At 40.9% G+C, this 922,746-nt stretch carries 768 protein-coding genes, 10 tRNA genes, 3 rRNA genes and 2 pseudogenes (1 of these 783 running past the window's edge); 378 read left to right on the top strand and 405 right to left on the bottom strand.

Going from position 1 to position 922,746, the window contains the following annotated elements; genetic code table 11:
- The first annotated feature begins 146 nt into the window (after positions 1–146).
- The 3 genes from ACH11B_RS17180 to ACH11B_RS17170 all read left to right on the top strand — a co-directional run bounded on the left by ACH11B_RS17180 (position 147) and on the right by ACH11B_RS17170 (position 2,784).
- On the top strand, positions 147–1,418 hold the full coding sequence (locus tag ACH11B_RS17180) for a retropepsin-like aspartic protease (RefSeq protein WP_377609324.1): 1,272 nt from the start codon (positions 147–149) through the stop codon (positions 1,416–1,418).
- Between the two features lie 76 nt (positions 1,419–1,494).
- The gene (locus ACH11B_RS17175; RefSeq protein ID WP_013666348.1) at positions 1,495–1,917 is read left to right on the top strand and encodes a GNAT family N-acetyltransferase; all 423 of its coding nucleotides are present in this window, start codon (positions 1,495–1,497) and stop codon (positions 1,915–1,917) included.
- Between the two features lie 15 nt (positions 1,918–1,932).
- Positions 1,933–2,784, top strand: a complete 852-nt coding sequence (locus ACH11B_RS17170; protein WP_013666347.1) for a retropepsin-like aspartic protease — start codon at positions 1,933–1,935, stop codon at positions 2,782–2,784.
- 80 nt (positions 2,785–2,864) lie between these two features.
- Here ACH11B_RS17170 and ACH11B_RS17165 read toward each other — a convergent pair whose 3' ends face one another.
- Positions 2,865–4,298, bottom strand: a complete 1,434-nt coding sequence (locus ACH11B_RS17165; RefSeq protein WP_377609326.1) for an MFS transporter — start codon at positions 4,296–4,298, stop codon at positions 2,865–2,867.
- A gap of 130 nt (positions 4,299–4,428) precedes the next feature.
- Here ACH11B_RS17165 and ACH11B_RS17160 point away from each other — a divergent pair, with 130 nt between their 5' ends.
- From ACH11B_RS17160 to ACH11B_RS17150, 3 genes are all read left to right on the top strand, one after another.
- Positions 4,429–4,815, top strand: a complete 387-nt coding sequence (locus ACH11B_RS17160; protein WP_377609328.1) for a winged helix-turn-helix transcriptional regulator — start codon at positions 4,429–4,431, stop codon at positions 4,813–4,815.
- Between the two features lie 65 nt (positions 4,816–4,880).
- Positions 4,881–5,705 carry an SGNH/GDSL hydrolase family protein gene (locus ACH11B_RS17155; protein ID WP_377609330.1) on the top strand — a complete coding sequence of 275 codons (825 nt, stop codon included), beginning with the start codon at positions 4,881–4,883 and terminating at the stop codon, positions 5,703–5,705.
- Positions 5,706–5,815: 110 nt separating this feature from the next.
- Positions 5,816–6,004: a hypothetical protein gene (locus ACH11B_RS17150; RefSeq protein WP_013666343.1), complete on the top strand. Its 189-nt coding sequence runs from the start codon at positions 5,816–5,818 to the stop codon at positions 6,002–6,004.
- Between the two features lie 71 nt (positions 6,005–6,075).
- Here ACH11B_RS17150 and ACH11B_RS17145 read toward each other — a convergent pair whose 3' ends face one another.
- Positions 6,076–7,362 (bottom strand): hypothetical protein, encoded by a 1,287-nt coding sequence (locus tag ACH11B_RS17145; protein WP_377609332.1) that lies wholly within the window; start codon positions 7,360–7,362, stop codon positions 6,076–6,078.
- Between the two features lie 123 nt (positions 7,363–7,485).
- Between ACH11B_RS17145 and ACH11B_RS17140 the strand changes: the two genes are divergently transcribed.
- On the top strand, positions 7,486–7,719 hold the full coding sequence (locus ACH11B_RS17140) for a hypothetical protein (RefSeq protein ID WP_377609333.1): 234 nt from the start codon (positions 7,486–7,488) through the stop codon (positions 7,717–7,719).
- Between the two features lie 155 nt (positions 7,720–7,874).
- Here ACH11B_RS17140 and rpsO read toward each other — a convergent pair whose 3' ends face one another.
- Positions 7,875–8,153, bottom strand: coding sequence for a 30S ribosomal protein S15 (rpsO, locus tag ACH11B_RS17135; protein WP_013666341.1), 279 nt, complete (start codon positions 8,151–8,153; stop codon positions 7,875–7,877).
- Positions 8,154–8,336: 183 nt separating this feature from the next.
- On the opposite strand from rpsO, the gene ACH11B_RS17130 reads away from it, so the two are divergent.
- Positions 8,337–8,753, top strand: coding sequence for a thioesterase family protein (locus ACH11B_RS17130; protein ID WP_130857387.1), 417 nt, complete (start codon positions 8,337–8,339; stop codon positions 8,751–8,753).
- Positions 8,754–8,802: 49 nt separating this feature from the next.
- Here ACH11B_RS17130 and ACH11B_RS17125 read toward each other — a convergent pair whose 3' ends face one another.
- Positions 8,803–9,804: a D-alanine--D-alanine ligase gene (locus tag ACH11B_RS17125; RefSeq protein ID WP_377609334.1), complete on the bottom strand. Its 1,002-nt coding sequence runs from the start codon at positions 9,802–9,804 to the stop codon at positions 8,803–8,805.
- A gap of 122 nt (positions 9,805–9,926) precedes the next feature.
- Here ACH11B_RS17125 and ACH11B_RS17120 point away from each other — a divergent pair, with 122 nt between their 5' ends.
- From ACH11B_RS17120 to ACH11B_RS17105, 4 genes are read left to right on the top strand one after another with little or no spacing between them, the layout of a single operon-like run.
- Positions 9,927–10,691 (top strand): PASTA domain-containing protein, encoded by a 765-nt coding sequence (locus ACH11B_RS17120; protein WP_377609336.1) that lies wholly within the window; start codon positions 9,927–9,929, stop codon positions 10,689–10,691.
- Between the two features lie 27 nt (positions 10,692–10,718).
- The gene (mltG, locus tag ACH11B_RS17115) at positions 10,719–11,777 is read left to right on the top strand and encodes an endolytic transglycosylase MltG (RefSeq protein ID WP_013666337.1); all 1,059 of its coding nucleotides are present in this window, start codon (positions 10,719–10,721) and stop codon (positions 11,775–11,777) included.
- A gap of 2 nt (positions 11,778–11,779) precedes the next feature.
- Positions 11,780–12,196, top strand: coding sequence for a thioesterase family protein (locus ACH11B_RS17110; protein ID WP_013666336.1), 417 nt, complete (start codon positions 11,780–11,782; stop codon positions 12,194–12,196).
- Positions 12,193–13,182, top strand: coding sequence for a YihY/virulence factor BrkB family protein (locus ACH11B_RS17105; RefSeq protein ID WP_013666335.1), 990 nt, complete (start codon positions 12,193–12,195; stop codon positions 13,180–13,182). The genes ACH11B_RS17110 and ACH11B_RS17105 overlap by 4 nt, the downstream gene beginning before the upstream one ends.
- A gap of 33 nt (positions 13,183–13,215) precedes the next feature.
- Here ACH11B_RS17105 and ACH11B_RS17100 read toward each other — a convergent pair whose 3' ends face one another.
- From ACH11B_RS17100 to ACH11B_RS17090, 3 genes are read right to left on the bottom strand one after another with little or no spacing between them, the layout of a single operon-like run.
- A complete protein-coding gene (locus ACH11B_RS17100; RefSeq protein ID WP_013666334.1) occupies positions 13,216–14,220 on the bottom strand; it encodes an MlaD family protein in 1,005 nt (334 codons plus the stop codon).
- A 3-nt stretch (positions 14,221–14,223) separates the two neighbouring features.
- Complete coding sequence (locus ACH11B_RS17095; RefSeq protein WP_377609340.1) at positions 14,224–14,997, bottom strand: ABC transporter ATP-binding protein; 774 nt, start codon at positions 14,995–14,997, stop codon at positions 14,224–14,226.
- A 2-nt stretch (positions 14,998–14,999) separates the two neighbouring features.
- Positions 15,000–15,764, bottom strand: coding sequence for an ABC transporter permease (locus ACH11B_RS17090; protein WP_013666332.1), 765 nt, complete (start codon positions 15,762–15,764; stop codon positions 15,000–15,002).
- 270 nt (positions 15,765–16,034) lie between these two features.
- Here ACH11B_RS17090 and ACH11B_RS17085 point away from each other — a divergent pair, with 270 nt between their 5' ends.
- The 3 genes from ACH11B_RS17085 (at position 16,035) to ACH11B_RS17075 (ending at position 18,810) form a co-directional block, all read left to right on the top strand.
- A complete protein-coding gene (locus ACH11B_RS17085) occupies positions 16,035–16,787 on the top strand; it encodes an SGNH/GDSL hydrolase family protein (protein WP_377609342.1) in 753 nt (250 codons plus the stop codon).
- Positions 16,788–16,908: 121 nt separating this feature from the next.
- Positions 16,909–18,093 carry a nicotinate phosphoribosyltransferase gene (pncB, locus tag ACH11B_RS17080; RefSeq protein ID WP_013666330.1) on the top strand — a complete coding sequence of 395 codons (1,185 nt, stop codon included), beginning with the start codon at positions 16,909–16,911 and terminating at the stop codon, positions 18,091–18,093.
- Positions 18,094–18,114: 21 nt separating this feature from the next.
- On the top strand, positions 18,115–18,810 hold the full coding sequence (locus ACH11B_RS17075; RefSeq protein WP_013666329.1) for a bifunctional 2-polyprenyl-6-hydroxyphenol methylase/3-demethylubiquinol 3-O-methyltransferase UbiG: 696 nt from the start codon (positions 18,115–18,117) through the stop codon (positions 18,808–18,810).
- On the opposite strand, the gene mutS is transcribed toward ACH11B_RS17075, so the two are convergent.
- Positions 18,807–21,416 (bottom strand): DNA mismatch repair protein MutS, encoded by a 2,610-nt coding sequence (gene mutS / locus ACH11B_RS17070; RefSeq protein WP_041388326.1) that lies wholly within the window; start codon positions 21,414–21,416, stop codon positions 18,807–18,809. The two genes, ACH11B_RS17075 and mutS, sit on opposite strands and share 4 nt — an antisense overlap.
- A gap of 86 nt (positions 21,417–21,502) precedes the next feature.
- Positions 21,503–21,844 (bottom strand): tetratricopeptide repeat protein, encoded by a 342-nt coding sequence (locus ACH11B_RS17065; protein ID WP_130857381.1) that lies wholly within the window; start codon positions 21,842–21,844, stop codon positions 21,503–21,505.
- 161 nt (positions 21,845–22,005) lie between these two features.
- Here ACH11B_RS17065 and ACH11B_RS17060 point away from each other — a divergent pair, with 161 nt between their 5' ends.
- From ACH11B_RS17060 to ACH11B_RS17045, 4 genes are all read left to right on the top strand, one after another.
- Entirely contained in the window at positions 22,006–22,743 is a 738-nt protein-coding gene (locus tag ACH11B_RS17060; RefSeq protein WP_013666326.1) for an electron transfer flavoprotein subunit beta/FixA family protein, read from the top strand.
- Between the two features lie 64 nt (positions 22,744–22,807).
- Positions 22,808–23,782 (top strand): electron transfer flavoprotein subunit alpha/FixB family protein, encoded by a 975-nt coding sequence (locus tag ACH11B_RS17055; protein WP_130857380.1) that lies wholly within the window; start codon positions 22,808–22,810, stop codon positions 23,780–23,782.
- A gap of 163 nt (positions 23,783–23,945) precedes the next feature.
- Positions 23,946–24,551: a bifunctional nuclease family protein gene (locus ACH11B_RS17050; protein WP_041387430.1), complete on the top strand. Its 606-nt coding sequence runs from the start codon at positions 23,946–23,948 to the stop codon at positions 24,549–24,551.
- A 40-nt stretch (positions 24,552–24,591) separates the two neighbouring features.
- Positions 24,592–25,857, top strand: coding sequence for a nucleoside permease (locus tag ACH11B_RS17045; protein ID WP_130857379.1), 1,266 nt, complete (start codon positions 24,592–24,594; stop codon positions 25,855–25,857).
- A 3-nt stretch (positions 25,858–25,860) separates the two neighbouring features.
- On the opposite strand, the gene rlmB is transcribed toward ACH11B_RS17045, so the two are convergent.
- Positions 25,861–26,628 carry a 23S rRNA (guanosine(2251)-2'-O)-methyltransferase RlmB gene (rlmB, locus tag ACH11B_RS17040; RefSeq protein WP_130857378.1) on the bottom strand — a complete coding sequence of 256 codons (768 nt, stop codon included), beginning with the start codon at positions 26,626–26,628 and terminating at the stop codon, positions 25,861–25,863.
- Positions 26,629–26,987: 359 nt separating this feature from the next.
- On the opposite strand from rlmB, the gene dnaB reads away from it, so the two are divergent.
- Positions 26,988–28,580 carry a replicative DNA helicase gene (gene dnaB, locus ACH11B_RS17035; RefSeq protein WP_013666321.1) on the top strand — a complete coding sequence of 531 codons (1,593 nt, stop codon included), beginning with the start codon at positions 26,988–26,990 and terminating at the stop codon, positions 28,578–28,580.
- Positions 28,581–28,668: 88 nt separating this feature from the next.
- On the opposite strand, the gene ACH11B_RS17030 is transcribed toward dnaB, so the two are convergent.
- From ACH11B_RS17030 to mtaB, 4 genes are all read right to left on the bottom strand, one after another.
- Entirely contained in the window at positions 28,669–29,661 is a 993-nt protein-coding gene (locus tag ACH11B_RS17030) for a 3'-5' exonuclease (protein WP_013666320.1), read from the bottom strand.
- Positions 29,662–29,748: 87 nt separating this feature from the next.
- The gene (locus ACH11B_RS17025) at positions 29,749–29,874 is read right to left on the bottom strand and encodes a hypothetical protein (RefSeq protein WP_256377661.1); all 126 of its coding nucleotides are present in this window, start codon (positions 29,872–29,874) and stop codon (positions 29,749–29,751) included.
- Complete coding sequence (locus ACH11B_RS17020) at positions 29,875–30,477, bottom strand: NlpC/P60 family protein (RefSeq protein ID WP_289552924.1); 603 nt, start codon at positions 30,475–30,477, stop codon at positions 29,875–29,877.
- A 9-nt stretch (positions 30,478–30,486) separates the two neighbouring features.
- Positions 30,487–31,806, bottom strand: coding sequence for a tRNA (N(6)-L-threonylcarbamoyladenosine(37)-C(2))-methylthiotransferase MtaB (gene mtaB / locus ACH11B_RS17015; protein ID WP_013666318.1), 1,320 nt, complete (start codon positions 31,804–31,806; stop codon positions 30,487–30,489).
- 411 nt (positions 31,807–32,217) lie between these two features.
- On the opposite strand from mtaB, the gene mqnC reads away from it, so the two are divergent.
- From mqnC to ACH11B_RS16995, 4 genes are all read left to right on the top strand, one after another.
- Complete coding sequence (mqnC, locus tag ACH11B_RS17010; RefSeq protein WP_041387426.1) at positions 32,218–33,342, top strand: cyclic dehypoxanthinyl futalosine synthase; 1,125 nt, start codon at positions 32,218–32,220, stop codon at positions 33,340–33,342.
- Between the two features lie 18 nt (positions 33,343–33,360).
- Positions 33,361–33,921 (top strand): SMC-Scp complex subunit ScpB, encoded by a 561-nt coding sequence (gene scpB / locus ACH11B_RS17005; protein ID WP_013666316.1) that lies wholly within the window; start codon positions 33,361–33,363, stop codon positions 33,919–33,921.
- 115 nt (positions 33,922–34,036) lie between these two features.
- Positions 34,037–34,231 carry a hypothetical protein gene (locus tag ACH11B_RS17000; protein WP_013666315.1) on the top strand — a complete coding sequence of 65 codons (195 nt, stop codon included), beginning with the start codon at positions 34,037–34,039 and terminating at the stop codon, positions 34,229–34,231.
- 80 nt (positions 34,232–34,311) lie between these two features.
- Positions 34,312–35,421: a hypothetical protein gene (locus tag ACH11B_RS16995; RefSeq protein WP_013666314.1), complete on the top strand. Its 1,110-nt coding sequence runs from the start codon at positions 34,312–34,314 to the stop codon at positions 35,419–35,421.
- 17 nt (positions 35,422–35,438) lie between these two features.
- Here the strand turns inward: ACH11B_RS16995 and ACH11B_RS16990 are convergent, their stop codons facing one another.
- The 13 genes from ACH11B_RS16990 to ACH11B_RS16930 form a co-directional block, all read right to left on the bottom strand.
- Positions 35,439–35,777, bottom strand: coding sequence for a helix-turn-helix domain-containing protein (locus ACH11B_RS16990; RefSeq protein WP_013666313.1), 339 nt, complete (start codon positions 35,775–35,777; stop codon positions 35,439–35,441).
- Positions 35,778–36,008: 231 nt separating this feature from the next.
- Complete coding sequence (locus ACH11B_RS16985) at positions 36,009–37,370, bottom strand: UDP-N-acetylmuramate--L-alanine ligase (protein ID WP_377609890.1); 1,362 nt, start codon at positions 37,368–37,370, stop codon at positions 36,009–36,011.
- A 1-nt stretch (position 37,371) separates the two neighbouring features.
- Complete coding sequence (prmA, locus tag ACH11B_RS16980; protein WP_041388324.1) at positions 37,372–38,223, bottom strand: 50S ribosomal protein L11 methyltransferase; 852 nt, start codon at positions 38,221–38,223, stop codon at positions 37,372–37,374.
- A gap of 61 nt (positions 38,224–38,284) precedes the next feature.
- Positions 38,285–39,049 carry a triose-phosphate isomerase gene (gene tpiA / locus ACH11B_RS16975; protein WP_377609346.1) on the bottom strand — a complete coding sequence of 255 codons (765 nt, stop codon included), beginning with the start codon at positions 39,047–39,049 and terminating at the stop codon, positions 38,285–38,287.
- A gap of 6 nt (positions 39,050–39,055) precedes the next feature.
- Complete coding sequence (locus tag ACH11B_RS16970) at positions 39,056–40,252, bottom strand: putative sugar nucleotidyl transferase (RefSeq protein WP_377609348.1); 1,197 nt, start codon at positions 40,250–40,252, stop codon at positions 39,056–39,058.
- Positions 40,253–40,352: 100 nt separating this feature from the next.
- Positions 40,353–40,601, bottom strand: coding sequence for a type B 50S ribosomal protein L31 (locus ACH11B_RS16965; protein WP_013666308.1), 249 nt, complete (start codon positions 40,599–40,601; stop codon positions 40,353–40,355).
- A 168-nt stretch (positions 40,602–40,769) separates the two neighbouring features.
- Complete coding sequence (locus ACH11B_RS16960) at positions 40,770–41,849, bottom strand: DUF3810 domain-containing protein (protein WP_013666307.1); 1,080 nt, start codon at positions 41,847–41,849, stop codon at positions 40,770–40,772.
- A gap of 16 nt (positions 41,850–41,865) precedes the next feature.
- The gene (locus ACH11B_RS16955) at positions 41,866–42,921 is read right to left on the bottom strand and encodes a nucleoid-associated protein (RefSeq protein WP_130857372.1); all 1,056 of its coding nucleotides are present in this window, start codon (positions 42,919–42,921) and stop codon (positions 41,866–41,868) included.
- A 32-nt stretch (positions 42,922–42,953) separates the two neighbouring features.
- The gene (locus ACH11B_RS16950) at positions 42,954–43,769 is read right to left on the bottom strand and encodes an alpha/beta hydrolase family protein (protein WP_013666305.1); all 816 of its coding nucleotides are present in this window, start codon (positions 43,767–43,769) and stop codon (positions 42,954–42,956) included.
- 11 nt (positions 43,770–43,780) lie between these two features.
- Complete coding sequence (locus tag ACH11B_RS16945) at positions 43,781–44,683, bottom strand: histone deacetylase (RefSeq protein ID WP_130857371.1); 903 nt, start codon at positions 44,681–44,683, stop codon at positions 43,781–43,783.
- Positions 44,684–44,758: 75 nt separating this feature from the next.
- A complete protein-coding gene (locus ACH11B_RS16940) occupies positions 44,759–45,574 on the bottom strand; it encodes a hypothetical protein (RefSeq protein WP_130857370.1) in 816 nt (271 codons plus the stop codon).
- 53 nt (positions 45,575–45,627) lie between these two features.
- Positions 45,628–46,101, bottom strand: coding sequence for a GAF domain-containing protein (locus ACH11B_RS16935; RefSeq protein ID WP_130857369.1), 474 nt, complete (start codon positions 46,099–46,101; stop codon positions 45,628–45,630).
- A gap of 66 nt (positions 46,102–46,167) precedes the next feature.
- Positions 46,168–46,752 (bottom strand): DUF4230 domain-containing protein, encoded by a 585-nt coding sequence (locus ACH11B_RS16930; protein WP_130857368.1) that lies wholly within the window; start codon positions 46,750–46,752, stop codon positions 46,168–46,170.
- Positions 46,753–47,003: 251 nt separating this feature from the next.
- On the opposite strand from ACH11B_RS16930, the gene ACH11B_RS16925 reads away from it, so the two are divergent.
- The 3 genes from ACH11B_RS16925 (at position 47,004) to ACH11B_RS16915 (ending at position 50,695) form a co-directional block, all read left to right on the top strand.
- Positions 47,004–47,546 carry a gluconate 2-dehydrogenase subunit 3 family protein gene (locus tag ACH11B_RS16925; protein ID WP_013666301.1) on the top strand — a complete coding sequence of 181 codons (543 nt, stop codon included), beginning with the start codon at positions 47,004–47,006 and terminating at the stop codon, positions 47,544–47,546.
- A gap of 11 nt (positions 47,547–47,557) precedes the next feature.
- On the top strand, positions 47,558–49,273 hold the full coding sequence (locus tag ACH11B_RS16920) for a GMC oxidoreductase (protein ID WP_377609350.1): 1,716 nt from the start codon (positions 47,558–47,560) through the stop codon (positions 49,271–49,273).
- Between the two features lie 147 nt (positions 49,274–49,420).
- Complete coding sequence (locus ACH11B_RS16915; protein WP_130857366.1) at positions 49,421–50,695, top strand: DUF6600 domain-containing protein; 1,275 nt, start codon at positions 49,421–49,423, stop codon at positions 50,693–50,695.
- Between the two features lie 33 nt (positions 50,696–50,728).
- Here the strand turns inward: ACH11B_RS16915 and ACH11B_RS16910 are convergent, their stop codons facing one another.
- From ACH11B_RS16910 to ACH11B_RS16855, 12 genes are all read right to left on the bottom strand, one after another.
- Complete coding sequence (locus tag ACH11B_RS16910) at positions 50,729–51,316, bottom strand: DUF4833 domain-containing protein (RefSeq protein WP_130857365.1); 588 nt, start codon at positions 51,314–51,316, stop codon at positions 50,729–50,731.
- A gap of 8 nt (positions 51,317–51,324) precedes the next feature.
- Positions 51,325–51,756, bottom strand: coding sequence for a GtrA family protein (locus tag ACH11B_RS16905; RefSeq protein WP_130857364.1), 432 nt, complete (start codon positions 51,754–51,756; stop codon positions 51,325–51,327).
- On the bottom strand, positions 51,740–52,495 hold the full coding sequence (locus ACH11B_RS16900; RefSeq protein WP_341273590.1) for a CDP-alcohol phosphatidyltransferase family protein: 756 nt from the start codon (positions 52,493–52,495) through the stop codon (positions 51,740–51,742). Before ACH11B_RS16900 ends, ACH11B_RS16905 begins: the two co-directional genes overlap by 17 nt.
- Before the next feature lie 75 nt (positions 52,496–52,570).
- Positions 52,571–53,203 carry a sterol desaturase family protein gene (locus tag ACH11B_RS16895; protein WP_013666295.1) on the bottom strand — a complete coding sequence of 211 codons (633 nt, stop codon included), beginning with the start codon at positions 53,201–53,203 and terminating at the stop codon, positions 52,571–52,573.
- A gap of 87 nt (positions 53,204–53,290) precedes the next feature.
- Complete coding sequence (locus tag ACH11B_RS16890; RefSeq protein ID WP_130857363.1) at positions 53,291–55,867, bottom strand: DUF5686 and carboxypeptidase-like regulatory domain-containing protein; 2,577 nt, start codon at positions 55,865–55,867, stop codon at positions 53,291–53,293.
- 221 nt (positions 55,868–56,088) lie between these two features.
- Entirely contained in the window at positions 56,089–57,207 is a 1,119-nt protein-coding gene (locus ACH11B_RS16885; protein WP_130857362.1) for a hypothetical protein, read from the bottom strand.
- 32 nt (positions 57,208–57,239) lie between these two features.
- The gene (gene spt, locus ACH11B_RS16880; protein WP_013666292.1) at positions 57,240–58,445 is read right to left on the bottom strand and encodes a serine palmitoyltransferase; all 1,206 of its coding nucleotides are present in this window, start codon (positions 58,443–58,445) and stop codon (positions 57,240–57,242) included.
- A 47-nt stretch (positions 58,446–58,492) separates the two neighbouring features.
- Positions 58,493–58,942: a MarR family winged helix-turn-helix transcriptional regulator gene (locus ACH11B_RS16875; protein ID WP_013666291.1), complete on the bottom strand. Its 450-nt coding sequence runs from the start codon at positions 58,940–58,942 to the stop codon at positions 58,493–58,495.
- A 496-nt stretch (positions 58,943–59,438) separates the two neighbouring features.
- The gene (locus ACH11B_RS16870) at positions 59,439–60,329 is read right to left on the bottom strand and encodes a helix-turn-helix domain-containing protein (RefSeq protein ID WP_013666290.1); all 891 of its coding nucleotides are present in this window, start codon (positions 60,327–60,329) and stop codon (positions 59,439–59,441) included.
- A gap of 42 nt (positions 60,330–60,371) precedes the next feature.
- Entirely contained in the window at positions 60,372–60,962 is a 591-nt protein-coding gene (locus tag ACH11B_RS16865) for an LEA type 2 family protein (protein WP_242627319.1), read from the bottom strand.
- Positions 60,963–61,060: 98 nt separating this feature from the next.
- Complete coding sequence (locus ACH11B_RS16860) at positions 61,061–62,845, bottom strand: chloride channel protein (protein WP_013666288.1); 1,785 nt, start codon at positions 62,843–62,845, stop codon at positions 61,061–61,063.
- Positions 62,846–62,849: 4 nt separating this feature from the next.
- Complete coding sequence (locus tag ACH11B_RS16855; protein WP_377609352.1) at positions 62,850–65,552, bottom strand: MGH1-like glycoside hydrolase domain-containing protein; 2,703 nt, start codon at positions 65,550–65,552, stop codon at positions 62,850–62,852.
- Between the two features lie 289 nt (positions 65,553–65,841).
- Between ACH11B_RS16855 and ACH11B_RS16850 the strand changes: the two genes are divergently transcribed.
- The gene (locus tag ACH11B_RS16850) at positions 65,842–67,038 is read left to right on the top strand and encodes a cysteine desulfurase family protein (protein WP_130857358.1); all 1,197 of its coding nucleotides are present in this window, start codon (positions 65,842–65,844) and stop codon (positions 67,036–67,038) included.
- A gap of 16 nt (positions 67,039–67,054) precedes the next feature.
- Here the strand turns inward: ACH11B_RS16850 and ACH11B_RS16845 are convergent, their stop codons facing one another.
- Positions 67,055–67,381 (bottom strand): iron-sulfur cluster assembly accessory protein, encoded by a 327-nt coding sequence (locus ACH11B_RS16845; RefSeq protein ID WP_013666284.1) that lies wholly within the window; start codon positions 67,379–67,381, stop codon positions 67,055–67,057.
- 206 nt (positions 67,382–67,587) lie between these two features.
- On the opposite strand from ACH11B_RS16845, the gene ACH11B_RS16840 reads away from it, so the two are divergent.
- Positions 67,588–70,404: a prolyl oligopeptidase family serine peptidase gene (locus ACH11B_RS16840; protein ID WP_130857357.1), complete on the top strand. Its 2,817-nt coding sequence runs from the start codon at positions 67,588–67,590 to the stop codon at positions 70,402–70,404.
- An 88-nt stretch (positions 70,405–70,492) separates the two neighbouring features.
- Here the strand turns inward: ACH11B_RS16840 and pckA are convergent, their stop codons facing one another.
- A complete protein-coding gene (pckA, locus tag ACH11B_RS16835) occupies positions 70,493–72,103 on the bottom strand; it encodes a phosphoenolpyruvate carboxykinase (ATP) (protein WP_130857356.1) in 1,611 nt (536 codons plus the stop codon).
- 354 nt (positions 72,104–72,457) lie between these two features.
- Here pckA and ACH11B_RS16830 point away from each other — a divergent pair, with 354 nt between their 5' ends.
- Positions 72,458–73,300 carry an MBL fold metallo-hydrolase gene (locus ACH11B_RS16830; protein ID WP_377609355.1) on the top strand — a complete coding sequence of 281 codons (843 nt, stop codon included), beginning with the start codon at positions 72,458–72,460 and terminating at the stop codon, positions 73,298–73,300.
- 4 nt (positions 73,301–73,304) lie between these two features.
- Here ACH11B_RS16830 and mnhG read toward each other — a convergent pair whose 3' ends face one another.
- The 8 genes from mnhG to argS form a co-directional block, all read right to left on the bottom strand.
- Positions 73,305–73,664: a monovalent cation/H(+) antiporter subunit G gene (mnhG, locus tag ACH11B_RS16825; RefSeq protein ID WP_013666280.1), complete on the bottom strand. Its 360-nt coding sequence runs from the start codon at positions 73,662–73,664 to the stop codon at positions 73,305–73,307.
- Positions 73,664–73,933: a monovalent cation/H+ antiporter complex subunit F gene (locus tag ACH11B_RS16820; protein ID WP_013666279.1), complete on the bottom strand. Its 270-nt coding sequence runs from the start codon at positions 73,931–73,933 to the stop codon at positions 73,664–73,666. The genes mnhG and ACH11B_RS16820 overlap by 1 nt, the downstream gene beginning before the upstream one ends.
- A complete protein-coding gene (locus tag ACH11B_RS16815; protein ID WP_149105641.1) occupies positions 73,930–74,511 on the bottom strand; it encodes a Na+/H+ antiporter subunit E in 582 nt (193 codons plus the stop codon). The genes ACH11B_RS16820 and ACH11B_RS16815 overlap by 4 nt, the downstream gene beginning before the upstream one ends.
- Before the next feature lie 46 nt (positions 74,512–74,557).
- On the bottom strand, positions 74,558–76,084 hold the full coding sequence (locus ACH11B_RS16810) for a proton-conducting transporter membrane subunit (RefSeq protein WP_130857351.1): 1,527 nt from the start codon (positions 76,082–76,084) through the stop codon (positions 74,558–74,560).
- Positions 76,074–76,427: an NADH-quinone oxidoreductase subunit K gene (locus ACH11B_RS16805; RefSeq protein ID WP_013666276.1), complete on the bottom strand. Its 354-nt coding sequence runs from the start codon at positions 76,425–76,427 to the stop codon at positions 76,074–76,076. Before ACH11B_RS16805 ends, ACH11B_RS16810 begins: the two co-directional genes overlap by 11 nt.
- Before the next feature lie 4 nt (positions 76,428–76,431).
- The gene (locus ACH11B_RS16800) at positions 76,432–76,839 is read right to left on the bottom strand and encodes an MnhB domain-containing protein (RefSeq protein ID WP_013666275.1); all 408 of its coding nucleotides are present in this window, start codon (positions 76,837–76,839) and stop codon (positions 76,432–76,434) included.
- Positions 76,836–79,130, bottom strand: coding sequence for a hydrogen gas-evolving membrane-bound hydrogenase subunit E (gene mbhE, locus ACH11B_RS16795; RefSeq protein WP_377609358.1), 2,295 nt, complete (start codon positions 79,128–79,130; stop codon positions 76,836–76,838). Before mbhE ends, ACH11B_RS16800 begins: the two co-directional genes overlap by 4 nt.
- 71 nt (positions 79,131–79,201) lie before the next feature.
- Entirely contained in the window at positions 79,202–80,971 is a 1,770-nt protein-coding gene (argS, locus tag ACH11B_RS16790; RefSeq protein ID WP_130857349.1) for an arginine--tRNA ligase, read from the bottom strand.
- A 159-nt stretch (positions 80,972–81,130) separates the two neighbouring features.
- Here argS and ACH11B_RS16785 point away from each other — a divergent pair, with 159 nt between their 5' ends.
- The 3 genes from ACH11B_RS16785 (at position 81,131) to ACH11B_RS16775 (ending at position 84,990) form a co-directional block, all read left to right on the top strand.
- On the top strand, positions 81,131–82,561 hold the full coding sequence (locus ACH11B_RS16785; RefSeq protein ID WP_013666272.1) for an arginine deiminase family protein: 1,431 nt from the start codon (positions 81,131–81,133) through the stop codon (positions 82,559–82,561).
- 11 nt (positions 82,562–82,572) lie between these two features.
- Positions 82,573–83,496, top strand: coding sequence for a citrulline utilization hydrolase CtlX (gene ctlX / locus ACH11B_RS16780; protein WP_377609360.1), 924 nt, complete (start codon positions 82,573–82,575; stop codon positions 83,494–83,496).
- 102 nt (positions 83,497–83,598) lie between these two features.
- Positions 83,599–84,990, top strand: coding sequence for an arginine decarboxylase (locus ACH11B_RS16775; RefSeq protein ID WP_013666270.1), 1,392 nt, complete (start codon positions 83,599–83,601; stop codon positions 84,988–84,990).
- A gap of 30 nt (positions 84,991–85,020) precedes the next feature.
- Here ACH11B_RS16775 and ACH11B_RS16770 read toward each other — a convergent pair whose 3' ends face one another.
- Positions 85,021–85,806, bottom strand: a complete 786-nt coding sequence (locus ACH11B_RS16770) for a C40 family peptidase (RefSeq protein ID WP_013666269.1) — start codon at positions 85,804–85,806, stop codon at positions 85,021–85,023.
- 127 nt (positions 85,807–85,933) lie between these two features.
- Here ACH11B_RS16770 and ACH11B_RS16765 point away from each other — a divergent pair, with 127 nt between their 5' ends.
- Positions 85,934–86,425, top strand: coding sequence for a universal stress protein (locus ACH11B_RS16765; protein WP_013666268.1), 492 nt, complete (start codon positions 85,934–85,936; stop codon positions 86,423–86,425).
- A gap of 59 nt (positions 86,426–86,484) precedes the next feature.
- Here ACH11B_RS16765 and ACH11B_RS16760 read toward each other — a convergent pair whose 3' ends face one another.
- Positions 86,485–86,838: a 4Fe-4S dicluster domain-containing protein gene (locus ACH11B_RS16760; protein WP_013666267.1), complete on the bottom strand. Its 354-nt coding sequence runs from the start codon at positions 86,836–86,838 to the stop codon at positions 86,485–86,487.
- A gap of 137 nt (positions 86,839–86,975) precedes the next feature.
- On the opposite strand from ACH11B_RS16760, the gene ACH11B_RS16755 reads away from it, so the two are divergent.
- The gene (locus ACH11B_RS16755) at positions 86,976–88,013 is read left to right on the top strand and encodes an acyl-CoA reductase (RefSeq protein ID WP_242627317.1); all 1,038 of its coding nucleotides are present in this window, start codon (positions 86,976–86,978) and stop codon (positions 88,011–88,013) included.
- 18 nt (positions 88,014–88,031) lie between these two features.
- On the opposite strand, the gene ACH11B_RS16750 is transcribed toward ACH11B_RS16755, so the two are convergent.
- The 4 genes from ACH11B_RS16750 to ACH11B_RS16735 form a co-directional block, all read right to left on the bottom strand.
- A complete protein-coding gene (locus tag ACH11B_RS16750) occupies positions 88,032–89,390 on the bottom strand; it encodes an acyl-CoA dehydrogenase family protein (protein ID WP_377609362.1) in 1,359 nt (452 codons plus the stop codon).
- 76 nt (positions 89,391–89,466) lie between these two features.
- On the bottom strand, positions 89,467–90,189 hold the full coding sequence (gene bshB1 / locus ACH11B_RS16745; protein ID WP_013666264.1) for a bacillithiol biosynthesis deacetylase BshB1: 723 nt from the start codon (positions 90,187–90,189) through the stop codon (positions 89,467–89,469).
- Between the two features lie 34 nt (positions 90,190–90,223).
- A complete protein-coding gene (locus tag ACH11B_RS16740; protein ID WP_377609364.1) occupies positions 90,224–90,709 on the bottom strand; it encodes a glutathione peroxidase in 486 nt (161 codons plus the stop codon).
- Positions 90,709–91,347, bottom strand: a complete 639-nt coding sequence (locus tag ACH11B_RS16735) for a DUF4294 domain-containing protein (RefSeq protein WP_377609366.1) — start codon at positions 91,345–91,347, stop codon at positions 90,709–90,711. The genes ACH11B_RS16740 and ACH11B_RS16735 overlap by 1 nt, the downstream gene beginning before the upstream one ends.
- Positions 91,348–91,495: 148 nt before the next feature.
- Between ACH11B_RS16735 and ACH11B_RS16730 the strand changes: the two genes are divergently transcribed.
- The 4 genes from ACH11B_RS16730 (at position 91,496) to ACH11B_RS16715 (ending at position 97,145) form a co-directional block, all read left to right on the top strand.
- Positions 91,496–93,709: a bifunctional (p)ppGpp synthetase/guanosine-3',5'-bis(diphosphate) 3'-pyrophosphohydrolase gene (locus ACH11B_RS16730; protein ID WP_013666261.1), complete on the top strand. Its 2,214-nt coding sequence runs from the start codon at positions 91,496–91,498 to the stop codon at positions 93,707–93,709.
- 186 nt (positions 93,710–93,895) lie between these two features.
- Entirely contained in the window at positions 93,896–94,396 is a 501-nt protein-coding gene (locus ACH11B_RS16725; RefSeq protein WP_013666260.1) for a Fur family transcriptional regulator, read from the top strand.
- 185 nt (positions 94,397–94,581) lie between these two features.
- Positions 94,582–95,856 (top strand): adenylosuccinate synthase, encoded by a 1,275-nt coding sequence (locus ACH11B_RS16720; protein ID WP_130857487.1) that lies wholly within the window; start codon positions 94,582–94,584, stop codon positions 95,854–95,856.
- Between the two features lie 5 nt (positions 95,857–95,861).
- The gene (locus ACH11B_RS16715) at positions 95,862–97,145 is read left to right on the top strand and encodes an anthranilate synthase component I family protein (protein WP_377609367.1); all 1,284 of its coding nucleotides are present in this window, start codon (positions 95,862–95,864) and stop codon (positions 97,143–97,145) included.
- 61 nt (positions 97,146–97,206) lie between these two features.
- Here ACH11B_RS16715 and ACH11B_RS16710 read toward each other — a convergent pair whose 3' ends face one another.
- From ACH11B_RS16710 to ACH11B_RS16695, 4 genes are all read right to left on the bottom strand, one after another.
- Entirely contained in the window at positions 97,207–98,013 is an 807-nt protein-coding gene (locus tag ACH11B_RS16710; RefSeq protein ID WP_013666257.1) for a M48 family metallopeptidase, read from the bottom strand.
- A 52-nt stretch (positions 98,014–98,065) separates the two neighbouring features.
- Positions 98,066–98,713, bottom strand: a complete 648-nt coding sequence (gene plsY, locus ACH11B_RS16705; protein WP_013666256.1) for a glycerol-3-phosphate 1-O-acyltransferase PlsY — start codon at positions 98,711–98,713, stop codon at positions 98,066–98,068.
- A 51-nt stretch (positions 98,714–98,764) separates the two neighbouring features.
- Entirely contained in the window at positions 98,765–99,625 is an 861-nt protein-coding gene (gene nadC, locus ACH11B_RS16700; protein WP_207303786.1) for a carboxylating nicotinate-nucleotide diphosphorylase, read from the bottom strand.
- 98 nt (positions 99,626–99,723) lie between these two features.
- Positions 99,724–100,128: a DUF4783 domain-containing protein gene (locus tag ACH11B_RS16695; protein WP_013666254.1), complete on the bottom strand. Its 405-nt coding sequence runs from the start codon at positions 100,126–100,128 to the stop codon at positions 99,724–99,726.
- A gap of 220 nt (positions 100,129–100,348) precedes the next feature.
- Between ACH11B_RS16695 and gpmI the strand changes: the two genes are divergently transcribed.
- On the top strand, positions 100,349–101,869 hold the full coding sequence (gene gpmI, locus ACH11B_RS16690; protein ID WP_130857343.1) for a 2,3-bisphosphoglycerate-independent phosphoglycerate mutase: 1,521 nt from the start codon (positions 100,349–100,351) through the stop codon (positions 101,867–101,869).
- 114 nt (positions 101,870–101,983) lie between these two features.
- On the top strand, positions 101,984–102,526 hold the full coding sequence (locus ACH11B_RS16685; protein ID WP_289552886.1) for a hypothetical protein: 543 nt from the start codon (positions 101,984–101,986) through the stop codon (positions 102,524–102,526).
- Positions 102,527–102,588: 62 nt separating this feature from the next.
- Here ACH11B_RS16685 and ACH11B_RS16680 read toward each other — a convergent pair whose 3' ends face one another.
- Positions 102,589–103,260 carry a tetratricopeptide repeat protein gene (locus ACH11B_RS16680; protein ID WP_013666251.1) on the bottom strand — a complete coding sequence of 224 codons (672 nt, stop codon included), beginning with the start codon at positions 103,258–103,260 and terminating at the stop codon, positions 102,589–102,591.
- A 374-nt stretch (positions 103,261–103,634) separates the two neighbouring features.
- Between ACH11B_RS16680 and lon the strand changes: the two genes are divergently transcribed.
- Positions 103,635–106,091 carry an endopeptidase La gene (gene lon / locus ACH11B_RS16675; RefSeq protein WP_013666250.1) on the top strand — a complete coding sequence of 819 codons (2,457 nt, stop codon included), beginning with the start codon at positions 103,635–103,637 and terminating at the stop codon, positions 106,089–106,091.
- Between the two features lie 94 nt (positions 106,092–106,185).
- Here lon and ACH11B_RS16670 read toward each other — a convergent pair whose 3' ends face one another.
- The 10 genes from ACH11B_RS16670 to ACH11B_RS16625 form a co-directional block, all read right to left on the bottom strand.
- Complete coding sequence (locus ACH11B_RS16670) at positions 106,186–107,619, bottom strand: Glu/Leu/Phe/Val dehydrogenase (RefSeq protein ID WP_130857341.1); 1,434 nt, start codon at positions 107,617–107,619, stop codon at positions 106,186–106,188.
- A 49-nt stretch (positions 107,620–107,668) separates the two neighbouring features.
- Entirely contained in the window at positions 107,669–107,893 is a 225-nt protein-coding gene (locus tag ACH11B_RS16665; protein WP_013666248.1) for a CcmD family protein, read from the bottom strand.
- Positions 107,894–108,060: 167 nt separating this feature from the next.
- A complete protein-coding gene (ccsA, locus tag ACH11B_RS16660; protein WP_013666247.1) occupies positions 108,061–108,714 on the bottom strand; it encodes a cytochrome c biogenesis protein in 654 nt (217 codons plus the stop codon).
- A 32-nt stretch (positions 108,715–108,746) separates the two neighbouring features.
- On the bottom strand, positions 108,747–109,406 hold the full coding sequence (locus tag ACH11B_RS16655) for a heme exporter protein CcmB (protein ID WP_013666246.1): 660 nt from the start codon (positions 109,404–109,406) through the stop codon (positions 108,747–108,749).
- Between the two features lie 79 nt (positions 109,407–109,485).
- Positions 109,486–109,863, bottom strand: coding sequence for a hypothetical protein (locus ACH11B_RS16650; RefSeq protein ID WP_130857339.1), 378 nt, complete (start codon positions 109,861–109,863; stop codon positions 109,486–109,488).
- A 57-nt stretch (positions 109,864–109,920) separates the two neighbouring features.
- Positions 109,921–111,057, bottom strand: a complete 1,137-nt coding sequence (locus ACH11B_RS16645; RefSeq protein ID WP_377609371.1) for a sugar phosphate isomerase/epimerase family protein — start codon at positions 111,055–111,057, stop codon at positions 109,921–109,923.
- 144 nt (positions 111,058–111,201) lie between these two features.
- Positions 111,202–112,026: a 4-(cytidine 5'-diphospho)-2-C-methyl-D-erythritol kinase gene (ispE, locus tag ACH11B_RS16640; protein ID WP_130857337.1), complete on the bottom strand. Its 825-nt coding sequence runs from the start codon at positions 112,024–112,026 to the stop codon at positions 111,202–111,204.
- A gap of 185 nt (positions 112,027–112,211) precedes the next feature.
- Positions 112,212–113,156, bottom strand: a complete 945-nt coding sequence (locus ACH11B_RS16635; protein WP_130857336.1) for a gliding motility-associated C-terminal domain-containing protein — start codon at positions 113,154–113,156, stop codon at positions 112,212–112,214.
- A gap of 29 nt (positions 113,157–113,185) precedes the next feature.
- The gene (locus tag ACH11B_RS16630; protein WP_377609373.1) at positions 113,186–113,974 is read right to left on the bottom strand and encodes a hypothetical protein; all 789 of its coding nucleotides are present in this window, start codon (positions 113,972–113,974) and stop codon (positions 113,186–113,188) included.
- A gap of 33 nt (positions 113,975–114,007) precedes the next feature.
- The gene (locus ACH11B_RS16625; protein ID WP_130857334.1) at positions 114,008–115,612 is read right to left on the bottom strand and encodes a hypothetical protein; all 1,605 of its coding nucleotides are present in this window, start codon (positions 115,610–115,612) and stop codon (positions 114,008–114,010) included.
- A 377-nt stretch (positions 115,613–115,989) separates the two neighbouring features.
- Here ACH11B_RS16625 and ACH11B_RS16620 point away from each other — a divergent pair, with 377 nt between their 5' ends.
- The 7 genes from ACH11B_RS16620 (at position 115,990) to ACH11B_RS16590 (ending at position 123,648) form a co-directional block, all read left to right on the top strand.
- A complete protein-coding gene (locus tag ACH11B_RS16620) occupies positions 115,990–116,811 on the top strand; it encodes a thymidylate synthase (protein WP_013666239.1) in 822 nt (273 codons plus the stop codon).
- Between the two features lie 11 nt (positions 116,812–116,822).
- On the top strand, positions 116,823–117,320 hold the full coding sequence (locus ACH11B_RS16615; RefSeq protein WP_130857333.1) for a dihydrofolate reductase: 498 nt from the start codon (positions 116,823–116,825) through the stop codon (positions 117,318–117,320).
- Between the two features lie 289 nt (positions 117,321–117,609).
- A complete protein-coding gene (gene secDF, locus ACH11B_RS16610; protein WP_377609375.1) occupies positions 117,610–120,645 on the top strand; it encodes a protein translocase subunit SecDF in 3,036 nt (1,011 codons plus the stop codon).
- Between the two features lie 153 nt (positions 120,646–120,798).
- Positions 120,799–121,236 (top strand): MarR family winged helix-turn-helix transcriptional regulator, encoded by a 438-nt coding sequence (locus ACH11B_RS16605; protein WP_013666236.1) that lies wholly within the window; start codon positions 120,799–120,801, stop codon positions 121,234–121,236.
- An 18-nt stretch (positions 121,237–121,254) separates the two neighbouring features.
- Positions 121,255–122,259 (top strand): NAD(P)/FAD-dependent oxidoreductase, encoded by a 1,005-nt coding sequence (locus tag ACH11B_RS16600; RefSeq protein ID WP_149105640.1) that lies wholly within the window; start codon positions 121,255–121,257, stop codon positions 122,257–122,259.
- Between the two features lie 130 nt (positions 122,260–122,389).
- Positions 122,390–122,710: a 2Fe-2S iron-sulfur cluster-binding protein gene (locus tag ACH11B_RS16595; RefSeq protein ID WP_130857330.1), complete on the top strand. Its 321-nt coding sequence runs from the start codon at positions 122,390–122,392 to the stop codon at positions 122,708–122,710.
- A gap of 77 nt (positions 122,711–122,787) precedes the next feature.
- The gene (locus ACH11B_RS16590) at positions 122,788–123,648 is read left to right on the top strand and encodes a hydroxymethylglutaryl-CoA lyase (RefSeq protein ID WP_377609378.1); all 861 of its coding nucleotides are present in this window, start codon (positions 122,788–122,790) and stop codon (positions 123,646–123,648) included.
- 67 nt (positions 123,649–123,715) lie between these two features.
- Here ACH11B_RS16590 and rplT read toward each other — a convergent pair whose 3' ends face one another.
- The 36 genes from rplT to ACH11B_RS16410 form a co-directional block, all read right to left on the bottom strand.
- Positions 123,716–124,060 carry a 50S ribosomal protein L20 gene (rplT, locus tag ACH11B_RS16585; RefSeq protein ID WP_130857328.1) on the bottom strand — a complete coding sequence of 115 codons (345 nt, stop codon included), beginning with the start codon at positions 124,058–124,060 and terminating at the stop codon, positions 123,716–123,718.
- A 102-nt stretch (positions 124,061–124,162) separates the two neighbouring features.
- Positions 124,163–124,363 carry a 50S ribosomal protein L35 gene (gene rpmI, locus ACH11B_RS16580; RefSeq protein ID WP_013666231.1) on the bottom strand — a complete coding sequence of 67 codons (201 nt, stop codon included), beginning with the start codon at positions 124,361–124,363 and terminating at the stop codon, positions 124,163–124,165.
- Positions 124,364–124,446: 83 nt separating this feature from the next.
- Positions 124,447–125,016, bottom strand: a complete 570-nt coding sequence (gene infC, locus ACH11B_RS16575) for a translation initiation factor IF-3 (RefSeq protein WP_013666230.1) — start codon at positions 125,014–125,016, stop codon at positions 124,447–124,449.
- 14 nt (positions 125,017–125,030) lie between these two features.
- The gene (gene thrS, locus ACH11B_RS16570; protein ID WP_130857327.1) at positions 125,031–126,956 is read right to left on the bottom strand and encodes a threonine--tRNA ligase; all 1,926 of its coding nucleotides are present in this window, start codon (positions 126,954–126,956) and stop codon (positions 125,031–125,033) included.
- 287 nt (positions 126,957–127,243) lie between these two features.
- Positions 127,244–128,461, bottom strand: coding sequence for an aminotransferase class V-fold PLP-dependent enzyme (locus ACH11B_RS16565; RefSeq protein ID WP_130857326.1), 1,218 nt, complete (start codon positions 128,459–128,461; stop codon positions 127,244–127,246).
- Positions 128,462–128,473: 12 nt separating this feature from the next.
- Entirely contained in the window at positions 128,474–129,595 is a 1,122-nt protein-coding gene (locus ACH11B_RS16560) for a bile acid:sodium symporter family protein (protein WP_377609379.1), read from the bottom strand.
- A gap of 24 nt (positions 129,596–129,619) precedes the next feature.
- Complete coding sequence (locus ACH11B_RS16555; protein WP_242627315.1) at positions 129,620–130,546, bottom strand: RraA family protein; 927 nt, start codon at positions 130,544–130,546, stop codon at positions 129,620–129,622.
- 10 nt (positions 130,547–130,556) lie between these two features.
- Positions 130,557–131,012 carry a RidA family protein gene (locus ACH11B_RS16550; RefSeq protein ID WP_013666225.1) on the bottom strand — a complete coding sequence of 152 codons (456 nt, stop codon included), beginning with the start codon at positions 131,010–131,012 and terminating at the stop codon, positions 130,557–130,559.
- A 40-nt stretch (positions 131,013–131,052) separates the two neighbouring features.
- The gene (locus tag ACH11B_RS16545) at positions 131,053–132,312 is read right to left on the bottom strand and encodes an amidohydrolase/deacetylase family metallohydrolase (RefSeq protein WP_165447037.1); all 1,260 of its coding nucleotides are present in this window, start codon (positions 132,310–132,312) and stop codon (positions 131,053–131,055) included.
- Positions 132,313–132,326: 14 nt separating this feature from the next.
- Positions 132,327–133,874: a SusD/RagB family nutrient-binding outer membrane lipoprotein gene (locus ACH11B_RS16540; protein WP_377609381.1), complete on the bottom strand. Its 1,548-nt coding sequence runs from the start codon at positions 133,872–133,874 to the stop codon at positions 132,327–132,329.
- A gap of 17 nt (positions 133,875–133,891) precedes the next feature.
- Positions 133,892–137,281: a SusC/RagA family TonB-linked outer membrane protein gene (locus ACH11B_RS16535; protein WP_377609383.1), complete on the bottom strand. Its 3,390-nt coding sequence runs from the start codon at positions 137,279–137,281 to the stop codon at positions 133,892–133,894.
- 174 nt (positions 137,282–137,455) lie between these two features.
- On the bottom strand, positions 137,456–138,478 hold the full coding sequence (locus tag ACH11B_RS16530; protein WP_130857320.1) for a FecR family protein: 1,023 nt from the start codon (positions 138,476–138,478) through the stop codon (positions 137,456–137,458).
- Positions 138,479–138,773: 295 nt separating this feature from the next.
- Positions 138,774–139,358, bottom strand: a complete 585-nt coding sequence (locus tag ACH11B_RS16525; protein WP_377609385.1) for an RNA polymerase sigma-70 factor — start codon at positions 139,356–139,358, stop codon at positions 138,774–138,776.
- Positions 139,359–139,895: 537 nt separating this feature from the next.
- On the bottom strand, positions 139,896–143,291 hold the full coding sequence (locus ACH11B_RS16520; RefSeq protein ID WP_377609387.1) for a DUF1080 domain-containing protein: 3,396 nt from the start codon (positions 143,289–143,291) through the stop codon (positions 139,896–139,898).
- A 33-nt stretch (positions 143,292–143,324) separates the two neighbouring features.
- Entirely contained in the window at positions 143,325–144,596 is a 1,272-nt protein-coding gene (locus tag ACH11B_RS16515) for a Gfo/Idh/MocA family oxidoreductase (protein WP_013666218.1), read from the bottom strand.
- A gap of 378 nt (positions 144,597–144,974) precedes the next feature.
- A complete protein-coding gene (locus tag ACH11B_RS16510) occupies positions 144,975–145,928 on the bottom strand; it encodes a sugar phosphate isomerase/epimerase (protein WP_149105560.1) in 954 nt (317 codons plus the stop codon).
- Positions 145,929–146,009: 81 nt separating this feature from the next.
- Complete coding sequence (locus tag ACH11B_RS16505) at positions 146,010–147,674, bottom strand: RagB/SusD family nutrient uptake outer membrane protein (RefSeq protein WP_130857317.1); 1,665 nt, start codon at positions 147,672–147,674, stop codon at positions 146,010–146,012.
- A 17-nt stretch (positions 147,675–147,691) separates the two neighbouring features.
- Positions 147,692–150,919 (bottom strand): TonB-dependent receptor, encoded by a 3,228-nt coding sequence (locus tag ACH11B_RS16500; protein WP_246860278.1) that lies wholly within the window; start codon positions 150,917–150,919, stop codon positions 147,692–147,694.
- 518 nt (positions 150,920–151,437) lie between these two features.
- The gene (locus tag ACH11B_RS16495; protein ID WP_246860277.1) at positions 151,438–153,111 is read right to left on the bottom strand and encodes a RagB/SusD family nutrient uptake outer membrane protein; all 1,674 of its coding nucleotides are present in this window, start codon (positions 153,109–153,111) and stop codon (positions 151,438–151,440) included.
- Positions 153,112–153,129: 18 nt separating this feature from the next.
- Positions 153,130–156,480 (bottom strand): SusC/RagA family TonB-linked outer membrane protein, encoded by a 3,351-nt coding sequence (locus ACH11B_RS16490; RefSeq protein WP_041388297.1) that lies wholly within the window; start codon positions 156,478–156,480, stop codon positions 153,130–153,132.
- A gap of 162 nt (positions 156,481–156,642) precedes the next feature.
- A complete protein-coding gene (locus tag ACH11B_RS16485; protein WP_130857315.1) occupies positions 156,643–157,743 on the bottom strand; it encodes a FecR family protein in 1,101 nt (366 codons plus the stop codon).
- A 507-nt stretch (positions 157,744–158,250) separates the two neighbouring features.
- Complete coding sequence (locus tag ACH11B_RS16480; RefSeq protein ID WP_130857314.1) at positions 158,251–158,847, bottom strand: RNA polymerase sigma factor; 597 nt, start codon at positions 158,845–158,847, stop codon at positions 158,251–158,253.
- A gap of 235 nt (positions 158,848–159,082) precedes the next feature.
- The gene (locus tag ACH11B_RS16475; protein ID WP_149105555.1) at positions 159,083–159,985 is read right to left on the bottom strand and encodes a sugar phosphate isomerase/epimerase; all 903 of its coding nucleotides are present in this window, start codon (positions 159,983–159,985) and stop codon (positions 159,083–159,085) included.
- A 200-nt stretch (positions 159,986–160,185) separates the two neighbouring features.
- Positions 160,186–160,258: transfer RNA gene (locus ACH11B_RS16470), tRNA-Thr, on the bottom strand.
- Positions 160,259–160,316: 58 nt separating this feature from the next.
- Positions 160,317–161,045 (bottom strand): (Fe-S)-binding protein, encoded by a 729-nt coding sequence (locus ACH11B_RS16465; protein ID WP_013666209.1) that lies wholly within the window; start codon positions 161,043–161,045, stop codon positions 160,317–160,319.
- A 299-nt stretch (positions 161,046–161,344) separates the two neighbouring features.
- On the bottom strand, positions 161,345–162,652 hold the full coding sequence (locus tag ACH11B_RS16460; RefSeq protein ID WP_149105554.1) for an MFS transporter: 1,308 nt from the start codon (positions 162,650–162,652) through the stop codon (positions 161,345–161,347).
- Between the two features lie 127 nt (positions 162,653–162,779).
- On the bottom strand, positions 162,780–164,492 hold the full coding sequence (locus ACH11B_RS16455) for a RagB/SusD family nutrient uptake outer membrane protein (RefSeq protein ID WP_377609391.1): 1,713 nt from the start codon (positions 164,490–164,492) through the stop codon (positions 162,780–162,782).
- A 59-nt stretch (positions 164,493–164,551) separates the two neighbouring features.
- The gene (locus tag ACH11B_RS16450; RefSeq protein WP_377609393.1) at positions 164,552–168,070 is read right to left on the bottom strand and encodes a SusC/RagA family TonB-linked outer membrane protein; all 3,519 of its coding nucleotides are present in this window, start codon (positions 168,068–168,070) and stop codon (positions 164,552–164,554) included.
- Between the two features lie 165 nt (positions 168,071–168,235).
- Positions 168,236–169,258 (bottom strand): FecR family protein, encoded by a 1,023-nt coding sequence (locus ACH11B_RS16445; protein ID WP_130857311.1) that lies wholly within the window; start codon positions 169,256–169,258, stop codon positions 168,236–168,238.
- 317 nt (positions 169,259–169,575) lie between these two features.
- Positions 169,576–170,163, bottom strand: a complete 588-nt coding sequence (locus ACH11B_RS16440; protein WP_013666204.1) for an RNA polymerase sigma factor — start codon at positions 170,161–170,163, stop codon at positions 169,576–169,578.
- A 149-nt stretch (positions 170,164–170,312) separates the two neighbouring features.
- The gene (locus tag ACH11B_RS16435; RefSeq protein WP_289552766.1) at positions 170,313–172,214 is read right to left on the bottom strand and encodes an ATP-dependent DNA helicase RecQ; all 1,902 of its coding nucleotides are present in this window, start codon (positions 172,212–172,214) and stop codon (positions 170,313–170,315) included.
- 10 nt (positions 172,215–172,224) lie between these two features.
- Positions 172,225–174,333 (bottom strand): ComEC/Rec2 family competence protein, encoded by a 2,109-nt coding sequence (locus tag ACH11B_RS16430; protein WP_377609396.1) that lies wholly within the window; start codon positions 174,331–174,333, stop codon positions 172,225–172,227.
- A gap of 6 nt (positions 174,334–174,339) precedes the next feature.
- Entirely contained in the window at positions 174,340–176,379 is a 2,040-nt protein-coding gene (locus tag ACH11B_RS16425; protein WP_377609398.1) for a ComEA family DNA-binding protein, read from the bottom strand.
- Complete coding sequence (locus tag ACH11B_RS16420; RefSeq protein ID WP_130857306.1) at positions 176,369–177,175, bottom strand: hypothetical protein; 807 nt, start codon at positions 177,173–177,175, stop codon at positions 176,369–176,371. The genes ACH11B_RS16425 and ACH11B_RS16420 overlap by 11 nt, the downstream gene beginning before the upstream one ends.
- 71 nt (positions 177,176–177,246) lie before the next feature.
- Positions 177,247–177,714 (bottom strand): NUDIX domain-containing protein, encoded by a 468-nt coding sequence (locus ACH11B_RS16415; protein WP_013666199.1) that lies wholly within the window; start codon positions 177,712–177,714, stop codon positions 177,247–177,249.
- Positions 177,715–177,723: 9 nt separating this feature from the next.
- Positions 177,724–178,545, bottom strand: coding sequence for a DUF1080 domain-containing protein (locus ACH11B_RS16410; RefSeq protein WP_377609400.1), 822 nt, complete (start codon positions 178,543–178,545; stop codon positions 177,724–177,726).
- 578 nt (positions 178,546–179,123) lie between these two features.
- Here ACH11B_RS16410 and ACH11B_RS16405 point away from each other — a divergent pair.
- From ACH11B_RS16405 to murA, 3 genes are all read left to right on the top strand, one after another.
- Positions 179,124–181,409 carry a UvrD-helicase domain-containing protein gene (locus tag ACH11B_RS16405; RefSeq protein WP_013666197.1) on the top strand — a complete coding sequence of 762 codons (2,286 nt, stop codon included), beginning with the start codon at positions 179,124–179,126 and terminating at the stop codon, positions 181,407–181,409.
- 35 nt (positions 181,410–181,444) lie between these two features.
- A complete protein-coding gene (locus ACH11B_RS16400; protein WP_013666196.1) occupies positions 181,445–182,128 on the top strand; it encodes a DUF4290 domain-containing protein in 684 nt (227 codons plus the stop codon).
- A gap of 89 nt (positions 182,129–182,217) precedes the next feature.
- On the top strand, positions 182,218–183,540 hold the full coding sequence (gene murA / locus ACH11B_RS16395) for a UDP-N-acetylglucosamine 1-carboxyvinyltransferase (protein ID WP_130857303.1): 1,323 nt from the start codon (positions 182,218–182,220) through the stop codon (positions 183,538–183,540).
- 105 nt (positions 183,541–183,645) lie between these two features.
- On the opposite strand, the gene ACH11B_RS16390 is transcribed toward murA, so the two are convergent.
- The 9 genes from ACH11B_RS16390 to ACH11B_RS16350 form a co-directional block, all read right to left on the bottom strand.
- Positions 183,646–185,010 (bottom strand): pyridoxal-phosphate dependent enzyme, encoded by a 1,365-nt coding sequence (locus ACH11B_RS16390; protein WP_149105548.1) that lies wholly within the window; start codon positions 185,008–185,010, stop codon positions 183,646–183,648.
- A gap of 112 nt (positions 185,011–185,122) precedes the next feature.
- Complete coding sequence (locus ACH11B_RS16385) at positions 185,123–185,941, bottom strand: AMP nucleosidase (protein ID WP_130857301.1); 819 nt, start codon at positions 185,939–185,941, stop codon at positions 185,123–185,125.
- Positions 185,942–186,067: 126 nt separating this feature from the next.
- Positions 186,068–187,312 (bottom strand): ATP-dependent Clp protease ATP-binding subunit ClpX, encoded by a 1,245-nt coding sequence (gene clpX, locus ACH11B_RS16380; protein ID WP_013666192.1) that lies wholly within the window; start codon positions 187,310–187,312, stop codon positions 186,068–186,070.
- A gap of 1 nt (position 187,313) precedes the next feature.
- On the bottom strand, positions 187,314–188,009 hold the full coding sequence (gene clpP, locus ACH11B_RS16375; RefSeq protein ID WP_013666191.1) for an ATP-dependent Clp endopeptidase proteolytic subunit ClpP: 696 nt from the start codon (positions 188,007–188,009) through the stop codon (positions 187,314–187,316).
- Between the two features lie 246 nt (positions 188,010–188,255).
- The gene (tig, locus tag ACH11B_RS16370) at positions 188,256–189,599 is read right to left on the bottom strand and encodes a trigger factor (RefSeq protein ID WP_130857300.1); all 1,344 of its coding nucleotides are present in this window, start codon (positions 189,597–189,599) and stop codon (positions 188,256–188,258) included.
- 61 nt (positions 189,600–189,660) lie between these two features.
- Positions 189,661–189,742: transfer RNA gene (locus ACH11B_RS16365), tRNA-Leu, on the bottom strand.
- 108 nt (positions 189,743–189,850) lie between these two features.
- Positions 189,851–190,435, bottom strand: a complete 585-nt coding sequence (locus ACH11B_RS16360; RefSeq protein ID WP_377609403.1) for a chemotaxis protein CheB — start codon at positions 190,433–190,435, stop codon at positions 189,851–189,853.
- 468 nt (positions 190,436–190,903) lie between these two features.
- A complete protein-coding gene (locus ACH11B_RS16355) occupies positions 190,904–191,326 on the bottom strand; it encodes a VOC family protein (RefSeq protein WP_013666188.1) in 423 nt (140 codons plus the stop codon).
- 425 nt (positions 191,327–191,751) lie between these two features.
- Positions 191,752–192,162, bottom strand: a complete 411-nt coding sequence (locus tag ACH11B_RS16350; RefSeq protein ID WP_377609405.1) for a hypothetical protein — start codon at positions 192,160–192,162, stop codon at positions 191,752–191,754.
- 167 nt (positions 192,163–192,329) lie between these two features.
- On the opposite strand from ACH11B_RS16350, the gene ACH11B_RS16345 reads away from it, so the two are divergent.
- From ACH11B_RS16345 to ACH11B_RS16220, 26 genes are all read left to right on the top strand, one after another.
- Positions 192,330–192,581 carry a hypothetical protein gene (locus ACH11B_RS16345; protein ID WP_377609407.1) on the top strand — a complete coding sequence of 84 codons (252 nt, stop codon included), beginning with the start codon at positions 192,330–192,332 and terminating at the stop codon, positions 192,579–192,581.
- Positions 192,578–193,153, top strand: coding sequence for a response regulator transcription factor (locus ACH11B_RS16340; RefSeq protein ID WP_377609409.1), 576 nt, complete (start codon positions 192,578–192,580; stop codon positions 193,151–193,153). Before ACH11B_RS16345 ends, ACH11B_RS16340 begins: the two co-directional genes overlap by 4 nt.
- 5 nt (positions 193,154–193,158) lie before the next feature.
- Positions 193,159–193,617, top strand: a complete 459-nt coding sequence (locus ACH11B_RS16335; protein WP_377609410.1) for a hypothetical protein — start codon at positions 193,159–193,161, stop codon at positions 193,615–193,617.
- A gap of 151 nt (positions 193,618–193,768) precedes the next feature.
- A complete protein-coding gene (locus ACH11B_RS16330; RefSeq protein WP_377609412.1) occupies positions 193,769–194,167 on the top strand; it encodes a hypothetical protein in 399 nt (132 codons plus the stop codon).
- Positions 194,168–194,173: 6 nt separating this feature from the next.
- Positions 194,174–194,536 carry a hypothetical protein gene (locus tag ACH11B_RS16325; RefSeq protein WP_377609414.1) on the top strand — a complete coding sequence of 121 codons (363 nt, stop codon included), beginning with the start codon at positions 194,174–194,176 and terminating at the stop codon, positions 194,534–194,536.
- Positions 194,537–194,659: 123 nt separating this feature from the next.
- Positions 194,660–195,127, top strand: a complete 468-nt coding sequence (locus ACH11B_RS16320; RefSeq protein ID WP_377609415.1) for a hypothetical protein — start codon at positions 194,660–194,662, stop codon at positions 195,125–195,127.
- Between the two features lie 5 nt (positions 195,128–195,132).
- Positions 195,133–195,495, top strand: a complete 363-nt coding sequence (locus ACH11B_RS16315; RefSeq protein ID WP_377609417.1) for a hypothetical protein — start codon at positions 195,133–195,135, stop codon at positions 195,493–195,495.
- A gap of 3 nt (positions 195,496–195,498) precedes the next feature.
- Entirely contained in the window at positions 195,499–195,891 is a 393-nt protein-coding gene (locus ACH11B_RS16310; RefSeq protein WP_377609419.1) for a hypothetical protein, read from the top strand.
- Between the two features lie 144 nt (positions 195,892–196,035).
- Complete coding sequence (locus tag ACH11B_RS16305) at positions 196,036–196,638, top strand: hypothetical protein (RefSeq protein WP_377609421.1); 603 nt, start codon at positions 196,036–196,038, stop codon at positions 196,636–196,638.
- Positions 196,638–196,844, top strand: coding sequence for a hypothetical protein (locus ACH11B_RS16300; protein ID WP_377609423.1), 207 nt, complete (start codon positions 196,638–196,640; stop codon positions 196,842–196,844). The genes ACH11B_RS16305 and ACH11B_RS16300 overlap by 1 nt, the downstream gene beginning before the upstream one ends.
- Positions 196,841–197,377 (top strand): hypothetical protein, encoded by a 537-nt coding sequence (locus tag ACH11B_RS16295; RefSeq protein WP_377609425.1) that lies wholly within the window; start codon positions 196,841–196,843, stop codon positions 197,375–197,377. Before ACH11B_RS16300 ends, ACH11B_RS16295 begins: the two co-directional genes overlap by 4 nt.
- Positions 197,352–198,473: a DNA primase gene (gene dnaG, locus ACH11B_RS16290; protein ID WP_377609427.1), complete on the top strand. Its 1,122-nt coding sequence runs from the start codon at positions 197,352–197,354 to the stop codon at positions 198,471–198,473. Before ACH11B_RS16295 ends, dnaG begins: the two co-directional genes overlap by 26 nt.
- Before the next feature lie 16 nt (positions 198,474–198,489).
- On the top strand, positions 198,490–200,955 hold the full coding sequence (locus ACH11B_RS16285) for a hypothetical protein (RefSeq protein ID WP_377609429.1): 2,466 nt from the start codon (positions 198,490–198,492) through the stop codon (positions 200,953–200,955).
- Positions 200,956–201,234, top strand: a complete 279-nt coding sequence (locus ACH11B_RS16280; RefSeq protein ID WP_377609431.1) for a hypothetical protein — start codon at positions 200,956–200,958, stop codon at positions 201,232–201,234.
- Positions 201,235–201,478: 244 nt separating this feature from the next.
- Positions 201,479–201,895, top strand: a complete 417-nt coding sequence (locus tag ACH11B_RS16275; protein WP_404273979.1) for a hypothetical protein — start codon at positions 201,479–201,481, stop codon at positions 201,893–201,895.
- A 32-nt stretch (positions 201,896–201,927) separates the two neighbouring features.
- A complete protein-coding gene (locus ACH11B_RS16270; RefSeq protein WP_377609434.1) occupies positions 201,928–202,683 on the top strand; it encodes a hypothetical protein in 756 nt (251 codons plus the stop codon).
- A 327-nt stretch (positions 202,684–203,010) separates the two neighbouring features.
- A complete protein-coding gene (locus tag ACH11B_RS16265; protein ID WP_377609435.1) occupies positions 203,011–203,826 on the top strand; it encodes a zinc ribbon domain-containing protein in 816 nt (271 codons plus the stop codon).
- 72 nt (positions 203,827–203,898) lie between these two features.
- Positions 203,899–204,771 carry a hypothetical protein gene (locus ACH11B_RS16260; protein WP_377609437.1) on the top strand — a complete coding sequence of 291 codons (873 nt, stop codon included), beginning with the start codon at positions 203,899–203,901 and terminating at the stop codon, positions 204,769–204,771.
- A 421-nt stretch (positions 204,772–205,192) separates the two neighbouring features.
- Positions 205,193–205,693, top strand: coding sequence for a hypothetical protein (locus tag ACH11B_RS16255; RefSeq protein ID WP_377609439.1), 501 nt, complete (start codon positions 205,193–205,195; stop codon positions 205,691–205,693).
- A 95-nt stretch (positions 205,694–205,788) separates the two neighbouring features.
- Positions 205,789–206,262 (top strand): hypothetical protein, encoded by a 474-nt coding sequence (locus tag ACH11B_RS16250; RefSeq protein WP_377609441.1) that lies wholly within the window; start codon positions 205,789–205,791, stop codon positions 206,260–206,262.
- 51 nt (positions 206,263–206,313) lie between these two features.
- Positions 206,314–207,612 carry a S49 family peptidase gene (locus tag ACH11B_RS16245; RefSeq protein ID WP_377609442.1) on the top strand — a complete coding sequence of 433 codons (1,299 nt, stop codon included), beginning with the start codon at positions 206,314–206,316 and terminating at the stop codon, positions 207,610–207,612.
- Between the two features lie 34 nt (positions 207,613–207,646).
- Positions 207,647–208,621: a hypothetical protein gene (locus tag ACH11B_RS16240; RefSeq protein WP_377609444.1), complete on the top strand. Its 975-nt coding sequence runs from the start codon at positions 207,647–207,649 to the stop codon at positions 208,619–208,621.
- Positions 208,622–208,696: 75 nt separating this feature from the next.
- The gene (locus ACH11B_RS16235) at positions 208,697–209,173 is read left to right on the top strand and encodes a hypothetical protein (RefSeq protein ID WP_377609446.1); all 477 of its coding nucleotides are present in this window, start codon (positions 208,697–208,699) and stop codon (positions 209,171–209,173) included.
- A 3-nt stretch (positions 209,174–209,176) separates the two neighbouring features.
- Positions 209,177–209,929: a hypothetical protein gene (locus ACH11B_RS16230; protein ID WP_377609447.1), complete on the top strand. Its 753-nt coding sequence runs from the start codon at positions 209,177–209,179 to the stop codon at positions 209,927–209,929.
- Positions 209,930–210,006: 77 nt separating this feature from the next.
- Complete coding sequence (locus ACH11B_RS16225; protein WP_377609449.1) at positions 210,007–210,264, top strand: hypothetical protein; 258 nt, start codon at positions 210,007–210,009, stop codon at positions 210,262–210,264.
- 51 nt (positions 210,265–210,315) lie between these two features.
- Positions 210,316–210,624, top strand: a complete 309-nt coding sequence (locus ACH11B_RS16220) for a hypothetical protein (RefSeq protein ID WP_377609451.1) — start codon at positions 210,316–210,318, stop codon at positions 210,622–210,624.
- 172 nt (positions 210,625–210,796) lie between these two features.
- On the opposite strand, the gene ACH11B_RS16215 is transcribed toward ACH11B_RS16220, so the two are convergent.
- Positions 210,797–211,732, bottom strand: coding sequence for a helix-turn-helix transcriptional regulator (locus ACH11B_RS16215; protein WP_377609453.1), 936 nt, complete (start codon positions 211,730–211,732; stop codon positions 210,797–210,799).
- 70 nt (positions 211,733–211,802) lie between these two features.
- Between ACH11B_RS16215 and ACH11B_RS16210 the strand changes: the two genes are divergently transcribed.
- The 18 genes from ACH11B_RS16210 (at position 211,803) to ACH11B_RS16125 (ending at position 220,987) form a co-directional block, all read left to right on the top strand.
- Entirely contained in the window at positions 211,803–212,042 is a 240-nt protein-coding gene (locus ACH11B_RS16210; RefSeq protein ID WP_377609455.1) for a hypothetical protein, read from the top strand.
- Between the two features lie 8 nt (positions 212,043–212,050).
- Positions 212,051–214,024, top strand: coding sequence for a hypothetical protein (locus ACH11B_RS16205; protein ID WP_377609457.1), 1,974 nt, complete (start codon positions 212,051–212,053; stop codon positions 214,022–214,024).
- Between the two features lie 48 nt (positions 214,025–214,072).
- Positions 214,073–214,933, top strand: a complete 861-nt coding sequence (locus ACH11B_RS16200; RefSeq protein WP_377609459.1) for an AAA family ATPase — start codon at positions 214,073–214,075, stop codon at positions 214,931–214,933.
- A complete protein-coding gene (locus ACH11B_RS16195) occupies positions 214,933–215,322 on the top strand; it encodes a hypothetical protein (protein ID WP_377609461.1) in 390 nt (129 codons plus the stop codon). Before ACH11B_RS16200 ends, ACH11B_RS16195 begins: the two co-directional genes overlap by 1 nt.
- Positions 215,319–215,948, top strand: a complete 630-nt coding sequence (locus tag ACH11B_RS16190) for a helix-turn-helix domain-containing protein (RefSeq protein ID WP_377609463.1) — start codon at positions 215,319–215,321, stop codon at positions 215,946–215,948. The genes ACH11B_RS16195 and ACH11B_RS16190 overlap by 4 nt, the downstream gene beginning before the upstream one ends.
- The gene (locus ACH11B_RS16185; protein ID WP_377609464.1) at positions 215,941–216,093 is read left to right on the top strand and encodes a hypothetical protein; all 153 of its coding nucleotides are present in this window, start codon (positions 215,941–215,943) and stop codon (positions 216,091–216,093) included. Before ACH11B_RS16190 ends, ACH11B_RS16185 begins: the two co-directional genes overlap by 8 nt.
- Entirely contained in the window at positions 216,083–216,709 is a 627-nt protein-coding gene (locus tag ACH11B_RS16180) for a DUF3164 family protein (RefSeq protein ID WP_377609466.1), read from the top strand. Before ACH11B_RS16185 ends, ACH11B_RS16180 begins: the two co-directional genes overlap by 11 nt.
- A 2-nt stretch (positions 216,710–216,711) precedes the next feature.
- Entirely contained in the window at positions 216,712–216,894 is a 183-nt protein-coding gene (locus ACH11B_RS16175; protein ID WP_377609468.1) for a hypothetical protein, read from the top strand.
- A gap of 62 nt (positions 216,895–216,956) precedes the next feature.
- Complete coding sequence (locus tag ACH11B_RS16170) at positions 216,957–217,196, top strand: hypothetical protein (RefSeq protein ID WP_377609470.1); 240 nt, start codon at positions 216,957–216,959, stop codon at positions 217,194–217,196.
- Entirely contained in the window at positions 217,183–217,440 is a 258-nt protein-coding gene (locus ACH11B_RS16165; RefSeq protein WP_377609472.1) for a hypothetical protein, read from the top strand. The genes ACH11B_RS16170 and ACH11B_RS16165 overlap by 14 nt, the downstream gene beginning before the upstream one ends.
- On the top strand, positions 217,437–217,685 hold the full coding sequence (locus tag ACH11B_RS16160) for a hypothetical protein (RefSeq protein WP_377609474.1): 249 nt from the start codon (positions 217,437–217,439) through the stop codon (positions 217,683–217,685). The genes ACH11B_RS16165 and ACH11B_RS16160 overlap by 4 nt, the downstream gene beginning before the upstream one ends.
- Before the next feature lie 202 nt (positions 217,686–217,887).
- Entirely contained in the window at positions 217,888–218,697 is an 810-nt protein-coding gene (locus tag ACH11B_RS16155; protein WP_377609476.1) for a hypothetical protein, read from the top strand.
- A 21-nt stretch (positions 218,698–218,718) separates the two neighbouring features.
- Positions 218,719–218,907, top strand: coding sequence for a hypothetical protein (locus tag ACH11B_RS16150; RefSeq protein ID WP_377609478.1), 189 nt, complete (start codon positions 218,719–218,721; stop codon positions 218,905–218,907).
- Entirely contained in the window at positions 218,904–219,338 is a 435-nt protein-coding gene (locus tag ACH11B_RS16145; protein ID WP_377609480.1) for a hypothetical protein, read from the top strand. Before ACH11B_RS16150 ends, ACH11B_RS16145 begins: the two co-directional genes overlap by 4 nt.
- A gap of 110 nt (positions 219,339–219,448) precedes the next feature.
- On the top strand, positions 219,449–219,733 hold the full coding sequence (locus ACH11B_RS16140) for a hypothetical protein (protein ID WP_377609481.1): 285 nt from the start codon (positions 219,449–219,451) through the stop codon (positions 219,731–219,733).
- A complete protein-coding gene (locus tag ACH11B_RS16135) occupies positions 219,730–220,125 on the top strand; it encodes a hypothetical protein (protein WP_377609483.1) in 396 nt (131 codons plus the stop codon). The genes ACH11B_RS16140 and ACH11B_RS16135 overlap by 4 nt, the downstream gene beginning before the upstream one ends.
- A gap of 34 nt (positions 220,126–220,159) precedes the next feature.
- Positions 220,160–220,594, top strand: coding sequence for a hypothetical protein (locus ACH11B_RS16130; protein ID WP_377609485.1), 435 nt, complete (start codon positions 220,160–220,162; stop codon positions 220,592–220,594).
- A gap of 84 nt (positions 220,595–220,678) precedes the next feature.
- On the top strand, positions 220,679–220,987 hold the full coding sequence (locus tag ACH11B_RS16125; RefSeq protein WP_404273978.1) for a hypothetical protein: 309 nt from the start codon (positions 220,679–220,681) through the stop codon (positions 220,985–220,987).
- On the opposite strand, the gene ACH11B_RS16120 is transcribed toward ACH11B_RS16125, so the two are convergent.
- Genes ACH11B_RS16120 through ACH11B_RS16090 form a run of 7 tightly spaced genes read right to left on the bottom strand, consistent with a single transcriptional unit; the run spans position 220,984 to position 226,670 of the window.
- Positions 220,984–221,442 carry a hypothetical protein gene (locus tag ACH11B_RS16120; protein WP_377609489.1) on the bottom strand — a complete coding sequence of 153 codons (459 nt, stop codon included), beginning with the start codon at positions 221,440–221,442 and terminating at the stop codon, positions 220,984–220,986. The two genes, ACH11B_RS16125 and ACH11B_RS16120, sit on opposite strands and share 4 nt — an antisense overlap.
- Position 221,443: 1 nt before the next feature.
- On the bottom strand, positions 221,444–221,977 hold the full coding sequence (locus ACH11B_RS16115) for a phage virion morphogenesis protein (RefSeq protein WP_377609491.1): 534 nt from the start codon (positions 221,975–221,977) through the stop codon (positions 221,444–221,446).
- Positions 221,974–222,801, bottom strand: a complete 828-nt coding sequence (locus ACH11B_RS16110) for a phage minor head protein (protein WP_377609493.1) — start codon at positions 222,799–222,801, stop codon at positions 221,974–221,976. Before ACH11B_RS16110 ends, ACH11B_RS16115 begins: the two co-directional genes overlap by 4 nt.
- 44 nt (positions 222,802–222,845) lie before the next feature.
- Positions 222,846–224,165 (bottom strand): DUF935 family protein, encoded by a 1,320-nt coding sequence (locus ACH11B_RS16105; RefSeq protein ID WP_377609494.1) that lies wholly within the window; start codon positions 224,163–224,165, stop codon positions 222,846–222,848.
- A gap of 23 nt (positions 224,166–224,188) precedes the next feature.
- Positions 224,189–224,701 carry a hypothetical protein gene (locus ACH11B_RS16100; RefSeq protein WP_377609496.1) on the bottom strand — a complete coding sequence of 171 codons (513 nt, stop codon included), beginning with the start codon at positions 224,699–224,701 and terminating at the stop codon, positions 224,189–224,191.
- 11 nt (positions 224,702–224,712) lie between these two features.
- Positions 224,713–226,218, bottom strand: coding sequence for a hypothetical protein (locus ACH11B_RS16095; RefSeq protein WP_377609498.1), 1,506 nt, complete (start codon positions 226,216–226,218; stop codon positions 224,713–224,715).
- Positions 226,215–226,670 (bottom strand): YfeC-like transcriptional regulator, encoded by a 456-nt coding sequence (locus ACH11B_RS16090; RefSeq protein WP_377609500.1) that lies wholly within the window; start codon positions 226,668–226,670, stop codon positions 226,215–226,217. Before ACH11B_RS16090 ends, ACH11B_RS16095 begins: the two co-directional genes overlap by 4 nt.
- A gap of 170 nt (positions 226,671–226,840) precedes the next feature.
- Here ACH11B_RS16090 and ACH11B_RS16085 point away from each other — a divergent pair, with 170 nt between their 5' ends.
- The 14 genes from ACH11B_RS16085 to ACH11B_RS16020 all read left to right on the top strand — a co-directional run bounded on the left by ACH11B_RS16085 (position 226,841) and on the right by ACH11B_RS16020 (position 242,546).
- Positions 226,841–227,860 (top strand): hypothetical protein, encoded by a 1,020-nt coding sequence (locus tag ACH11B_RS16085; protein WP_377609503.1) that lies wholly within the window; start codon positions 226,841–226,843, stop codon positions 227,858–227,860.
- Positions 227,861–227,923: 63 nt separating this feature from the next.
- Complete coding sequence (locus ACH11B_RS16080; protein WP_377609505.1) at positions 227,924–229,039, top strand: hypothetical protein; 1,116 nt, start codon at positions 227,924–227,926, stop codon at positions 229,037–229,039.
- Positions 229,039–229,551 carry a phage holin family protein gene (locus ACH11B_RS16075; RefSeq protein ID WP_377609506.1) on the top strand — a complete coding sequence of 171 codons (513 nt, stop codon included), beginning with the start codon at positions 229,039–229,041 and terminating at the stop codon, positions 229,549–229,551. The genes ACH11B_RS16080 and ACH11B_RS16075 overlap by 1 nt, the downstream gene beginning before the upstream one ends.
- Positions 229,548–230,024, top strand: coding sequence for a glycoside hydrolase family 73 protein (locus ACH11B_RS16070; protein ID WP_377609508.1), 477 nt, complete (start codon positions 229,548–229,550; stop codon positions 230,022–230,024). Before ACH11B_RS16075 ends, ACH11B_RS16070 begins: the two co-directional genes overlap by 4 nt.
- Positions 230,021–230,545 carry a hypothetical protein gene (locus tag ACH11B_RS16065; protein WP_377609510.1) on the top strand — a complete coding sequence of 175 codons (525 nt, stop codon included), beginning with the start codon at positions 230,021–230,023 and terminating at the stop codon, positions 230,543–230,545. The genes ACH11B_RS16070 and ACH11B_RS16065 overlap by 4 nt, the downstream gene beginning before the upstream one ends.
- Positions 230,542–231,066 (top strand): hypothetical protein, encoded by a 525-nt coding sequence (locus tag ACH11B_RS16060; protein WP_377609512.1) that lies wholly within the window; start codon positions 230,542–230,544, stop codon positions 231,064–231,066. The genes ACH11B_RS16065 and ACH11B_RS16060 overlap by 4 nt, the downstream gene beginning before the upstream one ends.
- Positions 231,066–231,614, top strand: a complete 549-nt coding sequence (locus ACH11B_RS16055; protein WP_377609514.1) for a hypothetical protein — start codon at positions 231,066–231,068, stop codon at positions 231,612–231,614. Before ACH11B_RS16060 ends, ACH11B_RS16055 begins: the two co-directional genes overlap by 1 nt.
- Positions 231,592–232,062 carry a hypothetical protein gene (locus ACH11B_RS16050; protein ID WP_377609516.1) on the top strand — a complete coding sequence of 157 codons (471 nt, stop codon included), beginning with the start codon at positions 231,592–231,594 and terminating at the stop codon, positions 232,060–232,062. Before ACH11B_RS16055 ends, ACH11B_RS16050 begins: the two co-directional genes overlap by 23 nt.
- A 214-nt stretch (positions 232,063–232,276) precedes the next feature.
- Positions 232,277–235,846: a hypothetical protein gene (locus ACH11B_RS16045; RefSeq protein WP_377609518.1), complete on the top strand. Its 3,570-nt coding sequence runs from the start codon at positions 232,277–232,279 to the stop codon at positions 235,844–235,846.
- Entirely contained in the window at positions 235,843–236,832 is a 990-nt protein-coding gene (locus ACH11B_RS16040) for a hypothetical protein (protein WP_377609521.1), read from the top strand. Before ACH11B_RS16045 ends, ACH11B_RS16040 begins: the two co-directional genes overlap by 4 nt.
- 5 nt (positions 236,833–236,837) lie before the next feature.
- Complete coding sequence (locus tag ACH11B_RS16035) at positions 236,838–238,814, top strand: hypothetical protein (protein ID WP_377609523.1); 1,977 nt, start codon at positions 236,838–236,840, stop codon at positions 238,812–238,814.
- Between the two features lies 1 nt (position 238,815).
- Complete coding sequence (locus ACH11B_RS16030; RefSeq protein ID WP_377609525.1) at positions 238,816–239,652, top strand: hypothetical protein; 837 nt, start codon at positions 238,816–238,818, stop codon at positions 239,650–239,652.
- 12 nt (positions 239,653–239,664) lie between these two features.
- Entirely contained in the window at positions 239,665–241,977 is a 2,313-nt protein-coding gene (locus ACH11B_RS16025; protein WP_377609527.1) for a phage tail protein, read from the top strand.
- Between the two features lie 47 nt (positions 241,978–242,024).
- Positions 242,025–242,546 (top strand): hypothetical protein, encoded by a 522-nt coding sequence (locus ACH11B_RS16020; protein ID WP_377609530.1) that lies wholly within the window; start codon positions 242,025–242,027, stop codon positions 242,544–242,546.
- 95 nt (positions 242,547–242,641) lie between these two features.
- Here ACH11B_RS16020 and ACH11B_RS16015 read toward each other — a convergent pair whose 3' ends face one another.
- Entirely contained in the window at positions 242,642–242,842 is a 201-nt protein-coding gene (locus tag ACH11B_RS16015; RefSeq protein ID WP_377609532.1) for a hypothetical protein, read from the bottom strand.
- An 87-nt stretch (positions 242,843–242,929) separates the two neighbouring features.
- Between ACH11B_RS16015 and ACH11B_RS16010 the strand changes: the two genes are divergently transcribed.
- The 4 genes from ACH11B_RS16010 to ACH11B_RS15995 are packed head-to-tail and all read left to right on the top strand — an operon-like array spanning position 242,930 to position 245,794.
- Positions 242,930–243,427 carry a hypothetical protein gene (locus ACH11B_RS16010; protein WP_404273977.1) on the top strand — a complete coding sequence of 166 codons (498 nt, stop codon included), beginning with the start codon at positions 242,930–242,932 and terminating at the stop codon, positions 243,425–243,427.
- Positions 243,405–243,995 carry a hypothetical protein gene (locus ACH11B_RS16005; protein ID WP_377609536.1) on the top strand — a complete coding sequence of 197 codons (591 nt, stop codon included), beginning with the start codon at positions 243,405–243,407 and terminating at the stop codon, positions 243,993–243,995. The genes ACH11B_RS16010 and ACH11B_RS16005 overlap by 23 nt, the downstream gene beginning before the upstream one ends.
- 28 nt (positions 243,996–244,023) lie before the next feature.
- Complete coding sequence (locus ACH11B_RS16000) at positions 244,024–245,487, top strand: hypothetical protein (RefSeq protein WP_377609538.1); 1,464 nt, start codon at positions 244,024–244,026, stop codon at positions 245,485–245,487.
- 16 nt (positions 245,488–245,503) lie between these two features.
- A complete protein-coding gene (locus ACH11B_RS15995) occupies positions 245,504–245,794 on the top strand; it encodes a hypothetical protein (RefSeq protein WP_377609540.1) in 291 nt (96 codons plus the stop codon).
- A 20-nt stretch (positions 245,795–245,814) separates the two neighbouring features.
- Here the strand turns inward: ACH11B_RS15995 and ACH11B_RS15990 are convergent, their stop codons facing one another.
- Positions 245,815–246,123: a hypothetical protein gene (locus ACH11B_RS15990; protein ID WP_377609542.1), complete on the bottom strand. Its 309-nt coding sequence runs from the start codon at positions 246,121–246,123 to the stop codon at positions 245,815–245,817.
- Between the two features lie 358 nt (positions 246,124–246,481).
- Between ACH11B_RS15990 and ACH11B_RS15985 the strand changes: the two genes are divergently transcribed.
- From ACH11B_RS15985 to ACH11B_RS15910, 16 genes are all read left to right on the top strand, one after another.
- Positions 246,482–246,757, top strand: coding sequence for a hypothetical protein (locus tag ACH11B_RS15985; RefSeq protein ID WP_377609544.1), 276 nt, complete (start codon positions 246,482–246,484; stop codon positions 246,755–246,757).
- A complete protein-coding gene (locus ACH11B_RS15980) occupies positions 246,754–248,115 on the top strand; it encodes a hypothetical protein (protein WP_377609546.1) in 1,362 nt (453 codons plus the stop codon). The genes ACH11B_RS15985 and ACH11B_RS15980 overlap by 4 nt, the downstream gene beginning before the upstream one ends.
- Positions 248,115–249,116 (top strand): DUF6712 family protein, encoded by a 1,002-nt coding sequence (locus ACH11B_RS15975; RefSeq protein WP_377609548.1) that lies wholly within the window; start codon positions 248,115–248,117, stop codon positions 249,114–249,116. Before ACH11B_RS15980 ends, ACH11B_RS15975 begins: the two co-directional genes overlap by 1 nt.
- Positions 249,113–249,604 carry a lysozyme gene (locus tag ACH11B_RS15970; RefSeq protein ID WP_377609550.1) on the top strand — a complete coding sequence of 164 codons (492 nt, stop codon included), beginning with the start codon at positions 249,113–249,115 and terminating at the stop codon, positions 249,602–249,604. The genes ACH11B_RS15975 and ACH11B_RS15970 overlap by 4 nt, the downstream gene beginning before the upstream one ends.
- Positions 249,605–249,610: 6 nt before the next feature.
- Positions 249,611–250,435 carry a hypothetical protein gene (locus tag ACH11B_RS15965; protein WP_377609552.1) on the top strand — a complete coding sequence of 275 codons (825 nt, stop codon included), beginning with the start codon at positions 249,611–249,613 and terminating at the stop codon, positions 250,433–250,435.
- Positions 250,432–250,893 carry a hypothetical protein gene (locus ACH11B_RS15960; protein ID WP_377609554.1) on the top strand — a complete coding sequence of 154 codons (462 nt, stop codon included), beginning with the start codon at positions 250,432–250,434 and terminating at the stop codon, positions 250,891–250,893. The genes ACH11B_RS15965 and ACH11B_RS15960 overlap by 4 nt, the downstream gene beginning before the upstream one ends.
- Positions 250,894–250,933: 40 nt before the next feature.
- Positions 250,934–252,565, top strand: coding sequence for a hypothetical protein (locus ACH11B_RS15955; RefSeq protein WP_377609556.1), 1,632 nt, complete (start codon positions 250,934–250,936; stop codon positions 252,563–252,565).
- Positions 252,562–255,021: an alpha/beta hydrolase family protein gene (locus ACH11B_RS15950; RefSeq protein WP_377609558.1), complete on the top strand. Its 2,460-nt coding sequence runs from the start codon at positions 252,562–252,564 to the stop codon at positions 255,019–255,021. Before ACH11B_RS15955 ends, ACH11B_RS15950 begins: the two co-directional genes overlap by 4 nt.
- A 94-nt stretch (positions 255,022–255,115) precedes the next feature.
- Positions 255,116–255,820 carry a peptidoglycan-binding protein gene (locus tag ACH11B_RS15945; protein ID WP_377609561.1) on the top strand — a complete coding sequence of 235 codons (705 nt, stop codon included), beginning with the start codon at positions 255,116–255,118 and terminating at the stop codon, positions 255,818–255,820.
- A gap of 11 nt (positions 255,821–255,831) precedes the next feature.
- Positions 255,832–256,173, top strand: a complete 342-nt coding sequence (locus tag ACH11B_RS15940; protein WP_377609563.1) for a hypothetical protein — start codon at positions 255,832–255,834, stop codon at positions 256,171–256,173.
- Positions 256,170–256,967 (top strand): hypothetical protein, encoded by a 798-nt coding sequence (locus tag ACH11B_RS15935; RefSeq protein ID WP_377609565.1) that lies wholly within the window; start codon positions 256,170–256,172, stop codon positions 256,965–256,967. The genes ACH11B_RS15940 and ACH11B_RS15935 overlap by 4 nt, the downstream gene beginning before the upstream one ends.
- A gap of 51 nt (positions 256,968–257,018) precedes the next feature.
- Positions 257,019–257,822: a DNA adenine methylase gene (locus tag ACH11B_RS15930; protein ID WP_377609567.1), complete on the top strand. Its 804-nt coding sequence runs from the start codon at positions 257,019–257,021 to the stop codon at positions 257,820–257,822.
- 154 nt (positions 257,823–257,976) lie between these two features.
- A complete protein-coding gene (locus tag ACH11B_RS15925) occupies positions 257,977–260,118 on the top strand; it encodes a hypothetical protein (RefSeq protein WP_377609569.1) in 2,142 nt (713 codons plus the stop codon).
- Positions 260,119–260,173: 55 nt separating this feature from the next.
- Positions 260,174–263,683 (top strand): phage tail tape measure protein, encoded by a 3,510-nt coding sequence (locus tag ACH11B_RS15920; RefSeq protein WP_377609571.1) that lies wholly within the window; start codon positions 260,174–260,176, stop codon positions 263,681–263,683.
- Between the two features lies 1 nt (position 263,684).
- Positions 263,685–264,110, top strand: coding sequence for a hypothetical protein (locus tag ACH11B_RS15915; protein WP_377609573.1), 426 nt, complete (start codon positions 263,685–263,687; stop codon positions 264,108–264,110).
- A gap of 29 nt (positions 264,111–264,139) precedes the next feature.
- Complete coding sequence (locus ACH11B_RS15910) at positions 264,140–264,754, top strand: DUF4468 domain-containing protein (RefSeq protein WP_377609575.1); 615 nt, start codon at positions 264,140–264,142, stop codon at positions 264,752–264,754.
- 85 nt (positions 264,755–264,839) lie between these two features.
- Here the strand turns inward: ACH11B_RS15910 and ACH11B_RS15905 are convergent, their stop codons facing one another.
- The 6 genes from ACH11B_RS15905 to ACH11B_RS15880 form a co-directional block, all read right to left on the bottom strand.
- A complete protein-coding gene (locus tag ACH11B_RS15905; protein ID WP_377609577.1) occupies positions 264,840–266,102 on the bottom strand; it encodes a site-specific integrase in 1,263 nt (420 codons plus the stop codon).
- A gap of 173 nt (positions 266,103–266,275) precedes the next feature.
- Positions 266,276–266,355 (bottom strand) — tRNA-Leu (locus tag ACH11B_RS15900).
- Positions 266,356–266,440: 85 nt separating this feature from the next.
- A complete protein-coding gene (gene rseP / locus ACH11B_RS15895) occupies positions 266,441–267,781 on the bottom strand; it encodes an RIP metalloprotease RseP (protein WP_013666187.1) in 1,341 nt (446 codons plus the stop codon).
- Between the two features lie 3 nt (positions 267,782–267,784).
- Complete coding sequence (locus tag ACH11B_RS15890; RefSeq protein ID WP_377609580.1) at positions 267,785–268,963, bottom strand: 1-deoxy-D-xylulose-5-phosphate reductoisomerase; 1,179 nt, start codon at positions 268,961–268,963, stop codon at positions 267,785–267,787.
- A 101-nt stretch (positions 268,964–269,064) separates the two neighbouring features.
- Positions 269,065–270,564, bottom strand: a complete 1,500-nt coding sequence (locus tag ACH11B_RS15885) for a GH3 auxin-responsive promoter family protein (protein ID WP_377609582.1) — start codon at positions 270,562–270,564, stop codon at positions 269,065–269,067.
- Positions 270,565–270,589: 25 nt separating this feature from the next.
- Positions 270,590–271,378 carry a hypothetical protein gene (locus tag ACH11B_RS15880; protein WP_013666184.1) on the bottom strand — a complete coding sequence of 263 codons (789 nt, stop codon included), beginning with the start codon at positions 271,376–271,378 and terminating at the stop codon, positions 270,590–270,592.
- A 260-nt stretch (positions 271,379–271,638) separates the two neighbouring features.
- On the opposite strand from ACH11B_RS15880, the gene ACH11B_RS15875 reads away from it, so the two are divergent.
- Positions 271,639–272,529, top strand: coding sequence for a bestrophin family protein (locus ACH11B_RS15875; protein WP_149105547.1), 891 nt, complete (start codon positions 271,639–271,641; stop codon positions 272,527–272,529).
- 191 nt (positions 272,530–272,720) lie between these two features.
- On the opposite strand, the gene ACH11B_RS15870 is transcribed toward ACH11B_RS15875, so the two are convergent.
- The 6 genes from ACH11B_RS15870 to ACH11B_RS15845 all read right to left on the bottom strand — a co-directional run bounded on the left by ACH11B_RS15870 (position 272,721) and on the right by ACH11B_RS15845 (position 278,117).
- Positions 272,721–272,975: a DUF2892 domain-containing protein gene (locus ACH11B_RS15870; RefSeq protein ID WP_013666182.1), complete on the bottom strand. Its 255-nt coding sequence runs from the start codon at positions 272,973–272,975 to the stop codon at positions 272,721–272,723.
- Positions 272,976–273,076: 101 nt separating this feature from the next.
- Positions 273,077–274,060, bottom strand: coding sequence for a class 1b ribonucleoside-diphosphate reductase subunit beta (gene nrdF / locus ACH11B_RS15865; protein ID WP_013666181.1), 984 nt, complete (start codon positions 274,058–274,060; stop codon positions 273,077–273,079).
- A gap of 157 nt (positions 274,061–274,217) precedes the next feature.
- Positions 274,218–276,335, bottom strand: coding sequence for a class 1b ribonucleoside-diphosphate reductase subunit alpha (nrdE, locus tag ACH11B_RS15860; protein WP_013666180.1), 2,118 nt, complete (start codon positions 276,333–276,335; stop codon positions 274,218–274,220).
- Complete coding sequence (nrdI, locus tag ACH11B_RS15855) at positions 276,298–276,702, bottom strand: class Ib ribonucleoside-diphosphate reductase assembly flavoprotein NrdI (RefSeq protein ID WP_013666179.1); 405 nt, start codon at positions 276,700–276,702, stop codon at positions 276,298–276,300. Before nrdI ends, nrdE begins: the two co-directional genes overlap by 38 nt.
- Before the next feature lie 16 nt (positions 276,703–276,718).
- On the bottom strand, positions 276,719–276,964 hold the full coding sequence (locus ACH11B_RS15850) for a thioredoxin family protein (RefSeq protein ID WP_013666178.1): 246 nt from the start codon (positions 276,962–276,964) through the stop codon (positions 276,719–276,721).
- A 388-nt stretch (positions 276,965–277,352) separates the two neighbouring features.
- Entirely contained in the window at positions 277,353–278,117 is a 765-nt protein-coding gene (locus ACH11B_RS15845; protein ID WP_013666177.1) for a DeoR/GlpR family DNA-binding transcription regulator, read from the bottom strand.
- Positions 278,118–278,295: 178 nt separating this feature from the next.
- Between ACH11B_RS15845 and ACH11B_RS15840 the strand changes: the two genes are divergently transcribed.
- From ACH11B_RS15840 to ACH11B_RS15790, 11 genes are all read left to right on the top strand, one after another.
- Positions 278,296–279,894, top strand: a complete 1,599-nt coding sequence (locus ACH11B_RS15840) for an FAD-dependent oxidoreductase (protein ID WP_377609585.1) — start codon at positions 278,296–278,298, stop codon at positions 279,892–279,894.
- Positions 279,895–279,928: 34 nt separating this feature from the next.
- A complete protein-coding gene (gene glpK / locus ACH11B_RS15835) occupies positions 279,929–281,443 on the top strand; it encodes a glycerol kinase GlpK (protein ID WP_013666175.1) in 1,515 nt (504 codons plus the stop codon).
- Positions 281,444–281,687: 244 nt separating this feature from the next.
- A complete protein-coding gene (locus ACH11B_RS15830) occupies positions 281,688–282,422 on the top strand; it encodes an MIP/aquaporin family protein (RefSeq protein WP_377609587.1) in 735 nt (244 codons plus the stop codon).
- A gap of 247 nt (positions 282,423–282,669) precedes the next feature.
- Positions 282,670–285,852, top strand: a complete 3,183-nt coding sequence (locus ACH11B_RS15825) for a carboxypeptidase regulatory-like domain-containing protein (RefSeq protein ID WP_377609589.1) — start codon at positions 282,670–282,672, stop codon at positions 285,850–285,852.
- 232 nt (positions 285,853–286,084) lie between these two features.
- A complete protein-coding gene (locus ACH11B_RS15820) occupies positions 286,085–286,705 on the top strand; it encodes a carboxypeptidase-like regulatory domain-containing protein (RefSeq protein ID WP_377609591.1) in 621 nt (206 codons plus the stop codon).
- Entirely contained in the window at positions 286,693–289,179 is a 2,487-nt protein-coding gene (locus ACH11B_RS15815) for a SusC/RagA family TonB-linked outer membrane protein (RefSeq protein WP_377609593.1), read from the top strand. Before ACH11B_RS15820 ends, ACH11B_RS15815 begins: the two co-directional genes overlap by 13 nt.
- Positions 289,180–289,199: 20 nt before the next feature.
- On the top strand, positions 289,200–290,774 hold the full coding sequence (locus ACH11B_RS15810; RefSeq protein WP_377609595.1) for a RagB/SusD family nutrient uptake outer membrane protein: 1,575 nt from the start codon (positions 289,200–289,202) through the stop codon (positions 290,772–290,774).
- Positions 290,775–290,891: 117 nt separating this feature from the next.
- On the top strand, positions 290,892–291,671 hold the full coding sequence (locus tag ACH11B_RS15805; RefSeq protein ID WP_377609597.1) for a glycerophosphodiester phosphodiesterase family protein: 780 nt from the start codon (positions 290,892–290,894) through the stop codon (positions 291,669–291,671).
- A gap of 5 nt (positions 291,672–291,676) precedes the next feature.
- Complete coding sequence (locus tag ACH11B_RS15800) at positions 291,677–292,630, top strand: HAD family hydrolase (RefSeq protein ID WP_377609599.1); 954 nt, start codon at positions 291,677–291,679, stop codon at positions 292,628–292,630.
- Positions 292,631–292,638: 8 nt separating this feature from the next.
- Positions 292,639–293,319, top strand: coding sequence for a GDSL-type esterase/lipase family protein (locus ACH11B_RS15795; protein WP_130857555.1), 681 nt, complete (start codon positions 292,639–292,641; stop codon positions 293,317–293,319).
- Positions 293,316–294,398, top strand: a complete 1,083-nt coding sequence (locus tag ACH11B_RS15790) for a metallophosphoesterase (protein ID WP_289552750.1) — start codon at positions 293,316–293,318, stop codon at positions 294,396–294,398. Before ACH11B_RS15795 ends, ACH11B_RS15790 begins: the two co-directional genes overlap by 4 nt.
- Positions 294,399–294,990: 592 nt before the next feature.
- Here the strand turns inward: ACH11B_RS15790 and ACH11B_RS15785 are convergent.
- The 13 genes from ACH11B_RS15785 to ACH11B_RS15725 all read right to left on the bottom strand — a co-directional run bounded on the left by ACH11B_RS15785 (position 294,991) and on the right by ACH11B_RS15725 (position 319,724).
- Positions 294,991–295,974: a 2-hydroxyacid dehydrogenase gene (locus tag ACH11B_RS15785; protein WP_377609602.1), complete on the bottom strand. Its 984-nt coding sequence runs from the start codon at positions 295,972–295,974 to the stop codon at positions 294,991–294,993.
- 75 nt (positions 295,975–296,049) lie between these two features.
- Entirely contained in the window at positions 296,050–297,459 is a 1,410-nt protein-coding gene (locus tag ACH11B_RS15780) for an alkaline phosphatase (protein ID WP_289552747.1), read from the bottom strand.
- Between the two features lie 715 nt (positions 297,460–298,174).
- Complete coding sequence (locus ACH11B_RS15775) at positions 298,175–299,344, bottom strand: MFS transporter (RefSeq protein ID WP_013666164.1); 1,170 nt, start codon at positions 299,342–299,344, stop codon at positions 298,175–298,177.
- Positions 299,345–299,576: 232 nt separating this feature from the next.
- Complete coding sequence (locus tag ACH11B_RS15770) at positions 299,577–301,019, bottom strand: MFS transporter (protein ID WP_130857559.1); 1,443 nt, start codon at positions 301,017–301,019, stop codon at positions 299,577–299,579.
- Positions 301,020–301,349: 330 nt separating this feature from the next.
- The gene (gene uxaC, locus ACH11B_RS15765; protein WP_013666162.1) at positions 301,350–302,762 is read right to left on the bottom strand and encodes a glucuronate isomerase; all 1,413 of its coding nucleotides are present in this window, start codon (positions 302,760–302,762) and stop codon (positions 301,350–301,352) included.
- A gap of 102 nt (positions 302,763–302,864) precedes the next feature.
- Positions 302,865–304,508, bottom strand: a complete 1,644-nt coding sequence (locus ACH11B_RS15760) for a UxaA family hydrolase (RefSeq protein ID WP_130857560.1) — start codon at positions 304,506–304,508, stop codon at positions 302,865–302,867.
- A 3-nt stretch (positions 304,509–304,511) separates the two neighbouring features.
- Positions 304,512–306,053: a tagaturonate reductase gene (locus tag ACH11B_RS15755; RefSeq protein WP_130857561.1), complete on the bottom strand. Its 1,542-nt coding sequence runs from the start codon at positions 306,051–306,053 to the stop codon at positions 304,512–304,514.
- Between the two features lie 155 nt (positions 306,054–306,208).
- A complete protein-coding gene (locus tag ACH11B_RS15750) occupies positions 306,209–308,110 on the bottom strand; it encodes a glycoside hydrolase family 88 protein (protein WP_377609605.1) in 1,902 nt (633 codons plus the stop codon).
- Between the two features lie 8 nt (positions 308,111–308,118).
- On the bottom strand, positions 308,119–309,750 hold the full coding sequence (locus tag ACH11B_RS15745) for a glycoside hydrolase family 28 protein (protein WP_289552745.1): 1,632 nt from the start codon (positions 309,748–309,750) through the stop codon (positions 308,119–308,121).
- 122 nt (positions 309,751–309,872) lie between these two features.
- The gene (locus ACH11B_RS15740; RefSeq protein ID WP_377609607.1) at positions 309,873–311,555 is read right to left on the bottom strand and encodes a RagB/SusD family nutrient uptake outer membrane protein; all 1,683 of its coding nucleotides are present in this window, start codon (positions 311,553–311,555) and stop codon (positions 309,873–309,875) included.
- A 30-nt stretch (positions 311,556–311,585) separates the two neighbouring features.
- A complete protein-coding gene (locus tag ACH11B_RS15735) occupies positions 311,586–314,687 on the bottom strand; it encodes a TonB-dependent receptor (RefSeq protein ID WP_013666156.1) in 3,102 nt (1,033 codons plus the stop codon).
- Positions 314,688–315,057: 370 nt separating this feature from the next.
- Complete coding sequence (locus tag ACH11B_RS15730) at positions 315,058–316,722, bottom strand: RagB/SusD family nutrient uptake outer membrane protein (protein ID WP_130857565.1); 1,665 nt, start codon at positions 316,720–316,722, stop codon at positions 315,058–315,060.
- An 11-nt stretch (positions 316,723–316,733) separates the two neighbouring features.
- Positions 316,734–319,724: a TonB-dependent receptor gene (locus ACH11B_RS15725; RefSeq protein WP_013666154.1), complete on the bottom strand. Its 2,991-nt coding sequence runs from the start codon at positions 319,722–319,724 to the stop codon at positions 316,734–316,736.
- Between the two features lie 230 nt (positions 319,725–319,954).
- On the opposite strand from ACH11B_RS15725, the gene ACH11B_RS15720 reads away from it, so the two are divergent.
- The 3 genes from ACH11B_RS15720 to pelA are packed head-to-tail and all read left to right on the top strand — an operon-like array spanning position 319,955 to position 323,633.
- Complete coding sequence (locus ACH11B_RS15720) at positions 319,955–320,953, top strand: pectinesterase family protein (protein WP_289552742.1); 999 nt, start codon at positions 319,955–319,957, stop codon at positions 320,951–320,953.
- 8 nt (positions 320,954–320,961) lie between these two features.
- On the top strand, positions 320,962–322,596 hold the full coding sequence (locus tag ACH11B_RS15715; protein ID WP_130857688.1) for a glycoside hydrolase 43 family protein: 1,635 nt from the start codon (positions 320,962–320,964) through the stop codon (positions 322,594–322,596).
- A 2-nt stretch (positions 322,597–322,598) separates the two neighbouring features.
- Positions 322,599–323,633 (top strand): pectate lyase, encoded by a 1,035-nt coding sequence (gene pelA, locus ACH11B_RS15710; protein ID WP_377609611.1) that lies wholly within the window; start codon positions 322,599–322,601, stop codon positions 323,631–323,633.
- 249 nt (positions 323,634–323,882) lie between these two features.
- Here pelA and ACH11B_RS15705 read toward each other — a convergent pair whose 3' ends face one another.
- The 3 genes from ACH11B_RS15705 to ACH11B_RS15695 form a co-directional block, all read right to left on the bottom strand.
- Entirely contained in the window at positions 323,883–326,363 is a 2,481-nt protein-coding gene (locus tag ACH11B_RS15705; protein ID WP_377609613.1) for a glycosyl hydrolase family 95 catalytic domain-containing protein, read from the bottom strand.
- 157 nt (positions 326,364–326,520) lie between these two features.
- Positions 326,521–327,504: a pectinesterase family protein gene (locus ACH11B_RS15700; protein ID WP_289552739.1), complete on the bottom strand. Its 984-nt coding sequence runs from the start codon at positions 327,502–327,504 to the stop codon at positions 326,521–326,523.
- An 8-nt stretch (positions 327,505–327,512) separates the two neighbouring features.
- Complete coding sequence (locus ACH11B_RS15695; RefSeq protein ID WP_289552738.1) at positions 327,513–328,247, bottom strand: rhamnogalacturonan acetylesterase; 735 nt, start codon at positions 328,245–328,247, stop codon at positions 327,513–327,515.
- 236 nt (positions 328,248–328,483) lie between these two features.
- Here ACH11B_RS15695 and ACH11B_RS15690 point away from each other — a divergent pair, with 236 nt between their 5' ends.
- A complete protein-coding gene (locus ACH11B_RS15690; RefSeq protein WP_013666147.1) occupies positions 328,484–329,509 on the top strand; it encodes a LacI family DNA-binding transcriptional regulator in 1,026 nt (341 codons plus the stop codon).
- Between the two features lie 167 nt (positions 329,510–329,676).
- On the opposite strand, the gene ACH11B_RS15685 is transcribed toward ACH11B_RS15690, so the two are convergent.
- On the bottom strand, positions 329,677–330,657 hold the full coding sequence (locus tag ACH11B_RS15685; protein ID WP_013666146.1) for a sugar phosphate isomerase/epimerase: 981 nt from the start codon (positions 330,655–330,657) through the stop codon (positions 329,677–329,679).
- Positions 330,658–330,949: 292 nt separating this feature from the next.
- On the opposite strand from ACH11B_RS15685, the gene ACH11B_RS15680 reads away from it, so the two are divergent.
- From ACH11B_RS15680 to ACH11B_RS15670, 3 genes are read left to right on the top strand one after another with little or no spacing between them, the layout of a single operon-like run.
- A complete protein-coding gene (locus ACH11B_RS15680) occupies positions 330,950–331,420 on the top strand; it encodes a RidA family protein (RefSeq protein ID WP_289552736.1) in 471 nt (156 codons plus the stop codon).
- A gap of 28 nt (positions 331,421–331,448) precedes the next feature.
- Complete coding sequence (locus ACH11B_RS15675) at positions 331,449–332,573, top strand: D-TA family PLP-dependent enzyme (RefSeq protein WP_130857571.1); 1,125 nt, start codon at positions 331,449–331,451, stop codon at positions 332,571–332,573.
- A gap of 9 nt (positions 332,574–332,582) precedes the next feature.
- Entirely contained in the window at positions 332,583–333,662 is a 1,080-nt protein-coding gene (locus ACH11B_RS15670; RefSeq protein WP_130857572.1) for a dipeptidase, read from the top strand.
- Between the two features lies 1 nt (position 333,663).
- On the opposite strand, the gene ACH11B_RS15665 is transcribed toward ACH11B_RS15670, so the two are convergent.
- Positions 333,664–334,305, bottom strand: coding sequence for a hypothetical protein (locus tag ACH11B_RS15665; RefSeq protein WP_013666142.1), 642 nt, complete (start codon positions 334,303–334,305; stop codon positions 333,664–333,666).
- 109 nt (positions 334,306–334,414) lie between these two features.
- On the opposite strand from ACH11B_RS15665, the gene ACH11B_RS15660 reads away from it, so the two are divergent.
- The 3 genes from ACH11B_RS15660 (at position 334,415) to ACH11B_RS15650 (ending at position 336,779) form a co-directional block, all read left to right on the top strand.
- On the top strand, positions 334,415–334,666 hold the full coding sequence (locus tag ACH11B_RS15660; protein ID WP_013666141.1) for a hypothetical protein: 252 nt from the start codon (positions 334,415–334,417) through the stop codon (positions 334,664–334,666).
- A 117-nt stretch (positions 334,667–334,783) separates the two neighbouring features.
- Entirely contained in the window at positions 334,784–335,701 is a 918-nt protein-coding gene (locus ACH11B_RS15655) for a helix-turn-helix domain-containing protein (RefSeq protein WP_013666140.1), read from the top strand.
- A 76-nt stretch (positions 335,702–335,777) separates the two neighbouring features.
- Positions 335,778–336,779: an aldo/keto reductase gene (locus ACH11B_RS15650; RefSeq protein WP_377609617.1), complete on the top strand. Its 1,002-nt coding sequence runs from the start codon at positions 335,778–335,780 to the stop codon at positions 336,777–336,779.
- A gap of 66 nt (positions 336,780–336,845) precedes the next feature.
- Here ACH11B_RS15650 and ACH11B_RS15645 read toward each other — a convergent pair whose 3' ends face one another.
- The 13 genes from ACH11B_RS15645 to ACH11B_RS15585 form a co-directional block, all read right to left on the bottom strand.
- On the bottom strand, positions 336,846–341,030 hold the full coding sequence (locus tag ACH11B_RS15645) for a two-component regulator propeller domain-containing protein (RefSeq protein ID WP_377609619.1): 4,185 nt from the start codon (positions 341,028–341,030) through the stop codon (positions 336,846–336,848).
- A gap of 105 nt (positions 341,031–341,135) precedes the next feature.
- Positions 341,136–342,392: a glycoside hydrolase family 88 protein gene (locus ACH11B_RS15640; protein WP_377609620.1), complete on the bottom strand. Its 1,257-nt coding sequence runs from the start codon at positions 342,390–342,392 to the stop codon at positions 341,136–341,138.
- A gap of 10 nt (positions 342,393–342,402) precedes the next feature.
- Entirely contained in the window at positions 342,403–344,289 is a 1,887-nt protein-coding gene (locus ACH11B_RS15635; protein ID WP_377609622.1) for an alpha-L-fucosidase, read from the bottom strand.
- Between the two features lie 127 nt (positions 344,290–344,416).
- Positions 344,417–345,601 carry an alginate lyase family protein gene (locus ACH11B_RS15630; RefSeq protein ID WP_377609624.1) on the bottom strand — a complete coding sequence of 395 codons (1,185 nt, stop codon included), beginning with the start codon at positions 345,599–345,601 and terminating at the stop codon, positions 344,417–344,419.
- Positions 345,598–347,745: a TIM-barrel domain-containing protein gene (locus tag ACH11B_RS15625; protein WP_377609626.1), complete on the bottom strand. Its 2,148-nt coding sequence runs from the start codon at positions 347,743–347,745 to the stop codon at positions 345,598–345,600. The genes ACH11B_RS15630 and ACH11B_RS15625 overlap by 4 nt, the downstream gene beginning before the upstream one ends.
- 11 nt (positions 347,746–347,756) lie before the next feature.
- Positions 347,757–350,324: a glycosyl hydrolase family 95 catalytic domain-containing protein gene (locus tag ACH11B_RS15620; RefSeq protein ID WP_377609628.1), complete on the bottom strand. Its 2,568-nt coding sequence runs from the start codon at positions 350,322–350,324 to the stop codon at positions 347,757–347,759.
- Positions 350,325–350,512: 188 nt separating this feature from the next.
- Positions 350,513–352,981: a glycoside hydrolase family 2 TIM barrel-domain containing protein gene (locus ACH11B_RS15615; RefSeq protein ID WP_377609630.1), complete on the bottom strand. Its 2,469-nt coding sequence runs from the start codon at positions 352,979–352,981 to the stop codon at positions 350,513–350,515.
- Positions 352,982–353,216: 235 nt separating this feature from the next.
- The gene (locus ACH11B_RS15610) at positions 353,217–354,671 is read right to left on the bottom strand and encodes an alpha-L-fucosidase (RefSeq protein ID WP_130857581.1); all 1,455 of its coding nucleotides are present in this window, start codon (positions 354,669–354,671) and stop codon (positions 353,217–353,219) included.
- 18 nt (positions 354,672–354,689) lie between these two features.
- A complete protein-coding gene (locus ACH11B_RS15605; RefSeq protein ID WP_377609632.1) occupies positions 354,690–356,258 on the bottom strand; it encodes a RagB/SusD family nutrient uptake outer membrane protein in 1,569 nt (522 codons plus the stop codon).
- 11 nt (positions 356,259–356,269) lie between these two features.
- A complete protein-coding gene (locus ACH11B_RS15600; RefSeq protein WP_377609634.1) occupies positions 356,270–359,359 on the bottom strand; it encodes a SusC/RagA family TonB-linked outer membrane protein in 3,090 nt (1,029 codons plus the stop codon).
- A gap of 120 nt (positions 359,360–359,479) precedes the next feature.
- Positions 359,480–361,294 carry an alpha-L-fucosidase gene (locus tag ACH11B_RS15595; protein ID WP_013666128.1) on the bottom strand — a complete coding sequence of 605 codons (1,815 nt, stop codon included), beginning with the start codon at positions 361,292–361,294 and terminating at the stop codon, positions 359,480–359,482.
- Between the two features lie 86 nt (positions 361,295–361,380).
- Complete coding sequence (locus ACH11B_RS15590) at positions 361,381–363,945, bottom strand: glycosyl hydrolase family 95 catalytic domain-containing protein (RefSeq protein ID WP_377609636.1); 2,565 nt, start codon at positions 363,943–363,945, stop codon at positions 361,381–361,383.
- A 280-nt stretch (positions 363,946–364,225) separates the two neighbouring features.
- Entirely contained in the window at positions 364,226–364,663 is a 438-nt protein-coding gene (locus tag ACH11B_RS15585) for an Hsp20/alpha crystallin family protein (protein WP_377609638.1), read from the bottom strand.
- A 360-nt stretch (positions 364,664–365,023) separates the two neighbouring features.
- On the opposite strand from ACH11B_RS15585, the gene ACH11B_RS15580 reads away from it, so the two are divergent.
- The 10 genes from ACH11B_RS15580 to ACH11B_RS15535 are packed head-to-tail and all read left to right on the top strand — an operon-like array spanning position 365,024 to position 379,715.
- On the top strand, positions 365,024–368,101 hold the full coding sequence (locus tag ACH11B_RS15580; RefSeq protein WP_377609640.1) for a SusC/RagA family TonB-linked outer membrane protein: 3,078 nt from the start codon (positions 365,024–365,026) through the stop codon (positions 368,099–368,101).
- Positions 368,102–368,105: 4 nt separating this feature from the next.
- On the top strand, positions 368,106–369,578 hold the full coding sequence (locus tag ACH11B_RS15575; protein ID WP_377609642.1) for a RagB/SusD family nutrient uptake outer membrane protein: 1,473 nt from the start codon (positions 368,106–368,108) through the stop codon (positions 369,576–369,578).
- A gap of 16 nt (positions 369,579–369,594) precedes the next feature.
- Positions 369,595–370,848 (top strand): Nramp family divalent metal transporter, encoded by a 1,254-nt coding sequence (locus ACH11B_RS15570; RefSeq protein WP_013666123.1) that lies wholly within the window; start codon positions 369,595–369,597, stop codon positions 370,846–370,848.
- Between the two features lies 1 nt (position 370,849).
- On the top strand, positions 370,850–371,872 hold the full coding sequence (locus ACH11B_RS15565) for an NAD-dependent epimerase/dehydratase family protein (protein ID WP_377609644.1): 1,023 nt from the start codon (positions 370,850–370,852) through the stop codon (positions 371,870–371,872).
- Positions 371,814–372,971 (top strand): dihydrodipicolinate synthase family protein, encoded by a 1,158-nt coding sequence (locus ACH11B_RS15560; protein ID WP_013666121.1) that lies wholly within the window; start codon positions 371,814–371,816, stop codon positions 372,969–372,971. The genes ACH11B_RS15565 and ACH11B_RS15560 overlap by 59 nt, the downstream gene beginning before the upstream one ends.
- Entirely contained in the window at positions 372,958–374,247 is a 1,290-nt protein-coding gene (locus ACH11B_RS15555; protein WP_377609647.1) for an enolase C-terminal domain-like protein, read from the top strand. Before ACH11B_RS15560 ends, ACH11B_RS15555 begins: the two co-directional genes overlap by 14 nt.
- Positions 374,248–374,299: 52 nt before the next feature.
- A complete protein-coding gene (locus ACH11B_RS15550; RefSeq protein ID WP_013666119.1) occupies positions 374,300–375,679 on the top strand; it encodes a Gfo/Idh/MocA family protein in 1,380 nt (459 codons plus the stop codon).
- 26 nt (positions 375,680–375,705) lie between these two features.
- A complete protein-coding gene (locus tag ACH11B_RS15545; RefSeq protein WP_013666118.1) occupies positions 375,706–376,479 on the top strand; it encodes an SGNH/GDSL hydrolase family protein in 774 nt (257 codons plus the stop codon).
- Positions 376,480–376,495: 16 nt separating this feature from the next.
- Positions 376,496–377,998: a PQQ-dependent sugar dehydrogenase gene (locus ACH11B_RS15540; RefSeq protein WP_377609650.1), complete on the top strand. Its 1,503-nt coding sequence runs from the start codon at positions 376,496–376,498 to the stop codon at positions 377,996–377,998.
- A gap of 13 nt (positions 377,999–378,011) precedes the next feature.
- The gene (locus ACH11B_RS15535; RefSeq protein WP_377609652.1) at positions 378,012–379,715 is read left to right on the top strand and encodes a GMC oxidoreductase; all 1,704 of its coding nucleotides are present in this window, start codon (positions 378,012–378,014) and stop codon (positions 379,713–379,715) included.
- Between the two features lie 25 nt (positions 379,716–379,740).
- On the opposite strand, the gene nagA is transcribed toward ACH11B_RS15535, so the two are convergent.
- The 14 genes from nagA to ACH11B_RS15465 all read right to left on the bottom strand — a co-directional run bounded on the left by nagA (position 379,741) and on the right by ACH11B_RS15465 (position 403,212).
- Positions 379,741–380,931, bottom strand: coding sequence for an N-acetylglucosamine-6-phosphate deacetylase (gene nagA, locus ACH11B_RS15530; protein WP_377609654.1), 1,191 nt, complete (start codon positions 380,929–380,931; stop codon positions 379,741–379,743).
- A gap of 31 nt (positions 380,932–380,962) precedes the next feature.
- Positions 380,963–382,270: a sugar MFS transporter gene (locus tag ACH11B_RS15525; RefSeq protein ID WP_013666113.1), complete on the bottom strand. Its 1,308-nt coding sequence runs from the start codon at positions 382,268–382,270 to the stop codon at positions 380,963–380,965.
- A gap of 56 nt (positions 382,271–382,326) precedes the next feature.
- Positions 382,327–383,685 (bottom strand): Gfo/Idh/MocA family protein, encoded by a 1,359-nt coding sequence (locus ACH11B_RS15520; protein WP_013666112.1) that lies wholly within the window; start codon positions 383,683–383,685, stop codon positions 382,327–382,329.
- Between the two features lie 26 nt (positions 383,686–383,711).
- Positions 383,712–385,226, bottom strand: a complete 1,515-nt coding sequence (locus ACH11B_RS15515; protein ID WP_377609657.1) for a RagB/SusD family nutrient uptake outer membrane protein — start codon at positions 385,224–385,226, stop codon at positions 383,712–383,714.
- Between the two features lie 35 nt (positions 385,227–385,261).
- A complete protein-coding gene (locus tag ACH11B_RS15510; protein ID WP_377609659.1) occupies positions 385,262–388,375 on the bottom strand; it encodes a SusC/RagA family TonB-linked outer membrane protein in 3,114 nt (1,037 codons plus the stop codon).
- 50 nt (positions 388,376–388,425) lie between these two features.
- The gene (locus ACH11B_RS15505) at positions 388,426–389,577 is read right to left on the bottom strand and encodes a prolyl oligopeptidase family serine peptidase (RefSeq protein WP_130857597.1); all 1,152 of its coding nucleotides are present in this window, start codon (positions 389,575–389,577) and stop codon (positions 388,426–388,428) included.
- Positions 389,578–389,587: 10 nt separating this feature from the next.
- On the bottom strand, positions 389,588–390,598 hold the full coding sequence (locus tag ACH11B_RS15500; protein WP_377609661.1) for a Gfo/Idh/MocA family protein: 1,011 nt from the start codon (positions 390,596–390,598) through the stop codon (positions 389,588–389,590).
- Positions 390,599–390,778: 180 nt separating this feature from the next.
- Complete coding sequence (locus tag ACH11B_RS15495) at positions 390,779–391,837, bottom strand: LacI family DNA-binding transcriptional regulator (protein WP_013666107.1); 1,059 nt, start codon at positions 391,835–391,837, stop codon at positions 390,779–390,781.
- Positions 391,838–391,961: 124 nt separating this feature from the next.
- Positions 391,962–394,343 carry a mechanosensitive ion channel family protein gene (locus ACH11B_RS15490; RefSeq protein ID WP_377609663.1) on the bottom strand — a complete coding sequence of 794 codons (2,382 nt, stop codon included), beginning with the start codon at positions 394,341–394,343 and terminating at the stop codon, positions 391,962–391,964.
- Positions 394,344–394,434: 91 nt separating this feature from the next.
- On the bottom strand, positions 394,435–396,426 hold the full coding sequence (locus tag ACH11B_RS15485; protein WP_377609665.1) for an FAD-dependent oxidoreductase: 1,992 nt from the start codon (positions 396,424–396,426) through the stop codon (positions 394,435–394,437).
- Positions 396,427–396,446: 20 nt separating this feature from the next.
- Positions 396,447–397,907 (bottom strand): RagB/SusD family nutrient uptake outer membrane protein, encoded by a 1,461-nt coding sequence (locus ACH11B_RS15480; protein WP_013666104.1) that lies wholly within the window; start codon positions 397,905–397,907, stop codon positions 396,447–396,449.
- A 40-nt stretch (positions 397,908–397,947) separates the two neighbouring features.
- Positions 397,948–401,238: a TonB-dependent receptor gene (locus ACH11B_RS15475; RefSeq protein WP_377609667.1), complete on the bottom strand. Its 3,291-nt coding sequence runs from the start codon at positions 401,236–401,238 to the stop codon at positions 397,948–397,950.
- A 240-nt stretch (positions 401,239–401,478) separates the two neighbouring features.
- Positions 401,479–402,630, bottom strand: coding sequence for a FecR family protein (locus ACH11B_RS15470; protein WP_377609669.1), 1,152 nt, complete (start codon positions 402,628–402,630; stop codon positions 401,479–401,481).
- A 33-nt stretch (positions 402,631–402,663) separates the two neighbouring features.
- Entirely contained in the window at positions 402,664–403,212 is a 549-nt protein-coding gene (locus ACH11B_RS15465; RefSeq protein ID WP_377609671.1) for an RNA polymerase sigma-70 factor, read from the bottom strand.
- 228 nt (positions 403,213–403,440) lie between these two features.
- Here ACH11B_RS15465 and ACH11B_RS15460 point away from each other — a divergent pair, with 228 nt between their 5' ends.
- From ACH11B_RS15460 to ACH11B_RS15430, 7 genes are all read left to right on the top strand, one after another.
- Positions 403,441–404,376 carry a PfkB family carbohydrate kinase gene (locus ACH11B_RS15460; protein ID WP_404273976.1) on the top strand — a complete coding sequence of 312 codons (936 nt, stop codon included), beginning with the start codon at positions 403,441–403,443 and terminating at the stop codon, positions 404,374–404,376.
- A gap of 5 nt (positions 404,377–404,381) precedes the next feature.
- Positions 404,382–404,894 carry a C40 family peptidase gene (locus ACH11B_RS15455; RefSeq protein ID WP_130857605.1) on the top strand — a complete coding sequence of 171 codons (513 nt, stop codon included), beginning with the start codon at positions 404,382–404,384 and terminating at the stop codon, positions 404,892–404,894.
- A gap of 122 nt (positions 404,895–405,016) precedes the next feature.
- Positions 405,017–405,616, top strand: a complete 600-nt coding sequence (locus ACH11B_RS15450; protein ID WP_013666097.1) for a TetR/AcrR family transcriptional regulator — start codon at positions 405,017–405,019, stop codon at positions 405,614–405,616.
- A gap of 100 nt (positions 405,617–405,716) precedes the next feature.
- On the top strand, positions 405,717–406,934 hold the full coding sequence (locus tag ACH11B_RS15445; protein ID WP_130857607.1) for an efflux RND transporter periplasmic adaptor subunit: 1,218 nt from the start codon (positions 405,717–405,719) through the stop codon (positions 406,932–406,934).
- Positions 406,935–406,936: 2 nt separating this feature from the next.
- Complete coding sequence (locus tag ACH11B_RS15440) at positions 406,937–410,134, top strand: efflux RND transporter permease subunit (RefSeq protein ID WP_377609676.1); 3,198 nt, start codon at positions 406,937–406,939, stop codon at positions 410,132–410,134.
- A 30-nt stretch (positions 410,135–410,164) separates the two neighbouring features.
- Positions 410,165–411,580 carry an efflux transporter outer membrane subunit gene (locus ACH11B_RS15435; RefSeq protein ID WP_377609678.1) on the top strand — a complete coding sequence of 472 codons (1,416 nt, stop codon included), beginning with the start codon at positions 410,165–410,167 and terminating at the stop codon, positions 411,578–411,580.
- Between the two features lie 51 nt (positions 411,581–411,631).
- Complete coding sequence (locus ACH11B_RS15430) at positions 411,632–411,862, top strand: 4a-hydroxytetrahydrobiopterin dehydratase (RefSeq protein ID WP_130857610.1); 231 nt, start codon at positions 411,632–411,634, stop codon at positions 411,860–411,862.
- Positions 411,863–411,894: 32 nt separating this feature from the next.
- Here the strand turns inward: ACH11B_RS15430 and ACH11B_RS15425 are convergent, their stop codons facing one another.
- Genes ACH11B_RS15425 through ACH11B_RS15415 form a run of 3 tightly spaced genes read right to left on the bottom strand, consistent with a single transcriptional unit; the run spans position 411,895 to position 414,425 of the window.
- A complete protein-coding gene (locus tag ACH11B_RS15425; RefSeq protein ID WP_013666092.1) occupies positions 411,895–412,356 on the bottom strand; it encodes a GNAT family N-acetyltransferase in 462 nt (153 codons plus the stop codon).
- Between the two features lie 9 nt (positions 412,357–412,365).
- A complete protein-coding gene (locus ACH11B_RS15420; RefSeq protein WP_377609681.1) occupies positions 412,366–414,036 on the bottom strand; it encodes an ArnT family glycosyltransferase in 1,671 nt (556 codons plus the stop codon).
- A gap of 17 nt (positions 414,037–414,053) precedes the next feature.
- On the bottom strand, positions 414,054–414,425 hold the full coding sequence (locus tag ACH11B_RS15415) for a GtrA family protein (protein ID WP_013666090.1): 372 nt from the start codon (positions 414,423–414,425) through the stop codon (positions 414,054–414,056).
- A gap of 181 nt (positions 414,426–414,606) precedes the next feature.
- Between ACH11B_RS15415 and ACH11B_RS15410 the strand changes: the two genes are divergently transcribed.
- Entirely contained in the window at positions 414,607–415,149 is a 543-nt protein-coding gene (locus ACH11B_RS15410; protein ID WP_377609683.1) for a GNAT family N-acetyltransferase, read from the top strand.
- Here the strand turns inward: ACH11B_RS15410 and ACH11B_RS15405 are convergent.
- The 3 genes from ACH11B_RS15405 to ACH11B_RS15395 all read right to left on the bottom strand — a co-directional run bounded on the left by ACH11B_RS15405 (position 415,121) and on the right by ACH11B_RS15395 (position 418,121).
- The gene (locus tag ACH11B_RS15405; protein WP_377609685.1) at positions 415,121–415,441 is read right to left on the bottom strand and encodes a cupin domain-containing protein; all 321 of its coding nucleotides are present in this window, start codon (positions 415,439–415,441) and stop codon (positions 415,121–415,123) included. The genes ACH11B_RS15410 and ACH11B_RS15405 overlap by 29 nt on opposite strands.
- 116 nt (positions 415,442–415,557) lie before the next feature.
- On the bottom strand, positions 415,558–416,976 hold the full coding sequence (locus tag ACH11B_RS15400; protein WP_013666087.1) for a glycoside hydrolase family 125 protein: 1,419 nt from the start codon (positions 416,974–416,976) through the stop codon (positions 415,558–415,560).
- A gap of 272 nt (positions 416,977–417,248) precedes the next feature.
- Positions 417,249–418,121: a LysR family transcriptional regulator gene (locus ACH11B_RS15395; RefSeq protein ID WP_013666086.1), complete on the bottom strand. Its 873-nt coding sequence runs from the start codon at positions 418,119–418,121 to the stop codon at positions 417,249–417,251.
- Positions 418,122–418,209: 88 nt separating this feature from the next.
- Between ACH11B_RS15395 and ACH11B_RS15390 the strand changes: the two genes are divergently transcribed.
- Positions 418,210–418,932: a class I SAM-dependent methyltransferase gene (locus tag ACH11B_RS15390; protein WP_149105535.1), complete on the top strand. Its 723-nt coding sequence runs from the start codon at positions 418,210–418,212 to the stop codon at positions 418,930–418,932.
- A 9-nt stretch (positions 418,933–418,941) separates the two neighbouring features.
- Here ACH11B_RS15390 and ACH11B_RS15385 read toward each other — a convergent pair whose 3' ends face one another.
- A complete protein-coding gene (locus ACH11B_RS15385; protein ID WP_013666084.1) occupies positions 418,942–419,226 on the bottom strand; it encodes a hypothetical protein in 285 nt (94 codons plus the stop codon).
- Positions 419,227–419,454: 228 nt separating this feature from the next.
- Between ACH11B_RS15385 and ACH11B_RS15380 the strand changes: the two genes are divergently transcribed.
- The gene (locus ACH11B_RS15380; RefSeq protein WP_013666083.1) at positions 419,455–419,943 is read left to right on the top strand and encodes a YMGG-like glycine zipper-containing protein; all 489 of its coding nucleotides are present in this window, start codon (positions 419,455–419,457) and stop codon (positions 419,941–419,943) included.
- Between the two features lie 122 nt (positions 419,944–420,065).
- On the opposite strand, the gene ACH11B_RS15375 is transcribed toward ACH11B_RS15380, so the two are convergent.
- From ACH11B_RS15375 to ACH11B_RS15365, 3 genes are all read right to left on the bottom strand, one after another.
- A complete protein-coding gene (locus ACH11B_RS15375) occupies positions 420,066–420,743 on the bottom strand; it encodes an ATP-dependent Clp protease proteolytic subunit (RefSeq protein WP_013666082.1) in 678 nt (225 codons plus the stop codon).
- Between the two features lie 109 nt (positions 420,744–420,852).
- Positions 420,853–421,119, bottom strand: coding sequence for a hypothetical protein (locus ACH11B_RS15370; RefSeq protein ID WP_013666081.1), 267 nt, complete (start codon positions 421,117–421,119; stop codon positions 420,853–420,855).
- On the bottom strand, positions 421,100–421,645 hold the full coding sequence (locus ACH11B_RS15365) for an RNA polymerase sigma factor (protein ID WP_013666080.1): 546 nt from the start codon (positions 421,643–421,645) through the stop codon (positions 421,100–421,102). The genes ACH11B_RS15370 and ACH11B_RS15365 overlap by 20 nt, the downstream gene beginning before the upstream one ends.
- Before the next feature lie 374 nt (positions 421,646–422,019).
- Here ACH11B_RS15365 and ACH11B_RS15360 point away from each other — a divergent pair, with 374 nt between their 5' ends.
- The 3 genes from ACH11B_RS15360 to ACH11B_RS15350 are packed head-to-tail and all read left to right on the top strand — an operon-like array spanning position 422,020 to position 427,365.
- Complete coding sequence (locus ACH11B_RS15360) at positions 422,020–424,500, top strand: SEL1-like repeat protein (protein WP_377609688.1); 2,481 nt, start codon at positions 422,020–422,022, stop codon at positions 424,498–424,500.
- A 6-nt stretch (positions 424,501–424,506) separates the two neighbouring features.
- Positions 424,507–426,294, top strand: a complete 1,788-nt coding sequence (locus ACH11B_RS15355; protein ID WP_013666078.1) for an HSP90 family protein — start codon at positions 424,507–424,509, stop codon at positions 426,292–426,294.
- Between the two features lie 9 nt (positions 426,295–426,303).
- The gene (locus ACH11B_RS15350; protein WP_013666077.1) at positions 426,304–427,365 is read left to right on the top strand and encodes a hypothetical protein; all 1,062 of its coding nucleotides are present in this window, start codon (positions 426,304–426,306) and stop codon (positions 427,363–427,365) included.
- 60 nt (positions 427,366–427,425) lie between these two features.
- Here the strand turns inward: ACH11B_RS15350 and ACH11B_RS15345 are convergent, their stop codons facing one another.
- The gene (locus tag ACH11B_RS15345; RefSeq protein WP_377609690.1) at positions 427,426–429,300 is read right to left on the bottom strand and encodes a CocE/NonD family hydrolase; all 1,875 of its coding nucleotides are present in this window, start codon (positions 429,298–429,300) and stop codon (positions 427,426–427,428) included.
- A 217-nt stretch (positions 429,301–429,517) separates the two neighbouring features.
- Between ACH11B_RS15345 and ACH11B_RS15340 the strand changes: the two genes are divergently transcribed.
- The 9 genes and pseudogenes from ACH11B_RS15340 to ACH11B_RS15300 all read left to right on the top strand — a co-directional run bounded on the left by ACH11B_RS15340 (position 429,518) and on the right by ACH11B_RS15300 (position 439,928).
- Positions 429,518–429,922, top strand: a complete 405-nt coding sequence (locus tag ACH11B_RS15340) for an HYC_CC_PP family protein (RefSeq protein WP_013666075.1) — start codon at positions 429,518–429,520, stop codon at positions 429,920–429,922.
- Positions 429,923–430,012: 90 nt separating this feature from the next.
- Positions 430,013–431,293 (top strand): efflux RND transporter permease subunit, encoded by a 1,281-nt coding sequence (locus tag ACH11B_RS15335; RefSeq protein WP_377609692.1) that lies wholly within the window; start codon positions 430,013–430,015, stop codon positions 431,291–431,293.
- 4 nt (positions 431,294–431,297) lie between these two features.
- Positions 431,298–433,232: an efflux RND transporter permease subunit gene (locus ACH11B_RS15330; RefSeq protein ID WP_130857619.1), complete on the top strand. Its 1,935-nt coding sequence runs from the start codon at positions 431,298–431,300 to the stop codon at positions 433,230–433,232.
- A 37-nt stretch (positions 433,233–433,269) separates the two neighbouring features.
- Positions 433,270–434,502, top strand: coding sequence for a TolC family protein (locus ACH11B_RS15325; protein WP_377609694.1), 1,233 nt, complete (start codon positions 433,270–433,272; stop codon positions 434,500–434,502).
- Entirely contained in the window at positions 434,480–435,712 is a 1,233-nt protein-coding gene (locus ACH11B_RS15320; RefSeq protein ID WP_377609696.1) for an efflux RND transporter periplasmic adaptor subunit, read from the top strand. The genes ACH11B_RS15325 and ACH11B_RS15320 overlap by 23 nt, the downstream gene beginning before the upstream one ends.
- 71 nt (positions 435,713–435,783) lie before the next feature.
- Positions 435,784–436,980, top strand: coding sequence for an efflux RND transporter periplasmic adaptor subunit (locus ACH11B_RS15315; RefSeq protein ID WP_013666070.1), 1,197 nt, complete (start codon positions 435,784–435,786; stop codon positions 436,978–436,980).
- Between the two features lie 126 nt (positions 436,981–437,106).
- Positions 437,107–437,664, top strand: a complete 558-nt coding sequence (locus ACH11B_RS15310) for a DUF3347 domain-containing protein (protein ID WP_013666069.1) — start codon at positions 437,107–437,109, stop codon at positions 437,662–437,664.
- A gap of 159 nt (positions 437,665–437,823) precedes the next feature.
- Positions 437,824–438,633 (top strand): annotated as a pseudogene (locus ACH11B_RS15305) (penicillin-binding transpeptidase domain-containing protein).
- A 734-nt stretch (positions 438,634–439,367) separates the two neighbouring features.
- Positions 439,368–439,928 carry a DUF922 domain-containing protein gene (locus ACH11B_RS15300; RefSeq protein ID WP_289552691.1) on the top strand — a complete coding sequence of 187 codons (561 nt, stop codon included), beginning with the start codon at positions 439,368–439,370 and terminating at the stop codon, positions 439,926–439,928.
- On the opposite strand, the gene ACH11B_RS15295 is transcribed toward ACH11B_RS15300, so the two are convergent.
- On the bottom strand, positions 439,917–441,056 hold the full coding sequence (locus ACH11B_RS15295) for a metallophosphoesterase family protein (protein ID WP_377609698.1): 1,140 nt from the start codon (positions 441,054–441,056) through the stop codon (positions 439,917–439,919). The two genes, ACH11B_RS15300 and ACH11B_RS15295, sit on opposite strands and share 12 nt — an antisense overlap.
- 163 nt (positions 441,057–441,219) lie before the next feature.
- Here ACH11B_RS15295 and ACH11B_RS15290 point away from each other — a divergent pair, with 163 nt between their 5' ends.
- Positions 441,220–441,960, top strand: coding sequence for an MBL fold metallo-hydrolase (locus tag ACH11B_RS15290; protein WP_013666064.1), 741 nt, complete (start codon positions 441,220–441,222; stop codon positions 441,958–441,960).
- Between the two features lie 47 nt (positions 441,961–442,007).
- Here the strand turns inward: ACH11B_RS15290 and ACH11B_RS15285 are convergent, their stop codons facing one another.
- Positions 442,008–442,508 (bottom strand): hypothetical protein, encoded by a 501-nt coding sequence (locus ACH11B_RS15285; RefSeq protein WP_377609701.1) that lies wholly within the window; start codon positions 442,506–442,508, stop codon positions 442,008–442,010.
- Between the two features lie 213 nt (positions 442,509–442,721).
- Here ACH11B_RS15285 and ACH11B_RS15280 point away from each other — a divergent pair, with 213 nt between their 5' ends.
- The 5 genes from ACH11B_RS15280 (at position 442,722) to ACH11B_RS15260 (ending at position 446,400) form a co-directional block, all read left to right on the top strand.
- Positions 442,722–443,033: a metalloregulator ArsR/SmtB family transcription factor gene (locus tag ACH11B_RS15280; RefSeq protein ID WP_041387384.1), complete on the top strand. Its 312-nt coding sequence runs from the start codon at positions 442,722–442,724 to the stop codon at positions 443,031–443,033.
- Positions 443,034–443,175: 142 nt separating this feature from the next.
- Entirely contained in the window at positions 443,176–443,703 is a 528-nt protein-coding gene (locus ACH11B_RS15275; RefSeq protein ID WP_377609703.1) for an SRPBCC family protein, read from the top strand.
- An 11-nt stretch (positions 443,704–443,714) separates the two neighbouring features.
- Positions 443,715–444,179 (top strand): SRPBCC family protein, encoded by a 465-nt coding sequence (locus tag ACH11B_RS15270; RefSeq protein ID WP_377609705.1) that lies wholly within the window; start codon positions 443,715–443,717, stop codon positions 444,177–444,179.
- A gap of 125 nt (positions 444,180–444,304) precedes the next feature.
- Positions 444,305–445,909 (top strand): Na+/H+ antiporter, encoded by a 1,605-nt coding sequence (locus ACH11B_RS15265; protein WP_013666059.1) that lies wholly within the window; start codon positions 444,305–444,307, stop codon positions 445,907–445,909.
- Positions 445,910–445,944: 35 nt separating this feature from the next.
- Complete coding sequence (locus tag ACH11B_RS15260; RefSeq protein WP_013666058.1) at positions 445,945–446,400, top strand: DUF2721 domain-containing protein; 456 nt, start codon at positions 445,945–445,947, stop codon at positions 446,398–446,400.
- On the opposite strand, the gene ACH11B_RS15255 is transcribed toward ACH11B_RS15260, so the two are convergent.
- Positions 446,401–446,901 (bottom strand): Lrp/AsnC family transcriptional regulator, encoded by a 501-nt coding sequence (locus ACH11B_RS15255; protein WP_377609708.1) that lies wholly within the window; start codon positions 446,899–446,901, stop codon positions 446,401–446,403.
- A 126-nt stretch (positions 446,902–447,027) separates the two neighbouring features.
- Here ACH11B_RS15255 and ACH11B_RS15250 point away from each other — a divergent pair, with 126 nt between their 5' ends.
- The gene (locus tag ACH11B_RS15250; RefSeq protein WP_377609710.1) at positions 447,028–448,419 is read left to right on the top strand and encodes an MFS transporter; all 1,392 of its coding nucleotides are present in this window, start codon (positions 447,028–447,030) and stop codon (positions 448,417–448,419) included.
- Position 448,420: 1 nt separating this feature from the next.
- On the opposite strand, the gene ACH11B_RS15245 is transcribed toward ACH11B_RS15250, so the two are convergent.
- The 3 genes from ACH11B_RS15245 to ACH11B_RS15235 are packed head-to-tail and all read right to left on the bottom strand — an operon-like array spanning position 448,421 to position 452,364.
- A complete protein-coding gene (locus ACH11B_RS15245) occupies positions 448,421–449,725 on the bottom strand; it encodes a hypothetical protein (RefSeq protein WP_377609711.1) in 1,305 nt (434 codons plus the stop codon).
- Positions 449,726–449,744: 19 nt separating this feature from the next.
- Positions 449,745–451,670 carry a DUF4836 family protein gene (locus ACH11B_RS15240; protein WP_377609713.1) on the bottom strand — a complete coding sequence of 642 codons (1,926 nt, stop codon included), beginning with the start codon at positions 451,668–451,670 and terminating at the stop codon, positions 449,745–449,747.
- Positions 451,671–451,680: 10 nt separating this feature from the next.
- Complete coding sequence (locus ACH11B_RS15235) at positions 451,681–452,364, bottom strand: hypothetical protein (RefSeq protein WP_377609715.1); 684 nt, start codon at positions 452,362–452,364, stop codon at positions 451,681–451,683.
- A gap of 188 nt (positions 452,365–452,552) precedes the next feature.
- Between ACH11B_RS15235 and ACH11B_RS15230 the strand changes: the two genes are divergently transcribed.
- The 3 genes from ACH11B_RS15230 (at position 452,553) to ACH11B_RS15220 (ending at position 454,997) form a co-directional block, all read left to right on the top strand.
- Positions 452,553–453,413 (top strand): S9 family peptidase, encoded by an 861-nt coding sequence (locus ACH11B_RS15230; protein WP_130857636.1) that lies wholly within the window; start codon positions 452,553–452,555, stop codon positions 453,411–453,413.
- A 128-nt stretch (positions 453,414–453,541) separates the two neighbouring features.
- Positions 453,542–454,399 carry a methylated-DNA--[protein]-cysteine S-methyltransferase gene (locus ACH11B_RS15225; protein ID WP_013666051.1) on the top strand — a complete coding sequence of 286 codons (858 nt, stop codon included), beginning with the start codon at positions 453,542–453,544 and terminating at the stop codon, positions 454,397–454,399.
- Positions 454,400–454,409: 10 nt separating this feature from the next.
- Positions 454,410–454,997, top strand: coding sequence for an alpha-ketoglutarate-dependent dioxygenase AlkB family protein (locus tag ACH11B_RS15220; RefSeq protein ID WP_377609717.1), 588 nt, complete (start codon positions 454,410–454,412; stop codon positions 454,995–454,997).
- A gap of 46 nt (positions 454,998–455,043) precedes the next feature.
- On the opposite strand, the gene ACH11B_RS15215 is transcribed toward ACH11B_RS15220, so the two are convergent.
- The 5 genes from ACH11B_RS15215 to ACH11B_RS15195 all read right to left on the bottom strand — a co-directional run bounded on the left by ACH11B_RS15215 (position 455,044) and on the right by ACH11B_RS15195 (position 463,188).
- Positions 455,044–456,255 carry a glycoside hydrolase family 88 protein gene (locus tag ACH11B_RS15215; protein ID WP_377609719.1) on the bottom strand — a complete coding sequence of 404 codons (1,212 nt, stop codon included), beginning with the start codon at positions 456,253–456,255 and terminating at the stop codon, positions 455,044–455,046.
- Positions 456,256–456,273: 18 nt separating this feature from the next.
- Positions 456,274–457,794, bottom strand: coding sequence for a RagB/SusD family nutrient uptake outer membrane protein (locus ACH11B_RS15210; RefSeq protein ID WP_377609721.1), 1,521 nt, complete (start codon positions 457,792–457,794; stop codon positions 456,274–456,276).
- Positions 457,795–457,798: 4 nt separating this feature from the next.
- Positions 457,799–461,149: a TonB-dependent receptor gene (locus ACH11B_RS15205; RefSeq protein ID WP_377609723.1), complete on the bottom strand. Its 3,351-nt coding sequence runs from the start codon at positions 461,147–461,149 to the stop codon at positions 457,799–457,801.
- 115 nt (positions 461,150–461,264) lie between these two features.
- Complete coding sequence (locus ACH11B_RS15200) at positions 461,265–462,455, bottom strand: FecR family protein (RefSeq protein WP_377609725.1); 1,191 nt, start codon at positions 462,453–462,455, stop codon at positions 461,265–461,267.
- Between the two features lie 127 nt (positions 462,456–462,582).
- The gene (locus ACH11B_RS15195) at positions 462,583–463,188 is read right to left on the bottom strand and encodes an RNA polymerase sigma factor (RefSeq protein ID WP_013666045.1); all 606 of its coding nucleotides are present in this window, start codon (positions 463,186–463,188) and stop codon (positions 462,583–462,585) included.
- 212 nt (positions 463,189–463,400) lie between these two features.
- On the opposite strand from ACH11B_RS15195, the gene ACH11B_RS15190 reads away from it, so the two are divergent.
- Positions 463,401–464,405, top strand: coding sequence for an aldo/keto reductase (locus tag ACH11B_RS15190; RefSeq protein WP_130857640.1), 1,005 nt, complete (start codon positions 463,401–463,403; stop codon positions 464,403–464,405).
- Between the two features lie 47 nt (positions 464,406–464,452).
- Here ACH11B_RS15190 and ACH11B_RS15185 read toward each other — a convergent pair whose 3' ends face one another.
- From ACH11B_RS15185 to ACH11B_RS15125, 13 genes are all read right to left on the bottom strand, one after another.
- Positions 464,453–465,169 (bottom strand): DUF4198 domain-containing protein, encoded by a 717-nt coding sequence (locus tag ACH11B_RS15185; protein WP_377609727.1) that lies wholly within the window; start codon positions 465,167–465,169, stop codon positions 464,453–464,455.
- Between the two features lie 147 nt (positions 465,170–465,316).
- Positions 465,317–465,796, bottom strand: coding sequence for a hypothetical protein (locus ACH11B_RS15180; protein WP_130857641.1), 480 nt, complete (start codon positions 465,794–465,796; stop codon positions 465,317–465,319).
- A 123-nt stretch (positions 465,797–465,919) separates the two neighbouring features.
- The gene (locus tag ACH11B_RS15175) at positions 465,920–468,262 is read right to left on the bottom strand and encodes a TonB-dependent receptor domain-containing protein (protein ID WP_377609729.1); all 2,343 of its coding nucleotides are present in this window, start codon (positions 468,260–468,262) and stop codon (positions 465,920–465,922) included.
- A gap of 157 nt (positions 468,263–468,419) precedes the next feature.
- Positions 468,420–469,670 (bottom strand): MFS transporter, encoded by a 1,251-nt coding sequence (locus ACH11B_RS15170; RefSeq protein ID WP_130857643.1) that lies wholly within the window; start codon positions 469,668–469,670, stop codon positions 468,420–468,422.
- Between the two features lie 76 nt (positions 469,671–469,746).
- Positions 469,747–470,175 carry a nuclear transport factor 2 family protein gene (locus ACH11B_RS15165; protein ID WP_130857644.1) on the bottom strand — a complete coding sequence of 143 codons (429 nt, stop codon included), beginning with the start codon at positions 470,173–470,175 and terminating at the stop codon, positions 469,747–469,749.
- Positions 470,176–470,204: 29 nt separating this feature from the next.
- The gene (locus tag ACH11B_RS15160; protein WP_130857645.1) at positions 470,205–471,146 is read right to left on the bottom strand and encodes an RraA family protein; all 942 of its coding nucleotides are present in this window, start codon (positions 471,144–471,146) and stop codon (positions 470,205–470,207) included.
- A 246-nt stretch (positions 471,147–471,392) separates the two neighbouring features.
- Complete coding sequence (locus ACH11B_RS15155) at positions 471,393–472,475, bottom strand: FecR family protein (protein ID WP_377609730.1); 1,083 nt, start codon at positions 472,473–472,475, stop codon at positions 471,393–471,395.
- Between the two features lie 182 nt (positions 472,476–472,657).
- Positions 472,658–474,154 (bottom strand): mandelate racemase/muconate lactonizing enzyme family protein, encoded by a 1,497-nt coding sequence (locus ACH11B_RS15150; RefSeq protein WP_130857647.1) that lies wholly within the window; start codon positions 474,152–474,154, stop codon positions 472,658–472,660.
- A gap of 39 nt (positions 474,155–474,193) precedes the next feature.
- Positions 474,194–475,747 carry a SusD/RagB family nutrient-binding outer membrane lipoprotein gene (locus tag ACH11B_RS15145; RefSeq protein ID WP_377609732.1) on the bottom strand — a complete coding sequence of 518 codons (1,554 nt, stop codon included), beginning with the start codon at positions 475,745–475,747 and terminating at the stop codon, positions 474,194–474,196.
- Between the two features lie 13 nt (positions 475,748–475,760).
- Entirely contained in the window at positions 475,761–479,195 is a 3,435-nt protein-coding gene (locus ACH11B_RS15140) for a SusC/RagA family TonB-linked outer membrane protein (RefSeq protein ID WP_377609735.1), read from the bottom strand.
- A gap of 385 nt (positions 479,196–479,580) precedes the next feature.
- Positions 479,581–481,782, bottom strand: a complete 2,202-nt coding sequence (locus tag ACH11B_RS15135; RefSeq protein WP_377609736.1) for a PQQ-binding-like beta-propeller repeat protein — start codon at positions 481,780–481,782, stop codon at positions 479,581–479,583.
- 358 nt (positions 481,783–482,140) lie between these two features.
- Entirely contained in the window at positions 482,141–482,707 is a 567-nt protein-coding gene (locus ACH11B_RS15130; protein ID WP_130857651.1) for an RNA polymerase sigma factor, read from the bottom strand.
- Positions 482,708–482,922: 215 nt separating this feature from the next.
- On the bottom strand, positions 482,923–485,637 hold the full coding sequence (locus ACH11B_RS15125; RefSeq protein ID WP_377609738.1) for a M14 metallopeptidase family protein: 2,715 nt from the start codon (positions 485,635–485,637) through the stop codon (positions 482,923–482,925).
- A 373-nt stretch (positions 485,638–486,010) separates the two neighbouring features.
- Here ACH11B_RS15125 and ACH11B_RS15120 point away from each other — a divergent pair, with 373 nt between their 5' ends.
- Positions 486,011–486,910, top strand: coding sequence for an arginase family protein (locus ACH11B_RS15120; protein WP_130857653.1), 900 nt, complete (start codon positions 486,011–486,013; stop codon positions 486,908–486,910).
- A 58-nt stretch (positions 486,911–486,968) separates the two neighbouring features.
- Here the strand turns inward: ACH11B_RS15120 and ACH11B_RS15115 are convergent, their stop codons facing one another.
- Complete coding sequence (locus tag ACH11B_RS15115) at positions 486,969–487,964, bottom strand: aldo/keto reductase (protein ID WP_013666028.1); 996 nt, start codon at positions 487,962–487,964, stop codon at positions 486,969–486,971.
- A 121-nt stretch (positions 487,965–488,085) separates the two neighbouring features.
- Here ACH11B_RS15115 and ACH11B_RS15110 point away from each other — a divergent pair, with 121 nt between their 5' ends.
- Both ACH11B_RS15110 and ACH11B_RS15105 read left to right on the top strand, forming a co-directional pair.
- The gene (locus tag ACH11B_RS15110) at positions 488,086–488,442 is read left to right on the top strand and encodes a winged helix-turn-helix transcriptional regulator (protein WP_377609740.1); all 357 of its coding nucleotides are present in this window, start codon (positions 488,086–488,088) and stop codon (positions 488,440–488,442) included.
- Positions 488,443–489,186: 744 nt separating this feature from the next.
- Positions 489,187–489,846: a DedA family protein gene (locus tag ACH11B_RS15105; protein WP_013666026.1), complete on the top strand. Its 660-nt coding sequence runs from the start codon at positions 489,187–489,189 to the stop codon at positions 489,844–489,846.
- Between the two features lie 133 nt (positions 489,847–489,979).
- Here ACH11B_RS15105 and ACH11B_RS15100 read toward each other — a convergent pair whose 3' ends face one another.
- From ACH11B_RS15100 to ACH11B_RS15025, 16 genes are all read right to left on the bottom strand, one after another.
- The gene (locus ACH11B_RS15100) at positions 489,980–492,727 is read right to left on the bottom strand and encodes a hypothetical protein (RefSeq protein WP_377609742.1); all 2,748 of its coding nucleotides are present in this window, start codon (positions 492,725–492,727) and stop codon (positions 489,980–489,982) included.
- A gap of 34 nt (positions 492,728–492,761) precedes the next feature.
- A complete protein-coding gene (locus ACH11B_RS15095; protein WP_130857656.1) occupies positions 492,762–493,799 on the bottom strand; it encodes a PKD domain-containing protein in 1,038 nt (345 codons plus the stop codon).
- A 57-nt stretch (positions 493,800–493,856) separates the two neighbouring features.
- A complete protein-coding gene (locus ACH11B_RS15090) occupies positions 493,857–495,230 on the bottom strand; it encodes a discoidin domain-containing protein (protein WP_377609745.1) in 1,374 nt (457 codons plus the stop codon).
- 41 nt (positions 495,231–495,271) lie between these two features.
- A complete protein-coding gene (locus tag ACH11B_RS15085) occupies positions 495,272–496,987 on the bottom strand; it encodes an alkaline phosphatase family protein (RefSeq protein ID WP_377609747.1) in 1,716 nt (571 codons plus the stop codon).
- A 36-nt stretch (positions 496,988–497,023) separates the two neighbouring features.
- A complete protein-coding gene (locus ACH11B_RS15080) occupies positions 497,024–498,649 on the bottom strand; it encodes a DUF5008 domain-containing protein (protein WP_377609749.1) in 1,626 nt (541 codons plus the stop codon).
- Positions 498,650–498,684: 35 nt separating this feature from the next.
- Positions 498,685–499,428: a hypothetical protein gene (locus ACH11B_RS15075; RefSeq protein WP_377609751.1), complete on the bottom strand. Its 744-nt coding sequence runs from the start codon at positions 499,426–499,428 to the stop codon at positions 498,685–498,687.
- Positions 499,429–499,457: 29 nt separating this feature from the next.
- Positions 499,458–501,008: a RagB/SusD family nutrient uptake outer membrane protein gene (locus ACH11B_RS15070; RefSeq protein WP_013666019.1), complete on the bottom strand. Its 1,551-nt coding sequence runs from the start codon at positions 501,006–501,008 to the stop codon at positions 499,458–499,460.
- Positions 501,009–501,018: 10 nt separating this feature from the next.
- Complete coding sequence (locus ACH11B_RS15065; protein ID WP_377609754.1) at positions 501,019–504,219, bottom strand: SusC/RagA family TonB-linked outer membrane protein; 3,201 nt, start codon at positions 504,217–504,219, stop codon at positions 501,019–501,021.
- 17 nt (positions 504,220–504,236) lie between these two features.
- Complete coding sequence (locus ACH11B_RS15060) at positions 504,237–505,352, bottom strand: DUF5007 domain-containing protein (RefSeq protein WP_013666017.1); 1,116 nt, start codon at positions 505,350–505,352, stop codon at positions 504,237–504,239.
- Positions 505,353–505,374: 22 nt separating this feature from the next.
- The gene (locus ACH11B_RS15055; RefSeq protein ID WP_013666016.1) at positions 505,375–506,487 is read right to left on the bottom strand and encodes a fasciclin domain-containing protein; all 1,113 of its coding nucleotides are present in this window, start codon (positions 506,485–506,487) and stop codon (positions 505,375–505,377) included.
- A 10-nt stretch (positions 506,488–506,497) separates the two neighbouring features.
- Positions 506,498–508,027 carry a RagB/SusD family nutrient uptake outer membrane protein gene (locus ACH11B_RS15050; RefSeq protein WP_013666015.1) on the bottom strand — a complete coding sequence of 510 codons (1,530 nt, stop codon included), beginning with the start codon at positions 508,025–508,027 and terminating at the stop codon, positions 506,498–506,500.
- A 17-nt stretch (positions 508,028–508,044) separates the two neighbouring features.
- Positions 508,045–511,008, bottom strand: coding sequence for a SusC/RagA family TonB-linked outer membrane protein (locus ACH11B_RS15045; RefSeq protein ID WP_377609757.1), 2,964 nt, complete (start codon positions 511,006–511,008; stop codon positions 508,045–508,047).
- A 590-nt stretch (positions 511,009–511,598) separates the two neighbouring features.
- Positions 511,599–512,099, bottom strand: coding sequence for a GNAT family N-acetyltransferase (locus ACH11B_RS15040; protein ID WP_377609759.1), 501 nt, complete (start codon positions 512,097–512,099; stop codon positions 511,599–511,601).
- Positions 512,100–512,110: 11 nt separating this feature from the next.
- Positions 512,111–512,542 carry a MarR family winged helix-turn-helix transcriptional regulator gene (locus ACH11B_RS15035; protein WP_013666011.1) on the bottom strand — a complete coding sequence of 144 codons (432 nt, stop codon included), beginning with the start codon at positions 512,540–512,542 and terminating at the stop codon, positions 512,111–512,113.
- A 116-nt stretch (positions 512,543–512,658) separates the two neighbouring features.
- Positions 512,659–513,048 carry a hypothetical protein gene (locus tag ACH11B_RS15030; RefSeq protein ID WP_377609761.1) on the bottom strand — a complete coding sequence of 130 codons (390 nt, stop codon included), beginning with the start codon at positions 513,046–513,048 and terminating at the stop codon, positions 512,659–512,661.
- A gap of 194 nt (positions 513,049–513,242) precedes the next feature.
- Positions 513,243–513,896, bottom strand: a complete 654-nt coding sequence (locus ACH11B_RS15025) for a FadR/GntR family transcriptional regulator (RefSeq protein WP_242627358.1) — start codon at positions 513,894–513,896, stop codon at positions 513,243–513,245.
- Between the two features lie 671 nt (positions 513,897–514,567).
- On the opposite strand from ACH11B_RS15025, the gene ACH11B_RS15020 reads away from it, so the two are divergent.
- Positions 514,568–515,917 carry a Gfo/Idh/MocA family protein gene (locus tag ACH11B_RS15020; RefSeq protein WP_013666008.1) on the top strand — a complete coding sequence of 450 codons (1,350 nt, stop codon included), beginning with the start codon at positions 514,568–514,570 and terminating at the stop codon, positions 515,915–515,917.
- 10 nt (positions 515,918–515,927) lie between these two features.
- Positions 515,928–516,971, top strand: a complete 1,044-nt coding sequence (locus ACH11B_RS15015; protein ID WP_377609763.1) for a PmoA family protein — start codon at positions 515,928–515,930, stop codon at positions 516,969–516,971.
- Between the two features lie 828 nt (positions 516,972–517,799).
- On the opposite strand, the gene ACH11B_RS15010 is transcribed toward ACH11B_RS15015, so the two are convergent.
- The 3 genes from ACH11B_RS15010 to ACH11B_RS15000 all read right to left on the bottom strand — a co-directional run bounded on the left by ACH11B_RS15010 (position 517,800) and on the right by ACH11B_RS15000 (position 520,264).
- Positions 517,800–518,708, bottom strand: coding sequence for an NAD(P)/FAD-dependent oxidoreductase (locus ACH11B_RS15010; protein ID WP_377609765.1), 909 nt, complete (start codon positions 518,706–518,708; stop codon positions 517,800–517,802).
- 91 nt (positions 518,709–518,799) lie between these two features.
- Positions 518,800–519,366, bottom strand: a complete 567-nt coding sequence (locus tag ACH11B_RS15005; protein WP_377609767.1) for a TetR/AcrR family transcriptional regulator — start codon at positions 519,364–519,366, stop codon at positions 518,800–518,802.
- Positions 519,367–519,514: 148 nt separating this feature from the next.
- Positions 519,515–520,264: a cyclopropane-fatty-acyl-phospholipid synthase family protein gene (locus tag ACH11B_RS15000; protein ID WP_013666003.1), complete on the bottom strand. Its 750-nt coding sequence runs from the start codon at positions 520,262–520,264 to the stop codon at positions 519,515–519,517.
- Positions 520,265–520,887: 623 nt separating this feature from the next.
- Between ACH11B_RS15000 and ACH11B_RS14995 the strand changes: the two genes are divergently transcribed.
- On the top strand, positions 520,888–521,883 hold the full coding sequence (locus tag ACH11B_RS14995; protein ID WP_377609769.1) for a helix-turn-helix transcriptional regulator: 996 nt from the start codon (positions 520,888–520,890) through the stop codon (positions 521,881–521,883).
- A gap of 12 nt (positions 521,884–521,895) precedes the next feature.
- On the opposite strand, the gene ACH11B_RS14990 is transcribed toward ACH11B_RS14995, so the two are convergent.
- The 3 genes from ACH11B_RS14990 to ACH11B_RS14980 form a co-directional block, all read right to left on the bottom strand.
- Positions 521,896–522,381, bottom strand: coding sequence for a DinB family protein (locus tag ACH11B_RS14990; RefSeq protein WP_289552656.1), 486 nt, complete (start codon positions 522,379–522,381; stop codon positions 521,896–521,898).
- Positions 522,382–523,229: 848 nt separating this feature from the next.
- On the bottom strand, positions 523,230–523,682 hold the full coding sequence (locus ACH11B_RS14985; protein WP_377609771.1) for a hypothetical protein: 453 nt from the start codon (positions 523,680–523,682) through the stop codon (positions 523,230–523,232).
- Between the two features lie 158 nt (positions 523,683–523,840).
- Positions 523,841–524,215, bottom strand: a complete 375-nt coding sequence (locus ACH11B_RS14980) for a hypothetical protein (RefSeq protein WP_377609773.1) — start codon at positions 524,213–524,215, stop codon at positions 523,841–523,843.
- Between the two features lie 269 nt (positions 524,216–524,484).
- Here ACH11B_RS14980 and ACH11B_RS14975 point away from each other — a divergent pair.
- The 24 genes from ACH11B_RS14975 to ACH11B_RS14860 all read left to right on the top strand — a co-directional run bounded on the left by ACH11B_RS14975 (position 524,485) and on the right by ACH11B_RS14860 (position 536,256).
- Positions 524,485–524,560, top strand: a tRNA-Gly gene (locus ACH11B_RS14975).
- 19 nt (positions 524,561–524,579) lie between these two features.
- Complete coding sequence (locus tag ACH11B_RS14970) at positions 524,580–524,822, top strand: hypothetical protein (protein WP_377609777.1); 243 nt, start codon at positions 524,580–524,582, stop codon at positions 524,820–524,822.
- Positions 524,819–525,013 carry a hypothetical protein gene (locus ACH11B_RS14965; RefSeq protein ID WP_377609779.1) on the top strand — a complete coding sequence of 65 codons (195 nt, stop codon included), beginning with the start codon at positions 524,819–524,821 and terminating at the stop codon, positions 525,011–525,013. The genes ACH11B_RS14970 and ACH11B_RS14965 overlap by 4 nt, the downstream gene beginning before the upstream one ends.
- 144 nt (positions 525,014–525,157) lie before the next feature.
- Positions 525,158–525,475 carry a hypothetical protein gene (locus tag ACH11B_RS14960; protein WP_377609781.1) on the top strand — a complete coding sequence of 106 codons (318 nt, stop codon included), beginning with the start codon at positions 525,158–525,160 and terminating at the stop codon, positions 525,473–525,475.
- 7 nt (positions 525,476–525,482) lie between these two features.
- The gene (locus ACH11B_RS14955; RefSeq protein ID WP_377609783.1) at positions 525,483–525,794 is read left to right on the top strand and encodes a hypothetical protein; all 312 of its coding nucleotides are present in this window, start codon (positions 525,483–525,485) and stop codon (positions 525,792–525,794) included.
- An 18-nt stretch (positions 525,795–525,812) separates the two neighbouring features.
- The gene (locus ACH11B_RS14950; RefSeq protein ID WP_377609785.1) at positions 525,813–526,286 is read left to right on the top strand and encodes a hypothetical protein; all 474 of its coding nucleotides are present in this window, start codon (positions 525,813–525,815) and stop codon (positions 526,284–526,286) included.
- A gap of 45 nt (positions 526,287–526,331) precedes the next feature.
- Positions 526,332–527,507 (top strand): PD-(D/E)XK nuclease-like domain-containing protein, encoded by a 1,176-nt coding sequence (locus ACH11B_RS14945; RefSeq protein WP_377609787.1) that lies wholly within the window; start codon positions 526,332–526,334, stop codon positions 527,505–527,507.
- A 2-nt stretch (positions 527,508–527,509) separates the two neighbouring features.
- Positions 527,510–527,731 (top strand): hypothetical protein, encoded by a 222-nt coding sequence (locus ACH11B_RS14940; protein ID WP_377609788.1) that lies wholly within the window; start codon positions 527,510–527,512, stop codon positions 527,729–527,731.
- A gap of 3 nt (positions 527,732–527,734) precedes the next feature.
- Positions 527,735–527,953: a hypothetical protein gene (locus tag ACH11B_RS14935; protein ID WP_377609790.1), complete on the top strand. Its 219-nt coding sequence runs from the start codon at positions 527,735–527,737 to the stop codon at positions 527,951–527,953.
- Positions 527,950–528,240 (top strand): hypothetical protein, encoded by a 291-nt coding sequence (locus ACH11B_RS14930; protein ID WP_377609791.1) that lies wholly within the window; start codon positions 527,950–527,952, stop codon positions 528,238–528,240. Before ACH11B_RS14935 ends, ACH11B_RS14930 begins: the two co-directional genes overlap by 4 nt.
- Complete coding sequence (locus tag ACH11B_RS14925; protein WP_377609793.1) at positions 528,200–528,670, top strand: hypothetical protein; 471 nt, start codon at positions 528,200–528,202, stop codon at positions 528,668–528,670. The genes ACH11B_RS14930 and ACH11B_RS14925 overlap by 41 nt, the downstream gene beginning before the upstream one ends.
- Positions 528,667–531,252: a ParB/RepB/Spo0J family partition protein gene (locus ACH11B_RS14920; RefSeq protein ID WP_377609795.1), complete on the top strand. Its 2,586-nt coding sequence runs from the start codon at positions 528,667–528,669 to the stop codon at positions 531,250–531,252. The genes ACH11B_RS14925 and ACH11B_RS14920 overlap by 4 nt, the downstream gene beginning before the upstream one ends.
- A complete protein-coding gene (locus tag ACH11B_RS14915; protein ID WP_377609797.1) occupies positions 531,236–531,472 on the top strand; it encodes a hypothetical protein in 237 nt (78 codons plus the stop codon). The genes ACH11B_RS14920 and ACH11B_RS14915 overlap by 17 nt, the downstream gene beginning before the upstream one ends.
- A gap of 14 nt (positions 531,473–531,486) precedes the next feature.
- The gene (locus ACH11B_RS14910; protein ID WP_377609799.1) at positions 531,487–532,443 is read left to right on the top strand and encodes a DUF4373 domain-containing protein; all 957 of its coding nucleotides are present in this window, start codon (positions 531,487–531,489) and stop codon (positions 532,441–532,443) included.
- On the top strand, positions 532,385–532,894 hold the full coding sequence (locus tag ACH11B_RS14905; protein ID WP_377609801.1) for a hypothetical protein: 510 nt from the start codon (positions 532,385–532,387) through the stop codon (positions 532,892–532,894). The genes ACH11B_RS14910 and ACH11B_RS14905 overlap by 59 nt, the downstream gene beginning before the upstream one ends.
- Entirely contained in the window at positions 532,891–533,184 is a 294-nt protein-coding gene (locus ACH11B_RS14900) for a hypothetical protein (RefSeq protein WP_377609802.1), read from the top strand. Before ACH11B_RS14905 ends, ACH11B_RS14900 begins: the two co-directional genes overlap by 4 nt.
- Complete coding sequence (locus tag ACH11B_RS14895) at positions 533,184–533,624, top strand: hypothetical protein (RefSeq protein ID WP_377609804.1); 441 nt, start codon at positions 533,184–533,186, stop codon at positions 533,622–533,624. Before ACH11B_RS14900 ends, ACH11B_RS14895 begins: the two co-directional genes overlap by 1 nt.
- Positions 533,625–533,626: 2 nt before the next feature.
- Positions 533,627–533,968, top strand: coding sequence for a hypothetical protein (locus tag ACH11B_RS14890; RefSeq protein WP_377609806.1), 342 nt, complete (start codon positions 533,627–533,629; stop codon positions 533,966–533,968).
- Complete coding sequence (locus ACH11B_RS14885; protein ID WP_377609807.1) at positions 533,961–534,341, top strand: hypothetical protein; 381 nt, start codon at positions 533,961–533,963, stop codon at positions 534,339–534,341. The genes ACH11B_RS14890 and ACH11B_RS14885 overlap by 8 nt, the downstream gene beginning before the upstream one ends.
- Positions 534,334–534,579: a hypothetical protein gene (locus ACH11B_RS14880; protein ID WP_377609809.1), complete on the top strand. Its 246-nt coding sequence runs from the start codon at positions 534,334–534,336 to the stop codon at positions 534,577–534,579. The genes ACH11B_RS14885 and ACH11B_RS14880 overlap by 8 nt, the downstream gene beginning before the upstream one ends.
- Before the next feature lie 60 nt (positions 534,580–534,639).
- The gene (locus tag ACH11B_RS14875) at positions 534,640–534,936 is read left to right on the top strand and encodes a hypothetical protein (protein ID WP_377609811.1); all 297 of its coding nucleotides are present in this window, start codon (positions 534,640–534,642) and stop codon (positions 534,934–534,936) included.
- A gap of 25 nt (positions 534,937–534,961) precedes the next feature.
- The gene (locus tag ACH11B_RS14870) at positions 534,962–535,663 is read left to right on the top strand and encodes a ParB/RepB/Spo0J family partition protein (RefSeq protein ID WP_377609813.1); all 702 of its coding nucleotides are present in this window, start codon (positions 534,962–534,964) and stop codon (positions 535,661–535,663) included.
- A gap of 29 nt (positions 535,664–535,692) precedes the next feature.
- On the top strand, positions 535,693–535,941 hold the full coding sequence (locus ACH11B_RS14865) for a hypothetical protein (RefSeq protein WP_377609815.1): 249 nt from the start codon (positions 535,693–535,695) through the stop codon (positions 535,939–535,941).
- Positions 535,942–536,256: a hypothetical protein gene (locus tag ACH11B_RS14860; protein ID WP_377609817.1), complete on the top strand. Its 315-nt coding sequence runs from the start codon at positions 535,942–535,944 to the stop codon at positions 536,254–536,256.
- Here the strand turns inward: ACH11B_RS14860 and ACH11B_RS14855 are convergent.
- Positions 536,253–536,501 (bottom strand): hypothetical protein, encoded by a 249-nt coding sequence (locus ACH11B_RS14855; protein ID WP_377609819.1) that lies wholly within the window; start codon positions 536,499–536,501, stop codon positions 536,253–536,255. The two genes, ACH11B_RS14860 and ACH11B_RS14855, sit on opposite strands and share 4 nt — an antisense overlap.
- 34 nt (positions 536,502–536,535) lie before the next feature.
- Here ACH11B_RS14855 and ACH11B_RS14850 point away from each other — a divergent pair, with 34 nt between their 5' ends.
- Positions 536,536–536,838: a hypothetical protein gene (locus tag ACH11B_RS14850; RefSeq protein ID WP_377609821.1), complete on the top strand. Its 303-nt coding sequence runs from the start codon at positions 536,536–536,538 to the stop codon at positions 536,836–536,838.
- Here ACH11B_RS14850 and ACH11B_RS14845 read toward each other — a convergent pair whose 3' ends face one another.
- Complete coding sequence (locus tag ACH11B_RS14845) at positions 536,839–537,054, bottom strand: hypothetical protein (RefSeq protein ID WP_377609823.1); 216 nt, start codon at positions 537,052–537,054, stop codon at positions 536,839–536,841.
- Positions 537,055–537,159: 105 nt separating this feature from the next.
- Here ACH11B_RS14845 and ACH11B_RS14840 point away from each other — a divergent pair, with 105 nt between their 5' ends.
- The 11 genes from ACH11B_RS14840 (at position 537,160) to ACH11B_RS14790 (ending at position 548,369) form a co-directional block, all read left to right on the top strand.
- Positions 537,160–537,399: a hypothetical protein gene (locus ACH11B_RS14840; RefSeq protein ID WP_377609825.1), complete on the top strand. Its 240-nt coding sequence runs from the start codon at positions 537,160–537,162 to the stop codon at positions 537,397–537,399.
- A gap of 42 nt (positions 537,400–537,441) precedes the next feature.
- Positions 537,442–537,663: a hypothetical protein gene (locus ACH11B_RS14835; protein ID WP_377609827.1), complete on the top strand. Its 222-nt coding sequence runs from the start codon at positions 537,442–537,444 to the stop codon at positions 537,661–537,663.
- Positions 537,664–537,707: 44 nt separating this feature from the next.
- The gene (locus ACH11B_RS14830) at positions 537,708–537,863 is read left to right on the top strand and encodes a hypothetical protein (protein ID WP_377609829.1); all 156 of its coding nucleotides are present in this window, start codon (positions 537,708–537,710) and stop codon (positions 537,861–537,863) included.
- A gap of 104 nt (positions 537,864–537,967) precedes the next feature.
- Positions 537,968–538,765 carry a terminase small subunit gene (locus ACH11B_RS14825; protein ID WP_377609831.1) on the top strand — a complete coding sequence of 266 codons (798 nt, stop codon included), beginning with the start codon at positions 537,968–537,970 and terminating at the stop codon, positions 538,763–538,765.
- The gene (locus ACH11B_RS14820; RefSeq protein WP_377609833.1) at positions 538,755–540,185 is read left to right on the top strand and encodes a hypothetical protein; all 1,431 of its coding nucleotides are present in this window, start codon (positions 538,755–538,757) and stop codon (positions 540,183–540,185) included. The genes ACH11B_RS14825 and ACH11B_RS14820 overlap by 11 nt, the downstream gene beginning before the upstream one ends.
- Before the next feature lie 50 nt (positions 540,186–540,235).
- Entirely contained in the window at positions 540,236–540,922 is a 687-nt protein-coding gene (locus ACH11B_RS14815; protein WP_377609835.1) for a hypothetical protein, read from the top strand.
- 139 nt (positions 540,923–541,061) lie between these two features.
- A complete protein-coding gene (locus ACH11B_RS14810; protein ID WP_377609838.1) occupies positions 541,062–541,493 on the top strand; it encodes a hypothetical protein in 432 nt (143 codons plus the stop codon).
- A 25-nt stretch (positions 541,494–541,518) separates the two neighbouring features.
- Positions 541,519–541,980, top strand: coding sequence for a hypothetical protein (locus ACH11B_RS14805; RefSeq protein ID WP_377609840.1), 462 nt, complete (start codon positions 541,519–541,521; stop codon positions 541,978–541,980).
- Between the two features lies 1 nt (position 541,981).
- Positions 541,982–543,523, top strand: a complete 1,542-nt coding sequence (locus ACH11B_RS14800) for a hypothetical protein (RefSeq protein WP_377609841.1) — start codon at positions 541,982–541,984, stop codon at positions 543,521–543,523.
- A gap of 3 nt (positions 543,524–543,526) precedes the next feature.
- Entirely contained in the window at positions 543,527–545,539 is a 2,013-nt protein-coding gene (locus ACH11B_RS14795) for a hypothetical protein (RefSeq protein ID WP_377609843.1), read from the top strand.
- 1 nt (position 545,540) lies between these two features.
- Positions 545,541–548,369: a hypothetical protein gene (locus tag ACH11B_RS14790; protein ID WP_377609844.1), complete on the top strand. Its 2,829-nt coding sequence runs from the start codon at positions 545,541–545,543 to the stop codon at positions 548,367–548,369.
- A gap of 228 nt (positions 548,370–548,597) precedes the next feature.
- Here the strand turns inward: ACH11B_RS14790 and ACH11B_RS14785 are convergent, their stop codons facing one another.
- On the bottom strand, positions 548,598–549,185 hold the full coding sequence (locus ACH11B_RS14785) for a hypothetical protein (protein ID WP_377609846.1): 588 nt from the start codon (positions 549,183–549,185) through the stop codon (positions 548,598–548,600).
- Positions 549,186–549,262: 77 nt separating this feature from the next.
- Between ACH11B_RS14785 and ACH11B_RS14780 the strand changes: the two genes are divergently transcribed.
- The 13 genes from ACH11B_RS14780 to ACH11B_RS14720 all read left to right on the top strand — a co-directional run bounded on the left by ACH11B_RS14780 (position 549,263) and on the right by ACH11B_RS14720 (position 560,250).
- Positions 549,263–550,459, top strand: coding sequence for a head maturation protease, ClpP-related (locus ACH11B_RS14780; RefSeq protein WP_377609848.1), 1,197 nt, complete (start codon positions 549,263–549,265; stop codon positions 550,457–550,459).
- A gap of 48 nt (positions 550,460–550,507) precedes the next feature.
- The gene (locus ACH11B_RS14775) at positions 550,508–551,602 is read left to right on the top strand and encodes a hypothetical protein (protein ID WP_377609850.1); all 1,095 of its coding nucleotides are present in this window, start codon (positions 550,508–550,510) and stop codon (positions 551,600–551,602) included.
- A 13-nt stretch (positions 551,603–551,615) separates the two neighbouring features.
- Positions 551,616–552,203: a hypothetical protein gene (locus ACH11B_RS14770; protein ID WP_377609852.1), complete on the top strand. Its 588-nt coding sequence runs from the start codon at positions 551,616–551,618 to the stop codon at positions 552,201–552,203.
- A gap of 83 nt (positions 552,204–552,286) precedes the next feature.
- Positions 552,287–553,120: a hypothetical protein gene (locus ACH11B_RS14765; protein WP_377609854.1), complete on the top strand. Its 834-nt coding sequence runs from the start codon at positions 552,287–552,289 to the stop codon at positions 553,118–553,120.
- Between the two features lie 3 nt (positions 553,121–553,123).
- Positions 553,124–554,272 carry a hypothetical protein gene (locus ACH11B_RS14760; protein WP_377609855.1) on the top strand — a complete coding sequence of 383 codons (1,149 nt, stop codon included), beginning with the start codon at positions 553,124–553,126 and terminating at the stop codon, positions 554,270–554,272.
- Complete coding sequence (locus ACH11B_RS14755; protein ID WP_377609857.1) at positions 554,250–554,831, top strand: hypothetical protein; 582 nt, start codon at positions 554,250–554,252, stop codon at positions 554,829–554,831. The genes ACH11B_RS14760 and ACH11B_RS14755 overlap by 23 nt, the downstream gene beginning before the upstream one ends.
- A 244-nt stretch (positions 554,832–555,075) precedes the next feature.
- Complete coding sequence (locus ACH11B_RS14750; protein ID WP_377609859.1) at positions 555,076–557,562, top strand: hypothetical protein; 2,487 nt, start codon at positions 555,076–555,078, stop codon at positions 557,560–557,562.
- 1 nt (position 557,563) lies between these two features.
- Positions 557,564–557,944, top strand: a complete 381-nt coding sequence (locus ACH11B_RS14745; protein WP_377609861.1) for a hypothetical protein — start codon at positions 557,564–557,566, stop codon at positions 557,942–557,944.
- A 5-nt stretch (positions 557,945–557,949) separates the two neighbouring features.
- Positions 557,950–558,423, top strand: a complete 474-nt coding sequence (locus tag ACH11B_RS14740) for a hypothetical protein (RefSeq protein WP_377609863.1) — start codon at positions 557,950–557,952, stop codon at positions 558,421–558,423.
- Positions 558,423–558,770 (top strand): hypothetical protein, encoded by a 348-nt coding sequence (locus ACH11B_RS14735; RefSeq protein WP_377609865.1) that lies wholly within the window; start codon positions 558,423–558,425, stop codon positions 558,768–558,770. Before ACH11B_RS14740 ends, ACH11B_RS14735 begins: the two co-directional genes overlap by 1 nt.
- Positions 558,767–559,441, top strand: a complete 675-nt coding sequence (locus ACH11B_RS14730) for a hypothetical protein (protein WP_377609867.1) — start codon at positions 558,767–558,769, stop codon at positions 559,439–559,441. Before ACH11B_RS14735 ends, ACH11B_RS14730 begins: the two co-directional genes overlap by 4 nt.
- A complete protein-coding gene (locus ACH11B_RS14725; RefSeq protein WP_377609869.1) occupies positions 559,438–559,734 on the top strand; it encodes a DUF6527 family protein in 297 nt (98 codons plus the stop codon). The genes ACH11B_RS14730 and ACH11B_RS14725 overlap by 4 nt, the downstream gene beginning before the upstream one ends.
- A gap of 6 nt (positions 559,735–559,740) precedes the next feature.
- Complete coding sequence (locus tag ACH11B_RS14720) at positions 559,741–560,250, top strand: hypothetical protein (protein WP_377609871.1); 510 nt, start codon at positions 559,741–559,743, stop codon at positions 560,248–560,250.
- Here ACH11B_RS14720 and ACH11B_RS14715 read toward each other — a convergent pair.
- The 3 genes from ACH11B_RS14715 to ACH11B_RS14705 all read right to left on the bottom strand — a co-directional run bounded on the left by ACH11B_RS14715 (position 560,240) and on the right by ACH11B_RS14705 (position 561,992).
- Positions 560,240–560,662, bottom strand: coding sequence for a hypothetical protein (locus tag ACH11B_RS14715; protein ID WP_377609873.1), 423 nt, complete (start codon positions 560,660–560,662; stop codon positions 560,240–560,242). The two genes, ACH11B_RS14720 and ACH11B_RS14715, sit on opposite strands and share 11 nt — an antisense overlap.
- Before the next feature lie 24 nt (positions 560,663–560,686).
- A complete protein-coding gene (locus ACH11B_RS14710) occupies positions 560,687–561,856 on the bottom strand; it encodes a tyrosine-type recombinase/integrase (protein WP_377609875.1) in 1,170 nt (389 codons plus the stop codon).
- A gap of 51 nt (positions 561,857–561,907) precedes the next feature.
- Positions 561,908–561,992: transfer RNA gene (locus ACH11B_RS14705), tRNA-Ser, on the bottom strand.
- A 234-nt stretch (positions 561,993–562,226) separates the two neighbouring features.
- On the opposite strand from ACH11B_RS14705, the gene ACH11B_RS14700 reads away from it, so the two are divergent.
- Entirely contained in the window at positions 562,227–563,057 is an 831-nt protein-coding gene (locus tag ACH11B_RS14700) for a universal stress protein (protein WP_377609877.1), read from the top strand.
- A 164-nt stretch (positions 563,058–563,221) separates the two neighbouring features.
- Here ACH11B_RS14700 and ACH11B_RS14695 read toward each other — a convergent pair whose 3' ends face one another.
- Positions 563,222–563,764, bottom strand: coding sequence for a hypothetical protein (locus tag ACH11B_RS14695; protein ID WP_377609879.1), 543 nt, complete (start codon positions 563,762–563,764; stop codon positions 563,222–563,224).
- Positions 563,765–563,872: 108 nt separating this feature from the next.
- A complete protein-coding gene (locus tag ACH11B_RS14690) occupies positions 563,873–564,211 on the bottom strand; it encodes a DUF6122 family protein (RefSeq protein ID WP_377609881.1) in 339 nt (112 codons plus the stop codon).
- A 235-nt stretch (positions 564,212–564,446) separates the two neighbouring features.
- Between ACH11B_RS14690 and ACH11B_RS14685 the strand changes: the two genes are divergently transcribed.
- Positions 564,447–565,700: a DUF5690 family protein gene (locus ACH11B_RS14685; RefSeq protein ID WP_377609883.1), complete on the top strand. Its 1,254-nt coding sequence runs from the start codon at positions 564,447–564,449 to the stop codon at positions 565,698–565,700.
- Between the two features lie 7 nt (positions 565,701–565,707).
- Here ACH11B_RS14685 and ACH11B_RS14680 read toward each other — a convergent pair whose 3' ends face one another.
- On the bottom strand, positions 565,708–567,741 hold the full coding sequence (locus ACH11B_RS14680; RefSeq protein ID WP_377609885.1) for an ATP-binding protein: 2,034 nt from the start codon (positions 567,739–567,741) through the stop codon (positions 565,708–565,710).
- Between the two features lie 241 nt (positions 567,742–567,982).
- Here ACH11B_RS14680 and ACH11B_RS14675 point away from each other — a divergent pair, with 241 nt between their 5' ends.
- Positions 567,983–568,555, top strand: a complete 573-nt coding sequence (locus ACH11B_RS14675; RefSeq protein ID WP_013665995.1) for a DUF2272 domain-containing protein — start codon at positions 567,983–567,985, stop codon at positions 568,553–568,555.
- A 6-nt stretch (positions 568,556–568,561) separates the two neighbouring features.
- Entirely contained in the window at positions 568,562–570,559 is a 1,998-nt protein-coding gene (locus tag ACH11B_RS14670; RefSeq protein ID WP_377609887.1) for a patatin-like phospholipase family protein, read from the top strand.
- 79 nt (positions 570,560–570,638) lie between these two features.
- Here ACH11B_RS14670 and rrf read toward each other — a convergent pair.
- From rrf to ACH11B_RS14640, 6 genes are all read right to left on the bottom strand, one after another.
- Positions 570,639–570,750: ribosomal RNA gene (gene rrf / locus ACH11B_RS14665) — 5S ribosomal RNA — on the bottom strand.
- 142 nt (positions 570,751–570,892) lie between these two features.
- A 23S ribosomal RNA gene (locus ACH11B_RS14660) occupies positions 570,893–573,769 on the bottom strand.
- A gap of 213 nt (positions 573,770–573,982) precedes the next feature.
- Positions 573,983–574,056, bottom strand: a tRNA-Ala gene (locus ACH11B_RS14655).
- Positions 574,057–574,114: 58 nt separating this feature from the next.
- Positions 574,115–574,188, bottom strand: a tRNA-Ile gene (locus tag ACH11B_RS14650).
- A 116-nt stretch (positions 574,189–574,304) separates the two neighbouring features.
- Positions 574,305–575,826 (bottom strand): 16S ribosomal RNA (locus ACH11B_RS14645).
- Together the 16S, 23S and 5S rRNA genes with 2 tRNA genes alongside form the textbook arrangement of a ribosomal RNA operon.
- Before the next feature lie 6 nt (positions 575,827–575,832).
- Complete coding sequence (locus ACH11B_RS14640) at positions 575,833–576,066, bottom strand: hypothetical protein (protein WP_404273975.1); 234 nt, start codon at positions 576,064–576,066, stop codon at positions 575,833–575,835.
- A gap of 399 nt (positions 576,067–576,465) precedes the next feature.
- On the opposite strand from ACH11B_RS14640, the gene ACH11B_RS14635 reads away from it, so the two are divergent.
- Positions 576,466–578,358 carry an AAA domain-containing protein gene (locus ACH11B_RS14635; RefSeq protein WP_377610420.1) on the top strand — a complete coding sequence of 631 codons (1,893 nt, stop codon included), beginning with the start codon at positions 576,466–576,468 and terminating at the stop codon, positions 578,356–578,358.
- 21 nt (positions 578,359–578,379) lie between these two features.
- Here ACH11B_RS14635 and ACH11B_RS14630 read toward each other — a convergent pair whose 3' ends face one another.
- A complete protein-coding gene (locus ACH11B_RS14630; protein WP_377610419.1) occupies positions 578,380–578,988 on the bottom strand; it encodes a DNA-3-methyladenine glycosylase in 609 nt (202 codons plus the stop codon).
- Between the two features lie 23 nt (positions 578,989–579,011).
- On the opposite strand from ACH11B_RS14630, the gene ACH11B_RS14625 reads away from it, so the two are divergent.
- The 4 genes from ACH11B_RS14625 (at position 579,012) to ACH11B_RS14610 (ending at position 584,354) form a co-directional block, all read left to right on the top strand.
- Positions 579,012–579,356, top strand: a complete 345-nt coding sequence (locus tag ACH11B_RS14625) for a hypothetical protein (RefSeq protein WP_377610417.1) — start codon at positions 579,012–579,014, stop codon at positions 579,354–579,356.
- A 107-nt stretch (positions 579,357–579,463) separates the two neighbouring features.
- Complete coding sequence (locus tag ACH11B_RS14620) at positions 579,464–580,366, top strand: hypothetical protein (protein WP_377610415.1); 903 nt, start codon at positions 579,464–579,466, stop codon at positions 580,364–580,366.
- A gap of 135 nt (positions 580,367–580,501) precedes the next feature.
- A complete protein-coding gene (gene ccsB / locus ACH11B_RS14615) occupies positions 580,502–583,825 on the top strand; it encodes a c-type cytochrome biogenesis protein CcsB (RefSeq protein WP_377610413.1) in 3,324 nt (1,107 codons plus the stop codon).
- Between the two features lie 82 nt (positions 583,826–583,907).
- On the top strand, positions 583,908–584,354 hold the full coding sequence (locus ACH11B_RS14610) for a pyridoxamine 5'-phosphate oxidase family protein (protein WP_377610411.1): 447 nt from the start codon (positions 583,908–583,910) through the stop codon (positions 584,352–584,354).
- Positions 584,355–584,407: 53 nt separating this feature from the next.
- On the opposite strand, the gene ACH11B_RS14605 is transcribed toward ACH11B_RS14610, so the two are convergent.
- The 7 genes from ACH11B_RS14605 to ppk2 form a co-directional block, all read right to left on the bottom strand.
- Complete coding sequence (locus ACH11B_RS14605) at positions 584,408–585,394, bottom strand: ABC transporter permease (RefSeq protein WP_404273974.1); 987 nt, start codon at positions 585,392–585,394, stop codon at positions 584,408–584,410.
- Between the two features lie 10 nt (positions 585,395–585,404).
- Positions 585,405–586,361 (bottom strand): ABC transporter ATP-binding protein, encoded by a 957-nt coding sequence (locus ACH11B_RS14600; protein WP_013665986.1) that lies wholly within the window; start codon positions 586,359–586,361, stop codon positions 585,405–585,407.
- A 3-nt stretch (positions 586,362–586,364) separates the two neighbouring features.
- Positions 586,365–587,525, bottom strand: coding sequence for an NEW3 domain-containing protein (locus ACH11B_RS14595; protein ID WP_013665985.1), 1,161 nt, complete (start codon positions 587,523–587,525; stop codon positions 586,365–586,367).
- Positions 587,526–587,727: 202 nt separating this feature from the next.
- Positions 587,728–588,111 carry a (deoxy)nucleoside triphosphate pyrophosphohydrolase gene (locus ACH11B_RS14590; protein WP_377610408.1) on the bottom strand — a complete coding sequence of 128 codons (384 nt, stop codon included), beginning with the start codon at positions 588,109–588,111 and terminating at the stop codon, positions 587,728–587,730.
- A 35-nt stretch (positions 588,112–588,146) separates the two neighbouring features.
- The gene (locus tag ACH11B_RS14585) at positions 588,147–588,878 is read right to left on the bottom strand and encodes a class I SAM-dependent methyltransferase (RefSeq protein WP_377610406.1); all 732 of its coding nucleotides are present in this window, start codon (positions 588,876–588,878) and stop codon (positions 588,147–588,149) included.
- A gap of 178 nt (positions 588,879–589,056) precedes the next feature.
- A complete protein-coding gene (locus tag ACH11B_RS14580) occupies positions 589,057–590,202 on the bottom strand; it encodes an FAD-dependent monooxygenase (RefSeq protein ID WP_377610404.1) in 1,146 nt (381 codons plus the stop codon).
- Between the two features lie 39 nt (positions 590,203–590,241).
- Positions 590,242–591,063 carry a polyphosphate kinase 2 gene (gene ppk2, locus ACH11B_RS14575; RefSeq protein WP_013665981.1) on the bottom strand — a complete coding sequence of 274 codons (822 nt, stop codon included), beginning with the start codon at positions 591,061–591,063 and terminating at the stop codon, positions 590,242–590,244.
- 142 nt (positions 591,064–591,205) lie between these two features.
- On the opposite strand from ppk2, the gene pxpB reads away from it, so the two are divergent.
- The 7 genes from pxpB (at position 591,206) to ACH11B_RS14540 (ending at position 596,424) form a co-directional block, all read left to right on the top strand.
- On the top strand, positions 591,206–591,964 hold the full coding sequence (gene pxpB / locus ACH11B_RS14570; RefSeq protein ID WP_377610401.1) for a 5-oxoprolinase subunit PxpB: 759 nt from the start codon (positions 591,206–591,208) through the stop codon (positions 591,962–591,964).
- Positions 591,954–592,943, top strand: coding sequence for a biotin-dependent carboxyltransferase family protein (locus tag ACH11B_RS14565; protein ID WP_377610399.1), 990 nt, complete (start codon positions 591,954–591,956; stop codon positions 592,941–592,943). Before pxpB ends, ACH11B_RS14565 begins: the two co-directional genes overlap by 11 nt.
- Positions 592,944–593,021: 78 nt before the next feature.
- On the top strand, positions 593,022–593,777 hold the full coding sequence (locus ACH11B_RS14560) for a 5-oxoprolinase subunit PxpA (RefSeq protein WP_013665978.1): 756 nt from the start codon (positions 593,022–593,024) through the stop codon (positions 593,775–593,777).
- A 200-nt stretch (positions 593,778–593,977) separates the two neighbouring features.
- The gene (locus ACH11B_RS14555) at positions 593,978–594,466 is read left to right on the top strand and encodes a hypothetical protein (RefSeq protein WP_130857214.1); all 489 of its coding nucleotides are present in this window, start codon (positions 593,978–593,980) and stop codon (positions 594,464–594,466) included.
- Positions 594,467–594,858: 392 nt separating this feature from the next.
- Positions 594,859–595,353: a hypothetical protein gene (locus tag ACH11B_RS14550; protein ID WP_377610397.1), complete on the top strand. Its 495-nt coding sequence runs from the start codon at positions 594,859–594,861 to the stop codon at positions 595,351–595,353.
- 17 nt (positions 595,354–595,370) lie between these two features.
- Positions 595,371–595,853: a DUF551 domain-containing protein gene (locus ACH11B_RS14545; RefSeq protein WP_377610395.1), complete on the top strand. Its 483-nt coding sequence runs from the start codon at positions 595,371–595,373 to the stop codon at positions 595,851–595,853.
- A 154-nt stretch (positions 595,854–596,007) separates the two neighbouring features.
- On the top strand, positions 596,008–596,424 hold the full coding sequence (locus tag ACH11B_RS14540; protein WP_013665974.1) for a DUF2007 domain-containing protein: 417 nt from the start codon (positions 596,008–596,010) through the stop codon (positions 596,422–596,424).
- A 2-nt stretch (positions 596,425–596,426) separates the two neighbouring features.
- On the opposite strand, the gene ACH11B_RS14535 is transcribed toward ACH11B_RS14540, so the two are convergent.
- A complete protein-coding gene (locus ACH11B_RS14535) occupies positions 596,427–596,966 on the bottom strand; it encodes an SRPBCC family protein (protein WP_377610393.1) in 540 nt (179 codons plus the stop codon).
- 229 nt (positions 596,967–597,195) lie between these two features.
- Between ACH11B_RS14535 and ACH11B_RS14530 the strand changes: the two genes are divergently transcribed.
- The gene (locus tag ACH11B_RS14530; RefSeq protein ID WP_377610391.1) at positions 597,196–598,317 is read left to right on the top strand and encodes a glycoside hydrolase family 105 protein; all 1,122 of its coding nucleotides are present in this window, start codon (positions 597,196–597,198) and stop codon (positions 598,315–598,317) included.
- Positions 598,318–598,384: 67 nt separating this feature from the next.
- Here ACH11B_RS14530 and ACH11B_RS14525 read toward each other — a convergent pair whose 3' ends face one another.
- The 3 genes from ACH11B_RS14525 to ACH11B_RS14515 all read right to left on the bottom strand — a co-directional run bounded on the left by ACH11B_RS14525 (position 598,385) and on the right by ACH11B_RS14515 (position 604,038).
- On the bottom strand, positions 598,385–599,851 hold the full coding sequence (locus ACH11B_RS14525; RefSeq protein WP_377610389.1) for a RagB/SusD family nutrient uptake outer membrane protein: 1,467 nt from the start codon (positions 599,849–599,851) through the stop codon (positions 598,385–598,387).
- A 12-nt stretch (positions 599,852–599,863) separates the two neighbouring features.
- Positions 599,864–603,004, bottom strand: a complete 3,141-nt coding sequence (locus ACH11B_RS14520) for a SusC/RagA family TonB-linked outer membrane protein (RefSeq protein WP_377610387.1) — start codon at positions 603,002–603,004, stop codon at positions 599,864–599,866.
- A 155-nt stretch (positions 603,005–603,159) separates the two neighbouring features.
- Complete coding sequence (locus tag ACH11B_RS14515) at positions 603,160–604,038, bottom strand: AraC family transcriptional regulator (protein ID WP_130857206.1); 879 nt, start codon at positions 604,036–604,038, stop codon at positions 603,160–603,162.
- A 216-nt stretch (positions 604,039–604,254) separates the two neighbouring features.
- Here ACH11B_RS14515 and ACH11B_RS14510 point away from each other — a divergent pair, with 216 nt between their 5' ends.
- The gene (locus ACH11B_RS14510) at positions 604,255–605,070 is read left to right on the top strand and encodes a universal stress protein (RefSeq protein WP_377610385.1); all 816 of its coding nucleotides are present in this window, start codon (positions 604,255–604,257) and stop codon (positions 605,068–605,070) included.
- 11 nt (positions 605,071–605,081) lie between these two features.
- A complete protein-coding gene (locus tag ACH11B_RS14505) occupies positions 605,082–605,867 on the top strand; it encodes an SDR family oxidoreductase (RefSeq protein WP_377610383.1) in 786 nt (261 codons plus the stop codon).
- A gap of 104 nt (positions 605,868–605,971) precedes the next feature.
- On the opposite strand, the gene ACH11B_RS14500 is transcribed toward ACH11B_RS14505, so the two are convergent.
- The 4 genes from ACH11B_RS14500 to ACH11B_RS14485 form a co-directional block, all read right to left on the bottom strand.
- A complete protein-coding gene (locus ACH11B_RS14500; protein WP_130857203.1) occupies positions 605,972–607,504 on the bottom strand; it encodes a SulP family inorganic anion transporter in 1,533 nt (510 codons plus the stop codon).
- Between the two features lie 188 nt (positions 607,505–607,692).
- Positions 607,693–608,088 (bottom strand): DUF3037 domain-containing protein, encoded by a 396-nt coding sequence (locus ACH11B_RS14495; protein WP_130857202.1) that lies wholly within the window; start codon positions 608,086–608,088, stop codon positions 607,693–607,695.
- Complete coding sequence (locus ACH11B_RS14490; protein ID WP_013665969.1) at positions 608,054–608,845, bottom strand: HipA family kinase; 792 nt, start codon at positions 608,843–608,845, stop codon at positions 608,054–608,056. Before ACH11B_RS14490 ends, ACH11B_RS14495 begins: the two co-directional genes overlap by 35 nt.
- Positions 608,842–609,930: a glycoside hydrolase family 18 protein gene (locus tag ACH11B_RS14485; protein WP_130857201.1), complete on the bottom strand. Its 1,089-nt coding sequence runs from the start codon at positions 609,928–609,930 to the stop codon at positions 608,842–608,844. Before ACH11B_RS14485 ends, ACH11B_RS14490 begins: the two co-directional genes overlap by 4 nt.
- A 300-nt stretch (positions 609,931–610,230) precedes the next feature.
- Here ACH11B_RS14485 and ACH11B_RS14480 point away from each other — a divergent pair, with 300 nt between their 5' ends.
- The gene (locus ACH11B_RS14480; protein ID WP_013665967.1) at positions 610,231–610,542 is read left to right on the top strand and encodes a GNAT family N-acetyltransferase; all 312 of its coding nucleotides are present in this window, start codon (positions 610,231–610,233) and stop codon (positions 610,540–610,542) included.
- Between the two features lie 7 nt (positions 610,543–610,549).
- Here the strand turns inward: ACH11B_RS14480 and ACH11B_RS14475 are convergent, their stop codons facing one another.
- From ACH11B_RS14475 to ACH11B_RS14420, 12 genes are all read right to left on the bottom strand, one after another.
- Positions 610,550–610,819: a hypothetical protein gene (locus tag ACH11B_RS14475; RefSeq protein WP_130857200.1), complete on the bottom strand. Its 270-nt coding sequence runs from the start codon at positions 610,817–610,819 to the stop codon at positions 610,550–610,552.
- A gap of 10 nt (positions 610,820–610,829) precedes the next feature.
- A complete protein-coding gene (locus tag ACH11B_RS14470) occupies positions 610,830–611,348 on the bottom strand; it encodes a ubiquinol-cytochrome c reductase iron-sulfur subunit (RefSeq protein ID WP_377610381.1) in 519 nt (172 codons plus the stop codon).
- Between the two features lie 10 nt (positions 611,349–611,358).
- Positions 611,359–611,928, bottom strand: a complete 570-nt coding sequence (locus ACH11B_RS14465; RefSeq protein WP_130857198.1) for a 4Fe-4S dicluster domain-containing protein — start codon at positions 611,926–611,928, stop codon at positions 611,359–611,361.
- Between the two features lie 33 nt (positions 611,929–611,961).
- Positions 611,962–614,181 (bottom strand): molybdopterin oxidoreductase family protein, encoded by a 2,220-nt coding sequence (locus tag ACH11B_RS14460; RefSeq protein ID WP_013665963.1) that lies wholly within the window; start codon positions 614,179–614,181, stop codon positions 611,962–611,964.
- Between the two features lie 16 nt (positions 614,182–614,197).
- Complete coding sequence (locus tag ACH11B_RS14455; RefSeq protein WP_130857196.1) at positions 614,198–615,253, bottom strand: MFS transporter; 1,056 nt, start codon at positions 615,251–615,253, stop codon at positions 614,198–614,200.
- A gap of 100 nt (positions 615,254–615,353) precedes the next feature.
- Complete coding sequence (locus tag ACH11B_RS14450; RefSeq protein WP_130857195.1) at positions 615,354–616,415, bottom strand: tellurite resistance/C4-dicarboxylate transporter family protein; 1,062 nt, start codon at positions 616,413–616,415, stop codon at positions 615,354–615,356.
- A gap of 198 nt (positions 616,416–616,613) precedes the next feature.
- Complete coding sequence (locus ACH11B_RS14445; RefSeq protein WP_130857194.1) at positions 616,614–617,333, bottom strand: HAD family hydrolase; 720 nt, start codon at positions 617,331–617,333, stop codon at positions 616,614–616,616.
- 2 nt (positions 617,334–617,335) lie between these two features.
- The gene (locus ACH11B_RS14440) at positions 617,336–618,376 is read right to left on the bottom strand and encodes a lysylphosphatidylglycerol synthase transmembrane domain-containing protein (RefSeq protein WP_013665959.1); all 1,041 of its coding nucleotides are present in this window, start codon (positions 618,374–618,376) and stop codon (positions 617,336–617,338) included.
- Positions 618,377–619,321 carry a CDP-alcohol phosphatidyltransferase family protein gene (locus tag ACH11B_RS14435; RefSeq protein ID WP_130857193.1) on the bottom strand — a complete coding sequence of 315 codons (945 nt, stop codon included), beginning with the start codon at positions 619,319–619,321 and terminating at the stop codon, positions 618,377–618,379.
- Positions 619,296–620,192: a hypothetical protein gene (locus ACH11B_RS14430; RefSeq protein WP_013665957.1), complete on the bottom strand. Its 897-nt coding sequence runs from the start codon at positions 620,190–620,192 to the stop codon at positions 619,296–619,298. Before ACH11B_RS14430 ends, ACH11B_RS14435 begins: the two co-directional genes overlap by 26 nt.
- A gap of 21 nt (positions 620,193–620,213) precedes the next feature.
- Entirely contained in the window at positions 620,214–620,918 is a 705-nt protein-coding gene (locus ACH11B_RS14425; protein ID WP_130857192.1) for an NDP-sugar synthase, read from the bottom strand.
- Between the two features lie 295 nt (positions 620,919–621,213).
- Complete coding sequence (locus tag ACH11B_RS14420; protein WP_013665955.1) at positions 621,214–621,834, bottom strand: molybdenum cofactor guanylyltransferase; 621 nt, start codon at positions 621,832–621,834, stop codon at positions 621,214–621,216.
- Positions 621,835–621,946: 112 nt separating this feature from the next.
- Between ACH11B_RS14420 and ACH11B_RS14415 the strand changes: the two genes are divergently transcribed.
- Positions 621,947–623,173: an MFS transporter gene (locus ACH11B_RS14415; RefSeq protein ID WP_013665954.1), complete on the top strand. Its 1,227-nt coding sequence runs from the start codon at positions 621,947–621,949 to the stop codon at positions 623,171–623,173.
- A gap of 384 nt (positions 623,174–623,557) precedes the next feature.
- Here ACH11B_RS14415 and ACH11B_RS14410 read toward each other — a convergent pair whose 3' ends face one another.
- Positions 623,558–626,011, bottom strand: a complete 2,454-nt coding sequence (locus tag ACH11B_RS14410; RefSeq protein WP_377610378.1) for a TonB-dependent siderophore receptor — start codon at positions 626,009–626,011, stop codon at positions 623,558–623,560.
- 114 nt (positions 626,012–626,125) lie between these two features.
- Positions 626,126–626,557 carry a hypothetical protein gene (locus ACH11B_RS14405; RefSeq protein ID WP_130857189.1) on the bottom strand — a complete coding sequence of 144 codons (432 nt, stop codon included), beginning with the start codon at positions 626,555–626,557 and terminating at the stop codon, positions 626,126–626,128.
- Between the two features lie 243 nt (positions 626,558–626,800).
- Between ACH11B_RS14405 and ACH11B_RS14400 the strand changes: the two genes are divergently transcribed.
- The 4 genes from ACH11B_RS14400 to ACH11B_RS14385 all read left to right on the top strand — a co-directional run bounded on the left by ACH11B_RS14400 (position 626,801) and on the right by ACH11B_RS14385 (position 633,654).
- Positions 626,801–627,442: an FKBP-type peptidyl-prolyl cis-trans isomerase gene (locus tag ACH11B_RS14400; protein ID WP_130857188.1), complete on the top strand. Its 642-nt coding sequence runs from the start codon at positions 626,801–626,803 to the stop codon at positions 627,440–627,442.
- A gap of 428 nt (positions 627,443–627,870) precedes the next feature.
- Complete coding sequence (locus tag ACH11B_RS14395) at positions 627,871–628,689, top strand: AraC family transcriptional regulator (protein ID WP_130857187.1); 819 nt, start codon at positions 627,871–627,873, stop codon at positions 628,687–628,689.
- 64 nt (positions 628,690–628,753) lie between these two features.
- Complete coding sequence (locus tag ACH11B_RS14390; protein WP_377610376.1) at positions 628,754–631,201, top strand: TonB-dependent receptor domain-containing protein; 2,448 nt, start codon at positions 628,754–628,756, stop codon at positions 631,199–631,201.
- Between the two features lie 107 nt (positions 631,202–631,308).
- Positions 631,309–633,654, top strand: coding sequence for a TonB-dependent receptor (locus tag ACH11B_RS14385; RefSeq protein WP_404273973.1), 2,346 nt, complete (start codon positions 631,309–631,311; stop codon positions 633,652–633,654).
- 48 nt (positions 633,655–633,702) lie between these two features.
- On the opposite strand, the gene ACH11B_RS14380 is transcribed toward ACH11B_RS14385, so the two are convergent.
- The 6 genes from ACH11B_RS14380 to ACH11B_RS14355 form a co-directional block, all read right to left on the bottom strand.
- Complete coding sequence (locus ACH11B_RS14380; protein ID WP_013665944.1) at positions 633,703–633,900, bottom strand: hypothetical protein; 198 nt, start codon at positions 633,898–633,900, stop codon at positions 633,703–633,705.
- Between the two features lie 76 nt (positions 633,901–633,976).
- The gene (locus ACH11B_RS14375) at positions 633,977–635,107 is read right to left on the bottom strand and encodes an MBL fold metallo-hydrolase (protein WP_130857184.1); all 1,131 of its coding nucleotides are present in this window, start codon (positions 635,105–635,107) and stop codon (positions 633,977–633,979) included.
- A 111-nt stretch (positions 635,108–635,218) separates the two neighbouring features.
- Positions 635,219–636,415 carry an MFS transporter gene (locus tag ACH11B_RS14370; protein WP_130857183.1) on the bottom strand — a complete coding sequence of 399 codons (1,197 nt, stop codon included), beginning with the start codon at positions 636,413–636,415 and terminating at the stop codon, positions 635,219–635,221.
- A gap of 81 nt (positions 636,416–636,496) precedes the next feature.
- Positions 636,497–637,414, bottom strand: coding sequence for an AraC family transcriptional regulator (locus ACH11B_RS14365; protein WP_013665941.1), 918 nt, complete (start codon positions 637,412–637,414; stop codon positions 636,497–636,499).
- Between the two features lie 393 nt (positions 637,415–637,807).
- Positions 637,808–640,009, bottom strand: coding sequence for a transferrin receptor-like dimerization domain-containing protein (locus ACH11B_RS14360; protein WP_130857182.1), 2,202 nt, complete (start codon positions 640,007–640,009; stop codon positions 637,808–637,810).
- 24 nt (positions 640,010–640,033) lie between these two features.
- On the bottom strand, positions 640,034–640,624 hold the full coding sequence (locus ACH11B_RS14355) for a TlpA disulfide reductase family protein (RefSeq protein WP_207303781.1): 591 nt from the start codon (positions 640,622–640,624) through the stop codon (positions 640,034–640,036).
- Between the two features lie 235 nt (positions 640,625–640,859).
- Between ACH11B_RS14355 and ACH11B_RS14350 the strand changes: the two genes are divergently transcribed.
- The 13 genes from ACH11B_RS14350 (at position 640,860) to ACH11B_RS14290 (ending at position 656,719) form a co-directional block, all read left to right on the top strand.
- The gene (locus ACH11B_RS14350; protein ID WP_130857181.1) at positions 640,860–641,126 is read left to right on the top strand and encodes a hypothetical protein; all 267 of its coding nucleotides are present in this window, start codon (positions 640,860–640,862) and stop codon (positions 641,124–641,126) included.
- 50 nt (positions 641,127–641,176) lie between these two features.
- Complete coding sequence (locus ACH11B_RS14345) at positions 641,177–642,184, top strand: ABC transporter transmembrane domain-containing protein (RefSeq protein WP_130857180.1); 1,008 nt, start codon at positions 641,177–641,179, stop codon at positions 642,182–642,184.
- On the top strand, positions 642,174–643,529 hold the full coding sequence (locus ACH11B_RS14340) for an HlyD family secretion protein (protein WP_130857179.1): 1,356 nt from the start codon (positions 642,174–642,176) through the stop codon (positions 643,527–643,529). Before ACH11B_RS14345 ends, ACH11B_RS14340 begins: the two co-directional genes overlap by 11 nt.
- A gap of 6 nt (positions 643,530–643,535) precedes the next feature.
- A complete protein-coding gene (locus ACH11B_RS14335) occupies positions 643,536–644,978 on the top strand; it encodes a TolC family protein (RefSeq protein ID WP_149105527.1) in 1,443 nt (480 codons plus the stop codon).
- 157 nt (positions 644,979–645,135) lie between these two features.
- Positions 645,136–645,750, top strand: a complete 615-nt coding sequence (locus ACH11B_RS14330) for an NAD(P)H-dependent oxidoreductase (RefSeq protein ID WP_377610374.1) — start codon at positions 645,136–645,138, stop codon at positions 645,748–645,750.
- Between the two features lie 42 nt (positions 645,751–645,792).
- Positions 645,793–646,080 carry a putative quinol monooxygenase gene (locus tag ACH11B_RS14325; RefSeq protein ID WP_377610372.1) on the top strand — a complete coding sequence of 96 codons (288 nt, stop codon included), beginning with the start codon at positions 645,793–645,795 and terminating at the stop codon, positions 646,078–646,080.
- A gap of 2 nt (positions 646,081–646,082) precedes the next feature.
- The gene (locus ACH11B_RS14320; RefSeq protein WP_149105525.1) at positions 646,083–647,066 is read left to right on the top strand and encodes an aldo/keto reductase; all 984 of its coding nucleotides are present in this window, start codon (positions 646,083–646,085) and stop codon (positions 647,064–647,066) included.
- 54 nt (positions 647,067–647,120) lie between these two features.
- On the top strand, positions 647,121–647,636 hold the full coding sequence (locus ACH11B_RS14315) for a PPC domain-containing DNA-binding protein (protein ID WP_377610370.1): 516 nt from the start codon (positions 647,121–647,123) through the stop codon (positions 647,634–647,636).
- Between the two features lie 62 nt (positions 647,637–647,698).
- The gene (locus ACH11B_RS14310; protein ID WP_130857173.1) at positions 647,699–648,346 is read left to right on the top strand and encodes an O-methyltransferase; all 648 of its coding nucleotides are present in this window, start codon (positions 647,699–647,701) and stop codon (positions 648,344–648,346) included.
- A 496-nt stretch (positions 648,347–648,842) separates the two neighbouring features.
- Complete coding sequence (locus ACH11B_RS14305; RefSeq protein ID WP_377610368.1) at positions 648,843–652,022, top strand: SusC/RagA family TonB-linked outer membrane protein; 3,180 nt, start codon at positions 648,843–648,845, stop codon at positions 652,020–652,022.
- A gap of 10 nt (positions 652,023–652,032) precedes the next feature.
- Positions 652,033–653,589: a RagB/SusD family nutrient uptake outer membrane protein gene (locus tag ACH11B_RS14300; protein ID WP_149105523.1), complete on the top strand. Its 1,557-nt coding sequence runs from the start codon at positions 652,033–652,035 to the stop codon at positions 653,587–653,589.
- A gap of 34 nt (positions 653,590–653,623) precedes the next feature.
- A complete protein-coding gene (locus tag ACH11B_RS14295; protein WP_242627298.1) occupies positions 653,624–654,733 on the top strand; it encodes a glycoside hydrolase family 43 protein in 1,110 nt (369 codons plus the stop codon).
- Between the two features lie 9 nt (positions 654,734–654,742).
- Positions 654,743–656,719: a sialate O-acetylesterase gene (locus ACH11B_RS14290; protein WP_377610365.1), complete on the top strand. Its 1,977-nt coding sequence runs from the start codon at positions 654,743–654,745 to the stop codon at positions 656,717–656,719.
- A 109-nt stretch (positions 656,720–656,828) separates the two neighbouring features.
- Here the strand turns inward: ACH11B_RS14290 and ACH11B_RS14285 are convergent, their stop codons facing one another.
- The 9 genes from ACH11B_RS14285 to ACH11B_RS14245 form a co-directional block, all read right to left on the bottom strand.
- Positions 656,829–657,947: an endo-1,4-beta-xylanase gene (locus ACH11B_RS14285; protein WP_377610363.1), complete on the bottom strand. Its 1,119-nt coding sequence runs from the start codon at positions 657,945–657,947 to the stop codon at positions 656,829–656,831.
- A 175-nt stretch (positions 657,948–658,122) separates the two neighbouring features.
- Positions 658,123–662,286 (bottom strand): two-component regulator propeller domain-containing protein, encoded by a 4,164-nt coding sequence (locus tag ACH11B_RS14280; protein WP_377610361.1) that lies wholly within the window; start codon positions 662,284–662,286, stop codon positions 658,123–658,125.
- A 759-nt stretch (positions 662,287–663,045) separates the two neighbouring features.
- Entirely contained in the window at positions 663,046–663,882 is an 837-nt protein-coding gene (locus tag ACH11B_RS14275) for an alpha/beta hydrolase (protein WP_377610359.1), read from the bottom strand.
- A 62-nt stretch (positions 663,883–663,944) separates the two neighbouring features.
- A complete protein-coding gene (locus ACH11B_RS14270; RefSeq protein ID WP_149105520.1) occupies positions 663,945–665,711 on the bottom strand; it encodes a glycoside hydrolase family 43 protein in 1,767 nt (588 codons plus the stop codon).
- Between the two features lie 66 nt (positions 665,712–665,777).
- Entirely contained in the window at positions 665,778–668,309 is a 2,532-nt protein-coding gene (locus tag ACH11B_RS14265; RefSeq protein ID WP_377610357.1) for a glycosyl hydrolase 115 family protein, read from the bottom strand.
- 14 nt (positions 668,310–668,323) lie between these two features.
- On the bottom strand, positions 668,324–669,889 hold the full coding sequence (locus ACH11B_RS14260; protein ID WP_149105518.1) for a glycoside hydrolase 43 family protein: 1,566 nt from the start codon (positions 669,887–669,889) through the stop codon (positions 668,324–668,326).
- A gap of 51 nt (positions 669,890–669,940) precedes the next feature.
- Entirely contained in the window at positions 669,941–671,893 is a 1,953-nt protein-coding gene (locus ACH11B_RS14255; RefSeq protein ID WP_013665920.1) for a RagB/SusD family nutrient uptake outer membrane protein, read from the bottom strand.
- A gap of 33 nt (positions 671,894–671,926) precedes the next feature.
- On the bottom strand, positions 671,927–675,028 hold the full coding sequence (locus tag ACH11B_RS14250; protein WP_377478028.1) for a SusC/RagA family TonB-linked outer membrane protein: 3,102 nt from the start codon (positions 675,026–675,028) through the stop codon (positions 671,927–671,929).
- Between the two features lie 467 nt (positions 675,029–675,495).
- Positions 675,496–677,145 carry an alpha-L-fucosidase gene (locus tag ACH11B_RS14245; protein ID WP_377610355.1) on the bottom strand — a complete coding sequence of 550 codons (1,650 nt, stop codon included), beginning with the start codon at positions 677,143–677,145 and terminating at the stop codon, positions 675,496–675,498.
- A 266-nt stretch (positions 677,146–677,411) separates the two neighbouring features.
- Between ACH11B_RS14245 and ACH11B_RS14240 the strand changes: the two genes are divergently transcribed.
- A complete protein-coding gene (locus ACH11B_RS14240) occupies positions 677,412–678,284 on the top strand; it encodes an AraC family transcriptional regulator (protein WP_168204554.1) in 873 nt (290 codons plus the stop codon).
- A gap of 103 nt (positions 678,285–678,387) precedes the next feature.
- On the opposite strand, the gene ACH11B_RS14235 is transcribed toward ACH11B_RS14240, so the two are convergent.
- Positions 678,388–682,512 carry a two-component regulator propeller domain-containing protein gene (locus tag ACH11B_RS14235; RefSeq protein WP_377610353.1) on the bottom strand — a complete coding sequence of 1,375 codons (4,125 nt, stop codon included), beginning with the start codon at positions 682,510–682,512 and terminating at the stop codon, positions 678,388–678,390.
- Positions 682,513–682,779: 267 nt separating this feature from the next.
- Here ACH11B_RS14235 and ACH11B_RS14230 point away from each other — a divergent pair, with 267 nt between their 5' ends.
- The 5 genes from ACH11B_RS14230 (at position 682,780) to ACH11B_RS14210 (ending at position 691,649) form a co-directional block, all read left to right on the top strand.
- Positions 682,780–684,009 (top strand): glycoside hydrolase family 5 protein, encoded by a 1,230-nt coding sequence (locus ACH11B_RS14230; protein ID WP_377610351.1) that lies wholly within the window; start codon positions 682,780–682,782, stop codon positions 684,007–684,009.
- A gap of 284 nt (positions 684,010–684,293) precedes the next feature.
- Positions 684,294–687,482, top strand: coding sequence for a SusC/RagA family TonB-linked outer membrane protein (locus tag ACH11B_RS14225; RefSeq protein ID WP_377610349.1), 3,189 nt, complete (start codon positions 684,294–684,296; stop codon positions 687,480–687,482).
- 89 nt (positions 687,483–687,571) lie between these two features.
- Complete coding sequence (locus ACH11B_RS14220) at positions 687,572–689,161, top strand: RagB/SusD family nutrient uptake outer membrane protein (RefSeq protein ID WP_289552647.1); 1,590 nt, start codon at positions 687,572–687,574, stop codon at positions 689,159–689,161.
- A gap of 11 nt (positions 689,162–689,172) precedes the next feature.
- Positions 689,173–690,624, top strand: coding sequence for a glycan-binding surface protein (locus ACH11B_RS14215; protein ID WP_377610346.1), 1,452 nt, complete (start codon positions 689,173–689,175; stop codon positions 690,622–690,624).
- A gap of 899 nt (positions 690,625–691,523) precedes the next feature.
- Positions 691,524–691,649 (top strand): hypothetical protein, encoded by a 126-nt coding sequence (locus ACH11B_RS14210; protein WP_377610344.1) that lies wholly within the window; start codon positions 691,524–691,526, stop codon positions 691,647–691,649.
- Between the two features lie 200 nt (positions 691,650–691,849).
- Here the strand turns inward: ACH11B_RS14210 and ACH11B_RS14205 are convergent, their stop codons facing one another.
- Together ACH11B_RS14205 and ACH11B_RS14200 are read right to left on the bottom strand one after the other, a co-directional pair.
- The gene (locus ACH11B_RS14205) at positions 691,850–693,940 is read right to left on the bottom strand and encodes a beta-galactosidase (RefSeq protein WP_013665918.1); all 2,091 of its coding nucleotides are present in this window, start codon (positions 693,938–693,940) and stop codon (positions 691,850–691,852) included.
- Positions 693,941–694,213: 273 nt separating this feature from the next.
- Positions 694,214–695,809: a glycoside hydrolase family 43 protein gene (locus ACH11B_RS14200; protein ID WP_377610342.1), complete on the bottom strand. Its 1,596-nt coding sequence runs from the start codon at positions 695,807–695,809 to the stop codon at positions 694,214–694,216.
- Positions 695,810–696,140: 331 nt separating this feature from the next.
- On the opposite strand from ACH11B_RS14200, the gene ACH11B_RS14195 reads away from it, so the two are divergent.
- Positions 696,141–696,383 (top strand): hypothetical protein, encoded by a 243-nt coding sequence (locus ACH11B_RS14195; protein WP_130857156.1) that lies wholly within the window; start codon positions 696,141–696,143, stop codon positions 696,381–696,383.
- Here the strand turns inward: ACH11B_RS14195 and ACH11B_RS14190 are convergent.
- Positions 696,296–698,386, bottom strand: a complete 2,091-nt coding sequence (locus tag ACH11B_RS14190; RefSeq protein ID WP_377610340.1) for a beta-galactosidase — start codon at positions 698,384–698,386, stop codon at positions 696,296–696,298. The genes ACH11B_RS14195 and ACH11B_RS14190 overlap by 88 nt on opposite strands.
- Before the next feature lie 34 nt (positions 698,387–698,420).
- Positions 698,421–698,552 carry a hypothetical protein gene (locus ACH11B_RS14185; RefSeq protein WP_256377660.1) on the bottom strand — a complete coding sequence of 44 codons (132 nt, stop codon included), beginning with the start codon at positions 698,550–698,552 and terminating at the stop codon, positions 698,421–698,423.
- 496 nt (positions 698,553–699,048) lie between these two features.
- Here ACH11B_RS14185 and ACH11B_RS14180 point away from each other — a divergent pair, with 496 nt between their 5' ends.
- A complete protein-coding gene (locus tag ACH11B_RS14180) occupies positions 699,049–703,098 on the top strand; it encodes a two-component regulator propeller domain-containing protein (RefSeq protein ID WP_377610338.1) in 4,050 nt (1,349 codons plus the stop codon).
- Positions 703,099–703,152: 54 nt separating this feature from the next.
- On the opposite strand, the gene ACH11B_RS14175 is transcribed toward ACH11B_RS14180, so the two are convergent.
- From ACH11B_RS14175 to ACH11B_RS14140, 8 genes are all read right to left on the bottom strand, one after another.
- Complete coding sequence (locus ACH11B_RS14175; RefSeq protein ID WP_013665914.1) at positions 703,153–704,691, bottom strand: SusD/RagB family nutrient-binding outer membrane lipoprotein; 1,539 nt, start codon at positions 704,689–704,691, stop codon at positions 703,153–703,155.
- 5 nt (positions 704,692–704,696) lie between these two features.
- Positions 704,697–707,897 carry a SusC/RagA family TonB-linked outer membrane protein gene (locus ACH11B_RS14170; RefSeq protein ID WP_377610336.1) on the bottom strand — a complete coding sequence of 1,067 codons (3,201 nt, stop codon included), beginning with the start codon at positions 707,895–707,897 and terminating at the stop codon, positions 704,697–704,699.
- 196 nt (positions 707,898–708,093) lie between these two features.
- Entirely contained in the window at positions 708,094–708,948 is an 855-nt protein-coding gene (locus ACH11B_RS14165; protein WP_013665912.1) for a fumarylacetoacetate hydrolase family protein, read from the bottom strand.
- A 130-nt stretch (positions 708,949–709,078) separates the two neighbouring features.
- Entirely contained in the window at positions 709,079–710,590 is a 1,512-nt protein-coding gene (locus ACH11B_RS14160) for an aldehyde dehydrogenase (NADP(+)) (RefSeq protein WP_377610334.1), read from the bottom strand.
- 21 nt (positions 710,591–710,611) lie between these two features.
- Positions 710,612–711,892 (bottom strand): mandelate racemase/muconate lactonizing enzyme family protein, encoded by a 1,281-nt coding sequence (locus ACH11B_RS14155; protein ID WP_041387356.1) that lies wholly within the window; start codon positions 711,890–711,892, stop codon positions 710,612–710,614.
- Positions 711,893–711,922: 30 nt separating this feature from the next.
- A complete protein-coding gene (locus tag ACH11B_RS14150; RefSeq protein ID WP_130857151.1) occupies positions 711,923–712,876 on the bottom strand; it encodes an RraA family protein in 954 nt (317 codons plus the stop codon).
- A 23-nt stretch (positions 712,877–712,899) separates the two neighbouring features.
- The gene (locus ACH11B_RS14145; protein WP_377610332.1) at positions 712,900–714,006 is read right to left on the bottom strand and encodes a bile acid:sodium symporter family protein; all 1,107 of its coding nucleotides are present in this window, start codon (positions 714,004–714,006) and stop codon (positions 712,900–712,902) included.
- Between the two features lie 390 nt (positions 714,007–714,396).
- Positions 714,397–715,299, bottom strand: coding sequence for an alpha/beta hydrolase family protein (locus ACH11B_RS14140; protein WP_377610330.1), 903 nt, complete (start codon positions 715,297–715,299; stop codon positions 714,397–714,399).
- Between the two features lie 373 nt (positions 715,300–715,672).
- Here ACH11B_RS14140 and ACH11B_RS14135 point away from each other — a divergent pair, with 373 nt between their 5' ends.
- The 10 genes from ACH11B_RS14135 to ACH11B_RS14090 all read left to right on the top strand — a co-directional run bounded on the left by ACH11B_RS14135 (position 715,673) and on the right by ACH11B_RS14090 (position 728,145).
- The gene (locus tag ACH11B_RS14135) at positions 715,673–717,469 is read left to right on the top strand and encodes a helix-turn-helix transcriptional regulator (protein WP_377610328.1); all 1,797 of its coding nucleotides are present in this window, start codon (positions 715,673–715,675) and stop codon (positions 717,467–717,469) included.
- Between the two features lie 230 nt (positions 717,470–717,699).
- The gene (locus ACH11B_RS14130; RefSeq protein ID WP_377610326.1) at positions 717,700–718,710 is read left to right on the top strand and encodes an SPFH domain-containing protein; all 1,011 of its coding nucleotides are present in this window, start codon (positions 717,700–717,702) and stop codon (positions 718,708–718,710) included.
- A 13-nt stretch (positions 718,711–718,723) separates the two neighbouring features.
- Positions 718,724–718,954, top strand: a complete 231-nt coding sequence (locus ACH11B_RS14125; protein ID WP_130857147.1) for a hypothetical protein — start codon at positions 718,724–718,726, stop codon at positions 718,952–718,954.
- An 11-nt stretch (positions 718,955–718,965) separates the two neighbouring features.
- On the top strand, positions 718,966–719,775 hold the full coding sequence (locus ACH11B_RS14120) for a hypothetical protein (RefSeq protein ID WP_130857146.1): 810 nt from the start codon (positions 718,966–718,968) through the stop codon (positions 719,773–719,775).
- Positions 719,776–719,819: 44 nt separating this feature from the next.
- Positions 719,820–720,593, top strand: coding sequence for a DUF6620 family protein (locus tag ACH11B_RS14115; RefSeq protein WP_130857145.1), 774 nt, complete (start codon positions 719,820–719,822; stop codon positions 720,591–720,593).
- Positions 720,594–721,135: 542 nt separating this feature from the next.
- Positions 721,136–724,234 (top strand): TonB-dependent receptor, encoded by a 3,099-nt coding sequence (locus ACH11B_RS14110; protein ID WP_149105506.1) that lies wholly within the window; start codon positions 721,136–721,138, stop codon positions 724,232–724,234.
- Between the two features lie 4 nt (positions 724,235–724,238).
- Positions 724,239–725,915 (top strand): RagB/SusD family nutrient uptake outer membrane protein, encoded by a 1,677-nt coding sequence (locus ACH11B_RS14105; RefSeq protein WP_013665900.1) that lies wholly within the window; start codon positions 724,239–724,241, stop codon positions 725,913–725,915.
- A gap of 153 nt (positions 725,916–726,068) precedes the next feature.
- Positions 726,069–726,659 carry a TetR/AcrR family transcriptional regulator gene (locus ACH11B_RS14100; protein ID WP_013665899.1) on the top strand — a complete coding sequence of 197 codons (591 nt, stop codon included), beginning with the start codon at positions 726,069–726,071 and terminating at the stop codon, positions 726,657–726,659.
- A gap of 11 nt (positions 726,660–726,670) precedes the next feature.
- Positions 726,671–726,910, top strand: a complete 240-nt coding sequence (locus tag ACH11B_RS14095; protein WP_130857141.1) for a hypothetical protein — start codon at positions 726,671–726,673, stop codon at positions 726,908–726,910.
- Positions 726,911–726,915: 5 nt separating this feature from the next.
- Positions 726,916–728,145, top strand: coding sequence for an MFS transporter (locus tag ACH11B_RS14090; protein ID WP_130857140.1), 1,230 nt, complete (start codon positions 726,916–726,918; stop codon positions 728,143–728,145).
- On the opposite strand, the gene ACH11B_RS14085 is transcribed toward ACH11B_RS14090, so the two are convergent.
- Positions 728,142–728,582 (bottom strand): helix-turn-helix domain-containing protein, encoded by a 441-nt coding sequence (locus ACH11B_RS14085; protein ID WP_130857139.1) that lies wholly within the window; start codon positions 728,580–728,582, stop codon positions 728,142–728,144. The genes ACH11B_RS14090 and ACH11B_RS14085 overlap by 4 nt on opposite strands.
- A gap of 46 nt (positions 728,583–728,628) precedes the next feature.
- Here ACH11B_RS14085 and ACH11B_RS14080 point away from each other — a divergent pair, with 46 nt between their 5' ends.
- Positions 728,629–729,225, top strand: a complete 597-nt coding sequence (locus tag ACH11B_RS14080; protein ID WP_130857138.1) for an FMN-dependent NADH-azoreductase — start codon at positions 728,629–728,631, stop codon at positions 729,223–729,225.
- A gap of 103 nt (positions 729,226–729,328) precedes the next feature.
- Here the strand turns inward: ACH11B_RS14080 and ACH11B_RS14075 are convergent, their stop codons facing one another.
- The 11 genes from ACH11B_RS14075 to ACH11B_RS14025 all read right to left on the bottom strand — a co-directional run bounded on the left by ACH11B_RS14075 (position 729,329) and on the right by ACH11B_RS14025 (position 740,676).
- Positions 729,329–730,114 carry a thioredoxin family protein gene (locus tag ACH11B_RS14075; RefSeq protein ID WP_130857137.1) on the bottom strand — a complete coding sequence of 262 codons (786 nt, stop codon included), beginning with the start codon at positions 730,112–730,114 and terminating at the stop codon, positions 729,329–729,331.
- A 100-nt stretch (positions 730,115–730,214) separates the two neighbouring features.
- Entirely contained in the window at positions 730,215–731,708 is a 1,494-nt protein-coding gene (locus tag ACH11B_RS14070) for a glycerol kinase GlpK (RefSeq protein ID WP_130857136.1), read from the bottom strand.
- A gap of 1 nt (position 731,709) precedes the next feature.
- A complete protein-coding gene (locus tag ACH11B_RS14065) occupies positions 731,710–732,678 on the bottom strand; it encodes an ABC transporter permease (RefSeq protein ID WP_013665892.1) in 969 nt (322 codons plus the stop codon).
- Between the two features lie 14 nt (positions 732,679–732,692).
- On the bottom strand, positions 732,693–734,198 hold the full coding sequence (locus ACH11B_RS14060; RefSeq protein ID WP_130857135.1) for a sugar ABC transporter ATP-binding protein: 1,506 nt from the start codon (positions 734,196–734,198) through the stop codon (positions 732,693–732,695).
- Positions 734,182–734,856: a DUF2291 family protein gene (locus ACH11B_RS14055; protein ID WP_130857134.1), complete on the bottom strand. Its 675-nt coding sequence runs from the start codon at positions 734,854–734,856 to the stop codon at positions 734,182–734,184. The genes ACH11B_RS14060 and ACH11B_RS14055 overlap by 17 nt, the downstream gene beginning before the upstream one ends.
- A complete protein-coding gene (locus tag ACH11B_RS14050) occupies positions 734,837–735,778 on the bottom strand; it encodes a D-ribose ABC transporter substrate-binding protein (RefSeq protein ID WP_149105505.1) in 942 nt (313 codons plus the stop codon). The genes ACH11B_RS14055 and ACH11B_RS14050 overlap by 20 nt, the downstream gene beginning before the upstream one ends.
- A gap of 46 nt (positions 735,779–735,824) precedes the next feature.
- The gene (locus tag ACH11B_RS14045) at positions 735,825–736,799 is read right to left on the bottom strand and encodes a transketolase family protein (protein ID WP_013665888.1); all 975 of its coding nucleotides are present in this window, start codon (positions 736,797–736,799) and stop codon (positions 735,825–735,827) included.
- 5 nt (positions 736,800–736,804) lie between these two features.
- On the bottom strand, positions 736,805–737,614 hold the full coding sequence (locus tag ACH11B_RS14040) for a transketolase (RefSeq protein WP_130857132.1): 810 nt from the start codon (positions 737,612–737,614) through the stop codon (positions 736,805–736,807).
- Between the two features lie 11 nt (positions 737,615–737,625).
- Positions 737,626–739,044, bottom strand: coding sequence for an L-fucose/L-arabinose isomerase family protein (locus ACH11B_RS14035; protein WP_130857131.1), 1,419 nt, complete (start codon positions 739,042–739,044; stop codon positions 737,626–737,628).
- 33 nt (positions 739,045–739,077) lie between these two features.
- Positions 739,078–739,851: a DeoR/GlpR family DNA-binding transcription regulator gene (locus ACH11B_RS14030; RefSeq protein ID WP_013665885.1), complete on the bottom strand. Its 774-nt coding sequence runs from the start codon at positions 739,849–739,851 to the stop codon at positions 739,078–739,080.
- A gap of 264 nt (positions 739,852–740,115) precedes the next feature.
- Positions 740,116–740,676: an NADPH-dependent FMN reductase gene (locus ACH11B_RS14025; protein WP_013665884.1), complete on the bottom strand. Its 561-nt coding sequence runs from the start codon at positions 740,674–740,676 to the stop codon at positions 740,116–740,118.
- A gap of 39 nt (positions 740,677–740,715) precedes the next feature.
- Between ACH11B_RS14025 and ACH11B_RS14020 the strand changes: the two genes are divergently transcribed.
- The 3 genes from ACH11B_RS14020 to ACH11B_RS14010 all read left to right on the top strand — a co-directional run bounded on the left by ACH11B_RS14020 (position 740,716) and on the right by ACH11B_RS14010 (position 742,709).
- Entirely contained in the window at positions 740,716–741,303 is a 588-nt protein-coding gene (locus tag ACH11B_RS14020; protein WP_013665883.1) for a Crp/Fnr family transcriptional regulator, read from the top strand.
- 78 nt (positions 741,304–741,381) lie between these two features.
- The gene (locus ACH11B_RS14015) at positions 741,382–742,251 is read left to right on the top strand and encodes a pirin family protein (RefSeq protein ID WP_013665882.1); all 870 of its coding nucleotides are present in this window, start codon (positions 741,382–741,384) and stop codon (positions 742,249–742,251) included.
- A gap of 158 nt (positions 742,252–742,409) precedes the next feature.
- The gene (locus ACH11B_RS14010; protein ID WP_130857130.1) at positions 742,410–742,709 is read left to right on the top strand and encodes a GNAT family N-acetyltransferase; all 300 of its coding nucleotides are present in this window, start codon (positions 742,410–742,412) and stop codon (positions 742,707–742,709) included.
- Between the two features lie 177 nt (positions 742,710–742,886).
- On the opposite strand, the gene ACH11B_RS14005 is transcribed toward ACH11B_RS14010, so the two are convergent.
- From ACH11B_RS14005 to ACH11B_RS13975, 7 genes are read right to left on the bottom strand one after another with little or no spacing between them, the layout of a single operon-like run.
- Positions 742,887–744,593 carry a RagB/SusD family nutrient uptake outer membrane protein gene (locus tag ACH11B_RS14005; RefSeq protein ID WP_377610323.1) on the bottom strand — a complete coding sequence of 569 codons (1,707 nt, stop codon included), beginning with the start codon at positions 744,591–744,593 and terminating at the stop codon, positions 742,887–742,889.
- A gap of 32 nt (positions 744,594–744,625) precedes the next feature.
- Positions 744,626–747,886, bottom strand: a complete 3,261-nt coding sequence (locus ACH11B_RS14000; RefSeq protein ID WP_377610321.1) for a SusC/RagA family TonB-linked outer membrane protein — start codon at positions 747,884–747,886, stop codon at positions 744,626–744,628.
- 50 nt (positions 747,887–747,936) lie between these two features.
- Entirely contained in the window at positions 747,937–748,848 is a 912-nt protein-coding gene (locus tag ACH11B_RS13995) for a sugar phosphate isomerase/epimerase family protein (protein ID WP_377610319.1), read from the bottom strand.
- A gap of 16 nt (positions 748,849–748,864) precedes the next feature.
- The gene (locus tag ACH11B_RS13990; protein ID WP_377610317.1) at positions 748,865–750,991 is read right to left on the bottom strand and encodes a PQQ-binding-like beta-propeller repeat protein; all 2,127 of its coding nucleotides are present in this window, start codon (positions 750,989–750,991) and stop codon (positions 748,865–748,867) included.
- A 20-nt stretch (positions 750,992–751,011) separates the two neighbouring features.
- The gene (locus tag ACH11B_RS13985) at positions 751,012–751,914 is read right to left on the bottom strand and encodes a phytanoyl-CoA dioxygenase family protein (protein WP_377610315.1); all 903 of its coding nucleotides are present in this window, start codon (positions 751,912–751,914) and stop codon (positions 751,012–751,014) included.
- A gap of 13 nt (positions 751,915–751,927) precedes the next feature.
- The gene (locus ACH11B_RS13980) at positions 751,928–753,085 is read right to left on the bottom strand and encodes a Gfo/Idh/MocA family protein (protein WP_377610313.1); all 1,158 of its coding nucleotides are present in this window, start codon (positions 753,083–753,085) and stop codon (positions 751,928–751,930) included.
- Positions 753,078–753,944: a sugar phosphate isomerase/epimerase family protein gene (locus tag ACH11B_RS13975; protein WP_377610311.1), complete on the bottom strand. Its 867-nt coding sequence runs from the start codon at positions 753,942–753,944 to the stop codon at positions 753,078–753,080. Before ACH11B_RS13975 ends, ACH11B_RS13980 begins: the two co-directional genes overlap by 8 nt.
- Positions 753,945–754,107: 163 nt before the next feature.
- Here ACH11B_RS13975 and ACH11B_RS13970 point away from each other — a divergent pair, with 163 nt between their 5' ends.
- Together ACH11B_RS13970 and ACH11B_RS13965 are read left to right on the top strand one after the other, a co-directional pair.
- Complete coding sequence (locus tag ACH11B_RS13970; RefSeq protein ID WP_377610309.1) at positions 754,108–755,178, top strand: LacI family DNA-binding transcriptional regulator; 1,071 nt, start codon at positions 754,108–754,110, stop codon at positions 755,176–755,178.
- A gap of 143 nt (positions 755,179–755,321) precedes the next feature.
- Positions 755,322–756,107: a helix-turn-helix domain-containing protein gene (locus ACH11B_RS13965; RefSeq protein ID WP_377610307.1), complete on the top strand. Its 786-nt coding sequence runs from the start codon at positions 755,322–755,324 to the stop codon at positions 756,105–756,107.
- 105 nt (positions 756,108–756,212) lie between these two features.
- Here ACH11B_RS13965 and ACH11B_RS13960 read toward each other — a convergent pair whose 3' ends face one another.
- Complete coding sequence (locus ACH11B_RS13960) at positions 756,213–757,241, bottom strand: glycoside hydrolase family 5 protein (protein ID WP_377610305.1); 1,029 nt, start codon at positions 757,239–757,241, stop codon at positions 756,213–756,215.
- A gap of 160 nt (positions 757,242–757,401) precedes the next feature.
- Here ACH11B_RS13960 and ACH11B_RS13955 point away from each other — a divergent pair, with 160 nt between their 5' ends.
- Positions 757,402–758,853 (top strand): glycoside hydrolase family 140 protein, encoded by a 1,452-nt coding sequence (locus tag ACH11B_RS13955; protein WP_377610303.1) that lies wholly within the window; start codon positions 757,402–757,404, stop codon positions 758,851–758,853.
- 251 nt (positions 758,854–759,104) lie between these two features.
- Positions 759,105–759,353, top strand: coding sequence for a hypothetical protein (locus ACH11B_RS13950; RefSeq protein WP_013665879.1), 249 nt, complete (start codon positions 759,105–759,107; stop codon positions 759,351–759,353).
- A 94-nt stretch (positions 759,354–759,447) separates the two neighbouring features.
- Here the strand turns inward: ACH11B_RS13950 and ACH11B_RS13945 are convergent, their stop codons facing one another.
- The 4 genes from ACH11B_RS13945 to ACH11B_RS13930 are packed head-to-tail and all read right to left on the bottom strand — an operon-like array spanning position 759,448 to position 763,446.
- On the bottom strand, positions 759,448–761,922 hold the full coding sequence (locus ACH11B_RS13945; protein ID WP_377610301.1) for a DUF1963 domain-containing protein: 2,475 nt from the start codon (positions 761,920–761,922) through the stop codon (positions 759,448–759,450).
- A gap of 28 nt (positions 761,923–761,950) precedes the next feature.
- Positions 761,951–762,553 carry a hypothetical protein gene (locus ACH11B_RS13940; protein ID WP_377478004.1) on the bottom strand — a complete coding sequence of 201 codons (603 nt, stop codon included), beginning with the start codon at positions 762,551–762,553 and terminating at the stop codon, positions 761,951–761,953.
- A 17-nt stretch (positions 762,554–762,570) separates the two neighbouring features.
- Positions 762,571–763,065 carry a type VI secretion system tube protein TssD gene (tssD, locus tag ACH11B_RS13935; protein ID WP_130857126.1) on the bottom strand — a complete coding sequence of 165 codons (495 nt, stop codon included), beginning with the start codon at positions 763,063–763,065 and terminating at the stop codon, positions 762,571–762,573.
- A 54-nt stretch (positions 763,066–763,119) separates the two neighbouring features.
- Positions 763,120–763,446, bottom strand: coding sequence for a hypothetical protein (locus ACH11B_RS13930; protein ID WP_013665875.1), 327 nt, complete (start codon positions 763,444–763,446; stop codon positions 763,120–763,122).
- Positions 763,447–763,649: 203 nt separating this feature from the next.
- Here ACH11B_RS13930 and ACH11B_RS13925 point away from each other — a divergent pair, with 203 nt between their 5' ends.
- The 3 genes from ACH11B_RS13925 (at position 763,650) to ggpS (ending at position 768,869) form a co-directional block, all read left to right on the top strand.
- Positions 763,650–765,500 carry a LuxR C-terminal-related transcriptional regulator gene (locus ACH11B_RS13925; protein WP_013665874.1) on the top strand — a complete coding sequence of 617 codons (1,851 nt, stop codon included), beginning with the start codon at positions 763,650–763,652 and terminating at the stop codon, positions 765,498–765,500.
- A gap of 146 nt (positions 765,501–765,646) precedes the next feature.
- Positions 765,647–766,633 (top strand): NAD(P)H-dependent glycerol-3-phosphate dehydrogenase, encoded by a 987-nt coding sequence (locus ACH11B_RS13920; protein ID WP_377610299.1) that lies wholly within the window; start codon positions 765,647–765,649, stop codon positions 766,631–766,633.
- Position 766,634: 1 nt separating this feature from the next.
- Positions 766,635–768,869, top strand: a complete 2,235-nt coding sequence (gene ggpS, locus ACH11B_RS13915; protein ID WP_377610297.1) for a glucosylglycerol-phosphate synthase — start codon at positions 766,635–766,637, stop codon at positions 768,867–768,869.
- 52 nt (positions 768,870–768,921) lie between these two features.
- Here the strand turns inward: ggpS and ACH11B_RS13910 are convergent, their stop codons facing one another.
- The 4 genes from ACH11B_RS13910 to ACH11B_RS13895 form a co-directional block, all read right to left on the bottom strand.
- Positions 768,922–769,314, bottom strand: a complete 393-nt coding sequence (locus ACH11B_RS13910; protein WP_013665871.1) for a barstar family protein — start codon at positions 769,312–769,314, stop codon at positions 768,922–768,924.
- Between the two features lie 9 nt (positions 769,315–769,323).
- Complete coding sequence (locus ACH11B_RS13905; protein WP_377610294.1) at positions 769,324–770,754, bottom strand: efflux transporter outer membrane subunit; 1,431 nt, start codon at positions 770,752–770,754, stop codon at positions 769,324–769,326.
- 27 nt (positions 770,755–770,781) lie between these two features.
- On the bottom strand, positions 770,782–773,961 hold the full coding sequence (locus tag ACH11B_RS13900; protein WP_130857115.1) for an efflux RND transporter permease subunit: 3,180 nt from the start codon (positions 773,959–773,961) through the stop codon (positions 770,782–770,784).
- Between the two features lie 77 nt (positions 773,962–774,038).
- Positions 774,039–775,184 (bottom strand): efflux RND transporter periplasmic adaptor subunit, encoded by a 1,146-nt coding sequence (locus ACH11B_RS13895; protein ID WP_377610292.1) that lies wholly within the window; start codon positions 775,182–775,184, stop codon positions 774,039–774,041.
- 315 nt (positions 775,185–775,499) lie between these two features.
- On the opposite strand from ACH11B_RS13895, the gene ACH11B_RS13890 reads away from it, so the two are divergent.
- The 5 genes from ACH11B_RS13890 (at position 775,500) to ACH11B_RS13870 (ending at position 781,817) form a co-directional block, all read left to right on the top strand.
- Entirely contained in the window at positions 775,500–776,426 is a 927-nt protein-coding gene (locus ACH11B_RS13890; protein WP_377610290.1) for a GNAT family N-acetyltransferase, read from the top strand.
- A gap of 99 nt (positions 776,427–776,525) precedes the next feature.
- Positions 776,526–776,879 (top strand): hypothetical protein, encoded by a 354-nt coding sequence (locus ACH11B_RS13885; protein WP_013663362.1) that lies wholly within the window; start codon positions 776,526–776,528, stop codon positions 776,877–776,879.
- Complete coding sequence (locus ACH11B_RS13880; RefSeq protein ID WP_377613094.1) at positions 776,872–777,855, top strand: transposase; 984 nt, start codon at positions 776,872–776,874, stop codon at positions 777,853–777,855. Before ACH11B_RS13885 ends, ACH11B_RS13880 begins: the two co-directional genes overlap by 8 nt.
- Before the next feature lie 535 nt (positions 777,856–778,390).
- On the top strand, positions 778,391–780,664 hold the full coding sequence (gene katG, locus ACH11B_RS13875; RefSeq protein WP_377612146.1) for a catalase/peroxidase HPI: 2,274 nt from the start codon (positions 778,391–778,393) through the stop codon (positions 780,662–780,664).
- A gap of 268 nt (positions 780,665–780,932) precedes the next feature.
- Positions 780,933–781,817: an alpha/beta fold hydrolase gene (locus ACH11B_RS13870; protein WP_377612148.1), complete on the top strand. Its 885-nt coding sequence runs from the start codon at positions 780,933–780,935 to the stop codon at positions 781,815–781,817.
- 264 nt (positions 781,818–782,081) lie between these two features.
- On the opposite strand, the gene ACH11B_RS13865 is transcribed toward ACH11B_RS13870, so the two are convergent.
- From ACH11B_RS13865 to ACH11B_RS13850, 4 genes are read right to left on the bottom strand one after another with little or no spacing between them, the layout of a single operon-like run.
- Positions 782,082–782,543 (bottom strand): hypothetical protein, encoded by a 462-nt coding sequence (locus ACH11B_RS13865; protein WP_013665863.1) that lies wholly within the window; start codon positions 782,541–782,543, stop codon positions 782,082–782,084.
- Between the two features lie 3 nt (positions 782,544–782,546).
- Positions 782,547–783,773, bottom strand: a complete 1,227-nt coding sequence (locus ACH11B_RS13860; protein ID WP_013665862.1) for an ABC transporter permease — start codon at positions 783,771–783,773, stop codon at positions 782,547–782,549.
- Positions 783,774–783,776: 3 nt separating this feature from the next.
- Positions 783,777–784,412 (bottom strand): ABC transporter ATP-binding protein, encoded by a 636-nt coding sequence (locus ACH11B_RS13855; protein WP_013665861.1) that lies wholly within the window; start codon positions 784,410–784,412, stop codon positions 783,777–783,779.
- Complete coding sequence (locus ACH11B_RS13850) at positions 784,409–784,825, bottom strand: MerC domain-containing protein (RefSeq protein ID WP_013665860.1); 417 nt, start codon at positions 784,823–784,825, stop codon at positions 784,409–784,411. The genes ACH11B_RS13855 and ACH11B_RS13850 overlap by 4 nt, the downstream gene beginning before the upstream one ends.
- Positions 784,826–784,911: 86 nt before the next feature.
- Between ACH11B_RS13850 and ACH11B_RS13845 the strand changes: the two genes are divergently transcribed.
- The 3 genes from ACH11B_RS13845 to ACH11B_RS13835 all read left to right on the top strand — a co-directional run bounded on the left by ACH11B_RS13845 (position 784,912) and on the right by ACH11B_RS13835 (position 787,541).
- A complete protein-coding gene (locus ACH11B_RS13845; protein ID WP_041387347.1) occupies positions 784,912–785,115 on the top strand; it encodes a hypothetical protein in 204 nt (67 codons plus the stop codon).
- Between the two features lie 53 nt (positions 785,116–785,168).
- Positions 785,169–786,368 (top strand): GTP-binding protein, encoded by a 1,200-nt coding sequence (locus ACH11B_RS13840; RefSeq protein ID WP_377612152.1) that lies wholly within the window; start codon positions 785,169–785,171, stop codon positions 786,366–786,368.
- Between the two features lie 279 nt (positions 786,369–786,647).
- The gene (locus ACH11B_RS13835) at positions 786,648–787,541 is read left to right on the top strand and encodes a bestrophin family protein (RefSeq protein WP_130857101.1); all 894 of its coding nucleotides are present in this window, start codon (positions 786,648–786,650) and stop codon (positions 787,539–787,541) included.
- 65 nt (positions 787,542–787,606) lie between these two features.
- On the opposite strand, the gene ACH11B_RS13830 is transcribed toward ACH11B_RS13835, so the two are convergent.
- The gene (locus ACH11B_RS13830; RefSeq protein WP_013665857.1) at positions 787,607–788,011 is read right to left on the bottom strand and encodes a DUF1801 domain-containing protein; all 405 of its coding nucleotides are present in this window, start codon (positions 788,009–788,011) and stop codon (positions 787,607–787,609) included.
- 165 nt (positions 788,012–788,176) lie between these two features.
- Here ACH11B_RS13830 and ACH11B_RS13825 point away from each other — a divergent pair, with 165 nt between their 5' ends.
- Complete coding sequence (locus ACH11B_RS13825; protein WP_130857099.1) at positions 788,177–789,691, top strand: FAD-dependent oxidoreductase; 1,515 nt, start codon at positions 788,177–788,179, stop codon at positions 789,689–789,691.
- A 66-nt stretch (positions 789,692–789,757) separates the two neighbouring features.
- Here the strand turns inward: ACH11B_RS13825 and ACH11B_RS13820 are convergent, their stop codons facing one another.
- The gene (locus ACH11B_RS13820) at positions 789,758–790,804 is read right to left on the bottom strand and encodes a GlxA family transcriptional regulator (RefSeq protein ID WP_404273972.1); all 1,047 of its coding nucleotides are present in this window, start codon (positions 790,802–790,804) and stop codon (positions 789,758–789,760) included.
- A gap of 107 nt (positions 790,805–790,911) precedes the next feature.
- On the opposite strand from ACH11B_RS13820, the gene ACH11B_RS13815 reads away from it, so the two are divergent.
- Complete coding sequence (locus ACH11B_RS13815; protein ID WP_130857098.1) at positions 790,912–791,844, top strand: SRPBCC domain-containing protein; 933 nt, start codon at positions 790,912–790,914, stop codon at positions 791,842–791,844.
- 70 nt (positions 791,845–791,914) lie between these two features.
- On the opposite strand, the gene ACH11B_RS13810 is transcribed toward ACH11B_RS13815, so the two are convergent.
- Positions 791,915–792,433 carry a hypothetical protein gene (locus tag ACH11B_RS13810; protein ID WP_377612155.1) on the bottom strand — a complete coding sequence of 173 codons (519 nt, stop codon included), beginning with the start codon at positions 792,431–792,433 and terminating at the stop codon, positions 791,915–791,917.
- Positions 792,434–792,791: 358 nt separating this feature from the next.
- Here ACH11B_RS13810 and ACH11B_RS13805 point away from each other — a divergent pair, with 358 nt between their 5' ends.
- Positions 792,792–793,457 carry a family 16 glycoside hydrolase gene (locus ACH11B_RS13805; protein ID WP_377612157.1) on the top strand — a complete coding sequence of 222 codons (666 nt, stop codon included), beginning with the start codon at positions 792,792–792,794 and terminating at the stop codon, positions 793,455–793,457.
- Between the two features lie 277 nt (positions 793,458–793,734).
- The gene (gene ligD / locus ACH11B_RS13800) at positions 793,735–796,452 is read left to right on the top strand and encodes a DNA ligase D (protein WP_377612159.1); all 2,718 of its coding nucleotides are present in this window, start codon (positions 793,735–793,737) and stop codon (positions 796,450–796,452) included.
- Between the two features lie 241 nt (positions 796,453–796,693).
- Here the strand turns inward: ligD and ACH11B_RS13795 are convergent, their stop codons facing one another.
- Positions 796,694–797,176: a YdeI/OmpD-associated family protein gene (locus tag ACH11B_RS13795; protein ID WP_377612161.1), complete on the bottom strand. Its 483-nt coding sequence runs from the start codon at positions 797,174–797,176 to the stop codon at positions 796,694–796,696.
- Positions 797,177–797,423: 247 nt separating this feature from the next.
- Here ACH11B_RS13795 and ACH11B_RS13790 point away from each other — a divergent pair, with 247 nt between their 5' ends.
- Positions 797,424–798,086: a LysE family translocator gene (locus tag ACH11B_RS13790; RefSeq protein WP_377612163.1), complete on the top strand. Its 663-nt coding sequence runs from the start codon at positions 797,424–797,426 to the stop codon at positions 798,084–798,086.
- A 105-nt stretch (positions 798,087–798,191) separates the two neighbouring features.
- Positions 798,192–799,775 carry a Na+/H+ antiporter gene (locus ACH11B_RS13785; RefSeq protein WP_377612165.1) on the top strand — a complete coding sequence of 528 codons (1,584 nt, stop codon included), beginning with the start codon at positions 798,192–798,194 and terminating at the stop codon, positions 799,773–799,775.
- 108 nt (positions 799,776–799,883) lie between these two features.
- Here ACH11B_RS13785 and ACH11B_RS13780 read toward each other — a convergent pair whose 3' ends face one another.
- A complete protein-coding gene (locus ACH11B_RS13780) occupies positions 799,884–801,509 on the bottom strand; it encodes a polysaccharide lyase (protein ID WP_377612836.1) in 1,626 nt (541 codons plus the stop codon).
- A gap of 419 nt (positions 801,510–801,928) precedes the next feature.
- Between ACH11B_RS13780 and ACH11B_RS13775 the strand changes: the two genes are divergently transcribed.
- The 3 genes from ACH11B_RS13775 to ACH11B_RS13765 all read left to right on the top strand — a co-directional run bounded on the left by ACH11B_RS13775 (position 801,929) and on the right by ACH11B_RS13765 (position 805,466).
- On the top strand, positions 801,929–802,132 hold the full coding sequence (locus tag ACH11B_RS13775; protein ID WP_377612167.1) for a hypothetical protein: 204 nt from the start codon (positions 801,929–801,931) through the stop codon (positions 802,130–802,132).
- A gap of 86 nt (positions 802,133–802,218) precedes the next feature.
- Positions 802,219–804,357, top strand: a complete 2,139-nt coding sequence (locus ACH11B_RS13770; protein WP_246860266.1) for a TonB-dependent siderophore receptor — start codon at positions 802,219–802,221, stop codon at positions 804,355–804,357.
- A 41-nt stretch (positions 804,358–804,398) separates the two neighbouring features.
- Positions 804,399–805,466, top strand: coding sequence for a PepSY-associated TM helix domain-containing protein (locus tag ACH11B_RS13765; protein ID WP_404274031.1), 1,068 nt, complete (start codon positions 804,399–804,401; stop codon positions 805,464–805,466).
- A 223-nt stretch (positions 805,467–805,689) separates the two neighbouring features.
- Here ACH11B_RS13765 and ACH11B_RS13760 read toward each other — a convergent pair whose 3' ends face one another.
- Positions 805,690–806,757, bottom strand: a complete 1,068-nt coding sequence (locus ACH11B_RS13760; protein ID WP_377612171.1) for an NADH:flavin oxidoreductase/NADH oxidase — start codon at positions 806,755–806,757, stop codon at positions 805,690–805,692.
- 270 nt (positions 806,758–807,027) lie between these two features.
- Between ACH11B_RS13760 and ACH11B_RS13755 the strand changes: the two genes are divergently transcribed.
- Genes ACH11B_RS13755 through egtD form a run of 5 tightly spaced genes read left to right on the top strand, consistent with a single transcriptional unit; the run spans position 807,028 to position 813,116 of the window.
- The gene (locus ACH11B_RS13755) at positions 807,028–808,419 is read left to right on the top strand and encodes a mercuric reductase (protein WP_377612173.1); all 1,392 of its coding nucleotides are present in this window, start codon (positions 807,028–807,030) and stop codon (positions 808,417–808,419) included.
- A gap of 5 nt (positions 808,420–808,424) precedes the next feature.
- A complete protein-coding gene (locus ACH11B_RS13750) occupies positions 808,425–809,384 on the top strand; it encodes an ABC transporter ATP-binding protein (RefSeq protein WP_377612175.1) in 960 nt (319 codons plus the stop codon).
- Positions 809,381–810,952, top strand: coding sequence for an ABC transporter permease/substrate-binding protein (locus tag ACH11B_RS13745; protein ID WP_377612177.1), 1,572 nt, complete (start codon positions 809,381–809,383; stop codon positions 810,950–810,952). Before ACH11B_RS13750 ends, ACH11B_RS13745 begins: the two co-directional genes overlap by 4 nt.
- A gap of 4 nt (positions 810,953–810,956) precedes the next feature.
- Positions 810,957–812,108 carry an ergothioneine biosynthesis protein EgtB gene (gene egtB / locus ACH11B_RS13740; RefSeq protein ID WP_377612179.1) on the top strand — a complete coding sequence of 384 codons (1,152 nt, stop codon included), beginning with the start codon at positions 810,957–810,959 and terminating at the stop codon, positions 812,106–812,108.
- Between the two features lie 12 nt (positions 812,109–812,120).
- A complete protein-coding gene (egtD, locus tag ACH11B_RS13735; RefSeq protein ID WP_377612181.1) occupies positions 812,121–813,116 on the top strand; it encodes an L-histidine N(alpha)-methyltransferase in 996 nt (331 codons plus the stop codon).
- 87 nt (positions 813,117–813,203) lie between these two features.
- Here the strand turns inward: egtD and ACH11B_RS13730 are convergent, their stop codons facing one another.
- From ACH11B_RS13730 to ACH11B_RS13665, 14 genes and pseudogenes are all read right to left on the bottom strand, one after another.
- A complete protein-coding gene (locus tag ACH11B_RS13730) occupies positions 813,204–813,965 on the bottom strand; it encodes a TerC family protein (RefSeq protein WP_013665836.1) in 762 nt (253 codons plus the stop codon).
- A gap of 13 nt (positions 813,966–813,978) precedes the next feature.
- Complete coding sequence (locus ACH11B_RS13725; protein ID WP_377612183.1) at positions 813,979–814,260, bottom strand: zf-TFIIB domain-containing protein; 282 nt, start codon at positions 814,258–814,260, stop codon at positions 813,979–813,981.
- 152 nt (positions 814,261–814,412) lie between these two features.
- Positions 814,413–814,661, bottom strand: coding sequence for a hypothetical protein (locus tag ACH11B_RS13720; RefSeq protein ID WP_130857078.1), 249 nt, complete (start codon positions 814,659–814,661; stop codon positions 814,413–814,415).
- 207 nt (positions 814,662–814,868) lie between these two features.
- The gene (locus ACH11B_RS13715; RefSeq protein ID WP_377612185.1) at positions 814,869–815,672 is read right to left on the bottom strand and encodes a DUF2490 domain-containing protein; all 804 of its coding nucleotides are present in this window, start codon (positions 815,670–815,672) and stop codon (positions 814,869–814,871) included.
- 1 nt (position 815,673) lies between these two features.
- A complete protein-coding gene (locus ACH11B_RS13710) occupies positions 815,674–816,123 on the bottom strand; it encodes a PepSY-like domain-containing protein (protein ID WP_377612187.1) in 450 nt (149 codons plus the stop codon).
- 305 nt (positions 816,124–816,428) lie between these two features.
- Positions 816,429–817,709: a HAMP domain-containing sensor histidine kinase gene (locus tag ACH11B_RS13705; RefSeq protein WP_013665831.1), complete on the bottom strand. Its 1,281-nt coding sequence runs from the start codon at positions 817,707–817,709 to the stop codon at positions 816,429–816,431.
- Complete coding sequence (locus tag ACH11B_RS13700) at positions 817,706–818,383, bottom strand: response regulator transcription factor (protein ID WP_149105469.1); 678 nt, start codon at positions 818,381–818,383, stop codon at positions 817,706–817,708. Before ACH11B_RS13700 ends, ACH11B_RS13705 begins: the two co-directional genes overlap by 4 nt.
- A 158-nt stretch (positions 818,384–818,541) precedes the next feature.
- Positions 818,542–819,429 carry a dienelactone hydrolase family protein gene (locus ACH11B_RS13695; RefSeq protein ID WP_149105468.1) on the bottom strand — a complete coding sequence of 296 codons (888 nt, stop codon included), beginning with the start codon at positions 819,427–819,429 and terminating at the stop codon, positions 818,542–818,544.
- Positions 819,430–819,674: 245 nt separating this feature from the next.
- Positions 819,675–820,394, bottom strand: a pseudogene (locus tag ACH11B_RS13690) (metallophosphoesterase family protein); the annotation flags it as partial.
- Between the two features lie 21 nt (positions 820,395–820,415).
- Positions 820,416–820,628: a hypothetical protein gene (locus tag ACH11B_RS13685; protein ID WP_377612189.1), complete on the bottom strand. Its 213-nt coding sequence runs from the start codon at positions 820,626–820,628 to the stop codon at positions 820,416–820,418.
- 245 nt (positions 820,629–820,873) lie between these two features.
- Positions 820,874–823,204 (bottom strand): SEL1-like repeat protein, encoded by a 2,331-nt coding sequence (locus ACH11B_RS13680; RefSeq protein WP_377612191.1) that lies wholly within the window; start codon positions 823,202–823,204, stop codon positions 820,874–820,876.
- 6 nt (positions 823,205–823,210) lie between these two features.
- The gene (locus ACH11B_RS13675; protein ID WP_377612193.1) at positions 823,211–824,476 is read right to left on the bottom strand and encodes a hypothetical protein; all 1,266 of its coding nucleotides are present in this window, start codon (positions 824,474–824,476) and stop codon (positions 823,211–823,213) included.
- Positions 824,477–824,901: 425 nt separating this feature from the next.
- Complete coding sequence (locus tag ACH11B_RS13670; protein ID WP_377612195.1) at positions 824,902–826,854, bottom strand: sensor histidine kinase; 1,953 nt, start codon at positions 826,852–826,854, stop codon at positions 824,902–824,904.
- Between the two features lie 16 nt (positions 826,855–826,870).
- Complete coding sequence (locus ACH11B_RS13665) at positions 826,871–827,503, bottom strand: LuxR C-terminal-related transcriptional regulator (protein ID WP_377612197.1); 633 nt, start codon at positions 827,501–827,503, stop codon at positions 826,871–826,873.
- 602 nt (positions 827,504–828,105) lie between these two features.
- Here ACH11B_RS13665 and ACH11B_RS13660 point away from each other — a divergent pair.
- Positions 828,106–829,107 carry an ATP-binding protein gene (locus ACH11B_RS13660; protein WP_377612198.1) on the top strand — a complete coding sequence of 334 codons (1,002 nt, stop codon included), beginning with the start codon at positions 828,106–828,108 and terminating at the stop codon, positions 829,105–829,107.
- A 193-nt stretch (positions 829,108–829,300) separates the two neighbouring features.
- On the opposite strand, the gene ACH11B_RS13655 is transcribed toward ACH11B_RS13660, so the two are convergent.
- Positions 829,301–829,376, bottom strand: a tRNA-His gene (locus ACH11B_RS13655).
- A gap of 122 nt (positions 829,377–829,498) precedes the next feature.
- Here ACH11B_RS13655 and xerD point away from each other — a divergent pair.
- From xerD to ACH11B_RS13635, 4 genes are all read left to right on the top strand, one after another.
- A complete protein-coding gene (gene xerD / locus ACH11B_RS13650) occupies positions 829,499–830,395 on the top strand; it encodes a site-specific tyrosine recombinase XerD (protein ID WP_013665823.1) in 897 nt (298 codons plus the stop codon).
- A gap of 540 nt (positions 830,396–830,935) precedes the next feature.
- Entirely contained in the window at positions 830,936–833,254 is a 2,319-nt protein-coding gene (locus ACH11B_RS13645; protein ID WP_377612200.1) for a TonB-dependent receptor, read from the top strand.
- A 25-nt stretch (positions 833,255–833,279) separates the two neighbouring features.
- Positions 833,280–833,861, top strand: coding sequence for a hypothetical protein (locus tag ACH11B_RS13640; protein WP_130857053.1), 582 nt, complete (start codon positions 833,280–833,282; stop codon positions 833,859–833,861).
- Positions 833,862–833,975: 114 nt separating this feature from the next.
- Positions 833,976–834,671 carry a hypothetical protein gene (locus ACH11B_RS13635; protein WP_130857051.1) on the top strand — a complete coding sequence of 232 codons (696 nt, stop codon included), beginning with the start codon at positions 833,976–833,978 and terminating at the stop codon, positions 834,669–834,671.
- 68 nt (positions 834,672–834,739) lie between these two features.
- Here the strand turns inward: ACH11B_RS13635 and ACH11B_RS13630 are convergent, their stop codons facing one another.
- Positions 834,740–837,046, bottom strand: coding sequence for a TonB-dependent receptor (locus ACH11B_RS13630; RefSeq protein WP_404274030.1), 2,307 nt, complete (start codon positions 837,044–837,046; stop codon positions 834,740–834,742).
- Positions 837,047–837,711: 665 nt separating this feature from the next.
- Between ACH11B_RS13630 and ACH11B_RS13625 the strand changes: the two genes are divergently transcribed.
- Positions 837,712–838,359 (top strand): ankyrin repeat domain-containing protein, encoded by a 648-nt coding sequence (locus ACH11B_RS13625; protein ID WP_013665817.1) that lies wholly within the window; start codon positions 837,712–837,714, stop codon positions 838,357–838,359.
- Between the two features lie 31 nt (positions 838,360–838,390).
- Here the strand turns inward: ACH11B_RS13625 and ACH11B_RS13620 are convergent, their stop codons facing one another.
- The 8 genes from ACH11B_RS13620 to ACH11B_RS13585 form a co-directional block, all read right to left on the bottom strand.
- A complete protein-coding gene (locus ACH11B_RS13620; protein WP_013665816.1) occupies positions 838,391–838,612 on the bottom strand; it encodes a PspC domain-containing protein in 222 nt (73 codons plus the stop codon).
- Positions 838,609–839,904, bottom strand: a complete 1,296-nt coding sequence (locus tag ACH11B_RS13615; protein WP_377612204.1) for a DUF2851 family protein — start codon at positions 839,902–839,904, stop codon at positions 838,609–838,611. The genes ACH11B_RS13620 and ACH11B_RS13615 overlap by 4 nt, the downstream gene beginning before the upstream one ends.
- Positions 839,905–840,045: 141 nt before the next feature.
- A complete protein-coding gene (locus ACH11B_RS13610) occupies positions 840,046–841,266 on the bottom strand; it encodes a dicarboxylate/amino acid:cation symporter (protein ID WP_130857047.1) in 1,221 nt (406 codons plus the stop codon).
- 33 nt (positions 841,267–841,299) lie between these two features.
- A complete protein-coding gene (locus tag ACH11B_RS13605; protein WP_013665813.1) occupies positions 841,300–843,540 on the bottom strand; it encodes a Tex family protein in 2,241 nt (746 codons plus the stop codon).
- 134 nt (positions 843,541–843,674) lie between these two features.
- Positions 843,675–844,127, bottom strand: coding sequence for a twin-arginine translocase TatA/TatE family subunit (locus ACH11B_RS13600; RefSeq protein WP_041387339.1), 453 nt, complete (start codon positions 844,125–844,127; stop codon positions 843,675–843,677).
- 359 nt (positions 844,128–844,486) lie between these two features.
- A complete protein-coding gene (locus tag ACH11B_RS13595) occupies positions 844,487–845,830 on the bottom strand; it encodes a dihydrolipoamide acetyltransferase family protein (RefSeq protein ID WP_377612207.1) in 1,344 nt (447 codons plus the stop codon).
- Between the two features lie 332 nt (positions 845,831–846,162).
- On the bottom strand, positions 846,163–847,413 hold the full coding sequence (locus ACH11B_RS13590; RefSeq protein ID WP_377612209.1) for a competence/damage-inducible protein A: 1,251 nt from the start codon (positions 847,411–847,413) through the stop codon (positions 846,163–846,165).
- 170 nt (positions 847,414–847,583) lie between these two features.
- Positions 847,584–850,283 (bottom strand): putative LPS assembly protein LptD, encoded by a 2,700-nt coding sequence (locus tag ACH11B_RS13585; protein ID WP_377612211.1) that lies wholly within the window; start codon positions 850,281–850,283, stop codon positions 847,584–847,586.
- 203 nt (positions 850,284–850,486) lie between these two features.
- Here ACH11B_RS13585 and ACH11B_RS13580 point away from each other — a divergent pair, with 203 nt between their 5' ends.
- From ACH11B_RS13580 to ACH11B_RS13570, 3 genes are all read left to right on the top strand, one after another.
- On the top strand, positions 850,487–851,359 hold the full coding sequence (locus tag ACH11B_RS13580; RefSeq protein ID WP_013665808.1) for an N-acetylmuramoyl-L-alanine amidase: 873 nt from the start codon (positions 850,487–850,489) through the stop codon (positions 851,357–851,359).
- Positions 851,359–852,243: an N-acetylmuramoyl-L-alanine amidase gene (locus ACH11B_RS13575; protein WP_013665807.1), complete on the top strand. Its 885-nt coding sequence runs from the start codon at positions 851,359–851,361 to the stop codon at positions 852,241–852,243. The genes ACH11B_RS13580 and ACH11B_RS13575 overlap by 1 nt, the downstream gene beginning before the upstream one ends.
- A gap of 191 nt (positions 852,244–852,434) precedes the next feature.
- A complete protein-coding gene (locus ACH11B_RS13570) occupies positions 852,435–853,406 on the top strand; it encodes an MlaD family protein (RefSeq protein WP_013665806.1) in 972 nt (323 codons plus the stop codon).
- A 3-nt stretch (positions 853,407–853,409) separates the two neighbouring features.
- Here the strand turns inward: ACH11B_RS13570 and ACH11B_RS13565 are convergent, their stop codons facing one another.
- The 4 genes from ACH11B_RS13565 to ACH11B_RS13550 form a co-directional block, all read right to left on the bottom strand.
- Positions 853,410–854,321 carry a ribonuclease Z gene (locus ACH11B_RS13565; protein ID WP_149105397.1) on the bottom strand — a complete coding sequence of 304 codons (912 nt, stop codon included), beginning with the start codon at positions 854,319–854,321 and terminating at the stop codon, positions 853,410–853,412.
- A complete protein-coding gene (locus ACH11B_RS13560) occupies positions 854,318–854,707 on the bottom strand; it encodes an STAS domain-containing protein (protein ID WP_013665804.1) in 390 nt (129 codons plus the stop codon). Before ACH11B_RS13560 ends, ACH11B_RS13565 begins: the two co-directional genes overlap by 4 nt.
- Positions 854,708–854,718: 11 nt before the next feature.
- Positions 854,719–855,675, bottom strand: a complete 957-nt coding sequence (locus tag ACH11B_RS13555) for a phosphoribosylaminoimidazolesuccinocarboxamide synthase (protein WP_013665803.1) — start codon at positions 855,673–855,675, stop codon at positions 854,719–854,721.
- A 201-nt stretch (positions 855,676–855,876) separates the two neighbouring features.
- On the bottom strand, positions 855,877–856,839 hold the full coding sequence (locus ACH11B_RS13550) for a PhoH family protein (RefSeq protein ID WP_013665802.1): 963 nt from the start codon (positions 856,837–856,839) through the stop codon (positions 855,877–855,879).
- Between the two features lie 263 nt (positions 856,840–857,102).
- Here ACH11B_RS13550 and ACH11B_RS13545 point away from each other — a divergent pair, with 263 nt between their 5' ends.
- The 5 genes from ACH11B_RS13545 to ACH11B_RS13525 all read left to right on the top strand — a co-directional run bounded on the left by ACH11B_RS13545 (position 857,103) and on the right by ACH11B_RS13525 (position 862,007).
- Positions 857,103–857,891 carry an S-adenosyl-l-methionine hydroxide adenosyltransferase family protein gene (locus ACH11B_RS13545; protein WP_130857036.1) on the top strand — a complete coding sequence of 263 codons (789 nt, stop codon included), beginning with the start codon at positions 857,103–857,105 and terminating at the stop codon, positions 857,889–857,891.
- A gap of 79 nt (positions 857,892–857,970) precedes the next feature.
- On the top strand, positions 857,971–858,483 hold the full coding sequence (locus ACH11B_RS13540) for a hypothetical protein (RefSeq protein WP_013665800.1): 513 nt from the start codon (positions 857,971–857,973) through the stop codon (positions 858,481–858,483).
- A 76-nt stretch (positions 858,484–858,559) separates the two neighbouring features.
- Positions 858,560–860,392 carry an ABC transporter ATP-binding protein gene (locus tag ACH11B_RS13535; protein WP_130857034.1) on the top strand — a complete coding sequence of 611 codons (1,833 nt, stop codon included), beginning with the start codon at positions 858,560–858,562 and terminating at the stop codon, positions 860,390–860,392.
- A 17-nt stretch (positions 860,393–860,409) separates the two neighbouring features.
- Positions 860,410–861,798: an MBL fold metallo-hydrolase gene (locus ACH11B_RS13530; RefSeq protein ID WP_377612214.1), complete on the top strand. Its 1,389-nt coding sequence runs from the start codon at positions 860,410–860,412 to the stop codon at positions 861,796–861,798.
- Positions 861,799–861,857: 59 nt separating this feature from the next.
- A complete protein-coding gene (locus ACH11B_RS13525) occupies positions 861,858–862,007 on the top strand; it encodes a hypothetical protein (RefSeq protein WP_165447021.1) in 150 nt (49 codons plus the stop codon).
- Positions 862,008–862,022: 15 nt separating this feature from the next.
- On the opposite strand, the gene dprA is transcribed toward ACH11B_RS13525, so the two are convergent.
- The 3 genes from dprA to ACH11B_RS13510 form a co-directional block, all read right to left on the bottom strand.
- Complete coding sequence (gene dprA / locus ACH11B_RS13520; RefSeq protein ID WP_377612216.1) at positions 862,023–863,117, bottom strand: DNA-processing protein DprA; 1,095 nt, start codon at positions 863,115–863,117, stop codon at positions 862,023–862,025.
- Between the two features lie 80 nt (positions 863,118–863,197).
- Positions 863,198–863,833, bottom strand: a complete 636-nt coding sequence (gene rsmG / locus ACH11B_RS13515) for a 16S rRNA (guanine(527)-N(7))-methyltransferase RsmG (protein ID WP_377612218.1) — start codon at positions 863,831–863,833, stop codon at positions 863,198–863,200.
- Positions 863,834–863,852: 19 nt separating this feature from the next.
- Positions 863,853–864,977: a glycosyltransferase gene (locus tag ACH11B_RS13510; protein WP_377612220.1), complete on the bottom strand. Its 1,125-nt coding sequence runs from the start codon at positions 864,975–864,977 to the stop codon at positions 863,853–863,855.
- 165 nt (positions 864,978–865,142) lie between these two features.
- Between ACH11B_RS13510 and tgt the strand changes: the two genes are divergently transcribed.
- Together tgt and ACH11B_RS13500 are read left to right on the top strand one after the other, a co-directional pair.
- On the top strand, positions 865,143–866,273 hold the full coding sequence (gene tgt / locus ACH11B_RS13505) for a tRNA guanosine(34) transglycosylase Tgt (RefSeq protein WP_377612221.1): 1,131 nt from the start codon (positions 865,143–865,145) through the stop codon (positions 866,271–866,273).
- Between the two features lie 149 nt (positions 866,274–866,422).
- Entirely contained in the window at positions 866,423–867,499 is a 1,077-nt protein-coding gene (locus ACH11B_RS13500; RefSeq protein ID WP_013665792.1) for an LptF/LptG family permease, read from the top strand.
- A gap of 53 nt (positions 867,500–867,552) precedes the next feature.
- Here the strand turns inward: ACH11B_RS13500 and ACH11B_RS13495 are convergent, their stop codons facing one another.
- The gene (locus ACH11B_RS13495) at positions 867,553–868,770 is read right to left on the bottom strand and encodes an acyloxyacyl hydrolase (protein ID WP_377612223.1); all 1,218 of its coding nucleotides are present in this window, start codon (positions 868,768–868,770) and stop codon (positions 867,553–867,555) included.
- Positions 868,771–870,110: 1,340 nt separating this feature from the next.
- On the opposite strand from ACH11B_RS13495, the gene ACH11B_RS13490 reads away from it, so the two are divergent.
- The gene (locus ACH11B_RS13490) at positions 870,111–872,966 is read left to right on the top strand and encodes a hypothetical protein (RefSeq protein ID WP_377612225.1); all 2,856 of its coding nucleotides are present in this window, start codon (positions 870,111–870,113) and stop codon (positions 872,964–872,966) included.
- Positions 872,967–873,060: 94 nt separating this feature from the next.
- Positions 873,061–873,366 (top strand): hypothetical protein, encoded by a 306-nt coding sequence (locus tag ACH11B_RS13485; RefSeq protein ID WP_013665789.1) that lies wholly within the window; start codon positions 873,061–873,063, stop codon positions 873,364–873,366.
- A gap of 3 nt (positions 873,367–873,369) precedes the next feature.
- On the opposite strand, the gene ACH11B_RS13480 is transcribed toward ACH11B_RS13485, so the two are convergent.
- Both ACH11B_RS13480 and ACH11B_RS13475 read right to left on the bottom strand, forming a co-directional pair.
- The gene (locus tag ACH11B_RS13480; RefSeq protein WP_377612227.1) at positions 873,370–874,056 is read right to left on the bottom strand and encodes an MCP four helix bundle domain-containing protein; all 687 of its coding nucleotides are present in this window, start codon (positions 874,054–874,056) and stop codon (positions 873,370–873,372) included.
- Positions 874,057–874,153: 97 nt separating this feature from the next.
- On the bottom strand, positions 874,154–875,113 hold the full coding sequence (locus ACH11B_RS13475) for an SGNH/GDSL hydrolase family protein (protein WP_013665787.1): 960 nt from the start codon (positions 875,111–875,113) through the stop codon (positions 874,154–874,156).
- Positions 875,114–875,356: 243 nt separating this feature from the next.
- Here ACH11B_RS13475 and ACH11B_RS13470 point away from each other — a divergent pair, with 243 nt between their 5' ends.
- The 5 genes from ACH11B_RS13470 to ACH11B_RS13450 all read left to right on the top strand — a co-directional run bounded on the left by ACH11B_RS13470 (position 875,357) and on the right by ACH11B_RS13450 (position 881,198).
- Complete coding sequence (locus ACH11B_RS13470) at positions 875,357–875,794, top strand: Rrf2 family transcriptional regulator (RefSeq protein ID WP_013665785.1); 438 nt, start codon at positions 875,357–875,359, stop codon at positions 875,792–875,794.
- Positions 875,795–875,848: 54 nt separating this feature from the next.
- Entirely contained in the window at positions 875,849–877,054 is a 1,206-nt protein-coding gene (hmpA, locus tag ACH11B_RS13465) for an NO-inducible flavohemoprotein (RefSeq protein WP_377612230.1), read from the top strand.
- 152 nt (positions 877,055–877,206) lie between these two features.
- A complete protein-coding gene (locus tag ACH11B_RS13460) occupies positions 877,207–877,743 on the top strand; it encodes a hypothetical protein (RefSeq protein ID WP_377612232.1) in 537 nt (178 codons plus the stop codon).
- A gap of 105 nt (positions 877,744–877,848) precedes the next feature.
- A complete protein-coding gene (locus ACH11B_RS13455; RefSeq protein WP_377612234.1) occupies positions 877,849–879,336 on the top strand; it encodes an alkaline phosphatase PhoX in 1,488 nt (495 codons plus the stop codon).
- 71 nt (positions 879,337–879,407) lie between these two features.
- On the top strand, positions 879,408–881,198 hold the full coding sequence (locus tag ACH11B_RS13450; RefSeq protein ID WP_377612236.1) for a cytochrome-c peroxidase: 1,791 nt from the start codon (positions 879,408–879,410) through the stop codon (positions 881,196–881,198).
- Positions 881,199–881,206: 8 nt separating this feature from the next.
- Here ACH11B_RS13450 and ACH11B_RS13445 read toward each other — a convergent pair whose 3' ends face one another.
- Entirely contained in the window at positions 881,207–882,067 is an 861-nt protein-coding gene (locus ACH11B_RS13445) for a hypothetical protein (RefSeq protein ID WP_377612238.1), read from the bottom strand.
- A 16-nt stretch (positions 882,068–882,083) separates the two neighbouring features.
- Entirely contained in the window at positions 882,084–884,225 is a 2,142-nt protein-coding gene (locus ACH11B_RS13440) for an endonuclease (protein WP_377612240.1), read from the bottom strand.
- Positions 884,226–884,318: 93 nt separating this feature from the next.
- Here ACH11B_RS13440 and ACH11B_RS13435 point away from each other — a divergent pair, with 93 nt between their 5' ends.
- From ACH11B_RS13435 to ACH11B_RS13410, 6 genes are all read left to right on the top strand, one after another.
- The gene (locus tag ACH11B_RS13435) at positions 884,319–885,233 is read left to right on the top strand and encodes a zinc metalloprotease (RefSeq protein WP_049794994.1); all 915 of its coding nucleotides are present in this window, start codon (positions 884,319–884,321) and stop codon (positions 885,231–885,233) included.
- Positions 885,226–885,531, top strand: coding sequence for a lipocalin family protein (locus ACH11B_RS13430; protein ID WP_377612242.1), 306 nt, complete (start codon positions 885,226–885,228; stop codon positions 885,529–885,531). The genes ACH11B_RS13435 and ACH11B_RS13430 overlap by 8 nt, the downstream gene beginning before the upstream one ends.
- A 12-nt stretch (positions 885,532–885,543) precedes the next feature.
- The gene (locus ACH11B_RS13425; RefSeq protein WP_130857008.1) at positions 885,544–885,918 is read left to right on the top strand and encodes a hypothetical protein; all 375 of its coding nucleotides are present in this window, start codon (positions 885,544–885,546) and stop codon (positions 885,916–885,918) included.
- A 432-nt stretch (positions 885,919–886,350) separates the two neighbouring features.
- On the top strand, positions 886,351–886,983 hold the full coding sequence (locus ACH11B_RS13420) for a hypothetical protein (protein WP_377612244.1): 633 nt from the start codon (positions 886,351–886,353) through the stop codon (positions 886,981–886,983).
- A 192-nt stretch (positions 886,984–887,175) separates the two neighbouring features.
- On the top strand, positions 887,176–888,027 hold the full coding sequence (locus ACH11B_RS13415) for a helix-turn-helix domain-containing protein (RefSeq protein WP_013665778.1): 852 nt from the start codon (positions 887,176–887,178) through the stop codon (positions 888,025–888,027).
- A 65-nt stretch (positions 888,028–888,092) separates the two neighbouring features.
- On the top strand, positions 888,093–889,064 hold the full coding sequence (locus tag ACH11B_RS13410) for a multidrug resistance efflux transporter family protein (RefSeq protein ID WP_242627287.1): 972 nt from the start codon (positions 888,093–888,095) through the stop codon (positions 889,062–889,064).
- A 52-nt stretch (positions 889,065–889,116) separates the two neighbouring features.
- Here ACH11B_RS13410 and ACH11B_RS13405 read toward each other — a convergent pair whose 3' ends face one another.
- The 10 genes from ACH11B_RS13405 to ACH11B_RS13360 form a co-directional block, all read right to left on the bottom strand.
- On the bottom strand, positions 889,117–890,646 hold the full coding sequence (locus tag ACH11B_RS13405) for a DUF5689 domain-containing protein (RefSeq protein WP_377612246.1): 1,530 nt from the start codon (positions 890,644–890,646) through the stop codon (positions 889,117–889,119).
- 5 nt (positions 890,647–890,651) lie between these two features.
- Complete coding sequence (locus tag ACH11B_RS13400; RefSeq protein WP_149105384.1) at positions 890,652–892,169, bottom strand: SusD/RagB family nutrient-binding outer membrane lipoprotein; 1,518 nt, start codon at positions 892,167–892,169, stop codon at positions 890,652–890,654.
- A gap of 11 nt (positions 892,170–892,180) precedes the next feature.
- Positions 892,181–895,630 (bottom strand): SusC/RagA family TonB-linked outer membrane protein, encoded by a 3,450-nt coding sequence (locus ACH11B_RS13395; protein WP_377612249.1) that lies wholly within the window; start codon positions 895,628–895,630, stop codon positions 892,181–892,183.
- Positions 895,631–895,845: 215 nt separating this feature from the next.
- A complete protein-coding gene (locus ACH11B_RS13390) occupies positions 895,846–896,817 on the bottom strand; it encodes a FecR family protein (RefSeq protein WP_377612251.1) in 972 nt (323 codons plus the stop codon).
- 57 nt (positions 896,818–896,874) lie between these two features.
- Positions 896,875–897,489, bottom strand: coding sequence for an RNA polymerase sigma factor (locus tag ACH11B_RS13385; protein ID WP_149105381.1), 615 nt, complete (start codon positions 897,487–897,489; stop codon positions 896,875–896,877).
- A 109-nt stretch (positions 897,490–897,598) separates the two neighbouring features.
- Positions 897,599–898,711, bottom strand: coding sequence for a metallophosphoesterase (locus ACH11B_RS13380; protein ID WP_377612252.1), 1,113 nt, complete (start codon positions 898,709–898,711; stop codon positions 897,599–897,601).
- A 27-nt stretch (positions 898,712–898,738) separates the two neighbouring features.
- Positions 898,739–900,499: a RagB/SusD family nutrient uptake outer membrane protein gene (locus ACH11B_RS13375; RefSeq protein WP_377612254.1), complete on the bottom strand. Its 1,761-nt coding sequence runs from the start codon at positions 900,497–900,499 to the stop codon at positions 898,739–898,741.
- Positions 900,500–900,503: 4 nt separating this feature from the next.
- A complete protein-coding gene (locus tag ACH11B_RS13370) occupies positions 900,504–903,857 on the bottom strand; it encodes a SusC/RagA family TonB-linked outer membrane protein (RefSeq protein WP_377612256.1) in 3,354 nt (1,117 codons plus the stop codon).
- Between the two features lie 109 nt (positions 903,858–903,966).
- Positions 903,967–904,950 (bottom strand): FecR family protein, encoded by a 984-nt coding sequence (locus ACH11B_RS13365; protein WP_377612258.1) that lies wholly within the window; start codon positions 904,948–904,950, stop codon positions 903,967–903,969.
- A 94-nt stretch (positions 904,951–905,044) separates the two neighbouring features.
- A complete protein-coding gene (locus tag ACH11B_RS13360) occupies positions 905,045–905,629 on the bottom strand; it encodes an RNA polymerase sigma factor (RefSeq protein WP_013665767.1) in 585 nt (194 codons plus the stop codon).
- 264 nt (positions 905,630–905,893) lie between these two features.
- Between ACH11B_RS13360 and ACH11B_RS13355 the strand changes: the two genes are divergently transcribed.
- The 3 genes from ACH11B_RS13355 to ACH11B_RS13345 all read left to right on the top strand — a co-directional run bounded on the left by ACH11B_RS13355 (position 905,894) and on the right by ACH11B_RS13345 (position 908,263).
- Positions 905,894–906,835: a helix-turn-helix domain-containing protein gene (locus ACH11B_RS13355; RefSeq protein ID WP_377612260.1), complete on the top strand. Its 942-nt coding sequence runs from the start codon at positions 905,894–905,896 to the stop codon at positions 906,833–906,835.
- Positions 906,836–906,933: 98 nt separating this feature from the next.
- The gene (locus ACH11B_RS13350; RefSeq protein WP_013665765.1) at positions 906,934–907,698 is read left to right on the top strand and encodes an SDR family NAD(P)-dependent oxidoreductase; all 765 of its coding nucleotides are present in this window, start codon (positions 906,934–906,936) and stop codon (positions 907,696–907,698) included.
- A 145-nt stretch (positions 907,699–907,843) separates the two neighbouring features.
- Positions 907,844–908,263, top strand: coding sequence for a GNAT family N-acetyltransferase (locus tag ACH11B_RS13345; RefSeq protein WP_377612262.1), 420 nt, complete (start codon positions 907,844–907,846; stop codon positions 908,261–908,263).
- A gap of 494 nt (positions 908,264–908,757) precedes the next feature.
- Here the strand turns inward: ACH11B_RS13345 and ACH11B_RS13340 are convergent, their stop codons facing one another.
- The gene (locus tag ACH11B_RS13340) at positions 908,758–909,288 is read right to left on the bottom strand and encodes an NAD(P)H-dependent oxidoreductase (RefSeq protein ID WP_149105374.1); all 531 of its coding nucleotides are present in this window, start codon (positions 909,286–909,288) and stop codon (positions 908,758–908,760) included.
- 92 nt (positions 909,289–909,380) lie between these two features.
- Between ACH11B_RS13340 and ACH11B_RS13335 the strand changes: the two genes are divergently transcribed.
- From ACH11B_RS13335 to ACH11B_RS13325, 3 genes are all read left to right on the top strand, one after another.
- Entirely contained in the window at positions 909,381–909,746 is a 366-nt protein-coding gene (locus ACH11B_RS13335; RefSeq protein ID WP_377612264.1) for a winged helix-turn-helix transcriptional regulator, read from the top strand.
- 133 nt (positions 909,747–909,879) lie between these two features.
- A complete protein-coding gene (locus ACH11B_RS13330; RefSeq protein ID WP_377612267.1) occupies positions 909,880–912,261 on the top strand; it encodes a TonB-dependent receptor domain-containing protein in 2,382 nt (793 codons plus the stop codon).
- 13 nt (positions 912,262–912,274) lie between these two features.
- Positions 912,275–913,513, top strand: a complete 1,239-nt coding sequence (locus ACH11B_RS13325; RefSeq protein ID WP_130856984.1) for a DUF4374 domain-containing protein — start codon at positions 912,275–912,277, stop codon at positions 913,511–913,513.
- 142 nt (positions 913,514–913,655) lie between these two features.
- On the opposite strand, the gene creD is transcribed toward ACH11B_RS13325, so the two are convergent.
- The 6 genes from creD to ACH11B_RS13295 all read right to left on the bottom strand — a co-directional run bounded on the left by creD (position 913,656) and on the right by ACH11B_RS13295 (position 918,746).
- Entirely contained in the window at positions 913,656–915,005 is a 1,350-nt protein-coding gene (gene creD, locus ACH11B_RS13320) for a cell envelope integrity protein CreD (protein ID WP_377612269.1), read from the bottom strand.
- 50 nt (positions 915,006–915,055) lie between these two features.
- Positions 915,056–915,346 carry a transcriptional regulator gene (locus ACH11B_RS13315; protein ID WP_013665757.1) on the bottom strand — a complete coding sequence of 97 codons (291 nt, stop codon included), beginning with the start codon at positions 915,344–915,346 and terminating at the stop codon, positions 915,056–915,058.
- Positions 915,346–915,972, bottom strand: a complete 627-nt coding sequence (locus tag ACH11B_RS13310; protein WP_377612271.1) for a hypothetical protein — start codon at positions 915,970–915,972, stop codon at positions 915,346–915,348. Before ACH11B_RS13310 ends, ACH11B_RS13315 begins: the two co-directional genes overlap by 1 nt.
- A gap of 178 nt (positions 915,973–916,150) precedes the next feature.
- The gene (locus ACH11B_RS13305) at positions 916,151–917,497 is read right to left on the bottom strand and encodes a glycoside hydrolase family 28 protein (protein WP_377612273.1); all 1,347 of its coding nucleotides are present in this window, start codon (positions 917,495–917,497) and stop codon (positions 916,151–916,153) included.
- Positions 917,498–917,698: 201 nt separating this feature from the next.
- Positions 917,699–917,773 (bottom strand) — tRNA-Val (locus tag ACH11B_RS13300).
- Positions 917,774–917,855: 82 nt separating this feature from the next.
- Positions 917,856–918,746, bottom strand: coding sequence for an NAD-dependent epimerase/dehydratase family protein (locus tag ACH11B_RS13295; RefSeq protein ID WP_377612275.1), 891 nt, complete (start codon positions 918,744–918,746; stop codon positions 917,856–917,858).
- Positions 918,747–919,057: 311 nt separating this feature from the next.
- On the opposite strand from ACH11B_RS13295, the gene ACH11B_RS13290 reads away from it, so the two are divergent.
- A tRNA-Ser gene (locus ACH11B_RS13290) sits at positions 919,058–919,147 on the top strand.
- Positions 919,148–919,217: 70 nt separating this feature from the next.
- On the opposite strand, the gene ACH11B_RS13285 is transcribed toward ACH11B_RS13290, so the two are convergent.
- Positions 919,218–921,308, bottom strand: coding sequence for an HDIG domain-containing metalloprotein (locus ACH11B_RS13285; RefSeq protein ID WP_013665753.1), 2,091 nt, complete (start codon positions 921,306–921,308; stop codon positions 919,218–919,220).
- 237 nt (positions 921,309–921,545) lie between these two features.
- Here ACH11B_RS13285 and ACH11B_RS13280 point away from each other — a divergent pair, with 237 nt between their 5' ends.
- The 3 genes in view from ACH11B_RS13280 to ACH11B_RS13270 are tightly spaced (at most 50 nt apart) and all read left to right on the top strand, a layout consistent with a single transcriptional unit that may run on beyond the window.
- Positions 921,546–922,400: an SPFH domain-containing protein gene (locus ACH11B_RS13280; RefSeq protein ID WP_289553636.1), complete on the top strand. Its 855-nt coding sequence runs from the start codon at positions 921,546–921,548 to the stop codon at positions 922,398–922,400.
- Positions 922,401–922,431: 31 nt separating this feature from the next.
- Complete coding sequence (locus tag ACH11B_RS13275) at positions 922,432–922,617, top strand: Arc family DNA binding domain-containing protein (protein WP_149105371.1); 186 nt, start codon at positions 922,432–922,434, stop codon at positions 922,615–922,617.
- Positions 922,618–922,667: 50 nt separating this feature from the next.
- A protein-coding gene (locus ACH11B_RS13270) for an acetyl-CoA C-acyltransferase (protein ID WP_149105370.1) crosses the window boundary here: on the top strand, positions 922,668–922,746 show its 5' end (the start). 1,103 nt of this gene lie beyond the right edge of the window; 79 of the gene's 1,182 nt are visible here — the first part of the coding sequence; it begins with the start codon at positions 922,668–922,670; its stop codon lies off the right edge, out of view.

The following is a 922,746-nucleotide window of genomic DNA, read 5'->3' as shown; positions in this document are numbered from 1 at the left end:
AAGCACTCAGCAGGATCCGCTGCTAGTTTCTCAACCGATAACCTCTTACTTTCGCTAATTCGTATCAGAAAAATTAGCGACTTATGCAACCTTTTAGGGTATTTCTACGTCTTAAGGCAATTAGTTCAAAACATCGATTCAAGGCAATGAAAACACAATGGCTCTCAGTTTTTTTTCTCTCCCTTAGTAACTATGCACTCGCTCAACAGACGGGAACGTCAATTCTTGAAAAATTTCTTCAGGAGAAAGACTTTTTAAAACTAGAAGCAAGCTACAGACAACAAAAGGACACGCTTTCTGAACTCAACAGCCTATATTACGGAGCATTTATTGACAATGCTTCAAACCGCTGTACACAATCTGCGAAAAAAATTGAAAGTCTACTAAAATACCATAAAAGTGAACTGACACCGCAGACTGCACCTCCATTATTAAACGTACAGATGGACAATTTCGTTAAATTGAATGCGTATCGCAAAGCGGCAAAAGTGGGCGAGCAAATCCTTGCCTCTTATAGCACTTTTTTAGACTCAGCCAAAGTTGCCGATTTGAAAAATACAATAAAACTATGGCGTGCACTGGAGAATGTCCCCCCTCAGCAGATTACGAAAGTAGAAAGTCGTGTAAAATGGACGAGAGACAAAATAGGGTTAATGAATATTCCAATCCGCATAGGAAATCAAGTGAGCGATTTCGTGTTTGATACAGGCGCGAACTTATCTACTATTAGTTTAAGTTATGCGCAAAAGCTGAAATTGAAAATCATAGCAACAAGCATCGATTTGGGAAGTAGCACTTCCATACAAAACCAAGCTATGCTCGCCATTGCACCAAGTATTTTTATTGATAAAACTGAGTTAAAAAATGTGGTTTTTTTAGTTCTTCCTGATAAAAACTTGCAATTCCCTCAACTCGACTTTGCTATTCACGGGATTATCGGATTTCCGGTAATGAACCTTTTACGGGAAGTACAAATTGCACGAGATGGCCAATTTTATATCCCTCCATCTGTTTCTAACAATGTTGGTCAAAACCTATTCTTAGACGAGCTAACTCCGGTTATTCAATTGCAAGTAGGAGATGACACCTTACTTTGCCACTTCGACACCGGAGCAATGAAAACAGAGCTCTTTAAAAAATATTATGATGCTAACAAATCAAAAGTGGAAAGCGAAGGCAAGATCGACAGTATCGGTAGAGGCGGCGCAGGCGGTGTGCATAAAATTGAGGTCTACAAAATACCTTTGTCAACTTTTACTATCCAGGGCAAAAAAGCGGCACTTGCTAATTTGCCGGTGTTAACCGAATCTGTTGGCGACTTTGATGCGCATTTTTATGGCAACATCGGTCAAGACATTATAAATCAATTTAATAAAATGACTATCAATTTTCAATCTATGTATATAGACTTCAATTAACCAAGTCCCCAAAAAAACAATAGCTTTATAGCCCTCCAATTGCTTATTAACAACCCTTTTGTTAAGTTTGAAAAAGATGAAAGCAGATAACTATTTAGTTGACTTTGGTGACCTTGATCCCATCACTTATATTCACCTACGAACCGCAAGCGGCTTAAGTGCCAAGACATTGGAAGCAGCTCAAATAGGATTGGCAAACTCAATTTGTTCGGTAATCGCGTTAGATATCGATAATAATCAACCGGTGGGTATGGGACGTATTATTGGCGATAAAGGATGCCATTGCCAAATCGTTGATATTTGTGTACTTCCCTCCCATCAGAAAAACGGATTAGGTAAGCGGATTATGAAGAAACTAAAAGAATATATAGACAATGCATTGCCTGCTTCTTGTTATATTAGCTTAGTGGCAGATGGCGACGCTTATAAGTTATACGCTCAATATGGTTTCGAGGAGGTTTGGCCTACATCACGAGGAATGGCCCTCTTAAAAAAATAAGTATTTCCGCATAGTATGAAAAGAATCCTGATTTTATTATTGTTATTAAATGGCTTAATTGCTCGATCACAAACAAAAGACATTCTTCCTTTTACGTTGACTTCTTCCGGACACCTTGTGATCGAGGCAACGGTGAATGGCATTAAAGGAAAATTCATCTTCGATACCGGTGCCGGCCTTCATCTGTTTTTTAAAGATTTCGCCAAAAAGCTGCAAGTAAAAGATTCTTATAATATCTTCGTCGCTCATCGGGCAACCGGCGAAGCTATAACAACACCAATTTATTATGCCAAAGATTTAAGGATTGGCAATCAACTATTCGAAAATCAAATTTACAGTACGTTCGACTTAACGCTGGATGGGATTGATGGTTTGATTTCACTTCAAGCTTTTCAGAATACTCCCATTACCATTGACTATAAAAATAAGACAATCTCTTTAGGCGAGCTGGATATAAAGGATAAAAAAAAGTATATTGATATTCAAATAGCAAACCATGCAGATAAGGCTTTAGATATTTTCACATATGTAACATTGAACAATAAGATAACGATCCAAGTGGCGCTGGATGCGGGAGCGGGTCAAAACTCATTTTGGATTCACTCAAAATTCATGAAAACACTTGCGTTAGATAGCAATCAGTTTGAGAGCTATGCTAAAAAAAGTGAATTTGATTCACTTAAAACCAATCGATTTTTTATCGGTTCCATTGAGTCAATCAAAACAGCAAATAATACCGCCCATATAAAAGCACCGAAGGTATCTTTTGTAGAAGGTCTGATTTATGAAGGTAAGACCAGCATTGACTGGTTGGGCAAAAAAATAGCCATTAGTCTTCCTGAAAAGAAGATTTTTATTCTAGAGTAAATGCCGCAATATTCATAGCTATCATCAATGTATCAACTCCATTCAACCGATTACGTTTTGGTGGTATACAATATAGATTATTAACTACGTGACGGACGCGACGGGAACAAGGAGCATATTAAGGCAACAAACACCAATAGCAATATATTCGCTATTGTCGTTATGCTGTATGCCTGAAAGTAGGACGCTTCGGCCTCCCTGTTGTCTAACACGCTGAAAAACAATCCGCCAACAACACCTACACCTAGAGCAATCGAAATTTGTTGAACGGTTAAATAGAGTCCTGATGCTGCGCCTGCAAATTGCGAAGCAATGCTCTTAAGTGACATGGTGAACATGGTTGGTAGCACCGAACCACAACCCAGCCCATAAACAAACAACACGGGGAGAACTTTCATCGTCTGCAGATTACCGTCTCGTAGCACCAAGAGATGCAAGAAAAGAGAACCAATCATACAGGAAATCCCTCCTATTAACACCCATTTACCAAAACGTTGTACCAGTTTTATTGAAAGAAAGGAAGCAATGACATATCCGAGGCCTTGGAATACGAAATAAAGCCCGGTCATCGAAGAACTTACATGAAGGCCCTTTTGAAGATGCATCGCGTTGATAAGAAAGTAAGAATCTTGCACCATATAATAAAAAATCGCAGCAAATAACCCAATAGTAAAATACTTGTTACTAAATAAATCGAAACGGATCAGTGGCTCCTTCTTTATTCTCATACAATGACGTTGATCATAAACAAAAATCAAGAATATCGGTATGGACAGAATCAATAAAAAGATGCTCCATTTGGGCCAATTTAGTTCGCGCCCTTGGATAAGCGGGTAAATAAAAGCGATCAAAGCCAACATAAGAAGCACAACCCCGGAAAAGTTAAAGGTTGTTTTCTTGTGCGTTTGAGCAGTCTTATCTATTGATGGCCTCTCTTTGTCGTTATACAGAAAACGATAAGCCATATAAGAGGCAACAAGACCAATTGGAAGATTAATCAAGAATATAAGACGCCAGCCAGCAACAAAGAAATGGGTATCTGGTAATACACCGCCCAAAAATTGTCCGATGACGGATGCCGTGCCCGCAATACTGCCATAAATACCTAGAGCTTTCTCTCGCTCTTTGGGATCCGGAAAAAGCACCGGTATAAAAGCGACACCCTGAGGGACCATAAAAGCAGCACTTATTCCTTGCACCAATCTACTTAGATTTAACTGCCAGGCACTTTGAGCAAAGCCGCAAGCACAGGAAGCGATGGTAAAAATTAAGATACCCGCAATGAATACACGCTTCTTTCCAAAATAATCACCAGCCCTACCTCCCGTTATAAGAAACGACGCATAACCAATAACATACAATACGATTACCAATTGAATATCACCGTCCGATCCTCGAATCCCCTCTTTAATGGAGGGTACGGCAACGTTTACGATAAAAAGGTCGATGACAGATAAAAAAATCGCTGAGGAAACAATGAGAAGAAGAAACCACTTATTAATCATTCTATTCATATAACAGTTTTTTGAAGCTTTCTATTTTGTATGTTAAGCCTATTAGATTGCTCTTATTTACTTATCTTTAGAAATCGAAAGTGAGGGATTTCAGCGTATTACACAAGTAGTTTGGTAAGCGATACTAAGTATGGAAAAGAATACTATTATTAATAATGAGCATCTTGAAAATGAGAAAAAAACAAGTTCGAAAGAAAATAACTGTGCCGTGACAAATGTTTTTAAGGTAATTGGAGGAAAATGGAAGGTTTTGCTTATTAATGCTATTTATAGTAACTGCCCTAAAAGATTTGGAGAATTGAGACGGGAAATGGAGGAGGTTACGCAAGCAACATTAACCACCCAGTTACGCGAATTGGAGCGTGATGGCATTATTTGCAGAAAGGCTTACGCTGAATCACCTCCACGTGTCGAATATAAGTTAACAGATCTTGGAAAAACACTTATGCCTGTTATCCGGTCGTTGGAAGATTGGTGGCATGCTTACACCAACTGTAGGGACATACACAATGAATAACATCTCAACCTTTATCGGCTTAAGTAAAAAACGATGCACCTAAAACTGAATCAATGCGATTATATATGAAAAGATTTCTGACTCTTTTGATGGTGTTTACTATCTATTCTTCCTTTACAAAAAAAGAAACGGTATGGTTAGCCTTGGGCGATTCCATTACCTATTTGAACGATCATTTAAACGAGACGGGCAATAGGGTCCATAAAGGCTATATGACTTATGTTACCGAAAAAAAGCCGTCTCTTCGTTATATTAACCAGGGGCATAATGGATGGACTACTGTACGTATAGCCCAGGAGATTGAAAACCTCGGATTGGTGAAAGCAGATGTCTATACTATTTTTTTAGGCACGAATGATTGGTGGGCGGGGCTCACACTTGGTTCATTAAAGGACTATCAGCAAGGAACAGGAAATTCGACTGTATTTGGAGCATTTAAAACAATAACCGATAAAATCAAACAGTTAAATCGCAAAGCGGATATTATTCTAATTACTCCCATGCAACGAACAGATTTCGTCTACATTAACGATATGCATAATAATGCCTGGGGCTCTTACAAAGAGAAAAACGGACAGCATTTAGAGCAATTTGCCAACGCGATCATTAGCATCGGTAAACTGGAAGGATTCAAGGTAATAGATTTATTTCATAATAAGCAACTTGATTTAGCAAATTTAGTCCATTATAAAAGACTTAGGGATAAAACTAACGGCGCCTATAAAAATTTCAAATATCCTGATTATATTAACATTCCTTTTAATGCTGACGAAGATGAATACCCTTATCCGCCCCAGTCTATTAACATGACCTACGATGGGTTACACCCTTCGGACCGAGGCAATCAGCTTATTGCGGAGCAGTTATTAAGTATATTTAATGATCTATAATAATCTCTAGCACAGAGCATAGCAGCTGTTTTCACGTTGTATTTTTTAAAAAAGAATCAACATTACCAGCCGAAAATTGTTCATAAGCTAACAACATCAATCAAAATAGTATGGACCAAGTATATAGTAAAGAACAAATTCAGGAAATTGCCGATGCAAGGCTCAATCAGCATAAGCCTGAACTTTCAAAAGGTAAACCATTTTCTTTCGAAATAGAAATCGGTAAAAGAAAATACAACGTCTCTTATCAACAGGATGACGAAGGTATTTGGAAATTTACAGACTTTAAAGAGGCTTAACGTATAAGGTCGGGGTTAATTGTTGCACAAACTCCGTAATGAAATATTTTGTTGGCAGTTTAGCAAAGGCGTTAAAATGCTTTATAAAGCATTTTGCTTGAATTCGACAGTTTGATGCCTTTGACTGAACCGGTACCCATAAAGGTATAAGCCATGCCAACAATTTTTGCATTCTTTGAAATTAAGGGCGCCTCAAAGGCTTTTTCATTATTTACATGAAACTGTAATACTTTTCCGTCCGATCTGCAAGCTACTTTAACCCAATTTGAAAGATCAGCACCAAATTTGGATAGATCTGTATATTTGCCCGAGATCACGGAATCGACTGTCATTAAATTCAAGTCTGATACACATCCTTTTATAGAAAGTGGAATGGCAATGGGCATTGCATCAGTGATAAGAAGAATATGAGAAAATTGACAGGCAGAACTGCCGTCATTAAAAGCATTTTTAACTTGAACTTCAAAAGAAAAATCACTCACTGAAGTAGGTTCAAAGTTTCCTACATTAAAAAATTTGACGACAGGTGGATTCGGGAGTAAACTTATTTTAGATTGTTCGACAATCCTAGCAGGTATACTTAGCTGGTTTTTATTGAGGTACCACTCCTTCTTTAAATAGATAGGTATCGGTTTACGGTCAATCGTGGCTAGCCAGCCATCAGTAGCAACTAGCAAAGGATGTTCCTTAACAACTTGGCCTCCAATGCTCAGCTTCGCGGTGTAATAACCCGGCTCATAATAAACTGCGGTGTGTGTATTTCCGTCCTTAGGGACCTGAACTCGTCGGTTTGCATCCCAAGTCTGCTGTATAAAGACCGAATCAACGATTGCCTTAGAAGCATCGTAAGTAAAAATGACCGAATTGGGAATACTTCTTGTGAGTGGTTTGCTACTAAAGGAAAAATCTTTTTCAGATAATGTAAAATGACTGGTTTTTGCCTTTTCTTCTTTTCTGTTCAAAAACGAAAAAATCACAAATAAACCAACTAATACCATTAACGACGAAAATATCAGCCTTGTTCTGAACTTTGAGGCATTCCTTTCTTTAGGCGGTGATGTTGGTGTCTCCTGCTTTGTTTGTTCATCATATTGTACCACAAAGGCTCGCCAATTTTCATAATCAATAAAATTCACAAGTGCATCTAACGTCGATATTGCCGGCTTTCCGTCATAACGGACCCTTCCCCAAACGCGTTTTAGGGTACTTGCGCTTAATAATACATTTGTTTTCTCGTAGATTAGATTGCTCAGTTTTTCGAAATCAGCGTTAGACCAATGTGAGCCATCACCCCAACCGACTTTCTTTTCGATCAAACGTAAACAAGCCAGCCTATATCTATCTTTATTTTCTATCATTTATGAAAAATGGCCGTATTTGAACAAGGTTGAACGAACTTGAATCGATCTTGGTTCATTCGTCCAATTTTAATCTTAATAAATTGGCCTTCATAAGACAAAGTTATTGAAAGATACCAATTTATGCGTAATATGATTAGAAGTTATTTTAAAACCGCTTGGCGAAATATCATCAAACACAAAGTGCAGAGCGCCATCAACATTTTGAGCCTTTCTTTGGGCATTACTTGTTACCTACTCATTTCGCTATGGCTATCGGATGAACAGGGCAAAGACAATTTTCACGAACAGCAAAGCAAACTTTACACTACCTACATAACTTCAACCGCTGCATTGCTTACCATTCCATTCAGGTAATTCAAGCGGCTAGCGCTAAACCGGTGACGTCTCTGCGTGAAGAATAAGATTCCGATCGGTTAAAATGAACACATTAGCAAGTGTATCCACAATCTGTTTAAACAAAGAAGCCATTACGTTACACGTAATGGCTTCCTCGTTCTTTTTACCAAAAGTTATTTTATAATATCTCTCAGTTCCAAAGCTTTGATAATTGCACGGTATCTTTCGATATCTTTCTTATACAAATAAGACAATAAGGAACGACGTTTACCTACCAACTTCTGCAAAGCTAACTGAGTGGAAAAATCTTTACGATTCTTTTTCAAATGTTCAGTTAAATGAGCAATACGTTTAGTAAATAATGCTACCTGTCCTTCGGTAGAACCCGTGTTCTTAGCATTTCCTGCAAATTCTGCGAAAATCCCTTCTTTGTACTCTTTACTTAAATACATTACCTGAATAATATTAAAGCGTTAATAAAAAAATTAATTGGCTGCAAAGGTAGTACAAATACGCCTGCTTTCCAAATAAAGCAGTAAATAATTAGAAATCATTTACTGCACAGTTCTACCTAAATTGTCCCTTAAGACTGAGAAATGCTTGATTAAGCCAAAATTTTCGCTATATTAGCGGGAATGATTAATAACTATGCTCGCTTTGAGAGCGAATTTAAAGTGCGGCCCGATGATATAGACATGTTTCAGCATGTGCATAACAGCAAGTATTTTGACTATGTATTAGCGGCGAGGTATGAGCAAATGGAACTATTTTATGGTATGACCATGGAAGAGTTTATGGAACAAGGCTTTGGGTGGGTAGTGCGTACGGCTCATGTTAACTACAAACGTCCGCTAAAATTAGGGCAATACTTCATTGTTGAAACAGGTGTAGATGAAATGAAAGACAAAGGATGTGTGGTAACTTTTGCTATAAAATTTAAAGATTCAGGAAAAGTTTCCTGCGATGGCTGGTTCGATTATGCGCTGATTGATCTCAAATCAGGGAAATCAGCCTTCATAACGGAGGAAATGCTGGAGAAATATTCGATTTAGCTATCTTGAAATTGGCTAATTAATAATTAGCCAATTGTTGTTTTTCCATCTATTCTACCAAAGCCTGTTCGATCAGTTCTGTATAAAAATCGGTTTCCTGAAGACCTGCAGCCCTAACTTGCTGTGGTATAAAACTTGTTTCGGTTTGCCCTGGAATCGTGTTGATTTCAATGAAATAAAACTTATCGGTTTCTCTTTCAAGAAAAAAATCAATGCGAACCAATCCTTTACAGTTTAATCTAATATAAACTTCCTTCACCAATTGCTCTACCCGACCTTGCTGCTCATTCGTTAAATCAGCCGGTGTAATTTCCTTTGTAAGCCCAGGGATGTATTTAGCTTCAAAATCAAAGAACTCCCGTGTAGTGATGACTTCTGTTGCCGGTAGTACTTTTAACCCTGCTTTACTATTATAAATACCTACAGAAAACTCCCTCCCGGAAACAAATTCTTCTACTAGAACCTGCTTCCCCGCATTCTCGGTACCCAATGCCCGATCAATAGCTGACGAAAGTTCGTCAAGTTGCTTTACTTTCGTCATACCGATGCTACTTCCTCCTCCATTTGGCTTTACGAAATAGGGCAGCTTCAGCTCATTCTTAACATTTATTTCAATAACCGCTCTCGTGGCAGGGGAAAGGCAAACTGATGGAGCTAAATATAAACCGTCAATTCCCTGCAATAAAGACTTAGTATAAGCTTTATTCATTGTCAAAGCCGACGTTAGTGTATCACAAGAAGTATACTTTAGTCCGATCATATCCAAATAACCTTGTAACCTTCCATCTTCACCCGGTGACCCATGGATCATAATAAATGCCAGGTCAAACTTAACGAGGCCGTCTTTAAGGGATAAGGTAAAATCATTTCGGTTTACTTCATGTTTAATCCCCGCATCATCTACATGGTACCAGCTTTCAGGAGTTAATATTATTTTATAAACATCAAATCGACTCGTCTGCAGCTTCTGCTCAACGAAAGCGGCACTTTTTAAGGAAATTTCTATCTCACCCGTAAATCCACCGGTAATTAATGCTATTTTTGCGCTCATATATCAGTAAAGTATTACCAGCAAAGATAATTGAATATTGTTATCTTTATTCATCGTCTTACAAGAATTGGCATACTTTTTACGTATTAGAATTAGGCTAAAATTCAACGAGGACATCTTAGATGAGCAAACTTTTTCAGTACTTAAGAACCCAAACATTTAGAAAGAATCTAATCATCGCCATTATATCCGGTGTGATTTTCCTTCTTTTACTTTTTTACAGCTTAAGGTTTTATACACGTCACGGAGAATCAATAGAAGTTCCAGCGCTAAAAGGGATAAGCATAGAAAATGCTATAGAAAAGCTGGAAGCCCAAGGCTTCCGATATCAAGTTGATTCTGTTTACCAAGCAGACAAGCAACCAGGATTAGTAATAGAACAGGATCCAGACCCAGGGACGAAAGTTAAATTAAACCGGACACTTTATTTAACAATTATTACAAAAAACGCTCCCGAGGTCCAGTTACCTAATTTGACAGAAATGGCACTCCTGGAAGCCATTTCTACGTTGAATAATTACGGCTTAAAATTGGGAGATACTATTTATATACCGGATATAGCTCGTGATCGCGTATTAGATGTTAAATATGCAGGACAAAAAATAAATGCCGGTCAACCAATTCCAAAGGGTAGCAAAATTGACTTGGTTCTTGGGAACGGAATGGGTGATAGCGAAGTAGCCGTGCCTAATCTGGTTGGATACACCCTTGATGAAGCTATATTCTCGCTAAAAGGGGCATCGTTAACGTTAGGAACTGTAAAATATATGGGGCCCGTTGTAGACAGTGCTAGCGCGCGCGTCGTTAGCCAAACACCGGAAGCAGATACTTCTAACATGAAAAAAGTGAGCATTGGCACACCCGTAAACTTAGCTTTGAGCAATTAAATCTTTACAATTGTTAAATATCGCAGCATGGAGACAGTTCCTACACCAAAGAAAAGGTCAATAGGCAAAAGGATTATTAGCGTCATCATACTAATTGCTTTGTTGGCAGGTAGTGTTATTGCATATACTTACTATAAGAGATATTTTGCACCTAATGTAACGGAATCAGAAGAATATCTATATGTTAGAACCGGGGCTTCCTTCGATAATTTAATGGAAGAGCTGGGAGAGAAAAACATCTTGGTGGATACCGCCAGCTTCCGGTGGGCTGCAGAGAAAATGGAATATCCATCTCGCATCAAACCGGGAAAATACAAGTTAAAAGGAGGCATGAACAACCGATCGCTAATTAATATGCTGGGTGGTGGATTCCAAGAACCTGTAAAATTACGTTTTCAAAACATTCGATTAAAAGATCAGTTTGCCGGCTACATCGGCACCCAAATAGAGCCCGATTCCTCTATCCTTATCACCTTGTTGAACAGCGACACACTAGCCGCTAAGTACGGATTCAATACCGATAACTTCTTCACGATGTTTATTCCAAATACATACGAAATGTATTGGAATATCTCGGCCAATGACTTTTTTGACAGAATGAATAAGGAGTATAATAACTTTTGGACTGAGGAACGCAGGAAAAAAGCTGAGTCTATTAACTTAACTCCCATCCAAGTCAGTATACTGGCATCCATTGTAAAAGGCGAGGCGTTACATACGGACGAAATGCCTAAAATAGCAGGCTTATATTTGAACAGATTACAAAAAGGCATATTACTCCAAGCTGATCCCACGGTGATTTTTGCTACAAATGATTTTACTATTCGGAGGGTACTAAATAGACATTTACGCACAGACTCTCCTTATAACACTTACATTTATAAAGGTTTGCCGCCCGGGCCGATAATGATGCCAAGTATTGCCTCAATTGATGCAGTTCTTAATTATCAAAAGCACAATTACATTTACATGTGTGCAAAAGAAGATTTTTCGGGTTATCACAATTTTTCAACTAATCAGGCCGAGCATTTGATTAATGCAAGGAAATTTCAACAAGCTTTAAACGAACGAAACATCAAAAGATAAACATGTTAACCTTCGAAACCCAAGTAAGAGTGAGATATGGTGAAACCGATCAAATGGGCTACGTCTACTATGGCAATTATGCCGAATACTATGAAGTAGCGCGGGTAGAAATGCTTCGTAGCTTAGGCACTTCCTACAAAGAAATGGAAGCGAGGAGGGTTATGATGCCTGTTTTAGATTTAACATGTAAATATATTAAACCGGCAACATACGACGAATTGCTAACTATAAAAGTGTCTATTCGAAGTAAACCGTCTTTACGGATTAAATTCGACTATGAGCTTTTTAATGAAAGCATGGAGTTAATCAACACAGGAGCCACGACACTTGTGTTTATTGATATGGATAAGAATAAACCGTGCCCGCCTCCGCAAGACTTTCTGAACCGATTAGCGCCACATTTCGAGGAGGGTAAATGAGTTGGTTACACCAAAAATTGCTAAACCTAAGGCCCTACTATCTTTTTATTGAGTGGACGAAGGTCGTCGTGCTCCCTGGTTTTGGCAAATTACCTCTTTATACAGTAGGCCTTTTCTTTTTTCAGGAAATTGCCAGGGAATCACTTCTAAACAAAGCTTCCTCCCTGGCCTACTCTTTTATGCTGGCCATTTTTCCGGGTATCATTTTTCTGTTTACACTTATTCCTTATATCAAGGTATTCATCGACGATTTTCAGGAGCAATTATTAGAATTTATGCAGATGATTTTACCTGAAAATGCATACAAAACAATTGAATCTACTTTACTGGATATCGTTACTAATCAAAATAGCGGATTGCTCTCATTTGGTTTCCTTATGGCTATGATTTTTGCCACTAATGGTATTCATAGCTTGATGCGAGCTTTCAATAAGTCTTCCTTGGTATTGGAAAGTAGGAGCTTCGTAAAACAGCGACTGGTTGCACTCGCATTGGCCATTATGATTATTATGGCATTGACTATAGGGATGGGTATCGTTACGCTGGCATCCTTTATTATCAACCATTTAAAAAACACCATTGAAATTACCGGTGGTTTTTGGACTTGGCTTATCGGAATTACACGCTGGATTATATTATTGGGCATCTACTTTTTCACACTCAGTATTCTTTACAAATATGGCCCCTCTTCCTCAAGAAAGTGGAGCTTTTTTAGCCCCGGAGCTACTTTAGCTACTGTCTTAGCCGCTCTTACATTTTGGGGCTTTGCCTTCTACATCAATAACTTTAACACGTATAATAAACTCTACGGTTCAATAGGGACGCTGATCGTCATCATGATCTGGTTATACCTAAATTCGCTTATCTTGCTAATCGGTTTTGAACTCAATGCGAGTATCGCGTTGTCCAAGCAGAGTATAAAAATAGTAAAACCTCGATTTAACAGCTTTAAAACCGAGGTAAAAGGTGAAAACAAATTTAAATAACGCACGTAAAGGCGTCGTAAACTATACCGTAGATTAATTCGTTTTCTCCAGCGCGGCCTTTGCCTCTTTTTCTCTTTCCTTTGCTTGCTTTTTGAAGAAGCCTCTGAACAAGAAATTATGTTGAAGTGCTTCCATGTTTTGATTTAACTTATCAGTACTTTCCTCCAAATTACACATGGTCTGCTTCATGGTAACCGCCATTTCCTGATCATTTAAAAGCGCTCCTAACGTGTTATCTTTACTGTTCATCTTTTCGCTTGCCTTGGTAAGATTTGCGGTCAAAGCTGCTGCACTCTGCGTAACTCCTTGTAACTGCGCGGCTGAGCTGCGTAGGCTTTGGTAAACACTGGTATCCGTTAAAATCTCATTAGCTAAAGAACCTTCCGTATTCAATTTGGTAGTAAAAGCATTTAAAGCACTAGATACTTTAGCTGTATTCGCAGCGGTCTGTGTCAGACTCGCCATGATCGCCCTTACCTGAAGAGCCATGGTTGAATCCGTGAGGATAGCACCAATTGTTCCTTCCCCGTTAGCTATTTTTTCGCTTAACTTCTTTACATCGCTGGTAATGGCAACCAGATTTTGATTGTTCACCTGTAAAGTAGCCATCATTTCTTCTGTGTCAATACTTTTTACCGATTGCAGTAAATCTCCTTCTTCAACTACTGCAACGTTCGGGCTCCCCCCTTGTATAACAATAATCTTATTCCCGATAAAACCTTCAGAACTTACACGAACTTCTGCGTCTTTACGGATATAATCCTGTGATTTTTGCTCGATATTGAAATCAATCTCTACATGCGAGTTCTCAATTAACTTGATATTCTTGATGGTTCCGATTTTGACACCGGAGAAATAGACGTTGTTCCCTGCTTTTAATCCTCCGGCGTTAGTTAATATTGTTCTGAGCCCAATAGTTTTTGTAAAACGCTTTTGATTTCCGCCAAGAACGAAGATTGCCGTAACAAAAAATATAATCCCTAATAAGGTAAACAAACCTACAATAACCGACTTTTTACTATCTGAATTATTAGCCATATACTATGCAATAAAATTATAATCATAAAATGCTTTGACACGTGCGTCATCCGAATCAAAAATATCATTGAATCGGCCTTGTCGTTCAAACTTTCCGTCCAATAACATAACAATACGATCACCAACCTCTTTTGCACAGGTAAGATCGTGTGTAATAATAATGGACGATGTTTTATATATCTGTTGTACTTCGTTGATCAGATTATTGATCTCTGTACAGGTTATCGGATCTAAACCAGCTGTCGGTTCATCATACAACATAATATCCGGTCGCAAGATTAAGGTCCGAGCTATACCTATTCGCTTGCGCTGCCCGCCTGATAATTCGGACGGCATTTGATTCAACGCCGGCAATAAACCAACGGAGTCCAGCACTTCACGTACCTCTCTATCAATCTCCGCTCTCGTTAACGAACGTTTATTTCTAACAAGAGGAAATTCAAGGTTCTCACGCACGGTCATGCTGTCGTACAGCGCGCTGTTTTGAAAAGAAAAACCGATGCGTAACCGCAAAGCCATTAGTTCTTTTTCATCCAGATCTCCTACTTCTTGTCCTAAAACGTTGACTGTTCCTTCATCTGCCGAAAGCAAGCCCGATACAATTTTTATCAATACTGATTTACCGGTACCTGACCGCCCTAAAACCACCAGATTCTCCCCTTCAAACAACTGTAAGTCTACACCTCGCAACACATGTAGATCTCCGAACGATTTACGAAGTCCTGAGATATTGATTACGGGATTCTGGTAATTAATATGAGATAGCTGCTTTTCCATTCTTATCCACGTATACTTTGAACGATCATTACAACTAATTGCTCCTCAATAAAAATGAGAAACATGGAAGCGACTACCGCTGCGTTGGCTGCTTTCCCTACACCTTCTGTTCCCTTGGAAGAGTTATACCCTTGGTAACAACCGACAATGCCAATAGTAAAACCAAAAAAAGCAGCTTTTATAATTGCCTGAAAAATATCCAGAAAAGTTACCGTTTCAAACACTTGATCGAAGAAGCTTATAAAGCTAACGGATTCATGCTGATAGACATTCAGAAAGGATCCCATAAGACCAACAAACCCTGTATAGCAGCTTAAAATAGGAATCATAATAGTGGTAGCCAGCACCCTACTCACGACTAGGAATTTAAATGGATTAGTTCCCGAAACTTCCATCGCATCGATTTGTTCTGTCACCTTCATGGACCCCAGCTCTGCGCCAATGTTAGATCCTACTTTCCCTGCAGCGATTAAGGCCGTTACCAAAGGCGCCAATGCACGTACAATGGCAATAGCGATCAGTGACGGTAGCATGGCCGTCGCACCGAAGTCTTCTAAAGATGGTCTCGATTGATTTGTAAATACAATACCGGTAATAAAACCAGTCAAAGAGATCAGTGGTAAAGATTTTACACCAACTTCATAACATTGATTTATGATCTCCTTAAATTCATAAGGTGGCATAACTAACTCTTTGAAGAATCGCATGATAAAGTGATGTACATTACCCAGCTGAATAAGCTTTTGGTCTATTTTCTTAGAAATCATTAGTTCTATTTATCAGCTATGGGCACAAAGGATGCCAAGTGCCTTTTTTTGCAAAAGTAGTTTTTTATTGAATAAATTCCTGATTTAGTAACATAAAAGTTAATCCTCTTTTGTCTTTTTTCCTTTTATGATATTTTCGTGAATTTTTTAATCTTTGTTCCTTCGTGTTAATTCTAAAAGACTTACTTTTAAACATTCGTTTGATATCTTTTGAATTCAACTGTTACATTTTTTTTACTTTTTAACCATTACTTAACTAAATTTAAATCTATGACCAATAGAAGGAAATTTATTCAAAATTTGGCTCTTGGCACCTCCGTAGCACTAAGCTTTCCTAAAATCGTCGCTGCTGCCGGTATAAAGGGAACATCGATTAACTTAAACGTAAATGATGTCATTTTGTTTCAAGGAGATTCCATAACAGATGCCGGTAGAGACAAAAAGAAGGAGCAAGCCAATGATCCTGCAACGCTTGGAAACGGCTATTCCTTTGTTGCTGCCTCACAGCTATTGTTAAAAAGAGCTTCGCTTAATCTTCAGATTTTTAATAAAGGCATTAGTGGCAACAAAGTTTATCAATTAGCAGATCGATGGGACGATGATTGCTTAAGGTTAAAACCGAACGTATTGAGTATTTTAATAGGAGTAAACGATTATTGGCACACCCTTGCTAAAGAAAATCCCTATCAAGGGACAATTGACACCTACAAAAAAGATTTAAAAAGTTTATTAGTGCGAACAAAAAAAGAATTACCTGAAGTGCAACTGATCATAGGCGAACCTTTTGCTGTAAAGGATGTTCGGGCAGTAACAGATGAATGGTATCCTAAATTCAATGAATATAGAATGGCGGCAAAGGAAATCGCCAATGAATTCAATGCTGTTTTTATTCCCTATCAACAAATATTTGATGAAGCGATCAAACAGGCTCCAGCAAATTACTGGACGGGCGACGGTGTACATCCCAGCTTGGCAGGTGCGGCTCTAATGGCTCAAGCATGGCTTAAAGCAGTCGGCCTCTAGTTACTTTGGATGAATAGCCATTGATCAACGGATTTACCTAATTTTACCGATTAATGACTATTCCCGATTTTAGATAAACTCGTTTGATTTAAACCATTGGCCGTATGGCTTAGCATATAAAATGACACCTTCTCACATCACGTTAAACTCTGTGTTGGATAATGATTTTTACAAATTCACTATGCAACATGCCGTGTTTAAATTATTTCCAAAAGCTAAGGCAAAGTACGAATTCATCAATCGTGGAAATCACCACTTCCCTTCCGGCTTTGCAGATGCACTTAGAGCCTCCGTTAACAGCATGGCAGGTCTACACTTAACTCGCGAGGAGAAAAAATACCTAAGAGATACCTGTCCTTACCTCGACCCCACCTACCTCGACTTTTTACAAGGCTATCGTTATGACCCTGATGAAGTAATAATATCGCAGGAAGGTCCCAATCTGTTGGTTAAAATTACCGGGTATTGGTATCGAACCATCTTATGGGAAGTGCCTATCATGTCGCTGATATCCGAGCTCTACTATAAACTTAACCACCTTCAAGGCGATCAAGATGAGCAAATTATTACAACAGCAAAAAATAAGATTGAACAATACAATAAGTTGGGGGTAACCATTGCCGAATTCGGCACGCGTAGGCGTCATGCTTATCATACACATCGTTTAGTTGTACAAACTTTAAAACAATACGGTAATACCAGCTTCATCGGAACCAGCAATGTGCATATGGCTATGCTTAACCAAACCAAACCAATAGGTACGCATGCACATGAGTGGTTTATGTTCCATGCAGCTAAATATGGCTTTAAGATGGCTAATGGCTTAGGGTTAGAGCATTGGGTTAATGTGTATAGAGGTGATTTAGGAATAGCGCTTTCAGATACTTATACCACCGATGTATTTTTTTCTCAGTTTGATAAAATGTTCACTAAGCTTTTTGATGGTGTAAGACATGATAGTGGCGATCCCCTTGATTTTGCCGACAAAACTATTGCGCACTATAAAAGTAAAGGGATAAATCCCATATCCAAAACCATCATTTTTTCTGATGGACTTAACTATGAAAAGGTCGAACGAATTGCTAAACATTGCCAGGGAAAAATCGGAATATCTTTTGGTATAGGTACAAATTTCACAAATGATGTAGGGCTAACGCCCATGAATATTGTTGTTAAAATGACCGAAGCGTACCCGGAAGAAGCATACTGGACACCGGTAGTAAAGCTTTCCGACGTAAAAGGCAAATATACGGGAGACCCAGATATGATTGAATTGAGCAAAACTATCCTCGGCATCAATGACTAACTAGGTCCTAAGTTTATTATAATGAATCAAGATGTTTACGGAGCTGCCCTGTTTGACTTTTATAAAACAGGAAAAACTGCACCATTGATATTACATAATAATTACGGTGAAGATGAGGAAATGCCGGTAGATCTATTCTTTAGAGAAGAAGAGGAGTTTCCTGAGCTGGAATTCATCGCACTTTCATTGTGCGATGGTGTTGTATTAGATGTAGGAGCCGGAGCCGGCAGCCATTGTCTCTACTTACAAAATAGAGGTTTTGAGGTCACCGCCTTGGAGATTTCGAAGACTGCATGCGAAATCATGAAGGATCGGGGAGTAAAACAAGTGGTGAACGCTAATATTTTCCATTATAGAAAGAAAAAATTCGATACGATACTTTTTCTAATGAATGGCATCGGTCTGGTGGAAACCATACATGGCTTAAAACAACTTCTTATTCATTGTAAACAGATTTTAAAGAAAGGCGGCCAATTATTATTCGACTCATCTGACATTGCTTACTTGTACGAGGGCCATATCCCAGCCGCTGGGGCTTATTATGGAGAGGTGAAATTTCAATATGAATATAAAGGCCAAAGAGGCGCTTCATTTGGATGGTTGTATATCGACCAAGATACGCTCATCAAAATTGCCCGGCAAGATGGCTGGGTGGTTCAAATACTATACGAAGATGAAAACGACCAATATCTTGTCCGATTGTCGCTCCGCGATTAATTTTTCAATAGACGCTGAATTTCATCGAGTTTCATTAAGGCCTCAACAGGAGTTAATGCATTGACATCCAAGTTATTTAACATATCACGGATTTTGACTAAAATCGGGTCGTCAATTGAAAACATTTGCAGCTGGTAAGCCTGCTTCTGTATCTTCTTCATGCTATCCTTAATATGTTCGCCACCTGTTCGTTCCTGTTCAAGCCTTTTTAGTATTTCGTTAGCCCTCACAACAAGCTTGGCAGGCATGCCCGCCATCTTAGCAACATGGATTCCGAAACTATGTTCGCTACCACCGGGAACGAGTTTACGAAGAAAAATAATTTTATTATTTACTTCTTTTACCGAAACGTTGAAGTTCTTTATCCGATTAAAAGTATTTGTCAGTTCATTCAGCTCATGATAGTGCGTCGCAAACAAAGTTTTTGCCTTGGCAGAAGGGTGGTTATGCAAGTATTCGGCAATGGCCCAAGCGATTGATATCCCATCATAAGTACTTGTTCCACGGCCAATCTCATCTAGTAAAATAAGGCTTCTATCGGATAAATTATTAAGAATGCTGGCCGTTTCATTCATTTCGACCATAAATGTAGATTCACCTGATGACAGATTATCAGAGGCTCCAACCCGAGTAAAAATCTTATCTACCAAACCAATTTCGGCATGTTTTGCCGGAACGAAACATCCCATCTGTGCCATTAGTACAATTAAGCCTGTTTGTCGTAATAGAGCAGATTTACCCGCCATGTTGGGTCCTGTTATGATAATGATTTGTTGACTGTCACTATCTAAAAACACGTCATTGGTAATATATTCTTCACCAATCGGCAAATTTTTTTCGATCACCGGATGACGCCCGCCCTTGATATCAATGAGTTTACCATCGTTGATGATAGGCTTCACATAATGGTTCTTATGAGCAATTGTTGCAAAGTTCAACAGTACGTCCAGTTGAGAAATTAAATTGGCATTCAGTTGAACGGGCTTTATATAGTCAAGCAGCGAAGCGAGAAGTTCGTTATATAAACGATTTTCTATGACTTGTATCTTATCTTCCGCTCCAAGAATCTGTTCTTCATATTCTTTTAACTCATTGGTAATATAACGTTCTGCATTCACCAGGGTTTGCTTTCTTACCCAATCAGCGGGTACCTTGTCTTTATGGGCATTGGTCACCTCAAGATAGTACCCAAACACATTATTAAAAGAAATCTTTAAAGACGGGATACCGGTAATTTCCGACTCGCGCTTCTGAATTTCAAGTAAATAATCTTTTCCTCCGAATGCAACCTTACGTAAGCGATCAAGCTCTGCATCCACTCCATCAGCAATTACATTCCCTTTAATCAATAACACAGGAGGCTCCGATTTCAACTCCTTTTCTATCCGATCGCAAATTATTTTACAGGGGTTTAATTGCTCTGCAATCACATTTAAGGCCTGAGCGTCCGCAGTAGCCGTCAGCTCTTTAAGTCGTCCGATAGCTTGCAAAGCTCTTTTTAACTGAACCAGTTCCCTCGGATTTGCTTTTTGCAGTCCGATTTTACTTATCAATCGCTCCAAATCACCGATCTGTTTAATCTCTTGCGTCAGTTGTTCCCGTAGATCGGCTCGTTTTAAAAGGTACTCCACAACCTCTAATCGCTCCGTAATTGGTCGTTTGTCTTTTAAAGGCATAACCATCCAACGTTTCAACAACCGGGCGCCCATTGGAGATGAAGTACTGTCCAATACGTCGGCTAATGTAATGGCATTTTCATTAGCTGAACCGATCAATTCTAAATTACGGACGGTAAATCGATCCAACCACATGTAACGATCTTCCTCAATCCGTGCAATGTTAGAGATATGCTGTAAGTTCCGATGTTCCGCTTCGTTCAAATAGTGCAAAGCAACCCCCGCAGCTACAATAGCAAGATGCATACGGTCAATTCCAAACCCCTTTAGGGAATTAACTTCGAAGTGCTTCAGAAGCGTTTCTTTCGCATAATCGCCGCTATAGGGCCATTCATCTAATGTATAAGTGTAAAATCGATCGCTGAACTGATCTACAAAATCGCTATAAGAACGTTTCGGCAGGATAATTTCACTTGGCTTAAACCCTTGCAACAATTTATCAATATAGTCACCACTTCCTTGCGCAACTAAAAACTCACCTGTTGAAATGTCTAAAAAGGAAACACCTATTGCATTCTTATCAAGATACAAGGAAGCTAAATAATTATTAGCCTTTTGTTGAATGATATTATCATTGTAAGATACACCCGGAGTTACCAATTCTGTCACTCCCCTTTTTACAATCGTTTTTACAGATTTAGGATCTTCCAGTTGATCGCAGATTGCAACTCGCTGTCCCGCCCTCACCAGTTTCGGCAGATAAGTTTCTAATGAGTGATGAGGAAATCCGGCCAATTCGGTTTCAGAAGCACTGCCATTACCACGCTTAGTTAAAACGATGCCCAATATTTCCGCTGCTTTAACGGCATCGGAACCAAAGGTTTCATAAAAGTCACCGACTCTAAATAATAACAAAGCACCGGGATATTTTGCTTTGATACTATTGTATTGCTGCATTAATGGAGTTTCTTTCTTTGCTGTCTTTGCCAAAATCAACTTTCTTTAGGGGCGTAAAAATAAAATAAAATTGGGAATTAGCGGCCGCACTTCGCCGCTATATTTGTTTTGTTACTTATTTACCAGTCCTCTTCGTCCGGCTCTATTCCTAGGATGTTATTATAAACCGCTTGAAGTTCGGAGAAAGCATGCATATCATTCGCTTGCTTCGCTACGTCCATACCTCTTTGATAGGTGGCTATCGCATCATTTTCCCTTCCCAATGACTCATATAGTTTACCAAAATGGTAATAAGTACCGACATAATCCGGCCGCTTATCTACAAGTTCCTGAAAATAACGTAAGGCTTTAGTCGAATTCTCCCTTTTAACGTACTCTGTAGCAATTGCATATAAAATAAAAGGTTCATCAGGACTTGCCTCTAGAAATTTAAAAAGTTGCTCCAAACGGTCATTGCTCATAGATTCAGCGGTTAAAATTTAATTATTATGTGATTTTTCCTATCTTTAGAACTTTAGAAGCCAAAGATAAAAAAGTACGGTTCTTTTCACAAAGACAGAAGATAACTTCCTCTATCATTGGTTCAAGCGGGGAATCAATTTATTATTTAAATGCAGCAATTATGAAAATACTCGTGTGTATCAGTCATGTTCCGGACACTACGTCAAAAATCACATTTTCTGAAGATAAAACTTCTTTCAACAATACAGGTATTCAATTTATCATCAATCCCTATGACGAAATAGCGCTCGCCAGAGCGATCGAATTAGCAGAAGGAGGTAAAGGGACTGTTACGGTAATAAACATAGGCGAGGTAAGCACTGAGCCAACCATTAGAAAAGCACTAGCCACAGGAGCAGACGATGCTGTGCGAGTTAATGCCGCACCACGCGATGCCTGGTTTGTAGCCAAACAGATTGCAAACTATGCAAATGGAAAGCAATTTGATTTGATTTTGACAGGTCGTGAATCTATTGACTACAACGGAGTACAGGTAGCTGGTTTTTTAGGAGAGTTTCTTAACATTCCGTCCATTTCTATCGCAAAAAAAATTGATATTCATGAGAAAACGGCATTGGTAGAACGTGAGATCGAGGGCGGTAAGGAAATTATTTCCAGTCCCCTACCCTTGGTTGTCGGGACTGCAGAAGGCGTGGCAGAACCGCGCATACCGAATATGCGAGGCATTATGTCTGCTCGCACAAAACCGTTGGAGGTTATTGAAGCCATTGAAGTGGAAACACTAACCAAAATAGTGCAATATGAAAGTCCTGCTCCAAGGGGAGCAGTTACGCTAATAGATGCGGCCGAACCTGAAAAATTAATTGAACTATTACATACAAAAGCACGTGTAATCTAGTATGGCATTAAAAAGACCCATACTTTGAGGTAAAACCATATACAATAATTTAAATCGAAAAAAGATGTCGGTATTAGTATTTGTAGAGAATATAGAAGGTGTCTTTAAGAAATCCGCACATGAAGTGGTTTCTTATGCTAAAGCCATCGCGAACACCATTAATCAGCCCTTAGTTGCACTTTCTATTGGCGATGTAAAGGATGAAAACCTTAAAGGACTAAGCAAATACGGCGCAAATAGAATATTAACTGCTAATTCAGATAAACTTAAATCTTTCGTAAATCAAGCTTATGCATCCATTATAGAAGCAGCCGCGAGGCAAGAAAATTCGTCCATTGTTGTGCTATCCAATTCGTTCAGTGGCAAGGGATTGGCCCCGCGGCTGGCAGCAAAACTCGTTGCTGGTTTAGCAAATGGTGTGGTGGAGTTACCAACGATTGAAGGCAGTATATTACGTGTTAAAAAAACTGCATTTTCAGGCAAGGCATTCGCGGTCACCGAATTGAATTCAGCTGTTAAAGTTATTGCCTTAAATGCAAACGCCTTTGAATTAAGGGAGAGCCCTGTGGACGCAGAAATTGTTGCATTTGAAAACCAGCCTTCTCCCGATGATTTTGCCACTGTTGTAAAAGAAATTATTCGTGCCACCGACAAGGTTTCTTTACCCGAAGCAGAAATTGTGGTATCAGGAGGCAGAGGATTAAAAGGGCCGGAAAATTGGGGTATCATAGAAGAATTGGCCGAAGCGCTCGGGGCTGCAACTGCTTGTTCGAAACCCGTATCGGATGCAGGCTGGCGTCCCCATGCCGAACATGTCGGCCAAACCGGCATTGCGGTAAGTCCCAATCTGTATATCGCTATCGGAATTTCAGGCGCCATTCAGCATCTAGCAGGGATAAGTTCTTCAAAAACAATAGTAGTTATCAACAAAGATCCGGAAGCTCCTTTCTTTAAAGTGGCAGATTACGGTATCGTAGGAGATGCCTTTGAGATCGTTCCAAAAATTACAGCAGCAGTCAGATCATATAAAAATGGCTGAAATTTTCGATATTAGCTACTTCTTTTGATAAGGAGGTATCGTACTCTTTTGGACATGAGGAGACTGAATTTTATTATAAAGAAAAAAATTTATATTCATAAAGCGCTATTATAAAAAAAATAGCGCCGCTATGAAATGCTTTTTGCATATTTGCCTGCGAGAAATGAATAAGATCAAGTTAGAAATAGTAGGATTATCTTACAGCCAGACACAATCCGGGGCTTATGCTTTAGTATTAGGTGAAGTTAATGGCCGCAGAAGACTTCCTATAATTATCGGAGGGTTTGAGGCGCAAGCGATTGCCATTGAAATCGAGAAACTTACTCCCAGCAGACCTCTTACGCATGATTTGTTCAAAACTTTTGCTTCTACATTCGGAATTTCCATTCATGAAGTCATTATTTACAATCTAGTTGACGGAATTTTTTATGCAAAGTTAGTTTGCAATAATGGAAAAAAAGATATCGAAATAGATGCCAGGACCTCCGACGCTATCGCTCTGGCCATACGATTTGATTGCCCAATCTATACTTATGAGTTTATTCTTGCATCCGCAGGAATCGTTATTGAGGGAAATGATTTTGTGTTTTTAGAAAACCTGGAAACCCCTAGAGAGGAACAATCTACTGTGGCAGAAAGCTCGAAAACTGCCTATGCATCCTACACCGACGATGAACTAAAAGCAGCACTTCAACAAGCACTTCAAGAAGAAGCTTATGAAAAAGCGGCTAAAATACGTGATGAAATATCTCGAAGAAAGTCGTCATAATTCGAAAAGAAATGCAACATAAGCTGAGCTTTACATAAATATGTCTATAAAACTTAGATTGACGCTCATGAGCTTTCTACAGTTCTTTGTATGGGGAGCTTGGATGATTACAGTTGGCGTATATTGGTTTCAGCATAAACAATGGTCCGGCAGTGAATTTGGGGCTATTTTTTCTACACTAGGAATCTCTTCTTTATTTATGCCGGCGTTAACCGGCATCATCGCCGACAAATGGATTAATGTAGAGTTTCTTTATGGCATTTTGCACATTCTATTCGGGTGCACGTTTCTGTACCTACCTCATGTACAAGATCCTCAAACATTCTTTTGGGTGATTTTGATGGCCATGTTATTTTATATGCCAACAATAGCCCTATCTAATTCAATTGCATACATTCTGTTAAAAAAACATAAGTACAATGTAATTAAGGACTTTCCTCCTATTCGTGTATGGGGTACCATTGGTTTTATTGCAGCTATGTGGATGACGGATCTTACCGGCAACAAGGCCTTAGGGGGGCAGTTCTATATTTCCGCCATCGCTGCAATTACGTTGGGAATTTATTCTTTCACCCTCCCTCCTTGCCCTCCATTAAAATCGAAATCTGAAAATGCGTCTCTTAGTGGGCGCTTGGGATTAAATGCCTTTAAGCTGTTTCGTAATCCAAAAATGGCGCTTTTTTTCACCTTCTCCATGTTTCTAGGCGGAGCATTACAGCTGACAAATATGTACGGAGACGCTTATCTATCCGATTTTGGTAAAAATCCAATCTATACTGATTCTTTTGTAGTAAGACATTCCACTATCATATTATCCATTTCTCAAATTTCCGAAACAATCTTCATTCTAGCCATTCCCTTCTTTCTACGACGTTTTGGTATCAAGCAGGTTATGCTGATCAGTATGTTGGCTTGGGTATTGCGTTTTGGTTTATTGGCCTATGCTGATCCGATAAGCGGACTTTGGATGATCATTCTGTCCTGCATAGTGTATGGAATGGCTTTTGATTTTTTCAATATATCGGGATCTCTTTTCGTCGAAACAAGTACGGGAGCTAATATCCGTTCATCTGCTCAAGGTTTGTTCATGATGATGACGAACGGTTTTGGCGCTATCCTCGGAAGTTCAATCAGTGGCTACGTGATTGAACATTATTTTACCGAAATGGGTGGACAGATGATGTGGCAAGAGATCTGGATTTGTTTCGCTGCTTACGCGCTTGTGATCGCGTTCTTATTTTCATTCCTCTTTAAGCACAAACATGACCCCTCGGCCCTGGAAGAAATGAAAGAAATGACAGGTTAATCCTTATTGGTTAACCCGTTGCCGAATTGCTTCATAAATAATTACACCCGCACTTACAGACACATTTAAGGATGCAATGTCGCCAAACATGGGAATCTTGGCTAAATAGTCGGCATTCCGTATGATACTGTCAGATATACCCGTATCTTCTGCTCCCATTACAATTGCTGTTGGTGACTTAAAATCGGGTTTATAAATAGTGTCTCCCGTTTTTTCAGTACATGCTACAACTTGTAAACCGCTCTCTTGAAGGAACTTTATTACTTGCGTTAAGCTTTCGTGACGGCAAACGGCGATTTTATATAGAGCTCCTGCGGATGTTTTAATAGCGTCCGGATTAATCTCAGCCGATCCCTTAGTCGGAACTACCAGCGCATCCACCCCGGCACAAGCAGCAGTACGTGCTATCGCGCCAAAGTTACGGACATCGGTAATACCATCCAATATTAATATCAATGGCACCTTCCCTTCTTCGTATATAGTTGGAATAACGTCTTCTATTTTTTGATAGGTAATCGGCGAGATAACGGCGATGACCCCCTGGTGATTTTTCCGGGTTATACGATCGAGCTTCTCTATCGGAACTTGCTGATAACTGATATTTCTATTACGTAAAACATCTTTCAACTCTTTAAATAACTCGCCGGTCAATCCTCGCTGTATAAATAAAGATTCGATTTCCTTTCCACTATCAATAGCTTCAATTACCGCTCTAATACCAAAAACCATTTGATTGCTTTCCCTTTTTATGGGTTTCGAAAATTGACGCATGCTTATGTAAATTAGGCGTGCAAGTTACCAAATATATTCTCAATATCCTTTTTTCATTTTTATGATATATTTAATTCATTTTAGCCGCAATTTTCATACCGTAGATTCATGAGAAATCTCTTGTTTCTTTCTTTCCTAAAATTGTTAAGCACATCTAAACTAACATATAAAAAGTTATTCACATTAGTTTTAAGCAATTGATTTTAAAATACTTTACGCAATGATTAACATTTTATTCACATCATTTGTGAATATCTAACAGGCTAACGAGAACAGATTCAATGCTTAACATTTTTCGTTATTCACTATTGTGAGAAACTCAAGCTCAGAAGGGATTATAAATTAAGTACATTTGTGCTATGAACTCCGAAAACGAAAATTATTCATCAAGAAATACCGCTAAGAAAGGAACTTTTGCCGAGCGCAAAAATCGACTAGGGAATATGGTTAGTGGCCTTGGTAAGCTACCTCCTCAGGCAGTGGATTTAGAGGAAGCTGTTTTAGGAGCACTTATGGTTGAAAAAGATGCGCTATCAACAGTTATTGATATTCTGAAAGTAGACACTTTCTATAAAGATGCGCACCAGAAAATCTTCGAAGCCATCGTCAACTTATTTCAAAAATCTTCACCAATTGACTTATTGACGGTTACCGCTGAACTCCGAAAAATGGGTGCACTGGAAATGGTCGGGGGAGCTTACTATATAACACAGCTGACGGACAGAGTTGTCTCTGCCGCTAACATTGAATATCATGCTCGTATTATATCTCAGAAGTATATACAACGAGAATTGATTAAAATTTCAACCGAAATTATAAACAATGCTTATGAAGATACTGCGGATATTTTTGATTTGCTCGACACCGCAGAAAAAAGTTTGTTTGATATAGCTCAAAACAATTTAAGGCGAGATACCCGCAAGATGGACGATATCATGCGGGAAGCGGTTAATAACTTAGAACAGTTACGCGACAGAACGGATTCGCTTACTGGAGTTCCCTCAGGCTTTACAGCATTAGATCGTATTACTTCGGGTTGGCAGCCATCCGATTTGATTATTATAGCTGCCCGTCCAGCTATGGGTAAAACGGCATTTGTTCTAACCTGTGCACGCAATGCGGCTGTGCTGCATGATAAACCTGTCGCCGTTTTTTCATTGGAGATGTCCTCTGTACAGTTGGTCAATCGCCTTATTTCCGGTGAAACCGAAATAGAACAGGAAAAACTCAAAAAAGGAACCTTAGCAGATCATGAATGGACTCAGCTCCACTCACGGATCGGAAAATTAACAGAGGCCCCTTTACTGATTGATGACACGCCGGCACTGAATGTATTTGAATTTCGAGCCAAATGCAGGCGTTTAAAAGCACAATACGATATACAGATGGTGATTGTGGATTATTTGCAATTAATGCATGGAAAAGCTGAAGGGAAAGGCGGTGGAAATCGTGAGCAAGAAATCGGTAGTATATCACGTGCGCTAAAATCGGTGGCGAAAGAGCTTAATATTCCGGTACTGGCCCTTTCCCAATTGAGTCGTGCAGTTGAAAGTCGTCCGGGAGCCTCAAAAAGGCCTATGCTATCTGATTTACGGGAGTCTGGGTCTATCGAACAGGACGCCGATATGGTACTGTTTTTATACCGACCGGAGTATTATGGCATGACGGAAGATGAAGAGGGCCGACCAACTGCCGGTGTAGGGGAAGTCATTATTGCTAAAAACAGACATGGTGAAACGACCATTGTACCGCTGAAGTTTGTCGGTAAATATGTTAAATTCCAAGATCTAGAGGAAGATTTCGGTGGCGGGTCATTTGCGGACTCAGGAACTATGACTGATGATAATCCTTTTTCTGCCGGTATGATGCCATCGTCAGAATTTGGGAATATGGGCGGAATCATTACGCGTCCCTCCAGAATGAACGACATGGATGACGAAGCTCCCTTCTAGTTGTCAAATAAGTAGTAGTTTAGTTGTTAAGTAGTCGGTTGCTATTTCCAACTTAACTACTTCCTTACCTAACTATTTTTCAGTTTAACTATTTCCTAAACTTATCTTGTAAACTCTTCAGCATATCTTCTGTGATAGGGCCACTTTTCTTCTCTTTAGCCTTATCTAAATGTTGATTACCGCTATAGGGTTTATTTCCCCCATAGGGCTTTGTTTTCGGCTGTATCGCTACATCTGAGGCATTTGAAGGTTTAACGTTAGCGCCTCTATTATGTTGTATATTGCGGAAATCGGTCCATATTTTTTCTATACAGCGCTTGGTATATAACGGAAAGTCACCTTGCATCATCCAGGAATAATAGCTTGGCTCTATCTTGAACACTTCCACTACGCTTTTGCCTTTATGCTTACCAAAACTGAAAACCTCAACGCCATTCTCATCGTAAATGATACGGCCCGCAAAATCAACCGGTCTATTTAAATTGGTAAATCGGTGAAGCGCGTCTACATCGTTCTTTACAGGTATCGATTTATTGCCGCTTTTGTCTTCCCATTCAACGCCGTCATAACGCTGCACTTGGGCTAACAACACTTCATAGGTAGCACGAACATCAGCTTCAGCACTATGGGCATTTTCCAAAGTTCTATCACAATAAAACTTATAAGCTGCTTTCAATGTACGCTGCTCCATTTGATGAAAGATATTCTGAACATCGACGAATTTTCTGTTTTCAATGTCAAAATTAATTCCCGCTCTTAGAAACTCTTCCATCAGAACAGGGATATCAAACTTATTGGAGTTATAACCGGCCAAATCCGTATCCTCCAAGAAATCAGCAATTTCTTGTGCAACTTGCTTGAAGGTTGGAGCGTCTTTGATGTCCTCGTCGTATACTCCGTGTAAAAGTGAAGAGCTTAATGGAATGGGCATCTCCGGATTTATACGCATGGTTTTTACCTGTTCACTTCCGTCTGGCATCGCTTTAAGGATTGAAATTTCTACAATTCTATCCGAAGCAACGTTTACGCCTGTTGTTTCTAAATCAAAAAATGCCAATGGGCGTTTTAGGTTTAAGATCATTTCTTCTTTTTTTATGAATTCCTAATTTACTTTATTGGTTGGTAGAAAGGTATCATGCCTGGTATATCTATTAGCAAGAACATCCATTTATCCAAAAAAAATGATGCCTAATACAATTCCTATAACCATGATCGCATATAGCAGTAATTCGTTTTTTGCAAACTGCTTATATTGCGTCCAAAAACCAAAATTCTCTTCGTCTTTCTCTTTCATTTATTTGACCGCTCCTGCTCTTTTGAAAGATTTGTAATACCAACCGTCCTTTAAATTGCTTATAATAACTCCCTTTGAGGTTGAAGCATGAACGAATCTGCCATTATGCAAATAGACTCCTACATGATTGATGCTCGAACCTCCAAAACTAAAGAAAACCAAGTCTCCTTCTTTCAGCTGCCTTTCATATTTTCTTTTAACGGCATTTGCTTGATCCTCCGAACTTCGCGGAAGACTTTTACCATAAATCTCACTTATCAGCATCGCCGCAAATCCCGAACAATCTATACCGTTTTTTGTTGTTCCTCCATAAGCGTAAGGAGTACCAATCCAATCGTTTATAAAGCGATAAAGCTTTTCATTTTTCAGTTCACTGGTTTCAACCCCCAATAAACCGGCATAGTCAGTAAGCAGGTTCCCTGAGCTAACATAAAATCCGGAAGTTCCTGAAACATCTGTTAAAATATCTCCCTTCTTTCGATGATAGTTTTCACGTTTTAGAACGGACGATGTAGCTCGCCGTCTGCTCAAACAGCTTGTCAACATTCCCATCAGTATAATCGCTAGCAAAATAAAGGTGATATTTTGAATCGGAAGCCGCATGTATTGTTGTTAATGTTCAACAAAAGATTCTACTTCTTCCACATCTACTTCTCCTTCATTGCTTATATTCAACAGCCGAACGGTTTTTATTTCGTTTACGAGTAAAGGGTCGTATTTAGCCCGTACTTTAACATAATTCTTCGAAAAGCCGTGCATATATCCTTCTTTTACGTCACTTTCGAAAAGCACTTCCATCTCATTGCCTAACTGACTAACATAAAATGCCCGTCTTTTCTTTTCAGAAAGGATATGTAACATTTTGCTTCTGTCCGATCTGGCACTCCCCGGCACTGCCCCTTCCATTTGTGAAGCTATCGTATTTTCCCTTTCTGAGTAGGTAAAGACATGTAGATAGGAAATGTCTAGATCATTAAGAAATTCATAGGTTTGTAAAAAATCTTCCCGTGTTTCGCCGGGAAATCCAACAATGACGTCTACTCCTATACAACAATCCGGCATTAAACTTTTAATTCTTTTTACCCTTTCAGCATAGAGTTCTCGTTTATATCGTCTACGCATCAGCCCTAAGATCTTATTAGATCCTGATTGTAAGGGCATATGAAAATGGGGCACGAATCGCTTGGACGAGGCTACAAAATCGATGATTTCATTACTCAGTAAGTTGGGTTCAATGGACGAAATCCGAAAACGGTCAATCCCATCGACCGCATCCAACGCTTTCACTAAATCCAAAAAACGATCTTCCCGCTGGCCTTGCCTCATACCGAAGTCACCGATATTAACCCCTGTCAATACAATTTCCTTTACACCCGATGCAGCAATATCTTTGGCTTGTTTAACCAACGATTCAATGGTTCCACTTCTACTGGCTCCGCGTGCAAGCGGTATGGTACAAAATGTGCAAGAATAATCGCAACCGTCTTGTACTTTAAGAAAAGTTCTTGTTCTATCACCAAACGAAAAAGCCGGAACAAACACATTGGTTTCCTCAATAGGTGCATTATGTATAATTGCCTTTTTCTGTTTGGTTAAGTCGTTAATATGCTCAATGATATTGAACTTTTCTGCTGCGCCAAGCACCATATCAACTCCGGGAATTTCGGCTATTTCCCGGGGCTTTAATTGCGCATAGCAACCCACAATAGTAATATAAGCCTGAGGAGAATATTTCAAAGCCTCTTTTACCACTTTTCTGCACTTTTTATCAGCATTATCCGTCACCGAACAGGTATTGATAACATAAACATCCGCCCTTTCGTTAAAAGGCACAGTTTGATAACCTGCATCCTGAAAAATCCGTCCGATAGAAGAAGTTTCAGAGAAGTTAAGTTTGCAGCCAAGGGTATAAAATGCTACTCTCTTATCCATTTAATTAGTTTTTGCGTTCAAAATGCAAGATGAATGCTCCGTCAAATGCGCCATGAAAGTAAGGTCCATATCAATTCAATCTTACATTAAACAACTTTGTTGTGCACCTTAAACAAGGTTTTAAATTGTCAGCGGCAAAAATACGTTTTTCTTTAGGCTTATTATAGGAACTGTCTCAGTTTTTATATAAATGCAACTAGTTTCGATACAGTTATGACAAATATGAACAGCTATTTACAAGTAGTGCTATCGTTCTTCAAGACAACCATACAGGCCGTCCTATAGCTTGCAAACAACGCACCGTAAACCTCGTGACTTGATTGGATATCCTCGCAAAAATAGCTAAGTTTGCAAGGTCTACAATGCATCTCTACAGGAAGTAACGTTGCAATGTATAATCAGGCATTTTCAATGGATACTACACAAATACTTCGAAGGGCGCTTAATTTTGAATTCTTATCGAAAGAAGAAGGTATATATTTGCATCAGTACGCCTCAACTGCTGAACTAAGTTATGTAGCCAACGAGCTTCGAAAAATACAAGTACCTCACGGAAAGGTTACGTGGCAAATTGACAGAAACGTAAATACAACCAATGTTTGTATTGCTAACTGCAAATTTTGTAATTTTTTCAGGCGACCCGGGCACGAAGAAAGCTATATTACGGATATAGATACCTACAAGCGAAAAATCGAGGAAACGATACGATACGGTGGAGATCAGCTGCTGTTACAGGGCGGGCACCATCCCGATCTTGGCTTGAATTTCTACACCAATTTGTTTAAGCAGCTAAAAGAACTATACCCGACCATAAAACTGCACTCGCTTGGGCCTCCGGAAATCGCTCATATTGCTAAATTAGAGAATATGAGTCATATCGAAGTTCTCCGCGCCTTAAAAGAAGCCGGTTTAGACTCGCTCCCGGGAGCCGGAGCAGAAATATTAAATGATCGTGTTAGACGTCTGATTTCAAAAGGCAAATGTGGCGGAAAAGAGTGGTTAGATGTAATGCGGGCCGCCCATCAAATTAATCTCCCAACTTCAGCCACTATGATGTTTGGACATATTGAGACCGTCGAGGAGCGTTTTGAACACCTTGTATGGATCAGAGAAGTCCAAAGCGAAAAACCGGAAGGAGCCTATGGCTTTATTGCCTTCATTCCATGGCCTTTCCAGGACGACGGCACGCTATTAAAGAAAGTAAGGGGAATCACCAATAATGTAAGTGGTGAAGAATACATCCGTATGATTGCACTGAGCAGGATTATGCTTCCCAACATAAAAAACGTTCAAGCCTCCTGGCTGACCGTTGGCAAACGCGTGGCGCAGCTCTGTTTACATGCCGGAGCTAATGATTTTGGATCTATTATGATCGAAGAGAATGTCGTTTCAGCTGCCGGCGCTCCGCATCGATTCACGTCGCGCTCGATACAAGATGCGATCAAAGAAGCTGGCTTCGAACCGCAATTGCGTACACAAAAGTATGACTTCAGGGAAATCCCATCAGGTATTCAAGAACAAATCATCGACTATTAATTAATAGGTTAACGTTTCATGGAGAACATCGTACAGCATATTGAGGCATTAATTTTTGCTTCTGAACAGAGCGTGGAATTTTTTGACATTAAGCAAATTATTCGAGATGCCTTAGACTTGGAGCTATCAAACGAGGACGTAGAAAATGCAATTAAGCTTATTGAATCAAAATACGCTGACAGCGCATTTGCCATTCAACTGTATCATATTAATAACGGCTATCAATTTTTAACGAAGAAAGAGTACAATAAAATTGTTAATCAACTTCAGATCCATCGATCTAAAAAGAAATTGAGTCAAGCTGCGCTTGAAACGCTGGCTATAATAGCTTATCGGCAGCCTATAACCAAGCTTGAAATAGAACAAATAAGGGGAGTGAGCTGCGACTATTCCATACAGAAACTATTGGAAAAAGACCTGATACAGATCAGTGGAAAATCTGAAGCTATTGGGAAGCCGCTCTTATATTCGACAAGCAAACTATTTATGGACTATTTTGGGATCAATTCAACGGCGGATTTACCGAAATTGAAAGACATCTTAACTGAAGAACAAAGTATAGGAGAATCAACGGAATAGCTTCCATTTTTTTGTATTATTTTTTCAATAAATTACTTGACTGTTTTAAAATCTTTGTAATTTTATCAGCACAAAACCAAACAATATAAAACAAGCGTAACTAGTAGAATTGGAAATGAAAACGCCAAAAAAGACAGACAAAAAAATTGGATCAAATAATCCAGCAAAAAAAGCGGGTAAATCAGGTATCAAACCTAATGATTCAAAACCAACAAGACGTTTTGACGATGAAGATGAAGATGACTTCGATTTTAATGATTTGGATAACTTTGACAATTTCGACAATTTTGACGATGATGACGACTATTAGTCTTGTAATCACCGTATTATAAAATATAAAGCACTTAGTATTTATGCTGAGTGCTTTTTTATTAATGTTTTGGGGAAAGAATGATAATCCAAGTAAACGACAAAAGGCAGGAAAAGCAGTTTCTAGATGTTCCTAAAAAAATATATAAAGATGATAGCAACTGGATTTGTCCATTAGATAACGACATACGCCAAATTTTCGATCCTCAAAAGAACAATTTTCATAAGCACGGAGAATGTGCGCGATGGTTATTGCTTAAAGATAATCAACCCATTGGAAGAATTGCGGCTTTCATCAACCATGAGAAGGCCTATAAATCAGAATGTCCCATAGGCGGTATCGGCTTTTTCGAATGTATTGATAACCAAGATGCAGCTGGTAAATTATTTGATACTGCAAAGAAGTGGCTAGCAGACAGAGGGATGAGGGGCATGGATGGTCCGATTAATTTTGGCGAGAATGATAACTTTTGGGGCTTATTAGTAGAAGGATTTACCCAGCCTTCCTATGGCATGAATTATCATAAGCCCTATTATCTAAACCTTTTTCTCAGTTATGGCTTCAAAACCATATATGAACAGATTACAAACTATTTAGAAGTTAATAAGCCATTTCCTGAACGTTTTACTCGGATTGCTAATTGGGTGATGGAAAAACCGGGTTATACCTTTAAACATTTCGAGAAAAACAACCTACAAGTTTTCGCAAAAGACTTCATGGAAATTTACAATGATGCTTGGGAAAACTTCGAAAATTTTCAGCCTATTAAAATGGAAACGATCCTCGAATCGTTCAAGAAAATGAAACTGATTCTAGACGAACGTTTAATTTGGTTTGCCTACATCAATAATGAACCTGTCTCATTTATTTTGATATTACCGGATGCCAACCAATTGATTAAAGACTTCAAAGGTAAAATGAATTGGCTAAACGGCATTCGATTTTTATTGAACAGACGTAAAGTAAACAGGATGAGAGCAATTGTGATGGGAACGAAAAAAAATTATCAAAAGCATGGACTTGAATCCGCTCTTTTCATAAAGCTGAAGGAATATGTCCTTCCTCTCAAGAAGTATAAAGAACTGGAACTTTCATGGGTTGGCGATTTCAACAAGGAAATGCTGGCTATCCATAAAGCTACCGGAGCCCAATTTGGAAAGAAACACGCTACATTACGATATGTGTTTTAACATAAGCACGTTTTCCATCACTTAGCATAAAGCTTTCTTAATTCCTCGTAAAGTTCGATTACCTTCTTTTGTAATTCGATTACTTCGTTATTTCTTTCCTGCAACTTCTTATTGGCTGCTTCTAAGTCAGAGTTATATTTCTTTTGCTCATCAGCATCATTGAAATTCAAAAGCTGCACCACTGTCATGTCAAAAAGTTTGGCAATTTGTTGAAGCCTTGAAAGATTAATATCGGTTATACCGGTTTCAATTTTAGAAAAAGCAGGAATAGATATGTCTAATCTTTTAGCAACATCCTCTTGGCTCCACCCATTTTGATGTCTTAATAACCTTATTTTTTTTCCTAAAGATTTCATTCGTAAAAAATTTGTTTTTTAATGGCCTCATGACTGTCCCGGTAGGTAGAGTTCCGCACATGATCAAAATGAGTTATTATCACCATCTTTTTAATTTTCATTAATCATGTAGACATTTCATTCGACTATTATTTTCACGTGTGTTAGCTTGACCCATAGACAAAGAGTATACAAGAAGAAGTAGGTATTAACCAATTGTAGCACTTACTATATCAAATATATATATAATTTTTAAAAATTAAAAAACTTATCTGATAAGTTAACTAGATTTATACCGCCAAAATTCCCTGAACTCATGAATAGCACATTTTTACCTTGAGGATCCAATTGGCTGATATACCCTTCTAGATTCTGTGCATCGTTAAAATATATTATATCGTCTCTATTAAAGGCTTTCTTTATAGTTAACGCTTCGATTGGCTTAATATTTTTTTGTCTGAAAGAATTTTGATCAATAAATACAACGGCTTCATCAGCCTGTTTCATTGTATCAAAATATTCTTGTAAAAACTCCTCATTTAGGCTACTAAACGTATGTAGCTCGATAATCGCTACTAACTTACTATTCGGATATTGTTCTTTTACTGCATCTATGGACGCTCTAACTTTTGAAGGCGAATGTGCAAAGTCTTTGTAAACAACGCTTCCGGCATAATCCGCAACATACTCCAGTCTCCTTGCTGCACCCTTAAAACTACCAATCGCCTGATAAAAATCTTCTCTACTGATTCCTAACCACTCACAAACAGTAAAAGCGCCTGCCAAATTAGAAAGATTATGCTTTCCAAATATTTGTAAAGCGATCTCCCCTTTGGAAGTTTTAAGATAACTTACTCCCTTATTAATGGTAAACTCAGGCAGCTTATACCCATGTTTATTGATATTAGAATTGTTATTAGAAACCAGATTCTGCACTTCCTTATCATCTTTATTATATACGAGCGTACCCTTTTCTTCTATGCTTTCGATAAAGAGCTTAAATTGTTCGACATATTCCTGATAAGTTGGGAATACATTAATGTGGTCCCAAGCTATACCACTTATCAGAGCTATATTTGCGTGATAAAGTAAGAACTTAGGTCTTCTATCAATAGCTGATGCCAAGTATTCGTCTCCCTCAATAATGATTAACGGCGCATCCTTTGTGATCTTAACCATCGTTTCGAAGCCCTCCAGTTTAGCCCCAACGACATAATCAAACGATCTTCCTAACTCCTTGAGAACGTGCATAATCATCGAGGTGATCGTAGTTTTTCCGTGGCTACCTCCTACAACGACCCGTGTCTTGTCTTTAGCCTGTTCGTAAATGTATGCAGGGTAGGAATAAATTTGTAAACCTAATTCCTGAGCCCTGACAAGCTCCGGGTTATCTGCTTTAGCGTGCATACCCAACACTACAGCATTAATGTCTTCCGTAATCCTTTCAGGATGCCAGCCTAATTGCTCAGGCATTAACCCATTCTTTGTCAGATTAGTTCTTGAGGGCTCGTATATAAAGTCGTCGGAACCACTCACCAGATAGCCTTTATTTGCTAATGCTATGGCCAAATTATGCATAACACTTCCGCCAATAGCTATAAAATGGACACGCATGTTATTTTCTTTTATGGTTTTGTTCAAATTTTGCGGCAACCCAATGATCTTTCACTTTTTTCTCCAAAAATTTCAGATTCAGTTTAATAGCAGCTTCTTCCAGTTGTCGTAGATCGTCTCCTTCGTAAAAACCACTAAGAAGAAGCTGACCATGGGGTTTTAAAACCGCAGAATAGGTCGGCAACTGATCGAGCAATATATTTCTATTGATATTGGCAAGAATCAAATCATATGGTTCTTGCGGAATTACTTCCTTTGATCCACAGTATATCTTTATAGCGGGGACCTGATTTAGCTCAATATTTTCTTTTACACTTTCATAGCAAACGGGATCGTAATCAATTGCCACCACCTCCTCTGCACCTATTTTGGCAGCCAAAATCGCGAGTATACCGGTACCACATCCCATATCAAGTACACGCTTTCCTGCTACATGGCTATCCAATAAATACTCCATCATGAGTGATGTCGTTTGGTGATGCCCTGTACCAAAAGCCATCTTCGGATCTATAATAATCTCATATTCAAAATCGGGTTTAGGTGCGTGAAAGGTAGCACGAACATAACAGCGCTTATCAACCGTGATTGGCTCAAAGTTGCTTTCCCAAACTGCATTCCAATTTTTCGGACTAATCTCCTGAACGCTATAAGATACTTGAAAGTTTTCCGGCAAGGTAAGTAGTAAATGCTCAATAGCAGCCAGGTCCAATGAAGCACTAGCGATATACGCTTTAAATCCTGAGGGCGTATCCTCAAATGTATCAAATCCAAGAGCGGCTAGGTCATTAATAAACAGGTCCTGTTGCCACTCTTCACCTCCCACACAAACAAAAGTAAGTTCACTATAGTCCATATTATCGAAAAAAAAAGGTCTCCACATTTGATCAATCGGAAACCTCTTTGAAATGATAGAATTAGTTAAAAACCTTTACTATATCAGTAAAGTCTCTTGATTTTAATGAGGCACCGCCAATTAAGCCACCATCGATGTCAGGTTGTGAAAATAAATCCGGAGCATTTTTGGGATTACAGCTTCCCCCGTATAGCACACTGGTTTCATCCGCTACAGCTGCACCATATTTTGCTTCAATCTGCTTTCTAATGAAAGCGTGTACTTCCTGTGCTTGCTCCGGGCTTGCAGTCAATCCGGTACCAATTGCCCAAACCGGCTCATAAGCTAGGATTATTTTAGAAAAGTCGCTTGCCGACAGATGGAAAACACCTTTCTCTAATTGCGTTTTGATAACATCAAAAAAATCACCGGCTTCGCGCTCTTCTCTTGTTTCGCCTATACAAAAAATCGGGATCAGGCCATGTGTAAGTGCTATATTTACTTTCTGTGCCAGTAACTCGTCAGATTCGCCGAAATAAGCCCTTCTTTCAGAATGCCCTAATATTACATACTCCGCGCCCGTCGAGCGTACTTGCTTTGCTGATATTTCCCCTGTGTATGCACCTGCATCTTCCTGATGTATATTCTGAGCACCCACAGACACATTTTCACTCTCTTTTGCTAAAGAAGCAATACTATGTAAATGGATAAAAGGACTGCAAACAATTATTTGCTGATTACCAATAACCTCATCTTTTACCATGTTAGCCACTTCTGAAAACAGGCTTATTCCTTCTTGGTAATCCATGTTCATCTTCCAATTACCGGCAACAATTTTTTTTCGCATGATTGATTAAATTTTGTTATTTCTTTGTTTTATTGTTATCTCAAAAACCTTACGTAAGATGGATGCTTCAATAGGGTCAAATTTACAATTACGCCTAGCAAAAACCAACTCTGCGGTCTCAAACATTTTCTCTAATTCATAAACACCTGCATTTTCTCCCACGCCCCAAGAGAAATCGGGCACAAAGGTAGGTGGCACTTCGCCTCCAAAAATACTTGCAGCAACGCCAACTACTGTTCCGGTATTGAAAGCTGTATTAATAGCGCACTTTGCATGATCCGCCATTATCAATCCACAAAACTGCAAACCCGTGTTGCGGTAAGCATCCGTTCCGTAATGATATAGTTTTACGTTCTTATAGTTATTTTTTAAGTTTGAATTATTGGTATCTGCGCCCCAATTACACCACTCGCCCATAACACCACTGCCAAAGTATCCTTCATGTCCTTTGGATGAATTTCCCCAAATCAAACACGTATTTAATTCTCCCCCAACACGGCAACCCGGGCCAACAGTTACATTGCTGTATATCTTGGTACCTAATTTAACCTGCGAATTTTCTCCTAAAGAAAAAGGTCCACGAATCAAAGCCCCTTCCCATATCTCACTATTTCTCCCGATATAGACGGGTCCTTTCAGCGTGTTTATGGTACAACATTCAGCCGATGCACCTTCCTCCAGGAAAATGGCGTCACCCAGCAACTTAACTGTTGAACTTATATTTGCAGAAGTTCTTCCCTTGGTTAATAGGTTAAAATCTTTTATTATTTCCGCTCCATTTTGTAAAAAGATATCCTCCGGATAACGGATAGCAGTATAAGCCTGCCTATAAACAACCGGTTTATAAGCAGCAAAGTCATTGACGCAAGCTTCAGCTAAAGCTCTTATATCTGTTTTCGCGGCTATAAATTGTTTGTTTTCAATTAACTTTTCACCTACTTTAAGCCCATCAAGTGCGGCACATAACGTTGCATCGGGGCAAATACCTCCATTAATGATCAAGACATCTCCCACTGTTATTGATAAAGGATATTTCAGTTGCAGATAGTCGGCGCTGAGATACGAAACCGATACGTTCATCCACCTCGTCCATTTTTCAGCAATAGTTAACGTTCCGACTCGGAAATCACCTATAGGTCTGGTTAAGCTTAAAGGATAGAGATTAACGCGTTGTTCAGGATTATCATATAAAACAATGTGCATAAATTCAAAAATTAGTGGTTTGGTGCTCCGCTAGTATAGGGCTAAAAATAAAAAAAGTCCCGATAAAATACCGAGACTCTGTTTTATTATTAAACCGATTTTACTTTTTATTGTAACGGTTACGGAACTTATCAATACGTCCTGCAGTATCGACCAATTTCATCTTACCAGTATAAAATGGGTGCGAAGTGTGGGAGATTTCTAGTTTTACCAAAGGATATTCCTGACCATCTTCCCATTGGATAGTCTCTTTCGTGTCGATACAAGACTTAGTTATAAAGGCATAGTCGTTTGACATGTCCTTAAACACCACTAGTCTGTAGTTTGATGGATGCAAATCTTTCTTCATTATGATAACCGTTTACTAACATCTTGCCCCTTTGTCATTTTACAGTCGTGGTAAATAATATCAAGGGTTAACGATGTATATATTTTTAATTGTTAATTTCGTTTAAGGCTGCAAAGATAGTTATTAAAACAAATCAAACAAAATATATCGACTAATTTTTCCACATTACTAAAAATCAGCCGCTATTTTTCTTTTCCACGCAATGAGCAGTTTGGTCATCCTACTGTATCGTTTTAAGCCCTCAGGCTGATTGTTTAGCTGCAGATATTCATTATAAAACTTGGAACTGGCATGGGTTAAAACACCATCGAACCGCCGCCAGTAAGCTTCTTCTTCCTTTGCATCATTCAATACAGCGGGATCAATCAATTTCAACATATTGAAATATGCATCTCTATCCTGAAAGGCGAGCTGGTTAAGCAACATAAAGACGGCATTATAATAGGCTGCGTATTGAAATAGCAGATCCTTGCTTTCAGTACACAATATAAATCCGATTAAATTAGCTTCGTCTTCAAAGCCAATACCGGCCTGATGACCAAGCTCATGGCAGGCTGTAAAGGGTTTTGAAAAGATCGGCATTGAGGTGTTTACTTGTGCTTCCTGAGTAAAAGGATTGAAATATCCCGCCACACCGGTATAATTTACTTGAAGATTTGTAATGGGACTTTTAATTGTTGGCAGATAACTAAAAATGTAGGGTTGGAGCGTACTATTGCTTGCTATAAGATTTTGAGCTTTTAGAAAAATTGCTTCGTTTGATATTTGCAGATCGGTTTCTTTCAATTGTTTCCTAAAAGAATTGGCCCTTTCGATACATAAAGCAGTAACTTCTAAAAGCTCACAAGATTCTCCGATTTCCATTTGCAGTCCCATCCTTTTTTCAAGCGGTAATCTGAAATAATTCATTCCCCAGAAAAGATAAAAGCAGACCATTAAAACAAAAACCATGTTTAGAGCCTTTAAAGCACGTACAAGAGCTGTCGAATAATTTTTTCGAAAAAGGTTGACAACTATTGTGATCAAAAAGACGAGAAAGACCAAAATGCCGAGAAGGTACAAGCAATCGCCTAAGCTAAAAGGAATCCATGCCGTTATAGATTGTCCGACAATAGCAAATACCGGGAACAGCTTCCCACTGTAGAATCGCTCTACGAGGCTATTATACGTTGATAGCCACCAAAAAAGAACCAGCACGGCAACGAGCACTGTACTTCGCCGAATTTGCTGAACGACTTTTTCCCCCATTCTTAAAACGCGCTAATTAGCTCTCTTGGTCAAAGTAGAGCTTATAAAAATGCTTGCCTCTTTCTTCATCAAAACCTTTCTCAATATATTCCCGTTTGCCGTGGATATAGACATGAAAATTTTTATCTAACTTTAAGATAGATTTGAAAATCTTCGATTCCTTTTTAACTGCTTGACCGGAAATTTCGAAACCGTCTCCTATTGTTAGGTCGTGCATCTCTTCAAAGTTTGCTTTATAATCTCTGAACATTGTGATAGCTGCCGGATTACCTAGTACTTCTTCTGTAAACTCATCTAGCTGAAAGACTTCCTTTTCTTTAAAATACGCGGCCGAACGGTTTAACAGATCAATCTTGTCTGCCTTTTCCATTTCAAAGGCTTCTTCTAATTTCTCGTTTACAAAAGCTTTACAAACTTGCATTAGATTACCTGTCTGATGAAAACTGTCATTTCTGACAGTTACTTGCATGAAGTCATCTTTCCAATAGACCGCCTCATTTTGTCGATTCGTTTGGTCTACCGCCAACACTTTGTAACCTTCTTCTTTTTCTGTATCAACAATTAAACAACCTTTATCCAATTTGTGTATGTTGATGGCTTCTTCTTCGTAATCTACTTTAAAAGCGCCATGCTCCGGATACACTTTTAAATAGGTTTCTTTCGTCTCCGATTTAAAGATGCCAACACCTCGAAGTCTCTCTCCTTCCAGCTGTACTTCTTCGAACTGCACGACATAGACCTCTCCTGCTTTTATTTTCGGATGGCTGGAAGACTCGTACAGATGCTTGGTAACCTGCTGGCTCATTGAATGAAAGTCGAGCTCCCCTTCAAAGAATAGGTGCACAAAATGATAAAGTTCATTCAGCTCTCGTTCACCGCTATTATGGCTCAATCGATACACTTCATTCACTTTCTCGAAAGGCGTTAGAAAATATTGCATTAACAGTTTCTGCAATAGCTCGTCCTGAAGAGTTAACGGTTGTTCCGAAAGAATGTAATGCTCATCTAAGGCCTTATTTCCTACACGATGGATAGATAGTTGCGTTAAAGAAGCTTCAAAGAATGATAACATAGTTTTTTGATAAGACGAGGACAAAAATAGTATTATTCTTTTTTCAAGAAGAAACGATGCATAAATAACAGCTGATAAGCTATGCTGTTCGACCAATATTCCCAATTATGGGCACCAGGTCTCGTTATATAGTCGTGTTCTATATTTCTATCCATCATTTTCTTATGAAGCTGTTCATTAACGGTATAAAAAAAATCAGCCGTTCCACAGTCGATAATAATAGCCAACTTATCAGGCATTAGCAGATGTAGTAAATTAGTAACGGTATGTTCTTCCCACGATTCGGGATGTTCCGACAGAGCCCCTAATCGTTTTGATAAATCCCAATTAGCAGGAAACGGCCGAATGTCAACGCCACCTGACATACTTCCTGCCGCACCAAATAAATCTTGGTGTCTGAATGCTAAATAAAGCGCCCCGTGCCCGCCCATGCTTAGCCCTGTAATTGCTCTGCCATTACGAGATCTTACCGTCTTATACTTCTGATCGATAAAGGGTATTAATTCCTTCACGATATAAGTTTCATACTTGAATTGCGGGTCAATTGGACTATCTAGGTACCAGCTGCTGAAACCACCATCCGGGCAAACAATGATGTATTGATAATTATCCGCTAGTTCTTGAATAGCCGGTACTTTTGTCACCCAGTCAGCGTAATTGCCACTGTATCCATGAAGCAAGTAGACAACGGGCAGCGCCTTTTCTCCATTATATACTCGTGGTGTTATAACAACTGCTTTGATCGTTTTCTTCATTGATTCACTTGTAGTAAGAACCGTATCAACTTTCGCAGCATAGGCTGTGAAGACAAGAAAACAAAAACTTAAGGATAAGAATATTCTATGCATAGGTGATAATTTTAATATAATTTATCGATAGCCGCTTTAAAGGTATTGCAATGAGCGTCAACAATATCTTTAATATGTGTGGAGTATCCACCTCCCATACTGACCTGTACAGGTACTCCGAAACGCCTACAATATTCAAAAACGATTTCATCTCTTGTCTTGCATCCCGGTTTACTTAGCGATAGCCAACCTAATTTGTCTGTCTCCAGAACGTCCACCCCTGCCAAATAAAATACGAACTCAGGCTTCACCTGATTAAATAAGGCTTCTAAGTTCTTTTCAAGAATCCCTAAGTACTCTTCATCTCCCACACCCTCCGGTAAACCGATATCCAAATCGGAATGCTCTTTTCTAAACGGAAAATTACGTTGACAATGCATTGAAAAAGTAAAAACGCGTTGCTCACTTTTAAATATATCAGCCGTTCCATTTCCTTGATGCACGTCCAAATCTATTATCAATATTTTTTTCGCCTTCTTTTGCGATAAAAGATAATGAGCTCCAATAGCCTGATCGTTCAATAAGCAAAAGCCTTCTCCCCAATTGCTTCCGGCATGATGAGTACCACCGGCTATATTGAACGCAATTCCATCTTGTAACGCATGGTCGCAACACTCAATAGTCCCCTGAACAATACTGATTTCCCTATATACCAGCAGCTTACTTAAAGAAAAACCTGTTCGCCTTATCTCTTTTGTGGAGAGATTGAGGTTTTTAAGTTTCTCCCAATAAGTGATTTGATGGGCCAACGTAATATAATGTTCGTCTACCTCATGAGGCCTAAAAAAAGCGTTTGGAAGTACGGTCCCCTCATATACAAGCTGTTCAGGTATTAATTCATATTTCAACATCGGAAAACGATGTCCGACAGGCACAGGATGAACATACAGTGGATCAAATGCAATCTTCAGCACTTTAATTTAATTGACAAACTTAAAAAGCACTAAAATAGTAAAATCGGTGAACTACAAAATAATTGGATCAGAATCTTACTTTCTGCTTAAAAAAGTACGCTTCTGTGTGTTGGAATAATTTAGAATGCTTCGTATAATAGCCAATAGTATAAGAATAATCCCGAACGCGCCTACATAAATTAACGAATGAAAATAAGGATCTGCCTCTTCAAATCGTTTCATTAAAATCCCGTATATGCCCCATATAATAATCAGCCCGTAAAATATGTTGTGCTTAAAATAGACAGTAACCGTTCCTAATACAGCTGCTGTCAGCAATAGAGCATAACTTACGTAAAGATCTACTGCCGGATTTGCTAGCCATCCTAAAGAAACCAACCATGCCGCAAAATTGGCTAAACAAGCAATCGTTATCCAGCCAAAATAGATACTCAAGGGTAATTGGGTAATAAAAAGTGAAAGTTTTCCCTTTTGGGGAATCAGCAATTGAAGGCGTTTGGCCATATAGTATAAAGTAAAAAGCTGAACCAGTAATAATACAAGTGATAACCCTGGTATATCGTTTAACCAAGTATATACCCAGGTTGCAATAGCCAGTTGATTGATGCTAAAAGAAAAGCCAATTTGGAAAACCTCTTGATTCGTTACAAATTGTTGCTGTTCCGAAAAAGCTTTTATCAAATGAACGATCAACATGAGGAACAGAGCGGTATAAATGACAGACCAAATAGAGAAAGTGAACGCGGCCGGTGTTATTCCGGATTCATATTTAGCAGACATTTCGCCCATCGTGTATCCACCGATGTCTCGTGTTTGGCCTAACATGGATATTAGAAATGCGAAGCAATAACTAATGAAATTAATAATCGCCAACTGCCTAATGTAACGCATAACAAAGAGTCTTTTATACGCTAACAAACAGACCCGTAGAAAGTTCAAATGGCTTACGGTAAAAGGGCAAGTAATTGTATCAGGTATCTCTCGTCTATTTCATCAAAATCAGCCAATCGTTCACTATCAATATCAAGCACACCGATAACATCCCCACCCTGTCGCCTTACAGGCAATACAATTTCTGATTTTGAATAGGAACTACAGGCGATATGGCCGGGAAACTGATCTACGTCAGGTACAATCAATACACGGTTCTCTTTCCAAGCTGTGCCGCAAACACCCTTACCCATTTGTATACGTGTGCACGCTACCGGCCCTTGAAATGGTCCCAACACTAATTCATTATTTTTAATTAGGTAAAAGCCGACCCAAAAAAAATTGAATTGTGCTTTAAGTGCCGCGGCCATATTTGCCAAATTGGCTATTAAATCTTGTTCGCCTTCTAGCAAGGCCTCTACCTGTGGTAACAAAGATTGATATTGACTCTCTTTTGTGCCTTTCGCTATAACTAAATCTTCTGCCATGTTTGTTTTTGCTTTCTTTTCGGCACGAAATTATTTATTTTATGCTGCTTTCCCTAGAGAGGACTGCTATCTAAAAGCAATATTTATCTTAGCCCCCGTTATATTCTCAATCATTGGTTTAAAAATAATAGAAGCATTTTCTTTCGTCTTACCTAAAACATTCATCTCCTGCGCATTTTTCAGCAAGCGCTGCTCCGCCAATTGATAAATACCTTCAACTAGATTCTGCGTATCACCCGGTAACCACGCTCCCGAGATATCATAAACTTTGGATCGCTTATGATCCAAACGCACATAACAGATCTCGGGTTCAGGCAAATAGATAGTTACCGAATCCGAGCCATTTCTAATAATATCTTCTTTCTTTACTTTTCTCAAGTCTATACAACCGGCCACCTCTCCTACCGCTATGAAAAGCACACGCTGATCGGGAAAAAAATAACGTAATTCTTTTCGTTCAAGGACATCCTTCATTGAATATTTAACCAGCTCTAATTTGCCAATATCGGTAATGCGCTCAACCATTACATCGTCCGCCACCTGTACTTTTGAAGGTCCCAGATCAAATTTGTAATAGATAAACCACCCCGATACTAAAAGTACCGCAATTAGCAACAAAATAACGATAGTAGAAATTGTTTTCCTCAACATACTTTTTAATGCTTGAACAATTGTTAACCTAAAAGGTTTAATAACGCATTAGCAATCATATCTCTTGTGACTATAGGATTGCATTATCCCGCCGCCATACGGTTTATAACTTATCTAGCTCTGTAAAACCGTTTTAGTAAAAAAGAAAAATGAATAAATCTACAAGCGCAATTTCTTTCTTAGCATATTTATCACTAATATTGAATTCTATATAACTTCAGAAAGCTAAACAAGACTACACTATAAATCGGATGAAAAGAAGAGCAGCAATCAAAAGCCTTTTTATCATAGCAGGAGGTATTGCTATTTTACCGTCCTGTTCGGGAGAGGCTGGAAAAGCATCCATTCAGTTGAACAACTTGGATATCAATGCTAAGCAAGAGGATCTGTTAGCTGAGATTACAGAAACAATACTTCCTAAAACAGAAACTTTCGGATCCAAAGAGCTGAATTTACATCTCTTTGTGTTAAAGATGGTGGATGATTGCCACAATAAAGTGGATCGAGATAGCTTTGTCAAAGGACTTGATCGCATAGATATCCTGGCAAAAGAAAAATTTTCAAAAGAATTTACAGTATTATCAGCTCAACAACGCACACAGTTATTACAATACATAGCAAGTAGTGAAAAGGAAACCGATGAACAACGTTTTTACGATATTACAAAAAAACGAACAATTCAGGGTTTCTTAAACTCTCAATATGTAATGAAAGATCTGAAGCAATATGAACTGATTCCCGGGAGATATAATGGGTATGCCAAAGTAGAAGAATCAACTGATAAATTAAGCTAAAGGAAGTACAAATGTCAAACATAAATATTGATAGCATAAAGGAACGTACATTTGATGCTATTGTTATCGGCTCCGGAATCAGCGGGGGCTGGTCAGCCAAAGAATTAACGGAAAAAGGGTTAAAAACGCTGGTGTTAGAACGTGGAAAAGATGTCAAACATGTGGTAGATTACCCCACCACCAACATGTATCCTTATGAATTTGAACACCGGGGCGAGGTTCCTTTAGCAATCCAAGAAGCGGCACCTATCGTAAATAGATGTTATGCTTTTCGAGAGGATGCTATGCATTTTTTCGTAAAAGATAACGAGCACCCATATGTACAGGAAAAACCTTTTGATTGGATTCGAGGCTATCAGGTGGGCGGAAAATCTCTTTTGTGGGCACGACAAACGCAACGGTGGTCCGACTATGATTTTGAAGGCCCTGCTAGAGACGGTTTCGCAGTAGACTGGCCAATCCGATACAAAGATCTAGCGCCATGGTATAGCTATGTCGAAAAATTTGCCGGCATTTCCGGAAATCGAGATGGTCTAAAAGAGCTACCGGATGGTGAATTTCTTCCTGCCTATCCACTAAATGCCGTTGAGGATTATTTTAAGGGTGTCTTACAAAAGAAATATCGCGGCCGACATGTTATCAGTGCACGTTGTGCGCACTTGTCTAAACCCAACCCCATCCATATAGAACAAGGTCGGGTACAATGCCAAAACCGGGTTCTTTGCCAACGTGGATGTCCGTTCGGCGGTTATTTTAGCAGTAATGCTTCCACGCTTCCATGGGCACAAAAAACTGGGAACCTAACATTACGGCCATTCTCAGTCGCCCATTCCATCATTTATGATGAAGAGAAAGGTAAAGCAATAGGGGTCAAAGTTATCGATGCGAACACAAAAGAGGAAATAGATTATTTTGCAAAGATCATTTTTGTGAATGCAGCCGCCCTAAATACAAACCTTATTCTCCTAAATTCGACGTCAAACCGCTTTCCAAATGGTTTAGGTAATGACAGTGGCCTATTGGGAAAATATGTAGCCTTTCATAACTACAGCGCAAGGATCAGTGCCGAATACGATGGAATGAAAGAATATAAAACAGATGGGAGAAATCCAGCCGGTGGTGGCTATATTCCTAGATTTAGGAATGTTCATAAGCAGGAAACGGATTTTATTAGAGGATATGCAGCAGGATTTTCCGCTTACCGGTCACCTAACCGCGATATGTCGGGTTTAGGAGTAGATCTTAAGGAACAACTATTAAACGCTAAACCGGGCCCTTGGCGTGTTGGGTCTCATATGATGGCTGAAACCATTCCGAAAGAATCAAATTATGTAGCTTTAGACAGTGATAAAAAGGACGCGTGGGGCATTCCGCTGCTTAAAATAGCTGTTGATTATGATGAAAATGATGCAAAAATGAAAGCGGATTACATTGAGCAAATGACCGAAATGTTTACTACCGCCGGTTTCACCAATATACAAGCAAATACAGCCGGACAAGCGCCTGGCTTAGATATCCATGAAATGGGTGGAGTACGGATGGGAAGAGACCCCAAGACTTCTTTGCTCAATAAATGGAATCAGCTTCACCATTGCAAAAATGTTTTTGTTACAGATGGAGCGTGCATGACTTCCACATCTACTCAGAACCCATCGCTTACCTACATGGCTTTCTCAGCTAGAGCGGTTGATTTTGCTGTTAATGAAATGAAAAAAAATAACCTGTAAAAAAATTTGTTGGGGCACGTCGCCTTATATTGCAGCGCTTCTGCCCTAACAGATCATCTCTCCTCCATTGGCTACTTTTAAACCTTCCTGAAAACTTTCTGTCATAGTACTAAAGAAAATAATTTCGTAAGGTTAAAAAAGCAGACGATGAAAACACTGAATAATATACGCATATTACTTTTTTCCCTTAGCTTTATATTTATTGTTGGCTTTGGTAAAAAAGTAAATGCACAACCTGGAATAACTGTATCATTCCAGCAGTTTTACGACGAACTTTCGCCCTATGGAGAATGGATCGATGATCCTGACTACGGATATATATGGGTACCGAATGTCGATCCCGATTTCCAACCTTATGCAACCAACGGCAGATGGGTAATGACGGATTATGGTAATACCTGGGTATCTAATTATGATTGGGGCTGGGCACCATTTCACTATGGAAGATGGAACTATAATAGACGATTTGGATGGTGCTGGGTACCTGGTTATGAATGGGGGCCCGCATGGGTAAGTTGGCGATCAGGAGGTGGTTACTATGGCTGGGCTCCCTTAGGCCCCGGTGTAAGCATCGGTATAAACATTAACATTCCCTCTTCATACTGGATTTTTGTTCCGCAACGCTATATCTTAAGTACTTCCATACACCGCTATTACGCCCCGAGAAGAACCGTTGTAAACGTTTATAACAGAACAACGATCATTAACAATACCTATGTATATAATAATCACCGATATTATTCCGGTCCAAGAAGAAGTGATATTCAACGCATCACGCGATCTTCTGTACCGGTACATCGTATAAGTAACGCAAGTAGACCAGGGTCAGGAAGAATAACAGGTCGGTCGCTGGAAATCTATCGACCAAATGTAAGTAGAAGCAATCAGGCAAGACCAGCTAGGATAACTTCCGCTGACAACATTCGGTCGAGTGCAAATAGATCGAATGATAGAAAGACCGATAACTTTAGGGGCGGATCAACGACTAGGCCATCTAGTCGAAACGGAAATATAGCAAATCGGGCATCGGGTCGTATAGAGAGAAGTCCATATATTAACGGAAATGAGAAGACCGAAAGACCAAATCGTTCGAGCGTTGGGCCGTCAAGAAATCCTAGTAGCGAAACTCGGATAAGGGAAAATCGCTCGCGCATACAAGAGGCGCCAAATAACATAGAACGACCTGGAAGAGTGAGAAGCAGTGCCGGCAGTGCCCGATCTAACGGAGACAATGCACCAGGTGTAAGGCGTTCTGAAAGACAACAGCACACACGACCAAGTGGTCCTTCCAGAATGCCAAGAAATGAGCAACCACGGATCCAGAGGAGTGAACAACCGCGATCGAACGCTCCCTCAAGGAGTGAAAGGCCTTCTAGAGGCCAAGATCGCCCGGAAAGAATTTCAAGAAATATCAGAGGATAAAAAACAGAAGGCCCGAATACCGGGCCTTCCTATTTAGGGTTTAAATCGTTCAAGTATACGTTTGCCGGTTTTAACCTCAATACCTTTTAGCTCAATATATTTAACGTCAGGCTTCCAAAAAGTTCCGCCATCACCGATTCGGATAAATATTCTCTCAAGTACGGATTCCTTACCATCAATATTTGCGTAGACACGATAGCTTCCTTTTGCGTCCTTCTTTAATTTCAGTGGTAACTTGCTATATGCAACGGAACGAACGTCATAACTACCATCGTTCAATTTTTTCGTATTAATACCGTAAGCAAATTTTCGCTGAATAAAATTTAATTCCTTTCGTATGCCCCCTTCCGGATAACGGATCCAAAAAGCATGAATCGGGCTACCTAAATCGAGTCGACCACCTTTATCCACATTTAACGCATAACAAATGGTATTTGTGTTGGGGTCCCGCTGTATATAAAACAGCAAATGTTCCACATCCTTAGGTATAGGAAATGAATCGATATAAGCATGCGTATCTTCATATGCTGCCGTAGAAGCATAAGTATTGGGCGAGTATGTTGCCAGCCCAACACCCAAAAGAAGTGCATAAAACAATGATTTAACTATATTTATATTCATAAAGACATTTATCTGATCTGGTTATTAGGAGGCATTTTTTTAAAAATCCAATAACGCTGCAATGTGTAGTTAAAACCAATCGACACTAAGATATCTACTAACACCCGGCTCATCCTATAATCAATTTGCCCAATCTCGGTAACCAAAAAGGTGCCGGATGATTTCAACAGAATACTTCCACCTACCATCGAAGCAAACTTTAACAGTTGGATAAGTATTCCCTCATTTCTTGCCCTTGTTTCTTTTCCACTAAATGTCCAGTTTCGGTTGACTGTAAAATTAACAAGAGCGCCTATTATCCCACCAATAACAATCGAAATAGTATAATGTATGTACAATAATTCCGTACATAAAATCATCGCTCCATAATCGACCAAACCACCTAAAAAAGCCGAAAACTGAGCCTTAGCAAAGGTACAGAGACTACTTTTCCTTAACATTAGGGGAAGTGCTTTTTACCGCCCGTTCTGCTATATCACGGGTATCACCCAAACGCAGTAATTTTCTGGTATCAACGAGGTTAACAATAAATAAAATGACAACCACGAGAGCCGAAAACACGTTAACAGCTCCTGCATACAACACTTCCAAAAGAAAGATTAGGCTAATAATTCCTCTAATTTCCGTGGGCCCAACGGTACCTGCATCGATGGTATATTTATCCGTAATTTTATAGCGCAGTTGTGTTATAATCATCGCCCACCCATATAAGGCTACGAAAAAATAGGATAAAAGCTCATAGCCTTCTCCTAAATAAATAATAAAACCAAGCCCCATAATAACGGTATTGATCCAATCCATTATAATATCCAACGAGAATCCATACCATTTTCTCGGAATGTTACGATAATAAGCAATTCGGCCATCGAGTGAATCTCCAAACCAATTGACGAACAAACCGAGAACTCCTAATAAAAGATAAGAACGATCGAGGTAACTTGCAAGTACAAAACCTCCCAAAACCATTACCCCTCCAAGGAACCCAATACCAGTCAGTATATTAGGTGTTATAAAATTCGGGATCTTCGTAACTAAATAAGAGATCGCACGTTGCTCAACACTTCTTAGAAGGTTAGTACGCTTTCTATCTTTAAAAAGACTCGCTTTTTTTCGATTTTCTTCTTGCACCTGATCATGCTTTTTTCCAAGCATGTCATCAGTCGTTTTATTTCCTTTCATAAGTTCATATCAATCACACAATGCTCAAAAGCATTCATGAACGGCTGTTTTTAACAGTTGCAGGAAGTCGCTTAGCTATTTCGCCTTTTTTCTTTTTTCAAAATTAGAACCGAAAATGAAATCCCATAACGGAGAACTTACGCCATATCCTTTGTCGGCATCCTGGTAATGGTGCAGCATGTGGTGCTGTTTTATTCGTTTCATAATGCCGCTTTTGAAATTATAATGATGCATGGCATAGTGACCAATATCATAAAAAAGATATCCGACAATAAACCCGGGAAAAAACGCAGCCATCTGAATATTACTAAAGAACAACGTAAACAAGTAATATAGGGCCAAAGCAAGCGGAATACTAACGGATGGTGGCATTACCAATCTTAATTTATCCATCGGATAGTCATGATGCACACCATGAAAGATGAAATGCAGCCGTTCCATGATTTTTCCCTTAGGGGGCAAATGAAAAACGAAGCGGTGCATGACATACTCTGTAAATGTCCAAACAAATAGGCCGATAGCAAAATATCCTAAGTAAAATCCAATAGATACATTATAAGTCGCAAATGCTTTCCAAGAGAAATAAACAATAACCGGCACAAATAATATCAAAGGCACCGTAAAATGCACCTTTGTTAGCGGTTCAAGCAAGTTGCTCTTAAACATCCTTACTGATTCCTGCGAGTTAGAAACATAATTCTTTGCCATGATAATTCGCTTGATAATATAACTTATCGGTTCGTGTAAGAGCCGACAAGAATAGACAAAAATAAACAAAAAAGCGTCGTAAAACGATTAAAAATCAAATTTAACCCGCGCTCGTATACCCCATTCGGAAACATTTGGGTTTTCCAAATATGTAAATCTTCTAATTAAATCGACTCGAACCAATTTAAAGATATTAGCGATGCCGACACTTCCTTCAATATAAGGTTTACTTCCTAAGGTATACGTAATAGGTAAGCCGTTTTCATCCATTGAAAATTTATACACTGAATTGTTATAGTTCGGATTGTTTTCATTTCTTAAACCGCCCCACAACCCTTTAAAGCTGACTACCTCGCGCCACTTCAAGCGCTTAAGTAACGGAATCTTATTGAAAATAAAACCATTAAGATAATACTGTACATTAACAGCCGCATAATGATCACTCACAAACTCAAGGAAATTCATTAAGTTATAAGAATTCAATTGGTACGCATACGTCTGATTCGCCCGATGAATAGCTAAGAGCGGAAAAGGAATGTTCTCACCAAAAATATATCCACCTTCCAATGTGACATCAGAATAACCAAATTGCGATAAATAAACTCGTTTAAAGATATTGGCACTAAAGTTATGATAGTCATTAGTACTATTGAAAACGTTCTTTAAGCCCATATTATATCGCAGTGTGAATATTGGATATTTATTGAATATAGGGATACGATAAACCTTACCTTGATAGAATTGTTCGTTTGGAGCATAACGAAGCTCGACATTTACTTCCGATGATGTCAGTTCATTCACATTAACTAGATTGCCATTAGCATCTTCGCGCTGATAAATCAACACGCCCGCGGGGCGTTGACGCCAATGTGTAAAGCCGACTTTATAGGAAAATCTGCTTGGCAGCTCATGTACATATTCGAACTTTGCAATATCATTATAAAGCCATCTATTATTATCACCCCGTTTGAATGAGAGTAAGAAATTGTCTTCCTGGACAAATTGCAACTCCTGTCCCGGAATTTTGGTATCGTGTTGATAGCTCGCTTTGAAATAATGTAATGGAAAGGAATATACCGACTTGTTATTAAGTGAGTAAGTGGCACTCAAAAAATATTTCCATTTTTTATCCCGGAAACCGTAAGCGCCGTAAGTTTCAAAGAACATCCTTTTACTAAGATCCGTGGTAGTCCGACCGCCCAAGCGTAAACGGAACCCTTCCACCGGATTAAAGCTATAAAAGGTGCTTGCCGGTCCCATTTCAAACTTACCAAATGACTTATACCCTGCTAATAGCACGGTTCCCCAATCCATAATACGCCGAAACGACTTAATCGTTTGAAGGGTATCCACATTCTTGTATATACCGACTTCACGTAATTCAAGAGGCATATGGCGTACGCCTTTCCAATACTCTTCTGTAGTTTTCACCTCCGGATTATAGGCAATTTCTTCATCCGGGCCTTTGTAAATACTATCCGGTTGTGACTGCCCGATTAAATATTTTTGAAAAGATACAGTTCGCTCCCCTAATATACCACCTCCTTTATCTCCCAAAGCGAATTCCATTGTAAGTGTGCTTTTACTTAAATGATACCGACCGTCAGGATTTTTGCTATATTCAAGTTTTGCCTGTAAATCCCGCATAAAGTTTAGATTGATATCTTTATTTACCGTCAGGTAGGCATTCTGTACGGCATAATTACCATCTAACGTGATAAATAATTTCCCTTCAAACAACATATCTGCTTTATTGCGGGGCACGAAACTCAACTCGACTAACCATGGCTTTTCCGTTTTTACAGTATCGCTGATAAAGAACTTATAAAAAGTAGGGGAATTATTTGCGATAGGACTCAAAAACAAATTGGTTGTGATAGAAATATCGTTATCGTAAATATTGATATCCTCGTACAATCGATGCAGATAATTACTTACCCCATCATTATCAATAAAATGTGGGTCGAACTCTGCTTTCTTATCGGCAAGAATATACCGCTTTTTCTTATAAGGATTTTTACGGAAATAAATGTTTGACAATTTCTCTTCCATATAAGCAGGAAGCACGTTTTTCCCCCCAATGGCGTTAGAATCTTGCTCTGCGAATAAAAATTGATAATTTCTAAATATACGTTTTTCTTTAAATTTATCAGACAGATTACTTAATGCCATTGATAGTTTGCTGTATTCCTCAAATTGAACGAAATCATAATTTTCCATTTGATTCTCCTTCTTATGAGCGATTACCTGTCTTATCAGTTCAACTGCCGGATTATTTTTATTTCTATACCTACCTTTCTTGCCGGTAACAACCACTTCATTTAGCATTCTGGCATCCACTTTCATCTGGACATTTACGACTTGGTCCTCTCCTGGTTTAATATCTTTCTCTACCGTAACGTATCCTATATACGCAAATCTAAGTTTCGAATAATTACCGTCTATCTTGATACTAAAATGGCCTTCATCGTCAGCTGAAGTTCCAATCGTGGTTCCAGGTATTAAAATACTTACATAAGGAAGTGTTTCTTTTGTTGCAGCATCAGTTATCACACCGCGTACGATAGTCGTTTGCGCATGAACCTGCCAGCCAAGTAACACGAAAAAAAACAATAAACAAAAACGGGTATATTTTTTGTGGATCTTTGCGATATTTACTTTCACTTCTTAATTCAATTAGTTTAGATGTGTAACACCTAATTTACACTGCAAAATAAAGGATTTCATTTAAGACTATTGTGGTCAAAAAGTCAAAAATTGGAGCCTTCACAACAGAGATTCACTTATTTAACAAGAAAATAAAATACTATTTCTACATCTCTGTAAATCAGAACAAGCTTATGCAGAAAGATAAATTACCATCAAAGATGATAAAAGAATCAACGCTAAATTACTTTTTCAAATAAGCGATATCGCTTGTATTGTTGACCGTTTATTTGCTCAATAGCATGATTCATTAGGTAATTGTCTTCCAACATCCAGGAACATTCGGCGTACTCAACTTTCGTACCTTCGGCGTTCTTGATTAATGTTCCGTATAGGCAAGCTTCAATACCCATTTTGCGATAGCCGTCGATAACACCCAGTAATAATACACGTACACCTGTTACCTTTTTCAGCCCAAATAATAATTTAAAAATTCCTGTGGGAAAAAGCCGGCCACGTTTTATCTTAATCAATATTTGGTTGATATCCGGAATGCCTAGCGCAAATCCTACCATTTTATCTCCCTGCTCCGCAATAATGCAATATTTGGGGTCTAGAATTAATGACAAATCTTTTGCTAAAAAGTTGAACTCTTCATCAGTCATAGGCACAAAGCCGAGGTTCTTATCCCAAGCACTATTATAAAGCGCTTTAATCTTAGGAATTTCTCGCTTCAGATTTTTCTTGTCAATCTGTCTGATCTTTATATCGCTTCTTTTCAATCGGTTTTCCAACGCACCCAGCAATCGCACAGATCGGTCGTTCAAATTATTCCGAATAACAAGATAAGCTAATAAGTCCGTAAACTTTTTCAAGCCAGATGCCAGTAATAACTTTTCGTAGTATGACTTATTATAAGGCATCATAGCCACCGGTGGTCGATCAAACCCTTGCACCAAAAGTCCACAAGAGTCGTTGGTTGATAAGTTTATCGGCCCAATTAACCGGTTAGCTCCCTTTTCTTTAAGCCAAGCGATACTGTGTGATAACAGGGTGTCTACAACAACCTGATCATCTATGGCATCAAAAAAACCAAAGAAGCCATCATTCGCTTGTGTAAAGGCGTTATGATTTGTATTATAAATGGCAGCAATCCGCCCTACAATTCGCTCACCTTCGTAAGCCAAGAACAATTGGATAAATGAATGATCATGAAATGGGTGTTTCCCCGGCGTGAGCATGTCACGCTGGGCGATAAACAGTTCCGGCACATAGTTCTTGTCATTCTTGTATAAATCGTGAGGAAAATCTATAAAGGATTTTAATTGACTCTTGGACGAAACGTTAACTACCTTCATGTAAAATAAATGCTATACCTATCTTTTTGGTTTTATGCTATTTTAACGAACTCGCTGGTTAAAGTCTCACGATATGCCTTTGTTAACTTGCTAACTGCCTCATCGATTTGGTTGAAGGTATGTGAAGCCATCAAGGAAAATCGAATCAAAGAGTCTTGTGAAGCCACGGCAGGAGATACTACAGGATTAACAAAAACACCTGCTTCCTGCAATTTTTTCGTTATTAAGAATGTAGCATCATTGTCACGAATGTAAACCGGTAGAATGGGACTTTCTGTTTTCCCCAAGTCAAACCCGTTTTCCAACAATTGTCTTTTGGCATATTCGGTATTTTTCCAAAGGTTCTCAATATGTTCGGGTTCGGATTGAATGATTTCAAGAGCTGCTAAAACACTGGCTGCTGACGCTGGTGTCATACTAGCACTAAACATTAAGGACCGTGCTCGATGCTTCAAATACTCTATCGTGTTCGCATCACTTGCTAAAAAACCACCTAATGACGCTAGCGACTTACTGAAAGTTCCCATAATGACATCGACATCATCTGTCAGGCCAAAATGCGAAGCCGTTCCGGCGCCCGCTTCACCGATTACGCCTAAACCATGTGCATCATCTACCATTACTGCTGCATCGAATTCTTTTGCAATGGAAATCAATTCGGGAAGCTTGACGAAATCGCCCTCCATACTAAACACACCGTCAACAGCAATTAATTTAACAGCCTCTTCAGGTAATTGGCTTAATTTATTGCGTAAATCGGACATGTTATTATGTTTATACTTAATAACTTTAGAGAATGATAAACGGCTTCCATCTATAATAGAGGCATGATTACAATCATCTAAAATCAAATAATCGTTTCTTCCGGTTAAACACGAAAGAGCGCCAAGATTAGCCTGAAATCCAGTACTAAATAAAACAGCCCCTTCTTTACCTACGTAAGCAGCAAGTTTCGCTTCTAATTCCTCATGAATATCAAGCGTTCCGTTCAAAAAACGTGAGCCGGCACAGCCCGTGCCATATTTTGCGGTAGCCTTTTGAGCAGCTTCAATAATTTTTGGGTGGTTGGTTAATCCCAAATAAGAATTTGAGCCAAACATGAGTACTTTCTTCCCGTTGATGACGACTTCCGTGTCCTGTCCAGACTCGATCGGTCTGAAATAAGGATAGAGGCCTTTCTCTTTTATCACCGCCGCATCTTTAAAATCTGCTATACGCTTGTCAAAATTTCTGCTCATTTAATTGAAAATTTAAAACCCGAGGGTTCATCTACTTTTTAACACAGTTATATTATATGTATATTTTGCAGGTTATTCCCAATCGATTTAATTACCTGCATAAATCGATCATGCTCCGGGCTCTTCAAGCTATTGAACAAAACTTTTTCAAGATTCACTATTTTGTCTTTGATAAGTCTTGCCAAAGCACGCCCCTTGGGTGTAAGCATGACGCAATTTTTTCTTTTATCAGCTACATCTGTAGTTACTCGGACCAAATCTTCCTTTTCTAAATTGGAAATAGTCCGAAGTACCGACGATTTATCTCTCCCGATCTCATCTGCAATTTGCTGCTGCGGAAGCCCCTCCTCCGGTATACTAAACAAAACAGGCAGCTGTTCTATCCTCACTTCGATTCCTTGAGCTGACAAATATTGATTGGCTTTGTTTCGCAACAACTTACTCAGGTTATCGAGGTGGAATATGGCTAAATCATCATTATTTTTCACCTGATTCATCTATTATAAAAATCGTTTGTATGTCAACTAATAACGCCACAAATATCAATTCAATATTAAATTTAAAAAAGGTACATATGTCGCCAAAATTGGTCATTTTTTCTGTATAAAATCTGCTCTCATCTCAATCTTAAAGATGAAATTTATTTAAAAATCCTGCCTATTTTTAGGTTAAACCAACATTTTACAGCTATTCTTCATACAGCAACACGTCTAAAATTCTGTATTTTATTTCGCTGTAAGATTAGGTTATGTACATTGTTTTGTTAATATAAAATTAACAAAATCTTCGAAACTGCATAAAAATTTATTTTATATCAACGAAATATTCCTTAAACGTTAATATAATACACACTATTATTCGCTTATTTTCAACCAATTACAGACCAAAGCAATATAAAAGACTAAGATAAAGAGTATAGAGATAGGAAAAAGTTATCAACAAAAATAATCGTTGCGTTACCAACAAATTTGACATTAACATGAGTATTCTACATTAAGCGATCGTCTTCCTGTAGCTTGTTGGATTGACACCTGTGTACCTTTTAAAATATTTTCCGAAAAAAGACATATCACTGAAATTCAGAAAATCAGCTACTTCTATGACAGTTAGAGAGGGTATGCTCAATAAGCTCTTCGCTTCCATGATTACCATTTCCGCGATAATAGCGCTGGCAGTTTTGCCCGAAACATCTTTAGTAACTTCCGATAGGTACTTGGGTGTTATAAAAAGCTTTTTTGCATAAAAATCAACACTTCGTTCTTCCTTAAAGTTATCGGCTACCAACTTGGTAAAGCGAAGCATAATGTCTTCCTTTCGTGACACCTTTCGGTTCTTCTCTCTTATGTATTTCCTGTACAAAAAAGCATACTCATACATAAAGGTTAAAAAACTGTGCTTCACGACGGCATCGTTCATATTCGCATCTTCCGCATGATTGCGCAATAACATAACTTCAATTAAGTTATTTAGGATTTTGATCTCATGTAATGCCAGGTTATATAAGGGCATACCTGAAACGGATAGGTCGTATACATCCTGATGGAACTCTCTAATATTTGCATTAACCAAAAAAGACGATTTATACAGAATAGCATAAAATTTGCAGTCATCACTAATAGAAATCAACCGTTTGATCATATTGGGAGCAAATGCCAACAGATTGTTTTTTTCCAATCGAAAGTGCTGCAAGTTCAAATTAATATCTATAGATCCTTCATGGACCATTAATACAGCAAAGAAATCAGACTTAAAAGGATTAAAAATATCATAAGGCTTAAACTCCTTTGAACTTAACAGGCGTTTATTGATATGAAAAACAATAAATTCTCTAGAATCATCTTCAGAAAGATGGTGCGAAGTGATCTGAGGCGATTTCTTTTTCATATATACAGCGTAAGTCAGGCATCTCGTCTTTTCCGAAAAAAACTACAACAACAAGCTGCGGGTAACTTTTCTATCGAACGTTATCCAACCGGGATAATTTATTGTTTTATTCCCAATAGCAATAGTTGGTTTTAATTTTATGGTTAACACGCTTTCTTGCTTGGCATTTTTCCCTGAAATGAAATCTGATATTTCCTGCAATACCGATCCGTTGGAAAGCAAGCCATAAACATTGGCATCAATTAAAACCGGAACCTCCACTGATTCACCGGGTTTCACTTTTATTTGTTGATTAACCAGTCCGGTAGCTAATTCTTTGTCCTTCATAAGGAGTTGATATTGAAACTGATTAATCCCGGCTAAATTAGTGGTAGGATTAGTGATTTTCAAATGCAATATTCCCTTCAAAGGTATTTCTTTCCGTAACATACCCATCGCCACGCCGCCCATACTGCGGGTATCAATATTTCCCGACTGAAGCATTTTAACTATATCTGCACCTGCCAGAAAGACACTATCTACGCTTTTCACTTCATATTTACATTTTTCCAAAGCCTTAATTTGCTTGGCCTGTTGATTAATACCACATGAAACGAATATTGGAAGCAGTATCGCTAAAAATAACTTGTTCATTATAAAATTTCTTGTGTCACCTAACAGCAAAAGTAAGTTATTGGGATGACAATTAAGGTTAATATTTGTTAAACGGGATCGTAGAAAGACTTAAAGGGCTAATCTAAATAGGCTCCTTGCCTCACCAGCAAAGCTCTGTACTTATTAAAAATAGCAGATTTAGAAACAAATCCCATATAACGATCATTATCATCCAAGACAGGTAGGATCCAAATATCCTCCCGGTCCATTTTCCTCATAACATCATACATATTGGCGTTCATTCTTACCACATCTAGAGGAGCTTGAGCCAGCTCTTTCATCGTTTTATCCGTTACCTCCTCTCCCATCAGGATGCTAAATAAGCGTTCGCTGTATATGACGCCCAGTAATTTCCGATTTTCATCTACTACAGGAAAAATATTTCTTTTGGTATGAATGATATCTGACCGCCGATCTACCGGTTTTTCATCGGGATGTAATACAGTGAAGTTCGTTTCCAAGACATAGCGTAGTTTCATCATTCTCAAAACCGTTTTATCTTTATCTTCATGAGAAAGCCAATCACCGTGTATGGCTAAATTTTTTGTATAGATCGAATACTTAACTGTGGCACGATTAATAAAATAAGAAATAGCCGATACAATCATAAGAGGTACCATTAATGTATAGCCTCCCGTTATTTCAGCGATCAAGAAGATAGCCGTCAACGGTGCATGCATAATGCCACTTAAGGCGGCGGCCATACCGGCAACAATAAAATTGGCCTCTGTAAGATAAGTTAACCCCGTAAGATTGATACCGTGGGCAAAAACAAAACCCAGAAGTCCTCCCATAACCAAACTAGGTCCAAAAGTTCCGCCATTTCCTCCACTATTTAGCGTAATAAGTGTACCGAAAGATTTAGCAAAAACAGTTATAAGACTATAAACAATTACCATCCAGCCCACATGCTTATAATCAGAAAAGATACTGTTGGCCAGCAATGAATTGGCTTTACCAAGTAAAAGCTGCTGAATGGCGATGTATCCTTCTCCATATAAAGCGGGGAAGACAAATATTAACACCCCTAAACTAAGTCCTCCCAACCAAACTTTATGATAGGGATTCTTTACAGCGGAGAACCAAGTTTTAACCCAACCATCAACTTTGGTAAAATAAATGGAAAACAATCCAACCAGCCCGCCTAAAACTACATAAAAAAATAAGGCAGGCAGAACCCACTCATCGGATACCAAGTAAAATAATGGCTCACTATATAACACTCTCGATACTACCGATGCTGTTGCGGCAGCCATAAGTAAGGGGATAAAGGCGGGAATTGAAAACTCAGGCAATAGAATTTCTATTGCGAACACCATACCTGCAACAGGACTGTTAAAAGCCCCGGCTATACCTGCTGCAGCACCGCAGGCCAACAACATCGTTACTTCACGATAATTAAGTCCAAAAAACCGTGCAACATTGGATCCAATGGCCGAACCACTATAAGCAATAGGAGCCTCCAATCCTGCCGATCCGCCAAATCCCACGGTAAGAGCAGATGTGATGATTTGAGAGTACACATTATGGTTTTCAATCCGACTCGATTTTCTGGAAATGGCATACAGGATCGGTGTAATGCCATGCTCAAATTTTCCTCTACGAATAAAGCGACGAACGTAAATAACGGTTAGTAATATCCCAATGAGGGGGAAAAACAGGTATAGATAGTATTTATATTCCGACTGTACATCATTCTGTAGAAATGCAGCAATTCCGTGAGTGAGCGCTTTCAAACCAGAGGCGGCTAAACCACCAATTAGGCCGACAACGACCGCTAAAATCACCAAAAAATTCCGATTGGAAATTTTTTGAATACGCCATTGGTTGATTTTGTAAATAATACCCTTCCTTGCTTCCAAAATACTACTTTGTTTTTATTACTCTAATATAGTCAATGAATGCACTTCTTTTATGTATTCTTTTAACATTAGCAGCGTCATTGCTTGGCACAATAAGTTTTAGCGGCTGTTCTCCTTTATTTAACCTGGCAATCACTTTATTGCTAAAACCCCAATCAGACCACTCTCCACCTCCCCTTTGGGGGAAAACCACCCCTCCTAACGACTGTTTTACACTCTCCAGACTTGCTAGCGCACACGCTTCACCTGTTCCTATGTCTCCATTTCCATTCGCATAACGAAAGTCAATAGCGTAAAGGCCGGTATCCGCAACATTAACGATAAAGGTTAACGAATCGTTTGCAGGGAGCGCCAAATCGATGAAGCCTTTACCCGAATATCCCTTTACCTTTTTTTCTTTTGATATTTTTCCAAAACTTTCTATTTCAATTATTTGTGCTGCTTCAGGTGAATATACGGTATAGGGAGCGCTTGCAAATGATTCAACACCTGCGGAATCGACTGCGATTATTTGATATTCTGCAAACTCGTTTTGGTTGATGTTAATCTCGTTTTGATCAATTAATGTTTGTACTCTTCCGTTTTTGAGCACTTTATAATTGACAGCATCTTCAACGATACGCCATTTTAGCCTACCGTTATCATAACGAAGGGCAGGCATATCTATTGCAAAGTAATTGGGTGTTGTATGAATTTTTCCCTGCGGTATTTGATTGTCTCCCAATACAATTGTTAGCTTATGTTTTCCTTTGATATTTCCTGGAAGAAAGGCTTCTTTTAATTCATCGTCATCAAGTTTGATAGACGTAATGACATTACCGTAACCACTTAATGTAATATCTAAGCTTGCATTCCGATATTTAAATCCTGTTAGCTTTCTTTCTCCCCGTAGCTTTTTAGGTATATACGGACGTAATCGAAGTCCGTCGGGTTCAAATTGAAATCCGAAGAAGACTTGATAGATCAATCCCAGATTTCCCGCTAGACTACTTAAGGCTCCGTCCTCGTTGGCTAAAGTCGGTTCATAATTCCCGTTATCAGCTCTGAAGTTTGCCTTATTCGTAAGATACATCGCTGCCGCTCTATATATAGCCGCTAAACTGGCTAAGGCGGATTGTTCATTGTATATCTTCGCAGCAGCCATAGCGACATAACTTTGTACAAATGGCCAAATAGCATTATTCTGATAAGTTGGGATAAAAGTTGTCTGCGGATAAATGCAAGCTGCCCCAAATGGCAGAATAGGCATATTTTCCACCAGGACTTTCTGTCGTTCAACATCAGCAACATTGAATAAAATAGCCAAGGCATTCCCTAATGCATCCGATCGTTCCGAAGGGAGTTTGTTTACGCTGCCATACAGGTATTGTGCATAACGCGATTTATCATCTATCCAAAGGTGCCTATTTATATTGGTTTTTAAGCTGTCCGCCCAAATTTTATATTTACTACCCTCTTTGTTTTTCGACATCTGTCTAGCCATAGCAGAAAGACTACTTAAAGCGCCGTAGTGTATTGCATTCGTGCTTATGGCCATAGACTCATAAATATCGGTCGGTTGCATCCATTTCGGATAACTCTGCTCGCGCTGGTTTAAAAAACTAGACTCGCCGTGCATAAGTCCGCTATTGGCGTCGAAAACCAACAAACGGTCTTCTTCAACGATATTTTTTGCAATTCGATAGCAATTTTTCAACCAGCTTATATCACCGGTGACTTTGTAAACTTCCCAAGCCGCAATTACCCACAAAGCTCGGTCTGTTGAAATAGGGTATGCACCGCCCGTTCCCTCACTTTGTGCTAACTGCCCATCATGAATCTGTTGCATTAAATTCTTCTTTGCCAGTTCCGGTGCAATTGCTGCCAATGAAAGAATGATGCTATAATTAACATGATTCCAATTATTTGTGCTCCCCTTCTTTTTCAGTTGCAAAGTGCTATCTCCTTGCACTTTCTCCAGAAGCTCTTCTATCGCCATATTATGGAGCGCATCTAACAGTGGGTAAGGCGATGAGTAAATCGGAAATGAGCTGATATCTCGAGTTAATTTCCAAGTATTCTGATTACTTTTTCTATTAGAGTGGTTAAAGGTCAAAGTGATTTCATAGATATGATCTCCGTCATGGTCTTTCATTTCCAATTCAGGATGATTGACCAAATTATCAAAATCCCATAGAAGAGGTTTGATATTGCCAGCAACATAAACGCGGTTGAAATCTTCTTCATAAATTTTTAGCCCGTTAAAATTTGTATAAAATCCCTCTTTTTCAAATGCTGCAAAAATTTCCGTTAGGTCGAGCTTGATTTTCACTTTTGTCCCCGGAGCAAGGTAGGTTCGTGGAGGTATACTCGTTTCATCCTTATAGGGTTTACCAAATTTAACTGAAACAATCTTCTCTCCTGTTTCTTCAGGTAGAACAACAACGGAATGATAAATCCCCGAAGGAAGCTCATTATCTTTTCCGTTTATACTAAACTTAAAATTTATGCGCGGACTAAGCGTATCGTAGTACAGGCTTTTGTAGTTACTTACCAGTTCTGTCGGAGATATCGCCTTCGCTTCAAACGAACCCTGGACAACTCGATCTCCATACAGTGCAAAAGCCTCCGATTGGAAAATTTCGTTTTTATTGAAATTTTTACCACATGATAGTAAGGCAGATACGGTGGCAACAATAAAGGTAAGATACTTAGATCTTCTATTCATTTTATTATAATAGCTTGATTACCCAAGAGATGATGGCTCTAACGAAGAATGCCAGCGTAGGTAAGCAGATCTCAAAAATTTGCTGCAAACCTAAGTAAAATTCATGTACAATCAAACCCATCAAAATTTGTTAACTTTGTTTAGCATTGATTTCAATGTAGCGTTGAATAGCATTATTGAGACTAGCAAGCGCTCGTATTGAAAATCTGCTCTACAAATCAAAGAGCTTCTATCAATACAAGTCCTTATAAAAAAAGTTTTAAGAATATTCGATTACAGTACCTTACTTATGTTTAATATAAGCTCGGATTTCATCTACCTTGACTATTGCGCAACCACACCGGTTGACCCCTCTGTCCTACAGTTAATGCTGCCTTATTTCAGTGAAACCTACGGGAATGCCTCCAGCATATATCATCGCCTAGGAAGAAGATCTGCCGAAGCGGTTGAAATTGCCCGAGAACAGGTTGCAAAGCTGATCCACGCATCTCCTAAAGAAATCGTTTTCACATCGGGCGCTACGGAAGCAATTAATCAGGCGCTTAAGGGAATCTTATATTATTATCAACACATTGGTAAGCATATTATTACATGTTCCACGGAACATCCTGCCGTTTTAGATACCTGTACTTTTTTAAGCAATCAAGGTGCCGAAATTACGAAGTTGAAAACCGATCATCTTGGTAACATTTCAATAGATGAGCTGCATCAAGCCATAAGACGAGATACGATCTTAATATGCCTAATGTTTGCAAACAATGAAACAGGCGTAATTCACCCGATAGAACAGATTGGTACCATTGCAAGAAAACATAACATTCTATTTTTTTGCGACGCCACGCAAGCAGTGGGCAAAGTGCCGGTTAACGTTGTGGATCAAGGTATAGATATGTTGGCACTAAGTGCACACAAAATCTACGGCCCTAAAGGGGTCGGGGCTTTGTATATTAAGCGGCGAAATAACCCGATCCAAGTAGGGGCTCTTCTCCAGGGCGGAAAGCAGGAGAACAATCTCCGTGCGGGCACCTTAAATGTTCCAGGCATCGTTGGATTGGGTGCCGCAGCCGAAATGGCAGACCGCACCCAAAGAGAGGAATCTGAAAAATTAAAACAACTTCGGGATTACTTGGAAACTTCCTTGCTTACACTACCGGAAACATCAATAAATGGTGATAGCTTGAACCGGTTGCCCCATGTCTCTAATATCTGCTTTCGCTATATAAAAGGCACCGAAATCATGGCGCAACTACCGCAGCTCGCATTGTCGGCAGGCGCCGCTTGTGCCAGCGGAAGTAGAGAACCTTCTCATGTACTCCTGTCCATGGGACTGAAGAAAGAAGAAGCGGAAAGTGCTCTCCGTTTCAGCTTGGGAAGATTCACAACAAAACAACAGATCGATTATACGATCGACTCTGTACGAAGCACTGTAAGCAAATTGAGAACTGCTTCGCCGATTTGGAATATGCATGAAGCAGGTTTAATATAAGAAAATATATTATCAATTAGACTGAAAAGCTCTCACCACAAGCACAGGTGCGCGAGGCATTCGGATTAATAAAATTAAAACCTTTACCTGTTAACCCATCGCTATAGTCCAACTTTGTACCGGCCAGATAAAGAAAAGACTTAATATCCAATACAATTTTAACGCCCTTATCCTCGAAAGCTTGATCGCCCGTGCGTTCCTCATTATCAAAATCAAGCTTATAGGTAAGTCCTGAACAACCACCACTTTCCACAGCAACCCGCACAAAATATGATGCATCATACTTTTCCTCACGAAGAATCTCATTGATCCTATCTTTTGCCTTATCTGTAACAGTTATCATATCATTAAAATAAATATTTCATCAAATATCGCGAATCCCCCATAAAATAAAAAACCGATTGCCCAAGGCGAACGGAAAATGACAGGGATTAGACATCAGCTAAGCCTTTGTTAATAAACTAATACGATCATCGGCAATGTAAAATAATGGTGATTTCTCGATGGAATTTTATATTTTTCGGATATTTACCGACAAATCAATCCAACATGGTGTATAGAGTGTATTTAACAATTATCCTAAACTTTATCTGTCTTTGCTCATTCGCCCAGAAAAGACCGTTAGACCATAGTGTCTATGATAGCTGGCAAAGTATAAAATCACCAAAAGTAAGCCTTGACGGACAGTATGTCTTATATAGTGTTACTCCTCAAGAAGGAGATGCTCATCTTTTTATCACAACCCCATCAGGAGAAGTAATTTTGAATGTGCCAAGGGGCGAAAATGGGGTATTCACTAATAATTCGCAATATGCGGTTGCAGCGATCAAACCATCGTTTGCCGAAACGAGACAAGCTAAAATAAAGAAGAAAAAGGAAAAAGAAATGCCTAAAGATTCGTTGGCAATTATCTCCCTTCTTGACAAAAGCATCTACAAAACCGGTAATGTGAAATCTTTTAAATTAGCGGATGAGTCATCTGAATATATAGCGTATTTGGAAGAAAAAGAAGCTTTAAAAGCAGATAGCGCAGAGAAAGACAATAAAAGCAAAGACAAAAAGGCTGACGAAGCAGGAATATTGCATTTGCGCAACATGGTTACCGGGCAGGAAGAAATTTTTGAACAAGTAACTGATTATTTTTTTGATAACATTGCTAATTTCTTAGTTTTTGTTCGATCAGAAAAAAAAGAAGCTCCGGTAAATAATGCCGGTCTATTTCTTTACGAGATCAAAGAGAAAAAGCTCAAACAAATAAGCAAAGGACGGGGGACTTATCGGCAAATAACCTTTGACCAAAGCGGTACGCAACTAGCCTTTGCTGCAGAAAAAAGTCCTGAAAAAGCGCTTCAGAAACCATACAGTCTTTATTATTACACATCTGAGCGGGATACTGCCAATGTAATTGCCAGTATCAATAGTGCTGGGATGCCCACCAACTGGAATGTCAGCGGAGATGGCAATTTACGCTTTAGCAATAACGGCGAGAAGCTCTTCTTTGGTATTGCGCCAATCCCCCGAGTAAAAGATACCACAATTGTCGATTTTGAAGTAGCCAACGTGGACATTTGGAACTGGAAAGATGATTACCTGCAACCGCAGCAATTGGTAAATCTAAAGAAAGATTTAGCTAAAAGCTATTTGAGTGTAATCTATCCAAAAAGAAACAATATTGTAATACCCCTTGCGTCTTTAGACATCCCCGATATAGATTTAACGGATGACGCCGACAATATTTATGCCTTTGGAAGTACCAACGCCGGAAAAAGGATTGCTGCGCAATGGGAGGGCAATACGAAGCAGGATTTTTATTTAATCTCTACAGTAGACGGAAGCAAGGTAAAAATCGCATCCGATATATACGGACAAGCCCATTTATCGCCGCTGGGAAAATATGTCGTTTGGTACGATATGGCCACCCAGCAATGGAACGCATACGATGTGGGTACGCGTTTTTTGAAGATATTGAATACCGATTTACCGGTAAGCTTTGCAGACGAAGATAATGACTCACCTACTTTTGCCCGACCTTATGGTATCGCCGGCTGGACAGCAGAAGATAAAGAGGTATTGATTTACGATAAGTATGACATCTGGAGCTTCGATCCGCAGGGAGATGATAGACGACTATTGACAAATGGTGCAGGAAGAAGCACGAAAACTACGTTTAGATATGAAGATATTGTTCCAAAAACCGGAGCAAGAAAACACGATAAATCTATTATCATCAATACAAAGGAAGCGTTCTTGGTAAGTGCCTTCAATCACATCAATAAAAATGGAGGCTGGTTTGAAACTAACCCTCGCAACAAAAGGGATCCAAAAGAGCTCATTATGGCTCCTTACACATATAAAAATATATTGGCGGCTACCGATAAAAAACTGATTATCTATACGAAGGAAAATTACGAAGAGTCGCCCGATCTATACGCGACCGCTTCGCTATTTAAAAATGAAACGAAGTTAAGTGCAATCAATCTGCAACAAAAACAATACAATTGGGGCACTGCCGAATTGGTAAAGTGGACAACGCCTGGGGGGCATGAAGCGACCGGCATTCTATATAAACCGGAAGATTTCAGCGAAGCGAAAAAATACCCAATGATTACCTATTTCTATGAGAAATTATCAGATGGTTTACACACCTACATCCCTCCAGCTCCGACTCCTTCACGGCTAAATATAAGCTATTTTGTGAGCAATGGGTATCTAGTGTTTGCTCCGGATATTAGCTATGAAATTGGGCATCCCGGAAAATCCGCCGAGGAGTATATTAACTCCGGCGTCAAAGAACTGGCTAAATTCTCCTGGGTAGATGAAAAGCATTTGGGAATACAAGGACAAAGTTGGGGTGGTTATCAGGTAGCGCATTTGATTACACGCACCGATATGTACGCTGCAGCTTGGGCAGGCGCTCCTGTAGTTAATATGACGTCCGCTTATGGGGGTATCCGATGGTCTACTGGCCTTAACAGGCAATTTCAATACGAAAAAACGCAAAGTCGCATAGGAAAAGATTTGTGGGAGGGTTATGATCTCTACATAGAAAATTCGCCACTCTTTCATCTTAAGGCCGTTAAAACCCCCGTTGTAATTATGGCTAATGATAACGACGGTGCCGTTCCATGGTATCAGGGAATAGAAATGTTCACTGCGCTTCGCCGTCTCAATAAACCGGTTTGGCTACTTAATTATAACGGAGAAGAACATAATTTGGTTAAAAGACAAAACAGAAAGGATATTCAAATCAGAGAACAACAGTTTTTTGATCATTTCCTGAAAGGAAAACCAGCACCTGTTTGGTTGGAAAAGGGAATACCTGCTACCTTAAAGGGTATTGATTGGGGCTTTGATCTGGTCGATTAAGCTAAACAGCAACTCTCTCCAACGTCATCGAGTCATTCTCCAAGAGGTAAGGTTAAGGTGGGACGCTATTACACAGCGCCCCACTTTCTTATAAACTAACAATTTGTACCTTGGGGGCAGCTTCGAGAATCTTTATATCCATCTCTGCTTCATACTGTTTAAAATTTTCTGCAAAAGCTTCTGCTAACTTATTGGCTTGAGCAAAATAAGCCTCCTTATCCCTCCAACTGTCTCTTGGGCTTAATATATCACTCGGTATATTCGGACAGCTTCTTGGATAGGCAAGTCCAAAAATCAAATGCGTTTGGTAATCAACCTCATCCAAGTCACCCCGTAGAGCTGCCTGAATCAAATTACGTGTGTGAACCAAAGGAATACGTTTACCGACGCCATAGGCGCCTCCTATCCATCCCGTATTAACTAGCCAAACTTGAACTTGATGCGTTTTTAGTTTTTTGCCAAGTATAGCTGCGTATTTTGCAGGATGTAGGGGTAAAAAGGCCTTTCCAAAACAGGCGGAAAACGTAGCGGTTGGTTCAATGATGCCAGACTCAGTACCGGCCACTTTAGCGGTATAACCGGAAATAAAGTGATACATCGCTTGCTCAACGCTCAATTTCGAGATTGGTGGCAAAACGCCAAAGGCATCCGCCGTGAGGAAGAATATATGTTTTGGGTGTTCAGCTATTGCCGGTTCAACGGCCCCTTTAATAAAATGAACCGGATAAGCCGCCCGCGTATTTTCCGTTTTGCTAATGTTGTTATAATCGGGTATGCGCGACTCCCCTAGCATGCAAACATTCTCCAGCAATGTGCCAAATCTTATGGCATTAAAAATTTGTGGTTCTTTTTCTTCGGCAAGTCCAACACATTTGGCATAACAGCCACCCTCAAAGTTGAACACCCCCTCTTCACTCCATCCATGTTCATCATCTCCGACTAACATTCGCGCCTCATCAGCAGACAAGGTTGTTTTACCGGTTCCTGATAAACCAAAAAACAAGGCAGTGTCGCCTCTTTCCTTACCTACATTTGCCGAACAATGCATAGACAAAATACCCTTTTCTGTTGGCAGCAAATAATTTAGGACTGAAAAGATACTTTTTTTAATTTCTCCGGTATAACCTGTTCCACCGATGAGCACCACTTGCTCCGTAAAATTAATAATAACAAAATTCGCACTTCTTACACCATCCACCAGTGGAATTGCTTCAAAACCGGGAATTGCCAAGATGGTCCAGTTAATGGATGATAATGGTTCATTTCGAGATGGCCGCATAAACAAATGGTGAGCAAAAATATTCTGGTAAGCCGACTCCGTAATCACTCGCAGTGTTAAACGATGGTTTTTCTCTGCGCAGACATATCCGTCGCGCACGTAAAGGTCGATGTCCTTCATATAATGCATCATTTTAGTTAATAACTGCCCGTAATACTTCGCCTCCAACGGTTGATTGATATCTCCCCACCAAACGGTGCTCTTCGTTTTATCATCATGCACAATGTAACGGTCTTTAGGTGATCTACCTGTAAATTTCCCCGTGTCCGCAACCAGAGCACCGCATTCTGTCAGCACACCTTCGCGATTCAATATAGCATGTTCAACTAAAGCAGGAACAGATAATTGATAAAATATTTTTCCTTTCGGATAAAATTTTTGATTCCCTAAATCTAGTGGTTCAGAAATAGTAGAGTTCATATAAATTTGTTTTGTTGAAATTCCAGGTCAAAACTAAGCATTAAAAAAGATTAAAAAAATTCAAAAATAGCTAATAATCAACACATTGTACAAAATACACTTTCAATTCAAGTACTATAGCTCCTTAATACATAAGCACTTATACAAAAAGAACACCTATTTATTTTTTTTATCATTTTATTAAAAATATCAGCTAAACAAACAATGTATTTAATAAATCCTAAAAATTATACAACAATAAATGTCATTAAAACAAATAATGCCATATGAACCAAATACACCAAAACATGCTTTTAACTTTTCATTTAATTTTTTTTATTATATTCAGCAATTAAAGAAACAAGTTGAAAGATCATGAATCTATATACCATCGAAGCCAGACTATTTAAATTGGATGGTGGAGCTATGTTCGGAGTAGTACCGAAAAGTATATGGCAACGTACTAATCCACCGGATGAAAACAATTTGTGTACTTGGGCTGCTCGACTTTTATTGATAGAAACCGGTGACCGGTTAATCTTGATAGATACAGGTTTAGGTGATAAGCAAGATGCCAAGTTCTTTGGTCATTATCAACCGCATGGGAGCAAACTCGATGACTCATTGGCAAAATACGGATTTCAAAAAAGTGATATTACCGACGTACTGCTAACTCATCTTCATTTTGATCATGTCGGAGGCGCTGTCGAAAGACGAGCTGATAGATTAATCCCGGCCTTTGAAAACGCTACTTACTGGACAAACCAAAAACACTGGCAATGGGCAATTTATCCCAACGATAGAGAACGAGCGTCGTTTTTAAAGGAAAATATTTTGCCTCTTCAGGACAGCGGCAAACTACAATTTATCGAAGAAAATGAAAAAACTTTTTTCACAAAAGAAATCCAAATTCGATTCACCTATGGCCATACGGAAGCCATGATGTTACCACAAATTAGCTATAATGGAAAAACCATTCTCTATATGGCTGATTTATTGCCTTCCATTGGACATATTCCGTTGCCTTATATCATGTCATATGACATGTTTCCCTTAAAAACACTGGAAGAGAAAAAAACGATACTAGAAGAAGCCTTTGTAAATAACTATATTCTGTTTTTAGAACACGATCCGTTGATTGAATGCTGTACACTTAAACAAACAGAAAAAGGATTAAGGCTCGATAAAACCTTTAAATTGCAAGACATTTGGCGATGAACTTTTAATGGTTGTCATTTAAATTTTCCTTTTTACGATCATCCTGAAAGTCTTTTAGATTCGTTTTATACCAGAATGGAACATTTATATGGATAGCCGCTTTCGCTATTACATAAGCAGCAGTTGGTGAGGTTAGGCATATGAAAAACATGATGCCGAGCCCTTTTAATAGTACCTCAATGTTATTGAAATAAAATACAGCCGCAGCGATAATCAAGAGCACGCCTAAAGTTGAGTTTTTCGTAACAGCGGACAGTCTACTATAAAAATCGGGCAACCGTAATAAACCGATTGCCGAAACGAACATGGTAAAAGAACCAAGCGCGGCTAAAATGGCGCTGATAATTAAGGTTAAATTGTTCATTACTTTCTTTGGTTTACAAGATAATAGGCGAATGATATGGCCCCCAAAAATGCGATCAGGGAAAAAACCAAGGCAACGTCAAAAAAAATGAGTTTGTCCGTAAACATTACATATATGACCAGTAACCCGATTAAATAGGCAGATATTAAATCGAGAGCAGATAATCGGTCTGCTATGCTCGGCCCTACAATAAATCTATATAAAGCGAGTAAAACTGAAAGAGCAAGTAAGCAGACACAAAACAACAAAATATATGAAAAAATAGTCATTGCTTCTTCGTTTTGTTTATTTTCTTCATGACTTCATTGTCGCCCTTTCCTGACGTTTGGATCGTGTTAACGCCTTTCGAAAGGGCTGCAATCTGAAGCAGTCTCTTTTCAAATCCTTCCTGCATATATTGCTTGAAGCTTGGCAACGATCCTCCCTCCAGATAAATGGTGTGCACAAAAAAGTAACGCTTATCGTCCGAAATTCCAACGATCAAAGTGCCGGGCGTGAGATTTGAAATATTAGTGAGAATCATTATTTCCATATCGGAATGAAGCGATAAAGGTACCTTTACTACCGCTGGTCGTAAATTGATCCTTGGCGTAATAATCTCTTTTGTTAAACGCACATTGGAACGAATAAATTCTTTAATGAAGTATTTTAAAAGATACATTAGCTGGATTACCAGTTTAAAATAGCGCCGTTGAAAAACGGATAACAGTCCCCAAAAAACGGTATAAGAAAAAAGAAAAGCTAACAAGGCGCCACCCGCCGTTTCCGGAACAAAGGTTATTTTCTCAAGTATCCAATAACTTGCGTAAAAGCTTACCAATAAATGTATAATAAATAAAATGAACATAATTTCTCTTAGCAAAGTATGAATGCGTACTCAGATTAAAAATTCATTATCGCTGCATAACCGCGTTAATATAGCCACTCGGTGTCAATACCTGCTCGGCGGCTCTTTGTGTATACTCAATCAGCCATGATGGACTGAAGCTGATCCATAGCGTTACAAGAAACAAAAAAACGCTTGCGATATATACTTGGTAATATTCTTTCATAAAAACACGTTCCGTGATCAATTGTTCCAATCGCGTATCGAATTTTGTTAAAAAACATTTTCCCCAGATACGCATCATCGAGTATAAGGTTAATAAACTGACTATTAATAGCAGTGCGACAGAACGATAATCGTATACAGAGAGGCCGGCATCCACTAACATAAACTTACCCCAAAAACCCGAAAATGGCGGTATACCTACCAAGGTTAGTGCGAGTACAAAAAAAAGAAAAGACAAGCGCGGAAAGTGATCGTATAAACCATTAATATCTTTCACGCGATAAGAACCTCTGGCCTTTCCTATGATACCAACCACAAAAAAAAGGTTGGTCTTAACCAGCATATGATGCAGTGTGTAAAAAATAGCCCCGGCAACCGCGGCGGGTGTATATACCGCTAAACCATAAACTATAAATCCAATTTTGCTTATTAAATTATAAGCCAGCACTTTTCTTATATCGCGCTGAGCAATAGCTCCGAACACGCCCATCAACATAGTAAGACTAGAAATAATAAGTATAAAAACCTGCAAATAATGATATTGTTGTAGAGGAAACAATAAAGTAAACGTTCGGATCATCGTATAAACGCCTACTTTCGTTAGTAAACCCGCTACAATAGCCATAACAGCGATAGGCGACGTGTGATAAGAAGCCGGTAACCAAAAATAAAAAGGAAACAGCGCTGCCTTAATCCCAAAGCTTGCTAATAACAAAACCGCTGCTAATTGCGTCACAGTTTGAAGAGCAGGGTCCCGTAAGCTTTCTGCTAAGGCTGCAAGGTTGGTATTACCGGTTGTACCATAGAGTATACCGATAGCTAACAACAAGAACGATGAAGCAATAAAATTGATGATTACATATTTAATTCCTCCTTGTAATTGATCCTTTTTACTACCTAGTGTAATAAGCACGAACGATGATATCAACATAACCTCGAACCAAACATATAGATTGAACAAATCGCCCGTTAAAAAAGCCCCTGATATACCTGCCAACATAAACATAAAAGCGGGGTAAAAACCGATTTGCTTTTTTCTCGTAGGCATTACGGAATCGGAAAAGGAAAAGAGTGATGCACTAACGGCGAGTAAAGCAGTCATAGCGATCATTAGTCCTGCAAAACGATCGACAAAGAGTGTGATACCAAACGGAGCCTCCCAACCACCAACTTGCATGGTTAAAAACTCCTCACGGGCCAATACCTTTACCAATTTTACGCCGCTGATTAGTGCAATCACCGTCGAAATCAAAACAACCGCCCGTTGAATGTTGACACGCTTATAAAACAACAAGCATAATATTCCACCCAACATAAAAATTAAGAGCGGCGTTATCGTAAGGTAAATTGAATTGACATTAAACATCATCCGTATCTGTTAAAGCATCTAAATTATTGGTATGACTGGTTTGGTAGATTCTTTTAAGTAAAACGATTACAAATGCCTGAACACCTAGGCTAATAACAATAGCCGTTAGAATAAAAGCTTGAGGAACCGGATCCGCCATATTATCTAAGGGCACCGCTCCATCATTTCCTGAAACAAATGCAGGATGGCTGTCTACCAAACCGCCGGTAATTAATAAAAACAGATTACAGGCATTCCCAAACAAAATAACCCCGGCAATCAGTTTCATAAAACTTTTGTGTAATAACAGGTAAACTCCGGCCGCAAATAAAAAACCCGTCAAAACTGAGATTCCTATGATCATAAACCTATCTGTTAAAAATGGCAAAAGCAATTTTTAATATCGCCCCGGTGACAGCCATATAAACGCCAATATCAAATAAAAGAACTGAACTTATTGTGCCTATCCCCTTTACAGTGATATCGCTCCATAGCGCATAAAAAAAACCTTCACCGAAAATCATTGACAAAATGGCGGACGAAAAGCTAAGCAACAACCCTATTCCCGTTAAAATCATTGTATCAATCTTATAGGTTTGTTGCGTTTCCGGCACGCCAAAAGCAATCATATGAAAAATTAATCCGATCGATAATACCAAAGCCGCAATAAAGCCACCTCCCGGACTGTCATGCCCTCGGAATAGAAGATATAGCGAATACACGAGAAAGATGGGCATAAGTACTTTAACGGCAGCTTGCAATATCGCAGTCTTCATAACTTGTCCTCCTTCGATTTTAAATTAATTAGTGCAACAACACCAAGCGCAGTCATACTCAATACAACCATTTCTCCAAACGTATCAAAAGCCCTAAAATCAACCAGCATGACATTTACAACATTTTCTCCATGGCCTCTGGGAACACTATGCTGAATATAAAAATCTTTAAGTGCAGGATTTAACGGGTATTGCTGTACGCTGATGAGTATACATGTTATGATAATGCCAAAAGCAATGGAAACACCCGCAATCAATACTTTTCTTGGCTCTAAGGGAAAGCTGGCACTTTTCGGCATTCGGTTCAATACGATCGTAAAAATCACCAACGTGATCGTCTCAACTAAAAATTGCGTCATGGAGACATCAGGAGCACTAAAAACAGCATAAAATAAAGCGATTCCATATCCCACGAGGCTCAAACAAACCAGGATACGCAAACGGGAAGAGGTTCTTAAAATAAACAACGTGCCTGTAAAAATAAGAAGTAAAGGAAAAAAGGCATAAACCTCTGAGAATGAACTTTTCCAATTGTCGAAATGAATTTCCGAAAAAAGTTTCCCCTCCATGTAGATCCAACTCAGCATGACAATAGGGACAACGAATATCACCTTTAAATACCGCGTCAAAAAGCCATGCTGAAAAAAACGAGTTACTACATAGGTGAAGGATTGCAAATGATGTAAAATAGATCGGTATGCATGATCCAAAGAAAACAATTTTGTTATCTCCGCCAATCTCCTAAACTTGCTCTCTCCTACATAAAAGGCCAATCCTATTAACCAGGTTATACCACTCAATATAAAAGCGGTATTAAATCCGTGCCATAATGACAAATCGATTTCCCGAGCGCCACGCTTGTTCATGGTTGTCTCAGCGGCAACTGTAAAAAACGACTCAAAATGAGCGCCCCCTATACCAAACAAGAGTCCCATCAGCGACAGGAACACAGGAGGACCCCACATTATAACAGATACTTCTTTAACAGCTTGCGATAAAACCGACTTACCGAAAAAAAGATCATAGGTTAATTTCACTGCTAACATAAAATAAATCGCATTGGTAATAATAAAAACGATAAGAAACCAATACAGATACTCTTCACCTCCCAATAAAGCTTCATATAGCTTCTCCTTTACAACAAAACCCAAGACCGGTGGCAAACCGGCGAAAGCTAAGCCGGCCAACAAGGCAGCACATGTGGTAAAAGGCATATTTCGATATAAACCGGACAGCTTTCTCAAATCTCTTGTTCCCGTTTGCCTATCTACGTTGCCGGCAACGAGGAATAAAGCGGCTTTGTAAAGTGCATGTACTGCCAGGTAAAGTAAAGCCCCTTGCAAGGCTAAGTCACTACCAACACCAATCAAGGCCATCAATACCCCAAGGGCACTGATGGTTATAGATGCCAAGATGCTTTTTAGGTCAAAGGCTTTCACTGCCTTGATCGCTCCCAATACCATAGTAATTGATCCAATGGCCAGCAAACTGACTTGCCACATGATATCGGTTGAAAAAACCGGATTCAGACGCATTACAAGAAAAACCCCAGCCTTAACCATGGTCGCCGAATGAAGATATGCACTAACAGGGCTCGGCGCTGCCATGGCATTAGGGAGCCAAAAATGAAAGGGAAATTGGGCCGACTTAGTAAAACACCCTATTAGAATAAGCAGTATGATCGTACTCATTCCTGCCAAAGTCTGTCCATTTTGGATAATCGCCGATAAATGAAAACTTCCGCATTGATGACCGAGTAGTAACAACCCGACAAATAGAGCAAGACCACCTAAATTGGTAATCAGTAAGGCTTGTAAAGCGGCTCTTCTTGCTTTTTTTTTATGATTATTATAACTAATTAAAAAATAAGACGATATACTCGTCATCTCCCAAAAAACATAAAGTAGAATAACGTGATCTGCGAGAACCAGCCCTAGCATCGATGCCAGGAATATGAATAGATAAAAGAAGAAACGATTGGCTTTGGGCTTCCCTTTCATATACTCAATGGAATACAAAAGAATAAAAGCACCAAAAAGGCTGATGAGTAAAGCAAAGAATAAGCTTAGGCCATCCAAGTAAAGACCTATATCAACCTTTAATTCAGGCACCCAAGAAACTGCCTCAATTACTTTCTCTCCTTGAATTACAGGTTGGATATACGTGCACAGGTAAATAAATACACCAAAGACACTTAATGTACCTAAAGCACCCGGAATTGCAGGCTGATACTTATAAAAGAATAAGAATATAAAGCTTAAAACAATGATTAATGATAAAATTAGGGCCATATTGTATATAAGGGACTAACATAACAACAGCAGACAAGCCATTTTGTTAGTCCCTAAACACAAATTAGTCCCTACATACGCTCGGGGACCTGAATTCCAAGTAACCTCATCGCTTTTTGTATGACGGTTGCCGTTGCTGCTGATAGGTTGAGCCTAAATTCTTTTAAGCTCTTCTCTTCCGCTTTTAGGATAGACACCTCGTGATAGAATTTATTATAAAGTTTGGCAACTTCATAGACATAATTGGCTATCACTGCAGGGCTATAATCCGCCGCAGCGCCTTTAACAATGTCCGTAAATTTCGCTAATTCTTTAATCAAGTCCCGCTCAGATGCTTCCAAACTCATTGGCTGCACGCTAAAAGGAGTAGTTCCATAGTTGCCCTTTGTTAAAACCGATTTTATACGTGCATGTGTATATTGAATAAAAGGTCCGGTGTGCCCCTGAAAATCGATGGACTCATTGGGATCAAATAGCAAGCGTTTTTTTGGCTCCACCTTTAGAAGAAAGTACTTCAAGGCACCCAAACCAATCATTTCATACAGCCCCCCCTTCTCCTCCTCCGAGAAATCATCCACTTTTCCCAGCTCTTCAGTCCTTAGCTTCGCCGTATCAATCATTTCCGCCATTAAATCATCAGCGTCCACCACGGTCCCTTCTCTCGACTTCATCTTTCCTGAAGGCAAATCTACCATGCCATACGAAAGATGATAAAGACCTTCGGCCCACGATTTACCTAGCTTCTTCAAAATCAAAAAGAGCACTTTAAAATGATAATCTTGCTCGTTGCCAACCACATAAATGGAGTTGTCCATACGATAATCATCGTATTTTAACTGAGCGGTACCCAGATCCTGTGTAATGTAAACGGAGGTACCATCTCCACGCAAAACAAGTTTTTGATCAAGGCCATCGGCCGTTAAATCAATCCAAACAGAATTATCTTCTTTTCTAAAAAATACACCTTTAGATAAACCCTCTTCGATAATATCTTTTCCTAAAAGGTATGTGTTCGATTCATAATAAACTTTATCAAATGTTATCCCCATCTTTTCATAGGTTTCTTCAAACCCATCATAAACCCAGCTGTTCATTCGTTTCCACAAATCTATTACTTCATCATCTCCGGCTTCCCATTGACGAAGCATCTCTTGTGCTTGCAACATTAAGGGAGCTTCTCTCTTTGCCTCTTCTTCACTTTTTCCCGCCGCCTTCAGCAAATCCACTTCCTTTTTGTATTCCTTGTCAAAAAGCACATAATAATTGCCAACCAACTTGTCACCCTTTAGTCCGGCCGATTCAGGTGTTTCTCCTTTGCCGTACTTCTCCCAGGCAAGCATCGACTTGCAGATGTGAATACCCCGATCATTAACCAAATTAGTCTTTATAACCTCATAGCCGGCCGCCTCAAGAATGGCTGCAACCGAAAAACCAAGTAAGTTATTACGCACATGCCCTAAATGAAGCGGCTTATTTGTGTTTGGCGAAGAATACTCTACCATTACACGTTTTCCGTTTTTCGGAATTTCTCCAAAATCCGGTTTTGAAATTTCTGTATCCAGAAGCTGAAGCCAAAAACTATCCGTCAAACTTAAATTCAAGAATCCCTTGATCACGTTATATGAAGCTATTTCAGCAGCGTGGGCAACCAAGTAATCACCGATTTCGCTTCCTGTCTGCTCGGGTGACTTTTTCGAATATTTGGTGAATGGAAAGGTTACAATAGTGACTTGTCCTTCAAATTCTTTTCTGGTTTCCTGTAAGTTAACTGATTTTTCATCAACTTTTACTTGATATAAATCTTTTATAGCTTGAACTGTTAATGATGCAATAAAATTCATGCGCCAAACTTAGAGAAAATATCGGAATTTTATATTTAAAAAATAAACGCTAATTTGCAGCAATGCATAGCATATCCCGATATGCTGATGCATTTTGGAGTCTATCGGTTATGAACACCCACCGGGTCAAACTATAATACCTAGTAATATAAACCACACATGAAACCGCTCATTAACGTCAATTCAGAAATTGGCACGCTTCGCAAATTACTTGTTCATAGTCCCGACAGTGGATTGGGACAAGTCGTGCCCTCTAAAGCCCAAGACTGGCTTTTTGAAGACATTGTCCATTTAAATACTTTAAGAAAAGGAGAATACGACTATTATATAAAGTTATTATTGTACTTTTTAGACGCTCAAAAAATAAAAGGAAAGCTAAAACATATTGATACACCGGAACGAGACCGTGCATTCTTTAAACCGGATGCGGAAGCATTCCATCGCTCCGACAAAGTGATTGAAGTACAATCACTGTTGGCAGACATATTGGAAGATCACAATGTTAGAACTAATCTTGTCGCAGCAGTCTGTGCCATCGAAGGCTGTAATTACCGATTGCAGCAACTCTTGTCAAAAAAAGACCCTATTAAATTAGCCAAAATTATTCTGTCCGGATCACTAGATGACGAACATATGATTTTTGCTCCCATCCCCAATCTTATCTTCACCCGTGATCTAGGCATCGTTATTAACCGTTTTATTTTGCTCAATAAGCCCGCCAAAAAAGCGCGGGGCCGTGAAAGCATGATCATGCGGTATATATTCTTCAACCATCCTATATTTAAAGACTTTCAGGAGACTATCCTTGAAATTCCCGACCCTATACAACATTTTCTTCGTCCCGGTGAAGACGAAGAAAAGCGCGCCACATTGGAGGGCGGCGATGTAATGGTGGTTAGTTCTAATCACGTCCTTATTGGCTGTAGCGAACGGACATCTCCGCATGGCGCCAATGAAGCTATTAAGTTGTTTTTTAAACATAAAGTAGTAGAAAAGGTAACGGTCATTAAGATCCCTGCAAAACGCGACTTTATGCATATTGATACGATTTTCACACAAGTAAAACGTAATGTATGGGCTGTTCTGGCATCCGTGGCTAAACCTACCCCGAGTAAGGACGAAGAGCCACTCGATTTCTTTACGGAACCTGAACAGCAAACAGCGGAAATCATTCAGTTTTATAGCGATAAAACCCTGAAACCAAGACGTTTTTCATCATTGGAAGAACTTTTGGATGATATAAGTAGAAACGACTTAAACAGTACGGAAAAAACGCAATTTATCTATAGTGGAAACAACGTCTTCCCTTTTGACGCGCGCGAACAATGGACAGACTCTTGTAATTTACTTGCTTTGAAGGAAGGTGTGGTATTAGGTTACGACCGAAATGATAAAACTATTCAAGCCTTTTTAGAGAAAGGTTTTCAGGTTAAGGAGGTTGCCAAAGTCATAGAAGAGTTGGAACTTGATATCCTCCATATTAATCAGATAGAAAACACGCTTATCCTCTTACCTTCGGCGGAATTGTCAAGGGCCCGCGGCGGCTTTCATTGCATGAGCCTGCCTTTGCTACGAGATGACATCCACTAAAACACTTTCCTATGAGCCTTACCAGCCAGATTATGATGATTAGACCCGTAAACTTCAATTATAATGAAGAAACGGCCGTAAACAACAAGTTTCAGCAAGCTACACCAAACGCTGATGTACATACGCTTGCCTTAGCTCAATTTGAAAGAATGGTTTCCTTATTGGAGAAAAACGGTGTGGACGTACAGGTAATTGAAGATACACGGGAAACATTTACGCCCGACTCCATCTTTCCAAACAATTGGATATCTTTTCACGAAGATGGCTCTGTTATACTTTATCCAATGTTCGCCGAGAACCGCAGAAAAGAAAGAAGACAGGATATTATTGACATGCTTTCGAATATTTATGAAATAAAGAATACGATTGACCTCACACACTTTGAGCATAAGCACCTCTTTCTTGAGGGCACGGGCAGCATGGTACTTGATCGGCATCATCATATTGCATATATGTGCGCATCTCCAAGAAGTTCGACGGACGCTTTATATGAATTTTGCAAACAAATGCATTACATGCCATTAATATTCGATGCCGTGGATAAACACGGCTTCGCTATCTACCATACCAATGTTATGATGTGTATAGGCAATAACTTCGCAGTAGTTTGTGAAGAAGCGATAAAATCGCTTGATCAAAGGGCTCAGGTGATAAAAAGCTTGGCACAGACGGAGAAAGAAATTATTGGCATATCGCTCGACCAAATGGAGCATTTCGCAGGTAATATGCTGCAAATAAAAAACAAATACAATGAGTTACTGTTAATCATGTCTGAACAAGCTTATTTGTCACTGAATAAAAAACAGTTGAAATGTCTGGAAAAATATGCACAGTTGCTTTATTCCCCCCTTGATGTGATTGAAAAGAATGGTGGGGGAAGCGCTCGATGCATGATGGCCGAAATATTTTTACCTCCTAAAAAAAGCCTTATTTAACAAGCTAATAGACTTCTTATTTTCTTGACATCAATTTTATAAAAATCTGATGCTATATATCGATTTAAAATTACATTTTTGCAAAAATTTTAACTAAGATAAATGCAAAGCTATCAGGAATTTCTTGACCTAAGTGTTGGTTTTCCGCAAGACGGATTTGACATCATTGATGATGAGCTCTATTTTCATGATTTAAACTTGATGGAAATGATAGAGACATATGGTACCCCTCTAAGGTTTACCTACCTTCCCATTATCAGTAAAAAAATCCAACAGGCGAAAATTCTCTTTCAAACTGCTATTCTGAAAAACAACTATCGAGGATCTTATAAGTATTGCTATTGTACAAAGAGCTCGCATTTTAGACACGTTGTGGAAGAAGCCCTTAAAAATGACATTCACCTGGAAACATCTTCTGCTTTCGATATGCCGATGATCGATGCCTTGGAAAAAAAGGGAGTTGTATCGAAAGATATTACAGTGATTTGCAACGGTTTTAAAACTTTCCAGTATAAGCAATATATTGTAGATATGTTGCACGATGGGTTTAAAAACATCATACCCGTGTTGGACAACAAGGAGGAGTTCAACCTTTATGATGACGAAGTTGAATTAGACGAGCCTTGTAACCTTGGTATCCGAATTGCAGCCGAAGAACAGCCCGACTCGCAATTTTATACGTCTAGATTGGGAGTCCGGATGGAGGACATTCTTGATTTTTACAACAATAAAATTGTTCATAACCCGAATTTCAAAGTCAAGTTGTTGCATTTCTTTATCAATTCCGGTATTTCTGACACGCCTTATTATTGGAACGAGCTCGAAAAGTATGTAACACTTTACTGCAAGTTTAAGAAAATAAATCCCGATTTAGATACCTTAGATATTGGAGGCGGTATGCCTTTTAAAGATTCATTGGTACACGACTTTGATTATGAATACATGGTTAACGAAATCGTTAATCGGATCAAAGAAATATGCGCATTGCATGAGGTAATGGAGCCGGATATCATCACTGAATTTGGCAAGTATACGGTGGCCGAAGCCTCAGGCATCCTTTATAAAGTGTTAGGAAGAAAGCAGCAAAATGACCGCGAAAAATGGCTGATGCTCGATGGTTCTTTCATTACAAACTTGCCTGATGTTTGGGCATTAAATCAGAAATACATTCTTTTGCCGATCAATAATTGGGATTCGGAATACGAACGCGTCAATTTAGGTGGTATTACTTGTGACGGACAGGACTATTATAATCAGGAAGCACATATGAATAATGTGTTTATGCCAAGAACCCGAAAAGTACAATATTTGGGCTTCTTTCATACAGGTGCTTACCAAGAGGTATTAAGCGGTTACGGCGGGATACATCATTGTTTGCTCCCTTCTCCCAAACATGTGATCATTCGTCGCAATCGTGATGAAACGTTCAATTTTGAAGTCTTTGGAGAAGAACAAAACTCTAAGCAAGTACTAAAAATATTAGGTTATCATTAATCATTATAAATTAGCTGGAAAATAAGCCGGCTAATTTATAATTCTTTTAACAATTCTGAGTCGATGTGTATACTTGTTTGATTCTCTTGAAAATATCCCGGTATTATCAATCTGATCAATTTTTACTCTTCCGGATGCGTGGATAATCTCAGACTCATTTAATAATATCCCTACGTGGATAATCTTTCCTTCGTCATTATCAAAAAAAGCCAGATCTCCTAATCTTCCTTCCTGAAGGAAGTCGACAGTCTTTCCTTGTTCTGCCTGCTGCCAGGCATCTCTTTTTAGGCGAACACCAAAATGCTTATAAAATAATTGGACATATCCTGAACAATCAATTCCAAAGACGGATCTGCCGCCCCAAAGATAAGGTGCGTTCAGATAAAATCTAAGCACATCTTCTGCTTCTTGTTCAAAATCTTCCAAATCGGGTAATCGAGATAGCCCCAGAAAGAGGTAATCAGTATCATTAATACGGAAGCTATCGTTGTCCAAAAAAGGCAACGTGCTGCCAGGCAACAAGTGAAGGCTTTCCTCCTTACCCAACTTTAGTAGCATCGCATGGGTAGATAAGTCTGCTATCGGCTGTTCTTCATTTTGTATAGCGTTAAAGTCTTCCGCTGACAGCGAAACTTGCTGCCTCCCGTCAATCCACCCTTCGTAATCATCGTATCCCATTTTAACATATAGGTACTCGTCTTTTTTTTCTAAAACTTCAAAGACTTCACCAAACAGTAATTGAGAAACAATTTCGCTTTTATTGCCGCCTTCAGCCCGTACCGGTATGACGGGTAAATTACAAATTCCATACACCATGGTACACACAAATCATTGTATATGCAAACTTAGATAAAATGCCTTTACAATACAATCGGTTTTGCACACATAAACACCAAAACTTTCATCTATCTCAAATGTTATATGTTAACAACACAAAGCGATTATGATAGATTCATCATTAACAATAAGGACACAGCGTATTTTAATCGCTGTTGAAGACAGTAAATACTCTGAAAAAGCGGTTCGCTATGGTTATCACTTAGCCCAAGCTTTCAACGGTGAGGTAGCCTTGGTACATGTCATCGATCCGCCAACAAGCAGTACTTATGGGGCTGTCGATCCAATCATGGGTGTCAACCCGGTTTATATACCTGAAATTAACGAGGTGCAAGAGCAAGCATCAACAGATTTATTAAATAGATTAGCCTCGCTTTGGCCGAATGGCGAACAGCATGTGACAAAAATTAGTAAGTTGGGTCAACCGAGAAAGGAGATATTGGAAGCCGCTAATGAGTGGCAGGCAGACTTAATAGTGCTCGGGACTCATGGAAGAACAGGATTCGATCATTTTATCTCAGGAAGTGTCTCTGAAGGAGTGGCAAGACACGCGATTTGCCCTGTAGTGATCGTTCCTTATAAGGACGACGATCATTAAGAACTCATTTATGAGGAAGAGCAGCTAACAAATGGTTACCTGCTCTTCTTCGCTTGTCACTAGCCTTCGGCGTGCAACCAAGCCTTTTTAGCCAGTAATTCTTCCTGGGTTTCACGAACATCCTCGTCATCTACACAACAATCTACCGGGCACACAGCCGCACATTGCGGCTCATCATGAAAACCCACACATTCCGTACACTTATCTGATACTATATAATAGATTTCATCTGATAAAGCTTCCTGAGCTTCATCAGCATCCAATGTGGTCCCATCTCCAAAATCAATTACTCCGTGCAGCTCGGTACCATCGGAAAAACGCCATGCCATACCTGCATCGTATATCGCATTATTAGGGCATTCCGGTTCACAAGCTCCGCAGTTAATACACTCATCAGTAATTTTAATTGCCATTATCTTCTTAAAAAATCCGTTTATACTTTATTTTTGCAAATATTACTTTTTCAACAATAATCTACAAATTTAGTAGTTTTTTGTCAAACATGGTAGTATTTTTATTGCAAATATAACATTTAAAAAGTTTTTCCACTTTGAAGAATCACAATTTGACAAGCCATCAACGCATCGCCGCCTTTTCTGCACTGGGCAACTATATGGAAACGGCGTCAGATAGCTTACACGCAATCATCGAACAAGCAGGATATCATAACAGTTGGTTTACACCGGCTAATACAAAAAAGGCACTCCATGCTATTGCCAAAACGCTGGTTAAACCGGTCTTAGCCGACTGGATACAACCTTACTTGCCTGACATCGATCCCATGTCCGGAAAAACGGTGGGACTGGTTCTCGCAGGGAATATACCTTTGGTAGGCTTTCATGATATATTAACAGCGTTAATAGCAGGTTTTAAAGTTCAAATAAAACTGTCTTCTGACGATAAGTACTTGATTCCACATCTATTGGACAAGTTAATTGAATTTGAACCGGCATTTAAACAACACATTAGTTTGGTAGACAGACTTCAGCGTTTTGACATGATTATTGCAACAGGAAGTAATAATACCGCTCGCTATTTTGAATACTATTTCAAGAATGTACCTCACATTATTCGAAAAAACAGAAATAGCGTAGCTGTTATTTGGGGTGACGAAACAAAAGCCGAACTGTCAAATATCGGCTACGATCTCTTCGACTATTACGGCTTAGGGTGTAGAAATGTTTCTAAACTTTATTTTCCTAAAAATTATGAAATCAGTTACTTCTTTGAAGCTATCGAAACCTTTAGTACGGTTATCAATCATCATAAATACCATAACAACTACGACTATAATAAGTCAATTTATTTGGTAAATGGCGACAGGCATTACGATAATGGCTTCCTCTTGCTTAAAGAGGATCAACGCTTAGCATCTCCATTAGCTGTAGCTTATTACGAACACTATAATGATATAGAAAGTTTAACCGCACAATTAAATGAAAGAAATGAAGAAATCCAATGTATTGTAACTAACAGAAAATTGACCACCATTGCGCCATCCTTTTCTTTAGGTAAAAGTCAGGAGCCTGCATTGGACGATTATGCTGATGGTGTTAATACTTTAGCTTTTTTATTGAGCAACAAATAGGGATGAAAAAATAAAGCACTATACGAACGCGCTCATTCCGGTAATCGCCCTCCCAACAATAAGGGAGTTAATTTCTTTGGTCCCTTCATATGAGTAGATCGCTTCAGCATCGGCAACGAAACGAGCCACATCATGCTCCAAAAGGATACCGTTCCCGCCCATCACTTCTCGGGCCTGTCCTACGATGTCACGTGTTCGTAACGAGCAAAAAACCTTTGCCAAGGAGGCGTGCTCATCCTTTAATTGCCCGGCATCCTGTAGCTCAGAAAGGCGAAAAACCAGCGTTTGCATAGCTGTTAAATTAGAAAGCATCTCCACTAAATGATTTTGTATTAATTGAAAAGAAGCTATCGGCTTGCCAAACTGCTTTCTTTTCCGGGTGTAATCGAGCGCGCTCTCATAAGCCCCACGTGCACATCCAACCGCCATCCAAGCCACCCCTGCACGGGTCATACGCAATACATTGGCCGTATCTTTAAAAGAATTAGCGTGAGGTAAACGGTCTTTTTCTTCAATTACACAGTCCTTTAAAGTGATTAGCCCATTTTGGACAATTCTTAATGCCATTTTCCCTTTTATTTTTTCGACAGAAAAGCCTGGTGTATCTTTTTTCAAAATAAAGCCCTTCACCTGGCCATCATCCAAATCGCGCGCCCATATAACAATAAGATCAGCAAAAGTTGCATTTCCAATCCATTTCTTCTGCCCGTTCAACACCCATCCCTCCGCCGTTCGCTTACAGGTTGTCGTTAAACCACCGGCGGCACCTGAACCAACTTCCGGCTCTGTTAAGCCGAACGCACCTATCTTCTGCATTTTATTCATCTGCGGCAACCACTCTTGCTTTTGCTCTTCAGAGCCACACAAATAAATCGATCCCATTGCCAAGCCGCTCTGAACCCCGAAAAAAGTTGCTATGGAAGCATCTACCCGAGCCATTTCCATGGCCAATACACCCTCCATTAAAAATGATTTATTCGGACAACCATAACCGTTATAAGTAATGCCCGCCAAACCAAGTTCGCCAAATTTAGGAATCAGCTCAAATGGGAACTCGTCATGCAACCAGTATTTATTCACCAAGGGTTTTACTTCTTGTTCCATAAATTGGCGTATTCGGAGTTGCAAAGCACGATCTTCTGCACTTAATCGGTCGCTTAGCTCATAAAAATCCCCATTAATCGGAGGTAGCTCTTTCTTTTTCCCGTCGCCGTCCATCATTTTCAAAAGTCCCTTCAACTGATTATCATCTAATTTTGAAAAACCATCCATCACTTTAACGAGGTCAACTTTTTGGGAGATTTTTGATAACTGATCAAAATCAATATGCTTGAGCAAACGAAAGGTTTCTTTTATTTTAGTGAACGTATTTGACATATTTTTAGGTTTTAGAATATGATAACAAAATAAAGAAGAAAGTGTTTAACATCTCACTTTTTTCCATTCATAAAGCTTACCGCAGATTAAAGAGGTTATCTACGCCTAATAATCTCTTACAAGTAAAGCCCTCGGCGTATTTAGCTCCGATATACTTGCCATATTCTCTAGCCCGAGCTTCGATTATATTTAAGAAGTCCGGATTAGATATATAGGTTTGCGGCTCTTCAACAGCATAATCTTCATTAAAAAACTGCGATTTGAAAGCACGAATACTTTCAATCTTCTGATCCCAATAATCACTCACATCTACAACAATATCCGGCTTAATATAATGATCTTGGATGAGCTGCAATAGAAGCCTCGGACGATGAGGTTCCTGATAGGTTTCATCTACCTTTGTTTCGATTCGTCGCAGTCCCGATAAAAAGCAAGCATCTGTTATTAATTCACCCGCTCTCCCATGATCAGGGTGCCTGTCATATAAAGCATTTCCAATGATAATCTCAGGTTGATATTTTCTAATGGCTTTTATGAGTTCAAGTTGCTCATACTCTTCATTTTTGAAAAAACCATCTCGCAGGCCCAAATTCTCTCTAGCACTCAGTCCAAGTATAATACTTGAATCCGCAGCTTCCTTCGCTCTGCTCTCAACGGTGCCTCTTGTACCTAATTCGCCTCGCGTCAGATCAACTATACCCACCCTTTTTCCTAGTGCAACATGCTTTAAAATAGTACCCGAACATCCCAGCTCTGCATCATCGGGATGTACAGTAATTACTAATATATCTAATTTCACGTGTTATTATTTTATATTACCTAATGTGCATTTATTACAGAAACCGTTCTATTTTCCGAATCAAGCGTCTCGATAAGGGCTGCGTAAAACTATAAAAATAGTCAACAACACGCCCCTCTCTATCGATTAGATATTTATGAAAGTTCCACAGCGGCTTGCTATTGATTCGGCCATTCAACAATTTATCACCAAGAAACTTGTACAATGGATGGGCTTCAGGGCCCTTCACTTTGATACGATCATAAACTGAAAAACTTAACTTTTGCTCAATACTACAATAATGCTGCAATGCCATACCACTCAAACGCTCCTGACTTCCGAAGTCATTTGAAGGAAAGGCCAATATTTCAAAGCCTCGATCTTTATAGCGTTCATAAAGCTTTTCCAATTGTTGATATTGGGGCGTAAAGCCGCAAGCACTGGCTGTATTTACGACTAATAAAACCTTGCCTTGATAAATGTTAAAATCAACCACGGAGCCATCAGGCTTCATTGCACAAAATTGGTATATAGCATCCATTAATAGAAGTAACGATTGTTGTTGGCGTAGTTCCGGATAATAGTTTCTATTTCGCGGTCTTCGTCAGGGTCATAGGTATTCTTTAAATTATGACCAAATATTTTCGCCACAGATTGATAAAAAAAAGCAGATACTCCACCCCTTAGCTCTTTCACTAGCTCGTAGCTGGAATTACCCGTTTGTCTATTGATAAGTTTTATTAATATTTCCCCTTGAGATACCGACATGTTTTTTATCTCTCGGTTAAACATCGCTTTAATCTCTTTCTCGCAATCTTTGATAAGCCTTTTTTGATCCTTTTTTTTGGGCGTTATCGCTAGATCGCGCTGTAATTTATCATAACGGTCTTCTGCAAATTTGGCATACGGAAGTACTTTTAAGACATTATACTTTAAGCGATTATATCGAGCTCTGTCTGCCGGTGTTTTAAAAATCCGATAATCGGTAATCACGACCTCCCTCAATAAAATCCAAGGTATCCGTTCACCGTCAACAATGGTTGTTGGTAACATAATTGGCGTGATATTTGAGGCATTGTTAGAAGTATTAGCTAAACTATCTTTATTAACCTGCTGTGCCAAGCCCTCTCTACCAAAAAAAAGCAGTAAATAAATTAACATTAAACGTAAAAATTTCATAGATTTAGCTCTTACTAAACTTCCAATAAAGTTAAATAAAAATTGACGACTAATACAATTTTTATTAAACCTTCCGAGACATTTACAATCTCAAAGGTAGGAAATAAATTTTTTGCATATAGAATAGATATTTACGAAATTGAGGACCATGAAGGAATTAGTGATTGATTTAGAGGCTGAGAAAAAAGAGATCTTAAAACGGTATCGGGCGTTATTGCGAGCTTGTAAGCCCACCTTGCAAAAGGGTGACAAGCAGATGATCCGGAGGGCATTTGATATGGCCTTGGAAAACCATAAAGATATGCGCAGGAAATCCGGAGAGCCCTACATTTACCATCCAATCGCTGTTGCCCAAATTGCGGCAGAGGAGATTGGGCTGGGTACTACTTCCATCGTTTGTGCTTTATTACACGACGTGGTGGAAGATACCGATATTACTTTAGATGAAATTGAAAACAAATTCGGCAAAAAAGTAGCTAAAATTATTGATGGCTTAACCAAAATCTCAGGAATCTTTGATCCGAATAGCTCTATACAGGCAGAGAATTTCAGGAAGATGCTCCTTACCCTTGCCGATGATGTACGGGTGATTCTAATTAAATTAGCGGACCGACTGCACAATATGCGAACCATGGAATTCATGGCCCGTGATAAGCAGCTGAAAATCGCTTCTGAAACAAGCTATCTATATGCACCTCTTGCCCATCGTTTAGGTTTGTATGCTATTAAATCGGAGCTGGAAGATCTTTCCATGAAATATACAGATCCTGATACATACAAGTTCATTGCAAGAAAATTAAATGAGAAGAAAGCGGAACGGGAACGTTATATACAGGAATTTATTGGCCCTATTCAGGAAATATTGACGGAGCAGGGAATTAGAGCCAGTGTTTTTGGCCGTCCTAAATCCATTCATTCTATTTGGAACAAGATGCGGAAAAAATCTATACCTTTTGAGGAGGTATACGACTTATTTGCAATCCGTGTTATTATTGACACAACACAGGAAATGGAAAAGGCAGAATGTTGGAAAGCCTATTCCATTGTCACGGATCTATACAGACCTAATCCTGATCGATTGCGTGACTGGATCTCTTCACCTAAAGCAAACGGTTATGAATCTTTGCATACCACCGTTATGGGACCCAAAGGTCAATGGGTTGAAGTACAGATCCGCACCAAACGGATGAATGAAATTGCAGAAAAAGGCTTTGCTGCACATTGGAAGTATAAAGAATCAAACTCCGATAGTGGTCTTGATCAATGGATACAGAAAGTAAGAGATATTTTGAGTAACCCTGAATCCAATGCCTTGGACTTTGTTGATGACTTCAAAATGAATCTCTTTTCAGATGAAATATTCATTTTTACCCCGAAAGGAGCCCTTATTCAGCTTCCTTTAGACGCTACCGCTCTCGACTTTGCTTTTGAAATACATTCCGACTTAGGCGCAAGTTGTATTGGAGCAAAAGTAAACCATAAACTGGTACCCCTTTCACATAAGCTTTCCAATGGTGATCAAGTGGAGATTATCACCTCCAATAAACAAACACCCAAGGAAGATTGGCTGAATTTTGTTGTTACGGCAAAGGCTAAGTCAAAAATAAAATCTGCATTAAAAGAAGAAAAGCGGCGCATAGCGGAAGATGGAAAGGAAATCCTGGAAAGGAAACTTAAATCGATTAAGATTACCTATAACACCGATAATCTCAATAAATTAAGCTCGTTTTTAAAGCTGCCATCTACACAGGAATTGTTCTATAAAGTAGCTAAAGGTGAAATTGACCTAAAACAACTGAAGGAATTTGCAACGGCTGAAAAGTCCGTGGATACTTCAAGCGGAGCCAGTACTAAAATCGAACAACATGTTGACGGCTTACTTAGAAAAGTAGACAAAAAGGATAAAGAAACCTTATTGATTGGCGATGATTTTCAGAAACTCGATTATACACTTTCGGCTTGCTGTAATCCTATTCCAGGAGATGATGTATTCGGTTTTGTAACGGTTAACGATGGTATAAAAATTCACCGCACGAATTGTCCCAACGCGTCTAAATTAATGGCCAATTACGGTTACCGCATCGTGAAAGCCAAATGGACCTCTCAACAGGAATTAGCGTTCCTTACCGGTTTACGCATTGTAGGTATTGATGATGTCGGATTGGTTAACCGGATTACTACGGTTATTTCCCAAGATTTTAAAATCAACATTCGATCGATTACAATCACCAGTAATCAAGGTATTTTTGAAGGATCGATCATGGTGTATGTAAATAATACGGAGCACTTAGATAGCTTGATCAAAAAACTAAAGCAGATTAAAGGCATTACGGGTATTACACGTTTTGATTCAGAGGGATAACGGTAATGGGTTAAATGACCGACAACTGACACCTGGTAACTAAGCACCTAATAGCTCCCGGCTACGAGCTCACATGCTAGCTTTATAAACTGAATGTCAAGGATAACCGCGAAGTTCTTATATACTTTTGGGTTATTTGCATATAACAAGCAATTTAGCTAAGTTTGTACATAATTAAGGATTATTATGTCTACAGCAGAAACAACAAGTATGGTCAGAAAGATTTTCGAGGCATACCTCGAAAATAAAAGCTTGCGCAAAACTCCTGAGCGCTTTGCCATCTTGGAAGAGATATACTCAAGAAACGACCATTTTGATGTGGAATCCCTGTATATCCACATGAAAAATAAAAAATACCGAGTGAGCAGAGCTACCGTTTACAATACATTGGAGCTTTTGGTATCTTGCGATCTGGTGACGAAACACCAATTCGGTAAAAATATGGCCCAATTTGAAAAATCATATGGGTATAAGCAACACGATCATATTATCTGTATCGAATGCGGTAAAGTTGTTGAATTCTGCGACCCCAGAATTCATCAGATACAAAGCATGATGGGAGAGCTTTTAAAGTTTGACATCAAGCATCACTCATTAAATCTATATGGGGTTTGCAGTGAGTGTAACGAAAGCTGCCCTAAAACCGAAGCAAACCAAAGCCGAAATAAAGAGGTTGTTTCAGTTTAGCAATGTACTGTATAATACAATATTTCGAGGTGTTCAAAAAGAAGCATTTCAATTGCTGTCTGTTATCAAAGAAGTGAGCTATTAATTAAACGCTTTATTAGCTCGAAGATAACACTCTTTTTGAGCACCTTTTTTTTGTTTCTCCTATAAATTATTAATTAAACGACATACAATAACAAATCATGATGAAAGTCGATGTGCTTTTGGGCCTACAATGGGGCGACGAAGGTAAGGGTAAAATTGTGGACGTCCTAACGCCACAGTATGATTTAATTGCCCGTTTTCAAGGCGGACCGAATGCCGGACATACACTGGAATTTGACGGGCAAAAATACGTACTGAACACCATTCCCTCCGGCATATTCAATAAAAACACGTTAAATCTAATCGGTAATGGCGTCGTTATCGATCCCATTATTCTCAAAAGAGAGCTTGAAAATTTAAAAAAAAGTGGGTTCGATCCGCTTGCAGAAGGAAAATTAGTGATTGCTCGTAGGGCACACCTTATATTGCCTACGCATCAATTACTCGATGCCGCTTCCGAAAGTAAAATGGGAGCTGGAAAAATTGGATCCACCTTAAAAGGGATTGGACCAACTTACATGGATAAAACCGGGCGCAATGGCATACGTGTGGGTGATACTACCTTACCCGATTTTGAAGAACGCTACCAAAAGCTCGTCGAAAAACACAAAAGTATCCTTTCACATTATGGTGAGATTCCCAACTTTGACGAAAGAGAACAAGCTTTCTTTGAGGCTATTGAATACCTGAAAGCTATTCCTCATGTTGATAGTGATCAATTGGTCAATAATTATCTAAAGGATGGTAAAACGGTATTGGCAGAAGGAGCTCAAGGGACACTATTGGATATTGATTTTGGTTCCTATCCTTTCGTTACGTCTTCTAATACTACAACTGCCGGGGCTTGCACCGGTCTAGGTGTTGCGCCAAAAAATATTGGTCAGGTCATTGGAATTTTCAAAGCCTATTGCACGCGGGTGGGTGGTGGCCCCTTCCCTACGGAATTGGAAAATGAAACCGGCGAAAAGTTGCGTCAAATCGGACATGAATTCGGAGCCACAACAGGCAGATCCCGTCGGACAGGCTGGATTGACCTTCCTGCATTACGCTACGCGATCCAGCTGAATGGTGTAACTGAATTGGTGATGACCAAGGCCGACGTATTAAGTGGATTTGAAGAAGTGAATGTATGTACGCACTATATACATAATGGAGAAAAGATCGATTACATGCCATATGACATCAATACGTTAAAACCTGAACCTGTTTATGAAACCCTAAAAGGGTGGAATGAGGATATTACCGGTATCACTTCGGTTGGTCAAATCCCTACAGCATTAAAGGAATATATTCAATATCTGGAAAAACAATTAGGTGTCAAAATAAAATATTTATCAGTAGGCCCTGATAGAATGCAAACGCTTATTTTGGATTAACCGAGATGACATCCACAGAATATCAGATCGATGATATTGTTAACTTTACAAAGAAAGCCCTTCAATGGGCTTCTTTATTTAATACAGCCTGCTGTTTGGTCAGCCAGGGCGAGCATGATGACGCCTATAGTAAATTTGACGCACTGATCGCCGCAGATGTATTACATGACTTCAAAGATGGTCACGCAGATAGCTTTCAAGCTTTGCAGGCATTCATCAAGGATCATCCCGCGCAATGGGTTCCCGGATTTTTAGCCTATGATCTGAAAAACGAAATAGAGGCCCTACATACCGCCCACCCAAATGAACAGGAAACGCCTAACGCCTATTTTTTCGTACCGAAACATTTGCTACATATTAAAGGCAATACAGTTACAATCCAAAGCGAAACACCATCCGAGATTTATAATGGGGTCGTAAATACCCTATTCGTTCCGCCTTCTTTTGTTTTCACAGGAACTGTACAGGCTAAAATGTCTAAGGAGAATTACATAAATGTATTCCAAAAATTACTGCGGCATATTCATCAAGGAGATATTTACGAGGTGAATCTTTGTCAGGAATTTTTTGCCGAAGATGTGGTCCTTACACCAATAGAGGCTTTTCTTCAATTGAGCGAACTATCCCCCACCCCTTTCTCTGCTTATTTCAAAACGGGGGAGCATCACATTATATCGGCTTCTCCGGAAAGGTTTCTGGCGAAAAGAAACCGTTTGTTAATCTCGCAGCCTATTAAGGGAACGGCACCTCGTGGAAAAACGGAGGAGGAAGACATTGCATTAATCAACAAACTTAAAACTGATGGAAAAGAAATCAGTGAAAATATCATGATCGTAGATTTGGTACGAAATGATTTAACGAGAAGTGCTGAACCGGCTTCTGTCAAAGTAAAGGAGCTGATGGGCGTTTATAGTTTTAAACAGGTACATCAACTTATTTCTACGATCACTGCAGTGGGGAGAGAAAATTTAGAGAATACAACCGGTATTCGGAATACATTTCCCGCAGGTTCAATGACGGGCGCTCCCAAAGTGAGCGCGATGCGATTAATAGACAGGTATGAGTCTAGTCGAAGAGGCCTATATGCTGGCAGTATTGGTTACTTTGCGCCTGATGGAGATTATGACTTCAACGTCGTAATTCGTTCCCTTTTATACAATGCTCATAAGAAAAGGCTTTCCTTCCACGTTGGCGGGGCAATAACTGCCGGAGCAGACGCCTTGACCGAATACGAAGAGTGCCTGCTAAAAGCGCGGGCTATCCTGGAATTGTTAGGTACTCAAATTTAACCTTAATCATAAACATGGCCGCATCCGTCGTCTCTTCATCCCTCCCGGAAGCTAAGACACCTTACTTTTTATAATACCGCATCGCTTCCGGAATCAGTCTTTGAATATCAGCAATACGCCTTTGATCACTAGGGTGTGTACTTAAAAATTCAGGAGGTTTCTGTCCGCCTGCCCGGGAAGACATTCGTTGCCAAAACGCCGTCGCTTCATTCGGATTATATCCTGCCATCGCCATAAAGGTTAATCCCATTCGATCGGCTTCGCTCTCTTGATTTCTCGAGTATTTTAGTAATGCCACTTGGCTACCTACACCATATAACTGGCTGACAAGGACTTGTGTTAATTGAGATTTTTTGGATGTCGCTAATCCCACCCCGACGCCAATACCTTGGGCAGCCATCACGTTAGAGGCCCGTTCAGATGAGTGCCTTGCAATTGCATGCGCAATTTCGTGCCCCATGACAGTAGCTAAACCAGCTTCGTTTTCCGTAACCGGTAAAATTCCTGTGTATACAGCTACTTTACCGCCCGGCATACACCAAGCATTCACTTGTTTGTCGTCAATTAAGTTAAACTCCCAACTAAACTGGTATTGATCAGCATATCCCTGCTGTTGTAAGTAAGTTTCTACGGCCCGTGCTATTTTACGGCCCACATTCTGTACCAATTGTGCATTAGCTGTGCCTTTTATAACTTTGGTTTTCGGGTCGCTTAAAAGCTCGCGATAAGCAAGCGTCGCCTGTTGTTGCATCGTTTTATCGTCTACCAAACTTAATTGCTTTCTTCCCGTTAAGGGTACGGTAGAACATGCTGCAAAAAAAACGAGTAAAAGTAATGAACCAAATAATTTAGTTTTATTCCAATTCATAATGATGATTATATTTGAAAAATACAGCAATTGTTGTGCCGATATGACGACTTTACGTATTCTTCTTTTTAAACAATGTGATTTTTGATTCCTTGCCTTTCAGTAGTCGCTCAATATTCTTTTGGTGTGTAACGAGTATAAGCGCGCAAATACACATACCATATAATAACAACGACTTATAGGGTGTTTGAAAAACAAAAACGATGCTAAAAGGAAAAGTAAAACCAGCTAAAATAGATCCCAAGGAAACGTAACGGGTAAGCATCAGCACACAGATAAAAACACCTACACATAATAAAGCTGCTTGTAAATGCACGGCCAGTACCATTCCAAATAATGTCGCAACCCCTTTCCCGCCCCGAAATCCGGCAAACAGAGGGAATAAGTGTCCCATAACGGCGATTACCCCTAACGCAAGTTGGTAATTAATAAAGAGTACAGAACTTGTAGGTCCGGTAATGGAAACACCGATAAAGTAAGCTAAATTTGTTGCAGTCCACCCCTTCAGAATATCGATAATCATAACAGCAACGCCGGCTTTGGCACCTAGGACCCTGAACGTATTAGTAGCTCCTGCGTTTCCGCTGCCATATTCCCTTACATCTACGCCATAAAAAGATTGTCCGAGCCAAACGGCTGTTGGTATGGATCCAAAAAAATACGCAACCAGAAGTGCAATAATGGCATTAATCGATGTCATCGGGTACAATGATACTAAAAAGGAAAATCTTATTAGTAAAAAATCTTAACTTTAGTTAACAATCTGAGCTTTCAAACTCATATCAAGGCTCTTAACGGAATGCGTTAAAGCGCCTATAGAAATATAGTTAACGCCGCAATCCGCAAATTGTTTAGCATTTTCAAGGGTAATGCCTCCAGATGCCTCTGTTATAAACCTTCCGTCAACTAAATTCACCGCACGCTTTAACGTTTTGAAATCAAAATTATCCAATAAGATCCGATCAACACGACCAAAATCAAGTACAGCTTGAAGTTCCTCCAAATTTCGGACCTCAATCTCTATTTGGATTGCTTTTTTCAAAGATCGTTTATATTCATGTGCAGCCGATAAAGCAGCGGCAATTCCCCCTGCATAGTCCACATGATTGTCTTTGATCAATATCATATCATATAGGCCAAAACGGTGATTAACACCTCCGCCTATACGCACCGCCTCTTTCTCTAAAAAGCGAATTCCCGGTGTCGTTTTTCGTGTATCAAGCACTTTTGTCTCTGTGCCTGCCAACAGCTTCACAACCTTATGAGTTGTTGTTGCAATACCGCTCATCCGCTGCATCACATTAAGTACTAAACGTTCTGCTATTAAAATGGAATGAATACTGCCTGCTACGAATAAGACAATATCACCAACGGCAACTTCACCACCATCGTTCTGTTGAATGGTGATTTGCAAGGAGGGATCTACTTCGCGGAAAATAGCAACAGCTACCTCTACCCCTGCTAAAATCCCGTCTTCCTTAATTATTAACTTGGCAATTCCCTGCTTTCCGGACGGAATGGTAGACAAAGAAGTATGATCGCCATCGCCAACATCCTCCTGCAGCGCCTGCTTTATAAAGTCACTAAGTTGTTTCTTATCTATTGTGCTCATATTGTAAATCGGCTCCAAACCTAGTGAAAATTTCGTGAATAGAAAAAGTTTTATAACGCTCTTTGACTGTCCTATGCAATGATGAATTTGTTTCGATATTATTTTACCACATCAATACGTATGTCCGTAATTAAAAATTTAGAGTTGAAATTTTTGAGAGACAGGGAAACCCTAAACTTCTCGGTGGAGGAGATCAATTCGACGACAGCATAACGGTTACTGGCATTTGTTTCCATTCTATGAAGAATTTTTCCACTTCTAAATGTATGTCTGTCAAAAAAATTGTGAAGTAATATTTCGGCCTGGTTTTTTGAATAGGTGTTACTTTCTTCCAATAAAGAAAGACTTACCGTACTGGACAAATAAAAGGATAACTCCTTACTGTTCCCGGTTCTAAAGCAATTTGTAATATTATCAATCAAATCGTCTATACGGGAATAAACAACATGAGACTTTAGGTTGGTAAAAAAAAGAAGCAATATAATACACGCACTTTTCATCATCCCGACAGATAAGAATTTAGCTCAATTACGTTAACACTTGCAATTATGTACATTTTATAGCACGATACTTTCTGCTGCATATTGCAGCTAAAAGCATGCCATTTTGTCTATTTTTTTGTCAAGGCACACCTATTTACCAATATTTAAAAAAAATTGAGCAAAGGATCATTTTTTGTATTAGGTTTGTGAAAAGAGAAAATAAAATAAAAGAATAGCAAAAATGAAGAAAGCAATGCTCATAATTCTTGACGGTCTTGGTTACGGCAAGAATGATGATTCCAATGCGGTAAAAGCCGCCAATACACCCTTTTTAGATCATTTATTAAGTTCATACCCGCACTCCAAACTGGAGGCGTCCGGTGAAGCTGTTGGTTTACCGAACGGACAGATGGGAAATTCAGAAGTAGGACATATGAACTTAGGTGCTGGCCGTATTGTATATCAAGAGCTTGGCCGTATTCATAAAGCGGTAGAAGATGGCGAACTAAATCAAAATACTATTCTTCAACAGGCATTTGCCTACGCCAACACTGAAGGCAAATCGGTACATTTTATCGGCTTGGTTTCTGACGGCGGAGTTCACGCACATACCAAACATCTTCGCGGTTTATGCGATGCAGCTGAAAACGCAGGCTTAACGGAAAATGTCTTTATCCACGCCTTTTTAGACGGTAGAGATACTGATCCACACTCGGGTGTAAATTATATTGCCGAATTAGAAAAATATTTGGCAGGTCGCCGGGCAAAGCTTGCCTCTGCAATCGGGCGTTATTATGCAATGGATAGAGATAACCGATGGGAAAGGGTGAAAGAAGCCTATGATCTCCTGGTTCACGGACAGGGAACGGCAAGCAAAAATCTGATTGATGCAATTCATGCTTCTTATGCAGACGGCGTGACTGACGAGTTTGTAAAGCCAATTGTCAAAGTCGATGAAACAGGCAAACCATTAGCAACTATTCAAGAGGGAGATGTAGTTATCTGTTTTAATTTCCGAACAGATCGTGGGCGTGAAATTACGATAGCGCTAACTCAAAAGGCCTTTCCTGAGTACAATATGACGCCTTTGAATTTAAAGTATATTACAATGACGTCGTATGATGAGACCTTTAAAAATGTGGATGTGATCTTTCAAAAAGACGATATTACCGAAACTTTGGGAGAAGTACTGGAAAAAAATGGTAAGACGCAAGTACGTATAGCCGAAACAGAAAAGTATCCGCACGTAACTTTCTTTTTTTCAGGCGGCAGAGAAACGGAGTTTGTTGGTGAATCAAGAATATTGATCCCTTCTCCAAAAGTAGCAACCTACGATTTGCAACCGGAGATGAGTGCACAAGGTATTGCGGACGCTATTTGTAAAGAAATGGAAAGCAATCATCCGGATTTCGTTTGCTTAAACTTTGCAAACCCCGATATGGTTGGCCATACGGGTGTCTTTAGTGCGGTTGTAAAAGCTGTTGAAACGGTGGATAATTGCACCAAACAAGTAGTGGAAAAAGGTTTACAAGAAGGTTATTCTTTTATAATCATTGCTGACCATGGAAATTCAGAATATATGATAAATGAAGATGGTTCACCTAATACCGCACATACAACCAACTTAGTACCTTGTATTCTAATTGACAAAGATTACCGGCACATAAAAGATGGTAAATTGGGTGATATAGCTCCGACTATCCTGACGCTGTTAAATATTTCGGTTCCTCAAAAGATGACGGGTGAAGTACTCGTTTCCTAATAAAACTAAAATTGCACAGACGAGCGATGAAAAAGCGAAAGCAGTGACCTCAGCTGTGCAATTTTTTATTAACTTCGCCCCTGTATTGGAGAATCTCAGGTGTTTATCTTTCGCATGAAATATTTCCCTTCCCTCACACTACCTATGCTTGCGCTCTTTATGGGCATATCTTGTTCGTCGGACAATGGAGAAATGAAGGTCACTCATCCCCCCTACTTCGACTTGATTTCCTATTTTAAGCAAGAAGCACAATTTTTGCAGAAAAAAAATCCTTTGATCCTTAAAACCGTAGGTAAAAATGAGCAGCGCGAACAAAAGAAGCTAAGGCTAGGCGACTGGCAAAGAGAATTTGAGCTCTTTTCCTCATCTGATATCAACAAGCCGGATTGGCTGCAAAGTTATCGGATCGATTCGGCAGACGGAAAGTTAAGTTACCGTGCGAAGGCGCCCCGGCTTCGAACAAAGCAAATAACCATTTACAAGGATCCTAAAGGTACGGTTAGACACATTCAAATCCTCAACGGAGAAAAAAATTGGCTGTATGAATCGTCTGAACGACTTGATTATTTTCCAGATTCCCTTTATGAGATAGAGAAAGAACAGTCTATCCGAATAATAGGTCGCAACAATTATATCATTACCGGAAGAATCTTATAATTACCAAAAAGCAAAAGGCCTTAGCACTGTTGTGCTAAGGCCTTTTAAAGCCTGTTAATTAGCTATTTAGACAGGTTACTCTTGTAAATCTTCACCTTCTTAATTTCTTTTGCTAAATCTTCTCTTTTAGCATTTGCGCTCAACACGTGCTGTAAATCGTCTATACTTTTTTGATAAGCTTCAGCAGCTTGATCTTTGTCGTAAACAGCGGTAGAATTAGTTCCTTGCAATATCCCTAAGTCGCGATAGGCCATTCCTCTACTTTGGTAATAAGACAAATCATCCGGATTAAGTCTTATAGCATTGGTAAAATCATCGATACTTGCTTGTAACATTTTGCTGCGCTCAGTTTCATTCAATTTACTCTCACTTTGAACAGCTAAGGTGTTCCGTGCTTTGCCTCTCCAATAATAAGCTGAAAAGTTATTTGGGCTCTGGCTAAGAAGTTTTGTAAAAGAAGTAATGGCCTTATTATAATCAGCACATCTGATCTGCGAATATCCCAACATGTAAGTAACAAGTGTATCCGGATTTTTCACTTTTTCTAAAGCATTTACTGCCGCTTTAAAATCCCCATCCATAATCGCCTTATTTCCCAAACGAACGTAGGGATTACTGGATGACGATTGTGACTGAGCGGCTACAGCGCTTACGGAAAAAATAAAAACTCCCAGTAACACCAACTGTTTCATTGATTTACCAAAATTCATAAATTGATAGCGTCTAATGTTCATTAATTAAATTTCTTTTATTCCTTGGGAGGCTATTATGACACCTTGCATAAAGCCTAAAGGTTTATCCCTCTCTAAGATAGCAATCTCATTGCCATTTCGACACAAAAATAAACTAAAAAATGTGTATTTTATTGTATCGCATTAAATATTATTCATTTACAGGCTTTTAAATTTTATTGTAGTATCATTGCATTTATAAAAGATAACAAAGGGCATGACCTGAAAATATGACACAAATGCTAAAAAAGATTGCATAAATAGATATTGGCATAGCGCTTGCAACAATACCTATTCAGTTGTTTACAGAATAAAATAAGCAGGCAGACTGTCATTTTGACCCAAAACCTGTTACAACATAAATATAAAACATACAAATGAGCAAGTTTGATCTATTTGATTTTAACCAAGCATTACCAATCATAAATGAGGACACGGAATTTTTTCCACTATTTACACAGCAAGATGAGGACGATATGAGTAGTGAAGAGTTACCCGAAGTTCTATCCATATTACCTTTAAGAAACACGGTATTATTTCCGGGAGTGGTTATACCGATAACCGTAGGGCGAGACAAATCCATCAAACTAATAAAAGAAGCCTATAAAGGTGATCGCGCCATTGGTGTAGTTGCCCAAAGGGATATGTCAATTGAAGACCCTTCATTCGATCAATTGCACACGGTTGGAACTGTGGCTATGATCATAAAAATGCTGCAGATGCCTGATGGTAACACGACAGTGATCATTCAAGGTAAGCAACGTTTTAGACTCAAAGAGGAAATACAATCGGAACCGTATATCAAAGCTTCCATCGAGCGTTTTATAGAGGAAAAAGCGAAGAAGGAAAAAGAATTCAATGCACTAATTTCTTCTATTAAGGAATTAGCTTTACAAATCATCAACATCTCGCCGAACATACCAAGCGAAACAGGAATAGCCATTAAAAATATTGAAAGCTCTTCTTTTCTAATCAATTTTATCTCTTCCAATATGAATGCTGATTTAACATTAAAGCAGCAACTATTGGAAATGAAGGATGTTAAGGATCGGGCAAATAAAGTGCTTGAACAGCTTACCGCCGAATTACAATTGTTAGAACTAAAAAATCAGATCCAAAACAAAGTTCGGGTTGACCTCGACAAACAGCAACGTGATTATTTTTTGAATCAACAATTAAAAACGATTCAAGAAGAACTGGGTGGCTCAACGCCTGATTTGGAAATCGAGGAGTTAAGGAAAAAATCCCTGGAGAAAAAGTGGAGTAGAGAAGTCGCAACCCATTTCAAAAAAGAATTGGATAAATTAAGCAGGATCAATCCAGCAGCGGCCGATTATTCCGTTCAGCTCAACTATCTCGAGCTCCTGATCGATTTACCTTGGAATGAGTTCAGTAAAGACAACTTCGATTTAAAACGTGCCGAGAAGATTTTAGATAAAGATCATTACGGGTTAGAAAAAGTAAAAAGACGTATTATTGAGTACTTAGCCGTCTTGAAGCTTAAAAGAGACATGAAAGCGCCAATCCTGTGCCTCGTGGGCCCTCCCGGCGTTGGTAAAACTTCATTAGGGAAATCTATTGCTAAGGCCTTAAACCGAAAATACGTTAGAATGGCGTTGGGGGGTGTTCGTGATGAAGCAGAAATCAGAGGGCATCGAAAAACCTACATAGGAGCAATGCCGGGCCGAGTAATCCAATCACTTAAAAAAGCCGGCACTTCAAATCCCGTTTTCGTCTTGGATGAAATCGATAAAGTCGGAAATGATTTTCGAGGCGATCCCTCTTCGGCACTATTGGAAGTCTTGGATCCGGAACAGAACAGCGCTTTTTACGATCATTATGTAGAGATGGACTTTGATCTTTCCAATGTTATGTTTATTGCTACTGCTAACTCTTTAAGTACTGTTCAGCCAGCTTTATTAGATAGAATGGAAATCATTGAGGTAAATGGTTACACAATTGAAGAAAAGATTGAGATCGCAAAAAAACACCTTTTACCTAAACAACGTGAACAGCATGGCCTAACGGCAAAGGATATTTCTTTGAAAGGTAGTGTAATAGAAAAGGTAATAGATGAATATACCCGTGAGTCCGGCGTGCGCGGCCTTGAGAAAAAAATAGGCGCTCTGGTGCGCGGTGCGGCAACCAATATTGTTATGGAAACGCCTATAGGCCCTAGCATCAGTCAGCAGGAAGTTGTTGATATTTTAGGTGCTCCTATTTATGACAAGGATTTATACGAAAGTAACGATGTAGCAGGCGTTGTAACAGGACTAGCATGGACTCAGGTAGGCGGCGATATTCTTTTCATCGAATCAAGTCTGAGCCCCGGTAAGGGAAAACTTACACTGACTGGAAATCTCGGAGACGTAATGAAGGAGTCAGCAGGCATAGCGATGGCTTATCTACGAGCACATGCGGCAGATTTTAAAATAGACTTTGATCTATTTGATAAATGGGACGTGCATATTCACGTACCTGCCGGAGCGACTCCCAAAGACGGTCCTTCTGCGGGCATAACCATGCTCACTGCTTTGGCTTCGTCCTTTACGCAACGCAAGGTGCGCGCCAACTTAGCGATGACCGGTGAAATTACCTTGCGCGGAAAGGTCTTACCGGTTGGAGGTATCAAGGAAAAGATTTTAGCTGCTAAGAGAGCTAATATTAAAGATATTATACTTTGCAAATCTAACAGAAAGGACATCCTGGAAATTAAAGAAGATTATATAAAGGATCTGAACTTTCATTATGTTAACGAAATGAAGGAGGTGGTAGATCTCGCTCTCTTGAAAGAGAAAGTAAAAAAACCTTTGGATTTTAGTATTAATAGATAAGAGAAGTCAAAAGTCAAAAGTCAAAATTCTATACAGCAAAAAAGCTATCGAATTCAATATCCGATAGCTTTTTTTACTTTTTAATTTTTACTTTCTACGGCCAAATTCCCATATTAAGGTACGAGGTAGCGATTTTATCAATCGAACTTACAAAAGCAGCTGTCCGTAAAGTATCAATTTTATTGTTCGCATTTCGTATTCTTCTTATTTCATGGTATGACCGGATCATGGTATCTTCAAGACCTGAGTTTACCAACTCCAGCTCAGATGCACCTTTTACAATCACACTTCGTTGATCCGCTGTTAGTGTAACGCCTGTAACAGCCTCTACCATATTTACAATATTTCTATTAGCGGTTTCTTCATAACGTTTATCCATACGTCCAAAAGCAACATGCGAAAGGTTCTTCAACCATTCAAAGTAGGAAACGGTCACTCCCCCTGCATTGCAGTACATATCGGGAATAATAATGCCACCGTTTTTTGTAAATATTTCTTCCGCTTTAGGCGTGGTAGGGCCATTAGCCCCTTCAGCAATTATTTTTGCTTTAATTTTGCCGATGTTATCTTCGGTAATCTGCTTTTCTAAAGCAGCCGGCACTAATATGTCACAAGCTTGTTCAAGACCTTCGCTTGGATTAGCAAACTCCTTCTTCGCTTTTTTGTAGCCCAAAACTGTACCAGTATTCCTTCTATGCTCTAATATGGCGTCAACGTCCAATCCATCTTCATTATACAAGGCACCGTCGTACTCACATATTCCAACAATAATAGCACCGTACTCCTCCAACACCTTCGCTGTGTTATATCCTACATTACCAAGTCCCTGCACAATAACTCGTTTACCGGCTATGCCCGGCGTTAAACCCAGCGCCTTCATATCCTCCGCTACATCCACACATTCCCGAATCGCAATGGCAACACCTCTACCGGTTGCCGCTTTTCTACCGTCAATACCGCTCAGGGAAAGAGGTTTACCGGTAACACTTCCCAGTGCGTCCAGCTGCCCGGGATTCATGGTTAAATAAGTATCGGCAATCCAGCTCATTTCACGTTCGCCGGTACCATAATCCGGTGCCGGTACATCAATAGCAGGTCCGATAAAATTCTTCTTTACTAATTCTACCGTGTATCGCCTGGTGATTGTTTCTAACTCGGGTACCGAATAGTCTCTCGGATTGATGCAAATTCCCCCTTTCGCTCCTCCAAAAGGCACGTTAACAATTGCGCATTTATAAGTCATTAACGCCGCGAGCGCCATCACTTCATCTTCGTTCACCATATCACTGTAACGAATCCCTCCTTTGGTAGGAGATTTATGATGAGAATGTTCTACGCGCCAGGCATCAATAACTTCCAATTTACCATTCGCTCTACGGATCGGAAAGCGGAAACGATAAACACTGTTACAGGCTTTAATCTGATCCAACAAGCCTCTATCATGGTTGGTAAATTGAGCGGCATGATCAAAGAATTCGCAAACATCGTTAAAGAAACTAAACTCTCCCTGTGACTTACTTGTAGCCATAATGTAATAATTAATAATTGGTTTCTCCCTTAAGAAGCACCTAAACGTGCTAGCCTATTTTATTTTTCTTATTTTCCAATCGGCTAATTTTACGATCAATCGTGAAGAGATATATAATAAATCCGAAAAATATCACACAAACCACCGCAACCACTACATAAATCTTGCCCGAGCTCCGCATAACATCAGCCATCTCTACGTCGTTTGACGACTGTGCAAAACTATGAAAAAAGGATGTCAACCCTAATAGAAACAAAAGAATTAGCTTCTTCATATCTTTTAATACAAATTATTATTTTATTTTAAATAAAAATATCAAAATCCTATATTCCGTATACTTTTAAACGCTTTTTACCGGCGTCCATAAAACATAAAAAACCTTCTCGTCGAGCACAATACATCAGAATTTTGTCATGTTTCATCAAGAAAAGCTCATTTGTATTACGCCTCGTGTTCAATTAAACGGTAACGATACCTTAACGAGGTAATCCATAGACCAATAAGCATCCAGCCCAAAACAGCGGGGTAGAAAACCGCACGCATCGTACCATCCATATCTAAATTACTAAAGGCGGGGTTCCCCCCATTCCCCGGATGTAATGAATCGGTAAGACGTGGAAGGATAAAAAGCAACACGATCATAACAGGAAAGGCGAAAATATTGTAAATCGCCGAAATCTTTGCGCGCTTCTGTTCCTCATCTAATGCATTTCTCAACACCAGGTAGGCCAGGTACATTAAGGTCGCTATTGCGCTTCCATTTAATTTTGGATCATTCGGCCAGGGTTCGCCCCAAGTAACATTTGCCCAAAACATACCGGTGATCAAGCCAAATCCGCAAAACACAATTCCCACATTCACGCTTTCAACGGCTAACAGGTCATGCTTAACCTTTCCGGATGAGAGGTATTTAATACTGTAGATAACCGAGATGAGATAGAGTAATATCATCGCAAACCACATTGGAATATGAAAATAAGTATTACGGATCGTTTCGTGGAGAATGGGCAGCTTAGGCACCGGAATCAAAAAACCAGCAACAACCGAGTAAAATACAAGTACTGCTCCTAAAATTTTCCACCAATAAGCCTTCATGTTGAATATATATATTTGAATACAAGCGTTGTTTAGTCTTTCCAAATGTAAGGAAATAACAATAAAGATACCGTAATGACGATTAAGTTTATAGCCAATAGCACCCCAATCTCATCATAGCTGACACTTCTTTCCAAGCCATCCATGGCATTTTTCGACAATTTAATCAACACAATAATAACGGGAATTAAAACAGGAAAACTAAGAATAGCCATCAACGTACCGTTACTTCCTGCTTTTGCGCTTATACCCGAAACCATGGTAAGCGTGGTACCGAAACTGATACTTCCGATCAAAATCGTAATGAAATAAAGGGTGGGATCTCCTATTTCATTTTTAAATATGGTACTATAAGAAAAAAATGCTACCGCTGCTAGCAGTAGCATTAATAGCATATTATAAATGATTTTTGATAAAATCACCGCTTGAGCACTTACCAAAGTATAATAGTAGAGGTGCCTTCCTTTGCTTTCTTGGGTAAAACTTTTAGCTATAGCATTGATAGCTGTAAAAAGTAATATGATCCAAAAAAGTGCATTCCAGATAACCGGATGAACTGATTTAAACGCCTGATAACAAACAAATACAGTCGAAACCACATAAAGCAGGATACCATTTAGTGCGTATTTAGATCGCCATTCTAATCTGATTTCCTTTTGCAGAAGTACATTTACTTGCCTGAATAGATTCATTTCGGGCAAAGATACTATTTAGTTGTCAGTTATTAGTTGTTAGCGAATCTTAAAAAGCTCATCGCTCAACTCACAACTATTATGCTTTATCCACTTTCGACCGAGCTTCGTGACTCAATCCCTCGGCATATTTTAAGCCCTTCTTTGTTAATTTCTTCGCCTCTTCTTTATACTTATCAGCTTTCTCCATCGCATCATGTCGAGCGTCGTCCGCCATTGTTAATACTCGTTGATATTCTTCCTTTGCGCGATTTGCCAGGTGGGAAGCCCGATGCAAACCTTCTTCAGCCTGGGCTTTCAATGTTTTACTTAATCCATTTACGCCATCTACGGCCTTGTTTAGCGTTTTACGACCTTCCGTTGTCCCAAACAAATAGTAAACTGCCGCTCCGGCAGCTAATCCTGCTAATGCAAAAGCAACGAACTTAGCTGTTTTGCTTCCTTTTTTTTCTTTCATTTCTTCTTTCATAGTCATATCCCAACAACAACTTGATAAAAAAAAAGTTTGAAGTGCCTACAAATCGTTTATTGTTTTAACCGGTATATCCTTTTGAGCAGTTGGTTCATGTAAAGGCTCCCCGCTTTGAAACTGGTATCCTTTATTACCTAAGTTCCATAACATGGGACTCAGGAAACGGATAGCCGCTTCGTATCCCTGTATGGTGGCAGCGAGATTACCGGTATCTTTGGAATTCTTTGCTTCATTTTCAATTTCGAAAGGTCCCTCGAAGCCCTTTTCGCGTAATATATCAACAAATGCCCGCCAATCCATATGGTCTGTACCGCCAAAACCTGGAAGCATCGCTTCGTAATGATGGCGATCCCAATCACTTACCGGCTGTGATACTCCCGCTCTGGTTGCCAAAGAAGCCTCCACCTGGTGCATAGGATACATGCCGCCCCATTCGATCCGCCCTTTCGTTAAGAGGTTTCTAGTTGTCTTTACATGTATTCTGTGAATACGCGTAATATCGCTCGCTGCAATAACATCAACCGGGTCGGTATGTTGCCAAATATCATGAGAAGGGTCGTAAATTTCGCCGTGCGCTTTACTCGGGATTAAGGTATACATTAATTTACGAGCCGCTAATACCCCCGGTAAATTATTGTAAGTGGAGGTATAGGCTGCCGAACGCCATCCTTCCATCGGGCAATTTTCATATAAAATTGTTACACCTAGGCTTTCTGCATAACGAACAATTGGTTCAAAAACGCGTTTATATTCGTCAAGATTTTTTTGGAAACCATTTTCCTGCACTCCTAATTCATGGTTATAGCCAACAAATGTTCCCACTTTAACATTGTTGGCATTTCCACCTAGTAAATAGGCTATCCGGATCAACTTTAATAGGTGATTCTGGTTCTTTACCCGCTCTGTAGGATCGCCGCCAATCATATTTTCAAAAGCACCCAGTGAAAGTTGTAGACCTGCCGCATTGAATTTATCGATGAGATTCTTTGCTGCGTCTAAATCAAAGGTCTCGTATTCAAGGTGCGTGGCTGTGTGGTCCTTTCGAGTGCCATCTTTTCTGAATACGCATAGGTCGATTCCCTGTGCACCAACGGTCACTGCTTTTTCAATGAGTTCATCTATACCGAGCTTGTCAAAAGCAGAGCTCATCAACCATATCGGGTTATTTAAATTGTTCATCTTGATATATTATTAAAATTAAATATTTTATACAAATTGTCGCTAGTCGGCTGGCGATCGATTTTATTTTGTGAAAAGTGAACCTGTTAGTAGTGATTTTCCAACCCAACAAAACACGACTCAACAACTTAACTACTTCACGACTCAACTACTCCTCCGCTCACCACCATCCATCCAATACACTTCACACCAAGCTTTCAATTCCTTTAGATCAAGCTCCTCTCTAAAAAGACCATAAACAGTGGAACCCGATCCGCTCATGGCAGCGTATATCGCGCCTCTTTCGTATAGCATGGATTTTATCCCTCTTATTTCCGGGTATCGATGAAAGATTCCCGTTTCAAAATCATTGAAAAGGTGCTCTTTCCATTGTTCGACTGGCAATGTAATTCGTTCACGAAGGTTTTTACTTTCCCTTGAGGAGCGTACACTTCCATAGGCTTCTCCTGTAGAAACATGAATAGGAGGCTTAACCAAAACAAGTTTGTATGCTGATAAATCAATTGATATTTCGGTAAACACATCGCCAATCCCAGTCGCAAAAACAGGCTTATTTCTGATAAAAAAGCTACAATCGGCACCCAATGCGCTGGCATAGGACTCCATCTGTTCGATACTTAAATTCAGTCGAAAATACCGGGACAGCAATTTAATCAAGAAAGCGGCATCCGCTGAGCCTCCCCCTAAACCAGCTCCAATGGGTATTTGTTTGTGTAAATAGATACAAACAGGTTCTAAATCAAAATCCACAGCAAGTGCCCTATAGGCACGAATACAAAGATTATCCTCATCGTTATTAGGTATACCGATACCCGAAACCTCCAATTTCAATGAGGAGGAAGGCACTATTTCTAGAATATCAAATAGTTTAACAGGATAAAAAACAGTTTCCAAATTGTGGTAGCCATCAGGTCTTCTGTCCAGCACCTGCAAACCTATATTTATCTTGGCATTTGCAAATGTAATCATGCCACAGAATTAACAATAAAAAAGGGGGATTGCAAATTTTATTAGCTGTAGGCCATAGGCTATAAGCAGTAGGCTATAAGCTTTAAGCTCGCATAGGCCCCAACCATTACCACATTGGCTAATTATAACATTGGCTAATTAATTTACCGTCAACTATTCAACGACTTAACTACCTAACAAATACACTAAAAAAAACGTCGTTGTTTAATAAGGGTAACATAGCCCTTAAAGGTTTCCATTTTACCGGTTTCCATTTTGATGCGGAGGACATAATAATAGGTACCTTCATTCAGCGTTCCACCATTCCAGGTATTACGGTAATTTTTCATTTGATAAACTTCGGCACCCCAGCGGTTAAAAATAAAAAGCTCATTTTCTTCGAAGAGCTCCAAACCGGTAATTTCGAACACATCATTCAGACCGTCTCCATTTGGAGAGAAAGCGTTCGGTATACGAAGTGCCACCACATTAGTTGAAGCAGTAGCTGCATTATTACCGATATCGGGATCCGGTTGTGTGGCCTCCACTTCCGCATAATTTTCCACCGTCCCTTCCCGTTTCGTTTGCGTACGGATACGAAGTTCTGCACTTTTCCCTGAGGATAAACTATCCGGTTTCCAGGTTAGTTCGTGCGTCGAAGGCGAATAGGAAACAGCTCCGCTGTAAGGACCAAGGATTTCATTAAATTCCAGTGAAGGAGGCAGTATATCCCGCACGCTTAGATCCGTCGCTGTATGCGGCCCCTTATTAACAATCACCAATTGATAATCAATGGTAGATCCTAATAAAGCAACGGAACGAGATGCCGATTTAGCGATCTGCATATCGACCTGTTTATCCGGTCCATGGGGTTCAATAATCACTTCCACAGCATCGGATATTTCCGACTCACAACCACCATTAAGTGCAATAACCGTATAAATACCCGCTTCCTGAACGACTAATTTTTCCTCATAAAATCCATTGATCGGCTCATTGTCCTTAAACCAAAGAAAGCTTAGAGCGCCTTCGGCATGTGCATGGAGCGTTACCGACCCACCTTGCACCAAGTGCGCGGTAGGCCGGCTTTGCCCATGACTGTTAAAGGCTAGGTCGACAAATAACAGCAATATGAGAAATGCTTTCTTCATGCAAAAAAGTACCTTATTAAGATCCCCAACTAATCCACTGTAATAGTCGGTTTACCTGGTTTCGGAGTTACCGTAACTACAGCCGGTGTGTTAGAATTGGCAGCCCCCCCCCCCTTAATAGTGATTCCACTTGCTGATTGACTTGGATAGGCTACCGTAGCCGAGAAAGAATATTCGCCAACTCCAGTGGCGTTCATGGTAAAGGTATTTGTTAAGGACAGTCCCCCTGTATTATTAGTTTGGGCGGTGCCTATACTACTAATAGGAGTGACGGCAATGCCGTCTTTGGTGGCGCTCCAATTATAAGCTAATAATACATCAGTAGGTAACACGTGACTCTCTTGGGTGGTTGTCGAGGCTGTAATGACTGATTCTGCTGTGGTACCCGAAGCTTCAGCACAATATGAAGAAATTAAAGGTGTTAAATCTAGAATCAAATCAGGTAATCTATAAATTTCGACTTCATCAGAAAGATCACCACTACAGTTTGCAGGGTTAGCAGATAGCACGTATGCCTTATAAAAGTGCGATCCCAAAGTCGTAATATCACTTGCTGCACTCAAAGTCAAAGCAACATCGGTCAGTGAAGACGTGTAAGTCAATTCAACAGGGCCAGCTCCAATAGGATTATCGGCTCCATCAAATTCCTGCCATATGACACGGTCGCCCGCCACCAACGTATGGCCACCGACGTAGTTCAACGTTGCAGACGCTGTGCTACAGATATAAATGTTAACGTCTGCAATAGATAATAATGGTAATCCACAGATAAGGCCTACGATGACGCTTAACTTTGCAAAAAAATTCGCTTTTTTCATAACTCTATTTATTTAATTTTATTTGATGTTTATTTAGTTTGCTGTTATATGTGGTGGTGATGGTTTAGGGTGTATTTCAACAGAGAAACTTATTTCTGAACTTACACATCCGTTAGCGCTTTTTACTTTCAGTATACCCGAATACGTTCCAATAGCTGCGCTTCCAGGAATGCTCAAATTGATACTATTGGGTGTCAGCATTTGATTAACCACATTGATAAAATCTGTCGGCGAATCAGTCCAAGTGATACTATAACTTGTTGGACTATTAGTGGTGGTAGTATAGGCTATAGACACACTAGTCTCGCCTTGACACATGCTGGCTAGGGGAGATAATGTAATGCTTGGCAAGGAATTAGCTACTACGGCAACCTTTACCCGCTCTGATTCTGCAGGACAAGCACTATTCCAGGCGGCAGCTACATAAAAAAAGGCTGTATCGCCTTCTGCAACCGTTATTGGAGGCGTAATATACGGACTACCTTCTTGTAATAATGTACCATCATTTACTTGGTTATACCACCTTAAAACACTACCTGAGCTTGTTGGCGCAGCAGTTAAAGTCGCTGTCTGCCCATAACATACAGCCTGCGCCTGCGGATAAGCAATCGGTACAGTTGGTTTTGCAGGAGTGCGTTGGATTTCATGAATCCGAAAATCTGTAAGTAAAGATACGCCGGTTGCAACAGCGATTTCAATTCTATCGAAAACAGGAGTTGACGATAAAGACACTGTATATCGCTGTCCGGAACGAAGCAACCCCAAAAGATCTAGCGACAACAGACTACCAATCGTTCCTGTATTGACAAGTGTGTTTCCGCTATATAGATTAATTGTTACATTGTTAAAAAGACTCAATTGTAAAAGGGAGGATGGAAGAGAGAATGTGATGGTCGCGGCATCCCCTGGGTTTGATAAATTCGAAAAGTAGGCAGTTTGTGTAATTGTATAACCCAGCCCCAAGAGCCCTCCAGTCAATGAAGAATATGTTGTTAAGTTGTTGTCAACTGCGTTAAGTGGGTTGCTTACCCCTCCCCCTAAAGAAATTCCAGTACCTCCTACTGAAACACCCAAAACATCAGCGCAACGTTTATTAACAGGTTCATAAAACGCATAGTAAATATCTGCGGTGCTGGACCCAAGAAGTGCAGGTGCGCTCAAGGTAACGCGAACAGCGTTAAACGATATATTTCCAGTAACCGCCAAATAAGTCGTTCCGTCAATAGCAGTAAAAGAATTTGATGATGACGCAACTTCATTTCCATCAGTGTTTGCTGTACTTCCACTGTAAGTTTTAAGAGTAACACTTCCTCCTAATAATGAGCTCGCTACGTTAAGTTTAATATAAATAGTCGTGTTCCCTGCAAACGTCCTATCAAAAATCAATTGTTGCCAAGCTCCACCAGAAGCAAGTACTGCTGACGAAGCCGACAATCGTGTGAAATTTGACAAGTTACTTGCATCAATCGAAAATGTAGGATTTGTGACGGATCCGCTTCCAACCGTTCCAGTAGTTCCATTCCTTTGAGCATCCGCATACACCCTTTGCCCATACCCCTCCCCTCTTACTCCAAATAACAAGAGTAAACACAAAGCAAGTGCTTTAAAAATCGAGGAACGGAAAAGGATTGAGTACATGTGGGCTATAGGCGTTTGTTTAAGTTGAAAATTCTAAAAATCGGTTTAAGTTTCTTTAAGGCAATGTCTCCTACGTGTGACAAAAGACGTAAAAAGACTTTTCACTTAGGTCGTTCAGTTTGTGCAGGATTTGTGATTTAGTTGAATAGTTGAGTAGGGAAATAGTTAAATAGGGAAATAGTGGCAGTGACAGCAGCAGGGGCACACTGAGCGGAGTTCTAGGCAGTGGGTTAGGGAGGCAAGCTTAAAGCTTATTCCTTATAGCCTAAAGCCTTAAGCAACAATGGCACACTGGCCGATTGCTGAAAGCTGACAGCCAATAGCTAATTGAAACAAAAAATCCCTATCTTTACCGCCATAACATTTCATATAAAACAATGCAGCAATATCTCGATTTAATGCGCCATGTATATGAGCATGGTGTCGATAAACAGGACCGTACCGGAACGGGAACACGAAGTGTATTTGGTTATCAAATGCGTTTCAATCTGCAAGAAGGCTTTCCTTTGGTTACCACCAAAAAACTTCATCTTCGGTCCATTATTCATGAGCTGATTTGGTTTTTGAAAGGCGAGACTAATATTTCCTATTTGAAAGAAAATAAAGTGAGCATCTGGGATGAATGGGCAGATGAAAATGGCAACCTCGGCCCGGTGTACGGCTCACAATGGCGCTCTTGGCCTACTCCTGACGGCAAGCATATTGATCAAATTGCGCAAGTTATTCATCAACTGAAAAATAACCCCGATTCGCGTCGAATCATTGTTTCAGCCTGGAATGTTGCAGAAATTGAAAAAATGGCATTGCCTCCTTGCCATGCATTTTTTCAATTCTATGTTGCTCCACCTAATAAGGAAAAGGGTCAAACCAAAGCACAGTTATCCTGTCAGCTTTATCAACGCAGCGCAGATATATTTTTGGGCGTACCTTTTAATATCGCCTCCTATGCCTTATTGACTATGATGGTAGCACAAGTTTGTGATATGGAAGCGGCCGACTTTATACATACTTTAGGTGACGCACACCTTTATAGTAACCACCTTGAGCAAGCAACACTACAATTAACCCGTACCCCTAAAAGTCTACCCAAGTTGAAGATTAATCCTGAGATAAAAAGTATCTTTGACTTTAGGTATGAAGATTTTACATTAGTAGATTATGACCCCCATCCGCATATTAAGGCAGAAGTGGCGGTTTAACCAATTGAACCATGATTACATCCATTATTGTTGCAGCATCAAAAAATAACGCAATCGGAAAAAATAATGAGCTTCTTTGGCACATGCCCGCTGATTTAAAGTTTTTCCGTAAAACTACGTCGGGCCATACCGTCATCATGGGAAGAAAAACCTTCGAATCTGTCGGGGAAGCCCTTCCCAAGCGCCGTAATATTGTTATCACTCGTCAAGCAAACTTCCAGGCTGACAATATCGAAGTAGTAAACTCACTTGAAGAAGCCTTGGCTGCATGCGAACATGAAAAGGAAGAGATATTCATCGTAGGTGGAGCTCAAATATATGAGCAGGCGATGTCGCTAACCGATAGGATTTACCTTACTCGGATTAATCACGATTTTCAAGACGCGGACACTTTTTTTCCTGAAATAAATGATGAAGAATGGCAATTGGAGGAAGTCGAACATCATGAAAGTGATGAAAAGAATCCGTACGATTACAGTTTTTATCTATATTCTAAAGTCAAAAACTAGTTTTAGCCCTCTTTCAAGAAGAGATTACCGCCCTTTTTCTCTAACTCCTAATAGCTAAATGCTAAGAGTTAAGCAGCAAACAATTTTCTCGCAATAAACCCTTTGTTTATTTAAAAATTTCATAGCTTTGCCGTTCTTAAGAAAACTTAGATAAATTGCCTTATTATATGCAAAAAAGAATAGCATATTAAAAAGGTGTTTACCGGTCTTTCATCAGTCAATGAGGATCAGGGTTAACAGATGGGAATGTATACAACAATTATTACATAAATTACAACACTAAACAAAGATGCAAGGTAAAGGCCTAATTAACTTTTTTGTAATACTGATATCGATTGCGTGCCTGTATTCACTTTCATTTACTTTTGTAACCCGCAAGGTTGAGCGCGACGCAGTTGCTTATGCAAAAGGTGACCCCGTAAAGGAACGGGCTTATTTAGATTCAATGGCTACCGTAGATGTATATAACCTCGGTTTTGCCAAGTTCTCTTACCAATACTGCAAAGAGCGTGAATTGGCATTGGGATTGGATTTAAAGGGCGGGATGAATGTTACAATGGAAATCTCTCTGAAGGAATTGATCAGTAATTTAGCGGACAATCCAAAAGACGAGAATTTTAAAAAGGCTTTGGACAACGCCGAAGCTCGGAGCAAAGACAGTCAAAAAGACTTTGTCAGCTTATTTGGAGAAGAGTTTAAAAAGTTAAATCCAAATGGAAAATTAGCTACTTTTTTTGCTAATAAAGACAATGCCGTTAATAACATCACCTCCAATTCAAGTGACGGCGATATCTTGGCTTTCTTGCAAAAAGAGTCCGGTAGCGCAATTGACCGTTCTTTTAATATTTTACGTACACGTATTGATAAGTTTGGGGTTACTTCTCCTAATATTCAAAGGCAGCAAGGCACGAATAGAATTTTAATCGAGCTCCCCGGTGTAAGCGATGAAGATCGCGTACGTAAACTTTTACAAGGATCTGCGAAATTGGAATTCTGGGAAACTTATGACAACTCCGAAATTTTCCCATTATTAGAGAACATTAACCGAACATTGGCGTCAACATTAAAAGCAGACACTAAGTCTAATTCTTCGGTGACTGCGGCTGACACAAGTGCGAAGGATACTACAGGGGGTCGTTTGGCTTCATTAGGCGGCAATAAGGCAGCAGGAAGCGATTCGACCAAAAAAGACAGCAGTACAGTAGCTTTAGAGCAAGCGAAAAACCAAAACCCTTTATTCGCTGTATTGAGTCCAAATATCGGCCAGGGCCCACAAGGGCAACAAATGTTGGGTCAAGGACCTGTAATTGGCTATGTGTTACAGAAAGACACCGCTTTGGTTAATTCTTATTTTAATAGTGCTGAAATAAAAGCGATTATACCAGGTAATGTAAAATTATTGTGGAGTGTGAAACCCGTTTCTAAAGAAACGAAGATGTTTCAGCTTTTTGCAGTGAAACCAACGGGGCTGAATGCCGGTCCGGTACTTACCGGAAACGTGATTGCAGATGCACGCGCCGATGTTGACCAGCGCACCAATAATCCGCAAGTAGAAATGGTGATGAACAGCGAGGGCGCTCGTGAGTGGAGAAAAATCAGTGCAGCAGCAGCCGCAGCAAATCCAAAAAAAGCAATCGCGATTGTATTAGACAATACAGTTTATTCGGCACCTACCGTACAGGATGAAATTCCTAATGGTGTTTCTTCCATTACCGGAAACTTCACCTTCGAAGACACACAGGACTTAGCCAATGTTTTGAAAGCAGGACGTTTACCGGCCCCAGCTAAAATCGTGGAAGAAGCTATTGTTGGCCCTACCTTAGGACAAGCGGCAATTGATGCTGGTATCAATTCGTCTGTTATCGGCTTAGTAGTAGTACTTATCTTTATGATTTTCTATTACAACCGCGCTGGCTTAGTTGCTAACATTGCCGTAATCTTCAACGTATTTTTCATCATGGGAATCCTTGCCTCGTTGGGGGCAGTACTAACGCTTCCCGGTATCGCAGGTATCGTATTGACTATGGGAACTGCCGTAGACGCGAACGTTCTTATCTACGAGCGTATCCGTGAAGAGTACGCATTAGGTAAGGGCGTTAGACAGGCAATTTCCGATGGTTATAAACACGCAATGCCTTCTATCTTAGACTCACAGATAACTACTTTCCTAGTCGGTCTTATTCTATATATCTTTGGAACCGGTCCAATCTTAGGCTTTGCGACCACTTTATTGATCGGTATTATCACTTCTTTATTTACAGCCATCTTCATTACGCGTATCATTTTCGAATGGATGATCAAGAAGGATATGAAAATTTCCGTTTCTTATCCATGGAGTGATCACACATTGAAAAACGTTAACTTCGGCTTTATAAAGAACCGCAAGAAATTCTATGCAATTTCAATTGCTTTAACAATTATCAGCTTAATTTCAATTTTCACTAAAGGCTTTAGTTTAGGTGTTGATTTCTCCGGTGGACGGACTTATACCGTTAAATACGAGAAGGCGGTAAACTTAGAAGAAGTTCGTGATCATGTAAACGGTACCTTCAATGTAACAAGCGAGGTAAAAACATTCGGTGGTGATAATCAATTACGCGTAACAACACCTTACCTGATTGACCAGACAGATGATGCCGCCGATAAGCAGGTTTTAGATAAGTTGAACGAAGGACTTGCAAAAGTGCAGAATAACCCTTACCAAATTGTGAGTTCGCAAAAGGTCGGTCCTACAATAGCGAATGACATTAAGGTATCCGCTATTTATTCGGTGATTTTCTCAATTATCGTAATTGCGCTATACATTCTTATTCGATTCCGCAAGTGGCAATACAGTATAGCTGCCGCCATTTCGCTTGCTCATGATGCGATTATCCTTTTGGGAATCTTTTCGCTCTTTGATGGTATTCTTCCATTTTCGTTGGACTTGGATCAACACTTTATTGCTGCTGTTCTAACGGTGCTCGCTTATTCTATCAACGACACGGTAGTCGTGTTCGACCGTATCCGTGAATACTTACGTGAACATCGTGCCAAAAACGAGCCGATCTCTCATGTAGTAAATACGGCGATTAATAAAACGCTTAGCCGCACCATCATTACTTCTTTAACGGTAATATTTGTTTTGGCAGTGCTATTTGTGTTCGGCGGTGAAGTAATTCGCGGTTTCTCCTTTGCTATCTTGATTGGTATTATTTTTGGAACTTATTCGTCTATCTTTATAGCATCTCCGGTCTTTGCCGATTTGCAGGGAGACGGTGAAGAAAAAAACACAAAAGAAATCGCTTCGACAGAGCGAGGAAACTTAAAGCCAGCGAAAGCATAAGCCAGCTGTATTATAAAAAAAAGGGAGGTGTTTTTATTAAACACCTCCTTTTTTTTTGCTACCATCCCTACCTCCCTCACTCCTACGTCATTTTCGATTTTTTACTTTTTAATTTTAATTTAACACAATATATTTGTCACACTAAATATTGTTATGCAAAAAGAACCATACAACATGTATTCATTTTTACTCGATCGTACAGCGCGCCGGGTAAAGCAATATGCACAGGCAACGTTCAGCAATAAAGGCTTCGATATAACTTTAGATCAATGGATGGTTTTAAAAAATCTCTATGAATATGCAGATCTGACACAGAAAGAATTAGCAGAACGTTGTGGTAAAGATCAACCCACTTTGACCCGCATCGTTGATCTCTTAGCAAAGAAGGAACTGGCAGAACGTAAAGTTCATCCAAATGACAGAAGAAGTTTTATCGTGCATCTAACAGATAAAGGGATTTCGAAAGTGGAAGAATTATCGCCGCAAATTAAAGAAATACGAACTAAAGCATGGGAAAACCTTAACGAAGATGATTTTCGACAGCTAGAGCGGATATTAAATAGCATTTATAATAACTTAGAGCTCAAGTAGCCCTTAAAATTAACAGATATGATTACTACAGATATATGTATAATAGGTGCAGGACCTGTTGGTTTGTTTGCCGTTTTTGAGGCAGGTTTATTGAAAATGCGTTGCCACCTGATAGATGCCTTACCTCAGGTTGGTGGACAGCTGGCTGAAATTTATCCACATAAACCCATTTACGACATTCCCGGTTATCCCGCCATCAATGCGCAAGAGCTTATCGATAAACAGATGGAGCAAATCGCTCCTTTTCATCCAAGTTTTACTTTGGGAGAACGTGTGGAAGCACTTGAAAAACAACACGATGGCTCCTATATGGTCAAAGGCAATGAGGGGACCAACATCCATGCGCAAGTGGTAGTAATTGCGGGAGGGTTGGGTTCTTTTGAACCGCGTAAACCTGAAATAGAAGGTTTGGCCGACTTTGAAGGCAAAGGCATCTATTATATGATTAAAAATCCGGAGCAATTTAGAGATAGAAAGGTTGTTATTGCCGGCGGAGGTGATTCAGCTTTGGATTGGACTATATTTTTAAGTGAAATTGCAGAAAAAGTCACGCTCGTGCATCGGAGCGAAAGTTTTAGAGGTGCACCCGATTCAGCGGAAAAGGTTTTCAATCTTGCTAACAGTGGTAAGATCAACTTGTTATTATCACACAATTTAATTCGGGTAGAAGGAAGGGGCCACTTAACAAAAGTTGCCATGATTAACAAACAAAAGGAAGAGATTTCTTTAGAAACAGATGCACTTATACCACTTTTTGGTTTAAGTCCAAAATTAGGACCAATCGCTCAATGGGGCTTGGCAATCGATAGGTCGGCCATAGAAGTGAATACGACTGATTATTCTACCAGTATAGAACGCATATATGCTATTGGCGATATTAACACGTATCCGGGCAAACTAAAACTGATCCTATGCGGTTATCATGAAGCTGCTTTAATGGCGCAAAGTGCTTTCAAATACGTGTACCCTGATCAAAAGTTGAGCTTTAAATATACGACGGTCAACGGTATTCACGCATTTTAGTTTTGGTTAATGGGTTAACTCAAATAGTACCACAGCAAAAAAAACAAAGCGAATAACAACAACTAATAACTAATAACTAATAACTAATAACCAATAGGGAATAACAAACAACTAAAACAAACAATTAACAATGATTCATATAACTGTAGAAGATAGAACTGGTTCGGTGGAAACTATAGAAATTCCCGAGGATATTAATTTGAGCCTAATGGAAGTGCTAAAGGCCTCAGAATACAATATACTAGCCACCTGTGGAGGTATGGCATTGTGTGCTACCTGCCACGTAGAAGTATTGTCCGGAATGGAACAACTTCATGAAGCATCTGATGATGAATTGAATATGTTGGATACACTTCCTGATGCTGATGAAAACAGTAGACTAGCCTGCCAAATTCGATTAAATGAGCAATTGGATGGCCTTCACATAAAAATCAAGGGGTCGTTGGACTAAGAATCCATTGAAATAAGTCCCAAAAACTTCACCTCGACATATGTTTAGTATTTTTGTATAACTAAACGAGCTAAATTATGGTCAAAATCACCGAATGTCCACGGGACGCGATGCAAGGAATTAAAGAATTTATCCCAACACTCCATAAAGTCGCCTATTTAAATCTATTGTTAAAAGTAGGGTTTGACCGCCTGGATTTCGGTAGCTTTGTCTCTCCAAAAGCAATACCTCAACTACAGGACACCGCGGCCGTTTTATCACAATTAAACCTTTCAGATAGCAGCACTAAATTACTCGCCATTGTTGCGAATGTTAGAGGAGCCAAGGAAGCCAGTGCCTTTTCTCAGATAAGCTTTCTTGGCTTTCCATTTTCTGTTTCTGAAACTTTTCAGCAACGCAACACCAACACGAGTATTCAACAGTCTCTCGCAAATGTGGAAGAGATAATAACGATCTGTAAAGAGTTTGGCAAAGAACCATTGATTTACTTATCAATGGCATTCGGCAATCCATACGGTGATCCTTGGTCTCCCGAAATCGTTACTATTTATGCAGAGTTATTAGTAAAAAAGGGAGTCAAACATTTGATGCTTGCCGATACTATTGGTGTGTCCACTCCGGAAAGTATTCACATGCTTTATCAAAATCTAAATAAGCATTTTCCTCATATTGATCTGGGAGTTCACTTACATAGCACGCCACAAACTATGTTAGCGAAAATACAGGCTGCTTATAATAGTGGATGCCAACGTTTTGATACGGCTATAGGAGGTTATGGTGGATGTCCGATGGCAAGTGACAAATTGACAGGAAATATTGCAACGGAGGTATTGTTATCCTTTTTACAAGAGCGAAATATCAACAGCCAGGTTGATCAAACAGCACTTTTAAAAGCTCAACACTATAGCAGTCAAATCTTTCACGGTCGTAGTAATTGAAATAATAAATCAATAAAAAAGGAGGTCAAGACCTCCTTTTAACTAATAGATTGTGATAAGTTAATATTTATTTAACTGCATCAACTACTGCTTTGAAAGCATCAGGATTGTTTAACGCTAAATCCGCTAAAACCTTACGATTTAAACCGATATTCTTAGCACTTAACTTACCTATCAACTGAGAATAAGAAATCCCATGTTGACGAGCACCTGCATTGATACGTTGAATCCATAATGCTCTAAATTCTCTTTTTTTGGTTTTACGGTCGCGATAAGCATATTGCAAACCTTTTTCTACCGTATTTTTAGCAATGGTATACACCTTGCTACGTGATCCATAATAGCCTTTTGCTAATTTAAGGATCTTCTTTCTTCTTCTTCTCGAAGCTACTGCGTTAACCGAACGTGGCATAATAAATAAATTTAGTTTGGTATAAGGCGCTATGTTTTCTTAAGTATTCAGTCAATAGACTTACAACCCAATACCCGGTTAAAAATTTTGTTAAAATAATTACTATTTACCGATCCCAAGCATACGTTTTACATTGCCTAAATCTGCATCTGATACTAAACCGGAACGTGTTAAATTACGTTTACGTTTAGTGCTCATCTTGGTTAAGATATGGCTTTTGTATGCATGTTTTCTCTTAATCTTACCGGTTCCAGTCAGGCTAAAACGTTTCTTAGCGCTGGAATTGGTTTTCACTTTTGGCATAATCTTATCTGTTATTATCTATCTATTAGTCTCTTGTTAATAGGTCTCCCGGCGCAAAGCCCGGCGACTCTCTACCCTTGGGGTTATTTTGTTTTCGGATTTTTTGGGGCAACAGTGATAAACATCCGCTTTCCCTCTAGTTTAGGCAGTAATTCCACTTTGCCAATTTCCTCCAAAGCCTGTGCAAATTTCAGCAAAAGAATTTCACCACGGTCCTTATATACAATAGCTCTACCTTTAAAATGTACGTAAGCGCGTACCTTTTCTCCAGCTTCCAAGAACTTAATGGCATGCTTAAGTTTGAACTCGAAATCGTGCTCATTCGTATTCGGGCCGAAACGGATTTCTTTAATGACCGTCTGTTTAGCATTGGCCTTAATTTCCTTCAGCTTCTTCTTTTGTTCGTAAACAAATTTACTATAATCGACAACCTTACATACAGGAGGATTTGCATTTGGGGAAATCTCCACCAAATCAAGCTCCAACTCGTCTGCTATGGCTAAAGCCTGTTTAATCGGGTAAACCCCTTGCTCCACATTTTCGCCAACTAAGCGTACTTCCGCAGCTCTAATGTGCTGATTAATTCTATGGTCGGGTTCTTTCTTTTTAAAAGGAGGACGCGGCCCCCTCATTCCTGGTTTTCCTAATGACAAATTTTTTCCTTAATTTAAACTGTTATTTCTTCAATTAATTGCTTACTAAAGGCTTCTATAGTCATGCTACCAAGATCGCCTTCGCCATGTTTTCGAACAGAAATCGTGCCATTTTCAACCTCTTTTTCGCCTACGATGAGCATGTAAGGTATTTTCTTGACTTCCGCATCCCGTATCTTTCTGCCTACTTTTTCGTCTCGCAAATCAATCAACCCGCGAATATCGGTATTATTTAACGATTCCAAAAGTTTTTTTGCATATTCTTCATATTTTTCAGAAACAGGCAATATGATAAACTGTTCCGGGGTAAGCCATAGCGGAAACTCACCGGCGCAATGCTCGATTAAAACGGCGACAAAACGTTCTAGCGAGCCAAAGGGTGCGCGATGAATCATTACCGGCCGATGTTTCTGATTATCACTGCCTGTGTATTCTAACTCGAACCGTTCCGGCAAATTATAATCGACCTGGATTGTACCAAGTTGCCATTTACGCCCCAATGCGTCTTTGACCATAAAATCCAATTTCGGGCCGTAAAAGGCCGCTTCCCCTAACTCGGTCACGGTTTTAAGCCCTTTCTCTTCAGCAGCTTCTACGATAGCCGCTTCAGCAAGTAGCCAATTTTCTTCACTGCCAATGTATTTTCCCTTATTTTCAGGATCTCTTAGTGATATCTGTGCGGTATAATCATCAAAGCCTAAAGCTTTGAATACATAAAGGACAAGATCAATAACTTTTTTGAATTCGTCTTTTACTTGATCCGGACGACAAAACAGGTGCGCATCATCCTGCGTAAAACCTCTTACACGAGTTAACCCATGTAATTCTCCACTCTGCTCATAACGATATACGGTACCAAATTCAGCAAAACGTACCGGAAGATCTTTGTATGATCGGGGTTTTGTTTTGTAAATCTCGCAATGGTGCGGACAGTTCATGGGTTTCAGTAGAAACTCCTCTCCTTCTTGCGGTGTACGAATCGGCTGAAAAGAATCTGCTCCATACTTTTCGTAGTGGCCAGAGGTAACATACAGGTTTTTATGACCAATGTGCGGTGTTACAACCGGTTCATATCCTGCCTTCATTTGTGCACGTTGCAGAAAGTCAACCAGTTTCTGGCGCAATGCGGCTCCCTTGGGAAGCCACAGAGGTAAGCCCATGCCTACTCTTTCTGAGAACGCGAACAATTCCAATTCTTTGCCCAATTTCCGGTGGTCCCTTTTCTTAGCTTCTTCAATCATATGAAGATAATCGGCTAATTCGCTTGCCTTAGGGAAAGTAACGCCGTAAATCCTAGTTAACTGTTTTCTGCTTTCATCACCACGCCAATAGGCTCCTGCCACATTGGTTAGTTTGATGGCTTTTATAAAACCTGTATTTGGGATGTGTGGCCCTCTACAGAGGTCTGTAAAATTGCCCTGGGTATAAAAGGTTATGGATCCGTCCGCTAAATCCTTTATCAAATCCAACTTATATTCATCGCCTTTTTCGGTAAAATACGCTAGCGCATCTGATTTGGATACTTGCTGCCGCACGTAATCAGATTTCGTACGTGCCAATTCCAACATCTTATCCTCAATTTTTTTAAAATCGTCCGAAGAAAAAGGCCGATCACCAAAATCGACATCGTAATAAAAGCCGGTTTCGATAGCTGGTCCAATACCAAATTTAGTCCCGGGATATAGCGCCTCCAACGCTTCTGCCATTAAGTGGGCAGAAGAATGCCAAAATGTCGATTTGCCGTCTTTGTCATTCCAAGTCAGCAATCTTACAGATGCATCTTTTTCAATAGGTCTGGTCGCATCCCATACCTGTCCGTCAACTTCGGCAGCTAAAACGTTACGGGCTAAGCCCTCAGAAATTGATTGGGCAATTTGCAAAGAAGTGATTCCCCTCTCGTACTCGCGAATGGAACCATCAGGAAGTGTGATTTTAATCATCTACAACTATGATTTTAATGTTCTAAAAAATATTGTTTTCTAAATCACCTACAATGTGATTTTTGTGACGACAAAGATATTAAAAAGTAAAAATTAAAAAGTAAAAAGTCAAAATTAAAAAGTAAAAAGTCAAAAGTCAAAAGAGCGAGTTGGTTCATTCTTGTGATTTCTGCCAGCAGTTTAATGCACAGTCAAAAATACGCTTAATAAAAAAAGTCCGGCATTTAAATACCGGACTTTCAACCAAATTATCCTGTTGCTTATGCCCTTTAAGCAACCTCTTTCGACTAAACCGCTGTCGAAAGTTCTTCACGCAGCCGCTTGGCTACCACTTTTTCTTGTCCCGGCTTTAGCATCCAAGCAGTTAAAATCAAAGAAGTATCCTCAGCTCCACCTACTTCTATAGAAGGTGTTCCATTCCGTAAACGTTGCTGTAATTCCTTGCCCGATATTTTCACCTTTTCTGCATTCCAATGGATATATAGCGTTGGTGTCACATTTCCCAAAGGAGGCACCTTCACCTCCGTCGTAACACCTTCAACCGCTTGCGCTGCCGTTGCGATCAGATCAATTTGAGCCTGTTGTAAGTTCCACTCTTGTTGATGATCAAGGTTGATAAACTTCTCTAAGGCAACATACATACCTAAAATTTCTTCCTTATTCACTTTCATCCCTCTGCCAATATTAAACCCACGTGGAGGCATATGTAATCTCGCTGCTTGTATAAAGTTCTTTTTACCCATCAATAAGCCGGCACTCTGCGGTCCGCGGATCGCCTTTCCTCCAGATACGCACACTAAATCAAAGCCCATTTCATGAAATTTCCACAAGTTGGAAACAGGTGGTACGTCAGCCGCGATATCAATCATGGTGGGAACACCATGTTTTTTTGCAATCGAGACCCACTCCTCGTGCATGATGCTACCTTTGTCAGCCTGTACGTTAAGAAAGAACATCAACGCCGTTCGTTCATTAATGGTTTGCTCAAGCTCTTCCCTCGTTTCTACCATCACAATTTTACAACCCGTATTTTTAAGCGCATGGGTATAAACAATTTCATGCCCTTTTTGACAGATCACCTCCGACTTCATATCGGTTCCCATTAGGTGGGGTAACTGAATTGCTTTTTCTTCGTCAAGGCCCGTTAATATTCCGGCCAATCCCAAAGTCATAGCGGAAAAACATCCTGCTGTTACGACGGCAGATTCCGCATGTACCAAACTCGCAATTTTTTCACCTACTTTATCTTGCAATTCATCCAGCATGCAAAAATCCGTTGCACTGTAGTTTATCGCTTCCAGTACTTCCGGTCGCATAAGGGATCCCGTCATAGCGGTATAGGTTCCGGCAGCGTTGATAAAAGTACGTACGCCCAATTCTTTGAATAGCTCTCGACCCCGCCGCTCCTTATCCAGCCATAATAATCTATTCCCGTCTACATAAGGGGTGATGAATCCACCGGCAGGCAGCATCGACAAATATTTTAATAGTTCTCTTCTTCTCATGATAAATTCTTTTTAATTTTTAAGCTCGCTAACCGTTTTAAGCGCAGCGTCAGGAGTAGCTAGTGGTTTATTTTGCCAATAGGAAGCTAACAATGATCCTGTGATATTCATTAAAGGCCCAAAGATGGCAGGTGCTAGTCCCACTGTAGCTAGCTTACCCATTTCCTTTGCAATACCGGAGGCTAGGCCTCCATTCTGCATTCCCACTTCAATTGCCATGGTTCGGCAGTCGCGCTCAGACATACGGAAAAGTCTACCGCAACTATAGCCTAAGAAATAACCTGTTAAATTGTGTATTAAAACGAGCAGGATCAATTGCGGACCAATATGGAGTAAACTATCTCTACCGGCAGCTGTAATGATGGCAATGATAATAGCAATACCTGCCATCGAGATTTTAGGCATAAATGCGTCTAACCACTTTACTTTGCCATGAAATAGTTTATTGAATAACAAACCGGCACCTATGGGTAGTATAACCATCTTCAAAATATCCCACATCATGTCTAATAGGTGGATTTCTACAAATGCACCGGCTAATAGCTTCATCAGCGTCGGAGTTACCAAAGGTGATAGTAATGTTGATACCGCTGTGATCGTAATCGATAATGGTAAATTGGCCTTAGCCATATAAGACATCACATTGGAGGCCATTCCATTGGGCGAACAGCCAATTAGAATAATTCCAGCTGCTATTTCCGGAGAAAAGCCGCTTACATTGGCCAGGAAAAAGCCAACACAGGGCATAATGATGAAATGACTTACTACACCAATAAAAACACCCTTTGGATGCTTAATCACTCCCACAAAATCGTGTACGCTCATGGAAGTCCCCATGCCGAACATGATCAGCTGTATCAAAGGAGTGATCAGCTCAGCCAATGGAAAACCGTTAACACTTACAAAGTGTTGGGGATAGCACAGCGCCGCCGCAACCATTGCAAATATCATCATTGAATAAGCATACCCTTGTAACGACTTAATGGTCCGAAAAGATAAGGCCGTTGCTAGCAAACATATAATAAGGCTCGGGCCCCATACTGATTGCTTCTGGGTCCAGTAAGCCCATATGGCCAGGATTGCCGTCACCATTGCAATCAACAAAGTGACTTTGTAAAATGAAAATTGCCTCATATCAAATATTTAGGTTCATTATGTTTACCAGGTTCTTTTTTCCATTAGTTGATCCAGCTGCTTCTTGGTAAGCCTCACCCGATCTTCTTGTTCCTTTAACCAGTTCAGAAAATCAAGTTTTATCGGATCATCCCACTGGTTATCGATCTGTCCTACACTGTATTTCCCCGCTTGAATTCGATCTTTTCCAAAGGCATCCCTCAATTGGATAAATTCGGCAGTGACGATGACCTCTTCTGCCAGGTGGGCCGGTATAAAAAGCACCCCCTCTTTATTACACAACACTAAATCTCCAGGTAACACAATCGCTTTGCCGATACGTATCGGTGTATTAAGTCCCATTAACATTGATTCCTCTAAAAAAGACGGATGGAAATCACGTACAAAAGCATTGAAACCTTTTATGTCGGCTAAACCATCAAAATCACGTGCTCCGGCATCAAAAACTACTCCCTTACCGGTACGCTGAAAGATGGTGGTTCCCAGGGTTTGTCCAATCAAGGTTCCACCCGCTACTTTCCCGAAGCCATCAGCGACGTACACATCTCCTTTTTGCAGTAGCTCAATGGGCCACGCATTGGTGCTTCCTTTAAGGCCTTTCTCATGCCCGCGCTCTAATATGGCATCTTCTATATCGGGCCTCCTTGGCATATACGCGGCCGTTACAGCGCGCCCTGCAAAGACCTCATTTTCACGAATCGCTTTCCACCCATCCTCAAATTGATTATAATAGCCCGCATTCCTCAGAATGGTCCAAGCATCATCAAAACCAATACGCTCGGCTCTTAAAAGGAGTGAATCAGGAATCTTCGGGCGCCCATCTCTGTAGCGCTCCCCTTTCCAGGAGGAAGTTAGAAAACGAAGTTCTTCTTTTGTTATTTGCTGAGCTGCGCCGGTAGTAACAAAAAAGAGCAGCATCATAAGCATAAAAAAACTTTTCCTAACGTACATTCTGTTCATGTTAAACATAGGCTATGCAATCCATTTCCACGAGCGAATCACCGGGCACCCCGCCATAAGTCGCCACGGTAGTGCGTACGGGCGGTTTACTGCCAAATCGTCCTTGATACACCTCATTCATGGCCTTGTAATCTCCAAGATCTGCCAGATAGACGTTGACTTTCAGCACCTTTTCCATCGATGATCCTGCCTTTTTTAGTTCCGCTTCCAATTCTTTTAATACATGATCTGTATGTGCTTTTATATCACCATCGAAATGTGCCCCTTTACCGGCCACGAACACTAATCCGTTATATTTGGTGGATCCCGAGAATAAAGGCACATTGTCCTGCTTAGTTATATTGAAGGTTTCTTTTGTAGCCGACTTGCTTTCAGCTCGAAGCACGGCATTAGCTCCTAATAGACCTACCATGGAGGCAAACAATCTTTTAATGACTGATCTTCTTTCTGTTTTCATAATGAATAAATTTGATTGTTAAACTGTTATATGGTTTTTGTTAATGTTCCGTTTGCTTTTTAGCAACGACTATAGGGTTAGCGATCCCATTGAGATCGTATACAATCTCTCCACCTCGCACGGTCATTTCACAGGCTAACTTCTGCTTTCCGTTGATCTTGTATCCTGTATAATCAAAGTATCCGAAATTTCCATTAAGTACATTCAGAATAGCAATATCAGCCTCTGCCCCTACACTCAGACTACCTAGTTCCGGTCGTTTTATTATTTGAGCGGGTTGCCAAGTACTGGCGGCAACTACCTGCTGCAAGCTCATTCCCATTACCAAACACTTAGACATCACGCTCAGCATATCCTTCATCGCATTATTCATACTGCCTGTATGGATATCGGTACTAATAGCGTCCGGATAGAAGCCTTCTTTGATAGCTGGAATTGCCTGGCTAAAGGAAAAGCTAATCCCTCCGTAGCCCACATCAAAATACCGCCCCTCCTTTCGCGCCTTCCACGCAAAAGGCTTCACTTTCTTTTCAGTGGGATCGACAATTGATTCGCGCCCTTTGATCTGTGCAAAACAATGGGTTAAAATGTCACCTTTTCTTAAATGGTTCAGGAGCAGGTCTTCCAAAGGTAGTGGGGGTATACTACCACCGAAGTCCACCATAACCGGCAAATTACCCGCTTGCTTCCCCGCTTCTACGGCATGATCAACTATTGTCCAATCCGGGCCTTCAAAATGAGCTACTTTGAAGCCTACGATATAAGGGTGGAATTGCCGAGCAACCAAAGCGGCCATTTTTGGATCGGTATCCTTTAAGTCCTGCTCATAAGCACCGCCACGCATTCCTTCACCAATAATGTTTAAGAAAGCAAGTACACGGGTTTTTGAGTGATCTATTGTCTGATCCTTATAAAGCTGAAAATTTCTCCAACCGGGACTTCCGGCATCCACTACCGTGGTAACGCCATTGCGAAAAGTAAAGCCGTCCGGTGGAATAGCCGTATAACTATTTCTCAGGTAACTATGCGGTTCGGTCCCGAAAAAATGATGCGCGTGAATATCGATTAAACCAGGTGTTACATACAGTTTTTCCGCGAGGACAACTTGTGTAGCCTTTCCTTGAATATTTTTAGCCACCTGGACAATTTTCCCGTCCTTAATGGCAATGTCCATGACTTCATCGATACCATTCTTCGGATCGATGACGTGCCCACCTTTAATAAGTATCGCGTAGTCTTGCGCGCATAATGTTGCGCTAAGAACGGTTAGCGTAATAAAAAATATGATCTTTTTATACATAATGCTTCTGCTGATTAGTTCGCGGGATCCCACCATACACGACTGGTTAAGGCATTTGTTCCTCCTTGCCGTTGTTTTGCTTCATTAAAATTATCGCGATTGTAACTTTCTTCAGTTAGTGGTACCACAAAACGTCGGGGGATGGTTCCTCCTGTCAGGTTTCCCGGATAGTTAGTCGGAGTCAGGCTGGGGTAGCCCGTCCGGCGCCAATTAGCAAAAATTTCATATTCATCTTGTAAGAATAAGGACACCCATAATTGGGTATAAATCTGTTCAAGCTTTTCTTCGAAAGTGCCCTGATTATTAAATGGGTGTTGTGATAAGTAGAAATTAATCCGAGCTTCACTGATTTCCCCATGTTGACCAAATAAACTCCATTGATGCATTGCTGCGCGTACCGCAGCTTCATAAGTTTGCGCGGGATTACCATCATACCATCCGCGGAGAGCGGCTTCCGTGAGTAATAAATTCGTTTCGGCATTTGTTAAAACCAGATGAGGGGCATCGTAACGTAGAATCGTGTTTGGATTCGGTTCAGAATAACTTGCAAAATCGGCAGGAAATGAATTAAAAGCAGCATTGGGCATCCCCTTTTGAATCGCTGAACTGGTGTCCGCTACATAGGTACCTGTTGCGTTACGTACCCAGACGACAGCAATTGCATTTAATCGCGGATCCTGCGTCTCTTTCAGATGATCAATAAAGGTTTTGGCCAGTTTACCCCCTTCTATATTATCCACCGCTTGCGGATTGAGATAATCCGTATTCAAAAGAGCTGTTGCAATGAAATTACGCTGTGCTACTTGCGATCCATCTACATATTGAATGCGTGCCAAATCGTTATCATTCATAACTACCCCTCCCGCGATCGCCTTTCTTACCCAACTTTCTGCAAGCGTCGCATCTATCTTTGTCAAACGCATGCCCAGGCGTAACATCAATGAATATGCAAATTGCCTCCATTTCGTAACGTTTCCGGCATAAATCAAATCGCCATTGCTAAAAGTTGGTAAATCCGGATCCAACGCATTGGCCGACTCTTCCAATTCTTTCAATAAATCGTTATAAATCGTGGCCTGCACATCATATTTCGGTGTGTAATTTTGGTTACTAGCACCAAAACCTGCTTCGGTATATGGAACGTCGCCATATAAGTCAGTAAGCCTGTGAAATATTAAAACCTTCCAAATACGTGCAATAGCCAATTTATTAATGTCTTCGGGATTGGCGCTTACTGCATCGATCACTTTTTTTATTTCAATAACGGCTGTAGAATAAGCCTCCCAACTATTGTATGAATAGGTTTCATTAAAATATTTATCGCCTGCGGCGGGTACTTCTTTATAGGTAGCCGTCTGCTGCATCGATCCGCCAATTGTTAAATAAGCAGCACCGACATAATTGAAACTCACACCATCTAATAGCGCCTTCGTAAACATATATTCAGGCACAACCGTGGTTGAAGCGTTTGGGTTAACATTCATCTCTTCAAAACCTTTATCGCAAGCAGAAAAGAAGCAGAACAACGAAACCGCTAACACATGTAGAAATAGCTTTTTCATATCTTTTGGTCTATTGATTAAAATTTAACAATTAGGTTGATACCGAAGCTCCTCGTTCTGGGAACGCCAAATGCCTCTAATCCCTGTGCATTACTGTTAGTATAGCTAGATTCGGGGTCGAAATACTTATTTCGCTTATCGTGATATAAAGTCAATAGGTTCCGTCCGACCAAGGAAATAGTGGCACCCTGTAATTTCGCCCATCGGAATTTTTCTATCGGAAGATTGTAGGATAAAATAACTTGTCTGAGCTTTACGAAGTCGTTGTCAAACATAAACATGGAGGTATAGAACTTGTCATTATCATAATAGGTATCAATGTCTTGAGGGGCCCACGTTTTACTGAATGGATTACCTTCGGGGTCAACACCGGTCACTGTTAAACCGGTTTCACGTCCCGGTAAGGTTTCTTCCGGCAATCCAAAACGGTAGGCATACTGATACATATTGGAGTACATCATACCACCAAACTTCCCGTCGATCAATACATTCAGCGAAAAGTCCTTATAACGAAACGTATTGTTCAATCCCATAATTAAAGGAGGAACACCCTGACCAATCTCTTCGAGCGGGCCTCTTACTGCATACCCACTTTCCGGATTATATACCACTTGACCATTTTCGTCTGTTAGTTTCCGATAACCCCACAAAGCGCCATAAGGCCTACCTACCACATTGCGTATACTTCCTCCGCCAACACCATCGCCTACTACTATAGCATCTAACCCCTCCGCTAATTGTTGAATTTCACTTTTGTTATAAGAAATGTTATAGGTGGCATCCCAACTGAAATTTTCCTTTTTGATAGGTGCACCACTTAAGAGTACTTCAATACCCCGATTATTTAACTCGCCTACATTTAATAAGGCTCGATTATAACCGGAAGCTTGAGAAATGTTGGATTCAACAATATCATCGGTTGTTTTTCGATTATAAAAAGTAAGATCTGCCCCTAGACGCCCATTGAAAAACTGCGCATCAAGACCAAACTCGTAAGTGGTAGAGGTCAAAGGTCTTAAGCCTGGATTGTTAACTAAATCGGACGTCAATTCCTGTACCGGTCTTCCGTTATGTCCTCCCTGTACCATGGAATAGGATTCGTTCAATATATAAGCGGTCGGTGTCGCACCACCTACCTGTGCCCATGAGCCCCGTAATTTCAAACCACTTATGGATTTGGGAAAGCTCAGTGCTTCTGATAGAACAAAGGTTCCTCCTACCGATGGATAGAAAATACTATTGTTTTGCGGACTTAATGTAGAGAACCAATCTTGTCGACCCGTGAAAGTTAAATACGCTAAGCCCTTATAACCAATGTCCGCTGATCCAAAAATTGAGTTAATACCCGTTTTTTGATATAAAGGGGTGGTTGTTAAAATATTTAAATTTGTATAGCTGTAGAAATTAGGCACCCTGAATTCACTTCCCTCAATCGTTGTCAGATCGTACTCATTCCTTTGTATATTTCCGCCGGCCATCGCGGACAAGCTGAAATCACGGAAACTTGTATTGTAATTCAAGGTAAACATGTAATTTGTTTCGGATGAGGTCGCTCTTAAGCTTTGATAAGCACCTAGGGGTCTAAAAGCGGTTCCTGTGGGCTGTATAGCTTCGAATTCTGAATTATAATAGTCTCTACTCGCGCTTCCCTTGATAAAAAGATTGTCGAGAATATCGTATTGAAGACTTCCCTGCATAATATATCGGTTCTTTTTATCGTGATTCCGGTAACGATTTACGACAAACCAAGAGTTTGGTGCTTCAGCCACCGGATTCCACCTGACTTCATTTCCCTCAGCATCGTAACCCGGTGCCAGCGACATGATGTCAACTGTATTTGCTAACATATATACAGCCCAAGCGGGATTATCATTTGCATAACCAACTTTAGGACGGTTTTTTCCTTGATCATAATTATATTGTGAAACGGCTTCCAAATGAAGCTTCTTGCCGATATTGGCATTGACCGATAAGTTGGTAGTTAGTCGTTTGTAAGTAGAGTTCGGTACAATCGCTTGCGCATCCGTGTTCGAAACACTCGCACGATACCGCAGATCTTCACTCCCTCCGTATAGTGCTAACGAGTTTATATAAGTCTGCCCGGTTTCATAAAATTGTTGTGGATTGTTTTTTTCAGGCGAATAGGGTCGTTCTACGCCATCAAATTGCACATAGGGCTGCCCGTCCATCCTCGCACCATAGGATAAACGGCCGGTTGCAATCGCCTCGTCCTGTGTGGTAGGCTTTCGTCCATCAATCCCCTGTCCGTATTCATACTGCCATTCAGGGTACATGGAAGGACGCTCAAAGGTAGAGGTGCTATTAAACTCAATACCTACACCTTTTTGTGCTACTCCTTTTTTTGTAGTAATCAAAATTACGCCATTTGCGGCTCTCGATCCATATAAAGCAGATGCCGGACCGCCTTTTAAAACGCTGATACTTTCAATATCATCTGGATTGATACCCGCTATTCCATCGCCACGGTCAATATTCCAACCCATTCCTGTCGAACTTGTGCTACCTCCCGGTGTCGAATTATCCATCGGCATTCCATTGATCACATACAGCGGTTGATTGTTTCCGCTCAATGATCCGTTACCCCTAATAATCACCCTACTCGAACCACCTGGGCCGGTAGCCATACCCGAAACATCAACACCTGCCACTTTACCTACCAAAGCATTAGCGACATTCACTTCTTTTGCCTGCGTTAATTGGTCACCGCCAACTTCGGCTACCGAATAGGCCAACGCCTTTTTTTCACGTGAAATCCCTAATGCGGTAACAACTACTTCACTTAAGGCTTGATTATCTTCTACTAATTGTACATTTACTACATGACGACCGCCAATAGCTACGGTTTGCCCCACATAGCCCATATAGCTAAATTCTAATTCACCTGTCCCTTCCACTTTTAATTGGTAAGCACCGTCAGCCCCTGTTACTGTACCCTTGGTACTACCCTTTAGGCGTACACTCACGCCCGGGATCCCCTGCCCTTGCGCATCGGTTACGAGTCCCTTTACCTCTATTTCTTGATTCAGACTAGGGGTGGATTTACCTAAAACAATCCGATTCTCGATAACTTTGTACTGAATGTTTTTGGCTGTAAGAAGCTGATCAAGCACTCGCTGCAAAGACTCTTGCTGCACTTCGATGAATACGCGCTGCGATAAATCTATAATTTGTTTACTGTAAATAAATTTAATGGCTGCTTTCTCTTCAATAAGCTTTAACGCCTGTAATAAAGCCTGCCCTTTTACGCTTAAATTGATACGTTTAGAAAGATCCAATGTGCTCTCAGGTTGCTTTGCAAATGTTTGGACGTGGATGGCCGTAAGTATAATTATTAGTCCAAGCAGACAGGATCGAATGGTTGTGGATGTCCTCGGGTTGATTCTCATATAAATGCTGTTTGATGGTTAAAATGTAGGCAAATAGCGCCCATGACAATTGCATATATCGATATTTTAATAATTTAAAATATCACAACTGTCGTTATGTAACTATATATTAATTATTAGTTAATAATAAGTTGTTAAGTTTTCATATGGATAGTAATTAGGGTCATGAATGATTTACTTTTTTATTAACCTGATGCGATCTCCGGAAATCTCATATTGCAGGTTGAGTGATTGACTGATTATTTCCATAATGGAAATTAAGTTTAGCTGATTAAAGTCGGCAGTCAGTGTATAACTTTCAAGTTTTTTATCCTGAAAATCAATTTGGACATTGAAAGTACTGTCAAGCAAGTGAGCAATATCTTTAAGTGGCTTATCTTCAAAAGACATACTCCTCTTTTTCCACATTTTCACTGACGAACGCGATGTTTCTTTTGTTTTAACTAAATGGGCCTTGTGTTTATTAAAATGTACTTTCTGATCAGCTACGAGCAGAACCTCTCGGCTACCTTGCATCTTTTCAGCGACGCTTATATTTTCATCGACGCGACTGACAGCTACCATACCTGTTACCACAGAGACCTCTTCTTCTGCATCGCCTGCGCTCCTTATGCGAAAACTTGTTCCAAGAACTTTGGTCAACAACGATCCACTATTGATAAGAAAAGGTTTGTTCGGATCTTTGGCTACTTCAAAAAAAACGTCACCCCGCATCGTTACTTCTCTTACCCCTTGTTGAAAAGTGCCGCTATACTGCAGCGACGAATGTGGCGCTAGCCAAATCACACTTCCATCCGGCAAATGATGCTTCAGTATGGTTTTACTTTCATTTTTAACCAGTACCACCGGATCTGTTTTAAAAATTTTGTCCAATTGGCCACCCAACAGTAGCCATATGAACGCGATTAACACAATTGCTGCAGCGGCGGCCCAAACGCCGGTAGAGCGATTTTTACGATGTACTTTCTTAAAAGGCGCGCCCTCACTGCCATTATGGAGAGACAGACCACTTCTCCTTTTGATATTATACAACATCCGTGCTTTCAAAAGGCTATTTTTCCGTATTTGATCGAATTCTTCGGCTGATAACGAGTTACCCATCGCATCGTACCACGCCTCCACTAGTTTCACTTCCTCTGCATTACATTGCTTATTAAGGTATTTTTCTATTAAAGCCTCGGAAATTTCGCTCTTCATTTTATAGTATATCTTTTATTTATAATAGCTTCCATTTGTATAGTCGGCCCAAAGCCTTTTATCCCCTACGCCGTTGTAAAAAAAATTATCTTTTTAAGCTACAAGCCAAAATGGTTGCGATATTAGAATTAAGGAAAGGCTTTCTTTGGTCAGTTTTCTTTAAAAATTCGTGTTACTTCTTCCACAAAACCAACGTCGACTGTAGGGAGCTCATCGCTTCGCTCTTAGGTTTTGGTCACCCTTAGGATCGAAACAAAAGGTGAAGAGTCGTTTAACAACGAAATTCTAAATATATCTAACATAAATAATACAGCAATAAAAGATGAAAAGAATAAAGCTTCATCGCTACTTTCAGCCTACTTAATGCTTTGGTCAACTGGTTTTCAACCGTTTTTTCCGATATGCCAAGCAAATCAGCTATTTCCTTATTACTTTTAAACTCTTTTCTGCTTAGCTCATAAATATAACGACAGCGGTCGGGTAGTAATCGAACATGGTTTTCAATTTGATTTTGTAACTCGTTAAAGGCTAGCCGTGTTTCGGTAGAATTATCGTAATCCCTAAAATTGCCTTTGTAGAATTCTTTGTAATTCTTTCTAACTATTTCCTTTTGTATAGCATTTATTACCAAGTACCTAACAGATGTAAAAAGATAAGCAGCAACGGAACTATGAATCTGTATTCGTTTGCGGTTCAGCCATATACTAGTGAACAGATCCTGTACAATTTCCTCTGCTAACTCAGCCTTTCTTAATCGTCTCAGCGCCTCGGCATATAATTTATACCAATAACGATTGTATAGCTCTTCAAAGGATAATTCGCTCCCGTCTACACAGGCATGGAAAAGTTCTTCATCAGAAAACTTTGTTAAATCTTTCATAATCAAGCTTTAAACCATAAAAAATTCGTTACGTCACCATGCTTCCTTATGAAGTCAATGATATTATTTGCATTATTATTTTTAACCAAACACGAAGGTCCCGCAACGTTTATATGATAAATAATTGGTCAGCGTATTATTTTTGGAAGACTATAAAATGAGTTAAACAAACTTAGATAAATTGCTTTTTAAATGCAAATTACTTTAGCTAGATTAGGGAAATCTCTTTTAATATATACACCTTCATCTATAGGCCAAAGGCGAATTCCCTGTAGCTAGATAAATAATTCTACATTTTTTTGCGAGTCATTAATGACAGAAGATACTACTCCCTGATCTGGCAATACAAAAAATGCAGAAAGCCCAAAGCGCTTGGGAACGCCGGGCTTTCTGCTTTTATCCAACCTAAACCTTGTTGGTAGAACAATAAGTTGCAGAATTTGTTTTACGAATCGTTATTTATATGTCACAGAGGTTAATAGTAACACACAACACTAATAACCAGAAACAAATAACTAACAACTAATAACCAGATAACTACAACCGCTTAACACGGATATTTTTAAAATGTACCTCTGATCCATGACCCAAAAACCCTATATGACCGGATTTTCGTTTAAGTCCCGGATGATCGAGTTTATCTAACGTACCATTTTTTGATGCCTCGGCAATGTCACCTTCTAAAATAACGGTGCCATTTAGCGTGACTTTGATCTTATTTCCTTTTACGTAAATCTCTTCTTCATTCCATTCTCCCACCGGTTTAAGAAAGCCTCTTTTAGCAGGAATTACCCCATAAACCGATCCGTGGTATTGATATTTCTTAAGATCTTTATAAATGTCCGCTTCATTATCCAATACCTGAATTTCCATTCCTTCATACGCCGCGTTGCCTTCTAAAGGGGCCCTGATACCAGTGCCATTATTCGCTCCGGGAGTTAGACGAAAGCTAAAGCGATAGATAAAATCACCAAACTCTTCTTTTGAATACAAATTACCTCCTGAGTCCTTAACGGGATAACAAGCCAGCGTTCCTTCGTCACTGATTGTGTAAGCAGTTGTATTCCCTGTCCAGCTATCTAAGTTCGAACCGTCAAACAGTACTTTGAAACCAGCAGCCTTTTCTTCATTGCCTAAAGTAAAAATCTCTTTTCTAGGTATTTCCTTAATATAGATGTCCCGATAGGCGACTTCAGTTCCATGAGCTTGTAGTTCTATCTGTTCAATAGGAAAAATGGGTTGACTTCGATCCCAGTAATTTTCTAAGGTAACGTTATCAGTTACTAGCTGCCCATTAAGATATACTGTCACCTTATCGCCTTTCATAATAATACGAAAGGTATTCCATTCTCCCAGTGCATTATCCGCTACTTTAAGAGGTTTGCTTTCGTTCTGTTGGTTATTATAAAGACCACCGGAACCTACTTGGGCTCCAACGTTTACGCGGGAGGTATCCCAAATCTGGACCTGAGGTGTTCCCCGAAGATAAATACCTGCATCACCTTCCTTACCAACGGTACTCAACTTCCAATCTACCAGCATTTCGAAGTCACCATATTGTTTAATGGTTGCAATATTATCACCTTTTCCATTAAAGTAAAGCACCCCGTCCTTTACATACCAGCCACGCCGCATCAATTCATCAGCCTTTTGCTGAGCGACAGATAGTTCCTTCGCACTCATTTTGGCTCGCTTAATGGGATTTTCTACTAAACCTTTCCAACCTGTTAAATCTTTGCCATTGAAAAGTGACACAAAACCACGACCCTTGGGTAATTCATTGATATGTTTAATTAAGGCTTGTTTTAAATAATCGCTATCTTGTCCGCTTAACGCGTCTACCGTTTTATTCAAGATGGCGCTCACTTCTTCACCATAGAGGCTAGGATTTGATAATGCGATGTTTAACACCGCCATGGCTGCAGCGGATTTCAACTCCGGGTCGTCTAAATATTTTCCGGCAAAGATGAGTGCATTATAAGTAAAATTATTGCTCAATGCACCCAATATCATTCTTTTTTGCTGCGTATTTTGTGCAACTCCCATAGCATCCCTTAGGAGTAATACTTTTTGCTCTGCCGGGAAGTCGCTTTGTGCGGTCAATCGTACAATACCGTTTAAGATCTGATTCAATTGCTTTGAGTCGCTTGTCGCCCGACTCAACTTGATTAATTCAGGCAACGCGTCATGATCATTCCAATTAGCGAGTGCTTCAACTGCCGCAGCTTTTAAGTTCGCATCATTTCCATCAAGTACTTCAACAACCGGCTGTAGAGCTTTACCTTCACCTATTCCTGAAAAAACGTTCAAATAAAGCGTTTTTCCGTTCGGATTTGCCGATTGATAACTGGCCAATAATGATTGGATATCCTGCTCCTTTTGTGGACTCCCCTGAACGGCAGCAACTATAGCTTGCTGTACTAATTTTATCTCGTTTTCGTTACCTGCTGTAGATAATAAAGAGGTTAATGAGGCAAGATTTTCGGATTTCGAAATGGCGGGCAATGTATTATATGCAGCATCTCTTACCGTCGGATCACTGCTTTTCAGCAAGGCAGTAACTGCGGTGAAACTTTCGTTTGCGCCTCTATTAGCTAGTACTTGCATAATTGTCACCTGATCTGCCGGTACTGCTGTAGCTAAGGAAGTCACTAACTTACCCGTTAAACCTTCGCCTTTCAATGTAAGAAAGGCTTCCTTTACCGCTTCTCGCTCTTCTTGGTTGGATTCTGATAATAACTTCAACAATTCAGGCGTACCCTCTACCCCTTTTAGTTTTCCATAGGCTTTAATAGCCGTAACTTTCACAAGGGTATCATCACTCTTTAGGGCTTTTTCAACAAAAGGAAGTGCACTATCGTCTGTTGTATTTGATAAAGCTTTTATGATAGCTGCTTGCGTTTCGGGATTCGCTTTTTTTACTGCTTTCCCCCATTTTTCGACAGCAGCGCCATTTAAATATGGCTGCGCTAATTTTAAAGCGGCAATGCTGTATGCTTTCTCCTTATCTCTAGATGCTTTTACCAAATCCGGAACATATTCGGCTCCGTAAATGTGCGTTAAAATATTAAGCCCTGCAATGCGCGTAGGTGTATGTTCATCATCTACTTTCAACAAAGTTTTTGCTACTTTTTCAGCTAGCTCCTTATTCCCTTTGAGGAGTAGGTTATTTGCGTAATTAATATAAGAAGCGGTCGCTTTTGATTCATCATAACCGAAGTTAACCTTTTCAGCTGCAGCCCTTAAAACTTCCTCAGAAGATGGGTCAGCCAATTTTGCTAATGCATAGAGCGCTGTTTTCCTAACCGTTAATTCCTCTGCGGTGGCAAATGAAACAATGGTGGGCGCTGCAGGCACATAATCGGCATCGCCAATAGCTTCCAGTATGTAGGTTATATTTCTTCCTTTTGCAGACGGTAACGCAGCCATAAGAGCTTTTCCCGCCTCATCGGAACGAATTCGTGCCAAAGTCCGTGCAGCACGATCCCCTAAATATTCATCTTGTAAATACGTAGAAACGGCAGACACGGCATCGTCTTTTCCTGCATTAGTGAGTAGATTCAGCACGTACCCTTTATTATTTTTATCCTGCATTTTCCCCAAGGCATCCAAAGCGCCCTGGACAAATTTGGAACGCATTGACTCCTTTCCATTCTGCATAACAAAATAGGAATAGCTGTTGGTTGCATATTCGATTTTTGCGTTGTCCCCGCCTTGTGGCTTTAAAGATAAAAGCAGTGCGCTGATATCAGCAGCCGTAAAATTGTCTAATTGGGCCATTGCAGCATTCAGCTTATCGGCATTCTGAGCGGGCTGTGTGGCTAACAAATCTGCTATTTTGGTCGTCGCTGTACGCCTATCATCTTGCTGCGCAAAAGCCGGTGGGTTGGCGAGCATAAAAGCAAGGATAGAAGCATATATATAATTCTTCATATTGGTTTTAATAGTTCGTGATAATTAAATACATTAGATAGTCCATGGGCCACGCATCGGTTGGTCAATTAAACGATTGGCCGCTTCATCATCAACAAATAACTGCTTATCTGGATCAAATTTTAAGGATCTACCTAACCTTACAGATGCTAAACCCATATTTACCAAGGTGCAAGAACGATAACCATTATCCTCGTTTAATGCAAATTTCTGTCTCTTTTTCACTGCTTCAACAAAGTCGACCACTTGCTCTTCCGGTTCGGGGAATGTCGCTAGTTTACGTTCCATGTCCGGGATATCCGATTTAAACCCGGGATATAATTTACCATTAGGCCCATCGATATAAGGCACATCTTTATCTTTCCCTTCACCGTCGAGGATAATTTTACATCCATCAGCATAGGTATATTCAATTCGTCGCCACGTGCCAACTGCGTCGCTGTGTTGCTGTGGAGCGTCTACTTCAACCGAAATCGGGCTTTCATTGTCCTTCCCTAGGAAATACTGTATTGGATCCAGGTAATGTTGTCCCATATCACCTAAACCGCCTCCATCATAGTCCCAATAGCCCCGGAAGGTTTGATGAACACGATGTGCATTATAAGGTTTGTATTGAGCAGGCCCCAGCCACATATCGTAATTCAATTCGCTAGGCACTTGTTCAGGCGTCAAATTCTCTTTTCCGACCCAATAGAATTTCCAATCAAATCCCGTATGTCTACTTACAGTAACTTTCAGTGGCCAGCCGAGCATACCGGAATCCACTAATTTCTTGATCTTCTTTACCGGAACAGCCATTCCGTAGAAATTATCCTTAAATCTAAACCAGGTGTTTAATCTAAAAATCCGCCCATGTTGTTGCACAGCCTCTTTTACACGTTTACCTTCTCCTATTGTACGCGTCATGGGTTTTTCACACCATATATCTTTTCCGGCACGTGCAGCTTCAGCGGCCATGATACCATGCCAATGAGGCGGTGTGGCGATATGAACGATATCCACTTCCGGAAGTTGAATCAATTCACGGAAATCTGACAGTTGCTTAACACCACTATCATTCAGCTGTTTCATGGCTATCGCTAAATGTCTGGTATCAACATCACAAATAGCAACGGTTTTGGTGCCGGCATAGGAAAAATGACCGCGTCCCATAGCTCCAACACCAATAATACCTTTTGTTAGGTGGTCACTCGGAGCCAAATATCCCTGTCCTCCCAGTACAAACCGCGGGACGATGCTAAATGCTGCCGCTGCTAGGGCAGACTTCTTGATAAAATCCCTTCTCGAGGTACTTTTTTCTTTCATTTGTGCTTTAATTTTTGGTTTCAGGATCCTCTCTCAAAAAATAAGTTCGATTTAAGAAAAATCCATTCGATTTGTTGTTTTAAGTATTGACTATGCTTGATGATTTTCTCTGCAATTAAAAGTCTCTTTATTACTCTCTATTTAATTAACCGGACAGACAAAATGACCTTTTTTCTCGGAGATACTATCGTTTATCCGATAAATGAAGGACATGATCAGTGGCACCAATAAATAACCAGATGGCTCATAATACCAAGTTTGATTTAGCTAAATATTGCAGTTTAAGATCGATAAAATGATGATGTTCGACCAAAATGGCTGTTAATTTAATAATAAAATAATAGGATTGCCAATTTATTCATCACGCAAACGGTTGCGTTAGTAAAAAGCTTTCCGCAAAACGGCTAAGCTCTTAGGAACTGCTGTTAATGGGTCTTCTTTTCCTTCCATCTCTAATGAAATATAGCCTTTAAAATTCACTTTACGCAATATGCCGGCGATCCGTTGATAATCTAAATCTAACGTATACCATTCTCCACCTCCGTAATAGGTCTTCGCTTGAACAATGGTAGCATAAGGTGCTAACTGTTCGAACTGACTATACGGGTCGCCGGCAAAATTACCGGTATCCAGATTTAGTCCCATGGCCGGTGAGCTTTTTAAGGCTTCGTATATTCGTAATAAGCCCTCAACCTGTGTCGTAAGTCCCCAATGGTTTTCGATGGCCAAAATCACACCCTCTTGCTCTGCCTTTATCAGGCATTCTCCCGTCGCATCTATTACCCATTTAAAGGCATCATCATCGGTATATCCCGCTAAGGGCGTTTCCTTTCCTTTTACGGCCATCAACTCGTCAAAGGTTCCTGCTGTGTTCCATCGACCTGAGTTCAACCGGACACAAGGGATTCCCATCTGCACAGCCAGATCGATGCAGTGCTTGGTATGTGCGATGTTCTTTTTTCTGTCTTCTTTATCAGGTGATACAAAATCCTGATGAATCGATAGCATAGGTAAGGCCAAACCACTTTCGAAAGCAAGACGCTTTAATTTATTCATATATCCGGTAGTTTCGTTTTCCATTTGACGATGTAGTATTTCTACACCATCAAAACCCAACGTCGCTGCCTGTTCAATTACCTGCTCAATGGGAAACTTTTCCTTTTTAAAATGCCAATACGAATACGTGGATACACTGATCGGATTGCGCTTAACATTTGTCGACTCCCCGATAGTTGATTCAACTTGATTGTATGGGCTAATCAGGGCTCCCAATCCAGCCATCGAAGCTTTCTTCAGAAAACTTCTTCGATGTTCATGCATACTTTTTATCATGATCTTTTAGTTTAAAAATGAGGTGTCTCCTATGTTTGTTGTAAGCACCTGTAGGAGACACCCTTATCGGTTAAAAATAATCTACTGATTCTGTTTCAACACATCTGCACCCATAATATCAATCTGTGCTTGCGGAATCGGAAAATACTCATTCTTTCCAGCCGTAAAACTAGCACCCTGTAGATAGGTTCGTTTTTGCTTCTCTTTTTCAAGATAAGTATTTAATGTTTCAGCAGCAACATGCCAACGTACTAAATCGAAAAAGCGATGTCCTTCCAACGCTAACTCAAGCCTTCTTTCAAATCGAACGGCTTTTCGTGCGTAATCCTGACTTGGAAATGATGGGTACTCTCTTATGACATAAGTGGCGGCCGGTGTGCCATCATCTTTTGTTACCACTTCATTTGCTGCTCTTCGCCTGATTTGATTCACCAAATCCAGCGCGCTAGTGAGGTCGCCATCCTCCACCGCAATTTCTGCACGCATTAACAGGACGTCGGCATATCGTAAGGCGCGATAATTATTTGAATTTGCCCTGGGTGATTCCGCTCCGGCATTATCGCCATTGGCCGCAAAGAATTTTTTGAAAGTATACGGACCGGCAAAACTTTGATCGCGGATCCAATTTCGTCCCGGATGAATCCCCCAGTTAAGGAAAGGAATACCACGTCTACCAACGGTCCAATCTAAACGAGGGTCCAAATTACCTGTGTAGGGTTCAAATGGATCAGAAGAAGCTAAGCCCTCATCATTCTTAACATCGACATCATTAAAATTGTCCAATAACGGCAAGCCACTTTCATCGGTTTTGAAAGCATTTACTAAGTTTTGAGAAGGCTGAAAGAAACCGCAACACCCCCCTGGTCCAGAGCCATAGGGAAAATTCAAATTATCGCCCCAAAAGCCGTTTTGTCCACTTCCTCCGTCGCCAACAGACATTTGGACTTCCAAAATCGATTCAATATTATTTTCGGTTGCCACTTTAAAATTATCATGAAAATTACTTACTAATTCAAAAGGACCGTTATTGATGATATCATCCAATAGCGGTCGAGCCGCTTCATAATCTTGTTGAAACATATGTACTTTAGCAAGCACTGCCTTTGCCGTCCATTGACTTGCCCGCCCTACATCTTTCTTTGTAGCTGATAAATTATCTACGGCGAATTGTAGATCAGCTTCAATCATAGGCCAAATATCTTTGTCATTTGGCAAGTTGATAAAGTCCGTGACGTTATCGTCAACGTAAGGCACCATATTCCACATCTTCTTTGCTTCAAAATGATACCATGCACGTAAGAAGCGTGCTTCCGCTGTTGCCTGTGCGACCTCAGCCTCTGTCATATCGGTCGTTTTCTTGATTAACTTAAGCACATCATTGGCGCGAGAGACGCCATCATATACTGTAATCCATTTTTCATTAAAGGCAGCGATATCCGGTTGACTAACATAGCGTTCAATGGTTGTTATCTGCGCCTGATCGCCCACATCGCTTCCTTTATAGGCGTCATCAGATGCCACCGATCCATAAATCCAATTGCTAGCTGACGACGTGAATGTATAACCGGAACCTACTCCATCCAACAAACTATATGCGCCAATTAAGACGGCATCAACGCCCGACTTCGTAGCCAGCAATTCTTCATTTGCTAAACCTAGTGGTTTCTTTTCCAGAAAACTTTTACCACAGCCCTGCATAACGCAAAAGGCCAACAGTATATATATCGATAAATTTGATCTTTTCATAATATGCTTTTTATTCCTTAGAATCCAACATTTATTCCTAACTGATACATTTTAGCTAATGGATAATTCCCTTGGTCAACACCCAATGTAGTGGTACCCGGCGTTGAACCCACCGACGTGATTTCAGGATCAATACCGGAGTAATCGGTGATAGTAAACAGGTTCTGCCCTTGCACATATATCCTAGCACTTTGCAATCCTAATTTCTGTAAAAGATCAGCCGGCAACGTGTAGCCCAGGGTCAGATTTTTTAAGCGGAAGTAAGAACCATTTTCAATAAAATAGGATGATGGTTGTTGACTTCTACTATCATTGGCATCCAATATCGGTAATACGGCGTCAGGATTTTCAGGAGTCCATGAATCATTAAGCATGCGTAAGCTGCGATTACCGGCTTGGTTATTGAAATCAACCCATCGTTTTACCATGTTTAGAATATCATTTCCCTGAACCCCTTGAAAAAATGCAGAAAGATCAAAATTCTTATAACCTAAATTAATGTTCAATCCATACGTAAAGTCGGGATGCGGATTTCCAATAAAAGTGCGGTCATTATCGGTAATTACGTTATCTCCATCTAAATCTCTATATTTGTATTTCCCCACTGCGGCATAACCGGGATACGCAGGGCCATTCGCTAAATCTTGCTCATTTTGATAAATTCCATCGATTACGTGACCATAAAAGGAATACAAGGGTTGGTCTACGGTTGACCGTGTCCAAACATAACTTCTGATATTCGGACCTAGCAAGATAGCAGATTCATTGTTGTTCAACTTAACGACCTTGTTTTTATAAGCCGAAATATTAGCACTAATACCATAGGTGAAATCTTTGCTTGTATTATTCTGGAAGTTCACTGCGAAATCAATCCCCTTGTTGTTCATTTCGCCTACATTAACAAAGGGCACGGTGGCCGTTCCTTGCGTTGCAGGCAATGCCAATTGGTATAACATATCGGATGTGGTTCGATTATAAACATCCAAATTAAAGCCAAGCATTCCCTTTAAGATCGTCATATCTAAACCGATATTGGTTTGCGTCGTGGTTTCCCATTTTGCATCGGGATTTCCGAAAGCATCCGTATCAAATCCGGGCTTAACTGCATTGTTTGATCCGTTAATGGCATAAGAAGATAAATTAAGCGAGGAGCGATAAGTATTAAACCCGTTATAGTTCCCGATTTCTTGGTTACCGGTTTGTCCCCAGCCTGCGCGAATCATCAAATTATCCAACCATTTTAATCCCGACAAGAAGCTTTCTTGAGAAATCCGCCAACCGCCGCTAAATGCGGGGAACGTACCATAGCGGTTATTACTACCGAATCGACTCGAGCCATCTCTTCTTACAGTCGCTTCCAGCAAATATTTATCCTTAAGGCTGTAATTCACTTTTCCAAATATTGAAAACAGCGCCCATTCGTATCGGCTACCACTATTGTTGATCCCGGCTGTTCCCGAATTAAGATCCATAAAATCCGGATCCTCCGAAAAATAGGTTGTCCTGACTGCTGAGAAGTCTTCACCGAATCCTTTTATTGCTTCCGTACCTGCTAACACATTTAAGCTATGGATTTCATTAAAAACTTTCCTGTAATTTAATGTATTCGTCCACGTTAAATTAATATCATTGATATTCGCTTTAGTCATGGAGTTTGCCGCCTCAATTTCCGCCTCTTCCCGATCCATCAATACATAATTCACTCGGTTGGTGTTCGTATAGTCAAACCCTAAGCTTGTACGACCGGTCAAACCCTCGATAATATCCACTTCCGCGAAAACATTGCCAAATGCTCTCAACGTTTTGGCTTGATTGTCTTTTGTGCGATATAACTGAGCAAGTGGATTAGTCGCTGGTCCTAAGCCTGCAGCTCGCGTTGCTGCAAAATTCCCCATGATATCGTAAACAGGTATAATAGATGGAATCCGATAACCGTTTCCAATGGGATTGCCATCTTGATTGTTGGTTGAACTTGCTGTTCCATTATTGTAATAATACCCTTTATTCTGGGTATAACTTACTTCCAGATTTTCTCCTAAGCGAATGATTTTCTTAATATTAAATTCGGTATTGGAACGAAGTGAATACCGATCGAATGATGTATGTTCCAACACCCCTTCTTGGTTTAAGTAATTGAGTGATAAGGCATAGCGACCCTTATCGGATCCTCCTGTAGCTCCTAGGTTATATTCTTGAACAATGGCTGGTCTTAATATTTCTTTATGCCAGTCAGTGCCTTCCTTATTAGCCCGGACAATTTGATAAAAATTATCCGCGTTATAACTGTACAAGGAAGGATCAACACGGGGATCTCCCTCGAATAAGCCATAACTGGAGCCTGCCAGGATATAATCCGGTACAACCGGATTGGGGCCGTTACCATACTGTTGATGCGATGGATTGCCATTGGTCAGGATGCCTGCATTTCGACGTTGCGTCCATAGCAGTTGGCCAAATTGCAAGGGATCTTTAATTAGGCCTAAATTTACATGACCGGTTTGTACCCCTACCCGTGTGTCAAAAGTTATTCTGGAATCACCGGCACTCCCCTTTTTGGTGGTAATGATAATGACACCGTTGGCTGCACGCGACCCGTAGATGGAGGTAGAGGAAGCATCCTTCAGTACTTGCATCGATTCGATATTATTTGGATTAATGCTATTCAATCCACCTTTCGTTGGCACACCGTCAATAATATAAAGGGGATCGTTATTATTGATGGTGCTAAAGCCACGTACCCGAACAGTAGCTTCACCACCAGGTGTGTTATTGCTGGTTACGGTAACACCTGCCGCCCTACCCTGCAATTGTTGTGCTACGTTAGGCGCCTGAACTTTAGTGAGTTCTTTAACATTAACGACTGAAACGGCACCCGTAATATCTTTTTTAACCTGGGTTGAATACCCGGTTAAAACCACTTCTTCCAAAGTGTTTAAATCTTGATTAAGGGTTACATTTAAGCTAGTTTGATTACTAACGACAAGTTCACGGGCCTGATAACCAACCGAGGTAAATACAAGCACATCACCTTTTTTTACAGACAAGGTAAAGGTACCATTTACATCGGTTGCAGTTGCCTTACTGCTTCCTTTTACGCGAATGCTGACTCCCGGGATGGGATTGGGCGGTTCCGCATTATCATTTACAATTCCTTTGATCACAAAATCTTGCTGTTGATGGAGCGAGTAATTACTCGCAACCACGAATGAAAAGTTAAATAGACAAAAGAGAAATAAAGTTCCCATGTAGGTCCATTTAACGCTACGGGATCTAAAATGTGTTTTGTTCATACGGTTTGAGCTTATAAGTGATAAAATGTTTGAATTGAGTTTTAGTACCGAACTTTCTTGTTGCTTAATTAACCTCCTTTCTTAAAATCAATAAATAACAATGTATTTGTGTTAATTTACACGATTCAAACTCACTCAAATGGTTTTTATGGACATAGCTGTTCATTGGAAAAGTTATTTCCTTTTAACCCATATCATAAAATCCTTGTTGAACAATCAGCAAAACTTCGAATACGACATTTTACTATTGCTTTATCCCGTAGTCAATACCAGGCATAATTGGTTATATCAGTAGAATCTGACGAAAACAAATATAGCGATTTTATCATCGCATGCAAGACAAATCGCTTTTATCCAACATACGGTTATCTTTTCCTATATGTTTATTGGTGGAAACTTAAAAACATAAAGTCTACCGCAGAAAAAAAACAGGTCGGGGCGTTTTAGCGCTGCTCCGACCTGTTTTTAAATTATTACCATCCAGGATTCTGCCCCAACTTGGGATTCCGATCAAGTTGTGGCTGCGGAATCGGCCATAAATAATTTTTCGGATCTTCAAAGCGCCTATTCCATTGCGCTTGCAAATACCCTTCTGGACTGATACGGAAAGAACCGCGTGACAATTCAGGAAACCATGCGGCTTTTACTCCTTCAATGGGTGCAGCCAATCGTTCGCCCTCTTTCCACCTTCTTACATCAAAATAGCGCTGTCCTTCCAATGCCAACTCCACACGCCGTTCGCGCCGGATTTCTGTGCGAACATCCAGGCCGTTAGCGGCCATAAAGCCTAAATCCATATGAACCATACCTACCCTGTCTCGAAGAAGATTTATAGACCTATCTAAATCTTCCTGGGTCAATTTCCCCTGCTCAAAGCGGGCTTCCGCATACGTCAACAGAACCTCAGCATATCGTATTAAATGAATGTCATTGTCGTCCCTTCCAACCAGTCCAACAGCTGAAGGTGTCACATATTTCTTATAATAATAACCTGTCGTAGTCATACAACCACGGCCATCTTGATTGAATTTCGGTCGCATGAAAACACTTGGATTATCGTTCTCATTAATCGGTCTGCCGTCATAACGCCCTCCCCAGGTATCGCCTGGAACCAAAATCGTTTGCGTCATTCGAGGATCGCGATTTCGAAAAATACTTTCGTAGGTACTATCTTGGTACATAGGCGATTTATTGATTGGCAAACCGTCGGTACATAGGTAAGAATCCACCAACGAGCGTGTTGGTACAAAACGTGCCGACTGATCGGGTACTTGGATCTCCCTACTAAGGTTATGCATAATGATATCCATTAGATGTAGCCGTGCAAGGATGGTCTCTTGGTTACGGCCGTTGGCCAATTTACCGGCATTGGTGAACAATTCCCAATAAGATGTGGCTGGATTACCATTGCTATACAAGCGATACACACCTAAATCCATTACAGCTTTCGCCGCCTCTTCAGCTACATCGTATCGCCCTTCCGCCAATGCAATACGTGCCTTTAAAGCAAGTGCGGCTCCTTTATTTATTCTTCCTAAGCGATTACCTGTCGGAATTGTCGGTGATAGAATGGCTGCCGCGGTATCTAAATCTGCCAATATAAAATCCACGACTTCCTCACGGGGCGTACGTTCTCCATACACCTCTTCATCGCCAAGCTCCAAAGGCCTCAAAACTAATGGAACATCGCCCCAGAAAGAAACGACGAAACTATAGGCAAGCGCTCTTAGTACCCTGACCTCCGCTGCCAGCAGCTCGTTCGCGCCAGGGCTTGTCTCTGCCGCAGTTCGATAATTTGCCAGAAAAGTATTAGACTCACGAATGTCTCGATACATATTACGCCATTCATCATTTACTGTCGGTTGTGTAACCGGAAACACTCCCGAACCGATATCCTTATATTGATTTGTAGAAGGCCACATGGTGTTCTCGCCCATATTCTCCATATCAACAGTATTCTTTGCTTTTACCCGTGAAAAAATAGCCGTCATTGCCATTTCGAGCTGCTCTGTATTTTTCCAGTAGCGCTCATTCGGTATTGCATCCAAAGGTTCACGGTCTAAATAATCTTTACATCCGGTTATACTGAAAAAACATACCAGTATCCCTGTATAGTATACGCACTGCCTGATCATTAAGCTCTTCATTTTTTAACTATTTTTTTGCTATCGAAAATTTACGTTCAAGCCTACAACAAACGTTTTTAGTTGTGGATAAAAATTAGCCCCTTGCGCTACCGGTGCTTCAGGATCGTACCCATAAAAGAAATCGGTCAAAGTGAAAAGATTTTCCGCCGACACATAGAAGCGCAACTTACTGGCTCTAAATTTTTCGGTAATCCGACTCGGTAAGGTATAGCCCAACTGGATATTTTTTAGTCGCAGATAAGCTGCATTCTCTATCCAATAAGATGACAACCGGGTGTTATGTTGTCTATTGAATACAAAACGAGGATAACTTGCATCTGGATTTTCAGGTGTCCACCGGTCTAAATGCACTCGCTGAGGCATGGCGCTATTGTTAATGAAAGGATGCCTAGCGGAACCGGTTAACCAACCATCGGCCTTGCCCACTCCTTGTAAGAAAAAACTGAAATCAAATCCTTTCCAAGCTAGATCTCCCCTAAAGCCGTACGTATATCGTGGAATATCACTGCCTAATACATGTCGATCCTTACCGACCGTAATGGCTTCATCTTCCGGGCTAGCTGGGCGATAGATCAGATCTCCAGGAGCTACCAAATCTCCTGCCTGAAACGGAAATTTCGGCACATATTCTCCATCAATCAAGTCGAAATCGTCGATTTGAGCGATACGTTCTGCAATAAAGCCATATAACGCATCGATAGGATATCCCACTAAACGCACGCGGTCACTTAGGTTTTGGGCATAATCGTCTAAGCGCGTAATCTTGTTCCGAACATCCGATAAATTGAGATTAACGCCATACTTGACTTCACCTATTTGATCGCGCCAAGCAAGGTTAATTTCCCAACCCTTATTTTGTACTGCGCCGGCATTTTGGGAAGGATAGTTTGTCCCCATACCAATAACATCCGGCAATGGCGGATTTAACAGAATATCGTTCGTATTATTTATAAAGTAATCCGCAGTCACGTCGAAACGTCCCTTCAGCATGGTTAAATCCAGACCAACATTGAATTTTTCGGCCTGTTCCCAGGTGACAATACGGTTAGCAAACTCCGTTTGACGATAACCAATACGCGGTTGGTTTCCGATAGGATTATTGGATCCAACTTGTGCAGGTTCCAGAATAGACATATAGGGATAATAGAGATCGGTATCCCCTCTTCTTATACGATCATTCCCTTGCGTACCATAAGAAATCCGCAGTTTGGCAGTTTGAAAGGTCGTTCGCCATTTATCAAAAAAATCCTCCTCAGAGAACACCCATCCTGCTGAAACTGATCCAAACCAATTCCAACGTACTTCCGGCGCAAAACGAGAAGACCCGTCATATCGAAAATTTCCTTCAAATAGATATTTGCTGTCATATGCATAGTTTGCCCTTCCAAAAAAAGACTGCAATGCATATTGATAACCACTGCTGTTATTCAATGGATTATCAACGCCAAGATTCAAAGACGGAATATCTACCGGGAGATTCTGTCTACTTGCTGTAAAGCTATTATTGATATTCTCTTCCTGTGAAACTCCCAGTAAACCGTTTACTTCATGTTTTTCGTTAAAAGTTTTCGTATAATTCGCCGTACCAATAAAGGTCTGATAGAGATTCGTATAATCAGTCACATTAATGGAGTTTGGATAGTTCGTTTGATAAATAAGCTCATTATCATCCGGACTATAATAGTTTATAGTCGAACTTAATACAGTTCGTTTGGAATTCGAACGAACCAATCCATATTGTCCCTTAATATCCAAACCATCAGCAATCGTTAACGTCGCGCTTAAATTGGCTGTCACTTCCTGCGAACCGAAGTCATTGTATCCTCCATCATTTGCTATCGCCACTGGGTTAGCCTGACCGCCATGATAGCCCCAGCTACCATTTGTAAAACGAACCGGTACAAGGGGTGTGATACTTGTTGCTGAAGCCAGTAGGGCGCGTCCTCCATCACCTCCGGCGTTGCTTTGTACATCGCGATCAATGTAGCCCACATTAGCATCTAGCTTCAATCGGTCAAGTAACGTCGTATTAATACGGGCGCGAACATTATGCCTATTTGCTTTAAATTGATCGCCAACCACAAGACCTCCTTCACCTAGGTAACCATAAGACAAGAAATAGCTCATATCGTTGCCTCCACCGTTAATATTGACATTATGGCTCTGTTGTGGCGCATTGTCTTTGTAAATTTCTTCTATCCAATTGGTATTGGCGAAATAATTCGGATCGGATCCATTGCGGGCAATTTCAATTTGCTCAGCTGAGTAAACGGGTGTTTGCCCTGCATTTTGCGTAGCTTCGTTATGGAGTTCCATAAATTCAGGAGAGCCTAAAAACTCCGGTAAAGCCGTTGGCGTCTGTATACCATAATAACTATTCAGCGAAATATTGGGTGGCGTGCCTTTCTTTCCGGTTTTGGTAGTGACTAATATCACGCCGTTTGCTCCTCTAACACCGTATATCGAAGATGAAGCAGCATCTTTCAATACCGAAATGCTTTCGATGTCATCCGGATTCAAAATATTAAGATCGCCTCCGGGAATCCCATCTATGACCACTAAGGGTGATGCATCTCCCCAAGTACCAATGCCTCTTACTCGAATGGACGGTGCGTTTCCCCCTGGAACTGTGTTTGTATTCCTAACGGTAACTCCGGGTAGGATGCCCTGCATACCGCGACCAACATTAGTAATTGGCCTACTTTCTAAGTCTTTAGCGGTCATAGCAGTTACCGCTCCCGTTAGATTGATTTTCTTCTGGGTGCCATACCCCACAACAACAACCTCTTCAAGCGATGCTACGTCTTCTTCTAAGAAGACATTGAAATTTGCATCATTTCCCGTAATCCTCCGTTCTACTGCTTGGTACCCCATAGAAGTAAACACCAAAATATCGCCCTGGTTAACGGACAACGAGAAATTTCCATTTTCGTCCGTCGTCGTTCCTCCTTGGCGATGTTTATTACGGACGTAAACCCCAATCAGCGGATTTGCAGGTTCGTTCGTATCAAATACACGCCCATTCACAGTAAGTACGGAATCTTGTGTAGCACCAGTCCGGAGCGGTACGATGGCTCGAGCCTGAATTCTGATCTGATTACCTGAGACCATATAACTTAGGCCGGCGTCTTTCAACACCTGATCCAGTGTTTGTAGTAAATCTTTGTTCTTTGCATTGATATTGATTTTTTTACCAGCGACAAGCTTATCGCTGTAAAAAACAGCGTATTTAGTCTGTGTTTGAATTTCTTTAAAAAAATCGCTTAATGCACCGTTTTTAATTCGAACACTGATTTTACCTTGGGAGTACGAGTTAGCATGCACTACCATGACGTTAATGCAAACTAAAAATGCAGCCAATTTTAACATTCGAAAAATTTTAATGACAGTATTAACCTGCTTGGGTGGTGATTGGCAGGTGTAAAAAAAATTCATACTTTAGTAGATCGATTAATTAATTATTCCAGTTAATTTTTTGTAAACGGGGGGGTGTTGCAGCACCTTCCCTATTTGAATTTTTGGTTGATTATCCTACTTCGTCTGGATGTATACCCTCCTTCCTATTTGATTGACAGTATATTTTGAAACATCAAATACATTTTGCAACACTTCAGGCAATGTTTGAGTCAGATCCAGGCTCCCTGAAAAGGTTTCATCCTCGATGGCTGGCTTGGGCAGCTCAATTTCCGCATTATAGAAACGCTCTAATTTCTTTAGCATCTCCTCTAAGTTCATGCTATTCAAAAGCAATCTCCTATTAGTCCATGAAATCGAGCTTTCAGAGGCCGGTTGAATCAACAGCTTTTGTCGGCTTTTTCCGAAGCGAGCCTCTGTCCCCGGTTTTAGCATCCGGCGTTCAAAAGACTGATTTCCATTTGGTAACAACGCGATATTCCCCGTCAATAAAAGCACCGACACATAATCATCATCGGCATAAGCACTAAGATTGAAACTCGTACCAAGTACCTGTATTTTCATCACCTCTGATAAGACAAAGAAAGGTCTGTTGGCATCTTTAGCAATCTCAAAATAACCCTCACCTTCCAGATAAACGGCTCGGTCTTTTTCGTTAAATTTTTCAGGAAACGTTAATATGGAGCCGGCATTCAGCCAAACTTTTGTTCCGTCTTCCAAAACGATTTCACTCCGTTTTCCGTAAGGTACGCCAATTGAATTATAACCCACCTGCTCGTTTTGTGAAACATGCTCTTGTTTTACAAATTGTTTGTAAACAACCAATGTATCGTGAAGCACCCGTGTTTTTTTTTCAGCGTTGATAAATTGCACATCATCTGATTTCGAAAGGTATCCTTTATTAATAATCGCAACCTTTTGAATATCAACCTCTGGTATATTGACATGATATAAGTAAAGAGCAGCACCGATCAGAAAAAGCACGATAGCGGCCACCAAGCCTTTTCGTAGAGAGGGAGTTGTATTTTTCCGAGGCTCAATCGTATGGTGAATTTCATGCCAAAGCGCTACATTTTCCTCTTCCGAAAAAGATGCATTCTTGACGTTTTTTACTGTATCGACAATCGCGTTGGCCAAAGATGCCTGCTTATCATCGCTAGGCATGTTCACGTCTGGTTTATCCTCATTCAAAATATCTTCGGCCTTTTTCTTTCCCATTTAAGATTGTCTTTTATAGGTAAGAGTAAAGCAGTTAATTTTTATAGACTAAATTTTTAATTTTTTTTCAAAAAAACGATTTAATATTTGACAAATAATGAGACGCATACTATCATAAAAATTTCAAGTTTAGCTTGTAAATCGTTATCTTGTTTGCGTCCTTTCATCGAACTTTAAAGTCAAGAATTTCTTTTGAATTAAACAACCACCAGCCTATTTTAACAAGACACAGGACAAGACATGCTAGGTACTTTCTTCGGGGTGAGTCCAGGGTGAGTCCACATTGGGTCCAGGGTGAGTCCAGGTTTTTAAGGTAAAAACCTGGACTCACCCTGGATGGCACATAGATAGTATTTGTAGTAAATTCGAAGCAATTACCTGAAAAGTACAATTATGGTGTTGGGATGGATTACAGAGGGGAGAAGAGATCTCAGAAGCGATTAAAAACACTTAGACAAATCTAAACAAATTTATTGCTGGATCAATATAACTAAAATCAAGAAGCAGCTAATAACGAACATTAGATAACAGAAGGCAAAATACCTGCACTAGTGGTATGTCTTCTACATGCTCTCGCAATTGCTTGATTGCACGATATATTAAGGTGCGACAGCTCGCGATAGAAATATCAAGGATACTTGCTATTTCCTCATATGACAGCTCTTCATTAAATTTCAGGTAGATGACTTCCCTTTGACGTGCCGGCAGTCGTTTGATCAGCTGCTGAAGCTTAACAACAAGCTGCCTATCTTCTTCCTTTTTGATCCACACCGTTTCGGGGCTCCATTCCAGATCAAAGGGATAATCGATCCGTTCCAAGAGCGCTTGACTTCTATTATCCTTTCTTAATCGAGCTAAAACATTATTCCGCAAAGAAGTAAAAAGATAAGAAAGCGGATTAACGTCTGGATTTAGCTTGCTTCGATAATGAAAAAGATTAACAAATAGATCATGTAGGCAGTCTTTGATAACATCGCGGTCAGCATGATATTTCATGCCGAATGCAAAAAGCCGATCGGCATAAAGCTTGTAAATATTTTCAAAAGCTCGGTCGTTGCCTTTGATAAATGCTTTCCAAAATGCTCGCTCGTTTAGATTATCCATCTCTAGATCGAAATTCGACTATTCATCAAACAGGTTGAAAAAAATATTCGGCCAAAATAGCAAACAAAAAATCCTCAGATATTACGTTAAGGTTATGTTTTTATTAATTGGTTATCTATCGGTCTTCATAAAACGCTCAATCTCATTTTGAGCCCTTATAGCGCGCCGTTTAAAGCTAAAGATACTTTCTGATTTGACAACAGAAAGTATCTTTGTAATTTATGCAATCTTTCAACTAACTTAGAGCAGCTCCCACTTTTTCCAATAGAAGCTTGGTTTTCTTTATCCCTTCGTCTTCACTCAATTTACTTCCTTCGTACTCTATGCCTACATACCCTTTATATCCGGCATCTTTCACAATTTTCATCATACGCAGGTAGTCAATCTGCGTTTCATTACCTTCGTTATCGAAATCATGAGTTTTAGCGCTTACGCCTTTGGCAAATGGCATTAAGTCTGTAACGCCCTGATAACGATCATATTCGTAAAAATTACCAAAGTCCGGTAGACTTCCGCAGTTCTTTTTACCCACTTGTTTCAAAACAGCGCTCAGCCATTGTCCATCTGAAGACATACCACCATGATTCTCTACGATCACATTAATTTTATGTTTAGCCGCAAACTCGCTTAGCCTTCCTAAACCATCAATGGCAGCGCCTTTCACCTCTTCTGCAGAGCCTTTCCCGGCAGCATTTACTCGTATTGCATGGCAGCCTAAAAACTTAGCCGCTTCCACCCATTTATAATGATTCTCCACGGCCGTCTTACGTTCCGCATCGTCAGGCGCCCCCAGGCTTCCTTCTCCATCAACCATAATCAGTACATTCTTCACGCCATTATCTTTCGATCGTTTTAACATGTCTTTAAGGTAAGCTTGATCTTTCGCTTTGTCCTTAAAGAACTGATTTACATATTCTACAGCAAAAATGCCATATTTCTTTGCCGCAGTTTCCGCAAAATCTAAATTATCCATTTGTTTACCAAATAACGTCTTATGCAACGACCATTGTGCCAAGGATATATCAAAAAAATACTTCCCGTTGGTAGATGCGAAAAGGTCTAGTGGTAAATTAGATAAAGCGGTAAGGCCTAAAGCTCCTGCCCCCATTTGCTTTAAGAATTCTCTTCTGTTACTCATGATTTTTTGGTTTGTATAGGCAGGCAATTTAGAAAAAAAAGAGGAAAGATTTCTATTGCCGAAGAATATTTAATGCCAATTACGAACCTTAGGCTTACGTTTACAATCTTTTATTCAGAAATAATGTACGTTAATTTTTACAGATTACTTGCCCCATAAAAAGCACAAAAAACTGATAGGGAGACTTTTCTATTAAAGAGAGCCGACGACGGGGATCGAACCTGCGACCTACGCATTACGAATGCGTTGCTCTACCAGCTGAGCTACGTCGGCTTTTGTAAGACAAAAATAATATGGAACGCCTAATTGTCAAATCATTTTTACAAACTATTTATACGTTTCCCCATCCATTAGCCAACACATCCGCTAAGTGCATCGTTTTTATGGGAAGATTTTGCTTATCAATATAGGCCTGAAGATGCAATAAGCATGAAGCGTCTGTTGAGATGATGTACTCAGCATCCATAGCAAGCGCATTATTTACTTTTTGTTCAGCCATGGCAGAAGATATTCCACTAAATTTAACTGCGAAGGTTCCGCCAAAACCACAACAGGTATCTTGGTCGCGCATCTCAACAAGCTCCAACCCATCTACTTTTGCCAATAGCTGACGCGGTTCTTCTTTTATTCTACACTCCCTCAAGGCTGAGCATGAGTCGTGATAGACCGCTCGCCCTTCCAATTCTGCTCCAAAATAGTCCTTTTTTACTATATTTATTAAGAAGTCTGATAGTTCGTGTATACTTGATTGAATGCTACGGCACTTATTATGCACCATTGAATTGGTAAAAAGATCATTATAAGCATTTTTCACCATACCTGTGCAAGACGCCGAAGGGGATATTATATATTTAGCTTCCGCGAAATCGTCGAGAAATTTATTGCCAATAACCTTAGCCTCATCCCAAAATCCCGCATTGTAGGCCGGCTGCCCACAACAGGTCTGTTCAGGGTTGTATTGTACTTTACACCCTGCCTTCTCCAACACTTTAATTGTGTTAAAAGCGGTTGTTGGATATAGTTGATCAATAAAACAGGGTATAAATAAGCTTACTTCCATAGGTATTCCTTTTGTTTCAAAGGTAATAATTGTTTTTGATAGGTTCTATTCCGGTTGTCAAAGCCGGTGTCCTCCAAGGCCGTTTTCTCCAGCCCTTAAGTCCTTATTGGCTGCTCGCAAAAGCTCTCCGTTCTACTAAAATGCCGCCTCCAAAATTTACAACTAGCACTGGGAGGCACTAACACTCCTGTAAATTTTGCCTGCCTGCGGTAGGCAGGCAGCGGCGAGCTTTCTTTGCTTCTTTCTTTCGCGGAGAAAGAAAGAAGTTAAAATAAACGTTCCTTTAATCTTAATACACTCTAATTCAACGAAACATTCTCTTTATTATTCTGACGGAGAAGTCGAATCAAAAAGAACATACCTATGCCGAAGAACAATGCTAACGATAATGCAGAATATCGAATGTTTTTTGTTTGTTCTTCGATAAAAGCAAAAAAGAAAAGCCCAATGACAATGGCGAGTTTTTCCGTTACATCATAAAAACTAAAAAAAGCCGTTGTATCCTCTTCTTCACGGGGTATTAATTTGGAATAGGTGGACCTAGACAACGACTGGATTCCTCCCATGATAAGTCCTACTAATGCTGCTAAGATGTAAAATTGCATCTCTGTTTGTATCAAATAAGCGCTAAAACAGACAACGATCCATAACAACACGGCTATAATCAAGACCCGTACATTACCCAGTCTTTTGGCCAACGTAGACATAAAAAAAGCGCCTACGATAGCTACCAATTGAATAATCAGGATCGTGACAATTAATTTCGATGCTCCCAAATGCAATACTTTCTCGCCAAAAGCAGCCGCTACCAACATCGTTGTTTGCACGCCCATTGCGTAAAAAAAGAAAGCGCCTAGAAACTTTTTAAGATTTTGCAATCCCTTAATTTTGATCCACACCGCGTTCAGCTCATTAAAACCGCTTCTTAAAATATGTGTATTTATTTTGTTTGGCTTCGCTTTTCCTGATGGTAGCTTCTTGAACGGTATTTGAGAAAAACCCATCCACCAGAGCCCAACCAATAAAAATGAAAGACGAGGGGCAAAAGTAGCATCCTGAATACCGAACCATTCCGGTTTAAGAACAAATACGAAACAAATGATCTGTAATAAAACACTCCCTATATAACCATAAGCAAATCCCTGGGCACTTACCCGATCCTGTTCGTCAATGCTTGCTATCTCCGGCAGGTAGGAGTTATTGAAAAGCACACCCCCTATATAGCCCATCGCAGCAAGCGTACTACAGATAATTCCCCACTCTAAAGTATTTAGTTTAAAGAAAAACAGTCCAATACAGGAAAGGCCTCCCAAATAAGTAAAGACTTTCATGAATGACTTTTTGTTTCCCCTATTGTCGGCAATCGCAGAAAGAACAGGCAGTACGATGGCCATGATCAAATAAGCACAGGCAAGCGAGTAATTTGCTAATGCGGTATTAATAAATTGAAAACCAAAAAAATTAACTTGATCACCCTTATCCTGCGTAGTAGTAATCGCCGTGTAATAGGCTGGAAAAATAGTAGAAGTGATTACCAAATTATAAGCGGAGTTCGACCAATCGAACATGGCCCAGGCCCTAATGGTTGATTTATCGTTTAGTTTCATTCAAGTCGTTTCCTTTACCACAAACCTAATATTTCTTTTCCAAATTAAAGGCAAGCACTAGTCCCATTTAAACAAGAAGAGCCGTTTCATAGATAGAAACGGCCCTCTTGTTCAAGCGAAGTATGAATTAGTAACCTTCATTTTGCTTTAAAGTTCCGCTACTTTGATCGATCTGATCTTGCGGTATTGGGAAATATTCGTTCCGTGAACTAAAGGTAAGATTACGGTAAGATTGTAAAAATCCACCTTCAAATCCCGAATAGCTTTCAAGCACATCCTTGGCAACGCCCCATCGAACTAAGTCAAAGAACCGATGTCCCTCCATAGCTAATTCCAATCGACGTTCAAACCGCACCGCGTTGCGAGCGTATTCTACACTTGGAAAGGAAGGATAAGGTTTTACATCGTATTGAGCAGCTGGTGTATCTCCTATCGAAATCGGCGCTATGGTAGCCGCCCTTGCTCTAACTGAATTTACTAAGCGAAGTGCTTCACTTAAATTTCCCAATTCAATTTGACATTCGGCCGCCATTAAAACAACGTCAGCCAGTCGAATTAGGTTCACGTTCAGATCATTAATGTAGGCTGCACCGGAAACCGTATGTGAAGGGAACTGCGCGACCGGAACCTGATTCTTCTTGCCCACAAAGGGACCTGCATAACTAGCCAAACGAATCCAAGCATCACCAGGCATGGTACCATAATCCAAATAAGGAACTCCTCGCCTACCAACCGTATAATCCAGACGAGGGTCAAAACGTAAATTAACGTCTAATTGGTAATTATCCTTTGCGGCCCCGCTCAAACCAAAGTCCGACTTGTAGGGATTGCTGCGATAAGATCCGTCTAAATACGGCAAGCCTTGTTCATTCACTTTAAAGGCATTAACCAAGTCGAAGGTTGGCTGGAAGAATCCGCAGCAACCTACCGGTGAAGTGCCATACAGGCCACTCAGCATATCACCTACATTGGCGTTATCTCCGGTTCCGTCTGGACTAATAGCATGTTGGACAGCAAAAATAGATTCCGGACCATTTTCTGTTGTTACATCAAAATTATTCTCATAAGGCATGGACGTAATATCTTTTCCTGCCATTACATTTGTAAAGTGCTGCAGAGCTTCTGCATATTGTTTTTGGTACAACAATACTTTCCCCAAATAGGCTTCAGCCGCCATTTTATCTACCCGACCAACCTGTCCGTTTATTTTTTCCACGGGTAGGTTTTCCACCGCAAACTCAAGATCAGCAACAATCATTGGGTATACATCGGTATCATTTGGTTTAGTCTTCGCCTCATCCGGCGGTGTATTTTCGTCCACATACGGGATGTTTTTAAATACTCTTACTAGGAAAAAATAATAATGAGCCCTTAACATACGTGCCTCGCCTTGAATTTGAGCAGCACGATCGGCGCTAATTGTCTTATTTCCAGATTGATCAGCCGCTAACACCCGCAATGTATTGTTACATCTAGCAATTCCCTCATAATAACGGGTCCACATAACAGAAAGGTTATCGTTGGTACTTGTAGGCTGATATACCTCAATAAGATTCATGTTAGGCTGGTCAGTACCATCACTTCCCTTATGCGCGTTATCAGAGGCTACCTCCCCAAATAACCATTGGCTTGGTGCAGAAGCATAATTTCCCCAAGTCCCATCCTGATTACCATTCAAAAGTGCGTAGGCCCCAACTAGTAAGCCTTCCACCCCTTCACTACTTATCACCTGCGGGTCTGACAGCTGCCCCTGGGGAACTTTCTCCAAAAACGACTTACTACAAGAGCCTAGTGCTAAGAGAGAAATACTTATCAATATTGCAATTTTATTCTTTTTCATCGGATACGTTTTTTGTTATTAATCTGATAACTTATAGGCCTCATCAGAAACATTAATTATTAGAAGCCAATATTTAACCCTATCATATATTGACGTGGTACCGGATAAACACCAAAGTCAACTCCCAAAGCTTGAAAGGTGCTATTGGTTTGTGAGACTTCCGGATCAAGGCCAGTATAATTTGTGATGGTAAATAAATTCGTTGCACCGAGATAAACGCGGAATCTACTGATTTCAGTATTGGCTCCAAAAAGCGTCTTCACAGGAAAGTTATAGCCTATCTGAAAATTCTTCATTCGGAAAAAACTTCCATCCTGTACATAATAACTAGAGGAAGCATATTCAAAATCTGAAGCCCCTTGATAAGGCGAAGGTGTCATGCTGCCGGTATTTGTTGGACTCCAAGCGTTTAACAAACGAGTACTGGTTTGCCCAGCGAAAGTCCCGAAATCCGTAAAATAACGCGTCGCTTCATATAAGTCATTTCCTTGTGAACCATTAAAGAACATTTGAACATCAAAATTTTTGTAGGCAGCATTAATACCTAGTGAATAAACAAAATCAGGATGTGGGCTACCAATGACATCACGGTCTTCTGGACCGATGGTTCCGTTTCCACTAATATCTGCATACTTTGGTCCCCCCACACGTGCACCAGAATAAGTCGGGCTATTCGCAAGATCCTCTTCGTCTTGATAAATACCGATCATATTGTAACCATAAAACGAACCAAAAGGCGCGCCGTCTTTCAAAATAGTGGTTTGCAAGCTTCTAAAATTCCCATATACCTGCTGCGTTACGGATGGCGCTAAAGAAACCACCTCGTTTACGTTTCGCGATATATTTGCTGTAACATCCAACGTAAATGGTTTTTGTTGACTTCTGCCATAATGATATCCTAGCGACAATTCTACTCCTTTGTTTTGCATATCACCCACATTCACATAAGGAGAAGTTCCTAAACCGATCGCAATGGCAGGCAAAGGCAATTGATAAAGCATGTCGCTCGTTTTACGGTTATACCAATCAAACGACCCGTCAAAATCACCATTCAATAAAGTAAAATCAAGTCCTAAATTGAGCGATTTCACCTCTTCCCATTTGATACCTTGATTACTGTAAGCATTTTGGTAAATACCCGTTACAAATGAGCTTCCTCCCATCGGATAAGAAGATTGCGCAATAGTGGAAGAAAAGCGATTGAGGTATTGAAAGGTTGGAATCCGCTGGTTACCTGTAACTCCATACCCTGCACGGATTTTCAAATCAGACAACCAAGTAGCGTCTTTCAAAAATTCCTCTTCAGATAGCCGCCAAGCTGCACTAGCTGCAGGAAATACCCCATAAAGATTATCTGGACCGAAGTTAGACGAACCATCACGACGTACAGTTAAACTTAATAAATAACGGTCTTTAAAAGCATAGTCGGCCTTACCAAATAAAGAGAATAGGGAACCTACGTTACCTAAACTGTTATTGCTAATATTAGAGCTTCCTTGACTTAGATAAAGATAATCCAGGCTATTTAAGATAAAGAAGTTATTCCTACCTCCAGTTAATTGTCGACTGCGGCTTTTAAAAGCCTCTGTACCCAACAATACATTCAAACTGTGGTCATCACCAAGTTTCGGTTTATAATTCAAAGTGTTTGTCCAAGTCCACTCGGTATTATATCCTTGGTTTTCTGTCAAGGCGTTGTTAAAACTTCCTTCCTGAAATTCCGGATTAGGATAGACAATATCAATATTGCCCCAGTTTTCATAGCGAATACCAAAACTGGTGCGCAACATCAAACCCTCAATAATGTCGTATTCAGCAAATGCATTACCAAAAAATGTATTACTTTTCGATTTGTCATCCTTAGCTCGATAAGATATGGCCACAGGATTCTCTCCATTTCCCAAAGCACCACCTCGAGACCCGGCAAAATTCCCCATAATATCATATACAGGAATAATATTTTGTATCCTATAGGCAAATCCGAGCACGCTTCCTTCTCCCTGATAATCACCAGAGACATTAACATTAGATCCTATGCCATAATTCTCTGTATAAGAATATTGCGCGTTTTCTCCGATGCGTAATTTTTTATTAAATGCACTAAATTGGGTGTTGGATCTAAAATTAAAACGTTGGAAACCGGTATTAATCACCACGCCTTCTTGTTTAAAATACCCGCCAGACATTGCGTAGGTTGCATCATCCGACCCACCGCTAGCACTAAGTTGATAACTTTGCATAGGAGCAGACTGCGTCAGTTCTTTGAACCAATTGGTTCCCACCTTATTTGCTTGAGTAATCTGGTAAAAGGTGGAGTTATCACGCGAATAATTATATAGAGCAGGATCCACATCTGCAGCAGTAATTTGGGCGCCAACTTTTCCTCCAGCTAATAAATAATCCGGTAATACTGGGTTATCTCCAGAACCATACATCCTACCCCAGGCACTGACTGGATCTAGGCCTGCATTACGATAACCTTGATAAAGATTTTCTGCCCACTGTTGTGGATTTAACATATCTGGAAAAGCGCTACTTCTAGCTTGTTGAACACCGTAATATGCATCTAAACCTATTGTCGCTTTTCCTTTAGTACCCTTTCTTGTAGTGACAATAACAACTCCATTATTTGCACGTGCCCCATATATGGAAGCCGCCGAAGCGTCTTTCAATACCTGCATACTTTCGATATCATTCGAGTTCAACCAACCTAATTTTCCTTCATAAGGAACCCCATCAATTACATATAAAGGGTCGTTATTATTGATTGTACTATAACCGCGGATGCGTATCTGAGGTGTTGCTCCCGGCGCTCCATCAGAAACGATTTGCACGCCAGTGGCTTTACCTTGTAAGGCTTCAACTGGGCTCGCAGCAGGCTGGCTTTTCAATTGTCCAATATCAACCACCGCAACGGCACCTGTCAAGTCTTTCTTACGTTGTGCGGAATAACCGGTAACCACCACTTCGTCCAAATCGCTCGTAGTTGATTGCAAGCTGATGTTATAAGTTGTCTTCCCACTGCTAACGCGAACTTCTTGACTCGTATAACCTACATAGGAGACAACTAATATGTCGTTTGCCTTCACGGTTAAGCTATACTGCCCTTGATTGTCTGTTAAAATACCATTGGTTGACCCTTTTACTAAGACACTGACTCCTGGCAAAGGCGCATTATCCGTTGCATCGGTTACTCTACCTACAATTTTCAGTTCTTGTCGATTCTGAATGAGTAAGATCTTTTCATTTTCTACCTTATAATTAATATCCATCGGAGCCAATACCTCCTCCAACACATCCGCCAAGTTACTTTGCAAGCTTCCCACCTCCACTATTCGATGGCTTTTTAATATAGAAGGACTGTACACGAACTTTACTTGAGATTGGGTTTCCAAATTCTCTAAAAAGTTCTTCAAGGTCATCCTCTTCTTCGTTATGCTAATCGTTTTTTTCAAAGCTCCCTGTGCTTCGGCTGTATGGGCGTAGGCACTTAAGGTTCCCACCGAAATAAGAAGCGCTTGAATAAAGGATATTCTCATCGCCGTTTTTGTTAAAGCAATAATTCGTTCTTTTTTCATAAATTCGAAAAATTTTGGTTTGTGAAGGGCCGGTTTTAAGCACCGACCCTGAATCATGATTTAATCTCCGACCGGCAATACCCCCATATTGCCGGTCTTTGTTTGGTTTAGTCTACGTTGTGTTCATAAGCGATTCATGTTTGGTTTTCGTTTTATTGATTGGATTTATTGGATTTCAATTGTTTTACCGATTATATGGTAATTGGTTTCTGTAACATTGCAAACGAGATTTAGCTGATCAAACAACTCCATACCACTCAAATCTCCTCGAAATGTAATCTTCCTGACAGCTGGTCTTACACGGATATCGATATGATAAACATCACTTAATTTATTGGCTAAGTCTGCTAAACTGATTTCTTTAAATACGACCTCATCAAGTAGCGTTCTTTTCGTCTCAACAGGAATGGGCCTTTCTACCAACGTTTCACTAAAGCTTCCTTTTTGCTCGTCCAATATCGCTCGTTGATTCATCGTTAAATTCAAGGTCTTCGGTGTCTCTATTATTCGTCGTACCAAATTATTTTTAGCACTTCGTATTACTTGTACCTTACCGGTGTACACAATTACTTCGTCTTTACCCGCTCCCTTGCCCGACTGGATTTTAAAACAAGTACCTAATACCCTGGTAATCATTTCTTCATGAAATACCTGAAAAGGATTAGCGGGGTCTCCCTTCACATTAAATAGTGCGTCACCGACTAATGAAACTTCTCGTTTATTAAAACGAGTAGCATATGTTAGCTGCGCTCCTTTGAAAAGCTTAATCCGCGTTGAATCCGGCAAGGAAACTTCCAATGGTTCATCATTCGGATTTATAACTTTCGTAATGAAGCTTTCCTTTTTACTCACAAAGTCCGGTTCAACGGGATTGCACTTTAATCGATTGTAAACCCAAACCGAACCTACAATTAACAGCACCGCGGCTGCGGCTGTTGATATATAAAATCTACCGAATGGCCTAATCACCGTCGATCGACCTTTTTTTTTGTCCTCCCTTGGCTGCGTTTCCTTGTTAATCTTATCCCATAGCCGATCTTCCAGTTCTGCAAATTCGACTTCGCTTAAATTTAAATCGACATCGCTATCTAACAAATCATACCAACGACGAACGGTTTCCTGCTCCTCCTGTGTGCAGTTACCTTTTAAATAGCGCTCCAATAAACTTTGAAAGGCTTTACGGCTCATAATGATGCTGGTTAGTATAGGCCTTATAAAGGCTTTACATATCTATAGTAATACAACTAAGCCATACCCCTAAATTTTTTTAATTTTTTTTTTATTTGGTTGAGACGTGGTGTGGTTGAGTTGTTGAAACGTTGACTGGTTGAGTCGTTAAGTGGTGAATTGTAGAGCAACTATTTCCCTACTCAACTATTTGACTACTTAACGAATTAGCCAATGTGATAATTAGCCAGTATAATCTTGTGGTAAGGATCTGAGCAAGCTTGTTGCAAAGCCAGGGATATGCAATAAAAGCTGATAGACGATTTCCGGAAGTCGTTCTAGCAGCAAAATAAAGCAGAAACAATAAAAGTTATAATAATCATATAATCCTTCAGGGCTAGGCGCATGGCTTTTAACGATTGGGTAATATGGTATTCTACTGCCTTTTCGGAAATTTTTAATTTCTGTGCGATCTCCTTCACCGAGTTATATTCTAGGCGACTTAGCACAAACACTTCCCGGGTTTTACGAGGCAGCATATTAATTCCTTTTTCTATCGAGATAGAAAGCTCCCGAACCGCTAACTGCTCTTCCAAGCTATTCGCACCGATCTCACTATGCGTCTTTTTGTATTCCGCATATTGATCAAATTGCAAAACGTTTTTTAGATAATTAATGAAGCTGAATCGAACAGCCGACATCAAGTAAGCAGATAAATTGTTTATTTCAACTATTTGCCTGCGCTCCCACAGGGATATGAAAATATTTTGGGTTAATTCCTCTGCTAACTCTTTACTGCTTGATTTTTTGAATAATTGTAAAAAACACACTTTCCAATATCTCTTATAAATCTCTTTGAATGCTCGGTGGTCATTTTCCTTTATTTTCGTTAGTAATTCAGCATCCGTAGAGTCGCAGTATTCCATATCGTTTATAAAGTGGTTAGCACAAATATATAAACAACATTCAATTAAGCAAACAAACTCGGTCAATTGTATGCTAATGTGATTATTTCACACTTATTTTGTAACAGTGTGTTTCTGTGTAAAGGGGACTGTACTCTTTATTTATTCCATTAGAGATAATACTTACCGCTGTTAAATTTTATTTTTCCGCCATCAACTAAATTACGGATACAGGTGATCCGATCGCTTTCATCTCCCGTTTTCAATCCATCGACCAAAGCATCTAAGGTCAAATGATTAGTTGATAGCAGGTCTATGATCTCGGCAACGATTAGGTCTTCTATTTCTTCTTCCTTTGCTTTCTTCTGCCTCTTCAGGCAATAATCGCATATCCCACAAAGCTCCATGTTTTTCTCTCCGAAATAAGCTAGCAGTTGTTGTGATCGGCAAGCATCAAGCTGTAAAAAGTTGAGTACGGACTGCAATTGCTCCTCTCCTATTTTCTTTCGTTCATCAATGTGCTTTTTGTCAATATGTAAATGCTGTGAATCGCTTCTTGGCTGCAAGAACTGGATCTGAGGTTTATCTGTCTGCGATAAATAACTGATAATCTGATACTGTTCCAGCTGCTTTAAATGGTTAAGCGTCTCATGGAGTGAGAGTCCCGCTTTACGGGCTAAGTCCGCCTCACGGAATGAAACATAATAATCAAAGGCCCCACCATAAGCACGTAACATGACTTTGATAAATCCATCCAGGTTGGCATGGGCTACTTGAAAACTGTATAAATCTTGCGATCCCACTTCGAAGCGAAACCGGGAAGGTAAGTATACATTTTCTGTTACTGCGAGCCATTCATCGCGTTCCAAAAACTTCAGCGCACTAATTACTTTTAAAGGTTCTAACTGGTACCTTTTGCAAAAAGTGCCTATATCAAAATCAAAGCACAGATATTGTCCCGCACCATACGCCAATTGAAAATAATTTCCCAAGTGATAATAAATTTGGGTGATTTCCTTGGTTGTGGGAAAGCTTAACTCAAAATTTCTTATTAGTCGCTCCTTGTCTTCTTCATTATACAACAACACCGCGTAGGCTTTCTTTCCATCCCGTCCGGCTCGCCCAGCCTCCTGAAAATAAGCTTCCAATGTATCCGGAATATCCATATGGATTACGAAACGAACATCAGGTTTGTCAATACCCATACCAAAAGCATTGGTTGCTACAATTACCTGTGTCTGGTTTTGTTTCCATGCCTCTTGCTTTTTCGATCGTTCCGGGGTCGACAACCCGGCGTGATAGAAATCGGCTTTTATGTTTTCCATCAACAGGAAACGGGTAATTTCCTGCGTTTCCCTTCTGTTTCGGACATAAACGATACCACTTCCTTTTATTTTTTTTATGATTTTGACTAAGCGGCCGGTCTTATGGTTTTCAGCAATCACCATATAGGCCAAATTTTCCCGTGAGAAACTTTTGACGAATACGGCTTGGTCGGTCGTTTTTCTAAATTTAAGTTTCTCCTGGATGTCATTTACTACTTTAGGTGTGGCAGTAGCCGTTAATGCTAAAAACGGCACCTGTGGATGTAGCTCACGTAGTTCAGATAAATGAAGATAAGGGGGTCTAAAATCATATCCCCATTGTGAAATACAATGAGCCTCATCAATGGCGAATAAATTGACAGGCATATACCGTAGCCGTTCTTTCACGAGCTCGTTCATTAGGCGTTCAGGCGACAGGTATAAAAATTTTATATCTCCATACACGCAGTTGTCCAATGCAATATCTACTTCACGTTTGGTCATACCCGCAAATATTGCTACCGCTTTTATGTTTCTTGCTTTTAAATTCTCGACTTGATCTTTCATTAAGGCTATCAAAGGAGTTACAACAATGCAAATCCCTTTCATTGCCAGTGCAGGAACTTGAAAGCAGAGCGACTTGCCTCCGCCTGTAGGCATCAACGCTAAGGCATCATGGCCAGCCAAAACATGGTTTATAACCTCTTCCTGAAGAGGTCTAAAACGCGAATAACCCCAATACCGTTCTAGAATTTCGTGTATAGACATAGCGTTTAAGCTATTTAGCGCTCCAAACATAAGCAAAATTATCCTTTAGACAGTAGAATTCGATATTCAATCGCTCTGCATCTGCCCGCCACCTATCAATGGTATGTCGACTATTAGACCCATCTAGTATAAGAAGCGTGCTTTTTTTCAAGGTGTCCAACAAGCTGTCTAACGGTCTTTTCGGATTGTTTCGTACCAACAACCAGTCAGGTGCGGTAGCGATTGGATGGTTCTTTCGACCGTCTAAAATCAGTAACTGTTTCTCCATAAATTGAAGATGATTGTTCGTGATGGAAATATCGTTAAGATGGAACTTCACTGGTTCTTTGATAAAGGATAAATATTGAATCGATGAATAAGCTTCAAGTGCCGGTATTACGGAATATTGGATAAACGCTTGTTGTATCGAATCGGCATTGCTGTAAAGAATTGGTTTTGCACCATTTATAAGCCCTATAGCCATTTGATCATTGACATTGAAGATGATGAGTCGGTTACTGTTATGCTTAGACCATAATTGCTGATTGACAATCAGTCCTAAAACAAGAATACTTATAATTGATACATAAAACAACTGCTTCCGGGAAAATTGAAAAGCTAGTACCAGCGTTATCATAACCAGGTAAAGCATCAGGTATTCATAGCTTGTTAACCAAATCGACTTCACGGTAGCTAAAGGCCATTGTTCTATACGAACCAATACCCGGTTAACAAAAAGAACGAATTGCTCTAATATATCAGCCATACCATAGGTGAATTTGTTTAGCGGCAGCATTAATAATAAGAAACCAGCGTAAATAATGAGGCTAACCGGCAAGGTGATAAACAAGTTTGCCGGCAAAAAATAAACAGGAAAGAGATGAAAATAATAGAGCACCAGTGGGAAATTCGCTAATTGTGCTGCGCAAGACATCGATACATATGACCAGCCTTTATTCGCTAGTTCATATTTAAACCTTACTAGCTCTGATAAAAGAGGCATCAACCAAATGATACCAAGAACCGCCAAATAAGACAATTGGAAACCTACATCTCTCAGAAATCCCGGGTTGTACAATAATAAGAAAAAGGCAGAGGCGGCTAGGTTGTTATATCCATTACCGGCACGTCTCAGCGTATTGCCAATAATGAAGATACTGATCATAAATGCCGCTCGGAGAACAGATGGCGCAAAACCTGTTAGTAATGCGTAAGCCCATATAAAGAGTAATAATAAAAGAAGACGTATATATCGCAACCATCCGCCTTTATTCATCCATTGTAAACAAAAAGCAAACAAAGCGAAGACAATTCCAACATGCATACCGGAAACGGCCAATATGTGTATTGTGCCGGTAGCGGAGAAGACCTTTATCAGTTCCTTCTCCAAGGAAGCACGGTACCCTAAAACTAGCGTAGCGAGAAGTGCCGCAGACTCCTTACTCCTAAAATACCGATTAAACTTCTCGACCATTTTTTTTCTGGTTTCGAGCGCGTAACCGATTAACGGGTTTCCCGTTTTACGACCGGTCTTGCTCAACGCATCTGAAGTAAGAAACGTTTCGTGCCAAATTCCCCGATGAGACATATAAACTGCGTAATCAAATTCATGGGGATTATAAGGTTGCCTGAGTCGTTTAAAGTTGCTAAGAATACGAAGCTCATCACCATAATGGAGTAGTAAGTCTCTCTCCTTTGTTTTAATTTTCAGTAAAAGCTTCCCTCTTACCGGCTTATATTCATCTTTTATCTTCACATAATTGATTGTCATTTCGGTGCTTATAATTTCCCCTTTCACCTTAGGTTCACCGGATACAAAACCAAGCAAATGATCACTCTGATAATGACTGAAATGTCTATGGTCGATAACCGGATTGCTTTCCCAGTTTAGCAAAGCTCCGAAGCAAATAAGTATTGAAAAAAAAATTATAAAAGCAGGTCCATATAAGTATCGAACCTTCCACTTTGTTCCAATGGCAAGACCAAAAAAACAAGCAATTAACAATAGACAAGCAATTAGTATGAGCCGATATGTAAAAATCGAAGCGGGTATGAAATAGGTTATTCCAATTCCGAGGATGAGGGCAAGCAAAAAAGATACGAATGGCGCCTGTGTATGGTAATTGATGAATCTAGACATCTCAGTTTAAAATTGAAAGCGTAGCTGCATTTTGATTTCTGATTTGCGATTGCCTTCAATCTTATCCAAGGTCGAACCGAGTTCTTGGAGCGTCGGATAGTGACTAGCCGCATAACGGCACCAAAAATCCATACCCCTCTTGATTCGACAGCGTAGATTCAAATAATACCGTATCCCTTTATTGCTGTAGAAGGGAAACGATGATGCATACAAGACATCATTCTCAAAAGCGTATATGCGCGAATTATAACCATCTGTTTTAAATAAAGCGATACGGGCATTACCTGAAAACATACCTTGAGGCTTATAAATTACATCCTGATAAAACAGATAGCCTTTTTCGGCATGTGCCGCTTTTTTATAAAACCCGTATTCAAACCGGTTACGGAAAACGATGGTCGAGCTAACCTGATACTGTGCTTCAGCCCTAATTTGTTGTCGCCGAACCCGGTCTAGCACGGCAGTGGGGTGTATCGAATCGCCATTTTCAGCTTTATTCCGAAAACGGTAACGAAGCAGATATCTTAGCTTTTTATTGGGAGTAAGAGTCAATTGTGTAAACAGATCCTGACCATCCGATGGTGCGTCTACTCGGTACCTTATCCAAGGAAATTTAAAAGCATCTGCATAAGCCACCCATAGTACTTTCTTATTGGGTTGAAAGATAAGTCCGGTATAGAATCCTTTTTCATTTACTGCACGGCTCCCTTCCGATAATCCTTGGTTATAGAATGCATGATAGTTCTTTTGGTAATCTCTGTACTGCAAAACCAAGGACAAGTCGTGGGATAAGGACGAGATAATACCATTTGTATACGCTAAACCGCTACCAAAACTATGCGCTACTTCTCCAAAGAGGTACATATTATGAATATAGGTATGGTAGTATATACTGGCATTTGATAAATCGTTTCCGGCAAACGCATATTGATTGTATAAAAGTGTCCGAGGTCTTATTATACCTGACAGCTTGGTATAAAACACATTGCCACCAATAGTAAGTGAATTTCGTTGATACTGAACATTGGTACCAAATAGCAACTGCTTTAAATTGTGCCTGTTCGATACCTCGTTAGGTGTTCTATGTAAGCCGTTTTCAATAATAGCGCTATAATTAGCTTTACCTGCAAGACTATCCACGAAGGTAGCGCTCAATCTTTTATAAGATATAAAAGGCGTAATGCTCCACTTTTTTACTGAATAGGTGGCTGAGATCCCGCGAAAAAAAGAAAACTCGTTAGCTGATGTATAGGGACGTAAACCGATGCCTTGTCGCGCCACATGTTGAACCAGTGCTCCCTTTCCGAAACTAACCCCTGTCCATAAAGCAAGTCCTTGTCCAAACTGTAGAGAATAGTCGCCAATAACAACATGTTTCCATCGTTTGACGCTCTGTAGATAAAGGCTTCCCGAATAAAAGTCAAAGCCAAGGCGCTGTGCCCCGTTAAAGAACTGTTCACCTGCGTCCTTTTTCATGTTTAACGATAGTTGAAGTTTTTGCGGAACCGTGTAACGATATCGGCCAAATAAACGATCGGCACTACCCAGATATCTCGACCTGTTTAGATCCTTTATGGCATAGCCGTTTTGCTTCTCTAGGATGCGTCCATATCGAAACATCAAATCATGTCTTCCGCTGCTTAGAAACTCTTTTGCCGGCATATTCCAATTCGACGATGGCTCTACCCGAACAAAAGGTAGCAGGAGCCGTACCGTCTCCACATCCAGCCCGTCCACCGCTTGCAGTTCATATACCGTCAGATAAGGACCCGCTAGTTTACGATGGTTGATAATAGCAGCTACCTGCAAGGGTGACAAAAAACGAAGTTCGCTTAATTCCTCGTTGCTTGTTTTATTAAGATCGATCGGATGTTTCAAATAGTAGTTCCATCTCTCTGTAAGCTCCATATAATCATAATCTTCTGTGAGATCATCGGCCATGGATTCAACAAGCTGTTCGATAAGATCGGTATTTTCCGTTTGGCAAAAAGTGGCCAGATGGGATAACAGAAATAAGAATACAAAAAAGACCGATTTAGAAAGCATAGGCAAGCAATAATTGAGGGGATAACCCGAGTCGATGATGAATCACCGTGGCTAAATCCAAAATCATTTTATGATATACAAAGCCAAACCCACAAAATTGACTAAACTCATTTAATCCGATTCCACCTCGAAAGCTCATCCAGGAAATGGGTTTATATTCAAGGCCTGTTCGGAAATCTACCTTATCTCGATAAAGAACCTTCTCCGAATCGGCAGTTATAAGTAAATTCGGATGAAATTGATAGCTGGTACCTACGCCGATTATCACCGGAATAACGGAATAAGCGGAATAATCATAAGAAGCATATCCAGGGTTTGCAACGCGGGCACCGATGACCCAGAATGGTTTTACTTGAAATTGTAAACCAACATCCGCCGAAAAAGCTTGATTTCTGCCATATTCCCTCAGCTGCAGTTGATGGTAATTTAAAGCAAGGCCGATGGACAGCTGAGGGCCAAAACGTTTAGCGTAGCTAAGATTTGCCTTCAACTCGCTATAAGCATCCTTAATCCCATAATTTGAAATATGAGAACCAAATACACCCAATTTTGTGGGCACTGCCAATAGCAGCCCCTGCGTGCGTATATCTGTGTTTAAAAAATGTTCTTGGTGATAAATGCCTGCTCTAGATGCAGTCATTGAACCAATGCCGGCCACATTGGATGTCAGCCCTTCAACACCTTGCAATGCATTTCCCGTACCACCCATAGCACAATATCGGGAAGCCGGGTAAACCTGGGCTGAGAGGTTGATAGCGGTTAGTAATAAAATTAGGTTTAAGAAGGTACCAAACATAGCACCTTAAAGATACTTAAACCGAATATTTTAACGTAGTTAGCCTTTGATAATGAACAAACTGAACAAAATTATTTGATAAAATGTTTCTCCTGTTTAAAAAACTCTTCAAGGGCAATGCGATCCGTTTTGAACGTCAAATCCTCTATTTTAATGTCTTCCAACTTAATAAGTCGAAAGGCCTGAAAAACATCCCCTTCTGTCTCATCAAAATCAAAAGCACATGTTTTAAAAGTTAGATTAAAAGGCATTTTATTGCGTACACGATAGTAAACGGAGATAATCTGACTATCATTAAAGTAAGAATGTTCATAAAAGTCGGTTGTATAAATATGATCTAATACCTCCACCTCTACCAAACATTCTTCCATATACTCCCTGCGTAAAGCGTCTCGCAATCCTTCTCCATATTCCAGTCCACCTCCCGGAAATTTACTAAAACGTTTACCATACTCTTGTTCATCACTGATCAGGATTTCGCCCTGCTCTGTCACAAGGATACCATACACCCGCACGTTAAATGGATACAATGCCTGCATGTTCTATTATTATTTCTTATAAATCGATGAAAGATCTTTAATTTCAATATGCTTAAAATCGACGGGCTGTCCCTCGCTTTGGAGTGCAATATAGCCACTTTTCAACAGTTTGCCATCGACTTTAATCGTTGGGTCATAACCATGTGCTACATCACCTCCAATCTGTGGTTTAGCATATTGTAGTACGGTATCCCCTTCAATAATATGGGTCACTAAAGAATCGCCTAAAACGATTAGCTCAGCATGAACCCACTGATCCCCATCGTACGTTTTTGAAGTTGAATTAAGACAATGCGAATCGGCGATTTTCCCTTTATATACGACATGAGTTCCCGGCGAGCACATATTACCGGTTGGCCTGGGCTTTCCATCCCCCAAGCCCCCCAGGAACTGCATCTCTACTGAAATAGGCCAGTCTTGCTCTTTTGGCATAGTACGAGGGTCTTGCGAATGGAACATTACTCCACTATTACGTAGCGTATAAGACGGAGCCCCTTTTTGTAACTCACCAACAAAACGATATGCTAATTTAAAGTGGTAGTAGGCATAAGGGATTTTATAATATAAATGCCCGAATTGATCATTGAAATCGCCATATTGATCATATCGTACTTGTATGGTACTATCCCTTACCCGAAATGTATTCCCATAATTTTCGCCGAACTCATGATGATGAATTTTCACCATCCAATCATTGATATCCTTTCCGTTGAAAAGGGAGACCCATTCTTCTTTTTTTTGTTCATCTTCGCTTTCGGTTGCCGTATTCGATCTGCATCCCGCTGTTACCAAAATCCCCAAAAAAAGCAATGGAGCAATTATTTTTTTCATCCTGTTATTTTCTTTTTGATGGTTGATGAGAGCTCGGGTAAATAACCGAAGCGACAGCGAAGCTCATTGACACCTAAAAATGTAAATACTTGTCAATTGCCCTGTGTGTCCATTATTATTTACATCTCGGTTTCATCTGTATATAATTTTCTTTTTAAAAGTGATGAAGCTATCAGATTTATTCATCCCCTATGTGGTTTGAATAAACTATGATGAGCTCATAATTCAAATTTGATGGGCTGAAAATACGAAATTTAAAATATTCTATAGTATGCTAATCCCAATTCTCCAATTGCCGTATTAATTGAACATCAAAAGCAACCAAATTATTTTAATACAAAATCATCCCTCACCTTATGAAGCTCATATCTATTTCGTATCTTTATGCCCTTAAATATTTCATGTGCAAATAATTTGTCCTTTAAAGGCCATATGGAATATCCAGGTTATTTCATCTGTGTTTGTATTTGGCAAACATAGATATTCATGGGATTTTATATATTAACCTATGATAGCTTGCAATCTGGTAAAACACTATTGAATAGCACATTATCCAATAAAAAAATAGCGAGGAGATTTTGGATTACTTACAAGGATTGAACCCTTCACAACGGGCAGCAGTAGAACAAACAGATGGCCCTGTTATGATTGTAGCAGGAGCTGGATCGGGCAAAACGAGAGTCATAACCTATCGAGTAGCCCATCTAATACAAAAAGGCATTGATCCATTTAACATTTTAGTATTAACGTTTACCAATAAAGCCGCCAAGGAAATGCGCGAGCGGATCATGAAAGTAGTTGGAAATGAAGCTAAAAACATTTGGATGGGTACTTTTCACTCCGTATTCGCTAAAATCCTTCGTGTGGAGGCTCATCATATTGGCTATCCTGCCAATTTCACTATTTATGACACGGACGACAGTAAGAGCTTGATCCGATCGATTCTCAAGGAAATGCAGTTAGATGATAAACTGTACAATGCAAACTTTGTATATAATCGGATATCCGCGGCGAAAAACAACCTGATATCCGCTGCAGAGTATCAAAAGAATGCACAAATACAGGCTGAGGATCAATCGGGCGGAAGGGGTAATCTAGGTCAAATTTATCAAACCTATAGTCAACGCTGCTACAAAGCAGGTGCAATGGATTTTGACGATTTGCTTTTTAAAACCAATGTCCTGCTGAACCAACATCCGGAAGTACTTTATAAATATCAAACAAAGTTCAAGTATTTAATGGTTGATGAGTACCAAGACACCAACTTCTCACAATATCTGATTGTTAAAAGGCTAGCGGCAATCAACGAGAACATCTGCGTAGTGGGTGATGATGCTCAAAGTATTTATGCTTTCCGGGGCGCGAATATCCAGAATATTTTAAATTTTGAAAAAGACTATCCGGACTTAAAAGTTTTTAAGTTGGAGCAGAATTATCGTTCTACCCAAAATATTGTAAATGCCGCCAATAGTATTATCTCGAATAATAAAAATCAGTTAAAAAAGAACGTTTTCTCCGAAAACGAAACGGGCGACAAGATAAAAGTTGTACGGGCTTTCAGCGACAATGAAGAAGGAAAAATGGTAGCAGAAAATATTTTGCAAGACCGTTCCTTGCAATCGCTGCGTTTTAAGGATTTCGCCATTCTCTACCGTACCAACGCACAGTCGCGCGCCATGGAAGAGGCCTTACGAAAACTTAATATACCGTACAAGATATACGGAGGCACCTCCTTCTATCAAAGGAAAGAGATCAAAGATTTAATAGCCTACTTTCGACTTACTTTTAACCCCAACGATGAAGAAGCACTTAAGCGTGTCATTAATTATCCCAGACGGGGCATAGGTGACACCTCGGTAGAACGCATCTTTATTGCTGCAGATCAACATCAAAAAAGTATTTGGGAAGTCATTACCACCCCACAACAGTATTTGGACGGACGTACGGCAGCTGTTGTATATCCGTTTGGTTCCCTCATCCAAAGTTTCCAAGTGCTGGCGAAGAACAACAGTGCCTATGATACCGCTCTACATATCGCACAACATTCCGGTATATTGAAAGATCTCTATGAGGATAAATCCGTTGAAGGCCTAAACCGGTATGAAAACATTCAGGAATTATTAAATGGTATTAAAGAATTCAGTGAGCGTGAAGATATAGCAGAAAAAGGCCTAGATGTATTTATGCAGGATATTGCGTTATTGACAAATGACGACAATGATAAGAATCCGAATGCTGATACAGTATCACTGATGACAATTCACTCTTCGAAAGGGCTGGAATTTCCGCAGGTTTTTATCGTTGGACTTGAAGAAAACCTCTTCCCTTCGCAACTTGCCCTGAATTCACGTACGGAATTGGAAGAGGAGCGTCGGCTATTCTATGTGGCGATTACACGTGCTGAGAAGAAGCTGACCTTATCCTATGCAACATCGCGTTATCGTTGGGGAACGCTCAATAATTGTGAACCGAGTCGGTTTATAGATGAAATAGACCCCAGATACCTGGCACTGGATTTCAGTGCTCCTACAGCCTCTAAATCCAGCGGTGATGATGTTTTTGGTAAAGCAAGGACAGCTTGGTCGCAACCGCAATCACAAGACATCTTTACCAAACCCAAACCGAAAGTCGTACCCAAAACCACTTCCATTTTACCAAAAGCGCATCAACCCAGTGCCGGTTTCGCACCGTCTGATACCAGTAATTTGCAGGTGGGGATGGAAGTAGAGCATGAACGCTTTGGATTTGGGAAGGTAATTAATTTAGAAGGTAATAAACCGGACATAAAAGCAACTATTTTTTTTAAAGAATTAGGACAAAAGCAATTGTTGCTTAAATTTGCAAAACTTAGAATTGTTAATTAGCCAATTGGCTAATTAGCTCATTAGCTAATTGAAATATGGAATTTGACTATAATAGCACACGAAAGAGATTAATATTGGCAGAATATGGCCGTAATGTTCAAAACATGGTGGCTTATATCTGCACCCTCCCCACGAAGGAAGAACGCAACCGGCACGCGCAGGTTGTCATCGACCTAATGGGCTTTTTAAATCCGCATTTAAGGGATGTATCGGATTTTAAACATAAACTTTGGGATCACTTGCACATTATCTCCGATTTCCAAATTGACGTAGATTCGCCTTATCCCAAGCCTACGCCAGGTGCTATACATGCAAAGCCGGAAACGTTGAATTATCCGCAGCATCGCATTAAATACAAGCATTACGGTTATATCATTGAGTTAATGATTGAAAAGGCCAAGAAGATTGAAGATCCGGAACGTAAAAAAACAATGGTACAGGCAATGGCCAATTTCATGAAAATGGCCTATGTAACCTGGAATAAAGATTCTGTCAGTGACGACCACATCGTTGACGATTTGAAAGAAATGTCAAATGGTCAATTAGTGCTCGATGAAGATGTGAACTTAACTAAACTGGAATTCAAAACACCGCCTCCAGGTAATCGCACAAAAAGTAATACTAGCAGTAACCAGCAAAGTGGTGGCGGCCAGAAAAACCGGCAGCAGCAGCATAAAAATCAGAATAATGGCGGTAACAAGAAGCGTAAACGTTTCTAAATCGCTATCCACATATTTTTAACAACCGGCCTGTATCTAACGATGTCAAGATAAAGGCCGGTTTAATTTTTATCGATTAGGATAGTTGAATGAATGCATTTGAAATTTACGGTGGAAAACCGCTGAAAGGAGAAATCACTCCGCAGGGAGCAAAAAATGAGGCGCTCCAAATATTATCAGCTGTATTGCTTACGCCCGAGAAAATGACGATCAGCAATATACCTGACATTAAAGATGTTAACAAACTCATCGAGCTTTTAGGTGATCTTGGAGTAGCTATCGAACGGATCAGTGATGACACCTATACATTTGAAGCAAAGAACATTAATATTGATTACTTCCAGTCAGAAGAGTTTAAAACTAAGGGAGGAAGCCTGCGCGGTTCTATTATGATCGTTGGCCCTCTACTCGCTCGTTTCGGCAAAGCTGCCATTCCTAAACCAGGTGGAGACAAAATAGGACGAAGGCGGTTGGACACGCATTTTTTAGGTTTTGAAAAACTCGGAGCTCGGTTTCATTATGATCAGGACAACCATTTTTTTAATATCGATGCGACTAATTTGCACGGAACTTATATCCTCTTGGATGAGGCATCCGTAACCGGCACGGCAAATATTGTGATGGCCGCTGTTTTGGCAAAAGGTACAACTACGATTTATAATGCCGCCTGTGAGCCCTATTTGCAACAGCTGTGCAAAATGCTCAATCGTATGGGCGCTAAGATTTCCGGTATAGGCTCCAATCTGTTGAGCATTGAGGGGGTCGACTATTTGACAGGAACGGAACACCGTATGCTTCCCGATATGATTGAAATAGGTTCCTTTATTGGTTTAGCCGCGATGACCGGGTCAGAAATCACCATTAAGGATGTTCATTTTGATGAGCTAGGGATTATTCCGACGGTTTTTGGTCGACTAGGGATAAAACTGGAAAGACGGGGCGACGACATCTATATTCCGGCCCAAGATTCGTACGAAATTGAGACCTTCATAGACGGTTCCATCCTCACCATCGCAGATGCACCTTGGCCAGGTTTTACGCCTGACTTGTTAAGCATTGTACTTGTCGTAGCTACACAAGCCAAAGGGAATGTGTTAATTCACCAGAAAATGTTTGAAAGCCGCTTGTTCTTTGTCGATAAGTTAATCGACATGGGCGCACAGATTATTTTATGTGATCCTCATCGCGCAACGGTCATCGGCTTGAATAAAGCATTCAAATTACGGGGAATCGAAATGACTTCACCCGATATACGTGCGGGAGTTTCCTTGCTGATCGCCGCCCTATCCGCTCAAGGAAGATCCGTTATTTATAATATTGAGCAAATTGAACGTGGTTATCAACACATTGATAAACGGCTCCTGGCGCTCGGCGCTCAAATCAAACGAATTGAAGGAAAACCACTGCATTGAACGATGTAAGGTATAAGGCGTAGGGCTTAAGGTAACCTTATACCCTCTACCTTATACCTTATACCCTATACCTCATACCCGCTTAAGCCTGACACCTCCTCTCATCTAACCAGCCGAAATAGCATTGATAATATCATATTGGGTTATGATCTCGAGCTTACCGCCCTCATCTTCCACCAATACGGCGTTATTATCTTTATTGATAAGTGATGAAAGTCGGTCAATTGAGGTATTGAGATCAACAAAAGGAAAAGGTGCCGTCATAATCTGTTGTACCTTTCCGGACTTCACACTTGGATTTTCCAAGAGTGCGTTCAATATATCCGATTCAGTGACTTTGCCGACCACCATTCCTTGTTGCGTGATAGGGATTTGTGATATATTGAGCGTCTTCATTGTATTAAACGTCTCGATTACAGACTGTTCTCCATCTACTGTTATAATCTCCTGTTGTCCCCTTTTCTTTAAAATGCGTTCCGCTGTCAATTTCTTGTCTTTAAGGAATCCTCGCTCCCGCAGCCAATCTTCATTAAACATTTTTCCCATATAACGGGAGCCATGATCATGAAAAATGACAACTACTAAATCCCCTTCCTTTAAGCTATCTTTTAACTGCAATAAGCCAGCAATGGCCGCGCCAGCGGAATTTCCAACGAAAATACCTTCCTGCCGTGCAATTTCGCGCGTCATCAACGCTGCATCCTTATCCGTCACTTTTTCAAAATGATCGATAACATCGAAATCAACATTTCGAGGTAAAAAATCTTCCCCTATCCCTTCGGTAATGTAGGGATAGATCTCGCTCTTATCGAAGACGCCTGTTTCCTTATATTTCTTAAACACCGATCCATAGGTATCAATGCCCCATATCTTGACGGCTGGATTTTTCTCCTTTAGATATTTCCCAGCGCCACTTATTGTGCCGCCTGTTCCAACACCAACCAATAGATGGGTAATTTTTCCGTCTGTCTGTTCCCATATTTCAGGGCCGGTCTGCTCATAATGCGCGTGGCTGTTGGAAAGATTGTCATATTGGTTTGGTTTCCATGCATTGGGGATTTCTCTCTCAAGTCTGCTCGAAACGGAATAATAAGAACGGGGATCTTCAGGCTCGACATTGGTCGGACACACAATCACCTCTGCCCCAAAAGCGCGCAGTGCATCTATTTTTTCCTTCGACTGCTTATCGGTCGTCGTAAAAACACACTTATAACCCTTAATAACTGCCGCAATTGCCAAACCCATTCCGGTATTACCCGATGTGCCTTCGATAATCGTTCCACCTGGCTTTAACAACCCGGCGCGTTCCGCATCCTCAATCATTTTGATAGCCATTCGATCTTTGATCGAATTACCTGGATTAGTTGTCTCTATCTTAGCTAATACAGTTGCCTTAACATCTTTGGTTAGCTTGTTTAACTTTACCAAGGGTGTATTACCGATTGTCTCCAGAATATTATTGTACCACATTCTCTACAAGTTTAATAGATTATATACAAACATAGCAATTTATAATAGCTAACAGAAATCGGCTTTCAGCTATCGGATTAATGCCGACGCTTGCTGCGCGCTGGCAACGGGACTAAAACTTCAAATGTTTCACTGTCAACCCGTTATTGATCAACTGTTTTAAAGAATCGATACCAATTTTTAAGTGGGTTTCAACAAAGTTTGCCGTTACGGACGAGTCACTTTCCTGCGTCTTTACACCTTCCGGAATCATTGGTTGATCAGACACCAACAACAATGCACCCGTCGGTATTTTATTAGCGAATCCAACTGTAAATATGGTAGCAGTTTCCATATCTACCGCCATTGCCCTTAAAGATTTTAGGTATTTCTTAAAATCCTTGTCATGTTCCCAAACTCTCCTATTGGTTGTATAGACAGTGCCGGTCCAATAGTCTAAACTATTATCCCGAATAGTAGTGGATATCGCTTTCTGAAGTGCGAAAGCAGGTAGAGCGGGCACTTCCGGAGGTAAGTAATCATTAGAAGTCCCCTCTCCACGAATCGCGGCGATCGGCAAAATCAAATCTCCAATACTATTCTTCTTTTTCAAGCCACCGGCCTTTCCTAAAAACAAGGCTGCTTTCGGTTGTATAGCGGAGAGTAAGTCCATAATGGTGGCTGCAACCGGACTTCCCATACCGAAATTGATAATTGTGATACCAGCGGCCGAGACACTCTGCATAGGCTTATCCAGGCCATAAATCGGTGCGTTATCATGCCATTCCGAAAACAATTTTACATAATGTGAGAAATTCGTCAATAAGATATATTCTCCAAATTCATTTAAGGGGCGCCCCGTGTACCGTGGCAACCAATTCTTTACGATATCTTCTTTATTCTTTAAACCGGGTTTTACCGCCGATTCAACTTCTTTTACTGTTTTAGTCATCGTTTTCTTTTTAGGAACCAGTTGAGTAGGGTGATAGTTGAGTGGTAACTTAACGACTCAACAACTTAACGACTCAACCCTCATAACAATATACAAAAAATCCCCCGTTTTGTGCGGGGGATTTTTTTAAGCTACGTGCAGCTTTTTCAAATCTGACTTCTCGAATTTTTGTTTTGCGTAATCGAGATTAATATAAAGCTCTCCACCGTCATCTTTTTCCCGCGAAGGGATTTCAAACATCGCGTCTAGCATAATGGCTTCGCATATCGCTCGAAGTCCTCTAGCCCCCAGTTTGAATTCGTTGGCTTTATCAACAATGAACTCGAATACCTCCGTATCAAATTGAAGATCGATATGTTCATAGTCAAACAATTTCTTGTACTGCTTGACCAGGGCATTCTTTGGTTCAGTGAGAATATTCAACAACGCTTCCCGATCCAACGGATTCAAATAGGTAATTACCGGTAAACGACCGATTAGCTCCGGTATTAATCCAAAAGCCTTTAAATCTTGAGGTGTAATGTATTTATAAAGATTATTTAGATCAATCTCGGCATGCTCGCTATTCATTTTATAGCCAACTGTTTGCGTACGCATACGGTTAGCAATTTTTTTCTGAATTCCATCAAAGGCACCGCCACAAATAAACAAAATATTGCTAGTATTCACGGCGATCATTTTTTGATCCGGATGTTTACGACCACCTTGTGGGGGTACATTTACAACCGTTCCTTCCAAGATTTTCAGAAGAGCTTGCTGAACTCCTTCGCCCGACACGTCTCGCGTAATCGACGGATTATCACTTTTACGGGCAATTTTATCAATTTCGTCTATATAGATAATCCCTCGTTCAGCGGAAGCTACATCGTAATCAGCAGCTTGAAGAAGTCGGGTCAGAATGCTCTCAACGTCCTCACCCACATAGCCAGCTTCTGTTAGAACGGTCGCATCACAAATACAAAAAGGCACATTTAATACTTTTGCAATTGTCTTTGCTAAAAGTGTTTTGCCGGTACCTGTTTCGCCAACCATAATGATATTGGATTTTTCAATCTCAATTTCATCCTTTTCCACCTTCTGATTCAATCGTTTATAGTGGTTATAGACCGCAACTGATAGCACTTTCTTGGCATCATCCTGGCCGATAACGTATTGATCGAGATGCGACTTTATTTCTGCTGGCTTTAATAACTTAAGTGCGGCCTGCACACTCTTATTTTTACGCAATGTCAGCTCCTCAGCTAAGATCTCGTTCGCTTGGGCGACACACCGATCACAGATGTGTGCATCATTGCCTGCAATAAGCATCAAGGTCTCTGACTTGCGTAAACCACAGAATGAACAAGTAACTTCTCTCGGGTTCTTTGCCATTTTATTTATCTTTCTTTCCTAATAACACTTCATCGATCATTCCGTTTTCCTTTGCTTCGCCCGACGTCATCCAAAAGTCGCGGTCTGATGCCTTTTCTACCCAATCATAAGACTGTCCGGAATGATCAGCAATTATCTGATATAATTCTTTTTTAAGCTTTAACATCTCACGTAGATTGATTTCCATATCAGCAGCAACACCTTGTGCACCACCTGAAGGTTGATGAATCATTACACGTGAATGTTTTAGCGCAGCGCGTTTTCCTTTTGCACCTGCAACTAGCAATACAGCACCCATAGAAGCAGCCATGCCGGTACAGATAGTAGCTACATCCGGTGAAATATATTGCATGGTATCATAGATACCCAAACCTGCATAAACGCTACCACCTGGTGAGTTGATATAGATTTGTATGTCTCTATGTGCATCAGCAGATTGTAAAAACAATAACTGAGCTTGAATTATATTAGCCACCTGATCGGTTACAGCATCTCCTAAAAAGATAATTCTATCCATCATCAAACGCGAGAAGACGTCCATTTGGGCGACGTTTAGCTGGCGTTCTTCAATAATATAAGGAGTCAGCGACACCGGCATTTGTTGCTCTACCCGATTGATAAAACTATCCACATGTTGACTTCCTATACCGTGGTGTTTAACAGCGTATTTTCTAAATTCATTTTTATCTATACTCATGATTTTTGCCTTTTGCCTAGCTAATATATAAGATTAATTCTAGAATCTCGAATGATAGCTTGCGTGAATACTATTTTTTTACTTTCAGGTATCAAAGAATGCGCCAAGCATTCTTAACACGACATTGAACGATCAAAACTGACAGAATGCCTTATCCGAAATAAAAAACTGACAAAATATAACTTAGCGACAATAGAAAAAGCCACCCATTTTTCAAACGGATGGCTTTCTAAAAAATTATGCGACTTACTTTAATTCCAGGAACTTATTATAGTCTATTTCTTTTTTATTCAGCTTCACGACACCTTTTAAGAAATCAAAAACCTTCAAGGCTTTTACCTCTTCGAACAGTCTGTTCGCCTGTTCCTTATCCTGCAGAAATTGAACCGTATACTGCGCTAGTTGTTCTTCGCTGATTGGCTCGGGACTGTACATTTTAAATTGGGCCGCGATACGCTCCTTAGCTAATTTAAAAACTTCTTCGTATTTGATTTCAAGCTTATTTTCCGTAATGATTTTATTTTCAATCAAGGTCCACTTTAAATTTTTAACAAAATCGTCGTAGCCTTCTGAAAGTTCTTCATCGGTCAATTTCTCGTTAGTCGCTTTTAACCATTTTCTCAGGAACTCATCAGGAAATTGTACATTCACTTTTTCCATTCCCAAGTTGTAAAGGTCTTGTTGTAAACGTTGATCAGAATTTTGAACAAGCATCGACTCAACCTCTGAAGTGACACGAGCCTTAAACTCTTCTTCGGTTTTCACTTCATCTTTACCAAAAAGTTTATCAAAAAGCTCTTGGTTTAAATCAGCTTCCTCCAAGCGGTTTACATTTTTCACAACCAACTTGAAAGTTCCTTCGGTTAAAGCTGCTGCCTCCTCTTCCGTTATATTCAAGATGCGCGCTATCGTATCGTCTTTGAATGCTTTTTTTAAGTCGATTTTAACCTCATCGTCTTTTTTAAGCCCGATCAAAGACTTTTTTATCTTTTTATCATCTACAAGATCCGTACGCACGGAAGCTGTATTCGATATTCCGCCTTCTAAAGCATTTCCGCTAGCATCTAATTGCGTTAATGTGCTATATAAAACATCTCCATCTTCTGACACTTCCGGATTCGTCATTTTTCCATAGCTCTTACGAAGATTTTTGATACGCGAAGCCAAGGTTTCATCATCTACCTTAATATCATATTGGGTCACCTTGTCTTTTTCACTAAATGGCACTTCAAAAGCCGGTGCCAAACCAATTTCGTATTGAAATTTGAACTCATCATTGAAATCCCAATTATAAGAAGACTCAGAGCCCTCTTTTGGAAGCGGTTGACCAAGCACCTCTACTTTATTCTCCGTAAGATAGTTATTTAAACTATCGCTTACCAGCCGGTTAATTTCATCAAAAAGAATCGCTTTACCATAAGTCTTTTTGATGTGGGAAGCCGGCACCATGCCAGGACGGAACCCCGGGAGCTTAGCCTTTTTTGCTTGTTCCTTTATTGCTTTGTTTACACGATCCGTGTAATCTGCAGGGGTAATTTCTACATTGATAACTGCATTCAGGTCGTCTACTCTCTCCTGTGAAATGTTCATTAGTTGCGTTTTAATATGCTTAATACAAAAATTCCTCCCGATATTGTCGGGAGGAATCAAGTGCGGAAGAAGGGACTCGAACCCCCACGCCTCTCGGCGCCAGATCCTAAGTCTGGTGCGGCTACCAATTACGCCACTTCCGCAGTACTTAGTGTTATTTTGGACTGCAAAACTAACACATTAAGGCATTCCCTCCAAATATTTTTTAAACAAAATATTCAAAAAAAGTTAACACATTGATAATAGGAGCATTAATTTTCTTCAACTAAGCTCTTACAATATGCTTTCAATTGTCCGTCCAAAAGAACTGCGGTAACAGCACCTGTTTCAATGGCCGCCCGCGGCATTACATCAACCAATGCGGCACTCGGATCCTGTACAAGGGTCTTGCCGCCATACTTGTAAACAGCTCGTAGGCCTTCGGCGCCGTCCCTATTGGCTCCTGACAATAGGATTGCCACCAGTGATTTTTTATAAACTTCGGCGGCACTTTGCATGCTGACATCAATAGACGGCCTACAGTAATGGACTGGTTCTGATGCGTCTAAAGATATACTGCGATCTTTTTCAATTAATAGGTGATATCCTGCTGGCGCAAAATAAACTGTACCTGCTTGTAATGTTTCTTTTTCTTCTGCCGATTTCACCCGAAGTACACATTTATGCTGTGCCATTTGTTCCAACGAGCTTGCATACTTTTCGTTTCGGTGAACAATGACCAACACCGCAAAGCCGACATCTTCCTTCAAGCTAGACAACAAATCCATTAAAAGCATCATTCCTCCCGCTGAACAAGCGATGATTAACAATTCAATGCTAACGTCTTTATTTTGCATACCCCACGATAAAAATAAAAATAGTTAGTCAAAATAGGTAAATTCTCAAGGATCCTACATTAAAAATGAAGGTTTTTCTTAATCAACTTTTCTGGCGTTGTAGACTATTACACCTGATTGCAAAAGGGCGAGCATAATGTAACGGATGCCTCCTATTTAATGGGTTACAAGTATGTTCATCATTTCAGTAAAGCTTTCAAGAAAAAATACGGCTTCACGCCAAAAAATATCGGGAAATAGACATTTCGTACCACCAAAAAACCTTTTAGTGTAAGAAAAACACCTTTCTGTGTAAAAATTTCTTTATCCTGAAAAAAAACGATTTACTTCGTATCAGTTTTTATATCAAAAGGCACTTACTTTCATTTTACACATTAGGTTAGGTTGATTAAAAAACAGTAGTTTTACCTCACTTCCCCAAAGTGAGGTTTTTTTATGCCCGATAATGTCGACCAATACGGCTTCATATTAAACCTCAGGGAGAAAAGCGGGGTTATAAACAATCTCCCAAAGATGACCGTCCGGGTCTTGGAAATATCCTGCATAACCGCCCCAAAAAGTATCGGAAGCAGGCTTAATGACTCTTGCACCCGCATTATCAGCATGCTCCATAATGAAATCCACTTCTTCTTTACTGCTAACATTATGTCCGATTGTAAATTCGGTAGCGGAAGAATGTTGCAACCGGATACCCGTGTCATGCGCTATACTCTTCCTTGGCCAAATTGCCAGCTTTACACCGCTTTGAAGATCAAAGAACGCTACTGCGCCATGCTCAAACTCTTGCCCTATAATTCCGTCCGAAGGTAAGCCCAGGCCTTCATGATAAAATTGGTACGATCTCTCGAGATCGTCCACACCAATGGTTAATACAGAAATTCTTGGTTTCATTTTTTCTATGTTATAAAACGTCTTCTTCGCTTTTATCCGTTAATTGACTAAACAGAAGGCTCGCTTATTATCAATTTTACATGATGCCTTATACAGTTCCAAACAATTGTCTTGCGGATATGTGCGTGGAATAAAAATAATAATCTTTAATAACTTGTCGTAGGACTTGTCTCCTTAACCAATTAAAGGATCTCAATAAATGGTGTCATTTAAATGAGGTAAGTTAGCTCATAACTGGCTGAAAAGAATTCTTTTGAAGTTTACCATGAATTAACGAATCGTCCGAAACAGCTATTTGGGGATATGAAAAAGGCAGCAAGTTAAAAACTTGCTGCCTTTCGGTTTTAGTACCCAGGGCCGATGTCTATTAATTATTGATTATTAGATAGTTACAAACTTTGTTACTAGCAATGTTGGAAAACGGACTATGTTAGATGCAATCCTCTCTTCTCCGCTTCGGCTTTCATTAGATCCAGGAACCCGATAAATTCCGACTGTACATTCTCAAATGCACCGCTAATGTTAACTTGTAAGGTGAGTTCCGAGATCCTGGCTTTTGGTTTACGTCCGTTTGTTTTATAAGGTTCTCCATTTTCCGAAGCCACTCCCATGAACGACAGATCATCCTCCCGGATTATCTTGTCTTTATAAATCTGAATAAAATCCTTCTGCAAAATTTTGGAAAAGGCTTTGATTTGGCTCAAAGTCATATCGTCACGTTTGAGTAACTCTGTGATACCTTTACGTGACATTCCCATCTGTTGTGCAACGTAGGTTACAGACAGGCCATTTTCGCGTATTGCGTTTCCTATAATTTCTCCAATTGATAAATCCATGTTACAAAAATGCAAATTTTATTTCCCTAACAGTCAGATTCTTACGGCTATTTAGGTTGCAAAAGTGTCACCTTAACTTGCCAATTACAGTTTTTAGTTACACATTTGTAACGCAAAGGTACCAAAGTTGTAACTTATAGCATATACTCTAAATACAGTAGACAATTATGGGTGATAAAGAAATCGCAGAAATCAAAAAGGCGCTGCCTTACGGTGGAGTCGCCAAGATAGCCGAAAAGCTTACTATCCCGCATAGTACGGTATCACAAATTCTCAACTGCGAGCGAAAAAATGAGAAATGGCGAGGCGCGGTTATCGACACCGCGTTGGAGATAATTGAAGAGCATCGGATTGAGGAACAAGCCAGGGACGAAAAGAATAAGGAGCGGATTCAAAAACTTAGAAACCTCGTACAATGATTAAAACATTGGAAATCCCTCACTTTCCTGCAGGACTGGTATGCAATAAGGTTGAAATATTCGCTAACGGAGATGAGCCTCATTGCTTAACCGGTGGTCAAACATATTCATTTGAAGATTTTTCTGACCGTACAAAAGAGATCCTGCAAGAATCGCTCGATAATAGCGACGATGATGTTCACGAAGGGTTAACCCTAATGGGTAAAATTGACCAAGAAGATCGCCTCAAGCAGTTTACATATTGCATGTTTGGCGGGTTCGATCACTTCCATGACATTGACGAGAACGGGAAACTAGGGGACATAGAATACTTTGATTGCGGAAAGCGCGGTAATTGTCCAGGAGAATTTCTTGTATGCAAGTTACCTCAAACCGACAATGGATCCTTAACGAAAAGCGAGACTCAGGTACTTAAACTTATCCGCTATGGAAAAACCGTTAAAGAAATCGCTTATGAAACCCATACATCTGAGCTAACAATTAAAACTCATATCCAAAACATAAAGAAAAAAGTTGGCTACGGTCGCATGGCCGAGCTGGCTGTATTTGCTTTTGCTAAACAATTAAACTGAATGCCATGATAACAATAGATCGCACATTCAACATTTCTAAAGAAGCAATCGACATTGCACTTAAGTACCCAAAAAGGGCACACCGTAAGGTGGACGCGATAACTGCAACCACTGATCACCAGATCAACAATTTCATAAACAAAAAGGTAAAAGCCTTTTTGTTAGAAACGCTTAGCAAGTATGTAAAGCAGCGCCAATTCATATTAACTCACTTTGCTCCGGACGATAAGTCAAAATACACCCAGCTGTATGAGTTAGATCGGATAATGCGAGAGGTCGACAGATTGCAATCCGCTCGTGTTGTTGTAGTAATGGCTGCTATCTATTGGATGGAGGGTGCACTTAAGACTACCTCCCCCCTGCCCAATTCTAAATATTATAAACATTACGAAGAACTGATTTTACCAATGATTGAGTTTTGCCGGGTATACTCCTTTGAGCATAGACGCAAGGCTAGGACATAAAGAGCGTGGATAGGGAAGCGTCGCAACGTAGTTCTTTGAGCCCCTTGTGTATGATCGATTTGGAGATTTGGATAATGACGCAACATTATTTTGGAACATAGCCCCGTAAGTTGCATCGGGGCTTTAAAATCAACTTTAAAAATTTTAAACAATGGAATCTCTTTTGGAAGTACTTAGACAAGAAATTGAAGCCGAAAAACGCTTTTTAAAGCACCTTCCTGTGAACAGTGCTGCTTTCACCTCTCTCTCTAAAATGATCTATGAAAAAACGGCTATTTATAATGCAGCAAAGCAGATTGATGATTCGGAGAATAGAGCTAGCGAAAAAAGCCATTCCTGCCTCTGCTTCTCAAAGGCACTAGAAAAAGTGAGTAAGTCTATACCGGAAGATTACTGGATATCGGATGTAAACATCCCAATGAAAGTTGTCCGTCCAGGTGTATTACAAATAGGAACATTCAAATCCTCGCTTAGCCAAAAGAAAATGGCTATAACTCTAAAAATCAAATATTGCCCTTTTTGCGGTAATTCTATTAACAATCAAAACTGAAATATTATGAATAACACAACCGAAAAATTTGACCTATGGTGCATTGTTGAACTGTTCGGACATAGCAAGATTGCAGGGCGCTGCACTGAGCAAAATGTAGCCGGTACAAATATGCTCCGAGTAGATGTTCCGGAAACAAGTGTAAATCCGGCTTTCACACGATTTTTTAACCATGCAGCCATCTATGCCATCAACCCCGTGAGCGAGGATGTTGCAATATTTATGGCCGACAAACTGAATACTAAGCCTATCGATTCGTGGGATATACGGCAGTTTCAGGAGAAAGCATTGCAACAGAAAGTCATCGGGCAACCTGTAGATCGGGATGATGACGATGAAGATATCGAAGAAGGCATTGATTATATATAAAATGGTTATGGCACTTTTTGCAACATCAACAATCATTATCTCAATGCTTACCTGGTTGCTAATAGGATACAGCATTGGACGTATTCACCAACGTAGAATTTACAGGAGAAGGAGGCGCGGGTTATGAGGTACATGAAACGAAAATGGACAGATGAGCGCAAGCTCGAACTGATTGAAAAGTTCAATCCCAACTTCATCTCCTCAATAGCTTCGTACTTCCGAGTTTCGGAGGAGGATTTGTGCAATCAGGCTAGGAAGTTGAGGCTTTATAACAACTTCAAAAGACCAGATACCGTAGCGAAACCAAAAATCGGTCGACCTACATTAACCGCCGAACAAAAAGAAGCTTCAAAAAGGCGTCAGGAGGAACTAGCCAAGCAGAAAAAAGCAGAAAAGAAAAAGCGAAAGCCGGATATGAACAAGGAGCCGGAAAAAAAGCAAGAATATGTCCGTAAACCTTTCACGCCGTATATGAGTTCGAAAGACGGTCGTGTACTTCAACTTGACAACAAAACCCAAATCACCCTTAGGCCCGGTGCAGATCCGGCACAAGTAATTGCCCGGTTCCAAGCACGCAATTCAAGTTTTTAATTTCTATGAGAGACACTAATATCAAAGCGTTGGCTGATTCAATTGCCGAATCTATAATGGACGAGAGGTGCTTCAACAAGGAAAATATTTCGGCTCTGATAGCCGCAAAGATTGGACCTCCCTTTAGGGCTCTTTCAAATATTGTGAATGCAAACAACACGATTTTGCGAGCTGATCATGAAAAGTGCGTCAGCGAAAAGGAATTGATGATTAAGAGTCTCCGTAAAAAACTACGGCTTTATCAAGGCCAACTTCGTCAGCATGTGCCTGATAAATACCGAAAAATAAAAGAGTTTATTGGGGCAAGGATGCACATATGGTATCTGAAAGTGAACGACTATAACCCAAACTGGTATAAGAAAAACTAAAATATGAAACGCATTTATCAACTAACGAATACCGATTTCGACTGGCAATGTACGATCGCCATCGATGAAGATCATCTGATAAGTCAATCAGGGTCAGAATCTTTTTACGCTAAGGACATAATTAAATATATGGTAGAGTTTTGGGTAGGATGGGAAACCAGGCTAGAAGAAAATGAGGGCGATTACATCAAAACATTTCTACAACAGTTGGCAAGACAAGTTTTATATCTAGCTATTGAAAACCCTAGATACAACATCTCGGGCATCATTGCTTCGTTTCGGGATTTAGAAGGTTGGTCTATCCCTGATGGATCTGACGGGATCGAACTTGTTTCCTTTGATAGGATAGAGATTGAACACGAACGGTTTCAAGTGGAGGAGGTTGAAAATGGATAATGTCACGTATACACACGTCGAGCACGAAGAGGAAGAACCGGCATCAAATCTTGTGACGCTTGCTTATATAGTCGGAACTCCTGTTGCGTCTGCAGCAGTAATAACAATTGCAGTTTACTTCTTTAAATGGATCGGAGGTTTAATATGAAAAAAATATCAATTGAAAATCTACAGTACGTAAAAAGCCCGGTATCTAATGGCGGATGGATAACCAAAGACAAGGTTTACAAGTTGCTGAATCCGGTAGATCCTACAAGATACGGTCGGATTACGAACGATAGGGGTAAATTATCTCTCATTTTGTTAAACGACTTCTGTCTACATTTAAATAAAGTAGGCGAAAAAACACAACATAAGTGGATCCCATGCGACGAACATGGTGAGGAGGTGGAGCTATTTTATAAAGACGGACGTAATGAATTTATCAGCGGGCAATATGTTGATGCTATTAATGCTAACGGGGATATCACAATAGAGGCTTTTATACCCAACATTGAAGATCCTCAAATACGGTCAACCATTGCGCACATCGGTAATATAAGTAGCGCTAGCGGAATGGAACTATTAAACACCGCTAAATTATTCGCAGCCTCTAAAGATCTGTTGGAATGCCTGGAATGGCTAATGTCAAAGGTATCGGATCTCAATGGCGACATTTCAATGTTCGGTATGGCAAAATGTTATGAAGCCATAAAAAAAGCCCGCGGAAACTTTGACAACCTTTCTAACAAAAAACCCTTTGAATAATGAACGCAGAAAGAATATTAGCAACTATTACGCTATTTGCGGAAATAGAGGAAGCCGCCAGTAAAGCAAAAATGGCCATTATGTGGGATAATGGCGACGGAGACAATCCAACCTTCGTTCGAGCAATGAAAATTGCCGATAAAAAATTGGTGGAGATATCCCATAAAGTAAATCAAGCTGCACACCTAATTCAACCTTTGCCATGATTGATTATTCTAAGTACTTAGTAAAAGGACAGCGAGTTTTAGCAAGTGATCCTGAGGAGATATCCTTTGGTGATGGCGAACCTGGGACCATTGTAAAAATAGCAGACGCCTTTACAGACAGACCGAATTTTATGTCAGGAAGCGACATAGCTACCGTGAAATTAGACAAGGGCGACATTGTAGAAAACAGAGTTAAAGATTTAAGTCTTCTATTCGAAAAAACCGCCAAATTCACCTATGACAAAGTAAAAGAAGGAGTCCTTTTCACAACTAAGACAGATTTCAAGGCCTATACATATGCATCCCATAGGGACTTCATTTACCAAATTTCATCTTATCGGGATGAGTTATATATCACAAACGATTCGAAAACAATTTTCAAAATCGGGATCCCCACAGAATGGTGTAAAAGCCTGACGGTATCTAAATGGTGTCTCAACAAATTAATGATGGTAAAAATTCCATTCAAAGACCTAATCGTATTAATGCCCCATAAACAAACTCGCAATGATAACGCAAAAGTCAATAGATGAAGTTAAAGACACTACGGATCTGTTATCGATCGTAAAGGAGTACGTCCCGGATCTACACAAAAGAGGTAGCAGCTATATCGGCTGTTGCCCTTTCCATGATGAGAGCACCCCAAGCTTTCACGTCAACGCAGGCAAGGGTTATTATAAGTGCTTTGGTTGCGGCGTTTCGGGAGGTGCAGTTGATATCGTAATGGAAAAGGAACGCTATGATTTTCCGAATGCCATTAGACATTTAGCCAAGAAAGCGAACATCACATTGGAAGAAACGTCCGGGTTCGGCGAGGATAAAGATCTGCAGGAAAAGAAAGCCTCGCTGTATGAGCTTAACCGTGGCGCTGCAGTACATTTTTCCAAACAACTTGCTGATTTACCACATAACCATTGGGCCAATATAGAATTGATAGCGAGCCGTCGGCTAACGATCGAAAGCTTGCTTTCTTTTCAAGTAGGATATGCTCCGGATGATTGGCGATTTATTACCGAAAAGATGATGAAGCAGGGGCATTACCAGGCGGGAGAGGAATTAGGATTGATAACGAGAAAAGATGAAAAGACCTTTGATACTTTCCGTAACCGAATCATCTTCCCCATTCAAGATGAAAACGGTAGAATCGTCGGATTCGGCGGAAGGAAGCCAAACGATGGCGATAGCAAAAACCCGAAGTACCTAAACAGTAAAGCATCTGTTGTTTACAGGAAAGAATCAACTTTTTACGGACTTAACCAAGCTTACAAAGCGATTCGTAAAATGGATACTGCCATTTTGGTAGAGGGTTATTACGACGTGATCATGATGCATCAATCAGGCATCGAAAACACCGTTGCCACGTGTGGCACCGCCCTAACTGAATCGCATGCGCAAAAACTTAAGCGTATCTGCAGCAAGGTGATACTTTTTGCCGACGGCGATGACGCCGGGATTAGATCGATGCTAAAATCAATTGACATTTTAGTGCAAGCAGGATTGAGCGTTGATGTATGCGAGCTCCCGGAGGATGAAGATCCCGACTCTTTTGCTCGCAGTTACCTACCTATGGAAACCAGTGTGATTTATGATAAAGAAAAGGACAAGCTTCTTTTAATGAAGGGCTACTAAATATATACAACCTAACATGGATAACCCTGTATTTGAATATATACAAGAGAACAAGCAGAACGGCATTATGTATAAAGCAGACTATCTGCTTTTCAATGCTGAGGACGATATTGAAGCTTTAGACAATGCTATTGCGGAGATAGCTGAGGTCATTTCCTTTTTACCATCCGAAAGCCTACAGGAAGATTACGCAAGCAGGATATCCAAAAACCACAAAATAAAAATTGGTCGGATTACGAAACGGATCAAGGAATTGATCAACGTAAGGGAAGAAAAGGAAAAGGAGTTACGAGAGAAGGAGAACGGCCTCCCCTCTTGGATAGAGGCAAAACGCTTTTATCAACTTGGTTTTGATAGTAAAGTTGACGGGTACGAGCATACCGGGATATATTTTCATATGGGATCCGACGGCTGCAGACAGCTAACGAATTTTACTATGAAACCGCTGATCCACGTCTACAGTGAAGATGATAATGAAAATAGGCGTTTGACGGAAGTTAACAACGGTGTTTCGAAAACCGTGATGGAACTCCCCTCGAAAGCGTTTACATCCGTTGACCAATTCGAATCAATTCTAATGAATAAAGGTGTCTTTTTTCTTAAGGACGGATTCACAAAAAGCAATCTCAATAAACTCAAAGCAGTATATCTAAAGGAATATCCAAAATGCTATGAGCTTAAGACGTTGGGATGGCAACAGGAAGGATTTTGGGCGTACAGCAACAAAGTGTTTACCGACAGCTTGCAAAGCTTCAACGAGTATGGTTTTGTCGCCGTCGGCGAAACGAACTATCTAAGTATGGCAGCCAGTAACATCCAACGCGAAGTTAGGAAAGAAGACGATGCGCTTAAGAATGATCGGTATCTAACCTGGCAACAAGCGCCGATTGATTTTTCGGAATGGGCTACTTTAATGTGTAAGGTATATGATATTCATGGTTGGTATGCCGTTGCCTGTTCGTTCGTTGCACTATTTCGCGATATCGTTTACGAGGTCGATAATTATTGTCCGCACTTATATCCTTACGGAGCCGTACAAGCCGGTAAATCTAAATTTGGCGAATCGTTTAGCAATTTATTCTTCAACAATATGCCCGCATTCAACCTCAACCAGGGCACCGATTTTGCATTTTGGAATCGACTAGGACGCTTTCGTAATTGCCCCGTTGTTCTAAACGAGTTTGATGAGAATGCTATTAAGGAGGAATGGTTTAGAGGAATAAAAGCTGCAGCAGATGGTGAAGGTCGAGAAAAAGGTACGGGACGAAAAAACAGAACAACTTCAATGGAGGTCAATTGCTTTATTGTTTTGATCGGCCAGTATCTATCAACCAAAGATGATGCATCCGTATTGTCTAGATCGATTCCGAGAGCATTCAAAGAAAACAACAACCGAACCCAGGAACAAGTAGCTAATTACGAGAAATTAAAGCGTTACGAAAAAAATGGTTTATCAGGGATCTTAACTGAAATGCTTGCGTTCAGAAAAGAGGTTAGTGACAACTACGCATCATCATTCTCCGAAGTAATGAAAGAGATGACGAAATCCATCAACAAGGATGGAATCCACGTAAAGACCAGGATACAAAAAAACTTCTGCACGTTATTAGGCATGGTCAAGATCCTGATTGATAAGATGCATTTTCCGTTTACTTATGATCAGTTTTTCGAAGACTGTAAAAGTGAGATCATCAAACTAAGTTCAATGATAAGTGAAAGCGATTCGTTGGCCAACTTCTGGAAGATGCTCGAATTTATGGTAGGTCAGGAAATGATAGAACCTGGATTCGACTTTAAAATTGAAACCGTACAAGAGGTTTCCTTACTGATCAGTCGCGCCGATGTTGGCCCCGATGGTACTAACACTAAGAAGCAAGTGTTTGATGAACCGAAACGTCTGTTATTCCTCCGGTTGAATAGCGTACACCCATTATACTTAAAAGAGTTCCGCACCCAAACCGGTAAAACCGGGCTTAACTACGACACGATCCTTACCTACATGAAAGATCAACCTTACTATTTAGGTAATAACAAAAGCAGTTCCTTCCGATCGAAAAACGGAAAGAGCACCATCACTTCCAGTTTCGTTTTCGACTACGATGCAATGAATGTGAACTTAATAATCGATGAAGATATTCCTGGTCGGGAAGAAACATTTACCGGGGAGATAACTGGAAAGGCAGCAGAAGTGAAGGAAATCACATCAGGTGTATTAAAATCCCATTTCAAAATAAAGATCGATCGATCCTATAAAAAGGATGGGTTCGATGTGATGAAGGTTGATTACATCGACGTATGGACGAATCAGTTGGATATGAATGACAGATTGAAAGTCGGCACTACGGTTAAGGTCAAAGGCCTCTACAATGAGAGGGGTTCCGGGGAGAGGGTCTACCGAGATATACAAGCAAGTAAAATAGACATCATCAACGTAGAGGCACTATTAGCCAATGCTGTTGAAGGCGATTGGACGGAGGCATAAATGAAGGCAACATCACCATCTTACTATCTAGGTCAACGATTTACCGACGCACAGGCGAGAACATTCACGATAGCCGGTTTGCATTACGAAGGTGCATCGGGAATCGTTTTGGAGTACAAAACTCAAGAGGGTTACAGGCTCTTTGCAGATGCCGATGTTCAATCTAATGTCCTGGTCACTGTAGATATCCTAGATGAAAAGGATTTCAGGGTATTTCAGAAACCCGCCAGTAAGATGGATGAGTTATTTAAGAATAAACAATTAATTACCATAACATGAACCTCATACTAAAAAAATTGACCTGCTCAATTCGTGGCCATCAGCCAACAATTGTAGAATATCCTCATCCTATTCCTATGTACCCAGGAGAAACCTTTAGGGAGACTCGCTGTAAGAGATGCGATTGCCTACTTGGTTTAAGAAGTTTTGAGAGATATAAACAACATATAGAAAAGTTTAAACCAATTATTAAAGACAGAAAACGATCATGATCAAACCTTCTAAAAAGAAAATCTATGTACTTATGATCAGCAAAACGTTTATGCGTGATCATCCCAAATGTGGTAAGCCGACAAACTTTAAAGAAAAGATATTGTCTGGTCAAAAAATTCACACGATCCGACTAGGAATAGGTTGGAAAAAAATTACTGGAGAGGTTAATGCAGGTATAGCAGTATTGTCCGTCAGAGAATGGTCAGGAGAGCCTTATAAATCTAAACAAGTTGAAATCGTCCAGTTTGAAAAAGCGGGTTGGCAATCGTTAGAAATTACAGAGCCAAGATTACCCAAACTTTTTATTGACGGATGTGACTACGGCATATCTCATATCGACACTATTGCTCACAACGATGGTCTAGATAAGTACGACTTTTACGACTGGTTTGATTTCCCATCCCCATTTATCGGAGGAATCATTCACTTCACAGATTTTAGATATTAACATTTGAAATACAAAAGAAAAGAAACTATACAATGGCGGTTTTAAAAAAGAATCGGATACTCGTAACATCCCCTATCGACAAGAGTATAAGCATTCAGGTTGAATTTGATGTGCACGTTTCGTCGGAGGGATGGTTTTCAACAACTATCCCTTTTGATACAGTTGAAAAGTTTAAATGGGCCGAAATTCCCTTGAATACGAATAGGCTAAGTAAGCCTGGTTATTACAAATCAAAAACAATGGATGGGATATATGATCAGATCAAAAACGATTGTGAAATGTATGTCAGTTCAGAACTTATCGATGAGAAAATTGTAATAAAATACTCTATAATAACCAATTGTAGTTATTGCATCGATGATAATGGTGGCATTGTTCCCAACGGTCGATGGGTTGGAGAGAACTACCAGTGGAAAGAAGGAACTGAAAGACAAAATGCAACTGAGCGAAGTCCTTTTGGAATTAAAATATTTGCAAAGCCTTATTTTAAAAAGACCTACCGTTTCAAAAATGGAAAGACTATCGATAAGTATGAAGCGTTTTCCGAATTTGGTAGCGGTACGATCTCAAGTGACGATAGCAGGTACTACCTTAGATGGCTACAAGGCCTAACCTCTATTGCCCACGAAAATGGGAAATTGAACGAAATTGAATACAATGAAAACATTGCTAAATTTTTTGTTGATGCTATTAAGGGTATCTGCTCCATTAATGAAAAAATCAAAGACCTTATTAATCCCGAATCGATAAAGGAATTATCTGAAAACAACATAAGACTATTAAAATAAATGGTGGCCATCCGTGCCTCCCCGATATCTATAAAAAAGATATTACACCAATTAAATTCATACGCAATGAGACTTAGACTACTAATGTATGGAGCTTGTTTAATAGCCGGGCTGTTAATGAAAGCATGTGATGATGATAGATTCGAACCTGAAATTTTAAAGGATCGAGATCGGCATCAAATTGACACTTCTAGAAAAGTGATCAGAGATACTAGCGAGTTACGACGACCGATAGCAAAATATAAAAGAGAGTAGAAAAGCCGGACTATGATCCGGCTTTTTTGTTTTCTCATTTTTTCGCTTAATTTGTGAAAAATCTAAACTTATATGATGCCAACTATTCCCGATAACGTTTACAAAATATTAGTTGCGATAGGTCTTTTTATCGTTGGATACTCACAAATACAATCCGATAAATTAGATGAAAAGTTTGCCGTGACAAATTCTGAATACAGTAAGTATCTTGATAGTCTACATGAAGAAAGCAGAAAAGCGGACGATATGAAAGACGAATTGTTGTATGAGTCAGATATCTTGTCTACTAGAAACGGTGTTAAAAATCCAATAAAGGAGACTGATTCGTTACTTTTATTTACAAGGGTCATTTCAAAAAACAAAAATGAAACAGCGGTTAGTGACTCTTTAGCACCTAAATTCAGGGTATACAAACGAGTAAATAAGCATCTAGGCGCTTCATTGAAAGACCATGAGTTTAAAAAAAAATTTTTCGAGCTAGAAAGACAAAGTAGAGACATTCGGAAGGATATATACCTATACTTGCAGTTTATTGGATTATCTGTTGCACTCATAGGATTCATACAACTTTTATATATACAAATGACGAACGATAGGAAATTGATGTATGAAGTAAGAAATACCATTGGTCCCATCAGGTGTCAATCATGTGCTAGGCGTTTTACAGCCGTAAGACCAAAAGGCAAGAATAAAGATGGATCCTATAATCAAAATTTTTGCATGGATTGTTATACGGAAGGTGAATTTACGGAACCTAATTTAACATTTAAGGAGGTTTATACAAGAACTAAAAACGGACTTTCCATCTCCTATAGAATACTTTTTTCCGCGTATTTATACTTTATTATCAAAAATTTAGATAGATGGTCTGGAAGGAATAAATATTAAGCTAGTACTAAAATAAAACAACGAATTTTTTCCTCTTTTGCATTTTGTTTGTGAATTAAAATCTAAACCGATATGTCAGAAAAACAATCATTCATTTCTCAAGTCAATGAACGCTTAGGCAGTCCATTGTTTTTTTCATTCATTGTCTCTTGGCTATTTTGGAACTGGGAGATCGTTATTGGACTTGTTTGGTATAATGCAGATAATATAGAGAAATACGGATTTAAGTCTTACCGGACTTTGATTGATAGTTATGCAAATGCATGGTACAACTATGTTATTCCGATGGGATTTGCATTACTCTATACATTCGGATGGCCTTTCGTAAGGAACAAAATCGACGAGTTCTTAGCAAAGAAAAAAAAGGAAAATGAATTAGCAATCCGTGAAATTGACAAAGGGAGGTATGTACCTATTGAAATGCTTGTCGAGCTCCAAAAATATAATGATGAAACTCAGAGCACAATCATTTCGCTATCTGAAAACATAAAGAAGAACAACGAAGAATCCGGAAAATATTTAAAAATGTATAACGACGAACATGAAAAATATAAAAAAGCATTTGCTCGTATTTCTGAATGGATCGATCTGAACGACCTCGACTTTTTAAAGGGATCTTGGCAACTTACCTATAGTGAACGAACAGACCCGAACGAAACCGGGACGTTTACTCCCATTGAAGAAATAACCGTTGGGATAGACAAAAATCGCATCACCGTCACGACATGGCATACATATGAGATTAGGTTCGGAGCGTACAACCTAACCGAAGGAATATTTTTCGTCTATTTGGATAAAGTTAATTATGCAAATATTCCGCAAGAGGCTCAACGAAGCCATTTTGACCTCACTGGGTTCTATGTCTTCAAACCAAATAGTGAACGAACGAGTATGTCTAGTGAGCGAACTAATGGGAATAAAATGATCACATTAATTAAACAATAGATTTTCGATTTGACATCCGTTCCAAACATTCCAAAGCAAAACGCTTAATTTCCCGCACCGTTCCTTTCCATTCCTAATCCGATCCAAAATCGGGTAAAAAACAAAATCAAAATTATTATTAAGAAAAATAACGCACATAGCCTGCAATAGGCTATGTTTTGAACTTATTTTTTAATCGGTTCAAGTACATTCTTGCTAATAGAAAGAAAATTATTCCTATTGTTCCAATGTTCCAAATAACGAACATAATATATGTCTATTGTATTTAAACTTATATAAATACTTTTTAAGCTATTAGGAACACTTTGGAACGCTTGGAACACTTTGGAGCTTTGGAACACGTTCCGTAAAAAATAGAGTATCCTAGAGCTAGTATTAAAGTTTACAAGGCATTTCCATATGGCACATAACATTCTCACATGTGAGAAAAAATCGTTACTTTTATATCATGATTGTAACCTTACCTATAGCTGTTAGTCAAGAAGTTAAGCTATATCTTAGTTCCAAATTACCAGTGGATCCGTTCGTCCTTACTCGCAAAAATAAATTCGGCTTGTTCCTGGACAATTGCTTAAGCCGATATAATGCGGAAACCGATAAACTATTAGATAAGAAAGTAGACCTCAGTGCTTATAATGATGTGCTAAGGATCCAGTTAACCGAAAGCAAGTTTCGATTAAAGGGTTTTTACTTTTCGAACGAAAAGCAACGAGACTTTAATTACTTTGTCACTCGCATAATGTACGATGACTTTTACGACTATATGTTGTTTCATCATCAGCTTAACCAGGAGAAAGTACAACAGGCTATTTTGGACTGGCGAGAAAAAAGAAACCTAAATGAGGACGTTTTAAGCTACAAAACTTTGGCAAAATCTTACGAACGTCACAGAAAAGAGCGCAACGAATTGATTATCAGTTAGTAAAAAAATGTATGCAAATTGTCGCTTTACTTGCATGAGTATCTTTTATACACTTGTCGTTTAGATAAGGCTATGTCCTCCCCTCTTTTGTTCGTATGATCACGAACTTTCCCACTAATCCGAAGATGAACTTAGCAGGTTTGTCCACCTTTCTGTTTATACCTAGATATCAGGTAAAAACAGTACCTGATATTGATTTGAAAATTATCAATACGCCGATTGAATTAAAGAGTGGATATGAATGGCTAAAAGGCTATTCTACGCTTGAAACGCTACAATTCACAGAGAAAGGCAACTCCGACGATCCAGGAACTAGTTGCGAACCTTCATTAAAAGGATTCATGCCTGGAGATCTTCCGGAAATCACCCTTCTGTTTGAAGAAATGGAGCAATTAAGACATGTTATAATTACTAAAGACATGATGGGTAAGCTCCGAATAGTAGGATTACATGAGCCATTAGAATTTACATCGAGTTTTAATTCAGGTCAAAATGTAGGCGACTCCAGGGGATATTCATTCGAATTCTTTGGCGAAAGCTTAAAGAAGGCACCATATTATATGCGATAGCTGTTTTTTTGGTCGTTTTTAAGCCCTCCACTGGCCTCTAATATTGCAGAGATGAGCGAATTTAAAGTCATATCTGCAATCATGCGTGGCCGTTGGCTGCTTGATGATACGTTTATAGAATCCCACATCCCTCTAATAGCTAATGTGTTGAAGGGCGGTCGATACTCCTATAAAGATGATGAAGAGTACTCTCAAAAGTCTGCGATAAGCGCTGACGGTACCGTGAGATACGATCGATACCGGGGATTTTCGGAAGCACCAAGCGGATCCATCGCGAAGATACTTCTTAGAGGCCCGGTAATGCACTATGGTTGGTGTGACGATGGAACGAACGAACTAAATGAGCAATTCAATGCAGCCTATAACAGCCCTAATATCATAGGTGTTCTCCTTGACACCGATAGTCCAGGCGGGCAGGTGGACGGAACGGAATCTTTGGCCGAAACGATCTATACTGCTCCTAAACCTGTAGTTGGCTTTGGAAATAATGGTTATATCGCTAGTGCCGCTCTTTGGATCGCAACGGCCTGTAAAGAGCTCTACGTAGACGGTCCATTAACAATGATCGGATCTAAAGGCGTTTACCAAAGGCTCTATGATTTTAGAGAAGCGTTTAAAATGGCCGGAGTTGACATTATAGACGTGTATGCTCGTCAGTCAACCGATAAGAATAAGGTTTATATCGATGCTCTTAATAAGAAAACCGACGCTCTAAAGGATGAGCTTGACTATATCAATGACAAGTTTACTGCCGTAATAAAAAAACATCGCAACGGTAAGCTAACATCGGATGACTGGTTGACCGGTAAGCTTTACTACGCTGATGAAGCACACAAGATCGGTTTAATAGATGGCTATAAGACCAAAGCTCAAGCTATCGAAAGAATAAGAGAACTCTCTAAGACGAAGGGTTCTATTTCTCCTAAAACAATTTCTTCTCAAAAATCAATAAGTATGAATTTTCCAAACATCGAAGCCTTAGCGGGCAAAACAGAGATCTCACAGGAAGATCTAGACAAAGCTAATGGCGATTTAACAGTCGCCGGCATAACGGGACATACCATTGTAGCCGAAAGTTTTATTTCGGATGCTGCACAAGCGACTGCAGATCTTAAAGAAGCTAATACAAAACTTGCGGACTTGCAGAATCAATTAACCGCTTCTCAATCGAAGGTAACCAAATTGGAAACTAGCAACGCAACATTAAAAGATGTGATTGCCGGTCGCGCAAAAGAGCCAAGTGGTGCGATGACTGATAAAGAAAGTGGAAAAAAATCTGAGATCGAAGATCAGAACAATGAGCCACTCCCGGTATCAGCACATCAAAAATGGGCTAATGAGGTGGTATAAATAACAAGAATGTAAACCCTTATTTATAATCAAAATGACAGTTAATATTGATGAACTGATTGCCGAATTCGGCGCTCACTATCGCGATGGTGGTCAGGGAATGAAAGATTTACAGGTGAAACTCAGACATAGATCTGTAACACCTTCTCTATTTGCGTATCAGCCTACATCGGATACGATTCTTTATAAGGCTACCACCTCAATCAAACGGGTGATCCAGTCTTTTCAAAAGCAGTTTACACCTATTAGTGGTGGCGAATTAAAATTTGAATTGGAAAGTATTCCGCTTAACCACATTAAAATAGACGAGTCCATTTGGCCTGACGATGTGGCTCCATCATGGGCAGGCTTTTTAGCCGGTATTGATGAGTTAGACAGATCAAAATGGCCTCTATGTCGTTGGCTGATTGAGCAACATATTTTACCACAAGCGGATGAAGATTTGGAGCTTTTGGAATACTTTAAAGGTGAAGCCGTTATTCCAACCGAAGGCACCGCCGGTGCTGCCGGAAAATCGTTGAATGGTGTTCGCATCAAAATTCGAAACGGCTATGCTGCAGGAAAGACTCAAGCCATTACAATGGGTGCCATGCCAACGGATCCTGTTCTGTTGGTTGAGTATGTTGAGGATTTCATCAATCAAGTTCCTACGCTTGTTCGAAGAAATATCAAAACGATATCCCTTTCCGAAACCAAGGAGTTAGCATTTAGAATCGGCATGGATACTAAATACAACGATAAGTATGATCGAAAGCCGAATCTTTCTACGTTAAAGTATCATCCTATAACGGTTGTAGGTGTTCCGTCTCAAGAAGGAAGCGACCTGCTTTACGTGTCGCCTGAATTCAATAAAGTTCATGCCAAGCGTGGGGCTGGAAATAAAGGAAAATTCGATATCCAAAAAGATGGCAGAAATGTAAAGCTACTTTCCGACTGGTGGGAAGGCCTTGGATTTTGGTATTTGCCTTATGTCTATCATAACGATCAAGATCTTGTTGCAACACCTTAGTCACTACTTGATTTAGATCTGCGATTAATTAATACGATTATTAACGGAGCGAAATGCCCCACTAGTAAGTAAATAATGTCAAAGCAAGAAAAAAATGCAGTAAATGAGACTGCTAACATGGAGCAAACTACTCAGGATAACACAAATCCTGTCGATAACGGGCTAAGTTCTAAACTAGAATCATTAGAATCGGAAAACGCGCAACTAAAAAGCGAGAATGATTCTTTGAAAAGTGAGAATGAGAACTATCAGAACCTAATTACGGAACTGGAAGAGCAACTCTCTACTTTGCAATCAGAAAAAGAGGAGCTCATCCGTTCTTCTACCGAAGAAATAAGCCGACTATCAACGGAGTTGTCGGGTGCGCAAAAAGATGCGAAAGAAGGTCGCATTACGGCTAAAGTAGACGGCGTAAAGTATCAGATAGTGGGTAAGCGATTTAACTATAAAGGCAAAGAGATTACTCCTGAAACATTACAATCAGACGAAAAGCTGCTGCGTGAGTTAATTGAATTGAAGGTTGGATTTATTACGGAAGTAAAGGAGGATTAGTCAATGTATCTATTATCAAATAAAATAGTAAAGACCCTATTCATCGTATTGATGAATTTGGTTATTAGTGCGTTCTTCTGTAATGCTGCCGGATCGCCGGAATTCGCCCTACCTGGAGCGGCTCTGTTAACGGGCTTGTCCTTTGTCCCAAATGGCATGCCTCTTGGTTCCCTTGCTATTTCAATCAACGCAAAGGATATTTTATTTCCTCAAGGTAGGTTTAACCCAGGGGGAATAAAGCCGGGCGTATATTATGCTTTCGAAGAGGATATACAGAAATGGCCGGACGCTATGTTAAATGTAAACACAGAAACTGCCACTACCTTCTCGGAGCTTATAAACATACCAGCTACAGATCCATTCGTGTTTGTCGCGGGCAAGTCATTTAAAAAACTTTATTGCACGTTGGAAACGGGGGAAGTCAAGTATAGTAAAATAGGTGTCAGAGACGGCGCTGCCTGGCAACAAGGTGTCGAGATATCTTATCCTAGCAATGACGCAGAGATCGAGGGGTTTTTAGCATCAGCAGGAAACAGACAGATGGTGATTTTGGTGCCGGAACAAAGCGGACGAGTGAAAGTTGTCGGAATGCCCGGATATCCTGCAGTACTTGATACTACTGAGGGAACCAGTGGAAAAGCCGTAGAGGAAGGCAATGCTGCCGTGATCAATTTGATGAGTAAAGCCTCAGTTCCACCAATGATATATCTACCTCCCATCGAGCTAGGAGAAGAGGCTCCTGCTGGTGGTGCATAACATTTATTGTTCATTGTTTTAGTTTATAGTTGGTTACCCGGCTGCAGAGATGCATCCGGGTTTTTTCTTAAATCAATATGGAAGATAAAGCTTTTAGATTAGTGCATATACTTCAAGAGAAGTTTGTAGCACCTGAAAAAACGAACGGAGAAAATATATTGTTCACCTTTAAAGAGATTCTCGACGAGATAAAATTAATATGGAATCCTGATGGTGGCGAAGATGGTCAAAAGAAATGGGAGCACACCGATTTAATAGAAGCATTAGAGTATTTGAATTTTGATCATATTCGAAAACTGGATGGTGAAAGAGCTTACTTATTTGCCCGTAAATGAAAGCAATGTGTTTGTCGTTTCATAAAAGGCAATTGCCGATCATATTTGAATATGGCAATTGCAAGAATCGATAACTACCTAGCTAAAGAAAATCGAACATTCGAGGAAGGCCGAATGCTATATGAACAATATGGCACTAACATCTTCATTTTGGCGTTGATCCGATCGGGCACCGGTGCTTATCAATTCAAAAGGTTAATTGAGGCGCTCACTGAATTATCTACCAAAGGGTTGACCGATTCGCCTGCAAAGCCAGTCAGTCGCAATATTCCTATTCAGCCGAAAAAAAAGGAAATACCCGCGCTAGAAACATTTCACACAGAAGTTATAAGGGGGGTAATTCAACATGTACCAATTTAAGTAAATAAAAAAAGAGCAAAAAATGCGCAAACAGCCCAAAAAACGCAGATTTTAAAAAATGGCTAATAATTCCAGTTGTACAAGCAGCTTGAATTTGGTTGAATTTCGCTTGAATAAAAAGCGCAAATTTTAAAAAGGTTTTAAAAGGTGGTTTAATGCGTTATAAAAAGGTTTATTCTCCTAGCTTTTTCTTAACCATTTCTAGACCTGCTTCCAGATCATTCAGCCTTTGCCACATATCGGACGGCGCTTTAAACTCGGCACTAATATAAAGCCTAGCGTACCATATTTCTATGATATCTTCTGGCATTATTTTCAAATTCGGATAATCCTGTCTATTGTTAACTGCATCAGACTTTGCAACAATAAAGCCATACTCAAAAATCCTGTTTAAAACCCTTTTAACAACTATTCCACTAGTTTTAGTTACTACAATATAAACCCTATCATCTTTGATGTAGTCTAGGTTTTCAACCCACTCACCTACTACAATATCATGATTTTTTAATGTAGGTGTCATAGAATGACCTTCAACTTCAAACGCTCTATATGTGCCGTTTCTAAGTGTCGGCAAATTGTATGAGGGAAGTTCTTTTATATATTCTGGGTCACCATATCCTGATAGATAACCGGCTCTAGCTCGAACAGGAACTAAAGGAACATTATCACGTCCTAAATTATCAACTGTTACGACTTGAGGAACACCCATATTTAACGTAGGGGTTAGTGCAGGGGTTAGTTTTTTACCCTGTTTAGGGGTTAGGGTACTGGCTGATTTTGTGTAATTCTGGTCACTTTCTGTATATACTGGGTTGGGGGTATTGCTGTTTATACGACCGTTTAAAACAGGGGTGTTAAACATTTCGCCATTTCCAGTGAGTAGCCAAACTGCGTTAATTTCTACAAACATTTCAGTAATTGCTACAAGAATGTCAGTAGTTGGTGTAGGGTATTTACCTGTTCGGCTATCAATATTGAATAGTCTATTTAATCTTTGTTGCGAGATGCTAACTAATTTATCAGCAAAATTATTAACGTTACCATCTGAATAATAGTCAATTAACTGCTTTATTCTAAGGTTCAATGACGGCAACTGTTCTAAGGGCATAAAATATTTACTGAAATGTTTGTATTTTACTTACATGTTTGTATTTTTGTGTCAGCAAAGAGACACAAACATGAGCGAATTTACAAATATTAATTCCACTTGTACCAAAAATGCAGCAAAAAAGTATTTGATGACTGCTGAACAAGTAGCGGCACTAGTTCCATGTAGTGTAAGCTATGTTAACAAGATAAGGCAAGGAGTTAGGGTAGATAATAGTCCGAAAGCGAAGCTAGTTCGAGAAATAGACCTAATAACCTATGAGGGTACAAACAAACTTATTGAAGCGGTTAAGAAAATTGTAAAACTCTAGGGAACGCTATGCAGTACCACAATAACAATAGAATATGCCTTACTTACGAAGAGTTTGTACCCGCCATTATGACGGAATCAAACTATAAGTACCATAAGGCTAATAAGAAGATCACTGTACATGGGTACGGAGGTGTTGGCCGTGTGGTATTGATCGAGTTTGAAAGTTTACCGGATAAATATCGTAGATCAGTAATTGAAACGTACGGTAATCCCTACGAGTACATTGCCAAAGAACCTATTCTAAAGCTAATAGATTGGGACTATAAAGCAGAAAGCTACTACAGGGAATACGTATTGCCAAGCGGGGGGAAATTACCCGCTGTTGATACTGATAGTAACGGCAAACCTATAATTAACTACGTTAAAAGGTATACCCAAGCGGCCAACTGGCTGAACATGCTAGCTAGAATTACAGAGGACAAGCGCGCGTTGAAACGTGAACTTAATATAAGTATGGCGGCTTTTTGGCAAACGGCTACGGAGCTAATTGTTATTAAGAAGATCAATCTGCCAACTAACGAAAGACGGCTAAAAGATAAGCTTGAAAAGTATAAGGGTAACGGCTATGAGACGCTTATAGAAAAGCACAAATTTGGCAATAGCTATAGGGCTAAAATCAATGACGAACTATCGGAAGCGGTTCTAAAGGCCATGCTAGAAGTTAGAAATAAGCATGACGATACCGTAATAGCTGATGATTATAACAAGTGGGCTAAAGAAAACAATTATCAACCTATCAGCCCCGAAACCGTAGGATATAGGCGGAGGATGTGGGCATCAGAATTGATGCTAAGCCGTGAGGGTATAGCCAAAACTTACAATAAACTAAGCAAACATATACACCGTGATCGTGCAAGTGCCCCGCTTCTGTTAATCAACAGTGATGATAATAACCTAGATGCTTACTTTATTAATGGCAAAAACAAGTATTACAGACCCGTATTATATGTGGTTATTGATGCTTTTAACGATTATATACTAGGTTATGCCGTTGGTGATGTCGTTACTAAGGAATTAATTTACGAAGCGTACCGCAATGCATTCGCGCATGTATGTGAAATGACAGGGGGGCAATACTTATGGAGGCAAATACAAACCGATCATTGGGGGATAAGTGGTAAAAATACTACTGAATTAGAACAGTTTTATAATAGCATGGGTACGTTTACCCCCGCGGGACATAAAAACGCGCGCACCAAGTACGTTGAAGCTTCATTTGGTACAATTTGGCATCAAGAGCTTAAAAAGGTATTTACCGACAATTATAGCGGACCAAACATACAAAGTAAGGAAAAGCTTAATCCAGATACCTTAATCACTTCTAATTTTCCAGACGTTAGCGAAGCCCCTTCCATGATCGCTAAGCTAATAGACAACCTTCGAAATACGAAACGCAAAGGGTCGGAAATGACAAGGCAACAAGAATGGATAAACGCCTTTATCAATTCGGAAAAGAGCAAGAAAAAGGCTATCAGCAGCGAAACAAGGCTTTCACTATTCGGAAAGCAAACTAAGTTACCAATAGCTGTAAGTGCCGCGGGTATCGTCTTTGAACTGAATAAAACTAAACGTACATATGAATTAAGCCAAAGGGCTATATTCGATAATATTGGTAAAAAAGTACAGGTAACCTATGACCCGTACAACTTTGACGAAATTCTTATTACTGACGGAAATACTTACCGTGAAGTTATACCCCTATTCCAGAACACTAAAGCGGCTCTAGCCGATCAACAAGAAGGCGATAGAGCTAGATATAACAATTTAATGGCTGAAAAAGCAACTTTAATGGATATGATTAAAGAACCTTTAGAAGCACGTAAGGCAGCTTTAGAACGTGCTAAAATAGATACTGAAAGTCGCATAAATGCAGGGGTTTTGATAAAAGAAATTAGCCATAAAGATACTAAGGTGATGGGAGCTATTGAGGCGGGTGCTAGTGATGCCGATTTAGAAAATTCAATATTCGATTTATACTAACAAAGAACGGTTACCGTGCAGGGTAACCGCTCACAAATTAATTATCTCATGGAATTAGATAACACAACAAAGCAACAAATTACCGCTGACTTACGCAAATATGTGGATAACATGGCGGGCGGAAGTGCCAACAAAGCAAGCAAGCTATTAAAGGGTGTAAGCAATGCGTACATAAGCATGATGCTATCAGGTAAATGGGAGGCTATGAGTGATGCAGCATGGAGAAATGTACAAAAACAAGTGTCTGTTATGGGGGCTGAATGGGTTGCAGTGAATACAAAAGCAACTGATATGCTTAATTTTTTGCTTACTGACGCTAAGGCACACTCATTAACCATTGCTATAATAGGCGATGCAGGTACAGGCAAGACATTTACCGCAAAACAGTTCGTAAAGGAGCATGAAAATGCCTTTCTAGTGTGCTGTAATGAATATTTTAATCGTAAAACATTCCTTGCTGAATTACTACATGAATTGGGTAAAGACGGTGGAGGCTATACGGTTAACGAAATGATGCAAAACGTAGTTTCAACAGCACGGAAACTTGATAAGGTCATTTTTATACTAGATGAAGCCGATAAGTTAAGTGATCAGGTATTGTACTTTTTTATCTCGCTTTACAACCTTCTGGAAGGAAAGGCGGCTTTAGTTCTAATGGCAACAGATCACTTACAAAAGCGCATTGAAAAAGGGGTTAATATTAACAGAAAAGGCTACAAAGAGATTTTTAGCCGTGTTGGTAGAAAGTTTATACCGCTTCCAAAGCCCTCAACAACAGATCAACTAAATGTTATTTCCGCTAATGGTATTAAGGACGAACAAAAAGCCCTAAAGATCATAGAACAAAGTGAAGGTGATTTAAGGCGCGTTGAAAGGCTTGTACATAGCAATAAAAGAAAGGCTTCATAATGAAAAAGCTAAGCTATATCGAACAAATAAGAAGGGTTACCCGCACTAATCAAGAGCGGGTAATGTCTCTTCTTGGTTGGGATGATTTACAATATGCCCAATATCAAGAAGAAATGGGATATCTGTATTTATCACATGAATACGGTGATACACCATTCATTAACGAATTGCCCTATACTTCCGCTTTTTGGAAGTGGTTTAAGAACCAATGGGCTAAGCGTGAACAGATTTTTTTGCTAGCTGCTGACACCATGTCTTATAGAGATAGGTTAAAGGCCTATAAAGCTTTACATAACCCCGAAAGCTTTGAATTTCATCCACACCGTAAGATCATGGAGAAAAGCTATGCTAATATGATATCTAATGTTATTAAGGAGGTGGTACGATGAATATTGATGCAGTAATACAAGTTGTAGCGGATGAATATGGCGTAGCTATAGAAGATATGCGTAGTAGTTCAAGAAACCGAAAAGTTTCCGAGGCTAGACATGTAGTGTGCTATTTACTTAGAAAAGAAAGGTATTCAAAACTAGGTGTGCTACTGAATAGGCATAGGACAACTATACTCAATTCCATAAATGTAATAAGTGACATATTAACTTATGATAAGAAGCTAGAAAACAGACTCCAAACTCTAATAAAAGACATAAATAACAATCGTTTAACAACCCAAACATATATACAGGAAGAAATGACAATAAAACTTAACATCGACCAATTAGAAGGGGTAACCCTGCTTGTAACCGCTGCTTTGAACGCCTACAAGCCAGATAATCTAGGAGAAAGTTTGCTTTACGAAATTGTAGATAAGGTTAACGATAGGCTTAAAGCTAAGATCAAAAAACGCCAATTTGAAAACAGGGTAGGCACAAGTATTACATTGTCGTCTATTGAAGCTAAGGCGTTTCACTGTTGGTATAATCAAATTGTAACCATTTTTCAAGAAGACAGCTATCGGTACGAGCGTAGCGTAGCCGCTTCCATTTTAAATCAAATAGATAAGGTATATGCATAAGATTCAGCAAGAAATTGCGGAGGTAGAAGATTGGCTTCGCAATAATCCTAACAGCAATTGGGAGCACCGCTTTGACATGATAAAGAAGCTCTCTGACTTAAACGAACAATTAAACTCTTTAAAATCTACTACAAATGACAATTAAACAGCAACAGGCAAAAGACAAAGTTTGGCGTGATGAAGCGGGTACACAGATACCTTACAACCGGACTACGATGTACGAACGAAATGCAGAACGTTCAACCTTCAAATTAGCTACAGAAGCCCTTAAAATTCACGAACAGTTAGCCGCTTATAAGGAGAAGGTAAGGAACGAAGCCGAAGAGCTTTATAGGCTTTTTTGCGTTGAGAATGGCGGTAAAATCGGTAAAGGTAAGGGTAATGCTACTTTTTACAACTTTGATCGTAGTATCAAAGTAGAGGTTAGTATTTCGGAGGCTATAACCTTTGACGAAAACACCATACAGCTAGCCAAAGAAAAGCTTGACGAGGTGTTAAGCGATGGGTTAAGCGGGGCTAAAGACTTCGTAAAGCCTCTTGTTATGGAAGCTTTCCAAACCTCAAACGGAAAACTAGACACAAAACGGGTGTTAGGACTTCGTAGGTATTCAGATAGGGTGCGTGATAATCGCTATAGTGAAGCCATGCAGCTAATAGATAAATCCGTTAGGCGGCCAGATAGCAAAACATACTTTAGGGTATGGGTACGTGATTCAAATGGTCAGTATAAAGACATTCAATTAAATTTTGCAAGTATATAGTTATGAAAAAACAAATTCAATTAGAAACCGTCCTTACGGACTTTGGCAATTACCTACTTTCGGATGATCGTAGGGAGTTGTACGCCTCTCACCCTTCGCTAGGCAACAGAAACCTAGACGAAAGGCTAAGTGCAGTCAATGACGCTGATTTAACCAATGCGTTCAGCAATTCAAAACAGAATTAACCCGACTTGGAGCATGGCAGGGGGTCGTTTCCCCTGTCGGGTTCAGATAAATTAAATATCTCATGGAAAATCAAACTAAAATGATCGGCTACGAAGGCGGTGCAGAAGCCTACGAGCTAACAGCAAAGGAAAATTTGCTTATCTGGGGGCTAGTGATAGCGGGTGCTATCGGCCTACTTTTAATTTACCTGTTCTGGGAAACCGTAAGCGATTCTATTAAGATCGGTGTAGGTTTAGGTCTAGTCGCTTTTGTTGACGCACTTATATCTATTAAAAGGAGGGTTAGAAATGCAAAGAAATGAAGTATCAACAATGGAAAAGCTAACGCTAGGCGACCGATTTTACTTTGCGAATGATAAAAAGCGTTTGGTATGGCAAAAGGTTGAACATGCGGCTACCCAGACTAAGTACCGGACGTACAAGCATTTCGCTTTACTTGCTTCTGTGGTGGATAATCCCTGCATGAAGGAAGAGTACAAAAAGAACCTTGTTAAGGCGGTTAATAAAGATACTAGTGTGGTTTATTTAAGGAGGGCTATAGTATGAAATATCTACATCTTAGAACAGTTGAGTTAATTGACTTGGAATTAAAGTCAATACCAGAAAAATACCATAAAGATTTCAATTCAGCTCATGAAGGGTATGCAGTGTTATTAGAGGAAGTAAGAGAGCTTGAAAATGAAGTTTTCTTTGGTGAAAAAAGAAACGGAGAAAACCACAAGCAAAGACTTAGAGAAGAGGCGGTACAAATAGCTGCAATGGCTGCACGTATAATTCAAGAGTTGACATGAAAAAGATCGCTATACACATGGTTGGTGAGGATAATATAGCTAAGCTAGCTAAGCATTTCAACAAGCCTCTCACCGTAAAAAACTGTGAGTTTTACAAATATCTTCCTGATATAGATCAGGTAATGCCAACTCTACAGGTAGACATGTGGTATCCAGAATACGAACAAATATCATCGGATGAATTTATTAAACAGAATATTAAATGAAGACACTAGGTATAGTACAATTTCACCAGAAAAAATTTGAATTATTGGATTTAGGGAATACCCTGTATAAAACGCATTTAGGTAACATACCTCGAAGTTTTACGTGTGTTGTAGGAGGTTTCAGCGGCAACGGTAAAACAGAATATTGCGTTCGGCTGGCTAAGTTTCTTTGTGGGTTTGGTAAAGTCGGTTGGTTCTCTTTTGAACAGCGTCACGGCTTTGATTTGCAGCTAGCCACGAGGCGTAATAAGATGGAAGAGCAAAACGGGCTTTTTATCCCTATAGACCCTATTTCCAACCTTCCTCAAGGTAAAACATACCTTGAGGATATTTGCGAGTATTTAGACAAGAGAAACAGCCCTTTATCGGTATTTATTGATAGTATTGACTATACTGGATGGAAGAAAGAAGACTACCTTTTTCTAAAGGAGCGGTACGATGGTAAAAAGATACTCATTTTTATATGCCATACAGATCAAGCGGGAAACCCGCGTAAGACAATAGCTAAGGATATCATTTTTGATGGAGGTATGTTTATCTTGGTTAGTAAGTATATAGCTACTCCCATAAAAAATAGGTTTGGCGGCTTTGATTCTTATGTGATCTGGGAGGAAAAAGCGAGAGAACTAAACCCTGCCTTCTTTTCCAAAGAGTTTAAAAAACCTGTTAAGGTAACTGCTAAAAAGAAAGATCAACAACCCCAACTATTTGACAATTCTAACATCGAAAATGAAGGGATAGAAGAAAATATTGTAAACGAAAGTAAGGGGGTATGTGCAAACGATCTAATAGAAAGTGAGGGGTAAATGCAATTGTATTTTACAGAAATGGAAAAAATGGTATTTCTTGGCAAACGTGGATTTTCCATTATTTACAAGTCATCTGAAACGCATATACACGGTAGTAGGTTTGTTGACGAAGGAAAAAAAGAAGCTTTTGCAATCAAGCAAGGCAAAGAATTGCCAGTAGATATAGCCTTTCACGAGGAACTTAAAAAAGCATTGATATCGCTATGAAAAAATTTGTTTTAACTAGCCATAAGTTTACTGGTAGTATTCAGTTTTGGTTTAATGAGATTGGTATTCTTATTAACTATATGAATGAAACCGATTTAGACGAAAAGGGGCATAAATGGATGCTTGCTAACCTTCCAGAACATGAATATATGTTATCAGAGTTGGGTACAAAAATCAAGGGTAAAATTGAGGAATTACCACCTGATTTAAATTTCGAATCGTTCTACGAGCCTTATAATCACAAGGTACAAAAGAAACGGGCATTAGCACTTTGGAACAAAATGAATGATGAATCTAAATTAGCTGCTATTTTTTCTGTCAAGCCTTATTTAGCGTATTTGCAGCGAGTAAAATGGCGTAACCAAGCTGACCCGGACACGTATCTACGTAATGCAATGTATGAAACAGATTGGAACAAACAACACAAATAAGATGATAGAATTTGTATTAGCATGGATAGCATTAACGTTAGCTATTGGTCTTGATAATATTGCGTCAGAAATTAAAAAATTGAAAAGTGACATCAATACAAACAATGAGGATGAAGAAACTAAAAATAGAAGAAGTTGAATATTTGAAAAGCCCAATTAATGCGTATTGGAGCTTGGACAAGAAAAGTATTTCTGTGATTAAGGATAAGCCATATAGATACGATTATCGAAGAGGTGTTATTGATAAACTTGAAAATGATGTAATACCCTTTGGTTTTGAAGACCCTTTTATTAAGGGTCTTGATAATGCTAATTGCGCCTTCTTGAATTTTTCCGCCCAATGGATTCCGTGTACAGAAGAGGGTGAAGAGGTTTTTATTATTTCAGAAAGATGACGCCGAAACAAATACGATACGTAAGAGGTTTGCTAGCTAAAGCAGGCCTCTTAGACATGAAAGACGAGATAGTCTTTAATTTTACAAACGGGCGAACCCAAAGCCTTAAGGAAATGACCTATCACGAAACCAACGCATTAATATCTTCACTAACGGGTAAGCTTAACCCCGACCTACAGAAGCGAAACAAAATGATTGCTAAGATATTTTCATTAGCTCATGAAATGCATTGGGAATTGCCTAACGGTAATGTTGATATAGCACATATTGATAGCTTTTGCCTTACCAAAACCAAGCATAAAAAGAAGCTAAGTAAATTCACAACCGATGAATTACCTGAATTGGTAACGGTATTGGAAAGGGTTCATTATTCATTTTTAAAAGGTATTTAAAAGTAGCATTAGGTTTTTAAACTATATTTGAAGTATGAAACATTTAATTACACTGATTATCGTTTTATCTCTTTTTTCCTGTTCTAAGGAAGATAAAAATGTCAATCCCTCTATTAACCTAGCTGAAACTAGTTTTTACGCTGATGCAAACAAAACGTCCGGTAACTTGCCTTATTACCTTAAGTTGTCCTTTGTTAATGAAAATACAGTAGAGTTTTCAGAGATTTTAGGTCATCCCAATGAGGGTGTAATAAGTGGTGACGGTGTGCTACAATTGGTTTATACAATTGAAAATCCTGAAACAAACAGTCCAGTTATTAGGATAACGGGTATATCAAATGGAGATTATGCGTTTTTGAAAAATGGTGATGCTGTTAATTGGTCGATCAGTTATAACAGAGGTGCGGAAAATGAACCGCCTTACTTTTATCTCAAGCAGAAAGAGAATTACAGATTTAATAAATTATAACCCGCTAAATGCGGGTTTTTTTATGCCTAAAATGTAGGATAACTTTTTTAGCCAACAAAGCCGTTACTTTGTATTTTTGTATCAATGAGAGGCCGCCAAAAGCTTTATGATGATTTGATACAACCTAGACCAGAACCCGCAGGAAATGGTAAGCGTCTTTATATGGCGAAGCGTGACGAGGCGTTAACCTATCGATACTATTTTTACACCGTCCTTATAGGTTATTCCTACGAAAAAACACTTAATATTCTGGAAGATGAGTTTTATTTGAGTGAGCGGGCTATAATAGCCCGCCTAGACGCAAATTACGATGTATTGAAGGGTTTGTTAACTGAAAAGCCAAAAGTGTCTCAAATCAAACAAAAATACCCTTATTACAGTTGGGCGGGTTAGCCCTCTGCTGTATGATCTTCAAAAGAAACAGCAAATTTCATATTAGTTACTTTGTACCCGTCTACTCTCTTTTCCTGTGTTTGACTAATCCTATCAAAATACCCTGTTTCATCGTCTGTAAAGGACTGCATTAGCTTATACACCTCTTTGTTTAACGAGAATCTTTCTAGAGCCTTATTACGCCTTAAAATGGGTGTTCTGGTTGATGATTCATCAATAACCTGTAATGCAATTCTAAGTGTTATAATTGCGTTGACATGTTGAATGGTTTTATCAAAGCTCATTGATTGTGTGTTTGGAAAATCAATTTCCACCAATATAGCAGGAAAGTTCAAATCTGGACGAGTGTCATAATATTCCAATTGTCCGTAATCAAAATCAATTTCCTTTATATTATTGCTGTCAATTAAAGGTTGTAATACTGTAGTAACCTTATTTAATAGTACTTCTTCCATGTTAAAATGCTTTTCTTAAATGATTTATTGCGGTTGTTTTAAGCCGCGTTAATAATACTGGTGATCTCCCAATAAATTGCCGTTGTGGTATGTGGATTTTATAAGATTTAAACGTAAAACCTTGGCCTTTTGTAGTGCCTTTAGCAAATGCCCCTTTTCCTCCAAACATTTTACCTAACCTTCCTTTTTGGTGGCGGTTTCTGATAAATGTTTCGCTACGTGCTGCACGACTTATTACACCCCCGAAATTGTGAATGGAAGCGTAAGGTGTGTCATTTATGTATCGTACACCGTTTGCGATAGTTGTGAACCTGTTACCCCTTATAAGGCGTCTTGTCCTGCCAACTAGTATTTTTTGTTGTGACTTACCTTTTTGCTTCTTTTTTCTGGGTTTCCATTTGTTACCGTCATAGGCTTCATTCTTGAAGTTTTCCAGCGCGTAATTGACCATTTCATTACCGATCAGCACAGGTAATGAATTTAATTGCTTGGATAGCTTAGATTTCAGTATTCTAAAACTTATATCGGTGCTCATATTTGTGCCGATTGTTTTGCTTTTTCCAGCACATCTTTTGGTGTGCCTTCAAAATACGGGTGATCTGTAGGAAATGCTAAGCCACGTTTACCCATGTTCGTTCTAAATATTTTAGGTATTTCAGGATATGGCAGCTTGTCTTTAGGGGTCGGTGTAGCGTCAGCTAAACGCCTAACTGTTAAACGGCAATTATAATGATTTAAAGGGTAATAAACATCTAAATAAGGGTCATCTACATGCACTATAACGCCATCTAGTAAAAGGCAAATTTCCTTTGTGGTATGATCGTCAATAATAGCAACAAGCTCAATCCATGGCAATACCTCTTTTTCCTGTTGGATTTGTACCCATAATCCCGCCATTTGTGCCCCGCCTACTGCTGTTGTATATTCGGTTTCCAAATGCCTAACGTGATCAATATTGATTCGTAAGGCAGCGTCTCTAAAATCGGAAAAACTTCTAAGTTTACCATTAGCATCTATCAGTTCCCTGTTGATAGCCGCCAACTGTTGATAGTTCTTGGCGGCACTGAATTGCCAAATATTTTCACGCAGTTTTAAAAGCATGTTATAATCTGGTGTATCAAAGTCGATAGCTGTTAAATCTTCACCGTATCCATCTACAACACCCTCCCAAAGTTTTTCCACATATTGTGTTACGATTTCTTCGTCAATCCCTCCTTTCGGAGTGCCTTTGTTTTTCCATACTTTTAGAACCATGTTTAAAAGCTTTTCAAACAAGTTGTTTTCTTCTTGATCAGTAAGAGAAAGTTTTACATTGTGATCGGAACAACAAGAAGAGTATAACTTATCAATATTTGACATTAATTCAGTATGTGGCAATGTTTCAAGCCCCGCAATAGCATTGATTAGCTTTGCGGGGCTAGGCCGAAAAAATACTTAGCTTTTTCCCATAATGTTTTTGTTTCAGCGGATAAGTTTTTGTTCTCTTCCTGCTTAGGTGTAATGGCTTTTTTAAAAGCTTCTTTTTCCTCTTTTTTGGCTTTTACTTGAGCGTCAAAATCTTTGGGTTTGGTTAGCCCGTATTGCTCGTATAGACTATCAACATCATAAGGCAAACCAAGTTCTTTTATCATTCTTATATGAATTTCAAACCGTTCTTTTAAACTTAGTTTTTCTTCACCTTCACCTTTTACAATGAAATAGCCGCCTTCTGTATCTATACCGTTCGCTTGAAGTATAGGCACAAACTTTCGGTTTAGTATTCTTCTTACGTAATCACGCAAACCTTTAAAAATATCGTCCTGTTGATCACCATGCTCTTTACTTTGGGCGTAACCGCTGCTTGAGCTGCTTGTAGTGGTTTCGGTAACGGTTAATAGTGCTACACTCATTTCTTGGTTACAGGCGTTCTTAAGCAAGTTATATAGTTGTCCATCACCAGTACTGGGGTTTTTTTCAAACCGCAATGAAGAGCCTTTAGGTATTACAGCGTAGGCCGCGCTACCTGCTTCGTCCAAAGCCTTTTCTAATTGAGCCTTTTGCGTTTCGTCATAGCTGTCATATTCGCCAATTCTAAAAGGCATCCCGAATATTTCAGCAAATTGCGCCCAATCGCCAAAATTACCGCGCTTATAAACTACGTATTGCACTACGTCAAAATAAGCTCCCAGATCGTCCGGCTCTCCAATCTCCATACAGGTTTTTGCATAAATACCTTCTCTTATGTTAAGCACCGGTTCAAAACCGTTTTGCTCTCTAACTAGATCGCCTGTTTCAGGACGGCAATGTTTACGGGGCATCACCCAAAGATTAAAACCCTCTTTTGTGAAATTGCTAAACTCTATCCATGTAAGCCCCCATAAAATAGAGTTTACAATCTCTTTTAAAGTCTTATCAAATTCTACTGTATCAATAAGATCGTTAACACGAGGTATCACTTTACCCATTTTACTGAATTCCCATTCTGCACCAGTAACTGCGTTAAACAGTTTCTTTCTAAGACCCGTAAGGTGTCCATCTGACTTTATGTTTCCATAAATATCATACAATAGGCTTCTATTTGGGTTTGTGGTGCTTTCTGCTGACTGAATAGCCAGTTTTACTTTTTGTATGTCAATAGGTTGCCTGTTGATCGGTCTAATATTGATTTCCTGCTTAACAATATTGATTTGTTTGGAAAGATCTTCTTTGCTTTTTATGTTTATTCCTTTAGTTCTCCTAGCCATTTTTTTAAAGTTTTAAAAGGGTTTTAAAAGTGGTTTTCCCGTTTTGGGTTACTGCCATAAGTGATAGTTTGGGCGGGGTTGCTGCCTGTTACGGGGTCGGCAGGTTTAAAAGGCCAATTGCGTGGCGTTATCTTTCCTGCTTGAATCTTAGTTAGTGTGTCTATGGCTTTTTCGTATCTGTCCTGTATTACCGCGTAGTCTACTCCAACATTGGCAACGCCAATAAAATACCATGAGGCACACACTACACATAATCCTTTCAAAAGAGGGTCGCGATTATCCGTAATTATAGGTTCTTCGTCTTCATCGTCTAGAAGCTCGTTTTCAAAATCTTCTGGATTTAATACTTCGTCAAAACCTCCAATGATGTGAGCCGCGGCAAAAAGCGTAGCGGTGTCAAACCTGTTCATATATCCCGCTACCTCTTCTATCCCGTAAGTGATGGCGTCATTAAGGTTTTTTTCATCATCCCGTGAAATAGCGTCAATCTTTTCCCCATAAATAAGGGTCATTATGTCTGTTCTGTTTATAAACATATCTTTAAAATTTACATTCGTTTTGAGTTTGGTTTTCTTTTACCCCACTTTGTGGCGTTGGTGTCTGTTGATGCAGATTTTGTGTTAACAGCAAATACAGCTCCTTCTACTGCGTCTGGACCGTCATCGTGCGCCCTGCTTGTTGGTGATAAAGCTTTAAATTGTGCCTCCATCGCTTCTTGGTGCTGCGAAGTTTTCAGACTGATATCGAACCAAAGCTTTTCATTTCTATTTAATGGTTCTAAAAGGCTTTCTATTCTGTAAAACTTTTCGGGCTTAACTCTTTCATCGGCTTTAAGTGGTAAAGTGATGCCATGACGTTTATTGGCGGCTGTTATTTCTAATTTAATTGGGTCATCAATACTAGGCCACTCTATAAGACAATAAACGGGGGTTACACCGTTCACGTCTTTCAGTATTTCATAATACCAATCAAGCATATTGGCTGTTGTAGTTTGCGCACAATATGTTTTCTTTACGTGATATTCATCTTTCCATTTGCCAACCAAAGCAAGTGCTTTAAAGTCGTTTTTTTTACCGCTTTTATAGCTAGGGTCACAATAAGCTACTAGAAACTTAAATGCTTTATATGGAGCAGTAGACTTGTAGTTAAGCTTTTTGAACACCTTACCGTTAACAATCGGATTGTTGAAGTATTCGCCTTGTCCAGAAGCGTAACTGATCTTAGATAAAACACGATCAATCATTTCTTCTGTATTCTTTTGCGGCCAAGTAGATTTGCCGTGCTTATTTCTGATGTTTACTATTTCATAATCATCAGCCATTGCCATTGCTTTGAGCATACAGCAATTTTCAGCAATGATATTACCGCAAAATATAACTAGTAATGGGTTACTAATACTACGTGTACCTAGAAACGCTCTTTCTATCCAATTCCAATCATTGTCTACTGTATCTGGGTTTCTGCAATCTTCATCGGTGTCAAAGTCATCTATCAATAAAACGTCCGGTCTTATTTCTTCATTCCTAGTTCCTCTAGGGGACTGACCTTTACCAATAGCTCTAAATGCGACCCCTTTTCTAGTAATAAACTCATCTGCTGACCAAGAACCGTATTGTTCCTGTACGCCATAATCCGCAATTATTCTAGGGTTTTTCTCCAGGTTCTTTTTGTAGGGCGCAAGTAGGCGTTCAGCGTTGTCTTTGCTGTTGGATGTAAGTACAATATTCTTTTTTTTTTCTGTTAGTGTTAGGTAAAGCACCTCCATCATTGTTAAGCCTGACTTAGATAGCTCACGGCTCCAAGGTCTTGCTACATACCATTCGGGGTTGTTGATTACACCCTTTGAACTTCTGATATGAAAGTCAGCGGGTTCACTTGTGCAGTATTGAGAAAAATAATACTTTTTCCATTCTTCAAAATTACCTTCAAGCTTTTCAATGCGTTTTCTTTTGTCTTCTGGACTTTCGCTAAGGTCTACAGGAGTTTGCCTTTGCATGTTTATTACAAACTCGTCCCAATCGAAAATAGCCCGCTTTTCTGCTGTACTTATCATTTTAGGAGAGTTTTAATAAAGATGTCAGCCCACTTGGTTATAAGTTTGGCCTCGTTTAGGTTTTCTTTGCTTACAAGTCCTATGAACTTCTTTAGCACTTGCATCGTTTCGCCTAGCGATACATCTTGCTCTAGGTTTTTGATTGCACCGGAAAGTTTAACTAATGTATCGGCCTCTTTACTGTTTGCAAATCTCTTTCCCTCTTCGCGTTTCATAATGAAGTCATTAAGCTCGGTTACTTGCATGTAGAACCGCCTTAATTCTGATTCAGCCGTAACTATGAGCGATTGTCTTTGCCGCTCCCAGTTTTCGGAGTTGACCCATTTGTTAATAGTTTGTTTGCTTACTCCAACTCGTTCGGCTAACGTCTTTTGTTCCGTCACACCTTCTTTGGTGTAGAGGATATAAGCGTGCTCTTTTTTTTGTTGGATAGAGTTGCTTTTTACTGCCATATTTTACCGTTTGTGAAGCAAAAATGACCTATTAAAAGGGGCTAAAAAACTCGACAAACAGAGAGTGTACAAATAGAGTACATTGCATGTACAATATGCGTACACGCTCTTTAAACGCGGTTTTTTAAGTCAAATTACCGCCTTTTCTTTGCCTCAACAAACGACAAAAAATGTTAAGAGGTAGCAAAAGAATAGTCATTACTACAGAAGCGTTAAACCGTTTTAAATTTTGGGTTTTAACGTCCGGTATAAACCTTTCGCAATACGAAAAAAATCCACTGTTAATCTTTAAGCATGAACGCACCACACGTGACAGTTTGCCAATTGGTCAAATGGTGGACTTACAAATAGAAGAGGATAATAGTATTACCGGTGTGCCGCTTTTCGATCCAGACGATGAGTTTGCCGTTAAGCTTCACGGTAAATACGAAAAGGGTATTATCAAAATGGCTAGTGCCGGATTGATACCTGTAGAATGGAGTGATGCCCCACAATTTTTAAAAGAGGGTCAAGAGTTGCCAACTCTTGTCAAATCGGTTTTAGACGAGGTTAGTTTGGTTGATCGTGGCGCAAATGACGAAGCCTTAACCCTAACTGATGCCAACGGTAAAAAGATTGAACTATCTGCCAATGGTGGAAACCCACTTATCCCAAAACTTAAAACCAAAATAGAAAATACAATGAAAATTATCGAACTGAAAAACCCAGACAGTTTATTGTCTGTTCTGTGCCTTTCTGCTGATGCTGATGAAACCGCTATCGTGGCTGCTGTTAAGAAGATTGCAGATAGCAATGTACAATTATCAGCAAAAGTTTCTACGCTAACTGATGATCTGGCAGCTAAGACAAAGGAGCTTGAAAGAGTTGAACTAGCAGCTAAGAATGCCAAAATTGAAACGCTTGTACAAAGTGCTGTAGATGCCCGCAAAATTACTGCGGATGAGAAAGCCGGATATGTGGCTTTAGCCGCTAAGGACTACGAAAGTGTAGAAAGTATCTTGTCTAAAAAACAAGGTCAACCAACCGCCCAACAAGCGTTTAACCAAGCCGCTACTATCGGTGGCACCAATACAAATCTTTCATGGGATGATCTGGATAAATCCGGAAAGCTAGTAGAGCTTAAAGCCTCGAATCCTGACCAGTTTAAAGCGCTCTTCAAACAGAAGTACGGTAAAGATTATAACGGTTAATCACTTATCACAATCTGTTAAAAACCCATTTAAAACACTTTTAAAACTTAAAAAAAACGAACAATGAAGAAAATTGAAATTAAATGGACTAGCCTTTTTTACAATGTTGTTATTGCGGCTTTAGTCTTGGTGTCCTTTTTTGGACTTAGTGTTGAAACCTTAGCAAGTTCCGTTGCAGTCGGTGTAACATCGGGTGTAGCTCTTGGTTTTGTTTCTTCCAAAGGTTTGGCTTTTATGGCTGTTCAGGTTGAAATTTGGCGGAGTCATATTGAAGAATCCTTATTTGCTGACAACACATTTCTAAACCATATAAGTGACGTTGATCAGGACAATATACTAAACGGTAAAATTGTTCATATACCTCAATCTGGTGGAGGTAGTAAGGTTGTCAAGAATAGGACTGTAAAACCCGCTCAAGTAAGAACACGTACCGATGATGAAGTACTTTATCGTATTGACGAATATACATCAGACCCCGTACATATCTCGGATGCAGAAACCAAAGAATTAAGCTATGATAAACGTGATTCGGTAATCCGTGAAGAGTTAGACGCTTTGGCAAATGAAACAGCAGAAGGCGTTTTAGAAAACATCATTAGTAGCCCTGTAGGAGGTTCAAATAGTATTCCGGCAGATAATATTTTATTGACAGAAGGCGAAGCGGTAGCAACTGGTTTGGCGGGTGCAACAGGAAACCGTAAAGCATACGGTTTAAGCGATCTGCAAAAGATGCGAAACTTTATGAAAAAGCAAAACGCATGGCGTGAAGGTCAAATGTATGCCTTGTTAACAGCTGATGCTGAAACGCAGATGTTCCCGGCAAATAGCATGGTGACCGCTACTTATATGGCGCAAGTTACAGAAGAGGAAAGACGTAACGGGGTTATGTATAAGTGTCAAGGATGGAAATTGCTTTCCAGATCAAGTGTATATGTACTTGATGAAAACGGTAATTTCAAAACCTATGGCAGTGAGATTTTACCTACTGATGATGAGGGGTGCTTATTCTGGAATAAGAACATGGTGGAAAAGGCCTTGGGGCAAACGGTGTTCTTTGATGACATGGGTAACCCTGTTTGGTACGGTGATATTTATTCCTTTCTGGTTCGTATTGGTGCTAGAGCTAAACGTAAAAACTACGAAGGTGTAGGTGTATTACGTCAAGTAGTTAGTGTGTAATGAGTTGGTTTGAAAAGCTGTTGAAAACCTATGGGTATGATAGTTTGGCGCATATCGGCGAAAGCCTTGCGCCAAGCTTCAAATACACTGGTTATACAGTTGGCACAACTATGATCAGTGCTATATCGGTGAGTATAGATAGGATATTTGGGCTAGACGCTTATGCTTTCTTTGCTTTCTTGTTGGTTCTCTTCACTGAATTGATAAGCGGTATCACCGCTAGCAGGGTAAGGAAAGAAGAGCTAAGTAGTATGAAGTTAAGCCGATTCTTGTTTAAGGTGTTCTACTACCTCGTTTTGATAGCTGTTCCCTACCTCTTCGCTATATCATTTAAAGATCATAGTAAGGATATGGCGGCGGTTGTGTTTGACTGGATGCATGTGTTTCTAGTCGTTCAAATCGTACTGGAAAACATGATATCAATTCTTGAAAACATGGCAGTAATCAGCGGCAAACCAAAAACACATATCATCAATAAGCTTACCACCAAAATCGAAAATCTTTTAAAATGACGAGACAAGAGTATATAAAACTTATTGCCCCTGTAGCACAAAAAGTTTGTAATGGTACAGGTCTTTTTGCTAGCCTTTTGATAGCTCAAGCAATAGTTGAAAGTCATAACGGGGCAAAGAATACGCTTAGTTTGCTTGCATCTAAGTATCACAATCATTTTGGTATAAAATCGTCTAAGGGTTGGACTGGTGCAGTAGTCAATTTAAGAACACGTGAAGTGTTCAGCAATAAAGATGTATACATAAAAGACGGCTTTCGGGCTTACCCATCCTTAGAGGCTGGATTTGCTGATAGAAACCGCTTTTTGACGGTAAACCAACGCTACACCCGTGCGGGTCTGTTTTCTGCTAAGACACCCGAACAACAGGCTATTGCTTTGCAGGTAGCGGGATACGCTACTGACCCTAATTACGCTAAGGTATTAGGTCAGGTAATTAACGGTTCTGGTAATCTTAAGCAATACGATGTATGAAAACTAGAGAAGTAAAGAATATAGGTTTTCTTCTAGCGTTAATAGCGGGAGCTTTGCTTGCTACCCTCTTTTGTAGCTCATGTGGTAGCCGCAAAATTGAAACATCAAAAAGGGTGGCTATTAGCGAAACCATTGCTGAAACTAAGGGGGTAGATGCAAAAACAATTACTGAAACTAAGGAGTTTGGCGAGCGGTTAAGCGGTTCTATTCCCGTGAAAATACTGCATAGCGATAGTTCTAACGTAGTTATTGAAAGCAAAGGCGGTAAACTTACTCTTTCAAACAAAGGTGGTAATCTCAATTTTGATTTAGAAGCTAAACCGACCAGTACTACTAACACTTACAACGAAACCCATTTAACGGCCGATAGTACGGCTACATCAAATATCAATATAGATCAAGAGGAAAGCGACAACCGTAAAACGTGGTCGCTCCCTCCATGGGTTTGGGCAATAGCTGTTTTGATTGCTGTTGGTATTGTAATCCGTCTTTTAAAAACATTTAAAATCTTTAAAAAATGAGTAATAAAACAAAAGAAACGCTTGCATTTCTTTTTGCAAGAAACAAAGAGGTAAAAACCTATTACAAAACATCGGATGGACAATTCTTTTCGGACAAAGAACGCGCATACACCCATGCAAATGACTTGAAGAATAAAAATGTAGAACCGTATAGCCGATCTACTTACGAAACCGTTGCAGACCTCCGCGCTTTAATTGCGAATAAAGCCGAAAAGGAACAGGCAGAAGTCGAGAAAACCGAAAAAAAACAAGCTTACTTAGCGCTTAAGCAAGAACAAGCTGATAAAGAAGATCAGGAGAAAGCAGAGCAAGAAGCTAAAGTACAGGCTGTAAAAGAGGCAGAAGAAAAATTAGCCATGGAATCCCTAAAACAGGCCGCAAATGAGGTTGATAAAAATGCAGCGAAAGAAGCGGATAAAACGGTAGAACTGGAAGCCGTTACTCCTGTAGAAGTTCAGGAGGAAAAACCAGTAAAAGCAACTAAAGGTAAAACCACTAAAACCACTAAAACGACTAAATAATGGCAGATTTCATTTATAGAGGCTTTAAAGCTTATCGCTTGTACAAATTGTTAGAGGATGGCACGTTTGATAAAACTAAGCCGCTTTCTTATGGTAAACTTTTGGCTGATACTGTCAAAATCACACCCGCTTCACCTACTACCAATGATATATTTGAGGAGGGCGACCCCGTTAACCCTGTTATATCTGACGATACACCAGGTGTTACAAATATTGCTATGACACTCATGCAGCAAGACCCTAAAGTTAGGCGCGATCTGTTAGGTGAAACCTTGACAATGGTTGATAATCGTGTAGTAGCCGCTGATTTTGGTGACGTAAAACAAATCTTTATGGCTATCGAATTAGAGAACCGTAACGGGCTTATTAAGCGTTTTAACCGAATCAAAGTAAATGCGATGGATGAAGGTAACTATCTGGAAACAGCGTTTATGCAATTACCTGTCAACTTTAAAGTAATGAAGCCATTAAATGCTGCATTGCCTGTTAAAGAGACTATTTATCCCGTTGGTGTAATCATGCCAGATGATGAGGAAGTTGCAGGATAGGACACCTGAAATAAAGGCTGTTGATGCTCTACTAAACAGAGGGGTAAGCTTTGATTTGCGCTTACCCGCTCCGTTTAGGTGGTTTAAGAAAACATTATCCCTAACCTTAACACATACCTATTACGGGATAAGCTTGCGGATTAGTAAAAGGTTTATAAAATGTGGCATAAACCCTAAAAAACTGCAAGGTATTACAATAGCGGATGTATTGAACTTATATGCAAATCATGGTGTTAGCCTTAGTAAGATCGTCGCTTTATCTATTATCAATAATGTGTTTTTGCTTTGGTTGGTAACCCCGTTAGCATGGCTGCTTAGAAGTTTTTTGAAAGATAGCGAAATGGCAATGCTGCTCGCTACGATCATGAGTTTTACCGCGAATGAGGATTTCGTAAATATTATCTGTTCAACAGCGGGAATGTTGGTAACGACACCGCCGGAAAAATAGAGCCAAAAAAGGAAAGGGAGTTAAAGACAGTAGGTCTACATAGCCCTTTAGGTCTGGTTTACTTCCTTATGAAAGAACTAGGCAAAAGCAAATGGTATATCCTTAATAGGATGACCACATTTGAGATAAATGAAATGTTGGCAGATCAGCCAAGAACTATTGAAGTTCCCAAAGTAATAGAAATATCTGACGAAGATTTAGACAAGTATTTTTAATGAACGATTTAGAGCCTATAAGACTTGATTTCCTTACCAACACACCTACTTTCTTATCGGAGTTAGAGCGTGCTAGAAACGGAACGAATGACGCCACTAGGGGAATGTCAGCGGCCGTTTCCGCTTTTAATGCGCAAAGTAGTGCTGCATTTGCTTCTGCTGCTGCCAGTGCTAGGGAATACACGCAATCGTTATCCGGGATAAATACCCAAAATTTGAGTTTAGCACAAGGCGTGGCGTTTGTTTCCCGAAACATTGAACAGTTAGAGGCTGATTTGCTTACAATGTACCAAGATGTAAAGAAAGTGTTTGACCCTGCTGTTATTGCGCAATACAATCAAAGAATTAGAGAAACACAAAGCGAGATAGCTAGGATTCGCGGGATTGGTGTTGATAATCCAAGTATAGCAAGCACAACCGTTCAATTTAACGGATTACAGAACAGTATCAACCAGATCACGCGTGAGCTTCCTGCTTTTACGTATTCCGTTCAAACTGGATTTATGGCAATATCAAACAACCTTCCCATACTGTTTGATCAGATTGCCAGAATAAGAGCAGAAAACGCGGCACTTGCGGCACAGGGTCAAGCATCAGTACCCATGTGGAAACAACTTACTACAAGTGTTTTTGGTTGGGGTACAGCATTGAGCTTGGCTATAACTTTAACTACTGTTTACGGTAAAGAGATTGGAAATTTTATAAAATCTCTTTTTGAGGGTAAGAAAGGTCTTGATGCTTCAAAGGAAAGTTTGAACGCTTTGAATGCTACACTTAAGGATACGGATTTTAAGAAGGCTACAACGGGTATGGCTGAACTTAAAACTAATGTTGATCTGGCAAAAAAAGGCTTATTATCTAAAACGGATGTAGTAAAGCAATACAATGAGGGCGTAGGTAAGACAATCGGACAGGTGAAGACTTTAAACGAGGTTGAAGCTAAAATGATCGAAAAGGGTGACGCCTATGTTAAAATGATGCTTTACAAAGCAGCCGCTACTGCTGCATTGGCAGAAGCGGGCAAATCCGCTATGGAACAAATGGTAGAGCTTAACAAGACGGATGAACAAAGTATTGATTATCTATCAAGCGGTTTAGCCAATTCCAATGACCCTAAAGTACAGGAGCTATATCGAAGGAATGCGAAACGAAACAGGGAACAGGCCGCAAAAGAATTTGAAGAGCGGCAAAAAACATATGAACAGATTGCGGCCGACTTCCAGAAAAGAGCGGCCGAAACCGCTAAGGCAAACGGTTTGGATTTTTTTGGCGGTGATAGTAAAGTATCAGCCTCCATTGTTAGACAAAGGCAATCATTGATTGATAAGATCACGGAAATAGATAAAGAGTACGCCCGTAAATCTATGACATCCGATGAGGAGGAATTACAGGCTTTACGGGATAAGTTTCAGAAGATCAGAGAAGAGGTACAAAGGTTCAACGCCAACCCTAAAAACAGTAAGGTTAAAATATCACTTTCAGGATTGGACGAAACGCAAAAGAATGCTGAAAGTGATCTTACCTACAGGCAACAGACTGAAAAGCTAAAAATTGAAATGGATAGGCAAAAAGACCTGTTCGCTCAATTTGAAGATTATAAAAAGTCTGTCAATCTAGATAGTGCAAACGCCCGTTTTAAAAATGATAAGGCGGCCTATGATCGGTATAGCGATTATGTACAAAGCGAAATTGACAAGGTTAATAACGGTGCTTCTGGACGTTCGTTGACCGATGTTGAAAAGAAGCGTATTGAAGAGTTAACCAAGATCAGGAAAGGCGCGTTATCTGACGAGAAAAAGCAACGTGATGACGATTATAAAACTGCTTACGAAGCTGCATTATCATCAGAACAGAAAATTGCAAAGATTAAAGCTGATTATGCAAAGAAGGCCGCTGATCTGGGTGACCCTAATAACGATGAACTTAAAAGACGACGTGATGAAGAAATAGACGCTGTAAACGATGAAGCGGCTAAAAAGCTTGAAGTGTTCAAGCGGATGTATGAAGATATTGACTACTTAAGTAGCGAATCTGCAAAGCAGTCTATTGCCGATGCAAAGAAAATGCTTGCCGATCTGGTAGCTAGTGGTAAAATCAGTAAGGACTTGGCTAAAGAGATAGGCCGTAACCTAGCAAGCGCAACCGATAAAGTAGATAGCCGTATGCCTGACGGTTTGCGTCAAGTGGCTAGTGAACTTGGTAATATCTCTTCAATTGTTGGTGAAGTTGACGAAGGTTTTGGCAATGTTCTGGGTTCAGTAGCTAATATTATTGGCGGTGTGGGTGATATCCAACGCTCTTTGATCGCTTTACGCGCTGCACAACAAACAACTGGTATTGATAAGCTTCTTGGTTTGGCGTCTGGTAGTTTAGGCATATTCGGTGCATTGTCTGGTGGCATGATGTCTATATTCAACCTATTTTCATCGGCCTCACAAAAACGTGAAGAGCAATTTAGGTACTCACAGGAATTTCAGGTAAAGCAGAATGAAGCTATAATTAAGGTGCTTGATAGGCAATTAGACCTTATAAATGAAATTTACGGGACGGAACGTTTAACAAAATACAAAGAAGGTTTAGACGAAATATTGCGTTTAGAAGCACAATATAGGTCGGAGCTTTCAGGTAGTTATCTATTGTCAGGTAATAAAGAGCTTGACCAATATCTAACGCAACTAAATACGGGTCAAAAGACCCTTAAAAATTTTGAAGATCAGGCTAAATCACTTAGGCGTCAATATGAGGTGAGCCGCGAAAATAGCCCTTTGTTAGCACAAGGTTACTTAAATCAAGCAACGGCTTTAGAAAGCATCATTAGACAGATCGGTAAAACAACTCAATTGACGGGACAGGAAACTATTGACGAGTTGTTAGCTCTTTCCGGTTCTTTTGATGAGGCAACACAAAAAGCGTTAGATAATCTGGTAGACCTAGAGCAAAAGAATAAGGACATCATTGATAACCTGAAAGCGGAAATTACAGGCACTAGCTTGCAAAGCTTAATTGATAGTGCCCGCGATGCTTTTGCTAATGGCGGTGAAGATTCAGGAGAAGCTTTTGCAAAAGCTTTTAACAAGGTAATGGAAGAATACCTTTTGACCCGTTTTTCCCGTGAGTTTTTAGAAGATAAAATGAAAGATTGGTATGACGCCTTCTACGATCTTTCTAAGGATGGTTTGACGGATAGCGAGAAAGAGCAACTAAAAAAGCAATGGGAGCAAATACAAAAGAAAGGTAGTAATTATCTGGACGGATTAAAAGACGCTACAGGTATTGACCTTACAAATAATGAAAGTTCATCTACTGGTTTAAAATCGGAGATAGCTCGAGCATCGGAGCAAACCGTATCTGAATTAACTGGTATTACACGTGCTGCATTTGATGTAAATAAGAGAATGAGTGAAGATATCAAAAAAGGGCTCGATGCTACGCTACAGATTGCGCGTAACTCCGCTGCAACCGCTGAAAATACTGCACAAACAGTTGTAGAACTTAAAAATGCTGTAAGTGAATTGAAAGAAATTAAAAATAATACAAAACAAACTTCCAACGGTTACGATAGACCATGAGTATAGTAAATACATACACATTGAATAATAAGAATATCCGTACATCGTACAGGATAATTCCTGCTATGTCTACTGGTAGTTTTATTGCTCTTTCCGGTGCATGGGATATGCCGTCACGTATAGGTACAACGCACCGTGATTGGGGGTATCAAGGGATAGAACCGTATGTTAATTCTGATGAAATACGCTTTGGCGGTCGTGACATAGATTTTTACGGGGTCATAAACTCAATTTCCGAGAATGACGCTTTACGACAATGTTATGCGCTGTATAAAGATATCGATTCTTTTACTGGATTAGTACCTCTTACAAGTTCGCTGTTTGGTACTTGGAATGTTTATGTACGCGGTGAAATTACAGGTACTTATTTGCATAACGGCACATCGTTAATCCATATTCCATTCCGTGAACCTATTGTGGACTTGAGCGGCGAAATGCCTAGAAACATACTTGACTTTAGTCCTATCAATGTTGGTGGGTTGCTTCTAGATGGCAGCGGGTTTACCATAACGGTTGGACAATTGAATAATGACGGATATGGAATAGATGGATATATGTTCAAAAGCTTAGGGCTGTATGTAATTGGGTTGGACGGTCGATATAACCGCCCTGCTCCTAAAACTGGTCAATTCATTTCATACAATACAGAAGGTTATAAGATCACTAAAACAGGATTACGGGAAATAACACTAAGAGCGGCTATAGATCAGCCCAATTATAATGCTTTTAAAAGTGTTTTAAAAGGTTTGTGTGTGCTTTTTAAAAAGGAAGGTCTACGGTACATAACCAAAAAGAATGATGCTTTAAGAGATTTCTTTGTGAAAGACGGTTTTCAGGTTACAAACATAAAATGTTATGGAGGCCGTTTCACTGCTCTTATAAGTATCAAGATGACAGAAGTTAATTCATTCACCGACTGGAATGTTTTAAACACTTCTAAAGGACAATTCGTACAGTCGGATATTGGTAATATCATAATCACTTAACTATAATGACTACAGAAGAAAGATTAAGCTTACTGGAAGGGCAAATATCATCGTTACTAGCCCTCTTTACCCCCCAACAACCAGTGCGATTTTGGCAGGGAATGAGTCGTACAGACGTTGTTAACCTGCTTGACAAGATTATGGTGGGTGTTAATCAGGACGGAACAACTAAATATACGGATGTTAACAAGCTGGTTAATCTAATAAGCTCCGCTACAGGGAGCGGCATTGAAGCTCCGCCGACACCCGGCACTGTACTCCCTGCACCCGAACAGGCGAATAAGATAACGGTATTACCCAGCGGCAACTACACACAGCCCGGTGGAGGGACCTTAACGGTTGATCCGCTAACATTAACCATTGGTTTTTGGGATGGGCAATCATGGACTAAGCCGATTGTCATACCAACGGAGATTGATACAAGTGTGTTGGTTGCCAAATCTGTGATTAATCAGCCTAACGGAGTAGCGGGGCTGGATGAAAATGGGGAGTTACCGGGTTATGTCTCGGTTTCAGAAAAAGGTGCAGCTGGCGGGGTTGCGCCCCTTGACCAAAACTTGAAAACGCCCGTTGAGTACATTCCACCCCTTCCTTATGCCTCTGAATCGGACTTCAATCCTGTCAAATCATATGTTAATGATATTAAACCATTATTAATAGCTACTGATATCGAAGGTTACTTGATTGCCTTCCTTGATTCTGAAAACCATTTATTAGGAGGATGGCGCAGTGATGGTAGCTTCGACGTGCCAAAATTATTGGATGCTAGTGTCTCATTTGCCAAACTGAAGGAAGATGCGACCGAATTAATGTTAAAATCAATTAATCCCGATACAGGATATATAGGCGGCTGGTTCGATTCAGAAAATCGAATCCTCTTAGGAATAAAAAGCAATGGCCAGGTGAATATCCCAAGCCTATCTACGGGAGGAGGCGCAATATTTTCGCAGCTGAATGTGGAGGACACCGGATATATAGCAGGTTGGTTTGATTCAGAAGGAAAGATTCTTTTCGGCATTAAAAGCAACGGGCACGTGGTCTTTATAAATGATGATGTAGAGGATTTAAAGTCAAGGGTTTCCGTATTGGAAAATGGGGATACCGGTATAAAACTTGTCGACTGCGTAGGCGATAGTCTCACAGCCGCCACATATCCAGACAGACTTAGCGCCTTATTGGGAAGCGGATATCAGGTTATGAATAGAGGGGTGGGAGGTGAAAATGTTCCTACCATAGCGGCTCGAGTAGGAGCTGTTCCGGCGGTTTTGAGCTCCGATATAATCTTACCAGCCTCATCTTTGGAACGAGTATTAATTGCTAGCTACGATGTCGTAACCAATAGATTAAAGAATCAGTATGATGGTAGAACTGTTAATTGGATAAGGCCTCCTGCCAACACTCTGAATCCGGTATTTGTAGCAGACATAGAATGTGAACTTATAATAGAGGGAGCCCCTGACCAAGTATCCACACCCGATACAAAAATATACTTACGCAGATTGGTTAATAGCGATAGTCCAACGCAGCTTAAAGCGGGCATGCCTATTTATACAGTTACAGCGGCCAAGTATAAAAAGCCTTATGCCGGTGTTTACTGGATGGGGCAAAACAGAGGTTATGATATTGACGGAGTCGATGATAATTCTGTGTTAATCGACTACTATAGGCGGCTCATTGAATTTTTAGGAACCCCAAACTACATAATAATAGGATTGCACACCAATTCGGCAAATTATAGGGCTGATCTTGAAAGTTTGATGTTAAGGGAATTTGGGTTACGCTACATTAATCTTAGGCAATACATGACACTATATGGATTAAAAGATGCAAATCTTACACCTACCCCAGAAGATATAACCGCAATGGCACAAGGAATGACGCCCCCGCAGTTATTGTCTGATGGTATCCATTTCACAGGTATTGGATACCAACTTATTGCAGAATTGGTATACAAACGAATGAAACAATTAAATATAGCATAAAATGGCGAATGGACTTATGATCAAGTTGCCTGTAGCAGCTACAGACAACACTTTACCCAAATTACCAGTTGCTCTAAACAGCGGCAGTTTGGTTCTTATTGACAACAACAAGGACATGGTAGATATTGATGGATTCAAAGCTTTAGTAGATGCGGCGTCTACAGGCAACCCTTCATTACCATTAATTAACAGAGCGGCAGATAATGCTGCCGCTCTAGGAATATCGGACGCCTCCATATCCGTTGTATGCAGTGCTTCCAACAAGCTTCTTTTGAGCGAAACAACGGCCAAAGGAGGTTTACACATAGCCCATAATTCGGTAAGCACTGTAGGAACAGGTAGCCGGATCGCTATGTCTGCTGGCATTACGTCTTACTTGTCCAACAACAGAGATCATAACATTTTCGCGGCAGTGTGGGCACGGATAACCCGTATTGGTGAAGCTAGACTCCAGTATCTTCTAAATCTTGGGTTCAACGCGAACAACAATTTTGCTACAATTAATCTGAGCAGTACAACAACTATTGGACGTGGGGATATTGGAGTAGAGAGGGTTGGGAATAGTGAAACTCTAGGCTTAATTAAAGCTATTGCTGCTGGGCCATTCAACCAAAGAAACGCGGAACAATCAGCCGCCATCGGTGCGCTATTGATGTCGTGGTTTCAGTCAAACGTAGTTGGCGCCACTGGGGATGGTCTGATACTTTACAGGCTTTATGTCGAAGATTTGACCGTTTCGGGCAGAACATATGAACAAGCTAAATTCGATGACGATGCCTTTTATTCTTCCGCAATAACTGGAAGGCTTGCTGGAGATACTTGGACTAATCCGATCTAATAGTACTAGGTAATGTTTGCTTTGAATATATATCGAAACGATGTCATTATAGCTTCCCCCGAAATAGACGAACAAACCACCTATATCAGTGAGTGGATGGGAGCGGATAAAGTACAAGCTACTTTTGTGCTGGACGCTCCTATATACCTTAATGTTGGCGACTATGTTCTATATAACAATAAGAAATACAAACTAACTGGCGCGGTGTCTGGTGTTGAAATTGACGAAAAGACTTATCGTTATACTCCTGTCTTCTATGGTGAAGTATATGACATGTATAGGCCAATTATTAAACACTTAAGGCGCACTAAATTCAGTTATACAGGTACGCCACTTGCTTTGCTTGGATTGGTGGTAGATAACCTTAACGAGCGGCAAATAGGTTGGAGTATTGGTGATGTGGAATTAATAGACGAGCCGCAAACCTTTAATTTTGATCAACAAAGTTGCCGCGTCGCCTTATCTGAAATAGCTGAAAAATTTGAATTAGAATGGTATGTAGATAACAAGAAGATCTACATGAAAAAGTCATTAGGTACTTTACTACCAGTAACATTAAAATACGGCCGTGGTAAGGGCTTGGTGCAAGCTAGTAGGCAATCAGTTGAACAGGATTGGGCTACGATCTGGTACGGTTACGGGGGTAATAAGAATTTACCGGAAAACTATAGAGACGGATTAGATAGGTTGACGTTTGACCCCGGCTATATCGAGCGCAATGTAAATCTTTATGGAGATCAAGAAGGAAGTGTAACGTTTGAGGATGTTTACCCAAAAAGAACGGGCGTTATATCAGCGGTTGACGGCTTGAATAAAGTGTATGATATTGATATAGACTTTGAAATTAAGCCTATCAGTGACAGTAGTGCTAAAATAGTCTTCTTAACTGGTGATCTGGGAGGCGAAGAGTTTGTTATAACTGGATGGGATAATAATGATAAATCAATTCGGTTTGGATTGAATGAGGATAAAGATAGTGGCTATGTAGTTCCAAATGAAAGCCGTTACGCTGCTGTTGGTGATAAGTATGTACTAGTTGGCATTATAATGCCTCAACAATATGTTATTGATGCAGAAGAGGAAGTTAAAAGGCGTACTGCTGAACATGCTGAAAAAAACAGTCATCCGCGTGTATCCTTTCCGTTGGATATAGACGAAAAGTTTGTTAGGGAAATGGGTTTAATCGGCCAATTTAAGGCGGGCAATAGCGTTCATGTTGTTTCAGAAAGTTTGGGTGTTAATGAGTTTATACGCCTTCAATCTATATCATTTCCGCTTGTAAACCCCGCTAAGCTAACTGGTGTAGTATCAGATAGCCTTTTATCAACATACAGTACACAAGAGCGCATAGCGAAGGAAGTAAGGAGAAATAAGAAAATAACATCCGATGCTCAAGCATCTGCTTTGTTTGCTCGCAAAACAGCCGATGAAATAGCTAATGCAGCTATTATGTACCAGTTCTTAAGAACCTATAACGGTGATCAAGCGGTTTTATCTGGTGCGTTTGTGGCGGGTAATCCTCAAGATGGCGAAGTAGCAGGAATCAATGGCGCGGGTTCAGAACCTACAGAAGTGATTTTCTGGGGCGGTTCAACCTATGCTAATAGGGCTATAGCTCCTTATCGTGTACAACGAAATGGTAAGGCTTACATGACGGATGCAGAAATACAAAACGGCTGTAAAGTTGGGTCATTTACTATTAATGGCGGCTATCTTACTACTTCTGATTATTCGGGGTCTGGAACATCCGGTGTTTTGATATCAGATCAGGGATTGGCTAGCAGGAATGCGGGCGCGTCTTGGATTCCCGCTAGTACTGGTATTGGTATTTGGGGATCATTCTTTGGTGCTGTTACAGAAGAGGGAACAACAGACCCCAGTTTTAACGTGTCGTATTCTCCTATTTGGGCTTCTTTGGTCGGTGTAGAGTTTAATAAGTTAAATTCCCAGATGTTGCGTAATACAGCCTTTTGCCGTGGTGTATACGGTTCTTTCGTCACGTCTGTTAAAAATGTCGGTGCTGACTTTTGGGCGTTACGTTGGTCAGCTTCATCTGAGGGTGATGAGCAAATGACCTATGATGATCGTTTATTGATCGTACAACAATTCAAATCCGGTGTGATTCTTCCAGATACACCAGACTGGGGAATGTATGTCAAAATTAAAAATGCTAGAGGAGTAGACATTACAATAAAGGGCGCGGGTACTAATACTATAATCGACCTAGAAAATAACGTAGTAGCTTCATTTGCGCTCCAAGCAGGCAAAACCGTTGAATTAGTGTTTTATCCTGAATCATCCGCTAAAAGATGGTTAATAATATGATTTTTATTGCTTAAACTTGTTGCTGTAAACCAGTAGCAAGTTTAAGTATGAAAAAAGTTTTTACATTATTATTTCTCTTTGGATTGTTATCATGTAGTAAAGACAACCAAGAACCAAATCAACCGCAAACAGAAGAGCAAAAGCAGGAAGAAAAAGAATCAAACGAAAGCGTTAACAAGGTTAAGCAAGGTTTGATTGTTGAGTTTAGTAAAGGTGATGATAGTATCAGTGCAACGGTTACCGTACTGGATGAATATCCTAACCCAGATGACGTAGATTTTAGTCAAGAAAATCAATTAGCACCATTCTTAGTAGCCAGTAATGTTAAAGCAAGCGAATCCGCTTACAAGCATTATGGCTTTGAATTGCCAGAAGGAAAGTATTTAGTGATGGTAGAAGCTAAGTACCCGCAAAATTGCCCTAGTGGAAGTATTTGCAATTTTCCGAGCTATTACAGCCTAAAAGAAATTGAAGTGACTACAGGGGATAAAACGACCGTTAAATTAGATTTTTCTTCTGTAGATCAAATAAGCAATCCAAAAGACAAAAACTACATTGATTGGAAGTAACTTTAATTGTACTTCATCGGGTTTTTAAACGATTTTATAGTTTATTGGTTTTTGAACCGATTTTAAAGCCGCTTTAAATTTGTTTTAAAGCGGCTTTATTTGCTTACATCTTTTGGTGTATCTCCGATTCTAAATAATAGGCTTTCCCCAATTACTTTAGCGTTTGGGTTTGGCACGTCTTCTTCATGCTCTACAAACACATTTGATTCAAATGTGACGCTTATGCCTTGTTTATGAGCTGCTATAGCTTTCTTCTTTAAAGCGTCAAATAATGATGTTAATTCTTCTTCTGTCATTCTATTTGCTTTGTTTTAATGACTTTTAAAGCCATAAACAAATATACTTCAAAATGGTACAAGTGGAATTAATTTAGGTCGAAAATTTTGGTACATTTGGTTTTGCCGATTTTAGTTAGAGGGGAAACTAACAAACCTGAATATGAATCGTTACCTGATTCCATAAAGCGATTGATTGCAAAAAAAAACCAGCACTATCGTCGGGCGCTGCAATTATTTATTGAGATTCCCTACCTAGAAACAGCGGAGGAACGTGCACAGCATGCAATTACACTTTTAAGAGATCATAGAGCTGTACAGGATTATTGGAGATTGATTGATGAATTTAAAGAAACCGGTAAAGAAATCACTTCTGCAGAACAAACACTGGAAGAGGAGGTAAATGATCTGACGCTTATCGAGCTTGCCAAAGAAAGCAAAAATCTTCCGCCCAATATATCTAAAACGAAGGCAAAGCTAAAGGATCTCCCTGACGGCAAGAAACGATCAAAAGCTCTTGTCAAACTGCAGCTATTCGAAAAGCGCCTTGAATTGGTCAAAATTCGTATTAAACAGTTAAGTGATGAACAGCAAGTTGATAGGTAAGAACACCAATAAGGACGATATTATCGCCTACCTAACAGATCCGGAATCAATCCAGGATCAACTTACCAAAAAACAACAGGAGTTGCTTGATTGGTATATTGATGCTTACACCTTAATGCGTAATTACAATAGTATTCCTGACACCATCGCTGTGATGATCAAGTTATCAGAGAAGCGTGGAGAAAGAATCAGTATGTCCACCGCGAGAAGGTATATATACGATGCGCTTGACATTTTCGGCGGGGTCAATAAGATGAAGCCGGATGCAATAAAACACTTGGCTATCGAGATGTTACTGGACGCTGCCGCTTTAGCTAAAGAGCAAAAGAATCCACTTGCAATAATCGCTGCTTCTAAGGAGCTAAGAGCCGCGGGTGGTGTGGATGACCCTAACGCTATCAATCCGGACGATTTGGAAAGGCATGACGTATACATTAGCCTGGACAAGCGGTCAGCTAAAATGCTAGAAAAACTTGTAGAAAACGGGCCAATTGACCTGGACTCATTAATGAACAACCGTGTTGAAGATATTGAATATGAAGATCTGAACGATGCTGAATCTGAATAGGCCAAAAATTGAGTTAAAGCGGAATCTAATGCAATTAATGGTTAGATTGGCTACGCAAAAAACGAAAGTTATTGAAGGTGGTCGAGGTGTCGGTAAATCAACCGTATTGGCTGACGAAATAGAGGAAACAGTTCATGATATGCCTAGATCGACGAACTTTCTCCAGGGCGTTACATTTCAACAATTACTTACTAGAACTCTTCCCTCTACCATTGCTTCCCTGGAATCATTCGGCTATAAAAAAGACGTGCATTTTGTTATCGGTAAACGAGTTCCGAGATCTTGGAAGTGGGATGAACCTTATGAGGCTTTATTTGATTACAAGCATGTAATTACCTTTTATACCGGTGCATGTTACGTGATGCTTAGTCAAGATGTAAGCAGTCGTGGTATCAACACCGCAAGCGGTATTTCGGACGAGTTTTGCTTATTGGATCTTCCAAAGTTTCAAGCAGAAACGTTAGCTACTTTGCGAAGTCAAAAAAAACGATTCAAGCATAAAAAACGATATTTATCGCAAACATATTGCAGTTCCATTCCTCGTACGATCGAGGGTAAGTTTATCTACACGTTTGAAGAGGAGGCCAAAAAAAATCCAAAAGATGTTTTTTATATAAGAGCTAGTTCCTATGTGAATGCAGAGAACCTACCTGATAATTGGTTTGAGATACAGCGCCGTTCAATGACGGCATATGAATTTGATATTGAAATCAGAAACATTAGGCCAAAAGCAGTTACCGGCGGATTTTATCCACTTTTCAATGAAAAGAATCATACTTACACCAATTATAATACCGATTATCTAAAAGGATTGATCGATAATGATAATGGTTATGAAGCGAAAACATTCGCCGAAATGGATTGCCGTCAAGATGGAGATCTTTACCCTAATCAACCGCTCGACATTGCCCTGGACTATGGAAAATTTTGCTGCATAGTTACGGGCCAAGAAAACTTCTTATACGAGTTCAATTACTTGAGCTCTATTGCAACGGAAAAGCAGGAAATGATAGATAAGACCGTTGAGCGGTGGTGTCGTTATTACCAGTACCATAAGACACGAGAGGTTCATTATTGGTATGATCAGACGGCCGTAGGTAAAGATGCTAGGTCTCCTAAAACTTATCAAGAGATAGTGGTAGAAACACTACGAGCCAATGGTTGGACTGTTATTGAACATTATTACGGTTCGGCCCCTACGCATGACGATAAGTATAAATTTTGGGGTATTGCTATGAGAAACGATCATCCATCGTTGCCAATATTCAAGTGGAATAAGCATAACTGCAAACACCTGATCGAATCTATTCAGAATGCTAAAGCAAGGCAAGGCAGGTTAGGAGTCGAAAAAGATAAATCTGACGAGCGTAAGGATTGGGTAGATCAGCGCACTACTACTCACTTTAGTGATGCCGGCGACATGATTGCTTACTTTAAATATTCCAATAGGCTGGTGTCTAGCGGATTTGCTATACCTGTTCAAATTAGATGATTAATTATATTTGTGTATGAAAAATAAAGTTTATGCAGCTGCAGCGCGTGACATCATTGTGTCGTCTGCCAAGATCAATGAAGCTATCAAGATGGGATTGATCAATATTACCGGATCTACTGTATTTCTTTTTCCTGAAATAATGAAAACGGGAAAAGCTGCAGAGAATTTTGCTTTTCGATTATTTGAATTCTGTTTAAGAGAAAAGTATATCAAAGAAAACGAAACCTTATCATTCAAGCATATGGAGAGTGGGGATTACATAGGGACTTATAATAAAAAGCAAAAGGCTGTATTGTTGGTGTGATCCTCAAATATTCGTCTGCCTCATTGCTCCTCACACAGGTCGTTGCTTAGATACTTATTTAGCCCAAGTACCTTATACTTATAGTATATGTAACGAATCTCTTTATCGAATTCATTATACAGTGCCTCCGTAAACTCCTTTGTCCAACGCTTGGGTCGATCCGAGATCGAACTATATTCCCATATCTGCCCTTTAAAGAACGCATGATGATTGCCTAACTTATCTTTCAAATAAAAGCGAGGATTGCCTGCAAGCATATTAAAACTATAGGGTACAATCATGAGTCTCTTATGATAATAAAACTCTATACTTCCAAAATAATGATTCATTTTTACTAAAAATATTAGCAAATCTAAAACTTTATGTGATATCTTGCAAGCTTGAAGGCTTACCGGGCTCTATAGGATCGGCCATCCCTCCCCCTCCCCCTCATATTTCGGGATATTTTAAAATTGGCAATTGCCGTTTTTTGACAGGGCGCGGCGGGGTTCGCAAGCAAAAAATAAAGTTTTTTTTGGCGGGTGACCCGTGTTAGAGCACTGATTTTCAGTAAATAACACCGTTTTTTAAGCAATTTTTTGAAACTTTTATTGTAATAGCCTCAAAATCAGAATAAACGCGTCATTCACATATTTAGACGAAAAACTTGTCGTTTTAATTTCAGTCTTTAAAAGCCACTTTCGTGGTATGGAAAGCATACATCTTTCAGAGGTATACAAAGAGATGGACAATTGTCGCTACTTGTCTTCTAAAAAAACTTTTTCAATCAAATATCTCACTGCTGACGTGACCAGGGAAACTGGCGGAAAATGGGTATTTGTGGAGCGTGCTCAAATATGTGGTTTACCTTATAATGTGAAAGATAATGATATGCGAGGACTAGTAGACTTATCGACCGGGATAAAAACGGCTATCCATAACCAACTGATCTATGAATTTAATCAGAAAAAAGTTTTCAAATGAGTGTATCACATATTGAGTATACAAAAAGCGGTATACCTTCGGTTGGTTTTATGGAGGGTGGCGCGGTCGTTTTTACCTCCAAACAGCCTAAACAACAAATCAAGTCCTTACCCCCCGACAAGAACGAGGAAGGTTCTCCGCAAAAGTGGGTTCCGTGGGGAGTATCGGATGACTTTCCTAAAGAGGTTTGGAAAGAGGTACGAAAAAGCGGCGTAGCGAGATCAGCACTTCAATTGCTAACTGCAAAACTTTACGGACAATCCTGTATCCCAGTGCTCGAAACGGGCTTTGATCCAAAAACGAAAGAAGCTACTTATGAAACGGTAGATCAAGACCATAAGGTGTGGGAATTTTTAGACAGGAGCAACTTCGACATTTGGAGACTTTGTGTGATTCAAGACTATGTTAGCATGTATAACAGTTTTCCCATGCTGATGATGAATGCCGACCGATCCGAGATTGTTCGCTTAGCGCATGATAAAGTTTTTAAGTTTCGGTATGCTCCGTATAATCGAAAAACCAGGCGAATTGAAACCTGTTTCCGATCGGCAAATTTTCCGAGCCCTGCAGAAGATGAACTTGACGAGTTACCGGTTATTGATCCAAAAGACTGGTATCAGGAGGTGGATCGTATCAAGCACACGGATTCGAGGTTTAATTATGTATTCCCGACATATTATCCTGATCTGCTTAATGACTATTACTCACTTGTTTATTGGGACGGCGTACGCAGCAATGGTTGGTTGGAAATTAGTAATTCTATTCCCGCTTACAAGCGTGCTATATTTAAAAATCAAACCACGATCAAGTATCACGTAAAGATTCCCTACTCCTATTGGACTACCGTCTATCCAAATTGGCATAACATGGATGAAAAAGTCAGATCAAAGATAGTTAACGATAAACTTGAGGAAATGGATAAATATCTAACCGGGAGTGAAAACGCAATGAAAACTTTTATCTCTCATTTCGGTGGTGGTGCGCGCAATGAACTAAAGAAAGAGGATACAGCTTGGGAAATCCAAGCATTAGATGACAAAGTAAAAGGTGACGCATATTTACCTGATTCCGCTGCAGCAAATGCGGAGATCCTTTTCTCCATGCTTGTTAATCCCGCGTTATTCGGAGTTGGTATGCCTGGCGGATCTTACACCGGTGGCGCAAATAATGGTGGATCCAATATAAGAGAAAGTTGGCTTGTGATGAACGCAATAAATGCTGCAGATCGGAATATAATTTATCAAGTCTTCCGTTTCGTTGCCCGTTATAACGGTTGGGATAGACGGATGAGGTTGCTAACCCTCGATAAAGTGTTGACTACTACCGATACAGGCGGAGGAACTAAAATTGTAAGCTAATGAAATCACTGATAACGACTATCGAAGAGATGCAAATGTATCTCTCATTTAACAAATCAATTGGCTTTGGCAAACTAAAACCACACGTTGAACGTACTCAACGGGAAAAGATGCAAAGTTTACTTGGGAAGGATCTTTACGATGAACTTGCAAGTGCGTACGAGTCCGCTAATAACAAAGTAGATGGAATGCCTGAACACATGCAGGAATTGATGCAAAATATTCAGGACGCTATTACCAACATCGTTTTCCTTTCCTTTTTAGCTCAAGGTCAATTGGTTTTGGGGGATAGCGGATTCAGGTTAGCGGTTAATGAAAACGAAAAGACAGCTTTTCAGTGGCAAATTGAAGATTTTAAGTATCAACTAGGTTTGGACGGCTTCAACGCACTTGATAGGGTTCTATCATACCTTGAAAAGAATAAAGATAGTTTTCCTAACTGGAGCATCAGCGAAGCTTATTTTGAACAAAAAAAATACCTTGTCGATACGGCTGTGAAGTTTAATGACCATTACTACATAAACGACTCCCGGATGACTTATTTGTCGGTGAGGTACATCATGAATCGGATTGAACAACACGTCGTAAAACCTCTATACGGAACAAAACTATTTAACAAAATCAAGGAAAAATTTAAGATCGGCACAATGTCTTCTGCTGAGAAGTATCTACTTACGAATCATTTAGAGCCTGGTATAACCTTGTTAACTGTTGCGAAGGGCGTTATTGAACGATCGTTAAATCTTTTGGACGCCGGTGTAAGCGTTAATCTTTATAGCTACTATGCTAATTTGAAGATTTATGACAAAAAGCTAAGGAGCCTCGATGATAAATCGGATATGGTTCAGCAGCTACAAGATGATGGCAACGCCTTTCTCCAGGCGGGTAAAGATTACGTCGAGCAGCACAAAGATGAGTTCCCGGAATACGAAGAATCAGACTTACCAATTTCTATTTTTCAAATAATAAACAATGAAGACCGTAAATTTTTTGGTGTATGAGTAAAAGAAAAGTTTCTCTTTCCGGTATCAAGCATATAAAGCAGTTTGAAGGGCTAAGAATGAATGCCTATTTGGACGGTGATGGCTTGTGGAACATTGGATATGGAAGCCTTTATTTAGGCGACGGTAACAGAACAAAAGAAGGAGATCGGCTTAAGAGCCGCAAACAGGCCGATGACATTCTAGCCTATAATATCGCTCTTTGTGAATCGATCATTGATCAAGTGGCACCGATAATACCGCTAACGCAAAACATGTTTGATGCCCTGGTCAGCTATGTACATTCGAAGGGGCCTTATATCTTTCTATACTCTAAAGTTCGGGAGCTGCTTTCCAGTTATAAAGTGGATGACAACTTAAAGTTGTATCGGAATGATATCGCCTTTGAGATATCTGCAGATCATCAGTGCAGAAAAACAGCTAATTCAAAAACAAAACATCAGATCGTGTCGCGCAGGATACGCGAGAAACAGGTATTTTTAATGTAGATTGCTATGACCGATATCGTTTTTGAAGTCGATGGAAAAAAACACGAGCTATTGCTCCCGGAATGTTGGAATGAAGTTCAAAACGTACATTATCCACATTTAGCTCATTTATTTTTAAAAGAAGCTCACCAAATGAATGAATATGACAAGATGGTTCGAGCTTTTTGTTTGCTAGCTCAATCGGTTTGGCCTGCGATTGAAAAATTAAGTGAAGAGCAGATTTACGATCTTGTACAACTTACATTTTGGGTATTTGAACGGTTAGATCTATCAGTAAATAAAATTCCTGAATTTTCTATCAAAGGAACCACTTATTATGGCCCTGCGGATCGGCTAGACAATCTTCGATTCGGCGAGTTTGTTATGGCAGAAACCTATTTTATCCAATATTTCAACACAAAGGATCCGAACGTATTAAATAAACTGATTGCGGTACTATATCGGCCCAAAGGAAAAGGTAAAGAATACGTAGTTGGATCCGCTACTTATCGCGGTGATGTCCGGGTAAAATTTAACGGTCAGAACGTCGACGATCAGGCAAAAACCTTCGAGTTGCTTAATCCAGTAATTAGAGACGCTATTTATCTCTTTTACGTGTCGGCCAGATGGTTATTGTTTGAGAACTTTCCTCATATCCTTCCAAAAGGCAAAAATAAGAGTAAAGGAGCTTCAAGCAAGCCTAATGAGCCAAATTACGGATGGATTGGCGTCTTCGACGATATATGTGGCGAAAAAGGTCGTACACCGGAGATGTTGGAGGATGAATTCGCGAGCACGATCCTTATGAGCTTAGAGCGTACCCAAATCAAATGGAAAAAGAATAAAAAATGAAACTTAAAGATTACACGGACATTATCACCGAATTCGGCGCACAAGATCCTGTATTAAATCATTCGCAAGGGGATGAATCCGTCTTTTATAGAACACCTGAAAAAGCGCAAAGTATGTTAGCTGACTTTGGTGTTGGTAAGTATATCTGCTTTATTGCTCCTTATGAGAAAAATGGTGGTGTAAATAAGGGTGAAGGAGGTGTATGGAAAAAGCAGGGAATGATTTTATTTCTCTCTCAAGTAGAAATGGATAATCCTGAAAGCGAATTAGAGGTATTGGATCAATGCGAGCAACTTAGCGATCGTCTTTTTTCCTACCTGTACAGACAGCGTGGTGTAGATGAGCGTGTTTTTGGGATAGATCTAAGTCACTGGTCGTGTGATTACATTGGGCCAGTAGGACAAAATCATTATGGTTATGTCTCGTACTTCGAACTAAAGGATCCTATCCAACTTTAATGTCGTTTTATATGATCTACTGACCATGCATTTTTGAGGCATGGCAATAACGATTCTTCAGAAACCTGCAGAACTTTCTTTTTCAGGCAACGGAATGCTTTTTAAGGTAAAGAGCGATCGTGCAATTGCGTCTATGGGAACGAAAGCACAAAATGCCATTGATATCATTCAATTAGCGGTAGGTGACTCAATAAAGTTAGATTACGGCAACGATTACATTGAAATCAAGGTCGTTGATAATCCGAACAACCTAGGTTACGAAGTTCGGCCGGTTGCTATTGGAGAAACGAATAAGGGTTCTGCTATTTTGTCGGCATTGCAAAATAACTTTTATCTCAACAGACACTTCGATTTATCTGCTTCCGGTAATCAAGCAAGGCTATATGCGAAGGAAATCGGAAGCCAATTTAATATTTCGCCTCGTGTCGAAGAAAACAAATATAGTGTTGTCGAGGGTTCAGGTGAAGACGCTGCGTTGCTCCCGAATTTTAAAATTATGGTTGAAATCTATCTTAACAGGATAGACGGGAGTGGTTATGACATAATCTACACAGAACAGTTAAACACCGATAACCTACTAAGCGATGAGCTTACGATCGATGTAAGTAAAGCTTTGAACGCTGCCTTAGAGCATGATATCCCTGACTTTAACGATACTACGATCACCTTTTGTAAGAAATCAAAGCGAACCTACTACGTGCAGTTCACCGAAGTTTACGGCGATAATCCGCTACCTATGCAAACGCTTATATCGGATATCTTTCACGTTGCAAAGGGAGGCCTCTCCTATCACGGAAACAGAACAGCTGATTTAGTGTCCTGGTTGAACCGTGAGCCGGAGCCTGAATACGATCGATTTTTAAAGCAAGGCGATTCCGTAATAAAAGTCCGTACAAATCAACCTGAATATTTGCACTTCATTAATCTGCGATCGCAAACTTCGGCGATCCGTTTAAAAATAGAATTACTGTTTGCCGACGAAAGCATACAGACAATTGTCTTAGAACCTATCAGCGTCTCTTTATATGACAAGCTTTGTATACCTACCGGTTACACTTATTTAGGATTGACAGATCACAATCCTAATCTAACGCTTAGGGAATACAAAGTATCTCTTATTAATCAGAATCAGCAGCCTATCAGTCAGAAAATCACTTACAAGATGGATTACTTCTATCGGGAAATTGTTCGTTATTTCTGCTATAGTACAAGTCTGTCAGGAATAGATACACTAGCAACGCACGGAAGAGTTACAGCAAGCTACGAATTTAGTCAGGAAGAAAGCCGTAAACCACGCTTCGCTGATTATAAACTAACTGATGGGGATTACACGCAGTTTAACCAAAAAATTCGAAGGACTTTTAAAGCAGTAACTAATTACGTCACCAAAAGACAGTTCGATCTGTTGACGGATTTTGTGCTCAGTAAACACAAATTCATCGTCAGAACCTTTAGAGCCCTTCCGATCAGTGTTGACGGAAAGGAATTTGGCAAACATAAGGATCTGCAGAACCTTCATCCATACGAGTTTGAATACATGTACAACTTTGAGGACGATCATTACACTGAGGGTGACTCGGATGATAATGGCGCATACATCGACGAGTTGTATTTACCTGAAAGCGCTAACAATAGTCACTTCACCTATACATTTCCATTTTTACTATCATGAGTATTGAATTAAATATTCCGAACAAATCTACTGGACAAAGTTGGACTGCAGAAGAGATGATGCAGGTCATAAATGCACTTCGACAATTAGGGTTAGCTGTAGACGGAGCAACAACAGGACTTGCAGGCGTTGTAGAATCTGACGCATTTGTTCCGCCGATCCCTCCAGGAGAGCCGCCAATTAAAGTGGCTTATTTCGCTAAGGATGGTACCTATCCAAATTTCCCTACGGGCGAAGGTCCATTGACCCTGACCAAACCTTTTAATGTAATATCTTGGAATGGTATAGAAGCTAAGGCTATCGGGATCGACATAGGCGTTGATTTGAGTGATTATGTTTCAAACGAGCAGAAGAATGCCCCTAATGGTGTTGCTGCTCTGGATGAGAATGCTGAGTTGCCTGATTATGCTAAAAAAGCAGAATTACCCACAATAGAGCTGTCATCGGGTGGAGCTGATTGGTTTGAACTTCCTGATACTGCGACATTTATCGATAAAGGAATTTCGGCATCTTCGGATTTGATCGACGCTGCTTTTAATTTATCTGATTACTACAATGTGGATGGTGGGGACACCATTAATTTAGAACCTACAGGTACAGGTAATTATTCAACCGTTATTGGTCTATACCTGGAAGACGGAACCCCTTTTGGAACCCGTTTGGCCTCCGACCCGTTATTACAGAATGTTCCCGTTAGCTATGTCGTACCACAAGGCGTAAGAAAGGTGCTCTTCTACCATTCTACAAGAGCCGGTTTGAAGTATCCGTTTAGAATCAGAATTTTACCAGCTGTCAAATCATTGAAGGTAGACGAAAGTATTATCGATTTTGAAGGTATAAACAAGTCTGTTGCTTTTGTAACTAAAAACCAAAGTAAGTTGACTTATGCAGACGAATCTGCCAATGTGCAGTTAGATTTTTCGGAGGCAGAACCTACAATGAACGACAAGGCCATCGGAGCTGATAGCTCGATAATTGATAGTAATTTTGGCCTTACCGATTATGTTCCGGTTCCCGAAGGAGCTACGGAAGTAACAATTATATCTAAAACAGGAGCTAACACTTCTAAAATTGTTGGTATTTACGACGCACAAAAGCAACCCGCAGGAAATAGACTAGAAGATCCTGACGGACCATGGACAACAACTTCGTTTACGCATCAAATACCGGAAGGAGTGTCTTTTTTGGTGTTTTACCTGGAAAACCAAAGTTCAACAACCCCGGCGAAATATCCATTGGTCGTTTCGTTTAATGTAGGAGAAATATCCGTTCTTAAAAGCGAAAGTGGCGCAACCTTTCCTTTGGCAGAGGTAAAAACATTGGCTGAATCCAACGCCTCTGAAATAGCTGATCACGAAGCCCGTATTGAATTTTTAGAAGCTAATCAGGACACACCGGTCTATCTTCCTCGTCCCGCGAATGGTGTCGTAAACTTTCAAGTTCCAGTCAATTGTGCATTACCTGATGTGACAAGTCAAACGCTCAATACGCAGGATAGCGTGGAAGAGTTTAACGATTGGGGTATACTGCAACTCCCAACAAACTATCAAAGGGCGGGAAAGCCTACACGTCTGGTTATCGGTTGCCATGGTACCGGAACCTGGATAAGTGGAGCGACTACAACACAGACAGCGGCCAACTTTTGGCTATCTCAAGGTTATGCTTTATTGGACATGAACGGCATTCCCTCGGATTTTGTAAACGGGGATAATACTCGCAGGCACTTTGGTGCACCGTTCGCGCTTCAAAGTTATATTAAAGGCTATGAATGGGCAATCAAAAATTATAATCTTGCGAAAGATGGATGCTTTGTCTATGGTATAAGTATGGGCGGGCTTGCTTCTATGATGCTGGTTCAGTCAGGTAGTATACCGGTGCTTGCACAAGGGGCATTTGCGCCCGTAACAGACCATTTCAAACAGGCATGGTGTAATCCGTGGTTCACAGACACGACACAAAGGAGGGACATCGCATTATATTTTGGATTCGAAGGCACTGCACCGGCTTATACAACTCAAGAACCGCCTACACAGGCCGAAATTGATTATTATTTAAACAACATTTATAAGGTGTTGGGGTATAATCCTATTTTAAAGCATGTTCCGAATGTTGGAGTTGATGTTGCCAACGGCATATACAACACCATTCCGCCAAACACGATAGAGGATCAACCCTCCGAGGCGGCCAACTATGCGCAATATAGCAAAGTACATCCGGTTCCGTTGAAGATATGGCATAATCTCGATGATTCAACCGTAAAGTACAGATACAGCAAGTATTTTGTCGAAATGTGTAAAAGAGCTGGGTGTTTAGCCGAACTACGGACATTCCCAAGCGGCGGGCATAACGCATGGCTTAACGGAGCTAATGTAACTGTCGAAAGCGTAGACGGTGGCACGGTTACGATTCAGTCAAGCATGTACGAATGTATGTTGTGGTTTCAACGATTTGAATAACTAGTATGCTAGAAAAAATCATTAGAAAGATACTGATCGGGCACGCTCAATAATTGTCGTTTCCCTCCCCTCCCGTTCATAGCACTTTAGCTGCATGGACATCCCAAAAATCAAAAAACGATTAAATGAGCTTGGTTATGGGCCGCTTAGTGAAAGTGGCCCTAATGCTCAATATTACGGCCCTTCTACGACAGCTGCAGTGATTGCTTTTCAAACTGATCACGGATTAGAAACAGATGGCGAAGTTGGCCCGGAAACTATAACCGCTCTTTTTCCTAACGAAAAGTTAGTCCAGGACACGGATCCTTATCAGATTAAAGCTTACCCTATAATTGATAACTCGCTTCGAATGCATGCAATGCATATTATGCTATCACAGGTTGGGTTGAAAGAAAAAGGGAATAACGGAGGGCCTGCCGTGAACGCGTTCTTAAAAAGCGTTGGTCTTGGAACCGGCTATGCCTGGTGTATGGCGTTCGTTTACTGGTGTTTTAACGAGGCTTCTAAAGACCTTCAAAAGTTCAATCCTTTGATCAAAACAGGCCATGTACTTACTCAATGGAACAAGGTCGACAAATCATTTAAAATTCTTTCTGATCCGGAACCGGGCGACATTTTTATTATGGATTTTGGAAACGGATCCGGACACACAGGAATGATCACTGGAACTTCCGATAATGTTACGGTGACCACGGTTGAGGGAAACACAAACAGAGAGGGCTCACGCAATGGGGACGGAGTCTATGTGCGCACACGAAAAATGAATAGCATCAAGGGCTATATCCGTATTCCTGGTTAAAAATTAATCAAATGAACCTGTCAGATATATTGAGCAAACTTAGGCTTTCGGAGATTCAAAAGTATGCAGTGGGTTTTGTGCTGATGATAATGGGTTGGCTAGTTGGGTTCTTTGTTCAATCATCTGATAAAAAAGACGAGGTCAGAGTGAGACAATTGGAAGCATCCATTGCTTATTATCGGGCGAGAGATTTGGAACGGGAGCACCATTGTGACTCAGCCGTTAATTTTTGGCAAACTAAGTACATGCAGCAAGTGGAAGCTAACACCGAATACTTTAAAAAATTAGATAGCACAAATAGAGCCGCTCTAATCAAACCGGCACAAAAGATTTTAAACACCCTTGAAAAATGAAAAAGGCAATTCCTTACTTGGTAATATTGCTCCTGGTGGGAGTAATTTACTATTTGTACACACGTCCAAAAGATATCGTGACTGTTCCGGTTAGCACGATTGTTCGTGACACTGTTCTACAAGTTAAATGGAAAGACAGCGAGGGACGAAACCATTCCAAAATTGAAACGGATGGAAATATCATCTCACAAGAAGATTTGAAAGACCCTACCAAGAGAAGTCCTGCGATTGATACTGCAGCAAAAGCACTTAACATTGCAAACAACAAAATACAACAGCTTACCTCCTTATTGGTAGTTAGCGAAGCGAACCGTCTTAAAGCGGAATATAAAATGGATAGCATGAAACGCTCTGTAATTTATTACTCGGGGCCATTTATAGACATTACCTATACACCTCCTGATTCGCTGACCCGATCTGAGTATCCAAATGGCGCTTTTGGTTATCAATATAGAGGTAAATTGGATTGGGTGACTTATAAAGAACAAAAAAAGTTGTTCAACATCATACCGATAACGAAAGAAAAAAGCTACACCGATTTTTTTTTAGCCGATACGAACGCCTATATAGCGCCAGGAATGAAACGGATCACTATTAAGCAAGAAGATCCAAATTTCGGAGTGCGTATACAGGCAAGCAGTTTTGTTAATCCTGAAACATGGAGCGTTGGCGTCGGCCCTGCTCTTCGAGTTGATATTGGTAGGGTAAGTATTCAGGGACAATATTTGCAGTATCCCCGATCCGGAAATTGGCGATGGGGTATTAACACTAACTATGATTTAGTGAGGTTTTAGTGATAGAATTATTTAAGGTAGATAGAGCAAGAAACCTTTTAATAATTTAAAATGTCACGTATTAATTTAAAAACACCAATCAGTTACTATGGAGGTAAACAAAAGTTAGCCTCTAAGATTGTTTCCGTAATCCCAAATCACACACTTTATTGTGAGCCCTTTCTTGGCGGAGCAGCTGTCTTTTTTGCAAAAGAGAAAAGTGAAGTCGAGGTATTGAACGACACCAATCGAGAAATTATGAATTTCTATCGGGTGATCAAGGACGATTTCGTAAGTCTAGATAAAGAAATCAAAATAAGCCTCCATAGCAGAGATCTGCATCGAAAGGCATCCGTGATTTACAATAACCCCGATATGTTTGGTGAAATTAAGAGAGCCTGGGCGTTGTGGCTCTTAAGCACTCAGAGTTTCAGTTCACAACTAGATTCGAGTTGGGGTTTCGATAAAACGAAAAACACTACAACCAAAAAGATTATAAATAACCGTGATCGCTTAGACATAGACATAGCAATTAGGCTTCAAAATGTGCAACTAGAATGCGCTGACGCTTTATATGTAATTAAAAGTAGAGATCACGAAGACGCCTTTTTCTATTGCGATCCACCCTACGTAGGCAGCGATTGCGGTCATTATGATGGTTATGCCGATACCGATTATGAAAACCTACTGATATTGTTAAGTAACATCAAAGGAAGGTTTCTGTTGAGTTCTTACCCGTCCAGTATCCTATCAAAATATGCGAAGGAAAACGGTTGGTCACAATGGAGTTATGAGACAGGTGTGACAGTCAACCAAAAATCGGGGTATCAAAAAAGAAAAATTGAGGTATTGACGGCAAATTATCGATTTGATTAAAAAAGCCCGGACGGGGTAATGAAGTTTTGCGAACATTTATTACAACCAGCAAACCCGCACGGTGGCGGGCCTTCGTCCGGGCAGTATCTAAGGATAGATAGAGCCAAGTTCCATTGCTGGAATAAATAAATGTTCGCGATACAAAGATAGAAAAATGATACAGATTAAAACACTGGAGGGTAAACCCTTTGATCTACTTGATGAGTCGGTAACGATAGAGCTAAACAATTCCTTATTTAATAGCAGCGAAATTCTTCGAGGTAGCAGCTCCTTTCCCATCTCAATGGCAAACACCGACAACAACTTAATGTTGATCAAATTTGCTACAAATCTTTCTTCAACTCCAAAGTCAGCGGAGATCCCCGTTCTTGCGAATATATCCGGCCAAAATTTTCGGAAAGCTATGCTCTCCGTTAACCTTGCCGATGGCAAACTGGAAGGTGTGCTTATTTTGGATTTGGGCATCATCAATGACAAGTTAAAAAACACCAGGCTAAATGAGTTGCCTTTTGATATGTTTACTCTTGGCGTTGATGATAGCGAGGATATGAGTATTGATGCGAATGCCATGAAGGCAGCAGCGATGAATACCGACTGGCGTCAGATCCCGTACACCTTTGCTCCTATTTTGGCACCCGACTTTTCAGGGAATCCAACAAATCCGACAGACTTCTCTCCAACACGACCTCCGTTTAAACGGCTCTTTAATATCTCCGTTCCCTTCGTTAACCTCTTTTCTTTGAACGAAGCGGAAACACAGGCGGCTTTTAAAACACCTGATCAACCGGTGTGGTATAAAGAGGAAGGCGGTACATACAACATTACCTATGTTTCTTTCGGGTATCAGGTAGTGCCGCAATTTTACTTGATGTATGTGTTAGATGTTATCAGTAAGACTTTAGGTTACACAGCCAAAGGAGAATGCTTGAGTGACAAGGATTTTTCAAGGTTGGTAATTGACAACAATGTGCCGCTGATTAGTCGGCGAAGATGGGGAGGTTTGGATGATGCGATCCTAAACTTAAAAGGCGGTGAAGACAATTATGTTCGCTTTACTGCAGCTAACCATTTACCAAAAATTAGTATTGCCGATTTCTTTAAAAAATTGACTGCAGTAGGTATACACATAAGTCTTGATGAAACGCAATCAACAATCAATTTCAACTGGAAAAAGACAAGCTTGGCCAATAGATCCGCACGAGACTGGAGCAACAAGCTGTCTAAAATAGTTCAAACTGAATACAATGATATTGATGGTCTGCAATTCAAAATGGAAACGGACATTATTGATAGTTTGGGTATAAAAAGTAAAAAGACGGAAACGGTTACAATTGGTAATGGAGGAAAGGACGAAAAGGTTGATTTTGGTACTTTGTCTACAGTGGTAAATGCTTTCCCGAAAGACGGTTTTGTTTGGGCTCAAGATCAGGCCGAAACGTGGCCCTACGAATCATCGAAAACTCAAGACCTCGTCTTACCGTACAAAGACTCTAAGGCGATGATCTATGATCGCAGATTCCCTTACTTGGGAAACTATAAAAGTTATACCGACTCGGATTCCTCAACAGATCTAATATTGCTTTTCTATAACGGAATGCAATCATACAACGATAGCGTCTTGTATCCGCAATTAAGCAACGAAAGTGCTACGTTTAGCTTATATCTAAGTGGAGAAAAAGGTTTGTTCAACACCAAATTGAAAGATTGGTATAATCGTGTTTTTGCTTGTAAAGAAATAAAGGCCCGTTTTAATCTCGATATAACCGACATCAATACACTGAAAGAAAGTGATCAAATCTTGATTAAAGATGACAACAACACCGTTGTTAAGTGTCTTTTCAAAAAAATAAAATTTGATACTGGAAAGCCTGGCGATGACAAGTTGCTGGCCGAAGTTGATCTTGTTGCCATGGACACCCAGGTGTTAGCGGACAGCATAGATAGCCGGGTCGTAATGAAGTATGAGTATGTTAAGACCTTTGACGGGCCAAGCCAAAAACGTTGGGATGTTGTCATTAGCTTTTGGGCCGACAGAAACTATAGTAAACCAGTCCAGGTATCGGATGTGATCGTTAAATATATATGGCAAAGAAATTTTCTTACCAGGGGACAAAAATCAGAGATAAAGACCAACTATTCTATGTTGGTGAATGGCCATAGCGTTACGTTATCAAATTTCGTGTTTATAGATTCTAGGTTTGACGGTACAAGTTATTCCAGGGAACAGTTAACATTTATTGACACAAATCAATACAGAATCATCGATCATCCTACAGACTCGCTCGATCTGGTCTAATGTCGTTTCTCTACGCTTTTAGCGCCTCTACTTTCGGTTTTAAATACCACCTACAATGGCATCTAGAACCGAAAATAGAGGCGTTAATATTTATATAAACGGCAAGCAAGCAGAAGGATCCTTGAAGGATCTTAAAAACCAATCTAGGCAGCTTAACAATGAGCTAGGCAAATTAACACCGGGAACGGAGGCCTTCCGAAAAAAGGCGATGGAGTTGAGGTCGGTAAACGAGCGACTTCAATCGATAAAAGACGACATCAAGGGAGTTAATGAGAGTTTCGCCTGGTTAAAGAGTGAAGTCGGAAAGCTTGGCGTATTAGCTGCAGGCGTTCTTGGATTTGACGCCCTTTCTTCCAAGATGGGAGATATTATATCTCAGAACTCTGAAATGAGTGACACCATTGCCGATGTAATGAAGACGACCGGTCTAACCGAAACCGCCGTTAGGCGCTTAAATAGTGAATTTCAGAAAATAGACACCAGGACAAGCCGGCAAGAATTAAACGGCTTAGCTTATGTAGCAGGGAAACTTGGCATATCTGCAGAGAAGGACGTACTTGCTTTTGTTCGTGCAGCCGATCAAATATCCGTGGCGCTGGGTGAAGATCTTGGCGGAGCAGAAGAAGCCATTAACAGTCTCGGTAAGTTAACAGACATCTTTAAGCTTAAAGATGTCTATGGGATCGAAGAAGCTTTATTAAAAGTCGGGTCTGTAATTAATGACCTCGGAGCTGCAGGTACGGCTAATGAAGGCAATATGGTGCGATGGGTACAACGAATGGCGGGGATCGCTCCTGCTGCCAACGTAAGTGCACAGGCAACTTTTGCACTTGCCGCCACTATGGATCAATTTGGACAGGGAATAGAAAGCAGCTCTACTGCAGTAGGCCAATTTTTGGTAAAAATGGGCGCCGATGTACCAAAGTATGCGAAAATAGCAGGGTTAAGTACACAGGAATTTAGTAAGATTCTAAAAAAAGACGCGGCAGAAGCTTTAACACTTGTGCTAGGAAAAGTTTCGAACACCACCGGTGGTATACAGTCGTTGGCAGATGGAATGGGATTGATTGGCGTTGAAAATCAGCAAGCCGTACAGGCACTAGGTGTTCTTGCTTCAAATCTCGATACCTTCAAGACAAACTTGGATCTAGCAAATCAGTCTTTTGCATTAGGAAACAGTGTTACAGCAGAATTTGATGTAAAGAACAACACCCTAGCAGCAAGAATTGATAAACTAAAAAAGAAGTTTACGGACTTCACTACTAATTTCACATTTAATGATTTACTGATCAAAGGGGTGATGATCATAACCTCCTTTGTTGGAGCGCTCGAAAGAAACTTCGACACCATTGTGAATTTAGCCAAAGTGGTTTTAACTGCTACAGTGGCCATAGGATCTTACAGAGCGGCTGTTTTGATTGCAGATCTTGCAACCAAAGGGTTTACATTAACAATTGTTATCGGCGAGAAGGCCATGACCTTAGCAAGAATATCTACTATTGCTCTTGCAGGCGCAAAAGCTCTTCTAAGCGGAAACCTTGTAAAAGCTAGGCAGGCTTGGAATCTTTTGAATTTATCAATGGCGGCTAATCCGATCGGGCTCGTTGTAGCGGGCGTTACAGCTCTAACAGCAGCGTTAATTTTATTTTCCGGCCGACTTTCGCCTGCAGCGCAAGCTATGAAGGATTACAATGATGTAATGGCAGAAGCTGAAAGAACCACTATTGCAGAGCGATTAGCAATAGAAAGAGCGCAAAAAGCTATGCTAAATGAGAAAAAGTCTCGCGAACAACGATTGAAGGCAGTTGCTGATTTGAGACAGATAATGCCAGATGTCCTAAAAGATTATAGTGACGAGGAACTTTTAGCAGGAAAAGCCACTAGAGCGATAGAAAAGCAAACTAAAGCGATCCTTAACAGAGCAAAGATGCGAGCGTACGAAAATCAAATAACCAAGCTTGAGGAAGAGAATATAAAAATAGACCAGGATTTAGGTGAAAATATATCTGATAGATCACTAACGAATCCTCTAAATGCTTTTGCCAATTGGAAATATTTAAACCTTTTGAATAGAAAAATGGCAAACCAAGCGAGGATTAAGGAGCTTGAATCAGGTTTAGAAGGGCTCAACGATGCCCCCGAAACTACAAAGCCTGCGGATATCCCCGTTGACAACAATGGCGTTACTCCGGGATTAACAAAAGAACAGTTAAAGGCTCAAAAAGCAGCAGAGCGGGCAGCAAAGGCAGCGGCAAAAAAGGAGGCGTCTCTCCAGGAGCAAATTGATAACAGCCTTAGCCGCTTCCAAACAAAAGCAGATAAAAGCGAGGATGGTGCCGATTCCAAGTTAGTGCAGATGGAAGCAGAATATAAGCGATTAATGGATTTAGCCAAGGGCAACGAAGAGGCACAAACTCAAATAACCGAAGCTTTCGGCAGAGCAAGGCAGAATCGCGTGTTAGAAATATTAAAAGAAGGAGCTTCCAAGCAACGGGAGCAGATGCGTAAAGACTTAGAATCACAACAACAAGAACAGGCTGCTGCAGACGCTGCTCTTTATAAGCAAAAGCTAGATGCAATCGATCAGATGAACGCATCTGAGCAAGAAAAAGATGTTGCCCGTCAAGTATTGAAGCAGGAGCAGGAAGCAAGTGACTTCGAAAAGCAGCAAGAAAATCTCGTGGCCCGTTGGGCCATGCTCGAGGCGATGGAAGAGCTTGGGGATCTTGAGTTAGAAGAGGCTCGTCGTATTGCTGACGAAAAAGCGAACATTGAAAAGCAAGTAACGGATAACGCTATAGCCGAAAATGAACGATTGGCTAGGCAGCGACTTGATATCGCTACAAAAACTCAACAGGCAGAAACCTCATTAAGAGAAGCTACAACAAGTGCTTACGAGGCTTCCTTTGGATTGTTGCGAGAGCTATTTAAAGAAAATAAGCAGATAGCGATGCTTTTCTTATTAGGTGAAAAGGCAGCTGCCGCAGCGAGTGTAATAATTAAACTTCAACAGGAGATAGCCGGATATTACGCGTCGAACGCGGCCTTAGGGCCTGCTGGTGTTGCGATTGCTACAAAACTTGCTTTAGCAGCAAAAATTCGAGCCGGTGTATCGCTTGCAACCATTGCGACTCAAACGCTTGGACAGTTTGAGGATGGAGGTTATTCCAACACTCCCCAGGATAATGGAAAACCTGTCGGGTGGGTACGACGTCCTACCATTTTTACAAATTCCTCATCGGGCAGACCATTTATTGCGGGAGAAGGTTACAAACCTGAATACATTATCAGTAGCGAGCAGCTGAAAGATCCTGTAATAGCCGACTTCGTAGCTATGATGGAAGCCAATCGGGGTATTAGGCGATTTGAACAAGGAGGGTATAACGCTCCACCTAACGGGCCGTCCAGTGTAACCGTACCGGGAATGGAAGTTCTTACTGCCTTAATGACACAACTTATAAACGCCACTGAACAGGCACAAGATAAAAAGGTAAATCTCCCCTGGTCAGATCTGCAGCTCCAAAATGATAAAATAGTTAAAATTCAAAACCGTGTAAATTCATGATATGGAACAAAACGCGTTAATACGTAATTGGGGTAAAGTTACCCTGCAAAGCGTTAAGAGTAGATATATTTCAATCATTAGAGGCAAGAACAGAAGTGGAGACGGCTTGGAAAGTCTAAAAGTGGGTTACAAATCCAGTTTTGGAGAAATCGATCAAATTAACTTTAAGTTTGCTCGACATCTCGTGTTTGTTCACAAAGGAGCAGGGGCCGGTGTAGGAGGAGCCAAAGGAACAAGTTGGGTGACCTCATCGGGGCAACGGAAAAGAACGGCAATAGAATCTCTTAATAAACTGGGTACAAACTTTACTAAGCGACGCGGAAAGCCCTGGTTAAATCCTGTAATGGATCGAGAGGTTCCGAAGCTTGCCGACTTGTTGTTAGAATTAAATATTGAGCATGCGTTGAAGACTATTCAAATCGAATAGTTATATTAGTTCTTCCAAAATAATGAAATATGAAAAAATATTTATTCACTATCCTGTTACTACCACTTATAAGTAAATCGCAAGTCTTACCACTTGATGAAAAAACGGGAAAAATTTCGTACTCCGAGATTGTTCAGCAAACTGCCACAAAAGACGAATTATATTCAAGGGCAAAAATTTGGCTAGCTAGGACTTTTAATTCTGCACAAGACGTGGTTCAGTCGGAAGATAAAGAAGGAGGTCATATTGTCGCAAAAGGTATAACTACTTACACATTTATATCTAAATACAAAAAAATCGCCACACCAGTCGATATACAAATGCATTTTACTCTGTTTTTAGATTTTAAAGACGGGCGCTACAGATACAACTTTACCGACATGCACACGGAAAGCCGGTTACAGGGTAGAGAAATCAAAGCAGCTGCAGAAGATCTAGCTAAAGAGGTGACTCAGGAAATGATTGATGAACAGATAGCATATCTTAAAAGTGTAACACTTATCGGGAAAAAAGGCATTGAGGAAACGATAGTAATGATGAAAGATGCACAGATCCAACATCGAGAAAATATTGATAAGAATATTAAAAACCTATCAGAGTCGCTTAAGGCAGCTTTAGCTGAAAACACTGCTGACGACTGGTAAGTTTTCCAACGATTCCAAAGCGGTATTTGTCGCGATCCGTGCTTAGCATCACTTAAAGCCGCTTTGGAACGTTGGAACGGAAAAATCAATTTCTAATAGACAGAATAGTTTGAGATCTCTTTAAAGGCCCGTTTACCGCTCGCTGCAATCGTTCGTCAAGACCGCTTTGTATCTTCATTGCTTGTCTTAGTTTGTACTGTTTACTAATGTGCGCATATCGCATAGTTGTTTCAAGCTTCTTATGTCCCAAGATTTTTTTCAAACCATATATATCATTTGTTTGCTCCATATAAAGAAAGCCAAAAGTATGTCTGCCGACATGGCTTGTGAGGTTCTTTTTAATACCGGCACGTTTCGCTAAATCCTTGAGCGTTCTGTTGTACTCCTGCTCGCTTGGTAACTCAAAGAATTTTTCCGTAGTTAAATCGATGAGCTGCTTTGCTATGGGCACCAAAGGTATCTGCAAATACTTGGGATTTCTCTTTCCGTTCTTTTTAGGCGTAAACAACAAGAAGTCATCCAAGTATAACCAATCCGCACCTGCCCGATACAAGTCACTAATTCGGAGGCTAGTGAAGCATGTAAATAGAAATCCCTTCCAAACATTAATTTCTATTTCCGAGAAAGATCCTGGATCATAGATCTGCATGAACCGCTTTAATTCGTCGTGATCTAAATAGACCGTTTCCGTCTCAGGCTCCGGATTTGAAAAGTCCGCAGCCTCCTGATCGACATAAATGGTCTTTTCCTTTGCTGCTAAATTAAGATACGACTTTACATCCCTTATCCTAGTCCATATAGTCAAAACCTTAAGCCCTTCGTCCAGGAGGAACCGCTTATAACGATTCATCCATTTTAGGCTTACCTGATCGAAATTTGAAGACAGGCCACATTTCATGCCGAATTGTACAATACTTTCGACTGTACTTCCGTGGTTTTTGTAAGTCTGTTCCTCAATTTCTTTAGCAACAAACCTCTCCTTTCTCATATAAAGCATATAGCCAACTAAATTCTTACTATAATCAATGACGCGCATTTCGCGCCGAAAGGCGTCCATATTGATTACTTTTCCAGTTAAGCGAAAACGCTTGGCTGCCTCATTATGCTTATTCATTTCCGAGAGGATCATCAAATTATAATCGTTGACGTCCGGATCATCCTTAAAACGAGATTTAAGCCTATTTGCCTTTAAATCTATTTTATGCAATGGCCATCGGATCATTAAAGGAAACGGATGCTTTTCATGGATACCAGGCCTACTTATGTAAACCATCAGATAGAGCGATACCGAGCCATCTGCAGAGATCCGTTGTTTGTTAACGTAGAGTCTCGTATTAAAACTAAACATTGTGGAGACGGTTAAATTTTGATCCATAAAGTGTGTTGTCAAAATGTTGGAAAAATTCTGACATCAACCCTTTGATTAATTAAACCGTGGATAGGAAAAAAGCCCTTTTAAAGCTTTTTAAAGTGGATTTGAAAAAGGCAGCAAATTTTTATTTTGCTGCCTTTCGGTTTTAGTACCCAGGGCCGGGATCGAACCGGCACGGTTTCCCACTAGTGTTTGAGACTAGCGCGTCTACCAATTCCGCCACCTGGGCATTCCCTCGTGAACGGGATGCAAATATATTGCTAAATAGAACAATCACCAAATAAATTTTAAAAATTTATGTATCGTTCAGATTATCAAGGAAGTTTATCCCCCATTGCCTTCATAATATCGTTTCCTAACGCAAAAATCATTAAGGCAACGATAATTACGAATCCTACAATTTGCGCTCGCTCCATGAATTTATCACTTAGCGGCTTACCCTTAATCATCTCTACGATTAAGAATAAAGCATGGCCACCATCCAAAGCTGGAATTGGTAAAATATTCATTAAGGCCAGGGCCATCGATAGCAAGCCCACCAAACTCCAGAATTTCACCCAATCCACCTCTCCGCCAAACATGCGGGCAATACCAACGGGCCCGGATAGGGCCTTATTCGCTTTCACCTGCCCCGTTACCACCTTGCCCAAAGCTTTTGCATTGTCTGTCAAAGACCCCCATGCTTTACCGGCACCAATCGGCAGTGCTTCTAAAAATCCGTATTTAATCTGCTCTTGCGGGATCCGACTAATATCACGACCCGCGGCAATACCCAACTTACCTTCCGGATCTATCGTTGCCTGCACTGTATCAATTTTACCAGCTCTCCAAAACACTATACTGGTTTCTTTATTTTTGTTTGCCAATAAGGCGTCTGACATCTGATCCCAAAACACGATCGGCTGATTATTGATAGCGATTAGACTATCGCCCGGTTTCAACCCTGCTTTTTCGGCGGTTCCACCTTTTTGCAAACTTTCGATATGCGTGACTCTAAACCGAGGTATAACAAATTCGTCTATACCTAAATCTGAAACTTCATTTAAGATATCGCCGGGAACAATAAGGTCAACTGTCTGTCCATCTCTTAATATCGATAATTTGGTATTACCTAACAACACCTTTGGGCTCCTAACATCTTCAAATCGCACGACCTTTTCTCCATCAATTGCCGTAATTAAATCTCCTGCTTTTAAGCCTACTTGCTTTCCGATAATACCGGGCGCCAAACCATCTGTCAGTTTATCATTTGGGATGAAAGTCTCCCCATAACGAAGCGTTAACATCCAGAAAATGAAAATGCCTAAGATGATATTGACAATAATACCTGCCAGCATGACAATAAGTCGCTGCCACGCCGGTTTGGATCGGAATTCCCAAGGTTGCGGCTCACCTTTAAGTTGTTCCGTATCCATCGATTCATCGATCATTCCGGCAATTTTCACATAACCACCCAAAGGCAACCAACCTATACCATACTCGCAACCCTTATAATTGAACTTAAAAAGTTTAACGCCCCAAGCATCAAAAAATAGATAAAATTTTTCAACCTTTATTCCGAAAGCTCGGGCCGCTAAAAAATGCCCCAGCTCATGTAAAACAATCAAAATTGACAAGCCAAGCAATAGTTGGCCCGCCATAACTAATCCACTCATTCTTTATTTTTCTATTTGATATACTTTTTTCTTTTTTGTTACTAAATCACTCGCAATTTTACGGGCTTCCCTATCTATGCTTATATAGTCTACTAAGGACGGAGAAAGAATAAAAGGTATTAGTGTCATCGTCTCTTCAATAATCGCACTCATTTCCAAAAATCCAATTTCGTCGCTCAAAAATGCTGCCACAGCCACTTCATTGGCAGCATTTAGAATACATGGCATATTACCCCCCTGTTGAATTGCATGGTAGGCAAGTCGAAGATTTGCGAAAGTTTCTAAATCCGGTTTCTCAAAACTCAACTGCGGATAGTCCATAAAATCAAATCGCTGAAAAGAATTGGTGGGCCGGCCAGGATGTAAAAGCGCATATTGAATCGGCAACTTCATATCCGGTAATCCCAATTGCGCTTTCAATGATCCATCGTTAAACTGTACGAGAGAGTGTATGATGGATTGGGGATGGACAATAACCTCAATCTGCTCGATAGAAAGATTGAACAGCCATTTGGCTTCAATCACTTCCAGACCTTTATTCATTAGGGATGCAGAATCAATCGTTATTTTCTGCCCCATTATCCAATTTGGATGTTTCAGTGCTTCCCGTTTTGTAATATGGGCTAAAAAGCTTCGATCTTTTCCTCTAAATGGGCCACCGGATGCAGTCAGATAGATTTTTTCAACTGAATCAAGTGACTCACCGGATAAACATTGAAAAATAGCTGAGTGTTCCGAATCTACAGGCAATATTTTGGTTCCATATTGATTGGCCAATGACATAATGTGCTCCCCCGCAACAACCAATGTCTCCTTATTGGCTAATGCGACGTCTTTTCCTGCTTGAATTGCCGACACAGTTGGTTCTAAACCGGCAAACCCAACTAAAGCCGTTAAAACCATGTCTATAGAAGCGCCTTTCACCACATCGTTTAACGCATCACAACCTGTCAACACCTCAATTGTTGTTGCAGATAATGCTTCCTTAACGTGCTGGTATTTGCTTTCTTCTGTTATTACGACTGTTTTTGGCAGGAACTCCAGTGCCTGCTTGATCAGCAATTCAGCATTGTTTGCAGCAGTAAGTACTTCTATTTTAACAAGACTCGAATGCTCCCGAGCTACTTCCAAAGCTTGCGTTCCTATACTTCCCGTCGCACCCAATATTGCTATTCTTTTCATCTGTAAGTAATTTGCTTCCCTTAAATCAGGGATCTGTTATTAAATTACAAGCTTCTCTGAAGAAACCAAATGTTACATTTTGTGCGTTATTATTATTTGTATCAGACAATATAGCCTTCTATTTTTTCCGCTATCGATCGGTCGTTTGCCAAACGAGGCAGTTTATTTTGTCCACCCAATTTCCCCAAAGATCGCATGTAGTCTACAAAAGTATTTTTTTTCATGGTCCTAATGACCAGTGGTTGCAAAACCTTTCCCTCAATAAGATCGAAATAATAGGTGTTCTTTTGCTGTAATGCCTGATCTACCTTTAATCTAAAGCGCTCCATATCAACCGGTGGCTTTCCAAATTCGATGAACCACTCATGATAAGGTAATTCACCTGCCGGTGGATTCACCTGCGGAGCGACCGTAAACTCGATGATTTCAACGCCTTCTTCTTTGGCTACCTGCATGAGTGCAAACTCAACCTCCTCGCCAATCACGTGCTCTCCAAAGGCTGAAATAAAATGTTTGATACGCCCGGTAACGACAATACGATAAGGATTCAATGAAACAAATTTTACTGTGTCCCCTATATTGTAAGCCCATAAGCCTGCATTCGTGCTTAATATCAAGGCATAGTTCTCATTTAACTTGACTTGTCCAAGACTAAGCCGTGTCGGTTTTTCATGGAAGATTTCTTCCACAGGGATAAATTCGTAAAAAATTCCGGCATTACAAAGGAGCAATAAACCTTTTTCTGTTTGAGAGTCTTGGTAGGCAATAAACCCCTCAGAAGCGGGATAGGTTTCAATAGAGTCGATACCTTTACCTACCATGTCCTCCAATCGGGCGCGGTAGGGCTCGAAATTAACCCCTCCATATACGAAAAGGCTGTAGTTTGGAAATACATCCTTAATTTTCTTTCCTCCTGTTTTATCGGAAATTCGTTCGAAATACATTTGAACCCAGGGTGGAATGCCCGAGATCAACCGCATGTCCTGCTTTAACGTTTCATCAACAATTGCATCCACTTTTGTTTCCCAATCATCTATACAGTTAGTTTCGTAAGTGGGTAATCTATTCTTTTGAAGATAGGTAGGTACATAATTGGCAACAATGCCCGAAAGACGTCCGATTTTTATACCGTTCTTTTCTTTCAACTCCGGACTTCCCTGAAGAAAGATCATTTTTCCATCAACAAACGATGTATTTCCTGTTTCATGGATATAAGTTAGCAAGGCATTTCGGGCCGCTGTTATGTGTTCCGGCATCGACTCACGTGTAAGTGGAATATACTTTGTTCCAGAGGTAGTTCCTGAGGTTTTTGCCAAATACAGTGGTTTCCCCGGCCACAATACGGCAGACTCTCCCGCCACCACCCGTTCTATATAGGGTCGTAAACCTTCGTAATCCCGAACAGGCACCTGTTCTTTAAAATCTTCGTATGAATGAATCGTTGAAAAATGATGGTCTCTTCCGAATGTCGTGTTCTTCGCTGCCGATACCAATTGCTCCCGAACTTTTTCTTGTACGGTCGCCGCTTGATATTTCCATCGATCAATTTTCTTAGTCACAAGTGCAGCGAAAGGCTTACTTAGAGCAGCTTTTAATCCCATACTTTCAGTTAACGGTTGATTCCAATCAAATAATATTTTTAATAAACGTTGGGTCGTCTTCCCCTTTGTATTCTCTCATCATCTGCCGATACGCCAAAGCGATAGCAACACTGGAAAGCGGAACAACTAAAAAGGAGTTCACTAAACTCAAAGCTGCCGACAACATGGGATACGACCGATAGTTGAAATAAATCGACAACAAATGCAAAATGGTTAAAAAAGTTAATAGAAGCAATAATTTCAGGAAATTACCCCGCGTAATGGCAAAACTTAGGCGAATAGCCTTAAACGGACGTTCGTGGCGGTCGATAATAAAAAAGGGGTAAAAAGCAACCCGCATCATAAAGCTGATAAGAAAGATTACAGATAAGATTGTAAATAAATCGACCGCATGTTCCGTACTATTAAAAATATAAATAACCGGCAGTATAATAACCGCTAATATGGCGAAAGCGATCAATATCATTGCCACTAAGCTTATCATCGCGATAAAAAAATAGCTAATTTCTTTTGTTGTTGGAATCGTATCCTGTAATGAAACATGTTCCCTTGCATCGTCCACTACATGAAAGATATACTTGAATAATGTAAGTTGGATACCGAAATACAATACCACAAAAACAAATGCCATAAACGAGCTCAATACGCGACTAACATCGCGAAAGTAGAAAGCCAAGATTCCGGAGGCATTGGAAGTTAAAAAAAGCAGTAAACAAAGTCCGGCAATAGAGAAATAGTGTTTTCTTAACACATCCCACGACCGGTTGATGACGTCATTTACGGCAAAGGTACTATCTTTCAGAAACTGAATCATAAATTTTTTATATCAGTACAAACCTAATATAAATTTTTTTTATTAGCCTAATTTCACACGCTAATTTTCTACGGCAATCTATTTAGCGCATAATGGGGTATTTGTATTAAACGAAGGTTTTTCTATCCCAATTACCCTACTTATTTTCATTTATTATCTTAGCAAGAAACTGCGACGCCTAAAAAACAATAGTCCGTTTCCAGTGTTACCCTATTCGATATGGCCACACCTTCAAAGCGCATAGTATTTATACATAATATATGATTGTAGAAACCAACATCCGAGCCGCCCATATGTTTCGGCTTATTGCTAAATGGATCATTATTTACTTATTGTTATCAATTATTGTATGCATTGGCTATATAGAATTCGGATGGCGAATCGCCATTCCGGAAACTGAAATAGCCATCATGGGTACTGCCCTTTCGATTCTGATGGGTTTCCGTGTCGACGCTGCGTATAAAAGGTGGTGGGAAGCAAGAATCATCTGGGGGGCTGTCGTCAACAACTCCCGAACCTTTGCCCGTGAAGTGGTGGGCTTTTTAGGTAAGGAAAATACCGATATTGCGCGCACATTGATTTATAGACAAATTGGTTTTGTCGAATCCATGGGTAAACACCTAAGGAGGCAAGGTGGTGCGGAACATTTAAATCGATTGTTATCACCCGAAGATTATGACACGATCAAGAGCAAAAGACATGTGCCGAATACGCTTTTAATGATGAATCTAAAACAACTAACTGAACTGAATGAGTCGGGAAGGCTTAATACTTACTTACTCGTCCAGTTGGAAACCATTCTGCAAAATTTGACCGACGAGTTAGGAAAAGCAGAGAGGATAAAAAACACCCCCTTTCCTGTACCTTACGGTTATTTTTCGTGGTTGTTGGTGCACACTTTTGCTTGTTTGATACCCTTTGCTATGGTTAAAGAGCTAGGTTACGCTACCCTTATTCTAGCCATCATTATCTCTTTTATCTTTTTAATCATTGAGCAAATCGCAATTCAAATACAGGATCCCTTTGAAGGGCAGCCCAATGATACACCCATGACCACCATTGCCAAAAATATCGAGATTGATTTAAAGGAAATATTAGGAGAATCCCCACTTCCCGAGCCACTCACGCCAAAAGCCGGCGTTAGTATGTAATAATTAAATTCAAAAGTAAAAATTCAAAAGTAAAAAGTAAAAACCTGATCAAAACGAGCTCATGACGCTTCTGAAATAAAGGATCCATCATTCAAAAAAGAAACCTGCTGTAGCAGCGAGGTGTGTGCAAAATAATAAAGGCCCTGCTGATAGACACAGATAGGGCCTTTGCTTTCGTTATAAAATTTTCTTTAAACAAACTCTGCTTTTTCGGGATGTTCATATTCCCTTTCGATCAATCGCTTCACGTCACATGTACCTGTTGCGCCTCGGTATAATAATGCACTGCCGATCGCTACCTGACCAAGAGCTAACAACGGTCTCTTAAAAAGTTCACGAACGCCTTTATAAATCATATAAGTACCCGTTCCTATCGATATCACACGCTCGGAAAATTCAATATTCGTGCAATCACTCTCTGTTAAAAGATATTCTCTATGTGCCATGATGTTTATTTTTTATCTTATAACAAATGTTTTGCCATTCGGTTTTTCCATAGTTAATAGAGACCGGTTAGTTGGGAATAGTAACTACTCCCTCCAATTCTCTAAACAGGTAAAGTTAAATCCGGCGCAAAATCTTCATCGTGCAGGTGGCTGATCTGCGTAGCCTTTTCGTAATTTGTAGATTTTTTTGAAAAGAAATCGTGCTGCGTTGTTTCCAAGTTCAATCCGTTCAACACAATTGGATTGACTTCCTTCACTTCAAAAAGCTCTTCAAAACCTAAGTTCATTAACGCTTTGTTGGCATTATAGCGTACATATTCTTTTACCTCAGCAGTAAGGCCGACATCGGTGTAAATCTCTTCGGTATATTTTAACTCATTCTCGTAGAGCAACATCAATAAGTCGACAACCTTTTTCTTTACTTCTTCCTGATTCGATAATTTTCGGAAGATGTCTTGTGCCAAAAGCCCTACAAAAACACCGTGAATGGATTCATCCGCAACAATCTTTTTAATAATATCCGCACTTGCCACCATTTGTCCCTGCCCCGCTAACCATAGTGGGATAAAAAAGCCACTATAGAACAAAAACGATTCAAGCAAAACAGAAGCGGCAAGTGACATATACAATTCCTCGTTACTTACCTTTTTCTTATCTAATGATCGGTAATATTGATCAATGGTAGCAGCCTTAAACTGGAGATACTTATTGTCTTGCACCCACTCAAATAATTCATTGATTTCCGGTGTACTCGCTACTGTAGTGAAGATCGTCGAATAAGATTTCGCATGGATCGCCTCCATCATACACATATAAGACAAAACAGCCTTACTCTGCAGTCCATCGATATGATCCAATATCTTCGGCATCCCTGTATGGCTTTGCAAGGTATCCAACAAAGTTAAACCTCCAAGCGCTTTTTTATAGGTTTCCTGCATTTCGGGGGTGAGCTTCTTCCACACATCGATATCTTTCGAGGGAATATATTCCGTATCGATCCAAAATTGCCTTATATTTTGCTCCCAAAACATGCCAACATATTCATTTTCAGGCGTGTTCCAATTGACTGCTTTATATTGATTCATTATTTTTTATTTAGACGTAAGATGCAAGTATAAAGACATAAGATACAGGTATCAGGACTCCTAGCTGACGCTTTTATTATGTTGCTATCTGCTACTTGATACCTATTACTTGCTACTCGCTACTTGCTACTTGATACCTATTACTTGATACTAAAAACTAAACCGAACAAGAGATACACTCATCGATAGAAGCTTTTCTCGTACGCGTATAATATAGTGACTTCAATCCCATTTTATGAGCATATATATAGTACTTAGCTAAATCTCTCGTTGTATCTTTCGAATTGGTATGCAAAATAGTTGAAATACCTTGATCCACATGCCTTTGTATAACAGATATCAAACGCAACACATTATTTTGATCCATATCGTAGGCCGATTTATAATAAAAATAGTTGTCGTTATTTAAATAAGGCATAGGATAATAGGTCGTGCTATCGCCGTATTCCCGAACCTCTATTGTATCTACTACCGGCATAACAGAAGCTGTTGCGTTCATAATGTAGGAAGTAGATTGATTAGGAGCAATGGCCATGCGGTAAGCATGGTATACGCCATGTTGCATAACATCCTGCTTTAGTTTCTCCCATGCAGCACGGTCCGGGATTGTTATTCCTTCAAATAATTCTTTAACGCGATCACTTACCGGGAAATAATCATTATTTATGTATTTGTCGAAATAAGCGCCATTGGCATAATCCGAATTCTCAAAACCTTTAAATGTCACGCCCCGCTCTTTGGCGATTTCCATAGAACACTCCAACGAATAGAAATTTACCATCATAAAGAATACGTTACAGAAATCGAGCGCCTCTTTGCTTTCGTAGGTAATAAAGTTCTTAGCAAGGAAACCGTGTAAATTCATGGCTCCCAAACCTACGCTATGTAGTTCGCGATTGGCTTTTTGTATCGTCGGGACCATTTTAATATCTGTCATATCGGATACGACTGTCAACGACCGCATTGCTGTTTTTACGACTTCTTTTATGCGGCGGTTTTCCATTGTGGTAGCAATGTTAAGCGAGCCTAGATTGCAGGAAATACCGTAACGAATGGTATCTTCTTCATGGTATGGGTTGATATCCGAAACCTCTGACAGTTGCATAATTTCCGTACACAAGTTTGAAAACTTCACTGATCCAATCCCATTCAATGCATGCCCTCGATTGGCATTATCTTTAAAGAAGAGGTAGGGATAGCCACTTTCTTTTTGTGTTTGAGCAACTTTAATCAGTAAATGACGTGCATTGATTTTGCGTTTCTTCACTTTCGGATTGCTCACCAGTTCATCATACATTTTGGTCATGTCCATTTCATCTAGGTATTGACCATATTCCTGATAGACCGTATGCGGATAGAAAAGATAGCAAACCTCATCGTGTTCTGCAATTTGCATGAACTTGTCCGGAATGATAACACCGATTGACAAGGATTTGATGCGCGACTTCTCATCCACGTTGATTTTCTTGCAATCCAAAAATTCTTCAATATCGCTATGGAAAACGTTCAGATAAACAGCCCCTGCTCCCGGTCTTTGCCCCAATTGGTTGGCATAAGAAAATGTGTCTTCCATTATTTTCATCACCGGCAAAACACCACTCGAACGTCCTTCCACGCCTTTTATGGCTTCACCGCGGGCTCTCACTTTAGAAATATTAAAAGAGACTCCTCCTCCAATAGAAGACAGCTTCATCGCTTCGTCAATGGCATAACTGATACCACTCAAACTATCGCCTATCTCATCCAAAAAACAAGAAACCAGTTCACCGGAACGTAGCTTGCCGGCATTGAGGAAAGTAGGTGTCGCGGGCTGGTATTCCTGATTAATCAATATCTCAGCATACTCCAACGCGCGATTCAAATCGCCCGATGCCAGATAAAGGGAAACACATACCACGCGGTCTTCATAACGCTCTAAGAATTTTTCACCGCTATCATCTCGTAAAGCATAGCTTTGAAAAAACTTAAAAGCACTCATGAAAGAAGGAAACCTAAACTTTTTCGCATACACAAAGTCGTATACCTCCTTCATTTGCTCGAAAGAATAATGCGCATAGAAATTGATATAATATTTGTTTTCAATCAAATAATCTATCTTTTCCTTCAAGGTATAAAAGAATACCGTATTCTTATTTACATAATCCAAAAAGTATGACCTTACCGCTTCCTTATCCTTATAAAGGCGAAAATCGTCGTCATCTTTCGTCATGATCTCGTTATTCAGGAGTATCCACTTTTTAGCTATGTTCGCATTCTTTGTTACTGTGGTATTCATGGTATTCGTTTATCTTGTTAATAAATTGTTGAACATCATCGGTACTGCCTGAGAGTTCAAACTTAAATAATACGGGGAGTTGGTAGATCGCTGCAACGGTATCTGCCGCTCTGCCATAGTTGAGTCCCCAATTTTTATTTCCACTGGCAGAAACCGTCTTTATCAAATCATGGTTTTGCTGCATGAACTTATCTGTTACCACGGGCACCTCACCCCTTCCGGTAGTAAATGTGATAAGATGGCCCGGCTGAGAAATCGACAGGTTTTCAGAAATTCGTCGGATGGACCAACCTGTTCTGGCCTCTAGCTTATGCACAAATCGATCTACATTTCCGGTTTTACTATCGTAATAGATCCAATGTTGCATAATCGAAGATCTTTATCTACGCTTGCTGCAGACTGCTAATGGCTAATAATTCCTCAGGCTTGAAACCGATGACACGCTTCACTTCCTCGTTCTCTTTGGTTACGATAACGGTTGGCACCGTTCGCACCCTGAATCGCATGGCTACTTCGGGATTCTCAAAAGGGTTTACTTTTTCGTAGTTAATACCCTTATTATCTAGAAATTCTGACACCATATTGCAAGGCGCGCAATTATCTTTTTCGAATTTTATAACTCTTATCATAGCCTTATTATTTTTTGTTGTAAATAGAGGGTAAGTGCAAAGGTGCACCTTAACATTTAGAATCAGTGTAAATAATTTTCAACACAGGGTGGATTAATCCACATTTCTTTATTTGAAGAAAATTGGTATGATTTTTATTTTGAGGGATGGATGTTATTAGTTGTTAGGCTTTAGGCCATAAGCAGTAAGCTTTAAGCTTGCATGGTCCATGGCATTGGCTAATCATCACATTGCCACATTGGCTAATTTGCAGTAAGGCTTTAGGCCATAAGCAGTAAGCTTTAAGCTTGCATGGTCCATGACATTGGCTCATCGGCTAATCATCACATTGGCTAATCGTCACATTGGCTAATTCCCTACTCAACCACTTCCCTACTCAACTATTTAACTATTCTACAATCGTCACCTTCACCCCCCTGCCTTCGAGTTCCTTCAGCATATGGGATGGGATGTTTTTATCTGTAATGATTTCGTCAATTTCATCAAAGCCGCAGATTCTACCAAAACCGCGTCGGCCAAATTTGGTGGAATCGGCCAATACAATTGTCTTTTGGGACACTTCAATCATTTTACGATTCAAATGCGCTTCCAATCCACTGGTAGTAGTCAACCCAAAGTCAGGATCGATACCATCTACTCCCAGAAATAGTTTACTACAGAAAAAATCTTCCAATATTTTTTCGGCATACGGTCCTGCTACGGAAGCTGAACTCGATCGCATCATGCCCCCTAGTTGAAGAATTTCTACGTTCGAATGCCTGTTTAATTCTATTGCAACCTGAAGAGCTGATGTTACGACGGTTAGATTTCCTTGTGGGTGAATATGCCTCGCCATTGCTAACACAGTCGTCCCCGATGCAATAATAATAGAATCGTTGGGTACCACCAGGGATGCTGCCATCTCTGCTATGAGCGCCTTCTCTTCCGACTGCAACTTCTCTTTTTCAACCACGGATCGGTCAATTGTATAGGGATTATTCAGGGTAGCACCTCCGTGGGTACGAAAAAGCATCTGTCTTTCTTCCAGCAATTTTAAATCCTTTCGGATCGTTACAGTCGACACGTCGAGTTCCTTTCCTAGATCCAACACATTGATAGACCCTTTTTCCTGCAGTCGTTTAAGAATAATCTGATGACGCTCTACACTATTCATAGCATTTATTTTGCGCTAATTTAACTTTTTTACCTGAATACACAAGAATAGCAAGTTGTTTCATTTTATTTCGAAATTATTTCGAAAGATTATTTTTGATTTCTTAAAAGGATGATTTAACTTTGTCTATACAAACCAATTGATAAAAAAAGAAAGAATAGCTAAATTGGGCACCCACATGCAAGAAAACACCATTCTCCAACACACATTCAGCCGTAACGTTAGTTTAGGGCAGCTAAGTCAAAACAGTCTTTGGGATATCGCCATCATTGGAGGTGGAGCAACTGGCCTTGGCATAGCAGTCGATGCGGCTAGCCGAGGTTATAAGACGCTACTGGTAGAGCAGGCAGACTTCGCCAAAGGTACTTCCAGTCGAAGCACCAAGTTGGTTCATGGAGGTGTACGATATCTTGCACAAGGTGATATCAAGCTTGTTTACGGTGCGCTCCGGGAAAGGGGAATTATTTTCAAAAATGCGCCTCATTTGGCACATGCGCAAAGTTTCGTCATACCATGCTACACCTGGTTTGCGCAACTGAAATTTTTAATAGGACTCAAGATTTACGATTGGATGGCAGGCAAATATCGCATCGGGAGGTCGTCCCTTCTGTCCAAAAAAGAAGTTACCACTCGTATACAAGGCGTAAAAGTCAAGCACCTGAAAGGTGGTATAGAATATTACGATGGACAATTCGACGATGCTCGTTTAGCGATCAATCTTGCACAAACGGCTTCACAGTTTGGAGCCACGCTGCTGAATTATGCCAAAGTAGTCAGCTTAAATAAAGACGAAAAAGGAAAGACAAATGGTTTTACGGTTCTCGATCAAGAAAGTGGGGAAGCCTATAAAGTAAAAGCTAAAGTGGTTATCAATGCCACCGGTGTTTTTGTAGACGAAATCTTAACGCTTGAACAGCCAGAACATCAAGCGCTAGTTAGGCCCAGCCAAGGTGTTCATATTGTAATAGAACGTTCTTTTCTCCAGGGAAAGAGCGCCCTAATGATTCCTGAAACGAGTGATGGCAGGGTTCTTTTTGGCGTCCCTTGGCATAACAAACTAGTGCTGGGTACAACGGATACCCCACTTAATCAACACAGCCTAGAACCAAGAGCACTTGAACAAGAAATAGATTTTATCTTAAAGACTGCGGGGGAATATCTTGACAACAGGCCAACCAGAAAGGATGCATTAAGTATATTTGCCGGCTTAAGACCATTGGCGGCTCCTAAAGACGGCAAAGAAAGCACAAAGGAAATCTCACGTGACCATAAATTGCTAGTCAGCGATTCCGGACTAATTACCATTACAGGCGGTAAGTGGACCACTTATCGAAAAATGGCGGAAGACACCGTAAATCAAGCCATTAAAACCGCCAATATCGCTTTTCAGCCATGTAAAACAGTCGACATCCGAATTCATGGTGCAGACATAAGCAATCACGAACAAGGTCATTGGACCGTTTATGGCTCAGATGCCGAAAAAATCAAAAGCCTGATATCAGAAGAAAATGGATTGGGAGAAAAGCTGCATGTCAACTATCCACACGTTAAAGCAGAAGTAGTATGGGCTATCCGCGAAGAAATGGCACGTACGATTGAAGATGTGCTGGCTAGGCGAATACGCATGCTTTTTCTCGATGCAAAAGCTGCTATAGAAATGGCCCCAACCGTTGCCCAAATAATGGCCAGTGAGTTAGGGAAAGATGCAAATTGGATAAAGGAACAACTTATGGAATTTGACACGCTTGCCAAAGGTTACCTTATTGGTTTACAATAATAAGTCGATACAAACTAACATTATAAAATAAAATATGAGCCAAAGCAAATATATACTTTCACTTGATCAAGGCACAACAAGTTCTCGTGCTATTATTTTTAACCACCAGGGAGAGATTGTATCCATCGCGCAAAAAGAGTTTACACAATTTTATCCTAAATCCGGGTGGGTAGAACATGATCCGCGAGAAATTTGGTCTTCGCAAATAGCCGTTATCGCCGAGGCCCTGGTAAAGGCAGAAGTTAAATCAGTAGATATAGCGGCCATCGGAATTACTAACCAACGCGAAACAACAATTGTTTGGGATCGTGAAACCGGCAAACCTATCTATAATGCCATTGTCTGGCAAGACAGACGAACCGCTCCCTATTGCGACGAACTTAAAGAACAAGGTTATGAGGAGCTTATCAGAAAGAAAACCGGATTATTAATAGACTCTTACTTCTCCGCAACAAAGATCCGTTGGATCTTGAATAACGTAGATGGAGCGAGAGAAAAGGCCGAAAACGGAAAGCTCCTCTTCGGTACCGTTGATAGCTGGCTTATATACAATTTGACGGATGGCGAAAAGCATGTTACTGATGTAACAAATGCATCCCGTACGATGCTATACAATATTTCAACCATGCAATGGGATAAAGAACTGTTGGATCTTTTTGAAATACCCGCAAGCATGCTTCCAGAAGTTAAGTCATCGAGCGAAATCTATGGACAAACCGCAGGAAAAATACTGACAGATCGCATTCCGATAGCCGGCATTGCAGGCGACCAACAGGCTGCACTCTTCGGACAATTATGTACAAGCGAAGGAATGGTAAAAAACACTTATGGGACAGGTTGCTTTATGCTGATGAATATCGGCAACAAACCAATCGTTTCAAAGAATAATTTGGTGACTACCATAGCATGGAAAATCGGCAGCCAGGTGACTTACGCCTTAGAAGGTAGCATTTTTATTGCCGGGGCCATCGTACAGTGGCTTCGTGATGGTCTGGGCATTATTAAATCGTCTGAAGAAGTGGAGGCCTTAGCCAGTAAGGTGGAAGATACGGACGGTGTATATCTAGTTCCTGCCTTTGCGGGTCTCGGTGCTCCGCATTGGGATTCCTACGCTAGAGGGACAATGGTTGGATTGACAAGAGGTAGCAATGCGTCCCACATTGCTCGCGCCGCGTTGGAAGGAATCGCTTTCCAAACAGTTGACATATTAAAGGCTATGGAAGCAGATGCAGGAAAAGAAATCCACGAATTACGTGTAGACGGTGGCGCTACTAACAACAATCTGCTTATGCAATTCCAGGCAGATATTTTGCAAGCAGCGGTCGTACGACCGAAAATCACCGAGATTACGGCTATCGGAGCAGCTTATCTTGCAGGCTTAGCCGTTGGCTATTGGAAAGACATGGATGATTTGAAAGATCAATGGCAAATCGACAAAACCTTTAAACCCGATGTTAAAATCGATATTGAAAATCGTATGCAAGCTTGGCATCGCGCTGTCGAAGCGGCGAAAGCCTGGGCAAGATTGGAAAATCAATCGGCCAATTAGCCAATGTGATAATTAGTCGATAAATGAGCCGGCGTGACAACCGAAGAGGTGAGTTTATCCTGCCTTTAACACATTCGGAATTAGCTTGTTGGCTGAAAAAGGAACTCGCAATCGGTTACAAATAATTGACGACAAATAACTAACAACCAGCAACTAACAACTACTAACCAATAACGAATAACTTATAACCAATAACGAACAACAAATAACTAATAACCAATAACTAGAAGTTAACAACTAAATTATGACACCTTTTATAGCTGAACTATTAGGCACGATGATACTGATCTTATTAGGTGGAGGCGTCGTCGCTAATGTGGTACTTAAAGGCACCAATGGACACAGTAGCGGCTGGATCGTAATCACAACCGGCTGGGCATTAGCGGTTTTCACAGGCGTAGTTATCGCAGGTCCCTATAGTGGGGCACATTTAAATCCAGCGGTTACATTAGCAATGATTTTAAGCGATAATCTAAGTTGGGCTACCGCCTGCTCTTATGTGCTGGCACAATTTATCGGCGCAATGACCGGCGCTTTTTTAGTATGGCTCATGTATAAGGACCATTTTGATGAAACCGAAGATGCAGGTGCCAAGCAAGCCGTATTCTGTACCTCGCCTGCTCTCAGAAATCTACCTATCAACTTAATCAGCGAAATTATCGGAACATTTGTCCTTATTATCGCTGTGTTTTTCTTTAAAGATGGTGAGATCGCCATTGATGATACCAAAACACCAATAGGTTTAGGATCCATCGGCGCAATACCTGTAGCTTTTGTTGTGTGGGTGATCGGCTTGTCACTTGGAGGAACAACCGGTTATGCGATTAATCCGGCCCGCGACTTAGGCCCTCGGATTATGCATGCCATTCTGCCTATAAAAAATAAAGCAGGATTTAATGCAAGCTATGCTTGGGTGCCCGTTATCGGTCCGCTGATTGGCGCTGCCCTGGCCTATGTTGTTTATATAATCGTCACGTAATATTTTGTTCGTATGCCAGATAGAAGATATACGCGTGCCTTTTTCAATGTTAGCTAACAATTTAATAACATATATATAACATTATAAACCGGCTGTACCACAGCTTCATAAAGTGTCTAGCTTTTAGACACACGTATTTAAATCAATTTACTTAGACTGCCATGACCAACGGTGTAATAGTTTATGCCTTTGCTTTGGCGGAGGGGTAAGTTTCATGGCCATTAAGAACAAATTATTAATGAAAATTATGAAAAGCAACATTTGTCTACTGTTATTTGCATTTATTGTAAGTACAGTAAGTTTTGGGCACCTGATGGCGCAAACAACACAAGGGGCTATCACCGGTACGGTAAAAGGAGAAAACCAAAGTCCAATCGCCGGCGCTTCTGTAATCGTAAAAAATGAATCTACGGGGTTTACCAACACAACAACAACGAACAGCAACGGCCAGTTCAACTTTAAGCAGCTGCCCTTAGGTAAACCTTATACCATTAGAGTTACTTATATTGGCTATTCTGCCTATGAACAAACCGGTTATGCCCTCAATCAGGGAGATATTTTACGTCTCAATATTTCTTTAGCCAGTAAATCCGTCCAAATGGATGAAGTCGAAATCAGTGCATCTAATATTAAGAATACCGTAGGGAACTTTGGTGCTGCAACTTCCGTTACGGGGAATGATATACAAAAACTACCGGTAAATGGCCGAAATTTCACCTCCCTGATAGACCTCTCCCCTATGAGTAATGGTAACAGTATGGCCGGACAATTAGCATCTTCCACCAACTTTACATTGGATGGCATGACGTCTCGTAACCCAACTTCAGGCGGTACCGCCAATCGCCGTGGCGGCTCCTATGCTATTTCCATGGAGGCGATACGCGAATTTAAGATTGTAACCAATCAATATGATGTAACTTATGGTCGTAGTGGCGGTGGTACCATTAATACGGTGACCAAATCCGGAACCAACACCTTTACGGGAAGCGCATTTGGCTTTGCACGGGCCGACTGGTTATCCAGTCCCTACGATATCCGTGGTAATAAGCAAGATAATGAATTCTCTACTTACCAATATGGTTTTTCATTGGGAGGACCGATTGTAAAGGACAAAGCACATTTTTATGTCACCTGGGATCATCAAGCGGATGCCAGACCCTTCCAAGTTGCCGACATCCGTTCACCCGAAGATGAAAAGCGGTATAATGTAACCCAATCAACGCTTGATCAGTTCTTAGATATTGCCAGAAATAAATATGGTGTTGCCAGTTCGCCGCAATTTGGATCTTTCGACCGAAAGCGGAGCACCGATGCCATCTTTGCGCGTGTTGACTGGCAACTTAACAATAAACACTTACTCACCCTGCGAGAAAATTTTGTCTATGACAAGAACAATCATAGTTTGGGTGATAATTCCAAAATCAACCTATATGAAGTGTATGGCTCCGTCAAAACATCCGATAACAGTTTCTTAGCAACGCTGAGATCTGTGTTAAGTCCCAAGATCACCAATGAACTCAAAGCACAGCATTTGTACACTTCCGAATCCTCTGTTCCCAATGAACAGCTTCCCGGCAAAAGTATCCCGAGAGCAATCATTCAAAATATCAGTTCAACCATTGATGGAAAAGAAGTTTTAACCGATATACAATTAGGCGGACAGCGCTATATACCGGAATATTTTTACAACAACGTATTTCAGTTATCTGACAATTTATACTACAATACCGAAAAGATAAACTACACTTTTGGAACAGACATCATGTATACCCATATGAAGTCGCTATACGGCAGTGAAATGAACGGCCGCTTCTATTTCACAGGACTGGAAGAGTTTAATAATTTAGATCCTTATCGTTATGCTCGCGAAATTGCTTTGGAAGACGATCCCAGCGTTAAGCAAAATATTTTGACTGCCGCACTTTACGCCCAGATGCAAACCAAGCTCGGAAAGGGCTTAGACATGATGGCCGGTATCCGGGCAGACTACACATCTTACATCAATAAACCGAATTTCAATCAACTGGTTTATGATGAGCTGGGATTAAATACATCCAATGCCTTAAATAGTTTTATCCTTCAGCCACGGATTCAATTTACCTGGGACATTAACGAGCAACAACGGGATATCCTTAAGTTTGGCGCCGGCATTTTTGGATCCGACATTAACAATTATGCCATGATCAATAACATGGTTTTCGACGGGACAAAGGTGGCAACCATTGATGTTCAGCGTAACGCTCCCGGTGCGCCTCTTGGCATTACGCCCAACTTTCCACAATATAGACAAGATCCAAGTACCGCACCAGGATATGAGTTATTTGAGCAATTAGGCATAAGTCCTACTTCTACTATTAACATGAACGGAAGCGATGCCAAGATACCTACCGTTTATAAAGGAAACATTTCATACAACCGGCTTATTACCAATCGTTTAAAACTAGGATTAAGTCTATATGCCAGTTTAGCGAGAAACAATTATATGTATGTCGATAAAAATATGGTTGACGAACCATTTTTTCGCATTGCCAATGAAGCGAATAGAGGCGTATACGTTCCGGCATCAACAATTAACACCGCGAATGGATCGGCCGACTGGCAGAACGGGCGTAAATCAACTAAACTAGGAAGGGTGTTGGAACTGAATAGCGAAGGAAAGATCAACCAATATGCCGTTGTTCTCGATGGAACTTATCAATACTATAAAGACGGCGTCCTATCGTTCAGCTACACCTGGAACGATAGCAAAGATAACACCTCCTTTAATGGTGATGTTGCCAATACTGCTACCTTAGAATTAATGACGCCGGGCGATCCACGTGATTTAAGTAGAATGGCTTATTCCAATACGCAGTTCCGCCACAAGTTAGTAATATATGGCGCGTTACCCACCTTCTATGGCATCAGTATCGGTTTGCGCTATTCGGGAATAGGCGGAACACGCTATTCATTGGCCGTTAACGGAAACGTAAATGGTGATTTTGTTAACTCAAACGACTTAGCTTATATTTTCGATCCGAATAATAACAACGTGCCCGAAGCCTATCGGAATGCCATTCAACAGATTTTGGATAATCCGGAGGCAGATGCCGGTTTAAAGGAATACATTAAACAGAGCATCGGACAGATCGCCGAGCGGAATGGTGGTACCAATGGATTCTACGGAACCTGGGATTTGCGGATAACCAAGAGATTTACGACTTACAAATCGCAGTATATCGAGCTTTCCGGAGATATCTTCAATTTAGCGAACTTACTCAATAAGGACTGGGGCGTACAAAAAACCTTGGGAAAGCAGAATATTTATAACATCAGAGGCTTTGATCCGACATTAAATGTTTACAACTATAATGTGAATACCAATGTAGGCGTCATTAATCCGTCCGGAAATCCTTATCAAATACAAATAGGTATTCGCTACGGTTTTTGATCGGCGGTAATAAACCGCTCGAAAGCCTTTTTTAGTTATTCAACTATTATATGATTTCGGGAACATCCTTAATCATTTGCTTTCGTTTCAAGGACACACTTTTCATTCAATCAATATTTTACATCAAATGAAACATTATGAAACCTGCGTAATTTTCAGAAAACAAAAGAAGAAATCATTAGTCATGCCTCTCGCTTAGGGTAGAGCCTGCTCATAATAAAAGAAAAAACAAATGAAAAAAATTAAAACCAGACCACTAAAAAAAAGAAGTTTGATCTTTGCCGATTATAGGTTTCGGTGCCTATTAGCGTTCCTATTATACGCAGCCACGGCTTATAGTCAACAAACCTTTACTATTCAAGGTACTGTTAAAGCCATAGACACGAAAGAGTCGTTACCAGGTGTATCTATCGTTGCCAACAATAAAGCTATTGCCATTTCCGACGCGAATGGGAATTTTGCTGTTAAAGTTAATGCTAATACCAGCATAATTTTCAAATATGTCGGTTATCGACCCTATACATTGAATGTGACAAGTAATTTAACAAAGCTTTCAATCAGCTTAGAATCAGCGAACACTTTGTTAGAAGATGTTGTCGTCGTTGGATATGGTACGCAAAAAAAGGAAAATGTAACAGGTTCCGTCAGTACCTTGGATATGAAGGAAAAAGAAGGATCGCCAACTACAAACATCAGTAATGCATTAGCAGGGATGCCTGGAATGTTCGTTCGACTTGGCCAAAGTCAACCGGGAATTGATCGATCGGAAATTAGGATTCGAGGCATGGGTACACTTAGCAATAATAACCCCTCGTTCTGGTTAATGGCATCGAATACTCGATGGACGAACTAAATCCCGATGATATTCAAACCGTAACGGTACTGAAAGATGCATCAGCGGCAATATATGGATCAAGAGCTGCCAACGGTGTTATCTTAATTACGACCAAAAAGGGAACTGGGGTATCACAAGTGAATTATAATTATTACAACGGTATTCAAAATCCTACACGAATGCCCGACGTCATCTGGGATCCGATTCAATACATGCGTTTAAAAAACCAAGCACTCGCCAACCAAGGACAGGCCCCCGTTTATTCGGACAGTCAAATCGAAGAATACCAGGCTGGAATGGCATCAGATCCTCATACCTACCCAGCCAACAATTGGTTTGACATCGCTTTAAAAGATGGCAACATACAAAAGCACAACCTGAGCTTTGGTGGAAGTTCGGACACCTATCAATACCGCTTGTCATTGGGGTATTTAGATAGAGATGGTATCATTATCGGGCCCTCTGATAACGAAAAGCGTTATTCGCTCGGTTTCAATGCATCCATCAATATTTCGCAACGTTTAAAAGTGGGCGCATCCATTGACGGATATTATCGAAACTATGAGCAACCCTTTTATGGAAATAACTTTTTCCAATATTTAAGTCGCACACTACCCATTTTGACAGATCGGCTTGCAGATGGTCGTTACGGCAATTCCTGGTTATCTACGCCTGGCAGAAACAATTGGGAGAATCCGCGAATGATTGCCGAAACCGGTTATTCCAAAAAAATCGTTCAGCGCTTTTTAGCCTCCGTTTTCGGAGAATACAAATTGCCCTGGAACATCACCTACAACATCAAGTTTGGTGCAGACAAATATGATGGTCTCCTTTCTCAATTTACCCCGCAAGTGCAAAGCTTCAATCCAAAGACATTGAAACCAACCAATTGGAACAGCCCCGCTACGGCGCCAAGATCTAATAAAACGGACGACAATGACTTAAATCTCCACTTCTACAACACATTAGACTGGAAACAACAGTTTAAGCAGAAGCACAATGTAGCGATCATGGTAGGCTCTGCTTATGATTACTTCAGCAATGGACAGTTTGCTGCTGAAATGACGGGATACTTGGACGAAACCTTAACGGCACTGAGTGTAGGAAGCATTCGGAACGCAATCTCCGGAAAAACTACCGAAGATGTTTTGATATCCTATTTTGGAAGAGCGAACTACGATTATAAAAACAAATACCTACTGGAGGCGACTTTTCGTTACGATGGTTCTTCCAGGTTCTCCAAAGAAAACCGATGGGGTTTCTTCCCTTCCATTTTAGCCGGGTGGCGTATTGATCAGGAAAATTTCTTTAACTCAAATACCATCAATTTATTAAAGTTACGCGCCTCGGTTGGCCGCTTAGGAAATCAGGCTGTCGAGCTATATAGTTATGAAAACAACATTGAACTTAAGCAAGATTATAGTTTCGGAGGGCCGAGTGGATTATTAGCTCCGGGTGCCGCGGCTTTGGCTTATGCAGATCCAAGGACAACTTGGGAAACAACAACGACCTACAATGGGGGCCTTGATATCGAACTTATGCAAAGCAAGTTAAATCTAACCGCAGATGTTTATAAAAAGCATACGACTGGTATTTTAAGAACAGTTAACTTCCCCTCTCAAGTAGGCTTAACAGGACCTAAGAGAAATGTTGGCACCGTAGATAACACGGGATACGAACTAACGGCGCAATATCGCGATCAAATAGGCGCAGTAAGCTATGGAATACAGGGTAATGTAGCATACAATAAAAATAAAGTGATCGATTTGGACGGCCAAATTCTTTACGATTTCGACACTAATTTATCAACCATAACAAAAGAAGGATTACCCATTAGCGCTCACTACCTATTGCAAGCGGACGGCTTTTTCCAAAATCAGGAGGAAATTGACAACCATGCCTTTCAAAGCAACGCAACTAGGCCAGGCTACATCAAATACAAAGACATCAATGGCGACAATATTATAAACGGTGAAGATCGAGTAGCTTTGGATGAATCGTCTGCTATTCCGAAGTATACTTACGGATTCGGTTTTAACATCGATTATAAAGGTTTATCATTTCGCGCATTTTTTCAAGGCATAGCCGGTCTTAGAATTTACCCGATGGCAAACCTAGCTTATCCTTTCAACAACGGAGCAGGTGCCACAACCGAATGGCTCACTGATGCCTGGACGCCTGAAAACACGCAAGCCCGATTACCCATTGTGACGGAAAGTACGGGCAATAAGGACAATTTTCTCCAATCTGATTTTTGGCTAAAAAGTGGCTCGTATTTGCGTTTAAAAAACGTACAGTTGGCCTACTTGATTCCTCAGAAATGGACATCAAAAATCAATATCGCTAAGGTTAGCGTCTTTGTAAATGCAGAAAATTTCCTGACTTTTTCTAAATACAAAGATTTCGATCCGGAAACGATTATCAATTATAGCTCCTTATATCATTATCCGATGTTAAAAACCTTTAGTGGCGGCATAAATGTAACGTTCTAAAATCATCTTAAGACAAAAAAATGAAAAGTAAAAAATATAAAATAGCCGCCATTTACACGATGCTTGTTTTGGCGGGATGTAACCCGGATCTTCTAGACAGGGAACCCGATTTCAAGTATACCGAAAGCAATTTTTGGCAAACAGAAGCTACTGCAAACGCAGCATTAACCGGCATTTACGCCGTATTAACCGGTAATGGTTTGTTCGGAGGAGATGCCACTCCTTTATGGGAAGAAGGCGCAACTCCTAACGCTTATTGTTATAGTGGCGGTACCTTAGGCTACGATGCGATTGGACGTAGCCAGCAATCCGCCAGTACAGAAGGAATTATTGCCAATCGTTGGGCACAATGCTATCAAGGTATAGGACGTGCTAATACATTCTTCGCACGAGTGGGCGATGTTGGGCTCGATGCTGAAAAACAGAACCTCATGGAGGGGCAAGTTTATTTCTTAAGAGCGCTTTATTATTTTGAACTGGCTACCTATTATGGTGGAGTGCCCCTTATTTTGGAAGCACCAAATCCGGACACACAAGTAAGCATGCCTCGGAATTCCCGAGAAGAGGTGATTGCACAGGTTATAGCTGATCTAAATACGGCCGTTGAGAAACTTCCGGTAAAACATGCAGGTGGAGATTTAGGAAGAGCTACAAAAGGCGCCGCCATGGCACTAAAAGCGCGTGTGCTCCTCTACGAAGCAAGCCCTCTTTTGAATCCGAGCAATAGTTCCGAAAAATGGCAGGCTGCTGCAGATGCAGCAAAAGCTGTATTAGACCTCGCTCCTGCGGCAGGCTATGATTTGTTTGAAGACTATAGGAAATTATTCCTTCCCGAAAACGAAAACAATAAAGAAGTTATTTTCGATGTACAATTTCTATTTCCTGACGAAGGACACTCATTTGATCTGATCAATACACAATATAATTCGAATGCACCACTTCAAGATTTGGTGGATACTTACGACATGAAGAACGGATTGCCTATTACCGACCCTGGCGCCGGCTATGATCCTGCAAAGCCTTATGAAAATCGTGATCCCCGACTAGCCGCAACAGTCGTATACCCTGGGTCCCTTTTTAAGGGAGAAGTTGCAAGTGCCGACTATTATAAACAGACCGGCTACGCGATGAAAAAATATTCCATTTATGACGCAGAAAAACCACCAAAAGATAAATCTGATTTAAAGTCCGGGCAATCAGAAACGAACTTCATTGTCCTACGATATGCGGATATATTGATGATGTATGCAGAGGCACTCAATGAAATAGATCCAGGCAATCCTGCCATTCTCGAAAACCTAAACAAAATTCGAAAACGTGTCGGTATGCCGGAAATTCCATCCAATAAAAGTCAATCAGAAATGCGCGAACTCATCAGGAAAGAAAGACGGATTGAGTTTGCAGGAGAAGCGCTTTATTATAACGACATAAGACGTTGGAAAATTGCCGAAGTTGTTATGAATGCCCCTATAAAAACGTGGCAAAACAACATTATTGAGACGAGAAAATTCAATCCGGCAAGAGATTATTGGTGGCCTATTGCGCAAAAAGAGTTGGATCTGAATTCGAAACTTGAACAAAATCCAAATTATTGAATTAACATAAAGATAGCATTTATATAACACAAAGCAATCCGAGCAAAATCGCCTATTATCATGGATAATTTGTAATTTGCTCAATTGTTTGCAAGCATATTTAACAACACAAAAACAATGAAAAAACAATCTTTTTTAATCACTGCAATTTGTTTATTTACTTTTATGCAAAGCACTTATGCTCAATTTAATAAAAACGTAGTTATTGCGCACAGAGGGGCTTGGAAACAGGCCGGTTTACCGGAAAACTCCCTTGCGTCATTAAATCATGCGGCTGAACTCGGTTGCTACGGTTCCGAATTCGATGTGTACTTAACTAAAGATGATATCCTGGTGGTAAATCACGATAGGGATTTTTACGGTATCGATATAGAGACTGCAACATATCAAGAATTACTAGCCAAAAAGCATCCGAACGGCGAATCTATTCCAACCGTTGAGGCCTATCTTAAAGAGGGTATGAAACAGAAAAAGACAAAACTGATCTTTGAGTTGAAACCTTCCAAATTAGGCAAGGAACGTGTATTGAAGGCTGCGGAAATGTCTGTTGTCCTTGTTAAAAAATTAGGTGCCGAAAAATGGGTAGACTATATTACCTTCGACCGCGACGCAGGCAAACACCTAGCAAAACTGGCCCCAAAAGCTGAAGTGGCCTATCTTAACGGCGACTTAAGTCCGGCCGAAGCAAAAGCTGATGGGTTTAAAGGCATCGATTACCATTACAATGTTTTCAAAAAAAATCCATCATGGATTAAGGATGCCCACAAGATCGGCTTAACAGTTAACGTTTGGACTGTAAACGACGCAGAGGAAATGAAAAGTTTGCTCGATCAAAAAGTAGAATACATCACCACCAATGAACCTGAGCTGCTTTTTGACATTCTCAGCAAAAAGTAAGCCCGATGATGTTAGTAGTAAACAAAATCAAGAAAGCCCTGTTTATCGGAGGCTTTTCTTTCTTATTTACCTTTTCTTTTGCGCAAACCTATCGGCCAATCCACGGTTGGACAGGTCAGGTTAATCAAAAGTTGGAAAGTTTCCTTAACTCGACCTTAATTATCAAGGAGCGAAAAGTTGCTGTTTTCGATTGTGATGGAACACTCTTTGGACAATCTCCTTATTACTTAGCTGACGAAGCAATCTACGCGTTTGCCAAGGAGAATTATGCAAAAAAGGTAGACAGTTTATCTAAAGCGAAAATGGCCATTATCGATGCAATGTTGCATGGAGACAATGTAGGCGTCAACTATGTCAAAAATCGCATTGCTTTTTTAGCGGGCTTGACGCCAGATGCAGTCAAGGCAATTGGAAAAAACTGTTTCTATGAAAAATATCGGTCGAAATTTTACCCGGAAATGCGTGAATTGCTCGCAAATCTACAACACTATGGATTCGAAATCTGGGTGCTTTCGGCATCGCCGGAACTACTCTATCAGCAATTTGTAAAGGAAAACCTTGGCATCCCGGAAGAACGCATACTAGGTGTAAAGTCGGTAGTTAGTCACGGCAGAGTAACTAATCAGTTGGTTTGCCCCATTCCGCAAGACGGGGGTAAAGCGGAAGCCATTCAAACATTTATCAAGGCTCGCCCCCTATTAGTAGGTGGCAACAGTCGCGGGGATCTGGAAATGATGAACGAATCGGTGGGTATCAAACTTATTGTAAATCCCGATGATGAGAAAATAGAAAAAGGCATACACGCGGGTGACATGGATGGGTATACGGTTAAACAATACTGGGAAGCGCATGATGCCTTAACCGTTTATTGCCATGATGCCGACGACACAAAATCTACCTATATCACAAAAGAATGGGGTATCCCCCCTAATAAAAGTCATCCAAAGATTAAGCATTAAATATAACTATGTACAAGCTGAAATCACTTTTAATAGCTTATTTGCTGTTCATGGGCTTTTTAGAATCACAAGCTCAGCAAGGTTGGGATAGCACTTATCGCCCGGCCATTTACCCCCTGCTCGTTGATCAATTTAAATCCTTTCCAAAAGCTAAGTCAGACATCATTTTCCTTGGCAATAGCATTACTGCAGGAACAGACTGGAATGAATTATTGCAAATCCCGCAAGCGCGTAATAGAGGTATTTCCGGGGACATAACGTTTGGCGTCCTTGAACGACTAGATGATGTGATTGCCGGTAGACCGAAAAAGATATTCGTGCTCATCGGTATTAACGACATATCCAGAAATATACCGGACGACGTTATTCTCAATAATTACGAAAAAATAATCGACCGAATACAAAAAGGTTCACCTAAAACCCACATCTACTTCCAAACTCTGTTACCGGTAAACAGTACTTTTGAGAAGTTCAAAAACCACTATGGTAAAGACGAACATATTCTTTACATAAACGAAGGCATCCGAAAGCTAACCACGGAAAAGGGCATTCAATTAATCGATTTATATCCGCATTTTCTTGATGGAGACAATCGTTTGAAGGCCTCCTTGACGCACGATGGTTTACATTTACGTATGGAAGGTTATCAATTATGGGCAAAAATCTTAAAAGATGGAGGTTACTTATGAAATCTATTTTAAAAATTTGGGTATTTAGCTTTATTCTATTCCACCTTGGAACGGAGACTTACGGACAAAACAACTCCTATCAACCCCCTGCGCTAACGGATAGCAATTCATGGTCAATGATCTTATTACCCGACCCGCAAACGTATGTGAAATTTAGTCGTAATCAAGCTATTTTTGACCTGATGACCAGTTGGATAGGCGAACAAATAGATCCCTTACATATTAAAATGGTTCTGTGCACGGGCGACTTGGTTGAACAGAATAATATATGGATCCCCGAAGGCAAAAATGGTAATCAAGTAAGTATTGAACAATGGCGCTCGGTAGCGAAGGGCTTTAATAAACTAGATGGCAAAGTGCCTTATATTGCAGCTACAGGCAATCATGATTACGGCATTAAAAGTGCAGAAAATCGCGAAACCAACTATAATCAGTATTTCCCACTCGATAAAAATCCATTGTCAAAAGCTTTACTGAAGGAAGTTGGTTACGATATTGACGGTAAACCAAGTTTAACAAACGCGGCTTATGAATTTAGCGACCCAAAAGGCATCAAATACTTATTTTTAGTGCTTGAATTTGCACCGCACGATGGTACCCTAGCTTGGGCGAAAGAAATAGTCAATAAACCCGCTTATGCACAACATCGGGTTGTCTTGCTTACACACTCCTATCTAAATGCGAAAAACGAACACATAGAATCAGAAGGTTACAAATTGCAAAATCCAAATTATGGAAAGGCTGTGTGGGAAAAGTTAGTAAAACCTTCAAAAAATATTGTCTTAGTTTTTTCCGGCCATATTGGTGCACCTGATGATGAAAGAGCCCATATCGGCTTCCGAACAGATACCAATGCCGGTGGGAAAAAAGTACAGCAAATGACCTTTAACGCGCAGGCCTTGGGAGGTGGTTGGCATGGCAACGGTGGTGACGGATGGTTACGTATATTGGAATTTTTACCAGATGGAAAGACCATCAAAGTAAAAACCTTCTCTCCTTTATTTGCCATTTCGCCGTCGACACAACATTTAGCTTGGCGCACAAAAGACTACGATGAATTTTCGTTTGAACTGGATTAAATCAGAAAAGAAAAGCCTTCAACCGGGGAGATTGAAGGCTTCCTAACTAACCAATTATAAACCTAAATTATGAATGATACAAAGATAGTGTACAAAATACACTTTGACAAATCTTTTTTTGCTGTTTAACATTTTGATGACAATGATTGTCAGTTTAAAAAACAAGCCCTGTGATTTGGGAACCACAGGGCTTGACAAACCCAATATAAACAAAAACCAACTATAAGACTATGGAAAAGTCAAATGGTTACATTCGCTGTTAAAATTTTAACAAATTTTAACAAAATGGACTATATATTAATTCTTCCAGGGTGGGCGTAAAGAAAATTCGGTTAGAAGTGTGGAAAAGACGTTATGCGAAAAAGCGAAGGGAAGGAATTGTGAATTGGGGCGACTCCGCAGAACAGTGGGTTGAGAAACGATTTTTTAGCGAGAACCGGACAGCCTTGATGTTTGACTCACTTTGCATCAAGGTAAATTGAGATAAATTAAAAAATAAAAGAATCTGATTAAAAAACCTTCGCTTAACATAAAAAAGACATTATTCGTTACCGAAGGTCATCTTGTCAAAAACATCTATGTCAATTCATTATTAGGTTAATGAATTGTTCGTTTTTAGACCATTTTTTGCGTCCCTTAGATTTTTCAAGGTAATCGACGCTATTTCGGCTAGCGCTTCCGTTGTAAAGAAACCCTGATGTGAGGTAATAAGTACGTTGGGGAAGCTCATTAATCGCAAAATATCATCATCGTCAATAATATGCTCCGAAAAATCCCTGAAAAACAACTTTTCTTCCTGTTCGTATACATCAATACCTAAATGTCCCACTTTTCCGGTTTTCAAAGAATTAATAATATCTGTAGTATGAATTAAGGCCCCTCTGCTGGTGTTAATAAGCATAACACCATTTTTCATTAAAGCAAGGCTCTCTTCCTTAATCATATGTTTAGTACTCGGCACTAATGGGCAATGGAGTGAAATAATATCGCTTTTTGACAGGAGTTCCTCAAAATTCACATTTATAATATAGTCGGGATGAGTCGACTCGACCGGATCATACCCTAAGAGCTCACATCCAAAACCAAGCATAATTTTACAAAATGCCAGTCCTATTTTTCCTAAACCTACCACACCTACTTTCTTTCCATGCAGATTAAAGCCGGTTAAACGATTTAAGGAGAAATTACCTTCCCGCACTCGATTATAAGCTTTATGTGTTTTTCGATTTAGCGTCAAGATCATAGCTACCGCATGTTCAGCGACTGCTTCCGGCGAATAGGCGGGGACGCGATATACGCTGATTCCAACGCGCTGAGCGGCCTCTAAATCAACTTGATTAAATCCTGCACAACGTAAAACCACGATTTTAATGTTTAAGCCAGCGAGCCTTTCAAGCACTTTGGCATTTGCATGGTCATTTACAAAAATGCAGACCGCATCACAACCTTCCGCAAGTTTTACCGTTTGCTCATTGAGGTCGATATCAAAAAAAAGAAAACGATAAGCCTTCTCCTTGTTCATTTCTTCAAAAGAAGACTTATCGTATGGTTGTGCACTATAAAAAGCGATCCTCATCTTGTGTATATATTTATCGATACAAGATAAACGATCTCCTTTATATAACAAAATAAAACGCAGTTAGGTTACCTGCTAAACAAAGATTCCCGTAGTTTGTAGCATAAAGTTGTGCAACTCTATATTTTTAACAAAGGGTTTAAGTTGTTCACTTCCAGGACCATACATAGCAAGTTCAACATAGTCGGCAGAATGATCCATTGAACCCCAACCGACGGAAAGGTGTTTCTCCTGAATTTGGGCTAGCTTTCTAAATGGAAGTTTGCGTGGATTATAAAGGCCATCTCCATCAAGCGTCTCATAATGGCTCAACAGTTCCTTTGCTTCGTCGATCGTGATCGAATAGCCTTGCGCAAATTCGATACGCTCAATCAACCTCGATGGCGTATAACTTTTATCCGTTCCGTTTAGAATCCAGTCATTTGTATGTTTGAACGACTGAATGCGGTCGAAATTCCTATTCGCTTGTTCCCCATAAAACAGACCTGGATTCGCGTTACCGTGATCAGTGGTCAAAACCACTAAGGTTTCCTTATCAGCTAAAGCAAAAGCCATTGCTTCTCCTATTGCTTCATCAAAGGCCAATTGGTCATAAATAAGTGCTCCTGCATCATTCGCATGAGCAGCCCAATCTACTTTTCCTCCTTCTATCTGTAATACGAAACCATTCTTATTATTCTTTAACTTCTTAATCGCTGCTTTAGTCATCTCGGCCAAACTTGGCGTTGTTGATGCTAGTGTGGGATCATTCGCTCGATCCAACGCATATGGTAAACCGTCGGCATAAAAGACACCCAATATCGGACGATCTTCCTTATCCGAAAGGGTATTCATTTCATCCCGATTTTGAAATACCATAAATCCAGCTTGTCTATATTTAGCGAAAAGGTCTTGCTTATCTTCCCTTTTATCGGCACTGAAAAATTCAAGCCCGCCGCCCATCATGACGTCAAAACGCAAGTCTAAATATTGAAGTGCAATACCGGGTTGATCTGAGCGCTTATTGCTATTTACGCAGAAACCGGCAGGCGTAGCATGGGTGATGGGGACAGAAGTAACACAACCAACCGATTTACCTGCAGCCTTAAATTTTTGTAGGATAGGTTTATTAAAAGAACCATCAGCATTCACATTTAATGAACCATTCGGAACACGTACCCCTCCTCCCCAAGAAGAGCTCGCGGCAGCTGAGTCAGTCACCAAAGAACTCGCGGACGCTGTGTCCATTAACGCTCGAACCGCCTCATTTCTTTCATATAGTGATAACCAATTACTTTGTCTACCTTCCTTTCTTTGCAACAGTAAGTTAGCCATATTTAAGGTTCCGGTACTCATCCCATCGCTCACCATAAAAATAATATTCTTGGCTTTCCTTACCGACGGGTTTTTCATTGGCCGATTGCCGGCAATTGATTGAAACGGGGATAATACGGAAGCCCCTAATGCGGTAAATGCGGTATTTCTAAAGAAATCTCTACGTTTCATTTATTTTTGTTTTTATATCATTAGCTCCCAAACGTACTCCTATGGGCAGTGTTAGTAAATGACAAATTTAAACGAATAATATTAATAGCAACTTAGTTTCATTTTAATTTTATATTAAGTTAACAAGTTTGCGGTAAGTGTTTTCAAACACTAAAAATAGAGAACATAAAATGCAGATGTATTGCAAAAAACTATTGCCAAGAAGTGGTTCTCCTTACGGCAACCACTTTTATGTTCAATAGATTGTTTAGATTAAACGAAGGTTTAATTTGTCACTTTCTTCCGCAGAAAGTAACCAAAGACTCATCGCTTGGAATTTTGCTAAAACGGTAGTGCATCAACGTGCAAACCGCAAATTTCCTAGGCGATATTTTAGTAGAACGAAGGGACTTTACTTTTAACCGGACGTATTATTTCTTCAGTCCTAAATATAGCCCTGTGTGTTGGAAAAACGGCCTTGGAGGATATCGATGCAACGAGCAGCAAAGCATTTGCACACATGTTCGTCCTGCAATACTCAAGCGGATTGAGGAAGTGAAACGGCTCCAATACGCGCCATGAATGCTTTGCCATCAGTTGCGAGATAGTCTACAAAGCCTTGGGTTTTGCTCAATTTTTTGCCAAGAAAAAGTTGATAAAAAAAATCTTTCCTTTAACACCCTCCCCCGATTAGACTTAAGCCCGTGAGATTAAAAGAAACGGAATTAAGGTGCGACTACTGATTAATAGCCCTTATTTTAGCAACCAACAACGTGATCACCAATCCAAACACGCCAATAACTGCATAAGAATACCTTAAACTGGCTAATTCAGCGATATAACCAATGAGCGGTGGTCCCATAAGAAAACCAAGATAACTCACGCTCGATACCATTGCTAAGGCAATTCCCGGTGATACTTTAGCATTTCTCCCGGCAACACTATAGACCGTAGGAACAACGGTTGCGACTCCTAGTCCTACCAGCATAAAAGCAATTACTGCCGTAATAATATAGGGAAACAACACCGCCAAGAACATACCCGATGATATCAATACGCCACTCACTTGCAAAACCCTTTTTCTACCCAATCGAGCAATGAGCCGATCTCCAATAAAACGCCCTGAAGCCATCATCACCATGAAGGACGCATAGCCAAGGGGTACCAATGCCTGCGGCGCTTTTACGATATCTTTGAAATATACGCCACTCCAATCAAACATCGCCCCTTCAGTAGCCATACTGCAGAAGCCTATCACACCCAATTGTAGCAAAGCCCCCTCAGGTTTGGAGAATAATTTCTTTTTAGTAGTACTGGCCGGTCCTACCCCTGCTACAAGAAACTTATTATTGATTAGGATACTTATCCATACCAGGCCTGCGATAATCCAAAAATGTAGATAAGGAGCAATATGTAGATTGATCATCAGTAGGCCTACCAAAGCACCTGTAAACCCTGCAATACTCCAAGCCCCATGAAAAGAGGACATGATTGGTTTGTCGAAAAGATTCTCTGCGGCAACCCCTTGTGTATTTACTGCTATATTACACATGTTACCGATGATTCCAAATATAAATAAGGAAACACCTAAATGCCAACCCTGAGAAGCTAAACCTAAATTAGTAAGTGCAACCACATATAAAGCGGCAGCTACGGTTAACACTTTTTTACTGCCAAACTTAGTTACTAAGGTACCGGAGAGCGCCATTGTAGCCAATTGGCCTAGCGGTAGTGCAAATAGTAAGCTACCTAATTGCCCGTCAGAAAGATGAAGTTTAGTTTTAATATCCGGAATACGACTTGCCCAAGAGGCAAAAGCCAAGCCTTGACAAAAATAAAAAAGAGATACAGCCAAACGGACACGGTTGCGATTATACGCAGTAGCAGGAAGTATATGAGTTTCCACGTTTATTTAATAAACTTAACGAATCGGTTCAAATTGAGCCAAAGACGATAAGAGCAGGTGTAGTTTGGCTCTCTTTTCAATATCCAATTCTTACGCAAAGTTCATAAAAAGAACATAGATTACATAAATTTTTTTTGGGATTAGTAGAGTTTTTATACTAGTTAAGTAGTTGAGTGGCGATCACATTTAAGAACTGCTCGACAACTCAACTATTCAACCTAGCAACCAATAACTATAAATCCGTAATAGGCGAATATCGAGGTACTAGCGATTTCATAACTACCCAGCCAATGATATAGCAAACCGCGCAAACGGAAAATATAATAAAATAACCAGCTTCAATACCATGAAAACCCATGAAGGACATCTCCGTTTCTTTGCTGTAATCGAAGAGCATTCCGGAACCCTTATTAATAAAGAAAGAACCCACGCCTCCAGCCATACCGCCGATACCCGTAATCGTAGCAATAGCTTTTTTGGGGAACATATCACCTACGGTGGTGAAAATATTGGCAGACCAAGCCTGATGTGCTGCACCAGCTATACCGATAATAATTACAGGAAGCCAATAACTTATATGTCCTAAAGGTTGAGCAAACAGCGCTAACAAAGGGAAAAAGGCAAAAATCAACATCGATCGCATACGGCCCTCATACGGATTCATCCCTTTTTTATCGACGAAGTAAGTTGGAAGCCAACCGCCAATTATAGAAAGCAGGGTAATAAGGTATAAAACAAAAAGAGGTAAGGCACTTTGTGTAGAATCCATACCGTATACGGAACTTAAATAAGCAGGTGTCCAAAAGAGGAAAAACCACCAAACTCCATCAGTCATAAACTTACCAAAGGCAAATGCCCATGTCTGATTATATTTCAAACATTTAACGAAAGAAGCTTTATCGGTTGTTTCTTCTACATAGTCAACCAACTTCCTATCGTTTATTAAATCTTGCTGAATATAGTCGAGTTCCGCTTTTCCAACGCGTGGGTGTACCTCTGGTTTATGGTACATAAACACCCAAAATCCCATCCATATGAACCCTAAAGCGCCTATGATGATAAAGGACATCTCCCATCCATAGGCTTCGGCTATAAACGGTATGGTAACAGGAGCCGCAAGTGCACCTACCGTTGCACCCGCATTAAAAATACTGGTAGCAAAGGCTCTATCTTTTTTCGGAAAATATTCAGCCGTCGCCTTAATTGCCGCCGGAAAATTACCCGCTTCCCCTATCGCTAATACAAGTCGAGCAAAGATAAAAAGCGTGACACTGATTGATATAATTTTTGCAGAATCGCCAACGAGGGCTAGTGCCTCTTTCGCGCCTTCAAACCCTACGAACCATTTGCCGGTTAACAACCCTGACGTTGCAATACCACAAAATGCGTGAAGACAGGCACCGATCGACCAAATTCCTATTGCCCATAGAAAACCTTTTTTTGTATCTAACCAATCTACGAATCTACCAGCGAACAAAAGAGATATCGCGTAAAATATAGAGAACAAAGCTGTTATGTTACCATAATCATTATTGGTCCATTTGAATTCAGGTGCAATGAAATCTTTCCATGTTAAGGAAAGCACCTGACGGTCCATATAGTTGATCGTAGTAGCAAAAAATAGCAGTGTACAAATTGTCCATCTGTACTTACCTATTGTCTCTTTAGAATTCATGATTTATGGCAATAAATGTTAATTAGGTTAAAAGAAAACGTTTGCACATTCATACGTTTTCCTTACGTTAGTTATTCAGCTACAATGATATTAAATTTTGGCTAATAATCCTAGCGTAGAGTCGGCTTTCTGTGGTTAGGATATAGGTGTCAGGATATAGGTGTCAAGACACCTGCCTACCGGCAGGCAGGTAAGTATCAAGAAAAAATCTTATTCTGACACCTCATCTCTTAAACCTTATCCCCTAATATACCTAAAACCGTATACTTATACCCTACACCCTATACCTTATACTCTATACCTTAAACCTCACACCCTACACCTTATCCCTCACCCCTCTGTAGGCCAATTGAAGTAACTAGCGGCATTATGATAGCAAATATCTTCGATAACTTTGCCAATCCAAGGTAAATTCTCAGGTAACTCACCGTTTTCGACTTCTTCGCCGAACAAGTTACAAAGGATTCGTCTAAAGTATTCGTGACGAGGATAAGACAGAAAGCTTCGCGAGTCAGTCAGCATGCCGACAAATTTACTGATCAGTCCCATATTCGACAACGCATTCATCTGTTTGATCATACCGTCTTTCTGATCAAGGAACCACCAACCGGAGCCGAATTGAATCTTTCCGGCCGAAGAACCGTCGTTGAAGTTGCCAATCATGGTCGCTATTAATTCATTATCTGCCGGGTTAAGATTATACAGGATGGTTTTAGCTAATTTATCCTGACTATCCAGTTTGTCAAGGAAACCCGCTAGAGCCCTTCCCTGCGAAAAATCACCGATAGAATCCCAACCCGTATCAGGACCTAATTTTTGCATCATTCTTGAATTATTATTTCGAAGTGCACCCAAATGATACTGTTGCACCCATCCCTTTTCGTGGTCCCATTCAGCGAAATAGGTTAGCATGGCCGATCGAAATTGATTATGCTGTTCATCAGAAATAACTTTACCCTGCAATGCGTTGGAGAAGATGGTTCTAATATCTTCTAATCTGTAGGATTCGTTATAAATTTCCTCTAACCCATGATCTGACACACAGCATCCATTTTCAGCAAAATAATCGTGTCTAACTTTCAGCGCTTGCAAATAGTCATCAAAATTTTGAACAGTTACCCCCGAAACGCGGCTCAATTTTTCTACATACTGCTGGAATTTCGACAGTACAGAAAGGTTCATCGCATTATCTGGCCGGAAGGCAGGTAGTACCCGAATTTCAAAGCCCTCTTTTTTTAGCTGTTGATGATATATTAAACTGTCTGTCGGATCGTCTGTTGTACACACAATCTTTACATTCATCTTCCTTAATAGATTCCTGACACTATATTCCGGCTTCTTAAGTAAATCGCTCGCTTCATCGTATATTTCTTCAGCAGTACTAGCGTCCAGTATTTTATCAATGCCAAAATACCGCTGCAATTCTAAATGCGTCCAATGGTAAAGGGGGTTCCTTAGGGTATATGGTACAGTTTCAGCCCACTTTAAAAACTTATCCCGATCACTGGCATCGCCGGTACAATAGCGTTCATCTACACCATTCGTACGCATTGCCCGCCATTTATAATGATCGCCATATAACCATACTTGTGTAATATTTTCAAATCGGGCATCCTCGGCTATCTGTTGAGGGGACAAATGACAATGGTAATCGATAATGGGCATTTTCGCCGCATATTCATGATATAATGTTTGCGCTGTATTACTTTCTAATAAGAAATTTTTATCTAAGAATTTTTTCATACTCGTGAGCTTTAGGCAGTAGGCGTACGCTTTATGCCTGCTTCTACTAATAACTAACAACCAATAACTAACAACTAATAACCAGCAACTAATAACTAGCAACTACAAAGACACCCCTCTCTTCCAAGGAATAAAGTCATCTTGATTCAATTGCACTGCTTTGGGAATCACCTCACCGCTTGCTGCCCGAATACAATATTCCAGAATATCCTCACCCATTTCTTCGATGGTTTTTTCACCGGAAATAATCGGACCGCAATCAATATCAATAATATCTGCCATACGAGAAGCGAGCGAAGAATTGGTGGCGACTTTAATTACCGGACATACGGGATTTCCTGTGGGCGTTCCTAAACCTGTTGTAAATAAAATCAGTGTTGCTCCGCTGGCTGCTTTACCCGTGGTTGCTTCTACGTCATTACCAGGGGTGCAAACCAAGTTTAAACCCGGTTTAATAGCTGGTTCCGTGTAGTCTAACACATCCTCTACCGGCGCTGTCCCACCCTTTTTAGCGGCACCATTACTTTTAATGGCATCCGTAATCAAGCCATCCTTAATATTTCCGGGAGAAGGATTCATATGAAATCCCGAACCGGCATTTTCGGCCGCTTGGCTATAGGCCCCCATAAGGGTTATAAATTTTTTTGCAGCCTCTTCATTCTTTGTGCGGTCTATCAAATTTTGCTCGGCCCCACATAGTTCCGGAAATTCAGCTAATAAAACTTTCCCCCCCAGTGCTACTAGTAGGTCAGCACAGTAGCCTACAGCAGGGTTGGCAGAGATACCACTGAAACCATCACTGCCTCCGCATTTCACACCGAGTGTAAGCTTGCTGAGCGGTGCAGGTTTCCGTTCCAATTTATCAGCTTCGGCTAAACCTATGAACGTTTGTCTAATCGCTTCCGTAACCATTTGTTCTTCGCTTTTAGACTGCTGCTGTTCGAAAATGTAAAGCGGCTTGTCAAAGTTTGGATTACGGTCTTTTAAGTCATTTAAAAAGTCCTGCACCTGTAAATTTTGACATCCTAAACTGAGCACGGTTACACCGGCCACGTTCGGATGATCGGCATAAGCTGCCAAAAGCTTACTTAATACCGCCGCATCCTGTCGAATACCACCACAACCACCTTGATGGTTCAGAAATTTAATGCCGTCTACATTTTTGAAAACCCGATCGGTTGGGACCCATGCTTCCTGCAAATCTAAATCAACTGAAGCAAGGTCCTTACCTTGTCGGTACCATTCCTTCAGTAAGCGCGCCTTCCTCTTGTATTTATCTGTCACGGCATACCCTAATTCATTATGCAATGCCTCTCTTATGACGTCTAGGTTTCTGTTTTCACAGAAAACGGTAGGTATAAATAACCAGTAATTTGCCGTTCCAACTTCACCATTAGACCGGTGATATCCATTGAAAGTTCTATTAGCAAACTTGGATACATCCGGGGCTTCCCAATGGTAATTGTAGGGTCGGAATGCGTAAGCTGCAGCCGCATGCTTTAGATTATCCGTACTCATACGTTCCCCCACCTTCACGGGATATTGTGTTTTCCCAACGAGCGTTCCGTACATGAGAACCTCCGCTCCTTTTTCCAAATCCTGCGTATAAAACTTATGCTTTGCCGGAATATCTTCCTTCAGCAGATATGTTTCCGACTGATATACGATTTGTTCTCCTTGCTGTAAATCTTGCAGCGCGACCAATACATTGTCTTTCGGATGTATCTTTAAAACCCTTGCTCCCATAACCTAATTAAGCTGATTGTATTTTTTGTTATTAACAGCCTCTTTTATTACTTCTTTAACCTTATTATCCATTAATAAACGTAAATAATGCAGTACCTTCTCCTGAAAACCGGGGAGTGTCAGCTTTTGTTTCCATATGCGTTGATCATTCAAAACTGCTTCAACCACTTGTTCCGGTTCTTTACTCCACAGTCCCTCAAATAAGGCGGCATATTCATCATTAATGGTATAATACCCCTTCTCGTTAGTATAACCTTTATAGGTATTGTCAATACTGCGCTTCGCCTTCATAAAAAGTATATAAGCTGCAAAGCCCATGGCCATAAACTCCGGTGCCTCACCTACTGCATCATAAAATCCTTTTATAAGCGCTACGTTACGCATTTCCATTTTAGACGTGTAATTCAATGTAATGTTAATCCACTTATGGTCGAGTGACTGATTTCTAAAACGATCCAGCACTTTTTCGGCAAAAAGCTTGGCTTCCTCGTTTTCGATACCACCGCGAGACACAACGGTTGGAACAATTTCCTCCATTAGTAGTTTTTTTATAAAGCCTTCTAAAAGAGGATCAGCCATGGCTGCTTTTACAGTTTCGCAACCAGCTAAAACAGCTAGTCCACACGAAAAGGTATGCGTACCATTTAACAGCCGTAACTTTAACTCTTTAAATTTACTTATGTCTGAAGTGATGACCATTCCATCGTCCACGGTACTGAATGATAAAATTTCCGCAACTTTCGGATCCTTCGCCTCTATTGCCCAAAGTCGAAAAGGCTCCGCCATGATCATTAAGTCGTCTTGATATCCTACACGCTCCTGCATTTTTTGATGTTCTTCGAAGGGAAGCTTTCCTGGTACGATCCGGTCCACCAATGTATTGCAAAAATAATTGGCATCTTCAAGCCAATGTAAAAATGCCGCCTCCAACCGATGTTGCTCAGCTAATTTCACTATAATTTCTTTCAGTTTTTTTCCATTGTCTGAGATTAATTCTGTTGGCAATATAACCATTCCCGCCTCCTTATCACCACCGAAGTACTGAAAACGTTTATACAAGAAAGCCAATAATTTAGCTGGATAGCTATGCGGTGGGTTCAATGTAATCTTATCATCTTTATCATACATTATACCTACTTCCGTTGTATTCGATATTACTACCCGCAATTGCGGTTCTTCTGCATAACGTAATATTTCTCCCCAATTTTCCGAAGCGGTTAATACTTCCTTAATGGAAGAATTAATACTGATCTCTTCGATTTCTTTTCCGTTTTCAATTCCTTTTACACAAAGGGTATATAAGCCATCCTGCTCCTCAAAGCTATCTGTTCTGCCACTTGCCGTAGATTTCACCACAACGATTCTTCCATTAAATACCTGCTTTCTGTTTGCCTTGTCAATAAAATATTCAGGCAGACCTCTTAATAATACGCCCGTACCAAACTGTATTACCTTTACCGGCAATTCCTTCCAATTGGCCGCGGGCACTTCAACCTCGACAGGTAACGTACCCTTTTGCAAAAACTTATTGTTTAAACGTTCCATTTTTATTGCTTTATGTTGAGTTGTCGAGTAGTTAAGTTGTTGAGTAGTTCTTAAATACGATTACCAATGGTACTTAACCTGTATGCTATCACTACTTAACTATTTCACTACTTAACTATTTCACTACTTAACTATTTCACTACTTAACTACTTAACTATTTCACTAACCATTTCACCCAATCATGTGTTGCTTGAAAATTTTGGTATTCTGCAGGTAACTTCCTTCCATCTAAATATTCATTGTATATCCATGGGTCTCCTAACACAAACACTTTTCCCTTGCCGTATTTGCTAATGGCCATGATATTTAACCCTTTTGTTCCAACGATTGGTGTGGCAGGAGCAAAAACGCGAAGTGAACTGATTTCCTTGATATACAATTTATAGGGCCTTTTAAATATAGGGTTACTTTTATCGACTTGAACGGCTCCCTGTTCAAATTGATTGTTTTTCACCATCAAATGGTTGTCTTCATTGAATTGAACACCAAAATGGCCTGCAAGCTCATTAAAATGCGTAAACTCAGCATTGCCGGCATCATTTCCAAGCAATACAAGTGTTCCTCCATTTTTAACCCATTTAACAATTACATCGATTTCAGGAGTAGCCAAATAATTTGGATGGGCAGATTCCTTTTCGGTGTCAGGATCTACGATGATATATACATCGGCCTTTCGAAGATTTTCTTCTGTAGGTTTTACTCCCAATGAATCAGTAACTGCACCGTAGGAACGGAAAATGTACCCTAACAGGGAATAACCACCGTTATCCTGCTCTTCCCAGGTATAATGATAACGTTCTTGCTGCCCTAGTAAGCTTTTCCTTGTTTCATGGTTGTAATAATAATCCAACAGCACCTTTTTTCCTTTAGCGAATTTCAAATTAGGGACCATTTCCATTTCAACTGCACATTGTATGAAAGCACCGATCCCCTTCGGGTCGTTTTGAATGACCGGTTCGCTCATGTAATATTCAAAGGAGCCGTCACGATAGGGTTTTCCTCCTAAACCGGAAACTTTCACCGTGCCGTTTAAGTTGACATTGCCCTGTTCATCTTTTTCAATGAACTCTTTCAAAATACCCGTATAACCCTTTTCAGCATTTTTCAAAAATTTAGCAGGTAAATATCCTAAACGCACACCTTTTGCTAAAGTATAGACAATCATCGATGAAGCAGAAGCCTCTGGGTAGTTTCCTTTTCTACTAGGCATATCGGTCACCTGGTACCAAAGACCATTCGCTTGCTGAAACCTGGCAACTGCATCTGCGTAACGATTCAAAATAGCTACAATCGTATCTCTACCGGAATGATTTTTAGGAAAATAATCCAGTACATCTACCAAGGCCATGCCGTACCATCCTAACGCACGGCTCCAAAAATTTGGTGACCGACCCGTTTCCTTATTAGCCCACTGTTGTTCTTTCGATTCGTCCCAACCATGGTATAATAAACCCGTTTTTTCGTCACGCGTATTCTTTTCAATTAAAGCAAATTGACGGCTAATGTCGTCGAAAGCTTTCGGCTCGTTAAACAGCTTTGCATATTCCGCATAAAAAGGTTGTCCCATGTACAAGCCGTCTAACCAGACTTGATGTGTATAGATCTTCTTATGCCAGAAACTACCCTGTTTGGTTCGTGGATGTGTATCAAGTTGTTTTCTTAAATGCCGGACTGCTTTTAAGTACTTTTCTTTTCCAGTTACCTGATATAGAAATAAGAGGATTTTTCCGTTATTAATGAAGTCGATATTATAATCCTCCATTTTATAAGCATTGATGGTACCGTCTTCCTGCACATAATGGTCCATTTTATGCTGGATATAATCGAAATAGCGCTTATTCGCTGTATTCTTCCAAACCCCTTCTACTCCTTTTAGAATTACCCCCAAGTCATAACTCCATTTAGCCGGCTGATTTTTTTCCAGTGTAAAAGCATCAGGCCAAAGTCGCATAGCCGTTTGCGTCATCAACTCACTATATTTTACTTCCTGTGCTTGTACATTAAAATAGCTTATCATGAGCGATAGCAACAAGAGCCGCTTAAAAATCCAATCCATTCCTTATCTTAATTAATGTTTATAACGTTTTTATTGGCACCAAAATCGGCTTTAATAACCGGTTGAGCTCCCGTCAAGCCTTGCACATCAACTGTAGAAGTACGTTCGCCCTGAAGATGAAAGATATTTGCATTTTTCACTTCTAGCTGATGCAGTTTTATATCATTGCTGTTTAAAATATAGGCAATTTGCTTAGAAGCATCTTCAACCTGCAACTTTACGTCGCGCAGGCTTATATTGGATGCTTCCTGTATATCGATGCCCTCTTTAGCAACCATGTCAAGCCTAGTCAATTGAATATTCTTTATGTGCATTTCAGGTAAGCCTCGGATAAAGAGCGCTTTAGCTGCCCCATCGCAAACCACATTATTAATATAAAAATCCTTAAATTGCGGTGTTGCTTCAGTAACAGGCAAAAATTCCACTTTAGGAGGTTCCCAATGTTCTCCACTTAACACGATCGGATCCTTTGCTTCATAATACATATCGAACAGAATAGCCTCTCCGGGAATATCTTTCATGAAAATGTTATTGATATATACATTTTCTACTACGCCTCCCCTTCCACGTGTCGTTTTAAATCGTAAACCGATATCGGTTCCGATAAACGTACAATTGTCAACATATAAATTTTTCGCACCGCCGCTCATTTCGCTTCCCACAACAAAACCACCATGCGCATGATAAACCGTACAATTCCGTACCCACAGATTTTCCGTTGGCATACCACGTTCCCTACCCGCTTCATTTCTGCCGCTTTTAATACAGATAGCATCATCACCTACATCAAAGGTGCTTTGTTCCACCAGTACGTTTTTACAAGACTCAATATCCAAGCCATCTCCATTTTGGGAATACCAAGGATTGCGTACATTAATATTCCGTATGGTTAAATCGGCGCTCATTAAGGGATGGATATTCCAAGCAGCTGAATTTTGAAATGTTACACCCTCCAGTAAAATACGCTCACATTTCTCGAGCAAAATCATATTCGGTCTCAAATAGTCCTTTATTTCCTCATAGAACTGTGCATTTTTCCCCTTCTCCACAAGTCCGGGATCCTTATAAGAAGCTCCTTTCAAAGAACTCTGAGAAGGATACCAAATATCTCCTTTTTCGTTAAGAACGCCTCCGGAGCTTATAAGCTTCTTCCATTGCGTTTCTGTCATTTTCGCCTTTTTCACCATTCGCCAAGCATCACCATTTCCGTCAATAACCCCTTTCCCGGTAATCGCTATATTTTGCTGATTTAAGGCCCATATAGGCGATTGGTTCCGCATCTGCGGGATCCCTTCCCAGCTGGTCTGTACCAAGGAATATTGCGAAAAATCTTTTGTAAACTGCAGCAACGCGTTAGCGGCCAAATGCAAGTTTATATTGCTCTTTAAGGTAATAGGCCCCGATAGCCATACACCTGCAGGAATTAAGACCACGCCTCCACCCTTCTTATGTGTTTGATCAATAGCTTGATTAATCGATTCCGTATTTAAATGACGTCCACCGGAAATCGCTCCGAAAGCAGTGATTGATACCGTATCCTTTTTAAAAGTAGGTAATGAGACAGTTGGTTCAGCAAGTTTTTGGGCGAATGCCCCATGGGTAAAAATTAAGAGTATAACAGTTTTCAGTATCTTATTCATAAAGCATTATCAAGGTATCAATCGGTTATGCCCCTACAATTCTAAGGCTATCCGCTAATCTTTTCAAACATTTAAAGGTCTTTATTTGCGCAATCGTTACCGATAACGATTGCGCTGTTTTTTTATCTGGCTTCGTATCCTGGGTTTTGTTGGATTTCCGCTTCATTGAGATCAATAGCGTCCTGTGGAATCGGTCGCAAAATCTTATCTTGACCGTCTGGTCCTCTAAAGGCGCGATCGACTCCAATCCGTTTGATATCATAGTTATATTTGGCACAAAATTCTTTCAATTTCCCTGTTCTTCTCAACTCCGGCCACCTTAAATATTCGCCCGCAAACTCTTTCGCACTTTCAATCAGATAAGCATCAAGTGCCTGACTTTGGCCAGCGGCTGTGGCGATATCTATGTTCGGACTTAACCGTCCGCCGTCTTTTGCATTACCCGGTCTATCCAACACCGCCTGTACATAAGTTGCTGCACTGGCGAAATCATTCAATCCAATACAAGCTTCTGCATAAAGGAAGTAGGTTTCGGCCAAACGTGCCAATACAATATCTCGCACACTGGCTGTTTGCTGAAATATGGTACGAGTTTGCGGACTATCAAACTTTTTAATAACCGGTGTACTCATATCCGCGTCATAGAAGGCTCTATAAGCCTCTTCATCGTACTTAAACGGGTAATACCGGAAATTACTTGCTATTTGTCCCTGGTGTTGATTTGCCCACGCTAAAGAATCGGCGCTTGTATATTCTCTACCCCAAACGCGCGGATAATAGGCTCTGATCAAGATGCTGGATTTATCTTTGCTGGCATCATAATAATCAAAATATTGATCATAAATGGTTAGCATAAAAGTTGCATCGTATCGAGCGTCATTCTCTCCATAAAAAGTATGTAAATTCCAGGAAGGGTATAATTGAGCACTCATGTATTTATGATTTAGCTCGGATCCACCTAAGTAGGGACCGAAAATACCCTGTTGATTGTTTCCGTCCGTACTGGAAGCAATGGATTCCAAATCATATTGTATCGCAAAAATGATCTCATCATTATTTTCATTATAAGGGCTCCATAATTGCTCAAATGGAATACTAATTGTTTTGCCATTTATCGCAGCCAAGGCATAAGTCTTTGCTTTTTCAAAATCAGCCGCTTGTTTCAGGTCCCATGCGCTGGTGAGATGCACTTTCGCTAAGTAATGGTTAATGACTGTTTTATTTACTCGCGCCTTAGCTGTTCCGACAAGGGGAAGGGCTGCTTCCATTTCGCCAATGATAAAGGTATAGCATTCCTCCAAGCTGTTTCTCGGCATATTTAATCGCGGTTCAAAAGTGGCTTCTGTATTAATATAGATCCCGCCAAACTGCTCCACCAAAAGAAAGTGATAAAAAGCGCGCAAAAAGCGCAATTCAGCTAGGTAAGTTGCTTTTTTCTCCGCTTCAATTTCGGCTATATCATTATAAAAAATAGCCATATTAACAGTTTGAATAGCTTTATAACAGAGTTGGTAATAGTCCTTTACATAGGAATCCGTGGCATAAAGTTGTTCGTATTCCTGAATAGATCGATCACCCGTACCTCTCGCTCGTTGATACATATCAGTACCCGCTACCAGCAACCAGGGAGTTAGTCGGAACGTCTCACGTAAGGATGAATAAGAGGCTGTTACTAAAGTTTCATAACCCGCCTCGGTTCGATAGAACTCTTCGTTCGTGATCCCTCCTTTATTATCTTCCTCTAAAAATTTCTTACAGCCACTGAGTAACAATGTAAGAACTATATATATTAAAATACGCTTCATGATCGTTATATTAAATCGTCAATAATCAAATTAGAACTTAAGATTTACACCCAATTGATAAGTAACTGTACTTGGACCATTACCGTTCTGTAAGGAGGTAGTTGCATATTCCGGATCCCAACCTTCGTATTTGGTAAAAGTGAATGGGTTAAGTATGTTAAGGTATACGCGTAACTGACTTATTTTCGCTTTCGACAACATTTTGCTTGGAAGCGTGTAACCCAAGATAATGTTTCTTATTTTTACAAAAGAGGCGTCAGTATATTGTCCGTTACTGCCATAATATGGTCCGGCGTTATTAATAGCCGGATATTTCCCGTTTTCGTTTCCAGCGGTAGGTGACCAAGTAGCCGAGGGAGATCCGTCTTCTTTTGTACCCCAATTATTCCAATCGTATCTATCGATCCCTTGAGGCACGAAATAATCGAAGCGAATTTTAGGTCTTCCACGCTGCGTATTACCTGGGCCAAATTCTTCCAAAAATCGATCCTGTACAAAAATCCCTTGACGAGTAAACAAATCAACTGATAAATCCCAGCTTTTGTAATTAAAAGTTGAGCGAAGATTGGCAGTCCATTTAGGATTAGGACTACCCAAAATTACCCGGTCGTTAGCCGCTGTAATAATGCCGTCACCGTTAATATCCTCTACTCGTGCCTGACCCGGCTGTTGCCCCCATCGCGCAGCTTCCTCCACTTCATCCGATTTCCAAATTCCTACAACACGATAGTCGTAAATTACCTCAATAGGGTGTCCGATAAACCTTTTTTCGCCCATTACATCTTCCTTTTTACCATAAAGAGATTCGATGGCATTTTTATTATGAGCGAAATTCAGAGAGGTAGTCCATTGGAAATTAGGCGTACGGATATTGGTTGAGTTTAGGGAAATTTCAATTCCGCGATTGCTTACTGAACCAATATTATCTGTCATGGTAGCAACACCCGATTCAATAGCCAACGATCTACTCATTAACAAGCCATCGGACAACTTATCATAGACATCAAGTGATCCATAAAGTCGTTGATTGAAAAAACCAAAGTCCAGTCCGAAGTTCAGCTCCCGTGTCTTCTCCCACGTAATTGCAGGATTGACTGGATAGCCTGGTCGGAGGCCGGAAACTGCATTACCATCGCCAAAATCATACCATATCAATTCATCCGAAATCGGTGTTTGCATTGATCCGTAAGGGCTAATTCCGTTATTGTTTCCCGAGTAACCAAAACTAAATCGAGCCTTTAAATCGGAGAGCCAATCGGCCTTCATAAATTCTTCTTCTGATAAGCGCCAACCTAGTGCAAAGGAAGGAAAAGAGGCCCATTTGTCGGCCAATTTAGAGCTTCCGTCATAACGGATTGTTCCGGTAACTAAGTACTTTCCTTTATAATCATAGTTAACACGTGCGGCATAAGAGATCAAACCAGACTCGTTATATGAAGTTAGTGAATTGTCCCGCATTAAGTTACCTGTAAATAAATTATACCACTGAGAATCGTAAGGTAAATTCTGGGTAGCGGCCTGTATTCTTTCAAATCGAGTTTTATAAAAACTGTTTATAAGGGTGGCATTTAAGTGATGATTATCATTAAAGGTCTTATTATAGGTTATTTGATTATCCCAGGTATATTCCAAACTTTCATCATTTTGTTGATAAGCCTCATTCTGGTTCCTATTACCTGGCACAACGTCATAGTATTGTCCCACTCGCTCACGGGTAAATCGTGGCATGATGGTACTTTTTATAGAGAATCCATCAAACAGGTTTACTTGCGCGTAGGCGCTTGCTAACACGTCATACCGTCTAGTCTCTTGATTACCGCTATTAATCTCTTGCAGTGGATTGGGTGAGCTCGTAAAGTTTCCACTACCTTGAATAGATGCGGCAATACCGGGTTGTTGAATAAGATTACCTTGATCATCATACGCACGCAAGATAACGGGCATTCGCATAATATCGCGATAGCCGTACTGGCTTCCTTGATTAGTAACGGTATGGGATAAATTAATGGTACCTCCTGCCGAAAAAAACTTGGATCCCCGGTGGTCGATACTCAATTTCATATTGTATCGCTTTAGGTTTTCGTTGATAAAATTACCTTCTTCATCTTGATAACCTAAACCGAGATTATAAGCTAGATCACTTGAGCTTCCACCAATATTTACATAATGATTTTGCTGATGCCCATCTTGTGTACCCAAAGCAAGCCAATCTTCATAATCTTCATCAAATAGACGTTGTTCCAATAGCGGGCTTCGCTGTAAAACAGAATTTCTATTAGCGGGCGTTAATTCATACTGACCTAAATTGGTGTTATAAGTATAGTAGGCCGACGTGCGGAAGTCTACCCATTCTCGTCCGCTCATAAAATCCGGTAATCTTGCAATTTTACGAATGCCGTAGAAACCATCGTAAGTCACTGACATTCGCGAACCATGATTACTGCCAGCATTCTTTGTTCGCACAATAACAACGCCGTTCGAGCCGCGCGAACCGTAGATGGCTGTCGAAGAGGCATCACGCAAAACGTCAATTTGCTCAATATCGGCTGGATTTAAAAAATTGATATCGCCCATCACTACGCCATCCACAACATACAAAGGGCTTCCACCCGCTAACGAGTTTTGCCCCCGGATCTGGATATTAAATCCACCGCCGGGTTTTGTTGAGGTGGAGCTGATATCGACCCCCGGAACAGAGCCTTGTAAAGCAGCCATAGCAGAGGTAGTTCCACGAGCTTTTAAAGTCTCGGAAGTGACCGAACCGACGGCACCTGTAAGGTCTCCTTTTTTCATCGTCCCGTAGCCGACTACGACCACCTCGTCTAAACCTGTTGCATCTTCTTCTAGAGTAATTGTGAGGGTTTGTTGTCCGTTAATAGGAATTTCCTGCATTTTGTAACCCAGGTAGGTAACGGTTAACACGGGGTTCTGCGTATTTGGCAGCTGTATGTTAAACGCTCCGACATCATTTGTACTTGTAGTTGTACTTGTTCCTTTTACGGCTACCGTTACACCAGGTAGCGGCTCTTGCGCTGTATTGACGACCTTTCCGGTAATTGATCTTGTTTGGGCAAACGAAGAGCAATAACTGAAAAATAAGAGCCCAAAAAGCGTCCATAATTTTTTAGTCATAATGGTTCTAATAAGTTAATAGAAATTGTGGATTTATTGGTTAATCAAAAAGCTATGATTGGCTCGTTGATAGCTACAAGATACATGGATAAAAAAGAAATCCCCTCAAGAGATCTCGTAAAAAACTACGCAATCGTTGCCGGCAACGATTGCGTAGTTTTAAGCCTTAAGCAATAGGCAATATGCTGGAGGCTAATTTGAGTAATCAAGATATAAGTATCAGGACACCTGCCTGACGGTAAGCAGGTAAGTATAAAGACTAATCATCACATTGGCTAATCATCACATTGGCTAATTCACCACTTCCCTACTTGACAACTCAACTACTTAACTACTTCCCTACTCAACTATTCAACTACTCAACCACCTGCTACTGATATCCCGGATTTTGAGTAAATTCACTTTTATTGGTTACGGCGTCTAATTGGTTTTGAGGGATTGGACGAAGCATATGATAATCTCTGAAATAAGTAATCGCATGTGGGTTGTATTTTTGCAGACTTTCTTTTAATTTTCCGGTACGTTTTAAATCAAACCATCGCATCTGCTCTCCCGCGAACTCTCTTGCCCGTTCCTCTAATATAAAATCGAGCGTTACATCAGCAGCGTTAACATCCATTTCTTCTTTATGTCCTTCTTTTGCAGCACGTTCACGAATAATATTCAAATAAGTCACGGCCTCCTCGTTATTGCCGGTTTTAAAGGCAGCTTCGGCTACGATCAAGTACATTTCGGCTAAGCGAATAACAAAAGCATCCCGAACACTCTGCGCTTCGTTTATACTTCCTCGGGTGTTATCCATGAACTTTTTAAGTGAAATATAACGTAGCCGATTCTTCGATGAGCCATCTGTATTATAAATATCGCCATCATCATAGATGGTGTAATTTTTTGTTGCACGTACCGAGGCCGGAACCGTATACTTTGAAATAAATACGGCTGTGTCGCCAACATTCATCCCTGCAGGTCTTCCCGACGCATTCGGTTGATTACAATACCATACGTTCTGAAAAGAGGCTTCAAATCGGCTATCGATGTTTTCATTAAAAAGATATAATAAATATCTTGATGGCTGATAACGGTTAAAAGGCCGACCATATTCCAAGCTTCTAATCACTCCCGGTTGATCATCATACTTCATCAGGAAAAGCATATGGGCACTATTTGACCCTCTATTATCTCCATCCGGATAAACATTATCGTCCTGTTTGTCATTATCGTTCAGATTAGAAGAATAATTAACGGCATAAACAATTTCACTATTTTGGAGATTGTTCATTCTCCATAAGTCAGCATAATTAGGCAGTAAAGCAAAACCATAATCACTAATTACCTTTTTAGCTAAAGCACCCGCTTCGGCATTCAACCCTCTGGTTAAGTATACACGTGCCAAAAACGCCTCCGCAGCTGGCTTTGTTACGCGCCCATAATCAGCGGTAGTAGGCGCTAAATGATCAACAGCAAAACGTAAATCTTCGATAATTAAGTTGTAAAAATCATCGACACTCGATTTCCTTGCTTCTGTAACGACACCTACTGTTTCCTCGGTTGTCAAATGGACGCCTCCCCAGGTTTCTACAATGTGATAGTAATAGAAGGCGCGCAGAAATCGAAATTCCGCTGTCCGCTGTATTTGCAGTGCCTGATCCATCCCCGAATTTCCGACTCTTGCGATACCGGCATTACATACATTAATGGCCTTGTAAAAATTAGACCATACTTCCTGTAAGGCGCCGTTGGTTGCTTGAAGATTTTGATAGGTCGTAAGATCCGGATATACATCACCCGCACCATTGGTCCATAAGTCGGTACCAGTTTCTCCTATATTATAGCCACGCTCCTTACCATACCACCAACGTTGATAACTATAAGCGGCATTAACCAAGGTCTCAAAACCTTTAGGTGTTGTATACAAAGTCTCGTCGGTAATACCACTGAGGTTCTCCTCATCAAGCATTTTTTTGCATGAAGTTAGTCCAGCTGCCAATAAAAAAGCAGCGATTAAAACTGTTTTATATCTAGTATGTACAATCATTATAATAGCCTTTAAAAGTTAACATTAATACCTGCCACAATTAAGCGCGTTAAGGGAGCTGATTCACCGCCTCCACGCTCCGGATCGTATCCGTTAATGGTTTTGGTCCACATCGCCAAGTTTCTACCCGACACATATACCTTCAATTTAGCTAAGCCCCATTTATCCGTCACGGAAGTGGGTAAAGTATACCCTAGGGTTACATTTCTCAATTTCACAAAAGAGCCGTCCGTATAACCCAAGGTAGAAGTATAGAGCATACTTGTTCTACTTAAATTGGCATTAGGCCGTGGCCATTGATTACTAGGATTTTCGGGTGTCCAGTAACTAATATCAGCTGTGCTATTTTCAACGGCTTGGGGATCGTATCGGGTCAGGTAATTGGCGTTGATCATTTGTCCAATGCGCGCAAAAACATTAATGTTTAAATCGAAATTTTTATAGCTAAAATCGTTGTTCCAACCCAAGCTCCATTTAGGCACTTGCGAGCCTACTACTACGCGATCACCATCTGCGGTAATCACGTTATCGCCGTTCTGATCTTTTACTCGTATGTCACCGGGTCTTTGACCATATTGACCCGCTAGTTCTTCTTCTCCTAGTTGCCAGATACCGAGCTTTTCATAATCGAAATAAGAATTAACGGGATAGCCAACAACTACGTAACGAGCATCCAAGCTGATCACATCTTGGTTATCGATCAGCTCTTTCACCTTTTCAATATTTTTGGTAAATGATACCGTACTGTTCCATTTAAATTGGTTGTTGCTTATTGGAGCCGCATTTAACATAAACTCAATACCTTTATTTTCTGTTTTACCAATATTTTGTGTAACGAAAGAATAGCCGGAAGTAGGTGGCAGGATTCTATCGAGCAATAAGTCGCTCGTACTGGTGTGATAGAGTTCTAAGGTACCGTTTAGTCTTCCTTTGAACAATCCGAAGTCCAACCCGATATTGGTGTTAGCCGATTTTTCCCAACCTAACTGGGGGTTTCGTGAATTGTTTGGAAAACCGTATCCAGGAGCAGACGCGTCACCATAAGCAAAAGGGATTCTGGTGAGCGTACTCTGCGATGAATAAGCAACGACTGAAGAGTTGCCGGAAACACCATAACTTGCTCGCAATTTAAGATCGCTAAACAACGATTGCTCCTTCATAAATCCCTCATCTACGATACGCCAAGCGCCCGCTACAGAAGGAAAAAAGTCCCATTTGTTCCCTACAGCCAGCTGACTAGCACCATCCGTCCGTGCCGTTAGTGTCAACAGGTATTTTCCTTTATAACCATAATTTACCCGAGCGGCATACGATAGTAGTTTTGTTTCGGTATAAGCGCTGGTTATAGCGAGGTTTTGCGTATTCGAACCAAGGTTATAAAAGAAATTATTGTCTAATAATTGATTTTCCCCTTGCGCTGTCGCATTCTCGGTATCATTATAAAGGTATTCACTGATACCTGTTATACTGAAATCATGTTCACCGAAAGTCTTCTGGTAATTCACAATTGCTTGCCAGTTATAGCCTAACCCATTGTTTGTCACATAGGTAGCGCGTGAATTCGCTCCGTTACGACGAATTGAGTAGGAACCCTCATATAAACCATCGCGTAAATTAGAAAGATTTACTGCAAAGTTACCGCGAATACTCAATCCTTCAACGGGTTTAAACTCCGCAAAAACGGTTGGGAATACACGGAGTGTTTTTACATTGTTTTTGTAATTGCCTGGTTGCTCATCTGCCAAGGGGTTGATGGCCCCACCCTGTCCGGGGTAAATAATATAATTACCTTCTGTGTCAAAGGGTGTATTCAGCGGACTAATTTTATTTGCCTGATTAAGCGGATCGGCACGCTTGTTTTGATCGTAATAAGTTAACTGGGTTTGCGTTCCCACTTTAAGTGTACCGGCCACTTGGTAATCAAGATTTAACCGAGCGGTATAGCGTCTGGCATCATCCATTTCGAATAGTCCCTTTTCATTGAAAAAATCAACCGAGAAGTAAGATTTCAGTTTCTCCGTACCCCCGGAAATGTTTAGCTGATAATCCTGTTGATGTCCTGTTCCTAATAACATATCCGCATAATCGGTAGAAACATTGTTTTCGATAAAACTGAGTTGCTCATTACTGAATATTTTGGCATCGTCGGCCGGACTGCTCCAAACACCCGTAGTACGATAAGCTTCCCTACGTAAAGCCACATATTCCTGTCCGTTCATTACGCGCGGATATCCCGCCACGTTTTGTACGCCGTAATAAGCATTAAAGGAAACCTTAGGAGCACCGGATACACCTCGCTTGGTGGTGACAATGATCACACCATTCGCTCCTCTTGAACCATATATGGCAGTGGAAGAGGCATCCTTTAACACTTCCATACTTTCAATGTCATTGGGGTTGATATCCTGAATGCTGGAATATTGCATCCCGTCAACAATAAAGAGTGGTCCATTGCCAGCGGTAATGGAGCGATTACCTCTCACAGTAATGCTTACACCGGATGTGGCAGAACCGCTTTGTCGCACAATATCTACTCCAGGCGCTTTTCCTTGTACTGACTCCATTACATTCGTAGTAGGTAATTTTGTTAGCTCTTCACGCGCGACTGAAGTGACTGCTCCTGTGAGATCCCTTTTTTTAACCGTGCCATAGCCGATTACTACTACCTCATCCAAGTTAGTTGCGTCTTCTTCTAACACGACATTTGATAATCTCTTTGGTGCATCAATTGGTATCTCCCGGGTTTTGTATCCCACATAATTAAAAACCAAGGTAGCTGGCATCGCAGGCAGTGTTAAGCTGAATTCTCCTTGATTATTTGTACTGGTGCCAGTGGTGGTTCCTTTCACCAACACGCTGACAGCAATTAGGGGTAACCCTTCTTTATCGACCACCTTTCCTGTAACGGTCCCATTTTGTCCAACCGCAAAGGATAAGTTAATCCCCGTCAGACAAAAAAACATAATAAAAAAACTGCTGATTCTTTTAGGTAATTGCATCATTTTGATTAGCTAGTATTAATTTTGGCTTGTGATTTTAATTGCTTAGCATCTGATTCGCAAGTATAGAATTATCCCAGTGTATTTCCAACGTTGGCATCACTTGAAATTTACGCAATCGATCCCGGAAACGATTGCGTAAAAATTATCGTTCTGCCCTGCTAGCATTATAAAAATTCTCCCTATTCTTGTTCTACGGACCAATCAGAAAATCCATAACCTTCCTATATATTATGAAGAGGATCGCACTATTGATTATTATATTCGGCTGTATATTTCATCATTCGATTTTTTCCCAAACCGTTTATCCGGATCGCTTTATTGTTAGCCAAGAGGGCGATGGCGACTTCCGTACGATTCAAGAAGCAGTCAATGCCGTGCGCGACTTATCACAGCAACAGGTTCGGATTTATATCCGAAAAGGTGTTTATAGAGAAAAGATAGTTATCCCGTCATGGAAAACGAATATTTCTTTCATTGGAGACGGTACCGGGCAAACAATCATTACTAACGCAGACTATTCCGGGAAGTCCTATACGGATACGGTTGATGCCTTTGGAAAAAAAGCCTTTACAACCTATAATTCATATACGGTTTTGGTGCAGGGAAATGATTTTACCGCTGAAGGACTGACAATACAAAATACAGCGGGTCGCGTTGGCCAAGCAGTGGCTTTGCATGTGGAAGCGGATCGGGTTGTCATAAAAAACTGCAGGCTCTTGGGGAATCAAGACACACTCTATACAGCCACGGAAAACAGTCGACAATACTACGTCAATTGTTATATTGAAGGAACCACCGATTTTATATTTGGACAGGCTACTGCAGTTTTTCAACGGTGTACTATTCATAGTTTAAGTAACTCGTATATTACAGCAGCATCCACAACACCACGGCAAGCCTTCGGCTTTGTCTTTTTAGATTGCAAGCTTACTGCAGATAAAGAAGCAACGAAGGTGTATCTTGGCCGACCTTGGCGCCCTTATGCCAAGACAGTCTTTATACGCTGCCATATGGGTCCACATATCCTTCCGCAAGGATGGGACAACTGGCGTAACCCGGCAAACGAATCAACTGCTTATTATGCAGAATTCCACAGTGAAGGACCGGGAGCTCATGCAGCAGCTCGCGTGAAATGGAGTAAACAGCTGACAGAAAAAGACATAGAGTCTTATACGCTTAAGCAGATATTAAATTACCAGGATCCTTGGAATCCGACAACTAACAAGTAAACATGAAAATGCTACGAAACACAGGCTTATTATCCTTATTGTTAATAGTTTGTTCCCTCATAAAATCGACAGCGCAAGACAAGCCTTATGTCTCGCAGGTTTGGGTGGCCGATCAGGGCAACGGTACCTATAAGAATCCCGTGCTTGACGCCGATTATTCCGATCCCGACGTCATTCGGGTAGGTGATGATTTTTACATGACAGCTTCCAGCTTTGATGCCGTTCCCGGTTTACCAATCTTACATTCGAAGGACTTGGTAAACTGGCAGCTTATTGGACATGCCTTAAAAAGGCAGCCGCCCTTTGATCACTTCTCAAAAACGCAACATGGCAACGGGGTTTGGGCACCATCCATCCGTCATCATAATGGTGAGTTCTATATCTACTATGGTGATCCTGATTTTGGCATCTATATGATCAAAACAAAAGACCCGTGGGGTGATTGGGAGGAGCCGGTGCTTGTTGAAGCAGGTAAAGGAATGATTGATGTTTGCCCTTTGTGGGATGACGATGGCCAAGCTTACATTGCATATGCATATGCCGGTAGTCGCGCCGGTATTAAAAGTATCATAGCCATCAAGAGGTTAAGTGCTGATGGCACAAAAAACCTAGACGAGGGTACGATTGTTTATGATGGGCATGCTTTAGATCCTACGATTGAAGGACCTAAATTTTATAAGCGGAACGGATATTATTATATCATGGCGCCAGCTGGCGGAGTAGCCACGGGCTGGCAGCTCATACTACGTTCAAAAAACATCTACGGCCCTTACGAAAGGCATGTAGCCATGGAACAAGGGAATACAAGCATCAATGGGCCTCATCAAGGTGGATGGGTAGACACGCAGAAAGGTGAAGATTGGTTCCTTCATTTTCAGGATAAAGATGCTTATGGAAGAGTGGTGCATCTTCAACCCATGAAATGGGTAAAGGACTGGCCTGTTATAGGGAAAGATGTGGAAGGAAAAGGAACGGGTGAACCGGTTTTATCCCATCAAAAACCGAATGTGGGAAAAAACTATCCTATACAAACACCTGTCGAAAGTGATGAGTTCAATGATCGAGCCATGGGCAAACAATGGCAATGGCAAGCCAATCCGAAGGCCACTTGGTCGTTCTTTTATCCTGAAAAGGGCGTACTGCGACTTTATACACAGCAGGCTCCGGACAGCGCCCGCAATTTATGGGATGTTCCAAATATATTATTACAAAAATTTCCCACGGAAGTATTTACAGCAACCACAAAGGTCACTTTCTCACCGAATGAGAAAATAAAGGATGAAAAAACCGGTTTAATTATCATGGGGCAAAGTTATGCCCATTTAAGTCTAAAAAACGGGCAAGACGGCATAGCGCTGGTATACGGAGAAGCGAAAGATGCACATAAAGGTGCAACAGAAAAGGAGAGAATTATCTCGAAAATAAAAACAAATACGCTTTACCTTCGTGTCCGTGTAAATGCCGGCGCGCAATGTCAGTTTAGCTATAGCGAAGATGGCAAGACATTTATAGAAATTGATGCCTTATTTAAGGCCACTCCCGGGCAATGGATTGGCGCAAAAGTTGGCCTTTTTAGTACCCGTTCAACCCAAATCAACGATTCCGGATGGGGCGATTACGACTGGTTTAGAATAGAAAAATAAGTATGCTTGCGTTGAAATGTTTTCGGTGGCTTAGTTTAATTTTTTTGCTCTGCTCCTTTGGTTTTGTACAGGAGCAGGAAAAAACGGATCCAACGGCTGAAAACATGTTGTTATTACAAAGAAGCTGCGGTGGCTGGTCCAAATTTTTCAACAAACAAAAAGTGGACTATCAGCATGTATTTACGACATCAGAAATTGCGCTTGCTGAGGAACAAAAAGATTTAACGGATGCTACGATAGATAATAATGCAACCAGTAGCGAAATCCGCTACCTGATCAAGGCGTATGAGAAAACGCAGAATAAATTATATTTAAGTGCGGCAAAAAAAGGCATTAATTATCTTATAGAAGCTCAATATCCCAATGGAGGGTGGCCGCAGTATTATCCCGACACCCATCTTTATCGATCGCAAATCACGTATAATGATCGCGCAATGATCAATGTCTTGCGGATTATGCAAGACATTGTGGCAGCAACAAACAGCTTTGGTATTCTTGGAGAAGACTATAAGCAAAAGGCAAAAAAGGCACTTTATTTGGGTGTCGATTGTATATTGAAAACGCAGGTTATAATAAACGGACAAAAAACAATCTGGGCAGCACAATATGATAAAGATAGGCTACAACCGGCAAAAGCGAGGGTTTATGAATTACCTTCGCTTGCTGCTGCTGAGTCTAGTGATGTTTTGCTTTTCCTAATGGACCAGCCAAAATCACCTCTATTAATAGAAGCAATCGAAACTGGTGTGAAATGGTTTGCCGATCATAAAATTGAGAATAAAGAAGCTGTAATTATTGAAGATTCAACGCAACCTAGTGGAAAAGATCGTGTACTGGTTCACCAACCGGGAATCGACTGCTGGGCTCGCTTTTATGATTTAAAGCAGCAAGAACCTTTGTTTGTCGGACGCGATGGTGTACCTCGTCAGACACTTTCAGCTATTGAAAACGAGCGCCGCATAGGCTATGCTTGGTATGGAAATTGGGGAGATAAAGTAAGGAAGACCTATAAAAAATGGAAGTTGAACCAATTTTAATGGGGTAATTATTCGTATCTTTGTAAATCCTTTCTCATTCACAATTAGTATCTCATTTTTTTAAAAGATATCAAGTTGTCTAAATCCACGTTAAGTCCACATCAAGTCCACCTTTAGTCCACGTTATATCCACCTGTCATTCAGTATATCTCCGCTACCCATTGGGTATTCCTTCGGTTTCTATAGTGCGTACCTATATCGGATATAGCTCGAATGGAACAAGAATGTAAATGGGCTTTCACAAGTATCTTACTTTAAGAGAAAATAAGTCTTTCCCTTTTTAGTTGGTAAATCATATTCCTCGAATTCTTCCGTATAATTTGCCGCTAATTGACCTATGTGACTAATTGGTTCTTTAATTTCGGGTACCTTATATAAGAGATTCGAATTTTCGCCTATTGCTTTCTCTACAGCAAGTTTATCGACCATCTTCGCGCTAGCAATCCGGATTCTGCAATTGCCTCCAAGTCGAGAATGTACCTTCAGCTTTTGTAGCTTACCATCTTTCCATGCTATGTCCACAATAAAGCCACCTCGGGCTTTCAATCCTTTCACCTCACCATTCTGCCACTGATCGGGCAAAGCTGGCAAAATGTGTAAACAACCATCATGCGATTGGATCAGCATTTCAGCTATTCCCGCGGTACAACCAAAATTTCCATCAATTTGAAAAGGTGGATGTGCGTCTAACAGATTAGCGTAAGTACCGCCTGCTTCGCCGTTGCCATCATTAGCAGCAGGACTCAGTTGATCAGCTATTAATTTATAAGCACGATTGCCATCTAGTAACCTTGCCCACCAGTTTACTTTCCAACCCATAGACCAACCAGTTGATTTGTCGCCCCGGAAAACAAGTGACTTCTTAGCGGCTTCAAAAAGAGTAGGGTGCCGAATAGGTGATATCTGTGCAGCGGGGTATAATCCATAGAGATGAGATATGTGCCGATGACGGTCATCTGCGCGATCCCAATCTTCCATCCATTCCTGTAACTGTCCGAGTTTACCGATCTGCATTGGGGGCAATCGTTTTAGTTTACTAGCTACAGTGTCCATAAAATCTTCGTCTACCTGCAAAACATGTGCTGCTTCCAGAAAATTTGAAAAGACATCAAAAACCAGTTGATTATCCATAGTAGTCCCGGCTGAGATACCTACACCCGATTGGTAAGAATTTTCGGGTGACATCGATGGCGCTACGACTAACCATTTATGCTTCGGCTCTTCCTGCAGCACATCTACATAAAACTGCGTTACTCCTTTCAGTATCGGATAATATTTAGCCAAGAAGGCATTGTCTCCGTTAAACAAGTAGTGTTGCCAAATATGTTGCGAAAGCCACGCTCCACCCATTGGCCACATACCATAAAAACCACCATCGATAATCCCCGTAACACGCCATATGTCGGTATTGTGATGCATGTTCCAACCCCGAGCACGGTAATAGTTCCAGGCGCTTTCCTTTCCTGTAACCGATAAATCTTCGAGCATAGCAAACAAAGGTTCATGCATCTCGCTCAGATTGGTTACCTCGGCAGGCCAGTAATTCATCTCGGTATTAATATTAACGGTATACTTACTACTCCAAGGAGGTGATAATTTATCATTCCAGATTCCCTGCAAATTGGCAGGCTGCGTGCCTGGACGGGAAGAAGAGATCAACAGGTACCTGCCAAATTGAAAATAAAGCGACACCAATTGCGGATCATTACCTAAATGAAAATCCGCCACTCGTTGATCAGTGGCTTTATTCATAGCAACTGTTTGGCCCAGGTCTAACGATACACGATCAAAGTATCGCCTATAATCTTCTACATGCTTTGATTTGATTTTTCTGTAGCTTTTTTTCAACGCGGTGTTTAGGTAATCATCAGCCCGTTCGCGAGCATCCCCACCCAAATCATGATAATTATTGAAATTTGTTCCGATAGCTATATACACCGTCAATTCATCCGCTTGACGTACACGCAACATTTCTCCTTCTGCTTGTAGCGCCCCTCCTTTTACTTTCGGTTCTACAGCAATTGAGAATTTAACCTGACCTTTTTTGTTCTGCTTATCTCCCGAGGTGCCGTTTACATAGATTCGATTGCCAATAAAATGTTGTTGATGTATGAGATGCGGCGTATTCAATTTCAAATTGCAGCTTATACTTCCTGCTCTATCAGCGGTCACGCGCATCATTATTACCTGATCATGAGCTGTGGCTAAGTACTCTCTTTTATAGGTTACCTCACCTACTCTATAAGTCACCGTAGACAACGCATCAGCAATATCTAATTCGCGCCGATATGCCACTGTTTCACCCTCATGTAAAAAATCAATCCATAAATCACCCGCAGGTTGATAGGACATACCGTAATTATTGTTTGCTTCCGGTTCCCTTGGCATTTCTTTATTCGAAAGGTCTTGAGCCTCTTTGTATTTTCCTGCAAATAACAGACGCCGTATTTCCTGCATAGTCGAATACAAATCTTTGCTACTATTATTTCCCGGTCCGCCCGACCAAATGGTCTCTTCGTTCAGCTGCAGATGATCTTGCTTTACACCACCAAATAGCATCGCTCCCAACCGACCGTTACCGATAGGCAAGGCCTCGTTCCAATGGGCCGCGGGCTTATCATACCAAAGTTTGTATGAATCCGATCCGGTCGCATTAACTGCTGAGTAAATGAACACAACTAATAAAAGAAGGATATATGCACGTTTCTGTAGAAAGGTTGTTTGCATCATAGGATATAACTTAATGGCATAATCGGTTATCAGGTTCAATATTACTAAAAACCTTCCATTTTTCCAACGTTGGCATTCGGATGTATGCAAAATTATTATTCCCCTGATTGATACGGCCGTATACAACACGGTTTACGCTTATAGGACCATATTAACATTAACGGTTAAAAGGAGCCCAATCACCTAATATCTTTTCTTTAGTATATTCCTCAACGTCTTCCTTATTCAGAATCTTAGCCCAATCGACCCTTTTGTCGGAATTTGCGCCAGCGCCCTGACTATTGTACTCCGCATAAAAAACGGTCCTTTCATTTTCTTCTTTTCCCCAATTGTCCCAACCTTCAGGACGAATATGTTCGCCCATATCACAGTTAATATAAACCACTTTCGAATAAGGACGCCAAGGTCGTCCTAAAGCCGCAGAAATGGCAGCATTTGCCGCTGCTAGTTTGCAGTTGATAAATACATAACCATAGGATTTGCCTTGTGGAGTAGAAGCTGCCGTCACATAGCCATCACCTTTGCTGTGCAATTCACATTCCATGAAAAGAGCGGTTGCTGCGCCAAAAACAAAATCTACCGTTCCTTCGATATAGCAATTTTCAAAGTATTGCAAACTTTCCTTGCTTTTATCATCTTGGGGCCCTTTTGTATAAAGTGTATCTTGGAAGCCTAAGAATCGACAGTTTTTAAATGCTACACGATTACCGGTTATGTTAACAGCAACCGCTTGTCCCACGGGTCCGGAGGAATTCGCAAATGTTAGATTTTCAGCGGTGAAATCATCCGCCTCTATAAAAAAAGAAGAAGATCCGGTAGTGCCATAGTTCTTTCCTGTTTCCGGATTAAGTTTGGCAGCAAAATTATCGTAGGTCAACAAGGTCTTATGAGGATCTTCTCCCAGTAATTTGACACGCCGCTTTGAGGACTTTAAAAGGAGACGTTCTTTGTAGACACCGGGTCTTATCAAAATAGTGGTAACATTTTTGCTGTAATCCGGAACAGCATTGAAAGCCTCCTGAATGCTTTTAAAGTCTCCCGAACCATCCTGTGCTACAACGATTGTCGATTGCTTTACCGATGCTAACCCATAAGCCATACTGATAATTAAGAAAACAATACTGCTTAAAGCTCTTCCCATGATGTATCTTATTTAAACTCTTTGACAAGGCTGAGCTTTAGCTCTTTTATCCCCTCCACAGCTAATTTGGCAACAGTCATCGCTCCTTCCTTATTCAAATGTGTATTATCGACAACCCCTTCCGGATAGTTTTTATTTCCCGGTTTTAAGTGGAGGAAGAGTTTTTCGGACTTCCGTTCACCCAATTTAGTTAACAAGCGATTTGTTTTCTCGGTAAGATCAATTAGGGGCACTTGTAAACTATCCGCCACCTCCCGAGTTGCCGCCGGATAACCTTTATGTGTATCAACCAAAACTCCCTGTTCAAAATTGCGTCGTGCAATAGAAGTCAACAACACCGGCTCAGCCCCTTTTTCGCGGGCTTTTTCGACAAACATACTTAGGTTGGCTTTAAATGTGGCTATATCCGTACCTACCTTTGGCTTATTCACCTTTTCGTCGTTATGTCCGAATTGAATAAAAAGATAATCGCCCGATTTGAGTTGATTGTAGATTTCCTGCCACCGACCTTCATCAATAAACGAGCGCGTGCTTCTCCCATTTTTTGCCATATTTCTCACCCGCACGCTTGGTTTAAATAGAGTGGCAAAAGGGACGCCCCAGCCCGTCTCAGGGTACTTATCGGCATCTTTTATAGCCATCGTTGAATCGCCCATCATCCATAGGGTAGTAGGTTGTCTTTTGGTGAAAGCGTACAACAACAGGCTACAAAACAGCAGAAGCAGTAATTTTTTCTTTTCCATTTCTCAGTTGGTACGTTAAGATTTCTAATTTGGTTGTAAGCGTTTACCGGCAAGTTTACATAATTGTTAAACAAAGATGGAAAAGCCAAACAAGAAAATTAGCGCAAACGATACCGGTATCGTTTGCACCTAACCGTCACGATATCTTCCAATTAACAAAAATCGCGACCAAGCTATTGGAAATCGTTGCATTTAAAGTCATTTTTAGCTAAGTTTGATATTCAAAAAAGCTAAATGTGTTTAAACCAATAACAATAAAAGACATTGCTCAAGCACTCAATCTATCCGCTTCTACCGTTTCCCGGGCTTTAAGTGATAGTTATGAGATCAATCCGGAAACAAAAAAGAGGGTATTGGCCTATGCCGAACAAAACAACTATAAACGAAATCCGATTGCTTTAAGCTTAAAACAACGTAAGAGTTATTCCATCGGGGTGGTGGTTTGCGAGGTAGCAAACAGCTTTTTTTCGCAGGCAATTGACGGTATCGAATCCATTGCGTATAAAAATGGCTATAATATCATTATTACGCAAACGCATGACTCGTACGACCGAGAAGTGATGAATATCAAACATTTAGCAAACCGATCAGTAGATGGTATTCTCATCTCTCTATCCGCTGAAACGACCAATTTTGATCATATTAAGAAACTCCATGATGCCGGTTTACCAATTGTCTTTTTTGATCGCATCTATGATGGGCTAGCCACGCACAAAGTGTCTTCCGATAATCGAAATGGTGCAAAAATGGCGACTCAACACCTGATAGAAAAAGGTTACAGAAAGATCGCTCATTTAGCGAATGCACCCCATCTTTCTATTACAAAGGAACGGTTAGCGGGATATAGAGAGGCGCTAACAGAAAATGGTATTCCTATTGAGGAGGCTAACATTACGTATTGTCATCATGGAGGCAGTAATCAAAAAGAGGTGGATGCTGCCGTTCAATATTTTTTATCGATGGATGAAAAACCCGATTCGATTTTCGTGGCGAGCGATCGCCTCAGTATTGGTTGCTTAACGGCAATCAAAAAATATGGCGACAAGGCTTATATGCCAGCTATAGCCGGTTTTTCAAACAGTGACGTACTGGATTTATTCAGCACCGATTTCTCGAGTATACGCCAACCTGCCTTTGAAATGGGCAGGGTGGCGACTGATCGTTTAATTCAGCTCATTGAAAGTAAATATCCCGTCTATGAGCACGAATCCATCGTATTAGGAACGGAGTTGATCGAACGGATTCCGGGTAAACTGCTGTAGGCTTTAGACAATCGGAAATCAGCTGTCAGCCTCATTTATATCACTTAGCAAAGTTATAGTTGGTGCTACGGCTCCTACTACTTTTCTATTATTTATTGCCGAATCACTAAACAGCTCTACTACTTTACCACTTAACGACTCAACTACTCTACCACTCAACTATTTAACTATTTCCCAATCAAATTATCTTTAATATAATTAAAACTCAATCGGATGCTTTCAAAATGGTTCTCCATGTAAATACCATCCTGCTCAACGAAGAAGTGTTTTAAACCTGCTTCCTCCGACTTTTTGAAGATCGCCTTGTAATCTACTGCTCCTGTTCCAACTTCTGCAAATTTGATGTCCTTTAAGATATCCATCGAAGGGAGTGAGTCTTTTCCCTCGCCAACAATAACATCCGGTTTTGATTTATCGATATCCTTTACATGCCACATTTCAAAACGCTTAGGATACTTGGCAAATAGTTCTATTGGATGAGCGCCGGACTTTATTGCCCAAAACATATCCAATTCAAAAGCAACCAAGTCAGGTTGCGTTTCGCTAACAAGTACGTCATATCCTGTTCTTTTGTCTGGTCCATAGCTTCTAAATTCCCAAAAATGATTATGGTATCCAATTTTAAGTCCCAAGCTTTTACAATATTCACCACCTTTATTCAGCTGTTCTGCCATAAATTTAAAGTCTTCAAGCGTTAACTTATCGATAAGATTAAAGGGTGGTACCGGAACAATTAGATAACGTTGACCAAGCTTAACGGCAATATCTGCTTGTGCTTTCAACTCGTCCTCTTGCCCCTTCCCCATTGTTAGAAAATTATTCAGCTGATAGTGCCCGCTATAGGTCTGCAGATTATTGTCTGCCAACACATTTTTTAGCTCTTCGGTACTTAAGCCCCAATATTTGCCGGAGCCTTTTTCTGTACCGTAATCATAAAAAGTTTCGACATGTCCATAACCGATATTAGCTATTTTCATGATCGTTTGCTTCGCGTCTTTCGCAAGCTCATCACGCATTGTGTATAATTGCAAGCCTATTTCCGCTTCCTGAGGACGCTTGTTACCACATGCGGCTAATACCTGGCTACTTACCATAGCAGAAGCAACGGCTAGGCCGGATTGCTTTATAAATTTTCTTCTAGATACCATATTCAAGTGTTATAGGATAATTTAGCTCGTCTAATTTACACTTATTTATGGTAAAATCAAGTTGATGTTGGCGGTAAGCAACTGGCAGTAAGCACTAAGCTTTTATGACGAAGTTGTCATTTACTTGAAAAAAGTTCATATAGAATCGTACGCGACACGTATTTTTATTCTTATTTTGCTATTTAAGAGGCATATGGCTTACGGCTTAGGGCATATCGCTTTGAAAGGTTTTGCCAAATAGAAACAATATCCTACATTTATAGACGTACTAAATAACAAAAAGAACAAAAACATGGAATTTATAGACGCTGATAAGAATTTTGAAGCACTTGGGTTAAGTTTACCTCCTGCACCGGCACCTTTAGGTGTATATAAGCCTTATTTAATTGATGGAAAGTATCTTTATCTTTCGGGACATGGCCCTGTCCGAGACGATAAAAGTCTCATTATAGGCCGCATCGGGGAAACCATCAATATGGAAGACGGTAAACTGGCGGCGCAACAGGTAGGGTTAACGATGCTCTCGACGATCAAAACGAACTTAGGAAGCCTTAATAAAGTAAAACGTGTTATTAAAGTCTTGGGCATGGTAAACTGTACCGGTAATTTTGAGAAACATCCTTATATTATTAACGGTTGCAGTGAATTATTTGCAAAAGTATGGGGCGAAGAAAACGGTATCGGCGTACGGAGTGCCGTCGGTATGGGAAGTTTACCCGACAATATTCCGGTGGAAGTAGAAGCACTGTTTGAAATAGAATAAGAATCGGCCAATCTACTAATCTGATAATATGGAAACTGAAATAGCCTCTACATATAGAATTAGCAATGTAGAAGATATATCGACACCTGCACTTGTTGTTTTCCCGGAGCTTGTAAAAAATAATATTCAGCTGCTGATGTCGATGGTTAAATCAGTCGACAAGCTTCGCCCGCATATCAAAACATCCAAATCGGCTGACGCCATACAGCTTTTGCAACTAGCAGGTATCAACAAATTCAAATGCGCCACAATTGCGGAAGCAGAGCTGTTAGGCGATTGTGGCGTTCAGGATGTATTACTGGCATACCAACCTGTCGGACCTAATATTAATCGCTTTATCGCGCTTGTAAAGCGATTTCCCAATACGTCTTTCGCCTGCCTGGTTGATCAATTTGATATTGCCAGCCAATTAAATCAGGTGGCCTTTGCTGAAAGCTTCAACCTAAATATTTATTTCGACATCAATGTAGGCATGAACCGTACCGGTATTAAAACCGATAAAGTTTCTGCTCTTGCCGAACAATGTTCATCGCTATCGAATTTAATACTTTTAGGTTTACACTGTTATGATGGCCATATTCATGAAGCATCACTAGAGGCACGTCAAAATCAATGCCATCGCTACTTCACGGAAATCGAGCAACTTATTGTACAATTAAATGCGCTTTACCAACGGCGTCTCATCATTGTTGCAGGCGGGACACCAACCTTTCCGATTCATGCTGCGAGCGAGCGAGACGACGTAGAATGTAGTCCCGGAACCTTTATCTTTTGGGATAAGGGTTATCAAAATCTCTTCACGGAGCAACCCTTTCAAATAGCAGCCCTTGTCCTTAGTAGGGTTATCTCAATTATAGATGATAAAAGGCTCTGTTTAGACTTAGGGCATAAAGCTATTGCTTCCGAAAATGAGTTGGGTAAACGAGTGTTTTTTATAAACGCGCCGGAGGCCCGTGCTATATCGCATAGTGAGGAACATCTTGTTATAGAAGTTTCCGATACCGGCGATTATACAGTTGGCGATGTTCTGTACGGAATACCGTATCACATTTGTCCGACAGTTGCTTTATACGATACCGCATTTGCGGTTACAGATAATCAGTGGAACGGCGAGTGGCAGATCATTGCCAGGAAACGAAAACTTACAATTTAAAGACATACTATGTTTATTATAGATGCCCATCTTGATTTGAGCATGAATGCCTTGGAATGGAACCGAGATTTAACCAAATCTGTTAAGGAAATCAACCAACGAGAAGAAGGGTTGACTGATAAACCCGACCGCGGGAAGGCGGTGGTATCTTTACCCGAATTGCGGAAAGGCCATATAGGCCTTGTAGTAGCCACTCAAATTGCCCGATATGTTGCACCCGATAATCCATTACCCGGATGGCATTCGCCTGAACAGGCCTGGGCACAAACGCAAGGGCAATTGGCGTGGTACAAGGCCATGGAGGCCAAAGGTGAGATGCGTCAAATAAACAATTTAACGTCATTGGAAGCGCATGTCACTTTATGGAAGGATGAAGGCACTCCATCCGAAAAGAAAGTGATTGGCTACATCTTAAGTTTAGAGGGAGCGGACTCTCTAATCACCACTGAGCATTTGCACCTAGCTTGGCAAAGTGGGCTTCGTGCGGTAGGCCCGGCACATTACGGACCTGGTCGTTATGCCCAAGGGACGGATGCAACAGGCTTTATGGGACCCGAAGGGCGTAAATTATTGGAAGAAATGGAGAAGCTCAACATCATATTGGACGCAACACACCTTTGTGATGATAGCTTTTGGGAGGCATTGGATCATTTCAATGGACCTGTTTGGGCGAGCCATAATAATTGCCGAGCGTTGGTTAATCACAATCGGCAATTTAGCGATGAACAAATAAAAGTGCTGATTGAACGAGGGGCCGTTATAGGTGGCGCTTTAGATGCTTGGATGATGGTTCCCAATTGGCAGCGTGGCATTTCCACGCCGAAAGAGATGCAGTGCAATCTGGATGTATTGATAGATCATCTCGATCACATTTGTCAAATAGCCGGAAATTGCAACCACGTCGGTATTGGATCAGATTTGGATGGTGCCTTTGGGAAAGAGCAATGCCCGTATGATTTGGAGACGATTGCCGACCTACAATCATTCAATGAAAAGCTGGCTGACCGGGGCTATACAGCCGACGATATTGTGAAGATATGTCATGGCAATTGGCTACGGTTCTTAAGGAAGGCATGGCAAAACAATTAATTTAGGTTTGAGCAGGTAGATCGATGTCGTTTGTCACCTGCTCATCCTTTTGCTTTGAAAGTCTTTTTCCTATTTGAATTAAGCCAATTACCAGTAATATCATCAAGAAAATATGCAGTTTTCCCCAAACAAAGGCCAGCGTAAGGGCATAGATAGCAAATCCTATCCAATCACGTTTATACTGTAATAATTTCTTTCCGTAAATCAAGTAAAGTCCAATGGGAATTGCCATTAACGTAAAAATCACGAAAGAATGATTTAAATAGGCTGACAATAAATCCCATCGCTTCGACTGTATAGGCGTACCATCAGTTAATTCAAGCCCATAAAACCGATCCCCTCCATTCCTCGATATGTAAGTTACCAGTTGCGATTGCTCTTTAATTTCACTCACTTGCGGGCTTGGAAGATAGTCTTTATTTACATAGCTATGTTTAAGCAGTGGTTGTTGTTTAAATGAAATTAGGATTAACTTTTTATCTCCCTCAGCACTATACTTTTGCTGTATTTCTTGTACCGTCCCGGTCACTTTTTTTAGAAAGGCAGCCGGTATCAAAGCCTTCAGCACCCCTAAACCCAATATACCGATAAGTAAGAATAGGCCTATATGGAGCCACTTTTTTTCGTGGATTATTACGTTCATGCAAATTAGTATATCATGTTTGGTCTTTCAAATCCGCAGCACGGTTATACTAATATACAAACAATATAATATATTAACTGTTTTTCAAATAGGATAGAAAACGATTGTTATGGCAGATACAGCGGACATCTCCTTTAATATAAAGGCTCATATTCAAGGAACGGAAAAAACACTACGCGTGGATCAACTGGAAACAAGTGATGGCGCACCTTATTATAGCTGTTTTGATAAAGACCAGCAGCTAGCAGAAATTCGAAAGGAAGAAAGCAACGAGTGGGTACAGCTTTGGGGTGAACTGGACCAAGCCAGTCTAACTTCGATTGGAAAAGCTATTGAGCAGAAGGAACTAGCTGGTAATTAGCTGTAAGCCGTAGGCTTTGTAGGACTTTCATAAAGATGGGTTGGGCGTGTTATTGCCTAATTGACAAAAGACTATAATCTTCGTATTTTCGTTAGTAATGAGGAACGGAGAACAAATATGATCAATAAAGCAGAGAGCTTACAAGACTTTTATAATAGAAACCCACGGGCTAATCCATTTGGCCTTTCAACCAATAATGCCAATGGTTTGGGCCACTTTAATGTATTTACACGGGAGAATTGTTTTCGATCTACACCATACAATCGGCGGGACTTTTATAAAATCTCACTAATCATTGGTTCCGGACGACTTTACTATGCAGATAAGTGGGTAGATATCGATCGCCCTGCCTTGCTGTTTTCAAATCCTACCGTTCCCTATTCATGGGAAGCAATCAGTGATAAACAGGAAGGTTATTTTTGCCTCTTTACGGCGTCTTTTTTACAAACTGACAGCCCACATTTTCTTTTAAATCAGCTCTCGCTGTTTAAGGTGGGTGGCGACTTCGTTTTCTTTGTAAACGAGGCACAATGTCGGGCTGTGAGTGAGCTTTTCGAAAAGATGATGGAGGAGATTACCACTAACTACGTGCATAAATACGATCTGCTGCGTAATTATCTCCAATTGATTATTCATGAAGCGATGAAAATGCAACCTGTACGAAGTTACTTACCACATTCTTCCGCTTCACGCGTATGCGATTTATTTTTGGATCTTTTAGAACGGCAGTTTCCAATCGATAGTCAAGAAAGGACATTGGGGCTCCGCTCTGCACAAGATTACGCGAACATTCTTTCGGTGCATGTAAATCACTTAAATCGTTCAGTGAAAGAAATCACCGGCAAAACAACCACGCAGCATATTGCCGAACGGTTAGTTAAAGAAGCAAAGGCACTTCTCATTCATTCAGATTGGACCATTTCGGAAATCGCCTATAGTTTAGGTTTTTCCTATCCACCGTACTTCAACAACTTTTTCAGAAAACAAACGCGGATGACACCGGGCATTTTCAGAGAACAGTATGTGCATGTGTGAATTTTATAATAAGTCGTTTGATTAGTATAGGACAGCCTATCTTATACATCCTAAATTTGTTAAAAAAACATAACATATGGAATACAGAAATTTAAGTAACACAACAGCCCAATTATCTGCTATAGGACTTGGTTGCATGGGGATGAGTTTTGCTTATGGCCCAACCGACGATAACGAAAGTATAGCAACCTTACATAAAGCGCTTGATTTAGGTATCAACTTCTGGGATACAGCTGATATGTATGGAAACGGCGCAAACGAAGAGCTTATTTCAAAGGTGCTTGTTCCAAATCGCGATAAAGTTTTTATCGCTACCAAGTTTGGTTTCCGCTTTAAAGATGGTAAAGCAGGCCCTAGCGCCGCCTCGGGCACCTATTTTGACGGCTCTCCAGCTTGGTTAAAAGTAGCAGTAGAAAATAGTCTTCGTAGGCTTAAGATCGATACCATCGATCTCTATTACGCGCATCGTGTCGATCCAAACATTCCCGTAGAGGAAACCGTCGGCGCCATGGCTGAATTGGTGAAAGAAGGAAAGGTACGCTACCTTGGCTTAAGCGAGGCTTCGGCAAGTTCCTTGAAAAAAGCCCATGCTGTACACCCGATCACGGCTTTACAGAGTGAGTATTCGCTATTGACCAGGGATGTAGAAGGTGAAATTTTAGACACAGCACGCGCACTGAATATTAGTTTGATTCCCTATTCACCGCTCGCCAGAGGTTTGGTAACCAATACACTGGATATCAACAGTTTAGACGAAAGCGATTTCAGAAAAACCTTACCTCGATACAGCGGTGAAAACCTCGCCAATAATCAGTCGTTAGCAGCCGAATTTGCTGCAATGGCCAACGACAAGCAAATTACACCTGCTCAATTGGCTTTAGCTTGGGTGCTTGCACAAGGAAAAGACATGATCCCTATTCCAGGCACAAAAAAAAGAAAGTACTTGGAAGAGAATGCAAAAGCCGTAGAGGTTCATCTTAGTCAGTCTGATTTAGACGAGATACAGAAACTCATGGATAAATATCCAAATACGGGCCAACGTTACAGTGAAGGGGCTTTAAAGTTAGTAAATAATTAAATTGATCAGATGAAGATGTAAGGTGTTCGGGAAAGTCTAATAACTTGCTTATAGAACACCTTACATTTAGATCATGTTTAGTTTGCTCTTTTGTTCCATCACGTCTTCTATATACCTTTTTGGCGATTTATGATAAAAAGCTTTAAACGATTTACTGAAATATTTCGGATCAGAAAATCCGACTTTATAGGCGATCTCACTAATAGTTAACCCGCTATTCGTCTCAAGCAACTGTGCTGCTTTCTTAAGACGTACAACCTTAATAAATTCCACTAAATTCAAGCCCGATAGTTGCCTTATTTTACGATACAACACCGTGCGGCTGACTCCCACTTCGCTTGCCAATGCGTGCACACTGAAGTTATCATCGTTTAAATTCTCCTCTACAATTGTGATCACATCGTCCATAAAGCTATTTGTTTCCACAACATCAGTCTTATGTGGTTGCAATAAATACTCCTGAACAAACTTCTCTTTAAGTCGTTTTCTGCTTTCCAACATATTGGCAATTTTCCACGCCAACAATTTAAAGCTAAAAGGCTTCGTAATGTAATCATCCCCACCTTCCTTAAAAGCCTCCATCATATAGGGGTCTGCGGTTCTCGCCGTTAATAAGATGACGGGAATATGATTCGTATTTTTTTCTCCTTTGATCTTACGAAGTAAGCTGATTCCATCGCATGTAGGCATCATTACATCTGTTACCACAATATCCGGCTGTATTGATTCAACAATCGGCCAAGCTTCCAAGCCATCTCCAGCTTCGAGTACTTTAAATTTATCCTGCAAGCTTCCCACAATAAATCGTCGCAATTCTACATTATCTTCTACAATCAGCACGACCGACTGGTTAGTTGAGTTATCAACTACTTCGTCCTCTTTTGCGTCGCAAGAGAGCGCATCGTTTAAATCGTTCACTTTGTGTAGCTCCATTTTGTTTTCATTTGCTAATAATTGCGTTGCTTTGAAGTGTGATTTCCCTAGCGGCAATTCAATTCGGAATACCGTGTTAAAATCATTCAACTCCTTTGCGAGATTACTTCGCACGGAAAGATTTCCATGATGCATTTTCACCAAACCCTGAGCCAATGCTAAACCTACTCCAGAACCGGTGTGGGTTTGATCCTCATAGGATTTCGACTGATAAAATTGAGCAAATATATAAGGAAGATGTTTTTCCGGAATACCGCAACCGGTATCCCAAACCTCGATAATACAGTTTCCGGATGGGTATGTCGGCGTTTCTATTTTTTTTTCGATCTGTACCTTGATCCGCCCTTCACTATCGGTAAACTTAAAGGCGTTATAAAGTAAATTGGTGAGCACCTTCTCCATCTGCTCATGATCTATCCAAACATCGACGCCATCATTTATTTTATTTTCAATAGTAATCTGAACATTTTTTTTTGCCGCAAGGAATAGAAAATTACTTACAATTTCTTCCACAAACCGCACAAGGTTTGTTTTCTGTATCTGTAAATCAAGATGGCCACTCTCCTGCTTTCTAAAATCGAGTAATTGATTTACTAAATTCAGCAATCTATTTGCATTCTTATAAGCATTATGCAAAAGCGGCTTCGCATTTGTTGGCAAATCTTCTTCCTGCAAACGCTCAATAGGCCCTACAATTAAAGAAAGCGGCGTTCTAAATTCATGCGATATGTTCGTGAAAAAGTTAAGCTTTGCCTCGTGTATCTCTTTCTGTTTTTCCAAAGCGAGGTGCTCCAGTAGTAATTCGTGTTTTAATTGATTTCTTCCTTTAAGGAACTGGATTACAAAATAGGCGACTATACTTACGAGTAATAGGTATAGACCATAGGCCCACCAAGTTTTCCAAGGTGGCGGCAAAATATGAATTATAAGGCTTGTTGGTTTGCTCCAAATCCCATCATTATTGGTTCCTTTAACCATCAACTCGTAAGTCCCGGGATCTAAATTAGTATAGGTGGCAATGGGTGTATTTACAAAGTTCCAGTCATTATCAAATCCTTTTAACAAATAAGCATATTTATTTTTATCAGCATGTATATAATTCAAAACACTAAATTCTACGCTGAAGACATATTGCTTGTGATTAAGGACCAACTCATCCAATAAAGAAATATCTTTGTCGATGACACTTTGGCTTCCCGGCACTATTTTCTTATTAAACAGGCGTAAATCCGTAAAAACTACAGGCGGTTCAAAATAATTGATACTGATACTGTCCGGATCGAACAATGTAAACCCTGCCGAACTTCCGAAAGCTAAGGTACCATTGGCCAGCTTATGATACGCCCCGTAAATAAATTCATCACCAATTAATCCGTCGATGGTATTGTAATTTCGAACGCTCTCTGTATTCGGATTAAAACAAGATATGCCCGCATTGGTGCTTAACCATAAATTGTGATGGTCATCACTCAAGATTCCGAAAATATTATTTCCGGGCAGTCCCATATTTGCATTAAAGTGCGTAAAGTTGTTATCATTGGGATGGTATAAATTCAGTCCATTCATATAAGTTCCTACCCAAATGCGATGCAACCCGTCTTCGTGTATACTGATGATGTCGTTTCCGCTAATAGACTTAGGATTATTGGGATCGCAAACAAAAGTCTGAAAATAGTCACTGCCTCGTCGCTTTAGATTTAATCCGTTTTGTGTTCCTACCCATAGATTTCCCTGTGAGTCTTCATAAATGGATCGAACCATGTTAGAGGAGAGCTTTTTATTTTCTAGATTATATTTGTCAAAAGAAAGCGTTCGGTCACCTCTACGCTTAACGTTTAAACCGCCACCGTAAGTCCCTACCCATAAGTCTCCTTTACTATCTTCAGCTAAAGCATATATATTGTCATTGGAAAGTGAACGATCATTGTTTGGGTTATGCTTAATATGTTCAAAATTCGTTGCACCCTTCCGCTTTAAGTTGAGGCCTCCATCGTATGTTCCAATCCATAAGTTACCTTCACGATCAATACATAGCGATTTCACGTTATTGTGACTCAGGCTTCCCGCTTCCCCTGCTTGGTATTTAGCATGTTTGAATTTAAGTTGACGATTATCTAAGTAATTTATCCCGCCACCTTCCGTTCCGATTATTAGGTTGCCCATACCATCTTCGGCGAAAGAGCTTACTACATTATAACTTAGGCTATTGTTATGAGGTTGATGGGCAAAATTTTTAAAAGCCGGTATATCATTATCAATCACATTCAGGCCACCAAAGTAAGTTCCAATCCATATGGATCCCCTTTTATCCTGATATATCGGCCTGATAGAATTGTTGCTTAAGCTGTACTCGTCATTGTCATTAGCGTGAAAACTCTTAAACCGTCCGTGTTCATATAAGCTTAAGCCATTAAATGTTCCTATCCACAGTCTTCCCTTCCGATCTTTGGTAATAGATCGGATATCATTGCTAGGCAGACTGTATGGATCGCCTTCGATATGTTTGTGGTAGCTAATCTCGCCTGTTTTTTCATTCAGCACAGCTATACCGTTGGTTTTTGTTGCAATCCAGAAAACATGAGGACTTATTTCCAAAATGGCTACGGCACGCTGGTCACGCGCTTCCGTTAACCTTGCATAAGTTGGATAAGCGCGGTTAATCCTAAGCTTCTTATAAGGGGGCACATAGCTTGTGGAAACTACACCTTCATCAGTACAAAACCATAGTTTATGTTCACTATCTTCATAAATTGATCGAATATTCTTAAAATATCTTTTTTCGTCACCGATGTCTACAGAGATATTATTAAAAACCAGTTCCGCAACAATTTGCGTATCCTCCTTAATCCGGTAGAGCCCTTGATTGGTTCCCACCCACACCTGATGGTAGTGATCTTCCATAATAAAATGGACCGCGGGTTCGCTTGGAGAACTTGCTGTTTCAACATTAGCTAAGGGAATCCTTCTGAAATTATCAAGTGCACGATCGTACAGATTAAGGCCATTTCCTGTACCGATCCACAATCGTTTCTTGCTATCTTCTGCAATCGACTGGATGAAATTATCACCTAATGAAGTAGTATCTTTTGGATTGTTTCTATAAACAATAAATTTGCGTGCATTATATTTATTCAAACCATCTCGTGTACCGATCCATATGAAACCCTTGTAGTCTTGTACGATCGCAAATACACTTCCTTGAGATAACCCTTCAGTTACGTCGAGATGTAAAAATCGGATATCTTTTGCCTCCAAAATATAGAAGCTTGTTAAAAGACTAATCACTACCAACAAAGGCTTCGCAAAAAAACATTTCATTGATTGAATACTAGGTTAACACTATTTGGTTAGCGTAAAAGTACAGAATATATTAGAAACAATGAGCTTGTTTTGTGATCTGGCCAAAACAAATTGGATGCGTTATTACTTTAGCTTTCTCGCTCTTAATAGCGCTTCCAAAAAATAGTAATCGGCATAGCTTAAAGGCTTATCCACCTCCATTCCTGCCGGTTTAGAACCCGTGCTATGCATGAGAATAAAGCCGCGGTTCCTACCTATGTTAGTGGTATAGTGGTCTATCAAATTGTTTAGAAGGCGTGTAGCTTTTTCTCGGTATGCATTGCGTTCCTGACTAAAACCACTTAGTTCCAATAATGCAGAAGCCATAACTGCAGCGGCTGACACATCTCTGGGTTCATTTGGTATTTGTGGAGCGTTGAAGTCCCAATAGGGTACCAAGTCATTTGGCATATTAGGCTGGCTGAAAAGCCATTTAGCTATATGATCAGCTTGTTTCAAATAACGGCGATCTCTTGTTTCGCGGTAACACATTGTATATCCATACAAAGCCCAAGCCTGACCTCTTGCCCAAGTCGATTCATCGCGATATCCCTGATGGGTATTCTTTTTTCGCACATTACCCGTTTCAGGATTGTAATCAACAACATGGTAGGTGCTATAGTCGGCGCGAAAATGGTTCTTCATGGTTGTATTTGCATGGCTGACCGCAATTTTATAAAAAGAAGAATCGCCCGTGAGCTTGGTAGCTGCAAACAGCAACTCTAGGTTGAGCATATTGTCAATAATAACAGGAAAATCCCACTTATCGTTGTTATGATCCCAAGAGCGTATACAACCCACTTTTGGATTAAAACGGGTTGCCAAGGTTTTTGCGGCTTGAATAAGTACTTCCCGATCATGCGGATCATCTGTTAAGCGATAACCATTACCGACGCTACAATAGATTTTAAAGCCCATATCGTGCGTTCTGCCATTGTATTGTTCGTCTTCTATCATAGTCGTAAGCCTACGGGCTTCCCGTTTCCAATCTTGGTTACCCGTATACTCGTAAAGATACCATAACACACCCGGGAAAAAACCGCTTGTCCAATCGCTTCGCTTTACCACAATTAAATCCCCCTTTTCTGACAGCGACCGGGGAGAAACCAAGGAGGTATCTGATTGGTGAACAGTCGCTAACTCCTTGATCATTAATTTGGATTGTCTTTCAGCCAATTGCCACATTTCTTTTTCTTTTGGGATTACTTGGCTATAAGACAAGTGCGGAAGGAACAAATAGTAAAACAATAGTTGGCATGCAATTGCAACACTGCATTGGGATGCAATTCGCTTCGGTTGTTTCAGGTCTGACTGACGGGTATTGACGAATATAAAAATCATAACTAGTTTTTTAAGGATTAATAGGTATTAACTGAATTTCAAACAGTTTCATAAGTTCATCTCCCACTATTCGATCAGCTTTGAGCTCAAGCATAGACCGTGAATCAGTAAGTGCGATTTCCCCTAAGTCATCTATTACAAAATCTTCGTTCGGTTTATTCTTTTTGGTTTCGCCTTTTAACATCTTTTCACCTATACTGATCTCGTATAAACTACCTAGGGTGTTAGCACTATATTTTATCCTTAACCGGTAAGGTGCAGGTTTGATGACACGAATTGGCCAGTACATTTTTTGTTTGCAAGTTTTCCATCCATCAACATAGTATCGGTTCGACTTCCCATCGCCATACTTAAATTCCTTACCGATCAATATAGCATCAAAGGCAAGTAAACGATTTGGAATATGATCATTCAAAAGTCGGGCGTTATCTACCGACAACACCTTATTTTTCAATTCAATAACGATTACACTATTAACTGGATCCGGCGCCTGAGCAGGAAGCTCAATAGCGAGATCTTCTAAGGTGATCCGCGCTGTAGCGAAGTTTTTTTTCTGATTATTTAAGCAATATGCTCGCCGGATTTCGTTTTTCAGACCTCCAACCAGTAACCTTCCGTCCTTTGGCCAATTGAACACATGTAAGTATAATTTATCTTCGCGCTGCGTAACTACGCCCCAGGATTGAACAGGTAGAGTTGTGGGAGTTGATCCATAGATACTTTCTTTATTCTTGTTAATCCAAATTCCAATGCTATCCAATATCCGCGTATCCTTTGGATCAAAGGCTCCGTCCCCCATTGGTCCGACGTTCATGAGTAGGTTACCTCCTCTTGAAGCGGCTTTTGCCAATAAACGGATAAAGAACGAGGCGGGTTTATGACTATGATCATATTTGGAGTATCCGTAGGATTCATTGGTAGTAGGAATGGCCTCCCAGTCGCCCTTTACCGGATAAAATTCCGCGGGTCTGTCGGCCGTGTTCAAGTAATCGCCAAAATTTCCGCCCGTACTACGCGCGAGGCGGCCGTTAACGACGACCTCAGGATCAGTTTCTCGTATTGCTTTCAAAATACGCAGATTTTCCGAGAAAGGTAATTTGTGCGGCGTATCGAACCATAAAATATCCGGGTGGTAATTAAGCAATAGCTCCCGAATTTGTGGAATGGCCTTTTCATTTACATATCGTTGGGCTTTCGGAAGCCATCCCGGATGCTTATCATACCAATCGGCACCTCCGATCAATTTATCACCACCGGGATTATGGTACTCCCAATCATTACCGGGCGCATCCGGATGTTCCCAATCAAAAGCGTGCGAATAGTAAAAGCCGAATTTCATACCATATTTGCGGCAAGTCTGTGCTATTTCGGCCATGGGGTCACGATGAAAAGGCGTTTGCTTTATACTATTAAAATCGGAATATTGCGTATTATACATTGCAAAGCCGTCATGATGCTTGGCTGTAACGATAAAGTAGTTCATCCCGGCTTTTTTTGCTGCCAGTACCCACTGTTCTGCATTAAAATGTACCGGATTGAATTGCTTTGCCAAAGCTAAGTAATCACGTCGACTGATCTTCTCCTTACGCATCAAATGCTCCGCATAACCGCCCACTTCCTTGCCTTTCCATTCGCCACCTGCATGCGAATAAACTCCCCAATGAATAAACATACCAAATTTGGCTTCCCGCCACCAAGCAATCCGTTGGTTGTGTTTACGCATGGCGGCGGTCCACCACCCCGCTTTCGCCTCTTCAATAGCTGTGATATCCCGCATCTTTGGATCATTGTACATTTTTGTTCCCTCGTCACCCACGTCCTGTGCATACAGCGCAGTGTTCAGCATACAAGCAATACTAAAGACTTGAAAGTATAAAAGGTAATTTCGTTTTCTCATTATTTTATCCGTTATCAGATTTCTGCAATCGTCTTCGACCCACACTAACTATTTTACTATTCTACCATTTAACAACCCAACTATTTAACCACTCAACTATTCAACTATTAATCAGTTAACGACTCAACTACCTAAACCAAATAATAGGGTTTCGAATTGGTAGATTTCGAATTACTTCTTCTACCTTTGGCTCATGATCGAGCTTTTTCCACGTGGCTAACCAAAGCTTCTCGTCGAAGGCTTTCGCACCGAACAATAAAGCGGGCTGTGCAACCGGCCAATAATCCCAATACATCACATCTTTTGCATAGGGCCAAGTGTCCTTTTCTTTTATGTATGGAAACATGAAGGTCATTCCCTTTTTTATCGAACGCCCATCTGCGAATTGAAAATCCCATAAATTATCCGTCGGTATGGAAGCTATTTGACATAACATAACCATGGCGTCCAGATTGAAAAGCGAATAACCATAAGGTTTGGTACGTTTAAGTTCACGTGGAAAGCTACCATCATGTGCCATTTGATTAGGTAACAAAACCGTCTTGTATCGTTCGCGACAAAAATCCAGCAATTGCTCATCACCCACGAGCTTCGCAAAGGAAGCCACTTGCATTGTCCAACAGGTCCCATGGTTATTCTCTGCTCTCATTTCATCCTTACCATAGGGATGATTGATCAGCCACGCTAAATAAGCCGAAAACCATGCTTTAAATTGTTTTAGCCGTCCATTAGAAAAAACCGCAGCATCCTTCATGACTAAAATTCCCTGCGCAACTTCCATGAGATGGATGGTATCAATGATACCAATGCCCCTCCCGGTAAAGCGTCCTTTAATTGCCTGTGCGTACAAAAGATTAGGATTCATCCGCGTTTCAGGATTCACAAACCATGCTTCCAGATGCTTCAAGGCATGCATAACATATTTTTCGTCATTAGTTAGCCGATAAGCGGAAGCCAAGGCACCTACTATCTGACTAAAGCGGATCATTGCCTTGCGGTGAGCGACAAAGTTATCCGGATTTGTCATACCATCACGTTGTATATAAGGACCATTTGGATCCGCGGGATTAGGCCACCAATAATCACCTTCAGAAAAGAAATCGTGCTTTCCCCCGCTGCTTCTTGACGATTGCTCCGCTGTAATCGTTACCGGTTGCTGTTGCATAGCCCATGCTGCTCGCCGTAAAATCTGCTTGCCTAGAATTTGTTCCGCCTCTTTTTCATAAGACGTATCGATCGCCAGGTCTACCCACGATACGCACAAGCTGCCCACCAGCAAGCATACATAGATCATGTAGTCTAAATACCTCATAGCGTCATGAATTTAAACGTTACCTTTTCGATCGTATTTGGCTTCCCTTTTTCGGGCGGTGCTATCCAACCCTCCCAATTGCCCTCCTTCCCACGTTCAACCTTTATCTTTCTAAAACTATATTCTCCATTTTCATAATCATAACTTTCGCCGTCATCGTCGTATAAATCATATTCACCGTTTTTTTTACCATAGTGCCTAACCTCAATAGCGACTTGTTCACCAGCTTTAGGTGCATGTAGCAAAGGAGGCATGAATGGTATTATTCCTCCATCTTTCACATATACCGGTATTTTATCTAAGCCCGGCGTGGCGGTGATGGTTTCGCCATTGCCTACATATGCCCCCGTGTAAAAGTCGTACCAGTTGCCTTTCGGCAATAGCACTTCTCTGCTCGTCTGCCCCGTAAACATGGGTGCCACCAGAAGATATTCACCCGCCATATATTGATCCTTAATTTCTCGATGATATGCTTCTGCGTAAGGATTCTTTTCCAGATCGTTTGTCACTACCTTTTTTGATTCCCCTAGCGTAAAACCCTCTTCTAAATTCATAGCGCGAAATGGCGGCGTTCCTTCAAAATGATATTTAGCAAATTCGCTGTACCAATAAGGCATCATGCGCATTCTCAAAAGTGCTGCTTCTTTTACGTGCGCCTCCACATCGGGAAAAGACCAGGGTTTTGTGCCGCTTGCCCAGGCATTAATCATGGCCATCGGAGAAAAAATAGTGGACTGGAAACGCCGCAACCATTCCTCTTCACTCTTGGAAGCACGAACTTCCGGTGTCCACAGCACGCCGGCGAAACCACTATTTACCAATGCGGTAATAAAATCTTCATGCTTGTAATAGTCGTTATAAATAACATAAGGGAATGATACCGCACCCGCATTGGATCCTCGTATTAAACCATAAGTGCGCTTATTCTCCTTTCTATATAAGCCCGTACTATATCGCTGCATAAGCACGCCATAGGTCTGCCGCATCTGTTCGGCAGCATAACCGGAAGGAAAGGATGCCACATCAGGCCACAAATAGTGATCGCCTCCATCAACTTCATCTATCTTATAACCGCTAATGCCAATATCGACTTGGCTTCGTTGCCATTGAGAAAAGAGGGTGTTTCTAGCTTGCGCCATCATTAAGTCGGGCACCAAGCCTACCCATACCGTATGGGAGGAGGTAAAAGGTTTAATTTCTTTAAAAATCGGCGACGCGGGAGAAACATAGGGGTTCGTCCACAAATTAATTCGGACACCTTTTTTTAGCAATCTTTGCACCAAAGCTTCTGGATTGGGAAAGCGCTTTGGATCCCATTCAAAAGTACAAGGGTATGATTTGCTTTGCCACCCGGGCTCCAAGCCTACAAAATCCAAAGGATATCCCCTTTGTTCAAAAGCTTTCACCTCCTCTTCCACCTCTTCAGCATTGTACAGTCGTTGGACGCGCTGGGTAAAACCTAATCCCCAGCGAGGCGGCAATACACCACCCCCATTAAATAAATTGAATCGACGAACGGCATCCAAGGGTGTCGGTCCACCGAAGACATAAAACTCCACACCCGCAGCAGGGACCAATATTTCAACCGCATCGCTATAAGGTCGTGCTGTCCAGGTTTTATCAACGTTGCGATCCTTTGCTTGAGGGGGGTGTTTACTATCCTTTCGCACTGCAGAACCAGCGTATACATCCAAGTAACGTGCGCTATTGATAAAAACGCCATAACCATTTGAAGAAACATAAAAAGGGGTAGGTGCATGCGTTCGGCCATTATCTACCCCTCCATAATGGTCGACATGTAATCGCAAAATTTTCCCTCGCTGATGCACGGACTGAAAGTGAAGACCGAAACCAAATAGTTGTTCCAACGAATCCAAAGGAAAACGCAGGTAGGTTTTTCCATCCACCGTACCTCCATAAACATCAGCCATTACGAACGGAAATGAAGTATTACTCAACTTTCGAATTGCTTCCGACCGGGGCGTCACACCAGCGGCAGTTAATAAGTTATAAGATTCAGGCTTCCCTACGACGCCTTTCCAAACACCTGGCAATACTTCCGTCCAATTAATTTCCTGCCCGTAACTTTTAAAGCATGTTATGAGCAGAAAAAATAAAAGTTTATAATAACGTATATTATTCATTCAAATGAGTTTTACAAGGGCACAATCGTATATATTCGTCCTTTTTCCGTTGGAAAATCTATTACATAGGTTTCTTTTAAGTTCAGGGATTGCAAAGAAGCCTGCCCATTTTGCTCAAAGCGTGGTTTTTCAGGCTTCATTAATAATTCATTTTGAGAAGCATTTCTCAAAGATTGACCGGTAGTTTCCAACACTTTAACCGGAATAGGTGTTCTTAATCTACAATTCCCCCCCAATTCCGAACGAATAAGCGCACGTGTTAAATTCCTATTTGCCCAATTGATTTCAACTGTAAAATTTCCGCGTGCCTTTATGCCCTTAATACTGCCTGCTGGCCAAGCGTCTGGCAAGGCAGGCAGCAATTGAACTTCTCCGGCATGGCTTTGCAATAACATCTCGGTCATGCCAGCGGTTGCGCCAAAATTCCCGTCAATTTGAAACGGTGGATGTGCATCGAAGAGGTTCGGATATGCACCACCTCCGCTCATCTGTTCCTTTTCTTCATTCGGGTCGATATAACGCAACGCATCCTTCAAAATCTTGTAAGCATGATTTCCGTCCTGTAAGCGAGCCCACCAGTTGGTTTTCCAAGCCATTGACCAGCCAGTACTCACATCGCCTCGGTGAATCAACGACTGTTTGGTTGCTGCTGCCAATTCCGGAGAGCCGAGTACGGTTATTTGATTACCTGGATAAAGACCAAATAGATGAGAGATATGCCGATGTTTATCTGCTGGATCATCCCAATCTTGGTACCACTCCTGTAATTGTCCGTATTGGCCGATATGATACGGATAAAGTTTTGCTTTAGCCATTATCAATTTTTCTTTAAAATCTTTATCACTTCCCAAAATATCGGCAGAACGAATACAGGCATTAAACAATTCCCTTATGATTGCCATATCCATGGTAGAAGCCATTGACAACTGATGCTCCTTTCCAGCGATTTTAACCGTATTTTCAGGTGAAGTTGACGGGTTAGTAATAAGATAATGGCTACCGGGATCTTCAATAAGCCAATGTAGCATAAAAGAAGCGGCTCCCTTCATCAAAGGATAAGCTTCCTCTTTGAGAAACTTTTTATCGCCGGTATAGAGATAATGTTCCCACAAATGCGTACAAAACCAAGCACCTGCCATAGGCCATGCCGACCACCGAGGCATGCCTTTGGGGTCCCAGTCGTAACCGCCGGGAGGCGATGTTTTTGCCCATAAATCGGAGTTATGATGTGTCACCCATCCATCGTCAATGTTATAATTCACTTTAGCTGTCACCGCTCCATTAACTGCCAATTCTTTCATAAAATCAAACAAGGGTTGATGGCATTCGGAGAGATTGGTATTTTCTGCTAACCAATAATTCATTTCGGTGTTGATATTGGTGGTATAATTACTCCCCCAAGGCGGTTGAACCATATCATTCCATATTCCCTGTAAGTTTGCCGGCCTCCCTCCCGGCCTAGAACTAGCGATCAATAGATAGCGGCCATACTGATAATATAAAGCCTGTAGCGCATTATCCGATTTCCCTTCTGCTAAACGTAACATTCTTTCATCAATGGGTAATCGCACAGCTTCCGGATCTTTCCCTAAGTCGATAGACACTCGGCGAAAGAGTGCCGCATAGTCCGCTATATGCCGCGACTTCACTTCCTGATAGCTTGATTTTGAAGCTCGTTCCATACAAGCTGCCGCTTCTACGGCGGGGTCCTTCCCGTTCAAACCCGACGATTTATCAAAACCGTTAAAGCTCGTTGCTTCTGTTAGCCAAAGTATTACCGAATCGGCTCCTGAAACACACAATCTATTGTCGTCCGTTTTTACTTCACCGCCTATTGCTTGCACTTTCACATGTATTTCGAAGTTCATACCTTCGCCATCCCTGTCGTCATAAACAATCTGTTGTGGCTCATATTCACGGTTTGCGACAAATTTGGGCGCTTTCCCTTGAAGTATCAGATAATCATGACAAGTGGCCTTTGTTTGATGTTTCAATTTACTTGTTAACGCGACATCAAAGGCGACTGCACCCGGTTTATTCGCTGTTATTCGTATAGCCATCGTCTTATCAGGTCGGCTGATGAAGGTCTCACGTGTATACATTACCCCACGATAAGTATATTTTATCGTAGACAGGGCCTTATCAAGATCCAAATCGCGTTGATACGAAGTAGTCAATGAATCGGGACGATGAAAATCGAGTAATAAGTCGCCAAGCGGTAAATAGCGAGCCGAGTAGGGACCCTGCATTTGCTTCCATAAACTTGCCGCTTTTTCATAGTCGCCGTCAAAAATGGCCCTTCGTACCCGTGGGAGTATTTTGGGGCCATTTGGATTATTCCCTGGATTAGGAAAGCCCGACCAAAGGGTATTGTCGTTCAGTTGATAGCGTTCTACTTGAACACCCCCAAATACCATGGCCCCTGTTTTGGCGTTGCCCAACGGCAAGGCCTCTTCCCAAACCGATGCCGGTTTCGTATACCATAATTTTAGTAACTTTTCTTGCTCTTGCGTATTACCCATTAATGTGGCAAAGACACAGCTTGCGAACACAAAAAGAGAGATCTTAGGTTTATTCATTTTCTATTTGGTTATTATCCCACGCTCAAACTTGGATTCAAATCGTCATCGACATTCCTTTGTATTTATTAAGTGTTCGATCGCTCCATGCTAAAATGTAGACACCCACTATTCAACCACTAAACTACTCAACCATTTAACTACTTTACTACTCAAGCATTTAACGACCCTACTCCTTTACGATTTAACTATTGCAAGTTCACAAAAGTCGTTTCCATCCCCTCCGACTGCACGCTAGCTACGCATTTCCCCTTTGCTAGGCGCACTTTAATCATCGCCCGACCATTGTAAGCTTGCACCTTCCGCGAGCCATCGGAGGTTCCCTGATTGTCGATCAAACTTCCATCACCCACAGCTGAAAAGTGTAACCAATTTTGGGCATCCAAACACAGGACACCTTTCGCATCCAGCAAATCAGCCTGAAGGGTGACAATGTCGCCCTCACGGTCGACTTCCTGTAGGTTCATTCGTACGGGTTTATCCCATTTTGCTGTTAGATAGTTTTGCCTAAGTTCATCGCTCACCATCTCTTTTCCATTTTTTGCTACGGCTTTAAAATGGTTTTCACCTTCACGAAGCCGCACCATCCATCGTAAACCAGCGGCAGGAAAATCTTGTACATTTCTTTTTTTAATTCCCATACTTTTTCCATTAACAAAAAGCTCCACCTCTTCTGCATTGGAATAGACCTTGATCATTTTTTCTTCATTCGGTTCACCCCAGCGCGTTGGCCAAGTGTGCCCGTAAATATGTACCATTGGCTTTTTAACCCAATAAGATTGGAACACATAATAGGCTTCCTTTTTATTTAAATTACGTTCTACAACACCCTTTTGATTCACATACGGTACTGGATTATCCGGCCTCACCGGTGTAGAAAAGTCCTTAAAAGGCCAATAAGCTGTTCCCGTTAACCAAGGCATATTTTCCTGTTCTTTCAAGTGCCAATCAATCAGATTGCAGATATAACTTTCACTCCAGTCACCATCTTTTGAAACCCTCGCTGCCCCACCATACAGCGACGCATCCCCCGCTCTTTCATCCACCCCATCTCCTGTTGTAATCTTCGCTAAGGCTTTGTCCGGATTTTCGGCATGTCGGCGTGCATGACTATCACCTCCCCATTCGACATGAAGGAAATGGTTGACTTTTTTCATTTCCTCTTCCGAAGCCTGTTTATAATCAGTGTACAAACCTCGGTACCAACCAGCCCAGATAGACGGCGAATAAACATCTACGATATCTTTACAAAAGTCGCAGCGCCGAATAGCTGTTTTTCTTGATGGATCTAAGCGGTGAGACAGATCGTTCAGCTCCTTCATAAAGGCTCTAATTTTCTCCTTATCAAACACTGAGAAATCGCCTGGCCAGTCATTTTCATTTCCCAATCCCCAGATAATAATGGACGGATGATTATAATGCTGCTCGATCATATTAGTCAACATTTGTCGCGCTTGCGCTTGATACTGTTCTCCTCCCAGGCCACCCCTGCACCATGGAATTTCTTCCCAAACCAGCATACCGAGGCTATCGCAGGCATTCAGAACAACCCTCGACTGTTGATAATGTCCCAATCGGATGAAGTTAACCCCCATCTCTTTCATGAGTTGCATTTCTTTAAGGATCATGGAATCCGTCATGGCTGCCCCAACACCGGCATGATCTTCATGCCGATGGGTACCGCGTAGTAACAAACGCTCTCCATTCAGATAAAATGGCCCCTTCTTTTTAAACTCGAAATGTCGAAATCCTATTTTTTCTTCTACCGTACAGCTATCCATTCCTGTTTTTGCAGTCACGATTAACTTGTATAATGACGGCTGGGCAGGACTCCATAAAATCGGCTTCTTAACGTTCAGGCAAGCTAAATCAATTTCTTTTATTTGTGTCGATACCTCTTTTTCAAATTGTGCCACCTGTTCCCCTTGTGGATCTAAAAGACGGATATCTACTTTTAAATTTCGGCTGCCGCCATCACGCAAGAACCGTGTGCTGATGTGCAACGAACCCTCCTTACCTTGAGGATCCACACTCACTTTAGTAAAAACCCTATCAATGGAAGCTTGTGGTATATATTGCAGGTTAAGATGCCGATAGATACCCCCATATAGATTAAAATCGGATAGATCGGAGGGAATCATTTCCAGGTCACGGGAATTATCTGCTCGAACAATGATAGGAACCTGTCCGTGAAATTGTTTTTCACAGATGGGGTTTGCGGTAAAGGTTTTTACCGCATCCGTAATATCCACCACCCATTCGTCGTAGCCACCGATATGTTCAGCTACCTTTGTTGTATAAACATAAACCTCCGTTTTTTGTCCGACGCCTTCAAAATGCAAACGCGTCCGCCCATTTTGATAAGGGTTATCAACCTTTATGTTTTTCCGATACCATCCAGGACCTTGGTAATAATTTACATCCGGATCGACCCCGTCAGTTGCATTGAAGCAGTGCGGTAAGTCAACCTGCTGCCAAATCGGCACCGCTTCCGGATTGCCTTTCCCAACGGGTCTTACGGCTTCCCAAATACCGCCTAAATCACTTTTTAGAAACTCCCAACTTTTATCGATACGACGGGTTTCTTGACTACGAGCGGTTAAAAAGAAACCTATAAAAAAAAGTGTATATAATAAACAATATTTTAACCTAAACATAATGTATTAACTACTCAACCATTTAACCACTTAACTACTCGACCATTTAATCACTTAACTACTTAACTACTCAACCATTTAACCACTTAACTACTCGACCATTTACCACTTAACCACTTAACTACTCAACCATTTACCACTTAACCACTTAACTACTCAACCATTTAACCACTTAACTACTCAACCATTTAACCACTTAACTACTCGACCATTTCACTACTCAACGATCAACCACTTAATCCAATGCACCACTTTTCATCATTTTTGCAGGTAATCCGTGTTTTACAGCCTCCACATGACCTTTTAGCTCCAGTTTAACAACAGTCGCCACCTTATCAGGTGCTTCTAAAGGAAGAGCTATTGAGACCGTATCCCCTTTGTTACCCGCCTTTATGATTTGCCCGTTGGCCAAAAGCATCGCAGATAGCACCTTGTTTCTCAATTTAGGGACAACCAATTTCCCGTCCGAGGGCCAGTCAAATACAGATAAATAAAGAATGGTGTTATTTCCGGTCTCTTTCATGGTGCATCTACCCCAATTCAATGGAGCAAGTGGACTAGCCTTAGTTGCGTAAATAGCTTCCCCATTTACTTTCATCCAATCACCGATTGCTTTCAACCGATCGATGCTTTCTTTGGGGAAAGTACCGTCGGGCTTAGGGCCGATATTCAGCAAGTAGTTTCCTCCCTTAGAGGCAATATCGATTAAGTTTTGGATAAGGGTTTCGCTTGATTTCCAGTTATTGTCAGAAGTTCGATATCCCCAAGTCCCATTCATGGTCATACAAGTTTCCCAATACTTTCCATCCAGTTCACTGAAGTCCGGAATCTTTTGCTCGGGGGTTTTCGTATCTCCCGGAAAGTTGGGTCTTTTCAACCGATCGTTCGTGATAATATGGGGTTGCAGTTTAAGTTGTTCCTGTAATTTAAGCGCCGCTTCATCCGTCATATTCGTTGGTGTATCCCACCACAGTATCGCAATATCGCCGTAATTACTAAGCAGTTCTTTTACCTGCGGCACAGAAACCTTATTGATATACTCATCAAACGAAACCGTTTCCTGAGCAGGATCCCAATGCCCTTTATGAGTTAAGGTATATGCATCTATCCGAGCCGAATCAGGGTTTGGCCATCCTTCTCGCATTAATTTTCTGGCTGCCGATCCACCGGGATTATTCCAATCTTGGGCCTGGGAATAATAAAAGCCTAACTTAATCCCATATTTTCTACAGGCCTCTGCCAAAGGCTTTAACAGATCGCGGCCATAAGGGCTTGCATCCACTACATTCCATTTACTGGCAGCAGTTCTAAATAAGGCAAATCCATCATGGTGTTTAGCGGTAATAATCAAATATTTCATACCGGCTTCTTTCGCCATTCTTACCCATTCATCTGGGTTGTAGTGCACCGGATTGAACTTTTTAGCAGCAGCCTGGTATTCGGCTACCGGAATTTTACAACGGTTCATAATCCACTCAGCGCCACCTCTTGCCTGTTCGTGGCCTTTATAAACACCAGCAAATTGGGCATACACGCCCCAATGGATAAACATGCCAAATCGGGCTTCTGTCCACCATTTCATTCGCTCTTTACCCTTCTCAACCGGTATTTGTGCATTTAAAAGCTGTAGTGGAAGTACCAAGCTCATGGAGAGTAAAATTATCCGTGCCAATTGTCCGAACTTGTTCATCTTACATAAGGTTAACAGTTAAAAACCGGGTGTTTGCTTATAGCCCTCGTTCCCTAAACTTCGGGCGATATCGACCTCGGACTGCGGAACCGGCCATAACGTGTCACGCGCTTGGAATAATCTTGCGGCACCATCGGGATCTTGGATCGTATCCATAACTTCTTTGATAACCCCCCAACGTTTTAAATCGAAATAACGTTGCCCCTCTAAAGCAAGTTCAACCCGCCGTTCCTGCCTGATTACTTCTCGAAGTTCTTCCCGACTATAACTATCATTCAGGTTAAACAAGGGCATGTTCACATCGGAACGAGAACGGACCTGATTCAGTGCGTCGATAATCGTCTGATCGGGTCCACTGTTTTCATTTTTCGCCTCAGCGTACATAAGCAATACATCGGCATAACGTAAAAATACCCAATCTTGATCACTTTGCGTAGCATAGCTGGTTGGCCATTTTGATTCGTTAATATATTTACGCGGCAGGTAACCGCCCAACACATTCTCAAAGACGGGATCAAAGGCCGAGGAAGCATCTGTCCCGCGCCAAACGCCTTCATAAATAATGGATGCTTTCAAACGCGGATCTCGATTTTCATAAGGATTATTCGGATCATACAAAGGAGATTCCGTAATAGGCTTACCGTCCGTGCATGTGTAACTGTCTACCAAATAGTATAAAGGTTGCACGGCCTTCAAGTAAGAATACATCATGTCAGCAGGACTGTACATATTAGGTGGCAGAAACTTTGCTGAAAACATAATCTCGGGATTATTATTTTGGCCGGGTTTTCTAAAGAGATTCCGATAACCTCCCTGATAAATAGAAAATACTTTTTCGTCGATAATTATTTGCGCCGTGTTGGCAGCAGCGTCCCATTGTTTATTGGTGAGCAGTACTTTGACCTTATACCCTAAAGCAGATCCCCGCACCGCATGTCCACTATAAGAAGTGTTAGGTAGGTGTTCAATCGCAAAATCAAGGTCTTCCAAAATGGCAGAAATGATCGCTGCTTTTGGCGTTCGAGCCAACATAGCACTTGCTTCATCTAATCCTAATGGTTGCAGCGTTAAAGGAACGTCGCCATACAAACGAGTAAGTAAAAAATAGTAGTGCGCTCTGATAAACCTTGCTTCGCCTTTATATATATTGCGTTGCTCTTCACTCAGTGTAGCGATCTTATCGATATTGGCAAGTAAGCGGTTACAAGCACCGATCGCTTGATAGGATATCTCATACCCTTCCGTTTGCATTCCGCCGGTTGTAGGCGTTATTCCCGACCGGGAAATCACATTAAAGCTATTGGAACTGCTGGGGACGAAGGCATCGTCAGAAAGCCCATCCCAGAGCATGGAAGCGCCACCCCAACCACCACGAGCTGCAGTGGAGGATGTTGCATTGTATCCTCTACTGAGGAACTCATAACAACCTGCCAACGCTAAATCCGCATCGCTTTTTGTTTTCCAAAAATTCTGCTCCGAAATCTTATCGGTTGGATCCTTCTCCAACAAGTCTTTTGTACAACTATTTAGACTAAGTGCTGCAAGCGTAGCCAAAGTAATATATATTGTTTTTAATGTAAGCTTCATAACATCAGGTTTTAAAAGGTTATACTAGTACCGAATGCAAATACTTTATTCTGCGGGTGCGTTACATATCTTCCTGAAGTAGCTCCCCCGCCGGAAGATACACCACGCTCAGGATCCAAACCAGGGAATTTTGAAAAAGTCAACAAATTATCTCCTGCAAAATAGATTCGTAGACCACTGATTCCGATTTTACTTAGCATGCTTGCCGGTAAGTTGTATCCGAGCTGGACATTCTTCAATCGTAAGAAAGATGCATCCTTAAGAAAAAAGGTCGAAGCAGTTCTAACATTATTGGCGGCTGGCGTGCCCTCGGCTCCCACTATTGGTAAGCTTGCATTCGGGTTTTCAGGCGTCCAGGAATCCTCCATCCAATCGCGGGTGAATACACCGCCTTGCCGAAATGGAACAATCCCCCACTCACTTACGAATATCTTCTGTCCTTGTGACCCAAAAAGAAACACGGTCAAATCAAAATTTTTCCAGGTAGCCGAGGCGTTAAAAGAATAGTCAAAATTTGGAAACGCACCTGGAACCACTACCCGATCATTATTATCCACTTGATGATCACCATTGACATCAGCAAATTGCAAGTAGCCTGGTTTTGCAGGAATTTGTTGAACAGGAGCATTAGTAATATCATCCTGCGAGCGAAAGATACCGATGTTTTGTAGCAAGTAGAAGCTTCCATAGGGCAACCCTTCACGGATAATCGTGTTTCCCTGAATGCGCTCGGCCCCATATTTAATCACTTTATTACGATTGGCTTGAATATTTCCACTCAAGCTCAACGCAACTTCTCCAAAGGTCTCCCTATATTGTAAACCAAGCTCTACGCCTCGGTTCCTCAATTCTCCGTAATTAACCGTTGGCGCCGCCAAGCCAATATAAGCGGGGAAAGCGGTTGAAGAAGATAAGATATCAGAAGTAACCTTATTGTACCAATCAAAATTGGCAATTAATTTATTGTTAAAGAAACCAAGGTCAACACCGAAATCGACAACAGTGGTGCTTTCCCACTTAATGCGATTATTTGCCATGGCTTCCTGACGAGCAGCCTGCTGTAACGATTCTTCAAATGGATAAGCGTAAGACGAATTCAACACCGTTTGATAAGGATAATTACCGATGTTCTGATTCCCCAAGGTACCAATAGATGCCCGCAACTTGAGGTCACTCATAACAGCTTTTAATCCATCTCCGTAAAAAGCCTCTTCAGCTATACGCCAACCTCCTGATACAGAAGGAAAAAACGCCCACTTCAAATCTTTAGGGAAGCGGGAAGAAGCATCGTAACGCGCATTTCCTTCTAATAAATACTTCCCTTTGTAATCGTAATTTATTCTTCCATAATAAGATCTGAGCGACCATTCTTCTGTGACACCTTCATTTGTTTGCTGTCCTGCACCACCGGCATTTAGCTCAGGTACTTCATTGCTGGGGAATTGCAAACGACTACCTAAAAGCATCTGGGTTTTATTATATTCTACTTGCGTGCCGGCTAGCACTTTTAAATGATGATTACCAAAAGATTTATCATAAGTAAGTTGGGTATAACCTACGGGATATACATTATTATCGTCCGTAACCGTCAGACCTTGTCCGCCAACATCGAGAAGTCTACTTGGTGCATCATTCGGCCCCGCAAACCAGAGATATTGTTCAATGACCGGCTTAAAAGTATAGTTTTTAGAAAAGCTATAATTCAAGCCACCACTTGTTCTCCACTCTAATCCTTCCAGCAATTTAACATTCAGAAAAAGATTGCCCTGCATATAATAGTTGTTTAACTTGGTTAAGGCATTTTCCGCCACAGCTACCGGATTTTTGTTAGGTGACTGGAAAGGATAGGCTCGGGAGGTATAACGACCACTGCCATCCGGCAGGTAAGGGCCATAGAGTGGTGACTGACTAATGGTGGATAGAAATTGATCTTCGCTCCCATTCCTCGGATATTTTCGGTCTCCATAGTTCAAGGTGATGCTGGATCCGAAATTAATTCGTTCATTGATCTTCGCGTTCAGGTTTATCTGTAAATTGTACTTTTTGAAAGAAGTCCCAACCATAATATCCGGTTGATCAACGTAGCCAAGAATAACGTTATAAGTTGTTCCACTTCCTCCCCCACTAAGTGATAGGTTATGCGTTTGTACCGGTACTGTTTTAAACACCGCATCTAACCAGTTAAAATCAGGATATAAATTTTTATCCGTGGCATTTGCATAAGCGTCAATCATTTCCTGACTGAACATCGCATTGGAATTCGTGATGCCCGAGTTTATAGCAGCCTGATTATATAACTTCATGTAATCGACTGAATTATATACAAAATCCGGCAGCGACGACGCCTTGGTAATGCCGATATTGTAATCGTAGGTCAGCTTGGCTTTACCTGCCTTCCCCTGCTTAGTAGTAACCAGTATCACCCCATTTGCGGCCCTAGCTCCGTAAATAGCAGCTGAAGCCGCATCTTTTAGTACCGTAACATTTTCGATGGCCTGCGGGTTCAGATTTGTTAGGCTTCCCGGAATACCATCTACAATAATCAGTGGCGAAGCGGAGGCCCCATAGGAACCCAAGCCTCTCACTTGCAGATTCACGTTCTCATTTCCAGCTTCGCCGGAGGCTTGCGTAACGCGCAAACCGGGCATTCGGCCTTGAAGCAACTGTGTCGGATTAGTAGCAATTCGCTTATTCACCACATCGCCATCTACAGAAGCAATGGCACCTGTTAAGTTTACCTTCTTTTGCGTTCCATAACCCACAACGACTACCTCGTCCATTTGATTGCTGAGCTCCTGTAATATAATATTAACTTGCTTTTGTCCGTTGACGGTCGCTTCCTTCGTTGCCATACCAACCTGACTAAAAATCAGCACATCGTGAGACTCCACCTGTAATTGGTAAAGCCCGTTAGCATCTGTTGTTGTACCTTTATTTTTTCCTTTAACCCTGACACTTACTCCCGGAGCAGTTTGTCCATCAGGCGTTGTCACTTTACCAGATACCGTGCTATTTCCCTGTGCCAGCGCACAGAAGCTCAAAACACAAGTTTGAAATAATAATAGTACTATAAATAGTCCTCTTGTAAATTTACCCTTCATCTTTTTTAGTTTATGCGGTTAGCCATCATTAGGTTTGTGCACAAAAGTCTCAATTCGCTCCAATCTCTAAGGGTAATTTTCGTTCTATTTAGGGGTACAAAATGGTTTTTGTCATCTTCTTTAATCTATCGGTTTTATTATCACAGCCTTTAGTTTAAATAATTCGCTTTTACCGCTTAAGGGCCTTATATCCAAAGTATACCGTCCCGGTTTATTTATTGAAATTGTTGCCACGTCATGCCGAACGAAGAGCAATGGTGCTTTTTTATCAAAACTACCCGTGTGTAAAGTTCTAAAGTAAAAGTTTTGTCCATTGATTGATAATGTTCCCTCCTGATTAGCGCTTTCGGGCTCACAGGCATATTCGAGCGTAATCCGGTAGTTGCCGGATTCCATTAATTGCGTGTCAAATTCGATTATATCTTTTTCCCTATCAGCCATTCCAACCACACAGTTGGTATGTTTCCAATCACCATAGTAATGACTGTAGGTTAAGCTTTCGATACGGGCATTGCCCGTCGTTTTTGCAAAGGCTGCTTTTATCTCATTTTCGTCAAACTGGTTGGAAATGGTGATGGGCGCGTTCTTATTATAGGTAGGCGCTTCTCCCGCATATTCCAATACAAATACGGTATTTTTCGCATCAGATAAAGTTATGGGTAAGTCGATCCAAATAGCGTCTCCCCTTTTATGCCATTTTACAGGCTGCCCATCAGCCAAAGCGTATACCTTTTGCACCTGCATATTGGCATTTGGAATCAGCAGCTTCCCGCTACGGGGTCGGGTCCAAACATGTAAGTATTGCTTTCCCGGTTTTGATGTCGTTACACCCCAGGGTTGTTGAGGAATCAAGCCCTGTGTAGTGCCATAAATACTTTCGCCATTAACCTGTAACCATCGCCCTGTTTCCCGTAAAAACTGAGCTGAATAAGCTGGAATACGACCTGAACCATCAGGACCCACGTTCAGCATGAGATTCCCCCCTTTAGATGCAGCTTCGGCCAATAATCGAATAATCGTTTCGGGTGTCTTAAAATTCATATCATGCTTCATGTAACCCCAGGAGTCGTTATGGGTATAAATTGATTCCCAAGCACCATTAATGGGCATGGCAGGCATTTCAGAGTCGCCATAATCCCGATAATCACCCAAACCATGTCCGACTCGGCTACTGAATAAACTTTTCGGTTGCAGCAACCGTAAACTATCGATAAACTGCTGCGTTTGCTCTTTACTCAAACCACCAGGCGTGTCAAACCAAACGATACTTAAATCCCCATAATTAGACATCAGCTCTTTTAGCTGCGGAATCGCCTTTTGCCGATAATACTTTTGGTAGTCCTTTTTAGATTCATCAAAATCCCAGGTATTTTTACCCCCATTTGGATTATGCCAATCCTGAAATTGCGAGTAGTAAAAGCCAAAATGCATGCCCCGTTTACGAACCGCATCAGCCAATAATTTCATTGGATCTTGTTTAAAAGGCGTTGCATCTACAATATCAAAGGTACTGACCTTAGAATCATACATGGCAAAGCCTTCATGGTGTTTTGCCGTAATAACCACATATTTGATTCCTGCATCTTTAGCTAGTTGTGCCCACTCATCCGCATTAAATCGGGAGGGATTAAAAGTTGCAGCAGTGGCTTCATACTCCCTCACAGGAATCTTTGCTTGATTCATAATCCACTCGCCACTCCCATAATATCGTTTCCCTTTCCACTCTCCTCCTAAATGCGAGTAAAGCCCCCAATGGATAAATAAACCGAATTTAGCATCTTTAAACCACTGGATGTTGGCGTGCTCTTTACCGCTCGAACGGCTTTCCCACATTTCATCCATCGTTTGTGCATGTGCGGTCATTCCGAACAGGAATACACAAATTACTATACACCGTTGATATTTGCGACTATATAGTGTAGTCCAATTTTTCATTTTTTAAATGGATTTATTAACTTATAACTTATAATTTCTCATTCAAATACGAATCTTTCGTAAATAAATGTAAATAAAGCAACCGGCTATTCAGTTGGCCACTTCTTCGCGTTAAATAATGTGGGATTCGTACCATCTTTGACCATAACAATTCGGTCATCTTTTTCAGCAGCAAAAATCAATAAATCGCCCCGTTTAATTTTTTCCTTTTTACCATTTCGATAGATAACAATCGCCTGTCCCGGCCAAGGGTTCTGGATACGACAGGTCTGTTTATCTTGCGCCTTGATTTCCACGAAGCGAATAATACCCTTATTCATTGATGCACTTACCAGAAAATTATTTCTTGCCAGCAGCTTAAAAGCACCATTCCATTCCTTCGGCCAGGCATGGAAAACGCGTATTATAGGCTCTTCACCGGGAAGAGGGGGGCCGTTAAAGCACAAAGCAGCATGAAGCGCTTCGGCGCAGCGTCCTAAGCGTTGGATATTAGTGGTATAGAAACCTTCACTCAGATCCATTCTATTGGCCATCACCTCGTGTTTCGAATTCCTTCGTAATTGATTTAGCAACAAATAACGTATCGCATCTTCCCTACCTAAAATCGCTCCCGAGACGGGTAGCTTGGATAATACATGGAGGGAACTATTCTTTTTGTCTTCCGTTTTAAAATAAGCGTCAAGGGTATTATTTGCTATTTCCCAATACTTCTTATTACCTCCCGGGTTACATAGGTCAAAAAACCATACGGGCATCGTATTCCCATCCGGCAGTCTTTTCCCGTTTCCGCGAACCGCACTTGTAGGAGGAAGCGAACCCACCCATACTTCCTTTTCATGGAAACTTTCTGCATAGTCAAAATTGGTGGTTAAGGGTGCTAAATGTTTGAGAAACTCTTGCCATATCGGTCGCATTTCCACATCGACCTGTAATACCTCAGAAGCTTTTATCAGTACAGGAAAAACACCCCTCATCGAAGCGATTTCTTCTACTGTATTATGCCCTCCCCAAATCGATTCATTGTCATTTACATGGTAAATATGATATTTGCCATCCGGCTCTTTCTTTACATTTGGGAAATTCCGATAAAATTCTCCCACTCCTTTCAGCATGGGATAAGCTTTCTCTCTTAACCACTTTTCATCTTTTGTATATTCGTATTTTTGCCAGAATTGGTAAGCTATTTTTGCTCCTCTCGAAAATAAATGGTTTACAGGGCCATATGGGCCATCACCCCGCTCTTGATAGGTCCATTTTCCTTCCCTCCATTCACCTGCATGTTTCCAATTCCATCGACTCAAAAAGGGGATCTTTGTTTCGGCGTAAGCCATAAATCGACCTGAACGTTGCGTCCAAGGTTTTTCCAATAGATATAATGCTTGCATCTCTCGAGCAATATCATCCGGCATAGAAGGCACCCCATCGAATCCCATCGTCTCCGGTATATATATGCCCTTCGATCGCCACTGTTGCTGAGCAGCGACTTCAAACGTTTTGTAATTGTTATAATACAAATTGAACAAGGGATCCATTAGTTCCATATGGTTTGTTGGAAATAACGCATTATATAAGCAGCTTTGATTGGCGCCCCAAAACGCATTTCCCCACTGTCTCAGATCGCCGCCGGTAGACCATAACATTCCGTTGAATTTGGTGGGGTATTTACCTCTTGAACTCGAAGCCATGACATATAAATAATAGGTATAGTTTTGCTCAACATAATCAGCTTCCCTATCGGAGCTGGAAAGATGGATGAAAGATTTTTGCCAAAAATCAGCCCACCACGCCTGATGAGCTTTGAACAGTTTCAAGTAATGCTGTTTTCTTACCGATTTCATGCTAGCTACAGCAGTTGCCTTTACATTTTCTGTTGGATCAAATGTCGCAGCACTCGCTATAAAAACTGTAAATTCGGACGCATCTTGCGCGTTTGATATGCGCATAGTGGACTCATTGGTAAGTTCAATTGAACCGGGATGATCTGATAAACTGATAACTACTGCAGATGCGCAGTAATACTCATCTTCACGAAACTCTTGCGTTAGTATCATATAATCGCCTTCCTGTTCCAATTTGGATATTGCAGTATGGTTTCCCCGTTTTGTAACAGGTTTACGTAGCATACCCAAGTTCGTCATAATAGAACGTGGAAGTGTACGCTCATCTTTTACATGCAGGATAATGACATCCTCTTCAGCCAATGCCATCACTTGAGCATCTATTCCTTTTCCCTTCACCGTTGAAATTCCCGTATAGCATGAAAGATGTTGACGGTATGTAGGCGCAACAAAAACCTGTTCTCCAAAATCTATATCGACTTTGGCCGTAGCTCCAATATATTCCGTATTTCGTTCAAAAAAATTATTGGAAGCGGAGTTGTTACCAAATACATCTGCTCTGTTGATTTGCAACTTCACTTGAGAAGGTGTTGTCCATACCAAGCTACCCATACGGCCGTTTCCAATCGGTTGGCCTTCTTCACTTTTTTCCACTGGCTGCGTATAGTGTAGGTCTGCCCTCGTCACCAAACGTTCATAATCCATTTGTATTAACGGCTCATTCGCTATTTTGGAGGGGGACTGCGCTTTAACTAAATCCGTATGAACGAACAAAACAAACCAAATGTGAGCCGCAACAATCCTATTTATCATGTTTATTTACTTTAAAAATAAAGGACACCTCTTCCAATTATACCGCTTCAATATTTTGTTCAACCGGTCTGCCAAAGCGGAGTCTATCAAACTGATATATTCGCTATTAAAATGGAATCAAAAGCCTTTAAAGATGTTTAATAGGGGATTAAAAGTTTACAATTGAAGCAAATAAACACTTAAAAAAAGAAAAAAAAGAGGAATTTATGATCGATTATGGGGTAAAAATTGGTTAAATACCACAAGGTATAAAAAAGCCACCTGTCGGTGGCTATAGAAATCAAGAAATATTAATTAATCTGGGTCCCTTTCGTTTAGCCTCCTCTTTTTTGGGAATCGTTAATTTCAATAGGCCATTTTCGTATTTTGCTTCAATTTTATCCTCATCCACCACATCTTTAGGAAAATTGAAGCTCCGTTGGAACGATCGATAACTAAACTCTTTACGAGCATATCCGTCATCCCTTTTTTCATCTTCATATTCCTTGGTAGAAGAGATGGTTAACAGATTACCGTCGAGCTCAATTTTAAAATCATCCTTATTCATTCCCGGCGCCGCCATTTCCACCTCATAATTGTCCGCCGTTTCTTTGATATTTACCGAAGGGACGGTAGCGTTCGGTGAAAAATTGCCGCTGTCCCAATTCATTAAATCCCTGTTAAAAAAGTCGTCAAACAGGGAAGGAAAACCACTTCTACTTCTTCTAGTAAGTGACATCACAACCTCCTTTTTTATAGTTTACTCGTTAACTTTATGCAAGTCAATAAAAAAACAAGTAGAAAAATGGAAAGTTTCAAAGAATTCTATTCTAAATAGATTATTGTAGACCGACTCCGTAAAGTATCCGTTATCCTCTGAGCTTTGTTACTTTAAAAATTTACAAAATATTTTGATAAGTAAATTTTAAATTTCTATCTTCGGGTACGTAACCGAAATTATAAACTCTTTCTGCGGGACTATATTGCTCATTAGACTATTACTTATGAATAATTGCTTGCGATATTAACGTGTACGTACACATTACAGATTTAAACCTGTAGGTGTAGGTCGAAAGTGGTGCTTATTAAAACTTAAATTATGGAGAAAAAGACAAATCACCTAACATCAAAAATCTTGGCTTTTTTGTTAATGGCCTGTTCCACCATCGGCGAACTGGCTGCCCAGACCATTCGTATGCAGGGAAAAGTAGTCGATGAAAAAAATGCACCCTTGGCCGGTGTATCCGTTCGGGACACCGTTAACCGTACGGGCGTTACTACCGATCTTGACGGCCATTTCAGTATCATGACGAATAGTGGATCTACGTTAACCTTCTCGTTGATAGGTTACCTCAGTCAAAACCATAAAGTGAATGGAAGGCAACACTTAACCATTACGTTAAAAGAAGACATTTCCGCATTGGACGAAGTGGTGGTTATCGGTTACGGAACGATGAAAAAATCCTCCGTCACAGCGGCCGTGTCAAAACTGGAAAATAAAAATCTCGACCAGATTCCCTTAGCTAGACCCGAAGCCGCTCTCCAGGGTAGGCTAGCGGGCGTTAACGTATCGCAGACGCGCAGTGCTCCCGGTTCGGCGCCGCTGATACGTATTCGTGGTGGTTCAGGGTCCATTGATGCAGGCAATAGTCCTTTAGTGGTAGTCGACGGTTTCCCCGGAGGCTCTTTTGCCAATGTCAATATGAATGATGTGGAGTCGATCGAAGTACTTAAAGATGCCTCTTCTGCTGCCATTTATGGATCGAGAGGTGCGGGAGGAGTAATTATTATTACTACGAAACGTGGAAAAACGGGAAAGCCGGTACTTAACATCAATGCAAGTGGCGGTGTTTCGACAGCCATGGGACACGATGATTGGCTGGATAAAGATGAATATTACGCTTACGCTGTTAGATACCAAAACCGGGAATTTAATTATGTTGGTGGAGATACCAGTATTCCCGTTTGGGGAGACAATCGACGCCCTCCTCAATATCAGGTTAGCGATGCGCTCAGAAACAACGCCAATACCAATTGGCAAGATGCCCTCTTATCCCCTGCCCCTTTCCAGAATTACGATCTATCAGTAAGTGGCGGTACCGAAAACGTAAAATACTATGCATCAGCCATTATAAAAGATGTGCAAGGAACATTGAAAAACACCTGGTTTAAAAGTTACGGTGCGCGAGCAAATGTGGATGTAAAGGTAAACGATCGCGTGAATATGGGGCTGATGCTTAATCCCAATTATACACGTAATCGCTTATCCCCACATGCGATGATCGACTTGGTCAAATATCCGCCATTTGTGCCGGTTCAAAACCCGGATGGCTCCTATCCAAAAGCGCGTGATTATTGGGGGCTCGTCGTATCCGGCCAAACGAATCCCATGGCATTTATGGAAGGTTCTTTCTACTTTGACGATGCCATGACCACCATAGGCGAAGTGTATGCCAGTATCGATCTTGCCAAAGGGCTCAAAATAAAATCTTCCATAGGAACCACCATAAGTTATTCTTCTTCCGATCGGTTCCGAAGCACTTGGGGTTCAACCAATGGCATATCCATTGGTACAGCTAGTGACTCCAGAACCATTAACTTACTGAATGAAAACGTATTAAGTTATAATAAGGATTTTAATAATCATCACTTCGATGCGATTCTGGGAGCATCTTATCAAAGAGCAACCTCCAGATCATCGGCTATGGGGGCCGTACCCGGGTCATTCAATAATGACATTATCCATACCTTAAACAATGCGATTATCGATCCCGCCCAAACCAGGACGTCTAAAACAGAATGGGGACTCGTTTCCTATTTCTCTCGGGTTCATTATGCTTATAAAGACAAATACCTATTATCCGCTTCCATGCGAACGGACGCTTCATCGCGTTTTGGACCAAATAATAAATGGGGATGGTTTCCTTCGGCATCCCTTGCTTGGCGAGTTTCGCAAGAGGAATTTATGAAAAGTCTCTCTGCCATAAGTGATTTAAAGCTACGTGCAAGTTACGGTTCGACCGGAAATTTTAATATTGGCAATTTTGACTATCTGGGCCAAATCGGGAACACTTATTATTCGCCAAACAATGAGCTTTCCAATGCACAGGTACAAACTACCCTGGGTAATCCGTCACTCAGCTGGGAAAAAACGCAGGAATATGATTTCGGTATTGATTTGGGCTTATGGGCAAACCGACTTAATCTTACCGTGGATTATTACCAAAAAACCACCTCTAATTTGTTGTACAATGTATCCATTCCTGCGATTACCGGCTTTACAAGCTGGCTTACGAATATTGGAAAAATCCGCAATCAAGGGATCGAACTGGAATTGACTTCTCGAAATTTTCAAGGAGGATCTTTTTCGTGGTCGACCTCCTTCAATCTTGCTCATAATAAGAACAAGGTTATTGATCTGGGTGGGCTTTCCGAGCGCTTATATACGGATCGTTTTGGTATGAGCTGGCTGCTGCGACTGGGAGAACCCATGTTTTCTTATTATGGTTATCAAGCCATAGGTGTTTTACAAAATCAGGAAGAAGTAGCTAATACCCCTGTTCTTTCAGGATCCAAACCCGGAAATCCGAAATATCAAGATGTCAATGGTGACGGGCGCATTAACCCCGAAGACCGGGTGATATTAGGCAGTTATATGCCGAAAACTATTTTGGGTTTGGTGAACGATTTCTCGTGGAAAAATTTTGATCTCAGCATTGCCATTCAAGCTTCATTGGGTGCTAAGATCTATAACTTCGAGAACCAATATTACCAAGGCAATGTCTTAGGTGCAATGCGCCGCTCCTTAGTAGAAGGGCAGTGGTGGTCGGAACAGGAGCCTGGCGACGGAAAGATGCCTGCAGCGGCGTTAAGTCAATTGGAATTTCAGGCGAATTCCAGTATCTATATCGAAAATGCCTCTTTTCTTGCCGTTCGCAACGTAAACTTCGGTTATACTTTTCCCGAACACCTTGCGAACAAACTAAAAATGAAAAAATTTCGGCTCTACACTTCCATCAACAACCTTTTTATGATTACCGATAAAAATTTTCACGGCTATAACCCGGAAGGTTATACAGCTGGGGAAATCGACGGAATCAATAGTACTCCTGGTTATAATAGTGGTTCAGAACCTGTTAATCGAATTTTCACATTAGGCCTAAATGTTAATTTCTAGTCACATGAAGAAGATTTTCTATACGCTATGTTCTCTTGCATTTTTGCTAAGCGGATGCCACGACAGTCTACTAAACCCTGTTCCTGAATCGGTGTTAACTGAAAAAAACTATTACAATACCGCCAATGATATTGATCTAGCTGTATTAGGTATCTATAATAGATTACAAACAAGAAAACCAACCGATTATCAAATTTTAGAAGTACCAACTGATAACTTATACCTATCGGCGAATACCTTAATCGAAGGGACTCCCGAAATGGATATGTTATCTGTGAATGCTACGAATCCTTTAATCGCTGCTTTTTGGGAAACAACCTATAACGGTATTTTCCGTACAAATGCAGTACTAACTAACTTGGATAAACCGACAGACTATGCTGCGGGTGAAAAAGAACAATTTGAAGGAGAAGCCAAATTTATGCGTGCGCTATTTTATTTTGATCTGGTGAGGCTATTTGGCGACGTGCCCAAAGTTACCGGCATACTGTCTGTTGAAGAAGCAGCTAGTATCGGTAGAAGTGCCGAAGACGAAATTTTCGCCTTGATTATAGAAGACCTTGAACGAGCGATTGAAATACTTCCCCTGAAAAACGCTATTGAGAATGGAAGAGCAAATAAAGCGGCGGCCATCGCTTTACTGATAAAGGTTCATGTTTACCAACAAAATTGGGATCTTGCTAAAGCGCAATTGGATCGTTTCTTTAAGGAAGCAGGCTCTTCTTTTAGCTTGGTAAGTGATTTTAGCTCCTTATGGAAAATTGCATCAGAAAACAATACGGAAGTACTATTTTCATTGAACTACATTGACGGCTCGAATGGCCATAATTTATCCACGGCATTTCTGCCGAATTCAGGCGTTATTGACATTGCCTCGCGCGGAAATGAAATTGCATTGCCTTCCTGGAGCCTACACAAGAATTATGTGGAGGGCGATAGGCGCAAAAGCCCAACCATTACGGAATGGTGGATTCCGCCAAACACACCTAATGTACCTCCTATTTGGTATCCCTATGTCAATAAATACGCCGTGCCACATACCCAAGGGCAATCAGGACTCGATTTACCGATTTTGCGTTATGCCGATATTCTACTCCTGCAGGCCGAAGTGCTATATCATCTCGGGCAACAACAAGAAGCATTGAATGCACTTAATAAAATACGAGAACGGGCCTTTGGAAATAGCGATCACAACTACACAACTGCATCAATTACAAATGAGCAAGACTTTTTCCATGTGTTATTTCTGGAACGGCAGCTCGAATTTGCGTACGAAAATGAGCGATGGTTTGACCTGGTTCGATCTGGAAAATTTGAAGAAGTTATGAAACAAGAAGAGCGATTATTTAATCACGCAAACCAAACACCCGTAAAAGTTACACTTAAGCCACAAGCCTATATGAAGCGTTTTCCCATTCCTCAACGTCAGATTGATCAATCGGCAGCAGGTATTTTGGCACAAAACGAAGGATATTAATTATAAACATAATAAAATGCCAAATCAAGAAATAATCTCCAATTCTACATCTTACCACAAGCCACGTACCCAATATTTCAAGCATTGGTTTGCCTCTTTAGGTCCCGGAGTTATTACAGCAGCGCTTGTATTCGGTCCGAGCAAAATGACAATTACCTCTAAACTAGGTGCAGACTATGGTTTCTCTTTATTATGGATTGTGGTTTTAGCCATTTTTTTTATGGCGATCTTCACTCATATGGGTGCGCGGATCGGCATCGCTGCACAGGAATCGCTATTGGGTGTGATCCGTAAAAAATGGGGTAAAATTTCCGCTATAATTATCGGTTTAGGGCTATTTTTAGTAGCGACGTCCTTCCAAGCCGGAAATGCCATCGGCGTAGGGATTTCCATTGCTGAAATCAATAATAGTTCTATTCCTATGTGGATTATACTTTTTAACATCATTGGAATCGTGCTGTTATTTTTTCGCGGTTTTTATAAAATATTGGAAAGGTTGATGATTCTATTGATTGCGTTAATGCTCTTTTCGTTTATCGTCACTTTGTTCTTTGTTAAGCCTTCTGTTGAGGACATTATTACGGGATTCGTTCCTTCCCTCCCCGCGGGATCAATCGGTCTCGTCATCGCATTTTTTGCTTCGTGCTTCTCTATTGTTGGTGCATTTTACCAATCTTATTTAGTGCAGGAACGTAAAAAAAACACATTGGCTACGGACGGCCATCGAAATGGAAGTATGACAGGCATTATTATGCTGGGACTAATGAGCGCTATGGTCATGATCTGTGCAGCGGCCGTTTTGCATGCGGAAAAATTACCCGTGAATAATGCTTCGGACATGGCGCGGGCGCTTGAGCCGTTATTTGGAAGATACGCATCCAGCTTATTTTTGATGGGACTTTTTGGCGCTTCCTTCTCCTCCTTAATTGGAAACGCGACGCTTGGTGGCACTCTGATAGCAGACGCATTTGGCTTTGATTATCAGTTGGATGCCAAAGCAGTACGTTTTTTTATCGCCTTGGTTATGCTTTTTGGAAGTGCCATTGCCATTGTTTTTGGGAAGCTTCCTTTGGAGCTTATTGTATTTGCTCAAAGTGTAACCATATTCCTCGTGCCCTTCATTGGCATCGCTATGTTTGTTATATCGAATGATACCCACATTATGGGGACGCTTGTCAATACAAAACCTACCAATTTTTTCGCCTCTATAGGTTTGATTGTCTTAATTATGCTGGCTATCAGCAATGCTAATGAATTATTCTTAAAATAAAATGATGATGCAGAATTTAGAATTATTAGAACAAAAGCTATACGAGCCTTCAGCTTCCTTAATCGCAGATATGTCTCAAATAGATGGTGACATTATGATCTTGGGTGCTGGTGGAAAAATGGGACCAAGTATGGCAAAAGCGGCGCATGTAGCCTCCAAACTTGCCGGTAAAGACCGACGAGTGATTGCAGTATCCCGATTTTCAGATGGGGAAAGCAGGGATTTGCTTCAAGCAAGCGGCGTCGAAACCATTACGGCGGACCTCTTAAACGAAGATCACTTACAGTCACTTCCGGACGTTGAGCATATTATTTACCTCGTAGGACAGAAATTCGGAACGACAGGCAAAGAACCGTTTACCTGGATCATGAACACCTATTTACCAGGTAGAATAGCCGAGCGCTTCAAAAATTCGCGAATGGTTATATTCTCTACCGGAAATGTCTACCCCTTATCGTTGGTAACTGCAGGAGGATGCTCAGAAGAGCAAAGTCCGGAACCTATTGGGGAATATGGACAATCGTGCCTCGGACGGGAGCGGATCTTCCAATTCTTTGCTGAGAAATATCAAATTCCCACCTTGATTTATCGCCTCAATTATGCTATTGATTTACGATACGGTGTTCTACTGGAAATTGCCAAAGCAGTGATGGAAGACAAACCTATTGATCTTCGTATGGGAAATGTAAATGTCATCTGGCAAGGAGATGCCAATGAGATTGCGTTGAGATCTTTGCTCCACTGTACCGTACCCGCTAAAATTTTAAACGTCACGGGGCCGGAAACTGTTTCTATTCAATGGTTAGCGAACCAATTCGGTAATTTATTAAACAAAACTCCCCGTTTTATTAACGAAACTCAGCCAACTGCCCTTCTTAGCAACGCATCAGCAGCCCATCAGTTATTCGGTTATCCGAAAGTAACCTTAAGGCAAATGATCGAGATCACCGCTAATTGGTTAAGTCATGGCGGAAAAACCATCGAAAAGCCGACGCACTTTCAAGAAAGACAAGGCCGATTTTAAGACCAAACAACATTATCACATGAGCTTTCAATATTTATCAGCTGAGAAGAAATCGCTTTTACAAACGGGTACCGTTATTCCTGCGCATCCACTAGCGCTGAACGCCGATAGGACTCTAAATGAAGTCTATCAACGTCAATTGACGCGCTATTATATAGCATCCGGCGCAGGTGGAATAGCCATAGGCGTCCATAGCACGCAATTTGCAATACGATCACCCCATGTCAATTTATATGAAAAAGTGCTAGCTATTGCTGCGGACGAAATTGAGCGTAATCGTCCCCCTTATCCTTTTTTAAAAATTGCCGGGATCTGTGGCCGCACCGAACAGGCCATTAAAGAAGCGCAGTTAGCCAATCAATATGGTTACGATTTAGGCTTATTGAGTCTTGGCGGACTAAACGAATGGAGTGAAGATCAAATCCTGTTGCATGCAAAAGAGGTGGCGGAAATAATTCCTATTATCGGCTTTTATTTGCAACCAAGCGTGGGTGGCCGCATATTTAGCTATGATTTTTGGGCAAAATTTGCTGAAATAAAGCACCTCGAGGCCATTAAGGTTGCCCCATTCAATCGTTATCAAACCCTGGATGTCGTGCGCGCGCTATGTCATTCAAGCCGTAAAGATGACATTGCGTTATACACGGGTAACGACGATAATATTGTCGCCGATTTATTAACCACCTACGCTTTTCCCATCAATGGCAAGCTAGTTACCAAAGAATTTGTTGGCGGATTGCTGGGACACTGGGCCGTTTTTACAAGCAAAGCGGTGGCTCTACTGGAAGAAATAAAAACGTGTAAACGAACCAACTTTACCGGTGTTCAGGCATTACTTACCAAAGGTGTGCAAGTAACAGACATGAATGCGGTAATATTCGATTCAGCCCATCAATTTAAAGGTTGTATCCCGGGAATACACGAAGTACTACGAAGACAGGGCCTTTTACCCGGTCGTTGGTGCTTGGATCCTGAAGAAGACCTTTCAGCCGGACAAATGGAAGAAATTGATCGCATTTTTAATGCCTATCCGGATTTAGTGGATCACACATTTCTCCAAGATTTCTTAATTAAAGATTTGTCAAATGGAAAAAGATAGAACGATACAAATTATTGAAACCGATAGTGCTTTTGAAATTGAGAAGCTGATTCGTCCCTTTGGCTTTAAGGGGGCCTACCTCACCGAATTATGGCAAATTGTCACCAAACTAAGAGCTTCTTCCAGTTTAGAAAGTATCGGCCTGTCTAATCAAAGTATTTTATATGGAGACGCCGATTTATTTGTTAAGTATGGCGAAACAAAAGGTAATGCTTTGATGTATGCATTGACTAATAGCACTTTAAATCTGATTAAGGAAACGCCTTTTACACATCCCATTTCTTTACAGGAGAAAATATTCCCTGATTTGATTTCAAGTGGAAAATCCATCACGAACAAAGCCGATCTGCATATTAATTTTATACTAAACTCTTATGTGGGCATTGACCATGCAGCTTGGCTATTATTTGCTGCCGAACATGGTCTAGAAACTTTCGATGCGCTTATTCCGGCACCGTATCAGTCGGCACTATCCAGTAAAAGTGATCGGCTGGCAGTCATGTTCCAAATTCCTTATGGTATGCCCTTGGAACAGATTAAAGAAGCCGCCCAATCGGGTTATTTTGTTTTCAAAATCAAAACCGGTTATCCAGGCGATCAACAAACGATGTTACAACATGATCAAGAACGGTTAACACAAGTTCATCAGGCACTTCAAGCTTATCGAACTCCCCATACCAAGGACGGTAAAGTACTTTATACCATGGATGCCAATGGACGATATGAAAAAAAAGAAACGTTTTTAAAGTATTTGCAACATGCTGAATCTATTGGCGCTGCCAAGCAAATATTATTGTACGAAGAACCGCTTATGGAATCAAATGAAGAAGACATTTCCGATGTGCCCATACGGATTGGTGCTGACGAAAGCGTTCATGATGAACAGGGGGCAATTGTTGCTATACAGAAAGGATATCGGGCTATTATACTAAAAGGAATTGCAAAAACGCTTAGCATGTCGATAAAAATTGCAAAAGCTGCTTGGGAAAAAGGAATCCCCTGTGCTTGTTCTGATTTAACGGTTAATCCTATTCTGGTAGACTGGCATAAAAATCTAGCGTGTAGGGTGCTTCCTTTCCCTGATATCGGCATGGGGCTGATCGAGACCAATGGTGATGTGAATTATATTAATTGGGAAAAGATGTGCACTTATCATCCTAAGAATAACGCGAACTGGACGAAAATCAAGCAGGGCGTGTTTTATTTAAATGAAGATTTCTATGCAACAAGTGGTGGTATTTTTGAAAGCGCTGAACATTATAGTTCTCTGCTTTAAACGCACGCTTTATGTATACATCTCACTAAACGTTCAAATAACAACTTGACATATGGAAAAGCAAACATCCAGAAGATCTTTCCTAAAAGACACAGCTACCTTAGCAACCGTAGCCGGGTTGATGAATCTATCAATCCCCTCGCTGGCTAATACCAAAAAAGTAAAAATGGGCTTTATTGGCGTTGGAAATAGAGGGACACAATTACTGCGTAGCTTTATGAAGCAAGCAAATTGTGAAGTTGTAGCCCTGTGCGATATTTATGAACCCTACTTAACCCGAGATGATAGTCGAGTTAATCAGCGATTTAAAGAAGAGAATGGGGCAAGAATACCGCAAATGGGCGAACAATTCCCTACGCAGGTGAAACGCTATAAAAATTATAAGGATCTATTGGCAGACAAAAATGTGGATGCTGTATGTATTGCTACACCGGATCATTGGCATGCCCTGCAAACCATCGACGCGATCAAAGCAGGAAAAGATGTTTATATTGAAAAGCCCTTAGGTATGACGGTTTATGAAGGACAGAAAATGCTGGAGGCCCAAAGACAGAGCGATCGTATTGTCAGTGTTGGTCTGCATCGGAGAGCCTCTATCGTACATCAAAAAGCGGCTGAGATTGTGCAATCGGGTCGCTTGGGAAAAATTACCTTAACACGTTCCTACACCTTTAATAATTTATTCCCCCGAGGCATCGGGAAGCAAAAACCGGAAATCCCACCATCCGATTTTGACTGGGATTTATGGCTTGGTCCCCGGGCCTATCGGCCCTACCAATATAATATTGCACCCTATAAATTTAGGTGGTGGAGCGACTATTCGAGTCAAATGGCCAATTGGGGTGTGCATTATGCAGACTTGATGCGTTGGATGTTAGGGGAAACCGCCCCCATCGCCGTCTCAGCCATGGGAGGTAATTTTGTTGTTGATGACGACCGTACCATTCCGGATACCATGCAAATCTGCTTTGAGTTATCAAAAGGCACATTAGCTGTCTTAGGTATTTACGAAGGATCAAGTGGCAAACCTTTTCCTTATGGCGAACTGGAATTCAGAGGTACGAATGGAACGATGTACGTTAGTGATCGGGGTTATCGAATTTACCATACTACCGAAGGACAATTTCAGAAATGGGATCATTACCTAGAAGATGAGTCATTTGACTTAACACAAGCAAATCTTCCGAAAGGGTATTCATTAGATATTACCGAAAACATGGTAAGCGATTTTCTACATAGTGTACAAACAAGAAAGGAGCCTTGTTGTCCACTACAGGAAGGGCACTACTCTACGGTATTTGCACATTTGGCTAATATCGCATTGGAAAAGAAGCAACAATTAACCTGGGATCCGCAAAAGGAAGTCTTCACGAATCACGAAGAAGCGAATAAACACCTGCACTACGCTTATAGGAAACCCTATCATCTTTAAGTTTATACTCATCAACCATCGCGATCATGAAAAAAGAAATTACAGCTTCCCGACGTTCATTCCTAAAGAAAGCATCACTTAGTTTACTTACGACACTGCCGATAGCCGATGCCTTATGCAAAGCTAACCAATTAATCGATAATTCCTCCAGCATTCAGCTTCAAAGAGATGATATCATACTTTTTCAGGGAGATTCGATTACCGATGCCGGAAGAAAAAGAAATGATCATTCGATGAATAATCCCCTGGCACTCGGTTCGGGATATGCATTCTTGGTTACTTCTCAACTTCAATTTGATCATCCTGATAAACCAATGGTCTTTTACAACCGCGGTATAAGTGGCAATAAGGTGTATCAGTTAGCTGAAAGGTGGGAAGAAGACTGCCTAAAATTAAAACCAAACGTATTAAGCATATTGGTTGGTGTTAATGATTTCTGGCATACAAAAACCAAGGGCTACCAAGGAACCACTCGCGACTTCCGCCAATCCTATGAGCAACTTTTGAAAGCAACTAAAGCCCGCTTACCGCAAGTCAAGTTAATTATCGGCGAGCCATGGTATCAGCCTGGCTTCAAAGGAAGTCCGTATGAGGCACTGCATCCTGAGTTTGCCAGCTACCAATCAATTGTCAAAGAATTAGCACAACAATTTAAGGCTGCTTTTATACCCTATCAAGCGATATTTAATGAGGCGCGTAAGATTGCTCCTGATAATCATTGGTCATGGGATGGTGTTCATCCGACGGCAGCAGGTGCCTGGTTAATTGCGCATTCCTGGCAAAAAGCTATCGAAATTTAAATTATGAACAGATAAGATGAAAAAAAAATGCATTGCGTGGCTACTCATTATTTACGGTATATTTCTTTTTTTTACCTGTAAGCATACAGATAAACAAGAGGAAGAAGCACCTATTTTCCTGCTGGATTCAACCTATGTGCGTGTAAATATTGTAGCGAGTCACTTAGATGTACCGTGGGAAATTACCAGCGGACCCGACGATGAAATTTGGTTTACAGAGCAATCAGGAAAAGTGAACAAGATAGATGCTAAATCAGGTCATATCAAAACACTTCTTACGCTACCTAACCTTTACCGTGAACGGACCGCTGGATTATTGGGAATGGTAACACATCCAAATATGTCCGAAACTCCTTATGTTTTTATTGCCTATTCTGCGCGTAAAAGTGATCAAGTTCATGTTTCAAGGGTGGTTCGCTACACCTATGAAGCAGATACATTGGTTCACCCCTTAACGATATTGGAATATCCGGCATGGAAAGGCCATTTTGGGGCCCGAGTAGCTATAGCTCCGGACGGTAAATTGATCATAGCCACGGGCGACGGCGCACAAAATGAGAATGCGCAAAATTTAGCCTCTCCAAATGGGAAGATACTGCGCTTTAATATAGATGGAAGCATTCCTTCAGATAATCCCTTTCCAAACAACGCAGTATGGGCTTGGGGTTTACGAAACCCACAGGGACTTGTTTTTAGTCCCAAGGGGATCTTATATAATTCCGACCATGGTGATGCCACAGACGATGAGGTCAATATCATCCAAAGGGGTGGCAACTATGGCTGGCCTAAAATAGCCGGATACGTCGACAGCCAAGAAGAACGATTATTTGCCCAGGATTCTATATTAGCACCGCCCTTACATGCTTGGACACCGACCATCGCACCCGCAGGTTTAGCTTATTACGCATCAGCTGAAATTCCCGAATGGAAAAATACATTGCTATTGGCAACCCTAAAGGGTAATAGCCTATATGCGCTTCCGTTAAACAAAGAAGGGACGAAGGCCGATACGGTTTATCATTTTTTTGAACGCACCTTCGGTCGCATCCGCGCCGTATACGCGTCCCCTGACGGAACAGTGTATATGGCCACCAGTAATCGTGATTGGAATCCCAATGGATTTGCCGAAGAAAATGATGATCGCATTTTACAAATCAAGAAAGTAGACAAAAGCATATCAACTGCCAACCTTGTATTAAAAGCAAAAATCGCAAGTAATACTAAAGAGATGCGAAGTGAGGGAGAAATACTCTATACGAATTACTGCGCATCATGCCATAAACCCAATGGTCGTGGTCTTACGGGGACCTACCCTTCGCTTCTGCATAACAAAATAGTTGAAGGAGAAACAGCCGAATTCATTCGCTTGATATTACACGGAAAAAATGAAATGCCGAGCTTTTCCTTTCTTAATGACAAGGATTTAGCGATTGTATTAAGTTATGTACGAAAGAAGTTTGCGTCTAAAGGAAGGCAAATAAGCAAAGACGATATTAAAAAGGAGAGAGTGAACCGTTAACATGGATACACGTATGGATACAGGAGAATACACATTCGATGCCATCGTAATAGGCTCCGGTATAAGCGGAGGCTGGGCAGCCAAGGAACTTTGTGAAAAAGGACTAAAGACATTGGTAATAGAAAGGGGGCGGATGGTTAAACACGTAAAGGATTATCCAACGGCTATGCTGGATCCGTGGCAATTTAAGCACCATAATAACAAAACGCGACAAATGGTTGAAGATAATCCGATTATCAGCAAACATTATGCTTTTGATGAGTCGACCGAACATTTTTACATTCGTGACTACCTCCACCCTTACATTCAAGAAAAGCCATTTGATTGGATTAGAGGTTATCAGGTGGGCGGTAAATCTTTGTTATGGGCAAGGCAAACGCAGCGCTGGAGCGATTACGAATTTGAGGCGCCCAAACGGGATGGTTTTGCAACGGATTGGCCTATTCGGTACGCTGACCTTGCGCCTTGGTACAGTTATGTCGAAAAATTTATTGGCGTTTCGGGCAATAGAGACGGCTTGGAGAACTTGCCTGACAGCGAGGTCCTTCCGCCTTTCGAAATGAATGCAGTGGAACTGCATATTAAGGATAAAATTAAACAAGAATTTCCGGATCGACCCGTAATTATAGGACGATGTGCCCATATTACAAAACCGGAAGACATCCATCTACGACAGGGAAGAGCAACCTGTATGGCCCGATCACTTTGTCAAAGGGGGTGTCCATTCGGTGCCTATTTCAGCTCCAATGCCTCTACCCTTCCCTGGGCTGAGAAAACGGGAAATTTGACCATCCAGCCAAATACCGTTGTCCATTCCATTATTTACGACGAAAAGCTGGGAAGAGCTACCGGCGTAAGAACCGTTGATACGATTACGAAGAAGGAAACGATCTATAATGCCCATATAATATTTGTGAATGGATCTACCTTGAACAGCAATCTTATTTTATTGAATTCCAAATCAAGTAAATTCCCGAAAGGTTTAGGAAATCTTAATAGTCTCATGGGTAGGTATATCGCCTTCCATAACTACCGAGGAAGAATAACGGCGACGATGGAGGGCTTTGAAGACCGTTATTATTATGGTAGAAGGCCAACACAGGTTTTTATGCCCTCTTTTAGAAACGTTTACCAACAGGAAACTGATTTTTTAAGAGGCTATATGATTGCCTTCAATGCCAGTCGATCAAGTTGGAATAAGTCGGCAAATGGGATTGGTCAGCACTTAAAAGATAGCCTCACCGAAGCTGGCCAATGGACGATATCTATGATGATGCAGGGAGAAACGGTGCCGATTTACGACAATCATATTCGATTAAGTACAACAACGAAAGATCAGTGGGGTGTACCATTGTTAATCACTTCCATTGATTATACAGAAAATGATGAAAAGTTGATGCGCGACTTTCTGCGAGAGGGTGCTGCTATGTTAGAAAAAGCTGGCTGTAAAAATATAAAGACAGCAGACCAAAAAGAGGTTGGTAATCGCAATCCGGGACTTGAAGTGCATGAAATGGGAGGTGTACGCATGGGGAGCGACCCGGACACATCCTTGTTAAATAAATGGAATCAATTACATCATTGCAAAAACGTATTCGTTACGGACGGTGCCTGTATGACTTCCACAGGCAATCAAAATCCATCATTGACTTATATGGCGCTTACCGCACGTGCCGCTAATTATGCTGTTGAAGAATGGCAAAAAGGCAATCTTTGATCGCCTTTTTGCTAAACAAGATAGATTAGGTTCTTTCATAAAGAACCACGCCGTTAACAAGGGTACAATGAATATTAAAATCGGCATCAAAAATTACCAGGTCTGCATCTTTCCCTACGCTGATCGATCCCTTTCGATCCAACACATTCATAATGCGTGCAGGTGTATAGCTGAGCATTTTTACCGCTTCCACTAAAGGCACCTCCGCTACGTTCACCATGGTTCGGAGTAAGCGATCAGCAGTTGCGACGCTACCTGCGAATGAACTTCTATCCGGCAACTTAGCCACATCATCTTCAACAATAACCGCTAAACCATTTTCTTTACTACCTAAAATACTAGGGCCGGGAGGCATAGCAGCTCCACGCATTGCATCCGTGATCAAAGCAATCCTGTCGGGACCCTTAATCTTGTAAACTAATTTCAACAAAGGTGCGGGAAGATGTACACCGTCGGCGATGATCTCGACATCCATTTCATCAATCAGAAAGGCAGCTTCTATTACACCTGCATAGCGAAAGGCATTCTTCCGTGTCACACTTGACATTGCAGAGTATAGATGGGTCGCCAAGGTGTATCCATTTTCAAAGGCTTCCACTACCTCTTCATAAATCGCATCTGTATGGGCAACCGATGGAATAATATTATGTTGCCGAAGATAACGGCCGAATTCGATGGCTCCTTTTCTTTCAGGTGCGGCACTCCAGCGGACGATCGCATTAGATGATTGCACAATTTCGCGATACTCATCGGGATCAGGATCTCGAATGTACCGCGGATCTTGGGCTCCCCGCTGATTCATCGAAAAATAAGGGCCTTCAATATGTAAACCTAAAAATGCCGCACCACGTTTATTTTTGAGATGTGCTTCTTCATAAACCTTCAATGTATTCAGGAGATTTGCCTTATCACTTGTCAAGCTTGTCGCAACCATCGCCGTCGTACCAAATTTCACGTGCGTTTCTGCTACTTTGAGAAAGGCTTCTACTTCACCGTCCATAAAATCTGCACCACCACCACCATGAATATGCAAGTCGATAAACCCTGGCGAAAGATATTTGCCTTTTGCATCTATATGAATCGCATTCGGTATTTCTATATCTTCCTCCAATATATCCGCAATTTTCCCATTTTTAATAAGCACAATCGCTTGGTCTATCACTCGTTGCGGGCTAATCAATTTTGCATTATAAATTTTTATTATTTTTTCTGTCATATAAAATTATGCCGATACACCGGCCTTTAAGTTAAAACCACTTTCTAATTTTATGGCCATATGCTGCGTAATAAATAAGATATAAATAACAAGGAAATAAGACCCAATAAGCCATTCGAAGATTAAAAGCATCGGCAAAATAACCGTAAGCTAAGGGCAAAATAGCGTTACCACAGAGGCCCATAATCAATAAAGAACCGCCTAATTTAGTGAATCGCCCTAATCCATCGAGTGCCAATGGCCATATCCCGGCCCATATCAAGGAATTGCCGAAGCCTAATAGCACGACAAACCATATCGATATGTCGGTATGATGGCCTAATATAGACACATTTCCCCGAGCAAAAATTATTAAGAGTGTTAAGGCAGCTCCAAGAAGGGTGCAAATGCGTAATGCATTCACCTGGCTGATCCACCGGGGAATACAGATGATGCCTAAGCAATAACCACAGATGGTGACAAATAAGGTATAAGATGGGAAAACTTTCGCCTCCAACAAGGGAATATCCATAGAGCCTGCATAATTAATGATCGTATCTATTGCAATTACCTGCGTGCCGACATGGATAAATATAGCCACAGCGCCCAAAATTAGATGCGGAAATTGAAAAATGCTATGTTTATCACTATTCGCCGCTGCTACCTGCTCATCCTCTTCTTCCGTATTGATTTCAGGAAGTGGCGAGTACCGCACGCCCAAACCAATTAAAACAAGCGTTATTCCAAGAACCGTGTACGGGGCAATAACCCTTCGTATCAGCTCATCCAGCTCTTGCGCTCGTTCGGCAACTCCCATATGTGTTAACTGTTCAAATAAGGCCTGATCTGTTGGTTTCAAAATAACGGCAGCAAATAAAATCGGCGCTAATATTCCGGCGCCTTTGTTACAAATCCCCATGATACTGATGCGTTGAGCGGCCCGTTCTTTTGGCCCCAAGATCGTGATGTAAGGATTCGCTGCCGTTTGCAAAATGGCCAGGCCGATACCGATCGTAAATAAGCCTAACAAGAAGATGCCATAGGTTCTACTGAGGGCTGCAGGCACAAATATCAGCGCTCCCAAAGCCATCGCAAAAAAGCCGACCATCATGCCTTTTTTGAAACCCAGGGCTTTCAATAAATAGGAAGCGGGTACCGACATGACAAAATAGGCGATGTAAAACGCGAAGGCTACTAAATACGATTGAAAATGCGTAAGCTCGCAGGCAATCTTAAAATAAGGAATAAGGATCGCATTTACCCAGGAAACGAAACCAAATATAAAAAACATTAAACCAATAATCAGAATGGAAATCGTGGTATCTTTCTTGGTCAACGTACTTACAGTTACTGTTTTCATTGTTTGTCTTTATAATCTTTCTGCAATAGGCAATATATCTGCCGGTCCTTAAATATTTAATCCAGCGTAGGCTCCCAGCCTGCTTCATAGCTTCGTTTCCAGAATTGAAGCGCTTCTTCATTCGCTAAAATATGCCCATTGGTAGGGTCCGTTTTTAACAGGCCACCTGCACGCTGCGCGATATTTCCCAGTTGCACCAGCAGGGTACTTTTGTGTCCACTTACTATATCTGCATTTAAATCCGTTCCCTTCTTTATTGCATCAAAAAAATTCTGAATGTGCAGTGCATCGAGAGCCTGCGAAGGATTTGTAAGATTTCTCGTATCGATTTCCTTGCTGTTTTTTACTTCCTTTACTAACTTATTCTGAAGATCATAAACGGCATAACCATTATCACCATTGATTTGTAAAGCACCATTTTCACCATAAAAAATGACACCCACGCTTGCTCCTTCTATGGTGCGTCCATTACAGCTCCTTCCCTCCCATGTAATGGTACCTTGTTCGCCAAATTCCAAGGCTATCACTTGCGTGTCAGGCGTTTCCCAATCGTCTTGATAACGATATCTTCCTCCAGCGGAAGTCACTTTGGTTGGATAATCAACTTTCAGTCCCCAACGCGCCAAATCAACCATATGCGTACCATTATTTAGTGCTTCTCCGGTACCCCAGTGCCAAAACCAATGCCAATTATAGTGCAATATATTGTCCTTATATTCTTTCCGAGGTGCCGGGCCCTGCCAAAGATCAAAATTCAGCCATTCGGGTACGGCAACTTTCTTACCGATACCAATCGAGGGTCGATTATTGGTATACCAAGTTTTTGCAAAATAAGGTTTTCCGATAATGCCGTTATGTAAGTCTGCAATTCCCGCAGCTACATTTGGCCACGATCGGCGTTGATTCCCCATCTGAACCACATTTTTATACTTTTCCGCAACTTTCACCAATAATTCACCCTCGTATGGATTATGGCTACATGGCTTTTCCAAATACACATGTTTTCCTGCTTTAGAAGCTAAAATAGCAGCAGGCGCATGCCAATGATCGGGTGTTGCAATGACCATCGCATCTACCTCTTTCCGATCTAAAACCTTTCGGAAATCTTCTTGGCTTTTCGGCTCTCGGGATTGGTTTTTAGCTACTTGACTGATACACTTAGCCGCTGCCCTTCGATCAACATCGCAGATGTAAACTACTTCACAATTTGGTTGACTAGAAAAATTGTTTGCTAATGCCAGCCCTCTTGCATTTACCCCCATCATCGCGACATGGACCTTCTCATTTGCACCTACGATATTCGCATAACTCTTCGCAGAAAAGCCGGGCAAGATGCCGCCAAAGGTAATAGCCGAGGTTCCGATTGCGGCCGACTTCAGGAAAGATCGGCGGGATTTGTTGAATTGATTCATCATAATTTCGCTCTCCGTTATTGATTAACTCAAAATGTATAATTTGGGTTTTGTTCTAATGCTTTATTGCGATCCCATGCTTCTCTGGGAATCGGGAATACAATGGGTCGGGTATGTAACCAAGGTTTCTGATCAACATTTAAGTCGTTAATATTCGGTCTTTCCTTCCTTATAAAGTCGATGAAACGACCTCTTCGATTGAGATCTGAAAATCCACCCGTCGATTCCCATATAAATTCCACCCGTCTTTCTTTAAAGATTGCATCTAGGGTTTCTTCCTTTCCTAGACCAGCCGAAAGTTGGTCCAACCCCGCTCGTTCGCGGACTTTATTAATTTGTACTATGGCATCCGACGTTCTTCCAATTTCGTTGAGAGCCTCGGCATAATTCAATAAAGCTTCCGAAAAACGCATGATCGGTGCGTTAATCCCCGAATTGTTGATAGTAGGTTTTTCCCAATACTTCGTTACAATATATCCCGTTTTCGACCAACCTGTCGGCACTTCATTTGGCATCACAAAAGCAGGCATATTTTGATGAGGTTCTCCCGGACCGATAATTACGTCCCAATACCGTTTATCTTTTATCTTGCCTTGATCATCCTTTTCAAATGTATTTACCCAGTGTTGCTGTGGTACAAAATTGCTCCAGGCAGCTCCTCCGGTAAATTCAGAAGGCGCACCGCGGGGTGCTGTTCTCTTCACTAAATTGTTCCCTTCACTATCTTGCGAAGGTCTGAACTGCGTAGAAAATAGGATCTCTTCATTATTTTCATTTTCCTCGCTAAATACATCTCTAAACTTGGGTACCAAGCCGTGAACACCTAACTGTATCAGCTCTTCCCCATAGCCAACCGCATCTTCATACTTTTCTTGCCACAAAGCGGCTTTAATAAGCAAAGCCAGGGCCGATCCTGTTGTTGCTTTTCCAACATTATTACCTGTCCAGGTCTTCGGCAAAGCGGTCTTTGCCGCCAAAAGATCCGATTCAATTAATGCCCAAACCTCTTCGGCACTTGCACGAGATACTTCCAAATTAAAAGAAGCATCTAGGATTTCAGTAATTAGCGGTACACCTCCCCAATAAGTAACCAGCCGATAATAAAATAAAGCTCGTAAAAACTTTGCTTGCCCCAAGATAAGTTGTTTGGACTCTTCAGCGATATTTTCCATAGCGCTAACCTTATTAATTACTATATTTGCTCTACTTACACCAAGGTAAGCTCCCATATACATATCTCTTAGAATTGTATTGGTTGCGGGAAAAGCCAAGGTGTGTAGTTCGATTCGGTTAGCACTTCCATCCATCTCGTACATATCACCTGCAATTGCCCATTCAACATCCGCTGCATCTCTTACATTGCTAAAGGTTTCCTCTCGCTGTAACATACCATATGCGCCATTTAAACCGGCCTGTGCATCCGATTCGTTAAGGTAAAAGTTTTCCTCTGTTAATGTATCTTTTGGTGATAGGGATAGAAATTTATCGCCACAAGACATCAAAATGAAAAAGGTTAAAAAACCGAGTATATAGGTTGTTTTCATTTTTTTATTTTTAGTATGTAACTCCATGTCATTCATTAAAGTCCGACTCTTAGTCCTAACATATACGTTCTTGGTATAGGATATACCCCGTCGTCAACACCCGAAGCCAATGGACTCGTACTACCGATTTCCGGGTCGAAGCCCGAATATTGTGTAAAGGTTAGTAGGTTTTGAGCGCTCACATAAACGCGAATCCGTTTGATCAAACCCTCATCGGCGAATAAACCGCTAGGCAAGCTGTAACCCAAGGTCACATTGCGTAGGCGAAGAAAATCTCCTTTTTCAATGTAAAAGGAAGAAACGTTGGCATAATTTCCGTTGGCATCGGTATAAGTCAATCTTGGAACCGTATTACCGCCATTCTCGGGTGTCCATCGATTTAGAACCTCCGCCGATGCATTAATGACACCACTCCCTCCAAAGTATTTAATCGGGTAGGTCGAAAATTTGTTTACATGAAAAATCTCATTCCCTGCAACTCCCTGAAACAAAATATTCAAATCGAATCCTTTATAAGAAAAATCCATATTTGCACCATATGTTAATGACGGCCAAGGACTTCCAAGCTTGACACGATCCGCATCAGACAATACACCATCCCCATTTACATCTCTAAATCTAAAATCGCCTGCCTGTGCATTCGGCTGCAGTGCTTTATTCACTTCCTCATCCTGTTGATAGATTCCATCTACTATATATCCTCTAAAATATCCGATAGGCTCGCCAACTTCGGTGTATGATGAGCTCATACTCGTAAAACCGACTGTTGGTCCAGTGATAGGACGACCCGTCCCCAATGATAATACTTCATTTTTCAGTGTTGCCAAATTGAAGCTCAGATCGTATTTAAATTCGCCGCTGTTACCATTATATCCCAGTAGTAATTCCAATCCCTTATTCCTAACCTTTCCACCATTTACGGATGGTGCGCTCTCAAAACCTGCCTCCATCGACACCGGTAAACTTACCAACATATCCTTCGTATCTTTAATATAATACTCTGCGGTCAGATACGCGTGATCATTTAAAAAGGAGGCATCAAGTCCGATATTAATCTGCTCACTCGTTTCCCATTTTAGGTTTTGATTTCCCGGGCGGATCATACTTGCGCCAATCGCTAAGCCTTGATCCGGACCTAGCACATAATTATCGCCCACTCTTCCCAATCCGATTGTACTCGCATAGCTAAAGGCGCCAATAGCGTCGTTTCCTAACTGTCCCCAACTGGCCCTTAATTTCAATGAGTTGATCGCTTTGATCTGCTTAAAGAACGTTTCTTCCGAAATATTCCATCCTGCCGAGAAAGAAGGAAAGTTTCCCCATTTATGATTCGGACCAAAATTAGAAGAGCCATCCCGGCGAATACTTGCCGAGAAGAGATATTTATTTCGGTAAGTATAATTAATGCGGCCCAGGTAAGAGGCCAAGGAATATACGGATCCCGTGCCATTGGCTCTGCGTTCTAATTCGGCACTACCATTGATAATCTGAAGATTCTCGTTCTGGAAATCTCTAGCCGTTACACCGATCCAATCGTTCGTGTTTTTTTGTGCCGTTTGACCAATAACCGCTGAAATATTATGCTCATTAAAGGCCTTATTAAATGACAAGGTATTTTCTATCAACCAATTCAATCCCTGCGTATACGTCTCTCCCAAAATAGCTTGTAAGTTGCGATAATGACCTCTTTCAACTTTAGGTTCCCAAGTGGTGCTTCTATTATTATTGGCGTCAATGCCAATGCTCGTCCGCCATTTCAGGCCATTGACGATTTCATATTCTCCATAGGCATTTCCATACATCCGCATATTTTTCAGAAAGTTTTCCATCGACTCTGCGCGGAGAATGGGGTTGTCACCTTGGGTAGAATAATAGGCTGAAGAACCGTTAACGACGTCTCTTAAACCCAGTGTGGGGTAAAATTGTTGTGCAAGGTTAAAGATACCCAGCCGAAAATCTTCATTGCGCTGCCCTTTACTATGGGTATAAGCAAAAGCCAAGGTTCCTCCAAATTTTAGTTTATTGCTCACATTGACATCCACATTGGCTCTACCCGTATATCGCTTACTCCATGTTTCGATTAAAGTCCCTTGTTGATCCCGATAGCCTAAAGAAAGAGCCGCCTGCACTTTTTGAGATCCGCCACTTACATTCACATCGTAATTCTGTAAAGGAGCAGTGCGGAACACCTCTTCAATCCAATCGGTTCCCTTACCGAACGAAGCAGGATTAGCCCACTCGGGATTAGGGGTCATATTCGAGTTACTATATAATTCGTTAGCCAAGGTGGCAAATTCTTCCGCATTTAAAAACCGTGGCTTCTTCCACAGTTGCTGCAAACCACCATATGCATTTAGTTCAGCTGTCGTTACCCCTTCCTTTCCTCTTTTGGTCGTAATTAATATTACTCCATTTGCTGCTCTAGCGCCATATATAGAAGCAGCCGCCGCGTCTTTTAAAATCTCAATCGATTCGATATCGTTTGGATTTACGATTGACATTCCATCAACTCGATCGGTACTTCCACCGACGGTCATACCGCCACCGCCAACTGGGAATCCATCAATTACGTATAAAGGTTCATTCCCACCAGTCGTACCAACACCACGAATGCGGACGGAAGTTGCACCACCCGGGGCACCCGTTGTTTGACTAATCGTAACCCCGGGGACTTTGCCTTGGATAGCGCCTGTAAAAGAAGCAGATGCCACTTTCTGCAATTCAGTAGCCTTAACAGAAGATACGGAACCGGTAAGTTCTTTCCGCGATTGCGTACCATAACCAATCACTACGATCTCCTCTAAGCTGGTAAAGTCCTCTTCCAAACGAACTTGTAAAGATCGCCGTCCCAGCAGACTAACTTCTTGTGGCTTATATCCTACAAAAGTAAATAGGAGTGTCTCCTTCCCTGTCAAACGCCTGAGTTGGAATTTGCCGTCTAAATCGGTTGAAGTACCTGCCACCCCACCTTTAACCTTGACACTGACCCCGGGCAGCGGAGATCCATCGGAAGCGGTTACGTTACCGACTACATCAATAAAATCTTGCCTATTCAACCTGTTGGTTTGCTGAGTACGTGCCATTACTTCTTCTCCAAGAAGTAACATCCATACTACGCTAAGAAAGAGAGCGTAATTTTTTCTTCTCATAAGTTTTAAGGTTAAGTTTGTGAGTTTGTGGTTTACATATAAGATTTTATTTATTTCAAGAAATATTCAAAGAACAAGTAAGCAATTTCATTTGCCTCGTTATTCGGCTCATGTGTAGGCCTATTGTGCATAGCGACACGATTATCATAGCCAAACCTGTGGTTTAGTGCTATGATCCGATTTAATGTGTGCCATCGGTCCGGCGGATCCTCGGCACCTCCTAGTACTAAGAAAGGTCTCGGTACCATAAGTGCATGCAACTCATGCAGATTATATCCATTCTTAATAAGCCAGGGATATAATCCAAAAGCCGGATTTTCCTTACTTATCAAGCCGCGTTTTCGCCATGGTTTTGGATGATAACCCAGGTACCAAGGCTCCCAATAATTGATCGATTCACGATCATGCTGAAATAAAATTCCCGGATCTGACCATACGGCGCAAGCAAAACGATCGAACAAGCAAGAAGCGAACATGGCCCATTTACCACCAAAGGAATGTCCCATAATACCTATCTTATCGGATGAAACCTCCGGAAAGTTTGCCAATGCATAATAGGCATTAGCGGCTGCGTAAGCCAACATGGATAAAGGTTGTACCTGCGCATGCTTTATATTCGGATAAAACAGGGAAAATTCTTTTCTTTCTGAAGTGGCTGAAGTTCCAATAGATAACGTTATAAAGCCTCTTTTTGTTAACTGCAGAGCGAAATCACGATTTGGTTTTCCTTTACCTATAGCCGTTTCCGGTTCATAAAATACGGTGATAACTGCCGGCTTCTTTCCCTTGGTTTTTGGCACCAATAAATAGCCGGTTGTTTCCTCCGTTGGCGTCCAGTAAAATTTCACTTCACACTCAAAGTAGCTTTCTTTTTCATTGGTATCGATAATTGACAGTTGTTGCTTCTTGAGTAAGGCCGGCCAATTTCCCATCAGACTATCCCAGCGCTTTTTTATTTCCAGTTGGCGCTTTGAGAAGTCTTGCACGGTGGATACACTATCGCCATTGTAAAAGATGTTGAGTGGTCGAAGTGAATCTTGTTTATCCTTAAACTCTTGTGGTGGGCTAAAATAGGGAGCAATTTTTTTCCATATCTTTTCTTTTTGGCTATTAAACAATGTTGTTTCCTGCGCATTTAACGAAAATGCGAAGCCTAGATATAGTCCCACCAGTATCCATCTCTTATAGTCACGTTTTACCATTGCCTTCATTTTATTGCATAATCTCATGCAGAAAGACGGCGGCCCCTGCCCTGCTTTTACTTAGATCAGCAGCTTCCATAAAGGCCAATATTTCCAGTGTCTCTTCTTCTTGAACAGGGGGCCGTTTTGTTTCAAAGAACTGCACGATTTCTTCCAATAAGGGTTGATAACCTTTGTATGGGCCAATTAACTGGATTCCGGTTGTGCCAAAAGCAGTCCCCCCAAAATCACGTTTTCCCTTTCGGATCCCTCTGAAAGTTCCCAAACGTCCATCGCTCCAAGTACCTACCACGATGTCAGTGTCCGGTGTAGAAGTTCTGGTAACTGATTTACATCCCCTTCCCATCACGGCATAAAGCGTTTCCACGCCATGTATGCCATACCAAAACAGGTCAGGATGTGTGGCTTCCAAGGTAGCAGGGCTATAGGTATCTGCGCCCGTGACATCGCCAATCGACTTCACTTCCGTTATTTCTTTAATATGCTCGGCATAACGCAAAGAAGAAGCGGAAAATACCGGAATTCGCTTTTTCCTCGCGTATTCGAATATTTTCTTTGCATCACGATAGGAAGCGGCCATGGGTTTATCAATAAAAAGAGTTTTTCCGGCATCGATGACGGGAATAGCTTGCTCGAAATGCAGGCGACCATCATTAGTTTCCAATAATACGTGGTCAACCTTCGTCAATAAATCAGCAATAGAATCTACAATTTCTATTCCTAATGTGCTGATCTCTTGCGTATAACCGGCTATTCTTTTGGTGCTACTTTCAATATCTCTACTACCATAAGGATAGGCAGCAATAATTCGATAGCCCTTTAATGCTGCATCCGGTGTAGCCGCATTTAAGGCTTTGGCAAAGGCAATACTATGCGATGTATCTAAACCAATGATTCCTACCCGTTTTCCATTCACATTTTTGAAACTTGCTTTGCCAGTCAGCGGAAGATTGAGCAGGCTGATTGACAAGCTCGAAATAGTTGCCTTTTTGATGAAGTCTCTTCTTGGAATACTATTCATAATTTATTTTTATACAACGTGTACGTACACGAATACTTTTAATGATAAAATAAGCTGTCTTATAACTTCTATTCTATTCCCAGTAAATACACTCAGCTAAAGTTTACAATAACGGTTACGTTACCGCAATTTACGAAAAGATATTTCAAATGCAAATTGTTTTTAAAAATTTCAAGGTTATTAATTATGGTAGAAGCGATAATTCTCTTTGGTTACAATATCAATGGGCATAAATTGATCTTCAATTCGCCGTTCGTGCAGATCTGTATAGCGATGGAGTGTCATAATACCTCTATAACCTTGTTCCTCAGGCTTCTGACAGATTAAAAATTGAATGATACCTAATTCGAGGTATTTAATATTTTCTTTTAAGAAATCATATCCGATGAGCACCTTAACAATGCTCTTCCGTTCGAAATAATGGGCAACAGCAGAGACTCTGGAGTTTGTTACAAAAACGCCTTCTATCCCCTTCTGCTCGCTAAAAACTTTATCTAAAGCATCTTCTATGGAAGAAGAATCTGTTTGTTTAATATCCAGCTTTAAGATTTGAAGCTTTTTGTTATTTTTTTCAAAATAAGCGCGGAATCCCTCCTCTTTCCGAAGGAGGTGGTGGTATTGATCGAGTTCCTTTGATACGTTTATCAATAATACTTTGCCCGTTTTGACGGCAAAATCCATCAATTGCGCTGCCTGATAGCCACTACAAAAGAGATGCGGCCCGATATAACAGACACTGTTCTGCCCGGGTACATCCGAATTGATAAAAACATAGGGAATTTTGCGTTCATTGCAGCGTGTGGTTAATTGTATTGCTTCTTCGACAAATGATGGTGCCACTAATAGCCCGTCGACAGCTTCCTCGAGAATTAAATCGACCTGCTTTAGGAACGATTGTTTATCATTAAGGTCAAAAAAAAATTTCAATACCACAATGCCGTATTGTTTCAATGCTTTGGCGGCTCTATCAATACCGGATAGCGGAGCCTCCCAGAAATCCGTTTCTGTAGAACTAGGAATTAACACGGCATATTTTGAAACTTTCTTTGATGCTAATCGACTTGCAATAATATTTGGCTTATAATCGAACTCTTTAATGATATCGTTTATCCGCTTCTTGGTTGCTTCCGATACACCCTTGCGATTGTGCAAAACACGATCAACAGTAGCGATTGAAACATTAGCCAAACGTGCAATCTGCTTGACACCAAATTCTTTATTTTCTAACGATTTGCTCATAGTATCAACGAAAGTATCTTTTTATTAAAATTAAAACAAATTATCTGGCTGTATTTAATAAAGAAATGCCGGCGCCACTTACGTTGTATCGTCTAAAAGCAACCTATCCCATACTAACTTTTATTTAAAGTGTTTCAATCTCCTTCTCTGCCAGTTGCTGATAGATAGCCTCACTGATCGTACTCTTGGGAGCGTCTGTATTATTGAGATTACACCAAAAGAATATTTTGACTGTTGACCATTTTCCATTCAACGGATTAATAATAACGCTCGGTGCTTTCCGCTTAAACACGTGTTCATTATCCAGAATGATGGTTTTGATCATCTCTACAATTTCCTCTTTATTAAATGGTTTGGCAATAGTTACCGTTAGGCTAACGCGAATATTATTATTACTTAGGGTCCAGTTGATGATATTATTAGAAAGTATATCACCGTTTGGTATGATAATTTCGGCGCCATCATCGCTTAACAAAGTGCTTGAACGAATACCTATTTCTTTTACCTTTCCTTTTCGATTTCCTAATTCAACAACGTCGCCAATGCGGATCGTACGATCAAAAATCAAAATAATCCCGGAAACAAAATTGCTTACTATGCTCTGTAAGCCTAAGCCGATACCCACACCTAAAGCACCTAACACTACGGTGATTTTATCGACTGGCAAACCCGATGCTGCAACTGCTAATAAAAAACCGGCAATAAGCAATACCAATCTGGTAATCAGCAACCTGGAGTGTTCTGCGTTGGCATTTTCGATGGTATCATCCCCTGTTTCGCCAAAAAAGTAGGCAACATATTTCTGCAAAAAGTTAGCCGTCCAAATAATTCCAAGAAATAGTAAAACACCGCCAAAGGTAAAAGAGAAGCTCCCTATTTTGCGTGGTGTGCTTAAAAACGAACCAATAACTTCGCTAAAGAATTCCAGAATATCTAAGTGAGCTGTCAGCAATACAAACCAAATGAAAACCGCAAGGTAAGATATAATGGTTGAAAACTCTTTGGCAATCCCCTCCCATTCGAAGTGATCGGCGTAACGTTTACGCATCCTACTTGCTTTAATTTGCAAAAGAAAGGCTTCGGTAATTAGACGTACGACTACAATGAGGGCAACCGTATATAATAGCGCATATACACCGGTTGTATAAAAAATCTGCATAAGGGTGGTTCTTCCGAACATATTGGCTATAATAGCTAAGCCATTAAATAGCATATACAATGTTCCGGCTATAACCAATATGCGATAATTCCCCGCAATAGGCTTTAATTTACGCAACGCTATCACACCAAAGGCAGTAGACATTAAGTTGATCAATAAAATCATCCATCGTTGTGCCTGAGAAGAAACACCCAATAACCTCACTAAAGACAGCGCAATGAACAAGATGACAAATATGCCCCATGATAGCAAAGTCTCTCGAGGTAATCTTTTTAAAAATACTGTTGTAAGTATAATCAGTAATAAAAATTGGGTAAATTCTAAATACAAGGCCGGTGCCTGTAAATCAAAAACAGGTGCAAGGGCAAATATCAAGGTAAAGGCAGACAATATAGGAATTGGGGTTAATAACCTTAAATTAAGATCTTCCAAAATATCCATTTTCCCATGATTCTTAACGCTTTTGAAGTTATAAAACACCCATACAAAGAATAATAAACCCGTAAAGAGTAGGAGCACCCGGTTACTTCTTGTGTTTTTGAAATAATACGTATTTATTTTCTTTTCACTATCAAACATTTGATTAAACTCCGGATACTTCGCATCCGTTGTACTCGATCGCTTTTCCCACAAATAACGTTTCTCTTTGAGAAAGGCCTTTGGACCAATTGACTTTAGTTGCACATTGGTTTGGTATAAGAGCTCTTGGATTGCCAGTTCGTTGGTGGCTACATGCGCGCGCAGGCCGTTTAGCGTGTTTGTGGCCGCTCGAATGATGCTATCAGTTCCCACCCTTTTTAATCTTAGCGCCTTTATTTGAACGCTAAAAGAATCGCGAAGCGCCTTCGTTCTAAAAATCTGGCGAATGACTGTATCTTTTCTAAGCGCCGCTATTTCTTTTTTAATGCCATCTAAATCTTTATCATACGAAAGGATAATGTCATTGTATCCGTTTGCATTATCGGTCATCTCATCCAATAGCGTTCTGAACATCTGCAAATTTTGCAGATTGAATGTTCTAACATTTAAAGACAAACGTTGTTTCAATAAACTGATGGTGGAGTCATCCGCAGCCAGCTTACTTATTATTTCCGGAATACGACCAAAAGAAGCGGTTACGGTAGGCACCTTGTTTAAGGTTTCATACACACGTTCCAAGCCCTCCAAATAATCGCCGGTAGAAAGCATATTAGTATCTGCTAACAACGACGAGTCGTTTCTGGAACGCTCGGTTCTCAAACTGCTCTGCGCACTTACCGTAACCGCTAAGAAGATAAATAGTATAAAAAAACAAGCTTTAAAGGCCTCATGGAAACCATTAATAGCTAATTGATTAGCTTTGTTCATATGGGAAATAGACAATCATATTTACTCAAGATAAAGATAGAACTTAAATAAATACAATCAAGCATATCATACTGCCCGCCAAAGACTAAATTTATTCCTTTGGAACAAACAGGACACTATTGGCTGCTATTTTTCCACTGGCTTTTTCATTGCTGATCTCCACGTAGCTGGCTTCGCTGTTTTTTATTGAATAATTACCCAGCCAAACCCACTCGCCGGAAGTCTGTCCTTCAATTTTGATATCCGCTAAATTCAGTGTTTTCGCTGTTTTTTGCTTACCATCAAACACGGTATACAAGAGCTGTGCACTGGAATTTTCGATTTTCGGAAAATAAGTATAAATGTCGTAGTTTCCGGGGCTAAGGTCGGAAGACTTAAAGCGAGCCGTACTTCGTTGACTATGATCCGTCGAAATCAAATAGCTCGATCCAAAACCACCTCGCTTTTCCTCTTCCCATTTGCCGGTTAGCTGCACATCTTTCCGCTCCATGCTATTGATCCAGATGTCCGGTTTACGGCCATCACCCTTAGGATTATTCTTCCATAAGGCCTTTATTTCGTGAGCAGAAACGTCCTGTATAGCTTTTTTTCCGTCGATTGCCAAGCAGGCGGCAAAAGCGGCTGACTGACTTAGTACCATAAAAACAGGTTCCATTCGGATGGACCCGTAGGCGATATGGCTAGCAGAAAGGCAAACAGGTACCAGGAGGTTAGATACTTCTGTCTTTTTCGGAACAATTGAGCGATAGGAAATTGGGAAGGGGGGAAAACCACCTACTTCTACATTTCCCTCGTTTTTAACCATACCATTAACCACCAGTCGATCACAGTTATGAGAATCCATCGTGTAAGCCGCATAGCCGATATCATCCTTTACCACCTCCCTCCCCTGGCAGTGATGTTGTGTCATCACTACTTCACCGATCATTCTTCTTGCTTCCCGTATATAAAGTTGCGGACTCCAGTTCCCGTGCTCCGTATACTCGTCTTTCGGATAGCCCCAAGCTAGCATTTCATTCCGAATGAATTCAGGAACCGATGGGTCATGCCCGACAAAATACAGAAGCCCTTTGGTATAATCTTCATGGGCCTGAATGATTTCCTGCCGTCTCGCGTAATCGGCTTCCGGATAATCCCAATTCATCCCGATCATGTCTGTAGAAAAACCGTTCCGATTATTTATATCGGTTTTGTTATTAGGCATTCTACTCCAAATAAATACGTCATTTAAAGACTTCCAAGGATATTTCTCTTTCCACCTTTTCAATAATTCATATCGTTTGGGATCATAATTACGTGGTTTTTCAATGGTTATCCGATTGGCAGGATTGTTAGTTAAACAAATTCGAAAATTATAGGCTTGTACTTTTCTATCACCGGTTCCATTCGCTTTTAATACTTCGTCATTGATTCCCCACAGGAGTCCACTACTTTTATCACCGGGAATTTGATAAGGATCAATCCCATCGGGAAACTGATGGCCGTCCATCAGCTGTACTCCATTAAGCGTTTCGCCATAAACCTGGTTATCTTCTCGACCTACATGATAAGAAACTCCGGATTTTGCCATTAAATCACCTTCGTAGGAACAATCAATAAACACATGGGCGCTTATAGCGCGCTCCTGACCATCAGTGCCTTTTATTGGTGCTACCAAAATTTGCGCGATATGGGTTCCTTTCTTTTCGACCGCTGATAAAACGTGCTCGTAAACAATGTCAATTGAAGCCTTTCGCATGTAATCCCTAAAAATACTATCAGCTACTTTGGGTTCAAAAATCCACTGCTCGAATTTCCCATAGTGTTGTCCGATCTTGCGATAAAAATCGAGCGCTAAACCTTTTACAACATATTTATTACCGATATCGGTATAACCTAAACCACCGGAACTCATTCCCCCCAGTCGCGTTCCCGGTTCAACGAGCACCACCGATTTCCCGGCTTTAGCTGCTGTGTAGGCTGCGATGACACCGGCAGAAGTGCCGCCGTAAATGCAAATATCATAATCCTTAGCTTGCGCCTGCAATTGAATGCAAGCAATCAGCAATACCAAGAGGTAGTAAGAACTTCTATTTCTTATCATTTTCATATAATTTATTACTATCAATAACCGGGATTTTGGTCACTCGGATTTAGGGCATTATTATTATCCATTTCCACTTTAGGAATTGGCCATAAAAAGTGGCTGTCGCTAACCGCTTTTCCTTTTGCCGATTGGATTACTGCACGAACCTGGTCTCTACCCAATCGTTTTAAGTCGTTCCATCGCTTGCCTTCTACCATAAATTCATATGCCCTTTCCTGAAAAACAGCATCGCGGAAAGATTGTTGATTTAATCCTGCCCAATCAACCTGCGGATTGGGTGTATTGACGTCTACCCCATACGCACGTCTTTTAACTTTATTCAACGCTTCATAAGCTTCAGCAGAGGGACCTCCCTCCAATTGATTTGCGGCTTCGGCATAAATTAATAGTACATCGGCATAGCGTAGCACGGGCATATCGTTTGCACTAGCGTCAACGGCCACCGAAGCTAAGTCCTTAAACTTTCTAAACTGATAGGGCTCATTGCCAGGCAACTGGACTAATGCTCCTGTTGATCGGTGAATATACGAATCATACAGGTTAAATTCTTTTCGCAAATCACGATCCGACCAATTGGCAATCAGCGGAAAGGTTTCGCGCGCATAGATGGTGCGGAAACCAAATGGCGCGTAAAGTGTGTTCTCACCATGTATATACACGAGGTATTGGAAACCCAGGCCTCCGGAAGAAGAGTATTTGAAAGAAAAGATGTCTTCAGCACTCGTTACTACATCAGCACCGAAAACTTTTTCAAAGTCGTTGACTGTAGAAACCGGTACCAATTGGTATGTTCCCTCATCCATTACTTCCTTAGCAAGGTTACGTGCCTGTTCCCAATTCGCTAACGTTAAATAGACATAGGCCAACAGCGTTTTTGCCGCCCCTACGGTCGGTCTTCCAGGAATTGTTGCTACAGCAGGCAGATTCGCAATTCCTGTATTTAAATCTGCTATAATGAAGTCGTAGACTTCTTGTTCGGTACTCCGAGGCAGATCTGTTGGGTCATTGGAAGATTGCCTTAACGGTACCCCGCCCCAATTCCTAACTAAATCAAAATAAGCCAAGGCCCGAAGGAATCGCGCTTCTGCCAGTATCTGATTTTTCTTGTTTTCATCCATATTAATAGCCGGCACTCTTTCCAATACAATATTTGCTCTTAAGATGGATTGATAAGCAAATCGCCAAATAGTCTCTGCACGACCGATATTGGCACCGTCCAAACCATTGTACTCACTGACAGGTCCAAAAGAACCTCTTCCGTTCGCGTAATCCGAGCAAGCTTCGGTTAGTAACATATAAAAGCCTCCATAATAGCCCAATTCTCGAAATGGCGCATAAATTGCATTAACGGCAGTTTCAGCATCTTGGGCCGTCTGATAAAAATTTTCTTCTGAAAGTCGATCTATCGGAACTTCTTCCAAAGTTTTACTGCAGGCAGCAAATAAAATGATCGAAAATATATATAAGAGCTTTTTCATTTTTTCCATAATTTTTGTTGGAACCTTAATATTTTGTTATTTAAAAACTTACTTTCACCCCCATGGTATAGGTTTTTGCCACAGGGTAACTGGTTTGGTCTATACCCAATGTAGTGGGCGAATTAGCTGTTCGGCTACTTACTTCGGGATCATACCAGGAATAGTCGGTGATGGTAATTAAGTTTTGTCCGCTTACATATAATTGTAAAGATTTAATCTTGCTACTTTTCAACGGGACATCATAAGCCAACCGGATATTTTTAAACCGAATAAAGGAACCATCTTCTATAAAGCGGTTTGACTCCCGGAAGCTGGAACCAACGCTAATAGCTGGATATGGTGCATTTGGATTTGGATTTTCAGGTGTCCAGCGATTTAATATATCCGCGATCTGGTTTTCTCCGAAATTGAAAGAATTGGCCTGGTTTGACAGATTAAAGTTGAACAAATCGGCTCCTTGCACTCCCTGAATAAAGATATTCAATGAAAAATTTTTATAGCTTAGGTTGTTATTGAAGCCAAAAATAAAATCGGGATTGGGATCGCCTAGGATTGTTCTATCCTCATTGTTAATTACACCATTGCCATCCAAGTCCTTATATTGTATACGCCCCTGTTCATTCAAGCCATCTTCCAAGAACCCATAAAAAACACCCACCGGATAACCTTCCCGGATAAGATTGGGACTAATACTAAGTGGAATAGATAAACCGGATCCAAATACATCCGCATGATTAGCTAGTTCGATTACCTTATTTCGATTAGCTGAAAAATTAACAGAGGCGTCCCATTTAAAGGTTCCTCGGGATATATCGCCTCCCAACTCGAATTCAAGACCCTTGTTTCGAATACGACCAATGTTTTGCATTTGATTTTGATAACCCGTGGAGGTTGCTTGTGGGACGTTGGCTAACAAGTCTTTTGTGTTTTTTATATAGTAATCAACCGTTAGGCGCAAACGCTCGTCAAATAAGCCCAAATCAAAGCCAATATTACTTTGTGTGGTAGTTTCCCATTTTAAGTCCGGATTCGGCCGGGTATTTCCTGGTGCAAAGCCTGTGTTCAACGCATCTCCAAGAATAATATTAAAACCGGAAAGCACATTCAACGAGCCATAGGGAGAGATTGCGGTATTTCCCGACTGTCCCCAGCTGGCCCGTAGTTTTAAGTTGGAAATACTGTTGACATCGCTAAGAAATTCCTCTTCTTTCAATCGCCATCCAAAAGCCGCTGAAGGAAAATAACCCCATTGACTACCGGCCCCAAAACGAGAGGATCCGTCTGCCCTTATACTCGCAGTTAAAAGATACTTATTTTTATAAACATAATTTGCCCGAAATAAACCGGAAATCAACTTCCATTCGTCAATACCGGATGTTGGGGTAGCAATGACTGTTCCTGATCCAAGGTTATTATTTTGCAATATATCGGAAATAAAGCCACTAGCTCCCGATGAGTTCGTACTTGCCACCTCTGATTGATAAGTAACACCCGCCATTAAATCCAAGGAATGATCGTTAAATGTCTTTGCATAATTCAAAATATTCTCATTTAAGAAGTTTGTCCTTGTGAAATAATTGGTAGAAGCATTACCTGCCGGTGTTGACCTGATTAAGCGGGAAGAGTAATAGTCTCTTTTGGAATTGGCATAATCTACACCAGCAGAAACTTTTAGTGTCAACCCTTCCATAAAGGTATATTGTAGCCCGAGATTGGCTAACACGCCGCTTCCCGTTGTTCTGTCTACGCGTTCTTTGGCTAAAGCTACCGGATTCTCCGCCGCATTAGAGCTAAATGAATAAGGCACCACGTTGGAATAATTGCCATTTTCGTCATAAACAGGCACAGTAGGTGGCGCGACCAAAGCAGCGGAAACTACTCCGGACCCTCTTGATTGATTATCATTTGTGATGGCATTGTTAATGGTACGACTCAATATGGTACTTAAGTTTACTTTAAATTTGTCAGACACCTCCTGCTCTAAATTGGAACGCAGCGACCCTCTTTTATATCCTGAGTTGATAACAATACCATCCTGACCGAAATAACTTCCCGATACTGAATAGCGGGTCCTATCATTTCCGCCCGCGATATTGAGACTGTGATTTTGAATTGGAGCCGTACGAAAGATGGCATCCTGCCAATCGGTCCCTTCACCAAAACTATTGATTTGCTCTTGTGTAAAATATGGAGCAGCATTATCATTACGGGCCCGTTCGTTAGCGATTTCGGCAAACTGTCGGGCATTTAAAAGGTCTATTTTTTTTACCACATTTTGAAATCCGACATAACTGTTGAGTGTAACCTGATTAACATCTCTCTTTCCACTTTTAGTTGTAATAATAACCACCCCATTTGCTCCTCGAGAACCATAAATGGCCGTTGCAGACGCATCTTTCAATACTTCCATCGATTCAATATCCGATGGATCAAGAATAGTAGGACTACCTGAAAGTGCAAAACCGTCCACCACGTAAAGCGGTTCATTACTACCCAATAAGGAATTGCCTCCACGGATGCGTATATTCATACTGGCACCAGGTGCTCCTGAACTTTGCACTACTTGCACACCTGCACTTCTTCCTGTTAAGCTTTGCATGGCATTGGTTGACGGTAAGGCGGTAATGTCTTCTGACTTTACCGATGAAACGGATCCGGTTAAATCGCCTTTACGAACAGTGCCATATCCGACTACCACTACCTCATCCAAAGCTGCCTCTCGCGGTGTCATGGTAACCCGTATAGTTGATTTACCGGCGACGTTGATTTCCTGTGTGGCGTAACCCGTATACGAAAAAATCAGGGTCGCGTTCGAAGCAGCGCTGATCACAAAGTTGCCATCACTATCCGTAGAAGTACCTGTCGACGGGCTACCTTTTGTTCGGACAGAAACACCTGGTAAAGCTTGTCCTTTTTCATCAAGCACTTTTCCTTTTACGGTATTCTGTTCTTGTTTGGAAGTGGCCATAAGCCCATTTGCTGAACTTTGCTTTTCCAATACAATCACCTTATTCCTTCTGATCTCATATTGAATTCCTCTGTCTTTAAAAAGGTTCTCTAACACCGCATCTAATGGTAGATTGTTAAAATTAACCGATACTCGTTCTTTGTCGTTGAGTACTTCCTCACTGTAAAATACGGTTAAACCCGTCTGTTTTCTGATCGTGTTAAAGAGATCGGTTAGACTGATGCTCTCCTTTTTAATGCTTACCCTGTATTGAGCCAATAAAGGAGTCGCAAATAGTTCCATCTGAAATAGCAGGCCTGCAATCAACAAGCCTTTTGCTATAGATCGACAAAATCGGTTAAATTGATTTTTCTTTTGATACATGGTTTGATGTCTATAATGGTTTTTAGCTAATTCACTATAAACACACCAAGCATTTTAAAATGGGTGAAAGAAAATTAATTTTTTGTGTTAATGGGGAATAGGCAGTAGGAATAGTGATCAGAAAATAAGAGCTATTCTCTATTAACAAACTCCCGTTTCTCATCGGAGATCATTAAGTAGCGAAGTAGTTGAATGTAATAAAGTAATCTATCCTACTGCTTATCGCGTAAAGCCTATTGTTTAAAGTCTAAAATGTAAGGTACCATCTATTACCATAGCACGCACACCCGCTGTCGTATTCAAATCATGCAAAAAGCCCTTTAGATCTTTCTTATCAAGTAAACCACTAATACGAATATGTTTCAGTTCACCATTCTCAAAATTTACCGGCAAATCAAACCAACGATTGATCATTTCACTGATTTCCAACAAGGTGGTTCCATGAAAATAATAAACACCTTCTTTCCAACTCAGTACAGTAAGGGGATCAAATTTTTCCTGTGAAAAACCGCTCTTCTTACTATAGCGTCCGCTCAGTCCGGGAGAAAGTAATAAACTAGTACCATTTGGGCTTTCCATTTGCACTTTACCCTGGAGAAGAGCCGTTATGACATGATCTTCAGCATAGGCATTTAAATTGAATTTGGTGCCCAACACATTCACCTTTGCTTTATCTGTATGCACAATAAACGGCTGATCGGCCTTTTCGGCGATTTCGAAGTAAGCCTCACCTTTTAAATAGACTTCCCTGGAATTTCCGGAGAACGTCATTGGAAACTTTAACTCGGATGAAGAATTTAGCCAAACTTTTGTACCATCAGCCAGTACAAGTTTATAGTCTTTTGTTGGTGGTACCACTAAAGTATTTGTTTTACTGCCTGCGATATCTTTATTGTAAATCAACATTTCGCCTTCTTTCCGCACTTGTTGCCCAGCTACATTCAAGATGGTGTGACCATCATCCAACGTTACCACTTCTTCTTGGTCGCCCACCAATAACTGTACCTGATTCGTGTCCGCTTTCTGTTGTCCGCCATTTACTAACAAAGCGGCATCCATCTTGTCCTTATTAACTAGATATAAAGAGAAAAAAATACCACCAGCCAGCAGTAAAATGGCAGTCGCGGCATACGACAACCTTCTTCTTTTTGAAATCGAGATTGATTGCTCACTTAAATGACTTCTTACTGTAGCTAAGTCTTTCGAAATATCTATTTTATCCGTAAATAGCCTCAGGCCATTCGTATCCAAATCATTTTCTAGCTTTTTCCATAATTCCAGGCTCTCCGGATGTTGCAATAGCTCCTCCTGTAACCAACGGTCGTCATCATCACTGATTACTCCCATTGTTTTCTCCACATAGAGCCTTCGTATATATTCTTCGCTTACCATTTTTTACTAATACACGGATAAAACAAATTCAGGTTAATATTTAGTAGTTTTTTTTAGTTTTTCACGCAAATTTTTTAAGCCGATTTTTAAATGAGTTTTCAACGAATTAATACTTATTCCCATTGTTTCGGCAACATCTTGGTATTTCTTATCGTGCAAATAAACCAAGCTGATGGCCTCTTTTCTTTGCCTTGGTAAGTCGTTCAGATTAGCTTCCAATTTTTTATAAATCTGCTCGAACATTTCCTTATCTTGCATCTGGTAATTATCTTCACTCAGTTTCTCATAGTCTGATTGTTTTCGAGCTCTTGTTTTTGTATTCCGTAAATAGTTCAAACACCTATTATGTACTGCACGATAGAGATAGCTTTTAACATCGCCATTAAGCTTATCAAAACGCTTCTTTTCCCATAGTTCTATAAATAAATTCTGTACAATATCCTTCGACTCCTCTTCTTCCTTCAGGTACAAATAAGCATAGCCACAAAGTAGTTTGTAATACTTATGGAACAATTCGTCAAATGCCGTTGAATTCCGATTTCGAATCCCAACAAGCAGCTGCATGTCACTTTTTGCTTCCATCAAATTTGATTCGTTAGGCTTGGATTTAAGGAAGACCATCAAAATGGTTTATAACCTTGGCTTTATCTAGGACGAAACTAATGTTTTTTTTCCAATAAACAAACCGGAAATCGGTCGTTCGTTTATGGCTACACCCATCCGCTGTATTTACGTGTCAACTTATTTACCAAAAAAATAGCTGATTATTTTAGCGAATAATTACCTTTGTCAGCATTTGGAATTTGTCGAATGCTATTCCATACGAATAATTTGAGTGTAAACATGTTTGATATTTGTTGTATAGGGCATATTACTTTAGACAAGGTTGTTACGAGCAATGCTGCCAAAAATATGCCAGGAGGAACTTCCTTTTACTTTTCAAATGCCATTAGGAACATGGATATTGCCTTTTCATTGGTTACTGCCGTGGCTGATTCAGAGAAGTATATCGTCGATGCGCTACAAGACAAAGGTTTGTCGATAAAAACCGTTCCGACGAAAAAGACTGTTTACTTTGAAAATATATACAATGAAAATCAGGATCATCGTACGCAACGAGTCTTACAGGAGGCCGATCCATTCACGGTTGAGCACTTAGTAGATGTAGAGGCTAAGATTTTCCACTTAGGCCCCTTACTAACGAATGATATCCCTGTAGAAGTCATCAAATTTCTTTCAAAAAAGGGAATGGTTTCCTTGGACGTTCAGGGTTATCTGCGCATCGTAAGAAATTACCAAGTTTACTATGCCGACTGGCGTGATAAGAAAGAAGCTCTTCCATACATAGATATTTTAAAAGCCAATGAATTTGAAATGGAAGCGCTTACAGGTACCTCAGATATCTATAGTGGCACAAAAATTTTGGCCGACCATGGTGTAAAAGAGGTGGTTATTACCTTAGGCAGTTTGGGATCGGTTCTTTACAAAGAAAATACATTTTATACCATTCCTGCATATGTTCCTTCTCAAGTAACGGATGCTACCGGATGTGGAGACACCTATATGGCCGGTTATTTATCCAAGAAAATTAAGGGAGGCACGTTGGAAGAATCCGGAAAATTTGCTGCGGCTATGTCGACAATCAAAATTCAAGGTTCAGGACCTTTTATGGGAACTAGCGAAGAAATACAGCACGTGTTGACAAATAACAGACAGGTTTTTTATGACAGGCTACAATTTAGCTAGTTATTATGAACAAGCCTCTTTGTCTAACCATATTGCTAAGTTTCTCTTTGTGCCTTCCTTCTGAAGCAAGGCGAGGTGATAAAAAACAATCGGTCTACTCCTTTTACACCACACGCCAAGAAATAACACCCGCAGCTATCGTAGCTTTTGCCAAACAGTTTTTGGGCGTGCCTTATAGATTTGGCGGTAGCAGCCCACAAAAAGGTTTTGATTGTTCAGGTTTTGTCAATTATGTTTTTAGTAATTTCCACTTTCTTGTTCCTCGTAGCTCAGCTGCTTTTAACAGCAAGGGAAGACAAGTACCACTCACTGAAGCGCAAGCCGGTGATGTCATTTTATTTAGAGGTACTAATCCAAAGGTAAAGTCAATAGGTCACATAGGTATTGTCATATCCGATAAAGGGGAACCTCTACGTTTTATTCATGCCTCTTCAGGCAAGATACGTTGTGTAACGGAAACACTACTTGACAATCGCTATCAAAAACGATTTGTAAAAATTGTTCGTTTAATATTATAAAAATATGCTAAAATACTCTACAAATCAACACGTTATAATTAATGACAATTTCATGTCATTAAAATTCACAAATAATATCGAAGTTTGCCTAACACTGTTAAATAACTTTAGGGGGTTAAGATATGGGAAGTAAAGAGCGTATTCAGCGGTTGAAAGATGAAAATAGAGTAAAAATTCTTGACGCATCGCTCCAAATAGTTAAAGAAGAAGGATGGCAAGCGTTGAGTATGCGTAAAATCGCTGATATAATAGAGTATACAGCCCCAATGATATATGAATATTTTGCTAATAAAGAAGCTATCTTAACAGAACTTGCCGGTAGAGGGTATTTTATGTTAGCAAAAAGGGTAAGAGAAGCAAGGGATCAAGAAGTTGACTTAGAGAAACAGATTGAAGCCATGTGGCTAACATACTGGGATTTTGCTTTTGAGGAGAAAGAGCTTTATCAGCTTATGTACGGGGTTGGAACCCAATGTTGCGAAATGGAAAAGACGTTTCGATGTTTCGACTCACATGCGGTTCTCATCAGTGATGTTATCAAAGAGATCATGAAAGCGAAACAACCTGATGACGACATGGTTTGCAGAAAATATTTTACCTATTGGTCTATTATACATGGTTTGATTTCTATTAATATGGTAAATAAAGGAAATGGAGAAGAAACAAATCAACAAGTTCTTAAAGATGCCATATATGGCATAACCCGATCGTTAGTCGATTAATTTTTTTACTCATTAAATAACAATCGTAAATCATTTAACACTGTTAAAAAGGAGAAAGCACTCTCCGGACATTTGTAAATATTATACATATATAAATAAAATGAAACATCTATTTTCCACCATGACGTTTGAAACCTTTAACCCGTTATTTAACGTTGTTAAGTTATTTAATAACGTAAATAGACTTGCCATCATAGCATCATCTATTTTTTTATATAGTTGTTCTTCCGGACAGCAACAACAAGGGGCTCCGCCTCCTCCATCGTTGCCTGTAATTACTATTAATTCTGGTGAAGAGACCGTTTTTCAGGAATATCCTGCTTCTATTGAAGGAACCGTCAACGTAGAGGTACGGCCTCAAGTAGAAGGAACGCTTGACGCGATTTATGTAGATGAAGGTGCAAAAGTGAAGAAGGGGCAACCGCTATTTAAGATCAACGATCGCCCTTATCGTGAACAATTGAATCAGGCCATAGCTAATCTTCATGCCGCAGAAGCCGCTTTGGAAAATGCAGAACTCGAGGTTGAGAAAAAAACCAGATTAGTCAACAACAAAGTATTAGCAGATTTTCAATTGAAAACAGCCATTGCTGCCAGAAATGGTGCTAAAGCCAATTTACAGCAAGCAAAGGCCGGGGTAGAAAGCGCAAAAATTAATTTGGGATATACGCTTATTACCGCTCCTGTTGAAGGTTACATCGGACGTTTGTTAAAAAAACAAGGAAGCTTGGTAAGTCCGGCGGATGCACAGGCGCTTACTGAATTATCCGATATCCACGAGCTTCATGTATATTTCGCTTTAGGCGAGAACGATTTTGTAGACTTTAAAAACAATTTCGAAGGTGTTACATTGGAAGAAAAGATAAAGAACTTGCCTCCTGTAACCCTTGTATTATCTGATCAGACAGCCTATGGGCAGCCAGGAAAAATCGATATGGTAGACGGCCAGTTCGATAAAAACACGGGAGCTATTACCTTAAGGGCGACCTTCCCAAATAAAGAAGGATTACTTCGTTCAGGAAATACCGGTAAAATTCGATTAGGTAAACAGCATTCCAAAGTATTGCTGGTGCCACAAATGGCGACCTTGGAAATGCAGGATAAAATTTTCGTCTACACCGTGAACGATAGTAACAAAGTGAACAAACAGGCCATTCAGGTGGTAGGTAAGAGCGGTGCCAACTATCTCGTAAAAAGCGGCCTTAAAAACGGCCAAAACATTGTATACAAAGGCATGGACTTATTACAGGAGGGACAAGTGATCGCCCCTCAGAAATTGAGTGCAGACAGTCTTAAGTTAACAGCATATAACAAATAATCATGTTAAAGAGATTTATTGAAAGACCGGTATTAGCTACGGTTATATCCATACTACTCGTAATTCTTGGAATAATCGGGATTGTGAAACTCCCTTTGCAACAGTTTCCCGATATTGCTCCACCTGCCGTACAGGTAACGGCCCTTTATCCCGGCGCCAATGCCGAAACAGTTCTTCGGGCAGTGGCCCCTTCGTTGGAAGAATCGATCAATGGTGTCGAAAATATGAGCTACATGAGCTCAACTGCCAGCAATGACGGATCGTTAATGATTACCGTATATTTTAAACTAGGTACTGATCCGGATCAAGCAGCCGTCAATGTTCAAAACAGGGTTGCACAGGCCACCAGTCAATTACCGGCTGAAGTTGTTCAAGCAGGTATTACCACGGCGAAGCAGCAGAACAGTTTAATCATGGTGTTAGACCTTTATACAGAGGATGAAGGGACCTATGACCAAACGTTTATGACGAACTATGCGCAGATCAATATTATCCCGGAATTAAAACGTATACCTGGCGTAGGTCAGGCCTTAGTATTCGGTGGTAGTAAAGATTATTCGATGCGTGTTTGGCTGAATCCAAATCAAATGGCCAGTTACAAGCTGACGCCCGCTGAAGTGATGGCTGCTATACAGGATAAGAACGTGGAAGCTGCACCGGGAAAATTTGGTGAAAGTAGCAGCGAAGCCTTTGAATTCGTTATAAAATATAAAGGTAAGCTCAATCAACCTAGCGATTATGAGAATATCATTATACGCGCTAATGCAGATGGTTCTGTGCTCAGACTTAAAGATGTAGCACGAATTGAACTAGGTGCATATACTTATGCCAGCCATACACGTATTAACGGAAAAGCAGGCCTCAATATCGGTGTGATGCAATTGGCAGGCTCTAATGCCAACGAAATACAGATCGCCATTCAAGAATTTATGGAGAAAGCGGCAAAAGATTTTCCTAAAGGCGTGAAGTATTTGGTACTGTACAACACAAAGGATTCATTGGATCAATCCATCGATCAGGTGAAACATACACTGATCGAAGCGTTTGTTTTGGTGTTCTTAGTGGTTTTTATCTTCTTACAGGATTTTAGATCGACGCTTATTCCTGCTATTGCAGTACCGGTAGCTATTATCGGAACGTTCTTCTTCATGCAGTTATTCGGCTTCTCCATTAATCTACTGACACTCTTTGCGCTGGTGCTTGCAATCGGGATTGTGGTGGATGATGCGATTGTAGTGGTAGAAGCTGTCCATGCAAAAATGGAGCACCAGCATTTACCACCCAAAATAGCCACCACCTCCGCGATGAGTGAGATTACGGGAGCCATCATATCGATTACATTAGTAATGTCTGCGGTATTTTTACCTATTGGTTTTATGGAGGGGTCAACCGGCGTATTCTATAGGCAATTTGCCTTCACATTAGCGATTGCTATCGTGCTATCCGCAATTAATGCCTTAACACTTAGCCCTGCTTTATGTGCGCTTTTCTTGAAGGATACACCTCATCACGGAGAGAAGAAACAACAACTAAGCTTCAAAGATAAATTCTTTGTAGGCTTCAATACTAGCTTTGACAGACTAACGAAAAATTACGTTGGTAGTTTACGTTTTTTGGTGCGTTATAAATGGTTCAGTATGGCGGGTTTAGCAGCGCTTTTGGTAGTAACCATTTTCATGATTAGAAGAACACCTACAGGATTTATACCTTCAGAAGATCAAGGATTTATAGCCATCTCCCTTTCTATGCCTGTAGGTGCTTCTTTAGAACGTACTACAAATGCTTTGAAAGAAGCTGAGCAGCACTTGCAAAATACACCCTTTACAAAGACGCTTAATATCATTTCAGGATTTAATATCTTAACCCAAGCAACAAGTCCGTCTTCAGGAGTTGCTTTTATTTTGTTAAAGCCCCATGAAGAGCGCGGAGAAGTAAAGGATATCAATGACATTATGGGCGTAGTTAGTCAAAAATTAGCTGCTATAAAAGGTGCTAACTTCTTCGTATTTACTTTTCCTACCGTTCCCGGTTTCAGTAATGTTGACGGTTTGGACATGGTACTACAAGACCGGACAGGAGGCAAATTAGACAAATTCGGTCAAGTAGGACAAACCTTTATCGGAGAGTTGATGAAACGTCCGGAAATCATGGTTGCCTTTACTACTTTCCGCGCCGATTACCCACAATATGAACTGCAAGTGGACGATGTAAAGGCCGAACAGTTAAGCGTGAGCACGCGAGATATCTTGCAAACCATGCAGGCCTATTTCGGAAGCTCACAGGCATCCGACTTCAATCGATTTGGAAAATATTACCGTGTTATGGTTCAGGCCGATAAAACTGAAAGAGCAGAACCTTCATCTATGGACGGAATTTTTGTAAAGAACAGAATGGGTGAAATGGTGCCGATTAATACCTTGGTTAAATTGAACAGGGTATACGGACCGGAAACTGCTTCTCGTTACAACTTATTTAATTCCATCGGTATTAATGCTATGCCGAATCCCGGCTTCAGTTCCGGTGATGCTATTAGAGCAGTAGAAGAAGTGGCTAAACAGTATCTTCCTTCCGGTTTTTCCTATGAGTTTTCAGGGATGACCAAAGAGGAAATAACATCCGGAGGACAGTCTACCATTATTTTCCTTTTATGTTTGGTGTTTGTATATTTCTTACTTGCCGCCCAATATGAAAGTTATATCCTTCCTCTAGCTGTTATTTTATCGATTCCTACAGGTATTTTTGGTGTATTTGCAGCGATTGGTATGACTGGTATCGCTAACAATATTTATGTACAGGTAGCTTTGGTAATGCTTATCGGTTTATTGGCCAAAAACGCCATATTGATTGTGGAGTTCGCCGTACAAGGCCGTAAAACAGGTAAACCAATCGGCCAGGCAGCTTTAGAAGCTGCTCAATTAAGGTTGAGGCCTATTATCATGACCTCGCTAGCCTTCGTAGTCGGTATGATACCGATGATGAGTGCGAATGGGCCTTCAGCTCAGGGAAATCACTCAATCAGTATTGGCGCGGCCGGCGGGATGTTGTCAGGCGTTATCTTGGGACTCTTTATTATTCCCGTCCTCTTCATTGTCTTCCAAGCTTTGCAAGAGCGAGTATCGGGCAAGCCAAGCGTCATACCACGTGACTCGAATGATCAGCAGAATAAGGAAGCAGTAGCCGATACCATTCCTTTAAGTTAATAATCATAAAGGATAACAATATTCTAAACAATGAACAGTAAATCAAATCTCCTTATAATTCTTGTTTTGCAGGCATTCTTCTTCGCCTGCAAAACAACGGACAAGGCCATTCAAACCGAAGCCCCCGTCCCTGCCAACTTCCGAAATGCCGAAGTGCTATCGGATGATTCAACCAGTATAGCTTTCATTCCATGGCGTGATTTTTTTAATGATGTGACTTTGCAGACGTTAATTGATACGGCTATCGCCCACAATATGGACTTGCAGTTGGCCATAAAAAATATCGATGCCGCGCAGGCTACGTTGAAGCAAGCAAAAGCTGGATATATACCGAATGTTAATCTACAGGTGGGTGCCAACAGTACCAATCCATCTAACAACAGCTTAAATGGCGTCAGCTTGAATCAGTTTCTGAAAACTAACCATATAGAGGATTATAATGCGACGCTAGCACTCTCATGGGAAGCTGATATATGGGGCAAAATAAAGAACCAAAAAGCGGAAGCCCTTGCATCTTATCTGCAAACAGAGGAGGCGAAAAAAGCGGTTCAAACACAAATTGTTTCTTATGTAGCACAGGGCTATTATAACTTGCTTATGTTGCAGGAACAATTAAAAATTGCACGGCAAAATCTTGCCTTGAACGATAGTACCTTAAATATTATCAAACAGCAATACGATGTAGGCGAGATTACGCTTTTAGGCTTAGAACAGGCAGAAGCACAGCGCTTAGCGGCAGCGTCATTGATTCCCGATTTTGAACAACAGATTAATATACAGGAAAACGCGCTGAGCATTTTAAGTGGTAAACTACCGGAAGGTATAGCTACGCAAAGTACCTTGGACGATATCCGAATTCCGGAAAAAATCAATACCGGCGTCCCTTCCCTATTGCTAAGTAGACGGCCAGATGTGAAGCAAGCAGAATTGGCCGTTATGGCCGCACGTGCCAACCAACGGTATGCAAGAGCAAGTATGTATCCCTCGTTAACGATTAGTGCACAAGCGGGTGTTAACTCCTTTAAAGCGAGTAACTGGTTTAATATTCCAGCATCTGTTTTTGGAACAGTTGCCGGTGGAATTGCGCAACCAATCTTACAACGGCGACAGCTAAAAACAAATTACGAGTTGGCCGCTATTAATCATGAGAAAAGCGTTATCCAGTTTAGACAATCAGTGATTACCGCAGTAGGAGAAGTTTCCGATGCACTGATTGCACTCAACAAGCTGCAAGAAAAGCAATCCATTGCCTTGAATCGTACTAATAAACTACAAAGCGCCATTCACAATGCAGATTTATTATTCAATACAGGCATGGCAAACTATCTTGAGGTTATTACCGCTCAAAGTAATGTGCTACAAAGCGAACTTGAACTAGCACAAATAAAAAAGGCTCAATTAGTTGCGATGGTAGAGCTATATCGATCTTTAGGTGGTGGATGGTAATTAGCCAAACAAAACATCAATTCGGATTGTTTATCTGCTAAAACGTTGATTATGTGGAAAGAAGAAAACAATAGTTTATATAAACGATTTGAGTTTAAAGACTTTTCGGATGCCTTTGCTTTTATGACAAAGGTAGCTTTGCTTGCAGAATCGTCCAACCATCATCCGAAATGGACCAACGAATGGAATAAAGTTGAAATTTGGCTTTCAACACATGATCAAGGAAATGTTATAACTGAAAAAGATCGAAAATTGGCCGCAGCAATTGATAAGGTTGTTTAGATAAAGGATGCCTACGCTATTGTAGGCATCCTTTATAGCGTTAAACGCAGTATTAACATATCCTTATGTTGTAGCCCATCTTCAAAAATTGGTTCACTATAGTTATCTAAGAAAAAGTTTGTTTTAATTTGGTCTACCCTAAAACCAAATTTTTGATAGAATTTCAGTTGATATCCAAAAGACCCTGTCCCTACTTCCAATACATTGGCCTGCTTATTTTTTAAAATTTCTATAAGCGAGTTTAAAATTTGGCTCCCATATCCCCTATTTTGGTACGCAGGAAAAACTGCTATATTCATAAGTTCATAAACTTCCAAATCTTGTGATTTTATGACCGCTACACCTATGACAACTTCATTACACCGGGCAATATAACAATCGCTGTCGTATAGATACTTTTCAATTGCTGACTTACTTGGATCTGCCAGCATTAGCAGGTCCCAAGGATAATTGCCATTTACAACAGTCAATTCTACAAACATATTGGTATCCATAAAGCAAACTTACTGAATCTTGCGAAGTTCCACCAAGGAAAAGCTCGTTAACGTCTTTTCCCTTGTTTTGTGATTGAGAAAACCCCATTTCAATTTCGTGATATGATAATCGCTGAAATTCTTGAGTATCTTAACCTGGTATTTTGATGTCAAATCGGGTACATTAGTAGTAGGAAGAAAAACGATTTGCTTATTGTCGCTTTTCGATTTAAGCTGGGAAATATCGTCTACATATTCCACTTTAGTAGGTGCATAAAAATCGAAGGAAAAGCGATGTCCAAGGTAACTTTTCACTGGCCCATTTGGATGATGATTTTGCAACCATCTACCAGCGACCATACCCGCCTGATAACGCAATAAAGTTGGATAAAAAAAAGCATAAGCAAATAGCATAAAGATGACCGCTGACACGGCACTTAGACAAACTAAGTTCCGTACACTAACCCGAAAAAACAGGATATAGGCAATCGTTCCGGTAAGCAGAGCTAAAACAACAAATAAGAACTTAAATGGCACGTCGAACACGAATGCAATCATGATTAAAAGCACTAATACTAAGACAAAAATGACCTGTTGTACGATAGAAATTGCTTTCAGTTTCTTGTGCTTCAAGGAAGATAAATAAGAAGCAGTAAAGAGTGCGAAATGAGGAAAAACAATAATGATATAATGCGGCAATTGAAACTCAGAAAAAGAAAAAAGAAGAAAAGCTACGAGCGCATTGCTGTTAATTATTAAAGTAGTCGCTTTCTTTTTTCCTATAATTGACCGCTTCTTCAGCTTATTAAACACCGCTATATAAAAGATCACGCTCCAAGGTAAAAAGGCCCATAAAGTAGTATGGAGAAAAAAACTGACATCCCCCTTCCCTTTTATAGGCCCTGTATTAAAAAACCGTCCAAACTGACTATCCCAAAAGAAAAAGCGGATACCTGAAACATTTTGTTGATTAAAGATCACTTTCTCAGGATGCATGTCGAATTGAATGTACAGCGCGTATAGTTCGGGTAGGATGAAAATGCCAACTAAAAGAAGCGCGAGCCACCATTTTAGTTTGATGAATTCTCGATATTGTTTGGTAATTATCCAATAACATATAAAACCTGATAAAACAGGAATGATTACAAAAATGCCCTTTACCATAATACCGCAAGCCAAAAAGAACGAACCGGGAATGACATGATAAGATAACGAGCGATAAGCTATGTAATAATGAAAAACTGCCGCTAAGGTAAACGTAGTTAAGTAAATCTCTGCTCTTACATCAAAATTTGATATGACAACGTGAAAGGCGGTCATGAACATAACGACTGCAATTAGGGCAATCCTTCTCTTATAAAGTTTTGACCCCAGTAAATATAGGTAATAAGAACCAAGCCACCCGAAGAGCAAAGAAGGAAGCTTATAAGCAAATCCACTTATTCCCAGCAGTTTAAAAGAGCTGGCAGCTAGCCAAAAAGTAAGATGTGGTTTATCGAGCCAATCCTGTCCCCTAACATATAAATTCAACCAATCATTATAAAGAAGCATATTTTTGGCAATGGATGCATAAAGCGCTCCATCCGGTTCCATCACACCTCCAAATAAACTAAAAATGCTTATAAATGCGATAATCCATATTACAATATAGTAGGCTTTTTCTTCCAGATTAGTCGATCCACGCTGATATATATGCATCATTGACACTATTTAAAAGTCTATTGATCTTTGAATGTTATGAAATTATTTACCAAAAAATTCCATATAAATACCAACCCGATAGCTAGGCACTTGCTGAGATAGAAGTTGAGCTTGCAGTAATGAACAAAACAGAATAGAAGAAACGTGTTTAAAGCTAATCCCACCAAGCTGAAAAAAATAAAATAGCCGAATTGCAAGCTCACACTGCTTTTATTATTAAATGTCCAAAATTTATTAAGGTAAAAATTATTCAGCACAGCCATCGAAAAACCAATACCGTTGGCCGCATACTGATTCAATCCGATCTGTTCTCTAAAGAACCAAGTAAATAAAAAGTCTATAGTGAACCCAACACCACCTGCTATGGCAAACTTTGTAACTTTCCACATCTTATTATCTTATAAAAGAAAGAATTATGGATTAAAAAGTATTAAGAAAAACGGTTAAAGTACAAAACATAATGAAATGATAACGTGCATTTAACATTCGGATTACTTTCGACCAGGTGTTTCTTTAAGATATGACTATTAACCGCATTTTACTTATTTTTGCGGGGCGAAAAAGACTCACATGTTACATATTACGAAAGCAAAAATCGACGATATCCATATAATTCAAGAGATCGCTCATAAAACTTGGCCGATAACCTTCGGTAGCATTCTTTCTTTTGAGCAAATAAGTTACATGCTCGAAATGATGTATAGTACAACATCGTTATTACGGCAAATGACTGAACTGAATCATCATTTTTTATTAGCAGCTGAAGAAAACGAGTGTCTAGGTTTTATTTCTTATGAATCAGCTTACAAAAATGCGCTACAAACCAAAATCCATAAGATCTACATCTTACCGGAAGCACAAGGCAAAGGTGTTGGAAAAAAACTAATGAGGGCTGTAGAAGAAATAGCGCTAAACAAGGGCGATAAAAGATTATTACTTAATGTCAACAAGCACAATGAAGCGGAAAAATTTTATGCACGATTAGGTTTTGAACTAATTGGGACGGAAGACATAGACATCGGTTCCGGATATTTAATGGAAGACAAAATCATGAGCAAAAAATTAAAGGGGGATAACGAAACTTTTAAAGAAAATCTTCCCTCAATGGCGTAAAGACATCCAGTAACTCACCTTCTTCCAAACATTTGCAGCCGTGTAAAACATTTGATGGCATTAGACAAGTATCACCTGCTTCGATGACTTTCTTTTCATTTCCGATATTAAACTCAAATTTCCCGCTGATAACAAAAGTAGATTGTGTGTGGATATGCTCGTGAACGGTACCAATAGCTCCTTTTGCAAAACGTACGCGAACCATCATCATTTTGCTATTATAGGACAGAATTTTCCGGAAGATTCCGTCTCCTACGTCCTTCCAATCATTTTTTTTATTAAAATCGAACATTACAGTTAACAATGGGATATGCCAAAATAAGTAATTTAATTGTATACTAAAAATGTTTTAGTTGTTACAGAAACAACTAAAACATTTTAGTTACAACAAAAAAAGAGAGTTGAACCTTAGCTCAACAAGCTTTTTTTACGCTCAAAGGTTTCCCATAACAATTCGCCAAACAAAGTGTTTGTCCAAGCGAACCACGAGCGGGTGAATTTTTTAGGGTCATCTTTGTGGTATGACTCGTGCATGAAACCAGTGCCTCCATGGCACTTTTGTAGTGTTTGGATGCAGGCTTTAATCTCTTTGTCATCAGAGCTCGTCAACGCACGCATCACAATACTCATTGGCCAGATCATATCTTTACCGATGTGTGGTCCTCCCACTCCTTCTCCTGCACTTCCTTTATAAAAGAAAGGGTTATCAGAAGACAGAATAAACTTACGCGTATTCACATAACGTGGGTCATCCGCTTTCACCGCACCCAAATAAGGTAAGGACAAAAGGCTCGGAATATTAGAATCATCCATTAATAAATGTCCTCCGTAACCATCTGTTTCAAACACGAATATTTCGCCATATTTTGGATGCTTCGTAGTTGCATGTTTAGCTAAAGCGTCTTCTACTTCCTGTGCAAGCGTTGTCAGCTCTTTGGCTAAAATGTTATCGTTATGAATCGCCTTTAACATCTCTGCCGCCTGACGCAAAGAGACCACAGCGAAGAAATTAGACGGGATTAAAAAGGAAAGTACAGTTGCATCGTCACTCGGACGAAACGATGAACAGATTAGTCCAACAGGATTTACCGGATATCCATAGCCGTCCATAGGTAGGGTGTCTGTAGCACGGCCGGTTACCCTTTCAAAATGATAAGGACTTGTTCCATCTTTTCGTTGTTGTTCTTTAAAGGTTTTTAGAATATTCTGTATAGCCTGTTTCCACGTATCATTAAACGGTTTGGTGTCTTTTGTAGCTTTCCAGTAGTGATACGCTAAACGAATGGGATAGCAAAGCGAATCGATTTCCCACTTACGTTCATGTACCCCTGGCTTCATATCAGTTTTATCCTTTGCCCACTCGCCAACTTTTTCGGGATCGTCGTAAAACGCATTAGCGTATGGATCTTTTAAAATGTAGTGACTTTGTCTGTTGATCACGCCGGCGATAAGATCAGCCAATGGCTTATCATCTTTCACCAGTGCTAAATATGGCCATACTTGGGCACTGCTATCCCTAAGCCACATCGCGTCGATATCCCCGGTTATAACGTATGTATCAGGTATTCCGTCGATCGACTGAAAAAACACTGTGGTATCCAAGGTGTTAGGAAAACAGTTTCCGAAAAGCCAAGCAAGCTCCTTGTTTTTCACTTTATTCTGAAAAGTTTTTATCACCTTTTCAACAGCTTCACTGGTAAAATTGCGCATATTTTCTGCCACCCTTACTTCCGGAAAATTCTCGGACTGCGCAAAAGCAAGGTTATTACTTAAGTAGTAACCAGCACCAAGGGCCATGGTACTTTTGATAAAACTTCTTCTTTCCATTGTATATGATAGAATTTATAAATTATTTCGATCCACACATTTGCTGAATATTACGCTTCTATTCAACCGTAAATCGGCTTCGAACCGATTCTGCCTTTGTTCTATATCGCTTAGCAGCCGTAAACATATTATAAATTCCGCTATAAAGCAAACCCTTATGCCGCTGGGATTCGTTAAGACAGGAAAGTCGTACCGTTAGCATTCACCGAGTCATTCAATGACTTGTTAGTGCTACTGTTACCACGTTTCTCGTCCAACAACTTCATGAACAGCTAAGTGACCGCTAAAAACTTACTGCACTCTTTAAAGCTCTCCAACGCGGGGTGTTCCGTTCGGCGATGATAAGCCATAACAATTTCTGTATACACAGCGATACCTTTTAACTCAATAAACTTTACATGAAGAAAAGGGTACTGACCTCTAATGGACGCAGGAACTAAAGCGATACCAAGTCCATGCTCCACCAGTCTCAGCATGGAGTGCATATTATTACATTCATGAACGACTTGCGGTTCGAAGCCCATCCGGTGGCAACAAGCTACAAACTGTTGATGATAGTGCGGAGCATAACGACTATTATAAGAGATGAAATCAATCTTTGCTAAATCTTCCGTTTGTGTACCAAAATGATCATCAGCACATACAAGTACAAAGGGATCTTGCCACAATGATTTTACCGCTAGATGAATGGAGTCAATGGGTGCACGAAGAATTCCGACGTCCAGCTTCCCTTCTTCTAGTGCTTTTATCTGTTTTGCCGTAGAAAGTTCGTATAGACGCGTTTTTAACAATGGATATTCGACTCGTAATTGTTGCAGTATTTTAGCAAGGCCGCTTAATGGGGTTGAACTGATATAACCGATCTGAAACTCGCCGCTTACCGATTCGTGTATTTGTTTCACCAGCTGCTTACTTCGCTCAAGCCGCTGCATAAGTTCTCCACATTCATTTAAAAAGTAACGTCCCGCTTCAGTTAAGGTAACTCGTTTATTATTTCGATGAAACAGTAGCACACCCAATTCTGTCTCTAGTTCTTTTATTTGCCTCGTTAGCGGTGGTTGAGAAATGTGTAAACGTTCCGCTGCTTTACTGAAATGTAAAAGTTCAGCGACTGTTTTAAAGTATACAAGATGCCTTAGCTCCATAATACCTCAAAGGTATCAATAATTATAAAAAATAGTATTTTTAAAGCATAAAACAGATTGATAGATTTGCCTTACTAAACAACATTATATGAATAACTTCTCAGGCAAATCCACGGTACAAGAAATCAAAGCACGTTTCGACCAAGACGTTGAACGCTTTTCCAATTTAGAGACTGGTCAAGCCACTACCATTGACGCTACCTTTAGCATGGAGCTTATTGTTGATAGCATAATCGCCCATTCTCCCAATTTAAAAACAGTTTTAGATATTGGTTGTGGTGCCGGAAACTACACCTTAAAGCTTTTATCTAAAAAGACGCCTCTCGATTGCACTTTGTTGGATTTAAGTCGTCCGATGCTAGACCGAGCATATGCGCGTGTTACAGCAATTAACACAGGAAATACAACGCTCGTTCAGGGTGATGTCCGCACTGTTGCACTAGAAGAGAACCATTATTGTACAATAATAGCTGCCGCTGTACTCCATCATTTACGTGACGATAAAGATTGGGAAAAGGTATTTACAAAGTTATATCAACTATTGAAACCAGGTGGTAGCTTGTGGATTTCGGATCTTGTTGTTCAGGAAACAACCGCCATTCAACAACTTGTATACAATGAACGTTTTGGTAATTACTTGGTTAATATGGGCGGTGAAAACTATAGGGATAACGTACTCGACTATATTGAAAAAGAAGACAGTCCTCGTTCTCTCAATTTTCAACTTGATCTCTTGAAAAAAGTGGGATTTCGCCATGTTGAGGTTCTTCACAAAAACTTATGCTTTGCCGCCTATGGTGCAATTAAGTAAGGTCAACTGTTAGTTCAATCGATAAAAAAGATCTTCCCATTCCTCATCTAAGCTTTTTTGGGGCATTACTTGTTTCGCACGATTGTACCAATACGCAGCGTTCCATAAGTCTCCCTCTTTTCGATGGAGATAAGCATGTACGTGGGCGGAGTTGGCGTCATTCAGATGGTCAATTAAACCATGAGCTAAGTTCCATTCTCCTTTTGCATCGTACCATAATGCTTGAAGGTGAACAGAAAGCTCTTTTGGTGGATAATCCAAAATCAATGTATCTTTAAAAGCTTCCAGTGTCAAAACAATTCGGGTTTAGTGAGGGGTAAAGGTATAAAATTAAATTGGAAAACAAATACCCCAAGATTTGCTTGTTAAACTATACAAACCGTATAAACACCTTCATTATCCTAATAAGATATACTATTGATTTAATGTTATTTAGCGTAAATTATTATGCTTACATAAAGTTTTGGCATAATTTTTTCTATGCTATTCATGTTATAAGAAACACTGAACAAATAAAGTATTATGAATAAGATCATCGCTTTATGCTTAATGGCCAGTATCGGCTTTACAGCATGTAACAATAATAGTGCGAAGGAAGAAGCCTTAGCGAAAGCGGCGGCTCTTAAACAAGTGAAAGACAGTTTGGCATTGGACAGCTTTCGAAGAGCAGAAATCGCTGAAAAAGAACAACTAGAGCAAGAGAAATTGCAAGCACAAGAGATGGAGACCCAGGCAGCGAGGAATACAAGTTATAGCGAGCCGGAACAGGGGAGCCAGTATTACGAAGCTAGTGAATCAAATACGGCTCCTGTGGCAGCCAGTACCCAAAAGAAAGGGTGGAGTGACGCCGCCAAAGGGACTGCAATTGGCGCAGGAGCAGGAGCCGTTATGGGAGCGCTAATAGATAAGGATAAACGCCTACGAGGCGCGGCAATTGGCGCTGCTATCGGCGGGGCCGGTGGTTATGCCATTGGTCGAAAGAAAGACCGTCAAAGCGGTCGAGTTCAATAGAATATATATTAAACCATATATATTAAACTGAGATCCTGCTAGGTTAACCGCTAGCAGGATTTTTTATTTGCGTACTCCTTCCGATGGCCAGGCAAGCTTGCTCATAAACATTAGCTTCTGTATCAGGACATCACCTTTCCTAACACTTCATCAATCATTCCATATCCTTTGGCCTCTTCCGCCGTCATCCAATAGTCGCGATTTGAAGAGGTATGTACCCATTCATAAGACTGGCCACTATGGTCGGCAATAATTTGATAAAGCTCTTTTTGAAGTTTGAGTATTTCGCGTGCATTAATTTCCAAATCAGCTGCCGTTCCTTGCATACCTCCCGAAGGTTGGTGAATCATTACCCGAGCATGCTTCAACGCCGCCCTCTTTTTATCAGTTCCGGCACATAAAAGAACAGCGCCAAACGAAAGGGCTATACCTGTACAGATTGTAGCGACATCCGGAGTTATATACTGCATGGTATCGTAAATCCCTAGCCCCGCATAGACAGAACCTCCCGGGCAGTTGATATACAGCTGAATATCTTTATGAGGGTCGGTTGATTGCAGAAAAAGCAATTGGGCCTGAATAATGTTAGCCACTCGATCATCTACGGCTTCACCTAAAAAGATAATACGGTCAATCATTAACCTGGAAAATACATCCATCTGTGCTACATTCAGCTGCCGTTCCTCCGTTATATACGGTGTCATGGAAGCATAGACATTCCGGTTAAACCACCTTTCATATTGGTCAAAGGTATTCCCACTCATCCCGTAGTGGGATACAGCAAATTTTCTAAAATCCATATTTTATCTGTTATTAGTCTTTAGTTGTGTAATTAGCAATCGGCAGAACGTCCTCCATATGGGCTAATTCTTTCTCTCCTGTTTTTCAATCCGGCCAACCCCTATCAACCTATTGGAAATAGCGTTTAATCCGCTGAATTAAGGTTTTATGTTTAGGATTATGAAAAAAATCGTGCTCTACCGTTTTTAGTTGTTTACGCAATTCCTGTTGCCCATATTTTTTTATAAGCTTATACGTTTTCTCTTGCCAAAAGAAATCATCTTTTAGCGCTGAATCTATTATTAGTCGCGCGTCCAACAGCAACCGTGCTTCTGTATCCAGCTCATTATGTGAATAAGCATCGAGTAAATACACATTATTCAAGGAAGTCTTCATAGTGTAGCGATTTTTCTTTAATGAAAGCCCTAACTTTTTCCAGACATTTGAATTTCTGGACAGTTGCCGAACGTTCGCTGCTAAAGCCAAATTGTTTGGCTAATTTTCCCATGGAGATTTTATCATAGTAGAAAGTTTTTAGCAAATTTAGACAACGGTTTCCGACTTTTGTCAGCAAGGCCAGCAAACGTTCATCAGACATTTGTCTATTTGTATCTTCATCCATCATTTCTACATCAGCCGATAGTGGTTCATGGTTAAGTCCAAGCTTATATTGATGGTTCCAAAGATGTTTAACAACACCGAAAATATAGGCTGGAGCGGTAGTTTTGATAAGGTGTCTATTACATACGATTTGCTCATAGTATATTACGAGCGCATCCTGAAATATATCTTTTGCCTGCTCCAATGTTCCACCTTTTTTACTGATGTACTTAGCAACCGAGGGAAAAGTCTCACGGTAGAATGTTGTAAACAAATCCTTTGAAAAAATTACGTGCTCTTCACACGCCTCTGATATTTCCATATTCTTCGTTTTTATTGAGATGTGTATAAAAAAATCAATATATCACCCTCTAAATTAAAAAAATTTAATCTACTGTTTGTTATTAACAACCTGCGTCAATGGGCCCCTGTTTCTGCAAGCAAGATCTAGGCTATTTATTAGCATTAAGTTTTAAGTTATAGATTTGAAGTATTACGTTGCTACTTAGACAACTGTTTTGATACTGGACACCCGTGTTTTGACACTAATGATAAGCAATAACGACCCAAATTAATAGCACCCCTGAAATCAGGGATTTTTGCTTTTTTTAAGTCAAAATAAACAATAAATCCAGTTTCCTTACGCTAATTATTAGCATATTCGCAACACCTATTTAAATTAATTTCATTCATAATATGACATTAGAACAGCAATATTCAACTATTCTAAATAACATCAGCCAAAACTCGCTCAATCCAAAAGTTTATGATCGTTCGTCACTACACCATCAAAAAACCTGGTTTGAAGGACTGGCCACCTTGGAAATAGCTGTCCATAATTTACCCCAACAAAAACAGGAAGTCGTTGACTTATATGAAGAGCTCTTTTCAGAAGGTTTGGACTTTAAAGCCTCATATGAGTTAGACGAGATGGACTACGCATTTTATTGGGATAAGATATTGGCGATTTTAAGTGCACTCGCTATCCATCATACAGAGGTTTATGCGCAAATTGCTTTCCAATACAATGAGACCCGTCGTATGTATCGCAACAATGCTAAATTCCATTATTATCTCAACTTAGCTATTGAAACAAATGTTCCCGTGGCCAAAGCGGTTGCAGCTTATTTTTATTACTATGGAATCAATACAGAAAAAGACAAAGAAAGAGCCAGTCAGCTCTTCCGTGAAGATAGTGGTGACTGGAGTGTACTTTATCAAGCCTATATCCAACTGAACGAGAAGCAGTTTGAATTTCTGCCTGCTGTTATTGAGCAATTAAAAAGCAGCAGTGACAAAAAGATAAAAAAGAATGCATTGATTTTAGAAGGTAGTTACTTAGAGGCGATTGGGAAGCCGGAAGAAGCGCTATCGGTTTTTGAACAATCATATAAGAGCGATTATTCTGCGTTTTCATTAACTAGAGTCGCCTTTATAAAACACATGCTAGACAATACGCATAAAGAAGCATCCATGAAGCTCTGGAAAGAAGCTGCCAGCCTAGGTTCTATAGAAGCGATGAATTATCTTGGCGTCAACACCTTTCCGGAAGTTTATACCCAAGAAGCCTATACTGAAACCGTTCGTTGGTTTTCTCTTGGATATTTGTACAACAATGCTTACGCTGCTTACCGTTTAGCTCTTATCAGGCTTTATGTTGAAGGTTGGGAAGAGAAGGCTATTGGCTTTCGTCTGCTAGAAGAAGCCATAGAAGGAGGGTCGCTAGATGCACTTATTGAGAAAGCAGAGATCTATACAGAAGGTCGAATAATTGAGCGGGATGAAAAAACGGCCTTTGAGCTTTTTCAAAAAGCTGCTAAAGAAAAAGATGCTCCTTATGCTTACGTACGATTAGGCTATCTTTATGAAATCGGTGCCGGCCCGGACGGTGAAAAAGACGCTATAACAGCTTTAGATATGTATGAAAAGGCCGTCGAAAAAGACCATCCATACGGTTATAGTAACGCGGGACGCATCTATCGTTATGGTATAGCCGGAGAAATAAATATAGAAAAAGCAAAGGCTTACTTTGAAAAGGGAGTCGAGCAAAACATCCCCTTTTCAATAACAGAATTGGCGTTCATGTATGAAGATGGTACCTTAGCTCAAGATTATAAAAAAGCTTTTGAACTATTTGGCAAAGCAGCCGAAGGGAATAGTGCTTACGCGATGTACTGTTACGGCCAATATCTACAAAATGGCTATAATGATGGAGAAAAAGCTCCCGAACAAGCCTTCTATTGGTTTCAAAAGGGGGCTGAGCTTCAGGAAGTCAATTGCATTTATGAAACCGGTCGCTGCTATCGTTATGGTCTCGGCGTAGAAGAAAACCCCGATCAAGCACTGTATTATTATCAACAGGCAGCCGATGCCGGTTATCCCCGTGGGTTGGTAGAATTAGCGCTTTGTTACGAATATGAATATGGTGTAAATTTCGATGCTGAGAAGGTCTTAAACCTTATGATAAAAGCTGCCGAACAAGGCTACGCTTTCGCGCAATATAAAGTGGGGGTATATTATATGCATGGCAGCTTGGGCGAACAGGTTCCTATCAATTCTGAACAAGCAATTATGTGGCTTAACAAAGCGGCAGATGCGGGTTATCCATATGCCTATGTAGAACTCGGAGATTATTATTTATGGGATTATGATAATCTAAATGAAGCGGATAGAGCTTTTGCATTCTATGAAAAAGCTTCCGAACAGGATGTAATAGCAGAAGGATTAGGCGTTTGTTATGAGTACGGTATAGGCATCGATTATAGTATGAGCGAAGCTTTCAAGTATTACGAGATGGCAGCGAACAAGAACGTCATTGGTGCCATGTACCGATTGGGAAATTGTTACTTAAATGGTAATGGAGTAAGTGAACAACCGGAAGAAGCATACAAATGGTTTTTTAATGCGGCACAACAGGGTAATGTTCCTTCTCAATATCTATTAGGAAAGCTTTTGCTGAAAGGGAAAGGTGTAGCCATGAATAAGGAAGAAGGTATTGAATGGTTACAAAAAGCAGCAGAGCAGCAGTATGCTGCTGCACAATATGAATTAGGTAATTGCTACTTGATGGGTGACGGCCTAGAAGAAAATGAAGATAATGCGATGTATTGGTTTGAGCAAGCAGCAGAAAAGGGACATGAACGCGCCATCAAAATTGTGGGTGGTAATAGAAGATGATGTCAAATGAAGGATAAACAACAATCATATTTATTCCAAGTGAATTTGAAGGGAATGATTTCCCTATTGTCTGAACACCTATATAGCAACCCTAATACCTTTGTCCGCGAACTTTTACAGAATGGTGTAGACGCCATTACGGCGATCAAAACTTTGGACGAACAACATATTGGCAGTATACAGGTTCACCTGAACGAAAAGCGCAATGAAGCAATATTTGAAGATAATGGCATTGGTCTGAAAGAGGATGAAATCCATAAATTCATTGCAGTTATCGGTGAAAGCTCCAAGCGAGAAGCATTTGAAGCGAATGATTTTATCGGTAAGTTCGGTATAGGTCTGTTGTCCTGCTTTGTTGTCAGTAACGAAATTATATTAGAGACACGGTCAGCCTTGGCAGACAAAGTGCTTCGATGGACAGGCAAAGCCGATGGAACCTATCAATTGGAAAGGATTACAGAAGAACGACCGATTGGTACGCGTATCATTCTACAGGCAAAAAAAGAATGGGCACATCTATTTACAACTTCGGCCTTTGAAAAGAATCTTCGTTTTTATGGAGATCTACTCCCCATACCGATTACACTTAGGAATGGCCATGAGGCTATTTTAATTAATGAGCATACAGGAAAGTGGTTAAACGATGATTACACGAAAGACGAGCTACTTGAGTTGGGTAAAAGTACTTTTCATACTAATTTTATCGATGCCTTTCGCATAGATGCTCCAAGTGGAAAATTAAAGGCCGTCGCTTACGTGCTGCCATACAAAACACAATTCAGCGGTAAGCAGCAACACAAATTATACCTAAAACGTATGTTTTTGAGCGAGGATGACTGTAGACTGCTTCCGAAATGGGCATTCTTCATCCGCTGTATTATTAATACCGATGGATTAAGTGCCACTGCATCACGAGAGTCTCTTATGGCGAACAGCGAACTAAAAGCGACACAGAAGGAAATTGCAGAAGGTATTAAATCCTATCTAAAAACGATCGGGGTGGTTGATCCTGCTATCTATCATAAGCTGATCAGCACGCATTACCTTCACTTAAAAGCGATTGCGGCGGAAGACGTTGATTTACTGAAAGCATTCATGGATGATTTACCTTTTGAAACTAGTAAAGGGATAAGAAGCTTTAAAAGCATTAGAACCTACCAAAAAGACATTTACTACACGGCCAATATTGACGATTTTAAGCAATTAAGACGAATTGCCGAGTCGCAGGGATTGATGGTCCTCAACGCGGCTTATACATTTGAAGAAGAATTATTAAAAAAAATGCAACGATTGGACAGCGCTTTGTCCATTGAAGAGATCTCTCCTGTTCATTTGTTGAAGAGTTTCCGGGATTTGGACGAGGTGTCAGCAAACGCCTATATGGACTTCACCGAAAAAGCGCGGAAAATTCTAGAGACTCTAAATTGTGAAGTCACCGTTAAACGTTTTCAACCAACCGATATTCCGGCAATCTACATCGCCTCGAATGTGAACCATACAGGAAAAAGCAGCCATATCAAAGCATCTGCAAACAATCCCCTGGCAGCCACATTAGGAGCATTTACACGGACGAATGAAACAAAACCACAATTATGTTTCAATGCCGACAATAGCTTGATTCAGGCTGTGTTTCCGATTAAAGATTCGTATGTAGTTAATTCGATTGTTCATATTTTATATGTCCAATCACTTCTTTTAGGCAAATATCCGGTAAGTGATAAAGAAATGAATCTTTTCAATGAAGGACTTCATAATATGCTGATTATGGGGATTGATAATTTTATAAACATTTAATTGACAGAAATGCGTTACACGTTACAGATACAAAAGTTACTAAATTTAGCGGAGGAACTCCCTCCACATTCCAAAGATCGGATTAAACATTATTTACAGGCAATCCGTTTAGCCGATCAAAACGACGACGTGGAATGGGCTTTCGAACTGAGAATCGACTTGTTAGATGCAGAATGGGGACTAGCTGATCGGCAACACTTTATTCCCACATTTACATGGCTGTTAGATGCTTATGATCATAATCCGGATTTATTCGATGCAGAAGAACTCCTTTGGAAATATAAATGGATTATTGACGAAGTGTATTCTAACCCCGACGTCAGTCTCGAACAAACAGAGCAAATACTTGCTGATTTCAAAAGACGTATAGAAGCAGAAGGTTACGGGTTGAGAGCATATTATACTAAACAATTGCACGAAGCTTTAGACCAGAAGGATGTAGAGCGAACACGTTACTACCTCGATTTAGTAAATAGCGTCCCGCGGGATAACTTAAGTGATTGTCAAGCCTGTGAAATGGATACCGAAGTGTTAGCACTGTTAAATGCAGGCGATTTTAGGGCAGCTTACGATAAGGCGCAACCTCTATTGGCAAAGCAGTATTCCTGCGCACATGTGCCACTTGTCACCCATTGCAGTTTGGCTTATTACGGCATAAAATACGGTGCAAAAGAGATTGCCTTGGAACAATTTAAATTGGCGGAAGAATCTTTAGTATCAATCAGCGATACCAGTTTAGTACGACCTACCGGCCAACTTATTACCTACCTGTTCCATGTAGATGAATCGCTGGCATGGCAATATGTAGAAAAATATCTACCATGGAGTTTAGAAAGCGACAGAAACCGTACTTTCTTTTTTGCAAAGTATATGACAGAAGGCTTAAAACAACTCTCCTCCGACCAAACCGCTCCCATCGAGCTTCCTGTTGAGCATCCTCTATACAACGAAAAACAACATTATTTAGTGAACGACTTGCTTCAGTATTACTATCAACAGGCTAGCGATTTAGCAGAGCAATTTGATAGCCGAAACAGAAATAAGAATTTCGCAAAACAGCTTACAGAATAAAAACTGAAGTAGGTGTCTCCTATATTTGTTTCAAGCAAATGGTAGGAGACCCTCTTTTTCTTATAATACACCGACTGTAATACTGGAAGGATGCTTTTCGTCATGATAAATCCGATGAGTGGCTTTCTGAAAATCCTTGTTCTCTGCCTCTTTATAAATATCTATAAATTTCTGCGGATTACGATCGACCAAAGGAAACCACGAGTTTTGGATTTGGATCATGATACGATGCCCTTTTTTAAATGTATGTGCCACATCAGGCAGCGTATAGTTGACCGCCGTAACCGCTCCCGGTATAAAAGGTTCGGGCTTCTCAAAACTATTACGGAATTTTCCTCTCAGAACTTCGCCCCTAACTAGCATTTGATAACCACCTAGTAAGGTTCCTTTCGGATTAGGTTCCGGATTTGGCGTATCATCCGGATAAACATCGATTAATTTCACCACGTAATCTGCATCGGTTCCGGAGGTAGAGACTTTTAATTTCGCCATTAAAGGGCCTACCAACGTGATGTCTTCGGTCAAAATATCGCTTTGATAAACCATGACATCAGGCCTTTTGGAAGCAAAACGCTGGTCGTCGATCATGTATTCTCTACTCCTTGATTGGTTAACTCCGTCCTGATAAGGAACCGGAGCATTTGGATCACTTACATACTCGTCAAAACTATGCTGCTCTGTTGGTTTATGGAAACTTAATTTACCGTTAGATTGCAGATAAAGTTCTCTATTGGTACTTTCTTTCGGAGGCCAAGTATTAAAATGTTTCCATTTATTAGTTCCTGTCACAAAAACAGTTGCTTCTGCTGCATCAAACGAACCTACTCCCTTCAAATAATAAGTAAAAAAGGGTAATTCCAAATTCTTTTGGTACCAAGTACTAGTTTCCTGTCCAAAATGGATATCGCCGAAAAAGTCACCTTTGGACCGCACCCAACCTCCATGAAACCAAGGCCCCATGACGAGCCGGTTATTTGCCTTCGGACTGCGTTTTTCGATCGCTTTATAGGTATGAAGGGCACCATATGTATCCTCCGCATCAAAAAAACCGCCTACAACCATAACCGCTGGCTTGATATTGTCTAAGTGGTTAACAATCTCGCGTGCTTGCCAAAATGTATCCAGCGTTCCATGTTCCATAAGATCATTCCAGAATCGAATGCTATCTCCAAAATAACGCTCTTTAACATGTTTCAGAGCACCTATTTGCATAAAAAAACCGTAGTTATCATTCATATTAAATTTAACTCGCTGTGGAGCATTCGCCGGTGTAACCGGTTTTGGTCTTGGAACACCAAAACTACTGTAGAAATTAAAGGCGTCTGCCAGAAACAACGCGCCGTTATGATGAAAATCGTCTCCCCTAAACCAATCGGTTACCGGTGCTTGTGGAGAAACGGCCTTCAATGCCGGATGTGCACCAGGTAAGGCCGCAGTTGAATAAAAACCAGGATAAGAAATTCCATAGAGGCCGGCTTTCCCGTTGTTATGGTCAATATTCTTCAATAGCCAGTCGATCGTATCAAAGGTATCACTGCTTTCATCTATTTGATGCTTTTGTTTCTTTTCTTTGATATGCGGTCGGATATCCTCATAAACGCCTTCGCTCATCCATTTTCCCCTTACATCTTGATAAACAAATATAAAACCCTCTTTAATAAACAAGGGATCTGGCCCTAAGGTATTTTTGTAATTATCTTCCCCATAAGGCGCAACTGTATAGGGTGTACGATTAATCAAAAAAGGGTACTTTTTGGTTGTGTCTTTTGGAGTATAGATTGATGTGAACAGCTTCACGCCATCTCTCATAGGAATATAACGCTCAATTTTAGTATAATGCGCCCGAATATAAAGCGAGTCCTCATGCTGCTGCGCAAAAACGCTATTGAACAGAAAAAAAACAATAAAAAAGAAAGGGAGTCCTAATTTTATCATACGAAAAGCTTTTAAAAAGGTAAATATAGACAGCAATATACTTTAAACAAAGCAAAAAAGCACACAATTACTCTTTTACAAGAATTGGTTGCCTAAGCAATAGATCATTTTAAGTACGCTGTTTCCAGCCTTCGTATCCAAGCGTTTTAAAAAATTATATAAATCCATTCTTTCGTAATATAAAACATCCAATATTTTTTTTCTTAGCTTTGCAGAAGTGAAAAAGTTATTTGCTTTCATATTAACCTTTGTGTACCTCGGCATTGCCACAGGTTTCAGCACATACAGCCATTATTGCATGGATCGTTATGTGGAAACTTCTTTATGGAAAAAGGATATGAGCAAATGCGGTGTTTGCGGCATGAATAAAAGCAAACAAGCTTCCGAGAAAAACTGCTGCAAAGAAGAACACAAGCAGGTTAAACTCGAGAAAAAACACCAAGCTTCTCAAGTTGTTTATAAACAATTTAAACTTTTTCAAGCGATTGTACCAGCGCCTGCTTATGACGTTTCGATGCACAAACCTGTGATTAATGTAATCACAGGACATCCCGTTAGCCATGCCCCACCCAATAAGGCTTATACTAGGCTGTATAGGCTGAATTGCACATACCTAATTTAAACCTTCCATTCGATAAGCTGTTGGCATTAGTTCTGCAAACGGCTATTTTTCCCTTATAACTCATCATTTATAATTCATAACTATATTGCCATGGTCCATCGCATTATCGACTGGTCGTTACGCAACCGTTTTATTGTATTAATTCTAAGCTTGGGTCTATTTGTTTGGGGTGTTTTTGCCGTAAAGAAGAACCCCATCGATGCCATCCCTGATTTGTCTGAAAATCAAGTAATAGTGTTCACCGAATGGATGGGGCGCTCACCTCAATTGATCGAGGATCAAATTACCTATCCGTTAGTGACTAACCTTCAAGGCTTACCACAAATCAAATACGTTCGAGGAAGTTCGATGTTCGGCATGAGTTTTATCTATGTCATTTTTGAAGACGACGTGGATATATATTGGGCACGCGAGCGAGTACTGGAGCGGCTCAGCACAGTAGGCAATACCCTTCCTGACGGTGTTACGCCCGGTTTAGGCCCAGATGGTACGGGGGTGGGACATGTGCTTTGGTACACCTTAGAGGCCCCCAATATCGACTTAGGGGAACAACGTGCCATTCAGGATTGGTATGTAAAATTTGCCTTGCAGAATGTTCCCGGTGTAAGTGAAATTGCATCTTTCGGAGGCTTTCAAAAGCAGTATCAAGTAACAATCGACCCTAATAAGCTTCTGTATTATAAGCTTTCTGCTGCTCAAGTGATTAATGCGATCAGGGCAAACAATAACGAAAGCGGGGGACGAAAATTTGAAATGAGTGACGTCGGTTATATAATCAAGACCAACGGATACCTTCAGTCTGTAAAAGATATTGAACGTATACCTATAGGTAACCAGCAAGGCAACCCCATTTACTTATCAGACGTCGGTGTCGTACAAATGACCGGCGAAGCGCGTTTGGGCATATTTGATCAAGATGGAGAGGGTGAGCGCGTAGGTGGTATTGTAGTGATGCGCTATGGTGAAAACGCGGCTGTTGTGACCGAAGGTATAAAAGAAAAAATGAAAGAGGTAGCTAAGGGGTTACCCGAGGGTGTAAAATTTGATATTATATATGATCGTGGCGAATTAATTCAGGAATCGGTAGATTCAATCAAGCATACACTTATTGAAGAGATGGCGGTTGTTTCACTGGTTGTCATACTCTTTTTATTTCATTGGCGAAGTGCGTTGAGTATTATCATTCAAATCCCCATTACTATAGCTATCAGCTTTATCCTGTTGAATGCTTTCGATATCTCCTCTAACATCATGTCTTTGACAGGCATTGCCTTAGCCATCGGTGTCATAGTCGACAATGGGATCATTATGAGTGAAAATGCTTACAAACACCTCGCAGAGGAATACGCTATGAAAAACAAGAAAAGATAATAACATGAGCTGGATAAAAAATTTATTTAAACGTACGCCGCAATGGATATCGGAGCAGAAACGCATTGAAATTATCGCTAAAAGCAGCAAGCAAGTCAGTCGAGGTGTGTTCTTTGCAACTATCATCATCATTACCTCATTCCTGCCCGTCTTTATGCTTACGGGGCAAGAAGGCAAACTCTTCCATCCTTTAGCTTTCACCAAAACCTTCATCATGTTGGTAGATGCTTTATTGGTTATCACGTTAGCGCCAGTTTTGATTTCCTTCTTTATGAAGGGAAAGTTCAAACCCGACCAGGCAAACCCTGTCAACCGGTTTCTGGAGAAAATATACGAGCCGATCATAGAAAAAGTACTCACTTGGCGTAAGACCACCTTGGCCATTAATATGATAGCATTGCTAATTACCATTCCTCTTTTGAAGAAATTAGGTACCGAGTTTATGCCCCCGCTCGACGAGCAGAGTATTCTTTTCATGCCGGTTACACTTCCCGATGTCAGCAACAGCGAAGCAAAACGTCTCCTCCAAGTGCAAGATAAAATAATAAAAAGCATCCCCGAAGTTGACAAAGTACTCGGTAAGGCAGGGAGGGCTAATACAGCAACGGACAATGCACCTATAAGTATGATTGAAACGATTATCATGCTAAAGCCAAAGGACCAATGGCGCGAAGGGATGACAAAAGATCGACTAATTCAGGAACTGGACAAGAAATTGCAGATTCCCGGCGTAGTAAATGGTTGGACTCAACCTATCATCAACCGCATCAATATGCTGTCCACCGGGATCCGCACGGATGTCGGCATCAAAGTTTTCGGACAAAACCTAGACACCATTGCAGCGGTTTCCGAGCGAGTTAAAGCCGCACTGGAAGGCACTTCGGGCATTCAGGATCTATATGTGGAACCGGTGACGGGCGGCAAATACCTCACCATTGACATCAAACGTGATGCCTTAGCTCGTTACGGACTCACTGTTGACGATGTAAATCAAACGATAGAAAGTGTGATCGGCGGGGAAACTATTGGCCAAACCATCGAAGGGAGAAGGCGGTTCAGTATCAATATTCGATTGGCGCAAGATTATCGAAATAGTTTAGCCCAACTTAATAGAGTGCCTTTGCAAAGTAGTTCTTTCGGCAACGTACCGTTAGGTTCGGTGGCCAATCTTCGTTTCGAAAATGGCCCTCCGATGATTACTTCTGATAATGCTTTACTTCGTGGAGCTGTTATGTTTAATGTACGCGACCGCGACTTAGGAAGCACGGTTAAAGAAGCTGTTGAAAAACTAAATGCTTCCGGAGGTATTCTGCCAACGGGATACTTTTTGGAATGGAGCGGACAATACGAGAATTTGATACGCGGACAGCAAACATTATTATGGATTGCACCAATTGTACTCATTATTATCTTTTTCGCTCTGTATTTCGCTTTTCACTCTTTAAGAGAGGCTTTTCTAAGTCTAATAACTATACCTTTTGCCCTCATAGGTGGCGCCTATATGATTTATTTCTGGGGAGTTCATCTTTCTGTGGCCGTAGCTGTGGGGTTTATTGCTTTATTTGGTATTGCTGTAGAAACGGGAATTGTGATGGTCATTTATCTCAATGATGCTATGCAACAATTGGTAAAAGAAAAAGGCAATAGCCGTGATACTATCACAAACAAGGACTTAAGAACATATGTCATACAGGGTGCAGCAAAACGACTTCGTCCGAAAATCATGACAGTATGCGTTTCGCTTTTCGGACTTTTACCCGTGTTGTGGGCAACGGGGGTGGGCACGGACGTCATGCGACCGATTGTACTACCAATGATTGGCGGCGTACTTACCTCTTCGACACATATTTTATTGGTTACACCACTCATATTTTTAATGACCAAAGAATACGAGTTACGCAAATATGGAAAATTGGAAATTTATGATGCGAAGCATTAAAATATCGACATACCAAAAGCGAGTCATACTGTTAAGTATGATAATTTGCTTTCTCATTAATAAAACTCGTGGGCAAACGGCACAAGCTGAAATATTGTCTTTAGACACTATTTTAACACGTATCGAGCAACAGAACATCAAACTGAGAGCTTACGACTTAAGAAGTAAGGGCTTTTCCTATCGTGCCAAGGCATCAACTGGATGGATGGCACCTATGGTAGGCGCAGGAACCTTTATGACACCTTATCCCGGGCAGCAAATCATGGAAGATAGTGACAAAGGTTCGATTATGTTTAACATTGAACAGGAGATCCCTAATCCAAGCAAGCAAAAGGCAAATAGTAGATATATTGCCTCACAAGGCGCTTCAGAGACAGCCAAACGGGCAGTCAATCTCAACGATTTGAGAGCGCAAGCAAAAAGCCTCTACTATACGTGGCTAATTGCCGAAAAACGCATACAGTTGCTCAACGATAACGAGAAGATCATTCAAAGCATGAAACAACTGGAAGCGATACGCTATGAATATAACCAATCGCAATTGGGCAATGTATTTAAAACGGATGCGCAACTGGAAGAGAACCGGAATATGTTGCGCATGCAAGAAGCAGAAATTGCACGTTCTAGGGCTTGGCTTAATAGCTTGATGAACGTTCCAGGAGATATCAAATTCAAAATTGATACCAACTCGACTCCCACTTTTGAGCCTGTAGCACTCCTCGACACCTTACTACTAGCGACACGTCGACAGGACATACAAAAGATGAATGCCGATATGCAAACCATGCGGTATGGGATTGATGCGATGAAACAAGAAAGAAAACCTGATTTCAAAATCCGTTTTGATCACATGAGCCCTTTAGGAAAAATGATGCCCAACGCATATAGTGTAATGGGAATGATAAGCATACCGATTGCACCTTGGAGCAGTAAAATGTATAAGAACGAAACGAAGGCTATGCAATTTGAACTTAACGCGATGCAAGCAGAGCGAAAAAGCATGTTGTTGGAGAGCCAAGGGATGTTATATGGCATGCAGGCAGAGATCAAAACAATGAAGGAACGAATTGATCGAATTGCGAAAAAGATAATCCCGGCACTTGAACGATCCATGGAAGCTAACTTTCAGTCCTATCGCGAAAACAAACAAGATCTTCCGGTAGTACTGGCAGACTGGGAAGCACTGAACATGATGAAAAACACCCTGTTAGATGAGCAACTAAAGCTGTATTTAATGATTGCAAACTATGAAAAGGAACTCTTTAATTAACTTATACAGTTTGGGCCTGTTTCTGCTTACTTTAGGTTGTTCGTCAGCACAACGAGAAACAGGTCACGCAGCTTCGCATGGCCATTCACAAATAGACTCGGGTATCCGTGAGCTGACAAGGCCCACTAATCAAGCAATAGTGACCCATGCAGCAACCGTGGAAGCAGAAGCGGGCATGAAAGTTTTCCCGGTACACATAACAGGGCGGGTGAACTATGATAGCAAAAATAATACTGCTGTCAGCAGCCGGGTAGCTGGTCGGCTGGAACATATATATGTGAAATATAACTTTCAGCCAGTTAAAAAAGGGCAGCTACTCTTTGAAATATATTCTCCTGAACTGGTAGCCGCGCAACGGGAGCTTTTGTTATTGCAGAAATCGGAAGAGCAGAAACTACAATCTTCTGCTATTCAAAAGCTTCAATATCTAGGAATGACTTTTGGGCAGATACAGCAGCTCATTAAAAGCAAACAGGTAGCCTATCGCGTGCCGATTTACAGTCCTGCCAGCGGTTATATTGTCGAAAAAAATGGAACGGTGCCCATTACGAATGCGGGCAGTCTGACTTCTGTAACGAAGGAGGAAAGCGCCATGGCCAATATGGGATCCACTCCTACTCCCAGCGCTCCTACCAATACAGGTCAGCAGCAGGCATCGAATTCCTTACTGATGCGCGAAGGGCAATATGTCACCGCCGGACAAGCTATTTTTACCATTTATAAAAACAATGAACTGCTAGCTGAATTTGCTATTCCGCCTTTTTGGGCGCTCAAAGTTAATAAAGGCAAAAAAATATTATTCAAAAGTATAGACAACCCTGATCTATTATATCAAGCGACTATTGGTCTTATCCAGCCAACTTTCAATAATGGCGAAAATTTTACTGTGGCAAGAACTTACTTAAAAAACAGCAAATTCCCAGTAGGTCAACTTCTGACGGGAACCATTGCCGTTACGGAAAACCATGGTTATTGGCTGCCTAAAACGGCCGTAGTATCCTTGGGAAACAAAAGTATTATTTTTAAACAAGAAGCAAACACATTCCTTCCTGTCCCGGTAGAAGTGGGAGTTCGTACGGAGGAAAAGGTGCAGATACTCACGCATATCGCGTCTTGGCAAATTGCCAAACACGGTGCTTATTTAGTAGACAGCGAAGATTTTATTATAGCAAATAAAACACCTGGCAATGAGTTATCCAAGGGTGAATAAATACAGTAAGACGAAAGGAGTAGTATTCATGGATATCTATGCGGCCATTAACAAGGACTAATCATTCACATATGAATAGAAAAAAATTTATACAGGTCTTATTGTTGACATCAGCAATGCCTTCACTCTTATGGGTGGCATGCAACAAGCAAAAGGGGCAACAGACAACAGCAGTCGAAGCTACTTTTACATGCCCCATGCACCCGCAGATTGTACAGGACCATCCTGGCACCTGCCCCGTTTGCGGAATGGATTTAGTACCATTTGATAAAAACAATAAAGATAAATTTCTCACTTTAAGTGCTGATCAACAAGCACTAGCGAATATAACCTCCATGGCTGTTGGTATCGGTAGTTTAAATAATTACACGGCTATAAGTGGAAGGCTTACCGTTAATCCAGAACAAACAAACTATATCAGCAGCCGAAACGCAGGCAGGATTGAGGATTTATACATTAAAGAAACCGGTATTCCCGTTAAACGAGGTCAGGCAATTTTCCGATTATATAGTGAGCAACTGCTAGCTTTACAAGAAGAATTCCTAATGACCCATAAGCAAACAATCGAGTTTTCCAACGATCAACGATTCGCCGATATCTTTAAAGCTGCAAAACAAAAGCTGCTATTATATGGACAAACTGAATCACAATTAGCCTCCCTGCTTAAGGATGGGAAATCATCGCCTTATATAACGTTCTATGCGCCAAGCAGTGGCATTGTAGCGGAGCTCTTCGTTACCGAAGGCCAATACCTAGACGAAGGCAGCTCTATACTCCGCTTAGAGGGCTACGACACGATGTGGGTGGAAGCTGATATTTATCCAAGAGAAGCAGCATATATTAAGGAAGGAGAGGAATTGAAAGTGCTTGCAAACGGTGACCCAAATAATTTACTGACAACGAAAGTGCAGTTTATTACCCCAAATTATCAGAGCAACACCCAAATTATGCAACTACGAGGCTCAATATCAAACAAAGGTCATCTATTGCAAGTTGGTATGCCGGCCACCATCTTGTTACCAAAGGGGGAACAAAACAAAGTTCTAATGGTGCCCAGCAAGGCAATCATCCGCGAAGAGAATCAAAGCCATGTGTGGATAGCTAGTGGTGGCGGGAAATTCGAACCACGATTTGTCGAAACGGGCACTGAATCTTTTGACGACACTGAAATTATTGCCGGTCTTACCCCTGGAGAAAAGGTTGTAGTGAGTGGAGCTTACCTTTTGTATAGCGAGTACGTATTAAAGAAAGGAGCGCTTGTTAATTAGTCAGTAAAAACGAATTTTATTAACTTCACTTCAATGGTATTTATGCGCTCACTATGTTCGATTATCCATGTTTTTCTGCATTAAAAAATGGATCTATTTTAATAACTAATAAAATAACAAAACAATATGAAAACAACAGATTTTAAAATTGGTATAGCGGCGCTAGCTGCTTTATTTATACTGGCTTCCTGCAACGGGGAAAGTCAGTCATCAAAAACCGAGAATGATCATAGTCAGCATCAAACAGTAGCAGAAAGAGACAATCCCCAAGCTCCTAAAACAAAAAATGAGGCATTGGATGCGCTTTATCCTCATTATCTTGCTTTGCAGGAGGCACTCGTTGCCGGCGACATAAGTAAAGCAAAGGAAGCTGGCTTATTAGTAGAAGAAGCCGGTAAACATGTCGACGGCGCTAAGGATCTTCAAGAAGCTGCCTCACAAGTTTTATCAGCAGAAAATATTGACAGCCAGCGAGACGCTTTCTCTTCACTGAGTAATGCACTTATAGAACTTATTAAAACACATGGTGTAGCAACAGGCGAGTTTTATGTAGCACATTGTCCCATGGCCTTCAATGACAAAGGTGCCAACTGGTTAAGTCCGACAAAAAGTATTAAAAACCCATACTTTGGAGACAAAATGCTTAACTGCGGAAGCGTAGAAGAGACACTGAGAAAGCTCTAAGAAGTTTTTAAGAATTAGCATATTTCAGGGGCAATTGAAGAGTATGCTACTTTCTTTTGGTCAGAAATTTGGCTAGTTTTGTCATCATTAAAACAGTGTGTCAACTATCGGGTAGAACGTTTCTCGCTTTATCCGATAGTTGTTAACCAATTTTGCCTTATGATTAAAAAAAAGCTACTGTTATCCATATTGATTTTTTGTTTCTACATTTCATATGGCCAGTCATCCCTGCAAAAACCATTTCAAGATTGTCATATTAACGGCAGTATCACCATATACGACTATAATCAAAAAAAGTGGATAAGTAGCGACATTGAAGATAGTTATCAACCTTCATTACCGGCATCGACCTTTAAAATCTTGAATACACTTATTTTACTGGAATCCGGTGTTGTAAAAAGCGAAAAAGAAATCGTCGCATGGCCCGGTTCAACTGACACGGTTAAATATGGTTATAGGCCGGATATTTACCATAACATGGATATGGAAGAAGCTTTCAAAGTATCCGCAGGCTGGGTATATCGGGAATTAGCGAAAAAAGTAGGAAAAGCGAAATACAAAGATTACCTCATCAAATGCCATTATGGAAATGCTGACGTGTCGATCAATGATCCTGACTTTTGAAATTACGGAGCTTTTGCTATCTCTCCGGCGAATCAGGTTGAGATGTTAATCAATCTTTACGAGGAGAAACTACCATTCTCAAGACGATCTTACCGGATTCTGAAAAAAATGATGGTCGAAGAAGAGACAGCAAATTATCTATTAAGAGCAAAGACAGGTTGGACAATAGACGGTGCTAAGGATACCGGTTGGTGGATTGGTTATGTAGAGCAAAAACGACAAAAAAATGTCTATTTTTTCGCTACTCGTCTCATCAAAGACCGAAAAACCATAAATAAGCAGTTTGCTAAATGCCGGAAAGAGATAACCAAGAGAATTTTGACAGAACTGAAAATGCTTCAATAAAAAATCCACCTACTGACGAATCAGCAGGTGGTTCTCTACACTTAAAAGTATCCAACCGTAACTGTAGAAGATCTTATGTCATGGTATCGCAGCGCAATACAGAACGTCCAATTACTTTTCTACGAACCCATCCGGATCTTTGGGATGGAGTGTACAAAAGTATATAATAGTTTCTACTTTTTTATGTTATAATTATATAAATGATAATTTAATGATGATTCTATACGGTTTCTGTGTGAAAAATTGTGAAAAAAAACAATAAAGCCCTATATGTATTAAGTTTTGGATCTATATATTTTTTGTTTTAAAGAGAAGCGCCCGTTATATATAACGGGCGTACACTTCTCTAAAATAGGTATTTAAATACCTACTTTGGGCTACGGTTGGATTAAAATCTCTCCGACAATGGTATTAACAATACTAAAAAATCAGTATTACAGTTATTTACAGCAAAAAGTTTTTTCATCACAAAGATAGAGATACACCTCCTATCATTTGACAGCTAAAGTACAATTGTATATCGCCTACTTCCAAAACGAGAAAAAGTGAGAAAAATATTCACACATTATAAATTATTCTTTCAATCTTACTGCCCTTTTTATTATTTCATAGTTATGCTATCCGTCATCAATGCCGCAGCTGAAATATGTACCTGCTTTTATAATTCGGCCGAATCATTGTCGTTTAACGCGCTTTAACTACATTTGCTTAATACGCAAATTGATCTCTTTTTTATGTTGAAGAATCTCGTATATATCTGCTCACTTTCACTCTTATTATTTGCAACCGTTTTATCCAGTTGCAATAAAGCAAACGCCCAAGGATATCGTCAATTGACGATTTCTGATTTTAAAGGCAAAGCGGATCCAAAAAGTCCCTTTATATCGCATGTGAAATTACGTATCGGCTATCAATCAACCACACTTAAACGCGTAGATTCTTATCAAGTCACGTTTCACGTTTTCTTAGATATAAACCCAAGAGAGTCTTGGATAAAATTCGACAAAATCAAAACACCTGAAGTACTCGCCGAAGTATTAAACCATGAACAGGGCCATTTTAAAATAGGTTTACTCATGCAGCATGAATTAATTAGCCGGCTCAATGCACGAAAATACACCTCACATTATAAGCAGGAGGCTGCTACTCTTTTTAATAAAGTCTCCAATAAATACCAGGCAATGCAGCTCCGGTATGACGCGGAGACTGAGCATATGATGAATAGAGCGCAACAGGCCATTTGGGATAAAAAACTGAACCGATCTATAGAAGGCCTGAATTTGCTAATGGATTGACACTTGATATTCGGGATAGCTAACAGGCACATAGAAACGTTCAAATAATGTGGCTTCATCCCCATGTGCGTCCTGCCGGAAGGTAAAATATTCGCATGAAATCAGTATACCTACTTCTTGCTTGCTAAGTGTAATCTTTAAAAAACCGTGATGGGTATCACAATAATTTTCAAGTTGCACCTGTCTCATAATAGGTAAATTATCTACTACTAAAGGATTACCCGGTTCAGCTATGCGGTGCAGATCAGCGTATCCCCCTGCCCCAGATACTACATAAGGAATCACAGAACCATCGGCGTATCGTTTACTAAATCGCTGATAATTATGCACATGACCACTAAGCACCAGATCCGGTTTGACTCCCGCTGCATGAAATGCGCGTTCTAAAAAAGTTATCATATTTAAACTGGAGCCATGATTCGTATCAGCCGAGTAGGGAGCTTGATGAATACAAACAATGATGGCTTTTTTAGGACGCTCTGTGTGTGTCGACAATAATTCTTGGATAAACCATGCTTCTTGCTGCTCTGTGATAAAGCCGTATTTGGTAGCATTCCCATATAAACAAATGATATTAGCCAGCGGCGTAACCAAAGTCCAGTAGACATTAGGTTGTATCATACTGAAACGATTACTTCCACCGGAGAAAGCAATTTTGTCACTTGTCTTCGCGCAGAAAACCTGTGTAAAAGCTTCTAAACTATCGTATCCCTCCGAAGATTCCGGATTAATATCCGCGTCATGATTACCCGCCAAGGCAAATATGGGTGCCGGGTACTGTTCGTATGGTCTAAAAAACTGCGCCGGATACTCGCTTGCCTCACCGTAATTGTATACGACGTCGCCCATGTGCAACATAAAAACGGGTGTACACGAGTTATTTTTTGCAAGAAGCTGCTTAGTCATTTCTCGGGCCACTTTATGCTGAAATGTCCTTTCTTTCATACTTCCGGTATCTCCAACCACATGAAAGCTCATGGTGGCTGTCTGTTCATCGATTTCCGGGAGAATTTGTTTTAACTTCAATCTATATGGCCATTTCCCACTTGGAGCAGGTAAAGGTCTAATTTTAAAAGCATCATCTATCAAACTTCCCAGTAGTACTGGCTGCCTCCTAACATTTGTCATAACACATCAACTTATAAATTCCATTCCGACTAATGCAAATGTACACAGCAAGTATTATACCTTTATTAAGATATCGCGTTGTTAATATTAAGAAAAGCATGCATGTTTAGTTGCGTATACCATGTATTTTTTCTAGTTTAGAATAAATTAAAGCTAATCCAAAATGATTAAATATATCTTTTTTATATGCATCTGCTTCTCAGCACTCAGATCGGTCAAAGCCCAAGATAAAATTGACGATATTACCATTTACCCTATCGAACACGCAACTTTTGCAATAACTTGGAAGGAAAAAACGCTTCTATTTGATCCAAGCACAGAAAAAGAAAAGTTAAATAAAGTAAAGAGCCCTGATCTTATTTTTATAACAGATATACATGGTGATCATTTCAATATTTCCAGTCTAAAAAATCTTGATCTTTCGAGATCAATACTCATTGTTCCCCCTGTTGTTGCCGAGCAATTGCCAGACGACTTAAGAAAACAATCGCATCTGATCAAGAACGGTGAAACCGTCGACCTAAATGATATAAAAATCGAGGCCGTACCTATGTATAATCTCCCTGAATCCGCTGACGCATTTCATACAAAAGGAAGGGGAAATGGTTATATTATTACGCTGGGCAACAAACGTATTTATATAAGCGGAGATACTGAAGATATTCCGGAAATGCGTGAGTTAAAGGATATCGACATTGCTTTCCTCTGCATGAACTTACCTTACACCATGACCGTTAAGCAAGCTGCCGAAGCCACCCTTGCATTTAAACCGAAAATGGTCTATCCTTATCACTATAGAGGTCAAAATGGAAAAAGCGACATATTCAGTTATAAGCAGCTCGTAAACGAAAAAGATTCATCTATTAAAGTGATTATACGTGACTGGTATCTTCGTAATCCGTAATTTCATTGCGCTAACCTATCGGTAATGAATAGCTTAGCGCCTTTTTGTCAAAGGCCCTTAAATATTTGCATCAATTGATGGTTATGTCGCTGGGTATGGAACTGTATAAACATCAACCATTCGTAACGTGTAAGAAAGCCATAAGTTGGAAATTCAAAATCTAAACATACGACCCTCAGGTCTTCATTCTGAATAATATCAACGTATCGCTGCTTGTTAAGTTCAAGATCGGTTATCAATTCATCTCTATTAAAAGGTCCATTTTCCGGGTAAATAAAATCCGGCGACTCCATTTTTATCTCAAAGTTTAGGAAAATATCTTGTAAGGATTCCACATATAAGTCCACTTCGCGTACTGACTTCTCTACATGGCTATCAGGTAAACCGCCAGTAGCCTTAATGACATGATCGGCCACTTGTCCCGCTGTCCATTCACCCATATTCTGTTGGTGATTGATTTCCTGACGATCGAACTTTGAGATCGATTCTATAAACGTGTCGAACGTTTTCTTTAATGAATTCGACAACTTCTTTTTGTCAACTAACATAATCCAATGTGTTTATTACAAAGGTAGAAGGTAACCGGCTAGCTAACCGGGTAGAAAAGCGACATTCTAAGGGTAAAAAACGAATATATAGATCGTCTGTTATTACATTGCATCCGGCAAAACAAAAATAATCAGTAAAAAAGTAAAAAACATTTGGTAACCATTTGGTTTCTTTTTAAATTTGAAACCAAATGGTTACATATAAATGAACACATGGAAACTAGACGAGATGTATTTCAGGCAATAGCCGATCCTACGAGACGTGCAATTATTCAATTGATAGCTAAACAGCCACTTAATTTGAATACGGTGGCTGACCGTTTTGACATTAGCCGGCCGGCCGTCTCAAAGCATATCCGCATTCTTAGGGAATGTGGCTTGATAACAATTCATCAGAAAGGCAGGGAGCGCTTTTGTAACGCAAATTTGCGTTCATTAAAAGAGGTATCGGAGTGGGTAGAGAAGTATCGTACGTTCTGGAATGATCGCTTGGATACATTAGAGGATCTTTTAAACAACGAGTAGATTATCTGGAAAAAATGAACACGAGCAACGCTCATTAGTCTATGATTTGGATCTAGCTGTCTTCTTATCTAGAACCTATGATATCAAGTTAGGCAGGATGCTCAATTTGTAAAAAAAGAATTAAAACAAAAATGATACGAATATGGAAAATTATGGAAAAATCATTGCGCCAGGCACTATTCGCTTTGAGCGTTTACTGCCAGGCCCCATTGAACGTGTATGGGCTTACATTACTGAATCTGATAAAAGAGAAAAGTGGCTGGACAGCGGCGAAATGGACTTAAAAGTTGGCGGTAAGGTCAATTTAAATTTTGTTCACGCCAATCTATCATCCTATCAAGAGACACCTCCCGACAAATATAAGTGTTATGAACACGGCAATAGCTTCAGTGGCACGGTAATTCAGTGTACACCACCCTATCTATTGACTTTTACATGGGGAGATGGTTCGGAAGTGACGTTCGAACTTCACAAACAAGAAGAAAAGATATTATTAGTATTAACCCATCGTCACTTAGAAGCTGTTGAGGCACGCATCAGCGTAGCTAGCGGTTGGCATACCCATCTTGGCATTCTTGTTGCTCGATTGGAAAGACGCGAACCAGCAGGTTTTTGGGGTGTACATAACCAAATGGAAAAGGAGTATACTGAAATATTAACCGAATTATAGATAAAAACGTTATGGAAAATCAAAGAGCGCAAGTTGAAGTCCAGATGCTTATAAGAAGACCTGTTTCAGCAGTTTACCAAGCTTTCATTGATCCGGCTATCACTAAGAACTTTTGGTTTACGAAAGCGAGCGGACCGTTAGAAGTGGGAAAGACTGTTACTTGGGAATGGGAAATGTACAACGTTTCAAGCGATGTTACGGTAAAAGAATTAATTAAAAACGAGAAAATATCCATTGTATGGAACGAGCCCGCAACAACCGTAGATTTTCTTTTTACGGCGATCGATGAAAACAGGACTTACGTTGTTATTAAAAACAACGGATTCCCGCAGACAGGGAACGAATTGGTACAGGCGGTGAATGACAATACAGGCGGTTTCACCACCGTTTTAGATGGACTAAAAGCTTACTTAGAGCACAATATCAATTTAAATTTAACTGCCGATAAATTTCCGAAAGAAATAAGCTCGCATTAAGAAGATACGTATATTGGCGTAAGTGAATTTCTTGCGCCAATATAAATCCGATTGCGGCATCATGCCGATCAACGGTTCTTACATCATCCCCTACCTTCCTTGAAATTTCTTTTTATTTTTACTACATGATTCATGAGAAACTGCTTTTAGTATTGGCTTTATTTTTCGCCATGGCCATGTTGTACTTGTTAAGTCAACGCCTAAAAATTTCCTATCCTATCTTATTAGTTATCGGTGGCTTGGGAATTTGTTTTATTCCCGGCGTACGGGCGATAAGCATCAACCCGGATTTGGTATTTCTGATTTTCTTACCACCTTTGCTTTTCGAAGCAGCATGGTATACCTCTTGGAATGAGTTTTGGAAGTGGAGACGTTCCATTGGTTTACTTGGCTTTGGTTTAGTACTATTCACCTCTCTGGCCGTCGCCTACATTTCTGTTATGACTATCCCTGGCTTCACACTTGCTATGGGTTTTTTATTAGGGGGCATCATTTCACCTCCTGATGCTGTAGCTGCTACCTCCGTATTAAAAGGAGTTACCATGCCTAAAAGAGGTCTTGCTATTCTTGAAGGAGAAAGCCTTGTAAATGATGCAGCATCATTAACGGTATTTCGCTTTGCCTTAGCGGCTGTTCTAACCGGACATTTTATATTGCAGGAAGCCCTTCTGGAATTTGCTACGTTATCGATAATGGGTGTTGTTGTTGGTTTAGCCATTGCTCATATCTTGTACTTCGTGCTTCGCTACTTAGCAAAATCGTCCAATATAACTACACCAATCACATTAATAGCTCCTTACCTCATGTACCTTGTGGCCGAATCCTTTGAGTGGTCGGGCGTCCTAGCCGTGGTAAGTGGCGGTCTGTTCTTGTCTTTTCGATCTAAAGACTTCCTAAACTATCATACGCGGATACAAGCCACCGAAGTATGGGCTACTGTCGGATTTCTCTTAAATGGGTTTGTTTTTATTCTAATTGGCTTAGAACTTCCCGTGATCGTAAATGGATTAGAAGGTTATTCTAAGAAAGAGGCGATTCAATATGCGCTAATTATTAGTGCCGTCGTAATTTTACTCCGTCTTACACTCGTTTATTTAGCTGCTTTTATACCCCGCCTTGTCAGCAAAAGAATACGCGATAAAGAAACAAGCCCCGGCTTTAAATTGCCCTTTGCCATCGGATGGGCAGGCATGCGTGGCGTAGTATCGTTGGCTTCTGCATTAGCTATACCACTTACACTTGAAAATGGTGAAGCTTTTCCTCATCGCAACCTCATTTTATTCATTACTTTTGTAGTCATCCTTATCACCTTGGTTTTCCAAGGACTTACTTTGCCCTTTTTTCTAAAACTTTTAAAGATTGAAGAGATAGATGAATATGTTCCAACGGAAGATCAGTTGGAAGCCATTCGTCTTCAATTGGCCAAATCAAGTATCAAATATCTTGACAGGAAGTATGATCGTGAGATGGAAGAACATCCCACCATCGCACGAATCAAGGAACAGCTACAGCGTAGTATCGACGCCACCGAAAGCTCGTTGCAAGAACAGGAGAAGAAAGAAAAACTGATTTCTGTTCGGATGTTATACAGACGGATCATGTTGGAACTAATCACCCATCGAAGAGAAGGACTTAATAAATTACGTAAAGAGAAAAAGTATGATGATCATGTCATTAGGCAATTGGAACACAATCTAGATTTAGAGGAGTCAAGGCTTATAAAACAATAAGCCTGCAATTTAGTATAGAAAAAAACACAATAATAATGATTACGATCACCACACCCGCCCTGCTGTTTCCAGCTATCAGCCTGATTATGTTAGCGTACACAAATCGCTTTTTAGCGCTCGCCAGCTTAGTGAGAAGTTTACATGCCAAATATCTCGAAAACAATCGAAGTGGTGTCATTCATGGTCAAATAAAAAATCTACGCTACCGATTACGCTTGATTAAATATATGCAGGCCTATGGTGTTTTAAGCTTTGTAGCCTGTGTTGTATGTATGCTATTCATATTTTTGAAATGGTTGTTTTGGGCCGAACTGCTTTTCGGACTCAGTTTAATTTTCTTTACTATATCACTTATTATTTCCTTGATTGAAATACAGAAAAGTACAACAGCCCTTGAGCTGGAGTTAAGTAATATGGAAGAAGATAAAGTAAGCCCTTCCTTTGTTGACTATTTGAAGAAAAAATTAGACACAAAAACTAAAGATGTCTGATTACATGAAGCTGTTTACGAGTAGGCGTTCCCGTTCTACAATAACGTCCATCACAAACACTGTTTGAATATTACCAACTCCCGGTATTTCGCTTAATGCATCAACATGAAAACGGTGATAGTCCGCCATATTTGATGCAATGACTTTCAGCATAAAATCGAACTCGCCTGAGATATTATAACACTCGATGACCCTTTCTAAGCCAGCAATGGCCTGAACGAAAAGAGCGCCAGCCTTTTTGGTGTGCTCTTTTAACGAAACGTAGCAAATGGCTGTTAAACTTTCTCCCAGAGCACGATGATTTAACAAAGCAGTATACCGTTTAATAATCCCGTTCTGTTCCAGGCGTTTTATCCGCTCATGAACGGGCGTAGCACTCAAATGAATCTTATGTGCTATCTCTCGAATTGTCAACTTTGCATTTTCCTGCAAAAGTTTCAATATCTCATAATCCTTTGCATCCAAATTTACCGATGCTTTCGCGCCTTGTTCTTTTTCCATTAAGTAAACGACATATTAAAAGATCAATATTCTATATATAGCAAATAAAACAGAAAATTTACCCAAAAGTAACAATTAAAACAACTTAAAATTTAAAACACATACTTTTGCATCAGAACACCGCTTATGAAAAACAAAAATTCGATTATATTATTTATTGCCTGTTCAGCAGTTTTTCTAGAAGCTTTGGACCTTGCCATCATGAATCTTGCGCTCCCTCTAATACAAAAACACTTTCATCTAAAAGAAGAGCAATCACAATGGCTGCAAACCATTTATGTTCTTCTATACGGCGGATTTCTAATTATAGGCGGTAAGCTCGCGGATATTTGGGGAAGAAAGAAAGTTTTTATGTCCGGTGCTTTGTTATTTCTAATAACCTCTATTGGCGCGGGCAAAGCAAACTCCTTCGAATTCTTGTTTTTTTTTCGGGCCATCCAAGGCTTAGGTGCGGCCCTTCTCATGCCGTCCGCCATGGCAATCATTACAAATACATTTGTAACTGAGGCTGCTAGAAGCAAAGCGCTGGGTATATTCAGTTCGTTCGCTGCCATTGGATCGGGCTGTGGGCTGTCGTTAGGTGGCATCATTGCTTCTTCCTTAGGGTGGCAATGGATCTTTTTTATAAACGTTCCCATTATAAGTATGAGCTTGATCCTAGCCTTTATCATATTGGAATCGGACACCCAAACAACCGATACGATCCCACCGGATTTTTTATCGGGTATCATACTATCTTTTTGCATTATTCTTCTTTCGTATTTTATACACGCGATTCCAACGCTTATCTACAAACCAATTCAGGTTATTGTATTGCTAAGCTTAATAACTTTAAGCCTAGTGTATTTTATAAAAAGATCCGGACATCACAAAAATCCCTTAATAAACTTTGCACTACTTAAGGGCCGCAATGTACAAATAGGCAATAAAGCAATTTTTCTATTGGGATCTTTTTTTCTCAGCTATTTACTTGTTCTTTCCTTTTATCTACAGGAAATTTTGGGATTTTCAGCTGCCAAGGCGGGCTTACTACTCTTTCCTTTTAGCGTCGGTTCCGCTTTGATATCCAGGTTTCTATTGCCCTGTTTAATCAAACGTTTTAAAATTATTCGTATCGCCAGATTAGGAATGTCATTGATGTTTTTTGGAGCATTACTGTTAATCGTCAGCATGCATTATCAATTATTTGTTTATTTGGTATTTTCGATTGCCTGCGTAACAGGTGCGGGCATGGCCATATCAATCCCCAGCTTAACCGTTATGGCATTAAATCAAATCCCTGTTGACCACCAGGGCGTGGCCTCAGGCGTCAACACTACGTCTTATTTTTTTGGGTCGGGCATTGGTTTATCATTGATATCGTTGATTATGCAATTAAATACGATATTTCCAAGTACAAAGAAGCAGTTGATTGCCTCAATGACACTCCTCTTGCTGCTAGCAGCCCTTGCGGTATTATATCTGCTGAAAAAAGACTTCGCGCAAGATAGAGAGACGGATAGGCTGCGAAAGGTTTAATTTAATTACCCCGAAGCAATTGTACCAGGCCATTGACTGAGCTATTTTCAAAATGCAATTTTCCGTCTAGATGAATATGCTCATCAGCCAACTTTTGAGCACTAAATTCCATTTTTTCAAGACGCTTAAAAGATGGGGGTAACAACGGATAGTCTCCTTGATTCCTCAAACCTTTACTATCTATATATAAATAAAAAAAATCATTAGAAAGATGATCACGATTACTTTGTTGGTATTTTCTGCCCGTGCCAAAGAACAAACGATCAGCTCGGCTTTCGTGCTGAAACTTATAAAAAAGTTGTTTCGGGAGATAATTTGCTAAATGGGGTGATGCTTGAAACGAAAGATAGATTTCGGGGACACGTTCTTTGCGAACTACTCGCTGCTCTACCCTTTCGAAATTGTCATTATAGTCGTAAGTAATAATCGTATCCTGCTGAAGAGTAAGATTCTTTTTCCATTCCAGATCCATATAAGTTCCGTAATAGCGTAATAAGGTATCGACAGGGATGTGATGTTTTTCAAAAAATTTTCGTTGCCGCGCCAATAGCGGCGTAATGTCTGCTGCTAGCCAGAATTTGATTAAGCTATTCGATTCAAATTGCTTTGGATATAAGCGCTTTACACCTTTAACCAAAGCCGTTTTGATATCTCCACTAAGTGATAAGGATCCCCGTCCAAAATCCGCATCTATAATCGAAGCGCCGTTTGTATAGACCAGCTCATGTTGTGTTTTAATTGCTTCGTAAAAAGGCGACTGCTCAACAGTTGTCATGCTCCCCTCCTGCCGGATAAGGCTCCGAAGCAGGTTGAATTTCTCTACCTTGGAAGCCGAGACACAAAGTGCTAATCGGTCTTTTGTGAACATCAAGCATAATTTTCCGTTAAATGCAGTTCCTTGGAAAACAAGTGAATCCACAGTCTGAAGTTTCGAAATACCTAATATGTTTTTCGTATAACATTGAAGTTCATCGAAGTCATCGATACTGAATACCGAGAAAAATGTGGCGTCATCAGGCTCTATCGTAAAGAAAAAGATATTAGCCGGAATATGGAGTCCCGAATCTCCTAAATCAAAAGATTTCTTGTGCTTTTTCTTATCTGAGTCAAAATAATATCCGGGATTTAAAACCGCATTCCAAGCTATTGACCGTAATAATGCATCCACATTTACACGAAACAAAGTGGACGCATTTTTTGGGATGTACTGTTGGTAAGATTGCTTTTGACGATATACCAAATAACCGCAACATGTTAATCCCACGCCAAGAATAGCCAACACACCGATCAGTACTTTTTTCTTCATACCCAAACTTACTAATAAATTAAGGTCTAAAAGCCGTACTTTCGACTACATCCAATATATATTGTAAGGCATTTCTCTTCGAGCCTGGAAGTTCGGCCCGGAAGCTGCCAACCATTTTTTTACCTTTAACACCCTTTGAAGTAAAATAAAAGTCGCCTAAGCCCTGAATTTTGTCTTGTAGCGCCAAGGCTTGTTTGGTGGCGGGTATCTCCAACGAATTAATTGCCTTCACCATTTTTTTACTATTGAAAATAAGAGTAAACTTATTATCGTTCAGCAATTTTTTGTGTTTGGAAGATAAGTCACTTTCATATCGATTGTATTGAATGTTCCGTAAATCATCTAGTGCCGTACCAAAGAATATGATACCGTCCTTTAATAAAACATGAACTTCCAGCGGCCCTTTTAGTCCGCTAATTGTATAAATACCCTCATTCTCCGTCAGTTTGGCCCTAGCAACCCCAAGGGCAAGTGCTTTTTTGAACAGGTTCATATCAGTAGAAGAAAACATAGCCAAAAATGCGGGTATACTCTCTTTTTTAGTCTTTTCAACCTCAACGGAATTATAATCCTCGTCATACTCGTAGGTCGTATATTTCACTTCCTGTTCTTTTATAGCAGTTAAAGCGAAGATACCATCACCCTTAATTGCTTTGCCAATCGCTTTTTCGTCTAGTAAAAGTGAAAATATAGAAGACCCTAGATCTATTTCCTTTTCATATCGACCAAGCAAATTACCGTAATATTGTTGCATTAATATTGGCAGCTCTTTTAAGTAATTCTCTGTATTAATTGCGACTGATGTATAGGCAATGGCATCTTTGCTCAAATATTTAAAGAACCTTTTATTCAGTTTCCGATTATATATCCTACGGTAGGCTTCGGCAAGGTTATTCGAAAGCCCTATGGAGCCATCAAGTGTTGCAGTGTTCTTATCAAAGGTTAAATAAACATTAGCGCTTTCAAAGCCAGTGCCAACTTTTTCAGTCTTTACCCCCAGAAGAGAAGCATAAGCGCTATGCACACCAGGCAGCAAATCTTGATAGAGTTCATTGATATCCCTAAGCCAAAGACTTGCCATTGCATTTTTCCGATACGATTTTTTAAAAGACGGATTACCGAATGCTTCTTGCGATTCGACCAATCGTACAGCCTCCTTATACAGCCATTCTTTCAACAATCTGCTTTTTATCGAATCATCTGCCGCAATACTTGCATAGTAAGCATCGTACATTGAGTCGCGAGCCGCATCAGCTATTTCATGTTCTGCCACAGGTGGGGCCAAATTATAACTGTCTACAGCAGTTGAATCCAAGGGGAAGTCATCTTTATTCAAAGAATCAACAGCGTCCCACTCGACATCCACTGAGTCCATTAAGGGTGCCGGATCAAGCGCAGCTTCATCATATTCATCACTTAATTTTTTATTTACTATTCCGTATTTTTCAGCAGTCTTTTCATCTTCAAAAAAACTGTTTCGCAACTCTCCGCTAAGTAAATAAAGAGTTTGCTCATTCCAGATCAACAATTGTTTTTTTTCGTTAAGATCTAAAATCCACTGACCATTCTGAAGCTTTTGGGGCTGACCAAGAGTTTTCAGGAAGTCTCCCACCTTAGTACTACTCCTAAGGGGGATTGACATACCGTAGTAACGTATACTATCTGTTTTGGTGCTATAAATATATACCTGCGCATTTAGGTTAAAACCTAAATCTTCCAATCCCTGTAGATTGCCATTATTTGTTTTATTCAATTTGGCAATCAGTGCCTGTCCTATTTTCGACCGATTAAATTGATCGATACCTATCAAATCAAAAAAATTGCGCCCATTAATAGTCGCCACTGCGAAAGCGTCTTTCGGAATCCTCGGAGCAAGCCGTTGTGCTATTATATTATGTGAAAAGAATAGGCTTAGAAAGCTCAATAAAAGTTTAGTTCTCTGCATATTTTTGTTCTCAATTATTAACTAATTGTATTTGATTGGTGATATTGGCCCTGCCGTTGATCAAGTCCAATATAGAAGTGTGAAGCATAACCGCTTTCTTTGTACCTGATAGTTTTGCTTGTTTGTTGGTTGATTGCTTAACAACGCTATCAAAACGATAAATACAGGTATATGAAGCATTCTTAAACACCTGCTTATCAGTTTCTTTAAGCTTCATATAAGCACTTTTGGCCTCCTGTGCATAAGTATAGTTGCGGGAAAATAATTGTGTTCTCGTATCGAAATTGTATAAAGACTTTCCAGTGGGTTTTATCTTTAATTTCTCATAAATGATTTTACTGAGATGATTCAGATTATCTACTTTTTCAAAAGAAAAACTGACAAAGGCAATAAAATTCTCAAAATCTACCCGATGCTTAACACTACTTATTCCCGGCGTTTTTTTCAGTATCGCAACGGCTTCGTTTAGATTTCGTTGGATTTGAACCTTATCCGGAACTTTATAACCGTTTATGCTATCCAATAGCATCACAGACGAAAGCTTTGTCTTGCTTTGACTCAAATTTAATGTGACCGTCATATTTCCCGAACCATTTTTATGAACGTTGATCTCTTCAATCACTTCAAAACAAGCACTCAAACTAATTGTGCTAAAAAAAAGCAGCACATATAGGCATCGATTTTTTAAGGTCATTTCTCTTTTTACTATGCAGAACAAAAGTAGAGAAAGGATATGGTTAATAACTAACTGATTTCAGGGATTTCTAAGGTAATTAGGCGTAAAGCGACCTAATTCTCTTGCCTAACTTTATTCACCACACCTCAACGCCTACCCGCTTTAATCACAATTTTCGTAACTTTATAGGATAAAAAGGAGGGCTCATGGCAAAAGTGAAAAATATAATGATCAGAGGTAGTAATAATAGGCCTATTGTTCTTGATATTTTTTTCAACGAATCAAGGCCTTATCAACCCGCCATTATATATGCACATGGTTTCAACGGCTTCAAAGACTGGGGCAACTTCGATCTGATCGCTGAACAATTCCTTGCTTCCGGCTTTACCTTTATAAAGTTTAATTTTTCTCACAATGGCACCTCGCCGGATCAACCGGAAAATTTTGTTGATTTAACTGCTTTTAGTGAAAACAACTACACCAAGCAATTGCATGATCTTGAACAGGTAATAGATTGGGTCCAAAATAACTGCAATCCATATGGACGTTGCATCGACAAAAAAAGCATTGGCTTAATCGGCCATAGTATGGGCGGTGGCATCAGTGTGATCAAGGCGGCAGAAGACGCTCGGATCAAAGCACTCGTAACCTGGTCGGCAATTGCCTTCTGTAAAACACCCTGGGGCGATTGGCCAAAAGAAAAAATAAGCGATTGGAAACAAACGGGTGTTGCTTATTATGTAAATGGTCGTACAAGACAAAAAATGCCACTAAATTACCAACTGTATGAGGATTATTTAAATAATGGCACACGATTGGATATTATAAAAGCTGCCTCCTCTATCAATATCCCCTGGATGATTTGTCATGGTACCGAAGATATAAACGTACCTTTAAATCATGCATACAACTTAAAAGAAGCCAATGGCAGAGCGGTTATGGTAACCGTTTCATCCGATCATGTTTTTGGACGAAAACACCCTTGGTATGAAACTATTCAACCAACCCCCATGCAGGACGTGTTGAACCGAAATATTTTATTCTTCAAGCAACACCTTGATAAATAACATCGCATTATGCGCTGAATTTTCTGATTTTCTAGTCTTGAATTTCTACTTTTGAATTTATTAAACGCGCAAGATTCGGGTTTCGTCACCGGTTGGCTTTGACTACTTTTGAAGAAAATAGATTGTTTATGGAAACGCAACAGCAAATAGATTTTAATAGGATCGCAGCATCCATTGCTTTTATCAAGGAACACTTCAAAAGCCAACCTAGTTTGGAACAAATCGCCGAACATGTCCACTTGAGTCCATTCCATTTTCAGCGAATGTTTCAGGATTGGGCAGGAGTTTCGCCTAAAAAATTCATACAATATCTTACGATTGAGCATGCCAAAAATATGCTTAAGGAAAATTGCTCGACGCTATTCGACACTGCATACGAAAGCGGACTTTCAGGTACTGGCCGATTACATGATCTTTTTATAAACATCGAAGGGATGACACCTGGCGAGTATAAAAATGGTGGTGCTTCGCTAACGATCAATTATAGTTTTGCCGAGAGTCCATTTGGTAATATCATCGTGGCTTCTACGCATAAAGGAATCTGTTATATGGCATTTGCAGATGAAGGAAGGGGTATCGGATTTGATACCTTGAGATCTACCTTTCCAAATGCACGCTATCAGCAGCTGGTTGACAATTTCCAGCAGCATGCACTCTTTATTTTTGATCAAGATTGGAGCAAAATAAAAGAGATTAAATTACATTTAAAAGGCACCCCATTCCAGATTAAAGTTTGGGAAACACTTTTGCAAGTTCCCACAGGCACGCTTACTACTTATGCCCAATTGGCTGAACGAACTGGCAACAAGCTAGCTTCACGAGCAGTAGGAAGTGCCGTTGGGGCGAATCCGGTAGCCTTGTTGATACCTTGTCATCGTGTAATTAAATCAACCGGAGACACCGGCAATTATCATTGGGGGAGTTCGAGAAAGCAAGCGATTATTGGTTGGGAAGCTGTTCGGGCGGAACTTCAGGTAGAGAAATAAACCATAGACTATGCATGGAAATTTATTGCCAAAGGATGGAGAAGTTTATTTCTATGAAAATTTCTTCACGCGATCAGAAGAGCATCATCTATTTGATGTACTTAAACAAAAAACAACTTGGCGTCAGGAGCCTGTTAAAATTATGGGTAAAGAGATCTTGCAACCGCGTCTAACGGCTCTTTACGGCGATACCCACAAACCGTATAGTTATTCGGGCATAACGATGAAACCGCAGCAATGGTTTCCTGAACTATTACTTGTGAAAGAGAAGGTGGAAACCTTTTTGAATATTAAATTTAGCACGGTATTGCTTAATTATTATCGAAATGGAACCGATAGCATGGGCTGGCATCGAGATAACGAAAAGTCATTGGGCAAGAATCCAACCATTGCATCCTTAAGCTTTGGAGCATCGCGACCTTTTCTGTTCCGGCATTATCGAGATCGAAAACTACGTGTTAAAATCCATTTATTGCCGGGAAGTCTTCTGGTCATGAAAGGTACCATACAAGATCATTGGCAACATAGCTTACCCAAGGTGCCAAAATTAGTTGAAGCAAGGATTAACCTAACTTTTAGGGCAATTGTAGACAAATGACTTTCGCGTTAACAAGCTAAGGGGAGGGATTTTCCTCCCCTTCGTCTTAATTCCTTAACAAATTTCGGTATCTAAGCAAGGCCTCTACATAATAGTAATCTGCGTAGGTTAAGGGCACATCGATCTCACTCTTATGAGGTATAGAGCCGACACTGTGCATCAAAATAAAACCGCCGTTGCTTCCAATAGGAGCTTTATAGGAATCCGATGAAAGACTGACGAGCATCTTCTCAGCTGCATTTACATACTCCTTCGCCTTGGTATTCTTGACATAAGTGCTCAGCTCCAGTAAGGCTGAAGCGATAATAGCTGCGGCAGAAGCATCACGATACTGCTTATATTGACTGGCATATGGGCTGCTTGCCGGCAAATCAGGCGCATTAAAATCCCAAAAAGGTACGCCATCATCCGGCATATTTGGATGATTTAGGATATATGTTGCGATTTTCTTCGCAAATTGCAAGTATTCCTTCCGTTTGGTTTCCCGATACATCATTGTATAACCATACAAACCCCAAGCTTGCCCACGTGCCCATGCTGATTCATCAAAGGCACCTTGCGCTGTTTTTTTTGCCACGATGTCGCCTGTTTGCGGATTGTAATCTACTACATGATAACAACTCATATCGTTACGATAATGATTTTTCATTGTGGTATTGGCATGGGTAATGGCAATATCTTGATATTTTTTCTCACCGCTAATTTTACTGGCTTGCGTCAGAAATTCGAGGTTCATCATATTATCGATGATTACCGGATAAGTCCACCCCTCCCACGAACGGATTGTTTTAGTAACAGGATTGAAGCGGCTAATTAACGAATTGGCTCCGGTCAAAAGAACGTCCTTGTAAGCACTACGATCCCCGGTAAGGCGTAAAATATTACCAAAACTGCAATAGAGCATAAAGCCTAAATCATGGGTAGTCGTGTTGTTTTTTTCCTTTTCCAGTAATTTCAACTTCTGTTTTGCTCTATTCAGGAGTTCCTCGTTACCGCTGTACTCATATAAATACAAAAGTGTACCTGGATAAAATCCCGAGGTCCACCATCCCGTACCGGATGATATTGATTTCCCTGCTTCATAAGTTCGTGGAAGTTTTTCGCTTGGAGTGTTAGAACCTAAATAGTCTATTTGCTTTATCGCTTCATTTAGATTCTTTTCGATAAAGTCTTTTTTAAGAGTGTATTGTGCCTTCGCGACGCTTACCGAAACCGTCACGCAAAACAACAGCATATATCCATTTAAACGATTTTTCATTTTCGCTTTCGTCTTATATTAATAACCTTCATTTTGCGGTAAGAGATTTGCATTTCTACCAATCTCTTCCTGTGGAATAGGCAATAGTTTATGAGATGGTTTTATGTTTTCTCTTTTTTCATAAGCGCCTTCTTTTGTAAAGGCCTCCACAACGATATCCCAACGCTTCAAGTCGTACCAGCGCTTCCATTCAAAGGCTAGCTCTACTCTTCTCTCCTCTCTTACTGCGTCCCTAAATGCTGCTTGATTTAACCCAACCGGGATATCCGTTGGGAAGGTTCTTACCCCGTTAGGTGTGTTACGGGCGCGTTGTCTAACCGCATTCAAGTATTCATAAGCCTTTGCGGTGGGCCCACCGTTACTCTCGTTGAGTGACTCTGCAGCCATTAAGAGAATTTCGGCATAACGGAAAATCACATGTTTTATATCTGAGTCGGCCCCCTCTGCATTGGCATTAGCTCCTGGGTATAAACACCATTTAGCCGTATGTATGCGTGGCCATCGCCATTGTTGATAAGGGGTCATCACTCCTTTTATAGGCGTTTCTGTCAAATAGCTCACTTCTTTCCTGTAGTCATTATTATCAAAACTTCCATACATACCTGGAGATGGAACTAAGACGCTCCAACCCAGCATATCCGCGTCGCGAACCCCGGTCATAGGAGCTGTATAATCCTGATTTGTACCATTTTCTCCGGTGATCCCCCCCATAAAATCCACGACCCAGACATGCTCCAATTGATGACCAAGATCGGCTTTCCATAAATCTTGATAGTCATTTACCAAACCATAATGGTATTTACCGGCATCATTAATAACCGCTTCCGCGTGCTCCGCTGCTTTGTCCCATTGCTGCAAAACCATATATACGGAAGATAACAGCGTATGGGCAACCCCTTTAGTAGCTCTTGACTTAATGTTACCCGGAAAGGCATCGGGTAAATAACTTATACCAAATTCGCAATCGTCTATAATATGCTGATATACTTCACTGGCAGGAGTTTTATTAATATCTTTAATCGTATTCGGATCTGTAACAAATTGCCCTATATAAGGGATATCACCAAACAATTGCACTAAATGATAATAATTTAGGGCTCGCACCATGCGCGCTTCGGCGATAAGTGCATTTTTCTTTCCTTCATCCATCGGAACATTCGGGATGCCGTCGATTGCGGCATTAGCGGCTCCTATACCCAAATAAGCCAAGCGCCAGACCGCAAGTATATCTTGGTTGCTGGCATCGTGCGTAAAACCATTCAGCTGTATGCGACTGGATTGTGTTCCGATATCCGCAATGTCAATATCATCTCCCAGTAGCTGTAACACCATGGTTAACCGTCTACCATAGAAATTATCGCTACTCAGCAAGGCATAAGATCCCATCACAGCTGCTTCTGCATCCGCTTCGGTGTTAAAATATTGCCCTGGAACTAAAATGCTTACCGGTTCTTCTTCCAACTTAGTGCAAGCGGAAGCAATAAACAATACGAACAAAAAAATATATTTCGAAAACTCTTTCATTGTCTGTTTCTCCATTAACTTAAAATCCAACATTTATCCCCAAGGTAACGGATTTGACATTTGGATATCCCATATAGTCAAGTCCGACATTTCGGTTTGAGTCCTGAAAGCTCACTTCCGGATCATAACCTTTATAGTTTGTGACCGTCAATATATTTTGTGCACTAGCATAGATCCTTAGTTTACTCACCTGTAGCTTACCTAGCATAAACTTCGGAAAGTTATAACCCAAGGCTACATTTTTTAACCGCAAGTATGAGCCATCTTCAACCCATCGCGATGAGACCTCTGGATTATTCGAAGCACTTGCCCGAGGAATGTCTGTATTTGTATTGGTAGGTGTCCATCTATTCAATGCATCTTTGGTAGCATTTCCCTTTCCGGCCATCCAATCGAGTTCCATTCGAGTGATGTTTAACATATCATTACCCTGGCTTCCTTGAAAAAAGATATTCAGGTCAAAGTTTTTGTAACGCAGATCGTTATTAAAACCGTAGATGAAATCCGGATGGGGATTACCAATAATGGTACGATCATCCGCATTAATAACACCATTCGGACCTTCGGTTAAGTTATTATTAGCATCACGTCCATAGATATCGCGGTACTTGACATCTCCTGGCTTTTTATTAGGAGCCGCAGAAAAATCATCGCCTTCTTGATACAATCCATCAAATAGCCATCCATAGAAAGCGCCCACTACCTCGCCCACACGAAGAATTTGGGATTCAGTTGACAACATATGACCTGGGATCGTATTATAGCGAATATCTCCTCCAGGCAATTGAAGAATCTTATTGCGATTAAAAGTGATGTTAAAATCACTTGTCCAAGTGAAGTTTTCGCCCTTAACATTGGTTGTATTGAGCGCGAATTCCCAACCTTTATTCTCTACACTTCCAATATTCTGCAGAGAAACCGTATAACCGGAATATATCGGCAGGGGTACTTCGTAAAGCAGATCAACCGTTTTCTTATAATAGTAATCTACAGAGAGATTGATCCGACCATTCAGAAAGCCAATATCTAAACCTGCATCTGTTTGCTTGGTAGTTTCCCATGTAAGATTAGGATTCGCGACATTGGTTGGCCGCACCGCCTTAATTGGTGTTCCATTAATAGTCGCAAGCGTTGGAGAAAATCGGGCCAATGACATATAAGAGCCTATTTCGGTGTTTCCGGTTTCTCCATAGCTGGTTCGAATTTTAAGATTTGAAATTGCCTTCACCGATTGCATAAACGGTTCTTGGCTGATATTCCATGCCAAGGCACCGGAAGGGAAAAATGCCCATTTGTTATTGTCACCAAATCGAGATGAGCCGTCGTACCGGCCCGTAACTGTCAGCAAATATTTACCTTTGAAGTTATAATTTATCCTTCCGTAAAAAGAGGACATCACCCAGTCTATTAGCTCTGAAGCCGCATTTTGGTAGTTCGAACCCGCTCCTAAATTCCAAAATGAGAAATTGTCAGACACAAAATTCCGATTGCGTGATTCCCACATTTCATTTCTGGAAGATTGATATGAATAACCGCCCATTGCCTCAAGGTTATGGACATCTTGGAAGCTCTTGGTATAGGTTAAGAAGTTTTCGTTGATTACATTTGTGTTCTTGCGGCCTATAATACTTCCAGAACCACCATAGTTACGTCCCTCTACCAAATTTTGCGTCACATAGCTCCCATTCCGTTGATTACTGATCTGGACCCCCAGCGTGCTTCGAAACTTTAATCCCTGTAATAACTCAAGTTCTCCATAGGCATTTCCCTGAAACAAATCGTTTATTTGCTCATTCTTTCTTTCGCGTGCAACTGCTACCGGATTGTCATGAGGGTCGCCCACTTGTTTCAACGTATATTTTCCATTTGCATCGTATACTCCTTGCAGTGGATCAAAGCGTAACGCGCCTGAAATTACACCTGCTCCGGATGTTCCACTACTTGTTTCCTGTGTTCGCACACCGTCAAGGTCATTTCTAATAAAAAAAAGTTTAGTGCCTAAACGAACCCGATCAGATACCTTTATGTCTAAATTAGAAGTTCCCGAAAGCCTTCTAAAGTCAGAATTGATCACTGTACCTTTTTGCCCGTAATGACTAAGTGAGGTATAATAACGGATATTTTCGCTTCCTCCTGAAACCGATAATTGATTATTGATCAATCCTCCGGTTCTAAAAATCAGGTCTTGCCAGTCCGTACCTTCACCATATGACGAAGGGTCTGAATATGGAACATTTGAGTTACCACTGTTTCTGTAAACGTCATTAATGTATTCGGCAAATTCCTGTCCATTCAAAAGGTCGAGTCGTTTACCGATCTTTTGAATGGAGTAAGAATTATTAAAGTCGATAATAGGACGCCCAACCTTTCCCTTTTTGGTCGTTACCATTATAACACCATTAGCCCCTCTAGATCCATAGATAGCGGTTGCTGATGCATCCTTTAGTACTTCGACAGATTCTACATCTTCGGGAGGGGGCGGCGTTCCTCCGGCAAAACCATCCACTACGTAAAGAGGATCACTACTGGCATTGATCGAAGTTCCCCCTCTAATTCGCACGCGTGGCGCTTTACCAGGCTCTCCATTGACGCTGGATACAGCCACACCGGGCGATCGCCCTTGGAGTGCTTGAGCTGTACCTGCTACGGGAAAAGCCGCTATTTTCTCGGCGGAAACCGAGGAAACCGATCCGGTTAAATCGCTTTTTCGTTGCGTACCATACCCTACTACAACAACTTCATCCAATGCCGCATCTTCAGCTTCGAGTTGGACGTTCACGGTAGTTTGCCCGCTTACAAGCTTTAATTCTTGGCGTTGAAATCCAATATAGGTAACTACCAACGTCGTGTTCGGAGGCGTTTTTAAAGTAAAAAAACCCTGTTCATCTGTTTGAGTTCCTCTTTTATTAAGCCCTTTTATGCTTATAGAAACACCGGCGAGCGCCTTCCCGTTATTGTCGGTGACTTTTCCGGTCAAAGTTACCTCTTCCTGGGCGACAACAGCCCAATTCTTTTTAGAGATAACAATATTCTTCTCGACAATTTTATAGCTCAGGCCCTGATTGGCCAAACAAGCGTCTATTGCATGGGTCACCGATACGTTTTCCAAATCGATATTCACTGGCGTTGTATTCTTCAAAACGCTTGCTGTATATAGTACATTATAGCCCGACTGTTTACGTATTTCGTCAAAAACCTCTTGAAGTGAAACATTTTTCTTATGCAGCGTTAGCTTTTGAGCAAAGGCCGTTGCCTTTGCTTCCAATAGACCAATTAAGATCAAGATAAGTGATAACTTCATGATCAATATAGGTTTAAATTTGGCATAGGTCTGTCCTTTATGCCATATTACAGCATTTATTTTATACATTTGATTAGGTTAAAGAATTGGTAATTTGATTCTATCTTTAATCTGGCATTATGCCTGTACTATCAAAGGCGTTGCACCGCCTTTGATAGCTTCTTTTTCCTTTTTATACTTTTGGCTACTTCATTACAATAACTTTCCTCCCTTCTGTTTTAAAATGAACACCTCCGGTTAGCTCGATCGTTTGTAATAATTTTTCTATTCGATCGAATTTGGATACAGTACCAATAAATGTCTCACCTGTCAGGTCACCCTGGTATGTGACATCAACATCATACCATCTGGCAATTGTTTTCATCACTTGTTGGATATCATCACCGTGAAAGACAAAATAACCGTTCTTCCAGGCTAAAGCATCTTCTAGGTTGACATTTTTTAGTGAAATTGCCTTGGTCTGTTTATTTATACGCGCCTGCTGACCAGGGTTGAGAATTTTAGCGGTGGGGGTCCGAGACGAATTATCTTTTGCCGACACCCGTACTTTTCCTTCAACAAGTGTAGTGGTTATTTCTTCCATATCTTCATAAGCACTGATCAGAAAGTTCGTTCCCATCACATGAATAGTAGCATCTACTGTCTGTACTTCGAATGGCATTTCCTTATTTTTAGCAATTTCTAAATAGGCCTCTCCTTCGAGGCGAACTTCCCTTTTTGCACCCTCAAACCGGGTTGGGTAGCTCAAAGAAGAGCTTGGACCTAACCAAACATGTGTACCATCGGGCAACTGAACTTGGAACTGTCCGCCCCGTGGCGTACTAAGTATGTTTTGTTTAATCTCCCCTGTGGCATTCGCTTTTGCCGCATGATAAACTAATTGTCCATCCTTCGTCTTACTAATGGTAATATCCCCCTCTTTAACCGTTTTATTGTCAATGGCCTCCAGATCAACTAGACTACCATCACCCAAAAGCAAAGTCGCTTGGTTGCGTACGGACTTGATTGCATCTTTTTCTGCATAAGTCACAGGTTGTATATGACTCGGTTTTCGGTCATAATAAAAAAGAGCTCCGACACTAAATGTGATTAGAACAATGGCGGCAACTAACCACTTTAATACATCAACCCTCCTCGTGTTATTTGTTGGTTGTTCTTTACCTCCAAGCACTTTATGAATCATTTGGGATGATTCTTCTTCATTAAAGAAAGTTTTTCCATGCTCGAAGCTTAGGCGTGCCTGTAAAAAGAGGTCTTCAACTACCTTTTTAGATGAGTTGTCACTTAGCAACTCATATAATTCCAAGCGTTCTTCTTGCGTAATTTCTTTACGCATCGCCTTATCAAATAAAAAGGTAATTCGTGCTCGACTCATATAGGCGTCTTAAAACGGATATCCGTTTTATTAGTTAGTTTTCTTATAAAGACACCGGCAACATCCATTTATGGATGTCTTATTTAAAAAAAATTAAAAAATAATACAGAACAGTAAATGAAGGTCTTTATAGACTATGAAACCCCAAATCTATGATGTTAAAAAGCATGTATAATAAAGGCAAAATAAAGTGATGTACCTTCACCAACTCGCTGAGCGACTGCATAGCCAATTGCTGATACTTAGCAACTGATGCTGTAGAAATATTGAGAACACTTGCAATTTCAGGATTTTTTAGTCCTTGCTGTCTTAAGGCAAAAACACGCTGTTGCTGAGGTGGCAATTTACTCAACGCTTTATCGAGCGCTTCGTATGGGTCGTTCGGGCTCTCAGATTCAGATAAAATCTCGCTTTCCAACGCGTTTAAGTATTGTTTGTGTTTCTCTTGTGTCTGCGTAAGTTGTCTTATTTTGTTAAGGGTATGATTTCTGGCAATAATAAATAAATAAGATGTAAAGTTGGTAATCTCTGGAAGTTTAGCTCTGTGAAGCCATATTTTCAAAAAAACATCCTGGACGACTTCTAAGGTGCTTTCTCGATCATTTAATAGGGAGTGTACAAAGGCACCCAGTTCATGATGATACACGGAGAACAGATACTTAAAAGCTTGTTCATCACTTTTTGCAATCCTTTGCAATAAAACACGCTCATTCTGCAGTTTTGGTAACAACATGAATTAGGTTTATCGTTAGCTTAATCTATAGAGCTAAATTATGGCTTTTTCAATCAAAATCTAAATATTAGACAATAAAAAATTACAAAAGCAAAAAGCTTTGCGTCTAAAATTTGCTAAAATCCTGAATTTAAATGTTAAGAACCTTTAATAAAATACGATTAAAATGCAGCTAATTTGTAAACGTATACATTACATTTATTTTTTTAGTTATGATAAAATTGCCACGTCTTATTTACGGTACAAGCAGTTTAGGCAACCTATATGAAGCATTAGATATTGAAACTAAGCATGAAATTGTCAAGGCATGTGTGCAAAACGCTAAAGAAATCCCCGTATTTGACTGTGCGGGAAAGTATGGAGCCGGCTTAGCTTTGGAAACACTTGGAACGAGTTTAAAAAAGCTTGGCTTAACGAATGAAAAAGTACTGATTAGCAATAAACTTGGATGGTATCGTATTCCTTTAGCTAAAGGTGAGCAACCAAGTTTTGAGAAAGACGTGTGGAAAGATATTCGGCACGATGCCGTACAAAGGATAAGCTACCAGGGTATATTGGAGTGCTTTTATCAGGGTAACGAGCTGCTTAACGGTTTTATACCTCAGATGGTTTCTGTGCATGATCCTGACGAATATTTGGCAGCAGCGGACGGGATCAAAGAAGAAGAGCAGCGTTTTAAGAAAATATTACAAGCATACGAGGCACTTAATGAGTTGAAAGCAAAAGGCGAAGTTCATTCGGTAGGCATTGGTGCAAAAAACTGGAGGATTATCCAACGAATCAGTCCTTTAATCAAACTGGACTGGGTGATGATTGCAAATAGCTTAACCGTGCATCATCATCCGAAAGAGTTAGTGGATTTTATTATTGAGTTATCAAACAAAGGAGTTACCGTTATTAACTCGGCTGTATTCAACGGCGGCTTTTTAGTGGGAAGTAATTATTATAATTACTGTTACGTGAACAGGGAGTCAGAAGGAGGACAGAAACTGCATCAATGGCGTACGCTTTTTTTCGAAATCTGTAAAAGACACCAACTTCAACCTGCCGTTGTTTGTGTTCAGTTTGGCCTGCAGCTACCTGGCATTAACAGCATTGCGCTAAACACTTCCAAACCACACCATGTTGAACGAAATAGAGCAATGATTGATCAACGCGTAGATATGTGTGTTTGGAACGAATTAAAGGATGCGGGCCTGATTGCCTATTCAATTTAATATAGAGGTGTCTTCTATCTTGAAAGCAATAGAAGACACCTGCTGACTTATTTTACTTCGAAGGAAAAAGTTGATCCAACCCAAGCTGCATCAAAATCTTTACCGTTGTGATTTCCGGTTACTTTTTCAAAATTCTGCGCTTCAGCCACGTAGCGACCTGGCCACAAAGGGAGAAAACTTAACATACCATTTTCGTCTGTCATCACTTCCTTCGACCATCCTTCCGGAGAGGCCACGTTTACAGGCTTGTTAGCAAGGGGTTTCCCATTCAAGTAAGCAAATAATTTAACCGGTTTGTTTTTGGCAAAAATTTCATGATTATCAGCATATAGCTTTAATCCATTTTCATTTAAACCAGCGTCTACTTTACTGGATTTGCCAATACTTACATAGGCAGAAGAAACGAAGTGATATTTGGTTGTACCCCCCAGTTCTGCCGCCTCGTGACTTACCATTAACGTATATACGCCCTCGTTTTCAGGGGTAAAGCTGCTACTGTAATACGCTTGCCCCGGAATCGTTTTTAACTCGCTCTTTTTTCCATCAGGAGCGACAAGCCAAAGCGTAAAATCCTTTACATCCGAGTACCATTTTTCGGGAGCATCCCGTTCATTGAGGGCAAATTCCCCGTAAAAAACCTTCACGTCATGGGCCGTTCCCAATTTGCCATAGGTCGCAGTTTCAATCCATAAAGCATGCGCTTGCACTTGTATATAAGTGAAGAAGCATAAACATACTAATAAGGTAGCTTTTAAAATTCTCATGAATCTAATTCGTTTAATGTAGTGAACATAGCCTTGCTTAAGTGAGGCTAAGGTTTCAACAAATATACATCTATTTAGATTTAGTACAAATAAAAGACATAAAAACATTTTTTAGAAAAACGTATGAACCGGAATCCAAAGGCAGCTTTACTTCGGTAGAATCTCTATCATAATACGTTGGAGGTCTTTTTTTCGAAGAAAACCATTATATCGGAACAGTAATTCATTTTTTTCATTCAGTATGCAAATGGTTGGAAAGGAAATCTTTCCTGCTTCATCAGCACCGAGATAACTCGCCAGCGAATGTAAGCCTGTCGAGGCTCCATTTGGATTATAGTGAAAGGTCTTCTTATTGAATTTTATAGGCTCTTTCTGTTCCGCATTCAATTGAAGGAAATAATACCCTTGTTTAATACCGATTGGCCAATCATCCCCGAGATAGTGCTCCATCGCTCTGCAGTACCTACACCAATCCGTACCAATTAATATAAGGACCAATCTTTTTTGCTTTTGTTGTAGATAGGGCAATCGATCAAAAGACACCGTATCTAAGGGTACTGCAAATAATGCGGTTACCCTTAGCACGATGGTACAAACCAGCAAACATAAAACTGTTCCTTTTTTCATTCTTTAGCTATCAGAGATCAACCGTCGCCCTTCAGTTGCACTGAACCTTCTTCTCTGCTAACGTGAGTTGGGCGACTCATTCACGATTTCCATACTCAACCATTTAACTATTCAACGACTTCGTTAAATACGGATTCTGACACCAAGAAATCCTCTAATCCCTTGGTTTGGTCCATACGCGTAACCATCAGGATCAAACTGTAAACCATATGGATTATCTGAAGTTGGCACAATCCGGCCATCACTGCCGTAAACCACCCCTCTATTAAATGGATCAAAAGATCGCGCAATCGGTGATTTTATACCTGCCCCCTCCCCTTCGGCTATGGCAGGCACACTTTTCGAAATCGTCCAATCTAATAAATTTTTAATTCCTCCGTATATTTCCCATTTGTCGCCTCCATGCCAAGTAAACTGAATATTCTGAATGCTCCATACCGGAGAATACTCCGGTCTAGGATCTAATTCACTCAGCAAAGCTAGGCGCATCGGGCCGTATATATTTCCTGTATAGTCTATTCCCAGATTCAGCGTCTTAATATGGTAAGACAAAGCCCAGGTAGCCGTCCAATTTTCGGTCAAGATGGGACGGAATTTCTCCATTGCCCCAGCCTCATTTCTTTCTTTATTGAAAACATTCATCCAAGTACCACCGGCGGTTAATTTCAGACCATTATACATCGCTAAATCTGCATTTAGACTAATACCTCGTGTAACACCATGGCCATCCAGGTTTCTGTAGATGATCTTTCTCGGATCCAAGTCATAATTCGGTAAGATCCGATTGTTGAAGTAGGTATACCATGCGGATGATTCAAAACTCAATAGATTTCCATCCCCAAGTTGTAATTTCTTAATATAATTCAAATTCACATTAACACTCCGCTCGGGCTTTAAATCCCCTTCAATTTCTACATCGCGAGCGCCCGTTAAGGCGGCATGATCTTCTGTAAAGAGATTAACAACCCGGAAGCCTGTTCCGGCATTTAATCGAAGGATATCATTGTCCGTTATACTCCACTTATAAGCCATTCGCGGCGTAAAAATATCCCCATGATCCGAGTTATAATCATAGCGCATGCCGAGTAATAAACTGTGTTTATCGGCCAATTTTATTTCGTCCTGCAGAAAGACACCTGGCATAGTCATTTTACTGGCGTCATTAATGATTTCGCCGTCGTCTCCAACTAGTTCTGTCGCCGCAGTATTGTCATTGTAGTAGGTATATCGCAAGGCGGCACCTATTAATAAATCATGTTTACCCAGTCGCTTATCCCAAGTCAGTTGTCCAAAAGCAATGCGCTGTTTAGCCAAATACCATTCATCACCGTAAACTGAGTTCTGATCATGGTTATTATAAGAAAACATAAAAAACATTTTTTCCTTTACGGGTAATTGATAGTTCCCCAAAACTTCCCATCTTTTAGTATAGATACTCTCGCCATACACTTTGTCACTTCCTCTTAACGATTTATTCCAAGTTGTTTGCCCTCCCCAACGATCTTCATATAAATATCTTCCTGCCAGCGAGAGCAAGCGATTCTCCTTTCGGTTAAAATTCCATTTCTGAAAAACGGATATTCGATTCTGCAGCGTCATATCCGTGAAACCATCGTGGTTATGGTCTACTTTATCGGTAAAGTTAAAATAGTTTACTCCGGTCAATACATTCGCCTTCTTACCTATAGATTGGTTAAGACCAAGATCTGCATTGTATTCCCGCCAGCTTGTTCCGAAGATATCCGCAGATAATCTTGAAGCCTGTTGAGGCTTTTTGGTAATGATATTAATCAGCCCTCCAACTGCCTCCGAACCGTACAAGGAAGAAGCCGGACCCTTTACTACTTCCACCCGCTCTATAAGAGAGGAAGGTATCCCCGACAAACCATAAACGGTTGATAAACCACTTACAATAGGCATACCATCGATCAGAACCATAGTATAAGGACCTTCTAATCCGTTAATATGAATATCACCTGTATTGCACACATTGCAATTTATTTGTGGACGGACACCGTTTACCATTTGCAACGCATCGAATACCGTTGCCGTTGGATTTTTTTTAAAAAAGTTATGATTATATACTTCTACAGGAACGGGAGTTTCCAATCTATTCACTTCTTTCATCGTACCGGTAATCACCACTTCTTCCAATCCACCTTCTTCTTCCTCCATATTGAAATCCAACCTAATATCCTGTTGACCCGCAACCTGAACAACTTTCAACTGGCTCACAAAGCCTAAACGGCTAACCAAAAGCCGATATGTTCCATCAGGTAACCCCTCAAAAATATATTGGCCGGTACTGTCACTTACAGTCCCCCTTTTTGTATTCTCTATTTTAATTGTAGCACCCTCTAATGGTGCGCCAAGATGGAAAATACGACCTTCTATTGCAGTATCCGTTTGCGCTATAATAACTGTTCTCGTCAAGAGAAGAAAGAGAAAAAGGGTTATGTGCTTCATATATACCTATTGTTTGTAATTTGAATCACAAAACTATAAAAGTTAGATTAATCTAACAAATAAAATAAAAATATTTACAATAGAAGTAAGGCCTGCCTTTATTTACAGGTCACCTCAATTTAACTTGCCTTTTTTCTAATTCTTACTATTGTGCCTTTTAGATACTTTTGACGGGTTTTATGACTATTAGTGTCAAGATAGAAGATAACAACAATGTACCTGCCATCAGAATATAAGAAGCCCCAAAACCATGTGTAACTCCATTTAGATATCCAACAATGTAAGCGCCAACAAAAGAACCTAAGGCTCCCATGCTATTGATCAGACCAAGCGCCCCCCCTGATACATTTCTGGGTAAAATTTCGGTGATTACCGCAAAAAAAGGTCCGTAAGGAGCATACATAGATCCACCCGCAATTACCAGCAAAGAAAACGAAAGCCAAAAGTTAGTGGTGCCTATAAGGAAAGAACCATAAAAAGCTAAAGCGCTGATTAATAGAAAAGGCCAAACGTAGAGTCTTCGATTCATGCTTTTATCAGAAGCATAGGAGGCTGCAAGCATGGCCACAATCGCTAACAGATATGGCACCGACGATAACCATCCCGTTGTCACAATATCCATGTCCGGAGCTGCTTTAATAATAGAAGGCAACCACATGACAAAGCCATATAAGCCCATACTCCAAAGGAAATATTGAAGGCATAATAAGATAACGGTCTTTGATCTAAATGCTTCTAAATAGTTTTTTACCGGCTTTATAGCTCGCTGTTCCTCCTGCAAACGACTCTCAATACTCTTTTTCTCTTCAGTATTTAGCCAGTTTGCCTCGTTTGGCTTTTCGTCAATCATTTTCCACCAAACAAAAGCCCAAACTATGGCGGGTGCGCCTTGTAGAATAAACATCCACCGCCAACCCAAGGCATGGATAAGGTAACCTGAAAGTACCGACATCCAAAGAACTGTTGCCGGATTTCCGAGTATCAAGAAGGTATTTGCCCTTGAACGTTCTTCTTTTGTAAACCATTGGCTTAGTAAAATAAGCATAGCGGGCATTACCGCACTTTCTACCACACCTAACATAAATCTTATAACAATGAGTAAGTTTACATTGTTAACCATGCCTGTGGCTGTTGCCAGAATACCCCATAGGATAAGCGACCAAAAAATTAATTTCTTTGCACTTTTATGTGCTGCATAATGTGCTCCCGGTATCTGAAAGAAAAAATAACCGAGAAAGAAAAGCGACCCTAACAAGGATGATATACTAGGTGTAATTTTCAGATCCTCTGCCATACCACCGGCGGCGGCAAAGCCAAAGTTAGCACGGTCGAGATAAGCTAAACTGTAGGTGATAAAGACAATCGGAATAATTCGATACCAGCGGGAGGGAGCTAATGTGTTAATCATTAGAGTAGAATTTATAATTGAATACTATAGATACGGGAATTCGCCCGATTGTGTATATACGTTCTGACAGAGGCCATTATATTCGCACAGCCTGTCTGGCCAGTAAACGCCAGTGCCCCTCATGCAAATGCCAGACCTGGAGTACTTTCAGATTAACTGTTCCGGGCGACTTACCCGCGTCATGCGTACGGGCAAAGAAATGGTGCCTTACAATCGCTGTTTTATCTTCTATGTCAATTTTTTCCTCCGTTAAATCAATCTGCAAGAATTTGAATTTTCCATTCACCATAGAAGCAATACAAGTTTCTCTGTCCTCAATTAAACCACTCGAATGTCCATAAGTTAGCAGTGGCGATGTTAATGCCTCAAACTTCGATTGATCGGGATGAAGCATGGTTTGACGAAAATCCTCTACAGCTTCCTTAACGGCTAACTGATTAGATTGCCTAGCCTTATTTGAACAACTCATCAAAACCATAGCCGATATTATCAGATATTTATACATTTTTTTCCTTTAACTTGTCCGAAAGCAGTTTAGTAAAAATCCCGATTTTTTAAATAGGCATCCAATTCTTCTCTAGACATTGGCAGTTCATCACCTGATAAGTTTTTCAACCAATTGATAAAGTCGTTTTTAATATCGTCTGTCCACTTACTATCGATCTGTCCGGAGAGGTATTTTTTCTCTCTTAATCGTTGGGCTCCGAAAGCGTCTCTTAGCATGGTAAATTCAGAACTGATTACTAAATCCTCTACAAGATGCGAAGGAATAAATATAGTTCCATATTTATTCGCCAAAACGGCATCTCCCGGAAGTACCGTTGCTCTGCCAATCCGAATGGGTGCGTTAATAGTTGTTAAGGTCATTTCCATGATATACGAGGGATCTTGTCCTTTTGCCCATACGTTGAAACCTTTTATTTGACTTAACCCGTCCATATCTCGTACGGCACCCCAGAATATAACACCATTTTTTGAATTGGTATAAATGGTATTCCCAAGCATATCCCCAATCAATGTTCCATCGATAATTTTACCATAACTATCGGCAACGTACACATCACCCGGTACGAGTACATCAATGGGCCAAGTATTTGTACCTCCTTGAGTAGATCGTTTTTCTTTCAATCCCTGCTGCTTAATCTGTTCGACAAGGTCGGGTCTGGCAGGCATATATTGCGCCGTAACAGCCCTTCCGACCATTACCTGATCAGGGTACATAATCAGCTCCCAATTGGCTTCAAACTGGTTATTATATTTCTGGCTTCTTAAATATCCCCAAGCTTGCTCCATGGATATTTTTTTTAATCTTTCTAAAAGATTATCAGGAATCTTTGGACGTCCATCGGGATACCGCTCGCCCTTCCACTGTGAAGTTAATGCGGTGATATATTCAGGAGACGATCCAACTTGTTGAGCGAATACCGTTGAAACAAAAAAAACAAATGCTAAATAGCTTAAGATAATTTTTTTCATAAAAAGGATTTGTTTGTTTAAATTATTGTATTTAATAGTAAAACGATGTGAGCCTTTTTGCGAGTAGCTGTTAAAGAATTATAAACCTGGCACTAAAGCATCTATAGAAAACTATTTTCATAGCGCCTTTTATTTTTTATAACATAGGACATTGTGGTTAAAAATCCCAGTGTATCGGCTAACGAAGGCCTAGACATACATGGAGGAATAAGTTAGAAGTGTGTACACTTCCCGTCATTCCATATATTAATAGATTATTATTTCATCATCTTCTATTTTATATTGAAATGGTTTAATCAACTGCATTGCATTTAACAACTGGGTAATATTTTCTCCGGCAATGTTCGCTGTATAACGATAACTCTTTACTTTTTGAGCACTGACCTGGATATTCACATTATACCATCTTTCCAATTTTGGAATTAACTCCTCCATCGTTTCATTTTTAAAGATCAGCTTGTTATCAATCCAAGAAGTTTCCTGAATATACTCCTTATCCTCCACGTGTACTTTTGATAAATTTCCTATTGTCACAATTACGGAATTCGGTTGCTTATCCCTTGCCCCCATTGCCTGCTTAGAATTTATTACAGCTATTTTCTCTGACGGTTTTAACACTATTCGTTCTTTCGGCCTCTTATTGACAGATAACTCTATCGCACCTTTAATCAATGTAGCTTCCGTTTTCTGTTCATTTGGATAAGCCTTTACATTAAACGCCGTGCCTAATACCCGGATAGATATTTCTTCGGTTCTGATTATAAACGGTTTATTTCTATCTTTAGCAACATCGAAGTACGCTTCTCCTTCCAAACTTACCAAACGACGCCTCGCATCCTTAAAATCATTATAAGATAAACGACTATCTGCATTTAACCATACTTTAGTACCATCAGGCAAAATCCACTGCTTACGTACGCCCTTTTCCGCTACAATTTCGATTCGATTACCCAAGGCATCTTGGTCAGAATATCGACGCCAAAAAAAACCAATCAGCAAGACACTTATTACAGAAGCTGCAGCACTATAAAAAAACCATTTTCTCCTAAGTGACCATCGTTTTTCCAGCTTGGTATTAAATGAATTTTCATCATCTTTTTCCGCAACAAAATCGAATTTGTGCTGGTGCTTTGCCTTATGCCTTTGATAAAATGCTTGCGGATCGCTATTTTGAACGGTATCTTGCGACCATAACTCTTTTACAAATTCGTCATAGTATATTGCTTCAGGACTCTCACTTAACAACTTCGTTAGCTCTTCCTGCTCTAATTCGTTAATCTCGCCCGCCATCTTACGGGTCAATAGCACAATGATTCTATTGTCATTCATAAAATTCGGGAGTATCTTTACGCATACCAATTGACGCTCTCAATTATAAAGACAATGGTTTCGTTAAAACTCCCTAAGGCGTATTTATTTTTTTCTTAATGTAAAGACATTGTATAGTATAGTTGTTGAGTGGTATTGTATAACCACCCAACGATTCTACTATTCAACAACAAACAAATTAACTAACTCCAAGTGCGGTCATGGGACCTTCGGTCATCCCATTGTGGCGTTGGTTCAAAATAAGATTTATCCTTTTCGATTAAATGCTCTTTTACTACCTCGTCGTTTAACTCAATCCCGAGTCCAGGTGCATTTAAAGGCACATTAGCGTAACCTTTTTCAATTAATTTTCTTCCATCCGTTGTCTTTACCAAATCTTCCCACCAAGGCACATCGACCGAGTGATGCTCGAGCGACAAAAAGTTTTCTGTAGCGGCGGCACAATGTACGTTAGCCATGAAAGAAATAGGCGTACCCGCCTGGTGCATGGCCATACCTATTCCGAATTCCTGCGCGTAATCACCTATCCTTTTTGTCTCTAAAAGACCTCCCGAAGAGGCTAAATCCGGGTGTATTAAGTCTACGGCTCGATTGTGGATTAGGTTTTTAAAATTACTTAGCAAATAGATATCCTCCCCCGTTATGGTCGGGGTCTCTATTGCCTCCGTGATTGACTTCCATTGTTCAGTATATTGCCACGGCACCACGTCTTCCAACCAAGCCAATCGGTATTTCTCCAATGCCCTGCCTAAACGAATACCATTATTTAAATCAAAATGGCCGTAATGGTCCGTCGATATGGGAACATCATAACCAACCATACCGCGCACGTTTTCTACAATCCTTGCAAGTTCTTCCAGGCCTTTATCTGTTATCTGAATCTGAGTAAAGGGATGCATGCGATTAGCATACGCCATGTAATTATTATCTCCCCATTGCGCTAATCGTCCTTGGTTATTTTCCCAGAATTTACTGTTTACTACGGTGCCGGGTTTGCCCCTAAGTTCTCCTATGGATACATCCATCTTTAGCCAGGTATAACCCTGTTCCTCAATCCTATACTGGATGAGTTTCTTCTGTTCTTCCACTGAGCTGGCTTCCGGTGTATCAGCATACAACCGCACTTTATCTCGGTATAAACCACCCAACAACTGCCAGGCTGGAACATTATAGGCCTTCCCACAAATATCCCATAGGGCCATTTCTACGGCACAAACGCCTCCTGCTTGTCGTGAATCTCCTCCAAACTGCTTAATCATTCTGAATATCTTTTCTACATTGCATGGGTTTTCGCCTATTATCCTGCTTTTTAAAAATAAAGCATAGCGCTCATCTGCACCGTCACGCACTTCGCCCAAACCATAGATGCCTTGGTTGGTATCAATACGAATGATGGCTGTACGTCCCATTACACGGGTTACGCAGTAACGCATGTCAGTTATCTTTAAATCTGAAGGTGCCGAATTTCTATTTACCCGTGAGGTTGTATGCGCCAAGGTTTCTTCTATTGGCAAACTCACTAAACCACCTAGAGTTAGGCCACCCAATGCCATTTTTTTTAAAAAATCCCGTCTAGGTTCTTCCTTTGGGAGTGATTTACTTTCTACCAATGCTTTTTGTCGTTGTGTGCATTCAGCAATACGTGTTTGTTCTTTGATTTCTTGAATGATATTTTTCATAATTCCAGTTATTACTTTATCCTAGATTTTGTGATTTCTTTAATTACCTTGATCCCAAAAAATGTGTGTTCCCAAACTATTACCCCCCATTCTGTTAATTGCTTCCTGTATATTCACTGCATTGACAGAAATTTCCCGCAGTGGATATACAAGCCTCCTAATAAATCCTCCGGCACCTGGGATCGATGGGTCTTGGGAAGGAAAGTTTACAGGGTTAAGCCGAGGATAGCCACTTCGTCTAAAATTCGCCCAGGCTTCTGACCAATTTCGGAAGGAACTGACCCAATATTGTTCATTAATCTGTTCAAGCGCTCTTTCTGATGTAAAAGCGATATTCGGACTATGAAGATAAACTTCCTTTTCTTCTGCGGTAATACTAGGCATATTCCCAAATAAAGGCGCCTGCTCCATGTGCGCACTAATACCGGTTTCGTAATATTGTTGCGCATTACCGGAAGGAAGGTATCCCCTAGTAGCCGCCTCCGCTAATAACAACTGTGTTTGTGAAAAAGAGATCAAGAATTCAGGTGCGTCTATACGCATTACCGTGGAACGGTTAAACTGAGAATACTTCCATGCTGATCCTATTTTGCCTGGATAATCCGGTGCCGTTTCAATGGAACTTTCATCATAACCATAAGGCATGCCCTGTTGATCTGCCGGATTTGTATTAGCAGCACCGGCAGTTGCCAGCGGATTCGCAGGTAATTCATATTTCACCGCTATATACCGAAGTCGCGGGTCGTTATTATTTTTTAAAAAATCCACAAACGGCTTGCCGATGTAATAATTGGCACGCTCTCCTCCTAATAAAGCGTTTGATGTACCATTTGTATACATGGCATTAAATTGAATAAGCGCATTGTCCTCATTCGACTGCATAACACCTCCCCTCACAGGATCAGTTGCTGTAGCAACGATCGATCTCGCTTTTTCTTCGTCTATTTTTGTATAACGCATTCCTAGGCGAAGCAAAAGAGAATTTCCCAATCGCTTCCAACGATCTATTGTACCTCCGTAAAACAAATCAGCAGAACCAATACTCGATCTGGTCGGATCCAAGGCATCTGTTGCCTCGATATATTCTTTCATAATCGCATCATATATCGCTTCCGCCGGATCATATCTAGGCAAATAATCGGCTTGTGTATACCCCAGCCCGGCTTCCGTGTAAGGCACATCGCCATAAGTATCCACAAGTAGCTGAAAACAATACGCTTTCCAAATACGTGCCATGTGATACAAGTTGTGTTGCTCTTCTTTTCCTTCTGTTTTATTGGTCACCTCAATTAAGTATCTAATTGGCCCTGTGTAAATGGCATTAAAGGCTTCACTAGCGTGTTGATCATTTATAATATTCCGATTCCCTGCTGCTAAAAGTCCCCCGTAAGGTGTATTAATTTGTTGCACGATTTCGCCCTGGTAGTGATAAGATGCAATAGCCGATAAACGTTGTGCATTTGAGAAAAGATAAGCTGGCTCTAAATCACTCGCCAGCGAAGGATTTGCATTGATCTCTTCAAAATTCTTATCACATCCGCTACTGGCATACAAAACGGCCGTCATTAGAAGATGTACTAAAATCTTTTTCATAAAATGAATTCATTTAAAAATTAACATTGAGATTCAGTCCATAAGTACGCGTGGTTGGCAAGGCATGTGTTTCTAATCCGGAATTCAGATCTGATGCCGAATACTGTGTTTCCGGATCCAAATTATCCACTGCCTTGTGGATAATAAAAGGATTGTTGATAAATACGTTGGCATTAATCGACTTAATAAAGGTATGTTTCAAAAACTTACTAAAATCGTATCCAACGGAAAGTGTGCGCGCACGTATAAAACCTGCGTCATAAACAAAGGGGGTTGCTATGTTTCCGGAGCGATATTGGCTATAGAACAATTCCGCTTCCACAGCAGTAGTATTAGGTGAACCATCGTTATTTACACCGTCAAAAACAACACCTCCTTCACGGCCGACTAAACTATTTTTGTGCAGGCCATGGCGCGTCCAGTTGAAGTTTGAATTCGAGATCATTTTATGGCCCGCCTTGAAATCGATTTGCATAAAAAAGCGGATACCCTTATAGGTTACTGTATTTAGCCATCCGCCGGTATGAGGTGGTATAGCGCTTCCATAAGTTACAATGCTTCCGGGTAAAAAGAGACCGTTCGATGTGATAATTTCTCCCTGGGCATTCCGCAAATAGTCTACCCCGCGTAAAGAGGCCATTGGCATGCCAACCTCATGGGAAACGATACCAATATACTCACCGGTACCTACGTCAAAACGAGTTTGGTTATCCGCTAATTGCAATACTTTACTCTTATTGTACGCATAATTTACGATGGATTCCCACTTAATATGCTCCTTTCGAACCGGAGTTACAGTAATAGACGCTTCAAGTCCCCGATTTCGCAGTTTACCAACATTGACAAGTGTCTGCCCATATCCCGATGCGTTGGAGATATCGACATTTAAGATTTCATCCTCGGTTAACTTGTTGTAAGCGGCGATGTCTACCGCCAAACGATTGTCAAAAAGCTTAAAATCAATACCAAATTCTGTCTCCTTGACGGTAAGAGGACGTAGATTGGCATTGGGACTTATGGCTGATGTGATAATACCTAAAGGAACGCCATTAAAGAGATTATTCTCAATATTGTAGTAAAGACTATTGGTGTATGGATTGGTGTCGCCGCCTACTTCAGCATATGACGCTCTAAGCTTTCCAAAATCCAGCCAAGTAGGTTTAGATGACCAAATTTGACTAAAAACAAAACTAGTACTGGCAGAAGGATAAAATGCGCTGTTGGAGGCGGGATTTAACGTAGAAAACCAGTCGTTTCTACCGGTCAGATTCAAAAACAAAAACTCATCAAAAGAAAAGTCTATCGTACCGAAAACGGAGTTGACTCTTTTGTGTGATAGTGAGTAAACCGGATTCTTTATTTGCCCATTATCGATTGTGTAAAGATCGCGAATAAAGAAATTGGTGACAGATGTTCCCATTCCCTCCGATTTCTGATCCATTGAATTCATACCAAAAGTAGCATCGACTCCCCACTGGCCTATCTGGTGGTTCAAGCCGACCAAAAAGTCGATATTCCGTTCGCGAAAGGTACTGGTGTTTTGAAAATAATTGCCGTTAAACCCGGTGGGTGCTACCGGAAGCATAGCCGTTCCCGTTGGCCGATTAGCATGCCGCACATTGGTAAAATAGTCTTGTCCCACCCGTCCCTGAGCCCACAACCAAGGCCTAAACTGATAACGCAAAGAAATATTACCGAATAAACGATCGCGCTTTTGCGTCTCAAAACGCTCGTTAATAGACCAATAAGGGTTGGTTCTATCCGTAAATCGTGCGGGATTGATTTCATTCCCGGTGACAGGATCTTTATAAGCATTTTCCAACCATTTCATATCAATGCTGTTTGCAAGCGTATAAACGGTTTGGTTAACATTAAAAGCCTGCTGATTAACTACAGGAGGATTGTTGTTAAATTCATTGGAGTAATTGGCATTTACCTGAACAGAAAGCTCTTTATTAAGGTTATAGTTAAGGCCAATATTAAATATTTTTTTATTATAATCAGAATTAGGAACAATGCTATTCGCTTCGGTATTAGCAAAAGAAACTCGAAAATTACCTTTCTCATTGGCTCCCGAAACGGCTAACGAATTGGTGAAAGTCCTACCCATATCGTAAAAATCTTTAATCCTGTTTTTGTAAGGAAGATAGGGGCGTTCGATCCCGTCATGTTGCATCATAGGGAGCCCATCAAATCGAGGACCGAAGCTCCAGACACCGGTTCGTCTAGCGTCCGCTAAGGTTACGTTGCGAATGCCATACTCACCTTGACCATATTCATATTGAAAATCCGTATAATCTAACGGTTGGTCTGCCTGAAAGCTTGAGGTGTAACTGATCCCGATTCCGGCTTGTTGATCGCTCCCGGATTTTGTCGTAATAATTATCGCTCCATCTTTTGCCCTGAACCCATATAACGCGGCCGCAGCCGCTCCTTTCAATACCGTAAGCGAGGCAATATCATCCGGATTAATACTCTGTAGGCCGTCTCCTAAATCGGTATTCATTTCACCGGTATTACCGCCACTTGCTCCATTTGCTCCGCCTTGCGGTGCATTATTAATCGGTACTCCATTTACAACGATCAAAGGCGAGTTATTGCCTCCAAATGAGGATTGTCCTCTTAAACGAATTTTGGAAGAGCCTCCAGGTCCGGTTGGAGAAGGAGAGACATTTAATCCAGCTACTTTTCCCGACAAGCTGTTTCCAAAATTAGTTGTCCGATTTTCAGTTAACTGTTCAGGATCAACAGCAGAAGCCGAGTAGCCCAATTTTTTGTTTTCGCGCTTAATTCCCAAGGCGGTCACAATAACTTCACCCAGTTGTTGCGCATCTTCCTGCAATATAACGTCCAATCTATTTTTCGCGGTCGTACTGATTTCCTGTGAGACATAACCCAGATAGGTAAATACAAGGACGGCATTAGCTGGGACGACAAGTGTGTAAGAGCCATCAGCAGCAGTCCGTGTCCCTTTCCCTTGCGCCCCTTTTACTAACACACTTACACCTGCAAGCGGTTGGCCGGAAGCACTTTTGACCAACCCACTGATTGTTTTTTGCTGATGCAACTTATTCCTCACCACGACAAGGTTGTCTTTCAACTCCATATATTCTAAATCAGTATTAAGCAGCAGACGAGCCAGCACCTCCATAACAGGCGTATCTTTTGCACTGATAGAAACCGGCTTTTCGAAAACGCCGTTCTCTTCGCTGTACATAAGCCGTATTTTACCCTTTTTTTCAAGTAATGGAAACACATTTTTGAGCTTTACATTTTGCACCACCAGATCAATTTTTTCTCCTTGATGATCAGTGTTGGCTATACTGTTTAGAGAAAAAAGCAAGAGAAGAAAAAAACAGTAAAAACGTAATAAACATTTGGTTTTTGTAAAAAAGTAAACAAAAAGTCTTCCAGGAAGAACTCTTTCGTTTAGTTCTTTTTTTTTCATAGCTTTGGTCATAATTGTTAAAAAATCTGAAGAATAGTGTTAAGCTAGTTCTAGGAGTCAAATGAGAGGTGTTGGCGCACTTCTCATTTTTTTATCATTCCGATCTTGTCATAGTTATTAATTTATAATAGTTAACAATACATTTATTCATCCTGTTGCATGCCATTTTTTAAAGCTTGCGGTTTTATGATTAGTTCTTTAGTTCTGTTTATTGGTTCTTACTATTAAAGACAATAAATTTTTAAAAATTCCCTAATAACTTTTGATATTAAAAAGCAGGGGCTATCAATTTCTATAACTACCTAACTATTTGTCAACTTAATAGCTAACGTTTGCATCGCTACTACAACTTTGGCGACTATGTATATACCTAACAGCAAAGAAATTAATCGGGAAGCGCAAATGCAATATATGAGCCACCTGGTTTTTTTCCATATTTTGTACCGCCGGCAGCAATTACAACATATTGCTTTCCGTTAACTTCATAGGTAGCCGGAGTAGCAAAACCACCGGCGGGCAATTTAAACTCCCAAAGAATCTTTCCGGACTTTTTGTCAAAGGCGCGAAAGAGCTCGTCTTGTGCTGCTCCAATAAAAAGCAAGTCACCTGCTGTGACAATGGGGCCTCCATGATTCTCTGTGCCGGTTGGAGCCACTCCTTTTCTCTTTAATTCAGGATATTCACCCAGTGGAACCTGCCATAAAAATTCTCCTGAATTGAGATCAATTGCGCTTAAAGTTCCCCAAGGAGGTTTTACAGCCGGATACCCGTCAGGTGTACGAAACTGGACCTGTCCGTTATTAACGTAAGGGGCGACATACGGAAATACGCTTTTTTCGTCAGCTTGCTTATTTGTTAAATTTGACTGTTGATGTAAGTCTTCTGATTGGGCAGCTATATTGTCTTTCAGTAAAAAGCTGACGATGGCCGCTTGTTTCGACGCATTGATATGTCGAAACGAAGGCATCATTCCTTTACCGGTATTCATAATATCAAATATGTCTTTTTTATTAGCACGTTCGCTTATATTTAATAAGCTTGGGTAGCTTTTATTCCCGCTGCCTTTCAGGTCTGCACCATGGCATACGGCGCAATTGGCCAGATACAACGCTTTGCCTCTGCTTACTTTCTCTTCTTTTTGTTGCGCCATACCGGTTGCCAGATCCATCATTTTTAAGTCCCACGGCATATCGTTTGCGTTAACATACAATATGCCTTCGGTATCGGCAGCTGTTCCACCCCATTCCGCACCTCCTCCTATATGAAAAATTATTGAACCTGCACTGTTTGGTGGTATAAATTTATTTCCTGATCGCGTTTCTTCAAATCTCTTTTTAACAAATTGGTAGCCTTCCATTGTCATATCATTGAAATCTTCTTTGGTAAAAAATTGCCTGGAAAAGGGCTTAGGCTTTACAGGATATGGTTGTGTAGGCCAAGGCTGCTCACCTGGCATGGCCCCATTGGTAGGTACAGGCCTTTCTTCTACCGGAAAAAGTGGTTTCCCACTATCACGATCTAACACATAAATCACTCCGTCTTTTGTTGCTTGTGCAACAGCGTCTATTAATTTACCTTGATGTTTAACCCTTACCAAATTAGGAGGGTTCGATAAGTCACGATCCCAAAGGTCATGATGGATTGTTTGAAAATGCCAAATACGACGCCCGGTTTCCGCGTCCAAAGCCAAAATACAATTAGCAAAGAGGTTGGTGCCATGTCTATCTCCTCCATAAAAATCAACGGACGGAGATCCCGTTCCCAAATACACAACCCCTCTTTTGCTATCCAACACCATACCCGACCAGCAGTTTGCCCCACCTATTTTTTTATAGGCATCTTTCGGCCAGGTATCATAACCGAACTCTCCCGGCTGGGGTATTGTATGGAAAATCCATTTAATTTTTCCCGATAATACATCATACGCACGTATATGTCCAGGAGCGGCATCGCCAAATTCTGAAACGCGCGATCCCATAACAATGGTATTTTTGTAGATAATACCAGGTGATGTGGCAATTACAAATAGGTTACTTATATCATGTGATAAATTTTCTTCTAAGCCTTTATGTAGGTCTACCTTCCCAGCCTCGCCGAATTCAGTAACAGGTAGACCTGTATAGGCATCTATCGCATAAAGAAAGGAGCCGGCAGTAAAAAGAATGCGCTTCGCCCCCTTTCCTTCCCAAAAACTCAAACCTCGATTGGCATGATATTGCGGTTCGCTTGTTTTAAAGGGGTCAAAAACCCATATTTCTTTTCCTGTTGCAGCATCTAGTGCAAAAACCTTCAATTGAGGCGTGGTTCCGTATAAAACGCCATTTACTATGATAGGTTGGCATTGGATTTCGAATGGTCGTTCACCTGATTTGTTTTCTCCCGTTTGATACTCCCACGCTACATTGAGGTATTGCACGTTTTCTGTATTGATTTGATTAAGTGGCGAATACCGATTCCCAAAATTGTTCCCCCCATATACCGGCCAGTCAACGCCGGTTTGGTCGTTTCTGTCTTCGTTGTTACAACTGAATGCTAGTACAGTTATAGTCATCCATAATAGTTGGATACAAGGTTTCAAAATTGACATGAAAATGATTTAATCGTATACGGTTTATAACTTATATATTCACTATAGACAAGAAATCTTTGAATAATCCCTAATGAAACTATGACTTTTGCGTATAAATGATCTGGAAATTGTTGGATTGTTGCATCACGAATAGTGACAGTAGCAATAATATTAACATACTCCAACTCGTTATTGCATGCTTGACTTATGGATAGGCCAACCGAAGGGATGGGACCACAATGCGAGGCGATCTCCGGTTTGTTAACGTCAAATGATTAAATAGTACAAAAGCAGGGCAAGTAAATGCTTAAAGCGTAACCCTATTGCTTAACGCGGATAGTAGATTAGTGACGAAATGGTTGAAGGTTATAACGGATTACGCCAACTTAAATTCGGCCTTAAGAATATGAGCTAATTTTTTCATGGCATTTACCAAATGTGCATCCACCGTCTTTGTGGACAACCCTAGAATATCAGCTACTTCTTTGTAGGAAAACCCCTCCTCTTTCACAAGTTGAAAAACTAATTTACATTGCTTTGGTAAGGAAGCAATAGCTTGTTCTAGTTTTGCTTTCATCTCTCCCTGAATAAATATAGCTTCAGGACTTGGCGTATTTATTTGAATATCAAAATCCACCTCATCGAGTGACAGGAGCTCGCGACCCGTATGTTGCTTCAATACATTCAGTGATTTATTTCTTGCAGCTACAAAAGCGTAATGCTTCACATTCTTTATCTCCAATAGTTGCTGGCGCTTCTCCCACAGCATGAATAAAACATCACTTGCCACTTCTTCTGATAATTCCCATGATTTCAGAAAACCGAAAGAAAATTTTCTAATCGGTTCAAATAAAATATTAAATACCTCAATATAGACACCTTCGGTATTAGTAATCGCCATTTGGTGAACCAAAGACGTTAAATCACGTATTTTTTTGGTCATGGTTATATAATTGGAGAAACCAAATATACTATTTTTTGATCCGCCACAAAATAATCCTCAGAAAAAAGCGAAACAACGGACCGATTTCACGAATTACTTTATGTTAAATCCTATTTTCTTTTTTTTAAAACGAGATTAAAATAAGAGTTTGTTGAAGCAAGGTATACATTTTTATAATTGATTAAAGCAAAACGATTTTTGAACACTTACGCGCACTACTTATACAACCCATTAAACAATAATTTGAAAGTACCATGTGCCTGCCCTCTGTTGGTAATTTCCGGCCCAAAAGCGTAAAAAGAGCCCTTTCCTACTGTGGTGTAAAACGCAGCAATACCTCCTTTAAGATATGCCTGTCCCCAAGCCCACCCACTTTTAAGTATTTTATCGGTATCAAACCACATCAAAGGTTTTATTTGACTCAAGCCCTCATTTTTGATCCGAAATGTTTCGCTATTGTTGAAAACCACATCAGCATAAGCGTGCATGCCAAAATTGGGTGTCTGCGTGGTATCAACACGAACCGTTAAAATGCTGCTGGGTATATAGAATTTATCACCTGATAAGGTCATCGATTCCCCGTTATCGTTTTTTACACTTAAGGCATTTTCTACGGGCAGTTTAAAATGGTAGGCTAAATTAGTTGCATTGCCGACGGTAACAATCCTACCTCCTTCCTTCAGGAAGGTTCTAAGTTGAGGAATAGATTTATCTACACTTAAGCTTCCCAACATATGGTGATAAGCCACGGGTACCTCCTCTTTTGATGGCATTCGTAGATATCGACTGCTATTCTTTATAGTTGGTAAAGGAGGCATTCCACCTCCGATGAACAAAATAACATCAAATCTTCTGTGCAGCTGACCTTTGTCTATATCTTTCGGATAAACAAGCTGGAAATCAAAATGAAATTGTTCCAGGATCCAACGCACCCAACCGGAAGGTATGGAGCCACCGTAATAATCGAACAGAGCGATTCGACCGGGTTTGATATTCAAAAGATCTTTTGGCTTTGTAGAAACTGCTTTAGCCATGACACCATACTTACTCACCACTTTCTGTAATAAAGCACTTTCTTTTGTTTCTACATAGAAAGAACCGGCAGGCATTCCCTCCGTGACGGCCTGTGTTCTGTAAACTTTTATATTTTCTTTCAGCAAATCATTAACGGCGGTAAAGGAGTCATTTACGTTAGCATCCAACAAATACCCCTGTTTGGAAGAAGCAAGCTCTTTGACAGGTGGATCTTGTAACAAACCGTAAGCAATATGTTCAAATGGCCCATCAAAAGCATCCGTTATTCGGTCGAAGCGTACTCCCATCTGAAACGCTAAAGTCCATCCAGCTGCATCATATGGTTTTACCGGTGGACCACCGGGATATTGAAAATCGTTCGGATGATCTTGCGGTTCAAACATATCCAACACATGCGCGCGGAAGGCTTGTGCCGTTTTTACGATATAAGACCCTGCAGGGTAGCGCTTTGACCCCACAGAAAAATCTGCCTTTGCCTTATGTATTAGTACACCTGATTTGATTAACGCATTAACAAATTTCACCGCTGTAGGAAAGTCTGATTGATCAGCTGGAATAATATAACCCCGTGCATCTCGAAAGGCAGGATTTTTCAGAACAGCGTCATAGTAGTGCCTAGGAATTGTATCGCCTTTTAATTGCTTCTCGCCTTTGTCTCTTTTATAAGCCATAGCAATAGAATCTGCGTAACGTGGCAAGAGTGTCCAATTATCTCTACTTCCCTTCTCTATGGCATTTTTCCCCATCAGGTATATATTATAAAGCAGTTCATCTCCATGCCGCTGCGCATAATTCAAGATGGCGTAGTTTAACGAAAGTGAATAGTCGATTGACTGCCTAAAATGCCAGGTTTGTGGGGTAACCGGATTGGGAGTTGCATTATTCGGTATCAGACGTGTTGGTATTACCGGCACCTCTTCGGGTGTCGGATTGCCAATAATCTCGGTCAATATCCCGATCATATTATGAAAGTAAGGAGCTGTTCTTAGTCCACCGTTCCACCAAGTAGAAAATACAGAGCCGCTTAGACGTGTATAACCAGGTTTGTTCTCCGCATTTAACCGATTGTTCATAGCCGCCGCGACACCGTCTATGCTGGTTATGATCAATGGGTCGAATACGTGATTAAAAGGATCACGGTAAGGAGGACCCGCTAAAACCGAACCTTCGGGTCCGCGTTGGTGATGGTTATAAACGATTTGAGGCATCCACTCAATGTACTGCTGGCGCGCAATATGCGTACTTTCTTTCATGTTCATCATGAAAAAATCACGGTTATTATCGTGCCCGATATATTTTTGATATAATCGGGGGATATGCATGTTACGCTTTTTGGGATCCTGCTCTTGCATATACCAGGTACTCATCAATTCTTGTCCATCCGGATTTACCTGCGAAAGTAGAATAATAACGCCGTCCAATATGGCTTTATTTTCAGCATCATTGCGACTAACTAACTGATAGAAAGTCTCGATCAGCTGATGAGTGCCAACCGTCTCATTGGCATGCAGCCCACCGTCTATCCATACCACCGGCTTACCTTCCATGGCTAGTTTTTTTGCCTCTTCACAGGAAAGGTCTTCGGCGCGTGCCATTTTTTGTGAAATTTCCTTATATCGGCTGAGTTTTTTTAAATTTTCAGGAGATGAAATCACCCAGATATACTGCCTTCGCCCTTCTTCGGTTTTCCCGATTTCCAACGTTTGTACCCGATCCGAAAGTTTGTCGATCAGCTGAAAATATTTTTCCAATTGTTGATAAGTTGCCAGTTGATAATCATCACCGATTGAAAATCCAAAGTGTGATTTTGGCACAGGAATCGCTTGTGCCAACACCTTCCCCGTTACGGTTAAGAATAGCAGGAAAAGGAAACATCTTTTTTTACCGTAATTCATTATATCTTACTCAATTTACGCTGATTTGAAAAGTTACCTGATTTTCAATGTCCATCTATGCTTGAGGAGCAATTATATTTATGTATCATTATCCAGTAACTGCCTAAATAAAAACGACCAGTTCTTAAAACAGCTTCTAAACACTAGTTCATCGCTCGCTAACCCTGACAGATGGCAGAAATAAAAAATTCTCATCTCTTTTTTATACCCAACAGTCAGTTTAATACAGATTTTTAGGCTTGATACAATTTTAAAATAATTAACCATAAAAAACAAACTTAACATTATTTACATTTAACTTAAGTAAGCAAATACAAAAGAGACATGGATTTGTATGATAACACCATAACTTCATTACCGTTTAGAATATTCAATGAAAAACGTTTATATTCTTGAATGTCCTTCTAATTTAGGGCTCAAAGAACCTTATCCGGGGCACGAGCCGGGGGTAAGGATGTTACCCAATTGGTTAAAACAATGGGGTTTATACGACAGCATTCCCAGCATACGGGTTACTAGGCTTGAGGCTCCGGCCTACACGATGAATTTAGATAAGGAAAGCGGGGTTCGCAATGCCGATGCTATCGTCGATTATGCACTTACTCAAAAGCGTTTTTTTGAAAAGGAAATTAAAGATTCCGTATTCCCTTTCGTTCTAGGTGGAGATTGCAGCGTTTTACTGGGGCCGTTATTAGCTTTGGCTGAACGGGGCCGCCATGCATTATTTTATTTAGATGGCCATACTGACTTTATTTGGCCTTCTTTATCGCAAACTGGCGGTGCAGGTGGCATGGCGGCAGCTTTCGCTGCGGGTCGTGGGCCCGAAAAGATGACCAATATATCAAGTTTGAAACCCTACATCGACGAGCAACATGTTTGGTGCGTGGGAAATAGAGAATACGTAGATTGGTATGAGCAGGCCATTATTGAATCAAAGGCGACTTATATTCCATTGTACCAACTAAGGTCAAGGGGCATTCAATCTTGTGTTGCCTCCTTTTTAAATCATGTCGAAAAAGAAGAATTGTCCGGTTTTTGGATTCATTTTGATGTCGATGTACTGAACGACAAGTTGATGCCGGCAGTAGACAGTAGAAGCCCTGATGGTTTGGCTTACGAAGAATTAGTGGAATTACTTGTTCCTTTGCTCGATAGTCCAAAAGTTGCCGGAATGACACTTACTATTTTGGATCCGGACCTAGATCCCTCGGGTTTGCATACCAAAAAATTTGTAGAGCAAATAAGCTACATTTTCAAGGAAATCTGCGGTTAAAACACCTAAATTAAGTAAACGTCTGTAGGGGTCTTTACTACAGACGTTATTAACATCATTAAACGGCTAGCTGTAACTGACTCAATTTCTCCGTAATAAATGCAAGTTCATCGGTTGAAATCGTGCTATCGACAGCCTTTGCATTTTGAACCGCTTGCTGCGTATCTCTAGCCCCGACCAGGGTAATGGTAATGCCTGGCTGTTCTAATGTCCAAAGGAGAACAAGCTGCCCTAAAGAAATGTGTTTATCATCTGCCAAGGGTTTGATACTTTCTAGAAACGCATTTGTTCTTTTTAAATTCTCCTCTTGAAAATAATGAAGTCCTGCACGATGATCCCCTTCACCAAAAATATGACCTGGCTTCATCTTACCGGTTAACAAGCCACGTTCTAGTGGACTATAAGCAATAATGGACTTATGATGCTGCTGGCAGTACGGAATAATCTCTTGCTCAATATCCCGCTTCACCATGCTATACGGAACTTGATTAGAAGCAAGTTTCAATGTACGTTCGGCTTCTTCCATTTGCGGAACATTGTAATTACAAACACCGGCATGCCGAACCTTCCCATCTTTTATCAATTGGGCAACAGCCTCCATCGTTTCCTCGATGGCTGTGGTTTTATCAGGCCAATGAATTTGGTAAAGATCAATGTAATCGGTTCGTAACCGACGCAAGCTGTCTTCACATTCTTTCACAATGCTCTCTTTACCTGCATATTTATAAATATCGATATCTTTCCCACTATTGTCCTTGCTTTTGAAGGCAAAGTCGCCCTGTATCGAATCCCATCGCATGCCAAATTTCGTAAGAATTAAGACCTTATCCCGCGGTAATCCCTGAATGGCTTCGCCTACGATTTCTTCGCTTGTTCCCTGCCCGTAAATCGGTGCCGTATCAATCGTGTTTACACCTAACTCGTAGGAAGCCTTGATGGCATCTATTGCATCTTTTCTTTCCGTTCCTCCCCACATCCATCCCCCGGCGGCCCAAGCACCGAAAGTTATAACTGAAGGGTTTAAATCTGTCTCTCCAAGTTTTCTGTACTTCATTTTTTGTCTACTATTTTATATGTGTGTTATAAAGAAAATAAATACTCTTAGCGGTTTTGTTACAGCTACTATCATAGCCACTTCTACCAAAAACCCTATATTAGCTTTCAAAAATAATTTTATGAGAAAACTGAGCTCAACAAATTATTACAACCAGACCTATCTAGAGGAAAAATGCGCCTTGAATGAACTTTTACATTTATTAAGTAAACGATGGCTGACTGATGTTCTGTTCAGCATCGAAGAAGGAAACACTCGGTTTTCGAGCATAAAAGAAGATTTAAAGCACATAAGCGATAATATTTTAGCAGATCGATTAAAACATCTTGAACATTACAAATTGATTCGCCGTCGTAATAACATACACGAAGTTCCGCAATGTGTTGAGTATTCACTAACAGAATCCGGTACAAAACTAAGCGACATGCTTGATCAGTTATGTAAGTTTGCCGAAGGCGAAATCGACTTTCCGGAATAACCCGGAATCCGTAACATTTTGACTACATTCTAAATCCGTTTTTTGTTTGATTGCTTTACAAAAAAAAGCATTCTAGATAAAATTGCAAGTACTTAGTAAATTGTGAGTAACGATTTGCCATCAGATGATTCTTTACAAAACGAGTGTGAACCGTCATTAACCTTACATTAACTATTAACCAGCTACTGCCTGGCACCGTGTGCAAGTACGACGATTATTAGACAGTTCTATTCACGCATACAAACATAATCTCATAAAGTATTGTTATATTCGCAGCGTATAAAATTTGCGTTAGAAAGGAATGTTGCTCCAGAGAGAAAAAATTGTTTGCAAAAGGGAACTTTATTTAATCCTTATTTGCGTATCCAGTTTCTTATTAAGCTCTTTTTTCTTTTATAATAAAACACCTGTTCAAAGCGTAAATCAGTTTAGCGGATTCGTTATACAGGACTATGCCCTTGATGACGTAATAACACCCTCCCGGCAGACAAAAAAACAAGCCCACAAAGAATATAGAAATACCATACTGAATTGTTTAAGTTCTTTTCAGGAATCTATACTAACTCCTATACATCCGCTTTCGATTTTTTATACATCAATATGGTATAAACCATTCTATTACGATTTTCTCTCTCTATATAAATTATTTTAACAAGCGAAACTTTTAACGCTCAGAGAAAACGTAAAACTACTTCTCTTGACCCATGGTGCTTATTTGAAAACTGATTTTTAGAAGTTACGTTCATGACAGAAATTTTTGATTTTTTCCAAAACCTCACAAATCCTGAGTGGATCATGGAGAACGGAGGCTTATATCTTTTATTATTTATTGTATTTGCAGAAACAGGGATTTTACTCGGATTTTTTCTTCCCGGCGATCCGCTCCTTTTTATAACCGGGATGATTTTAGCAAACAATACACTTCCGGATGTAGATTCCATATGGAGTCTTTTATATTGGATTTTATTAATATCCATCGCAGGCATTTTAGGTAATTTCTTAGGCTATTGGACAGGCAAACGCTCGGGAAGTGTACTTCTTAAACGAAAGGACAGCTTTTTATTTAAAAAGAAGTATATCGTACAGGCGCAAGAATTCTATGAGAAGAAAGGCGGCGGCGCCATCATTTTAGCTCGATTTATGCCTATTGTGAGGACTTTTGCTCCAATTGTGGCCGGTATAGTTAAGATGGACCTACGAAAATTTTCAATTTTCAACATTGCCGGTAGTTTTATCTGGGTGGGTGTTTTAGTAACAGCAGGTTACCTGTTGGGCGAAAATGAATGGATAAAAAACAATTTGGAGAAAATCATTTTCTTAATTGTCCTTATCGCTACCGCTCCGGTTTTAATCAAAATGTTAAAAGGTTTAAGAAGTAAAGGTTTAGAAAAGAATGCTTCGTAAATTAATGCAGTGTTGACTAAAAAATAAAGGTCTCCAACCGGGGAAATTGGAGACCTTAGCTAACCAATTATAAACCTAAATTATGATGAGACAAAGATAGTGTACAAAATACACTTTGTCAAGTTTTTTTATATTATTTCGCTATTTGATAGTGAAAAACCCCTCTCGCCAGTTGCCCATTAGCACCAATTCCCTCTATTACTATTCGATATTTACCCTCGTTACCGGTGTTAAAGTAGCTTACACTTGCTTTACCTTCTTTATTAACCGATACTACCGGACTCCAATACACGGTACTACGTTGATCAGCTAAGATATCCGCTCTTTCTGACACACCGTATTTAGGGGAATAGAACTCACGCGTTGATGTAAAACCTTTCGGTGCATAGAGCTTCGTACTATAATCGGTACGTTCCGTTGGTGACCATCCCTTAGTATTGATTAAGATGACTCCGGTAGCAGCCCCGCCTCCATATATATTAGTGAGCGAGGGTGATCGCAGTACTTCCAAGCTTAAAATTTGAGTAGGATCTATTAAATTTTGTTCAAAAATACCTACCAAGTCCTGTAAATCTCCGTCGCTATGAAGATCAAGTATGCGCCCATCAATAATAACCTGCATTTTTCCACCCCGCGTAGAGGTAGGAAAAGTGACAGGCCCGATGCTAGTTTGTTCTGTTCTAAACACAACGCCTCGTAGGCGTCCTTCCAAACAGGCCCTTAGCGTTGGACAAGTCCCTAGCTCGCTCGCTGATATTATCTGATCAGCTCTACCCGGACCGTTAAGATTATAAGATCGCGGCAATGATTTAGCCGTTTTGGCGTTTACAATGACCTCATTTAATTTAATGAGCCTACTTTCAAGTCCCACCTTGGCTAATGCATCATCATGTTTTTTTGTACTCGAAAAGTATGTATCAAGTTGTTGATTAATATTTAGTGATAGATCGGCTGTATTCTTATTATAGGTTACGCCTAAACTTGGAATCCCTTCCAAAACGAGTTCGACTTTATCACTCCCTTTCTCGGAACGCCCTTGTATGGTAAATTTTATATTATCGGCTAAAAATAGACTGTCAAACACAAACACACCTTCTGTATCTGTAATAGTTTCGAGTGTAATATTTGCAGCCACGGAAAGCAACGTTATTTTACCATTAACAACCGGTTTACCTTGGAGTGTAAGCAATTTCCCGCTAATGGAGGATACCATTTTTTCGGGAGGATAAATCGGTTTTTTCAACTTGTCGTCCAGCAAATCCGACCAAAGAAAACGTCGGTACCCCTGCGTCATCAGCAACAGGTCCAAATGATCGCGCTTTTCATCAGTTATATTGGTAAAATAGTAATTTGGTTGTTCGATATATCCTCTTAAATTACTTTGTAATAATAATTGAGAGAGAATGGTGGTTTCTTGCTCTTCTTTAACAGGAACTTGGCTTTCATCGATAACAGCTAAGGAAAAATTTCCTGAAACCGGCAGTCCTTCATTGTCGAGCACGCTTAAGTTAAAGTTTTGCTCGCTTCTTGGCTTATAACTATCTTTTAAATTCGTTATGGATATATTTAAATTATCGCCACGCTCTATGAAAGCAATCCGTTCATTCAAAGCTTGCCCTTGACTAAACAAAGTGAATTGGACAATTCCTGAAACACCTTGTGTCAACGGCACATATAAATTGTTTAGTGGACGATTAGGGCTTAAATCGGTTGCATAAAACACTTCTCCATCTGCTTGTGCAACAATACTTATCGGTTGTTTCAATCGATCGTTACTGCACATAATACGTAAAAGCACTGTATCCGTTGCAGCCTGCGAATACACCGACAGCACATATCCGGAAGTCTTTACCTTGGGAAGCGAAAGCTGCTTTGTGCTACCATCCTGAAATACAACTTGAGCCTTGTATTGCTTTCCACTTTCGGGAGTAAACATAAACTGCCCCATACCCGCATGCACGCTATTAAATGTTGTTAAAATTTGCTGATTTTCATCCAACACTTCACCTTTTATCTCGACACCCAGGCCATTCACACTTACTGCCTTAAAAGCGATCCGATTGGGAACACCCGCCACTAGATCACCACTTTCAGGAAAAAACTGGACATCGGCCCGATCATATTGTAAATTTATCGGAAAAATGCTTGTCGTTACTTTCTCTTTATCTAGCCGAATTTCACTTACAATAAAAGCCGTAATTGAATCACGTAAACTTCTTTCACTCAATGGCACCATTAATCGTCCCTCTTCATCCGTTTTACCCTTTCGCTGGCTCAATAACTCAGCCTCCGTCCGTATGAAGTATTCGATTGATTTATCGACCAGAGGTCTCCCTTCTCCATCTAAAAACCGGATATGCATCCCATTAATTTTTTTTTCTTCCGTTTCATCAAATTGCAAAGTTGCTTGGGTTTGAATTCCATAAGGGCTTATGGCACCGATGTATAAGATCCGGTCATAAAAGTAATCGCTGTCAGTGTTCCGCATCCACTGCGTATATGCTCTTAAACGATAGTTTCCTGCTTTTAATTCTACAGGCAAACTAATATTGCCCTTAGCCATACCGGCAATGAGTGGTAACTTAAGTGAAGAAACTACCGAATCAGTTGAAGAAATAAGATCGACATAAACGGCTCCACTTAACGAAGAGAGTTGATGATATGCTCCTACGACGGTATACGTCTTAAACCAAATCGTGTCACCGGCCATATAATAAGGCTTGTCTATATGTACGTATACTTTTTCTGACGGGTATTCTTTGGCCCAAGCCTCAAGTGGTTTTAAAATTTGTTCCACGCTATCCTGCGCGTTTGCAATAATAGCGCTCTGGCTAAAAAGCAATAAATACAGCAAAACGCGGGAAACGAAATTTTTAATCATATCAAGATTGTTTAGGAATCTGAAGCATTAACTTTTAAGTTTGCGGCAACGATAATACCCGCCATTCGGATAGTTGGAAGAGGGAACCTGAATTCACCGCCGTCACATATATACGATAAAAATTATAAGCGGTTGAATTAGCAAAAGTAAAGGTCCTTGTTTCTCTCCTTCCGGGGAAATCTTCGTTTTCACGTCTATCTAAAACGGTCCAATTGCTACCGTCTTTTGATCCTTCTAAACGCCAATTAAGCGGATCGCGACCATCTGCATCATTGCCTGATGTAAAGGTATAACCACCTAGCACAACAGGATTATAGAATTCCAGCTGAAACCACAGATCACCCGAGAAATCCGACTGCAAAAATTTAGTCGTGATATCATTGTCCACCAATTTCTTCGATCCCTCTCCCCCATCGGGCCCGCCATTATTATCTCTTGAAACAGAAAGCACGCCATCTGCCGTTACGTCTCTAACAATGCCCAAATCAGTTAACAAGCGCGTAATTTGCAAAACCGATCCTTTAGGTGTTTTTCCTTGTAGTGTATAATAATCAAACCTTCCTGTCTCCACAGGGATGCTGACTTCGCGTTCAGTTGAAATAGGAGTACCTGTAGCCGTTGCTCCGTTATACCAGCTGACTTCGCTTAAATTTACTCCGGTATTAACTGCCAAATCCAAGGTTCCGGTTCCCGTAGGACGGGTGTCCATTTCCATCAATCGGTTTGGGTTTATTTGGATAATTTTCTCCCGTTGAGCCCAGTATTTTTCTTCATTCTCTACACGCATTAAAACGGTAAATGTTCCCGTTTTTAAAAAAGTGTGTACCGGTGAGGTTTCGACAGAGCTACTGTCGTCTCCGAACTCCCAACGAACGACTGAAAAATTCGTTGACTCATTTTCAAAATCAAAAGTAAACGGATCATCATCTGCTACCTGCGAAGCTGTAAAGCTTGCGGTAGGCTTAGGTCCCTCTGGTTCAGGTGCAATCTCTTTCTCATCCTTTTTACAACCCGCACACAGTGTTACAGCGAGGAAAATTGTCCCCAGCAAATTCCTGAATTGTATTTCCATAATCAATAGCTATTCCTTTGTTTTTTTATATTAGTCGATAACATGAACACGCGTCCGCTATGGAACTCGAATAAGCCGCCATTCAGCCAACTGAATAACGCCGCTGCCATTGTTATTGGTAACATTCAATCGATAATATTTATACGCTTTTGCTGTTTCGAAATCGTAACGCTTGGTTAAGAAGCGATTCGCAAAGGTCTCCCCTGCTCTCGTATCTAAAGTGATCCAGATCGACCCATCGTCCGAGCCTTGCAGATTCCAATCTTTTAAGTCTCGATCCGCAGCATCGTTAGCTGAGGTAATCGTATATGCACCGATAAGCTGTGGTTCCGAAAAAGTTAGCTGAAACCAACTGCTACCCACAAAACCTGGCTGTAAAAATTTCGTATTAATGTTGTTGTCAATCAGTTTTGCCGCGTTCTCATTGGCATTTGAATTATCGTGGTCTACACTTAAGGTACCCGTAGCAGTTACATCTACTTCTCTTACATATTGCGGATGGACAAGCACAACAACATGACTTTTCGTTGGATCTAAGAGATGCCTAGATGTTGCCGCTAACTTAACAACTAATGCCAAAGTACGATCGGCATTTTCTTCAATGGTAGACCATGGAACAATTAAATCCATAGCAGCGCGGCTGAGGTTACTACCCACCTGATAGGTCTCATTAAGTGTATATTGATCCGGACGAAGGGCAATGGTATTTTCCGGTAAAATACCCTGGCCAACTAAGCTTGCTATACTATCTGTATTGACACCGGTTGTTACCGTAAAGAAATTCCCGGGTGTCCCTGCTAAACTAACTCCCAGTGGAATATTTATCCCGGCAGAGGTAACATTATAATTCCTTCGATTGCGCACCTCCAACACCGTGCCACCTCCGTTTGTAATAGACACGTAATGGATATCCTCTTCCTTTAGAATATCGTTGGTATTAAAAACAATTATTCCTGATTTATCTGAACCAATCGTATTTCCTTTACCGGGATTAACCAAGTCGTAAGCTAATGCTACTTTATGACCAAAAAAGCGCTCGAGGCCGGAAAGGCCGATTTTCACCTCAAAAGTAGCTTCCTTAGCTCCATAAGCGATATCTACCGCGTTCGGTAAGGTAATCGCATTTGAAGGTAATACGTAGACATCGGTCAGGTTACCGCTCTCTACTAATTGGATCACTGTATCTGCATTTAACTGCAGACCAACCTGAAAAGCTTTTGTCGCCGGGGATGATAAAGTAACTTTTATCGGGATAGTCACTTCATCACTATTTTTCACGATTTCACCTGCGATTTCACCCGCAGATACTGTCGTAGCAACATTGCGGTTTAATGCAAAACTATCCAGTCCCTCCTTTTTACAGGAAATTGACATCGTGCAAAGCAAAGCAATAAACACAAGTGGTTTAGTAAGTTTGTATCTTTTGTTCATATCTTTCCATCGTTAAAATCGTTCTATTGAAAAGGTTCAGTCTATTGATCTAACCAAGTTCTACCATCTAGCTGCCAATTCTCTTGCCGTGATATTTTAAGCCATGTATAGATTTGTGTCGGTACATCAAAAGTTCTTGGTACCTGAGAACCTAAGTCGGCTGTAGTTGGCGCACACAGATACTCATTTAACCGATCATAACTAAAATCGTCTGATGTCATTGTTAAATGATTGCCAAAAGGCCCTTCATCACGGACGGTACCATCTGTGTCATTGGCTACGGGCCAATAACCGGCCAGGTAATCATAATAAGGATGATTTTCGTCGACGCCTATTTCACAGGCATAGCGTGCAATCACGTCATCCGGCAAAGCCGCTTTCCAAACTCGCACATCGGCTACGTAAACGTCCGGTTCTCCGTGGCCATTACCGTTAATATAACCTATCTTTAGGGGTGCATTCGTATCTAGGTTACCCCAACCCTGTATGCTAGCTTCGGTATTAAAAGCTCCATTAGTGTAAGTACGGACAAAGCGTTCTCCATCGCGCACAACTCCCACTACCGCCACACTGCTCCAACTGGCATCAGCTAGTGTGCCTCCTTTCACTTGGTCACCGCCCCCTGTACCCCGGGCGTTGAACATCCAGTAATCGTTCTCCAAGAAAACGACCCAACCATTGGAGGCCCATCCCGATGACCATTCCGGGCGCTTACCGAGTACACTTGGGTAAATGTTTTTGATCGCTTTGTTCTTTTTAACTTTCAACTCAATAGTAAAAGCGCCAGTATCCAAATTGTACACTGTATTATCACCTGTTTCCAATTCCGCATAACGTTGTCCTTGAAAACGAGCAAAGTCACCCTGAAATCGGTTACCGATAAAAGGTTTGCTAACAAACCGTCGATTATAGCGAGATGCGCTGAATATGGTAAATGTATTCGCTACAGGGTTACTAAATACAGTATTATCATTTTCCGATATTGGATATTCCCCCCCGATACTTGATGTGACAACAATAAGCCAGTTTTCTTCTTGATAGGTTGGCCTTTCTTTTAACGCATTTAACATATCTCCCAATGCAGTGTCAAAAGCTATAAGAGCATCTCTGTAAGCTGGTTTTGATACATCATATCCGACCGCCGAACCAACTTTATCAGGATTGCTGAAGTGCGCAGTAATAAACCCTACATTTTCCGCTTGCAGAGCGGTAACGACCGCAGATTTGACCGCATCGTCGTCGGCAACTAGCTGACTTTCATCCGTATCAGTGGTTAAGTTATCTTTAAACACGCTTGAGGTAGTGAATACGCGAATATTCGTGGTTGAATCGGCTTGTTTTATTCGCTCATAAATTAAGGGATAAGTATCAAAGTTATTGGTACTGAAATCATTATCTATCACCCCATGTTTCTCTTTTGCCACCCCTGTAAACAAACTAGCCCAGTTAGTTCCCGGCTGTGTTGCTTGTTCATCAGCCAAAGAAACCCAAGAGTAGATAGCGTGGTTTAATAACCCATTGATATTAGGGGCCTCGATCGCCTGTATTGATTGTCCTCTTATACCATCTGCTATGATGTATAAAACTTTGGGCTTACCATAAGTTACATCAACGGAGTCATTATGCATCTTGTCTGGAATTGTCTTCTCAAATTCCTGCTGGCAAGAGCTAGTTAACAAAATAGCTAATACGCTCCATACAGATAAGGGCCAGAGCACCTTTTTTATCCCTGAAAGTATCTTTTTTAATTCCATCATAATGTTTTCAAATTTGACTTCGTATGTTGGCACTAATTATTCAATAAGCACCCTAATTATGTTAGCAGCATCTTTACTATCAAACTGCCAAAAACTACCAATTAACAATAAGGCTCGTTTTTTGTCGGCCGACTCCGTTTCAAATACATTGTATAGGTCGCCACTAAAGGTTCCGACGGCATTATAACCAGCAGCCAAACTACCATCGGGATTCAGCACCATGAAACTATTTCTCGTTTTACCATCGTATTTAACAAATGTGCCGCTTACTACGATCAGCCCATCACTAAGCTGTTTAGCAAAGCGAGGTAAACCGTTTTCGAATACCCTCGGAACAAAGGCTTCATCTAATGTACCATCATCGTTTAGCATGGCCATGGCTACCCTCGGCTGCCCGTTATAGGTTCTGAAATTGCCACATACCACATATTTATGGGTTATGTTATTATAGCTGGCATAATAGGTCTGAAAATCAAAACCTGCACCGCCTGCATTGAATGTTCGATCAATGGTACCATCAGCATTTAAGCGAAGGATATAGTTAGCAGGTTCGCCATCAAACTGGTTAAAATTGCCAAAGACTAACATTTTACCTTTCAATAGACCTTCCTGATGATAGTAGGTATCTATAGATCCGTTACCACCTGTTAAACTTTTGTTGGTACCGATATCAAAACGATAGGTTTTGTCCAATGTGCCGTCTAAATTCAATCGGGCAAACTGTCTCACTTCTGTGCTATCAACGATAATGGTATCTCGGGTCTCTAAGAAATTCGGTTTATCATATTGCCGACTGACATAATAACGAAAACTACCGGTCACTAACAACTTGCCATTTTCACTATAGATACGATTAACTCCACCTTCGTCAAAACCTGCATTAAATCGGGGGAAGTATTGTATGGTATCATTTTGATCAGGCCTTCTCCATGTATGCACGCCCATCGTATCAACGCTTCCATTACTATTAAGCATCGTTAAATTGCTAATGTTACTGGTTCGCTGTGCATAACCGGAGAAACTGCCACCAATAAAATATTTATCGTTAACTTGTGTAATGGCACTGATATAGCCGTTGGCACCGGTACCTGATTTTAAGCCTGCATCGTAAGTGCCGTCTAAAAAGGCCTGTGCAATGCGGTTAATGGGACGGATAATCCCTTTATTATTGTAGTTAGTGAAACCGCCTACGATCACCATTTTCTCATTATTTGTAAATAAAATATCACCAACCGCACCATTTGCCCCTTGTGTCGCAACAAAGGTCGGATCAATCTTAATTTTACCTTCCACGGTAAATTCAGGCCCAAAGACAACCACATCGCCCACGGAAATGGTGGTAATGCCCGTACTGGCATAATCAGGCACCACTACTGAAATTCCGGCATCCGTCACTTCTTTAATCTCGGCCTGCTCACCATTAAATCGGAAAACCAGTTGATCCTTATGAGGAAGCAAACCTTTAGCCTCAATATTCACTTCTATGCCCGGTAATCCGGAAGCTGGTGAGGGCGTTTTAGCACGATCGACAGTAATTCCTAAAGCAGCTTTTCCATCGGGATAAGGTTCACTGAACTGTTCTGCCTCCTTTGTGCAAGCGAGAGCGAAAAAGCAGAAAAAGAATGTATACCAAACTTTAAACTTGTAGATAGTTGAACTCATGATCATGTTATTTTTTAATTTAATCTACTCTTCATCTATCGCTTGCTTTCAACGATATCGTTTATTACCTCAAGTGAATTAAAACCGAATAGCGAAGAAGTATAGTCCAGCGCATGTACTACACCATTTGTTGGCTGTATATCAGACGAAGCTACTTTAGCAACTATCCAAACATCCGGATAAGACAAATTCGGAATATAGCAGATATGTAATTGCCGGTAGCCCATATATTTTAACACCGACTTTCCATCGCTGCTCGCAGCGTCGTTAAACACAACTCCTATATTACATACGGAATTATCATAGGCATAATAATTTTGTCCCGGATAAATATTGAGGACATTAAAATCAATTTGCGGATAGTCTGCCAGCAGATTTTTTCCTTTGAACATATAACGGAGCATGTATTTGCGCCAAATCAAAGAATCGACATCGCTTAAGGTTTTTATCGTGTCACGATTTAACGTATAGAGCTCTGTATTCGCTCCGCCGTTGCGGTAATCGCCAATCAGCTCCTTGACATCGCGGTCTCTAGGACAAAAGAATGTGAACTCTTCTGTATTAAAAGTTTCTTCCAATCCCGCTAAACGGACAATCTGCGCGATGGTATCAAATTCCATGGGTTTAGAATCAAGATACTGCATAATCGTGCCATTAAAATGGGGATTAGCCAAGCCTCCATCTGTATAATAATCATCTTTATTACAGGCTGTGACAATTAAGAGTGTCAACAAGAAGTAAGCAATATGCTTGATTGATCTTATGCAAGAATTTTTCATTTTAAAGACAGCTTTATTACAACATATGATTAATTTCCACCACCACCTGGCAGCCAATATTCATTCAAGACCATATAAGGATTGTTTACCAGTGCGTTTGTGCTAACAGGCCAGGTCCAAGCTCTCCGCGTAAATTGATCTTGGTTAAGCGGCCATGCAAGCCATGCAGAGCTCATAATACGTCGTGTACGCACCAAATCAAAGTAGCGGTGCCCTTCGCCAAAGAGCTCCCTATTACGTTCCATAAAAATGGCGTCTTTCAATGCAGTGCCACTCATGCCGGCATAGGAAGAGGCTCCGGCCCGCGTACGGATCATATTCACCGCCTCAATCGCTTGGCCTTCATTACCTAAGTTGGCTAAAGCTTCCGCCCATAACAATATGGCGTCGGCATAGCGGAAAATCAAAAAAGTATTATCCGGGTTTTCATCTTCATTACCGGAAGCATAAACATTCAAACCGAACTTTCTTGCTACAAATTGTCCATTATCCGCCAACATGTCTTCAAACCAAATATCTTTACGTTTATCTGCATCGCTTGTAGGAAACAGCTTTTGCATGTAGGTTGATAGATAGTAACAATGACTTAACTGATTATTAAATCGGGGGAATTTATAAGGCCAGCGCAAAAAATGATCGCCAAAAGGTGCTAAATTAGAGACGTTATCGCCGTAATTTATACTTCGGTAAAATTCAAATAAGCTCTCTTCCGAACGCCCCTTCGTTACAGCGGCCCAACCATCATCATCCATGTCAAGCAAGCGATAAGCACCGCTATTTACCAACTCTTGACCTAAAGCAGTCACTTTTTGATAGTAAGCTGTGGCACGCCCTGGATCAAACCCTGCATTCCACATATTCATATGCATAAGGAGTGCAACGATACTTCCTTTGCTGGCTCGTGCTCCGCGTTGTGCCGCATCAGGAAACACCCAGGGCATATTATCTTTATGCGGCTCTAGATCGGCAATACATTTATTTAGGACAGACACCATATCCTCTCTCGGAAGGGGATCCGCCTGATAAGGAGCGGTATAATAAACAACGTCACCGTATAGCCGTACCATCCAGAAATAAGTAAAACAGCGGATAAAAGTTGCTTCGGCCAAATACCGTTGCGTATCCGAAGTACTTAGCGCGGCGATGCCCTCATTTAATTTGTCTATTAATATATTAGCGCTTTGAATAACACGATAATAACCCGACCAATCCGTAATGCGATAATAGTTATAAAAACCTGCATAGGGAGCATTATTGATTGCCGTAAGCAATTGATTTCTACCCAACACTTCTACTACTCTTCTTTCATTGTAACTGTTGCCTCCCGGACTGGCTACAATTTCGCCTGTTCGCGCCTCACCAATCGCTCCGATAACCCAGCTTTCGTTGATTTTATCAAAAAATGTGCTGTACATATTCGCAATATTTGCCTCAACGTCCTCTTTTGTTTGGTAAAAATTATTACCTGTAAGCCGATCTAAGGGCTGCACATTTAAATAGTCTTTGCATGCTGAAGCCGTTATAATCAGCATTGTCAACAAACCTATTTTACTCATCTTTACTATATTAAGCATTCTCATAACGATCGGTTTAGAATTCTAGATTACATCCAATATTATAGGTACGGGGTACAGGATAACCTTCGGAGATATCGCGCCCCATGGTCGTTACATTTTCGGGGTTCGGACCTGAATAACCACTAAAAGTGTAAACATTATCCATTGATACGTATACTCTTAAATTGTTAATGCCCCAACTCCGAACCAGTTTCTTATCAAACATATAGGACAACACAACATTATTGATCTTTAAATAGGAGCCATCTTCTGCCCAAAGGGTTTGGTCATAGCGATAAGGGTTAACAATTTCAATACGGCTATAGTCATAGGCATAAGGATACTTCGCTATATCACCAGGTTGACGCCACATATCGAATTCATCTAACGGAATAACTGCCTTTAATCCAAATGGATTTTTCATCAAGTTAAAACGATCGGCTAAGGCATTATTTAAAATCGTACGTTTTGCTGTAAAAGAAGCATTGATATTCAAACCAAAACCTTTGTAGGTAATATTGGTTGCCAAACCGCCGGTAAACAAGGGAGAGGCGTTGCCTGTACGTGCATAATCATTTGCATCTAACACATAATCTCCATTCAGATCTTTGATAATGGGATCCCCCGCACGAAAAGGTTGTCCGTTAACGCTATAGCGTAGTCCGGTAGCCGGATTAATAGGCACATCATCATCTGTAGCATATACCCCCTCATTAATCAACAAATAATTGGAAAGGGATGGCGTGCCTACACGAAATACATTGTGTTGTAAATAAGTCTCTCGATTGCCACTATTGGTTTCGAACCGTATAAACTGTCCGCCATAATGTGCAGGCAATTTGAGCAGCACATCCCGATTATAGGCTCCGTTGACCGTAACCATTAAGTTAAAGGGACTACTGGGCGATAAGGGGCGGATAGTAAACGATAGTTCGTGTCCGTAGTTCACAATACCGGCGTCATTACTAATTAATTTACCAAAAGCAACAGTATTCGAAAGATTTTCTTCAAACAATAAGTTATCTACCTTCTTATAATAGGTGTCATAAATTACATCTACTTTATTATTGAATAAAGAAAAATCAAGCCCGGCATTATACTGTGTAGTGGTGGTTGGTTTTAGATTTGGGTTGGGAATCTGATCAAAATTTAACCCAATCCCTTGCTGCCCGTTATAATTACCCGTAATATCATACTTTCCATAAATTCTTTCGAGTGTGCCATTCGGAATCACATTAATACCCCAGCTTAAGCGTAAAGCCCCCATATTTAGCCAATCCCAATTGTCTAAAAATTCCTCCTTATCAAAATTCCACCGTAGACCAATAGCTGGGTTTCTGGAGTATAGGTTGTCAAAACCATTCCCTGACGATCCATCCAATCGGTAAGATAGGTCCACGACATATTTCTTTTGATAATCATAAGAAGTAGCTAAAGCAAAAGACACCGCACGTTCGTCTAAGAAATTAGTCAAAATTCCTCCTCCTCGTGAGTAATAGCCATCAAAACCCAATGGCCCCTGAAATTGATCGTTGGGAGTACGTTCTTGTTGCGTGATGGAGTTTTGACGATCGCCTTTGCGAATCTCATTGAAAGCATTGATGAAAATATTATGGTTATCCCCGAAGGTTTTGGCATAAGTTAAATTGGTACGACTATAAAGGTTTGATTCACGGCCATTAAAAGCATAGACTTTAGCAAACTGATTATTAGCGGCCGCTGGTGTAAAGGTATCTTCATTAGACGACTTAAACTCGTAGCTAAAAAAAGTGGTTGCACGAAAGCCGGGAAAAATGCTATAACTCACTTCGGCGACGGGTCGGATCACACGAACGTCATTATTATTTTTTGTTCGTAAAGACCCAACATAATCGGCGTTTGCTTGATAGAAGGAAGGCCCGGGCATTAAAGTGGACGTTGCTCCCCCATCGGCGACACCTGTTTGTAATAGTCCGGCCCCATCTCCTTTATTTTGCTTACCTATTTGCGCATTGATCTGTCCAGTGAATTTAAATTTCTCATTCGGTGCATACTCCATACGGAGGTTGGCGCTATAGCGATCGAATCCGGTATTTCTGATAACGCCCTTTTCTGTAAAATAACCAAGGTTCGCTTTATAGTTGAAGGTTGGATTTCCACCATCTATCGCTATATTGTGGCTTTGATTATAAGTAGTACGGTAATAAAGCGACTGCCAATCTGTTGAATTATTATAATAAGCATTTAAGCTGTCTGACAAAAACGGCGTTTTTATTAAGTCGTCAAGATTAATTTCGCCTCTTGCATTAGCCAAGATTTGCTGAATCTTCAACTGCCTTTCCAAATTTCCTCCCAATGTAGCTCTTAAGGCAGGTGGCGCTTTCATAAAGGTATTATTCGTATACCGTACTCGAGGGATTTCTGAATTACCACGCTTCGTTGTGATGATAATTACTCCATAAGCGGCCATGGAACCGTAAAGGGAAGTAGCCTGCGCATCTTTCAGGATCTCTATACTGGCAATATCTTCTTGTGGAATCATGGATAAAGGACTTACCCCAGGCCCTTGTTGTTGAAAACCAAATTCAGAAGCACCATCTGCATCTAAGGGTACACCATCAATTACATATAAGGGTGAGGTAGGCTGAAGGAAAGATTCATTGCCACTCCCCGATACCGTTAACGTAGAAAGACCCCGAATTTGCGTCGATCCGCGAAAACCAGGGGCTCCCGTGTTTACCTGAATATTAAGTCCCGGCACCTTTCCTTGTAGTAGTTGCTCCACATTGGCTACAGGAACATCTTTTACTTCGTCTCCGCTAATGGTGACAGATGACCCTGTACTTAGCTGCTTCGAACGGGAGACAAATCCCCTGACCACTACTTCCTCAAGAGCACTTTGATCTTCTTCCATCACCACACTTACCGTTGTTTGTCCCGGTTTAAGCGTTACCCTCTTTTCTATGTATCCCATGAATTTGAATACCAGGGTTGAACCATTCGGAACACTTATTCTAAATTCTCCTCTTCCATTTGTGGACGCCAAGGGCTTAGGTGGATTTCCAGCTATAACAGTTACTCCCGGAATGGTAATTTTTTTCTGGTCGTAAACTACTCCGGACACGACTGTTTGGGCATAGAGTTGATAAAATAACCCGCTTACCAAGAATAGGGTTACCGTCAAAAAAGTTTGCTTAGCTACCGATAACATTTTACCGGTAATATAGCGTATAAGATAATGCGTAAAACTTTTCATATGATTCCTATTCTGATTTATTCGTCTTCGAATTTTGGAAGCTCGCGTCTGAAGTGGAAGATGATCTCCCAGTCACCTTCTCTAAAAATTTTAAAATTAAGTCCGATGTAAGCAGTTGTACGGACGTTATTAAAACCTAATCTTGAATAAGCAAATTCCAATTTTGCACTACCACCTGTAGTGTATTTTGTAGCCACTGTTGTCAAGGGAATAGGGTATGCCACGTCGTACTGCACATATTCAGTTGTGTTAACCCGATTAAAGCCATGTACCAAATCGTTCCAACGCGTTTCATTAAACTTAGCAGGATTGATTGCCGTAGAGTCGGGGCCCCAAAATGAGAAACGCAGGTTATGCCCATTGCCACCTTCAAAAGGACGGATATAAACAACCACATCTTTTTGATCATCATTAGTTACCAGATTACGGTTGCTCTCTGCGCCGATGACATTTGTAAGTGAAGGACGGATGTAGTCCCTTTTATTAGGGTTCCTGGGATCTTTTGGATCAGGTGCTACACCTCCGGTATACCGATTGATGTCATTATTTGGTTCATATGGTAGCTCCCGCCAAGGAATCAATTGAAAATCGCGGATAATTCGCTCTCCACCTACATTCGTTATTTTTAAATCAAAGTAACGTCTGTCTTGCACGAGATTACTGCTATCTGCTGGCCTAGGAGTGATCAACTCGTTAGTCGATGCCCCCCAAAGCACGAATTTCCCGGATTCCTGAACCTCAAATAAGGGTCTTTCTTCTATTTTTCGCTTTGCTTCAATTTCTTCCAGAGAAGTTTCAATACCTGTGTACTCCCCCGTCCACACATAGGTAGGCCGTAGTTGAAAAATATCCGTTACCGGACGCCCATCACCATATCGGGCGTTAACGATTTCAAACTTTAATGGTTTGGTAGAGTTATCTGTATTTGGAGCTCCCAGTTCGCTGGTACGTCCAATTATCGGCTCAAAAATCTGACTGGGATAGTTGATGTTCGGACTCAGAAACTCTTGCTCTTCCGGTAAATCATATAACTTTTCGCAACCCTGCAAACCAAAGGCTACTATCATGATTCCCAACACAGAATACAGGGGATTGCCCCATTGTAATTTTACTTTTTTAACCAAATTATCCATGTATGGTATCTTTATTTGTTGATTACTTGACTTCTTCTCTATTGACACTCCAATCTGCCATCTGCATCGTACCGCCACTTCTAACACGGGTAATATCCAATTGATAGAACTTATAAGCCACTTTATTGGAAATCCTAAATACACGTAGTTGGAATCGCTGATCAAATAATTCGCCCGCTCGTGAATCTAAGATGGTCCAATTTGTACCATCGTTTGAACCTTTCAAGCTCCAGTCGATTGGATCTCGTTCCGAGAAGTCGTTTGCCGATGTAATGGTGTAGGCATTTGCTGCAGCAGCTTCGTTTAATTCAAAACGCAACCATACGCTTCCCATATCACCAATTAGGTATTTAGTCTCGGGATTGCCATCAAACGCATATTTCGATGCTTCCACAGCATTGGGTCCTCCACTATTTTCCCTTGAAACAGTGTCTTTACCTCCAATGGTTTTAAATAAGTTTGGAGGTGGGGGGACGTAGGTTAAACGGCTAACGAAATCGTCAAACCCAAAAACATGATCGGCACTCACTACATGCACAATACCGTTTTTGGTCTTTAAATTAATTGAACCTGTTGTGGTGGATACCCAGTTACGCTCAAATTGGCTTCTTTTTGTGTCACTTATTTGAATGACAGTAGGGCCACCATTTACATAACCGGACGATGTGGTCTTAATTAATCGCCCATGCATAGGGTAACCGTATTTTACGCCATATAGTCGTAATCCATCCTGCGTAGCGAGTGAATCAGAAATATATTTACCTCGAATGATATATTGGCTAAGCATTGTATCCAACTGATTGCCATCGACGCTTGATAAATATTCACTCGGGCGGTCATTTAGTTTACGGAGGTTATTCAAATTGGTTAGGGCCAATTGAAAGCTTGCGTTGGATAAAGCGAAAAGTGTAATATCGCTATCGCGCAACGTACGCTCCAATTGTAAACGATCTACCGCTTTTAACAGCGAATCATAAACACCTGGTTTACTTTTTAAATAATCGTAAACATCCCCATCGTACCCTTTATCGGCAATAATCGGATCGTAATAGCCGTCTTCTTGCTTACAAGCCCACATAAGGCTCATAATACCTAATGCCAATATGAAAAAATAAGCTTTCTTAACGTTATTCATATGATTATACTTATTTCCAGTAAGCGTTCTGTTCCAGTTGATCGTTCTGTGATAGTAGCGACCTGTTAATAGGCCAATAAATCCCCCCTTCATTAATAAGCTTCGCGAATGCAGGATCGTTATTGCGAATGCGGTTATAGCGAATTAAATCGTACCATCGATGCCCCTCGCCTATCAACTCCCGCTTTCGCTCCTTAAAAATGGCGTCGATCAGACTGCCATTGGCTGTTTCATTATACAGATCAAGTCCACGTAATTCACGGATTACATTTAACTGTTCAACGGCTTCATTTCTTTCGCCTAACACCGCCAGTGCTTCAGCTCTTAACAGCGTAATATCTTCCAATCGAGTTAAAACAATGGCACTTGAAAAGATTCGGAAACTAGGATCAGCCGTTGAACCGCCCATGATGCATTTTACTTTACTGAAAATGGGGTATTTACCATTGAAGTTGGTAAAATAGTTTTCAGTAAGGGGATTGCCTAAGGTATCTAAACTAAATCGTTCGTCTCCAATTTCGTTAAAAACAGATAAGATGGAATCTTTTGTTAAGTAGATATCCGGTACACTTTTGTTTACAACCGGGGCAGCAAGCGTAAGTTCTTCTAAATGCCCGGTAAACGAGGCGTCTACATGCCCCCAGTCAAAATTAAAACCGAAAAGATGATTATCTCTTTTTCCGAAGAAAAAACCGTTTGCATTGGTCAAATCGCCTGTGCTTGTATATCCCATACGCCCTTTGGAATAATTATCCATAATAAACTTGGTATAGGTGGCCACATCGGGATAATTTCCCTGCCAAGCCGCTAAATGCGCAAGCAAAGCATAAGCTGTAAGTTTACGCGCGAGTGCGCCGGACCAGCGACCAGCACTTTCATTGTAATAGTCGCCTAATTGTTGTTCATCGCTTAAGCTATAGAGATAGGGTAGGTCTGCAGCTGCAGCTAACATTTCCTGTTCTGCCCAAGTGAGTACTTTGTCCTGATTATCACGGGCTTTGTTTTGGAAGTCACCGTCATGAGATGAAATAATTAAGGGCACATCCCCCCAAATACGAACCATATAGAAATACGCGAAGGCCCTTAGAAATCTAATTTGCGCAATATCGACAGTCATATTATTATCGGAATAACGCTCGTCATTCTCTTTGACCTCATGAATACGTTCCAAAAAAACATTGGCAGCATTAACAACAGCATACCATCTTCTCCAATTTGACATGGCTTCAATTGCAGGATATGAAGCCGTCAGTTGGTTCGCGATAATTGCTTTTAGATCCTGCCGCGTTGGTGCAACAAAATCACCGGCACGAACGTCACCGTAAATCCAATAAGCGTTATAATCAGCCAAGGCAGCCCGAACCAAACCGTAAACACCAATCAGAGCTGCTCTGGAATCTTCCATATTCCTCCACATATTCTCTTCATTTACCACACGCGTCGAATCCACATCTAACATCTTTTTGCAGCCAGATGCCAGTAAAATCGTTAGGAAGAGCGGCGTTAGCACGTTTCTATATATTCTATTTCTCCAAATCATATCACTATTTAGCTAGGTTATAAATCTACTTTGAGTCCAATGGTGTAAGTTAAGGGGATAGCCATACCATACCCTGAGTCGTATCCTGTGTAATTGATCAGTTCCGGATCGCGCCCACTGTATGGGGTGATGGTGAAGATATTATTCACAGTCCCATAGATATATAAATGATCAATCTTTGAAGATCTCCGCTTTAACCAATCACTCAGGTCATATCCTATCGACACCGTTCTCAATTTTAAGAATGAAGCGTTTTCGAGGAAAAGATCTTGATTACTGTGGTATGGAATGACCGTACTCCAGGGATTATAAAGCGGATATTTACTATAATCACCTCGCTTTTCCCAAAAGGTAATCTCCTTTATAGAAGTGACACCAACAACGCCTTCTCTATTAATAAAGTTAAAACGGTTAGCCATTTCTTCGTTAACTACCTTTCTTCCTAAATTGAAATAGAAATTAACACCGAGCGACCAGTTTCCATAGCTGAATTGGTTATTAAATCCACCAACTACTTTCGGAAAGATATTCCCCATCAGTGATTTATCTTCGTCATTTATTCGGTTATCGCCATTTAAATCCCGCCAGTTCGGATCGCCTCCCTGAAGGGTAATCCCGTTGTACGTGCGCGTAATACCGTCTACTTGTGGTACGTCTTGATTGGCAGCATATATACCATCATTGATGAACAACCAATATTGATCTACAGGAGCCCCAACTTGAAGTAATCGATTACCGATAATCAGCTTGTCCAAACCTCTCGGCAGAGCCTTCAGCTTATTTTGGTTGAAATTAAAGTTGAGGGAAGATGACCAACCTAATTTCTGTTTCGCCTTCGTTAGAATTTCACCACTCAAAAGAACATCGACTCCTGTATTTCGTACGGTCATTCCCGGTTCGTACGACAGATTATAACCGTATTCTGCATAGGCGGGAATACCTAAAAGTTGATTCTTATCTTCCTTAATATAACCATCGATTGACGCGGTAATCCGATCCTTAAACAAACCGATATCAAGCCCTAGGTTCAACTGATCTGTATAGGCCCAGGGTATGCCATAGCCTACCCAGCCAAAATTATACGGTCTCGTTAAAACCGCAAAAGCATTATATCCAGGTGTAGTTACATTGCCGGTAAAAGTCACGTCAGCCGTATACGATGGCCCTTGTGAAAAATTGTCAAAGGCATTCAGTCGCCCTAAACGGCCTGCATTTAGACGCATGTTGAAAGTTGACCACCGTAGATCGTTCTCCAGCAAAGCTTCTTTGATATTCCATCCCAATGAAAGTGCGGGTGTAAACAACCAGCGATTAGTAGGTTGTGCATTCGATGAGCCATCGGTTCGTAGTAATAAAGACAGGGTATAAGCATCGTATTTGTAGGAAGCTTTTCCATAAAAAGAAACCAGATTCTGCTTGGTACGATCTAGAAATTTATAAACTAATTGTCGCGGAAAGGCTGTTGGCAACAAATAGTCGTCGCTATTAGGATCGGAATTGAGTAAATTTAGCTTGATAAAATCATTTACCCCTTTATAGGCATAGGCGTAATTATACTTATAGGTATCCCATTGCAAGACGTTTCCTGCCTGCAGAAAAAGTTGCTGATGATCATCTATTTGCCAGTCAAAACTCGCGAAATTGTCATAAATCAACCGCTGGTTGAAACCATAGTAATTAGAGGCATAACTGTTTCCCTCTAACAAAGGTCGTGGATAAAATATATCACGATAACCTTCGTTGTAATCCACTACTAAGCGGGTGGTGTACTTGAATTTATTAAAGTCGAATACCAATTTGGCGTTACCCTGAATGATATTAGTATAATTATTATCAAAACCTTTATCATACTGACTTGTATACTGACTATAGACGTCATTATTGGGTGCCAAAGGTGCCTGCAAATCGGGCATGTACCCGATTTCAGCAAAACGATCCCGCATGTTGTGATTACGCTGTCTATCCAAACGATTCCCATTAATCATGGCAGAAAACAATAACCATTTCAACGGCTTCATATTCAGATGAAACATAGCGCTATAGCGGTCCAAGCCAGTTCCATCTGCAATTCCCTCATTCCGCAAATTGCCTAGCGAAAATCTAAAATTTGCGCGATCCGATCCTCCTGAGATATCGGCTGTAATCGCATGTTGCAAGCCATTTTGATAGTAGGTGTCTGTCCAATTGGAAGGACCATAGTAATCCATATTCAATGAATCGCTGAGATATAGCGGATAGACGTCATCGGCGGAATATTTACCTGTTGTCGTATATAGATCGTAAAATTGCTGCCGAAACGCATTCTCATACTCTCCATTGATCGTCGTCACATTCGGCCTTTGTGCAAATCCGAAGTAAGCATTGGCGCTTATCTTACGTTTACTCCCTACTTGTTTAGTAGTCAGCAAAATTACTCCGTTTGCAGCCATTGGACCATATAAGGCCATGCCGGCCATATCTTTTAATACCTGTACAGAAGCAATATTATTCATATCAATATTGGTGAGCAGGTTAGTTGCCGGACCAATTCGATTGAAATCATATTGTTTGATATCATAAGCGAAAGGATGCTCTCCAATTAGTGGAATACCGTCCAATACAATCAAAGGTTGTGATTGATAAATTTCCTTTGCCGACAGTATGGGCATAGGAACACCTCGTACATACATTTGCTGAAGACTTCCAGGCTCTCCGCTCGTCTCTTGAATGTATAGTCCCGGTGCCTGTCCCTTCAAAGATTGCTGAAGCGACACAGCAGGATATACGGTAAGTTCTTTCATAGTAGATCCAACGGTTTTCACTGCACGATCGGTAAATTCGACAGATGTTTCTCGATGCACCGTGTCAATAGAGGCCTTAACGCTATCCACGGCTAGACTATCCTGAATAGTCATTGCAGATCCCTCGCTTAGGGTGAAAAGAATGCTATAACAGAAAATGGCTACTTTATAATACCATCTCACATGCATTGTTTTTGGCATAATGTATTATTTAGGTTATATCACTTAAATATTGGCCATATGGTTCCTTTTCTGCTTTGGAAAAACCATAGCAGACCCAGTGAACTGAATTTTCAATTTTAATTTTCGGTGGTGAATTAATAATCAGTCAGTATGATGACAACATCCATACGATTCCAGCAAGGTTGATAAGCTTCACAAATTAGGTCAATACAATAACTGATAATTAAAACGATTTAGCTTTAGTATAAAATGTATGTTTTTTTCATAATATAATTTTTAGGTTACATGTTATTTATTTTAGGTTCTTTACAAATCTCAAAACTATTGCGCCTTGACATTCACACCACAAACAACTGTAATAATTTTGTGATTTACAAGGCTTGCAAGTGGCTCCCACGAAAAAATAAAAGTAATCATTTGATAAACAACACTTTAAACATTGTTAACGGATTGTTAACAAGCCGAAAGAACGACAAAAGCAACGAAAAATTTCTCACATTCGGGAAAAAGGAACACAGGTCGATAAAAAATGGAGGCGCTTGTCCGTTTGTATTATTCAATAGGAACAAGAATAATCACAGCTATTCATTTAATGTAAACAACTATGATTATTCTTTAACTACCATCAAATTTAAATCGTAGCGGCGCTCTATCAGTTTTTTACCAAAGGTCTCTGAAGAAAATTCTTCAGTTAATACAAAGCCATAACGCATATAGAGTGAGATCGCAGATAATTGTTCATCGGTTGTCCATAGATAGGCCTTTTTATAATTGTTATTCATCATAAATTCTATAAACAAATCCATCAATTTTTGACCTAATCCCAAACCCCGATAGGCGGGCGCTAAGATAAAATAGCGCAATTGCACCTTATCTTGTCGGACGAAGGCCATCAGAAATCCTACTATTTTACCGGCATCTTCACAAATCCAAATACCATCTTTTTCAGGATTATATTGTTTAGCAAATTCGCTCAGGCCCTCCAAAACATATGCTTCAAAATTTAATCCGTAGCCCATTTCATGAGCATATAGCTGTCCATGCATATAAGCTATATATCCTAAATCACCTGGCAATAAGTTGGTTCTGATCGTTATGTTTCTATTCATTTATACGATTACTATGAATGTACTTTCAGGATTTTCACAATCGCTTTCATATGAAAAGCTAAGGCCTCAGCCTCTGTACTTTTAAGTGGAGTTAGCAGCTTTTCTACCTGCTCGTTCGAAGCCCGGTTTAAGTGCTCAAAAACTTGTCTTCCTTTTTTCGAAAGTGTGATCGTTATCCCTCGAGCATCCTGTATTGATTTCCTCTTTTCAATAATCCCCTCCTTTTCCAATCGTTTCAAGATCCGACTTAAATAGCTTTTATCAATATGCATGATCTCCATAATCTGCGATGCCTGTATATTTCCTGCTGTAAATATTTCGTATATTATCCTTGCTTCTGTCAAAGAATAAGCACTGTCAAGTAAGTACTGATTCAATAAGCCTATAAAATCTGTATAGAAACGATTAAATACACGAACTTCTTCTATAATGCTTGTTTGCATGAGCTTTTTTTACAAATATAGCCAAATATAGTTGACTTTGTCAACTATACAGATAACATAAATCAATGGCTTTCGATTTTCTGATCGAAAGCCATTGATTTATGTTATGACTTCAACTATGATTGCGGGATTTCTTCTGCAGACTTCCCCATGCCCCTATGTGATTCACGATGTTTCCTTTTCTGAAATCTTTCCTTTTTAAGCTTCTGATAGGTTGATCTTTGTGCCTCCGTTAAGAGCTCACTTATTTTTTCATCTCGCTCTTTCATACTTTTTTGCATAAGTTCTTTATGCTCGGCATCAACCTTCTTCATATTATCCAAATTGATGGCATAGATCTCTTTTTTCTGTTCCTCTGATAGAGAAAGTTCTTGAGCAAGTCGCTCGGTTTGCCTTTTTGCTCTCTCTTCTGCCGTTTTAAATTCCCTCTTACGATGATTTTGCTGGGCAAATGCGATGGTTCCCATACTGAGGAATAGTAGGGAAGCTAGAATCATTCTTTTCATACTCAATAAATTTTAATAATCACTTTATTTATACGTATAGAGTCAAACGGAAAAGAATGGTTTAGCATGGTACTTGTTAAAAATTGTTAATAGGAGTCGGATCTACTGTTGGAAGAAACGCTACACTTATATCCATAAGAGCCAAGCTGTAAATCCGATCTAAGTATTTCGTTTTATGCCGGTCGTTCGCCTACTTACTTATTTTTGAGATGCTCTAACCAAGCAAAATGCGGCTCAAGATGGAGACGCATTCCCTTTCTAAAATCTTCCACAGTGCCCTCCCGTAGAATTTGTAACAGATCGGCATGAGACACTCCTCCAGGTTTATAGTGATCTTTCTCAAAGGCAACCACATAGTCAAATAACGGCAAAAGCAGGCTCTGAAAACGCATAAGCGTATGATTGTTCGTCATGGCATAAAGCTTACCATGAAAAGCTATCTCATTTTTTATTCTGAATTTTTCACTGTCAGGCTTTTCCTTTGTTACAATTTTCTCAAGCTCTTGTATATCCTGATCTGTTTTATACATGTATAGAACATCAGCTAATCCCATTTCTAAAACCAGCCGTAGTCCAAAAATGTCGTAAAGGGTGCTATCGGGCATAATCAATGGATCAAGCACTTTTTCAAAAGACCCCAAAATATCGGGTTCAGCCAGTACCATCCCGCGCTTCTTTTTTGTTTCAATTAGGCCAAGCGCCTTCAATCTGCTGAGTGCTTCTCTAACAATGTTTCTGCTAACACCTAATGAAGCAGCGATTTCCAACTCCTTAGGCAATAAGTCGCCTGGTTTAAAGGCCTTTTTCTTAAAATATTCTCTCAGCTTAAGTTCTACTTGATCTGCCATGGTTAAGTTATGGAGTTTTGGCAAATCAAATGCAAGGTGCTTAGTATTTGGTTTCGACTTTTCCATTATGCAAGATGCAAAATTTAATCAAAATATGTAGTACAAAAAAGAACAGTGTATGGCTATTCGCTCCCTTTCAGCATTATTTCGCGCCGTTTGCGTATCAAATCGAGGCAAGTCTTCGCTGAACAAGACAAGTGTAGAGATCTGAATATCCAATTTTCTTAATGACTACAGATAGACAAAAAGAAAACCTTCAGCCGGGGAGACTGAAGGTTTCATTAACCAATTATAAACCTAAATTATGATTCAACAAAAATAGTGTTTAAACACCTTAATCCCAAATTGTCATACTTTTTTTACACACAAGCTGACTTAGAGACTTAGAAGAATTCGGTGCCAAACAAAGTCGTGATCTTTGCTTAATCCCCCGGTAATATGAACGATATCGTTTGCGTAGATTTTTCACACGGAATATTCTTTTTAAAGAGAACAGGTTATTATACTTGTATTGAAGACTACTGAATCGCTATACTTAGGCGGCTTTCGTTAGGTATACCAAAAATTATGAACCATTACAGCGCATTTATTAGTCTACGAAAGGAAAATAAAAGAGCGAATGCTCTTGTCTGAGAATTGATCAATATTAATTATTACTAACCAATAAACTTATGGTACAAAAAAATGAAAATTCCCGGCGTGAATTTATTAAGAAGGCCTCAATCGGTGCGGGGATAATAGGCCTTTCATCAATGGGACTCAGCACAAAAAGCTATGGGCGGATCTTGGGAGCAAACGACCGCGTTCGCGTTGCCATTGTAGGGTTTTCAAATCGTTTTAAAAGCTCCTTATTTCCGAGTTTTATGAATCATTCTAAAAAACTAAATTTCGAATTTGTAGGGGTATCCGATATTTGGAATAGAAGGAGAGATGAGGCCGTTGCTTTTATAAAGGAAAAAGCGGGCACGTCGATCGCAACTTATCGAAACAATGACGAAATGTACGCACAAAAAGATATCGATGCCGTCATTATTAGTACCGCGGATTTTCAGCATGCGCTGATGGCAGCCGAGGCTGTACGTAATGGAAAAGACGTATATGTAGAGAAACCGATGGCTGAAACTTTGGAAGATGCAAAAGTTGTGCTACAGGCCGTCAATGAAACCGGAAAAATCTTACAAGTGGGTTCGCAAAGAAGAAGCGCTCCTAACTATATTTCAGCCAATGAATACATCCGATCAGGTAAATTTGGCGATATAAAAATGGTAGAAATGACCTGGAATGTAAATCAACCGGGACGGTGGAGGTTGCCACAGCTAATTAAAGAAATTCGCGAACAGGATACGGACTGGAACCGATTCTTAATGAACAGACCCAAGGTTGCTTGGGATCCCCGAAAATATTTAGAGTATCGGTTGTTTTGGCCATATTCATCGGGTATCTTTGGCCAGTGGATGTCTCACCAAATTGACACGGTCCATTGGTTTACCGGGCTCGAACATCCGCGTAGCGTATCAGCCAACGGGGGGATCTACATGTGGAACGATGGCAGGACAAATCCGGATACGGTTACAGCTGTCATGGATTACGGCCCGGCGAACGATCCAACGAAAGGTTTCCAGGTGCTCTATTCCTCGCGTTTTACAAATTCGGCGGGCGGCATTAAAGAGCTTTATTACTCTAATGCAGGCATGTTAAATCTTGACACCAATCAAGTGACTGATGAGGGAGGATTAACGGCTAAAATGGCTGCAGAAATGGGCATGCAAGCGAATTTGCTTCAACCATTTACCTTGTCCAACGCAACCAAGATAGAAACAGCTGCCAATACCGGAAGCGACCCAATGACTTCGCTTCATATGCTCAACTGGATGGAGTGTGTACGTAGCAGAAAAACACCAAATGCATCTGTTAAAGCCGGTTACAATCACAGTGTGGCCAATATTATGGCGCGAATAGCATTGGAGACAGGCAAAAGAGTTTCCTTTGATGACGCTAAACAAGAAGTCGTGGTCGGTTAAATTCTTAATCATGAATAAACAAATCAGCATTTTAGCGTTTATTGGCATTGCCTTAGTTAGCAGCTTCAAAGTTGAAAAAAAAGGCTTTTCTATTGTTGAGAACAAAAAGGAAAAAAGAATAGATATTAGCATTGATGGTCGGATTTTCACCTCGTATATTTATCCGGATGAATTGATGAAGCCGGTACTCTATCCTATAAGATCGTCAGAAGGTACTTTTATCACAAGAGGATGGCCATTCGATCCTAGACCCGGGGAGCGGGTGGATCATCCGCACCATGTCGGTTTATGGTTTAATTACGGCGACGTAAATGGTCTCGATTTCTGGAACAATTCGACCGCTATACCTTCGGATAAAAAGAATCAATACGGGACCATTAAGCATGCCAAAGTTAATAAGATTCAGACTGCGAACGACCATGCTTTAATGGAAGTAACGAAATATTGGCAAGAACCTACCGGCAGCCCCATCTTACAAGAGAACACACAGTATTTATTTTCTACTGACAGTGGTAGACGTACGATCGAGCTCACTACAACATTAACAGCACTGAAAAAAAATGTTTTATTTACAGACAACAAAGAAGGGTTATTAGGAATTCGCTTGGCACGGGAGTTGGAACATCCTTCAGATGAGTCAGCCAAATTCACAGATGCTAACGGCAACATCACAGAAGTTGCGCAGCTAGATAATAACCAAGTCACCGGAAAGTACCGTAGTAGTGAGGGAAAAGAGGGTGATCAGGTATGGGGTACACGTGGTAGGTGGGTCAATTTGGATGGAAAAATAGGACGTGAAGCGATATCAATAGTGATCATTGACCATCCGAAAAACGTAGGCTATCCCACCTATTGGCACGCTAGGGGTTATGGTTTATTTGCAGCTAATCCATTGGGGCAGAAAGCCATGAGTAACGGAAAAGAAGAATTGAACTTTTCTTTGGATGCAGGAAAATCCGTCACTTTCAAATACCAAATCATTATACAATCCGGAAAACACTTAAGTGACAAGGAAATCAACAATATAGCACAAATCTTCGCGTCCTCACTATAGCTTTTAATATAAAAAAGTCTTCAACCGGGGAGATTGAAGACTTTTAACTAACCAATTATAAACCTAAATTATGATAGCGCAAAGATAGTGTATAAAATACACATAAGCAATTTTTTCTCAGATTTAGAAAAAGTGATAAAAGTCCGAAATCGGACACAAAGTGTCCGATTTCGAACACTCATTCAATAAATAAAAAATCATAAATTGCTGAAAATTAGAAAGATAATAAAAAGGCATTATATTTATGATTACTACTGGAAATATTGTATATTATGCTTCGCAACAACGCTCGCATCAAAATTGTAACCAGTACAAGGAATTATAACACTCTTTCACTCCGCACAACGCCTATAATGATTGCGCTCGGGCTATTACTCTCTTTTCCGATGCGGAATAAACCTACTACCGAATCAAACCTCCACGAGCGTGAAACTTGTCAAACAACCATTGCTAGTCACTGTTCTAAAACCGGTAATCAGTTCATAAACATACGACATCTTTTTACGCGTTTGGGAATATTCTTTTAAGAACTTTTGTCAATTTTAGAATCGACTTCTCTAATATTTATTTCACTCTTTTGCCGAAAGCTTGCCTTTATATAAGTATAATAGGCGAATAATTCTCTTAAATTTCTTAGCCTCTATTTTAATGGATTCGCATTCCTTTCTATTTCTTTAGCCTCGAAAAACAGAAAGTCCTTCCTTTAAATTTTAAACACAGCAAACTTATCAATAAGAATCTGTTCATAGACATATACCCTAAGACACGGAAGGAGCATTTAAATAACGGTTTTACGGGATTTTTCAAAAAGTGCTTCTTTATCGTAATCTACACCCCCTCTCCTATTAATTCGTGATTTATAAACGCTCCTGCAATCGAGCCGGCAGCTACAGCTGCAGAAACACTTCTAAACATGGTAGCATTATCGCCTGCAGCATAAATTCCGGGGATAGAAGTCTGCTGGAAGTTATTGACTTCAATATGACCGGTACTTGTTATTGCGCAACCTATATTTTTCGGAATTTGACTTTGTTGTTCAAAGCGAGGAGGTGCGTAAAGCGCTTTAACAGAAATTTCAGTACCATCTTCAAATATAATATGGTCAAGCTGACCCTCGTAGTGTTTCAACAAAGCTATCGGCTTTTCTATCAACTGTATGTTATTTCTGGAAAGTGTTTCTTTGTCCGCATTATCAAAAGTAGATGGCCCGTTAGTAAGTACCGCAAGGTCTGAAGCCCAGTTACGAATTAGCCTTGCCTTCTCCAAAACAGATTCGCCGTTTAGCAACAGTCCCGTCGACTGATTTCTATATTCGTATCCATGACAATAAGGACAATGAATCACGCTGATTCCCCAACATTCTGCTATTCCACTCACGGTTGGAAGTATATCCTTTAACCCGGTAGCAAACAAAAGTTTGCTTGCTTCGAACTGCTTGCCGGAAGCGGTTCTAACAAAAAAAGCCCCATTCTTCCCGGCGGCAAATAGTACTTCATCCGTCAAGAAATTCACGGTATCATACGCAAGCACTTGCTCCAAAGCGATAGATGAAATTACTTTCGGCGGCTTACCGTCCTGCGTTAAAAAATTATGGGAATGGGGTGTTTGGCGGTTACAGGGTTTACCACTATCAATGATCAGTACATTTCTTATCGCTCTAGCTAAGGACATAGCGGCCGAAAGGCCGGCATAGCTACCACCGACTATTATAACGTCGTGTTTGTTGTTCTTCTCCATATCATTTATTTATATTTTCACTTATTATGTCTATTGAGATTAATCATCAATAAAAATGTCTCAAAATCGAGACATATATAGGCAAATTTTTTTATACCCCTATTCCTTTGCTGAATGAAAACCAAGCACATTCTTTTAAATTTATCTTCGTCTGATTACCCAAAAGCCCGGTATTTATTGTCGTGGCTACTACACTAGTCAAAAAAGCCAAAACCCAATCCACTGTCAGTCTTTTGCTAATATAACCATCCTCCTGTAACTGCAAAATCAATTGCCGGCAACGGTTGTTAATCGCTTCGTAAGTCGCACAGTTTCGATCATTCTGATTGTGTCTGTGACCATCACGGTGATGAAGTTTGTGGAAAAAGGCGTATTTCGCGCCACAGTCGATAGCAGCATAAAGCATTTCTTCCAGTTTTTTTAACGGCACATCTGAACTTTCCATAGCATCGTTCATCGCTTTTTTACAGTTTTGCTGCATGTCTTTCTCACAATAGGTCAATAACGCCTCCCTATCTTTGAAATAGCGATGAAGTGTTCTCCTAGTTATCGAAGACTTTTCTGCAACCCGCTCTAAGGGAGCAGAAAAGTCTTCATTAAATACTATAATGGCGGCATCAACAATCTTTTGTTGCGTTTCTTTCGTAATTCCCATCATACAAATTTGAAGAATTTTTCTCAGTTATGAGACATTGAATTGTCATATTGCAACAACGAGGCATTACAAAAGCAAGACTCGCAGCCTTGCTGCCGGCATCCTCTCGGAATCGCACTTGATTCCGTAAAAGGTTAGAAACGATTTTATTTCATTTTTTTTGCATCACGTAAAACACGTAGTTATAAAACTCCCGGTATCTTTGGTAAATGATAAGTTCATCGATGATCGTTTCCATGAACGATTTTTTTGTCGAATCATTTATTGGTTGAGCTATCGATAAAGCAACCTGTTTGATAATTGGATGGTAATAGTTGTCCCATCCGGCATTGGGTAGTGTAAAACATCCAACGGGAATATAGCCGCAATCTTCGATTAATTTCATTTTATTCGAAATCAAATCGATTTCGGGATAGCTTGCCATCCAATAATCGGTAAGATACTGAGGCCTTTCGTTACTTGTCCATGAAATCTCGGACGCCACTAAGTACCCCCTTCTTTTTAACAACGTGCCCCACTGTTTCAATCCTCTTTCGAATCCAATATGATAAATTGCGCCCTCACTCCAAATCATATCAAAAAAATTCCTTGGAAATGGGAGATCGTCCATAGATGTTTTGTGTACAGCTATTCGATCTTGCAAGCCCCATCGCGTGGCACGTTCCGTCAACACATCTAAAAATTCAGCCAATAAATCAACGGCAAAAATTTGTGCATTTGTTTTTCGTGCGAGTGTCATCGTCTGTGCTCCTGTTCCACAGCCAATATCCAGTATATGTTCAAAATAATGGCTCTCGCTTACCAAACCTAATGCTTTTAGCGTAGCTTCCTCGCATCCGGGTCCTTGCCTCTCATTATTTTTAAAAAAATCAACAATTGTTTGAATTAATTCCTGTTCCATTTCAAGATTGCAAAAAAATTTATCAATCATTTAATTTGCCTAGTGCAGCTACCGAAGATATCAGCACCTCACAGGCTTTCTACATATTCTCAATACATGCAAGATGTATTGAGAACAATTATTCTGGTTTACGCTCAACAGCAATTATAGACTTTATTAGACACCCCGAAAATCAACTCCGCTTACAAGATTATTTGATAAAGCCGTCGATAAGGATTAAGGTGAGGTTTAATACCTTTCTCGTACGTGTATAAGCAAAAAAGAATAAAAAGTATGCAATATAGGCTACACGAAACGGTAGCGCTAACAATAGCGTCCTTGAAAGTTTACGCTATAACAATGGTAAAATATTTGACACTCTCTTGTCTCATAATGTGGTAAAGGTAGCAATTTTCTTTAATAAACAAATATTATTTATCAAAAACTCTATTATCACAATGCCTTTTCTCATTTTGAAGGCGATATGGGCCAAAACATCCCTACGCTTTGACCTACTTGCCAATATTTATTCTGATTCACAGCATTTTTTATCTCAGTTCAACTTTTTTACTTTTACACTCCTCTTTTTGATTAAATTACTTATCTATGCAAGTAAAATCCACCATTTTATTTAATATCAAAAGATGGATAGTGAAAACTTCAAACGATTTGATAGGCTCGTAGCCATTTTTATTCAGCTGCAGTCTAAACGAGTGGTCAAAGCACAGGAATTAGCTGACCGGTTTCAGGTAAGCTTACGGACCATTTATCGGGATATAAAAGCACTGGAAATTTCCGGTGTTCCGATTTATAGTGAAGCCGGTGTTGGTTACTCTTTAATTGAAAGTTATCGTCTCCCTCCTTTATCGTTGAATAAGGAAGAAGCGACCAGCTTAGTAGCGGCTGAAAAACTGATGCAGAAATTCAGCGATAAAAGCATCCGTGACTATTTCTCTTCGGCGATGTACAAAATAAAAACCGCATTAAAGACTGTTGATAAGGAATGGGTATCAAGTATCGAATCGCAAGTGGTTATGCAACCTTTGCAAATTAAATTCAGTGAAAAAGCGCCACATGCATTAGCCACTCTTTTTGAAAGTATAGCTCGGAAAACGCAAGTTGAGCTTCTTTATCGGGCACTTGATGCGCCCGAAGCGATGCGCAGATTCATAGAACCGGTTGGTGTTTTTCATCAGCATCATTCATGGCACGTAATCGGCTTTTGCCACTTAAGAAAAGATTATAGGCAATTTAGGACGGATCGAATAGAAGAAATCAAAAACACCGAGTTACCTTTTGAACGAAAGCACCAACCATTGGACTTTTACCTGGCACCGAAGGAGCAACAACCGGTCACGAAGGTCCAACTTGCTGTTGAGAAAGATATGGCCAGATATCTCCAATGGGACCGCAATTTTTATGGTTTTATTTCGGAAGAACGACATGCTGACAAAGTAATCATGAATTTTGAAGTGCGCGATGTTGAAGAAGCTTTTGTACGCTGGTTCCTAATGTTCGCGGATAAAGCCACCATACTGGAACCTTCAACATTAAAAGAAAAAGCTCGGCTTCTGCTGACTAAACATCTGGCAAAGATCAACGAGGAAGGCAAAGCCCTTCAAATCAAAGATGATTGCTGAAGGGCTTAATACTTAGTCACGTTCCCAAAACATCGGAGGTTCTATACCTAAAGCTCTTAAGTATACATAACCTTGACCTCGATGGTGAATCTCATTATCAATAAAATAAAAGATGTTATCAATAATGGGAAATTCATATTGGCCAAACAAATTGAAAGTTTCCGAAAACCGTTCTAAAGGAAGTTGATTAAAGTACCTGGTAATAACGTCGGTTTGTTCGTCCCATTTTGCCAGTATTTGCTCTTTTGTGATTAATCTGAGTGCCTCTTCGTTATAGGGAAGTGGCTCGTCCTTTACAATGGATTCCATTGCCGGGCCGCCTATAGACAATAATTCGATAGCCAATTGGGAAAATGGACGCATTCCGCCTATAGAAAAACCGAAAAGTTCTTTCTCGGGAAAAGCTTCAATGACGCGTCGAGTTAGATTACGATGCCCGAGCCAATGCCTTAATAAAGCATCCTTATTAATTACCTGTGCTGATGTTACTGTATCCATAATATATTGCTTTTAGTTACTTGAGCAAAAGTATTTTGACCATGTGACAACAGTATGTCAGCTGAAAAAAAAATCTTAAATTCTGTATCGCGTTTGAGCGTCGGCCAGTCAACAAAGAACACATCACTTCTCTTATTTGCACATATATTCACATACGATCACACCTAGAAAAAGAGAAAACTAATCCTTTGTTGAGACAAAAGAATCTTAACTGTAATTTTACTGTGCAACCAGTTTTCCACTATGAACCACAAAACGGCTACATCAAGTAAGAATTTGGGCAAAATAAGTCTATATGGGCTAATAGCCTGTTCTCTGCTATTTGTTCTTATGATCTATAATTCTAAAGATTGTCATTGCGGTGATTTAATCATAGACCCCAAATTACAAGCAATGGCAAAAAATGGCGACACATTGGTCATTTCCTTTCTACACAAAAAGGGTAGCATTTTTTTATGCGTAGCTAAAAGAAGAGAATTATTAAAAGCACTTAAAATTCGCGATAGAGCTCCCAAAAAACATCATAAGAACACCCAAGGTCAATAGAGTAAAAAAACCTTATTGTACACTCAATATCTCAAATAGTTATCAGGCATTGAAGGCAAAATCGTTCATGTTATCTTTTGTTATTGTACCTTTTATCGGATCAAATCGTAAAGTCTAAAAACAGCAAAACCACGCTATGGCCTGGTTTTGCTGTTTAGCGGAAAGTGAGGGATTCGAACCCCCGACACTTTTTCCAATTTTTGTAACTCCCTTTTGTACAGAACTTTAAGATTGCTTAATTCATAGGTTTGATCAAGTTTTTGTGCATTTTCTTTCATTTTTTTGGCATTTATAGGGTTCTGTTAGCGTTCGCCTAACCTAGTTAAATAACATGCGGCGAGCATCTTTATTCTGTTTTGGTTATCTTCGAATATTTTAATACCAGCTAGACTGTCGATAGAATTTTCAGATATCAATTTCAGATCATTAACTGACACATCAAAGTAAACACCATTTAGGTTTTCTACGTCCTTTGGAATTATCCGAAGGGAATCGGCCTTTTGAGTGAACACTAATATGGGATCACCCACTTTTAGGTTAGAAAACGGCCCATTCAGATAAAGCGTTGGCTTTCCCTCATTATAGTCCCATCTAACAATATTGTCAGACACATCTATACCGACATACGTTTGTGGTATACCGTCCAATCCGTTGTTGCATTCCTGGATTGGGTCCTCCATTTTTCCTTCCTCGCATGATACAAAAAACACCAAGGAGGCAAGTAATCCTGTTAATAGTAAATTTCTGTACATCATCTTTTTTTTATAGGGTTAAAAATTAAAGTTTTTTCTTAAGCCACTTCACGTTAGTCTTTTCTAAACGAAACCAATGTTAGTTTTTTCTTACAAATGTAAGATTTAATTTAGTTTAATCAAATTTATTTTTGATGTGTACAATTTTTAGGTGTTTAGGCTTAGCCAACGCTTTTATCTCTTGAGTTTGTTAGCATATTGATCTGCTGTTGCAACAGTTCAATGATCTTTTGTTTTTCTCGGATTATAGTATCCTTATCGGATATCGTTCTTTCTAACAACTGAATAATCTTGTCTTTACTGCTTTCTGTGTCAATTTTGTGTAGGGAAGGGGATGGCTCTTCTGTTTTAAATACGTCTCCAATGTTATCTTCAAGAAAATCCATACTTACATTATAAGTATTTTCTAACACCCTCTTAATCTTCGACGATACTCCTACGCCTGGTTTTCCTCTCAATATATCGGACATAGTGCCTGATTTTATGCCTAATGCGGCAGCAAAGGAGGCCTGTGTCTTAAATCCAAGCTTATCCATTATAATTTTTAGTCTCTGATTTTCAGTGCTTTCCATTAACAAGTAGACAATAAATAGAATTTTCTTATTTTTTGCTTGCAAATGTTAGAAAATTCTTACAACTTTGCTTTAGTTAAATCAAAGGTAATACAAAAAAATGACAGAAGTTATTTAGCATATCACGAATGAGAAATATTACACAGTATCATCAACAGATAAGTACTGTAAAGACTTAAGGTTTAGGTTGATTATCAGGTTTAGGAAAGCAGTGATGCTCCCGAAAACCTAACAGACAGGTAGCTCAACGGTAGAGCATCCGGTTCCCATAACGGGAGGGTAGAGGTTCGAATCCTTTCCTGTCTGCCACCCAAAATGCACAATGAATATGGAAATAGTAAGAATAAAAAAACAACCCTCTGTAGAGGATCTGGTACTGTCCATCGGGGTAGATGACAGCAAACCCTTCGACTTAAAGACCGGTGCAAGCGCAAGGGTTGTGATCAGTAGGCTGAGAAAGAGTAAAGACTACAACCATCTCCGTTTTGAAACCTGGACGGATACGGTAGGCGGAGAGGATGTGATCATGATACACCGACTGGAGGACGAAAAAGAAGAGGTAACAGCATGAAAGTAATCAGAAACGATCAAGTCTTAAATGATCCCGATGCCAATGAGGTAGATCTGTTCATTCAGCAGTTCGCTATCTGGCACAACAAAAGGATAAAGAGGATCAAGGATAAGCGTCCGGAGCTGGTAAGGTTCGTACCGGGAAAGACAGAGGTGATAATGCGGAACAAAAGATCTTCAGGTGCGAGATAATTAATTAAAGTTTAACAATACGCAAAGATTTGTAGGGGTATAGGTCAGAGCGAATCCGGTGGCACCTGCCGGGAAACTAAATGCCCGGGGAGAACCACCTCCCCGGACTAACCCAATAAATGCCCCAATGAAAGGACACAAATTATGGCAAATATAGCGACAACATCCAATAAGCCAAAAATTAAAATCTTAGGATACACATCCTACGGTACCAACCTTGAAATCGAATACTCGATAGGGGACGAGGATTTTCGTGAATGTACGTTAACAGAAAGTGAAATAGAAAGACTGATACCAAGATGTAACCGCATCGCTGATATGCCGTCTTCGTTCAATCCGTTCTCTGGGGATATCGGTTGGAGCACATCCATGATAGATATTGCAGATTACCTGGACATGCATGCGGATGAAGTTGTTGAAGCATGGCGCGAATCTGAGGAAAACCTTTTAATCATTCAATAAACCTGTTATGAAAAGGAAACCGCAAGTCAAAACTATTCCCGCTCCCGAAAACAGGGGAGATTTTGCAGAGTGGTTCTGCATGGTACACAGGATATCCAAGCCATCGGACTATCTGAGATTTCAACTGAATATGCTAGCGGATCTGAGGAAGATCGGCATAGATTATTCCATTTATACCATACTGGAGGATGATATGACAGAGCCTAAAATAAAACCGGACTGGTTCAGGAATATACCCGACTGGTTCATACTGATTGTTTGCGTGTCCACACTAATAGGTCTGGTAGCATTTCTACAGTATATAACAAGCATTTTTTAACCCTTAATAAATATCCCAATGAAAGAAAAAACAACAGCTGGCAATGTCCAGAAAAACGACCGGAACCAGGCAACAGAAGTGTCGGTTGTGAACAAAACAGAAACAGGTATATCCATCGTGGACCTTAACGGTCAACTGCCGGATCTTACCACCGCCGACACATTTCCATTTGATCTCATGGCTGACTATTGGACACCTGAAACACCGGGGGAGAGCAAACGGGTTTTCTTCGATAAGATAGACACCAGAAAAGTACTTGATCAGGAAACTCAGGAAGCAATCGACCTTGAGTGTGCATTTTTTATTGAAGTTACCGATGGTAATGCCAGAACTATATCCAACGGTAGCAAACGGCTAGTTGGCGCGCTGGAAGCGTATGGAATTCAGAAAGGAACTCCCCTACTCATAACCTATATGGGTAAGAAAAAGAACAGGACAAACTCCCGCCAGTCTGATAACTGGAGCATAAAACCACTTAAGATAAACATTTAACCCATTGGCCGGGCAACCGGCCATAACCCAAAAACCCCAATGAAAATGGACATAAATAATTTTGACCTTAGCAATGCTGAGGTGATCGATCAGGAGATCAATCCGCTAAGTTATAACCCAGATGATTATCCGGGTATTGATGAATTCGTGGAGCGTGTGCTTAACGGCAACAACAGGCCGGTATACACACCCGATCTAAAGGCTCTTTCCTTAAATGGCCGGGTAGTGGCCGATAAAATGGATAGATACCTGGCAGCTCCTTACAACTCCTCCTCCGCGCTGAAAGAGATTCACAAGAACCCTGCTGCCTACTACTTTTATGTGAACGACAAGAGCAACTTCGAAGAGACAGAATCCAAGTCGTTTGAATTGGGCACGTTTTGCCATAGTGCATTCTTAGAACCTGACAAATTCGATAAAGTAATTGTCGAACCAAATTATCCACGTAACAGCTGGGACGGTGTCAACAAATTGGTTGCCTTCTGGGAAGGTACTATCTGGAATAAATATACTTACAAAGGTGTAGCCGAAAAAAAACTACAGAAGGCCTTGCTAATGGTTACAGAGAAAGGTCTTGATGTTAAAAAACTGGATGGTGCAAAGTGCTACATCGATTGTCTTCAGGAAGTTTCCGAGTACACCGCGATATCGGAAAAACACAAATTGATTATCGAACTCATTAAACGGTATTATTACTCTTACGGAGGAGGTATAATACCGGCCATCCTGCGGGGTGCTCAATTCGAAACATCGTTTTACACAGAGGATCCTAATACAGGCCTGAAGGTTAAGGTTAGGCCTGATGCATTCAACATTGAGGAGAACATAGGTTTTAACACGATCATTTCTTTCAAAACCACGTCTGCCCCCGATATGGGAAAATTTCTTTACGACAGCGCCAAATACAAATATGAGCTATCTGAAGGTATGTACCAGGAAGTCACTAGCCACGTGACCGGCAGGAAATTCAACGTGACGATCATGATTGTGTTGCAGACCGTCCCCCCCTACCTACCTGCGGTTTTCTTCTGGGCTCCTGAAGATCTCGAAAACGGTAAGTATAAATATCGATACGCTCTCGACACCATAAGGGAGTGTGTCGACAAGGGACTTTACCCGGGATTTGAAGCGCTTGCCGAAAGTGGTCACTACGGTATCATTCAGATGCACCAACCTGAATGGGCAACCAAGTTGTTGCACCCCGTAGATCTGGAGGATTAATCATGGTAGACGTCAATTTAAAGGTAGTAAGGGCCACTATGCGGCCCTGCTCCACTAAACTTGTTTTGGTAGAACTAATAGACGTGGAGGAGTGTGACTTATTGGTGCAAGTCGACATAAGCAAGGCCGTAAGCTTTTACGGTGTCCACGAACTTCTATCCCATATCGGTAAAGATAAAGTGATCGAATATCTGGAATTTATTGAGAGCGACGAGGAGAGATAAGCTATGGATGCGAACAAAGAGATCATTAATCCCGGAACGGGAATACTGGCACGGAATATTTACAAACAGAATGAAAGATCTCCAGACTATGTAGGTCAGATCGTCACACTGGACGGTGCCAAATTCGAAGTATCGGGATGGGTACAGAAAACGAACGCCGGATCACAGTACCTGAGCCTTTCGGTAAAAGAGGAAGGACCATTATATCCACCAAAATTATGAAGACTTATTATTTCACTTTCAGGTTTGGTCATCTGTCAAAATCGAATATTCCAATGCGGAAGTATTGGGTCAGGGTGATAGCTCAGGATTATAATATAGCCCGTGAGCTCTTTATCGAACGATTCACTAAAGTCTACATGCCCAGACCGGATCAGTTTGCTTTCCAGTACGAAGAAAGCAAATTCAACAAGGACTACTATCCAAACGGCGAATTCGCCGTGATTCAACAGGAAAAAATATTAAAGTATGAGAGAGGATATAAATACGGTAAACGCAACTACAGGTAGAATATACAGATTTATCAATCCAAGTGATCTGATAACGTTTATCGCTGAAGAAAATAAAATAGCATATGCTGCTACAATAATAGTAAGTAATGGCCAGGCCGGTTGCGAAACTGAGAGCGGAGACAGCCTGGAATGTCTGTTCATGTTCCATCCGGATCCGATGCCTGATATCAAGAAATACCTAGGAGAAGAGCTGGACACCTACATTCAATCTAACAAACGGCAGATAGCCGATGCACTGGATTCATTCGCCTATATGGATGTAACCAACAGGAAACTATATGATCGTTGCTTGTCAGCGATTACGGACCCTATTAAGCTGAAGGAGTTCAAAGATAAGCACGAAGACGACAAGAGGACGTCAATGAACAGATATGTTGCCCGTGCCTGGCAAATGGCCGAATATTTAAGAAAGGATTTGGAAAGATGAAATCGGAAAAGCTGATGTGGATTACTTTCGGAGCCTATAAAGGTGAGAAAGGCATAGTAGTGGATGAAAAAGAAGGAGTTATAACGGTAGAGGTCCAAAAAAGAGATGGAAGTCGACCAAAGGCGTCGGTTCTGAAAAGTTGGCTCGATGAGGTGCAGCCTGAAAAATTCGAACCAGGCACTTCGGTATTGATCTCAACGGGAACATGGAAGAGTGGTGATTTTAAAGGAATGCTAGGAACTGTTATCGGATTAACGGAAGGCACTAATTCCATCTATGACATTGAGGTGTCTGATAAAGGAGAAAAGAAAACAGTCCCATGTTACAAAAGTTGGTTAAAAGTCACCGAGCTTCCTGAAGAAACGGAAACGGATCACCATCAATGTCCTTTCGATATCGGAGACCTGGTGGCGATCACCAAAGGGCTCAACAAGGACAAAACCGCAGTGGTAAGCGACATATCATCTTATAGGCTTACAACGGGCTTTATTTATATCGATATTTTCTCCGATGACCTTGAAACGATAATAAAATCAAACAGGATGACATCAGTCGACAAGTTAAAAAAGATAAATGATTCGATCGACTTCCCGGGAATCACCGGTACCGACTTTTCAGGGGAAGAGACATCGGTCGGAGATACCGTCAAGATCATGGACGGTAAGTTTAAAGGATCTTTCGGTAAGGCTGTCGAGTTTCTTGGCAAGGTAATGACCAAAGTGGAAATAGACGATCCGAAGGATGGCCTGATAACAACTGCCTGCTTCAATTCGTGGCTAATAAAAAGCAATGTAAGCGTCGAAATATCTTCCACCCTCGAAAGGGATTTTAGGCCGATCGGGGAAGCACTGACAGAACTCCTTAAACCATCGGAAAAAGTAAAACAGAAAAGGCCAAAGAGCAATGTTAAGGCTATCGAACAGGAGTCTCCCCTATCCTATCAGCCGACCTCGGAACCGGGCACGGTTGAACTGAAAAACATTCCATTACGCCAGCTAGTTGCCAGCCCAACTAATCCACGCAAGACGTTCCATGAAAATGATCTCCAGGAGTTGTCGGATTCGATAAGGGAAAAGGGAGTGGTTCAGCCGATCGTAGTAAGAAAATCGGAGCAATTCGCGGATACATATGAGGTAGTATGCGGTGAGAGACGCTTCCGTGCCTCCAAGATTGCCGGCGTTGACTCTATTCCGGCAGTGGTTAGATCCCTGACGGATACCGAAGCGCTGGATCTACAGATCGTCGAAAACCTTCAGCGCAAGAATGTACACCCGATGGAGGAAGCCAGCGCATTCAAAGTGCTTAACGAAAACAATGGCATATCAATTCAGGATATGGCCATAAAAGTAGGAAAGTCCGAAAGTTATGTGGCAAAGAGACTAAAGCTTAATGACCTTATACCAGATATCCAAGAAATGTTTCTCGACAACAAGGTTAGCCTTTCTTTGGCGCTAAAATTAAGCAGGACAGACGGAGCCATACAGAATGATGTTATAAAGCCATATGAAAACTGGAGGGAGAAAAGCAACTGGAAGTTGGATAACTATAATGTAAGCAATATTTTGGAACGTCATGAAGTAGATCTTGATGACGCACCATTCGACCTTGCTGACAAGACCCTAAAACAGGAGTCTGGGCCGTGCCTGTCATGCCAGTATAATTCATCTAATCAGCCACTTTTGTTCGGCGACGAAAAAAGTATATGCCGTAACCCTGCATGTTACGCAAGCAAGATAATGTTAAATCTAGAGATTCAGATCGGTAAGTCTGTAAACGAGAATATTGTCTTTCTCAACGAAACATACCATCCCAGTGAACAGGATAAAACAAGAATCAAAGAACTAAGGGATCTTGGGATGCCGGTCCTGAACATTTACGATGACTATAGGTCTGCAAACTCCGACGAGGAAGGACCTGATATCATGAAGGGACTGATCATATCATCATATCATCAACATTCACTTGGCTCATACAAAAATGTTAGGCTGCTGGGTAAATTGCTATCCAAACCGGATAGTAGTACTCCTAACATAGAGGCAAAGAATAATATCCTATCAAAGGAAGCGCGGGCAAAAGAACTGGATATATGTAAAAACATCAATGCCGTAATTGAAGGTATTAAAAGCGTTGAGGTAGAGAAGTTGTCAGAAAATAAGATGCAGTTGAGCACAGCTGAACGTATCGCTATCACCTACGCTTTGTACGATGAAAACAGATATGGTTTTGGTTCTTGGCTGAGATCTCAGATCGGCATCAAACAAGATTACCCTAACGGCAACGATGTGTTCAACGCTATCAAAGAAAAGTTTGAATCTCTTTCATGTGCTCTTCTAGACAACCATCAACAGTTGTTCCTTGATCTGGTCATCCGAAAATACATTATGTCCTATATAGTCGGAACCACAGAATTCAGTCATAATCCGTTCAGAACAGGTCCGGGTCACACCATTGACATGATGGCTACCGAATGGTACGGGAACGAGTATCAATCCATAAAGATTAAGCAGCAGGAGATAGCAGATAAAAGGGCAAATCGTGTTGAACAGAAACTAAAGCAACTGGAGAATGAAAAAGAAGGGTAAGTATGGGTATCATGTTGGACAGCGACTGGAGCTTCGTCCATTTATGATCGGGCGGGAGGATATCAGAACATTTCACCATTATGAAACTTACGTTGAGCTATTCGTAGAGCAGGTTACATATAGGGGATATAACGACCGGACCGATAACGCAATTATAGAGGACCTCAGCGGAAACGTTCGCCTCTGCAACATTGAGCATCTGAAGTTGAGTATTGATTAAGAGGGAGAGCTTTAATGGCCAGACCTACCAAACAGGGATTAGATTATTTTACTATTGACGTGGACTTCTTTCAGAACCGGAAAGTAAGAAAGATAAACCGTGCCTGCGGTGCAGCATCAACGGCCATACTAATCTGCCTGCTGTGTAATAGCTACCGTGATAAAGGTTATTACATCGAGTGGGACGAAGATCTGCCTTTTGATATTTCTGACGAAGTTGGGGTATCCGAGGGCGCAGTAAAGGAAGTTATCGCAAAGGCCGTACAGGTAGGTTTCTTTGATGAAGAGCTGTATAAAAGGTACAGCATTCTTACATCCGAAGAGATCCAGCGCCGTTTCAAATCGTCGACTCTCAAACGGTCTGAAATCATAATTAATTCGGATTACTGGATTATTGACGGAAGAAACGGAGTTATTGACGTCAAAAACTCGGTTAATACCGACGGAAGTACACAAAGTAAAGTAAAGAAGAGTAAAGTAAAGGAAAGTAAAGAAGAGGGAACGGCCGTTCCGTCCGGGATGACGGACGAGGAGATTATTGTTGCCGCAGACTACATTGAGAATGTTGAAAAAGAAAAAAGTTGCGCCAAAAAAGAAAAAGTATCCATTGAGCTTCCGTTCGCTGAAGAAGAGTTTGCGGACCTGTGGAAACGATGGAAAGAGTACAAGAAACGGGAACATAGGTTCCAGTACAAAACGGCCGATTCCGAGCAATCGGCGCTCAAAGACCTTTTCAACAAATCGGGCCGACAACTTAAATATGCGGTGATGATCATCAATAAGTCTATCTCCAACGGATGGAAAGGCTTTTTCCCATTAAAGAAGGAGGATTATGCAGAAGTCAGTACAGGAAGAGGTCAAGGTAATTCAACAGGAAAAAGCGACCTCAGCAATCTCAAAAACCTCGCCGAAAATGTTATGGCAGGGATTGAATCCGATAACGTACCGGAGTATCTACGAAAGCGGGAATAAATCGCTTTCCGGTATCGTCAGGGAGCTGGGCAAAGAAGCGGGCGAAATATATGTCAGGGCGATGCTTACAGTCGGTATAATAGAACTATCTGAGTTTTTCAATATCCAGCAGAACATGAGTGAGCAACAGGTGGTCTTGACTGTAAATCTCATCCGGGAAAAGTACTGGATGCTTAAGCCTGATGATTTCAAACTTTGCTTCAAACGCATCATGATGGGTGGTTTCGGGAAGGTTTACGGACGGCTAGACGGCAACGTAATCATGTTGTGGCTAGATCAATACCTAGATGAACGTACACTATGGTTTGAAGAATACAATATGCAGGATCACCGTAAAATAAAGGATTCGGAAATCACGGCCATGGAACAGCGTGAGCGTGACCGTAGCAGCGAGGCCTGTCACTTTTCAAAATACGCATCAGATTATATCACATCAAAAACAAAAAAATGAAATTGGAAGAAGTACCTGAAGAAATCATTGAAGGTATCCGTAAGCAATACGGGTACCGTACCAGAGCCGCTCTCATGAGACAATACGGTCTTAGTGAATATATGTTCGATTCAATCATAAAGAAACACGGGATCGAACGGATAGATCCATCAAGGGTAAAGGTAAAAGCGCCTAAAGTCGATTATTCAACTATGCAACATATACCGGTACCTGGGCTTACAGGTAACGTTGTTGTGTTTTCCAAAAAGGGTAAGGATCCTGAAGCGATCAGATCAAAGTATAAACGGTAATGGCAAAGGCAAGGTTCAAACTTTCCGAGTTGACGAAGATGGGATTTGTGGAGGAGAACGGAACGTTTGTTCGCAAAAGTGTAACCAAAGTTTCCAAAAGTGATAGAAAAGTTTCCGGAACTGTGAATAAAAATACCAAAAGTGATCTTTTCATCCTTACCGTCAGCCAATCGATGAGCATAGATATAGTACCTGAATACCGGTTCGATCTTGAACGAAGATGGCGATTTGATTATGCCATTCCCTCTCATAAAATTGCGATCGAAGTGGAGGGCGGTGTATGGACCAATGGCCGTCATACAAGGGGGAAAGGCTATATCCGAGATATGGAAAAATATAATAGGGCCAATGCTCTTGGATGGCGGCTTATAAGGGTAGTTCCGGACGAACTCGTCACGGGATCTACACTGGATAAAATAAAGGACTATTTAGAAAAATAAATATGAACCAAGAAAACAAACAAACGGGGTCACGATATCGGCTATTTGAGCATATGGTCGATGAATATGGATTGCATCTATTAGACAGCCAAATTGATGATATAGCATTGATCGCGGCCGAAATAAACGGGATAAACTCCCTCCGCGAAGAGCTAGAGAAGTGGAAGTATGACAAAAAAGAAGTTGCCGACAGGATGTTCGAGTTAAAACTTCATGTTTCACGGCTCAAAGCGGAAAACCAAAAGCTTAGGGAGGCTTTGGAATATCTGATAGAAAACAATATGTGTTCGATTAAAGGCGATGAGATAGCCAAAGAAGCACTGAAAGGAGTAAACAATGAATAAACTTGAAAACACGTCTGAGAACAAAGCTAGGTTCTTTGCTCTTTATTGGGGGCAACCTGTTTTTATCGGACATAAATTAGAGGTTGTCAACGAAAACTACATTTCTCCAATTTATGATAGTTCAATATTAGAACTAAGTCCATTATCACAGATCAGTGATGAGGATGCCGAACAAACAGTACAAAGTGGATTAACTGTGGAGTTTTTTGAAAATGGATGGAAAACAAAAGGTACTAAGGTGATTTTCGCATATAAGCCACATATGGTTGACTATCTCCGCTCAAAAGGTTATGCATTACCATGGATGGGATTAAGCGTTGATGACCTTGTTTCGTATGGGTGGGTTAAATTGAGGGAGGTCAGCCATGGATAAGTTACTAATTGCAATGGATAGTTTCGAAAAGAGAAACAACGTGTCGATAGGCGTCGAACTGTTTAGTGATGGGTCTTGGTCTACTAATGAATTTTGGGAGGATGATTCAATTGAAAGTGGTAATAACATTGAAAGTTTAATTGATTTTCTCAATTCGGCACAATTTAAATTAACAGATGATGGAAGATGTATTAGACCTATGGTAAGGATTGATAAAAAAGAAAGTAAAGGAGGATAAATACTATGGCACATACATGCCCAAATTGCGGAATGCCATGTCATTGTAACGGTGATATCGATGACATATGTTTCGGTGAAAGACTCGATTGCAGATGCGACTGTGATGATTAGGATCATTGTGATGACGATGATTGGGAGGATGACCTGGAAGTTGAATGTTAATTATAATGAAATGAAGGACATTAAAGAGTACGCAAAACTGGTCAAGGATATGAGGGACGCTCAGAACAATTATTTTTCTAACAGAACTCCTTTTTTCCTCAACCAGGCTAAAGCAATGGAACGGGTGGTTGATAAAGCCACAAAGGATCTGCTCGAGGAAAAGAGACCGGATCCGCAGGGAACATTATTCTAATTTTTTAACCCAATAAAATAACTCAATGAAAAAGACAAATGATTATTCACTTTTCGGTATGATCGGAAGTAATCGGGAAGTCGATCAAAAACATGTTAACAAACTTAAAGCCGCCATCAAGAAGAATAACCTCTTGGCGTTGAACCCCATCGTTGTCGATAAGTATAAGCGGATCATAGACGGTCAGCACCGTCTCGAGGCCGCCAAACAATTGGGAATTGAAGTTTACTATATCCAGGGAAATGACCTGAAGAAACAGGATATAGCGGACCTTAACTCTGTTAAAAAGAACTGGAGCATGATGGACTATGTAAACTACTATACTGTTGAAAAAGCTCCTGGCTTCAATGTGTTAAGTAAGTTCCTTAATGATCACCCCGAAATAAATGTTTCCTCAGCTGTTAAAATGATCTCGATGGACGGTCATTCAAACTCAAAAGGTGTCCGTGACGGCAAGATAGATGTCCGTAACATAGAGCATGCCTATCGTGTGGCCAGGTTCCTGAAGTGGCTCCGTAATTATTATGATTATGCATACAATTCTTCGGTGATGGATATCATCTCTACCCTTTTCGAAAAAGAAGGCTTCGATGAAGAGTATTTCAAGAGTAAGATACTGGATCAACCTCGCTCACTTACCAAATGCATTAACCGTCACCAGTATAAGGAAATGTTCCTGGAAGTGTATAACTATAAACTATCAAAAAACAGGTTGGATATTAAATAAATAAAAAAACATAGGAGGCTATTATTATCATGGGAAAAGTTGATTTGGAAAAGCAGTATCAGGATTACCTGAAGCGTATGGAGCTATCGGAGGATCGTATGCACCCGGCACAGCGCGTGGAAACGAGACGGGCTTTTATGGGTGGATATGGACAATCACTTGCTGTTATGAGGGATCAGGTAGGTGCAATGCCTGATAACGAAGCGATAGAATGCATGGAGGATATGTGGAGCCAGATAGGTAAGTTCTGGTTAAAAGAAGCAGGGAGGGAAAAATAGATGCATCTAAATAAGTTTAGCGGACACGGGAAAGATTCCATTGTTCCAGATCCGGATTTGATCGGCAAAGACTGGCTGACGGTTGAAGAGTCCAATGGAAGAACATTCACCATCGAAAAGACCAAGACAAACGGTAAAGAATGGATTGGTAATGGTTGGCACTTTTATGTCGTAAGAATCAAATATGGCAAAGGCTGGGGAAAAGCGGTTAAAAGGATAAAGGATACAACACCGGAGGAAGAAGTAAGATCCGTAATCGAGCAGATAAAGAAGGAGCTTGTGATCAGAACACTGAAATACGGTAAAGGACTCTAGACGTTATCAAGTTCGAACTTTGAAGAAAGCGATTCTATCAGAGCTATCTTGAGATCATCAGGAGGGGATCCGTAAACCAATTGCCAGGTCCCCTCTATTTTCCGGAACAGGTAAATGGCAGAGGATTTATTTGCAAACACCGTGTATGTGATTGGGCCGATAATAGCCTTCTTTATTTCAAGCCTGGCTATGATCTGTCTACCCCTCCAGGTAAAACCTATTCTCGAATGAATAACCTGTTCCATTTAGCAAAATTAAATCAAACTAAAAATATTAGCAATGAAAAATCGAAATATGTTCAGCCTCTTTTATTTGTTCTGCAAACGGTTCGGACATTGGGAAAAGGACATGTTGTATCTTCCCTCATTTAAACGGGTTAAAGTCTGTCGGTTATGCGGATCGGAACGGAATCACCCCGAGGGCTTTCGTATACCAAGAGTCCCACCTCCTCCAGCTCCACCCATCAGGACAGAGGATAAAAAGAAACAGGCCCGGCTTTATAGAGAGTACGTTGACAGGCTTGAGGAATACAATAAGAAGTATGGGACCAATTACAAGCCAATAGGCTTAAACATACACTAATCAGAGAGAGTTGATCCTTTCGGCTAGCTGCTTCAATACCTTTTTAGCGTCTTCGTAGTCTTTTTCCGTGATCCGTTGTTTGCCGGTACCCACAATGTTCTCCGCTAGCTTATTGGCTAGTTTAGATCGCGCCGATTTATTGGTAGGCCACATTTCCCGCGCAAGAACCGCCTGATTGATGATGGGATTCTCTTCTAAAAATTTTTTCAAGTCCATACGCAAAAGTAATGAAAAAATATAAAACAAAAAGTTTATATTCATTTGAATATATAAAACATTTGTATTATATTTGTTTATCAAATAACAATAAACGATATAACAATGAGTTACATTAAAACAAAATCAGAAACTAGCAGCCTAATCATCGTAGACGAGCAATTGTACATAAGTAACAATCCAAACATCGAAGATGGTGAAACGGCAGACGGAGAGATAGTCTTACAGTTAATTGACAACGGAAGGAAGCTATTCATCAATGCAGGGGGTAAGAATGACGGGATCGAATTAAATGAAATACAGTTGTCAATTTTGAAGAACTTCCTTAGCGGAGTATTTAACTAACAAGAAGGGCGGTGTAATACCCGCCCATTAAAAAACAACATTATGAAAACATTGCCAAACGAACCAGCCTATCCTATTGAAACCATACATGAAGAGTTTCTAGGAATGAGCAAACGCGAATACTTCGCATCTATGGCTTTGCAGGGCCTTGTGTCAAACGATTCATGTAAAGCTGATATAGTCATAAGCAAAGAAATGGCAGACACCTACGCACAAGATGCTGTAACGTTGGCCGACGCCTTAATCAAAGCATTAAACAAGTAATTACCGCCTTCGGGCAATTTTTTAACCTCAAATAAATAATACAAATGAAAAAAGCAAAATTAATCTTCTCGGCAGTAGCGGTTGTTATTGTTTCGTCTTTTTCCTATGCAATGGCAAACCGAGGCAATGGTGGTTGTCCACTTCCAAGTGATCGACCTAATTGCCATATTATCCCTCCGCCAAAACCAAAGCCAAGATAATTAGTGGAATGTTTAATCCAGCCCCGTTAGGGGCTTTTTTATTCCCCTTCCACACCAAAACTTGCTTAAATCAATAAAAATAGTTAATAATTGTACTGGAGGGTATGGAAATGAGTGAAGACAGTACAAAAACAAAAAAGCTCACCGCAAAGGAACAACGCTTCGTTGATTACTACATAGTTCGGTTCAACGCTTCCCAAGCAGCGAGAGACGCAGGATACAGCCCCAAATCGGCAACTGAGATCGGACATGAGAACCTCAGAAAACCTCATATTCAGGAAGCGATCCAAAAACGTCTTAAGGAAGAGAATTTAGGAAAGTCAGAAACGGAGAAAATGATCACCGACATCGCAAAGGCAGACCTTAACCGTTACTTCAAGAAGATAAAGCGTAAACGGGAAAAAGAAATCAAAGTTCCTCTTCCACAGGTTATAGCCAGGATTAAACGGGAAATCGAAATTGAGGAAGAATTTTCGAGGCGGGTCAAGATGGATGGTAAGCGCAGAGCGCAGCACAAAAATAGGATCGATGGCATGAAAGAGAATATCATCCGCATGGAGATCCTACTGGAACGCGATCCCGATGCGTACAGAACCGAAACAGAAATGGAAGAGGTTGATGATGTGGTTCTTGATTTAGTGGCTCTTACGCAGGATAAGGAAGCAGGGCGTATTAAGAAGTTCGGATACGATAAGTATGGTAATCCCGAAATTGAACTTTATTCAGCGGACAGCGCTCTTATCAACATTGCTAAAATTAATGGTTTACTTGTGGATAAAAAACAGATCACCGGCAATGTACAGATAAACAAGGCCCCTGATCTGTCACAGCTAACGGATGAAGAACTGGAAGTGTATGCATCTATTGCCGAAAAGTTAGGGATGGTTGAAGATGAAGACTAAGGGATTTCCCAACATATCGCTTCACCACGTGAGAGCTGAGCAGTGCAACCGCAAGCTCTCTTTTTTTGTAAAGGAGTTCTGGAATGTGATCATCCATGATGATCTCGTATGGAACTGGCACATGGAAGCGTTGTGTAACGAGATTCAGGCTGCATCTGAACGGGTATTTAAGAGACTTCCAAAGCTTCACGATATCATTGTTAATATTCCTCCCGGCACATCTAAAACAACTATTATATCCGTCATGGGTACAGCATGGGACTTTTCCCGCGCGCCCTGGATCCGTGAGTTCGTTGGATCCTATTCTGACTCGGCGGTAATGGGAATATCCGATAATATACGTCTGATTATGCGGTCCGAAAAATACAGGACCTACTTTCCGAAGACCATAATTAGAAGGGATAAGGATGCAGGCCACAACTTTAAGACTACTGAAAATGGTGAGTTTTATGCGTTCACTGTTGGCGGTACCTTAACATCTAAGCATGCGGATATCCTGAAAATAGATGACCCACTAAACCCAAAGCAGGCAGCTTCTGCTGCTGAGCTGCTTAAGACGAATGATTTTTTCGATAAGACTTTGCCATCCAGAAAAACCAATAAAGATGTTACCGTAACGGAGCTCGTTATGCAGCGGCTTGATTACAACGACCCAACTGGACACCTTCTGAAGAAGAAAGGTGAGAAGATTCACCACATATGTTTACCTGGCACGTTGTCCGATCACGTAAAACCCGAAAAATATAAGCAGTGTTATATAAACGGATTATTAGATCCATACAGATTAGGTACTACCGTTTTGGCTGACCTGAAACTTGATTTAGGGTCTGAAGCTTATGCCGGCCAGATCGATCAGGTTCCGTCTCCCCCAGGCGGAATAATTTGGCAAAAATGGCTTATCGAAATACCAGATGCGCAGTTCCCGAGTCCAAGTGAACTCGACAACTATGGCAGCCATTGGGATACCGCGCTGACTAAAGACGAGGAGAATGCAGCCAGTGCCCATGTCACCGGAGGTAAGAAGGGGGTAAACTCTTATATAGATTGGGTTGATTGGCGTTATCTCGAATTCCCTGAGCTGATTGCCTGGATGAAGACCATACCTCCCACCCATTACATAGAAGCAAAAGCTTCCGGAAAGAGCGCTAAGCAGACACTTAAGAATATGGGCATTCCGGCCGTTGAAATAAAAGTCGATGGTGGAGCGGATAAGATTGCCCGGAACAAGATGGCTACGCCTTTTGCTGAGGCTGGGCTTGTCTTTATTCGGAAAAGTCAGGCCGATAAACTTTATCACGATGCAGACCAGGGAATCCTTAAGTTTCCAAAGGTTAAAAAAGATGTCGCCGATGCACTGGCTCAGTTTATCTTATTTCATCATGGAAAGAAAAAACCCGGTAAATCACGTGCATCGTTTTGATTTCTCATTTTTTTTCGTTAAGAATTGTACTAGAAGTTTATACCCAATAAATGTCAATTCAAACTAAAATAGGAAACGTAACGCTGAACATACCGACCGATGTCAGTGAAATTACACTAGGTCAGTTCCTGGACCTTAGGAACTGGGAACGCGATCACGATGAACCGATGGGAGCCTTTGAGATAATAGAGGTTTTAACCGGACAGAATCAGCCAGAGCTCCGTTCAATTAAGTATACCAAAAAGAAAGCAAAGCAATTACAGGATGTAATGGCTTTAACCAATTTGCTTAATGCATCGATACAAAAGTTTAACACATCTCCTGCGAAAGTAGCCATTCCTAAATCTGTTAGTATTCTGGGCAGCGAGGTAAAAGTAAGTAAAGAATTGGAGTCGCTTCCCTTTTGGCCAACCCGTATCGTGAAGGATCTAATTATCTTAAAAAAGAAAGAGGATCCACAGTATTCCGAAGTCAACGACTTTGACCGAATTATCGCTCACTTTCTCTATGCTGCTTACACCGGTTCAAAATATAATGAAACGAGAGCTGAGGAATTTGCTGAGATAGTGAGGTCGGAGTTGAAGTTTGTGGAAGGTATCCAGCTAGGTAATTTTTTTTTGGGAAAACTATCGAAATGGTTAATGCCGAAGCCAAAGTATTGGCTTCTCACTATACAGCTGAAGAAATACAGGCTGGTATACAGGATCTCGAAGTTTTTGGGGACATCAACACACTAGATGCCCTATCCGGTGGAGATATCCTGAAATGGGATGATATTAAGGCCCTACCCTATTCCGATGTGTTTGTCAAGATGCTGAAGAATAAAAAGCAAAGAGAGTTCGAAAAGGCTTACGCCGAAATAATGAGGAGGAAGAAGTGAGTATAAGGACAGAAATGGAAGGCTTTGCAATTAGGCTACCAACACAACCGGCATTCTATTACATGGATGTGTTCGAAGCAAATGCCAACGATAATATGGCATATCCCCAGGTTCAAATGTTGGAAGTTGAATCTGGGGAATTTTATTTCCACCCTACTTCATCGGGCGTGTTCGATAGGCCTAATATGTTTATCCGCTTCTTGGACAAACATGATTTAGATCACACCGGGGTGCAACGTGATGCCGTAATTGACGAGATGAAACAGTTAGCCAGAATGTTTGTCAATATGCTGAATCAATCCGGTAATTATGACTGGATTGATAGGGCATCATACATCACAGTTATCAATGCATATGATACTAATGTTAGTGGTGTTGAGTTGCGGTTTAGATTATCGCCAGTGGTTCCCGGTGGCTTCTGCACATAAACTAAAATGAAAAGGACTCGAGGGGATGATGACTGCTGCTGAAATAAAGACCGACATTGAGCTTATCACTGAGTTTCTTACACAGGTGCGTGATGAGTTGATAGAAGATCTTGACACACATAACCGAAATGCTACCGGTCGAACAAAGAGATCTATTAAGGTCGTAGACGTAACTCATACAGGTGGTAAGCTCATTGGAGCTGAGCATATCAGTTTCACCTTTGGCGGCCGTGGCCCTGGCAAGTTACCTCCTATATCGAATATTATTGACTGGTGTTCTGCAAGGGGTATTCCCCGTGATCGTGCCTACAGAATAGCGATGAAGATCAAAAAGGAAGGAACCCAGCTTTACAGGTTAGGTGCTCGTAATGATAACGCGTTATTGAGGGCTACAGCGCCAGATAAGATAGAAGCTTTCAAGAAAGAGCTGGAGCAGTATTTTCTTAACCAGATAAAATCAGATTTTGACTTTTTAATCAATAGGTAACATGCAATCCGTATTACTAGAAACTCCGGAACGTCAGGTATCATTAAACAATTTCAGCCGTTTCAATGCAGGGTTTAATCCGATCGTGTTTAAGTATCAAAGGAATCCAGAACCCATCATTTTTCCCGTGGCGACTAAAGGTCAAGCTGAAGACATGAATGGCGATCCGATCCCCAATACAACGCGAATTGGTGCTTATATGTCGGTGTCTGCTTATAGGTTGGGGCTTGCTAATGGGATACGGCATTTATCTGATCAGTTAAATTGGTCTGGTATTCCTAAACCAGGCGGATACTTTACGCCTACTGATCCTCAATTTAATATAGGTATATTCTTAATACCAGTAGCTCCAGAGTCTGGTGATAGCTTTGGAACAATTGAAATATTCGGATACCCAGATGATTACACTATTGTAACAGAAGTCACCTCCGGTGGTAAGGTTATTACGTTTAGGCATTCACCAGGTGCCAACAATGTGATTCGGGCTGATATATCTTCATTCCTTCGCTCTCTAGTATCTCCAGAAGAAACATCCTCATTTGATAGGCTGGCATATAACGACCCTAATTTATGCACGTCTTATACTGTTCGATTTGCTGAAGCTTGGGGAACGTATCAGTCAGATTGGGAAGTGATACCAGGTACATTCTATGTAACATATTCTGCAATGCAACTGTTGGAAAAAGGCGGTGGCAATATGATGGAATATGTGACTTTTCTGAATGAGCCTAACCCGGATAAATTGGCTAAATGGCTTACTGACTTCTATGAGCCGATTTATTGGCTGGGGCTTCCTTATGACATTTCTTTTATCCTCAATGATGAGCTTGGCAGTAAACAGATATATGTGGAATATACTGCGTTGGATATAAACAAAGCTGAAGTGAATTTGGGTATTGTCGGAAGTTATATATTAATTGATAACGGAAGCTATCTTATTACGGGCGACGGAAAATTTATTCTGGATCTTAAGGGTAATATACAACACCTAACGGCGGCAGTAGGAGTCAATAGAATTTTACTGCCTTCTGGACTAGCCAATAATGTAAAATACCTAACGGTACAGGTATATTATCTCGAAAGTGGGGTTAAACATTATATAACACAAAAGAAAACTATCAGGATTGGAAGGCCTTGCCCTGGAGAGCAAATGGTATATCTAAAATGGATTAATCATCTTGGCGCCTGGGACTACTTTAGGTTTGGATATAATATTCAGCATTCCCTTAGTATATCGAATGACGTTACAATTACCAGGGCAGTACTTGATTGGGAGAACACGGATACCTTTGATTACGTAACTCAAAAAACAGCTTCTAGATCTGTTGATGTCGGTGCCGATTTTATCTTGCCGGAAAATATCAAAGCACTTGAGTGGCTATTATCGGGGATTAAACCACAAATGTTAGTTGATACCGACCCGTATAAATGGCAAACCGTGACTATCCAACCCGGGACTTTCCCATTATATAACAGCCAAAATAAAACCGCTTCAATATCTCTTTCTATTGATCTCCCTAAAAATAACATTCAACATTACTAGATTATGAAAGAGCTATACCTTAACAATATGCTGGTTGACCTTCCGCAAAATGATGAACCCATTGCCTTGCAATCAGCTGTCTTCATGCTTGGGGAAGTGGAAAACCGGAAAGCATCGATAAGTAACACAATAGTATTGCCTTGGAGCGAACGAAATAGACGCATTTTAGAATTCATTGATATTACCGCCATCAATACTAATAACCCATATATAAAGCTAAGAGCTAAGCTGTTGCAAAACGGAAAAGAACTGATCTCATTTGGGAGTGCAGAGATAGTCCAAGCTGACGAAAAGGGAATAAAGGTGATAGTGTACAATACCATCATAGACTTTTTTGAATACATTGGTCAAAAAAGTCTTTCAGCTCTGGACCTGTCGATTTACAATCACCCTTATACCATAGAAAGTATTAGATCATCCCAATTAAATACGGAAGGTTATAAGTATCCATTTATAGCTTACGGGCAATTGCCTTTGTTCGCTGAGGATGTCAGTACAAAATATCTATCTGTTAAATTATTCAGGCCAGCTTTTTTCGTAAAAACGCTTTTTCATCAAATAATTACACAAGCGGGATACACTTACGAAGGCAATTTTTTAGAAGAGCAAACCTTTGTCAGAGAAATAATACCGTTTTCCAATGACACATTTTCGCTCCCAAAGGATTATGATTTCGATCATTTTGCCGGACTTGCCAGAAGTAACCAAGCTGTTTCATTTAGTGATTGGCTATGGGATTCTAGACCGGCTCTAAATTTACAGGTAATAGATGTCGATAATGCAAACAGTTTTTTAGCAAATGTAGATGGCACCCAATATGTAGCTCAAGCAAATATTCAGGTTAAAGTAACTTTTCGGTTTAATATCGTTTACAAAGGTAATGATTGGGGTGATTTTGGAGCTCCAACGATCAGACTTGGTATCCAGAAAAGTGATCCCAATTATACCGGTATGGGACCTGGGGGTAGAGTCGGAGATCCAGGATGGCCATTTATAGCAACAAAGGGTTATTTTCCAAAAGATAAAGGAGTTGAATATAGGGAGAATGAGCAAACAATTACTGCTGATGTTTTCCTGAAAGAAGGTGACGCAGTGAGATTAAGAATTAACGGAAAGCAAACAGGTTTTGCCTTAGATGTGACTATCGACAGCGGCTATAGTATGGAAGTTATAGCTGTAGAACGAGAACTCATTTATGGAGAAACCGTTGATATTGCGGCTAATCTACCTGAGATTAACCAAAAAGATTTTATCAAGGATATCCTGCAACGCTATTGCTTAGCTCCAATTGTACAGACTAGCGAAAAACACATTGTTTTTAAAGATTTTAATGAATTGTACGCCAGGAAGACAGACCCTTATATATGGGATAATAAAAAAGTAAATGATCGACCTCAAATATCATTCAAAATTTCCGATAAATATGGACAAACAAGTAAAGCTGTATTCAAAGATGATGATGCGGTACAAGAAGGTTTAGGTGCCGGAACCTTAATCATACGAAATGAAAATCTCATTCCGGAAGCAACCATTATTACAAGTGTATTCGCAGCGAGTGAAACCGTCCTTGCGTATGGTAACTCGATTTCATCAATTAACAAAATTGAGAATCCAGATCACGAAAACGACGAATATAAGTTTTCGATAAAAACTCAACCACGCATACTGCTTGATAGATTGGTTTTCGATCCAACCCTTTTGCTTAGAAATGGTGATCAGCTTGAGAATCCCGAAAGTGGAGGCTTGTTCAGTATGCCACTATTTTCTTCGTCCGATGATTTCGATATGACGCTTTCTTATGAATACTTTCTTAACAACTATTATTTCCAATTTAAAAGAATGCTCGTCGATAGTAGGATAGTAAGACAATATTACCTTTTAAATGAATCCGATATCGCGGACCTGGATCATTTCCGACCATTGTATGATACGGAGTCTGGTCAAAACTTCTACATAAATAGCGTTGATGAATATATTGAAGGAGAACCGTGTCAGGTCCAATTAATAAGAATGTAAGATGGCAGAGGAAAGAAGTAGAATAATATTGGAGGTTGGTCTTGATCCGGCACAGTACGCGCAGCGGGCAAATGAGATCGCTAAAACAATAGATAACCTTAAAAAGCAACAGGCTGACCTTCGTAAAGAAGGACAGCTGGGAAGTGTTCAGTATACCCAAAACGCTCAACAGTTAAGAGCATTACAGAGCGAATTAAAGGCTAACGTTACCTTGATGGATCAAGCAGCGAATAGCAACAATGCTTTACGCGCCCAGCTATCCATATTGACAGCTGAGTATAACGCTATGTCTATAGAGCAGAAGCGTAATACCGAGGAAGGCCAACGACTTCAAAAACAGATAAAGGCTATTTCTGACACCTTGAAGGAAGAGGAAAGTGCCATAGGAGACAACAGGCGTAATGTAGGTAATTACAGGGATGCTGTAAAGGGATTAGAAGGTCAGTTGGGTGCACTTATCCTTCAATACGAAAGTCTGGATAAGACGGAAAGGAAGAGCGCTCAGGGAAAAGAACTTCAGGACAAGATTGAAAGCGTTACCGAAGCACTAAAAAACGAAACCGAAGCTTTAAAAGCGGCTGAAGAAGCCCAAAAGAAAGCAGAAGCGGTTACCGTTGAGCATACTAAAGTTAATGCAACTTTCAGTGAATCTCTTAAAGATATTATATCAGAATATATTCCGTTCAATGGTGAGTTATTATCTGGAGTCAAAAACTTCTTAAAGCTAACTGGTAGTATAGATGCTTCCAGTAAATCATTGCGAGTACTAAAAGTTGCATTAATATCGACTGGTATCGGTGCAATATTAGTATTGATAGGGTCTTTAATAGCTTACCTTTCAAAAAGTCAAACAGCCATTGATAAAGTTAAACAGGTTCTATCAGGTTTAGGTGCGGTACTGGACGTCGTGTTTGATAGATTTGCAGACTTCGGATCCGGGATTGTCAAACTATTTACTGGAGATCTGAAGGGCGCATTAGAAGATTTCAGAAAGTCTGTTAAAGGTATCGGTGAAGAGATGGCCATAGAGTTTAAGCAAGCAATGGCCATTGCTAAAGGCTTACAGGATATCGAGAAAGCTGAATCAAGATTGAATGTAGAGCGAGCAAAATCAAAAGCGCGTATTAGTGAGCTTAAGTTTATTTCCGAAGATGTTACCAAATCAGAGAAAACCAGATTGGATGCTACCAAACAGGCTTTGGGTATTGAGCAGAATCAATTGAACGAGAGCATTCGCCTTCAAAAGGAAAAGATCCGACTGATGAAGGAACAGCTATCTATGACAAAAGCAACGGAGGCTGATTATGAAGAAGTAAGACAGGCGGAGATCGAGCTTTACGGAATGCAGGAAGAGAGCACTGAAAAGCAGATCGAACTAAACAATAAGATTAATTCTATCAGACAAGAAACTGCACAGAAGGCGCAGGAAACTCTTGAAAAACAAAAAGAGCTGGAGAAGGAGTATGCTGATTCCGTTGCGCGTACTGCCCAAATTACGATGACCGCCAGGCAACGAGAAGTAGATGATTTGATCAGATCTTTCCAAGAGCAGATCGAACTCCATAAAAATAACCATCGGCTAGTTGAGCAATTGGTAAGAGAGCGAGATGCTAGGTTGGTTGCTCTACGGAAACAATTTCAGGAAGAAGATCTAGTTGCTTTACGTGACAATCTTCGAACACTGGAAGACATTCAGATTTCATCTATTAAAAATCAAGGTGAACGTGAGCTTGCGGAGCTGAAAGTTAACCACCAACGTCGGTTAGAGCAACAGGATGAAACGATCACGGACCTAGCCGAACGAATACAGGCCGGTGAAGAAGGTTTAACTGAAGTATGGGAAAGCGCGCTTAAGGTTCGGGATGCGTTGGAGTCAGAATATGAACGCCAGCGTACAGAAAAATTAAAAGAGCAGGCTGATGAAAGAGTTTTAAAAGCCAAAGAGGAAGCTCTACGGATACTGGAAGCAAGAGCTTCCACAGCGGGAACGGATCAGGAAAGACTGTTGGCCGAGCAGGCTTATTTAGATGCTTCATACCAACTGCAGATTGATGCTGCGCTTAGAGCCGGTCAGGACACGACAGCTATTAAGATGGAGTACGAAGCGCAAAAAAGGGCTCTAGATAAAGAGACAAATGATTTAGCTCTTCAAAATTTCAACTCATTCTCAACAAGTTTCCAAACCGCACTAGGTAAAAATTCGAGGGCTGCAAAAATTGCCGCCGATGTTCAAACGAGGGCTAATGCGGCACTCCAATTACAGAACAATATACTGATCATTCAAGAACAGGTAAAAGCCGTTGCTTCACAAGGCAAATTGCTATGGCCGTTAAACCTTGTTGCCATCACAAGTACATTAGCAGCACTTGGTGCTGGAATTGTAGCAGCTAGAAACTTATTTAAGCCAATGACAACCGAAGTACCTGGTTACAGCGGTGGTGGGCAATTTATAAGCGACGGCAAGGGGACGGTATTGCCCGGTTATAGCAAAACGGACAATATCAATGCAAAACTAAGATCCGGAGAAGGAATTATAGTATCTGAAGCGATGAGGGTTCCATCTATCAGGAATCTACTAAGCACGATCAACACGTCGTTTGGAGGTAGAGATTTCTCAGTGCCCGGTCCAACACCTCACTTTGCCAGTGGCGGTATATTCGACGGAGGACTAACGAGGGCGTTTGCAACACAAAATGCAGACAATACCCTTGCTTCAGCCAGGATGATTATGTCTATTATCAGAGGTCTTCCTACTCCAGTAGTGAGTGTCAAGGAAATTATAAGTGCAAGTGAACAAGTAAACAACATTGAAGTTAAGAGAACCATATGAGAAAAGTAATTGACGTGATAGAGGATTTAGAAAAGAGCGGAGACCTACAATTGCTTCATAAGAACGGATTTATCCCATCCAAAATATTGTTCTACCGAGAAATTTATAACTACGTAACGTCAAAAACGTCTAGCGGTGTACCTAGAATGACAGCTATAACATGGGCCGAAGAGACGTTTCAATGTGCTCAAAAAACAATTTATAATGCATTGCGGATCTTTAAATAGCCTAGAATTGATCATTGGGTCTTGTCATTCTCATTGCTATTTGCTTATAGTAATTTTTATATGCAAAGACCCTAATCCCTTGTGCGTATCTATTACCTAAGGTGTCGCTATATCCAAAGTAATAATCAAAATAGGGCCGATTATCTTCAAAATATATAGAGTCGTATTTATTATTATATTCAAATTTATCGAATGAGCACATGAAGCGAATCGTTTGTCCAGGCACGAAGGGTCTATCTGTTGGAATTTTAAGCTGTTCATTATCATATTCGATTATATCAAAATTACTTTTAATCAATTCAACTCGAACATCATGCACCATGTTTTTTTTTAAGAGAATCTGTAGAGAGATACTAACTGTGTTTTCCATTAAATCTGGATCTACAGTGTGCTGCGATATTGTTATCTCAAATTCAGGAAAAAGATTTGCAGTATGGCTTTTAGCTTCCATTCTCTGAACTTCCATCTGACTTTTTAGTGTTTGACGTTGAAGTATCAATGTCCATAACAGTCCACATATTCCTAAAAACCCAATAACAACCTGTAACCACTCAGTAGGACTTGAAAGTTCAAAGTAAAAATTAAACATATTTATTTTTTTTCGAAAGTAGCTATTTGTAAAATCTATTACAATATCCGTGTCATTTATTACTGCTCCTTTGATACGTGACGACAATCAAAATACACGACGGAGTTGACGATTGGGGATGGCCATACTACATAGGCTATTACCCATTGGATGCTGCAACTATAATCAAACAGATTGAAGCAGCTGCTGGTGATGATCTTAAAATCCGCATCAGTTCGGGAGGTGGGTTTGTGTCTGCCGGGTGGGAGATTTACAACGCCATTATGCTTTACAAGGAAGAACATAGTGCACGCGTCACCGTGGTAATCGATGGTATCGCTGCCAGTATAGCTTCGGTTATAGCAATGGCTGGAGATATTGTAATCATGATGCGGGGATCCCTTCTGATGGTACATAAGCCTACAAATGGAATTTGTGGAATGCTCGATGCCGACGAGCTGAAAAAAGAAGCGGAAATGTTGGATAAAATCCAGGATGTCATAGTTGACATATACGCATTCAAGTCGGGTCTGGACGAAGACCTTATCCACGAAATGATGAACGAAGAGACATGGCTAAAACCAAGCGAAGCGCTTTCTCTAGGTTTCTGTGATGAGATAGCTTCGGGATCTGCTATCAAGGTTATAACCAACTCCCTACAGCCTTACATGAACAATATGCCTCGAGATATGAGGACATACTGCAATAGACTTCTTATTAACAATAATTCTAAAATGGCTACAAAAAAAACTAGCAAAACCCTTATCAAGGAGAACAAGAGCATTGTCAACCGGGTTGTACGTGCTTTCAAGGACATTTTCAAGTTTGAAAACGCTGAAGCTGAAACAGCCGACGGCGGAACCATCTATTTTGATGGTGAACTCAATGTAGGTACAGCGGTGTATGATGATCCCGAAATGACTGAAGTAACAGCCGATGGAGAGATCGAACTTGCAGATGGTAGAATCATCACGGTTACCGATGGTGAAGTTTCTGCCGTGGAAGAGGACGAAGAAGATGACGCTGCAAATGGTGGCAATGATGACCAGGTTCAGAATAAAGGCCGTCTGCGTCAACTTCAGAATAAAGTGAAAGACCTGGAGACCGAAAACACTGAGCTTCGTGAGCAGCTGGAGGAGGCCAACTCGATCCTTAACAAGATCAAGAACGTAAAAAGCGCGGGCAAACCAGCCAACCGCCAACAGAACTTTTCAAAGGGAAAGGAAACCAACCAGGCGGATAATTTTCGCGAGGAGATGCGGAAAAGACGGGAGTCCTACAAAAATAAAAAGTAGGCCAACGGGTGTATAAACTTATTCATTGACTTTTAACAACTACTTATAATGGCAAGTACTTTAGATCTAACCAATGTTGAATTTACCTTTGAGCAGGTCAAAGGCATAAAGGAGGCAATCTGGGAGAAAGTTTTCAACAATCCTGCGCTTGAGCAGTTCCACACAGTGGTTCCCGGCATCGTTGCCAAACGTCAGATCGTTATATTGGGTCTTCTTGGACTCTCTGGTAAAAAATCAGCTGGATGTGCTCCTGATGAAAATCCAAACCGTATACCAAGTTCCGAAAAATTCTGGGACCCTCAATATATAGAGGATCGATTTGTTGAATGTTTTAAGGACTTACTAGATAAGTTCACCGTCTACGGCTTAAAGAGTGGAGTTGAAAAAGCGGATTTAACGGATACCGACTTCGCTAACTTTCTCGAAAGTCGAGTTGGAGTAGCTATGCTCGAGGCGATTCTGCGCCTTATCTGGTTCGGAGATATTACTGCTGAAAACGTCGCTGATGGCGGAGTGATTACCGACGGTGTGGATGTGGAATACTTCACTCCTATTGATGGTTTCTTTAAGCAAATATTCGCCATTGTAGCAGCCAACCCTGAGCAAAGAGTCACTATTGCTAAGAATGCAGGCGCTACCTATGCTGCTCAACGATTTGACACAACAGATACTACCAATAGGGTAGCAACAAACATTCTTCAAGGATTACTGGACAACGCAGATGAACGCTTAGTTGATACAAATGTAGAGGGCGAGCCTGAAGCAGATGTATTCATCGTCGCAACAAAATCATTAGTTGACCAGTACAAACGCGAAAGACGTGCGAACGATAACGTAGATATCGCTTACGAGCGTACAGAAACAGGTTTCAAGTACATTGAGATCGACGGCGTTCGTGTGTTTGCGTTCAATTTCTGGGATCGCACTATTAAGGCGTACCAAGATAACGGCACCAAATACAATCTACCACACCGCGCAGTCCTTTTAGACAGACGTAATATGCAAGTAGGTGTAGAAGAGGAGAACGATCTTGCTCAGCTTGATATCTTTTATGACAAGCGCAATAAGGAAATGGTAATGGATTACGGATTTAACCTTGACGCGGTCCTTGTTGAGGACTACAGGGTGATGGCCGCTTACTAAGGAGGGATTGATTATGGCTACAACTTGCGGAAAAATAGCGAAAGACCAATTGTACGATTGCAACAATCCCATATTTGGCGGTGCTGAATCTACAATTTACATTTTTAACCGGGATGATATAGATACGATCACCCGTGATGCGACCAATCCTTTACTTGTTACCGCCATTGCACTTAAGGCCAATGCACGTGGCTATAAGTACGAAGGTATGAACAAGTCAACTGCTCCCCAGGTGGATCTTGTTAAGGGAGACTATTCGACTCGTTTTAATCATATTGTTAATTTCTTAGTGTTCAAGAACACTTCTGAAACAAAACAGGAGATCATGAAGATGGCGGTAGGTGCCTTTTTCGTGATCATAGAGAATAAAATGAAGTCAGGGGACAGTGTATTTGAAATTTACGGTTTGGACCAGGGATTAGAGCTGGCTGCTCAGACCATAAGAAACATAAATGATGCTGCATCAGGCGGAGCTTGGACGCTCCAGCTTGCCAGTGTCACCGATCAGGAAGAGCCAAGACCACCTGCATCATTCTTCGTGACTGATTTAGCAGCTACGAGAGCGGCAATTGCAGCATTGACTACAGAGCCTACACCCTAATCGGTCAAAATCTTTCATTTAAGGGATGTTTTTATTGGGTTGGGGCGGCTCTCATGAGTGTCGCCCCTTTTTTACTTAAAATCATGAACAAAAAATCATATTTCGAAAGAATCCAGGAACTGAAGGGCAAGGCCCGTTTGATCCAAAATCGTGACGAAGCAACTATTTCTGAACTTGAGAGCCTTTACAAGGCTGTTTTCAAAGATTCGATCAAGAAGGGATGCGGAGATTGCGCAGTAGCCGCTTACGGTAAGCTGATACGACTTACTGAAGACCAGGTTAACACTATGTCGACCAAAAAATTCGTGCTCAAAAAAAATGTAGCCATACAGCTTGAGTTTGGAAGTGCGGAAATGATCTCGAACGAGACATTAACAGATGATTTGGCAATCCGGTTGTTGAGCAAGCGTCCGAAATTGATTTCTGAATTCGAAAAATATCCGGTTGGAGAGGATGGAAAGGTTTTACTGGAGCTACCTACATCAGAGATTAATGCGGCTGAGGACGACGAACCGGTAGCAGATCCTAACGCTAACAGTAATGATCCAGAAGGCAAAACTGATCCGCTCAAAACTGGTGAGGTACCTGATGATTCGGAAGATGGTGAGCCAAAAGAAGATTCGACAGTACATAAGCTCGAAGAACCAGAAGCCAAAGATTCCGATAGCGGAACTGATAGCGGAGAGCCTGGTTCTTCTGAACATGAAGACCAGGACAAATCCAGAGAGGTTAACCAAGCATCAACCGGAGAGCAGCCAGTTATGGAGACGGATAGTGACGGTAGGGCGGCTTTAGTAGAGCAGCTATCAAAAGCTGAAGAGATCTACAACGCTCTTCCCAAAAACCAAAAGCTAACCAAAGAAGGACAGGAAGTCAAAAAGCAAATCGACGAATTCAAGAAACAACTGGAGGGATAATAGATGATTGCCAGTATTCCAAAAAATCAGGTACGTAAAACTTATGCGAAGGTTAAGCAGTATGATATCCAGGCATATGATGAGGACAATTTATATCCTCAACGAATGGACGATATCCTAAAGGCTTCTTCTACTACATTTTCGTGTGTCAGGGTATATGCCAAGTTTATCAGGGGAAAGGGATTCAAAGACACTACCTTTTACAAGTCGGTCATTAATGATGAAGGGCTTACCTGTGATAAGCTGCTGAGAAAGTTATCGGAAGATTTTGCGGAATATCAGGGCTTTGTTATCCTGGTCAATTACAATGCACTTTATCAGATCTCTGAACTTTATTTCGGGCCGTTTGAAAATTATCGTCTGGGGCTCGACGAAACTGATCATGCAGGCCTTATAGCTGAATATTTCGACTGGCCGAGAAAAATAAAGAACAGCATTAAAAAGGATGATATCAAATGGTATCATCCTTTTAATCCTGATCCGGTAATTATCGAAAAGCAAGTTCTCGCTGCCGGTGGTTGGGAGAATTATAACGGGCAGATTTTTTACTACTCTGTAGACCAAAATGGCTATCCTTTATGTTCTTTTGATCCCGTTCTGGAAAGTGTTCTTGCAGAAGTGGATTCCGATAGGACTACAAGGAACAACTTAAAGAACAATTTTTCGGCCAAAACAGTGTATATCCGCAAAGGCAAATTCGAGGACGAGGACGAAAGGCAGGAATTTCTCGGTAACCTGAAGACGTTTGTTGGTCCGGATGGAAGCCAGATTATGATGATCGAGACTGAAGGTGAGACGGGAAGCGGTGGAGAAGATATTGACGCGCCTGAAATCAAGGAAATACCTTCAGCTCTGAACGATAAGCTGTTCGAATATACAGACAATAAGGTAATGAGAAAGATTATGCGCAATTATCTCATTCCGGCAATCCTTCTATCCATCACAGACGGTGGTTACTTCAACCAGCAGCAGCTTCAGGATGCAACCAGGTACTTCAACACAATAACAGTTGACGAAAGGATTCTTTTCGAAGAGGTCTTCAGAAGACTTGGGCAATTGTTCCACACAACTATTAACCCATCCGGCGATTACAGCATGATGGAATTGGACGACTTTAATTTAATAGAAGATGGATCTGCTAATAACGCTTAGTGATTTTACAGGGCTTGTTGACGTTTCTTCAAATATAAACGCTGAAAGAAGGGTGAATACCCACATTAAAAATGCACAAAAGTTTGACCTTGGGCTGATGCTTGGAGAGGCTCTTCTATATGAATTCATAAAATATATAAAATCATATAACGACGAAATCGCCTCGAATCCTGCACACACCGCAACACCAACCGAACAAAAATACCTGGATCTGCTTAATGGTAAAATTTATAAACTGAACGGTAATGACGTTGCTTTCGAAGGTGTAAAACCGGCATTAGTCTATTATTCTCATGCTCGAATCCTGGTTAATCAGAACATCCACACTACCGCAACAAACATTGCCAAAAAACTTAACCAATATTCGGAAACGGCCGAAGAGAAAGAGATCATCAGACTCAAGACCGATGCCGAAAGTGTAGCCTGGGGCTACATGAATGATGTAAAAACTTTTCTTAACGCAAACAAAAGCCTATATCCGCTATGGCTCAAATCATGCCATTGCGAATCTAAAATAAAAAGAAGTGGTGCACGCATAACTGCTGTTTACAATGGATAAGAGAATAAAGGATTTAACAGTTGCTACTTCTGTAGCACTCAACTATCTAATTGCTGTAGATGCAGAGGGTCTCGTCGAATCCAAACGGATTTCATTGGACCAGCTGAAGATGATTTTGGGGATCATCGCTACAAGTGGAATAGAAGGAGTAGTACCTTCTGAAAGTTTCGATCCTCCAGCTCCTCCTGGAGGGTCTACTGTTGTATATTTTGCAAAGCCAGGAACGTATCCAGGTTTTACCGGATTGGATACATTGACTGATCCATTAAACTTAATCACCTGGGATGGAACTACGGCCCAGGGCTTGGGAATTGATATCGGCGTTGATTTGAGCGATTATGCGACAAAAACTGACTTAGGGGTATCTTTTGATTTTATAATTTCTAAAGATGGATTTTATCAGGCAAACAACACTTATAATAACAGCACTAATTGGAAAACAATAGAAATATATGCAAGTACCGGATCTGTTGATTATAGTCTATATGGGACTATTTCTGACACAGGTAGCAATCTAATTACCTTCTTAGATAAAAGTAGAAACGTCGTGGGCAGTGTACCAGCTACTCTTATTAATAGCATCCATACCGGTAGCGCAAATATTCCAGCCAATACCCATATAGTTGCGGCCTCCACCAATAATACAAATCAGTCTTCCTCTTTTGTAAAAATAACCAGTTCGTCCGATTCAGTTCCGTCAATAAACGCTGAATTATTGAGAAAGGCCGATTCTGGATATCTTCCTTCAGAATCACCTAAAACTTTAAAACAAGTAGAAGCGCTGACGAAAATAGTTGATCTGGTTAGCACATTATTCCCAGATAATGGGTTCTATACGCCTTCGGGAGATTATAATCCCGCGGAAACTTGGAAGAGCGCTACACTTAATGATATTTCAGAGGGCACCCTGATAACATATAGGGTTTATTCAACAGGTAGTTCAGGCGGTGCGGCAATAATAACATACTTTGATTCTGACGGGGAAAAGATATCAAGTGTAGACGCTACGGGGGCGGGAGTTACTTTAAAGACAGGCTCTTCAACTGCGCCTTCAGGTACCGTAAAAGCAGTTATATCAACGTTTGCTGCAAACGTATCTGATTCCAATTATAGTTATACAGCGCAGACATCATCGGTCATCAATGACATCTACGGCGAACTTGCCAAGAAGGAGAACATATCTCAGACCAGAATATTAACTGTATCAAAGTCATTACCTCCAGGGACATTGACATTTAATTCAATAGCAGAGGCGCTAGCGGCCTGGGAAAGAGGAGACGTTATAGAGGTTTATTCGGGTATTTATGTAGAAAATTCCCTTGCACTTCCTAACGGAGTGGATATAAGAGGGATTGGTAACGTAGAGATAAGAGGTTATTTACCGGTAACAAGTACTACAGCGGACGTTGATGCCAAGTCCACAATTGATTTTCTGAACAGCGGTACTCTTTCAGGCCTTACGATTACCGCTAAGAATATGAGATATCCCATACATTCTGATTTCGGAGACCCTAAAGCCGTTCAGGTCCTAAATAATTGCAGGATAATCCACTATGGAAATAAGGAGATATACGATTATAGGGTTGCTAACAATATACCTTCACCAAATAATGCAGCTAATGTATGGCTTGCTCAATCAGCTTGGGGGTGCGGTACCCAGGCGGGCAGTCGGATACAACTCAATAACTGCTATATCGAAAGCTATCTTAGAGCATTTAGCACACACAACAATGCGTCTTATGATGTGACAAGTGGATACAGCTACATTGAATGCAATAACTGTCAGATAGTGTCTAAAGGATTGAAATTGGATGGTTCAAAACTTCCGTTCAGTCCTTCGGTATTCGTCCAGTCACTGGCTAGTAATACCGATGATGTAGTTGTTCTCAACAATTGCACGGTAAACGGATTTATCGTCCTGCAATATACTTCCTCTGATTGGAGGGAGTTTACCCAACGTATCGAAGGAAATGGAAACGGGCACCTCATGCAGATAAGACATACCGCAGGCGGTAACAAGACAATGACTTATCAGACAACGTCACAGAATAGTTTTGTCATCAAAGTTACGTCAGCAACAAATAATCCTGTTGTCCCGAGCGGAAACCTTGTTCAAACCATGTTCGGTTCTACTTACGATTCCATAGTTGGATCAAACCTGATTAAAGGGTACGTTAAGGGTCGAAAAAAACATTCTAACGTATGGCAAGATATAAACTCATATTCAGCGACAAAATCGATCACCTTTACAAGTGGATCTGATACTAAGACGGTGACAATAAGTACCACATTAACAAGTGCAGGACAATTGGTTACATTGATGAACAATGCGTTCGGCACAGGGTCGTTTGTCGCTGAACTATATTGGACCGGTTTTGACTGGTGGCCTAATTTATCTGATGAAGTAGGTGTTTATTACAATTCAGGAACACAGGACATACTACGAGGAAGAGCAGTAAAGCCAAATGGATTTAGTGACATAGCATCTATGACTTCATCGGATCAAGCAGGTGATTTCTTTGGTATTGCATTACAGGACATTCCTGCCGGGTCTATGGGTTATGTGAAATTTAAAGGCTACATGCTGCGAATATGGGCTGATGGGCTTTTTGGCATTTCGTTAAGTAACGGAGACCAAATTGGTGTACAAGCTGACGGCTCGTTCGCTGTGGGAACGGGTTTGATTGTATCCGAGTGTGTGAGCAATGAAAACATTTCAATTAACATATAACATGCTAGAAAAAATACTTTCAGATATATGGCCATTCCTACTTTCTTCAGCAACGGCTCTGATCGGATGGTGGACAGGTCGCCCAAAGCAAAAGGTTGAGATTGAATCAGGAGAAGTTGACAATGCAAGTAAAGTCTTAGAAATGTCCGGACGTATTGCTGATCGTCTGGAAGCTCAGTTAGCCAAGAGTGATGAGGTTATTGCCGCCCTTAAAAAGACGATCATACAGATGAGCAACGAAGGCGAAGCTTGTCGTAGGCGGGCGGCACAACTCCAAGCGGACTGTGATCGCCTCCAGCTGCTCAATTATGAGCTACAGCAGGAAAAGGATAAGCTGAAAGCTGACCACGATAATTTAAAAAGTCTTTTATCCAAAAATTAAATATCATGTCTACATTAAAATCAGAAACACCAGGAACATCGTTCTTTCTTGATGGATTATCCAGACAGGTTGCAGATCTTTCCTACAACATTGAAAACAATCGTTTGACCCTAAGCGATAATGCGCAAAAACCGATTATTCTAAAGACTCATTACGGCAGTATCAACAATGGTGATACCGGTGAAAAATTTAAGTCGCTGAATGAACTCAAGTCATTTATGGCGACAGCGTTCGGCGAAGCCAGTCCAGAGGACATAACTGCAGCCCTTGCGAATAAAGTGGATAAGGTTGCGGGTAAACAACTTTCGACGAACGATTATACCGCAGCCGAGAAAACGAAACTAGCCGGTATTGCAGCAGGAGCAACTGTCAACGCTACGGACGCTCAGCTACGTGACCGAGCAACGCACACCGGAACCCAGGCCATTGCCACTGTTTCCGGACTTCAGGAAGCACTTGACTCTAAAGCAAATGCGTAATGAAAGAGACAATTAAAAAATCAATTAAAGAATATAGCGCTCTCATTGTGGCGCTTATTCTGTTCTTCGCTGCACCTTATGTGCTGAGACTGATCGATCCAACAACGGCGGCCTTTGATCCCGGTATTCTTCACACCATTTTCATTGTGGTGGTAGCGTATGCTATCTATCAGGCCATCACCTGGAGTATCACAAAAAATCTTTGGTCAGAAATCGGACTATTTATCAAGCAAGATTTCAATACCGCGTTTAGGGCGCTGGACAACAAAACCAAGGTCCTCATCAGTTTAGGGCTTTACTTTATCATCTTACTTATGTTGGTCCTTTTAACTATTGCCGTCCTATGAAAGTCATTGCTTGCTTTTTACTATTAATTACGATCGGATGCAACTCATCCGATCGTAATATGTTTCCGGCGCCGAAGGATTCCGTTCCGCAAGTATTAACAGAACCTGATACGATTATGGTAATTCAGGTTCCTTTAGAATCAGTTGAGGATACCATCAAATTCGACACATTGACAGTAGAACCTGAAATAGCTATACCAGTCATAACGAAAAGGGAGCTAGTCAAATCGATTTATGACTCACAGGTTGGTGTAAGGGAACTTTCAGGAAAAAACGACGGCATAGAGGTTGAAAAGTACCTTAAATACGTCGGTCTTGGAAGGGGTTATGCCTGGTGTGCTGCATTTACATGTTGGGTTTATGGTCAGGCTGAAGTGATCAATCCTAGATCTGCCTGGTCTCCTTCTATGTTTCCCGATGGCAATGTGGTTTATCAAAAAAATCTCAAAAACAAGCAAGCTATTCCTCAAACAGGTGATACGTTTGGGATATGGTTCAACAATCTAAAGCGTGTTGCTCATGTCGGATTCATCGATGATTGGCAGCAAGGATCCTATATTGTAACCGTGGAGGGTAATACAAATGATATCGGATCCAGGGACGGAGATGGTGTGTACAGGAAGCGTAGGTTAAAATCACAGATATATCAGGTTAGCAGTTTTATAGAATGAGCAAGGTAGTGTTGGTGGATGAAGAAACTGGCGAGTACTGGTTCTATTGTCCCGGTTGCGAATGCAACCATAGATTTTGGGCGGGTAACAAAAGTAGTTGTGTTCCCAATTGGGACTTTAATGGAGATGCAGATAAGCCAACCATTTCCCCAAGTCATAGAGTTATTGGCGGAAATGAGCATGGACGAACAGTATGCCATTCCTTTATTAAGGATGGCCAAATACAGTACCTAAACGATTGCACTCACCAACTCACGGGACAAACAGTTAGAATGGAAGATTTCAATATATAATTTTCAATGAAAGTTGTACATAATTTTATAGCAATAGTTGTATTCTTAACGCTGCTGGCCAGTTGCTCAGTTTTTAAGAAAAAGGACGTTATCAAAAGCTCCCTATCAACTGAAGTATCTTACGAACAACAAACTTCCGAAGAATCACAAAGCGATACTGAAACTGTCACAGAATCAAATGAACAAACTATTTCAACGGATAGTTATGATATCACCGTCACCAATGGCAAAATCAATATTACACAGGACGGATCCATTACTGCTGAGGGTAAAAATGTAAAGGCCAAAGGCAATAAAAACAGGAAATCCAATAAGCAGGATTCGACAAGCACAAACACAAAACAGAATACTGCAAAAACGACTGAAGCAAAAGCCAACCAGCAGGAAGAAAAGAAAACGGTTGAAAAACACAAGGAGATAGAAAAAGACAGCAGCATTAATGGATGGGTTGGAGCTGCTGTCTTTGTGCTGATAATACTTATCGGTGTAATATTGTACCGGCGCCTTAGATCGTAAATGTCCCTCTAAGGTGCAGTTTTACTTTTGATGGTACGGTATATTTTATCATATAGTTTTCCCGATCTAATATCAGAAGATTATTCTCATCGATGATTTTAATACAGCTGATATCGTCAGGCAAATTTATCCTGAACTCTATAAGAAAATGTTCGAGGTCTCTTTCCTGTTCGATATCCGTAATTTTTAACTGTAGGTCTTTGTAATAGTAGTCAGTTAATGCTGCACAAAAGGCCTTCCTAATTTCTAGGTCAGTCTCCAATTCTGCGATAATAAAATCCTTTGAAAAGCTACCATACCTCTGTCTGGATGCAACAATCACGTTATAAAGGATAGAAGGAACTACGCCGGTATCATTTACGTTAACGGCTATCTGATCTATATATAATCTGCCAAAAGTCATTATTTCCATATTGTTTGTTTTTTAGCGAAGTTACTAAATAGCCCTCGATTTTATTGGGGCTTTCTTCTCCAATGTAACCCCCATATCCTTCAAATAATCCATAAGAGCGGCCAATGTCTTATGCCTGGTTATCTCCTTAATACGGTAAAGCGGAGTTCCGTCTTCAGCGAGATGACAGGCACGTGTGTGCTTAAAGCAGTAAAGTGTATTGTCTGGATGTAATGTTATTCGCTTCTTAATTTCCAGAAAACGCTTACTGTATGCCTGTCTGTGAATCGGCTCGGAGCCGGGTCTGAATCCTTTACCAAATATATAATACTCACCGGGCAAGTCAGATATACACAGTTCATTCACCAGCAATTTATAAAATTCGTCATCGATCGGCACGTATTGCGTGTAATCGTTTTTGGAAATTTCTCCAGGCACCATCATCGTCCTAGTCTCAAGGTTGAAGTGACGGCACTGCATGAATCTGGCTTCCGTGTCGGGTCTACAGCATGCATAGTAAAGAAATTTCTGAAACAGATACAATTGAGGATCACTCTCTTTAGCTTCCGCTAAAATCCTTCTAAAGTCTTCGGGAGTGAATGGTCTGTTACCCTTCTTTACAACTTTAAGCTTACGGATACCATTCGCTGGATTTTTTTCGAGATACCCCTCCTTTTCGTTGACAAAGTAGTTGAAGAACGTTCTGATATCGGTAAGGTAATGATTACGGGTCTTGTTACTCCATTCGTTTACCTTTTGGTTCTCGATAAGGAAGTTGGTAACATCGGTCTTGGTAATCTCATGTATATAACATCCTCCCTTTTGTTGAGAGAAGAGCCAGGACTCGAAAAGTTTAATGCGTTCTGAATACTTTCTAATAGTATTGTCTTCGAGTGATACTGACTTTTCATTTATATATTGCTCTATGCAATAGTTTAAGGTGTAGCCGGTCATTTCGAATGACTCTTTAAAATGGAATTCCTGCGTAGGATCAAACTGCAGTTGTCCCAATAATTTGACAAGGCCTTTCTTCATTATCCGCGCTCGTTTATATCTGGCCGTTTTCGATTTGAACGAGTTCAGATCCTGTATAAGTTTAAAGCGTTCGTAGGTGCCGGAGGATTTAACGAAGAAATAATAAGAGATGTACCAATCCTTGGAGACATCCCCGCCGGCATCATAAAGTTCGATTTTTTTCCAAAGCGTTTTTGGCATCTGTCTGGCATCTGCATTTGTAACGCTCTGATTTGTAGGGGTATTACAGTGCGGAAAGTGAGGGATTCGAACCCCCGGTCCTGTTACAGACAACGGTTTTCAAGACCGCCGCATTCGACCACTCTGCCAACTTTCCAGCGGCAAAGATAGAAATTATATCGAAATAGCATAGACCGATTTTATTGTTCTTAACATCTTTTCACCCATAACTCGTCGCAACCAATAAGGCTTTCTATTAGGCAATTTCCACGATCAACTTCTTTAGACTACCCGTTCGTTAAAACCTTTATCCATATTGTTTTACTTTGTTTCGATAATCATTGACAAACAAAAGAATTACCTTTATGGTTATGTAAATGTTAAAACGGGTATGAATACGATTCTTATTCCATTAGATTACGCTTCGGGGACACAAAATGCGCTGCGGTATGTATCTGCTGCTCATCAAAACCTCTCTTTTATTCGGCTAATCTTGCTAAAAAGCACTTATACGTCAGTTTTTCAACCCATTATATCTACCGCAGAATATCTCTGTCTAGACGGCGATACGTTGGAAGCTGGCCGAAAGGAATCTGTTGAGTACCTAGATAAAGTGACCAAAGAGCTAGCCAATAGTGTATTAAAAGAAGTCACTATAGATCATGCGATAAGCGAGTTACCACTCGCTAGAGCCCTTGTGCAACTTATCAGGCAAGAATCACCCGACTTACTCATATTAGGTAATAGCCAGGAAAGCAAAGAAGGATATATCAACGATAATCTTATCGAGTTGGTAACAATTAGTAAAATCCCTGTACTTGTCGTTCCTTCCAACGCAACCTATAGAAAAATCCGTAAAGTATTATTACCTATGGATTTCGAAGAACTGAACCGTCTTGAAGCCTTCCTGCATCCGCTATTTTCAACTTATAAAGATGAGTTGATATTGCATGTATTCAGCATAAAAAAACAGCAACGCGATTTAATGGAAGACCGTAATAAACTTTCTGTATTACTACCGGATTTAAACTTCTCGGTCGATTATACGGACAATGATGATATATTGGATGGGATATTAGAGTTTGCAGAAAAAAAAGATGTCGACTTAATAGTCTCTCTACCGGGAAAGTACAATTTTTTCAAGAAAATAACGCATCGCAGTATTACGCATGCAATAGCTCACAATTCGAATCGTCCGGTTCTTATATTAAAGCAAACATAAAAGGTCTAATCAAATTGAATCAAAAAAGCCCTACCACAGGGGTAGAGCTTTCATTTCTAATAATAAAATTGAAGTTGAAAAAAATTCATTACAAATGAATAAAAACTTTTTTATTTTTTAATTCACAATAATTGCACAGTTTCAACGATTAAAACGCACGACTCCTATTTTCTTAAATGCTCAGCTACTCGTTTTATATAGAGGTAGTTTGCGGTGCCCCCGATAATCCCTCCCACAACAGGCACCAGTCTTTTGGAAGCTCTTGTCCCCATGTTGATCATCAATTTTTGAGCAACTTCTTCCATTGCTGTTTTAGTAACCACTATACTTGCTTCTCCTTTTATCGATCTGGCAAGTAACTTAAAAAAATCATCGAATCGAAATTCATAATTTCCTGTTTTCTGATAAGCTATTGCTAATGTAACGCGAAATTGTTGAGCCAAAACATTAATCGTATCCAAGGGTACCCCAATAACCATAACGCCCACACCGCCTATTCCGCTAATAACGCCTGAGCCTGCGGCGAAAATGGCGCATTGATTTATAAACTTTTCAAGCCCGAGTTGATCAACACCTTTCCTTACGCTTAACTGGTCAATTTTGTTAAATAATTGCTCTAAACCTTCTTTGGATAGGGCGTATACCTTTCCTTTCAGCTTTTTCTTGGTTGCCTCTACATTAATGTTATGCAGTTTAAATTTACCCATATCGCCAACTTTTTTATCCCACTTTACAACAACAAAGATACCACAAATACTTGGTTTACACGCACGTAAAGCAGCACACCCTAAGGAGTTATTGGTAGACATTAAAGATTAACGCGAAAGGAACTCTGTCCACATACAATCTTGATAATCTGTTAGCATATGAAAAAGTAAACCAACCGCCACAATTCTAGTTCTCGGAAAAAAAAGTAGCATCATGTAAAACGCAATAGCATAATTAGTATGCAACGGATGATACCCGATACTGCATCTATTCGCATCAAATATCGGCTTTGAAAGTAAATGATCTAGATCAACGAGCATTGTAGCTACCATAATTGCCCAAGCCTTTTTCCACTCTTTCTTGAAAAACAACCTCGCAAGTAATCCGGGAAAGAGAAAATGTAAGCTATAATGTACAAGCGTTTGCAAAACATTTAAGGTAATCATAATGTTAACCTTCAATTATTAAGGATTGGCGAAATTTGGAAAACTTCGCAAGATAGCCAATGCAACTAGATAAAACTACCCAAGTATTGAAAAATTATTATTATTTAAGTCCGTCGACTGACTTCATTAACAAACATAACACCATATATCGAAAATAATCGGACAATCCTTATATTGCTTTATATTAGGAGAAATAATGTCTTTCTTACGGCCAAAACATTTAAAAGGAAGTAAATTGATTATAAACATTTTCACGGCTTTTGTTGTGTTTTCGGCCTATACGCTAATTTTCGGCTATAGAAAGGCATTCACGGTTGCGACATTTGAAGGAATAACCGTTGGCGGTTATAACTATAAAACTGTGCTCGTGATTAGTCAAGTATTAGGGTATATGCTGGCTAAATTTTATGGTGTGCAATATATTGCTGAATTAAAACGAGCGATAAGAAGCAAACTTATTCTTTCACTAACAGGTATTGCTTGGTTAAGTTGGCTTGGTTTCGCGCTTACACCCGTCCCGTATAATGCCATTTTTCTCTTTGTAAACGGTTTCCCTTTGGGACTTTTATGGGGAATTGTGTTCTCGTTTGTTGAGGGAAGACAAGGAACCGATTTCATTGGCGCCGCTTTGGCAGTCAGTTTTATCTTTGCTTCAGGATTCGCCCGCTCTGCCGGCGGATGGATTATGTTAACGCTTGGTTTATCTGAGTTTTGGGTTCCCTTTTTTACCGGACTTCTTTTTGCCCTGCCTCTTGTTTTTCTGGTACACTTAATGGAAAAGATACCTTTACCAGATCAGGATGACATACTACAAAGAACTGAAAGAAGACCTATGGATAGACAGCAACGGCATCTATTTTTGGCAAAGTTTTTACCCGGCCTGGCAACATGTTTGCTGATATATACCTTCGCGACGATTTTCCGTGATATTCGGGACAACTTCGGCGCTGAAATGTGGAAGGAAATGGGTTTTTATAATCAACCGATCATTTTTTCACAGACCGAAGTACCTATTACATTAATTGTTTTGGCTTCTATCGGCAGTATGGTTTTTATAAAAAACAATTATCGGGCATTTATCCTTGTGCATGGGTTTGTGGCATTGGGCTTTTTGCTAGCCGGTATTTCAACCATTTGCTTTTTATTCCAACAAGTTTCCCCCTTTATTTGGATGCTTTTGACGGGCCTAGGTCTCTATATGGTCTATATTCCATTTAATGCAATTTTTTTTGAACGAATGATTGCTACTTTTAAGCATACCGGAAATGTCGGTTTTCTTATATACTTAGCAGATACCTTCGGTTATGTTGGCAGTGTCGGCATACTCTTCGCCAAAGAAATTTTAAAAATCAAGTTAAGTTGGGTGTCGTTCTTCTCTAACAGCGTGCTAGTCCTTTCAGCTCTAGGCTTATTGCTTACCATGTTTTCTGCCTACTACTTTAGGATCAAATATCTAAAAAACGAAAACTTTAATGAAGTGCGCACATAAGCTGGAATCAGGCATTGTTTTTACACGCTACAAAAGGATTTAGTTCTGTTGCGGCAGTTAATACAACTCCTTTTGATTGTAGCTCGTCCTTTAAAGCCTCTTTATCAAAGTCCAATTTATCCAACAAGTATTTATGCCTTGTATAAAAAACGCGAAATATGTCATCCCAGGTCATGGCAAAGATCTCCAGATTACCCCAAGACTTAACTAAAAATCGCTTGCCCCTATTCTTAAATTCTTCATACTGTTTCAATATATATGCGTCAACCCGATTACTTACCACAAAGAACTTCCATTGCCTCATTTGCGAATTGAACGCATCCTGTCGGCTAACAAAATCCATATAGTCTTCAATTTGCCTTAGCTGTTGCTTACCTATCACAACTGCAGGTCTTTTGAGCTCAACCATGATATTTTCCTCCAATTCTTCCTCCTGATAAAAAGGATCGGGAATGCTTCGCTGTCTGCAAATAAATACATCAGGCCGCCTGTTCTTCTCCCGGTCCTTCATTGTCATCGCATTCATTTTTCCTGATCCTTCACCATCAAGAATATAAAGGTATTTGGAAAGTAGTTTTTCAAAACTCTCGTTCGCCGTCACTAAATGAAACTGCTCACCAAACAACCAATAATTTTCAGCAATCGCATGCTGAATATGATCTCGCTCTGTAGTGAACTGCTTTAAATCAAAAACCATCCTCTTTAATAACTCGATAGTAACAAACCTATTTTCAATCAAATTAATCGTTCTTGTAATACGGTTTAGAGAGGTTTTTCCTAGCAATATAGCCAAGTTTTCTCTTTCTTCTCGGGTAAGATTGACGATATCATCTAAAATAGACAGAATATGTTCCCGCTCGTCGGACTCAAGCAACAAATTGATAAAAGCAACGCTCGTTCGTTCTTGGGTTTCATTTAAGCCTTTAAAAATTTTGGGTTGTATACAGTATATTTCCTTAATAACTGCCATTAAATCTTTTCTTTTTTCTTGCTCATACTTATTGTTTCTGTAATTTGGAAGAACACCTTTACGATCGAAGTGCTCAATTAGTTTATCAGCCCCTTTTGATCTAACAAAACTTTTTTGCTTATCGGCAACAATTTGTTGCAGTTCTTTTATAAGTACTTTGAATACTCTGCTATTTAAATTTGCTCCAAATAAGCGTTCTGCATTCACTCCGTCACTGGGTGTAAAGTCATCAAAGAATGACGATTCGACATAAACGCTATGATAAAAGCCAATGGCATTATTGTTAAATGATGTTAGCTGTTTAAAAAGTTCCTTTTGTGCGGTGTTTAAGAAATAGTAATAAAATTTATCGCCGATCTTTTCATACCACCGGACATACGTAATTCTAAATGTGTACTCAATATTCTGTGTGTCGGTAATTATCCGATGAAACACTTCATTGTCGGCGATTATATCGTCATATTCGACAGGGCTGTCATTCAGGCATAATTTGAAATCTTTACTTCGATTAAGAAGTAAAAACCACCCAAACTCGTTTTTCAAATAGCTCAAAAATGCAGAACAGCTGAAGGAATAACCGGAAACCCCAAATAAATTAGACAGGGTCACGATGGTACCCGTTTTGTTCCTTTTTGAGATTCTTCTGTTACTATCTTTATAAATATCCTTATTAGCCGCATTTATTATTATATCATAATCAAGCATCTTTTTAGATTGCTCATCAAAAAAAGTAGTGGACCATACAGCTTGCATGGCTAAAGCCATAAAGGAGAATCGCCCCTTTCCTTTTTTGCCACGTATATAGGAGGATCGGCTGAACGATTCTCTTTTTACAGAGTCCAGAAATGAACCAAAAGTCTGATGCAATGTGGCAAAAGGGATCCCTGTGCCATTATCGATAATCTGTATCTCGTTTATATAGTCGATGTTGTTTGGTTTAAAAACAATATTGATTAGGGATGCGTTTGCGTCGAATCCATTCCAAATCAACTCACATATTGCCTCCCTATAACTTTTCGTAATGCCAGCTGACTCTACACTATAGTTATTGATACTTACCTTGTTATTCATAGCAACTATTATATTCTTCGAGGTAAATATACTAATATTTTTAGCATAAAAAACAGAAAAGCACATTATAATCACTATGTTACACGAATATCACGTAAAAACTTATTAATTAACATTCGTTTTAAAATACTAATAAATTTAGTAATTTTGTTATACGATGAATCTGGACGTCAAAGAATGTTCTTAGGCAGGCAGTTTTTGTTGACTTTTTTACTAGAACATTGTTATTCTAAATAAAAAAATGGCTACGGCGTACGTTAAAAAGTTAGTTACAATTGCCGAAGAGCAATATAACAGCTATCATCTCGAGAGCGAGAGTGATGTAGAATTATCGAAGCAGATACGTAAGTATTGGACAGACCTAGGCTTTTCCTTTCCTGGTGTGACAACGGCTTGGTCGGCTATATTTATTTCTTGGTGTATTAAGAAGGCTGGCGCAACAGGAGAAGAATTTTTGTTTAACCCGGCGCATGCGAGATTTGTTCACGCCGCCATCCAAAATGCGATTCAAGATACCGGAGTTTTCCGTGCTTACCCTTATCAAGCTATTGAACCTGGTCTTGGTGATATCATTCATCATAATCGTGGTAACAAGCGTTATGATTTTGAATTTGCAAAAAAGAACAAGGCTTATGAATCGCACTCTGCTATTGTCGTTGAAAGGGGAACCGATGCCAAAGGCAATTACGTGTTAACGGTTGGAGGGAACGAGAGTGATTCTATCAGGAAGAAGTTAATTCGACTCGATAAGCAATGGAAGATCATTGCGAGAGAAATTAACCCCTATATATGTATTATTCGAAACCTGAAATAAAAAAACATGCCAAATGCGTTAAACACAACTAGCAAGAAAGATGAGGTGCCGATGATTAGCGAAACTCCTTTTGATCATATAGCCTTAGCCTTTTCGGGAGGTGGTTTTCGGGCTGCGTCTTTTAGTTTAGGAGTTTTGAGTTACCTGAATGTTATTCATACGCTTAACGATCAAGTACTACTTGACAATGTAACCTTTATTTCTTCTGCATCTGGGGGCTCGATAACCAATGCCTTCTATGCATTACACGTAGCACAAGGTCGATCGTTTAAAGAATTTTATAAAAATTTAACCGAGCATTTGTCCGGAATGGCTTTAATGAATGTTGTTTTTGAAAAATTAAATAACGATAAGGAGTGGACAGATAACCCGTATAAGCGAAGAAATATTATCAATGCTTTTGCACTTACGTACGACGATCTATTATTCAAACGTGCACTATTGTCAGATTTACATCCTAACGATCATAATAAACATTTAGAAGAGGTTTGTTTTAATGCAACTGAGTTTTATCGAGGTTTGGTTTTTAGGCAACAGGTTAAAATGAAAATGGATGTTAAATCACATGAGGATATCCAATTTAGATTTGGGAATTTTAATATAAAGTTGGGACAAACAACGGCAGGCAAGTTAAAGATAGCAGACTTGCTCGCCGCATCATCTTGTTTTCCCGCTGGCTTCGAACCTGTCATCTTTCCTGACGACTTTACCTATGTAGATTTGCCCATCGCTGCTACAGGCGAACTCACAAGCTTAAATAAACGTAATTTACTTGATGGCTTATCTATAGCGTTACAAGAAATAAGCCGGAGTGAATTGGTAAAGTTATTTGGTCAAGCTAAAGTGGACGACGTACTTGCCGATTTCACAAAAACACCTTCTATTATGGAATTAAGACAGGCTTTTTCCAAGGAAAAATTAGCCGATGATTTCAAAATCGGAATGATGGATGGAGGAATAACCGATAACCAAGCCTTGGAAAGTATGCTGGATGCACAAAAGAGAAGAATCAAAAAGAAAACGGCCTTTTCACCTTTTGATCTAATGTTAATTAATGATGTGGGCAGCCATTACATGGAACCGTATAAATTACCCAAAGAGAATAAAAACTATAAAGGAATCGGAGCTATTTCCATAAATAACTTAATTGTTATACTGTGTCTATTTTTCCTTTTCGGACTAATAATGATTAGTAAAACGCTAGGTTTCCAATTAGGTGGTATACAGTTGAATGTCGTGATAGGAACAACTATATGTGTATTATCATTATGTTTTCTATTGATTTTGGCTATACTACGGAAATTCATTGAAGGCGATACGAACCGCCTAGGGGGCTTAAATCTAAACAAGAACTTCTCGCCTGATATTGTTACCAATCTTTTCGAACATTTTGGCTCTACCCCTATTGTAGTTATTTATAGAATGATCAAAGAACGTTTCGCTTCTGTATTGATATTGAACAATGATGTTTTTCTTAAACGGATACGTTATCTTCTATACAACAAAACTTATGAAAGCGGTAAGTATCGGTTCAAAATCAAAACCAATCATGTGTATGACTTATCTTTTTCGAACGATTTTAATCGAAACAGAAAAAATCTCCCTTTTTTAACTCCATCACGAGCTCAACAGATCGTCGCTCAGGCAGCTTTTGAAATGCCAACAACTTTATGGTTTGATGCAAAATCACAAGAAGAAGAAACCCTTGCCGCTCTAATTGCATGTGGTCAATATACTACCTGCTATAATTTACTCGAATATATATACCGCTTAAAAAACACAGTAAGCAAATCCGGATCCACCTATTATCAACAATTAACGAAAAGCTATCAAGAGAAAATTGATTTCATAGAAAAGCAATTATTACAGCATTGGCATCAATTCCGTGCCGATCCTTTTTTCCTTTATAATCAACTGGGAAAGGATTTTCAGGTTAATAGATTCAAGTCCTGCGGCATGGGAAGTTTCTCCGCGGCCGACGGTAACTTTGACGGCTTACGATAAGCTGCTCCGACATGATTACAAACCGATGGACATCAAAACAGGAAAGGCCGCCGTGCAATGCACGGCGGCCTTCTGTAAAGATCGGCACCGACCTACTCTCCCACATGTTACTGCAGTACCATCGGCTCTGGCGGGCTTAACTTCTCTGTTCGGGATGGGAAGAGGTGGACACCGCCGATATAGGCACCTGAATATCTTATCTGAGTTTTACGTTTTAAGTTATTCGTTTTAAGTTCCCATAACCTGCAACTTATAACCTATAACCTACAACTTATAACCCGGTCGACATATATAACGGAAGAAAAAAAACAGGAAGACAACAGCCTGCTGCGCTTGAGAAAGCTTCGGGCTATTAGTACGGCTCGGCTGTGGTATCTCTACCTTTACACCTGCCGCCTATCGACGTGGTAGTCTCCCACGGCCCTGTAAGGAAGTCTCATCTCGTGGCTAGTTTCGCACTTAGATGCTTTCAGCGCTTATCTATTCCCGGCATAGCTACTCTGCCGTACACCTGGCGGCATAACAGATTCACCAGCGGCCGGTCCAACCCGGTCCTCTCGTACTAAGGTCAGCCCCACTCAGACTTCCTGCGCCCACAACAGATAGGGACCGAACTGTCTCGCGACGTTCTGAACCCAGCTCGCGTGCCACTTTAATCGGCGAACAGCCGAACCCTTGGGACCTTCTCCAGCCCCAGGATGTGACGAGCCGACATCGAGGTGCCAAACCTCCCCGTCGATATGAGCTCTTGGGGGAGATCAGCCTGTTATCCCCAGAGTACCTTTTATCCTTTGAGCGATGGCCCTTCCATGCAGAACCACCGGATCACTATGTCCGTCTTTCGACCCTGTCCGACTTGTATGTCTCACAGTCAAGCAAGCTTTTGCCATTGCACTCCGCGTACGGTTACCAAGCGTACTGAGCTTACCTTTGAAAGCCTCCGTTACCTTTTTGGAGGCGACCACCCCAGTCAAACTACCCACCAAACAATGTCCCCCCCAAAGGGGGGTTAGGAACCGGATACAGAAAGGGCGGTATTTCAAGGACGATTCCGCGGATCCTGGCGAACCCGCTTCACAATCTCCCGCCTATCCTACACATCCTGCACCCAGTCCCAATGTTAAGCTATAGTGAAGGTTCATGGGGTCTTTCCGTCCCGTTGCGGGTAACCGGCGTCTTCACCGGTACCACAATTTCACCGAGCTCATGGCCGAGACAGCGCCCAGATCGTTACACCATTCGTGCAGGTCGGAACTTACCCGACAAGGAATTTCGCTACCTTAGGACCGTTATAGTTACGGCCGCCGTTTACCGGGGCTTCGATTCAATGCTTCACCCGAAGGTTGACATCCCCTCTTAACCTTCCGGCACCGGGCAGGTGTCAGGCCTTATACGTCATCTTTCGATTTGGCAAAGCCATATGTTTTTGTTAAACAGTCGCCTGGGCCTTTTCACTGCGGCTTCTCCGTCGCCGGAGGAAGCGCCCCTTCTCCCGAAGTTACAGGGCCATTTTGCCGAGTTCCTTAGCCATGATTCACTCGAGCACCTTGGGATTCTCTCCCCGACCACCTGTGTCGGTTTGCGGTACGGGTCTTATATGCCTGGAGCTTAGCGGCTTTTCTCGGGAGTATGGTTACCCGCGCTATCGGCGCCCCCGGAGGTTTGCCGTACTTTCGGCCTTCGGCACACGACCCGGATTTGCCTGGGTCACGTTTACCTACGGCCTTCAACGCACTATTCCGTCAGTGCGCGGCGGTGTCACTCCTCCGTCCCCGCTTCGCAGCATACAAGAGTACGGGAATCTTTACCCGTTGGCCATCCGCTGCCCCTTTCGGGTCCGCGTTAGGTCCCGACTTACCCTGATCCGATTAGCGTTGATCAGGAAACCTTGGTCTTTCGGTGGGCGGGTTTCTCGCCCGCCTTATCGTTACTTATGCCTACATTTGCTTTTCCGGAACGTCCACGGATACTCACGTAACCGCTTCTCCCGTGCCGGAATGCTCCCCTACCGATATTTCTATCCCACGGCTTCGGTGGTACACTTTATGCCCGTTTATTATCCACGCCCGGCCGCTCGACTAGTGAGCTGTTACGCACTCTTTAAATGAATGGCTGCTTCCAAGCCAACATCCTAGCTGTCTGGGCAACCGGACCTCGTTAGTTCAACTTAGCGTACACTCGGGGACCTTAGCCGGTGGTCTGGGTTCTTTCCCTCTCGGCGCAGGACCTTAGCACCCTGCGCCTCACTGCGGACCATATCTCCCGGTATTCGGAGTTCGTCTGGATTTGGTAGGATGTGACTCCCCCGCACCCAATCGGTAGCTCTACCTCCGGAAGACTCAATGTCCACGCTGTTCCTAAAAACATTTCGGGGAGTACGAGCTATTTCCCAGTTTGATTGGCCTTTCACCCCTACCCACAGGTCATCCGGAAACTTTTCAACGTTTATCGGTTCGGTCCTCCAGTACGTGTTACCGCACCTTCAACCTGCCCATGGGTAGATCACAAGGTTTCGCGTCTACCTCCACTGACTGTACGCCCTGTTCAGACTCGCTTTCGCTTCGGCTGCGCGGCTTAACCGCTTAACCTCGCCAGTGAAGTGTAACTCGTAGGCTCATTATGCAAAAGGCACGCCGTCACCCCCATTGGGGCTCCGACAGTTTGTAAGCACACGGTTTCAGGTTCTCTTTCACTCCCCTGTTCGGGGTTCTTTTCACCTTTCCCTCACGGTACTGGTCCACTATCGGTCTCTCGGTAGTATTTAGCCTTGGCGGATGGTGCCGCCGGATTCCCACAGGGCGTCTCCGACCCCGCGGTACTCAGGAACTCACTAGGCCGGTCTTCATTGCGTGTACGCAGCTCTCATGCTCTACGGCGGGCCTTCCCAGACCCTTCCACTTCTTCCGACTGTACCACATTGTGGTCCTACAACCCCGCATATGCCGTAACATATCCGGTTTGGGCTCTTTCCCTTTCGCTCGCCACTACTCAGGAAATCATTCTTATTTTCTTTTCCTGCGCCTACTTAGATGTTTCAGTTCGGCGCGTTCGCGTTGTTAAACGGCATGTCTTCAACATGCCGGGTTTCCCCATTCGGAAATCGCCGGATCTCATCTCATTTGCAGATCCCCGGCGCTTATCGCAGCTTATCACGTCCTTCATCGCCTCCGAGAGCCTAGGCATCCCCCGTGTGCCCTTTCTTACTTTCTTCTCCCCGTACCCTTTTGCCGTACGGGGATGCTTTTGTGTCATGTCCCTTCCCCGTAGGAAAGAAACGTCTCTGCTGTTGTCTTCTCTTGTGTTTTTTCTTCCGATATGTCAAAGAACTTTTTTTTCAGATTAAAAAGTCAAAATCAAAAAGTAAAAACGACCGGCGTACCGCGTTTTTGAATTTTGAATTTTTACTTTTGAATTTGAAAAGCGTGGAGAATAACGGATTCGAACCGTTGACCCCCTGCGTGCAAGGCAGGTGCTCTAGCCAGCTGAGCTAATTCCCCCCGTTACGTGGACAGGACCGCCCGCCTCCGGTTTCCCGGACGGCCTCCCTCTTTCAGGTAGTCCCGAGCAGATTTGAACTGCTGACCCCTACATTATCAGTGTAGTGCTCTGACCAACTGAGCTACGGGACTGCTTCGCTTCCGCACCGGTGACCCCGAAGGGGCACTGTGGCACTTTCCTCTTTTTTCTCTTTCTCTTTTTTCAAGAAATCTTCATGGCGTAACCGAACGGCCCGAGGGCCCTCTAGAAAGGAGGTATTCCAGCCGCACCTTCCGGTACGGCTACCTTGTTACGACTTAGCCCCAATTACCGGTTTTACCCTGACACGCTCCTTGCGGTTACATGCTTTAGGTACCCCCGGCTTTCATGGCTTGACGGGCGGTGTGTACAAGGCCCGGGAACGTATTCACCGCGTCATTGCTGATACGCGATTACTAGCGAATCCAACTTCACGGGGTCGAGTTGCAGACCCCGATCCGAACTGTGAGGGGCTTTCTGAGATTGGCTTCACCTCGCGGTGTCGCTGCCCTCTGTACCCCCCATTGTAGCACGTGTGTAGCCCCGGACGTAAGGGCCATGATGACTTGACGTCGTCCCCGCCTTCCTCTCTGTTTGCACAGGCAGTCTGTTTAGAGTCCCCACCTTGACGTGCTGGCAACTAAACATAGGGGTTGCGCTCGTTGCGGGACTTAACCCAACACCTCACGGCACGAGCTGACGACAGCCATGCAGCACCTAGTTTCCTGTCCCGAAGGACCTGTCCATCTCTGGACAATTCAGTAACTTTCAAGCCCGGGTAAGGTTCCTCGCGTATCATCGAATTAAACCACATGCTCCTCCGCTTGTGCGGGCCCCCGTCAATTCCTTTGAGTTTCACCCTTGCGGGCGTACTCCCCAGGTGGAACACTTAACGCTTTCGCTTGGACGCCGACCGTCTATCGCCGACATCGAGTGTTCATCGTTTAGGGCGTGGACTACCAGGGTATCTAATCCTGTTCGATCCCCACGCTTTCGTGCCTCAGCGTCAATCGTACTTTGGTAAGCTGCCTTCGCAATCGGTGTTCTGTGGCATATCTATGCATTTCACCGCTACTTGCCACATTCCGCCTACCTCAGGTACATTCAAGCGCGCCAGTATCAAAGGCACTGCGATGGTTGAGCCACCGTCTTTCACCCCTGACTTAGCGCGCCGCCTACGCACCCTTTAAACCCAATAATTCCGGATAACGCTCGGATCCTCCGTATTACCGCGGCTGCTGGCACGGAGTTAGCCGATCCTTATTCTCACGGTACATTCAGCCCGGTATACATACCGGGGGTTATTCCCGTGCAAAAGCAGTTTACAACCCGTAGGGCCGTCTTCCTGCACGCGGCATGGCTGGTTCAGGGTTCCCCCCATTGACCAATATTCCTTACTGCTGCCTCCCGTAGGAGTCTGGTCCGTGTCTCAGTACCAGTGTGGGGGTTTCTCCTCTCAGAGCCCCTAGACATCGTCGCCTTGGTGGGCCGTTACCCCGCCAACCAGCTAATGTCACGCGAGCCCATCCGTCCCCTATGAATATTTAAATGAAGGCCCATGCGGACCTGCATTCTCATGCGGTATTAATCCGGATTTCTCCGGGCTATCCCCCTGGGACGGGCAGGTTGCTCACGCGTTACGCACCCGTGCGCCACTCTCACGGGGACCGAAGCCCCCGATCCCGTTCGACTTGCATGTATTAGGCCTGCCGCTAGCGTTCATCCTGAGCCAGGATCAAACTCTCCATTGTATAATGTTAAGTTTCCGATCTCGGCATTCGCACTTCTTTCAGTGCAGCCTTCCGATCTTTTTGTATCTTCCGGCCGACGGACCGTTCAGGCCTGTCCTTTTGACTCTCGCCAAAAAACAGGCCGCCCGTTACGCTACATGAATCTGATTTCTTAAAGAACTTTAAACGCCTCCGCTCACGCTTCGGCCTCCGCCGTATCCATCGGGTCTCCCCTCCGGTACTTCCTGTTTTTCCTTTCACCTTCCCGGGCATTGCGCCCGTTCCGTCGTCCCCTCTCTCCCGATTGGGAGTGCAAAGGTAACAGCTTTTTTCTTTTCTCCAAAATATTTTTTTAAAATATTTTTTCCTCCCCCGCCGTTCACCTCCGTACTTCAAAAAACAACCGCATCCCTTCGTTTGCGGAGCGCCCGCCTTCCGAACGGGATGGCAAAGGTACGAATTTCCCCCGTTCCCCCAAATGTTTCACGCCCCGGACCACAGCTTTTTTTACAACAAACTGGAAATCAAATCGTTTTTTTTCACTCCCACACACAGGCAACACTAATCTACCTATTTTATTACTTATGCATACATAACTACGCAGCCATCTCATCCTTATAACAAAAAAATTTTAATTAAAATGCTTCTTATCTTTGCCGCATGGATTATTTTGGCAATTTGTTAGCGTTATTAAAATTAGAACAAATAGAAGATAGGAATTCCTTTCAAACCTCGCTAACTACCCTGTCCATTACACAGCGAAAAAAAAATGGGAACACTTGGTTCCCGGTACATATAAAAAAAACAACTATCGAAAGAGGCGACTACATCTCTGTTGAAATTGAACGTTCAAACGATCAAGAAGCAATACATCATTTTAAATCCGGGGCGTCAGTTGCTCTTTTCTCTAATCTTGATTCGGTTAATCACCGCATTGTGGGACAAGTGTCCTATCTTGTTGAAAACAGAATGAAAGTTATGCTGCGTCTTGATGAGCTTCCCGACTGGATTCACGATGGTAAACTTGGCATCGATTTATTATTTGATGAGTATAGCTATAAGCAAATGCAAAATGCACTGCTAGAAGCTTCAAAAGCAAGCAAAAACCCTCTTATTCAGGTGTTAACAGGAGAAAGGCAACCTGTGTTCTTTTCTTCTGCTACCCCTATTTTATTAGATAGGTTGAATGCCAATCAGCAGCTAGCCATCGAAAAAATTCGATCTGCGAATGATATAGCCATCATTCATGGTCCCCCAGGCACTGGCAAAACTACAACCATCATCGAAGCTTGCAAGGTTTTACTGAAAGAAAGAAACTGTCAGTTACTGGTGGTTGCACCGAGCAACACTGCAGTAGATCTTCTTACAGATCAACTTCTCAAAGCACAAATCAATGTTACACGAATCGGAAGCCCCTCTCGTGTAACACCTGAGTTACTACATGCGACATTAGATGAGCAGATCAGCCAAACTTCGTCAATAAAAGAAGTTAAAAAAATCAGAAAGCGAGCAAATCAATTTCGTGAAATGGCACGAAGGTATAAACGTAACTTCGGCAAAGAAGAGCGAATCCAGCGACAAACATTATTTGCCGAAGCAGCAAAGCTTATAAAGGAAGCCGATGCTTTAGAGCAGTATGCTACAGAATCTGTCATCAAAAATGCGCAGGTAATTACAGCAACATTGGTGGGAGCCGGCCATTACTCAATAAAAAACATTTGCTTTGAGGCAGTCATAATCGATGAAGCCGCACAGGCTCTAGAACCCGCATGTTGGATTCCCATATTAAAAGCAAAGAAATTAATATTAGCAGGCGATCATCAGCAGTTGCCTCCAACGATCAAATCCGTTTCTGCTGCTAATCAGGGACTTAAGGAAACATTACTGGAAAAATGCATTCATTTATATCCGCAATCAGGTGTTATGCTTCAGGAACAGTATCGAATGCATACATCCATCATGTCCTTTTCCTCCCAAAAATTTTACCAAAGCTCGCTAATTGCACACAGTTCCGTTGCAAATACCCTGTTGTTTCCTAATGATCAGCCCTTGCAATTTATCGATACGGTGGGGTGTGGGTTTGATGAAAGAGACGATGAAGGCAGCATATACAATTTAGAAGAAGCTTCCTTTGTTTTACATTACCTTTCAATGTTGAGTACATCGCTTAGCCAACACTATTCACCCGAAAATTATCCTCGCATCGCTATTATTTCTCCTTATGCTTCGCAAGTCGATAAGTTCAAAGCGTTGTTGGAAGCCGACCCTCTTTCCATATATAAAGATAAAGTTACGATCAATACCATCGACGGCTTTCAAGGTCAAGAAAGAGACATTGTTATTATCAGCCTTACACGAAGTAACCAAGAAAGAAAAATTGGTTTCTTAAGCGATATTAGGCGCATGAATGTCGCGATGACAAGGGCAAAAAAGAAATTAGTGATGGTAGGTGATAGCCTTACCCTATCAAAGCTACCTTTCTATGCCGATTTAATTACCTATTCAGAAAAAGAACATGCTTACTACAGCGCTTGGGAATATTTGAACAATTAACATAGCAGGCTTGCTATGTTTTCACTTTCGACTTACAAAACGATTTCCCTTTATATAATAGCGCCAGGGCAATAAAGCATCTTCCTTTGCATATTCTACACCAATCCTTGTCGAAACAACAATATCTTGCTCATCCAACGAGATCCCCACGTCCTCTATCCAAATATCGTCACCGGATAAGCTTTTTCCGTTGAAATTTCCTGCAATGCCTAAAGCTTGCGTCAGCGTTCCCGGGCCTGCAGAAAGCCGTGGAGTCAGTACCTCCATATTACGTCTCTTTAACATATAATCGAGCCCAACAATTGGCTCAATACCTCTCACTAAAACAGCTTGTGGAACATCGATTGGACCGGTTACAACATTAAAGAGATAATGGATCCCATAACAAAGATATACATACGATACACCTCCCTCCCCATACATTACTTTTGTTCTTTCGGTAAAACGTCTGCCATAAGCATGGGAGGCCTTATCTGTTATACCATTATAGGCTTCTGTCTCTACGATAATCCCACCGGTTACAAGGCCATTAATACTAGTGTAGATAACCTTTCCCAAGAGTTGCTGCGCAACCCACTGCACGTCGTCTTGCAGATAAAAATATTTTGGTAATTGCTTATTGTTCTTCACCCAAAGTCAATATCGATCGAAAAATGGAAGATAAAATTATACATTTGTCCGCGCGTTACCAAATTTTGATTTCTATGCATAGCCGAGCTTTTTTATTTCACTCCATCATACGAGCTAGTCTGGCGATCCTATTATTGATAGTTATTAGTTTCACCTTTTTCAGTTGCGAAAAAGATAATTACAATCCTGAAAACTATTGGCCCCAGGTAGGGCACCGAATAGATATGGTTGAGCGATATTGGGGACCACCCGACGATCGGGATTCATATTACAATGGGGATGTATTTATTGTATCCTATTATTATTACAACGAAGGCATTTTCATCGAGTTTTTTCAGGATCGGGTTGATTTTATTGGCGACCTATAGTATTAATACGCGCATACAACTTGCTAAACATTAGTTTGCTATCCACTTTTTGTTATATTTTTTGTAGCTTGCCCTCTAAATATTCCGCTCATCATTGAGTATATACGATGAAATTCAAGGAGTTAATCCGACAGGAACAAGATATCGCCTTTGTAATTGGCAACGGCATCAATCGATATCCTAACAATCCAAAAGCGTTATCTTGGGAGGAATTACTTCTTAAGCTATGGCATAAGTTTTCTCCAGACGTCTTTAACTTCGTCCCGAAAGGCATTACAACCACTGAATTTTATGATTTGCTGGACTTAGCTAGCATAGAAACCGCTAACAGCCCATTTCAAATTCAGAAAGAAGTAAGTCGTCTACTGAGCGGTTGGCAGCCGTTCGATCATCATGTTTCATTCGTACAGTGGGCCAGGCAGCATGAAGCACCTATTCTTACCACCAATTTTGATCTTACATTTTCTTCACTGCCCTTCATGCAGCAATACCGTTTTAAAACGACGTCTTTCACTGACTTTTATCCTTGGTCAACCTATTTCTCGGATCACGAGTTAAAAGATCCGTTGAAAGGTTTCGGAATATGGTTTATTAATGGACTTGTCAGCTACCATAGAAGCATTCGTCTAGGTCTTTCTCATTATATGGGATCCATTGAAAAAGCAAGAAATTACATCTATAAAAGTCGCACAGGCAGTCTCTTTAACAATAACAGTCAAAAGATTTGGAGTGGAGGTAATACATGGCTCCAAGTCTTCTTTAATAAGCAGTTATGTATTTTCGGTTTAGGGTTGGAAGAAAATGAAATTTTCATCCGATGGCTTTTAATAGAACGCGCAAAATACTACCGAAAATTTCCCGGCAGAAGAAAAAAGGCCTGGTATATTGCTCCTAAAAACGAAAAACCGGACGACCGAAATCTTGGTAAGATTCAATTTTTACGAGGAATCGGTATCAACTTGATTGAAACCAACAACTATGGAGAAATTTATAGCGAGCCATGGCTCTAGGTCAATCACTATTCTTTTTTTACAAAAAAATTATATTGGTTTTACTTTTCTCCCTCTAAAAAGCAAGATATTTGCCGCAAATCCCCATAAGGAATTATTTTTTAGTGTCTGCTACTCACCTATAAATATTTGTTAATGAATTTCGTCGGAAAGATACTTTTTTCTACCCGAACCATGGGTTTTATGTTGTTGTTATACGCTTTCTCGATGGCGGTGGCTACATTTGTTGAAAATGATTACGGCACGCCTGTGGCAAAAGCCCTCATTTACAACAGTTGGTGGTTCGAGTTGATTATGGTCATACTCGTGCTTAATTTCATCGGAAACATAAAACGCTATCAATTAATCCAGCGGAAAAAGTGGCCATTATTAGTTTTCCACCTGGCATTCATATTAATCTTCGTCGGCGGAGCGATTACCCGTTATATCAGCTTTGAAGGTTCTATGCATATCCGTGAGGGGGAGTCCAATAATGAAATTATTTCCGATGCTTCATTTTTTAAGGTACAAATTACAAATGGTGAAGAAGCCTTAGCCTATAAAGACGTACCGGTCATTCTAACATCTCGTCAGGTTCCCTTTTACTTAAAGCCTTTTCAAAAGGAATATGCTGCAGAGTACGATTTTATGGGACAACGTTTAAAAATGCGTGTCTTGGATTACATACCGAGAGCCCAAGATTCGCTGGTAGCGTCGTCAACAGGCAAGAACATACTACATCTCGTGACCTTGATCGAAGGTAAAAGAGAGAACAAATATATCCCTTCGGGTAGTGTACAACTGATCCAGAATATGCTAGTCAGTTATAACAAGGAAACACCAGGGGCAGTAAACATTCAAGAAGAAGCTGGAAATCTAGTTATCAATTCGCCGGTAGGTGGTGGCTATATGATTATGGCGTCACAGGAAAAGGGTGAACTCCAAGCAGAACAGAAACAACCTTTTCATCTTCGTAGTTTGTACACGCTAGGAAGTTTAACTTTTGTTATACCTCAAGCACCATCCAAAGGTGAGATTATCCATTTTGAGGGCGATAAGCGTACGCATGAAAACGAGGCTGACCTGGTTAAGCTGGAACTCTCAACCAATAATACCACCGATACCGTATCATTTTATGGAGGAAAAGGTATTACCAGTTTTCAACATCAGTCCGAAATAGGTGGTCTAACCGTGTCCATAGGCTACGGCTCAAAAATATATTACACACCCTTTGAACTTAAACTTCGCAAATTCAAAATGGAAAAATACCCCGGAAGTAATAGTCCTGCCTCCTATTCCTCCGATTTAGCAATTGTAGAAAAACAGTCAGAGACACCATATACCATCTATATGAACCATGTGTTGGATCACCAAGGTTACCGTTTCTTTCAATCAAGTTTTGACCCGGACGAAAAAGGCACCGTTTTGTCAGTTAATCATGATTTTTGGGGCACTACCACCACCTATATAGGTTACACATTTCTATTTCTAGCCATGTTTGTTACTTTGTTTTGGAAGGGAACTCGCTTCTCTAAGCTAAATGAGCAGTTAAGCGCTTTATCGAAGCAAAAGGCGTCGCTTTTACTCCTTTTGTTTATGCCATTTGGCGCAAGTTATGCACAGGAAATAGACATGCATGGTCCGTCCAGGGGAGATCAGCTATTGAAAAGCGACGAACAGGGGCATCAACATCAGCATAACCATGTACATACGCATGATTCGGCTGTCCAATCAGAAAACCGGCCCGATCTTTCAATGCCTGTACCTAGCAAAATACAAGACCCTGCTCAATTCGCAGCGTCGGTAAAACTAAGCAAATCACATGCAGCTAATTTCGGAAGCCTTCTAGTACAAAATTTTGACGGAAGAATAGAACCCATCAATACCTTGGCACTGGAAATCTTGCGGAAACTTCATCACAAAGATCAGTTTTACGAATTAGATGCCAATCAATTCCTTTTGTCTGTATCAACACAGCCTTTTGATTGGGCACAAGTCCCGTTAATTAAAGTAAATGCAAAAGGTGGGCCGGAGCTGTTAAATCGTGTAAAAGCAGACCCTAAGGGGTATACATCGCTACTTAACTTAATCACGCTCAAGGATAATAAAGCGACCTTCGTTCTAGAAGATGAATACCAACAAGCATTCGCGAAAAAGCCTGCTGACCAAAACAGCTATGACAAAGAGCTTATTGAACTGAATGATAAATTACAGGTTATGCAGTACCTGATCAGTGGGCAATATCTACGGGTATTACCTATCCCGAATGATCCGAACAATACTTGGGTTGCTTGGGGTAGTGAACATGCAAATCATAATACCGATGTTAAAAATCCTTTCGCGGCCTATCTTAAAGAAGTCATCTATGCACAAACCACACAAAATTGGCAGCAAGCCGATCAACAGTTAGAAAAATTAAAGTCGTTGCAAAAAGAAATAGGCAAAGAAATTATTCCATCGGAAGCAAAAATTAACTGGGAAATCCGATACAATTCATGGAATATCTTCTTTAAGCTTATGATTGCTTACGCTTTATTGGGAAGTCTAATTCTTGCGTTAGCCTTTGTTAAGCTTTTCTCGGAGGCCAGATTTGTGAGTCGATTAATTTCTTTTCTACTCGTTGTTGTAACAATTGCGGCCAGTTTACAGGCACTTGGCCTAGGCATCCGATGGTACATCTCCGGTCATGAGCCCTGGAGTAATGGCTACGAGGCGGTTATGTTTATTAGTTGGATTGGGATACTTTCCGGCCTTATCTTATATCGCAATAGTAATGCCTTTATCCCGGCAGCGGGATGTCTTATAGCTGTGATATTAATGGGCTTTGCACACGGGGGTTCACAGATGAATCCTCAGATTACACCGTTAGTACCCGTTTTAAAATCCTATTGGCTAATGATACATGTCGCTATCATTACTTCCAGTTATGGATTTTTCGGCCTAAGCGCGCTAATTGGTCTTGTGACGCTCATTTTGCATATTATAAAAAACAAAAAAATAGCTTTGAAGGTCAGTGCATCCCTAAACGAACTAACAATTGTAAACGAAATGTCCCTCACTGTTGGACTGTTCTTATTAACTATAGGTACATTTCTGGGCGGCATATGGGCAAATGAAAGTTGGGGCCGCTATTGGAGCTGGGACCCGAAGGAAACTTGGGCTTTTATTTCCATAATATTATATGCTTTTGTTTTGCATGTTCGTTTAATTCCTGGATTGAAAAGTAAATTTTTGTTTAATTTGCTCTCTTTGCTAAGCTTTTCGAGCGTGATCATGACCTATTTTGGGGTTAACTATTACCTTTCGGGCTTACATTCGTATGCAAAAGGAGATCCCGTTCCCATCCCATCGTGGGTATACATCACGGTAACATCAATTTTTGCGATTGCCTTCATTTCTTATTTTCGATATAAACAATTTGGAAAAAGCAGCAACGAAAGTCACCCTGTTGGAAGGAAAACGACGTTTGAACATGCCTGACAAGAGCAATATTCACATGTCGTATTTAGTTGTTATAACGTTAGTTGGTCTCTTTATTGTTAAAAATAGTTAGCTTTACCGTATGCTTACAGATGAAATAAAACGCTATATTGATAAAAGCGTCCTATGTTGGCTTGCCACGGCCTCACGAGAAGGACTTCCTAATGTTTCTCCGAAAGAGATCTTTACTCATTATGGGCAAAACCTGCTAATTGCTGATATTGCATCTCCCCAATCTATTAAAAACATTATGGAAAACGATAATGTCTGCATCAGCTTTATTGACATTTTGATACAGAAGGGATGGCAATTAAAGGGAAAGGCCACAATTATTGATTCAGGTCATCTACATTTTAATTTGTTGCTGCAACCCTTAATTCAAATGACCAAAGGAAAGTTCCCAATAAACAATATTATCTCTGTCCAAATAGAAAAGACTAAGCCGATATTTGCTCCCAGCTACATCCTATATCCTGACACAACAGAGGAAGAGCAAATAAAAAGCGCCATAAAAGCATACAAGCTTTAAAATTCAACCTTGATAAGAAATAATACAAGGGTATTCATTTTCTCTATCTGGCATTAGCGCGATCTTATTTCCCTTCTCATAAATAAATAATAGGAACCTGCAAAACATAATATAGTGACAGCTACTAAACCGGTAAGTTGTGGCCACACAATGGCGAGGCTTTCACCGATCGGCAAGGGACTTGGTATTGCACCGTAAACCTGTTCCATTGTTAATGGACCCAAACTCCGAACAGAGGGCATCAAAAGCGTCGTTGTTGCATCGCTGTAGAGTTGGCTAGGTACTATGCGCAGTAAATCGCTGATCAGCTTTTGATAGCTTAGGCTTTGATAAGTGTCGGCTGCCGCGGTAGGTATAATTGCCTTAGCGATAAGACTAATAATTATTTGATAAAAAACAGTGAAGAATAACCAAACGGCAATGGCGGTCAATGCAGATGTTGCAGCTTGTCTAAATCGTATGGAAAAAAATATGGCCAGATTTAGCCAAAAAGCCACATAAAGTATACTGAGAAAAAGAAAAAGAAAGATTCTGAGGAGTTCCTGAGGAGTTGGCGGAATACCAATAATAATGATCCCTAACCCCATAACTCCCAGACCCAATGCAAAAAAAAGTGTACTGATTACGATCAAAGCCCCTGCAAACTTCGCGTTAATTAGATAATCGCGATGAATAGGCTGCGCCATAACTCGACTCAAAGTGCCGGCATTCTGTTCAGAATTAATGGCGTCAAAACCCAGACTAATCCCCAAAAGAGGGCCCAAAAAACCAACAAATACATGAAAGGGAGGTAAAGATCCATCAGAAAGTGTGAACAATTTTAAAAACAGAAAGGCGCTTTCCGGGTCACCCGGTTTAGCAATAGCCTTACTGATACCGCTCATAGATGTATATAACGAACTAACACAGGTTAATAGAATAAGCGAAAGTAAAATGATAAAGCGCCAACTTCTAATATGGTCACTGACCTCTTTGGCTACCAAAACTCTGAAAGGGTGAGCAGGTCTTCTCTCTTCCCGATTCGAAGAAATAAGGTTCAAATTCAATAATTTATACATACTTCTGTTCTCCTTCAAAATAACGCTGATAAATTTCGTCTAAACCATATTGTCGCTGATACAAGTGTGTCAGATCAATATCTGAACGGACAATTGTACGTGCTATAGCAGCCGTTTTATCCGTTGAGCACCCAATCAATAATCGATTTTGCTCATACTTAACGCTATTAATTCCATCGATCTTCCCCAGGTCGTTTATCAATTGATGTGGTTTTTCCAACTCGTGCCAAGCGATACCTGCCTCCACCGTAAACACTTCGCTACTAAAAAGTTGTTTCGAAAGTTCGGGTATAGTGCCATTGGCAATCAATTTGCCATTAACAAAGATCCCTACCCGATCACATACCTGTTGTACTTGATGTAAGTGATGAGATGAGAGCAAAACAGTAAGCCCCTGTTCTCTACTTAACTGAACAATCAAGTCTAAAAATGCTTTGACACCACTCGGATCAATACCGAGTGTCGGTTCATCCAAAATAATTACTTCCGGTCTTTTAATCAAAACATCTGCCAAGCCAAGTCGCTGGCGCATTCCTCTAGAATAGGTTCCAACTTTTTTATTAGCCGCATCTATCAACCCTACTCGATTCAACAGATCTAAAGCTCTGTCTCTTGCTTCAGTCCACGTTGCGCGATTAAGTTTAGCGGTGAAAATCAGATTCTCCAATCCGGTTTGATTATCATAAAACCCGACATTATCCGGTAGATAACCGACTCGTCTTTTTACCTCGATGGGATTGACAGTGGAATCGATATTGCAAACTTTAATCGTTCCTGTCTTTGGCTCAGTCAGTCCCAGCATCATTAAAATTGTCGTCGACTTACCGGCACCATTTGGTCCTAAAAGGCCATATATTTCTCCCTTTCGAACCGCGAGATCCAAGTTATCAACGGCCTTCAATGAACCGTAACATTTTGTAACGCCTTTTAATTCGATAACTTCTTCCACCGCCTATCTCCTTCCGTACTTACGAATTAGGTAATATACACAAGCAATAGCCGCTAAAATGATCATAATGCCTAACCATCCCCACAGTAAAGAAGTTTCGACGGATATACGAAACGAGGCTTTCGAAGATATCTCCGGTGTTTTTGCTTCCAATTCCGTCACATAATCACCCGCAATGGCCTTCTTATCCGCTTTAATCGTTGCGAAGACGTCTACGGTTGCCCCAGGTCTTAGCAAAGGAATTTTTGCGGGTTCGAAAACGACATCCCAGTTTGCCGGAGCAGAAAACTTCATTTCGACATTTTTTAAATCAGCCGAACCGCTGTTTTTTAGTGCGAGCTGCACCCTTTTACTTTCACCGGCTGTAACATCAGTGCTTAGTAAGCCGGTCGGTGTGGTCAGTTCCATTTTATAAGATCCCTTGATCACTACTTCGAATTCCAAATTAGCTGATGTATTCGCTGTAGTCGCCAAAACAGGTACTCTGTAGGAACCTGCCTTCGTTTCATCAGGCGGATCTATTTCAACCGTAATGTTTTGGGTTTGGTTAGCTACCATATCTACTGAAGAAACCTGTTTGCCATTCGCCTTAAAGGACACATTCCATCCCGGAAGTGCTTGCGCCGTTAAGGCATAAACTTGATTATCTGCGGTTTGATTTCTTAAGGTCGCATTAAAGGTAAACATTGAATTGGCTGCCCCCTCCATATTTCTTTGATCAGACGAAAACCCGGTCTTATAGCCTCCCTGCTCCGATACCAGCACAGTCAATGGCAAAGAAGCATATCCTTTAGCTTGCACCCGAAATTGGAAAGCGCCTTTGTTAACCTTCACCGGAACATTAACCTTTAAGTTAAAGCTTTTCTTTTCCTTCGGAAGAACAGAAAGTTGCGCCACATCCCAATTTCCGGATTTCAGTTCATAGCTCCAATCTTTTGGCAAGCCGACAACTGAAATATCACTGGTTTTTATTGCATTGCTGTTGTTAATTAAATCAATCGAATAATCGATCGATTCTCCGGGTGGTACTGAAATTTTCGGATACGGCGTATACAATGAAAGACCTTGGGCGAGGCAATTTTCATAAAAACTATAAGGCAATAGCCCCAACAGGAAAAATAAAATGGTAAAAAATGAATACAATCGTTTTGCACGCGCTAACATAAAAAAAAATTTATAATTTTTAACACTAACAGTACAAAGTGGTTAGGCTTTCAAATCGTGGGCTCCGAGCTAGACCAACCATTTAGCCGAGCTTGCCAAATGAGTCAGATTTGAAATGCGGCAGCTAATTTATTAAAAAGATACATTTTTCATAAATTGAAATAAAAAAATTATAATGCTGCAGAAAATAGTACCAATGACACTACAAATATTGCAAGATGGGCTGATCAGCAGCCGCCCAAGCTAACGTCTTTAGTTTTTCTTTTGGTAACCATACTGCATGCAGGTGTTCCACCAACGTAACGTCACGTGAAGTTGAATTACAGTGAAAGGCAGTTAATGTGATCATAAAATCGGGATATTGATGATTAACAACAGCTATTTTTCTATTTACCCTAATACATAATGCCAACTCCTCATCTATTTCTCTAATCAGCGCATCTTCGTCCCGCTCACCATGCTCTACTTTTCCACCGGGAAATTCATATTTATAGCTTAGATAAGGGTAATTGTGTTCACCTTTTTGCGTGCAAAGAATAGCTCCTTCATGCTCTATGACCGCCGCAACAACTTTGTAATGTTTCATCTCCCTATTTCAACCATTGTAAAACTTAAGGCATTTTATTTAGACACCGAAAGTAAAAGAAAAATCGGACGCCTCAATTCGTGACCCATATCTGGATAATTTTTTAACACGGATGCTGATGGTTTTGGTTCGCAAAGTCTATTAATTGTAAAACCAGCATCCAATAAATTTGATAAATAGGTCTCAACAGTCCGATGGTATTTTATAACATCTTCATTTAAAAACCTAGTCTTCCTGAGCCCTTCACTAAAGTAATGATCGATGGGCCAGTGCATCCGATTTTTCTGCTCATCGTAAAACCAATCTTGAGAAGCCATGGCAGTAAAAACAGGATGTTCGACAGAGAAAACAAAAGTACCGCTAGGTACTAAACAATGATAAACATGCTCGCAAACCTGTTGAAAATCACTCACATAATGAAGTGCGAGCGAACTAATGACGACATCAAAGGTAGCCTCGCTAAATGTTATGTCCTCAATGGCTACGCACTCGTATTGGATATTCTGATCTTGCGTCAGTTCTTTCGCTTTTTCCAACATTTTCTTAGACAGATCTATTCCGGTGACCCGCTTCGCTTTCTGTTCCATTGCATAGCGGCAGTGCCATCCATAACCACAACCTAAGTCTAGCACAGTTTTGTCAGCCAAATCCGGCAACAAGGCTCGGAAAGCAGGCCACTCACCCGCAGCTTCAAGACCGGCTGTAGAACGTGGCATCAAACCGTAGCTCGCAAAGAAGTTAGGATCATCATACCTATTTTCTTTCATGGTGAATCGTCCGTATTGTAAAGTAAAAATGAGCGCTTACGTTTGCAATTATAACCATTCTAAAATACATTTATGCGATTTAAGATATTAGACGAAATGCAAGCGATCGCATCCGCTCAGCTAAAAGCTGACACTTGAGTTAAGAGGAAAGCGTTGTAATAATTTTGTCAGACGCTTTTTAAAAATCAACTTTGAATAACCAGGCAATCTGTTTTTTTGTAACAATCTTAGGCACAGACCGTAATACACCATTACGAAACCTACACCAAAATGGGCTTTCCCAATGCGCCATCCAGCCAAGTAGCCTCGATTGCCATATGATGCGTTTAGTTCTTTTAACTCTTCGTTTTTCATAATGCTTAAGTGCTGTGGGGCGGTCGCTTTGCGTGGCAAGACATTGGGCTAAAACCACCGCGTCCTCAATCGCCTGACAGGCGCCCTGCCCCATATTAGGCGTTGTCGCATGTGCTGCGTCTCCCAAAAGAACGATATTATCCTCGTAGACGAAATGCTGAAGCGGCTTAATATCAAATACATCACTCCAAATAAGTTGTTCCGGAGCTGTACTGCGAATAATTTCAGCTATTGGAGTATGCGCGTTTAAAAAACTGTCTGCCAAATCTTTGGGTTTCATTTCTCTCATGCAAGAATCGTTTTCTTTCGCATTTATACAGCAATACCAATAAATACGATTGTGAGACAAAGGAGACATACCAACTCTTCCCGCAGCCGTCCAGGTTTCCACAGATGCCATTTTATTTAAGGGAATGTTCGGATTTTCAATAACCGCACGCCAACAGGTATAACCTGCATATCTCGGCTTACTATCAGGTATAAGCTGTTGCCTTACGACTGAGCGGATACCATCTGCTGCGATCAACAGGTTGGTAACCGAGCTAGAACCGTCCGAGAAATAAAGAATGAGGTTTTCTTTTTTCCGCCTGAACGAAAGCAATTTTTTATTTAAATGTAATGAGTTGGGCAACAATCTACTTAAAAGCACTTCATGCAACTCCGAACGGTGAATCACCAAGTTTGCATTTGCAAAGTCCGGTCCTAATAATTCCGTATCCTGATTACTTATAATTTTTCCCTTCGTATCAAGCATACGAAGGGAAGTGACTTGATGTCCTTTACTAACAACCGCTTGTTCTATTCCCAATCTCTTCAATCCCAATATAGCATTGGCTGCGAGTCCTATACCAGCTCCAACGGGCTTAATCACTGGCGCAGCTTCATAAATACTAACATCTAAGCCTAGGTTTTGCAGCGCCACGGCTGTGCATAAGCCGCCAATTCCTGCTCCTACAATAGCAATCCTCATTATACACCAAAGGTACTGAATGACTAGAATAAAAATTGCCTAACCATGAATCTTTATAAGTTTCTCGTCTACCTTTGAGTCTTGTTTACTCGTAAAACCTGTCACATTTGAAAGGACGTATTTAATAACCTCCAATCGGGCCTGCTTTTTATCATCTGTAACTACTTCCACCCAAGGGGACTTCTTGGTACCGGATCGTTTCAACATTTTATTTATATAATGGGTATAATCATCCCACTTTTCTTGTGCCTTTTCATCCAGATCCCCAACCTTCCATTGTTTCATCGGATCCTTTTGTCTATCTTCCAGTCGCTCCAGTTGCTCGTTCTTTGAAATCGTAAGAAAAATTTTCATCATAATGATTCCATCATCGATGAGTAGGTGTTCCAACGAACTTACTTGTTCCATAAACGAGGTGTATTGTAAGTCAGAGCAAAAACCAAATACAGGTTCCACAACGGCTCGATTATACCAGCTACGATCAAAAAACACGATTTCTCCGCTGGTTGGCAACTGTTTTACGTATCGTTGGAAATACCATTGGCCTTTCTCCTCTTCTGTCGGTTTTGGAAGTGCAACTACACGTATTTTTTTCGGATTCAGTTTAGCGATCATTCTGCTGATTGTTCCTCCTTTTCCTGCGGCATCTCGTCCTTCAAAAATTAGCAGTAATCGTTTTTTATTTTCGATAACATATTGCTGCAAGCGAAGCAACTCAAACTGTAAAGCAGAAAGTTCTTTTTCGTAGGCGAGTTGCTTCCTGAACTTCTTCTCCTTGATGATATCGTTTGCGACTAGAAAATCCAGTATTTCCTCGCTTTTATTGATTTTTTCTAAATCACTAAGATCAAATTCGGCCATAATTTATTGCGGTAGTTTATGTTAGCTGTTATTCGTTCTGTTATCAATAAGTTTTAACAAAACGATTCTTGCTAATATACATTTTCTTCTTTATAAATTTGGTTTAGTACCTTCGCTTGAGCGATGAATTAAAAACTTACACATGAGAGTACCATTTGGCAGGCCCGGCCATTCATCTACACCTTCTTTCAATATTCATTTTTTATCAGAAAGTGCCGTTACCATTGAGTTTGGGCAAGAAATTGATGAAATAACCTTTAACCGAGTTCACCAACTCGATGAGCTAGTAAATCGTTTACCATTCGAAGGTTTTATTGCCACCGTCCCTGCCTATACTTCATTAGCTATTTTCTATGATACTATACAGGTTGTCCAAGCAAAACAGCTTTACGGCCTGAATAGTTTCGAACGAATTTCCAATTACTTAATTGAGTTGCAGCAACAGGCAATTCCGATAAATGAAATAAAAAAGGAACCTATTCATTTACCCATATGTTATGAGGAAGAACTTGGACCGGACTTAGCATATGTAGCTTCGTATCACAATATATCGACTCAGGAGCTTATCAAGTTACATAGTAGTACAACCTATAAGGTTTATATGATCGGCTTTGTTCCCGGCTTCGCTTATTTAGGCGGCACCCCCTCACTATTGGAAACACCAAGAAAGAAGATTCCGCGCAAGCAAGTACCGGCAGGCTCAGTCGGCATAGCAGGGAAGCAGACGGGCATCTATCCTCTGGAAATTTCCGGAGGTTGGCAAATCATTGGTTGCACCCCCCTGCGTCTCTTCGATATTAACCGATCTTCCCCGAGCCTATTGCGAGCCGGCGACGAGGTTATTTTCGATACAATTGATTTACGCGAATTTAAACGCCTGAGGAGAAGCAATGAAAGTTAAGATTTTAAAACCCGGCATACTCAGCACTGTACAAGATTTGGGGAGAAACTTTTATCGTGCCCAAGGAATTCCCTCTGCCGGAGCGATGGACTCACTTTCTATGCGGCTAGCAAATCTTAGCTTAGCTAATGCGATTGATGCGGCTGTGATAGAAATAACGTACGCGGATGTATTGTTAGAAGCCGAAACCGATCTTTTAATCGCATATTCCGGCGGGGGTTCCATTCTTTATGCATCGGATCAAGTTTTACCTGATAATCGCCCTCTTTTTGTCCCAGCCGGACAAAATTTAGCATTTCGACATCACAGTTCGGGTGCAAGGACCTACTTAGCCATCGCGGGAGGTTGGGATGTTCCGATTGTTTTGGGAAGCAAAAGCACTTATATAACCGGCAGATTCGGAGGCTTGATGGGACGTGCTTTAAAAAAGCAAGATTCGCTTAAAAACGCAAACAACTTAACTACATCGACTTTGCGCCTATTATCGCACTTAAAAAGCACGAAAATCAGTTTTCCTAACTGGAGCATTGATAAAGAGCACTTCATGCCGCTTGACAAAAGAATGATCAGGATTGTTCCGGGCAAAGAGTTTACTTGGTTTCGAGCCGATTCTTTGCTAAATTTTTTGTCTGCTAGTTATACCTTGAGTCGTGATTGCAACCGCATGGGATATCGTTTTGAGGGGCCTCTATTGCAGCGTTCCAGCCAAATTGAACTACTTTCCACAGCGGTTGCACCGGGCACTGTACAGGTAACACACGACGGCTCCCTCGTTCTATTAATGTCAGACGGGCAAACAACGGGTGGCTACCCGCGTATTGCACAGATAGCACAAGTTGATTTACCACTTTGCGGACAATTAAAGCCCGGAGATTCTATTCAGTTTTCGGCCATTAGTCATATAGAAGCTGAAAAGCTATACATGAATAGAGAAAACGAACTTAAAAAGCTTGCTGTTGCGCTAAATATGATCATTTAGAAACACAAACTAAAATCCATATGTCTATTTCGTAAATTGCCGAGATCTACAATATTTAACACGTGAAGGAAACTATATATGTATTATATTGATATCAATTGTGATGTTGGAGAGAGTTTTGGTGCTTATACACTCCCGGAACAGGATATGCTATTCGATTATATCAGCTCGGCGAACATTGCCTGTGGGTTTCATGCCGGTGATCCAGATGTAATGCAGCGTACGGTAGCAAGAGCAGTCGAAAAACGTGTAGCAATAGGCGCACATCCCGGCTTCAACGATGTACAGGGCTTTGGAAGACGAGAAATTCACATGAGTCCGAAGGAAATATACAATATGGTGCTTTATCAGATTGGCGCTCTTTATGGATTTGTAAAAACCGCTGGGGGAAAACTACATCATGTTAAACCCCATGGCGCTTTGTATAATATGGCGGCTCGAGATGAAAATTTGGCAACAGCGATTGTACAGGCAGTTTATGATTTTGATAAGCGACTCTATTTATATGGACTGGCTGGTAGCAAACTAATTTTGTCAGCGCACAAAATAGGCCTTCCTGTTGCATCTGAAGTCTTTGCTGATCGAAACTATCAAGATGATGGTAAACTCACACCCCGAAGTCAGGATGATGCCATTATTGCCGATACAACACAGGCAGTGAAGCGCGCTTTAGTTATGATCACCCAACAACAAGTATTATCAACAAATCAAAGATCTATCGCTATCAAAGCAGATACTTTATGTATACACGGTGATCATGAGAAAGCCCTGCTGCTGGCAAAAACTATTTACAATCAACTGATTCAACAAGGTGTTAAGATCAAAGCGCCCTAACATGAAGCAACCCGTAACAGTTATCTTAAATAGTTTTTGCAAGTTGGTGCGAACACATTCTTTCTCGAATTACATCTTTTAGTTACAAGATGGCTGAAGTTTAGATTACATCCTTTTTATTATCGAGATTTGCTACACTTAAAATACGGTGTAAATAAATCGACGGAAAGTCTAAATCAACATAGTTAATAACTATACTCATGAAATATCAGGAGGTTGCCGAAGCCTTGTATAGCAAAAATCGTAACGAGATTCGACACATTATAAACCATTCACTGGAAGCCAAGCATTTCGAACAAAAAATAAGTTCCATGGTAATCCATACCGGCTTCATTTTCACTTCCAAAAATGATATACAGTCTGTCTTATTGTATGACCTTAGTACAGAACAGGTGATACGACAATCGAACAATGAGCACTTGCCGCAATTAAATGGTTTATTGGTGATCAAGGTAAACACCGGTAATTTCAATATACCGATCCCCTTGTTTTTTTCACACATCAAAAATAACAATGAAGTTTACCGATACCATCATGTTGAGATCAATCGCAAATTGGAAGCTGATTGTATTACTATATATGACAAAGACACAATAATCGCTATCCGTTCGATAACCCTTTTAGATGGTCATTTAGGTACCCTTAAAGAGTATCCTTTGCGAGAAACCTTACGGTTGCATAGCCGTTAGCTACACATCACCATGTTCCGAATTGCCACGCAATTCGAGCAATACCGGCAAACGTACCTTTTCTCGTTGAAAGACTCCATTCAATGTAGGGGTAAAGTGACGCAAGGATAAATGGGAGCTTGCTGAAACCAGTCAGTACAACGGAAAAGAGCGCTTCACATTTTTATAAAAATTTGCAAAAAAATTAGATTTTCAATTAACAACTTTGTGTATCTTTATCGCAATTAATTGCACTTTTTTCATGCTTCAAGAGATATTTACACAGTTCCGCCCGAAGGCATTTCAAAAACCGTTTTATAATAAACGATTGTAGTCGACTCTCCGATTTTTACTGTTCTCTTGAGAACAAGCGATTTATTCTTGGCCTACAACCTATTAATATGCAATTTGAAATGCATAAAGCAGTATCATATAAAACATTCTATACTTTAGTACTTATTATCACTCTTATCACCTCTTGTAGAAAAAAGGATAATACGGTGCAACAGAAAATACTTGGTTCTTGGAGAAGTACCAATACGATTACCCAGTTGTATGAAGATGGAGATATGAAAGAATCATATATGCATGCTTCCGACGAATATAATGGTAGCATGATGGAATTCCATGCCGATGGAAGTTTTAAGTCGTCCGGCAAATATGCAACAACAGACGCTGATTCTATCACCGTGGTAAGACTTGAAGATCAAAAAGGCCAGTATCAGATAGTAGACAACAAACTTATAACGAAAATAGAAAATATTGACAAAGAAGCGGAAATGACCTTGGAATTTAAGGGAAATGATGTCTTAACCATCATTTCCGGCCCCTTAGCATTACCGGATTTAGATGAATTTAGTCACAACAAATATTTCACTTCAATCGTTACCTATGTAAGAAATAATTAGCATATTTATATCACATTGTGAATGAAAATCTTACTTATATCGTTGTAAAGAAAACGGAGGGGACCTATCTCCGTCGGGCCGATCTCGTTGATCAACATCACCTATATATCGGTAACTTAACGCTAGATGAGGGTGATATAGTGGCTTCAGATCAGGTTATAAAAGTCCTTCAAGCGGAATTAAATACTGAATGGGTAAATGTCGACGCATTCACCCCCTTCCTCCCCCATTCTTTACCGTATAGAACCCGGTACATTTTTCTTGACAAACGAGATGCAGCATCTAAAGAAATAGCAAAGCCATGGATATCCCTTAGCAAACAGATTCCCGACGAAATGCAGGAATGTCTATTCACCAAATTCGAAAACACGGAACGCACGTCCGTGTCCTCCCCCATCCTACACGGGGTACATGTTAAGAACGGCCTATTTCGTCCATTGCATGCTAAAGCCACCCATCTTTTTAAGCCCACTCATTGGATGCCAATTCCTGGATTTTAGGGCTTTCATAAGCGTCATGCTATTCGTCGTATTCCTTTACAGAATTCTATAAAGGCGGTGAGCTTCCACTTCAGTTAAATGCATCACCCACAATAAATTGCTCAAACAACATAACAAATTCCTAAAATCAATTCGCTTTTTCATATCTTTAAAGATGGATTTTGTAACAGTGAAAGTTTTCGACAATCCTGTAGAAGCTCATTTACTCAAAACAAAGCTTGAAAGTGAGGGCATTCCTTGTTTCCTTCAGGATGAGCATATTGTTTCGCTCAACCCCTTATATAACTATGCTGTTGGAGGAATAAAGCTCGTTATCCATGCTTCCGACGCAGAGGCAGCTTCTTCAATTATCAAGGAAATTGACAACAGGCCTTTATTAACCGAAGACAACAGGCAGCTTGTTTGCCCACAGTGTGGCTCAGTTGAATTATACGCCAATTATAAATCCATGAAGGGAGCCAAAGGGTTTCTGTCCGCCATATTATCTTTCCTAATGGGCGTCTTTCCAATATACTACAGAAATGTTTATAAGTGCAAGGCTTGCGAAAACGAATTTAAAGCAGACATGTAAAACTACTGCTCAAGTACCTGTTTTAAGTTGCTTAGTCCTGTTTCCAAATCACTCCCAATTATTGTTTCCATATCCATGAACAGACACATAAGATTCATTGGATAGGGCATCTTTCCTTTCATACCCCACTTGACTTTCGTTTGTCCATCGCTTACCTGTTCCGTAGTCATATAAACAGGTGAAGTTGATTCGAATGGTTCTTTAAACCGCACTTCAAAATCGATTCGTTCACCTTTTACTATGTTTTTGATTTCCTGCTCCCCCTTACCGACATTGTCTTGTTCGCTTTCCCAACTATAGATAAACCCAGGTGTACCGTCTGTTCCGTGATAACTTTTCTTCATCCCGGGATCCAGTTGATTCCATTTACTATAATTGTCCTGATTTTTCAAATACTTTATATATTCGAAAACTTCTTGTTTCGGTTTGTTAATGACTACTTCCCGTTCTACTGAATATTCCTTTTTAACAAACAAAGCTGTAATGAGTGCAATACCTATGAGCACCAGTACAATAAGTAATAAACCCTTGATAACTTTCATAACGATATTTATAATTGGTAAATAATATCTTTGAAATTCTGATTAAAAATACAACAATTATGTTACAATAAAACATAAAACCACGTGCTTTTTGTTGCGCCAAAATAGTTGATAGCTTGGCCAATTTTGTATACAAATCATCAGCTTAAATTTACTTTCTTGCAGTTATCATCCAAAATAAGAGGGGCTTTATAGTCCATTCAAAAGATGTTAACCAAAAACAATCCATATGAAGAAAATAACTGCACTAATTCTTGTAACTACGACCTATTTAAACGTAGCTTATGCCCAGACAGATTTAGACCAATGGCCTTTGAAGAAATCACCGGAAGAAATAGGTCGCAAGATTGCTTGGCATTTTATCGAGACACCTCATCCAAACTTTGGAAAAGATACGCCCCCAAAAGTAATTACCTACCCGGAAAGCTGTACTTGGTACGGGGCATTAATGTTTGCAGGGGAAAGCGGTGATGAGAAACTGATAAAAGCCTTAGCAGAAAGGTTCGAACCGCTTTTCTCTTCTAAAACGTCTATGATTCCTGTTCCTGATCATGTAGACTATGCGGTATTCGGCTCCGTTCCGTTAGAGCTTTATCGTCTTACAGACCAACAACGTTATTACGATTTAGGTATCCGGATTGCCGATAAGCAATGGGGACCCCCTGAAGGACCGAGGGTTACACCGGAATCGCATAAATTTTATGAGATGGGATTAACCTGGCAAACCCGGCTGTGGATTGATGATATGTACATGATTACAGCCCTCCAGGCACAGGCTTACCGCGTTACAGCAGACGAAACGTACATTAATCGAGCGGCGAAAGAAATGGTTTTTTATTTAGATGAGCTTCAAAAACCGAACGGACTCTTCTATCACGCTCCTGACGTGCCCTTTTTTTGGGGTCGGGGAAATGGTTGGATGGCCGCAGGGATGGCTGAACTGCTACGCTCTTTACCGAAAAAGAACCCTTACTATAAGAGAATCATGGAAGGTTATCAATTGATGATGAGTTCTTTACTAAAACATCAAAGTGAAGAAGGTACCTGGCGACAATTAATTAACGATGACGCATCCTGGCCGGAAACTTCTTCAACAGGTATGTTTGCTTATGCGATGATAACGGGTGTAAAAAACGGCTGGTTGGATAAAACCATCTATGGCCCTGCGGCGCGTAAAGCATGGTTAGCACTTATCAGTTACATCGATGACAACGATGACATTCAGAACGTTTGCGAAGGTACAAACAAGAAAAATGATCGTCAATACTACTTAGATAGAAAGCGAATTACAGGAGATATGCACGGACAAGCACCTATATTATGGTGTGCAGCTGCTTTTTTGAGGGATTAGCTGTTAATAGTGTAATGGCTTACCGATTTCATGGTAAGCCATTACACTCCATTCGTATAAAGATAAATTAATAACCTTCGTTTTGTTGCCAAACGCCGTTCATTCTATCCATTTCCGCAAGCGGAATTGGAAAGAGGTAAGCCTTAAAGCGACGCTTATTTCCCTGTTTATCGTAGGTAATCTGCGGAATCACTTCATGCGCTATTCCCCATCTAATTAAATCGTTGTATCGCAAGCCTTCGAAAGCCAGTTCTACCCTTCTCTCATTTCTGATAACTGCTTGCGTTAACATTGTTTGAGGCGCCATGTTAACACCGGGTCTAGTCCTAACATCATTTAACGCTTTTAATGCTCGTGGGTCAGTACCTTGTCCACTTTCAAACATAGCTTCTGCATACATCAGCAAGAGGTCGGCATAGCGAATTTTAACAAAATGCTGATCACTCAAGGTTGCTCCGGAAGCATTATTTACAGCGGTATCCACATATTTTTTAAAAGCCATACTATTAAATGGAATCTGCCCTTCAGCTGTACTTCCCGCTTGCATAAATCCTTTTGGATTATACGCCCAAGAGTCCCCTTCCTCAAAGATGGTCATTTTTCTTCGCGGATCATTGGATTCATAAGCGTCTTTCAAATCTGTTGTAGGAAATACAGACATCCGTCCGCCAATTACCTGATCCATGGAATGATAATCGGTAGGTGCCGCAAATAAAACCGAAAACATGATTTCTTTATTATTATTTTGTTCACCAAAGAAAATCCCGGCATAGTTTGGATGCAAACTAAACGGGTTGCTCGCATCGCCTATTAAGCTCCAAGCGGTCTCCGCTGCTTCCTGATATCTTTTGTTATTGAGTAAAACACGCGTCTTCAATCCAATTGCAGAACCTTTAACGGCCCGGCCGTCACTATAGGCCATCTGAGGCAGATTAGCAATTGCAAAATCCAGATCCTGCAATATTTGCGCTACTACCGTTGCCTTCGTCGTACGTGGCCGGCGTTGAAAATCTCCATCTAATGCCTCCGGTTTTAGATTTAGCGGCACGTCTCCGAACAGTTGAACAAGATCATTGTAATAGTAGGCCCTTAAAAACGATGCCTCGCCTTTCATGCGCTTATTTTCAGCCTCAGACAAAGCGCTTACTCTGTCTATATTCGCCAAAAAGTAATTACAGTTCGCAATTCCCTGAAAAGCAAACTGCCACGTCTTGGTTACTACACCTGCTGTTGTGCTGGGATCAAAGTCGCCCCGCATAATAACATCAAAACCTTCCCATCCGGACGTATTCAGCGCATTATCTGAAAGGGCTTCCCAGTATAAACTATTTCCGCTCTGATTCGGGCCACCGGAATACAGCGGTTCCTTAAGCTTTGCATAACAGGCGATCAATGCTTTTTGTGCTTCTATCGCCGTATTCCAATAATTAGTAGTACTTGGGTTGGTGAGTGGATCTTTGTCTAATACACTGGAGCACGATATCAGCATATTCGTGAGTACCAATAACCCATATATTGTTTTGTTAGCTTTCATCTTCGATATTTTTTATAAAATAGCCTTAATTCCCATGGTATAAATCTTTGCCTGCGGGTAAATAGCCATCCGCGAATTGGCCGCCAACCGTTCGGGATCGCCTCCATCAAAAAATTTCGTAAACGTAAACAGATTATCCCCCGAAAGATAGATGCGTAGCCGTTGGAAACCAATTTTGTTTACCAACTGGTTGGGCAAGGTGTATCCTACCTGTATATTCTTTATTCTTAAGTAAGACGCGTCTTGCAACCACCAGGTAGAAACTTGCGTATTGGGTGCGTAATTTTCATTAAATATATGAGGGATCGTGTTTGATGTTCCCGGTCCATCCCAAGCATTCAACCAAAATTTTGGTGGCGGACTGGACTGCCTAAAAGGAGCGATTCCCCATTCCCTCACATAGATTTTTCGTCCTTCCACCCCCTGTACGAAAAAACTAAAGTCGAAATCCTTATAATCGGCGCTAAAAGTAAGACCATAATTAAAGTCAGGAAAAGCTCCATCTACTACTGTGCGGTCGTTGGCATCAATTTTACCGTCGGGTACGCCACCCGGACCACTGATATCCTTGTAACGCATATCGCCCGGTTTGGTCAAGGCGCTGATAGGGGTTGGGCCATTCGCTATTTCTTCCTGTGTCTGATAGATACCGTCAAAAACATACATAAAGTAAGAATTATACGGCAATCCCTCTTGCCGTATTAATCCACTTCCATTATCTATTTCACGTGCACCAAATTTTACCAATTCATTTTTATACGTTTCGAAGTTTGCCTGAATTTTGTAATTAAGTGCATTTAACCTGTTCTGATATCCCAGTAAGACTTCCAAACCGCTATTCTTCATTTCACCGCGATTTACCGTTGGCCCATTCAATCCTATAAAATCTGGAACTTGTAGCGTACGTAGTATATCCGTCGTACGTTTGGTATACCAGTCTACTGAACCAAATACACTTGATTTAAATAAGTCAAAATCCAGCCCAATATTCGTTGCCGTCGTGGTCTCCCATTTTAGATTCGTATTGTTAAGATCCTCCAAGCTCATCCCCTGCTGTAGTGCGCCACCTATATTATATTCAACTGGGCTTAGAATTGCCTGATAGGGATAATTTCCGATATTTTGATTGCCGAGTTGTCCCCATGAAAAACGTATCTTTAGATTATTGACCCATTCGGAACCCTTTAAAAAGCTTTCCTCTGACAACCGCCACCCGATTGATGCAGACGGAAAAAATCCCCATCTTCGTCCAGTCGGTAACCTAGAGGTACCGTCGTATCTGAAATTTGCTTCAAAGAGGTATCGCTCTTTATAATTGTAATTCAATCGACCATACACCGACTTGATAGCCCACTCATAAGCCTGCCCTTCTGCGATCTGTCCAGCCGACGAATAGGCATCCAGCTCCGTCAAATTATCAGTAGGCGCGTTTCTTCTAAATCCCTGTAAACGATCATATTTAAAGGTTTCTTGATTATAGCCGAGCAATGCACTTATATTATGAACGTTATCAAAGCTTTTGGTATAATTAAAATTCAAGTAGTAAGTTAGCTGCAATTCTCTTTCGCCCCGAACGGTTAAGTTGTTCTCCCCTACTGTGCCGTTATATTGGGTGTTATAAATGTACTCCCCATTTTCATCGGGTTGATATAAATAGGCGGGTATTCCAACAACATGCACTTTTGATTGTCCATCTTGATACCTCACGGCTCCCTTTAACTCCCCCTTTAGCCCAGGGAGGATATCCACATTAATATAAGAGGAGGCTAAAGCATAATAATTGTCAGTGGTCTTTCCACCGTTTTCTGCAATAGCAATCGGATTTTTATTACCCGATTCAAAGATATAAGCCTTCGAGGCATAGCGCCCACTCCCATCCGGCAATTTAGGCTTAAAGGTCGGGTTTGCTGCCAATGCACTCAAAATTTGGTCTTCCGTGGTATTACCATCAAAATTACCATTGAGTGCAGTTTCATATCGACCGCCTTTGGAAAGCGAAATATTGGTACCAAAGGTAACTCGACCACCCAAATTTGTTTTAAAGTTCAGTTGTGCATCATATCGCTTATAACCCGTTGCTATCAACATTCCTTCCTGACTGAGATAGCCCAATCCAAAATTATAGGTTGTCCCATCCTGTCCTCCATTGACACTTAAAAAATGTTGTTGCATGGGTGCTGTTCTGAAAACCGCATCCATCCAATCATAATTGGGATATCGGTCCGGATCGATTGACGAACCTTGTCGATAGGCCTCTATCTGCTCGTCCGAATAGAGCTGATTGCTACTTGTACCTGTATGATTAATGGCCTTGTTTAACAATTCCATAAATTGAACTGAATTCGTAACGCGATCATACATGGAAGTTGCTTTTTGTCGACTGTAGTTATAACTATAATCGATATTTAACCTGCCTGCCCTGCCGCTTTTAGTGGTTACCAGTATAACTCCATTGGCCGCTCTTGATCCGTAAATGGAAGCGGACGCAGCATCTTTTAGAACCGATATATTTTCGATTACATTGGGATTTAAATTATTGAGGTTCCCTTCTACGCCATCGATAAGAATCAGCGGATTATTACCAGCCCCACTAAACGTGCCCATTCCACGAATCTGAATATTAGCGTTCTCTGCGCCTGGTTGCCCGGAATTCTGTGTTATCTGCACTCCCGGTGCCCTACCTTGAAGTAATGAAGTGGTATTGGGTGCCTGCCGGGTTGTCAGTTCTTCCGATGAGATTGCTGCTACCGCGCCGGTTAAATTAACCTTTTTTTGTGTCCCATATCCTACGACGACAACTTCATCCAATGCAGCTGCATCCGGTACCAATGTAATCTCAAACAAGGTCTCATTGTGAACCGGGATTTCTTGCGTTACATAACCCAAATAAGACACCATTAAAGTTTGATTGGCGGCTGCTTTAATGGTAAACATACCGTTTGCATCTGTAACAACGCCTCTCTTTGTGCCGACTATTTTAATACTCACACCCCCTAGTGGTCCATCACTATCCGATACCCTCCCTTTTCGCACACTCTCCTCCTGTCTATCCGTTTTTTTGGCAACCGTACTTTCTCGTGCCAATACATTGGCACTTAGCAAGGCACCAATGATCATTACTAAACAAGTTGTTTTTAGATAAAAGATTCTCATTTTTCGTCCTTAGGTTTTTTAATCAAAACATTACACACGATTATATCCTGGCTTACATTGGTTAGGATAAAATTGGCTTTGCAAGAAAGGAAGAAAATAGCACCTTTTTGTGAACGAAATTGGCTTAATATTAAGCCTCATTTACATGGCACGCATCAACTAGTCTGCATTGAAATAAATGTACGCTTATAGGTTAAGGGACTTTTCCCTGTTACTTTACGGAAGCATTTAAAGAAACTTGTAAAATTATTAAACCCGCTGTCGTCACAGACTTGCTTTATATCTAACTTGTCTTCTATTAATAGTTTACAGGCATGGCCGATTCTTATTTCAGTCAAAAATTGAGAATATGTTTTTCTTGTTTGTGTTTTAAAGTACCTGCAAAAAGAATGTGGGCTTATCTTAGCCACTTCAGCAATTTCATCCAATTGAATTTTATCTTTAAAATTAGCGCAAGAATAGTCGTATATTTTCTTTATTCTGTCGTTCTTAAACTCTTCGTAGGCAATACCATTGAAACCAATGGATGAAAGCGGTTCGAGTTTGCAGTATTTTGCGATTTGAACCAAGATCTGCATCAGGATAATGATCCTTTCTGATCCATCGGCACCCAACATCTCTTCCAGTAGTTCGGCAACATAGTCTTTATGTTTACCGAGAATCGTCACCCCTCGTCCTGCTTTTTCCATAATGGATTTTAGCATCTTATTTTCGGGAAGATCTAAAAATCCATTCCCCCAAATTTCCTTTTCAAAATGAGCAACCCGCACATCTATACCTTCTACAGCTATCTTACTTTCGAAAGCATTATCGAATTTTACATAGTGCGGCAACCCGGATCCGACAAGCACCATATCGCCCGACTTAAACCGCTGGATACTGTCGCCAATGAAGCTCGTCCCCTCGCCCCTGCAGAAATGTAGCAGCTCTAACTCCGAATGATAATGCCATTTGGTATTACGAGGCTCCATATCGCGTCTTACGCTAAATGACTGAGCAGGGCCCTTCATGAGCTTAAGAAGTTGTGGTTTCATGTTTTTTTAATTGGTCAGGAATAAAGTTCAGCAGAAAGGATAGATCAAAACGGGTAATAACCGGTTATTTTAAGGGTAAAAATTGACTTTTGATCACAAGAAATCTATTAGATGTTAGAACATTGTTATGGCTAAGTAATATTATACACAATACCATCCAGATTCTTATCATCAACCGGTTTAAACTGTAAATTTAGCATTCAAACAATGTAATATATGAGAACAATTATTGTTGCTACTGACTTTTCAGACATAGCAGAAAATGCTGTTGAATATGCGGCTACGGGGGCAAGTATCATAGATGCCAAGATTGTATTATTCAATGCTTTCAAATTACCGTTGCATGCTTCAAATACCATCCTTTCTGTGGAAAATGTGCAAAGTATGATCGATAAAAACAAGCTTAAGTTAGAAACGAGGGCTAACGATTTAATCAAACGATACGATATTGAAGTAGCGGTCGACTCGAGTTTATTGAATGTTGAGGACGAGGTAGAACGCCTAATGAAGCAATATGACGCCGAAATGGTTATCATGGGCATGGCCAAACGGTCGCTTGAGCAGGATCTGTTAGGAAATACGACAACTAATGTTATTCAAAAGCTTAAATTTCCTGTGCTGGCAGTACCTGAGGGTGTAACCTTTAAACCGGTAAAACGAATTTTATATGCTTGCGATGTTGTTCGTGGCATACATAAAACAATATTGGAACGTATCAAGGATATCGCTCGGTCTTGGAATGCGGAAATAGAAGTATTTAATGTACAGGAGAAAATAGAGGAACTACATGAAGATCCGTCTTTCACAAAGGACCCCTTAAAAGATGAAATGACCGGGATTCAATACTTTTATAAAAACGTCGCTTCCAATACAATCATTAAAGAAATAAGAAATGAGGTCGAAAATTTTCAGCCCGACTTATTAATTATGGTACCCAATCGGTATGGTTTTTGGTCATCGATTGTACATAGGAGTAAAACAAGGATGATGGCAGCCGGATTGGATGTTCCCCTGCTATCAATCCCAATTTAGCTAATGGTATTATGGATATTTCGTTGAAAGGTAAAACCGCTTTAATTTGTGGCAGTAGTGACGGTATAGGCCTATCTACAGCGCAGGTTCTGGCCCGCTTGGGAGCCAGCTGCATTCTCTTTGCAAGAAATGAAGTCAAATTAAAGACCGCATTAACGAGTCTTCAAACCGAGCCCGGTCAACAACATCGTTATGCCGTGGCTGACTTCAACAAATTGGAAGAAGTGGAAATTGCCGTCGACCGTCTCACAGAAGAGGTTAACATACATATCCTAATTAATAATAGTGGCGGGCCACCTCCCGGCCCACTTCTGAAAGCGTCTTCAATGAACTTTCGCGATGCATTCAACAGGCATGTCCTCTGTAACCAGCTCATAACACAAGCTGTAGTTCCAGGCATGAAGCGCGCAGAATATGGGCGTATTATCAATATTATTTCCACTTCAGTTAAAGCACCGCTTGCTAATTTAGGTGTTTCCAATACCATTCGCGCAGCCGTTGCTTCTTGGGCAAAAACTTTGTCGAATGAATTGGGTATGTTTAATATCACGGTAAACAACGTGCTGCCGGGAGCCACTAGAACCGCGAGATTATCAAGTCTTATAAAAGAAAGTGCGAAGGTAGAACAAAAGACTGCCTTAGAGGTAGAAGAAGAGATGCTAAAAAATATTCCGATGAAGAGGTTTGGTGTGGCCGAAGAGGTGGCCCACGCGATTGCTTTCCTTGCTTCTCCGGCAGCCTCCTATATAACCGGAATTAATATACCCGTCGATGGAGGCCGAACACCTTCATTATAACACTAACTATCGGTTACAAAATAGCTAACGAACAGGCTGGCAAACCACCACCAGTGCTGTTCGCTTTTGGTTTCTTTATCGGCTCTTGTTTTACTTTCGTATAGCTAAAATTGATCAGAGGGCACGCGGTATGTAGGATCTTCCAGAATATTGACTTCAATTACATCGGCTGCGTTTTTTAAAAGCATTCTGCAATCTTCGCTCAAATGCTTAAGATGCAGCGTCTTTCCTGCCAGCTTATACTTTTCTGTCAATTTATTAAGCGCATTAATACCCGACATATCTGCTACGCGACTTTCCCGAAAATCAATGATCACTTCTTTAGGGTCGTTACTTATATCGAATTTCTCCATAAAGGCCATGGTAGAACCGAAGAATAAGGGACCATACAATTCATAGTGTTTCACCCCCTGCTCGTCTACATATTTTCTTGCCCGAATACGTTTAGCACTTTCCCAAGCAAATACCAACGCAGCTATAATAACGCCCACTAAAACCGCCAAAGCCAAATTGTGAAGTACCACGGTAATTATAGCCACTAATACGCCTATCAGGATATCCGATTTCGGCATTTTATTCACTATTCGCAGGCTTACCCATTCAAAGGTTCCGATGGCTACCATCATCATCACGCCCACAAGAGCAGCCATGGGTACACGTTCGATAACAGGGGCACCAAAAAGGACAACTACAAGAATAGTAAGTGATGCAATAATACCCGACAGGCGAGCTCGGGAACCCGCAGAAAGATTAACGAAGGTTTGGGCAATCATTGCACAGCCACCCATACCCGAGAAGAACCCATTCAGAACATTGGCAGTACCTTGTGCGACGCTTTCCTTATTCCCTTTCCCTCTGTTTCCGACAATTTCATCAACCACATTCAAAGTAAGCAAGGTCTCGATAAGTCCAACACCTGCCATCACCAACGAGTAGGGAAAGATTATTTTTAATGTCTCCAAATTTATGGGCACGGCAGGGATATGAAATGGAGGGAATCCGCCGCTGATAGAAGCGATATCCTTCACTGTTTTCGTATCTATCTGAAGACCTAACACCAACAGATATACGACGATAATCGCAACCAAGGATGCAGGAACAGCCTTTGTTAATTTAGGCAAGAGCCAAACAATGGCAATGGTAAGTAGCACCAATCCAAGCATAATATATAACTCGGTTCCACCGAGCCAAGCACTTTCTTCACCCGCACCTATTTTGAATTGCTCCAGCTGTGCCAAAAAAATGATAACGGCCAAGCCATTTACAAATCCATACATAACCGGTTGCGGCACCAGACGTATAAACTTCCCTAACCTAAAAACACCCACTAATAATTGCAGTACGCCTGCCAACGCGACCGCAGCAAAGACATATTCCATACCATGTGATTGCATCAGGGCGATTAATACAACCACGGTCGCACCGGCTCCTCCCGATACCATTCCGGGTCTCCCCCCAAAAATAGCAGTCACAAACCCCATAATAAAAGCCGCGTACAATCCCGTTAATGGCGAAAAACCAGCTAGAATAGCGAAAGAAAGCGACTCGGGAATCATCGTCATGGCAACGGTTAAACCTGCCAATATTTCATTTTTATAGTTAACCTTTTGGTTAAAATCGAATAAGCGTAAGAACATAAGGAAATTAAAAAGAAAAAATCACAAATTATATGAATTGAAGCTTATGCTTTCTTAAAAGAAAGCACCATATACCTTTAGAAGCCTAAAGAAGTGAATCAAGGTGGTGTAATAAGGCTGTTTGTGATTCTGATCATTGATGACAAAGGTACATTTTTAGCAACTCTTATAAAAAGATGCAGTTGCATTTAAAGTACTAATTGCTCAAATAGCTGGCTCAACGTGGCTTCGGGATCTTCACATAAACCTAAGTGAACCTTTGAGGTTTGTAAAATGGTACTTCGAGTGGCTGTCAACCATCTGAATCGATCGGGTCGATCCAATCGACCGATCGTACCTCCGGCTTGCCCACCCATACATATTTCCTTAAAAGATTTTAGATGAGCAATAACCTCATCAACTTCCACCTGTTTATCCATCATGTACCACTTTTCAATTTCCACATGATACCGCATTTCCAAGAATTTATGTTTAGCACAATAGAGAACTACACCAATATTCAGAAACTCCTCGCGCTCTACGCGTGGCACCAAGCGTATCACCGCATACTCAAACACGTGCCGCTCTTGCTTCATTAGCTTCATTGATAAAAATTTCAGAATTTGCTATCCGTGCATTCAAAAAGTAAGCATAAGCTTGACGATGCTCTGCAGTTGATTGGAAATTCGGCTCATTTCCTAACCAGTCGTCTGGAATCAGCGATACGATTTCTTGTATAAAATCCTCATTCAACAATTCCTTCGCAAAACGATCAACATCATTTAACTGCGTCGCCTGTCTTAACAATACATGATCTTTAATCTGAACGAAAGGTTTTAGCGCTTGCTCCTTCCAGTTATGCCAACTATGATGGAAATATAAAGAAGCCCCCTGATCAATCAGCCATAGTTCTTTATGCCACATGAGCATATTCGTATTTTTAGCAGTCCGGTCAACATTCATCAACAAAGCATCCAGCCAAACAATTTTTGAAGCTAACAAGGGATCTACTGTATTAATCACCGGATCAAAGGTAATAGCACCGGACAAATAATGCACACCGAGGTTTAATCCTACACTAAATTTCAACAAATCCTGAATTTCTTCATCTGGTTCCAGGCGGCCAAAATCAGCTTCCAAATGGGCAAATACCAATTCCGGAACTTTCAAACCAAGTACGCGGGCTATTTCGCTTCCAATCAGTTCTGCTATTAAAGCTCTTGTCCCTTGACCGGCACCCCTAAATTTCAATACATATAAAAAATCGTCATCCGCTTCTACAATTGCAGGCATAGAGCCCCCCTCTCTTAAGGGCGTTACATAGCGAACCACATCGACATTTCTCAATTGCAGTTTCTTCATTGTTTTACGACCTGATCGATTGCATTTAACATGCCGTCGTTAAAGGTATCCAAAGTAAGCTCCCAAAACATGATTCCTCCCAATTTATTGTCCAAAGCGTATTTGGTTTTAGCTTTTACAGAAGTAAGGTTATCACCGGTGGCAAATAGCTTTTGTTTTTTATTATACCAATAAGGAGCCTGTGCTTTCTCATCCCAAAAATAGGCCCATCCATTCTGAGTAGTTAAATTCGTGGCGTACGATTTAAAATCATAACCACTCCTATGTTTTCCAGCTTGGTATAGTCCATTGTTTACATCATTAACATGCTCCCAAACACGCGTATAGAAAGCCGCTCCGATTACCAATTTATTAGCTGGAATACCTTTCTTCAATAAGAATTGTACGGCCCTATCGGTTGATTCTTCCTTGTCGTGCGTGCTAAAGATAGGTGTATGATGTCCTGTAACAGTTGCATAACCATTTACTAAATCGTAGCTCATAATATTCACCCGATCAACCAGTGGCATAATTTTTTCCCATTCTACCGACTCATCTAAGTATTTTTGAAAACCTCCTGCAGCAAAACTTAATTCGTTGGCGCTACCCAATACTTGCCGCAGTTCTTGAATCAAAGCGGTAAAATTTTGTTTGTCCTGTGCTTGATATAAATGGCCGGGATGCCCTTCAATGGTTGGATACTCCCAATCAAGATCAATACCGTCTGTATCAAAGTAGTCATTCACTTTCTTTACGGAACGAGCAAATTTCGTTCGCCCATTTGACGTGGAAAAAGCTTCCGAGCACGGTTCACAGCCGCCCCACCCCCCTAAAGACAACATTATTTTCAGTTTAGGGTGATTTTTCTTTAAAGAAACGAGATACTGAATCGTGGTAGAGTCCTTTGCATTATCCACATGCAATTCTCCGTCTTTAAGATGACAAAAGCTGAAAATAATATGACTTAGTTTGTTGATCTCAAACTGATCTATTTGTTTATCATTCCCCGTATAATAAGCGATAACCGAGAAATCTCTACGCTGTTGAGCAGATAAGTTGGTAAGTGATATAAGAGATACCAACGCAATGAGTAATCCTTTGTACATGCAAATGGTTTTAAGAGTCAATCAAACAAACTTAGGTAAAATGCGCCGCATTCCAAAACAATCGCTTTCTGCGGGACAGAACGTAGCATAGCTTACTACAGAATGTAAGCCAGTCGATTGTAATATTTATCGCCATAGAGCGAAAATAATTATAAAAACAATTGCCAAAATTGTAGATTTGTTTAGGAAGTTGAAAGGTGTGGTGTTAAGTGAAGCTAAGCCCATTTGTAGGCAAAACAAGGGCTGAAAGGAAAAAGGTTATTTTGCCAAAAATCAGTCCACGACGTAATACCCAAACGAATGAAAGAAGAATTCAGCCCCCTTAAACTGGCCAAAAACACAGCAAATAGTCGCTTTGAACTTCTTGTAGAAAATCAAACAGCTTTCATTGACTACAAGGAGCGTAATAAAAAAATCTACTTAATACATACTGAAGTGCCTTCAGCGTTGGAAGGAAAGGGCGTTTCTTCAGCGCTTATAGAAAAAACGCTCACTTACATAGAGCAATATGGTTATAAATTAGTGGCTCTATGCCCCGCAGTAGTTGCATTCATAAGAAGGCACCCGGAATGGAAACGTTTACTTGATCTGGAACAAAGCGACATCGTTTAACGGCTCCTTACGAATTATTATTTTTCTTTCTATCGGTCGGCTTCAACGGATCCGGTAAATAACGCAATAGCAGGAAAGATGCTATGGCCAGCAAAAGCGAACCAACGAAGGTGGTAATGGCAAAGTAGATATTATCTTGAAGCGCATTATTAAGCGCACCGAATAGAAACCAAATCTGTATGCTTACAAAAAGAACCAATAGTAAGATGATCCCTAGCATTAAGGTGTTCGTTTTATTAGGATGCGCCTCGTTCTGTGAAGTTCTAAAATCACTCATATTTATTAAATTAACTAGCATCTTGTTTCACATACACCTTTCCGTCTCGCACTAACACTTCTAACTGGGGGAGCGGCCTTGGTGGCGGCCCTTGCAGTACTTCTCCGGTATCACCACTGAAAAAGCCATGATGGCAGGGGCATTCGATCTTCTGTAAGTCGTCTCTATAACGCACTGCACAAGTAAGATGGGTGCATTTCTGCTCAAAAGCTCTCCACTCACCCTCTGCCAAGTGAATCAGTATATAGGGAACGACACGGCTCCCTTCAATTTCAAACTGAAACATTTTCCCCAATGGTACATCTTCTTCCCGGCAAACTAAATGCTCACCTTCCAGGGGTTTGGACGGAAAAAGCAAAGATCGTATAACAATGATGCCATTAGCCAAAGCAAGTGTGCCCGAAAATAAGGCTAAAAATTTCGCGAATTCCCGACGACTTACATGTGTCGCCTTTTTTTGTTGAATTGGAAAATCCCTTTTCCAATTGGGCATATTTTCGGAGTCATGAAGTGTGTTTTTTTGCGTCATAGTTATTTGATCAACTAACTACTAATTGAGTCGTTCCTTTCGGCATCATCACGAACACCTTTGTGGTTACTTCTTGATTTCCAAATTTAAAGGAATTCACCGGTACACTATTAGGTCTCATCCGTTCAATCTCTTCTCGTGTACCATAGAAGAGTGCTTGACTAGGACAAACTGTTGCACACATCGGCTTTTTACCTGCACTGGTTCGATCATAACACATGTTACATTTCATCATTAACTCGGCCTCCTCCATCTTTTTGGGAACACCGAAGGGACAGGCCAGTACACAATTCGAGCATCCGATACACCTTGGGGTATTTGCCGAATGAACAACGCCAAAGTCATCTTGATGAATGGCATCTGCTGGACAAACATTAGCGCAGGCTGGATTTTCACAGTGCATGCAAACCTGCACCGTGGTCTGTACACTTACTGCTCGATCGACGTAATTGACATGAATCATACTCTCCTGTCCGTTGGTTTCACATTCTGCACAAGCCATTTCGCAAGCATGGCAGCCAATACAGCGTTGCATATCTACAAAGAACGCCATATCCATATTGTAATTTGTTTCCGGCATAATATTCAGTTTATTGACCTTTAATTGTTAACATCATAAATGACTCTGATAAGCCGTTTCTTTTACTTTTTCAGATGCTACCTCACCGGTTGGAATAAGCTGACAGGCACAAACCTTAAACTCCGGTATCTTCGAAATGGGGTCAAGATTTCCAATCGTTAGCTGATTTGCAGCGTGCTTGCCTCCCCAATGGTAGGGAATAAATACAGTATCTTCCCGAATCGTCTCTACCACTTGAGCCGGAAATTCGGCCTCACCCCTTCGTGTTTTTACGCGAATAATATCTCCACTCCTAATATTATAGCGGCGCGCCAGTTCGGGATGTATTTCCAAAAGTGGCTCGGGATATTGATCTACCAACTTCCCGATCCGTCGAGTAGAGGTACCGCTTAAGTATTGCGACACTACCCGACCGGTTGTCAACACCACCGGGTAATCCGTATCGATCACTTCTGATGGCGGTTTAAAACTAACTGCATTGAAATGGGCCTTTCCGTCCGGTGTTTTAAATTTCCTATCTTCCCATAATCTTGGTGTTCCCGGATGGTCTAACGAAGGGCACGGCCAAAATACCCCCATGTTATTCACTACTTTCTCGTAAGTAATGCCAAAATAGTCAGCAGTCCCTCCCTTTGAAGCCACCCTTAATTCATTAAAAATTGCCTCACTGGAGTCAAAACTAAATTTATCTCCTTCATTCAGTCTCCCCGCTAATTCCATTAAAATCTCGCCATCTTTTCTAGCATTTTTTGGAGGAGTCACCGCTGCATTAATCTTTACCACCCGTCCTTCCGCAGTTGTAACGGTTCCTTCTTCTTCTTCATGCAGAGACCCCGCCATAATAATATCGGCATATCGGGCTGTTTCACTCAGAAAACTATCGATACACATATAGAACTCCAGTTTCTCCAAAGCTTCTCGCACGTAATTATTATTAGGCAACGACACCAATGGATTAAAACAAATAGAAATCAGTCCCTTAATTTCGCCACGATGAATAGCTTCTATTTGCTCATAGGCGGTTAACCCCTTACCAGGCAACTCCTGTTCGCTGATTCCCCACACGTTAGCTATGTATTGACGATGTTCCGGGTTGGTAATATCACGGTTGCCTGGCAGCTGATCACATTTATGTCCGTGTTCCCGTCCACCTTGACCGTTACCCTGGCCAGTAATCGTGCCATAACCGCAATAAGGCTTACCTATACGTCCCGTTGCCAATACCAGGTTAATACAACTCAATACATTATCTACCCCCTTTGTGTGATGTTCAATTCCGCGAGCATGAAGCAAAAAGCTAGTCTTCGCCTTCCCCCAAAGGCGTGCCGCTTCAAAGATTTTCTCTTTAGCTACGCCCGTATACTTTTCCGCCCAGTCCAAGTCATAATCCCTTACGGCATTTATTGCTTCTTGAAAACCGCTTGTATAATTGGCAATAAATTCGTGATCGAGCCAATCATTGTCAACCAATATCTTAAGCATTGCTCCAAAAAGAGCAGAGTCTCCTCCTGGTATTACATTTAAATGTAAATCGGCTGTACGTGCCAAGGGTATAATACGCGGATCTACAACGATCAATTTGGCACCATTATCCCGCGCACGCCAAATATAATGGGTCAATGTAGGAAAGGTTTCGCTGATATTGGCCCCCGCCACAATGATAACTTCCGCATGTGCTAGGTCAGCCCAGCTATTGGAGCTTCGATCCAATCCGAACGCTTTTTTATTGCCGGCTCCCGCGCTCACCATACAAAGCCTACCGTTATAATCCAAATTAGCAGTTTTTAGAGCTACCCGGGCAAATTTGCCAATCATATAGCTTTTTTCGTTTGTCAGCGAAACACCGCTTAACATAGCGAATGCGTTGTTACCATAGGCTTCCTGTATGCGTTTGATTTCTCCCACGGTTTTATCCATCGCATAGTCCCAAGACACCTGTTGAAAGCCCTTTCCCTCCACTCGTTTTAAAGGGGCTAGTAATCTATCCGGATGGTTATTCTGAAGATAACGCTCTACCCCTTTTGGACACAAACGTCCTTCGTTAAACGGGAACTCCATCCAAGGTTCAAATCCAACTACTTTATTTTCTTTCACTTTTAATTGAATACCACATTGCATGCCGCAATAACAGCAATGGGTCTTCACCAGGCTGTCAGGCTCGTGAGAGCCGTAAAAACCGGCTTGGGGAGCATATGCTTTGTGCGGGCCGAATTGGGCGATTATCTCATCAATTGTTGTAGGGAGTGTTGCCATTTACCTTATCTCTTAATTAACCAAAGAAGCTTCCTGATTCCTTTCTCACTTGAAAATGCGCTCTTGCTAAAGCGGCGCGTTTACCTTCAGGACTCAAATCAAGATGACTTGAACCATCGGGCTTGCTGAAGTCAAATCCGAGCTCTTGTGTTACCTTTTTCAAATCTTCGATATGTGTTTTCGATGCGAATTCTTTTTTAGTATGTGGGCATACAGCCATTCCTCGCCGCCTCCCTTCAATTTTATATAAGTTAGCGCCCAATTGCGCGAAACGCTGATAAATGTGAAAGAATTTTCCAAAAGGTAGCCACAGCAAAAATAATATTACCGTTATCGCATGTGTAACGGCCATAAACTGGTATGTTTTACCCTCTAAAAACGTATAATCATAAGAAATTCCTAATCCCGTAACCGAAATGGCGATCAACAAAATCAACGGCAATAAATCATCATCAAAAGTTTGCGTAGCAATTAATCCACCATTTGTAAATCGGCGCTTCATCATAATCACTGCACCAATAGTAACCAAGACAGAGCACCACACCAAACAGTGAAAGGCGATAAAAGCTAAGGGAGATCCCAGGCTGAACGTTCCTGCCTCAAAACCGAACAGCATCGCATGATAGGTCGTGTCATCGCCTGGCTTTAGTTCAAAATGTATCCACCCAAAGGTAAGTGGTATTGTAATGGCAAAGGCCATCAAACAGCCACTCGACAGTAGAAAATGACCAAACCATCTAGTTTTACTCCGATAAGCTATAAATCGTTGAAAAAGAATATTTCGAAAAAACAATCGGATGGAGTTCCATAAGTAAGGAAAAAAATGTACGCTGAAGAGAAATCCAACACTTCTACGCCAATAAAGTTTTGTAGGTGGCCGCTGAGTCCAGACCGCATACCGATAGGTCGTTCCAAAAACAGCAAAGATGGTACCCGTTAAATAAGCTATTAGTGCCGGATCAAAATTTTGAAGCTTGCGCGACCCGACCCAAACGAAAACGATCACTAAAATCGTCATTAATAACGCTTTAACAAAAGCACGACGATTTAAGGTTTGGAAGAGTTTATACATAATTTAAGTAAATATGAAATGATTCGCTTCACTCAAACGTCACCTCCCGTTTAACAATCCTTTCCGGTAATTGTTTGCTTTGTGACTGATTTAAACCACTTTATGTTTGTGTTTCTTTTTGAACAAGAGACAATAGATACCTGATAAATCCTAATGCGACGGCAACCCAAGCAAATAATGCTACATATATAAAGGCAGCTGGAATGAATTTAAGAAATGTAATAGATAAGGCCTCACTTAATCGATACGTACAAACCGTATACATACCCAATGGAAAAACCATAGCCCAATAGGTAGGATCATAACCCTTTGCACTGGTCGGAACGGGCACGCGCTTGATCGCATGTCGCCAAAAACCCAATAACAATAATAAGGGTATCCACCAAGTACCTGCAGCCCAATAGAATAACGTAAAGCCTTTTAAAAAGGGAAGAATCTGAGACAGAAAGGCAAAATCACCTGCGTGCAGAATAAGCATGGATCCTGCCAGCGTCGAAATGGCTGTTGCCCCCATGTTGATCCAGTATGGAGCACCAAATTCAGTGGCATGTAAAGAAAAGAAAGACAGACGATATATAATGAGAGACATGATGTAGAGATAAAAGACACATCCCAACAAAAAGAAACATAAAGCTATAAACAAACCAACATAGCTTAGTTCTCCTAATTCCTTGGCAATAAAAGAAATAAGTACGGATAAGGCTTGTATAGCCACAATGAATACGAGCCATGTACCATTAATTCCTTCTTTTAGCGGCTTTTTCTCTTCCGTTACTGTTATATGGAAAAAGAATCCATAACCTATCAATAGCCAAATGAGTAAGGCCAATAAAAGTACTATGCCAGCGAGCGTAAAAGCTTGATAAAACAAGATAAGCTGATTTCCCATAATACACAAGGCTGCTATGATAGTAAAAAAGCCGGGGCCTCTTTGATAGCTCTTAAAGTCTTGCCACACTTCAGCACGATAATATAGAATCCGATAAATGAATAACCAAAATAAAGCGAAAAAAAAACAAATGTTGAAATAGAATAGTAACCAAGCTAAGACGCCGAAACCAACTAAAAGCGAAGCAATTGAAATGATACCCGTCGCCATAACCATTGCAAAATAGCCTGGCAATAAATTTCTAATCTTTTGCTTAATCAAGCTTTCTATCATAATCGGTATGTGGTTTAGATCGTAACTTATATATCACAATCTATTTATTCATAATTAGATAGCAATTTACCATTTTTATGCGGCAAACCTATTCCAGCTATCAAATTTAATAAATAAATGTTTTAGTTACTTTACCGTATATATGATAAATGGCAATGTTACGGCTCTCTCCGTGGGAGAACACAGAGGTTAAGCTATTTATATAACAAATTGTGTATTTATGTTTTGAAGAGCCTCGGGAAGCTGAGCAAAATCGGTAATTTGCACATCAGCAAACTCATTTCCAACAACCGAGAGGTCCTCTTGAATGCCGTCGACATTAAGCCAAATGGTTTTACAGCCAACTTCCTTAGCAGGAATAATATCCTTTTTGAAAGAATCGCCTATAACAACACATTCTGCTGAATTTAAACCGATTCGGTCCACTCCGAGCTGATAAATCGCCGGATTAGGTTTGCGTACCCCAACTATAGCTGATTCCACAATGTCACTAAAATAGTCAGCTAACCCAAAATCGGCCAATACCGACTGGATGTTTCCATAAAAGTTAGACACCAACACCATCGGATATGTTTCAGCTAATAAGTCGAGTGTTCTCTTAGCCTCTGTTACCGTCGTAAGAACTAACTTCATGCAGTGGCTAACGATTTTTTCTATTTTTGAGTACTCACCCTCTGCCAATTTAAGGTAAGAAAATTGTTGCTGAGTTTTTAAATGTAACACCTCACTGAAAATATGGTGCGGCTTAATAATCGGATGAATAGCCAACGATTTTTCGCCAAAGGTATAAGCCTCCATAAATTGTTCAAAGCTTGTTTCAACACCCGCGGCCTGATACGCCCCCCAAATCACATTTGCCCAATGCCGACCGTTCGTATCGATTGTTCCACCGTAATCAAATAATAAGCCTTTAATCATATTTACTGAATATTGATGTTATTGTTAATCTCTTCCAATGTTTCGTTCGCTTCGGTGTTGGTTTTAGATATACGCATGAGTGCCAATCCGATAATAATCCAAACGACTTCGCGGATACGCATAATAATACCAATGAAAATCCCGGCCGATGCAGGCATCCCCACACTTTTCAGTGCTAAGGCCAGCCCTCCCTCTCTAGTACCCAATTGCATCGGAAAGAAGAAGATAAGGTTGGCAAATAAAGATGAACCTGAACTAATAATAAGGGACTGCACTATACTCATATTCAAGCCTATCGCTTTCGCTGTACAAAAAATCTCGAGACAACCGACTACTCTGGCGATAAATTCAAAGGCTAATGATTTGAAAAAACGTTCTCTTCTCTGTGCGTATAATTCTGTAATCTGGTTATCAATTTCTTTAAGGCTATCGTGTTTTTCGGCAACAAAGTCGCCCACCTTACGCTTCAAGCCAGGGACTTTGGCTAATACCTTAAAAGTACTTAAGGTAAATCCTTTTTTATAAACCCGTCCGAACCAATAACACAAAACAACGCCCGTGATGAACATGACGGAACATCCGATTACCATAATGGCATTGATAGGAACATAAATCAGGATTAATATAATGGACGCCAGCCAGAACAACACATGAGAGAACATGTGCATTAAACTATATAACAAAACAGACGAGCTCGCTTTTTGAATTCCCAGTCGCGGTTTCAATTCCATAATACGATAAGGTTCACCACCCAACGCAACAAAAGGTGTAATATAGTTAATGGCATAGCCACTAATTGTCAGCTTTAGTACTGATGCAAAGGAAAGATTACTTGCCGGGATTCGGGGTTCTTGAATAATCGCTTTAAAAGCGATGGCATTCAATATGTATATAAGAAGCCAACTACCGATGACGGGTAAAAACCACCAGCCTGTCTTTTTTATATTATCCCAAATGACATCCACCCCCAGTGCGTATACCATGTAGCATAGGGTTGCAATACCTATAACAAAGAAAAGTATCTTGTAAACTTTGCTAGCCATTTACGCTTTATATTCATTAATGCGCTCATAAAAATGTGCACTTACTTTTTCCTGCCGGTTGCACATATAGATCAAAATAGGATTCAGGACAAACAAATCGAAAAAGAAGTAAATCCAAGCATAATCAATAAAGAGCCACAAGAAAAGAAAAATAACACGGGTATTGAATTGTACAATGTTCGTGTACTTCATCAGTGGCTTATTCATTTGCCGAAAATCATGAATTAGTTTTGCAGGTAAGCCCTCTTTAAAGTCGCTACGGATAATACCTAACAGCTTTTGTAAGTTGGGAGAGAAACGTTCCTGCATTTTGGTATAGTTCAAATACCCTCTGGAAACAAACTTAGTCCATGCCTGTTTAGACCAGCTCATCTGATCATACTCTTCCTGCAAATCTTTGCTGTTATCTAATTCACTTCCGTTAGTCCCTTTTATAAAAAAAAGATGCACATTTCTATAATAATCTGCCATGGCCGATTGAACCAAGTGAGATACACCCGCGAGGATACCGAAAATCCAAACAGCAGCAGACCAACCTTCATTCATAGCCCGGAGGCATATCGCGATATGGATAGAAGCAAACCAGAAATCGCCTGCGAAACCGTCAAGAATCCTGCCAAATCTACTCTTATTGTTCGTGAGACGCGCCAACTGTCCGTCGGCGCTATCCAGTGAGTTTGCGAACATTAAAAGTAACATGCCAACCACATTAATAGTTAGCGAAGGATAATAGAAAAGGATACCCGCCGCTACCCCAAAAAAGATACTGATAATAGTTACAGCATTTGGTGTTAAACCTACTTTTTGGCAGAAAAAAGCGATTTGAAGTCCTATAGGCCGATAAAAATAGATATCTATTTTTTCTTCGGTATCATTAGATTTTAATGAACTCTCAAAAATGTCTTTATTCTCTTGCTTTTTATTTTTCACTTGCAATGATTCCATCTAACTGTTTCTGGAAGATATTTGTTAAAAGTTGGGCTATAGCAGACGCAGCCTGTTCCCGGCAAGGAGCAAAACTGGGCCAATCATTTAAATCGATGACTATGATATTTCCCTGTGGATCAATGATTGCATCTCCACCAAAGATGTGTACATTAAGAACGGCCGCTGCATCCAGCGCTATTTGTTTCAACTTATTCTCATCAAAGGGGTTATATACCAGTTTACTATTTATCTGTTCGTAATGCGCGTATTTATGGTGATTATGTTCATAGGGGTAAAACCAAAAGAAAAAGTCGGTTCCTCTAACGCCATAAAATTTCACTAAATCACCGGCCAAATGTTTCGAGATAACAGCATCGGGAATTCCTCTTAATGCATATTCCCTCAAAATTTCCAAACCTTCTTCCCTTGAGGAAACAAAAGTAACATCTTCTTTATGGATGGCATGAAAATCGCCACGTTTGATCCAGACCCCCGGTTGTGGGAACTCGTTAAATAAGCGCTCATCGCGACAATCAGTCGACACAATAATACTCTTCGGGTAGGGAATCTTATTTTCTAACAGTAGGTTAGTCATATTCGTCCGAAAACAATGCTCCACTCCAAAAGCTGAATTGACTACACAAGCTCCTTTCTCTTCTAAATCTTGTAGCTTCTTTACAACAGCTTTCTCACGAGCCATCGAAACGATATATGTATCAGCAGCAATCGTCTCATCCTGAAGAAACTCTTCCTCGGTGTAGATATGAACATCGTATCCTTCTTTTTTTAATGCCTCTACACTTAACAAAAAAATAGCTTCGTCATTTCCTATGTGGTTTGGAGAAAAGGTCCTTCCTCGTCGAACGCCTAATATTTTAATATTTTTCACTTCTTATTTATTGAGATATTTTTAATCATTTAACCATGTTTCAGCCAATTGTAAATCCGCTAAATGATCAATATCTATTATTTTATCAAAGGTAAATGCCTTCACGTTTAAGTGCTCTTCTAATAGTAGGCGCTGAAAATTGCGCATACGTTCAATATTATTGTCAATTGCCTTAGGCACACAAGCTAAAGCCTTTCGCCGCAAGGCATAAATCCCGCCAGATACAAGTATCTTCGTGCTGTCCTCGTTTTTGTCAGTAAAGGCCATTACATCACCACTTGCATTCGTTCTCACATATAAAGGACTCTCATCCTCTACAAATGGGGTAACTGCCATTAAAGCATCCAATGAGGTATTGCGCCTAAATTCCTCTAAATAAGCGCCAAATTCTTCCTCTTTAAAGATCGTATCTACCGTAGTTGCGCATAACTCTTCTATATTCGGTACTTCCTTTAGTAATTCGTAAAAGCTGTGCAGCGAGCTTGGCGTGCTTTTCTGCACAACCCGTATTTGCGTATTCTCGCGATTTGAATGCAACGATTCAGCCAGCTCCGTTGATTCTTCGTTAACGATGATATGGATTGTATCGGCGCCATGAGCTACAAAAGTAGTGATCAAGCGCTCTATCAAGGGTATGCCATTTAACCTAGCCAAAGGCTTTGGATAAGGATAACCGCTTTTCGCTAAACGAGAGCCCTCACCTGCAGCAATTATTGCAAAATCCATATGTTCTTATTATTTTTTAGCGCACAAACTTAGATAAACTTTCGTTTAATTGAAAACTTAGCCACGCATCCGTTTTAAGATTTATTTTTCCGATTAAGCACAAAAAACATGATCATCACCATAAACCGAATCGCAAAACTTGCCGCAAAGCATTCAGCACTACACATTCACCTAAATAATAACAGCTCAACTACGTTTATGTCGACTCTTTTTTATTTTTCACAATAAAAGTCAAGCAGTCAAATTCCTTATTTTTTTACATAAAAAAAACAAAGAACTGTAGCGCCTACGCTTATCAAAATTTCAGGATATCAAGTTTTGCTTTCTCCCAATTTGTTTCTAACGCAAGCAGCGCTGCTTTATCGTTTATATTTTGAAAACACCCACTCATGTGTCCAGGAAAAGTTTTACATAGGGTTGTTTTATTATTTAGGATGAAATCGGTCATCTTCAATTGATCCGCCATAACATGTTCTCTGACCACAGTTTTTAAACTACTCGGATATAATGAAAATAAGGGATTGGGTTTATTATTAATCATGGAAACAATTAAATGCTCACGATCAATGGATGAGATTAAGTATGCTATTGCTTCAACTGATATAAGCGGCATATCGCACCCTACTAAAAGTACCAAATCTGCCGAGGTATTCTCCAAAGCGGTTAGCAAACCACCCATCGGCCCCTTATTAATGACCACGTCACCATATACAGGAAGGCTGAAATTTCGATAAGCAGCATGATTAGCGATTAACTTTACCGATAGCCTTGCTTTTTGCAGCGTTTGGATAATATAGGACACCATAGCTTTGCCATTCAGCGGTATCAACCCCTTATCTTCTCCCATTCTGGAGCTCTGCCCGCCCGCTAATACGAAAGCATCTATGGTAACATGTTTAGGTAAATTAGAAGTCATTTGTCATGCTCGAGGGTCAAATATATTAGGATCTATATGGTAGTTCTTTAAAAAATTCTTCAACAAATTCTAAAACTTTCACTAATTTAGGAAAAAAACCACTGAAACTTGCATGAATTTTTCGCTCCGCATCCAACTGTCCTTTATGATGTTTTTAGAGTATTTCATCAAAGGCGCTTGGTTTGTCACATTAGGCACTTACCTAACAAGCAACTTAAAAGCCACCGGGTTTGAAATGGCCAATATATTTTCCACACACTCGTTAGGTGCCGTTATTGCCCCCTTCTTTATCGGACTGATTGCCGATAAGTATTTTCGAGCGGAGCGACTGCTCGGTATATTGCACTTTTTTGGGGCCTTTTTGTTATTTTTAATGTACCAAGCCACTCAAGCAAGTGATTTTTATCCTTATGTTTTGGCTTATTTTATTGCTTATATGTCTTCGCTAGCACTCAGCAATGCCATTTCCTTTAGGCATTTACCCAATCCACGCCAACAATTTCCTTCAATCCGCGTATGGGGAACTATTGGGTGGATTATTGCGGGGATAACCATCAGTTATATTTTCCATTGGGATAAAAGTGAGGCTATTGCCTCAGGCGCCCTTAAATACACCTTTCTTTTAGGCTGTTTCTCATCCCTACTCCTGGGCTTATTTAGTTTTACCTTACCGGCTACGCCGCCTGTTAAGACTGAAAAAAACAAGAGCATGGCATCACTTTTAGGTTTAGATGCGCTACAGTTGCTAAAACAGAAAGATTTTTTAATTTTCTTTACTTCAGCCATCCTCATTTGTATACCGCTAGCTTTTTACTACCAGAATGCTAATCCCTTTTTAACCGCTATCGGTCTACCGAATCCAACCGCCAAAATGGCTTTAGGACAATTTTCAGAAGCTATTTGCTTATTATTTATCCCTTTCTTTTTTTCCAGATTAGGTTATAAAAAAACAATCCTTATAGGTATTGCGGCATGGATTATACGCTACCTCCTCTTCGCTTATGGAAACGCTGATAATTTATCCTTCATGTTGATAACGGCTATTTTATTGCATGGAGTCTGTTATGATTTTTTATTTGTTGTTGGACAAATTTATACCGATACCATTGCCGGTGATCGCTTTAAATCATCTGCCCAAGGGCTGGTTACCATCGCTATGTACGGTGTGGGTATGCTAATCGGTTTTTGGGTTGCAGGATATATTACCGAATATTTGAAAGAACAACAAGTGGTTAATTTTTGGAAGCAATTATGGATTTCTCCCGCAATCATTGCTTCGCTCGTATTCGTTTTATTTCTTTTCCTTTTTAAAGATCAAAAGATTAAAGACAAGCGATGAACACCGGTAAACACTGATGCTCATCGTTTGGTAAAGGCGTTCAGCCAGGTTACAATATCCGTATCATCAACTGAAAAAATTGCGACCAATAGTACAATAATGAAAGAAAACAGTAAAATGCTTGAAAAATCAAGTGTACTTTGTTTTTCAATGAATGTAATTCCATGCCTAGGTCTTCGTTTACTGTTTCGTTGATTATGGTTTATCCTTCTACTGTGCATAATAGGTTTTTTAATCTGACAAACTAAATTACCAAATTATTAGACTGAAAAATCCATTGGAACGCGAATGATACGCTTTTGTCGCATTTGCTCACTATTACACAATGAAGAGCGAGTTGACCCGCTCTTCTAAAACCATTTATTGCACTAATTGCTTTTACAATCAGAAGGTATAACCAATTGACACCAAATGATTCCGAGGTGCTCCAGGAAAAAGTCGATTGAAGTCGAAACCACCCACCCAATACGTTTTATCGAGAAGATTATTAAAATTCGCTTGTATTTTGAATTTATCAATACGGTAGTACAACGCAGCGTTAACAACCCAGTAAGAGGGTAACTGCAAGATATCACTGTTTGTATTTCTACGCGTCGCATAATTTGCGCCAAGAGCTACACCGATTCCATTGAGCGCACCCCTCATAAAATTATACTTCATCCAAATATTTCCCTGGCTCTTCGGCGCATTCGGCATCATTTCACCAATCTCACTCACATCATCACTCTCGGTTATCTTTGCTATGTTATAGGAGAAATTACCGGTTATACTAAAGTTAGACGTTATGCTTCCATACGCTTCCACCTCCACCCCCTTGGCTTGCTGTTGCCCTATTTGCCGAAGTAGGTCCGGATTTCCCTCCGCTCCTGCATTAACTAAGATATTGTTTTGTTCAATGCGATAGACCGCCGTAGTAACTGATAGATCTTTATGAAAGAATTCCATTTTTGCACCAGCTTCCACCATATTACTGATCAGCGGGTCAAACGGACCACCATAGGTTTCCGGATCGCCTATAGTACTGGCTGTTTGGGGTTGATAGCCCTCCGTATAGGTTGCATAAAAGCTTACAGGTTCAATTGGTGTATACACGATGCCAAGCCTTGGAATGAAGGCCTTCTGTTGCACATGCCTTTCATCAGCCTTTGTATAATTGAGTATATCTGTATAGAATTCCTGTCTAAAGCCCAATAAAATTTGCAACCTATTCCATTTCAATTGTTCTTGTACATATACCCCGTTTACGAAATACTTAGTCGGCGTTTCCTCGCGCGATACATTCATATATTGCGAAATCTCTGAAATAGAATAATCCGGATTCGCCAAATCGAAATAAGGCACATTAGGTTTAGGAATCCCATTTTCAAACTGATATCGTTCCGGATGCTGCGGATCATAAGTACTATAGGTTCGCGTTCCATCGCTGCTTAAAAAGCCACTGGCATTATAGGTAGAGTTTCCTTTTGGAAAGGTTTCCTGGATATGATCATAACCGATCAGGAGTTTATGTTCAAAAGGCCCGGTGTTGAAATCAAAATTAAAATAAGTGCTCAGATTATCAATATAATTTTTCCGCAGACGTCGTATCGTTTGCATGCCCATTAAAGTAGGGATTTGATTTCCCAATGAATCTACTGCATATTGATTCGATGTACGATGTTCCAATAAGTCTTCATCATAAAAAGATTTAAGATAAGATGCGTTAAAAGTGATATGGTCAGAAAACCGATGTTGCAGCGAAATGGTTGAAAATAGATTCAACTCATTTTGGTAATCATTTTTCCGTCCAATGGCAAAGGATATCGGTGTCGAATACAGATCCGTACCGGAAGAGGCCCCAAAAATCGGTTGCCCTCGATCGAGTCGACCTTTATTATATTGATATACCAAATCGAAGTTAACACGTGTTCGATCGTTTGGTATAAACGAAAAAGAAGGGGCCAATACCAGTGCTGAACCATCTTGCAGTATACGAAAGGATTCCGCATTCTGATAAGCCAAGTTAAGCCGATACAATAGCGTTTTACTATCGTTCATCGGACCTGTAAAATCCATCGTGGTTCGATAAGTGTTATAACTCCCGGTTGTAAAATTGATTGATTTACGCGCCTCATCTAAGGGTTTTTTAGTGACCGTGTTAATAGTACCTCCCGGATCGGTATTGGCAAAAAGTGCAGAAGCAGGTCCTTTAATTACTTCAATGCGCTCGACATAAGGTAGCAGGTTCTGGGCCCAACCACGGGTTGAAATACGCAGGCCGTTTATTAGGGTGTTACTTGCACGGAAGCCCCTCAATACAAAATCATTATTATTATACGAATACTGGTTCACACCGCTCACATTCTTGATAGCATCACTGGTTTTAAAGGCCAGCTGATCGTCCAAGGTTTCTTTGGTTACATAACTGATGGATTGCGGAGTCTCCTTAATGGGAGTCGCTGTTTTCGTTCCGCTAAAACTATTGGTGTTTTTGTACCCGCTTTCTTTGCGCCCTATCACCTCTACCGATTGCAATGCTTCTTGACTTGATTCAAGTACTATATCCAATGAAAGGCCTTCCCCCTCTTTAACAGACACTTTTGCTTGATAATGTTTGTAGCCAACAAAACTTAGGTGCAATATATATTCGCCAGGTCTTGCCATGAATTGAAAGTATCCTTCACTATCCGTTTTAGTTAACGTCATCTTATCGTTTAGCCAAACGGTCACACCCGCCAATGAATTACCATTGGGATCTTTTACAACACCTTGAAGTTTGTTTTGCGTATGATTGGATTGGGCCCTAGTGCTAAGGGACAAAGAAAGGAAACTGAATAAAAGGAAAAGTTGATATTTCATTTGATATTATTTAAACTAATTCTAAAGAGAGGCAAATATAAAAATATCTTCCTCTTATTTAGAATCAATAAAAATAAATCTTTGGGATTTCCGCCGAAGGTCAGAACAGTCGGGTCATTTTTGCGGATATTTCTTTTTCAAATCACGCATCAGTTTCTTCACCACAGCCTTTCCTGCATTGAAGCCATTCATTCCATTAGGACTGGCTTTATAGGTAGTGGATTCCCAAAGTACCTCTCCTTTTTGGTCAATTATTTTTGCACTCAATGCGTATGATGTACCTCCCCATGAAGTTGCTGTGATTCCCTTAGAAGCTTCTATATGAACGCGCATCTGCAAATCCGACTGTTCCGGTGCAGAGACCAGATGCCAGTAATTCCATTCTTTCAATCGCTCCGACAATTCGTCGGCTGTTTTTAGCACTTGCTCATTTTTGGAATTTACTTCAATGAACATGTTTTCTTTTTGTTCCTGCACTTCATTTCCTTGTGCAAATAAGAATCCCGCAATGAGCAGAAAACACAAACTGCTTAATATTAATTTCATATGTTTTATTATTGATAGAGTTTTCGCTAAGCTAAAATCTTATCCGTTGTTTTTCAATCGCAGAAAACCATTAATTTTTAATCAGGCAGGTTAGATTTATCCGACGCTATCAATATCAATTTTCCGCTAAAACAATTTATTGTAGCGAAAGTCAGTATATAAACGTTAAAAGGTCGACAAGGATTATTCAGATGTTATCAATCAACCTGAACAATACCAAGGAAAAAATTAACGTATATACAAATGAAACACACAAACAAAATTCTATTTCTACTTTTTGGGGTGCTAATTGCTTTTTCAGCCTGTAATAAAACTGATTTCGATGAAATAAGAAGGGAACAGGAAAGACAGGATTCCATCCGACAAGCACGCATACGGAAAGTACTTGCCGAACAAGAACCGATCTTGAGAGCCTATGTTCAAGACCCTGACAATGGATGGACCAATCCAAGGCGTAGTGATAGTACGGGTATTTGGTACGAGGTATTGGAGCCAGGTCAATCTGATTCTTATACCTACAAATTGAATTCAATAGGTCAAATTGTAGCGCCTACTATTGAAGTAAAGTACAAAGGGCAGTTACTGAATGGAACTGTATTTGATCAAACAAGTGATTCTTTAGCCAACAAAAAAACGTTTAAAACCAATTTAGGTTCTAACATTATCCCTGCCTGGGTATATGCTTTCATACCAAGCTCATTTACTTATAATGGTCAGAACATGCCGACCTTTGGATTGACAAGCTCAGGATTGAAAAAAGGATCTAAGATCCGTTTTGTAACCCCATCACCTTGGGGCTACGATGATAAAGCTAATGAAAAAATACCCGCCAACTCTCCACTAGTATTTGAAATAGAAGTTGTTGACATTAACGACAATCTATAGCATTTCGTCACACAACAACAATTCGCAGGGCCTGGAATTTAGAACATAAATTTCAGGCCCTGTCATTACTAAGCCTTTCTGCCTCGCAATCGTATTTTAATTTGTAGGTGTTTAGCCCCATCCATCTGGGGCTCAAACCGTATCAACAGCGAATCAGATGGGACTTCTATCCGACCGCGAACCCTTTAAACTCCTAGGTGATTCGCTGTTGATTCCCAATAGATCCTTATCTACGCGAACAACGTACGAAGCTTGTACGAACATAGGTGCTTTATCTATCTTTTATCTGTCGTGCAAAACTATATCTCATCATTTCTCGTCTGTCACTTAAAATTGGCACTAAATAATCCACTATTTTTATAGAGAATAATTGCAGAAATTAAGTGGACCCTTCTTATTTTTATAGACGAATCATATAGCGATGAAGAATGCAGGCATTTAAGATAAAAGAGAAAATAGGTTTAGACAAAACATTTAAAATAGCACCTTTTCGAAAGCATATACGGAATACCGAACCCCACAAGCATAAAAACTATTTCGAAGTCATCTTTCTATGGAAGGGTGACGGTGTGCATCTGATAGATAGTACCGCCTATCCTATCGCTGCACCCGCTATCTTCATCCTAAAAAAGAACCAAATCCACGCTTGGGATATCGTCAGCGAACCCGAAGGCTTTGTTCTGATTATAAAGGATGAATTTATAAACCATAGTAAAGACACCGAACTAAAAGCCCTGTTTCATTTGTTCTGGAGAATTGAACATCTGCCCCTCCAGCACGATATTCAACCGATTCGAAACCTTTTCGAAAGCCTCTACCATGTATATTCGCAAGAGCAGCATTTTCAGGATTTAATTATCGAGGGATTATTGAAGAGTATTTTAGGCACCCTACTACAAGAGGGGCTCAAGCAGGATATTGACAATAGATACCTAGACCTATATGCATTATTTATTGATCTGATTTCGACAACCGAGGGAACCAATAGAAATCTAAGCTTTTATGCTGAAAAGCTAAACATTCCGTCGAAAGTGCTTAATGACATTTGTTATAAGGTGGCTGGAACATCAGCAAAGAAGATTGTCGAAGCCTTTACCCTTTCTGAAGCCAAACGTTATTTACAGTTCAGCAACCTTACCATTAGCGAAATTGCTTTCCGACTGCAATTCAACGATCCGTCCTATTTTGTAAAGTTTTTCAAAAAGCACACGAACATAACACCGCATCAGTTTCGTGCTTTATCATAAATTACCAAAGATAGATCGATTTTCACCATTTTTATCGCGATAACTATCCTAGCTTAGCGCAAGTATGAAAAATCTGTACGTACTTTCTTTTTTATTATTTTTTCTTTCATCTTCCGCTTTGGCTCAAGAAGCTCAAGTTTCCGGCCAAGTATATGATTCGTTAAGCCATAGCCCAATAAGCTACGCAAGTGTAAGCATACATCAAAACAATCATGATTCAGCTTTTGTAGATGGCGTTATGACAAATGAAAGCGGCGCTTTCTCACTCGCAAAATTAAAAGCAGGACAATACCTGCTTAAAATACGATTTTTAGGTTATGAAACGCAGGTAATCAAACTGACACCGCTCCATGCAGGCGAACATTTAGCTATAAAAGCAATAGAATTGAAACCATCCGCTACCTTTTTAAACGAGGTGGTTGTTTCAGCTCAACCCAATCTAAATTATCATAAGATAGATAAGCAAGTGTACAAAGCAAACCAGTTTGAGACGGCAAAGGGTGGAACTGCTATCGATATTATCAAAAATATGCCATCAATAGCGATCAATGGGCTGGGAGAAATTACATTACGAGGGTCTAGTGGCTTTTTGGTATTGATAAACGGTAAAGCAGTACAAACGGATGTGCAGACGATATTAAGTCAACTTCCCGCTAATGTCGTGGAAAATATTGAACTGATTACCGCCCCATCAGCAAAATACGATCCGGATGGTAAAGGTGGTATTATCAATATCACTACAAAAACAGGAGTGGATAACGGTTCTTTTCTTGCGATAAACCTACAAACTGGCTTTCCCAGTTTTAACGATTACAATAATAAAGAAAGTCAAAAACGTTATGGCACTGATATTTCCTTCAACTATAAAAATAACCGATGGGATTTAACGGCAAGTGCTAACTACCTTCGCAATGATAACGCCGGGTTCAGAGAGGGCGACGTTTATACGATTATCAATCAAATTAAAACTACCTTTCCGTCGAATGGTGAGCGCAGCTTTGATAAGTACAATTACGGCGGACGCTTTAATATCGAATTTAAAGCAGATGAGAAGAACACGTTCTCAATCGGATTTTTTGCAGGACACAAATTTCAGGATCGTGTGGCTGATATTTACTATAACAATACCAAAATAGATTTGGAAAATCAGCAAGTTATAGGAAGGACTTCCTATTTTAATGCTAATCTCCAAACAAAACAAGGTAACTTTGTACTCGGAAATTTTGGTTATACCCATCAATTTAATGATCGATCCAACCTGTCTCTTTCGCTACTCTACGAATATGCCGACTTATACGGTTCTACAGATAATAAAAATATAGAAGGGAATACGACCGTTCAACATACTCTTAACACTTATAAAAACCCGCTCAAAGGATTACGAGCTAAATTGGATTATTCGGTAAAAATTGGCGAAGGAAGCTGGGAAAGTGGCTATCAATTCAGGGAAGACAAGCAAAACGGAGATTTTATTTACTCAACAAAACAGGGAGATACTTTCGTCGTTGATCCGGAATTTTCTGGTCTAATAGACGCTCGGAATTCCATTCATTCGCTTTATAGCCAATACGCCGGTAAGCATAAAAAGTTCGAATATACGGGAGGCTTACGCTACGAACATGCAAATCGTAATGTAAACTTGCGAGGGGAAGAGGCACCTCATGTACTTACTTTGGACAATTTATTCCCTTCAGCCAATATACTTTATACACTTAGCAGCGGGTGGCAAACAAAAGCCGGCGTCAGTAGAAGAGTGCAGCGAACCAATAATTTTGAATTGAACCCTATACCTGAGCGTGAACATTCAGAAACCTTGGAGCAGGGAGATGCTGATTTATTACCCGAGTTTATATACCTGGCAGAGCTAGGGCTTATCAAAACTTTCAAAAAGGGGTCATTTTTCTCCACCTTATACTATCAAGATATTAAAAACCCCATTCAACGGGTAAATAGCGTATATACGGATACGATTTTAAATCGTATCTATACGAATGCGGGCAAGGCCTATAGCTATGGTCTGGAAACGGGTATCAATACACAGATAACCAAGCAATGGCAAATTTATTTAGGCGCCAATCTATATAAGTACCATATAAAAGGGACGTTATTCGATGAACAGATCGATGTAGCCAATAGCGATTGGGTCTATGCCATAAATTTTAACACAGACTATAAAATAAATTCCACACTTAACGTTCAAGGAAATCTTAACTATTTGTCGGCTCGTCCAACAGCTCAAGGAAGAGATTCTCGTTTTATATCACCTAACCTCGCACTGAAAAAAACTTTCATGAACGGCCGGTTCAGTGCGCAACTACAGTGGCAAAATATCGATCTGGGATTCATCCAAGCTAATGAGCAACGGATTACAACCTTTGGTTCCGATTTCTATACCACTACAAACTATATTTACGAAAAAGATATCCTACTCTTAAACCTCAGTTTTCAGCTAAATAAATTGAAGAATAAACTCAAACTTCCGGAGAGCGAATTTGGGAACAAAGAATTTTAGCCCCGATTCTGTCATATTATTGTCATCCCGTAATTTGCTATTTTTAATAGGTCTAAATAACTATACATTTGTGCCGATTAAATTCAGCCATCTTACAAAAGACGTCAATGAAGCAACTTCTACTTTTCGCAAGCTTATGCCTACTTACTCTATCCCTCTCTTTTGCACAATCGCAAAAGGTCATATTAAAAGGATTAATTATTGATGATAAAGGTGCGCCGCTACAAGATGTAACCATTAAGGTCCTTGACAGCATTGGTGTTCGAAAAACCATCTTAAAAACGGATCAACGGGGCCAGTTTGTTACAAATACGCTACCAGAAGGAAATTACAAGCTGATAGCCAGCTACATAGGCTATAAAGAAACAACCAAAGAAGTCCAGCTCACAACGAACACCGCGACACAGATTGAGTTTATACTCAGTCAGGATATCGCCCTTAATGAGGTGGTTATTACCGCTGGCCGCAAGCCGGAGAGTATCGACGAAGTACCCTCATCTATTAGTATTCTCAATGCTCAAGAGGTTAAAGAACAAACCAACGTCAACCCCTCTATAGCTACTATTTTAGGAAATACGATTCCGGGACTAGGTACAGGAACAAACAAGGCCACCAATAGCGGACAAACCCTACGTGGTCGGCAGGTATTGGTGCTTATCGATGGGATTCCACAATCGACACCCTTGATGAATGGGGCCCGGGATATACGTACGCTTGACCCAGCTGTCATCGAACGTGTGGAAGTGATCAAGGGAGCAACTTCAATTTACGGCAATGGCTCCGGGGGAGGTATCATTAACTTCATTACCAAAACACCGGCAGTGGGAAAACGTTTTGGAGGAACGACCAGTATCGGAACGAGCGGAAATCTAGTGCACCCATCCAATACGATTGGCTATCGGATTTCACAGCTCTTCGAAGGCTCGATTGATAAATTCTCTTATGTTGTAAGTGGAACATACAATTACACCGGTGTATTAAAAGATGCTAAAGGCGAAGTGAACGCACAGGCTGACGGTCTTGGGGAAAATAATCTCTACAACACCTTTATTAAGCTTGCTTATAAGCCGAATGAGCATAGCGCCCTTACAGCATCCTACAATCTGTTTAGAAGTGTTCAGCACAGTGATTATGTCAATGTTGTTGGAAAATACCGTGAGAGGCCTTCCATTGGGGTCAAAGGAGATGATCCAGGTGAACCGGCGGGTACACCTTATAACCATAACGTTTTCCTTTCTTATCACCACGATGCATTGCCATACCGTACATCACTCGATATAACGGCTTATTATAATCGCTTCGTTTCCATGAATCGTTATGTTGAACAAGGAACCGCGTGGTACGGGCCCGGACAAACAAAAATTCAATCTTTTAAAAAGGGTTTGCGTTTAAACCTCAATACACCTTGGGCTATACATGACGACCTCCAAGCAGAGCTTACCTATGGGCTCTATCTGCTAAACGACCGAACAAATCAAATTCTAACCGATGGCCGTGTTTACATCCCGGATATGGACATGGTTAATCTGGCACCTTATGCACAGCTTAAGTTAGACCTATGGAATCATTTGGTGCTGAAAGGAGGTGTGCGTTACGAGAATGCCAATGTAAAAGTAAAGGATTTCAATACCATCGCGACAGGTCCTAATGGTGAGGGAAGCATAGCCGTATCGGGGGGTAAAATCCCGTATCACGCCACCATGTTCAATGTTGGTTTGCGCTATAACAAATACGATTTCTTAAATCCATTCATTAGCTTTTCGCAGGGCTTCGCCATCAATGAGTTGGGACGTATTCTACGTAGGGCTACGCAAAGTACGCTTGAAAGTATCGAGACGGATCCGATTATTACGAACAATTATGAGCTGGGTATCAGCAGTCGTTTCGATATTTTTCACCTTACGGCTGCTTACTATATTAGCACTTCCAAGTTTGGCGCGAACTTAGTTGATGTTGGCGGATACCTGGTACCGCAGCGTGAGCCGGAACGCGTATATGGTTATGAAGTAACAGCTGACGCTTTTCTTAGTCCGCAATGGACGGTTGGAGCAAGTTACTCCTTTGTAGAAGGCAAATCAGAGCAGGAAGACGGTACAAAAGTATATATGAATGGTATTCGCATCGCCCCGCCTAAAGCGACGGCTTATATTGCTTTCTGTCCTTCCTCTGAGTTCGATCTTAAGCTAAATTGGGTATATACGGGCGATAGAAATCGCTTTGAGCCACGCTCAAACGGGTTATATGCTAACAGTGAAGGACCGGTAGACGCTGTCAGCTTGCTTAATCTCTCTGCTTTATACCGAATCAACAACAAGTTTTCCCTAGGGATGGGCGTAGAGAATCTGTTAAACAGCTCCTACTATCCAGTGGTTAGCCAATATCGCGCAATTGATGCCGAATACGTTCGTGGAAACGGGGCCACCCTAACGATGAATCTCTCTTACAACTTTTAAAAGCAGCTTGTCTTTCAGTATAAGTAATCTTCGGTTTTTAAACGAAGGTTACTTATACTCACCGGATGTTCGATGTTTAAGTTCCCGTTCCATATCGTCTTTGAAACGCATTATTTTCTCTTTCCATGCCGGTGCCTTCTCTTTAATATCATCCACCATCGATCGGCCATTTGCATCTTTCTTCGTCGCATATTTATAGGCACCATAAGCGGCTGCGCCTAGTAGTATTGTTCTAAATAATCCCATTTTTCAGTGATTTTACTAATGTAACTACCTTTTAACAAACCGCCTACTGAAATGTTTCAGCGAAAATAAAATATGGTTATTTTACACCTTTCCACCATGCTGTAAAGGTCTGGGCAGGATCATCGAGGCGGACTACCTCCCCTATCATGGGCGTAATAAAAGGCAACTTCTCCGATGCAGCGAGTATGCTTATTCTTTTTAAGGGTTCGTCCCAGGCATGCAGAGAAAGCGCAAATTTTGATGAGTGTACCGGAAAAAGACGTTTGGTTCCTAAGTCTTTCGAAGCGTTTATAACTTCTTCCGGAAGCATATGAATCGCTTGCCAGGCGGGGTTGTATTGTCCATTGTCAAGAATCGCCAAATCAATCGGACCAAATTGCTTGCCTATCGTCGCAAAATGGGTATCATAACCGCTATCACCGCCCAAATAGATTTTTTTGGTTGGGGTTTCCAACAAAAATGAGAGCCAAAGTGTATTGTTTCTGCTGAAACTTCTACCTGCGAAATGGCGGGTAGGCAAGGTATGCAAGGTTGTTTGGGTATTAACGACAACCTTTTCATTCCAATCTTTTTCAATAATGTTATCGGCTTCATATCCCCAATGTTCAAAATGGGCACCTACCCCTAAACCACAAATTATCCGAGTCACCTTATCCTTCAACGCCACAATCGTTTCATAGTCAAGATGATCATAGTGATCGTGTGTAATCAAGAGATAGTCAACCGATGGCATATCCGCTGCGGTATAGATATCGGTTCCTTTAAAACTTCTATTCGATCCCGGAACGGGTGATGCATTCCCACAAAATACCGGATCCACCAAATAGCGTACGCCGTCTAGCTGTAATAAATAGGAAGAATGCCCAAACCAAACCAGAAGATTAGCATTCGGGTCCAGTTGCTGTAAGTTTGTTTTAACAGTAGGAAGTGGATCAGTCGGTCGGTTTCTCGGATCCTTACCGAAAAAGAACTTATAAAGTACACCGATAAAAGAGTATCCTTCGGTGATCGTTGGTGTAAAATGTAGATTCTGAAACTGTCCATCTCGGTAGTTGGGTGATTGCTTTATCCGCTCTAGTCGCTTACCCGAAGGTGCTTGACCAAATTTATCTTGTCGAATATAAAAAAAAACCGTAATCGCTAACAAAACGGCTACACTGAGAATAACGACCATCATATATTTTAATATCCTTAATAGCTTCTTCATTGCATGATTTTCTACTTGCAACCGGAGAGTACGCTGCATTTTTCCGACACTACTTCATCTAGATGGGCGGATAAAAAGCATGGCAAGATAGCAATTAATCTCTTTGAATGCTTAGTCTACCCCACTCATCCGAATCTTTTTCAATACTTGCAATAGTGAAAATGTCACAACGGCCATTGCAAAATAACAGATGGCAAGCGTACTTTGGCTACTCACTTTTACCAGACTAATCGTGCTATAGCTTAGCACCGAGGTTATGAGATAAGAACCTCCGCTGGTAATACCACTGGATATACCCGCGTTTTGCGGAAAACGTGTTAAACAAAAAGTGAAATAGACGTTGTACATAAAGCCCGCACAAACATGCATACTGAATACAAATAACATTAATACGTATAGGTTCGTAAACAACGTACCAACGAAAAACATCAATAGCGCAATCATGCATTCAGAAAAATTAGCGATTCGTAACTTCATTAGCAGCGGACGACTGGTTAATTGCTTAGCCAACATACCTCCTACAAAAAGGCCTAAACCGGAAATGAGCGCACAATAACCGGTTACCACCGATGATAAATGGAATTGTTCTTCGATAATAAAAGGAGCCGTCATACCAAAAATCAGGACCATCGAATAACTTGCTGCCAACACGAAGAGCCCTAGTGAAAACTCCTTCGTTCCCAACACCTTGCGATAACTTGCAATAATAGTAGGCATACGGAAGGCCTGGGCCTGACGCATTGCTTCCCCACAGAATATATATTCCAAGGTAAAAGAAAACAAAGCATAAACACCTAGGAAAATAAAATTAGATGTCCAACCCCAATAAGATTGCAGGTACCCACCCAAGAAGGGAGCTGTAATGGGGCCGAGCGACCAGACCACCGACAGCAACCCCATATAATGTTTGAGCTTTTCGCCGGTATAGATATCAACTAAAAAGGCACGCTTGGCCACCACGATCAGCGCGGTCAATATTCCCTGTAAAACGCGTATAGCATAAAGGAAGTAAAGATTATGCACATAAGCAATCGAAAAATTACTCAATGCAAATAACAATAAGGCGCCTAATATAATTCGATATCTTCCAAAACTATCAACTACACTCCCGGCCACAAACATGGTAATCCCGTAACTGATCAAAAAGCAAGAAAGCGTCAACTGAATACCTGCCGCGCTTGTTTGAAAAACCGATTGCATCTCTGGGAAAGATGGAATATAAACATCGGTTACAAGTCCTGATAGAGGAATTAAAATAAAGGTAGAAATCGTACTGATCTTCTCAAATTTGCTATTGTATAGCTTCATAATACCCTGTTTTTTAGCATTACAAAACTAGCGGACTATTCGCTATCGAAAAATAAGCAAATCAAATATTAGTTAATGAAATCAAATATCACTTAACAGCAGACTCCGATATTCTCTTGGACTTTTACCGGTTTTCCGTTTAAAGAAATTATTAAAATGCTGAGGATACTCAAAACCTAGGCTGAATGCGATTTCGGTAATACGCCAATGACTGTATTGTAACAAATCGAGCGCTTCTTGTAAGATTCGTTCTTGAATAAGATCGCTGGTAGTTTTACCAAAATAGGAACGCAAACTGTAGTTTAAGTGATTCACGTGAACCTGCAGCTGTAGTGCATAATCAGCCGGGCTTTTAAGAACCAGCGCATTATCGGGAGACTCGATAGGGAATTGCTTTTCCAGTAGATCACAAAATCGATTTACTAGGTCGCTATCCGGAATTCGCTTCTCTGACGCACCCCGTTCCATCCGTAATTTAACTGTCGTATAAGTAATCAATCGTAAAAAGTCTTCAATGATCTGCTTTTTGTAAACAAATTCACTATTATACTCCTTAAGCATCCATTCAAAATATTGAGATAGTAAATCGTATTGCTCTTCACTCAGAAAGATAAAGGAGTATACGTCATTTCGAAACAGGTTAAATAGATTAGACAGGGCCTTCCGCAATTCATTACCAATAAACAAATCGTTAAACAAGCAAACATAGCCTTTCTGAGCCGGGGATGTGTTTTCCCAACCAAATCTCACATTGGTATTAGAAAAGAAAATCGCCGGTTTATCAATGGAAATTGTGCCTTTATCAGTATGCAATATGGCGCTTCCCAGCGTTAAACAGATTTTGTAATAATCCTTGCGGGAAAAATGTAAGCTTGCATAACAATTGTTTCGTTTTAAGACATTGAAGTGGGCATTATTACCACCACCTTCTATCAAATCCGGCGGCATTTTTCTACACGTTCTTCTATAGTATTCCTGTAAAGTCTCCGCTTTCTCCATTGCATATAAGTTAATTAATTCAAAGATACAAAATTATGAATTTCGATTTAATCATTTTGCTCGACAATGGAACAAACGTATTCGAAAAAGGAAGGTACGACTGGATAGGTGGATAAGACAAAGTAGCGTTTTGACAGGGTCTTTCTTCGAGGTGAGTCCAGGGTGAGTCCACGTTGTCTCCAGGGTGAGTCCAGGTTTTTAAGGAAAAACCTGGACTCACCCTGGAGACAACCTACTTGTTGAATGCTTACACAGCAAAGATGCTACGAATCTGGTCCAAAGATGATGTTATGCGGGTAATGGTAAAATTAAAAAACAATGAAGTCTTACAAAAGTAGTTTACAAGTGTAATAAAAATTGACTAGACATCCCTCTTTAATATCAATAGTTTCATTATATGAAAATACGATCAAGCGCGGTTTTAAGTTTTCGGATCGTACCGATCAGTAATTGTAGCTGCTCTTCAAACTCTTGATAATGCCCTTCTTCCAGGGCTTCTCGGATGCCGGGCAATGTTTTGACTCCATAACCGGTATAAAATCCCGGTGCATAAATACTATGCTTATACCATGGACGCCTAGGTAATCCCTTTTCCAGTAACAACGATTTCTCCGCTTGAAAAAGCTGCTTGTTTACCAATGCTAAAGCTTTTTTGTTTCCCTTAAATGTTTGCCGCCGCTCTTTAAGCGCTTGAATGGATTTGCTTAAGCTATCAACACCTTCTTGCAATCCCGCAAATGAAAAATTGGGTACTGATTTTTTTGGTATCGGTTGTACATAGGGCTCTTTCGGATCGGCTGCCAAGGCATATAAAGAATCTTTTATCAGTTGGTTTTCAACAGCATGGAACAGACGAAGATCCTCACCAAGCTTTTGCACCTCATTTGCGTACGTATTGATTGCTTCTTGCAGGCCATCAAAGCTAAAAGGTAAAATCTCAGCCTCGGATAATCGTAAAACAGCTCTACCGGCAACTTGTGCCAGCGCAAGCCCATAACTGAAATCGGGGTCTTTGAATCGGACATAATGATTATACGAATCATAAATACTATGATAATCCCCCCCTTCACTTTCTCCTCCAAAAGAAAAATTAAGACTAGGTATTCCTAAATGCTGTAAGAAGGCCGAATAATCAGAACCTGTTCCCAACGCTTGTAAAGCAAACTCTTTTTTTGCGAGCAACTTTTGCTTCTGCTGCGGAGAGGTCGCCGATATAACGGTGTTGGCCAATTTTCGATCGAGTATCGACTTACCTGTTAATGGATCCTGTACATCACCTGCTATGTCGGTTACCAAATCCTTTAATGCGTGTGATCCGCCGGCACTCAAAAAACCCCGCCCGTTTCCATCCGTATTAATATAGGTTACCGCCTTTTGTTTCAATTCTTTTGCATGATGTTCTACCCATTCGGTTGAGCCGAGCAGCGACTGTTCTTCTCCATCCCAAGCACAGTAAACCAAGGTTCGTTTCGGTTTGAAGCCGTTTTTAACCATGGTTCCAATTGCTTTTGCCTCCTCTAATAAAACGGATAGTCCCGCTACCGGATCATCGGCTCCATTGACCCAAGCATCATGATGATTTCCTCGAATAATCCACTCGTCAGGAAATTCATTGCCTTTGATCTTGGCGATTACATTATAAGCAGGCACAATATCCCAGTTTTGCTTAATTTTTAAATGCACTTTGCTCTGATTCCCACCGCCGATCCGATAAGTTATAGGAAGTGCACCTCGCCAAGCGTTTGGAGCTACCGGACCGTCGAGGACTTCCAATAAAGGCTTCGCATCGTGATAACTGATCGGTAACACCGGTATCTTTAAAATGGTAGCAGCTTCTTCTTTCGTCAAGCGCTTTGCATCCTTCGTTGCACCAATCCAGGGAGTTAAAGGATCCCCTGGATAAACCACCATATCCATTACCGAACCCCGTTGCACCATATACTCGTTCTTGAAAGGCCCTTCAGGATAAACCGCGCCTTGAAAATAGCCGTCCTCTTTCGGGTCGGAGTAAATAATGCAACCAACAGCACCGTGCTCATAAGCAATCTTGGGTTTTATTCCACGCCAGCTATTACCATATTTTGCTATCACGATTTTTCCTTTTACATCCACCCCTAATCGTTCCAGTTGTTCATAATCGGCTGGTAAGCCATAGTTGACAAAAACCAGCGGTGCGGTCACATCTCCATCCGCACCCCACGCATTATAGGTTGGCAGCTGCCCCTCTTGATGCGCTACTGGATCACCTTCTACCGGCATTTCTTTTAATATGGCTTGATAATGGCTTGGCGCCAATAGTTCAAGCTGTCGCTCAATCGGCGTAGGAAATAATACGTGATAAACTTCCAGTTGAGCATCCCATCCATATTGTTTAAACCAATTTAAAATTTCGTTGGCAACCTCTTTCCCTCTTGGGGAACCAAGATGATGGGGATACGCCGACAAATTCTTGATATTCCGTCCAATACTCTCTTTCTGCAAAAGAGCGTCAAAGCGATTTTCCAGTAGTTCTTCCTGTTGCGCTTTAAGTATGGTAAATCCGAAAGTAAGAGAAAGGATGAGAATAGGCAATACTTTGTTGAAGTGTACTTGCATAGCTGACTCGGTAACGGTTTCTGATTAATGTTGTTCTTTTGTTAAATTATCCACTGCCTGAACCAGTTGAGCAAACTCGGCCTCATCGTATAAACGTGTTAAAAACCGTATTTTTCCGGTACGATCAATAAGAACGTTACGGGTCACGCCTGCCTTTTTATCAGCAAATTGTTGAAAAATACCAGCTCCAGGATCTAGTGCTAAAGGATAGGTAATGTTCATATCCCGATGAAACTTTAGCACCGTTTCTAAGGGCTCGTCGCGATCCACGCCAATCAATACCACATCTTTATCCTTATAAGCTTGCCAAATATCGCGTTCGAGATAAGGCATTTCTTTTCGGCAAACAACACACCAGGAGGCCGTAAATTGCAAAAGAACAATTTTTCCCCGTAATTCTTTTAAAGAAGTCTTACTGCCGTCATGCAACACCAACTCAAAATTATCCGGTGCCTGATCTCCTACCTGAACGATATAGCCGCGATCAGCATCTTTAGTTTGAGATGTATCTTGTTCGCTCCTGGCAGCCACGTTAAATGTGAAGCCTATTAAAAACCCAATTAACGTCAATCGTATTGTTTTCATCCAGTTATTTTCTTTTACTAAATCAATCATAGGCAAATATATATAAAATCTACCATTTTTATAGATTACACACAAAACCTAAAGAAAATCGCTTTATTCATTAGAATACCATTAAAATTACATCACGTTAGTTGCGAAAGGTTAACAATTTGCTGACATCTTCGTATAATAGTGCCGCTAATTTTGTAACATGTTGCAACACCTTAGAAGTGCCTTTTTACGTTATACTATCGGATTCTTCTTAATTAGCTTATTTACGCTAAAAATGGCTGGGACCGTCACTGCGATTGTAAAAGATAAACATCTTTCAAACTTTAAGATTTGCAACGATTCAGAGAAGTCGGAAAAAGAAGAAAAGAAAGATCCTGAAAAACAGCAGAAAAAAAACGTTGAATTCTTTGCGAAGAACGATGAGTGCGATTCCCGAATCTTAAAAAAGAGAGACGGAAATGCAGAAGGTGCTCACCGCTTTGCTTACTGTATTCCGCATTTCGGTACGGTTCCATCCCCCCCTCCGGACCGCATCTATTAATGCCATTTCACAGAGAAAATCACCCTAACATTTTATTTTAATTACTTCTTATGAAAAAAAAACACGCAGGTTCGGCGCCAACGCCCTTGCAGCGGCTTGTCGGCATGCTGCATCCGGAACGTAAAACCATAAACTACATATTTTTATACGCTATTATCATCGGAATCTTTAGTCTTAGTATTCCGATAGGCATTACAGCCATTTTCAATTTGCTCAGTAATGGAGCCATGTACAGCTCTACCTATATTCTTATTACCGCAGTTATTGCAGGCGTTGTACTTGGAGGCACTTTACTCATAGGCCAATTGAGCTTGGTAGAATACCTTGAACAGAAAATCTTTCTAAAGTCGTCACTCGAGTTTGCATACCGTCTTCCACGAATCAAGCGCTCGGAACTGGATGGCGAGAATCTGCCTGAACTTGTAAATCGCTTTTTTGATGTCATCATTATTCAAAAAGGTATTATAAAATTACTGATCGATATTATGGCAGCTGTTGTTACCATTTTCTTTAGTGTTATACTTTTATCGTTCTACCATCCGGTCTTCTTAAGTTTCGGTCTCGTGGTAATAGTGGCGGTAGCGGTTGTTCTCGCTATCTACTACAAACGTGGACTTAACACGAGTATTGAAGAATCTGCTCACAAATATGAAACCGTCGCCTATTTGGAAGATGTGGCGAATCATATCGATGAATACCGAGGCAATCGGGAAATGATGAAAAAAGTAATTGCTGACACAGATTACATTACAAGCAAATACCTTGCTTCCCGGAATGAGCATTTCAAAGTGTTAAAACGCTTTTTTGCAGGCTCTGTATTAATCCGAACAATTCTTTTCGGTGCCATGCTATTACTCGGCTCTTATTTTGTAGTTGAACGGGAGATGACTTTCGGTCAGTTCGTAGCAGCAGAGGTTGTAATTGTCCAGATTGGCTATGCTGTAGAAAAGTTACTGACAAATCTGGATACCATTTTCGATATGTTAACGGGTAGTGTTAAGTTAGCCAGTGTAACAGACCTTGAATTGGAGGAGGAGGCCATTGATTATGGGAAATAAAGCACATAGTTTGTTGTCAACGATCAAATGGGAAGACCTTTCCGTCGCAGGTCGTGATCAATTGTTAAAAAAGCGAGGTGTGATGGCCCTAGGTAGGATATTGCTTTTTGCTGCCATCCTATTTATTGTAATTTTATTTTTACCTTGGCGGCAAACTATCCCCGGCCGCGGAACCGTCACTGCCTTAAAACCGGAAGAACGCCCACAAACCATTCAAAATCAAATAGGTGGCCGTATTGAACACTGGGCAGTACAAGATGGCGATGAAGTTCAGGCAGGCGACACTATTTTGGTGATTTCCGAAACAGCCCCCTCCTACTTTGATCCCGAATTGCCCCAACGGTTAAACGAGCAATTAACTGCAAAAAAGAGTAGCGAGCAGGCTGCCGATCAGAAAATGCTTGCAACAAAAGCCCAAATTGACGCGCTGACTGCCGGTTTACGTTATCAGCTGGAGGCCGCACGCAATAAGGTTGTACAAGCTAGAAACGTAGTAAAAATAGACAGTGCCGATCTGGTTGCGATGCAAAGCTTCTACGAAACCAGCAAGGCACGATTGCTGCGTTACGAGCAGGGATACAAAAACGGACTTTTTTCGCTTACTGATATTGAAACTCGCCGCTTAAATCTGCAAAATGACGAGGCAAAGGTAGTAAGTGCTCAAAATAAATTGACTAACGCACGGCAAACATTGATCAATGCAACTATTGATCTCGACAATATCCAAGCTAAGTACAATGAATCGTTAGCCAAAGCACAGTCCGATCTAGGTTCAGCGCTTTCCAGCAAAGCCTCGGCACAGGGGGACATCGCCAAGTTAAGAAATGAAATTGCCAATATTGAGGTACGTCGAGATCACTACGTTGTCAGGGCTCCCCAAAGTGGATATATCGTAAAGACACTGAAGGCCGGCATAGGTGAGAATATTAAAGAGGGCGAATCGATCGCTACGTTACAGCCCAAGGTAACGGTGATGGCTGTTGAATTGTATGTAGATGCCATGGATGTACCTTTGATTCTTAGTGAAAGCGATACACGTCTGCAATTTGAAGGCTGGCCGTCTGTACAGTTCTCGGGATGGCCTTCGGTAGCTGTTGGTACCTTTGCCGGCAAGGTAGCGGTCATCGACAAGGTTAGCAGTGCCGATGGCAAATACCGCTTACTCATAAAACCCACTACACCCGTTCCTGATAAGGACGAACCATGGCCGGAACAATTGCGTTTAGGCTCAGGAGCATTCGGACGTGTTATTTTAAATGCGGTACCACTCTGGTATGAAATATGGCGCCAACTTAACGGTTTCCCGCCGAGTTTAGAAAAAGAACCAAAAACCGAAGGAAAGTAGTGATTTATGACAAGTAAAAAGATATTCGTTTTACTGGCCATCTGCTTCGGATTGTCAATAAGCCGAGCACAGGAGAACAGGAGTGGTTCTGAACTGAAGGAATTTACATTGGAGGACTTAGAAGACCTTTTAATGGCTCATCATCCGGTAGTGAAACAAGCCAAACTCTTAAGTGAAACAGCAAAAGCACAAGTTGCACAGGCGCGCGGAAAATTTGACCCGGCCTTGAAAGCGGCTTTCAATAACAAATATTTCGGTAATACCGATTATTATAATCACTGGAACAGCGAGCTGAAAATACCCTTATGGTTAGCAGGAGCTGATTTAAAACTAGCTTACGATCGGAACGTCGGAACCTATACGAATCCGGAAACTACCACGTCTACAGCGGGTTTGTCGGGGCTAGGCATCAGCATTCCCCTTGGTCAAGGCCTCATCATTGATAACAGACGCAGTACACTACAACAAGCCAAGGTAATGGTTGCCTACGCGGAAGCTGAACAGTTGAAACAAATAAATGCTATCTGGTTCACGGCCGTAAAAGATTATTGGGATTGGTATTATGCCTTTCGGCAGTATACACTACTGAAAGAGGGTGTCCAACTTGCTGAAGAGCGATTTAAAGCGATTAGTATGCAAACGCGTCTGGGCGACAAGCCGCCCATTGATTCTGTGGAAGCGGCCATTACTGTCCAGGAAAGAAAAATGCAATTGGCCAAATATGAAATCGCCTTAAAAAACAGTCGGTTGATTTTGTCTAACCACTTATGGAATGAATATGAGCAGCCAATGGAATTACCCGATAATGCAGTACCTACGACTATAGACAGCGTAAAGCTGTCACCATCCCCAACGATGCTCGGGAATCTATTAGAGCAAGCGAGTGATATACATCCTGAACTATCGAAACTTTGGAGCAAAGAGCAGCAACTACGCATCGAGGAACGCTATCGAAAAGAAATGTTGAAACCGAAATTAAACATTTCAGGTACGTTGATATCCAGTCGCAGAAACTTCAATGAATATATCCCGCACTATTATGACTTCAATTGGAGCAACTACAAGTTTGGACTTGAATTTGCCTTTCCCCTCTTCCTTCGCGCGGAACGAGGGAAACTGAAGGAAGTGAAGTTGAAACAAGAACAGCTACAATATGATTTGCTCATAACCGGTCGTAATATTAAAAACGACATTACTACTAAGTACAACGATCTTACTGCCTATAGCGCTCAACTTAAGTTACAAGTAGCGAGTATTGACAATCAGGAAGTGCTCTTATCCGGGGAATTACAAAAATTCGATCTGGGCGAAAGCACGCTGTTCATTATTAATAGTCGGGAGAGTAAACTGATTGACATGAAAATAAAAAAAGAGGATCTGATTACAACCTATAATAAGGCATTGGCTGAATTGTATTATAAAGCAGGTGCGAGGCTTTTAGCCAATTAAGTTTATTCGTTACTACTTAAAACGTGATCGCTAATAAAGATCGCTTACAATAAAACCACCGAATATCATCATTTTTATTATAGGTAAACAAAACTTATATTATTTTTATAATGAATAATTGAACCCTACTTTTGTGCTGTTAATAAAGAAAGCGAACATGAAAAAAATATTCATCATTAATGCAGCACAACATTTTGGCCACTCCGGTGGACGTTTTAATAACACCCTTGCGTCAGAAACCGTCGAATTTTTCCGTAATCGTGGCGCAGAGGTACAACTTACTAACATCGCAGATGGTTATAATCTTCAAGAAGAAGTGGATAAATATGTATGGGCAGATCTTGTTGTTTATCACACGCCGATTTGGTGGTTCCAGGTACCTTTCGGATTTAAGAGATATATAGATGAAGTCTTCACTCAAGGGCATCAGCGTGGAATCTACCGCAGTGATGGTCGTAAGGCAGACAATCCCCAAATCAATTATGGTACAGGTGGAACGCTTCATGGCAGAAAGTACATGCTAACTACCAGCTGGAATGCACCGGAAACGGCGTTTACACTTCCTAACGAATTCTTTAAACAACATAGTGTCGACGATGGCCCACTCTTTGGTTTTCATCGTATGAATGCTTTCACCGGTATGGAACCTCTAAAAAGTTTTCATTTTCATGACGTGGAAAAGAATGCACAAATTGATCGCGACATGGCGCGCTATCGCTCTCATCTTCAGGACGTGTTTGGATCAGCTACGTGGGGGTTAAAGGCTTCCTAATTTTTATTAATTTGACAGATCATTAAAAAACTATTTATCCCAATGAAAATTCATTTAATAGCTATTATCAGAAGCAAGCCTGCACATATAGATGAGGTAAAAAAACAATTGCAAACCATGGTTGTCCGTACACGTGAGGAAAAAGCTTGCCTTCAATATGATTTACATCAAGATCTTGAAGATCCTTCGCGGTTTATTTTTTATGAAATCTGGCAAGATGAAAGCAGCTTGGATTTGCACAACGAGCAGCCTTATATTCAGGACTTTCAACTGCTGGCAGAAAAAGCGCTTCAAGAGACACCACTCATTTATAAAACAAAATTAATATAAGAATGGAATATCGTAAATTAGGAAATACCGATTTAAAATTACCCGTTATAACACATGGTGCCTTCGCTATTGGTGGAAATATGTGGGGTGGGAATGATAAGCAAGACTCAATCAGTTCGATTTTAGCATCACTTGATCATGGTGTAAGCGCTATTGATACCGCTCCTTTTTACGGCTTTGGTTTGAGCGAAGAATTAGTAGGAGAAGCGATCAAGGGACGAGACCGTACAAGCATTCAACTGCTAAGCAAATTTGGTTTGGTATGGGATGGTAGCAATAAGGGAAAAGGTGTCTTCTTTTTCGATGCCGAGGAAAGCGGGAAAAAAATTCCGGTTTACAGATACGCTGGAAAAGAGAATATTATTAAAGAAGTTGAAGAAAGTTTAAAAAGGTTGGGTACCGATTACATTGACCTTCTCCAGCTACATTGGCCAGATCAAACGACGCCCATTGAAGAAACAATGGAAACCTTGGAAATATTGATAAAACAAGGCAAAATCCGTGCAGCTGGCGTAAGTAACTACAACACTGCGCAATTAAAGGAAGCGTCAGAAACCTTATTACCTGCCAGTAACCAGGTTTCGTATAGTATGCTGAATCGCGAAATTGAAGAAGAATTAGTTCCCTATACGCTTGCAAACAACATCGGCATCATCGCTTACAGTCCGATGGAACGAGGATTACTAAGTGGCAAGTATTTTCGTGGTGGTAAGCTAAAAGAAAATGATCATCGACAGGGTTACTTTACGCAATTCAATTTAGACAAGGTTCAGGATTTAATTCAAACACTTGAGCCTATTGCAATTGATAAACAAGTGACCCTATCTCAGCTGGTTTTACGGTGGACTAGTTTGCAACCAGGTATTACCGCAGTATTGGCCGGTGCTCGCAATGCACAACAAGCAAAGGAAAATGCGCAATCTGCACAAGTCAGTTTATCTGCAGAAGATTTAGAAACGATAAACAAAGCGCTGGAAAAATTGTAGCAATAATAATCAGCTGCTCCAAAGTCAGACAGCTGATTAAAATTTTGTTTAGCTATGAATACCATTAAATTACTCATCATACTTCCGCTGATTGGCTGCTTAACCATTATCAGCAATCGATTACCGGCACAAGAAAAAGATTCCACTATAAGGTACACCAGGGTATCCAATGGTTATTTAATGGTATTACGCCAAGGAGACGAGATCATACCCCTGCTTGAGCATTTTGCGCTTGCTGAACAAATTCCTTCCGCCAATTTTACCGGTATGGGCTTCGTCAATGTGACTTTTGGTTTTTTCGATTCAGCCAAAAAGAAGTTTAATCCGAAGCACTTTAAAGATGTCGAATTGGCCAGCATGCATGGAAGCATAGCTTGGCAAGATGACAAACCCAGTATCCATTTACATGGTGTAGTAGCCGGGAAAGATTTTGTGGCTTATGGCGGACACATCCTTGATGGTACTGTGGGTACAGGGTCCTTAGAAATCATGATTATTACACACCATAAAAAATTGGAACGGGTATTTGAAAAAGATTTAGGAGCAAATGTGTTACATTTAAAACGCTGAACAGACTTATATTATAACAAAAAGTACTTTCAGCTGTTTATCATAGGACTAATACCCATATTATGAAAACGATCGTCCTATTTAAAACGATGCTGCTTTATATCTTGTTATTCAGTTTGTTCACGAAAGCGAATGCACAAACCACAAAGCAAGAAGAACTAGATAAGCAAGTACAGCAATTTCTAAAAAAGAAACAGCAGCAATGGCATAATCTAAACGTACCGTATGAAGACGGCCAAATATTGCATGATCTCATTATAAAAAACAATTATCAGTCTGCCTTGGAAATCGGTACGTCCACAGGGCATTCTACTATTTGGATTGCATGGGCGCTTAGCAAAACCGGCGGTAAACTGACAACGATCGAGCTAAATAAGGAACGCCAAAAGGAAGCCATCGAAAACCTAAAGACAGTAGGCCTATCTCATATCGTTGATTTTAAACTTGGTAATGCCCATCAACTTGTCAAGGAGTTGAAAGGCCCCTTTGACTTTGTTTTCTCCGATGCCGACAAAGATTGGTACATTCAGTATTTTAAGGATATAGATCCTAAACTTAAAAAAGGAGGAACCTTTACGGCCCATAATGTACTTCAAGATATGTCCGGTATCAGCGAATACTTAGATTTTCTCGAAAAGCAACCCGGTTATGAAACAACTATCGACAAAACGAGCAGCTCGGGTATTGCTGTCAGTCGCAAAAAACAATAAACAGTCCATAAAAAAACTCCCGGAGACCAAACCGGGAGTATAACCAATATAAACCAACAACCAACCTCGCGTACTAAATGAAGCTAGGACAACTCACATGTACTACGATATGGAAGTAACCTTTATCAGATTCAGCAACAATCCAAGAATAACAATATCGATCTAAACTCTCTAGACGGAATTCCATATTATGCGCTTTCATCAATTTCCTTCAAGTGAATGAGCACAAATTTACCGTAGTACATCAATCGCTATGGTGTCATAATCGCAAAAAAAACAACAAATATGTTTAAACCGACCGCCACATCATAAGTCGTGTTGCCTATAGACATTATTGCTAACATTTTCAACATTCTTACTACCCCTATAAATCATTCCAGACTTAGCTTTGACATAAGTGACTTTATATCGGGTGAATGATTTATCGAAACGATCCCAATCGTCCTTAAGCAAATCAAAACCACAAAAACCATATAATAAACTAAAATTCACGCAGATGAAGAAACACATTGTACAAATAGTGCATTATACCGTCGCAGTTTATGCGCTTGGTATTGGGTTGCCGGTAAAAACAATTGCCTCGATAACAGGGGAAGCAATGACCGTTAGCTCGACGTCGAGTCAATTTTTATCCTCAGCTGCGACCGTAGCGCAATCCGTCCAAAAAACAATCACAGGAAAGGTAAGTGATGAAAACGGACAAGCGCTTGCCGGTGTTAGTGTTACACTGAAAGGAACTAACAACAGTACAAGCACCGATCAAAATGGATCTTTCAGTATCAGCGCATCCAATGATCAGGCCGTTTTGATATTTAGCTATGTAGGTTTTTTAACTCAGGAGGTGCAGATAGCAGGAAAAACAAGTCTAGAGGTTGTACTAACGAGTGACTCACAGGCCTTAAGTGAAGTTGTCGTGGTTGGTTACGGTACCCAACGGCGATCAAGCATTACCGGTGCGGTATCTTCTGTAAGTGCCAAAACACTCACCGAGTTACCGGTAGCCAGCACAGACCAGGCTTTACAAGGACGGGTTGCCGGTTTAACGGTCACCAATAATGGTTCGCCCGGAACCTCTCCTATTGTTGCGATAAGAGGTATTAGTTCAATTAGTTTTGCTTCCGATCCACTTTACGTAGTGGATGGTTTCCCCACTGCTATCTCCAACATCGACGCCCGGGATATCGAATCAGTTGACGTCCTTAAGGACGCTAGTTCCGCTGCAATATATGGTTCTCGTGCAACCAATGGTGTAGTGATGATTACAACCAAAAAAGGCGCAGCACGCGATCGATTACAGGTAAACTTCGACTCGTATTTCGGTATACAAAGTCCCAGTAAAAAATTCAACTTATTAAATACCGCACAGTATTTACAATATGAACGGGCGTTGAACGGAGCCGATGCACCACTTCCCCCCCGTTTGGAACCCGAAAATTTTAATCAACCAATCTATGATGGCGCTACACAAACTTTTGCGCAAACAAATACGGATTGGCAGGATGCTTATTTCCGCAACAATCAACCGCTTCAGCAGTATAACCTTTCACTGAATGGTGGGAATGAGCAGTCGCATTTCTACACAGGTGCCGGTTATTTCGATCAACAGGGTATTGCGGAAGGCCTCTATTATAAACGGCTTAATTATCGGCTTAATTCCGAACATGTGATCAGCAAGTTTTTCTCTTTTGGTGAGAACTTCTATGTGAGTCAATCCAAGCAACGTTTTGATGTACCTGCCGGCAATCGTACCCCCATCGTGAACATGATCCGTATGCAACCGTACCTACCGGTGTATAATCCACACAATCTCGGCGGTTTCATGGGCCCCCAAAACAGCTTCGATGCATCCGATCCGATCAATCCCGTAGAAATAGCCAATCTGGTTGAAAACATCAACAATACCACTCGTATCCTGGGAACGGCTTATATAAGATTGACGCTCACACCTTGGTTGAAATTTACGTCTACTTATGGCGTGGATCATTCTAACATTGCTATACAAAATTACACCCCTATACATAACGACGGAGGTACCTCCATTGTCAATATCGCTACGATTGAAAATCAACGACAATTATATACTACGCATCTTTTCACTCAACAGCTGAGTTTCGACAAATCTTTCAATAACCATAACCTAGGTGCTACTCTTGTTTACGAAAGCCAAGGACAACGTTATCGCAACGAAACAGCCAGCGGCAACCAAAGCACCAATCTCGTCAAAACACTTAACGGAGCTACCAATGTTACGGCAAATAGTTTATACGAAACCAATTTGATCCGCTCTATGTTGGCCCGCGTAACTTACGACTATGATGGAAGATACCTATTCACCGCTTCCATCCGACGGGATGGACTATCTGTTTTCGCTCCCGGAAACAAATATGAAAACTTCCCGGCCGTTTCCGCCGGCTGGAAGGTAGATCGCGAATCCTTCATGGAGAACACACCTTGGATTTCCGAATTTAAAGTGCGCGGAGGTTATGGTATCACCGGCATCAACGGCGTCTTACTCGGCAATTACCCTTACTTACAACCTATTCAACGCAATCAGGCTACTTATCCGTTCAATGGAACCATTGTAAATGGCAATGGATCATTCTATAACGGTTTGAGTAATCCGGATTTAGCTTGGGAAAAAACAAAACAAACCAATATTGGCTTAGATTTAGGTTTCTTAGACAACAAAATCACCTTAGTAGCCGAGTATTTTAAACGGAAAACGGACAACCTGATTCTGACCGTGCCCACCCCCACCAGCTTTGGTTTTAACGGTACAGGCACCTTAGCAAATGTAGCGGCCATGCAAAATCAAGGATTTGAATTTCAATTGGGATACCATAAAACCAGCGGTGACTTCACCTGGAATATAACCTGCTTAATGAGCATCATCCGTAATAAAGTTCTACGGCTAAATAGCGAAAATGCGTCGATCACAGCAGGTGGGGATGCCGACTTTGGAGGGGGTGGTCCGCTTACCAATACCGTTGTTGGCCAGCCTGTCCAATCATTTTACGGATATATTGTAGACGGTATCTTTCAAAACGAAGCAGAAATTGAAGCACATGCCAGGCAGAATGGGGCGGCACCTGGCGACCTGAAGTTCAGAGATTTAGACGGCAATGGCGTTATCAATGATGGAGACCGAACCTTTATTGGCAGCTTTATGCCTAAATTCAGTTATTCATTGAATTTTTCGGCCAACTATAAACAATTTGATCTTGCCTTATTTTTTCAAGGTGTACAAGGCAACGACATTTTTAATGCCGCCCGCATTATTCGTGAAGGTATGCCGCGACTTTTCAACGCAGATCAATCGGTCTTGAACGCTTGGACTCCGCAAAACACCAACACTTCCATTCCGCGTGCCGTAAACGGAGATCCTAATCAAAACGTACGGCCTTCTACCCGCTGGATTGAAGATGGATCTTATTTGCGATTAAAGAATATTATGCTTGGTTACACTGCACCTGAACAATGGATAAAAGGACTCGGTTGGACAAGCATCAGCCAACTTCGTTTTTACGTATCCGCCCAAAACCTGTTCACGATAACAGACTATACCGGCTTGGATCCGGAAATCGGTTCCAAAAACGGTACGCTGACCAACGGTGTCGACTATGGACAATATCCAAGTCCGCGCTCATTTCAATTAGGCATTCAGGCATCATTTTAATTATAATCCGATGAAGACGAAAAAACGAATCATACAATTCCTTGCAATTTCAATAGGGTTCAGTTTATATGCGTGTAAAAAAGACGCATTGAACACTAACAATGAAAATGTGGTATCAACCGATCAATACTTTAAAACAGCCGGCGAGTTGCAAGCAGGCACCAATGCGATCTATGCCACCGTAAGAGGTATCAATTTGGTTGCCCGCGAATGGTATTTTCTTCATGATCTACGTAGTGATGACGTTGCTGCCGGCGGCAGTCAACTTGAAGTTCCCAGAGCGCAGATACTAAACGGAAACGTCGACCCCACCAATAGTGTGATGAATGCTGTTTGGAATGGACTTTATACCGTTATTCATCGAGCCAATACCGTTATTGAAAACGGACCTAATGTAAGCGATGATCCGACATTGCGCGATCGCTGTTTAGCAGAAGCTAAATTTTTACGCGCCTGGGCCTATTTTGAACTAGTATCGAAGTGGGGGGCTGTGCCCATGTACACCGAAACCGTTAAGTCGCCTTCTGATTATCAACCACGAGCGGAAGCTGGCGCCGTGTATCAATTTATCGTGCAAGACCTACAAGAGGCTGCGAATATATTACCAGGTAAATCCGGTACAGAAAACGGCAGAATAACCCATGCAGCAGCCAATGCCTTACTCGGACGCGTGCTGATGCAACAGGGCGACTATACTGGTGCTAAAGAAGCTCTTCTCAAAATTCCAACTGCCGGTGCAGATGGTTATCGTTTAACCGATCGTTATCTAGATAATTTTGAAGAGGAAACGGAATTTAACAGTGAATCGATTTTCGAAATTGTTTATGTCGATAAAGGCGACAATGATTTTAATTGGAGTACTGATGACACACCAAATGCGGCTCAATCAACCATACGGAATCAAGAGTATAACCCCGTTGCGTGGCGCAACTTAATTCCTTCGAACAAGCTGTTAAATGAATTTGAAAATGCGGAAACTGGTGCCGAAAAAACGGATCCGCGATTCTCTTACAGCTTCTATCAAACAGGTGATCGATATAATAACGGAGCCGATATACTTACCGATGCCGATCAAAACAACAATTCGTCCATTGTAAACGGCGTCCGGAAAAAGGTTAGCTTTCGAAAGTTCATGATTATCTACAAGGAAAGTAAAAGCAGAGCTAGTTATCATCCGGGCGGCAATAACCAGCGAATTATTCGCTACGCCGAAGTATTGATCAATTTAGCAGAATGCGAAGCAGAACTGGGCAACTTGACTGCAGCAGTGAGCTATTTAAATCAAGTGCGCGCCAGAGCAAGTGTTGCAATGCCTCCCTACCCTACCGCTCAATTCCCGGTCGCTACCAAGGAGGATGTAATCAAAGCCATTATACACGAAAAGTCCGTTGAATTATCAAACGAATCGTTACGCAATATCGATATCTTACGTTGGCGGCCAAAGGGATACTTTAGTGTCGAGCCCATCACTTATTTCCGTCCAGGCAGAGATGAGTTATTGCCCATCCCTCAAGCCGAGCTTGACAACAACCCACAAATCAGTGGAAATCAAAACCCAGGTTACTAATATCCGTTTAAACAAAAATAAGAAATCAATAAATATGAGAAAAAAGATGTCCGTTTGGCTACTAGCCGTTCCATTTATCTATGCTTGCTCCGGAAATCATCAACAACAGCAATCACAACAAAGCGACGAAGCAGAACAGAAGAAGCAAAGCTTCTTATCCCCACCGTTGATTCATTCTATTTACACGGCCGATCCATCTGCCCATGTTTTTGATGGTAAAATTTATATTTATCCTTCACATGATATTGATGCGGGAACGACTGAAAATGATAATGGAGACCACTTTGCCATGCGTGATTATCATATCTTATCGATGGATAGTATCAATGGATCGGTAACCGATCATGGTGTTGCCCTATCGGTTGAAGATATTCCCTGGGCAAAGCGACAGCTATGGGCTCCGGATGCCGCTTATAAAGACGGCACCTATTACCTATATTTCCCCGCAAAGGATAAAGAAGATATTTTCCGGATCGGTGTAGCAACAGCCATCAAGCCGACGGGCCCTTTCAAAGCTTTCAAAGAACCGATAGCAGGAAGTTGTAGTATCGATCCAGCCGTATTTGTAGACGATGACGGCACCGCCTATATGTACTTTGGCGGTATTTGGGGAGGACAACTGCAGCGTTGGGAAACCGGCACCTACCAAGCAAACGGCTCATTGACCGACTTAAAGCAGGATGATGCACCCGCTATTAGCTGCCGCGTAGCAAAACTGAAATCAAATATGACAGAATTTGACGGCCCCGTTGGGAAAGCAATGCTTATCGACAGTGCCGGGAAGCCTATTTTAGGAGGCGATCATGATCGACGTTTCTTCGAAGGTGCCTGGATGCATAAATATAAAGGCCGATATTACTTCACTTATTCTACCGGCGACACCCATTTTTTAGCCTATGCGATAGGCGATTCTCCTATGGGCCCTTTTACTTATGCCGGTCATTTTATGAAGCCTGTTCAAGGTTGGACGACGCACCACTCCATTATAGAATTCAAAGGAAAATGGTATATATTTTATCATGACACGGAGTTGTCGGGAAAAACACATTTACGGAATATAAAAGTAACGGAGCTTAAGCACAATCCAGACGGAACATTGGGAATGATCGATCCATTTAAAGCCAATACAGCCCTGAATCAATAAAAACATATCGTGAATCACATCTTAGTACATGAAGCGCACAACCGTCGTATATCAAGCAAATACCGGCTCCTTTTAAGCTTATTTAGCTTCTTGACGTTCATATCCTTAACATCAGAGGCGGCAATTAAACTACCGAGGCTCATTGGTAATAGCATGGTGCTTCAGCGCGATCATCCCATTCATCTTTGGGGATGGGCAGATCCTGGAGAATTGATAGAAATAAACTTCCGAGGTCATCAACGCACAACAAAAGCCAACTCAATGGGTGATTGGCAGGTCTACCTGCCCGCAATGCCGGCAGGTGGACCTTATGACATGGTTATTCAGGGCAAGAATACCATCCGATTGAAAAACATCTTATTGGGCGACGTATGGTTCTGCTCTGGCCAGTCGAATATGGAACTACCGATTTCAAGGGTAGCGCCAAAATATCAGCGGGAAATCGATACGGCCGAGTCATTTACTATTCGCCAGTTCAAAGTGCCTTTACGTTATGATTTTAATATTACCGCAACTGACGTTGCGTCAGGGAACTGGAAATCAGTTACGCCGGATGAAGTACTCAACTTCTCAGCTGTTGGCTACTTCTTTGCTAAACATTTGCAAGAAAAACTACGAGTTCCCATTGGCATCATTCACTGTGCTGTGGGAGGCTCTCCGATTGAGGCTTGGTTATCGGAAGAGGCTATACAGAAATATCCTGATTTATTGGCCAAAACACAACGATATCAAGACAGCTTATTAGTCGATAGTATAAAAAAAATCGATAAACGAAAAACCGAAATTTGGCATGCGACTTTGGATGCAAAAGATAAAGGATTAACGGGAGTTCCAAAATGGTATGAAAGTTCCTATACGTTTCAAACAGATCAGGTTATTCAAATACCAGGGAAATGGGATGAGTGTGGAAGCGTTTGGTTGAAAAAAGATTTTAGCGTGCCATCTTCTCTTCTTACGAAAGAAGCAATGCTCCACTTAGGAAGAATTGTAGATAGCGACCAAGCTTATATCAATGGTGTTTTAGTTGGCTCTACCGGATATCAATACCCACCACGGCGCTATAAGATCCCGCCCGGGCTTTTAAAGCCGGGAAAAAACACCTTGGTGGTTCGTGTAGTAACTCAAAGCAAGCATGGTGAATTTATACCGGATAAAGATTATGCGCTAACAACCTATTCTGACACCATCAGCCTAAAAGGAGATTGGAGCTTTCAAGTCGGTGCCCTTACACAAGCCTTCCCAATAGATCTTGTCACCTTTCAATACCAACCAACCGGGCTATCTAATGCAATGGCAGCCCCTCTTTTTCCGTATAGCATCAAAGGCATATTATGGTACCAGGGTGAATCGAATATCGCAACTTATCAAAGTTATACTGCTTTGCTTAGGGATTTAATCAATGAGTGGAGAAAAAAATGGAACGATCAGAACTTGCCTTTTCTATATGTGCAACTACCAAACTATAATCCCAAACAGCAACAACCTACCGAGAGCGCTTGGGCAAATTTACGCGAAGCGCAACGACTTGGCTTAAAAACTGCTCATACCAACATGGCTGTGGCCATTGATTTGGGAGAATGGAATGACATACATCCCCTGGACAAGAAAAATATAGGGAAGCGGCTGGCCTTATTAGCCTTGAAAAATGTATATCATCAGAAAGGAATGGTGGCTTCAGGCCCTATACTAAAATCATGGAAAGTAAAGGGCAATCGAGTCGAACTTAACTTTGATGACCAAGGAGCTGCCTTGGATTTGCGACCTGAAAACAATCTATTAGGTTTTACATTAGCCGGTACGGATGGTAAATTTGTTTGGGCTAAAACCGAAGTTCGTGGCAACACAATCATTCTTTCCGCTCCAGCGATACAACAACCAGCAAAAGTTCGATATGCTTGGGCAGACAATCCCATCGCGGGACTTTACAATACTGCTGGTTTACCTGCTTCGCCATTTGAGATCGATTTAAGTAAACAAGCTCCTTGACAGGGTTTAGCCATTTCTATCACAATGAAGGTATACAATGAATACAATTGATCCTTGACGATAGCTTCGCATATGGTTTAAATGCGTATGATAAATATCGATTTACAAACTAGTTTTTGAAATCAACTACTTTATAGTAAGCTTTTTTACGTTCAAGATTGCGATCAAATAGCAAGGGATAATTCTTCCTACCCTGTACAGGATAATGATCTAACCACGAATAACGGTCCGATAAATTCCAGAAGGTCACACTGGTAATATGACTTTTATATTTTCTGAAAACGGAAAAGATCATTTCATACTGTGCTATTTGCTTTTCTTCAAGCGCTGGGGTTAAAGCATCGATCTCACCCGGGCGCTTCCTTCTTCTTTCTTTTTCCCAAGGATACACGGACACATCCAGTTCGGTAAAATGCAGCTGCAAACCAAGTGAAGCGTAACGTTCAAGGGCTTGTTCCAGATCAGAAGTAGAAGGCTCGAAAATTGACCAATGCCCCTGTAACCCGATCCCATGAATAGGGACACCGTCATCCACTAGTTTTTTCACCAAACGATATATCCGCTCTCTCTTCTCCGGACGTTCGCTGTTATAATCGTTATAAAATAAGAGCGCATCCGGATCAACTTCATGCGCATACTCAAACGCCTTCGCCAGTATCTCTTCACCGGCAATCTCCAACCACTTAGACTGACGCAGAAACTGCTTCGGATTGTCATCGATAGCTTCATTCAGCACATCCCAAGCATAAACTTTCCCTTTGTAACGCCCAACCACCGTAGTAATATGATCTTTCAGCCTTTTTAATAAAGTATCTTTTGTCACAGGAGCTCCTTGATCATCAAGGAAAAACCAATCAGGGACCTGCTCATGCCAAAGCAGTGTATGTCCTCTAACACGCAATCGATTTTTCTGCGCAAAGGCAACGATACTATCAGCAAGAGCCCAATTATATTCCAGTTTTCGGGGGTGTATCACTTCCATTTTCATGGCGTTCTCTGGCGTAATACTATTAAACTCCTGTAGTAATAAATGGGCCTCTTGTCCTGCAAGCGACCGCCCATTGACCGCTACGCCTATAGGAAAAAATTCTTGATAATAGTCTTTCAATCCTTTTGTATTATTTTGGGCCATCAGCGACTGCACACATAAAAGCACGAATAAGAATAAACAAATGGCGTTTGTAGGAGATGAATTGATTGCGTTTGTTTTTGATTTCCGATATAACATATGGCTATAATATTTCAGTTATGGATCTATTGACAAGAAGTATTTATCAAAAATATCCGTTAACCGAATGATTACGCCGATGCTAATCGAGAAAAAAGAGATAAAAATGTTTAAATCCAGCGATCGCTTCGTCGTCCCTCCTTGAAAAGACGAAAATAGGGAGCGTCCCTTTCCTTTATTTCTCCTCCTGCATCATCACATTCCTGCCCTTTGAAACTGCCTGAATAAATTCTGAAGGTGTCAGCTGATACTTTGCTTTAAAAACTTTGGTAAAATAATTGGGATTGGCAAAGCCCGTTTCATAAGCAACTTCAGCAACGTTCATATCGCTTTTCTCCAGTAAATAGGCTGCTCTTTCTAGTTTTGCGGCACGTATAAATTCTACAGGGGTCATACCGGTAAACTCCAATAATCGATTGTATAGAGATGCTCGGCTAATAAAAAGGTGTGCGCTCACACTTTCGACTGATAATTGGCTATTGCCCATATTTTCGTGGATATAGGCAACCACTTTCTGCAAGAATTTTTCTCTTTCGGATACCACTTCGTCTTCAGGAACCGTTATACTGATTTGTTTAGAATAGGCATCTTTAAATGCCTGGTTTAAAGACAACAAATTAGCTATCTTAGTCTGCAAGACAGCAAAGTCAAAAGGTTTAGTCATGTAATCGGTTGCTCCGGATTCCAAACCAAGCAACAATCCTTTTTCTTCATTTGATGCCGTTAGCAAAACAACCGGAATATGTTTCGTTCGCTTATCTGACTTCAATTTCCGAACTAAATCCAGCCCATTCATCACCGGCATTTGAATGTCACAAACGATAATATCCGGGTGGTGAAAAAGAGCCCGTTGCCATCCTTCCTTTCCATCTGCGGCTTCAAACACTCTATAGTAGGATTTTAAGTTATCTTTAATATAAAAGCGGAAATCATCGTCATCCTCTATAATCAAAACGGAAGCATGCGACGTAAGCAGCTCACTTTCCATGGGCGTCTTGTCATAAGGTGTGGTTGGCTTTGTTTCATATGCTGCCGACACTGTTTCGTCTAAATCTGACGTTACGCGTTTAAGGTTTACATCAAAAGAAAAAATGCTTCCCTTACCAGGCTCGCTTATTACTTGCAATTTACCACCATGCATATCTACAAAAGTCCGCGCGATAGATAAGCCAATACCGGTACCTTGATTCAGTATCATTGCACCTGAATCATATTGAAAAAAACTATCAAATATCCGTTGCTGAGCTTCTTTGGGAATACCAATGCCGGAATCTTTCACGGCAACATGTAATGATACGAATTCATTGTTCGCACCACTTTCAATTTTTTCTAAATTTAAAGATATGGCCCCTCCCTCTGGTGTAAACTTGAAAGCATTGGATAGTAAATTGAATAAGATCCGCTCAATCTTATCATGGTCGAACCAAGCGAAAACCGACGATAAGGAGGTATAAAATGCGTAATCGATTTTTTTTCGACTGGCCAGATCGTTAAAAGAATCACTAATCTCCTCTATAAAAGAAACGAAATTGCCCGGTGTACATTGCAGCCGTAATTCCTTCTCTTCCATTTTTCTGAAATCAAGCAGTTGATTCACCAGATTCAGTAATCGACGAGCATTTCGCTTAATCAAATTCAACTGGCTAGATTGCCCTGGTTCCTGTGTCTGTGCTATCAAATTATCAACGGGCCCCATAATGAGCGAAATTGGCGTGCGAAATTCGTGGCTCAGATTGGTCAAAAATTTAATCTTCATCCGATCCAATTGATGTAGATGCTCAGCTTCCTTACGCTCTTGTTCTAATAGCTGTTTAGCCTGCAGACGCTCCTGCTCCAAGGCAAATTTTGCCTCCAGTTTTTTAATGCCCCGATGACGTATATACAATAAAACACCTCCAATCACTATCATATACACCATATAAGCATATATAGTACGCCAGAAAGGTGGTGCGACAGTCACGCGTATGGACCTACCTTCTTTATTCCAAACCCCATCGTTATTACTCGCTTGCACGTGAAATGTATACGCTCCCGGATCCAAATTTGTATAGTAAGCACTATGTTCCCTACCCGCAATAATCCAATTTTTGTCAAATCCTTCCAGTTTGTATCGATATCGATTCTCTTCTGCTACTGTAAAATTCAATGCTTCAAAGGAGATCAAAAAGTTCTGTTTGTATTTTAATTGAATTTCCTTCGCCATTAATAAGGAACTGCGAATGGGGCCCTCCTTTGAAGGTGAAATGCGCTGGTTATCGATCTTTAAGTCTGTTAAAATTACCGGTGGCACATTCTTATTTATCTTTAGTTGGGAAGGATTAAAGTGGTTGAATCCTTTTTGTCCGCCAAAGAAAATTTCACCATCACTAAGACACAAACCGGAGCCCAATACAAAAGATCCCGTCTGTAAACCGGCATGATAAGAATAATTTTTGAAACTATTTTCTTTTATATCGTATGAACTTAATCCTTTGTTAGTACTGAACCACAATTTACCCGAGTGGTCCTCAAGAATTTTCTGAACCACGCCATTGATCAAGCCATCATTTTCTGACAAGGTGATAAATTTCCCGGTTCCTTTCTTTAGATATCCGATTCCGTTGCCCGCTGTACCAACCCAAATGTTTCCTTCTCGATCCTCCTTAATGGTTAACACGTAATTACTCGGCAACCCACTATTGGCTTTATTATAAAATGAAAACCTCTTATTTTCAGGATTAAAGATGGAGATGCCGGAGCCAAAGGTACCGATCCAAATGCGACCACCTCGATCCTCTTCAATGGATCGAATGTAATTACTGGCAGGCTGTGTCGGGTCATCTTCGCGTATAGCTGTGTGGACGAATTTCTCAATACGCTCCTCGTCGACATGTAGCAAATTAAGCCCTCCTCCATTTGTTCCAATCCAGAGATTGCCTTTTCTGTCTTCCTTTAAACAAAAAATATCGGCATGGTTTAAATGCTTCGCTCCCTTGCCCTTTATGTATTGCTTGCTGCGTTTACTCTCGGGGTTGTATGAAAATAAGCCATCCATATAGGTTCCCAACCACAAACGATTGTTATGTCCCATTTCCATGGCCAAGACACTCAGATCGTGCGCACAATCACGTTTTGGCTTGGGTATTTCTATATGTTGCAACAAATTCGAGGAACGGTCATATAGATGCAGACCACCTCCATCGGTGCCTACAAATACATTTTGGCCATATTCGGCAAAAGCCGTTACAATCGGCGAACGTAATCCATAAGGGTCGAAGATATTGCATTCCTTTAAATTAAATTGACTCAGGTTTTTGTCATATTTATTGAGTCCGCCCTGATAAGTGCCCACCCAATATATTCCTGCTTTATCAATAAGGATGGAACGGATTGATCGGCTGCTTAAACTCTGCATATTCCGTTTATCCGGTCTAAAGCTCCGGATTTTTAAAGAGGCCACATCTAATACATCTAAACCTTCATCCGTACCTACCCAAAGACCATTTACGCCGTCAGGCGCCAAAGCGTATACTTTATCGCTACTGATTTTCAATGGAGCCGAGGTTGAATAATAATTTCTGAACGTCCATTTTCCTTTCTCTAGCATACCGAGCCCTCCCATTGTTCCAACCCAGAGTTGTCCCATCCCATCCTCTGTTATGGCAGTTACATAATCGTCTGCCAGGCTTCCCTTGTCGGATTCCCGATGTTTAAAAGTCGCTAATAATTCGAGTTTATGGTTATAAACGTACAGACCACTATCGGTGCCAATCCACATTTGTTGCTTTTTATCTCTAAAAATCACCAATGTATTCTTTCCCGAAAAAGTGTCCATCAATTTAGCATAGTCGTCATGATCAACGAGGTGTTTCGTATGGGGATTAAAGATATATAAAGCCCCATACGAAGCAACCCAAATATTCCCTCGACTATCGTCTCCGATGCTCGTAATAGCTGTACTGAATTTTTTACGGAGCGGTTGTCCCCTATAGTTAATGATGGCATCTTTGCTACGATCGTAAAAGCTTAATGCCCCGCCATTGGTTCCAATCCAAAGACATCCATTCGAAGCTTCGTATAAAGCCGTAATGTGGTTTGCTCGAAGACTTTCTTCTTCCTGGGGGTTATGTCGATATACTTTGAAATTTGTTCCATCAAAGCGATTAAGGCCATCCTCGGTAGCCAGCCATAACAAACCAAAACTATCCTTCCAAATACCATATACCGTATTAGATGAAAGACCGTCTTTGGTGGAGTAGCTTTTAAACCCTGTAGGTAGTTCATGACCGCCTACAACACAAAAACAACATAGGCAAAAAAAGACCAGTATAACGTAATGACCAGTAATACTTCGCATCATAACAGGCTCCTTTCAGAAAAACTGAATTAATTAGTTAGTTGATGCTAAAGTAAGCAAATAGAATTGGATTTTCACATAAAAATATGCGATAAACGTTTTAGCGACACTAAAAATAACTGTTTCATTACTAATAGATTACAAAAATAACCAACGTTGGCAATTTTAACAGGTATTCACAAGAGATAAGTATTATAATTTATATATGTGACCATCGGCTTTTTGCACTTAAACAAGGGTTTCGCTTCAATATACAGAAGAAGGTGTTTATATAAATAAGGTTTTCTTAATCAAATCTATCGTGTTCTTTTTGTCTTAACACAAAAAGAACCAAAAAAGTCAAGGCATGTGTAGGCTACCTTGCAACCGATGGCAAAGCATCACTGGCGCGTATTGGAGCCGTTTCACTTCCTCAATCCGCTTGGGGATTGCAATATGAGCGAGGGTGCAAATGCTTTACTGCTCGTTGCGTCGATATCCTCCAAGGCCGTTTTTCCTAGCGCGGGACTGTATTTAAGACTAAAGATAATACGTTCGGTTAAAAGTAAAAACCCACCGTTCTGCAATATGTCGCCTCTAAAATTTACAAGTAGTACTGGGAGGCACTGTCGTTCCTGTAAATTTTAAAGCGACGAGTTTTTGCGTCACTTTTTGCGGAAAAAAGTGACTAAAGAAAATGTTTCTTTTTAAAAGCTATATCCCCGATAGCTTTCCGATAATCATTTTTATTTAAACTCAACAACTTTCTGCGAGACACAATGGTCATTTAAATATTTTTTGACTGAACCAATAGAGATCGTTCTTCCATACGTTAAAATCGTGCCCACCGGATTCAACATAATAAAGATGGGGCACTTGGTGTTTTTTTAAGTAATCGTGCAGTCGGCGACTAAAGGTGATTAAACGATCTTCATCTCCACAGGAAATCCACAAAAGTTTCAGTTTGCTTTTAGCGTAAGCGGCATCAGGAACCAGCTCTTCAGGTGTTTTAGTATTAGGAGCCGACGAAAAACCACCTATCCAAGCAAAGCTTTCGAGATTGCCAAGGCCGAAATTTAAAGACTGCCCGCCTCCCATTGAAAGCCCTGCTAATGCACGATGCTCCCGATCGGTATACACCGGATAATTCTGCTCGATAAAAGGAATCAAATCCTGGAGCAAGTCTTGTTCAAATCGAGCAAATGCCTGTACCTTTACACTATCGAAAACGTTGCCAATAGCACGATCATCTTCCATAGCTCTACCGTTCGGAAGTACAACCAACATTGGCTCTATTTTCCCCTCTGCGTATAGATTATCCAAGATGATATGCGGTTGCCCATTAACAAACCATTCTTTTTCATCACCACCAATGCCATGCAAAAGATATAAAACCGGATACTTTTTCTTGACGGAAAAGCCAGGGGGTGTATAGATGAGTGCTTTGCGATCTTTACCAACCACGGCAGACGGATAAGATAAGGTATCAATTTTACCATGTGGAATATTGGTCTGCGGTTTATCGAAGTCCACTGGGGCAGCTCCAAGCTTATCCTGTGCTAAACAACTGCATGTCAATGCAATTAGCCCAATTAAAAGAGTACAACTTGTTGTTTTCATCCAATTATTTTCTTTTATTCATTTTTTGCTTGCTTTTATAAGCATCATGCCGCCTTCAGCGGTCAATCGCTCTTAGGGCTTATATCATTTGCCTTCGTCGCATATAGTCCGATGAGTGCACCGGTAAAACCACCGGCTACATCTGTTGACAGGATATCCCCCGAAACAGCTCCACCCAAATTTTTAAAATTCTTTCCATCAAAAGCATAGCTGAATTGGTAGCGATCTCCTTGCGCCGAAACTTGCAGTTCAATTGGTTTACTTATGTCAATTCGTTCTTGCGCGATAAGCTCGGACTGGCCATTCCTTGTACGCTGTAAAACCAGGTAATGTTGTTGTCCTTTTTTCGTAATACCAAAAACATAATGAAACGTTTCCTTTTGTAAACAAGTAATCCCTGCCAAATGCTTTTCGGACATCGGTTGATAGGTCATACGAACTGTTGCCGAAAAATCCTTATGTTGTTGTCTATAAAACAAGGCCGATGTGGGCTTTATTTCATTAATGTTGGTTTCCAAAGGCGTTATTCGTAGTCCTTCCTTACCCGTTTGGACGAAGTTTTCCCGAGGGCCTCTTACGCCGATCCATCGCATATCCAAGGTCTTTCCCTTAAAATCATCAATGAACGCGAAATTCCCATTAGGTAGAAAGCCATTTTTTCCGGTCTTGTTGACCACACCTGATGGCATTTTCAATTTCACAGGCATCGGTTCGAGCCCCCCTTCAAACACCGGGAACACACCTGACCAATCTACCGGCAATATAAAAGTCTCACGTCCCGTATTCACACGGTTTGCCTCATTAGGCCTAACACCCAAAAAAACGCCGTAATATTTCCCATCAGGACCCTCCACCAAATCGGCATGTCCAGCCCAGTCGACCTTATTTTTCCTATCCTTTGGCAGATGCCGTTGACTCAGAATCGGATTTTTAGGTGCTGGTTCGAAAGGTCCTTTAGGGTTATCGCTAACAAAAACAACTTCACTGTGTTGATCACCGGTACCACCTTCTGCACACATCAAATAATACCGCCCATTTCTTTTATAGAGATGCGGGCCTTCTATCCAGATCGGCTTCTTACTGATATCTACACCTCCGTCAACAATCACCTTATCTGAACCCGGTATGATCTGATCACGTTCCAGATCATAATCCCATATTTTTATAACCCGATGACCATTATATTGCTCCTTACCCTTCTCGGGTGCATCGTTATGAACCACGTAAGCTTTTCCGTTATCGTCAAAAAACAGCGCTGGATCAATTCCTTCAAAATCGAGTTTGATCGGGTCGCTCCACCCTTTCAGAGGATCTTTCGTTTTTACCACCATGTTTCCTATCCCCCCCGCAAATTGTGTTGTGATCATGTAAAAGGTCTCGTTATGAGGATTGTAGCTAATATCCGGCGCATATATTCCCTCGCTCATACCCGCATTTGTTACCTTCAGCTGCGAAGGCCGATCAAGAACGTGCCCAATTTGTTTCCAGTTAACCAAATCCTTGGAATGAAAAATAGGAACACCCGGAAAAAATGCGAAAGACGAATTCACTAAGTAATAATCATCACCTTTACGCGTAATGCTCGGATCTGGATAACACCCCTGTAATATTGGTGTATAGAATTCATTTGCCTTCAGCGGATTTTTTTGATAAACTTCATCCTTTCCCTCATACTTAAAATAGGTGAAAAGCGGAGCGGAATCGAACGGATCCGCTGAACTATTGGTTACCTGTGCTTGTGAAGGCCAAGGTAAAAGCGCAAAAAATACTATTAAAAAAATAGGACTGATCGGAAAGCGTAACGGTGTGCCTTTAATTTTCTTCATCATATAATTCTATTATTGTTTCGTCTTCTGTCTGTATGATCCTTTGTTCTCATCTTCAGGTGCTAAGCGTTAATCATCTCTTTTGTACTCACTTTGTGGGGGACCTAAATATGATGGTTTTAATCCCCCTACATCCAAAATAATCTTCTGAAACACAATACCTGGTTCCAACGGACGGACGCGAATCGTATGAAGCCCCGCCTTTTCGATAAGGTGTGTAGTAGCGGTTTCTATGATCCGTTTCGCCTGCCATTCACCGAGCTCTCCCCGATAATGCCCATTGATATTCACCTCCTGCTCAGCCCCTCCGTCCATAGACACGGCATAACGTAAACCTTTATTCGCATTGAAATTTAAAGTTGGCGAAGTTAAAACAATCAATTTTGCTTTTCCTGTCGCCCGGAGATCTATCTTATACTCAAGGTATACCTGTTCATTGGGGGTATTGGTCACCGGAGCGGTTGTTACACCGGAAAGCGTTTTTCCTAGATCCGGTATGATCGTCCATGCAACCTTGTCGCTCCCACTAGCGATATGGTAATTTTCAGCCTCCATCGATACATAACCGTCGGCCTCTATAAAAATTTTATGTTTCGGCTTCGTCATAGGCAAATAACTTACATCAGGCATCGTGCTTTTGTGAGGCTCTTGCCAAATCTTATAGCCAATCCGAATCTGATCCATCATATGCGACCACTTGCCATTCGCTATATCTTTATTATAATGTACGGTTAATATTGAATCGCGTTCGAAACAGCGCTTAACCTGATCGGCCCAATAATTAGCTCGCTCATTATTTTTGTTCGCGAAAAATCGGTTTTTGGCTACTGCATAATACATTTCGTATAAATTAGAACATGCATTGATAGGAAACAGGACCAATTCGTCAAAAGCGTACCGATACTGTTGAGGCAATATGTAGTAAAGTCGCATGGCATCGATCAATAAATTACGATAGTCTTCAACCACGCGTTCAAACTCACCATAGTTTTCCAAACTGTAGGTGTTTTCGTCCAACAATTCAGGTGTAATCCGATGATTATATTTTGTATAAGTATTGATCAAACGGGCCGATTCTTTTGCATACTTTTCACCGAATTGTTGTGCACACCAGCTTTCAGTATGCTGTAGCAAATTGGACGCGTTAAACTGATTTGGGTTCCATGCCATGTCCAGGAAAAATGAAATCGGGTATTCCATCGGTTTTAAATCACCTACATTCACAATCCATATCTGGTCCACTCCATATTGATAAGCCAGGTTCATCTGTTCCCAAACGCGTTGCACCTGACTGACATTAATCCACTTGGAATTGCGGGGACCGCCCACGTAATCGAAATGATAGTAAATCCCATAACCGCCGCTCCTTTTTTTTGCAGCCGGATCCGGTAGCTTCCGTATATTTCCCCAGTTGTCGTCGCAAAGCAATAGGGTTACATCATCGGGTACGCGCATTCCTTTATCATAATAATCCTGCACCTCCTTATATAAGGCCCAAAGTTGAGGTGTTTCTTTCGCAACTTTGCTGGTCTCATCGGCAATAATTTTGCGCTGGTCGTTCACAATTTGCTCCAGCAGCTGGATGTTACTCTCCTCGCTCATCGGCTCATCACCGTCGCCACGCATACCGATGGTGACAACACTTTCTCTAGCTCCCATCCTACGAATGCCACTTCGCCAGAAATCCCGAAGGTTCTCGGCATTCTGCTGATAATCCCAAGGTCCTTTACCATAACGGCGCCATTCATCATGAGCTCGGGTCAGTGGTTCATGATGCGATGTTCCCATAACTATTCCCATTCTGTCGGCCCAAATTGCATTTTCGGGGTCATCATCATAGAAAGCGCTTCCCCACATAGCCGGCCAGAGGTAATTGCCTTTTAGACGCAGAATAAGCTCAAAAACATGCTCATAAAATTCATGGTTAAAGCCACCAAACTTTTCTTTAGCCCAACCGGATAATGCAGGAGCTTCGTCATTTAAAAAAATACCACGGTACTTAACCTTCGGTTGGCTGATTGTCTTTATCGAGCGGGCATACACCGCGGAATGCCGCTGAATAGGAACATCCGCCCACCAATACCAAGGCGATACGCCCATCTGTTTAGATAACTCATAAATGCCATAGATCGTTCCACGCCGATCACTTCCCACAATAAGTAATGCTTTTTCTACACCAGGTAATGGATTGTCTATCGTTTGTGTCAGCGATGCTTCCCACTGCCCACGGATTGCAGATACATCAAGCTTCTTCTGTTTTACTAATTGATCGATCAATGGATTCCGGCCCAAGGTACCTATTAAAAGCAGCGTTTTACTCCCTGCCGACACGTGATCGGGTGTCACTATGGGTTCAACACCGGTTACCTTTTCAAAATCTTGCCGCAACTGATCTATTGCCCGGACAACCGCGTCGTCTTCGTTTCCTCCCCCTATAATGGGAATTGCGTTGCCGCCTTTTACCAGAGGCAAGTAGCCCGGTTGTTCAGTGAAGTCAATATATGCAGGTATATCAACGCTTGCAGCAATCAACGAAAAACTTATCTGCAGTGCTAAAATCGTAAGTAACAAAGCTCTAAAAATAGACCGAATCGCTATCATGTTATTTGTCTTTATCATTTATCCTTATAGTCAAAAAAATCAATGTCTACATATCCTCCGGTATTTTTAGTTGCGTAATTGAACAATCCAAACCGATAACCCATAAAGTGGGGCAAGGTATAAGACATTTTCAAAGATGTTCCAATCGATATCCATTTTTCCCCGTCTAGACTAAAAAAGAAATTGGCAACGTCCCTCTTATCCCTGAAATCGCATGCAGCTTTCAGATATACGCGTTGTTGATCCAAGGGAATTTTTGCAAACTCCTTAAGACTACCGGTCGAAGCATTAACCATGACCAAATATTTTTGATTACCCACTGATTGGACGCCAACTATTCCATAATTTTTTTGTAAAAGAGATAAGCCGGCAAAATCGCCATCTTTCATTTTGGCCACTTCTATGGCAATGCTCGCACTACAAGCAGGACCTATTGTCCGCTGTGTTAATGTATTTCTTGCTTGTAAGAAGTTGGTATCAATGCGACCGGTTTTCAACCGGAGGTATCCCTCACGCTCGGTCACGGACCAAAGCGTATCCACCGGGTTATGATTCCACTGCCATACTAGAGGTAATTTTATTTCTCCTTTTTTGCGACTGAAATTGTCCGAATTAACGATGCCTGGAACCAAGCCTTTACTTGCAGGTAAATTTAGCTCTTGGGGTACCTTACCATCAATGCCCAATATTGGCCAATCATCTTTCCATTGAACGGGTACTAAAAACGGAATACGACCAACCGCACCATGATCTTGAAACAGATAAGCGTACCATTCGCCATGAGTGCTCTCAATCAAGCCCCCTTGTGCTACGCCTTTATCTTGCAACATCACCCGCCCTTCATAAGGTCCCATCAACTGATCAGCGCGATGAACAATGACCGTACGCATGCCTCCCGGAGGCCAGGATATATTAAAAAGATAGTATTTCCCGTTTACCTTAAATAGCTGAGAACCTTCTGCCGGCAATCCGCCCCGCGTTCCATTCGGTGTACTTGGCAACGTTGCATTGTCGATCAACACATGTTGGGTTTCAGGCTTTATGCCGGAAAAATCCGGCAATAACTCAACAATATGCAGTTGGCCACTGCCCCAAATCATATAAGCCTTATCATCTTCAAAAAAGAGGGTATGATCGTGCATCATCGGCTTGAACTCTTTTACCTCCCAAGGACCTTTTTCTATATCTTTAGTCATATAGATATAGGTTTTACCGGTAGTCTGCGCGAATGTACTTACATAATAAACCCCCTTGTGGTATCGAAGACTACTGGCCCAAGAACCTCTACCATAAGTATTTTTGCCATGATTCAGATTGAGTTCATCCATATCGGCCAAAGCCTTATGAGCATAGCCAATCAGCTCCCAATTGATGAGGTCTTTGGATTTCATCAAAGGTAGCCCGGGATTCATGTGCATGGTAGTACTACTCATATAATAAGTATCTTCAACACGAATCATTGACATATCCGGCACATCCGAAAAAATAACAGGATTTCGAGCTTTTGCATTTTGGGCTATGCTACTTAAAGGCATCAATATCATCAATACCGCCCCACTTAAAAGGAACAATCTTTTCATGGTCTATTTTAATTGACAACCCACCATGAGCTGTCTCTCATTATTCTACTCCTAGTTATATCCCGGATTTTGATACGCAGCTTTTTCCGCTTCCGTCATTTGCATACCATCTAATTGACCTTGCGGTATAGGACGCAAATAATGGAAAGGTTGGATACTCCGTGTCACGGTCATCGGCGTATGATCGCCAATACCATTGCCTCCTATACGATAGTTAGCCGACAATTCAGCCCATTTCTGAGTCCGCACCAAATCGTACCAACGGTAACCTTCTCCATAGTACTCCCGGGAACGTTCGGCCAAAATATAGTTAATATCAATCGTAGTAGGCGTAGCTGCAGTCATCTGCGCACTGTAATCGGCTATCTTCTCCATATTTCCCGCATTATCGAATGTCCATTTTCCTGCACGCGCCCGTATTACGTTAATCAGTTCTCTGGCCGATTTACCACCCTGTACGGCAGCCCCCTTAACAGCTGCCTCAGCAGCAATAAAGTAAAGTTCAGAAAATTTAGCGATATTAAAAGGCCGAGTACTTCCCGCATTAGGTTGACCTAAACCGTCGCCGTTATCTGTGCGGTAGGTTCCTAACTTCCAAAGGCCCGGATACCTTAGCCTACTGACCCCTTCGGGAGAAATAACGAAATCTGCCCGTCCCGGTAATGCACCGGCTCCTACATTACTTTTTGAGGCCCAGTTAGCATAATCAATTGGCGTTTCAGGTTCTTCCGTCAAAAAAGTCAATATCGGATCCCCCGGATTAACAGGCAAGTTATTCGCATTGTATAACACCGCTTGGGAAACACCGGCCTTTGGCCAGTTCCCACGATAAACGGTCACGAAAGTACCATCATACCGCGAATCATTGGTTTTATCCGCAAAGGTATTTTTTATGACGTCAATGGTTGGCGCCATCCGCGTCCATGGGCGGCCCAACGACTGCACGGCCTCGCGTTGCACGGAGCTCACGGCATTCGACCACGAAGCATCGCTACCACTTCTAAGGAGGGTATAATTCCAGGTAAACATCCAAACAGCGAAATTATCAGGTGCACCGCCGCTTCCATATTCTAAGCTTCCTCCATTGTAAAATGCACTCTTCTCCGTATGATCCGCATACAATAAAATTTCACTATTGCGATCGTTTGATCCGATATGTATGTCATAATAGCTTGGTTGTAAACTAAAGGGTCCCGGGTTGTCAATTGCTTCTACGGCTATATTATAAGCCTGCTGAAAATACCATTGAGCGTCGTGTCCATCGGGGTCTGTCCTACCAACTTCGGGATATGTAGGGATATTATTTGGGTTTTCGAGCCACCACGCATAGGTAAGGTAGGCTTTCGCTAAATAAAGTCGAGCAAGCGTTTTCGTTACACCACCCGTTACCCGTCCGGCATTCGGTAGATTTTCCACCGCTAAGAGTAAATCGGGAAAAATCGCTTTCGTATACACTTCCGGCACGGTATTACGAACCGAAAAACGAACGGGATTGGTATTAAATTTCAATTCACCGGCTCCTAAGTCTAACGGCACTCCCCCATAGGTTTGCACCAGCAAGAAATAATCAAATGCACGAAAGAACCGAGCCTCTGCCACAATTGATTCAGCCACCCCTACATTAGCTGCATTTTCAATAATTCCACTTGCCGTGTTTATATTTGGAAAGCTTACATTCCAAACAAAACTCGTAGGATGGCTTGTGGCACTAATCTGACCGACACCCGACAGGTCCATATCTCTAAAGTTCCCATCTGCACTCTGCGCATAGGTCGCTTCATCCGTACCGGTAATACAAGAGTTATAATAGTAGGCCTCGCCATATAAATAGCGTAAATGTGCATACATAGACGTTATGCCACCCAAAACACCTTTTTCGGTAGAAAAGTAATCGGGAGTAAAAATACTGCGCGGCTGCTCGTCTAAAATTTTTGAGCAACCAGTCATTAATAATACCGCCAAGGCAGTACCGAGAAAACTTTTTATATTTATAATCGCTTTCATTTTTTATTTCTTTAATGGTTAACCGTCAAGGCATTAAAAAACAAGATTGAGCCCTACCACATAATTGCGGGTTGCAGGTGCATTCGTTCCAATTGTCAAAATCCGGTTCGGATAAGACGATACAGCTGAATTTTCGTCACCGAATGAGTTCGTTTCCGGATCCATGCCTGATTCACGATGATAAGGTGAAAACATAACAAAGGGATTTTGAACGGTAAAGTATCCACGTAAGCGCATGTTCGGGCTTTTAATTAAACTTCGATTAAAGTCGTACCCCAAAGAAATAGTACGTAGCTTCAAAAATGAAGCGTCAAAATAACCCAATGTGCTACCATACTTCGGATTATCGCCGCTAAGCGGTCCAGCTGGATTAGGATATTTCGCATCCGTATTCTCCGGAGTCCAATAGTCGACTTTCACATTATTATTACGCGTAGTAAGTGTATTCAAATACCCTCCTGACCCATATAAAGTACTCACCAGTAGTCCGCCGCTTTTGAAAAAGCCCACCACACTTAAATCGAATCCTTTGTACGCCAATCGTGTATTAAAACCGCCTTCAAAATCCGGATCAACATTCATCACTTGTCGATCGTCCGCATTAATAGGCCTAACAGGCGTACCATCATCATTGTAGCCGCCGGTATACTTCACCTTAATCATCCCGACCTTACCACCCGGTTCCAAAATATCCAAGTGAGGATCGCCCTCTTGCCACAGACCTATTTTTTCATAATCATAGATTGCATTGATGTTATAGCCAACAAACCAGGAATTGCCCACATCCTGTGTGGCACCTGATGCAAGCGCGGTCAATTTATTTCGGTTCGCATAAAGGTTGACCCCAAGATCCCAAGTTAAACCATCTCGTCCGCCGGCTAAGATAGTCCCATTCAATGTCAACTCGATCCCTTTATTCTGTGTCTGTCCGATGTTAGCCGTATAACTCTGCACGCCGGATGTTGGCGGTAAACCGACACCAAGCAGTAAGTCTTTCGTATGCGTTGTATAATATTCAATTGTTCCTGATAAACGATTACTCAGCAGCGAAAAATCAAGTCCGTAGTTCCACGTTTCCGAAAATTCCCAGCCCAAGTTGCTATTCGGCAATTGAGTCACATAATATCCAACGGCATAATTTTCCTCACCGAAATTGTAAGGCCGCGTACTTAGACGCCCCAATGTAGCATAAGGAGCAATGGCTTGGTTGGATGTTTGTCCATAGCCCACCCGTAACTTCAACATATTTATCCAATCAATCCCTTTCATAAACGATTCATTGGCAACATTCCATCCAGCAGATACCGCCGGATATGTATGCCAGCGATGTTCGGGGGCTAACCTTGAAGAAGCATCCGAGCGCAGGGTAGCTGATAGCATATAGCGATTATCATAGTCATACATGACTCTTCCCATCCAGGACATCAAGCCCCATAAGGTATAATTCTGTTGATCCGGATTGATGGTAATTTCTCCGGTGGCGTGCCCCAAATTATAAAACTGGAAAGCTTCAGAAGGAATATCCCTCGCGGACATTGCCGAAGAATTATACTTTTGCCGTTCCGCAGAATAAAGTCCGGTGAAATTCAAATGATGTTTTTCTGCTATTGTTTTATCGTAAGTAATCAGGTTTTCCACGGTCCAATGATAAGTATGCGCGTTACTGATTCCCGCAGTAGATATTGTTTGCGGGTTTACGTTATTGACTCCTTCCCCCGTGTAATTACCATTATTACTTTGAATAAAATCCAGACCAAGGTTAACACGGTATTTCAATCCCTCCACCCAAGGGATATTCACCTCACCATACATCGAATTATAGGTTGCAAAGCCTCTGGTTTCGTTGATCCACATTCCGTCGTCATGTAGCCCCTCTACCACCTTTCTGGTCAACACATAATTATCGCCTAAAGAGGCGTTCACGGTTCTTTTTAGCGTGCCATCTTCATTATAAGGGTTGAGGATCGGCGAGGCAGCCAATACACCAAATAAGCCAAGTTGATTACCAGCGCTGATGTTATAATTGCTATTCGTTGTGAATCCCACGCGAAAATGTTTACCAATCCCTTGGTCAATTGAGCTACGTAACGAATATCTTTTATATTGTTGCGTAGGAATCAAGCCTTGGTTCTGATAAAATGCAGCCCCAACATTATAGCTCCCCTTTTCCGTACCACCGGAAATTCCGATGTCGTGGCTATTTACTGCTCCGGTCCGGTAATTCAGATCCTGCCAATCGGTGTTCACGTTATCGGCCTCATCTACACCATTTGAAAAGATACCGGCAGCTTTACGTAAGGCTACAAATTCTTCCCCATTCATCATGGGGTATCTGGCAAATAAGGTTTGCGCGCCATAGTAAGCGTTATAGCTAAACTTTGCCTGCTCACCTTGCTGCCCTTTATTAGTGGTAACCAAAATCACCCCATTTGCACCTCGCGAACCATATATAGCCGTCGCAGAGGCATCTTTTAACACGTCTATACTTTTAATATCATTTGGATTAATATCTCCAAGTGAGCCCGGAAACGGGATACCATCCAAAACAACCAGTGGATTATTATCTGCTGTCAAAGAACGGGTACCGCGGATACGGATCTGCATTGTTGCCCCTGGCCGGGTGGATGTTTGTGCTAATTGGACGCCTGGCAAACGGCCTTGCAAGGCTTGTGAAATATTCGGCGTAGGTACCTGGTTTAGATCGCTTCCGCTAATTGATGCCACGGAACCTGTCACTGACTCTTTTCGTTGCGTACCATAGCCTACCACTACGACTTCAGAAAGCGCTTCGGCATTTGGAGAAAGGTCTACGTTTAGTGAGCTTTGTCCAGCTGCTTTTACTTCTTTCGACACATAACCGATATAAGAGAAAACCAAAACGGCATTTATATCGGGTACATTCAGGGAATAATACCCATCTTCGTTGGTTTTAGTTCCGATAGAAGTGCCTTTTACTTGAATACTAGCACCGGGAAAGCCTTTTCCGGATTCATCAACTACCCTTCCTTTTATCGCATGCTGCGCTTGTGCATTCATGATTGGTAGCATACAAAGGGCGACTATAAAAGCAAGACCGTAATGCTTCAGTCCGCGCCATTGCCCCATAACATAAGTTTGTAAAATTGGATGTTCCATAAAATAATTGTTAGCTTATAACATAGGTTAAATTGTGAACAGCGTTTTTAAAGCCCGACTAATAAAATTCAACGATCGGTAAAAATATTCTGCAAAAAAATCGACGACTTATTAGGCTGACTTATACTAAATTTGATGATCACAGCAAGACAAAAATATTTATACAGGCTCAGGAACAACCTATAAAAATGTTGACATTCCTAGCAAAAATGTTTAATCAGATGTCAAAAAACATCATTTTTCAACAAAAGCAGTCGATTCAGGCATTATTTAACGCCAACGTTAGCATTAATGCGTTTTCTTGACGGGAATAGGTCTGATCATTGACGGACTCCTTTTCACACAGAACAAACGAGAGCGCTTTATAATACAGGCATCGATTTTGATTATCTTAAAACAAAAGATGCCCCTTACGGGGCACACTTTCACCAATAACCAATAATTTATATAGAACTTTTTACGATATATTAAGTGATCTTAAGTACATAAGCCGGTTCGTCCTTTTCGGCGATCTCAGGCAATGTCACTGCTAGCCCAGCTATAGTTTGTTCGAATTTTAGTTCATTGCTTCTACCTAGAAGGGTTACTTTCTTTACCTTATGGCTATCTGCCCTCAAATTGTTAATCAAAACGTTGCCGGTTTCAGACCATCCCATTAAAATGGCATATATTACCCCGTTCTTCGTTGTGAAGCGGATATCGGCGGCGGTTAACGGTTTGTTCTTATCCTCATTGAAACCAGGGCCGGACAGTGGAGCAACGCCTTCCATGGCCGGGCCTTCCCCGAAAACCTTCCAAGGCCTTGTCCCAATGATAGCCTCACTGTTAACGCCCATCCAGGAAGCAATTCCTTCCACTGTGTTCCGTGCCTCCGAATCGATGGAACCATCACCACGAAGCGGCACACTCAGCAAGAGATTACCGTTCTTACTAACGACATCTGCCAGCATATGGATTACCGTTTTGGCACTTTTATAGCTTTTATTATCATAGATTCGTCTATCATAATGCCAAGCACCTATACAGGTGCAGGTTTGCCAGGGCTCTTTTTCGATTTTGTCGCTTTGTCCTCGCTCAATATCCCATACCATACATTTCCGTTGCTGTTCATTCAAGATTTTACCATTGATAACCGCCTCCAGCTTTCCTTTATTTTTTTGCTGATTGACATTGTAGTAATGAGCTGCAATACGCAGTCCGGCATCATCAATTGGCCAGAGCGGAAGTACCGTATCATCAAAATAAACCAGGTCAGGATCATAATTATTGATTAGCTCAACCGTCCGATCATGAAAGTTTTCACAATAAGCTTTGGAAGGAACACTCACTCCCGAGCTCACGTCCCAGCTCCATTGGCGGTGGATCATGTTGTGGTCTTCGCTGTTTTCGCTCAAAGGGTGGTTCTGCGCATACAGCTCTTGCGGATCAAGACCATCCCACCATTTTCCGTTTCCGTCAGACTTCGTGAGTTTTCCATCATAAGGGATGTCTTTGAGCGGGCCATTTTTATCGGCTCTTTGGGAAGTTTCATACCAGGTCCAGGCATGCGCGGCATGCACACTTACGCCGAAGCACAATCCACGTTTTTTGGCAGCCTTAGCCCAACCCGCAACCAAATCTTTTTTTGGACCAATTTTGGTAGAATTCCACGGCTGATGGCTGCTATCGTAAAGGTCCATATTATCATGGTGATTAGCTAGCGCCACAAAATATTGTGCTCCGGCACGTTTATATAGGTCCAATAACATTTCAGGATCCCATTTATCCGCTTTCCATTCGTTTATTACATCTTTAAAGCCGAACTTAGAAGGATGACCGTACTTCTCCACATGGTAGTTATATTGATCACTCCCTTCCTGATACATACCTCTTGCATACCAGTCGCCTCTTTCGGGTTGACATTGAGGGCCCCAATGTGCCCAAATACCGAATTTCGCGTCACGGAACCAATCGGGAACCTGATACTGTTCCAACGACTTCCATTCCGGTTTAAAATCGACTTTCGCAATCGGTGCATGGGGATGCAAGGTGTTAAAGGTCGACCTAGCAATTGATTTACTCAACCAAAGCGAGGGAATGGCCATTCCAAGGGCTTTTATTACGGTTCTTCTTTCCATTAATTTCTTGTCTTAAGTATTTTTATTGGTATGAAGGTGAATGTTAAAAATTTGTTTCGATGGTTTTACAATATGGTGTCACAACGCTTTTCAAAGTTAAGGATATCGAGGCTATCCACAATGTCTATTATCGACAAATTATTTCACTTTATCGATTTTTGCTTTACGTTAAGCTTTGCCCTAGTTCCCATATTTTATCCTTTATTCATATTGGAAGCTGTACTTTATCGACTTTTCTTATTATATTTAGAAAACATAAGGATCGTATGGATGAAAAGAAGATTAAACGAGAATTTATCTTATTGAATGTCGGGCGGGCCGTCCATCATGCGGATTGGAACTGGAAAAATATACATAGTCCTTTTACCCGTATTCATTTCATCGAAAGCGGGTCAGCCAAAATCGTACGTGAAGATCATTCATATACACTAAAAGAAGGACATTTGTACCTAACACCACCTCATACCAAACATAGTTATAGCTGCACCGGTAAGCTGTCACTTTATTACATTCACATCTATGAAACTTTAGGTAAACAGCTGAGTATTTTCGACATCCTCGATTTTCCTGTCGAAATCAAAGCTGATGAGTTAATTATTTTCCTTATCAAACGTTTAGCAGCTATCAATCCCAAGCTTGAACTACAAGCTTATGATCCGAAAGATTATGATAATTCGCCAACGTTGATAAAGAATATTAGCCAACAAACGCATACACCCCCTGCCTTAGAGATGGAAACCGAAGGCATCTTAAAACAAATCCTATCACGCTTTTTAACAGGGGCCGCCGATAGGAACTTAGATCTGGACGAACGCATTTTGAAAGCTATTCACTACATTCATAGTAACATGGATAAACCAATAAAAATCGAGGAGCTTGCACAGGCCTCCTGTTTAACGACAGATCACTTTATTCGCCTTTTCAGAAAACAAATGCATTGTACTCCTAGAAAATATATTAATCAAAAAAAAATAGAACAAGCACAACTGATGCTGCTGGTGAAGCACATTAGCATTAAAGAACTTGCTTATCAACTGGGCTTTGAAAACATATCCTATTTTAACCGCCTCTTCAAAAAAATAGCGGGTGAAAACCCGGGAAAAATGCAACATAATAGATCCCCCTTACGGTTAAAATAAGCGTTAAATGGTGTGCTATTGAAAAGATAATTGTAGGCTATAATCTAGTAATCTAACGGTACGGAAGCGGTATCAAAACCTCTATTTTGTATTTCCGTTATGGTCAATCGCCATGCAACTTCGAGACATTCTTTTTATACTCATTGGGTGTAACACCAAATTCATCCTTAAAATATTTTCTAAAATATTTGGCTTCATTAAATCCTACCAAAAGGGAAATTTCGCTTACATATAGCTGGCTTTTTGCGAGTAAATCTGCGGCTCGTTTTAAGCGAATAAATCGAATAAATTCGGATGGGGTCTTATCGGTCAATGCCACTATCTTTTTATAGAAATTAACCCTACTCATTCCCATTTCTTTGCATAAATCCTCCACTAAAAAGTTGGGATTTCCTATATTCTCTTCCGCTATAGATACAGCCTTCTTTACGAATTTCTCATCCATTGAGACAATTTCGATTTTGCCAGGGGATATATCAACCTTTGCTTTGAACCTGCTTTGCAATAGTTTTTGCTTCTCAATAATCTTTACGATCTTCAGTTTAAGAATCTCAATGTTGAATGGTTTAGAAATATAGTCGTCTGCTCCCGCTTCAATGCCGGAATATCTGTTTTCGTCGGATGATTTTGCGGTAAGCAATATAACGGGGATGTGTGAAGTACGCATATCCTCTTTTATTTTTTTGCAAAACTCATATCCGTCCATTTTCGGCATCATTAGGTCACATAGAATCATTTCAGGCCATTGATCAAGCACTATACCATAGCCTTCTTCCCCATCGTTAGCTGTAACAATACGATAATCGTTACAAAACAGACCGGTTAAGAAGCTACAGAAATCCTGATTATCGTCAATAATCAAAAGTAATGGCAAGCCGTTATTTTGTGGCAATTTATTCAAATCAGCCATAGCATCCAAGGATGTTTCATTTTTTACGCTTCCGGGATAGATGACATCTTGGTTTTTCAAGATGTCCAATGTGGTATTTGTCATAGGAATTAATACCGTAAATACGGACCCTTTTCCTACAACGCTTTCAACATATATTTCACCGTCATGAAGCTTTACGAATTCGCTAACGAGATGCAATCCTACTCCCGTACCCGGAATACCATGTACCTCAGCACTCTCGATACGAAAAAAACGCTCAAAAATTTTACCGAGATATTCCGGTTTGATGCCCGTCCCAGTATCTGACACCTGAAAGCAGAGCTGCTTTTCTATCGCTTTATTACTAACTTTTTCGGAAAGAAAAATGCTGACATCGATATGTCCTTCACGTGTATATTTAAACGCATTGGAAATTAGGTTTACAATGATCATATACATTTTTTCCCTATCAAACTGCATCGACAAATCTTTCTGAAAAGTTGTAAAGGTGAGTTTAATAGATTTTTCGGCAGCCAGTGGAGAAAAAGACGCGCAAATATCTTTAGCAAATTCTATAATATTTCCTTTAGATAAATTCAAGGCCAATTGATTTTGATCAAGCTTTCTAAAATCAAGTATTTCATTTACCATATCTAAAAGCCTTCGCGCATTCTTATACATCATGTTTAATGTCGACTTTTCATCTGGACTTATAGGAGACGTTAGGAGCTTTTCCAACGGGCTGATTATTAATGAAAGCGGTGTTTTAAACTCATGGCTAATGTTTGTAAAAAATTTAAGTTTCAGTTGATCGACCTCATGTAATTTTTCTGCTTCCAACAGCCTTTGTGCGTGCTCGAATTTTTCTTTTTGCTTGTTCAGCTTATGTTTTATGAATAATGTAATTAAAAGGCCGGCGGTAGCGACATAAATAGTCCACGCCCACCAGGAAAACCAAAAGGGCGGTCTAACAATGATCTTTAGGATTATTGGTTTTTCTGACCAAATATTGTCTTCGTTACCTGCGTATACTTTAAGCTTATAGGTACCTGCATTGAGATTGGAGTATGACGCTACGCCAACACCATTCGTTATCTCTCTCCATTGCTTTTCTAAGCCCTCCAACATGTATTTATATTTATTTTTTTCAGGATGGATAAAGCTGAGGCCGGAGAACTGAACAGTGAAATTGGTTTCATCATGTTTAAGAATGATCTCATCTAGATCGACTATTGATTTATTAATAATGATGCGCCCGTTATAATTCACATGGGGCTTGATCACTTGACCGGCTATTAAAAGATCCGTGAATCTAGGTGTAGGAACAAAATTGTTTACCGGGATATCTTGTGGGTTAAATGCTATATAACCCTGGGTAGTACCCATGTAAATTATGCCCTTCTTATCTTTAAAGACAGCATTGGGATTAAAACTAGAGCTTGGCAACCCATCATTGATGTCAAAAGAAATAATAGCTGGTTTAAGCTCCGGCATTTTACGGTTGAAATAGATACGATTCAGTCCATTACTTGTTCCGGCCCAAATATTTCCATCACCATCTTCCACCAAGGATCGCACGTCGTTGCTTGACAAACCATTGTTAGTGGTTATGCGATGAAACGTCTTTACCTTGGGATCATAAATGTTAATTCCATTTTTAGTTGCCGTCCATATCAAACCCTCGGAATCAGTCATTAATTGAGGTACAGGCGTTCTCGAAACCGAGTCTTGAAGCTTAGAATCGGCAAAAAAAGGAACAATTTCATTTTTCTTGTAAATCCGATAGATGCCTATGTCTGAACAGAAGTAAATCTTTTTAGAAGCGTCGGTAAAAGTTGACAGGATGAAATCTGAACGTAGTGGGCTATTCTCCCTATTATAATGTGTGAACACCTTTCGCTCAGGATTCAAACGATTGATTCCCCCGCCAAGTGTAGCTATCCATAAATTATGATCATGGTCTTCCGCTATACCATACACACTTTGGTTGGATAAAGAATTGGGATTGTTTTTATCAAATCGGTATTGTTTAAAACCTCGATTCTTATATGCGTTTAAGCCGCCTAAAAATGTACCAATCCAAATTGTTCTTTGACTGTCCTCGAAAATCGAGGTGATAATGTCAGACGATATACTTTGTTCATCGTTCGAGTTGGCACGAAAACGTTGCATACTTCCGGATTGTTCGTTATATTTTATCAAGCCTTTACCATTGGTACCAACCCATAAATTGTCTTGCTGATCTTTATAAAGGCTGCTACAATCAAAAACTTCCGCATTTCGAATAAATAGGTAATATAGAGGCGATTTCCAAAATTTAAACATGCTGGGATGATAGTAAGACACACCATTTTTGTAGGTGCCTGCCCATACGATACCGTCATTATCACAATAAAGACTGATAATCGAATTTTGATTCAGCGAATATTTATTATAAACATTATTTTCAACGATACGGATTGTCTTACGTTTTTTATCATAAATATTTATCCCCCCATGATCAGTGCCTATCCAAATCATACCCTTCGAGTCTTGTATAATACATCTTGTGAAGCTATGAGAGAGTGCAGGGTTGGTGTCCACGCCTAATAATGTCCAATTATTTTGTTTCAAATTGAAGAATAGGGCTCCTTTATCATTAATTCCAGGGTATACCCAAATGTCTTTATCTGCGTCTATGAAAATATTTTTGGGTATGATAGAACTTTTTAACTTTTCTTTTATATAGGTATTTCGGATCTCAACTGCCGCCGTCTTTGTGTTGACCCGCTCTAAGACACCATCCTTGTGCAATACCCACATAAAATAATCTTGAATTTTCATATCAGTAATGGGAGATGGAACAAGATCTTTTGCATAGGGTGATTGTTTAAAAAGCGATATCTTCTTTGCTCCTACGTCATATTTGTAAATTCCTTTTCCGAAGTAGGCTACATAAAAATTTTTGTCTTTATCCACTTGTACGGAAATAGGATATGGAGGTAATCCCATCTTGTTTAAAACAGAATCGATATTGCTCGTAAATGATTCCGTACGCCAATTATAGAATAGGAAAGTGTTTCCCTGTAGCCATAAATTGCCATTCGCGTCTTCGACAATCTTTCTCAGATTCTCATATAGATAGCTATTAGTGCCGTTTACATCACTATTAAATGTCTTAAATGCGATACCGTCAAAGCGATTTAAACCGGTACTTGTGCCGAACCAAACGAAGCCTCTACTATCTTTAAATATACTAAGCACTTCGTTACCAGACAGCCCATTTCTGTTATCAAAGTGAGCGAACTCATAAGGTTGAGCATAGGTGAGTACAAATCCAAATAAAAATATTATTAAAAAAAATGTCGGTTTCCTCATCGGTTAGCTGATTCGGTAAATAGCGTACGCAAAATAAACAAATAGTATCAAGTAAATTGGCAGCTAATCATTTTATCCTGTAATTAGAAACATATGATCCCCTTGCAGAGAAATACTGATCCCCTATTGCATACATTTCATCATCTGCTCGTGGTTATCTCCCACTATTTTTGTTTCAAAGGAGCCTTGATGGTTTTAAAGCGATTGCTATACACAGTATCGTGAAGCTCCCAATTATAAACATTCTTTAATCTAATTTCTTAACTTATGAAGAGAAAAATTCTATGCGGAATTATTCCGGTATTCTTAATGCTTTCTTGCGCCAAAATTCATGAAACCGCTTCTCCAAGCAATAAAGCGGCGATAGGATCTAAACTTGCGTCAACGCGTCAGCAGCAAATACCGCCAGATATGAGCGGAATGAGTAGTAATGCCTTTCAACTAGTTTCCAAGATGCATGTGGGATGGAATCTCGGTAATACATTGGAAGCGATTGGCGGAGAAACCTATTGGGGAAATCCACTCACTACGGAAGCCATGATTAGGGCCGTTAAAAGTGCGGGAATTAACGCTGTCCGCCTTCCCTGTTCCTGGAATCAATACTTAGAGGATCAAACAACTTATAAAATAAAAGAAAGTTGGTTAGCGCGTGTAAAGGAGGTAGTCGATTATTGTGTAAACAACGATATGTATGCCATATTAAACATCCATTGGGATGAGGGATGGTTAGAAAAAAATTGTACGCCCGAAATGCAAGAATCGGTCAATAAAAAACAAAAAGCCTTATGGGAGCAGATTGCCATTTATTTCCGTGATTATGATGAGCATTTACTATTTGCAAGCAGTAACGAGCCCGATGTAAAAAACAGTCAAGAGATGGCCGTCCTTCATTCCTATTATCAAACATTTGTTGACGCGGTACGCAATAGCGGAGGCCGAAATACCTATAGAAATTTAATTGTCCAAGGCCCTGCCACAAACATTGATTTATCGGACGAACTGATGACTTTGCCACATGATCCAACAGGAGCAGGTAGAATGATCATGGAAGTACATTATTATGCTCCTTATAATTTCTGTCTGATGCCGAAGGATGAAGATTGGGGTAAAATGTTCTATTTCTGGGGCGAGGAATTTAAAAATTACGCGGTGGGTGAGTATGAGGGCCGTTGGGCAAACTGGGGCGGAGAAGATTATGTACGCGAACAATTCAGTAAAATGAAGCGCAGATTTACCGATCAGGGCATCCCGGGAATTGTTGGCGAATTTTGTTCTGTTAGAAGGACCTTTAGCGATCCGACTATCCAGAAAGCGCACGATGAATCCAGAAACCGTTTTCATGCGTGCGTGGCTCAAGAGGCGAAAAATGCCGGATTTACACCGTTCTTGTGGGATGTAGGGGGAGTTTTAGATCGTCGCAACAATATGGCGGTAATTGATCCGTATATCTTCTATGGTTTGATGTGGGGTGCCAATATGGGTAAATATCCATTTTAACATCCATTAAATGTTAAAATTTATCAGCGCCCAAGGAAAAACCTTGGGCGTTATGCGCTTAAAGGACTTTAGAAAATTGATTAATAGTACACGCTTATTGTACTGAACCCGATTTGAAAATTTGGCATCCAACCAGTGTATGCAAGAGCTGATAAAATTTAAAATTAACATTTCCGCATCATATCTATAACATTCTATACCCTTCTGTATTTGATCCTGTATTTAACTTTACCGACCCAACTTGGGTAACAATAAAACCAAAACTGTTATAAACTTAATTAACCATGAACTTAAACAAATTACCTGAAAAAGGTCTTTTGCCTGTAATCAGGCATTGGAAACAGACGATCCTGTATCTGTTTTTTTATTTGAGCCTAACGCCCCTGTTAGCGCAAAATACAAACAACCTGCGTGTCACAGGAATTGTAACCAATCGAAGCAATGGAGCGAAACTTGCTGGTGTATCCGTGCTTGTTAAGGGTACTACTAATCGTGCACGTTCCGATGAAAATGGCAAATATGCTATTGAAATCACTCAAGGTAAAACATTGGTATTTTCTTATTTAGGTTATGTTACACAAGAATTAGTGGTAACGAACCCTGTTCTTGATGTGTCTTTAGAAGAGAACACACAAGCATTAAGTGAGGTTGTTGTTGTCGGATACGGAACGATGAAACGTAGCGATCTCACTGGATCTGTGATTACCGTTACTGCCGACGATATAAGCAAATCCGTCAATACTTCCTTAGACCAGGCCTTGCAGGGAAGAGTTGCCGGAGTTGCCGTTACACAAAACTCGGGTGCTCCGGGCGGAGGTATATCGGTAAGCATTCGCGGAACAAACTCATTTAGTGGCAATGAACCCTTATACGTCATTGATGGTGTGCTTATTGATGGTAACACGCGCGACAATTCCAGCGCATTATCTTCAATTAACCCCGCAGATATCATGTCAATGGAAATTCTCAAAGACGCTTCAGCTACAGCCATTTATGGAACAAGGGCTGCAAACGGTGTTGTGATGATAACGACCAAACGCGGGCAAGCAGGAAAAACAAAAGTTGCTTATGAAGGATACCTGGGATTACAACAATTACCAAAGACCTTAGACGTATTAAACTTAAGGGAATACGCCACCTATCAGAATTTACGCAGTAGCGTCATCGGATTTGGCGAAAGGGAAGAGTTCATGGATCCCTCTCTTTTGGGAGAAGGAACGAATTGGCAAAAAGAAATTTTCCGTACTTCACTGATGCACAACCATCAATTAAGCACTAGCGGTGGCACAGAAAATAATCGCTTTGCTATTACCGGAGGATACTTCAATCAAGAAGGTATTGCATTAGGATCAAATTTCACACGCTATTCGCTAAGGATGAACTTCGACTCCAAGATAAACAAATGGTTGAGCACCGGCGTGAGTGCCTATACTGCTCGACTTGAAAATGTAAATACGATTGACAACTGGGGAATTATATCATTGGCTATTAGGCAACTACCTGAAGTACCTGCCAGAAATCCGGACGGGAGTTGGGGTTCGCAACAAGAGAACATGTATGGAACTTATTTTGCAAATCCGGTAGAAGAAGCCCTTACACGAGAAAACTACACGAAGGGTACACAGACCAATATAAGCGCTTTTGCTGATATTACCCCATTGAAAGATTTAGTTCTTAGAATAGAAGGAAATACCAGCTTCAATTACAATAATTCCTATCAATTTACACCTTCATATGACTATGGGACTTTTAAGCAGCAATCTTCAGGTTCCCGGTCTGCTAGTAACTCGTCCTTTACCAACCTCAAAACCTATTTAACCTACTCGAAAAATTTCAATGACTGGCATAACCTTTCAATAATGGCGGGGCATGAAACACAAGAGAACAGATGGGAGTCGCTATCCGGGAGCCGCGTCAATTACTTTCTAAACTCTGTGCATGAGTTAGACGCGGGGGATGCAAAAACGGCTAGAAATAGCAGTTCGCGATCGTCTGGAGCCATTGAATCCTATTTTGGAAGGTTAAACTACGGATTCCGCGATCGTTACTTAGTAACAGCTACCGTCCGTAGAGACGGATCCGATAAATTTGGCCGGAACAACCGATGGGGAACTTTTCCTTCTCTAGCCGCTGCTTGGAAAATGAAAAATGAATCATTTTTAAAGAATGCCAATGCGGTTGATAACTTAAAATTAAGGCTCGGTTGGGGTTTAGTGGGAAATCAAGCGGCAAGCGCCTATGCCTATGGTGTAACGATGGCGACTGCGGCGTCTATATGGGGAACGGGTTTTTATCCGGGAAACTTTGCTAATCCTGACTTAAAATGGGAAAAAACTAACGCTTATAACATCGGTTTAGATCTTAATCTTTTCAAAAACAGGATCGAATTCATTGCCGATGGTTATTTGAAGAAGATCGATAACTTACTTATGCAAGCAGTTCTTCCCGATTACATCAGCGGGCTGATTGCTGCCCCTTGGGTGAATGCAGGATCAATGACCAACAAGGGGTTGGAATTTACGTTGAATACCATCAATATCAATAAAAAAGGCTTCTTCTGGAAATCGGGGCTTAACTTCTCACTGAATAGAAATAAAGTAACCGATTTATATACGGAAACTGCGACCATATTGGGAAAGATTGGTGCTGAAACTTTTACCTATACCAAGGTGGGTGGCCCTGTTGGTCAGTTTTATGGCTACAAGGTAATCGGCATGTTTCAGGACGAAAGCGATTTTTATAAGAAAGATCAATACAACAATTTTGTGTTAGATGAAAGTGGCAACAGAATACCTATCGCACTCCCTAAAGACAAAAACATCGATGTAAACGGTATTTGGATAGGCGACTTCATCTTCGAAGACCTGAACGGAGATGGGAAGATTGATGAGCAAGACCGCGATTTTATTGGAAACCCCCAGCCTAAATTTTTATTCGGCGTCAATAATTACTTCTCTTATAAAGGGTTTGATCTAAACATCTTTATTAACGGTGTATTTGGAAATAAAATATACAATCAACTTCGTAAAGATTTCACCAATCCAATGAATAATTCGGGCATGCTGAAAGAAACGACGGGCATTGCGATTATTGAACGAATAAATCCGGACGGATCTGATCAGGATATCGCAAATGTCAGAATTGCAAATCCAGATGCTACGATACAACGCATAACAGTGAGTGACGCAAATGACAACAGTCGCATGAGTGATCGTTTTGTTGAGGATGGTTCCTATCTACGAATTAGAAATGTCTCTTTGGGTTATACAATACCGAATAAACTACTATCTAAGTTACAGGTTGAAAATCTAAGAGTATACATGAATATCCAAAACCTATACACTTTTACCAAGTATAAAGGATATGATCCGGAAATCGGATCGTATAACCAAAGTGTATTACTCAGTGGTATTGATTATGCACGTTACCCCGCTCAAAGAATTTACACATTTGGATTGAACCTAACCTTCTAGCAAATACACTTAGTATCACAAAATCGAGCGACGTAATAATAGGATAATTATTTATACCGAATACTCGTCAGTCATAAAAAAATAAAGAGATGAAAAGATTATATGTACTTACAACGTTTATGTCAGCGCTGTTAATTGTCTCATGCAGTAAAAGCTTTCTTGATCGGGAACCGGAAGGTTCTTACGTTGACGCAACTTTTTACACATCGCCTGAAGCCCTCAAAGCTGCAACCGCCCCTTTATACAATCGGGCCTGGTTTGATTATAATAAACGGCCTGCAGTTGCTATTGGCAGCCTACGGGCAAACGATGCTTATAACCCTTGGATGAATCCTTCCTATACGTTGTTTACTGTAACATCCTTAGATGATGGGCTGTCCGACTCGTGGAAATCTTTCTACGGAGTCATTACGATGGCCAATGCAACCATCGAAGCCATTAACAATAAGGCCAAGAATGTCACGGACGCTCAAAAAAATCTAGCAATAGCAGAAGCTCGTCTGATGAGAGGTATCTCTTATTTCTATTTACTTCGTACTTGGGGGCCGGTTATTCTGATTGAAAGCAATGAAGAAGTGATCAAGAACCCCTTATTGCCCCGCCATCGTGAAGAGGATGTCTTCCAATTTATCATTAATGACCTCTCATATGCCGTGGAGAACCTGCCACCGACATGGGATAAAGGGCGTGCGAACAGCTGGGGAGCTAAAGGAATGTTAGCAAAAGTATACTTAGCCCGTTCCGGTTGGAAAAAAGGAGGAACACGAGACGAAGCAGATCTGGCAAAGGCACGCGAATACGCAGGTGATGTATGCATGAATAGCGGGTTGGTCTTGTATCCGAAATATGAAGATTTGTTTAAATACAAACACAATAACAATCCCGAATCATTAATTGCTATGCAATGGGTACCATTAGGAGACTGGGGCGTATGTAATACGCTCTTGGCCGATTTAGCCTTTTCATCAGATGTAACCGGGGGCGTAAATGTTTGGGGAGGGGGATTAAATGGAACCATTGATATGTTGAAATTATACGAACGTTCTGATTCTTTGCGGAGAAATGCCACCTATTTCACACAGTACGCTCATTATCCATACATAAGTATCGACAAGGGGGGCTACACCTACACGGGAACAGGATCGTCTATTAAGAAAGGTGTCGTGGGAGGTCCTAATGACGATAATGATGGATATGTTCAATCGATGAACTCCCCTCTTAACACATATATACTGCGCTTAGCAGATGTATACTTAACGTTTGCCGAGGCAAGTCTCGGCAATAATAATAGCCTGGACGGCGGGGAGGGTTTAACATACTTCAACAAAGTACGCGAGCGCGCTAAAATCGGACGAAAGACTGCAATTACGTTGGACGATATCATAACCGAAAGACGCATTGAATTCGCGATGGAATATAACAATTGGTACGACATGGTGAGCTGGTATTGTTATAAACCGGAAAAAATGCTGAAATATTTTAACAATCAGCAACGAGGGTGGACCACGACTTCTATAACAAAGGATGAAGACGGGAACCTTGTTTTTGAAGAACCAACACCCCCTGCTACTCCGGTAGTCGTTACCAAAGATAATATTTTCTTTCCCTACCCGGAGAATGATCTGATACAGAACCCACGATTAAAAGAAGAACCTCAACCTTATACCTTTAACGAATAAAATGCTAAAAGATGAAAACGTTCAATTTTTTCCATCAACATATATTACTATGGATCGCTTTGATTGGGATAGCGGCATTTATAGCTTGCAGTAAAAAAGACGCCCCAGGTGGAACGCCTGAAATTTATAGCGTAAGGCTTACTGATCCAACAAAAGCAGACAGCACATTTACGGGCGCTTTCCCGGGAAAAATGATCGCCGTTATCGGAAACAACTTGGGAGGTATACAAAAGATATATATTAATGACCAAGAAGTTAGTTTCAATACTAACTATTGTACCGCTACCAGTGCAATCTTTACCATTCCTGGCGATTTAATATTGACAGGCACCAATCCGGAACTTTCCAATGAAATCCGTATCGAAACCAATCGGGGTGTAGCTAAGTATGCGTTTCATATATATTCACCGGCACCCGAAATTCATCGCATAACGTTGAAATATCCGGCAACACCTGGCGAAAATTTAAAAATTTTCGGAGCTAATTTTTATGAAATACAGAAAGTAGTTTTCGAAAGTACAACGGGAACCAGTGTTGGGGTATTGGATTACACCGTTAGCAACGATTACGATATCATTGATTTGGCCATACCGCCAGGAGTGCAGGACGGCCGCTTAGTGGTATATTGTTATACCGACTCGGTGAGTATTCCGTTTTCAACCAATGTTGCTCCCCCGACGATTAAAACATTTAGTAGCGATATGCCCATCATAGGCGATCTCGCTTATATTACAGGGGATTACTTTATTGATGTAACAAGTCTCAATATCAATGGTGAATTTACAATACCGGCATCTGATCTCCTAGTTTCAAATAGTAATGATACACTATATTTCCGATTACCTAAAGCACCTAGCAAAGGAGGTGTCGTTACGATAACAGCTGCTGGAGGAAATTCGAATTCACCCAAAGCATTTTATCCCGTTGAAAATGTGGTGCTCAACTGGGACAATATAGGTGCGTATAGCTGGGGCGACAATAATGAAGCGGTAGTTGCCGACGGGTCTAAGATCCCCTACGTTTCAACCGGGACCTGCTACCGGATATTCGGTAAGCCCGGCGCTTGGCAATATTGGTGGGGCAACCTTTCCAATGATGCCGTATATCCAACAACCAATATAATACCTGCCAACACACCCATAGAGAATCTTGTCCTTCGTTTTGAATGTTATATGAGTGAATCTTTAGCTCCCGCCTCATTCGAAATTCAATTGAAAGGCAACGGGGATCAGATGGTAGTGGATTACCTACCCAGAGATAAAAATTCAAACAAAGCAGTAACGGGTAAATGGATAACCTGTGATATCGCTTTATCAAAATTCACAGCAGCAACAGACTATGCGGGTTTTGCAGCAATTACTAATACCGGCCTAGGCATTTTCACCAAAAATAAGTCGGACAATGCCGATGTAAATGTTGATGTGTACTTTGATAATTTTAGAATTGTTGATATCACCAAATAAAAATTAGTTGATCACCTTTAAATAAAATGCTTTAGACTCAAGAAGAAATTATGAAACAACCGCTAATAGACGTATTTATATTGTGCACTTTATGTGCCTGTAGTCAGGAAGTTCCCTCAAAAATGTCGTTATCCGAACTGGATAACGACAGAAACCACGAAATACGTCTCCGAATAAAAAAATTATGACTATCGGCTTTTCTCTCTAAAACAGGGATTACCTTCGATGAACTTCCGTTGGTAGGTTTCGCCTTTAACATACAGATAAAGAGGTTTATATTAAAAGAACATTTTCTTTAGTCAAATTTGTCGTGTTCTTTTTGTCTTAACACAAAAAGAACCAAAAAAGTCAAGGCAGCACATCCTTCGCTAAAGATTTAGGTCCGTCGCTCAAATCATGTGGAGCCGCCCCTCCCTTCAATCTATGCTTCGCTTTTCACATGATTTTTCTGCCCCGGCTATCCTAAATCTTCTTAACGCTCACGCTGTGAGGCCGTTCTTTCCGGCCCACGGTGGCTCTTTGCAAAACCGTTCCGAAGGACGTCAATGGCCTAGTCTATGGAGGCGGCAACCGGCAGTCAAAGATGGCCCATCTCTATTATTAAGCGAAGCATCCGGTAATCAGTGAATCGACGAACGAAGGGCTTAGCATTGCGCGAGAGGGTGACTCCGATTCACGGATGGACATCTGACCACGGGTTGCAACGGAATAGACAAGCCAAGCACCTTGCCCCAATGGGCGCAGCAAGTGGGATGTATAAAATAAACGTTCCATTTTTAAAAGCAACCACCTGTTGCTTTTAGGAGTTATATCCGACAATCATAAAAAAATTAAACGAAGTCAAAGTTTGGGCTAAAGCTTATGTGGATGGGAATACAATAGTTGTTTACTCCGATAAAGTGTCAAATCCTACCGCGGTTCGTTATTCTTGGAGCGATAACCCGGATGTAAACCTATTTAATAAAGAGGGGCTTCCTGCGGTGCCCTTCAAAACAGATGATTGGAAATGGATCACAGAAAAATAATGACTTTAAACAATCATATCAGTAAAAATGAAGCGCTCCCTTAAATGGTAATTATCCTCTTAATATGAGCAGTTGAGACAAACTCAGGAGGTGCGCAGGAATATCTGAAAAGAACTATGGATAGGGTAACGGGTTAACCCTATCCAATAGTTTATCGCCGGAAGCTTGTAACGAACTATTTTTTTCGTATAATGTTCCGTTTACTCACTGATAACTTTCACATCCCATGCATCGAGTGCAATTTCCTTACCAGTTTGATGGCCAGAAAGGAGCTCGCTTCCACCGGGATAAGGATTATTTACCATTTGACTTTTATTGCTGTAATTGAATATATAATGAATCGTTTTGCCTGATTGATTTTTCCCGGAACGGACAATAATGGGAAAGCGGTAATTATTTGCGACCGTGGTGACGCCTGCATCCTTTGCCGTTTGTAAGACAATTTTTTCCAGCAGTTCCTGTGAAGGATAGGTGCCGATATATACCAATTTTCCTTTTCCGTAATTGTTTTCGGTAATAACAGGCCATTTGCCATAGAAAGGATGATCGGCATAGGCCAAGGGCTTTGCCGTTTCGGGTATTAAAAACTCATACCATTCGCTTATCTCCTTTCCACTTAATCCAAAAGCGCTCTTTTTTAGAGATAAAGCGGGAATATTGGCATATTCCTGATAATAAAAGCCTGCGGCCTTTCGCAATGGTCCCGGAGCAAGTGTTGCGCGAACGGCGGAATGCTCATTGGTATATCCGCTTTTATAGAGCATAACCACATAGCCGCCATTTTTTACAAATTCATCGATTTTCTCCAATAAACGATCGCTCGCTACATATAATGGAGGAATAACCAGCATTTTATATTTGCTAAAATCCGCCTGCTCATCACAGGGAACAATATCCGATTCAATATTCTGATTGTATAATGCACGATGAACGAATCCTGACGGATAATGGTCCTTATCGGTGTAGGGCATAAAACTCAAGGCGTGATAAGAATCATGACTGAACAGAATGGCTACCTTGTTTTCCTTTTTCAGATTGACCAGGTCTTTACCAATATGCTTGAGTTCTTTGGCCGTAGCAGCGAACTCCTTATAAATTCGATTAGGCTGTAGGTCTTGCCCTAATATTCCGCGCCAATAAGTTTCCTGTCCATAATGCAGGGTATGCCAATGCCAGTATTCAACCATGTTGGCACCTGAGGCCAGATGGGCAAATACGTTTTGCCTTAGTTGTCCGTCATATGGAGGTTTTTGGTTTTTGGCATCCCATCCCGTAGCCTGTGCATTGGTTTCAGTTATTAGATAATTCCCTTTCGCAACCGTACGCATGTAATCGCCTGAATAGGCAATGAATTGCCCATTTTGTCCATCTTGTACGTCGTGGTAAACATTGATTGCTGGATATTGCATTTGCCTGAAGCTCTCCGGTTGATCTATGTTTTGGAAAGACGGCATAAAACAATGAGTAACAAATTGATCTTTTCTTTTATACTCGTTTACGATATCAACCTGCCAGTTCAGAAACTCCGCAACGCGATACCGATTGTATCGTTCCCATTCGTTTTTATACGACGGGTTGGTCACCCCATCACGTGGGTAAAATTCGTCCCAGGTATTGATGTTCATTCCCCAGTAATTCAATCCCCATTCCTTGTTCAGCAATTTAAGGTCTCCGTTGAATTTCTTTTTTATATAATCAACAAAACCCTGAAAATACCCGGGGTTGTTGATCCCTCTTGCTTCTACTTCATTGTCTACCTGAAAGCCGATAACAGCCGGATGTTTGGCAAAATGTTCCATCATTTTACGGATCACTCTTTCAGATAATTTGCGATATATGGGATTGGTAATATCCATGTTTTGGCGGATACCGTAATAGGCCTTTCTTCCCCCGGTATGTGCTGCTAACACCTCGGGGTATTTATGGGCCATCCACGCGGGAATGGAATAAGTGGGTGTGCCTAGAATAACCTTGATACCGGCAGCATGCATTTTATTGAGGATGGTATCCATCCAGGCGAACTCAAAAATACCTTCCTGCGGTTCAAACAACGACCAAGTCGATTCACCTACTCGCACGACTGTTAAATCGGCTTCCTTCATCATGCGTATGTCTTCATCCAAACGGGAAGATGGCATATATTCGTGATAATAAGCGGCACCATAAAGTACATTATCAAAACGATATTGTGCTTTCGCCTGAAAAATGAGCAGACAGGTCAGTATTGCCGGTAGACCGCATTTGCTGAGATTAAATACTACAGTACGATAGTTTACTAATTTTTGTTTCATCTGTAAATAATTACTCGTTTGTGTTTTACATTTAAGGTACTCATGAACCGCAAAGCGGTCTTTTTATCCATCGGTCAGATGGAGCTTATCATGTTAAAACCCCGACGGGCTTATGAACACAATTGAATATTTAAAATCCGTGAATAAATTTACATTTCCCTGTGTGATAAAAATGAATTTAAACATGGACGGTTCATAACCGTGTTTATGGAATGGTTAATTTAATCATAAATTGCGAGCAAAGGATTATGTAATAACTGATTTTTGATCATTTCACGGTTTTGAAACACGGTAATCAAAATAATCAAAATAAGCCTTTGATGAAGTTTTCTGTCCATTAGCGGACGCGTAAAGTCCGATCATAACACCCGTAAAACCACCTGCAACTTCCGTACTTAAATACCTCGTATCCAAATTTTTTAATTCCACAAACTTACCGGCCTTTGTATTGAAGTAGCTAAAGGTATAATTCAAAGGTTTTCCTACTACTTGAAGACGAACCGTCGGTTCATCGATCAACTCTTCTGCGGCGAGATAGGAAAGCGAGCCAACTACAACGCGAAGCTGTACAGCAAATCTTTTTCCTTTACGTTTAAGCAGAAGATCGTAATGATGCGTATTGTTTTGTATAAGGGTTAAACCGGCCTCCTCTTCTTCTTTGGTGGACACTATTTCCAAACTAGTTTCTGCCGTAAAATCGTGTTCAGTTTGTCGTCGGCCAATAAAACTAACCGACTCCAGCTCATTAAGCTTAAAAGGCGAAGCATTTATCCGTAAAAATCCTTTTCGTTCGGTGAGTGAATAATTTGCTGAAACAGGGTTTCTAAGGTATTGCCATTCGTAGCCTAATTTAGGTTCGTCAAATTCGGTTCGACTTACCGGTTCTTCAAACGGTTGGAGCGGCAAAGTTGGCACTTGCATATCAATATTTATGGTGCCGTTTCCATTAACCTGTGGCCATCCGTTTTTAGGCCAGTCTACCGGAGCAAGAAATGTTTCTCTACCCAATATATGATAATATGAATAAGGTTTCGTAACCCTAAAGCCCAAAAAAACTGCCCACCATGAACTGTCGGCTGCCTGAATAAGATCAGCATGCCCTACTCCTTGTATTTGGTTACCTTGTCCCAGTCGATTGCTATGCGATAAGATAGGATTAAACGGGCAGTTTTCGTAAGGACCAAAGAGATATTTACTGCGCCCTATGGTTGCGCTGTGAGCGTACTCTGTCCCACCCTCGCCAAGTAACAGGTAATAATAACCATCTTTTTTATAGACGTGGGGGGCCTCAGGGAAACGTCCCCCTGTACCACCCCAAACTAAGTGTTCGGGTGAAAGCGTTTTCCCGGTCTGAATATCGATTTCCGTAATCCGTATTCCCTCATTACCCTGCGTCACAAAGTATGTTTTGCCATCATCATCCCAAAAAATATCCGGATCAATACTCTTTATATCCACCCATATCGGGTCGCTCCAAGGACCGGCAGGATTATCAGCTGTGCAATAAAAATTGCCACCACCTGATACATTGGTGCAGATTACATAAAATTTGCCATTATGGTACCTTAAAGATGGAGCGAAAAGCCCACCGGAAGAAAATGCCTTATGTAAAGGAAGCTGAGATTCGCGTGTTAGACAGTGTCCTATCTGCTGCCAGTTTATTAAATCCTTGCTGTGATAGATCGGTAATCCGGGAAAATATTCGAATGATGACGTAACCAAATAGAAATCATCATTAACCCGGCAAATGCTTGGATCTGGATTAAAGCCACGTAATATCGGGTTTTTATAACCGAACTGGGCAATAAGGGCTTTGGGCAAAACGAAAAGAAGTGTGCAGACAAAATAGAAACTGAATTTTCGAGTCATAGTGATTTGGTCTATTATTTACGTTGAAAATAAATTACATGTTGTAACGGGTGATTTATAAAGTAGCAAGTGACACAAAGCTAGCAGAAAGCCTCTATAAGCAGGGAACGCTTTTGTTAATATTTTAGGCCTATTTTGTTAACTATTACAAATAGTGTTCGAAAGATGGCTATATGGCAATAAGCTGTTGTTTAATACATTCGACATGAACTGATTCCCTCTCCTGACCTACCAATTTAACCGTCTTAGGCCTTTATGTAAGGGCAGATAATCACATCTATGCGGGAACGGAAGGCTATGGAATAAAAATCATCAGCCGGAAACAAACACCTTGATTGATCTAAATCCGGCGTTCACGACGTTTAGTCTTTCTACTACAAAAACAACCGCTATCTTGGAAGACCAGGCCGGCAATCTATGGATAGGGGTCTCTCAGAAAGCTGTATTTTACATGAACATAAAATCCGATTCAGCTAGAAAAGCCCTTTACTCATTCCAAACCAATACCTCTGCAGGTTTCAATGTTTTCTCGCCAACAAAAACGGTAGAGGTTTCCGGAATAGGCATGGTATAATCGGTAGAAGAATAATTTACAGCCAAATAAAAACCATCTCTCCAATAGACATACACACCGGGAGGATAATCTTCAGTAGTTGCTCCTGCCTGCGTATAAATGTTACGCAACAAATCCTTTTCGAGCTTAAAATCGTCCGTAGCTACACCTATGTAAGTAACAGATCCTTTACCAATTTTCTGTTTTACAACAGCCGCTGCTCCCTTATAAAACTGGTTTTCATAGCTTGCAAGCACTTCCGTATTTTGATAGGGCTTTAGCAGATCCGCCCAGTTATTCCAAGCATAGTGGGTGGATCCCATTTGAATGTCTCCTTTGCCATAAGCCGAAAGCATGTCTGTTGCCGTAACCTGCGCTCCTATAAGACCCGAAATAGGCGCTGCCAACTTACCCTCCCAGAAGTGTCCCATTCGATTTTTAGTTGCTGTACGGCAGGTAATAATCAACTGTCCGCCATTGGTTACATAATTATTCCATTTCTTTACTAAAGCCGAATCTACCATTTCGTATGCAGGAATAATGACCACCTTATATTTCGACAAATCGCTGGTCTCCGGTATCACATCAACCGGGGCTCCTAAAGACTTGGCCGTCTCCATGAACTTAACCGGGTAATTCCATGTTTCCCATTGGGCGGTCTGCTTTTGCCTGTCTATCGTCCAGTAATTTTCGAGGTTCCAGAGAATGGCCGTTGAACGCGCCGCCAATTTTTCCGGCATCTTAACGCCCTGTTTATACTGCTTCCGCAGCTCCTTTATTTCTTTCATGAACTGCGTATAGTCTTCACCACCGGGCGAAGGTGTTATCCCATCTGTTTGTATAATGCCCGCATGGTACTGTTCTGAGCTATATATAATTTGCCTGAACCGATAAGAACAGGCCAATTTTCCGCCCGCAGCAAATGTATGGTACAACCACATGCGCACTGTTCCTGGTAATAGAAGTGGGTTGTAGCTGCCCCAGTTTACCGGACCTGGCTGAATTTCCATTACGCCAGATACGCCTCCCAAATGTTTAAAATATGCTGACGCAAAAAGGATTACTCTGCTATCGCCCAACCTGAATCCAAGTTCGCCAATATTATCGCTGCCTCCATTAGGATAGGCCGTATAAGCCGCAAAATCGAGTTTTTGGGTTCGCTGCGGGTCAGCCCCGGGAGAAACAGCTGTATAATTCGTGGTGATATATTGATCCTTTGAAATATGACTCCGCAAAATGCCGGCCTGAAAGTCAAGGAATTCTGCCTGCGCATCTGCACAATAGCGTTTAAAATCAAGCAAAGCATGTGGATTATTTCCCCACCAACCTACCAGATTGGTGTTATGGATCGTAATCTGGTTGAAATCGTTATACCATTGGCTCCAGAAAGCAGTACCCCAGGCCTCATTTAACGCTTCAACCGTTTTGTATTTGTTTTTTAGCCATTGCCTGAAGGCATCTTGAGAGGATGGACTATAATCGGGTTTAGCATCGGGCTCATTATCTAGCTGCCATCCAATCACATTTTTATTTTGCCCATAGCGCCTGGCCATTTCGGTTACAATCTTTTCAACGAACAGGCGATATTTGGAATTAGCGATTGAACCGAGCCCCCGTGTTCCGTGTTCGGCACGGATATAATGCCCATCCATTATAAAGGTTTCGGGATAATTTACCCGCATCCAGGCAGGTGTAGTTGCCGAAGGTGTGCACATAAGCACTTTAAGTTTGTGTTTAACGCAAAGAGCCACCACCTTGTCAAGCCAGGCAAAATCAAATTTCCCTTCTTCTGGCTCCATCTTAAACCAGGCAAATTCAGCCAGATGAACAAACTCATACCCCATATCAGCAATCTTCTTGATATCTCGTTCCCATTGGCTTTCCTTCCAGTGTTCGGGATAGTAGTATATTCCAGTGGTGATCAAATCCTTTTCAGGAAAAAAACGATTGACTTCCTGCGATTTTACATTTAATGTCGATACAAATATTGTTAATATGACTAGTGTTATAGTCTTCTTTACCATAGTAAGTTTGTTTTTTGTTTTGAAATCCTTATTATTAAACCACGCGGCCGCACCATTCAATTTTATAACCCGTGATGGGCAATATTACTGAATTGATCTCCTTTTTTTCTTTTAAAGAATGCCTCCCTAAAGAAGACGCACCATAACTTAGGTTAGATGCTTTCATACCTGTTTTGCCGATTTCTCTGTATTTCCATGGTTTATTAGATGGTTTAACTTACGTGAAAACAAATGTACTCATTGGATAGTAGGCAATGTGTGTTCATTTTCGATAAAAAATTGCACTTTATCGACATTTCCTTGGCCGTTTACTTAAAAAGGAAACTATCTGAATGGAAGAAGGATTAAACGGATTTTATTTTACTTAACATGGGTTATGCTGCACAAATATTCCAAAGGCTAGTACGTATATGCAACACCCCCTATAATAGATCACCATTCCTATTCAACATACTTACTATCATTTTAAACAAATTTACTCGCCCTTTAAATCTATCTTTATTAGCTTTGTTAGTACGATAATAGGAAGAATAGAAAACAAACCGGAGAAACTACCTTCCCACAAACTAGCGAATAAATAACCAATTATATAAATTTTCGGATCACACCTTGCTGACCGTTGGCGACAGCTTTCCGGGAAGTGCTAATAACCCTTTATTGTGATGAAAATCAAAAATTTAATTCTGCTTATATATATACTGATTACAGCGATAAACAATGTTGGAGCGCAATCGGGCAAATTATTTACAGTTGAATCCGGTTTATCCAGCAGCATGGTAACTGACATCCATCAATCCCGTAATGGATTTGTGTGGGTAGCTACAGAGGATGGATTAAATCGTTTCGATGGTGCTAAGAACACGTTGTACAGGGTCGACAAAAACGTACCCGGTTCGGTCTTAAGTGATATGGTAACGACATTAGGAGCAGACGCTACGGGTGTTATGTATGTGGGATACTTGAACGGACTGCAGTACTATCATGAAGCAAGTGATTCTTTCTTTACTGTACCACTTTGGACCGATAAAGGGAAACTTTCGGAGCCTCATGTAACATGTATTTTGCAACGGAAAAACGGACAATTATTGGTTGGTACCTCTGGTTACGGAATCTTTGAAATACATCGTAGTAAAAACGGTCAACCCTATGGTTTACGATTGATAAATTTTGAACCCAGCAATTTCATTGTCCGTCTTTTTGAAAACAACCGACAAGAGCTTTGGATTGCAACGGAAAATCGTGGACTATTCAAATTTTCCGGTCAGGAAAGACAATGTTATTTCGCCAACAAAAAAGGTCAAAAAAATGTAGTTATGAGCATTTGTGAGGATAAATACGGTACACTATTGGTGGGTAAATTAAATGGTGGTCTACACCGCTACAATGAGTCAACCAATACATTTGATCAGATTCCTTCATCCGACCTATCAAACTCGACCGTTTTAGATCTTTATGTGGGAGTAGATAATCACATCTATGTAGGAACAGAGGGCTATGGAATGAAAATCTATCATCCGGAAACAAATACCTTGATTGATCTAAATCCGGCGTTCACAACGTTTAGTCTTTCTACTACTAAGACGAATGCTATCTTGGAAGACCAGGCAGGCAATCTATGGATAGGCGTCTCTCAGAAAGGTGTGTTTTTTTTACATAGATATAAAAACCGATTCAGCTACATAGGAAGCCGTTCCAGCAAACAAGATTTCATTGGCGATCATGCGGTCACATCCATGCTTGAGGAACGATCAGGACGATTATGGGTAGGAACCGATCGCGATGGTTTATATCTATTAGACCGCAACCGTACGAAAAGTACACGGTATAAAGCCATCAGCCAGTGCCAACCTCCTTCGTCTATTATGGCGATATTTGAAGACAGCGACGGTGATTTTTGGTTAGGTGGAAGTAAGGAAGGGCTTATCAATTTAAATCGCCGAACCGGTATTTGCCGAGCGATACCCGGATTAACGGATAAAAATGGCGATCATGTGGAACTAATTCACAGCATTTGTGAAGATAAACGGCGCCGATTGTGGATCGGAAGTATGGGTGCAGGATTGTTTTGCCTGGAAAAAAAATCCGGTGCTATAAAAAACCTCTGCTTCGTCAAGTCTAAAACTCCCTATCTAGGAAAAGGTTATCTGCCCAACAACTGGATCAATTGCTTACTTATTGCGCCATCAGACAAGTTATATATTGGTACCTATGACGGATTGGCCTGTTTAGATCTCAGTGATGAAAGTTTTATTTCCACTTTCGGCACCGACAAACTCTTTGCCGGTAGTGTCGTATATTCATTGTTGGATGATCAACGAGGTAATTTATGGGTCGGAACTTCAAAGGGCCTAATGCGTTTAGATATGGAGACCGGAAAAACTCGCCACTATCAGATTGATCATGGACTCCCCAGCAATACCGTTTATGCGATTGAGATAGATGCACAAGCTAATCTCTGGTTAAGCACAAATCGTGGATTAGCCAAAATGGACATCCACGATAACCGTTTCATCAATTTCTATTCAGATGACGGGCTGCAAGGCAATGAATTTACAAGAGGGGCCTCCTTGCGTTCTACAGCTGGAGAGTTATATTTTGGTGGAATAAACGGTATATCTTATTTCAATCCGTTGGAAATTGAGGTGCGCCCAAAATCACTGTCTGTCAACATTGTAGATTTTTATATCCATGACAAAGCGGTAAAGAAAGGGATGAAATCGGGTAGATACCAAATAATTGATACGGTGATTACAAAGGCTACGGTATTTAATTTAGCACATAACGACAACTCTTTCACCGTTGAGTTTTCAACCATGGATTTCAGCCAATCCGAACGTGTACAATTTGAATATCAGATAAATGATAATGATTGGATCACACTGAGACCAGGCTTGAACCGTGTTACTTTTGACCACTTAGAAACAGGTAAACATCTCTTCCGCTATCGAGCAAAAGTTAATGAAACTTATTCACCTATACAGCAAGCTCAAATTATAATAAATCCGGTATGGTTTCTATCTTTTCCTGCTAAAATCCTGTACGCATTGTTCACCATACTTAGTGCCTTGTGGATTTTTAAAACGTTGCAAAATCGGCAACGGTTTAAAAAACAAATGTTGACCCATCGTCATGCCGAAGAAATCAATGAGGCAAAACTTCAGTTTTTCATACATATTGCACACGAAATCAGAACTCCTTTAACATTAGTTATAAACCCGCTAAAGAAACTTTTAGCCCGAACAGAGGTGAGCAATCACGATGGTCTGTATCGGATTATCGACCATAATATTCAAAGGATGTTGGACCTGGTTAACCAATTAATGGATATTCGAAAAATTGAAAACGGTCAAATGAATTTAAACATTACCCGTGTGGAAATGGTCGGTTTTGTTAAATCTGTATCTTCCTTATTCAATGAGGAATTTACAATTAAAGGGATAAAATTTCAAGTATTCAATCAGTCTAATAAGATATATGCGCAAGTTGACACACGCAATTTTGATAAAGTGTTGATTAACCTCCTATCAAATGCTTGTAAATTTACACCGAATGATGGCAAAATCCGAATGACTATGACAAAAAAACATAGCGCTGTGCCGGGTAGACCATCAATGCTTCGCATTGAAATCGCTGACTCAGGTCAGCTATTAAACGATGATGAATTTGAACGTATCTTCAACTGCTTCTATCAAGCGGAAAATTCAAAAACTTATCAGGGATATAGTACGGGCATCGGATTGCACTTAACACGGCAGCTGGTGGAAATGCACAAAGGGAGTATCCGTGTAGAAAACATAGCGGATTGGGGTTATGCCTTTGTCATTGAAATCCCACTCGATTCGGATCAAGAAAGTACCGTACATATTAAAGAACATACGCCTGGCAATCGCCCACAACCATTTGTATTAACTTCGCCCTTCGGAAAAAGAAGAAAGATAGCTAAAACTGCTAAACGGATCCTTGTTGTAGATGATGATATTGATATCCGTGAGTTTTTGAGACGAGAGCTTTCTCCGGCTTATTTGGTTAACACCTATGCCAATGGCGAAGACGCTTATAAAAGTATGTTAAATGCGGTTCCGGACTTGGTAATCAGCGATGTTATGATGCCTATTATGGATGGAATGATCCTTTGCAAAAAAATACGTGAAAATCCGCTGACGCATCATGTACCGATTGTACTTCTGACAGCGAAAGGCGAAGACAATCACCAATTACAGGGTTTGGGACTGGGGGCAGACCTCTATATCGTTAAACCATTTAATATGGATGTTCTGACTGAAAACATTAAGAGTTTACTTAGAAACCGGGAGATTGTTCGTGTTAATGAACGTGAGGCACATTTGCAAGGCACCTATATTTCAAAAGTCAATCTGAAGAGCTCGGATGAGAAATTATTAGAGAAAGTGCACCAACTAATTGAAGAGCACATCGCTAATCCTTCTTTAAGTGTGGAAATGATTGCATCTGAAATTGGCATTAGCCGAGTGCACCTACATCGAAAATTGAAAGAACTTACACATTTAACAACCAAAGACCTGATAAAAAGCATCCGTCTGAAACAGGCAGCCGCTTTACTAAGCTCTAAAAAACTAACGGTATCTGAAGTAGCCTATGCCGTTGGATACAACGATGTTAATAGTTTCTCGCTTGCCTTTAAGACGCTTTATGGCCTCGTACCCAAGGAGTTTGCCATGCAGAAAAATACGTAATATGTAACGTCATCAGACTTGCAGCGTTTATGCGAAGTCTGATGACGTATATTTTTATTCGATGTCCCAGAATACGCGAACCGATAAATTATCGCCTCCCATGGCAGCAACCGCAGCTTGATAATTCGTTGGATTCTCTGACATTTCATCGTCTGGATAAGCCATCCGCCTTACAAAACCACCGTTAAGGTTATTATTATATCGATTAGGTGTCAATGCTGGAAAACCACTCCTTCGAAAGTTTGCAAAGGATTCGGTTCCATTTCCTATATTGGAGATCCAATATTGCGTATTGATAAGCTCCAATGCATTAGCTGTGTTAAATACAACTTGCGGATGATTAATATAGCTCTCCTTTTCCTGCTCGCTAATCGCGTTATCAGGTGTGTTTGGATAGAGCGACCACTGATCCATGCTGGCACGAATCCCTTCTTCATAATAGGCTTGGGCCGAACCATTTATCCAATTACGATGGGCCGCTTCGGCCATCAACAATTTTGTTTGCGAATGCGTGATATAAAAAAGAGGCGCGAATGGATTGCCGATAATAGCATAATTAAGCTGTGAATAATTAAAGCCTGTACCTGCCCGACCACGGAAATTTGGATGTTGAGCCACGTTATTTTGATCATAACCGACAGGAAATCCGAACTGGTTAGCAAGCGTTACGTCGGGTACCGAACTAAGTACGGCATTCGGGTCCGCATATTTACCCGCAATATACTTAGCGCGGGGATCTTCGGTGGACTTTAATTGATTGACGAAGGGTTCCGCCAAGTAATAATAGTAGGCATTCACAACCGGCCCATCGTTAAGTGTACTGTTGTAGGCATTTGTAAAGACCATATAGGCATCATCCTCATTCGATTGCATCACACCACCATCTACCGCCTCTTGCACGATTGAGCGGGCTTTTTCCGGATCAACTTTTGTATAGCGCATTCCAAGTCGCAACAATAACGAGTTTCCCAAACGTTGCCATTTTGCAACTTGTGCTGCAGCTGAGCCCGTGGCTCCATAGAAAAAATCTTCAGTAACGTAATCAGCTGCCGGGTCCATACTCGCAATAGCGGATTTCAATTCATTATAAAGGTCTTCATAGATTGCCCTGTCGTCATCGTAAATTGGGTAAAAAATAATCTGCTGATAGGCTTTTCCGGCCTCGCTATATGGTACATCCCCATAAGTATCCACCAAGGTCATAAATACATAAGCTTTCCATATGCGCATCATGCTCATCAAATTGACTCGCGCTGGCATCTCTTGCGCTATTTGAATGGCTTCAACTAACAATTTAACCGCATTCTCATAACAACTATTCCACTTTGGGATATTGAAATTGTTATTGTCTTCATTGAAATTGAAACCTGCTGTGGCGCCCAGGTTATATGCATTCACAAACTGTTGAACAATGGTTTGCTCGCCTTCCCAAGCGCCAACATGAGTTAACCTTTCGGCATTGGAAAACAATAGGGCCGGATCGATATTGGTTACTCCATATTCATTGGTATTTACTGTTTCAAAATTCTTATCGCACCCGCTTAACGCCCAACATATCGTTCCTAAAAGGGTTAAATATTTTATCTTTTTCATAATGGTTAGAATATAATGTTTAAGTTGAAAGCATAATTTCGTGTCGTGGGTACGGTTGCTTGCTCATACCCCACTCGATTGTCGCCCGAAGAGGCGAATGCCTCCGGATCATAATCTGGTAAGTCCTTATATAAAAGTGCGACATTTCGACACGAAGCCGTCAACGTAAGACCTTTGATAAAACCGAATTTATTTTTCACATAGTCACTTAAGTTATAGGTTAGCGCAATGTTTCTGAACTTAATAAAGTCAGATTTGAAAATAAAAGGATCTGCAATCTGTAGGTTGCGATAATCCGTATAAAAGTCTTGAGGGTTAACTGCAATTGTATTTTTTTCGCCATTCCGGTATACACCATCAAATACAACACCATTTTCGCCTTCGCGACGACCAATCAGTGATGCCTTGGTGTGCCCTTGTCGCAAGCCGTTCAAGGCGCTTGAGGACAATACCTTTCCTCCCGCTTTGAAATCGAAGTGCATGGAAAGACTCAGGTTCTTATAGGTAAAGGTGTTGGTCCAACCACCAACCCATTTTGGAAGGGCGCTTCCAAAATTTACAACCGGTCCCTGAAGCAGGCGTCCGTTATCATTCAAAAGTATTTCGCCATTTTCGTTTCTTAGATAGGTATTAGCTGATAGCTGATTCAAGGGTAATCCTACCTCATACACCAAGGCTCCAATAAATTCATTTCCTTCAAAACGTTGAGCTACAAATCGGTCGGTACCGGGAGCGATAGACAGCACCTTCGTAGTATTTAATGATGCGTTGAAGGAACTTGTCCATCGGAAATTATCCCGCTTCACAGGGATTACTTCTAACATAAACTCCATACCCCGATTTTGCAGCGAACCGACATTTTGCTGCGTATCTGTATAACCTGAGGCATTCGAAATTTGTACGGGTAAAATCTGATCGGTTGTCACTTTTTCATAAGCAGCGATATCAAAACTTAACCGGCTATCAAAGAACCTCAACTCAAGACCAAGTTCTCGTTCTTCGACACTGAAAGGTCTCAATAACGCATTCGGCGAGCGCGTACCTAATATGGTACCCAATGTCCTTCCATGTAACTGATTAGGTAATATATCATAAAAAAGATGGTTGGAAAAAGGAGGGATTCCATTAGCACTACCTACTTGGGCCCATGATCCTCTTAGCTTACCATAAGAAAGCCACGACTGCTCCTTCATTAGTTCAGAAAAAATGAAACTACCGGATACCGATGGATAAAACTCGCTGTTCGCCTCTGGGTTCAACACGGAAAACCAATCCTGCCGACCTGTCAAATTAACGTATAGCATGCCTTTATACCCGAATTCTGCAAATGCGTAGAGCGAATTGGTTTGATCACGAAAGATGGTATAGTTATTAATCGTTTTATTAATGCCGTTTTGAATAGAATAGAGGTCTCTAACCGTAAAATCCTCTACTTCATCAATAAAAGTTCCGACATCGCGTTTAAAAATATTTCCCCCGACGCTTAAATCAATTGAAAAATCGCCGAATTCCTTACTTGCACCTACAAGAAAGTCTGTATTTATTTCGGTACCTTTCGCCTGCTCAATATGATACATCCCATTAAAACCCGGTCCTTGCCCGTTATTGTTAAATGGTGTAGAAGTTCCTCTTCCGGTAGGCGTATTAAATTCAAGCTTAGAAACGGAATAATCGTAATTATATCTTCCTTGCACATATAACCAATCCATAACATCATATCTCAAGGTTGCTGTTCCGAGAAAGCGATCCCGATCGTTTAGGATAAACTCCCTGCCTTTGGCAAAATAGGGGTTCAATAAGGTGCCTTGAAATCCGGACGTCTGTCGCTCGGTTCCATTTTCGGCAACTGCGCTCTCCCGAAAAGCTGCAAGCGGGATAGATGTAGACATTCGGGTGAGAAAGTTGGGTGCTCCCGGCCCCTGTGCCCCTACTTGTGGTGGATTCTCATTATTCTCTTTTGTGTAATTCGCGTTGAAGGAGAAATGCAGCTTTTTAGTTAGATCGTGATTTAGACCCAAATTGAAGATGCGTTTCGTATACCGATTATCGGGTGCGGGGGTAATGCCTTTTGCGCCTGAATTGGAAAAAGATGCTCTGAAATTACCTTTATCACTCCCCCCTGACAACGCAACGGTATTAGTGAACACTGTACCATCCCTGTAGAACTCTTTGATGCGATTTGGGTTTGGTGCGTACGGACGCATAACCCCATCAAAATTGACAATTGGCTCTCCGTCCATCCTACTCCCCCAGCCTAACATACCTGTTGAAATAGCGCTACCCACATCCGTAGGTCGCTGTCCACCCTGTCCCTGGCCGAATTCCTGTTGAAAATCAGTAAAGTCCAACACGCTATTAACCGTGAAATTTGACGTATATTCGATACCTATCCCTTGATCACGTTGACCATTTTTCGTGGTAATAATAATTGCACCGTTAGCAGCTCGAGAGCCGTATATCGCTGCAGCCGTAGCACCTTTCAAGACAGTCATACTTTCAATATCGTCCGGGTTAATCTGCTGCATGTTATCGCCGAGATCGTAAGCTGGTTGCCATCCGTTCGAACTACGGGCTCCCTGATCCATCGGTAGTCCATTGATCACAATGAGAGGAGAGTTTGCAGCACCCGCAAACGCTGATTGCCCCCGTAAGCGTATTTTAGTACTGGATCCGGCACCGGCAGCTGGCGGAGATATATCCAATCCAGCAACCTTGCCTTCCAAAGACTCCATTACATTGACTGTTTTGTTCTGTAGCAAATCCTGGCGTTTAACCGTCTCCGCCGAATAACCCAGTTTCTTTGATTCTTTCTTAATCCCAAGCGCTGTAACGACAACCTCCTCCATGCTCCTTGATTCGGCGGTTAATTGTATGTTAACTACCATTTGGTTCTGCAGCGTTAATTCCCGTGGCTGGTATCCGATCAATGAAAACACCAAAATATCGCCATTGGATGCGTTGATACTGAAATTGCCATTTGCATTGGTCGCCGTTGCGGTTCGGGTGCCCTTAACCTGTACGGTAACTCCTTCCAAGGGTGTACTTTCAGAATCCCTTACCTGACCGCGTACCGGTTTTTCTTGTCCCTGCAAAAAGGCAGGAATAATTCCCATCATGCCCACCATGGTGAGCACCTTGAGAAAAACCGACACCCTATCCCCTATAGGAAGTCGGTTTCTTTGTTTAATGTTACTGTTATTCATCATTTTTAAATTGGTTTATAATATTGTGGAGGTTTAACCTAGAAGGACAAACAAAAAGAGGAGATCCTTTAAGATTGATTCAATGAGGTTTATGCTTTGCTAATTACGGAGGCAGGTGGTCGTTTTATTAAGTATCGTTTTGACACTTATAAAATCAGAAACCACGAATTGCCTAAGTAAAACAATAAGATACTACGTGCTAAACGGATGGGTTATACGCAACCGTATTACGCAACGTTCCAATCGGTTCAATTGTAATAAGAATTTCGTCTTCCGGAAGTAGTGTAAAATCACTTGGGGGCACTAAACAGGTACCTGTCATGAGAAAACTGCCGTCCTTGAATGTAGATTCCCTGTAAAGATAGGACACGAGCTCCGTCAAGGGACGTTTTATTCGGCTTATTGCCACCGAATCGCGGAACATCAGTTTTCCTTCCCTTAAGATATCCATTTCGATTAATGTACCGGGGTCTAACGGTGAAGCAGGAACATACAGACAAGGCCCCAGTGCAGCACTTCGGTCATAAACCTTTGCCTGTGGCAGGTACAGAGCATTTTCTCCCTCAATGCTACGCGAGCTCATATCATTCCCAACAGTGTAACCTTCTATAGTTCCATATGAATTAATGAACAAGGTCAGTTCGGGTTCGGGAACGTTCCATACGGAGTCCTTCCTGATGCTGACAGCTCCCTTATGTCCGGAGACTTTGTGTGGGAAGGCTTTAAAAAACAGCTCAGGTCGTTCGGCATGATATACCCGATCATACAGGTCGGCCCCACCGGAATCCTTCGCTTCTTCCATCCGTGCTTCCATACTTCTTAAATAAGTGACACCCGCTGCCCAGACTTCCTGCGAACCTATTGGCGGCAAAACACCTTCCTCCAATAAGTTTTTAGCCTTTCCTTCTGCTATTGCGGGTGCGGTGTTAAGCTGTGATTTCAAATAGCCATAGAGATTCTGTCTATTGATCAACTGATCCCAGTTGCCAGGTATGACATGATAACTATTGTCTACCTTCAATATGTTTTCTGTTTTCGTTTTATAGAGGTTCATATGTAAATATTTATCTTTTAAAGGCCATACCTGCCTACCGACAGGCAAGTGGAATATCCACTTTATTTTCACCGGTATTTGAGTGAGCTGTGCCACATGGATATTTCATAAGCAATACGTGTTATCAACATTAAATATCGGCTTTCGTTAGCTGTCCGTTTACATGGCGCCAAATAGACTCCAGGTTTTTGTTTTGCAACGCTGTCGGCAACAAAGATTGGGGATAATTTTGATAGGAAACAGGCCGTGTAAACCGGTAAATTGCCTGTGTGCCAACCGAGGTACTCCGACCGTCCGTGGTGGCTGGAAATGGCCCCCCGTGTACCATAGCATGGCACACTTCTACACCCGTTGGAGCACCATTGATAATCAATCGGCCAGCCTTTTGTTCCAATACCTGAAAAAGTCTATTAAAGTTTTTGGTATCCTCCTCCGTGCACCATACGCTAACCGTTAGCTGTCCGCTTAACGAAGCGGCAATTTGTAGAAATTCTTCTTCGTTTGCTGCAATTACCAATATGGATGCCGGGCCAAAGTACTCCTTGCTGAATAAAGCCTGTGAAAGGAAATTGCTACCACTGACTTGGACCGCAGTTGGCACCGGTTGTTCGATATCCGTTACTTCTGCGTTTCCACCAGCTAGTACAAAAGCTCCTTTTGCAGCTTTCAACTGTGCTATACCCTCGCAATAAGCTTGATAAATACCGGCACTCAACATACGATGCAACGATTGTCCTTGAAGCTCCTCAGCATAAAATTTCAAAAATTTCGCCGTATCTTCCGAATCAATCAGCACGAGCAATCCGGGATTCGTACAAAATTGCCCAGCTCCAAGCAGATTGGATGCGGCCAGCATCGCCGCTGTTTTTTCACCCTGTTCGGCTAATCGACCCGGTAATAGAAACACAGGATTAATACTACTCATTTCTGCGTAAACAGGGATCGGAGCAGCGCGGCGCGTAGCAGTTTCGTATAAAGCCATACCACCTGTATAAGAACCCGTGAAACCGACTGCTTTGACTGAAGGATGGCTCACGATCTTTATTCCAATAGCTTGCGATGTAAGCCATAAAGAGGCAAAAACACCGTCAGGCATTCCTGTCTTATGTGCTGCTTTTGCGATACATGCAGCGGTTAGCTGCGCGGTTTGCGGTTGATTTGGATGAACTTTATAGAGCACCGGGCAACCTGCAGCAAGTGACGAGATCGTGTCGCCACCTGCTACTGAGAATGCGAAAGGAAAATTACTTGCCCCGTAAACGCAAACCGGTCCTAGCGGAACCTGCATCTGTCGAATATCCGGTTTTGCAACAGGCGTCCTATCGGGAATAGCCGTATCGATAATAGCATTGACCCAAGATCCTTCTTTTAGCAGATCTGCAAACAGCTGAATTTGAAATAAGGTCCGATCCAATTCACCGTGGAGCCTAACCTCAGGAAGATGAGATTCCCGACTACAGGTTTCTATTAACTTCTCGCGGTCATTAGCAAGTTCTATGGCGATCTGTCGAAGGAAACCCTCTCTCGACTGATTTGACAAACATCGGTAAACCTCAAATGCGGAAGCCGCTTTTTCGATATCCTGTTCTACTGCTGCCCAGTCCTTTGGTCTGTAATGATTAACAGCATCTAATGTATCCATAATACAATCGGTTTTTTTATACTAAGTAAAAAAGGGATAATCGGGCGTGGCATATTTTTTCATCCCTTCCTCGTTGATATCTACACCGATACCGGGAACCTCCCGAAGTTTGATAAAGCCATCTTCTACCATCGATCCGTCAAAAGTGACAATATCCTTAAACATTGGGTCGGTATGAAAGTAGCTCTGCCATTCCAAAATCATAAAATTCGGTACCGATGCGCAGACATGGCATGAGGCCATTGCCCCCAAGAAAGACGCCACCATATGCGGAGCAAATGGAACGTAATAAAGATTGGCCAAGTTGGCAATTCGTTGACCTTCTCCAAGCCCCCCTGCTTTTTGAAGGTCCGGCATAATGATATCCGCTGCACCCAGCTCAAGTAAGCGCCTAAAACCATAAGCCAGATAGAGATTTTCACCCGCACAGATAGGAGTCGATGTACTATCGGCAATAAGCTTATAAGCCTCCGCATTTTCGGCAGGTATAGGCTCTTCCAGCCACATGAGATTTAAATGTTCCAAACGTTTTGCCACTTGCTGCCCGGTAACCAAATCGTAACGTCCATGCATATCACAGCAGATATCAATATCCGGACCAACAGCTTCACGAGCCGCGGTCACCTGATCGACCATACGTTGTAACTCTTTAGGACTAGCTGTCCAGTTATACTGATCGTATTTATTGGGATCGTTTCCTTGATCAAGATCAAATTTAATCGCTGTGAAACCCATTTCTTTAGCTTTGGAAGCCGCGTTCGCAAAATCTTGCGGTGTTGGTAAATTTTGCTGGTAAAGCGCCGTATCACAATACACACGTATTTTATCTCGGAATTTGCCACCAAGCAATTGATATACCGGCACACCGAGCGCCTTTCCAGTAATGTCCCAGAGTGCCGTTTCAATGGCAGATAAAACAGCGATGTACATCCCTGCCTGAGCTCCCTGAAAGATGCCTGATTTCCGCAGATCCTCAAAAATCCTGTGTACATTAAGTGGGTTTTTCCCAACGAGTCTGCGCTCGAGCAATTTTACGAAATGATAGGTCCCTGGCACCGCATCAACCCCTTCTCCGCAACCATAAATACCTTGATCCGTCTTTATTTTGACAAAAAGCCCGGAACCATACCTTATAAAGGCGCATGCTACTCCGGTAATTTTAAGGGAGGAGGGCGCCGATTCTCTTGACGATCGTTCCGCCGATTGCAGGAGTGCACTTCCGAAAGTATCCGATAAAGGGCTTAAGGCAGCTCCCATTACCATGGCTTTTTTAAAAAAAGCTCTTCTTGTTTTATTTGACATCGTTATTTAAAATTAAGGTGAATAAGGCGCCTACCAAGTGCGCTGTTTGAGTAGTTCATTTATCTGTTCTTTAGGTACGGGAAGTTTATCAGCATTCGCATCAAGCCACTGCCAAAAATCCTTTTCTATTTCGTCCGACCAACGCGTATCAATCTCACCGGGGGTATATTTCTGCTCGCGTAAGCGTTGATGACCAAACATATCACGTAAACGAACCACTTCTGAAGTACGGACAACCTTCTCGGCCAAGTGGGGTGGAATAAATATAACTCCTCCATCCCTACCCAGCACCACATCTCCAGGCATAACGGTTGCTTTACCAATCCGAGTAGGTATGTTTATTCCCACTAAGGTGGTATTTAATCGCCCCTTTGGATCATTAAGGTGATGAGAAGGGTGATATGATCGGTAGAATGAGGTAAAAGCACCGATCTCTTTTAAACCTCCGATATCACGTAGCGCGCCATCATACACTACACCATTTCCGGTTTTTGCATAAATGGAGTTACCTAAGTTGTCTCCTACTGTTGGGCCATCAATATGGGCACCAAATTGATCAACCACATACACATCTCGCTTAGTAAGTAGATCTATTGTCCAGGAGTTTTGCGATTTTATCCGACCATCCTGATTATGTCCACGTTCATCAATTGCACGATGGATATCCGGTCGTCCCGGAACAAAAACGGCAGTCACCGCTCTACCAACCAACACGCTATCCGGATTGATGCTCAACCAACCGTCCTCGTACTGGTAGTTATAGTTTTCATTGCGTAATACAGCCCAAGCTTCTTCTAGGGTAACCAATTTCATGCGATCTAAAAGTTCGTCGGAAACTTTTGGACGTCCGTCCTCAAAACGCTCGCCTTGCCATTCCGGTGTTAAAAAGATTAGTTCCCCTTTGCTGATTTGCTGTCCAAAGATGGAATGTCCCTGAAAGATGCTCACACAAACTGTCAGTATTAATATGCTAAAGTGCTTCATAAACTGTTTTGTTTAAAGGTTTGTTATTGATTGTCAATTTCGGTACGCCGATTCTTCAGGGGGCGTGAACGCCACCATAAGGCAAGTGACGAGCCCGTAATATTCATAATTGGTGAGAATACGGCAGATGCTAAGCCAACCGTAGATAACTTACCCATTGCCAAGGCTAAACTCGACCCTAAGCCCGCATTTTGCAAACCAACTTCGATTGCAATTGTGCGACAATCCTTTTCATCCATCCGCAACAAACGCGCAAGCCAATAACCAAGCACATACCCGCTCGTGTTATGCAAGAGCATCGCCAACACCAAGGCAGGCCCGACAATCAACAGGTCCTTTTGGCCAGCAGCGGTAATCACAATGATGATCAGTGCAATACCAGCCATGGATAATACAGGCATAATATCATCTAACCACTTCGCTTTCCCGTGTAGAAATCGATTAAATAACAATCCAGCCAATACAGGTATGATGACAATTTTGGTAATATCCCAAGCCATATCCCAAAAATCAATCGATACATACTGCCCCGCAAGCAACTGCATAAATAAGGGTGTCATTAGGGGCGCCAACAGCGTCGAGACAGCGGTGAGCGTCACGGAAAGCGCGAGGTTTGCGCGCGCTAAATAGGTCATCACATTAGAAGCTAATCCGTTTGGACAGCTGCCAATCAAAATGATTCCGGCCGCTATTTCTGCTGGGAAATTGAAGATACGGGTAATGGCAAAAGCTACCGGGGGCATTACTATGTAATGACATAGTACTCCTACAATTACACCTTTAGGCATTTTAACAACACCGACAAAGTCTTTTACACTCAACCCTGTCCCCATTCCAAACATAATAATCTGCATGAGTGGCACGATAAGCGCTGAAAGACGAAAATCTCCTACACGGATAAAAAATTGCGGATAATACATCGATACGCTCACTGCAGCAAATATCATTACGGTAAAGGAATAGCCTTTTAACAAGGAATAATAACGCAGTCCAAAAGCGACTGAGAGAAAAAAACCCATCAGCAGCCAGCCGCCGAAGCTATGAGACCCTTTCAGGGTTGCAATAAGAAATGCTGATAGGAAGAGACATCCTATAATAAAGAACACGATGGGTATGCCTTTTTTTGTCATGTGATTTTAATTGATTGTCATGATAAATAGCTAATTAAGGCACACGAGCATTATTCATATCGGTGCACCTTCTTAAATGAAAGCGTTACTTATGGTCCCATAGTACCTCCTTGATATTGGTTTATAATTAGGAAAAGAATACCCTTGCTGTAATTTATGGCATTCAGCTATAATTGTTAGGCAATTGTACTTAAGAAAAAAGAAAAGGCTGAAAATTTATGTTACAAAAAGGCCTTTAAATGTTACATAAAAATCAAATAATTGTAAATCAAACAATTAAAATAAAAGAATCGCTTAAACAGGCTTAAAAGGCACGATTAAAACCATTGTATTCAAATTGCAAGAAATTGTTTTGTTGTAAAAGAAGGAAACAAAATTATTCCTTAACAATTAAGGCATATTCTTCTTGTCTATTGTCCAGGCAGGTGATTTAGAAAGCCCTGATGGATTGCCCGTAAATAACCTGGCTGCTTCACGATCGTCTTTTAACTGCCATTTGAACCAATTGGTTGCCACCCGTGCGAATTCGCCGCCATGAGGTCGGCTATACGTTCCGCCATGTCCGACGTCCATGTTTGCAACAAAAACAGGTACATGATTGATTTGCTTAAAATCATCCATTCCGTTCTGATAAGCGATGTCTGATTCACCACCTAACAAGTAGAGGGTGGGCGTATGTATTTTCTTAAGCTGATCTTTACTTAACAGCGGAAGCACGGGCATCCCTTTCTTCGGATCGTCAAAAATACCGCTATTGCAGACAACTAGTGTAGTAACACGCGGATCGTCAGCAACCTCCAATGCTTGCAGACCTCCACACGACATACCACTTACAGCTATTTCGGTTGTATCCAATTTATTATAATAAGGGCTCTTCTCCTTATCGTTTTGCGTAATGGCCCAGTCAATCGCATCCAATAGTTTTGATGATTGTGAACTACGCTTTACCTGTTCCCCTGTTTCTTTGGGCATGGTACCAATGGCAATAACTAAAAAGCCATGGGAAGCGATTTCATTTAAAAAGTTTATATGTTCCCAAGGAGAATCGTAACAGGCACCGTTACCCCAAACAATGATCGGCAATTTATTCCTTTCATTAAATATACGCATATCTTTCGGTCTAAAGATGGTATGCGTTGGCAACGACGCTTCTGTAATCATCACTGCGCTGTATTGTCCTGTCCCCCCCTGTTCGACAGTCCTTATATTGATTACTTGACAAAAAGATGTTTTCGCCGTGCTAAAGATGGCTAACACCACGATCATTGTCCACATTTTTTTTAATTGTTTCATACTTTAGTTTATTTATATTATAATGGTAATTGTTGCTTGCTCAACTTAAAATTTCATCCTATACAAAGGCCTCTTTATCAAGGTCACGTATTAGCTAGCTAAAGATAACAATGGTGATTGAGCACTTTGGCGAGTATTGTTTAAACCTTTAGCAAAAATGTTTAATTTAAGATCAATAAGCGGTCTTTTTTAACGAATTGTCAAATCGCTTTAATATGCAAGGCTATATTGCATATTTGAGCAATTTATCTAAGTTTGTTTATATTTAAACGCGGCAGAGCTCGATTTCAATTAATGGCAATGCCAATTTGTTTCAAAAACTCAGTTATTCTAATAGAGAAGATAGCCCTAAATGATAAAACGATGCATTTTTTTGTGGACATTGCTTTGCAGCTTTTTACTTAGTCTATCCGCGCAGGAAAATTCGCTCGCCGAGTATTTAAAAAAAGCGTATACAGCTCGTTTAAAGGCCAATTACGATCTGAATCTTAGCACCTTAAAAGAAGCCGAACAACTGAAAGGACATCCACAGGATCCGGTTCTGTTAGCTAAACTTAATACAGAACTTAGCAAGCAATATCTTGTGAATGCCGACTATAGTAAGGCTAAGGAGTATGCAAATAAATGCTTACAGCTCGGCCAACGCATCAAGAATAGAACGGTAGAAGCTTACGGGTATCTTGCAATTGCAACCTATTATAATTACCTCGACATCGGGGACTTGGCCGTAAGTAATGCCCAAATAGCCCTAAAACTAGCTAAAAATTGGGATTACTCGCTAAAATCCCGAGCTTATTACATCTTATATGGTGTTTATTCCAGTTGGGATGATGAGGTATTGAGTAAAAAGTATGCACAACTTACCATTCTTACGGCAAGGGAAAATGCCGACAATGAGATGCTTGCCAATGCATATACTGCCTATGCTACAGCGATGCAATTTCATTATGAAAAGACAAAGAAGCGCCAATATTTGGATAGCATGAAGTTGTATCTTCATAAATCGGCAAGCGTTTATAAAAAATCGCCGGAGCAGGTAGGTGTCCGTACTTATTCGATAGCTAATATTAATCTGGCTAATTATTTCTTTGAATACCAGCCGCTCCATAAGCAATCTACTCAGGACAGTATTCTTTTTTATGCAGATATTGCCAAAAAGCTTGCAAAAGCTTCTGATAAAAACTACACGATTACCGGCAATGTAAACGGTCTTTTGGCAGAAATAGCCAGTTTACAAGGTAAAAGCCGACTCGCTGAGACTTATTTAATGGATTCTTATACCCAGCTCACAAAAGCGGCAACTCCTTCGTATTATACGTTTTCCAATGTAGCACAAGGACTCAGTGATTTATACGCTAAAAGAGGAGATTTCAAAAAAGCCTTATTCTATCAAAAGAAAAAAGAAGTTTTTACTAACAAAATCTTTGATGAGCGAAAGATGCTCCAAGCAAAAAAACTGGAGGCGCAGTATGAGAACAGTAAACTATCAGAGGATATAAAAATAGCCGCTCAGAAGGCGGACAGTCAGAGGACACAAAACCTTTTATTAACTGGTATTTGTCTTCTTTTAGTGATTAGTATCTGCTTATTGGTAAACTCCTTTAAAAGCAAAACAAAACTACAGGAAGAAAAATCTCGACGTCTACAACAAGAAAAACAGGAGGCCGAGCGTAATGCCGAGCTCGGATTGAAAATGCAGGCAGAAGAGCAAGCGCGTTTACAAGCCGAACAGCAACTCTTATTATTACAAAAAGACCAGATGCAGAAAGAAGCCATGGCTGATGCATTGCAAATCGAGCGTAAAAACCGCCTCCTCCTTCAAATGAAAGATAAGCTACAAAAACTGGAAACGGAACAAAACAGGGGTTATGTAGAAAAAATCATCAAGGAAGAGATGCGCTTGGAGGAAACTGTTGAGCGATCTGCCAAAGAGTTTAAAAGCATCAACCCTGCGTTTTTTAGTAAACTAAAAGAAATGTCCAATGATAAGCTCACCCCTCTTGAACTGGAACATTGCGCATACTTACGGCTCCAACTAAACACGAAAGAAATTGCCGCGGCTTTTTATATTGAACCTAAAAGCGTACGCGTGAGCAAATACCGCATCAAACAAAAAATCGGATTGGACAAAGACACCGATCTAGATCGCTTCTTACAAGAATTGAGCTAGGTGCTATTGTTTGGCAAGAAACAAACACATCATCCTTATTACCAATCATTTAACGCAAAGACAATTAACCTTGTAGTCACTTTGTAGTCGCTACTTTTGCAACATGTAGTTACTTTGCAACGTTCTTAACTTTTGAAATAGGGTTGTCAGCGGTAGCTTTGGTATCGCCCCGTTAAAAAACACTGGATTAAAATGGTGAAAACCAATAGACCTTTTAAACAAAACAGAAAATGAGCAATCCAACGTCGAAATTACCCTTCTTAGAAATCGTTGAATGGGCCGAACAGGATCCCAATATGATGATGTGGAAGATTGCTGATGGAGACAAAGAAATAAAAAATGGCGCTAAGCTACTTGTACGCGAAAGTCAGTCAGTTTTATTCATAAACGAGGGAACTATTGCTGATGTTTTTATGCCGGGCACTTATACACTCCATACGCAAAACGTTCCTGTGTTATCACGCCTTAAAGGGTGGAAATATGGATTCGAGAGCCCCTTCAAAGCGGATGTTTATTATTTCTCTGTCAAACAATTTGTGAATCTAAAATGGGGTACTCCAGCGCCTATCATGCTACGCGATGCGCAGTTCGGGCAGGTACGAATTCGCGCCTTTGGCACATATAATGTACGTATTACAGACATTACAAGATTCTTTAAAGAATATGCAGGTACTTATCACCAGCTTACGGTCTTTGAGTTTGAGCGACAACTCCGTGATTTTATTGCTCCCCAGTTTGGTGAAGCTTTAGCACTTTCTAATATTTCTGTATTAGACATTGCTGGCAATATTTCCTTACTCAATAAAAAAATCGCCCCACTGATTCAGCCATATTTTGAAACTTTTGGTATAGAAATCACTCAATTTACCGTTACGTCCGCTACCTTGCCCGATGAAGTTACCCAATATTATGATAAAGTAACGGGTATGAATATGGTAAGCGGTGACGTAGATCGATTCCAAAAATTCAATACCGCGATTGCTATTAGCCAAGAAAGCAGCCCTGCTCAGCAAGGGGCACAACAGGGAATTGCAATGGGCATATTAATGGGACAAATGCAGGCAACGCAGCAAAATCAAACAAATTCGAAAATAAACTCACAAGACAACACCGTAAACTCTTCCGAAACGCAAGATGAATCGGTCGTGCAATTGAAAAAGATTAAAACTCTTTTCGAAAGTGGCTTAATTGACGAAGACGAGTATAAAGCAAAAAAAGCAGAAATACTATCCAAGTTGTAAACAACAATTCTATATGGAGAAACCGCTATCAATTGTTGAACGCATGGAACAACTTGCCCTTCAACAGAAACGGGAAAAATTTACTGAAAAAGAGGCAGGCGTAACAATTATTATCTGCCCGAATTGTGGAAGCGGAAGGGCCAAAGAGGATGGTCTTACCCGATGTGCCTACTGTGGATTTGAATTTTTAACGCAAAAACTAAGTAATGGGATTCATCTAAAGGATCACGACAATTCAAAATAAACAAGACTGTGATGAACTTTTTCAATCTTTATAAAAAGAACAAAAGTAGTACTACCAACACAAATACCGCAAATGACGTTGACGCCGATACATCCTTAGTTCAAAGGTTACAAACATTTTTGGGTAAACTATACCAAAGAGCAGAAGAAATGCATTCGGAAATACAGGTATCCGGACAACGCATTGCTGATGCAGACAAAGATCCTTTTAAAAGAAGCTTTTTACAATTTAAGGCGGGTATGATAGCCCAATTCACCGCCATTATACAAAAAGGGTCTAATACCTATCAAGAGGAGGTTATACCCAAAGTGTCAACTATGGAATTGGTCAAAATCTCCCAGATTTTTAACGACTGGCACGTTGGCGTTCTGAACATGATGACTTCCGCCTTTGACCAGATAAGCGAACGCGATCTGGAAAAAGAGTATGCTGATATCATGAAAACATATACACATTATAAAGATCATTTTCATTGCAAACAATGCGGAGGTAAATTGGAAATTTCAACATTCTATTTTACAGCAACCTATATCGCTTGCCCCTATTGTCGAACACAAAACACCTTTGATCCAGGCACCCAAGTTCGTTTGGTGGAACATTTAGCGCGCCCATTAGCTGAGCTGCGTTGCAATGAGCTCTATGAGCGTTATCAAGAGCATCGTCGTGCATTTGGTACAGACAGCGCCAAAGAGAAGTATCAACTATATCTTCAGGCGCTTATAGATGAAATGAATCGTATACTACCCGGCCTAACTGCTCAACATCAGAATTTTTATGATCGCCTATTAAGCGATTATGAGCGCTTCGAGCAATTTAGATAACAGTAGATAATCAAACAATTTTTAATTATCAAAATTCAATAACCATGTTTAAGAAACTTTTCAAAGGACTCACCGACAATCTGGAAGATATGGCGAAGAAAGCGGTGACAGAACAGCAAAATTCAAACACCAATAATAACAAAGACTTGTTTGATGCGTATATGCAAGGCAATTATCAGAAAGCTTTTGACACAGGCGCGGCTTCGGCGGGTTATTCAACCATGAACACCGCAACAGAAGACCCGAATGATCCGCAACTACAACCCGTGCATGGCGTTACGATATTCGATTATGCCGTAGGTGCCGCAAAGCTCGGAGAGGGTTGTACCGAAGAACAGATTTGTCGTGCCCTTGGCATAGAAAGACCCATGTGGGATGAGGCACAAGTCACTTGGAATAATCGGATGCGAGATGACAAATCCTTTAACGTAGTTAGTGTTTATTCCAAATATTTTGGTATGGTAAAAGAACATGAGAAACTTGGCGTACTTCAGCCTGATAACGCGCCCGCTACACAAGTGGAATCAGAAACTGCGAAGGCTAATCTTCAACGTCTGGAAACTGACAAGTATTATTTTTTTGAAATTCAAGGGGCTATGCAGGCAGCCTACGACAATGGAATAGACGGTGCCCAATGGCTCATTGATGAACTCGGTCTAACGGTATCACAAGTTAACAGTGCAGGTACACAATGGATGAACGATTTTAATATTATGGCTCAAATGATAGATTATCAAGACCAAAAAAAGAAGGAATACAGTGAACGATTTTCGAGTGAATCAGGCGCAAACGGTATTGTAGACGACATTAAGTTCTAGAATTTCTATCTTCGGGATCTAACAAAAAGTTAGATCCCGAAGATAAATTATAGCCTTCAACCTACCTAGTTTTTTACTTCTTGCCAGGGCATTCATTTAAACCGCTACTTTTTATCTGCTTATTTTTTACGATAACGTTATCGTAAAAAAACAGGCCGTTTTGCCCTTCATTCAAAACATATTCACCGTATTTTGCCGTTGATTATCAATAAGTAGTTCTGATGAAGCCAGGCTTCGCTCAGATTATAACTGATTACTACCAATCTTAAATGTAACTTAAATAGATTAATTATGAGCCGTAAAGTCGTTGAATCGATTATTGAAGATGTATCTTGCTCTGTATTGTTCGATATCACTCCAAAGAACCACGCTAACAGGTCTTACCTGTTATAGAACCGATCACAGAAGAGTTAAGTTTCTTTCCGAGGAGTTTATTCTCTATATAGTGCACATGTAAAGGTTATTCGATCACCTGCCTGTATTGCTATGCCTGTCAGGCAACTGAAGAAGCCAAACGATTATAAACAAAAACAAATGATTCAATGAAAAACAGTTTAGCTAAAACACAACTGAGGCGGGGAGTTTTACTCATGTCTCTGCTGTATTCCCCGTGGTTACTGCCGAGTTCGATCACAGTAGCCAAAACATCGGAAATACTCGCCCTTTCGAAAGACTTCCAAGAACGGGAAATTAAGGGCCGTGTGCTCGATGAAAACAAGAAACCGCTTCCAGGCGCTACTGTTGCCATCAAAGGAAGTACCAAAAAAGTCTCTACGAATGAAAACGGTGCATTTGTTATCCAATCCAGTGCAGCGTCTGATGTATTGGTGGTCTCCTTTATAGGTTATGAACCGACAGAACAAATGCTTCGGGAGGGACAAGCAGAACAAATTATAATTACACTCAAGCCAGATGACGACACAGCCTTGGACGAAGTGGTCGTAGTTGGATATGGTAGCCAACGAAAACAGGACGTAACCGGAGCGGTGTCTTCAGTCAGTGCACAGTCCATTGCCGAAGTGCCCGTAACACAACCGTCACAGGCTTTGCAAGGAAGGGCTGCAGGTGTTTTTGTAACCAATACAAACAATAAGCCTGGGGGTGCTGCTACGGTTCGTATCCGTGGAAACCGTTCATTTTCTGCCGGTAACGATCCGCTATATGTCATCGATGGAATTCCCATTACCGGAGGTTTGGAGGATATTCCACCCCAGGATATCGCTTCGATGGAAGTGCTAAAGGATGCCTCTGCTACTGCTATCTACGGTTCCCGGGGAGCCAATGGTGTGGTAATTATAACCACAAAGCGGGGAACAGTGGGAAAAACGACAGTAAGCTACGATAATTGGTTTGGCTTTTCCAGTGCGTATAAGCAGATCGACATGATGAACGGCGAACAGTTTGCTGAATTTAAAAGAGAATCACGACGGGCAACCGGGAACTACGATGACAGTGATCCAAACGCCGATCAAAATACACCCGGTTTATTCGACGCCGTGGAGCTGGCGTCTATTGCACAGGGACGGAGCACCGATTATCAAGATCTCATGTTGCAGACAGGCCATAGCATGAATCATTCTTTAAGTATTCTAGGAGGCTCGGAGAAGACGCGCTTCAATGTCAGCTTCAATTACATGAAAGACAAGGGAATTATACCTATACAAGATTTTAACCGCTATGCGATGCGGGTGAACTTAGATCACCAGATCAGTGATAGGATACGTATTGGTACTTCGATGCTCGGTAACTACAGTATTACCAACGGACAAGATTTAAATCCGTATGACGATGCGTTACTGGAAAACCCCTTAGGTGTTCCCTATGATGATCAAGGCAACCTGATCTTTCGGCCAACAACAGATGGATTACGGAGTAATCCTTTGAGTGAATTGGTACCGGGGGCCCTACTCAACAAAAACAAACGCATGCGTCTTTTTAGCAGCATTTACGGAGAAGCAACCTTAGCTGAAGGACTTACTTTCCGTTTGAACTTTGGCCCGGATCTTATTCAAAATCGGGTCGGCGATTTTCAAGGAAGGTATACGAATGCCCGTCTGGGAGGTACTGCTGCCGCACAAGGAAATGAGGACCTGGTTTTCAACTATACGCTGGAGAACATTTTGAAATACAATAAAACATTTGCCGAAAAACACGCACTGGAACTTACAGGCTTATTTGGCTTGCAACATCGGCAATTCGAAGCAACCGATATCAGTGTAAGAGGTATTCCGGTGGAGGAAATGCAATATTTTAATTTCGGTGCAGCGGAAGAAATCTTGGGTACGGGAAGTGATTTCCAACGCTGGGACATTGTATCCTACATGGGACGCGTCAATTATATATTCGATGATCGATTTTTGGCCACTGTAACCGCTCGTATAGATGGGTCGTCTCGTTTCGGAAGAAATCACCGTTACGGTTTCTTCCCTTCTGTCGCTTTGGGTTGGACAATAAGCAATGAGTCCTTCATGGAAGGTAATAACGTTTTCGATTTACTAAAACTTAGGACCTCCTATGGCGAAACAGGTAATACAGGTATAGATCCGTATGGAACACAAGGGCTCTTGCAACGGACGACTTACGCTTTTGATGAGACGGCCGGTTTTGGTTTCAGACCAAACCAATTGAGAAATGACAACCTGAAATGGGAGACCACCCGTCAGTTCAATATTGGTTTAGATTATGCCGTGCTGGGTGGCCGTATCACCGGAGCAGCTGAATTCTATACGCAGCAGACGCGTGATCTATTGATGGAAAGACAGCTTCCCTTTACATCCGGCTATGGATCCATTATGGAAAATGTCGGGTCAACAAAAAACACCGGTTTCGAATTTAGTATATCTTCCGTGAACATCAAACCCAAGGATGAGAAAGGTTTTAGCTGGAACACCGACCTGAACTTCGCTACGAATAAAGAAAGTATCACCGAACTGTACGGCGGGAAGCAAGATGATGTTGGAAACCGTTGGTTTATTGGCCATCCTATACAAGTTTACTATGATTTTGAAAAAATTGGCATTTGGCAAAGCAATGAAGTGGATGAGGCCGCCCGATACGGAAGGGTACCGGGAGAGATTAAAGTCAAGGATCAAAATGGGGATGGCGTGATCAATGATTCAGACCGTATTATCTTAGGGAATAATAGACCCACGCTTACAGGCGGCTTGACCAATCGTTTCGCCTACCACGGTTTTGATCTATCCGTCTTCCTTTATTTTAATTTAGGTAATATGATCTATAGTACCTTTCATGAAGTACATAACACGTTGTTTGGCAGGTATAACAACTTAAACGTAGATTATTGGACGCCTAATAATCCGACAAATGCTTATCCAAGGCCCAACCAAAACCAAGAGCGACCCGTTTATAATACAAGTATGGCCTACTTTAGCGGTTCATTTCTCAAAATAAGGAATATCAATCTTGGTTATAACTTTCCAAAAAGCTGGGCGTCTAAAATTGGTGCCGAATCACTTCGCCTTTATGTAAGTGCTCAGCAACCTTTGATTTTCTCTTCTTATATCAATAAACATCAAGGGGTTGATCCGGAAGGAATCGATTTCAATGCAGATACTGAAAATCTACCCGTTGACACCCCCCCTACTCGTACTTGGCTTTTTGGTTTAAACGTTAAATTTTAACAACATGAGAACAATATTAATGCTATCTATATTGACGCTTGCCCTATGTACCTCTTGCAAGCGCATGCTGGATGAGGAAATCCGTTCGCAAGTTAGCGATGAATACCTTTCAACACCCGAAGGGCTTGAAGACGGCGTTAAAGCGGCTTATTCTACCCTTCGGACTTTCCACGCTAATGAGCTGGGCATGACAATGACTGTTTTCGGAACGGATACCTATACGATGGGTTCTGACGGCTCTTACAAATTCATCAATGAGTATACATCCCAATTTGACCCCCGTACGACCTACGTGCGCGACTTATGGAACAATTTATATGTCGGTATCAATACCTGTAATGCCGTAATTGATCGCGCCCCCGATGTTGCGGATATGCCGGAAGAACAACGTAATATCCGCAGGAGTGAAGCACAATTTCTCAGGGCCTACTATTATTTCACATTGGTGCAACAGTACGGTTCGGTCCATCTTACAACCAGCGAAACGAAAGAAGCAACAACAACGGCATCACGTGCTCCGCTCACGGATATTTATCAATTGATAGAAGATGATCTAAGAGCTGCTATTCAAAATCTGCCGGCCGAACAAACCGATTATGGTCGAGCTACAAAACCCGCTGCCGAACATTTGCTTGCTCGGGTATTACTTACCCGAGCAAGCTCTGAAGCAGCAAAAGACAGTGATTACCGAGATGCGGCCGTCCTGGCTGAACAAGTAATTACCGGCTATAATTTTCACTTACTGGAAGATTTTGCTGCTGTTTTTGAGCAAGGAGCCGGCGAGCGAAATGAGGAAGTCATATGGGCGGTTCAATATACTAAAAATGCCATCACGAATGGTGCAGATGCGGACGCCGACGGAACAGGAAATTCCGCACACCGGTATTTCCTCATGGAATATGACGTTTTACCGGGAATGAACAGGAATATACAGGATGGGCAACCTTGGAAACGCTTTATGCCAACTAATTACACACTTGATGTTTTGTTTGCCGATCGCGTGAATGACACACGCTATAAAAAAAGCTTTAAGGATGTATTCTATTGCAGTAAACCAGGCACCTATAATGTAAACGGGAAACAAGTAACTTACGCCTTGGGAGATACCGCTATCTGGCTACCGGGCTACCAGCTGGATCCTGTGGTAAAGGCCTCGAAAAACTTCATGGTTATCGAGCCACAGTCGTATACCAAGAAACTATACCCGACATTAACTAAATTTTTAGATCCACAACGCCCGGATATTAATTATGAGTTCGGCTCTCGCGACTTTCTAGCATTTCGGCTTGCTGAAACCTGCTTGATCGCGGCGGAAGCTTTTATGTACAGTGGAGACATGGATAAGGCGGTTACTTACATGAATATGGTCCGAGCAAGGGCCGCGTACAATGGCACGGATGAAGCCGAGGATGCAACCCATCGTCAAGCAATGCTAATTACCGCCGCCGACCTGAATATTGATTTCATACTGGAAGAACGTGGCAGAGAATTGCTGGGTGAGCAACTTCGCTGGTATGATTTGGTAAGAACGCATCAATTGGTAACACGGGTACAAGCTTACAACCCCGACGGCGGAAAAAACATCAAGGACTATCATGTTTTACGCCCCATTCCACAAGATCAGATAGATCGAACAGAAGGTGGATCATCCAGTTTTCCTCAAAACCCCGGCTATAATTAAAAAAAAGGGCAATACGGACCTTATGGGTCTGTATTGCCCTTTTTTTACATCAATCCCGTCTATTGCTTTCATTATCCTAATCTCAAAACAACCAAAATAAAATTTATAAATAAATGAATATTCACTTATATTTGCAGCCATTATGTATACCACATGAGAAATAGGGATATAGAAAAAGAGCAACTGGTAAAGCAAAAAGCAATAGAACTGATCGGAAAGGGCGGATTGGATTACTTTAGTATAAATAAGCTGGCGAAGGAGTGTAAGATTTCTGTCGCTACTATTTACATCTACTATAAGGATAAAGATGATCTGATCAGCAGACTAGCGGCGGAACAGGGCGAGACAATGGCCGACGATCTTGTACGGGGCTTGGATCCGGACGCTCCTTTTGAGCAAGGCTTGAGGACACAATGGGCGAATCGCTATCGGCAAATGCTCAATAATCAGACCCTTAGCTTATTTTTCGAACAAATTAGAAGTACTTTATATTATAACCGTTTCATGGGAGCTTTCACAGAGAAAGCCGAGCCTATTTTGGGCGCCTTCGTTCAGCATGCTGTCGATCGAGGAGACATTCCAAATCTTCCGCTGGAAGTCTATTGGTCGGTCGCCTTTGGTCCTTTATATGGGCTCGTGAAATTCCATAATGATGGTGTAAGTTTAAACGGTCGTCCCTTTACTTTAAAAGAGGAAATGCTCTGGCAAGCTTTTGAATTGGTAGTGAAGGCATTTAAAAAATAGACTTCCCAAATATGAGTGATATCATTATGCAAAAATTTGAACACGTACTTATATTCAAAACAAGCATTGAAGATAGCAACTGCAAGCATAAAGTTGCTCGAGTGCTTGATCAGCTAGGAACCATAGAAACTTGGTCGGTTGATTTAAGCGACGAAGATTATGTCTTACGGGTAGTGAGTCCTACCCTTTCCTCCGACGATATTATGGAGTTGGTACATGGATGTGGTTTTGAATGCGAAATACTAAGCTAGCACAAATGCAAACGGAAAAAAAAGCACCCTTTACACCCTACGAACGATTGGTAATCTTAATACTGGCTTTTACACAGTTCACCATTATACTCGATTTTATGGTCATGTCGCCTCTAGGCGATATGTTGATCAAAGCCATGGACATTAGAGCCAATTCCTTTGCACTGGCTGTCTCGGCCTATGCTTTTAGCGCAGGCGCATCAGGCCTTCTCACGGCAGGATTTGCTGATAAATACGATCGTAAAAAGCTACTGCTGTTTTTCTACATTGGTTTTGTCATCGGAACACTCCTTTGTGGTTTAGCCAATACACTCTTCACCTTAGTAGCCGCGCGTGTTATTACCGGTTTATTTGGCGGTGTTATTGGTGCCATTTCCATGGCTATTATTACGGACCTTTTTACCTTGGAGAAACGTGGTCGTGTCATGGGAGTTGTACAAATGGGTTTCGGTGCCAGTCAAGTGTTGGGTATTCCCATCGGCCTGTTCATAGCAAATAGGTGGGGCTGGGAAATGCCTTTCTTTATGATCTCCGTATTGGCCATACTTATCGTTATTGCCATTGCCTGCTGGCTGCGGCCGGTTACTGAACACCTTGCCTTGCAGAGCAAGGAAAACTCACTCGTGCACCTTTACCGAACAATTGCCAATGGAGATTATCGTATTGGCATGGCAGCTACGGCACTGCTGTCGATAGGTGGCTTTATGCTGATGCCCTACGCCACTGTTTTTGCAGTTAATAATCTAGGTATTTCGCACGAACAACTTCCTGTCCTTTTCATGGTTTCGGGCTGCTTTTCGCTGGTGATGATGCCTGCTTTAGGAAAATTAAGTGACCGGATTGATAAATACAAGTTATTTGCGATCGCCAGTATTGGTCTGATGTTCATGAGTATCTTTTATACGCAACTTGGCCCCACACCATTTTGGGTGGTGCTTGTCTTCAACGTGCTCATCACTACTACCGTAATAGGCCGTATGGTACCCTCTACCGCACTTGTTAGTGCCGTACCTGAGCAGAAAGATCGCGGTGCCTTTATGAGCATAAACTCTTCCTTGCAGCAGATCGCAGGTGGCGTTGGCGCCACCATCGCAGGCATGTTGGTAAGCCAGGCAGGTAAAGATAGTGTATTGGCAGGATACAATTATGTAGGAATCGTCGTTGCCTGTGTTAGTTGCATATCGTTGCTATTGCTTTATCTAGTTAAACGCATCGTGATGCGTAAAAGCAGCTAGACGCTCTTATTCGATTGCATGAGCTTTCTTTTATTTTGTATGTATTCCCTGTGCTGTTTACCCCAAATAGCTAGGGAGTTAATTACTTCTTTCAATGAATCACTGTGTGATGTCAACTCGTAGTGGATTTGCACAGGTACGGTATTCAGCACCTTTCTTTCTATAAACTCATTCAGTTCCAGCTCTCTTAATTCTTTCGAAAGTACCTTTGGCGTAATTTCACCGATTGACTTTTCGATTTCTGTAAAGCGTGTAGCCCCCTCCGTCAGCGCAATAATCACCAACAATTTCCACTTTCCATTCAGTACATATAAAGCATCTCTAACTGCCTGAATATTTTCAGTGCACGTTTGTTTAGTGTATACGTGATCTTCCATAAAACAAAGATAGCAATTGCGACTATACCAAAGGATAGCACTATCCTTTGGTATAGTCATATCTTTTTGAAAGTACCACTGCTTACTTTTGAAAAAATTTAAAACGATGAATATATTACATATTATCTCTAGTCCTAGAGGCAAGGACTCTTTCAGTATCAAACTTGGAAATGAAATTGTGACAAGGCTTTCTGCTAAGTATCCGGGCAGCAATGTAAAAGTACATAACTTAACAGAGACGCACTTTCCACATTTAGAAGAGGCGCATCTCCATGCCTTCATGACCGAGCCGTCCAAAAGGACCGAAGCACAGGCCACTGCAATCAAACATTCGGATGAGGCCATTGCCGAGCTGCAAAAAGCCGACATCATCGTTATAGGCGCTCCTATGTATAATTTTGGTATACATTCCACTTTAAAAGCTTGGCTCGACCATGTTATGCGCGCAGGTGTTACCTTCAAATACGGAGCTGAAGGGCCTGAAGGATTGCTAATAGGTAAAAAAGTCTATTTAGCCATTTCTTCCGGTGGCATATATGCTGAAGGACCGATGCGGTCTTTTGATTTTACCGAGCCCTACCTCACGAAGGCGCTCAATTTTATTGGCCTAGATGACATCACCACTTATCGTGTTGAGGGTGTTGCTATTCCTGGTATACAAGAAAATGCTTTTGAAAAGGCCGTAGATACATTAGCAATCTGAGTTATTTTTTCGAGGTTCAAAAACCCAAAAAACAAAGCCAGCTGTTTCATCAAAGAAATGGCCGGCTTTACTTTGTCATTATTTTAATGGTGTGACAATTTTTTCATTTCTCATCTAAATCAAAACGCGCTGCTTGTGAAATATGACCGTTCCGGAGGTTTTGCACAAATCCAACCAGTTCCCATCCTTTTTCATTGAAATCGTCAGGTAAATAAAATACAATCTCTTTTTTTCCATTTAAGCTTTTACGTGCTAATTTCCTTACTACCTGTACATGTGTCAGGTTTCGACCTGCATTCTCGCCAGCTTTTACACTACTGGCTGTTGATTGTTGAACAAGTGTAAGTACCAATTCGGCCTCTTCTTGGTCAGCGACACCTTGATAATGTATTACCGCCTTTTTATTTTGTATTTTGCAACTTAAACGAAGGGACGATGAAGCCTTTTGTGCTAATTGCCGTTTGATTGCATTGAATACGGCACCTGCTTCCGAGCCGATCATTTCCTCTGAGCCATTCACAATCACCTGTGGGGTATAAATAGTTTGGAGCTTCATCCAATTGGCATATTGCTTTTGCCTAAGTGAAAATTCATGATCGCTAAATCGGTCTTTCCAACCTTGATGATCCCAATAATCCACATGAAAAGCTAAAATGTATAGCTGTTTGTTTTCATTTTCCGCTTGGATTTTTTCCATCAATTCATCGGCGGGAGGGCAACTTGAACAACCTTCAGAAGTAAATAGCTCAACAACGGCAAAACCTCCTTCATTTTTGGGCGATTGTATTTTTTTTATTTCCTTTTCATACCTGAAGTCGATAAATGCGGCAGTTGTCACCAATAAAACTGCCAAGCCCGCGGCAGAAGCAATTATTTTTAATGTGTTCATAACCTATATTTTTGATATAGGTTAAAAGTAGATAATGTTAGCAACTGAGATAAGAACGAATCTCGTGAATTGGACAAAGTCAACGATGAACTAGACAAAATCAGGACTTTGTCGCATGTATAAATCGTTGCCATCCACGATAAGCTTCGGCTACCTTTGCTACTTGCGTAGTCTTCGCAATAGGATGCCGATGATAAAGAGATTGAACGCTATCCAGGTCAGGAAAAATGTTCGCCTTGAGGCCTGCCAGAAAACCGGCACCGAAAGCGGATACATTTTTATTTTCGTTCCTGATGACTTTTGCCTCCAGTAAATCACTTAAAAACTGCACAACGAAGTTATTGCTACTTGCACCTCCGTTCACCATAAGTTCTTGAATAGGAATACCCGTGTCTTGTTTCATGGCAGATAACACATCTTGTATTTGGTAGGCAATGGACTCCAACGCTGCACGCACGATATGGTTCTTATTGCTCGAAAACGTTAAACCTTCCAAAGAGGCTTTTCTGTTCATATCCCAGAAAGGAGCGCCTAAACCGCTAAAAGCGGGTATTAGGTAAACGCCATTGTTGTCAGTTACCGATGTTGCCATGTTTTCCGCCTCCGCGAAATCAGTAAGCAACCCAAGTTCCGTTTTTAACCATGCCAAAGGTGAGGCGCAGGATACGATAATACCCTCCAACGCATAGTCCACCCGATCCTCCGTACTCCAGCAGATGGTTGAAACCATTCCGGAATTAGAATTTCGGCGCTCGGTTCCTACGTTGAATAGAATCGAACAACCTGTACCTAAAGTGGCTTTGGCGGTACCCGGATAGATGCATGCCTCTCCAAAAGCGGCGGCATGCGAATCACCAATCATTGCCTGGACAGGAAGTGCTCGTTTGAACAATCCTTCAAAATGACTCGATCCGAATGCATAGGACGAAGGTTTAACCTCTGGCAATCGGATGCCCTCCAAGCCAAAAAGAGCGATTAATTCCCGATCCCAGCTCAGTGTATTTAAGTTAAATAACAAGGTACGCGAAGCATTGGTATAATCGGTAAGATAAGCCTCTCCTTTAGTTAAACGATAGAGCAACCATGTATCAACCGTCCCAAAATAAGCTTTACCCGCCTTAATAGCCTTTTGGATTTCGGGATTATTACGGTATAACCAAATCAGTTTAGTGCCTGAAAAATAAGGATCAATGAATAAACCCGTTTTATCATGTATAACATTACCTAAATCCAGACTTTGCATCTCATAACAAACATCAACCGATCGCTTACATTGCCATACCACCGCGTTGCACAAAGGTGAACCAAATTCGTCCCAAAGAAGAAAGGTTTCGCGTTGATTGGAAATGCCACAGGAAACGATCGCCGACAAAGAGGCACCGGTAGATTGATACTGCTGCAAACAAGCACGAACAGACTGTAAAACATTTTTATAAATATCTTCCGGATGCTGCTCTACAAAGCCCTCGCCAAAATAACTTGTTTTTAAGGGGATTGTTGCTTCTGCACAAATGTTCCCTTTACTGTCAAAAACAAGCGACTTCGTACCGCTAGTGCCTTGATCGATCGCTAAAATACAAGAACTTGCTGTCATGTTATTCTTCTTTATGATTTGCTTTGTCAATCATAACTGCTAAGAGGATAACTGCGCCTTTTACGACTTGTTGCCAAAAGGGCGAAACATCCATCAGTACCAAGCCATTATTCAATATACCGATTATCATCGCTCCCAGTACCGTCCCTGCGATCGTGCCCCTTCCTCCGGCGAGCGAAGTACCACCAATGACTACAGCTGCAATGGAATCCAGCTCATAACTTAAGCCGGCATTCGGTTGGGCCGAATTTAAACGCGACGTCACCATAATACCTCCTATCGCTGCTAAAATTCCAGCCAAGGTGTACACCCAAATTTTCACCCTGTTGATATTAATTCCCGATAACCTCGCAGCATTCTCATTACCGCCAATGGCATAAATGTATTTACCAAAGGCCGTTCGGTTCGTCAATATGATCGCTCCAATCACAATCAGTGCTGCAATCCAAACAAGAACGGGCACACCTAAAAACCAACCGGTACCGATATAGGCAAATTCCTTACCCAAAGAAGAAATTGGATACCCCTTGGTCCAAAGCATGGTAAAGCCCCTTGCAATAGTTAACATAGCCAAGGTCGCTACAAAAGGTGGTACTTTGAATTTCGTAATTACCAAGCCGTTAAAAGCCCCTAAGGCAGCTCCCACCAACAACCCGGATAATACGCCACCTAAAAGTGTAAATCCCACATAGAGATCATAAGAAGGCATTTCTATTCCAAACTTCAACAGACCGGCTACAACTGCGCCGCTAAAAGCTAAAATTGAACCCACGGATAGATCAATACCGGCTGTTAAAATTATCAGGGTCATTCCTACAGAAATACAAATATTAACTGAAATTTGTCGCAGCACATTCCATCCATTGGCAGGTGTAAGAAATTTATCGGAGAGGAAAGACAATATTACACACATTAGTACCAGTGCAATAAGCGATTGAAATTTGGCGATTTTGATACGCTGGTGAATCATTTTTCTCTTTTTAATTAGATAGTTTTCGGAATGGCTGCCTTTAATATATTATCTTCATTAGCTTCCGCGGCTTGAAAAGTGGCAGTTAATCGGCCTTCGCTCATTACCATCACTCGATCTGATAGACACAGAATTTCCGGTAGTTCAGAGGAGACAACCACAATGGCCATCCCTTGTTCGGCTAAACTTAAGATCAGTTTATATATTTCGTTTTTAGCGTGGGGGTCAATACCTCGTGTGGGCTCATCTAATAACAATACACGGGGTTTAGTTACAAGGCATCGGGCTAGCACCACTTTTTGTTGATTCCCTCCGCTGAGATTTTTTGTTTGTTGGGTGGGCGAAGAACACTTGATCTTTAAGGAATCGACATAGTGCTGTGCCAGACTTAAGTCCTTTCTCTTATTGATAAAGCCGAACTCGCTCACTTCCTGCAGTCGACTGAGACTGACATTTGTTTTAATGTCAAGACCTAAAACCAAACCATTTTTCTTCCGATCTTCGGGTACTAAAACGATCCCTGCCTGTATGGCTTGCTGAGGAGATTTTAAACGAAGCGTCTGCCCGTCCATCAGAATCTCGCCGCTTTTACGGGTGTCATGCATACCGATGATAGTTTCCAGCAGTTCCGTTCTACCTGCTCCCATTAAACCGAACAGACCTAATATTTCACCCCGATGAACTTGAAAAGAAGCATGATCGACGACGAGGCGTTGTTTCGAATGGACATCATACAAACACAGATTATCAACTTTTAACACTACCTCTTCAGCCAGGGCCCTGGTTCCTACTTTCAATAATTGAATATCCCTACCCACCATTTTACTGATCAATACATCATGATTCACGTTACATATATCGCCACTTTCAACCACACAACCGTCACGTAACACGATGTAAGCATCTGCTATTTTGAACAATTCATCCAATTTATGAGAGATATAGACAATCGTTTTACCTTCACTTCGAAGTCTTTCAATAATATCAAAAAGCACGTCCACTTCCTGTTCACTGATAGCCGAGGTTGGTTCATCCATAATCAAGACATCGGCATCTGTCAGTAAAGCTTTGGCAATTTCTACCACTTGTTGTTGTCCAACCTTCAAATCGCGTATGAGGCAATCCACACTAAGATCAAGTTTCAATCTTTGCAGTAGACTTTGGGTTTGCTTACGCATGGTCTTCCGATCAACAAACCCCCAAGTGTCGATAAGCTCTCTTCCCAAATAAATATTTTCGAAAATCGAAAGGTCCGGAATCAAATTAAGTTCTTGATGAATGATAGCGATGCCGCTATTCTGCGCTTCCTTTGGATTTGCAAAATGCATTTCACGCCCCTTGTATACAACCTGCCCCTCGTAGGAGGTATATACACCTGACAGTATTTTCATAAGCGTCGACTTCCCAGCTCCATTTTCACCGATAAGTGCAGTAACTTTCCCCGGCATCAACTGAAGGTTAACATTATTAAGCGCAGTTACTCCTGCAAATCTCTTGGTAATATTAACGGTCTCTAACATCTTGATCCTTTTTATCGTTAGTTTCCAATCGTTCCAGCTGTAGAGGAATAATAGTTGCTTCTGTTAGTTGCGGAGCTTTTGTGCTTAAACCAAGGGCACCTGTAAATCGAAGGCTATCGCCGGGCTTGAAGTTCTCCGAGATAGGCACTATCTCCTTACGAACTAACTCATTAATCTTTTCAGAGAGCTCATTGAACACCATCGTATTATCAAAAGAGTCTACCGCTATCAAGCCAGCTGCGTCTCTTGCTGCCGTTCCGTATATGTATTTTGTCGCTAGCTTAATGGCTGGCTTTGTGTCACTTCGGCTCCATATATAATCGGAGTCCGTTTGCACAACCACACCGGCGCCTGTCACCATAAAATAGCGAAGGTCTCCATCGCTTACTGCATGAGAATAGCTTGCAAAGGCTTGCGAAGCATTTTCCACCAGCGCCCTACGAAGCAGAGTAATATCCACAAATTCAGACTTGGCGTTAGGAATAAGCTTAAACAAGTAATTCTTAGCATAACTATCAATATTAAGATCCTTGACACTTGCCTTAACCCTCTGAAGGCTTTTGAAGTAAACAGAATGGTAAATCAAAGTGGCACCTATAAGGGCCATGAATACATATTTAAGTCCGCGCTTCATCATATTACTTAGTTTTTTTGCCATAAGCAATATATTGGTTGATATTTTCCTGCGTCACAACATCCACTGCAATCGGTAGCTTCTTACGAAATGTCCGCTCTCCTTTGAAGTAAGCATCTGCAAACTTAGCCGCTTTCTCAGCGATTACTTTAGGAAATTGCATGGCGGTAGCCTGTATACGGCCATCTGCAACTGCATGTACGGCATCTTCGGCACCGTCGAAGCCATATATTTTTATCTGATCTTGCTTTCCCGCTGCGACCGTTGCTTGATAAGCGCCCATTGCCATGGCATCATTTCCACAAAAAACACCCTTAATATCCGGATGTCCCTGTAAAATAGATTCCATTACTTCCATGGCTTTATTGCGATCAAAATCAGCGCTCTGTTGAGCTACCATTTTCAAATTGGGGAAATTATCCACTACGCTATGGAAACCTTTGGAGCGATTCCAGGTATTGTTATCCGAAACAATACCCAATATTTCCGCATAATTCCCCCGTCGCTCCAAATCGTTGGCAAATAATTCACCCAATTGTACACAGGCCGCATAGCTATCCGATAGGATCTGTGAAGTGGCTGCAGATCGCGAGTTAATCTCCCGGTCCATGCAAAAAACCGGGATGTTGGCTTCCATTGCCTTTGTTGCATTTACGACAGAGCCTTCCGCATCCGTGGGATTAAACAAAATAGCATCAAAGCCGGCGGCTATTGCATTTTCAAAATGATCCGTTTCTAAAGCTGTATTATTTTGAGAATCGAAAATCTTAGTGGTATAACCCAAAGCTTGTGCTTTTTCCGCGGCAGATTCTGCCAAAAAGACAAACCATGGATTATTGAGCGTAGAAACTACGATCGCGATTTGCTTCTTTTGGCTATCTTTATTCCTACCACCGCAACCAAAACATAGCAGCAGCAATAAGGCCCATACTTTTAGATGGTTCATAAAATGGTTTGTGTTAGTTTATAAATGCCGATGTATAAGGTGTTTCTTATGTCATCGTGTTCAGTAGGGTTAAAGCGGCATCCGCTAAACCTACTTCTGAAATACCGTAATGATTAAAAATCTCAATTTGTGATCCGGTAACGGTATATTCATCCGGTATCCCAACAATTTTAAAAGGTTTTCGATAATCGTGTTGTAGAAGAAAAGATGCGCAGGCTTCCCCAAGTCCTCCGTTTATACTATGCTCTTCTACCGTCACAATCGCCTTTGCATTTGCTGCAAAGTATTGCAGCAATTCGGTATCTAATGGCTTTATGGTATGCATACTTACCACGGCAATATCCAAGTTCCGCTCGCTCTTCAGTTTTTGCGCGGCCATTAAAGCCGGATAAACAGTTTCCCCCGTAGCGATAAAAGCCAAATCTTGTCCCCTTCTAACAACCCTACCCTTTCCTAAAGTGAAGCTGTCAGTTGAATCCTCTGTCAGCAAAGGCATAGGTTTCTTTCCAAAACGCAGATAGATGGGCTGATCCAGGTGATAAGCTTGCAAAATAGCTTGTTCCGTTTCATAATTATCAGCCGGTGCCACAATTTTCAAGTTGTTAATGGCTCTAAGTGCTGCAAAATCGTGTAAGCTGTGGTGAGTGGAGCCCAAAGCTCCATAACTGACACCCGCACTGATACCGATGAGGCGCACCGGATTATCCGAATATGCGACATCATTTTTAATCTGTTCCAAGGCTCTTGCCGTTAGAAAGCAGGCGGGAGACACCGCAAAAGCCTTTTTACCCGTAGAAGCCAAACCTGCAGCTACCCCAACCAAATTCTGTTCAGCAATGCCGACCTCTACCATTTGGGTCGGATATTTTTTACCGAAAGGCACAAGCTTACCTGACCCCCTGGAATCGCTGGTAATCACTACGACATTGCGGTCGCCCGTTGCCAAATGCTGCAAAGTCGCAGAAAACACTTCCAAATTCGGTTTGGTAACCTGCAAATCGTCTGTTAATACATTTCCCATAATGTTTATGCACTTAGTTCCGCTACTGCTTGCGCATATTGCTCCTCATTCGGAACACCATGATGCCAGCTAATATTATGCTCCATGAAACTCACACCTTTGCCTTTCACCGTATGAGCGATAAGCATACTAGGCTTTCCTACCTCAAAAGGTACACTTTCCAATGCATCTTTTATTGCCGCTAAATCGTGGCCATCCACATGTTTAACCGCCCAACCGAAGCTTTCGAATTTCAGATCCACGGGATCGGTGTTACAAACGTCCGCTGTCGATCCGGTAATTTGTAAATTATTCTTATCTAGAATGGCACATAGATTATCAAGCTTATAGTGTGCTGCCGTCAGGGCTGCTTCCCAATTGGATCCCTCAGGCAATTCGCCATCACCCAATAAGGTAAATACCCGGTAATTTTTTTCATCCATTTTTGCTGCCAATGCAGTGCCGACACTAATCGGCAAACCGTGTCCAAGTGCCCCCGTATTTTGTTCTACGCCATTTACCTTACGGGTAGGATGTCCTATATAGTGTGATTGGTAACGGCATAGTGTATTTAAATCGCCTTCCGAAAAAAAACCTTTATCGGCCAATACTACAAATAGGGCTTCTACACAATGCCCTTTACTCTGAATATAGCGATCTCGATCAGGCGATTCAAAGTTGTCCGGACTAACATTTAACACCACGTTATACAGTACATTTAGAATATCAATGCATGATAGGCTCCCTCCCGTATGACCGGCATTTGCGCCCACTATATATTTTAAAATCTTTTGACGATACTCCTTTGACTTCGCAATTAATTCACTTACTATCATAACTTTACGATTTAATTTTCGGGACAGTGTTGATAAACTTCCCAGCCCATATAATTCCCCAAGGCTTCTTTCAAGATGCCCGCCGTGTTGGAGGCATTCATAACCACATGATGCTCAAAACCGTTACGACACACGTATTGCATCAAACGCTGTAAGTCCGGAATCTGTGCTACCGCACGATTTCCAAAAGTATTCAAAGGGTCGTCTGTAAGCGTTCCTTCTCCAATATATGCTTTGATGATGCCTTTAGGATCATCCGTACTAATACGTCCATACGTCAAAGGAGAAGCCGGCGTGCGACCGTCGAGCGCTCCATACGTATTTTCGACACCAACGGAAGTACCTAAAATGGGGGCATTGCTAATTTCAACGTCAGGCAGGAATGACTTTGCCCAATTACCACAATGGAAAAGCACACATTTATTGGCATCATCGGCATAGTTATTATTCCAGTCGACCAAAGCACTCGGCGAGCTCGAAGCCAACTGCATCGCATACATGCTTAATGTTCCCGTCACGTCCACCTCACAGGCACTTGGTAGCATGTTTTCACTCATGATGCTCATGCTGGTACATACATTACAGCCATAGTTTGTTTGAAGCGACGTCCAACACTGGATTGCTGTAGCGTCCAAATCATGTTCTACCATAAACTGATTTAATACCACATCCAGCTTGGCAATCTGTATCATTGCTTCATCAGGGGTTTTCCCTTGTGAAGCGTAAGCGTTAATTCTGTCGAGATGCTCTTTTACCGATGCATCCTCTTTAGTCAAACGATTGGCTCTACCTAAGATCTCGGATAAGTCGACGGTAATGACTGAAATACCATGGCGCTGTAAAAGCTTTTCGCTATACCGAACCGTATTGAACCCGCCAGGCCTAGCTCCCACAGCACCAATCCTTAAACGTTTCAATCCACCTACCACACGACAGACGGCTAAAAAATCAAGCACTTCCTGAGCAAAAGCGGGATCCTTTGGATGCAACACATGTTGATTCGTAAGGGTGTATTTTATTCCATATTGATATAGATTATTGCATACCGAAATCTTCCCACACCATGAATCACGTCGCCTGGCAAGGTCCAATTTGTTCAATTCATCCGGATAGGCCTGTACTAAAACAGGGACATCCAAACCAGCCAATTTTAGGGTTTCGGCCACACCACGTTCATCACCAAAATTAGGCAATACCATTAATATGCCCACTATTTCCGAAGCATGTCTCCTAAACAGTTCGGCGCATCGTTGGGCATCTTTAAAAGTTTCCACGCCTCCTAATTTTGTCTGAAATTCGTCCAGCACGACGTAATTTATGTGCAACCTTTCGAGCTGTTCCATAATCTCAAGGCGTGCTTCCGAAACCAATTTATCCGGAAAAAAATCGCGGTTTCCGATAATAACGCCTAAAGTCCCCTTATTATTCATATCGAATGTTTATATGTTAGTTTAGTTTATGCTTTAAGCAAGTAGAATTTCGATATCATTTTCTTCAAACACCTTCTTGTCACGCTCATTGATATCAGAGTCTGTAATGACATAATCCACTAAGGATAATGCACCAAGGCTGGCAAAAGAGCTTTTTCCGATTTTTGTTGAATCTGCCACCAAATACGTTATTTCCGCGGCATCAATCATTGCTTTTTTCACTACAATATCGCTGATACTGGGATAGGTCAAACCAGCCTTCAACGAGAGTCCGGCTGTAGCAAGAAAAAGTTTCTGCACATAAATACCCTGAAAAAAATCAGCCGCCTTTTGTCCGGTAAGCGACAAGGTAGGTGGTTTAAATTCACCTCCTGTAACAATTAAGTCAATACCCGGTTCGGTCCCGAGCATCATGGCTATGTTCAGGGCATTGGTAATAACGGTAAGGTTCTTAAAACCCTTCAACTTCTTGGCAATTTCCGTTGTGGTTGAACCGGAATCAAGAATAATGCTGTCACCACTCTCAATATATTCAATACATTTACTCGCTATCTTTTCCTTTTTATCTAGGTTGTCTTGGTTACTAAGTGATAAGGTTCTTACTTTATCTTCTATATTTTTCAAATAAGCCCCTCCATGTTCCCGAACCAGAGCGCCCTCTTTTTCAAGCTTCTCCAAATCCTGCCGAATCGTAACTTCGGTTACTTTGAAGATTTTTGCCAGATTAATCACTTTGGCAAAACCGTCTTCCTTAAGCAACTCGATTATCTTTTCCCTTCGTTGGTTAGGCATTACCGTTTCTGACATATGCTTTCGTTTATTTTTGTTTTATTTTCGAAATCAAAAATAAACAAAGATTATAAAAAATCATAATAAAAATTGAAAGGCTTTTATTTTCGAAAACGAAAGATTGCTTGAGTTGTAGGCTTTCAGTTATAGGTTATAGGTCATGGCCAATACTAGTGCAGCAATTGGACAACTACACTTCATTAATAACAATAAAACCTTGCCTGCTTGTAGCAAGCAAAGTTTATCTTACCTTGTAATAAGCGATTTATGTTTTCCGCTTCCTTAGTTATGCATTCTTTTTTTTGCTTCGATAAACCACAGCAATTCGCTCACGAAAGTATGCGCTCTTTTATCTGTTTGCGCTTTGTCCAACGGTTCACCCTGTTCATTAAAAGCTTCCTGCACTTTGGCAACCGGAAACATAGCTGGTACAAGTATGGAGCCGATCTTCCATAGACTGAACACCAGGGATGTCATGACCTGTGCACCGCCGAAATTACCGGCCGATGCCGTAGCTAGCGCAATAGGTTTTTTACGCCATTCATCATATAGCAGATCGATTACGTTCTTTAGACTAGCCGGATATCCTCCATTATACTCCGGAGTAACCAGCAAAACGCCCTCTGCTTCCCTTATTTTTGCTGCAAAATCCAAAATCTTTTCGGACGGATTCTTTAAGAAGCGTAAACGCTCTTCAAACAGCGGAAAATCATAAATATCAAGATCGACCATCTCTACATCTGCCAACTGATTGCTTTCGATATAATTTTTAAAATAGAGGGCAACCCGGTGACTATTTCGACCTTGTCTGATACTGGCTGAGAGGAGAACAATTTTTGCCATGGCTTTTTTCGATGATGTATAAAATTACTAAATTGGCACATGCAAGCTTTCGAAAATTATCTCAAACGCCATACGCCTCTAACAGGAGAACAAATTAGCGTTTTGAAGCAGGAATTAAAAGAAAAAACCTATCAAAAAGGAAAAATTCTTTTAAGGGAAGGGGAATCAACAGGCCTTGGCTATTTTGTATGCAGTGGATTGCTTCGGGCCTACACGCTCGACAGCCAGGGCAAGGAACATACGATCCAATTTGCTCCTGAAGATTGGTGGCTTGGTGATCGCAATAGTTTTTATTTTCATGAGCCGGCAGCATTCAACATTGATGTGTTGGAAGAGACACAGGTAGTGATTGTTACCAAAAATTTCATGGAGCATGCTACTGAAATTTGTCCCGAATTCGGAAAATATCATATTTATCTTCTGCACAATAGCATTCGTTATATGCAACGTCGCATCAACCAGCTTTTAGCTGCAACCGCCGAAGAAAGATACCTGGACTTTATACGGCTCTATCCCAAATTGACTTTGCGCATATCGCAAATCATGATTGCCTCCTACCTTGGCATCACACCCGAATCATTAAGCCGGGTACGCAAAGAGTTGGCCAGGCGTAATAGTCGTGTTTAAACCAAAGCGATCTTTCTTACCATAGGTCAATTTTTTCGCCTCAAGACACCTGTACCTTTGTAGAAAGGAAAAGAAATCATGAAAAAGCTAATTGAGAACATTGTGTCTAAGCCAACTAGACCCGGAATGGTGGGCGATGGTTTTAGGGTGTTTAATTATTTTCCGAAGGGTGTTATTACGCAAAGGCGAATGAGTCCTTTTTTGATGTTAGATTTTAATGCCGCTTATGATTTTGGCCCTTCCGATCATGTGCGCGGTGTTGACGTACATCCTCACAAAGGATTTGAGACGGTTACCATTGCTTACAAAGGTAGCGTAGCCCATTATGATAGTGCCGGTAATAGTGGCGTTATTAACCCGGGCGATGTGCAGTGGATGACTGCCGGAGACGGGATATTGCATAAAGAATTCCATGAAGAAGCATTTTCGAAAAAAGGAGGATTATTTGAAATGGTACAATTGTGGGTGAACCTTCCCCAAAAAGACAAATCCGCAACACCTCATTACCAAGCTCTTCTTGCCGAAAATATGGGTAAACTCGTGCTCGAAAACAATCAGGGCATTGTCAACGTCATTGCAGGTAGCGCACAGGGCGTGCATGGGCCGGCGTCGACCTACACACCGCTCAATCTTTTTGACATACGGTTGAACAGTGGAGGAACCTTTCACACCTCAACGCCCAGTTCACACAACACAGCTGTCTTATCCATAAATGGGGAGATCGAAGTAAATGGTCAAAAAGTGGCTGAACACGGCTTTGTATTATTTAAAAATGAGGGTGAAGAAATAAGTATACATGCGCCGGAAAAGAGCATCGCGCTTTTATTAAGCGGTGAGCCCATCCACGAACCGATTGCCAGCTATGGCCCCTTTGTTATGAATACAGACGCAGAAATCAGGCAGGCAATTACGGACTTTAATATGGGTAAATTCGGTTATCTTGAGTAAGGTTTTTCGCAATGCACCGCATTTGGCTACAGACAAGAGCACACTTTCAGTCACTTTTCTTAGTCTAGATTAACAGCCCTAGTGGAAATACGCCGTAATTTTGCGACTAAATAAACAAAAAATACAATAGAAAGTACTTAAACTAATAAAGGCAACTTATGGAACAGTTAAAAGTAGCACTAGCAAACAATCGGGGCCAAATCCAGCTCCTCGTCGATGACCAACAGGTAGGTGAAATGGAAATTTCCGTTCATAACGGACAACTGACGGTCTATCACACGGAGGTTAATCCCGCATATGAAGGCAAGGGTTATGCAAAATTGCTGTTAAGCAAGCTAGTCGAGTACGCCCGTGAGAACAATTTAAAAATTGTGCCTCTGTGCCCCTATGTGCACGGCCAATTTAAACGTTATCCTGAGCTTTATCAAGACATTTGGTATACACAGAAAAACGATTAGAATCCCTGCCGTCTTATTATCCAGTTGGCAAGCTCTATATCGGAACAGTCGTTGTGGCGCGTAATCTATTAAACAGATGCTGCGCTCTGTAGATATCGCTTTTAATCATCGGAAGATTGATTTACATCAAGACAAACCCACTTCCTAAGAATAAACAAAGGAAGTGGGACCTCTGCATCACCATCCAGGGTTATTCACCATACCAGGATTTGAATTGATCTCCTCTTCGGGGATAGGAAAAAGTAAATGTGCGTTATTCCGACGCTTGATGATATTATTTGCATCCACGCCAATGGCGTTCATCACCGGCAAATAAATCCCCCATCTGCGTAAATCCCAAGCGCGTACACCTTCCAAATGGAGTTCACGACGCCGTTCTTCCAAAACAAAAGACCTGAATTGTTGCTGATCCATATTACCTACCGATTGCAAAGAGGCGTTGCTTCTCCGACGAATAGCGTTAAGTGCTTCATAGGCTTCTGATGTAGGACCATTCACCTCATTTTCCGCCTCTGCAAAAATCAGTAAGGTTTCAGCATAACGCAAAAAGGGATAAGGCATATCGGCTCGATAGAGCGTACGATCGGTAACCTGGGCATATTTGGCTGCCATAGCAACGTGCCAGTTATCCGGAGCATAATTATCTGTTGGTTGATAACCTTCTTCCGTTGGCACCGTTGCACTGTTCTTTACCTTTAAACTATCTTTCCCGGGATAATATTGCCAAGCTGCGTTAGCGAAAAGCTGATAACGATGTATGACCCCTTTTCGGATACGTTCATCCTGTTCTTCAAATAGATCATACCAATGATCAGACAACGCCCAATGCCCTCCGTCGATTGAACCATGTGGTAAGATCACACCGACATATTGATACGAAAGAAAATTCCCAAATTCCTCACTATTGGTGGCATTCATTTGCCAGAAGTGCTCGCCTCTGTTTCGGTTGGCAATGGACCACACATCCATGTAGCTTGGAAATAAATTAAAATTCCCTCCCGCTTTGGCAACGTCAATCACTTCTTTAGCTTTGTCCCGCGCTAACTTAAAATAGGCTGCGGCATCAAAAGACTCATAACCCGCCACAACTTGCTTTGTATGCGTTAGCGGAACGGGTGGGATACGAGTAAGCACTCCATCTATCGTTGCCGTTTGCGCACCGCCCATTACCGTTAGCTGTGCACCTGCAAGTGCTCCTGATGCCATGGTGGTATAAACCTTCGCCAACATGGTTTTGGCCGCTTCTTGGCTAATACGACCGATCTCGTGCTTGCTATTCTGTTTCGAATACAGCTGTGTTTCCGCCAATTGCAATTCTTCAATAATATAAGCGTAAACGTCGCTCACGGGAGATCTTGGCAAAGCGACATTCCCTACCCCCACATCGACGATCGATTCTTTATGAATAGGCACCGGACCAAAAGCTTGTACCAGCACAAAATAAGCCCAGGCTTTTAGAAAATGTAGTTGCCCAAGCGCGTTGTTTTTGGCAGCCTCATCAAAAGTCATCTCTTCTATCCTTTTGATGGCCACATTACAACGTTGTATCAGTGCGTAAGGTCCTGACCAATACGTCCGTAAATCGTTCTTAGCAGAAGTACCCAAGAAGTTGCCGGCGCCTAAGTTCGAAAACGCCCAATCTTTACCGGTGATATCATCGCAATCCATTTCGTGTGGACGATTCCATACAGCGTAGGCAAAAAAATTGCCGCTGTTTAAAGTATTCAGGGCGCCATTTACCCATAAATTAGCATCCTGTTCAGAGCTCTTACCCAATTGATCAGGCGAAACAAAGTCATAAGGTGTTTCCTCCAAGGCTTTTTCGCACGCCCCGTTTAAAATGAATATTGTGCTGAGCAATAAGATATATTTTGTAGCGTTCATTATTTTTAGTTTTATAAGTTATCCATTGCTAGTTAAAGTGATGCCTTTAGTCCTAAAGTAAACATACGGCTATTAGGATAGGAGTTCATATCTACACCTCTACGCGAGGCGTCTCCACCAAAAGAGTTTACATCCGGATCAAACCAGCTATAATCGGATATAGTGAATACATTGCTAACGGAGAAATAAAGGTTTAAAGCAGAAAGGTATTTTGATCGCGGTGTAAAGGTATAACCCAGGTTAATATTCTTCAGGCGTACAAAGGTTCCATCCTCAATGAAACGGTCTGAGAATAAGTAAGCTCGTGAGGCTGACGCGTTTGCTTTCGGCCATTTTGCATTTTCTGTATTATCTGGCGTCCAACGTGTATCGTAAGCAAACTGCGGAATGTTACCCAATTGGCTCATGGTTACCTTTAATAGGTTAGAATTAAGAATATCCCCTCCAACTGAACCTTGGACAAAAACCGACAAGGTAAACTTTTTATAACTGAAATTATTAGTTAGGCCAAAAATATAATTGGGATTGGTGTTTCCTATAATTGCACGGTCGGTCGTTTGAGAAATACCGGAAGGATCATCATCTACATTTTGGTATTTGATCTCACCAACTTTAGCGAGTTGTTCCGCAGCAGAAAGCGATGCATATTGCGGGTCGGCCTTCACTTCTTCGATTGAATCGTAGAAGCCGTCTTCTTTCAAGCCAAAAATCGTTCCGATCGCATGGCCATTCCGCTGTAAAAATATCTGATCAAATGGATACCATAGCCTGTTTGCGTATTGATCTGCAGGTAAATCTAAAATCTTATTTCGGTTAAAGGCAATATTGCCCGAAACGTCCCACTTAAAGGTCGCACCCTGAATCAGCGAAGCATCTGCGGTGATTTCCAACCCCTTATTTTCAACGGTCCCAAAATTGGTTAACATCGTACGGAAGCCTGAGCTCATCGGAATTTGTATAGATTGCAACAGGTCTTTTGTCCTTTTTAAATATACATCAACCGTTACATTCACTCTGTTTTTCCAAAACCCCATATCCATTCCTGCATCATACTGAGTGGTTGTTTCCCACTTAATATTTTCATCGACAAAGCCCTTGTTTTCATCAATTGAAAAACCACTGAGAATAGAGCCGTTAATAGGCACGTTACTTACTACGGTGCTATATACACTTCCATAGGGGCCAATACCCTGATTTCCCGTTTGTCCATAACTGGCGCGCAGCTTCAAGTTCGAAAAAACATTCAGTTCTTTTACGAAACTTTCTTCCCCCGCATTCCACGCTAAAGCAAAAGAAGAGAAGTTGGCCCATTTGTTGTTTTCCGCAAATTTGCTCGATCCGTCCCGCCGAAAAGAAGCGGTAAATAGATATTTACCCAGATAGCTGTAATTAACACGGCCAAGAAAAGACATCAGCGAGTTTTCCTGCCGACCATTCTGCAAGGGAGAAGGCACCAAACCGGCACGTAAGTTAAAGTTTTTGGTGATATCCGTCGGAAAATTCGTGGCACTCATGGTTTGGTAATCCGCGTCACCTTGCTCGTAAGTAAATGCCCCCATGGCATTAATGCTGTGTTTCTCATCATATACTTTATTGAAACTCAATATGGCCTCCGAGGTAAACTGTTTATAGTTATTGTCACCGATAGAACCTCTTCCATAAATAGGCGCCCTCCCTTCGTTGATATCTCTACCATAATAAGTTTCCCTTTTATTGGTATTGTAATTATAACCAATACGCTCACGGAGATTCAAAAACGGTGTAAAGTTGAGCTGAATGTAAGCACCTGTATACACACGGGTAGAATAGGTCATATCTCGCGAAGAATGTAAGGTTTTATAGGGGTTAGCGAGATTACTATTATTGATTGCGTTTTCCCGAAGATCCGAATTCGGATCATCCAAAGGATAGGTAGGTGGAAAATACAACGCAGAGCTGATTAAACTTGGCTGTGCACCTGAGGTATTTGTTTTGCCAAATTGAAAGGTTGTATAAGAAACATTGTTGTTAGTTCCTACCAATAAGAAATCATTGATCTTCCTTTCTACATTTAGTTGCGCATTATACCGCTTAAAACCCGAATTAATGATAATTCCTTTCTGATTCAAGTAATTTCCTGAAAGGGAATAAGTACCCTTATCATTTCCTCCTGAAAACCGTAATGTGTAATCTTGTGATACGGCATGATGGAAAATCTGATCCTGCCAATTGGTACCACGAAATCCCGTCGGATAAGCGGTCCCTTCCGGTAAACCGGTTAAATAATCCTCCGGTTTAGGTGTATAAACCTCTCTACCCGTTACCTGATCTAACGTAACTTCCCCGGGGAAGGGAACCGTCAACGCGGTACCTTCATAAGTACTATAATTTGCATACGCTTCATTTTGGAAAAGCGCATAGTGATAAGCATCCAACATGTCTACACGTTTGGAAACACTAGCTAATGAGGTATTGGAAATAAACTCTACCTTATCTACACCGGCGGCTCCCTTTTTCGTTGTAATCAACACCACCCCATTGGCACCTCTTGAGCCATAAATCGCCGTCGCCGATGCATCTTTAAGCACCTCAATACTTTCTATATCCTGCGGGTTAAGAAAAGACAACGGATTGATAGTTTGGAAATTATCTTCTGCTCCTGCTGGTGTCTGGGCCGAAGTAAAAGGAATACCGTCTACAACATACAACGGTTCACTGCCCGTAAATGAGTTGGTGCCTCGAATGGTAATGCTAATGCCGGCACCCGGGGCTCCATCGTTCCGATTGACATTAACCCCTGCAATACGCCCTTGTAAGCTCTCATTTACGCTAAAAGGAATTGCTTTCGTTAACTCATCACCTTTTACAGAAGCTACCGCGCCCGTAAGGTCCCTTCTGTTAATGGTACCATAACCAATGGCCACCACCTCATCAAGCATGGTGCTCGCAAGGGAAAGGCTGATGTTCATAGTAGCGCTATTTCCGACAACCTGTTCCACCGAAGTGTAGCCCACAAAACTGAACATTAATATTCCACCTTGACTAGGAATTGGCATGCGAAAGCTACCTTTTGCGTCTGTTTGAACGACTGTACCGGTATTTTTCAACCGGACACTTACCCCAGGTAAGGTCTCCCCGTTGGTATCCGTTACAGTACCACTTATTACCCTTGTAGCTTGCTGTGCCACAGCGGTTGCTGCCCATATCATGAAGAATAGACAGAAGAAGAAAACCTTCTTAGCGCAGCAGGACGACTTGCGTCCACTTTTTAGGCAAAGCGGTCCCCGGCTGACATCATTTAATTGTGTCTTCATACATTTAGATTTGTTTAGTAAATGGTTAGTTAGGCTTTAATAGTAAATATCTATGGCCTATGTGTTGATTTTTTTAATTGTGTTTTTATACGCTCCAATCCTTCGAGATTTTTCTTTAACGCCACTTCGGGATCTTGTTCCAAACCGTCATTGATAATACCGATGGGACCCCTATAGGGGCTCGACGCAATCAGCTTTAGTAATTCCAGTTCCCTGTTGCCCCAACCTACGGGCACCAATTTTAAATCATCCTCTTGTTTCAGCCCAACCACATTGATAGCCATAAGATAGGGGAGGATTTTCGGAAAAAAATCGGGGAATCGTTCCAGGTGCTTCTGTGCATGGTGAAAATTGTATACAATCCCGATATTCGGCATTTTGAGATAGTTGATAACTGCTAGTTGGTTCTCCGGCTCACTAAACCAGCCATCGTAATGATATAAACCGACCTTACAGCCTACCTTCCGGGCTTCTTCGGCAATATAGCGCACCGACTTTGCCACTCTCTTCACTTTTTCGTCCTGATTTAAGCTATCGAGTCCTTCAATACCATTCACCCATACCCAGATCTCTGTTTTAGCCCGATTCCTTTTTAAAGCTTCGGTGATCAATTTCAAGTCGCCTTCTCCCTCAGGGTCGCCCCCTGCATACAACCAAAAAGCTTGTAACTTGATACCATGTTGCTTTAGGGTTTGTATTTCTTCATCAAAAGTAGCCACATGCTCTTTTCGCCAATCATAAGCTAGGCGTTTCAAGCCCAGCTGGTCTAACATGGATGCCCGCTCTTCAGGTTTACGCTTTTTACTATCGAAAGGCACAATACACCAGGCAACCAGGTTATCTTTCTCAAAAAGCGACAAATTAAGCTCGCCTTTCGATTTGCCAACCTGCTGCGCCCAACTCGGCGTAAAAACAGCAAATATCAAGCAGCTCAACAGCACAATATTGTTTAGTTTAATCATCGTTTAGTTTTTTTAGTTAAGGAAGTGTGTAAGCTATATAAACGTCTCCGGTTTTCCCCCCCAGTTTTCCACCGCCGGTAGCTGGAATCAATACATATTGCTTTCCTTTTACTTCGTAGGTACTTGGCGTTGTGTACCCACCAAAAGGCAATTTCGTTTCCCATAGTAGTTTACCGGTATCTCGATCGAAAGCTCTCAGTTTTTCGTCACCGGTAGCGGCCACGAACACCAGCCCACCGGCGGTTGCAATGCAGCCTCCAAAATTCTCTCTTCCTGTAATCGGGAAACCGGCCGCCGTTAACTCCGGATATTCACCCAAAGGTACTTTCCATTTAATCTTTCCGCTTCGCAAGTCAACAGCATTTAAAGTTCCCCAGGGCGGCTTAACGGCGGGATACCCATTCGGATCCAAAAATTTAACATATCCTAAAGAGCGAAAGATCAGCTGTTTCTTGTCAGACAGTAGATTTTGCTGCTGCCGGTCGAGCAAAAAGCTGGTTAAATCCTGCATATCCTTCTCCTCTATCTGTGCAAAAGCCGGCATGGCGTTCTTACCGGATCGGATAATTTCACTAAGCCCTTTTTGATCGTATTTCTTTGATAAATTAGTGAGTGCCGGAATGCCACCTTGACCTTTTCTTTCCCCACCGTGGCAGCTTTGGCATCCCATCTTCAGATACACTGCATTACCCGCGCTGATAGGCCTATCGCTTTCGGTATTGTTTAGTTGATTCACATTCTGCATATGAATAACCCAAGGCAGTTCATTTGCATTCACAAAAAGCAACTGGTTCGACTCATCTACCGCTCCCCCACCCCATTCAGCTCCCCCATGGATTCCGTAATAAATGATGCCTTTTTCAGAAGGAGGAACAAACCAACCCGCATCAGCGTTTTTAAATATCCTTTGCGCATACTCCCTAGCCTCTTTCGTACGGTCCGTAAGATCTTCTGCCGTCACTATCTGCCTACTAAAAGGCTCCGGCCAGGAAACGTAGGGTTGCGTCGGGTAGGCATGCTCTCCCGGTAAGCTACTGCCTGGAACCGGGCGCTCCTCTACCTTGGATAGGATTTCGCCGGTCAATCGATTAAATAAAAGTACATGACCGGTTTTTGTGAGCTGAATAAGACCAGGCACTTTTTCCCCTTTCACCTCAAGCATACAAAGAATCGGTGCACAGGGTAAATCAAGGTCCCAAAGATCATGATGTATCGCCTGATAATGCCATTTGTAATTTCCCTTTCCAGCGTCTAGAGCCACAACAGAGTTTCCGAATAGCTGCTGCCCCCCGTTATTCCCACGATAAAAATCGTCCTTAGGTTGACCGGTAGCAAAATAAACCATACCGTTTTCAACATCCAAGGCAAGACCACCCCACGCATTAACCCCGGCACCCTTACGATAAAAAGAAGAATCACCCCAAGTCTCATACCCTCGCTCACCGGGATGTGGAATGGTATTAAACAACCATTGTCTTTTACCGCTATATACATCATAAGCGCTAACGTTAGCCGGCGAGCTCCAGCTCATGGTACCTACGATCACAAGGTCCTTAAAAATTATGGGGGCTGCCGGAGCGGTAATAGCCATCTGTTCTTTCGGCTTTACCAGTCCATCATTCAAATCAATTCGTCCCTGATCGCCAAAACTGAGCACTGGCTTTCCGGTTTCTTTAGCTACAGCATACAGAAAACCGCCTGCTGTGTAAAATAGGCGCTCATCATCACCATTTTTTGAGCGCCAACAGGCCAGACCGCGATTGATTCCGCCAAATTTCTCCCCTCTACGAGCTGGATTGAAGCGCCAGATTTCTTTTCCATTTTCCGCATTCACTGCTATTAAGTGCTGCGCTGGTGTCGTAGCGTACATAACGCCCTCTATAACGAGCGGATTACATTGCACATTTCCGGAAGAATCGCCCGAATGATATGCCCACGCCTCCCGAAGCAAATGCACATTGGAACGGTTGATACTGCTCAACTTTTTAAATTTCTGCTGTCCTGCGTCCCCTCCTGCAAAGGCCCAATCAGTAGAGAATTCCTTCCTTGATTCCTTCTTCCCACAATGAGTAAGAAATAAACAGGAGAAGAGCAAAATATAATAATACAGAGCAACATCTTTATGATTGGGTAGCGGTATCATGTTTGCGCAAGGATAAAGGATTAAATAGTTGGTTGATATGTTAAAGGGCTGTCTGGAAAATTATACTCCCATTTCCAGGTGTCTTCCATATTAGGGTAACGTTGGCGACAATCCAGATATTCTTGCATCATCTCTCTCATAGTTGGGGTCAGGCGTTTCAGATAATCAGGCGTTAACAAATTGGCATTTAAGAGATAAAAATGCCAGGTAGGTGGGTAATTTGCACTGTGATATCCCATGTGCAGAGTTCTGCGTGGCACGTTCATTTTTTCGGTATAACCACGATGTATCAGATTATTATTGTATAGTACTGCTTGTCCGGCTTTGAGGGTTACCGGAATACCGCCCGGCATCTCCGCTCCAACGGGTGCGTAGTGCTTTGACCCTCCAAAAGCTACCTTCTCTGCTTCGGTATTGGGTCTATTGTGGCTACCAGGAACGATCCATAGAGAATTTTCCGCTACCAATGGCAAGTTAATCTGTACACTGTTATGAAAACGTTGTGGAGAGAACAGCCAGTCTTCTATTTCATTCTGCGGAATCTGAATCACATCCCGATGCCATCCCAATGAGTAAGAGGTGCCCTCATTGGCGGCCAATATGGAAGCATTGTTAATGATTAAGTTCGGCCCGATTAGCTTCTCGACTGTGTCAAGAATAACCGGATGATGAAAGGCATGGTGGATAGATTCAGTACCTGGCTTCGTGAGCAAATGGAAATAGTACTGTCGCGCCTCTTTGCCGAAATCGCTCAATTCGTCTCCCAAGTGTTGAAAAGCAGCAGTACGCGCCGGACTGTCGTCGGCTTTAATTTTTGGACTAATTAATTCATCCATCAGCATACGAAAATCGTCAATTTCCTGCTGGCTCAATACATCGATGATAAGATAACCATCCTGTTCAAATTGTTCTTTAGCTGTCATTCCTATAAATATGTTAAAGTAATACCTGCTGTTTAGTCTTTGCAGACTCCAGTCCCGCTTCTAACACGCGAAGGGTTTGCCAACCATCCCTGAAATTTGGTTCAATAGATCCCTTACTGACGATTGCTTCCATAAAGTCGGCCACCGCATGGACAAAAGTGTGTTCATAGCCGATGATATGTCCAGCCGGCCACCAATGATCGGTATAAGGATGAACAGGTTCAGTGGCTAGAATTCTCCGAAAGCCTTGCTGTACAAGTTCCTCTTGGCGCGAGAAGAACTGTAGTTCGTTCATGCGTTCCAAGTTAAAGGTCAGGCTCCCGTCGCTACCGTATATTTCAAAGGTCAGGCTGTTTTTTCTTCCGGTTGCAAAACGTGTCGCTTCGAACGATCCAATCGCTCCATTTACAAATTGTACCTGCATAAGCGCGGCATCCTCCACCGAGACCTTGCCCATTTGATTCCCCCGTGCTTTGCCCTGTAGGTTGCCTGTAGATGACTCATCTGCCAATGGACGTTCCTTGACAAAGTTTGCTGTAAGGGCCATTACCGATTTTATCTCCCCCACCAGATAATGGGCTAAGTCGACCGCATGTGAATTTAAATCCCATTGCGGCCCCGCCTGTGCCACGTTTTTATCGAGTTGCCAAGTTAACGGAAACATAGGATCTACAATCCAGTCCTGCTGGTAAGCACAGCGCCAATGAAAAATTCGCCCAATTTTTCCGTCATTGATCAGCCGTTTCGCCAATGCAATTGCGGGCACCCGTCTATAGTTATGATTCAGATAATGCACCACGCCCCGATTCTCGCATACCTGCCACATCTCTTCCGCCTGCCTGCTGCTCATGGCTAGGGGTTTTTCACAAAATATATGCTTCCCTTCTTTTGCTGCTGCTATTACCACTTCATGATGAAGGTGCTGCGGTAGCGCAATATCTATAACATCGATAGTGGGATCATTAACCAGCTTTCGCCAATCGGTTTCCGTTTGCTCCCAGCCCCACTGTTTGGCAAACGCTCCAAGGGCTTCTGCATGCCGTCCGCACACCGTTTTTAACACGGGGTTACAGGGCAGATCAAAAAACAAAGGAGCTTTTTTCCATGCGTTACTATGTGCACGACCCATAAACTTGTAACCAATCAACCCAATACAAAGTGCTTTATCCATAAATGATTTGTTTAGTAATATGCTTTAACGTTTCGATACTTTGGTTCACCACTTCTCTTTCCCTATTGGTATATTTTGGATGCAAGCAATCAATTTCGACTGCTAAAAATCCTTGATAATCCTGAGCCTGTAGTATACGTGCGAGAGCAGCGTTATCTATTAGTCCTTCTCCCGTCGGCACGCAAGAGAAAAAATACCACTCATTAACCGGCACACCCTTTACCGGTAACAGGTCTTTAATATGGGTAGCATAAACATATGGAGCCAATTTCTGCATTGCTTGTATCGGGTCGTCCAGCACACGAAGAAAATTTCCTGTATCGAAGTTTACGCCGAAATACTTGGAATCAATCCGCTTAACCAGTTCCAGTATTTCTTCGGCATTGAAATCAATATGGTTTTCAACAGCAAGTTTTATATCATATTTTTTCGCCACCTTTACTGCCTGTTCGAATTGTTCGGTGAGTAAGTCTAGCTGCTTCCGATGGTCTTCAAATCTGAATTGAAGGCTACTCCCCACTACGCGCATCACGGACGCGCCTATCTGATGTGCATACTCAATATGTTCTATTAGCTCGTCCAATGCCTTCAAATTCTTACCGCCCTCTAAACCATCCGGATGTCCCCAGGCATACACCCTATCCAATCCTAAATTGTCCAATTGCTGCTTCACCGCTTTTAGGTATTCCGGGTTAAACCGAGGAATAAAACAGGATTCTAAGGAAACCCCATCAATTTCGAACTCATCCAATTGCGCTAAAAAAGTTTCAAAAGACAAACGTTGATCCGGCTCATCCTGCATAGGATATACTTCTCCAAACAGCCTATGGAAACAGTAACTATCAATACCGATCTTCATAATACGCATTATTTTAGGTTTACAAATTTATAATGGTGTACGTTAACTTTTTTCTTTATAGAAATAGTTAACGTTAACTATAGAGACAAAACTATAAGATTATTAAAAACATTGCAAATTTTTTTAATATTTTTTTGTTTTATTCCTTCAGCTTTCTATACATTTGAAAAAAAAACGCAAAGCCATTAAAACCAAGAATAAAGTCATCGGAATCAAAGATATTGCAGAACATGCCCAGGTATCCATTGGGCCGGTAGATCGTGTACTGCATAATCGAGGAGGCGTATCCGAAGCTACTCGGCAACGCATTTTAAAAGCGATTGAGGAATTAGGATATAAACCGAACATCCTGGCCAGTCGTTTAAAATCGGGCAAGGTGTACACATTCGCCGTCCTAATACCGAAGGCGACCAAAAAAATACCCTTTTGGCAGCAACACCAAGAAGGTTTTGACCGCGCACTTAAAGAGCTAGAGCAATATGGCATTCAAATAGAGGTTTTCCATTTTTATCAGAATAAGGAGCAGTCGTTCAAACAAGCTGTTGACAAAGCGATTGCCGGTAATTTCGACGGCTTTTTGATCGTTCCGATCTTTCGTAAAGAAAGTGATCGTTTGATTCTGCATTGCAAGGACCAGGGAATACCGGTTATTTTCTTCGATAGCAATTTACAAGAGGTAGATGCTCTCAGCTTCATCGGTCAACATTCGCATGACAGTGGCAAACTAGCAGCTGATATACTACATCATTGCCTAGACCCCGAAGAGGAACTCCTTGTAGTACGCATTGTCGAAAAAGAGGACAACCATTCTCATTTTTTAGCAAGAGAACGAGGCTTTAATAATTTTTTTCGACGTCAAAACCGCATCATCCACCATTATGCGGCAGAGAACCTAAACGACAAAGCGTTAAAGGCCGCTTTAGTACACTTTATAAATACGCATAACCGTGTAAAGGGCATATTCGTCAGCAATGCTATACATAAAGTGGCCTCAATCTTTGAAGAGGAAGGTATACATAATGTTAAATTGATTGGCTACGATCTCATCGAAGAAAATGTTGCTTATTTAAAAAAAGGTGTGATCAATTTCCTTATTAATCAGAAACCTCAATATCAAGCATATTTGGGAATCAAACTTTTATATGAGTATCTCGTATTGAAACGACCCATCGAAAAGGCTTATTTTATGCCCTTGGATATACTAATGAAAACTAATATAGACTATTATCGGTAGCGCGACTTAACTACAGGCAGTATTTTCATCATGTTTATGCTATGATCGGTCAACACAAAAATAATCCGAAAACAATTATACGAACAAGTGTACCTTTTCGCCAACACGATTGTTTCCGGATTATTTCCACAGACACATATCATTTGAACGAACCCATACATTATCATGAAAATTTCGAATTGGTCTTTCTTAGCAATGCGCGTGGAGTCACGCGACGGGTGGGCGATCATGTCAGCGAATTGAGAACTGACCACGAGCTTGTCCTTATTGGGCCTAATCTACCGCATGGATGGGATCGTGTGCGGGGCGGTGAAAAAACCATCAAAGAGTTTGCCATCCAATGGCCTAACGATTTATTCGATGACAAGCTGCTTCGTCGACACCAATTCTCCGATTTGCGGCATTTACTGGATCGCTCTAATCGAGGACTTGCCTTTAGTCAACCTACCATACAAGCTGTTCGGCTACGAATCGAAAGCATTCAATGGTCTGATAATTTTGACACCTTCCTCGAGCTCATCGGTTTATTACATCAACTGGCGTTAGATCGCGAGAACACTACCTTATCACGTCGATTGTATCAGGAACATATCGCAATAAAAGCGAACTGCCTACGTACTGAGAAAGCTCTGGCTTATATGAAACAGCACTATGGGCAAAACATTAGTCTTGCGAATTTGGCTGATTTGGTTAATATGACAGAAGGTGCTTTCAGTCGTTTCATCAAAAAGAAGACTGGTCAAAGCTTCATAGAAACACTCACTAATATACGAATTAATCGCGCCGTACGTTTGCTCGTCGAAACTTCTTTAAGCGTAAACGAGATCGCCTTTCAGTGTGGCTTCCAGAACCTTTCAAATTTTAATCGGCTTTTCAAAAAGGCGGAGGGGTTGACACCGACTCAGTTCAGGGCTAAATTCATGCCCTGAAACCTCTCCTAGTAATGCAGACTCCCTTCTAATATCTTATCCGTTGCCGCTTTTTTTTCACTGCCATCCATTAAAAAAGTAAAGCAGGAATCCGGCACCTGCCTGTTATTTCGTTCGTTCATTTGCTTCCAAGTAACGAGCCAGGATTTTTAGTTGAGGTTTATCTTTTCCGTTAATAGGTTCAACCGCCAGTTTATAGTTTCCCCACCTGGGTCCTGCCGCCCAGTAGGTGCCGTACACGCCGTTTTGCTGCATATAGGCTAATACCTTATCAAGTACTTCCAACCATCTTTCATCATCGTCAGGCACACCATATTCACCTACGAAACCCCTTTTTTTATGTTTCGCAAGCCAATCTATAAAAGGCTTCACTCTATTTACACCTATTTGTTCAGTGGCCTCTTCTTCCTCAAACGAATATTTATAAGCACCACTACCATCCTTGTCAAAGTAAACATGGGCTTCGTAAATGATTTTATTCGCAGGATCCTGCAGATCTTTGAGATGAGTGCTAAATTGCAACCACTTCGCGGCCGAACTCCATGCGTCGCCCCCTACTATGATAGGTGTTTCACTATCGACTATCCGAATCGCCGTTATTAATTGTTGTGCTATTTGAAACCAAGAATCAGTTGATGGCATGTCATGTGGTTCGTTCATCAATCCGTAACCCCAAATGTTCTTTTTATACCGCAACGCTTTCGCGATTTTCACCCATGCATCTACAAGAGAATTTGTTGAGATCTTGCTTGTCCCCACAAGTTCATAAACTTCCCCCACTTTTCTCCTGCAATAGTTATGCATATCCGGAATAATCCACAAATTTCTTTGAGCAGCATGATCAATAAAATCAATTATTCTTTTCAGTTCTGCCGTATCAAGAGGCCCGCCCATTACCGGTTGAATACGCTCCCATTTAAAAGGTAATCGAAATAATTTAAACCCTTTTGCTGCAAAGTAATCCAATTCCATTTCTGTTGGATAGTAATAATCTTCTCCGTAAACGCCAGGAAAATTTTCTCCGAAGTCGGCCCCTGCCAAGTTAAGTCCAAATGGTGCCGTCGGCCGAGTCTGTGAAAAACATACAGAACACAAAAGAAAAAGGCTAAACAAAAAAGTAATTTTTTTCATCATTTTTAACATGGTGATTCAAGCAATTATGAATGGATGATTTCAAAGCTACTGCTTTAATTGCCTGTCAAATAATACTTTTTAGGCCAATGTTGGTGTTTTCTTAACCCTTTTTTTATTCTCCGCTTGCGTGCGTTATATTAGCCAAATAAACTGAACAAAAATGCGTCAACCAACCATCTATCTATTTATTGTTCTCTTTCACTTAGGCTATCATACTAGCGTAGGTCAATTGCATATTAGTCCGGGAAAGCACTATATTGAAGAAGCCGGACGCCCTTTTCTTTGGATCGGCGACACTGCTTGGGAACTTTTCCATAAGCTGAGCCGTGAAGACGCCAAGTATTATTTGAAAACTCGAGCTAAACAAGGGTTCACGGTAATCCAAGCTGTTTTATTAGCGGAACAGGACGGCTTGCGAACACCAAACTATTACGGTGATCTCCCCTTATACGACTTCGACCCAAAAAAACCAAATGAAGCGTACTTTGAACATGTAGACACCATTATCAATATGGCAAGGGAGTTAGGCCTCTATCTCGCCATTTTACCAACTTGGGCCGACAAAGTTAAATCTGACAGACCTGGCAAAGGCCCCGTTGTTTTCAATACCGATAATGCATACGTATACGGTCGTTTTTTAGGCACACGTTACGCCAATAGCCCTGTCGTTTGGATGCTTGGAGGCGACAGAAACGTGTTGAATGACAGCGTAAAAGCGATTTGGGCACAAATGGCCAAAGGCTTACAGGCGGAAGGTAAACACGCGAAACTTATAACCTATCATCCGGCGGGAGAATCTTCATCATCTCAATGGTTTCATCAGGCATCTTGGCTTGGTTTCAACAGTTATCAAACCGGCCATGCATATCCCTATTTCCCTGTTTATAAATTTGCGGCTCGAGACTATGCCTTACAACCGATAAAACCCGTGATCGACGCGGAGCCCGCCTACGAAGATATTCCAATCCGTTTTTGGGAATTTATTGACTGGACCGGTAAAGAACGTGTGCCACCACATATACTAGATGACAAGAAACTGATCAAGGATAAAAATTTTTTTAAATATGGCTATTTTTCGGATTACGACGTTCGGGTACACGCCTACTGGAATTTTTTGTCAGGTGCGTGCGGATATACGTATGGTCATCATGCAATTTGGCAATTTTTCTCAGCAAACGATACGTTCGACATCCCCTGCCTCCAAGAGTGGAAAGCATCCCTTAAACGACCAGGTGCAGCTTCCATGCTACCATTGAAAAAGATCCTGACAGCACGAAACTTCGCACAGCTCATTCCCGATAACAGTTTAATTCTAGGCAAAAATAACAACGATAGCACCTATCTCTGCGCTGCGCGTGCAGAAGGCAACAGTTTTGCGTTAGTCTATGCTGCCCGTGGCCAACAATTTACTATCAATTCGACAATATTTAGCGGCAAACTCATTGCCCATTGGTATAGACCCAAAGATGGCTATATCATTCCGATTCCTTTATCTAAAGGATCACAACTACTTACATTTGTTCCGCCAACAAGCGGAAAAAATCACGATTGGCTCTTGGTTTTAGATGTCGAAGAAGCTAATTTGCCTAGTTTGTCATCTTCTTTCCCTTGATACACAAAGTGGCTACTTAGGCTTTTGAAAATATCGAAAGTCTCTTCTAGTATACTTTTAGACGAAGTTCATGCTTTTATTACTTATTTCGGACGATAGTCGAAGGGAAACTCACTAGTCCGCTCTTCAGTTCGTAATAATAAAATAATGACAAGACGCTATCGTGACATCCAGACCGGTATTTTATTTCGAAAAGCCAAATTAAATGGTTAAACTTGTATTAATTTAACAGCATTATTTTGTTAAATAATATGAAGAAAATAAGCAATATACAAATACCGGTTTTTGTCATTCATGAGCTCATCATCCGTCTGCAAGAAATCGACCCTTTAGTTGGCGAATACAAAAGCCATTACTTCTCAACAGAAGACGCTGTTGTTGAGACTAGTTATTTACAGCTGAGATTTCCTATGTATTTACTTCGAAAGCAATTTCAGGATCCGGAATTAATCAGTCAGGATGAACTACGACAGCAATTGCCTTTTTACTTAGGGGCTTAATACCAGTGGAGAGCTTGTTACACAGTACCATCGCAACTGCCACTATTTTACAACTTAACCACTTTCCTACTCAACGTTTCAACTATTCAACTACCTAACTGCTCTCCAAGCCACAATAAACATTAGAAAAATCTGCTTTAGCTAAATCACTTTTGTGAATAACGAAATAAATCTCACCCGCATCCCAGAAACAAAATCCAGGTAATCTATCTGAGCTGACCTTGAGTAACACCGTAAAGTCGTTAGCATTTCCTCGTAGCTGATTGGCTGCCTCAATTTGCGGAGAATCATGTTGTTTGAATACATAACTATTCATGCTATGTACCGGTTTTACAGATAAGGTGTGCTCCTCCAATTGTCTTCTCAAATTCTCTGTTTGTTCGTACTCTTCTTCCAGGGCCGATAAGCTGGCGGCTTTCCCTTTATACAGACTGTCATCATTATAAAAATGAGGCACACTTACATATTTACCAACCTTTACACGATAGGGAGCAAAAACACCGTGGTCATCATAAATAAAATCATCTTCTATCTCTAATTCGGCAGCCGAAATTAATACATCCGTTTCCTGAGCATAAATCACCTTGGCGTTAAAATCTTCCTGATCCGTAATGAAGAAATAGAGTAACCCTTGCCGAGGAAGGTAATTTTGATATGAGGCAAGTTCTTCACAATTTATTTGTGCAATGAACTGATATCCCATTACACGATTATCATAGGTTGTAAAAACGGGATAGGTAATGCCACATGGCAAATCAGGCAATCCTCCAAATCTCGTATTCCCTCGATCGGAATAATCATCCGGATCTGTGGTTTCTAATGCCACAGATGCAAAGGCTAATGATCTGATCCCCTCCCTATAAGGCTCCCAATATTCCTCCATGAGCGCGTAGCTCAACTGCTTTTCTAACTCGGTATCATAAAGGCCAGAAAAAACCGTCTCTTGAATCGGAACTGTCCCTTTCCCATCGGCCCCTTTATAGGTATAGTCAAGTAAATCTTGCTTTTTTTCCAGTTCCAAGGTCAACTTTTCGATATTTTCAATTCCATTTGGAAGAAACTCCAAGGGATTACGTGAAATGTCCAGACGGCACAATTTTGGTAAATCACACAATGCGGAAGGTACCGTGCGAAGTTGATTCCCTTCAAGCGAAAGCGATTTCAGCGAGGGGGAAAAGACTCCGGGTAATACTTCTAGTTTGTTATTAGATAAATTACAATATTCCAGCAGCGGAAGCGCCAGCAAATTTGGCGGAACGGACGTTGCCTGTGTTCCTGTTATAAATAACAAACGCAAATTATATAGAGCCGAAATCTCCTCAGGTATATTTTCTACCATATGCCATCCTCCTAATACTAGTTCTTTCAGCCTAGTGAAGCTACCTAATCTGGCGGGTAAATTCACTGGCATCGGTTCAATAGTACTATTCAGATCGTATGTGATACTCAACGTTTCCAGCGACGTATAATTATAAAATTCATCCGGCAAGCTGGATGCGTTGAAATTTCGTAGTCGTAAATGACGTGGTAAGTTAACCGGCGCTGAAAAAAGCTCTTCTAAGGAGGAAAAATGATAATGTTCCCAAGAAAGCACTTCTAAGGGAATTTTCTTCGCAAAAGAAACCTGATAACGAGTATCTTCCGTGATCGTTTGAAAATAACCGTTCATACCAATCCAACCGTCCTTTAACACCAGCTGTCCAAATAGTTCAAGGTTATAAGTAAAACCTCCTTTCCATAAATAAGCTTCCCGCTTTACATCATAGTCTTTTTCGAAGCTTATTGCACCCTTCGGCACCCCTTCCTGATAGATATTATTTAGCGAAAAGGTAAAGTATACCTCTCCATTTTGATAATCGTTCAGGATATGTGCATGAGCTATTTCATCATAATGATCAATACGGGCCTTTAGCGTTACGACAAGATCGCTTCCTGTGTTCCCATGAAGCGGAATGTGAGTTTCAGAGGTATCGAGATAGGAAAAATGCTTGCCATCAACCTGAAAGTATTCTTTATTATCTTGCGGTATATCAAAAAAAGTAGGTTCAGCATAAGTGTACTGTATTTCTTCGTCCTTCTTAAACCCACCAAACACTTGACTGATTCCTTGCCTCTGTAATTCGGCCGCTTCCTTAATAGCACCAAAAATGCGAATGCTCGAAAAAGACGTTTCAAATAATGGTAAAAAACTTTCCCAAAGATGGGATTCACAATCTCCAACGAAATCAACACTATAGGCTTCGTCAACCGCTATCGTTCCAAAATAGAAAAAATAACCCGCCTGGGTTATCACACGACAGATAGAAGCGGTATGACCATTAATTTCAAGGGTTTGCTCCGCCTGTAATTTACCCGGGCCACGTCGATTCAAACAGAAGTTAATGAATTTCTCCTTGAGTGATTGTCCTTTTTGTCTTGTGTAGTATGAATTTTCAATAGGACTCACGCCGATCGTCACCCATTCATCACCCTTGTTATACGTTGCACGAATACTTTCCAGCACAACTCCAGGGTTCTCGAAAATATCCGGCACTGTCATTTCAAATAAACTTGTCCTAATTGTTTGCATAGCCTATTAATCGGTTGAAAAATCATTATTAATCTCTACGGATATTAATGATATGGTTGTTTTTCATTAATTCGTTTAAGTCTGTTTTTGATAGGAAAACGATACTTTTGCCATAGTCCTTCGCATGATGTCGGCGAATGACACTCAATTTAGATGCACCAGGCACTTCATAATCATTGACGCGAAACCCAAGGGAGTCTCCTTTAAATTGGCTAAGCAGATACAAGGTATAGAACCCATTTGATTGTTTAATACCGTATACATCACCAACTTGTGGTCGCTGCAAATAGTTGGCTGTCTGCCTATCTTCGTTCACAATGGCAATAGATATGAACACTATCAAGATTACACCGAGTAAAAGTCCACTAAAATATTTCCAGGGTATACTCGGCTTCTCGCCTGGGATAGATTGTGCTAAACTTAACGGCATCTCCTTTCGGCTCAAGGTTTGACGGCAGTGTGTGCAATGACTAAGCGACTCTGTTCGATAACTAAACATCGGTATCCAAAAAATATGAAAATAGCGTACATAAAAATGGAGTCCTACTGATTGTTCAGAACCGCAATAGGTGCAATCGAACTTAGGCTTACCGGCCCGTATTAATCTTTTCCCTGTTCCAAAAATGATCATATCATAAAAATTAGTTTCTACCGACTTCCATTTGTTTTAGTCGCCGTATAACGAATCGGAACATTATCGATTGTTAGATTATCAATATATACAGAAACCTGTGTACTGGCATAGCCATAGCCGTCACCAGATGCGAAACTTTCCGAGGTTGCTCCTACCGAGGCATCTTTAAAAGCAATAGTTCTTAAAGTTTTCTTTTCCCCGGTCGCCTCCACAGTGATCACACCATCCGCTTTATCCATTTGTCCACCGATCCATTTTAATAGAAATTCATCGGTATTTTGTTGAAAATCAATACTCACGATATAAGCATCATAAGCAGAATATCCCATTGAGGGGCCGTCGCCCCTAGGTTTCGTACACGAGTAAGCAAAACTATTCAATAAATAACTCTGAGATTTCTTGCTTTTCGAATCCGTTAATTTCAGTCGAATTGTACGATCTCCCTGTTGTCCAAATGCGGAAAGCACTAAGACAAGGCAAAAAAAAGTATTAAAAAAAATTTGTTTCATTTTTCTGTTTTTATAAAGCGACATCCTATTCATAGGATGGATAATCTTCGTTGTTTAAAAATTAAATTTTCCTTCAAACAGCTTTCCTATGAATGGCACAGGCTTCTTTACTTCATTAAAAGCCGTAATGATACCTAACAGTAATAAAATCAATGGAATCAAAAGGATCAGGTAGCATAAGGTAGCTAAGCTAGGTAAGAGAGTTAACACCACTGTGGTGAGTATGCTCAATATAATATGAAAAATAAATATACCGAGCGCTTGACTTAGATGATAGCCCACCAAACTGCTTTTTTCTTCCGATTTTTGATAATTCAGGTAAGCAATAACCCATCCGATGATTGTCAGATAGGCTATAATTGACATATTTTTGTTCGTCATGATAATAATAATTGTCTAAAAATGAACAGGGCAAAACTAGCTTGAATTGACAATAATGCCTGAAATCAGAGACCTATACACCGTCTACAAGAAAAAAACCTTCGACTACAAAGCGTCTACAAAAACCTCAAAAGAAACTGCCTGTCAATATTTTAGCCAATTATTCCCATTTTTTGAACCCCATCTTTTTTCTATTTTTGAACATGCATTGGTTAAACAAGTCCCTACTTCTTATCTGCATTTCGCTTTTTACTATCCTTTATCACTCAAAAGGGCAGGAAATTTATATCGACTCATTAGCGCATCTTTTAGCGCAACCAAGCACGACGCTGCAGGAAAAACCGCTCCTTTTATGTAAGCTGGCGAAAGCCAATACCGAAAAGGATCTAAAAAAATCGTTTAAACAAGCGCGGGAAGCGATTCATATCGGACATAAGCTAAACACTTATGAAGGGCCCGCCATTGGTTTTGCGACGCTCATTTATCTCTATATACAAGCCAACGATATAAAACAAGCCTATGAGAGCCTCGATAGCGCTTTGTATTATGCCTCACGAACGAGTGACCCGGTCGCAAAAGGCTTTGTTGAATTCAGAAATGGGTGGCTTGACTTAGTGAACGGGGAAAGTGACAAATCCATCACTAAGTTATTGAAGGCGCTCGATTTATTCAAAACAGTGAATTTTTATGAATACGAAGCCACTATTTATCACTATCTCGCCAGTATCTATGGGTATGGCAACGATGTCAATAAACAATTGGCCTATGCGCGTCTTAGCTTTGAAAGTGCTAAAAAAAGTGGACAAGTGGACGCCTTAAACACAGCTTACTTCACGGTAGGACATAGTTTCTATGACCGCTTTAAACTGGATACAACCAAGCATGATCTGCTCGACTCTGCCTTGATTTATAACAAGCGGTCTATTCGACTGTCTACCATTCAACGCGGACGTCTAATCGCACAAAGTAATACCGCGGCAGCGGCGTTGAACATTGCAAATAGCTATTTCAAACATTTTCCCAATACTTATAAAGACAGTGCAGACAAGTACATCGATTTCGCTATTGAAATCGCAAAGCGGACAAACTTACATGAAGTGCTTATGAATTGCTATGGTATTCGTAGTGAGTACGCGCTGCGCGAGGGAAGATACGACGAAGCAGAGAAGACGCTGCTTAACGGTTTAGCTGCACTTGAAGGTAATGTCCTTAAAATGCCGGTAACGAAAGCACGCATATTTCTTGCTTTGTCCCGAATCGCCGAAAAAAAAGGTTCAGAGAAGACTGCCTTAAGCTACCTAAAACAGCATATTGCATACAATCAAGAGGCTTTTGATGAAGAAAAAATAACCAATATCCAGAAAATGGAAGCCCGGTACAGTATGGCCAAAAAAGAACAGGAAATAAGTTATCTAAAGAAGCGGAACTTTCTATACTTGATCATTGGTCTATCCTGTATCCTTACACTATTGTTTCTACTTAGTTCTTATAATTACAAACTAAAAGCTTCAACAAGAAAGCAAGCCCTTATTGATCGGGAAAAAGAAGAAGCTCAGTTAAAAGCGCAATTAAAGGAGGCAGAGGCCAATAGACTGCATGCCGAACAAGTGCTGTTAAAAGAACGCGAGGAGCGCTTACAGAAAGAGATTCTTGCAGGAACGCTGCAGATTGAAGAAAAAAATGGTTTACTGGAAATGCTATCTGATAAAATCGCGGAAAAAGGTCATCTTTCTGTTGATGAACAGATTAAGCGAATCGTCCAGCAGCAGAAAAGAATGGATAAGGAATTTGAAGGTCATAAGACCGATTTTTTTGAAAGCGAATCGCAGTTCTTTGAGAAGTTACAGGAAAAAGCGAATCATACCCTTACCCGATTAGACCTCAAATATTGTTCTTATATTTTAATGGGGCTCTCGAATAAGGAAATATCGACCCGTTTAAGTATCGAACCAAAGAGCATCCGCATGGCAAGATACCGCCTTAAACAAAAACTTGGCCTTGACAAGAATGATCAGCTGGACCAGTTTATACAACAGGTAGGACGCCTAACATAAGAAGCTTAATTTTAATACCTTATAACCAAAACAAAAGTAAAACTTAACCAATAGTTGTTTATTTTTCCAAAAATTTGTACGTTTGTGCTCCGATTTGGCTATACGACTACTTAGCCACTTTTTCTGTAATCTAAAAATCAATTGTTTTGATTGAATTTGGTGTTTTTGGCGGTGGCAGCTGGGCTACTGCTCTAGTAAAAATTTTAACAGACAATAAACTAATAGTTAATTGGTATTTAAGACGGACAGAGCAAGCAGAGGCAATACAAAATGCAGGCAGTAATCCTGATTACCTAAACTTTGTTACTTTAAATACGGAATATTTACAGTGCAGCTCTCAGAAGCAGTTTGTAGCACAAAAGAGTACTATTATTCTATTCGCCGTTCCCAGTGATGGTCTCTCTGATTTATTGATTGGTTTTGATAGAAAATGGATCCATAACAAAGCTGTATTGAGCGCCGTCAAAGGAACTGTCGGAGAAGAGCACGAGCTACCAAGCGCCTATATATCGAGGCAATTAATTATACCGAATAACCTTCAAGGTATTTTGGCAGGCCCCTGTCATGCTGAAGAAATCGGCCATAGAAAAAAAACTTACTTGACAATCGGCGCGGTTGATCCCCATTGGCAGCAAATGTTACAAACCTGCTTTTCAGCAGATTATCTTGACGTTCGTATAAATGCAGATATTACGGGAATCGAATGGGCCGCGATCTACAAGAATGTAGTTGGTCTGGTATCCGGAATGGCTAAGGGTTTACGTTACGGTGATAATTTTATTGCTGTTTTAGTGGCCAACGCTTTGGCGGAATTGGGAGAAGTTCTCCGGCATATGGGCAGTAATGCCGAAATCCTCAGTTCTTCCTATGCAGGCGATCTTTTAGTGACCGCGTATTCGACTCACAGTCGTAACCGTCTTTTTGGTGAGATGATCGGCCGCGGCTATAGCGTCGATAAAGCAAAAGATTCCATGAACATGGTAGCTGAAGGTTATGGAGCAACACGCGGGCTCTATCAGACTACCCGGAATTTTCCCTTGAAGCTACCGATCTTACAAACGGCTTATCGCGTATTATTTAAGTATATGCCTGTATTAACTGAGTTTAAACTTTTGGAACAAAAATTAACATAGCATGATACTAGCAACAGACTTAGACGGAACTTTCTTAGGCGGTGAAATGAACCAGCGAATGGAGCTCTATCGCCTTATTAAAGAGGCGAAAGACTTTACGCTGGTTTTCGTCACAGGTCGAGGCCTCGAAACAGTCATTCCCCTATTAAACGACCCGCTAATTCCTACACCCGATTATATCATCGCTGATGTAGGAGCTACCATCGTCAATGGACACACGTTGGATAAGATTGAACCGATCCAATCGGAAATAGAACGTAACTGGACGGAAGTCTTTGATTTACGGCAAGCACTTGCAACAATTGAAGGCATTGAGCCGCAAGAAGTACCACAGCAGCGACGGAGCTCTTTTTATTATTCAAACGGAGTTGATCTAACGAAAGTGATGGATATAGCCGAAAAGAAAAATCTGGACGTCATTACATCCGTCGATAAATATTTGGATTTGCTTCCTAAAGGCGTAAATAAAGGTTCTACACTTCGCAAACTTATTGATATGTTAGGTGTAGCAGATGAAAGAGTGCTCGTGGCAGGCGACACAATGAACGATCTCGCCATGTTTCAAATTGGTTGTAAAGGTGTTGTCGTCGGAGCATCAGAGGCTGCTTTATTCGATACCACTGCTAAAAACCAAGATGTTTACCACGCCAAACAGCCAGGGGCCGGAGGCGTCTTGGAAGCCATGCAGCGACTCGACTCTTTTCGTAAGCTATTCCCGGCAAACAAGACCGCAAAAGTAAAGCGAAAAGCCACTAAAAATCAATTGGTTATTGTCTATCACCGACTCCCTTATGAAAAATCGATGATCAAGGGCCAAAGCGTACGTCACGCACCAAAAAGCCCCAACGGTATTATTCCCTCTTTGCTCGGACTTTTTGAAAATGGTCGTGCCGGTATCTGGATAGGCGAAGAAGCGCAACAAAAAGACGGAAAAGAAGTAGGTAATCAATTGATCGACGCGCAGAAATATCCAAAGCTATGGAGTTCTACCATTTCTTTATCCAAAAAAGATATTGATCAGTTTTACCGGGTGTTTTCCAAGGAGGCCTTTTGGCCAACTATTTTTTCCTTTGTAGATAAAGCAAGATTCAATCACGAAGATTGGAACCATTACCTTCGTATCAATAAAATTTTTGCCGATCGTGTAGCAAAAGAAGCCGATCACGGTGCTTTTGTTTGGATTCACGAATACAATCTCTGGATGGTACCTGCCTATTTGAAGCCTTTACGACCTGACTTGAAAATTGGCTTTTTTCATCACACCTCCTTCCCAGGTGCTGATGTTTTTAATATCCTTCCCTGGAGGAGGGAAATCATCGGTTCGCTGCTGTTGTGCGATTTCATTAGTTTTCATATCCCGCGTTATGTGGAAAATTTTGTTGACGTACTCCGAAGTCACGTGCCGTTTCGGGTGGTTAAAACAATCAATGCTGCCAAACAATTTCTTACTTATAGCTGTGCCTTGGGTGTGGAAAGCATGACAAAAATTATCGAGGTGGAAGGTCGCAAAATTCGCTTAGGAGCCCAACCCGTTGGGGTAAATATGGCAAGCATCAAGCGCGCACTAACCTTTCCAAAAGTAAAACAGCATATTCAACGCATGCAAGTAGCGAAGCATAAGAAAGATATCAAAACGATTCTTTCGATAGAGCGTTTGGATTATGTAAAAGGGCCCTTGGAAAAGATAAAAGCTTTTGGTGAGTTCCTGGAAGATTACCCGGAATACCGGGAAAAGGTAGCGTTGATCAATATCTGCACGCCCCCTTCGCAGGGAATGAAGATTTACGATCAAGTTCGAGATGAACTGAATCAAGCCATTGGTGAGATTAACGGTAAATATGCTACCATGGATTGGCTTCCAATCCAATATTTCTACCGTTCACTACCTTTTGATGAAGTAGTTACTTATTATGGTATAAGTGATATAGCTTGGATTACACCGCTCCGAGATGGGTTAAATCTAGTTGCGAAAGAATATATTGCAACGAAAGGACTATTAAACGACTTCAGTGGAGCATTGGTGTTATCTGAGTTCGCAGGAGCTTCTGTGGAGCTACCTTATGCTATTTTAACGAATCCTTACGATCGAAAAAGTATGATTGAATCGCTGCTAAAAGCACTGATGATGGATGAACAGGAACAAGCGATCCGTATTCAACGCTCCTTTGAAGCGGTTTCTCATTTCGACGTGGAATACTGGGGCAAGGATTTTGTACAAGAACTCGAGAAGTCGTAACAGACAGTGTTTATATAAATCAACAGATCCCCGCAACTTCTTTGCGGGGATTTTAAACAAGTACCAAGTCAATATTTTTGTGCGCAGCTACAATGGATTTGAGCATCTCAAAATAGGTTTCCCCGGTGCCGTTTTCAAGCGCTATTAATTTCTCCCTAAAATATTCTTTATTAAAGAGAGCACCTTGTTGAAGCTTATCTTCATAGTAGGCCTTAGTCGCCTTATAACCTAAAGCTTCTTGCATTCGTTCAACGTTTTTCCACACAAACCTTACTTTTTCGCAATCTTTCATAGCCCCAAAGCCACCATATAACAGATCGTTAAACGCATCAAGGCTGTTCCCTATCTTCCAATCTTCATCCGACATAAAGACCCGATTGATTTCCTCATAAAACGAAGCAATGTCATGAATATGCAAACCGTCAATAGCTATTTCCTTGATCATCAAAGTAAATTAATGATTTTTTTGATTATTTACAAAGCGCTCGGTATCATCATAATCCTGCGAACCTCCCCCCACTGCACGATAAAGTGCTATAACTGCTTGCCATTGTTGCAATTGATCATCAATTCTGTCCATCTGTGCATTCAAAAGGTTCTGTTCAGATAATAGCACATCCGTATAATTCGTTGCAGAACTATACCGAAGCAACTCTTTGGTAAAATCAACTGCTTTTTCGAGCGATCTTAATTCGTTACGTCTGCTCGTTTCTTTTAACGAAGCGCTTTCCAAAGAAAACAAGGCATCCGAAACTTCCTTCCCCGCCGTCAACAATGTTTTATTAAAGTTGTAAAAAGCCTCCTGCTGCTGAGCCTCGGCCGTCTTTAGACGGGCCTTATTTACACCACGATTAAAGACAGGCTGTGTTAAGCCGCCCATAATATTAGCAAACAGACCTGCTTTAGTAAACCATTCAGAAATGTCAAAACTGGTAAACCCTCCGGCGGCAGTGATATTAAAACCGGGATAAAAAGCGGTTTTCGCAACATTGACCTGTTCAAAGGCCGTTCTGAATACCAACTCCGCCTCGGCAACATCCGGACGAAAACGTAATAATTGAACGGGAATACCGGCCGATAGGTCAAGCGGTAGCTTTTGATTTGAAAGAGTCGTTCGCTCAATAGCTCCAGAAGGTCGACCAAGGAGCAGACATAGAACATTTTCAGTTTCCCTAATTTGTCGTTTAATATCTGGGATGAGCACTTCTACTGCATATTGATTCGCTTCGCTTTGCACTACTGCTGCGCCGTTAACCACCGCCGAAGCTTTAAGTTCCCGCATCGTCAGGACGTCCTTCTTGCGGTTTTCAAGAGTCAATTCCAACACCTTCAGTTTCTGGTCTAACGCAAGAAGTGCATAATAATTAGCTGCAATGTCAGCTACCAACTTACTTCGTATTGCCCGCTGTGCTGCCTCCGTGGCCAACAGATTGGCTAGTGCAGCTTTTTTACTACTCTTGAGACGTCCCCAGATATCTGCTTCCCATGCCATGGTAAGGCCCGCGTCATATTGGGTAGCATTATTGATTAAACCATAACCCTGCGGAAAAGCCAATCTCGACCGTTTAATAGACGCCGTACCATTTATCTCGGGAAAAAAGGCTTGTCGACTTTGACTAAAGGCTGCCTCAGCGGCAACAATGCGTTGTATTCCCATTTTAAGGTCTAAGTTCTCTTCCAACCCATCGGCTATTATTTTTCGAAGAGCAGTATCTGTAAAAAAATCCGACCAATTTTTCGAAGCAACCGTATTGCTATCAGCTTGCGTTTGGCTTCGGTAATTCGATATTATTTTCGCATCGGGTGCATCATATTTTTGAGTCACCTTACAAGACGCTACTATTGACAAAATCACAACAATTAGCCCTTTATTTCTGTATTTCATGATTTTCCTATTATCAATTCCCTAAACTTATAACGATGGCGCTTCCATCACTTTTTTCTCCCAATTGTCTTCTTTTTGTTCCCTGATCGTTCGTCCGCTAAGGCGCTCATGCAACGCCTGGAACATAACAAACAGTGCCGGGATCACGAAAATACCGAACACGGTACCTATCAACATACCTCCCACCGCGGCAGTGCCAATGGACCGATTGCTTAAAGCCCCCACCCCCGAAGCCAGCATTAAAGGCAATAATCCAAAAACAAAGGCAAAAGACGTCATCAGAATAGGCCGTAGCCTAGCCGAAGCACCCGATATCGCTGCACGCACTAAACTTAAACCACTGTTACGACGCTGGACGGAAAACTCCACGATCAAAATGGCATTCTTAGCCAACAATCCAATAAGCATAATTAGACTGATCTGAAGAAAAATATTATTATCAAGCCCTCCTAGGCGTGCAAACAAAAAGGCTCCTGCCAGACCTATTGGTAGGGATAACAGTACAGCAAATGGAAGGATATAGCTTTTGTACTGGGCGCTGAGCAGAAAGTAGACAAAAATGAGACAAAGCCCAAATATCATCAGTGTCTGATTACCACTATTAATCTCTTCCCTCGTCAAGGCACTATAATCAAAATCAGTCCCCCTCGGCAGTGTTTCCTGAGCGACCTCTTGTATGGCGCGAATAGCGTCACCTGAACTATAACCGGGATTGGGAGCTCCATTTACGGTAGCCGAAGTGTATAAGTTGAAACGATTAATGAACTCCGGGCCACTGGTACGTTCTAGCGTTACAAACGTGGAAATAGGCGCCATTTCTCCGTTATCATTTCGCACGTAGATTTTTTCCAGATCTGCTTCCTCTGCACGGTAACTGGGGTTGGATTGAACGAGTACTTTGTATTGTTTACCAAAACGATTAAAATCGGATGCATAGATTCCGCCCAAATATCCCTGCAAAGTCCTTAATAAACCGCCAACATCTACCCCTGCCTCCTTAGCCAAAGGAACATTAACCTTCACCTGATATTGCGGTAAATTGGTATTAAAGGGTGTGGCAGCATACATAATCTCCGGGCGCTTGCTCAGGCCTGCCATAAATTTACCAGCAGCAGCTCCAAAATGTTCGTAGGTACCGCCGGTTTTATCCAGTAACTGAATTTCAAAACCGCTATTATTACCGAAACCCTGTAGGGTGGGAGCCGCAAAGAAAATGATATTTGCTCCACGAATATGCCTTGTCTTAGCGAATAACTTTTCTACCAAGCTGTTGATGTCTTGGCCTTCACCGGTCCGTTCTTTCCAAGGTTTAAGTGCGATAAACATTGCACCATAAGAGCCTCCAGTCCCACTTATTAGGTTCATGCCTACCAAACGGGAGCTAAGTTCCACTTCGGGCATACTTCGTGCGATGCTATCGACCTCGTTGGCTATCCTAGTTGTCTGCTCCAGTGTCGATGCAGGCGGTAAGATAATATCGCCGTAGATTGCACCCGAATCTTCGTTAGGAACAAATCCTGTTGGCGTGGTTTTCAAAAAAAAGATGAGCAGCGTAGAGAATAACACGATACCGCCTATGGCAAGCCACTTATGCTTGATAAGCAGCTTTACAGAACGAATATATCGATCGCTTAACGCCGCAAAAGCAGTATTGAACATGATAAAGAAACGCCGCAACCAATTTTTTTTTGTATGCGCTTCATCTGTTACTTCATGAGATTTTAGAAACAAGGCACAAAGTGCCGGACTTAAAGTCAGTGCATTCACTGCGGAAATGATGATGGCGACAGCCAAGGTAATTCCAAATTGTTTATAAAATACGCCCGCAGATCCTTGAATGAAAGTAACCGGGACAAAAACGGCTGCCATAATCAGTGTAATGGAGATAATGGCCGAGCTAATTTCGTTCATCGCATGTAAGGTGGCCTTTCGTGCCGACTTTGCTCCCTGACTAATCTTGGCATGAACCGCCTCCACAACAACTATCGCATCATCCACGACAATACCAATGGCTAACACCAATGCGAATAAAGTAAGCAAGTTCAGGGTGAAGCCAAATATTTTTAAGAAAAAGAACGTTCCTATAATCGCTACAGGCACGGCAATTGCGGGGATCAATGTTGAACGAAAATCCTGTAGAAAAATAAAAACAATAATAAACACCAAGATAAAGGCTTCTACGAGTGTTTGAACCAACTTAGCAATCGAGGCATCCAGAAAACTGTTCACATTAATAAAAGTCGTCCACTTAACCCCCGAAGGGAAATCAGCTTCCGCTTTTTTGAGCATCTCAACAATCCGCTCATTGATCTCGTGCGCATTCGCACCTGCAGACTGGCTAATAGCTCCACCTGACGAAGGGAAACCGTGGGCAGTAAGATCGGTATTATAACTAAAGGCACCGAGCTCGACGGTAGCAACATCTTTCAGGCGAAGCAGCTGTCCATCCCGAGTTGCTCGCAGTACAATATCTTCAAATTGTTCCGGTTTTTCCAATCGCCCGGTATATTTGAGTACATATTCAAAGGTTTTACTACTGTTTTCACCTAACTTTCCGGGAGCTGCCTCTAAGTTCTGTTCAGCGAGGGCTGCTAATACATCATCCGGTACCAATCCGTAAGAAGCCATGACATCCGGCTTTAACCAAATACGCATCGAGTAAGTTTGATCGCTCCATACTTGCACATCGGCGACGCCCGGTATACGTTTCAGCTCCGGTACAATATTGATACGCATATAGTTATCAAGAAAATTGACATCGTACGAGTTGTTTTCGCTGTAAATCAAAAAACCGAAGATCTCCGCATTCAGTTTTTTGGTGGTCGTAATTCCCGTTTTGATCACCTCCGCCGGCATTACACCCGTTGCCTTTGCCACCCGATTCTGTACATTCACGGCCGCTAGGTCGGGATCCGTGCCCTGTTCAAAATTAACGGTAATAACGGCCGTTCCATCGTTACTCGCTTTGGAAGTCATATAGGTCATATGTTCTACGCCATTGATCTGTTCTTCCAAAGGAATGATAACACTTTTCATAACCACGTCGGCATTGGCGCCCTGATAAGAAGCCGTTACCTGCACCGTTGGCGGCGCAATCTCGGGATATTGTGAAATTGGAAGCGTAGTTAATCCCAACAGTCCGAGTATAACTATGATAATGGATATAACGGTCGATAGCACCGGATTGTCCACAAATTTCTTTAACATGATTTCAAAATTTAAAGGTAAAGCAGTGGCTAGGGCATGCTGTTAAGGATGCCGTTACCCAAAAAAGCGACATTTTTTTATCGCTTGGTTGTAATAGCTACTTGATTTCTAGGTTTTATTTTATCACCGTCTTTAATTGCCCCTACATCTTTCATTACGATGCGGTCTCCACTATGCAAACCACTGTTTACAACAAAAGCATCACCAACAGGCAGTGCATTCACGGTGATTTCAACCGAATGTGCCGTATTGGCGCTATCAACGGTCATTACAAACTTTTTCCCCTGTACCTCAAAGGTGGCCTTTGCCGGTACAATAAGTGCATCCTCTATTGGGCGGGCAATACGAAGCGTAGCGCTGCTCCCGCTACGGATCATTCCGGCCTTATTGGGAAAAAGTGCACGCATGGCAATGGCACCTGTGCCCGTATTGATCAAACCGCCGGTGGTCTCTATACTACCCCTTTCTGTGTAAACGCGTCCGTTTGCTAATATTAATTGCGCAGGAGGTATTCGTTTTAACACATCATGAATAATAGGTTGATCTTTAGGATTATCGATTAGTTCAAGAAACTGTTTTTCGGAGAAGGAAAAGTAAACATGAATATTGGAAATATCTGACAGTACCGTCAACGCTTCTTCACTGGTACTGCTTACCAAACTTCCGATTTTGTACGGAAGTGTGCCGATAACACCATCGGCAGGGCTGCGGATAATTGTATAATCGAGGTTGGTTTGTGCATTTTGCAGCGATGCTTTTGCTTGGGCCAATTCTGCCTGCCTCGCTTCCAATTCTAAGTGAGCTGATTGCAGCTCGTATTCGCTGATTATCTCCTTTTTCACTAAAGGCTCCGTTTTTGCAATCTGCATCTTCGCGGTATTAACGGCAGCGTCGGCTCGTTTAACAGCGGCCTGGGCAGTAAGCACTTCCTGCTCATATTGCGGGTTGCTGATACGGAATAATAGCTGGCCTTTCTTTACTTGCGCACCCTCATCTACCAGTATCTCCGCAATATAACCATCTATTTTAGGACGAATCTCCACATTTTGCTGGCCTCGCACCGTAGCCGGGTGGTCAAAATACAACTCAGCATCACGCGGTGCAACGGTCATCACATCAAATTCCTGTAATGTGGCAGAGGTAGTAGATTGGCTGCCCTGCCCGCAGCCACTTAGCAAGGCAAGCACTATTCCGGCCATGCCAATATGGTAAGTGTACTCCATGTTATTTCATTTTTTTCCCTTATTCAATATGACCTCAAAGGTATAGACAAAAGAATAATAAACAAAGTAAATACTTTGTTTATTATGTAAAATGAAAATCATTTTAGATACTACAAAGCAAGTATTATTGAGCGGAAATGAAATACTTAAGCCATCGTATCGCATTCGTTATTTTTACATTGCTTGTTTTTCCGCTCAAGAAAATAACTACACGGCGATGCAGAGCTATTAATTTTAAAAAATCTTTCTTTATATTTGCATAACTGGTTATGTAATTAGTTATTCAAAATGGATTTATTCGAAAAAACGGGAAAGATGGCACTAGGAAGCCGTCTGCGATTATTAACAGCAAAAGTTACTGAAGATGCCGCTCGCATTTATAAGTTATATGACGTCGATTTGGCACCGAAGTGGTTTCCGGTATTTTTCATCTTAGCAGAAGAAGGTGAAAATACCATTAGTGAGATCGCTAACAAAATCGGCCACTCTCAACCATCGGTCAGCAAAATTATCCGCGAGATGACAGCTGCAGGTTTGATATTGGAAAACCGTAAAACAGACGACAAAAGAAGAAATGTAGTCGCGCTGACAAAAAAAGGAAGAATGCTAGGCGTCAAAATAAAAGATCAGTATGCGGATGTCAATGCTGCTATTGACGCGCTGATTTCAACTGCACAGCATAATTTATGGGAAGCCATGGAAGAGTGGGAATTTCTGCTAGATCAGCAGCCACTCTACAAACGGGTGATAGAGCAAAAAAAAATCCGTGAAAGCAAAGATGTAACGATTGTAAAATATAATCCCGTTTATCATACTGCCTTCAAAACACTCAATGAAGAGTGGATTTCCACTTATTTTGAACTTGAAGAAGCGGATCGCCAAGCGCTGGAAAATCCGGATCAATACATCCTGAACCCGGGAGGTAAGATTTTCGTAGCTTTATATCGTGGCGAGCCGGTGGGTGTTTGCGCACTGATTAAAATGAACGATCCAGACTATGATTATGAACTCGCAAAAATGGCGGTATCTCCCAAAGCCCAAGGGAAGAACATTGGCTATCTACTCGGCCAATCGGCAATAAACGAAGCGCGTAAAATAGGCGCAAAAGCTCTTTATTTAGAAAGCAATACGATCCTTAAGCCTGCTATTAATCTATATTATAAGTTAGGTTTCCAAAAAATTAGCGGTCACGTCTCACCCTATAAGCGCTGTAATATTCAGATGTCCTTAATATGTGCCTAGCTAGTCGGACTTTATCTAGATTGTTCTTATGGATCAAGCTGAATTCTTGGGGGGAGTATTAAAAATTTCTTAGTTTAGCATCTTTAAACTAGATATCCCTTGCAAGACGCCGAACGTAAATTATTATCCCTATTGATGCCCGAAGGGCTTTTAGAATATTTTCAAATTTTAGAAGTCGATCAGGTTGACAATCAACTCCATATTTATTTAGATGAGCTCAATATTGCTCCCGCCGGCTATGAGAACAGCAAGTTGGAGTCAAAAGGCTTTATACCTTCTACCGAGATTTCCGACTTTCCCATTCGAGGTCAGAAAGTTACGCTACATATCCGTCGCCGTCGCTGGACGGTTCCGGATACCGGACAGATCATCACAAGAGATTGGAACCTAGTGCGTGAGGGTGCTCGAATGACTACGGAATTCGGGCTTTTTTTAAAGAAGATATTTGGATGACCACCCTGTAAGTGCCCATTTGGTAGGATTATTCTTTCAAATGGATGGCAAGCAGCTACAGGATCAGTACAAGAATCATCTCAGTGACTTTCATGATTGGAACCAAAAGTCACATGCAGAGAGCTGGACATTGTTTCCTGAAAACATCTCCGAACACCTGAGCATCGACGAGACCAGCTTTAGCAACGGGGAACTATATACGATCGTAAGCAGTAAATCAGCGAAATGCCGTAAAGGAACTATTCTGGCCACCATAAGGGGCACAAAAGCCGAAGATATCATGGCGGTTCTTGAACGGATCCCCTTGCGTTCAAGGAATAAGGTAAAGGAGGTGACCATGGATATGGCTCCGAACATGGCTAAGGCTATCCGTAGATGTTTCAGGAATGCCAGGCGTGTGATCGATCGGTTCCATGTCCAAAAGTTAGCATACGATGCAGTGCAGGAACTCCGCATCAAATACCGTTGGGAAGTATTGGATGCAGAAAGCAAGAAGATAATGGAATCGCGAAAGCGGGGAATTCCATATGAACCGGAGTTGCTATCCAATGGAGATACGCTAAAACAGTTGTTGGCCAGGTCGAGACACCTGTTGTTCAAGCATCCATGCAGATGGTCCGAAAGCCAGAAACACCGGGGCGAACTGTTGTTCATGCGCTTTCCCAAACTAAAACAGGCTTATGACCTGGGTATTGCCTTAGGTGACATCTTCAATAAATGCAAGGACAAAAAAGTTGCTTTTACTAAGTTGGGACTGTGGCACAATCAGGTAGAGAATACGGGCATTGCTTCATTTGAGAGTGTCGCAAGATCCATTGCAGCACATCACCAATACATCCTGCATTACTTTGACAACAGAAGCACCAATGCTTCAGCAGAATCTTTCAATGCAAAGCTCAAAGCTTTCAGGAGCGTCTTTCGTGGCGTAAGGGACACAACCTTCTTCCTGTACAGAGTTATGAAACTGTATGCTTAAAAATAATTACCCCCCAAACTTTCGGTATGATCCGTTCTTATTTCGATAGTAACTCGGGCAAATTGATACTACAAAAAAAGTCTTCAACCGGGGAGATTGAAGACTTTTAACTAACCAATTATAAACCTAAATTATGATGACACAAAGATAGTGTAAAAAGTACACATTACAAACTATTTTCACCGAAACTTTAGACCCGGCAATCGATTCGACATTTTCATGACAATATTGGCTGCTACTAGCAATTGGATTTCGGCATGTGGCTATTCGTATCTCCATCTCAACAAGTGATTTGAGAAACCAGAGGCTACTAGTCGCCACACAACGTTTCAACAACTCAAAAAACCAAAGACACACTTGCTACTTTAAATATTTATTCGCAACTTAATTAAAAATTTTGTTAGCGCTACAGCGAAAACGACACGTACTTTATTAGCCAATTACATAAACAAGCCACAAGAAACCAGTAGCTGTAGTCCGTTTGTACGAGTACTTAAGTGATAAATAATTATTTTCTCAACGCAAAATCTCTAACATGGAATCAAAAGACATCAGTAAATGTCCATTTCACGGCGAAAAATTATTAAAACAAGCAGTTGGTGGCGGTGGCACCAGAAATCAAGATTGGTGGCCTAATCAATTAAAACTAAACATTCTACGTCAACACTCTTCCCTATCCGATCCGATGGATCCCGATTTCAATTATGCCGAAGCATTTAAAAGTCTGGACCTCGAAGCGGTAAAGCAGGATCTACATGCTCTCATGGCCGACTCACAGGACTGGTGGCCAGCTGATTTTGGCCACTATGGGCCCTTATTTATTCGCATGGCTTGGCACAGCGCCGGCACTTACCGTGTAGGTGATGGCCGCGGTGGCGCGGGGGGTGGACAACAGCGCTTCGCGCCACTGAATAGTTGGCCTGATAATGTGAGCTTAGATAAAGCCCGTCGATTGCTTTGGCCAATTAAACAAAAATATGGTCGTAACATTTCATGGGCCGATTTATTGATCCTTGCCGGAAATATTGCCTTGGAATCAATGGGTTTTAAAACTTTTGGATTTGCGGGTGGGCGCGAAGATATGTGGGAAGCCGAAGAAGATGTATATTGGGGAGCGGAAACGACGTGGCTGGGTGGTGACGTACGTTATACACACGGGTCAGAAGGTGTCGTGGAAGGTCATGGCGTACTGGTTTCAGATGATGATGCGGATGGTGACATCCACTCGCGCGACTTAGAAAAACCGCTGGCAGCGGTACAGATGGGACTGATCTATGTAAATCCTGAAGGTCCAGATGGCAATCCGGATCCTATTGCCGCCGCAAAAGACATACGAGACACTTTTAGCCGTATGGCCATGGATGACGAAGAAACTGTTGCGCTGATTGCCGGAGGCCACAGCTTTGGAAAAACGCATGGGGCAGCACCTGCAACCCATGTAGGAAAAGAACCCGAAGCTGCAGGATTGGAATCGCAAGGTTTAGGTTGGCACAACAGCTATGGTAGCGGTAAAGGGCCAGACACCATTACCAGTGGATTGGAAGTGATATGGACAACCACACCAACGCAGTGGAGCAATAATTTTTTCGAAAATCTTTTTGCCTTTGAATGGGAATTAACGAAAAGCCCCGCCGGTGCGCATCAATGGGTAGCGAAAGATGCGGGCGACATTATTCCTGACCCCTTTGATCCAACAAAAAAGCGGAAGCCCACCATGCTTACTACAGATCTTGCACTACGGCTTGATCCCGGTTTTGAAAAGATATCAAGACGTTTTCTGGAAAATCCGGATGCTTTTGCAGATGCCTTCGCTCGTGCCTGGTTTAAATTGACTCATCGTGATATGGGACCCCGTAGTCGTTACCTTGGCCCGGATGTACCTAAAGAAGAATTAATCTGGCAGGATCCGATCCCCGCTGTTGACCATCCGTTGGTAGACGCCAATGATATCGTTATGTTAAAAGCAAAAATTCTTGCTACCGGCTTAAGTGTATCGGAATTAATTTCCACCGCGTGGGCTTCCGCCGCTACTTTCCGCAATTCAGATAAACGCGGGGGTGCCAACGGCGCTCGCATTCGCCTAGCACCACAAAAAGATTGGCCGGTAAATAATCCTCCTCAGCTCACAAAGGTATTACACGCTTTGGAAAATATTCAAAGGGAATTCAACAACGTGCAACCGGGAGGAAGAAGAGTATCACTCGCTGACCTGATTGTGTTGGCAGGATGCGCCGCCATCGAAAAGGCAGCGAAGGATGGGGGGCATGCCATCACGGTTCCATTTAACCCGGGGCGAATGGATGCTTCGCAAGAGCAAACTGATGTCGAATCCATTGCCTTTTTAGAACCTGCCGCTGATGGATTCCGTAATTATCGCAAGAATAAATCCTCCATACCTACCGAAGCACTGCTAATCGATAAAGCACAATTGTTAGGACTTACGGCTCCGGAGCTAACGGTACTGGTAGGCGGTATGCGTGTACTGAACACAAACTTCGACGGATCCGCACACGGCGTTTTTACAAGTACACCCGGTGTATTAACGAACGATTTCTTTATAAATTTGCTCGATATGCGTACAGCATGGAAAGCGTCATCACCGGACCAGGAACTGTATGAAGGCTACGACCGCGCAACGCGGCAGCCCAAATGGACTGCCACGCGCGCCGACCTGGTATTTGGTTCAAACGCGGAACTAAGAGCCATTGCCGAAGTCTATGGAAGTTCGGATGGGAAAGACAAGTTTGTGAAAGATTTCGTTGCCGCCTGGACCAAAGTGATGAATGCAGATCGCTTTGATCTCAAGTAATAACTATAGTTTAAACAAAGCGATGGATGTTTCATCGCTTTGTTTTGCAGCTTCACGAACAACAACCGTGTATCATTTAACTTAGTAACCTAACTACCGATGAATTGACTCGTTGACCCAACCATCACATTGTCGTAATCCCCCCTTCACATTGCCAATTTCACCCCTCATCTCATAAGGCAATGGCCCGTACCTTTGTTTTATAAAGCGCTATATAAAACACAACAAGTTATTTTTCTATTTGCAACTATTATCTAAAACAAAGAATATGAAATCGTTAAGAACATGTATCATCCTTGCACTAATTGTCGTCTCACAAGGATTCCAAGTAAAACTTTATGCCCAGCCATCTCAGAACAAAACGGGTTATGCGCCAATAAATGGTTTAAAGATGTATTATGAAGTGCACGGCGAGGGAGCACCGCTTGTACTGATTCACGGTTCGTTTATGACCATTCCGATGAACTGGGAACAAATTATTCCTCTTTTCAAAAACAGAAAAATTGTGGTAGCAGAGATGCAGGGGCACGGCCGTACAGCTGACATTCCCCGTGCGCTCAGTTACGAAAATATGGCGGATGATATTAGCGAGTTACTTAAACACCTTCACATCGATAGCGCTGACATACTCGGTTATAGCATGGGTGGCGGAGTTGCTTTCCAAATGGGTATCCGCCATCCGGAACAAGTGAAAAAACTAGTGATTGTATCTGGTGCGTATAAACACGATGGTTGGTGGCCCGAAACGGAAAAAACGTTCGCAACGATGACTGCAGATATGTTTAAAGGCTCGCCATTAGAAGATGCTTATAAAGCCCTTTCTCCTCATCCAGAGAAATTTAATGAGTTTTTCACCAAGACAATGAGCATTGATTTAAAACCTTACGATTGGACAGAAGACGTTCGTAAAATGGATATTCCTATCCTCATGTTATTAGGTGATGCGGACGGTATTCGCTATGAACATGCCAATGAGCTGATGCGCATGAAGGGTGGTGCTAAAATGGGCGACTTCGGCGAAATGTCTACTTCTCGCATGGCTATCTTACCAGGTACTACACATATCGGTATGATGGCAAGGTCCAGCTGGTGGATACCTATGGCTGAAGAGTTTTTAGACAATAAAAAAGAACCCGGTGTATTTATGGAATAGTCGGTAATATCGAAGCCTGTTTTGTACTTGCTAACGTATCGCTATATTGCTAAACATGAAATAAAAAAAATCTTCAACCGGGGAGATTGAAGACTTTTAACTAACCAATTATAAACCTAAATTATGATGACACAAAGATAGTGTAAAAAGTACACACATCAAAATATTTTTGCCAACAATTTAACTTATTAAGTCGATTCGACATTTGGATGACAATAGTAGGGGCTGAATGGCTTCCGAATGATTGGTTATTGTTCCTCAAGCTTAGTCCTGTTCAACAACTTCGGCATCCAAAATCTGTATTTCCGCACCTTTCTCGAGATTGGTATTTAAATACACCTTTCCCCTTATTTTTAACGGATTGTTGGAAAACCTTGCCTTTCCACTTTTCATGGTCACCTGCACCAGTGGCGGGATCCCATTCTGACCGCAAAACATGCACTGCATCACGGGAAGAACCGATAGCATAAACATATGATGATCTCGTCCCAATTCAAAAGGCACCATATAACCGGGTAATGTTACCGTCGTATGATCCAAATCTTTCAATACCTTGGGAAAGTGAGGCGTATAAACGGTAGTACCGTCATCTTCTGTTGTAACTTTGTACATCAACTGATCAAAGGCCTCCCAAACCTCATTCATCATCAGCTGATGATCGGGCGTTTGAGCCTGTGCGGTGAAAGCCAACAAAAAAATCGATGCAAACAGTCGTCGAAATAACATATATTATTTAGCTAAGGTTTCCGAAATTGGAGTAGAATAGGCCTTGGCTGCAGGTATCAAGGCCGCGCTGAATCCCAGCAATAAAGCCGCCAGCACAACGGAAATTTCTTCGATCCCGAAACCATAGGCATCGACAAAATATCCACCTTCCTCTACAGCGATGGCAAGGGCGGCAATGTGAGCCAATAGAACACCGGATATAGCGCCCATTGCTGTAATCAGCATCCCCTCTAGTAGCATCAGCTTAAATAAGACGCTTTTAGCGGCACCCATAGACCGCATGATCGCCAGCTCATATTTCCTGTTTTTAAACGAGTTATAAAGACTGGCAAAGACACTTATAGCAGCCATTAGCATAAGTACCATAGCTAAAACGCGCGCCGCATCCAAACCGACTCCCATCATTGAAAACAAGCGAGCACTTTCTATCGCCGGCGAAGCAGCCTGCATGTTGGTAGTCTGATTAACCAGTCGTGGGAACATAGCGACGGCCGTAGGATTCTTATAACGAATCAACATACTTGTAATCTCTCTTCCTTGTACATTCATATTCAACAAGTCATGCACCTCTTCCTTTTCTTGATGTTGACGCTGATGTTCCTGATGCTGATGCTCATGTTCATGCATATGCCAAACGCTTGACAAATTCGTCAGTACCAAACGATCCGCTATACTACGACTCTCCTCCAAGATCCCTACGATAGTATAAGGATGATCACCGTGAAGATCTCCACTATCGGCCAGACCATGCGCTCCGACAATTTTATCCCCACATTTAAGTCCTTCTGATTTGGCTACTTCATGACCTATCACCGCCTCAAAGTCGCCCGCCCCCCATTTACCCGAAACTAAATGAAGACCATACAGGTCGAGAAAGCTGTTGTCAGTCCCGACAATCCGGAATCCTTGGTAATTATCTCCTATAGATAGTGGCACGGCCGACTTAACCAATGGATGAGCCGCTATTTTGCGCGCATCATCTAGCAGAATATTTCCCGTAGGATAATCGACGTGAAAAATACTGCTTAAAATCAACTGCAAAGGACTTCCCTTAGCACCAACTACCAGATCAACGTGGCTGCCATTCAAGCTGATCTGCCGATTGATCTGCGACGACAGCAGCAAAACCAGACACAAAATCGCCGTTCCCAATGCAGACAGCAGTATGCAAAGTGCCGACGAGGAAAAATTATAAATAATAGTCTTCCAGACAATGCGGAATAGCTTCATTCTTTACAATATATAGGTGCTAGAAAATTTGTCCTTTAGTCTTTTATCATGCGTGGCAATCAGCAAAGTTGCACCGTAACTTTGTGCCTGCTCTAATAAAAGTGCAATCACGGCCTCCGCATTACGGTCGTCCAGCGCAGAAGTGGGTTCGTCGGCTATCAGCAGCCGAGGTCGGTTCACGAGAGCCCTAGCAATGGCAGCACGCTGTAGCTGTCCCTGACTTAGCTCATGGGGATAACTTTTAATTTTGTCGCCCATATTTAATCTCTCCAATATCACAGATAACTCACTCGTATTTTCCCCTAACCCAGCCAACCAACGAGCCATTTTGAGATTTTCAAGGACCGTTAGGCTTTTGATAAGATGGGCCTGTTGAAAAATCAGCCCAACATGCTGTCCGCGGAATTGGTCCATTCGCTTCGGAGATAATCCATAAATATCGACACCTGCTACGGTTACAATGCCCGACGACGGCTTCATAAGACCACATAAGACATGCAGCAAGGTGGTTTTTCCAGTGCCCGAATCTCCAAGAATCAAGCAATGCGTCCCTTTGTCGACTTCAAATCCCGGAAATGATAAACCAATGCCATTCTTATACCGCACCTCGAGATCGCTATAAGATATAAGCACACTCATCTAGATTCATTTTTATTTTCGGCGATGCAAGCAGCGCAATGATAAGGCTTGTTGAATTTCCAATTTAAAAAATGGGCACCCGCGATGGTGAACCCTCCTAAGGGCACAAGGACCGGTTCCATTTCGTGAAAACCAAGTAAGTGGGCTCCAAAAATCAGTATAAAGCCTATGGTTAACATCAAAAGCGGTAACATCTTACGGTGATACTTGAGATAAGAAGGAATCAACGAAGCCATACCGACAAGCACCGATAAAGCAATTACAGCAACTTCCACCCAGGGATTGGACAGAAATTCGAGCCCAACTAGAGGCAGCAAGGTTATTACAAATGGCATCAATGCACAGTGGATAGCACATAAAGCGGAAGCCGTCATACCAACCCTGTCCATTTTTCCCAGTAACGTTACTTTCATGACTTTCATTATTTAATAATTAACAAATGCAATTAAGTTGCAAAATAACAAAACAGTATTTACATTTGCAACTTAATTGCATCAAAATGATACCACAAGATTTCGAAGCCTGGCATTACTGTATCACTAAAATGTGCGGCATACCTCTTTGCGCCGATTTTGCCAAAAGACGGTTGGCTATTTACAAACAAGACAAGCATCCCGAAACCATTGAATTTATCCGGTTGTATGGTCTTGATCATTATCGAAAAATTGTATCCTGGCTCGAAATAGTCGAAAAACAACGGTAACCCCTTAAACAAAGTGTATACCCCAAATTGGGACACGTAAAGAACAATTAGATATGACAATAAAAAAACTTCCTGTAACGGTATTAAGCGGCTTCCTAGGTGCCGGAAAAACGACCCTGTTAAATCATGTATTGCACAACAAGGAGAACCTAAAAGTTGCTGTGATTGTGAACGATATGAGCGAAGTCAATATCGATGCTCAAATGGTAAGTCGCGAAAATGTACTATCACGAACGGAGGAAAAACTCGTGGAGATGAGCAATGGCTGTATCTGTTGTACACTGCGAGAAGATTTGGTTGTCGAAGTGGAAAAGCTTGCCAGAGAGAATCGATTCGATTATTTACTTATCGAGAGTACAGGTATTTCGGAGCCGATACCCGTAGCGCAAACCTGGAGCTATGTAGATCAACAGCAAGGTATCGACCTCAGCTCGTTCAGTTACATTGATACCATGGTAACCGTAGTAGACTGTTTTAATTTCTTTCAGGATTTTAGCACACAGGAAACACTGCTTGACCGCTCGCTCACTGACGACGTATATGACAGCCGTGCCATTGTTAATCTACTTACAGATCAATTAGAATTCGCAAACGTCATCATCCTCAACAAGACGGATCTTGTCTCAGAAAATACAATAGGTACATTGGAAGCGGCAATCAAACAACTAAATCCCGATGCACGCATCATTCGATCCGCTTTTGGCAGGGTCGATCCGGCGACTATTATAAATACCGGTCTCTTTAATTTTGAAGAAGCTTCAAATGCGGCTGGCTGGAAGAAAGAACTGGAAGATGAACACATACCGGAAACGGAAGAATATGGCATTTCTTCCTTCGTGTTCAGATCGCCGAAGCCTTTTCATCCGATGAGATGGTATAACTATCTTAATCAAGACTACCCCAATTCGATCATCCGGGCTAAAGGACTGTTTTGGCTGGCTTCCAGACCTGACAAAGCGATTAACTTCAGTCAGGCCGGCGGCAGCCTTCGCATAGAAAGTGCGGGCCACTGGTGGTGCAGCATGCCCTATGAAGAAAGAATTCGATACGCAGCCTATCATGAATACAAAGGAGAAATTGAGAAGAGATGGAATATAAGGTGGGGAGATCGTCAGAACGAGCTGGTATTTATTGGCCAGTACCTTAATAAGGAAAAATGTTTGAAAGAAATCGAAGGTTGCCTGCTCACAGATGCCGAAGCGCAAAATTGGCAAGACACATCATGGGAAGATGTATTTCCACAATCGATATAATATGGTGTTTGGTTTGAGTGCCGGGCTACGGTTCGGCGCTCTTTGCTTCACCCTCTCTTTAACCGCTACCTACTCGCTACTTTACCGCTAAAAGCTCACGTTTGCTACCCTAAAGGCGAATATACCGTGGATATGTGGCGAATATACCCCGAAAGAGGCCCCTACATACAGACCTTTTGAACCGAAGATTGTGTTGCAGAAACCGTCCCTTTCTAATGCCATTTTAATGAAAAACACCTATTATGCAACAGATTATGGCAAAATAATAAGAACGGAAAAATGCTGACGAATACCAAGATTCCAATTGCATATATATTTAGAAAAATTCGCGTACAAATAGTATATGTTATTATCATCGGCCTGATTGTGAAATCTATTGCTATTTATTTCATTGATTTCATTCCTCAAATGCCGATAGCTATACCGGCCTTTATAGGCACCGCGATTTCGGTTCTACTATCTTTTAATCTAAACCAATCGTACGACCGCTGGTGGGAAGCCCGGAAAATTTGGGGCGCGATTGTTAACGACAGTCGAAGTTTGGTTCTTCAATTACAATCCTTCGTAAGCGAAGAAAAGCAAGCCATTATCCGGCAGATAGCGCTTCGGCATGTTGCATGGTGCTATAGTTTAGGGCAGAATTTACGGGGTTTGGATCCGAAAAAAAACATAGAGGATCTAATCAATACAGAGGATATGCGAGAAATGGATAACCATAGTAACAAACCGCTAGCGCTGTTGCAAATGAATGCGTTACAAATTGCGAGTTTAAAGAAAGATGGACATTTAACCGAATTCTATCATGTTCAATTAAACACAACTTTAGTTAAGTTCTCGGATGCGATGGGCATGGCAGAGCGTATAAAAAACACGGTCTTCCCGGTTACTTATCGCTTGTTTCTGCATTTTATGATTTACGTTTTTGTAGTTACTTTATCCATTTCGCTGGGTGAAATTGATAGTATATATGAAATACCGCTACTGGTGGTCATATCCGGATGTTTTCTACTGCTCGAAAGAACAGCCACTCATCTCCAGGATCCTTTTGATAATCGTCCAACGGATACACCGGTTACTGCCGTTGCACGAACCATCCATATTAATACCTGTAATTTACTGAAAGAAAGTAAAACACCGGCGCCGCTGAATCCGGAATCTTTTTACATTCTCTAACCTCCGGGTTCAAAAGAATTACACTAGGACAGGCTGCGGCAAGAAGCTATGAAGTATTGTATGTTTCATTTTAGCCTTTCCAGTTTGCCTTTACGTTTTACAATATTTTTATAATCCCATTGAATGGCTCTTGATTTTGCGAGCCAGCGTTGCAAATCGTCTGTATCAATTTCATCAACTGAATGATAGAAGATAGAGGCGTCTCTGAATTTACCTCCTCGTTGATTTAACCCCTCTTCTCCGAAATCGGCCCCGCTCCAAAACATGAGTCGCACACCGGCTTTGAGTTTATTATAGCCGGCAATAGGATTGCCTTCCAAAAACCAAACGGGATGACGGTGCCATATCTTATTCTCCGCTTCAGGTAAGTTGCTACTGATTTCTTTGGCAAGTAATTCACAGATAGCTTGGTCTTCACCTTTAAGAAAACTGTTGTAGTCGAGAATTTCTTTAGCAATAATATTCTTCATTCTTTTAATTTCTTTAAAAATAAAACATTTTTCTTACTTCATTTTTTTCTATCCGTTTTTTCCTTACGAGGTACAAAGCATTTTTAAGTGTATGATCCTTCCCACTTTCTTTTGAAACAAATGAAGGGGGCCTTGTGTTGCTTTTAAAAGATAAATCTGCTGATTATGGTAAACATAACTTCTGTATGGAAAGATAACTCGAAGCAAGGCTCCTTTCCTATTCTCGATCAGGACCTTACCGTAGACGTTGCAATCATTGGCGGCGGAATTACGGGTATTACCGCTGCCTATTTATTGGCAAAGCAAGGAAAAAAAGTAACCGTACTAGAAGCCCGTGCTATTGGCGAAGGCTCCACAGGATTTTCTACCGGGAATCTTTATGCCATACCGGGTAGTGAAGGACTGCATACCATTGAAAAGAAGTGGGGGAAGGAGCATGCGAAGCAAATTGTTGAGTCGCGGGCAGCTGCCGTTGATTTTATCGAAGCGCTTATACAGGAGTTCAATATCAATTGCGGCTTTGTACATGTCCCTTGGTGTTTATTCTCCGAACAAGGGGAAAGTGCCTCTTACATCCAAAAAGAAAGAGAAGCAGTGGAAAGAGCTGGACTAACAACATCGGATTTTATTCCATTTGATATAAAGCCAAGTGTCGGTTTCAGCATCGCCAATCAAGCTCAATTTAACCCTTTGCAATATACGGTTGCACTAGCTCAACATATTCAGTCAGATTCTTGTTTAATCTTTGAACACACCAAAATGATGAGTTATGAAGAAGGTGAACCCTGTATCGTCATAACTGATCGAGGTAAGATAACGGCAACAGAAGTAATTATGGCAACACACACACCCAAAGGCCTCTATTTCGTCCATTCTTCTATGGAGCCTTACAGGGAGTATGCCGTTGCAGCCACACTAAATGACAACTACCCTCCTAATGGAACTTATTGGGATATGATATCGAAACAGCATTATTCTATACGAACCTACGATACGGCCCATGGCAAAGTGCTGATGGTATTGGGAGAGAAGCATAAGGTTGGTACAGAGGAACACAACGAGTCGCGCTTCCGGAATCTAGAGAATTTCCTCCGCGAACGTTTTAATGTTAATTCCGTTGTTTACAGTTGGGCCGCTCAACAATATAAGCCGGCGGATGGTATCCCGTACATTGGCAAGAGCTCCGGTAGTAAGAAAACCTATATCGCTACGGGCTTCTCGGCCGATGGCTTAGTTTATGGGACCCTCGCTGCTATCATTATCAGTGCTGAAATCATCGGCAATCCTAACCCATGGAATAAGCTGTATGATGCTTCGCGCATTACGCCCATTGCGTCGGCCGCCAATTATATAAAAGCCAACGCTTCTGTTACCTATGAGTTAATTAAAGATTATTTATTTAAAGAAAATGTGGACCACTTCTCCGAAATAAAGCCAACGGAAGGTAAGATTATGGAGATTAATGGGCAAAAATGTGCCGTATCCCGAAATCGAACAGGAGACCTATTCATTGTCTCAGCGGTCTGCCCCCATATGGGCTGTATTGTCCATTGGAATAGTGGTGAACAGTCTTGGGATTGCCCCTGCCATGGCAGTCGCTTTACGACAGATGGGGAGGTGATTGAGGGACCTGCAATAAGCGCTTTAGCCCCCATTCATCATGAACCGTCTAAATCGTAATACTGTCTTTTTGTATGCGCAAGATACATAATAAACGTATCTTTATTAAAGACGTGAACCAAGTATTTAATCCGACAACATGCTGTCGGCATCTTTATTGTACTTATTTTTATAGTCTAAAGGCGATAGTCCCGTTATCTTTCTAAAAACTTCACGGAAAGCTTTTACATCTGAATAACCTACTTCGTACATCACTTCATTGATGGTCTTACGCGTTGTTTCAAACGCTTTTTTGGCCGATTCGATCTTTACCCGCTGCAAATATTCAATAGGCGTATTACCGGTCGCTTTTATAAATCGCCGGTCAAAATTTCGCCTACCTATAGCAAGTTTTCTCGAAAGATCTTCTACGGAAATTTTCTCATTGAAATTATCTTCTATATATTGCTGCGCTTTTATTATAACTTCATCGCCATGCGACTTTTGTCCGGTGAATATCGTGAAAGCAGATTGCGTTTGACGGTCAATCTCTACTTGAAAGATTTTGGAACAATAAATGGCCGTTTCCCGATCATAATACTTCTCAACCAAATACAAAAGTAGATTCAGAAATGAGTAACCACCCCCATTAGTGTAAATACCGTTTTCATCCGTAATTAATTTTTCGGTTTTTAACTGTACTTCCGGAAATAAGGACCTAAAATTGTCTGCTGAATTCCAATGAATAGAACAACTCCTTTTATCCAGTAATCCCGAGGAGGCTAACATAAACGCACCCGTGCACATACTAGCCACTTCTGCGCCATTTTTATATTGCTCGCGAAACCAGTTTATCAACACCATATTATCTTCCATTGCTTGTTTGAATTCAGGGTTTAAAGAAGGAATTAACACAAGATCGGTCTTCTTTAACGCCGATATATTGATCTGTGGCTTTATAGTCAGCAGTCCATTGATAAATGCAGATTCTTCTGCTACGCCCGCCGTCTCGATTTTAAATAATGGTTTATTCCCTTTTTTCTCCCAATAGCTGTTGGCACCGGTAAAAATTTGGTACGCGCCAACAATGCAAGCGATGGTACTGTTGGCCGTTTGTATATTGGGTACTAATATGGTAAGGTGTTTCATCTGCTTCGGATTTACGACGGTTATATGCAAAGTTAACCAATTCATATGTCCAAATCAACCCGCCATAAAGTCTATTTGACACCCCCGGTTGATGTACTTGGATCGCTAACTTTGACTTAAGACAGTACGAAAAAGAATAAAATCAAAATAAAATGAAAAGTGAAAATAAGAGTTTTAGCACCACGCTGGTGGTCAACGCGAAACCACAGGAAGTTTTTAAGGCGGTTAACAACGTTCGTGGTTGGTGGTCAGAAAATATTGACGGCGATACAGACAAGCTCCATAGTGAATTTTCTTACCATTATCAAGATGTGCACCGGGCGAAAATGAAAATCACTGAAATGGTGCCGAATGAAAAAGTAGTTTGGCATGTGCTTGATAATTATTTCAAGTTCGCGCAAGAAAAAACGGAATGGAAAGATACCTATGTGATTTTTGAGTTATCCGAAAAAGACGGTAAAACAACTTTGAGATTTACACATCAGGGCTTGGTTCCGGCCTATGAGTGCTTCCAAATTTGCCACGACGCATGGACACATTACATCCAGAACAGCTTAAAGGATTTAATCTTAACCGGAAAAGGGAGTGCGACACCCAAAGATGATGAAACCGAAGATTTGGAGAAAGAGTCGCCGGATAACAGCGACACAACAAGAAACAAAAGCATTCGTCATCGATTGCTTATTGAAGCACCTGTTGAAAAAGTTTTTGAGGCCCTAACTACCCAAGAAGGTTTAGCGGGGTGGTGGACGCCGGATACCCTGGCAAAACCAACCATTGGAAGTATCTTACGCTTTTCTTTCGGTCCTGACTATTTCAAAGAAATGAAAGTAGAGCAGCTTAAACCCTACAGTAAGATAAAATGGCTTTGTGTTAGCGCTTATGAAGAATGGATAGGCACAAGGCTTACTTTTGAGCTCGAACCGCATAAAAAAGGATGTATACTGTTCTTCCATCACGATGGATGGAAAGACTACACGCCCGAGTTTGCCTCTTGCAGTTATGATTGGGCGCTTTTCTTCAGAAGTCTGAAGCGCCTTTGCGAAACCGGTAAGGGCGCCCCCTATCCGGATTACAATAAATAAGTGGTAAAAATACGTATTCCCTAGTCCCGAGGACGCTCTTGGGATTAGGGAATATATAAAAATGCAATGATCACTTTTCCTCTTCTACCGCGACTTGCCCGTCAAACTTTTTATCAACGACCAATAATAAAAATGGCTGTATCTTCATGCTTAGTTTAGCACCAATATCTTGTTTATAACGCAGGAGGAGATGACCTTCCTTTTTTTGCAGGGAGACCGCCTTCATCTTCACGGCCAGTTCATCTGCAGGTGAAATAACGGCAATAGCAAATTGCTTTGTAAAATCAATCGGGGTCGGTTTCCCCTGATCCCCCATAACTGTGGCCATTCCAAAAATTTTATCAAACTCTTCACGACTTGATATTTTAGGTGTTGATAAACTGGTTTCATCAAAATCGTTTCGGACAAAATAGTTTTCAGCTAATACATAAGGAACTTCTAGCTCATCACTATTTGTGGTATGGGCATTCACCATGTCTTCGCTATTCATTCGTTTTTGCTGATTACTACAGGACAAAAATGCGATGACGTTCATTGCCATGAATGGGATGATGATTATTGGAAATTTCCTGACAAGGCCTTTTTTCATAGGTTTCTATTCATAAAATGATATCTGCTGATAGAACAGTTCGCTTCATCAAATGGTTTCAGAAATCGACTAATAGCTTAGACGATTCCGCCCAATTTCTGCAAAGTGCTTGCTAATGAATGACTAAACTATTCGAATAAGCACATTCAGTGTATGAAATTTCCTAGAAAACATCCTAAAAGTTGATTAAAGACGATGAAGGTTGATTTACAACCCGAGAGAAAATCCGAAAAATTGGCTGGGCTTGGAACGCAATTGAACGATTTTGAACTGCATTGAATTTGTTAGATCCGACTGATTTTTTTTCATTTGTTCAATAAGTCAACCCAGTTATACGTCTATAATCATTTAAAATCGCATGAAAACAATTTTAGAAAACAACAAGAAGGTAACCAAGCTTATCGCGCTATTTATGAGCATTTTCGGCTTATCCATAGCCTATGCACAGGATTCGATCACGCTGGATGCTAAAGTAATACAAACCCGGTCCGTGGCGATAAATCGGACGGTTAAGTTTGAAAGGAACGATATTTATCTGACAGCAAAAGAGGGTGATGGTTATTTACGGATAAATGGTGTAAACTTTCGGCAAGGGGTCATAGAAGCTGACATAAAAGGAAGTAATACCCCGCAGCGAAGCTTTGTAGGTATCGCCTTCCATGGAAGTAATGATCAAACCTTTGAGGCAGTCTATTTTCGTCCTTTTAATTTCGAAAATCAGGAACGGAAATCGCACAGTGTCCAATACATTGCTCATCCTACCTATACATGGAATAAGCTCCGCAGTGACAGTCCCGGAAAATATGAAGCAGCGTTGAATATGGATATCAAACCAGATGACTGGTTCCATGTTCGGATACACGTTAAAGAATCAACGGTTGATGTTTATATTAATGACAGTAACGTGCCAACACTATCTGTGGATAGACTTAGTAAAACTGATACCGGATGGGTGGGCTTTTGGACCGGAAATTCTTCTGATGGATGGTTCAGGAATATAAAATTGAGGTCAATAAACAACTAGGAAGCCGAAATTCGCAGTACATCGCTAAAATAGCGAATCGACCTAGCCTTGTCAATGTAAACTTAGTTGTTATGCCAGTGTTCTTGCGGATTAAATACAGGAGATAAAACTGATCGATGTTTCTTTTGTTAATAAAAAACATGCAAGGGATGCGATGGCGCTACAGAGGCTGGCCAGGCAATGGAACGAGTGATAGAAGGAATCAAAAACATGTTGAAAGGACGAAGAATCAATATTTTTCAGTAAAAATGGAGGGCCCTTTAGGGCTAGGTTAGCTATGCCGCTTGATCAATACCGTAACAAACGAGATTTTAAAAAGACCAGTGAACCGAAGTCAGGTAAGAGTCCGAACCGGAAACAACTCACTTTTGTGGTGCAAAAACACAAAGCATCGCGATTACATTACGACTTTCGCTTAGAAATGGATGGGGTGCTGAAAAGCTGGGCTGTGCCTAAAGGCCCATCCACTGATCCGCAGAACAAGCGTTTGGCGATGATGGTGGAAGATCATCCCATGGACTATCGGCAGTTTGAGGGGATTATCCCTAAAGGACAATATGGCGGCGGTACGGTAATTGTTTGGGACGAAGGCACCTATGAACCAATAGAAGGACTGAAGAGTAAGAAGGCACAAGAAAAACATTTATTGGAGCAGCTTCATAAAGGGTCACTCAAAATCCGGCTACATGGACATAAACTAAAAGGCGAATATGCGCTGGTAAAAACACAAGGGATGGGTGAAAACGGCTGGCTCCTTATCAAACATAAAGACGAATTTGCCAGTAAATCTGATATCACTAAAAAAGACAAGTCGGTACTTTCTGACAGAGCATTGGAAGAGATTGAAAAAAGCAGCAATAAGGTATGGCAAAACGGCCGTGAGAAAACCGTTGAAAAGTCTAGAAAGAACACACGAACAAAAAAAAGCCAAAATGCTGATGAACACTTGGCGGATGATGTAAATGAAGCCGGAGAGCCGCAGAAGATGGATGTACCCAGCTTGCTAAAAAAAGCACCGGAGTCCACTATTCCGAAATCAATCAAACCGATGAAGGCTACCCTTATTGACGAACCTTTTGATGATCCGGATTGGCTATACGAAGTAAAATGGGATGGTTATCGTGCCATTGCCAAGGTCAGTAAGACAGATGTTAAACTAATTTCTCGGAATAATATTCCTTTCGATAAATACTATCCGCTTGTCGACCTTTTGAAAGGATGGCGTATCAATGCCGTAATTGATGGAGAAATTGTTGTGCTAGATGAAAAAGGGCTGTCCGACTTTGGGGCCTTACAGAATTGGCGAAGCGAAGCCGATGGCAACTTGGTTTATTACGTTTTTGACATTTTATGGTATGAGGGCAAAAACCTGATGGGATTGCCATTGGTAGAACGGCAGGCAATCCTTCAGGACATATTACCTACTGATGATGACCGTATCCGCCAAAGTAAGGTTTTCGCCGCAAGGGGGATCGACTTTTTTGACGCGGCAGAGCAGGTCGGGCTTGAAGGTATTATAGCAAAAAAAGCTGATAGTAAGTACACCTCTGACCTCCGATCGAAAGAGTGGCTTAAGATCAAAGTGCAACGGCGACAAGAAGTAGTGATCGCTGGATTTACGCGTAATGAGGGAACGTCCAAAGCGTTCAGTGCCCTCGTCATGGGGGTGTATGACGGAAAGAAACTTCGATATGCGGGTAAAGTGGGCACCGGTTTTTCGGACAGCAAGCAGAAGGAAATGATGAAGCTATTCAAACCGCTGATTACCGACAGAAGTCCCTTCGATGTAGAACCTGACGTGGACAAGCCATCCCGTTTTCGTCCACAACGACTCGGCGCAAAACCTACATGGCTGAAACCGGAACTGGTATGCGAAGTGAATTACGCCGAAGTTACCAGCGAAGGAATTTTCAGGCAGGCATCTTTCAAAGGTATGCGGGAGGACAAAGAAGCCGATGATGTCGTATTGGAGAAAGCGGCTGACACAGAATCCACCGTGGCCGAGGTGGAAGAAGAAGACAAGGGGACTAAACATGCAATCAAGCCCGCTAAAACCGAAAGGCGTACCCTCTTGAACCCACGTGAAGAGACGCAAACACGTAAAGTTAATGGTAAAGAATTGAAATTTACGCATCTCAGCAAGGTCTATTGGCCGGATGACGGCATTACCAAACGAGACATGTTCAACTATTATTATAGAATAGCCGAATTTATCTTACCCTACTTGAAAGATCGTCCGATGTCTCTGAACCGCTTCCCAAATGGCATTAAAGGTCCAAGCTTTTATCAAAAAGATGTGAAGGGAAAAGCGCCGGAATGGGTAAGCAAAACTTACCCATACACCACCAGCGAGGGCGAACATAAAGAATATCTGGTTGGCGACGATGAAGCAACCTTGCTATGGATGGCGTCATTAGGCTGTATTGAGATGAATCCTTGGTTTAGCAGAGTGCAGTCGCCCGATAATCCGGATTATTGCGTGATCGATCTGGATCCTGATAAAAACACCTTCGAGCAGGTCATCGAAGCCGCTCAGGAAGTGAGGAAGGTATTGGACGCTTTAGGCGTATCGAGCTATCCTAAAACATCAGGGTCCACCGGTATTCATATTTACATCCCATTGGGAGCGAAATACTCTTATGAGCAATCGCAGCTTTTTGCAAAGGTCATCGTCAGTCTGGTACACGAGCAACTACCCGATTTCACATCCTTAAAACGAAAAGTAAGTGATCGAAAAGGAAAGATGTATCTAGACTTCTTGCAAAACCGGCCCGGAGCTACTATAGCTGGCCCCTACTCCCTACGACCAAAGCCGGGAGCAACCGTCTCGATGCCACTTGCCTGGGACGAAGTGAAACGTGGTTTAAAAATGAGCGACTTTACTATTCACAATGCTTATGATCGGTTGAAAGAGACTGGTGATCTCTTCAAAGGAGTACTTGGAAAGGGAATAGAACTTAATAAAATCATAAAAAAGGCGCAGAACGATTTGTAATCGTTTATTCCATTCTTTTGTTAGATGGTATCCTCAAGGAAAGTGTCAAATTTGCCTTGCTTCTAATTCAATTAGGTACCTTTGACACACGACCACTTCGTCTTAATTGTTTGGCGCGAACAAATAACAATAGATATTGAGATATGAACACCAATCAAAGTCAAACCGGCTCAAAAATGCGCATTGAAATATGCAACTGAGCTGACGATGGCAGTTAACCCTATTCATAACGGACCCTGATTCAGGGCTTATCTCGTCCGATAAACCGACTTTTTCCCAGCAAAAAGTCGATCGCTCTTATTACATTTCTATCGATGCTTGTTTCCGTTTTTAAATTGGCAATGTATCGAATAATTTCATTCTGTAGCGACGGACTTAGTTTATCAAAGACATCTTTGGCATCTTGGTTTTCGCCAAGTGCGGCCACTAACTTTTGGTGGGGTTTAATCGTTCGATCACCGGGGTCGAATTCAAGCGTCAATTCAACGACCTCTCCTATTCTTTTCGGAGAGTTTTTAAGCATCAATGTGTTAACGTACAGACGCCAGTCCCCCTGATACTTCACTAATGTTTGTTTATAAGGATTCCCATTTATCGATCCTCGAATCGGAATTTTTCCCTTTTCCTTTCCTGCTTCTTTAAAAATATCTTGTAAGATTTTTTCAGGCACAAATACAAAAGGATTAATACCAATGATATTTATTTCAGCAACAAATTTATGCATCGTCTTTTCCAGCTTGGCATCTTAATTTTCTAACCATCTACTTAAAAATATAGGTTTTCTTTTAAATAGCCAAAAACAACAAAAGCCCTGCTTTGGGTAGCATGGGCCTCTGTATGTTATAATCAACCTAAACCTTATTATATAAACGCATATTTTGCTTTTTTGTTTTGCTAGCTTTATTTTTTTGTTTACAAGAAGAAATCTACCGAGTATCGGCGATCGAATACTTATTGCGTACGTTAAAAAAATGAATGTTATATTCGTAATCATTATTCTTTTTATGGCTGGAATTGAAAATTATATCCTGTTTTTAGCAACCACAATAATCTTTGTTATGACACCCGGGATTGACACCGTGTTTGTGTTAAACAAATCCATTGCGGAGGGAAGAGCGGCGGGTGTGCATTCGATGTTAGGTATTACTTGTGGAATATTAGCACACACCTTGTTTGCCTCGCTTGGCCTTTCCATGATTATTGCACAGTCGGCCATGGCGTTCTCTGTTGTTAAATACGTAGGTGCACTGTATTTAATCTTTCTTGGGCTTTCCTCACTTCGCTCAAAAAAGGAATTGCAATTTGATATAGAGATAACCAAAGGTAAAAGTGGCTTTCAGAACTTTTATGCCGGTTTTATTACCAATATTCTCAATCCAAAAGTAGCATTGTTCTTCCTTTCCTTTTTTCCCCAATTTATTAACAAAGCGTATATGGATGATCCTAGTCCTTTTATAGCCCTTGGCGCAAGTTTCGCGCTATTGGGTAGTATTTGGCTTTCACTTATTGCTTATTGTTCTTCACTGTTCTCTGCCAAATTAAAGAAAAATTTGAAACTGAGTAGCTGGCTCAACAAAATAACGGGCTGTGTGTATCTTTTAATGGGCATTAAAATGGCCTTTACAAAAAGATAACGATCACGTCCATCCGGTATCCAAATAAATAGCAGGTGAGCATGCTCCGTACGGCTAATTTAGCATTAAATTTGATCCTATATTTGTACTCCAAAAAACCTTAAGATGTTCGACCACTTTCCTTTCTACATAGGCTTACTGATTGTGATCTTGCTTCTGATCATGCTTGCAAAAAAATTGCGTATTGCTTATCCAATTGTACTAGTTATTGCCGGCCTGCTTATCAGTTTTATTCCGGGTCTACCTCGTGTCCATATAGAGCCCGAGCTTATCTTTGTGATTTTCCTTCCGCCTTTGTTGTACGAAGCCGCATGGGCAACTTCCTGGAAAGAACTTTGGCGGTGGCGGCGCATTATCGTAAGCTTTGCTTTTGTCGTAGTATTTCTAACAGCCCTCTCGGTAGCCTTGGTAGCCAATCATTTTATACCCGGATTCTCGCTGGCGCTAGGTTTTGTCCTAGGTGGTATTGTTTCGCCACCGGATGCAGTTAGCGCCACTGCAATCCTAAAATTTGTAAAAGTACCACGTAGAATGGTTTCCATTCTGGAGGGCGAAAGTTTAATGAACGACGCCTCTTCGTTGATCATCTTCCGATTTGCTCTCGTTGCGGTTGCTACCGGGCAATTTGTGTGGCATGAAGCGGCGCTCAGTTTTGGATGGATGGTTACTGGCGGCGTAGGAATAGGCCTGGCCATTGGGTGGATTTTTATGAAGGCTCATAAGTTACTACCCACCGATCCACAGATCGATATTGTACTGACCATTGTAACACCCTACGTGATGTATATTGCAGCAGAGGAAGCCCATTGTTCAGGCGTGTTGGCGGTAGTTTGCGGTGGTCTGTTATTAGCCAATAAGCGCCATAATTTTTTAAGTAGCCAATCGCGACTAAGAGGTTTCAACGTATGGCAAAGCTTGGTGTTTGTGCTAAATGGCCTGGTATTTATGCTAATTGGTTTGGAATTGCCCGAAATCACTGCCGAGCTAGGTGGTATGAGCTTATCATCCGCTATAGGCTATGGCTTACTAATAAGTGCTGTGCTTATTATCGACCGGATACTTGCAGCTTATGGAGCCGTGCTCGTTACGTTAATCGCCCGAAACTTTATCACCGTAGCCGACAAAAGAAACCCTGGAGCAAGAACGCCTTTTTTACTCGGTTGGTCGGGTATGCGGGGTGTAGTATCACTTGCTGCTGCCTTATCGATTCCGGCGCAGCTTGATAATGGAACAATATTTCCGCAACGCAATCTTATCTTATTTATTACGTTTGTAGTCATTCTCGTAACCTTGCTGGTGCAAGGATTAACCCTTCCCTATTTAATTAAGAAGATAGGCTTTCCTAACTTTGGCGACACCTTACCGGAGGAGGAAGCCGACAAATGGATTAAACGGCAATTGGCAACGCAGGCTCTGCGACATCTACAAACCTCCTATAAAGATCATTTGGAAAGTGATGGAATGTTAAAGCAACTCGTTTACAAATGGGAACATAAGACCCGTACAGATGCTCCGGAAGAAAATATAAGCGGCCGACATAAAGAGATTTATTTAGCGATTATACAAGAACAACGGACCTGGCTGCTAATACATAGTAATAAAGAACAAAATCTTGACGAGGAGATTGTGCGGAAACATCTCTATTACCTTGACCTAGAGGAGGAACGTTTAGCCTTGCTGAAGGGTTAATCGATCTCCCGGTCGTTAAACATGCATCGTACCACCTCCCGTCCCTAGTTAATTTAAGGAACGGGAGGTAGAGCTCTACATCATGTTCAAACCTTCTATTATCGTTTCTTATAATATTTTAGGAACCACACTATTTATAAATTCTTCAATATTGGTATATCCATCACCGTCCCGATCCAAGCTCGCATCGCCTGCATCTTTTGGATTCAAACCATGTGCAGTTTCCCACTCGTCCGGCATACCGTCTTGATCTGCATCCTGATAAGGAGTTCCCTTGTAGGTAGGGTAGCCACCAACCTGTTCCGGATCAGCGATTATGCCCATTTTATAGGAGTCTGCGGGTAGACGGCGTTTAACATAAGGGCTGCTTACGTCAGCTTTACTGTTTTTGTTATAAATAATCTTACCCGTTGCGACCTGTTTAATGACCCGTTCATCTACTGCATCGCGTTTCGGCAAGTTTGCTCCGACGTTCTTTAATACATGGTCATAAGCTTCTTTTGCGGACATCAAGGTAACTTTAGCCATCGGGAATGGTTTGTCGACACGAATCTGTGCGGTGTAAGGCTCCGCATTGGGCTTGTTTCCAATCTGTACACCCCCGGCCCAATTATCCGCTGTTACTGTTGCATTTCCTTCCACGATATTACCGGAGACATAAGCTTTTCCATATTCATTTTCATGCCCGCGATCTCTATTTCCTTCCGGCTTCAGTATACGATGCCCAATAGGTTTATCAATCGGCGTGATCGGCCCCGGTTTGTAATAGTTATTAATAAAATTGAAAAGCGAACGATGATCGCCCCCATCAGCGCTTCGATTCCACCAATTGAAGATAACATTATTAACAAAGCCAAAATCACCGTACATACCTATAGAAGGATTCCGACTAATGTTAGACGCCCAAAGATTTCGCAGAAACGTGCTGTTGAGTCCGCCAATGGTACTTCCAAAAGCGTGGTTATAACGGTCTAAGGCTTCTGAAAAGATTGAATTCTGTATAGTTACATTGACTGTTGGCAGTTTTTCCTGTTTCGTGCTATCTCCCCTATTATATACGTGACGATACATTGACATATTCTCATCGAGGCCCCAGCTCGCTGATACATGATCAATAATAATATTGCCGATACCATTTCCTCCCAAGGCATCGTCTCGTCTGTTAACATCGGTACTTCCCCGTCTGAAACGCATGTAGCGAATCACGACATCATGCGTATCAATCCATACCGATTCACCCGCAATACAAATACCGTCGCCAGGGGCAGTTTGCCCGGCAATGGTAATATAGGGCGCTCGGATACTAACGGGGCTTTTCAGATGAATAATACCAGCTACATTAAATACGACAATACGTGCCCCCCCTTGTTCACAGGCTTCGCGAAAGGTCCCCGGGCCGTTGTCTGCCAAACTCGTAACCACATATACTTTACCACCACGCCCCCCAAAAGAAAACGCACCACCACCTTCAGCGCCGGGAAAGGCAGGTATTTTTGCCTGTGGAAGATCTTCGGGTTTACTTGCCCAAGGGATATAGGGCTTCCCATTTTTCGCTTCTTTCTCGATAACCGGAAGTGCTTTAGCCCAAGCTGCCTCCTCATGGGCTTGAAATTTGGCCATCTCCGCATTTGCGGAATCTTCTATTGCTTTCGGTATAACCGGATATTGCGCCTTTGTGACACCTATTGAGCATGCCAACATACCCAGTGTGATTGCTGTGATTGATGCTTTCATCATAAATTAAAATTGATTCGCAATTAATGTAGAGGTATTACGCTCTTGTCCCATCTAATATTGGTTAGTTAAACAAATATCTACGCAATCGCATCATTTTTTTTGACCTTTATTATCTTCTTTCTATAACATCTTAGCTATCCTTGTAAAAAATTAGGAAAGCTAATTTATCTATAGAGAAAAACAAGAAGAATTTCTTTTGCATTACACTTTTTTTTAGCTTTGCAGCACCCATGTGTACGATGAAATCAAAACTTACTGTTTGCTTCTTGATACTGGTTGTATTAATGCAGCCTTTCGGCAGATTTTGGTTATTCGTATCTTTTAAATTAAATCAGCAGTATATAGCGACGGAGCTCTGTATTAATCGAGATCGGCCCGAATTACAGTGTAACGGGCAATGTGTTTTGATGAAAAAAATGAAAGAGCTCGAAAAAAGAGAACATGAACAGCAGCAGGAAATGATAAAGCAGCTGGCTGAAATCATCTATTTACAAACGCCCCAACTTGCTCAACTTAATACAATTCCTACTTACAACATTAAGCAATCTTTTCTGATTGCCTATACCCAAGGAAGGCCAACTAATTACCATACTTCTTTATTGAAACCACCCAGGGTGTAATTTAAAATCTTTTTCAGACATAGGCATCAACCGTTTTAGCAAGATTCGGCATGCATTCTTTTTTGATTTTAAATTATGCTTTAACAATGAGATTCATAAGTAGTCTCTTTGTGTTATTGCTTCTTTCTATAGCAGTAACGCAAGGACAAACCATTTCTATCGATACGAACACCACGCGTAAACTCGACGAGGTATTGATCAGTGCACGACAAAAGCGCTATCAGATTGATAGTGTAACCAATGTTACGCGCACACCCAGTTCGTTGCAGCAAACACCGCAATCCATACAAGTGATTAGCCAACAGGTCATTCGCGACAAGCAGGCATTTACGCTAAACGATTTAACGAATACCTTAACAGGCGTAAAGGCCAATAACGGTATGGGATATTACAGCCTAAGAGGCTTTACTTTTTACAATCCTTTTGACGCAGGCATCATCACCTTCAACGGCATACGGGGAAATTTGTATTTATGGAGCCAACAACCGCTACTTTACAATATAGAACAGGTTGAAGTATTAAGGGGACCTTCTTCGGTTCTTTTCAGTAATAATGCACCGGGGGGCACCATAAATTTTACCACTAAAAAACCATTATCGCTGCCGCAGCTGGAATTAAGTGCATTTTATGGCAGCTGGAATGCTAAACGATTTTCTTTGGATGCTACGGGCCCCTTAACTAAGAATAAAAAACTGCTTTATCGTAGTATTGTCGGGTACGACCAAGGAAATAGTTTTCGCGACTATCAGGATGTTCGTAACTTGTTAATTGCTCCTTCCCTTTCTTATGAATTTAATTGCACCGGCAAACTGCTGCTGGAAGTAAACTACGCCTACGAGAAAGCCGTGCAGCAATATGACCGAGGTTCTTATGTTTTCACTCGCCCTGATGGTACCTTTGATTTTGATTATTATCCGAATAACCTAACGGCACAGAGCCCGAGTGACTATGGAAAAACGCATAACACATCCGTCAATCTGCGTTACGATCAACAATTGGGCAATAAGCTCCGACTTACCTTGGTGCAACGTTATGTGCGAAGTCGTTTCGATTATACCGACCATATTGTAACCGGTTTGATTCAGCATGACTCGATCAGTAGATCGTATCAAGACTGGCTATACGACCAATTTAACTGGCAAACAACGGCCTTTCTCAACTATGTTTTAAAAACAGGGCCATTAACTCATAATATCTTAACCGGTATCGATTATAATAATTATGGTTGGCATAAAAATGACTACCGAAATTCACCGGCGCAACGCATTAGCATTTTTAATCCCGATTATAGCCTTGACCCCCCAGCCCCTAACCCGGAAGTCGATTATTACGACGACAATAAAGAGCGTATTCATTTAATTGGCACTTATGTGCAGGATCAGATAAAATATAAAGATTTAATTTTGTTGCTATCCTTGCGCTATGACGATTACAGCTTGAGACGCGTCCCTTTATCAGCGCGTGATAATGAGCAAGGAAACGAATCGGATGCTTCGGCCTGGATTCCGCGAGTAGGATTAGTCTATTCGCCTATTGATGCGCTTTCCTTTTACGGCAGCTACACCACATCCTTCAATCCACAAACTTCCAATTCAGTACGAAACGGAGGGCCATTCCCGCCAAGAACAGCCAAGCAGGTTGAAGTGGGCAGCAAATCGTCTTGGTTCGAGAATCAATTTTCATTGACATTGGCGGCTTATCAGATCGATTACACCAATATATTAGCTGCTGCGCCGACAGATGAAAACCCAAATAGACAAGTCGCCATCGATGGAACACGTAGCAAAGGTTTTGAGGCCACTACCCAAGGGAACATTCATCATTTCAATCTGATAGTTGGATATGCGTACAACGATCATGTACTATTATCCGATAATACCTTAGGCGCTAAAGGTAGTCGCTTTGCAAATGCTCCCAAGCATATGGCCAATGCCTGGATCAAATACAATTTATCAACTGGTTTTGCAAAGGGGCTTGGTATCGGTATCGGTGGCAGGTACACCAGCAACCAGGTAGGTTTTGTAAGTGCACAAAATTTTTTGATACCAGCTTCCACTGTACTTGACGCTATGCTTAATTATGAACGTAACCGCTATAACATTCAATTCAATGTATATAATATTACAGATGAACGCTATTTTTTAGGCGGCAATTCGCGTACGGTTACGGCCTCGTTGGGTAATCCTTTTAATTTTAGAATAGGCATTAATTACCTGATTCGATAGTGACGTCAATAAAGAACAGATTACTACGCTGGGTATTTAGAATGCACGGCGTAACAGGGCTGATAACAGGTATTTTTCTAATCTTACTGGGATTGAGCGGATCAGCATTGGTTTTTATGGAAGAGTTGGACCATTATACCAATAGGCATCTTTTTCAAGTAAAAGAAACCGCGGCCAAAATGTCGCTTGATACGATCTATCATCGCATTACCGCTCAATATCCTCGGCTTAGCGGCATCGCCTGGTTAAATCCGCAAGCAGCTCCCACCGAAGCTTACAATTATCGTTTATACCTAAATGATAGTAAAATCCATACCTACGATCTAGCTGTATTGACCATTGATCCCTATACGGGTCGTATTATACGCGAAGGACGTTATGATCAATGGCAATCCGGCTTTATGCAGTGGTTATTTCAATTTCATTTCTCCTTTCATTTTGGTATGCCGGGTACCTTATTAACCGCTGTACTCGGAATAACTATGCTTATTTCTATTCTTACGGGCGTGCTGATTTATCGAAAACAGGTATGGAAAGTTTTGTGCTTTAAAAAACCGATTCGATGGCACAATAGAAGGATGCTAAGTTCCGATCTGCATCGTATCGTCGGTATTTGGTCTTTGTTGTTTAATGCGGTTATCTTTTTCACTGGCTTTTGGCTGAATCTTTTTGCCTTTGACTCGAGTGCATGGCACAGTAAAATGCAAGTAAATCCGCCCAATCGAGCAGATGTCCTCTCAATTGACAGCCTTTATAAGAAAGCTTCCCATGCATTGCCGCAGCTTAAAGTCCATTCCGTATATATGCCCACTCAACCCGGTCGCGGCTTCGCCATTCGCGGTAGCTTACCGGGTGATAATCCATTTTTTGGACAGGCAAGTAGCGTTACGTTAGACGTCAAAAGCGGAGCGGTCGAAGCTATAAAAGAATCCGATAAACTTGATTTCTCCGAAAAACTGCGCACACTGGTTCTACCCCTTCATGCCGGTAGTTTTGGTGGTCTGCCCATTCGGATATTATATGTATTCATTGGTTTAACGCCTGGTTTATTAAGCATCACCGGTTTTTTATTATATCTAAAAAGAACGAATAAACAACGTAAAAGCTAGTAAGCAACAAAAATCCAACTACACCGCCAAATACTTTTTCCCGCAAAAAAGTATTCAAAAAAGCTCGTCGCCGGAATCTTGCTATAATGGTATGCATCAACATGCAAACAGCAAATTTCCTAGGCGACATTTCCGAAAGCCAACGGTTCATACTTTTAACCGAACGTATTAGCTTTAGCCTTTAAATATAGCCCTGTGTATGGGATCCCTACTATACAAGCGATTAATTCGGTTTGGCCCTTTCATACTGAATCGGCCATTCAATCGAATCCCGCAACTCATCAGCAGCCTGTAGCGGAAAATAAGGATTGCGCAAAAGTTCACGCGCCATGGCAATTAAGTCGGCATCGCCATTAACAAGAATGGTTTCGGCTTGCGTAGCATTGGTTATCAGCCCAACGGTTGCTGTTAGAATACCCGCTTCTTTCTTTATTTTTGAAGAAAAAGGCAATTGGTAAGCAGGACCTACAGGGATTTTTTGATAAGGAACAAGTCCGCCACTAGATACATCCAGTAGATCGACACCTCTGGTTTTGAGAATGGACGCTAACTGGATTGATTGATCCAAATCCCATCCACCTTCCGCCCAATCGCTAGCTGAAATTCTTACAAATAAAGGCAATTCTTTCGGTGCCACGCTTCGCACCGCATCAATAACTTCCAGTAACAACCGGATGCGATTCTCGAAACTGCCTCCATATTCATCTTGCCTGTGATTACTCAAAGGCGATAGAAATTGGTGCAACAAGTACCCATGTGCCGCATGTATTTCGATAAGCTCGAATCCGGCACGCAATGCACGCTCGGCCGCTGACTTAAAATTACTTACGATGGCACGAATCCCCTCTATATTCAATTCGACAGGTACGGCATAATTATCGGAGAAAGCAATTGAAGAAGGGGCCACCGGCACCCAGCCACCATCTTCAATACTAACTTTCCCTCTACCCTTCCAAGGCGCAGCCGTGCTGGCCTTACGCCCCGCATGGGATAACTGAATCCCAGGCACGGATTGTTGATTTTTAATAAATTGGGTAATCTGCAATAGCTTCTCAATATGGGCATCATTCCAAATACCTAAGTCGTCAGGTGAGATTCTGCCGTCGGGCGATACAGCGGTAGCTTCAGCGATGATTAGCGAAGCACCCCCAATAGCCCTACTTCCCAAATGCACTAAATGCCAATCATTGGCAAATCCGTCTACGGCGGAATATTGACACATCGGAGAAACTATTATTCTATTTTTTAAGGTAATTCCATTCAACGGGAGTGGACTGAAAAGCTTCGACATAGTAAAGAAATAAATTAAAACACAAGTTTAAGGAAGGAATCTGAAATGTCCATCATCGTCGTCATTGCGAGGAAGAATGACGAAGCAATCTGCGTTTTTTTAGGTGATCATCACCTTTTAGAAACCTTCCTTTACATCAAATGTAGGGAAATTGTGTTAGATAGATGTCAGAGAAAATTAAAAGTGAACCCCGTTCACAAACCATTTAAGTGCTTTCTTGTTAGGAATTAAGGTGCTTGCGGACCTTCGAACACCTAGAAACCAATATATATGAAGATTAGACAATATGATGCCATTGTTATTGGCTCCGGACAGGCGGGCGTTCCCTTAGCGAAAAAACTTGCGAACCATGGAAAAAAAGTAGCCATCATTGAGAAGCGATGGATTGGCGGAACTTGCGTGAACGACGGTTGCACGCCTACTAAAACATGGATAGCTTCTGCAAAAGCAGCTTATGATGCCCACAAAAGTACTGAGCTCGGCGTTTTTGTAGAAGACGCTAAAATTGACATGACCATTATAAAAAAGCGTAAGGACAAAATCGTCGAAAATGCACGGAGCGGAAATCAAAAAGCATTGGAGAGTACTAAAAACTTAGATGTCATCTTTGGTGAAGCCGCTTTTACGGATTTCAAAACGATCGGTGTGACTTCCGATACCGGGTCTCAACAGATACTGAAGGCAGATTTATTTTTCTTGAATACAGGTACTGTCCCATTTATCCCCGAAATTGAGGGCCTCAACGCCATTAATTTCCTTACCTCGACCAGCATACTCGAATTGGATCAAGTGCCTGAGCATTTGCTAATTATAGGCGGCAATTATATTGGCCTGGAGTACGGCCAAATGTTCCGTCGCTTTGGCAGCAGAGTCACGATTGTGGAAAAATCGCCAAGAATTATGGCTCGCGAGGATCCGGACGTATCCGAAGAAATGCACAAATTACTGAAACCGGAAGGAATCGACATCCTGCTCAATGCGGAAACCACCTTTTTCGACAAGCAGGGACCTGAAAAAGTTGTAGCGACCATCCATACCAACGGAAAAAAGCAAAAAATTAGTTGTAGTCACGTGTTGGTCGCTACAGGCCGTGTTCCACAGACTGGACCGCTTAAGCTAAACAACACCGGTGTAAAACTCGACAATAAAGGATACATAAAGGTAAACAGCAAACTCGAAACCAATGTAAAAGGCATTTATGCCTTAGGTGATGTGAAGGGCGGACCTGCATTTACCCATATTTCATATAATGATTATACAATTGTTTATCGTAATCTTTTGGAAAACACGAACTATACAACACGTAACCGATCGATACCCTATTGTGTATTTACCGACCCGCAGCTCGGACGCATCGGCCTGAGTGAGACAGAAGCGAAAAAGCAGGGCTTAACTATAAAAGTAGCGAAGCTGCCGATGACCGCTGTGGCCCGCGCAGTTGAAACAGGCGATACCCGTGGTTTTATGAAAGCCATTGTAGATGCCAAAAGTAAACGAATACTAGGGGCCTCTATTCTTGCAGCGCAAGGCGGCGAAATCATGACCATCTTACAAATGGCTATGGAAGGTAAAATCACTTACGACCGCATACGCTATGGCGTGTTTGCACATCCGCTTTATGCCGAATCATTAAATAATCTTTTTATGACATTGGAAGATTAAAATTTATGATCAAAGTACAAGGGGTAAGTAAATCGTTCAACGGCCTAAAAGCAGTGAATGAGCTGTCTTTGGAAATAAAGGAAGAAGAAAATTTGATCCTTCTCGGTGCGAGTGGTTGCGGTAAAACGACAACGCTTAAAATGATTAACTGCCTGATTAAACCAGATCAAGGACAAATTTTCATTAATGGCAAGAACATTCAGGACCAGTCGCCGATCGACCTGCGACGGAATATCGGTTATGTTTTACAAAATAATGGCCTGTTCCCCCACTATTCAGTCGCTCAAAACATTGCTATCGTTCCACACTTATTGAAATGGGATAAAAAACGGATAGAAACGAGAGTAGATGAGCTATTGGAAAAACTACACCTTCCCAACTCCTATCGAAGCAGGTATCCGCACGAATTAAGCGGTGGGCAACAACAACGCGTAGGAATTGCCAGAGCATTGGCAGCTCATCCTCCGATTTTGCTCATGGATGAACCTTTTGGGGCCTTGGATAACGTTACTCGGACAAAAATACAGGAAGAATTTAAAGCTTTAGATGAATTAAAAAGAAAGACCATCGTTATGGTTACGCATGATGTCCAAGAAGCGTTTACACTGGGTAACCAAATCTGCTTAATGGATAAGGGAGCAGTTGTCCAAATAGGCAAGCCTTGGGATCTATTATTTAAACCGTCCCATTCGCTGGTAACAAGCTTTCTACAGGAGCAACGTTTACAACTCGAGTTCAAGACAATTCTATTGGCAGCGTTATGGCCTTGGCTACCCACAGCGGACCAAACAGATAATCATATCACTCTTTCGTCCCAATCCACACTATGGGATGCACTGGAACGCCTTCAGCAGAATAAAACCGAAACACTTCAAATCGTCGACCATAAAAAAGAAGCAAAAACAGCAGGATTTGAGCAGTTAATGTCAGCTATTTACCGCTATAAAAAAACCATCGTTACATGAACGAACAACAGCAAACGCTCTGGCACTTTATGTGGCAACAGGCAGATAAGCTGTTGGTCCAAACCTTACAGCATATAGGCCTGACCTTCATTTCCTTGTTGATAGCGGTATTGTTGGGACTACCGCTGGGTATTTTAATTGCACGAAATCGAAATTTATCCGGAATTGTTTTAGGTACTGTTGGTATCTTGCAAACTATACCAAGCATCGCCCTACTAGGATTTCTAATTCCCGTACTTGGTATAGGTGCTAAACCAGCTATTGTAGCCTTATTTCTCTATGCTCTTCTTCCGATCATCCGCAATACCTATACGGGTATTACGGGCATTAACCCAACTGTCAAGGAAGCCGCTATTGCGCTTGGTCTTAACAAACAACAACTACTTCTACAGGTTGAATTACCACTCGCAATGCCCGTAATATTAGCGGGTATACGCACGGCTACCGTCATTAACGTCGGAGTGGCTACTTTGGCTTCTTATATTGCCGCCGGCGGCTTAGGCGAGTTCATCTTCGGCGGAATTTCTTTAAACAATACAAACATGATACTTGGCGGCGCTATACCGGCCGCATTACTCGCTTTGCTCTTTGATTTTTTACTTTCCCGTTTACAAAAATTGAATATTAAAACGCTTAACCGAACTACCCTTGCTATACCGGTATTACTTATTTTATTAAGTCTGCTTTATTTTGTTCCCACGGCCTACGGAACAAAGCTCGTTGCCGGCTTTACGCCGGAATTTATGGGACGACAGGATGGGAATGTGGGGCTTGAAAGAATCTATGGCTTAAAAATTCATACGGTGGTCATCAATGACGCGGTCATGTATAAAGCCGCCTATGAAAAGCAATTGGACGTCATTAGCGGCTATTCGACCGATGGTCGTTTAAAAGCATATGACCTGGTTGTTTTAAAGGATGATAAGGGTATTTTCCCACCTTACTATGCAGCGCCCATTGTTCGAAATCAAGCGCTGGAAAAATTCCCTTCGCTCGAAAAAACATTGAATCTGCTGGTCGGAAAAATAAACGATAGCGTGATGACCGATCTAAATTACCGCGTTGATCATCTCCATCAATCACCTGAGCGTGTGGCACATGACTTTCTGAAAGCACACGGCCTGTGGAGAGAAAGAGGAGGAAAAAAGAAGGGAACAGTACGCTTGGGTTCTAAAATCTTTGGCGAACAATACATCTTGGCCAGCCTGTACAGTCAGTTAATAAAAGGTTTCACGGATTATGATGTAGTTGCCAAAACCGGCCTAGGCGGCACTAAAATTTGTTTCGATGCGTTGATGAATGATCAGATCGATCTTTACCCGGAATATACAGGAACAGGCCTCCTAGCCATTCTGAAGCCACCTCAGCAAACGATTGATTCATTAGGTGGCGATAAAGATAAAACCTTCGCCTATGTCAAGGACCAATTCGAAAAAAAATACGGAATTAGCTGGCTGAAGCCTATCGGCTTTAATAACGCCTATGCACTCATGATGCGGAAACAGCAGGCAGAAACCTTTCATATTGAAACCATATCAAATCTCAAAGAGTATTTAAAAAATCAATAGTCATATGGATATATACACTCGTTATAAAAGTCTTCGTCAACGAACAGAAGATATTTGCCGTCCGCTAGCGATTGAAGATTATGTCGTCCAACCGATCGTAGACGTGAGTCCACCTAAATGGCATCTTGGACATACCACCTGGTTTTTTGAAACCTTTATTTTAACCCCTCATGTTCAGGGATATCAGCCATTTAATCCGGATTACAATTACGTTTTTAACAGCTACTACGAAACCATCGGCAATCGGGTCATCCGTACAGATAGAGGTAATCTTAGCAGACCAACCGTTGATGATATCTATCGCTACCGCCAACATGTAGACGAAGCCATGTTAAAAATACTTTCGGCTCCTCTCGAGCCGGAAGTAAGCGATCTAATTGTATTGGGCATTCATCACGAGGAACAACATCAGGAACTTTTATATACGGACATTAAGTATATATTGGGCCACAATCCCCTATTTCCAGCCTATGATGTCACGTATCAACCACCTACTTTGAAATCAACATCAACTAATGATTTTATTCGCATTAAGGAAGGACTTTACGAAATTGGGTTTAAAGGGGATGGCTTTTGCTTTGATAACGAACTTGGTAGACATAAGGTTTATCTTAACGAATTTGAAATAAGTAACCGTTTAGTAAGTAATGCCGAATATCTTGAATTTATAAATGATGATGGTTACAGCGATTTTCGCCATTGGCATGCCGAGGGCTGGGACTGGGTCAGAAACGAAAAAATAACGGCACCCCTCTATTGGCATTTCATTGACAATAGTTGGTATCATTATACGTTTCGGGGTCTGGAACCTATTGATTTAGAAGCATCTGTACGACATGTAAGTTACTTCGAGGCTTATGCTTATGCGGCTTGGAAGGGTTTAAGATTGCCTACTGAATTTGAATGGGAGGTGGCTGCGCCAAATTTTACCTGGGGAGAAAACTGGGAATGGACAGAAAGTGCCTACTTACCTTACCCTGGATTTAAAAAGGCCCCTGGCGCGATTGGTGAATACAATGGTAAATTTATGGTTAACCAAAAAGTATTACGTGGAGCTTCTGCGATTACCTCGCCCGGGCACAGTCGTCTCACGTATCGAAATTTTTTCCAGACCAATCTACGCTGGCAGTTTACGGGCATTCGGTTAGCAAAATAATTGACAAAGAGCATGAACAAAAATATTTCAGATTTAATGGATGACCTATTCGAAGCCGCTAATACAAAAACAGCACTTTTTTATAACGATGTTATAAAAGGCCTTCGGGAGAACCCGAAGCACTTGGATTCTAAATATTTCTACGATGCGGCGGGCGACAAGCTATTCCGCGAAATCATGAACTGCCCTGAATATTATCTTACCCGGGCCGAACTCGAAATTTTTTCAGAGAAGACTGTCGAGCTTGCAGCGGCACTTAGCCGTGACCGGGATAGTTTTGATCTGATTGAATTAGGTGCCGGTGATGCAACAAAATCGACCTACCTTCTAAAAGAATTGTCAGGGCAGCAGATGGATTTTCGCTACATCCCCATTGATATATCGGCAAATGTAATTGAGAATCTTAACGAAAGTTTACCTAAAGTACTACCTCGACTTAAACTGACGGGTCTGAACGGTGAGTATTTTGAGATGCTGGAAAAAGCGACCTCGTTATCAAATAGGCCTAAAGTTGTTTTATTCTTAGGATCAAATATCGGCAATATGCCCGTAGACAGGGTGACCGAATTTTGCAAAAAACTCCGCAAGCATTTATCTAAGGGCGACCGCCTACTTATGGGGATGGATATAAAGAAAAATCCCAAGACGATCTTGGCGGCTTATAATGATAAAAGCGGTATCACAAAACGTTTTAACCTGAACCTACTCGAGCGAATTAATCGCGAGCTCAATAGCAATTTTATTATAAGCCGTTTTGACCATTACGCTACCTATGATCCGGAAAGCGGGGCTTGCAAAAGTTATCTTATCAGCCTTGACAATCAGACCGTACAAATAGGTGAAGAGGTCTTTCACTTCGCTGAGAATGAGCCGATTTTTATGGAGATCTCACAAAAATTCAGCTTCGAGCAGATTCAAGACTTAGCCGATAAATCCGGGTTTAAATTTATTGATCAACTGTTTGACAGTAAAAAATGGTTCACTGATGTTATTTGGTCAGCTGAATGATATTTGGTATTTTCTCCCGTCATAAAAATAAGAAAGCAAAATCCCGCGGCATTTCAGGCTCACGGGATTTTGATCAATTCTCCCGTTTTATAACTGCGTATCGTTTAGTTTAATGGTTCGTTTTTTTCGAAGTCGGATATTCAATAATTCGACAATCAACGAAAAACCCAAACAAGAATAAATAATGCTTTTACTTACCTCCTGATGGAAACCTCCGGCAATTAACACTACGCCTATGACAACCAGAAACGTTAAAGCAAGCATCTGCAAGGTAGGCTGTTTGTTAATAATCCGTAATACAGGGCCGGCAAAAGCCATCATTACACCGATGGATATAATAACCGCTATAATCATGATCAGTACATAATCAACTAAACCTACTGCAGTTAAAATTGAATCGAAGGAAAAAACAGCATCAACCAAAACTATTTGTACTAAGACCGCACCGAAGCCAACCGGACTTTTTTTCTGGTGTAGGTCTTCATCCTGTTCTTGCAATTTATGATGGATTTCTAAGGTGCTTTTCACAATCAGAAAGAGTCCACCAGCTATCAGAATGAGATCCTTGTAGCTAAGCGGGATGTCCTCCTTACCAAATAAACTTAAGGTCATAACCGGGTCCTTCAGTCCGATAATCCAGTTTATGCAAAGCAATAAGGCAATTCGGAAAACCATCGCCAAGGTCAAGCCAAGATTACGTGCTTTGCGCTGTAATTTCTCCGGCAACTTTCCTGCAACAATGGAGATGAAAATGATATTATCGATACCTAATACAATCTCAAGAAAGCATAAAGTAATCAGGCTGATCCAAACTCCGGGATCGGCAAAATTAGGGATTTCAAATTCCATAGGGCGTCAGGGATTAATCGAAGTCAAATAAATCACCTAAAAACGATTTCTTTTTATGTGGTCGTTGTTGATAACGCTTATCACGATAGTCGGATTTGTCTTTATAGTCGTTCCACGGATTTGAGCTGTTATATGATTCAGAAGGCTCATCGTTTTGCCCATTATCAACGTAATTGATAATTTTGTCAAGCTCTCCTTTGTCGAGCCAAATCCCACGACATTTTGGACAATAATCTATTTCCACTTGGTATCTTTCGGACATCAGTAAAGTTTCATTACAATTCGGACATTTCATTTTACTACTTTTTTTTAGGATTCAACTCAGTATCTATTAATTAAAATTGAACAGGTTTAACGACATAGCAAACCTACACTCGCTTTTCCATGTTCATTCGTCACCCGCTTGTCGGGGAACCTACAATTAGAAGTTATATGAAATATGGTCCGTCAGAACAAGGTATAGATGTGTAAAAAAGTATAATAGGAAGGCTTTAGCCAGCACCCATGGATAAGGAAAAAGGTCGTAATGCTTTGATTAACCGATACTACCGACTCTGCATCAATTCGCTTGTACTTTTCGAGTCCCTTCTTTTCTTTTTCGGCATGGATGTATTTTCCCGGCCCAATTTCCAAATCGTCCAACAGCGTCTCTTGGACGAGTACGCTCTGCACTTCCTTTCCTGTATTTAAAAGCAAGTTTTGATAAAGCAGAAAAAAAGGAAAGAGTATGCTCAACCACAGTAGTAGTAGAGAAAAACGCTTTCTGATTATTATGTTGTCGCGTAAGAGGGAAGACACAAACTATTACTTTTTATTCAAAAATAAACATTATAGACTTTCATTAGATACTATAACAGACAATATCAGCGAAAAGTTACAAAAAACGAAAAGGTATTGACTCATTTAGTTCCCCTGCTTATGTCTTAGCAAACCAAAGGGATTATTATAGATTACATCCAGTGCTAGGTAGTGTGCAGAAAAAGGCGACTGGGATCCCACCAAATTGTTCATATAGCCAAGATCAATGGTGAACGGTAACTCCTGTGGTGATATCGAATAATAAAAAGTGAATCTGCTTTCCCGATATTTGAAGCTCGACCACCTTTCAGACAAGGCACTTCTGCTTGTTGAAAATAAGGATTCGTATCCACCAATAAGCTTATGAATTTTGTGTTTATCTAAATTGATTGCAAGTTGTAATTTTAAACGTGACCGAAGTTGAAGATCTTCCGAAGATGCTTCTTCAAAAGGTTGAGCAAAAGTTCGAAGCTCTTGCCGAAAAGTAGGGGTGAATTTTAGCCTTTCATTTTTAATTGTATAGGCCATTCGTCCGTACAATCTCCACTCCCGTTCAAAACCCGCAACTGTTCGTCTATAAGGAGCAAAATCGTTATACTCCTCTTGCTTCCGATAACTCAAAGCGATTGAGTATTGCCAATGCGGGTGAAACCGATGATAAAATTCCTGATTTATCACCAGAATAGCAGGCTTAAAAAATAGGGCGTAATTGTCCGGATTACTTTTACGCCCTAAACCGATATAAGACATCGATTGCCATTTTTTTGAGACACCTAAATCTTGCCTTAATCCAAACGCAAACCAACCGGCGGTGTTTGCTTCCCCTAAGCCAGGGGGACTAATCTGAGCATAAGTTGCGCTTGATAAACAAAAAGCGGTAAAGCAAAGAAGCAAAAGGAGCTTTTTCATGTTAATCCAACGCGCTGCTCAACACCTTCCCATTCGTATCAAAAGCCGCCTTTAGTTCTTCGGCAGCACTTTTCAGTTCAAGTGTATAGACAACTTGTTGCGCTTTCGTAATCTTCTTCACATCTTCTATACGATATTTATTAAAGTCTTTTTTGATCGTTGCTAACACCGTTGAAGGCAAATCCTTTTTGGAAATTTCTTCTTTATGTTCGATCAACTTCCCTCCTTTATCGTACCATACATCATGATCTACAGACAAGAGACCTGTCTCAAACTCAACCTTGTATAGATCGCCCTGCATCTCCCATTCTACGTCCGAAGCTTTTGGAAATGCTTTATTGAAACTGTTTACCACGACGGACGGAACCTGGCTTGGTTGGATATCCTGTCCAAGCGAAACACCGGCATTGATCAGCAATGCGAAAAAACCGGTTAACATACTCTTTTCCATGTTCTTTTAATTATTGATTTAATACAAAGAAATGGGTCAATTCTGGAAAAAATCTGGAATACAAAACGCAAAGACACAAATGTAATATTCGCCTATTATGCATTAGTTTCTTCATCCGTTTATCATACTAAAGTTCTACCCTTTCCCTAAACAGGGGGTAAAGAAAGGGTAAACAAAAGGTATAGTCAGAGGTAAAGAAAAGGTAAACGAAGGGTATAGAAACAGTAAGGAAAAGGTATTGCAAGTATAAGCGTTTGTTTGGTGTGATCCTGCGACTAGTTCTTGTCTCAGAATAGACGGCATTTTCACTTTACATTATTAAATCGAATCTCGAAGCAATGTTTGCTGTCAAAAAAATAATACGAAACATTAAAATCATACAGATTACAGATAGCTTTCATAATGGCTAAGCCTAGGCCGGTTCCCTCCGATTTTTTGTCGGTCGATTTATAAAAACGATTAAATATTTTATCAACTTCGAGTGGCCCGCTTTTCGCTGTATTGCTTACGGTTAGCGCATCAGTCTTTATTTCAACACGAACCTGCCCGTGGGGCATGTTATGAAAAATCGCATTCCTAATGAGGTTAGAAACAATAATATTAGCCAATGCGGGGTCCATTTCCACGGTTAAATCCGCCTCTTCATGTACTTCTATTGCTATATTTTTAAATGTTGCAAACTCCTCTAAATCTAGTAAGGTTTGTTTTATCACTTCATTCAAGGATATATTTTGCTGATCAAAAAATTGCTTGTTTTCGATTTTTGTTAAAAGTAATAGGGATTTGTTCAGACGAACTAAGCGTTCGATTATTTGCAGTACTTGCGCAATATTTTCCGCTTGCTCATTTTCTATATTTCCCTTCTCAAGCAGTAACTCCAATTTACTCGTAGCTATCGCTAAGGGTGTTTGTAACTCATGCGAAGCGTTTTCAATGAATTGTTTTTGCTGTTGGTAAGTTTCCATACTATGCTGCAGCAACGTATTAACGGCATCCTTCAGCATACTGAATTCTTTCACATCGGTATTTATATCAGGTAGCTCCCTACTACGTCCTAACCTGAATCTAGTAACCTGGTTTAAGAAGTTATAGAAAGGCTGCCATAATTTTCGTAAAACAATGTTGTTGATAAGAATAATACTCACGACCAAAATGACATAGAGCCAGAACACCGACCAAAAAAGATCTTCAATTAAATCATCTTCTTCTACCATTGAATTGATGACTCTCAACTCATAAAAATGTCCTTGGTGTTCGAATGCAGTTGTAAGCATGCGCACGGGCTCTAAATCGTCTTCATCCAGCATATACATAAGCGTGTCCGAATACCGATCTTTCATTTTAATCGCAAGTTTTTCCCCCACTTCCCGAATGGCATAGTTACTTTCATCAAAATAGTTTTTCTTCAATATGGTAGAGTCTGTATCTGCTTTTTGAAGAATCAGCACTTTATAATTTTCCAAGCCATCGTCAATGCTATCATGAATTTCATCGAGCATATTGATGTAAAAAATGATTGACCAGATGGTTACAATGAGTAAAATCGAAACGGAAAGATATTTCAGTGATTTATTGAGCAGCTTCATTTCTCTACCATTTTATAACCGACTCCGTAAACCGATTCGATTTCAATCGCTGCATTAGCTTGCTGTAATTTTTTTCGAAGGTTTTTAATTTGATAGTAAATGAAGTCGAGGTTGTCTGCCTGATCAATGTTATCGCCCCAAACATGTTCGGCCAAAGCCGATTTGGTAACCAGACGATTGGTATTTAGTAGAAAATAATTGAGTATGTCAAACTCCTTTCGATTGAGTGCAACCGCTTCCCCATTCACTAAAAGTTGTCGCTCATTTAAGTCTAACACAACATTTCGTGTTTCGATCGTATGTTTACCGTCCAGCTTCTTTCTTCTTAAAACTGCTTTGATACGTGCATTGAGTTCCGCAATATGAAAAGGTTTAGTTAAATAATCGTCCGCTCCCAGTTCAAGTCCTTTTAGTTTATCATCCAACGAATCTTTTGCCGAAATAATGATAACGTTCTCTGACTTTTCGGATTGTTTCAGCTGTTCCAACAATTGAAGTCCGCTACCACCAGGCAACATAATGTCCAGCAGAATACAATCATAATCATACATCTGGATCTTGTCCATGGCCGTATGATAGTCGCTAGCTGACTCAATTAAAAAGTATTCTTTAAGCAACGAAGAAGTAATAGCGTCCAATAGATCTTCCTCGTCCTCAACAATCAAGATTTTCATCTAGTTATCATTTGTTCGTCATCAACTTCGGGACCACTGAAAAGCTGTCCTTACCCACCTATACGTAATTTTTCATTACGGCAAGTATAGGGTTAAATTCTGGAAAGAAGTTGGAATACCCGCTTTTATTTATAGGTATCCTTTTACAAACTTTTACCTTACTTTAACTTTTGAGAAAAGAAGTCGATGGTACGTTTCCATGCCAACTGCGCAGCTTCTTTGTCGTACCGGGGCGTGGTATCATTGTGAAACCCGTGATTGGCATTCTCGTATATAAAAGCCTTATAATCTTTATGATTTTCCTTTAATGCTTTTTCATAAGCTGACCATCCTTCATTTACGCGGGTATCGAGTGCTGCATAATGCAACAGCAAAGGCGCTTTTATTTGCGGCACTTCATCCAAAGGAGCTTGGCCACCATAAAAAGGAACCGCCGCAGCCAAGTTTGGAATTCGGACTGCCATCATGTTGGCAATCCAGCCCCCAAAACAAAAACCAACTACCCCGACCTTACCGTTGCAGAACTTGTCCTTTTCTAGATAATTAAAGGCTGCGATAAAATCTTCGAGCATTTCATTTCTATCCCGTTTACTCTGCAATTCGCGGCCTTCATCATCATTACCTGGATAACCACCGAGCGGACTTAAGGCATCAGGAGCCAAACTTACAAAGCCTGCTAATGCAGCACGTCTCGCAACATCTTCTATGTGTGGGTTAAGCCCTCTGTTCTCATGCACTACAACGATACCGCCCAATTTTTCTACATCGTTTTTAGGCATGCTTAAAAGCGCTTTTATAGTACCGCCACCCTTGGGTGATGGGTAATCGATGTAGCTTGAAGTGATTCTAGGATCATCGGCTCGCACCTGAATAGCATCCTGATAATCAGGCATTAGAAAACTCATTAGCGACGTAACGGTAACTCCACCAACCGCATAAACCGAAAGCTTTTGCATAAAATCGCGCCGAGTGATACGATTGTGCGCATAATCATCATATAGATCAAAAACTTCCTGTTTTACATCTTCTTTTTTTAGGCTTTTCATAATTATGAATTTTTATAAAATTAAGAATGAACGGAACAAATACACGGATTAGTCATGTAAAATTTAAATGACTATCGATAGCCGTCGGCTGGCTAATGTTTAGAAGAAATGACAAAGGCCTTGCCTGGGAAGCAATGGCCTTTGCATATTATAATCAACCTAAACCTTATCTAGTTAACAGCATTCTTAATATTTTGTTTTGTCAAATAAAAACATCAACACGAAATACGTTTAGGGGCGCCAATTTATACCTTCCAGCCGTAAGGAATGTACACATTATCAAAAGTACCATCTTCGTATAAATCGACTATGGCATATCCGTTTTTTGTAGCGTAGCGATCACCTTTCCACCAATTACCACTTACCGCGCCATTACTAATATAGGTAACACCTTGGTACTTTACTTCATCATTAAGGTGAATATGTCCACTTAAAGCTAATTTAACCTGTGGATGCTTGGTGAACAAAGTGACAACGCGCTCTGCATCATTTAAAATAGCACCACCACCCAACTGATAACCGGTATCCACTTTGCCTAAATGACCAACAACCAAAGGCGCTGCTGATAAGATAGGTGCGTGCGATAAGATCACCGTATGTTTATCTTTATTCGCCTCGAGGTCTCGCCCTAGCCATTCAAACTGCTCATCATCTAGCTGGCAAGCATACCATTGCCCGTCCGTTGCCCTAACTTGTATACTATCCAATACGACAAAATGCCATCCAGCTTGATCGAAACTACGATAGGGCCTTTCTAGATGCATCATTTCTAAAGCATAATTCTTACCATAAAGTGGATCGTTTTTTTCAGCGGCCCCCCAGCAGTCGTGGTTCCCAATACAGTATGCGATAGGTAAACTGTTTTCATCTTTCATTAACTGGTGCCAAAGATTCCACTGTGTAACAACCCGATCTTTCGGCTGCTTTAGGGCGTCCATAATACAATCGCCCGTATTAACGATTAAAGTAGGCTTATCTGCTTGCGACTACACGTGGTGTAAACAGCTAGCCAGACCTTTAGGCGCATCTAATTCGGGTTGCATGTGAACATCTGTTAAATGTGCAAAACGCAAAGAACGCTTGGCTATTTTTCCATTACTCAAATGGGTACTTGGTGTTTCGGCAAAAACAGATTTGCCCAAGACTAAACTGGACAGCGTGCCAATTCCCAAACTCTTTAATAATGATCTACGGTTCATTGTTGTTTTTTTATCAGCAAAAGTAAAACCGACAATATTAGCTTAGTGTTAAGAAATGGTTGTCTTTAACGCACTGTATAATCATCTGTATTGTATAAATTCCGGACAAACAGTACGCTAAAAAGATGTAAGGGCCCCGCATTTGAGTATACGACGCCCTTGCTATTTTTAATCCAACTGACTATATAACGAAATGATTAGCGAAAACGCGACAAGAACATGTGTTTTAGCCAACCGATTTAGGTCTATGGAATTTCCAATCCCTGCGCTCTTGCCTTACTTAACCATTCTTTGGCTTGCTCTTCATCTTTTAGTTCTTCATCCGATCTTAAAATGTTATATATTTCCAGTATAGAATTGATATCGCCCATCTCGTTCGCTTTTTTAAAAGTTGACAAGGCCTTTCGATTATCGGCCCGACAGCCCAAGCCGTCTTGGTACATGATAGCTAAGAGATAGGTGCAATAAGCGCTCCCCTCCTTACTACCTTGCCTAAGATAAGATAAGGCCTCATCGTAATATCCCGTTTCTTTTGCCACATAGCCCAGGTAATCATAGGCGGGTCTTCCAAGATTCTCGGCTCGCTTTAGGTATTGATATGCCTTCTTCATATCCTGCTCCACCACAATTCCATCGGTATAAGCCATGCCTAGGTTAACATAAGCATAAACAACACCTGCCTCGGCCGCTTGTTTAAAATAAGCAAAGGCTTTTGCGTAATCCTGATCGGTGCCATAACCATGCTGATAACATAATCCCAAACCATTAAGTGCATACGCTGAGCCTAGTTCTGCCCCTTTAAGATACCAATGAAACCCCTTTTCATCATCCAGAAACTCCTCAAAAGCCGTATGTATGTACCCTAAATCACTCATTGCATCCGCGTAACCTTGATCTGCCGCTTGCTTCAGTAATACATAAGCTTCATCCACCTTGCCCTGTTCAAGCAATCGCGATCCCTTATCGAAAAGTTGTTCCACGGGTAATTCCGCTCCGCATTGATGTTCCAATATGTCTTTTTGTTGTTCGGTGATAACATAAGACCAATCATGACCAAGATAATCAATGCATTGCGCTGCCGTTAATGGTTCTATCGTTCCATCCGCAATGATAGAGACCGCCTCACCCTGCTTAAAGGCCAATAGTTCCCATCCTTTATCTGTTTCGTGTTTAGCATAGGGGACAATTGAATCAAATTGCTCCTTAAGCAGTAAGCCTTCACGGGTACAAAGGCCGTAGGCTCCATTCTTGAAAAAGCGATAAATCCCAAAATTATAATCCACTACATCGATTTGTAAGCAGCCATCTACGAGGACGTTGGTATTTAGTAAAAATAACGCTTTGTTTTTCTTACTGCTTAATAAAAAAGCATCATCAGTGAAAGCTTCCAACCTTGAATAAACCGGCGCTACCGTCTCTTTTCCGGTAACAGCTAACAAACCTTTTTTCGTAGCCTGCCGAATTTCATATAGTGGTGGTGCATAACTTAGTATGTTGATTTCATCATATTCGGCCGAGCATTTTTCCCCTGATAGGATATCGATCAGGAAATATCGCCCCCCCTCCTGTACCGTGCCTATGTTTCCCAAGGCATCCAAAGCATTATCGTAAATCAGCGGAAGCGGCTGCCTGCCCTGTCTGTCGATATAGCCCCACTTTTGGCCTTTACAAACCACAGCGTAAGATGCACCGTCGGGAAACTCATAGGCTTCATCATAGATACAAGCTATGCATTCCCCTCCGTTTTCATCGATCATTCCCCATTTACCATCACGCTGTACCAAAGCTACATTCGTTTCATCTCGCTTAAAGCCATATGCCAAATCATAGATTGCCGGGGTAATTTCATGCCCATTCCGATGAACAAAACCGAATTTATTATCGCGCTGATAAACGCGTATATCCAGACCTTCTGGAAACTCCTCGATTTCCGGCATATCTTCATCAATCGGAAAAATAACCTCCCAGCCGTAAGCATATACAGGTTCGTTAAAATATTGTCTGAAAGTATTATAACCATAGATGCTATCTTGAATATCCGGGCATTGATTAAGTAGCGAAGGATCGTTCGTTGTGATTGCTTTTCGTATAATTTCATTAGTCTTCTTAATCTGCGAAAGCAACGCTTGCCCCTGTTCATAATGTGAGCTTTCGTTCATATTAAAGACGTCGGATGCATCTAAATGAAAATAAGCATATCTAACATACCGTTCAAAATAATCAAACAGCCTCTTTTTGGCTTCCAAGAAAGAGGGAACGTCCTCTACTAACTTATCAGCATGTAATTCAATAAAGTTATAGAGCGCTTTAAACAGTTCAACCCCCGTCTTCGCAGGTGCGAAAATACCGCCTTCGGGATTATTGTAGCGTGTTGCTCCTAAAAATGGATGATCGGTAAACAAGGGATAAAAAAAGACGGGCAATTCGTATCCCCATTCGATCATCATCAAATTACCATCCTCATTTCCGCCATAAACGGAAAGCAAATCTAAAGGGTTTTTCAACAAGCCGCTTTGCCGACTTGGTTCAATGCGGCTGCCATCATTAAAATTATAAAGATAAATACGATGCGACATAACAGATTATATTCTTTCGTAGTATTTTAGATCAGTAATTTTTCCGGTACTTATATCCCATTGGTATTCAATCAACGTTTGATAGCCGCAGGCCTGTACCTGCCAAATATGATGGTTTGTTGTGGGCTTTACCCGGTGTAAATACCCCATCATAGCCTTCAATGAAAGCGCTTTATAATCAGGGCGTCCACTCCAACTTAATTGCCCTGCGATTGAATTAGCAAGCTGAGTTGTAATGGTTTCGACGGAAAAGACAGTTGGATTCAGGAAAGAAATACTTTGTAAAAAAGTGTCACCAAGCTCTTCTCCCGATATTTTAAGCCTGTATTCAGTTGGTAACACGCCTGTTGCCGGAAATCTAGACAACAGCGTTTTTCTCACTTGTGTATACTGATCAAGGTGTTCCAAAAAGAACTGTTGTTTTTTCACTGCCAAGGTCTGCAGTATCTCGGTATGCGATGCGCGAAGGTACGCTGTATCAGCCAATATACTCCAACCTATTTTCTGAAGACCTTGACTTAGCGAATCGACTGTTGTTTTCGGGTTTCCCGATACAGCCAAATTGGATAAATCAGGACTGCTATCTGAAAATGTAGCAAATCGCACATTATCTATGTCTTGTGTAGTGAGATTAAAATCAACGGCAATGCAATAATGGCGAGTGATCATAAAAAGCTGCCATTTATCCCGCAAAACCGGTAGCCCGTATATTAAAGGCCCAATTTGTGAATCGAGCATCAAATCATCATAAATGTTAGACGAAGTTTCTACAATGACCGGTAGCATCGTATTCGCGATTAATCCCATAATTGCCTCAGCAGTAAAAGATTGAAAAGTTAATAATCGGGCGTAATCGGCCTCCTTCCAAAGGATAGTAAGTGATGAGTCTACTATCGGAGTAAGGCGTAAGGCTTTTTCCAAATCTATAGGCGGAGGCGTTAACTTTTCAAAGCTCTGTCTACGAACGCTCTCATAAGCAAACCGATTTTCATCCAAATATTTACTTATCTCGCGAAAAAAAACACTCTTTTGCAATAATGTATTTCTTTCCTCCATGCTAGCATTAGAAACACTATCGGCTTGCTCAACGAAAGTTATCAACTCCTTCTCTAATCGATGCATAAAAGATACCGTTTTATCTTGCAAGGCGTAAGGTTCAGTAGAAACAAGCTGTCCATAAACAAAACCTGGAGTGACGGTAAAAAAAAGAAAGATTATTTTCCGGAAACGCATAATGCCGGATAAAGTAAACAAGATAAATTGCGTTTTCATCGATTGCTGCTTTATTAATAAAAAACTCTTTGAGCTTGGAAAGATCAATATTAGATCATTGAATTCAAATAGCGTTTTTCAGGTATCTTTTAGTTGTCACTATGAATAAGTCGGTATAACCCCTTGGGTTCTATATTCATCGAAAAGTTTGAGAAACATCTTTTCAGTATCTACATATTCATACTCTACAGCTTGGGAACCTTCTGTTTTACTTTATTCTGTAATTTCAAAAAGAGCTGATTGATTGACTTAATTTGATCTGTAGTTTACTTGGAGGATCTCCCAACAGCTTTTAGGATAGACAGTCCGATAAAAGCCAGCTTACGCACCTGATCAAAATCCACCATGCTGACTAAGCGATTTTCGCTCTTTCACCTTCCAGCGTAGTCGGACGGATGCAGCCACAGACAGCCATCTCTTCGGCATTATGATGATACTGAAGGAATGGATATGGTTATTTCAGTGCCTTTTGAGTCGGAATGTATTTTGATTTCGCCGTCCAAGGACTGAACCCGTTGGCGAATGGATCGTAAGCCCATAGTTGATTTCCCATTTCCATTGCCAGGTTTATTTTCACCGAGTCCTACACCATCGTCATTGATGGTCAATATAAGGTTGTTTTCTTCTTCGTAAATCAGGATTGCTACATTTTTAGCTTTGGCGTGTTTGATAATATTGGTAATTGCCTCCTGTATGATCCGAAGGAGTGTAATCCGCCTATCAGTACCGACATTCACCAAAGAGTTGTCATCAATGTGAATAGTTTTGTTATAGCGGCTATCGGGCAGGGAACGGTCAGTAAGAAGTTTGATCTGCTTTTCAAAGGACTGTTCTGGCAGTCTACCAGCGTCACTGAACCATTCGTGACTTTTGTTGCGAGCTACTTTGTATGCGTTTTCCGTTTCCACCTGAAGCGCATCCAATCTCTTTTTCAACAAAATATCATTCGTATCCATCGACAATGACTCTAGTTGATGCCTGATAGCGGCAATAGATGATGAAAGCCCATCATGAAGATCCTGTCCAAGCCGTTTTTGTTCTTCTCTTACTGCCTGATGTTTAGCCTCTTCCATGGCAATAATCTCCATATTGGCAGCATTGTTCAGAGCTTCTATCTGTTTTCTCGCTTTCCTGCTTCGATAAACCATTATTAGGTAGATCACCAGAATGAGAATAGATGATGCAGCTGAAATGAACACCAACCAAAATGTTCTTTGCTGCTTTATTTTCTCTGCCCTTTGGAGGGCGATGGCGCTGTGCTCTGCCTGCGTATAGGCATAAAGTAAGTCGCTCGATTCTGTCATTAGGCTTGCCTGCAGATCCCTTTCATGTTCCAGTGCAATGGCAAGGTAAGTATATGCCTCTTGGTAATTCCCCTGTAAGGCCTGTAGCTTGGCTTTGAACTCAGCGAGATCTGCACTTTGGCTTTTGCCAAAATTCGGAGAGGTTTCATACTTACTTATGTAAGAGCGAAGGCTGTCGGATTTTTGTAGGTTGAGGTAATTTTCTATACGTAAACGAATCAGGTTGATATCAATGAAGTTTGTTGCCTGATCTTTGTAGGTTACTTTTAAAGCTTCCATTTGGTTCAACAAATTTTTTGCATCATTATATCTGCCATCGAAATTGGCCACTGAATGCTCAATATCAATCATTAAAAGATCGGTGTACAGCAACTGACTCCTCGTAACCAGGTGTTTACGTTGAATTGCAGTGCCGATTTGCCTAGCCAAACGCGCAGTCTGGTGTACCGCTGTCGTGTCATTCCCTTTGGCATACCCCATTAGGGTTGGGGAAAGGATATATAAAGCATTCAACCCCACAGATTCGTCAACACGGTTCTGTTGTAACAGTCTAGGTAAGGTTTCCAGGTATTTTTTTTCGCCGTTAAACAGGTCAATAACTTTGCTATAAAGCCTTTGCTCCTGATAGATTTTACATTTCTGTAACTGCTCTACTAAAGGATGTTCCTCACCGTATTTTTTATATTCCGCAGTGATCTTTTCAGCATAATACATAGAGGCGCCTTTCTTCTTAAACATACGTGCATTGTTAAAAAAAAGAAAGTAATAGCTGATACGTGCCCGTTGATACTCGGTTTTGCTCCAAGCAATTTCTTCATAAAGAGAAAGAATATCTACCAATTCCCTGACTTCGAAATGCTTTCCTTCCGAAAATAGTTGATGGATTACCGAATCGGCCTTTACAAAATACTGCAGTGCGGGTAAGTGACCGGAATGGTAGGCGCCATTCAATTTATTGAATTCGATTTGTACATTTGTTTTCGATTGACCGATGGCCGTTTGACTGGCAATAAGCAGAAAAAACAGGCAAAGGATATATAAATCACTAAAAAACAGCTGAAATTTGCTTTTCATTTGGTTCGATAATAATTTAGATTAATTCATGTTTGCGTGCGTACAATAACAACTCGGTAATAGAATTCACGTTTGCCTTCGACATCATATTACGCCTATGTGCTACTACCGTATGCCGGCTAAGATGTGCCTTCTCGGCAGTATCGGCTATGGATAATCCTCGTGAAAAATACTGCAAGATTTCCAATTCCCGGTCTGTAAATGGTATCTTCTCTACATTTTTGGCATGCGCTACAATTTCGCTGATTACTGGGCAGATATATTGGCTGCCATCAGCTATGGCAGTAAGACATTGCAATACCGTATCAAATCCCGATGATTTAGAGATGAATCCATGAGGCTTATTGTCTAGAATATTTTTTATTGCTGTGGGACTTATGGTTGAACTCATTACAATGATCATGATCCGTCGATTTAAGCGTTTTACTTCATTGATAAATGTAAGACTGTTCTCATTTTTTAGGTAATAATCCAAAAATAAGCAAATGCGCATTTTTGAGTGTTTTATGAGAAAATGTGTTAACTCTCTTTTATCATCAAAAGTGTGGACAGCGCTAAAGATTTCGAACCGTTCTACCAGTGCCGAAAAAGAGTCGGCAAATAAAAGATGGTCATCAAAAATAATGGCGATCGTGTTGTTTTTGTCCATAAATCTATCTAATGTAGTAAAAATACAGCATCAGGTTCATACATAACAACTGATTATGAACATTTCTATGGGTGCGTCAGACTAAAGTAGTATATATCAGTTCGTTTCAATTAACACTGTTGACAATTCTAAATCTTTTGTTTTCGAAACTTCTCCATCTTTCTTTGAATGGATTTTTTCTCACATTTACTCGCTGGCTACGCATAGCAAATTATTGCTATTTGCTTAAATGCTATAGCATAATATTGCTATAATGCCAGCATCCGATTTTACCGCTCTATCGGCAGTCCCATTTTTTTATAACTTCAACCCATGATAAAGTTAAAAAGCACCAACGCACAGCATCGTTTATGAAAAATATTAACTGAACCAAACACTAAAACTTACCTAACCTTATCGTCACTTCCGTGCTCTTGTCCGATCTACAGATCTGTCGCGGGTCTGGTTTAAATGTAGTGGGCATGTGCTACCTGCTGAGGTAAAGAAAGGTCCGTTATACAAATAGGAGTAGGTGTAGGGAAGTTTTAGCCATTGCTTTGAATTCGATCCAATATATCATTAATTCTATACGGGATCTCCGTCATTTTATTAGATGTATATTTATGAACATAAAAATCAGTTCCTTAATAGATCGGAATTACCGTTCTATTGGCATTAAGGAAGAATTATCTGTCGTATCAAAACTACTTAAAGGAATAAAATATTTGGTGCCTATTGATGAAAACTTAAAGCCCATAGGTATCCTTACCATTGAAGACATCCACGAACGCTCCAATGGAAAAATTATAGATATCGATATAAGCAAACCTAGGGTCAGCCCGGAGGATACGCTTATAGCTGTCATGGGACTTATGCAGAAAAACGACCTGCATTATTTACCTGTATTTGACCGGGATAAATTCATAGGGGTTGTATCTCTTACAAAGATCGCTAATGAAATGGCTGGACAGTTAACAGAAAATAACATGCACTATCATAAGGTGATTCACGATGTTAAAAATCCTATTTCCAATATTAAAGGTTTAACAACTTTGCTCAGTTATGCGAAAACCGAGGAGGAACATCGGGAGATACTGTATCATCTCGATGTGTCGTATCAACAGGCAATTGAAATTCTCGACGATCTTCTATATATTGAGCAAAATGAAATGGTTTTAAAGTATGTTGAATTAAACGATTTTTACAGGCAATGCAGTTTTGAGCAACGGGGGCTGGCCCTGTTAAAAAACATTGAGATTGTTGAGAACTTTTCCTCTGACCGGGTACTAAAAAAAATTGACGAAAGAAAGTTGAAAAGGGCAGTGCAAAATGTTATTTCAAATGCAATTAAATTTTCTTATCCATTCAGCAAAATCAAAATATCCACCAAATTTGACGGGAAAAATCTAGTCTTTAAAATAACAGATTGCGGTGTCGGTATTGCAATAAACGCTCAACCCCATATATTCGGCAAATTTTCATCTGCTCAACGCCCCGGAACAAATGGCGAAACTTCAACAGGGCTCGGCTTATATTTTACCAAACAATGTGTTGAGGCTCATAATGGCAAAATAGCTTTTAAAAGTATAGAAGGGAAAGGCACTAAATTCTATATTACCATTTAATATCGCCACCAATGATAAAGATAAGTCAAAAAAAAACAACTATTTGCTTTCCTTCTTGAATTGCCCAAAAGGCTTGTGCCGATCTCGCTAAAAAGAAGAAAAAACAATGATTTAACACCAACGTATTAGGTAACAAAAAATCAAACAGCAAAAAATAAGGCAAAAGATCTTAAAAAATCTTTTGCCCTGTGAAGGGTGGAATATGGGGCTCGAACCCACGACCTCCTGAACCACAATCAGGCGCTCTAACCAACTGAGCTAAAACCACCGTTTTTTAGTGAGGCAAAGATATATAATAAACCAACACAGCGCAAATATTTTTATCATTTTTTGTGCTTTTGTTTTTCTTAACTTAGCCCGAAATCGTTCTATTGAATAGAGGAAAAACAAAATGGATTGGGAATCAGCAATTAAGGATTTTAAGCAATATCTAAGGTTAGAGCGTTCACTCGCAAAAAATTCGATAGAAGCTTATTTGCATGATGTAGAGAAGTTACGCCAGCACGCACTTTATAGTCATAAAAAGGATCCCAATGCGATCCTCACGCAAGATATTCGTGATTTCCTGGAATGGATTTATTCGCTTGGAATGTCTGCACACTCGCAGGCACGGGTCTTATCCGGCATCAAAACCTTTTATCATTATTTAACGTTGGAAGGAGCTATGGAGCACAACCCAGCAGCCTTAATAGAAGCACCGCGCTTGGGCAGGAAACTGCCCGATACATTGAGTATTGTGGAAATTGATGCGCTTATAGGTGCTATCGACCTTTCGACACCGGAAGGGCTACGCAATAAGGCGATGTTAGAGGTGCTCTACAGCTGCGGATTACGGGTTAGCGAGCTTGTCAATTTAAAGATTTCTAATCTGTTCTTGGAGATTGAGTTTATTCGCGTAACCGGAAAAGGCAACAAAGAACGGCTCATCCCCATTGGACATTCAGCTATCAAACATTTACAGATTTATCTGCAACATACAAGGAAAGAGGGGCCGCAAAAACCAGGAATGGAAGATTATGTGTTTTTAAACAGAAGAGGCTCTCCCCTTTCCCGTGTAATGGTGTTCCTTATTATCAAAGAATTGGCGATAAAAGTTGGCTTGAAAAAAACCATCAGCCCACATACCTTCCGTCATTCTTTCGCAACACATCTCATAGAGGGTGGAGCTGATTTACGTGCTGTACAGGATATGCTTGGACATGAAAGCATCAGTACTACGGAAATTTACACCCATTTAGATCGGGACTACCTTCGCTCGGTAATGATCGAATTTCACCCTCGTGCCTAGATAATGTTATTCGAACTTGCAATATAGCTGCATTTATGCTACTTTTGCAGTAAATGGTAGAAGGATTGTCAATAAAAAGCATCTATAGGCTGATTGCGCTTTGCTTGCTTGTAACAATAGGTTACATACAAGGCGTGCAATTAATACATGCTTACCATCATAATGACAATACAAAGCAAACAAGCCATACCTCCTTTCAAGTTAAAAAGGAAATCAATTGTAAGATATGTGATTACCTACATGTCAAACAAGGCCAACAGTTGCCAGGTCAGCTATTCACGTTAAGTGAAGTATATAGGAGCAAACCTATACTGATTCAACGTTTGGATCTAGCTATACCATTTGAGATTCCCCTATCCAGCTATTTCAATAAAGGGCCACCATTGGCCTAATCAGCTCTTCTCTTAGCAAAAGCAAAGCCATTATGCTGATTTTTCCTGTAAAAAGAAGCAAATGCGTTTGTATAAGCTAAATGTATTGGAGCAATTCTTTGTCTCTTGCTTTTGATCACATCAAAACAAGCTAAAACCTTTCATATTCATGTTTATTAAAAAGCAGTTTACCTGGTTGCTTTTGCTTTTATGTAGTCATGTAGGCTACGCGCAAAACAATGATTGCAATTTTATGATTAACGGACGTCTCATCGATTCGGACACACAATTACCACTTGCTGGCGCTACGGTTCGCATCATGCCGGCCAATAGAACCGTAAAGACCGATGGTCATGGCTTTTATAGGCTTTCTTCGCTTTGTGAAGGCACCTATACACTTAGCTTCGAAAGCTTAGGCTTTGAAGAGACAAGTAGGACGCTGAACATAACAAAGAATGAAACCCTTCACATCGCCTTAAAGCATGGTGACATAGTACTCCACGACGTCGAGGTTGTTGGGCACCAAAACAACCTGAAAACTACATCCGTCGTAAATTCGCTTACTCAGCAGCAGTTAAGGGAAAGCAAAGGCGGTGTGCTTGCGGAAGTGCTCAAGGAGATCCCAGGTGTGACTATGTTGCAAACCGGAGCTACGATAGCCAAACCCGTTATCCATGGGATGCATAGCAACCGCATCCTGATGCTTAATAACGGCATCAGGCAAGAGGGACAGCAATGGGGAAATGAGCATGCACCCGAAATAGATCCTTTTGTTGCCAAGAATATCCGCGTTATCAAGGGAGCCGAATCAGTTCGTTATGGTGCAGAGGCTATTGGAGGCGTTATCATTGTTGAGCCTCCAACCTTACCGATAAATCCGGAAATTCATGGAGAAATTGATGTGGTAGGACAAAGTAACGGTCGCGGTGGCATCACATCGGCTATGTTAAATGGTGGTCTAAAAAAAATACCGGGCTTTAGCTGGCGCGCACAGGGTAGTTTTAAGAGACTTGGTGACATCAAATCGGCTGATTATTATCTTAATAATACCGGTGTTAAAGAAATTAACTATTCAGCGTCTCTAGGATATAAGACAAGTTCGGCACAGTTCGAGGCTTATTATAGTCATTTCGAGACAGAATTAGGTATTTTCAACGGTTCACATATAGGAAGCGTGGAAGATCTGCAATCGCGTATTGAAAATGGCAAACCGTTCATTACCTATCCTTTCTCGCACACCATAGAGGCTCCGCGGCAAGAGATTAAGCACGACCTACTGAAGCTAAAAGCCCACCGGGATTTCACAAACGGTGCCCAAATGGACATCCAATATGGATTGCAAAGGAACTTGCGTAAAGAGTACGACATTCGGCGAGGCGGACGCACGGGCATTCCGTCGCTCGATCTGGAACTTACTTCTCAGAATTTGGATATCACCTACGACCACCTAAAAGAAAACGGCTTGCGAAGTATTATCGGTGTTAATCTGGCGATGCAAGTAAACAACAACATCCCGGGCACTTTTGCCACCCCCTTGATTCCGAATTATGATAGTTATAATGCAGGGCTATTTATAATAGAAAGGTGGGTAAAGCCAACGTACGAAATAGAAGCGGGCATACGCTATGATTACAAATATTTCGATGCGGCGGGTTATCGTCTAGACTCAATCTACTACGCCGGTACGCGAACCTTCCATAATTTTTCAGGCTCACTGGGAGCTACCTGGCATGCTCATAAGAGCCTAGATGTACAATCCAATATCGGCCTAGCCTGGCGGCCACCATCGGTAAGTGAACTGTTTAGCTATGGATTACATCATGGAACTGCAGCGGTTGAAATTGGCAACGATCAATTCAAGAGTGAACAGGGTTTAAAATGGATGAATGCCGTAAAATTTCAATTACCAGACTTTGATCTTGAATTAGACGCTTATGCCCATTATATAAAAAATTACATCTACTTACAGTCTACCGGCGAATTTTGGGAGAGCTTAAGAGGGGCTTTCCCTGTTTTTCACTACAAACAAACGAATGCCCTCTTTTGGGGGCTTGATTTAACTGGCAGCTATCAGTTGACCGAAAACTTCCGCTATACAATCAAGGGCTCGCTTGTCAGAGCAAAAGACACTCGTCGGAAGAACTATTTACCCTGGATACCTTCTGACCGAGTAGAAAATGCCCTGCGATGGACGAAATCCCGCCAAAAGCGACATCTCAATAATACATTTATACAAGTGCAACATCAATTTGTGACTCGGCAAAGTCGGTACGAACCAAATACTGATTTTGCACCGCCACCTCCTGCTTATGGTTTATTGAATGTAATGGGAGGCCTTGGCTTTCGCTTCAACCAACAGGGTTTGAATTTTCAACTAGGTATAAACAATTTGCTCAATAAGGAATACAAAGAATACATGAACCGATTTCGGTACTACGCACATGATATGGGACGGAATGTCACCTTGAAGCTAAACTACATTTTTTAATTTTTAATTTTTAATCTCTACAAACATGTACATTTTACGTAACTATTTTATGATTGCTGCTGTAAGTTTAGCAGCGGTTTCTTTCAGTTCCTGTTCGAAAGACGATCCTGTTCCGGAAATAGACCAGGAAGAATATGATGGCACGATCTTAACATTTACCGAGGGCCATTATCATGATGATGAATTCCATGCCGAAGGCGACACCCTGCAGGTACGTTTTATAAGAGGTAGCGACCGGCCTTACCCGTCACATGTGCATCTACATGCCGGCGAGCAATACCAATTGGATATTGCCATGTTCAAAAATGGGCAAAATACAACGGCTGAATTCGGCGAAAATGAACATCAGTGGTTTTTCCTCGGAGCACCCGCTGACGTGCTCGACTATACCTACACTGATAACCGAGTAGGATTTAAAGGTGTTTTCACGGTTAACAAGGCATCAGAGGGCTTTGATTTGCAACTTGTTTTGCGACATGGCTTGGACAAGTCGCAGCCTGCCGCACAAAGCTGGAACAGTCCCAACTATCGTGAAGCGGGTGGATCGGACGATTTCAATAAGAGCTTTGAATTGCATCCGGTGGATGAAGGACACGACCATGAGTAAATAAACCGGTTGAACTAAAAAGATTGAAAACAAGATAGCCCTTTTTAAAGGGAGGGCTATTTTATGCACTCTATATTTCTTTTTCACTAATATTTTAAAATAAAAAAACAATTTATGAACAAATTAAGAAACTTATCGTATTTGCTCGTCGCCTTTGCACTTATTTTCAATGCCTGTAGTAAAGATGATGACCCCGTGATTCCGGAAGATCCCAACGCGATTGTATCCGCTCGTCTGGATTTCATTGAAGTTAGTGGACATGCTCATGGTGATCACTTTCATGATCTCGCAGAAATCACCGGGGAAAAAGATAGTGTTGCCATCGAGTTTGATCAGTTTGGTGTTGCCAAAAGTGGCCATATTCATTTAGACCCCCACAAAGTCTATCGTTTGCAACTTTATGCCTATAATCGCGAAGGCAAGGAAGTACAGGAGGAATTTCTTACAAGCAAAACAGTAGCCGACTTTTACAAAGCTTTTATAGTCGGTGGTAATTTCACCTTAAATCCGGAAACGGGTGAGGCCGAAAATGGGGCACTTTTTCAACCAAGGGAACAAACGTACGGTGACGGCACCAAGGTAAACGGTAAATACGAAACAACCGGTATTCTTGCCTATTTTACTTTGGGCGAAGCGAATGAAGGCGCAGATACCGATGTATCTTATGTACTGCGAAAACTCTCAGACAATACAACTAAAGGAAAGATTGAACGCATTGACTGGAATCATGACGATTATGCTAGCAGATTTGCCGGAGAGGATGTGTTAAAATTGACGTTTGAGCTTCATGCTGTGGGGCACGATCATTAATTGATTTTCATAGAAGGAGCTCGTATAAAGCTCTCGAGCTCCTTCTATCCCATCTATCCATTTGATCGTTAATTACTACGTTTAAGCACAAAAGGCAGATACACGCCAAATGTAATATTTCTGCCCGGATTATAAACACCTAAGTTCAAATCACTTTGATCTAATCGCCCTGGTTTATACCTGCTTAAAGCATCATAATACCTCTTATTCAGCAAATTATTAGCCGATACATAAAATTTGATTGGCTGCTTTCCGGCAAAAAAGGTGGCTCCTACACTTGCATTTACCAAGGTATAACCTGCTGTAGGTGTCTCAAACTCTTCATCTACGCGATTCTGTGCAAAATAGTTAGCCATGCCAACCGAAAGAAAAGGTTCCTGCAAATGCTTAATCTCCGGTTCATATCGTAACTCATTTCGCAATACTCCAGCGGGAATAAATGGCAAGGGCCTGTTCATGCTTGTATTCTGCGCATGTGTATAGCCAAAAGTATTCTCAAAATGGATGAAATGAACGGGATGCAAGATCAAACTTGCTTCCGCTCCATACAAATTAGCATTGACCTGTCCATATTGATAAACAGGCAAATTATCAATGAATTCGCCATGGTGGGCAGCATAAATAAAGTCGTGTATATAATTATTGTATAGCGTGGCGCTGGCATTCACAAAATCCCCGTCGTAAGATAATTCTGCGTCTACCTGGTAGCTCCTCTCCGGTTGCAAATCCGGATTTCCAATTTCGTAACGGAAAGTGCCCTCATGTTCGCCATTTGATCCCAATTCGGCTGGATTAGGCGCTCTAAAAGCAGAACCCGCATTGGCTTTGAAATTGAGTCTCTCTGTAAATTGATGCGTAAAGCCGATGGCTCCGCTCACATTAGAAAATTGATTACTGAAACGTTGAAACAGCGATTCTCCATCCTGCTCTAACGGCTTTCCTATATTTTTACGGAAATCGTAACGAACGCCTACATTAAAAGTACTATTTTCCCAGTTCTTTTTAATATAGGCAAAGGTTCCTACGCCATACGTGTCATAAGCAGGGATTAAAAATTCCTCCCCTCGGTTTTCGCTATGTCCAATTTCCGTACTGAAGCCAAAAACCGGTTCCCAACCATTTTTCTGCCCAATATAATAGCGCGCGTCACCGGTATAGGTGTCCAAATTAAAATAAAGGGAAGGGTCGGGCCCGTCCTCTAACTCCCGTCGTTGGTTTCGTTGAAAACCTAGATTCAGTTTTAGGTTACCTGTTCCGATGAGTAAGTTATTATTCAGTGATATTTTGTAATGGCGAATATCTTGTTTAGGATACTGTAAAGTCCTACTCTTAAAGTCGTCATGAAAGAAGCGGTTTCCTTCTTCGCCCACATAATTACCTTCTGAATCGAACGCAGGCTCATAAAAACCTATATTATTCCGGAAACTCGAAAAGTTGAGGTGGGTATATCCCCACGACTTATTCAGGCCCAGCATACCGCTGAAATCTGTCTCATTAAAACCGGAGTTGGGAAAATAGCCCACAGGTGTTTTAAATGAATAAGCATTTTTATAAGTGCCTCTACCTCTCCAAACGAAACCGTTCTGATTACCCGTCAACATAACTGATGATCCGACAAGACCATTGTTTGTGGAGTAGTTTGTCAGAAATTCTCCACTTATTTCTCCTTCAGGAACAGGAATGGGCTCCAAAAGATTAATAACCCCTCCTAAGGCATCTGAACCGTAAATCAAAGAGGCTGCCCCTTTTAATACTTCCACCCGATTTGCTTTGAATTGGTCAATCTCGATTCCGTGTTCATCGCCCCATTGCTGTCCTTCCTGTTTGATACCGTTGTCAATGGTCACTACGCGATTATAACTTAAACCCCTTATGACCGGTTTTGAAATCGAGGGGCCGGTGCTTACCTGCGATACACCCGGACTTTTGGCAATTGCATCGATAATGTTGCTCGATGGAAGCAGCAACTTATCTTTATTGAGGATGTTCACTGTTGTACTATTTCTTTTATTGCTACCGGAAGAAAGGGTACCGGTAACAACCACTTCCTGCGTTTCTATAAGTGTTGGCTTTAACTCAAATTGCCAATCGTTTTCTTTAGAAAGGTCCATAACACGCGTAAGCGTCTCATAGCCAACAAATCTAAGCTCTATTAAAAAACTACCCCTCGCCGGAACATTTCGTAAACGGAACCTACCGGATTGATCAGTGAGCACAGAAATTCGTAAATCGGGAATCGTAATAGTCGCCCCCGACAAAGGCTGTTTGCTTGTCTCATCTATTACTTTTCCACCAACGGCTATTGTTTCCGTCGAATAACTTTTATAACTGCTGAGCATTAAACATGCAAACAGCATGGTGATGAACTTATACATAAAAATGGAATGCATGACAATAGTCATGATAATGAAAAAATTAACCTATAGAGAAAGTACTCTTTTATATTGCACCTGTTAAGTAAGCAAAGGAGGCCCTCTTGAGGTAATGTCCTGAATGGACTGTTGATGAGAAAAATGTATAAGACCGAATGACTGATAAGTCAACTTAGCAAAGAGTATGAATCTAAAACTAAATATCGGCACATCGTACTTTTGATTGATATGTAAGTTACATATCAAACAATAAGAAGAAAGACTCGCCGTGTGCTCCGTATGATGGTTAATCCTAAAAGTTGCGCTTTTTGGCTTTGGCGACAGCGATAAGTCGTGGTGATGATAGAAATCTAAAGGAACAACAGCTAGTACAAAGTACAAAAGCATGAACTTTGCAATGACTGAAAGCAGAATTCCTTTTCGATTAAACATATCGGAATGTAAGGTAAAAATCCGTGTAAGTCTTAAAAAGGGCCGGATACAAGTATCCGACCCTACATCTACCTATGAAAAACATGCCTTAAGCAAGGCAGTACAAAAATAACGCATTATATTTACATCACAAACAAAAACTTACGTTCTAGCGAAAATAATTTTAGCTTTTTGAAGTTTTGTAATAATGATTTTTATATTAGGTTTGCAAAATAGAATAATTTAAGGGGAACAAGATGAGCCTAACGCTATTAGAAGAATATATAGAATCAGGAAACGCTGCAGCTATAGATAATTTACTGCATACCAATCCGGCCCTATGTCAACAAAAAACCAGCCATGAGATATCGCCCCTCCTATTGGCCTGCTATTACAATAAAAGCCAGATTGTAAAAATTATCTTGCAGCATATTCAAGAAATCACGATCTGGGAAGCTGCTGCCGCCGGTTTAACGGAGGTGGTAAATGAGTTATTGGAGGAATCTCCCGGCTTGTTAGACGCATTTTCCGAACACGGTTTTACGGCTTTAGGTATGGCTACGCATTTCGGTAACATAGAAATTGTTCGTTATTTGCTCTTAAAGGGAGCTGACCCAAATCTAGCATCGCAAAACGGTTATCAAGTTTATCCGCTTCATGCTGCCATAAGTGCTAATTTTGATGACATTGCCAAAATGCTGGTGGAAGCCGGCGCAGAGGTAAATGTATTACAGGCAGCCAGAACTACACCATTGCATATTGCCGCTCAGAACGGAAATATTGAAATGCTCATCTTACTGCTGGAGAACGGTGCTTTGGTGGATATCAAAAACGACTTTGGAAAAACGGCAGCTGACCTAGCCGCTGATAAGGGTTATATAGAAATAGCGAAGATACTAAGCTAAGAAGAGGAAAAAGCGGAACGAAAACGGTCTTTTAAAAATCCCACAGCCGATGCCTCATGCGCTTAACAAAATTGCGCACATCCAGTACAACTCCTGCTAGAAAGTAAAAGATGATAGGAAATCCCACGGCTAAAAATGAAGAGTAAATAAAGAAAAGGCGAATTTTCGAGATAGAAACACCTAACTTCTCTCCCAGGTATGCACATACCCCAAAAGAGCGTTGTTCAAAAAAAACCATTATGCGCTGTATCATAACGTCCTGTTTTGTTTAAATACTTGTAACCCGATTCCACAATCCAAACATCTATATCGATCGCAGTATTTATGCTTCAATTGCAGCAAAGCTTGCGAAACCGCTGCGGTTTTAACTTGAAGTCCTAACTCTTCAAATTGGTTCATGACACTATTTCTTTCACCTGCAAGCTGCTCCAATAAACCAATTGCTCGGTAAAGATACGTCTCTTTTCCAACATATTTGCCATAGCCGACCAAAATTGTTACGACTGTGTTCACAATAATATTATCAACAGAATTCAATCCGAGGCTTGGATTATGCTTCTTGGTTATCTTATCGAAGATATAATGTTCGCACCAGTAATCGTGAATAGGCAACTCCTGAAAAAGACACCGAAACTGCTCAACACTTTTCAATGTAAGGATTTTTGAAAATAAGTGCTTCTCGCGAGCACACCATGCGGCAAATTGAGCTAAGCGAATCGTCGGAAAATTAGCAGGCCGCATACGGAGAAATTTCCATACAGAAACAGGAAGGGGAGTTAATGAATACTGACGTTGTAAATAGCTATAATTTTGTTTTAAAGCATTGGGATAAGGATCATTAAAATGGTCTTTTTCTAATAAACCGGCTTGACCAAATAAAAGTGCTTCAATCATTTTTGGCTGGTGCCGGTTTTTATTAATAAGCTTATAAGGGGTGTTTTTTGCTAAAAGTTCAAAAGGCATTGCGTTCACTTTGAAACCAAAGTTCCGTGCCAATAAAACATAAGTTACTTCTTCCCAATCGTCTTTCTTCTCTATCAAAAGTTTACGCAGATCATCGGATTTTTCTTGCAAACGTTCGGTCAGCAATCGTTCCAGCCACTGTTCTATTATGAAAGAGTCAATGTTGGGCATATATTGCTGACAGGGGATCCAAGCTTTACTCTGCATGAGTGCGTTGTATTTGGCCAATAGTTCATTATTTATAATGGGTTTTAATTCCAAAGTCTCAGGAATGGTGCCATCCGGTAGCCTGATTTCTTTATCATGTTCGTATACAACGTGCAAAATAACATTATTATAAGCACCGTCCTGTTGGTGTTGATGCACATACCAATCAGACGATCTTCGATGCAACTCTATGGTGCCGGCCCATTCGGTTTTGTCGATAATCAATCGACTATGTTCGAAATCGGGTCCTGCATTTTTATTGAGTATTCCGGGAGATAGAACAATCAACGGCTTACCACTTTTTGTTGTTAGGTTAATGTGTTTATACAAACGATACTTCCAGATATAGTGAAGCACATCTTCTGAAAATTCCATCTTCAAAAATCATTTAGGTCTACTTAAAAATAGAGATTAAACTACCAGCAACAACAAAAAGACTGAAAATGAACAAAGTGAACAGATTTTAATACAGGGCTAAGGTATAGGACGTAAGTATCATCGTCCTAAGTCAACAGCCTATTGTTTGACCCATCGATCTACGATCATCGCCGCGACGGTATCCCCCGTAGCATTCAGCAAGGTAGCCATTGGGTCAACTAATGTGCCAATAATCATTACGGCCGGCACTGCCTCGATCGGTAAATGATAGGCTGAAATCATGAGCATCTCTCCAATATATCCGCCATTGGGGATGCCGCCGGCAACGATGCTGACCAAAACCGTTAGGCCAATCGCTAACAATAAAGTTCCCGGTTCCATAAAAGGCTTACCCATCAACGCAAAAGCTACCGCAATTTTAATAATGGAGGACATGGACGAGCCATTTTTATGCAATGACGCCCCGAGCGGTATCACTACATTTGCCACAGGCTCTTGTATGCCAATCCGTTTGGCTGCATCCAAATTCGGTGGAATCACAGCAATACTGCTGCAGGTGCTAATTGCAGTAAGCGATGGCAAAATATTATTCCGCCAGAAAAGTTTAATACCGCGGCCTCCTCCTCCTATAAATGCATAAATGCTAAAGAAAACGAAGAAATAAACCAGTCCGCCGGCATAATAAACAGCCATAGGCTTCGCATACAGTCCGAACAGTTGCGGCCCAACAGTACCTACTTGATAAGCAAAATAGGCACCCAAACCCACAGGAGCCAATTTCATCACATAAACCAACAGGTTTTTCATTACTTCATTGCCGGAAGAAAGGAACCGACGAAACGGCTCGCCCGGGGCTCCCGATCGCAATGCAGCTATACCCACTAAAAAAGAGAAGATGATAAACGCGAGCATATGCTCACGCGAAAGTAATTGGTTAAATTCGTTTACCGTCACAAAAGAAACGGCGCGTTCTCCCCAACTTTCTTGGTCTCCCTTGTTGAGGGATACATTGGCATGTGTTGTATCAGCAAGTTGGTTGCCTAGGGGGAACAGCCAGACACAAAAGATAGTGAAAACCGCTGCAATGATAATCGTCATCAAAAAGACAAGCATCATGGTCGACAAAATACGTCCGAGTTTTTGCCCTTGATCGATACTCGCCACGGCCGATGCAATCGCAAAAAAGATAAGCGGAATGACTGCTGTAAAAAGTAGGTTAAGAAAAATATCACCGATAGGTTTTAGGTGAACAACAAAGTCGGGAGAAAAAAGCCCAACCAGGCTTCCTATAATGATGCCTAATAGCAATAAAAGGATATTGCTATAGTTTTTAAAAAAACCACTACTTTGTATGTTCATGCAACACGAAAGTAGTGGTTTTTCCAAACATTATTAAGAAAATTTACTTTTCAGTGCAGCTAGCTTAGCAGCCATATCCGTTTCAGGCGACTGACGTTTTTCCGGCTTGACGCCCTTGCGGTCGTGTTTTTTAGCTTGTGGTGCTTTTTCTTCGGTCTTCATACTTAAAGAAATCCGATTTCTATTTGCATCCACTTCGATAACCGTCACTTCTACCTGCTGATGTACTTTTACTACTTCATTTGGATCCTTGATAAAGCGATTAGCCATTTGACTTAAATGCACTAAGCCGTCTTGATGCACACCGATATCGACAAAAGCCCCGAAGTTGGTAATATTGGTAACGATGCCCGGAAGTTTCATCCCTACTTTTAAGTCATTTACCGTATTAACGCCTTCTGTAAAGGAGAACGTTTCAAACTTTTCACGCGGATCGAGGCCCGGTTTAGAAAGCTCAGCTAAAATATCATTCAACGTTGGTAGACCGACTTCTTCTGACACGTATTTATTCAGGGGAATACTTTTCCTCAGCTTCTCGTCCTTTAATAAGCTGTTCACCTCATGCCCCAAGTCTTTAGCCATCTCTTCTACCAATGCATAACGTTCGGGGTGAACTGCACTTGCATCCAAGGGATTCTCTGCTCCTCTGATACGTAAAAACCCAGCTGCTTGTTCGAAGGCTTTTTCACCCAGTCGCGGCACTTTTTTCAAATCAGCGCGCCTTCTAAAAGCGCCATGTTGATTCCGGTATTCAACAATGCTCTGGGCCAGTGCCGGACCTAATCCGGAAACATAAGCTAAGATTTGCTTTGAAGCGGTATTCAGTTCCACTCCAACCGCATTTACACAGCTTATAACGGTATCTGCAAGCGATTCCTGTAATTTATTTTGATCAACGTCGTGTTGGTATTGACCAACGCCAATTGATTTGGGGTCGATTTTCACTAATTCTGCCAAAGGATCCATCAATCGGCGGCCAATGGAGACGGCTCCCCTAACGGTAATGTCATAATCCGGAAACTCTTCTCGCGCTACTTCGGAGGCTGAGTAAATGGACGCTCCGCTTTCATTGACCATCACGACGATCACATCCGGTATTTGCAATTTTCGAACAAAATCTTCCGTCTCCCTACCAGCCGTACCATTTCCAATAGCAATCGCTTCAATTTGATATTGTTTTACGAGCAGCTGGATTTGGTGAGCAGCTTCAGCTTCTTTTGCAGTGCCATTATGCGGATAAACCGTAGTATTGGTAAGCAATTTCCCTTGTTCGTCCAGGCAGACGACTTTACAACCCGTCCGAAAACCAGGGTCGATAGCTAATGTCCGTTTACTTCCCATAGGGGCCGCTAACAATAATTGGCGGGCGTTTTCGGCGAAAACACGAATCGCTTCCTCATCTGCTCGCTTGCGGGTAATTAAACGAACTTCTGTTTCCATAGATGGTTTAAGCAAACGCTTAAAGCTATCTTGAACGGCTAAACGGATTTGCAAAGCGGCAGGACTTGCATTCTTAACGAAACGATTATCGATAAGCGCGATTGCCTCATCATCCGGTACTTCAACATCCAAATACAGCATTTGTTCCTTCTCTCCACGTCGCATAGCCAATATGCGATGAGAAGGGGCCGCTTTTAAAGGTTCTGTCCACTCGTAATAGTCTTTATATTTGATGGCCTCTTCCTCCTTACCGGGCACTACTCTAGAAGCAAAAGAGCCGTTTTCCATAAAAAAATCACGCATTTGAGCGCGCGTTTCCGCATGTTCGGCAATTGTTTCCGCCAATATATCACGTGCCCCCGCTAAAGCTTCCTCTACAGAGCTTACGCCTTTCTCGTCATTAACAAAAGTTGCAGCAAAATCTTCGACGCTACTTTGTTCCTGTTTCAGCAACCAATCCGCCAATGGTTCTAAGCCTTTCTCTCTAGCGACAGAAGCTCTGGTTTTTCGTTTTGGCTTGTACGGCAAATAGATATCTTCCAATACAGCCATCGTTTCTGCTTCTTCCAGCTTGCTTTGCAGCTCGGGGCTTAGCTTGCCTAATTCGGTAAGTGATTTGATAATCGCTTCACGTCTCTTATCAAGATCGCGTAGCTGCCCTATTCGATCTCTTATGGCTGCCACCTGTATTTCGTCCAAGCTACCTGTCAATTCCTTCCGATAACGCGAAATAAACGGAACGGTAGCCCCTTCGTCCAAAAGTTGAATGGTAGTCCGCACCTGTCTATCATTTAAAGACAGATCGCCGGCAATACGCTGTTCGTGTGTTAGCATGATTAATAGATATTTTGTTTTACCTTACCTTTATTAGGCTCGGTTTTTTACTGCTGCGAAATTGAGGTATTTTACTTTAAGAAGCAAGGGAGGTGGAAAGAAAGAGGATATAAAAAAAGCCCTTATGTAGGGCTTTATGCTTGTTCATCCTTATTTTTATTTTCATTTTCTTCAGGCTTTGCTGAAGTATCCTCTGAAGGGGAAGCTATGGGACTATAATTTCCCGATGGACTTGGATCGGCAGAGGTACCGCCGTAATAATTGGTTTGACTACCATAGTATTCGGGTTGACGATGCCCCCCATCACTATAATCATCCACTTGCTCCGTTGGCGCCTTCGTCCGGGTAGTTTCCTGTTGGCTACCGGTATCCGAAACATCCAGATCTTTTCCGAAATTATTAATCTGATCGTTAATATCTTTTTTGATAGATTCGGAAGCATCTTTAAACTCTCGAATCCCTCTGCCTAAGCCTCTTGCCAATTCCGGAAGTTTTCTACCTCCAAACAGAAACAATGCCACCAATAAAATCAGCATCATTTCAGATCCACCTATATTGAGAAATAATAAAATTGAACTTAACATCATAGTCTCTATTTCAGCCAAACAAACCTAATAAAATTTAAGTCCGTTTGCACAAATCAATTATCAAAGCTATTAAAATTTTGTCGGAATGAATAAAATATTAGAAAAATCTAATGCTTTATTTAGTTATTCGTTACTAGTTATTCGTTACTAGTTATTCGTTACTAGTTATTCGTTACTAGTTATTCGTTACTAGTTATTCGTTACTAGTTATTCGTTACTAGTTATTCGTTACTAGTTATTCGTTACTAGTTATTCGTTACTAGTTATTCGTTACTAGTTGTTAATTACCGGTTACTCGTTATTGGTTACTGGTTGTTCCTGCTAGAACGAACAACCAACAACGAGTAACAAGCAACGAATCAAACCGTTCTACTCATATCCCATTTCTCCAGATAGTCCGCTACACGGCGTACAAACATGCCGCCCAGGGCACCATCTACGACACGATGATCATAGGACAAGGATAAAAACATCATATGTCGAATGCCTATGACATCTCCGAATTCAGTTTCAATAACTGCCGGCTTTTTCGTGATCGTCCCTACAGCTAAAATAGCGACTTGTGGCTGATTAATAATAGGCGTTCCCATTACATTTCCGAAAGAACCTATGTTAGTTAAGGTGAAAGTACCTCCTTGGGTCTCGTCAGGTTTTAATTTATTATTTCTAGCACGAAAAGCCAGATCATTAACCGATTTCGTGATTCCCACCAAACTTAAATCCTTCGCATTTTTAATGACAGGTACAATCAGGTTGCCATTTGGCAGGGCTGTCGCCATACCGATATTGATATCATGCTTTTTAATAATCTGAGTACCTTTCACCGAAATATTAATCATGGGAAAATCTTTAATTGCTTTTACGACAGCTTCGATAAAGATAGGCGTAAAAGTGAGCTTTTCATTTTCTCTCTGTTGAAAACTATCTTTGATCTTATTTCGCCAATTCACCAAATTGGTAACGTCTGCTTCTACAAATGAGCAAACATGCGGAGCTGTTTGTACGCTATGAACCATATGCTCGGCAATAAGCCGCCTCATTCTATCCATTTCAATAATCTCATCCTTTCCCGAAACGCTCACCGCTGCCGGTTCGATATTTTTCACAGGCTCGGGCGGATTAGGAGAACCTACTCCCTCATCGGAAACCTGCCCCTCTTGATCAGTTTGACTAGCCCGTTTGGCCAGATAATCCAGTAAATCTTGCTTAGTGACACGACCATCCAATCCCGTACCTTGAATACGCTCAAGTTCGTCTGTTGGTATGCCTTCCTCGTGGGCAATATTGCGAACTAAGGGTGAGTAAAAACGGCCCGCATCCCCTACCGGTTCCTCTTCCTTCACCCGATCATCCGTTACTAATTGCTGCATCCCTGGAATTTCCGTGCTAATAGAAGGAATTTTTTCTTCTATCAAAGGCTCATTTAATGTGGCTGCACTCATCGCCGATTCTTCATCATCCCCCTCGATCTCCAAAACGGCAAGGACATCTCCAACTTGAACCACTTCGTCATGTTGAAAGCGCTGCTCAATCAATTTCCCGGCTACGGGTGATGGCACTTCAGAGTCGACCTTGTCTGTTGCAATTTCTACGATGATATCGTCGACATTTACTATATCACCAGGTTGTTTTACCCAATTTATTATAGTTGCTTCAGACACACTTTCGCCCATCGCCGGAAGGAGTAAATTATATCTAGCCATAACGTGATATCTAATTAATTTGCATTAAGCGTCGTAAGTTACAACAATATCTAAAAAAATAAAACAGAACAGAATAAAATTCGTTAAAAACAGCCATTAGTTACTCGTTATTTGTTTTTAAGCTATTGGGCTTCAGAAATCAACTATCAGTTGCACCGGTTCCCATTGCGCTGAGTTGCCGTTGCGAGCACAGGACACCTGCCTGCCGGCTGCGGGTACCGGTCTCAATGCTTATTCACTAGCTGCTTATTTCCAAAGTGTTCATGAACTCACTTTGTTCGGTTATCATACTGGTATCAACAACTTACCTATTTAACTACTCAACCAAATAACTAGTCAACAAGTTCTTCTTTCAGCAGATAAAAAAGCATAACCAGGGCATTTGCGGCTGAACGTTCAATATTAGGCAACCGTATTTTCCCAAAGTTAAATAATTTTGCTTTGGCCCCTTCTTTGCCTGCAACGGCAATCCAAACAGTCCCAACCGGCTTATCATCCGTTCCACCGTCCGGCCCTGCAATTCCGGTAATAGCCATACTATAATCGGTTTTGAAGTTTTTTTGAGCTCCTAACGCCATTTCCAAAGCTACTTGCTCACTTACAGCGCCATAGGCAGCTAAGGTGCTAGCCCGTACTCCAAGAACCTGTTCCTTTAACTCATTGCTATAAGATACCACGCCTCCTTTAAAAACCGCACTACTCCCGGGCAGGCTAGTAATCAGGTGACTTAAGTAGCCACCGGTGCAACTTTCCGCGGTAGATAAGCTTAATTGATGATTTTTTAAACGCGTTAATAGCTGTTGTTCCAATAAGACATCGCCTTCTCCAACGAAATAAGGCTTTACAAGCTCCATCAGTGTACTGCTATAAGCCTCCATTTCTTTTTCGAGAGCCTGCTCTATTAAGCTACTGCCCGTTAGCCGTAAACGCACCTGTCCGAATTTAGGTAAGTATGCCAAATGGATATGTGGTGGTAAATCTTCTTCAAATGAATGCAATTTCTCCGCAAGAAAAGATTCGCCGATTCCCGCAGTTAATATAGAGCGATGGGAAATAGCATACTGGTTAGGTAATCCTTGCAACTTGGGTAGCACCTCGTTTTGCATCAGGTACTTCATTTCGGTAGGCACCCCTGGCATAATGATGTATATTTTTTCGTTCTCCTCAATCCACATACCCGGAGCCGTGCCCGTTTCATTATGCAAAACCCGGGCGTTGGCCAAAACATCTGCTTGCCTGTTATTGACTTCCAGCATTGGCCTATTGAACTTCTTAAATATAGATTCGACATGGGCAAGAACGTCAACATCGCGAACCAAGGTAGTATTAAAATAAGTCGCCAACGTTTGCTTGGTAACATCGTCCTTTGTGGGGCCTAAACCGCCTGTACATAGTATAATATCGGCACGTGAGGTAGCCGAACTTAACGCTTGCCTAATCGCATCCCCTTGATCTGCAATGGAAGTGATTTGCACCAGTGCGATTCCGATACGGTTTAATTGTTGGGCAATCCAGGCGGAATTGGTATCCACGATTTGACCAATCAGTATTTCATCGCCTATGGTTATAATCTCTGCTGTCATGACGTAATTCGAAAATTAAAAATTAAAAAGTCAAAATTAAAAAAAGGGGACTGGCAACTGACAACTTTCACTCCCTACTAACCAATATTTACTTCCAGCTAACTAACACCTAATTAGCCGCCTATCGCTTACAGCCTAGAGCTTATTGCCTAAATCCTAACAGCTAACACCTAAAAGCTATTATAATAGTCGTTACGTTTGGTCAATTTTAGATCTTGTAAAATAGATGCTTTTACCCGAATATTAAAAGTATAGCTTCGATAAGTACCGAATGGCACCCAGCCAAAAGACATATCCCAACAGTGCAAATCCCGGTAAATATTAAATTGGGTTAAAGCAAGTTTTTTCATTTGAAAATCATAGCCGGTATTATATTGCACCTTCCATTTCGGAGTAATGGAAAAATCACCATGCAGATTGATGGTACTGGTTATACGCGATTCCGCAAAAGGCTTGCTGTATTGGAAACTAAAAGAAGCCGCAATATTCCAGGGAATGTTAAAATCGACGAAAGCGTTTGGATCAGAACTGATTCGGGCCAACTCCTGTTGTTGTTCAGGCGTCATATTGGTTTTATTTTTATTCATTTCATCCAAGTTGTTATTTCTGCTTTTCGCAGCTGCCGGATTAAAACTAAAGTCCATCGATAAACCAAACTGAGTAAGCCTTGCCAGCTGTCCACCTTTAATGGCATATTCATTTATCCTTCGATAACTCACTGTTGAGCTCCCAGGCGTTGTGTATGTTTCATAGCGATAAGGATCAAAACTACCGTTAAAATTCAGCCCCAGTTTATCATCAAAAAGTGCAGTTCTACCCGAAAAACTGATATTAGACAACTTAAATGAATCGGCCACAAAATTGTAATTTCCACTAAAGGTCAAACCTTGTAAAATCCGGATCTTTTTAAACCCCGTCCCGGTGGTGTCATCTTCACTACGTACTTTAGCTTCGATATTATTGTCCACTGAAAAACCAATACCCATTGATCGACCCGCACTGGGAGTTCCGTAAATTGCATTCTGGAAAATAGAATATTTTTGAATTCTACCTTGATTATCCAAGACGGGTGTACCATCAGCATAACGCTGTTCACGATAGAAGCCATATTTCGATTCAGAAAAGTCGGGACGATAGTTAAAATTGATCGAAGGTGTAATTACATGGCGAATGGCTGCCAGCTTTCCTTTAAAATTCTTTTGGCCGTATACCTTGGTAGAAAATCCACTGGAAAAGCTATAATCATAAGCTCTGTTGAAGCCCTGCACCGTATCGGTAACTTCTTCATAACCTTGTGGCGTATTATCATAGAACTTACGGATGGATTGGAAATACCAACGTTCAGTATAGTTCACGCTGGTGTTAAATTGAAAGTACTTGGCGACATTGAGCGACATGCTGATAGGAATATTATGCTGTATTCCGTTTTGCATTTTTTTCAAGGTTTCTTTTGTGAACAGAACACTATCCCCCGCATTAATCGAGTTTTTTCCCTGCATACTATAGCCCATGGTAATACGCTGATACCACTTCTGTTCTCCCACTCGATCCTTTGAATCAAAAGGATTAAAGGTAGCCACATTTAAGTTGAAAGTTGGCAGTTCGAGATTGACAGCACCGGTACTGATATCCTGTCGATGGCTTAAGGACGAAGTGAAATTCACTTTTCCATCGGCGAAAGTCTTTCCGTAAGCGATACTGGAAGACATGTTATTCCGCGTGATCTGATTGTAATCATATGATCCGCCGGCAGCCGTATTCGAAAAGTAACTACCGGTTCCGGCATTTACACTGGCACTGAAAGTTGTACCCGGATTAGCTTCCTGCCTTTGCGAGTGGTTCCAGGTGATATTGAAGTCTTTAGCACGAGAAAAGCCAGGCGTATTTTCTTCCCCGTTTTTTGTGTAAGCGTAGCGCAGTGAAAATCCCCCATCGTATTTATAGTTTTTCTTATAGCGCACACGGGCGTTAGCTTCCCAGGATCCCTTTGAGTACAGGTTCCCTCGTAGCTCAGCATCCCAATAATCATTTATTCCTATATAATATCCGGCATCGCGCATAAAAAAACCCCTGCTGAAATCCTCTCCAAAAGTTGGGAACAAAATGCCCGACTGTCTTTTATTGGTTTTTGGAAAAAAGCCGAAAGGGATCATGATAAAACGTAGTGGGACCTGCTCTACCACCATATAGGCACTTTTTGAGACTACCTGGTTCTCCGTGAGGATAACCTTACTCATTTGAATACCGAAGTGCGTGTGTGGAAAGGGCAAATTACAGGTACTATAAAAGCCATGTCTGATAAACTGCTCATTATATTCATTCTTCTTTATTTCTTTTGCCTGAATGGACGCGCCGTCCATTTCGGTAAAGACCCCATACGTTTTACCTTTTTTACTATCGAAATTAAAGATTAACGAATCGACGGTAACGGGTGGATCCGTAGCCGTTTTAAAAATAGGCCGTCCTTTATATTTTCCATTATGATCGATCATACCACTGGCAAACATCGTACGCGTATTATTGTCTATCCGGATGTAGTCAGCCGTAAGCTCCATGTCTTCATACTTTATTTTCGCATTGCCATATAAATGAAGTTGGTTATTTTTTCGATCGGTTCGAGTGGAATCCTCGGCGTTACTCAAAACCACGGAAGTGAGTCCGCCTGCTTCACCATCTTTTTTTACCGTATCTTGGCGGACTGAGTCTTGTTTTATGCTGTCTTGGCGAACAGAATCTTGCGTTAAATTTAGCGGTCTGCCTAAGCTGTCCTGCACAATAAATTGCTGTCCGGATGCCCATAATGGCATCGCTGTGCCTGCGAGGAATAAAATAACTTTAAAAAAGATGCTAACAGACTTCAAATTTGACAACGAATATTATTTTTGCAGTATAAAAAAATTAAGGCGCCCAAAATTAGTGAAAGCAATAGCAGCTTGCAATAGCTATTCCTTCACTTAACAGTTTTTTATTTACGATTGCTACAATTCTTTTCAATAAAAGCATTTATTAGCAATTTAATACAATAAGATTAACTTTATAGCATTATATATTTTAAACAAGATTACGGATTTGGATGATTACGTTTGTAACAAGATTTGCGGCAACCATTTGTTTAATACTCTCATTACACATACCAACGCAAAGTTCGACAAATAAGTATGATAACACCTATAAAATAAAAACAATTGTCATTGATGCCGGTCATGGAGGGAGGGATGGAAACACACATGGTTCCTTTTCAAAGGAAAAGGATATCACCTTAGCCGTTGCCCTGAAATTGGGAAAAGCGATAGAAAAAGAGATTGAGGGTGTAAAGGTCGTTTATACCCGAACGGATGATAGTTTTATAGAATTATATGAACGCATCGGTATTGCCAATCGTAATAAGGCGGACCTTTTTATTTCACTTCATTGTAATTCCATGCCACATACCAGCAGACGGGTGGTTTCCCGATATGTTAGAAATAAGCGGGGCAGACGTGTACCGGTATATAAGACGATTAGTTCGCAAAACACTTCCGTGAGCGGTGTAGAAACCTTTGTTTCCGGTTACGGACGATTGGACGAACAGGATGTTGCCATGCGGGAGAATGCCTCCATGTTATTGGAGGAAAACTACCAGGAAAACTACGACGGATTTGACCCAAAAGATCCTGAAAGTTATATTATATTTTCCTTAATGAAAAATCAGTACCGAGATTTGAGTATAAAACTGGCAACTTTCATTCAAAATGAGTACATTAAGGCCGGGCGATTGGATCGCGGTGTTAAGGAGCAAAGTTTGGCAGTGCTTGCCCGTGCAGGAATGCCTGCGGTTTTAACGGAAATGGGCTTTATAAGTAATCCGGAAGAAGAACACTATATGAATTCGGCTGAAGGGCAAGCCGAAATTGTCGAAAACCTAGTTAACGCAATAAAAAACTATAAAAAACAGATTGAAAACTAATGTATAGAAAGCTATTATCCATTATCCTTTTCACATTTTTTATCGTCTTCAACGTGCGGTCTGCTGAATTTTATCTTGGCGACCTACAGCAAAACACGGAAAATCAAGATTTTCGGATCAAGACCATTGTCATTGATGCGGGTCATGGAGCACACGATATAGGCGCACGAGGCAGAACCTCGGTGGAAAAGGATATTGCACTCCAGATTGCGCTAAAACTAGGACGTTCCATTCAAAGCGAGCTAAAAGATGTGAAAGTGATCTATACCCGTACTTCGGACGTTTTTATCCCTCTCTATGAGCGAATCGGATTAGCCAATGAGAAAAAGGCCGACTTGTTCATTTCCATTCATTGCAATTCCATGCCTTCGATTAAAAAACGAATCGTGACGGGTTATCGTAGAAGGAACGGTAAAAGGGTGCCTATTTACAAAACCGTGAGTACCCCTAATACAACTACCCGCGGGACGGAAACCTTTGTATCGGGATCCGGTCGATTGGCTGAGCAAGACGCCGCAATTCGTGAAAATGCATCTATGTTGTTGGAAGAAAACTATCAGGAAAATTATGACGGCTTCGACCCGAAGGATCCGGAGAGCTATATTATTTTTTCACTTATGAAGAATGCTTATCGGGATCAAAGTATTAAATTAGCTTCATTTATCGAAGGAGAATATGTGAAATCAGGTAGGGGCAGCAGAGGCGTAAAAGAATTAAGCTTGGCCGTTTTAGCAAGAGCTGGTATGCCGGCGGTCTTAACCGAAGTAGGTTTTATCAGTAATCCGGATGAAGAGCGCTATTTAAATTCTGCGCAAGGTCAATCGGAAATCGTAGCGAATTTACTAAACGCTATAAAAAGCTATAAGAGGCAGGCAGAAAACTAAACAAATTGGTAGGGATTGTTGTTCATGGTAGAGTGTGTACAATTTTCGTCGCTTTAAGCCTGGCCGGTTAAACATGATTGAGCGGCACGAAATATAAAACGAAAAAGACCATTACCCAATGAAAACTGCATGAGCTACCGTAAAAAATCAAAAGCTCATCTCAGCTTCATTGCCTTAAAAAGATTATTTGAATGAAAATATCTAACGAAACCAAAGTAGGCATTTTAGCTACCGTAGCCATTGCTGTATTAATTATTGGATACAGTTTTCTAAAAGGCAATGATGTTTTTACCAGTGAAAATAAATTTTATGCTTCCTATGACCGAGTAGACGGATTGAGCGTTTCCAAACCGGTTATGGTAAATGGATATCAAATCGGCCGGGTGTCAAAGATGAGTCTCCAACCTAACGGAGAGATCTTGACTGAATTTAAGATCAATCAAGATTACGCCATTCCGGCCAATACGATAGCTAGGATTGCCAGCACGGACCTTTTGGGAGGTAAAGCCATTGTGTTTGAACTCGGAGACAGTAAGGATTACGCCCAAGACGGGGATACGCTCCGGGCAAACATTCAGCGTAATATTTTGGAACAGGTGGAACCGGTACAAAAAAAGGCAGAGGCAGTGGTTGCCGTTTTGGATTCGGTATTGAGTTCGATAAACAACACAATAAATGCGGATTTCCAACGCAACTTTAACAGAAGCATTGCTAGTATCGCTAACACCTTGAATACGTTAGAACATACAACTGCACAAGTAGATGCGATCGTTGGCACGCAGCGTACCAAACTCTCGAATATTTTAAGCAATGTGGAATCCATCTCCGCTAATTTTAAAAATAATGGAGAGCGCATAACTTCTATTCTAACGAATATGGAAAGTGTCACGGATCAAGTGGCTAAAGCAAATTTTCAACAAACTATCCAAAATGCAAATGCAGCAGTGGCTGATTTACAACATATTGTTGACAATATCAATAACGGCAAAGGATCCGTTGGTTTGCTGTTGAATGACGAGGAGCTTTACAACAATCTAAATAATGCATCCAAAAATCTGGATTGTTTGATGATTGACCTGCGGGAGCATCCCAGTAGGTATGTTCATTTTTCTGTGTTCGGAAAAAAGGACAAAGACGGTAAGGAAGAATCAAAAAAGAAATAAGGGCTAAATTTCAAAAGTTTCACCTTCTATAGCCAATTCTGTATTGGAAAATACGGTACGGCTTTCATCTAAAAGCGGTTGTAAATCTTTATACCTTGCGGAAAAATGTCCAATAACCAGCTTTCGTGCACCTACGGCTTTTGCAATTTCTGCGGCCTGTAAGGCGGTAGTATGAAAGGTCTCTACAGCTCTTTCTAGCATATCATGCAAAAAGGTAGCTTCATGATATAAAAGATCAACTTTTTCGATATAAGGCCAATAGCTTTTTATATTCACCGTATCTGAACAGAATGCGTAACTACGCGGTACAGGAGCAGGCGTGGTAAGGTCTGCGGCGCGGTGAACCTTACCTTCATTATCGGTATAATCAATACCTCGTTTTAACAAGGGATAATAAGGAGTAGGGATGTTCAATGCGGCAATGGCGTCTTTGTTTATACGTGGAAGCCGCTGTTTTTCACGAAATAAAAATCCAGTGCAATTAATTCGATGACTCAGAGGAAAAGTCATCACTTCAAAATTCGCATCAGACAGAATCGTTTCCGCCGTATGCGGACTGGTCGTCTGAACAACGAGCTTGTATCGCAGAGAAGTCTCAGAATAATGAAGTTGGAGATCAATTATCTCTTTAAGCCCCTCCGGGCCGAAAACATGCAAATCTTCCTTTCTTCCATTTAAATGCATGGAAGATATCAAACCTACAAGCCCCAGATAATGATCCCCGTGTAGATGGGAAATAAAAATATACTTGATACGGTTGGCTTTGATCCCATATCGCTGGAGCTGCAATTGGGTACCTTCACCGCAATCGATTAAACTGACAATCTCGTTGCAGTTCAGAATCTGTGCCGTGTGATGGCGCCCAAACAGAGGTGTAGCTGAATTGCTTCCAAGAATTGTTACCTCAAATCTCATTCTTCATCGGTCGCCACTTGTCCCCTAAACTCTCTTTCCAATTCTTCCATAAAGATGAGATCTTCTGCTTCATTAGAAGAAGGCACCACATTTAGCACTTCTTTCAAGTTAGACAGTTCGATAAGCTGCATAATTTCCTTATTCGCGCAGCAGATTACAAAAACACCCCCCGCGGCATGACACAGCCTATGTGCTGTCAGCGCACAACGTAAGCCAGATGTATCAGCGCTTTTCGCATGGGTTAAATCCAACACAATATTCCGTTGTCCGTCAGTATTCAACAATACAAATTCCGACTTAATTTTAGGTGCCGTAACACCATCCAACACTTCCTCATGAGGGGTAATTACTACATAACGCTCATGTTTATCAATTGTAAACTTCATACCTATTGGTTTTATCCCCTTTCCAATAACCTGTCGAGGGCTTTATTAATATTATTTTCTACACGTTCTTCGATATGCTGTATCTCGTATCGAATAAATTTTTCACCGGTAATATGTTCGTACAATTCGATATACCGTTCGGATATCGATGCCACGAGTTCATCATCCATCATGGGAACAGATTGCCCTTCTTTCCCTTGAAAGCCATTTTCAATAAGCCACTTCCTTACAAATTCTTTCGAAAGTTGGCGTTGGGGCTTTCCTTCCTTCTGCAGCTCATCATAGCCTTCTTTATAAAAATACCGTGAGGAATCAGGTGTGTGGATTTCATCAATTAAAATGATTTGATCTCCGATTTTCCCGAATTCATATTTAGTGTCTACTAAAATCAGTCCTTGAGCAGCTGCAATTTCTGTGCCTCTTTCGAAAAGAGCGTGGGTATATTTCTCCAATTTCACGTAATCCCCCTCACTTACAATGCCTTGCTTTAAAATTTCGGTCCGAGAAATATCTTCATCGTGCCCTACGGTCGCCTTGGTGGTTGGCGTAATAATTGGCTTCGGAAGTTTATCATTCTCTTTCAATCCTTCCGGCAATGATTCCCCGCAAACAGATCGTCTCCCCGCCGCATACTCACGCCAAGCATGCCCGGATAAATAACCACGAATAACCATCTCCACTTTAAAGGGTTCCGCGATTTTTCCAATGGTAACACTCGGATCCGGTACGTCAATTACCCAGTTCGGCAAAATATCCTCGGTGGCTTTCAGAAATTTAGCGGCAATCTGATTGAGCACTTGCCCTTTATACGGAATCGCTCTCGGTAATACAACGTCAAAGGCAGATATCCGATCGGATACTACCATGGCTAAATATTGATTATCTATCGTATAAACGTCCCTAACTTTCCCTTTGTAGAAAGCCGTTTGTTTTGGAAAAGTAAAATGAGTTTCCTTTATCGCATTCACTGTTATTCAATTAAAAAGTAAAAATTCAAAAGTAAAAAATCAAAACCCCGACGGGCAGACAAAAGTATCAAGACATAAGTATCAAGACTTCCCGTCTTGTGTCTTGTGTCTTAGGTTCTATGTATTTACAGCCTATAGCTTACCGCTTACAGCTCACAACCCGCAACTGGCAACTGGCAACTAACAACTGGCAACTCTGCCCTAAATATCTCCGTAAGCTTCCAGAATACGTTTCACCAGTTTATGCCTAACCACGTCTCCCCCACTTAAATGGATGATATCAATACCTTCTATATCATCTAAAAGCTTTAGGGCATTATGCAAACCCGACTGTTGCTTTTTTGGTAAATCGATTTGCGTCACATCGCCCGTTACGATGAATTTAGCCGTCGGGCCCATTCGGGTCAAGAACATTTTCAATTGCATTTCCGTTGTGTTTTGAGCTTCATCCAAAATCACAAAGCAATTGTCCAAGGTTCTTCCACGCATAAATGCCAATGGCGCAACTTCTATTGTTCGATTTTCCAAGTACATCTTGAGTTTTTCGGCCGGGATCATATCATCTAACGCATCGTAAAGCGGCCGCAAATAAGGATCCACCTTTTCTTTTAGATCGCCCGGCAAGAAGCCCAGATTTTCGCCGGCTTCAACGGCAGGACGTGTTAATATAATGCGCTTCACCTCTTTATTTCTCAACGCCCGCACAGCCAAGGCCACTGCGGTGTAGGTCTTTCCCGTTCCGGCAGGACCAATGGCAAAAAGGATGTCGTTTTTGAGGATACTATCTACCATTTTACGCTGATTGGCGGTCCGAGCTTTGACAACAATACCGTTGGGACCGAATACAATGGGTTCTCCTCCAAAAGGAGCAGCTGCTTTCTCTACGATACTCTCCTTCTCTACCACAGCCGGCGTCGCACCCAACACCGTCTCGATATCGTTGTAATTGATATGGTTATATTTTTCCAGATGTCCGATGATCGCTTCAAACTTATTTTTAAAGATATTAATCTCTTCCGGATCGCCAAGAACCTTCAGTTCAGTGCCACGAGCTATCAATTTCAATTTCGGAAAGTACTTGCGTATCAATTCAAAATGCTCGTTCTGGGGGCCCCATAACAATGCTGGATCCACCTGTTCCAATGTAATTCGTAATTCGTTCAAATTTTGCCTTATTTGTTTTTTATGCTTTTTCCTAAGCGCTCTTTCTTTTTATGCTAGCGGATAACTGCTTACCGGATTTTTTATATTTTTGGAAATATTCACAACTAAATATGAAAAATTCATGCTAGGTTTGCACCTTAAAATCCCTACGCAAGATTACTAATTATAGTGCATAAAAAAAAGTATTTGCATCAATAGTAATCGTACTAAAATACTCCCTTCCGGAGCAAAATGGGATTTTATCAGCGGACTGAGATTTAGATATGGGCATCATTACGTTAACCACAGATTTAGGACATAAAGACTTTTACCAAGCTGCACTAAAAGGGAGTATTATCAGTTTATACCCCACTGTCAGGTTGGTAGATGTGTCCCATGATATCGCTCCCTTCAATATACAACAAGCCGCCTTTGTTTTAAAAAATGCATACCGATATTTCCCAAAAGACACCGTTCACTTAATCGGTATTGACTCCGTCTTTAATAAAGATACACGATATTTAGCCGTCAAGTATAAAGGCCACTACTTTGTGGGGGCTGATAACGGTATATTTTCTTTGCTACTCGACGGTGATCCGGAGAAGGCCGTTGAACTTAATATCATGCAGGATTTAAAGTTTCTACATTTTCCTCTTACCGATATCTTCGCCAAAGCGGCAACCCATTTAGCCAAGGGCGGAACTATGGAAGACATCGGAGATCCTGTGAATTCGCTTGTCAAAAGAGTTATTATTCAACCCATTATAGACGGCGACACCATTAGAGGAAGTGTTATTTATGTCGATTCTTTTCAAAATGTTATTACCAATATCAGTAAAGAGCTTTTCAACCAAATACAGCAAAATCGGGATTTTGAGCTATTTTTTCGTCGCAATGAATCCATAAAACACTTAAGCTGGCATTATAACGAGGTACCGGAGGGTGAAAAATTATGTCTTTTTGGAATTAGCAATCATCTTGAAATCGCAATTAATAAAGGAAATGCTAGCGGCCTTCTCGGTCTACAGGTGGGAGACATTATTCGCATAGAGTTTAAGCCGGTAAGGCAATAGGCTTTACGTGATAAGCTAAAAGACATATAGATTAATCTGGTATGAGTTTATTCCGACTTCCTGATATACTTTAACGAAAATGAAATACAAATTAATCACAATTTTAGTATTTACGCTCAGCATGAACGATTGCTTTGCGTCCTTTCAAGAAGATAGCACAGCCTATGAAAGACAAAGGGCAAAGGTAAATCGATTATTGGATCAACGAAGCCAACGCTTTGGTGAATTTGATGCTAGCCTACGGGCCCGATCAGGCATTTTTGGATTGAAAACCAAGAAAGATATGCAAGCATCCATTGATATACTCAAAGAAATTGTAAAGACGGATAACAATATATTTAAAGAAACCAAAGCATTACTGGATTTCAAAGATATTGAAAAGCAAACAGTAGAAAATAAAGCATTGGAATCCGGCTCTCGCATTACCGGCTATATCAATACCATCAGTAAACTCCGGAAAAGCCAAGAACAGCTCCTGGAAGAAGTAAATGTTTTAAAAAGACAGAACAGTGTCTATCTCAATGTGCTCATCATTGCTTTTTTAGCACTGGCAACGGTATCATTTTTATTAGTTAAGCGAAAAAAAAATTGACTTTACAGTGATAGGCATGCCCTTTTATGTCACTACCTTTGCATGTTAAGTTATTTTAAAACCGATAATTCGATTAATGGCACGTGCTCGATTAAATAGTGGAAACGGAATTACCGATGAACTACCTAAAACAAAAATCAACAAAACATCACTCCGCAACGTAAAGAAACTTTTAAGATACCTTAGACCTTATCGTTTGAAGTTTATTCTGGGTTTGTTTTTTCTATTTTTGTCCAGCATCTCCTTGTTGGCATTCCCGGCGCTCATGGGCGGTATGGTAGATGCGGCTCAGGGAAAACAGGGTTTAGCCTTTATTCCTGCAAGTATTAAAGTGATCGGTCTTATTGCATTCGCCATTTTGTTCTTTCAATCTTTTGTGTCTTTCTTTCGTATCCGGCTCTTTGTAGAAGTTGCCGAAAAGACCTTGGCCGATATCAGGCGTGATACTTATTTTAATCTGATTACGCTTCCGATGGATTTTTTTGCCAATAGAAGAGTAGGCGAATTGAATAGTCGATTATCAGCTGATCTGTCACAGATACAGGATACCATGACCACCACCTTTGCAGAGATGATCCGACAAAGCATTCTCTTGGTTGGCGGCGTAAGCTTTTTATTTATTGTATCGGTCAAGCTCACCTTGCTCAACCTATCCATTTTACCTGTTATCGTCATCATCGCAGTTTTTTTCGGTAAATTTATCCGTAATTTATCACGGAAGGCACAAGACAAGCTGGCCGAATCGAACACCATCGTTCAAGAAACACTCCAGGGTATCAGCAATGTAAAAGCTTTTGTCAATGAGGCTTATGAAGCGAATCGTTATCAGAATTCGCTGAAAGCCGTTGTGCAATTAGCCCTACGAGGAGCAAGTTATCGCGGTTTATTTGCCTCCTTTATTCTTTTTTGTATTTTCGGTGCAGTCGTAAGTGTTATCTGGTATGGCTCTTCGCTCATCGCTACCGGCGAACTCTCGGTTGGAAACCTTACTACCTATATTATCTCTTCTTTATTTGTAGCAGGTTCTATGGGCAGCTTTCCTGAATTGTACGCCAATGTACAAAAAGCCGTAGGCAGCACAGAGCGCGTTATCGAATTGTTAGAAGAAAAGAGGGAAAACGTTTCTATAATTCCAGAGGAAAACGAGATAAAACAACGTATAAAAGGTGATCTCGCGTTTCACCATGTACAGTTCGCCTACCCCTCAAGAAGCGAAATTACGGTTCTAAAAGATATATCTTTCAGCGCCCATGCCGGTGAAAAAATAGCCATAGTGGGCCCAAGCGGTACCGGTAAATCTACGTTGGCATCACTTATCCTTGGATTTTACCAACCACAGGAAGGCGATATTTTGTTTGATGGAAAAAAAGCAGAAAGTTATCGGTTAACCGATATAAGAAATCAAGTAGCCATTGTACCACAAGATGTTTTGCTTTTTGGAGGATCTATACGTGAAAATATTGCCTATGGTAAGTTAGAGGCTGACGCAGAAGAAGTAATCGCCGCCGCCAAACGTGCTAATGCACACGATTTTATTATGGGTTTCCCGGAAGGTTATGATACCTTGGTGGGAGAAAGGGGTGTGAAGCTATCCGGTGGGCAGCGCCAGCGTATAGCCATTGCGCGGGCACTGTTGAAAGATCCCGCCATTCTTATATTGGATGAAGCCACTTCATCGCTCGATTCCGAATCAGAACGCTTAGTTCAGAACGCCTTAGAAGAACTGATGAAAAACCGTACCTCGATCATTATTGCTCACCGTCTTTCCACCATACGGGAAGCGAACAAGATTATTGTTATCGAAAAGGGCCGGGTAATTGAATGCGGTACGCACAGCGAACTTATTCAACGTGAAACAGGATTATATCGTTATCTTAGCCATCTTCAACAAGAAAAAGTGAACGGATAGTCTGAACTGCTAAAAATATGAATTTAACGTTTTGGGGTGCGGCTCAACAAGTAACGGGAAGCATGCACCTCTTAGAAATAGAAGGTTATAAAATACTGATTGATTGCGGTTTGAATTACGAACCTTCTGTCAGTTTGGAAGATAACGAGCACTTTCCTTTCCATCCGTCCGAAATTGATGTCCTTATATTAACACATGCGCACATTGATCATTCGGGAAATATTCCTACACTTATCCGTTCGGGATTTCAAGGACAGATTCTAAGCACCTCTCCTACCGCAGCACTAAGCGAATTACTTATGCTGGATTCCGTAAATATCTTTCTTAAACAAGAAAAGAGAAAAGTAAAACGAGGAAAGAAAACCTTTACAAGGTATAATAAGCCGTTGTATTTACAAAAGCATGTAATGGATGCTGTCGAACGTTTTGTGACGATTCCTTTTCATAAACCGTTTCGAATAACAGGCAACATTACATTAACCCTGATTCCTGTGGGGCACCTATTAGGCGCGGCGGCGGCAATTCTAGAGATTGAGGAAAACGGGCAGACAAAGAAAATAGCTTTTTCAGGAGACTTGGGTCGAAAAAACTATCCCATATTGCCGGATCCCCAGCCTCTTCCGCCAGTTGATTATTTAGTGTGCGAGTCTACCTATGGCGGACGCTACCATACCGATCAGGATTTCACAGAAGTTTTAATCAATACAATAAAAGAGACCTGTATTAAAACACCCGGTAAATTGATTATACCCGCATTCAGTGTAGGTCGGACGCAAGCATTGGTATATAGTCTTAATCGCATTTTTTCAGAAGGACTTTTACCTCCCGTACAGATCTTTGTGGATAGTCCGCTTGCCAATTATGCGACAGAAGTTTATCGAAAATACTACCACCTTTTAAATGAAGAGGCACAGCGTTTTTATGCAAGAGAAGGCGACCAATTCTCTTTTGAAAATCTAAAATATGTTGAAAACCTGGATGAAAGCAAGGATATCTCGAATTATTACGATCCTTGTATTATCGTTTCATCTGCGGGTATGCTGGAAGGAGGAAGAATACAGGATCACCTATACGAAAATATTCAAAATTTTTATTGTACTATCCTTTTTATAGGATACTGCGCCAAAGGGACCTTAGGACATCGCTTGCTTCGAGGTGATTCCATTGTAAAGATAAGAAGTCGGGAACTTTCCGTTTTTGCATCGATCAAACAAACAGATTGTTTAAGCGGACATGCGGATCATCATGATCTGGTGAATACGATTTCAGCACACGATAATCAGAGTTTGAAGAAGATTTTTTTGGTACACGGCGATTTGAGCAGTATGCAAGCACTGGAGGCGGATCTCGTTGGAAAAGGCTATCAGGTTGAGATACCGTCAAAAGGAGATTCCTTTGCACTTTAAGCATATCCAAGTAAAGTGTTGATCTGGAAACAATGTACCAGTCAACTTGTTTATTCAGTATGGGACTCAGAAAAAGAATATTTAAAGTACTGGTTGGTGTCAATAAATTGATCTTACCGAGTTTGGTTCATAAAGATCCCGGTCAATTGAATAAGATTCAAAAGGCCATTTTAGGTTGGCGTTATTGGACGCTGATTAATTCATTGTAAAACGTTCTTATCAGACTAGGGAGTTCTATACATCTTTCCCGGCAAAGCGATTAAGACCCCTTTCATTTCCAGTTCTAATAGAAGAATCGCCAGCTTACTCTGGGTAAGATTTGTTTTATAGGCTAGCGCATCAATCCCTATAGCCCCACTTTCTTTCACAATATCGAATACGTGTTTTTCTTCCGGGTTCAGGATTATTTCAAGACTTAGCTGCTTCTCTTCTTTTTTTTCGCTAGTGAGGTCCCAATTCATTAAATAAGCTAAATCTTTCGCCGAACTGATGAGATGGGCACGATGGGTTTTGATGAGATGGTTACAACCCGAGGAAGATTGCCGTTTGATATCTCCTGGAAATGCACATACGTCACGATTATAGGCATTCGCAATCTCCGCAGTAATCAATGCCCCTCCCTTAATGGTTGCCTCGACAACCACCGTGACGTCTGCCAATCCCGCGATAATTCGATTGCGCGAGGGAAAGTTTTGTCTATCCGGATTGGTGCCTGAAGGATATTCTGTTAATAATCCTCCATTTTTTAACATGTCAGTAGCTAAGGCCCGATTAATTGCAGGGTAGATACGATCCAAGCCATGCCCAAGTACCCCAACAGTGGCAATCTGGTTTTTTAGACAAGCTTCATGAGCGAAGCTATCAATGCCGTGCGCTAGGCCACTTACGACAAGTACCTCTTCTTGTCTAAAGGATGCCACAAATTCTTCACAGATGCTTTTGCCATACTCGCTTGCATTACGGGTACCTACCATGCTTATTACTTTTTTGGTTTGAAGATTGGCATTCCCCTTAAAATATAGTAAGACCGGTGCATCAATGCATTGCTTTAGTTTGACCGGGTATTCCGGTTCTGACCAAAACAAAACCTTGATTTTATGTTTATCAATGAAAGCAACTTCCTTCTCTACTGCGTTCATCACCTCTTTATGAAGAATATTCCCGGCGACTCGCTCTCCGATCCCGGGAATAAGCATCAGCTGTTTTTTAGATGATCGGAACACTTCCTCTGCACTTCCACAATGATCGATTAATTGCTTAGCTAGGGTATTTCCAACCCCTTTAATTTGGGTCAGTGCCAACTGATAAACGAGTTTCATGAATTGATAGGTTTTTAGTAAAAGCCTAAAATAGAAAAAAAGGCTTGAACATCAAACATTTCACGTGAAACTCTTAAAAATCAACCTTCTATATAAACCACATATTTCGTTTCAAAAAATTCCTCATCAAAAAAGTCAGCGATTGGGAACAATTCAGTATGTAATTTTGACTCGGCAATTTCTTCTGTTAAATCTCCTCCTTTTAGATACAGAATTCCATTGGGAAAGGCATGTAATGAGTCCTTCTTAAATTTATTCCGCACCCACGGATAAAATTCGCCTAAGCGGGTAACTGCCCTCGAAATGACAAAGTCGAACTTACCCGGAGTTTGCTCAGCGCGTGAATGACTCGTTTGTATATTCGTAAGTCCCAAAGCATTCGCCACTTCTTTCACCACCTTAATTTTTTTCCCAATCGAATCCACTAGAAGAAACTGTGTTTGCGGAAACAGTATAGCCAAAGGTATACCCGGAAAGCCTCCTCCCGTGCCTACATCTAGAACGGTTGCTCCAGCCTTGAAAGAAACCAATTTCGCAATAGCTAGGGAATGTAGCACATGTCGTTCATACAAACTATCGATGTCTTTTCTGGAAATTACATTAATCTGCGCATTCCAAAAGGCATATAAATCCTGTAAACGATCAATTTGCTCTTTTTGAATAGCTGTTAGTTCTTTGAAGTATTTATAGATGATTGCGGGAGATGTATTTTCCATATTCGTCTTTTTTAGAGCCTTATTTCCACTGAACATTTTTCCTGAATAGAGCAAAAACGCCCATGACAGAGATGTATATAAAATGTAAAAGATCCATTAGCGGATACCACCATATGAGGTCTTTTACCTGCAAACGTTTCATGATTGGGATATTAACGAGCAATTGGCATAGTAAGCGGAAACAATAGACGCTTACGGCAAGAGGCCAAAAGCGAGGCTGTAAAACCAATATAAGGATTATAAGCAAATAAAACGCTACCGCGTTGAAAGCTTGGAAAGTAAGCATCAATTTATGTTTGCCCTTATAAGCTTTTCCAGCACCGAAATGTCTGTTTTTCTGACGCTGGTAGTCTTTGTAAGTGCTCTTAGGTGTGCTCCAAACATGCGCCTCCTGTGCTACGCAGATGGCCACGTTACTTTTCGTAGCATTTTGATTCACAAAGAGGTCATCATCTCCTGAAGGAATATGCATATGAGAAGCGAAGCCTTTCTTTTTAAAAAACAGGGATTTTGTATAGGCAAGGTTTCTTCCAACTCCCATATAAGCATTCTTTCTTAACGCGTTCGACAAATAATTCAAAGCCGTTTGGTAAGTTTCAAATCGGACGTACTTATTTAAAAAACCGGAAGCACGTGTATAGGGTGAATATCCCAACACAATCTCTACACTGGGCCTAAACTGCCGGGCCATACATTTTAGCCATTGATCAGTTTGCGGGAAACAATCGGCATCCGTCAAGACCAAGTGTTCATACTGAGCACCCTTGACGCCTAAGGTGACGGCAAATTTCTTTCCTTGTCGATTTCGACCTTGGTCGCGGATCTCCACGGTACGTAGGTATGGGTAACGGGCCTGAAATTCTTTTAAAACCCAGTTAGAATCATCACTTGATCCATCATTTACAACAATTACTTCGAATTGCGGATAATCTTGCTCCAATACTTCCGAAAGATATAGACGCAGATTACTTTCCTCATTCCGCGCGCAAATGATAACGGACAAAGGGGGATATATTGTATCTCTCTTTAAATCATCCACGGGATAACGCCCTAAAAGTCCCTGAACAAAGAATGTGTGGTACAGTTGAATAATCAAGGAAGCGCTCAACAACGCCGGTAAAACAAGGTGTAAATATTGTTCCAAAGTATCTGATTATAGTAGTATGTGGCTGCAAACTTAGATAAAATTGGCAGCATACGCAATCAAATGAACTCAAGCAAAAAATGACCTGCGCGAAGAGATTGCATAATCATTGCATTTTGTCTAAGTTTGCAAACTAAATATTTTTTGCTAAGGGCAATTCCTTAAATGAAATTTACACTACAATCCACTGATAAAAATTCGAAGGCTCGCGCCGGCGAATTAGTCACCGCACATGGTACGATTCAAACACCTATCTTCATGCCCGTTGGCACGGCCGGTTCAGTAAAAGGTGTCCATCAACACGAACTGAAACAAGATATACAAGCGCAAATAATTTTGGGCAACACCTATCATTTGTATTTGAGGCCAGGTCTTGATGTCATACAGGCTGCCCGTGGATTACATAAATTTAATGGTTGGGACAAGCCCATATTAACCGACAGTGGAGGTTATCAGGTATATTCCCTTACCGAGGTGCGGAAAATCAAAGAAGAAGGCGTCACGTTTCGTTCTCATATTGACGGATCGAAACACCTCTTTACACCTGAAAATGTAATGGATACGCAACGCATTATCGGCGCTGACATCATCATGGCTTTCGACGAATGCACTCCTTACCCTTGTGACTATCGCTATGCAAAAAGATCGCTTGATATGACACATCGCTGGTTAAAAAGATGCTGCGATCGATTTGATAACACTGATCCCTTATATGGTTACGAGCAAACACTTTTTCCAATTGTGCAAGGATCGGTATATAGAGATCTTCGGGAAAAATCGGCGGAAACGATCGCTTCATTCGGTCGTGACGGAAATGCTATTGGAGGATTATCCGTAGGTGAACCAGCCGAGGAAATGTATGCGATGACAGAGGTGGTAAACGCAATCTTACCTCTTGACAAACCACGCTATCTAATGGGAGTGGGTACACCTATTAACATTTTAGAAAATATCGCTTTGGGTATTGACATGTTTGATTGTGTTATGCCTACACGCAACGCCCGAAATGGCATGTTATTTACAAGAAATGGCATTATCAATATCAAAAACAAGAAATGGGAGGCGGATTTCTCGCCAATAGATCCGGATAGCGATTTGCATACCGACCTGTTCTATAGTAAGGCCTATTTACGCCATTTAATTCACTCGAAGGAACTTTTAGGCGCTCAGATAGCTACTTTACATAACCTGCATTTCTACCTTTGGTTAGTACAGGAGGCCCGTACTAAAATTCTGGAAGGAACGTTTTACGAATGGAAAAACAAAATGGTTAAACAGTTGGGAGAACGGTTATAGTAGTTGTTAGTTATTGGTTGTTGGTTATTGGTTATTGGTTGTTGGTTGTTGGTTGTCCGTTATTGGCTTGGTTACGAGTAGCGCAAACCCCATCTAGCTAATTAGCCAATGAGCTTTTTAATTTTTAATTTTGATTTTTCAATTTTCAAGTGAACATCATCGATAAATACATAATAAAAAAATACCTTGGCACTTTTGTGTTTACGATGGCTATTTTCACTGTTGTGGCTGTTATCTTTGATATCTCGGAACGCATGGATGACTTTCTCAAAAACCATGCGCCGCTTTCTAAGATTGTTTTCGAATACTATGCCGGCTTCATTCCATTTTATCTCAATTTCCTCAGTCCGTTGATCAATTTTATTGCTGTTATTTTCTTTACCGCTAAAATGGCTGATCAAACCGAAATCGTGCCAATTTTAAATGGTGGTATGAGTTTCCGGCGTTTTTTGAGACCTTATTTTATAGCAGCCTCGATAATCTGCCTAGTCACACTGATTTTTAACATCTATATTATTCCGCGAACCAACAAACTGAAAATAGGTTTTGAGAATATTTATGTAAAACCTATCGACAATAACAGTAAGAGTTCCACCCATATGCAGATAGACAAAAACAGCTTTGTTTATATCGACAATTTTGACAACGACCGCAAAGTAGGTTACAATTTTATTTTGGAAACCTTTAAGGGGCAAGAATTACAGGAAAAATTGATTGCCGACCGGATTACCTGGGACTCCGTCAAAAACAATTGGAAGATTGAGAACTATACAATTCGTATAGTAAATGGCTTAAACGAAAAAATGATAAAGGGTACATCCAAGGACACCACCTTGGATATGTCACCGAGAGATTTTGAAATTCGCGACAACGTATTTATGGCCATGACCACCCAGGAGTTAAATGAAAATATTGAGAAAGAGAAAATACGAGGTACCGGTAGAATGACCGACCTCAAGCTGGAGAAGTACAAGCGTTTTATTTATCCGTTCTCTGCTTACATTCTTACTTTGATGGGAGTCTCCTTATCATCCAAAAAGGTACGTGGTGGAATCGGTTTAAGTCTCGGCGTCGGAATAGCGCTTAGTTTTACCTATATTCTGTTTATTCAGTTTGCCAATATGTTCTCACTAAAGGGAGGCCTCCCTCCTCTTTTGGCGGCTTTTATCCCCAGTCTGATCTTTCTCGGTGTGGGCCTTTATCTTCTTTATAAAGCACCTAAATAGGTTCTATTTTCATTGATGGCGATTTTGATCTAAAACAGACGTCAATTTATGGCTTATTTCCTTTTACGAAGATCCAAGGTATAACCGGTGGTCCACTCGATAAAATCTGCCTTACCTGCGTGTGCCTTAATAGATACACCAGCAAAGAAGTCTTTATAAACATAATATCGGCCACCTATCCGCAGATACATCGGCTTTGTTTCCCGGTTAAATTCATTTCGATGCAAATAGTAACCTACGTTCCCATTCAAATACAACTTGGATGTCAACAAATGGTCGATATAGAATGCCGGCCCTCCCGAAAACAAGGCATTAAAAGAGCTTTCTTTATCGCCTGCCACTTCCGGATCGTTGGCAGAGGCAGAATAAAAAATATTAGCGCCGAGTCCTAGACGCCATTTATATCCTAAATAGCGACTCCAAAAGACACCGATAGTCGATTTAAAGTATTTTCGCTCATTATCCTCATCCAATTGTTTAAAACCAAATGCATAGCTAAACTGAAGTTCGTCTTCTTTCGGGTTCGGGGCAATATATTGCTTGCGAAAATCGAAGGTTTTCGCATTGGGCACATAAGTCACAGCAGCTGTGAAAGGAAGCAGATTAATACCTGTGTTAGGTAGTTTTAATGCCCCATTGGAAAAATGATGGAAGGCCAAACCGGCTCCGATCTGAAAATGCCGACTCAATGTATAGTTAACCTGACCGCCGAAATCAATAAAAACATTGTTCTTTGTACCAATAATTAAATTGAAGGGATTCTCGTCCTCGCTATAGGGATTAAATCTACCGGAAAGACCAAGGGAAATGCGATAATTGAAGTTCCACCGACGGTTTACGCGCGGTTTAATGGGGATGGAAACAAAGCCATAAACAGCATAGGGATCTCCAACATGATCAAGTCCAAAAGTACTGGAATACAACCCTACACCATATACGGGGTAATTGTAAAGCTGGTGGTAAACATCGCCTCCGTGCTTGGTTTGCCAACCGATTTTCAAATTAAAAGCATTATAATAGGCATCCCTTAAGGATTCCTTCGCTCGTTCATTACCCGTTAATACGCCTCCATTTTCGTGTTCCAGTTGAATCACGAAATGCTTCTTTTCACTAATATTTATTGATGAAGAATCTGATAGAGACAAATACCGGGGGTGAAATTGGGCCCATGATTTGTGGGTAGCTACCGTAAAAAGTAATAGAAAAGAGAAAACGATTTTCGACAATTTCAACATATTTAATTGCAAAATGGGGGAGCGCAAAGGTAACATTTTTATGCCTTTTTGAAAGTATAAAAAAGGAAAAGACCTTAGCCGAAAAATACAGACTCGATTTTAAGCCCTTTTCAGACCTTTTAAGAAAACAAAACCCAAAGCGGCCACCAAGAAGGTTAAAATCTTATTCGGCCCTTAAAAGCGTTAAAAAGCAGTCTCTTTATTGCAAAGCGCGCTAACTATTGAAAGTCAAGTATGCATTTTAAGGCAACAAGGCGACGGATATAAGATCAGCATCGACAGATTTTTACTCCATGTGCCATCTGTGCCGGACAAGGCTTAGTGTATTTTATTGGCTTGCTAAAATTTTCGCAATGCCATCCTAAAACGACCACTAAACCTAGCCCGCGTACGTCTTTATTATTGCTCGAAAATAAAAATGGAGAAATTAGATAATACCGCTTAGCGCTCATAGACAAATGGATCCAAAGAGAAAATTGATTTGGGTTCCTATTACGGGAGGCAGAGCTATTTAAAATGGCTAACCGAATTAAAAAATCATATAGACCAAGCAATTTGAATAGGCAACAAAAGCTCCGCTAAAAAGAGATGACTTTGTATTTACTAGTTAAGGTTATAGCTGGCTTATTATCTTGCTGAGGATTCTTGAAGCTGCCAGTATATTCAAGCAATGTGAATACGAATAAAACACTCAAAAAAATAAGACATAAATTACACTAAGTATTAGAAAAAGAAAGAAAAAACGATTACAATTCACACTCGGGTCAATAGCTATATTTTAAAAAAACGATCCTCCTGCACCTACATTACAAACTTCTGTAACTTTAAAACAAGCTGAAAAGAGCGAGAAAAAAAGGAACCGATCTTCTCGAAAAAAAAACAGCACTCGATATGAACTTCTTAACAGGCAATTAACCCTATTGATCACTCCACAAAAAGAAGGCCCACCCACACCATAAGATCTTTTTTTGTTTCGATATAGGAGCGTTTTTTCCAGCTTACCATGCCTCTAAACAAATAGTACTTTTCAAAGATTATGAAAGAAACTACACGTAACAAATGGACGCCTACAACTCGATGATGTAAAAACCCGGAATGGTCGAGATCAAACATTTGAAGAGAAGCCACGCAAAAAAAAACTATAGATAGTGTAGCGTTGTAAAAAAAATTAAATACATTTACGAAATACACACAAAGAGGCTACTGTTCGCTAAAATTCGTAAAAAAACACAAGACATAAAGCACTTATTCAAACATCTTAATAAATAATAAAAAATTAAAAATCAATTAGTTTTAAACTTTATATTAACAAAAAATAAATATATCAAACAATTAACCAACCAATAAAAAACTAATATTTTTAGCAATCTGTTGTAATGACTCAAAAAAATAAATATAAAACACTTATTATCAATATATTATCATTAACAATATCACTTTTTTATTCATCATTGGCATTTTCACAGATTTTCGACGACTACCAAAACCCTCCAAGTGTAAAGTGGAGAGAAATACAAACACCCGAATTCCAAGTTATTTTTCCTGCTGAATTTGAGAATCAGGCCCAGCGTCTAACCTATGTCTTAGAATCAGTCCTAACCAAAGTCAGCAAATCAATTGGTAAAAAACCAAGAAAAATTTCGATTATTTTGCAAAATCGAGACGTGGTTTCCAATGGTTTTGTACAGCTCGGGCCGCGCCGTTCTGAATTCAGCACTACCCCACCGCAGCAAATGGATTACCAGGATTGGCTCAATAGTTTGGCCGTGCATGAGCTTCGTCATGTGGTGCAATTCGATAAGATTTCCGGGTATTTAAAAGCGCCACTTTTTGAACAACTAGCCCTAGCTATTTTCGGCATCACACTCCCACCTTGGTTCTATGAGGGCGACGCTGTAGGAATCGAGACAACCCTCAGCACCGCCGGTCGAGGTCGCTTGCCTTCATGGGAACTTCCATTTAGAACAAATACACTAAGTGGTAAAAAATATAGCTATCAAAAAGACTTCTTAGGATCGCTAAAACATATCACTCCGGGTTATTATCAACTTGGGTATTTTATGACGACGAAGATGCGAAGAGACTATGGTGAAAATTTTCTAGAAGACCTGATGACACGGATTGCCAAGAACCCAATTAGACCTTACAATTTCAGTAGCAGCTTAAAGACATTAACGGGTTACAACACGGAATCCTGGCATAAGAAAACGGTGGAAGAGCTTGATAGCTTATGGCGGGATCAGTTGAAAAAAACCAACCCATTAACCTACACATCTTTTCCGGAAAGTCGGTCTGAAATAATTGATTTTTTGTTTCCAAAAGCACTTCCAAATGGTAACACACTAGCCTTACAAAGAAGCAACCATAGTGTACCAAAGATCGTTTCGATCACAGCAGATAACCGGATAGAAGAGGTCATAAAAACCGGAATACAAACCGAGCCGCATTTTTCTTATGGTGGCAACAAGATTACCTGGGACGAGCTTCGCTATGATAAGCGGTATTTGAAAAGAAATTTTCATGTCATTAATGTATATGACCTAGCCAGTAAAAAATACAAACAACTGACCTTTAAAACACGCCTGTTCTCCCCTGCTTTGAGCGCCGATGGGATGCATATTGCCACAATAGAAATCAATCTCGAAAACAGGGCATCGCTACTTATCTTAAACAGCACGACCGGCGCAGAAGAAAGGCGGATTGCTCTGCCTGCAAACCTCAATGTCCAAACTCCTTCTTTTGACAGCAGCGGAAAAAAGGTCATTACTACCGCCGTTCAACAACAGGGTGCCACGTTGCTTGAAGTTAACCTCCAAACGGGCGAAAGCCGACTATTGATGGGGTGGCAGAAGCAACAGTTAGAAAGACCGATCTATATTCCGCAAGGCATCTTATTCAAAGCTCATTACAATGGTATCGACAACCTTTATCTGTTACCTTATTCAGGAGACCCCCCCCAACAAATCACCAATATCAAATTTGGCGCAACCAACCCTTACTTTGATGAATCTTCAGGAAGCATTTATTTCAATAATTATCAGGTAAATGGCTATATGATTAGCAAGCTAAATTTGGGGCAAGCCTTAAGTCGGTCCATTACCCCTAGCGGAGATTCCTTTATAAGCTATTTTAAGCCGCTTATACAGCAAGAAAATATAACAGACACATCTACCTTCACTCCAACGAAAACTTTTGCCTCAAGGCCTTATAAAGATATTCAGCACCTTTTTAATTTTCACAGCATTTCTCCCGTGGGCGATGACATCTCCAGTATAGACAATTTTGATCTAGGCTTGCAACTGATGTCTGACAACTTACTGAACACGCTTTCCACTCGAATTGGATTTAATTATGACCAGAATACCAGTCGTACCGACTACTACGTCAGTGCTTCCTTGAAACGCTGGTTTCCCAAATTCACCGTTGAGTATCGCAATCAAGCGCAGTTAAGCAGTGTTAGGCTTCAGAACAACCCCAATGAGCGCGTCCCTCTCCGATGGAGAGAACACCATACCGAGCTTAAAACCACCATCCCTTTAACTTTTAACCGACTGAACACGCTTTATAACACCGGTGTATCCATTGGGACCAGTTATACTTGGCGTTATGACATCAGTTTAAAGAACATTTCTTTACCGAATTTTTCCCAGGTACGATTTCCGCTTCTTCTGCAGTACTATTTCAACAGAAACAGCAGAAGGAGTTTGCTGGATCTTGCGCCAAAATGGGGACAGAACCTGAATTTCATCTATAGAAGTATGGTTTTTGATCGACGTTTATCGGGAAACCTTTTTTCCATGAAATCTACTTTTTACTTTCCCGGTTTAGTAAACAACCATTCGCTTCAGGCACGTTTTAATTTTCAGGAAAGGAACGGTGATTACCGTTTATCTAACGATATTCCGATGGTTAGCGGATATGATCAACTTCTCACTACCGACGTACATAATACTTTATTTTTGGACTATCGATTTCCTATTGCTTATCCTGATTGGGACATTAGTCCACTTGCTTTTATTAAGCGACTTAAAGCAGGAGTATTTGCCGATTTCGAAAATTTTGGGCGACAAAATCAATTCTCTCCCCGCACCTTAGGTATAGAATTACGTGCCGACCTAAATATTCTCCGGTTCTATTTACCAAATTTCGATGCCGGTGTACGCGCTATTTATGTTAATGATGCAAGCCCAAAAAATATTGTATTCACGTACGGGGTAAGCTATACCTATTGAAAAACAAACAAATAGAACACTTACATGTTCCATAAGTTGGCATATTAGTTGATCTTATTATGAAAAGAGTTATTTTAGTTCAAAAAATAAGCTTATGAGCGCAAAAACTATCTTCATTATTATTTTAACGGTTTTGGTTACCATTATTTTAATGAAAAACACAGATGAAGTAATCTTTTGGATTTTCGGTGACCGTTACATCCCTAAACTTGCTATCTTGGGTAGTATGTTTGCTTTTGGCGTTATTGTTGGCTTCCTTTTAGGACGACCAAGGAGAAAAACTGAAAAATTGAATCCCCCATCACAAAACTTTCAAACAAGCACGAATACAAAATCAGAAGAGTTAACTGACCCTTACCGTTCCAATCTTTCAGAAGATGATCGGAAGTATCTTGATTAAAAGCTAGTTTAAATTAAACGGTTGTTTTTTCTTTATCACACTTTTGGATGCTAACACAAGTACCACCACCATTATTCCGATTACGATAGATAAGATAATCTGCAATGTGGAAAAGAAACGGGTACCTGATATGACAAACTGTGCATCCGCCATTAATTCGCGACCTACCTGAGTTTGGAGCCTTTCTAGCGAGGAAAGCCCTGCAATGGTTCTATCAAGCGCATCCTCGCCGCCTTCCCGGTATTTTGTTACACGTTGTTGCAAACCGATCTCAGAAACTCCCAATAAATGATTTTCTAAGGACATATAGTGTGCAAGCTGCTTTTTGAATCCCTCTAGATACATTTTTTCCTTATCAACCAAGTAGGTTTTTTCGTATTTATTTAGCAGTGAGTCGATAAATTGATTATGGTACTTCATCCGTCCCGCTAACTGCTCTATACTGACAGCGGAAGGTGTTGTATCATTAAGGAATTGAAGCATCAGGAATTTCTTGGCATAAAGATGTTCCGTCATATAAAAAATATCGGATGCAGGCACCAATCGGTCATCATACATCGACAAAAGCGCATTGCTAATACTTTTCACATTCTTGTCCTCTAATACCCTGATTAACACCGAACATGCCATAATACAGAACAACAAAAAAGCAACTTTAAGCTTTTGCCGAATAAAGTAAGTCCACCTCATACTGTCTACAATTGATAGGCCGTGGTAAAAAACAAACATAAGGAAAAATACTTCCTATAACAAAAAACTCGTGGAGTCCGGATAGTAATCAGCTAAACTAATTACGTTTCAATTGAAATATTTCTCTTTCCAGCTGCTCATATTGAATCGCCGCTTCCTCCATCGGCAAGCCAATGGGCATCCCGGGCCGTTCGTGCCCTGTATAGGTAAGCCATGCGTCTTTCATAAACGACTGCCGTTTACCTATCAATGTATATAAATTAACAATATAAGGCTGACTTTCCAGAAAATCGTTTAATGTTTTAACTAATCCTCCTTGTAAATGAAAATATTGTAACAGGGCTTTTGCTATTAGCCAGTGTCCTTCTTTGCCCGGATGCACGCCGTCTTCAGCAAGTTTGAAGTCAGCATCTTTCTGACGCTTTTTTTCCAAATAAGCACGCATTGGAAAATGTACATCAATTACCTCCCATCCTCTCGCTTTCCGCTGAGCTAACAACCATTCTGCATATTTATCCAAAACAAGATTATAGCCTCCTAAACCCTTATCTTTATCATCATGTATGGGCGGTGTCATAAAAATGATACGTTTAACCCCCGCCGCTTCTAACGAATCACGTAATCTAATCATACCTCGTTTATACGCTTCAAAGCGATTCATGTCAAAAGGCAAGTATATCCCATCGTTCATTCCATAACAGGCAAAAGCAATATCGATCGGTTTGCTCTTCTGAAGCACGCTGGTTACTCGGCTAAAAAGGCAGGGCCTCGGAAATTTTCCATCAGCATGATCAGGCTCGCTAAGACCAGAAACCGTTTCACTTGGTAAAGCCAGATTGATAACTTCGGGATTATTAGCTGGGTAGCTAACGCTTAATGATGTTTCAAATATTGAAACATAATCTCCACCATAAGTTATACTATTGCCGAGAAACAATATTCGCTTAGCATGTTCTAATGGATAGGGAGCATCTTGGGCACGTATTACACCCATCCCCGCCATCCAAACGTATATAGTGACGAAAAGTGTAGACAATATACATCCTGATTTTTGCATAACTGGCCTATTTGATGAAACTCAAAGGTAATCACCATTCGGCATTTATTAGTCAGTCATCTTTGCTTTTTATGCTGATCTTTATTCATCAACCTATACGCCTACAGGTAATGCAGAAAACAACAATCTTACAAAACGGGTTGGAACTTATATTAAAAGTTAGCGGAATAATAAAAGATATTTTTGTCTTTTATTTTACATGCATTATATTTGTCACAGGATAACTGTAAGAACACGAAAGCTATGGGAATTTTTTCTAAAACGGCAGAATATGCAATGCGTGCTGTGTTCTACATTGCACAACGATCACACGAAGGGCAGCGTACAGGTATCAAGGAGATAGCTGATGCTGTAAATTCCCCGGAAGCTTTTTTAGCGAAAATACTGCAAAAATTAAGCAAAGTAGGGCTAATTCAATCGGTTAAAGGCCCTAATGGGGGCTTTTATATTGATACCTCAGGCTTTAGTCGCCCTTTAGCAGACATTGTAATAGCGGTGGAAGGTGACACGATTTTTAAAGGTTGTGGAATGGGTCTATCTTATTGTTCGGAAGAATATCCTTGTCCCTTACATGGCGAATTTAAAAAAGTTCGAAATCAGATCACGCTGATGTTACGCAACACGACCATTGGTCAGTTCAATGCAGAACTTATCAAAGGGCAGCTTACATTAAATAAATAGTTTTTTTACCCAAATAAAAGACTTTAAAGTCTTTTATTAACAACTGAAATAAAAATGAATGAACAACAGAAAGCACTTGTAAAAGGTACCGTACCGGTACTTAAAGAGAATGGAGTACTACTAGCTACTCACTTTTACGAAAGGATGTTTAAGCACAATCCCGAGTTGAAACACGTATTCAATATGGGGAATCAGCAAAATAAAAAACAACAAACGGCTCTTGCGATGGCTGTGCTCGCCTATGCCGAGCATATCGATAATCCCGGTATACTGATGCCAGTCGTTGATAGCATTGGACAGAAACACACCAGTCTCGACATAAGGCCGGAACAATATGCCATTGTGGGTGGACACCTCATTGCATCTATTTCAGAAGTGCTGGGAGATGCAGCTTCAGAAGATTTATTGAAAGCTTGGGAGCAGGCATATCATGAACTTGCACAGCTCATGTCCGGACACGAACAGAAACTATATAAAGAAAAATCAACAAAAAGCGGTGGCTGGGTTGGCTGGCGTCCCTTCCGAGTGGAGAAAAAAATAAAGGAATCTGCAGAAATCACCTCCTTTTATCTTTACCCAACTGACAACGGACCAGTGGCAGATTTTCTTCCAGGCCAATACGTCAGTTTACGTTTATTCCTTCCTGAACTTGGGTTATTGCAGCCCAGACAATATAGTATATCCTGCAAACCAAACGGTATCTATTATCGAATATCTGTTAAAAAAGAAATTGGAGCGAAACAACCGGATGGCATGATCAGTAATCGTCTGCATCAACATATTGAAGAAGGTGCTATTATTGATCTTTCAGCACCCTCGGGGAATTTTATTTTGAAGCAAGGAGAAACGTCTCCACAAGTGTTTATTAGTGGCGGAATTGGTCAAACACCCCTCCTATCCATGCTAGAACATTTAGTCGACCGGAAGTCTCCAGTACCAATCACGTGGATTCATGGATGTCGTAACGAGCAAGTACACGCTTTTAAACAACATCTACATCATATCTCATCACAACACGGTAAGCTACAACAGCATATCTTTTACGACGTTGTTAGCGACTCGAAAACAGGAGATATCCTGCCAGGATGGGTTTCCCTTAATAAGATTCCGGAGGAGTTCTTGTATCGGCAGGCCCAATATTATATCTGCGGTCCTGGCCCATTCATAAAAACACACTATAATTACCTTTTGTCTATCGGAATCTCAAAAGATTCGATACACTTCGAGGAATTTGGACCTGCTTCAATTTCAGCAGCCTAATGCTAAAATTAGCGATGCACTTCTTAACAAACAGTAGTGCATCGTTACCTGACTGCATTGTCATTAGACCATCATTCCCGCTAACCCATAACTTTGTTTACGTATTAGTTCAGGAACTTGTAGTTAATTTAAAAAACTTACCTTTGTGGTATATGATGAAGAAATTTAGTATTTGTTATTCCCTATTAGTGACCGGCTTACTGCTCACCTTCACTCAGTGCCAACAAAATGCAACTAAGCAGGGCGAAGAACCTGAAAGCCTTCGGGCCAAACAAGCGGAATCGATGATGGATGGAGACACTACGCTGGTTGCCGTATTGGAAATCGATAGCGTTGTCCGTTTATCGGATAGCCTTCCCATCGTGTTCAAAGTATACAACCCCACAAAGGATACCTTGCGTTTTACGCAATACCATACACCGTTTGAAGGCTTTATAAGCAATTTTCTCACCATTACCAATACACAAGGAACAGAAGTGCCTTATCTCGGTGCTATGGCGAAAAGAGTGATGCCCCCTCCCGCCGAGAGCTATTGTACGGTGGCGCCTTCCACATCGGACAGTATACGCTTTTCGATCATGAAAGGATATGGCATTACTCAACCAGGCACCTATACGATTCAATATAATGCAGGTAATGTAAGTGGTATGGCTAACGGGGAACCGGTAATTGTACGCGTAGTTGAATAAACGTTTTTCAAAAGAATCCGTTTTTTATCAACCAAGAATTAACATAGTCTTAAATCTTAGCTCATATTGACCAACTATTTTTATAGCAAATCAATATTGAAGACTATGCTAAACATAAACGCTAAATATGCTTTACGATTAGGTATAACATCCTTTGTACTTTCAACCGTATTGATAGGGGGATGTAGTAAAGACGACGACAAAAACGACAATGAAACAAATCCGGAATTGGAAATTGTTGATCAGTCGGTTAATCCTTCCTTAATAAAAACCCTTGCGGGTTTCGACAATCTAAAAATCACTACGCTCATTAGCAGCGATGACGTGTTACCGGAATCACCGGACTTTATCTTTGGTGCGCAACCTGATGGTGCAGGCATGCTTAAAAATCCGGATGGAAGTGGCTACATTCTTATCAATAATCATGAGATACTGCAATCGGTTTCAAGAGTATACTTAAACAACGAATTAAAACCGGTCAAAGGCGAATACATTGTAGACTCGGATGGGGGCATGACCCGTTTATGTTCGGCAACCTTGGCAACACCGGAAGAGCACGGCTTTTCAAAACCGTTATTCCTCACTGCGGGGGAAAGCGGCGCTGAATCTTTAATCCATGTGATTGACCCATTAGGGCCGATTGATAAAAAAAACACGCAACGTACAAATCTTGCCTTTGGTCGTTGGAGCGCTGAGAATGCTGTACCATTACCTAAAGATGCCTATTCAGGAAAAACCGTGATCCTCATTGGCGAAGATGAAGGGGATGGACAGGTGGCCATGTACGTATCGAATAATCAGGGCAACCTGGAAGATGGCAAACTATATGTACTAAAGAGAAGTGACAATAACACTGTTGAAACGGATATCGAGAAAGGGAACAGCTATGATGTAGAGTTTGTTGAACTCGATAACGTAAAATCCAGCACCGGTGCGCAGTTACAACAACAAACCGTGGAAAAAAACGCCATTATGTTTGCCCGCGTAGAGGATATCGACTATAAAAAAGGTGGAGGAGCCAATGGCAGGGAGGTTTACTTTACCGCTACCGGCGTAAGTCAGTCTGATAAATTGACACCTGTAACAGGGAAAACCATGTGGGGCCGCGTTTATAAACTGGTTTTAGACGCAGACAACCCGCTGAAAGGAAAATTGGAAATAGCCGTTGACGGCATCGATAACCCAGGTGAGAGCATTGTAAATCCAGATAACCTGTGCGTAACGGAGAATTTCGTATACATTCAGGAGGACGGCGACTCTTTCTATAAAGAAAACAAACATGATGGAACGATTTGGCAATACGCCATAGCAACAAAAGAGTTGAAACCGATGCTTCAAATGAACCACCGAAGAAATGAAGCAGCTTTTAACGCAAAATACAATCCGGATAACGTTCAAACGTTGAGCACTTGGGAGTATGGGGCTATGTATGATATATCTGATCTAATCGGTAAACCCAATACCTTTGTCGTCAATATTCACCCGCACACGTGGAAAGATGACAAATACTTAAATGCAGATGGGGGCGATGCCCGATTGACAGATAACAAAGAAGGCGGACAAGTGGTCATTGTACAAGGAATTGCTAAATAACCAATTCATCACATCTACCTATTTTCCCCTTGTAGCAAGGCTACAAGGGTATTTTAGTTTTTATATCGCTTATGGCGCATCGGCATTTTATTCTATCGACTTTGCTTGTCGCACTCATTTTTTTGGCAACGCTTTGTTCGCCCAATGCAACAGATACAGCTGCAAATAGTAAGGATTATGCATCAATAGAGATACAAAAGCTTACCGTTCTTGTAAATGATTCATTGATGCCCTTAGCTCAACAAGGCAAGGACATAACAGCTGTTAAAAGATCTTTTTTGGCATGTAGAAGGCAATTCAAGAAAATTGAATATTACTTGGAGTATTTTTTTCCCACGACGGTGAAAGCCTTGAATGGTCCTCCCATAGCGGAGATTGAACTTGGTGAAAATTTAATAGAGCCTCCAGGAGGATTTCAGGTCATTGAAGATTATCTCTATAATGAATTAGATACCGCCGCTCGTGCCGAAATGATTAATGAAATCAAAAAATTAAGTGTAGCGCTGAAACGGATACAGCAATATCAGTTAGATTATACCATTACTAGTGCGCAAGTATTTGATGCGATGCGCTTGGAGATTTTCCGGATCACCGCATTAGGCATTACCGGATTTGACGCTCCCTTATCTTTAGAGTCTCTCCCCGAAGCCGCAGCCTCTCTGGAAGGTTTACGAAACACCCTCTCCCTTTATACAAAACATGATGACGTGTTAACAGCTATCGACCGGTCAATCTCCTATTTAGAAGACCATAATAGTTTTAATGGCTTTGATCGTCTGACCTTTATTACGGACTACTTGAACCCACTCAATGCGTCTCTACAAAAATTACGCAAACAATTAAGCTTGCCTACCGTACCGAGTCTTTCTGCGCTGAATGACGATGCCAACAGTCTTTTCGGAAGCTCAGCTTTAAACGTAAACAAGTTTGTCAGCAATAAAAACGACTATTTTTCAAACGAAAAGGCGACACTTGGTAAAGCTCTCTTTAACGATGTCCGTCTATCAAACGGAAACCGGAAAAGTTGCGCCAGTTGCCATCATGCTGATAAGGCCTTTACAGATGGACTGGTAAAAGCAAGGGGAATTGACACTAAAAAGAGCTTACTTCGCAATACACCCACCCTTACCTATGCCGGTTTTCAACGAGCATTTTTTTACGATCATAAAGCAGGCACACTGGAGGACCAAGCGTTAGATGTAGTACACAATGAAATGGAAATGAAAGGTGAATTGACCATGACCGCTGAGGAACTGCAGAAAGACAGCACGTTTGTAGCATTTTTTGACCGAGCTTACGGTACTAGTTCCGGAAAGATCAATCCATGGAAGATTCAACATGCACTTGCTGCGTATATTCGCTCTTTGGCGCCTTTCACCTCAAAGTTTGATCGATATATGGAAGGCGACCTTAAACAATTAAATGAATCAGAAAAAATAGGCGCCAACTTGTTTATGGGAAAAGCCAAATGTGCTACTTGCCATTTTATACCACTTTTCAACGGAAGCCCGGCACCTCTATTCGATAAGACAGAGGCAGAAGTGTTGGGTGTCCCGGAAAAACCGGATACACTGCATGCAACCTTAGATAAGGATATGGGTCGGTATTTGTTAAATCCATACGAACAGTACGCTTACGCTTTCAAGACACCGACACTGAGAAATATTGCGAAAACGGCTCCGTATATGCATAACGGGGTTTATAAAACGTTAGAAGAAGTAGTGGACTTTTATAACCGCGGAGGCGGTGCCGGGATTGGTATTCATTTAGACAACCAAACACTTTCGGATCAAAAATTGAATTTATCCGAGCAGGAAATTCGGGATATCGTCGCTTTTATGCAAGCCTTAAGCGATGAGTAGCCAGCAAGTCACTTATAGAGATTTAAAGACAATAACCAATATTGTTGCTTCGCTAAGCCCCTTAGTGGATCGGAACCGTAATTGAAAGAACCACCCAAGCTCACTCTAATCGGTTTATCAACCAGAAACCACTCAACCCCACTTTGCAATAACTGTGTATAACCCTCGTCAATATTCGTTGAATTAACTAAATCGGTACGCCCGGTATAGTCAACGGCAATACGCAGCAAAGGATCCGGTGTAAGCGTTTTCTTTCGGATAATATCGAAGTAAGCGGAAAGGGTAAATAAAGGACGCAAAAGTAACCCTTGACTAGCCTCATCAAAGGCTTGCATAGTTTCCTGTATCTGGAATCCTAAAAATGGGGAAATATAAAAACGACTGCCGGTATCAGCGGCAAATTTATAGGTGTTGATTGGGCCACGATCACCCATAAACGTAAACAGAAAATTACCCATCAATGAATGACTACGACTTATCTCATCATAGGTGTAACCGGCATTGCCGTTGAGAAACCATGATTTTTTTGCTCCCCGTTTTATTAATCCCGAGAAGCCATAAGCAGCTTGCATATTGTGTTGTTCGACCGCTGTGAGTGTATTTTTGTGGTATTCGGCAATCAACGAGGAAATCCAACGGGTACTTTTGCTGCTGAGGTTCATCGATACACCTACGTTCACCAACCAAGAGCTGCTATCACTTTTTGGCAAAGTTATCTGAAACTGCGCGGGTACTTCCCGAAATTCGGCGGTTTCCATCGACTGCCTAATTTTGATATTCCTTTCAAACCAGTTTGACCGGTCTAGAGGTTGTGAAAAGGCCACGTTACTTCCAAATAGTAAGAAGTAATATAAGATTGTTTTCCTCATCGTATTCAAAGTTTGATTAAGCAATTGCTGCATACACTAAATCAATACAATCTTTTATACTGCCACACGCCTGTACTTCGCTGACGGTAATTTTACGAGGCTTGGCGCGATACCTGACGGCTATATCGTTAAATGACGCGGTGAGCATCAAATATTGATTATCACTGAATTCAAAATCGGTCATTGCCTTCGTGTCTTCTACAACGGAGGGATCCGGATTGGCGTAACCATAACGCATTAGAACCGCTCGTTTGACATCCGCCGCCAAGTTCCTACTTTTTACCTCTCTCGCAGTGTGAGGCACTGCCGCTAGTATTTTTTCAGACACTTGAAAGTCTATAGAATCTATCAGCTCCGGAAAGTCAATAAAAGGATTCCTATTGCCTTGCAACAAAAATATCTCCCGATTACGATGTTTCTCGTAAAGCGTAACGGCTTGTTCTTTTGCCCATCGCTTCAATAGCACAATATCGTCGTCTTTATAAACACTTATTGCATTCGGATACCGCAACAGGAAGTATAAAGTAGCCCGGGCCACAATTCCTTTGTTATTTTCGGGTTCAAATTGATCATCTTCCATATAGCCGCAAGTAGCCATTTCTTTTTCCATTTGCGATGGTATTGGTTTGTATCCCTCAAAATCATAATAGGGATGATTGTTTCGAAAACTATTGCACCGAGGTTCGCAGGCAAACAGATGATGTAAATCGCCCCGCATTGGTTCACGTGCATCAAACCAAGATTGGCAAACAACATGTTCGCAATTATAGGGCAGGGCCTTCTCGATTGTCTTAAGCTCGCTCCGATAATCCTCACGGTTCATTGTGCCGGCTTTTTTACTCCATTCTATAAACCGAAGCTTACGTTCGATATCAATACGTTGATCAGCCAATTGCAACTCCTCTATGGTGAAGGATTTGCCCGAATAGATACTTCTTAACAGCCCATCAGGGTATATATCTACTTTTGGATACACATATTTAGACGGTTGATAAGATAAGGGATTCGTATGACTACTTTCCAACAGTCGTTGTAATCGGTTATAATCCGCCTTCCCCACATCGCCAACTTCTCGATAATATCTCTTTTTGTCTTCTTCATCGTCAGCCTGTGGATAATAAAGCTCGTCGGTCAACTCGACCGGTTGGGTTCCCGACTCTTTTTCTATAATAGACAGATCAGAAAGCGGCGCAAAAAATTCAGCTAAAAAGGAAAATTGCTTAATAGCATGACTTCTGATGTCATATATAATACTACTGACGCGTACGCCTTCGTTCTCTTGCCAATTGATCTGCATTTCTCCTTCCGCGCTGTCCCATACCGTTCCGGCAAGGTTTAAAATCTGACCTGCTGTATTATAACGGGGAACACCCGCATGATGAAGGGCTACCACTTCCCAATCGTCGTTAAAAACCGGGGCTCCGGAAGAACCACTTTTTGTGTCGGCAACATAGCGAACAAATTGAGTGAGCGATAAATCCGTCACACTGTTTTCACGTAACACGACTTGTTTTGGAGAACCGTCAGCATGTTGAATAATGGATACGTAATCACCCTCCTTAATTTTGCCTAAATCACTGCGTAAAGGTAGAAAACCGAATTGCTGTAAAAGGACTACTCCCTGTCTATCGTTGTGATCCACCCATACAATTGTAAAATCGAGGACTTCATTGGTATAGAACAGCTTATCAGCATCAAAACGATACTGACTTGTTCGTAAAACTGCACCTGTTTCGTTTTCCTCATAGTTAAACTCGGCACTGGAATATCGCGCCCATTCGGTTGTAGGCAAAACATGATGATTAGTTAGCAGAATTTGCGGAGCAATTAAAAACCCGGTTCCAAAACCTGCAGGTCCGACGTCCGATGTAATATGAATTCGACAAACCGACTGCGCTGCTTTCGCTCCCTTGCGTAAATAATGGACATTCAATAAATCGTTCCGTCCGATGATCCGCTCCTGAAAATTCGGATCATTGATAAATTGTTCGACGGAAAGATCATGCTGTTTTAAATAGTTGCTTAGATCTAATGGATTGACCGCTGTTAACGGCCTATTTTTTATCTCGGAAGATTTCTCAACCGATGAGATCTTTTTATCTTTTTGCCGATCACGAACGCGTTGAATTTGGTCTAGGAACAGAGAAAGCATTTTCATACATAAGATATTGGCTCATTGCATTTAACAAAAATTTAAACCTATTGTTGAAACTAAAACGAGAAAAAAAAGTTTTATAAAAAAAGACCTAAAATGAAGCAAGACAAAAAAAGACGGCACTGCGCCACGATGGAAGTTTTTCATCGCCAAGCTGATATTTTTCCCGAGTATATGCGGGCGCAAGCACTTATTGAAAGTGATATCGACAAGGTTTTAGAGGGACGCAAGACCTTACGGTTTGCTGCTCCCGCTAAGATTCAGGTGGTTGTGCATATCGTCTATCATACACCAACGGAAAATATTTCGGATGAGCAAGTAAGAAGTCAAATAGACGTGTTAAACGCCGATTTTCGCCGACAGAATACGGATAAGGGAAAAGTGCCCTCCGTATGGGAAGAATTGGCCGCGGATTGTTTTATTGATTTTGAACTGGCTCCTGACGGCATTACGAGAACACAGACCGAAGTGGCCTCTTTTGGCACCGACAATGCAGTGAAAAGCACCGAGATGGGTGGCATTGACGCCTGGCCGACCGACAAATACTTAAATATTTGGGTTTGCAACCTACAGGAAGGTCTCCTAGGTTATGCACAATTTCCTGGCGGTCCAAGCGATACAGATGGCGTTGTCATTAATTTCAGGGCCTTTGGTACCATGGGTACAGCCGAAGCACCTTTCAATTTGGGGCGGACTACCACGCATGAGGTAGGGCACTACCTGAATCTTTCCCATATCTTCGGCGACGGAAGAAGCAATTCCTGTGAAGATACCGATTATGTAGAAGATACGCCAAACCAATTGGGACCTAATTATGAAAAGCCTACTTTTCCGAAAATTTCCTGTAACAATGCTCCCCATGGCGACATGTTTATGAACTACATGGATTATGTGGATGACGACAGTATGTTTATGTTCACAAAGGGACAAGCCGCTAGGATGAAAGCCACTTTGCTCGGCCCGCGCGCCTCGTTACTCGCGACAAAACCAGCCATTGAAGACAATGAATAAAGAATATTTAAAAGGGAAATGGGTTCACTCTTTTGAGGAGGACAGCGGCGATGAAATGGTTTATCGACCTGAGGGGTTTTCATTGCCCCTGGCTAGAGGACGTGATAAAATCAACCTGGAAGAAGACGGGAAGTTGGTCAATTCACATCCCGGCCGCGATGATGTACCCCGATCTAACACGGGATCGTGGCAGCTGGAGCAAGATAAACTCATTTTACGTTTTGATACCGATAATAAAGAGCAATACACCATCTGCGAAATCAGTACGGAAAAGCTAGTACTAAAAAGAGAGGTTTAAAGATAATCGATCATGAAAAAAATTGATAACCGGATTTTATTAATATTTCCTATATTCATTTTCGTCTATGCCCTTATTCGCGATGATAAGCACACAGAGGGACAGACCTACGCTTACTTCATTTTAGCTTCTGTATTTACCTTATTGATTGCCTTATTGCCCCGTTTAACAGAACTTACGCTAAGTGAAAAAGGACTATCGGTTAAAATGCTTGATCAGATATCCAAGCGGGTTGCAGAATTGGAAACTTTAACAGACCCAACCCATAGAGCCCAGTTGGGACGCGATAAAGATTTTGATCAAGAATTAAATGAAAAAATCGGCGCGCTAAAAGAAAGTATTGCCAACTATAAAATGATATCGGAAAGAAAGCCTGAAAATCGTTAATACCTTTCTCGAATCTATACCGCCTTGAATCTTTAACCTCGTACCGGATATAGGTAACAGGGTCTTATGTTATTTCACCCACTGTAACCAGTCCTTTACCATAACTTAGGTTATAAAGACATAGAAAAAAGAATATGAAAATGGTTAAATATCCAAAATAATCGTAATATCATCGTTTTTTCATCGTAAATTTACTATAAAAAATACGATGATTTTACGATAAAAAAACGGTTAATAAACGATAAAATTGAATCTTTATATAAGATCTGTTTCATGTTTATTATAGTTTATTTTATATTTTGTTTATAACATGGAAATAACTCGTTGAAAGCTTGCACGTCAGGTGCTTTAAAAACGGGGTAAGAATCAAAAACAAAAGGTAACTTGCAACGTTTCTAAAAATAGAATAAAACCTTTCTAAACGCTTATATAATGAATACATATAACAAATTGGGTTGGCCCCTTGTGATGCTCTCGGCAATTACTTTGCTTACTTCCTGCAACAATAAGCCTAAAAGCGCAGACGCGACTAAAACTGAAACCGTTAGATTGTTTCCAATAGCCAGCAATCCAGATAATCCGTCTGTAATCTATCTCAGCTTAACAGACAAAAAAGATAGTGATACGTCCATTGCGTATACCGCCAAAGGGCTTTATCAAAACGACACCGTCAGTTTTTTAGTTGAGATTAGTAAAAACATTCCTGCCGGCATTAACAAAGATGGTTCTGTTAATCAGAAAGATGGCTTTAAAAAAGGAAGCATCACCTTTAAAAGTGCCGGAGCGCCGAGTGACGCATTTGTAACTGCGCTAGCGAGCTTATGGAAAGTAGATGGCATTCGGAAAATGAAAGCAGCCCCTATTCAGCCCTTGGCGTTTTCGTCGAATAAGAAGTCTTTTGATCCCAACAAACCTTCAACGAACAGTTTTAAATTGTTTTTTGATGATGACACAGCGAGCCCCGGTGAGGTTTTTTTCACCTTTGATACGTATAAACGTAGTATACAATTTCAAGAAAAAGACACCGTACAAAGGAATGCCATTGTACACGCGCTTGGAGAATAACGATTTAGAAGAAATCGAGAAATCACAAAGGCTGCGTTTTGAGTAACGACAGCCTTTGTGTATTATAATTAACCTAAACCTTATCTCAATAACGCATTTTTATCAAATTTGTTTTACTAACCGATTTTTTTTCACTCGTCGACTTTCATATTTTCGTTGACATCAAACTTCAATGATACAGGAACAGTTTGTATGCAAAAATTCAAAAAATTACCGGTACAGACACTTATTCGAGAACATTACCTGAGGATCGAACGCTTACAGAAAGACTATCAAAATCTATCTGCCACACCGCATCGCCATGATCATTACGAACTGGTTTGGGCCCTAGGGGATGGTGAACACTTTATTAATTTTAAGCCCTATCCGCTTCAACGGAATCGTATATATTTCCTTCAGCTCGGGCAGGTGCACCAATTCCCGGAATTTGAACGCTCAGGGTGGATATTTCTGATCAGTGAAGAATTAATGCAATACTTTTTCAGCTTACATCCACAGGAAGAAGGCAAAGGCCTTTTTGATACATTTAGTACGCAGCCTTTTGTTGATATGGATGAAGATACAATACGCTTTCTTAGACATATTATTCAGCTTCTTTTGTTAGAGCAGAATCAAAAACCGCTAGGTAAGAATATGCTTTTTCATTTAACAGCTAGCCTCTTATTACTATTGAACACCAAACATGCTTCTGAGAAAAAGTCGGTGATTTTATCGAATCCGGAGCGTAAAGTCCTCTTGGATTTGCGGAAATTGATCCAAAAGCACTACCGCGATGCACATGGAATTAATTTTTACCTTAATATGCTTCATGTGCCAGCGAAAACACTCAATAGGATTTGTCGGAAAGCAACCGGGAAAACGGTTCATGAACTTTTCGAAGATAAGCTCTTAACAGAAGCAAAAATGGCGCTGTTGAGCACTTCGAACAGCGTAAAAGAGATTGCTTTTGATCTAGGATTCAATGACCCCGCTTATTTCGGCCGCTTTTTTAAGCGTGTCACCGGATTCACACCACTTAAGTATAGAGCGATACACAGTGCCTAAAAGTACCGGACATTAACAGGAAATCACTATAGCCCTGTTCGCATGACTTGTATTTTTGCCTTCCTATGAAGGCACAACGGAATACAATTTTGGCAATAATAATAGGCATTATCTCCGCGCTATTTTTATCCTCTACATTTACCATCAATAGTTTATTAGCCCATACCGGTAGTCATTGGGCATGGACAGCTTGCTTAAGAAGCTTATTTATGATTCCTGTAATGCTTCTCCCGTTATTGGTTACAAAGAAATTCAAAACTTTCTGGCAGGCCATAAAGCGTTATCCTCTTTTATTTTTTAAATGGGGGAGCATCGGATTTGGGGGATTATATACCTGTATGGCATTGGCTTCTTTGCTTATTCCCGGTTGGCTAGTTGCAGCAACCTTTCAGATTAACATCTTAGCAGGCGTGCTTTTAGCACCCTTTCTTTATAACGATCATCGAAAGAAAATTCCAGTTAGAGCTTTGGCACTTTCCTTATTAGTTGTATTCGGCGTGCTGATCATGCAACTTGATAAACTTATACAATTGCATGACGGACGCTCCTTGATGATCAGCTTCGTTTTGGTGCTCGTAGGAGCCATTGTCTGGCCGCTTGCCAATCGCAAATTATTAATAGAACTGGATAGCCGACAGGTGCCGCTAAATGCCATGCAAAGAGTGCTGGGTTTAACGGTAGGTTCTCTTCCCTTGTGGTTAGTACTTGCCACCTATGCCTTTTCGCAAGTAGGTATGGCTCCCGGACCCCAATTGCAGGCATCTTTTTACTCAGCCATATTCTCCGGTTTTCTGGGTGGAGTAGGTTTTTATAAAGCTACTCAGATGGTGAAGCACGATCCGATAGCATTAGCGACTGTAGAAGCTACGCAGGTCTTCGAAATATTTTTCACATTAATCGGTGAAATTTGGTTAATCAACGCTTCTCTACCAAATCTCTACGGTTTTAGTGGTATGCTCGTGATTATCCTTGGTATGATCTTCCAAATTTCGCTTTCTATTCAGCACGCAAAAAAGAATAAATTACGATCTGCTTAGGCTAAAAACAGGTCGGTTGACTCATAACAGACCCAACCGACCTGACCGACTGTTAATTATCCAATAACTTAGTGGCCTCTTCTCCTTCTATTTCTTCTAACTGTGTTTCTTTTGTCATTAAAAAGCTGCCTTGGCTACGTGCTTTAGTCCACCTACCAAGGGCGAGATTATACTTGCCACCTAACATATAAAAGTAACCCGCATCCGATGGCGTATGGTAGGTAAGTGCTTTTGTGTTCGTGCCGGCTCGATAAAAAGCTTGTACTGCCATATCAAGCGGATTGATAATATCATACCAATCGGTATTTGTAATAGGATAGCCTACATTGCTTCCGTTAAACAAGCTACCTCCGGTACCAACAAAGATAACATCAACCGGGACTGATTCCTTTGTAACCTCGGTACCCTCAAAAACGGCAATTCCAGATGCATTTCCGGAGTTGGCCAGCAGATTAGTTGTGGGATTACCAAAATCAAAACCTGGATTGCTATTATAGGCGTAGGCTGTAATCCAGTTTGCACTCGATATATCGGTGGAGTTTGTGCTGTTAATCCGCTTATTGGTTCCACCTACATAAAAATAGGTTCCTTTAGGAGCAAATCCTGAACTTAAGTTAAATTTATAAGTCCGTACTCCTCCCGTGGCCCAACCATTGGCGGGAAAACCTGTTGGTGTAGAAGCATTGGCATTATTGGTGGTGACCAAAGAAAAAGGTGTCTTCGAGAAATCGATATCCTGCGTAGCCATTAACTGGATGTATTCATTGTTAGCGTCCGTACCTCGAGGGTCGCTCGCAAACCCGGTGATGATAACCTTCGGAATCGCATAGTCTGAATTTAAAGCGACAATATCTGCACCGCGTCGAGGACGATGATAAGGCACTAAAGTACCGCTATCTGTAATATGGTTGAAAATGATTCCATAATAATTGGCCATTTTATAAACTTCTTGATTTGCAAAGGCCGCTTGATTAGCCGTCTCCAATGTTAAGTTACCGAAACCGTCGTTGATCGTTTTTGAGCCGCCAACTGTTTCTCCCGTCTTTGGTATCGGGTTAAAACCACCCTTAACAATGGCGACAAGTGTACTTTCATAATCATTCGGTTTTAGCAAAATCTGGTCAATAGTCACGACATTAGCAGGTAACGTCAAACCACTGGCTACACGGGTAACCTTCTCCGTACTGATACCACTTAGTTGAAGGATGCCATCCACGCGATTCATCTCAGCCCCCACCACGTCGATCACCACGGAATCCCCTGGAAGGTAATCCGCAGCTTCAGCCCCCAGAGCGATACTGATACCCCTTTGGAAGTTTAAACGGCGCTTATCTTGAATGATTAATAATCCTTCAGGCAAGTTCCCTTCCCGATGATCGGAAATAACCCATCCTGCAATTTTGCTTGAACCGCCCAATGATTCGACGGTCAGCGTCACCGGACTATCCTTATAGAGACTCCGGAGGTCATAAATACCGATGTAAGGACTTACCTCACCCCCGGGGTAATTTGTCTTGGTACACGCAGACAACAGCGTACCAACCACTAATAGTATAAGTAAATATAAACTCGTTTTCTTCATTGCATTTATGGTTTTTGCCACCAAACTTTTGTATTGATTTCATCAGGCCCCTGCTGCGCAATAGCCAGTTTGTAATTAGTAGGATTTGACGACTGAACGTACACCGGATAAAATAAGCGGGCCGGCATTTCGCCATTATTTGCTAATCCCTCACCTTTAGGTAGCACTGGGTAACCGGTTCGCCTGTATTCAAACCACTGCTGAAGATCTACCAAAAACAAAGCATAATATTTTTGTTGGTGAATACGTGCCATCTTTTCCTCGAAACCGGCCGATTCGTCCCATTGTACATCTGATGCAGCCAAATGTGCACGTATTGACACGTCCCAATTGGGTAACCAAAGTTTAATACTACTTTCCGCACCGCTATAGAAGTACTCTTCGGCAGAACCCGCCACCCAACCTCTAAGCACGACTTCTGCCTTGATAAGCTGCAGCTCAGCAAAATTCATAATTATACCGGTCAGTGGCTCTGTCTGCAAACTGTTAACCCCACTATTTTGGTCATAAGAATAGAAATAGGACATCCGGGTATATTCTTCAGTCCCTGCTGCATAGCCCGATGGCACCCCCACAAAATTTCCCGAAACCGGAGCGATTCCCCAACGATTAATGCCTGAAGTTCCGTATTCCGGGATATTAATGCGTGGATCATTCGTATCACGCAAGAAATCAATAAAAAAACTACAGATTCCTACTCCCCTAAAATCTTGTGCCCTGGTGTTCATATAGGGTGAGCGATAGGCACCTTCGCCTGTCCATCGCAAAATGGCAGAATCATCGTTATTTGTAAATACAGGATATTTTGAACTATTGGTTAAGATTTCCTGTATTTTTGAGATCACCATATCCTGCACATCCGCCTTGTGCGACGCACGCAACAACAACCTTAAGTAGAGCGAATTACACAATTTACGCCATTTACTAACATCTCCACCGTACACAGGGTCATGTATGGCTTCAATAATATCGTTACTGCTTAGCAATGTATTAGCAGAATCTAGCTTCTGATACATATCTAAATAAATGTCCTTTTGCGCATCGAAACGAGGTTCCAAGATCAGGGAGTCGCGTCCCAAGTTCGATTGCGAATAAGGAATATCTCCATAGGTGTCTGTCAGAATAGAGTAAGTCCACGTTTGAAAAAGCAGCGAAATTCCTTGATACGAACGATTAAAGTTTATCCCTTCGAGTGCTTTGAGATAGAGATCTTTGTAGTTAGTAAGCTCCGTATAGTGGCTATTCCATAAATAGTCGGCCCAGTTTCGCCGAAAGTCATAACGAAACACTTTTCCATCCCCGTCACCAAGTGATACTGTTACTTGCATCAGTTCATTATTGAAGGTGCGGTTGCGCGCCATGTTATAGCTCACCGAATTGATGAGCGCATTAGCCATAAACTGATAAGGATAAGCTTCCGTTGTTTTAGTAGGATCTGTATTTAATTCCTCAAAGCCTTTATCGCAGCTGCTGAGTAATGCAGCGACAAGGAGCAAAAGACCATAAATAATATTTCTCTTCATTTTTTAATATTTTAGAAGCTAACAATCAAATTAAGTCCGTATGTTCTGGTAGAGGGGAACTGAGCAATTTCAAAGCCTTTTACGATATCGCCCTGATCCAAGGTACCGAACTCAGGATCAAATGCCGGCCATTTTGTCCATACAAAGAGATTCCGTCCGTATACTCCAAGCGTAACACGCTCTACCCCCCAACGGGATATTAATTTGGCAGGTAATGTGTAATCAAGCCTTGCCTCTCGAAATTTGATAAAATCGGTCGGATAAGTGCTTCCCTCCGCATTATCAGCGCCGTAGTGCGATCGGTAATATTCATCAATATTGGTTGCGATCACATCGTTAGGCCGATAGCTACCATCGGGATTCTGTATCACACCATTGCCAATGATGCCACTATACCGCCCAGGCAAGGTATTCTTGGTTTTCCCCTGTTCTGCCAGCTTATAATGCGTGAGGGAGTGTGCTACGGCGCCCCATTGCGCATCAAAAAGCACATTTAACCGAAGATTTCGATATGAAAAGGTATTACCAAAACTGATTTTCCCCTTAGGAATGGTGTTACCCAGATAAACAACATCATTGGTTAATCGAGCGTAGCCAGTTTTTTCATCGTAAATTACTTGACCATCTGGTGCGCGTAGATATCCGATCCCATAAAGATCGCCCATACTGCCACCTACATGGGCTACCAGTTGACCCGAACCGACTGAACGTTGTTGCAAAACCAACGAACTATCAGCCAATTCTTCGATACGATTCCGGTTCGCACTAAATGTAATCATTGACGACCAGCTAAACCCATCTTTGTTCTTGATCTGATCGGTATTGACGGCCACTTCTATTCCACGGTTGCTTACTTCGCCAATATTCATCAGGTAATTTCGATACCCCGAGGCGGCATCGATAACGCGATAAAGATGTTGGTTAAACGTATTCCCTTTGTAGACCGCCACATCTACATTAAATCGGCTGTCAAACAATCGAACGTCTGTACCCAATTCAATGGAACGCGTACGTAACGGCTCTATAAAAGGGTTAGTTAAGGTTGTAGGATTCGCTAATGAACCACCGATAAGGCTATTAGGTGAGGTGTAAACAAATTGCGTTTGATAAGGGCGTTGTACACCCGATCCAACTTCAGCATAAGAAGCACGAAGCTTAGCAAAGCTGATGACATGCGGTAAACTGAAAAACTCCGACAGGATAAAACTTCCATTAACAGATGGGTAAAAGAAGCCTTTACTTTTATTAGGATATTGTGGGGTGGCGAGTGTGCTTGTCCAGTCAATACGCCCCGTAACATCCAGGAACAAATAATCACGATACCCGCTGGTCAGTAATCCGTAAAAGCTGTTAATTTCAAAGCGATCGATTACCTGATTAGTGGCCACCCCATATTTCGAATTATTATGATTGTAAACCCCGGGATAGCTCAAGCCATCTGAAGTAAGCGATTCACGGCGATATTCGTTTTGCAGCGTACTTCCACCAAGTGTTGCTCCGAAATCAACGATCCCTTTTGAAATTGTGTTGTAACGTAATAAGAAATCAGCTGAAGATTCTTTCGAAAAAATATGCTGCGTGCGATGACTTCCTTCAGGTAATTTTGAACCCGCGTCATACGGACGATTTTGGGTCCTGTTTTCATTTGAAAAATCCAACGTTGTACGAAGCTGCACACTGAAACGCTTGTCGAATTGATAGGAAGCCTGTGCATTACCGGTAAAAGTATGTCGATTATTGCTATTAATAAATTCATACGATATCGCATAAGGGTTTTCCGGATAGGTGCTAAAAGGATACTTAATAGCCAATCCTTCTTGGCCATTTACCCAATAGTTTCTCAGCCAATTTAAATCAGCACTCGGTTGCCAGAAAATAAACCAATACATGAGCGATTGGTTTCCATAACCAGCTCCCGGCAAATTATCGCTCCAACGGTTGTTGTAATTAATTTTTGAGCTGATGCTTAGTTTTTCGCTCACTTTAGAATTTACCGATAAAGCAAAGGTGTTCCGTTTATACCCTGTATTGGGCGTTATCCATGAATTATTTACATTGGTTGCCGAGAAGCGTGCTGTGGTATTATCAGTGCCCCCATCGATAGTAACGCTGTTTGTAAATGTTTTACCTGTTTCGAAGAAATCGGTTATATTGTTATAAGGAACCCAAGGCGTTCGTTGATCTCCCACCGCCTGTTTAATAGGATCATATTGGAAAAAGGATTGCCCGTCAAATTTAGGTCCATACGCGGAACTTGTTCCACTGGTACTTGATCCATCTACCGATGCTCCGTAAGAATAGTAAGCCGCCCCTCCAAGACCTTGCCCATATTCGTATTGTAGATCCGGCCAGCGATTCACACTTTCCATTGAAAAATTAGAATTAACCGTAACACCCAATCCCTTCGATTTACGTCTACCCGACTTTGTGGTGATGATTACCGCGCCATTTGCTGCTCTTTGGCCGTATAGTGCGGCCGCTCCCGGTCCCTTGAGTACCGTGACGCTTTCGATATCTTCCGGATTAATATCGTCCAAGCCAGAACCATAGTCTGCCGGCATATTATCGCTTCCTGTACCATATATTGCATCGGAGCTGTTTCCCGAACGGCGGCCGGATCCATTGTTGATGACAACTCCATCTACAACGATCAGTGCTTCGTTTTCGCCGGTAAGGTTGTTTTCGCCGCGAAGAATAATTTTAGTTGACCCTACCGGACCAGCGTTAGAGCGCATTAAATTTAAACCTGCCACTTTGCCTGATAAGGCGTCCATCCAATTACTCGATAAGGCTTCTGTTAGCTGCTGACCTTTGACAGTTGTCGTGGAATAGCCTAAAGCCTTTTCTTCGCGCTTGATCCCTAAAGCTGTTACAATCACTTCATTTAATTCGCCCACTTTTGCTGTAAGCGCGATGCTGATCGGAATATTTTTCTCCGGCTCAACAACCATATTTTGTCGCTCGGTTTCAAAGGCTAGGTGACTAACTTCCAAGCGATAGTTACCGGGTACTAAGGATAGGCTAAAACGTCCTTCCGTATCGGTAAGCACAGCGCGATTAGCTTCCATCGCACGAACTGTTGCGTCAGCCAAGGGCATACCATCTTTATCGGTTACCTGTCCGATAACTTTGACTGCTTGTTGTCTCTTGTTTAAGATGATATAGCCATTTGCCTCTGTATATTTAACCGGTGAATCATGAAAGAGATATTGTAAAATATGTGCTACCGTTTCCCCCTCAAATGTCTGATCGGGCACGCGTATTTTACCCAATCCAAGTTGTTCTGCGTGATAAGCAAATCGGATCGATTGCTTTTCCAGTTTTTGTATGGCCGACCAAGCATTGTCGCCCGTTAATGTCAGGTTTACTTCCCTCTCCAATAATTGTGCAAGTGCTCCATTGGCCCATAGGCTCTGAGCGATCAGTAGTACATTAAGTAGAATTATGTAAGATATTCTCATTACTTGTTTAAAGTACTCGTTATTGATTTTCATTAATTACAATCTGTGCTACGACTCCCGAATAAAAAAGAATAACAAAAGATTAGTAATTCGTATTTTTATCACGTAAAGTAGCTTTGTTTAGATATCATTGCTATTTATAAGGACAGCAACGGTTCGAAGGTATGCTGTCTTTTATCACGCGGTTGACGACTTGCCTTGTCAACCGCTATTTATCAATAAATTATAATTGCATTTTCCTCCTTTCTATATCGGTTTTTATGAATGGCACAAAGTGCTTTTACAAAGTCATCATATCTGGTATGTCTATCCAATTGGATGCTGTATCGTTGATTAAATATGGCCTCATTATGGGCTTTCAAATGCAAGCCATAGGTATGACGAAAAGCGAGCGCTAATTCGGCAAAGGATGCTTCACTTAAATAGGTAGTACCTGATGTCCAAGCGGAGCGGACCTCGGGGTCGGCCTCTCGTGTAAAATTGGTACCTTCAACTTTGTTATACACGACTTCCTCTCCCCTGCTTAGCGTTCCCAATGAATACCCGTCAACACGCCTTACCTGAACCATCCCTGTTGAAACTGATACACGTAGTTCGTCCAGCTCCTTATAGGCATGTACGGTAAACGATGTTCCTAATACACGTGTTTCTATGCCCTGAGCGTGAACAATAAAAGGTTTGGTCTTGTCCGGGCTCACAGAAAAGAACGCTTCACCTTCCAAAAGTGTTACTTCTCGCGTCTCCCCATGCTCAAAGGGATTAAAGAACCCGATCTTGGTATCGGTATTCAACCATACCTCGGTGCTATCAGGTAAGGTCACCTTTTTTAATCTTCCCGCAGCAGCCGCTACCTCTACCCATTCCCGTTTTTCGGAAGGCAATTTCTCCCCGTTTCGGACAATGAAGAGCCATGCAATCATTCCGGTTGTGCATAATAGAATTGAGGCAGCAATTAGCTTGCGGAATGGTAGCCATCGCATTTTTCTAACGATTGGATCTTCATGGAGGAATAGCTGCTTTTGTATATTGGTGTGTAACTCATTACGGAGTATCTTCCGCTGTGTGTGAGTTAAGCGTGGGGAGTCATCAAAAGAATTATACCAATCGTCTACCAACCGGCGCTCTTCGGGAGTAGCCCTTTTTGTATGGTATTTCCGTAATAGTCTTCTAAATCGATTTGCGTACACGTATTCGTCTTTTATCGATACGTCTACAAAAAGGGCTCAAATTACTTCTATAAATTGTTATTTATTTATTAACAAATCGTTAAGCGCCTGAAGAAAAACAATGGTTGTGGGCAATGCAGCGCCTTTTAATCGAAGCAGCATTTTTTTTCGTAAGCGTTTACCTGCTTCTGTATGCAAATTGCTTACTGTTTGTTCGGCAAGGTTCAGCTGCTTAGCAATATCTGAAATACTCTGATTTTCCAAACGCAAAAGAAGTGATTTCCGCATGTTTTCCGGCATAGCATTTAATGTTTCATCAAAAGCGTCCTCTACCTCCTGGTAGGCGGCAGCATTGTCGGATTGCCATATCACCTTACCCATCTGTTGCAGCACATATTCAAAGACCCGCCGTTTAACCTGTTCCGATTGGAAGTAGTCAATAAGGCGATTTTTTAAAGCACCCGTTAGATATTGAATCACGCTGGTACGAATGACAATGTGTTTACGTCGCTCCCAAAAGTTAATAAAGACGTCCTGTACAATATCTTTCGCTACGTCCTCATCTTTGGTTCGGTTCCACGCAATAATGTAAAGCGCCTCCCAGTGTTTGAGGTACAATCTATTAAACAGTGATCGGTCGTCCTGTTTTTGAACAGCCTCCCACCATCGAAGTTCGAGCGTTTGATACACCATAGTTTAAGATTGACATGGCAAAGGTATGTTTACAAGGTTAAGCTATTGTTAATTTTAAAAACGGTGAAAAATGGTAGCAGGAAAGGGGGGATCTCCCCCTTTAAGTTTATTAATCAAATTCGATAATAAATTCATTCCGACTATCAGTTTTCCAGGCAAATTGCTGTGTGGTTGGTGAAGCGGCAAAAAATGGCGAGAAGGTCTTCACTTTTACGGTTTTATTATCAGGAAAAAATTCCAATATACGTAACCAGCCATCTCCACCATTTCCATTACGATGACCTCCTCCCATTGACTGGGCATCAAACAACATCTGATGCACCTTCTTACCGGCGTCGTTCTTATCAGCTCGATAACCTTCGCCCGAAATATGGCCACATAAAACAAGCTCAATATTTGATGCCGGCTGTACCAGTTTCTCCCATATATGCTTTCCATTATTGGCAGAAGGCAGCTCAATGGTTGGTGATTTTTGTATGCGATTATGGATAGAATAAGGCTCATAGACAAACCATTTTGGTTTGCCCGTTGTTCGCTCATCTTTGTTGTTCAGGTAAGCATGCGTCATCAATACAATACGATGATTCTTATATTGTTCCATATTGGCAATCGTTTTGGCCCATGTCAGCACGGTATCCCGTGGCGCAAACTCGATAGTTAGGAATAAATAGTCTTTCCCATTCAGTGAACGCATCTCGTAAGCTGAATTTTCCAAAGTCGGTTCGCCTATTTCATTTGTACCATTTTGTGCTATGATCTTTCTGTTCATCCAATTCTTATCAATTTTAAAAAACTTATTGAACTGTGATGAACGTTTGCCTTCCCGGTCAATGCTGTAGTCATGATTTCCTGTTGCTGTAATATATGGAACTTTGCCATCCAATTTACCGAATGATCTTGCGATTGCTTCCCACTGCCGTTCCGCAGATTGATTACCGTCTTCACCTCTATTGATAATATCGTTCTGTTCGACTAAATCGCCAACGCACATCACCATTTTAATGTTTAGGGTATCGATATTTTCTTCGATCCAGGCCATCATTAAATCCAGTATGGGTTGATTTCTGCTCCATTTCACATAGTTTTGCGGATCGGGGATCATAATCATAGACCAGGAATCCTTCTGTTCCGAGGCAGGTTTACGGTAAGCTTCTTGCGCTGTAGCAATCTTTATGAAAAAAAACAGATTTAGGGCTAGCAGTATAGAAAAAATTCTTTTCATTTTATTTGTTTTAAAATTAGTAATCGTTTAATAACCGGGATTTTGGGTCAAACTCTTATTCGCATCCCTTTCAGCTTGTGGAATGGGCCATAGTTCATCTTTATTTTCGCGATAAACAAGTTCCTGGGTATTAAAATACCGGGAGGCCTTACCATGGTTATATATGGGTGAGTAATTTTCGTCAATATCCACAAGAACATCTTTCGTCCACGTATTGGCGGATCGATTTAGATAAAGATAACCGTTCATGATTTGAGGAGCCAAGTTCCAACGTCGGATGTCATACCAGCGAAGACCGTCGTTACACAATTCAATTTTACGTTCGTAACGAAGTGCCGTACGCAATTGAGACTGTGATAAATTTGACGCAATCGGCGGCATGTGTGCCCTTGAACGGATCTTATTGATAGCCTCATAAACGGATTCGTCTATGTCATTCGCTTCTATTTTAGCTTCTGCATAAATCAACAGCAATTCAGCGTAGCGAAAAATACCAACATTCAAATCAGACACGCCGGATGCTGAGTTGATCGCATAATCCGCGTTATCTGTATGCTTTCTCCACAAATAACCGCTAAAGGAACGATAAGCATTCGTTGCATCGGTATTGTTCACCACCGCAGGTGTATTGCTTTGCCCCTCTATAACGGGCCAATAGTTATTCACTTTCGCGAAGTTTGCGTTCGGTTCATACTGTATTCCCATTAAGCGCGCATGAGGGCGAGCGCAGTACATATCCAGTCGCGGATCTCGATTGACAAACGGATTGGCCGGATCATACAAAGGAGATTCATCAATGGGAAGCCCATCGATTGCCTGAAAAGAGTCGATCAGGTTTTGTGTAGGCCCCCAATAACTTGCGCCTTTCCCTAATCGCGAAGCCATATAATACCCTTGATTATGGGTATTACCGCTGATGGTTTGGTTATACTCGGCCACCCAAATCCATTCTTTACTGGATTGATAGCCTGCATATCCAAAAATATTGGAGCAAGCCGGTTCACCTTCCGCATGGGTTTTGTTACAATAATCCAAAGAAGCATCAAATGCCGTGAGCTCATAAACACCTTCTGCCAGTTCCAAGGCCTTGGCCGCAGCCTCAGCAGCAACCGTATACTGGCCGCTATACAAGGCCACGCGTGCTTTTAACATATAAGCGGCTACCCTTCCAACCCGTACATTTCCATATTGCGTTTGCGCTATTGGAAGACGATCAGCCACCGCTGTCATTTCGTCGATAATCCATTGCTGAATTTCCATTTTAGCGGTGCGGGGCAGATTGGTATCGTTTAAGCCAAGTGCATGTAATACAAGTGGCACATCCCCATATAATTCAATTAGTTGTGAATAACAATAAGCGCGGATCACCCTTAACTCTGCATCCAGTTGATAGTAGCTATCTTCCGGCATTTCCACTTTTATATTTTCTAAGTTGTCAAGTACCGAATGGCATCGGGCAATCGTTTTATAATGCGCCTCCCAAGGTTTGATGGCTAAGGCATTATCAGTAGTCAATGAACTGGTTATCGGCGACGTATAGTTATTCCCCGGACGCGCATAGCCGATATCGGTTATATTATCCATCACATGCCAGATGGGCGTACTGGCTGCATCCAACAAGGTCAACCCTTTATAGGCACCATATAAGCCCATTGTTGCTTCTTCTTCCGTCGCCGGAAAAGTGCCTGTTGTTGGGCCATTTAAGGGGAACTTATCCAGTTCGCAGCCCGAAAAAAGTACAACACTTATTAATGTCGCGGTCGATAATATTTTTTTAATAGCAATCATTTTTTTAGAATTTGACATCAATACCAAATGAATAAACTTTAACCTGAGGATAATAGGCTGCCCCTCCTAGGGATACACCATCGGCCGCACCGGCATCATATGCAATCTCCGGATCATATCCTTGCCAAAAATTTGTTGAAGTAAACAGGTTTTGTCCATTTACATAGATATACAAGTCGCTCACGCCTATGCTTTTTAGCCAATTTTTAGGCACCGTATAACCGAGTTGTATGTTTTTCAACCGCAAATAGGAGGCGCTTCGCATCCAAAAAGATGAATTCTGCGTATTATTAGCCGATGTAATTGACAAGCGCGGAAAAGCCGCATCTCGATTATCTTCCGTCCAATAATCCAATTGCCAAGGTTTAATGGCACTTGAATTAACAGTAGGTATAACATAGTGCGAATTGAGGTACCCATCTACCTTAGCTACCCCTTGAAAAAAGGCATTCAATCGGAGGCCTTTCCAACCGAAATCCAAGTTGAATCCATAGGTATAGCGAGGAATAGTACTACCGATAACGACCTTATCATCATCGGTTATTTTGCCATCAGGAATGGGATTCCCTTGCTCGTCGAATGCACCGGCAAGGTCCTTGTACCGGATATCACCGGGATGTAAGGTTCCGAACTGTGTGGGGCCTGCATCAATCTCTTCCTGCGACTGGTAAAGGCCATCAGCGACATATCCGTAGATGGAGTTAACGGCATAACCTTCCTGCTGACGTAGCAAAGTTCCAGAGGTTTGACCTTTCATATCTATGATCTCATTTTTAACATCGGAGATATTTAAACCGACCCCCAAGCTGAAATCTCCCCATTGATTATCGTAGCGGCTACTGAATTCCCAACCCGTATTGCGTACCTTCGCCGCATTTTGATAAGGAGCGTTTAATCCGGTTAACTGAGAAGTATACAAAGTGAGCAGAATGCCGTCCGTATTTTTTTTGTACCAATCGGCAGTAAATGAAAAGCGTTTCCACAAAGTTGCATCCAAACCGACACCTGTCATCGTTGTTTCTTCCCATCTTAAGTCTGGGTTCGACATGGTATTCAAAGTGACAAGCTGATAAATCTTATCCGCCATGGAAATACTGCCCACGGCTAGTGTTTCGGTAAAAGGGTAATAGGAGCTGCCTATGTTTTGGTTGCCCAGTTTCCCCCAGGAGGCCCGTAGTTTCAGTTGATCAAGGAAACTTTTTGTATCTCCCATAAATGACTCCTCTGAAACCCTCCATCCCGCTGAAAATGACGGGAAGAAAGCCCAGCGATTCCGCTTTATAAAGCGTGAAGTCCCGTCGTAACGGAAATCCGCCTCAAAAAGATAACGATCTTTATAATCATAGTTGAACCTTCCGAAGGTAGAAACCAACAACCACTGGTCATGGGTACCATTATTATCTTTTGTTTCGTTATCAGCACCGGCCGTTAAAACTTCGTAGGTATCATAAGTAAAATCTCGCCGATAGCCCATCAGATATTTCTCATCATAAGTTTCACGAGATGCTCCCATCAGGAGTTTAAAGTTATGATTGTTCCAAGAACGATTTGCTGAGGCAAGAAATTGATAATTTCCGAAGAAGTAGCGATAAGCAGTTTCTGTCAAGGAAGTAAAGGTATTGGCAGCACCCGCTTCCGTACCGTCGTCATTGTAGGTCATCACGCTCTTTACAAACACATGCGAATTTCTTGTTCGATAACGCGGGGCTGCGATCCCCGTTAAAGAGAGCCATTTTACAGGTCGGTAGCTGATATTGAAATTTCCGATAAGCTCCAACGTGTTTCCCTTTCTATTTCCTCCTTCTTCGATAAAAGCAACGGGATTTTTGTTTACCCAACCTTCTGACCACAACCCGTTTCTCCTGATTGGAATATTGGTCGGCATTCGACCAAGGTAGTTCCATATATCTCCTTCATCTGCAATTTGGAGTCTATTACTATTGGTGAGCGAGATATCGAATTTAACAGATAATTTATCATTAGGCTCAATGTCCATATTATTCCGTAGCACATAACGTTTAAACCCGGTGTTCTTAATAATCCCATCTTGGCTTACATAAGCTATCGAAGGCATAACCCTAATTTTACCGGCGTTAGCCGATAATGACACAAAATGATTATTTGTAAAACCGGAACCATTAAGAATAGCTTTTTGCCAATTAAAATTATCAGGGTCAGCCGCATATTGTTCTTTAAACGCCGCAATGGCCTCTTCACTATACAATTCGTAGCCATTATCATTCATGTTAGCTTCATTAAAAACGTTCATAAATGTTAATCCATCCGTCACTTCCGGTATGCGTGTAGCCTTTTGCCACCCGCCATATCCTTTATAATTAAGTGAGAATTTGCCGTCAGCAGCCCTCTTGGTAGTTATTAAGATGACACCATTTGCAGCGCGAGAACCATAAATAGCGGCTGATGCGGCGTCTTTCAATACAGAAATAGATTCAATTAAATTGACGTCTACCATATCAATGGAACCGGCTATACCATCGATTAAAACCAAGGGGGAGCTATCAGATCCGCCGAATGAGTTGACACCACGTATGCGTATCTGTCCGCCATCTCCTCCCGGCGAGCCTGTTTGTGAAGTGACGGTGACACCAGGTGCCAAGCCCTGTAATGCGGTAGAAGTTGAAACAATTGGCCGTCTCTCCAACTGTTCGCTGTCAATAGTCGATACAGAACCCGTTAGATTTGCTTTTCGTTGCTTTCCATATCCAACCACGACCACCTCATTCAACGCAGCCACATCTTCTGCTAAGGTAAAATTTACCAGCACGTTAGTTGCCGCCACAATTGTTTGTGCTTTTTGCTGTGGCCGATAGGCTATATAGGATGCCTGGATGGTGTAGGTTCCCGGAGGTACATGGAGGGAGAAATGCCCCTCTTCATTTGTGCTCACACTTTTATTCAATTCCAAGATTCGAATATTGGCGCCCGCCAAAGGCAATCCCTCACCGTCGATTACGCGACCGCTGACAGTGCCATTTTGTTGTTTTTTGCGTAAGACTACCGTATGAGAGCCTCGCTCCTCGTAAGTAATGGGTGTACCTTCTAATAACACGTCCAATACATGCGCTACAGACCGGACCTGAAAATGCTTCGCTTTAACATCGATTTTTTCCAGTTTTAACAATTTCTCATCGAAGGCAAATTCGACTTGACTTTGCATTTGAAGGTGCTGAATCGCCGCATATAATGTGCTATTCTTAAAGGTGATATTTACCGACCTCTCCAGGGCCTGCCCATTAGAAGGTTCCGCAAGCAAAAGTTGCGAAAACGAGATGATAACGGTATAAATTAAAATGGTAATGCGCATAACTTCCCGTATGAACAGTGCGTTTTTATTCATAAGTTTGTATTTCTTAGTTAAAAAATAGGGCTAAGGAGCTATGCGTAGGGTCTCAAGCTAGTGCATAGCGTAGATCATTAAACAGGCGCCACTTTGACGCCTGTTTTCTTCAAGGATATATCGTTACTACATTATCTTTCCTCCTATATTTGGTGTTATGGATACCACAGATGATGGCCATGGTTTCCTCTAAAGATCGGTCTGCATGTATGGTTAAATTGTAATGATGATTCGCGGTTCTTCCCTCCCCGTGTTCCAAATGCACACCGTAAAGATTGTATAAGGTCTGTGCAAGTTCATTAAAGTCCGCTTTTTGTAAGGCAACAATCCCTCTTGTCCATGCATTAACCTCATCGTTATTTAAGCTGATACGTTCTGTCTGTCCATTCGCCTTTCGGTAATTAAGCCCCTTAAAAGCAGTAAGTTCATCAAGAACTCGCTGCGAATCACTTACACGTACTTTTCCATGCTGCACTTCTATCGTCACGTCGTCCAAGGTCTTATATGACTTCACATTAAAGGCTGTGCCAAGAACCTCCATCTTTAAACTTGGTGTATGAACAATGAAGGGCCTGAGACTGTCTCGTGCAACTTCGAAGTAAACTTCACCTTCGTCAAGAAATATTTCTCGCTTATTCGCCAACAAAGGTTCACGAATCCGAATTGTAGAATTCGCGTTGACATAGAGCATACTTCCATCCGGTAAATCGACTTTCTTTATTTGCTTGATTCCTGTTCTGATTTGATGGTATGCACTTACAACATGAGTGGAAGTTTCGCCGAATTTATCGTTTTGGTGGCTATAAAGCCAAACCATAGTTCCCAATGCCAGTACGAACAGCGCTGCGATGGCCGCCCAGCGAAAAACAGTTATTTTCCGGAGGGGCGTCTTTTTCGGTTGAATAGCTCCATGAATACGTCCGTAGAGTTCCTCTTTTAACGCAGTCATGCCCTCCTGATCTTCCATACCGGGCACCCCCACTTCCGACTCTCCAAAAGAGTCATACCAGCGTTGCAGGAGTTCACGCTTCTCGGTAGACAGCTTACCCTGAATATAACCATCCATTAACCGTTTGAATTCATTTTTATCCATGCGAAAATAAGAGCAGGGTAAATCCCGTGTTCTACCAGTAAGTAGCACTTAGGGCTCATCCGTCCCGATAAAATCGATTAATAAATAATTAGCTTTAGGTTAATAAAATGTAAAGAACCAAACAAATAGCGGATAGGTCTTCCGGAAAGTCCTTGGCAAGTGCTTTTCGTAATTGATGGAGGCCTTTGCTGATATTGTTTCTGACTGTTTTTTCGGCGAGGTTGAGTGAGTTTGCAATCTCGTCAACACTATAATCCTGAATACGAAGCTTAAAAATTTCGCGCATGGTATCCGGCATTTGATGCAATTCACGATTCAAGGCTGCTTGTAGATCGTGTTGCGTTAAAAGGTCCGGCATTTGACCATGTACTTCTACCATCCTTTGATAAAGATAGCTGAATGCACGATCCTGAATATCCATTTTCCTGAAATGAGCAATCAGTTGATATTGCAATGCCGTTCGCAAATAGGTATCAATACTGGTATTTATTTGGATAGTTGCACGTTGTTGCCAGCAATAAACAAATACTTCCTGCACCATATCCTTAGCCAGCGCTACATCTTGTAATCTTCTGTAAGCAATAATATAGAGCTTTTTCCAATGTGCATTGAAAATAGAGGTATAATTTTCCTCTGAGATTTGAAGCTTTTTGTCCTCCTGAAACGGTGGGTTGACCATGGTATTAATGCCATATTGCACTCGGGCAACAAAACTAAAAAATAACTAGGCTTTGGCTGACGCAAAGCGTATTAAGTTTACATTAATTTATTTACTATTCCTTCAGTTATAGGCTCTAGTTATACGTTCCAAGCAAAGGCTGCACTACTTGTCTTGATACTTATGTCTTGATACCTACCTGCCGGCAGGCAGGTGTCTTTATAAAGGAATAAATTGCAACCCAACTTCTTCTTTGCTATCTTTGAATTTTGCAAATCCCTTCTTATGGCAAAGAACATTAAAAGCACATCGCTCGATGAATTTTATCGGGAGGCTGCCAAGTTTACCGGCAGGGAAATACAAACGCTTTTACCTCGAGGCATTAATAAAGAAATAGGCCATTTTAATGTGTTTGATATCGCCGAAACAATTCAACAGGTAAAACAAAAACAAGTTATGCCCTATAATCGACGGGCTTATTATAAAATCAGCTTTATTAAAGGTAAGAATCGGGCCGAATATGCAGATAAAGTAATTAAGGTCGAGAAAAATGCTTTACTGTTTGCGACGCCCAAAGTACCTTATCACTGGATTCCATTGGATGAAAAACAGGGAGGATCTTTTTGCGTATTTACAGACGAGTTCCTTATAAAAAACAAATCGGGTGTTGTGCTAGACGAATTACCCATTTTTCAAGTGGGAGGTTATCCCGTTTTTGAAATAACGGACGAAGAGGCTGAAGAGATAGCTTATATATTTAAAAAAATACAAAAAGAAATTGCGTCTGATTACGCATATAAGTATGACTTAATCCGCAATTATGTATTGGAATTGATTCATTACGGACAGAAATTACAACCTGCTACTATCCTCCACGCTCATCAAAACGCTGCCACGCGCATTATTTCTTTGTTTATTGAATTATTGGAACGCCAATTTCCTATTGATTCGACCCATCAGCGTTTGATGTTGCGCACCGCGAAAGAATATGCAGAGAGGCTGGCCATTCATGTAAATCACTTAAATAAGGTGCTGAAAGAACATACAGGTAGAACAACAACCGACATTATAAGCAGTCGTATAGCACAAGAGGCAAAAATACTACTCAAACAAACAGACTGGAACATTTCAGAAATTGCATACAGCTTAGGTTTTGAAGAGGTGGCGCATTTTTCCAACTTTTTTAAGAAGCAAACTTCCTTAGCGCCATTGACGTTCCGATCGTAATTATCTTATTTGATTTTTGCAAAGAGCCGATTGATGTTTGCAAACATCTCCTCACGTTTTGATAGATCTTTGTGTTATCAAATAAAAAGAGATAAACAATGACAACAAAAAGTAAAATTGCCTTGGTAACCGGCGGCAGTCGCGGACTAGGCAAAAATATGGCCATTAATCTTGCTAAAAAAGGAATTGATGTGATTCTTACTTATAACAGCAATCAAAGCGAGGCAAACAATGTGGTAGCAGAAATTCAATCGCTTGGCCAAAAGGCAATCGCTTTTCAATTGGACACCAGTAACATCAAATCCTTTGACGATTTTCTGCTGCGTGTAAGCAATTATTTGACAGAACAGAATGGGAACAAACATTTCGATTTTCTTATTAATAATGCCGGAACCGCACTTTATGCTCCCTTTGCAGAAACAACAGAAGAGCAATTTGATGAGGTGTTGAATATCCACTATAAAGGGGTCTTTTTTTTAACGCAAAAGGCTTTACCATTTATTAACGATGGCGGCCGTATTATTAATATTTCATCCGGTTTGGCCCGGGTTTCTTTTCCCGGTTCTTCGGCTTACGGCTCTATGAAAGGAGCAATTGAAGTGCTTACGAGGTACTTGGCGAAAGAGCTGGGTCCTCGCCGTATTGCCGCCAATATTGTGGCACCGGGCGCCATCGAAACGGATTTCGGTGGCGGTCGTGTACGGGATAATAAAGAAATCAATGACCATGTCGCTAGTGTTACTGCCTTAGGACGAGTCGGTTTACCTGACGATATCGGCGGTGTAGTGGCCTTTTTATGTACTGAGGATGCTAAATGGATCAATGGTCAACGCATTGAGGTTTCAGGAGGAATGATGTTGTAAGATACCCAAAGAATAAATTGCTCCAATTTTAAGTTCAGGTTGACAGGATTAAACTACGTTTATTCCTGCCAACCTTTTTTTTGATTTTTCCCGAATGATAAAAGCGTAAATTTATTATATTTAGGAAGTTAAAGAAGATATTCTGATGAAAAACGAGCTTTATTATATATCAACGGATAAATCACTCATAAATATGGAGATCGTTTTTAACTTTTTACATAACGATTCATATTGGGCACAGGGCCGGTCTCGGGAGACTGTCGAACGATCCGTGGCGAACTCACTCTGCTTCACGCTTCTGGACTCGACAGATAAGCAAGTTGGCTTTGCACGTGTCATAACAGATTATGCCGTCTTCGCCTGGCTATTAGATGTTTTCATTCTCGACAATTATCGAGGCCTCGGTTTAGGTAAAAAACTGATTACTACGATTATGGAACATCCGGATCTTCAGCAAATAAAACGATGGGCTTTGGGAACCAAGGATGCTCACGGTTTATATAAAAAGTACGGTTTTAAACCACTAGCTCATCCTGAAAACATGATGGAACGGCGTCTATATTAATTTGTAATTTTATCGACATATGAACCAACGACTACTTTTCGAAGGGCGTGCATTATGGATACATGATTTTGAGATCCAACAAATGGGCTACAACGAACGATTTATCATACGACATTTTTATTTACTCCTCCGCTTGCCAAACATGAAGGACATATCATCCTAACTGAAGCAGATATAATTTTAGATGGGAGTGAATACAAGCGCATTCCATTAAGCAATATTGAAGAACTGTATTACGGTTTTGATGAGCATTATACACCTGCATCAGTAAAGAATTTTGGCGCTTTTTGGAAGCCGATTCGGATCAGATATGGTTATGCCGGCATTCTTTATCTCATTATTAATTATCGATATTTTTATACTGCCAATGAACATTTTCTATCTTTACTTAAGGGTCTATTAATTTCTGAACAGGGTTAGCTTACCAATTTGTCCTAACTTAACCAAAACGAGTCCATGAACTCGCCTTGGTTGAAATTAGCAACGTATTCTCTTTACAAAGCATCAATAAAAGCAAGATAGTCGAGGGCACTCTGTTCCACTCGTTGGGGGATGGCTCGATGTTCTGCTCCATAAAAGGCAAAGAAAGATCGGTAATCGGCCCGTACATATTCAAACGTTATCTCAAACGGGGCGACTAACTGTTCCAGTGTATATTTATACCTTCCGGCAGGATGATAGTCTTCCGCCTCAATACCTGCCGTAATGCCCATGGCCAGCTTCTTCCCTTGTAATTTATAACTACTACCTTTGCCGTATGCCCATCCATGAGTTAACACTTCGTCTAACCATTTCTTAAAAAGGGGAGGACAGTTGAACCAATAAAACGGAAATTGGAATACGATTTTATCATAGGCCTCCACTAACTGCTGCTCATTTATAATATCCAGTTTTTCATCCGGATAGACCTGGTGTAAGTCATGCACAACATACCGATCGGGATACTTTGCTAATTCTTCCAACCAGCGTTTGTTGATAACCGAATGTTTAAGATCTGAATGAATTACGATTATTAATGTTTTCATATCGCTTGTATATCTTTCACACAAAAATAGCGTGGTAACTATCGATTTGGTATATTAGCATCCCATTGTTTGGTACCAACAAAAATGTAAGTATGACGAAAATAAAGGAAAGCTCAACTAATTTCGAAAATAAACAAGCACTAAGCTCCGAATGCATGGAAGTATATGCAGCAAACCTTATTGGTGGGCAATGGACATTAGCGATATGCTGCTATCTGATTAATGGAAAACTACGCTTCGGTGAGCTAAAAAAGAAACTTCCGAACATAACCGAGCGTATGATGACTTTACAATTACGAAAGCTGGAAGAAAATAAGTTGGTGAAACGTACCGTCTACGCGGAGGTCCCTCCTCGTGTTGAATATGAATTAACCGAAAGCGGACAGCGGTTGAAGCCAATACTTGGAATGTTAGAAAAATGGGGAAAAGAACACCAGCTGTTGATGGCGACTGATTAAAGATTTTATTTATTTTTAATTATTCTAAATAAGATGCTATCTTTGGCAAAAATAAAGGCCATACAGTTCGCACCTGTATAGCCTCCTAACATTTTGTCAGGTAACTTTTAACACTTAGTCAATATTAAAAGCAATGCAAATTAAGAAAATTTTGCTAATGGGAAGCTTATGCCTCCTGTTTTTCTCAACCTATTCCCAACAAAAAAAGGCACCTTCCATTTCGGGAAAAATCACGGATGAACACGGGGCTCCTGTTGTAGGCGCCTCCATTCAAATCACTAATGGTCCAGCTGCACATACCGACGGACAGGGTATTTACCTGCTTCAACGAGTAGCAAATGGAAAACATCGTTTAATTGTATCGGTAGTTGGTTTCAAAAAGGCAGAAAAAACAATACAACTTAATAATAGCGATCTAGTTGTCGATTTTAGCTTAACTCCAGACATTAATCAAATGGAAGAAGTTACGGTAATCGGTCGCACCTCCAATCAAGAGATCAATCGACAGGCTTACAATGTGACATCTTTGGATGCTAGCAAATTACACAATACTACGTTAGATTTATCTCATGCATTGGATCGGGTATCCGGTGTGCGTGTACGGGAAAACGGCGGTGTAGGATCGACCTTTAATTTTTCACTTAACGGCTTCACCGGAAGACAAGTAAAGTTTTTTATTGATGGCATACCGATGGATAATTTCGGGTCGTCCTTTCAGATAAACAATATCCCGATCAACCTTGCTGAACGCGTGGAAGTTTATAAAGGGGTCGTGCCTGTTTGGTTGGGATCTGATGCTTTAGGAGGAGCCGTAAACATCGTGACCGACAACAGTAAGCAGAACTACCTAGACGCCTCCTATTCGTATGGCTCTTTCAATACGCATCGATCTGCCGTTAATTTGGCATATACGTCACCTAAAGGTTTTACTTTTCGCTTAAATGCATTTCAGAACTATTCAGATAACGACTACAAAGTAACCGTGACCGAAACGGATTTGTATACCCAACAAATTTACCAAAACATTAAAGTAAGACGTTTTCATGATAATTATCACAATGAGACAGTCATTGCCAATGCAGGTGTGGTAAACAAGTCATTCGCTGATCAATTATTATTAGGCGTGACGCTAGGTAAAAACTTCTCCGAAGTGCAGACGGGGGCCCGCATGGAAAGTGTTTTCGGTGCTTGGCATCGGCGAGGAAACATTGTAATGCCAAGCGTTAAATACATAAAAAAGGATCTGTTTCTTAAAGGTTTGGATTTACGAATTACCGGAAATATTAATCTCGGAGAAGAACAGAACATTGATACGGCATATCGTCGTTATAACTGGTTTGGGCAGTTTAAAGAATACCCTGGGGAGGGCAGCGAAAGGCAACGGTCCATGTATAAATATAAAAACAACAATGGGATCGTAACGGCGAATCTAGCCTACAGACTGAACGAGCAACATTCTTTCAACCTAAACAATGTAGTAACCACCTTTAATCGCAAAGGCTCGGATGAATTATTTCCGGAAGATGAGAATTATGATCAACCACGGAAGACACGAAAGAATGTACTTGGCTTGGGGTATCGGTTTGCTGCTAACGAAAAATGGAATACTTCTGTATTTGCTAAGCACTTTTACCAACGTACTGATTATTCTCAGAGTTATAATCCAAGTGGTGGTTGGGGAGATGTGGCCTATAATCAATTGAGCAACAGTATCAATAAAATAGGATATGGCATTGCCAGCACCTATTTTATTCTTCCAAATCTACAATTGAAGGCGTCTTACGAACGCAGTTATCGACTACCTGAAGCAGAAGAGTTATTCGGTGATTTACTGAATTTAGAGGGTAATATTGACTTGAAACCCGAGAAAAGTGATAATTTCAACGTTGGTTTCAGCTACCAAACGCATATCAACCAAGTTCATCGTTTTAGTTTCGACGGAAATCTACTTTATCGCAATGCGAAAGATTTTATCAGACCACGTTTAAATCCGAACGAAACGAAGCAACTCTTAGGAAACCTGGCAGATGTCACCAATTTGGGCGTTGATGGTGAAGTACGTTATTCATTTAAGAATATTTTTACGGCGGGCGTAAATATGACTTATCAGAATTTACGCAATAATACAAAATATGAAGACGGATACACCATGGAAAGTCCGCTATACCGTGATAGAATTCCCAATATGCCTTATCTTTTTGGCAATGGCGACGCCTCCTTATTCTTTAATAATGTGGGAAAACAAGGCAATACGCTTAGTTTAGGGTATAATATCCTTTATGTACACGCTTATTATTTATCCTGGCCAAGCCAAGGGGATACCCAGACAAAACGTGATATTCCGCGGCAATGGAATCAGGATGTAAATGTAACCTACACCTTAGCGAATGGAAAATATAATATCGGTTTAGAATGCAAAAACATCGTTAACAACCGATTATACGACAACTTCTCGCTACAGAAACCAGGCCGGGCCTTCTATGTTAAACTGCGTTATTTTATTAATAAATATTAAAACTGATCAAACGATGAAAACACGCTATAAATCTTTACTTTTCTTTTTTGCTGCATTGCAATTGGCGGCATGTGATGAACCGCTCGAATATTTTAATGTAAATGACGGGGACGATGTGCTGACAGGCAAGTCTAAATATGTCGTGACTGCTACCCCGGTAGGCACGCAAGGTGTCGCTGATTACCTATTGCTGGCAGATGACTTAGAGAACGGCATGATAACCACGCAGGGAAATGGTATAGAGCAGGATGGGTCGTATCGTTATTATGTAACTCATCGAAACCGATTCTTTAGCTTGTTATACGGACAAGGGAATCCAGGTGCCGTAACAACGTACCGCCTCGACTCATTGGGCAAATTAGTTAAGGTCTCCGACTTTAAATCGGAAACCGTACAGGTTTTTGCACCGGCACAAAACGACATTCTCCTCATGAAAGTGCCTCGATCCGGTAATGAATTTTCGCAAATGTATCGCGTAGATGCCAGACAATATCGTGTAGTTGGTGAAGAGCAGGTAAACATTGTTCAACTGGCTGGAAATGGCGAACGGGCACATTTTACCTGGGCAACCCAAGTTGGTAATAAAATATACGCGCCGTATATGAGTATCAAGGGTTGTTGCGGTGATGCTTTCGGAACAGCTTTTCCCGACAGTAGTTGGGTAGCCGTATTGTCTTACCCGGAGTTAAAGGTGGAAAAAGTTATCCGAGATAATCGCACCAGCTACATTGGCGATTACTTTCTAAATGGTTTGGTTGAAACCGAGTTAGGTGAAGTGTATGCGTTTTCCCCTGCCGCTGCTACAAACAATTCGCAGCTTACAACAACGAATCCTTCTGCGATTGTACGAATTAACCGTACCACGGAGGAGTTCGACCAAAATTACTTTTTCAATGTGGAGGAAGTTTCAGGTGGCTACCACATTGCCGCTTGGACCTATTTAGGCGAAAATAAATTCATACTTACCCTATATGCCGAACCCAATAGCACAGACGGACAAGCCAGAAAATTTGCCATTGCAGATGTCAGCAATAAATCCTTTAAATGGGTTACAGGGACACCGGAGGACATTACCAGTGTAACTACCATTAACAATTTTGTCCCTTTAGACGGTATACGGGGTTATATTGGCATTACTACAGCGAGTGAAGGCAGCTTCGTATATGTGTTTGACGCAAATCTGGCAACGGCTAAAAAAGGTTTAAAAGTAGAGGGCGGGACCATTACGGCAATTCATAAGCTTAACTATTAAAAGGGCTAAAACGTCATCTTCTTTCATATCATCCCGCGATTGCTAGCTTACGGAATGGGGTTGAAAAACATAGTGCCTGCCTACCTTTAGCAGACAGGCACTATGATCGAAATGAACGGTTCGATGGTACCTTTAGACACCGCTAATCATTATTTTCCCAAGAAATCTTGGAGGAAGCATACATGAGCATGGCTATTACAATAAATAAGCCAATGCTTCCTACTAACAAAGCCATTTCCTGCAGTTGAATTATAACATATATGAAAATATAAAAAACTGCAAGAATACCGGTTAACAGCATAGCAGATTTCCCCTTTTTAAGAATAGTGGAAATAAAAGAACCAATTAATATAATAGTAGCCAAAGAGGCAATGATATAGGCCCATGTAAAACCAAGCTGCTCGCTAAAAGATAAAAGCAATGTATAATAAACCACCATCGCCAAGCCAATCAACACATATTGCACAATATTCACAAAGCTTTTTGTTATAAACTCGGTAAATAGCAGTGATACAAACGTAAGCAGAATAATTAACATGGCATATTTTGCAGAACGCATGTTTTTCTGATACTGGTCTACCGGTAACAGGAAATTTACCCCGCAGCTATTTCCGGATTCAGCGTCGCTTAAGCGAGCGCCATCATTATCCACCCATTGCTGAGGGAAAGGACGATTAAAATGAGGAATGTTCCATTGGGAAGCAAAAGAAGAGTCAGAAATATTCCGTGTTTCGGGCAAATAGCTACCGATAAAGCTAGGGTCTTTCCATTTCCCGGTTAATTCAAAATGGGTATTCTTTCCAATAGGTGTTAAAGAAAACCCTTCGCTTCCTCTAAGCTGGAGTTCAAAGCTAAAAGAACGTTGGGTACTTCTCTTTTTACTTAAATCGATAGCGCTGGCGAGACTATTTTTGAAGACACGTACATCAGAAAAGCTGGGTTCCATTGCAACCGTTGTATCGCCCAAATTAATCTTTGGAATCTCTTTAAGCCCTTTAACATCTCGTATATTTACCAGAAGCTGGGCTTTATCCCATAATAAATGTTGCGGATCAATACCTAATTTTTTTAAGTCCAATTCTTCAAAGTCGCCTTTAATCGATACTTTCGCATTATAAACGACCGCGTCAAATATTCCGCGATGTAGAAGCTGCGGTAGAGCGTCTGCGTGGACGTGGAGATTATTAGGCATTAGAAATACATGTTGTTTAACTTCTTCAATAGTAATATTGCCTTTATCATCTTTGATCCGTTGAAATGCCGTATATGGTATAACCAAAATAGGACCGATTACATTTTGGTTGCCTGACCAGCTTTTTGCTATTTCGTCCATGACTTCCTTCTGCCTCCCTTGCCGTTCACGGATAAGATCAGTTACCCATGAAGAAGGGATAAGTAATAGCAAACTGAGGAAACCAACCATTGCTAATTTTGCTGTTGCAGACCTCCTTAACCAAGTTAGTAAGCCATTTTTTTCTTTTTGATTTTCCATTTTTTTAGATTAAAAGTACTTTGTATTTCAAAGTACATAGATAAAAAAAATTATTTTTGTTGTTTAATAAGCTTTTCCAGTGATTCCAAATGCTTTTTAAAGGCTTCTATCCCTCTTTGCGTTGCCTCATAACGAGTATTGGGTTTGCGCCCAATAAAGCTTTTATTAACGGATATGTATTCTTCCTTTTCCAACGCCTTTAAATGCGAAGCAAGATTACCATCTGTTACTTCTAATAAGTCTTTGAGCGAACTAAAGTCGTAACTTTCATTTGCTGCTAATACGCTCATGATCTGCAAGCGTATACGACTTTCAAATGCTTTATTAAATTGTTCTAACACTATTTTGCCCTATCGTATTTAGCATACATTACCGAACCATAAATTATATGAAGGACCCCAAAGCCACCTGCCCAGAATAATAACCCATATCCAGGCATCATTGCTGCAAAAAGACCTAAAATCACTTGCAGTATACCCAACCATTTCACATCGTTAAATGTATAATGGCTACCGGAAATCAATGCCAAGCCGTAGAAAATAAGACAAGCTGGCGCGATCACTCCGAAATAGCCTCGATATAATAAAATCAGAATTAATAGCCCCCCCGTTAATAAAGGTATGCCTGCGTTGAGCAATAAGGCCTTACTTGCTGTATTCCAGATCTTCTGATGACGTTGTTGCGCTTTTCGTGCGCTCAATACGACCGCGGTGGTAATTGACAGTATGAGTACCAAGACGGCGACTACCACAAGCTTGCTAATAGTTTCCTGATCGTGCAGGGAATAATTGTCATAAGTCATGCCGTTATCGGTCCGATAAACTAATCGGTATCCGATATATGCACCGATAAGCGCGTAAATGCCCGCTAGCACACCGGATAAACCATGGAGCGATATAAATTTGGCAGAACGTTCCATTAAGCTGCGGATGGAGCTTAATTCCGCCATCAGGTCTTTTTCCTTCATAAAAGTACTTTGAATTACAAAGTTACAAAAGTCTTTGAAATATCCAATATAAATAGGCATTAATTAGCAGGGATTTTCCTTTACTGCTCGTTATGGTGTTTGTATTAAAATACATTCCACTTGGACGCACCTAAGTCCGCGGCATTATTAGCACAAGGTTGAATTTCTCTACTATCTATTAACGTATCGTCAGCTCGTTTACTTTCACATCGATTAAGGAAAGATCTTGAACCAAGCCCTTGTTATAGCTCGCATTCTTAGCTGTGATATTGAGATGTTCAAAGGTAAATTTTGATAATTTATCGTATTCATTTACGTCTATATCAAAAAAGACCTCACAAGTCAAATTTATATTCCGTAAGGTAATATTTTCCGAATATGACAGCGGTACATCCTTTCTACCTTGCAGATCGAAGAACTGCGTCCAAGGCTTTACATAAATCAGACTATAAGCATTTCCCTTTATATTCTCCACTGTCACAAATTCGTATTTTTGCGGTGTATCCGGTCGCATTTTCAACCATAACAGTCTTTTAGCATCGTTCACGCTACAATTCCGCATCAGGATATTTTTATTGTGAATAGCTTCACTTCCACAAGTTAAAGCAGCGTGGCAAAAACCGAATTCGCAATCTTCAATAAGGATATTGTAGTTTCCGCCATTACCGGGATCGCGATCAGCCCAAGGCCCCTTCCCTCCTTTCAGCGCAATGGCATCATCGTTAACCGACAAATAACACCCTTTGACTAGCACATTGGTACAGACATCTAAATCAATGGCATCCGTACTTGGTGCTTTGACCGGCGCATGCGGAGAAGTAATACGTACATTTAAAATTTTAACATTATGGCATTGATAATAATGGCTGCTCCAAAAACCGGCGTTTCTCAGTTTGACATCTTGTACCTGCACATCATTGCACTTCCAAATAAACACCAATCTAGGCCGTGAAACTTCTAAATTAGTACATTTTGGATTTTCTTCCCTTCTTTTCCAAAATGCTTTCCAATACCTAAGTCCATTCCCATCAATCACCCCATTTCCGGATATAGTAAAGCCGTTTACTCCATAAGCGTTGATCAACGCTGCGAAATAGTCGAGGTTTTGTCCTTCCATTCTTGAGGGAATCTTAGGGTAATCGGCAATATTATCAGAGCCTTTTAAAACAGCACGATCAGCAACATACAGATGGGTCTTAGGCTTAAAGAACAAAGCACCGCTCATGAACGTTCCTTTAGGGACTATAATAACACCGCCACCGTTTTCTGCTGCTCGATCTATCACCTGCTGAATAGCTTTCGTTTGTACAATCGTGCTATCCGCAGAAACACCAAAATCTGTGATCACGTAGGGCTTTCCTAACTTTTCTAACGGAACCTTGGAAGTATCAGAAAACCATTTAGGAATTTTTGTTCCATCAGGAAAGAGATTCCCTTCTGTATCTTGGGCCAAAGCGATAAAGGGAGCTAATAAAAATAAAACGAACGAAAGGCTTTTATAAATTGGGGAAAGGCTTATATCCATATGCATTCTCTTGATTAGTTGCCACAAAGGTAGGCTAAATTTATAGAAACGACTATTTTTGATGTCTATTTAACATTTATTAAAGCACTTTTTCTAGTCTATCGCAAAAAACATATTCATGCATAGCGGCAGTCAAAAAATGTGTTCAATAACTTTCAGTGAAAGGAGGATACAAAGAAGAGAACGATAAATAATAATAAGTGGGAAATACAGGGCTCGAACCTGTGACCCCTGCCTTGTCGAGGCAGTGCTCTGAACCAACTGAGCTAATTTCCCTGAATGTGCCACAAAAATAATTTATTTACTGATGATACCAAATCATTTTGTACAATAATGAAGAAAATAGCCCATTCAACCTTTAAATAAAATCGTGTATCGAAGAATAGTTTGGCGTCCATCCCAATAAGTGTCTAGCTGTATCGGAACTGCATCTACTATTTGATCCTAACGCGAAGTAAGCGCCTTCTGATCCAAAGTGGGATACAGCTTCATCCATACTAATAGAACTCAGCTGCCCCTCCCTACCTATTCTCTTACTAATAGAAAGCGCAATATCTCGCAATGAGGACTCTCCATTTTCTGCATAGAAGTAAGAGCCTGCTTTTGCTTTTTCAAGCACTTTCAGATAAAGTTCTGCCAAATCCTCAATATGTACATTAGACCAAATATTCTCGCCACTTTCAATGTGAACGCCGGCACCTCTTTCTTTAGATAACTTTAGCAACATGGGGATCTGTATACTTTCTTTCTTTAGCCCCAACCCCTCTCCATAGATCATAGTTGGTACAATCACAATACTACGAATTCTTTGTTGTGCCGATTTAATAATATGATTGTTGATAATTACGCGATGTACCTTTTCAAAGCGCGCATCCAACGGAATATCTTCTGTGTATATGAAGTTACTTTTTTCTCCATTTTCCTTATTTCCCAATATACTGGATCCAGAAGTATGGATAAATGTTTTATCCGTTCCTTTAAGCGCCTGTAAAAAAGTATCGATGACATAAGGATCATCAGCATCGGCAGCATGGATAATTGCATCTGCTTTTTTACTCTCTTCTCTCAACAGCGGTGCATCTTGTAGCGTGCCCAATACGGGATTTATGCCAAGCTCTTTTAGCTTCTCTGTGTCGCTTTCCTTTCTTACCAACCCCGAAACCTTATATCCCTTATCTACTAATAACTTAGCTATTGATCCTCCAATATAGCCTGTAGCACCTGTAATAAATATTTTCTTTATTGACATAATAACTTTATTAATACAAACAAATTTACTGCGAAACGTTCTATCAATATAATTAGTTAACTAATAGAATTGTATTATAAATTTTATACCGAAATGTAGGTTAAGTAAACAAGTTGGTTGTCGGATATGATCAACAGACGATAGTAAAGTGCTTTCCCCCTGACTTTGAAAGCACGGCGCCATTCCTTTTTCCTTTTTTATCAGCTTGACCTCCAAAATGATAGCATATTGATAAAAAAAATGTTTGGATTTGGTATTCAGAAAATTTGAAATAATAATTTTTTGTATTAGGTTTGCAATCCCAAAAGGGAGGTGAGGTGCCTGAGAGGCCGAAAGGAACAGTTTGCTAAACTGTCGTACTGGAAACGGTACCGCGGGTTCGAATCCCGCCCTCACCGCCAAACAATAGCAAACCCGATGAAGTCGGGTTTTTGTGTTTAATGGCTATTACCAAGTTTGCTTGCGAGCGACTTATTCAACTTCTCTCGTCTTTTTCACATCGTAATCTACCCGCACATGGTAAATACTCATCAGCATTCGCTTAAATATGGCTCGAATGGCTTCTACCTCCTGTAGCGTTATATTACTGTTTCGCAACTGTCCTTGCGCTAATTTACCATCAATAATTTTATCGACCAAGTTACTTATATTTTCTGCATCAGGCTCCTTAATACTCCGGGAAGCCGCCTCTACCGAATCGGCCATCATTAAAACGGCAGTTTCTTTTGAAAAAGGAATGGGCCCGGGATAACGGAAAACTTGCTCGTCAACGATTTTATCAGGATGCGCTTTAATAAAAGCATTATAGAAATAATCGGTACGGGTAGTTCCATGATGTGTCCGAATGAAGCTAATGATCGACTCCGGCAGTTGGTGTTTATGCGCCATATCGATGCCCTTACTTACGTGTGAAATAATGATCTGAGCACTTTGCTCAAAGGTTAGCCCATCGTGTGGATTATATCCCTTTGTCTGATTTTCAATGAAATATTGCGGATTTTGCATTTTACCTATGTCGTGATAGAGGGCACCTGCTCTTACCAATAAGGCGTTTCCGCCAATTTTATAAATGGCCGCTTCGGCTAAATTGGCAACTTGTAATGAATGTTGAAAAGTACCCGGTGCCTTATAGGATAATTCACGCAATAGGGAAGAATTGGTATTGGTGAGCTCCATAAGGGTTACGTCCGATGTGATACCAAATAGTCGCTCAAATGCATAAATAAGCGGATACGCTAACAAGGTCAAGCCAACGCTGACAATAAATGGAACAAACGAAGCATAACCTACATCTTCGATCGAACCATCCCGGATTAAGATTATACCAAGATACGCCACAAAATAGGTAAGCAAAATAATCACCGATGAAATCAGAAATTGCTCTCTTTTAATCAATGTCTTAATGCTATATATACTTACCATCCCGGCAGTTACTTGTAAAAAGGCAAATTCAAAACTGTTAGGCACAAAGAAACCCGATACCAACACCATGAGAAGATGAATATTGAGCGCCAAACGCGTGTCAAATAAAATGCGAACGATGATCGGCACGATGCAGAACGGAATGTAGTATAAACTTGACAGCTTTAATTTAAGGGACCATGATAAAACGATCAACATTCCGGTAACCACCAATAAAATTAAGGACAATAGACGATTATTGGAAAATACGTCAATCCTAAAGAGATAAAGAAAAACCATTAGCAAGGTGACAACCAATCCTACTACTAGAAATTGCCCGATCACCACCACATTTCTATCCCCACCTATCTTTGCTTCTTCTTCATAAGCCATTCGCAAAGATTCGACCTTCTGAAAAACTTCGTTATTCACCATACTGCCGTTTGCTACTATCAACTCTCCGCGTTGAACCATCCCCCGAGTAGTAGATATATTATTAATAGCCTCGGCAATCAGTTTATCCGTAAGACGCTCATTGTAAACGTAATTGGGCTGTATATAATCGCCTACTAAGCTTTTTAACCAATCTTTTTCAGTTATACTGCTTTTAGAATCGATGATACTGTTGGCATAGGCTAAGGCAGTTTCTCTGGTATATACTTCCGCTGTGTTCTTTTTTTCCGTTATATTATTCGTTACCAGATTAAAATTATAATGCTCTCCTTTTGTTTGGAACTTTTTAGTCAGTCCAATAACTCCACGATCATAAATATGTGCTAAAATTTGCGTAACTGTTTGACTATAGAGCCCCATCTCCCGATCTTCCTGCCCACTTCCCTTCCACTTTCCTTCAAATTCAGCTAAAAAGCGTTCAGTCTCCTCCCCCTTGGTTTCTGTATGGTTATCGTAAACGGGATATACAGATTCAAGCACTTGTTCTCGATCTGCCCTTATCTCGTTCGGCGTTTTAAGGATGGCAAAATTATAGGGTGCGATTAAATCTTCGTGCATCCATATTTTACCCTTTTCGTACTCAAACCTAAACCGCGGTTGTTTTGGTAAAAATATGCAGATAACGATGACGCTGAGCACCATCATCCCATATTTAAAAACGGCCGGATTATTTGAATATACAGATGGAGTCCTTCTATTTTTTGACACTTTTTTGATTTGATTTCTTTAAAACCTAATACAAACTTATAGAAAATTGTTTTATATAGGGCGATGCCCATAAAATTTTGCGCGCCAAACACAAGACATTTAACAAGAGACTTATATTAACGAAGGTTTTTTTTGGTCTATTCTTATGAATATTTTATCCTGTTAACGCGAGCTCTTTTTTTGATTTTTTCATTTTATTTTGATATCATTGTGATATCATTATAAAACATGAAAATCATGAAAGAAGAAAAATCTACTACTGCGGTATCAGGCTATATAGCTATTGTTGTGCTTTTGATTGTTGCAATTGCGATCTTTGCCGGCGCCATGTACAATAACACTTGGATGGTTGCTCTTGGCATTCCGATTTCGTTGGCGATCCTTAAAGGTCTTACGGTTATTAATCCGAACGACTCAAACGTGCTGATTCTCTTCGGAGATTATATCGGAACAGTGAAAAAGGAAGGCTTCTTTTGGATCAATCCGTTTGCGGTCAGGAAGAGAGTATCACTAAAAGCGCGCAACCTAAACGGGCATAAAATGAAAGTAAATGATAAATTGGGAAATCCGATAGAAATAGCAGCCGTTACGGTATGGATGGTAAAAGATACCGCAAAAGCGTTATTTGCAGTTGACGATTACATTCAGTACGTTCAAGTGCAAAGCGAAGCTGCAGTACGACATTTGGCCAATTTATTTGCATATGATAACTTTGAAGACGAAGAAGCAACTATCACGCTAAAAGATGGCGCACAACAGGTTAGCCAAATGCTCGAAAGAGAACTTAACGAACGACTGGAAAGGGCCGGTATAGACGTTATCGAAGCAAGGATAACACACTTGGCTTATGCGCCCGAAATAGCCAGTGCCATGCTACAAAGACAACAGGCTACCGCAGTGGTAGCTGCTCGAAAGCAAATCGTAGAGGGCGCTGTAGGAATGGTTGAAATGGCATTGGAAAGATTATCTGCTAAAGATATCGTGCAACTTGATGAGGAACGTAAAGCAGCCATGGTGAGCAATCTATTGGTTGTATTATGTGGAGAGAAGAGCGTTTCTCCGGTAGTCAATACCGGAACACTTTATAATTAAAAGTAGCGAGACATTCGCCAGCTGATGTATTATGGGAGATAAAAAGGCATTTGCTTTACGAATCAATTCGGATATGCTGAAAGAATTAGAAGCTTGGGCCGCCGACGAATTTCGAAGCACCAATGGTCAAATCGAGTATATATTACACGAAGCACTCCGCACGCGGAAAAAGATGCGGCGAAAAACCGATGATACCAATAAAAGTTCGGATGACTAGCAAAAAATTTAGATTTTGACTATCTTGTCTTCATAACCAATACATTCCACATGACAAACGAAGTATACATTGTTTCTGCTGCTCGAACGCCTATTGGTAGTTTCGGAGGCAGTCTTGCCGGCTTTACAG

Origin of the sequence: Olivibacter sp. EAT-5 (assembly GCF_044784325.1) — a bacterium.
Lineage (GTDB): Bacteria > Bacteroidota > Bacteroidia > Sphingobacteriales > Sphingobacteriaceae > Olivibacter > Olivibacter oleidegradans.
Note: the sequence above shows the minus strand (reverse complement) of the source record. Positions and strands in the feature narration are given on the sequence as shown.

Bases quoted from the DNA above. Each gene is read 5' to 3' on its own strand.
- ACH11B_RS13455 (WP_377612234.1), top strand. From the start codon at position 877,849: ATGCTAAACATAAACGCTAAATATGCTTTACGATTAGGTATAACATCC.
- ACH11B_RS16200 (WP_377609459.1), top strand. From the start codon at position 214,073: ATGGAATTAGATAACACAACAAAGCAACAAATTACCGCTGACTTACGC.
- ACH11B_RS14860 (WP_377609817.1), top strand. From the start codon at position 535,942: ATGCATCTAAATAAGTTTAGCGGACACGGGAAAGATTCCATTGTTCCA.
- ACH11B_RS15870 (WP_013666182.1), bottom strand. From the start codon at position 272,975: ATGGCACATAGAGAATATCTTTTAACAGAGAGTGATTGCACGAATATT.
- ACH11B_RS14610 (WP_377610411.1), top strand. From the start codon at position 583,908: ATGCTTACAGATGAAATAAAACGCTATATTGATAAAAGCGTCCTATGT.
- ACH11B_RS15050 (WP_013666015.1), bottom strand. From the start codon at position 508,027: ATGATTTGGAGAAATAGAATATATAGAAACGTGCTAACGCCGCTCTTC.
- ACH11B_RS13865 (WP_013665863.1), bottom strand. From the start codon at position 782,543: ATGTTATTTCGACGACTGTTTGCATCGATTTTTTTGTTGGCTTTCACC.
- ACH11B_RS15770 (WP_130857559.1), bottom strand. From the start codon at position 301,019: ATGAATTCTAAAGAGACAATAGGTAAGTACAGATGGACAATTTGTACA.
- ACH11B_RS16635 (WP_130857336.1), bottom strand. From the start codon at position 113,156: ATGAAGAAAGCATTTCTCATATTGCTGTTATTTGTCGACCTAGCCTTT.
- ACH11B_RS16820 (WP_013666279.1), bottom strand. From the start codon at position 73,933: ATGACTATTTTTTCATATATTTTGTTGTTTTGTGTCTGCTTACTTGCT.
- ACH11B_RS15985 (WP_377609544.1), top strand. From the start codon at position 246,482: ATGGAAAGCATACATCTTTCAGAGGTATACAAAGAGATGGACAATTGT.
- ACH11B_RS14410 (WP_377610378.1), bottom strand. From the start codon at position 626,011: ATGAAATATCAACTTTTCCTTTTATTCAGTTTCCTTTCTTTGTCCCTT.
- clpP (WP_013666191.1), bottom strand. From the start codon at position 188,009: ATGAGTATAGATAAAAATGAATTTAGAAAATACGCTGTTAAACACCAC.
- ACH11B_RS16055 (WP_377609514.1), top strand. From the start codon at position 231,066: ATGGCAGATTTCATTTATAGAGGCTTTAAAGCTTATCGCTTGTACAAA.
- ACH11B_RS13855 (WP_013665861.1), bottom strand. From the start codon at position 784,412: ATGAGTGTGCTTATATCTTATAGCGATCTCGAGGTGCGGTATAAGAAT.
- ACH11B_RS13405 (WP_377612246.1), bottom strand. From the start codon at position 890,646: ATGAAGAAAACGAGTTTATATTTACTTATACTATTAGTGGTTGGTACG.
- ACH11B_RS14155 (WP_041387356.1), bottom strand. From the start codon at position 711,892: ATGTCAAATAAAACAAGAAGAGCTTTTTTTAAAAAAGCCATGGTAATG.
- clpX (WP_013666192.1), bottom strand. From the start codon at position 187,312: ATGGCAAAGAACCCGAGAGAAGTTACTTGTTCATTCTGTGGTTTACGC.
- ACH11B_RS13750 (WP_377612175.1), top strand. From the start codon at position 808,425: ATGATCAAAGTACAAGGGGTAAGTAAATCGTTCAACGGCCTAAAAGCA.
- ACH11B_RS17045 (WP_130857379.1), top strand. From the start codon at position 24,592: ATGTCTATAAAACTTAGATTGACGCTCATGAGCTTTCTACAGTTCTTT.
- ACH11B_RS13950 (WP_013665879.1), top strand. From the start codon at position 759,105: ATGAAGAAAATAAGCAATATACAAATACCGGTTTTTGTCATTCATGAG.
- ACH11B_RS17120 (WP_377609336.1), top strand. From the start codon at position 9,927: ATGAGCAAACTTTTTCAGTACTTAAGAACCCAAACATTTAGAAAGAAT.
- ACH11B_RS16680 (WP_013666251.1), bottom strand. From the start codon at position 103,260: ATGAACATTAGACGCTATCAATTTATGAATTTTGGTAAATCAATGAAA.
- ACH11B_RS16600 (WP_149105640.1), top strand. From the start codon at position 121,255: ATGATTACTACAGATATATGTATAATAGGTGCAGGACCTGTTGGTTTG.
- ACH11B_RS16785 (WP_013666272.1), top strand. From the start codon at position 81,131: ATGAAACCGCTCATTAACGTCAATTCAGAAATTGGCACGCTTCGCAAA.
- ACH11B_RS16510 (WP_149105560.1), bottom strand. From the start codon at position 145,928: ATGATAAAAAGTATGCATGAACATCGAAGAAGTTTTCTGAAGAAAGCT.
- ACH11B_RS14365 (WP_013665941.1), bottom strand. From the start codon at position 637,414: ATGGAGAAAGCGGAGACTTTACAGGAATACTATAGAAGAACGTGTAGA.
- ACH11B_RS14525 (WP_377610389.1), bottom strand. From the start codon at position 599,851: ATGAAAGCTAACAAAACAATATATGGGTTATTGGTACTCACGAATATG.
- ACH11B_RS14765 (WP_377609854.1), top strand. From the start codon at position 552,287: ATGAACAAAAAATCATATTTCGAAAGAATCCAGGAACTGAAGGGCAAG.
- ACH11B_RS15465 (WP_377609671.1), bottom strand. From the start codon at position 403,212: ATGGAAGCAAAAAGTGACATGCAGCTGCTTGTTGGGATTCGAAATCGG.
- ACH11B_RS15915 (WP_377609573.1), top strand. From the start codon at position 263,685: ATGGAACAAAACGCGTTAATACGTAATTGGGGTAAAGTTACCCTGCAA.
- ACH11B_RS15365 (WP_013666080.1), bottom strand. From the start codon at position 421,645: ATGGAAATATCAGAGGCGTGTGAAGAGCACGTAATTTTTTCAAAGGAT.
- ACH11B_RS14775 (WP_377609850.1), top strand. From the start codon at position 550,508: ATGGCAAGTACTTTAGATCTAACCAATGTTGAATTTACCTTTGAGCAG.
- creD (WP_377612269.1), bottom strand. From the start codon at position 915,005: ATGGAAAATCAAAAAGAAAAAAATGGCTTACTAACTTGGTTAAGGAGG.
- ACH11B_RS15030 (WP_377609761.1), bottom strand. From the start codon at position 513,048: ATGAAAAGAATGATTCTAGCTTCCCTACTATTCCTCAGTATGGGAACC.
- ACH11B_RS15175 (WP_377609729.1), bottom strand. From the start codon at position 468,262: ATGAAGCACATAACCCTTTTTCTCTTTCTTCTCTTGACGAGAACAGTT.
- ACH11B_RS14760 (WP_377609855.1), top strand. From the start codon at position 553,124: ATGATTGCCAGTATTCCAAAAAATCAGGTACGTAAAACTTATGCGAAG.
- rsmG (WP_377612218.1), bottom strand. From the start codon at position 863,833: ATGGAAAATACATCTCCCGCAATCATCTATAAATACTTCAAAGAACTA.
- ACH11B_RS15105 (WP_013666026.1), top strand. From the start codon at position 489,187: ATGACAGAAATTTTTGATTTTTTCCAAAACCTCACAAATCCTGAGTGG.
- ACH11B_RS15135 (WP_377609736.1), bottom strand. From the start codon at position 481,782: ATGTCAATTTTGAAACCTTGTATCCAACTATTATGGATGACTATAACT.
- ACH11B_RS15220 (WP_377609717.1), top strand. From the start codon at position 454,410: ATGCATGGAAATTTATTGCCAAAGGATGGAGAAGTTTATTTCTATGAA.
- ACH11B_RS14835 (WP_377609827.1), top strand. From the start codon at position 537,442: ATGAAAACATTGCCAAACGAACCAGCCTATCCTATTGAAACCATACAT.
- ACH11B_RS16120 (WP_377609489.1), bottom strand. From the start codon at position 221,442: ATGGAAGAAGTACTATTAAATAAGGTTACTACAGTATTACAACCTTTA.
- ACH11B_RS15945 (WP_377609561.1), top strand. From the start codon at position 255,116: ATGGACATCCCAAAAATCAAAAAACGATTAAATGAGCTTGGTTATGGG.
- ACH11B_RS15015 (WP_377609763.1), top strand. From the start codon at position 515,928: ATGAATAAACAAATCAGCATTTTAGCGTTTATTGGCATTGCCTTAGTT.
- ACH11B_RS15360 (WP_377609688.1), top strand. From the start codon at position 422,020: ATGACATTAGAACAGCAATATTCAACTATTCTAAATAACATCAGCCAA.
- ACH11B_RS16065 (WP_377609510.1), top strand. From the start codon at position 230,021: ATGAAAACTAGAGAAGTAAAGAATATAGGTTTTCTTCTAGCGTTAATA.
- ACH11B_RS14310 (WP_130857173.1), top strand. From the start codon at position 647,699: ATGAAAACGATCGTCCTATTTAAAACGATGCTGCTTTATATCTTGTTA.
- ACH11B_RS15055 (WP_013666016.1), bottom strand. From the start codon at position 506,487: ATGAATAACGTTAAGAAAGCTTATTTTTTCATATTGGCATTAGGTATT.
- ACH11B_RS15230 (WP_130857636.1), top strand. From the start codon at position 452,553: ATGGCAAAAGTGAAAAATATAATGATCAGAGGTAGTAATAATAGGCCT.
- ACH11B_RS14320 (WP_149105525.1), top strand. From the start codon at position 646,083: ATGGAATATCGTAAATTAGGAAATACCGATTTAAAATTACCCGTTATA.
- ACH11B_RS15160 (WP_130857645.1), bottom strand. From the start codon at position 471,146: ATGAAAAAAATTATCTTAAGCTATTTAGCATTTGTTTTTTTTGTTTCA.
- ACH11B_RS13765 (WP_404274031.1), top strand. From the start codon at position 804,399: ATGCACGGCGTAACAGGGCTGATAACAGGTATTTTTCTAATCTTACTG.
- ACH11B_RS16430 (WP_377609396.1), bottom strand. From the start codon at position 174,333: ATGTCTAGATTCATCAATTACCATACACAGGCGCCATTCGTATCTTTT.
- ACH11B_RS16870 (WP_013666290.1), bottom strand. From the start codon at position 60,329: ATGAAAAAGAAATCGCCTCAGATCACTTCGCACCATCTTTCTGAAGAT.
- ACH11B_RS15045 (WP_377609757.1), bottom strand. From the start codon at position 511,008: ATGCCAAAAACAATGCATGTGAGATGGTATTATAAAGTAGCCATTTTC.
- ACH11B_RS14485 (WP_130857201.1), bottom strand. From the start codon at position 609,930: ATGTACAAAGGATTACTCATTGCGTTGGTATCTCTTATATCACTTACC.
- ACH11B_RS15515 (WP_377609657.1), bottom strand. From the start codon at position 385,226: ATGAAAACAACCTATATACTCGGTTTTTTAACCTTTTTCATTTTGATG.
- ACH11B_RS17075 (WP_013666329.1), top strand. From the start codon at position 18,115: ATGAATCAAGATGTTTACGGAGCTGCCCTGTTTGACTTTTATAAAACA.
- ACH11B_RS14680 (WP_377609885.1), bottom strand. From the start codon at position 567,741: ATGAATAACAAGGTAAGTATCAATAACTATAGTGTAGAGTCAGCTGGC.
- ACH11B_RS16740 (WP_377609364.1), bottom strand. From the start codon at position 90,709: ATGGATGCTATATACCAATTTTGTGCAATGAAGCCTGATGGCTCCGTG.
- ACH11B_RS17175 (WP_013666348.1), top strand. From the start codon at position 1,495: ATGAAAGCAGATAACTATTTAGTTGACTTTGGTGACCTTGATCCCATC.
- ACH11B_RS13600 (WP_041387339.1), bottom strand. From the start codon at position 844,127: ATGATGTTAAGTTCAATTTTATTATTTCTCAATATAGGTGGATCTGAA.
- ACH11B_RS13860 (WP_013665862.1), bottom strand. From the start codon at position 783,773: ATGAAGCTATTCCGCATTGTCTGGAAGACTATTATTTATAATTTTTCC.
- ACH11B_RS13380 (WP_377612252.1), bottom strand. From the start codon at position 898,711: ATGAAAAGAATTTTTTCTATACTGCTAGCCCTAAATCTGTTTTTTTTC.
- ACH11B_RS15260 (WP_013666058.1), top strand. From the start codon at position 445,945: ATGATTACGATCACCACACCCGCCCTGCTGTTTCCAGCTATCAGCCTG.
- ACH11B_RS14190 (WP_377610340.1), bottom strand. From the start codon at position 698,386: ATGGTAAAGAAGACTATAACACTAGTCATATTAACAATATTTGTATCG.
- ACH11B_RS14150 (WP_130857151.1), bottom strand. From the start codon at position 712,876: ATGAAGCACTTTAGCATATTAATACTGACAGTTTGTGTGAGCATCTTT.
- pckA (WP_130857356.1), bottom strand. From the start codon at position 72,103: ATGAACTCTACTATTTCTGAACCACTAGATTTAGGGAATCAAAAATTT.
- ACH11B_RS14865 (WP_377609815.1), top strand. From the start codon at position 535,693: ATGGGAAAAGTTGATTTGGAAAAGCAGTATCAGGATTACCTGAAGCGT.
- ACH11B_RS14275 (WP_377610359.1), bottom strand. From the start codon at position 663,882: ATGAAAACAACAAGTTGTACTCTTTTAATTGGGCTAATTGCATTGACA.
- ACH11B_RS15090 (WP_377609745.1), bottom strand. From the start codon at position 495,230: ATGAACAAAAGATACAAACTTACTAAACCACTTGTGTTTATTGCTTTG.
- ACH11B_RS15675 (WP_130857571.1), top strand. From the start codon at position 331,449: ATGGAAACTGAAATAGCCTCTACATATAGAATTAGCAATGTAGAAGAT.
- ACH11B_RS16530 (WP_130857320.1), bottom strand. From the start codon at position 138,478: ATGAAGAGCGAAATTTCCGAGGCTTTAATAGAAAAATACCTTAATAAG.
- ACH11B_RS14065 (WP_013665892.1), bottom strand. From the start codon at position 732,678: ATGATTCACCAGCGTATCAAAATCGCCAAATTTCAATCGCTTATTGCA.
- tpiA (WP_377609346.1), bottom strand. From the start codon at position 39,049: ATGCGAAAAAAAATTGTTGCCGGTAATTGGAAGATGAACATGGATTAC.
- ACH11B_RS13780 (WP_377612836.1), bottom strand. From the start codon at position 801,509: ATGAAAGCATCAATCACAGCAATCACACTGGGTATGTTGGCATGCTCA.
- ACH11B_RS14450 (WP_130857195.1), bottom strand. From the start codon at position 616,415: ATGATAGAAAGCTTGATTAAGCAAAAGATTAGAAATTTATTGCCAGGC.
- ACH11B_RS14235 (WP_377610353.1), bottom strand. From the start codon at position 682,512: ATGAGGAAACCGACATTTTTTTTAATAATATTTTTATTTGGATTTGTA.
- ACH11B_RS16815 (WP_149105641.1), bottom strand. From the start codon at position 74,511: ATGTTCATTTTATTTATTATACATTTATTGGTAAGCTTTTACGCAAGT.
- ACH11B_RS16155 (WP_377609476.1), top strand. From the start codon at position 217,888: ATGAAGACACTAGGTATAGTACAATTTCACCAGAAAAAATTTGAATTA.
- ACH11B_RS14840 (WP_377609825.1), top strand. From the start codon at position 537,160: ATGAGTTACATTAAAACAAAATCAGAAACTAGCAGCCTAATCATCGTA.
- ACH11B_RS13775 (WP_377612167.1), top strand. From the start codon at position 801,929: ATGAAAGAGCTCGAAAAAAGAGAACATGAACAGCAGCAGGAAATGATA.
- ACH11B_RS15235 (WP_377609715.1), bottom strand. From the start codon at position 452,364: ATGACCTTAAAAAATCGATGCCTATATGTGCTGCTTTTTTTTAGCACA.
- nadC (WP_207303786.1), bottom strand. From the start codon at position 99,625: ATGAGCACAATAGATAAGAAACAACTTAGTGACTTTATAAAGCAGGCG.
- ACH11B_RS14380 (WP_013665944.1), bottom strand. From the start codon at position 633,900: ATGGGATTATTTAGAACAATACTACTAGGCGCAGCCGCTTATGGTGCC.
- ACH11B_RS15910 (WP_377609575.1), top strand. From the start codon at position 264,140: ATGAAAAAATATTTATTCACTATCCTGTTACTACCACTTATAAGTAAA.
- ACH11B_RS16715 (WP_377609367.1), top strand. From the start codon at position 95,862: ATGACATCCACAGAATATCAGATCGATGATATTGTTAACTTTACAAAG.
- ACH11B_RS16150 (WP_377609478.1), top strand. From the start codon at position 218,719: ATGGAAAAAATGGTATTTCTTGGCAAACGTGGATTTTCCATTATTTAC.
- ACH11B_RS14085 (WP_130857139.1), bottom strand. From the start codon at position 728,582: ATGACTATACCAAAGGATAGTGCTATCCTTTGGTATAGTCGCAATTGC.
- ACH11B_RS14375 (WP_130857184.1), bottom strand. From the start codon at position 635,107: ATGAAGAAGCTATTAAGGATATTAAAATATATGATGGTCGTTATTCTC.
- ACH11B_RS13810 (WP_377612155.1), bottom strand. From the start codon at position 792,433: ATGAAAAAAGGCCTTGTCAGGAAATTTCCAATAATCATCATCCCATTC.
- ACH11B_RS14200 (WP_377610342.1), bottom strand. From the start codon at position 695,809: ATGACTCGAAAATTCAGTTTCTATTTTGTCTGCACACTTCTTTTCGTT.
- ACH11B_RS13805 (WP_377612157.1), top strand. From the start codon at position 792,792: ATGAAAACAATTTTAGAAAACAACAAGAAGGTAACCAAGCTTATCGCG.
- ACH11B_RS16805 (WP_013666276.1), bottom strand. From the start codon at position 76,427: ATGATCATAGGAATCTCAGTTTTGACGGGTTTTTTATTTGCGGCCGGA.
- ACH11B_RS16280 (WP_377609431.1), top strand. From the start codon at position 200,956: ATGAAGGCAACATCACCATCTTACTATCTAGGTCAACGATTTACCGAC.
- ACH11B_RS14390 (WP_377610376.1), top strand. From the start codon at position 628,754: ATGAAAAATCTGTACGTACTTTCTTTTTTATTATTTTTTCTTTCATCT.
- ACH11B_RS14930 (WP_377609791.1), top strand. From the start codon at position 527,950: ATGAAGACTTATTATTTCACTTTCAGGTTTGGTCATCTGTCAAAATCG.
- ACH11B_RS15655 (WP_013666140.1), top strand. From the start codon at position 334,784: ATGATCAATAAAGCAGAGAGCTTACAAGACTTTTATAATAGAAACCCA.
- ACH11B_RS13460 (WP_377612232.1), top strand. From the start codon at position 877,207: ATGATGAAGAAATTTAGTATTTGTTATTCCCTATTAGTGACCGGCTTA.
- ACH11B_RS14350 (WP_130857181.1), top strand. From the start codon at position 640,860: ATGGCTGGGACCGTCACTGCGATTGTAAAAGATAAACATCTTTCAAAC.
- ACH11B_RS16545 (WP_165447037.1), bottom strand. From the start codon at position 132,312: ATGTATAAAAAGATCATATTTTTTATTACGCTAACCGTTCTTAGCGCA.
- rpsO (WP_013666341.1), bottom strand. From the start codon at position 8,153: ATGTATTTAAGTAAAGAGTACAAAGAAGGGATTTTCGCAGAATTTGCA.
- dnaG (WP_377609427.1), top strand. From the start codon at position 197,352: ATGATAACGCAAAAGTCAATAGATGAAGTTAAAGACACTACGGATCTG.
- ACH11B_RS13815 (WP_130857098.1), top strand. From the start codon at position 790,912: ATGAAAAGTGAAAATAAGAGTTTTAGCACCACGCTGGTGGTCAACGCG.
- ACH11B_RS14515 (WP_130857206.1), bottom strand. From the start codon at position 604,038: ATGAAACCACAACTTCTTAAGCTCATGAAGGGCCCTGCTCAGTCATTT.
- ACH11B_RS16990 (WP_013666313.1), bottom strand. From the start codon at position 35,777: ATGAAATCTTTAGGAAAAAAAATAAGGTTATTAAGACATCAAAATGGG.
- ACH11B_RS16020 (WP_377609530.1), top strand. From the start codon at position 242,025: ATGAAAAAAGTTTTTACATTATTATTTCTCTTTGGATTGTTATCATGT.
- ACH11B_RS14490 (WP_013665969.1), bottom strand. From the start codon at position 608,845: ATGAAGAAACTGCAATTGAGAAATGTCGATGTGGTTCGCTATGTAACG.
- ACH11B_RS16390 (WP_149105548.1), bottom strand. From the start codon at position 185,010: ATGTGGTACAATAATATTCTGGAGACAATCGGTAATACACCCTTGGTA.
- ACH11B_RS16955 (WP_130857372.1), bottom strand. From the start codon at position 42,921: ATGTTATCATTCTTTGAAGCTTCTTTAACGCAACTATCTATCCATCGT.
- ctlX (WP_377609360.1), top strand. From the start codon at position 82,573: ATGAGCCTTACCAGCCAGATTATGATGATTAGACCCGTAAACTTCAAT.
- ACH11B_RS14315 (WP_377610370.1), top strand. From the start codon at position 647,121: ATGAATACCATTAAATTACTCATCATACTTCCGCTGATTGGCTGCTTA.
- ACH11B_RS13420 (WP_377612244.1), top strand. From the start codon at position 886,351: ATGAATACATATAACAAATTGGGTTGGCCCCTTGTGATGCTCTCGGCA.
- ACH11B_RS17180 (WP_377609324.1), top strand. From the start codon at position 147: ATGAAAACACAATGGCTCTCAGTTTTTTTTCTCTCCCTTAGTAACTAT.
- ACH11B_RS15295 (WP_377609698.1), bottom strand. From the start codon at position 441,056: ATGACAAATGTTAGGAGGCAGCCAGTACTACTGGGAAGTTTGATAGAT.
- ACH11B_RS16650 (WP_130857339.1), bottom strand. From the start codon at position 109,863: ATGAAAGAAAAAAAAGGAAGCAAAACAGCTAAGTTCGTTGCTTTTGCA.
- ACH11B_RS14435 (WP_130857193.1), bottom strand. From the start codon at position 619,321: ATGGAATCATTGCAAGTGAAAAATAAAAAGCAAGAGAATAAAGACATT.
- ACH11B_RS14980 (WP_377609773.1), bottom strand. From the start codon at position 524,215: ATGGATAAGCTTGGATTTAAGACACAGGCCTCCTTTGCTGCCGCATTA.
- ACH11B_RS16550 (WP_013666225.1), bottom strand. From the start codon at position 131,012: ATGAAAACAGAAAGAAGATCAGTCATTAAAAGATTGTTTGCCTCCATG.
- ACH11B_RS15085 (WP_377609747.1), bottom strand. From the start codon at position 496,987: ATGATGGAATTAAAAAAGATACTTTCAGGGATAAAAAAGGTGCTCTGG.
- ACH11B_RS15715 (WP_130857688.1), top strand. From the start codon at position 320,962: ATGCTACGAAACACAGGCTTATTATCCTTATTGTTAATAGTTTGTTCC.
- ACH11B_RS14265 (WP_377610357.1), bottom strand. From the start codon at position 668,309: ATGATAGCGATTCGGTCTATTTTTAGAGCTTTGTTACTTACGATTTTA.
- ACH11B_RS13825 (WP_130857099.1), top strand. From the start codon at position 788,177: ATGGTAAACATAACTTCTGTATGGAAAGATAACTCGAAGCAAGGCTCC.
- ACH11B_RS16140 (WP_377609481.1), top strand. From the start codon at position 219,449: ATGAAGAAACTAAAAATAGAAGAAGTTGAATATTTGAAAAGCCCAATT.
- ACH11B_RS14935 (WP_377609790.1), top strand. From the start codon at position 527,735: ATGGATGCGAACAAAGAGATCATTAATCCCGGAACGGGAATACTGGCA.
- ACH11B_RS16940 (WP_130857370.1), bottom strand. From the start codon at position 45,574: ATGCGTTACATTAGGCAGTTGGCGATTATTAATTTCATTAGTTATTGC.
- ACH11B_RS14695 (WP_377609879.1), bottom strand. From the start codon at position 563,764: ATGGGTAAATTTAAACTGCATAACATTAATGTAGAGGCAACCAAGAAA.
- ACH11B_RS15435 (WP_377609678.1), top strand. From the start codon at position 410,165: ATGAACAGTAAATCAAATCTCCTTATAATTCTTGTTTTGCAGGCATTC.
- ACH11B_RS13705 (WP_013665831.1), bottom strand. From the start codon at position 817,709: ATGAAGCTGCTCAATAAATCACTGAAATATCTTTCCGTTTCGATTTTA.
- ACH11B_RS15370 (WP_013666081.1), bottom strand. From the start codon at position 421,119: ATGAAGACTTCCTTGAATAATGTGTATTTACTCGATGCTTATTCACAT.
- ACH11B_RS16605 (WP_013666236.1), top strand. From the start codon at position 120,799: ATGCAAAAAGAACCATACAACATGTATTCATTTTTACTCGATCGTACA.
- ACH11B_RS16920 (WP_377609350.1), top strand. From the start codon at position 47,558: ATGTCAAACATAAATATTGATAGCATAAAGGAACGTACATTTGATGCT.
- ACH11B_RS16540 (WP_377609381.1), bottom strand. From the start codon at position 133,874: ATGAAAAAGCTATTTCTACATGTGTTAGCGGTTTCGTTGTTCTGCTTC.
- mtaB (WP_013666318.1), bottom strand. From the start codon at position 31,806: ATGGATAAGAGAGTAGCATTTTATACCCTTGGCTGCAAACTTAACTTC.
- secDF (WP_377609375.1), top strand. From the start codon at position 117,610: ATGCAAGGTAAAGGCCTAATTAACTTTTTTGTAATACTGATATCGATT.
- mqnC (WP_041387426.1), top strand. From the start codon at position 32,218: ATGGATACTACACAAATACTTCGAAGGGCGCTTAATTTTGAATTCTTA.
- ACH11B_RS15395 (WP_013666086.1), bottom strand. From the start codon at position 418,121: ATGGAGCTAAGGCATCTTGTATACTTTAAAACAGTCGCTGAACTTTTA.
- ACH11B_RS16830 (WP_377609355.1), top strand. From the start codon at position 72,458: ATGAATCTATATACCATCGAAGCCAGACTATTTAAATTGGATGGTGGA.
- ACH11B_RS15275 (WP_377609703.1), top strand. From the start codon at position 443,176: ATGGAAAATTATGGAAAAATCATTGCGCCAGGCACTATTCGCTTTGAG.
- ACH11B_RS15455 (WP_130857605.1), top strand. From the start codon at position 404,382: ATGAACAAGCCTCTTTGTCTAACCATATTGCTAAGTTTCTCTTTGTGC.
- ACH11B_RS14220 (WP_289552647.1), top strand. From the start codon at position 687,572: ATGAAAAGATTATATGTACTTACAACGTTTATGTCAGCGCTGTTAATT.
- ACH11B_RS14360 (WP_130857182.1), bottom strand. From the start codon at position 640,009: ATGCAAGTACACTTCAACAAAGTATTGCCTATTCTCATCCTTTCTCTT.
- ACH11B_RS14745 (WP_377609861.1), top strand. From the start codon at position 557,564: ATGCTAGAAAAAATACTTTCAGATATATGGCCATTCCTACTTTCTTCA.
- ACH11B_RS15885 (WP_377609582.1), bottom strand. From the start codon at position 270,564: ATGGGATTAAAAGCTGCTCTAAGTAAGCCTTTCGCTGCACTTGTGACT.
- ACH11B_RS14755 (WP_377609857.1), top strand. From the start codon at position 554,250: ATGGATCTGCTAATAACGCTTAGTGATTTTACAGGGCTTGTTGACGTT.
- ACH11B_RS14585 (WP_377610406.1), bottom strand. From the start codon at position 588,878: ATGAAAGAAAATAGGTATGATGATCCTAACTTCTTTGCGAGCTACGGT.
- ACH11B_RS15290 (WP_013666064.1), top strand. From the start codon at position 441,220: ATGATTAAATATATCTTTTTTATATGCATCTGCTTCTCAGCACTCAGA.
- ACH11B_RS16685 (WP_289552886.1), top strand. From the start codon at position 101,984: ATGAAATATTTCCCTTCCCTCACACTACCTATGCTTGCGCTCTTTATG.
- ACH11B_RS13450 (WP_377612236.1), top strand. From the start codon at position 879,408: ATGGCGCATCGGCATTTTATTCTATCGACTTTGCTTGTCGCACTCATT.
- ACH11B_RS13990 (WP_377610317.1), bottom strand. From the start codon at position 750,991: ATGATACCGCTACCCAATCATAAAGATGTTGCTCTGTATTATTATATT.
- ACH11B_RS13430 (WP_377612242.1), top strand. From the start codon at position 885,226: ATGAATAAAGAATATTTAAAAGGGAAATGGGTTCACTCTTTTGAGGAG.
- ACH11B_RS14990 (WP_289552656.1), bottom strand. From the start codon at position 522,381: ATGGATACAGTAACATCAGCACAGGTAATTAATAAGGATGCTTTATTA.
- ACH11B_RS15920 (WP_377609571.1), top strand. From the start codon at position 260,174: ATGGCATCTAGAACCGAAAATAGAGGCGTTAATATTTATATAAACGGC.
- ACH11B_RS17100 (WP_013666334.1), bottom strand. From the start codon at position 14,220: ATGGCTAATAATTCAGATAGTAAAAAGTCGGTTATTGTAGGTTTGTTT.
- ACH11B_RS14255 (WP_013665920.1), bottom strand. From the start codon at position 671,893: ATGAAAGCGATTATAAATATAAAAAGTTTTCTCGGTACTGCCTTGGCG.
- ACH11B_RS14355 (WP_207303781.1), bottom strand. From the start codon at position 640,624: ATGATTGATTTAGTAAAAGAAAATAACTGGATGAAAACAATACGATTG.
- ACH11B_RS14035 (WP_130857131.1), bottom strand. From the start codon at position 739,044: ATGAATAATAAGGGGACTTTAGGCGTTATTATCGGAAACCGCGATTTT.
- ACH11B_RS14910 (WP_377609799.1), top strand. From the start codon at position 531,487: ATGGCCAGACCTACCAAACAGGGATTAGATTATTTTACTATTGACGTG.
- ACH11B_RS14295 (WP_242627298.1), top strand. From the start codon at position 653,624: ATGAGAAAAAAGATGTCCGTTTGGCTACTAGCCGTTCCATTTATCTAT.
- ACH11B_RS15800 (WP_377609599.1), top strand. From the start codon at position 291,677: ATGATGTTAGTAGTAAACAAAATCAAGAAAGCCCTGTTTATCGGAGGC.
- ACH11B_RS13365 (WP_377612258.1), bottom strand. From the start codon at position 904,950: ATGGATAAAAATGAATTCAAACGGTTAATGGATGGTTATATTCAGGGT.
- ACH11B_RS16930 (WP_130857368.1), bottom strand. From the start codon at position 46,752: ATGTTGAGGAAAACAATTTCTACTATCGTTATTTTGTTGCTAATTGCG.
- ACH11B_RS13715 (WP_377612185.1), bottom strand. From the start codon at position 815,672: ATGAAAAAGCTCCTTTTGCTTCTTTGCTTTACCGCTTTTTGTTTATCA.
- ACH11B_RS14075 (WP_130857137.1), bottom strand. From the start codon at position 730,114: ATGAACACATTAAAAATAATTGCTTCTGCCGCGGGCTTGGCAGTTTTA.
- ACH11B_RS16225 (WP_377609449.1), top strand. From the start codon at position 210,007: ATGGAAGATAAAGCTTTTAGATTAGTGCATATACTTCAAGAGAAGTTT.
- ACH11B_RS16015 (WP_377609532.1), bottom strand. From the start codon at position 242,842: ATGACAGAAGAAGAATTAACATCATTATTTGACGCTTTAAAGAAGAAA.
- ACH11B_RS14970 (WP_377609777.1), top strand. From the start codon at position 524,580: ATGGAAATAGTAAGAATAAAAAAACAACCCTCTGTAGAGGATCTGGTA.
- ACH11B_RS13375 (WP_377612254.1), bottom strand. From the start codon at position 900,499: ATGATTGCTATTAAAAAAATATTATCGACCGCGACATTAATAAGTGTT.
- ACH11B_RS15190 (WP_130857640.1), top strand. From the start codon at position 463,401: ATGATAAAATTGCCACGTCTTATTTACGGTACAAGCAGTTTAGGCAAC.
- ACH11B_RS15035 (WP_013666011.1), bottom strand. From the start codon at position 512,542: ATGCAAACAAGCATTATAGAAGAAGTTCGTGTATTTAATCGTTTCTAT.
- ACH11B_RS16115 (WP_377609491.1), bottom strand. From the start codon at position 221,977: ATGAGCACCGATATAAGTTTTAGAATACTGAAATCTAAGCTATCCAAG.
- ACH11B_RS15795 (WP_130857555.1), top strand. From the start codon at position 292,639: ATGTACAAGCTGAAATCACTTTTAATAGCTTATTTGCTGTTCATGGGC.
- ACH11B_RS14280 (WP_377610361.1), bottom strand. From the start codon at position 662,286: ATGATGCGAAGTATTACTGGTCATTACGTTATACTGGTCTTTTTTTGC.
- ACH11B_RS13980 (WP_377610313.1), bottom strand. From the start codon at position 753,085: ATGGATAAAGCACTTTGTATTGGGTTGATTGGTTACAAGTTTATGGGT.
- ACH11B_RS14250 (WP_377478028.1), bottom strand. From the start codon at position 675,028: ATGGAACATCCAATTTTACAAACTTATGTTATGGGGCAATGGCGCGGA.
- ACH11B_RS13785 (WP_377612165.1), top strand. From the start codon at position 798,192: ATGTTCGACCACTTTCCTTTCTACATAGGCTTACTGATTGTGATCTTG.
- ACH11B_RS13595 (WP_377612207.1), bottom strand. From the start codon at position 845,830: ATGGCTAGATATAATTTACTCCTTCCGGCGATGGGCGAAAGTGTGTCT.
- gpmI (WP_130857343.1), top strand. From the start codon at position 100,349: ATGAAGAAAGCAATGCTCATAATTCTTGACGGTCTTGGTTACGGCAAG.
- ACH11B_RS14020 (WP_013665883.1), top strand. From the start codon at position 740,716: ATGCAAGCTTTCGAAAATTATCTCAAACGCCATACGCCTCTAACAGGA.
- ACH11B_RS17110 (WP_013666336.1), top strand. From the start codon at position 11,780: ATGTTAACCTTCGAAACCCAAGTAAGAGTGAGATATGGTGAAACCGAT.
- ACH11B_RS16875 (WP_013666291.1), bottom strand. From the start codon at position 58,942: ATGAATCAGGTGAAAAATAATGATGATTTAGCCATATTCCACCTCGAT.
- ACH11B_RS13590 (WP_377612209.1), bottom strand. From the start codon at position 847,413: ATGACAGCAGAGATTATAACCATAGGCGATGAAATACTGATTGGTCAA.
- ACH11B_RS15000 (WP_013666003.1), bottom strand. From the start codon at position 520,264: ATGGAACAGGAATTAATTCAAACAATTGTTGATTTTTTTAAAAATAAT.
- ACH11B_RS15735 (WP_013666156.1), bottom strand. From the start codon at position 314,687: ATGACTAAAAAATTATGGACGCTTTTTGGGCTCTTATTTTTCAGTTAT.
- ACH11B_RS15615 (WP_377609630.1), bottom strand. From the start codon at position 352,981: ATGTTTAGGTTAAAATATTGTTTATTATATACACTTTTTTTTATAGGT.
- ACH11B_RS16175 (WP_377609468.1), top strand. From the start codon at position 216,712: ATGAAAAAACAAATTCAATTAGAAACCGTCCTTACGGACTTTGGCAAT.
- ACH11B_RS16450 (WP_377609393.1), bottom strand. From the start codon at position 168,070: ATGAAAAAAGAACGAATTATTGCTTTAACAAAAACGGCGATGAGAATA.
- ACH11B_RS15825 (WP_377609589.1), top strand. From the start codon at position 282,670: ATGAAAAGCAACATTTGTCTACTGTTATTTGCATTTATTGTAAGTACA.
- ACH11B_RS15325 (WP_377609694.1), top strand. From the start codon at position 433,270: ATGATAATTTGCTTTCTCATTAATAAAACTCGTGGGCAAACGGCACAA.
- ACH11B_RS15210 (WP_377609721.1), bottom strand. From the start codon at position 457,794: ATGGAGAAACAGACAATGAAAGAGTTTTCGAAATATATTTTTTTGTTC.
- ACH11B_RS14055 (WP_130857134.1), bottom strand. From the start codon at position 734,856: ATGGCAAAAAAACTAAGTAATATGATGAAGCGCGGACTTAAATATGTA.
- ACH11B_RS15625 (WP_377609626.1), bottom strand. From the start codon at position 347,745: ATGAATAATATACGTTATTATAAACTTTTATTTTTTCTGCTCATAACA.
- ACH11B_RS15750 (WP_377609605.1), bottom strand. From the start codon at position 308,110: ATGGATTGGATTTTTAAGCGGCTCTTGTTGCTATCGCTCATGATAAGC.
- ACH11B_RS15265 (WP_013666059.1), top strand. From the start codon at position 444,305: ATGATTCATGAGAAACTGCTTTTAGTATTGGCTTTATTTTTCGCCATG.
- ACH11B_RS13675 (WP_377612193.1), bottom strand. From the start codon at position 824,476: ATGAAAACGCAATTTATCTTGTTTACTTTATCCGGCATTATGCGTTTC.
- ACH11B_RS14595 (WP_013665985.1), bottom strand. From the start codon at position 587,525: ATGTTAGCGCGTGCAAAACGATTGTATTCATTTTTTACCATTTTATTT.
- ACH11B_RS16340 (WP_377609409.1), top strand. From the start codon at position 192,578: ATGATTAAAACATTGGAAATCCCTCACTTTCCTGCAGGACTGGTATGC.
- ACH11B_RS15310 (WP_013666069.1), top strand. From the start codon at position 437,107: ATGAAAACAACAGATTTTAAAATTGGTATAGCGGCGCTAGCTGCTTTA.
- ACH11B_RS16315 (WP_377609417.1), top strand. From the start codon at position 195,133: ATGAGAGACACTAATATCAAAGCGTTGGCTGATTCAATTGCCGAATCT.
- ACH11B_RS15845 (WP_013666177.1), bottom strand. From the start codon at position 278,117: ATGAATAGTGTAGAGCGTCATCAGATTATTCTTAAACGACTGCAGGAA.
- ACH11B_RS15960 (WP_377609554.1), top strand. From the start codon at position 250,432: ATGAAACTTAAAGATTACACGGACATTATCACCGAATTCGGCGCACAA.
- ACH11B_RS13580 (WP_013665808.1), top strand. From the start codon at position 850,487: ATGATTACGTTTGTAACAAGATTTGCGGCAACCATTTGTTTAATACTC.
- ACH11B_RS16475 (WP_149105555.1), bottom strand. From the start codon at position 159,985: ATGAGTAACAGAAGAGAATTCTTAAAGCAAATGGGGGCAGGAGCTTTA.
- ACH11B_RS15570 (WP_013666123.1), top strand. From the start codon at position 369,595: ATGCCAAATCAAGAAATAATCTCCAATTCTACATCTTACCACAAGCCA.
- plsY (WP_013666256.1), bottom strand. From the start codon at position 98,713: ATGACATCGATTAATGCCATTATTGCACTTCTGGTTGCGTATTTTTTT.
- ACH11B_RS13695 (WP_149105468.1), bottom strand. From the start codon at position 819,429: ATGAAAAGCCTAAAAAAAGAAGATGTAAAACAGGAAGTTTTTGATCTA.
- ACH11B_RS15350 (WP_013666077.1), top strand. From the start codon at position 426,304: ATGCGTTACACGTTACAGATACAAAAGTTACTAAATTTAGCGGAGGAA.
- ACH11B_RS14580 (WP_377610404.1), bottom strand. From the start codon at position 590,202: ATGAGGATTGCTATTGTAGGAGCAGGAATTGGCGGCTTATGCACAGCC.
- ACH11B_RS14730 (WP_377609867.1), top strand. From the start codon at position 558,767: ATGAAAGTCATTGCTTGCTTTTTACTATTAATTACGATCGGATGCAAC.
- lon (WP_013666250.1), top strand. From the start codon at position 103,635: ATGAGCAAGTTTGATCTATTTGATTTTAACCAAGCATTACCAATCATA.
- ACH11B_RS15400 (WP_013666087.1), bottom strand. From the start codon at position 416,976: ATGGAAAGAAGAAGTTTTATCAAAAGTACCATGGCCCTTGGTGCTGGT.
- ACH11B_RS14070 (WP_130857136.1), bottom strand. From the start codon at position 731,708: ATGACAGCAAGTTCTTGTATTTTAGCGATCGATCAAGGCACTAGCGGT.
- ACH11B_RS16765 (WP_013666268.1), top strand. From the start codon at position 85,934: ATGATAGATTCATCATTAACAATAAGGACACAGCGTATTTTAATCGCT.
- ACH11B_RS14015 (WP_013665882.1), top strand. From the start codon at position 741,382: ATGAAAAAGCTAATTGAGAACATTGTGTCTAAGCCAACTAGACCCGGA.
- ACH11B_RS15740 (WP_377609607.1), bottom strand. From the start codon at position 311,555: ATGAAGCGTATTTTAATATATATAGTTCTTACATTGTTACTCAGTGGC.
- ACH11B_RS14205 (WP_013665918.1), bottom strand. From the start codon at position 693,940: ATGAAACAAAAATTAGTAAACTATCGTACTGTAGTATTTAATCTCAGC.
- ACH11B_RS14820 (WP_377609833.1), top strand. From the start codon at position 538,755: ATGAAGACTAAGGGATTTCCCAACATATCGCTTCACCACGTGAGAGCT.
- ACH11B_RS15745 (WP_289552745.1), bottom strand. From the start codon at position 309,750: ATGAATAAGATACTGAAAACTGTTATACTCTTAATTTTTACCCATGGG.
- ACH11B_RS15240 (WP_377609713.1), bottom strand. From the start codon at position 451,670: ATGCAGAGAACTAAACTTTTATTGAGCTTTCTAAGCCTATTCTTTTCA.
- ACH11B_RS15155 (WP_377609730.1), bottom strand. From the start codon at position 472,475: ATGAATGACAATAGAATCATTGTGCTATTGACCCGTAAGATGGCGGGC.
- ACH11B_RS16400 (WP_013666196.1), top strand. From the start codon at position 181,445: ATGGAATTTGACTATAATAGCACACGAAAGAGATTAATATTGGCAGAA.
- ACH11B_RS15425 (WP_013666092.1), bottom strand. From the start codon at position 412,356: ATGGATACCAATATGTTTGTAGAATTGACTGTTGTAAATGGCAATTAT.
- ACH11B_RS16100 (WP_377609496.1), bottom strand. From the start codon at position 224,701: ATGTTTATAAACAGAACAGACATAATGACCCTTATTTATGGGGAAAAG.
- ACH11B_RS13890 (WP_377610290.1), top strand. From the start codon at position 775,500: ATGGCACTAGGAAGCCGTCTGCGATTATTAACAGCAAAAGTTACTGAA.
- ACH11B_RS13485 (WP_013665789.1), top strand. From the start codon at position 873,061: ATGAGCGCAAAAACTATCTTCATTATTATTTTAACGGTTTTGGTTACC.
- ACH11B_RS17125 (WP_377609334.1), bottom strand. From the start codon at position 9,804: ATGAGCGCAAAAATAGCATTAATTACCGGTGGATTTACGGGTGAGATA.
- ACH11B_RS15140 (WP_377609735.1), bottom strand. From the start codon at position 479,195: ATGAAAAAAAAAGAACTAAACGAAAGAGTTCTTCCTGGAAGACTTTTT.
- ACH11B_RS15640 (WP_377609620.1), bottom strand. From the start codon at position 342,392: ATGATTTTTATATTCGTCAATACCCGTCAGTCAGACCTGAAACAACCG.
- ACH11B_RS15080 (WP_377609749.1), bottom strand. From the start codon at position 498,649: ATGAGTTCAACTATCTACAAGTTTAAAGTTTGGTATACATTCTTTTTC.
- ACH11B_RS16480 (WP_130857314.1), bottom strand. From the start codon at position 158,847: ATGGATAATCTAAACGAGCGAGCATTTTGGAAAGCATTTATCAAAGGC.
- ACH11B_RS15580 (WP_377609640.1), top strand. From the start codon at position 365,024: ATGGAGAAAAAGACAAATCACCTAACATCAAAAATCTTGGCTTTTTTG.
- ACH11B_RS16560 (WP_377609379.1), bottom strand. From the start codon at position 129,595: ATGAGGCAATTTTCATTTTACAAAGTCACTTTGTTGATTGCAATGGTG.
- ACH11B_RS15790 (WP_289552750.1), top strand. From the start codon at position 293,316: ATGAAATCTATTTTAAAAATTTGGGTATTTAGCTTTATTCTATTCCAC.
- rplT (WP_130857328.1), bottom strand. From the start codon at position 124,060: ATGCCACGTTCGGTTAACGCAGTAGCTTCGAGAAGAAGAAGAAAGAAG.
- ACH11B_RS16565 (WP_130857326.1), bottom strand. From the start codon at position 128,461: ATGAGAAGAAGAGAACTATTAAAATATTTGTCGATGCTGCCTGCCGGT.
- ACH11B_RS15670 (WP_130857572.1), top strand. From the start codon at position 332,583: ATGTTTATTATAGATGCCCATCTTGATTTGAGCATGAATGCCTTGGAA.
- ggpS (WP_377610297.1), top strand. From the start codon at position 766,635: ATGATACTAGCAACAGACTTAGACGGAACTTTCTTAGGCGGTGAAATG.
- ACH11B_RS15040 (WP_377609759.1), bottom strand. From the start codon at position 512,099: ATGAATAGAAACATAACGATCAGAACCAACTTATTGCCAGGTGATTTA.
- ACH11B_RS14125 (WP_130857147.1), top strand. From the start codon at position 718,724: ATGGAGAAACCGCTATCAATTGTTGAACGCATGGAACAACTTGCCCTT.
- ACH11B_RS14165 (WP_013665912.1), bottom strand. From the start codon at position 708,948: ATGAACCTCTATAAAACGAAAACAGAAAACATATTGAAGGTAGACAAT.
- ACH11B_RS14425 (WP_130857192.1), bottom strand. From the start codon at position 620,918: ATGGATTTTGCAATAATTGCTGCAGGTGAGGGCTCTCGTTTAGCGAAA.
- ACH11B_RS16305 (WP_377609421.1), top strand. From the start codon at position 196,036: ATGAAAAAAATATCAATTGAAAATCTACAGTACGTAAAAAGCCCGGTA.
- ACH11B_RS15955 (WP_377609556.1), top strand. From the start codon at position 250,934: ATGGCAATAACGATTCTTCAGAAACCTGCAGAACTTTCTTTTTCAGGC.
- ACH11B_RS13425 (WP_130857008.1), top strand. From the start codon at position 885,544: ATGAAAAAAATTGATAACCGGATTTTATTAATATTTCCTATATTCATT.
- ACH11B_RS14925 (WP_377609793.1), top strand. From the start codon at position 528,200: ATGAGAGAGGATATAAATACGGTAAACGCAACTACAGGTAGAATATAC.
- mltG (WP_013666337.1), top strand. From the start codon at position 10,719: ATGGAGACAGTTCCTACACCAAAGAAAAGGTCAATAGGCAAAAGGATT.
- ACH11B_RS15700 (WP_289552739.1), bottom strand. From the start codon at position 327,504: ATGGGAAGAGCTTTAAGCAGTATTGTTTTCTTAATTATCAGTATGGCT.
- ACH11B_RS15270 (WP_377609705.1), top strand. From the start codon at position 443,715: ATGGAAAATCAAAGAGCGCAAGTTGAAGTCCAGATGCTTATAAGAAGA.
- ACH11B_RS14505 (WP_377610383.1), top strand. From the start codon at position 605,082: ATGGATATTTCGTTGAAAGGTAAAACCGCTTTAATTTGTGGCAGTAGT.
- ACH11B_RS15100 (WP_377609742.1), bottom strand. From the start codon at position 492,727: ATGATTAAAAATTTCGTTTCCCGCGTTTTGCTGTATTTATTGCTTTTT.
- ACH11B_RS16810 (WP_130857351.1), bottom strand. From the start codon at position 76,084: ATGATGTTTAATGTCAATTCAATTTACCTTACGATAACGCCGCTCTTA.
- ACH11B_RS13960 (WP_377610305.1), bottom strand. From the start codon at position 757,241: ATGATGAAAAAAATTACTTTTTTGTTTAGCCTTTTTCTTTTGTGTTCT.
- ACH11B_RS14080 (WP_130857138.1), top strand. From the start codon at position 728,629: ATGAATATATTACATATTATCTCTAGTCCTAGAGGCAAGGACTCTTTC.
- tgt (WP_377612221.1), top strand. From the start codon at position 865,143: ATGAAATTTACACTACAATCCACTGATAAAAATTCGAAGGCTCGCGCC.
- ACH11B_RS14230 (WP_377610351.1), top strand. From the start codon at position 682,780: ATGAAGAGAAAAATTCTATGCGGAATTATTCCGGTATTCTTAATGCTT.
- ACH11B_RS14555 (WP_130857214.1), top strand. From the start codon at position 593,978: ATGAAATATCAGGAGGTTGCCGAAGCCTTGTATAGCAAAAATCGTAAC.
- nagA (WP_377609654.1), bottom strand. From the start codon at position 380,931: ATGACAGAAAAAATAATAAAAATTTATAATGCAAAATTGATTAGCCCG.
- ACH11B_RS16750 (WP_377609362.1), bottom strand. From the start codon at position 89,390: ATGTCAAATACGTTCACTAAAATAAAAGAAACCTTTCGTTTGCTCAAG.
- ACH11B_RS16620 (WP_013666239.1), top strand. From the start codon at position 115,990: ATGCAGCAATATCTCGATTTAATGCGCCATGTATATGAGCATGGTGTC.
- ACH11B_RS14945 (WP_377609787.1), top strand. From the start codon at position 526,332: ATGGACATAAATAATTTTGACCTTAGCAATGCTGAGGTGATCGATCAG.
- ACH11B_RS16910 (WP_130857365.1), bottom strand. From the start codon at position 51,316: ATGAATATAAATATAGTTAAATCATTGTTTTATGCACTTCTTTTGGGT.
- ACH11B_RS15200 (WP_377609725.1), bottom strand. From the start codon at position 462,455: ATGAGTCGAGCACGAATTACCTTTTTATTTGATAAGGCGATGCGTAAA.
- ACH11B_RS13350 (WP_013665765.1), top strand. From the start codon at position 906,934: ATGACAACAAAAAGTAAAATTGCCTTGGTAACCGGCGGCAGTCGCGGA.
- ACH11B_RS14495 (WP_130857202.1), bottom strand. From the start codon at position 608,088: ATGAAGCTAATGAAGCAAGAGCGGCACGTGTTTGAGTATGCGGTGATA.
- ACH11B_RS14245 (WP_377610355.1), bottom strand. From the start codon at position 677,145: ATGGAAAGAAGAACCGTAATAAAAGCCCTTGGAATGGCCATTCCCTCG.
- ACH11B_RS14675 (WP_013665995.1), top strand. From the start codon at position 567,983: ATGGCTACGGCGTACGTTAAAAAGTTAGTTACAATTGCCGAAGAGCAA.
- ACH11B_RS14510 (WP_377610385.1), top strand. From the start codon at position 604,255: ATGAGAACAATTATTGTTGCTACTGACTTTTCAGACATAGCAGAAAAT.
- ACH11B_RS13615 (WP_377612204.1), bottom strand. From the start codon at position 839,904: ATGGAATTTTCAGAAGATGTGCTTCACTATATCTGGAAGTATCGTTTG.
- ACH11B_RS16325 (WP_377609414.1), top strand. From the start codon at position 194,174: ATGAATAACACAACCGAAAAATTTGACCTATGGTGCATTGTTGAACTG.
- ACH11B_RS14710 (WP_377609875.1), bottom strand. From the start codon at position 561,856: ATGCCAAAAACGCTTTGGAAAAAAATCGAACTTTATGATGCCGGCGGG.
- ACH11B_RS15545 (WP_013666118.1), top strand. From the start codon at position 375,706: ATGAAAAAAGAAATTACAGCTTCCCGACGTTCATTCCTAAAGAAAGCA.
- ACH11B_RS16185 (WP_377609464.1), top strand. From the start codon at position 215,941: ATGCATAAGATTCAGCAAGAAATTGCGGAGGTAGAAGATTGGCTTCGC.
- ACH11B_RS15880 (WP_013666184.1), bottom strand. From the start codon at position 271,378: ATGATTCAGTTTCTGAAAGATAGTACCTTTGCCGTAAATGACGTCATC.
- ACH11B_RS16170 (WP_377609470.1), top strand. From the start codon at position 216,957: ATGGAAAATCAAACTAAAATGATCGGCTACGAAGGCGGTGCAGAAGCC.
- glpK (WP_013666175.1), top strand. From the start codon at position 279,929: ATGAGCCAAAGCAAATATATACTTTCACTTGATCAAGGCACAACAAGT.
- rlmB (WP_130857378.1), bottom strand. From the start codon at position 26,628: ATGCGTCAATTTTCGAAACCCATAAAAAGGGAAAGCAATCAAATGGTT.
- ACH11B_RS17030 (WP_013666320.1), bottom strand. From the start codon at position 29,661: ATGATCTTAAACCTAAAACGCCCATTGGCATTTTTTGATTTAGAAACA.
- ACH11B_RS15335 (WP_377609692.1), top strand. From the start codon at position 430,013: ATGGTCCATCGCATTATCGACTGGTCGTTACGCAACCGTTTTATTGTA.
- ACH11B_RS15805 (WP_377609597.1), top strand. From the start codon at position 290,892: ATGAAAAAACAATCTTTTTTAATCACTGCAATTTGTTTATTTACTTTT.
- ACH11B_RS14625 (WP_377610417.1), top strand. From the start codon at position 579,012: ATGGAAGATAAAATTATACATTTGTCCGCGCGTTACCAAATTTTGATT.
- ACH11B_RS15685 (WP_013666146.1), bottom strand. From the start codon at position 330,657: ATGGTATCTAGAAGAAAATTTATAAAGCAATCCGGCCTAGCCGTTGCT.
- ACH11B_RS16260 (WP_377609437.1), top strand. From the start codon at position 203,899: ATGTCAGAAAAACAATCATTCATTTCTCAAGTCAATGAACGCTTAGGC.
- ACH11B_RS16085 (WP_377609503.1), top strand. From the start codon at position 226,841: ATGTTAAGAGGTAGCAAAAGAATAGTCATTACTACAGAAGCGTTAAAC.
- ACH11B_RS15600 (WP_377609634.1), bottom strand. From the start codon at position 359,359: ATGAAGGGTAAATTTACAAGAGGACTATTTATAGTACTATTATTATTT.
- ACH11B_RS15125 (WP_377609738.1), bottom strand. From the start codon at position 485,637: ATGAATTACGGTAAAAAAAGATGTTTCCTTTTCCTGCTATTCTTAACC.
- ACH11B_RS15095 (WP_130857656.1), bottom strand. From the start codon at position 493,799: ATGGAAATACAATTCAGGAATTTGCTGGGGACAATTTTCCTCGCTGTA.
- ACH11B_RS16210 (WP_377609455.1), top strand. From the start codon at position 211,803: ATGAGCGAATTTACAAATATTAATTCCACTTGTACCAAAAATGCAGCA.
- ACH11B_RS14635 (WP_377610420.1), top strand. From the start codon at position 576,466: ATGGATTATTTTGGCAATTTGTTAGCGTTATTAAAATTAGAACAAATA.
- ACH11B_RS13955 (WP_377610303.1), top strand. From the start codon at position 757,402: ATGCGTCAACCAACCATCTATCTATTTATTGTTCTCTTTCACTTAGGC.
- ACH11B_RS16310 (WP_377609419.1), top strand. From the start codon at position 195,499: ATGAAACGCATTTATCAACTAACGAATACCGATTTCGACTGGCAATGT.
- ACH11B_RS15965 (WP_377609552.1), top strand. From the start codon at position 249,611: ATGACCGATATCGTTTTTGAAGTCGATGGAAAAAAACACGAGCTATTG.
- ACH11B_RS16420 (WP_130857306.1), bottom strand. From the start codon at position 177,175: ATGTTTGGTACCTTCTTAAACCTAATTTTATTACTAACCGCTATCAAC.
- ACH11B_RS15445 (WP_130857607.1), top strand. From the start codon at position 405,717: ATGAAACATCTATTTTCCACCATGACGTTTGAAACCTTTAACCCGTTA.
- ACH11B_RS15620 (WP_377609628.1), bottom strand. From the start codon at position 350,324: ATGAATAAACCTAAGATCTCTCTTTTTGTGTTCGCAAGCTGTGTCTTT.
- ACH11B_RS14880 (WP_377609809.1), top strand. From the start codon at position 534,334: ATGGATAAGTTACTAATTGCAATGGATAGTTTCGAAAAGAGAAACAAC.
- rseP (WP_013666187.1), bottom strand. From the start codon at position 267,781: ATGAGTGGATTAGTTATGGCGGGCCAACTATTGCTTGGCTTGTCAATT.
- ACH11B_RS15320 (WP_377609696.1), top strand. From the start codon at position 434,480: ATGAAAAGGAACTCTTTAATTAACTTATACAGTTTGGGCCTGTTTCTG.
- ACH11B_RS16855 (WP_377609352.1), bottom strand. From the start codon at position 65,552: ATGAATAGAAGATCTAAGTATCTTACCTTTATTGTTGCCACCGTATCT.
- ACH11B_RS14875 (WP_377609811.1), top strand. From the start codon at position 534,640: ATGACATATGTTTCGGTGAAAGACTCGATTGCAGATGCGACTGTGATG.
- ACH11B_RS13975 (WP_377610311.1), bottom strand. From the start codon at position 753,944: ATGAAGATCGGTATTGATAGTTACTGTTTCCATAGGCTGTTTGGAGAA.
- ACH11B_RS14335 (WP_149105527.1), top strand. From the start codon at position 643,536: ATGACAAGTAAAAAGATATTCGTTTTACTGGCCATCTGCTTCGGATTG.
- ACH11B_RS16590 (WP_377609378.1), top strand. From the start codon at position 122,788: ATGGTCAAAATCACCGAATGTCCACGGGACGCGATGCAAGGAATTAAA.
- ACH11B_RS13925 (WP_013665874.1), top strand. From the start codon at position 763,650: ATGCATTGGTTAAACAAGTCCCTACTTCTTATCTGCATTTCGCTTTTT.
- ACH11B_RS15195 (WP_013666045.1), bottom strand. From the start codon at position 463,188: ATGTTGTTACCAAAACTGCAGAATGAGCGTGTTTTATTGCAAAGGATT.
- ACH11B_RS15495 (WP_013666107.1), bottom strand. From the start codon at position 391,837: ATGAGCAAATCGTTAGAAAATAAAGAATTTGGTGTCAAGCAGATTGCA.
- nrdE (WP_013666180.1), bottom strand. From the start codon at position 276,335: ATGAATACCACAGTAACAAAGAATGCGAACATAGCTAAAAAGTGGATA.
- ACH11B_RS14795 (WP_377609843.1), top strand. From the start codon at position 543,527: ATGAAAGAGCTATACCTTAACAATATGCTGGTTGACCTTCCGCAAAAT.
- ACH11B_RS16770 (WP_013666269.1), bottom strand. From the start codon at position 85,806: ATGGTGTATGGAATTTGTAATTTACCCGTCATACCGGTACGGGCTGAA.
- ACH11B_RS16555 (WP_242627315.1), bottom strand. From the start codon at position 130,546: ATGTACGTTAGGAAAAGTTTTTTTATGCTTATGATGCTGCTCTTTTTT.
- ACH11B_RS15905 (WP_377609577.1), bottom strand. From the start codon at position 266,102: ATGTTTAGTTTTAATACGAGACTCTACGTTAACAAACAACGGATCTCT.
- ACH11B_RS14500 (WP_130857203.1), bottom strand. From the start codon at position 607,504: ATGTTCTTACGCTTATTCGATTTTAACCAAAAGGTTAACTATAAAAAT.
- ACH11B_RS16775 (WP_013666270.1), top strand. From the start codon at position 83,599: ATGCAAAGCTATCAGGAATTTCTTGACCTAAGTGTTGGTTTTCCGCAA.
- ACH11B_RS14620 (WP_377610415.1), top strand. From the start codon at position 579,464: ATGAAATTCAAGGAGTTAATCCGACAGGAACAAGATATCGCCTTTGTA.
- ACH11B_RS17055 (WP_130857380.1), top strand. From the start codon at position 22,808: ATGTCGGTATTAGTATTTGTAGAGAATATAGAAGGTGTCTTTAAGAAA.
- ACH11B_RS13490 (WP_377612225.1), top strand. From the start codon at position 870,111: ATGACTCAAAAAAATAAATATAAAACACTTATTATCAATATATTATCA.
- ACH11B_RS13635 (WP_130857051.1), top strand. From the start codon at position 833,976: ATGAACAAATTAAGAAACTTATCGTATTTGCTCGTCGCCTTTGCACTT.
- ACH11B_RS13305 (WP_377612273.1), bottom strand. From the start codon at position 917,497: ATGGATATAAGCCTTTCCCCAATTTATAAAAGCCTTTCGTTCGTTTTA.
- ACH11B_RS16110 (WP_377609493.1), bottom strand. From the start codon at position 222,801: ATGTCAAATATTGATAAGTTATACTCTTCTTGTTGTTCCGATCACAAT.
- ACH11B_RS14180 (WP_377610338.1), top strand. From the start codon at position 699,049: ATGAAAATCAAAAATTTAATTCTGCTTATATATATACTGATTACAGCG.
- ACH11B_RS14475 (WP_130857200.1), bottom strand. From the start codon at position 610,819: ATGAGTGATTTTAGAACTTCACAGAACGAGGCGCATCCTAATAAAACG.
- ACH11B_RS15930 (WP_377609567.1), top strand. From the start codon at position 257,019: ATGTCACGTATTAATTTAAAAACACCAATCAGTTACTATGGAGGTAAA.
- ACH11B_RS15285 (WP_377609701.1), bottom strand. From the start codon at position 442,508: ATGTTAGTTGACAAAAAGAAGTTGTCGAATTCATTAAAGAAAACGTTC.
- ACH11B_RS14520 (WP_377610387.1), bottom strand. From the start codon at position 603,004: ATGAGAATCTTTTATCTAAAAACAACTTGTTTAGTAATGATCATTGGT.
- ACH11B_RS13645 (WP_377612200.1), top strand. From the start codon at position 830,936: ATGTTTATTAAAAAGCAGTTTACCTGGTTGCTTTTGCTTTTATGTAGT.
- ccsA (WP_013666247.1), bottom strand. From the start codon at position 108,714: ATGAAGGCTTATTGGTGGAAAATTTTAGGAGCAGTACTTGTATTTTAC.
- ACH11B_RS17025 (WP_256377661.1), bottom strand. From the start codon at position 29,874: ATGAAAGAGAAAGACGAAGAGAATTTTGGTTTTTGGACGCAATATAAG.
- ACH11B_RS14175 (WP_013665914.1), bottom strand. From the start codon at position 704,691: ATGAAAAAGATAAAATATTTAACCCTTTTAGGAACGATATGTTGGGCG.
- ACH11B_RS14565 (WP_377610399.1), top strand. From the start codon at position 591,954: ATGAAAGTTAAGATTTTAAAACCCGGCATACTCAGCACTGTACAAGAT.
- ACH11B_RS14140 (WP_377610330.1), bottom strand. From the start codon at position 715,299: ATGAAACAATTAAAAAAAATGTGGACAATGATCGTGGTGTTAGCCATC.
- ACH11B_RS15380 (WP_013666083.1), top strand. From the start codon at position 419,455: ATGAATAAGATCATCGCTTTATGCTTAATGGCCAGTATCGGCTTTACA.
- ACH11B_RS15635 (WP_377609622.1), bottom strand. From the start codon at position 344,289: ATGAGAAAACGAAATTACCTTTTATACTTTCAAGTCTTTAGTATTGCT.
- ACH11B_RS15355 (WP_013666078.1), top strand. From the start codon at position 424,507: ATGAAGGATAAACAACAATCATATTTATTCCAAGTGAATTTGAAGGGA.
- ACH11B_RS16000 (WP_377609538.1), top strand. From the start codon at position 244,024: ATGCAATTAATGGTTAGATTGGCTACGCAAAAAACGAAAGTTATTGAA.
- ACH11B_RS16005 (WP_377609536.1), top strand. From the start codon at position 243,405: ATGAACAGCAAGTTGATAGGTAAGAACACCAATAAGGACGATATTATC.
- ACH11B_RS13560 (WP_013665804.1), bottom strand. From the start codon at position 854,707: ATGAAGTTTACAATTGATAAACATGAGCGTTATGTAGTAATTACCCCT.
- ACH11B_RS17170 (WP_013666347.1), top strand. From the start codon at position 1,933: ATGAAAAGAATCCTGATTTTATTATTGTTATTAAATGGCTTAATTGCT.
- ACH11B_RS13330 (WP_377612267.1), top strand. From the start codon at position 909,880: ATGCAAATTAAGAAAATTTTGCTAATGGGAAGCTTATGCCTCCTGTTT.
- ACH11B_RS15520 (WP_013666112.1), bottom strand. From the start codon at position 383,685: ATGATGAATCAATTCAACAAATCCCGCCGATCTTTCCTGAAGTCGGCC.
- ACH11B_RS16270 (WP_377609434.1), top strand. From the start codon at position 201,928: ATGGCGGTTTTAAAAAAGAATCGGATACTCGTAACATCCCCTATCGAC.
- ACH11B_RS14325 (WP_377610372.1), top strand. From the start codon at position 645,793: ATGAAAATTCATTTAATAGCTATTATCAGAAGCAAGCCTGCACATATA.
- ACH11B_RS13700 (WP_149105469.1), bottom strand. From the start codon at position 818,383: ATGAAAATCTTGATTGTTGAGGACGAGGAAGATCTATTGGACGCTATT.
- ACH11B_RS16935 (WP_130857369.1), bottom strand. From the start codon at position 46,101: ATGGCAGAAGATTTAGTTATAGCGAAAGGCACAAAAGAGAGTCAATAT.
- ACH11B_RS14225 (WP_377610349.1), top strand. From the start codon at position 684,294: ATGAACTTAAACAAATTACCTGAAAAAGGTCTTTTGCCTGTAATCAGG.
- ACH11B_RS15660 (WP_013666141.1), top strand. From the start codon at position 334,415: ATGGCAGATACAGCGGACATCTCCTTTAATATAAAGGCTCATATTCAA.
- ACH11B_RS14005 (WP_377610323.1), bottom strand. From the start codon at position 744,593: ATGAACGCTACAAAATATATCTTATTGCTCAGCACAATATTCATTTTA.
- ACH11B_RS17065 (WP_130857381.1), bottom strand. From the start codon at position 21,844: ATGAGCAATGACCGTTTGGAGCAACTTTTTAAATTTCTAGAGGCAAGT.
- ACH11B_RS14415 (WP_013665954.1), top strand. From the start codon at position 621,947: ATGAATTTTTCGCTCCGCATCCAACTGTCCTTTATGATGTTTTTAGAG.
- ACH11B_RS16205 (WP_377609457.1), top strand. From the start codon at position 212,051: ATGCAGTACCACAATAACAATAGAATATGCCTTACTTACGAAGAGTTT.
- ACH11B_RS14025 (WP_013665884.1), bottom strand. From the start codon at position 740,676: ATGGCAAAAATTGTTCTCCTCTCAGCCAGTATCAGACAAGGTCGAAAT.
- ACH11B_RS14800 (WP_377609841.1), top strand. From the start codon at position 541,982: ATGCAATCCGTATTACTAGAAACTCCGGAACGTCAGGTATCATTAAAC.
- ACH11B_RS15605 (WP_377609632.1), bottom strand. From the start codon at position 356,258: ATGAAGCTTACATTAAAAACAATATATATTACTTTGGCTACGCTTGCA.
- ACH11B_RS15170 (WP_130857643.1), bottom strand. From the start codon at position 469,670: ATGATTAACACATTAGCTCCCTCCCGCTGGTATCGAATTATTCCGATT.
- ACH11B_RS16695 (WP_013666254.1), bottom strand. From the start codon at position 100,128: ATGATGAAAAGTGCGTGTATTATATTGCTTCTTTTTTTTACCAACCTA.
- ACH11B_RS14920 (WP_377609795.1), top strand. From the start codon at position 528,667: ATGAAATCGGAAAAGCTGATGTGGATTACTTTCGGAGCCTATAAAGGT.
- ACH11B_RS16360 (WP_377609403.1), bottom strand. From the start codon at position 190,435: ATGCAAAATAAAGACGTTAGCATTGAATTGTTAATCATCGCTTGTTCA.
- ACH11B_RS16240 (WP_377609444.1), top strand. From the start codon at position 207,647: ATGACAGTTAATATTGATGAACTGATTGCCGAATTCGGCGCTCACTAT.
- ACH11B_RS15500 (WP_377609661.1), bottom strand. From the start codon at position 390,598: ATGAATAGTATTCCAAGAAGAGACTTCATCAAAAAGGCAACTATTTCG.
- ACH11B_RS16040 (WP_377609521.1), top strand. From the start codon at position 235,843: ATGAGTATAGTAAATACATACACATTGAATAATAAGAATATCCGTACA.
- ACH11B_RS16050 (WP_377609516.1), top strand. From the start codon at position 231,592: ATGATGAGGAAGTTGCAGGATAGGACACCTGAAATAAAGGCTGTTGAT.
- ACH11B_RS16145 (WP_377609480.1), top strand. From the start codon at position 218,904: ATGAAAAAATTTGTTTTAACTAGCCATAAGTTTACTGGTAGTATTCAG.
- ACH11B_RS16245 (WP_377609442.1), top strand. From the start codon at position 206,314: ATGAGCGAATTTAAAGTCATATCTGCAATCATGCGTGGCCGTTGGCTG.
- ACH11B_RS15215 (WP_377609719.1), bottom strand. From the start codon at position 456,255: ATGAAAAATCGTTTAAATGGATATATGCTGTTGTTTTGCGTGACGGTT.
- ACH11B_RS14830 (WP_377609829.1), top strand. From the start codon at position 537,708: ATGAAAAAAGCAAAATTAATCTTCTCGGCAGTAGCGGTTGTTATTGTT.
- ACH11B_RS14050 (WP_149105505.1), bottom strand. From the start codon at position 735,778: ATGAACCATCTAAAAGTATGGGCCTTATTGCTGCTGCTATGTTTTGGT.
- ACH11B_RS14740 (WP_377609863.1), top strand. From the start codon at position 557,950: ATGTCTACATTAAAATCAGAAACACCAGGAACATCGTTCTTTCTTGAT.
- ACH11B_RS14340 (WP_130857179.1), top strand. From the start codon at position 642,174: ATGGGAAATAAAGCACATAGTTTGTTGTCAACGATCAAATGGGAAGAC.
- ACH11B_RS16075 (WP_377609506.1), top strand. From the start codon at position 229,039: ATGAGTTGGTTTGAAAAGCTGTTGAAAACCTATGGGTATGATAGTTTG.
- ACH11B_RS15480 (WP_013666104.1), bottom strand. From the start codon at position 397,907: ATGAAAAAGCTCTTATATATATTTTCGATCATTTTATTTGCTGCCTGC.
- ACH11B_RS14420 (WP_013665955.1), bottom strand. From the start codon at position 621,834: ATGACTTCTAATTTACCTAAACATGTTACCATAGATGCTTTCGTATTA.
- ACH11B_RS17130 (WP_130857387.1), top strand. From the start codon at position 8,337: ATGATTAATAACTATGCTCGCTTTGAGAGCGAATTTAAAGTGCGGCCC.
- ACH11B_RS15575 (WP_377609642.1), top strand. From the start codon at position 368,106: ATGAAGAAGATTTTCTATACGCTATGTTCTCTTGCATTTTTGCTAAGC.
- ACH11B_RS15705 (WP_377609613.1), bottom strand. From the start codon at position 326,363: ATGATGCAAACAACCTTTCTACAGAAACGTGCATATATCCTTCTTTTA.
- ACH11B_RS14895 (WP_377609804.1), top strand. From the start codon at position 533,184: ATGGCAAAGGCAAGGTTCAAACTTTCCGAGTTGACGAAGATGGGATTT.
- ACH11B_RS15245 (WP_377609711.1), bottom strand. From the start codon at position 449,725: ATGAAGAAAAAAGTACTGATCGGTGTGTTGGCTATTCTTGGCGTGGGA.
- ACH11B_RS14120 (WP_130857146.1), top strand. From the start codon at position 718,966: ATGAACTTTTTCAATCTTTATAAAAAGAACAAAAGTAGTACTACCAAC.
- ACH11B_RS15680 (WP_289552736.1), top strand. From the start codon at position 330,950: ATGGAATTTATAGACGCTGATAAGAATTTTGAAGCACTTGGGTTAAGT.
- ACH11B_RS14550 (WP_377610397.1), top strand. From the start codon at position 594,859: ATGCATAAAGCAGTATCATATAAAACATTCTATACTTTAGTACTTATT.
- ACH11B_RS17000 (WP_013666315.1), top strand. From the start codon at position 34,037: ATGAAAACGCCAAAAAAGACAGACAAAAAAATTGGATCAAATAATCCA.
- ACH11B_RS15010 (WP_377609765.1), bottom strand. From the start codon at position 518,708: ATGGAGAAGAACAACAAACACGACGTTATAATAGTCGGTGGTAGCTAT.
- ACH11B_RS16330 (WP_377609412.1), top strand. From the start codon at position 193,769: ATGGAATCTCTTTTGGAAGTACTTAGACAAGAAATTGAAGCCGAAAAA.
- ACH11B_RS14825 (WP_377609831.1), top strand. From the start codon at position 537,968: ATGGAAATGAGTGAAGACAGTACAAAAACAAAAAAGCTCACCGCAAAG.
- murA (WP_130857303.1), top strand. From the start codon at position 182,218: ATGAATGCATTTGAAATTTACGGTGGAAAACCGCTGAAAGGAGAAATC.
- ACH11B_RS15405 (WP_377609685.1), bottom strand. From the start codon at position 415,441: ATGTTCGATTTTAATAAAAAAAATGATTGGAAGGACGTAGGAGACGGA.
- ACH11B_RS15005 (WP_377609767.1), bottom strand. From the start codon at position 519,366: ATGATGGGAATTACGAAAGAAACGCAACAAAAGATTGTTGATGCCGCC.
- rpmI (WP_013666231.1), bottom strand. From the start codon at position 124,363: ATGCCAAAAGTGAAAACCAATTCCAGCGCTAAGAAACGTTTTAGCCTG.
- ACH11B_RS13575 (WP_013665807.1), top strand. From the start codon at position 851,359: ATGTATAGAAAGCTATTATCCATTATCCTTTTCACATTTTTTATCGTC.
- ACH11B_RS15560 (WP_013666121.1), top strand. From the start codon at position 371,814: ATGGCGGAAAAACCATCGAAAAGCCGACGCACTTTCAAGAAAGACAAG.
- ACH11B_RS15810 (WP_377609595.1), top strand. From the start codon at position 289,200: ATGAAAAGTAAAAAATATAAAATAGCCGCCATTTACACGATGCTTGTT.
- ACH11B_RS13900 (WP_130857115.1), bottom strand. From the start codon at position 773,961: ATGTTAAAGAAATTTGTGGACAATCCGGTGCTATCGACCGTTATATCC.
- ACH11B_RS13370 (WP_377612256.1), bottom strand. From the start codon at position 903,857: ATGAATAAAAACGCACTGTTCATACGGGAAGTTATGCGCATTACCATT.
- ACH11B_RS15475 (WP_377609667.1), bottom strand. From the start codon at position 401,238: ATGTATCAAAAGAAAAATCAATTTAACCGATTTTGTCGATCTATAGCA.
- ACH11B_RS14300 (WP_149105523.1), top strand. From the start codon at position 652,033: ATGAAGACGAAAAAACGAATCATACAATTCCTTGCAATTTCAATAGGG.
- ACH11B_RS13820 (WP_404273972.1), bottom strand. From the start codon at position 790,804: ATGAATTGGTTAACTTTGCATATAACCGTCGTAAATCCGAAGCAGATG.
- ACH11B_RS14845 (WP_377609823.1), bottom strand. From the start codon at position 537,054: ATGGACTTGAAAAAATTTTTAGAAGAGAATCCCATCATCAATCAGGCG.
- tssD (WP_130857126.1), bottom strand. From the start codon at position 763,065: ATGAAACAAATTTTTTTTAATACTTTTTTTTGCCTTGTCTTAGTGCTT.
- ACH11B_RS15020 (WP_013666008.1), top strand. From the start codon at position 514,568: ATGGTACAAAAAAATGAAAATTCCCGGCGTGAATTTATTAAGAAGGCC.
- ACH11B_RS14095 (WP_130857141.1), top strand. From the start codon at position 726,671: ATGAGTGATATCATTATGCAAAAATTTGAACACGTACTTATATTCAAA.
- ACH11B_RS14480 (WP_013665967.1), top strand. From the start codon at position 610,231: ATGAAAGAAGAATTCAGCCCCCTTAAACTGGCCAAAAACACAGCAAAT.
- ACH11B_RS16130 (WP_377609485.1), top strand. From the start codon at position 220,160: ATGAAACATTTAATTACACTGATTATCGTTTTATCTCTTTTTTCCTGT.
- ACH11B_RS13985 (WP_377610315.1), bottom strand. From the start codon at position 751,914: ATGACAGCTAAAGAACAATTTGAACAGGATGGTTATCTTATCATCGAT.
- ACH11B_RS15730 (WP_130857565.1), bottom strand. From the start codon at position 316,722: ATGATTGTACATACTAGATATAAAACAGTTTTAATCGCTGCTTTTTTA.
- ACH11B_RS14045 (WP_013665888.1), bottom strand. From the start codon at position 736,799: ATGGGAAATGTATTAACAGACGATTTGCAGGTTACCAAACCGAATTTG.
- scpB (WP_013666316.1), top strand. From the start codon at position 33,361: ATGGAGAACATCGTACAGCATATTGAGGCATTAATTTTTGCTTCTGAA.
- ACH11B_RS16350 (WP_377609405.1), bottom strand. From the start codon at position 192,162: ATGGATTTATCAATTGGAGAAATTATAGGAAACGCAATACGCGAAAAT.
- ACH11B_RS15120 (WP_130857653.1), top strand. From the start codon at position 486,011: ATGAAAAACGTTTATATTCTTGAATGTCCTTCTAATTTAGGGCTCAAA.
- ACH11B_RS14590 (WP_377610408.1), bottom strand. From the start codon at position 588,111: ATGAAACATTACAAAGTTGTTGCGGCGGTCATAGAGCATGAAGGAGCT.
- ACH11B_RS15980 (WP_377609546.1), top strand. From the start codon at position 246,754: ATGAGTGTATCACATATTGAGTATACAAAAAGCGGTATACCTTCGGTT.
- ACH11B_RS16515 (WP_013666218.1), bottom strand. From the start codon at position 144,596: ATGAAAGAAAAAAGTACCTCGAGAAGGGATTTTATCAAGAAGTCTGCC.
- uxaC (WP_013666162.1), bottom strand. From the start codon at position 302,762: ATGAAAAAATTCTTAGATAAAAATTTCTTATTAGAAAGTAATACAGCG.
- ACH11B_RS16500 (WP_246860278.1), bottom strand. From the start codon at position 150,919: ATGGGAACTTTATTTCTCTTTTGTCTATTTAACTTTTCATTCGTGGTT.
- ACH11B_RS15225 (WP_013666051.1), top strand. From the start codon at position 453,542: ATGGAAACGCAACAGCAAATAGATTTTAATAGGATCGCAGCATCCATT.
- ACH11B_RS14445 (WP_130857194.1), bottom strand. From the start codon at position 617,333: ATGATTAAAGGCTTATTATTTGATTACGGTGGAACAATCGATACGAAC.
- ACH11B_RS13470 (WP_013665785.1), top strand. From the start codon at position 875,357: ATGGGAATTTTTTCTAAAACGGCAGAATATGCAATGCGTGCTGTGTTC.
- ACH11B_RS16275 (WP_404273979.1), top strand. From the start codon at position 201,479: ATGATCAGCAAAACGTTTATGCGTGATCATCCCAAATGTGGTAAGCCG.
- ACH11B_RS17105 (WP_013666335.1), top strand. From the start codon at position 12,193: ATGAGTTGGTTACACCAAAAATTGCTAAACCTAAGGCCCTACTATCTT.
- ACH11B_RS15925 (WP_377609569.1), top strand. From the start codon at position 257,977: ATGATACAGATTAAAACACTGGAGGGTAAACCCTTTGATCTACTTGAT.
- ACH11B_RS15650 (WP_377609617.1), top strand. From the start codon at position 335,778: ATGGAATACAGAAATTTAAGTAACACAACAGCCCAATTATCTGCTATA.
- ACH11B_RS14270 (WP_149105520.1), bottom strand. From the start codon at position 665,711: ATGATGAAGAAAATTAAAGGCACACCGTTACGCTTTCCGATCAGTCCT.
- ACH11B_RS15420 (WP_377609681.1), bottom strand. From the start codon at position 414,036: ATGATGCATATATATCAGCGTGGATCGACTAATCTGGAAGAAAAAGCC.
- ACH11B_RS14040 (WP_130857132.1), bottom strand. From the start codon at position 737,614: ATGATAGTAAGTGAATTAATTGCGAAGTCAAAGGAGTATCGTCAAAAG.
- ACH11B_RS17155 (WP_377609330.1), top strand. From the start codon at position 4,881: ATGAAAAGATTTCTGACTCTTTTGATGGTGTTTACTATCTATTCTTCC.
- ACH11B_RS17090 (WP_013666332.1), bottom strand. From the start codon at position 15,764: ATGATTTCTAAGAAAATAGACCAAAAGCTTATTCAGCTGGGTAATGTA.
- ACH11B_RS15510 (WP_377609659.1), bottom strand. From the start codon at position 388,375: ATGAGAAGAAAAAATTACGCTCTCTTTCTTAGCGTAGTATGGATGTTA.
- ACH11B_RS13530 (WP_377612214.1), top strand. From the start codon at position 860,410: ATGAATTTAACGTTTTGGGGTGCGGCTCAACAAGTAACGGGAAGCATG.
- dprA (WP_377612216.1), bottom strand. From the start codon at position 863,117: ATGAAACTCGTTTATCAGTTGGCACTGACCCAAATTAAAGGGGTTGGA.
- ACH11B_RS14060 (WP_130857135.1), bottom strand. From the start codon at position 734,198: ATGTTAGAGACCGTTAATATTACCAAGAGATTTGCAGGAGTAACTGCG.
- ACH11B_RS15975 (WP_377609548.1), top strand. From the start codon at position 248,115: ATGAAATCACTGATAACGACTATCGAAGAGATGCAAATGTATCTCTCA.
- ACH11B_RS15995 (WP_377609540.1), top strand. From the start codon at position 245,504: ATGAAAAATAAAGTTTATGCAGCTGCAGCGCGTGACATCATTGTGTCG.
- ACH11B_RS16195 (WP_377609461.1), top strand. From the start codon at position 214,933: ATGAAAAAGCTAAGCTATATCGAACAAATAAGAAGGGTTACCCGCACT.
- ACH11B_RS14965 (WP_377609779.1), top strand. From the start codon at position 524,819: ATGAAAGTAATCAGAAACGATCAAGTCTTAAATGATCCCGATGCCAAT.
- ACH11B_RS13830 (WP_013665857.1), bottom strand. From the start codon at position 788,011: ATGAAGAATATTATTGCTAAAGAAATTCTCGACTACAACAGTTTTCTT.
- ACH11B_RS15315 (WP_013666070.1), top strand. From the start codon at position 435,784: ATGAATAGAAAAAAATTTATACAGGTCTTATTGTTGACATCAGCAATG.
- ACH11B_RS14950 (WP_377609785.1), top strand. From the start codon at position 525,813: ATGAAAGAAAAAACAACAGCTGGCAATGTCCAGAAAAACGACCGGAAC.
- ACH11B_RS14690 (WP_377609881.1), bottom strand. From the start codon at position 564,211: ATGATTACCTTAAATGTTTTGCAAACGCTTGTACATTATAGCTTACAT.
- ACH11B_RS13435 (WP_049794994.1), top strand. From the start codon at position 884,319: ATGAAGCAAGACAAAAAAAGACGGCACTGCGCCACGATGGAAGTTTTT.
- ACH11B_RS16960 (WP_013666307.1), bottom strand. From the start codon at position 41,849: ATGGGGGAAAAAGTCGTTCAGCAAATTCGGCGAAGTACAGTGCTCGTT.
- mbhE (WP_377609358.1), bottom strand. From the start codon at position 79,130: ATGGCCCTAATTTTATCATTAATCATTGTTTTAAGCTTTATATTCTTA.
- ACH11B_RS16165 (WP_377609472.1), top strand. From the start codon at position 217,183: ATGCAAAGAAATGAAGTATCAACAATGGAAAAGCTAACGCTAGGCGAC.
- ppk2 (WP_013665981.1), bottom strand. From the start codon at position 591,063: ATGGCCGAATTTGATCTTAGTGATTTAGAAAAAATCAATAAAAGCGAG.
- ACH11B_RS13760 (WP_377612171.1), bottom strand. From the start codon at position 806,757: ATGTCGAAGCTTTTCAGTCCACTCCCGTTGAATGGAATTACCTTAAAA.
- ACH11B_RS13295 (WP_377612275.1), bottom strand. From the start codon at position 918,746: ATGTCAATAAAGAAAATATTTATTACAGGTGCTACAGGCTATATTGGA.
- ACH11B_RS14090 (WP_130857140.1), top strand. From the start codon at position 726,916: ATGCAAACGGAAAAAAAAGCACCCTTTACACCCTACGAACGATTGGTA.
- ACH11B_RS15830 (WP_377609587.1), top strand. From the start codon at position 281,688: ATGACACCTTTTATAGCTGAACTATTAGGCACGATGATACTGATCTTA.
- ACH11B_RS16190 (WP_377609463.1), top strand. From the start codon at position 215,319: ATGAATATTGATGCAGTAATACAAGTTGTAGCGGATGAATATGGCGTA.
- ACH11B_RS15060 (WP_013666017.1), bottom strand. From the start codon at position 505,352: ATGGATAATTTGGTTAAAAAAGTAAAATTACAATGGGGCAATCCCCTG.
- ACH11B_RS13355 (WP_377612260.1), top strand. From the start codon at position 905,894: ATGGCAAAGAACATTAAAAGCACATCGCTCGATGAATTTTATCGGGAG.
- ACH11B_RS15110 (WP_377609740.1), top strand. From the start codon at position 488,086: ATGAGAAAACTGAGCTCAACAAATTATTACAACCAGACCTATCTAGAG.
- ACH11B_RS14370 (WP_130857183.1), bottom strand. From the start codon at position 636,415: ATGAAGCTATACAATAGCAAATTTGAGAAGATCAGTACGATTTCTACC.
- ACH11B_RS16800 (WP_013666275.1), bottom strand. From the start codon at position 76,839: ATGAAGACTGCGATATTGCAAGCTGCCGTTAAAGTACTTATGCCCATC.
- ACH11B_RS14115 (WP_130857145.1), top strand. From the start codon at position 719,820: ATGTTTAAGAAACTTTTCAAAGGACTCACCGACAATCTGGAAGATATG.
- ACH11B_RS17085 (WP_377609342.1), top strand. From the start codon at position 16,035: ATGACCAATAGAAGGAAATTTATTCAAAATTTGGCTCTTGGCACCTCC.
- ACH11B_RS16465 (WP_013666209.1), bottom strand. From the start codon at position 161,045: ATGGAAGTAAGCTTATTTATACCCTGTTTTATTGATCAACTATATCCA.
- ACH11B_RS17050 (WP_041387430.1), top strand. From the start codon at position 23,946: ATGAATAAGATCAAGTTAGAAATAGTAGGATTATCTTACAGCCAGACA.
- ACH11B_RS16725 (WP_013666260.1), top strand. From the start codon at position 93,896: ATGTCTACAGCAGAAACAACAAGTATGGTCAGAAAGATTTTCGAGGCA.
- ACH11B_RS13625 (WP_013665817.1), top strand. From the start codon at position 837,712: ATGAGCCTAACGCTATTAGAAGAATATATAGAATCAGGAAACGCTGCA.
- ACH11B_RS17145 (WP_377609332.1), bottom strand. From the start codon at position 7,362: ATGATAGAAAATAAAGATAGATATAGGCTGGCTTGTTTACGTTTGATC.
- ACH11B_RS16915 (WP_130857366.1), top strand. From the start codon at position 49,421: ATGAAAACACTGAATAATATACGCATATTACTTTTTTCCCTTAGCTTT.
- egtB (WP_377612179.1), top strand. From the start codon at position 810,957: ATGGATATATACACTCGTTATAAAAGTCTTCGTCAACGAACAGAAGAT.
- ACH11B_RS15695 (WP_289552738.1), bottom strand. From the start codon at position 328,247: ATGGAAAAGAAAAAATTACTGCTTCTGCTGTTTTGTAGCCTGTTGTTG.
- ACH11B_RS15450 (WP_013666097.1), top strand. From the start codon at position 405,017: ATGGGAAGTAAAGAGCGTATTCAGCGGTTGAAAGATGAAAATAGAGTA.
- ACH11B_RS14940 (WP_377609788.1), top strand. From the start codon at position 527,510: ATGGTAGACGTCAATTTAAAGGTAGTAAGGGCCACTATGCGGCCCTGC.
- nrdF (WP_013666181.1), bottom strand. From the start codon at position 274,060: ATGAATCAATATAAAGCAGTCAATTGGAACACGCCTGAAAATGAATAT.
- ACH11B_RS13410 (WP_242627287.1), top strand. From the start codon at position 888,093: ATGAAGGCACAACGGAATACAATTTTGGCAATAATAATAGGCATTATC.
- ACH11B_RS16435 (WP_289552766.1), bottom strand. From the start codon at position 172,214: ATGTCTATACACGAAATTCTAGAACGGTATTGGGGTTATTCGCGTTTT.
- ACH11B_RS15075 (WP_377609751.1), bottom strand. From the start codon at position 499,428: ATGAAAAATTCTTGCATAAGATCAATCAAGCATATTGCTTACTTCTTG.
- katG (WP_377612146.1), top strand. From the start codon at position 778,391: ATGGAATCAAAAGACATCAGTAAATGTCCATTTCACGGCGAAAAATTA.
- ACH11B_RS14915 (WP_377609797.1), top strand. From the start codon at position 531,236: ATGAAAAAGAAGGGTAAGTATGGGTATCATGTTGGACAGCGACTGGAG.
- ACH11B_RS17020 (WP_289552924.1), bottom strand. From the start codon at position 30,477: ATGCGGCTTCCGATTCAAAATATCACCTTTATTTTGCTAGCGATTATA.
- ACH11B_RS16520 (WP_377609387.1), bottom strand. From the start codon at position 143,291: ATGAAGAATTATATATATGCTTCTATCCTTGCTTTTATGCTCGCCAAC.
- ACH11B_RS13910 (WP_013665871.1), bottom strand. From the start codon at position 769,314: ATGATCAAGGAAATAGCTATTGACGGTTTGCATATTCATGACATTGCT.
- ACH11B_RS13325 (WP_130856984.1), top strand. From the start codon at position 912,275: ATGAAAACACGCTATAAATCTTTACTTTTCTTTTTTGCTGCATTGCAA.
- ACH11B_RS13570 (WP_013665806.1), top strand. From the start codon at position 852,435: ATGAAAATATCTAACGAAACCAAAGTAGGCATTTTAGCTACCGTAGCC.
- ACH11B_RS13730 (WP_013665836.1), bottom strand. From the start codon at position 813,965: ATGGAATTTGAAATCCCTAATTTTGCCGATCCCGGAGTTTGGATCAGC.
- ACH11B_RS13995 (WP_377610319.1), bottom strand. From the start codon at position 748,848: ATGATTAAACTAAACAATATTGTGCTGTTGAGCTGCTTGATATTTGCT.
- ACH11B_RS15820 (WP_377609591.1), top strand. From the start codon at position 286,085: ATGAAAAAAATTAAAACCAGACCACTAAAAAAAAGAAGTTTGATCTTT.
- ACH11B_RS15815 (WP_377609593.1), top strand. From the start codon at position 286,693: ATGGACGAACTAAATCCCGATGATATTCAAACCGTAACGGTACTGAAA.
- ACH11B_RS16505 (WP_130857317.1), bottom strand. From the start codon at position 147,674: ATGAAAAGATCAAATTTATCGATATATATACTGTTGGCCTTTTGCGTT.
- ACH11B_RS15595 (WP_013666128.1), bottom strand. From the start codon at position 361,294: ATGAAAAATTGGACTACACTATATAGTCGCAAATATCAACGGTGTATA.
- ACH11B_RS14900 (WP_377609802.1), top strand. From the start codon at position 532,891: ATGAAATTGGAAGAAGTACCTGAAGAAATCATTGAAGGTATCCGTAAG.
- ACH11B_RS14540 (WP_013665974.1), top strand. From the start codon at position 596,008: ATGGATTTTGTAACAGTGAAAGTTTTCGACAATCCTGTAGAAGCTCAT.
- ACH11B_RS13870 (WP_377612148.1), top strand. From the start codon at position 780,933: ATGAAATCGTTAAGAACATGTATCATCCTTGCACTAATTGTCGTCTCA.
- ACH11B_RS14285 (WP_377610363.1), bottom strand. From the start codon at position 657,947: ATGTTATATCGGAAATCAAAAACAAACGCAATCAATTCATCTCCTACA.
- ACH11B_RS13565 (WP_149105397.1), bottom strand. From the start codon at position 854,321: ATGAGATTTGAGGTAACAATTCTTGGAAGCAATTCAGCTACACCTCTG.
- ACH11B_RS16385 (WP_130857301.1), bottom strand. From the start codon at position 185,941: ATGACTAAAACAGTAAAAGAAGTTGAATCGGCGGTAAAACCCGGTTTA.
- ACH11B_RS15645 (WP_377609619.1), bottom strand. From the start codon at position 341,030: ATGAAATGTTTTTTTGCGAAGCCTTTGTTGGTAGTGATTAGTCTTTTA.
- ACH11B_RS13945 (WP_377610301.1), bottom strand. From the start codon at position 761,922: ATGCAAACAATTAGGACAAGTTTATTTGAAATGACAGTGCCGGATATT.
- ACH11B_RS16460 (WP_149105554.1), bottom strand. From the start codon at position 162,652: ATGAAACTAAACGATAAATCAACCATTAGGGCCTGGGCCATGTTCGAT.
- ACH11B_RS13835 (WP_130857101.1), top strand. From the start codon at position 786,648: ATGCTGACGAATACCAAGATTCCAATTGCATATATATTTAGAAAAATT.
- ACH11B_RS14185 (WP_256377660.1), bottom strand. From the start codon at position 698,552: ATGAAAGCATCTAACCTAAGTTATGGTGCGTCTTCTTTAGGGAGGCAT.
- ACH11B_RS14720 (WP_377609871.1), top strand. From the start codon at position 559,741: ATGAAAGTTGTACATAATTTTATAGCAATAGTTGTATTCTTAACGCTG.
- ACH11B_RS14215 (WP_377610346.1), top strand. From the start codon at position 689,173: ATGAAAACGTTCAATTTTTTCCATCAACATATATTACTATGGATCGCT.
- ACH11B_RS14805 (WP_377609840.1), top strand. From the start codon at position 541,519: ATGATGACTGCTGCTGAAATAAAGACCGACATTGAGCTTATCACTGAG.
- ACH11B_RS13335 (WP_377612264.1), top strand. From the start codon at position 909,381: ATGACGAAAATAAAGGAAAGCTCAACTAATTTCGAAAATAAACAAGCA.
- ACH11B_RS13545 (WP_130857036.1), top strand. From the start codon at position 857,103: ATGGGCATCATTACGTTAACCACAGATTTAGGACATAAAGACTTTTAC.
- ACH11B_RS14260 (WP_149105518.1), bottom strand. From the start codon at position 669,889: ATGAAAAGATTGTTCCTTTTAAGTGGGGCGGTATTGATGATATTGATG.
- ACH11B_RS16035 (WP_377609523.1), top strand. From the start codon at position 236,838: ATGACTACAGAAGAAAGATTAAGCTTACTGGAAGGGCAAATATCATCG.
- ACH11B_RS14995 (WP_377609769.1), top strand. From the start codon at position 520,888: ATGGATAGTGAAAACTTCAAACGATTTGATAGGCTCGTAGCCATTTTT.
- ACH11B_RS16090 (WP_377609500.1), bottom strand. From the start codon at position 226,670: ATGGCAGTAAAAAGCAACTCTATCCAACAAAAAAAAGAGCACGCTTAT.
- ACH11B_RS14560 (WP_013665978.1), top strand. From the start codon at position 593,022: ATGTATTATATTGATATCAATTGTGATGTTGGAGAGAGTTTTGGTGCT.
- ACH11B_RS13340 (WP_149105374.1), bottom strand. From the start codon at position 909,288: ATGAAAACATTAATAATCGTAATTCATTCAGATCTTAAACATTCGGTT.
- ACH11B_RS17150 (WP_013666343.1), top strand. From the start codon at position 5,816: ATGGACCAAGTATATAGTAAAGAACAAATTCAGGAAATTGCCGATGCA.
- ACH11B_RS16850 (WP_130857358.1), top strand. From the start codon at position 65,842: ATGTTTAATATAAGCTCGGATTTCATCTACCTTGACTATTGCGCAACC.
- ACH11B_RS14885 (WP_377609807.1), top strand. From the start codon at position 533,961: ATGAATAAACTTGAAAACACGTCTGAGAACAAAGCTAGGTTCTTTGCT.
- ACH11B_RS15935 (WP_377609565.1), top strand. From the start codon at position 256,170: ATGAAAAAGGCAATTCCTTACTTGGTAATATTGCTCCTGGTGGGAGTA.
- ACH11B_RS13395 (WP_377612249.1), bottom strand. From the start codon at position 895,630: ATGAGAATATCTTACATAATTCTACTTAATGTACTACTGATCGCTCAG.
- xerD (WP_013665823.1), top strand. From the start codon at position 829,499: ATGGATTGGGAATCAGCAATTAAGGATTTTAAGCAATATCTAAGGTTA.
- ACH11B_RS15540 (WP_377609650.1), top strand. From the start codon at position 376,496: ATGAAAAAAAAATGCATTGCGTGGCTACTCATTATTTACGGTATATTT.
- ACH11B_RS15345 (WP_377609690.1), bottom strand. From the start codon at position 429,300: ATGATAAAATTAGGACTCCCTTTCTTTTTTATTGTTTTTTTTCTGTTC.
- ACH11B_RS13525 (WP_165447021.1), top strand. From the start codon at position 861,858: ATGGGACTCAGAAAAAGAATATTTAAAGTACTGGTTGGTGTCAATAAA.
- ACH11B_RS15410 (WP_377609683.1), top strand. From the start codon at position 414,607: ATGTTACATATTACGAAAGCAAAAATCGACGATATCCATATAATTCAA.
- ACH11B_RS16865 (WP_242627319.1), bottom strand. From the start codon at position 60,962: ATGAACAAGTTATTTTTAGCGATACTGCTTCCAATATTCGTTTCATGT.
- ACH11B_RS14455 (WP_130857196.1), bottom strand. From the start codon at position 615,253: ATGTATAAACTCTTCCAAACCTTAAATCGTCGTGCTTTTGTTAAAGCG.
- ACH11B_RS15850 (WP_013666178.1), bottom strand. From the start codon at position 276,964: ATGATAAGAGTTATAAAATTCGAAAAAGATAATTGCGCGCCTTGCAAT.
- ACH11B_RS16720 (WP_130857487.1), top strand. From the start codon at position 94,582: ATGAAAGTCGATGTGCTTTTGGGCCTACAATGGGGCGACGAAGGTAAG.
- ACH11B_RS15970 (WP_377609550.1), top strand. From the start codon at position 249,113: ATGAGTAAAAGAAAAGTTTCTCTTTCCGGTATCAAGCATATAAAGCAG.
- ACH11B_RS17095 (WP_377609340.1), bottom strand. From the start codon at position 14,997: ATGGAAAAGCAGCTATCTCATATTAATTACCAGAATCCCGTAATCAAT.
- ACH11B_RS15550 (WP_013666119.1), top strand. From the start codon at position 374,300: ATGGAAAAGCAAACATCCAGAAGATCTTTCCTAAAAGACACAGCTACC.
- ACH11B_RS15725 (WP_013666154.1), bottom strand. From the start codon at position 319,724: ATGATGCAATTACCTAAAAGAATCAGCAGTTTTTTTATTATGTTTTTT.
- ACH11B_RS15665 (WP_013666142.1), bottom strand. From the start codon at position 334,305: ATGAACGTAATAATCCACGAAAAAAAGTGGCTCCATATAGGCCTATTC.
- ACH11B_RS16655 (WP_013666246.1), bottom strand. From the start codon at position 109,406: ATGAATCTATTCAGGCAAGTAAATGTACTTCTGCAAAAGGAAATCAGA.
- ACH11B_RS14785 (WP_377609846.1), bottom strand. From the start codon at position 549,185: ATGTTTAATTTTTACTTTGAACTTTCAAGTCCTACTGAGTGGTTACAG.
- ACH11B_RS16105 (WP_377609494.1), bottom strand. From the start codon at position 224,165: ATGGCTAGGAGAACTAAAGGAATAAACATAAAAAGCAAAGAAGATCTT.
- ligD (WP_377612159.1), top strand. From the start codon at position 793,735: ATGCCGCTTGATCAATACCGTAACAAACGAGATTTTAAAAAGACCAGT.
- ACH11B_RS14110 (WP_149105506.1), top strand. From the start codon at position 721,136: ATGAAAAACAGTTTAGCTAAAACACAACTGAGGCGGGGAGTTTTACTC.
- ACH11B_RS14460 (WP_013665963.1), bottom strand. From the start codon at position 614,181: ATGGCAACACTCCCTACAACAATTGATGAGATAATCGCCCAATTCGGC.
- ACH11B_RS16030 (WP_377609525.1), top strand. From the start codon at position 238,816: ATGGCGAATGGACTTATGATCAAGTTGCCTGTAGCAGCTACAGACAAC.
- ACH11B_RS15490 (WP_377609663.1), bottom strand. From the start codon at position 394,343: ATGAACAAAGCTAATCAATTAGCTATTAATGGTTTCCATGAGGCCTTT.
- ACH11B_RS17140 (WP_377609333.1), top strand. From the start codon at position 7,486: ATGCGTAATATGATTAGAAGTTATTTTAAAACCGCTTGGCGAAATATC.
- ACH11B_RS13610 (WP_130857047.1), bottom strand. From the start codon at position 841,266: ATGAACATACAAAGTAGTGGTTTTTTTAAAAACTATAGCAATATCCTT.
- ACH11B_RS15150 (WP_130857647.1), bottom strand. From the start codon at position 474,154: ATGAAAAATATCATTCAAGAAATCAAAGAACAAACACGTATTGCTGAA.
- spt (WP_013666292.1), bottom strand. From the start codon at position 58,445: ATGAGCAGAAATTTTGACAAGCGTATAGCAGATTTTAAAGATGCGGCG.
- ACH11B_RS17165 (WP_377609326.1), bottom strand. From the start codon at position 4,298: ATGAATAGAATGATTAATAAGTGGTTTCTTCTTCTCATTGTTTCCTCA.
- ACH11B_RS16355 (WP_013666188.1), bottom strand. From the start codon at position 191,326: ATGAAACCAAGAATTTCTGTATTAACCATTGGTGTGGACGATCTCGAG.
- pxpB (WP_377610401.1), top strand. From the start codon at position 591,206: ATGAGAGTACCATTTGGCAGGCCCGGCCATTCATCTACACCTTCTTTC.
- ACH11B_RS15890 (WP_377609580.1), bottom strand. From the start codon at position 268,963: ATGAAAAGAATAGCAATATTGGGTGCGACGGGAAGTATAGGAACGCAA.
- ACH11B_RS15115 (WP_013666028.1), bottom strand. From the start codon at position 487,964: ATGAAGTACAGAAAACTTGGAGAGACAGATTTAAACCCTTCAGTTATA.
- ACH11B_RS14700 (WP_377609877.1), top strand. From the start codon at position 562,227: ATGAATACGATTCTTATTCCATTAGATTACGCTTCGGGGACACAAAAT.
- ACH11B_RS13400 (WP_149105384.1), bottom strand. From the start codon at position 892,169: ATGAAGAGAAATATTATTTATGGTCTTTTGCTCCTTGTCGCTGCATTA.
- ACH11B_RS16415 (WP_013666199.1), bottom strand. From the start codon at position 177,714: ATGCAGGCATTGTATCCATTTAACGTGCGGGTGTATGGTATCCTTGTG.
- ACH11B_RS16300 (WP_377609423.1), top strand. From the start codon at position 196,638: ATGAACGCAGAAAGAATATTAGCAACTATTACGCTATTTGCGGAAATA.
- ACH11B_RS15065 (WP_377609754.1), bottom strand. From the start codon at position 504,219: ATGAAAAGTTTTACGCATTATCTTATACGCTATATTACCGGTAAAATG.
- ACH11B_RS15840 (WP_377609585.1), top strand. From the start codon at position 278,296: ATGCAAGAAAACACCATTCTCCAACACACATTCAGCCGTAACGTTAGT.
- ACH11B_RS14240 (WP_168204554.1), top strand. From the start codon at position 677,412: ATGGATGAAAAGAAGATTAAACGAGAATTTATCTTATTGAATGTCGGG.
- ACH11B_RS14105 (WP_013665900.1), top strand. From the start codon at position 724,239: ATGAGAACAATATTAATGCTATCTATATTGACGCTTGCCCTATGTACC.
- ACH11B_RS13940 (WP_377478004.1), bottom strand. From the start codon at position 762,553: ATGATCATTTTTGGAACAGGGAAAAGATTAATACGGGCCGGTAAGCCT.
- ACH11B_RS16905 (WP_130857364.1), bottom strand. From the start codon at position 51,756: ATGTTAAGGAAAAGTAGTCTCTGTACCTTTGCTAAGGCTCAGTTTTCG.
- ACH11B_RS15470 (WP_377609669.1), bottom strand. From the start codon at position 402,630: ATGGTAAGCGAAGAATATATACGAAGGCTCTATGTGGAGAAAACAATG.
- ACH11B_RS13850 (WP_013665860.1), bottom strand. From the start codon at position 784,825: ATGAAAGTAACGTTACTGGGAAAAATGGACAGGGTTGGTATGACGGCT.
- ACH11B_RS15300 (WP_289552691.1), top strand. From the start codon at position 439,368: ATGTTGAAGAATCTCGTATATATCTGCTCACTTTCACTCTTATTATTT.
- ACH11B_RS16295 (WP_377609425.1), top strand. From the start codon at position 196,841: ATGATTGATTATTCTAAGTACTTAGTAAAAGGACAGCGAGTTTTAGCA.
- ACH11B_RS16080 (WP_377609505.1), top strand. From the start codon at position 227,924: ATGAAGAAAATTGAAATTAAATGGACTAGCCTTTTTTACAATGTTGTT.
- ACH11B_RS13385 (WP_149105381.1), bottom strand. From the start codon at position 897,489: ATGGTGTATCAAACGCTCGAACTTCGATGGTGGGAGGCTGTTCAAAAA.
- ACH11B_RS16885 (WP_130857362.1), bottom strand. From the start codon at position 57,207: ATGAAGGTAGTTAACGTTTCGTCCAAGAGTCAATTAAAATCCTTTATA.
- ACH11B_RS16335 (WP_377609410.1), top strand. From the start codon at position 193,159: ATGATAACAATAGATCGCACATTCAACATTTCTAAAGAAGCAATCGAC.
- ACH11B_RS15390 (WP_149105535.1), top strand. From the start codon at position 418,210: ATGAATAACTTCTCAGGCAAATCCACGGTACAAGAAATCAAAGCACGT.
- ACH11B_RS15415 (WP_013666090.1), bottom strand. From the start codon at position 414,425: ATGTGGAAAGTTACAAAGTTTGCCATAGCAGGTGGTGTTGGGTTCACT.
- ACH11B_RS13665 (WP_377612197.1), bottom strand. From the start codon at position 827,503: ATGGACAAAAACAACACGATCGCCATTATTTTTGATGACCATCTTTTA.
- ACH11B_RS14100 (WP_013665899.1), top strand. From the start codon at position 726,069: ATGAGAAATAGGGATATAGAAAAAGAGCAACTGGTAAAGCAAAAAGCA.
- ACH11B_RS14855 (WP_377609819.1), bottom strand. From the start codon at position 536,501: ATGGAACAGGTTATTCATTCGAGAATAGGTTTTACCTGGAGGGGTAGA.
- ACH11B_RS15205 (WP_377609723.1), bottom strand. From the start codon at position 461,149: ATGTATAAAATAAATGCTGTAATATGGCATAAAGGACAGACCTATGCC.
- ACH11B_RS14170 (WP_377610336.1), bottom strand. From the start codon at position 707,897: ATGATGAATAACAGTAACATTAAACAAAGAAACCGACTTCCTATAGGG.
- argS (WP_130857349.1), bottom strand. From the start codon at position 80,971: ATGAATTTTATTGCATCATTAACAGTTCAAGCTATAAAAGATTTATAT.
- ACH11B_RS16645 (WP_377609371.1), bottom strand. From the start codon at position 111,057: ATGAACAATTTAAATAACCCGATATGGTTGATGAGCTCTGCTTTTGAC.
- ACH11B_RS14345 (WP_130857180.1), top strand. From the start codon at position 641,177: ATGAAAAAAAAACACGCAGGTTCGGCGCCAACGCCCTTGCAGCGGCTT.
- ACH11B_RS15940 (WP_377609563.1), top strand. From the start codon at position 255,832: ATGAACCTGTCAGATATATTGAGCAAACTTAGGCTTTCGGAGATTCAA.
- ACH11B_RS14395 (WP_130857187.1), top strand. From the start codon at position 627,871: ATGCAGGCATTTAAGATAAAAGAGAAAATAGGTTTAGACAAAACATTT.
- ACH11B_RS14470 (WP_377610381.1), bottom strand. From the start codon at position 611,348: ATGACGCAAAAAAACACACTTCATGACTCCGAAAATATGCCCAATTGG.
- ACH11B_RS14960 (WP_377609781.1), top strand. From the start codon at position 525,158: ATGGCAAATATAGCGACAACATCCAATAAGCCAAAAATTAAAATCTTA.
- ACH11B_RS15250 (WP_377609710.1), top strand. From the start codon at position 447,028: ATGAAAAACAAAAATTCGATTATATTATTTATTGCCTGTTCAGCAGTT.
- ACH11B_RS14330 (WP_377610374.1), top strand. From the start codon at position 645,136: ATGAAAAAAATATTCATCATTAATGCAGCACAACATTTTGGCCACTCC.
- ACH11B_RS14870 (WP_377609813.1), top strand. From the start codon at position 534,962: ATGAAAAAGACAAATGATTATTCACTTTTCGGTATGATCGGAAGTAAT.
- ACH11B_RS15535 (WP_377609652.1), top strand. From the start codon at position 378,012: ATGGATACAGGAGAATACACATTCGATGCCATCGTAATAGGCTCCGGT.
- ACH11B_RS16455 (WP_377609391.1), bottom strand. From the start codon at position 164,492: ATGAAAAAGAATAAAATTGCAATATTGATAAGTATTTCTCTCTTAGCA.
- ACH11B_RS16615 (WP_130857333.1), top strand. From the start codon at position 116,823: ATGATTACATCCATTATTGTTGCAGCATCAAAAAATAACGCAATCGGA.
- ACH11B_RS13360 (WP_013665767.1), bottom strand. From the start codon at position 905,629: ATGGTCAACCCACCGTTTCAGGAGGACAAAAAGCTTCAAATCTCAGAG.
- ACH11B_RS16485 (WP_130857315.1), bottom strand. From the start codon at position 157,743: ATGGGAAAGAAAAAGGCCGAAGATATTTTGAATGAGGATAAACCAGAC.
- ACH11B_RS14145 (WP_377610332.1), bottom strand. From the start codon at position 714,006: ATGACAAAAAAAGGCATACCCATCGTGTTCTTTATTATAGGATGTCTC.
- ACH11B_RS15145 (WP_377609732.1), bottom strand. From the start codon at position 475,747: ATGAAAAAGATTTTAGTACATCTTCTAATGACGGCCGTTTTGTATGCC.
- ACH11B_RS14130 (WP_377610326.1), top strand. From the start codon at position 717,700: ATGAGCAATCCAACGTCGAAATTACCCTTCTTAGAAATCGTTGAATGG.
- dnaB (WP_013666321.1), top strand. From the start codon at position 26,988: ATGAACTCCGAAAACGAAAATTATTCATCAAGAAATACCGCTAAGAAA.
- ACH11B_RS14000 (WP_377610321.1), bottom strand. From the start codon at position 747,886: ATGAAGACACAATTAAATGATGTCAGCCGGGGACCGCTTTGCCTAAAA.
- ACH11B_RS15280 (WP_041387384.1), top strand. From the start codon at position 442,722: ATGGAAACTAGACGAGATGTATTTCAGGCAATAGCCGATCCTACGAGA.
- ACH11B_RS13930 (WP_013665875.1), bottom strand. From the start codon at position 763,446: ATGACGAACAAAAATATGTCAATTATAGCCTATCTGACAATCATCGGA.
- ACH11B_RS16735 (WP_377609366.1), bottom strand. From the start codon at position 91,347: ATGAAATTTTTACGTTTAATGTTAATTTATTTACTGCTTTTTTTTGGT.
- ACH11B_RS16490 (WP_041388297.1), bottom strand. From the start codon at position 156,480: ATGTTAAAATTGGCTGCATTTTTAGTTTGCATTAACGTCATGGTAGTG.
- ACH11B_RS16265 (WP_377609435.1), top strand. From the start codon at position 203,011: ATGATGCCAACTATTCCCGATAACGTTTACAAAATATTAGTTGCGATA.
- ACH11B_RS15780 (WP_289552747.1), bottom strand. From the start codon at position 297,459: ATGAAACGTAGAGATTTCTTTAGAAATACCGCATTTACCGCATTAGGG.
- pncB (WP_013666330.1), top strand. From the start codon at position 16,909: ATGACACCTTCTCACATCACGTTAAACTCTGTGTTGGATAATGATTTT.
- ACH11B_RS15760 (WP_130857560.1), bottom strand. From the start codon at position 304,508: ATGGGAGCAAGGGTTTTAAAGATACATCCGAAAGACAATGTATTGGTC.
- ACH11B_RS13840 (WP_377612152.1), top strand. From the start codon at position 785,169: ATGACAATAAAAAAACTTCCTGTAACGGTATTAAGCGGCTTCCTAGGT.
- tig (WP_130857300.1), bottom strand. From the start codon at position 189,599: ATGAACATTTCACAGGAGAGAGTAGACGACCTGAATGCAGTTATCAAT.
- hmpA (WP_377612230.1), top strand. From the start codon at position 875,849: ATGAATGAACAACAGAAAGCACTTGTAAAAGGTACCGTACCGGTACTT.
- ACH11B_RS13275 (WP_149105371.1), top strand. From the start codon at position 922,432: ATGGGAGATAAAAAGGCATTTGCTTTACGAATCAATTCGGATATGCTG.
- ACH11B_RS15755 (WP_130857561.1), bottom strand. From the start codon at position 306,053: ATGGAACGTTTAAACAATAAGTTTTTGCAAAAGGGTACGTTACCTGTC.
- ACH11B_RS13640 (WP_130857053.1), top strand. From the start codon at position 833,280: ATGTACATTTTACGTAACTATTTTATGATTGCTGCTGTAAGTTTAGCA.
- ACH11B_RS15525 (WP_013666113.1), bottom strand. From the start codon at position 382,270: ATGAAAACAGTAACTGTAAGTACGTTGACCAAGAAAGATACCACGATT.
- pelA (WP_377609611.1), top strand. From the start codon at position 322,599: ATGCTTGCGTTGAAATGTTTTCGGTGGCTTAGTTTAATTTTTTTGCTC.
- ACH11B_RS13790 (WP_377612163.1), top strand. From the start codon at position 797,424: ATGAATGTTATATTCGTAATCATTATTCTTTTTATGGCTGGAATTGAA.
- egtD (WP_377612181.1), top strand. From the start codon at position 812,121: ATGAACAAAAATATTTCAGATTTAATGGATGACCTATTCGAAGCCGCT.
- ACH11B_RS16135 (WP_377609483.1), top strand. From the start codon at position 219,730: ATGACGCCGAAACAAATACGATACGTAAGAGGTTTGCTAGCTAAAGCA.
- ACH11B_RS15070 (WP_013666019.1), bottom strand. From the start codon at position 501,008: ATGAGAATGCTTAATATAGTAAAGATGAGTAAAATAGGTTTGTTGACA.
- ACH11B_RS13345 (WP_377612262.1), top strand. From the start codon at position 907,844: ATGAAAAACGAGCTTTATTATATATCAACGGATAAATCACTCATAAAT.
- ACH11B_RS15585 (WP_377609638.1), bottom strand. From the start codon at position 364,663: ATGTCACTTACTAGAAGAAGTAGAAGTGGTTTTCCTTCCCTGTTTGAC.
- ACH11B_RS13725 (WP_377612183.1), bottom strand. From the start codon at position 814,260: ATGAAATGTCCGAATTGTAATGAAACTTTACTGATGTCCGAAAGATAC.
- ACH11B_RS15610 (WP_130857581.1), bottom strand. From the start codon at position 354,671: ATGAACAAGTTCGGACAATTGGCACGGATAATTTTACTCTCCATGAGC.
- ACH11B_RS16495 (WP_246860277.1), bottom strand. From the start codon at position 153,111: ATGAAGAGCTTAATGATCAGGCAGTGCGTATACTATACAGGGATACTG.
- ACH11B_RS14905 (WP_377609801.1), top strand. From the start codon at position 532,385: ATGTTATGGCAGGGATTGAATCCGATAACGTACCGGAGTATCTACGAA.
- ACH11B_RS17060 (WP_013666326.1), top strand. From the start codon at position 22,006: ATGAAAATACTCGTGTGTATCAGTCATGTTCCGGACACTACGTCAAAA.
- ACH11B_RS16665 (WP_013666248.1), bottom strand. From the start codon at position 107,893: ATGAAGAAGCTAATTCTTTTGTTTCTATTAGGGTTGACATCCTTTTTT.
- ACH11B_RS14670 (WP_377609887.1), top strand. From the start codon at position 568,562: ATGCCAAATGCGTTAAACACAACTAGCAAGAAAGATGAGGTGCCGATG.
- ACH11B_RS16025 (WP_377609527.1), top strand. From the start codon at position 239,665: ATGTTTGCTTTGAATATATATCGAAACGATGTCATTATAGCTTCCCCC.
- ACH11B_RS13660 (WP_377612198.1), top strand. From the start codon at position 828,106: ATGAACATAAAAATCAGTTCCTTAATAGATCGGAATTACCGTTCTATT.
- ACH11B_RS13630 (WP_404274030.1), bottom strand. From the start codon at position 837,046: ATGTATAAGTTCATCACCATGCTGTTTGCATGTTTAATGCTCAGCAGT.
- ACH11B_RS13540 (WP_013665800.1), top strand. From the start codon at position 857,971: ATGAAATACAAATTAATCACAATTTTAGTATTTACGCTCAGCATGAAC.
- ACH11B_RS16125 (WP_404273978.1), top strand. From the start codon at position 220,679: ATGAGAGGCCGCCAAAAGCTTTATGATGATTTGATACAACCTAGACCA.
- ACH11B_RS16730 (WP_013666261.1), top strand. From the start codon at position 91,496: ATGAAGGAATTAGTGATTGATTTAGAGGCTGAGAAAAAAGAGATCTTA.
- ACH11B_RS15025 (WP_242627358.1), bottom strand. From the start codon at position 513,896: ATGGCAGATCAAGTAGAACTTAAGCTGAGAGAATATTTTAAGAAAAAG.
- ACH11B_RS13745 (WP_377612177.1), top strand. From the start codon at position 809,381: ATGAACGAACAACAGCAAACGCTCTGGCACTTTATGTGGCAACAGGCA.
- ACH11B_RS16070 (WP_377609508.1), top strand. From the start codon at position 229,548: ATGACGAGACAAGAGTATATAAAACTTATTGCCCCTGTAGCACAAAAA.
- ACH11B_RS16710 (WP_013666257.1), bottom strand. From the start codon at position 98,013: ATGAATTGGAATAAAACTAAATTATTTGGTTCATTACTTTTACTCGTT.
- ACH11B_RS13475 (WP_013665787.1), bottom strand. From the start codon at position 875,113: ATGCAAAAATCAGGATGTATATTGTCTACACTTTTCGTCACTATATAC.
- ACH11B_RS16250 (WP_377609441.1), top strand. From the start codon at position 205,789: ATGATCACGAACTTTCCCACTAATCCGAAGATGAACTTAGCAGGTTTG.
- ACH11B_RS14440 (WP_013665959.1), bottom strand. From the start codon at position 618,376: ATGGCTAGCAAAGTTTACAAGATACTTTTCTTTGTTATAGGTATTGCA.
- ACH11B_RS16445 (WP_130857311.1), bottom strand. From the start codon at position 169,258: ATGAGCCGTAAAGCCTTTCAAAGTTTATTGGAGCGCTATTTAAAAGGT.
- ACH11B_RS14305 (WP_377610368.1), top strand. From the start codon at position 648,843: ATGAAGAAACACATTGTACAAATAGTGCATTATACCGTCGCAGTTTAT.
- ACH11B_RS16595 (WP_130857330.1), top strand. From the start codon at position 122,390: ATGATTCATATAACTGTAGAAGATAGAACTGGTTCGGTGGAAACTATA.
- ACH11B_RS16060 (WP_377609512.1), top strand. From the start codon at position 230,542: ATGAGTAATAAAACAAAAGAAACGCTTGCATTTCTTTTTGCAAGAAAC.
- ACH11B_RS13845 (WP_041387347.1), top strand. From the start codon at position 784,912: ATGATACCACAAGATTTCGAAGCCTGGCATTACTGTATCACTAAAATG.
- ACH11B_RS14535 (WP_377610393.1), bottom strand. From the start codon at position 596,966: ATGAAAGTTATCAAGGGTTTATTACTTATTGTACTGGTGCTCATAGGT.
- ACH11B_RS15180 (WP_130857641.1), bottom strand. From the start codon at position 465,796: ATGAAAAAAGGAACAGTTTTATGTTTGCTGGTTTGTACCATCGTGCTA.
- ACH11B_RS14735 (WP_377609865.1), top strand. From the start codon at position 558,423: ATGAAAGAGACAATTAAAAAATCAATTAAAGAATATAGCGCTCTCATT.
- ACH11B_RS13680 (WP_377612191.1), bottom strand. From the start codon at position 823,204: ATGTCGCATCGTATTTATCTTTATAATTTTAATGATGGCAGCCGCATT.
- ACH11B_RS16235 (WP_377609446.1), top strand. From the start codon at position 208,697: ATGTCAAAGCAAGAAAAAAATGCAGTAAATGAGACTGCTAACATGGAG.
- ACH11B_RS14385 (WP_404273973.1), top strand. From the start codon at position 631,309: ATGAAGCAACTTCTACTTTTCGCAAGCTTATGCCTACTTACTCTATCC.
- ACH11B_RS16535 (WP_377609383.1), bottom strand. From the start codon at position 137,281: ATGAGAATCAACCCGAGGACATCCACAACCATTCGATCCTGTCTGCTT.
- ACH11B_RS15555 (WP_377609647.1), top strand. From the start codon at position 372,958: ATGGAAAAAGATAGAACGATACAAATTATTGAAACCGATAGTGCTTTT.
- ACH11B_RS16410 (WP_377609400.1), bottom strand. From the start codon at position 178,545: ATGAAAAAAATAATTGCTCCATTGCTTTTTTTGGGGATTTTGGTAACA.
- ACH11B_RS15130 (WP_130857651.1), bottom strand. From the start codon at position 482,707: ATGACCAAAAAAATACGTGATTTAACGTCTTTGGTTCACCAAATGGCG.
- thrS (WP_130857327.1), bottom strand. From the start codon at position 126,956: ATGATTAAAATCACACTTCCTGATGGTTCCATTCGCGAGTACGAGAGG.
- ACH11B_RS13605 (WP_013665813.1), bottom strand. From the start codon at position 843,540: ATGCTAACACACGAACAGCGTATTGCCGGCGATCTGTCTTTAAATGAT.
- ACH11B_RS14400 (WP_130857188.1), top strand. From the start codon at position 626,801: ATGAAACACACAAACAAAATTCTATTTCTACTTTTTGGGGTGCTAATT.
- ispE (WP_130857337.1), bottom strand. From the start codon at position 112,026: ATGATTACATTTGCAAATGCCAAGATAAATATAGGTTTGCAGGTGCTG.
- ACH11B_RS16965 (WP_013666308.1), bottom strand. From the start codon at position 40,601: ATGAAGAAAGATTTGCATCCATCAAACTACAGACTAGTGGTGTTTAAG.
- ACH11B_RS16180 (WP_377609466.1), top strand. From the start codon at position 216,083: ATGACAATTAAACAGCAACAGGCAAAAGACAAAGTTTGGCGTGATGAA.
- ACH11B_RS13445 (WP_377612238.1), bottom strand. From the start codon at position 882,067: ATGAGGAAAACAATCTTATATTACTTCTTACTATTTGGAAGTAACGTG.
- ACH11B_RS13895 (WP_377610292.1), bottom strand. From the start codon at position 775,184: ATGGAGTACACTTACCATATTGGCATGGCCGGAATAGTGCTTGCCTTG.
- ACH11B_RS16985 (WP_377609890.1), bottom strand. From the start codon at position 37,370: ATGCGTGTCCATTTTATAGCTATTGGCGGAAGTGTTATGCATAATTTG.
- ACH11B_RS15590 (WP_377609636.1), bottom strand. From the start codon at position 363,945: ATGATAAATAGGATTGTTGCGGCTCACATTTGGTTTGTTTTGTTCGTT.
- ACH11B_RS16630 (WP_377609373.1), bottom strand. From the start codon at position 113,974: ATGAAAAAAGCGAATTTTTTTGCAAAGTTAAGCGTCATCGTAGGCCTT.
- ACH11B_RS15375 (WP_013666082.1), bottom strand. From the start codon at position 420,743: ATGGATTTTAGAAAATTTGCTGTATCCCACTACGGGATGAGTGGGAAT.
- ACH11B_RS16950 (WP_013666305.1), bottom strand. From the start codon at position 43,769: ATGCATAGAATATTCTTATCCTTAAGTTTTTGTTTTCTTGTCTTCACA.
- ACH11B_RS14010 (WP_130857130.1), top strand. From the start codon at position 742,410: ATGGAACAGTTAAAAGTAGCACTAGCAAACAATCGGGGCCAAATCCAG.
- ACH11B_RS13495 (WP_377612223.1), bottom strand. From the start codon at position 868,770: ATGTTACCTTTGCGCTCCCCCATTTTGCAATTAAATATGTTGAAATTG.
- ACH11B_RS16320 (WP_377609415.1), top strand. From the start codon at position 194,660: ATGAGGTACATGAAACGAAAATGGACAGATGAGCGCAAGCTCGAACTG.
- ACH11B_RS15950 (WP_377609558.1), top strand. From the start codon at position 252,562: ATGAGTATTGAATTAAATATTCCGAACAAATCTACTGGACAAAGTTGG.
- ACH11B_RS16625 (WP_130857334.1), bottom strand. From the start codon at position 115,612: ATGTACTCAATCCTTTTCCGTTCCTCGATTTTTAAAGCACTTGCTTTG.
- ACH11B_RS16045 (WP_377609518.1), top strand. From the start codon at position 232,277: ATGAACGATTTAGAGCCTATAAGACTTGATTTCCTTACCAACACACCT.
- ACH11B_RS16425 (WP_377609398.1), bottom strand. From the start codon at position 176,379: ATGCTTTCTAAATCGGTCTTTTTTGTATTCTTATTTCTGTTATCCCAT.
- ACH11B_RS15460 (WP_404273976.1), top strand. From the start codon at position 403,441: ATGCTATTCCATACGAATAATTTGAGTGTAAACATGTTTGATATTTGT.
- ACH11B_RS13710 (WP_377612187.1), bottom strand. From the start codon at position 816,123: ATGGAAAAGAGTATGTTAACCGGTTTTTTCGCATTGCTGATCAATGCC.
- ACH11B_RS14405 (WP_130857189.1), bottom strand. From the start codon at position 626,557: ATGAAATTAATATTAAGCAGTTTGTGTTTTCTGCTCATTGCGGGATTC.
- ACH11B_RS16215 (WP_377609453.1), bottom strand. From the start codon at position 211,732: ATGCCCTTAGAACAGTTGCCGTCATTGAACCTTAGAATAAAGCAGTTA.
- ACH11B_RS13480 (WP_377612227.1), bottom strand. From the start codon at position 874,056: ATGAGGTGGACTTACTTTATTCGGCAAAAGCTTAAAGTTGCTTTTTTG.
- ACH11B_RS14465 (WP_130857198.1), bottom strand. From the start codon at position 611,928: ATGCCGGAAACAAATTACAATATGGATATGGCGTTCTTTGTAGATATG.
- ACH11B_RS16845 (WP_013666284.1), bottom strand. From the start codon at position 67,381: ATGATAACTGTTACAGATAAGGCAAAAGATAGGATCAATGAGATTCTT.
- ACH11B_RS14850 (WP_377609821.1), top strand. From the start codon at position 536,536: ATGAAAAATCGAAATATGTTCAGCCTCTTTTATTTGTTCTGCAAACGG.
- ACH11B_RS13670 (WP_377612195.1), bottom strand. From the start codon at position 826,854: ATGAAAAGCAAATTTCAGCTGTTTTTTAGTGATTTATATATCCTTTGC.
- ACH11B_RS15330 (WP_130857619.1), top strand. From the start codon at position 431,298: ATGAGCTGGATAAAAAATTTATTTAAACGTACGCCGCAATGGATATCG.
- ACH11B_RS13795 (WP_377612161.1), bottom strand. From the start codon at position 797,176: ATGCATAAATTTGTTGCTGAAATAAATATCATTGGTATTAATCCTTTT.
- ACH11B_RS15485 (WP_377609665.1), bottom strand. From the start codon at position 396,426: ATGATAAGAAATAGAAGTTCTTACTACCTCTTGGTATTGCTGATTGCT.
- ACH11B_RS13620 (WP_013665816.1), bottom strand. From the start codon at position 838,612: ATGATACAGCGCATAATGGTTTTTTTTGAACAACGCTCTTTTGGGGTA.
- ACH11B_RS15505 (WP_130857597.1), bottom strand. From the start codon at position 389,577: ATGGTAAAACGTGACTATAAGAGATGGATACTGGTGGGACTATATCTA.
- ACH11B_RS16345 (WP_377609407.1), top strand. From the start codon at position 192,330: ATGGGTGATAAAGAAATCGCAGAAATCAAAAAGGCGCTGCCTTACGGT.
- ACH11B_RS16525 (WP_377609385.1), bottom strand. From the start codon at position 139,358: ATGAAAGATTTAACAAAGTTTTCTGATGAAGAACTTTTCCATGCCTGT.
- ACH11B_RS13755 (WP_377612173.1), top strand. From the start codon at position 807,028: ATGAAGATTAGACAATATGATGCCATTGTTATTGGCTCCGGACAGGCG.
- ACH11B_RS13440 (WP_377612240.1), bottom strand. From the start codon at position 884,225: ATGAAAATGCTTTCTCTGTTCCTAGACCAAATTCAACGCGTTCGTGAT.
- ACH11B_RS13415 (WP_013665778.1), top strand. From the start codon at position 887,176: ATGCAAAAATTCAAAAAATTACCGGTACAGACACTTATTCGAGAACAT.
- ACH11B_RS16230 (WP_377609447.1), top strand. From the start codon at position 209,177: ATGTATCTATTATCAAATAAAATAGTAAAGACCCTATTCATCGTATTG.
- ACH11B_RS16995 (WP_013666314.1), top strand. From the start codon at position 34,312: ATGATAATCCAAGTAAACGACAAAAGGCAGGAAAAGCAGTTTCTAGAT.
- ACH11B_RS13535 (WP_130857034.1), top strand. From the start codon at position 858,560: ATGGCACGTGCTCGATTAAATAGTGGAAACGGAATTACCGATGAACTA.
- ACH11B_RS16285 (WP_377609429.1), top strand. From the start codon at position 198,490: ATGGATAACCCTGTATTTGAATATATACAAGAGAACAAGCAGAACGGC.
- ACH11B_RS15875 (WP_149105547.1), top strand. From the start codon at position 271,639: ATGATTGTAGAAACCAACATCCGAGCCGCCCATATGTTTCGGCTTATT.
- ACH11B_RS15185 (WP_377609727.1), bottom strand. From the start codon at position 465,169: ATGAGAATTTTAAAAGCTACCTTATTAGTATGTTTATGCTTCTTCACT.
- ACH11B_RS14030 (WP_013665885.1), bottom strand. From the start codon at position 739,851: ATGTCAGAAACGGTAATGCCTAACCAACGAAGGGAAAAGATAATCGAG.
- ACH11B_RS13280 (WP_289553636.1), top strand. From the start codon at position 921,546: ATGAAAGAAGAAAAATCTACTACTGCGGTATCAGGCTATATAGCTATT.
- ACH11B_RS14770 (WP_377609852.1), top strand. From the start codon at position 551,616: ATGGCTACAACTTGCGGAAAAATAGCGAAAGACCAATTGTACGATTGC.
- ACH11B_RS15165 (WP_130857644.1), bottom strand. From the start codon at position 470,175: ATGTATAAATATCTGATAATATCGGCTATGGTTTTGATGAGTTGTTCA.
- ACH11B_RS15440 (WP_377609676.1), top strand. From the start codon at position 406,937: ATGTTAAAGAGATTTATTGAAAGACCGGTATTAGCTACGGTTATATCC.
- ACH11B_RS15255 (WP_377609708.1), bottom strand. From the start codon at position 446,901: ATGGAAAAAGAACAAGGCGCGAAAGCATCGGTAAATTTGGATGCAAAG.
- ACH11B_RS15990 (WP_377609542.1), bottom strand. From the start codon at position 246,123: ATGAATCATTATTTTGGAAGTATAGAGTTTTATTATCATAAGAGACTC.
- ACH11B_RS15720 (WP_289552742.1), top strand. From the start codon at position 319,955: ATGAAGAGGATCGCACTATTGATTATTATATTCGGCTGTATATTTCAT.
- ACH11B_RS14725 (WP_377609869.1), top strand. From the start codon at position 559,438: ATGAGCAAGGTAGTGTTGGTGGATGAAGAAACTGGCGAGTACTGGTTC.
- ACH11B_RS16840 (WP_130857357.1), top strand. From the start codon at position 67,588: ATGGTGTATAGAGTGTATTTAACAATTATCCTAAACTTTATCTGTCTT.
- ACH11B_RS16925 (WP_013666301.1), top strand. From the start codon at position 47,004: ATGAAAAGAAGAGCAGCAATCAAAAGCCTTTTTATCATAGCAGGAGGT.
- ACH11B_RS13310 (WP_377612271.1), bottom strand. From the start codon at position 915,972: ATGAAGGAAAAAGACCTGATGGCGGAATTAAGCTCCATCCGCAGCTTA.
- ACH11B_RS16670 (WP_130857341.1), bottom strand. From the start codon at position 107,619: ATGGCTACAAGTAAGTCACAGGGAGAGTTTAGTTTCTTTAACGATGTT.
- ACH11B_RS16895 (WP_013666295.1), bottom strand. From the start codon at position 53,203: ATGGCAAAGAATTATGTTTCTAACTCGCAGGAATCAGTAAGGATGTTT.
- ACH11B_RS14955 (WP_377609783.1), top strand. From the start codon at position 525,483: ATGAAAAGGAAACCGCAAGTCAAAACTATTCCCGCTCCCGAAAACAGG.
- ACH11B_RS17160 (WP_377609328.1), top strand. From the start codon at position 4,429: ATGGAAAAGAATACTATTATTAATAATGAGCATCTTGAAAATGAGAAA.
- ACH11B_RS14815 (WP_377609835.1), top strand. From the start codon at position 540,236: ATGTCAATTCAAACTAAAATAGGAAACGTAACGCTGAACATACCGACC.
- ACH11B_RS13905 (WP_377610294.1), bottom strand. From the start codon at position 770,754: ATGAAATACAGAAATAAAGGGCTAATTGTTGTGATTTTGTCAATAGTA.
- ACH11B_RS16970 (WP_377609348.1), bottom strand. From the start codon at position 40,252: ATGCACATTGTTTTATATGATAATCCTGAACAACGCGTTAATCTCTAT.
- ACH11B_RS16760 (WP_013666267.1), bottom strand. From the start codon at position 86,838: ATGGCAATTAAAATTACTGATGAGTGTATTAACTGCGGAGCTTGTGAA.
- ACH11B_RS16440 (WP_013666204.1), bottom strand. From the start codon at position 170,163: ATGGAATACTGCGACTCTACGGATGCTGAATTACTAACGAAAATAAAG.
- ACH11B_RS14160 (WP_377610334.1), bottom strand. From the start codon at position 710,590: ATGGATACATTAGATGCTGTTAATCATTACAGACCAAAGGACTGGGCA.
- ACH11B_RS16900 (WP_341273590.1), bottom strand. From the start codon at position 52,495: ATGAAAGGAAATAAAACGACTGATGACATGCTTGGAAAAAAGCATGAT.
- ACH11B_RS16160 (WP_377609474.1), top strand. From the start codon at position 217,437: ATGAAATATCTACATCTTAGAACAGTTGAGTTAATTGACTTGGAATTA.
- ACH11B_RS14890 (WP_377609806.1), top strand. From the start codon at position 533,627: ATGAACCAAGAAAACAAACAAACGGGGTCACGATATCGGCTATTTGAG.
- ACH11B_RS14715 (WP_377609873.1), bottom strand. From the start codon at position 560,662: ATGGAAATAATGACTTTTGGCAGATTATATATAGATCAGATAGCCGTT.
- ACH11B_RS14790 (WP_377609844.1), top strand. From the start codon at position 545,541: ATGGCAGAGGAAAGAAGTAGAATAATATTGGAGGTTGGTCTTGATCCG.
- mnhG (WP_013666280.1), bottom strand. From the start codon at position 73,664: ATGAACAATTTAACCTTAATTATCAGCGCCATTTTAGCCGCGCTTGGT.
- ccsB (WP_377610413.1), top strand. From the start codon at position 580,502: ATGAATTTCGTCGGAAAGATACTTTTTTCTACCCGAACCATGGGTTTT.
- ACH11B_RS14530 (WP_377610391.1), top strand. From the start codon at position 597,196: ATGAAGAAAATAACTGCACTAATTCTTGTAACTACGACCTATTTAAAC.
- ACH11B_RS16220 (WP_377609451.1), top strand. From the start codon at position 210,316: ATGGCAATTGCAAGAATCGATAACTACCTAGCTAAAGAAAATCGAACA.
- ACH11B_RS15565 (WP_377609644.1), top strand. From the start codon at position 370,850: ATGATGATGCAGAATTTAGAATTATTAGAACAAAAGCTATACGAGCCT.
- prmA (WP_041388324.1), bottom strand. From the start codon at position 38,223: ATGGACTATAGTGAACTTACTTTTGTTTGTGTGGGAGGTGAAGAGTGG.
- ACH11B_RS15785 (WP_377609602.1), bottom strand. From the start codon at position 295,974: ATGAGGATCGCTTTTTATAGTGCACAACCATACGATAAGTCTTCTTTT.
- ACH11B_RS15430 (WP_130857610.1), top strand. From the start codon at position 411,632: ATGTGGAAAGAAGAAAACAATAGTTTATATAAACGATTTGAGTTTAAA.
- ACH11B_RS13685 (WP_377612189.1), bottom strand. From the start codon at position 820,628: ATGAACCGTAGATCATTATTAAAGAGTTTGGGAATTGGCACGCTGTCC.
- ACH11B_RS15630 (WP_377609624.1), bottom strand. From the start codon at position 345,601: ATGAGGTATTTAGACTACATGATCTATGTATGCTTGCTGGTGGGCAGC.
- ACH11B_RS13770 (WP_246860266.1), top strand. From the start codon at position 802,219: ATGAGATTCATAAGTAGTCTCTTTGTGTTATTGCTTCTTTCTATAGCA.
- ACH11B_RS14985 (WP_377609771.1), bottom strand. From the start codon at position 523,682: ATGATGTACAGAAATTTACTATTAACAGGATTACTTGCCTCCTTGGTG.
- ACH11B_RS16095 (WP_377609498.1), bottom strand. From the start codon at position 226,218: ATGATAAGTACAGCAGAAAAGCGGGCTATTTTCGATTGGGACGAGTTT.
- nrdI (WP_013666179.1), bottom strand. From the start codon at position 276,702: ATGCAACATTGGATCTATTACGATAGTAAAACCGGAAATGTAGATCGA.